Origin of the sequence: Pseudomonas sp. JZ134 (assembly GCF_051027695.1) — a bacterium.
In the GTDB taxonomy this organism is placed as follows: Bacteria; Pseudomonadota; Gammaproteobacteria; order Pseudomonadales; family Pseudomonadaceae; genus Chryseomonas; species Chryseomonas luteola.
Map to the genome: position 1 here is coordinate 3161112 of NZ_CP069250.1, position 922746 is coordinate 4083857.

Genomic DNA, 922746 nt, shown 5'->3' on the forward strand with positions numbered 1-922746 from the left:
CCGCCTGGACGATGGTTGCCAGCGATTCCTGCAGGGCTTCCAGCACTTCGTTGGAGTTCAACGTAAAGCTGCGCGGTACGCCTTCAGCCAGATTGCGGCCGCGGACGTCGATTTCACGCAGGTCACCGCCCGGGTAGGCCGTACCGATTTCCTGCTTGATGCGCTCGGCAGTAGATTCACCGATCAGGCTGCCGTAGTTGCGGCGGACATAGGTCACGATCGCTTCATCGAAGCGGTCACCGCCTACGCGTACGGACTCGGCATAGACAACACCGTTCAGGGAGATCAAGGCGATCTCGCTGGTGCCGCCACCGATGTCCACTACCATCGAACCACGCGCTTCTTCAACCGGAAGACCTGCGCCAATGGCAGCTGCCATCGGCTCTTCGATCAGGAAGACTTCACGGGCGCCAGCGCCCAGAGCCGATTCGCGAATGGCACGGCGCTCGACTTGGGTGGACTTGCACGGTACGCAGATAAGTACACGGGGACTTGGCTGGAGAAAGCTGTTCTCGTGAACTTTGTTGATGAAGTACTGCAACATTTTTTCACAAACGCTGAAGTCTGCAATCACACCATCCTTCATCGGTCGGATCGCAGAAATATTGCCAGGCGTACGACCCAGCATGCGTTTGGCGTCGGTACCGACGGCAACTACACTCTTCTGATTGCCATGCGTACGAATGGCAACAACGGATGGCTCGTCAAGGACAATACCGCGATCCCGGACATAAATGAGGGTATTGGCTGTACCCAGGTCGATCGACAGATCGCTGGAAAACATGCCACGCAACTTTTTGAACATGAAGTGACCCTAGGCGGTGGCGTCAGGCACGCAGATGAAACGCGTGGGAAAAATTGCGGCAGACTCTAACAACGGCAGGGATTTTGAGCAAGGCGGTGATGTGCTAGATTGCTCGTTTCTGCGGCCCTCTTAGGCCTTTCTTAACGCGGTGCTTGACCGCCTACCGTGCAAATCTCTCGATTTATGACTTTCGCCATGGTCAAGCCCCGATATTGCTGGAGAATCCGATGGCGCTCGAACGCTCCGACGTCGAAAAGATCGCTCACCTGGCCAGACTAGGCCTTAACGATGCCGATATTGAACGGACCACCGGGACGTTGAATGACATCCTCGGCCTGATTGATCGCATGCAGGCCGTCAATACCGATAACGTCGAACCCTTGGCGCACCCGCTGGAAGCCGTACAGCGCCTGCGACCGGACGAAGTCACCGAAACCAATCAGCGTGACGCCTACCAGACTATCGCCCCGGCGGTCGAGAACGGCCTGTTCCTGGTACCCAAGGTGATTGAGTAATGAAGGACACCCCTATGCATACGTTGACCCTGGCCGAGATCAGCCGTGCGCTATCGGCAAAGGAATTTTCTGCCGAGGAATTGACTCGCGCCCTGCTGGACCGCATCGCCCGGGTTGATCCACAGCTCAACAGCTTTATCACCGTGACGGAAACACAGGCCATTGAGCAGGCCAAAATCGCCGATCAGCGCCGATCAGCGGGCGAAACCGGCGCGCTCCTGGGGGCACCGATCGCACATAAAGACCTCTTCTGCACTCAGGGCATTCGCACCAGTTGCGGCTCGAAAATGCTTGATAACTTCATCGCGCCCTACAACGCCACTGTGGTTCAGAAGCTGGCAGATGCAGGCGTTGTAAGCCTGGGCAAACTGAATATGGACGAGTTCGCGATGGGCTCGGCCAACGAATCCAGCCACTACGGCCCGGTCAAGAATCCCTGGGATATCTCTCGTATTCCAGGCGGCTCTTCAGGTGGCTCATCGGCGGCAGTAGCGGCTCGCCTCGTCCCGGCTGCAACCGGTACCGATACCGGCGGCTCGATCCGTCAGCCTGCGGCGCTGACCAACCTGACTGGCCTCAAGCCTACCTATGGACGCGTTTCCCGCTGGGGCATGATTGCGTATGCCTCCAGCCTCGATCAAGGCGGCATGCTGGCTCGCAACGCCGAAGACTGCGCCCTGCTCTTGCAGGCGATGGCTGGCTTTGACCCCAAGGACTCCACCAGCGTAGACCAACCGGTCGATGACTATCTGGCCTGTCTGGAAAAGCCTCTTGCAGGCCTGCGCATTGGCCTGCCGAAAGAGTATTTCGGTGAGGGCTTGGACAGCCGTATCGCAGATCTTACGCTCAAGGCTGTAGAAGCGTTGAAGGCGCTGGGCGCAACCGTCAAGGACATCAGTCTGCCAAACATGCAGCACGCGATTCCTGCCTATTACGTGATCGCACCGGCGGAAGCGTCTTCCAACCTGTCGCGCTATGACGGTGTACGTTTCGGTTATCGCTGTGAAGACCCGGCAGACCTGACTGACCTGTACAAACGCTCTCGCGCAGAAGGCTTTGGTGATGAGGTTCGCCGCCGGATCATGGTGGGCACTTATGCACTTTCTGCCGGTTACTATGATGCCTACTACCTGAAGGCACAGCGTATCCGCCGCCTGATTAAGAACGACTTCATGACCGCCTTCAATGATGTGGACGTCATTCTCGGCCCGACGACGCCCAGCGTGGCGTGGAAACTCGGCGAGAAGAACAACGATCCCGTGGCTGAATACCTGATGGATATCTATACCATCACCGCCAACCTTGCTGGCGTTCCTGGTCTTTCGATGCCGGCCGGCTTTGTCGACGGCCTGCCCGTTGGCGTACAGCTGCTGGCCCCCTACTTCCAGGAAGGCCGCCTGCTCAATATTGCCCACCAGTACCAGAAGGCGACTGATTGGCATACGAAAGCCCCGACTGGGTTCCTGGAATAGAAGGCAGAGGACGACTCACATGCAATGGGAAACCGTGATCGGGCTGGAAATTCACGCACAGCTCTCCACGAAATCGAAGATATTTTCTGGCAGCTCCACCACCTTTGGTGCCGAACCCAATACCCAGGCCAGCCTGATCGACCTGGGCATGCCCGGCGTACTGCCGGTAGTCAACCAGGAAGCAGTGCGCATGGCCGTCAAGTTTGGCCTGGCCATCGACGCACACATTGGCCAGCGTAACGTTTTTGCGCGCAAGAACTACTTCTACCCTGACCTGCCCAAGGGTTATCAGATCAGCCAGATGGAATTGCCTATCGTAGGCAAGGGCCACCTGGACATTACGTTGGACGACGGTACCGTCAAGCGAATCGGCATCACCCGTGCGCACCTGGAAGAAGACGCCGGCAAGAGCTTGCACGAGGACTTCCAGGGCATGACGGGCATCGACCTGAACCGCGCCGGCACGCCACTCCTGGAGATTGTTTCCGAGCCGGATATCCGCAGCGCCAAGGAGGCCGTCGCCTATGTAAAGACTATTCATGCACTGGTGCGTTACCTGGGCATCTGTGATGGCAACATGAACGAGGGCTCGCTGCGTTGCGACTGCAACGTCTCGGTTCGTCCGAAAGGTCAGGCCGAGTTTGGTACTCGCGCCGAGATCAAGAACGTTAACTCGTTCCGCTTCATCGAGAAGGCGATCAATCGTGAGGTTCAACGCCAGATTGACCTCATTGAGGATGGTGGCAAAGTCATTCAGGAAACGCGTCTATACGACCCTAACCTCGATGACACAAGGGCTATGCGCAGCAAGGAAGAAGCAAACGACTATCGCTACTTTCCTGACCCTGACCTTCTGCCCGTGGTGATCGAAGACAGTTTTCTCGAAGAGACACGGAGTCTGCTGCCAGAGCTGCCGCAGCAGAAGCGTGAGCGCTTCGAGCGTGACTTTGGCCTATCTACGTATGACGCGACGGTCCTCTCCTCCAGCCGTGAAATGGCTGATTATTTCGAGCAGGTCCAACAGGTCAGCGGCGATGCCAAATTGGCCGCCAACTGGGTCATGGGTGAGCTTTCCAGCCTGCTTAACAAGCAGGACCTGGATATCACCGACTCGCCGGTTTCCGCTGAGCACTTGGGCGGTATGATCCTGCGTATCAAGGACAACACCATTTCCGGCAAGATCGCCAAGATGGTGTTCGAAGCCATGGCTGCCGGCGAAGGTTCTGCCGATGAGATCATCGAAAAGAAGGGGCTCAAGCAGGTAACCGACACCGGCGCTATTGAGTCCATGCTGGATGAAGTCCTGGCAGCCAACGCCGCCCAGGTCGAGCAGTACCGTGCCAGTGATGAGGCCAAGCGCGGAAAGATGTTTGGCTTCTTCGTAGGCCAGGCGATGAAGGCCTCCAAAGGCAAGGCCAATCCTCAGCAAGTCAACGAATTGCTGAAGAAAAAGCTGGAAGGTTAACCTCCTCCGATAGCCATGACGCAACCTTGCGTCATGGCTATGCCACTCACGAATCTACCTCTTCTTTCTTCTTTCTTCTTTCTTCTTTCTTCTTTCTTCTTTCTTCATTTTTCTTTTTCAGCCGATGCGAAGCAGTCGAGCTTTCTGAGCGATGGACTTGGCCTGCGCCTGTAGATTACGCACGCTTATACAATCTTCAGGGCTGAATGTCGGACTAGTCCTGGAATGTGTTTCAGCACGTAATTACAGCGAAACGGCTTGAACTCAAGAGAGTCATATAGCCAATCTGATATCAAATCGCCAGGAAGCTTTCGATATGTCATGGAGCCTACGCATTGCTCTTCTATCGCTCACCATACTGTTTGCCGGGTGTGCCAACCGAGAGCCTTATTCTTCACCCATGTCACCTGCTGCTGTTCATGGTTACCAGGACTCCGGCCTCGCTTCTTACTACGCCAAACGCCATGCTGGACGCCGCACTGCCAGCGGAGAACGCTACAATCCTTCGGAGATGACAGCCGCTCATCGTACGCTGCCCTTTGGCACGCGAGTCGAGGTGACCAACCTGAGCAACGGAAAGCGTGCAGTCGTACGCATCAATGACCGTGGTCCTCACGTACGTGGACGGATTATTGATCTGTCACGCAATGCGGCCAGTTCAATCGGCTTGATTTCTGATGGCGTTGCGAAAGTCCAGATCAGGGCCTTGGACTGATTTGACTAGACGGGGCTAGTAATGCGTTGGAGCAGAGAGGTCAGCTTGCCTTATACCTAGCTAGCGTCCTGGCATGAGGGACGCCCTTTCAATTCGCTGTCCCGAACCAGGCGCTTATCCTGATAGGCAAAAAACAGCGGAGCACCAAGCTCCGCTGTTTTGTACTTCACTTAGCCATCAGGTCACTGGAGCCGGATTGAACAGTGTCAGATCGTTATGCAGCTTGTGGTGTTCAGCCCATGTCTTTTTGCGGCCACTGGCAACATCCAGGTAGAGATGGAAAATCTCCCAACCCAACTCTTCCAGTGTCATTCGGCCCGATGTCACCCGACCGGCGTCTACATCGATCAGATCTGGCCAGCGCTGTGCCAACTGGGTACGCGTTGCCACCTTGATGACGGGCACCATGGCCAGACCATAAGGCGTTCCGCGACCTGTGGTAAAGATATGCAGGTTCATGCCAGCGGCCAGCTGTAATGTACCGCAGATAAAGTCACTGGCAGGTGTTGCGCAGTAATAAAGGCCTTTGCCCTTAACGCGCTCGCCGGGTGATACGACGCCTGCAATGGCACTGGAGCCCGACTTGGCAATCGAGCCCATGGCCTTTTCCACGATGTTGTTCAGGCCACCCTTCTTGTTACCGGGCGTCGTATTTGCACTGCGATCCGCCATGCCGCGATCCAGATAGCGGTCGTACCAATCCATTTCACGAACCAAGGCCTTGGCGACTTCAGGTGTAGCCGCCCGCGAGGTCAGCAGATGGATACCGTCGCGCACCTCGGTGTTTTCCGAGAACATCACGGTAGCCCCTGCGCGCACCAACAGGTCAGCCGCAACACCTAATGCCGGATTGGCTGTTACCCCGGAAAAAGCATCACTGCCGCCGCACTGCATACCGACCACCAGATCGGAAGCCGGACATGGCTCACGACGGCGCTCGTTCAGCACCTTCAGGCGATCCTCGATCATGCCAAGAATCTGCTCGACCATACCGCTGAAACCGGTATTGGAGTCCTGGAGGCGGAACAGCCATTCCTCTTCATCGATACCAGAGGGCAATTCATCGTCCGGCATGATCTGGCTGGCCTGAAGCTTTTCACATCCCAGGCTGATCACCAGCGCCTGGCCACCGAGGTTGGGATTACGACTGATGTTACGCAGCGTACGAATGGGTACGACAGCATCGGGGGCGTTGATCGCTACACCGCAACCATAGCTGTGAGTCAATGCGATGACATCATCCACATACGGATACTTGGGCAGCAGCTCCTTGCGGGCACGCTCGATGCAATGATCAAGCACACCGGTCACGCACTGAACCGTGGTGGTCACGCCAAGGATATTGCGCGTCCCTACGCTACCGTCCGGGTTTCTGAAACCCTCAAAGGTAAAGCCTTCCAAGGGAGGCTGAATGGGCGGCACATCGGTTGCCAGTGGCAGGTTGTCCAGCGGGGGCGGCGAAGGCAGGCTGAGTAGCTCTTCCTTCACCCAGGAGCCACGCGGAATGGGCTTCAAGGCATACCCGATCACTGTACCGTAGCGCAGAACAGCGCCACCTTCAGGGATATCGACCAACGTTACCTTGTGACTTTGGGGAACGGCTTCAATGGTCATGAGACCGTCTGGAAACTGGCCACCGGCCGCAACACCTTGCTCGTTTACAACGATTGCGACGTTATCGTCAGCATGAAGTCGGATGTAACGAGGCGAGTCCTGGTGTTCAATCAACTGCATGACTCACTCCTTCTTATACTCACTCAGGCTAAGGCATGCGAACAGAGCGATGCTCTGCCCGCGTTCTGTTATTCAACGTAAACCGGCGGTCAACTCATCCATCTCCATACCTCCGCGGTGAGTCACCGATACACACGCGGACGCTTCTCCACGCTTCGCCACTGGTTGCAATAAAGAGCACCTGATCGACCCGCCACTGGACAAATGACAGGTTCTGGCAACCCTCAGCGTTCCGATAAGGGAGCCGACCATGGCAAGCGGGATGACTAAAGATAAGCGTTCAGAAAAGCTGATCGCGCGCAGAATGCGGGGTCTGCGAATGCCAAGAGCACCGAGCAATGAAGTGCCTGACAAGGCAAGCGATGTCACACTGACTCGGTTGATATTCACTCTGCCCCCACTCGTTATTCTTGTCGCGGGTAGTCTTTTATAGCGAGGCGAGAACATCGCCTTTGCTTATACAACCAAATGATAGCGCAATCATTTCAGAACACAATAAAACAAAAATGGCTGACTGGTCTACTAAAACCAGTCAGCCATTTACACACTTACTGCGGACCGAGTTTGTCCATCAGAGCAGCCAGACGCTCGTACTCGTCAGGCTTGAGATCAGTCAGCGGTGCACGTACCGGACCGGCGTCGTAACCTGCGATCTTCGCACCGGCCTTGACGATGCTTACCGCATAGCCTGCGCAGCGGTTACGGATGTCCAGGTACGGCAGGAAGAAGTCATCGATCAGCTTGCCCACGGTCTCGTGGTCATCCGCAGCGATGGCTTTGTAGAAGTCCATGGCCGTCTTGGGAACAAAGTTGAACACCGCCGAGGAGTACACCGGTACACCCAGCGCCTTGTAGGCCGCGGCGTAGACTTCAGCGGTCGGCAAACCGCCCAGGTAGGTGAAGCGATCACCCAGGCGACGGCGGATGGAGACCATCAGCTCGATATCGCCCATGCCATCCTTGAAGCCGATCAGGTTGGGGCAGCGCTCGGCCAGCATTTCCAGCTGGTCAGGCTTCAAACGGCAGACGTTACGGTTGTACACCACCACGCCAAACTTGACGGACTTGCACACCGCCTCGACGTGCGCGGCTACGCCTTCGGGGCTGGCTTCGGTCAGGTAGTGCGGCAGCAGCAGGATGCCTTGGGCGCCCAGGCGCTCAGCTTCCTGAGCCTGCTGGATCGCCACGCGGGTTGGGCCACCGGCACCGGCCAGAATCGGGACCATGCCCTTGCAGGTGTCCACGGCCGTTTTGATGATGTCGGAGTATTCCTTCTGGTCCAGCGAGAAGAACTCACCGGTGCCGCCAGCCGCAAACAGGGCGCTGGCACCGTAGGGCGCCAGCCATTCCAGACGCTTGATGTAGGTATCGCGGCGGAAGTCGCCCTGCGCATCGAAATCGGTTACCGGAAAGGACAGCAATCCGGATGAAAGGGTGTGCTTGAGTTCTTGTGGAGTCATTTTTGTTGCACCCTGGCCTGACGGCATACAGAAGTTGATGAGACAGGCTATCGCCCGTTGTCAGTCATCGTACAACTATAGATTCCAGGGTACAACTCCCCTTACACAGATTTTTTAATCAGCGTGAATTCTGGCCTGTTCCTACCTCTTCATTGGCTCGACGTAGTCGCTCGCGACTGTTGGTTAGATGCAGGCGCATCGCTGCACGTGCCGCATCAGTGTCCTGCCGAGCGATAGCGTTGTAGATGTCTTCATGCTCGCCATCCAGGCGCAGCTGATAGCGCTGCTGATCATCGTGAGCCAGATAAGCCGAGTTGAGACGGGTGCGGGGGATCAGAACGCTACTGAGGTAGGTCATGATGTCGCTGAAATAGCGATTGCCCGTGGACATGGCGATCTGCAAATGAAACTGCAGATCGAAACTGACAGCCTCGGCAGGCTGCTCGGTGCGCGCCTTCATTTGATCCAGCAGACGACGCATCTCCTGAAGCTGCTCGTCATTTCGGCGCTGCGCCGCCAGACCGGCAGCTTCAACTTCCAGACTGATTCGCAACTCAAGCATTGCCAACACATCACGCAAGGTTGTGATGGTAGCCGGATCGATGAACAGTGGCCCCTCGGCAGGCCGCTCCAGCACAAACGTACCAATCCCGTGGCGCGTTTCGACATGCCCTGCAGCCTGCAGGCGCGAGATCGCCTCACGAACCACCGTTCGGCTGACGCCCTGCTCCTGCATGATGGCCGACTCGGTCGGCAGCTTGTCGCCGGGTTTCAGATCGCCGTCACGAATACGAGCCTTCATGACCTCGACAACGTTTTCGGCCAGACTGCGAGACTTTTTACGTGGGCGAGGAGTCACGTTACTGTTTTGCATAAGGGTTCATTCAGGGCGTCTTGGAAATATGAACCATAATAGCGTAACCGCGTTGTAGGATGACCCTATTAATCTAAAGTTGGGCACTTTCATAGACAGTAACGTCCTTGAGGATGCCCTCCTCCAGGCGCAAGATCCGCTGATGGAAGCGTTGCAGACTGCTTCGATGCCCTACACTCACCAGCGTCGTATCGGGTAAGTGCTCTCGTAACAAGGTGTACATAGCCGTTTGATCACGCTCATCCAAGGCAGAAGTCGCTTCATCCAGAAACAGCCAGTGCGGTTGGTACAGGATAGCCCGAGCAATGGCCAGACGCTGTTGCTCTCCAGGAGAGAGGCGCCGTTCCCAATGGTTAGCCTCGTCCATGACAGAAACCAGATGCGCCAGACGGCATTGCCTTAGCACGCTCTCGAGGCACTCTGGCGCATGCTGAACTTCCCCAGGATAATTCAACGCAGCCCTTAATGTTCCAATAGGCAGGTAAGGTCGTTGCGGCAGAAATAGGCATCGACCCATCGGGAGACTTACTGTCCCGCTACCATAGGGCCACAGCCCTGCGATAACCCGTAGCAGGGTGCTTTTGCCACCCCCTGAGGGACCGCTGATAAGCACATGCTCGCCTGACTCAATGCGGCCGCTGATAGGGTCGATCAGTGAGTGCGTCTGGTTGGCCAGCGAAACCTGGAGCCTGTCGAATACCAATGCATCCTCGCCGCGCTCCAGCGTAATGGCGGAAGCCTGAGCCTCATGCCTGTGCATGGTGTCGCGAAAACTCAGGATACGATCAGTTACAGCACGCCAGTTCGCCAGTTGCAGGTATGCGTCAATGAACCAGCTCAAGCTGCCTTGAACATTACTGAACGAGTCGCTGATCTGCATCATGTCACCAAGCTGGATCCTGCCACTGAAATAGCGCGGTGCCGAAAGCACGGCGCCAATGATGACGGCAATCTGGGAGTAGCCAGAGGTGAAGAAGGTCAGACGCTTCTGATAGCGCATCAGCATCCAAAAGTTGCCCCAGACGTGCCCGAATCGTTCCTGGAGCCGTTGCTGCTCGTTCTGCTCCCCGTTATAGAGTGCAATGCTCTCGGCATTCTCCCGGACACGGATCAACCCAAAACGCAGATCCGCCTCATAGCGCTGCTGCTGATTGCTAAGGCCAATCAACCGTCGACCAATGTAATGCGTCAGAACGGTGCCGATGGCGGTATACAGTACTGCAGCCCAGAACATGTAATGAGGAATGGTGATGCCAAACAGCTCGATACTGCCCGACATAGTGATCAGGATGACAGAAAAGGAAATCAGGCTGACGATGGTGCGGATGAATCCCAACCCCAGGGAGAGCGTCATGTCCGTAAAGCTGTTCAGATCTTCGGCAATACGCTGGTCCGGGTTGTCCGCCCCCCCCTTCTGCTCCAAGTGGTAATAGTTGCGGTGCCTAAGCCATAGCGAGAAATGCTGCTCGGTCAGCCAGCGTCGCCACCGGATGGTAAGCATCTGGGTCAGGTAAAGCCGGTATACGGCCAGCAGAATGAACAGGGCCGCCAAGCCGCAAAAATACAAAATAAGACGCGTAAAGGACTTTAGATCGTGATTTTGCAGGGCATCGTAGAAGTACCGGTTCCAGGTATTGAATACCACTGACAAACCAACACCCGCCAGCGAAAGAGCTATCACAGCAACCAGCAACAGCCAGGCTTTCTTTCTTTCTTCACTGCGCCAATAGGGTATCGTCAATGCCCAAACGCGGGACAGGAAATGGCCCTTGGTCGAACCATACACAGGCGGTACGGGAGTATCGTTTTCTCTCATCGCTCCAGCTCGGCAAGCACGTAATAACGTAACCAAAGGCCATCATAGGGCAGCCAAGCTGAATGGTTTCTGTCACACCAAACGTAACAAAAGATTTCTGTCCATTTTTTATCAATCCCCTTCCAGCCGGAAGGGGATCAGCTGATCAGCGACGAACCGGACGCTTCTGCAACTTGCGCTGCAAGGTACGACGGTGCATTCCAAGTGCACGTGCCGTTGCCGAAATATTGCCGTCGTGCTCATTCAATACTCGCTGGATATGCTCCCACTGCAACCGATCAACCGACATCGGGTTTTCCGGCACCAGACTGTCCACATCGGCATGCTGGGAAAGTAGCGCGGTCAGCACATCATCTGCGTCGGCAGGCTTGCACAGATAATTCGTAGCACCACGCTTGATCGCTTCGACCGCCGTGGCAATGCTGGAATAACCGGTAAGAATCACGACGCGCATGTCGGGATGCAGCTCAAGCAGCTTGGGCAACAGGACAAGGCCGGAATCGCCTTCCATTTTCAGGTCGAGCACGGCGTAATCGGGCAGATCCTGCTTGGCCAGCTCGTAGCCCTCCTCTGCCGAGCCCGCGACCGATACGCGCAGCCCGCGACGATCCATGGCCCGTGCCAGGACGCGGGTAAAGGTGGCATCGTCGTCGACCAGCAGCAGATGGGGCTGCTCATCGTCATGTTGAATGTTTTCGCTCATTGTAATCCTCGCGACAGCAGTTCAGACCAATGGATACTGACGTGGCAGACGCAGCTCGGTCAGCGTGCCGCCTTCTTCATGGTTATACAGCTTCACTGTACCACCGACACGGGTCACACTCGCCTGACTCAAGAATAACCCTAGACCAAAGCCCTTGCCCTTGGTCGTAAAGAACGGTTTACCGATCTGCTCGGCAATGGCCAGCGGTACACCTGGGCCACGGTCTCTGATGGACAGGCAAATTTCCGAGGCATTCCATGACAGGGTTACCAGCAGATTATCCGGACAGGCATCGGCAGCATTGTTCAGCAGGTTAAGAAGCGCCTGAGTCAGATCCGTGGGTGGAATCAAACGAGGCGCTGCGCCTACGCTTGGACATTCAAAGCGGTAACTGACCTCGGGCCGCATCAGATGCCAGCGACTCAGTACGGCTTCCAGCCACTCCAGTGCCGTTTGCTCATGAATAGTCTGACGGCGATCCGCTTCAGCGGCGCGCACCAGCTGCTGCAGGGTTTCCTTACAGAGCTGAACCTGATCCTGCAGAAGCGACAGGTCTTCCTGTAGCTCAGCCTTATCGGTGTACTCCTGGCGCAGCTCCTTGAGCAGTACGCTCATGGTCGACAATGGCGTACCCAGCTCATGGGCAGCGCCAGCGGCCTGCGTGGCCACCGCCAGCAGTTGCTGATCGCGCATCCCCTGCTCACGGCGCTGGGCCTGCAGCAGCTCTTGGTGGCGGAGCGCTTCAGCCATTTTGGCGACAAAAAAGGTGATCAGTGCCGCCGATAGCGCAAAGCTCAGCCACATGCCATAACTCAGAATTTCGCCACCTGGGTTGATCAGAAGTTGCAGTGGCCGGAACCAGATCAGCATGAACGTGAAGCTGACCAAGGCAAGGCCCGCCAGCAGCAACGTGTAGAGCCAAGGCAGGGTTGCCGCCGCAATGGTCAGCGGCACCAGGTAGTAGGACACGAAGGGATTGGTTGCCCCTCCGGCATAGTAGAGCAGCACGCTGTGGATAAGCAGGTCGAAGGCAAGATGCGCCGCATACTCCTGCTCGGTTACAGGCCAGTCTCGACTCAGGCGCAGCGCAGTGATGCCACAGAGTAGCGCGGACAGACCTAATGTGGCGCTGATAGCCAGCCATGGTAGCTCGACGATATCGGAGAGCCAGGCAGCCCCTACCGAACCGGCTTGGGCAGCCAGCACCAGTACGCGAATGAGAACAAGACGACCCAGGTTTTGACGACTAGCGGATAACCACTGCACAGGAGATTCAAACATGTATTTATCCAGGGGCGGCGAGTATAACGGTGGCTCTGGCCCATTTCTGTCCGCAAGGCGCGACATAGCGCCGCACAAACCCATAGGATAGAACGGAAGTCACTGTTAATGAACGAAAGGAGTCCATGATGCCTGTCTTTTCCCGTCTCGCCACCTCACCTGCCTTGACTAAACATTTGTCCAGAGGGATGGCATCGATCATGGCAGCGGGTGCACTGATCAGTGTTTCCCATGCAGCACAGGCCGAGGAGCCTCGTTACAACCAGATCAGCCTGCGCGCCGAAGTCAGTCAGGATGTTCCGCGAGACCGCATGCAGGTAACGCTTTATACCGAACAGCAAGGTAATGACCCTGCCAAACTGGCGGCGGACATCACCAAGGCGCTCAACGAAGGGGTCGAGGCTGCGCGCAAGGTCAATGGCGTCGAGATCAGTCAGGGAGGGCGCAACAGTTTTCCGCTGTATGACGATAAACGCCAGACCATTACCGCTTGGCGCGAGCGTGGTGAGCTTCACTTGCAGAGCAGTGACTTTGCCAGCCTTTCCCGCCTGACAGCCGACCTGTTGGGTACCCTCAAAATGGGCGGCATGACCTTTACTGTTGCTGACGAGACGCGCAAGAAAAGTGAAGATGCCCTGCTCAAGGAGGCCGTCAACGCCTTCAAGGCACGTGCTCAACTAGCAACCGATGCCCTGGGCGGTTCCGGTTACAAGCTTGTGAATCTCAACCTGATAACCAACAACGCTACCGGCCCTATGCCCATGATGAGAATGAAGACCATGGCTTACGCTGAAAGCGCACCCAGCCAGGATATCGAAGCAGGTACTAGCGCAGTGTCTATCACGGCCGATGGTGTCATTGAAGTGCAGACGCCCTAAATTAAAGCAAAGACCCCGCTTGCATCGCTCTAATTTGGTGCAAAACACACCTGCGGTAACACAATTTGGTGCTGTTACCGTAGGAACAGTTTCATTTTTCCGCTCTAGCACGCCTGTTTTTATATTTTTGCGACACAAACATTCAGTGTTACTCCACAACCTGCCACTGACTCGTCAGTCATCCTATTACAGGCATATCTCCTGCATAGCGTCCGCCCAATGACCCAAAAAGTCTCAACTGTTTCTGTATGACCCAGACGTATCCATCGCCTGAGTCGACATCAGCCAACCGAGGTCTGCATGCATAAGAAGTTACTTTCATCTCTCATTGCGGCTGGTTTATTGGCCGGAACCCCATTTGCTCAAGCAGCCAGTAACTTGGTTTTTTGCTCTGAGGGCAGCCCGGCAGGCTTCGATCCTGCACAGTACACCACCGGAACGGACTTCGATGCCTCTGCTGAAACCATGTTCAATGGCCTGAGCGAGTTCGAACGCGGCGGCACCAAAGTGCAGCCCGGGCTTGCAAGCAGCTGGGATGTTAGCGAAGACGGCAGGACCTACACCTTTCATTTGCGCAAGGGCGTGAAATTCCATACTACGGAATACTTCAAGCCGACCCGCGAATTCAACGCAGACGATGTGGTATTCACTTTCGAGCGCATGCTGGACAAGAACAGTGCGTTCCGTAAGGCCTACCCCACCGAGTTTCCCTATTTCACTGACATGGGCCTCGATGAAAACATCACTAAACTTGAAAAGGTGGACGACTACACGGTACGCATGACCCTGAAAGAGGTCGACGCGGCGTTCATTCAGAACCTGGCCATGCCATTCGCTGTGATCCAGTCTTCGGAGTACGCCAACCAGCTCCTCAAGTCCGGTCGGCCCAGTGACATTAACCAGAAACCTGTCGGAACAGGCCCATTTGTCTTCAGCCGCTACCAAAAAGATGCGGTCATTCGTTTCAAGGCCAACAAGGATTATTGGGATCCGGAAGAAGGTGCCAAGGTGGACAACCTGATCTTCTCGATCAGTTCCGACGCCTCGGTCCGCATGCAAAAACTCAAGGCCGGCGAATGCCAGATTACCGTTTACCCACGCCCGGCCGACCTGGAAGGACTCAAGAACGATCCCAACCTGAAGGTGCCTTCACAGCCCGGCTTCAACGATGGTTATCTGGCGTACAACGTTCAGCATCCGCCACTGGACAAGCTCGAAGTCCGCCAGGCGCTGGACATGGCTATCAACAAGAAGGCCATCATCGACGCGATCTACCAGGGCGCTGGCCAGATGGCGGTCAACGGTATGCCGCCGACCCAGTGGTCCTATGACAACAGCCTCAAGGATGCACCCTTCGACCCGGAAAAAGCCAAGGCGCTCCTCAAGCAGGCTGGCGTGAAGGAAGGAACGGAAATCACTCTCTGGGCCATGCCTGTTCAGCGTCCCTATAACCCGAACGCACGTCAGATGGCCGAGATGATCCAGCAGGATTGGGCCAAGGTGGGCATCAAGGCCAAGATCGTCAGCTATGAATGGGGCGAGTACAACAAGCGCGCCAAGGCAGGCGAGCATGACACTCTGCTGATCGGCTGGTCCGGCGACAATGGTGACCCGGACAACTGGCTGGGCACCCTGTACGGCTGCGATGCCATCGGCGGTAACAACTACTCTCGCTGGTGCCAGCCGGAGTACGACAAGCTGATCAAGGCTGCCAAGCGCACCACCGATATGGACGAGCGGACCAAGCTGTATATGCAGGCTCAGCAGATCCTGAAACAACAGGTTCCGATTACGCCGATCGCGCACTCGACAGTTTTCCAGCCGATGCGCAAGGAAGTCCAGGACTTCAAGATCAGTCCCTTTGGATTGAACGAGTTCTATGGCGTAAGCGTCAGCAAGTGATTGGCGGCGGAGCGTTCGTAGGGTAAAACCCCGAACGCTCCGCTTTACTTGACTGACGGGAATTCATCCATGCGTACGTCCTTCGCCCTCTCCTTTCTTACTGCAAGCCTGCTTGCAGCCGCTCCGCTCGCCCAGGCGGCGAGCAATCTCGTGTATTGCTCCGAAGCCAGCCCGGCCGGTTTCGACCCTGCTCAGTACACCTCCGGAACCGAGTTCGATGCGTCTGCCGAGACCGTATTCAATCGCCTGGTTCAATTCGAGCGTGGCGGCACCACTCTGACACCGGGGCTGGCCGAAAAGTGGGAGGTTTCTCCAGACGGCAAGGTTTATACCTTTCATCTGCGCAAGGGCGTGAAGTTTCATACGACCGACTACTTCAAGCCGACACGTGAATTCAATGCCGACGATGTCGTGTTCACGTTTCAGCGTATGCTCGATAAGGAGCACCCGTTCCGTAAAGCCTACCCGAGTGAATTCCCCTACTTCAGCGACATGGGCCTGGACAAGAACATCGCCAAGATCGAAAAGCGAGACGATTACACCGTTGTCTTTACGCTGAATCAGACCGATGCCGCCTTTGCCTCGGACCTGGCCATGAGCTTTGCTTCCATCCAGTCAGCCGAATATGCCGATCATTTGCTCAAGCAGGGCAAAGCAGCCGATATCAACCAGTACCCGATTGGTACCGGACCTTTTGTATTCAGTCGCTACCAGAAGGACGCGGTCATTCGTTACAAGGGCAACAAGGATTACTGGAAGCCCGAGGACGTCAAACTCGACAACCTGATCTTTGCCATTACGACGGACGCCGCTACTCGCCTGCAAAAGCTCAAGGCGGGTGAGTGCCAGATCAGTGGTTATCCACGTCCGGCAGATATTGCCGAGGTCAGGAAAGACCCCAACCTGAAGGTGCTTCAGCAACCCGGTTTCAATCTGGGCTATTTCGCCTACAACGTTCAGCATCCGCCGCTGGACAAGCTCGAAGTCCGTCAGGCATTGGACATGGCCATTAACAAGAAGGCCATCATCGATGCCGTCTACCAGGGCAATGGAAAACTCGCCACCAACCCCATGCCACCGGCGCAGTGGTCCTATGACGACACGATCAAGGATGCCCCCTACGATCCGGAAAAGGCCAAGGCGCTCCTCAAGAAGGCTGGTATCAAGCAAGGCACACAGCTCAACCTGTGGGCCATGCCGGTCGTTCGCGCATCCAACCCCAACGCCCGCCTGTCTGCGCAGATGGTACAGGCGGACTGGGCCAGGATCGGCATCAAGGCCAACATCATCACGTATGAGTGGGGCGAGTACATCAAGCGTGCCCGTCAGGGCGAACATGATGTAATGATCTACGGCTGGACCGGAGACAATGGTGATCCGGACAACTGGCTGGGCGTTTTATACAGCTGCGATGCCGTCAATGGCAGCAACTACTCCAAATGGTGCGATCCGGCCTATGACAAACTGATCAAACAGGCCAAGATCAGCAATGATCGAGAGGAGCGTATTCGCTTGTACAAGCAGGCGCAGCACGTGCTGAAGGACGCCGTACCGATTACACCGATCGCCCATTCCATCGTTTATCAACCCATGCGCAAAGAAGTCCAGGACTTCAAGATCAGCCCCTTCGGGCTTAGCGCGTTCTATGGCGTCAGCCTTGCCCGATGAGAGGCAGGCTGTCCTGTATTGCCGCCGGCGACGTGCTCGATCAGCACGCAGACAGCCGGTTTGCCGGATTTCCTCTGGTGCGACGCTTTACCCGAGCGATGCCAGCGGACCCCGGCAAGGACACCTTCCGCCGATACCCATCGACGGGATTGCAAGCGGTTACAGTCGCAACCCGACTGTTACCGCCTCACCATGGAGCCTAACGAAAGATGAAAGCTGCATTCAGGCTGAACACCTGTCTGTTGGCGGTTGCGTTGGCAACGGCTGTACAGGCACAAGCCAAAACGTTGGTGGCATGTACCGAGGCCAGTCCGGAGACATTCGATCCGGCGGTTCACTCCTCGCGTTATACAGCCGATGCGGCAGATGAGCCTCTTTATAACCGGCTGGTTGAGTTCAAACCCGGCACGACGGAGCTTCAGCCGTCACTGGCCGAGCGGTGGGATATCAGCCCGGATGGTCTCCAGTACACGTTTTACCTGCGCAAGGGTGTTAAATTTCATAGCACCAGCTACTTCAAGCCTACCCGTGAGCTGACAGCCGATGATGTAATCTGGAGCTTCGAGCGTCAGATCGATCCCAAGCACCCCTGGCACGAATTAGCCAGCAAAGGCTTCCCCTTCTCCGACTCGATGGAGATGAGCAAGATCATCGACCATATTGAAAAGGTCGACGACCATACGGTGCGCTTTGTTCTTCAACATGAAGAATCGCCCTTCCTGGCTGATCTGGCCATGGGTTTTACCTCGATTCTCTCAGCTGAATATGCTGATCAGCTGCTCAAGAGCGGAAAAACTGATGACCTGGGGTTCAAACCGGTAGGTACGGGACCTTTTGTTTTCGAGCGCTACAGCCGCGACTCGCAGGTGCGCTACAAGGCCAACTCCAACTATTGGGACGGTGCGCCAGCAGTCGATCTGGTACAAGCCATTACACTGGACTCCAGCGTGCGCCTGCAACGTCTGAAGCGAGGCGAATGCCAGATTTCACTGACCCCCAAGCCGTCAGACGTTCCGGCGTTAAAAAAAGACCCCAATCTGAAAGTACTGAGCGTCGAGGAGCTAACCATAGGCTTCAATGCTCTGAACGTAACGCACAAGCCACTCAGCGATGTACGCGTCCGTCAGGCCATTGCCATGGCAACCGATCAGGAGGGTACGATCAAGGCCCTGTACGGTGAAGGCGCAGCCAAGCCGGTCTGGGGTCCCTATCCTCCTGCCATGCTGGGCTATAACACCGATATCAAACCCTGGCCGTATGACCTGGAAAAGGCCAGGCAGCTCTTGGCCGAAGCAGGCTACCCCAACGGGCTGGAGCTGACCTATATGAGCTCTACCGGGTCAGGCCCCTCGGGAAATACCTTGCGAGTCGCCCAGCTGTTTCAGGGAGACATGGCCAAGATCGGTATCAAGGTCAATATTCGTCAATATGAATGGGGCGAATTTGTTCGTCGTGGCAAGCAGGGTGAACACGATATCCTCAGCATGAGCTGGGTCAGCGACAATGCCGATCCGGACAATTTCCTGTCACCCAACCTCACCTGCTCGGCAGCCAAAAACGGCGAGAACCGTGCACGCTGGTGCAATGCCGAGTTCGACTCGCTGGTAGAGCAGGCTCGCCGTACCAGTGATCAGGACAAGCGCGCTGAGCTCTACCGCAAGGCCCAGGAGATCTTTCACAACGAAATTCCCTGGATTCCCACCTCACAGCCTGTCAGGAACGTTGTGACACGCAGCAACGTCAGCGGCTTTGTCATGAGCCCTCTGGGTAAAAACGATTTTTCAACTGTGCGCCTGGATTAAGCGCTTTTCCCAAAAAGAAGACGAGCCCGATCAGGCTGATCGAGGCTCGCTCTATGCCGTAGACCGGTTACAGACCTAGGAGCATCCCTATGCATGCATTAACACGAATCGCGCTTGCCGTGAGTCTGCTTGGCGCCGCCACCCTGGCTCAAGCCAAACCTCTGGTGGTATGTACGGAAGCCAGTCCTGAAGGCTTCGACATCGCTCAGTACACCGCAGCCACGACGGCTGACGCCTCAGCTGAGACGCTATTCGACCGCCTCGTAGACTTCAAGCCCGGCACTACCGACATCGCGCCTGGTTTGGCAGAGCGTTGGGACGTCAGCGAAGACGGCATGACCTACACCTTCCACCTGCGTAAAGGGGTGAAGTTTCAGACAACCGATTACTTCAAGCCCACACGTGAATTCAATGCCGACGACGTGATGTGGAGCTTCATGCGCCAATACGATGCCAAGCACACCTGGCACGACAAGGCGCAGCATGGCTTCCCCTATTTTGAGGCCATGGGACTGCAAAATCTGATCAAGTCGATCGATAAGGTCGACGACTACACGATCCGCTTCGTGCTCAATCGTCCGGAAGCACCTTTCCTGCGGGACATGGCGATGGGCTTTGCATCGATCTATTCGGCTGAATATGCCGCTCAACTGGAAAAAGCCGGACAGTTTGATCAGCTCAACTTCAAGCCGGTCGGTACCGGTCCGTTCATTTTCTCGCGCTATACCAAGGATGCTCAGGTACGTTTCAAGGCTAACCCCGAGTATTTCGAAGGCAAACCTCCAGCTGATGGCCTGGTCCTTGCCATCACCCTCGACAGCAATGTACGCCTGCAGCGCGTGAGAGCCGGTGAATGTCAGGTAGGCGTTTATCCTAAACCGGACGATATTCCAGCCATCCGCAAGGACCCGAACCTTAAGCTTGCTGAAGGCGAAGCACTGCTAATTGCCTATGTTGCCATGAACACCGAGCATAAACCGCTGAACGATGTGCGTATCCGTCAGGCCCTGAATCTGGCCTTTGACAAGAACGCCTACATTAAGGCCTTGTTTGGTGAAGGCAACGCTGTGCCTGCCGTCAATCCGTATCCCTCTACCCTTCTAGGGTATAACCGTGATATTCAGGACTGGCCCTACGACCCTGAAAAGGCGCGGGCACTGCTGAAAGAGGCCGGCATGGAGAAAGGCCTCAAGCTGACCGTGTTTACACGTTCAGGCGGCGGCCCGACCAACCCCAACCCTGCGCTGGGTGCTCAAATGCTTCAGGCCGACCTGGCCAAGGTCGGCGTACAACTGGACATCCGCAATCTGGAGTGGGGTGAGCTGATTCGCCGGGCCAAGCAAGGCGAGCACGATCTGCTCTTCTTTGGCTGGGCAGGTGACAACGGCGATCCGGATAACTTCCTGACGCCTAACTTGTCATGTGATGCCGCAAAGTCAGGCGAAAACAGTGCACGCTGGTGCAACAAGGAGTTTAACGCCCTGTTGGACAAGGCTCGTACCAGCCAGGATGAAAATGAGCGAGCCGAGCTCTACAAGCAGGCTCAAGTGATCTTCCACAATGATGCGCCCTGGATCCCCCTGGCTTATCCCAAGCTGTTCAACGTCATGCGCAGCAACGTCGAGGGCTATCACCTGAGTCCCTTGGCCAACAACAACTTCGCTACAACGTACGCAAAATAAAAAGACGGAAACAGGCAGGGCACGCTTCCCTGCCTCCGATGAGGAGTATTCAACCCCATGTTCAGTTTTATTGCCCGCCGCCTGGGCTTGCTGATACCGACGTTTTTCGGTGTCACGCTACTGACTTTTTCCCTGATTCGCCTGATTCCTGGCGATCCGGTAGAGGTCATGATGGGCGAGCGCCGCGTCGATCCGCAGATGCATGCCGAAGCACTGCATCGCCTCGGGCTCGACAAGCCGCTCTACCAGCAATATTTCGACTATCTCAGCAACCTTGCCCACGGCAACCTGGGAGAGTCGCTGATTACCCGTGACAATGTGTGGCACGAGTTCACCACCCTCTTTCCGGCCACCCTGGAACTGGCTCTCTGCGCCATGATCTTTGCTACCGTGCTGGGCCTTCTGGCCGGAGTGATCGCAGCGCTTCGCCGCGGTTCATTGTTTGACCACGGTGTGATGGGCATTTCCCTGACGGGCTTTTCCATGCCGATCTTCTGGTGGGGCCTCATCCTTATCATGTTCTTTTCGGTACAGCTCGGCTGGACCCCGGTGTCTGGCCGGATCGATCTGCTTTACGACATCGAGCCCAAAACCGGCTTTATGCTGATCGACAGCCTGTTGTCCGATGAAGAAGGCGCGTTCATGGACGCCCTCCACCACCTGATTCTGCCCTCTATTGTGCTAGGCACGATTCCCCTGGCAGTTATCGCACGGATGACGCGCTCCGCCATGCTGGAAGTGCTGCGAGAAGATTACGTGCGTACGGCTCGTGCCAAAGGCCTGTCGCCAGCCCGTGTCGTATTCATCCACGCACTGCGTAACGCGTTGATCCCGGTTCTCACCGTACTGGGCCTGCAGGTGGGCAGCCTGCTCGCTGGCGCCGTGCTGACCGAAACGATCTTTTCCTGGCCTGGTGTAGGCAAATGGTTGATCGATGCGATCTCCCGTCGCGACTATCCCGTCGTGCAGAACGGCATCCTGCTGATCGCCACCCTTGTCATCCTGGTGAACTTTGTCGTGGACATTCTCTACGGCTTTGCCAACCCCCGTATCCGCCATCAGCGCTAAGGAGGCCCTATGGAACGTACTTTGCCACAAGGCGCTCAGGTCGAAGATCAGGTTGTCCTATATCCGTCTCCGTACAAGGAGTTCTGGAAAGCGTTTTCCCACAACAAGGGCGCCCTGGGCGGCCTGCTGTTCATGACTATCATCGTGATCTGCGCCCTGTTCGCCCCTTGGGTTGCACCCCACGATCCCAGCGAGCAGTTCCGTGAATTCCTGCTGACGCCTCCCTCCTGGCTGGAAGGCGGCACGACGCAGTTCCTGCTGGGCACCGATGAACTGGGACGCGACCTGTTGTCCCGCCTGATTCACGGCGCGCGGTTGTCGCTGATGATTGGTTTGGCCTCGGTGATCTGTTCACTCATCCCCGGCATTCTGCTCGGGCTGATTGCAGGCTTTTCGCCCACGCGAGCCGGCCCTTTCATCATGCGCCTGATGGATATCATGCTGGCCCTGCCATCGCTGCTGCTGGCGGTAGCCATCGTGGCAATTCTCGGCCCTGGCCTGTCCAACACCGTCATTGCCATTGCCATTGTCTCGCTGCCCTCTTACGTACGTCTGACCCGCGCCGCCGTCATGGGTGAAGTGAATCGCGACTATGTAACGGCTGCTCGACTGGCAGGTGCCGGACGCCTGCGCCTGATGTTCGTCACCGTATTGCCCAACTGCATGGCGCCTCTGATCGTCCAGGCGACCCTGAGCTTCTCCTCGGCCATCCTGGACGCAGCGGCCTTGGGCTTCCTTGGCCTCGGCGTACAGCCGCCCACCCCTGAGTGGGGCACCATGCTGGCATCGGCCCGTGACTATATCGAGCGCGCCTGGTGGGTGGTTACCCTGCCCGGCCTGACCATTCTTTTGAGCGTACTGGCTATTAACCTGATGGGTGATGGCCTGCGTGACGCCCTCGACCCTCGCCTGAAGGTGCAGTCATGACCGGCTTGCCAATCATTCTTTCGTTGTCTCGATGCGGCAGCCCGTTGCCGATCGATTCCTGCTTATTGATCAAGGAGCAGCCATGAGCCTCCTGGAAATCCAGAATCTGAATGTCCGCTTTGGCGGTGAAGATGCCATCCCGGTCGTCGAAGGTCTCGACCTGACCATCGACCAGGGCGAAGTGTTGGCCATTGTAGGTGAATCCGGCTCCGGCAAGTCCGTGACCATGATGTCTGTAATGGGCCTAATCGAAGCGCCCGGTAAGGTCACGGCCAATCGGCTGAGCTTTGCAGGCCAGGATCTGCTCAAGCTCAAGGGTCGTGCCCGGCGTCAGCTGATCGGCAAGGACCTGTCCATGGTCTTCCAGGACCCGATGACCGCCCTGAACCCCAGTTACACGGTGGGTTATCAGATCGAAGAGGTAATTCGCCAGCACCTGGGTCTGCGAGGCCGAGAAGCCCGCCAGCGGGCGCTTCAACTGCTTGAGCGGGTGGAGATTCCAGCCGCAGCGAGCCGCCTTTCCGCCTACCCGCATCAGCTGTCCGGCGGCATGAGCCAGCGTGTGGCAATCGCCATGGCGATTGCGGCAGAACCCAAGCTGCTGATTGCCGACGAACCGACCACAGCGCTGGACGTTACCATTCAGGCGCAGATCATGGACCTGCTGCTCAACCTTCAGCGTGATGAGGGCATGGCCCTGATCCTGATCACCCATGACCTTGCCGTAGTAGCTGAAACAGCCCAGCGGGTCTGCGTGATGTACGCCGGCCAGTCCGTGGAAACCGGCGTTGTGCCGGATATCTTTCAGGCACCCAAACATCCCTACACGGAAGCGCTGCTGGCCGCCATCCCCGAGCATAGCCTTGGCGAACGGCTCTCCACGCTGCCTGGTATCGTTCCCGGCCGTTACGATCGACCCAAGGGCTGTCTGCTATCGCCGCGCTGCCCTTACGCACAGCCACGCTGTCTGGAGCGCCCTGCCCTCGAGCCCTATACTCACGATGGTGTCAGCGGCTCGGTCCGCTGCTTCTTCCCGCGCAACCTGAACCCTGCGCAGTGGCCGGAAGTCTTGCCGGAGTCCCAGCGTCCTAGTCATCTACCTGGAGAAGCCCATGGCCGCGCCTGATTTGAATACCAACGCTGCCAAACCGGCGGATAGCGTACTTACCGCCCGAGCGTTGACACGTCACTACCATGTTTCCCGAGGTCTGTTCAAAGGCCAGGCAACCGTACGCGCCCTGAATGGTGTCTCGTTTGACCTCGTACCCGGCAAGACACTGGCAGTCGTTGGTGAGTCGGGCTGTGGCAAATCCACTCTGGCCCGTGCCTTGACGCTGATCGAGGAGCCGTCCTCCGGCTCGCTCAACATTGGCGGTCATGAGGTCAGTGGTGCCAGTGCAGAAGTCCGCAAGCAGTTGCGCCGCGATGTGCAGATGGTGTTCCAGAACCCTTACGCCTCGCTCAATCCACGGCAGAAGATCGGGGACCAACTGGCGGAGCCGCTGGTTATCAATACAAACCTGTCCCGTAGCGAGCGTCGTGACAAGGTACAGGCCATGATGCAGCAGGTGGGCCTGCGTCCCGAGCATTACCAGCGCTATCCTCACATGTTCTCTGGCGGCCAGCGCCAGCGGATTGCCGTGGCCCGCGCGATGATGCTCAACCCCAAGGTGCTGGTAGCGGACGAGCCGACGTCGGCACTGGACGTTTCCATCCAGGCGCAAGTACTTAACCTGTTCATGGATCTGCAGCAGGAGTTTCATACTGCATACGTCTTCATCTCACACAACCTGTCGGTGGTGCGTCATATCGCCGATGACGTGATGGTGATGTATCTGGGCTGTACGGCAGAAAAGGGGCCTCGCGATGCACTCTTTGAAAAGCCCTTGCATCCCTATACTCAGATGCTGCTTTCAGCCACGCCAAGCCTGCAACCGGACGCCAGCAAGCCACGCATCAAGATCCAGGGCGAGCTGCCGAATCCACTGGATCCGCCACCTGGCTGCGTGTTCCACCGCCGTTGCCCCTACGCAACTGAGCGCTGCAAGACAGAAGTTCCTGCCCTTCGTGATGTAGACAACCGTCAGGTTGCCTGTCATTACGCCGAAAACTTTCTTTGATCCAGGACAGCGCCAGACTTTTCAGTCTGGCGTCTACTCTCTCCTACGCTAATGGCCACCGGCATTTTTGTCGGTTGGCCTGCGTTTGCCTCAATTTCACTGAACTGCTAATCAATAAAAACAATCAAGTCAATTAGCGCTTAGTTTAATTAAACGATTGAGCCGTCTCATTCAGGCGCTAAGATCGCAAACTCTTTAAAGCATGGGAGTTAAAATGAAATCGCTGGCCAAGTTGATGGCGCCATTGATCGTGGCGATCGTCATTGCAGCCTTGCCGGGTCCCGAGGGGCTGGCACCGCACGCATGGCATTTCTTCGCAATATTTCTGGGCTGTGTGATCGGTCTGATCTTTGAACCCTTACCAGGTGCCGTCATCGGCCTGATTGGCGTGGTGGTTGCTGCGGTCCTGGCGCCCTGGGCTCTCTTCTCGCCCGAGCAACTGGCACAGCCGGGCTTCAAGGTGGCCGACAAGGCCTTTACCTGGGCCGTTTCCGGCTTCACCAACTCTACAGTCTGGCTGATCTTTGGCGCGTTCATGTTTGCCCTGGGTTACGAGAAGACCGGCCTGGGTCGCCGTATTGCCTTATGGCTGGTTAAAACCATGGGCAAGCGTACCCTGACGCTGGGCTACGCCATCATGCTGGCGGATACCGTTCTGGCCCCCTTTACACCCTCTAATACCGCACGCAGCGCCGGTACGCTCTACCCTATTCTGCGTAACCTGCCACCGCTGTATGACTCGCACCCCAACGATCCCAGCATGCGTCGCATCGGCACCTACCTCATGTGGGTGGCGATTGCCTCAGCCTGTGTAACGAGCACACTGTTTCTGACAGGTATCGCCCCCAACCTGCTCGCCGTTGCCCTGGTGGAAAGCTCCACCGGCATTCGCATTACTTGGGGTGAATGGTTCATGGCCACCGCGCCGGTCGGCATCCTGCTGCTCGCCCTGTTGCCACTGTTGAGCTACTGGCTGTGCCCGCCCGAGTTGAAGTCCGGTGACGTAGTGCCCAAATGGGCCGCCGAGGAGCTGGCCAAGATGGGCAGCCTGACGCGCAACGAAGTCATTCTGCTGATTCTGGTCGTCCTGGCGCTGGCCATGTGGATCTTTGGTACTGCCGTTATTTCACCCGCGCTGGTTGGTATGCTCGTGATCAGTCTCATGCTGATTATCGGCATCGTGACCTGGAACGATATCCTTAGTAATAAAGCCGCCTGGAACACCTTTGCCTGGTTCGCCACGCTAGTTGCCCTGGCAGACGGCTTGAACATGGTCGGCTTTGTGAAATGGTTCGGTATGCTGATGGCCAACTACCTGGGCCATTTCGATCCCACTGTGGCAATGGTCCTGCTCACGATTGCTTTCTACCTGCTGCACTACTTCTTTGCCAGCGCCACCGCGCATACCACGGCTCTGCTACCGGTTATGGTGGCCGCTGCCGCCAGTATTCCTGGCATCGACATGCATACCTTCGTACTGCTGCTTCTGCCCACCATCGGCATCATGGGCATCATTACGCCCTACGGTACCGGCCCTAGCCCGGTTTACTACGGCAGCGGTTATCTGCCTGGACCGATGTGGTGGCGCCTGGGTGCTATCTTTGGCTTCCTGTTCCTGGCTGCATGGCTGGGGATCGGCACGCCCTGGCTGCTGATGACGCGCTAAGCCGCTACGCTTTCGCGTCAGTCCATGAAAAAATGCGGCGCTTAACAAGCGCCGCATAGCTATCCACCAGCCATGCGGCCATCAGGAGCCCTGCATGGACCTTTCCGAACTTACTGCCCGCCTGCACGCCATTCGCGATGCCAATGAGTGGCGGCGTTATCACAGCCCGAAAAACCTGGTTATGGCTGCCGGCGTTGAGATGGCCGAGTTGGCTGAAATCTTCCAGTGGAAGACCGAAGAGGAATCCCGCCATTTAACGGCTGATCACCTTGAGCATGCCGGCCAGGAGATTGCAGACGTCGTGCTCTATCTGCTGCAACTCTGCGCAGAACTCGGACTCGACATGGAGACAATCACTCGCGCCAAGCTGGCCGATAATGAGCGGCGCTTCCTGCCATGACCGATACCTTTTTCGATGACCGCGCCATCCGTTTTGCCGAAAAGATTTATGGCAATGCCAAAGGTGCTATCCGGCTGGCCGTACTCCAGGCCGACCTGAAGGAAGCCCTGCCTGAACGCTCGCTGCGGGTTCTGGATATTGGAGCAGGACTGGGCCATATGGCGCTCTGGCTGGCTGAGCAGGGTCACTCCGTCACACTGGCAGAACCTTCAGCCCCGATGCTGGAGGGTGCTCGCCAACGCTTCGCCGAGGCTGGCCTTGAGGCAACGTTTATCGAGGCGCCCTGGCAGGAACTGAGCGAGCAGCTCACGACTCGCTTTGACTTGGTCATCTGCCACGCCGTACTGGAATGGCTGGCCGAGCCACATACGATTCTGCCAGTCCTCTCGCGCCTCACGGCTCCGGATGGTCTGCTTTCACTGGCGTTCTACAACCGGGACGCGCTGATCTACCGGAACCTGCTCAAAGGCCATTTCAAAAAGCTCAAGCGCCAGGAATATGCGGGCGAAGGCAAAGGTCTGACACCTCAACAGCCACTAGACCCACGAGAGCTGGAGCGCGCCATGAGCAGTCGCTGGCAGATCGTGACCCGAAGTGGCGTTCGTGTTTTTCATGACTATATGCCAGTCGAATTTCAAGGTAAGGTCAACGAAGCCGATCTGATCGAAATGGAATTGGCCCATCGACGGCACCCTACATTTGCCGGGCTTGGTCGTTATCTGCACTGGATCTGCCAACCCGGCGCGTTAGAGGAGTGACCTATGCATCGCCTGTTTGCCTGCGTGGTTATCAGCCTGGGGCTGACCGCCTGTCAGAGCCAGAATCCCTATATAGCCAGCGCCCTGCCTGAGCTTGCTGCGCCAGCACCTGCTGTTCCGGCACGTATCGACCCGAGCAGCTATCCAGCAGCCCCAGTCGACTATGGCCGCTACCGGAGCTGGGCCTGGTCACCCGAGGGCATTCGTGCCAGCGGTGATTCCTCTCAATCAATGGATACCAGCACTCTTCAGGAGGCCATCAGCGCCCAGCTCGATCAGCGCGGGCTCCGACCTGCGCCAACCGGTACGCGTCCTGATCTCTACGTGAGCGCAACGGTCAGACAGGAGCAACGTGTCGTATACGATACCGATTACTACGGAGGTGGTGTCGGCTATGGCGGCGGCTATCCGTATGGCTACGATCGTTGGGGCACGTACGGCGGAACAGGCTACAGCCAGACTCGCCCTCGGTATTATCAGGTTCAGGTGCTGAGCATTGAGCTGATCGATTCGCAGAGCCGCAAGAGAATATGGAGTGGCAGTGCCGAGGAACGGGGCGGCAATGATCAGAGCGCCCGGGCCCAGGCGATCCGCGAAGCCGCTCGTCGCGCGCTGGAGCAGTATCCACCGCATTGAAGATAAAGCTCATACGGCCTGGTCCCATGAGTGATTATTGTTTCTTTTAAGCGTCCCTGGTCGGAGAATGATCATGATCCGTCGTTTGCTTGTTATCGCGTTTACGCTTGCCCTTGCCGCGTGCGAGACCAATACCGTCAACCGGGACTATGATCCCTCCCGTGACTATGCGGCCTACCGAAACTGGACCTGGGCCCAGCCTGCCGTCTCGTACAAGCCTGAAGATCCGTGGCTGAAAAGTGACTTGACCGAGCAGCGCATCAAGGATGCCGTAAGCAGCCAGCTTGATCAGCGCGGCTTACGCCCTGCCGCAGCGAACGGACAGGCAGACCTGAGGGTTCGGGCCTATCTGTTCACGGACGAGCGCCAAGGGCAAACCATGCGCACCGATCCTTATTGGGGTGGTCCCTGGGGATACTGGGGCCCTTGGGGTGGCGGTTATACCCAGACCCAGACCTTTACCTATCAGGTAACTACGCTGCAGATCGACCTGCTCGATGGCCGGGACGGAAAACTGGTATGGCGTGGCAGCACCGAGGTGTCATCTGACCAGACAGCTGATACCCCTGCGCAGCGTACTGCAACCATCCAGACAGCCGTTGGCAAGATCCTGTCGCAGTACCCACCTCACTGATGAATACCAAACTGACACATCGCGCGGCCACCCTTGATGATTTGCAGGCCGTGTGTCACTTTCCGCAAAGTCGTGAAGAGCTGTTTTACAGCTATCCCACAGCTCAGTGGCCACTAACAAGAGACCAACTGGCAGAGGCATATGCCAACCGCCAGGGCAGCACGGTTGTATTGCTGAACAATCGTCTGGCTGCATTCGCAAACTTCTTTCGCTGTCAACCAGGCGAACGGTGCGACTTGGGCAATTTAATGGTGGCACCCTGGGCACGACGCATGGGCATAGCGCAACACCTGATCGGAGTGATGGAGCAGCAAGCCTGCCAGCAGCATGGCGTGCGTTTTCTGCATGCTGCCTGTTTCAGCAGCAATACGCCGGGCCTGTTGCTCTATACCCATTTGGGCTATTTGCCGGTATCCATTGATGAGCGACGCGATCCCTCCGGACAGCGAACAGCCCTGATACACCTGCGAAAACGTCTCTGAATGCGTTACCCGCTACATGCGGGCCAGCATGGCAAAGTCGCCGCCTACCTGCATAGGCGCTGCGCAACCATAGGGCTCATATCCATACATACAGTCTGTCGAAGCGGCTGTAGAGGCTTCAGTCGATGGAGTCGAAGCTGGGTCGAGGCCAAGCCCACCCAGCAACACCGCTAACAAGGTCAGAAAAAGAAAGGCCGCGCCGGCTCTCGTCTTCATACGCGTCACCTCCACTGCATAGGCTGACAGCCTGGCGCCAGCAGAACAGGAGGCGTCACGCGCTGCCTTGTCCTATCCAGTATAGGTAAGATTCAGAAAAGCAAAGTCAGGCCAGGACATTCGGTCTAAAAGAAATGGCGGAAGGCAGTGAGAGTCGAACTCACCCGGGAACGGCTGCCGTCCCCAACCGGGTTTGAAGCCCGGCCGCGCCACCGGGCACGATTGCCTTCCATCAATCAACTCGCCTGTTCGACCTGAGCAGCCAGTGCGCTGTCTGGGCGGATCTTGCGTTCATCACCCATACGGCGAGTCAAACCGATCCGATCGAAGAATTCGAGTATCTGGATTGTGCGCTTACGTCCGATCCCCAGACCATCCCTAAACGCGGCTGCACGAATGATCCCCTCTTCGCGCTCAAGACGCAACGTCAATTGTACCAAATGGTTTATCGTATTTTCAGGATAGAAGAGATCCTTGACGATCTGCTGCAGCTGCCCCAGGCGTGCCAGCTTGAGTAGCAGATGACGAACCCCTGCTTCGTCCTCACCAATTTCCCGGGCCAGATCACGTACCCAGGGGGGATCAAAGCGGCCTGCTTCAAGAAGAGGCCAGAGCTTTTCTTTCAGCGCCTCTTCGGCCTCGGTCAGACGAACCCGATGGCCCGGCAGGTGCAGCCACGGCCCGCTCGCCTCGATCTGGCTGGACGCCATCAGGCTTTCCAACAACGCAATGAACACAGGCCGCTCCAGTTGCGGCAAGGCAAAACGACGTAATCGATCACGATCAGGCCCTAGCTCATCGGGCTGTTCGACATGAAAGGTTCCGAGCCGCTCTAACAGCGTAGACTGCAAGTGCTGCCAGCGGGTCGCATCGAACAGACGGATACCCTGTCGGGTAGCAACTTCCATGACATGTTCAGGCAGTTGCCAGCGCGCCCTCGGTCGATTGAACTGGCGCTCCAGCACGGCAGGCGCTACGCCATTGTCCGCCTGTTTGAGCAACTCCGGCAGTGCGTCCTCAAAGGAGCCCTGACGCAATGCCTCAAGCTGTGCCAGACGTGTGGGAGTACGCCGATTGCGGGCAGGCCCGAAAGGATCCAGCACACGTCCACCGCCAATGGTTCGCTGCGCGGATTGATCCCGCAGCACCAGATGGTCACCATGAGCAGCCTGTAACGGCGAGTTGAGCACCAGCTGCGCCAGTGTGCGCCCACCAGGCGTCAATACACCCTCATCCTCCAACAGCGCCACCCGACCGGTCAGATTCTGGGCACCCAGATGCACATGGACAGGGGTCCAGTGGGCCAGCGCCTTACCTTCGCTGCCAAGCAGGTGCAAATCAATATCGACACGGGTAGACGGCGCGTGGAGGGCTGCATCGAGCAGCCAATCGCCTCGCCGGATCTGTTCGACATTGAGCCGCTCACCCGCCAGGTTTACTGCCACACGCTGCCCGGCGTGGGCAATCTGGGCCTCTCGATTTTGCGCATGCAGGCCACGCACGCGCACGCGACGCCCCAGCGTGCCCAGTAACAACTCATCTCCGACGGCAACACGACCGTCGAAAGCCGTTCCCGTGACCACCACCCCGGCACCCGAGACGCTGAAAACACGGTCGACTGCAAGCCTGAAATACCCTTGGTCGCTGCGGGCCAGCGCCTGTTCAGCCTGATCCAGAAGCGCTGCACGCAGTGCCTCGATACCCGTTCCCGTCTGGCTGGAAACTGGAAATACCGGAGCCCCGGCAAGCGGGCCTTCTGCCAACAGTGCATCAATTTCTTCCCGTACTGCGTCGACACGCGCAGCCTCGACCCGATCCGTCTTGGTCATGGCGACCATCGCGCGGCGTATGCCCAGCAATTCAACAATGGCCAGATGTTCGCGTGTTTGTGGCATCACACCGTCATCGGCAGCCACGACCAGTAACACCAGATCAATTCCGCTGGCCCCGGCCAGCATGTTATGAACAAACCGCTCGTGGCCGGGAACATCGATAAACCCGGTCAGCTCTCCATTTCCCAGATCCGAGTAAACGTACCCCAGGTCAATGGTGATGCCTCGCTCCTTTTCCTCACGGCGACGATCGCCCTCCACCCCCGTCAGGGCTCGGATGAGGGACGTCTTGCCGTGGTCGATATGGCCCGCCGTTCCAACGATCATGCGTCCCACTCCCCAACCGATAGCGCTCCCAGCTGCCCCAGAAAGCCGGCCTCGTCATCGAGCTGACGCAGATCAAGCCAAAGCGCATCGTCATCGATACGTCCGATCACGGGGATAGGCAGCTGTCGCAAGGCCTCTTCCAGCAGGCGCAGCGCACGGCCTCGCAGGCGCTTGGAGCTATTCGGCCGCATGCACAACGCTGCGCTGGGCAGACGAGCCACCGGCTGGGTACCACTGCCAATCATGCCGAGCGTGAGCTCACTCGTTACCTGCCAACGCTCGCCCAGTGCCTGAGATAAAGGACGCATTACCCGCTGAACCTGACTATCAATATCCCCCTGGCCACGGGAGAGTAATCTGAGGCTGGTCAGCTTTTCACCCAAACGATCCGGGTCTCGATAAAGCGCCAACACCGCCTCAAGTGCAGCCAAGGTGATCTTGTCGACTCGCAAAGCACGTTTGAGGGGGTTTTTCTTGATGCGGGCGATCAGGTCCTTATGCCCGACGATAATTCCACACTGCGGACCACCGAGCAGCTTATCGCCGCTAAAGGTCACGATATCAGCGCCATCGCGTAGCGCTTCCTGGACGGTTGGCTCCTTGGGCAATCCCCAACGGGTGAGGTCTACCAGAGAGCCGCTCCCCAAGTCCTCCAGCAAGGGGACTTCATGGGCGCGAGCAATAGCGGACAGTTCGGGAGTTGCCACACTGCTGGTAAACCCCTGCACAGTGTAGTTACTCGTGTGAACACGCATGAGCAGCCCGGTACGCTCGGTAATGGCGCTCTCGTAATCCTTGGCGTGGGTACGGTTGGTCGTACCGACCTCGACCAGCCTTACATTGGCGCGCGCCATGATATCCGGAATACGAAAAGCGCCACCGATCTCGATCAACTCGCCACGCGAAATGATGCCTTCCTTGCGAGCGCCAAGACTGTTAAGGGCAAGCAATACGGCGGCGGCATTGTTGTTGACTACCGTCACCGCTTCGGCGCCGGTCAGCTCACGGATCAATCCCGCAATCAGGTCGTCGCGGTCACCGCGCTTGCCGGTATTGAGGTCAAACTCAAGATTGAGCGGGTAGCGAGCAGCTAGGGTCATCGCATCGATGGCCTCTTCAGGCAGCAGCGCACGCCCTAGATTGGTATGGAGAACAGTTCCAGTCAGGTTGAATACGCGTCGGACCTGACGCTGGTTTCGGACAGCCAATCGCTCCCCGGCCCGGCCTGTCAGAACGGCCTCATCGACATCCGCCTCGCTGATCTGTCCCTGTCGAAAAGGCTCACGCAGCTCATCGAGCAGCTCGCGAAAGGTCTTGAGCAATGCTTCACGACCATAGCGGTCCAGGAGCGATGTCGCAGCGGGATGACGTAACAGACGATCAACAGAAGGCAAACGGACGGCTGTCATGCAGGCCTCATAACAAGAACATGAGCCTGGAGTTTACAACCGGATGCAGCATCGCGCATGCGCACGTAGCAAGACCAACACTTCAGCCCCGTAAAAGAAAGGCTGGCAGAGCCCGCCGCTATAAGCGAAGCGGACTCTGTTTATCAGGAATCAGCCGCCGGGAGCCAGCAGCAGATTAGGGGCCTGACGGTGATAACCTTCCTGATCGAGCCGCATGTCTAGCGCCAAGCTGGCCAGATCGGCTGACACGGCCTCCGCCTCGGTATCATGCTCCAGATACAGCAGCTTGAGGTAGGTTTCGCAGCTGGGACAAGCTTCCGCTCGCAGCGGTGCCTTTTCGGCCAGGACCGCATCGTTTTCCAGCGAGAAGTAACCCAACTCCTTGCTGTTTTCGCACTGGGTGCACTTTACCCGCACGTAATGCCATTCACACGAGCACAGTGAGCAGCTCAGGTAGCGAAGACCATTGAGCTTGCCGCGGTGACGAATCACACCGGCAACCGGTAGTGAGCCACAGGCTGGGCAATGGGTCTGGCTTTTGGACTCACGAAACTTGTCCGTCTCGATCTGAAACAGCCAATTTGTCCAGGCAACCTGTAGCGCTGCGCCCAGGAAAGGCACCAGTGCCGCTGGAACCTGATCGTACTGCCCGCTGACCAAGGCAATTGCCCACACCTTGCGCTGTCCGGCGTCCGCTGTACGAATCTGCTCAAGCGCTTCCTGCACGGCCGTATTGCCTTCGAGGGCCTGATAGGCCTTCAGCAAAGCGTCCAGCACACCCAGCCACGCCTCTTCGCGGACCAGCGTATCGCAGCTCAGCGGGGGCAGGCCGTGATGCTGGCTCTGCTCAATCCGCTTAGCCTCCAGCGGAAGGTTTTCCAGGTTGTCGAAAACCTGCTGCTGAGCACGGCAGATGCCACTGACAAGCAGCAAGTAATCACGGAGCGGGTTACCGTCCGCCAACTTTTCCAAACGCTCGGCACGGTAGCTGAACGCATTTTTCGGCGGCAGGTTGATGAAGGGAGGCGTTACGGCTGAGGCTTCGATCTGCCCCGGTTCGAGAATCTGACCTGACACGCAGGAAACCTCTTCGGTGATGGGAGCCGCCACAGACCTCCTGGTCCGTGACGGCGACAACCATGCCAGGCATGGCTACACGTTTGACGCCTGTTCATGGCCTGCCGAAACAGGCCATGAAGGGACTTTTACTTCTTGTCTCGCGTGATGTCCTTGTACCAGAGCGAGTGATGCTTCTTGGCCCAGAGGAGGCTGACCTTACCGTGCAGCATGGCACCAATCGAACCCTTGATCCAGATACCGGCATAGATATGCACGATGATCGACAGGATCAACAGGAACGCTGCAGCCGCATGGGCCAGTGCCGCCAGACGGATACCACCAATCGGGAAGAAATGGCTGAAGTACTCACGCCAGATCACGATCCCGCTGAACATCAGTACCAGCATGGAAGCCAGCAGTACCCAGAACAACACTTTCTGTCCCGGATTGTACTTGCCGATTTCGGGCAACTTGTCTTCCCGGTTGTTCAGCACGTCACCGATCTGCTTGACCCACTGCATATCCCGCTTTTCCAGGATATTGTGATGCCAGAAGCGGATCACGAGTCCCATGAAGAACAGGAACATCGCCACGCCCATGAAGGGATGAAGAATCCGTGTCCACGGTCCGCCGCCGAACAGGTTGGTCAGCCAGAACAGCGCTGGATGGAACAGCGCCAGCCCCGACAGGCCTGCCATGAAGAACAGTATAGCCACCGCCCAGTGATTGGTGCGCTCACTGGCACCGTAACGAACGATCTCTTTTTTCATTTGAAGGCTCCTGGAGCGTCTCCCCCGCCTGCGAGGGAGACGTTATCTCAGCGTTTGGTCGGATCGAACGTCTTCACCGACGTGTCCTGGGACTTTTTCTCCACCTGCTCGGCGGCAGCATCGTGATGAGCCTCATCCTCTTCGTCCGCACGGTTCGGTCCGATACGTACGTAGTGGAAGAAGCCCGCCAGCACCGCAGCGCCCATGGCAAGCAGCGACAACGGCTTGGTGATGCCTTTCCACAGGCTTACCATCGGGCTGATGGCCGGGTCGTTCGGCAGGTTGTTGTACAACGCAGGCTGATCGGCGTGGTGCAACACGTACATGACGTGCGTACCGCCTACACCCGCCGGGTCGTACAGACCGGCGTTCTCGTAACCACGGCTCTTCAGGTCGACGATGCGCTCTTCGGCATGGTGCTTCATGTCTTCCTTGGTGCCGAACGTAATGGCACCCGTCGGACAGGTCTTCACGCACGCAGGCTCAAGCCCTACGGACACACGGTCGGAACACAGGGTGCACTTGTACGCCTTGTGATCCTTCTGCGAGATCCGCGGAATGTTGAACGGACAACCGGTGATACAATAGCCGCAGCCAATGCAATGATCCTGGTTGAAGTCAACGATACCGTTGGCATGCTGGATGATCGCTCCCGGGCTCGGGCACGCCTTGAGGCAGCCCGGCTCGGCGCAATGCATACAGCCGTCCTTACGGATCAGCCACTCCAGATCGCCGGCCTGGTTCTCATGCTCGGTAAAGCGCATGAGCGTCCAGGTATCAGAGGTCAGGTCGGCCGGGTTGTCGTACGTACCATGGTTGTGCCCCACCTCATCACGCAGCTCGTTCCACTCTGAACACGCCACCTGGCAGGCCTTGCAGCCAATGCACTTGGAGACGTCGATCAGCTTGGCGACCTCCTCCACCTGACGGATGGAGGAAGGCGTGGTCGTCGTCGCGGATTGGGCAACGATTTCTTGAAGTGCCATTTATGCCTTCTCCACGTTGACGAGGAACGATTTCGATTCGGGCGTTTGCGAGTTGCCATCGCCGACGAATGGAACCAGTGTGTTGGTCAGGTAACCGTGACGCGTCAGACCCGAGAAGCCCCAGTGCAACGGAATACCAATCTGGTGCACGGTCTGGCCGTTCACTTCCAATGGCTTGATCCGCTTGGTTACCACCGCGACAGCCACGATGTAACCGCGTTTGGAGCTCACCCGAACCTTGTCGCCCGCCGCAATGCCCTTCTCCTTCGCCAGCGCTTCGCCGACTTCGACGAACTGCTCGGGCTGGACGATCGCATTCAAACGGCAATGCTTAGTCCAGAAGTGGAAATGCTCGGTCAGACGGTACGTGGTCGCCGCATACGGGAACTTGTCGGCCTTGCCGAACGACTCCCATACGGAGGGCAGAACACGAGCGGCCGGGTTGCTGATCACCTTGTCGTTCTTCGGATGCATCGGGTTAACCCCGATCGGCGTCTCGAAGGGCTCGTAGTGCTCAGGGAACGGACCTTCGGCCATCTTGTCGACAGCGAAGAAACGCGCCACACCTTCCGGGTTCATGATGAACGGATTCATACCGGCCTCCGGTGCGCTGTCCGGCTTGAAGTCCGGAACGTCAGCGCCGCCCCAGTTCTTGCCGTTCCACCAGACCAGCTTCTTGTCCGGTCCCCATGGCTTACCGCTTGGGTCGGCCGAGGCACGGTTGTACAGAATCCGGCGGTTCATCGGCCACGCCCATGCCCAGCCCAGACTCTGACCGACACCATAGGGATCGCTGTTGTCACGGCGCGCCATTTGGTTGCCTTGCTCGGTCCAGCTGCCACAGAAGATCCAGCAGCCCGAAGCCGTCGTACCGTCGTCCTTGAGCTGAGCGAAGCCCGACAGCTGTTGGCCAGCCTTGGCCACTACCGCGCCAGTGGCATCGGTAACGTCCTTGACGGCATAACCGTTGAACTCCTTGGCCAACTCCTCGGGAGACGGCTCGTGCGGAATCTTGTACGGCCAGTACAGGTTCAGGATCGGATCCGGATAGGCGCCGCCCTCCGTGCGATACATCTCGCGCAGCTTGAGGAACATTTCCGACATGATGGTCACATCGGTACGCGCCTCACCGGGTGCTTCAGCGCCCTTCCAGTGCCACTGCAGCCAACGGCTACTGTTGACCAGAGAGCCATCTTCTTCAGCGAAGCAGGTCGTGGGCAAACGGAACACCGCGGTCTTGATGCTGGCGGTATCAACGTTGTTGTACTCGCCGGCGTTACGCCAGAACTCGGAGGTTTCGGTTGCCAGCGGGTCCATGATGACCAGCCACTTCAACTTGGCAAGCGCAGCTACTACGCGATTCTTGTCCGGCAACGATGCGATCGGGTTGAAGCCTTGGCAGAAATAGCCACGGACTTCGCCACGAGACATCATGTCGAACATCTTCATCACGTCATAACCGGCACCTGGTACGTCCAGCTTGGGCAGATAGTCGTAGCACCAGTTGTTTTCAGCGGTCGCCGCATCGCCATACCAGGCCTTCATCAGGCTGACATGGAATTTGCCGTAATTCTGCCAATAGGACATCTGGCCAGGACGAAGCGGTTTGAGCGCACGCTTGGTGATGTAAGCGTTAAAGTCCTGCTCACCATCATTGCCCAGCGTCATGTAGCCCGGCAGAAGGTTCGACAGCAGACCCAGGTCGGTCAGACCCTGGATGTTGGAATGACCGCGCAGTGCGTTCACACCGCCACCCGGCAGACCCACGTTACCCAGCAGCAGCTGAACCATTGCCGCTGTACGGATGATCTGGGCGCCCACAGAGTGCTGCGTCCAACCCAGGGCGTACAGAATGGTCATGGTCTTGCCAGGCTGCGAGGTCTCGGCGATTTCCGCCCAGATCTTCATCATGCGATCCTGCGGCATACCGCAGATATTGCTGGCAACTTCCGGTGTGTAACGGCTGTAGTGCTTCTTCATCAGCTGGAAGACGCAACGCGGGTGTTCCAGGGTCGGATCGACCTTGGCAAAACCATCCGCGCCCTTCTCATAGCTCCAGGTGGACTTGTCGCTATAGGTGCGCTTCTCGGCGTTGTAACCGCTGAACAGACCGTCCTCGAACGTGAAACCTTCGTTCACGATGAAGGAGACGTCAGTATAGTTACGAACGTATTCGTGCTGAATCTTATCGTTTGTGATCAGGTAATTGATCAGGCCGCCCAAGAACGCAATGTCCGAGCCGGTACGAATCGGCGCGTAATAATCCGATACGGAAGCCGTACGGGTATAACGCGGATCGACCACGATCAGGCGTGCCTTGTTATGGGCCTTCGCTTCGGTCACCCATTTGAAGCCGCACGGATGCGCTTCAGCGGCGTTTCCGCCCATCACCAGAATCAGGTTGGCATTACGAATATCCGTCCAGGTATTCGTCATGGCGCCACGGCCATATGTCGGGGCAAGACTTGCCACCGTCGGGCCGTGTCAAACGCGAGCTTGGTTATCGAAACCGACTAGACCAAGGTTACGAACGACTTTCTGAGTCAGATAACCGGCTTCGTTGGAAGCAGCGGACGCAGCCAGGAAGCCAACGGACGTCCAACGGTTAACCGTCTGGCCCTGAGCATTCTTGGTGATAAAATTGGCGTCACGCTCTTCCTTGACCAGTTTGACGATGCGATCCATCGCCTCTTCCCAGGAGATGCGCTTCCACTCGTTGGAGCCTGCTTCGCGGACCTCGGGATACTTCAGTCGATTCGGGCTGTGGATGAAGTCCAGCAGACCGGCACCTTTCGGGCACAGCGTACCGCGGTTCACCGGGTGATCCGCATCGCCTTCGATGTGAATGATGTTTTGCGCAACGTTCTTGGCCTTATCGCCATGGCTGTACATAACCAAGCCACAACCCACAGAGCAGTAAGGGCAGGTGTTACGCGTTTCGATGGTGCGCGCCAGTTTGAAATGGCGCACCTGTTCGGCAAAAGCTGGCGTCGGTGCCATGCCTAGTGCCGCCAGGCTAGATCCTGCAAGGCCGATACCCGCGACCTTGAAGAATTGCCGACGGTTCATATCCACGTCTTGACTCCTCATCAGAAGTGAAGTGCGATTCTTCGCCGCACCCCTGAGCAAAATATAACCAATCGAAGCGGTGGCAACTAGCCAGTTATCCGATTATTTTGCTCTTTTGGGAACTTTCGCAGAGCACTTCTGTCAGAGGCGCGCTCCGAAACTTCTGATTTTGTTATCGGCCTAATACAGCAAGTCTTTAATGCTGTCTGCACCTTTTTACATTTTGTGTTAAGGTCGCTCCCTCGTTTATTTTGAAGGCTGAAGACAGGTCTGATGACACTGCTTAACCCTCTTTGCTGGCTGCCTACGCCGCCATAGCGCTTTCCCCTCCTCGCCTGTACCGCTGATGCTGGAAGCACCCGTCAGTGCGGTATTTGCTGCGCGCCTTTCAGGCCCAGCACTTGTCTTTTTTCAACGTGTCATAACCCATGGGCTTCGCATGCCGTCTGCTCGGCGTGCGGGTTTTGGCTTTTGCTTTGGTACCTGCAATGCTGCATACCCTCAAGAATCACTGGTTCTACAATCTGCGCGGCGACATTCTTGCCGGCCTGGTCGTTGCTCTTGCGCTCATCCCAGAGGCCATCGCCTTTTCCATCATTGCTGGCGTCGATCCGAAAGTCGGCCTGTATGCGTCCTTCTGTATCGCGGTGACTATTGCCTTCGCAGGGGGTCGTCCCGGCATGATCTCGGCAGCGACAGGCGCGACTGCCCTGCTCATGACCACCCTCGTGCGCGATCATGGCCTCCAATACCTGCTTGCCGCTACGCTGCTGACTGGCGTTATCCAGATCATCATCGGCTTTCTGAGGCTGGGCTCGCTGATGCGCTTTGTCTCGCGCTCCGTAGTGACCGGCTTCGTTAATGCACTGGCTATCCTGATTTTCATGGCGCAACTGCCTGAACTGACCCATGTCACCTGGCATGTCTATGCCCTGACGGCGGCTGGCTTGGGCATCATTTATCTGTTTCCCTACGTACCCACGCTAGGCAAGTTCATTCCCTCGCCACTGGTCTGCATCCTGCTGCTGACGGCCCTCTCGATGTATCTGGGTCTTGATGTACGCACCGTAGGTGACATGGGTGAACTGCCTGACAGCCTGCCGGTATTTCTCCTGCCTGACGTGCCGCTCAACTTGGATACCCTGCTGATCATCCTCCCCTACTCGGCTGCCATTGCCGTGGTAGGCCTGCTGGAGTCCATGATGACTGCCACTATCGTGGATGACCTGACCGATACGTCTAGCGACAAGAACCGTGAATGCAAGGGCCAAGGGCTGGCCAATATCGTTTCGGGTCTTCTGGGCGGAATGGCAGGCTGCGCGATGATCGGCCAGTCCGTCATTAATGTGAAGTCTGGCGGTCGCTCCCGGCTATCCACTCTCGTAGCTGGAGTATTCCTGCTGATTCTGGTGGTTTTCATTGGGGATTGGGTCTCGCGCATTCCCATGGCTGCACTGGTTGCCGTCATGATCATGGTCTCTATCGGCACCTTTAGCTGGGACTCCATCCGTAACCTGAAAAAATACCCACTATCCACCAATATAGTGATGCTGGTCACCGTGGCTGTGGTGGTTTTCACGCATAACCTCGCCTTTGGTGTGCTTACCGGTGTACTGCTGGCTTCGCTGTTTTTTGCCAACAAGGTGGCGTTCTACCTGACGGTAGAGAGTCGACTGGAAAATGGGCAAAAACGGATCTACGACGTAAAGGGGCAGGTTTTCTTCGCATCGACTACTCGTTTCAACGCAGCATTTGACCTGAAGGAAGCGGTTTCCCATGTAGTGATCGACCTGACCCATGCCCACTTCTGGGACATTACAGCGGTTTCGGCACTGGATAACGTCGTTCTCAAGTTCCGTCGGGAAGGAGCGCACGTGGAGGTCATTGGCCTGAACCAGGCTAGTGCTACGCTGGTCGACCGCTTTGGCATCCATGACAAACCGGACGCGGCCAACAAAGTGATGGGCCACTAGGTATCGCGTTTTGAATGCTACTGATCGAGGAACAGTAATGAACAGGATCATCGCCTGTATCGATGGCTCCCCTGCTACACGAGGTGTTTGCGATTATGCTGCCTGGGCCAGCCTGAAGCTGGGTACCCCCATACATCTGCTGCATGTGCTTGACCGCAAACATTATCCTGCCGATTCTGACCTGAGTGGCACTATCGGGCTGGGCAGCCGGGAGCACCTGTTGGACGAGTTGGCCAGACTGGATGAGAAACGCAGGGGGCTAGGTCTCAAGCAAGGGCAGCTTCTGCTGGAAGCGGCTCAGGAGCATGTTACCAAGCTGGGCGCTCAGGAAACCGATACGCTGCAGCGGCACGGAGACTTTCTCGATACGCTGCGGGATATGCAGGCGCAAAGCGCCCTTTTCGTCATGGGTCGACTGGGCGAGGAAACCCCACCGACGCGGCTGATCGGTAGCCATCTGGAAAGCGCAATCCGCACCCTGACCCGTCCGATTCTTGTGACACCGGTAGCGTTTGAGATCCCTCAGCGCGTTATGCTGGGCTTCGATAACAGTAACAGTGCGCGAAAGGCACTCGAGCTTATGGCCGAAAGCCCGCTATTTCGGGGTTTGGAGTGCCATATCGTGACCGTCGGAAAGGATAACGCCGAAAATCGTCAGCCTCTTGAAGATGCAGCCACTATCCTGCGCTCTGTGGGTCTGAGCGCTGTGACCGCCATCGTCGAAGGCGATGTAGAGCTTGCGCTTGAGAAGTACCGCAAACAGCAGGAAATTGGCCTGACGGTCATGGGCGCCTACGGACATTCCCGATTACGACACTTCTTCATGGGTAGCAATACCGGCAATATGCTGCGTACGGCCGGCGGCGCCTTACTGGTGGTGCGCTAACGGCAGCCCTTCGGCATGAACAAAGCATAACTTGTTGCCCTCAGGGTCGCGGCAGTACGCGCCATAGTAATCTGGCGCGTACTGTGGCCTTAGCCCCGGAGCGCCTTCATCGGAGCCGCCATGCAACAGCGCCTGACGCCATGCGGCATCCACTTTGGTCTGTGAGGGAGCCGCAAAACTTACCTGCGTTCCGTTACCCACCGAAGCGGGTTTTCCATCAAAGGGAAACTGGATAAAGAACTGCGGCCATCGCTGCCCGGGATACTGCCAGCCAGCACCCTCGGGACCACCGTCTTGCTCGTTGGGCATACGAATCATGCCAAGCTCGCTCAAAACAGCGTTGTAAAAGGCCGTCATGCGTGACAGATCGTGAATGCCAAGCTGGATGTGACTGAACATGGGCGCCTCCGTAATCAGGACTTCTTTCAGCCTAGCAGCAGGTTGACCTCAGCGGTTTACCACCTTGGCCGGCAGGGCCAGTACAAGCAGACAGCTGAGCAGCAGCGAACCAGCAAAGCACCAGAGCGCTACGGCGCTGCTATGGGTCAGATCCAGCACAAACCCCATCAGCGAGTTGCTGACCAGACCGGCAATGTTGGCTAGCGAACAGGCCAGGGCAAAGCCGGTCGCAGCCGCCGTCCCCTTGAGAAAGGTGGCCGGCAGGCTGAAAAAGACCGGGACGGCGCCAATGATCGCAGCCGAGGCGATTCCGAACAGCAGCACCAGCATCATGACGTCCTGGGAGAAGAAGGTGCTCATGGACAGCGCCGCAGCCCCTACGATGAACGGCACGATGATGTGCCAGCGGCGCTCCCGAAAACGGTCCGAGCTTGCGCCAATGGCCAGCATACCGATAAGCCCCATAAGGCTTGGAATGGCGGTGAGCCATCCGATATGCACGGTATCGGTTACCCCAGCGCCCTTGATGAAGGTTGGCAGCCAGAACCCCATGGCATAGGCACAGAGCAGGATTGAAAAATCGATTCCTCCCAGCATCCAGACCTTGATGTCCCAGAATCCGTCGCGAAAACGATAGGGCGTGTCGGGTCGATCGGATTCATCTTCCTCAAGTTTCTGCAACAACACCTTTTTCTGTTCTGCGCTCAGCCAAGCGGCTTCGCTGATGGTGTTGGGCAGCACCCAGAAAGTCAAAATACCCAGAACCACTGTAGGCACGGCTTCCAGCAGAAAAAGCCATTGCCAGCCCTGCAAGCCGTTGACCTGATGGAAATGGCTCATGATCCAGCCCGAAATCGGCCCGCCAATCAGGCTCGACAGCGGCAGACCAATCATGAACAGTGCGATGACGCGGCTTCGGCGGTAGGTGGGAAACCACTGGGTCAGGTAAAACAGAACACCAGGCAAAAAGCCCGCTTCGGCTGCGCCCAGCAGAAAGCGCAAGAGATAGAACTGCCATGCCTCGGTCACAAACATCGTGGCGCCCGACAATAACCCCCAGGTGATCATGATTCGGGCAATCCAGATACGGGCGCCGACACGCTCCAGCACCAGGTTGCTGGGCACCTCGAACAGGATATAGCCGACGAAGAAGAGCCCTGCCCCCAACCCGTAAGCCGTCTCGGAAAGATGCAGCTGATCAAGCATTTGCAACTTTGCGAATCCGATGTTGATACGGTCCAGGTAGGCAGCCAGGTAACAGAAACAGAGAAACGGAATGAGTCGCCAGATAACAAGACGGTAAGTCCCTGCCTCGTCAGCAGTGCAATGTTGGGTAGAACCGTGACGTACGTCCGACATACACATCCCTTCTAAGCGAATGCCAGGATCCGAACCATGGCAGACAGAGTGGAAAGCTGCTTCTCAAGGGGCATCACCGCCGCTATGCATGTGCTTTCCCGAGTGGCCGGAGAGCTTATCGATTTACAGGCAAAGCGCAACTGGCCATCTCCTTCCTGCAAATGGAAATGGCCGGCGGATATCCGTCAATAAACGTCCCGCTTGTAGCGCCCTTCCTCCTGCAACCGCTCCAGGTCCAATTCGCCCAGGATCTCAACCAGGGCAGCATGTACGCCTTGTGCCATGCCCTGCAAACTGCCACAGACGTAAATGACCGCGCCTTGCTCGACCCAGGCTCGGACCTCTTCTGTGGATTCCAGCAAGCGATCCTGAACATATACCTTGTCTTCCTGATCACGGGAAAAAGCCAGATCAAGCCGGGCAAGCTGCCGATGCGCCAGCCAGTGCTCCAATTCGTCTTGGTAGAAGAAATCATGCTCACGATTCCGCTCACCGAAGAGCAGCCAGTTCCGGCTGTGGCCTGCGTCGATGCGTGCCTTGAGCAGTGCCCGTAAGCCGGCTATCCCCGTGCCGTTGCCAATAAAGAGCGCAGGCCGATCGTCATGAGGCATATGGAACGCGGAATTAGGTCTTAGGCGTGCCATCAGGTGCCCACCCTCTGGAGCATGGGTGGTCAGCCAGCCAGACGCGATACCCAACTGCCCACTTCGTTTGCGCTCCTGGCGAATGATCAGTGACATAGTCCCCTCAACGGGCAGGGATGCAATTGAATACTGCCTGACCGCCAAAGGCAGCAGCGCCTCAACCAATCCCTGTGCGTGCATGCCTACCATCTGGTGCACGTCCTCAGGCAGAAAACGTGTTGCCAATGCCTGATCCAACGGCAACTCGATCCCGTCCAGCCATACAAGGGAATCTGGAGAAAGTCCCAATGGACTTAGCCATTCCTGTACGAATGACACAGGATAACGCGGCAGTATTTCGATAAGGTCGCCGGCTGCCCACGAGCAATTTGCCGGCATTTGGAGATCGACCCTGAAGACGGGCCATCCCTGCCCTCTGGGGTTCAAGCACTGACGGGCCGACAGGTGATAATCCTGGAACGGAGCAGTAGCTGGTTGGATATGCGCCACGGCACCCAACTCGCCCAGGCGAGACTGCCATAGACCCAAGGCAACCTCATCGTCCCGGTTTACCTCAACCGTATCGAACAGACTGTGAGCGCCCTGCCCGCTCAGCCAGCGCTGTAGACGTCGTCCAAACGCACAGAAATCCGGATATTGCCGATCCCCCAGCGCCAGCACACCGTAGGAGAGCTGCTTCAGGGATATCGCCTGCCGCAACACGGCGCGCTCGAATTTGCGGGCATTATCTGGAGCCTCGCCATCACCAAAGGTACTGACGATAAATAATGCCTTGCGAGCCGCCGTCAAGGCATCAGAATTGAGCTGAGCCAGCGGCTTTACCGTTGCTGGCTGGCCTGCAGCCTGTAGCTGGCCGGCGGTTTGCCAGGCCAGTTGCTCCGCCAAACCACTCTGACTGGCAAAGCCGATCAACCAGGGCTCATCCCCTGTTGCCGTAGGTATGACTTCGCGACGAGCCTGGCGAATCCCCTTTTTCTTTCGGCGGCGATCCAGATAGAGCAACCAGCCCGTGATAAAGAACAAGGGCATGGCGAGGCTGGCTAGAAACATCAGCAGCCGCCCCGGCAACCCGAAGTACTCGCCCGTGTGCAGCGCATAGATGCTGCCCAGCAGCTGCCCGCCGATGCTCTTGTCAGCGTAGCGCTCATGGCTGCGAACCGCGCCGGTTTGCGGGTCCAGGTCCAGCTTGTTGAGTGCACGTAGATGATCGGCATTCTGAAGGCGATAAAAGACTGTTGCCGGCTGACCGGCTGCCGAGGGCAGGCGTAAGGTATAACCTTCCAGCGTCGGACCGGCCGCTTGCTGCACGCTTGCCCAGAGGGCTTCATGGTTGATGACGGGCGGTGCCCCATTTGGCTGAGGACGCTCCGGCCTGCCACCCTTGCGCTCGCCTCGCTGCTCGGCAGGCGCATCATCCAACAACCGGATCAGGCCGTTGCGGTACCACTCGTAGGACCAGAAGAGCCCCGTGAGTGCCGCCAGCAGATAGAGCATAAGGCACCAGGTGCCTGCGACAGCATGCAGGTCCCAATTGAAGCTGCGCCCTTTACGGGCCCAATCCAGGGTCAACCAGGCGCGCCAGCTGGCAACCTGTTTAGGCCAGCGAAGATAGAGACCGGACAGACAGAAAAACACGAGCATCAGGGTACAGGCGCCCACTATCGCCTTGCCAGTTTCACCCACAGCAAGAAAGCGATGCAGACGCAGCATGAGCCCAAAGAAGTCGGCGCCAACCGGTTCACTCAATACCTCACCGGTATAGGCATCGACAAAGCGCATAGGCCCGCGCCGCTCTCCCGGCGGGGGCTCGAGAAATACGCGGACATTACTGTTGAGCACCAGATCGGCCCATAGCCCGGTTACCTTTTTACCCTCGTACGCCTCGACGCGCTTGATAAGCTCATAAGGTGCCAGCGCATTTCCAGCCATTCGCTGCTCTACCGCTGCAGAACGATTGATCAGGTTCGATATCTCCGGCTCGAACGAATACGCAGCGCCGGTCACGCCTATGATGACCAGCACCAGTCCTGCCGTGATGCCCATAAACCAATGCAGCTGGAAGAGAAGCTTTTTCATTTAAATCACTCGATCCACGAGCCATTCAAAACCAGAGCGCGTGTGCCATATGCGCCTGACAAGTAAGAGATATCCATACAAAAAGCCCGGCTCACAGGAGCCGGGCCATGCACTTTTCCATCAGAAATGGAAGTTGGCACTCAGGAGCGCTGTACGTCCGGGCGCTACGTGCGCCATATGGGTTGAGTACACTTGGTCGAAATAACGTTTGTCCGTCAGGTTCTGCACATTCAACTGCAGATCCAGATTCTTCGTCACGCGGTAAGCCGCCATCGCGTCATAGCGCGTGTAGGAGGGAATGTAGGTCGAGTTGGCCGTATTACCGAACTGACGATCCACATACGTAGCGCCACCCCCCACTGTGAAATCCTGAGTGACATCATAAGTTGTCCACAGAGTAAAGTTATTTTCCGGTGTCTGAGGCATCTTATTGCCTTCATCGGAAGTGGTGGTCGACTTGCGGATCTCGCTATCCAAGTAGGTGTAACCGCCGAATACTTTCCAGTGAGGCGTCAGCTTGCCACTGAAGCCCAGCTCCACGCCCTGGACACGCTGCTCGCCGTCCAGTACTTGCGATATGTTGGCGTCTGCGCTGGCAACGCGAGCATTGGTCTTGTCTGTACGGAACAAGGCCGCATTAAGCGAAAGCGCTTCGTTGAAGAAGTCCCACTTCGTCCCCACTTCATAATTGCGATTACGTTCTGGATCCAGCCCGTTATTGGCAGCCGCCAGATCGGACAAACCTTCTCCTCCCGTCTCGCCCGATGGGTTACTCGATGTCGACCACGCTACATAGATACTGCCGTTGGATGCGGGCTTATAAACGACACCAACCTGATAGTTCCAGAAGTGCGAATTGTTTTCATTGGAGAAATTGGTGTTGGCTGCACCACGAACACCATTATTGCCGAAGCCGCTGCTCTTGACTTGGTAATCGTCGTAGCGCAGACCAAGGTTTACAGACCACTGATCGTTAAGCTTCAGTGTATCGAATACATAGGCGGCACTGGTCTTGGTGTCGGTATCCGTATAAGACGCACCCTCGGTAATCGTGCCTGCCCATCCATCCTTGTAGGTGGGGTTATACAGGCTGGTGCAATCACCACTGGCCAGCAAGGACGCATTGCATGTTGTACCGGACGCCGTCGATGTAAAGGTATAGGGGCGACTATGCACATCTTCGTAACTAAATTCCAAGCCCGTTACCAGAGTATGTTCAATCGTCCCCGTATTAAACAGCGCCTTCAAGTCGGTCTGGTTGACCCAGCCTTCTGATGTTGAATTGCGGCTCTTAGGTGAGCGATAGACGTAACCGTTTGCAACGTTGCCTTTGCTGTCGTCCGGGTTGGTAGCCACGTAGTCCAGTGTGGTCCGCACCATGCGAAAACTGTTAGACAGCGTGAGGCTGTCATTCAAATCGTGCTCGATTCGAAGCGTACCGCTGTCGGTCGTGCTTTCACGGTAATCACGGCTAGACCCGTACCAGTTGTCCTTATCTACATGAGCCGGCCCGCTCGGGTTGGCCTTGCTGCGGTTCACATTGGTCAGCGGAATACCATAGTCCGGCGTGTCATCTGTTTCCAAGTGGTAGTAGGAAAACGTGGCACGTGTGGGTGTACCCAGACCGAAACTAATCGAAGGTGCTACACCCCAGCGGCTGACATCTGGACCATCACGACCGGCCACATTGGCATCGTGCTTCATCAGATTCAGGCGGAAGGCAGCCGAGTCGGTCAATACATGGTTGACATCCAGGGTTGTACGGCGAGTCTGATCAGAGCCATAGGTAAAGCCGCCATTGACGAAATCATGCATCTTGGGCGTTTTGGAAACCAGGTTGAGGCTACCCCCAGTCGAACCTGCGCCTGTATAAGCCGAGCCTGGCCCCTTGCTGACTTCAACGCTTTCGAGATTGAATACTTCACGTGTCTGCGAAGCGATATCTCTCAAACCGTCAACAAAAGTATCACTTTCAGCACTGAAACCGCGGATGAAGGGGCGATCGCCTTGGGGGTTTCCTCCCTCTCCTGCTCCAAACGTGATGCCTGGAACAGTCCGTAGCGCGTCAGTTAATGAAAGCGCACCGGTGTCTTGGATTACCTGAGCCGGTATTACCGTCACTGACTTGGGTGTGTCACGCAGCGGAGCCGTGTACTTGGACGATGCTGACTCCTGAACGTTATAACTGCCCTCTTCATCCCCCAGGACGGTGGTGCTGTTCAGATCCAGTACGCTCGAGCCTTGGTTAGCACTTTGCTTAGTAGGCGCTTGTTGAGCAAGCGTAGTACCGGAAAAAGCCGTTATGGCTACCCCTACCGCTGAAACTAACAGCCTAGGCGTAACACCCAACTCGGTTTGACGTGTCATTTCTAATTATTCCCCACGAACGAAGCCGCGGAAAATATACGCAAATACGAATTAGTATCAATAGTAATTTAAAGTATTCTGAATTATCAAAGACAGCTTGCAGTTCTACGCTGTACTTTTTGCAAAAATCCTGAGAATGACTATCATTAATAGTTTTTTTATGCTCGTCGGAGCGCGTCATGCTGCTAGCCATACCCCAGGTCTTTACTGCTGAAGAAACGGCTCGTATCCGAGAGGCGCTTGAACAGACCCAGTGGAGTGATGGAAAAATCACTGCCGGACATCAATCCTCCAAGGCCAAGCATAATCTTCAACTTCCCGAAGACCATCCGTTAACGCGTGAAATCGGCGAAGCGATTGTCCATCGGCTCTGGCAGCATCCCCTGTTCATGTCTGCGGCACTGCCCCACAAGATCTTCCCGCCCTTGATCAACTGCTACACCGCCGGCGGCTCATTCGACTTCCATATAGACAACGCCGTACGCAACGTGAAAAACAGCGTCGAGCGCGTCAGAACCGATATCTCGACCACAGTGTTTTTCAGTGATCCCGACAGCTATGACGGCGGAGAACTGGTGATTCAGGACACCTATGGCACACAGCGCGTAAAGCTAAAGGCAGGCGACGCCGTACTCTATCCGGCTACCAGCCTGCACAAGGTGGAGCCGGTGACTCGAGGCACTCGATATGCCTCGTTTTTCTGGACTCAGAGTCTTGTTCGCGAAGATAGCCAGCGGGCCCTGCTGTTCGAAATGGACACAGCCATTCAAAACCTGACCCGCGACGTCCCTGATCATCCTTCACTGGTTCAGTTGACTGGGACTTATCACAACCTGCTACGCCGCTGGGTAGACGTATAACCATGGCCTACGTCTTGAGGCGACAGGAAGTTCTCGAAAACCAGGCGCTGGAACAGGCACTGGCATCGGATAATCCCAGGGAGGCGGCCCGTGTCATCCTGACAGCTGCCAAGGCCGGCTCGCCAGATGCCCAGGCCATGCTGGGCCAGATCCTGCTGGAGGGCCGCGGCATTGCACAGGACGCTAGCCTCGCATTGACCTGGTTCACTATCGCTGCCGACCAAGGCCACACGATGGCGCTCAACATGGTAGGACGTTGCCGCGAACATGGCTGGGGCTGCGAGCAGGATGCCCACGCAGCAGCCGAGGCCTATCGTCAGGCCGCCGAACAGGGCCTGGACTGGGGCATGTACAACTATGCCAATCTGCTGGCGACAGGACGCGGTGTCTCCCGTAACGAGCACAGCGCCTTTTTATTCTATCGACGCGCCGCTGAGCTGGGCCATGCCAAGTCCATGAACCTCGTTGGACGCTTCTACGAAGAGGGTCTTGTCGTTACACGGGATACAAAGGTTGCACATGACTGGTACAAGCGATCGGCAGAGGCAGGCGATTTTCGCGGTCAATATAGCTATGCGGCGGTACTGGCAACAACGGGTCGCCTTGAGGAAGCCCAGCACTGGTTGAAGGAAGCCTTGAAGACCGGCAACCTCAATTTTTTCAGGGCCAGCCGGCAAGGACTGTTGGACTCCGAGCATGAAGCGCTACGCCTGATCGGGCTGAGCTATTTCGAGCGCGCCGCCGAATTGGGCGACGAGACGGATCAAGCGGCTCTTACCAGAGCCCAGAGCAAGCGCTACGATACGCCCCTTACCGTCTGAATGATAAAAAAACCCGCCGAAGCGGGTTTTTTATGGGCGCTATTTAGAGGTAATAGGCCTTGAGTGGAGGGAAGCCATTGAACTCCACAGCACTGTAGCTGGTGGTGTACGCCCCGGTAGATAACCAATACAGACGGTCACCGCTGGCAAGGTTCAGTGGCAAACCATATTTGTAGTGTTCATACATGATGTCGGCACTGTCACAGGTAGGGCCGGCAATCACGACCTCTTCCATCTCACCCTTCTTCTCGACCCAGATCGGAAACTTGATGGATTCGTCCATGGTTTCGATCAGACCGGAAAATTTGCCTACGTCGGTGTATACCCAGCGCTCGACGGCGGTGCGCGATTTGCGCGACACCAGTACCACTTCGCTCACCAGAATACCGGCGTTGGCAATCAACGAACGACCAGGCTCCAGAATGATTTCCGGAAGCTCATCGCCAAAGTCTTCCTTCAGGAAGCGGATAATCTCTTCAGCATAGGTTTCGAGGTTGTTGGTCTTGGCAATATAGTTTGCCGGGAACCCGCCGCCCATGTTGATCATCTTCAGGACGATGCCGTCTTCTTCACGCAGGCGCTCGAATATTACCTTGACCTTGGCGATAGCCGCATCCCAGACGTCGATATCACGCTGCTGCGAGCCAACATGGAAGGAGACGCCGTAAGGCACAAGGCCTAGCTGGCGGGCCAGGATCAGGAGGTCCAGCGCCAGATCGGTCTGGCAGCCAAACTTACGTGAAAGCGGCCAGTCAGCGGTATTAGAGCCTTCGGTCAGAATCCGCACATAGATCTTCGAGCCCGGCGCAGCCTTGGCAATATTACGCAGGTCAGCCTCGGAGTCGGTGGCGAACATCCGCACACCTTTCTCGTAGAAATAGCGAATGTCCTTGGCTTTCTTAATCGTATTGCCGTAGCTGATGCGGTCAGGACTGACGCCAGTGCTCAATACCTTGTCCAGTTCATAGATGGACGCGATGTCGAAATTCGAGCCCTTGTCGCGCAGGAGCTCAGTAATCTCGATGGCTGGGTTTGCCTTAACGGCGTAATAAATTTTGGCAAACGGGAAATTGTTCACCAGATCATCGTAGGCTCTGGAAATGGTGGCTTTATCGATTACGACAAAAGGCGTTTCATGCTGGTCAGCGAAGGACTTCATTCGCTGGAAGGTCTCGCGCGAGTAGTAATCTTCGACCTGGATGGACATGCGTCGGACTCCCAATGGCAGAACAAATGGATTCGTAGGGGTATTGCTGAACGCCTAATCCGTTTCCCCACTTTGGTTCGCCTACTTCCCAAGGCACGTCGCCGAAAGCAAAAAGGTCAACATGTCCAGAGCGTTGACCTTGCTGTCTCGTCGTCAGTACTTGAGCCGGATGGATCGTTTCCAGCATGGACGTTCGGGCGCGAACTTTAGGACTACACGCCCGCAAGATCAATCAAAAATCCCATACGACTGTCTGATTTACCTCGATCCGGTACGAACCCTCCTCGTAAAACCGACCGGCCAGGCGAACCGATGTTCCAAAATCCGTCAGGATTCCTCTTCAATTGAGAGAACCCGTTCAAGCCAGATAGGCATTTTCAACAAAGATTAATTTTTGCGAGGGAGTGCTAACCAGATTTGGATACTGCCGCTCACCAAAAAGATGAAAGAAATATGGCAAGGCGTAAACTTTATTAAGACGCACAGGTCTTCGTGTGTCGCCATGCAGTGCCTTACATCACGGAAGGATATGGCCAAACTCCAACAATATGTTTTGCTTCATTTCATAGGGAAATCAAAATGTTTGGCATCGAAGTCGACGGCTCGGTAGAGCCTCCATCATTCATCAACTCGTTGCAGGTTGCCTTGAAGGAAACCTGGGCGGTGATCTACGCCCATGGCGGAGTCATTGCCGAGTTCGATAACGAGCAGGATGCACGTGAGGAGGCTGAGCGCTGGACAGGAGTCTGCTTCCGTCTGGATGCCTGCTAAGCGCCAGGCTTGAAAGCCTGTGTCCTGAGTCCGGCTCAGGCTTTCAGCTTAATGGCTTTTTAACGCTTATCGAGTTTACTTCCCGCTCCTATCGCTGTACGTATTTTCAATAAAGCCATAGGCAATCACATTTTTACATCAAACCCCGCCGGCCCCCTTGTCAATCGACCTGCTCAAAGAGCACGTTTGACGGGTTTTGCTATCAGGCTATCCATGTTAACCCTGCAGGTACAGTTCTGGCCTGCCCATTACGCTTATGGCACTTATTTCGATGAATAGAACCGGGCGAATCAAACGCAACCTCAAGCGATATGCCTTTCTAGTATTCGCTCCCCTGCTCATGAGCCATACCGCCTCGGCGGCCGATTACCCAGCCGAGATGATCGGCCTGAATTTCTCGGGTGCCGGCTTTGCGGCGCAGGTGCTTCCGGGTGTGAACGGTACCAACTACTTTTTTCCTGACGACTCCTACTTCAGGCGCTGGGGCTATCGCGGGATTCGCGTCGTACGTTTCCCGATCACCTGGGAGCGCCTGCAACCCAAGCTCAACGGTGAGCTGGACACTCAGTACGCTGACCTGATCAGCCAGACGCTGGATTCGGCCAAGCGCTACAAGATGCAGGTCATTCTGGACCTGCACAACTACGGGCGTTACCGCGACCAGATCATTGGCTCGGAGAGCGTACCCTACGAGGCTTACCAGGACGTCATGGAGCGGATCGCCAAAACCTGGAGCAAGCACCCTGCCCTGCTGGGCTACGACATCATGAACGAGCCGCATGATGTGGAAGACCACTGGGACACCGCGGCCCAGTACGGCATCGATGGCATCCGCTCCGTCGATAAGAGCCGTCCGATCGTGATCGAGGGCAACTTCTGGTCAAGCAGCGCGCGCTGGCCTGAGGTAAACAAAGGCCTGCTGAACCTCAAGGATCCGGCGGACAATCTGATTTTCTCGGCTCATGTGTATTTCGACGCTGATGCCGGTGGTCGTTACGAATCCAAGGACACTAGTCAGCTTGATCCCATGATTGGCGTCAAACGTGTTCAACCTTTTATTGACTGGCTCAAGGCCAATAATAAGAAAGGCCACATTGGTGAGTTTGGTGCACCAGGGGATGATCCCCGCTGGATGAAGGTCATGGATAACATGCTCTCGCATCTTCAGAAGGAATGTATCCCAGCTACATACTGGGCAGCAGGTCCGGGCTGGGGCGACTATTCCCTCTCCATCGAACCCCGGGATAACAAGGAGCGTCCGCAGTGGGCAATTCTCAAGAAGTATGTGAAACACTCGGGCTGCTCGGAAATAGGGCCTAAATAAACCGCTGGCAGGGTGGCCCAGTGCATCAGGGCCACTCTGCTGAACAAGACTCGTCTGAAAAGCCAAAAGGCCTGAACCTACAGGCCTTTTGGCTTGCTATAATCGCCGGTTTAAGTATCCACCGGACATCAGCCTCCATGACCAAGCAGGCCGCCGAAGTCGCCAAGCGGCGCACTTTCGCCATCATTTCCCACCCGGACGCCGGTAAGACCACCATCACCGAGAAGCTCCTCCTGATGGGGCAAGCCATTGCCGTGGCCGGGACCGTTAAATCACGTAAATCCGACCGCCATGCCACCTCCGACTGGATGGAGATGGAAAAGCAGCGTGGTATCTCCATTACCACGTCGGTCATGCAGTTTCCCTATCGCGAGCACATGATCAACCTGCTCGACACGCCCGGTCACGAAGACTTCTCGGAAGACACCTACCGCACCCTGACGGCGGTTGACTCTGCCCTGATGGTGCTCGATGGCGGTAAAGGCGTTGAGCCCCGCACGATTGCCCTAATGGATGTCTGCCGTCTGCGCGATACGCCTATCGTCAGCTTTGTGAACAAGCTGGACCGTGATATTCGCGATCCGATCGAGCTGCTCGACGAGATCGAAGCTGTCCTGAAAATCAAGGCGGCCCCGATTACCTGGCCGATTGGCTCTTACCGTGATTTCAAAGGGGTATATCACCTCTCCGAAGACAAGATCTTTGTCTATACCCCTGGCCACGGCCATGAGCGTATCGCAACCCGCGTTATTGAAAAGCTGGACTCGGACGAAGCCCGTACTCACCTGGGCGACCTGTACGATGATTTTGTCGAGCAGCTCGAACTGGTTCAGGGCGCGTGCCATGAATTCAATACGGATGAATTTTTAAAGGGCCAGATGACACCGGTCTTCTTTGGTACAGCCCTGGGCAACTTCGGTGTCGATCACGTCCTGGACGCGGTCGTGGACTGGGCGCCACAGCCGCTCTCCCGCGCGACCAACGAGCGTGACGTACAGCCGGCCGAAGAGAAATTCAGCGGTTTCGTATTCAAGATCCAGGCAAACATGGATCCCAAGCACCGTGACCGGATTGCCTTTATGCGGATCTGCTCCGGCAAGTATGAAAAAGGCATGAAACTGCGCCATGTGCGGATCGGCAAAGACATCAAGATTGCTGACGCCCTGACGTTCTTCTCTTCCGAGCGTGAACAACTGGAAGAAGCCTTTGCAGGCGACATCATCGGCTTGCACAACCACGGCACCATCCAGATCGGCGATACCTTCACCGAAGGTGAGAGCCTCGGCTTTACCGGTATTCCGCACTTTGCGCCTGAACTGTTCCGCCGTGTACGCCTGAAGGACCCACTCAAATCCAAGCAGCTCCGCCAGGGCCTGCAGGAGCTGGCAGAGGAAGGCGCGACCCAGGTGTTCTTCCCTGAGCGTAACAACGACATCATTCTCGGCGCTGTTGGTGTGCTGCAGTTCGACGTCGTTGCCAGCCGCCTGAAGGAAGAATACAAGGTGGAATGCGTCTACGAGCCGATCAACGTCTGGTCTGCCCGCTGGATCGAGTGCAATGACAAGAAGAAGCTTGAGGAATTCAAGAACAAGGCCATGGAGAACCTGTCCGTGGATGGCGGCGGTCACCTGACCTACCTTGCGCCGACTCGTGTCAACCTGAGCCTGATGGAAGAGCGCTGGCCTGACATAAAATTCCGCGCGACGCGGGAACATCACTAAGCATAAGAGAAAGGGCTGATCATTCAGCCCTTTGTTTCTACCGCCTGATTAAACAGCCTGAAGCGTCTTTTCGAATACCGCCTTTCCATCCAGATCTCGCAGGGTCACAGTCAGATCACCGCTGTGCCCTTCGATATTGACCTCGCCAAAGAATTGGAAGCCCGACAGCGGCGAGCTGTTGGCTACCGGTGGCGCCTTCACAAACACGGCCTCCGGCCCGAAAGTGTTGTCCAGCTTGTTGGGCCCGAATGCACCGGCATTGAGGGGGCCTGCCACGAACTCCCAGAAGGGCTCGAAATCCTGGAAGGCTGCCCGGTTGGGGTGGTAGTGGTGAGCCGCGCAGTAGTGCACATCTGCAGTCAGCCAGACCGTATTGTTGATATTCCACCGGCGGATGTAACGCAAGAGCTCTGCAATTTCCAGTTCGCGACCCAAGGGTGCACCGCCGTCACCATTGGCAATGGCTTCCCAACGAGGCATTCCTGCTGCATCTACCCCATCAGGGACTTCCAGACCAATGGGCATGTCTGCCGCAATAACCTTCCAGGTAGCCGTAGACTCCGCGAGCCCCTGCTTGAGCCACTCGAGTTGCGTGCGCCCCATGAAAGCAGTGTCTGGTCCCTCATTGGGTTGCAGGTTGGTGCTGTTCCCGCCCCGGTAGGTCCGCATGTCCAGCACGAAAATATCCAGCCGAGGACCGTAGCTGATCTTGCGATAGATGCGTCCGGCATCATCACGCTGTTGCAGCCGCATGGGGGCATATTCCAGATACGCCTGACGCGACCGCCTGGCCAGTACGTTGATGTCCTTTACGGTGTAACGGTCATCCAGCACTTTAGTAGAAGACCAGTTATTGGTGGTCTCGTGGTCATCCCACTGCCAGATCTGCGGGACTTCAGCATTGAACCGACGGACATTTTCGTCCATCAGGTTGTAGCGATAATTGCCACGATATTCATCGACCGTCTCGGCAACCTTGCTCTTGGCCTCTGTGGTGATGTTGCGCCAGACCTTGCCTTCCACCGTCGTGGTCTTGGCTTCTAGCGGGCCGTCTGCATAGATGGTATCGCCACTGTGCAGGAAGAAGTCGGGCTGTCGGCGACGCATGGCCTCATAGATGCGCATGCCACCGATATCGGGGTTGATACCAAATCCCTGCCCGACCGTGTCGCCGCTCCAGACGAAACGGATATCGGTACGATGCGTCGGTGCGCTACGCAAATGTCCAAAGACAGGCTCGCTCTGCGCACCGCTGTAAATATCTTCGAAACGAACCCGATAGAAAATGGATTGATCAGCGGGAAGACCGCGCAAATCCATGCGCGCCGTGTAATCTGTGTCGGCTGTTACCACAGGCGAAACCATTCGGCGCAGATGGCGAAAGCTCTCCTTGGTATCCCACTCGACGATCATCCGCGCCGGACGATCACAGCGGCTCCAGACGATGGCCCGATTGCCCTGAACATCACCTGACTGAACTCCCTCAAGCATCAGCGGACGTTGCTTGGCGCCAGCGATCACGACAGGTGCCACTCCCGGCAGCAGCAGTCCAACGCCCAGCCCCTGGATCAGGCGCCGTCTTCCATTATCGAACGTGCTCATCATGCGCTCCCACGATTATTGGAGCGAATGGGTTTAGCGAAAACGCCTGACAACCCTGTGACAGTCTGAAGAACAGCTGTTACGGCGTGATCTCAATCACACTTGGTAGGCTTCGACGCTTCAGGCTCCACCGCATGCAGGATTTGTTGAGCCAACGCATGATAAAGCGAGGTGGGCGAAAGCCAGCCGGACACACCATTCGCCAGCAGGCACGTCGCCAGCACAGGGATCGCCATGTCGGGGCTGTGGGCCAGCTCCAAGGTAATGACAGTCGAGGTGAGCGGTGTACGGGTAACGCCCGTGAGGTAGGCCGCCATGCCCAGAAGCGCACCGGTCTGCAGGGTGACATCAGGCAGCCAATCGACCAGCCAGGGCGCAAAGCTGGCGCCTACCGTGAGCGAAGGCGAAAAGAGCCCGCCGGGAATGCCCGCCAAATAAGAAACCACGTTGGCCAGAAATTTCCAGATGAGAAAGTCCTGATCGGTTATAGGGTGCCCTTCCAGAATGGCACGTGTTTCCTCGTAGCCGGTACCAAAGACATGCTGTCCTGACAGTGCGCCTAGACAGGCGACCAGCAATCCACAGACGGCGGCAAACCGAACCGGGAAGCGTGAGCGGATAGCGCCCAACCTTCCAAGCCAGCCGTGGGATGTTGGAATGACCAGCCGAGCATAACCGCCGCCCAACAAGCCGCCTGCCAGCCCGCATATGACCACCGCTATCCAGGCATCGCCCCAGGGCAAACTGGCGCTGATAACGCCAAAATAGGTATACGGTCCAACCAGGCCCAGCGTGACCATACCGCCAATCACCACAGCCGTCAGTACCAGACCGCTGAAGCGCTGTTCAAAGGTATGACTCAACTCCTCAATGGCAAATACTACGCCCGCGAGCGGTGTGTTGAACGCGGCGGCAATGCCCGCAGCACCACCGGCGAGGATCAGGCCGGAAACCGTCTTTCGCTCATACAGGCCCAGCCGCCGACCAAAGCCATACAGTACCGAGGCGCCCAAATGTACGGTCGGCCCCTCGCGGCCAACCGAGGCACCCACTAGCAGGGCAAACAGTGTCAGCATCATCTTTGCGAGCGCGATCGGCCAGGCCAACACCGCTGCCCTGAACTGACCAGAGGGCTTTTCCAGCGCTGCAATCACTTGTGGAATGCCGCTTCCCCTGGCATTACGCAGCCACCCCTGTGTCAGCCAGACCAACAGGGCAAATCCAGCTGGTGTCACTAACCACGGCCATAAGTGGCTGTGATTCAACAGACGCTGAAAGAGCTGAAAGGCATGATCAGCCAGCCACGCAAAAGCCAGCGCCAGTAAACCCACCAGCAGCGCGCCGACCCAGAACGCCAGGCGTTGCCGAATGGAGCGAAACCGTTGATGGCGCTGTTGGGGTGCTTGAGATGCCGCAGCGCGGTGTGTAGATGTTTCCCTGTGGTCAGGGGCAGTAGGATCGCTCGAGTCGCTCATAAGCACATAAAATAGGTTGGCCCAGCAATTGTAACAAAGTATTTAAGGATACGTTGGGTGGTTCGACGGCCTGAAGACCGGTGGGTTTAAGCATTCCACAAGCCCTGTCATCCGTGGTCTCCATCATTTCTCCATATAACCTGCAAAGCCACGCAAGCTTGTCATCCCAAAATTTGGCGGTTTCTACCTGAGCGCGATGTATGTGCATGGCGCAGGTAGTGTCATGACCGTTACGGGATACAGACATGTCAACTGCCTTTCTTCCTTTCTCACGTCCAAGCATAGGCGATGAGGAAATTGCGGCCGTCAATGCCGTGCTCCGCTCCGGCTGGATCACCACCGGCCCTCAAAATCAGGAGTTGGAGCAGCGCTTCTGCGAGTATCTGGGCTGCCACCATGCCGTCGCACTCTCTTCGGCAACGGCAGGTATGCACTTGGCATTGATAGCCCTGGGTATTGGTCCAGGCGATGAGGTCATCACGCCCTCCCAGACCTGGGTATCTACCGCAAACCTGATCTGCCTGCTGGGCGCAACTCCTGTGTTCGTGGACATCGATCGCGATACCTTGATGACCGATGCAGCGCGTATCGAAGCCGCCATCACGCCCCGAACGAAAGCGATCATTCCGGTTCATTACGCCGGTGCAGCCTTTGACCTGGATCCGCTCTACGCACTGGCCGAGCGCCATGGCATTCCCGTCATCGAGGACGCAGCCCACGCAATAGGTACACGCTATCGGGGCCGCCTGATTGGCGCTCGGAACTCCGCCATCTTCTCCTTTCATGCCATCAAGAATCTGACATGTGCCGAAGGTGGTCTGTTCGTGACGGATGACGAAGCATTGGCTAACCGCATCCGCACATTGAAGTTTCACGGCTTGGGCGTCGATGCCTATGACCGTATGACCCACGGCCGAAAGCCTCAGGCACAGGTCATCGAACCGGGCTTCAAGTACAACCTGACCGATATCAACGCAGCCATTGCACTCGTCCAGCTGGATCGCATCGACGAGATTAACGCCAAGCGCAAACAGCTGGCCGAAATGTACCTGGAGCGCCTGAACGGCCTTCCCATTCAGCCGCTGAGCCTTCCGAGCTACCCTCAGGACCACGCCTGGCATCTTTTCATTGTACGCGTCGATCCGGCGCAATGTGGTCTGAATCGCGATGTCTTCATGCAGACCTTGTAGGCAAACCATATCGGCACCGGTATTCATTTCATAGGAACGCACCTGCAGCGTTATTACCGGGACCGCTTTCCAGAGGTAAGCCTGCCAAACACCGAGTGGAATTCGGCTCGACTGTGCTCGATACCGCTGTTTCCTGACATGACCGCCGAGGAGCTCGAGCGTGTCGTCACTGCCATTCGCTCCACACTGGAGGCAGCCTTGTGAAGCCTTATCCGATCAGTCGCGTGTCCGTGGTCATTCCGGTCTTCAATGAAGAAGCCAGCCTGCCCGAACTCCTGCTGAGAACCGATGCCGCCTGCCAGAAACTGGGCCGCGATTATGAAATCGTATTGATTGATGACGGCAGCCGTGACAGCTCGGCCAGCATTATCCAGGCAGCTGCCGAAGCCGAAGACAGTCATGTGGTAGCGGTCATCCTCAACCGCAACTACGGCCAGCACGCCGCCATCATGGCGGGCTTCGAGCAGTGTATTGGCGACCTGGTCATTACCCTTGATGCCGACCTGCAAAACCCGCCGGAGGAAATTCCGCGTCTCGTCGAGCAAGCCGCTCTGGGGTTCGATGTGGTCGGTACTGTACGCGAAAATCGTCAGGACTCCGCATTCCGCCGCCTGCCATCCAGGCTGATCAACCTTGCTGTGCAACGTTCTACGGGCGTAGCCATGAGCGATTATGGCTGCATGCTGCGGGCGTATCGCCACAGCATCATCGAGGCCATGCTGGCCTGCCATGAGCGCAGCACGTTTATTCCCATCCTGGCTAACAGCTTCGCCCGCCATACCACTGAAATCAATGTGGGACATGCCGAGCGCGAATACGGTGAGTCGAAATACACCCCCATGCGCCTGATCAACCTCATGTTTGATCTCGTGACCTGCATGACCACAACGCCATTGCGGCTGCTGAGCATCGTGGGTGGCGCCATGGCACTGGCCGGTATCTGCTTCGGGATGCTGCTTCTGGTGCTACGCCTGCTGCTGGGGGCCGACTGGGCTGCCGACGGCGTGTTTGTCCTTTTCGCCATCCTGTTCATCTTTACCGGCGCCCAGTTCGTAGGCGTGGGGCTACTGGGTGAATACCTGGGCCGCATGTATCACGACGTCCGTGCCCGCCCTCGCTACTTCGTTGAGCAGGTTGTCCGGGGTGAAGCCTCCTGCTCCCCTGCGCCAGCCTCGCTCGATTCCATTCCTTCTGCAAGCTGATTACCCATGACCAAGACTGTTGTATTTGCCTATCACGATATTGGATGCGCCGGAATCGAAGCGCTGATCGCGGCCCAGTATGAAATCGCGGCCGTGTTTACCCATGCCGATGATCCGAACGAAAACCGCTTCTTTGCTTCCGTAGCCCAACTGTGTGCTCGCCACGGTATTCCGGTGCATGCCCCGGAAGATGTTAACCACCCGCTCTGGATCGAACGCATCCGTCAGCTTGAGCCGGGATTCATTTTCTCTTTCTACTACCGTCACCTGCTGAGCGAGGACATTCTCGCTACGGCCAGAAAAGGCGCCTATAACCTGCATGGCTCCCTGCTGCCTCGTTATCGGGGTCGTGCGCCTGCGAACTGGGTATTGGTCAATGGCGAGACCGAAACCGGCGTCACTCTGCACCGCATGGAGCGTCGTCCCGATGCCGGCCCGATCGTCAGTCAGTCCAGGGTAGCGATTACACAGGACGATACGACGCATACCCTGCATGCCAAGCTCCGCGAAGCATCAAGCCAGCTCCTGGTCGAAATCCTCCCGCGCCTGGCTCACGGTGATGTGCAGGAAGTTACGCAAGACGACAGCAAGGCCTCCTACTTTGGTCGCCGTACACCTGCCGACGGCGAGCTGGACTGGACACGCCCAGCCAGCGAGCTTTACAACCTCGTCCGCGCGGTAACCCAGCCCTATCCGGGCGCTTTCAGCTTTGTAGGCGATCGAAAGCTTATTGTCTGGCAAGCCCAGGCCGTAGACACCCGTCACGACCAGAAACCTGGCGCCGTCGTAAGTCTTGATCCACTGCGTATCGCCTGCGGTGACGGCGTACTGGAGATTAAAGCGGGCCAGCAAGGTGACGCCGGGCTTTATCTGTCCGGGCCGCAGCTGGCACGGGAGATGGGACTGGTCGAAGGGCTTCGCCTGCGCCGCAGCGATGCCTTCAAGGCCAAGCGTCGCACGCGTGTACTGATCCTTGGCGTGAATGGCTTCATTGGTAATCACCTGTCTGAACGCCTGCTGCGGGACGGCAACTATGAAGTCTACGGTCTGGACATTGGCTCCGACGCTATCGACCGTTTGAAGGGCGATCCTAACTTCCACTTTGTGGAAGGCGACATCAGTATCCATACCGAATGGATCGAGTACCACATCAAGAAGTGCGACGTGATCCTGCCACTCGTGGCCATCGCTACGCCGATTGAATACACCCGTAACCCGCTGCGTGTATTCGAGCTGGACTTTGAGGAAAACCTCAAGATCGTCCGCTACTGCGTGAAGTACAACAAGCGCGTCATCTTCCCGTCCACATCCGAAGTCTATGGCATGTGCGACGACCCGGAGTTCGACGAAGACCAGTCTCGCCTGATCGTTGGCCCGATCAACAAGCAGCGCTGGATCTACTCCGTTTCCAAGCAGCTGTTGGACCGCGTGATCTGGGCCCACGGCAAGCAGGATGGCCTCAGATTCACCCTGTTCCGTCCCTTCAACTGGATGGGTCCGCGCCTGGATCGCCTGGACTCTGCTCGAATCGGCAGCTCCCGTGCCATCACTCAGCTGATCCTAAACCTGGTGGAAGGCACGCCGATCAAGCTGGTGGACGGAGGTGCGCAGAAACGCTGCTTTACCGACGTGGATGATGGCATCGAAGCCCTGTTCCGTATTATCGAAAACAAGGGTGGTCGCAGCGACCAGCAGATCATCAACATTGGTAACCCAGACAACGAAGCTAGCATTCGCGAACTAGCCGAAACCCTTCTGGCTCAGTTCGAAGCGCACCCTCTGCGCCACAACTTCCCACCGTTCGCAGGCTTCCGCGAGGTGGAGAGCCGGTCGTTTTATGGCGAAGGCTATCAGGACGTCTCCCATCGCAAGCCCAGCATTGCCAATGCCCGCAAGCTCCTGGACTGGCAGCCCACCATCGAGATGAGCGAAACCATCGGCAAGACCCTGGACTTCTTCCTGCGCGAAGCATTGAACAGCCAGGTGGACGAGGCGTAATGATCGAGGTGGGATTGCGGATCGACGTGGATACCTTTCGTGGCACACGTGAGGGTATTCCACGTCTGCTTGAGCTGTTGGATGAAGCTCAGGTCAAGGCGACGTTCTTCTTTTCGGTCGGGCCGGACAACATGGGGCGCCATCTCTGGCGCCTCATCCGGCCGCAGTTCCTGTGGAAGATGCTGCGCTCCAATGCAGCCAGTCTGTATGGCTGGGACATTCTCCTGGCGGGCACGGCATGGCCAGGCAAGCCCATCGGCCAGCACCTGGGTCATCTGATGCGACAGACTCAGGCGGCAGGCCATGAGGTGGGCCTGCATGCCTGGGACCACCATGGCTGGCAGGCTAACGCTGGGCGCTGGAGCATGGACCAGCTGACCCGGCAGATCCGTTATGGCGTAGACACGCTCAGTGACATCCTGGGTCAACCCGTAACCTGCTCCGCCGCTGCCGGCTGGCGGGCGGATGAGCGGGTTATCGAAGCCAAAGAGGCCTTTGGTTTTCGTTACAACAGCGACTGCCGAGGCCACTCATTGTTTCGTCCTGAGCTCGCCAATGGTGTTGCCGGAACGCCGCAGATTCCGGTCACCCTGCCGACGTACGACGAAGCGATTGGCCCAAACCTGTCGGCTGCAGGCTTTAACAGCTACCTGATGCAACACATCATGCCGGCCGACCTGAACATCTATACCGCCCATGCGGAAGTAGAGGGGATAGCCCTGGCCGACCAGTTTCAGCGCCTGCTGGCACTGGCAAAACGGCTGAATGTTCAGTTCAAGCCGCTTGGGGAATGCCTGCCTTCTGACCCCTCCCGCCTTCCCCTGGGTACGGTTACCCGGGGCGCTCTGGCAGGCCGCGAAGGCTGGCTGGGCGTGCAGGCATGACCTTCGCCCTGGTGTTGGTGGTCAGCCTGCTGAGCGGTCTTGGGCAGGTCGCCCAGAAAGTCGCCGTGGAACGCTGGCGCGGGCGGTCCGTCAGCCTGTGGCGCAAGCTGACCTCACCCTGGCTGATGTTTGGGCTGGCCAGCCTGGGTACCGGCCTGCTGCTCTGGCTGCTGGTTCTGCAGCAGCTCGAAGTCGGCATGGCCTACCCCATGCTCAGCCTGAACTTTGTCTGGATCACTCTGGCGGCACATCGACTTTTCCACGAGCACATCGATGGCCGTCACTGGCTGGGTATCGTCCTCATCATGGTGGGCATTGTGCTGCTGAGTACACAACGATGAATCAGCATCGCGGACTTCTGCTGGCGCTGGCCAGCGTATGCCTGGTGAGCCTCGCCCAGCTCTCGATGCGCGGTAGCATGGCGGCTCTTCCTTCACTGACAGAGGCCATGGCCTCTCCTGAGCTGCTCAGACAGCACGTCGGGGCGCTGGCCGGACTGCTTGCCGGTATCGCCTGCTACGGACTTTCGATGCTCTGTTGGGTTGCTGCCCTGTCGGTATTGCCGTTGGGACGGGCCTACGCGCTGCTCAGCCTCAGCTACCCCCTCGTTTATATCGCCGCCGTGGTGGTTTTCGGTGAATCCATCACCTGGCTCAAATCGGTCGGTATCGCCCTCGTCATGCTGGGCGTATTCGCTATTCATTCAAGACGCCCGGATGACTCGCGTCCGCTGGCGCAAGAGGAGTTGTAAGTGAAAATCAGTGTGTTCGGTATTGGCTATGTAGGCCTCGTTCAGGCCGCCGTGCTGGCTGAAGTCGGTCATGATGTTCTGTGCATGGACATTGACCGACACAAAATCGAGCTGCTTGAGCAGGGCGTGGTCAGTTTGTACGAACCTGGCCTGGAAGGGCTCGTTCGGGAAAACATGGAAGCGGGCCGCCTGCGCTTTACCCATGATGCCGCCCGCGCGGTCCAGCATGGCCGTGTACAGTTCATCGCCGTCGGCACCCCGCCCCTGGAGGACGGCTCGGCCGACCTTGCAGGCGTCTTTGCCGTCGCCCAGACCATTGCCCGTCACCGTACGCAGCCTGTGGTGATCGTGGAAAAATCCACAGTACCCATAGGCACTGGCGATCGCCTCACGGCACTGATCCAGAGCACACTGGACGAGATGGGCAAGACACTGGACTTCGATGTGGTATCCAACCCCGAGTTTCTCAAGGAAGGCGCTGCTGTAACCGATTGCCGTCGCCCGGACCGTATTGTCATCGGTACCGAACGGGAAGACAGCCGCGACGTCATGCGGGAGCTCTATGCCCCCTTCAACCGCAACCATGATCGTATCCTGTTCATGGACCGCCGCAGTTCCGAACTGACCAAATATGCGGCTAACGGCATGCTGGCGACTAAAATCAGCTTTATCAACCAGATCGCCGAACTGGCCGAGCATTTGGGAGCAGACATCGAGTCGGTTCGCAGAGGCATCGGAGCAGATCCACGCATCGGTTATCACTTCATCTATCCGGGCTGCGGCTACGGTGGCTCGTGCTTCCCCAAGGACCTGAAGGCTCTGATCCACACCGCCGAGCAGGAGAACTGCCAGACCAGCCTTCTTCGTGCTGTCGAGGAAGTTAACGAACAGCAGAAAAACAAGCTGTTCAACCTGATCCACGATCATTTCAAAGGAAACCTGGAAGGCAGAACCTTTGCCATCTGGGGTTTGGCATTCAAACCCAATACGGACGATATGCGGGACGCACCCAGTCGCATTCTGCTGGAAGCCCTGTGGGCGCATGGCGCGCAGGTGCGCGCGTTCGACCCTGAGGCCATGCAGGAAGCGCAGAGACTGTATGGGCACGATGAGCGTCTATTGCTGATGGGCACACCTGAGGCTGCGCTGAACGGTGCGGACGCCCTGGTCATCTGCACCGAATGGCAAATGTTCAAGGCGCCCGATTTCGACCTTATCCAGGACAAGCTCAGGGAGCCACTGATTTTTGATGGCCGTAACCTGTACGATCCTGCACGCCTGGAGCGTCGTGGCATTCAGTATTACGCCATCGGCCGCGGCCAATCTGTTCGCCGCGCCAGCCTGACCGCTACCTATTCGAATACGGCCGGCCAACGGGAGGCTTCATGAGTCAGGGAGCCTCCCGCCCACTCTCGCCCAAGATGAAATTTTTCATCTGGTGCGGGCTGCTGCTGGCCTTCTATCTGGTGACAGGCCTGATCGGTCGTGGACTCTGGAAAGCCGACGAACCCTACTCGTTTGGCATGACCTGGAATTTTCTGACCAGCAGCGACTGGATCGTACCCCGGGTAGGCGCAGATCCCTTCATGGAAAAACCGCCCCTGATGTATTGGACAGGGGCAATCACGGCCTACCTTTTCCTTCCCTGGCTCTCGCCTCCCGACGGCTCACGCATGGCCGTTCTGGGATGGATGCTGCTTACACTCTGGACGTTGTATCGCCTGACCGAGCGCCTCAGTCCCGGCAGAGGACTGGTCGCCTGCCTGTTGCTGCTGGGAACGATGGGTATGGTTCAGCATGCCCATCTATTGATTGCCGATATACCGCAATTGACAGGCGCCATGCTCGCACTGGCAGGGCTTGTAGGCTTTTCCCTGGAGCCGACACGCTACCGCCGCGACGGACTGCTCTTCGGAACAGGTTTTGGCATTGCCCTGATGAGCAAAGGTCTGCTGATACCGGGTGTGCTGGGCGTTACTGTTTGCGCTGCCGTCCTGCTTCAGCCGCGCCGCTACTTTACGCGCCCCGGCTTTGCCTGGCTGGGCTGGGCACTCCTCGCGGCGTCGCCCTGGCTGCTTATCTGGCCGGCCCTGCTATGGAAGACCGATGAAACACTATTTCTGGAGTGGTTCTGGGTCAATAATTTCGGCCGCTTCTTTGGCCTTTCCCAACGCAATAGCATCAGTGATGGGGCGGGCAGCAACCTCAAAGAACTACTGGGTCTGTCCTTTCCCGTAGGATGGGTGCTATTAGGCGCCTTCGCAGCCGGACTCTGGCGCAGCCTGCGCCAACAGCGCCTCAAGGCTGACTGGATCGCGCTGCGTGAGGACTCGGGCCGCTTTATGGTCTGGCTTTACGTTGCAGTTTTTCTGTTTGTTATCATGACCTCGGCGGTCTTTCGCAGTGTTTACGTGCTTCCGCTGTTTCCGGCACTTGCCCTCCTGGTAGCCGGCTTGCCACTGCCCGAGCGCTTCAACCGCGCCGGCCGTCTGTTTGCGATCATACTGTTCAGCGTAATGGGCGGATACCTGTGGTTTGGCTGGTGGGCCATCCAGAGTGGCCATACGAGCCTGATCGTCTCCGGCCTTCGCCGGCTGGTTCCAGTAGAAATCAAACTGTCACCCAGCCCTGCCTGGTTTGTTGCAGCGCTGCTACTGACCGGCCTGTGGTTGATCACTATCGCCTGGCGCAAGCGCCTGGAGGCTGCACACGTCTGGTTTGCCGGCATTACGCTGTTCTGGGGACTGGCCAATACACTTTGGCTTCCCTGGGTGGACCTAGGGCGCAGCTATGCACGACCGTTCGAGGCACTCGAGCAATCGCTTCCGGCACAATTCGATTGTCTGAACACAGTCAACATGGGTGAATCCGAACGCTCGATGCTGCATTACTACACAGGCATAAAGCCGGTCATGGTCGCCACGCCGGAGCAGGCTCAATGTGAGATTCAGATGCTGCTCGACCAGCAGCATCACCCGATCAAGGTAGACGAGGCGCATTGGCAGTTGATATGGCAGGGCCGGCGTGAAGGGGATCGCCAGGAGCGTCTCCGAGCGTTCATGAAAGCCCCCTAAACCTCCGTAGTCAGGACTGGTTACTGACGACGATACGAGGTAGCCAGTTCCTGCACCACTATTCGTTTCCTGCTTCGCATCCGCTGTTCCTGCTCATGTTTCTTTTCTGCCGGGCTTTTAGGTGTCGTTACGGATCCCCATAAAGGAAGAAACATGCCCCTCAACAGGAGACCTCTATGCTAGATGTACACGCCTGGACCTGGCGCCACGGTAACGAGCCTACGGATCTGGTACTGGAAACCCATGCCATTAGCGAGGATCTGGCGCCTAATGAAATCCTGATCGCCAACAAGGTCATCGGCATCAACCCTGTCGACTGGAAATTCATTGCGCAGGCCGAAAAGGTCTGGAAGCCGGGCCATATTCCAGGCGTGGACGGCATGGGCGTCGTAATCGCGGCCGGTCGCGACGTGCACCTGCGTATCGGAACGCGGGTCGCCTATCACCAGAACCTCTACTACGCCGGCAGCTATGCCACGCATATCAAGATCGCCGCCCACATGGTGATGCCGGTGCCGGACGGCCTTAGTGACACTGCTGCCGCCGCCTTCCCCTGCCCTACCCTGACCGCCTGGCAGTCGGTCATGAAGGTACCGGATGCAACCAACAAGGATGTGCTCGTGACCGGCGCCGGGGGCTCGGTCGGATCGCTGGTGGCACAACTGGCGTTGCAAAAAGGCTGGCGCGTCTGGGTAACCGCAGGGGAGCAGCACCGCGAAAAGCTGCTGTCACGTGGCGTGACCGAGGTCGTGGATTACCACCAGGAAAACTGGCGGGATCTGTTACTCGAAAAGCTACAAGGCCGTAAATTCTATGCTGCCTTTGACACAATCTCCGGCCAGCATGCCGCCTCGCTGGCCGGTCTTCTGGGCCTTAATGGCCATCTGGTCTGCATTCAGGACCGGATTGAGCAGCCGCCCTTGCCTGCCTTCACAACGGCGATCTCTTACCATGAGGAAGCCCTCGCCTCGATCCACCAGCATGGCACCGTCCTGGACTGGATGGAGCTGACCACCGCAGGAGCCGAGCTGATGGATCAGATCAAGAACAATCGATTGGCCATGCCTACTCTTGAGGTTGTTCCCTTCAAACAGCTGCCCAACGCGTTAAAGGATCTGAAAGCTGCCGTGCGGACACGCAAATATGTCGTTCAGTTGGCCTGATCCGGCAGTATCAGACAAGTCGCCAACGCATTAAAAAGGGCTCCTGAGAGCCCTTTTTTATCATGCCGCAGGTACCAGTTCTTCCTGTACCTCCCCCCGCTTGATCACAGCGTACACCACACCGGTCAAGATACTGCCCGCCGCAATGGCCGCCAGGTATAGCCAGGCGTGATTGATGGCGTTGGGAATCAGGAGTACGAAAAGACCGCCATGGGGTGCCATCAACTTGCAGCTGAACAGCATGACGAGCGCACCGGTCAATGCGCCGCCCGCGATGCTCGCGGGGATCACACGCAGCGGGTCTTTCGCTGCAAAGGGAATTGCCCCTTCGGAAATGAAACACAACCCCAGGACAAAGGCCGCCTTGCCCGCTTCACGCTCGCTCTGGGCAAACTTGCGGCGCGCCAGAACGGTAGCAAGCCCCATACCGATCGCAGGCACCATACCGGCCGCCATCGTAGCCGCCATCGGACCATAGGTCTTGGATGCCAATAACCCTACGGTAAAGGCATACGCCGCCTTGTTGATCGGCCCACCCAGATCCACACACATCATGGCACCCAGAATGACACCCAGCAGAACGGCATTAGACGTCCCCATGTTTTCCAGAAAGCCCGTCAGCGCGGTCAATGCCTGGGCAACCGGCGTTCCCACAACATAGATCATCACGAGGCCGGTAATCAGGCTCGCCAACAGCGGAATGATCAGAATAGGCTTGAGGGCCTCCACGCTGGCCGGCAGCTTCACCCAACGAGCGATCGCCTTCGCCACATAACCGGCCAGAAAGCCTGCCACGATACCGCCGATAAAGCCCGCGCCCAGATTACTGGCCAGCAACCCACCGATCATTCCCGGCGCAAGGCCCGGCCGGTCGGCAATGGAGTATGCAATGTAACCGGCCAGCACCGGCACCATGAGCTTGAACGCGGCTTCGCCACCGATCTGCATCAATGCAGCCGCCAGCGTGCCCTGCTCCTTGAACGCCTCGATCCCAAAGACAAACGACAGGGCAATCAACAGGCCTCCGGCGACTACCATAGGCAGCATGTAGGACACGCCCGTCAGCAGGTGCTTGTAGACTCCGGTCTTTTCCTTTTTCGCACCGGCCTTGGCTTGTCCGGAAGACGAAGCAGCCACCGCACCTCCCAGGATCTCACCCTCAGCTAATGCACGCTTGAGCGTAGCTTCAGGCTGCTTGAGGGCAACACCAGTACCGCAACGGAAAACCTTCTTACCCACGAAGCGATCCGTATTGACCTCGATGTCAGTTGCCAGCAGAACCGCATCGGCCTCCGCGATCGCCTCGGCACTGAGAGGGTTGCGTGCGCCCACTGACCCCTGGGTTTCCAGATCCAGCTTATAGCCCAGCTTCTTGGCGGTCTGAATCAATGCCTCAGCCGCCATGAACGTATGCGCAACGCCGGTTGGGCAGGCCGTGATCGCCACCAGACGGGGCTGCTTGGCGGGCGTAGCGGCTGCGCTGACAGCTTCAGGCTCGGCGCTGGCTTCGTACACCTTGGCCTCACGCTCGGCACGCTGCAAAAAAGCATCGACGTCCCGCAGGGCTTCCGCCGGTGTTGCACGGTAAACGCGCTTGCCCGCGAAGCGGCGAAGGTCTACCGCACCGGTATGCACAACGACAATCAATTCAGACCGAGCGATCTGATCATCCGTCAGCAGCGTAGCTTCGGGGCCGTCGTGGATTTCAACGCTGGTCTGCCAGCCACGGCGCTGTGCGGCAGCATCCAGCAATCGTGCACTGAGCACACTGGTAACCATGCCCGTCGGGCAGGTCGTAACGATTGCGATATTCATGAGTTATCCCTGCTTATTGTTCTGTCATGACGTGAACACTGACGCCGTTCGCCAACTCTGCCAAACGGGCAGGATCATCAATGCCAAAGCCGATTTGAGTGACGGCCATGGCAGCAATGGCTGTGGCGTTGCGTAGCGCGTCCTGCGGCTCAAGTCCAGTGAGCAACCCGTGCGCCATACCGGCCAGAAGCGAGTCGCCGGCCCCTACGGTGCTGGCCACCTGCACCCTGGGCGGAACGGCCTGCAGTACGCGACCTGGCGCAAACCACCGAACACCCTCGCTGCCCTGAGAGATCACTATGTGCTCAACACCCTGAGCGGCCAGCTGAGCGGCCAGCGTAGCCTGCTGCTCGGCAGTATCGGCAGGTGCCGAACAGGCGTCGGACAGCTCCTCGGTATTAGGCTTGACCAGCCACGGCCCAGCCTTGAGCCCGGCACGCAGCGCGGCGCCACTGGTATCCAGTGCCACCCGCAAGCCTAGGGCTTTCAGCCGTTGAACCAGCTCGGCAAGCCAGTCGGCACCGATGCCGCGTGGCAGACTGCCGGCCACAACGGCCAGATCGTGTCCCGGTGCTACGTCGTCCAGGGTGCGCAGCAACTGAGCCTGGGCAGTCTCGGTAACGTGCGGTCCCGGTCCATTGATGTCCGTAATGCGGCCTGAGGTTTCGGCCAGCTTGATGTTACTGCGGGTCTCGCCCTCTACCCGCACAAAGGCATCCTTGAAGCCACGCTCGGCAAACAAGGCTTCGAACGGCTTGGCGTTATCAGCGCCCAGAAAGCCGGTTACGGTCAGCGAATGCCCCAGGTCTGCCAGGACCTGAGCCACATTCAGTCCCTTGCCTGCCGCGTGCATGACAACCGCTTCACTACGGTTTACTTCTCCCGGATGCAGTTCGGGCAGTCGCACCGTCAGATCCAGCGCGGGATTCAAGGTAACGGTCAAAACACGGCTCATTGCATGGCCTCCACACTGGCGCGCACTTCATCTGCTGTCGCCAGCGCCAGTGCTCGCTGGGCACAGGCTTGTGCAGCCACGAAATCCAGTTCACGCACCCGCGCCTTGACCAGCGGAATGCTGCGCGCTGAAACGCTGAGTTCATCCACACCCAGCCCCATCAAAAGCGGAACCGCCAGCGGATCGGCGGCCAACTCTCCGCACACGCCTACCCACTTGCCATGTGCATGGGCGGCCTGGACCGTCATATCGATCAGGCGCAGCACGCTGGGATGCAAACCATCAGCCTCGCCGGACAGCAAGGGATGACCGCGGTCGATCGCCAAGGCGTATTGGGTCAGGTCATTCGTTCCGACGCTGAAGAAATCCACTTCCTGCGCCAGCACCGGTGCCAACAGGGCTGCCGAAGGTACTTCGATCATGATGCCTACCTGCAGATTGACCGCCGGAATCTCCTGCCGCAGACGATTGAGGATGTCTCGCGCCTGACGCCACTCCTCAACCCGTCCCACCATCGGAAACATGATTCTGAGCGGACGCCCCTCGGCCGCACGAAGCAAGGCGCGCAGCTGGGTTTCCAGCACCTCCGGGCAACGTAGGGTCAGGCGTATACCGCGAATACCCAGGAACGGGTTCTCTTCGGCTGGAATCGGCATATAAGGCAACGGCTTGTCGCCTCCCACATCCAGCGTACGCACCACCAGCGGTCGTCCATCCAGCGCATCCAGTACGCGTCGGTAATCCTTTTCCTGCGCCTGCTCATCAGGTGCTGAATCATGGCTCATGAATACCAGCTCGGTACGCAGCAGGCCAACGGCCTCTGCGCCCTGTTCGACTACCGCCGGGGCATCCGCCGTGTTGCCCAGGTTCGCAGCCACCTCAATGCGGTGCCCGTCGCGGGTGACCGCAGGCTCAAACCGCTTGGCTTCAGCCTCCTGTCGACGATGCTCCCGCACCTCGCGCTCTACACGAACCTGCTCGATGCGTGCGGCATCCGGCCCGACCTCGACAAAGCCATGATCGCCATCCAGCAGCAGAATGGTCTGAGGTGCAAGGTTCAGTACGCGCGGGCCAGCGCCTACAATCGCAGGAATACCCAAGGCGCGGGAAACAATGGCGCTGTGAGAGCTGGCACCCCCACGTGCCGTCAGGATACCGGCGACCCTGTCACGGTCCAGACGCGCCACATCACCAGGCCCGACCTCATCCATGACCAGCACATAGGGCTCGCTTGGTTCACTGGCGGAGCCAACCCCACACAGATGCCCCAGAACACGGCGGCCTACATCACGCAGATCAGCCGCACGTTCGGCCAGGAGCGCATCCTTCAATGACTCCTGCTGAGCGGCCGCCTCCTCGATCTGTGCATTCCAGGCCGCTGCGGCGCTGGCATTGCGCTTGAGGCGCGTCTGTACGCCCTCACGCAGATCCGGATCATCAAGCATCTCCAGATGGGTCAGGAAGATGTCGCGAATAGCGCCCGCCTCGCTACGGCTGATCAGGGCATCGATTTCCGTTCTGACTGCCGCCAGTGCCGCTTCGAGGCGCTCGGTTTCAGCGGCAGCCCCCTCACCCTCGGCAGGAAAGTCGAAATGCTGCTGAGCCACGACATAGGCTGGCCCAACGGCTAGCCCCGGTGCCGCAGCAATGGCCTTGAAGGTATCGCCTGAGGCTAGCGGCGCCGTGTCCTCTGCTCGCGCCAGAATATTGGTTTCAACCGGCACGGCCGCGTGCGTCGGTTGAGTATTGGCGCTAATGGGCTCAACCTCTTCACCCAACCCGGCCTCGACCGCCGCGACAAGATCCCCCAGCAGCGCTTCGGCATCGGTTCCCGGCTCAGCCAGAAACTCCAGCACCTGACCACGGCGCGCACCCAATGCCAGCAGGCGAGACAAGCTCTTGGCCGAAACGGCCGTTCCGCCATCCACCCTGACCCGAACCTCACCGGTTGAAGCCTTCGCCACACGCGCCAGCTCCTTGGCCGGACGCGCATGCAAGCCATGGGCATTAGCCAGCACCACACTCGCACAGGGCCAGTCCGGTGCTACCTCACCGCCCAGCGCTTCGAGCACCGCCCGGCTGGAGGTTGCCTGGCTAAGCTCCTGGGCACGGCCAGCGATCAGCAAGTCACACAGGCGCTCCAGCAAATCACGGTGAGCCTCACCAAGGCTGGCCAGACAGAACAAGCCCTTGACTGGCTGCCCCTCCAACGTCACCGGCGCTGCGGGTGTCACAAACGCAAGACCAGGACGGCTTACGGCATGGTCGCTGTGCAGCCACCAAAGCCCTTCTCCTAGTGGCAGAGGGACGCCCGTTTGTAGCGCACCGGCAAATCCCGCCTCAACGCATTGTGTCTTCTTCAGAAGACGTGCCCCTTCCCACGCTAAGTCTTCAAGATCATCAGCCTCCACGTGCAGACGCACCAGCTGGTCATCCAGCTCAAGCTCTTGCGGGGCGCCATGCAGCAATTGAACAATCGCCTCGGCGCTTTCGGCACGGCGAATCGCCTCGTCCAGCGACTTTTCACCCAGTGCACGCGTCAATAACTGGAGAATTCGAAGGTGTTCATCAGATTTGGCGGCAATTGCAATGGCCAGATAAGCGGTCTGCCCTTCACCCCAACTTACACCATCGGGGAATTGCATGATTCGTACGCCCGTTGTAAACACATGGTCACGGGTCTGAGGAGTACCATGGGGAATGGCAATACCCTGTCCAAGGTAGGTAGAACCCTGGGCTTCGCGAGCACGCAAACCATCGATATAGCCGGGAGCCACAAGCCCATCCGCGACAAGGGCCTCACCCAGTAGGGCAAGCGCGCTATCCTTGTCAGCGGCCTGTTGTCCCATGCGAATATGCTGCGCATCGAGTTCGAACATTCAAATCCTCCATGGCACTACGAGCGACCGAAGAGCACCGTGCCTTTCTTGTAATGATTGTTTTAGCCTAATCGCATGTTGAATCATCGACATCGGGCGATACAGACCTAACAGCGATAAGACACTATTGTGCTGAAACGTTTCACCAAAACAGAGTGGCACGTTACTCGATAATCGTTGATCCTTGAAGCACTACACACAATAAAGGCCAGCCCATTGCGTTAGATACCGGACCGTCTGTTTTCGAAAATGGATTATCGTCAATGAAAGGCAAGGTATTGCGGTCATATAAGCAAGAAAGGCGTTCCAGACCGCACGGCCACAAGAGGAATCGTTTTGAAGCTCAGTGATATAGCTCGACTGGCAGGCGTCTCCGTGACCACGGCCAGCTACGTCATCAACGGAAAAGCCGACCAGCGGCGCATCAGTCCAGCCACCGTCACGCGCGTACAGCAAGTGGTCGAACAATACGGCTACCAGCCAGACCAGCGCGCCGCTGGCTTGCGTCGCGGCCAGACCCTGACGCTTGGGTTCATCCTGCCTGACCTGGAAAACCCCAGCTATGCACGGCTGGCCAAGCAGCTGGAAATCAGAGCCCGGCTGCGGGGCTATCAACTGCTCATTGCCTGTACCGACGATGAACCCGATACCGAACGGCAATTGCTCTCGCTGTTTCGCGCACGCCGCTGCGATGGCCTTATCACCGCCAGCTGTCTGGCCGATGACGATACGCCCTATCGCCGCCTGCAGGCAGAGGGATTGCCTGTAGTAGCCGTGGACCGTCAGCTCGATCCCAGCCAGTTCTGCTCTGTCGTCAGTGACGACCGGACCGCCAGCTCTCTTCTGACGAAGACCCTGCTGGATACGCCGCCTCGAGAAATAGCTCTGATCGCGGCCCGCCCGGACCTTGTCATCAGCCGTGAGCGCGCCGCAGGTTTCGAATCGGCCCTGCAGGACTTCAACGGCAAGAAGCTGATTCGCTATGGCGAGCAGTTCAGCCGCACCTGCGGACGCGACCTGATGCTGGACCTGATGAGCGAGCTGGGCCATATGCCTGATGCGATCATTACGACGGCATACGTGCTGCTGGAAGGCGTTTTCGATGTTTTCCAACAGCAGGCTGAAGGCTGGCCTTCCCATCTGCGTCTCGCCACCTTTGGCGACGCCCAGCTGCTCGACTTCGTTCCCATCAAGGTCAACGGACTCTATCAGCAGCACGAACTCATTGCAGAGCAGGCCCTGAACCTCATGCTGGACGCCATCGAATCCCACCATTACGAGCCCGGTGTTCATGCCATCCCCCGGCAGCTCAAGACTCGTCACAAGGACTAGCTGGCCCCTACCATGTTGATCGATACCCATAACCACCTGGACTTTCCCGGCTTCGATGATGATCGGGAGGCACTCCTGCACCAGTGCGCATCGCTAGGCGTACGGCGTCAGGTGCTGATTGGTGTCGAAGAATCCCTATGGTCGCAGTTATGGTCCACCGCGCTGGCCCATGAACCGCTCTACGCGGCCCTGGCCCTGCATCCCTGCTATCTGGACGTGCACAAGGAGAGCGACATCGACACGCTCAGGGCATGGCTGGATCAATGGGCTGGTCATCCCAAGCTTTGCGCACTGGGTGAATTCGGACTGGATTACTATATCGAGCAGCCCGACAAGGCACGCCAGCAGACGCTTTTCGAATCACACCTCAAACTGGCTATCGAATACGAACTACCGAGCCTGCTGCACGTCAGAAAAACCCATGCCGATGTCATCGCCACGCTAAAACGCTACAAGCCGCCCAGAGCGGGCGTTGTCCACGCTTTTGCGGGCAGCTACGAAGAAGCACGGGAGTACCTGAAACTAGGATTCAAGCTGGGCTTAGGCGGCGCGCCGACATGGCCGCAAGCCAATCGACTAAGAAAGGTCGTGCCGCGGCTGCCGCTGGACGGCATCGTTTTGGAAACCGACGCCCCTGACATGGCCCCGGCCATGTACCCAGGCATCCGTAACAGCCCTACCCATCTGCCTGATATCTGCGCGGCACTGGCCGAGCTGTTCGGCGTGACCTCCGAAGCGCTTGCCCAGGCCAGTACAACCAATGCATGTGCCGTCTTTGGGTGGGACCCTGACACGCTTTAGAAGACTAGCGTCCCACCACCGTCCAGAGCGCCAACAAGACGTACCAGAGCACAGCAGCTCTGACGAGCAACTGCCACAACGTATCAAGACTGTGAACACCCGCCTCGGCATCCAGAGCCACAGGCAAATCAGCCGCAGCGCGACCGGCATCAGCCAGCAGCTTGGGAGTGGGAATATCCCAGTTCAACCACTCGGATAACGTTGCGCGGCTGGCGCAAAGAAAATCACCGACTAGCGCAAAGCTGGCAGTGAGCAAGCGTGCCGGCAGCCAATCAAAGGCATGGCACAGCTGTTCTGCATGGGCGCGCAAGGCAGGGCTACACGCATGGGCAGCCGTCAGCGCAACCAGCCGATAAGCCAACGCCATGAGCGGTCCCAGCACAACGTACCAGAAAATCACGGCAAAGAAGCCCTCGTGGCCTCGCCATAGCAGCTGCTCTTGCACATGCGCCAAGAGCCCATCCGGCGTTTCCGCTTGAAGGCCCAAGTCCTGCTCTGCACGCAAGGCTGCGGCCTCTAGATCACCCCGCCGCCAGGAATCCCTGAAACCTGCCAATGCCTGCCTGGGGTCATGCCGGCCCAGGCTGTACAACAGCACGAGCACATGCACGGGCAACAGCAGCCAGCCATAGGCAACCGGCGTTAATACCGCGAGCACCAGAGCCAATATCAGCAGGGGAATACCTATCACAACGATCAGCGCGATTGAGCTATGACGCCCTACATGCAGCTCCACCTCAGCCAACAGCGCGCGCCACCAGCCGTCACGCTGCAGCCGCAACCGCCAGTGGGTTGTCCATACAACGCCCAACACAAGCAATAAGCTCAGAAAGGTCATTTACCCTCCCCTGTCAAAAATGCCCGATACCGGTCCCAATCGAAGGCAGGCCCAGGATCGGTCTTGCGGTCTGGTGCAATATCACTATGCCCGCAAATACGGTCAGGTGTTATGGCTGGGTAATGCCGAAGCACATTGCGCGTCAGTTGCTCAAGCACATGGTATTGCGCCTGCGTATAAGGCTCGGTATCGGTACCTTCCAGCTCAATCCCTATCGAAAAATCATTACAACCTTCCCTGCCCGCAAAGCAGGATACGCCAGCGTGCCAGGCACGATCATCACAGGACACAAACTGCGTCACAGCGCCTGTACGTTCAATTAGAAAATGGGCTGACACCCTTAACGAGGCTATTTCCTGAAAAAAGGGATGTTCACTGCAGTCCAGCGTGTTTTGAAAGAAAGGCTGGACCTTTCCCGTCCCAAACTGGCCGGGCGGCAAACTGATGTTGTGGATAACCAGCAGCGAGACCTGCTCTCCCACGGGACGCTCATTGTAGTTGGGTGATGGGCAACGCTGAGCGTGAGCCCACCACCCCGCCTGAAAATCTGGGGACATAAGAACTCCTGTGAGCGCTTAATGTAAACCAGAGCGGCAGAAGGACCAAGAACACCGATTCGAGTGGCCCCATGATCGGTGTTTTGAATAAGCGGAAGGGATCAGGTGCGTTTGAGCGTGCGGAGATTTCCGATGACGGACTCCAGCGCTCGATCAAACAACAGGGCATCGTCCAGAATACGCAGCTTTCCATGACTCAAGTCGACAGCCAGGCTTTCACGTGACTTTTCCATCACCTTCATGCCTGCGCGATTTACAAAAATATAACGTCCGGCAGACTTGATAACCGCCGCCAGCTTGCAACGGACCTTGTGATCATCGGCCTCGGTCAGCTCAATCCAGCTACCCACATGGATAGCGTCAATCGTTCTGAGCGACTCCTCATCCGGCTTGAACTCTGTCTCGGCAGGCTTGGCCTGAACCGGCTGAAGCACGATCTCATCAGCCACCTCAACCATCGCTGCCAGCGGCTCATGGGCTACCGCCGCCGCACCGTGCTCGACGCGCTTAGCCTGCTGGAATGTCTGCACATGCAGGGCTTCAAGCTGGGTGAAAAATTCACTGGTAGAGAACGGATCGAAAGCCGCGCTGGCAAGCCCTTCACGCAAGGCCTTGAGCAGCCCCGGCACCATACCCAGCAACTTCTGCCGCGAGCCGGCATCTTCATGCGGCTCAACACTCCAGATCAGATCATCCATCGTCTGCAGCGCGGCGAGCCATTCGGCAGAGCCATAACCCTGCTTGAGACATGTCAACAGGAGTACCTGACTCCATGCTTCACGAATCACCCGAACCACTACTTCCGGCAGCGTACGCCCAACCAAACGCTCATTCAGCGCGGCCTCTACCTGCTGGCGAGCCTGCTCAGCCCGCGCACGTCCCTCTTCCGCATCCCGTGTGCGCTGCTCAAGCAACTCACTCCGGCGACGCTCATCACTCATATAGGCCAGGAAGTCATTCAACAGCTCGCTGAAGATATCCGGGTCATCCACAAAGTCACTGAGCAGCCGCTGAACGATCTGCTCGATCTTTAGATAAAGCCCATCGCGCTGTAGCTCATTCTGCTCTTCCCAACCAAGCGAGGCCGCCGCAATCTCATTCAAGAGCTTACGAGCCGGATGATTGGGTCGGCTGAAGAATGCCTTATCCAGCACCGCCACCTTGAGCATGGGAATCTGCAGGCGGGCAATCAGGGCTTTCAAGGAGTCAGGCAGCGTCAGGTCATCAAGAATGAACTCGAATAGCATGGACACCAGATTGATAACGTCATCATCAACCTGCCCCACTACCCGCTTTCGACCGCTACGGGCACTGATGCGCCCCAGCGCGTCATCCAGCATCCCGCGCAGGTCGTAACTGTTCTCGACATGCGAAGGCACATGCTGCTGCAAGTGGGATAGCAGCCGCATTAGATCGTAACTGGTAATAGGGTGAAGCTCAGCCGCGCCTGCTGGCTCGCCGCCGGATAGGCCCATTGAGCCGCCACCACTGCGACGTACCTGCGCAAGTAGCCCCTGCAGCGCGCTGAATACTTCCTGATCCTGTTCGCTGTCCGGTGTGGTGGATGCCGTGCGGCCGGTATAACCCGATGCACTGCGCCCCGTATTACGCGGCGGCGCCAGTTTGAGATGAGGGAGAATCCCTGCATCGATCAGCTGCTGATTCGCCTCGGCATACACACGGTCCAAACCGTTCAGCACAAAGCGCTCGAACAGTTTGAGAATGATCAGCTTGACCTTGATCTCAACACCCAAACCACGGCACGCATCCAGAAACGCTTCGCACAAAGGACGAGGCGCCAACGGGTTGGAGTTTTCGTCCAGCGTTCGGCTTAACTGAGTGTTGAAACGAATACTTAGATGGCCCAGGGCCAGCGCATTACGGGTGACAGCTTTGGTCACCATTGTATCGAGCGCGACAGACTCTTCGAGCTGGTCATTCTGGACCAAGCTCAGATCCTCGAACGAAATGGCGTCGAGCTGCGCAGTATTTTTTGCCGTGTCTGCCTGATTCAGGCCCGCGAAACGCTCAAAGTAACGCTGCAAAAAATTACGCTCAATCGTCTTGCGCTTCAGGCGCAAGTCACGCATCGCTTCGAAGAACAGATTCTGCTCGTTGTTGCTGGTGGCGCGGTCAGCCATCTCGAACAACGCATCGTCCGCGTTATCGAACAATTGCTGGAGCGCTGCATTGAGCCGCTGGGCAGCTTTGTCGCGTACCGGAACGAGGGCAGCAGGAATCCGCAACGCCGCATCACTGAGCGTTTTGAAATGAACCACATTAGCGTCGTTCTGCATTGCCCGCCTCCTGCAGCGTACCGTTATGACCAGCCTGCCTGCATACCCCGTTACGAGCCTTGAACAACGTTGATCCCATAGCGTTGATAAGTGAACGTTGCGTTGATCATCATTACAGAGTAGCTGTACCAGCTAACCGAGATCACCGCATAGGTATGACCTTGATCATGTTTATGGTTGAGCTACGGCGACTCCCATCTCTAGTGAGGGAATCTGAACAGCGTTCATCCATAAAGTTGCCTTTACCCGCTAATCGTACCCTGAGAAGCGTGAGCTAACCATCAAGATTTCGACCAATCGCCAGCCAAACGCTGATACGTCCAGGGACATCACAGAAAAAACCTAAGCTGCATGTTGCAGCAAGCAGCAACTCATAAAAGAAAGGGCATGGTGCAACAATTGCATGAAATATCCTTCGCCTTGATTTTCACACAAGGCCGCACTGCCACTACCTCTTTGCAAGCCCCCAAGGCTGAAAACTAGCAGTGTTTTTTTGACACCTGCGTCCATAGAGACAATCCGCTTTAGCACGAACGTCAGCTCTCATTAAAACCTTATCACTCAAAGCATTAAGTAAATCGCATTGGCATATCGGTTGCTTGAATACCCCAAAAATCAAGCCGAGCTTTATGATTAGGGTTTGTCTGAAAAGTCGGCACGCATGCATCGCTCGATACAGGCCAGCGTTACCATGGCCTTGAAGCTGCTAGCCAGCTTGTCAAAGCGAGTACAGAGCCGACGCTTTCCCTTTAACCAACCGAATAGCCGTTCGATCACGTTACGCTGTTGATACTTGGGCCTATCAAACAGGCGAGGCAGACCTGGCCGGGGCTTGCGGTGCATCGTGCGCTGAGCAATCACCGGTTGCATACCGAAGCGGTCGCAATAGCGACGCAACCCTTCACTATCGTAGCCCTTGTCCGCGATCACTGTCCGGCAACGCTTGCGTGGTCTGCCCTGAGAGCCAGGAAGACGCACCTGATCGAGTAACGGAATAAAGTTGCGCGAATCGGCCTGCTGACCAGGCGAGAGGGTAAAGCTCAGCGGATAACCATTGGCATCGCAAAGCAGGTGAATCTTGGTACCTAACCCACCCCGGCTGCGTCCCAGGCAATGATCTACAGGTTCGTCCGGGCCCCTTTTTTTCCGCCTCCTGCCGCGGCACGGGTAGCTCGAATGGTCGTAGAGTCCACCATCCAGGTATCCAGATCGATAAAGCCATCTTGGCGAAGCCGCAGATGCAGACGAGTCAATACGCGCTCAAACGTTCCGTCGTCCCGCCATTGGCGAAAACGCTGATAGACCGTTTTCCAAGGGCCGTAGCGTTCGGGTAGATCACGCCATTTGGCGCCGGAGCAAAGGATCCAGAAGATACCATTGAGCATCTGTCGATCATCCCGGCGAGGACGGCCCATGGTCTGGGGAGGAGAAACGATGTCTTCAATCAATGCCCAGCGCTGACTCGAAAGCTCGTAGCGACCTGTCATGTCTGCCTCCGCTTGCCACAACGGCATTAGGCTAACAAACGCGACTTTTCAGACAAACCCTAAGCACCAAACAGAAATAGGTGAGCAGAAAATTGTGATATTGGAAGGCCCTCGACAGGGCTTTTCCAAAAAGTTTATGTCACTTATACGCAATAAACTGATCGAAGCTGATTACTTCGCTTTTAGTGATCAAAATGACATTTGGCATGAAGATAAATTGGAGCGCAGCGTAATTAGTTTATCCACCATAGAAAAAAGCACTCCAAGGTTATATTTTACACGAACCCACCTGATTGACGAGAACGGAAACTCCATCGGCTATTCCCCTCTTTTCCAAGGAAAACCCAGCTTTAACAATGCACTCATACAAAGCTTAGCGGGGGAAACATCATGCTAATCAACCAGAGAACAAGAACTGTTAGAAGAAACCCATTCGACAGCCATATCGTTTCACATGACTGACTAACCTACTTGCTTGTAAGTGGCTGCAATGGCACTGTAATTTACGACAGCAAGCCGAGCCGTGAACACCCCAGCATATTTATAATATTGTAGGCTGCCACATCTCCTTAAAAACAGATTCACCCGACTTGCCAGAAGCTTGGGAGGCACTTTAAGGGAATACAACGAACGTAATTTGAAGATACTCAAGAGCTATGAGCACCTCTTAAGCAGCGAAAGCAAAAAATCGCTTACCAACTATCGTACAGCTATAAGCTCCAAAGCTGCTAAAAACATCTTATTCCTTAAAAAAGCAAACGTATACAGACAGCATGCCATTGAAAACATAAGCCTATATATGACAGCTATATTAGGAAAAATATAAAATCCAAAGTAAATTTCCCGCTCCGTAAAGAATTACAACCACTAAAACTTTGCGATGACCTAAACAGATAAAAATGGTGCCGATGATAGGAGTCGAACCTACAACCTTCGCATTACGAATGCGCTGCTCTACCAACTGAGCTACACCGGCACTTGGGAAATCTAGCATAGCCTACTTTTCGTTTCAAATAGGAACAAGGATTTCATTCAATATTTTCTCTGCCCCCGTACCCTTGATTCCAATTATTTTCGTAAGATATTCACGAGCAATATTTACTCTTGAGGGGTAAATCCTTACCAATGCTTCAGCTATTCTTTTTAACTCAGACTCTTTTTGCTCAATTCCAAGCACTTCAAGTCTTTTTATAAGAACCAAATCGAAAGGTTTCCAATCCATTAAAGAGCTGGTTACTTTCTCATAATAATCAGTGTCATTAGCCAGCCCCGTAGAAACAGACAACTCTAGAACCTGCATATCTCTACCCCATAAAGGATCGCTTGTAGCGATACGCAGATCGTAAGCCTGCAGCGAATCGCTTACCCCACTTCCATATCGCATAACCTTTCTATATATATCAAGAGAAGAAACAATCAAGCAAATACAGGTTAAGCAAAGTGCTACTATCACCACAAGTATGGAAACTTCTGAAGGCTTTTTAACACAGCGACCGCCAACAAGCGGACTTATAAAAAAAACCAGCAAAACAGCGAAATGAATATACCAAAGCGCATATTCAAGCAGCGCATTAACACTGAATACACCAGTAACGGATAAACCCAGCCACCACTCTTTGCTTTTCTCTATTCTCAAGAGCCTTAAAGATAAAGCAATAAAAAAAACAAAGAAAGCAAGAAATCCAACCGCACCAAATTCTGCCAAAACTTGGCCCAAAATGTTATGGCTATGGGTGGCCAAAGTCTCCTCTGTCACAGCCCAAGGATATTTGACCCCCATCCAAAAACTATTAACAGCATATTGGCCATAGCCAACACCTAAAATTGGGCTATCCAAAAACATAAGAAAGGCTTTATGCATCTCTGATGGTCTAAAACCGAGCGCTGCATAATCACGCTGCATATCACCCAGCCCCTTTCTCTGAATATATCCCATATCGTAAAGAATAGGCTGAAGAAGGGAGTCTATATAACTATAAAGCGGAACAGCCAAAAGCAAAGCAAGGAAAACACAAAAAGTACGACCCGAAAGATTATAACTCTTTGACTCAAAACAGCAAAAAAACAAAACAACCAACGAAACAGCAAAGTAACCTAAAACAGCCCTAGACCCACTACCCGCAATAACATACCCAAAAAACAAAGCAACTATTACAGCAAAGCCAAAAGATGTATACCTTTTCAAAAAAAGATATACATTTGAGAGAAAAGCGATATACATATATATTGCTAGAAGATTAGCTTGAGCAATTGTACCAGTCATTCGATCTTGGGCAACTCCCATCCAAGCTGAGAGCCACTCACCCTCTAAACCGTAATGAAAGGCAACTGCCACCAGCCCTTCTAAAAGGCCACCAAAAACAATAACGCCAGCTATAAAAGCATAATACTGTTCATTGCCACTCAACCAGAATGCAATCTGAGCAGCCATTACTAAAATGGCAAAGTAAATACTAATCTGCATCAGGTCCGAATGACTGATATCGCTAATTAACGACTCAAAGCACCAGACCCCCCCTAATATAAATACCAAACCAGCCAAATTACTTATAGTTAAACTTTGAAACTTAACCAAACAAAGCGCAAAACAAACAAAAACCAATGTAATTATAGTTGACGAAAAAATAGTTTCTAGAAAATTACCCAAAGGGAAAAGGTGAGCAAAAATTAAGAAAGGAAACACCAAAATCAGAAAAAAAACTGTTAACTTACTTGAATTCAAGAAGAACTTATTCATACAAAATAAAAAGCCCCACATATGCAGGGCTTTTTCACCTCAAAATTCAAATATTATTGACATGTTTTGGGCTTGTAAGTATCGCCTACTGAAGAACTACATGTCCAAACACCGCTACTGCTTCTGGCCAAAGTAATTGTGGCGGAAGCAATTTGCGTAGGAGCATTTCGAAGTTGGCACTGCAGCCCGCCGCTTGCTGCGATTGTAATCGAACAGTTGCCTGTCGTTGTCTGCAGACCGATATCGGTAGCTGCTGTAGGAACTACCCCTTCGTTTACCGACTGCTCATAAGCAGTTTTACCTGCAGAAATCTCAGCTAAACCAGCAGCAACTTTAGCGCGTGCTTGATAGTTAGAATAAGCAGGTAAAGCAATAGCCGCCAGAATACCAATGATCGCTACAACGATCATCAATTCAATAAGAGTAAAACCTTTTTGAGCTTTCATGCTTGTCTCCAGTAGAAGAAGTAGGCTCAACATGCCTGACTCTCCTTAAGCATTCAGCGTGCCAACCGCTTAGATCACAGTATTTGTGTGAAATAGATTCCTTGCCGCTTCGCCTACATGGCAAGTACTGACAATAATTGTCACGCAAAAGTGCGTATTTGATAGGACGGCTTTCGACTGCTATAAGGCAGGCATCGCTTGCAGTTATCGGCCTGTCTTATGAATGATTTAGCGCCCCTCTCTGGTCTTGCCCGTCAGCTTGTTTTGGCGGAGCTACTGGATGAAAAAACGGCTCAAAGCGCGGTTGCGCAGAGCAAGGTCAGTAAAGTCCCATTGGTGACGCACCTGGTCCAGAATCGCCTCGTTAAAAGCCGGGCGATTGCGGAGCTGTCTGCTGAACAATTCGGCTTGGCGTTTTTAGACCTCAGCGCAGTTGATAAGGAGTCCTTGCCCAAGGAGATCGTGAGCGAGAAATTGATGCAGCAGCATCACTTTCTGCCGCTCGCCAAACGTGGCAATAAGCTTTTTATTGGCATATCCGACCCAACCAATCAGCAAGCGATCAATGATATTCAGTTCAGCACAGGGCTGACTGCCGAACCCATACTGGTTGAGGATGACAAGCTCCATAACGCCATTGACCAATACTTGGATAATGGCACCGGCGGGCTTGATCTTGGTGATATTGACCTCGATATCGAGATTAATACAGAAGAAGAGAAAAAATCTGAAGTAGACGCGGACGATGCCCCAGTTGTTCGCTTCGTCAACAAAATGCTGCTCGATGCCATTAAGCGCGGCTCTTCTGATTTGCACTTCGAGCCGTACGAAAAGATGTACCGAGTACGCTTCCGTACCGATGGCGTCATGCATGAAATGGCACGCCCGCCTATTCAGCTGGCCCCACGCATTTCGGCCCGCCTAAAGGTGATGGCGAGCATGGATATCTCTGAACGCCGCAAGCCGCAGGACGGTCGGGTAAAGCTCAAGGTTTCCAAAAACAAGTCCATCGATTTTCGTGTCAACACGCTTCCAACCCTGTGGGGCGAGAAGATCGTGATGCGTATTCTTGACCCCTCTAGCGCCCAGATGGGTATTGATGCACTGGGCTATGAAGAGCGCCAGAAAGAGCTGTATATGGAGGCGCTTAGCCAACCGCAGGGCATGATTCTGGTAACCGGCCCTACCGGCTCTGGTAAGACCGTATCGCTATACACAGGCTTGAATATCCTTAATACAGTCGACATCAATATCTCGACGGCAGAAGACCCGGTAGAGATTAACCTGGAGGGTATCAACCAGGTTAACGTCAATCCGCGTCAAGGAATGGACTTTGCCCAGGCGCTTAGAGCGTTTCTCCGTCAAGATCCTGACGTGATCATGGTGGGTGAAATCCGCGACCTTGAAACGGCAGAGATTGCAATCAAGGCTGCACAAACGGGTCACATGGTTATGTCGACGCTGCATACCAACAGCGCGGCAGAAACACTGACGCGCCTGCGGAATATGGGCGTACCTGCTTTTAACATCGCCACATCAGTCAACCTGATCATTGCCCAGCGGCTGGCACGCAAGCTGTGCCCTAAATGCAAAAAGCCATATGATGTGCCCAGGGAGACCCTGTTGAGTGAAGGCTTCCCTGAAAGCCAGATCGGCAAGTTTACGCTGTACTCACCTATTGGTTGTGAGGAATGCAATAACGGCTACCGTGGTCGCGTAGGTATTTATGAAGTTGTGAAGATCACATCTGCCATGCAAAACCTGATTATGGAAGAAGGTAACTCAATCGAGATTGCCCGTAAGGCGCGTGAAGAGGGCTTTAATGACCTACGGACATCTGGCCTGCTCAAGGCCATGCAAGGCGTAACCAGCCTGGAAGAAGTAAACCGCGTCACCAAGGACTGATTGGCGCGAACTTTGCGTGTCCACTCGATGCCCATGAAGGGCTGGTCAGTCACATGAACAAGAGTGGACGTCGTCAAACAGCAAGGCTGCACATTGACAAGACGCACTCCAGCACTTGAAGAGCGGATTGCATGGCCGACAAAGCATTAAAAATGAGCGCTTTTACCTGGGAGGGAACGGACCGTAAAGGCGTCAAGATCAAGGGCGAAATGACCGGGCTGAACCCTGCCCTGGTCAAGGCCCAACTGCGCAAGCAAGGGATTAACCCTACACGTGTACGCAAAAAATCAGTCTCGATCTTCAGCCGCGGCAAAAAGATCAAGCCGCTGGACATCGCTCTGTTCACTCGCCAGCTGGCTACCATGCTGGGGGCAGGTGTTCCTTTGCTGCAATCGTTCGACATTATCAGCGAAGGCTTTGATAACCCGAACATGCGCAAGCTGGTCGACGACATCAAGCAGGACGTGGCGGCGGGTAACAGCCTGTCTAGCTCTCTGCGCAAAAAGCCGCAGTATTTCGATGATCTTTACTGCAACCTGGTTGATGCAGGTGAGCAGTCCGGTGCGCTGGAAACGCTGCTGGATCGCGTAGCGACCTACAAAGAAAAAACCGAGCAGCTCAAGAAAAAAATCAAAAAGGCTATGACCTACCCTGCCGCGGTTGTCGTAGTAGCGATTGTGGTTTCAGCCATTCTACTGATTAAGGTTGTACCTCAGTTCCAATCCGTCTTCGAGGGCTTTGGCGCAGAGCTGCCCGCATTTACATTAATGGTAATTGGCCTTTCAGAAACCTTGCAGGAATGGTGGTTCATCGTTCTGCTGGCCCTTTTCGCTTTAGGTTTCGGCTTTCAAATGGCGCACAAACGGTCTGAAAAATTCCGCGATGCCGTTGACCGTTTTGTACTCAAAATACCTGTCGTGGGCGCCATTCTTTATAAGTCTGCGATTGCACGCTATGCACGCACCTTATCCACTACCTTTGCTGCGGGTGTACCGCTAGTAGATGCATTAGATTCGGTTTCCGGCGCTACGGGTAACGTTGTCTTCCGCAATGCGGTCGACAAGATCAAGCAAGACGTCTCGACCGGTATGCAGCTGAACTTTTCCATGCGAACCACTGCCGTGTTTACCTCTATGGCAGTGCAAATGACGGCCATTGGTGAGGAGTCGGGTGCACTGGATGAAATGCTGGATAAAGTGGCCACTTTCTATGAAGAAGAAGTGGACAACATGGTCGACAGCCTTACCGCTCTGATGGAGCCCATGATCATGGCAGTTCTGGGCGTACTGGTGGGCGGCTTGATCATCGCCATGTATCTTCCTATCTTCCAACTGGGCTCGGTTGTTTAATGGAGGCTATCGAGCTTTTGGCAACCTACCCCGCCGCGTACTTGAGCTGTGCGTTGGTACTGGGCTTATTGGTTGGCAGCTTTCTCAATGTGGTCGTACACCGGCTCCCCAAGATGCTTGAGCGGGACTGGATAGCCCAGTCTCGCCAAATGCTGGAACTACCCAGCGAAGGCGAAGCGGAACCCTATAACCTTGCCAAGCCTCACTCCCATTGCCCTCACTGCCAACATCGCATTCGGCCGTGGGAAAACATTCCTGTTATCAGCTATATCATGCTGCGCGGCAGGTGCTCCAGCTGTAAGGCGCCCATTAGTGCTCGCTATCCGCTGGTTGAACTGACGTGCGGCCTGCTTTCCCTGTTTGTCGTCTGGCATTTTGGTTTTACCTGGCAGGCAGCCAGCGCCTTGTTACTGACCTGGGGGCTGGTCGCCGCCAGCCTGATTGATGCTGATCACCAAATTCTTCCAGACGTCATTGTTCTTCCGCTGCTATGGGTTGGCTTGCTAGTTAACCAGTTTGAGTTGTTCTCTAGTCTCTCCGATGCAGTCTGGGGTGCAGCGGCGGGCTATATGAGCTTGTGGGTGGTTTTCCAGCTTTTCAGGCTGATCACAGGCAAGGAAGGCATGGGCTTTGGTGACTTCAAGCTGCTGGCCCTGCTGGGCGCCTGGGGCGGCTGGCAAATCCTGCCGCTTACGATATTGCTGTCCTCTTTAGTGGGCGCGATTCTCGGCATCATTCTGCTTCGCCTCAAGAATGCCGAAAACAGCACGCCAATACCGTTTGGGCCTTATCTAGCCATTGCGGGGTGGATTGCTTTGCTTTGGGGTGATCAAATAACAGGCATGTACCTTCACTTTGCCGGTTTTTGATGAGCAACCCTTGGATTCTCGGCCTTACGGGCGGGATTGGCAGCGGTAAAAGCGCCGCTGCCGAACATTTCGGCTCGCTGGGCATTCACACAGTAGATGCTGATCACGCGGCCCGCTGGGTGGTAGAGCCTGGCCAGCCCGCTCTTGAGCAGATCGCTCTGCATTTTGGCGGCGATATTCTGCTCGATGATGGCCGCCTGAATCGCCCAGGGCTGCGTGCTCGCATATTCGCTATCCCCGAAGAGAGGCGCTGGCTGGAGTCGTTATTACACCCTTTGATCCGTCAGGAAATCATTCGGGCATTAAACGAAGCCACATCGCCCTATGCCGTTCTGGTTTCCCCTTTGCTTATCGAATCAGGCCAGACGCAGCTTACCCAACGGGTACTTGTCGTAGATGTGCCGGAAGTTTTGCAGCTCGAACGCGCCATGCGGCGCGATCAGGCTGACGAGACACAGATCAAGGCCATCCTTCAGGCGCAAATGAAGCGAGCCGAGCGCTTGAAACACGCGGATGATGTTCTCATTAATGACGGGACGCTCGCGCAGCTACACGAGCATGTCGAACGCCTGCATCACTTTTATCTCACCCTACAAGGAGGCAAGCATGCCTAAGCCACCTTTAACCGTAGATTGCCCTACGTGCGGCGCTCCCGTGGAGTGGAGCGAGGCCAGCCCCAACCGCCCCTTCTGTTCAGACCGCTGCAAACTAATAGACCTGGGCGCCTGGGCAGCAGAGGAGCACGCCATTCCCGGCAACGATCTGGAAGACGATTTGTTTTCAGAAGACATGCCACGCCGGGACCATTAAACCACTGCTCCATGGTGTCCTATACTGACCATTTTCGCCACACTTGGCTTTAAGCCGAAGCGCTCAATAACGTTTCGGCTAGCGCCTCCCTTATTTGGCCTTGGCCTTTAACGCATCTTTCAGCCCTTCGGCAGAATCAAACTCTCGCTGTCCTACGAAACGGCCATGATCCAGCATGAGCCAAAGAACCTTTTCCTTGTCACCAGGGTAACGGGGCGCCACCCGCCCTTCATGATCCAATAGCACGCGGTAGTTATAGTCACGCATGGCAGGAATGGCGAACAACGCCGATATTACCTTGGGCATCTGACTGATATCAGCCAGGAAGGCTACCTTGTTAGCCTCTAGATAGCCCTTGGGCTGATCCTTCAAAGCCGCCTTCACGAGATTTGCACCAGTCATGCTGCGAGCAACCAGCAAAACCTGCAGATCATCGTCCAGCGTATAAGGCTGGTCGTTCTGATCCAACAGCGTCCAGGGTGCAAGGCGCTCTCCTGGCGCCAGTGCCCAGGTCAATCCGGGCAGTAAAGCAATCAGCAATAGCACAGAGCGCAAGACGCGCATGGAGCCTCCAGTTACTGGTTCAAAGAGTGAAAACTGTATCAGCGAGCAGCGCCAGGGTGACTGGCATTTCGCTGTCATCGCTGTAAAAATATTCACGCCTGTCATTTTTCAATGTAAGCAGAACATCTGCCGCAGATCCGCAAGCCTCCTCCAGAGCAAGGGCGTTGTACGCCGCCACCCTACTATCGTAATAGGCCCACCTGATGATACCGCTAAAAGAGCTTTTGGCAGCTGTGCCTCAAACGGGAATCGTACAGTGGATGGGTGTCCGCCCCGCCGCTCGAGCAGAGATGATCATTGTTGATGCTGTTGAGGCTCGCCGCGAGGCTGGCTTGACGGGCGACCATACCCGCCCCAGCCCACGCAATGCACGTCAGGTCACGCTTATCCAGTGGGAGCATCTGGCAGTTGTCAGCGCGCTCATCGGACGATCGCTTGAACCTCAGGATTTGCGCCGCAATATAGCAGTCACAGGTATTAACCTTTTCAGCCTTAAAAATCGCCGCTTTCAGATCGGTCAGGCCATTTTCGAAACAACCGGCTGGTGCCAGCCATGCGCTCGCCTGGAAGAGCGCCTAGGGCCGGGCACGTTTCAAGCAATGCGTGGCCACGGTGGAATCACTGCCCGCATCTTGAGCGGCGGAATTATTAGAGTCGGCGATACCGTAAGCGTCATCGACGACTAACCCAACGAATTACTTCATACGAGCCGCCTCATCAGCGGCTCGTATCACCGCAGGCACCTTGGCTGCCCGCGCCAAAGAATTCCAACACTATGAGTATTAAACACCATGACACATCGAATCGTAATCGTCGGCGGCGGCGCTGGGGGCTTGGAGCTGGCTACCCGCCTGGGCAGAAAGTTCGGTAAGCGCAACCAGGCACATGTCACGTTGGTCGATGCCAACCTGACCCATATCTGGAAGCCGCTCATGCATGAAATCGCCGCAGGCTCCCTGAATTCCTCAGCCGACGAACTCAACTATGTCGCCCAGGCCAAATGGAATCACTTTGAGTTTCAGCTAGGTCGCCTGACTGGCCTGGACAGAGCAAATAAGCGCATTCGTCTTGCACCTATCACCGACGAGCAAGGCAAGGAAGTTCTCGCTGAGCGAACCATGCCCTATGACACGCTCGTTATTTCCATCGGCAGTAAAACAAACGACTTCGGCACGCCTGGCGCTGCAGAGCACTGCCTGTTTCTGGATACCCGCGCCCAGGCCGAGCGCTTTCATCAGCAGCTGCTCAATCAATATCTGCATGCTCAGGCAAGCAGTGAAACGGCAGCGCCCATTGATATCGCGATTGTTGGCGCTGGTGCCACGGGCGTGGAGCTGGCGGCAGAACTTCGCAATACCGCTCAACAGTTGGTCTCCTACGGCTTGAATCGTATTCGCCCGGAAGACCTTCGCATCACGATCATCGAAGCAGGCCCACGTGTATTGCCGGTATTACCCGAACGCATTGGAGAGCCGGTCGCTCAACAGCTGCAGAAACTAGGCGTCCGCCTCATGACGGGCGCAGCCGTAAGCTCTATTACGGAAGACGGCCTGACCACCAAGAGCGGCGAATTCATTCCCGCCAAGCTTAAGGTATGGGCAGCTGGCATTCGTGCGCCAGAGTTTCTGGCTAATATGGACGGGCTGGAAAGCAATCGAATCAATCAGCTGGTGGTACGCCCTACGCTTCAAACCACACAGGATGATGACATCTTTGCCTTTGGTGATTGCGCGGCGTGCCCCATGTCGGGAGAGGACAATTGTAATGTCCCGCCTCGGGCACAGGCCGCCCACCAACAGGCCTCTCTGCTGGTGAAATCCATAACGGCCCGCCTGAAGGGCGAAGCGCTGCCTGAATACCACTATAAGGATTACGGCTCTCTGATCTCGCTTTCGCGTTATTCAGCCGTGGGCAACCTGATGGGCAATCTGACCGGGAACGTCATGCTGGAAGGCTGGCTGGCGCGCATGTTTTACGTGTCACTCTATCGGCTGCACCAGCGGGCGCTCTATGGAAACTTCAGAACCTTGCTGCTGATCATTAGCGATCACTTGGGCCATACACTCAAGCCAAGGCTAAAGCTGCATTAAATGGTAGATGCCCTGTTTGTAAGGTGCAGGCAGGGCACAAAACCCTGGACATGACGAATTTGCACAAAGCAAATAGCGCTGCGCCAAACAAATGTGTGCTGAAAAGAAGAAGATTTTAAAACGAGACACAGCGAAGAACTCGCTGCTTAGCAGAAATGCTTAAGAGGTTAACGCTTGGAGAAGAAAGTGGTGGGTCGTGTAGGATTCGAACCTACGACCAATTGGTTAAAAGCCAACTGCTCTACCGACTGAGCTAACGACCCACTTAATGGTCGGGGTAGGGGGATTCGAACTCCCGACATCCTGCTCCCAAAGCAGGCGCGCTACCGGGCTGCGCTATACCCCGACAAGGAAGTTGGCTCCGCGACCTGGACTCGAACCAGGGACCCAATGATTAACAGTCATTTGCTCTACCGACTGAGCTATCGCGGAACTTCTAAGCTTCCAATCTCAACCTTTGCTCTTCAGCGTTAAGCTGCGCTGCATCAGCTGAGGTGCGCCATTTTACGGGTATTGATTCCTGTGTCAACACCCTTTAGTAAATTTTATTGCAAAAAATTCATGCACTTAAGATACGCCTCGTCTGGAAACGCAAAGGGCGCCTTAAGGCGCCCTTTAGTAGACTAAGCAAATACGATGTCGTCGCCTTCTACCCTCGCCTCTATCTTGCTGCCTGGAACAAATTGCCCAGACAGAATCTGCTGGGCAAGAGGGTTCTCGATCCAGCGCTGAATGGCACGCTTCAAGGGACGTGCCCCATAGACAGGGTCGTAACCTACTGCAACCAGCTTGTTCATTGCCTCTGCCGAAAGCGCCAGATCCAACTCGCGCTCAGCCAGACGCTGACGCAGGCGGCTCAATTGAATATCAGCGATACCAGCGATCTGATCACGTCCGAGCGGTTCGAACACAACCACCTCGTCGATACGGTTGATGAACTCCGGCCGGAAGTGGGCCGACACCGCATCCATGACAGCAGCACGCTGAGCCTCTTGGTCGCCAACCAACTCCTGTATTTGCGCTGACCCTAGGTTCGAAGTCATGACGACAACCGCATTACGGAAGTCGACAGTACGCCCTTGGCTATCAGTCAGGCGGCCATCGTCCAGCACTTGCAGCAGGATATTGAAGACATCCGGATGCGCCTTTTCCACTTCGTCCAGCAGAACCACGGAGTATGGCTTACGCCGCACCGCCTCGGTGAGATAGCCACCTTCCTCATAGCCGACATATCCCGGAGGCGCACCAATCAGACGGGCAACGGAATGTTTCTCCATGAACTCAGACATGTCGATACGAATCATGGCGTCTTCTGTATCGAATAAGAACTCAGCCAACGCTTTGCAAAGCTCGGTCTTACCTACCCCGGTTGGGCCCAGGAACAGGAACGACCCGCTCGGCCGATTCGGATCAGCCAATCCTGCACGCGAGCGTCTAACGGCGTTCGCTACCGCCGTCACCGCCTCATTCTGCCCAATGACACGCTGATGAAGCGCATCTTCCATGCGCAGCAGCTTGTCACGCTCGCCTTCGAGCATTTTGCTGACCGGAATGCCCGTCCACTTGGAGACCACTTCAGCAATTTCGTCCTCGGTCACCTTGTTGCGCAGCAGCTGGTTGGCCGGCTTTTCATGCTGGTCCACCATCTGCAGGCTACGCTCAAGGTCAGGAATGACGCCGTATTGCAATTCTGCCATACGGTTGAGATCACCCTTCCGGCGCGCCAACTCAAGCTCCTGCTTGGCTTGCTCAATCTTCTGCTGCAATTGCGCAGAGCCTTGAACCTCCGCCTTCTCAGCCTTCCAGACCTCTTCCAGATCGGCATACTCCTGCTCAAGCCGGGCGATGTCTTCACGCAGCTTGCCAAGACGCTTCAGGGCACCTTCGTCACTTTCTTTCTTGAGCGCTTCCTGCTCAACCTTCAGCTGGATCAAACGACGCTCCAGGCGGTCAAGCGCTTCGGGCTTGGAGTCGATTTCCATCCGAATACGGCTTGCGGCCTCGTCGATCAGGTCAATTGCCTTGTCGGGCAGTTGCCGATCCGTAATGTAGCGATGCGACAGCTTGGCGGCCGCAATGATGGCCCCATCAGTAATCGCGACCTTGTGATGCACTTCATACCGCTCTTTCAAGCCGCGCAGGATCGCAATGGTATCCTCCTCGCTCGGCTCATCGACCAGGACTTTCTGGAAACGACGCTCCAAGGCGGCGTCCTTTTCAATGTACTGGCGATACTCGTCAAGCGTGGTAGCGCCTACACAATGCAGCTCGCCGCGGGCCAATGCAGGCTTGAGCATGTTACCTGCGTCCATGGCGCCTTCCGCCTTACCGGCACCCACCATGGTATGGAGCTCATCGATAAAGAGGATGACACGCCCTTCCTGCTTGGAAAGCTCATTCAACACCCCCTTGAGGCGCTCCTCGAACTCTCCCCGGAATTTGGCACCAGCAATCAGAGATCCCATGTCCAGGGCTAACAGACGCTTATCCTTCAGGCCATCGGGCACTTCACCGTTGACGATCCGCTGAGCCAGCCCTTCAACAATGGCTGTTTTACCAACGCCCGGCTCACCGATCAGCACCGGGTTATTCTTGGTACGGCGCTGCAGAACCTGGATAGTGCGGCGAATCTCGTCGTCACGACCGATCACAGGGTCAAGCTTGCCCTCCTCCGCGCGCTTGGTAAGGTCAACCGTAAACTTATCCAACGCCTGACGGGACTCCTCAGCATTAGGATCGTTGACAGCGTCACCGCCGCGCAGGTTGTTGACGGCATTTTCCAGAGCCTTACGGGAAACACCCTGCGCCAGCAGTATCTTGCCAAGCTTGGTGTTCTCGTCCATAGCAGACAGCAGCACCAGTTCGCTTGAAATGAATTGGTCTCCCTTCTGCTGAGCCAGCCGATCGGCCTGATTCAACAGACGAGCCAGATCCTGAGACAGGCTGACATCCCCGGTAGGGTTCTGAATCTTTGGCAGACTGTCCAACTCCTTGGTCAGGGCCTGGCGGAGCATCTGAATATCAAAGCCGACCTGACGAAGCAGCGGCAGAATCGAACCGCCCTGCTGATCCAGCAAGGCAGAAAAAAGATGCACGGGCTCGATGGCCGGATGGTCATGTCCCACCGCGAGGGATTGGGCGTCGGCCAACGCAAGTTGCAATTTACTGGTTAAACGGTCAATTCGCATGATTATGTCCTTTATATGAGCGCGGGTCAGGGACGCACCATAAAAAGCGTCACAACGATTACCCGCCGAGATGCCTCTTACATAAGGACAATTCTGCTCGATTCAAGCGCTGGCCATTTGACCTGGATCAGTCGGATTACGCCTCATCCAGAGGTTGGGTCAGCCAGATCAGGCTGGCCAGGCGCCCTGTCTGCGAGGAGCGCCTAAAGGAATAAAATCGCGCAGTGTCGGTATACGTGCACCATCCGCCACCGTAGATGGCATCAATGCCGATGGATGCCAGCCGCAACCGCGCCAGCTGGTAAATATCCGCCATGAAGCGTCCGTCATTGACGCTGGGTTTGAAGGCTGTTTTTGCCCGGGAATGCTCTGACACGAACGCCTCGCGCACTTCAGCCCCAACTTCAAAGGCGTCAGGACCGATTGCAGGCCCAAACCACACCAGGATATCTTGAGGGCTCGACTCAAGCGACGCAGCCGTTGCTTCGAGCACACCACTTACCAGCCCTCGCCATCCGGCATGAGCAGCCGCGACACGCGTCCCTTGCCGATTACAAAAAAAGACAGGTAGGCAGTCTGCCGTCATGATCGTTGCAGCAATGCCAGTCGTCGACGTCCAGGAGGCATCAGCCTCAAGCACTTGGGCCGGATCAGCCTCAACGACAGAAATCCCATGCACCTGCTTTAGCCAGGCGGGTCGACACCCTAGCGAGTCGACCAACCGTTGCCGATTTTCCGCCACGGCGGCCGGATCATCCTGTACATGATCGCCCAGATTAAGGCTCTGATAAGGGCCATGACTGACGCCCCCTGACCGAGTCGTAACGCAGCCTCTCACATTGGCAGGCGCAGGCCAGTCGGGAATCAGCCAATCATTCATCCGGTAAACGCCTCTCGATCCTGACGCAAAAGGCTGAGCAGCCAGACGATATCCTCAGGCAGAGGAGACTCCCAGCTCATACGCTCCCCCGTCACCGGGTGATCGAGCTCCAGGAAGCGGGCGTGCAGCGCCTGTCGAGGAAACTCTCGAAGCGTCTTGACCAGTGTTGGGTTGGTAGCAGGCGGAATTCGGAAACGCCCGCTGTATACCGGGTCCCCTACCAGCGGAAAGCCAATGTGAGTCATATGGACCCGTATCTGGTGGGTTCTGCCAGTCTCCAGCTTGACGCGCACATGCGTATAGGCCCGGAATCGATCCAGGACACGATAATGGCTGACCGCCGGCTTTCCTCCGGCAACCACAGCCATTTGCTGGCGCCGTTGGGAGTGACGGCCTATAGGCGCATCTACCGTACCGCCGGAAACCACCACGCCCGCTACAACCGCCTCATAAATACGACTGACGGAGCGCGCCTGAAGCTGGGCCACCAGATTGGTTTGCGCTTCCAGAGTCTTGGCGACGACCATCAGGCCGGTCGTATCCTTGTCCAGACGATGGACAATACCGGCACGGGGCACGTTTGCCAGCGACGGTACATGATGGAGTAAGGCATTGAGGAGCGTACCATCGGCATGGCCTGCCGCAGGATGGACGACCAGCCCGGCAGGCTTGTCCAGCACGAGCAAATGATCGTCCTCATAGACGATATTGAGCTCGATATCCTGCGCTACCCAATCGCCCTGCGCTTCTCGCTCCGCGCGCAAGGACAGTACGGCGCCGCCATGCACCAGATCACGTGGACGCAGGACCGCGCCATCAACAGTTAGGCTGCCTTCCTTGATCCAGGACGACAGGCGAGAACGGGAATATTCAGAGAACAGCTGAGCCGCTACCTGGTCGAGACGCTGACCGCCGAGTTCTGTAGGCACTTCGGCGTTGAGTTGGATAATATCGGACATAGCAGCCAACAAAGGCGTGTAGCTTTTGGTTTCAGCCACACGCTGTGGTTAAATACGAAAACTTTTTGCCCTGGCATGATGTTCATGCCGGGTTGTTCATCATAACAGGACGGTTCCGGCTCCGTCAGCCGACCGTTTCAGGGAACGCAAAGCCGCCATGCAATTGAAGCACCTGCTGCTGATCGCCAGCCTCGCCCTCACCGCTGCCTGTTCCTCCAAAGCACCTGAAGTGGCAGAAAACCTGAGCGAAACCGAGCTCTACAAGCAAGCTCAGGAAGATTTGAACAACAACAACTACAACCAGGCTGTCAGCAAACTCAAGGCTCTTGAGTCCCGCTACCCGTTTGGCCGTTACGCAGATCAGTCTCAGCTTGAGCTTATCTATGCCAATTACAAGAACGGAGAGCCTGAAGCTGCCCGTACATCGGCAGACCGCTTCATTCGTCTGCACCCCCAGCATCCAAATGTCGACTACGCCTACTACATGAAAGGTGTAGCATCCTTTGAACAGGACCGCAGTCTTCTGGCGCGCTTCCTACCATTGGATATGACCAAGCGTGACCCGGGTGCTGCCCGTGACTCATTCAATGACTTTGCTCAGTTCACCAGTCGTTTTCCAAACAGCCGGTACGCACCTGACGCCAAGGCGCGCATGACCTATCTGCGCAACCTGCTGGCAGCGTATGAAGTCCATGTGGCCGATTACTACCTGCGCCGCAAGGCTTATGTCGCTGCGGCCAACCGTGGTCGTTATGTTGTCGAAAACTTTCAGGGCACCCCATCGGTAGGGGATGGCTTGGCAGTCATGACTGAGGCCTATCAGCATCTGGGCCTCAACGACCTGGCAGCTACCAGCCTGGAAACGCTGAAAATGAACTATCCGGACAACCCAAGCCTGGATAACGGTGAGTTCAAACCCAAGCAGCGTAGCGAAGATGATCGCTCATGGCTGGCACGCGCAACCCTCGGTTTGGTTGATCGCCCCAGCGAGCCGCTTCCGCCAGGCGAGACACGAGCTGCTCAGGATGTACAGCGCCAATACGAAGATGCGAAGCGTGAAATTCCTCAGGAGCTGCTTCCAGAGAATCAACCTGCGCCTGGAGAGGCCGAAAATCCTGATGCTCCGCGTCGCTCATGGTTCAGCCGTCTGACGTTTGGTCTTTTCGACTGATGCGAACCTGAACAAAAAAGGAGGCTTTAAGCCTCCTTTTTATTTACTCCTGAAGGTCCGCAAAATAAGACACCTCATTCATATGAAGACCATGATGAGGTATAACGCTTCAACGGCCATCACACGCTGTGATGGAGTTTACTTTTGCAGTCTTCTAATGTGCCGTAACACCCGAAACGAATTTTGTAACGGCCGTACTACTATTTAGAGAACACTATGGGTTTGTTTCGCCTGCTTTTCTGGCTAGCTCTGATTATCGCTGTTGTATGGCTGTGCCGCCGCCTGCTACAGGCGAAACCACAGAAGTCACAGAAAACACGCCTAGCCAAACCACAGCCAATGGTTCGCTGCGGTCACTGCGGGGTACACATTCCTCGCGATAAAGCCCTACCCCACGGGGAGCTCTGGTTCTGCTGCCAAGATCACTTACAAAAAAGCCTGAGCAGTGAGCGCTGATTTTTTTCATTACAACCTGCAGGACAGTCGTATCCTGAGGTTGTATCACTACTACCGGGTCATTGTCGGGCTGGTTTTTATCCTTCTGGTTTCCACCAATCTGGACGACAACCTTCTGAAGGTAACCGAGGGTAAAAACTTTGTGGTCGGCAGCTGGATTTACCTAGCGGGTAATATCCTGGCGATTTTTCTACCACCACTGCGCAAGCAAAAACAGATCTTTGCCCTGGCTCTAGTGGATATCGGGCTGCTGACCTATCTCATGTACAGCGCTGGCGGTACACCGAGTGGTATTGGCAACCTCATCATCATTACCGTATCGATCGCCAACATTCTTCTCGTTGGGCGTATTGGAATTCTGCTGGCGGCCCTGGCTACCCTTGCCCTCATTTATGCCACCGCCTATAGAACGCTTAGCCTTCCCTCAGAGGCCAATCAGTATGTTCAGGCGGGAGGCCTGGGCGCACTGTGCTTTGCCGCCGCATTTCTGGTGCAAAGTCTCGTCAGCCGACTGTCCAAAAGCCAGACTCTGGCAGAAGAGCGGGCGCACGTTGTTGCCGATCTGGAAAATCTGAATGCGCTGATCCTGGACCGTATGCGCACCGGCATTCTGGTTCTGGACTCAAGAATGGCACCTATTCTAGCCAACCCTGCCGCTCGAGAGCTGCTCGGTCATCCAGAACTCGATACCGGGGAGTTGAATGATCAATGCCCCGAATTGATGGACCGGCTACAACAGTGGGAAAGGAACCGGACGCTTCGTCCTGCACCCATGCAAGCGTTCAGCGAAGGCCCACTGATCCAGCCCAGCTTCGTCCCCATCCAACGGAGCGGCAATCAGCATATTCTGATTTTTCTGGAAAACATTTCCCGTATTGCTCAGCAGGCCCAGCAGCTAAAGCTTGCATCATTGGGACGCCTCACGGCGGGCATTGCCCATGAAATTCGCAACCCGCTGGGGGCCATAAGCCACGCGGCACAGCTTCTTCAGGAATCAGAAGTACTCGATCAGCATGATCTTCGCCTGGCCCAGATCATTCAGGATCACTCCCGGCGCATGAACATCATCATCGAGAATGTCCTGCAACTGTCCAGACGCCGCCAGGCAGAGCCCCAACTGCTGGACCTCAAGTACTGGGTGCACCGCTTTGCGGGTGAATTCAGAACCACTCTACGTGAGCAACAGCTTGTCTATGTGCAAACGACATCAGGTACGATACAGACCCGCATGGACCCTAGCCAGCTGACTCAGGTGCTAACCAACCTCGTTCAAAATGGCCTACGCCATAGCAGCAAGCTGCACGGCAAGGGACAAGTGTGGCTGGATCTCTTCCGTGACCCCGACTCAGACCTTCCCATATTGGATGTCATTGATGATGGGCCAGGTGTACCTGAAGACCAGATCACCAACCTTTTCGAACCCTTCTTTACCACCGAAAGCAAAGGAACCGGGCTCGGCCTCTATATTTCCCGCGAATTATGCGAGAGTAACCAGGCCCGCCTCGACTACCGCCAGCAGGAACAAGGCGGCTGCTTCCGCATTACCTTTGCCCATCCGCGCAAGTTGAGCTGAACATGAATCGACAGAAAGTCCTGATCGTTGATGACGAACCCGATATCCGAGAGCTGTTAGAAATTACATTGGGTCGCATGAAGCTCGACACCTTTAGCGCAAAGAACGTGAAAGACGCAAAGGATCTGCTGGCTCGAGAATCCTTTGACTTGTGTCTGACCGACATGCGTCTTCCAGATGGCTCCGGTGTTGATCTTGTGCAATACATCCAGCAGAAATATCCAAATGTTCCTGTAGCCATGATTACCGCTTTTGGAAGTCTGGATACAGCCATCCAGGCATTGAAAGCGGGCGCCTTCGATTACCTGACCAAACCTGTTGATCTTCCTCGGCTCCGAGAGCTTGTAAGCACCGCCTTACGCCTGAGCAGCTCAGCGCCTGCCCCCATCAAGGTGGCAGATCACAGGCTGCTGGGTGACTCACCGCCCATGCGTACGCTACGGGCCCAGATCGGCAAACTCGCTCGCAGCCAGGCGCCCGTCTATATCAGCGGTGAATCCGGCAGCGGTAAAGAGCTGGTCGCCCGACTGATTCACGAGCAAGGCCCTCGTGCGGATCGCCCCTTTATTCCGGTCAACTGTGGCGCCATTCCATCGGAGCTGATGGAAAGCGAGTTTTTTGGTCACAAAAAAGGCAGCTTTACGGGCGCCATTGAAGACAAACAGGGCCTATTCCAGGCCGCTCAGGGCGGTACTTTATTTCTGGATGAAGTCGCCGATCTGCCGCTAGCCATGCAGGTAAAACTGCTTCGTGCCATTCAGGAAAAGGCTGTACGCCCCGTCGGCGGGCAGCAGGAAGTAGCGCTGGATGTACGGATACTAAGTGCCACACATAAAGATCTGGCCGCCGAAGTAGCCGCTGATCGCTTCCGGCAAGACTTGTTTTATCGCCTCAACGTCATCGAACTTCGTGTCCCTCCGCTACGTGAACGACGCGAAGACATTGCGGAACTGTGCTCGACTATCCTGAAGCGTCTCGCCAAGGAATCACAGCAGGATCTGGCCCAGCTGACAGATGATGCTCTCGCCAAACTCAAGAGCTATCGCTTTCCGGGTAATGTTCGCGAGTTGGAGAACATGCTTGAGCGAGCCTATACTCTTTGTGAAGACAACCTGATCAAACCAAGCGATTTGCGTCTTGCAGATACTCCTCAGTCGTCCAGCGCTGGCGAAACCAGTCTGGCCAACATCAGTAATCTTGAGGATTACTTGGAAGAGATCGAGCGAAAGCTGATCATGCAAGCGCTTGAGGAGACGCGCTGGAACCGTACAGCCGCCGCTGAACGGCTCGGGCTTTCCTTCCGCTCGATGCGGTATCGCCTGAAAAAGCTGGGCATCGATTGATTACACGTAGCTGATCTCCAGCCGTGAATCCGGCAGATAAGGTGCCGGATCGATGATAGGCGCCTCCCCTGTGATCAGATTAGTCAACAGCTGGCAGGAGGCAGGCGCCAAAACCAAACCGTTACGATAATGACCGCAGTTGAGCCACAAGCCAGGCCGCGCGGATACTGGGCCAATATAGGGAATGCCTTCAGGCGATCCTGGTCGTAGCCCAGCCCAATGAGCGACCATTGGGCTACCTTCCAGTGCAGGCAACAGCTCGATGGCTGAACGCAAAAGACTTTCGTGCGCTGCCTGGGTAGGCTTCTTGTCAAAGCCTGCATGCTCCAATGTACTGCCTACCAGAATATGCCCATCTCGCCGCGGGATGGCATAGCGCCCTTTAGCCAGCACCATACTGGGCAGAAAATCATCTGCGCACTTGAATAGCATCATCTGGCCCTTAACCGGCTCGACAGGCAAGCTGATGCCAACGCTCTTCAATAACGAGCCGCTCCATGCTCCCACTGAAACCACAACATGCCTAGACTGGACGGCAATGCCATCCACATAGACACCGGTGACAGCGTCCCCTTCCTGAAGAAATGCCTGCACTTCGCTTCCAGTCTTTATGGTTACGTTGGGCATAGCCGCCAGAGCGGCTTGAAGGGACTTAACCAGCCGCGGGTTTCTGACATTAGCCACATCCGCCATATAAATAGCCTTCTTGAAGCCCTCCCCTAATACCGGAACGTGGGAATAGACCTCTTGAATAGGTACCGAGGCCAGAGGCCGTTGTTTGTCTTTGGCCCAGGCAAGCGCCTCAGCTTCATCATCAAGATCCAGCCAATACAACCCTGTTACATGGACTTCAGGATCTACACCTGTCCTTTCGAAAAGCTGAGCACCAAGTTCCGGGTAGAAGTCTTGAGACCAATGCGCCAACGCGGTGACGGGAGCGCTGTAGCGCCAAGGATAAAGTGGAGAAACGATACCGCCGCCGGCCCAGGAGGCCTCCTGACCAAGCTCTGCTCTTTCCAGAAGCAAGACGCTTTGCCCTGCCAAGGCGAGCTGCAAAGTCGAAAGCAGGCCAATAACGCCCCCACCAATGATCGCCACGTCAAAAACCACGTCACACCCCGCGCGATGCCACATTGACATCAAAAGTCAAAAAATAATCAAATTTCATTCAGCCAGGAAGGCTTGTATTGATAAGAATGGATTCGCTTATGAGCAACAAATATTCAGGATTTTCGCTAATAGAAATATTATTCGTATTAATTTTAGTCGCTACATTGTCAAGCTTTTCAATAGCGCCGCTCCAGAATTTTCTAAACAAGAGCAAAATGGAAGCTCTAGCAAATAACCTGTATACAGATATCGTTAGCGCTCGCCATATAAGTATTCAAAAAAACAAAAGAATCGTTGTATGCCCACTTCTTGAGTCTGGCAAATGTGGTACGGACTGGAGCAAGGGATGGCAAATCATGGACGATTTAGGCGTAATACAAATTCGCTATTCTGACACCAAAAGCAAGATAACTACGTCAAGGACAGAACCGCAAATAGTTTTCCAGCCTATAGGTACTAGCTTAGGCCATAACAACACCTTTCTAATCTGTGATGCGGATAGCAACGTTACGTGGCGGCTGATCTTAAATAACCAGGGTCGTCTCCGACAAGTTAAAGGAGCTGATCCTTTACAACACGCTGGTTCATGCAGCACTTCCCCTTCAGATTGACCGACTATCCCATAGAGGAATCCAATTGTCCCTCAGCCTGCGACAGCCCCTAAACGTCAAGCAATAATTCAATGTCCTGATGGGAGAATCGTATGCTGTTTTTGAGAAGGAGCTCAGGCTTCACTCTGATTGAGCTTGTTGTCACCGTTGCTATCTTGGCTATCGTAGCTACGATAGCCATGCCTTCTATGGGCTATTTCATAGTAAAGCAAAGGGTTTCTAGCGATGCCTCAGAGCTTTACGGCTTTTTGATGCTTGCAAGAGCCGAAGCGACTAAACGGAATGCACAGATCAGTCTAATCCCTCGCCAAGACTCTTCAAATGGATGGAGTGCAGGTTGGTGTATTGGTCCCAGCAGTATTAACAGCTGTAACGATGCAAGCGTAATAAGATCGTACGAAGCCTCGGGGAAAACCCAGATAAATAGCGCTTACCTCAGCTCGTCGAACCGGCTGACCTTCAGAAGAGATGGAACGCTGTTGGGAGGGGTAAGCGCGAACTCATTCAAAGTCAGCTCTGATGCCCTAAAACAAAGTGAGACTGATGCTCGCTGCATTACTATCAATGCAGTAGGGCAAGCCTCTTTACGTGCAGCGCAACCCAACGTGCAGTGCTAAGGAAAGACATGACGCAAGGCTGCCTCATCTCTATGAACAAAGAAAAAGGACTCTCCTTAATTGAAGTTCTTGTCACTTTATTAATATTTACTATTGGTTTACTAGGCCTTGCAACTCTGCAACTGAATGCCCTGAAAAGCACTGCTGACAGCAATCAGCGATCCCAAGCTACTTGGCTCCTACAGGATCTCGCGGAGCGAATGAGGGCAAACGATTCCTTTGCATCCAATGCATCGGACACTGTTTCTGCGTATACAGAAACACCTAATTGCACGGCACTTCCATCGCCTATCTGCGCTGATCATTACGATCCTATTAGTGGTGCAAAAGTTAACGCCTCTAGCTGCGATGCTGTACAAATGGCTAAATTTGATCGATGGGAAGCACAGTGCTCTTACGCAGCGAGCAGCGCATATTCAGAAAACAGTGTTGCAGCTTCCGCTCGTTACAATAGTAGAGACTTCATAAGCGCACCCTCATCTGGAAGCCCAGTCACTGTAACTGAACTCAAGACGGGTCTCTATAAGTTGAACGCTTCTTGGAAGGGAAAAGGTGACGACAGCGCAAACAGAAGTGCGGGGTCGGAAAAACTTTCAGCTGAAGTAACCGTGACGCCATGAATACAGACTACCGTTTCCAAAACCAGCAAAAAGGGCTTTCTATTGTCGAGTTAATGATAGCGCTTACGCTAAGCCTTATCTTACTTGCAGGGGTGATACAGGTTTTCTTATCGACACGTCAAACTTATCAAACTAATGAAGTCATTTCACGGATGCAGGAAAATGGCAGATTCGCCCTTGATTTCATGACCAGAAGCGTTCGCTTAGGAGGGTACTTAGACCCCAGCTCGGCATTACCTAAGCCTGCCGGAATTGAGGGGGGCTGTAACGTTATGGCGGGTGAAATCCCTCGTTGCACTGTAAACGGCGCAGGTAATACATCAGATACACTGGCAGTCGCTTATCAAGTACCTGAAGATCCGACTGATAATAATAAAAGAAGAGATTGCGCAGGTAAGGAGCTAACAGGCGCCAACACAGAAAAGGTATTAGTGAACGTTTTTTTTGTTGAAGATGGCTCCCTGAAATGCAGCTCCTATATAAAGGGAAACTCTTCATTTTCTTGGTTTAGCCAAAAACAATCACTTGTTAATGGCATAGACAGAATTCAAATTTTGTATGGTTTAGGTAGTGGGACAGATACAGTCAAACAGTACGTCTCAGCTGATCGAATAGAAGAGACAGGTAATTGGTCAGATATAAAAACTGTAAGAATCGCTGTACTGGCCAATTCAGGTGCACCAAGCAAACCAGCAGCGCCCCAAAAAGATTATTATTTATTGGATAGTCCGCCTGTATCGCCAAACGACGGATATGTACGCCAGATATTTACAACGACCGTTCAACTCAAGAACACCTATTAAGGAAAATATGATGACGAGCAAACAACAGGGCGCAAGCCTAATTGTCGCACTTGTTTTCCTTGCAGTATTAACTATTGCCGGAATCACAGCAGCTCGCCTTGCGACTGTAGAAGAGCGTATGGCGGGCAATTCCCAGTCACGCTCAGAGCTATACCAGGCTACCCAGAGCGAGATACGCGCACAAATAGCCAACTTTAACAAAGACGTTGGCAAGCGTGCTTCACTTCTTAGCGCTGCGAATGCAGGTTTGGAACCCCTAGCAGGCAAACTACCAAACCGTAGAACAGCTGTTGACCTTTCCAAACTTCTAGATAAAGACATAGAAAATGCAAAAATTTCTACTAATACTGTCAGGTTTATAACAAAAGGCAACTGTGAAGGAGCATCGATAGGAAAGTTTGAATGCTCCGCCTATGAACTTAACACAAAAACCACTCACGAGAATGGCGCTTACTCAGACCAGACTCAAGGCATCTATTTTCTTAACATAAAATAATCATGAAAAGAATATATCTATTACTTTGGATGCCATTTTTTTTAGCCTTAATTAACTGGGCAAATGCTGATGATTCAGACCTTGGCTATATTGAAGATGCTCAAATAATATTAAATAGGATGCCCCTTCAAAATGGCACACTGGGATTCTTGCTGGCCACGCCATGCATAAAATGCCAAGTCAGAAGATTTAGCTTTGACAGTAAGACTTTATTTTATCTTAAAGGCGAGCCCGTTTCTGAAAAAGAATTGGGCGGGCGTATAGATTGGCGTGGAATGATTATGTTCTCACCTAAAACACCCTCAGTCGCACATACAGTGTTTTTGCAATAAGGGAATAGAAATGGAATTTATAAAGCGAAACAGACTTCCCAGCCTTGCTTCACTCATGTGTGTATTAGCAGCAACGTCTGCTACTGCTGATGACACAGAAATTTATGTGACACGTGACCTACCAGCCGATCAAAAAGTAAGACCCAATATTCTTTTTGTTGTAGACACATCCGGCTCAATGCAAAGCGGTGTTCCGGGCACCAATTGCCAATCATTAAACTATAACAACACTAATACTCTACCCAGAAACTGGTGCACTAACACCTACAAATGGACTAATGGAGCAACAAAAACACGCATACAGGTTGTAAAGGAAGTTATAAACAACCTAGTAAGTGAATTAGCAGGCAGCAACGACGTTAACATTGGCCTAGCACGCTTCGATTCAAATAGTAATGGCGGCTTTATAAATGTACCTATAGGTAGAGCAGCCGATAACGCCTCAACAATAAAATCTGAATTGAGCTCTTATTATGCAAGTGGAGCGACACCTCTTCTTGAAACATATTATGAAGCGGCTCGCTACATGCGCGGAGAGGATCTAGTTTGGGGAGGCCGCTCTATGGGCTATAGGGAGTACTATAATAGTTATGAACTTCAAAACCCTTGGCCCAGCAGCAGCAACTCAAGAAAAGGCAACACATACATCTCGCCAATTCAATACTCTTGCCAGAAGAGCAATATTATTTTAATCACCGATGGTTTACCTAACGGTGACAGTGACAACAACCAAACCATACAAAACTTAGTTTCTAAAACCAACAAAGTTTACAAGCATTGCGAAAAATACCCAACAGATGGTGAGGCCTATGCTGGCTGCTGGGCACCTGGCCTTGCAGAATATTTAGCTAATCAAGACAACAACCCAAACCTACCAGGCTCCCAGCGAATAAACACCTACACTATTGGATTTGGCAATATAAGCAACACATCATTGCTACAAGACACTGCGAACCTCGGAGGCGGTCGATTCTTTACAACCACTAACACATCCGAGCTAACCTCAGCTCTAAAATCTATTGCTGTAGATATATTGTCCGACAATACGACCTTTACCACGCCTAGCGTAGCCGTTAGCGCCTATAACAATCTTGGCTATAGAAATGACCTTTATTATGCGCTATTCAGGCCTGCAGAAGATGCGCGCTGGTTTGGCAATATTAAAAAGTATAAGCAAGGAAGAGATAGCTCCGGCAACACTGCCGTGCTTGATCGCAACGGATCATTAGCAATAGATGATACGACTGGCTATTTTAGCAACACCTCCATGAGCTATTGGAGCAGCATTGCTGACGGAAAAGACGTAAAGCTTGGTGGCGCTGCTGGTCAACTTAGCAATCCCTCTTCAAGAAAAGTTTTAACGTATACAGGAGCAGACAGAGCACCCGGCGAAACCACCAATGTCAATCTAAACACTTCCGCTCATCTGCTTACCACAAACAACTCCGCCATCACTAATGCCATGCTAGGTTTATCCAGCTCTGCTACTGCAGATAATCGTGCAAACGTGATTAAATGGGGAAGAGGGCTTAATCCCACCGATGGTACTGCGCGCCTAGCATTGGGTGATATTCTTCATAATGAGCCCAAGTTAATTGCGTACGTAACAGATGAAGACCTAGTTCGGGTGGCAAATTCACAAGCGACACCGCCAACAGCAACATCTACTGAAAAGCTGGTACTTTTTTATGGCACGAATGAAGGCTTCATCAATGCCGTAGACCCTGCTACAGGCAATGAAATTTTCTCATTCATACCTAAAGAGTTGCTTCCTAATCTCAATACTTATTTCACTGCACCGAAAGGGACCAGCCAAAAGAAATATGGCATTGACGGGCAGTTTGATCTGTATGCTGAGTACGGATCGCTAAGCACAAATAATACTCGAACCCTTTCTAAAGCTACGCTTTACGCAGGCATGCGCCGTGGCGGCAAAAATTACTACGCGCTTGATGTCACACCTACGTCCGTTTCAGGTGCTATAAGTATTGACCCTAAATTAAAGTGGGTTATAAAGGGAGGCACAACGGCGGGTTTTGAGAAGCTAGGCCAGACATGGTCGACACCTAAAGTCTCTAAAGTAAAGTTTAACAATCAAACCCGACAGGTATTAATATTTACCGGCGGCTACGACACGCGGCAAGACATTGATTCACCGAATGTCCCCGCAGATGACACTGTTGGTAACTCATTATACGTAGTAGATGCAAATACAGGCGCCCTGCTATGGCACGCAGGAAGTACAAACGAAGCTTCAGCTAATTTAAAAATTGGATCAATGACTAATAGCATTCCAGCTGATCCAACCTTGGTTGATATTAATAATGATGGAAATATTGATTATATATTTCTAGCTGATACCAGAGGCCAAATTTTTAGGATCGATATCAACCAAGGAAACTCTGGCGCAGCCGACTTTGCGAAAGGCGGCCGCATTGCCAACTTTGGCGGGACTACAGCTGCAGATAACAGAAGATTTTACAATGCTCCAGATGTCGCGCTGATACGCGAACGTGGAGGAAAGACATACTTTACTATCGCTATAGGATCTGGGTACAGAGAGCATCCCCTAAATGAAGATACAGCAGATCGTTTTTATGCATTGAGGGATAGTAATGTTTATAGCTCCCCCGCCACCTACACAACATTAACAGAGTCAAACCTGGTTGATGTTACCAGCGTAAACTTAACATCAGCTCAAGCTCAAGAAATTCAAGGAAAAATAGACTCCAAACAAAAAGAAATTAATACACTCAACCAAGATACCACACTAGCGGAAAATAAATTTTCCAGCTATAAATCAACGGTTGGCTATATAGAAAAACTCAATCTATTTACACAGGCCAATAGCGATGCTAATTCAAGACAGGCCCAAATTGATGCACTGTATGCGGCCGACCCATACCTAGATGCCCATGCAACAGAATCCTCAGCTCAAAGCAACTTGCAAGGAAAGATTCTGAATCTTCAGCAGGCATTGACTAAGCTCAACAGCTACGATTCCGAACTAGCAAAGCAACTTGGCCAACAGTTGGCTGGACTAGTACTAGTTCAGAGCAGTCTCGATACCGCTAGCGCTAACGTTGCAAGCAAAGAGCAGGCTGTAATTGATGCCAAAGCCAAAGGTGCTGCTGGAGACACTATATTAAGGCTTGAGGAAGAGCTATCAGCTGCCAGAAGCAATTATGAGAATATGGCTGGGTATAGAAAGCGTAGCAATCTCAATCAACAAGACATCACTACTATTCTTCGCAGTTTAAGTAACTCAGTAGACGCTAAAGACAATAATGCTGTTCAGTCCTCTTTATCCGCGCTGGCGCAGTCTCTAAACCTAACTACTGTACCCAGCAAAGAAAACAATGATGTCCTAACGCTGTTAACCAGAGATGAGCAAGGCAAGGCTACTACACTTGCAAACACAGCTCAGAACCAGCAAGGACTTGTTGCACTAGCAAATAAACTGGAGGGCGAGCGACTTGCCCTCGCAGGCCAAGCCTCCTCTTTACAAAGTGATTTGGCGGCCCTAACGAACCGAGAATATGACAACTCAAGCAACTTGTTGAGCGCAGAAGATCTTGCAGCTGCAAGCGCGCAGGATGCTGCAGCACCGCTTAGCATGTTTGAAGCTTATGAGTTCATGATATCTAAAGCACGGAATGCAGCGTTGAATCAGATTCCAGCGCTTCGCTCGGATATCAACAATCTCTATGCTCAGCTGACTCCAGGAAACACCTACACACCTAATATGACACTACTTAATAGCAGCAGTGGCTGGTTTGTACGCTTCCCGCAAGGAGAAAAAGTTTTAGCAGCCTCGACCAGTTTTGATGGCTCCGTACTGTTCACGACTTTCAGCCCGAACGGCCAAAGCGTCACAACATGCGGTCCTGATATAGGCAAACCCCGCTTCTATGCAATGGACCTCATTAACGCTACGGCTGTATTCACCACCACGGTTAATGGCGCTGATGTCCCTACCAGAAGCTTTGATTTAGTAAGGGGCGGCATCCCACCGACCCCGTCAATTATCCTTGACGATAAAGGTGCAGCGATTCTGGTTGGCACGGAAAGAGCTGGACCTAAGACACTTCCAAATGGCAGCGAAGGCCAAGTTAAGTGCTCTTTATCAAGCTCGGGCTTCTGCAAATCAAATAATGCCGTGAGCGGAACTTATTGGAGAGAAAACTAATGAAGAAAGCTTACGGCGGGTTTACTTTAATCGAAGTTATGATTGTTGTAGCCATTGTTGGTATTCTTGCCGCTATTGCTTATCCCAGCTATCAATCTTATGTACGCAAAGGCCAGCGTAGCGAGGGCAAAGCCAAGCTGATGGAAATCATGCAGGCACAGGAGCGTTATAACTCTCAAAACCAGTCCTACGTTGTTAATCTAGGAGCAGGTGGCCTTGGTTTCGATGCGGATGCTAATGCAACAGTCTCTAGCGAGACCAGACTTTATAATATTAGTGCTCAGGCATGCGCCGGGCAAACAATTGCCAGCTGCGTCCTGTTGACCGCAACCCCAACGCGTAATGATTCAGAGTGCACGACTCTAACGCTAGATAGCCGAGGGACGAGAGGGAGCTCAGGAACAGCAACATCGCGAACTTGCTGGCAATAACACAATAGTAAAAAGGCCTGATGCTTTGGAGCATCAGGCCTTTTTACTTTCTACAACAAGCTTACACGTCTATATATCAACCGCTTTTACCCTTAACTCCTTCGGCAGCGAGAACGTAATATTCTCCGGCTGGCCTTCGAGCTCTAGCCCCTCGCTCGCGCCCCAAGCTTTCAACTGGTCAATAACACCTTTGACCAGAACCTCAGGGGCTGAGGCGCCTGCCGTAATACCGATCCGTCCTACCCCACTAAACCACTCCTGCTTGAGATCTTCCGCACCATCGATAAGGTAGGCTGGGGTTCCCATACGCTCGGAGAGCTCACGCAGGCGGTTGGAATTGGAGCTATTGGGGCTTCCTACGACTAGAACGATATCTGACTCAGCTGCCAGTGTTTTAACCGCGTCCTGGCGGTTCTGAGTGGCGTAGCAAATATCGTCTTTACGTGGGCCGCCGATGTTCGGAAACTTGCTGCGCAAAGCATCAATGACCTTGCTGGTGTCGTCCATGGACAGTGTAGTCTGAGTAACGAAGGCTAGCGAGTCAGGGTTGCGGACCTGAAGCGCTGCAACATCTTCCTCGTCTTCTACAAGGTAGATCGATCCGCCATTACGCGTATCGTACTGGCCCATAGTGCCCTCTACTTCCGGATGGCCTTCATGGCCAATCAGAATGCATTCGCGGCCGTCACGGCTGTATTTGGCTACTTCCATGTGCACTTTGGTCACCAGCGGACAAGTAGCATCGAAAACCTTGAGCCCTCTGCTTTCAGCTTCCTTGCGTACCGCCTGGGAAACGCCATGGGCGCTGAAGATCACGATAACATCATCAGGCACCTGATCCAGCTCTTCGACAAAAACAGCGCCACGGTTGCGCAGGTTTTCTACGACGAACTTGTTATGCACCACTTCATGTCGGACATAGATCGGCGGGCCGAACACATCAAGCGCGCGATTGACGATATCGATTGCGCGATCAACCCCTGCGCAAAATCCGCGAGGGTTGGCTAATTTGATTTGCATGTTGAATTCCTTTCGCTCAGCGTCTGCTACTGAGCAAGCCTCAATGGGCAACAACCGGCTCAATGGCGATAATTTCGACTTCGAACGTCAACGTGCGCCCAGCAAGCGGGTGGTTGAAGTCTATAATTACCGCATGATCATCGAAGGATTTGACGATGCCGGGCATTTCGCCCCCTGCCGCATCGGTAAAGATAATCAGCAACCCTTCGGACAAGTCCATGTTTTCGAAATCGTCTCGAGGCATCTGCTGCAGATTTTGCGGGTTTGGCTGACCAAACCCCTGCTCAGGCAGAATCGTCAGGCTACTACGCGCACCCTCGGGCAAACCGAACAACGCTTGCTCGAAGCCAGGCAGGAGATTGCCGTCCCCTACCCTGAACGTTGCAGGCGCCTTGTCGAAGGTTGTGTCAACAATATCGCCGTTTTCCAGCTTGATCGCGAAATTGAGCGTTACGCGCGTTTCCGGACCAACCGTTATCTCAGACATGGGCTTCTCCCGTCTTTTTGGTACGGAACATATCCAGGGCAAGCATGATGGCACCTACGGTAATGGCGCTGTCTGCCAGGTTGAAAGCGGGAAACAGATGTTCCCGCCAATGTACAAGGACGAAATCAATAACGTGCCCCAACACGATACGGTCGTACAGGTTACCGATAGCGCCGCCCAGGATCAGCGCCAGGGCAATAGCAATCCAGGTATCGTTGCGTCCCAACCGCTTGAGCCAGACTATCAGGGTAATGCTGACTGCAATGGCAATCGCAGCAAAAAGCCAACGCTGCCAACCGGAATGATCCGCCAGAAAGCTGAACGCTGCGCCTGTGTTATAGGCGAGCGTCCAGCTGAACAGATCAGGAATCACCTCGATGCGCTGATACAGACTGAGCTGCCCTTCAAAATAAGCCTTGCTCAGTTGATCCAACACAACGACGACCACACTCAACCATAACCAGGCCAGACGGCCAAAACGGCCTGCCTCAGGCATAGCGGCGCACCTCACCATTGCCAAAGACGTTACTGACGCAACGGCCACAGATTTCAGGGTGGTTGGGGTCAATTCCTACGTCATCACGATGGTGCCAGCAACGGGCACACTTGGTGCTGCCTGATTTGCGAACCAGAAGTTTGAGACCTGCCACCTCGCTCTCTACCGCTTCGTCAGGCGCCTCGTCAAACGTTGCAACCTCGACCCGAGAAGTGATCAGGATAAAGCGCAGGTCTTCACCCAGTTTCTTCAGTACCGCACTCAGCGGGCCGTCAACGAACAGCGTGATTTCTGCCTGAAGGTTGCCGCCGATTGTCTTGGCGTTACGCTGGTTTTCCAGCTCTTTGTTGACAGCAGCCTTGACCGCCATCACCTGATCCCAGAATGCGCGATCAAGCTCAGTGTCAGCTGGCAGTTCGGTCAACTGGTCATACCAGGTATTAAGCATGACAGACTCGTTGCGCTTGCCTGGCAGGTATTGCCAGATTTCCTCGGCAGTGAAGGCCAGGATAGGCGCAATCCAGCGAACCAGTGCTTCCGCAATATGGAACATGGCTGTCTGGCAGGAACGGCGAGCGCGGCTGTCAGTGCCCGTGGTGTACTGGCGATCCTTGATGATGTCGAGATAGAAGCCACCCAGTTCATGCACACAGAAGTTGTGCACTTTCTGGTACACGTTCCAGAAACGATACTCGTTGTAGGCTTCCTCAAGCTCATGTTGCAACAGGAGCGCGCGATCCACAGCCCAGCGATCAATAGCGATCATGTCTTCCGATGCCAGCAGATGCTGCTCAGGATCGAAGCCGTTCAGGTTGGAAAGGAGGAAACGTGCAGTATTACGGATACGGCGATAAGAGTCAGCCGAACGCTGCAGGATCTGTTGGGAAACCGCCATTTCACCCGAGTAGTCAGTCGCCGAAACCCATAGGCGCAAAATGTCAGCGCCCAGCGTATCCGTCACCTGCTGCGGTGCAATCACGTTGCCCAGCGATTTGGACATCTTGCGGCCATTCTCATCTACGGTAAACCCGTGCGTGAGCAATGCTTTGTAGGGTGGGTGGTCGTCGATGGCACAACCAGTCAACAGCGATGAGTGGAACCAACCACGATGCTGGTCGGAGCCTTCCAGATACAGGTCAGCAACCGGCCCCTGATCATGGCCCAGCTGATGCGAACCACGTAGCACATGCCAATGGGTAGTGCCCGAGTCAAACCAGACGTCCAACGTATCAGCGATTTTTTCATACTGGGGGGCTTCATCACCCAGCAACTCGGCAGCATCCAGCTTGAACCACGCCTCGATACCGGCCTGCTCAACGCGCTGAGCAACCTCTTCCATCAACTCTACCGTGCGAGGATGCAGCTCTCCGCTTTCCTTATGCAGGAAGAATGGAATCGGGACACCCCAGGTACGCTGACGCGAGATACACCAGTCAGGCCGACCGGCAATCATGCCATGCAGACGGGCCTGTCCCCAGGCGGGCACAAACTGGGTCTGCTCGATGCCTGCCAAGGCACGCTCACGAAGGGTGCCGCCCTCTACTGGCTGCTTGTCCATGCCCACAAACCACTGCGCGGTCGCACGGTAGATCAGTGGGGTTTTGTGACGCCAGCAATGCATGTAGCTGTGAGTGATATTCTCGCTGGCCATCAGGCAGCCGACTTCGCGCAGCTTCTCGACAATGGCGGGATTGGCTTTCCAGATGAACTGGCCACCAAAGAAGGGCAACGACTCGACATAAACGCCGTTGCTCTGCACGGGACTCAGAATGTCATCGTTGGTCATGCCGTAGCGCTTGCAGGACCGGAAGTCATCCTCACCGTAAGCAGGCGCACTGTGCACAATACCCGTACCAGCACCCAGTTCAACATAGTCAGCAAGGTAAATGGGCGAACGGCGATCGTAGAAAGGATGATTGAAAGCGATCAGCTCCAGCGCCTCGCCCTTGGCCGTCGCGATGACCTTTCCTTCCAGCGAATACCGCTTCAGGCAGCTCTCGACCAGTTCCTCAGCCAGCAGAAGCAGCTTGTCGCCTACGTCTACCAGTGCATAGTCAAACTCGGGATGCACATTAAGCGCCTGGTTGGCCGGGATGGTCCAGGGTGTGGTAGTCCAGATGACGATATAGGCTTTCTTGGGCAGCGCTTCCAGGCCGAAGGCAGCAGCAAGCTTGTCATCCTCGGCGCTGGGGAAGGCTACATCGATCGTCATGGACTGCTTGTCCGCGTATTCCACTTCAGCTTCGGCCAATGCAGAACCGCAATCGAAGCACCAGTTGACCGGCTTCAGACCCTTGAATACAAAGCCTTTACGAACCATTTCAGCCAATGCACGGATTTCTCCCGCCTCGTTGGCATAATCCATGGTTTTGTAGGGATTATCCCACTCACCCAACACACCCAAGCGAATGAAGTCGGCTTTCTGTCCTTCTACCTGCTCAGCCGCATAGGCACGGCAGAGTTCGCGGGTTTTGTCTGCTGGCAGATTCTTGCCGTGGGTGATCTCAACCTTGTGTTCGATAGGCAGGCCATGGCAATCCCAGCCGGGAACATAGGGTGCGTCATAACCCGACAGGGTTTTGGAGCGGACAATAATGTCCTTGATGATCTTGTTGACCGCATGACCAATATGAATATTGCCGTTGGCATAGGGCGGGCCATCATGAAGGATAAAGGTAGGACGCCCTTTGCCAATTTCGCGCAGCTTTTGGTAGAGACCAATACCATTCCAGTACTTGAGGGTTTCAGGCTCGCGTTGCGGCAAGCCGGCTTTCATGGGGAAATCGGTAGCTGGAAGGTTAAGCGTGGCTTTGTAATCGGTCATTTCGGGCTCTTCAGATCTCATCAAGCGGTTGGCCCAGCCAATAAGCTCGGGCGGCGGCGACATCGGCATCAATCGCCGCCTTCAATGCCTCCAGAGAGGCGAAACGCTGCTCGTCTCGCAGCTTGCGGTGAAAAACAACAGTCAGATGCTGACCATACAGATCGCCAGCATATTCGAGAAGATGTACTTCAAGATGGGGACGGCCATCGCCTTTTACAGTAGGACGAAGACCAATATTTGCAACGCCTCCCCGGATCTGGCCATGAATATCCACGTTGACCAGATAAACCCCTTTCATGGGTGGCAGACGGCGCTTCAGCTGAACATTAGCAGTAGGCCAGCCTAATTGGCGAGCAAGCTTCTGTCCATGCAGTACACGCCCGGATAAGGTATAGGGGCGTCCCAGCATTCGATTTGCAAGAGACAGATCCCCCGAAGCCAACGCTTCTCGGATGCGCGTACTGCTTATTCTCATGCCATCCAGCTCGACCGTTGTAGCAGCCTCAACCGTAAACCCGTTGATCCGCCCTGCATCGACCAGAAAATCAAAGTCGCCGGCACGGTCACAGCCAAAGCGGAAGTCATCTCCGACCTCAAGGTGCTTGATGCCTAATCCCTGGATAAGCACCTGGTCGATAAAGGCTCGTGCTGAAAGCTCGCGCAGTCGACGGTTGAAGGCCAGACACACAACACGGTCTACGCCTGCCCTGGATAGTAACTCCAGCTTCTCGCGAAGGCGCGTCAACCGCACTGGAGCTTGTTCAGGCGCAAAGTACTCACGCGGCTGTGGCTCGAATATAACTACACAACTAGGCACTCTGAGCTCTATTGCTCGTTCATGCAGACGAGCCAGAATCGCCTGATGTCCCAGGTGTACTCCGTCGAAATTGCCTATGGTGGCAACACAGCCCTGCGGCAGGGGACTGAGATTATGAAGGCCTCGAACCAGCTGCATAGCACGCGTTCTATTTGCAAATTCTACGATTATACGCACGCTTGCCCGCAGACAACAGGCAGTCACTGACAAGCTTGCCCATGAACATCAAACCATTGGTCATGCCAGCGCTTTTTTCGTGAAGTCTTTGATACGAAATCCAAATGCCGCCAACACGCCAAAATAAGCGATCACTCCAGCAGCAACGACTAGCCCAAGCCGTGAAAAGCGCGCCAGCATATTGCCCTGATCCCATGCGGGCATGACATAAAGCAGCCCTAGAAGTACGGTCGACATGACCACAACCGCAACCACTAGCTTGATCAGGAACAAGGTCCATCCGGGCTGCGGCTCGAAAAGCTTGTGCTTTCTCAACTGCCAATAAAGAAGACCTGCGTTGATACAGGCGGCCAGCCCGATCGCCAAGGCCAGACCTACATGCTGAAGCGGACCAATAAAGGCCAGGTTCATGAGCTGGGTTACTACCAATGTGAAAATAGCGATCCGAACAGGCGTCTTGATGTTCTGTCGAGCATAAAACCCGGGGGCCAGTACCTTGACCAAAATGATTCCGACCAAACCTACCGAATAGGCGATCAAGGCATGCTGGGTCATTTGTGCATCATGAGCCGTAAAACGACCGTACTGGAACAGGGAAATAGTCAGCGGCTCGGACAAAATCGCTAGCGCCAACGAGCACGGCAGAACCAAAAGAAAGCAGAGCCTAAGCCCCCAATCCAAAAGGCGGGAGTATTCGTGCCGATCATCCTTGGCATAAGTCTTGGCTAGCGCCGGCAAAAGGATAGTACCAAGCGCAACACCCAGAACACCGGAAGGCAGCTCCATCAAGCGGTCGGCGTAATACATCCATGAAACCGAACCGGCAGCCAGAAAAGAGGCAAAGATGGTGTTGATGATCAGGGAAATCTGGCTAACCGACACTCCGATAATGGCCGGGATCATTTGCCTCAATACCCGCCAGACTCCGCTGTCCCGTAGATTGAGGCGAGGCAGCACAAGCATGCCAATTTTTTTCAAGTGTGGCAGCTGGTACACCAGCTGTAGAAAACCGCCCGCCAGTACAGCCCATCCAAGCACCATGACCGGTGGATCAAAGTATGGCGTCAGGAAGACAGCAAAAAAGATCATGCTGACGTTTAGGAGCGTGGGCACAAACGCCGGGACGGAGAACCGGTTCCACGTGTTGAGCACTGCACCGGCAAGCGATGACAGGGAAATCAACAGAATATACGGAAAGGTTACGCGAAGAAGTGAAGTGGTCAGCGCAAACTTTTCAGGCGTATCGCTAAAGCCAGGGGCGGTAATCCAGATAACCCAGGGCGCAGCTACCATGCCCACCAGGGTCACAATCGCCAGGACCAGCGTCAGCAGGCCTGATACGTAGGCGATAAAGGTTCGGGTCGCCTCTTCTCCGCGCTGGCTCTTGTATTCTGCCAGAATCGGGACAAACGCCTGGGAGAATGCGCCCTCTGCAAAGATGCGCCGCAACAGATTCGGCAGCTTGAACGCTACGAAGAAAGCATCAGTGGCGATCCCTGCGCCAAAAATACGTGCTACGATGGTATCGCGAATAAAGCCCAACACCCGGGAAACAAGCGTCATTGAGCTAACCGCAGCTAGCGATTTAAGAAGGTTCATGCGTTTGGATTCTATACATACCGATGACAGGGCCTGTGTGTCTCCAAGCCTCAAGAAGATGCCTCATAGGCAAGCCCGCGAGTGTAGGACGATCAAACAGATAAAGCACGTACAGATGCAGTTGTTACCAACCACTCGTCCAGCCGTCTTTATAACCTTGACAATCGATTAACACATCGGCATGATTCGCGGCCTTATTTGCGTGGTACCCCCCCAGTTTTTCGAGGAGCTCGACGGTGGCAAACACACCTTCCGCCAAAAAACGCGCCAAACAGGCTGAGAAGCGTCGCAGCCACAATGCTAGCCTGCGTTCAATGGTTCGTACTTACATCAAGAACGTAGTTAAAGCGATCGACGCTAAAGATCTGGAAAAAGCACAAGCTGCCTACGCCGCTGCAGTACCTGTGATTGATCGCATGGCCGACAAGGGCATCATTCACAAGAACAAGGCTGCTCGTCACAAAGGCCGCCTGAATGCCCATATCAAGGCTATGAGCCAAGCTGCTGCCGCTTAAGGCTTAGCTTGCAATAAAAAACCGGCGAAAGCCGGTTTTTTATTGCCTGCGTTTTCAGGCATAAAAAACGGCGCCCATCGGCGCCGTGCTTCATGCGGGTGACGTTACACGAGCACCATATTGTCTCGATGAACAAGCTCAGGCTCATAGACATACCCAAGCGCCTGACCAATGAACTCCGAGGACTGCCCCATGATCTTCTGTGCCTCGGCAGCACTGTAATTTACCAGTCCGCGCGCCACTTCATTTCCGTCAGGCCCCACACACGCCACCATCTCACCACGACGGAAACTGCCTTCTATCGCTTTAACACCCACAGGCAAGAGACTCTTATGGTCTTCAGTAAGGGCCTTTACCGCCCCCGCGTCCAGCACCAATGTGCCACGCATTTGAAGATGACCTGCCAGCCATTGCTTGCGAGCCGCCACCAAGCCCCGCTCAGGGGAAAGCAACGTACCCAGCCGCTCACCCTCACGCAACCGGCTCAGTACGCGCTCAATGCGCCCACCTACGATAACCGTACAGGCACCAGAGCGAGCTGCCAGACGAGCCGCACGCAGCTTTGTCTGCATACCACCACGCCCCAACGCCCCTGCAGAGCCACCAGCCACCGCATCCAGCGCAGGATCGTCTGCACGAGCCTCGCTGATTAGCGCGGCTTCAGGATCATGTCGCGGGTCGGCATCGAACATGCCATCACGATCCGTCAGGATAACCAACAGATCCGCCTCAACCAGGTTTGCCACCAGAGCAGCCAATGTATCGTTGTCACCAAAACGGATCTCATCCGTAACGACCGTATCGTTTTCATTGATGACAGGCACCACCCCCAACTCAACCAGGGTTCGAAGGGTGCTTCGAGCATTCAGATAACGCTTTCGGTCGGACAAGTCATCATGGGTAAGCAGCACCTGTGCCGTTTGCACATCATGCTCGGCAAAACTGGACTCCCATGCCTGAACCAAGCCCATCTGACCAACAGCCGCAGCAGCCTGCAACTCGTGAATGGCACTGGGCCGCGAAGCCCAGCCCAATCGACTCATGCCTGCCGCCACTGCGCCAGAGGATACGAGGACAAGCTCAACACCCGCACGATGCAGAGCAACCATCTGCTCGACCCAGCCCGACATGGCACGGCCATCAAGGCAGCGCCCATCATCCGTCAGCAAGGCACTGCCAATCTTTACCACCCAACGCTCGGAGCGAGTCACCCGATCGCGTATCGAAAGCTCTTTATCTGACATAGATGATCTCTGGTCCTTCACCATCGTCTTCGTCATCATCATCGAAGTCATCGTCGAGACTTTCATCATCGACGCTCTTTATGCCAGCACGACGCAGCGCACGCGCATCGTCCAACGCCTGTAGGCGAGCACGGGCCTCATCCTCGATCTGCTGATCCAGCTCCTGCGCCGCCTCAGCAAAGGCTGGATCTTCAGCGATACGCTCGGCACGCTCATCCAGATAGCGCATGATAGCCTGACACAACGCTTCGGTGCCGTTACGCTCCAGGGCCGAGATCACAAAGACAGGCCCTTCCCAGCTCAGACGCTCAACGACAGCCTTGACCCGAGCATCACGCTCTTCCTCATCCAGGATCTGGTCAGCCTTGTTCAGAACCAGCCAGCGGTCACGCTCCATCAGCGCCGGACTGAACTTGTTCAACTCATTGAGAATCGTCTCAGCCGCATCAGCCGGATCGCTTTCATCCAGCGGCGCCATATCGACCAGATGCAATAACAGGCGTGTACGCGCCAAGTGCTTGAGGAAGCGAATCCCCAGCCCTGCACCTTCGGAAGCGCCTTCGATCAAACCGGGAATATCCGCCACAACAAAGCTCTTGAGGCGCCCCACACTCACAACACCCAGATTAGGCACCAACGTTGTAAAAGGGTAGTCCGCCACTTTGGGCTTGGCTGCCGACACCGCCCGGATAAATGTACTCTTACCCGCATTTGGCAGACCAAGCAGACCTACGTCTGCCAAGACCTTCAACTCAAGCTTGAGATCACGCGCCTCACCAGGCTTACCTTTGGTGGTCTGACGGGGAGCACGGTTGGTACTGGACTTGAAGCGCGTGTTACCCAACCCGTGCCAGCCGCCTTGCGCTACACGCAGACGCTGTCCCGGCTGGGTCAGATCGCCAATCACTTCCTGGGTGCCCGCATCGATAACAGTCGTACCTACAGGCACCTGGAGAACCAGATCTTCACCCTTGGCACCCGTACAATCCGTACTGCCACCGTTTTCGCCACGCTGCGCCTGGAAACGGCGGGTGTACCGATAATCCACCAGGGTATTGAGGTTGACGTTGGCCTCCAACCATACAGAGCCACCGTCACCACCATCACCACCGTTCGGCCCACCTTTCTCGATGAACTTTTCCCGGCGGAAACTCATCATGCCATTACCGCCATCGCCGGCTTGCACGTGAATGGAAACTTCGTCGACAAATTTCATTAAAACCTCCCGCCGGAGCGGGCCGACTGAAAATAACTGGAAAAGAATAGAATACAGAAACAAAAAAGCCCCGTCGTTAAGACAGGGCTTTTTCGGTGAATCTGCGCTTAGGCAGCAACGACGCTTACATAGCGACGGCCGAAGGCGCCCTTCACTTCGAACTTGATCACGCCGTCGACTTTAGCGAACAGAGTGTGATCCTTGCCCAGACCAACGCCGTAACCGGGGTGGAACTGAGTACCGCGCTGACGCACGATGATGTTACCTGCTTTAACAACCTGGCCGCCGAACAGCTTCACGCCAAGGCGTTTAGATTCTGAATCGCGACCGTTGCGGGTGGAACCGCCAGCTTTTTTGTGTGCCATGTGTCAATTCTCCGAAAAGGCAATCAGGCCTGAATGCCGGTGATTTTGATTTCAGTGAACCACTGACGGTGGCCCTGACGCTTCATGTGATGCTTACGACGACGGAACTTGATGATGCTGACCTTGTCGTGACGACCCTGAGCAACTACTTCAGCAGTTACTTTGGCGCCATCAACTACCGGCAGACCGATCTTGACGTCATCGCCGTTGCCAACCAGCAGAACGCGATCAAAAGTCACGGTTTCGCCAGTTGCGATGTCGAGCTTCTCGACTTTCAGGAATTCACCTTCGGTGACTTTGTGCTGCTTGCCACCGGTAACGATTACTGCGTACATGGAATATCTCCGTTTAACCTGCTCACCCGGTGCTTTATAAAAAGAGTGATTGACCGGCATGGCTGCATGGGGTGGATAGACGCCCAGGCAATTGCGTAAGACAGGGGGTTAACCCTTGGGATTTCAGGGCCAGCAATTCTACGCAAGAAGGGATAATGTAGCAAGGGCTGCACTACTCTGCCTTGACAGTGCCACCCCTCCCCCCTAGCATGCCGCGCAACCCTATTGGAGCCCCGGCAGGTTACGCGCCCAGCGCTCCGCCCCGGCGCGCACTGTGCTGTAACAACGCACCGCACTTGGATACGCCCTACATGACGCAACCCCAGGCCTTTTATCGCGTGGTGGCTGATGATTTCGCCGCAGTCGATGGCATCATTCGCCGACAACTCACCTCCCGCGTGCCCCTGGTCGAAAAAATCGGAGACTACATCGTCTCCGCTGGCGGGAAACGCCTACGTCCCCTCCTGGTCCTGCTGACTGGAAATGCATTGGGCCATAGCGATTACCCGATTCGGCTACTTGCAGCCACCATCGAGTTCCTGCACACCTCAACCCTGCTGCACGATGACGTTGTCGATGCCTCAGGTCTACGTCGCGGACGCTCAACGGCCAATGCCCTTTGGGGTAATGCCCCTAGCGTGCTGGTGGGTGATTTTCTCTATGCCCGCTCCTTCGAGATGATGGTCGAGCTGGGCTCCATGGAGGTCATGCGCATTATCTCCCAGGCAACACGCGTTATTGCCGAAGGGGAAGTTCTACAGCTTTCCAAGGTCCGTGACGCCAGCACAACCGAAGAGATCTATATGGAGGTCATTCGGGGTAAGACCGCCATGCTGTTCGAAGCGTCAACACACAGTGCTGCGGCCCTGTGTGGCGCCTCAAGTGCGCAGGCAGAGTCCCTTCGGCAGTTTGGGGATTATCTTGGTATCGCCTTCCAGCTGGTCGATGACCTGCTGGATTACCGCGGCGACGCTACGACGCTAGGCAAGAATGTGGGTGATGACCTGGCAGAGGGTAAGCCTACCCTTCCCCTGATCGTAACCATGCGAGAAGGCACCGAGGAGCAGGCGACCCTGGTTCGCAAGGCCATCCAGCAAGGTGGCAGCAAGGACCTGGAGGGTATTCGCACTGCAGTCGAAGCCGCCGGCGCGCTTGACTACACCGCCAATCTGGCACGTGACTATGCTGAGCGGGCCATTGCCTGCCTGGAAAGCCTGCCTGACAGCGCTCACCGTGATGCGCTCATCGAGCTAAGCCAATTTGCAGTAGCGCGTACGCACTGATATAGCAACCAAAAAGAACGCCACCTGCCGTCAGGCACGTGGCGTTTTTTTATGTCTGTTTTGTGCTGCTGGTCGCCTTGGCCAGAAAAATTCGGATTAACCCTTGATTAATCAATAACAAGAATTATTCTCATTCATACACTCGATATGGAGGGATATGTCATGACTTATTTGATCGATGCCTGGCTGGACCGCCCACACCCCTACCTTCGCATACTCAATCGCGAGACTGGACAGGTATGCGTTGTACTGGATGAAGACGCATTGAATGAACTGTGGGAGATGGGCGAGCTTGATGTGCAAAGTTTGAGCAGCAGCGAACCTGCTCGCCAAAAGGAACAGGTCCGCCAACTCTTTCTGTTCTGCTATGCACGCGCCTTGCGGCCGGAGGACAGCAGTCAGCAGAGCTTTGGCTAAGCTGGTCTTGCGGTCAGCCCTAAGACTCAGAGAATCTCGAGCAGCTCTACGTCGAAGACCAGTACGCTATGGGGCGGGATACTGCCAACACCTTGAGCGCCATAAGCCAGCTCACTCGGCACGGTCAGGCGCCATTTGCTGCCTACACTCATCAGCTGCAACGCTTCGGTCCAGCCTGCAATGACGCCACCGACGGGAAATTCAGCAGGCTGGCCACGTTCATAAGAGCTGTCAAAGACGCTGCCGTCGATCAGGGTGCCATGGTAATGGGTACGTACATGACTCTGGCGGCTAGGCTTGTCGCCCTGCCCTTCAACCAGCACTTCGTACTGGAGGCCAGAAGGCAACAGCACAACGCCGTCGCGCTTGGCGTTTTCCAGCAGGTAGGCGGCACCGGTTTCTGCGGCTGCAGCAGCCTTGGCCTGCGCTTCAGCCTGCATACGCTCGCGAATGTGTTTGAAGCTGTCATTCAGATCATCAACCGACACACGACTGTCTTGCTCGGTGTAGGCATCCGACAAACCCGCCAGCACAGCCTCAAGAGACATGCCAGGTACCGGATTCTGACGAAGCTGATCGCCCAGTTGACGGCCAATGCCGTAGCTCACACGACTTTCATGCGTGTCCAGATTGAGTTCGCTCATTAGTTACCTCGGCTACAAAACGCCCAGCCTAACACAGACGACTGCAAGGCTCGGCGTGCATGCGGCAGGTAAATGACGGGTGATACTGTCTCTCTTTGAGCTACCGCTCAGGCTCAAACGCTTGCTTCACCGTTACGGTTGAAACCAAGGCACGTCTTTAAAGGCGCCTCGCTACGCGGCGCAGCGCCCACCATTTCGTCATAGGGAGAATACTGCACAAGGTAGAAGGGAAGCTCCGGTATCTCCCTGAGCACATGCTGGGCATGGCCGGGCGAGCGCAGGTGCATGGTCTTGCCATCGTTTTCCTGAAGGCAGCTGCGAGTCTCTACGCCGAGTATGTCAAGGATATAGAACCCTCCTTCCAGCGATAGAAGGTTGAGTTCCTGAATGCGACCTGCCTGGGCTAATGCCTTTAACTCTTCGAGTCTCATAGCGCCTCCGGGAAAGTAGCTGCCAGCACGGCTAACAACTGTCTTGACCTCTTATGACCCGTTAATGGTCATGCTTGGTGAGCTTGTCTAGATAACCCATGGCAAATGCCGAGAGCACGAAGGTCAGGTGAATGATCACGTACCATTTCAGATAGGTGGTATCGACATTTTTTGCGTCCATGAAGATTCGCAGCAAGTGAATCGATGAAATCGCAACAATGGAAGCGGCGACCTTGTTCTTCAATGAACTGGAATCCATTTTGCCGAGCCAACTGAGTTTTTCCTTGTCATCTCCCAATTCAAGTTGAGACACAAAGTTCTCGTAGCCTGACAGCATGACCATGACTAGCAAACCGCCCACCAGAGCCATATCGATCAGCGACAGGACCAACAGGATCAGATCTGCTTCAGTTTGTTCGAATATATGCGGGAGTAAATGAAAGATTTCCTGGAAAAACTTGATGGCCAACATGACCAGGGCTAGCGAAAGACCAAAATAGATAGGTGCCAGCAGCCAGCGGGCAGCATACATAGCATTTTCGAAAAAGCGTTCCATGTAACTCGCTCATGACAAGTGATCCGGCGAGTATACCGGCGCATACCGCCCCGACAAACGCCTGGAACGGTACAAATCATGGCAAATCATGAGAGGCCCAACCCTTTTGGGCCAATTTGCTCACAGCTCGGGTCGAGCTTGGTACTTCATGACAGGTTGTGCACGTTCTCCATTCATTCGACGGAGTTCACCTTGAATGTGCAAGCGCCAGATCTGTGGATCAGACGCAGGAACATAGCCTTGTTCCTGCAGATTCTCGGCAATCGCTGCCATGACTGCCTCAGCGACAACCGGTCCGTGAAAAGGCCCTTGCGCCTTGATCGCCGTTGGATGCTGACCCGTCAGACCAGCAGCACACAGTAGAGTCCACATTCCTGGCTGATGAGCCAATGGTTTGACTTCACATTCGATACGGGTAACAAGACCCAGGCAAGGACGAATTAGAGTGATGCTGCGCGGCATGGCATCTTCCTCGATCTGTTTTTTTCTAATAAGCCTGTCGTGCCCGAGGAGTTATCGAGGAGCGATAACGAACTTCAGCAGCGCAAGCCAGCTGCGGTGTGCCATGACCCGCAGGCCATGGCACATCTCTCATTCTTCCGACCTGACCGCTATGTACTCAGTTCTCGTCGTGCGTGTCCTTTTTGCTCTTATCTTTCAATTTGTCGGCCAGTTCATCTTCTATCTCGAGTTCAGCGATGTCTTTAAGCCGCTCGACAACCCGAGCATTCACGCTGCCCTCAGGAAAACGCCCTTGTGCGTCTGGTGCACCTGCCGGCTCACCGACCAGAAGGCTTAGCGCTTCGTCTGCCTGACGAACGGCATAGATGTGGAAGCGCCCCTCTCTAACCGCCTCTACCACGCGCTCATCAAGCATGAGGTTGATTACATTGGCCCTAGGAATGATCACGCCCTGCTCGCCGGTGAGGCCGCGAGCAGCACATAAGCGGAAGAAGCCTTCGATTTTTTCGTTGACGCCGCCAACAGGCTGCACCTCACCAAACTGGTTAATGGAGCCGGTTATGGCAAAACACTGCTTCAACGGTGTACGTGAAAGCGCGGAAATCAAGGTGCAGGCTTCTCCCAGAGAGGCGCTGTCACCATCCACATAGCCATAGGACTGCTCAAGGGCAATGCTGGCAGAAATGGCCAGGGGGAATTCCTGGGCGTAGCGACTCCCCAGATAGCCTGTCAGGATCATCACACCCTTGGAGTGGATCGGCTGCCCAAGACTGACCTCTCGCTCGATATCGAGAATGCCGCTGGCGCCGGGATAGACCGTAGCGGAGATACGAGCAGGCATACCAAAGGCCGAGTCTGCTACCTCAAGAACGGTTAGGCCGTTGCATTTGCCAACCGCGGCGCCTTCTGTATCAATCAGGATCTGACCCGCCATGATGTCGTCCAGCACACGGGCCGAGACACGACCTGTACGGGTTTCCTTGGCTTTCAAGGCACGCTCTACGTGGCCTCGATCGGTCACTTCGTCGCCTGCCAGCTGGCGAATGAAATCCGCCTCGCTGACCAGTTGGAATAGATCACCGATTCGAGCCGACAATCGCCCCTGATGCTCTGCCAGACGAGCACTGTAAGTGGCAAGACGCGCAACTGCCGTTGCGGTCAGGGGCGCCATGCCCTCTTCGGAGGTCCGTGTTTTGAGGAGCTGTGCAAACTGCTCAAGGCTGTCGTCACGCAGCGGAATCTCTTCATCAAAGTCCACCAGCACACGAAACATCTCCTGGAACTCCGAGTCGAGCTCCTGAAGGGTGTAATAGAGCTGCCGCGAGCCAATAATGATGACTTTGATGTTTAGCGGAATAACCTGGGGGGTCAGGCTGACGGTCGCAAAGCGACCAAGATCAGCCAGCGGCGACTCCATCTTGAGCTGACGTGAATGCAGGGCACGCTTCAGGGCATCCCAGACAAAGGGTTCGGTAAGCAGTTTTTCCGCCTCGACGATCAGAAAGCCGCCGTTGGCCCGGTGCAGTGCTCCTGGACGCAACTGTCGGTAGCTGGTGTAGAGCGCGCCTTGATCAGAGCTGTACTCGATGCGACCGAACAGATTGTCGTAGGTGGGATGAGGCTCGAAAATGACCGGTGCACCACTGGTCGCATGGTGCCCAATAACTAGATTGGGCAGGTATTGCTCTTTCAGATCCTTACGGCGCTGTGTGTCCGTTTTGGCATCGTCGATCAGCAGATCGACCACCGTTTTGAGCAAGTCGACCTGCATGGCCTGCAAATAGGCACACACACCCGGGTTGTCATTGTATTTCTCAACCAGCGGAGCCAGCAGCGGCTGGAGAGCCAACGTGATGGTTTCTTCATTCAGGCGGCGCAACTCATTGCTGGACTCGCGACGCCATTGCGGCAGACTGGCCAGCTCCTCATTGAGCCGCTCCTCTAGTGAGGATATATCGGCATGGAACTGTTCGCGCTCCGCTTCAGGCAACTGGGCGAATTCAGCCTCATCCAGAGCCTTGCCCTCCTTCATGGGCGTAAAGGCAATATTGGTACTGTCGCGGTAGAGCGCTACGCTTTTTTCCAACGCTGCACGTTCTACCGCATCCAGCGCCTGGTCGTAGCGCTGGTTGAAGGCTCGATCGATGGCGCTCTTTTTCTGCTGATAGGCAGGATGCTCGAACACGGCTGGAAATGTGGAGAGCAGGTTATCGATCAGCTGCTCGATATCAGCGATGAAGTCATCTCCATTGCCTGGCGTCAGCTCGACAGCACGAGGCTCGCGCAGCTCTTCGAAATTGTTCAGGTAGGCCCAGTCCGAGGGCGTAGGCAAGCGCTTGCCTTCCGCTTTCAGGAACCGTTGCACGAAGGAAAACCGTCCCGTTCCCGGCTCTCCCATGACATATACGTTATAGCCTGGACGTGGCATCGCCACACCAAACTGCAGGGCCTCTACAGCGCGCTCCTGTCCGAGAATACCCCGGAATGGGTCTAGCTCATCGGTAGTACTAAAGGACAGCTGGGCGGGATCAAAGGGACTGGTCAATTCGTCAGGTGCCAGGCGCAGGCCGGCAGCTACAGGATCATGCATCGGAAATCCTTGTGTCGTTCGGACATATCTGTCCGCATTCTGGCGTTGCGAGCCGGATAAGAGCAAGGCATGGCACTGCCTACCCGGTCATCATGGCACACGAAGCGGTCACACCGTTTTGACGAATTTGTGACATGGAAGTGCCTAACTTCAGAAATAACACCGACTCGCCAGTCCGGGGCTACGCTTAAGGGAAGGAAGCAGGAAAAGAAACAGGTTATGCGCAGTCAATCCAAGGGTCTTCGTACTGCGCCAGCGACGAAGTTTGCGCAGGAGTAAGACCATGTGGATGAGAATGTTATTGGCTGTAACGCTACTTACCGGGCTGAGCGGCTGTGAGAGCTACCATGACCAGTTGGTTGCAAAGGGTTATCCACCTCCTTATGCCGATGGCTATCACGACGGGTGTCTGACAGGTAAACAGGCGGTAAATGGCATTGGGGCCCTCCATAAGAACGTCCCCCGCTATGACCAGGAGCGTTATTACGCGCAGGGGTGGGAGGACGGCTACCGCCAGTGTGCCAGCACGGCTCAGAACGAACAGACCCGTCGCTACTATGAAGAACATTGGAGTGAGCACGAGGAGGACTGGGAACGCAGCAAACGCCGTGGAATGGCCCGGGCCCTGCGCGGCGACAGCAAGGAACAGAAAGACAGCAATTGAACGCACATCAGAAACATCCGACGCTCTGGCGTGACGCTACTAAGTAGTGCTCGCTTTGGCTTTCCCATTCTGCTATTGCTCAATCAAAACGGATAAGCACTAGCAGAATGTCTCAACTAAACGCTCGCCCCCTGGCTACTCTCATACCGGTCTGCCTGTTACTGGTGGCAATGATCTCTCTTCAAAGCAGCGCCAGCTTGGCCAAAAGTCTTTTCCCTGTCCTGGGTCCGATTGGTGTAACCGCGCTGCGCCTTCTCTTTTCCGCCCTGCTGCTTGTAGCTGTTCTTCGACCGTGGAAAGTCCTTGGCAAAGGGAAGCCATGGAAATCTCTGGTCGTATATGGCATTGCCCTAGGCATCATGAATGTTTCGATTTATCTGGCCATGCAGCGGATTCCCATTGGAATCGCAGTCGCCCTTGAGTTCACTGGCCCCCTGGCTGTCGCCATAATTGCCTCTCGCCGGCTGATCGATTTTGTCTGGATCATCCTGGCTATTTTAGGGCTGGTATTGCTTTTACCGGTCGGGCATGCTGCCAGCGGTGTAGATCTACTGGGCGCGTTTTTCGCCTTGCTGGCAGGTGCCTGCTGGGCCCTCTACATTGTGTTCGGCAAGAAAGCCGGGGCCGTCTATGGTGCGAGCACCGTTGCGCTGGGCTCAAGCATCGCAGCACTGGGAGTTCTGCCACTTGGACTTTATGAGACAGGTCCCGGTCTGTTTGCGGTGGAAACACTGCCAGTCATTCTGGCAATCGCCGTCATGTCCTCCGCGCTCCCCTACGTTCTGGAAATGATGGCGCTGACAAAGTTGCCTACCCAGACCTTTGGCACCTTGATGAGCCTGTCACCGGCCTTGGGTGCCCTGTCAGGCTTTATCTTTCTCGGCGAAACATTGACCCTCGGCCAATGGACGGCGCTGGCCTGTATTGTAGCTGCCTCTATCGGGACGACACTTACCATCGGGAAATCTTCTGATGCACCTCCCCCTGAATCCGGGGAGGCGCTTGCGGGTGAAGGGACTACCCTTAAAGGATCGAAACCCAATCGTGGAGGATGAATGATTTATCTGATCATGGGTGTATCTGGCAGTGGAAAAACCACTATAGGGGAACGCCTGGCCCAGCGTCTGGGCTGCCAGTTTTCCGATGCCGACGAGTTCCACAGCGACGCCAACCGGCAAAAAATGGCCAAGGGCATTCCTCTTGATGATGAGGACCGCTGGCCGTGGCTGGATGCCATTCGCACTGCGATGCAGGATGCCCATCGCCATCAGCGAACCCAGGTATTTGCCTGCTCAGCCCTGAAGAAGCAGTACCGGGAACGGCTGCAAACCGCCACCGACGGGATCGTTCTGGTCTTTTTGAATGGACCGGCCGAGGTACTCAGCGAGCGCATCCTCAATCGACGCGGGCACTTTTTCGATCCACGGCTACTACAAAGTCAGATCGACACACTTGAGCCGCCCGGTGAGCAAGAGGCGCTACTGGTTGATATTCGCCAGTCTCCGGATGAAATCATAGACAGCATTCTTCGGGCCACTCAGCACAAGAAATAAAAAAGGCCGCAGCATTACGCGGCGGCCTTTGGGTACAAAAGGGCTGATCAGCTCAGCTTTTTGTACTTCACTCGCTTGGGCTGCGTGGCAGCATCGCCAAGACGCTTCTTGCGATCCGCTTCGTACTCAGTGTAGTTCCCCTCGAAGAACACCACCTGAGAGTTGTCTTCGTAGGAGAGGATATGAGTGGCGATACGGTCGAGGAACCAGCGATCGTGCGAGATCACGATGGCGGTGCCCGGGAAGTCCAGCAATGCTTCTTCCAGTGCGCGCAGGGTTTCGATGTCGAGGTCGTTGGACGGTTCGTCCAACAGCAGTACGTTACCGCCCTGCTTCAGCGTCAGCGCCATATGCAAGCGGCCACGCTCACCACCGGACAGGTCCTTGACGAACTTCTGCTGATCGGCACCCTTGAAGTTGAAACGACCGACATAGCCGCGGGAAGGCACTTCATAGTTGCCCACGCGAATCATGTCCAGACCATCGGAGACCTGCTCCCATACAGTCTTGTTGCCTTCCAGGCTATCGCGACTCTGATCGACACTGGCGATCTGTACGGTTTCACCGATCTCGATGGTGCCCGAATCTGGCTGCTCTTTGCCGGTGATCATGCGGAACAGTGTGGATTTACCGGCACCGTTACCCCCGATCACACCAACAATCGCGCCCTTGGGCACACTGAAGCTCAGATTATCGATCAGAACGCGATCACCGTAGCCCTTGGTGACGTTATGAAACTCGATAACCTTGTCACCCAGGCGCGGGCCAGCCGGGATGTAGATCTCGTTGGTCTCGCTGCGCTTCTGGAATTCCTGAGATTGCAATTCCTCGAAACGCTGCAGACGAGCCTTGGACTTGGACTGACGGGCCTTGGCACCGGAGCGCACCCACTCCAGTTCCGCTTTCATGGCCTTCTGGTGAGCCGCTTCCTGCTTGGCTTCCTGCGCCAGACGGTTGGCTTTGGATTCCAGCCAGCCGGAGTAGTTACCTTCGAACGGGATACCGTGGCCACGGTCCAGTTCGAGAATCCAGCCAGCCACGTTATCCAGGAAGTAGCGGTCATGCGTGATGGCTACGACAGTACCAGCGAAGTCGTGCAGGAAGTGCTCGAGCCAGGCAACGGAATCGGCGTCCAGGTGGTTGGTAGGCTCGTCGAGCAGCAGCATGTCAGGTGCAGACAGCAGCAGACGGCACAGCGCCACGCGGCGCTTTTCACCACCGGACAGGTGCTCGATCTTCGCATCCCATGGCGGCAGGCGCAGGGCATCGGCGGCCACTTCCAGCTGCCGCTCGAGATTGTGGCCGTCAGAGGCCTGAATGATGGCCTCCAGACGCGCCTGCTCAGCAGCCAGCGCATCAAAGTCGGCATCCGGCTCGGCATAAGCAGCGTATACTTCGTTCAGGCGATCCTGAGCGTCCTTGATCGCACCAACGGCCTCTTCGACAATGTCCCGAACCGTCTTGCTCGGATCGAGCTGCGGCTCCTGCGGAAGATAACCTACGTTGATACCGGGCATCGGGCGAGCTTCGCCGTCGATCTCCGTATCGACCCCGGCCATGATGCGCAACAGGGTAGACTTACCCGCACCATTCAAGCCCAGCACGCCGATCTTGGCGCCAGGAAAGAAGGACAGGGAGATGTCTTTCAAAATCTCTCGCTTCGGGGGCACGATCTTGCTGACCCGATGCATGGAGTAAACGTATTGAGCCATGGATGAACCTTGGTACTGATGCAAAAGTAGGCGAATAGTATGGCGGGACTGAGCCAAGCTGTCGAAGTCCCTCACACACTATTTGATGGATTGCAGGTTATCGCTTCAGACGACAGCCAAACAATCACTTAAGAATCTGCACCCCGCGGGCGATAACGCAAAGGATATCCCAAATTCTCTTTTGTAATGGTGGACAGGATGATGACGATACCTTCCATGAGCGCCTCACCCAGTGACAGGACTGTCTATAGCGTGTGCGGTTGCCGCTTGTAACTGCACTCTTTTGGAAAACCGATGTGAAAGCTTCTGCCGGCCTACCCTTACAAAACCTGCTGACGCGCTCTCCTGCACTCCGTATGTTGAAGTGGGTGCTGGCTGGGCTGATTCTGTTATTGCTGGGTGTATTGTCCTGGCAACTCCATAAGGAGCTGAATCAGCGAAGTGCCATGCTGGGCAGCTTCGCTCGGGAGCAGAGCCTGCAAAAGGCCGAATATATCGAGCAAGCCCTTGCGTTTCTTGCTCACCAAGCGGCGGCAGAGCTTGATGACGTAACGCCGGAGACAGGCATCGAGGCGCTACCGGCACAGTTGCAGGCTATCTATCCCAAGGCCAACCACCTCTATTGGGTTCCAGCCGGCGCGCTTGAAGACCCGTCCTTATTTCCGTCAGCAGTCGACCCAAACTACCTGAGCCCTGCCCTACGACGTTTGGAGGCGAGACCGTTTTATTACGGCTATACGCCTCACGACGGTAGCTATGTGCTCCTCAGGCAGAAAAGCCAGAGCGATCAGGGCTGGTGGCTGATCACGGGCGAAGCCGGGTTAGGGCTGGAAAGGCTGAAAAACCACACCCATGAACTGATCTGGACTATTACAGACAAGGCAAGCGGCGCCACGTTGGCCAGGGATATGCCTGAGGAGCCTGCCGTTTCGGACAGCCAGACCTTTGCCCTCACATTAGATGGCACCAACTGGCAGCTCCGTAGCCATTTGAGCCCTTCGGTCCTGTCTTGGAAAACGCTGTTTTTGTGGCGAGTTGCCACGTTTGTGCTGCTGACTCTATGCGCGTCCCTTCTGGTGTACTGCCTGCAGCGGGAGCAATCCGGCTTTCATCTTTCCTCACGCTCGTCACGGCAGAGCCTGCGTCTGATGATGCAAGCCCTGAATGCGGTAGATGAGTGCGTACTGGTCACCTATGAAGAGGGCCGCCTGCTTTACCTCAACCGGAAAGCCTCCCTTCTTTTGGGCATCGAACAGACAGATGCGGAGCAGCACACCTTGAGGGGTCTGCTCCCTGCACTAGACCTATCAACTCCGCAAGAGGCCGACAAGGATTGGATCGTCGAGCTATCCCAACCTGACGGCCAGCGCAGACTGTTTGCCGTCAGCCGCTACGGCGTAGGCTCGAATCGTTCCTTGGAGGAACTGGAAGATCATACGTCAGCCTTTACCGGGTGCGCCTGGATACTGCGGGACGTCACCGAGCAGCAGCAGGCGCTCCGGACGATAGAAAGTACACGCCAGCGCTACCAGAGCATTTTCGAAGGCATCAACACCGGCATTTGTGTATTGGACTTCTCCCGCCTGCAGCAGGTCCTGCTAGCACATCACATCACAAGTGCCCGGACGTTCTATCAATGGCTTGAGATCAATCCTTCACGGGGCCACGAGCTGCTTGGCCTGATTCGCATCACTGAAATGAATCAGATGGCGCTGACCCTGCTAGGCATTACGACCATTGATCAGGCACTGGCCAACCTGATCGGCGATAGCAAACCCAACGCCCATGGCAAGCGCATGAAGATGATTGCCGCGCTGGCTGAAGGACAGCAGACCCTGGATGTGGAAGGCCGCCTCATAACACCGCAAGGCGATCGCCATCTCTGGTTCTCTGTCCACCTTCCTCCGGCAGAAATGGGATACGAGGCCGTACCGCTGAGCATAACGGATGTATCACGGCGCAAACGCACCGAACTCTCGCTGATTGAACGGGAGCGCTTCTGGTCCGACTTGGTCAAAGCGGCGCCGGACACGCTTTATACCTATGACCTCAAGACCCAGACCATTGATTATCAAAACCATCCGCTGGGCCTCAAGCTTGGCTATAGCGAAGCCGAACTGGACGCATTGGGCCCGGACTACCTGACCACGCTCCTGCATCCGGATGATCACGAGTTATTCGAGCGCCTGCGCACCATGCGGCAGATCATTCAGGAAGGCCAGGTGAACGATTGCCTGGTTCGCTGGCGTCACAAGAACGGCCACTGGTGCTGGTTCGATCTGCGCGAGCAGGCGTTCCAACGTGACAGCCAGGGTCAGATGCGCCAGATCATCGGCCTTGCACTGGATGTCACCGAGATGGTCAATGCCAATGATCTGCTGCGTGACCAGGAGCGTCGCTATCGCCTGCTGGCGGAAAGTATCAGCGACATCATTTTCAGCACGGACCAACAGTTGGCTATCAACTACATAAGCCCTTCGGCTGAAAACCTTCTGGGCTATAACCTCGAAACGCTTTACCAGCTCAACCCCTATGATCTGGCTACGCACTCCCAGCAACTCAAGAAACTGCGGGACTGGATAAAAAAGCTGCGTCGATCGCTTAGGTCAGCTCAGCTGATGGCGGAGGTAGATCAGGAAGCCAGTCAGGTCATTATCCTGGACTGCCTCCACGCCGACGGGCACAAGTTAAGCCTGGAAATGCGTCTGGAAACGCTATGGGACAAGCATGGTCGTTTCGAAGGGCTGCTGGGCATCTGCCGGGACATCACTGCCCAGCGACGCGCGGAAAAAGACATGCGGATGGCCGCTACCGTTTTCGATCATTCGGCAGCCGCCATTCTGGTCACCGATCCGGCCGGCTACATCGTACGCGTCAACCAGATGTTTACCCGTATGACCGGTTACGAGCCAGAGGAAGTCATCGACCAGCAACCGCGCATGCTATGTGCAGACCTTCAGGAAGCTAACCAGCTTTCTCATATCATGAACCATATGGCGGTACAGGGCAGCTGGGAAGGTGAACTGTGGCAAAAGCGCAAGGATGGTGAGCCTTACCCGTCCTGGATCGGCATTACCGGCGTACGCGACGATGAAGGTGATCTGGTCAGCTTCGTGTGTTTCTTCGTGGATATCAGTGAGCGCAAGGCCAGTGAACGACATATTCACCGTCTGGCCTATTACGATGCCCTGACGCTCCTGCCAAACCGCACGCTGTTCCAGGATCGCCTCCACACTGCATTGGAGCAGGCGGCTCACCATGCCAACTGGGTTGTGCTGATGTTCCTAGATTTGGATCGTTTCAAGCCGATCAACGATTCGTTGGGGCATGCTGCTGGCGACCGAATGCTCAAGGAGGTAGCTGTACGCCTAACCGCCTGTGTAGGAACGGAGGATAGCGTGGCTCGCATGGGTGGCGATGAGTTCACCTTGCTGCTGGCCAACCTAGGTAGTCGGGAGGAGGCCATGGCCTGTGCTATCCGCGTGGCCGAAAATATCCTGGAAAGCCTGTCCGAAGCATTTATTCTGGAAAATCGTGAGTTTTTCGTCAGCGCCAGTATCGGGATCGCGCTATCGCCTCAGGATGGCAGTGAGCTCAGTCAGCTAATGAAAAACGCGGACACGGCGATGTACCACGCCAAGGAGGTGGGCAAGAACAACTTCCAGTTCTACCAGGCGGAAATGAACGCCCGTGCGCTGGAGCGCATCGAGCTTGAAGCCGATCTGCGACACGCCTTGCTGCAAAATGAATTTACCCTGCATTACCAGCCGCAGTACCGGTGCTCCAATGGTCAGCTGACCGGCCTTGAGGCCCTGCTCCGCTGGAGCAATCCGCGCCGCGGCAACGTCTCGCCTGTCGATTTCATTCCAGTGCTCGAAGAAACCGGTTTGATCATTCAGGTTGGGGATTGGGTCATCAAGGAAGCCTGCCGCCAGCTGCGCGTCTGGCATGATGAAAAGGTTCGCATTCCAAAGGTGTCCGTTAATCTCTCGGCCCGACAGTTCGCCGACAATCGCTTGGGCGAACATATTGCCCAAATCCTGCAGGAAGTGGGCTTACCCCCCGCCTGTCTTGAGCTTGAGCTGACGGAAAGTATTCTCATGCAGAACGTGGATGATGCGCTGATGACACTCAAAAGCCTGAAAGAGCTGGGTGTATGCATTTCGGTAGATGACTTTGGAACCGGCTACTCCTCGCTTAACTACCTGAAGCAGCTTCCCATCGACATTCTCAAAATCGACCGCAGCTTTGTGGATGGCTTGCCCCATGGAGAGCAGGATGCCCAGATTGCGCGCGCCATCATTGCCATGGCCCACAGCCTCAACCTGTCGGTCATTGCCGAAGGGGTGGAAAATGAAGAGCAGCTCAAATTCCTGCGTGACCATGAATGCGACGAGGTTCAGGGGTATCTGTTCGACAAACCGCTGTCACCCGAGCTGATCGAGGCCCGATTGCGGCTGATGTAGCCGCCATGAATGCTATGCGACCGCTGCATGACGGGTGCTCATACCCAGTCCACTATGGATTGGGATAGAATGCGTCCTCTTTTAGCCCAGCCGCTTTTCAGGGGAACCCCATGTTCAGCCGTGACTTAACCCTCGCCCGCTTCGACGCCGATCTGTATGCCGCCATGGAGCAGGAAGCCCAGCGTCAGGAAGATCACATCGAACTGATCGCTTCGGAAAACTACACCAGCCCGGCTGTCATGGAAGCCCAGGGCTCTGTCCTGACCAACAAGTACGCCGAAGGCTACCCACACAAGCGCTATTACGGTGGTTGCGAGTTCGTCGACAAGGTCGAGCAACTGGCAATTGACCGTGCCAAGCAGCTATTTGGTGCCGACTACGCCAACGTTCAGCCCCATGCAGGCTCGCAGGCCAACTCTGCTGTTTACCTGGCGCTGCTGCAGCCTGGTGATACGATCCTCGGCATGAGCCTGGCCCATGGTGGTCACCTGACTCACGGCGCCAGCGTCAGCTCTTCCGGCAAGATTTATAACGCGGTTCAGTACGGTATCAATGAAAACGGCCTGATCGACTATGATGAAGTCGAGCGTCTGGCGGTTGAGCACAAGCCGAAGATGATCGTGGCCGGTTACTCGGCATACTCGCAGGTACTGGATTTCGCCCGCTTCCGTGAAATCGCGGACAAGGTGGGCGCTTACCTGTTCGTCGACATGGCTCACTTTGCCGGTCTGGTTGCCGCAGGTATCTACCCGAACCCGGTTCCGTTCGCCGATGTCGTGACCACGACGACTCACAAGACCCTGCGTGGTCCTCGTGGCGGCCTGATCCTGGCTAAGGCCAATGAGGAAATCGAGAAGAAGCTGAACTCGGCTGTCTTCCCGGGCGCCCAGGGTGGTCCGCTGATGCATGTGATCGCCGCCAAGGCCGTATGCTTTAAGGAAGCGCTGGCGCCTGAGTTCAAGCAGTACCAGCAGCAGGTCATCCAGAATGCCCAGGCCATGGCCGAGGTGTTTATCCAGCGTGGCTTCGATGTGGTTTCTGGCGGTACTCAGAACCACTTGTTCCTACTGTCCTTGATCAAGCAGGACATCACCGGTAAGGATGCCGATGCGGCTCTGGGTCGTGCATTCATCACGGTAAACAAGAACTCCGTTCCGAACGATCCCCGCTCCCCCTTCGTGACCTCGGGCCTGCGTATCGGTACTCCGGCCGTTACCACCCGCGGCTTCAAGGAAGCTGAATGCCGTGAGCTGGCCGGCTGGATCTGCGACATCCTCGATAACATGGGCGATGAGTCCGTGATCGATGGCGTACGCGAAAAAGTCCAGGCTATCTGCGCCAAGTTGCCGGTTTACGGTCAGTAAGCTCAAGCCTTACGAAAAGCCCGGCTTATGCCGGGCTTTTTCATATGCCTCAGACTTGTGCCGCCTCGAGACCTTCGCGCAGCTCGGCCTCCGGCAATTCCATGCCAATGAAGACGATCACGCTTTCTCGCACTTCGCCCTCCTCCCACTCCCGGTCCCAGTCAGCGCCGTACAGCCGCTGAACACCCTGAAACAAGAGCTTTCGAGGCTCTCCGGCAATATCCAGAATACCCTTGTAACGCAGCAGATTACTGCCGTGCCGCTCAAGTACCCCTTCCATGAAGCGACTGACGCGGTCGATATCGAGCGGACGTTCGGCCTTGAGCGCCAGCGAAGTGATGTTGTCCGGCTTCTGGGTACGCACCGGCGTTAGCGGGCGGAAAAGCATCTGACGATCCAGCTGATCGTTCAGATTGAACCCTCTGATATCCAACAGGACGCTCAGGTCAACCTGACCATGATCCACCACATGAACCGGCGCCCTTCGATTGATGCGTTGCAAACGTTCGCTCAAAGCCGTGAAGGCAGTCTCATCCACCAGATCGCGCTTGCTAACCAACAGGCGATCCGCAAAGCCCACCTGGGCCTGGGCAATGGGTCTGGATAGCTGCTCCTGGGCATGAACAGCATCCACCAGCGTAATGATGCCATCCAGCAGATAGCGTTCGCGCAGATCCTCATCCATGAAGAAGGTCTGAGCAACCGGGCCTGGATCGGCCAGGCCGGTACACTCGATCACCAATCGGTCGAATTCGATCTCGCCCTGGTCGAGCTGCTCCAGCAATACCGTCAGCGCATAGGACAAGTCTTTACTGCCGGTACAGCAGACGCAACCATTGGCTACCTTTACGATGCGTACAGCCTTATCGCCCAGCAAGGCGCCGTCAATGTCGGCCTCACTGAACTCATTTTCGATGACAGCGATCTTGAGGCCATGATCACCTTCAAGCAGGTAACGCAGCAGGGTTGTTTTGCCAGCACCGAGAAAGCCGGTCAAAACCGTTACAGGGATGGGGGTTGTAGACATATAAGCGGCCTTAAATGAAACGGGCCAGGCTAAAAGGCCTGGCCCGGTTGAATCACACCTTGACGTGCTTAGCAGCAGCGGAAGGTCTTGCCTTTGCCGCCACCATAACGCGCTTCCTGCCGCTCACGAAAGAACTCTTCGTAGGTCATGACAGGCAGGTCCGGATGTTTGCCGCGCATGTGCTCGACGTAGGTATCGTAATCCGGCATTCCGACCATGAGGCGAGCCGCCTGCCCCAGGTACTTTCCAAGATTGGCGAGGTCATTGAACATGCGCAGCTCCCATCAGACATTTGTCAGCGGTTGGAAAGGCGTTTCCTTGTCCGTGCGCTGAGGCTTGGACAAAGCGGCATAACCCACCTTCACGGTATAGAACAGCACGCTGGCGACTACGATCAGGAACAGTACGGTCAGAGTCGCATTGGTATAACTGTTGATCATGATCTGCTGCATCTGCTCAACCGACTTGGCTGGCGCCAGAATCTGATCAGCCGCCAGCGCATCGCGGTATTTGTGCGCCTGAGCCAGGAAGCCAACCGCCGGGTTGCTGTCAAACAGCTTGATCAGACTGGCCGTGGTTGTGCAGATCAGCAGCCACACGGCCGGCAATGCAGTTACCCAGGCGTAACGCTGGCGCTTCATCTTGATCAGCACGACCGTACCCAACATCAAGGCAACACCGGCCAGCATCTGGTTGGAGATACCGAACAGCGGCCAGAGCGTATTGATGCCGCCCAGCGGATCGACAACGCCTTGGTACAGCAGATATCCCCAGAGCGCAACGCAGCCACCTGTGCCAATCATATTGGCGATCCAGGAGTCGGTACGCTTGAGTGCTGGTACGAAATTGCCCAGCAAATCCTGCAGCATGAAGCGACCCGCACGGGTTCCGGCATCAACAGCCGTCAGGATGAAGAGCGCCTCGAACAGGATCGCGAAGTGGTACCAGAAGGCCATGGTGTTTTCACCCGGCAGCACCTGATGCAGGATCTGCGCGATACCGACCGCCAGTGTTGGAGCACCGCCGGCCCGCGCCAGGATGGTGGTTTCGCCAATGTCCTGTGCGGTCTGGGTCAGGATCTCGGGTGTTACCGCAAAGCCCCAGGAGCTGATCGTGGCAGCAACGCTTGCGGCATCGGCGCCCACAATGGCCGCCGGACTGTTCATGGCAAAGTAGACGCCCGGCTCGATGACCGATGCTGCCACCATGGCCATGATCGCCACAAAGGATTCCATCAGCATGGCGCCATACCCAATATAACGGGCATCTGTCTCACGGCTGAGCAGTTTGGGCGTGGTGCCTGACGAGATCAGCGCGTGGAAACCGGAAACAGCGCCACAGGCGATAGTGATAAAGAGGAACGGGAACAGGCTACCCTTCCAGACCGGGCCGGTACCATCCACAAACTGGGTAACAGCCGGCATCTTCAGCTCAGGTGCAATGAAGAGAATACCGATAGCCAGCGCGATGATGGTGCCGATCTTGAGGAAGGTCGACAGATAATCACGGGGCGCCAACAGCAGCCAGACGGGCAGCACGGAAGCCACGAAGCCATAGCCGATCAGCATCCAGGTAATCTGTTCACCCGTAAAGGTGAGCCGCGGCCCCCATACCGGATCAGCCGCAATCACGCCACCAAACCAGATGGCGGCCAGAAGCAATACCAGGCCGACCACAGAAATCTCACCGATATGGCCCGGGCGGATATAACGCATGTAAACGCCCATGAATACCGCGATGGGCAGCGTTGCCAGAACGGTAAACATCCCCCATGGGCTGTGGGCCAGCGCTTTCACCACAATCAGGGCCAGCACCGCCAGGATAATGATCATGATCAGGAAGCAGCCAAACAAGGCAATGGTTCCCGGGATCTGCCCCATTTCCTCACGAACCATCTCGCCCAGCGAGCGGCCGTTACGGCGGGTGGAGATGAACAACACCATGAAGTCCTGGACCGCACCGGCAAAGACCACGCCGGCAATCAGCCAGAGTGTGCCGGGTAGGTAGCCCATTTGCGCGGCAAGTACCGGGCCGACCAGCGGGCCTGCGCCTGCAATGGCAGCGAAATGGTGACCGAACAGGATGTGCTTGTTGGTCGGTACGTAGTCCAGACCATCGTTATTGAGAACAGCCGGTGTTGCCCGGTTCGGGTCCAGCTGCATGACTTTGGTAGCGATGAACAGGCTGTAATAGCGATAGGCAACGAGATAGAGCGCGACGGCTGCAACGACGATCCATAACGCATTGATCGTCTCTCCACGGCGCAAGGCCACCACTCCCAAGGCGCAAGCCCCTACAGCCGCGACCACGGCCCAGGGCACGTGGCGGAATACACTCTTGTTATTATTCATAAAGGCTCCATGACAAACGGACAAAGAAGCTGCCGCTCAAGCTTAGTTCAAGCTGGCAATTTCGCCATCAGACCTTGGTCTAGAGCGTTTGGTTTGTAGTGGCCATTTGAATATTCATACCGCAGAAGGCAGATGCCGGATAGTCATGCCGACACCCGCTTGCATCAGCAGACCAAGCCCGGACCTTTTGTCGAACAACCTGCCGTTCGTTGACTAAGCTGTAACGCTAAGCGGCAATACTTTAGACGCCGCGCCTTGGGCCGATAGAATGAGGTGAAGTCACCTCTATCGCATTCAGGAGTAGCGACATGACTGATTCAACCGAACGTCGGCGTTTCAAGCGCTTCGCGTTTGACGCCACGGCGCGGATTCAACAGGGCGAACAGCACTGGACAGCGCTGGTCAACGACATTTCCCTGAAGGGATTACTGACACAAAAGCCTGACGACTGGAGCGGCCGTCAGGAGGTGCCCTTCCAGATCGTCATTACACTGGACGCGGAAACACAGGTCGAGATGAGCGCCGAACTGGTACGGCTAGAAGCCGAACAGCTGGGCTTTGCCTGCCAGCAGATCGATCTCGACTCCATCAGCCACCTGCGCCGTCTGGTCGAGCTCAACCTGGGCGACCAGTCCCTGCTTGAGCGCGAACTGGCGGCCCTTGGCAAGGACTGACCCAGGCGGCTTACTCGAATAAGGCATCCAGCGCCTGGTCAAGACGGGTCACTGCGACCACTTCAAGACCAGCGGGTGCCTCCTTGGGCGCATTGCCTTTAGGTACGATGGCGCGCTTGAAGCCATGCTTGGCGGCTTCCTTCAAGCGCTCCTGTCCACTGGGCACTGGACGAATCTCACCCGAAAGACCGATCTCGCCAAAGACCAGCAGGTCGTGGGGCAAGGGGCGGTCACGTAGGCTGGAGATAACCGCTGCCATCAAGGCCAGGTCCACAGCTGTTTCCAACACCTTCACACCGCCAACGACGTTTATAAACACGTCCTGGTCATAGGTGGGAATGCCGCCATGGCGGTGCAGTACGGCCAATAGCATGGCCAGACGGTTCTGATCGAGACCGACCGTCACCCGACGCGGGTTGGCCAAGTGACTGGTATCGACCAGGGCCTGCACCTCAACCAGCATCGGTCGGGAGCCTTCCCAGGTAGCCATGACCACACTGCCTGGCACGGCCTCTTGTGCACGGGTCAGAAAAATGGCCGACGGGTTGGATACTTCCTTCAGGCCTTTATCGGTCATTCCGAAAACACCCAGCTCATTTACAGCACCGAAGCGGTTTTTCACTGCCCTAAGCAAACGCAGACGGCCATCCGATTCGCCCTCGAAATACAGAACGGTGTCCACCATGTGCTCAAGCACGCGCGGACCCGCCAGGGCACCTTCCTTCGTCACATGTCCGACCAAAAACACAGCCGTTCCGGTCTGTTTGGCAAAACGCACCAGAAGTGCCGCGCTTTCACGCACCTGGGCAACGCCACCCGGTGCGGATTGAAGATGCTCAGTAAAAATGGTCTGGATGGAGTCCACTACCATGACCCGCGGCTTTTCCTGACGTGCCGTGGCAATGATGCTCTCGATGCTCGTCTCGGTCATGACCTTGAGTTTGTCTTCCGGCAGCCCAAGGCGACGGGCCCGCATGGCCACCTGTTGCTGGGACTCTTCGCCTGTCACATAAAGTGCTGGCATACGCTCGGCAATGCGGCAAAGCGTCTGTAGCAAAATGGTGGATTTACCAATGCCTGGATCACCGCCGATCAGCACAACCGACCCATCGACCAAGCCACCACCTAATACGCGGTCCAACTCTGTGGAGTCTGTAGTGAAGCGTGGAGTTTCCTCAACGCTGACCTCGGCCAATGTCTTGAGCACGGCCTGCTGGCCCGCCCAGCCGCCACGGCCGGAGGCACCGGGCGCTGACTCAACAACCGTTTCGACAAGCGTGTTCCAGGCGCCGCACTCGCCACACTGCCCTGCCCATTTGGGAAACGTTGCGCCGCACTCTGTGCAGCCGTACATGCGCTTGGCTTTGGCCATTCCAGGCTCCTGAAAACAAAGCCTGATTATACACCACTGTATGAATTTACAGTTAACTCGATTCGCGTTTCCAGTCCAAGATCTGTTGCAGCGCTAGGGTCAACGGGTCGGGGGCTGGCTGAATTCACCGCGCTTGAGCTTTTCGACATCGTTGCCCATCGCATCCCTGGCATTAAGGTCTGCGCCCTTGGCCGCCAGATCGTCCAGCACACTCTTGCGTTGAAAAAGCGCAGCGTACATGGCGGCCGTCTGGCCGGCATTGTTACGCTGGTCAGGGTTACACTTGGCCTGAACCAGGCGGTGGGCAATGGTAATCTCCCCTTTGAAGATGGCGCCCATCAATGCAGTATTGCCTCGGTTGTCCTGTATGCAGGGGTCTGCACCTGCAGCCAGCAGCTGCTCGACGGCTTCCTTGTGGCCATGGTAGGCCGCCAGGATCAAGGCGGTGTAGCCTTTTTCATCCTGGATATTGAGGTCATAATGAGCCTTGATGAACTCTTCCAGCATCTCCTGACGGCCATCACGGGCCGCATCGAAGAAATAGCTTTTGAGCTGTGCCTTTACCGCATCGGGTGAGGGCTGATCAGGTGTTTTCGCCTCGACTGCAGCCGGCTCGGCTACCGACGCCTCAGGTGGCGGATCAGCCAATGCCAATGTGCTGGTGAGGGAAAGCATCGTAATGCCAAGAAAAAATAAGCGCATAGCGTGTTTTCTCGCGGTCAGGGCTGCCCGTGCGCGAGCGGCATTGGGCATGATCTGGCTTGTGCACTGTCTATGGTTACCCGGCTGGCATGAACACTCGCCAGGCAATTTGTCGGGCTTGCCTATCCAGGCAGGCAAGCCGACAAGGGAGCACGGGCAGGATTAGCCTGCCCGGAGGACATCAGTCCTTGAGGGTCGCGGCCACTTCCTTGACGCGCTTGAGGTCGCCTTTGGCCACCTTGGTCAAGCCTTCGCCATATTCCGCATCAGCCTTGTAGAAGTACGCCAGCATCATGTTTTTGCTTTCGTCATCCACAATACGCAGATCACCGCCCAGGCTTTCGATCAGGTCCTGACGCTCCTTCTTGCTGTAGGAGCGATACAGATCACCCGCCTGCTTGAAGTTCTGCTCGCGCTGGATCTTGGCCTGCTGGGTCGTACCGGACAGCGGCAGCTGGCTGTAACGTGCGGAAGTGTCTTCCTCACGCGGCTGCAGGCGGCTCGGCTGGTAGTTCACGGAGGTCGCCGTGTGGCCGATGTTCATCGCTCCGTCCTGGTTGCCGTTGTTCACCTCTACGTGAGGCTTGTTGATCGGCAACTGCAGACCATTGGTGCCAACGCGATAGAGCTGCGTATCGGCGTAGGAGAACACACGCCCCTGAAGCAGACGATCCTCGGAGGGCTCAATGCCAGGCACAACGTTGGCAGGCGCCATGGCAACCTGCTCGGTTTCTTGGAAGAAGTTGTCCGGGTTCTTGTTCAGGACCATCTGACCAATCTTGCGCTCGGGCACGCCCGGCCAGATCTTGGTGGCATCCAGCGGGTCAAAGTCGAACTTGGGCAGATCTTCCGGGTTGAGCACCTGAACGTACAGGTCCCACTTCGGGTAGTCGCCCTTGTCGATGGCGTTGGCCAGATCACGGGTCAGATGGCTGTAGTCCTTGCTCTGAACTTCGGCCACTTCCTTCGGATCCAGGTTCTTCTTGCCGGACTGCAAGCTCTTCCAATGGAACTTCACATAGTGAACTTCACCCTTGGCATTGACGAACTTGTAGGCATGTACGCCATTGCCATCCATGGTGCGGTAGCTGGCCGGTGTACCTTCATTGGAGTACAGCTCGGTCAGGGTACGGGTCGCTTCCGGAATGTGAGAGAAGAAGTCGAACGTACGACGCGGGTCATCCAGGTTGGTACGTGGGTCAGGCTTGAACGCATGAACCATGTCCGGGAACTTGATGGCGTCACGGATGAAGAACGTTGGGAAGTTGTTGCCTACCAGATCCCAGTTGCCGTCAGCAGTGTAGAACTTGGTGGCAAAGCCGCGCGGGTCGCGCAGGGTTTCCGGTGAGTGATTACCATGGATCACCGCAGAGAAACGTACGAAGACCGGCGTTTTCTCGCCTGGGCGGAAAACCTTGGCCTTGGTCAGGTCAGAAACGTCGGCCGAGGCGACGAACTCTCCGTGGGCACCCGCGCCACGCGCGTGAACGACACGCTCTGGAATACGCTCACGGTCAAAGCGCTGAAGCTTTTGTACCAGTTGCACGTCCTGCAGGAGCGTCGGGCCTGTGGCTCCAGCGGTCTGGGAGTTCTGGTTGTCTCCGACTGGCGCACCGTTGTCACGCGTCAGGGTACCTGCATAGGCCGCCGAAGCGACTGTGGCAGACAGGATGCCCGCTGCAAGCAGATTCAGGGCATATCCGGAAAAGGTCCGAATGGACATTGTTGGGTTCCTCTCTTTTTTAAGTGCTCTGTTCCAAGCACGTAAAGAGTAAGGAACCCGGACCGCTTCGCTAAATTGAATACCTTTTGTTCCGCTATTAGCAGAATCAATACCCAAGCCAAGCGTTTTAAGTTATGGCCGCTACGCAGGGGCAGCGGCCTAGAGCTGATCAGCTACCTTGCAGCTCGCGTGCGATCTTGTCCTTGATCACGACGCGTTCTCGTCGGCATCGATTCAACTCCTCATCGCCACTGTTCTCGACCATCCCTTCGATTTCCAGGATCTCCTGATCCAGCGCATCGTATTGCTCGATCAGCTTGGCAAATTCTGGATTGTTCTGGCGCAGCTCTTCAAACTTCTGAACCTTGTCTGGAAAATCCTTGTGCAAGTTGTGCTCGGCAACCATGTGTGACCTCCTGAGGCAGGTTGAATATCTTGAGCCTTTCAGCCCATCCATATGGTGGACCGCAGCCGTTCGGCAAAGTGCAGCAACGAGAGGCAGCACACTTTTTCAGGAAGCATTTCGAAACAACCAGACGCTTTTGCGGTTCAAAGTGCCCGAGACGTTAGCGATGGCGTCACTACCATTCCACCGCAAAAGGAGTGCTTATGAGCTTTTTCAGCGAATTCAAATCGTTCGCCATGAGGGGCAACGTCGTCGATCTGGCTGTTGGTATCATCATTGGCGGCGCTTTCGGCAAGATCGTGTCGTCATTCGTTGCCGATGTGATCACCCCGCCTCTCGGGATTCTTTTGGGTGGCGTGGACTTTTCGCACCTCGCCATTACGCTGCAGGCTGCCCAAGGCGATAAACCGGCAGTGCTGCTATCTTACGGCAAGTTCCTGCAATCGATCTTCGACTTCATCATCATTGCATTCGCCATTTTCAGCGCCATCAAGGTTTTGAATCGACTGCGCCTGCATGAGGAAAAGAAGGCAGCGGCCGGCCCTACCAAGGATCAAGTACTGCTGACTGAAATTCGCGACCTGCTCAAGGAACAAAGCCAGAAGCCTGAGGCCACCGTCACACGTAATGACCCTCCGACCTCTTCGTGACTGTTCGCTACAAATAGGGCCCTTGCGGGCCCCATCCGCATCTTTTACCAGTAATTTTCTACCGCGACCTGTCCAGGCCGGCGCGTCAGGGCCAGCAGGAAATCACGTGCCTTGAGCACGGCTCGCGTGTCATCCACCATTTCAGGATTACCACAGATCAGGATGCGGGAGTGCTCTGTTGAAAGCTCAAGCCCTGCGGCCTTCTCCAGCTCACCGTTTTCGATCAGGGTCGTGATTCGCCCCCTCAGCGCGCCGGGATGATCCTCACGGGTTACAACAGGAATATAGATCAGCTTCTGTGCAACCCCTTCCAGGTACTCCAGCTCCGCCAGCCCCTTAATCATTTCCTGATAGGCCAGGTCCTTTGCTTCCCGGACGCTATACACCAGCACGATACGCTCATACCGCTGCCAGATATCCGGCTCCTGAAGCATGGACAGAAACGGTGCCAATCCCGTACCGGTGGATAACAGCCATAAATCGCGTCCGCCGGTAAAGCGCTCCAGGGTGAGATACCCATAGGGCTGCTTTTCCACCAGCAACGTATCACCCGGCTTAAGGCGACTCAGCTCGCTGGTAAAGGCTCCGCCAGGCACGACGATGGAAAAGAACTCCAGAAATTCGTCATGAGGCGCGGAGACCATTGAATAGGCACGCCAGACGATTTCGCCGTCTGCCTTTTCGACACCCAGGCGGGCAAACTGGCCGGCACTGAAGCGAAAGCGCGGATCACGCGTCGTACGCAGGCTGAACAGGTTATCGGCCCAGGGCCACACCTCCGTGATGGTCTGGCGGGTGTATTTCTCGTCACTGGCGGTCATGCTGGGCTACCTCGTTTTCCGGGCCGATATCAGGCTGTCATGAAAACAAGCCCGGCACTGGTTTTCAACGGACAAACTGTAGGTATAACCGGCCGGACTAACGCGCCAGCCAACCACCGTCCACGGCCAGAGTATGACCGTGGACATAATCCGAGGCAGACGACGCCAGAAACACCACAGGCCCTGCCAGGTCGATTGGCTCGCCCCAGCGACCTGCCGGAATGCGCCCCAGGATTTCTGCGTTGCGCTGCTCATCGGCACGCAAGGCTGCCGTGTTGTTCGTTACCATATAGCCGGGCGCAATGCCATTGACGTTGATACCGTGCTTGGCCCACTCGTTGGCCAGCGCCTTGGTCAGCCCCATCACGCCACTCTTGGAGGCTGTGTAGGATGGGACACGGATGCCGCCCTGGAAAGACAGCATCGAAGCGATATTGATGATTTTGCCGCCGTCCTGCTGCGCTATGAATTGACGCGCCACGGCTTGAGAAAGAAAGAACACCGTCTTGAGGTTGACGCCCATGACATCATCCCAATCTTTTTCGGTGAAATTCAGTGCATCCTCACGCCGGATCGTTCCGGCATTGTTGACCAGGATATCGATACGACCAAAAGCCTGTAGCGCCTCATCCACAATAAAGGGCACCGCATCCGTGGCGCTGAGATCTGCCCGGATGCTCACGAATCGTCGGCCCTTGGCCTCTACCTCACCCTGGGTGTCATGGGGTTCGCGCCGGCTGATCCCAACAATATCGCAACCGGCACTGGCCAGAGCTACACACATGCTCCTTCCCAATCCGGCATCACACCCGGTGATGATCGCGACCTTGCCTGACAAATCGAATGGGTTAGCCACCATGATGCCTCCTGAGGGGTGGTAAACGCGGGCTGACCTGTCATCCTGAGCCCGCAAAACGTCTGTTCGACCCGCCAGACGCCCGGCGCGTTCAGCCGGCATCCAGAGAAAAGAGCAGCATAAGCAATGCCGCTCCCCTACACTGACGCCTTTGTCGTCAGCTCCGATCTTCTGCCATGGTTCTACTGTCCACACCCTTTGCCCAGCTTGACCTGCACCGCCAGCCACCCCGCCGGGACGATCCGTTACAGGCTTTCGATGCGGCGGATGAATACCTGCTTAATCATCTGGCCGAACAGGGCCTGCCAGACAACGCCCGAATTCTGGTGTTAAACGATAGCTTCGGCGCCCTGGCAGCAAGCCTGGCTGATCAGGGTCACGTTGTTTACAGTGGAGATTCCCACCTTGCAGCCCTCGCGCTTAACGATAACCTGCAGCGCAACGGACGTGATGGTCGGGTGCTATTCGTGCCATCCAGCGAGCCGGTTAAAGGCCCCTTTGACCTGGTGCTGATCCGTATTCCAAAAACCCTGGCCTTGCTGGAGGAGCAGCTGATTCGCCTGCATGATCAGCTGGCACCGGGTGCGCGAGTCATCGCAGCAGCCATGATCAAGCATCTGCCGCGTGCGGCAGGAGATCTGCTGGAGCGTCATATCGGCAGTGTCCAGGCATCGCTGGCAGTCAAGAAGGCGCGCCTGCTGTTTGCCACCCCCGAACCCAGGGAGCGGATAGCCTCACCCTACCCGACCCGCTACCGACTGGACGACCCAGCGCTGACACTGATCAATCACGCCAACGTGTTCTGCCGAGAAGGGCTCGATATCGGGACACGCGCCTTTCTTCCACATCTGCCTACTGACTTGGGCAATGCACGCGTGGCCGACTTGGGCTGCGGCAATGGCGTATTGGCCATCACCAGTGCACTGACCAATCCCCAAGCGCAGTACACGCTGGTAGATGAGTCCTATATGGCTATCCAGTCGGCACATGAAAACTGGCGTGCCGCCCTGGGTGATCGTCCCGTCACGTTGCGCGCCGATGATGGGCTGGCCAGCCAACCGGCTCGCTCGTTGGATGTAGTCCTGTGTAACCCACCGTTTCACCAGCAACAGGTGGTGGGGGACTTCCTGGCCTGGCGGATGTTTCAACAGGCGCGTGCTGCTCTCGACCGCCAGGGTGAACTCTGGATCGTCGGTAATCGCCACCTCGGTTATCACCTCAAGCTCAAGCGGCTGTTCAAGCGCGTCGAACAGGTTGCTGCCACCCCGAAATTCGTGGTGCTGCGTGCGGTCGAAGCTAACTGAGCATGATGCTGTGCCCTATGCCAGACCTTATTCAAGCGGGCTGGCATAGCGGGTAACGTGCCTCAGAGCAGTATCCAGACTGGATGATTCCGCCTAGGCTGGGTCGCCACCGTTTTAAGATAGGCGCCAGGTGATGCCTTTTGCCTACTGACAGGACGAACATACGCACCGGATGGGATCTTACGTGCCAGGGTTACCTTTCGATCTTCACATCTTTGCCATTTTGATAGAGGTCTGCGGCGTTTTGGCGGCGATCCATGCCATCATTACCGTTCGTACGGCTCAGGGCGCCATGGCTTGGGCTATTGCATTGGTTTTTATGCCGTTTCTGAGCCTGTTGCCTTATCTGGTTTTTGGTCGGCGTCGTTTCGATGGCTATGTAAAGGCGCGCCGACAGGCCGATGAAGAGATGGCCCGCGTTGCTGCCGAGCTGAACTGGCGCCCGTGGATCGCTGAGGCCCTGGCTGCGCAGCAATGCAGCGCGGCAAACCGCAAGCTCAAAGCCATGACGGCGCTGACCCGCACCCCCTGTGTAGCCAGCAACAAGGTGCGTCTTCTCGTCAACGGATCGGAAACCTTCAGCGCCATTCTGGGCGCTATTCGGGAAGCCCGGCAGGTTGTGCTGGTGCAGTTTTTCATCATTCATGACGACGCTCTTGGCCGGGCACTGCAAAACACGCTGATCGAGCGGGCCAGGGAGGGTGTTGAGGTGTTTCTTCTTTACGATGCCATTGGCAGCCATGCCCTGCCGCGGAGCTACGTGTCAAAGCTTCGCGAGGCAGGCGTGCAGGTCAAGGCATTCAGCAACCGTCGAGGACTGATCAACCGCTTTCAGGTCAACTTCCGCAATCACCGCAAGATCGTGGTGGTGGATGGTGAAGTAGGATTTGTCGGCGGACACAACGTGGGTGAGGAATACCTGGGGCACAAGCCACCGTTGGCTCCCTGGCGCGATACGCATATCGAAATTCGTGGGCCCGCTCTGGCAACTCTGCAGGAAACCTTTGCCCAGGACTGGTTCTGGGTGACCAAAAAGCTTCCAACCCTGGTGCTGCCTGAACGTTATGAGGATGGCGGCATGCTGTGCCAAGTGGTTGCCAGCGGTCCGGCGGACGATCAGGAGACCTGCTCGCTGTTTTTTGTCGAGGCGATTCACTCGGCGCAGCGGCGAATCTGGATCACAACGCCCTACTTCATCCCTGATGAGGCCGTCTCAGCCGCACTGCACTTGGCCGCTCTACGCGGCGTCGATGTGCGCATCCTTCTGCCGTCACGCCCGGATCACAAGGTCGTGTACGCCGCATCCTACCTATATGCCTTCAAGGCGGTGGATGCGGGCATTCGAGTCTTCAGTTATCAACCAGGCTTTCTGCATCAGAAGGTGGTGCTGATCGATGAAGAGGTTTCCGCCATCGGTAGCGCCAATCTGGATAATCGCTCGTTCCGGCTGAATTTCGAGATCATGGTCATGACCGTGGATACTGACTTCGCCTGGGAAGTGCGCTCGATGTTGGAAGTCGACTTTTCCAAGTCGGTCGAGCTGACGCCCAAGGACAATGCCAATGTTCGGCGCCTGCACAAGGCAGCCATGCGGGTAGCCCGACTGTTCTCGCCGGTCCTTTAGCCCAGTGGAGCGACACCCAGGCCATCCACGAGTCGCTCCAGAGCACGCAGACCGGCAACGGAATTGCCGTAGCTGTCCAGGCGGGGCGACCAGACGCAAATGCTCATGCGGCCGGGAACGATGGCCACAATACCGCCACCCACGCCGCTCTTGCCGGGCAGCCCGACGCGCCAGGCAAAATCCCCCGCGGCGTCATACAGGCCGCACGTCAACAGTAATGCGTTGAGCTGCCGCGTCTGCTGAGGCGACAATACCTCGCTCCCATCGTGGGGATTGATGCCCCGGTGAGCCAGAAAGGCGAACGCGCGGGCTACATCCACACAGCTCATGGACAGCGCACAGCCATGGAAATAGGTTTCCAGCACCTCATCTACTTCGCCATGCAGGTTTCCATAAGCCTTCATGAGGTAGGCCAGTGCAGCGTTACGCGCCTTGTGATCCATCTCTGAACGCGCCACCCGCGTATCGAAGTTGATGGTCGGATTGGCACTTAACCGCCGCGCCTGTTCGCGCATCAGGTATTGGATGGACATGATGCGCGACACCAGGATATCGGTTACCAGCAACGCACCGGCATTGATGAAGGGATTGCGCGGGACGCCCCGCTCCACTTCCAGCTGTACGATGGAGTTGAACGCCTGACCGGAGGGCTCCCGGCCTACACGCGTCCAGATGTCCGCTTCCGGCAGCCGCTGCATGGCAATGACCAGGTTGAGCACCTTGGAAATGGACTGGATGGAAAACGGTGTATCCCCTGCCCCCGCCTGGAAGACTCGACCCTCTACATCGCATAGGGCAATCCCGAATTGATCGGGTTCTACCTGGGCCAGTGCCGGGATATAGTCAGCAACCTTGCCTTCTCCCATGTCTTGCCGTGCCTCCTGGGCAACACGATCAAGCAGGGTTTGCAGGACTTCAGGGGAGCATGTCTCGGGCATGGGCGGCTTCGCTGCTTACAAAGGAGTGCCAGTGTAAGAAAGCGCAGCCGCAACGCCTAGTGATCTGTCGTTAAAGTCCCAAATCACTCAGTCCTGGATGATCATCCGGTCGACGTCCCTGCGGCCAGCGAAACAGGCGCTCGGCCTCGGTGATCGGCAGATCGTTGATGCTGGCATGCCGCTCCACCATGAGCCCTTGCTCATTGAACGCCCAGTTCTCATTGCCATAGGCGCGAAACCAGTTGCCGGAATCGTCATGCCATTCATAGGCGAAGCGTACGGCGATCCGGTTGCCCTCATGGGCCCATAGCTCCTTGATCAGCCGGTAGTCGAGCTCGCGTTGCCACTTGCGCGTAAGAAAATCCACGATGGCTTCGCGTCCCTTGATGAACTCGGCCCGGTTACGCCAGACGCTGTCGTTGCTATAGGCCAGTGCAACCTTGTGGGGATCGCGGCCATTCCAGCCATCTTCCGCTGCGCGGACCTTTTGGCGTGCAGTTTCCTGCGTAAAGGGTGGCAATGGGGGTCTGCTTTCCATGGACGTGTCTCCAAAACGGTAAGACAGATAGCGTAGATGAAAGCCTACCGTGCAAGCGGACAATCTGCCTGGAGAAACGGACAAAAGAAGACCCCGGCGAGTGCCGGGGTCTGGTGTATCAGGATTTAAGGCCGGCGGCAGTCATGACCAGCCGCAGCCCGTAGGACACAATGCCCAGGGCCACGATACTGCAGGCCCAGATCAGGACCATCCAGCCGAGACGCTTGATCAGCGGTTGGTTGTCAGCTGGATTGGGTTCACGCTCTTTGCCGGCCATGATCAATGATACCCCTCGCCTGTACGAACCTTACCGCGGAACACGTAGTAGCCCCACGCCGTGTACATCAATGTGATCGGGATGATGAACAGCGTACCGATGAGCAGGAACAGCTGGCTCTGCGGTGGCGACGAGGCTTCCCAGATCGAAATCGCCGGCGGGATGATATTCGGCCACAGGCTGATGCCCAGGCCGCTATAGCCCAGGAAGATCAGGATCAGCGTTAGTACGAAGGGAGATACATGAGCCTCTTCCTTCAGGATCGCGCGCAGCAGGAACACGACTGTTACCAGCACGAGAATCGGCACAGGCAGGAACCAGAACAGGTTCGGCATGGTGAACCAGCGCTGGGAGATGGCGTCATGGGACAGCGGCGTCCACAGGCTGACGGCTGCAATGAACAGCAGCAGCAACAGCACCAGCGGCTTGGTCATGCGACGCATGGAAGCCTGTAGCGGGCCTTCGGTTTTCATGATCAGCCAAGTACTGCCCAGCAGTGCGTAGGCAGCGATCAGACCAAAACCACAGAACACCGAAAAAGGCGTCAGCCAGTCCAGCGAGCCACCGGCATATTGACGATTCTCCACATGGAAGCCGTCAATGAAGGCACCCAGCGCGACCCCCTGACAGAAGGTTGCCAAGAGCGAGCCGAAGATAAAAGACTTGTCCCAGAGCCCTTCCTTGCCTTCCTGCACCTTGAAGCGAAACTCAAAGGCTACGCCACGGAAGATCAGGCCGATCAACATGAAGATCAGCGGCAGGTAGAGGGCCGGCAGAATGACGCCATATGCTAGCGGGAAGGCGCCGTACAAACCGGCCCCTCCCAACACCAGCCAGGTTTCGTTACCGTCCCAGATCGGAGCCACGGTGTTCATCATGACATCGCGTTCTTCCTTGCCCTTCACGAAGGGGAAGAGAATGCCAATCCCCAGATCGAAGCCGTCCATGACTACGTACATCATCAGGCTGAAAATGATGACCACCGCCCAGATCAGCGCGAGGTCAATACCAACAATTCCAGAAGCCATGTTCAGTGCCCCGTCAGTTGATCATGGGAATGAGCCTTTTCGGTACCTTCATCAGTAGCCGAAAGGGGGCGCTTCGGATGACGATCGTGTCCCGGTCCACCCTGGGTGGGCAAGTCGCCTTCACCGGTATGTGGTCCTTTGCCAATCATGCGCAGCGCATAGACCGTACCGATACCAAAGACCGCGAAATACACAATTACGAAGCTGACCAGGGTAATGCTCAGTTGCGTCACGCTGTGGTTGGCTACACCATCCTTGGTACGCAAGAGGCCATATACGATCCAAGGCTGACGACCCACTTCGGTGGTAAACCAGCCTGCCAGTAGAGCGATGAGACCGGCCGGCCCCATGCACATGATCAGGCGCAGGAAGGCCTTGGTTTCATACAGCTTATGTCTCCAGCGCAGGAACAGGCTCCACACACCGGCAGCAATCATGAGCAGCCCCAAGGCCACCATGATGCGGAATGACCAGAACACCACATACGCCGGCGGACGATCCTCTTTCGGGAAGTCCTTGAGTGCGGGAATCTGCTCGGTAAAGCTGTGCGTGAGGATCAAGCTGCCCAGCACAGGGATCTCGACCTTGAAGCGGGTTTCCTCACGCTCCATATCCGGCAGACCGAACAGAATCAACGGCGTTGCCTCACCGGGCGGATTCTCCCAATGGCCTTCGATCGCCGCGATCTTGGCTGGCTGGTGCTCCAGCGTGTTCAAACCGTGGGCATCCCCCACGAACGCCTGGATCGGCGCCACGAACAGGGCCATCCACATGGCCATGGAGAACATCTTGCGAATGGCCGGGTTATTGTTCCCACGCAACAGGTGCCAGGCCGCCGATGCGCCGACCAGGAAGGCCACCGACAGGTAGGCCGCGATGGTCATGTGCGCCCAGCGGAAGGGGAACGACGGGTTGAAGATTACTTCCAGCCAATGGACTGGCACTACGCGGCCATCGACAATCTCGTACCCGGCCGGGGTATGCATCCAGCTGTTCGAGGACAAAATCCAGAACGTGGACATCAGGGTGCCAATCGCCACCATGATAGTGGACAAAAAGTGCAACCCACGTCCTACGCGGTTCCAGCCAAACAGCATGACCCCGAGGAAACCCGCTTCGATAAAGAAGGCGGTCAGCACCTCGTAAGTCAAGAGCGGACCCGTTACGGCACCGGCGAAGTCGACAAAGCCGCTCCAGTTGGTACCGAACTCATACGCCATGACCAGTCCGGACACTACACCCATTCCAAAGAAGACCGCGAAGATCTTCAACCAGAAGTGGTACAGGTCCTTATAGGTAGAGTCGTTGGTTTTGAGCCACAGTCCTTCGAGAACGGCTAGAAAGCTCGCCATTCCGATAGACAAGGCAGGGAAGATAATGTGGAACGAGACGGTGAATGCAAACTGGATCCTCGCAAGATCCAGAGCCTCCAAGCCGAACATAGGCGGTCCTCTTCAGGCAGCCGGTGCGTTTATCACGCAGGCGGTCAATAACGTTAAGCAAATCACAAGGCAATGTTTCGAGCGCTTGCGTGCTCAATTCGTTCTAACGGAACGCTTGAAAGGTGGTCCGACTATCGCATTTTAAGCCGCAAGGCTCTGACGTAGGTCAACGTCTGGATTCATTCTAGACCTCTAAAACGCAGTGGGGTCCGTGGTCAGATGTCGCGCGTCAAGGTGGCGCACACAACTTGTTACCCACCAACTGTTTCAGAATATATCTCGATCAGTGCACAAAAAACGCTTGCCGAGGCTATCATGAGAGACCTCTCGAAGAGCCCCATCATGACCTCAGACCCTTTATATTTGCGTCATCATCGACCCTTTCTGGCGTTCTGGTTTGCCCGCGTCTGTACCGCCAGCAGCTTTCAGATGCTCACTGTAGCCATTGGCTGGCACATCTATTCACTGACGCATAATGTGCTCGACCTGGGCCTGGTCGGCCTGGTGGAGTTCCTGCCGCGTCTGTTCTTCATGTTGTATACAGGGCATGTGGCGGACCGCTACGACCGACGTAAGGTAGCCGCACTCTGCCAGACAGGTCAGGCCCTTACCGCACTGGTGCTGGTCTACGGCAGCCTGACCGACAACGTGACCCGTGAGCTGATCTTTATCCTGGCCTTCATGCTGGGCACCTGCCGGGCCTTCGAAATGCCAGCGACCCAGGCGCTTCTGCCCAACATCGTCCCCGCCTCGCTATTTCCCCGGGCCGTTGCGGCTTCGGCCTCCGCCATGCAGGGTGCGACAATCGTGGCGCCAGCGTTGGGTGGTTTTCTGTACGCCTTGGGTGCCTTCTGGGTCTATGCACCGGCAACGGCCCTGTATGGTGTGGCAATTCTCCTCGTGCTGAGCCTGCCTGCGCGTGAACAGCAACCGCGTAAGGAAAAGGCCAGTCTGGATTCGCTACTGGCAGGGATACGCTTCATTCGCAGCCGCCGAGATATCTTCGGTGCGATCTCCCTGGACCTTTTTGCCGTTCTGCTGGGCGGCGCAACGGCACTGTTACCGGTGTTTGCTCGGGACATTCTGATGACCGGCCCATGGGGGCTGGGCCTGTTGCGCTCAGCACCCGCCGTGGGCGCCCTGCTGATGTCGTTTTGGCTCGCGCGCTTTCCCATCGAGCGAAACGTCGGACGCATCATGTTTATCTCGGTAGGTGTGTTTGGCGTTGCAACCATCGCCTTTGGTCTTTCCACCTCGTTCTGGTTCAGCCTGGCCGTGCTGGCGGTTCTGGGTGCGGCTGACATGATCAGCATGGTCATTCGCGGCGCCTTTGTGCAACTGGAGACGCCGGATGAAATGCGCGGCCGCGTCAGTGCCGTCAACGGCCTGTTCATCGGTGCCTCAAACCAACTAGGCGAGTTCGAGTCCGGTGTAACGGCAGCCTGGCTGGGCACAGTGCAAGCGGTCGTGCTGGGCGGCGCAGGAACGCTGATCGTGACAGGCCTTTGGATCAAGCTCTTCCCTACCCTCGCCAAACGCGACCACTTGCATACCCTCAAACCCAGCTGACTCACTGGAAGGCTGCCTGCGAGTCGGCAGGCAGCCCTTTACCCCTCTGAACTCTCGCAAGCTGCCAACGGTCAGGTGACAAGGACTTTTCACCGAATTGCTTGAGGGTTTGCTATGAAAATTTCACTCGATGGCCAGGTTGCACTGGTCACCGGCGGCAGTTCAGGGATCGGCGCCGCATCAGCCAAGGCCTTGGCTCAGGTAGGCGCAGCCGTTGTCATTAATTACCACTCCAATGCCGAGCCGGCTGAACAGCTTGCGGATGAAATCAAGGCGGCTGGTGGTCGGGCCATTGCCGTGGGTGCTGATGTCGGTGATGAGCAGGCCGTCGAACAGCTCTTTGCCAAGACGATCGAAGCCTTTGGCCGTCTGGACATCCTGGTGGCCAACTCCGGACTTCAGCGCGATGCACCCTCCCATGAGATGACCCTCAAGGATTGGAACATGGTCATCCAGACCAACCTGACCGGCCAATTCCTATGCGCACGTGCCGCCATCCAGCAGTTCCTGAAGCAAGGCGTCAATGCCGAACTATCACGCGCGGCGGGCAAGATCATTCACATGAGCTCAGTACATGAGGTCATTCCGTGGGCAGGTCATGTCAATTACGCGGCCTCCAAGGGTGGGGTCAGCCTGATGATGAAAACCCTGGCTCAGGAAATGGCTGAAAAACGCATCCGCATCAACAGCATTGCACCCGGCGCTATCGCTACGGCCATCAATGAAGACGTGACTGGCAATGAGGAAGGTCGCCGCGAGTTGCTCAAGCTGATCCCCTACAAGCGTGTCGGGGATGTGGAGGACATTGGTAATGCCGTCGTCTGGCTGGCATCCGACCTGTCTGACTATGTGGTAGGTACCACCCTCTTTGTCGATGGTGGCATGTGTCTGTATCCAGGATTCCAGGACAATGGTTGATCACAACGCCGGAATCCGGTCCATCGATGCCCATGGAGTCATCGGCGACATGCGCACCTGCGCGCTGGTCGCCGATGACGGCAGCATCGACTATTTCTGCTGGCCTGACCTAGATAGCCCCTCGGTTTTTACCGCCTTGCTCAATGGTGACGAGGCCGGACTGTTCACGATTGCACCCGACCGCCCTAATGCCAGGCGGCAACAGATCTACCTCCCCGATAGTAACGTCTTGCAGACCCGCTGGCTTGATGACGATGGCGCCGTCGAGTTGACCGACTGGATGCCCATCCTGACGGAAGAGAACACCATGCCCCGTCTGGTGCGGAGGGTTTATGCCGTCAAAGGCGACTCGCGCATTTGTCTGAAGTGTTCACCGCGGCTTGATTACGCCCGGGCTGAAACCAGGGCTACGGTAGAGCATGGCAGCATTGTGTTTCAGGCCGAGGGCCAGCGCAGTATGCGCTTGGCCGGTTCCGAGACGCTTACGCTCGACGGGAATACGGCCGTAGCGGACTTCACCCTCAAGGAAGGAGAAAGCGCGACATTCGTCTTTGGCTGCGCCGAAGATCGACAAGTCATGGAAGAAGATCTTGATCTCTGTCTGAAGCATACACTCAGGTTCTGGCAGCGATGGGCTCGTCAAAGCAACTATACCGGCCGCTGGCGGGAAATGGTCTCGCGCTCGGCTCTGGTGCTCAAGCTTCTGGTCTCGCAGCAGCACGGTTCCATTGCTGCTGCGGCAACCTTCAGCCTGCCGGAAACACCAGGTGGCGAGCGAAATTGGGATTACCGGGCTACCTGGATACGGGACGCCTCGTTTACCGTCTATGCTTTCATGCGCCTGGGATACACCGACGAAGCCAACCACTTCATGAGCTGGGTGGGCGACTGTATCGAGCGCAGCAGCGATCTGCCGCAAAAGCTTCAGATCATGTATCGCCTCGATGGTGGACGGGAACTGCCCGAACAGGAACTGGACCACCTGAGCGGCCACGGCGGGGCAAAGCCTGTGCGTATCGGCAACGATGCATTCGGACAGGTTCAGCTCGACATCTATGGCGAGCTGATGGATGCCGTCTACCTGTCAAACAAGTACGGCCAGGCCATATCACACCGCGGTTGGAAACATGTTGTCAGTATCATCGATTATGTCTGCAATCATTGGCAGACCAAGGATGCCGGCATCTGGGAAATTCGTGATGAGCCCAAGCACTTCCTACACTCGCGCTTGATGTGCTGGGTTGCCATTGACCGAGCCATTCGCCTGGCACAGAAGCGTTCCCTTGCCATGCCCTATGAACGATGGCTCAAGGCACGGGGCGATATTCAGGAAGATATCTGGACCCACTTCTGGAACAAGGAGAAAGGTCATTTCACAGCCATTCTGGGCCAGAATACGTTGGACGCATCTCTTCTCCTGATGCCCTTGCTGCGCTTTGTCAGCGCAACAGACCCGGCGTGGCTGGCAACTCTAGATGCCATCAAGGAGCGTCTGGTTTGCGATGGTATGGTCAAGCGCTACGATCAGTCTGAAATGTCCGATGGACTCTCAGGTGAAGAGGGCTCCTTTGCGGCCTGCTCATTCTGGTATGTGGAGTGCTTGGCTCGGGCCGGCAGGATAGACGAGGCGCATATGGAGTTTGAAAAACTCATGAAATACGCAAGCCCTGTAGGACTCTTTGCCGAGGAGCTTGACGCCCGTGGACGTCACCTGGGCAACACTCCTCAGGCCCTGACCCATCTGGCCCTGATCAGCGCCGCCTATTTCCTGAACCGCAAACTCTCCGGCAGTGATACCCAATGGCAACCGTAGCAGGCCTGCTTCCGCTCTGACTCAGGCCCTTCGGTTTCGCCCCTCCTCGACCGACTATAGCAAAATGACATATGGAGGCGATTCAAGCTCCGCTTGAACGTCTTTTCGTGTTATCTTTTTATATTGAACGATCAATTAATAAAAAATGACTACAAACGACGGGCAAGGAATGTCCCCTTTTCGAATCACCTTGAGCTACTAGCCCGACAGCATCGCGAGTGACCGGAAACCCGCGACTCGACTGTACGGACTCTTTGGCACCTGCCCTATAGGAGAACATGCTCCATGAGCAGCACGACCCCATCCGGTAACGTACGACTCAATCCGCCCGCCTTTTACAGCGCGGCCACAGCAATCCTGGTCTTTGCTCTGGTGGTAATCACCTTCCCCGAGCGCGCCGGAGCCTGGCTGCTGGAAGCTCAGACATGGGCCTCACAGACGGTAGGCTGGTACTACCTACTGGCCATGACACTTTATCTGGTCTTTGTCATCGTCACGGCCCTTTCAGGGTACGGCAAGATCAAGCTTGGCGCCGATCACGATCAGCCTGAGTTCAGTTACCTTTCATGGGCCGGCATGCTATTCGCAGCCGGTATCAGTATTACCCTGTTCTTTTTCTGCGTGTCAGAACCCCTGACGCATTTCATGCATCCCCCTCAAGGCGAAGGCGGCACGCAGGCTGCTGCGCGTCAGGCCATGCAACTGCTCTTTCTGCACTGGGGATTGCATGGTTGGGGAGTCTTTGCACTCGTTGCTATGGCATTGGCCTATTTCGCCTATCGCCATAACCTGCCCTTGGCCTTACGTTCAGCGCTATACCCGCTGATCGGCAAGCGCATCAACGGCCCTATTGGCCATGCGGTAGATTGCTTTGGCATCATTGCCACCGTTTTCGGCCTGGGCGCCGATATGGGCTTTGGTGTGCTTCAGCTCAACTCGGGCCTGGACTATCTGTTCGGTGTACCCCATACCCAATGGGTACAAGCCCTGCTGATTGCCGTGATGATGGGAGCCGCCATTCTTGTTGCCGTATCAGGTGTAGACAAGGGTGTGCGCGTCATGTCCGATATCAACATGCTCCTGGCGGTCGGTCTGCTGCTGTTTGTCCTGTTTGCCGGGCCGACCCAGCACCTGCTCAATACGCTGATCCAGAACATCGGCGATTATCTGGGCGCTGTTCCCACCAAGAGCTTTGACCTTTATGCCTATGACAAACCGTCCGACTGGCTGGGCGGCTGGACCGTATTCTATTGGGCCTGGTGGATCGCATGGGCACCCTTTGTAGGCCTGTTCATTGCGCGAATTTCCCGTGGTCGTACCATTCGTGAATTCGTCTTTGGCGTACTGTTCATTCCGCTTGGCTTTACCCTCGCGTGGTTGTCCATCTTTGGTAATAGCGCGCTGGATCAGGTGCTAAACCACAACCTGACCAGCCTGGCCGAAACGGCTATTCGCGAGCCGTCCATGGCGCTCTATCACCTCCTGGAAACGTATCCTGCCAGCCGTATTGTCATTGCGGTGGCGGTATTCGTAAGCTTTGTGTTCTTCGTGACATCGGCGGATTCGGGCACTGTGGTGCTGTCGACCCTGTCCTCGACAGGCGGCGAAGCGGACGAAGACGGTCCCAAGTGGCTGCGCGTCTTCTGGGGAACGGCTACTGCCCTTGTCACGGGCGGGCTGCTGGTCGCCGGTAGCATGGATGCACTGAAGTCTGCGGTGGTCCTGACCTCTCTACCCTTCTCGCTAGTAACCTTGCTAATGATGTGGGGTCTGCACAAGGCGTTCTACACCGAATCGCAGCGGCAACGGGCACGATCACATTCCCTGGCCCCGGTATCCCAGGCCAACCCACGCCGCAGCGGCGGCTGGCGTCAGCGCCTTGCCAAGGCTGTTCACTTCCCGTCGCGCGATGAGGTCTATCGGGTAATGGACACCATTGTTCGCCCGGCGATTGAGGAAGTGGCCGAGGTATTCCGGGAAAAAGGGCTGGCCGTACAGACCGAGCTTGATCCTACCAATGCCAACCTGAGCCTTGAGGTTGGTCATGGCGAACAGCATCCCTTTATCTATCGGGTCATCATGCAGGGGTATTTCACACCGAGCTTTGCCCGAGCCGGTATGGGCGGGCTGCACCTGAAAAACCGTCGCTACTACCGTGCAGAGGTCTATCTGGCTGAGGGCAGCCAGGATTATGACCTGGTGGGCTACACCAAGGAGCAAATCATCAACGACATGCTCGACCAGTACGAGCGGCACCTGCAGTTCCTGCATCTGGTCCGCTGACCTCAACTTACCCGGGCCGTCACTCGGCGGCCTGGGTGGATACCGGTGTTGCCCTTCTGGGCATGGCAGTGGTGAATGATGCTTCTTGCCCCGAATGCTGTTAGCAAGAACGGCTCGAACAGCCGAGGCATAAAGATCCGGGAGAATGCCTTGTTTCGTGGTCGTAACGCCCTCCCCACAAGGAATAACCCAAATACATCCGGCAATGCCTGCGATTGCTTCAGGACTGCCATTACGATTCGTGATCGTTTCGTTAGTTATCTTACTATCAAACTTTAGATGGAAGGCGCGTATAATAAGGCTCTAGCGCGGCTACGCCGTCTGTGGCTGCCACCTCTTGAGGAGGACGTCATTGCCTCACGCCCCTGTTTCATCTGCAGCACCGCCATCACGACATCCTGCCCTGCAGTGGGCTGCCCTGATTGTTGTATCCAGTCTGGCTTCCTTTTGCCTTGATCGTGCCGGTATCCCTGCGGCCATGTTCCTAGGGCCCATGCTGGTCGCCATCTGCTTTGGCGTCAAAGGGGCCACGATCCGTCTACCCAAACCACTGTTCCAGCTAAGCCAGGGCGTGGTGGGCTGTTTGATCGCCCACTCCATGACAGCGGCCGTTCTGCTTATGGTCGCTACGCACTGGCCGGTCATGCTGCTGGCCACTGCCATTACCGTTCTGCTCAGCGTGCTGGTGGGTGTCATCCTGGTTCGCTTCGGCGGTTTACCCGGCTCCACCGCCGCCTGGGGTACTACGCCCGGCGCGGCCTCCGCCATGGTTGCCATGGCGGAAGAATACGGGGCGGATTCCCGCATCGTGGCAACCATGCAGTATGTACGTGTTGTTTGTGTGGTCGTGATCAGTGCCCTGGTTGGCCGCTTTTTAGGGGCTGAAGGTACAGGAGCAGCCTCTCACTCGGCCGCAATCACCTTTGACTGGAACACCCTGCAGTCATTTGGAATTACGCTGGCCGTCGTGGTAGTAGGCGTCTGGTTAGGCAAGCGCCTGCCGGCCGGTGCCCTGATGGTGCCTATTGCGTTGGGCACTATATTGCAGCTCAACGGTTGGGTAACCATTACCCTTCCCCATTGGTTGCTGGCCATCGCGTTTGGCTCGATGGGCTGCTATGTAGGCTTGCGGTTCGATAAAACTACGGTGCGCTATGTCACCCGAGCCTTGCCCAAGATGATCATGGCCTCGCTGATGTTGATCGCTATGTGCGCTCTTTCGGCCCTCTTCCTGGCTCATCTAATGAACAAGGACTTTTTGTCCGCCTACCTTGCAACCAGTCCTGGCGGCCTAGACTCGATGGCGATCATCGCCGTGGACAGCCATGCGGACGTCGGGCTGGTACTGGCCATGCAGGCCTTGCGCTTGATTGGCGTGATCGCATCCGGGCCGTTCCTGGCCAAACAGATCGCCCGCGTGGCGCGAGTCTGATCTGTAAAGCCTCGGCACTAACGCCGAGGCTTGGCCCGTGCAGTCGCCTCCGCAACGAGCGGGTCATCCGGCCAATAGTGCTTTGGATAGCGGCCTTTCAAATCCTTCTTTACCTCGGCATAGGTGCTGCGCCAGAAGTTAGCCAGATCCTGGGTAACCTGCACCGGGCGCTGCGCAGGGGACAGCAGGTGCAGCTTTACAGCAAGCCGTCCGCCGGCGATCCGAGGGGTGTCAGCCAGGCCGAACATCTCCTGCAACCTGACGGCCAGCACGGGCGGCTCCTCGGTGTAGTCCAGGCGGATACGGGAACCTGAAGGTACCTCTATCGAGCGGGGCGCCAGCTCGTCCAGGCGGCTTGGTAGCGGCCAGGGTAACAAGCCCTGCAGGATGGCGCCCAGATCGAGCTGAGCGAAATGGGACAGGCGAGTCACCCGGCCCAGATATGGAAGCAGCCAGTTCTCCAGCGTTGCCAGCAGCGCCATATCGGTCACGTCAGGCCACTCGCTGAGACCGCCCTGCTCCAGGTCCAGCCGCCGCAGAAGCATGACCCGTGCCTGCCACTGGCGCAGCTCCGGTGTCCAGGGTAGGAGTTCAAGCCCTTTACGCCTGACTAGCCCCAGTAATGCCCGGCTGCGCGCGTCATCACTTAGCGAACTCAAGGGTTCGCGGGAAAGGACCAGTTCACCGATTCGCACCTGCCGTTCGGCGCGCAGTACGCCCTCCCGCTCGTCCCAGTCCACCTCCTCATGGGTCGATACCTGCTCGGCCAGGGGCCCTTCAAACAAGGCAGGATCAAGCTCGGCAGCCAGATAGATACGCTCTTCACGCTGCCCTTGTCGGCTCCCAAGATCGGCAATCACCAACCACGGTGATTTCATCAGCGAATCGACATCGGCAAACAGTGCCGCACGGCCATTGGCCAGCCGGTATTCTGCACCGCCGGATCGGCGCTGGTGTGCGATCCGCTCCGGGTAAGCAAAAGCCAGCAGACACCCTACCCAGCGTGGATGATCCGGATCGCTCACAGGCATTTCGGAAGCGCCACGCAGCAAGCCCTTGAATTGTCTTGTCAGCTGGCGAATTCGCGCGATACCACCTCGCGGCCCTTTCCCTTCGCCTGCCAGCAGCGCAAGGCGAGTCTGTATATCCGCACCCTCGCCACGCACGATATCCCGTTCGGACAAAATAGCCGCCAGATCACACGCCAATGGCGCCAACCCCAGGGCCTGTCCCCGAAGCAGAAGATGAGCCAGTCGCGGATGAGCCGGCAGGGTGCTCATGGCCTGTCCATGGGCTGTCAGGGCCGTTCGATCAGCCTTGAGCGCACCCAGACGCACAAGCAGATTCTGAGCCTGTGCTTGGGCAGCAGCAGGAGGTTTATCCAACCAGACCAGCTCATCTGCAACAGCGCCCCAGCGCGCCAGCTGAAGCGCAAGCCCTGCCAGATCAGCCTGCAGAATTTCCGGTGAATCATAGGCGGGTAGCTGGTCATGCTGCGTCTCCGACCACAAGCGATAGCACACCCCTGGCTCCAGACGCCCCGCCCGTCCCGCTCGCTGGATGGCCGAGGCGCGAGAGATGCGTCGCGTAGCTAGCCGCGTCATGCCACTGCCGGGATCAAAGGCGGGCTCCCGGGCAAGTCCGGCATCTACCACCACCCGAACGCCTTCGATGGTAAGACTGGTTTCGGCGATATTGGTCGCCAGCACAACCTTGCGAATACCGGCCGGTGCCGGCTCAATCGCTGCTCTCTGGGCAGCCAGATCAAGCTCACCGTAGAGCGGCGCGATCCGGATATCCACCCTGCCAGCCAGCGCATCATCCAGCAATTCATGAACCCGCCGGATTTCAGCCTGCCCCGGCAAAAAGACGAGCAGGCTTCCGTCCTGCTCATCCAGTGCCTGCTGGATGGTTTGAACAACCCTGGACTCCAGGCGCTCGTCCGTCGAAGTGGGCCGCCCCCATTTGATCTCCACCGGAAACATGCGCCCCTCGCTGCGTACCACCGGAGCCCCTTGCAGCAAGGCCGAAAGCCGCTCACCCTCAAGGGTTGCGGACATGACCAGGACCTTGAGCGGAGTGTCACGCAAGAGCTCACGCCCATTCAGAGTGAGTGCCAGCGCCAAATCGGCATCCAGGCTTCGCTCGTGAAATTCGTCGAAAATGACCAAACCAACGCCTTCGAGGGCAGGATCATCCTGCAGGCGACGCGCAAGAATACCTTCCGTAACGACCTCGATCCGTGTCCTGGGCCCTACCTTACTCTCCAGGCGAATGCGGTATCCCACCGTCTCGCCCACGGGTTCGCCATACTCGGCTGCCAGCCGCTCCGCCGCTGCCCGAGCAGCCAAGCGCCGTGGTTCCAGCATGAGAATCCGCTGACCCGCTAGCCAGGGCTCATCCAGCAGCGCCAGCGGTACACGTGTGGTCTTGCCTGCACCTGGAGGTGCCTCCAGCACAGCTTCGTCGCGCTCGACCAGGGCGGCGCGCAGGGTAGGCAATACGGTATCGATGGGTAATGGCGTCATTCTGCTGTGCACGTGGTCATATACGGTGGCTGCTGATTATAACGACTCCAGCGGCCCGCTTCCGGCCTCTCGCAACGCCGGTTATAGTGCGGTTTCCTGACCTATGGAGGTGTTTATGCCAATGCGCACTCGCCTGATCTGTGGCGCCCTTGCTGCAGCAGTGCTGACCCAGATTTCGGCCTGCGGTACGCTGTTTTACCCTGAGCGTCGCGGCCAAATTACTGGCCAGATCGACCCGGGCATTGCCATCCTGGATGCGGTAGGCCTGCTGTTCTACATCATTCCCGGCCTGATTGCATTCGGTGTTGATTTTACGTCCGGAGCCATCTACCTGCCCAACGACCAGCACGCCTCGGTCGACCCGGAAAAGCTAAAAGACGCTATCGACGCGGATGGCAAGGTGGACAAGGCGCGCCTCAAGGCCATTATCGAACAGGAAACCGGCCGCTCCCTGCCACTGACCGATCCACGCCTGATTCAGCACAGCGGCAGCCCTGAGCAACTGGCCGCCTTTGGGTTGCGCCCTGCGGCATAACACCTGATGAAGAGCCGTACCGAACACGCCAGGCTGTTGCGCCTGGCCACCACCGCCTCACTCGCGGTGGCTGGCCTGCTCATTACCGTGAAGGCCATCGCCTGGTGGTTCAGCGGGTCGGTCAGTCTGCTGGCCGGGCTGACCGACTCCGTACTCGATGGCGCGGCCTCCCTGTTCAACCTGCTGGCGGTGCGCTATTCCTTAAAGCCTGCCGATGACGACCACCGTTATGGTCATGGCAAGGCGGAGTCGTTGGCGGGTATTACCCAGGCCCTGTTCATTGGCGCCAGCGGAATCCTGATCGGTATGCAGGCCATCGGACGCCTGAAAGAACCTGAACCCTTGGGAACGCCTTTGCTGGGCATTGCAGTCATGATCTTTTCATTGATTGTGACGGCCGGCCTGCTGATGCTACAGCGGCACGTCATTCGGATTACAGGGTCCGCAGTGATTCGCGCCGACTCCCTGCATTACCGCTCTGATCTTCTGCTCAACACCAGCATCCTGATTGCCCTGATTGCTGCCAGCTACGGCTGGGATCAGCTGGATGCCATCTTTGGCCTGGGTATTGCGCTGTATATCCTTTGGAGTGCCATTGGAATCGCACGCGACTCGCTAAGTGTGCTGATGGATCAGGAATTGCCCTATGAAGTCAGCGAGCACATGTTGACGCTGGCGTGCAGCGTGCCCCAAGTCTTGGGGGCTCATGATTTACGCACGCGTATTTCGGGAAGCCACTGGTTCGTCCAACTGCATCTGGAGCTACCGGGAGAAATGACCCTGTCCGAAGCCCATCGCCTGTGCGACGAGGCCGAAGCGGCGATCATGGCGGAGTATCCGCAGGCCGAAGTGCTGGTACATGCCGACCCGCTGGATGCACCCGATGTCCCCCATCGGCATCCTCTGCCTCCGAGCTGAGGGCTCAAGGGCGTCTGACTTCATCAGATTACAGGCAGACGGCCCTCCTCAATAGGTCACGTTATATCCCCTGCCACTTAGGCAGGCGCCCAGCGAACGTCGATAACGATCCGCCACATCAGCCGGTGGCGCAGTGGTTGCTCGGGATGGATCAAAACCTGACTCGCTGACCGCCCAACGCTGGCAGTCATAACGATCCTGCTCCATCTGGGCCTGCGTCTGGCCATAGGCAGGGCTTATGGCGACATCAAAAGCATTGCTGCTAATGGCATAGCCACCGTTTTGCACAGGCGGCTCCACGACAATGTAACGATTGTATTCCGGTTGCGGCTGGTAATAGGTGCCCGCTGCAAAGTAATAGGTCAGCCCGCCGATCACCAGAGTTTGCGCATAGTTAGGCAAGTTGCTGACATACACCCCGCGCGGCGGGGTCACGATGACATAACTCGACCCTTGTGGGCGGTACCAGTAGCCGTCGGAGTAATAATACTCATAGCGTTGATGCCAGATACGGGTGTACCGGGGCGGCGGGCGGCGTAGCACATAGCCGGGACGCCAATCAGGGTTTGGTCCCCAACCACGACGATCAAAGTCGTTGTGCCTGCGCGGGCGATTCCAGTTGCCGTACGGCCCATAATCAGGATGATCAATGACACGGGGCTGATTTTCCCAGCCTCGATTCAGATCATTCGGCCCGGATTGCTCCCAGCGAGCACGCTCATCGCCACGCCGAACGGCATCGGGTCGATTCCAGCCGTCTTCCCGAGAGTGGTTCGCCTGCCCTGTGACCTCTCGCGGAGGCGCGGTAATAAACCGTACACCGTTTTCATCGACCCGCTCGACAGGCCGCCGGGGAAAATCATAGCGTTGATGGGGAAGATCCTGACCACTGCCGGTCTGCCAGCGCGAGCCATCCTGCCCGATAGGGCGACCCGCTCCCGGACGAGGCCCGGCATTAGGATCCATTCCCCGAGAGGGCGAGTAGTCCGGGTGATCTCCAACGCGACCCTGCCCCGCCTGAGGCGGAGGCGCAGCGCCGCCGGACGGATTGCCGAACTGCGTCTGTCCGGCCTCAAAAGGCCCTGCCAGCACGTGGCCTGCGCTCAATGCGACTATCAGACCGATACCTGTCAAACGCCCGCGGCGCTTCATGACCCTATCTCCTGCTTACCGCCGGTCGCTCCGAAAATGGCGAGGCGGCGGTCGAATCCTCAATCTAAGCCAGGAGTATGCGCGAGGCGAGCATTGACGGATAGGCGGAGCACAGGCGTACACTTTTATCAGGCGCACAAAAAAGGAGGCTTTCGCCCCCTTCCGGAATTCTGTCCTCTGAGTCGCTTTTGGCGACTGCTGCGATCACACAGCCTTTTGGGCGGTGAGTGGCCCGGGAGCGGCACGACCTGATAGGTCGGCGGCATTATCGGCTTGCCCTCCTGGAGCTCACCGTTGGACTGTTCGTCCGGGCCATCGAAGTAATGAGTTCAGCTTAGCCCTGTTGCACCGACCAAAGTTTGCGTTTTTTGCTATATCCTCTACCGTTTAAGCAACAGAACACTAAAAAAACCTTTTAAACGCAATTTTCCAAAGGATTGGTTTCAAAATGGACAAACTAGACCGCTACGACTTACGTATTCTTGCCGAACTCCAGCGTGATGCACGCATCTCGAACCAGGAACTGGCAGAGCGCATCGGCCTGTCTCCTTCGCCCTGCTCACGACGGGTCAAGCAGCTGGAAGATGATGGTTACATTAATCGTCAGGTTGCTCTACTCGACCGCAAGAAACTGGGCCTTAGCCTGACAGTTTTCGTACTGATCGGCATGGACCGGCATACCCCTGAACGCTTCGAGCATTTCCAGTCGATCATTCGGCAGTGCCCTGAGGTGCTGGAATGCAGCCTGGTGACCGGCATGGATGCGGACTATCAGCTCAAGGTGGTCGTTCCGGATATGGACCACTACCAGAAACTGCTGCTGGGCACCCTGACCCGTATAGAAGGCGTTTCGAGCGTGCGCTCAAGCTTCGTTCTCAACCAGGTCATCTCCAGTACCGAGCTGCCGCTTGAGCACCTGCGTGGCTGAGTATCGTCGCGATTTACATGGACCTGTCTGAGGCCGCGGATTTGCACGAATTCGATGCCGATGCTGGTGTTTCTTGCCAGAAGATGGATAAATCAGATTTATTTATCTAAATTTTTCCAAGGGCACGGAATGAAGCACCGCTCATTCTGTCCTGAATAAACCAACGATCGACTCGCAGCCCTTCCCGTCGGCATGACCTTGTCCGGCGGCGTTCCGGCATGACGAGTCGACTGTCCTACCGTGCTCATGAGGTTGCAATGCTTACGCTCAACATCAACGGGGCCGACCATCAGGTCGACGTCCCCGACGACATGCCCCTGCTTTGGGTTCTACGTGATGTGCTGGGAATGACCGGCACCAAGTACGGCTGCGGAATCGCACAGTGTGGCGCTTGCACGGTTCATCTGGACGGTACGGCTGTTCGCGCCTGCGTCCTGCCTGTGAGCAACATTGCACAAGGCCAGAAGATCGTAACCATCGAAGCCGTGGGCGAGTCCGACCTGGGCAAGAAAGTGCAGGATGCCTGGCTTGAGCATGAAGTCGTGCAGTGCGGCTATTGCCAGTCCGGCCAGATCATGTCGGCCGTGGCGCTGCTGTCCCAGCACCCAGATGCAGGCGATGCTGAAATCGATGCGGGCATGTCCGGCAATATCTGCCGCTGCTGTACCTATACCCGTATCCGCGGCGCGATCAAAAGCGTTTCCCAGGCTTGAGCGGAGCACACTCCATGACCAAGAATGTATCGGCGCAGGCCATAAGCCTGTCGCGCCGCAAGCTGCTTCAGGCCAGTGGTATCGCCGCAGGTGGTTTGCTGTTGGCAACCGCACTGCCTTTTTCCCGCCGCAGCTATGCCGAACAGTATGTCAACAAAGGGCCAGAAGACGCACCGCTGGACACCCCTACGGCCTTGGGAGCGTTTCTTCGGATAGGCCATGATGGGCAGATCACGCTGATTTCGCCCAAGATCGAAATGGGCCAGGGTGTACAGACCGGTTTTGCCATGATGGTAGCCGAAGAGTTGAACGTTACTCTGGATCAGGTCAGGGTGCAGGAAGCACCGCCAGACGAAAAACTGTATGGGGACAAGCTTCTGGGCTTTCAGGCCACCGGCGGTTCCTCATCGACTCGCAGCAACTGGCAACCCCTGCGGGAAGCCGCTGCGGCGGCACGCGTAATGCTGATCCAGGCCGCGGCCAACCAATGGAAGGTGTCGCCGGATGAATGCCGCGCCGAAAATGGCAAGATCATCGGCCCTGGCAATCGCGAACTGGCCTACGGCGCGCTGGTGGATGCAGCTGCCAAACTGCCCGTTCCGGAAAACGTCCCGCTCAAAAAGCCGGAAGACTACAAGGTCATCGGCCAGCCGCTGCGCCGCCTTGATACGCCTGGCAAAGTAGACGGCTCCGCCAAGTTCACCATCGACCTGCACGTGCCAGGCATGAAGATCGCTACTGTCAGCGCCTGTCCGGTCGTGGGTGGCACGCTTGCCTCAGTGGATGACCGTCACGCTCGTGCGGTTCCCGGTGTCAGGGATGTGGTCAAGCTGGAAAATGCCGTTGCCGTGATCGGCGATCACATGTGGGCAGCCCTTAAAGGCTTGAAGGCGCTGGAGATCCAATGGGATCTGGGCCCGAACGCCGGTATCGACTCCGCCCAGATCGAACGCGCCCTGCATGCAGCCTTTGATCGCGAAGGCGCCATTGCCGCCGAGGTTGGCGACATCAACAAGGCCATTGCCGGTGCGTCCAGCAAGATCGAGGCGGAATACGAGATGCCCTTCCTGGCTCACGCCACGCTGGAGCCCATGACCTGTGTGGCCCAGGTCCGCGAGGATGCCTGTGAACTATGGGTCGGCACCCAGGTGCCGGTTATGGCCCAACAGGCGGCTGCCAAGGCAACCGGCCTGCCGCCGGAAAAGATCATCGTCAACAACCAGCTCATCGGTGGAGGCTTTGGCCGTCGCCTGGAAGCGGACTTCATCGGTCAGGCCGCAGCCATAGCCAAGCAGGTCGACTACCCCATCAAGCTGGTCTGGACGCGTGAAGAAGACACCGCCCATGACCTGTACCGTCCTCATTATATCGACCGCTTCAGCGCAGGCCTGGATGCCAACGGCATGCCAGTGGGCTGGTCGCATACCATTGTCGGGGCCTCGGTCATGGCGCGGTTTGCGCCAGCCGCCGTACCACCCAATGGGCTGGATGCCGACGCAGTAGAGGTTTCCAACAAACCCGTCTACTCGCTTCCAAACCTCAGAGTCCGTTACGTCCCTGAAGCGCCCAAGGCCATTCTCAACTCCTGGTGGCGTGGGGTAGGCCCGCTGCATGGCGCCTATGTGATGGAAAGCTTTATCGATGAGCTGGCCTACGCAGCCAAGCAGGACCCGGTCGATTACCGGATGAAGCTGCTCGGCGAGCATCCCCGTGCGCAGGCGGTACTCAAGCTTGCCGCCGAAAAAGCCAACTGGAGCCAGAAACTGCCAGCGGGCCATGGTCGGGGAATTGCCGTACAGGAAGTCTTTGGCAGCTACCTCGCTACCGTAGTGGAAATGCAGGTCGATGCGCAGAACGGCATCCACATCACCCGCCTGATCTGTATTGCAGATTGCGGCGAGGTAACCAATCCGACCTCTGTTCACTCTCAGCTGGAGGGCGGCACGCTGTTTGGCCTGTCTGCTGCGCTCTACAACGAGATTACCGTCAAGGATGGACATGTGGAACAGAGCAACTTCCACGACTACCGGCAGTTGCGCATGAGCGATGCCCCACCGGTCGAGACGCACATCATTCCAAGCCATGAAATACCTGGCGGGATTGGAGAGGCCGGTACCGCCATGATTGCACCGGCTCTGGTCAATGCTCTGTATGCGGCAACCGGCAAGCGCATTCGTCGTCTGCCGGTAGTTCGCGCCGGTTACCACGTGGCTTAAGGAGCTCCTATGAATCGTTTCACTTCTATCTGGGGCACCATGACGCGTACGGTGTTGAGCAGCGTGGCGCCTGTAGCGCTGGCCCTCACAACGCTGTCTGCCCAGGCTGCTGACGAGGCCACGGTCCAGCGCGGCGAATACCTGGCCCGTGCAGCTGACTGCGTGGCCTGTCACCTTGACGAGAACGGCGGTAAACCGTTCGCTGGCGGTCGTGGTTTCAAGCTGCCGTTCGGTATGCTGTATTCCCCCAACATCACGCCGGACAAGGAAACCGGGATCGGCACCTGGAGCGATGACGACTTTGTCAGCGCCATGCAGGAAGGCGTCGGCAAGGACGGCAAGCACTACTATCCAGCCTTTCCCTATACGTCTTACACGCTGATGTCGCGGGAAGATATTCTGGCGATCAAGGCGTATCTGTTCAGCCTGGAGCCCATCAGGCAGCCGAACAAGGAAAATGACATCAGCTTCCCCTTCAACCAACGCTGGGGAATGATGTTCTGGAACATGATGTTCAACCCGAACGAGCGCTTCGAGCCGGACCCGAGCCAGTCGGCTGAATGGAACCGCGGTGCGTATCTGGTGGAAGGTGCGGGGCACTGTGGCGAATGCCATACCCCCCGTAACATCTTCCAGGCGCGTGATAGCTCGCGAAACCTGGGTGGCGCGGTGATCCAGGGCTGGAAGGCCTACAACATTAGCGGTGACCAGAAGACCGGCATCGGTGCCTGGCCGGACGAGGCCCTGGCCTCTTACCTGTCTACAGGCCATGCCGAAGGGTATGGCGTTGCGGCTGGCCCCATGGCCGAAGCCGTCAATCACAGCCTGCGCTTCCTGACGCCTGAGGATATCCGCGCTATGGTGGTGTACTTGAAGTCGGTCCCCAGTCAGCCGTATGGATTGATGCGACCGGAGCCCAAGGCGCTGTCATCTGACGCACCGGCCAAAGGAAACAACCCGCTGGGCCAGAAGGTGTTTGCCGACGCCTGCGTCAGCTGTCACCTGTGGGATGGTTCGGGCCGGCAGAGCACCTTTGCCGCGCTTAGTGGCCTGCGCACGGTGAACGATCCAGAGGCAACCAATCTGATGCAGGTCCTGCTGGGAGGAGACAAGCTGGAGAATCCCCACGGCGATCACTTCATGCCGGGCTTTGCCCGCGGATACTCCAACCAGGAGCTGGCGGCGGTCACCAATTTTGTCTTGGAGCATTTCGGCCATGCCCAGGGCGAGATGACGGCTGACGAGATCGAGAAGCGTCGTCACCCCGAATAAGCCATTCACCTGCCGGCCGTGCCTCATACAGGGGCACGGCCAATAACCCTCCATATCAAAAGGCCTTTAAGACTATTGTCTTAACCTGATAGGCTTGCCACCCGTTTACACTTCGCTCCCCATCCGCTGTACCCACAAACGTGGACGAAACACTCGCAAGGACTTGCCATGAAACCCGCCGACCAGGTGATGCAGAGCTACGGCCGCTGCTGCGCCAGCGCTGACTTTTTCGATGACTTCTATACCCGCTTTCTTGCCAGCTCGCCGCTGATCCGCGAGAAGTTCGTCAATACCAACATGCAGGCCCAAAAGCAGCTCTTGCGACAGGGCATCATGAACCTGGTCATGGTGGCGCGCGGAATGCCGGATACCAAGTTGCGCGCGCTGGGCGAAACCCATTGCCGCCATCAGATGGATATTCGCCCGGAACTCTACAGCATCTGGGTCGATACCTTGCTCGCCACCATTTCAAGCCACGACCCGCAGTGCACGGACGAGACGCTCAAAGCCTGGCGGGACGTGTTGAACGAAGGCATCGCGGTTATTACGTCACATTACTGATCGCTACAGCTGATCCGCTGGCGTGGTTACAGCCGCGCCGGCACCTCGCGCCATTCACCCGGCGCCATACCCTCCAATGCCCAAGGGCCGATGCGTACTCGCACCAGACGCAATGTAGGCAGGCCGACGGCTGCCGTCATGCGACGTACCTGCCGGTTGCGGCCTTCACGAATCACCAGTTCCAGCCAGGCCGTTGGAACACTCTTGCGAAAGCGTACGGGAGGGTTTCTCTCCCATAGTTCCGGCTCCTCCAACAGGCGCACCTCTGCGGGAAGCGTCGGTCCGTCATTCAGCTCGACGCCTGTTCGCAGCGTTTGTATCTGTTCTTCTGTAGGGGCGCCTTCCACCTGAACCCAATAGGTCTTGGGCAGTTTGTGCCTGGGGTCGGCAATGCGTGATTGCAAGCGCCCGTCATTGGTCAGGAGCAGCAGCCCTTCGCTGTCGCGGTCCAGCCGTCCTGCCGGATAAATGCCTGGAATCGGAACGAAGTCCTTGAGCGTAGCCCGCCCGTCCCCATCGGAAAACTGGGTCAGCACATCAAATGGCTTGTTCAACAAGATCAGCCGCGGCTCGGCCGGCGGGGCCTTGGCAACACGACGAGGACGCGGGGTTTGAGGGGAGCGGTAGGAACGAGGCATGATGAAGACTGGCACTTGAGGCACGGGCACGTTAAAAACGCGGTGCAACGATAAAAGATATCCGCGAGTGTACCGAAAAACCGGCACTCGATTTTCACTTACCGGCAACGTGAGTCCTTCATGAGAATCTTTCGCTCCCTCTGGCTGGTCAACCTTCTCGCTCTTGCAGGCTGTGGCGGCCCGGAATACAAAGGCCCGCCTTCGGATCACTTCGACGGGCAGCAGTTTTACAACCAGGAGCCCTTTACCAAAAAGAGTTTCTGGACTCTGATCAAATGGCAGCTGACCCGCGAGCGTCCCGAGTGGGTCTGGCAGGCGCTTCCGCCGCGCCAGGAGGAGCTGCCCGAGCGCGTGACAGGCGATGACCTGCGTGTTACCTACATCAACCATGCCACCCTGCTCATTCAGTACCATGGCTTGAATATTCTGACCGACCCGGTCTGGTCCGAGCGAGTTAGCCCGTTCAGCTTCATAGGTCCCAAGCGCTACCATGACCCAGGCGTAGCATTGGAAAAGCTTCCACCTCTTGACCTGATCTTTGTCAGCCACAGCCATTACGATCATATGGACTTGGCAACGCTTCGCCGTCTCGCCGAGATCAACCCGCTCACGCCCGTCGTCACGCTGCTGGGAAACGCCGAGTTGATCCGCAAGGAGGCCGGCTTTGGCACTGTAACGGAGATGGACTGGTGGCAGAGTCAGCCCCTGAACCAGCAGGTAACCTTGCATATCGTGCCTTCACAGCACTGGTCGGCCCGCACCCGCTTCGATACCAACCGTACCTTATGGGGCGGCTTTGTACTGGAGTCCGCCAGCGGTCCTGTCTACTTCCCCGGCGATACCGCATGGGGCGGGCACTTCCAACGGATTCACGACCGTTTCGGTCCCATGCGCTTCTCGGCGTTGTCCATCGGGGCCTATGAGCCACGCTGGTTCATGGTGTCGAGCCACATGAATCCACAGGAGGCAGTAGCCGCACACAAGATTCTTCACTCCAGCACCAGCATGGGCATTCACTTCGGTACCTTCCCGCTCAGTGACGAAGCCCAGTTTGCGCCTCCCCAGGACCTTGCCAAGGAGCGCGAAGCCCAAGGACTGCCGGAAGAGGCCTTCCGCGCACCGCTGCCTGGCGAGAGCTGGGCAGTGCCCGTCATCACGGCTGGACACTGATAGTCCAGGGCGCGGCGGTAACTCCTCCGCGCCTTTCATCCAGCGATAGACGCTGATGCCAACAGCGTTGATTCAGGACAATAGCGCGCCCTCCCAAACGCTCCATAGTCAGGCTAATCCACTTCAGAGGAGCCTGCCCCATGCTCACGACGGCGATTTTCCCTTCCCGCTATGTTCAAGGTAACGGAGCCTTTAACCACCTGGGTGAGGAGCTTGCACGCTTCGGTAAACGTACCCTGGCCCTTCTTGACCCCTTTGCCGACGACCATCTGGGGGCAGCGCTCGACAAGGCCTGTCAGCATCAGCTCGAATGCCAGCGTATCCGCTTCAACGGCGAGTGCAGCGCCGAGGAAGTCGCACGGCTGGCTGGGGTGGCACGTCAGCACCTGCCTGACTCTATCGTCGGGATCGGTGGTGGCAAATCACTCGACACCGCCAAGGCGCTGGCCCACGAACTGAACATACCTGTGGCCGTTGTGCCTACCCTGGCCTCTACCGATGCTCCATGCAGTGCGCTTTCAGTAATCTATACCGCAGAAGGTGCTTTCAAGCGCTACCTGTTTCTGCCGCGAAACCCGGATCTTGTACTGGTAGACACCGGTATCATTGCCCAGGCCCCTGCGCGCTTTCTGGTATCAGGAATGGGCGACGCCATGGCGACCTGGTTCGAGGCAGAAGACTGCCGTATCCGCGGCGCTGGCAACATGACAGGAAGACCCGGCCCTCTCACCGCCTATGCCCTGGCACGCCTGTGCTATGACACGCTTCTGGAATATGGCCCACTCGCACTGCATGCCTGTCAGCAACAGGTCGTCACGCCAGCCCTGGAGCATATCGTCGAAGCCAATACCCTTCTTTCCGGACTAGGCTTCGAAAGCGGCGGCCTGGCAGCTGCTCACGCGATTCACAATAGCTTCACCGCCCTGCCCCAGACCCACAGCTACTGGCACGGCGAGAAGGTTGCGTTTGGCGTATTGACCATGTTGATCCTGAGTGGCCGCAAGCCTGCCATCATTGATGAAGCCTTCACGTTCAGTCAGCGAATCGGCTTGCCGCTTACTCTGGCAGATATCGGTCTGGCCAATGCGTCTGATGCAGACCTGCTCAAGGCTGCGGAACTGGCCTGCGCGGAAGGGGAAACCATTCACAACGAGCCCTTCAGGGTCGATCCGCTTTCGGTAGTTGCTGCCATGAAGACAGCCGACGCCGAGGGGCGTTTTCGCAAGCAGGCCTGATGATTAACTGGCAGACGCCATAACGATCATGGCAGCATTCCTGACGGATTTCCCCGCCAGGAATGCACTCCAATACCCCATGACAGCCATACCCCCTGCGCCGCGCCAGCCTTGGCGACACCGGGCGCTCAGCCTTTTTCAATACAGCTCACGGGCATTGGGCCTCGTGTGGTCGACCTCTCCTGCCCTGACCCTGGGACTTGCCCTGGCTACCGTGGTAGCAGGTGTGTTGCCAGCGCTGGCCGCCTGGCTCGGCAAGCAGATCGTGGATTCGGTCGTGGCGGCCATGCAGTTGCATCAGACACAGGGGAACGCTCTACTGTCGCCCGTGCTCTGGCTGTTGGCCATGGAAGCCGGCGTGGTCGCCCTGATCGCAGCGGCGCAGCGGGGCCTCTCCGTCCAGCAGTCCTTGCTGCGCGTCTTGCTGGGGCAAAAGGTCAACCTGATGATCTTGGAAAAGGCCCAGCAACTGTCACTGGTCCAATTTGAAGACTCGGAATTCTACGACAAGCTCACCCGCGCCCGCCGCGAGGCCTCGATCCGCCCGCTCTCCCTGGTCAACAAGCTGTTCAGCCTGATGCAGAACGGTCTTTCACTGATCAGCTTTGCCATCCTGCTGATTCATTTTTCACCCTGGGCGCTGCTTATCCTGGTGGTCGGGGCATTGCCTGTCTTTTTTGCCGAAGCCAAGTTTTCGGGTGATGCCTTTCGCCTGTTTCGGCGGCGCTCCCCTGAAGCACGCATGCAGGGTTATCTTGAAGCGGTCCTGGCGAGGGAGGACCACATCAAGGAGGTCAAACTTTTTGGTCTTGCGCCACGCCTGCTCCAGCGCTACCGCGATATCTTCACTCAACTCTATGCCGAAGACCGGGCCCTGACGATCCGCCGGGATATCTGGGGCTTTCTGCTCGGTCTGCTTGGAACACTGGCGTTTTATGCCGCATATGTCTGGATCGTGGTAGACACCGTACAGGGGCGCATCAGCCTGGGCGAAATGACCATGTATCTGCTGCTGTTCCGACAGGGCCAGGCGGCAGTGAGCAGCAGCCTGACCGCCATCAGCGGCATGTATGAAGACAACCTCTATCTGTCCAACCTGTATGAATACCTCGAACAGTCTGTGGCCGCTGAGCATGGCAGCTTGAAACAAGGCAATACCCCAGGCGATGGCATCCGCTTCGAGCAGGTCAGCTTTCATTACCCAGGCGCCTCCCGGGCCGCCCTCGAGGGGATTACGCTGCACCTTCGGCCTGGCGAAAGCCTGGCGCTGGTGGGCGAGAACGGCTCAGGCAAGACCACACTGATCAAACTGCTCACCCGGCTCTACACACCTAGCGAGGGCCGTATCCTGCTGGACGGCAGCGACCTTCAGGAGTGGAACACAGAAGCCTTGCGGCAACGTATCGGTGTGATTTTTCAGGACTTCATTCGCTATCAGTTCAGCGCTGGCGAAAACCTGGGCGTGGGCGATGTCGAAGCCTTTGACGACGAGCAGCGCTGGCAGGAAGCAGCCGAACGTGGACGCTCTAGCGACTTCATCGAGCGGCTCGACCAAGGCTATCAGACACAACTGGGTCGCTGGTTCAAAGGCGGGCAGGAACTGTCAGGCGGACAATGGCAAAAAATCGCACTGTCACGCTCTTACATGCGTACCCAGGCCGACATTCTCGTACTCGACGAACCTACGGCTGCCATGGATGCTGCCGCCGAGGCAGAGGTTTTCGAGCAGTTTCGTCAGCATGCCCAAGGCAAGATGACGATCCTGATCTCTCACCGATTCTCTACGGTTCGCTCGGCTGATCAGATTGTGGTCCTGGAGCATGGCCGTATCATCGAACAGGGACGCCACGACGCGCTGGTCGCCCAGGATGGCCGGTACGCTCATCTATTCCAGCTGCAGGCCCAGGGGTATCGATAGGCCGTTTGACGACCCGAGAAGCAATCCTTTTTGTGCCTTTTTCTTCATTTTTTGAAACATATAAGGCATCCTCGGCGCCCTCCCTGTAATGATTGGAAAAGGTTTCGACCTGACTCCCTGCCCTGGAAAGCCGCTCATGTATGTCTTCATGGCCTTAACCTTCGTGCTCGGATACCTCTGTATCGCCTGCGAGCACACCTTGAAAATCGATAAAGCCGCCTCGGCGCTGCTAACAGCCGTTGTCAGTTGGACGCTGCTGGTGCTGAGCGCAGATCAAATCCTGCCGCATCTGCAGCCCGGCAGCGACAACACTCATTTCGTGGTCGAGGAGCTGCGCCACCACCTGGGCGAGGTCTCGGAGATCCTGTTTTTCCTGATGGGCGCCATGACCATCGTCGAACTGATCGATGCCCACGAAGGCTTCACGGTCATTACCGACCGTATTCGTACCAACAAGCGCGTCAGCCTGCTATGGCTGGTAGGCCTGATCACGTTCTTCCTGTCTGCCGCGCTAGACAACCTGACGACTACCATCGTCATGGTTTCCCTGCTGCGCAAACTCATTGCCGATGCTAAGGAGCGCTGGTTCTACGCCGGGATTGTGGTCATTGCCGCGAATGCGGGTGGCGCCTGGTCACCTATTGGCGATGTAACGACTACCATGCTATGGATTGGAAACCAGATCTCGGCCAGCGGTATCGTCATGAGTCTGTTCCTTCCCAGTCTGGTCTGTCTGCTCGTTCCCTTGGTGCTGCTCAGCTTCAGGCTCAAGGGCGAAGCCGAGCGACCGGCACTGGATGAGCATGAGAACAATGCGAATCCAACCACTCCGTTCGAGCGCAACCTTGTCTTTGCTCTGGGCATTGGCGCCCTGCTCTTTGTGCCGATCTTCAAGACCGTGACACACCTGCCGCCTTACATGGGTGTCCTGCTGGGCCTTGGCGTACTGTGGGTCGTGACTGAAATCATCCATCGCGGCAAGAACGATGAAGACAAGCACCCGCTATCCGTGATTGGCGTACTGCGCCGGATCGATATGCCAAGCGTATTGTTTTTCCTGGGTATTCTGCTGGCAGTCTCCAGCCTGGCGACAGCGGGCCACCTTGTGCAGGTCGCCACTTGGCTGAAAGACGGCTTAGGCGATGTCTATGCCATCAATATCGCAATCGGTCTCCTGTCATCGGTGGTCGATAATGTACCGCTCGTAGCAGGCGCCATGAAAATGTATCCGCTGGTCTCCCCTGAAGCGCTGACGGCGGCCAGCTCAGCTGATGCCGGCTGGCTCACCCATTTCCTGGCCGATGGGCGATTCTGGGAAATGCTGGCCTATTGCGCCGGTACAGGCGGCAGCTGTCTGATCATCGGCTCAGCCGCTGGCGTAGCAGCAATGGGCATGGAGAAGATCGACTTCATGTGGTACCTGAAACGCATCAGTCTGCTGGCGCTATTGGGTTACCTAGGCGGTGCCGCCACTTACATCGGCCTGGCCAGTCTAGGCGTATAAGAAAAAAGGCCAGCTTTACGCTGGCCTTTTTGTTTTCAGGTATCAACGGAAAGGCGGTTCGTCAAAGCTGCGCAGCTTGCGCGAGTGCAGCGAGTCCAGTTGCGCTCGGAGCAGGTCCAATGCCGCGATACCGATTGCCAGGTGCTGACTTACGGCTCGCTCGTAGAACGCATTGGCCGAGCCCGGCAGCTTGATCTCGCTGTGCAGGGGTTTGTCTGACACACACAGCAAGGTGCCGTACGGGACGCGCAGTCGATACCCTTGAGCCGCAATAGTGCCGCTCTCCATATCCACCGCAATGGCGCGGGCCAGATTGATGACAGGCCGCTCCTGCGCCCATCTCAGCTCCCAGTTACGGTCGTCATAGGTCAGCACTGTGCCGGTTCGCAGCCGGCGCTTGAGCGCCTCGCCACGGTCGCCCGTCACCTGAGCTGCCGCTTCTGCCAGGGCCACCTGCACTTCGGCCAGGGCCGGGATTGGTATGTGAGGCGGCAATACACGGTCCAGAATGCCGTCACGACGCATATAGGCATGCGCGAGTACGTAATCGCCGATGTTCTGTGACTGCCGCAGCCCGCCACAGTGGCCGATCATCAGCCAGCAGTGCGGGCGTAAGACGGCCAGATGATCCGTAATGTTCTTGGCATTGGATGGCCCCACCCCGATGTTTACGAGGGTAACGCCATGACCATCCGCGGCGATCAGGTGATAGGCCGGCATCTGAAAGCGATGCCAGGCGATACCGCCAATGATGGACTGGGCCTCGCCATCATCCAGGCCGCGCTCGATGGTGACATTACCCGGCAGCACCATACGCACGAACCGAGGATCGTCCCGCAGCTGCTGTAAGCCATGACGAATGAATTGATCGACATAGCGGTGGTAATTGGTCAGGAGAATCCAGGGCTGCACATGGCGCCAGTCACTGCCGGTATAGTGCACGATACGACGCAGGGAAAAGTCCGTCCGGGCGGCATCGAACAGCGATAGGGGAAGAATGGTTTCCTGCGCCCAGTCATACAGGCCATCGGCGATATCGTCGTGGGCGGCGGACAGGTCGGTACTGGGAAAGACGCGCGCCAGCTCGGCGGCCGTCACGCCCGACCCGGCCAGTTCATCCCCCTGCTCCACCACATAGGGATAGGGGATATCCTGCTCGCTCGGCCCCACCTCGACCAGAATGTCGTATTCCGCCATGAGCGGTTCGAGCTGTTCAAGCAGGTATTTGCGAAAGGCAGCCGGGTGCGTAACGGTGGCCCGGTAAGTACCCGGAAGCTGCACCTTGGCATAGGCCCGCGTGGTAGTCGGCACCGCCTGGGAGGAGCGGTAGCACAGACGGATCTCGGGATACCGGAACAGCTGTCGCTCGGCCTCGGTCGGCTCGATACGATCCTTGAGGTAGCGCTTGAGCGCACTGCTCAAGGCTTGGGTTGCCTGCTGATGCAGCGCAGCCAGCCGATCCACCGCCTCGCTAGCCGAATGGGCTGCAACAAAACCATCTTCGAACGTCTGAGGCATGCACGATTTCCTTACTCAAGAATGAACGAGGCAATCTGGCTCCTGCGTCGACTCATCAGCAGGCCAGACAGCCCCTTTGCCAGCATTTAGTCAGAGAGTAGCTGAGTTGGATCACGGTTATCTGACAATTGCTCAGAATCCCTGCGCTGATTCCACAGGTGATGATAATGCCCTTCGGGGTTGGCCAAGAGCTGCGCGTGATTCCCCTCCTCCACCAGCCGCCCTTGCCGCAGCACAATGATGCGATCGGCATCACGGATCGTCGAAAGCCGGTGCGCCACTACAATCATGGTCACCTTGCCGCGCAAATCATGCAGCGCTTCCTGCAAGAGCGTTTCGGTTTCACTGTCGATACTGGCCGTCGCCTCATCCAGCAGCAACACCTTGGGCTGGCGCAGCAGGGCTCGCGCCAGCGCCAGCAATTGCCGCTCACCCGTGGAAAGCGTAAAGCCACGTTCACCCAGCCGGGTTTCCAGCCCCTCGGGCAACCGTGCAATCAGGGGAGACAGGTGAGCATCATCAAGCGCCTCCTGAAGACGCCACGGCTCTGCCTCACTGCCCAGCAGCAGGTTATCGCGCAAGGTGCTGGAACGAATGAATGGCTCCTGCGGTACGGTAGCAATGGCGGCTCCCAATGCCTCAGGCGTCAGTTTTGATAGCTCACGGCCATCCAGTAGGAGTTGGCCACCCGTTACCGGCTGCAAGCCGGCCAGAAGGTCAAGCAGCGTCGACTTTCCGCTGCCGGTCGGCCCGACGATCGCCAGGAACGTGCCGGGGGCAATCTCCAGATTGATATCGCTCAACGTGTCGTGATCCGCACCTTCATGGCGGAAGCGAACCTGTTTGAGCTCAAAGCAGGCTTTGTCCACCGGCCGGCTATCAGTACCCTGTAGTGCCTGGGCCTGATCGAGCAGATTAAGCAGTCGCGTACCGGCAACGCTCGCCTGCTGATAGAGATTGAACCGCTGAGTGATTTCCATCAGTGGCTCGGTCACTCGCCCCAGGTAAGTCACAAAGGCGTACATCACCCCGATCTCGGCTCCTCCACCCAGGTGATTCAGACCATAGGTCAGGAGCAATACTGCCAGCACAATCACGCTCACCAGATCGAGCGCCGAACGCAAAAGCAGGCCCGAGAAACGTACCGTACTGATTCGTGCCTCGTACTGTTGCTGGTTAAGATCATGGAAGTGCTTGCGGAACGGCGCGGTCTGGTTGAAGGCCTGGATAATAGCCATTCCGCCAATCGCCTCATTGAGACGCGCGCTCTGCTCGGAGCGCAGCGCCCTCACCCGCATGGCAGCCGGCCCGCTCAAGCGTTGATACAGCCAGACGATAAAGGCGGCCGCCGGGATAAGCAGCATGGCGATCATCATGAGATGGACATTCATCAGCGCCATGGCCACCAGAATGCCGATCAGCAGCACAATATTGCCGACAATGGTGCCCAAAAACGCGACATAGAGTTCACGCAGGGCATCTGTGTCATTGGTTACCCGCGCGACCAGCTCCCCGGTTGCCGTACGGTCATGAAAACTCTGCGGCAAGTGCAGAACATGGCGGAACAACCGCCGACGCAGCAGCAGTACCGTATCCATGGCGATGCCGGCAAACCGCAGGCTTTGCAGGTAACGCCCGAGTGCGGCGAGCGCCTGGGTTACTACATAGATCAGGAACAGTACGATCAGGGGCTCAGCCCGCAGATCGCCAGGCACCAAGTAGGTATCCAGATAATGTTTAGTTAGCCAGGGGCCCATCACGTCCATGACAGTTGCCCCAATCAGGATAGCCACAGCCGCCATCAGCCGGCGCGGATTGGCCAGCACCGGCCCCAGCAGCAATTTGATAACACGATGCTTAGGCATGTTCGCCTCCTGCCTGTTGCAGCTGCCAGAGTCGGGCGTAGACACCACCCTGCGCCAGCAACTGTTCATGCGAGCCTCGCTCGGCGATACGGCCCTCCTCCAACACAATCAGCTGATCAGCCTCCCGTACGGCAGACAGACGGTGGCTCACAATGATGCGCGTCCGATTGCCCAGGCGAGCCAGCGTCTCGAGCAGACGTGTTTCGGTCGCGGTATCAACGGCCGACAGCGTGTCATCCAGCAGCAGGATAGGCGCATCGGATAACAGTGCACGTGCCAGGGCTACTCGCTGTCGCTGGCCTCCAGACAATGTCACACCGCGCTCACCTACCGGCGTTTCAAGCCCTTCGGGGAGCTGATTGAGGTCTGTGGCAAAGGCCGCGTCGGTCAGAGCGCCCCGGATCTGCTCGGGTGTAGCCTCAGGTCGTCCAAGTGCAACGTTTTCAGCCAGACTGCGGGCAAACAGGAAAGGATCCTGGGGAACGTATGCAAACTGAGCCCGTAACGCTTCCAGTGAGTACGCCTCAAGAGGATGATCGCCCAGGCGAATCTCGCCGTCCGTCAAAGGGTACTGACGGAGCAGCAGCCGCAGCAAGGTACTTTTCCCGCTGCCTGTGGCGCCCACAATGCCCAGCGTACTTCCTGCCGGAAGCTCGAAGTGAATATCCTGCAACGCAGGCGTCTGGCCTTGAGGATAGACAAAGGAAGGAATATTCACGCTCAACGTCGATCCGGGCTCGGGCGTCAGTGTCCCCTCGTCTCGGATGCTTTCTACGGAGGCAAAAAACTCCCGCAGGCGACGCCCTCCCGCCTCTCCGCGCTGGAGGATATTGAGGCACCAGCCAATGGCAAACATTGGCCAGATCAGTTGTACAAGGTAAAGGCTGAAGCTGGTCAGCTGTCCTAGCGTAATGGCGCCCTGCATGTAGCGTCCGGTGCCCACGATCAATGTCAGCAGCGTGGCGCAGCTTAGCGCTACGAAGATGATGGGCTCGTACTTGGCTTCGGTTCGCTGAACAGCGTAATCAGCCTTAGCCGCCGCACGGGCGCGCTCGTCAAAATCATCCAGCTCCGCTTCGATCAGCGCGTTCTGTCGCAGCATACGCAGCCCGCTCAAAGCCTCCTGAGTGCGATCATTGAGGTCTGAGAAGCGCTGCAAGGTCTGCCCGAAGCGTTGCTGAACCCGCTTCGCCACGTGGTAGAACCCCCAGGCCATGAACGGAAACGGCAGCAGGGCCATGAACGCCAACGGCGCATCGATACCGACCAGCATGACTGCCAGTACAAGCACCAGGGTCATGGCCCCGTCAAAACTGGACAACACGCCCTCACCGGCAGCCATCTCTACTGCATCGATATCCTGGGTAGCCCGTGCCAGTAGATCGCCCGTACGACTCGCCTGAAAAAAGCCGGGATCCAGTCGGGTAAGCTTGGCGTAAAACGCATCGCGCAGCTCCACGCCTACCTTGTACGCGGTTCCGAACAACCGTACCCGCCAGTGATAACGAAGCACATAGAGCCCAAGACCAACCACCGCCAGCAGGGCGACACGCCCTAGCAGCTCCGTTTGCCCAAGCTCACCGGCCCGTAGTGCATCAATGGTTTTGCCTACCCACCAGGGCAGCGTCAGATTCAAGAGGCCTACGCCCAACAGGCAGGTGATTGCCCCGCAATAGGCCAGTCGATGGCGAAAGAGAAAATCGCGCAGTAACGTCCAAAGCGCCATGTAAAGAAATACCTGAACATAAGTAGCTGCCCAGTATAGCCCTCTATGACGTCTGAACCGGAGCCTGACAGAGCAGCCAATCCTGTAGAAGAGTTTGCAGTTCGCCCAGCCTGACCGGCTTGGCCAGGTAATCGCTCATCCCGGCCGCCAGGCAACGTTCCCGATCACCGTGGTGTGGATGGGATGACAACGCCAGCACCGGCAACTCCTCGCAATCGGGCAATGCCCGAATGGCCCGACAGATGGCAAACCCATCCATGACCGGCATCTGGCAATCGAGCAGGACGGCATCTACCGTTACCTGATCCAGGAGTTCAAGTGCCTGAGAGCCGGAATCGGCAGTCCGCACCTGATACCCCAGCCGGAGCAGCATGCCACGCAGGATCATCTCGTCATGAGCATTGCTCTCCACGATCAGAACCGTGCAATTGGCGGGCTGCCGTGTCGTCAGCACACAGGCGCGGCGCGCAGGTGCCGGCAGCGCCACACGCCCCGGTAGCGGCAAGGTAATAGCCATGCGAAAGCGACTTCCAGTCCCCACCTGCGAGGAATGGCTGAGCGTTCCCCCCAGGAGATGGATCAGCTTGCGACACAGGGCCAGGCCAATTCCCAATCCGCCATAGCGGCGCGTCAGGGAACCATCGAGCTGATGGAAGCGCTGATAGAGCTGCTCGCTCTGCTCCGGTGTAAACCCGATACCCGTATCGACCACCTCAATCAGCAGCGGCTGGCGATAAGCATCTGCCTGCGCATCCGGATGCGCCTGTACGCGCACCGTTACCGATCCTTCATGCGTGAACTTAATGGCGTTTTCGATCAGATGCCCCAAGGCTCTGGCCAGCTTTGGTGCGTCACCTTCCAGGGTATCGGGCAATGCCGGGTCGATCTCCACCTGGAACGCCAGACGCTTGGCCTCGGCACTCGGGGTATAGCGCGTACGCAAACTGTCAAAGAGTCCATGCAGACTGAACGGCACCCGTCGAGCCACCTGCTTGCCGGCACGCAGTTCGGTGAGGGTCAGGATGTCATCCACCATGCGCATCATTGCTCGCGCGGACTCGCTGGCGGACTGGTGGTACTGCTCCAGCTCCACCGTCATGGGCTGCGTCTGGATCAGTTCCAGCGAGCCGATAACGCCGTTCATGGGCGTTCGCAACTCATGGGTCACGGTAGCCAGAAACTCATCCTTCAAGCGATTACTGTTGGCCAGCTCTTCGTTCAACCGCTCCAGTGCACGGCGAGACTCTTCGAGAATCCGCGCCCGTTCCTCGCGCATGGCATTGATCCGGTCAGCCAGAGCCAACGAAAGCAAGGCTACCTCAAGCGCCGAGCCAATCTGGCTCGCATAGACCGTGAGGAAGTTATAAGGCAACAGACCGGCTACCATCAGAATATTGGCCAGCCCGCCAAGCAGGAAAATCGACCATGCGATGATGAAGTAACGCGCGGTACGCATACCATCGAACCAGGCCCGGATACCGGCCGTGAACACGACAAAGATAAAGATCAGTGCCAGGAGCGTGGCCAACCGCATCGCCGTCGCGTAGTCACAGGTCAGTGACGTCAGGACGCACAGGCAGGCCAGTAGGATCAGGCCCTTCATGCAGAGGTCGATTCGACGACTGTACTGGCGGGTCTGCAGGAAATGTCGGGTGAACTGGCTACCAAAGATACCTGCCATGCCGACAAAGAATGGCGTTGCGATGTTGGCCCAGCGAGGACTGTCCGGCCACAGGTACTCGGAGCCGGTCCCGTTGATCGACAGCAGATAGCAGCCGAACGAGCCGACATAAAAGATGTGATACAGATAACTGGGATCGCGAACGCTGAGGAAAATGAGCAGGTTGTAGAGCATCATCACCAGCAGAACACCGTAGATGATACCTAGCAGATAAACACGTGCCGGCTCGGCCTCGATAAACGCCCTGGTGGTCCAGAGCACCAGCGGGGCCTGAACGGACCCCTGACTTTCAACCCGCAGATACAGCCGCTTCGTCTCTCCCGGTGCAAACGACAGCGGATACAGATAGCTGCTGTGCCGAATCAGACGGCTGCTGAACGGCAGTGTATCCCCCATGCGCTGGGCCAATCGGTACACACCTTGCGCATCGGGTGCGTAGATATCATAGCGGTCAAGTGGTGGGTAGGAGAGTTCGAGCAGCCAGCTTTTGGGCCCAATGCCGGCCTTGGGTCGATACGCAAGGTCCAGGCGAATCCAGTAGGCCGAGCGTGAATAACCGGCCCCAAAAACATCTTCGCCATGCCGGATAAAGCTGCCACTTAATGCCGGTGATGTGATGTCTTCGATAGTCGATGTGCCACGAACATCCTCGAATACCTCAATCGACTGTCCGAGGGACAATCGTTCGATCGACTCATCGAACTCAACGGCCTGTACCCACCAGGGCCATGCGAGCAGAATGAAAAAGAACCAGTTGCGCATATAAAAGGCTTCGCCAGAAAAGCCCGCAGGCAGCATCATGCACAAACTGCCCTCTCGTGCGACGCATCCCTTCAAGCATTGAGTTAGGTGCGGCACTCTATCACAGGCCGGCCCAGCAGCTACACTGCCGACCGGAGCCTTTGTTCAGCCTGTTTAGTGATAAGCTTTTTGCCATGAATACACACAACGCTCGTCCCGTCGTCCTTTGCCTTTCCGGTCATGACCCCAGCGGCGGCGCTGGTCTGCAGGCAGACATCGAAGCCCTGATCGCCCAGGGCTGCCATGCGGCACCCGCCGTCACCGCGCTGACCGTTCAGGATACGATCAACGTGTCCGACTTTCGTGTACTGGACCGTGCCTGGGTGATGGCCCAGGCCAACGCCGTGCTGACGGATCTTCCTGTCGCAGCCGTCAAGCTGGGCATGCTTGGTTCTATCGAAATGGTTGAAACAGTACTGGATATCCTCGCGGATCATCCACAGTTGCCACTGGTGTGCGACCCGGTGCTACGCGCCGGTGGTGGTGGAGCCCTTGGCAAGGATGAGGTGGGTTATGCCATCCGCGAGCGGCTGTTGCCGCGCGCAACGATTGTCACGCCTAACCTCCCCGAGGCCCGCATCCTGGCCGAGCTGCCGGAAGGGACGGCAGACGCGTGTGCCGACAAACTTCTCCCCTACTGCGAGCATTTGCTCATCACCGGCGGTCATGGTGACGAGCAGGAAGTGCACAATCGCCTGTACACCCGTGACGGGCATCAGGAAACCTTTATCTGCCAGCGCCTTCCCGGTAGCTATCACGGTTCGGGCTGCACGCTGGCCAGCGCACTGGCCGGTCGGCTGGCTTTGGGAGAAGCCCTGCCCAGCGCAGTTCGCTCAGCTCTGGACTACACCTGGCGCACCCTGCGTGATGCCGAGCGTCCCGGCCGCGGCCAGTATATTCCCCGTCGCCTGCCACTGGACTTCTGCTCATGACTCCACTGCGTGGTCTGTACGCCATTACCGACAGCCAGCTCCTGGCCGACGACAAGCTTCTCCCCTATGTGGAAGCCGCATTGAAGGGCGGTGCTCGCCTGATTCAATATCGGGACAAATCCAGCGACCAGGTCCGCCGTCGGGACGAAGCTCAGGCACTGTCCGAGCTGTGTAGACGCCACGGCGCAGACCTCATCATCAATGACGACCTTGAGCTTGCACTCCAATTGGGTGTGGGCCTGCATCTGGGGCAGGAAGATGGATCCCTCGCCGAAGCACGCCAACAGTTAGGTCAGGCGGCAATTCTAGGAGGTACCTGCCATGCCCAGCTGGCCCTGGCGGAACGCGCTGTCCTGGAAGGCGCCAGCTACATCGCCTTTGGTCGCTTCTTCAACTCAAACACAAAACCCGGCGCACCGGCGGCCACGCCTGAACTGCTGATCGAGGCGCAACGCCGCTTCACCGTGCCGGTGTGCGCCATTGGAGGCGTTACCCTCGACAATGCCCCCTCACTGATCGAGCGTGGAGCCAGTCTGATTGCCGTCATTCATGCATTGTTTTCCGCGCCTTCTGCCGAAGAGGTAGAGCGCCGCGCCCGGGCATTCAGTGCACTGTTCAACCCCATTTCGTAGAGAATTCGCCATGTCACGCTCCGAAACACTGTTCGCCGATGCCCAGAAGCATATTCCAGGTGGCGTCAACTCCCCAGTTCGCGCCTTCAAAAGCGTGGGCGGCACGCCCCTTTTCTTCAAGCATGCCGCAGGCGCCTATGTCATCGACGAAGACGACAAGCGTTACGTTGACTATGTAGGCTCCTGGGGCCCGATGATTCTGGGGCATAGTCATCCCGACGTACTGGATGCTGTGCGCCGCCAGCTTGAACATGGTTTGTCCTATGGCGCACCAACTGCCATGGAAACCGAAATGGCCAATCTGATCTGCCAGCTGGTGCCCTCCATGGAAATGGTGCGCATGGTCAGCTCAGGCACCGAAGCCACCATGAGTGCCATTCGCCTGGCACGTGGATATACCGGTCGCGACACCATCATCAAGTTTGAAGGGTGCTATCACGGCCATTCGGACAGTCTTCTGGTAAAAGCGGGCTCTGGTGCCCTCACCTTGGGCGTTCCCAGCTCTCCTGGCGTACCCGCTGCGTTTGCCCAGCACACCCTGACCCTACCCTACAACGACCTGGACGCCGTCAAGGAAACCCTGCAGAAAGTAGGCGCGGATATCGCCTGTATCATTGTCGAGCCCGTGGCCGGCAACATGAACTGCGTACCGCCTGCCCCCGGCTTCCTGCAGGGCTTGCGTACCCTGTGCGATGAACATGGCGTGGTGCTGATTTTTGACGAGGTCATGACTGGCTTCCGCGTTGCCTTGGGTGGTGCCCAGGCTCATTACGAAATCACACCGGACCTCACCACGTTTGGCAAGATCGTGGGTGGAGGCATGCCTGTCGGGTGCTTTGGCGGTAAGCGCGCCATCATGGAAAAGATTGCACCGCTTGGCCCGGTCTATCAGGCCGGCACGCTGTCCGGTAACCCACTCGCCATGGCAGCTGGCCTGACGACGCTTAAGCTCATCAGCCGTCCCGGCTTCCACGACGAGCTGACCGCCCTGACAACCCGTCTGCTGGATGGGTTGCGCGAACGTGCCCAGGCAGCAGGCGTTCCGTTCGTTACCACCCAGGCAGGCGGCATGTTCGGCCTTTATTTCAGCACGGCAGACGACATCGTGACCTTTGATGACGTTATGGCCAGCGACGTCGAGCGCTTCAAGCGCTTCTTCCACCTGATGCTGGACGGTGGCGTCTATCTCGCACCCAGCGCTTTCGAAGCCGGCTTCACCTCCATTGCACATGGCGAAGCGGAACTCGACATCACGTTCAAGGCAGCCGAACGTGCCTTTGCCGCGCTGAAAAACTGAGTACCGCCTATCGATGGTTTCGCTTGTAGGCAAACGGAGCGGAACCATCGTTTGCAATGAGCCTCTCAGTTTGAAACAGCCGATATCAGGCAATTACAAAAAAAGTTCATCGTAACTGCGTAAATTTTTTGTAAGGTGGTATCGGCTTCACTCATAATGTGCGAGCCGGCGCGTTTCGCCGGTCGGGTTTCCAGAAAAACCTGCCTCGATCCTGGAGGCGTTCCATGCACCGCGCCGGCCGTTTCATCATTACCAGCTTGCTCCTGTTCCCGCTGCTCGCCTTTGCGGGCGGTAATTCCCTGCTCATTCCCAGCACCAGCCGCTGCAACCTCAATGCAGCCCCGGAAGAGCTTCCGCAAGCCCTCTCCAAGTGCCAGCAGACTGCCCGCGCCGGTGATGCGCAGGCGCAATATGAGCTAGGCAGCTTTTACTACGATGGCAAACAGACCCCAAAGGATTTGAATCAGGCTCGTATCTGGTTCGAGCAGGCTTCGCTGAAGGGCCATGCTGATGCGCAGTACCGATTGGGCACCATGTTTTTCCGTGGCGAAGGTGTTCAGGCCAATACCGTGCAGGCCTATATCGTACTCAAGATGGCTGCCATCAACGGCTCGGAAGACGCCATGGACACCGCGGATCTGGTAGCTGAGCAGATGAGAAGGGATGAGCTGGAAATTGCAACCCAGGTGCTGGGTCAGATTTTCAGGGACTACCTGCAGGATTTGCAGACGGCAGGCACCGGAAATCCTTTTGCGCCTCTTCCCTGACAAACCGGTAGACGCAGCCGCATGGTATGACGGCTGCGTTTTGCGGCATTATTTCTCCGGCATTGGTACCGGAAATGGCATGACGTTCGTTCCGCCCTTGGCTTCGCTGATCTTGGCCTGGCCAAGACGCTCCACTTCGTCGATCCGGATGACCGAGTGCAAGGGAACGAAGCTGCGGATAACGCCTTCGAACTGGGACTTCAGTTTTTCTTCACTGGGGTCTACGACGACTTGTGTACGCTCGCCAAAGACGAACTCCTCGACTTCGAGAAAGCCCCACAGATCACTTTGATAGATCTGCTTGGCATACATCTCGTAAACCTGTCCCTGGTTATGAAAAATCACCTTATAGATCGCTGGTTTGCTCATGATGATGGGTAACAGGAATGAAAACGGGGACGGATAATAGCAGTGAGGAGACGATCAGTGCTAGGAAGCAAGGACTCTCATCCTTATAATATGCGGTCCTCAATTTTTTCCCCGACGAAGCGCGCATGACCAAGAAGCTTTTCATCGAAACTCACGGCTGCCAGATGAACGAGTATGACTCGTCCCGCATGGTCGACCTCCTCGGTGAGCATCAGGCGCTGGAGCTGACCGCAAATCCGGCCGAAGCCGATGTGATCCTGCTCAATACCTGCTCCATTCGTGAAAAGGCTCAGGAAAAGGTCTTTTCACAACTGGGCCGCTGGCGCGAACTGAAGTTACAGAACCCCGAGCTGGTGATCGGCGTGGGCGGCTGTGTGGCCAGCCAGGAAGGCGCCGCGATTCGTGATCGTGCGCCCTACGTGGACGTGGTGTTCGGCCCTCAGACACTGCATCGCCTGCCTGAAATGATCGACGCGGCCCGGGCTACTCGCGCGCCACAGGTCGACATTTCCTTCCCGGAAATCGAGAAATTCGATCGCCTGCCCGAACCTCGTGTCGATGGTCCCAGCGCATTCGTCTCGATCATGGAAGGCTGCAGCAAGTACTGCACGTTCTGCGTCGTGCCCTATACCCGTGGTGAAGAGGTCAGTCGACCCTTTGATGACGTCCTGGCCGAAGTGATTCACCTGGCCGAGAACGGCGTTCGCGAAGTCACTCTGCTCGGACAGAACGTCAATGGCTATCGCGGCCTGACCCATGATGGCCGGATCGCCGACTTTGCCGAGCTGCTGCGCGTGGTGGCGGCCGTTGATGGTATCGACCGGATTCGCTACACCACCTCGCATCCGCTGGAGTTTTCCGACGCCCTGATCCAGGCACACGCCGAGATCCCGGAGCTGGCCAAATTCGTGCATCTGCCGGTGCAGTCGGGTTCTGACCGAATCCTGGCAGCCATGAAGCGCAATCACATGGCCATCGAGTACAAATCACGTATTCGCAAACTCAAGGCGGCGGTTCCTGATATCTGCATCAGCTCTGACTTCATTGTTGGCTTTCCGGGCGAAACCGAGAAGGACTTCGAGCAGACCATGAAGCTGATCGAGGACGTCGGCTTCGACTTCTCCTACTCCTTCGTCTACAGCGCACGCCCCGGCACACCGGCAGCGGATCTGGTGGACGATACCCCGGAAGAGGTCAAGAAACAGCGTCTGCAGATCCTGCAAGCCCGCATCAACCAGCAGGGCTTCGAGATCAGTCGTCGCATGGTTGGCACGGTCCAGACCATCCTGGTCAGCGACTTTTCCAAGAAGGACCCAGGCATGCTCCAGGGTCGTACGGAAAACAACCGCATCGTCAATTTCCGCTCCAGCAATGCCCTGCTGATTGGCCAGTTCGTCCAAGTTCATATTGATGACGCACTGCCCCACTCCCTGCGAGGCACCCTTCTGGCAGAAATTGCACAGCCGCATGCAACTTCCGGTGCCATAGTCACTGTCTGACTATTGGTAGAGTGCGCACTTTGCCAAGTGCGCACAACCGATTACTCTTCAAGTAAACATCATCAGCTATAGGGCGATTATTCCTTCCTTGAATACACCTCAAGAACCTCGGCGCTTTACTCTCGAACCGTTTGATGCTCAACGCTTTGCCAAGCTTTGCGGCCAGCTCGACGAAAACCTTCGGCAGATCGAAAAACGGCTCGATATCGAAATCCGCAACCGCGGCAACCAGTTCGAACTGGTCGGCCCGCCGGAGCGTATCCAGTCGGCTGAAAATCTGCTGCGACGTTTGTATCGCGAGACCAAGACCGAAGATGACCTGACGCCTGACATGGTTCATCTGTTTCTGCAGGAGTCCGGCCTTGAGGGGCTTTCCGAGCCTCAGAGCGATCTGAATGTCTCGCTGCGCACCCGCAAAGGCATGATTCGTCCTCGCGGTGCCAATCAGCAGCGGTACGTCAAGTCGATCCTCGACCATGACATCAACTTCGGCATTGGCCCAGCGGGCACCGGCAAGACCTACCTCGCCGTAGCCTGTGCCGTCGATGCTCTCGAACGAGAGCAGATCCGCCGTATCCTACTGGTTCGCCCCGCGGTTGAAGCGGGCGAGAAGCTCGGCTTCCTACCGGGTGATCTGGCTCAGAAGATCGACCCGTACCTGCGTCCTTTGTATGATGCCCTGTATGAGATGCTTGGCTTTGAGACCGTAGCCAAACTGATCGAACGGCAGGTTATCGAAGTGGCGCCACTGGCTTACATGCGGGGTCGAACACTCAACAACAGCTTCATCATTCTTGACGAGAGCCAGAACACTACCGTCGAGCAGATGAAAATGTTCCTGACGCGTATCGGCTTCGGCTCTACAGCCGTCATCACCGGTGACATCACCCAGGTCGACCTGCCCCGCGGCACGCGCTCGGGCCTGGCCCATGTCATCAACGTCCTGAAAGACGTGCCGGGCATTGGATTTACGCACTTTCTGGCAAAGGACGTGGTACGTCATCCTCTGGTACAGCGCATTGTCGAAGCTTATGATCGCTTCGAACAACAGCAGACTGACAAACGTCAGTCGCGGGAAAACACGAATGACGATTGAGCTTGATGTACAAATCGCCAGCGAAGCGCCCGATCTACCTGAGGAACCCGAGTTACGTCGCTGGTGTGAGGTCACCCTCCGCCAGCGCACCGCTGATTCAGAACTGACCATCCGCCTGGTGGATGAGCCGGAAGGTCGCGAACTCAATCGCACCTACCGGCACAAGGACTATGCCACCAACGTACTTACTTTCCCGGCCGATGTACCCGACGAGCTGCTGGATATTCCGCTGCTGGGTGACGTCATCATCTGCGCACCAGTCATCGCGCGCGAGGCTGCCGAGCAGGGTAAGCTTCTCAAGGCCCATTGGGCTCATATGGTTATTCATGGCTGCCTGCACCTGCTTGGCTATGACCATATCGAAGACGAAGAAGCGGAAGAAATGGAAAGCCTGGAACGAGAATTGCTGGCAGAACTAGGTCATCCCGACCCCTATGGCGACGAACAAAACTGACATGAACGAAGATCGATCGAGTAACGGGCACAGGTCCTGGCTGGAACGGATTGTCCAGGCTTTTGCCCACGAGCCCAAGAGCCGCCAGGAACTCCTGGAGCTGCTCCGTGAGGCTCACGAAAACAAGGTGCTCGACAGTGAAGCCTTATCCATTGTCGAGGGCGCTATCTCTGTTGCCGACCTGCAAGTACGCGACATTATGGTGCCGCGCTCACAGATCATTAGCGTCAAGGCCCACCAGACGCCCCAAGAGTTTCTGCCGGCCGTTATCGAGGCCGCTCACTCCCGCTATCCGGTCATTGGCGAGACGCCTGACGATATCCTCGGCGTCCTGCTCGCCAAGGATCTGCTGCCCCTGATCATTCACGGGGACCAGGCCTTCGATCTTAAGACTATTTTGCGCCCGGCCACCTTTGTTCCAGAATCCAAGCGGCTTAATGTGCTTCTGCGTGAGTTTCGTACCACGCACAACCATATGGCCATTGTGGTGGATGAGTATGGTGGTGTGGCAGGTCTTGTCACTATTGAAGACGTGCTAGAGCAGATCGTGGGTGACATCGAAGATGAACACGATGTTGAGGAAGAAAGCTTTATCAAACCGCTACCCAGCGGGGACTTCATCGTCAAGGCGCTGACACCTGTCCAGGCCATCAATGATTTCTTCGACACGGAATACCCCGATCAGGATGTGGATACGGTGGGCGGCCTTGTCATGAGCGCCTTCGGTCATCTTCCTCGCCGAAACGAGGAAGTGGTCATCGACGACTTCCGCTTTCGTGTACTCAACGCAGACGGTCGTCGCATCCATCTGCTGCGCATGACTCCGCTCACCGAGCGATAAACTGCAGCGGCCTGTCTGCTCGCCTGAGCAGGCAAGCCGCTGAATAACCCCGTATATACCTCTCTTAGTAGCTAGCAGCACCTGGCATCCATTAAGCTTGCGCACCGCTGCATAGACCAAGGATTTCCGATGCGCTGGATGATTACCCCCGGCTGGAAAGGCAATTTGCTGGCACTGGTTGCTGGCGCACTGACGCCGCTCGCACTGGCGCCGTTCAACTTCTGGCCGCTGGAAATAGTATCGATTGCCCTCTTCTATCTTTCGCTGCGCGAATTGCGCGCCGGATGGGCCTTTCTGCGAGGCTGGTGCTATGGCCTGGGGGCCTTTCTGGCAGGTACGAGCTGGGTATATGTCAGCATCCACGACTACGGTGCGGCATCCATGCCATTGGCGGCGGGCCTCACGTTTGGGTTCTGCGCCGGTATTGCCCTGTTTTTCGCGCTGCCAGCCTGGTTATGGGTGCTTTGTTTGCGCCGCAATCATGCGCCAGCCAGTGACGCCCTGGCCTTTGCAGCGCTTTGGTTTGGCCTGGAACTGTTCCGCAGCTGGTTCCTGACCGGCTTTCCCTGGCTGTTTGCAGGCTATAGCCAAATGGATGGCCCGCTAGCCAGCCTTGCCCCAGTGGGTGGCGTCTGGCTTCTATCATTCAGCGTAGCGTTAATTGCCGCCCTGCTCGTCAATATTCTCTGGCTGATTCGCAAACCTGTAAGCCTGGTTGCAGGTATCGTCCTGCTGATTGCACCCTGGTTCGGCGCCATTGCCTTCAAAGGACAAGTCTGGACTCAGCCAGCCGGCGAGCCGCTCAAGGTAGCCGCCATGCAAGGCAATATTGCCCAGGAACTCAAGTGGGATCCGGGCCATGTGCAGGATACGCTGACCCTGTATCGCCAGATGACTATTCGGGAAGGCAAGACCGACCTGATTGTCTGGCCGGAAAATGCCATTCCAGTGCTCAAGGAATATGCTGACGGCTATTTACAAGACGTTACGGCTATCGCCAACCAGCGCGGCGCAACGCTTATCACGGGCATTCCGGTACGTGAGCGTGACGACAAGGGCCAGGATCGTTTTTATAACGCGCTAACGGTCAATGGCGACAATACAAACACGTATTACAAACAGAAGCTGGTGCCGTTTGGCGAGTATGTTCCCTTGCAGGAGCAGCTGCGCGGACTGATCACCTTCTTCAACCTACCGATGTCCGATTTCGTCCCGGGCCCAGAAGGGCAGCCGTTATTAACAGCCAAGGGATACCAGATCGCCCCGTTCATCTGCTATGAAGTGGTCTATCCGGAATTCGTGGCAGACATGGCCACCCGTAGCGATCTTCTGCTGACGGTAAGTAACGACACATGGTTCGGTAAATCATTCGGTCCTCAGCAGCATCTGCAAATGGCCCGGATGCGTGCATTGGAAAGTGGTCGCTGGATGATCCGGGGCACCAACAATGGTGTCACGGCCCTGATTGACCCCTTTGGCCGCATCACCACCCAGATTCCGTCATTTGAGCTGGCTACACTGCATGGGTCGGTCGTGCCGATGAAGGGAGCCACACCTTACCTGACTTGGCGCCTCTGGCCGCTGGCCATTCTGTGTGGCCTGCTGACGCTTTGGGCGCTGGCTCGTAGAGGCCTTGAGCGCTCCCGTCCTATCGTCTAATGGAAGACAGTGGCAGGCCAGATATGACTGGCCTGCCCTTCTTCAGCGGTAGGCCAGCGGATAGGCTATGAGCCCTATCGCTTCGTTCATCAGAATCATGCTCTGGGCAATTGCCTTGGCCTCGGGCATCCATCCTCCCAGCGGCTTGCCGTTAGGCGTGCTCATGAATCCCATTGGCGCAGCGATCACCTCGAACCCCTGGCGCTCGAAGCACCACCGGGCACGCGCCATATGAAACGCCTGGGTAACCAGCACGATTCGCTTAACACCTGCTGGTTTGAGAATAGCCGCACTGAGCGTCGCATTTTCCCACGTGGTACGGCTGTCTTTCTCCTGCCACCGCACCGATACGCCCAGGTCTTTTTCCATGACCTCGGTCATCAATTCCGCTTCGCTGGGAGGCGAAGACAAAGGTGAGCCTCCAGAAATAAGAATCGGCAGCTGAGAGACCTTGGCGATACGTGCCGCATAGCGAACACGCTCAATGCCCATCGCGCTGGAGACATCGCCTTCCCACGCCGGATCGTTACGCTCCCGGGAAGCACCCAGGATAACAATGGCATCTGCCTGCTGAGCCAGAGACGACCAATCAGCCTGAGCCAGAGGCGGATCACGCTCGATCAGGCGCGCCTCCCATTCAACCGCAATCGGCAGACTGATCAGCCAGAAACCACCCGCGCCCATGATCAGGCAGGCAACCGAAATTCGGGGCCAACGCTTGCGAAGCACAATACCGGCCCATAACAGCAGCAAAAACAGGCCTGGCGGCATCAATAGCTGCTTGCAAACGTAGCGAATCAACATCGAGACATCCATGACGTCAGGCACATCCCTGGTCTAGCTGGAAAAACGAGACGTGATAATAACGCGTAGGAAGCAGATTACCGAGGTGCAGGCATCCGAAGCGGAGTCAGATAGCGCAAGTATCCGTGCTGCAGACCTTGTGAGTCATGCACAGGGGGCACCGCTCGATTTGTTGTCCAGCGTTAACTTGCAGCCCGCAACGCAGGCAGCGCACTGCCACTAACGACTTTCCCAGACGGGAAGGCCTCGGATAAATCAGTTCCTGACAGGCATGAACCCATTGATCATTTCTGACCAGCCACGCCCTGATGATGTCCAGATCCTCCTGATGAAGGCCGGAAATTTCTATTTCCTGCTGCGCCCTGCGGTGCAAACGCTCCGCCGTGGCAGCCTCGTCCAGAGCACGCTCCAGACGCCGTTGCAAACGCTCCAGCGGAAGTCTCGCCAGGCGCTGCGCTGTGTCATGACTCATAGATAGCCTCCGGAAAGTCCTATCCTACTGTTACCCAAGCGTAGTGCGCGATTGGCGAAACCGCGAGCCTATAAAATGACGAATTTCACTTTTATGAAATAAAACGCTTTCTGGCTAAAGGTTCCTTGCGTGGAGACGGTTCATGTATGCTTACCGGCTTATCTAATTGCTTTTCGTAGCCGCAGATCACGCCATGCACGAACATTACCAACCCCGTGAGATAGAAGCCGCCGCCCAATCCTGGTGGGAACAGAACAATGCCTTCTCTGTGACGGAGCAGCCGGGAAAGGAAAAGTACTACTGCTTGTCCATGTTCCCCTACCCAAGCGGCAAGCTGCACATGGGGCACGTCCGCAACTACACCATCGGTGATGTGATTGCCCGCTATCACCGCATGCAGGGCAAGAATGTCCTGCAACCCATGGGTTGGGATGCCTTCGGTATGCCGGCGGAAAACGCCGCGATGAAAAATAACGTCGCCCCTGCCAAGTGGACGTACGAAAACATCGAATACATGAAGAACCAGCTCAAGAGCCTGGGCCTTGCCATCGACTGGTCGCGCGAAGTCACGACGTGCAAGCCCGACTACTATCGCTGGGAGCAGTGGCTGTTCACCCGCCTGTTCGAGAAAGGCATCATCTACCGCAAGAACGGCACCGTGAACTGGGATCCGGTCGATCAGACCGTACTGGCCAACGAGCAGGTCATCGACGGCCGCGGCTGGCGCTCCGGCGCGCTGATCGAAAAGCGTGAGATTCCGATGTACTACTTCCGCATCACCGATTATGCGGAAGAACTGTTGGCGTCTCTGGATGATCTGCCCGGCTGGCCCGAGCAGGTCAAGACCATGCAGCGCAACTGGATTGGTAAATCCCGCGGCATGGAAGTTCAGTTTCCCTATGACCAGACTTCCATTGGTCATGCCGGCGCACTCAAGGTCTTCACAACGCGCGCCGACACCCTGATGGGTGCCACTTATGTCGCTGTCGCGGCCGAGCATCCGCTGGCTACCCAGGCAGCGCAGAACAATCCCGAGCTGCAGGCGTTTATTGACGAATGCAAGCGCGGCGGCGTGGCAGAAGCCGACATCGCCACCCAGGAAAAGAAAGGCATGCCGACGCCCTTGTTCGTCGAGCATCCGTTAACGGGTGAAAAATTGCCGGTATGGGTCGCTAACTACGTCCTGATGCATTACGGCGAAGGTGCGGTCATGGCCGTTCCGGCACACGACGAGCGCGATTTTGAATTCGCGACCAAATACAATCTGCCCATCAAGCCGGTCGTACGTACCAGCGCTGGTGACGAGACCCCTGCTCCCTGGCAGGCTGCCTATGGCGAGCACGGCACGCTGATCAACTCCGGCGAATATGACGGCCTTGACTTCAATGCGGCGTTTGAAGCCATCGCTGCGACCTTGCAGACCAAAGGTCTGGGCGAGCCGCGCACTCAATTCCGCCTGCGCGACTGGGGCATCAGCCGTCAGCGTTACTGGGGCTGCCCGATCCCGATCATCCACTGCAATAGCTGTGGTGATGTTCCCGTTCCGGAAGATCAACTGCCGGTCGTTCTGCCAGAAGATGTGATTCCAGACGGTGCAGGCTCTCCTCTGGCCAAAATGCCGGAGTTCTACGAGTGCTCCTGCCCCAAATGCGGCAGCGCTGCCAAGCGCGAAACCGACACCATGGACACGTTTGTCGAGTCGTCCTGGTACTTCGCCCGCTACGCATCGCCCAAGTTTGAAGGCGGTATGGTCGATAAGGATGCTGCCAACTACTGGCTGTCCGTCGACCAATATATTGGCGGTATCGAGCACGCGATTCTTCACCTGCTCTATGCACGCTTCTTCCATAAATTGATGCGTGACGAGGGGCTTCTCTCCTCCGATGAGCCGTTCAAGAACCTGCTGACCCAGGGCATGGTAGTCGCTGAAACCTATTACCGCATGGATGAAAAAGGCGGTAAGGACTGGTTCAACCCGGCTGACGTGGAAGTCGAGCGTGACGCCAAGGCCAAGGTTATTGGTGCCAAGCTGAAGACAGACGGTCTGCCGGTAGAAATCGGCGGCACTGAAAAGATGTCCAAATCAAAGAACAACGGAGTGGACCCGCAGGCCATGATCGATCAGTACGGCGCCGACACATGCCGACTGTTCATGATGTTTGCCTCCCCTCCGGACATGAGCCTCGAGTGGTCCGACTCCGGCGTTGAGGGCGGTAGCCGCTTCCTGCGTCGCGTCTGGCGTCTCGCCCAGGCACATATCAGCCAGGGCCTTACCTCTGCTCTGGATGTGGCAACGCTGACAAACGAGCAGAAGGAAGTCCGTCGCGCCATTCACCTTGCGATCAAGCAGGCCAGCCAGGATATTGGTCAGAACCACAAGTTCAACACTGCCATTGCAGCTGTGATGACATTGATGAATGTGCTGGAAAAAGCGCCGCAGGCCACCGAGCAGGACCGCGCGTTAATGCAGGAAGGTCTGGAAACCGTCGCGCTGCTACTGGCACCGATTACGCCCCATATCTGCCATGCATTGTGGAATGAGCTGGGGCATGCCGATGCCGTTATCGATGCCCGCTGGCCAAGCGTGGATGAAAGCGCCCTGGTACAGGACACCCTGCAGATCGTGATTCAGGTAAACGGTAAGTTGCGTGGCCACATTGAGGTTGCAGCCCAAGCCAGCCGTGAAGACATCGAGGCTGCTGCCCGTACGAACGAAAATGTTCTGCGCTTTACTGAGGGACTGACAATCCGCAAAGTGATTGTTGTTCCTGGCAAGCTGGTCAATATCGTCGCCAATTGAGGCTGAACGGAGTGAAAAAGATCATGATGAAACGGAGCTTTTCCTGCCTTGCGGCGATTGGAATGACCGTGTTGTTAAGTGCTTGTGGTTTTCAGCTGCGAGGTACAGGCGACACCGAACTGTCGCTGCGTGAGCTGAGTCTTTCCGCCCGTGACAGCTACGGTGAAACGGTCAAGCAGGTAAGAACCATGCTTGAAAGCAATCATGTAAACGTCAACCCGGGCGCAACCTATACGTTGTACCTGGCAGGTGAGCAGCAGACGCAACGCACCGCGAGCTATACCGCGGGCGCACGTAGTGCTGAAATCGAGCTGACGACCAAGCTGCCCTATGAAATTCGTGGCCGCAACGATGCCGTGCTGCTGCATGATGACCTTGAAACGCAGCGCTACTACGTGACGGATGAAAATAACATCATCGGCTCCGAGCAACAGGCTCAGCAGCTGCGTCGGGAAATGCGTGCAGAACTGGTCCGCCAGCTGGCTTCGCGCCTGCAGACCATTACGCCCCAGCGGCTCGACAAGTTGCAAAGCGAGGCTGATGCACGAGCGCGTGCCGAGGCCGCACGCGCAGCGCAGCAGAACATGCCGCCACAACAATCTCCGATCGAAATACCCACCCGCTAACGACTACGGGGCCTTATGGCCCCGTATTTTTATCCTATGAAACTGAACCCTGCTCAACTCGCCAAGCACCTGCAAGGACAGCTGGCGCCAATTTATATAGTCAGCGGCGACGAGCCCCTGCTTTGCCAGGAGGCAACCGATGCCATTCGAGCCTCGGCGAAAAGCCAGGGGTTTGATGAACGTCAGGTGTTCAACGTAGAAAATAACTTTGACTGGAGCCTGCTTTACGAAGCAGGGGCAAGCCTGTCTCTGTTTGCCCAGAAGCGTCTGATCGAATTACGCATTCCAAACGGCAAGCCTGGTGATAAAGGTGCCGAAGCGCTACTACGCTATCTATCGCGCCCTGCTGAAGATACATTGCTGCTCATCAGCCTGCCCAAGCTGGATGGCAGCGCCCAAAAGACCAAATGGGCCAAGGCCCTGATTGAACATGCTGACGTTCAGTTCATTCAGATCTGGCCCATCGATGTTCATCAACTGCCTCAATGGATCCGCCAACGCCTTTCTCAGGCAGGTCTGGCCGCCTCGCAGGAAGCGGTCGAACTGATTGCCGTCCGGGTAGAAGGCAACCTGCTTGCAGCCGCCCAGGAAATTGAAAAACTCAAGCTCTTGGCCGAAGGCAACCAAATTGATGTCGCCACTGTACAGGCAAGCGTTGGTGATAGTGCCCGCTTCGACGTTTTTGGCCTCATCGATGCGGTTCTAGCAGGGGAGGCCAATCACGCGTTACGTATTCTGGAGGGCCTTCGCGGCGAGGGTGTCGAGCCGCCAGTGATCCTGTGGGCACTGGCCCGAGAGCTGCGGCAACTGGCCAACCTTGCGCAACAGCAGGAACAGGGTATACCACTTGACCGCGCGTTTGCACAGGCAAAGCCCCCGGTCTGGGAGAAAAGACGTCCACTCATAAGCCGCGCCCTGCAACGACACTCTACGGCCAAACTAAGTCGCCTATTGCTGGATGCCCAGCTTGTGGATGCGCAGATCAAGGGCCAGGCCCCGGGTGATACTTGGACAACCCTGCGCCAGTTGACCTTGCTGTTGGCGGGTCAACGCTTCTCCTTGCCTTCTGCCGCTCTGGATACATTCTCACGATAATCGTAAGATGCCGGTCTTCGCGCAACCGCGCATTCAGACCGAGTACTCTCATGACCAAAAAACAGCGAAGGCCCAACAAGGCCAAATCCACCATTGCCCAGCCCCTGTTTCGCTGTCGACAGGAAAAGCCCAAGAAAGGCAAAGGCAGTTATCGCCGTGAAGCCTTCCCAACTGATGATGGGAAGGCTTTTTTATTGGTAGCCGCATAATTCCATCCGTACTCCCTTCTCCAAACGAAGACGCCTCGATTCAGGCATGTTATGGTGACGAGTCTGTTGACGCACCCGGTGGAGATTCATGCAACACGGGAAAAAACGCAGGCTGAAACACGGCAGCCTTATCGCAGGCACTCTGGCGACATTGATCACAGGGGTCATTGCTGCCTGTGCACAAACACAGACGCAGAGCGAAACGGCCACGCCAGCCGCCACGAACGCACCTACCTCTGCCTCACAAAGCCGCTCCGCCAATACGACGCCTGAGCCTGCTCCTCAGGAAAGCTTCGAGCAATGGCGAGATCGCTTCCGGCAGGACGCTCAAGCGGCCGGTATTACTACCGCAACCTTCAATCAGGCTTTCGCAGGCGTGACTCCTGACGATGCCGTGATTACAGCGGACCGCAGCCAACCCGAATTTACCCGTCCTGTGTGGGAATACCTGTCGTCTGCAGTTTCCCAGCAGCGCATTGCAAACGGCCAGAAGCTACTAACCCAATATTCGAGCCTTCTGGCGCAACTCGAGGCACGTTACGGCATCGAGCCAGAACGCCTTGTGGCCTTCTGGGGTATCGAAAGCAACTATGGCAACAACATGGGCACCAAGAGCGTTATTCGTTCTTTGGCAACCCTGGCTTATTCGGGACGGCGCCCCGCCTTCGCGCAGGCGCAACTGCTGGCCGCACTGACCATCATCCAGAATGGCGATATTACGCCTGAGCGCATGATTGGCTCCTGGGCTGGTGCCATGGGTCAAACGCAGTTCATTCCAACGACCTACAATGAACATGCCGTCGACTTTGATGGTGACGGTCGTCGGGATATCTGGGGCTCCAATGCTGATGCATTGGCCTCAACGGCCAACTATCTGAAAGCCTCCGGTTGGCAGGACGGAAAGCCATGGGGTTTTGAAGTTCGCCTGCCGCAGGGCTTCGATTATGCTCAAGCAGACATGGACATCCGCAAGCCCTTGTCAGATTGGCAGGCCATGGGTGTTCAAGGCGCAACGACGCCCCTCTCCCCTGCGTACTCTATGGAGCAGGCTTCTCTACTGCTTCCAGCGGGACATCGAGGGCCAGCCTTTTTGGTCTTCAACAATTTCCGGACCATTCTTCGATATAACAACTCATCATCCTATGCGCTAGCCGTGGGACTTCTATCGGATAGCTATAAGGGCGCCGGGAAAGTCAGCGCAGCTTGGCCGCTTGAGGACGTTCCACTCAGCCGCAGCGAGCGAGTCGAACTTCAGCAGCGCCTGGCAGACCGAGGTTTTACGCCTGGTGCTGCTGACGGCATCATAGGTGCCAATACCCGCAAAGCCATACGAGCATTCCAGCAGACACTTGGCTGGCCAGCAGACGGCTACCCTACCCCATCCCTGCTGGCTCGTTTACGTTCCTGACAGGCAATAAAAAAGGCGCTTAAAGCGCCTTTTTTATTGCTGTTCGATCAGGAGATTTTGCTGCCATGCGCCTGCTGATCGGCATGATAGGAGGAGCGAACCAGCGGGCCGGATGCCACGTTCTTAAAGCCCATCTTTTCGCCTTCCTCGGCAAACCAGGCGAAGGTATCCGGATGAACAAAGCGTTGTACCGGCAAGTGATTACGAGAAGGCTGTAAATACTGGCCCAGGGTCAGCATGTCGATGTCATGCTCGCGCATGCGCTTCATGACTTCAATGACCTCATCGTCTGTCTCGCCAAGCCCCAGCATCAGGCCTGACTTGGTGGGGACGTGTGGTACACGCTGCTTGAACTTCTGCAGCAGATCCAGCGACCACTCGAAATCGGAGCCCGGACGAGATGACTTGTACAAGCGCGGCACCGTCTCCAGGTTGTGGTTGAAGACATCCGGCGGCTCGGTAGCGGTGATATCCAGCGCGATATCCATACGGCCACGGTAGTCAGGTACCAATGTTTCCAGCTGGATGCCAGGAGACAGCTGGCGGATCTCCCGCAGACAGTCAGCAAAATGCTGAGCGCCACCGTCTCGCAGGTCATCACGGTCTACTGATGTAATGACGACATACTTCAGACGAAGGTCGGCAATCGCGACAGCCAGATTTCGTGGCTCATCGACATCCAGAGGCTTCGGACGGCCATGCCCCACGTCACAGAAGGGGCAACGACGTGTACAGATGTCGCCCATGATCATGAACGTGGCTGTACCGCCAGAGAAGCATTCACCCAGGTTGGGGCAAGAGGCCTCTTCACAGACGCTATGCAGCTTATGCTTGCGAAGCAGCTGCTTGATGCGCTCCACTTCTGGCGTCACTGGAATTCGTACGCGAATCCAGTCAGGTTTACGTGGCAGCTCTTCGGTCGGAATGATTTTGACCGGGATGCGGGCAACCTTTTCTGCACCACGCAGTTTGACGCCCATTTCAACTTTCTTGCGCGCAGGCGCTTCAGCGATGGGCGTCTCGACGTTCACACTGTCTTGCACTGTTGTCATGTCAGCTCTTTTCCAGGGTGATCTGGTCAGCATAGCCAAGCTGTGACACGAGCTGCTCACGCAGCCGCTGGGTCACCTCGGCAAATTCGATCGGCCCGGCATGATCGCGTAGCTGGGTCATGGCCAGGCCGGCATAACCGCAGGGGTTGATTCGACGGAACGGCGCCAAGTCCATGTCGACATTCAAGGCCAGACCATGGAAGGAGCGTCCGTTACGGATACGCAAGCCAAGGGATGCGATCTTTGCACCCTTGACATAAACACCAGGGGCATCAGGCTTTGCATACGACTCGACCCCGTAGCTGGCCAGCACGCCAACCAGGCTTTGCTCGATTCGGGATACAAGCTCACGAACCCCCAACCCCAATCGCCTGACATCCAGAAGCAGATAGGCAATCAGTTGTCCCGGCCCATGGTACGTTACTTGGCCGCCTCTATCGACCTGTATGACAGGAATTTCACCGGCATTAAGCAGATGCTCGGCCTTGCCTGCCTGCCCCTGGGTGAATACGCCGGGGTGCTGCAGCAACCAGACCTCGTCCAGCGCTGAAGGATTGCGCTCGTCAGTAAAGCGCCGCATGGCCTGCCAGGTCGGCTCATAGGAGACCAGGCCCAGCTCTCGGAAGCCGAGCGTCTTATCCATTACAGCACCATATGGACGCGGCCGGTGGTGCGCAGGTCCGAATGGATCGACTGCAGCTGCTCGACACCGGTAGCACGGATCAGGACCTGTACTGACAGAAAGCGGCCGTTACGGCTATCACGCGTTACCAGCGTCGTAACGTCCAGATCCGGTGCGTGGCGCTGAATGATTTCAACTACCAGATCAGTAAAACCGTCTCCGGCATCACCGATCACCTTGATCGGATAGTTATCGCAAGGAAATTCAATTTTTGGAGCTTGAGTGTCGGTATCAGTCATGGCATTCGCGGGTCTAGGGCCCGAAGGTAGAGACGCCCGCTAAAGCGGGCGTCTTGAGATCAGTTGAACAGTCCGTAGAAGAATAGACGAATGCTATCCCACAACTTACGGAAGAAACCACCTTCTTCGACCGGCTGCAAGGCTACCAGGTCAGCAGTGTGCATGACCTTGTCATCCAGCTTCACTTCCACCTTGCCGATAGGCTGACCTTTGGCAATCGGTGCAGTGATCTGTGGGCTCATAACAATTTCAGCTTTCAGCTTTTTCAGCTGACCGCGGGGCAGCGTCATGGTCAGGTCGTCTGCCAGACCAGCAGAAACCTCATGCTCGGTGCCTTTCCAGACCGGCGCACGCGCAAGCTCTACACCCTTCTTGTAGAAGGACTGGGTTTCGAAGAAGCGGAAACCATAGGTTAGAAGCTTCTGGGTTTCGGCTGCACGGGCCTGCTCACTGTTCGTACCGAATACCACCGCGATCAAGCGCATACCGTCACGGACAGCAGAGGCGGCCAGGCAATAGCCTGCTTCATCAGTGTGGCCGGTCTTCAGACCGTCAACGGTCTTGTCACGCCATAGCAGCAGATTGCGGTTAGGCTGCTTGATGTTATTCCAGAAGAATTCCTTCTGGGAGTAAATGGCATAGTGAGTCGGCTCTTCATAGATGATTGCACGAGACAGTTTGGCAATGTCATGGGCAGAAGAGTAATGGTCCGGGTTAGGCAGACCCGTAGCATTCATGTAATGGGTATTGCTCATACCCAGACGCTGCGCCGTGGTGTTCATCATGTCGGCGAATGCGTCTTCACTGCCAGCAATATGCTCAGACATGGCCACGCTCGCGTCGTTGCCTGACTGGATAATGATGCCGTGGAGCAAATCGCTAACCGAAACCTGATTGCCCACCTGAATGAACATCCGGGAACCACCGGTACGCCAGGCATGCTCGCTCACATTGACCATATCGCTTTCCTTGATACGGCCACGCTGGATCTCTAAGGTCGCGATGTAGGCAGTCATCAACTTGGTCAGACTGGCTGGAGGCAGGCGCTGGTCGGAATTATATTCCGTGATGATCTGACCACTGCTCGCATCCATGAGGACCCAGGACTTGGCAGCAAGCTGCGGGGGCGAAGGAATCATCGGCTCGGCCGCCCAGGCGGCTGGCGCAGCGATGAGCAGAACGAGCAAAAAGACGCGTTGAGCTAAGGTGGTGATGTTCATCCGACTCTCTAATGGTTAAGCAGACTAATTAAACAAGCCCAGAGGGCATATACACAGAGCGTCCTTGCTCCTAATCCGGACGTACCAGCGAGGCTTGCCCCAGATTGGCAAGACGCACGGTATTTTGCAGCTGACTGGCCTCACCCTGCGTGCCGATCGGCCCGAGTCTCACGCGGTGCAGGGTCTGCTGGTTGCGCACGACCGAGCTGATAAAGACCGGGGCAGCTGTCAGCTCGCTGAGTTTGTCCTTCAGGAGCTCCGCAGCGTCCGGGTTGGCGAAGGCGCCCACCTGGAGATACAGCCCACCGGCTTGTGCAGAAGCGTTTTTTTTTGAGTCGATCTCAAGCGGCACAACCGGCGCGGCATGCTGTTGCGGAGGCGGATTATAGGTTTCAACCGTAGCCACTGTCTGTGGTTTTACAGGTGTCGGAGCGGCAGGCGCACGTTGCGGCTGCGCCAGCACCATTGGCATCGGTCGGCCTTGCTGAGCCCACCATTGTGCCGGATCGATACCCTCGACACGCACATGGGCCGTTCCTGTCTCGGCGTAACCAAGCTTCTTGGCAGCCGCAAAAGACAGGTCAATCACACGATCTGAATAGAACGGACCACGATCATTGACCCGAACAATAACGCTTTTGCCATTATCCAGGTTGGTTACACGAACGTAGCTGGGTAGCGGCAGGGTCTTGTGAGCGGCAGTCATTCCATAGAGGTCATAGGTCTCGCCGTTCGCCGTGGCCTGACCATGAAACTTGGTGCCATACCAGGAGGCAGTCCCGGTGACACGATAGCTCGTAGCATCGTTCAGCGGGAAATAGGTCTTGCCCAGCACCGTGTAGGGGTTGTTCTTGATAGGCCCGTAGTTGGGCATCGGAACGGCATCAGGAATACGTGAAACATCCACATCCCACCAAGGAGCACCGTCCTTATGCGGGCGTGAGTAACTACCAGCACTTGCATTGGACCCATAGGTGGTCGGACTTTTTGGGGATGGGCTTGAGCAACTTGCCACTAGCCCTGCCAGGGCAAGACAGGTTGCGGCGGTCAAACCGCGATTAAAATAACTCATTGCGACGCCCCATGCGTATGACGCTCAGCAATAGCCTCCGCCAGCTGATTTACAGCCATGGCATACATGACGCTACGGTTGTAGCGTGTGATTGCATAGAAATTGGGCAGTCCCATCCAGTATTCAGGACCTGCCTCACCGTCCAGCCGGAATGAGGTGACACGCAGGTCATCCCTTAACGGCTCGGATGGATTCCAGCCCAGCGCACGCAACTCTGCCACGCTTTTAACCGGCTCGATACCCTGAACGACACCCTGTTCCACTTTATCGCCACGTACCTGAGCGCGCACCGCCACGCTGCCACCTGCAGTCCAGCCGTGACGCTTGAAATAGCTGGCGACGCTGCCAATGGCGTCGGCCTTGTCGTTCCAGATATCGATATGGCCACTGTTATCGAAATCTACAGCGTAGGCACGGAAACTGCCTGGCATGAACTGCGGAAGGCCCATGGCACCGGCATAGGAGCCGGTCAAGCTGAGCGGATCGAACTGTTGCTCACGACTCAAAAGCAGGAATTCACGCAGCTGATCTCTGAAGAATGGCGCTCGCTGAGGGTAATCAAAGGCCAGCGTCGACAGCGCATCCAGCACCCGGTAGTTGCCCTTGTTTCGACCATAGAAGGTTTCGACGCCAATGATGGCAACGATGAATTGAGGCGGAACGCCATATTCCCGCTCAGCCTTCGTCAGCGACTCGGCATTTTCGTTCCAGAACGTGACGCCCTGATCGATGCGCTTGTCGGTTACGAAGATAGGGCGGTACTCGCTCCAGGGCTTTACTCGCTCCGCAGGACGAGAAATGGCGTCGAGAATACTCTGCTTGCGCTCGACTTCACCGAACAGCTCCTTTAACTGCTGTCCGGCAAAGCCATAGTTGCGCGTCATCTCGTTGATGAAGCTGGCAACCTGAGGCGAATCATCATAGTCGCCGGCCGTTGCGGCGCCCGTAATCCCTATCGCTCCCAGCAGACCGAAGCACTGAAGGCAGCGGCCCATCCATCCAAACGGTGTCAGCATTGCGTCCTTCACTTAAATCACGATTGGGCGATCCACTTCCGATGAGTGTGGATCGCCATCAAAACTCCAAAACCGCACAGCAACGTCACAACGGACGTACCGCCATAGCTGATAAACGGTAACGGCACCCCAACCACAGGCAGCAAACCGCTGACCATGCCAATATTAACGAAGACATAAACGAAAAATGTCATCGTCACGCTACCAGCCAATAGCTTGCCAAACAATGTTTGCGCCTGGATGGTAATCGTCAGCCCTCGCCCTATCAGCAGCAGATACAAGCACAGCAGCAGACATACGCCGACCATGCCAAACTCTTCTCCGAGGACGGCAATGATAAAGTCCGTATGGCTTTCGGGCAAAAAATCCAGATGAGATTGCGTTCCCAGAAGCCAACCTTTGCCAAATACGCCACCTGATCCAATGGCCGCTTTCGACTGAATGATGTTCCATCCAGACCCTAGGGGGTCCATTTCAGGATCCAGAAACGTTAGTACTCGCCGCTTCTGATAATCGTGCATGACGAAAAACCACATGGCTACCGCAACCGGTGCCGCCGCCGCCACTGCACCGATAAGCCAGCGCCACTGCATACCTCCGACGAACAGGACGAAGCCACCCGAAGCGAGAATGAGCATGGCGGTCCCAAGGTCCGGTTGATCAAGGATCAACACAAAGGGGATGCCGATTGTGATCAGGCTGACAACAATATGCTTGAAGCTGGGGGGAAGGCTGCGCTTGGACAGATACCAGGCCACCATCATGGGCATGAGCAGCTTCATGAATTCGGATGGCTGAAAACGTATGACTCCCGGAATATTGATCCAGCGGGTAGCCCCCATGGCGTTATGGCCCATGACATCCACGACCACCAGTAGTGCTACCCCAATGAGATAACCCAACGGCACCCAGCGAGCCATGAAGCGGGGCTCGAATTGTGCAATCACGATCATGGCCACCAGACCCAGCCCGAACGATGTGCCCTGTTTGATCACTAAGTCCCAGCTTTTACCGCTTGCTGAGTAGAGTACAAACAGGCCGACAGCCCCGAGCATGAGCAATATCAACAGCAATGGGCCATCAATGTGCATCCGCTGCAGCAGGGTGGAGCGGCGGCGCATGACGTCGCCTTCGGGTATCGTCCGGTCGAAGTTAGTGTTCATGGCTTGGTTGACTCCGCAACAACCGGTCTGGCGTATTCAGCCTTGAGCTTACCGTTTTCATCCAGCAGCCAGGCATCAGCCACTTCCTTAAGTACGGGAGCAGCAATCCCGCTGCCCGATTCTCCGTTTTCAACCATGACGGAGATGGCTATCTGTGGGTTGTCAGCTGGCGCAAATCCTACGAACAGCGCATGGTCACGGTGACGTTCTTTGAGCGCGGCGGAGTTGTAACGCTCGTTCTGGCGAATCGCGACCACCTGTGCAGTACCGCTCTTGCCTGCAATTCTGTAAGCGGCAGTAGCGCCCATCTTGTGCGCCGTACCACGTGCAGCATGAACCACCGCCTCCATGCCCTGAGTGACGCGCTCCCAGTTCGCAGGGTCCTTGAGCAGGATATCCGGCATCGGGTTTGGATCAACGGGCTTTTGATTCTCAATGGTCTTGGCCAAATGCGGGCGAATCCACTTACCGTGGGTAGCAATGAGGCTGGTGACCTGAGCCAATTGCAAAGGCGTTGTCTGCATATAGCCCTGGCCAATTCCCAGGATCAGCGTCTCACCGGGGAACCACACCTGACGGCGCGTGACACGTTTCCACTCCCGAGAGGGCATCAGGCCCGAAGCCTCTTCGAACATATCCAGCGAGACCCGCTGCCCAACGCCAAAACGGCTCAGGTAATCATGCAGCCGATCTATGCCGATCTTGTGGGCAAGATCATAGAAATAAGTGTCATTGGAACGCATGATGGCGGTTTCCAAATCCACCCATCCATCACCACTGTGGTTCCAGTTGCGATATTTGTGATCGTAATTGGGCAGCTGGTAATAGCCCGGGTCAAATACCCGGGTACTGGGTGTCACCACACCGGCATCCAACCCAGACAGTGCTACAGCAGGCTTGATGGTGGAGCCTGGCGGGTATAAACCGCGCAAGACGCGGTTATACAGTGGACGGTCAATGGAGTCGCGAAGCTCTGCATAATCCTTGAAACTGATGCCGGCCACGAACAGATTGGGGTCATAGCTGGGCTGACTGACCATGGCCAGCACTTCCCCAGTACGTGGCTGGATAGCGACTATAGCTCCACGTCGTCCTCCCAGAGCCTTCTCCGCAGCGGCCTGCAGGTTGGCATCCAGCGTCAGAACGATATCCTTTCCAGGCTTTGGATCGGTACGATTCAGAACACGCAGCACGCGCCCCCGCGCATTGGTTTCGACTTCTTCATACCCTACTTGTCCATGAAGCTCGCTTTCATAGAACCGTTCGATGCCGGTCTTGCCGATATGGTGGGTACCGCTGTAGTTGACCGGATCCAGCTTTTTCAGCTCTTGCTCGTTGATACGGCCGACGTATCCAACCGAATGCGCAAAGTGCTCACCCAGAGGATAATGCCGTACCAATTGGGCAGCGACATCGACGCCCGGTAATCTGAACTGGTTGACTGCAATACGGGCAATCTGGTCTTCAGTCAGCTCAAACAGGATGGGAACCGGCTCGAAAGGCCGCCGCCCCTGCTTCATTCGCTTTTCGAAAAGCTCCTTGTCCTCGGGTTGCAGCCCCAGCACCTCAACAACCGTGTCGAGGGTCTTCTTCCAGTCACCTGCCCGCTCACGTGTCACGGTCAGGCTAAAGCTGGGCCTGTTATCCGCCAGAATGACCCCGTTTCGGTCATAGATCAGCCCCCGCGTCGGCGGAATCGGCTGTACGTGTACGCGGTTGTTTTCAGAAAGCGTAGAGTGATAGTCGTACTGCATAACCTGCAGGTAGTACATACGCGCTACCAGCAGGCACGACAAAAACGCAATCACGGCCATGCCGATGAACACGCGCGAACGGACCTGGCGAGCGTCTTTTTCGTGGTCCTTGAGACGAATCGGTTGCGGCATCGACGAGTGGAAACGAGATTACTTGTGGTAAGGGTGCCCAGCCAAAAGCGTCCAGGCTCGATAAATCTGCTCGCCGACCAGAATACGTACAAGCGGGTGAGGCAAGGTCAAGGGTGACAATGACCAACGCTGCTCACTGCGCGCCATGACCTCCGGCGCGAGCCCTTCCGGGCCACCGACCATGAGATTGACGTTACGGGCATCAAGTCGCCAGCGGGAAAGTGTTTCGGCCAGTTGCTCCGTGCTCCACGGTCGACCGCCCACCTCCAGCGTTACTATACGCTCTCCAGGCTGAACCTTTGCCAACATGGCTTCACCTTCCTGACGGATAAGTCTGGCCACATCAGCATTCTTGCCTCGGGTATTAAGTGGAATTTCCACCAGTTCCAGAGGCAGTTCAGGCGGGAGACGTTTGACGTACTCTTGCCAGCCTTCTTCGACCCAACGCGGCATGCGCGAGCCGACAGCAATCAATCGCACACGCACGGTATCACTTACTCGCCATGGGCTGCGCGACTTTGCTCTGCACCGCGCCAGAGGCGTTCCAGATCATAGAATTCACGGGTAGCTGGCAACATGACGTGCACCACAACGTCACCTAGATCCAGCAGTGCCCATTCACCTGCTTCCAACCCTTCACTACCCAAGGGCTGGACGCCGTTCTTCTTAACCTTTTCCACAACGTTATCCGCCAGTGATTTCACATGACGGCTCGAGGTGCCGCTGGCAATAACCATGACATCTGTGACGCTGGTCTTGTCGCGCACATCCAGCACGGTAATGTCTTGGGCTTTCATGTCTTCCAGCGCGTCAACCGCGAGCTGAACGAGTTGTTCACTTTGCATAACTACGTATAAACCTCATATTCAAGTCGTAGCACGGTACAGGCCGTGCGTTTCGATATAGTTCATTACCGCGTCCGGCACGAGGAAACGTACCGACTTTCCTGCAGCAAGCAGGCCCCGTATTTGAGTGGCAGATACTGCCAGGGGCGTCTGCCAGATGTAGGTGATCTGCCCCGCTGGACCAGACAGCGCCTGAGGGTCGGACTGCGTACGCGCAGCGATCAGATCACAGAGTGCCTGGGGTGGCTCGCTGTCCGCATCGGGACGCTGCAGGACCAGAATGTGGCAATGATCCAGGAGTTCAGTCCATCGATGCCATCCTGGCAATCCACAGAAGGCGTCCCAGCCCAACATCAGTAAAAGCTGCACATGTGGCCCCATATCCCGGCGCAGCGCTTCAAGCGTTTCGATCGTATAGGAGGGGCGTTCACGTCGAAACTCAATATCATCCACACGCAAATACTCGACACCTTCAACGGCCAACCTGACCATTTCCAACCGCTGCTGAGCCGAAACCTGCGGAGCGTTACGATGAGGTGGACGCGCCCCGGGAATCAGCCGCAACTCATCAAGCCCGAGCTGTTCGGCCACTTCCAGCGCACTGCGCAAATGGCCGATGTGAATCGGATCGAAAGTGCCGCCGAACAATCCGATACGTGTGACCATCAAGAACGAACTTGCCCGTCACCAAGGACGATATACTTTTCGCTGGTAAGACCTTCCAGCCCTACCGGTCCGCGGGCATGCAGCTTGTCGGTCGAAATTCCGATTTCTGCGCCGAGTCCATATTCAAACCCGTCGGCAAAGCATGTGGGCGCATTGACCATCACGGAACTTGAATCCACTTCCGCCAGGAACTGCCGCGAACGACCCAAGTGCTCCGTTACAATGGAATCGGTGTGATGCGAGCCATAATGGTTGATATGTGTAATAGCCTCTTCGATGTCGGCCACTACCTTGATTGACAGAACAGGAGCCAGATATTCAGTACTCCAGTCCACATCATGGGCAGGGACGGCATCGATGATATCACGCGTGCGCTCACATCCTCTGAGTTCCACGCCCTTTTCCCGCAACGAGGCAGCCATGTTCGGCAAAAAGGCATTGGCAACTGCGGCTTGCACCAGAAGGGTTTCCATCGCCCCGCAGATACCATAGCGATAGCACTTGGCATTGAGTGCAATGCGATGCGCCTTTTCCAGATCGGCATGCTCGTCCACATAAACGTGGCAGATACCATCCAGGTGCTTGATCACAGGAACCCGAGCATCCTGACTGATTCGCTCGATTAGCCCTTTACCGCCCCGGGGAACGATCACATCTACATATTCGGGCATGGTGATCAGGGCACCAACCGCAGCACGATCCGTTGTTTCGACAACCTGAACCGCTGCTGCCGGCAGTCCTGCCGAAGCAAGCCCTTCCTGGATGCACAGCGCAATGGCCCGATTGGAGTGAATGGCTTCGGAGCCACCTCGCAGAATTGTGGCGTTACCGGACTTCAGACACAGGCTGGCCGCATCGATGGTCACATTGGGACGCGACTCGTAAATGATGCCAATGACACCCAACGGGACACGCATCTTACCGATCTGGATACCTGAAGGGCGATAGCTCATATCACGGATAGCACCCACAGGATCCGGCAAGGCGGCGACCTGACGTAATCCAGCGATCATGCCATCGATACGCGCTGTGGTCAGCGCCAGACGATCCAGCAGTGCTGAGTCGAGTCCTGCTACGCGACCTGCAGCCAGATCTCTCTCATTGGCCTCAACCAGTAACGGTCGCGCACGATCCAGCGCATCTGCAACAGATAGAAGCGCCTTGTTCTTCTGGGCAGTCGAAGCTCTAGCCAAAAGGCGCGAAGCTTCACGGGCCGCACGGCCCAAGCGGGTCATATAGTCGTGCACGGACTCGGTCATGGCAAAAATGAGTTTGGCTGAAAATTAAACAATTATACCGGGGTAAACCCAAGACGGACAGTCATGACATGCAGCCGTCATAGATTGAAAAGCTTTAACGCTTCAGCCCTGGACCCGAAACGGAAGCGCCTGGGTATTATCGAGACGGCGAACCGGTTCCTATTCCACATAACGCCTACTGAACCGCTCATCGCCAGATTAGTCGAAAACGCGTTATAGCAAAGGACCTACCCTCTCTCTCATGACAGCCTTTCTTGCCGACCTGAATGCCTGGTTAAGTGCGCATCCCCATTGGTTGGGAGCTGCCGTATTCATCACGGCCTTTCTCGAATGCCTCGCACTGGCAGGCCTACTGGTGCCTGGCACCTTTGCCCTGTTTGGCATCAGCGTACTGGCAGGCAGCGGTGTGCTGGGTCTTAGCGAGACCCTTATCCTGGGCTACCTGGGTGGTCTGCTGGGGGATGCCGCCTCGTATTATCTGGGCAGACGCTTCCATCAGAATATCCGGAGCCTTCCCGGGCTGCGCACCCATCCAGAATGGATTTCGTCAGCAGAGACCTTTTTCCAGCGCAACGGCATTACCAGCTTGTTGATAGGCCGCTTCATTGGGCCGCTGAGGCCCATGCTGCCCATGATTGCCGGAATGCTGGACATGCCTGTCATCCGCTTTACGGTCGTCAGCCTCATCGCCGCGGCAGGCTGGTCGATTGTATACCTGCTCCCGGGCTGGATGACCGGTGCGGCCTTTCGCCTTCCTCTGCCGCCTGACTTCTGGCCCCAAGCCGGAATCATAGCCGGCAGTGCAGCCGTTTTGCTTGTATTCATCATGCATGCCACCTTGCGCGAGCGCAGCGGCTCGACCTTTATGATTGCTGTGTTGACCTTTGTGCTTCTGCTTGCCTTGTTACTGGGCTGGCAGCATTTGCGTTCGCTGGATGAAGGCATCATGACCCTCGTTCAGGAGCACCGGCAGCCCTACCTGAACAGTGTTGCGGTCATCATTACCCGCCTGGGCGACTTCCGAACCCAATTGGTTGCGGCAATCATTCTGATCGTGCTGCTGGGAGCGATGCGCCAGTGGCGCGGTATGTTCTTTTCCCTAGGCTCATTGCTGGGAACGGCGGTAGCTAACGGCACACTGAAAAACCTGCTGGCGCGAGCGCGTCCAGACATCCTGGCCGAACCACTGACAACCTATAGCCTGCCTAGCGGACATAGCTCGGCATCGTTTGCCTTCTTCCTAACCCTGGGTATTCTTGTCTCGCGCGGCCAACCCCCGCGAGTGAGACTGACATGGCTGGCCGTAGCCGCCCTGCCCGCTCTCACGATTGCCACAACGCGTGTCTACCTGGGCGTGCATTGGCCCACCGATGTCCTGGCAGGAGCACTGTTGGCGGGCAGTTTCTGCGCCCTGAGTCTGGCTGTCATGCAACGGCAGGCAAGGCTTCAGCCGCTGACGCTTCGCTTCTGGTGGATATTCATTCCAATCATACTCGCGGTCTTCACCTTTGCAGCCGCCTGGGCCTTACCGGTTGCCATAGAACGCTATATGCCTGCTACGTAATAGCCCACCTCACTCCTGCAGGCTGGACAGCAGTTCATGAAGGCGATCCAGGCGCTCACCTGGATCGTCGAGCGAAAGCAGCTCGTTTTTCTGATCAGGCGTAAAAGGCAGCAGGTATCCTAGCTGGTAACCCAATTCGCGCTGCCCACTGGCCGTCCCATCCAGGTCCAGCGCAGCCACCATAGGATGCTCGGCCAATGCCTGCAACAGGGCAGCCAAGTCATCATGCTGATCGCTCAAAGGGCGCTCGGCCGGCTCGTCCAGCCATTCAACCGTACCCATAGTCAGCTGATCATCCTGAACTTCGGTATCCAACAGTCGAAACCGCCGTACACCCTCGACCCTGACGCCCAGCAACCCATTGGACTGCTGCTGCCAGTCCCTGACCACCGCTTCACAACCGAAGCCTCCAAGACGGGTTGGTGCAGCACCCACTTCCTCTCCTTCAAGGATAGTCACCACACCAAAACCGATGTTCTGCTTGAGACAGCGACTGATCATGTCGAGGTAGCGAGGCTCGAACAGCTGCAGATCCAAGGGGCAGCCTGGAAAAAGCGTGGTCGACAGGGGAAACAAGGGAAGTTTCATAAGGCATCTCGATCTATCGTCAGGATTGCCTATTGACGCCTTTAAGTCCGCCACGTGCAATGGCGGACCCGAAAAACGTCACATTTAGAAGCGATAAACTTCCGCACCCGTACGAATGGGAATGATCTTGGGAAGCTTTGCGGGTGCCTCAACTTCTTGAGCCACTTGTGTCCTGGACTGCCTGGAAGATGACTTGGCGGCCTTCCTGGAAGCCTGCTCAGCCGCAGTGACCGCACCGGATAGCTGCTTGGCCAGCTGCTGCAACAGAAGGCTCTGGGCTCTGACCTGATCTGCTTCGGTTCCGTTGTGATTCTCCTCAAGGTGAACCATCCGACTGCCCCTGAGCTTTTCATTACTATCCAGCAGGTGCCAGCGTGCATCAAGGACAGCAGACTGCTTCGGGCCGGAGTCCAGGCGAGAAATCTCCAGTTCAACCATGATCTCAGGTTTGTACCCTTCGGGGGCATCCCCTATCACGACCCTGTTACTGTTGAGACGCCATGCCATCTGACGGAGCAGTACATGCTGCATATCATCAGTGAGAGAGCCTGCCCAGCGCGCCTTGCTGTCCGATAAGGAACCATCGGGGTGCCGCTGCAGCAAGGTGCCGTGCTGCAGATAATTGGCAATGTTCAGGCTGCGAATTTGCACGGCGGTGCCGGCCTTGGTCTTGGGAACCGAAGCCGTCCCGCTGTCCAGCTGATAATAATGAGCCGGATATAGGCTAGCGCAGCCGCCCAGACCCAAGGTCATGGTAGCTGCAAGCAATGCCATCAAACACGTTCGCTTCATTGAGTACCTACTGTCGAGCCACGTCCTGGCTGAAACCGATTACGTCGGACGAAAACAGACGGCGAATCATCCTAGAATTTTACGCCGTCTTCCAGCCAATCCGATCAAATCTCGACATCCAAGGCATCAACACGCTGGAAACCGCGTGGCAGTTTGTTGCCGCGACGCCCGCGCTCACCTCTGTAATGCTCAAGGTCATCGCCCTTAAGGGACAAGGTCCGCTTGCCTGCTTGCAACACCAGCTGACCACCTGGCGGTACGATGGCAAAGCCCACCATGTACTCTTCACGACTGGCGACCTTATCACCGGGAATCCCAATGATCTTGTTGCCTTTACCCTTGGCCAGCTGAGGCAGATCAGACACATTGAAGACCAGCAGACGCCCTTCAGTCGTAACTGCTGCAAGCAGATCCTGCTCAGCATTGCGAACCACCTTAGGCACCATGACCTGTGCCCCCGCCGGCAAGTTAATCAAGGCCTTGCCCGCCTTGTTCTTGGCCTGCAGATCTTCACCTTTGACAACGAACCCATATCCCGCATCGGATGCCATGACATATAGCTGCCCGTCATCCGGCAGAAGTACCGTTTCGAACGTAGCGCCCGGCGGCGGCGTAAGACGCCCCGTCAAGGGCTCACCTTGTCCCCGCGCAGAAGGCAACGAATGTGCAGCCAGTGAATAGCTTCGCCCCGTGGAGTCGATAAAGACGGCAAACTGATTGGATCGCCCTGGCGCCGCGGCCTTGAATCCATCTCCCGCCTTGTAGGAAAGGCCGGTGGCATCGATGTCGTGCCCTTTGGCGCTGCGAACCCATCCCTTTTCAGACAGGACAACCGTTACCGGCTCAGTAGGCATAAGTTCGGTTTCAGACAACGCGCGCGCTTCCGCACGCTCGACAATCGGTGAACGCCGCTCATCGCCATACGCCTCGGCATCCTGGATCAGCTCATCGCGCACCAGCTTGCGTAGCTTCTTGTCGCTGCCCAATAGCCCTTGAAGTCGCTTTTGCTCTTTGAGGAGTTCGTCCTGCTCGCTCTTGATCTTCATTTCCTCCAGGCGCGCCAGCTGACGCAGCCGGGTATCGAGGATGTAGTCAGCCTGGGTCTCGCTCAACCCGAAACGAGCCATCAGCACAGCCTTGGGCTGCTCCTCGGTACGAATGATATGAATCACTTCGTCCAGATTGAGGAAGGCGATCATCAAACCTTCGAGCAGATGCAAGCGGCGCTCGACCTTGTCCAGACGGAATTGCAGGCGACGGCGTACAGTGCCGATACGGTACGTCAGCCACTCACCCAATACCTGCCGAAGGTTCTTGACCTGCGGCTTGCCATCCAACCCGATCACGTTGAGGTTTACGCGATAGCTGGACTCCAGATCGGTTGTGGCAAACAGATGCTGCATCAGCTCGTCGAGGTCGACCCGATTGGAGCGTGGCACGACAACAATACGGGTCGGGTTTTCATGGTCGGATTCGTCACGCAGGTCAGCGACCATCGGCAACTTTTTGGCTTGCATCTGGGCAGCGATCTGCTCCAGCACCTTGGCGCCCGACACCTGATGCGGCAGCGCTGTGATGACAACCTCGCCATCTTCCTTGCGGTATACGGCACGCATGCGTACGGAGCCGCGACCTGTCTCGTAAAGCTTCAGAAGATCCGCACGTGGGGTGATGATCTCTGCCTCGGTCGGAAAATCCGGACCTGGCACATGCTCGGTCAACTGAGTAACCGTTGACTGCGGCTCATCCAGCAGACGGATACACGCGGCGGCGACCTCCCGAAGGTTATGGGGAGGAATATCGGTAGCCATCCCTACGGCGATACCGGTCGTGCCGTTGAGCAACAGATTGGGCAGTCGAGCAGGCAATACCGCGGGCTCATCCATGGTGCCGTCGAAATTGGGCACCCAATCCACAGTACCCTGCCCCAGCTCAGTCAGCAGGACTTCGGAATAGCGGGACAGCCGCGCCTCGGTATAACGCATGGCGGCAAACGATTTGGGATCGTCAGGGGCGCCCCAGTTGCCTTGGCCATCAACCAGTGGATACCGGTAGGAGAATGGCTGCGCCATGAGCACCATGGCCTCGTAGCAGGCACTGTCGCCATGCGGATGGTACTTACCCAGCACATCGCCTACGGTACGGGCTGACTTTTTGTGCTTGGCATCGGCGCTCAGGCCAAGCTCGCTCATCGCATAAATGATGCGCCGCTGCACAGGCTTCAAACCGTCGCCGATATGAGGAAGGGCTCGGTCCATGATGACGTACATGGAATAATTCAGGTACGCCTGCTCGGTAAAATCGGCCAGCGAACGGCGTTCTACACCGTCCATACTCAGATCGAGAGAGTCGCTCATGCGGTTTACTCTTGTTTCGTATACTGGCGCAGCAGCAAGGTGCCGCCGCGCTGGGTGAATTCAAGTTGGCGCAGGGCGCTCATACCAAGCAACACCTGATCACCATCGATATTGGGCGCAACCAGCGCACGTACGTCGTGCAGCACGATATCGCCCAATCGAAGCTCATTGATACGGGTACGCCAGCCCTCGGCCCGACCATTGGCTGTGCTCAACAGAACAGGGCCGCCATGGGGCAGTTTCAGCGTGGCCGCCAGCTCAGCTGACAGGGCAACATCAGTTGCGCCCGTATCGACTACAAAGGTGACGTCCTTGCCATTCAGCGATCCGTTGGCCAGAAAGTGTCCTGCACCATTACCGGCCAGACTAACCTCGATATAGCCATCGCCGTGCTGGGAAACAGGCACCTGATTAGGGTTCTGCCGCTGCAGCTCAAGGCCGCCAAACCAGTGCGCCAAGAGCCATAGCCCTGCCCCCCACGCAAGAAAGAGCATGACGCGTCCGGCACGCTGGCCTGCCGTCTGATGACTCACGGTGCGTCCCAGCCCGCGGCGGGTGCAGCGTAATGCAGAACGTAAGGCCGCTTGTCACCATCCTCGCGCGCCAGATCACCGGTATCCAGGCCAATCCAGACGCCTCGCTCGTCTATCCATAGCGCCTCGGCCAATCCCCAGTTCTGCCGGTAATGCCGAACAGGGGCCAGCAGTGTTTTAGCGAATGACCAACAGCGTTCGGCAATACCCGACTGGGCGCTACGACGACAGAGTTGATGAGCCGCACGCTCCAGGGTAAAGAGCTTTCCGTGGTAATAGACCATGTCGGAAAAGTCGACAGGTAACGGGCCGCGCTTACCCAACGCAGGCGGAATCGGTGTGGTCCCCCCCTCGGCAAACATGACGCAGCTACCATGGCAGACCCACTTATCGCCCTGCTTGAACAACGTCAGGATTCCGCGGCGCTGCCGCTCTGCTGCCAGCCAGATCTGCTGGCCATCCGGGCTTACGGAGATGCCTTCATAAATGGAATTGAAGTGTGTAAGCAGGCCATGACGGTTTGCCTGTGACATCAGGTTCCAAGGCAGCTTCAGCCAGGACTGACCACCCTGCACAGGATCGAGCAATACTGCCGCGTATCCTTCGCTGACCAGATAACGGTTACCCGCCTCATCACAGGTGATGCCCTCAAGATCGACCGTCCCGCCTCGCTTGTACTCCGCTAGGCGGACAAACAGACGAAGGTTCCAAGGCAGCCCTGCTGAAGGCGGAGGGCCCGCCGAAATCGGATGAGCTTCGGCCTTCCAGATCTCGCCGCTCGAGTCCAGACGATAATATTGGTCATCGTCGCGATCCGATACCGTCCAGAATTCACCCTTGCACAGTGCCAGGCCGGACAGATTGCCGCCTCGCATCCCTTCCACAGGATATTCTGCTTCCAGGCGCAGCTCTTCCGCTGCCCTGGCCTGCTGCAAACCGAGACCTAGCAGTATTAATAGAGCCCACAGGCGCCAATGCTTACTCAAACAAGCACCTCAGCCAGGTTCCCCTTGCTCTCCAGCCAGCTTTTGCGATCCCCAGAGCGTTTTTTTGCCAACAGCATATCCATGATTTCGAGCGTTCCAGGGGTGTCCTCCAGGGTAAGCTGCACCAGCCGTCGCGTATTGGGATCCATCGTGGTCTCACGCAACTGAAGCGGGTTCATCTCACCCAGCCCTTTGAATCGGGTCACCTGTGGCTTGCCACGCTTCTTCTCGGCCGCAAGGCGATCAAGGATACCGTCTCGCTCGGCCTCATCCAGCGCATAGTAGACCTCCTTACCCAGGTCAATCCGATACAGGGGAGGCATGGCGACATAGACATGCCCGGCCTCCACCAACGGTCGGAAGTGGCGCACAAACAGGGCACACAGCAGCGTGGCGATATGCAGACCGTCAGAGTCGGCATCCGCCAGGATGCAGATTTTACCGTACCGTAGCTGGGAAAGGTCCGCAGCACCGGGGTCCACGCCAATCGCAACCGCGATGTCATGAACCTCCTGGCTACCCAGAACCTCACCACCGTCGACTTCCCAAGTGTTCAGGATCTTGCCGCGCAACGGCATGATCGCCTGAAACTCCTTATTGCGAGCCTGCTTGGCGCTACCGCCTGCCGAGTCCCCTTCAACCAGGAACAGCTCACAGCGCAGCGGCTCCTGCCCTACGCAGTCCGCGAGCTTACCGGGCAGTGCGGGGCCTTGAGTGATCTTCTTACGCTCAACCTTCTTGCCAGCCTTCAGGCGACGCCCGGCATTATTGATGGCCAGTTCTGCCACTTGCAGCCCCAGCTCTGGGTTGGCATTAAGCCAAAGGCTGAAGGCATCCTTAACGACGCCCGAGACGAACGCTGAAGCCTCACGCGAGGAGAGACGCTCCTTGGTCTGGCCAGAGAACTGAGGCTCCTGCATCTTCATCGACAGGACGAAGGCGATGCGCTCCCAGATATCCTCGGGCGCAAGCTTGAGACCACGAGGCAAGAGATTGCGAAACTCGCAGAACTCACGAATGGCATCGAGCAGCCCCTGACGCAAACCATTGACGTGCGTTCCACCCTGGGCAGTAGGGATTAGGTTGACGTAGCTTTCCTGAACCGACTCACCGCCTTCAGGCAACCACAAGAGCGCCCAGTCGACGGCCTCCTTGTCTGACGCCAAGCTGCCGAAGAACGGAGCCTCCGGCAGGCGTAAGGCGTCACCTACCGCATCAACCAGATAGGAGCGCAGGCCATCTTCATAATGCCACTCGATACGCTCACCGCTGGCCTTGTCCTCGAAACTGACCGCAAGGCCAGGGCAGAGAACGGCCTTTGCCTTGAGAATATGCTTCAACCGGCTGACAGAAAACTTTGGCGAGTCGAAGTATTTGGGGTCAGGCCAGAAATGAACGCTGGTGCCGGTGTTGCGCTTGCCGACACTGCCCACTACGGCCAGCTCACTCGCCTTGAAGCCATCGGCAAATGCCATGGCATACTCGCTGCCATCACGCTTGACCTTGATCTCGACACGGGTGGACAGCGCATTCACTACAGAAATACCCACCCCGTGCAAGCCACCGGAGAACTGGTAGTTCTTGTTGGAAAACTTACCGCCGGCGTGCAGTTTGGTCAGGATCAATTCGACGCCTGATACGCCTTCTTCCGGATGGATGTCGACTGGCATACCACGACCGTCGTCGAGCACTTCCAGAGAGTTATCCTCATGAAGGATGACCTGCACACTACGGGCATGACCGGCCAGCGCCTCGTCGACACTGTTGTCGATCACTTCCTGCGCCAGGTGATTGGGACGAGTCGTGTCGGTGTACATGCCCGGGCGCTTGCGCACCGGATCCAGTCCGGACAGGACCTCGATAGCTTCTGCGGTATAGGCGTTTTGCTGGGCCATAATCTCTATTTGAAAGTCGAAAAATCGATGCCATGCCACAAGACAGGCGAGAAACCGGCAAAGGACAATAGCGAAGGCAGCTTTTCAGCGAAGTTCTGGAAACCATGGTCTCCACCCGCTTCGATGCGCAATGCACATCCTTGATAAAGCGCCTGGGCGTCGCGATAGTCGAGCGTCTCGTCAGCCGTCTGCAGCCACACCTGGTAGCGGGAAGGATCCTGAGGCGCGCCCACATCAAGCGCCGCCAGCGCGTCAACGTGAGCGTCCGTCAATACCCACTCCTCACCGCTGTAATAGTTTTTCTGCGGCCCCCGATAAGCATCGATCAAACGCCAGGGGCGCACTGCCGGATTAACCAGTAGGGCCTTCAGGCCATAACGCTCGGCAAGAACGGTGGCATAGTAGCCGCCTAATGAACTGCCGACCAGTAAAGGCTGGCCCAAAGCAGCCAGAGATGTCTCAAGCTGAGACATGGCAATGACAGGGTCATAATGAAGATCAGGCACGCGAACGCACCCCTGCAGGCCGAGCTGCTGCATGCAGGCATGGAGCTGGCGAGCTTTGAGGGAAGCCGACGAGCTATTGAAGCCGTGGATATACAGTACAGAAGGCACCGGTTAATCCTGTATAAATAACCAGTGCTATATTAACCTTTTTTTGGCTCCTCTTGAAGGCCTATCGGCTAATAACCACTGCCCTGGAAATCCACATTGAAATCCACCCCTTCTACCCGCGAGATGCCGGTTTCAATCGTACCGTCCGGTAACAGCCTGAGCCAGCGGTAGCCTGGGGCTTGCATGCCCACTTTGAAATCGATGCTGTTCGGCTCGAACTGCAGCCCTGTTGACGGTGATGCCAACAGGCGTACGCCGTTACGTATCTGATCGAATTCCTGATGGATATGGCCCCAGAGAATGACGCGCACCTGCGAATACCGATCCAGCACTTCAAAAAGCGCCTCAGGATTGAGAACCCCTAACGGCTCCATCCACTGGCAGCCCACCTGAACAGGGTGGTGATGGAAAGACACCAGCACGTGTCGATCCGGTGCTTCGCTCAGTGCCTTTTCGAGCAGCTCGAGCTGCTCCTGGTCGAACCGCCCGGGCACGGCACCATTAATAGTCGAATCCAGCATGATCAGCCGCCACTGCCCCATATCGAGCACGGGGTCCATGAGGTCTGTTCCGGCACAGAAGGTTTGCATTACCTTGACCTTGTCATGGTTGCCCGGCAACCAGCGGGCAGGCGCATCAAGGCAAGCCGTAAGCTCCTTGAAGGACTGGTAGGCCTCGGGCGTACTTTCCTGTGCCAGGTCTCCGCTGGCCAGTATCAGGTCTATCGTCGGCTGCTCGGCTCGTACGCGCTCTACAACCTGTTCCAGGCTATAGCGGGTATCCAACCCCAACAGGCGCCCCTCGGGAGAGGAAAACAGGTGACTATCGGTAAGCTGGACCACAAGCGGTGCAGCGAGGAAATCTGGCGACGTAGCCAAAGCCATCTCCTTGAATCGCGGCGTCTACAACAAATCAAAGTGTAGAGAGTGCATGTAAGCGCACCTAACAGATGGTGCACAGTTCACACTTGTAACCGATGAACTGTATGCCGACCCCTGTTTGACAAGGTATTACATCACGCAGCGACAAAAGGTCGTTTTACGGCAGCAGGCGACGGTAGCAGCATCAAATTAAATGCTAGCACAAAGCCATTATTTGCGTATCGATCCGTGGCTGGGAGTTTCTATGGCGGCGAGACACGCGCGCCGGAGGACAAAGCGGTAATCAGCGTTGCAGGACAGGTTCGGACTCGTGTCCGCATGCCATGCAGTGGCTCAACCATTCGCCTAGAAACAAATTCAGCTGCGTCTTTTCGTCAGGATGGTTCATCAGCTCGTTCGGATACGGATAGATTGCCTGTAACCGGCGGGTCGGCCCCGCGCTGATGACCTCTGCCATGCGTGCATCATGGTAAACACGCACTTCAAGCCTGGGCACAGGCAACCAGGGAAGCCCAAGCTCCTGGCTGACCTGCAGTGTTGTTGTATATGGACACGCCTCGGTCACTTCCAAGGCCAGTATGCCCAACAGCTTTTCTCCTTGCGAAAGCGCCACACGACGGGAAATCAGTGCCTCGCGCATCTTGGGAAGAAGCTGCATCAGTCGCAGATAGTTGGACTCGCACGTGGCCTGCAGCCCCGGCAAGTCAACTCGGTAGCGATCCCGCCCTTTCAAACCCATAAACCACGTACCTCGGCGCGATTGAGCGCCAGCCATTGCAAGGCAATCATTGCCGCTGCGTTATTGATTTTTCCATTCTTGACGGCGTCCAGCGCATCCTCAAAAGGCATGACGTGAACACGAATATCTTCCCCTTCTTCAGGCAAGCCGTGCACACCGCCAGCCTCGTCGCTGTCCACACGGGCCAGGAAGAGATGCACCAGCTCGTCACTGCCACCTGGAGAGGGGAAGTAAGTGGAGATGGGCCATAGCGATTGCAAGGCCAGACCAGCCTCTTCTTGCGCTTCGCGATGAGCGACCTCTTCGGGCACCTCATGGCTCTTGTCGATCAGCCCGGCTATCGGCTCAAGCAGCCACGGATTATCACTTTTATCGATGGCCCCAACCCTGAACTGCTCTACCAGCACTACCTTATCCCGCTTGGGATCGTAGGGCAGTACGCAGACCGCATCGTGCCGAACAAAAAGCTCCCGATCCAACCGGCGACCCATTTCGCCGGAAAACAACCGATGCCGTAAATATAGACGGTCTACGCGATAAAACCCTTTGAAACACTCTTCGCGGCGCTCAATTTCGAAGTCGCCTGGGGCTGACTTTACGTTTTCGCTCATCTAAGCCTCTCCGGACTTCAGTCGTGACAATCGCGCCATCCTAGCGTGACCGCTTGAAGGATGCAGCCCCTTGGCAGTACCGCCCGGAAGACAGGAAGATATGCGGATGACTGAACGGTTTGATGCCGAACTCATTGCACCGGATGCACTCGAAGCACATCCTGAGCACAGCCCCTCTACCTACCAAGGAGCCCCATGCGACTGTCCAAACTACTCGTTATCGCCAGCGCGGCCGTTTTATTGAGTGCCTGCCAAAGCTTTTTCAAGCCTGACCTGAACGAACCGCTCAAGCCCAAGCGTGTGGCGTGGGAGCACCGTCCGGCGGGCTGCGCCAATGCTGACTGCCCCTTCGTCAATATCGATACGCTGAAGTTCGACGATGAACACCTTAATGCGATCATCGAGCAAGCCTTGCTTGAGGAAACCCGACCGGAACCGGGAGCCCCGGTAGCACAGTCGCTGGACGCTTACGAGCAGGACTTCCTGCGCAATGCGCAGCCGCGCTGGAGCAGTTACCTGCAGGCCAACATACGCGAGCAGCATGACGGGCTGGTGATTGTCGAGCTGTCATCCTATCTGGACACAGGCGGTGCCCACGGCCAGCCGGGCCGCAGCATCATCAATTATGATCGTCAGCAAAAGAAAGTCCTGACGCTTCAGGACATCCTGGTGCCAGGACAGGAACAGGCTTTCTGGGATGTAGCCAAAACCGCCCACCAGGCATGGCTGATAGCCAACGGACTCAAGGACGACGGTGCCTTCGAGAAAGAATGGCCCTTCGTCAAGACATCCAACATTGCACTGGATTTCGGTGCCGTCACGCTGAAGTATGATGTCACCAGCATTGCGCCCTACTCCATGGGCCATCCGCTTATCAAGATTCCCTATCCCAAGCTGAACGGCATCGTGCGCCCTGAATACTTTCCAGGCCGCCGCGCGCTGTAAGCCTGCTAGCCTGGCGATGCGAATCGCCAGGCTACCGACTCCTACCGTGCAATCAGTCTCCCCAGCACCAACTGAAGTAGACCCGCCAGGATCAGCGCCGGCAGGGTTGCCCCCAGTACGGGCCAGAAAGCAGCAAGCAGATGATAGATCGCTACACCGCAGCCCCAGGCGATGAGGGTGTCCCAGCGCAGCGTCGTCATGGCTACATGATCGGCGTGCTGGGTACGAAGGATAAAATGGTCGACCAGTACCACGCCAAAAAGTGGGGCGAATACCGACCCGATGAGCAGTAGAAAGTGCTCGTATTCAGCCAGGGCAACCTGCCACGCGATGAGTGTACACAGCACGCCGAAAGCCAGTGACAGATGCTCGACCTTGAGCCGAACCAAAATGCCGGAAGACACGGCAGCTGAATGAATAGCCGCAAATGTATTTTCCGACTCATCTAGCAGGATCAGCAGCAGGGGTATGCCTACGCCTGCGCCCGCCAGGGCCAGTAACAGAGCATTGGTCTGGCTTGCATCGGCGAAAGCCAGGGTATAGGCCACACCCAGTCCCATCAGCCAGAAGTTGCCCAGGCAGTAACCAATGGCCGTGCCGCCAAACACGCCAGCCTGCCCGCGCCCAAACCGAGCATAGTCGGCAATCAGTGGTAACCAGGACAGCGGCATGGCGATAGCAATATCGAATCCGGCTGCAAAATTCAGTGATCCATCACCAGGACGCGCCCACAGCGCAGCCAGATCTGCCTTGGAGAAGAAATTCCAGGTCAGCCAAATGCAGGCGGCCAGGAGCAGCCAAATACCCCAGCGACGCAGAATGCGGCGAACGAAGGTAAGCGGACCGGCGACCGCCAGAATCGTGACCAGTACGCCGAATGTCAGCGTCCAGAAGACCGGATTGGCCAGCCAGCCACCCGCCCTCAGGTAACGGTCCGTTAGGAGAAGGGCTGCATCTCTCATAACCACCAGCTCGAAGCTGCCCCATCCTACCAGCTGCAGGATGTTCAGTACGGCAGGAACTACCGCACCGTAGCGCCCAAGGTTCAGCTTGAGCGCCGACATGGCTGAAAGGCCGGTGCGGCTCCCGATGGTCCCAACAACGGCCAGGAGCAGTGAGCCGGCAACCGAACCACATAGAATCGTAAGCCAGCCGTGGGCAAGGCCAAGTCCGGGAGCAAGAAGCGCCCCGGTCTGAACCACCATGAGCCCGACGCTGAGCGAAAACCACAGGGAAAAGAAATCACGTCCGCCTAATACACGGCGTGCGTCAGGCACCACGATGTCGGGTGAATAGGTGCTGGTCGTACTCACGATAAACGATATCTCGGGTAGTCAACGGGACAGGCGCACTTTTTGAGTCGCCCGGAACATAACAAGAAGCCGCGCCCAGGGACGCGGCTTGGCACTACACAACAACCCGCGCGTTAAACTTGCTTGTAAATCACACTTCCCTCTTCCTTGAACCGTGCTGCCTGCTCCTGAAACCCGGCTTCGATGGCTCTTTGCTCATCGGTCAACCCATTCTCCTTGGCGTAATCACGCACTTCCTGAGTAATCTTCATGGAGCAGAACTTGGGCCCGCACATCGAGCAGAAATGCGCCACCTTGGCAGAGTCCTTGGGCAGGGTCTCGTCGTGGAAAGCACGCGCTGTGTCCGGGTCCAGGCCTAGGTTGAACTGGTCTTCCCAGCGAAATTCGAAGCGTGCCTTGCTTAGTGCGTTATCGCGGATCTGGGCGCCAGGATGACCCTTGGCGAGGTCAGCGGCGTGGGCAGCGATCTTATAAGTGATGATGCCGGTTTTGACGTCGTCCTTGTTGGGCAAGCCCAGGTGTTCCTTGGGCGTGACATAACACAGCATGGCACAGCCGAACCAACCGATCATGGCGGCGCCGATACCAGAGGTAATGTGGTCATAGCCGGGGGCGATGTCCGTGGTCAGGGGGCCAAGCGTGTAGAACGGCGCCTCGTCGCAGCATTCGAGCTGCTTGTCCATGTTTTCCTTGATCAGCTGCATCGGCACATGGCCCGGACCTTCGATCATGCACTGGACGTCATGCTTCCAGGCCAGCTTGGTCAGCTCGCCCAACGTTTCCAGCTCACCAAACTGGGCGGCATCATTGGCATCTGCAATAGAGCCCGGCCGCAGGCCATCCCCCAGGGAGAAGCTGACGTCATAAGCCTTCATGATTTCGCAGATTTCTTCGAAATGCGTATACAGGAAGTTCTCCTGGTGATGCGCCAGACACCACTTGGCCATGATGGAACCGCCGCGCGAAACGATACCGGTCACGCGCTTGGCCGTCAGCGGCACGTAGCGCAACAGTACCCCCGCATGAATGGTGAAGTAGTCCACGCCCTGTTCGGCCTGCTCGATAAGCGTGTCGCGGAAGATCTCCCAAGTCAGGTCCTCGGCTACACCACCGACTTTTTCCAGCGCCTGATAGATCGGAACCGTCCCGATCGGGACCGGACTGTTACGCAGGATCCACTCACGCGTCTCGTGAATATGCTTACCGGTAGACAGGTCCATCACCGTATCAGCGCCCCAGCGGATGCCCCAGGTCAGTTTTTCCACCTCTTCCTCGATTGAAGACCCCAGCGCACTGTTACCGATGTTGCCGTTGATCTTCACCAGGAAGTTGCGGCCGATGATCATCGGCTCCAGTTCAATATGGTTGATGTTTGCAGGGATGATGGCGCGGCCACGGGCCACTTCGTCCCGGACGAACTCCGCGGTAATTTCTTTCGGGATGGCAGCACCAAAGCTTTGCCCGCCGTGTTGCTGCGTCAAAAGACCCGCCTCCCGAGCCTCCTGAAGCTTCATGTTCTCGCGAAGGGCAATGTATTCCATTTCCGGCGTGATGATGCCTTTCCTGGCGTAATGCATCTGACTGACGTTGTGCCCTGCCTTGGCCCGTCGTGGAGTCCGAACATGGGCAAACCGCAGGGCATCAAGGGCCGGATCATCCAGGCGAGCACGCCCGAACTCGGAGGAAAGCCCCGGTAGAATCTCGGTATCACCACGCTCATCGATCCAGCGCGAGCGAACATCCGGCAGCCCCTTGCGTAGATCGATGCGTACATCCGGGTCTGTATATGGGCCTGATGTGTCGTAAACAAATACCGGCGCATTCTTCTCGCCGCCGAACGCGGTTGGCGTGTCACCCAGACGGATCTCACGAACCGGCACGCGGATATCCGGCCGGGAGCCGGTCAGGTAGACCTTTCGGGAATTGGGAAACGGCTGGGTGGACTGGCGATCGACCTGAGTGAAATCGGTGACATTGTTCTGCTTGTTCATCGAGGCTCTCCTGGTAGGCACGGTGCCGGGGAAGAACCTGATACACAGGAACAGGCGGATGCCTGCAAGGTGGTCTGTTCGAGCGAACAGACCTCTTGTTCCCTACGCGGGTTGGCACGTCGCACGCGACGAGTCTAGCCCGATCAGGTTCAACGGGATCCGGGACTACCCGATCTCAGCGCTTCGTATGACGCACCCCGACAAGAACGTCTGCAGTGTAAACACAGAATGCGTTACCCGCCAGGAAACTTCACAGCATATTTTCTCTCGTATGGCCGATACGGCTACACTCGCCCTACAACATGGAAAGCTATGCCAGGACCTCACATGCTGCGTATCGTTCTCTTTTCAACCCTGAGCTGTGCCTGCAGCCTGGTTATGGCTCAGCCAGCAGAGTCGTCTACTACACAGAACGGACTGGTCGCGGTTTACCAGGAAGCCCTCAACAATAACTCCGATCTGGCAGCCGAGCGTGCCGGCCTTGCCGCGCAGCGGGAAGCCATTCCGCAAGCCCGCGCAGGCCTGCTACCGCAGCTCAGCTTGGGCGCTCAAGTCAATGACACCCATATGAGTCTGGGACTGAAGCAGAACGACACTTTAGGGATTGCAGAAGGTCGCTATAAGAGTGATCGCAGCAGTCAGATGATCCAGGCCAACCTCAGCCAGCCGCTGTTCCGGGCAGATCGTTGGTTTCAACTCCAGGCAGCCAAGGCCGGTACGGAACAGGCCGAGTACCAGTTTTCAGCCGCCCAGCAGAACCTGATCCTGCAAACGGCGGAAGGCTACTTCAGCGCCTTGCGTGCCCAGGATGCCCTGGCGACTGCCAGGGCTGAGGAGGCAGCCCTCTTCCGCCAACTCGACCAGACCCGGGAGCGGTTCAAGGTGGGGCTGACGGACGAAACTGATGTACTCCAGGCCCAGGCCAGTTATGACACAGCCAAGGCCAACAGCTCTCTGGCTTCGCGTAATGTCCAGGATGCCTTTCAGGGGCTGGTCCGTCTGACCAACCGGGAGTACAACGCGCTCGAAGGCATTCGCCACGATCTGCCGATCCTGCCCCCCATGCCCAACGATGCCAAGGCCTGGGTCGATCGCGCCGTGGCGCAGAACCTCCAGCTGCTGGCCTCCAACTCAGCCGTAGACACGGCGCAGGAAACCTTACGCCAGCGCAAGGCCGGACACCTACCCACCGTGGATGCGGTGGCACGCTACCAGCGCGGTGACAATGACGCTTTCAACCTGCCCAATCCGGGTGTCGATATTTTCGACAGCCCTGTCAGCCAGCGCAGCGTGGGCGTGCAGATCAATGTTCCCCTTTATACCGGCGGGCTGACCAGCTCCCAAATACGCGAAGCCTATCAGCGGCTGGACCAGAGCGAGCAGCAGCGCGAGAGCATGCGCCGTGAGGTGGTACAAAATACACGCAACTACCATCGCGCCATTAACACCGATGTTGAGCAGATTGCTGCACGCAAGCAAAACATTGCGTCCAGCCAGCGCGCCCTCGAAGCGACCCAGATCGCTTATCAAGTAGGCACACGCAGTATCGTTGATGTACTCGACATACAGCGCCAGCTCTATAACGCCGTTCGTGAGTACAACAATGCTCGCTATGACTATATCCTGGATAACCTGCGCCTGAAGCAGTCAGCCGGCATTCTGAGCCCGAACGACCTGCTTGAACTGTCGCGCTATTTGAAACCTGACTACGATCCGGACCGTGACTTCCTGCCTCCGGATCTGGCCAAACCCATCAGTATGACGCAGCGGCCCTCGTTAAGACCCTGACGAATGCCTGATCAACCGATCCAGCCCATCCAGCAGGCGCTGCAAGGCGCCCTGGTTGGCTTTGAGTACAGCCAGTCCGCCCTGCCGCATCTGGTCGGCTGCATGCTCATCCGTCAGCAGCAGCTGGAGCGCCTCAGCAATATCCTCGGCGCTCCTTACATCACGCAAGGCCTGCGCATCGCGCAGTTGCGCCGCGATGTCCAGAAAGTTAAACACATGCGGTCCGGAAAGAACCGGCTTACCCAGGGCTGCCGGCTCCAGAAGGTTATGCCCGCCCCGCTCGATCAGGCTACCTCCTACAAAAGCGACATCCGCTGCGGCATATAAGAAGAGCAACTCGCCCATCGTATCGCCTAGGTAAACGGCCGTGTCGTGAGCAACCGGCTCGTCCTTCGAGCGGCGCGCAGTGCTCAACTGGCTCTGCTGACAATGCTTGTAAACATCATCGAAACGCTCAGGATGACGCGGCACCAGTATCATCAGCGCGTCAGGTAAGTGCTGGCGTAACCGCGTATGGGCCGCCAGAAGAATCTCGTCCTCGCCGGCATGGGTACTGGCTGCAATCCAGACAGGGCGATGTCCCCAGGCTTCTCGCAACACCTCTGCACGACTAATCAGCGCCGGATCGATACTCAGGTCGAATTTGATGGATCCTGTCACAGTGACACACTCAGGCCGGGCCCCAAGCGAGGTAAACCGCTCGGCCTCCGCCGGTGTCTGGACTGCGATCCAGTCCATGGATGACAGCATGGGGCGCGTGACACCCTCCAGACGGCCATATCCTTTTGCCGATCGTGCAGACAGGCGGGCATTGGCCAGTGCTACCGGAATCCCTCGACGGGTGCACTGATGGATATAGTTGGGCCAGAGCTCGGTCTCCATAATGACAGCTAGCGTCGGTCGTACATGATCCAGAAACCGTGCGACTGCGCAGGGCACATCATAAGGTAGATAACAATGCTGAACCTGGTCACCAAACAGCGCCCGAATTCGCTCTGAACCGGTAGGCGTCATACAAGTTACCGTGACGGGCAAATCGGGATGCCGTTCGATCAGAGCCCGTACCATTGGCGCAGCGGCAATACTTTCTCCCACTGAAACCGCATGTATCCAAAGACCACCAGGCCGCATGGGCGGAAGGCCAAGGGAAAACCGCTCCCCCATGCGCTGACGATAGAGCGGCGCCTTACGCGAGCGGAGCACTAAGCGCACGGCAATGAAAGGAAGGGCAATATAGAAAAGCAGGCTATAGAGAATTCTGTTCATGGCGGCGGAGCTTAGCCCGCTTTGCATGGAAAGGCGATGGCAAAGCCCTCTGTTGATCCTAGGACGGCCTTAACCAATGGCTTGCAGCTGCTCGGCAAAGTGCTCACCCAGCCAGCGCGCTGCTGGCCCCTGGGGCTCGTCACGCCGCCAGACCAGCTCAACCACCAGCGGGGGCGGCGTCCAGTCGCTGGCCAACTCCACCAGATGATTAAGATAAGTAGGGTAGCGGGCCACATGACGAGGCAACCAGGCCCAACCAATGTCACGCATGACCAACTCTGCTGTCACATAGAAACTGTCGGCTCGCCAGACGTGTGGACTGATCGGCTCGCCGCCCGGGTAACCGCTCTGATAAGGCGCAATGAGAATCTGCCGGTGCTGAGCTAATTGCTGACGCGTGATGCGAGCATAGTGAGCTAAGGGATGACCTGCCCCACACACCGTAACCATCTCCACCAGACTAAGCCGCCTGCGCTCCAGGGCATCGGGCATGTGCTCGTGATGGAACATGAGTCCAAGGTCAGCTCGGCGATCAAGCAGCTTTCGCGCAACCTCTCCCTGGGCGCCACTGGCAAGCTGTACATCCAGAAAAGGATAGGTCGCTGCCAGGGTCTCAAGGCTGTTGACGATAGGCTGATACGGCATCGCTTCATCATGAGCCAAGCGCAAGCGAGTTTCCTCGCCCTGTGTCAGCCCCAGCGCCCGACTTTCGAGGCGTTCACAATGCCTCAGAATTTCCCGCGCCTCATCAAGCAGCGCCCGTCCCGACTCGGTCAGCCGAGGCTGTCGTCCACTGCTGCGCTCGAACAGCAGGACGCCAAGGTCTGCTTCCAGCAAGGCAATTGAGCTGCTGATAGCTGACTGGGCGCGCCCCAACCGGCGAGCCGCTGCAGAGAACGAACACGTCTCAGCCACACTCACAAACAGACAGACCTGATCAAGGCTCCACTGCATAACCTATCTCCATCACAGATAGGTAATCACTTTATCCCATCACAAGAAAAACTAGACTGGGCGTTTTCAATCAGGATGCTTCTTATGATCGGCTACATTTATCTGGCTATCGCCATCGCGGCTGAAATCGTTGCGACGACCGCAATGAAGGCTTTGGATGGCTTCAACAAACCGCTCCCGCTGGTGCTGGTTATCGTTGGCTACGCCGTTGCCATTGGTTTTCTTTCTCAGGTGGTCAAAATCATTCCAGTCGGTATTGCTTATGCCATCTGGTCAGGCATGGGAATCGTGTTGGTCAGCATAGCGGCTGCCGTCATATACAAGCAGACACTTGATCTGGCCGCCATACTGGGCATGGGTCTTATCATCCTGGGCGTTATTGTCATTCAACTGTTTTCAAAGAGTACAGGACATTGACCTGAGACCTACGCCTGCAATCGCCTCACGTTATACTGCACGCCTGTTTTTGAAAGAGTCCTGCACATGAGCCCAGCACTGAGCACCGATATTCTGATCGTCGGCGGAGGCATTGCCGGCCTGTGGCTGAACGCCCGTCTACGCCGAGCGGGTTTTGCCACAATCCTGATCGAGTCGGGCACCCTGGGGGGCGGGCAAAGCATGAAGTCCCAGGGCATTATCCATGGCGGTGCCAAATATGCCTTGCACGGCGCGCTAACAGGTGCCTCGGAGGCCATTGCCGAAATGCCTCGCCGCTGGCGCGACAGCCTGGCCGGGACGGGCGAGCTGGATCTGCAGGGTGTCCGCATCCTTTCGGAAGCACATTATCTCTGGTCTCCCGGCACGCTCGCCGGCAACCTCACCAGCTTTTTTGCAAGCAAGGCCGTTCGCGGTCGAGTCGAGCCCGTCAAGGGATCGGACCTGCCTCCTGCCCTGCAGGATCGTGCCTTCAAGGGCAAGGCCTATCGCTTGGCAGAGCTGGTACTGGATGTGCCGAGCCTCATTGCGCGTCTGGCAGAGCTGGCAGGTGACAGCGTGATGAAAGGACAACGCCTTGACCCCATCCTTGAGGATGGGCAACTGGTGGGGCTGATCGTGGACGGCCAGCCTATCCGCGCTCAGCGAGTAGTACTGAGCTCAGGCGGAGGCACCGAAGCCCTGCTACGTGACCTGGGCCTTGAGCAACCGGCCATGCAGCGCCGCCCATTGCATATGGTGCTGGTCAAGGCGCCTACACTCAAACCACTTTATGCCCACTGCCTGGGCGGCGGTTCGAAGCCCCGTATTACAGTGACCACACACCCCTCAGCTGACGGGCAATGGGTCTGGTACTTAGGAGGTGAACTGGCTGAAGCCGAAGGTGTAGCACGTTCAGAAGACGAGCAGATTGCAGTGGCTCGTCATGAGCTGGAAAAGCTGCTGCCCTGGATAGACCTCTCCCAGGCGCGGTGGGCCACCTTGCGGGTAGACCGTGCAGAGCCGGCGCAATCCAGCATGGCCCGTCCAGATAATGCCTTTGTGGCGGAACACGGCCATCTGCTGGTCGGCTGGCCAACCAAATTGGCCCTGGCGCCTGATTTTTCTGATCGAGTCTTTGCGGTCCTTGAGCGAGAAGGTATTCGCCCCGGTACGCATCCCGCCCTTCCTTCGCACCCTATGCCACCGATGGGTATCCCAGTTTGGGAGACGCTGTTGCCATGAAAACCTTGCACGATTACTACCGCCCCCTAGGCGCGACCGGACTCATGGTTTCACCACTGGGGCTTGGTACCGTGAAGCTGGGCCGTGATCAGGGTGTGAAATATCCCAATGGCTTCACGATTCCTGATGACCGTGAAGCTGCTGACCTACTGACCCTTGCCCATGAGCTGGGTATCAACCTCATCGATACTGCTCCCGCCTATGGTCATAGCGAAGAACGCCTGGGCAAGCTGCTCAAGGGGCAGCGCGACAATTGGGTTATCGTCAGCAAAGTGGGAGAAGAGTTCGAGTCCGGCCAATCACGACACGACTTCAGTGCTCAGCACACTCGGTTTTCCGTCGAACGCAGCCTGAGGCGATTGGAGACCGACTGCATTGACTTGGTACTCGTACACTCCAACGGACACGATCTCGATATTCTGGAGCAGTCAGATGTCTACACGACCCTGGAGACGCTCAAGCGCGAGGGCTCCATTCGCGCTTTCGGCCTTTCCGGCAAGACAGTAGAGGGTGGCCTGCTGGCGCTCGACAAAGGCGATTGCGCCATGGTGACGTACAACCTCAACGAGCAGAGCGAGCGGCCGGTCATCGACCATGCGACCGCTATTGGCAAGGCGATTCTCATCAAAAAGGCGCTGGCCAGCGGACATGTCTGTCTTGGGAGTGGCGTGGACCCCGTCCAGGCCAGTTTTGAACTGGTACTTGGTCATCCAGGAGTGGCCAGCGCTATCATCGGAACCATCAATCCGTTGCACCTGTCGCATAATGTCCGTGTCGCTGCTAGCGTGATCGAGTCCAGACGTTAACGCGCACGGGGCATCCATGATAACAATTTCAGGAGTCTGCCATGCCTCAACTCATTGCGCGTCAGAACCCCAAGGCATTCAAGACCCTGCCGCTGCTGGTTGAAGGCAGCCCGGAAAAGCTGGTTTACCAGGCCTTGGGCCAACCCTTGAATTTCAACGAGGTGCTGGAGCGCCGCCGTCCGATTGCCGCCGAAGATGAACAACGCTTTTCACTTGAGCTGGCAAACCTGGGCGTTTCGGTCAGAATCACGCTGAACTGGCAAGGGCATGATCATTGGCTGCTGGTCCGTCAGAAGCGGGTCGATCGTGGCGATACCGTACTGAAACTGATATCTGGTTACGTACCTGCCCATGAGCTTAACCTTCCACTGCTTACGGCCGTTCAAGAAGTGGCTGAAGAGTGCCTGTTTGAAACCCCCGACGGTTGGCTACAGGGCCGTTTTACCGATACCTGGTTGCCTACGCCTTACGAGGGAGCACTGAAGTACCGGGAAAACGGCCATTTCACCCTCACCCCTCGTACTGGGGCCGCACGTCCTGTCCAGTGCGGCAGTTTGGCGCTGATCGAGCGGCCACGCGCTTACGTGCATACGCCTACCGCATCGCTGCAGCTGGTCTATGACATGCAGATGGAGCTACCCAAGGATATCCGCACGCCTAGTCTTTTCCATGTGGATGACAAGGTGGAGGATGGACAGCTCATCGCACGCCTGGACAGGCGCCGCCCGGATATTTATCTGCTGGCAGTGGATCAGGGTCGCCCTACCGGCGAGCTGTTTACCTTGCATGAGGGGCAACGCCAGCCTGTAAGCACCCGAGGCCTATGGCTCTCGGAAAGCTTTGCCGAACAGCGCGGCTGGCTCGTGCATGAAGAACGGGTACGCTGGCAGGATTGGCTGAGCCGCCTGGGCACAGTCAAGGAGAAGGCGTCCTGACGGACGCCGTTTCTATCAGGAGCTTCCGCGAATTCGCTCGACAATTGCGGTAGTTGAACTGTTTTCGACGACGCCCAGTACCTTTACTTCACCACCATAGGCTTGAACCAAGGGTGCTCCGACTACCTCATCGACGCTCTTGTAATCTCCGCCCTTTACCAGTACATCGGGCTTTACCTGCTTGAGCAGCTCCTCGGGTGTGCTTTCGCTGAAAGGAATGACCCAATCCACTGCGCCCAGGCCGGCCAACACCGCCATTCGACGATCGGCGGTATTGATAGGGCGGCCCGGCCCCTTCAGGCGGGTGACGGATGCGTCATCATTCACCGCTACAATCAGGCGGTCACCCAGTGCACGTGCCTGCTCAAGATAAGCCACATGACCAGCATGAAGGATATCGAAACAGCCGTTGGTGAAAACGATCTTCTCGCCATGGGCACGTGCATCCTCAATAGCAACCTGCAACTGTTCCAGAGCCAATACACCTCGCTCCGAGCCTTCCTCTCGCTGCACCGCACGGCGAAGCTCCGGAGCGCTGATTGCAGCAGTGCCCAGCTTGCCCACTACAATACCTGCAGCAAGGTTCGCCAGAGCGACCGCATTGTGCAGCTCCTCGCCCGCAGCCAGCGCGGCCGCCAGGGTCGAAATAACGGTATCGCCCGCGCCGGTTACATCGAAGACCTCCCGTGCACGAGCAGGTAGATGGAACGGCTGCTGGTCAGGCCGCAACAGCGTCATTCCGTTTTCACCACGGGTTACCAGCAGCGCACCCAGCTCAAGCTCAGCGATCAGTTTGCAGCCTTTGGCGACCAGATCAGCTTCGTCGGTGCAGGGTCCTACAATCGCCTCGAATTCGCTCAGGTTGGGCGTAATCAGGCTAGCGCCCCGGTAGATTGAAAAATCCTTGCCTTTGGGATCTGCCAGTACCGGAATATTGCGAGCACGGGCCAGCTGGATCAGGTCCTGATGGTTTCTGAGCGCGCCTTTGCCGTAGTCGGAAAGGACCAGCACCTTTACACCTGCCAGCATGGAGCGCGTATCTGCTGCCAACGCCTGGGTATCGGTCTTGAATGATTCTTCAAAATCGACACGCAGTAGTTGCTGGTGACGGCTCATGATCCGCAGCTTGACGATGGTCGGCTGTCCGGCGATACGCTGAAAACGCGCCTCGACCTTGGCGGCCTTCAGGCTGTCAGCCAAGGCGTCGGCGGCCTCATCCTGGCCTGTTACACCGACCAGATAGGCAGGTGCCCCCAAGGCAGCAATATTGAGCGCCACGTTGGCAGCACCGCCGGGGCGATCTTCATTCTGATCAACCCGTACGACAGGCACAGGCGCCTCGGGCGAGATTCGCGACGTTGCACCATGCCAATAACGATCGAGCATGACATCGCCGACCACGAGCACGGGGGCTTGATCAAAACGGGGCATGGTCAGCTTCATGGAAAGACTCCAAACGTCAAAACGGCGGCGATGATACCACAGGGTTAAATCAGTCCCCGAGCGGCCCATGCCTCAGATCTTTTACGAAAAACAGCTCATGACGGCGAACGGCTTTGCGGAAGAATTCGTCCTCTCCCGTCACTGGCCATTGACGCCCTGTCAAAACAGACTGAAGCAGTCGGCGCAAACGTTTCTTGAGTGGTGGCGGAACAAGCAGATCATGCTGCATGCCCAGCGCCATGGCCTTATCGAGCTGAGTCTGCGCACTCAACACTGGACTCCAGACAGGTAGCATCGGCAAAGGCTCGATGGCCGGCGGCAATGCGATACCGTTACCCGACGGTCCCATCGGCCAGCGGTCGTTGTCGTGCAAGTGGTTCGCATAAAGCAACGCCGTATCTGGCTTCCAGCTACTGAACTGGACGGCCTCCTCTACCGCCTGGGCTGCTTGAACATGGTCCGCATGAGGGTCCAGCTGGGGATGGGGAAACACCATCACTTCCGGCTGAAAATGTTCGATGAGCGCAACCAGGTCGGCAATCAGATTATTCCAGGAGGGTTGCCCGTCCGTGTCACCCGGAAGACGCAACGGATTAAAGCGCCGTACCGGACGAATATCTACATCACCTGACTCGCGTGAGCCAAACGCCTGCTCTGGCGCAGCATGCATGGCCGGTAGCTGAAGGCAAAAATAGCCCAGCTGAACGCAACGCGTCATGGGCACACCGCCCCATAGCGGTACAGCCAGGCTGTCCCATGTCCGCAAGCGTCCTTTGAGCCTGGCTGCTTCAGCAGTACTGAGGCCAAGTCGCTCATAGTACTCGGCCTCGATCTCTCCTTGCGTCAAGGTAACAATCGAAGCCTCGGCACAACCACTGTAAAGACCGAACGCGGCCAACTCCGCATCGTCCGCATGGGGCGCAATTACCATTACACGTTTGGAGGCATAATCTGGATTGGAAAACCCATGCAGTGTCACAGAACCAACGACCCGGCAAAAACGGCCCCGGACAGATACTCGCCCTTCACGCAAGGCCTCGGAAAAGCCTGACAGGTTAAGGTAGCGGCGACCTTGCACGCCCCGCTCGAAATCCTGACGATCCTCCTGGCTACCAGCGCGAATCACAACATAAGGGTCGAACAAGCGGCCTAAAAAGCCTGCCTTGATTTCGCATTCCAATACCAGGGATTGCAACTCATCTGAAAGCTCATACCCTTTCAACGTCAAGACGTTGTCCGTGATCTCAACCGGCAGGCGTACACTGCTCTCAGGAAAGTCATACCGGTAATCATCATGTGGCGCATAGAACAGATGATCCGCGAACCAGGCCTCATGAACAATCCAGACAGCCACTATCGCAAGAGGTACCAGCCACCAAGGCAGCACCTGTACAAACGCAGCACCGAGCAGAGCAAGCAGAAACAACGCAATGATACCTAGTGCGATCCGCTTATGGCGCCGGTGCCGCTTGAGTAACCTTTGTTTACGCGCACTCATCACTTCACCTCGTGGACCGGCACTCGGTTGCACCAGCGATCCTTGTACTCACGATCCGCACGGCCAAACGAAAAGCGCAGGTCCTTGCCTAGCGCACGAGCCTCCTCCCAGGCCGCCTGGGTATTGAGGAAGCTCAGTACACTGCCCGGACTGAAATCCCGGCTCTCCGGCGCCACACCACCATTAACGTATTCAACACTGATCCACCGAGGGGATTCGACACGGTAAAGCACCTGAATGGCAGCTGGAGCATCGTCCAGAAAGATGACGGAACCCATCATGAATTCGCGTAACAGAGAGAAGACGTCAGCCAGATGAGCTTTGGCAGGTACCTCGAAGGCCCAGCGGCGCTCGAACAGATCGGCATAGAACGCTGCCAGTTCTGCTGGTGTAAAGTCACTGACAGGCCGAACCTGCCCACCCGCCTCTTCCAGCAGACGCAACTCGCGGCGCTGGTTGTAACGAAACTTCTTTGAAAGCTCCTCCGGCGCACGTGCAATTGCCAGACATTCTTTTTGCTGACGTGCAGTCGAGATATGCGCGGCACTTAGCGAAGATAAATACCGGGCCTTCTGGCGCAGCGGAGCCTGAGCATTCTCCTGAGCTGGCAGAATGATTTCTGCGTTCCCCAGGTCGAAGTAATCACGTTTACCCTTGCGCTTGAGCACATCGCGAGACAGCGCAATGTGCCCATCCCAGCACGCTACCGCCATCTGCAGCTCGCCGCTGGCTGGCCATCCCAGATAGCGGACCGGAAGCCCAACCAGATCAGACAGGCGTGCAACGATCTCTGGATGGGTGGCAACACTGCCACCCCATGTTTGCCACGCTCGGGCATAAGCTGGTGCATCAATCTCAACCCAGCCGCGCTCACGCCACGCCCTAAACAACTCCATCATGAAACGTGCGTGCCTTCTTCATCGAGTGTCGTTGCGCCTTTTTCGACCTGACTGTTATGCAGGCGGGCATAATAGCCATTCTGCGCCAATAGCTCGGCATGCGTACCACGTTCCACGATACGCCCCTGATCCATGACTAGAATCAGATCGGCCTTTTCAATGGTGCTCAGCCGGTGCGCAATCACCAATGTGGTTCGGCCAGTCATAACCCTGTCCAGCGCCGCCTGGATATGCCGCTCGGATTCGGTATCCAATGCAGAGGTGGCTTCATCCAGGATCAGCACGGGCGCATTCTTCAAAAGCGCCCGTGCAATGGCCAGACGCTGACGCTGACCGCCTGAAAGCAGTACACCGTTCTCACCGACCAGTGTTTCATAACCCTCAGGCAAACGCTGGATGAATTCGTCGGCATAGGCGGCCTTGGCAGCTTCGAGCACCTGCTCGAATGGCGCACCAGCCAGATCACCATAAGCAATATTATTGGTGACCGTGTCGTTGAACAGCGTGACCTGCTGTGTCACTAGAGCAATGTGCCGACGCAGATTGGGCAACCGATAACGCTGGATGTCCAGATCATCCAGCAGAATCTGGCCCTGCGTGTGCTGATAGAAACGGGGAATCAAGTTGGCCAGTGTCGACTTTCCGCTGCCCGAGCGTCCTACCAGCGCCACCATTTGTCCAGGTTCCGCCACGAACGAGATATCGTCCAGAACCGGCTTTTCGGTACCGGGATAGGTGAAGTTCAGATTCCTGACTTCCAAACGCCCTTGCGCTCGAGCTCGTTCCTCAGTCCCTTCGTCCACTTCCGAGACTTCATCCAACTGCTCGAAAATGCTTTCAGCACCTGCCAGACCTTTTTGGATAGTGGCGCTGACTTCGGAGAGCTGGCGAATAGGCTTAGGCAGCAAACCAGCGGCGGTAATATAGGCGATTAGCTCCCCGGGCGTAGAGTCGCCGCGCAAGTAAAGAACCATATACATCAGTAGCGCCATCCCAATGTATATTACCAACTGCAGAAGAGGCGTATAAACTGACTGAGTACGCGTCATATTCAGGCTGCGGTTCATGTTGTCAGCGCTGGCTTTGTGGAAACGATGGCGCTCGTAAGCCTCTCCATTAAAACTGCGTACAACTCGGAAACCCTGAATGGTTTCAGAGGCCACATGAGTTACATCGCCCATGGCTACCTGAATTTTTTTGCTCTGCTTGCGGAATTTTTTGCTCGCAGCGGTCACCATAATCGCTATGACTGGTAAAATGGCAACCAAAACCATCGTTAATTGCCAGTTGGTAAAAAGCAAATAACCGAATAAGAAGACCACGGTAAAGCCCTCACGGATTACCACTTTAATTGCATCCGTGGCAGCTCCGGTTACCATCGTCACGTTATAAGTAATGCGTGAGATCAGATGCCCACTGTTGTGATTATCAAAGTAGCGATTAGGCAATGTCAGCAAGTTATCAAACAGCGCACAACGTAGGTCATGCACTACCCCACGGGCTACCTTGGCCAAGAAGTAATTGCCCAAGTATGAACCTATACCTTGGTACAGTGCGATGAACACAATCATAAGCGGAACGCCTAGCACCAGCGGAACACCAAAAAACTCTGTTTCATCGGGCCTTTGCAGGCCGTCCAAAAAATACTTCAAAATGTCAGCAAGCATGGGTTGGCTGGATGCGAAGAGCAGAAAGCCTATGATGCTGATAGCAAAAGCGGTCCAATAAGGCAAAACGTATTTTAGAAGCCTGAGATAAATTTTCAGACTTGATTGGTCACTAGCAGCCATATGACAAACTCACACATTGGCAAGAAAGAAATGCGAAGTATATCAGCGCAAGACTTAGAGGTCTGGGTCAAAAATGGCAAAATATTGGAGCGGGATACTCGAGGCCCAAAAGTTATAGCACTGTCTAGCGGTTTGTTTTTGAAAGTGTTTCATGTCAGAAAAAAAACCATCTTAACAAACCTCTACCCTCCGGCGATCAGTTTTTTTCAGAACACTCAAAGATTAATTGCGCTTGGGCTAGCTGCACCAAATGTTACAGATGTTTTTTGGACTGATCGGGCCACAGGCACTAGCGCATGTCTTTATGAACCCTTACCAGGCGAGTCGCTAGAAACCATTTTTAAGCGATGCCCCGAGGAAATAAATAGAAACTTATATAGTATTGCTGCCTTTATTTTAGAGCTTCATCAAAAAGGAATTTATTTTAGATCTCTTCACCTAGGCAACATAATTCAAACTAATGAGAAATGCTTTGGCCTCATTGACGTATTAGATCTCAAATTTAAGAGCGGTCCGTTGAAATCTAGACATATTAGAAGAAACTTCAACCATCTAACGAATTATCTTGAAAGAAGAAATTTAAATTCATTTCCTATAGAAATATTGCTCCAGACCTATAAAGACTTAAAAAAAACAGAATAACTCTTCAGTTATTCTTTTTTTTGCATAATAATTTTTATCTTGTAGATATTAAGAAAGATAAAATCCTCCAACTGGTTCGGCAATTTTCGCAGTTTCCTATAAGCCTTGCTCGCCAAACTCTTTTTGTTTTTAGGTGCTCGCCAGCTACCAGCATAAAGATGGCGTGCGATGGGCCTGACCTTAGGAGCTTGATTTCTCGAGCTAGCGAAAACACCGATTTCAAAGACCCGCTCGTTACCAATCTGCTCGCTCCCACCTTCTCCTGAAAATCCCTTTTCAAGCAGTAGCCGACTGACCTCATTGACATTAACCAATGCAGAAAGATTATTTAGATCAAATGAATGAAGATTGTAATAGTGAAGCATAGCCTGAGGCAGCCAATGACCAGCACAAGCACCAATAACCGAAGTTGCGAACCGCCTATAATCTTCCAAACCGATAAATAGGTTATAAGATAAACAGCTATCGAAGCGCGCTTTTACCTCCACGTCTATATCTAGATAAATTCCACCATGCTCCCCCAATACATGCATACGCACGTAATCGGACACAAACGCATAACGCCCGGACGCATAGGCGGCAGCCGTGAAAGGATGTTGTGTCACATCAAAATTTTCTTCGCTCCAACAAACCTGTTCGTAATCCGGCATATGGTAACGCCATGAAGCCAAGCAGCGCTTCATTTCTAAAGAGTGCTTGCCACGTCCGAACCAGCAATAATGAAGCTTTTTAGGAATCATGAACACGCTTAACCGAGTTAATTGGTCTTATTAGAGCAGGACAATACTTTATCCAAGCTTGCAATATTAATCTTGGGCACAATCGTGCTAGGAATTCGGCTAGACGCCGATAGGTTGAAGACACTAAATGATTTATTAATAACTTTACGGGACATCAAATCAAAGCTTGGAAGTATATACTTAGGAAAATCTTCAAGGATCCGGCTCCGCCCCATGGAGCCCGCCGCCTCGCAAAAATAGAACTGCTCGGCTTTCCCGCCCATATCGACGCCGACCAGAAAGATTTTATCGAAGCCTAGATGATAGGCCAACTGAACGGCACTATAGGCAATAGTTCGCCCGTTAAAATAGCCTTTGCATAAATTACGACTAAATCCAATTCTGTTTTTCTTTTGGTTAAATAACGACCACTCCACTTCAAAATCGGGATTGCTGCGAGCGCACCAGGCAAAGCGGCGGTCGGATACAGCCGTTTTCCCCAGAAAGCGATTCACACGCTGCATCATGTAGATCTTACGACCATCAAAAATTCCAGGCATCTGCTGTTGAGCGTTAAAGATGACCCTATCACCCAGACAACAATATTTGGCGTTTTCAACACCTAATCTGAAAGCTTCTTTGTGCGCCGCAACCACACCGATATCATCGCACAGATAAAACAAAGGCTGTACATTGTTCTCTTGCAAGCAGCAGATCGACCCATTCATAGCGATCATCGGATAATTCCTATACTTTTCGATAGGAAAATCTAGGACCGACGGGCCAGAGGCAATGATAAATACAGGCCCCCTATATTTTCGGTGGCAGCTTTCAAAACTCTCTAAAGGAAGTGCTGTATCGTTCAAGAGCAATTGCTCCTTCCCGGTATCCCCCTTAATCCAGGTAATCCCTTCCTGCATATCGACCTGCTACTAGCTAAAGCCAAAGGAAACCAAACCCATTGCCATACCAAATTTGGAGTATGAATAAAACCATGCAACTCGAAGAACATTACTCCCGTACTACTGATAAGCAGACATAAGCCTAAAGCGGCTAGTGGGCTCCTATGGATATTCTGGATCAGCAGTCCGATCGAACAAAAAGTCAACAGAATCCACAACACTAATCCGATCAAGCCATACTGGAATAGGACCTCCAGATGCAGACCATGAGTATTCGAAACAACTTGTCCGCTAGGAATCGCAATCGGTAGGATACTTTCACCTGCACCATGCCCAACAAGCCAATACCCTTGCATTTGCTTCAAGACGCCTTGCCAGATTACATCTCTATATGTTATCCCGCGCGACTGTTCTATAAGAAACACATCGGGATGATATAGCGCTAAGAAAACTATACCAACCACGGCGCTCAATATCCCCAATGAAAACAGAAAGAGCCGGCGCTTCGAACATAGCACTAATACTAGGCAGCTGATCCCTAATGCCAGCCATGCACTGCGCGAATAGGTCAGAACAACATAGACTGAGATAACTGAAAAACACAGCAGCCAAAATGATATTTCTCTCTTACGAGAAGCATTCAAGCTGATCCAGAACGCCACGACGGCAGAGAACGCAAAATGCATTCCAGAAATGATTGAATTACCAAAGTCAGCAAAACCTGCCAGACCGGATTTTGTTAGCGGTGACGCTCTATAGCGGATGTCAAGCCCGAAAATTGCGTAGAGATTAAAGAGACTTAGTAATGCAGCCACTACCGCTAGTAGCACAGAGCACTTAAGAATTAGGCACAAATATCGCTCCCCCTGCTGGCTAGCAAGCGACACGGATAGAATGAACACAACTAATACAATAACTCGCCGCAAACTATCCGGGTTTTCTGCAATCGCTAAACTACTCAGCGCCACCCAAGCAAATAATAAGCTGGTCAGAAACAAAACAGATCGATTTAAATGAATACCACGCCATTTGCCATACAGTAACGCCATGAGCAAAAACAGGCCGAGCGCTGCTCTCACGCTACCCGACCATGAGGAACTACCACCCGGCCAACCATAGCTCCCCAATAGAACAACAGCGAGCGGCAATAAGGCGCTAAATAAGAAGAACACTTGAAGTAGGGCGGCATGCCGCCTATATAAGAGTTTTAGCCTACCGACAGGGATACTAAGAGAGCGCATAGGTTCAGCTCACTTATAGCAACAAAAGGAAATCATCTAAAAAAGCCTCGCTCCTCTAACATTTCTCCTTCTAAGACTTCTCCTTTCTGCAAGGCCAGCAACATTCCCAAGGTCCGATTCAGCCCGTCGACACCTTGACTCAGATGGTAATCGGCAAACATCCGCGATTCGCATACATGGCTTGCGTATTCGCTCTCGATATCGGCGATCCGTTCATCGAGCAGCTCAATTGTATTAGCACAGCCACCGAAAAAATGGGCCTGCTCAAAAATATCCCAATCCCGACTAAGGTTAACGTGAATGACAGGCCGCCCCGCCAGAGCAGCTTCTATGACAGCATTAGAAATAATACTGATAACAAGAGAGCTAATCCGTAGTGCACCTGCGAGGGATTCTGTATGCGGCAGCACTCGCATGTTATCCCCAATACTTTCCTGCCAGAACGTTCCCTTACTTCGCGGGTGGAGCTTAATCAGCACAGTATATTCAGGATGCCGCGCGGCCCACTGTCGTACAAGCTCGTAGCTCTTCTGATACCCCGGCTCCTTTTCCTTGTCAGGTCCCACTCCTAATAACAGGATTGTTCTCAATGTTGGATCGGCAGCCGGTATATCGTATGACATATCCACCATATGAGAGCCTGAAAGCACTGCGCAGGATGTGCCAAACATTAGCTTGCGACGCCGTAGTGCTTCTAATGAACTCTTCCCAAACAGAAAGTAATAGTCGTAGTCGTTCATACTCAACCGCTTGGAGCTTTCTACAGTCGTCGCATGAGCTAAATGCACAAGAAGAGAATTCCTACGGTTTAGCGATAACCGTAAAAAGGGAGAAAACAGGCTTCCATTCCTGTCGTTTAGAAGAATCTTTGGATTGAACACAGCGACTAACCATTCAGCATGGGCCGCATAACCATAGTAACGAAGAGGAACAGCCTGTGGCGGATCTATAAGAAGTCTTTTGGTTAGAATAGTATTGACTTCTTCGAGTGCCGTTTCTATAAAATGCCCACCACATGCAGACAGTTTTTCTAGAAAAGCTTTTTTCCTTTGAAAACCGATAACTTTAGGGGCTGACTGCAGCAACACGAAATCCTGCTCTATCACGTTGATCGCTTTCGCTAGACGACCACGTGCTCGAAAACCAAAAATACAGTCCCTTAGGTAATCTCGAGCATATCGGATCAACGCTCCTAAATAGCTATATTGCTCCCGCAGAAGGGCCCAGCGGTAATGGTCTAGCGCTTGAGCCTTATCTTTCCAAGCGCGTGCCGATATGTTAGCCATATAACACTTCCTAAAGTTTCAGGCAGCACTTTGCTTAAGCCGAATGACCTGTGGCAAGTTCCAGAACCGCTTGCAAGCGGCCTCATCTGAGAACAATGTCTCTAAGCGCTCTGCCATAGCTGCACTGCAAGCATGCCTTTGCCGCTTGTCCAGCTGGGCTAAGCTAACTAAACCTTCAGCAAGCGCTTGGTCATCCCCTAATGGAAACAGCACACCTACGCCTTCGACAATCTCCCGTGCGCCACCACAGCCAGTAACAATTAGAGGCACTTCGGCAACCATGGCTTCTAAAAGCACCATGCCGAACGGCTCGTGATCCGAACTCAACGCAAAAGCATCGAAAGCTTGGAAATACAGACGTGCATTGGGTATTTGACCAATAAAAAGAACCTGATGAGCTATTCCTAACTCACGCGCTTCCTCCTTGAGCTCGCCCTCTAGACGACCGCTGCCTATAATGACGAGTAATGCATCTTGAGTGAAATGCGGGAGTGCTTTAGCAAAACCCTTTAGCAAAGTAGACTGGTCTTTATCTGGATGTAAACGACCAACGTTACCTAAAATCCAGGCCTCTTGCGGAAGACGCAACTGCTCACGAGCAGCATAACGAGTCAACTGCTGAGAACGAAGCGCTTCTACATCGACTCGGTTGTACAGCGTTTCAATATACTCATGCGGCCAGTCAGGCAGCTTGGCACGTAGTTCATCGCGTACTGCATTAGAGACGGCCAGAAGCGTCAGCCGCCTGCGGAACGTTTTAGCAAACACACGCCGACTAAAGCGTTGATAGTCACCATAGGCATGACTCACCCCGATAACCGGGATTTTCGTAGCCAAACAGGCAATCCAGGTAGGCTTGAAGCGATGGGCAATAATGAACCGTATGCCTCTGGAACGAACAATCTCTCGCAGTGCACGGATAGCACCAAGCTTCAGTCCACGAATATCCTTGGAGCTGTACTCCATGAACAGCACCTCATCCGAGGCGCACTGGGTGGCAACCTCGGCATCGGCAGCGCCGGTCAAAAAGACTGTCGTAACCCGATAGCCTGTTCCCTTGAACAGGCTTGCGTATTGCCGGGCACAGTCCAGGAAAGGGCCATCATAGCCATGGCAGAATTGTAAAACCCTTGGTTCAGCTGATCGAGTCATAGGCATCCACACCGTCTTTGACTACGAGGATGTCTTCCATGATCAGGTATTGCAAATCCGATCCGTAGAACATATTGAGCGCATCCGTTGGAGAGCAGATCATCGGCTCACCACGACGATTCAATGAAGTGTTCAACGAAACGCCGTTGCCCGTCAGGTTTTCCAGCTCCTTCATCAAGTCATACCAGCGTGGATTATGTCGACGTTCCAGTACCTGAGCACGGGAAGTACCGTCCTCATGGACCACCTCGCCTACACGGTTTTTCCACTCTTCATTGACCTCAAAGGTAAACGTCATGAAGGGTGACGGATGGTCGACTTTGAGCATCTCATGTGCCACGGTGTCGAGCATCGAAGGGCAGAAAGGTCTCCACCGTTCGCGAAACTTGATCTGCTCATTGATACGGTCGGCCACACCCGGAACGCTCGGGCAGCCAATGATGGAACGGCCGCCCAGCGCACGCGGGCCGAATTCCATGCGGCCCTGGAACCAGGCCACCGGATTGCCGTCCACCATGATTTTAGCGATACGCTGGGGGACGTCGTCGAGCTTGCGCCACTTGGGTGCATTAGGATGACGGGCACAGGCGGCAATCACGTCCTCGTTACTATAGGACGGCCCGAGGTAGACGTGTTCCATCTTCTCGACCGGCACACCGCGCTGGTGCGATACGTAGGCTGCCGCACCGACTGCCGTTCCTGCATCACCAGACGCTGGCTGAACGAACAGCTCCTTGACCTCTGGGCGCGCAATAATCTTCTGGTTGAGCTTGACGTTCAAGGCGCAGCCGCCAGCAAAGGCAATCTTGCCGGTTTCCTTGATGATATCGCCCAGGTAGTAATCCATCATCTCCAGCGCCAGCTTTTCGAAGAGTGCTTGCATGCTGGCTGCATAATGAATGTAGGGATCATCGGCGATATCCCCCTCCCGCTTCGGGCCAAGCCACTCGATCAGCTTGGGCGAGAAGTAGTAGCCCTTGCCCTTTTCTTTATAGCGACGGAAGCCGATGACGTTAGCGTAATCGGTATTGATGATCAGCTCGCCGTTCTCGAATTTCGCCAGCCTGGAGAAATCATACTTGCTTGCGTCGCCATAGGGTGCCATCCCCATGACCTTGAATTCGCCATCAAGCATTTCAAAGCCGAGGAATTCAGTAATCGCACCGTAGAGCCCACCCAGGGAGTCCGGATCATAGAACTCCTTGATTTTGTGGATCCTGCCGTTCTCGCCATAGCCAAAAAAGGTAGTCGCGTACTCACCTTTGCCGTCAATGCCTAGAATGGCGGTCTTTTCAGTAAAACCGGAGCAATGGTAGGCACTGGAGGCATGGGCCAGGTGATGCTCGACAGGCTCGATCTTGATTTTTTTCAAATCAAAGCCCAACTGCTGCAGGCACCACTGGATACGCTTGTGGTAGCGCTTGTAGCGGCGATTACCAAAGAGAATGGCATCCAGCGCGCGGTCAGGAGCATAGGCATAGCGCTTGGCATAATGCCAGCGAGCCTCGCCAAACAGGCTGATCGGCGCAAATGGAATAGCTACGACATCCACATCCTTTGGCTTGATACCGGCCTGCTCCAGGCAGAATTTGGCCGACTCATAGGGCATGCGGTTCTTGGCATGCTTGTCACGCACGAAGCGCTCTTCTTCAGCCGCCGCGATCAACTTGCCGTCGATATAAAGTGCAGCGGAAGGATCATGGCTCAGGGCGCCGGACAGGCCCAGAATCGTCAATGCCACAGGTTCAACCTCTAGAGTAATCATCCCCGCGCCCAGGCAGGGATGGAATGCGTTCATCAAGCAGCCGGTACAGGGCACTGTTCTTGGGCCAGTTTCGCAGAAAGCGCTCACGGTCTCGTGCAAAGGCTTTCTCGAATTGCTGTTGGCTAGTGTGCTGAGTCATGGCATCCAGGTCGATCAATGACCAGTGATCGCCATTCCAGAGCACATTATTCCCTTTTAAATCACCGTGACTGATTCGCTCGCGAACCAGTCCTTCAAACAGAACATCCAGCGCGGCCAAGTCTTGCTCAGGTGGGGCGCTATCCCGGTACGGCTCAAAGCGCGCCAGTATATCCTGCCCTGATGCATAATCGGTAATCAGGTAGGCACGCCGGCGCAAACCTAGCCAGCGCTTTTCCATTACGCCCAAGGGTTTAGGCGTGTCGATGCCTAGAAAGCGCAGGCGATTCCCCTGGATCCAGCTATGCCAGGCGCGGCTGGGCCGCCAAAAGCGCGTTAACCAGTGCCCAAAGCCCTTGATATTGTAGCGCTTCAGAATATAGGTATTTCCAGCATGCTCCACACGCGCCACCGTGGCGGCGCCGCCATCCTTGTAGCGGTGTCCCTGGGCAATGAAACGGTCTGGATCGGCCAACAGCGGTTCCACCACCGCCTCGCTGTCCCGGCGCATGGCCTGGATGCCTTCACTGGATCGGCTCACTTTGAACAGGCTGCAATCTCGTCCGGTTTTTTCCAGAAAGTCTTTTAGGCGCCACGTGCGAATACGGACAGCTTCCTGCTGGATCGCTTCCGGTCTCAGGGCATGCTCGCCATTCACCAGCAGGTAATGCACCAGCAACTCTTCGATATAGGCGTCAAACCGGGCAGGCAGCTGTCCGAAAAAGACGCCTAGGTTTTGCATAACCTGCTTTTGAGAAAGTGGCTTTCCCTGGGACTCGGCATGGATGTCAGCCCCATCTATAACGTAGATGTTCCCATCCTGTTGAAGCAGGTTGTCCAGATGCAGGTCGTCCTGCCAGAGACCCTTGGCATGTAACTCACCAATGGCAGCCAGCGACATCCCCAAGACGTCCTGCTGACTATCAGAAAGAGGAGGTTCCTGATCGACCCTTCGCCACAAGGCATCCAGGCTCACTGCGTTCTCCAGAAACTCAAACAGCAACCAGCCGCCCTTGTCGGCCTCGAAGCCTTCAGCCACAACAGCCGGCGTTGTCAGCTGGTTGTCGATCAGTAAACGGCAACCCTCACGCTCACGCGTATAGTGTCGCTCCGAGCGAGCGCCTACAAACAGCTTGGCCAGCACCGAACGGCCCTGCCACCGAGCCTCACCTACATAGCGTTGTCCAGGTAACACACGCAGGAGTGATACCAGCGTCAGCGAGCCCTCAGGCAATTCAATCTGAACAGGCAGCGCTGGGGCTCGTCCAGACCGGGCTAGCTCATTCAGTTTCATGGTCGCGCTTCCTTGCTGCGACGACGCACGTTGAGCCTGCGTAACCAGGTATCGACTTCACGGCTATCAGGCGCCATCTGTAGATAAGCCGCCAGGAACAGCCGGACTTCCGCCTCGCTCCAGACCGGTGCGCGCCTTAATAGCGGCTCCAGATCCTTAACTCGGTCCTTACGCCCTAATAGCAACAGGCGTGTTTTTTCAAGGTCAATCAGGCGCGTTAGAAACCCGCTTTCCTGCTCCTGAAGGAAGATGTGCTTGGGATAAAAACAGCCATGAATACGCCCCGCTGCATGCAGGGTTCTGGCAAGTACGCCTATAGCCGCCAAGAGCGTATGGCGTGTCCGCTCGGGTAGCTCGGGCCATTCGGCCAGCCAGCTATCCAGATCCCGCCATCCATCCAATGCTCGCGTCAGCAGAATGGCCTGGCGTTCGTTCCCTACCTTGCGCTCGCCAAAGAACGAAGCTTCCAGTGCCGGAATACCGAGCGTGCTGTAACGCTGAATGTTACGAAATTCCCGAGCAAAGGTGGGCTCTCCCAGGGGGTGAAGCAGGTCATGCGTCAGGTAATTGCTTTGACGTTTGAGGAAATAGGACGCCTCGTCGAGATCGAGCCGGTAGACGGTGCTCCAGCCGCCACGCCTGGCGTTAGGCTCGTCGACCGCCTCCAACTGAAGCGACCAGAGCGCTTCGAACGTTGAGAGCCCGTGCCGCTCTAGTATGGCCGCATCTTTGGCAGACAGGAAATCGCTCATTCGCGCCCCTTGAAATAATTCAATACATGTACGATTCGCTCCTTGTCGGAGTCTCTTAGCCGCTGCCGCCCCTTGTAACGCAAGTAGAATCGCAGCCGCTGCGTACGTGAAAGCTTGTATTTGGCGACCTTATCCAGGCAGGCCAAATCCTTGATGATGCGTCGCCTGAGCCAGGAACCAAACCAGAAGGCTCCTGCCGGACAATCGATGAGGTACAGCGTACCGGCTTGATCAACCAGCAGATTGCGCCACTTCAAATCATTATGAGCGAAGTGATGGTCATGCATGGTGCGGGTAGCGCGTGCCAACTGCAGGCTCAACTGATCGACCCAGGCCGGATCACTCAAGCGCGGATCATCGTGGTGGGCCATGACAGCCAGGTCATCGGTCTGGGGAATTTCACGGGTTATCATGGCGCCGCGGGTAAACTGCCCGCCCGAGCGCTCAAGTCCCCAGGCCACAACAGGCGCTGTCGGAATGCCCCACTTGTCAAAGCGTTTGAGATTTTGCCATTCAGACTTGACGCGTGGACGTCCCATATACCGGCGCAGGCCCTTTCCTGCTCCGGTATAGCGCTTGACGTAATAACGAATCCCCTCATAAGTGACACGTATTACTTCAGACAGAGGGTCATTGGTCAAATGCTCGCCTTGCAAGGTGAATACCCGCTCAAGACTGGCAAACTCCGCTATATGCTCCACAGAGGGATCAATACGCCACTGGGCCATCAGAGCCTGTCTCCGTAACGCTGCTTGCGTTCGTAGAGCCGTTCGGCCTTGCGCTGCAATCGCTGCAGGAGCGCGGCCTCTTCTCGCAGAATCTGCCGCAATGGCCGCTGAAAATACACACGAAGAAACCTCAGGAAATCCCGCTGAGTCAGCCCGATACCCAGTGCAGAGAAATACAGACCAGCCAGGTCCTTGTCGCGCCAGCGTCTAGGCACCTGGTCTCGCGTATGAGCGCGATGCAGGTCGATAAGTGACAGCCTCAATGTACCCGGCTCAACGGGCCGATCGGTATGCAATAGAAAGTGACAGATGTAGCAGTCTCGATGGTTGACCCCTGCACGGTGCATCGTGCCTGTCATCCTGGCCACCTCATCGATCAGGGCCCATTTGGTACTCGCCTTGGGACGCTGAACGGGCCAAGCCAGCGTGTAGTCTTCCAGGCTGATGGTAGGTGCCAACTCCTCCGTGATAATGAAAGAGTGCTGCTCGGCCGGGTTACTGCCTCGCTCACCAAAAGCCACGGCGTTCATGGTAGGCACACCAGCCTCATGCAGGCGCTGCAAAGCCTGCCACTCCTGCCCCGCACCCAGTACCGGCTGTTTCAACTGCAACAAGTTTTTGGCAATTTCACCCCATCCAATCCCTCGATGGATTTTGACGAAATACCCCTTGCCATTGACTTCAGTACGCAGGGTACGTCGCCCTTCCAACTCCCGAAAAACTTCTCCCTGAAGCGCTTCTACCGATTCAAAGGCATCGCGCCCCACCCACAGGGAGCGGAAAGGCTCTTCAAGCACAAGCTTCACAAGCGCGGCTCCAGAATGACATCAGCCGCCCGCTCGGGCATGCTGTACAGATCGGCAGTCTCGGCATAAGCGAGGGCATTACGGGACCATGCAGTGCGCTGCGAATCATCGCTGAGCATGTCGGCCAACAGAGTATTGAGCTGCTCCTGCTCAAATGGGCTAGGCACTACCCGGCCGCAGTTGGCGTCCGTGATGTAATGAGCATAGCCACAGACATCGGTTACCAGCACAGGCAAACCGGCCACCAAAGCCTCCAGCAGTACCGTTCCCGTGTTCTCGTTATACGCTGGGTGAATCAACAGATCCGCCCCAAGAAGAAAACGCGGGATATCGCTCCGTCCCTTGAGAATATCCACTTGATCGGAAATGCCCAGCGCCTTGGTCTGCAACAGAAACGGCTTGGGATCGTCCTGCCCGATAACAATCAGGCGCACCCGCTTCTTGAGTGCTTTGGGAAGCGAAGCGACTGCTCGCAGAGAGCGATCCAGCCCCTTGGTCTTAAAGCCCGAGCCGATCTGCACAACCAGCAGTGATGCCTCATCCAGACCGAACTCCTGCCGAAACTCATGGCGTATCGCTTCAGCATTGGCCGGTGCGCGGCGGTCTGCTGCGATACCAGGCGGAAGCAGATGAAAACGCCCGGCCGGCGTCCCATAGTGTTTGACAAAGAACGGCTGCTGGACCTCTGAGATCATCAGGACTTGGGTCTTGGACTCAGGCGCAAAGACGGCCCGCTCGTACTCGGCAAAATGACGATAGCGGCTCCACTTGCGGTACAGCGGGTTACGCAGTGTCTGCGCCTTTTCTTCAAAGCAGGGATCGGCCGCGTAATACACGTCCAAACCGGGCATCTTGTTGAAGCCAATGATGCGATCCACTGGATCATTGGCCAGATCGCGCTGGAACCAGGCCGTAAACTTTTCGTTGCGCTTGTGATTGAACAACGCTTTGGCTGATCCAACGCGCACGTCGAATCCTTCAGGTACTGGGCCTTCCCAGATCAGCGTATAGACACGAATAGAGTGACCACGACGCTGGCACTCCAGGGCAATACGCATGAAGTCACGCTGTAGCCCCCCAAAGGGAAAGTACTTGTAGAGAACAAAAGCCAGACGCATCAGCATATGCCCATAAAAAATAGCGGATCACCGTAGCAGGTGATGACGTTCAAACCTGTCGAACCATGATAACTCAGCACAAACGCTGTCCTTTGCTGGACAGCATCGCTTCCAGTGAGGCGAAAACCCGTGCCGGATTGACACGCGAGAAGCACAAGGGCTGCTCTTGGGAAACATCAAACAGTCTCCGGTCCTCCTCAGAGGGAGCGTAGGTACACTGCTTCTGCAGACAGGGCGCACAGACCCAATCGCTGGTGAGATGTACCTGGGAACGGCCATAGGCACCTGTCAGTCTGGCATCGGTCGGCCCGAACAATGACAGTGTCGGCACATCCAGCGCAGCCGCCAGATGCCCCAGGCCTGTATCAACTGCCACGCAGGCGCTGGCGCCAGCCAGTACGCGGGACACCCCAGCCAATGACATCTTGGGGAGAACCGACACATGTTCAAGTCCTGAAGCGATACGCTCTGCTCTTTCTCGCTCGGCGTCATTGCCCCATGGTAAGCGCACCAGCACCCCAAGCTGCCGGGCCGCTTCAGCCAGCTCACGCCAATAGCGCTCCGGCCAATGCTTGGTCGCCCAGGTCGTTCCATGGAGAAACAATACATAAGGTCCGCTTGCCTGGGGCTCGGCAAGACGTGTGCGATCCAGCCCATAATCCCCAGTGGACTCCGGCAAGGGATAACTCAGAGCCTGGGCAAACAGTTGCCTGAGTCGTTCGACGGCATGCTGCCCCCAAGCAACCTGGCAGGTTCGGTCATAAAACCGGCTTGCGAGCGGCTCGCGGATCGACTCGCGCGAAAGCCCCACTACCGGCGCTTTGACGTACCGAGTCAACCATGCACTTTTCAGAAGCCCCTGGGCATCGATCACTACATCATAGTGAGTATCTCGCAGACGCTCCTTGAAGCGCGACCACTCTCCGCTTTTCAGCGTCTTGAAGAGGTTTTTACGCCACCGGCGAATCGCTACAGGAATGACTTGAGACACCGCTGGGTGCCAGGATGGAATCTCGGCAAAGCCTTCTTCAACAACCCAGTCGAAGCGGATTCCCGGAAACGCACGACTGGCATCCGTCAGGGCTGGCAACGTATGAATCACATCGCCCAATGACGATGTCTTGATCAAAAGCACCCGCACTTATTCCACCTCGACCGGATCAGCAACCAGTTGATCCAGTGCACGCAGCACGGCAGCAGGCTCCAGAAGACGCATGCAGTTGTAGTGTCCGAATCGACAGGTCCGATCAAAACACGGGCTGCACTCAATACCCAACCGTACGACCTCAACCTCTTCGGCCAGAGGTGGCGTAAAGCCTGGGGACGTCGATCCATAGACCGCAACCAACGGGCGATCCAGTGCGGCGGCGACATGCATGAGGCCAGAATCGTTGCTGACTACTGCCGACGCGCAGGACATAAGGTCGATAGCCTCGGCCAGTGCCGTCTGACCCGCCAGGTTCGTGACCTCTTCGCGCAGGCCTGGAATCAAACGCTCGCGGATTTCCTCGCAGCCCGCATTATCCTTTTGCGAGCCGAACAGCCAGACCTGCCACCCTGCCCTGATCTTTACATTGGCCACCTCAGCGTAGTGAGCCGCTGGCCAGCGCTTGGATTCACCAAACTCGGCACCTGGACATAACGCCAACACCGGCCTGTCCAGCTCCAGGCCAAACTTGCCAAGTACCGCGTCGCGGCTGGCAGACTCGATTCGCAGTTGGGGACGTGGATAAGGCTTGGGCAACTCAGCCCCAGGCGGATAGGCCAGTGCGATAAAGCGCTCAATCATCAGCGGGTAGCGCGCCTTATCGAGTGTTCGTATGTCATTGAGCAGGCCGAAACGCATCTCGCCGCGCCAGCCGGTGCGCTTGGGAATGCCCGCAAAATAGGGAACCAAGGCCGACTTGAGCGAATTTGGCAGCAGAATGGCCTGATCGTACTGACCGCGCAGACTACGACCGATACGCCGACGCGTTGCCAGCTCAAAAGCACCATGCCCAAGCGGAAAACTCAGCGCCGAGCGTACTTCGGGCATCCGCTCAAGCAGAGGACGGCTCCAATCAGGCGCCAGCACATCAATGGCACAACCGGGATGAAGCGCCTGCAGACTCTTGAACAGCGTCTGCGCCATCACCATGTCGCCGACCCAGGAAGGACCGATTATCAGAATTCTCATAGGCTCACGCTACAACGTACAAGGCTCATAGTATCTACCATGAGCCTTGTACGTGCGGCTTATTTCACTGCAGTACGCCACTCGGCATGGCTATCAGTCTTGCCGGTAACCAGATCGAAGTAGGCCTTTTGCAGCGTTTCGGTCACCGGACCACGGCGGCCGGCGCCGATGGTGCGTCCATCGACTTCACGGATGGGGGTCACTTCAGCGGCAGTACCAGTAAAGAATGCTTCATCCGCAATATAGACTTCGTCACGCGTAATACGCTTTTCAACCAACGCGTAGCCATGCTCCTTGGCCAGTGTCAGCACGGTGTTACGGGTGATGCCGTTGAGGCACGCCGTTACTTCAGGCGTGTAGATGACATTGTCCTTGATGATGAAGATATTCTCACCGGAGCCTTCAGCCACATAACCTTCCGGATCCAGCAGCAGGGCCTCGTCTGCACCGCCGGAAATGGCTTCCTGCAGTGCCAGCATCGAGTTGATGTAGTGTCCGTTGGCCTTTGCACGGGTCATGGAGATGTTCACGTGGTGACGGGTATAGGAGCTGGTACGTACCTTGATGCCCTGTTCCAGCGCCTCCTCCCCCATGTAGGCGCCCCAGTGCCAGGCGGCCACGATCACATGCACCTTCAGACCGGTCGCACGCAGTCCCATGCCTTCCGATCCGTAGAACACCATCGGACGCAGATAGGCGCTTTCAAGGTTGTTATCACGAATCACCGCGCGGTGCGCTTCGTTAATCTCGTCTTTGGTGAAAGGCATCTTCATGCCCATGATGTGGGCGGAGTCGAACAGACGATCCGTGTGCGCCTGTAGACGGAAGATTGCTGTACCCTGAGGGGTGTTGTAAGCGCGAACGCCTTCGAACACACCCATTCCATAATGCAGCGTATGGGTCAGAACATGGGTGGTCGCATCGCGCCACGGCACCATTTCACCGTCATACCAGATCACACCGTCACGATCGGACATCGACATAATTTGCAGCTCCTCAAGAATTCGATTCGTACTGCTGCGCAGCGAGTGGGTCGAGCGCAAGCGACTTCCAGATCCGCATGACGCCGTGTCGCTCGTCATGGAAGAGGCTGCCGTCCACTACGCCTGCCTGCTTCTGCAGAGCCTGGCGGTGTGCGGCAGCACGGTAGGCTTTGTAAGCCTCTTGCAACAGATGGACATCTGGACTCGAGATCAATCCAGCCCGCTCCAGTTCTTCCAGAATGCGGATATTGTCGGTGAAGCGCAGCAGATCAGGATGCTGCCAGGACCAGACAAGAACCGCATATTGCACCATAAATTCAATATCGACGATACCGCCTGTATCCTGCTTGAGGTCAAATGCCCTGCCCGCCTCGAAGGCAATCGGCGACGATCCCCCGGAGGTAGCCTTGGTTCCCAGGTTTTCCCGCATCTTCATCCGCATCTCGCCGACCTCACGACGCAGTGTAGCCTCATCGCGACGCCGGCTCAGGACAGCAGCCCGTACAGCCTCGAAGCGTGCCGTGACGACGGGGCAGCCGGCCAGCACCCGCGCCCGCACCAATGCCTGGTGCTCCCAGGTCCAGGCCTCGCTCTGCTGGTAGTGCTCGAATGCCTTGATTGTGCTGACCAGAAGCCCGGCAGCCCCGGAAGGCCTTAGGCGCATATCGACCTCATACAGCGTTCCGGCGGTAGTCGATGTGGTCAGGAAGTGGATGATGCGCTGTCCGAGACGCGTGTAGAACTGAGCACCATCGATAGGCTTGCCGCCATCCGTCTCGGCTAACGGATCACCATCGTGAATGAAAACAAGATCAAGGTCGGAACCGTGCCCTAACTCAATACCGCCCACCTTGCCGTAGCCTACGATCACGAAGTCCGGATCACATGGCGACCCATCGGCACGTTGCGGACGGCCATGGCGCTGAACCATCTGTCGCCAGGCCAGCTCAAGCACCTGATCAAGAATCGCCTCTGCCATCCAGGTCAAGTAATCGCTGACCTTCATCAAGGCCAGCGTACCTGCAATTTCGGACGCAGCCACTCGCAGTCCATGGGCGCGCTTGAAATGCCGGAGCATTTCCATCTGCTGCTCCAGATCATCCTCAGGGATGCGCGCCATCCGCTCCCTCAGCTCGGCGACCAGCTCAGGCTTTTGAGGTGGGCGATATAAGCGGCCCTCGTTAAGCAACTCATCCAGCAAGGCGGGGAAACGTGTGATTTGCTCTGCAATCCACACACTTGCACTACAGAGCTGGAGCAGACGCTCCAGTGCTCCGGGGTTTTCGGTGAGCAGCACTAAGTATGCCGAGCGTCTGGCGACGGCTTCGATCAATGGTAGAACGCGATCCAGGGCCTGGTCGGGGTCGTCATGAGAAACAATCTGAGTCAACAGCCGAGGCATAAAGGCATCCAACCGTTCTCGCCCCATTCTCTGCATGGTCCGAACCTGAGTGCTGCTTCGTAGCGCACACAACCGTGACCAAGCTGACTCGGGACTGCTCAAGCCTGCTTCCTTCAACTGCTGGATAGCTGCTGCATCCTCAAGGCTGCCTTCCCAGAGGGGTAGCCACTCCTGCCCAATTTCTGACTGACTGTCCGCTCCCTCGTCCGGGTCAGCAATAACCTGCTGAAAATGCCAGTTGATACGGGTGCGCCAATGGGTCAGCCGGCTTAAAAAAGCAGTCCAGCTATCGAAGCCCATCATGAAAGCTACCCGCTCACGATCCAGCTCGCTGTCAGGCAATTTCTGTGTTTGTCGGTCTCCAATCGCCTGTAGCGCATGTTCCACGTAGCGGAGAAAGCAGTATGCCTCTCGCATCTCCTCGGCTGCCTCGGCGGGAAGATAGCCCAGATCCTTCAGTACGCTCAGGATTACCAGCAATGGGCGCTGCTGCAGGCTTAGCTCCCGTCCGCCATGAATCAGCTGATAGGCCTGTGCAATAAATTCCACCTCTCGAATGCCGCCTGCGCCCAGCTTGATGTTGTCATCCATCCCACGGCGCCTGACCTCCTGCTGGATCAGTTGCTTCATGTTGCGCAGCGCTTCAATCGCCGAGAAGTCCAGGTAACGCCGGTAGACGAAGGGGCGCAACATGCTGAGCAGCTGCGCTCCGGCCTGCTGATCGCCTCCCACAACGCGCGCCTTGATCATGGCGTAACGTTCCCAGTCCCGACCCTGGTCCTGGTAATACTGCTCCATGGCCGAAAAGCTCAGCGCCAGCGCGCCTGACGAGCCATAGGGACGCAAGCGCATATCAACCCTGAAGACAAAGCCATCTACGGTAATCGTATCAAGGGCCTTGATAAGCCGTTGGCCTAGGCGAATGAAGAACTGTTGATTGTCCAGTGCACGACGCGCCCCTACTGTCTCGCCACCCTCGGGGTAGGCAAAAATGAGATCGATATCGGACGAAAGGTTAAGCTCGCCCGCTCCCAGCTTGCCCATCCCCAAGATAACCATATGCTGCGGCTCTCCAGTCCGATGCCCCGTCGGGACCCCGGATTGACGGCATTGGTCCTTGTACAGCCATTGGTAGGCCTCATCGATACAGGCATCGGCCAGTTCGGTCAGGTCACGGCACGTCTCGAGCAGGTCGGCCTGACGTGTCAGATCGCGCCAGATAATGCGAACCTGGTGCCGCAGCCGAAAGCGGCGTAAGCGCTGTCCGAGTTGGTTTTCATCCGAACATCCGGCTAGACAGTCGGTCAGTTGTTGGTGAATAGTGCCGGCTGGCAGCGATCGCTCGAATAGGCCCTCGTCTGCCAGATCCAGCATTAATGCCGGATCGCGCTGAATCTGCTCAGCGACAAACTCGCTGGCCGCTATCACCCGTGACAGGTCGCTGCGCCGCGCTGGCGGCCATGCTGAAAAATATTGCAAACGTTCAGGCTGTGCGTTCAATGCCTCCATGAGGCGTGCCTGCGCACATCTTACAGGTTCGGCAAGTGAATCAGGAATAGCAGTGAGAGAAGGCAGGCTCATGGTCTATCCTGTGGAGTCAACGGCTGAGGAGAAGGTCAAACCGCACGACAATTTGTCGTTGTTTTATAACGGACATTGACCTGAGCAGCTGAAACGACCGCCGTTTTGTAGTAAAACTACACGCCGGCCGGGAACCACCCGGTCATAATCCAAGAATTCACGCTGCCCCCAAGAGGATGGCGGCGATACCGAGGCAACCGATTCTGGAAGCCTTTCCGCCCTGGAGCAAGCCATGCAAGACCTTGATCCCGTCGAAACCCAGGAATGGCTGGACGCCCTGGAGTCCGTACTAGACTGCGAAGGTGAAGACCGAGCTCATTATCTGCTGACCCGTATGGGTGAGCTGGCCACTCGGACAGGTACACAGCTTCCCTACGCGATCACCACCCCGTATCGCAACACGATCCCGGTTACCAAAGAAGTCCAGATGCCGGGCGACCTCTTCATGGAGCGGCGGATTCGCTCGCTGGTACGCTGGAATGCGTTGGCCATGGTGGTTCGTACCAACCTCCGCGACCCGGACCTTGGCGGCCACATTTCTACCTTTGCTTCGTCCGCTACGCTATACGACATTGGTTTTAACTACTTCTTCAAAGCGCCAACCGAAGAGCATGGCGGCGACCTGGTGTATTACCAGGGCCACGCTTCTCCTGGCGTTTACGCACGTGCCTTCCTTGAGGGCCGCCTGACCGAGGACCAGATGAACAACTTCCGCCAGGAAGTAGATGGCAACGGTCTATCGAGCTATCCGCACCCGCACCTGATGCCCGATTTCTGGCAGTTCCCGACCGTATCCATGGGCCTGGGTCCGATCACAGCGATCTATCAGGCACGCTTCATGAAGTACCTGGAAGACCGCGGCTTCATCCCGGCCGGCAAGCAGAAGGTCTGGTGCTTTATCGGTGACGGCGAGACTGACGAGCCAGAGACCCTGGGCGCCATCTCTCTGGCAGGTCGTGAAAAGCTGGACAACCTGATCTTCGTGATCAACTGCAACCTGCAGCGTCTGGACGGTCCGGTTCGTGGTAACGCGAAGATCATCCAGGAACTGGAAGGCGTCTTCCGCGGCGCCCAGTGGAACGTGAACAAGGTTATCTGGGGTCGCCTCTGGGATCCCCTGTTCGCCCGTGACGAAAACGGCCTCATGCAGCAGCGCATGGATGAAGCCATCGACGGTGAATACCAGAACTACAAGGCTAAGGACGGCGCGTTCGTTCGTAAGCACTTCTTCGGCGCCAACCCTGAGCTGCTGAAGATGGTTGAGGACATGTCCGATGAGGACATCTGGAAGCTCAACCGCGGCGGTCATGATCCGTACAAGGTGTATGCAGCCTACCATCAGGCGGTCAACCACAAGGGTCAGCCGACGGTCATTCTTGCCAAGACCATCAAGGGTTATGGCACCGGTGCGGGTGAAGCGAAGAACATCGCCCACAACACCAAGAAGATCGATGTGGAGAGCCTGAAGAAATTCCGCGACCGCTTCGACATTCCGCTGAACGATGATCAGCTGGCCGACCTGCCCTTCTTCCGTCCTGCCGAAGACAGCCCGGAAATGAAGTACCTGCGCAAGCGTCGCGAAGCGCTGGGCGGCTCGGTACCGCAGCGTCGTACTACCAGCATCAGCATTCCGACACCACCGCTGGATACGCTGAAAGCTATCCTGGACGGCTCTGGCGATCGCGAGATCTCCACCACCATGGCCTTCGTACGCATCCTGTCCCAGCTGGTCAAGGACAAGGATCTGGGCAGCCGCATCGTCCCGATCATCCCGGACGAAGCCCGTACCTTTGGTATGGAAGGCATGTTCCGTCAGCTTGGCATTTACTCCTCCGTCGGTCAGCTCTACGAGCCTGTCGACAAGGATCAGGTGATGTTCTACCGCGAGGACAAGAAAGGCCAGATCCTCGAGGAAGGCATCAACGAAGCAGGCGCCATGAGCTCCTTCATTGCAGCCGGTACGTCCTACAGCACTTACAACCAGCCGATGCTGCCGTTCTACATCTACTATTCGATGTTCGGCTTCCAGCGTATCGGCGATTTGGCCTGGGCCGCTGGTGATAGCCAGGTGCGTGGCTTCCTGATTGGTGGTACTGCCGGTCGTACTACGCTGAACGGTGAAGGTCTGCAGCACGAAGACGGTCACAGCCATATCCTGGCAGCAACCATTCCGAACTGCCGCACGTACGACCCCACCTATGCCTACGAGCTGGCGGTCATCATTCGCGAAGGCATTCGCCAGATGACCGAAGAGCAGAAGAACGTGTTCTTCTACATCACGGTCATGAACGAGAACTACCAGCAGCCCGCGCTGCCTGAAGGTGCCGAGGAAGGCATCATCAAGGGTATGTATCTCCTGGAAGAAGAAACCGGCGATTTCAAGCATCGCGTTCAGCTTCTGGGCTCGGGCACCATCCTGCGTGAGGTTCGCGAAGCAAAAGCCCTACTGCGCGAAATGGGTATCGGTGCAGACATCTGGAGCGTCACCAGCTTCAACGAGCTGCGCCGTGATGGCCTGGCAGTTGATCACTGGAACCGCCTGCATCCGCTGGAGGAGCCCCGCAAGGCCTATATCCAGCAGTGTCTGGAAGGACGTGAAGGCCCGGTCATTGCCTCTACCGACTACATGAAGCTGTTCGCCGACCAGGTTCGCCAGTGGGTTCCATCCAAGGAATACCAAGTGCTGGGCACTGACGGTTTCGGCCGCAGCGACTCGCGCAAAAAACTGCGTCACTTCTTCGAAGTGGATCGCCACTGGGTCGCCCTGGCTGCTCTGCAAGCCCTGGCCGATCGTGGCGCTATCGAGCGTCAGGTCGTAGCGGATGCCATCACCAAGTTCGGTATCGATCCGCTCAAGCGCAACCCGCTTGATTGCTGATGCCGACGGTGAAAAGGAGAAATTATTGTGAGTGAAACCATTCGCGTACCTGATATCGGCAGTGGCGAAGGCGAGATCATCGAAATTCTGGTCAAGGTGGGCGACACCGTCGAGGCTGAACAAAGCCTCGTCGTGCTCGAATCCGACAAGGCCAGCATGGAGATCCCGGCCCCGAAAGCCGGCAAGATCGCTGCGCTGCACGTCAAGCTGGGCGATACGCTGAAAACCGGCGACCTGCTGCTGGACATGGAAGATGGCGCATCGGGTGAAACCGATGCAGCCGAGCCCATGGCAGTTGCGGCCGGCTCTGCTGACGAAGAAGTTGAAATGCCGACGCCTCCAGGCGACGAGGACCCGTCCGCGTCTGCCAAGGAAGACGACCAAGCTGGAACAGGCACTGCTCAGGAAATCCATGTGCCGGATATCGGCACCAGTGGCAAGGCCAACATTATCGAGCTTCCGGTCAAGGTTGGTGATCGTATCGAAGCCGAGCAGACCTTGATTACCCTGGAGTCTGACAAGGCCAGCATGGAGATCCCCTCACCTGCTGCCGGCGTGATTGAAAGTATCGCCGTCAAGGTGGGTGATGAAGTAGGTACAGGTGACCTGATTCTGGTACTCAAGGGAAGCGGCAACGCTTCCTCTGCACCGGCTCAATCCACCAGTGACAAGCCTGCCGTGCAGGCAGCCGAGCCTGAATTGCACGAGACGGCCGACGAAGAGCCTGCTGGCGAGAGCACTGAAGAGATCAAGGTGCCTGACATCGGCTCGACCGGTAGCGCCAATGTGATCGAAGTGATGGTCAAAGCGGGTGACACGGTAGAAGCGGACCAGTCGCTGATTACCCTGGAATCCGACAAGGCCAGCATGGAAATCCCGGCGCCCAAGGCGGGCGTGGTGGAAAGCGTTTCCATCAAGGTAGGTGACCAGGCCAAAACTGGCGATCTGATCCTGACCTTGAAGGTTCAAGGCGCAGCACCGAAGAAAAAGGCTGAGAAGCCTGCACCGGCTCAGCAAAACGCAGCTCCGGCACAAAAGCAGGCGAGTCCAAGCCCAGCGCCGGCCAAGGCACCGCAAGCGCCCACGCCCACCGGCCAGCCTGGCAAGAAAGTGCATGCTGGCCCGGCTGTACGGATGCTGGCACGCGAGTTTGGCGTCGAGCTGAGCGAAGTGACGCCAACCGGTCCGAAGGGACGTATTCTCAAGGAAGACGTCCAGTCTTACGTAAAGGATCAGCTGCAAAAGAGCAAATCTGCTCCGGCCGCAGCGGCAGCTACCGGTGGCGCCGGAATTCCTCCGGTCCCGACCGTGGACTTCAGCAAGTTTGGCGAAATCGAAGAAGTTCCAATGACACGCCTGATGCAGGTAGGTGCTGCCAATCTGCATCGCAGCTGGCTGAACGTGCCTCACGTAACGCAGTTCGATCAGTCTGATGTCACTGATCTTGAAGCCTTCCGTGTGGGTCAGAAGGCTGTGGCAGAAAAAGCGGGCGTCAAGCTGACCATCCTGCCGTTCCTGCTCAAGGCCTGCGCCCATGTGCTCAAAGAGCTGCCGGACTTCAATGCCTCGCTCGCACCCAGTGGCAAGGCCATTATCCGCAAGAAATACGTGCACATTGGCTTTGCCGTGGACACGCCGGATGGGCTGCTGGTACCTGTCATTCGCAACGTCGATCAGAAGAGTCTTCTGCAGCTGGCTGCCGAAGCCGCTCAACTGGCTGAGAAAGCACGCAACAAGAAGCTTTCCGGCGACGACATGCAGGGTGCCTGCTTCACGATCTCCAGCCTCGGTCATATTGGCGGCACCGGATTCACGCCGATCGTCAATGCACCGGAAGTGGCGATCCTGGGCGTATCCAAGGCCACCATGCAGCCGGTATGGGACGGCAAGGCCTTCCAGCCGCGCCTGATGCTGCCGCTTTCGCTCTCCTATGATCACCGCGTGATCAATGGCGCTGCTGCGGCCCGCTTCACCAAGCGCCTGGGCGATCTGCTGGCTGAGATTCGCGGCCTGCTGCTGTAAAGAGACGATGCCGGCCTCTGCCGGCAACCGTCTGGCCGATGAAATGCTCGGTCATCTGAAACCCTGCCACCCCGGCAGGGTTTTTTTTAAAGAATTTGACTTGCTGGATCGATAAAGCTTCTTAGTAGAAAGCTGCTGTCTGTTTTATCGAGAAGCTTGTCAGTGTGGTTGGCTTGATGCACCCTTGCTCCCTGAAAGGACTTATGGGTGCCTCGTTCTGGCGGAATCCAGAAGACAGTCACTGCAAATAAAACCGGATTGGCTTACTGTACGCCCTTTCGTTAAGTCGACTTGGCATAACCCATAAATACGCGCCCCTTATCAAGGGCCGTTGGAAGCGAACCGCCGCATGAAGATTCATCCTGATGCTGCCAGTCTCTCAGTGGCCGAGGTTGCTACGCAGCCGCCTGTGCCCGCACAGCTGGGGATGTTGCGCTTCGAGCGGCTCAATGAGCCCAGCTGGGCGCTGCTGGATCTAGACCAGGCATGTGAAAAAAGTCTGGGGCTGCCTGCCTATGAGCTTTGCTCGCTTCTCGAGTCGCCTTACGCCAGCCTCATGGAGCCTGCGGCACGCTATCACCTGCACGATGCCATACAGCAGCAATTACTCAAGCGCCGCCATTACGTCATTCGCTATACCCTGCACGCACCGGCAGGCGCGACGTCAATGGTTGAAATTGGCGAGGCAATCTCCCGCCATGGTCGTGAAATCCTGCACGGCTACCTGATTCCTGTGGAGCTGGCTTCAGAGGCCGAGCGACTGACTACTACGCTGATGGCGCAAAACAGGGATCTTAAAGCCTCGCTGGATCTTCTTGAGCAGTCCTGCGTACAGGAACAAGCTCGTGTTGATCGGGTAAGAGCACACCGCAATCTTTTGCTTGAATTGACACAACACGCCTACAGCTCCAGCGACCCGCGTCAGGAAGCGGCCCAACTGATCACTCGTGCGGCCAGTGAAACCTGTAGCGTGAAACGAGCCAGTGTGTGGCAGGTGGGCGAAAACCATTTACGCCCTGTCTACACTCATGGCGAATCTCCTAATACGTTGTCTGTCTCCTCTTGGTCATTGGATGACTTTCCAGCGTATGTGGAGGCGCTTCATAAGGCCCGATCAATCGATGCGCAGGATGCTCAACATGATCCTCGTACACGCGAATGGACCAAGCCATATCTGCTCGCCCATGACATTCGCTCGCTTCTGGATATCTGCATACGTGTAGATGGCCGGGTATTAGGCATCCTTCGCCTTGAGCAAACCGGCCAGCCCAGAATCTGGCAGAATGATGAAATTGCGTTTGCCTGCGAACTGGCCGATCAGTACGCCAAAGTGCTTGATAGCCAGGAGCGCCGCAGTGCCACCCATGCCCTGCATCTGTTCCAACGGGCGGTTGAGCAGAGCGCCAATGCTTTTCTGCTGGTCAATCGCAAAGGAGAGATCGAATACATCAACCCCAGCTTTACAACCATTACCCAGTACACTGCCGAAGAAGTCTGCGGTCAGCCCATCAGTGAGCTACCGGCATTGACCAACTGGTCAGAACTCCTGCCCGACGCCTATGCAGCTCTGGAAAAACAGAACAGCTGGCAAGGCGAGCTTCGCTGCCAGCGCAAGGACCAGATCTCCTACTGGGGTCATCTTTCGCTCTCCAAAGTCTACTCAGACAACGGTGAGCTGACCCACTACATTGGTATCTTCGAGGACATCACGCAGGCCAAGCTGACCCAGCAGAACATGGAAAAGCTGGCCTATCGTGACAGCCTGACAGGGCTGGCCAATCGTCACTACTTCATTGATCGCCTGGAAAAGCGCCTGGCAGGACGGGAAGACATACATAACTGCCTGATGCTGATCGATATCGATCATTTCAAGCGCATCAATGACAGCCTTGGCCATGAAGCTGGCGATAACCTGCTGGTCAGCCTGGCCAGGCGCCTGCAAAGCTCACTGGGGCAAAGTACGCTGATCGCGCGGATCGCCAGCAATGAGTTCGCCGTGCTGCTTGAGCAGATGGATGCCCAGGAAGGGTTGGATGTTGCGAGCGCACTGCTAAGCATGCTCGAAAAGCCCATTTATGTTGAAAGCCAGCCAACGCTGGTCAGTTGCTCGATTGGCCTGACCGTCACCCCTGATCACGGCAAGGACTCGCAGACACTCATGAAGCATGCCGGCCTGGCGTTGCACAAGGCCAAGGCCAGCGGCGGAAACCGGGTACAGGTCTATACACAATCGCTGGTGACCGAAGCCAGTCACAAGCTTTTCATGCAGAATAACCTTCGACGAGCCCTCGAGCTCAACGAGCTGGAGGTTCATTACCAGCCAAAGATCTGTCTCAAAAGTGCCCAACTGCTGGGGCTTGAAGCGCTGTTGCGCTGGAATCACCCCGAACGGGGCATGATACGACCCGATCAGTTCATCAGCGTGGCGGAAGAGACCGGTCTGATCATCCCGATTGGTAAATGGGTCATTCGGGAAGCCTGCAGGCAAATCAAGGCGCTGGATGCCGCTGGCCTGGGCCATTTGCAGATGGCGATCAACCTTTCTCCCAAGCAGTTCACTGATCAGGAGCTTGTCAGCTCAATCAGAAGCATTCTGATTGAAGAGCGCCTCCCTCCTCATCGCCTTGAACTTGAACTGACCGAAAGCCTGCTCCTGGATGCAACCGATGAGACACGCCAGCAGCTAGAGGAAATGAAGCAAATCGGGCTCAGTCTGGCCATGGACGATTTCGGCACAGGCTATTCTTCACTCAGCTACCTCAAGAAATTCCCGATCGATGTCATCAAGATCGACCGAAGCTTTATCAAGGATATTCCAGCCAATCAGGACGATATGGAGATCACGTCGGCCGTAGTGGCCATGGCCCACAACCTGCGACTCAAGGTTGTGGCTGAAGGTATCGAAACGACACAACAGCTGAGCTTTCTACGTCGCCATCATTGCGACGTAGGCCAGGGTTATCTGTTTGACCGTCCCATTCCTGGTAACGAGCTGCTTGATAGCCTTCGTCGCTATCTGAACCTTAACAAGATCTAGTCGCGCCGCCTGTTGTAAGGTCTTGGAATCGAGGAAGGTAGCCAACCCCGGCTACATCAGGTGCTTTTTTCCTCGATCAGCCAGTCCAGCTTCCAGCCAGGCTGGCTTTGTCCCAATTGTTTGGCAAGCCAGGGCAAGACGCTTCTAAGCTCGTCCTCCAATCCCCACGGAGGATTGGAAATCACCATACCAGAGCCATTGAGTCCCACCGGATTGTCGGTGGGATGCACCCAAAGCTCGGCTCGCAAAAGTTTGGGCGCATTACTTTTTTGCAGATCCTGATAAAACAGCTTGAGCTGACGCTGGTCCTTGATGGGATACCAGATAGCGGTCACGATCTGCCGCATACGGGCAATGCTTTCCTTTAATGCCATTGAACACCGCTCAAACTCGTCCACCTTTTCAAAAGGCGGATCGATCAAGAGCACAGCGCGTTTCTCCTGCACGGGCAGCAGTGCTTTGGGTAACAGCCAGCCGTCCCGATGATGAACAGCGATCCGTCTTTCTTGCCCCATGTTTTCCTTGAGCAGCAGAGCATCTTCAGGATGCAGCTCATTCAAGTGCAAACGATCCTGGGGACGGGAAAAGCGCCGAGCGATTTCGGGTGACCCCGGGTAGAAGCGCAACGCCCCATCACTATTAAGAGCAGCGACAGCCTCCTTGTAAGCGACAAGCGGATCAGGGAGGTCTTTCGCCTCCCAGAGTCGGCCTATTCCACCTTGCCATTCACCGGTACGGCTAGCCTGATCTCCCAGCAGATCGTAAAGCCCTATGCCCGAATGTGTGTCCAGATAGGCGTAGGGTGTTTCCTTGCGCCCCAGCAACATCAATACGCGAGACAGTACAAAGTGCTTCAGCACATCGGCATGGTTTCCGGCATGGAAGGCGTGTCGGTAATTCATGATTCGCTCCTGTGAAGGCGCGCAGTGTACTGGAAGTCCCCTGTTCGTCGCATGGCTCAAAAGAATCTGGCATTAATTTTGACAGCTTGCCGAATCAACAGGTTAAATCAAGAATCCAGCGCATCGCGCCTACCCACTATGCAGGAGTTTCGATTTGGATGCCGTCACAATCAATAGCCTATTTTTGATTGGCGCGGTCCTGGTCGGTCTCTCCATTCTGGTCAGCTCACTTTCCTCGCGCCTGGGCATTCCCATTCTTGTGATTTTTCTTGCAGTCGGGATGCTGGCAGGCGTAGACGGCCCTGGTCATATCAATTTCAACAACTACCCCCTCGCCTACCTGGTAGGTAACCTTGCCCTGGCGATCATTCTGCTGGACGGTGGTATGCGTACACGCGTATCCAGTTTCCGGGTGGCGCTCTGGCCAGCATTGTCCCTGGCAACCGTGGGTGTAATGATCACTGCCGGATTAACGGGCGCCATGGCGGCGTGGCTTCTTGACCTGAGCCTGCTGCAAGGGCTGCTGATCGGCGCTATTGTCGGCTCAACCGATGCTGCCGCGGTGTTTTCACTACTGGGCGGACGCGGGCTCAATGAGCGTGTTACCGCAACCCTTGAAATCGAGTCAGGCAGCAATGATCCCATGGCGGTTTTTCTCACCGTCACGCTGATTGAGCTTCTGGCCAGCGGTCAAACGGGCTTCAGCTGGGGGCTCGTCTGGAACTTCGTTCGCGAATTTGCCATTGGCAGCCTGCTCGGACTGGGTGGCGGCTGGTTGCTGCTTCAACTTATCAACCGTATGCAGCTGGCCGATGGGCTCTATCCGCTACTGGCAGTCAGTGGTGGTCTATTCATTTTCGCCATTACCAACGCAGCCCATGGCAGTGGCATCCTGGCGGTGTATCTGGCGGGTCTGGTCATGGGAAATCGACCAATTCGGAGCCGCCACGGCATGCTACATATGCTGGACGGCATGGCCTGGCTGGCGCAAATCGGTATGTTCCTAGTGCTGGGACTTCTAGTAGAGCCGCACAACCTGCTTCCCATTGCCCTACCTGCCCTGGGTCTGGCTCTCTGGATGATCGTGATCGCACGTCCCCTTTCTGTCTTCGTGGGTCTGCTTCCCTTCAAGGCTTTCCATGGCCGCGAAAAGTTATTCATTTCATGGGTAGGTTTACGCGGAGCGGTACCCATCATTCTGGCTGTCTTCCCTATGATGGCAGGGCTGCCCCAGGCTCAACTGTTCTTTAACGTAGCCTTCTTTATCGTTCTGGTTTCGCTGCTGCTACAAGGTTCAAGCCTCCCACTCGCGGCAAAGTGGCTACGCGTCACTGTACCGCCCGAACCCGCCCCGTTCTCGCGCTCTGGCCTGCAGGTGCATCCCACCAGTGAGTGGGAGCTTTTCGTCTACCGCCTGGGCAAGGAGAAATGGTGTATTGGCGCGGCGCTTCGCGAGTTGAAAATGCCGCCTAATACACGTATCGCGGCGCTGTTTCGCGGGGAGCAACTCCTGCACCCTTCCGGCAGTACCAAGCTGGAGGCAGGCGATATCCTGTGTGTCATTGGTCATGAACATGATCTCCCCGCCCTGGGCAAGCTGTTCAGTCAGGCGCCGGAGCGAGGCCAACGCTTCTTCGGTGATTTCGTACTGGAAGCCAACGCAGAGCTTAAGGCGGTGGCCTCGCTCTATGGCCTTAACCTTGGCGAGCTGGACGGGGAGCAAACGTTGGGAAGCTTTATTACTCAGCGCATTGGTGGCGAGCCAGTCATTGGCGACCAGATCGAATGGAGCGGTCTGACCTGGACAGTCGCTTCGCTTGAAGGCAATCGTGTGAGAAAGATTGGGGTCAAGTTCCCAGAGGGCCGTTCAGGGCCTGCTCTTTTCCTCTGATTCGTGCGGTAGTCGGCTCGACCGACAAGAGCGGTTGCGTCAGCAAAGGCGGGGATTTAACCTCCTCGCCTTTCCTGCTGCCAAGATGTGATCATGCTCGCCTTGCGTATTCTGCTCAAGATCGTGTTGTTGGGCTTTTGTCTCAACTTTCCGCTCGCTTACTCACAAGAATCCAACCTGCCTGATGCCAAGCAGATTCAGCATAGCCTGGACACGTTGGCGGACCGGAAGCTTTCTGCCTCCGATCAGCAGACCGTTCAGGACATTCTGAAAAATACGCTGCAGCTACTGGACCAGAGGGATCAGCATGAGCAGGACCTAGCGGATGTAAAACGCAAGATCACACAAGCACCCCAGCTGATCAAAGATGCCCAGAAGGACCTGGCCAAACTCCAGGCCGAGCAGGACAAGCCCCCGGTTACCCAACGCTATGCCAACGCCAGTACCCAGGAGTTGGAGAATCTTCAAAGCCAGCGCAACTCACAGCTCAACGACTGGCAGAACGCCCTGAATGATGCCAATACACTGGTCATCACCTCGCAAACACGACCCGAGCGTGCCCAGGTCGAAATCAGCAATGCGCAAATGCGGGTACAGACCATTGCCGACATTCTCAAGAGTGGCAAGGAAAGCGGTAAGCCCATTACGCCTGAACGTCGCAATCAGCTATTAGCCGAACAGGCGGAACGCAACGCACTGATTCAACTGCGCAAGCAGGAACTTTCGGGCAACAGCACGCTGCAAGATCTTGGCACCATTCAACGTGAACTCTACACGGAGCGTGTAAAACTGATCGAGAAAGAAAGTCTCGATCTGCAAGCCCTCATCAGCAGCAAACGTCGCCAGCAGTCAGAGGAAACCTTTGCCGCCCTGTCTCGTGAATCGCAGAAGACAGCAGGTAGTAACGATGTCCTGACCAGCGAAACAAATCTTAACCTCAAGCTTTCCGACTATCTCTTGCGTGCGACGGATCGCCTGAATGAGCTCACTCGAAACAATCTTGAAATCAAGCAGCGACTTGATCAGCTCAAGCAGACCGGCGAGACCATGCAGCAGCAGATCAATGTCCTGAAAGGCAGCCTGCTGCTTTCCAAACTGCTCTATCAACAGCGGGCCTCCCTGCCAACGGTTGAAGCAACCAAGGGACTGACGGACGAGATTGCCGATATACGTCTATACCAGTTCGACTTGAACCAGCAGCGCACGCAAATCGCCAACCCTTGGGATTACCTGGACAAGGTCATGGCTCAGATGCCACCTGAGCAGACGACACCTGAGCTTCGCAAGAAGCTACTGGAGCTGATCAGAACTCGAGCGGACCTGCAGGATCGCCTAAGTACCGAACTGAGTGCGTTGTTAAGTGAGTCAATCACGCTTCAGCTAAACCAGCAGCAGCTATTAGCAACCAGCGAAAGTCTCCGCTCAACGCTTGATGAGCAGATGTTCTGGATTCCCAGCAATCGCCCGCTGGATTGGGGCTGGCTCAAGGATGCGCCCAAATCGCTGGTCGAACAGATTGCAAATGTGCCCTGGCGCGCCAGTGCAGGCGAATTGTCAGCCGGTCTGGCCGAACGCCCCTGGCTGTTTCTGCCTCTCATTCTTGCTATTGCAACGCTGCTGTGGAAGCGTCGGTATCTTTACGAAAAACTCAATGCCTTGAACAAGGACATTGGGCACTTCCAACGTGACAGCCAGCTGCACACGCCGCTTGCGATCCTTCTGACCGTGCTGCTGACTCTTCCTGTCAGCCTGTCGCTAGGTTTGATCGGCGTTGCCCTTGAGGGCGACAAGCGGGGCGTGAACGCATCCATTGGCGCAGCGCTTATGGAGATGGCCGCCGGCTGGCTGGTGTTCTATACCGTTTACCGCCTACTGGAAGGTGGAGGTGTTGCAGAGACCCATTTCCGCTGGTCACGCGCGCAAGTAGATTCCATGCGCCGCCTGGTCAGGCGTCTAGGCCTTTTGGCCTTGGCATTAATGGCCGTAGCAGCCATTGCCCAACGTCAGCTGACAAGCCTGTCTGAAGACGTACTGGGTATCCTTATTGTTCTGATCTGCTATGCCAGCATGTCCTGGATGCTGGGTCGCTCCTTGCTTAACACGGCGGCTCGAGAACGTCTGCCCTTCTTCCGGCTGATGTTTGGACTGATCATTACCGCCATTCCGGCCGGACTGTTCCTGGCTGTTTGCCTAGGCTACTACTACACCTCATTGAAACTGACCGACCGGCTTATCGATACGCTGTATCTGCTGCTCTGCTGGGTCATTCTCGAAGCCGCCTTCTCGCGGGGCTTAAGCGTGGCCGCAAGGCGCCTCGCCTATCATCGCGCCCTGGCCAAGCGACAGAGCATGCAGGAGGCAGGTGAAACCGGTGAAGCCATAGAAGAGCCTGCGCTGGATATGGAGCAGGTCAATCAGCAGTCCTTACGTCTAATCCGCCTTGCCCTATGGTTAGGCTTCCTGGGAGTGCTGTATTGGGTCTGGGTGGACGTGGTGGCAGTCTTCTCATACCTGGATAACGTCACGCTTTACCAGTACAGCAGCGGTACGGGTGAGTCGGCAACCATGATGCCGATTACCCTGCGAGACGTCATCAAAGCGGTCATCTTTGCAGGCCTCACCTTTGCACTGGCACGCAACCTGCCCGGCCTGCTTGAGGTTGTGGTACTTTCCCGCCTGAGCCTGGCGCAAGGGACCGCGTATGCAACCACGACGCTATTGTCCTATGTAATCATTAGCGTGGGTGTTATCAGTTCGCTCTCCACGCTGGGCGTTAGCTGGGACAAACTCCAGTGGCTGGCAGCGGCCCTCTCGGTTGGTTTGGGTTTTGGCCTTCAGGAGATATTCGGTAACTTCATTTCCGGCCTGATCATCCTGTTCGAACGCCCTGTTCGAATCGGCGACCTGATTACCATCGGTAATGTTACAGGCACAGTCAAACGCATTCAGATTCGGGCGACCCATATCACCGATGCTGACAACAAATCCGTCATTGTGCCTAACAAGACGTTCGTGACGAGTCAGCTCATCAACTGGACGCTGACAGACACCATGACGCGTATCACGCTGCTGGTTAATGTGGCCAACGGCTCCGATCTGGAAAAAGTACGCGAACTGCTCTATAAGGCCGCCTACGACAATCCCAGGGTTTTGCATGATCCAGAACCAATGGTCCTGCTACAGGCATTTGGTGAGAATACACTGAATCATGAGTTGCGCGTTCACGTGCGGGAGTTGGGTGATCGCGGCTTTGCTACTGATGAAATCAACCGCAGCATCGAGCGACTGTTCAGGGAGAACAATATAGAGATCGCCTTTCGCCAGCTGGAAGTGTCTGTAAAGAATAGGGAAGGATCTGAGCGCACCTTGAGCAAGGATGAAGTGCCTTCTCCGACCTACTCTGGACAGAAGGAATGATCAGGGCACGTTTTACGCTGTCTAGATAAATACATTTGCAGTCCGGAGAGTGCCGTGAAAACCCTTGAAGCGCTTGAGTTCGATAACCGCTTTGCCCGTCTGGGCGATGATTTTTCGACGGCCATCCAACCCAAGCCTATTGAAAATCCAAAGTTGGTGGTCGTCTCGGAGGCCGCCATGGCACTGCTGGATCTGGATGTTGCCGAGGCGCAACGGCCGGAATTCACGGAAATCTTTTCCGGGCACAAGCTCTGGGATACAGCCGACTCACGCGCCATGGTTTATTCGGGGCATCAGTTCGGCTCCTATAATCCTCGCCTGGGTGATGGCCGCGGCCTTTTGCTTGGCGAGGTCATAAACGACAAGGGAGAGCACTGGGATCTTCACCTCAAGGGTGCCGGCATGACACCCTACTCAAGAATGGGAGACGGACGTGCAGTCTTACGCTCGTCCATTCGAGAGTTTCTGGCATCAGAAGCACTTTATGCGCTGGGTATCCCTTCAAGCCGCGCGCTGTGTGTGACCGGCTCCACTACAGAGGTCATACGCGAACGAGTCGAAACCGGCGCCATGCTGCTACGGCTTGCCCAAAGCCATATACGCTTCGGGCATTTCGAATACTTCTACTATACGCAGCGCAATGATTTGTTGGAAAAGCTTGGCCAGCATGTGCTTGAGGCGCACTACCCACAGTGCCTGGAGCAACCTGATCCTTATGCGGCTTTTTTCCGTGAAGTCGTCGAGCGCAACGCCGAGCTGATCGCCTACTGGCAGGCTTACGGCTTTTGCCACGGCGTTATGAACACAGACAACATGTCTATTCTCGGCATTACATTCGATTTCGGCCCTTATGCCTTCCTGGATGACTTTGACGCGCATTTTATCTGTAACCACTCTGACTACAGTGGCCGATACTCCTACAGCAATCAGGTCCCCATTGCGCACTGGAACCTGGCGGCACTGGCGCAGGCGTTGACGCCGAGGGTGCCTGTCGAAACGCTGAAAGGAATACTCGAATTATTTTTGCCGCTTTATGAGGCGCATTACCAGGCATTGATGCGACGTCGACTCGGCCTTATGACAGAGCAAGCGGCGGATAAGGAGCTGATCGAGCGGCTGCTCAGCCTGATGCAAGGCAGTGCCGTTGACTACTCACTCTTCTTCCGACGTCTGGGCGATGAGGTTCCGGAGCAGGCGATTGCGGCTCTTCGAAACGACTTTGTTGATTTGCCTGGATTTGATGAGTGGAGTCGCCAATACCTGAACCGCACTGAGCAGGAAGGCGGCGATCAACCGGCACGCCAGGAGCGCATGCACGCAGTCAATCCACTCTATGTACTGCGTAACTATCTGGCCCAACAGGCGATCGAGCAGGCTGAGGCGGGTAATTATGAAGAAGTTCGCCAGCTTCATAAGGTTCTGACCCGGCCCTTTGAAGAGCAACCGGGCAACGACCGATTCGCTCAACGCCCACCGGATTGGGGCAAACACCTGGAAATCAGCTGCTCTTCATAATACCGGCGCCTTGCGTCAACAACTCAATGAACGCACGTGCAAGTGATGAGCGCTCGTCACGACGATGAATAAGCCACAATGCGGAGGTGGCGCCCTCGTCCACCAGGGTTCTGTAGACAACACCTTCGATATGCATTCGCCGGTAGGTTGCTGGCAAAACCGAAACACCCAATCCGGCCGCCACCAGTCCAATAATGATCGTAGTTTCTCGAGCTTCCTGAACGATTCGCGGGCTGAATCCAGCTTGTTGAGACAAGCTGATTAATTGGTCATATAGACCTGTACCGTAGGTACGAGGAAAGTAAACAAAGGGTTCCTCAGCCAACTGTTTGATAGCAATGCTTTCGTGGGTTTGTAAGGCCAAGGGATGGTCCGCCCGCATCACAGCGACGAGGGGCTCCCGAAAAAGCTCTATCGAGACCAGCGCATCCGACATGGTAATAGGCCGGATCAGTCCTACCTGGAGCTTGCGATCCATCAGCGCCTCGGTCTGCTCTCGGCTGCTCATTTCCTGCAAAGCCAGGTGTACCGCTGGAAAGCGCTGGCGAAAATTGAAAATAGAACGTGGAACGGTAGCTATAAAGGGCGCGGAAACCGTAAAACCCACTTGCAACTCACCCAACTCTCCGCGTTGCGCTCGCCGTGCAATGTCGGTGGCCTTATCTACCTGCGCCAACACCTGCAGAGCCTCATCCAGAAAAAGCCGGCCAGCCTCAGTCAATGCAACACGACGATTCGTGCGCTCAAACAGGCGTGCCCCCAGCTCCTCTTCCAAAGCTTGTATCTGCTGACTCAGTGGTGGCTGTGAAATACCCAGGAGTTCAGCCGCTCGACCAAAATGCAACTCATTTGCGACGGCTACAAAGTACCGTAAATGTCTTAATTCCATAGCGCCTCGATTGATATTTAATACATATCAAATCGGTCGAATAATATATTGGAAAGAATAAACATCAGCTCTTATTCTTTCAGTAACCAATAATAAATTTCAGATTGTGCAGCGCTTTCGCTGCGCCGTCCTTTCGTTCGTCCAGATTTTGAGGTTTAACGTGAGTAAGTCTGCTTTACCTGCTCGTCACGAGCATGCCCAACCTGAAGAAGAACCTGCGCCTATTCAGGCAGCACGTGAAGCTGCCAACCAAGCAGTAGAAGATGCCGATTTGTACATTGAGAAAGGCACTCGTCAGTTCATCCATACAGCCCTTGCACTTTTCTGCGGCGGCTTCGCCACGTTTGCCTTGCTGTACTGTGTACAGCCCATGATGCCCATTTTTTCCGAAGCCTTTGGTATAACAGCAGCCAAAAGCAGCCTCGTGCTCTCCGTATCAACTGGGCTCATGGCGGTCGGGCTACTGGTTACAGGTCCTATTTCAGATGCCATCGGCCGCAAGCCGGTCATGGTGGTCTCACTCTTCGCCGCCGCTTTCTTTACGCTACTCAGCGCCATCATGCCCACCTGGGAAGGTGTTCTCGTCACGCGGGCATTGGTTGGTCTATCGCTATCCGGTCTGGCCGCCGTTGCCATGACCTATCTGTCTGAGGAAATCCATCCCCAGCACATCGGCCTATCCATGGGGCTGTATATCAGCGGCAACGCGCTGGGTGGGATGAGTGGGCGCGTCATCAGCGGCGTTTTGGTGGACTTTGTCTCTTGGCGGATTGCTCTAGCAATCCTGGGCAGTCTGGCGCTGATTGCCGCTATCGTATTCTGGCGGCGTTTGCCGGAGTCACGTCACTTCCGCCCAACTCCCCTGAAGCCTCGCACACTGGTCAATGGCTTTACCCAACACTTTCGAGACGCTGGGCTACCTTGGCTCTTTCTCGAGGGCTTTCTGTTAATGGGCGCCTTTGTCACGTTGTTTAATTATATTGGCTATCGCCTGTTAGGTGAGCCTTATCATCTCAGTCAAGCCGTTGTGGGCGTCTTGTCAGTCGTCTACCTGTCGGGTATCTACAGCTCGGCCCAAGTAGGCTCATTAGCGGATAAACTTGGTCGCCGCCGCGTCTTTTGGGCTGTGATTCTTCTGATGCTGGGTGGCGTGGTGCTGACGCTATTCACCCCCTTGCCGTTGGTTCTGGTGGGCATGCTGCTGTTTACCTTTGGCTTTTTCGGGGCTCATTCGGTCGCCAGCAGCTGGATCGGTCGCCGTGCTCGGCAAGCAAAGGGACAAGCTTCGTCGCTTTACCTGTTCTGCTACTACGTGGGCTCAAGCATCGCAGGAACATTAGGCGGCGTGTTCTGGCACGAAGCGGGATGGAATGGTGTCGGACTGTTCATCGCCACACTCCTGGTCGGAGCACTGGCTGTTGCGTTACACCTGGCTCGCCTGCCAGCCCTCCCCTTGAATGTTAAAGCCGCTCGATGAGCGGCTTTGCCTTTTTAATGGATCGGGCGCATGGCCCGGTCTTTGTCGACCGCCTTATGCCTCGTGATAAGACGCCGAGAGCTCATGAACAGCTTCGATGAAGGCACCTGCATGCGCAGGGTCTACCTCCGGCGTGATTCCGTGCCCCAGATTGAAAACATGTCCGGAGCCTTTACCGTAGCGAGCCAGAATCCGCGCCACCTCTGAACGGATCGCGTTAGGCTTGGCATACAGTACCGCTGGGTCCATATTGCCTTGTAGCGCCACCTTGTCACCTACACGGCTACGGGCATCGCCAATGTCGCATGTCCAATCCAGTCCCAATGCGTCTGCGCCGGAGGCCGCCATGCTCTCCAACCAAAGACCGCCATTCTTGGTAAACAGAATGACAGGAATCTTGCGGCCTTCACGCTCACGAATCAGGCCATCAACAATCCTGCGCATGTAGGCGAGAGAAAACTCCTGATAAGCCGCCGAAGACAGATTGCCTCCCCATGTATCAAAGATCTGTACCGCCTGGGCACCTGCCTGAATCTGACCATTCAGATAGGCGGTTACCGAGCGGGCCAGTTTATCGAGCAGGTTGTGCATGGCATGCGGATTGTCATAAAGCATCGCCTTGCTACGACGAAAGTCCTTGGATGAGCCTCCCTCGACCATGTAAGTCGCCAACGTCCAAGGGCTTCCCGAGAATCCGATCAGAGGTACACGCCCATTGAGCTCACGGCGAATGGTACGGACCGCATTCATGACATAGCCCAGATCCGCTTCCGGATCCGGTATTGGCAAGGCCTCGATATCCGCAGCGGACTCAATACGCTTTTTGAAGCGGGGCCCCTCACCTGTCTCGAAATAGAGGCCTAATCCCATGGCGTCCGGGATGGTCAGAATGTCTGAAAAGAGGATGGCGGCATCCAGCGGATAACGCTCGAGCGGCTGCAGTGTGACTTCGCAGGCCAACTCAGGATTCATGCACAGACTCATGAAGTCACCGGCACGGCCACGCGTAGCGCGATACTCCGGGAGATAACGACCGGCCTGCCGCATCATCCAGACGGGCGTCACATCAACGGGTTGCTTGAGCAAGGCACGGAGAAAACGGTCGTTCTTCAAAGCAGTCATGGAAAATATCCGTCAAGAAAGTACTGTCATTTTCTCAGACACAAAAATAAAAGGCACGGAGAGATCCGTGCCTTTTATCTATCGAGCCCTTAACCGCTTTGCCCTTGAACTGCAAAGCAGCTTATGGCTGGTGCTTCAAACGCCCAGGTAATCCAGGATACCTTCAGCTGCAGTACGACCTTCGAATACTGCAGTCACCACCAGATCCGAACCTCGCACCATATCGCCGCCCGCAAAAATCTTGGGGTTGCTGGTTTGATGCTTGAACTGACCGACAGAGGGAGCGACTACACGGCCCTGATTATCCATTGCAATCGTATGTTGCTCGAACCACTCTGCGGGGCTTGGGCGGAAACCGAAAGCGATGACTACCGCATCTGCCGGCAGGATCTCTTCGGATCCCGGAATCGGTTCAGGACTGCGACGGCCCCGGGCATCCGGCTCGCCCAGACGCGTCTCGACAACCTTGACGCCTTCTACCTTGTCTTCACCAATGATCGCAATCGGCTGGCGATTGAAGAGGAACTTAACACCCTCCTCCTTGGCATTCTTCACCTCACGACGCGAGCCCGGCATGTTCTCGGCATCGCGACGGTAAGCACAGGTTACGCTCTTGGCACCCTGGCGAATCGAGGTGCGGTTGCAATCCATCGCAGTATCACCGCCGCCCAGAACCACAACGCGCTTGCCTTTCATATCGACAAACTCGTCAGCAGACTTCTCGAAGCCCAGGTTACGGTTGACATTAGCCACCAGAAAATCCAGGGCATCGTGCACACCTGACAAATCTTCGCCAGGGAAACCGCCTTTCATATAGGTATAAGTTCCCATCCCCATGAAGAGCGCATCGTATTCCTCAAGCAGCTGCTCCACTGTGATGTCCTTGCCTATCTCGGTATTGAGGCGGAACTCTATCCCCATACCGGTAAAGACCTCGCGGCGGCGCGCCATCACGCTTTTCTCAAGCTTGAATTCGGGAATGCCAAACGTTACCAGACCGCCAATTTCCGGATTCTTGTCGAATACAACAGGCGTAACGCCGTTGCGGACGAGAATATCGGCGCAGCCAAGACCCGCAGGACCTGCACCAATGATGGCAACCCGCTTGCCGGTTGGCACTACCTGGGACATATCCGGCCGCCAACCCATGGCAAAAGCGGTATCAGCGATATATTTCTCTACCGAACCGATGGTAACGGCACCGAAACCATCGTTCAGGGTGCATGCGCCCTCACACAGGCGGTCCTGCGGACACACACGACCACAAACTTCGGGCAGCGTATTGGTCTGATGGACCAGCTCGGCTGCAGCCAGGATATTGCCTTCCGAAACCAGCTTCAGCCAGTTTGGTATGTAGTTGTGAACCGGGCACTTCCACTCGCAGTAAGGGTTGCCGCACCCCAGGCAGCGGTGCGCCTGCTCAGATGCCTGCTGCGGCTTAAACGGATCGTAAATCTCAACGAATTCTTTCTTGCGCTGACGCAGGAGTTTCTTCTTCGGGTCCTTGCGGACGACCTCTATGAACTGGAAGTCGTTGTTCAGACGTTCAGCCATTACCTAAACCTCATCACGGCAGCGTTCATGTCTCGCTGCTGCAGGAAAACTCACGGTCGCAACCAGCGCCTGACAAAGTGTCAGGCGCTGGTTGCCTATAGCATTACTGCGGATTTGCCCGAGTAGTGGATAACAGTGAGGCCAGGCTGGCAGCCTTGGGCTTCACCAACCAGAACTTACGGAAATAGTCATCCAGGTTTTCGAGCAGATGGTGTCCCCACTCACTGCCCGTTTCCTCGGCGTACTCGGTCAGCACGCGGCTCAGGTGACTGCGATAAGCCTCCATGGCCTCGTTGCTGATACGCTGAATTTCCACGAGTTCATGGTTAACACGGTCAACAAAGCTGTTATCCATGTCCAGCACGTAGGCGAAGCCGCCTGTCATACCGGAGCCGAAGTTGTAACCCGTCTTGCCCAGAACGCAGATGAAGCCACCGGTCATATATTCGCAGCAGTGATCACCGGTTCCCTCGACGACCGCATGGGCACCAGAGTTACGAACACCAAATCGCTCGCCCGCGGTACCCGCCGCAAACAGTTTGCCACCCGTGGCACCATACAAGCAGGTGTTACCAATGATGGCCGACTCCTGACTCTTGAAGGCGCTACCCTTGGGCGGAGTGATGACCAGCTTGCCGCCTGTCATACCCTTGCCCACATAATCGTTGGCGTCACCCTCAAGATAGAGGTTCAGGCCACCGGCATTCCATACGCCAAAGCTCTGTCCTGCCGTTCCTGTAAAGCGGAACGTGATAGGCGCCGACGTCATACCCTGGTTGCCATGCTGACGAGCAATCTCACCGGATACACGTGCGCCAATGGAGCGGTCACAGTTGCTTACCTTCAGACTGAACTCACCGCCCGTCTTACCTTCGATAGCTGACTGGGCCAGGCGGACCATTTCCTCAGCCAGGAGACCCTGGTCAAATGGCGGGTTCTTCTCAACAAGGCAGTGCTGGGGCTTGTCTGCCGGAATATGGTCGCTACCCAGAAGTGGCGTCAGATCAAGGTTGTGCTGCTTGGCCGTTTCGCCAGGCAGGATCTCTAACAGATCGGTACGGCCGATCAACTCACCCAAGCTTCTTACACCCAGGCGCGCCAGCCACTCGCGTGTTTCTTCTGCCACAAAGGTGAAGAAGTTGGTTACCATCTCAACGGTACCGATGAAATGGTTCTTGCGCAGCTTATCGTTTTGGGTTGCCACGCCGGTAGCGCAGTTGTTCAGGTGACAGATACGCAGGTACTTACAACCCAATGCAATCATCGGCGCGGTACCAAAGCCAAAGCTTTCTGCACCTAGAATCGCCGCCTTGATCACGTCGAGGCCGGTTTTGAGACCGCCATCGGTCTGTACGCGAACCTTTCCACGCAGGTCATTGCCACGCAATGTCTGATGCGCCTCGGCCAGTCCCAACTCCCAAGGACTGCCCGCATACTTGATAGACGTCACTGGTGATGCACCTGTACCACCGTCATAGCCGGAGATGGTAATCAGATCGGCATAAGCCTTGGCGACACCGGCCGCTACCGTACCAACGCCAGGCTCCGATACCAGTTTAACGGACACCAGCGCCTTTGGATTGACCTGCTTGAGATCAAAGATCAGCTGGGCCAAGTCCTCAATCGAGTAGATATCGTGATGGGGCGGAGGGGAAATCAGGGTTACGCCCGGTACGGCATAGCGCAACTGAGCGATCAGGCCATTCACCTTGCCGCCCGGCAACTGGCCACCTTCGCCCGGCTTGGCGCCCTGGGCCACCTTGATTTGCAGGACTTCGGCATTGACCAGGTATTCTGGTGTTACACCGAAACGTCCCGTGGCTACTTGCTTAATCTTGGAGCTTTTCAGCGTGCCGTAACGCGCCGGGTCTTCACCGCCCTCACCCGAGTTAGAGCGGCCGCCCAAGCGGTTCATTGCCTCGGCCAGTGCCTCATGCGCCTCTGGAGACAGGGCACCGAGCGAGATACCGGCGGCATCGAAACGCTTGAAAATGCTTTCCAGCGGCTCGACTTCTTCAAGCGCCAGCGGCGTGTCGCTGACCTTAACCTTGAGCAGGTCACGAATCATGGCTACGGGACGCTGGTCAACCAGGGCGGAATACTCACGGAACCGTGCATAGTCGCCTTGCTGAACAGCTGCCTGGAGCAGATTGACAACATCCGGGTTATACGCGTGATATTCACCACCGTAGACATACTTCAGCAAGCCGCCCTGCTGGATCGGCTTACGGTTGCTCCAGGCTTCGTTCGCCAGCAGCTTCTGCTCGACCTCAATGTCGGCAAAGCGGGCGCCCTGTATGCGGCTGGTGACGCCCGGGAAGCATAGATCCGTCACCTCACTGGACAAACCAACCGCCTCAAACAACTGGGCGCCACGGTAGGAAGCCACAGTGGAAATGCCCATCTTGGACAGGATTTTCAGCAGCCCTTTGGTGATTCCCTTGCGGTAGTACTTGAAGACCTCATAAAGATCACCCAGGACTTCGCCCGTACGGATCAGGTCACCCAATACCTCATAGGCCAGGAAGGGATAAACCGCTGTCGCGCCAAAACCAATCAGTACCGCAAAGTGATGAGGATCGCGGGCAGTTGCGGTTTCAACCAGGATGTTGCAGTCGGTGCGCAAGCCAGTGTGCACCAGGCGGTGATGAACAGCACCTACTGCCAGGGACGCATGCACAGGCAGCTTGCCCGGCTCGATTGCACGGTCCGACAGTACAATCAGGACTTTTCCTGCACGAACCGCTTCCTCGGCCTGATCGGCAATATTTCGTACCGCCGCTTCCAGCCCCACGCTTTCATCATAGTTGAGATCAATGACGAAACGATCAAACCCGGGACGCTCCAGCGTCATCAGGGTACGCCACTTGGCGGGCGATATAACCGGCGAACTCAGGATTGCGCGGTTGGCATGTTCGGCCGTCTCCTCGAACACGTTGCGCTCGGCACCTAGACAAGTCTCGAGCGACATGACAATGGCTTCACGCAGAGGGTCGATAGGCGGGTTGGTCACCTGCGCAAACTGCTGACGGAAGTAGTCATAGTTCGAACGGATACGCTTGGACAGCACGGCCATCGGTGTATCGTCACCCATGGAACCGACGGCTTCCTGCCCCTGCTCGGCCAATGGACGCAGCACCTGATCGCGTTCTTCGAACGTGACCTGGAACATTTTCATGTACTGACGCAGACGATCCGAATCGTAGAAAGGCGATCCATGATCCTTATCGTCCAATGTAGCCTGAATACGCAGGGCATTCTTGCGCAGCCACTGCTTATAAGGATGGCGTGATTTCAGACGGTTATCGATATCATCTGCCTCAAGCACCTGTCCGGTTTCGGTATCGACCGCGAGGATCTGACCCGGACCGACACGTCCCTTGGCAATCACGTCACTGGGTTCGTAATCCCAGACACCCACTTCCGAGGCCAGGGTGATATAGCCATTCTTGGTTGTTACCCAGCGGGCAGGACGCAAGCCGTTGCGATCAAGCAGGCAGACGGCATAGCGCCCGTCTGTCAAGACAACTCCAGCCGGACCATCCCATGGCTCCATGTGCATGGAGTTGAATTCATAGAATGCGCGAAGCCCTGAGTCCATCGTTTCGACGTTCTGCCAGGCTGGCGGAATGATCATGCGCACGGCACGGAACAGGTCCATTCCGCCGGTCACCAGCAATTCGAGCATGTTATCCATGCTTGAGGAGTCGGACCCTACGGTATTGACCAAATCACCCAGGCTATCCAGGTCAGGAAGTAGCTCATTGACAAACTTGGTACGCCGCGCTCGGGCCCAGTTACGGTTGCCCGTGATGGTATTGATCTCGCCATTGTGCGCCAGATAGCGGAATGGCTGCGCCAACGGCCACTTGGGCAGCGTGTTGGTCGAGAAGCGCTGATGGAACACGCAAATGGCAGTCTGCAAACGTTCATCGCCGAGGTCCGGGAAAAACGCAGCCAGATCTGCTGGCATCATCAAGCCTTTATAGATGATGACCTTACTGGACAAACTGCAGACATAATGCTCCGCATCGTTCTTGTTCAATACCGAAGAACGGCGGCGGGATGTGAATAACTTTACGGCGAACTGCTGATCATCGAGACCTTCGCCGCTAATGAATACCTGCTCGATCTTAGGTAGGCGTTCAAGCGCCAAAGGTCCTAATACAGAGGTATCCACGGGAACCTTGCGCCACCCGACCACGGTAAGGCCAGCAGCAGCAAATTCGGAATTCATGTGGTTTCTGGCCACATCGGCCTTTTGGTCGTCCTGATTGAGGAAAACCATGCCAACGGCGTATTGGGCGGGTAGCTCAACGCCGAATGTTTCTAAAGCGACAGCGCGAAGGAACGCGTCGGGCTTTTGTATCAACAGACCGCAACCGTCGCCGGTTTTGCCGTCTGCATTGATACCGCCGCGATGCGTCATACAGGTCAGGGCCTCGATGGCCGTTTGCAGCAAATGGTGACTCGCCTGGCCCTGCATATGGGCAATCAGGCCGAAGCCGCAGTTATCCTTGAACGTTTCAGGATTGTACAGGCCTGCTTTCATGGGAACTCTCACCGGCAATCTATTTCTAGTCAATCCACTTGTCACTGCCAGGCGCTTGGGCACGCTACTTTTACGGCAGGCAAAGGGATGACATTGTATACCGGATATCAGAACAAGACAAAGTTTTTGTCGCGATCCTGAATCTTAGAGTCCTAAAAATGAAATACGCCCATGTCGCAAAATGATATATGCAACATGGGCGCTGTCTAAAGAATTATCGCGTTGAAGCGATATCCTGCTGGATGCTGGCAAACGTGCGAGGCCATGGCTTGGCCGACTGAACCTTGGCAGGCAATTGTTTCACAGCTGCCTCAGCTGCCGCACGGTTAGCGAAACTACCATAGGTCACAACATAAAGCGCCTTACCTTGGTACTGCTTTTTGAAATAACGATAATTGGCGCTATCGCTTTGCTGCTGAATAAAGGCTTGCGCACTGCTTTCAGAGCTGGTTCCTAACACCTGAAGCGCATAGTGCGTTCCACCCTGAGTGCTGTACCAGCCACCGCCATTGCCCTGAGCTGTCTTGGGTGTTTCCTGAGCTGCAGACTTTGCCGGCGCAGGCTTGGGCTCAACCTTGACTTCAGGCTTGACCGGCGCAGAAGCAACCTGTCTGGGTGTTGTATGTACAGGCTCGGCTGGAGCAGGCGTTGCGGCCGGCGCCAGGGGACGCGTTGGAGCCGTTACACTGACAGGCGCCTGGGCAGAAGGCATCTCAGCTGGCGTTGAGGAAAAATCGTCTTCGCCAGACTGAATAGAGCCGCTCACGCCATTGCCTTCAGACTCCTCCTGCCCTGCTGCCTGAGCCAGCGGCTCACGGATGACGGGCTGAGCCTCACCGACCAAAGGCAACGGCAAAGGCTGGGAAGAACCATCGAACTTAATTGCCGTTCCCGACTTGCCATCCCCTTGGGATTGTTCGGTCCCGTCAGTCGAGGCCATCTTGGGCGATGAATCATTACCCTTCATGAGCAACGCCGCCAAGACACCGACAGCGATGACTGCCACAATGATCAGGTGCTTGCGAGGCAGGTTAGCCAATAGCTGTTGACCACCCTTGAATTTGCTACCACCACCGCCACGCTGACTCAGCATACCGCTGATCAACACGTCTCGCGCAGCTTCGTTGATCTCCCCCGGCCATCCACCGGAGGTCTGATGAATGGTCTCGATCTGCTCTGGCGTAAAAATATCAATACTTTGGCCAGCACCTTCCAGGCGCTGCGCCAGATACCCTTGAGTTTCCTCTTCGGTATAAGGCAAAAGCTCGATGGCGTGGTAGCGCTCCTCGCCTTGCGCAAGGCTTTCCAGCTTGCCTGTCAGCTCGGCATCCCCAAACAGGAATACATGAGGGCGATTCTTCTCATCACCTTCTGCCAATGCCAACAGGGCTTCCAGTGCGTCATCATCCAGCTCATGGGCATCGTCGACCAGAAAATAGACTTCCTGGCCAGTCAATGTCACTTGACCAACCTGAGATAGCACCGCTTCGATGCTCGCTTGAGGCGTGCCCAATCCCTGACTTAACTTGCGCAATAGTGTGTTCTTGTCCTGCACCTCACGTGCCGACACGACAACATTATGGACCGCATCCTTTTTGGTACTGGCAACAAGCGCCTGTCTCAGCAAGGTTTTCCCGCTTCCGGTAGGCCCTGTTACCGCAAGCAGAAGATGGCTATAGCGAGCAAGATGATGTAGCTGCCCGAGAACCGTTTTGCGCTGGGCAGGATAAAACTTGAATCCTGGCACGCGTGGCGCAAAAGGATCGTGAGTAAATTCGTAATGGCCGAGGAAGGCCTCGTCGGCATGCAGACTGGACATAAGACTTCTTTCAATCTCCGAGCTGTTCCGCCAAAGCCTGATAATCGGCACTTAGCGTCTGCTTGAGGGTGTCATAAGGGAAATCACTGGTTACCACGGCCTCGCCCAACCGCTTGAGCAGCACAAGGCGCAACTGGCCATCCAGAACCTTTTTATCAACCGCCATGTATTTCATGAAATCGTCAGGCGACATGCTAGCAGGAGGAACGACAGGAAGCCCCGCACGCTTGAATAACCGTAGGGCTCGAATCTGATCATCACGGCTCAGCCAACCCAGACGACAAGACATTTCCAGCGCCATCGCCGTACCGGCAGCAACCGCCTCACCATGCAGCCATGAGCCATACCCCTGGTGCGCCTCGATTGCATGCCCAAACGTATGCCCCAAGTTCAGCGTGGCTCGAATGCCGGACTCCCGCTCATCCGCGCCAACTACATCAGCCTTCGCTGCACAGGAGCGCTCTATAGCCTCGCTCAGCCTGGATTGATCCAGCAAGCGTAATTGATCGATGCTTTCTTCCAGCCATACCAGGAAAGGCTCATCGCAGATCAATCCATACTTGATGACTTCAGCAAGCCCAGCTGACAGCTCACGTTCAGGTAGCGTAACAAGGCTGGAGGTATCGATCACTACAGCCTTAGGTTGATAGAACGCGCCTACCATATTCTTGCCAAGCGGATGATTGATTCCGGTTTTACCCCCCACGGAGGAATCCACCTGTGACAACAGAGTGGTTGGAACCTGAATGAAATCAACGCCCCGTTGATAACATGCGGCTGCAAACCCTGCCATGTCACCGATCACACCCCCGCCCAGGGCAATGATAGTGGTGGCACGGTCATGTTTGTCCTCAAGCAAGGCATCAAAGATTTTTTGTAGAACTTCCCATGTCTTATAGCGCTCTCCATCAGGCAGCACGACAGCGGTTACTTCTTTACCCTGCAGTGTGGCTTTGAGCTTTTCCAAATAAAGAGGCGCTACCGTCTCGTTGGTAACGACGGCGACCTTTCGGCCTTTTATGTAGGGCAGAATGTACTGCTGCTGGGACAGCACGTCCTGACCTATGAAGATGGGATAACTACGCTCGCCCAAATTGACGTTTAGTGTTCGCATAAATCCCCCCAATGAAAGGCCGCTAGGATAACGCAGAACGCCAGAGCCTTTAACGAGGGATGAGTGCTTTTAAACGCTCAAGTATTTGCTGAACGACCAGTCGAGGGGGCCGCTCGTCCGTTTCTATGATGGTAGTCGCTATCTCACGATAGAGCGGATCGCGAATGGCCATCAGATTACGCAAGACCTGCGCAGGATCAGGCGTCTGCAAAAGGGGGCGGTTCCGATCACGGGCCGTTCTTTCGATCTGCTGCTCGACGGAGGCATGTAAATAGATTACATGCCCGCTTGCTTTCAGGATGCGCCTGTTATCTTCATGCAGTACCGAGCCGCCTCCGGTAGCAAGCACCAGCCCTGATGATTTACAAAGGTCCTCCAGAACCAGGCGCTCCCGCTCACGGAAACCCTGCTCTCCCTCGACGTCAAAAATCCAGGGAATATTAGCCCCGGTCCGCTGTTCGATTTCTCTGTCAGCGTCTTTGAACGGGAGATGAAGCTCTTTGGCGAGCAAGCGCCCGATGGTGCTTTTACCAGCACCCATCGGGCCCACGAGAAACACATTCAGCACTTCGATCAACGACCAACGGCAATAGCTTGGTTGTTCATGATACGCGGAGTGAGGAAGACAAGCAGCTCTACTTTTTCATCAGTCACCGAGTCACGTCGGAACAGGCGTCCAACGTAAGGTACATCACCTAACAGAGGCACTTTACTTGTTGACTTGCTTTGTGTGTTCGAGAAAACACCCCCAATTACAATAGTCTCACCATCAGCTACCAAGACTTTGGCATTTACTTCGTTCTTGGAAATAGGTGGAGCGCCATTACCTAGGCGATTTTGATAATCAGGAGCATCCTTGTTTACCTTAACCTCCATGATGATTCGATTATCAGGCGTGATCTGAGGCGTTACCTCCAAGGAAAGCGCTGCCTCCTTGAAGGATGTACTGGTCGCACCGCTCGAACTGGCCTCCTGATACGGAATTTCAGTACCACGCAAGATTTTTGCGGTTTCCTTATCTGAAGTGACCACCTTGGGTTGAGAAACTATCTCACCGTTGCCACTAGCTTCCATGGCAGACAGCTGAAGATCCAATGTTGTGCTACCAGTCAGGAATCCAATTCCAATACCGGACGTCGCATTCCCCACACCCAAATCTACAAAAGGTGAGGTTGTGCCAGTGGTAGAAGAGCTAGCTCCCCCACTAATGGTAAAGTTGCCATTACCTGAGCGAGAGCCAGACCAATTAACGCCTAACTGCTTGTTGTAGTTGACATTTGCCTCAACAATTCGTGCCTCGATCATTACCTGGCGAACCGGGATGTCGAGCTGGGAGACAATCCGTCTCAGCTCATCCAGGCGATCCTGGGTTTGATAGGCAATGATGCTGTTTGTCCGATCGTCAACGGTAATGGAGCCACGCTCGCTTTGTCCGGCATCAGCCTTAGTAACCGACTGGAACAGCTTGGCCATATCGGCAGCCTTGGCGTAATTAACCTGGATCAGCTCTCTGCGTAGCGGCGCCAGTTCTTGGATCTGCTTCTGTGATTCCAGCTCCTGACGTTCACGCGCCGCAATTTCATCCGCTGGCGCAATCAACAATACGTTGCCTATTTGCCGCTTATCGAGTCCCTTGGTTTTCAGAACAAGATCAAGTGCCTGATCCCACGGCACGTTCTGCAGGCGCAGCGTGATATTGCCCTGTACGGTGTCGCTGGCCACCAAGTTCAAACCGGTGAAGTCAGCAATCAACTGAAGGACCGAGCGAACATCAATATCCTGGAAGTTCAGGGATAGCTTTTCACCGGTATAGGTGAAACGCTCAGCGGCACGCTGTTCCTTTTCCTTGGCAGTCAGTGGCTTGACGCTAATGGTCAGCTTGTTATCTGTCTGGTAGGCCAGATAGTCATATACGGCTGTAGGCTCAATTGTAATGACCGTGTCACCAGCCTGACTTGAGGCGTTTACAAACTGTACTGGCGTAGCAAAGTCTTTGACGTCAAGCCGAACACGTAGAGCATCAGGGAGCTGCGTCTTGCCGAAGTTAAGGCGAATCTTTCCACCCTGCTCCTGTATGTCAGGGCTGATACCTGTTTCTGAAAGGTCAATGATAACGTTACCTTCTCCATCATCACCTCGCTTGAAGTCGATATTCCTGATGGCTTTCCCAGCCACTCTCGGCACGCTGGAAAAGACACGGCCGGCAGGGTTGGTTGCAGGCGCTGGGGCTTGCGCAGCACCGGAGCGCGGCAAGGATGGTGCCGGGACAGAAGCACTAGTCGTACGAGCAGCCTGGTCGCCGCCAATGACAACGAACAGGTCGTTACCCTGAACGCGGGTCGAGTAAGGCGCCAATGCAGTCAGGTTCACGATAAGGCGCGTGCGGTCACCCGCCTCGACTATGGTAACGCTTCTGGCATTCCCCGATCCCAACTCCTTGTTGCGAGCGCCTAGCTTGTTATTAACGCCAGGCAGATCCAAAGCGATGCGCGCAGGTTGCTCAATGGTATAGCCCTTGGGGGCTGTCACTGGCTGATCGAACGATAGTTTGAGTTCGACTCTGTCGCCCGGCAAAGAGGCCACGTTCATGGCCTTGAGATCTGCCGCCAGCAGCAAAGAGGGACAGATTCCGCTCAAGAGTATGGCCAGCGTGAGGGCACTCTTCCCTGAGACCCTTTGTAGAATAGTTTTGTGCAACATCATGCCCCGTCCTTAAGAACTCTCTATTAGCGAAAGAGTACGGGGTCTTTCGAGCCAGCCGCCCTCTCCATCAGGAACGATCTCAATCACATCAATCTGACTTTCGGTAATGGAAACGATACGCCCATCGTTTCTACCCAGATAATCCCCCACCTTGACGCGGTGAACTCCTCCAGCTCCCTTGATCAAGGCAAAACGACCTGATGCATTGGAAAGCGTGCCCACCATCTGGAAGGTTTCAATATTGAATCCTTCCAGAAATTGTTTCGGCCTGGTTTCATCAGGCTTGATGTTCTTTGATCCTCTTTGCTTCGCCGTTAAATCAATTTTTATAGGTGGCTGGAATGGGCTGCGCATATCAGCCGCGCCATAAGCAAATGGCTCATAAGGCTGAAACTGGGGCAATGGCTCTATACTCCCCTTCGGCCTTGCCCGAACTTCATCCATATAACTTTGAAGATCGGACACATCATCCCCACCACCGCACCCTGACAGCGCAGCAAGCAAAAGCCCACACAACAGAATTCGGGCTCTCATTGGTGCAATCCCTTGTCGTTATAGCGATACGTCTTGGCCAGAATGTTCATTCGCAGCTGCGCTCCGCTGTCAGGCGATACACGGCTGATATCGAAATCATGCAACGTCACGATACGCGGCAGACTTGAGGCACTGCTGACAAACGTCGCCAGATCGTGATAGCTCCCCACCACCGTAATCTGGATGGGCAACTCAACGTAGAACTGCTGTACGTTTTCAGGAAGCAAACGAATCTGCTCGAACTCAAGACCGCTTTTCAACCCGGTACGCGTAATATCCTCGAGCAGTGCAGGCACCTCTGTATCGCTGGGCAACTGACGCAGCATGGCACCAAATGACTCCTCCATTTCAGTCATCTGAACCTTGTAGGCATCCAGGTTAGCGGCTTGAAATGCCTTGCTCCCAAACTGCTGCTTGAGGGTTTCTTCCTGAGCCTGCTTGCTTTCCAGCTCTGTCTGCATGTCCTTCAGATAGAAGTTATAGCCTAGCGCCAGCACCACAGCGACAATCAGAATGCAGGTAATCACCTTGGCTGCTGGGGGCCATGCACCCAGGTTATCCATATCAAGATCATTCAGATCGATCTTGCGAAGGCTTGCCAGAGTATCGGCCAAACTCATGACTTACCTCCTTGTGCGGGCACCGCAGGCGTTGGCACAGCCGGCTTTGTCTGTTTTACCGTCATTTGGAAGGCATTGTTCTGGTCAACTGCACCTGACGTCAGCGCCTTGACCTCTGTCAGATTAGGCGAAGCCAGCCATTCGGAATTTTCGAAGTTACGCATAAGGTTGGAAACACGGTTGTTGGACTCCGCTTCACCAACAATGGAAATGGTATCGCCCTGCATTTTAAGACCAGTAAAATACACGCCATCCGGCAACGTACGTACCAACTGATCAAACACATGGCCAATGACAGGCCTGTTGCCCTGCAAGTCCTGAATAATCTTCATTCGCTCAAGGAGCTGCTGTCTGCGTGTTTTCAGCTCACTGATTTCCTTGATGCGAGAGTCCAGAACGGCAATTTCGCCTTGTATATAGGCATTACGGGCGTCCTGGTTCTCAATTGCAGAGGTAAAGTACTTATCACCTAGAAAGATGATTGCGGCCGACAAGACAAACATCCCGCCAATAACCACCAGAAAGCGCTTCTTGCGCTCTTCCCTTAGCTGTTCACGCCAAGGTAACAGGTTAATATGGGCCATCAGTCGAAGCTCCTCATAGCCAGACCGCAGGCAATCATGAGCGCCGGAGCGTCGCTGGCCAGAGCACTTGCATTGACTTTGCTATTTAGCGTCATATCAGCAAACGGATTAGCAACTAGGGTCGGAGTGCCAATTTTCTGTTGGATCAGCCGATCCAGGCCGGAAATTGACGCAGTTCCTCCCGCAAGCAAGATATAGTCCACATCATTGTATTGTCCGGCTGCAAAGAAGAATTGCAGTGAGCGGGCAACCTGCTGGACAACCGCATCCCGGAAGGGGGTCAATACTTCGACCTGATAATCATCAGGCAGTCCACCCTGCTTTTTGGCAAGACCGGCTTCCTCGACGGAGAGTCCGTAACGACGCTGGATTTCTTCGGTCAGCTGCCGTCCGCCAAAGAGCTGCTCGCGCGTATAAATGGTACGGCCATTATGCAGAACGCTAAGGGTAGTCATCGTGGCGCCAATATCAACAATCGCAACCGTCAATTCATCGACATTACCGCCTAGCTGCCCGGCCATTAGCGTATAAGCACGCTCAAGAGCATAAGCTTCTACATCAATAACCTTGGCGGAAAGCCCGGCCAACGCTAACGCGGCCTCACGAACTTCAACGTTCTCCTTGCGACATGCCGCAAGGAGCACTTCAACACGGCCTGGATTACGCGCCGACTGGCCTTGAACCTCGAAGTCAATCGCCACTTCCTCAAGGGGATAAGGAATATACTGATCCGCCTCAAGCTTGATCTGGTTTTCAAGCTCGTCATCCGAAAGACCCGCATCCATTTCGATGGTCTTTGCAATAACAGCCGAACCCGCTACCGCCACTGCTGCATTTCGAGCATTCGTTCGAGCCTTGGCCAGAACCCGGCCCAGCGCTTGCCCTACGCCTTCAAGCTCGGCAATGTTCTTTTCCACCACGGCGTTCGGCGGCAACGGCTCAACGGCATAGGCTTCGACCCTATACCGTCCACCAGCACGACTCAGCTCAAGCAACTTGACAGACGTTGAGCTGATATCGATTCCCAGTAGCGTATTCGTCTTCTTTTTGAATAGCCCTAGCACAACAGTTTCCCTATCTGTATTCGCCACGCATTGGGCGATTCGTATTCATCGGCATTAGCTGGCAGACTTGACATACGCGCAAATAGCGATCTGTCCCAAAAACTGCCTATAATGCGCCTACTTCTTGGCTCGCAAAATTGTTGCCAGATTCACTTCTTTATAGCTGAAAAAGCCATATCCAATGCGTTTGTTAAAATTTATCTGGTGGTCTTGCCTTGGCATCGTCTGCAGCGTCTTTCTTGGGCTTAGCGGCGCCTTCCTCTACCTTAGCCCGAGCCTACCCTCGGTAGATGCCCTGCGGAACGTGCAGTTGCAGATCCCCCTTCGCATTTACAGCGCAGATGGAAAGCTGATTGCCGAATTTGGAGAAATGCGGCGCTCGCCTTTACGTTTCTCCGAAATCCCTCCAGATTTCATCCATGCGCTGCTTTCGGCTGAGGACGACAATTTTGCCAACCACTACGGTGTAGACGTTAAAAGTCTGATGCGTGCCGTAGCGCAATTGGTCAAAACAGGTCACATTCAGACCGGCGGCAGCACCATCACCATGCAGGTGGCCAAGAACTATTTCCTGACCAGCGAACGCAGTTTTTCACGTAAATTCACCGAGATACTGTTGGCCTTGCAAATTGAGCGCCAGCTTACAAAGGATGAAATTCTGCAGCTCTATGTCAACAAGATTTATCTGGGCAACCGCGCCTATGGAATCGAGGCCGCTGCACAGGTGTACTACGGCAAATCAATCAATGAGCTGACGCTAGCCCAAAAAGCGATGATTGCCGGCCTGCCAAAAGCACCGTCACGCTATAACCCGATCGTAAACCCCGAGCGCAGCAAGGAGAGACGAAACTGGATTCTCGAGCGGATGCTAAAGCTGGGTTATATCGATCAGCGCGCCTACGAAACGGCCGTGGCTGAAGCTATCGACGCCTACCATCACGTCGCCGTACCGGAGCTCGCAGCGCCCTATGTCGCTGAGATGGCTCGAGCGGAAATGGTCGGACGGTATGGTAGCGATGCCTATACAGAGGGTCATAAGGTTACGACGACTATCGATAGCCACCTGCAGAACGTTGCCAATGCCGCCGTGCGCAACGGCTTGATCGACTATGACCAGCGCCACGGCTATCGTGGAGCTGAAGCGCATTATCCGAACAAGTCGCGCAGTGAATGGTTAAACCTGCTGCAATCCCATCGTACTGTTGGAGGATTGGAGCCAGCCATCGTCACCCAGACCGAAAAAAGCGGCATATTGGTCCTGACAGCAAACGACAAGGAAGAAGCTATCGCTTGGGAAAACATGAAATGGGCTCGCCCTTATATCAGCGCCAATAGCATGGGACCCAAGCCGAATACGCCCAGCGATGTCGTTAAAGTAGGTGATCTGATCCGTATTTTGCGTCAAGAAGATGGCAGCTTACGGTTTGTTCAGGTCCCCAAGGCCCAAAGCGCGCTGGTATCGCTTGATCCACAAGACGGTGCCATTCAGGCCTTGGTGGGTGGATTCTCGTTCGAGCAGAGTAATTACAATCGTGCCATTCAGGCCCGCCGCCAGCCGGGCTCGAGCTTCAAACCGTTCATTTACAGTGCTGCACTGGATAAAGGCTATACCGCCGCCTCCCTCGTTAATGATGCACCTATCGTGTTTATGGACAGCAGCATGGACGAGGCGTGGCGTCCCAAGAACGATACGAACACCTTCTTGGGCCCTATACGCCTGCGTGAGGCACTGTATCGCTCGCGCAACCTGGTCTCCATTCGCCTTCTGCAGGCCATTGGTATCGATTATGCGATTAACTATGTAACCCGCTTCGGCTTTGAAAAGGATCTTCTGCCACGCAACCTTTCACTGGCGCTGGGTACACCCGGCCTTACGCCAATGGAAATTGCCAATGGTTGGACAGCTTTTGCAAACGGCGGCTACAAGGTCAACTCTTACATTATCTCGAAGGTTGAGAGTCGCGACGGACAACTGCTTTATCAGGCTAATCCGCCACGTGTTCCGCAGAAAGCGAATACTGCGGCAGCTGCCCCGGAGAATGTTCAGGTAACACCTGCCAGCGTAACCAACGCCGACGGCACGATGAGTCAGACACCTGCCATTGCACCGCAAATCATTGATCCGCGTAACGCCTATATCATGACCAGCATGCTGCAGGATGTGATCAAGCGCGGCACGGGTCGTCGAGCGCTTGAGCTGAAGCGCGGGGACTTAGCAGGTAAAACCGGAACGACAAACGACTCAAAAGACACATGGTTCTCCGGCTATAACGCTGATTACGTTACTACGGTATGGGTAGGCTTTGATCAGCCTGACACGCTGGGTCGTCATGAGTTTGGCGGTAATGTGGCACTTCCTATCTGGATGCAGTACATGGGCAGTGCTTTGGAAGGTAAACCCGACCACCTGCCAGCGGAACCACCGGGAATTGCCACACTGCGCATTGATCCTGTCAGTGGCCGAGCGGCTCCGCCTGGTACCCCTGACGCGTACTTTGAGCTGTTCAAGAATGAAGACACACCGCCGCCCATGGATGAGCTAGGCCCAGGCAGCTCGCCTGGCACGCCACTTCCGTCCGATGAGTCTGCCCCAATGGACCTATTCTAAAGGACAATAAAAAACCCCGCCTAAGCGGGGTTTTTTATTGTCCTGGTTAGTGACTAAAAACGTCACTAACCGACTTGAGCGGATAGTGTGCCGGGTATGCACGGGTCGCTACGCCCGACTCGATAGCCGCCTTGGCGACTGCATCGGAGACCACTGTGATCAGACGAGGATCCATGGGCTTTGGAATGATATATCCACGGCCAAAGCTCAACTCATCAACACCATAGGCCTCACATACCTCCTTCGGCACTGGAAGCTTGGCAAGATCCCGTAGCGCATGAGCCGCTGCAATCTTCATTTCTTCATTGATAACCGTAGCCCGCACATCCAGTGCGCCTCGGAAAATGAAGGGGAAACCCAACACGTTGTTCACCTGGTTCGGATAGTCGGAACGGCCAGTGGCCATAATGACATCTGAACGGGTTTCATGAGCCAATTCCGGCTTGATCTCCGGATCCGGGTTAGAGCAGGCGAATACGATGGGATTCGGCGCCATGCGCTGCAAATCCTCAGCGCTCAGCAGGTTCGCACCAGACAGACCAACGAAGACATCAGCGCCATCCAGCGCGTCAGACAAGGTACGCTTGTCAGTCTCGGTCGCAAAGATAGCCTTGTACTGGTTGAGATCGGTACGACCAGAATGGATCACACCCTGACGATCCAGCATGAAAATATTTTCGACCTTGGCGCCCATGCTAATTAGCAGCTTCATGCAGGAAATGGCTGCCGCACCTGCCCCCAGACAAACGATCTTGGCATCTTCTAGATTCTTGCCAGCAATCTCCAACGCGTTCAGCATGCCGGCCGCAGTCACGATAGCCGTACCGTGCTGATCATCATGAAAAACCGGAATATTGCACTGGTCGATCAGAGCCTTTTCGATCTCGAAGCACTCAGGCGCTTTGATGTCTTCCAGGTTGATACCACCGAAGGTAATGGAAATACGCTTTACGGTATCAATGAACGCCTGTGGACTTTCGGCATCGACTTCGATATCGAACACGTCGATACCGGCAAAGCGCTTGAACAGGACACCCTTGCCTTCCATAACCGGCTTTGACGCCAATGGTCCCAGATTACCCAGACCAAGGATGGCTGTACCGTCAGAGATCACAGCAACCAGGTTACCTTTACCGGTGTACTGGTAGGCGAGCTCGGCATCACGAGCGATTTCGCGGACAGGCTCTGCTACACCCGGGCTGTAAGCCAGAGACAGATCACGAGCGGTAGCGGTAGGCTTGGTCAGTTCAACGCTCAACTTACCTGGACGGGGTTGAGCATGGTATTCGAGAGCGGCTGTTTTCAAGTCAGACATTATAAGTATCCGCTATGGCGTGTTGGGTCAAAAGTGGATGGAGGATACGCAAGAAGATTACGCCCCACAAGCAATGGCCCCAATAGTCAATAGCTGCTGTATACGACTTTAGGCCAATCCTGTGTAGCCTTCATCCACATATAACGAGACGAACCGCCTTGAGGCTAAAACGTGCCTTGCAAGACAGGCTCAGGTAGATCGGAACATCGATAACAGGCGTGAACGGTTTGTCCTGCCAGCAGCGCATTGCAAGGGTAACAGCCAGCATTTCAAACCTGACTGCGACAATGCCCCATCGCGTATATGTTCTCATTGTGTGAGGTTGCAGAGCGGCTACGGGATAGGTGAGCCAAGCCCCTGAACTGATTATGCGTCATCAATGCGGATTTGACACCTGCCTCAATGTCACAGCCGACCTTGACGATACGATTCGTCTTTTGCAAGGCAATAAAAAAGGCGTCCATATGGACGCCTTTTAGTCGATCGCTCAGGTACGACATGAGCGATCAAACGTATTACTTCTGAGCAGTACCGAAAACACCGAAGCGCTGCTTGAAGCGATCGATACGACCACCTGCATCCAGCACCTTCTGCTTACCTGTATAGAACGGGTGGCATTCAGAGCACACGTCCAGGTTGATGTTCTTAGCCAGTGTGGAGCGCGTCTTGATGACATTGCCACAGCTGCAGCTTGCTTCGATATTAGTATACGTAGGATGAATATCGGCTTTCATTACGAAATCCTCGAGTTCGTGCCGTGCCGCCACCCGGCGTCATTGCCGAATACCGCACGGATAATAGGCCGCGCATCATAACAGAGGCTTACGACGATGCAAGCCGTTACGTCTACCAATGGTCTGCTAATATCTGCCTCTTTTTGCCTCCGAGTCCAGACGTGTCTGAAGTCCTGCTGCGCCTTGCGCTGCCCTCTCCTTTACGCCGGCTATTCGACTACCGAGCGCCAGCCGGCGTCGACGCCTCGGAACTGATCCCAGGTGTTCGGCTACGCGTACCCTTTGGGCGCAGGGAGATCGTGGGCATTCTGGTGCAGATCGTGTCCGAGACCGATGTTCCGCGAGATAAACTAAAGCCCGCCATTGCGCTGTTGGATACCACCCCCCCAATGCCGGCCAGCCTGATCGAGCTTTGCAAGTGGACAGCCCAGTATTACCAGCACAGCCTGGGCGATACCTTTACGTGTGCCCTGCCAGGACTCCTGCGACAGGGCGACCCTGCCGAGCGGCGGGTCCAACGGTTCTGGATAGCCAGGCCCGAAGCTGATGTATCAGACCCACGTCTCGTACGAGCGCCACGCCAGCGCGAAGCCTTGAAAGTCGTCAAACAGCATCCACATGGTGTTGCCCATGAATTGCTCAGCCAGCTCGGCCTTGCCAAGGATGCACTCGATACCTTGCAGGCAAAGGGACTGGTGGACGTCGAGTCCCGCCAAATCATGCCAGCCAAGCATCACGGCGCTTGGCTGGCACAAGCAGAGCTCCCGTTTAACCATGAGCAGCGTATTGCCTACGAAGCGGTCAAAGCGAGACTTGGCAGCTTTCACTGCTTCTTATTGGATGGTGTGACGGGAAGTGGCAAAACCGAGGTTTATCTTCAGCTCATACGCCGGACACTCGAAACAGGACGGCAGGCCTTGGTCCTGATCCCGGAAATCAACCTGGGACCACAAACACTGTCCCGCTTCGAGAAACGTTTCAATGCCCGTATCGTGCTGATCCACTCGGCGCTGACCGACCGGGAGCGCACGGACGCCTGGTTGGCTGCACGCGACGGCGATGTCGATATCGTCATAGGTACACGCTCCGCCCTTTTCACTCCGCTGAAAAACCCAGGCCTTATCATTGTCGATGAAGAGCACGATGCGTCTTATAAACAGCAGGAAGGCTTGCGCTACCATGCCCGCGACCTGGCTGTCGTCAGGGCTCGACTTGAAAGGGTCCCGCTGCTTCTAGGCTCCGCTACTCCCTCCCTGGAAAGTCTTCATAACGCTGAAATCGGTCGCTATGGCCTGCTTCGCCTCACTCAGCGTGCTGGCAGTGCTACTACCCCGAAGTTTCAGCGCCTGGATGTCAGGAGCCGCCCTCTTGATTCAGGTCTCTCACAGCCATTGGCGCAAGCGATTGGCGACACGCTGAGCAAGGGCCAACAGGTCCTGGTCTTTTTAAATCGCCGTGGCTTTGCGCCTACGCTGCTGTGTCATGACTGCGGCTGGATCGCCCAGTGTCCACGCTGCGATGCCCGTATGACCATTCACCAGCGGTCAGGCGAGCTGCGTTGTCACCATTGCGATCATCGTCAACGCCCGTCACAACACTGTCCCGCCTGCGGCAAGTTGGATCTACGCCCATTGGGTGCGGGTACGGAGCGTGCGGAAGAGCGGCTTCGGATTCTCTTCCCGCAATTTCCAGTGTTGCGTATCGATCGGGATAGCACCATGCGCAAGGATGCCATGGCCAATATCTTCTCCATCATTCAGCGCGGCGAGCCCTGCATCCTGGTAGGAACACAAATGCTGGCCAAGGGACATCATTTCCCCCGCGTCACGCTGGTAGCCATCCTGGATGCCGATGGGGGCCTCTTTTCAGCAGATTTTCGTGCCAGCGAGCGCATGGCCCAACAAGTGGTTCAGGTAGCCGGTCGCTCAGGCCGTGCCGAAGTACAGGGTCAAGTGTTGATTCAGACTCATCTGGCGGATCATCCCCTGCTGGTACAGCTAACCGAGCAAGGGTACGTCGCCTTCGCCCAGCAAGCCCTGGCAGAGCGTCGTGCAGCTGGCCTTCCCCCGTTTACTCACCTGGCGCTGTTACGTGCCGAAGCTTACAAGCCTGGACAGGCAGAAGAATTCCTGGAGCTGGCCTATGCTGAAGCCGATCAGCTGGCAGCAGAGCTGGACTTGCCCCATATTGAGCTTCTCGGTCCTGTCCCCGCACCCATGGAACGTCGGGCGGGCCGCTTTCGTGCACAGCTTTTATTACAAGCATCACTCCGAGCCCCGCTTCACCGGTTACTGACCAGCTGGGTCTTACGTCTGGAAAGTCTGCCAGCGGGAAGGCAGGTGCGTTGGTCACTGGATGTTGATCCCATAGATCTTTATTAGGACTTTTTTCACCTTAATTTCGGGCTCCGCAGGCCTCAATGACGTCTACACGTTGGCAAGTGATCCTAGCCTGCGGATAATGCAGGGTTTTCATTACGCGCCCAGGCGCGAGCCAAAGGCCAGACGATCATGAAAGACACTATTCGACAGCTTATTCAGAACGCCTTGGAGCGCCTTACTGCCGAAGGCATCTTGCCAGATGGTCTGACGCCGACCATCCAGGTCGAAAATACCAAGGACAAAAGTCACGGCGACTTTGCGAGCAATATCGCCATGATGCTGGCAAAACCTGCCGGCATGAAGCCCCGTGACCTTGCAGAAAAACTGATTGCAGCCCTGCCTGCCGACCCGAGCGTCAGCCAGGTGCAGATTGCGGGCCCGGGTTTTCTGAACTTCTTCCAGAATCACGAGCAACTGGCCCAGCGCCTGGATGATGCGCTGGCTGATACGCATCTGGCCATTCAGAAGGCCGCGCCCAAACAGCGGGTTGTTGTAGACCTCTCCTCTCCCAACCTGGCCAAGGAAATGCACGTGGGTCATCTGCGCTCCACCATCATTGGTGACGCCGTTGCACGTGTACTCGAATTTCTAGGGGATGATGTTATCCGGCAAAATCATGTCGGCGACTGGGGAACCCAGTTCGGCATGCTTCTCGCCTATCTTGAAGAACAGCCTGCGGCAGCTGAAAGCGAGCTTTCCGACCTGGAAATATTTTATCGAGCCGCTAAGAAGCGCTTCGATGAGTCTCCTGAATTTGCCGATCGCGCTCGCGAGCTGGTCGTCAAGCTGCAAGCGGGCGATGAAGCCTGCCTGAAACTATGGCACCGCTTCAATGAGATCTCCCTGAGTCATTGCCAGAAGGTCTATGACCGTCTGAACGTCAAACTCACACCTGCGGACGTAAAAGGAGAGAGTGCTTACAACAGCGAGCTACCTGGTATCGTGACCGAACTCGATGCCAAGGGCCTGCTTACCGAAAGCGATGGCGCTCGCTGCGTTTTCCTTGAAGAGTTCAAGAATGCGGAAGGCAATCCACTTCCGGTGATTGTGCAGAAGGCAGGAGGCGGCTACCTGTACGCCACGACCGATCTGGCAGCCATGCGCTACCGTAGCCAGGTTCTGAATGCCGATCGCGTCCTTTACTTTGTCGACCAGCGCCAGGCACTGCACTTCCAGATGGCCTTTGAAGTTGCTCGTCTGGCTGGTTTCGTTGCTCCATCCATGAGTCTTGAACATATGGGGTTCGGGACCATGAATGGCGCAGATGGCCGCCCTTTCAAGACGCGCGACGGCGGCACGGTCAAGCTGATCGACCTGCTTGATGAAGCAGAAGACCGCGCCTACACCTTGGTCAAGGAAAAGAATCCCTCCCTGGAAGAAACCGAGCTGCGTGAAATTGCTCGCGCGGTGGGTATCGGCGCCGTCAAATACGCTGACCTGTCCAAGCACAGAACAAGCGACTACAGCTTCAACTTCGAGCTGATGCTTAGCTTTGAAGGCAATACGGCACCCTATCTGCTCTACGCCTATACCCGCGTCGCCAGTATCTTCCGCAAGCTTGGCCAGGGGTACGATGAGGTCGAAGGCCAGATTCGCCTGGAAGCTCCTCAGGAGCAAGATCTGGCTGCTCGTCTGGCCCAGTTTGGCGAAACCCTGAATTCGGTGGCGGAGAAAGGTGTGCCGCATCTTCTATGCGCCTATCTCTACGACATTGCTGGTCTCTTCTCCAGCTTTTACGAAAACTGCCCCATTCTCAGCGCAGAAGATCCTGCTCAACGGCAAAGTCGCCTACGCCTGGCCGCCTTGACCGGGCGCACCCTTAAACAAGGTCTCGAACTGCTAGGCCTGAATACACTGGAACGTATGTAAACGGACGTATATGGCAAAGAAAGCAGCACCTAAACGAGGCGCAAGCCGAAATCAGCCAGCCGCCAAGAAGCAGCCTATTCCCGGTTGGGTATGGCTGGCTTCAGGCCTTGCCATTGGTGGCTTCGTGGTCTTTCTGATGAAGCTTGAGCCGGGCAACGATGCCGTTCGTCGCTCCAAGGGTGAGGAGGCACAAGTTGCGTCCAAGACCAAGCAGGAGGCTCCTACTACGCCAACCCCGGTCAAGCCCAAGTATGACTTCTACACACTGCTACCGGAGTCCGAAGTAATCGTGCCTCCGGACGCCGTGCCGCAGACGAGTCCAACCCCTACTCCACCCAAGCCTGAAACGTCGCCTGCGACGACAGCTCAGCTGCCTGCAGGCTCGCCACAGCAACCTCAGACACCTGCCCAGGCTGCTGCGCAGACACCTGCTCAACAGCCCAAGACAGCAACACAGCCACCTGTGACGCTGTTCTTCCTCCAGGCAGGCTCGTTTAGAACACAGGCTGACGCTGATCGGGTGCGAGCGCAGATCATCCTGATCGGTCAGGATGTACGGGTAGAGTCAGGCAAGGTCAAGGATGACACATGGTATCGTGTCCTGGTCGGTCCCTTCAGAGATCGCAACCAACTGACCCAAGCCCAGAGCCAGCTGGCCAGCAACGGTTTCAAGAACCTGCTGCTCCAGCAACGCCAAGGTCGATGACACATGGCGGCCGGAAAAGGCTTGAAGCCTTGGAAGGCCGTCCCCATATCTCCGGCAATCGCTTAAGGCATAGCAGGAGAACACCCTTGACCACTATCGTTTCAGTGCGTCGCAACGGCAAAGTCGTCATTGGCGGCGATGGCCAGGTATCCCTGGGTAATACCGTCATGAAGGGTAACGCACGTAAAGTCCGTCGCCTTTACCACGGCCAGGTGCTGGCAGGTTTCGCCGGCGGCACCGCGGATGCGTTCACTCTGTTCGAGCGCTTCGAGCAGCAACTCGACAAACATCAGGGCCATCTGGTCCGTGCCGCGGTAGAACTGGCCAAAGACTGGCGTACCGATCGTGCACTTCGCCGCCTGGAAGCCATGCTGGCAGTAGCCAACAAGGATGCCTCGCTGATCATTACCGGTAACGGCGATGTCGTCGAACCAGAAGAAGGCCTGATTGCCATGGGCTCCGGTGGCCCCTATGCACAAGCGGCCGCTCGTGCCCTGCTCACGCATACCGAGCTGAGTGCTCGAGAAATTGCCGAGACTGCGTTGAACATTGCGGGAGACATTTGTGTCTTCACTAACCGTAACCTGACTATTGAGGAGCTGGACGCTTCCTGAGTCCGGCCGGAATAACGACATGTCTATGACTCCACGTGAAATCGTTCACGAACTTAATCGCCATATCATTGGCCAGGATGATGCAAAGCGCGCCGTAGCCATCGCTCTGCGTAATCGCTGGCGTCGCATGCAGCTTCCACTGGAGCTGCGCGCTGAGGTCACACCCAAGAACATTCTGATGATTGGCCCGACAGGTGTAGGTAAAACCGAAATCGCCCGTCGACTGGCCAAACTGGCGAATGCACCCTTCCTGAAGGTAGAAGCCACCAAGTTTACTGAAGTGGGCTATGTAGGCCGCGACGTTGAGTCCATCATCCGCGATCTGGCTGATGCTGCCGTTAAAATGCTGCGTGAGCAGGAAATCGTCAAAGTTCGTCATCGTGCTGAAGATGCTGCCGAAGAGCGGATTCTTGACGCACTGCTACCGCCTGCACGTGCAGTAGGTTTCAGTGAAGAACCGACTCGCAGCGAAGACTCCAACACGCGTCAACTCTTCCGCAAGCGACTGCGTGAAGGCCAGCTGGATGACAAGGAGATTGATATCGAAGTGGCTGAAGCGCCAGCAGGTATCGAGATCATGACTCCGCCCGGCATGGAGGAAATGACCAGCCAGTTGCAAAACCTCTTCTCCGGCCTGAACAAAGGCAAGATGAAGGCTCGCAAGCTCAAGGTTAAAGAAGCCTTCAAGCTGATCCGTGACGAGGAAGCTGCTCGTTTGGTCAACGAGGAAGAACTCAAGGCACGTGCCCTGGAAGCGGTCGAGCAGAACGGTATCGTCTTCATCGACGAGATCGACAAGGTTGCCAAGCGTGGCAACACCAGTGGCGCTGATGTATCCCGCGAGGGCGTACAGCGCGATCTGCTGCCACTGATCGAAGGTTGCACGGTAAATACCAAGCTGGGTATGGTCAAAACCGACCACATCCTGTTTATCGCCTCGGGCGCGTTCCACTTGTCCAAGCCCAGCGATCTGGTACCTGAGCTTCAGGGACGTCTGCCAATCCGTGTAGAACTCAAGGCTCTAACACCTCAGGACTTCGAGCGCATTCTCACTGAACCGCACGCTTCACTGACAGAGCAATACCGTGAACTGCTCAAGACTGAAGGCCTGGACGTCGAGTTCACGCCTGAAGGGATCAGCCGCATTGCGGAAATTGCCTGGCAGGTCAATGAGAAGACGGAAAATATTGGTGCGCGCCGCCTGCATACGCTATTGGAGCGATTGCTGGAGGAAGTCTCGTTCAGCGCTGCTGATCTGGCAGGCCAGCAGAATGGCGAGCCTATTCGGATCGATGCTGCCTATGTCAACGGCCATCTGGGCGAGTTGGCACAGGACGAGGATCTGTCGCGCTATATTCTGTAAGGACGTCGACAACCTATCGCTCGCAGCCTCAAGGCTGCGAGCTTATCAGCGAGATCTATTGCCATGCGTTTGCCCACGGCCATCCAGCTGCACAAAGCATCCAAAACCCTCACCGTTCAATACGATACCGAGTCCTTTACGCTGCCTGCTGAATTTCTGCGCGTTCACTCGCCTTCTGCAGAAGTACAGGGTCACGGCAACCCCGTCCTGCAATTTGGCAAGAAGAACGTAGGCATCAGCCAAATCGAGGCAGCCGGTCAGTACGCATTGAAAATTACGTTCGATGACGGTCACGACAGTGGCTTGTTCACTTGGGAATACCTGTATGAACTCGGCCGCAATCAGGAGCAGATGTGGGCCGAGTACCTGTTTGCACTGGCCCGGGAAGGCAAGTCCAGAGATCCGGATGTATCCGTCGTCAAACTGATGCTATAACGCTCAAGCCTGTAGCGCTTTATCCAGCTTCTTCTCGATTTCATGTTCAATCTGTGAGCTCAGGGCCGAGAAGAAGAACCCCAAGGTTGCGTCGACACGCACCTTGTCTTCGCCTACCTCGATACGCCCATCAACACCTGTACGGGAAAATTGCAGCGTATCACCCTCCCAACGGCACTCCACACCGTAATCACGCGTTAGCTTTTCGGCCAGCGCCCCCGCCTTGGCACGCGCAGTTTCAAGGCCTAGTGAATGGGAACGTTCGACACTGATTTGGGACATAGGAAGTACTCCAGCGAATTCGCCTGCGACTATAGCGGGGGCTGTCATGCACGAAAAGCACGAGAACTACCAAGTCAGGATGACCCATCTCATGGAATACCTATTTTCTAATGACTTTATCCGGCAAGAATGGACATCTCAGCGCATCAGCACTGCTAGAATGGTCGCTTATTCAAATGCAGGTGAAGCGTCATGAGCGATCAGCGCAAGGGCCCGGAGGCCGATCCCGTCACTCATTTCGGCTACCAGAGTGTGCCGGAAAGTCAGAAAGCTCAAAAAGTGGCCGAAGTGTTCCACTCGGTTGCAGCCAAATATGACGTGATGAATGACTTGATGTCTGCAGGCGTTCATCGCTTGTGGAAACGTTTCACGATCGAACTGTCCGGGGTTCGAAGTGGTAACCGCGTGCTGGATATCGCCGGCGGCACAGGCGACCTGACTAAACAGTTTTCCCGCCTGGTGGGCCCACGTGGTGAGGTCGTGCTGGCAGATATCAACGACTCGATGCTAAAGGTCGGTCGTGATCGCCTGATGGACGAAGGTATTGCCAACAATGTCAGCTTCGTACAGGCAGACGCTGAAAAGCTGCCCTTCCCAAACAATCACTTTGATTGTGTGACCATCGCCTTTGGATTGCGTAACGTGACCCACAAGGAAGCCGCTATCGCATCCATGCTACGCGTACTCAAGCCGGGCGGACGTCTTCTGGTACTGGAGTTCTCCAAGCCGACCAGCCAGCTCCTGTCCAAGGCCTATGATGCTTACTCCTTCAGCCTTCTGCCGTTCATGGGCAAGCTGATCGCCAATGATTCGGCCAGTTACCGTTACTTGGCGGAGTCGATTCGCATGCATCCTGATCAGGACACGCTTAAAGCCATGATGGAAACTGCTGGATTTGAGCGCGTGACCTACCACAATATGACAGGTGGCATTGTTGCCCTGCACCGTGGCATAAAACCCTGATGATCCTACTGACCCAGGCCGTACTGGCTGCGCTGGAGCGCGGCCTGAATCCCTTACTGGCAATGGACGCTGTGGCGGGCCGCCGTCTTGCACGCCTGCAAGGCAAGGTCATTGCCATAGATTGTGCGGCTCCCCGTTTCACGCTGTTCATCCTTCCGGCCTATGATGGTCTGCATTTTGCCGCCCACCATGAAGCAGAAGTCGACTGCACGCTGAAAGCACCTGCGTCTCGATTGGCTCAGCTGGCCTTGAGTCAGAACAAAACAGCGATCTTGCACAGCACCGATGTAACGCTTGAGGGGGATAGTGCAGCACTGATAGAGCTATCCGATATCCTGCAGAGCCTGGAGCTGGACTGGGAATACGAGCTCTCTCGCTGGCTGGGTCCAGTGCCTGCTGCACTGCTTGGACAATTCGTCCGAAAAGGGCGCGGGTGGACGGATCAAAGCCATGAGAGTTTGCGTCAAAGCCTGTCTGACTGGCTAGCTGAAGAAAGTCGCACCCTGGTTGGACGTCGGGAAGGTGATGCTCGCTTTGCGGAAATCGATGCCTTGCGTCTAACTGTAGATCGTCTCGAGGCGCGTATCGCCCGCCTTGCTCAACGCAGACATAAATAACCAATGAAGCTGTTTGCTGCCCTTCGACGCCTGCTGCGTATTTTCCTGGTTGTTGTTCGCTACCGCCTGGATGATCTGGTTTATGCGCTTCCACTGCCCTGGTATTTACGCCTGACAGGTTACTTTCTGCCATGGCGTTGGTTGCCTCGCCCTCGCAAGTCGCTGTCCCGAGGTGCTCGGTTGCGCCTTGCGCTAGAAGGTCTGGGCCCTGTTTTCATCAAGTTTGGCCAGATTCTTTCTACGCGCCGCGATCTTTTACCGGAAGACGTGGCCAATGAGCTTATGTTTCTCCAGGACAAGGTTCCTCCCTTTCCTGGGGAGAAAGCCATTGCGCTGATCGAGTCTCAACTGGGCGCGCCCATTGCCCAGGTTTTCAGCCGCTTCGATATCACGCCGCTGGCCTCCGCTTCCGTCGCTCAGGTACATGCAGCACAGCTCCGAACAGGTGAAGAGGTAGTCGTCAAGGTCGTGCGACCAGGCCTGAAGCCTGTTATTTCTCAAGACCTGGCCTGGCTGTTTCTGCTGGCACGTATGGCAGAACGCGTTTCGGCCGAAGCGCGCCGTCTGCACCCCGTCGAAGTCGTCACGGATTATGAGAAGACCATCTACGATGAGCTCGATCTCTTACGTGAAGCAGCCAACTCCAGTCAGCTCAGAAGAAACTTCGAAGACTCTTCTCTGCTTTACGTTCCGCAGGTTTACTGGGACTGGTGCCGCCCTCGGGTACTGGTCATGGAGCGCATCTATGGCATCCCTGTGACTGACCTGAATGCCCTGCGAGACCAAGGCACAGATTTCAAGCTCCTGGCCGAGCGAGGGGTCGAGATCTTTTTTACCCAGGTGTTTCGCGACAGCTTTTTCCACGCGGACATGCATCCTGGCAATATCTTTGTCAGTACGGCGCACCCCTGGGATCCGAAATACATCGCGGTAGACTGCGGCATCATCGGGAGCCTTACACCTGAGGATCAGAATTATCTGGCCAGAAACCTGATGGCGTTCTTTCAGCGCGACTACCGCAAGGTGGCCCAGCTCCATATCGATTCAGGCTGGGTGCCGGCAACTACACAGGTCAACGAGTTCGAAGCAGCGATTCGAACTGTGTGCGAGCCGATTTTTGAAAAACCACTGAAAGATATTTCGTTTGGCCAATTGCTACTGCGTCTGTTCCAAGTGGCACGCCGGTTCAACATGGAGATTCAGCCTCAGCTGGTACTGCTTCAAAAAACGCTTCTGAATATTGAAGGGCTTGGACGCCAGCTTTATCCTGACCTGGACCTGTGGGCGACAGCCAAACCCTATCTTGAGCGCTGGATGCGCCAGCGCATGGGACCTACCCAGGTACTACGCAATATCCAGCAGCAGATCGAGCAGATCCCGCACCTGGCCCAGATGACCCGTGACACACTGGAGCGCATCACCCAACCCCATCGCAATGATCCACCCAACCCGTGGGGAAGACGAGACAACGCCTGGTTGCCCCGGCTATTTGGAGTCCTGCTGATTGGCGGTGCCTTCCAGACTGGATTTCAGTCCACGCCTGAAGGCTGGCCCGCCTGGATCATGCTGGTAACAGGCATCTATTTGGTCATTCGTGGCTAGGCAGGTCGTGCCAGCGCTGTCAGACTAATAATGTGTGTAATTTGCCGGGTAGACCATGAAAGACTGGCTTGAAGAAATCAACTGGAACAGTGACGGACTCGTACCGGCAATCGCTCAGGATTATCAGAGCGGGCGCGTCTTGATGATGGCCTGGATGAACCGTGAGTCCCTCGCTTTGACGGTAGCTGAGAATCGTGCCATCTATTGGTCACGTTCAAGGCGTAAGCTATGGCGTAAGGGGGAGGACTCGGGTCATGTACAGAAGCTGCATGAGCTGCGTCTGGACTGCGATGCTGATGTCGTCATCCTCATAGTTGAGCAGTTAGGTGGTATTGCCTGTCACACAGGACGTGAAAGTTGTTTTTATCGTCGGTTTGAAGAGGGAGCCTGGAAAACGATTGATCCGGTTCTGAAAGATCCCGACGCGATATACACGCCAGGTCATAGCCATGAGTGATACGCTAAACAAAATTGCAGAGGTGCTTGAATCCCGCAAGGGCGCAGCGCCTGAAAGCTCCTATGTCGCCAGCCTTTACCACAAGGGGCTGAACAAGATCCTTGAAAAGGTAGGAGAAGAATCCATAGAAACCATCCTGGCGGCCAAAGATGCGGCCAGCAATGGAGACTCGACGGACCTTATCTATGAAACAGCAGATCTCTGGTTTCATAGTATGGTCATGCTGGCTGCGCTAGGCCAACATCCGCAGGCAGTGCTTGATGAATTGGATCGCCGCTTTGGGCTATCTGGACACGCTGAAAAAGCTGCTCGATCCGAATCCTGATTCTTGATGAGGTAATGTTATGGGTATTTTTGACTGGAAACACTGGATCGTCATCCTGATCGTTGTGGTACTGGTATTTGGTACCAAACGCCTTAAAACCCTAGGCACCGATGTAGGCGAGTCGATCAAGGGCTTCCGTAAGGCGATGAATACGGAAGAAGAGGAGAAGCCTGCGCAAGATCAGCAGAAGCCTCCACTCAATCAGCCACATACGATTGACGCTCAACACCACAAGGTTGAAGAGCCCGCCCGTAAGGATTGAGTACCTATTATGTTTGGCATCAGCTTCAGTGAGTTAGCCCTGATAAGCCTGGTCGCCTTGCTGGTTTTAGGCCCAGAGCGCCTGCCAGGCGCTGCACGCACTGCAGGCCTGTGGATCGGTCGTCTCAAGCGTAGCTTCAATAACATACGGCAAGAGGTGGAACGTGAAATTGGTGCCGACGAAATACGGCGCCAGCTTCACACTGAGAATCTCTTGTCCTGGGAGCAAGGCGACAAGGCCCGCCAGGAGACAGGTAATCCAGCACCGTCGGCTGAAACACCTACGCCGCCTAGCGATGACTCATCTGTCGTCAAGGATGACTTACCTGTCGTCAAATCGGCTCCGCCCAGTAACGTGACTCCGCCCCCCAGCGAGTCAAAGGATCAGCCTTCTCCACCGCGAGCCCCATGAGCGAAAAAAAACCTGAATATGAAGACCAGGAAATGCCTCTGGTCTCTCACCTGACTGAACTGCGGTCACGCTTGCTGCGCTGTGTGCTGGCGACGTTCCTGATTTTCGCCTGTCTGTTCTACTTCGCCCAGAAGATCTACGCTTTCGCGTCGGAACCTATCCGCAGGTTTCTGCCCGAAGGCGCCACGATGATCTCGACAGACGTCACGTCGCCGTTCCTTGCGCCCTTCAAGTTGACGCTTATTGTTTCCCTTTTTCTGGCCATGCCCGTCATCCTTTATCAGGTCTGGGGATTCATTGCGCCAGGTCTTTACAAGCATGAAAAGCGCGTCGCGCTTCCCTTGCTGATTTCAAGTATTTTGCTGTTTTACGCTGGAATGGCGTTTGCCTATTTCCTGGTCTTCCCGCTGATTTTCCACTTTTTCTCAAGCATCACGCCGGAAGGCGCCATGATGATGCCGGACCTGAACAGCTACTTGGATTTCATACTGACGCTATTCTTTGCATTTGGCGCTGCCTTTGAAATCCCTGTTGCAACCGTTCTGCTGATCTGGATAGGTATCGTCGATGTGGCCTACCTCAAGAAGGTACGTCCGTACGTCATTATCGGATGCTTCGTAGTAGGCATGATCCTGACGCCACCGGATGTGCTTTCCCAGACCATGCTGGCGATTCCCATGTGGCTCCTGTTTGAAATTGGCCTCCTGTTTGGACGCTTCGTTCGAAAACGTGAGCCACACGAAGAAAAGACCTCGCACGAGGATCAGCCACCAGCGACTCATTCGTGAATCTGCTGCTGCTAGAACAGGAGGACTTCGTCGGAGACAATGAAGTCCTCCTTAAAGACCGGCGCTTTGCCCACCTGAAAGACATTCACCAAGCTGAGCGTGGTGATTCACTGAGGGTCGGCATGTTGAATGGTTTGATGGGCGAAGGCGAAATTCTTGACCTCACGCCTGATTCAGCACGCATCAAACTTCAGCTGCACCAACCTTCCCCGCCTAAACTGCCCATAACACTCATTTTGGCGCTGCCGCGACCCAAGATGCTGCGTCGAGTATTGCAAGGCATCTCTTCGATGGGTGTAGCCCGGTTGGTTCTCATCAACAGCTATCGGGTTGAAAAGAGCTTCTGGCAAACCCCCTTTCTTGACCCCTCCGCTATTCGAGAGCAGCTGATTCTTGGCTTGGAGCAAGCACGAGATACCGTTTTACCTGAAGTCATCATAGAGAAACGGTTCAAGCCCTTTGTCGAGGATCGTCTTCCATCATTGGCGAAAGGGACGATTGGGCTGACTGGCCATCCTGGCTATTACCCACCCTGCCCTCGTGAAGTAAAAGGCCCCGTAACGCTGGCAATCGGCCCGGAAGGCGGCTGGATCCCTTATGAGGTGGATATGCTGCAAGAGGCAGGGCTTGACCCTGTTCAACTGGGTGAACGTATCCTGCGTGTAGAAACAGCCGTTACAGCGCTCCTGGCCCGCCTGTTCTAACATCTGTCGCCAATAAAAAAGCCCCAGCCATATTCTGACTGGGGCTTTTCATATGCCTTCTCAACCTTAGCGAGCAGGATTCACTGCAAGTGAAGCACTGTCTGCGTCAGGAAGCGCACTTGTTTCGGCAGATGCAGGTGCGGGCAGAATGCGTCTGTACGCCTCCACCCAACGATCACGTGCTTCACCTGATTGCCACACCTGCAGATGCAGACGCGACATTCCAACAGGATCGCTCAAGATAGCCCACTGTGCATCCGAGTGCTTCTCGGGGCCGTCTGCTAGCACTTTTTCCAGGCGCTGCTGACGTAGTGCTTCGGCCTGAGGCACAACCTTGGCATGTCTTGCCTTGGCCATTCCACATGCCAGTGCGTTGATCAGCGGATCGACTACGGCCTGCAGGAAACCATGACGAAGAACGGTTTGGTTATTCTGCTGCAAGTACTCGTCGGTCGCAACCAGCTCACGAGGCGGATTGTATTCTTCCGGAATCAGGAAGAAGCTGGAACGACGCGCCGCCATGCCGTAATTGGTACGGCTTGAAATGACTGACACCGGAGCGGAAAGCATCAGTGACACCACAATAGGCGATAGCCACCAGAGGAAACGTGGGTCCAACCAGGCTACACCGGCCGTCCAGATAATACCTAGCAGCATTTGTGAGCCATGACGCTTGAAGGCCTCGCTCCAAGGCGTGGCATCATCGTCACGCTGAGGTGAATTCCATTGCACTGACCAGCCCAGGAAGGCAGCAGTCACGAATACCGTATGGAACAGCATGCGTACAGGCGCCAGCAGAACCGAGAACAGCATTTCCAAGAGCATCGAACACAGCAACTTGAAACCGCCGCCGAATTCTTTTGCCCCCTTGGCCCAGATCAGGATGACGCTGAGCAGCTTTGGCAGGAACAACAGAATCAACGTGGTCGAGAACAAGGCAATTGCCTGCTCGGGATGCCACTGTGGCCAGACTGGGAACAACTGCCTTGGCTGCAGGAAGTACTGCGGCTCCATGAGCTTGTGTACGGCTAGAAGTGCAGTGGATAGCACCAGGAACAGGAACCAGAGCGGTGCCGACAAATAAGACATCACACCGGTCAGGAACACGGCCCGGTGTACCGGGTGCATACCCTTTACCAGGAACAGCCGGAAATTCATCAGGTTGCCATGGCACCAACGGCGGTCACGCTTGAGCTCATCCAGCAGGTTAGGCGGAAGCTCTTCGTAGCTACCGGGCATGTCGTATGCAATCCAGACTCCCCACCCTGCACGACGCATCAATGCAGCCTCAACGAAGTCGTGGGAAAGGATGGCACCTGCAAACGAGCCTTTACCGGGTAGAGGCGCCAATGCGCAATGCTCGATGAACGGCTTCACGCGAATGATTGCGTTATGTCCCCAATAGTGGGATTCACCCAGCTGCCAGAAATGCAGGCCCGCCGTGAAGAGCGGCCCGTACACCCGGGTAGCAAACTGCTGGAGACGCGCATAGAGCGTATCCATACCTGAAGCTTTGGGTGCGGACTGGATGATACCTGCTCGCGGATTAGCTTCCATCAGGCGCACAAGGCCCGTGAGACATTCACCGCTCATGACGCTATCAGCATCCAGCACGACCATATAGCGGTACTGGCTGCCCCAACGGCGGCAGAAGTCATCGATATTACCGCTCTTGCGCTTCACACGGCGGCGACGACGGCGATAGAAAATCTTGCCGTAACCTTTTACCGCATGGCAGAGCTCAAGCCAGGACTTCTGCTCGGCAACACATTTGTCCGGATTGTTACTGTCACTCAGGATAAAGAAGTCGAAATGCTCAAGCTGCCCGGTCGCCGCTACAGACTCATAGGTCGCACGCAAACCGGCAAACACCCGAGCGACGTCTTCGTTGGCGATCGGCATGACAATGGCGGTACGCGCCTCAGGCGCAATCACTTCGTCCCCGACAGTACTGGCGGAAATACTGTACTTATCCCGTCCGGTCAGTAGCTGCCAGAAGCCCATCAGGGCCGTCCAAAAACCGGCAGAAACCCAGCAGAACAAGGTTGCAAACAGCAGAAGGATACTGGTCTGCAATACATAGGGAAGCACCTGCCTGGCAGACTCCAGAAGCCCTTGATCCCAGACCTCTCCAAGATCGACCAGTGACCACCCTTGATAGGGCAGAACAGCTTTCATGTACCAGGTAGCGATACCTGTTTGAAGGAGCATGAGCACCAGCAGGATGAAACGACGGAAAGCCCCTACTTTGCGCCAGTGAGCGTGTGCGTCCGCCTCCTCATCAGGTACCTGGCGAGCCTCCTGTTTGCGACCCAGCAGACGATGCCATATACGTACCACGGGATTAGTACGCCATGGCTCTGGCAACATCTGGGACCGCGTGATGGCAGGCATGGTACGGATATTGGTCCGCCCCTGAGCATCAACGGTAAGCAGGTCACCTTCGGACAGGGCATCACCCCAACCCATTTTCAAGCGTGCTTCTACAGAACTCAGTGCAGGATCATTTCCAACAGACTCAGTGGACGCAAGCTTTCCGTGCAGGGAAGCCAGGCCCTCAGCGTCGGTACTGCCTACACCGCTCGCGAGTTGCTGCCGCTCGGTCTCCCCGAGCGGCAAGCGCTCGAGGTAGTCCTGAACGGGTGTTGTTTCTTTACGGTTATTCATTGGCAGGCAACTGATAGCTCCAGGTTTCGGTCAGCGTCTTATCGCCTTCCGCCAACGCAGCACGTATTTCTACGGGCTTGGTAGCGTCCTTGACCTTCAGACGCAGCGTCAAACGCCAGCCTTTGGTGACAGGGTTATAACGAACATTGTTTTCAATCAGATCACCATTGTCGTTAAGGCTGACCTGCGAGGCCACCTGGGCACTTTCCGGCAGGTTCTTGAGAACCGGGCCTTCAAAGTCAATGATGAAGGCGGTGCTTCCATCTGCCTGGCGAACCAGATTGGGCTGCTTGACGTCGCCGGTCGAGAGGCGAGTTTGCTGAACCCAGGCCACATCAGGCGAGTGCAGAGCAGGCTCGTCCATGGTGAAATGCAGACGATAGCTCAGATCAATCGGCTCACCGGCCTGAGGTATGGTGTCTGGTGTCCAGAAGGCAACGATGTTGTCGTTGGTTTCGTCTGGTGTCGGTATCTCGACCAGCTCGACTTTGCCTTTGCCCCAGTCACCCTTGGTTTCAACCCAACCGCTTGGCCGCAGATCGTAACGATCATCCAGATCTTCGTAACGGCTGAACTCACGGCCGCGCTGTAGAAGACCGAAGCCCCTAGGGTTTTCGACTGTATAGGTGCTGATGGAAAGACGCTTGGGATTATTCAGCGGACGCCAGATCCACTCGTCATTACCCGCATGAATGGCCAGGCCATTGGAATCGTGCAGGGCTGGACGATAGTTGACCTGTGGGCTTGGCTGATTAGGGCCGAACAGGTACATGCTGGTGAGTGGCGCAATGCCCAGCTTGCCTACATTATCGCGCAGGTAAACGCGCGCCTGCACATCAACTGTGCTGTCGCTACCAGGGGTAACGACCATCTTGTAGGCACCCGTAGCACGGGGAGAATCCAGCAAGGCGTAAATCACCAGGTTACGGCGGTCCGGCTGTGGGTGCTCGACCCAGAACTCACGGAAGCGAGGGAATTCTTCGCCGGACGGCAGGGCGGTATCGATCGCCAGGCCACGCGCAGACAGGCCATACACCTGATCCTTGCCTACTACACGGAAATAGCTGGCGCCCAACATGGTCACAAACTCATCCTGCTTGTCGGGCTTGTTCAACGGATAGGTGATGCGGAAACCGGCAAATCCCAGATCCTTGAGGGCAGCCTGATCCAGCTGCAGATTGCCGAAATCGAAATAGGATGGATCGTACTTGACCTCGTTGACACCCGTTGCCGTGACTTCATTGATCTTCACTGGCACGTCGAAATGCATGCCCTGATGATAGAGGTTCAGCTGGAACGGTGTTTTCTCTCCAGACCAGAGCGCCTTGTCCTGGCGGAAACGGATCTGCTGGTAATCAGCGAACTTCATGTCACGGAGAACGGCAGGCAGATTGCTCTTGGGCGCAGCGAATTTTTGTTCGGCAAGGCTTTTGGCCTGCACTGATACGTCATCGAGGCTAAACGCCCAGGCCTTGGCCCCAAACATTGCCATGATGGCCGTAAAACTCAGCACGATGGCCTTAGCCTTACCTGGCTTGGAATTAGTATTCAAATACAACGCAGCCCCCTTAATCAGCGTACGAATCGTTGAACGACGCATGGCCATTCACGGATAAGCAGTCGTCGGACTGACAAGATCGCGAATGATTCCGCACAAAGCGTGTCGGTCGTTCCAAACTGCGCAATCATAGACACTTCCAGAAAACCTGTAAGAGTCTGTTGCTCAAATAGATAATAAAAATGTTACCGGACCATCATTGGTCAGTGAAACTTGCATATCGGCCCCAAAACGACCTGTTGCCACATGGGCATGGCGGTAACGCGCAAGCCCTACCAGATGCGAGAACACCGCTGCGCCCTGTGCAGGCGGCGCTGCGGTCGAGAAGCTCGGACGCAAACCACTTTGCGTATCTGCCACCAGCGTAAACTGCGAAACCAGTAGCAACCCACCTCCTGCATCCGTAAGCGAGCGATTCATTCGCCCTTCCGCGTCCGAAAAAACCCGGTAATTAAGAACCTTGTGCAGCATTTTTTCGCAAGTTACTTCATTGTCAGTCGGCTCTATGCCCACCAGGGCCAGAAGCCCCTGGTTGATCTCACCGACTATCTCACCATCTACCTCTACACGCGCCTGCGTGACGCGCTGTATAAGGACTTTCATTCAGCCTCCGGGGGAACATCGAGCAACTGTCGTGCCATAGCATCGGTTGCGCGTACCAAGGCATCACAGATGCCAGGTTCGCCACCGGCATGACCAGCGTCGCGCACGATTTGCAGCTCACTATTAGGCCAGGCTTTGTGCAAGGCCCAGGCATTATCCAGCGGACAGACCACGTCATATCGCCCATGAACGATAACACCGGGAATATGGGCGATCTTGGGCATATCCCTGATCAATTGGTTGGGTTCAAGAAACGCATTGTTGACAAAGTAGTGGCACTCTATGCGCGCAATGGACAATGCGTGCTCTGAAAATCGCTCGACCACATCAGGATTTGGTCGAAGCGTCGCCGTACGCCCCTCCCAACAGGACCAGGCTCTGGCAGCGCCCATCTGGGCAATTTCATCAGGGCAACTGAGCCGCTTGTAATAGGCCTGCATCAGGTTGCCTCGCTCCTGTTCAGGAATCGGTGCGAGATAGTCTTGCCAGTAGTCGGGGAACAGACGGCTCGCCCCATCCTGATAGAACCAGTGGAAGTCCTCAGGCCGACATAGAAAGATGCCTCGAAGGATCAGGGCATGTACACGATCCGGGTGCGTCTGCGCATAGGCCAGCGCCAGAGTCGATCCCCAGGAGCCGCCAAAAAGTACCCATTTTTCAATTCCCAGATGCTCACGGATACGTTCCATATCAGCAACCAGGTCCCAGGTTGTATTGCGCTCCAGACTGGCATAAGGGGTTGAGCGCCCGCACCCACGCTGATCGAATGTGACAATCCGGTAAAGACCTGGATCAAAGAACCGCCGGCTCAACGCGTCGCAGCCTGCACCGGGTCCTCCATGAATGAACAGCACAGGCAGGCCATCCGGTGAACCGCTTTCGTCCAGATAAAGGACATGAGGATCATCTACAGCAAGTGTGTGGCGGGCGTATGGCTTGATTTCCGGATAGAGGCTGTGCATGTTACTCCCCTTCGGGCTTGTCAGTGGCGATAAAGCATCGTCGTATTTGTCCGTGCTATAGCCATCATAGCGCTAACCTAACCAGGAAAAGGAATTCTCGTGATGCGTTTGACCACCTGTCTGCTCATTTCTTCACTTCCGTTATTTATCGTGGGCTGCAAAAGCGATCCTCAGCAAGCACTCGACAAGGCAGCTGATCAATTGCAAGCCAGCCTGGAAGCCAAGAAAACCGGAGCGGTATATGAACAACTGCACCCACAGTTTCTGGCCCAGCAACAGAACGATCGTGCGTGGGCCCGCCAAACCATGGCAGGTATGTTTCTAAAATATCGCAATATCCATATCGTTACCTTCCGCAAACACAGTCAGATCGATGCCACTTACCAGAACAAAGGCTATACGGATGCCGAGGTAGGCATGACAGGGGCTGAAGGCCTTCTGCCTGATGCGGCCCGCCACTACAGTGTAAGGCTGGAGTGGTGGAAAGAAGGCGACGACTGGAAGCTGGCGCGAGCGGATTGGCAGTAAATGATTGTTATACCCCACGTGTACACTCACGTACGAGACACACTCATTCTCTGATCGGAACGTTTCCATGTCTTCAGCCGACTCTGTACACCTGCTGATTATCGATCCACAAAATGATTTTTGTGATATTGCGGATGCTGCGCTTCCCGTCCCAGAGGCAAGTGCCGATCTCCGAAAGGTTGCCAGCTTAATCCACATGTGGGGACACAGGCTGGACGCCATTCATGTCACGCTGGATTCTCACCAACCCTTGCACATAGCGCATCCGTCCTGGTGGCAGGATGCCGAAGGGCACTCCCCTCCTCCGTTCACGGTTATTTCTGTGGATGATATCGAGCAGGGCCGCTGGACAGCCTGCGTGTCGGAAAAGCAGAGCTATAGCCTTGAATATGTGAAAGCTCTGGCCGAGCGTGGGCGATATCAGTTGACCATATGGCCGGAGCATTGCCTGATCGGAAGCTGGGGGCATAATGTCTATACGCCCCTGCTCAAAGCACTCAATGAATGGGGCAGGACGCGCTTGAAGACGGTCCATTACATTCCGAAGGGCAGCAATCCCAACACAGAGCATTACTCCGCTATTGCCGCTGAAGTGCCAGATCCTGACGATCCAGGTACACGATCCAATACCCATCTGTTGAATCAACTGGAACAGGCTCAGACTGTACTGATCGCCGGCGAAGCCCTCTCTCACTGCGTCGCAGGAACCGTAAGAGATATCGCGGATCACTTGGGCGAGACCAATCTTCACCGCCTCGTGCTGCTCACCGACTGCTCGCATGCAGTACCCGGCTTCGAACATCTGGCGGAATGCTTTATTGAAGAAATGAAGACCAAGGGCGTCAGATGCCTAACCAGCAAAGAGGCTGAGCCCCTACTCGCCGCGTCATAAAGCGTACATAACGATCGGCCATTGCTTCGTGCAATGGCCGATACGCTTTATTTCAACTCATACAGACCGGTATAAGTTGCGGAGGCGATCTGGTTCAGATGCGTCATGAACCGTGCTACTGCATTGGTAGCCTCTGCCGGCACAGGCAGGCTTTCGACCGCCAGTGCGTGGATTTGAAAGATATACCGGTGCGCTTTATCGCCTTTTGGCGGCGCGGCACCACCAAATCCAACGGTTCCATAGTCATTGCGCAGCTGTAGAGCGCCTTTTGGCATCAGGCTTCCATCCGCGTAGCCTGCGCCTTCCGGCAAGTTTGTGACATCGGCAGGTATGTTCACCACAACCCAGTGCCAGAACCCGCTGCCGGTTGGAGCGTCGGGATCGTACACCGTCAAGGCGAAACTCTTGGTTCCCGGCGGAGGATTCTCCCACATGAGCGCAGGTGAAATATTTTCACCCGATACGCCAAAGGCCTCAACATCAAATTCCTGGCGCTTTGACATCAAACCATTGTCAGCGAACGCATCGGTCCACAGGCGAAACTCCGAATCGGCCATGCTTGCCCCCTTTAGTTGGATGACTGGCCTCGCCAGACCAGCCTGGATGTATCAAATCCTTTGGCTTTAGCGATGCCAAGAAAGGTATCGCGCTGCTGCTGGGTGATCTCGGCTGAGCGAGATAGGAACCAGAGATACTTGCGATCAGGGCTCCCTACCACGGCATTATGGTATTCAGGGTCAATATAAAAGACCCAATAAGGGCCCTTGGCTATATTGGGAAATACGCCGCTGAACCAAGTATCGAAGCGCACTTCCAGTCGGTCCGTTACACCAGGCTTCATTGGCGAGGCAACACCGGTCGCCTGATCCCAGTCGCCAGACTTGGTCAGACAGCGATTGAGCACCGCAACATTCCCATCGTCACGCAGATGGTAATGCGCCTCGGACTGAACGCAGCTGCGCTGGAAAAACATGGGCAGGCGCGCCTGCTCATACCATGTCCCCTGATAGCGCTTCAGATCAAGCGAGCCGACGGTTTCAGGCGGTGGTGTCTTGGTCGAACTGGCACAGGCGACCAACAATCCTGCCGCGCCAGCCAGTAGTAAAAGCTTGGTAGATGTTTTCATCGCAACCCCTGTCCTGCATACATGACAACCTTGTCGTTGACATACTGCACGCTGATGAACGCGGAAGACTGATCACCCCATGTGCAGCTTGATAACCCCAACGCACCGGAACACTCTGTAGGCTTGCCCAATAGCTCTTCGACTTCGGCCTTGGTTTGGCCAGCCTTGAGCCGATTGTAATTTTCCTGATTGATCTTGCTGCAGCTGATCAGCCACAAGCAACTCAGCATCACTGCAAACACGCGAAACTTCATTCTGACTCCTAACCTGGACCGGAGGGCTGACACCATCCTCACTCTCTGATGAACTCCTGACCGAGCCCTTTCAAATGCCCGTTATCATCTATGGTCCAGACTTCAGAAGTAGGCGGCATGTCGACGCGCAGCCCCTCATCGACCAGGGTAGCACCATAGGTTTGTGGGGAAAGCGCATCGCCCGTGACCGTCACACGCCATGCGACTTCCTCCGGCGCGATTTGTAACTTGACCTGACCTGTATTGAGACTTTTCCACTTGCCTTCAAAATCGTCATGACTGCCACAACCGGCGAGAAGAACCGATGTAAAAAGCATCAGTAAAAATGATTTCATAGCAGTCCCCATCTCCCTTAGCAGCATTTAGAACCTAACCTTATACAAGGGGTTCGGTATTTCCGGGCAATAAAAAACCCCGCTTGAGGCGGGGTTCGCTTTTGAATCAATCCTTAGGCAGCGATCTTGCCCTTGAGCTTGTTCATTGCATTTTTTTCGAGCTGACGAATCCGCTCAGCCGATACGTTGTACTTGGCAGCCAACTCGTGCAGTGTAGCCTTATCTTCAGCCAGCCAGCGCTGGTAGAGGATGTCACGGCTACGCTCATCCAGGCCTTCCAACGCCTCATGCAGATTGGCCGAAGAGTTATCGCTCCAGTCGGACTCCTCCAGCTGACGAGCCGGATCGTAGCGATTATCTTCAAGATACTGCGCAGGCGATTGGAACGCCGTATCGTCGTCTGCATCGGAAGCCGGATCAAAAGCCATATCCTGGCCCGTCAGACGACTTTCCATTTCGCGTACTTCACGCGGCTCGACGCCCAGCGTGCTGGCAACCGCCTGAACCTCGTCATTGTTCAGCCAGGCAAGACGCTTCTTCTGGCTACGCAGGTTGAAGAACAACTTGCGCTGGGCCTTGGTGGTAGCCACTTTTACGATGCGCCAGTTACGCAGGATGAACTCGTGTATCTCAGCCTTGATCCAGTGGACGGCAAACGATACGAGACGAACACCCATTTCAGGGTTGAAACGCTTTACAGCCTTCATCAGGCCGACGTTACCTTCCTGGATCAGATCTGACTGGGCCAAACCGTAGCCCGAATAACTTTTGGCAATATGTACGACAAAACGCAGGTGCGCGAGCACCATTTGCCGTGCCGCCTCTAAATCCTGGTTATAGAAGAGGCGTTCGGCCAGTTCGCGCTCCCGCTCCGGCGTCAGCATGGGAATGCTGTTCACAGAGTTGACATAGGCCTCCAGGCTAGCGCCAGGAACCAATGTTGGAACAGGTTGCAGAGAATTGGTCATGCGAATCCTCCGATTCACTTATGCACAGGGCAGTGTATCACTGAAGAATCAGACAGAAAACAAGACTAACAGTTCCCTAAAAAAGAACCTATAGCCTTTAAAATCAATCACTTAAATAGTCACTATCAATCAAATCGATAGCTTTACATCATAATTTGAGACAGTTGTTTGATTCATGAATCGGCGCCCTTATCGGGGCGCCAACTCTCTCAGATGGCGAGCCACCGCCAGCCAGGCACCAATGTAACCCAGCAGTATTGCACCAATAAGTAACTGGATGCCTTCATCCATGGACACGCTGGCCAGCGCAAAATCGCTGCCGTAAAGACCGGCCAGCTCGATGACAGCCTCGTTAAGCCAGTTCAAGCCAAAAGCCAGCAGTGCCCAGGCTGCAATACCGGCGCCTATCCCGTACATGGCGCCCATGTACAGGAAAGGTCGCCGCACATAACCGTCAGTACCGCCTACCAACTTTATGACCTCGATTTCAGTCCTGCGGTTTTCGATGGCCAGACGAATTGTATTCCCGATGACGAGTAGCAGGGCTACGATCAGAACGACTGTAAGCCCAAACACGAACCGCTCACCCAGCTTCAGGATGGCGGTCAGTCGCTCGACCCATTGCATATCGAGCTGGACCTGCTGTACGCCAGATAGCTCAGCCAGACGACTGCGCAGCATGTCCAGCCGACCTTTATCAATCTCCTGCGGCGTCACGGAGATCACTGAAGGCAACGGATTTTCCGGCAGTTCCTTCAAGGCTTCGCCCAGACCAGCCTGCTGTTGAAGCTCTTGCAGAGCCTCGTCACGTCCGATCCAGTGCACCTCACTGACATCGGGTAGTGCTGCAATCTGTTCCTGTAATTGCTTGCCTTGAGCTTCGTCCAGATTAAGGTCAAGAAAGACAGAAATTTGGGCCGCGCGCTGCCATGAGCCGCCGAGCCGCTCCACATTGTTCAGCAGCAGCGATACACCCATCGGCAACGCAAGGGCAATTCCCATAACCAGGCAGGTCAGAAAGCTTCCGATCGGCTGTCGGCCCATCCGCCACAGACTGTCACGCAAGCCAATGAGATGCGCTTCGAAATAGGCATGTAACGGGCTGCGCCAATCCTGCTTCGGCTTGGCTGTCTTGCGGCGTTTGGGCTTTTCCGGTTTTTCACCCTGTACGTCGCCGCGTGGAAGTTCCTTGGCACTCATGTGGGACTCTCCTCATCCCCGATCAGACGGCCACGCTGCAGCGTCAGCATACGATGACGCAGGCGTGCGATCAGGGCATGGTCGTGGCTGGCAATCAGTACAGTGGTGCCAAGGCTGTTGATGTCCTCGAACACACCCATGATTTCGGAGGCAAGCCGCGGATCGAGGTTACCGGTTGGCTCATCCGCCAGCAGCAAGGCTGGTCGATGTACGACAGCCCGCGCGATCCCGACGCGCTGTTGCTGGCCGGTAGACAGGTCCGACGGATAGTCTTCGAGCTTGTCCTTCAGGCTGACCCGCTCCAGCGCCATGGTCACACGTTTGGCAATCTCGGCCTTGGACAACCCCAGGATCTGTAGAGGCAAGGCTACATTGTCGAACACGGTACGGTCGAACAGGAGCTGGTGGTTCTGAAACACCACACCAATCTGACGACGCAGGAATGGAATCTGCGCATTGCTGATCCGCGAAATATCCTGTCCAGCCAGCGAAAGCTTGCCACTGGTGGGTCGCTCCATCGCCAGGATCAGGCGCATCAGGGTGCTCTTGCCGGCACCGGAGTGACCGGTAATGAACAGGATCTCCCCGCGCTCCGCACGGAACGATAACTCATGCAAACCGATATGCCCGTTCGGGTAACGTTTACTGACCCGATCGAAATGAATCATGTCGTCTCCCGCTCAGCGAACAACGCTCGAACGAAGGGCTTGGCTTCGAACTCACGCAGATCGTCAATGCCTTCACCTACACCGATGTAACGGATAGGCAGGCTCATCTGCTTGGCCAGCGCGAAAATGACGCCCCCCTTGGCAGTACCGTCAAGCTTGGTCAGCGCAAGGCCGGAAAGCGGAACGGCGGCATGGAATTGCTTGGCCTGATTCATGGCGTTCTGGCCGGTACCTGCATCCAGCACCAATAAAGTCTCATGCGGGGCGGATTCGTCCAGCTTGCCAATGACGCGGCGCACCTTGCGCAGCTCTTCCATCAGGTTGTCCTTGGTGTGCAGGCGACCGGCCGTATCGGCAATTAGAACATCGACACCGCGAGCCTTGGCAGCTTGTACAGCGTCATAGATCACCGAGGCGGAGTCAGCGCCGGTATGCTGTGCAATCACTGGAATGCGGTTACGCTCCCCCCAGACCTGTAACTGCTCGACCGCTGCGGCACGGAACGTATCGCCAGCGGCCAGCATGACCTTCTTGCCCTCAAGCTGGAGCTTTTTAGCCAGCTTGCCGATGGTCGTGGTTTTGCCAACACCGTTCACGCCAACAACCAGAATGACGAAGGGTTGAGTAGCCTTATCGATAACCAACGGTTGCTCAACAGGCGTCAACAAGCCAGTTAACTCTTCCTGCAATGCCTGATAAAGCGCCTCGCTGTCAGCAAGCTGTTTACGCGCTACCCGCTGGGTGAGGTTTTTCATGATGGTGGTCGTCGCCTCGACACCCACATCCGCCGTCAATAGCCGGGTCTCCAGCTCATCGAGCAAATCATCGTCGATAGCTTTCTTGCCCAGAAACAGGCTGGCCATCCCTTCGCCAATGCTGGCGCTGGTCTTGCTCAGCCCTTGCTTGAGGCGAGCAAAGAAGCCCAGCTTTGCCGGTGCAGCGGGCTGTGGTGCCTGCTCCGGTTCCGGTTCTGCGTCTACTCCTGGTTCTGGCTCAAGCTCCGGCTCTGCAATCGACACGACAGGCTCGGCTACTGGCTCAGGCTCAGGCTCAGGCTCAGCCGTCCTCGATTCATCTAGCCGCTCGGGCTCAATGAATACAGGCTCAACAGGCGCCAGCATAGCAGGCTCAGGCTCTGGCTCAACTGCAGGCGCTTGCAGAGAAGGCTGCACCGTTTCAGGCTGGCGTGGCGGCTCAACCGGCTGCGCCTGAATCGGCTCCGGCTGAAAGGTTTTTACGCTTTCGTCCTGCTCGGCTACCGGTGCGGGTGCTTCGGCCTCCTTAGCAGGCGGCAGTTGGGTTGAAGGAATAGCGTCAGCCGGCTCGGGGACCGGCTCCGGGTGTACTACCGGCTCGACAGCCGTTTCCGGCTTGGCCTCGGTTGTCTCCTGCGGCTTCTTGCGAAACCAGCTGAAGAACCCTTTCTTTTCCCCTGCGGGAGGGGACTTTTTATCGTCGGAACCAAACATGCAAAGGTCTATCTCAAGGGGCGGGCACGCTGTGGCAAATCCATAAAGATGTGCTGCCAGGCGTGGCCGGCATGAAAAGGGATGCGTATCCTAGCACCTCATCGCTTGCTGGCGCTAAAGACCGGCAAGCCCTGGAATGAGTTCATAGATTGATGACAGTCTTCTCTCGACGTACTACTGGTCTGCTGTTCAGCCTGCTCTGCGCGCCGCTTACCGTCCTGGCCGCCGAGACCCAACCCACGCACGAATACACACTCGACAATGGTTTGAAAGTCGTTGTTCGGGAAGATCATCGTGCTCCTGTCGTGGTTTCACAACTCTGGTACAAGATCGGCTCAAGCTACGAAACGCCCGGATCGACCGGCCTTTCCCATGCCTTGGAACACATGATGTTCAAGGGCAGCAGCAAGATGGGTCCTGGAGAGGCCTCCCTGGTTCTGCGTGATCTCGGAGCAACCGAGAATGCCTTCACCACGGATGATTACACGGCCTATTACCAGGTGATGGCCAAGGATCGTTTGCCTGTGGCGCTTGAGCTCGAAGCCGATCGCATGGCCACCTTACGCCTACCTGCCGATGAATTCAGCCGCGAGATAGAAGTCATCAAGGAGGAGCGTCGCCTGCGCACTGACGATCAGCCAATGGCACTGGCCTACGAGCGTTTCAGCGCGGCGGCCTACCCGGCCAGTGGCTACCGCACGCCAACCATTGGCTGGCCTGCTGATCTTAAACGCATGAACATCGACGATCTGCGGCACTGGTATCAATCCTGGTACGCGCCCAACAATGCGACCCTGGTTGTAGTGGGCGATGTGACCGGAGAAGACGTAAGACAGATGGCTCAACAGTACTTTGGCCAGATTCCCAAGCGGGACCTGCCACCGGCCAAGCGCCCGCTTGAACTCCAGGCACCAGGTGAACGCCGTCTGATCCTTCCCGTTCGTACGCAAATCCCCAGCCTCATGATGGGATTCAATGTGCCCGGTTTTGCCAGTGCAGAGAATCAACGGGATGTGCATGCCTTGCGCCTGATCTCAGCGCTGCTCGATGGTGGCTACAGCGCCCGTCTCTCCACTCAACTGGAGCGTGAGCAGGAGCTGGTTACCGGCGCCTCGGCCTCATACGAGTCCTACACTCGCGGCGACAGTCTGTTCATGCTCAGCGCCATGCCCAACCTGCAAAAGGGCAAGACCCTGGCAGATGTCGAAGCCGGCCTTTGGGCGCAACTGGATGCGCTCAAGCAAACGCCACCGAGCACTGCCGAACTGGAGCGCGTCAGAGCGCAGGTGATCGCCAGCCTTGTCTATGAGCGCGACTCAATTACAGCCCAGGCCAGCAATATTGGTCAATTGGAAAGCATCGGCGTGTCCTGGCACGAGATGGATAACGAGCTTGCAGATTTGCAATCTGTCACTCCGGCTGATCTACAGCGTGTTGCACGCACTTACTTCACTCGCGATCGCCTGACAGTCGCCCACGTGATTCCCGAGACCCAGACACAGCAGGAGGCTCGCCCATGAACGTCCGCTTTTCTTATGCATGGGGCACCTTGCTCAGCCTGACGCTGCTTGGCGGCTGCCAGAACACCTCCCCCGTGGCGGACAGTGCAGCGGCCCATCCTAAACTGGAATCACTGCAGGCGCTGAGCAAGACAGCTCCGGTTACCCGCAAGCTCGATATCCAAAGCTGGAGAACTCCAGAAGGCGCGCGCGTCATGTTTGTGGAAGCTAATGAGCTGCCCATGTATGACCTCCGCCTGACATTTGCAGCCGGTAGCAGCCAGGACGGCAACACACCAGGCATCGCCACGATGACCAATGGCATGCTCAACGAAGGCATTGCAGGAATGGACACTACCGCAATAGCCATTGGCTTCGAAAACCTGGGTGCCAATTTCTCAAACGGTGCCTATCGCGACATGGCCGTTGCCGGGCTGCGTACCTTGTCCGACCCGACTAAAAGTGACCCGGCGCTTGATCTCTTCACCAAGGTGGTAGGTCATCCTACGTTTCCTGCCGCCCCGCTGGAGCGTATTCGAAATCAATTGTTGACCAGCATCGAATACAAGAAACAGGACCCCGGCGCTCAGGCAGGTGATGCGCTGATGAAACAGCTCTACGGCAGTCATCCCTATGCGCACCCCAGCATGGGCACAGCTGAATCACTGAGGTCGATCACACCTGCTCAGTTACGCGCCTTTCATCAGCGTGCGTATACAGCAGGCAATGTCGTCATCGCGTTGACAGGTAATCTGACCCGCCCCCAGGCCGAAGCCATTGCCGCCAAGGTATCCCGTGCTCTACCCAAGGGCCCTGCCCTGCCGTCGGTAGCCAAGCCGCAACCACCTAAACCGGGCGTTACGCATATCGAGTTTCCCTCGCAGCAGACGCACCTTATGCTGGCCGAGCAGGGAATCGACCGCCGGGACCCTGACTACGCCGCGCTATATCTGGGCAACCAGATCCTGGGTGGGGGCGGGTTCGGCACTCGCCTGATGACCGAAGTCCGCGAAAAGCGCGGATTGACCTATGGTGTTTATTCCGGCTTTACGCCGATGCAGGTCGCGGGGCCCTTCACGATCGGCCTGCAAACCCGAGCCGAGATGAGCCAGAATACATTGGGGCTTGTGCAAAATATTGTCCGCCAATACCTCAAGGAAGGGCCGACACAGAAGGAGCTGGATGATGCCAAGCGTGAAATATCAGGCAGCTTCCCGCTCTCGACCGCCAGTAACAGTGCGATCGTCGCCCAGCTCGGCATGATTGGCTTCTACGACCTGCCACTCGACTTTCTGGACACCTTCATGAAGCAGACGCAAGCCGTGACTACGGGTCAGGTGCGCGAAGCCATGGCCCGGCATTTGAATCCTGATGGCTTTGTCATCGTGACGGCAGGCCCAACCGTTGCCCAGCAACCCTTGCCAGCGCCGGTTGAGCGCGGCAATACACCGCCTCCCAGCGTACCGGAGCATTGAGCATGGCGCAGAGTAAAGGCAGCAGCCAGCTGCGTATCATTGGAGGCGACTGGCGCAGCCGACGCTTCAGCTTTCCAGAAGCACCAGGGCTCAGACCAACCCCTGACCGGGTCCGCGAGACGCTGTTCAACTGGCTGATGCCCCATGTACCCGGCGCACGGGTACTGGATCCGTTCCTGGGCAGTGGTGCGCTATTGCTTGAAGCGCTGTCCCGGGGTGCCAGTCAAGCGCTGGGGCTGGACTTGAACCCTGCAGCGGTAGGCTCGCTGCGCGGTCATCTGGCGTCACTCGGATGCACCAATGCTCAGGTCGTACAGAACGATGCACTGCACTACCTTCAGCACAATGAGGCCACGCCTTTTGACGTAGTGTTCCTTGACCCTCCCTTCCAGAAAGGTCTGCTGGAGCCCGCCTGTCAACTGCTCGAGGAGCAAGGCTGGCTGGCCAGGGATGCATGGATTTACACTGAAAGCGAAAGTCAGCCCTCATCGCTTCCCATGTCCGCCAACTGGCACCTGCACAGGGAAAAGAAGGCGGGAAGCGTACATTACGCGCTCTGGCATCGAACCGCGTAACGGGATGCCCATGCACCCTATCGTGGAGAACCTATCAGCTCAGACAGATGCTTTCCGGCCCGCTTGGTGGCTGCCAGGTCCTCACCTGCAGACCTTATGGGGGTCACTCTGGCGTCGTCTTCCCCTGATGACGCGCCCACGCGAGCGTATCTGGCTAGACGACGGTGATTTTCTCGACCTTGACTGGTACGGACCGGAAGATCCTTATGCGCCGCTGGTACTGGCTATCCACGGACTGACAGGCAGCTCTTCGTCACACTATATTCTGGGTTTGCAACTGGCCCTTGCCGAGCATGGCTGGGCCAGCGTTGGATTGAACTGGCGAGGGTGCTCAGGCGAGCCGAACCTGTTACCGCGGGGCTACCACTCAGGCGTCACCGAAGACCTTGCCGCTGTTATCGCCCACCTTCAGGCCAAGCGCCCTTTGGCACCGCTCTATGCTGTTGGCTACTCGCTTGGCGGTAACGTGCTGCTCAAGTACCTGGGCGAAGCAGGCTTGAATTGCTCACTCCAGGCGGCTGCCTCCGTGTCGGTTCCTTTCCGGCTCGACCTTTGCGCAGACCGTATCGCCATTGGATTTTCCCGTGTGTATCAGGCGCACTTCATGCGAGAACTGGTGAGCTATGTAAAGCGCAAGCGAGAGGCTTTGCAGCAGCGCCAGCAACACGACCATGTAGCCTCGCTGGATGCCTTGGGTAGCCTGGAGGACATGAAGAGCTTTTGGGATTTTGACGGACGCATCACCGCCCCGCTCCACGGATTCAAGGATGCTCACGATTACTACCGGCAGGCATCAAGCCGTTATTACCTGAAAGACATCCGAATACCGACCCTTATGATTCAAGCGGAAGATGATCCTTTCATTGGACGTGAAAGCCTGCCAACACCAGGAGAGCTATCCAATACGATATGCTTCGAGCGCCATGCTCATGGAGGGCATGTAGGCTTTGTCGCAGGTACATGGCGAAACCCTGAGTACTACCTGGAGCGCCGCATACCGCAGTGGCTCTTGTGGCAGCAGGAGAAACTGACATAGACGTGGCGGCTATAGCCGATCAGCGAACGCTATCCGCGTCAGATGAAAACAGGCAACCCGAGAAGGCTGCGTTTTTCGACAATTTTTTCTACACTCCTCAACGCTTAAAGCTCACCTTTGATGAATACCAGGCCGCTTATCCACCTTTCGACTTGGACATCTGATCTGGCTGAGCTACCATCCAAGCCCCCACGGACCGTAAGGACGCCGCGATGAATCGAGTGCTGTACCCGGGAACCTTCGACCCGATCACCAGGGGTCACGGTGATCTCGTCGAACGCGCCTCACGTTTGTTTGAGCATGTCGTCGTCGCCGTAGCGGCCAGTCCGAAGAAGAATCCGCTGTTTCCGCTGGAAAGGCGGGTAGAGTTGGCTCGAGCGGTTACGGCACACCTGCCTAATGTCGAGGTCATTGGCTTTTCTTGCCTGCTGGCCAATCTCGTCAAGGAGCAGAAAGCCACGATCCTCCTGCGAGGATTGCGTGCTGTTTCGGATTTCGAATTCGAGTTTCAGTTGGCCAACATGAACCGTGTGCTGGCGCCTGACGCAGAAAGCATGTTTCTTACTCCGTCGGAAAATTACTCCTACATCTCTTCGACGCTGGTACGTGAAATTGCAGCACTGGGTGGCGACGTCACTAAGTTCGTGCACCCGCTTGTCAAGGAAGCGCTGGCCGAACGTTTCAAGCCAGCCTCTTGAAATTTTGCCGTTAGGGCACATATATCGGCGCAGACGTGCACCACGCGCGCCGATAAGGCACAATTCGCGTTTACCTTTTCTGTATCGCCGTCATCCGTGAGCGGCGGGAGCAATTCATGTCCCTCAAGATTACTGAAGACTGCATCAATTGCGATGTATGTGAGCCTGAGTGCCCTAATGGTGCCATCTCTCAGGGCGAAGAGATTTATGTGATCGACCCTAACCTCTGTACCGAGTGTGTAGGTCATTACGACGAGCCGCAGTGCCAGCAGGTTTGCCCAGTGGATTGCATCCCGCTCGACCCGGAAAACGTCGAGAGCAAGGAAAAACTGCACGAAAAGTATCTGAAAATCAGCGGTCAAGCCTGATCCAGGCTATTGGCAGCGCGACACTATCAGGTATTTACAGGCGCCATAAAAAAGCCGGTCAATTGACCGGCTTTTTTATGGGATTCAGTCCGACTGGCCATATCCTGTGCGGGTACAGCCCAGGCAACGAACAAAAGCAGCCTTACCCGGCTCAACGACCAAGGCCCTGCCCGCCTCGCCTACATTACCGCCTGCAGCGGTAAAGGGCAGACTGACCACAAAGGCACCCGCGCCAATAACAGTAGCAGCAATCAAAAGCGGCCGGGCAATCAGCAGATCACCGATCATCGAAAAGGCTTTTGGTGCATCCGCTTGGTAGTTCGGATCGCCACTGACATTGTTAACGGTTTCCGTCTCATAACCCGAATCGGCTAGTGCCGGTGCGGCAGCACTCCATAAAGCCATGGAGAAGGCCAACGTGGTGGCCAATGCGCGGAACGGGCTCATACTTCTGTCCTTTAAGTGAGAGGCGATTAACCATTAACTATAAGCACCACCTCTCGACTTGTCAGTGACCTTTCACCTGAAGATCAGGTCATTCCGTCAGAGTTCTGGTCTTTCCCTGATGCCGATAGGCCAGAACCATCAGGAAGGCCCCACCCAGAATCATCGGTACGCACAAGACCTGCCCCATCGTGAGCCAGCCCCAGGCCAGATAACCCAGCTGCGCATCCGGCATACGGACGAATTCCACCAGGAAACGGAAAATGCCGTAACACAGGACGAAAAGCCCTGATACCGCCATTGTTGGACGTGGCTTGCGTGAGAAGAACCAGAGAATAACGAACAAGGCGACTCCTTCCAGCGCAAACTGATAGAGCTGGGAAGGATGGCGCGGCAACTGGGCCGGATCGCTGAAGGGCGGAAAAATCATTGCCCACGGCACATCGCTCGGCTTGCCCCACAGTTCAGCATTGATGAAGTTACCAATCCGCCCGGCGCCCAGGCCGATTGGAACCAGCGGGGCGATGAAATCCATCAACTCGAAAAAGCTCTTGTTGTTGCGGCGACCAAACCACCACACCGCCAGAATTACGCCCAGCAGGCCGCCATGAAAGGCCATGCCGCCCTTCCAGACCTCAAAGATCAGCGTGGGATTGGCAAGGTACTCATCCAGGTTATAGAAAAGGACATACCCCAACCGTCCCCCGATGATGACGCCGCACGCCACCCAGAAGACCAGATCCGAAAGTTTGTCTTTGTTCCAGGTGGGATCGAATCGGTTCAAGCGACGTGAGGCCAGCAGCCAAGCCCCGCCAATACCAATGAGGTACATCAGACCGTACCAGTGAATCTTGAGTGGACCGATCGCGACCGCTACCGGGTCGATCTGTGGATAAGGCAGCATTACGACTCCTTGATAAAAGGGTTCTCAGACCAGAAAGCTGAGCCCTACACTGAACAACAACAACGCAAATAGCCGCTTGAGCAGCCGTGGAGAAAGCGTGTGCGCCAAACGCGCACCAAAACGGGCAAAGAACATGCTGGTCAGCGCAATACCTACCAGGGCCGGCAGGTAGACATATCCCAGACTCCACTCAGGCAAGCCAGGCTCACTCCAGCCCACCACCATGAACGAAAGGGCTCCGGAGAGCGCGATCGGCAACCCACACGCAGATGAGGTTGCCACCGCCCTTTGCATACTGACGCCTCGCCAGGTCAGGAAAGGCACAGTCAGCGAGCCGCCTCCGATGCCGAAAATGGCAGACGCCCAGCCAATGACCACACCGGCGAGCGTTAGAACCGGCTTGCCCGGTACCGGTCTGCTGCTTTTGGGACGAAGGTCAAGCACCATCTGTAGCGACACGAGGATGGCAAAGGTACCGATTATTTTCTGCAGAATTGGCCCCTGAATATAAGATGCCGTAACCCCGCCGACAAAGCTGCCCAGGATGATGCCAACCGTCATCCACACCACGAGTGGCCACTGGACCGCTCTCTGGCGATGATGCGCCAGAATGGAATTGATTGACGTAAAGACGATTGTTGCCAGTGAAGTACCGACGGCCAGATGCGTCAGCACATCGGTATCCATTCCATGGGCAGTGAAGCTGAACACCAGAACCGGTACGATGATCAATCCGCCCCCGACGCCGAACAGACCCGCCAGAACGCCTGCACATGCGCCAAGAATCAGATAGAGCACGAATTCCATATCGAATCCTGCCGAACAAAACGGCAATGGTAGCCCAATCGGCCAACGCAAACGAGCGAACCCTCAATGATCAAGGCCTTACGGAGCCCAACTGATGTGTCTGATTGTCTTTGCGTGGCGCCCTGAAGATAACGAGTCACTTATCCTGGCCGCCAACCGTGACGAGTTCTATGCACGCCCCAGCGCTCCGTTGGATACATGGGACGATCAACCAGACATTATTGGAGGAAGAGACCTGACCGCAGGTGGGACTTGGCTCGCGGTAGGAAGGGATGGTCGCTTTGCCACCGTGACCAATATCAGGGATCCTGGTCAGCCGGTATCCGACCGCTCACGGGGCGAACTGCCTGTACGCTTTCTGGAACGTGATATCTCGGCCGAAGAGTATGTACATGAAGTGGCTCAACGTAGCGATGAATACACAGGGTTCAACCTGCTTCTAGGCGATCGCCAGTCGTTATGGCATTTGAATGCTCGCAGCCGAAAACCGCATCGACTGCCGCCGGGCGTTTACGGCGTATCCAATGCCGATTTGAACACGCCATGGCCCAAGTTGCTCAGAGCCAGAGCAAGTCTCGAACAGGCCCTGGAAACCCCTTCGGACGAGGCTTTATTTGCACTATTGGCCGACACCTGGCGACCTGATCCCGTAACGCTTCCGCATACCGGCATCAGCCATGAACTGGAAATGCTCTTGTCCAGCGTTTTCATCTCCAGCGAACACTACGGCACACGGGCCAGCACTGTGCTGCGGCAACAGGTAGACGGACAGACCGTCATTACGGAACGTCGCTTTGGAGCCTACGGCAAGTCGCTTGGAGAAAGCCGCCGGACGCTGTAGTCCGGCGTGCTGTCAGCTCTGGACGGTGGAAGCCGGGTTGATGACGCGCCCTAGCCCCAGGTTACGCAAGGCCAGATGCAGCGCACTGTGCACCACTTGCGGATTGTCAATCTTGAGCAGCTGATCCAGGAGCTCCTTTGCCTTGGACAGGCTCATCTGACGCAGCAACCACTTCACCTTGGGGAGGTTGGTTGCATTCATGGAAAGGGAGTCGTATCCCATGGCCATGAGCAATACCGCTGCGGCCGGATCGCCTGCCATCTCGCCACAGATACTCACTGGAACGTTTTCCGCATGAGCATCCTCCACCACGCTCTTGAGTGCTTGCAGCACGGCTGGATGGAAGTAGTCATACAGGTCAGCCACGCGTGGGTTATTACGATCTACCGCCAGCAGATACTGGGTCAGATCGTTGGAGCCCACCGAGATAAAGTCCACCTCACGGGCCAGATCCCGGGCCTGATAGACCGCCGAAGGCACCTCTACCATCACACCTACAGGCGGCATGGGGATATTGACCCCTTCATCACGCACCTCGCACCAGGCGCGATGCAGGAGATGCTGGGCCTCGTCCAGCTCGTGTACCCCCGAGATCATGGGTAGCATGATTCGCAGGTTATCCAGACCTTCACTGGCCTTGAGCATGGCTCGCGCCTGTACCAGGAAGATTTCCGGATGGTCCAGCGTGACACGAATCCCGCGCCATCCCAGGAAGGGGTTGTCTTCCTTAATGGGGAAATAGGACAGGGATTTATCTCCGCCGATATCCAGCATGCGCATGGTGACCGGCTGGGGATGGAACGCCGCCAGTTGCTCCCGGTAGATGGACAGCTGCTCCTTCTCACTGGGGAAGCGGTCGTTGATCATGAACGGGACCTCAGTCCGATACAGCCCCACCCCTTCCGCGCCACGCTGCTGCGCCCGAGCAACATCGGCCAGCAGCCCCGTGTTCACCCAGAGCGGCATACGATGACCATCCAGGGTTTCGCACGGCAGGCTGCGCAGGGCTTCCAGCCCCTGGGTCAGCTGACGCTCCTCCTCGACCACAGCGCTGTACTGCTTGAGCAGCTGAGGTGATGGGTTGGTAAAGACTTCGCCGTGATAGCCGTCGACAATCAACGAAATGCCATCGACTTTTGAATAAGGCAGGTCTACCGCGCCCATGACGGTGGGAATACCCATCGCGCGCGCCAGGATGGCAACGTGGGAGTTGCCAGAGCCGAGCACAGAAATCATGCCGGCCAGCTTGCCTTCAGGCACCTCGCCCAGCATGGCGGGTGACAGCTCTTCACTGACCAGGATGGTCTGGTCGGGATAGACCAGACATTGTTGCCGTGCCTGCTGCAGATAAGCCAGCAATCGACGGCCAAGGTCCTTCACATCAGCGGCACGTTCGCTCAGATAGGCATCGTCCATCATCTCGAAACGACGAACATGCTCGGTCACGACCTGACGCAGTGCCCCCTGTGCCCACTGCCCTTTCTTGATGATTTGAGTAACCTCGTTACCCAATGCCGCGTCGTCGAGCATCATCAAATAGACGTCGAACAGGGCGCGCTCTTCCTTGCGCAGCTGGGTCGAAAGACGCTCTGACAGCTGGCGCATGTCTTCACGTACAGACTCCAGCGCGTGCTGGAACAAGGCCAATTCTGCCTCGATGTCCGTAACGGTCTTGTCAGGAACGACTTCCAGATCAGCTGGAGGCAGCACGACTACAGCCGTACCCACACCAACACCGGGAGCACCGGGAATACCTACGAAACGAGCCTCCTGGATACCCTTACCCTGCCGTCCGAGCCCACGAATGGTACCCGTGGCTTCAGCATGTGCGATAACGCCGGCCAATTGGGCGCTCATGGTCACAAGGAAAGCTTCTTCACCTTCGTCGAACTGGCGCCGCTCCTTTTGCTGAACAACCAGAACCCCCATCACACGACGATGGTGAATGATTGGCGCCCCCAGGAAAGAGGCATAGCGCTCCTCGCCCGTTTCGGCGAAATAGCGAAAACGCGGATGACTGGAGGCATCCTCAAGGTTGAGCGGCTCTTCGCGCGTGCCGACGAGGCCGACCAGGCCTTCATTGGGCGCCATGCTGACACGCCCGATGGAGCGCTTGTTCAGGCCCTCGGTCGACATGAGGACAAATCGATTGGTTTCAGGGTCCAGCAGATAGACCGAGCACACCTGAGTGCCCATGGCCGCCCGAACGCGCTGAACGATGATCGATAACGCTGTCTTGAGATCCTTGGCGCCGTTTACTTCTTGAACGACCTTACGCAGCGTATTCAGCATGCTAGAAGCCCTGGGCTCTGGTGACGTTGGACGACATCCTGGTAAAGGATTTCGAGGCGCGAGCAAATTGAGTTCCGGTCACCGACCTGATAGCCACGATCGATGAAGGTGGACAGCAACGCCTATCTGACAGCGTATTGCCACTCAACGTCACAAATCGTTCATCCAGCATGGCCACAGCATTTCCTCCGTCCACGGCAGGCCCGGCATAACCGGGCAGGCCGGTGAGGCAATGCAAACGGTGCCTCTTCCGTCTTCCATACGTACACGTATGGTACAGGCTTAACATATCGATCAGGCGAGCAAGCGCGGGGCCAACTCCTTGAGGGCTCGACGATACACTTCCCGCTTGAACGTCACCACCTGCCCTAATGGGTACCAGTAGCTGACCCAGCGCCAACCGTCGAACTCCGGCTTGCCTGTCACATCCATGCGTACCCTCTGATCCTCAGACATCAGCCGGAGCAGAAACCATTTCTGCTTTTGACCGATGCACAGGGGCCTACTATGCGTACGCACCATGCGTTGGGGCAAGCGATAACGCAACCAGCCCCGCGTACAGGCCAAAATCCGGACATCATCCGGACTCAGACCCACTTCTTCGTTCAATTCGCGATAAAGCGCTTCTTCCGGCGTTTCACGATCATCGATACCTCCCTGTGGAAACTGCCAGGCGTCCTGGTTGATGCGCCGAGCCCACAGCACTTGGCCAGCGTCATTCGCGAGGATGATGCCGACATTCGGGCGAAAACCATCAGAATCGATCACGGCTGACACCCCTGGAAAGTCAATAGACTTGCATTGTTCCATAAAGCTTGTTGGAGCGGCAACGCAGCTCCCTGCCTGTATTTTTGCCGTCTGTGGCAATACGCTGGCAAGTGCCACTCCTGCCTGCTCGTCCATATGGACATTACATTGGGGTAATCCCGCCGGAGCGCCTGAAAATCCGCGAGCAGTATCCTCAGCCCTTGCTGAACAAAAGCTTACATAGCCAAGCAATCAATGGATTCTGACGGGTAAAGCATGACCCGTTTCCCACTCCTATCAGCGAAAGTGCCGCTGCAGAAGCATGTAGATAGCCAGAATTACACCTACCCAGCCGATCAGGTAGAAATAGTCCAGGAAGCCCAGGATCGCAGCCTGGCGATTGACCAGCGAGGCCATCTGGCTCATGGAGGCATGCCCTGCCGCCTCGTTCAGCTGTTCTCTATACTGCTGATAAAGCGGATTGAATGAGGTGATGTGACTGCGCAGGACATTGGCGTGGAACGCATCGCGCCATTGCAGAAAGACGTTGGCCATGACGATTCCTAGCGGCATGACGATCTGCTGCGTCATGTTCTTGATCTGATATGCCTGGCTGAAGTAACGCGGAGGAATGGTCATGAAGGTGTACATGATGATCACCGCAAAGGTCGAGATCAGGAACACACCATGCATCATGAGCGCAGGCTGAAGCTGCTGCACAAGCGGCACCTCGCCATTCTGGCTGGACATCCAGAAGCCATAGCCGGCCAGCAACGAATAGCCGAGCACCAGAAACTTCTTGAAGCCACCCCACGGGAAATACCGCTTGAGCGTGCCGGAGGTAATGGCCATGAGCGGCACTATCCCACACAGCCAGCCGATAGCCATGATCGTTCCAGCGGTGTAGATCGGCACCTGCAGGGCGTTCAGGACATATTGGGGAATGACGTAGTTGTAGGCGCCGAGCATGAAGTAGTTCAGCATCATGAACAGCATGCCGAGCAGAAAGGCCGGATTGATGGCGTTACGAAAGTCGAGGGTTGGCCGCTCCCGCTGCCGCTCACAAAAGATGAAGACGGCCATGAGGCAGATACCCAGCAGAAAGAGTCCGAGCAGCTCCCAGGTATCGCTGTAGAAATCAAAACTCATCCGCTGGATAGTGGTTTCGACAATGATGCTTCCAACCAGCAGGATAGCCATGGGCAGCAGTGCTGGTCTGGCCGACAACTTTTCGGGTATGACGCGCGAGGGAATGGCCATCCAGATGCACACGGCCATGACCAGACAGACCACCAGCGGCACGGCAAAGATACCGCGCCACTCCTCATGCGCCAGCAGTTGCGCCGTACAAAAAGAAGCCATCGCCGCGCCAAGCGGCACGCCGCTGGCAAAGGCTCGTATGCCTGTGGGGGTTTGCGGCCCCGGGAAGAACATGAGCACCAGCACCCGCGCACCGGCGAAAAAGGTCGCGGCGGCCGCCCCCATGAAGACTCTGCCCGTGGCAAAGACCCACAGGTGGTCGCCGGCCAGACAGAGCAGCTGGCCTATGGTATGGACAACTGTCGCCGCCATCATCAGGTGCCGGTACCCCAGATGCTGTACAAACCACTGGTGAGGCGCCGTGAAAAAGATGACCGCGACGCTATAGGCTGCCGTGGCATAGACATAGCTGCGCTGATCAGCACCCAGGCCGCCGGATACATAGCGGTTGGCCAGCGCGATGGAGAGGCTGTCGAGAAAATAGACGGTGACCATCAGCGTGATGCTGAGCATCAGCAGGCCACGGTGATGTGGAAACGTAGGTGAAGACATTCCGACTCGGTTCGATGACTGGTATCAGCTGGCCAGTAAACGTGGCCAGCCTTTCATCGAACACGGCCCGGGCGCTTGGTTCCCTACCAGACGCCCGCCGCCACCCTAAGCGTTAACTCAGAAACAGTTTATACGCAGGGTTATTGGTCTCATCCCAATAGCGATAACCGATCTCTGCCAGCGCTTCGGGCACACGGTGCCGCTCCTCCTCCGGAACCTCAAGCGCCGCCAATACGCGGCCATCAGCCGAGCCGTGATTGCGATAGTGGAACATGGTGATATTCCACCGCCCACCCAGGCGATTGAGGAAGTTGAACAATGCGCCAGGCCGCTCGGGAAACTCGAAACGGAAGACCTGCTCGGTATCCACATGGGCCGCATGTCCACCTACGGTATGCCGTATGTGCAGCTTGGCCAGCTCATTGTCGGTCAGATCTAATACGGGAAACCCTTGCTCACGCAGGCTTTCGATGAGCTTGCCGCGTGGATCGGTTTCCGGATGAGTCTGTACGCCGACAAAGATATGGGCTTCCCTATCCGTGTTATAGCGATAGTTGAATTCGGTGATCTGGCGCTTGCCCAGTGCCTCGCAGAACGCTTTGAAACTGCCGGGACGCTCAGGAATGGTCACGGCGATGATAGCCTCACGCTGTTCCCCCAGCTCGGCACGCTCTGCCACGTGACGCAGGCGGTCGAAGTTGACGTTGGCACCCGAGTCGATGGCTACCAGGGTCTCCCCTTTTACGCCGCGGGTAGCGACATACTTCTTGATCCCCGCCACGCCTAGGGCACCAGCCGGCTCGGTGATGGAGCGCGTATCGTCGTAGATGTCCTTGATAGCTGCGCAGATCTCATCGGAGCTGACGGTAATCACGTCATCCACATAGTGTCGGCAGATCTCGAAGGTGTGATGACCGATCTGCCCGACCGCTACGCCATCGGCAAAGATACCCACTTGACTCAGCACCACCCGGTCACCTGCCTGCATGGCGGCCTGGAGGCAATTGGAGTCGTCTGGTTCAACACCAATAATCTTAATGTCAGGACGCAGGTACTTGACGTAGGCGGCGATCCCCGCGATCAGCCCTCCACCGCCTACCGGCACGAAAATGGCGTCCAGCTGACCTGGTTGCTGGCGCAGGATTTCCATGGCGACAGTACCCTGCCCGGCAATCGTATCCGGATCATCGTACGGGTGAATAAAGGTGTATCCCTTTTCCTCTACCAGTTTCAGCGCATGAGCCAGCGCCTCAGGAAAGGCATCGCCGTGCAGGACAGCCTTGGCACCGCGGGCACGTACCGCCTTGATCTTGATTTCTGGCGTCGTTTTGGGCATGACGATAACGGCCTTGATACCCAGCTTCTGAGCAGCTAAGGCCAGGCCTTGGGCATGGTTGCCGGCGGATGCCGCGATCACGCCGCGAGCCTTTTCCTCGTCAGTGAGCTGGGCCACCTTGTTGTAGGCGCCCCGAATCTTGAACGAGAAGACGGGCTGCAGGTCTTCGCGCTTGAGCAGAATCCGGTTACCCAGACGCTCCGAAAGGCTGTGTGCGGGATGCAGAGGTGTTTCAACGGCCACGTCGTAGACGGGCGAGGTCAGCATTTTCTTGACGTACTGTTCGAGCATCGACTTTTCTCGGCAGGGCTTTTGCGGGGAACAGTCAGTCTACTGCGCAAGCAGCACGACAAGCCACCCACAATGCGTCAACCACCCTGTTCACCGCTGATAGGGTCAGCCCGGCTATAATCGAACCTCTACTTCTCCTTTGCCGGAATCGATCATGAACCAGGATCAGCTCAAGCAAGCCGTGGCGCAGGCCGCGGTGGACTATATTCTCCCGCACCTCTCGCGTGACAGCGTCATTGGGGTCGGCACCGGCTCTACCGCCAACTTCTTCATCGACCTGCTGGCCCAACACAAAATGGAATTCGACGGCGCAGTAGCCAGCTCCGAGGCAACGGCCGAGCGACTCAAGAAACATGGCATTCCGGTGTATGACCTCAATGGCGTCAACTATCTTGAGTTCTACATCGATGGCGCCGACGAGGCCAACGAGCACCTGCAACTGATCAAAGGGGGCGGTGCAGCATTGACGCGTGAAAAAATCGTAGCGGCCGTGGCACAGACCTTTATCTGCATTGCCGACGGCAGTAAACGCGTAGATGTGCTGGGCGAGTTTCCGCTCCCTGTCGAGGTCATCCCCATGGCACGCAGCTACGTAGCCCGCGAGTTGGTCAAGCTGGGCGGCGATCCGGTCTACCGTGAAGGTGTTAAAACCGACAACGGCAACGTGATCCTGGACGTGCATAACATGCATATCCTTGACCCGATCGATCTGGAGTCCAAGATCAATAACATCGTCGGCGTAGTCACGGTTGGCCTGTTCGCGGCTCGCTCGGCGGATGTCCTGCTGCTGGGAACCGCCGAAGGCGTTCAGACGCTCAAGCGTTAAGCACCTACGTCCCACGACGAGACACGCACTTCAGGCTGTGCACGATCACAGTGCACAGCCTGCCCGGCATTTTTTCCATCCCCATCTATAGTTACGCCCAGGCAGCGCTGTCAGTCTGCCAGGCGTCGCCTGCCTGTCCGCTTTTCAAGTCGGCACGCTATCTGCTCCATGCAGCTCCGCACTACCCATAACTACAACACAACAAACCATAACAATGAGGATCGCTTGTGCATTCCTTTTCCAAACTAGCGCTTGCAGTCGGCTGTATCTTGATAGGGGGTACCGCGGGTGCCTATGACTTTGGTGAATACGCCGACGAGACACTGGACGTTCTGATTAATGAGTATCCGGGTCGTTATCGAGGCACTACGAGTTTTGAGGGCGCCTCGGCCTGGATGCAGCAGCGTATAGGTAACAACGCCACTCTCCAGTCCTTCACCTGGAACGGAAACCGGAACTCACAGAACGTAGTGGCTCAGCTGGCAGGCACCAGCGGCAACACCCTTGTACTAGGGGCACACTTTGATACCTACTTTGGCCGCCCGACACTCCAAGGCCTGGATGACAACGGTTCCGGTGCCGCCGTCCTTACGGAGATCACGCGCAACCTCAGCGGGATCGCGCTGGAAAATGGTATCAATGTGGTTGCCTTCGGAGCTGAAGAGGAAGGCCTGCGCGGCTCACGCGCCTATGTAGCCGGCTTGAGCGATAGCGAGCGGGCCAGCCTGCTGGGCATGATCAACCTCGACAGCCTGATCACGGGCGACCTGATGTATGCCCATGCCGGTGCCAACAGCGTCGATAACCCCACCCTGGCGTCCATACGCGAGCAGACGCTTCGTATCGCACAGGAACTGGGGATCGATCTGCGCACGAATCCCGGGCTGAATTCGGAATACCCTGCCGGCACCGGCTGTTGCAGTGATGCAGCAAGCTTCGAGGCGCTCGGTATTCCGGTGCTGTTCGTCGAAGCGACCAACTGGGAAATCGGCAAGTTGGACGGCTATGAGCAGACCATCAATCCAGCCATTCCTGGCGGCGCCACCTGGCATACACCATCACTGGACAACGAGACGGTGCTGACCGGCGCCTTGGGTGCAGAGCGCATCCAGCAGCGCCTTCGTGATTATTCACGTCTGCTGACACGTCTCCTGCTGGAGCTGACAAATGCCGACCTGCTCGCTTCCACCGCCTCCAGCGGTGCGCTGGCACGGGCCATGGAGGACAACCTGCGCAGCCAGCATGAAACTCTTACTCGGCTGCATGACCGCCGTTGGCTGGGCCTTCAGCTCGCTCCACTTGCACCCAACCAATTCAGCGGCAGCGTGGGAATCGAGGGGGAGTACCAGCCTGAGCGTGGATTTGATGTAGATCCAAGTCAGCGCTCCAAGCGGGCCACCGCCTATGCCATTGGCGATTATCGGGCCAGTGAATGGCTGACCGTAGGCGGTAGCCTGAGCATTCAGCGTGGCAAGGATGACCTGGAGCATTCTGGCAAGGTTCGTAACGAGACATGGCAGGCCGGGCTGTATGGTCTGGTCAGCAACGGCGGGCCGCTTTGGGCTGCAGGTGAGCTGAGCGCGGGTCACACCCGCTTCGATACGGATCGCTCCGTGTTCCTTCAGGCCAGTGGCGGGCCGGTTCTCCTGAACCAGACGTTATCTGGCGATACCAGGGCCCGCTTCTTCGGTGCTCGCCTGACCGGGGGCTACGACATGACGGTCGGTCAGCTGCGAACCGGGCCTCAGCTGGGACTGGACTATACCCGTTACCACATCGATAGCTTCGATGAAGACGACAGCCGCCGGACCGCCATGTCATTTGATGATCAGACCTATGACTCCATTCAGGCAAGCCTGGGTTGGCGGGTCTATGGCGATCTCCCCATGAGCCGTGGCATGGCCCTACAACCCTATGCTCATGTCGCCTGGGTCGAAGAACTGGGTGATGGCCGCGAGAGTCGGCTGGATGTTATCAGCCGTGGAGATGGTCGGCTGCGTACGGCAGCGCTGGATTCGGTAGACAAGCACTTTGCCCGCGCTCAGATCGGGGCTCAGTGGGCGATCACACCGGAGATTGGCGTATATGCTGAGGTCAACAGTCGCCTGGGCCATTCCGAGGGCAGCCAGACCGGATACAGCCTGGGTGCCCAGTGGCGGTTCTGACCCGTATAACGCAGTTTAGTTACGCTTGAATCGATAAAAGAGGTTCGGTTCGCTCACGATATACAGCGTGCCCTGGTCGTCCATGGCCAGGCCCTCGGCCTGCGGCACGCTTTTCGTCAGACCCTGCCGCCCAGCATCGAGCGGCAGGGTGCTCAAGGGCTTCCCCTCGCTATCCAGCTCAATGACCAGCCTCGACTCATCCGAGAGCGCCAGCAGATGATTCGTGCTGGCACTAAAGTGGAGGCTCGACAGATCGTCGACAAACAGGCCCCTGTCACGCAGCACATTGGACCTGATTGTAATATTGGCCGGTGCGCCGGGCTCAGGATCGGCAAAACCATCGACCTCATAGATCTGCACAGGGTCCTTTTCTTTAGCTACATAGAGTCGCTTGTGTCGACTGTCATAGGCGAGCCCTTCGAAACCCCGATTATCGAACGCAGCCAATTCCAGAGAGAGACGTGTCTGATTGCGAGGGTCATTCGCATCGATGACGCGCGTTGTGTCATCGACATGAATCTGAACCAACCGTTGCCGGCCCTCTTCTGCCACGACGAAAACGCCCGGGCGAATGTACTCAATCGCCTCGGGGTCATCGAATCCCTGCATAGGGATTTGCCGAAGAATTTCACCGTCGAGTGATAGCTCGATGAAATGGGATGACTTGTTGGTTAGGCTCGCAAGCGTGCCCCGGCTCGGGTCATAGGTCAGTGCCGACAAATCCGCGTGCCCTGGCACAGGCTTGGCCTCGATATCGACATGATAATCAGGAAGCCAAACCGAGACCTCACGGCGCTCATCGGCATGCCAGTGCTGCTGAACGCCATACCAGAGACGCGCCAGGAGCGGGGTCTGCTGGCTGGCTATGGTTGCGATGAGCACTGCCATCAGCAGGCCAGCCAGAGGAATGCGGTAAGGATAGATACGCTGCATGGGTAGGCCCGTTGCCGTCGAGGGATCGATCATCCGGGCGACCTGCATGCCCGCGCTCGACGACAAGCCTACGGATATTTTATGTCAGTCAGATTTCCGGAAGACATAGAACAGGTTAGGCTCGCTCACGATGTAAACGGTTCCTTCTTCATCAATCGCAACACCTTCAGCCTGAGGGATGTTTTTACTGAGTCCATTGAGCCCCCCAATCAGGCTGATGAAACTGACCGGCTTTCCGCTTTCGTCCAGTTCAAGCAACAGGTGCGACTCATCCGAGAGCACCAGTGTATGGCCGGTACGGGGATCGACGCTTAGCGCAGAATAATCACTCATCAGGTCGGGCTGATCGGGAAGATCCCTCATCTCACCCAGGATCTGATCACCATCGCTGGGCAGGCTGAACAGTGCTGCAGGGTCTCGCTCCTTGCTAAGCAGGAGACGTTGCTGTCGTGCATCCCAGGCAACGCCTTCGAACCCCTTGTTGCCGGCATCGGCAAAGCCCAGGTCGAAAAACTGGAAATCTGCGGGCTGCAGCTGGCGGGTCTCGGGGGTCAGATTGAACAGGGCCAGCGTACGCTGACGCTCATCGACAATACCCATGCGATTTCCATCCAGGACCACTAGCCCCTCAGGGTTGGAAAGCCCGGTTATGGAAATCTGCCTGAGAATGTCACCGCTCAGGTTGGTTTCCACCAGCAAAGGCTCCTTGCCCATGACAATGAACAGGGTGCCGGTCGCCGGGTTATAGGCGATGTCCGATGCCTCGGCCTTTTCCATGCCGGGCAAGGGCTTGGCCTGAATGACCGCGGTATAGCCTGGAAGCCAGATATTGTCCGCATGCTGGTTGGCAGGCGTGTTACGTTCCTGCCACCAGAGCCGGGCACGCTGGTCCCAGTGAAACAGGTATGTGAGCGTGGCGGCGACGACCAGCACGAAGCCGGCCAGCCACCATTTGAGGGATCGACGTTGTAATACGTTTGGCATGACGACGGTTTCGACTGCTTAGCGGTTTGGATCCGTCGCCTGATGCTTCCGGATTACTCAAGGGTGGATGTTAGAGAACACGACTCGTGAAGCGGCTTTTGCCAGGCAACTCCAGGACCAGTTCCTCACCTTTGTTCAACGCGCCGACTCCCTTGGGCGTACCGGTCAATACCACATCGCCGGGTTGCAGGGAGAAGTGTGTGCACAGGTGCTGGATCAACGGGATGATCGGGTTGAGCATGTCACGGCTGTTACCGTCCTGGCGTACCTCGCCATTGATGGTCAGGCGGACATCGATATCAGCCAGATCGCTGTAGGCATCACCCGGCACGAAAGGCGCCAGGACACAGGCGCCGTCGAACCCCTTGGCGATTTCCCAGGGATAACCCTTTTCCTTCAAGCGGGCTTGCACATCACGCAAGGTCAGGTCCAGCGCCGGCGCGAAACCCGAAATGGCATCCCGGACCTCTTCTTCGCTTGGCGTGCGTGACAGGGGCTTGCCGATCAATACGGCGATTTCCGCCTCGTAATGCACCGCACCACGGTCTTCAGGAATACTGAAGCCACCTTCAATCGGCACGACCGAACTGGCCGGTTTGATAAAGATGAGCGGCTCGGTGGGTACAGGGTTGTTCAGTTCCTTGGCATGCTCAGCATAGTTGCGGCCAATACAGACCACCTTGCCCAGCGGGAAGTGGATCTTCGTACCATCGACGTACTGGTGTTGGTAGCTCATGGTGAACCGACTCCGAAAGAGGAAAAGTCCCGTTTAATCCTTTATAACCAAAAGCTTGGCCGCATTACCAAGGCAGGCGGCCAAGCATAACGACACGAACCTGAACGTTAGCGGAACGGTCGGTTTATCGCCTGATCCTCAAGGGCTATCAGGCGATGACCTTGCCCGGATTCATGATGTTATTGGGGTCGAAGACTGCCTTGACAGCCTTCATGTAGGCGATTTCGGCTTCTGAACGGGAATAGGTCAGGTAATCCCGCTTGGTCATGCCCACGCCATGCTCGGCCGAAATGGAGCCGTTGTATTTCGCAACGGTCTCGAATACCCACTTGTTCACGACCTTGCACTTGTCAAAGAACTCATCCTTGGAAAGATCATCAGGCTTGAGAATGTTCAGGTGCAGGTTGCCGTCACCGATGTGACCGAACCAGATGATCTCGAAATCCGGATAGTGCTCGCCCACGATGGCGTCGATATCACGCAGGAAGGATGGTACGTTCGAAACCGTTACAGAGATGTCGTTCTTGTAGGGTGTCCAGTGGGAAATCGTCTCGGAGATGTCTTCTCGCAGACGCCACAGGTTTTGCAGCTGCTGATCGCTCTGGCTCATGACGCCATCGAGTACCCAGCCTTCATTGACACAGTGCTCGAAGGTAGCCAGAGCCTGATCGGCGCGCTCGTCCGTTGTTGCTTCAAACTCCAGCAGTGCATAGAACGGGCAGCGGGTATCGAACGGCGCAGGCACGTCACCACGGGCCAGGACCTTGTCCATGGCCTTGTCGGAAAAGAACTCGAAGGCCGTCAGGTCCAGCTTGTCCTGGAAGGCATGCAGTACCGGCATGATCGAATCAAAATCCGGCGTACCCAGTACCAAGGCGGTCAGATTAGTTGGCTGACGCTCCAGCCGCATCGTAGCCTCGACCACGAAACCCAGCGTGCCTTCGGCACCAATGAAAAGATGACGGAAATCATAGCCGGTCGCGTTTTTCATCAGGCCCTTGTTCAGCTCGAGCAGCTCGCCCGTACCGGTCACGACCTTGAGGCCGGCTACCCAGTTACGGGTCATGCCGTAGCGGATCACCTTGATGCCACCCGCATTGGTACCGATGTTGCCACCCAGCTGACTGGAACCGGCCGAGGCAAAGTCGACGGGGTAATAGAGACCTTTGTCTTCAGCAAAGGCCTGCAACTGCTCGGTGATCACGCCCGGCTGGCAGACCACGGTACGATCGAATGTGTTGAAGTCGAGAATCCGGTTCATGTAATCGAATGCCACGACGACTTCGCCATTAGCTGCGACCGCTGCCGCCGAAAGACCGGTACGGCCACCAGAAGGCACCAGGGCCACCCGATGTTCATTGGCCCATCGCACGATGGCCTGCACCTCTTCTATCGTCTTGGGAAAGACAATGGCAGACGGTGCCGGGGCAAAGTGCTTGGTCCAGTCCTTGCCGTAAGACTCCAGCGAGGCCGCATCCGTGAGCACCTTTCCGGGCTCGACCAGGGTTTTCAGCGATTCGATCAAAGCAGCGTCAATCATGTTGAAACTCTCGTGGCATTCATGGTCGTCCTGAGAACCGCTCAGGTCGTATCCGGGCAAGGAAAAGGGAGAACATGCTAGCATATGCCTACCCTTCGGCGACGCCAGCCGGCAGCCGATTCACACTTCCTCGGGACTACGGGTTCAACGCAGATGAGCAAGACCTCACTCGACAAGAGCAAGATCAGATTTCTTCTTCTCGAAGGCGTACACCAATCGGCAGTAGACACGCTGAAAGCGGCTGGCTACTCCAACATCGAGTACATCTCCAAAGCGCTGCCCGAGGCTGAGCTCAAAGAGAAGATCGCCGATGCGCACTTTGTGGGCATTCGCTCCCGTACTCAACTGACCGAAGAAGTGTTCGACTGCGCCAAGAAGCTGATCGCCGTTGGCTGCTTCTGCATCGGTACCAACCAGGTGGACCTGAACGCCGCCCGCGAACGCGGTATCGTCGTGTTCAATGCGCCCTACTCCAATACCCGTTCGGTCGCCGAACTGGTATTGGCCGAGGCCATCCTGCTATTGCGCGGTATCCCGGCCAAGAATGCCTCCTGCCACCGTGGCGGCTGGCTCAAGAGTGCCAACAACTCCTTTGAGATTCGCGGCAAGAAGCTGGGCATCATCGGCTACGGCTCCATCGGTACGCAGCTGTCCGTTCTGGCTGAAGGCCTGGGCATGCAGGTCTACTTCTATGACGTTGTCACCAAGCTACCGCTGGGTAATGCCCAACAGGTTGCATCCATCACCGAGCTGCTGGGCATGGCCGACATCGTAACGCTGCATGTTCCGGAAACACCCTCAACCAAACTGATGATTGGCGAGCGTGAAATCCGCGCCATGAAGAAAGGCAGCATCCTGCTCAACGCTGCACGTGGCACTGTCGTTGATCTTGAGGCACTGGCTGCTGCCATCAAGGACGAGCATCTGCTAGGCGCTGCCATCGACGTATTCCCGGTCGAGCCGCGCTCCAACAATGACGAGTTCGTCAGTCCGCTGCGTGGTCTGGACAATGTCATCCTGACCCCGCATGTAGGCGGCTCCACCATGGAAGCCCAGGCCAACATCGGTCTGGAAGTGGCCGAGAAGCTGGTGAAGTACAGCGACAACGGTACGTCCGTATCCTCCGTCAACTTCCCGGAAGTGGCGCTGCCCTCTCATCCGGGCAAACATCGTCTGCTGCACATTCACCAGAATGTGCCGGGCGTACTGTCTGAGATCAACCGTGTGCTGTCCGAAAACGGCATCAACATTTCCGGTCAGTACCTGCAGACGGACGAAAAAGTCGGTTATGTGGTAGTCGACGTAGATGCCGCCTACTCTGACATGGCTCAGGAAAAGCTGCAGAACGTCAAGGGCACCATTCGCTGCCGCGTGTTGTTCTAAGCGTTCATCCAACAAAAAGGAGGCTTTGGCCTCCTTTTTGTTTTGTACATGAATACTATTTCGCTTCGAGCGCCTGCAGATAGGCTACAGCCTCGTTCAGCTCGCTTTCATTGAAGACCTTTACACCGGCACGCCGCAAAGCTGCAGCTGTTACGCCCTCACCCGGGACTCGGTGTCCGGAAAAGGTGCCATCGTAATTCTCATGATTGCCGCACGAGGGGCTACGCGCCTTGAGCACCGCCATCTGGATACGATGCTGCCTGACCAGCTCAACAGCCTGACAGGCTCCAGCCAGAAATTCCGCACTGACGTCCTCACCGGTATCGGTCATCACCGGCTGCTGGCCGTCCAGTACGGCAGCACCTTGTCCGCCAGGGATTTCAGCCGGCGGCCGAGGTGTAGGCAGGCCACCGGCAACCTCTGGACACACGGCGACGACACGTCCTTCCGCCAGCCAGGAACTCAACTGATCATAGGGGCCATGAGCGCCCCCGTCATAGCGGACCCGGTGGCCCAGCAGGCAGCGGCTGATCAGTATCTTTTCCATTTACAAAACGTTTTCCAGTACGTTTTCACCCCGCCGGCGAAACCAGCCCGTTAATGACATACGCTCACGCGTCGCAGGCAGGACTTCATGGGGCAAATCGCCAGACATGAAGCAGACCAGGCTGCCACCAGCAGGCAATACATCGCGGGTCTGTCCGTCAGGCAGGTGCATGCGCAGTGCGCCCCCATGCTCGGGCAGCCACGCCTCATTCAGGTACAACACCAGAGACACCATACGCCTGTCGTCGTCCTTGAAGCGATCCAGGTGAGTGGCATAAAAAGCCCCTGGCGGATACATTGCAAAATGGCTTTCATAGTCTTCGAGACCCATGAAGAGGCTCTGATTGAAGGACAGCCGGAGCGCATCCATAAGCGCCAGATAGCGGGCAATAGCAGGCGAAGACTCATCGCCCTCTAACCAGGCAATCTGATCACCACGGACACCTTCGCGAATGACTTGGCTGTCGCCACGCCCGATAGCGGCTGGAGCCAACAGTCCGTGCTGCGCACGTTTGTGGCACTCTTGTGCCAGCGCACGGGTCAGATCATCGGGTAGAAACACCGTCTGATGGGACCAGCCGACATCGGCCAGATCATCGACGATACGCTGCAACAAGGGATGATCAGGGCGAATGGGCATATCGAATTCCTGCGAGACATCGCAACGAGATAACCAGCATAGACAAGAGCGGCTGGCGGCGTCGGCATTGTAATAAGTCGTCAACGCTTCTGCTCAAATTTATACGCTCCGACGAATCGGCCCTTTCCAACCTCGACAGCAACGTGATACCTACCCAGAATACTGTCTTTTTTCTGGCATGCTGCAGCTCAAGGCATGCCCTTGCAGGAGAGTTCATGCGCGTTTTTATTGCTGGTCTGCTACTCGCCATCGGTCTTCCCGCGCTGGCCGATAATTATCAAACCCTTTACCAGACCGCGGGCTGGCCCGAACAGCGCAACCACTTCCGCGATGCGCTGCAAGCGGCACAGCAGCGCTACCAGAACAGCCTGCCGCCAGCGTTGTACCAGACGCTGGTGGATAACAGTAACCGCCGCTTTTCGGCCGATGCCATCGATCAGCGTGCCATTGGTCAACTGCGCCAGTCGCTGCCGGAGACCAATTCTGCCTTGCAATTTTTCCAATCGCCTGTAGGCCAGAAGGTCGTCGCGGCGGAGGTCAGCGCCACCCGTAGCGATCAGATCGCCCGCAGCTCGGGTGGCCTGCCCAAGATCCAGGCCAGCGCCGCCCGTCAGACACAGATCAAACGAATCGCTGCCGTGATTCCGGCTCGTGAAGCCGGCGCGGAAGTCAGCATGGCGTTGGCAGGTCTGGCGGCTGACAGCCTGAGCCAGATGCTCCCTGGTCTGATGGGTCAGGCTCAGGGCATGATCGGCCAGCAACGCGAGCGCATCATGCAGCAGATGAACAATGGCGACCTGGAAAACACGTTGCTCTACGTCTATCGCACCCTTTCCGACAACGAGCTGACCCAGTTTGCCGACTTTGCCAGCTCGCCTGAGGGCCATCGCTATTACCAGGCCGCCCTGGCCGCGCTGCGAGCAGGCCTTGGCTCAGGCAGCAACTAAACCCTTCCTCTACGCCAGCCGCTCCCTTAGAAAATCGAAGTAGCGCTGGCGTAACGCTTCGGTTTCGTTGACCAGATGGTGCCGCGCTTCAGGCAGGCGCAGCACCTCTGGCTTGTCGAACTTCTGTTCCAGCACCTGCAGATTGTGTCGCCAATCCACGGTGAAGTCCTGCTCACCCTGGATGATGATAGGCCGATGCAGACTGGGCGAAGCCTTTTCAATGCGTGGAATCCAGCGGGCTAGCGCTCCTATCCAGCGACTGGGCAGCTCGCGCGGTTGCAGCAGGTCATGATGCTGTAGAAAGGTAAGAAACGCTTCGTCACCAGAGTTGGCCGAAAACCGCCTGGGCAATGCCCGGACAAAGGGGCCAACCAGCCGGTAGGTCAGATGAGACATCTTCCAGCTGCAGGGTCGAACCAGCGGCGCCAGCAGAATCGCTTCGCCTATCTCCGCACCGGGCTGCCCGTTCAATAGATGGTCCAGTACGATCGCACCTCCCGTGCTCTGCCCCAGCAGATGCCAGGGTTGCGGCAGATCAAGGCGTCTGGCCTGATCGAGCAGAGCCTTTAATACCGCTTGATACTCGGCAAAATCATCGATACTTGCGCGCGGACCGCTGGATAACCCGTGCCCCGGCAGGTCGCAAGACAGCACGGCGAAATTCATCGACAGCGCCCAGTCGATCGCATGGCGATACAACCCCATGTGGTCGTAATAGCCATGGAGCACCAGAAGCGTGGCCCGCGGCTGGTCATGCCACCACCCTTGCACGGCGATCTCGTAATCAGCCACGCGCATGCGGCCCAGGCGAGCCTGGACGCCTGGGTGCTGCTGGCTCATGTCGAGTCCATAAAAGGACTGATACGCCAGGATGGCCGGGCCAGACTCGCCAGGATCGAGGGACAGTTCCGCCAATAGCGGTCGCAGTTGTTCTGGATGAAACAGCGTGGTCATGGTCGTCACACTAAAAAGAGAGGCCTGCCCATGTAAAGCTTGGACACTTAATCATGTTCTGCTTCACGCCCTGGCGTGGCAAGCTATGTCTTCTTTTGCATTAACAGTCACGCCATGCCCTCTCGTCGATTCACTATTCTGCTCTGCCTGTTCACCATCCTTGTCATTGCTGGTTCGGGTGCTGCCTACTGGTGGTTCGAGCTGCGCTATTTACGGTCGTTTGCCGAGCAGACCGCCTTTTTTGATGGCAGTCATCTACAACTCCCGCCCGAGCTTGCGGGCCCGGGACCGATCCGGCTGGTGCACTTCTGGGACCCGGACTGCCCATGCAACGAAGGCAACCAGGCGCACCTGCGTAACCTGACGGCGCGCTTTGGTGATCGGGGCGTCGAGTTCTACAGCGTGCAGAAACCAGGGAGCGAAGGAAAGCTGCCGTCCATGCTGGATGGACGTCTGAAGGCCCTATCGACGATTCCTGGAGCCGATACGCTGCCCGCCAGCCCAGCCGTGGCCATCTGGGATAATGCTGGCAAGCTGGCTTATGTCGGCCCCTATAGCGAGGGCATGATCTGTACGGCTGGTAACAGCTTTATCGAGCCTATTCTCGAAGCGCTCGTGTCAGGGCGCAGCGTACGGTCGACCAATACCTTGTCGGTAGGCTGCTACTGCAACTGGCAGGGCTGACCCCTTTCCTAGTAACGCCAAAGGCCGGGCATCGCATCGACTGCCCGGCCTTTTCGTTTTCACTGCTCTTCCTCTCAGGCACTTCTAATCATTGTTGCGCTCTTAGCAACAGAGACTTTTGCAAAATGTTGCTAAACAGATAGCTGCCTAGGCAGTATTCTACTCAGACTTAGCTGCCTGGGCAGATACTGCCATGACACGTTTCAAACCAGATAATTTTTCGCTGCGTTACTCGCTCGGCCATCTGATCCACTTGGTCAATTCGCTCAAGGATCGCCTGCTGGACAAGCACCTTGTCACTTATGACATCACGGCGGCCCAGTTCAAGGTGTTGCTGATGCTGGCACGCAATACGGCGGATACGCCTGCAGAGCTGTGCCGTTGCCTGTCCCTCGACAGTGGCGCCATGACCCGCATGATCGACCGGCTGGAAAGCAAGGACCTGATTGCTCGCGTGCGCAGCACCACCGATAGACGGCAGGTTCGTCTCGAGCTCACCGAGCAGGGCCACAGCTTGAGCAAACAGATTCCGCAGATTGCAGCTGACGCCATGAACGACCTGACCGGCGAGCTGACCCATTCCGAGATCGATGAGCTGGAGCGCCTGCTCAAGAAGATATTGGTTCCGGCCGGCCTGGTCCCGGCCAATGAAGGAGAACAATAACGCCATGTGCCTTAAATACCCTCTCTCAGCCCTGGCCATTGCCCTGGTGCTGTCGGGTTGCGCGTCACCCACAGGCCTGCATACAGAAGGCCGGGCGCTTGACGCAGCGAGCCTGCACAGCGAGCAGACCGTTGCGGGTTCTGCCCTGTCACCGGCTGCCTGGCCGAAAAGCGACTGGTGGAACACCTTGGGAGATCGCCAACTCGACAGCCTCATCCGTGAAGCGCTGCAATCGAGCCCGGACCTCCAAGTGGCCGATGCCCGCTCCCGCCAGGCCAATGCAGCAGTGATTGCTGCAAACGCCGATCGCCAGCCGACGCTCGATGGCAACGCCTCGATAACCCGCTCCCGGCTGTCACGTCGCGATGATCCGACCGGCCAGGGCGGGCGCTATAGCACGCTGCGCGAGCTATCCGTTAATGGCAGTTATACCTTCGACCTCTGGGGTGGCCAACGTGCCGCCTGGGAAGCCGCTTTGGGCCGCGCCCGCGCCAGCGAGGTAGACCGCAAGGCCGCTGAGCTGACCGTGGCCGCCAACGTTACACGCGCCTACAACCAATTAGGCCAGGCTTACGTCATGCTCGACCTGGCCGAACAAGACCTCAAGCGTACCCGCGGCATGCTCGATCTTGCCCAGCGGCGTGTCTCGGCGGGCCTGGACAGTGAGTTCCAGCTGCAACAGACCCAGAGCCTGGAGGCCGCCTCGGAGGCGCAGCTCACTGCTGCCAAGCAGTCTGTAGAAAGTGCGCAGATCCGTCTGGCCGTCCTGTTGGGTAAAGGTCCTGACCGGGGTGCCAGCATTGGTCGTCCACAACTGATTGCTCCCAAGACAATCGCCCTGCCCAGTCAGCTGCCCGCCGAGCTGATCGGTCGTCGTCCCGACCTGGTAGCCGCACGCTGGCGTGTGGAGGCCGCTTCGCAGGACATTGATTCAAGCCGGACCAATTTCTATCCAAACCTCAACCTGGTCGCCGCGGCCGGTACCGATGCCCTGCTGGGCGACGCCCTGTTTGGAGCACCCAGCCGCTTCTTCAATATCGGTCCTGCCCTCTCGCTGCCGATCTTTGACGGTGGTCGCCGCCGGGCCGACCTGGCCAGCCGCAACGCCGATTACGACCTGGCTGTCGCCCAGTACAACCAGACGCTGGTCAATGCCCTTGGTGATATCGGCGACAGTATTTCCCGGCTGCGCTCGCTGAATCAGCAGTTTCAGGAGCAGCAGCGTGCCCGGGACATTGCTCAGGCGTCTTTCGACATTGCGATGCAGCGTTACGGCGCCGGCATCGGAAGCTACCTCGACGCGCTGAGCGTCGAGCAACAACTGCTTCAGGCAGACCGCCAGCTGGCCAGCCTCGCGACGGAGCGTATCGACACCTCCGTCCTGCTGATGCAGGCGCTGGGTGGTGGCTTTGAACCCTCTTCTGACACACCGGCTCTGCAACCGGGCCCACGTGTAACTTCGGATCGCTGAGACGTAAGACATGGCTGAATCAAACGCACAAACCGCCACTAACGAGAACGGCAAGCCCAAATCCGGCAAGCGCAAGTTCTTCCTTTTGCTCCTGCTTCTGCTCGTCATCCTGGGAGCAGTGGGCGCTTACTTCTATCACACGCTCTATGGCCGCTTTCATGAGGGTACCGATGATGCCTATGTGAGCGGCAACGTTGTCCAGATCATGCCGCAGGTGACCGGTACGGTTGTCAGCATTACCGCTGACGATGGTGACTTGGTGCATGAAGGTCAGGTCCTGGTGAAGTTTGACCCGAGCGACACCGAAGTCGCGCTGCAGAGCGCCGAGGCCAATCTGGCCAAGACGGTTCGTCAGGTCCGCGGCCTGTACAGTAACGTGGACAGCTACAAGGCTCAGGTAGCTTCACGCAAGGTCGAACTGGAACGTGCACGATCTGACTACAAGCGTCGTCAGGATCTGGCACGCGGCGGTGCGATCTCGCAGGAAGAACTGTTCCACGCCCGTGATGCGCTGAACGCAGCCGAAAATGCACTGACCAGCGCCGAGCAACAACTCAGTACCAGCCGTGCACTGGTAGACGATACGGTGATCGCGTCCCATCCCGATGTGAAAGCCGCCGCCGCCCAGCTGCGTCAGGCCTATCTGAACAATGCCCGCAGCACCATCATTGCACCGGTGACAGGCTATGTAGCCCAGCGCTCGGTACAGGTTGGCAGCCGTGTACAACCGGGCACAGCACTGATGGCCGTGGTGCCGCTGGATCAGATCTGGATCGACGCCAACTTCAAGGAAACCCAGCTCAGCGACATGCGTATCGGTCAGCCGGTGGAAATTCATTCCGACCTGTACGGTGAAGATGTGAAGTACCACGGTACGGTAGAGAGCCTGGGGGTCGGCACCGGCAGCGCGTTTTCCCTGCTGCCCGCCCAGAATGCCAGCGGCAACTGGATCAAGATCGTGCAGCGCCTACCCGTGCGGATTCGCCTGGATCAGGATGCGCTGGAAAAGCACCCGCTGCGCATTGGCCTGTCGATGAACGTCGACGTCGACCTGCATGATCTGGACGGCCCGGTCCTGGCACAGAAGCCGCTGGCCCAGCCCCGTTATGCTACCGACGTCTATACCCGCCAGCTGGAGGATGCCGATCGCCTGATCGAGCGTCTGATCCACGAGAACGGCCCGGCCTCCCGTGATGTAGCCAAGCGCTAATCGGAGATCACATGAGCGATTCTGCATTCCGCCCGGCGAGCCTAGTGCTCGCCACGGTCGGCCTGTCGCTGGCCACCTTCATGCAGGTGCTGGATACCACCATTGCCAACGTGGCCCTGACCACGATCTCCGGCAATCTGGGCGTAAGCTCCGAGCAGGGTACATGGGTAATCACATCGTTTGCTGTCAGCAACGCGATTGCCCTGCCCCTGACCGGCTGGATGGCACGTCGCTTCGGTGAGGTAAAGCTGTTCCTTGCTGCGGTGGTGCTATTCGTCATCACTTCGTTCCTGTGTGGCATCGCGCAATCGATGCCACAACTGGTATTTTTCCGGGCGCTGCAAGGGTTCGTGGCCGGGCCGCTATATCCCATGGCCCAGACGCTGCTGCTATCAATCTTTCCGGCCGCCAAGCGAGGGATGGCCCTGGCGCTCCTGGCCATGGTCACGGTGGTGGCTCCCATCATTGGCCCGATTGCCGGTGGATGGATCACGGATAACTACACCTGGCCCTGGATTTTCTTTATCAACGTTCCCATCGGTATCTTTGCCACCCTGGTGGTTTGGGCACAGCTGGGCAAAAAGCCGGAGCAGATCATTCGGCAGCCGATCGACTATGTGGGCCTGACGCTTCTGGTAATCGGTGTCGGTGCCCTGCAGGTTGTACTGGATAAAGGCAACGACCTGGACTGGTTCGAATCAAACTTCATTGTCATTGGTAGCTTGATTGCCGTCATCGCGTTGATAGCCTGTGTAATCTGGGAGCTGACCGACAAGCATCCCATCGTGAACCTGCGGCTGTTCAAATACCGTAACTTCACATTCGGAACGCTGGCCCTGGTACTGGGCTATTCAGGCTTCTTTGGCATCAACCTGCTTCTACCCCAGTGGCTGCAAACTCAGTTGGGTTATACGCCGGTCTGGGCGGGTCTGGCCGCTGCGCCAATGGGATTTTTGCCTGTGTTCCTGTCGCCGCTGGTTGGCCGGTTCGCCCATAAGACAGACCTGCGCCTGCTTGCCGGTGGCTCCTTCCTGGTGATCGGTGCCTCGTGCTTCATGCGTGCCACGTTCAATACCGAGGTTGATTATCGCCATATTGCCGAAGTGCAGATGTTCATGGGGCTGGGAATTGCGCTGTTTTTCATGCCTACGACCAGCATTCTGTTGTCCAGCCTGCCGCCTAAAGACATTGCGGACGGCTCCGGGCTTGCGACATTTTTACGGGTACTGGGCGGTAGTTTCGCATCGTCACTGACGACCTGGATCTGGGCACGCCGCGCCACGTTCCACCATGCTCAGCTGACCGAGCAGGTAACGGTGTACGACCCAGCGACACGGGACTACATTTCGATGCTGGGGGGCCCTTCTCACGCCACGTACGCCCAGCTCGATCGCGTGGTCGAAAGTCAGGCCTATATGCTGTCCACCATTGATTATTTCACGCTGCTCGGCTGGATGTTCATGGGCCTGTTCCTGATCATCTGGCTGGCCAAGCCACCTTTCGGCGCCAAGGGCCCCGCTCCTGCAGGCGGCGATCACTGACAAAAAGGCCGGCATGGAAACATGCCGGCCTTTTGTTTTGGCGATTGATTAGTCGACGCAAATCAGACCGCAGCGAAGAAAAGAAAAACAATACACAGCATGCCGAGGGCCCATACCTTGGAGCGCTGAGTTGCACGGTCCTTGATATACAGCCAGGTATAAATGATACGGCTGACCACGAACAGGAGCGCCAGGAAATTGATCGTTCCCTGAGCCGCACCTCCGGTGACATGCGCCACGATCACGGCAGCGGCAAACAGCGGTGTAATTTCAAACGCATTCTGCTGCGCTGCGTTGGCACGCGCCTGGGGCCCTTCCAGCTTGGCAAGGAAATCACGTGGATGCCGGTTGTTGTCCGGCGTAAAGCCACTGCCGGTAAATTTTGCGTACGCCGCGGCGCCATAGGGAATGAGGTAGGCGAATAGGATGCACCAGTAGCCGAACGTCATGGGAATTCCTTGAATTGGCAGACCTGATAGTGACCTGTTTATAAGCCAAAGGTTAGGGCTTTTCCAGACTCTGCACGCTTGATATCCGCTTTCCAGCGAGACGGACATATCAACAAGATGATCCAGGCACCCTCATGGCCTTGGCTACCGCTGTGACTTCTGTCCGCAGCCGTTGCCCTAAAAAACTGTAACTTTCCGCGTCTATAGGTGTTCTTAATGAGAATTACCTAATGGCCATCATGGCCTCTACTTTCTATCGCTGTACTGAAAGGATGTTCAATGCTTGAACTCGCCGCTGCCTTTATCTGTTTTACTGCGCTGCTCACTTATGTGAACTACCGGTTCGTCGGTCTGCCGCCCACGATCGGCGTCATGGTGATTGCACTGGTGTTCAGTGTGCTGCTGCAAATTGCGTCGGCGCTGGGGTTTCCCATGCTGGAGGAAACCATTGAACAGCTGATCCAGAGAATCGACTTCAACGAACTATTGATGAACTGGATGTTGTCATTCCTGTTGTTTGCCGGTGCCTTGCACGTCAATGTTCAGGATCTTCGCAGCTACCGCTGGCCGATCGGCCTTCTGGCTACCCTGGGCGTTCTCGTTTCTACCGCCCTGATCGGCGGAACGGCCTATTACGTCTTTCCCTTGCTGGGCTGGCATGTAGACCTGGTGTATTGCCTGCTGTTTGGCGCGCTGATTTCTCCAACCGACCCGATTGCCGTTCTTGGAATCCTGCGTTCAGCCAAGGCGCCAAAGTCATTGGAAATCACCATCGTGGGTGAGTCCCTGTTCAATGACGGCGTTGCCGTTGTGGTGTTTACCGTGCTGCTCGGCATTCTCGCCTCCGGCGAGACACCCTCCGCCGGGCACGCCGTCATGCTGTTTGTCGAGGAAGCCTTGGGCGGCATCCTGTTCGGCTCGGTGATCGGCTATGTCACCTACCGGATGCTCAAAAGCATCGATCAGTACCAGATCGAGGTGCTCCTGACGCTTGCGCTGGTTATTGGCGGCGCTGCCGTGGCTCCCCACCTGCATGTATCCGGTCCGATTGCGATGGTCGTGGCCGGCCTGTTCATCGGCAATCGTGGCCGTGAAAAAGCGATGTCCGATACCACACGCCGCTATGTGGACGGCTTCTGGGAGCTGATCGACGAGATCCTCAACGCCATGCTGTTCGTGCTCATCGGCATGGAGCTTTTGCTGCTGCCTGTGACAGGACTGCACGTGGCCGCCGCTGTGGCCTTTACCCTGGCCATCCTGCTTATCCGCTGGATCAGCGTGACACCGGTCGTGATGCTGACGCCGCACTGGCGACACATGGCCAAGGGCACCATGGGCATTCTGACCTGGGGCGCACTGCGGGGCGGGATTTCAGTGGCGCTGGCCCTGTCGCTACCGGTAGGTCCGGAGCGGGACCTGATCCTGACCATCACTTACATATTGGTGCTGTTCTCGATTCTCATGCAGGGCCTGACCATCGGACGCGTCGTACGTCGCGTGACGGGTAACGCTCCCTCGGAGCCTGATCAGCACGGGCACTAAGCGTCACCGGTGCTACGGCCGTCCTGACCGTAGCACCGCCCGGGTGGCCTTTCGTCGGTCACCCAGCCATTCCTCCCGCCTATTGAGCCAGGTCAGTATGCACTGACGGCCACCTGTCTATCCTTGCGCTAATCAAGGCGTACTCCGCGCCCGCACTGACTGTCAGGGAGGTGTTATGACAGACCTCAGCGCCCGCGTGACCATCAACGGCCACAGTATTGAGACTTCAACCAGCCGCTCGCTTCTAGAGGCGGTGATCGACTCTGGACAGCCGCTCACCGATGGTGTCGGCTGCATGGGACAAGGTGTATGCGGCTCCTGCCGCGTGCTGCTGCGCCGCAAGGATTCGCGTGAAGTCACGACGGCCCTGGCTTGTGAAACCGCCGTGGAGGACGGCATGCAGGTCAGCTTTCTGGATCATCTGCCGATGAACCGCCATCACACCTACACCACCAACGACTGGGACGATACCTGGAACCTGCTGGATCGCATCAACAGCGCCTTTCCCGAAGCCAGCCACTGTCGGCACTGCGGCGGATGCGACCGTGCCTGTCCCAAGCATCTTGAAGTCCAGAAAGGCGTTAATCTGGCCGCGTCGGGCGATTTGAGCGCAGCCAAGGTGTTCGATGAATGCATCATGTGCAACCTCTGCACCATTGCCTGCCCGGAACACATCTCGCCCAACCACCTGGGGCTGTACATTCGCCGGATGACGGCATCCGTGATGTTGCGTCCTTCCGACCTGCTGCTGCGACTACGTCAGATCGACTTGGGCGTCATGCCGGTCGATCCAAACGTCGAGCTCACCTGAGGATTTGGCCATGAGCGGAATTGCCTACGAACTTGCCCTGGCGAACCTGAGCCGGTGCGACGGCATGGCGCCCCCGGCAGTGGACAAAACACCATTGTTGCAACGCTATCACCCGGACTACCAGGAGGGCACTCGTACTCGCCTGAGCATCGGGGCCAACCGCGGTGATGAATGCCCCTCCCGGCTGGCCGCTCTACTGCAGAGCAATGCGCAGATCAGTGATGCCGATCTGGCAGGTGCACCGGTCATCAATACCGAAGTACTGGTCATCGGAGGCGGCGGTGCGGGCTGTGCGGCCGCGCTGACAGCCGCCGAACAGGGGCGACGCGTCATCCTGGCGACCAAGCTACGCCTGGGTGACAGCAATACCGTCATGGCGGAAGGCGGGATCCAGGCCGCTGTCGGTGAAGAAGACAGCCTGCAGCGTCACTTCGAGGATACCCTACGCGCTGGCCACCTGTGTGCAGACCGTACGCTGGTGGCGCGCCTGGCAGAGTCGGGACCTGATTGCATTCGTTGGCTGATTAGCCGCGGCATGCTGTTCGACTTGGCCGAAGGCAGCCCGGTAGGAGGCAAACTCTTGCGCAAGAAACCCGGCGGTGCAACATGCGCCCGCATCCTTTCCTACCGCGACTATACCGGCCTTGAGCTGATGCGCGTCCTGCGTGAGGCCGTGGAGCTGGATGACCGTATCTCGCTGTGGAATCGCTGCCCGCTGGTAGAGCTGCTCTCCGACGAGAGCGGCCAATGCGTAGGAGCCGTGCTGTACAACCTCGACTGGCATGGGTTCATTCTGGTACGCGCCAGCCGGGTAATCCTGGCGACAGGCGGCGCGGGACGGCTGCACCTGAACGACTTCCCAACATCCAACCACTACGGTGCAACCGCAGACGGACTGGTGCTCGCGTATCGGATGGGTGCTCGACTGCGGGAGCTGGATTCGTTCCAGTACCACCCGACCGGCCTGGCCTGGCCTTCGCACCTGGTTGGCGGCTTGATTTCCGAGGCGGCGCGCTCTGCTGGCGCCTGGCTGATCAATGGTGAAGGTAGGCGCTTTGTTGATGAGCTGCAACCACGCGATGTAGTGGCCGCTGCCATTCTCAAGGAGTGCGCAGAGGGCCGTGGGGTGGAGCGTGACGGTAATCTGGGCGTCTTCCTGGATACCCCCGGTCTTGAGCGCAGGCGTCCGGGCATCCTGGAAGAGCGACTGGTCAGTCTGAGGCATCTGGCCCATCGCTGCGGAATCGATCCCAAGATCGAGCCCATGATGGTACGGCCTACCCTGCACTACCAGAACGGCGGTGTGGAAATCGACGAACACGGCGCGACAGCCATACCCGGCCTGTATTGCGCAGGCGAAATCAGCGGTGGCATCCACGGCCGTAACCGCATGATGGGCAATGCCTTGCTGGAAATCATCGCGTTCGGCCGCCGGGCGGGGCAGCATGCAGGCGCGACAGCCAGTCCGAAACCCGCCCCCAAGGTAGGTCTGTATCACCTGTACGACTGGCAGCGGCAAATCACATTGGCAGGGCTGCCCACCCATGTCTGCGGCCCCTGTCTGTTTCCTGATTACGGCAATTTCGATCTGCGCCGCGATGTGGCCCTGCGTGCCAGCGCACCCGGTGCCGTTCAGGCCATGCTGGCCGGCATGACGCCGTCCTGAGGAGTACCGTCATGAGTTTCACACCTGTTCTGCTCTCACCCTCAGCCCAGGTCGGAGCCAATCTGCAAGCCTGGTTCGCTCAGGGCGGCGGCCAGGGATTACGTCAGGCACTGGCCGCACCACACGCCATCATCCCCCTTCTGGAGGAAGCCGGCCTAAGGGGTATGGGAGGTGCCGGCTTTCCTACCCATCGCAAATGGGCACCTGCGGCTGCGCAACCGTCATACCTGGATAAATACGTCGTCTGCAACGGCAATGAAGATGAGCCCGGCACCTTCAAGGATCGCGTACTGCTGGAAAAATCCCCGCATCAAGTCATCGAAGGTGCACTGATTGCCGCCACGGCCATTGGGGCCAACCATGTACTACTCTATGTGAACCCCCATCAGCACGCGTCCGTCGCGTCATTGCGGCAGGCCGTACAGCAATGGCAGACAGAGCCGCTCTTTCAGGAGCTGGCAGCTCTGCAGGGTCGACCAATTGACCTGCGCGTAGTGGAAAGCTCAGGGCTGTACATTGGGGGCGAGGAAACAGCCGTCATTGCCACCCTCGACGGAGGCTTTCCCTTCCCCCATCGCAAGCCGCCTTACCCGGCCGAATGCGGCGTGGATAACAAGCCTACCCTGATCAACAATACCGAGACCCTGGCCAACGTCTCGCATATCCTACGGCATGGTGCAGACTGGTATCGCCATCTGGGCATAGGCAGCGCTGTAGGCACCAAGCTCTACTCGCTTTCCGGCGATGTGCTCAAGCCGGGTCTGTATGAATTGCCGATGGGTACGTCGCTGCGCGAGCTCATTTTCGAGCACGGCGGCGGCATGCTGCAGGACCGCGCCTTCAAGGCCGTCTTTACCGGCGGCCCATCTAATACACTGTTAACCGAACAGCACCTTGATGTAGCGCTGGATTTCGATTCTGTGAAGGCACGCGGGTCCAGCCTGGGGACCGGGGCCATGATTGTGATCTCCGAAGGCACCAGCATCGTACGCAAGGTGGCCGAGTATGTGGACTTCTTTGCTGCAGGTTCCTGCGGGCAATGTCCACCTTGTAAAACAGGCACTTATCAGCTGTCTCGCCTGCTACGACGGATCGATACCGGTGGCGGTCTGCACAGTGATCTGCGTGCCCTGGAAAGCTTGTGCGAGTTACTGCCCGGCAGCGGGCGCTGCGGCTTGATCGACGGCGCAGTAACAGTCGTGCGTAGCTCACTGATGCAGTTCAGGGAAGATTATCAGCGGCAACTGATCGACTAATCTGCGACAATTGGCCGCTCTAGCGCGCTTATCAATGGGGCAGAATACGACCTATTGATTAGGGCGCTAACGTTAGTTTTGGTCTACGGTGCCCGCAGCTCCGCCCCGTCATGACAATGATAAGACTGGAAAGCGGGCATGCTTCTATCCTTGCTGTGAGGTTCCACTGATGAGTGATCGCATCCGCCACCCCGCGTTCGCTGCCCTACGCATGTCTGCCGAGCAGGCAGCTCGCCATATTCGCCATGGCATGACCGTTGGCATGAGCGGTTTTACCGGCGCAGGTTACCCCAAGGCCGTTCCTGGTGCCTTGGCCCAGCACATCACCGAAGCCCATGGCCGAGGCGAGCCGTTTCGTATTCGTGTCCTGACGGGCGCATCCACTGCGCCTGAACTGGACGGTGCGCTGGCCCGCGTCGACGGTATCGAGTTGCGTGTACCGTTCCAGTCCGACCCCGAGCTGCGCAGCCGCATCAATGCCGGCCAGCTGGATTACATGGATATTCATTTGGGGCAACTGGCTGAAAAGGTTCGCTACGGCTTTTTCGGCAAGGTTGACATTGCCGTGGTGGAAGTAACCGCCATTCGTGAAGACGGCAGCCTGGTGCCCTCCTCCTCGGTCGGCAACAACAAGACTTGGCTGGACATGGCCGATGCCGTGATTCTGGAGGTGAACCGCTGGCAGCCGGATGCGCTCGACGGTATGCACGACATCTTCTATGACACCGCCCTGCCGCCCAACCGTACCCCTATCCCACTGACCCATCCGGGTGAGCGTGTAGGTGAGCCTTATTTGCAGGTGCCGTTGGAAAAAGTAGTGGCCGTGGTCGAGACCGACGCGCCAGACCGCAACAGCCCGTTCAAGGCACCGGATGCTGCCTCCAAGGCCATTGCCGAGCATATGATCGATTTCCTGCGCTTCGAAGTGCGTCAGGGTCGTATTCCGGCCAACCTGCTACCGATCCAGTCCGGGGTCGGCAACATCGCCAATGCCTTCATGCAGGGGCTAGGCGAAAGCGAATTTTCCGGCCTGACTGCCTTCACGGAAGTGATTCAGGACGGCATGCTGGAACTCCTGATCAGTGGCAAGATGGATCTGGCGGCCGCTACCTCGTTCTCCCTGAGCCCCGCCGGTATCGACCGCTTCCTCGAACACTCTGAGATGCTGCGCAAGAAAATCATCTTGCGCCAGCAAGGCGTGAGCAACCACCCCGAGCTGGTGCGTCGCCTGGGCTGTATCGCACTCAACGGAATGATCGAGGCCGACATTTACGGCAACGTGAACTCCACGCACCTCATGGGCACCCAGATGATGAACGGCATCGGTGGCTCGGGCGACTTTGCCCGTAATGCCTACCTGTCTGTCTTTATGGCGCCGAGCACGGCAAAGAATGGCTTGATCTCCACGATTGTGCCAATGGTGAGTCACGTCGATCACACCGAGCACGATGTCAGTGTCATCGTGACCGATCAGGGTCTGGCTGACCTGCGCATGCTCAGTCCTAAGCAGCGTGCCAAGGTCATCCTGGAAAAATGCGTTCACCCCAGCTATCGCGACATGCTGGCCGATTACATCGATCGGGCCAATAGCGGCAGCTACGGCAAACATACGCCTCACCTGTTGCCGGAAGCCCTCTCCTGGCATGAGCGCTATTTGGTGACGGGTAGCATGTTCCGTCCGGAAGCCAATCAGGCACAGGATTGATTCTGCCCTGACGAAAAAGCCCCAGCGTCTATTAGGCGCTGGGGCTTTTTTATACGCTCAAGGTGGGGCAGGGTCACCTAATGCGCCAGCTGCTCCCGCACAGACCACATACCCACGGTATGCAGAAGAGGTCTGTGTAATTCGAAATCGGGTTGGTCAGCTCAGGGCCTTGATCAACTCGTCTTTCTTCATGCGCGAGCGACCAGTAACACCTTGCTCTGCGGCTTTCTTCATTAATTCATCACGTGTCATGTCACTCAGCGATGTACTGCCGCGACGTCCGCGCGTGGACGCGCTACGACTGGGTGAGCGTCCTGAATTCGGCGAATGCCCATGCTTGGTTGCGACCGCACGGCGAGCAGAGTCCTTACGATCGGCGCGCTTGGCCGTCTCGCTTTTCTGTGTGCCGGAGCCACTCTTGTTGCCGCCACCAGACTGCTTGTTGACGGTAGCCCAGGCACGCGCCTCCGCCTGGTCTTCCGACATGCCCTTGGCTTCGTAGCTTTCCTCGATATGCTCGGCCTTGCGCTTTTGTTTATCGCTGTAGGTTGACTTGTCGCCGCGTGGCATAGGTGCCTCCTGTTCAGACGGATCAGTCTTCGGCTTTGATCGTTGCTACGTCATCAGCCCGGACGCGAATCTGGCGGCCGGAAACGTCTTTGAATTCATAGAAACCATCAGCAGTTTTAGTGTTGGGTTTGTCCTGGGTGATGTACTCGGTACCATCCTGCAGGGTCACAACCGTGGCGGTGGAACAACCGCCCAAAACAACAGCGCTCAGCAGCAGTAATACACCCGCAAAACCCTGTGTCAGGTTTTCCCTGAATGCGCGAATCATTGCGCTACTCCATCATCCAGTCGGTGGATCGAAACATCACTGATGCCCACGATAGGCAAGCCCGGTTCGAGATCGAACAGCAGGTACTGTGCATCGTTGACGGCAATCAGATGCTTGACGGCCAGCTCACGAACCACATCGGTGACCGGTACATTCAGGTCGGCAATGCGGTCGGTGTGGGGTTCGCCCAGCAGTTTGTAGTGAATTTCATACTCCTGGCCCATATCGCTCATGGCTTCGGTCTCCCTGAGTGAGATACACCTGTTTTGAGAGGTATAACCCTTCACTTGTTCTGTCACGCCCGCTGAACGGTCGCTTCGTTGCGGCCTGACAGATAAACGGTAAAGCCTGATTAGTTCCCTCTTCTCATCTGCTGAAGCAGGGCCTTGCACTGGTTGTCCTGACTGTTATTGCTCGGGGCCACAAGTGCCAGCAGGCCCGCAGCCGGGGCAGCAAATGTAGCAAGCAGTGCGGCAGCGGCGCCCCGTGCAGCCAAGGGCAAGGGTTTGACGCCTGGCGAAGGATTCTTCAATGTTCCCCTCACATATAAAGGCGAGCGGAGCGAGAAGATGCGATAGCCCTTGCTGTGCGGCTCAATGGACAGGTCAATCTGCTCGTTGGCAAAGTTGACGGTGCCGTCGATGTTGATCAAAGCGTTTTCCGTATCGAATACGAAGACACGCGTCTTCATCAGTCCATTCGTGACCTGCAGATCCGACGCAGCGCAATTGATCGCCACCTCATCGTCACCAAACAGGCGGCTGACCAGATAGTTGCCCACATTGAGGCCAGCGATTTCCATCAGACTACGACTGATGGAGCCATCATTCATCAGCACCTTGAGTTCACCATTGCTGCTGCCCAGCAGTGCTGCGACCGAGTTACCCGTTCCCGTCAGGGTGGCATCACCGTTGAGTTCGCCAAAGCTGTCACGCATGGCTTCAACCGTAGGGAACAGCTGCTTGAGTTTGACGCCCCGTATGTGCAGATCCATCCGGGCGGGCATGGGGCTCTTGTCTCCTTCCAGGCGAACCGTGCTATTCAGCGCACCGCCTGCGGCGCCAAAGCGCAGTGGATCGATGAGCAGGACGCCATCGGTCAGCTTCAGATGCAGATACAGATCAGACAGCGGCAATGAGGCATTCTGAACGATGCGCTGGCCGGTAAACTTCACGTCGGCATCCATGGCGCGCCACCGTTCGGTACGAAACTCGGAAACAGGTAGCGCTTTGTTCGCGGGCTGCTTGTTCTCTTCACCGCGAGCCTGCTTCTGCTCGGCAGAGTCGGCGCCGATAAGAGGCGCCAGATCAGCAAAAAGCAGCTGATTGGAGGTCAGTTCGCCGGTCAGTTTTGGCCGTGGCTTGCCCCCTGTATATTGCAGATCTCCATGAAGATCGCTCTGCCCTACCTTTCCAGAAAAGTCCTCGTATTGGAAACGTGGCCCGGCCGGGTCGTTGAGGACAACGGTAAGGTGTCCATCAGTCGAGTACGGCGCCGTTTCCGGGAGCGTTACGCCCGTCAGGCGATAGAGCTGCCCCAGGCTCTGTCCGGACAGTTTGAGCCGCAGATCCAGAGCCCCCAGCTTGAGCGGTTCGGTCAGCGTTCCGAAGACATTTAGGTGCGTGGCACCCGCGCGGACATCGGCCTGAATGGGAAAGGGTGCGTCCGGATCATGCAATGCCAGTAGCCCACCGATCTTGCCGCTGCCCTCCACGGCTTGCTCCTTGTACCGGCCCTTCACGGTCCAGCCAAATTGCAGTGCCTGGGTCTGTTTGACATTGGCCCGCTGCCGCTGAGTCCCGGCCTGCCCAACGATGTCGGCATAGGCAATGGGAGCATCCAGTGAGGTGATCGTGGTTTTGACGTGGGCCTGTACGATGTCATCGTCATAGGCGACCTGGCCTGCATCAAAACCAATGGTGCCGATGTCCACGGTCCAGGCTGAGGATGCTTCGTTTGGGTCCTTTTCCTGTTTGTCGCCCTGGTCGAAGGTCCAGGTATTACGACCATCCGCCAGGCGTTGCAGGTTGGCTTCCGGCTTGGTCACGTCGATACGTGGGATATAGACCTGCTTGCTCAAAAGCGCCAGAGGCGAGATCCGCAACTGTACCCGGTCCAGGTGCACGAAGCGTGGGTTGCTTGCCCAGGAAGGATTGCCGATCTCGATGTTTTCCGCCGAGATGTGCGGCCACGGGACCCAGGCCCGCCAGCCGCCCTGATCCGTTTCGCGGCGCCAGTCCACACCCAGATTGCCGTTGATGGCGAACGAACGGTTGAGCGCGGCTGACGCCTTGTCATTGAGGGTAGGCTTGAGCCGGTTCCAGTCGAACGTCGAGACGAAGACGATCATCACGACGATTAACGTCACCAGGATGCCTAGCGTCCAGACGATGATTTTCCGGGTCCGTGTCACGCCTTTTCTCCGTTTCGCCAGCCATCAGAAGGTCACGGCGTTATGCCATGTACCTACTACGTCAACGACGAACGGCAGTGGTTCAACCGCTCGCTCAGCGACCTCCAGAAATGTCGAGTATCGCACCGCTGGCATAAGAGGCCTCATCCGACAGCAACCAGATGATTCCGGCGGCAATCTCTTGCGGCTCACCTGCCCGGCCCATGGGCGTCGTGACACCAAGCCGCAAACCGCGGTCAGGATCGCCGCCACTGGCATGAATCTCGGTCAGGGTCAGACCAGGACGTACCGCGTTGACGCGCACGCCCTGCGGTCCCAGCTCTTTGGAAAGCCCTAGCGTCATGGTGTCGATTGCGCCTTTGGACGCAGCATAATCGACGTATTCATTGGGTGAACCCAGCCGCGAGGCAACCGAAGACACATTTACGATCACCCCGCCCCGGCCGCCTCGCTCGGTAGACATGCGCCGTGCAGCCTCACGCGCGCACAGGAAGGCGCCCAGGATGTTCACCTCGAACATACGCCGCATACGGTCGATGGGCATATCGGCGAGCTGCAGGGACTGCCCCGTGATACCGGCGTTGTTGACCAATCCGTCCAGCCCGCCAAACTTGTGTTGAATGGTATCGAACATGGCCAGAACGTCCGCCTCGACGGACACATCGCCACGAATGGCAATCGCCTCGCCACCAGCCTGCTCTACCAGCGCCACACATTCATTAGCCGCCGTCTCGTCAGCCGTGTAGTTCACACCCACACGCCAGCCGCGTGCACCGGCCAGTCGCGCTGCTTCACGACCGATACCCCGGCTGGCGCCGGTAATCAGAATAATCTTGCTCATGGAGGCCTCTCTTATTCGGAAAGTCCGCTCAGCTTAGGCAGGAATTGGTGAGGGTGCGAGCGACAAGGCGAATAGGACAGGTGCTGTTACATATCGCGAATGACCTTGAGCCCCTCGTGATCGGTGTGCGGGGAGCCAAACAGGTCGGCATAGCGCATCGTCGCGTTGGCATGCTCGCGCATGAGAGCTTCTGCACGCGCGCCCTGTCTGTTTACCAGGGCATCGACGATGGCATGGTGCTGCATGTGCGCAAAGTTGAAGCGCCGATATTCTCGGGCCATGTCGTTGCGATCCACTGCCAGCGAGCTGACCGAGGCAAACGGCAAGTGATCGTTACGCGCCAAGGCATGACTGATCGCAGGATTACCGCTGGCCTCAATAATGACCTGATGAAAGCGCCGGTTGAAATCATGGTAAACCTCCATGTCTTCCTCGGTGACATAACCTTTGGCAAACAGGACATCTCCCGTGGCAAGGCACTGCTGCAAGGCTTCCTGAGTCGTTGGATCCAAACCGCGTTCTGCCGCCTGTCGCGCCGCCAGCCCCTCCAATACACCCCGGACTTCCACCGCACCTGCAATCTCTTCGCCAGTCACCGTCCGCACGGTATAACCACGGCCTTCGTTCTTGGACAGCAATCCTTCCTGCTCCAGCGTCCGAAAGGCCATACGCACCGGCATGCGCGAAACCCCCAGCCGCTCGGCGGTAGGAATTTCCACCAGCCGCTCACCAGCCGGTAATTCACCGGACACGATCATTTTCCGTAATGTGACCAACACCCGTTGTCCTGGCTTGCTCATGAGGTCCTCTCGGCGCTGTAATCAATTCATCTTAGCGCAGGCAGCTTCCGGCTGGGCACGACACCTGCGGCAGCTATCGTCAGGGAGCAACCCGGCGTTCGTCGAACCCAATGGCCGTTAATCGCACCAAAAATGGATCCAATAGTGACTTATAGATTGACTCAGCATCTGTATAGCGCGAAGTATTGGATCCAATAAAAACAAAACAGCCCTGTGAGGAGCCCACCATGTTCCCGAAAAATACGTGGTATGTAGCCTGTACGCCTGACGAGATCGCCGATAAACCGCTCGGTCGTCAGATTTGTGGTGAAAAGATCGTTTTCTACCGTGGTCCGGAAGGCAAGGTCGCGGCGCTGGAGGATTTCTGCCCTCACCGTGGCGCCCCGCTCTCGCTGGGCTTTGTACGTGACGGTGTCCTTGTATGCGGCTATCACGGCCTGGAGATGGGCTGCGATGGCAAGACCGTTGCCATGCCAGGCCAGCGCGTTCGTGGTTTCCCCTGTATCCGTCAGTATCCGGTCGAAGAGCGCTACGGCTTCATCTGGGTCTGGACCGGCGAGGCCGAAAAAGCCGATCCTGCCCTGATTCATCATCTGGAATGGGCCGACAACCCCGAGTGGGCATATGGCGGCGGCCTGTATCACATCAACTGTGACTATCGCCTGATGATCGACAACCTCATGGACCTGACCCATGAGACCTATGTCCATGCCAGCAGCATCGGGCAGAAGGAGATCGATGAAGCCGCACCCATCACGAAAGTGGAAGGCGATACCGTCATCACCAGCCGCCATATGGAAAACATCATGGCCCCGCCCTTCTGGCGCATGGCCTTGCGCGGCAACAACCTGGCGGATGACGTCCCCGTGGATCGCTGGCAGATCTGCCGCTTCACGCCACCAAGCCATGTTCTGATTGAAGTGGGTGTGGCCCATGCCGGGCATGGCGGTTACGAGGCCGATCCCAAATACAAGGCCTCCAGCATTGTGGTCGACTTCATTACACCGGAGACCGAGACCTCTATCTGGTACTTCTGGGGCATGGCGCGCAATTTCAGACCTGAAGACGAGGCGCTGACGGCGACCATCCGTGAAGGCCAGGGCAAGATCTTCTCCGAAGACCTGGAAATGCTGGAACGTCAGCAACAGAACCTGCTGGCCTATCCCGAACGGCAACTGCTGAAGCTGAACATCGACGCGGGCGGCGTACAGTCGCGCCGGATTCTGGATCGCCTCATCGAAAGCGAGCGTAGCGCAGCTGCCCCGCTGGGCATGATTGCTACCGCCTGATGCCCCTGGCGCCTCCTTCGTACAGAGGCGCCTGCTATTGAGGTGGCTTGCATGGCAGGCCACTCAGCCGAGGACTTTATCGTGATCGACGTTCTGATCGTTTCGAAGAAAACCGAAGCCACGGACATCTGCAGCCTCGAGCTGGCCAGTGTCGATGGCTCACCCTTGCCGGAATTCAGTGCCGGCTCGCATATCGATGTGCACTTGCCGGACGGCATCGTTCGGCAATATTCGCTCTGCAACCCGCCAAGCGAGCGCCATCGCTATCAGATTGCCGTTCTCAAGGACCCCGCCTCCCGTGGCGGCTCGCTCGGTGTCCATCAGCTCAAGGAAGGTACACACCTCACTATCAGCGAGCCGCGCAATCTGTTTCCCCTGGCGCATGGCGCCAAACGCAGCCTGCTGTTTGCTGGCGGTATCGGCGTGACGCCCATTCTGTGCATGGCCGAGCGTCTGTCGAATATGGCCGCAGACTTCGAGATGCATTACTGCACCCGCTCCGCCGATCGCACGGCATTCGTCGAGCGAATCAGCACCTCACCGTTTGCCGGTCAGGTACATTTTCACCATGACGATGGCCCCGTGCAGCAGAAGCTGGACGCCACTCAAGTGCTGGGCCAGCCGGAGCCGGATGTACACGTGTATGTGTGCGGCCCGACAGGCTTCATGGAGTACGTTCTCAGCACAGCCAAAGCCAACGGTTGGCCGGAGGAGCAACTGCATCGTGAATATTTTGCGGCAGCACCCACCGATACCTCCAACGATGGCAGCTTCGACCTCAGGATTGCCAGCACCGGACAGACCCTGCATGTTCCCGCTGAACGTACCGCACTCGACGTTCTGCTGGAGGCAGGATTCGACATTCCGATGTCCTGTGAGCAAGGTATCTGCGGCACCTGTCTGACCCGCGTGCTGGACGGTACGCCAGAACACCGGGACATGTTCATGACAGAGGATGAACAGGCTGCAAACGATCAATTCACGCCCTGTTGCTCACGCGCCAAGAGCGCTGTGCTGGTCCTGGATATCTGATAGGCCTGATGGACGCCCGTCAGGTCATCAGATCGCCATCAAAAGCTGTTCGTTAAGCGGCCACTCTTCTACGTCGAGAGGGCCGCGGTGTCGTATAAGTACTGCATCCGGTCTGCCTCGAATATCGCGATCAAGGCTTGAACGCTTCGAGCAGACTTTCAGTACTACAACAATAACAAGAGGCACCCCCATGCTCATGACACCGCTACCTCTGCTCTGTTATGCACGTCACTTGCGCGCCACCACTATTCGGGAGGCGGGCCATGCATAACGACCTTCGCCGGGCTGTCGATGAAGGCCGCATGAACGGCTTTCAATGGACCGCCATTATCATTTGTATCGCGTTAAACATGATCGACGGCTTCGACGTACTGGTCATGGCCTTTACCGCCGCGTCCGTTTCCGCTGAATGGAAGCTCTCTGGCGCTCAGCTGGGCGTACTGCTCAGCGCAGGACTGTTTGGCATGGCTGCGGGCTCGCTATTTATTGCTCCCTGGGCGGATCGCTTTGGCCGTCGCCCGCTCATTCTGGCGTGCGTAACCGTTGCAGGCCTTGGCATGTTGCTGTCTGCATTCAGTCAGTCAGCTACTCAGCTGGCTGTATTGCGGGCCATCACTGGGCTTGGTATCGGTGGCATCCTGGCCAGCAGTAATGTGATTGCCAGCGAGTACTCATCCAAGCGGTGGCGTGGGCTTGCAGTGACCCTGCAATCCACCGGCTATGCCCTCGGGGCCACCATTGGCGGGCTTATTGCCGTGGCATTGCTGTCTGCCTGGGGCTGGCGCTCGGTCTTCGTCTTTGGTGGCCTGGTGACGTTCGCTATCATTCCCTTCGTACTGTGGCGTCTGCCCGAATCGTTGGATTTTCTGCTGGCCAAGCGCCCGGACAATGCCCTGGTGCGGGTCAATCGTCTGGCCCAAAAACTGGGCTATGCACCGCTTACCGAGCTGCCTCCGCAGCCCCTGCGCGAAGCGCACAAGGGCAGCAGCTTCAAGCAGCTATTTTCACCCGCGCTGCTACGCACCACCCTGCTGATCTGGGGCTCATTCTTCCTGACGATGTTCGGTTTCTACTTCATCATGAGCTGGACACCCAAGCTGCTGGTGTCGGCCGGTCTTTCTGCACAGCAGGGCGTAACGGGTGGAGTATTGCTGAGCATTGGCGGCATCTTTGGCGCAGCCTTGATCGGCATGCTTGCCGCGCGCTTCAAGATCAGTCATCTACTGGCTGTTTTCATGGCCTGCACAGCCGTGCTGCTCAGCCTGTTCGTTTCCTCCACCTCCTCACTGACCACGGCCTTTACCCTGGGTCTACTCATTGGCCTCTTCAGTAACGGCTGCATTGCCGGGTTGTATGCCTTGGCCTCCATGGCATATGACGCCTCGGTACGCGCAACGGGTATGGGCTGGGGTATTGGCATTGGCCGCTTCGGGGCTATTCTCTCGCCACTGGTGGCAGGTGGGCTGATTGACCTGCAGTGGGGTCCGGCTCAGCTGTATCAGGGCTACGCCGTGGTGTTTGTACTGGCGGCGGCTACGGTGCTTCTGCTCAAACTGTCTGCCCCTGTTCGTACCGTGGGCGCACCTTCACAAGCTCATTGAGTGAGTAGACTAGAGGCCGCTCCGGCTGCCTCTAGTCTGCTAGTCTGATCCGATCACTCCGGCAGCGTGACCTTGACCGGCCCCGGATGCGCCTTGATGGTCTTGTAGGGAATCACCGTATCGCCTGGCTCATCGCAGCTTCTGGCGGCCCGGGCAAAAGTAGGCCCCAGGTAAATTCCACGAGGCTCGAAATACCACACCGAAAACTGCCAGACAGAAGGGTCCTGGTAATTGCATTCGTTCGGGTCGTCGTTCATCAGCTCGGGATACAGACGCTTGAACTGGTCAACCACCCACGGGGCAAACAACTGCTCGCGGTAGTTGGAGTACGCCTCCAGATTATCCATGCCCCGCTCGTAATGGATGGACGGCCCCTTACCCAGCCAGAACACATCTTCCAACTCTAGAATCTTGCCGGTGGCCAACTCCATGTTGAGCGGCGCATCACCAAAGTCTGGATGCGCACCGCCGCAGTCGTAGCTGGTGAACAGACTGACGCTCAGTACAGAGTCATTGATAAATACCGGTTTGACCGTCTGATCGAACTCTGTCTCACGATCACGTGCCCCGGACAGACATCCAAAATAGCTGTTCACCTCCTGCCACTGCCGATTCTGCAGCGTCCTGTTGGCAGCGCTCAGATCCATCGCCGTAGGGGATGAAACCAGCTGGAACAGGCGAATGCGGGAAACGGGCTCCACCCACCACTGCAAACCATACCCCATAAAGGTGTCCTGCCTGTCTTTCTTCAGGCTCAGCCCTTTCAGGCGCAGATACTCGTAGGGTGATGTACGCCGCAGCTCGTCCAGAGCGGGTAAATCGTCAGGACGTGCCGGCGGCAGCGCTACAGGGGAAAGACTGATATCGAGCGTCTTGCCTTTGCTGGCCCAGCGGCCGGTCCAGCGACCATTGGCGCCCTGTTTGAGCGTCCACTGCATGGGCACGCTTTTCGTGCTGAAAAAAGGACGATTCTCACTCAGACGCAGGGTACGCTGCTTGTCCAACGCTCCGTCGAGCGCAATATCGGTGTGGTACTTCTGGTAGAAATAGCGCCCGGTCACCTCGTCGGGTTTAGCCAGATCCAGTTCAACCAGCACCTTGGCCTGCCCGACAGTGCCCTGCAGCAGCTCCGGCTCTGCCATGGCCGAACCGGCAGCCAGCAACAGTGCCGCGCTACAGCACTGCAGCACAGAAACGATACCTCTCATGGACTCTTATCCTCGACCCTTTCTTGTACGAACCGACACAGCCTAATCGACCCATGTGTCAGCCCATACTCTACGAGGAATAAGCGGCTCAGCACATCCCTACCATAGTTATCCGCAGGGAGCGGATGTCAGCAGGTCCTGATAACTCCGGTTGAAGTAGACCAGCCCATCTACATCGTCCTGGCGCTCGATAGCGACCACTTCGCACAGGAGTACGTCGTGAGTGCCTACGGTATTGATCGAAACGATTCGACAATCAAATGAGACTACCGCTCCTTCCAGCGCTGGCGAGCCGGTGATCAGGGTATTCCAGCACGCCGCGGCAAATCGATCCTGCATACCGGTTTTACCGCCAAACAGATTGGAGAGTGCCTTGTGCTCACTGCTCAGAGTATTCACGCACAGGGTGCCGTTGGCCTTGAAGATCGGATAGACCGAGGCTGAACGGTTCAGGCAGACCAGCAAGGTAGGCGGCTCGTCGGTCACGCTGCACACGGCTGTTGCCGTGAAGCCGGCACGGCCTTGGGGACCATCAGTCGTCACGATATTGACCGCCGCGCCCAGCCGGGCCATGGCATCGCGATAGTCCTGCTTGGGTACACGAAGAGGTTGTACGGGCGAAACGATATTCAGGTTGGCAAGTGACATGGCATAGCCTCACTGCAGGAGCGACGCTCCTGTCATCGGATTCAGGTCAGGTAGTCGAGCATTAAAGCGTTAAAGGTATCGGGGTCCGTCACGCTGGAGGCATGCCCGCCGTAGCTGAGCAGCTCGAACTGCGCATCGGGCAGGTGTTTGGCCAGATGCTCGGAACACACCCACGGCACTAGCAGATCGTCCTGGTTGGCAACGATCAGGGTGGGTGTTCTGATCTGCGCCAGCTGGGTATCCACATCGAATGCCTGCAATGCAGCGATACGTCGGCGCACATTCTCGCTATCGGGAAAATACGCCAGGGCATGGGCTTCGTCGGCCTCGAGGCGTTTGGTGTTTTGCAGCATCCAGTCGGCGGGATACAAAAACAGGGGCTGGGCCTGTACGTAGGCGGCCGGGCCTGTATCGTTCAACAGAGCGAGTCGTACAGCAAAACAGCGGGCGCTGTGCGGATTAGGCTTGCTCCAGGCGTTGACCAGAATCTGGCTGATCAAGAGTTCAGGCCGCATCAAGCCGATCTGAAGCCCTACAAGACCGCCCAGGGCGTGCCCCATGAAATGGCAACGCGTGATACCCAGCGCATCGACCATATCCAGTACATCCTGCGCCATGGCCTCGATGGTATAGCCCTCAGGGATAACCGCCGGGCTCTTGCCTGTGCCGGTCTGGTCGTAAGTCACCACGCGGAAGTACTCGCCCAGCGCCGCGAGCTGCGGCGTCCAGAATGCCCCCGCACCGCCAAGACCGGATGACAGTACGATGGTATCGGCCTCGGCATCCTGCCGGCCATGGATCTCGAAGTGCATGCAAGGCTCCCCTGTATACCGTTGGATAACGCGCATGGGTTGTTTCATGAGATGCGTGACGGGGAATCCCCTGGTAGCAGGTATCGCCTGACGGCTCGACCCAACCTACAGACTCATAAGATGGGTTGAGTGAAGCGATACCCATCACTTCACTTGCTCACTTACGTTCCCACATGGGCGATACTGGCGATCTCGATCAACGCATCCGGCTTTACCAGGCCGCATTGGATGCAATAACGCGCGGGCTTCTCGCCTGGAAAATACTCGGCATACACCGCGTTGATCGCCCCGTAGTTCGCCCAGTCGGTGATCATGATCATGTTGAAGGTCACGTCATCCATCGTTCCGCCGGCCTCCTCCACGACCCTCTTGATGGTTTCCAGCACATGCCGCGCCTGTGCAGCGGCATCGCCTACGTGTACAACATTGTTGTCCTTGTCGAATGGCAGGGTGCCGGAAACATACAGAACTCCATCAGCCAGTGAGCCTGGAACAAAGGGCGCAAGGGGTTTTCCGCTTCCGGCGGGAATCACGCTGTGCTTGGGCATGGTCAGTCCTTTTTGAAGGTGGCGTGGAAATCGGCAACGGTTGAAACCCAGCCAAAAAACGTCTCGATATTGAATAGCGCCGCCTCGTGCGCCGAGCGCGGCCCGGCCTGATGGCAGGCATCGCCCAGGCAGACGCCAAAGTATTCGAGAAAGAACCCGTCTCGCAGCGTGGACTCCACGCAGACGTTGGTGGCGATCCCTACGAACACGAGGTTACGAATGCCGCGGGCACGCAGGAGGCTATCGAGAGGCGTATTGTAGAAACCGCTGTAGCGGGTTTTGGGTACGACCAGATCCCCCTCCCGCGGCTGAAGCTGATCCACCAGCGCATAATCCCAACCGCCTTTGGCAAGCAGCTTGCCTTGCAAGTCCGGGCGTTTACGCATGGTCTTGAGCGCGTTGGACTTGTGCCAGTTGGGCGAACCAGGTCCACCAGCTTCCTGATACTCTGGATCCCAGCCATTCTGAAACCAGACAACCTGGATACCGGTCGCACGCGCGGTTTCCACCACCCCGGCAATGTTTTCGATTACCGGGCCGGTTGCGTCTACATCAAAGCCAGCAAGGTCCAGATAGCCGCCCTTGCTTGCATAGGCGTTCTGCATATCGACGACTATGACTGCCGTCTCGCTGGCCTTCAGCCGCAGGGGCTCAGGGCGTGCAGGTAGCGTGACCGCGTCCTGGCTGCCTGTCGGCACGGCATACCCTGCCACGGATTCAAGCGCGTTCATTAGGCACTCTCCTGCAGCCGAGTGACATGACGGCGGCTCTGCATCAAGGGCTGGATCTTTTCACCAAATTCGGTAACGCCCTGCATGAAGTCGTCAAAGGTCAGCAACACGCCACTGGCCCCAGGTACCTCGGCGATCTCATCCAGCATGCGGGCGACGTTGGCGTAGGAGCCCACCAGCGTACCCATGTTGATGTTGACCGCGGACGTCGGGTCCGACATCTGTCGTACATTCGTATCGCCGCCTGACTTGGTATCAGCTGCCGCCTGAGCCCCCAGCCATTTGATGGCCTCTTCGTCGGCGCCGGCCTTGTAGTGTTCCCACTTGGCACGTGCCGCTTCATCGGTTTCGCCGGCAATCACCATGAACAGCACGATGGAGCTTACGTCGCGGCCTGTCTTGGCGGTGGCGGCCATAAGACGCTCGGAGGTCGGCGCAAAAGCCTTGGGCGTGTTCACACCTTTGCCAAAGACAAAATTGTAATCGGCGTACCGTGCCGAGAAGGCCATGCCGGCGTCGCTGGAGCCAGCACACACGATCTGCATATCAGCTTGCGGTTGCGGGCTGACACGGCAGTCTTCCATCTGGAAATGCTCGCCCTTGAAGTCGGAGCGACCGGTTCCCCACAAGTCGCGCAGGATCTGGGCGTACTCACCCAGATAGTCGTAGCGGGTAGCAAAGAACTCATCGCCCGGCCAGAGGCCCATCTGGCTGTATTCAGGCTTTTGCCAACCGGTTACAAGGTTCACGCCGAAGCGGCCACCGGAAATAGAGTCAATGGTAGAGGCCATCCGCGCCACGATGGCAGGCGGCAGGGTCAATGTAGCGGCAGTAGCAAACAGCTTGATGCGCGATGTCACGGCGGCAAGGCCTGCCATCAGGGTGAAGGATTCCAGGTTGTGATCCCAGAACTCGGTCTTGCCACCAAAACCACGCAACTTGATCATCGACAGGGCAAAGTCGAAGCCATAGTGCTCGGCGCGCTGCACAATGTTCTTATTTAGCTCGAAGGTAGGTTTGTACTGCGGTGCGTTCTCGGAGAGGAGCCAGCCGTTGTTGCCGATCGGGATGAATACGCCAATGTCTAGAGTCATGCTCAGCCTCGGATTCGCTCGTGGGTCAAAGTGATTTCCCGCCCGTACCGCAAGCCAGGAATACCAAGGACAGAGCACAAACTCTGCCAGCTTTAGGTTTCTGCTGGGCAAACAAGGAGTTAGGTCAAAACCTGCTTCTTAGCGTGGACCATTTGGTCCGAACAAGAGCACCTGGCTTGTGCAGCCTGCACGATGATGGGGCGAAAACCGCAGGCGGCCTGCTACTCTGGCGAGCATGAAATTCGGCTGACGGTACTCACTCAAGGCCGCTCGCGATAAAGTGCAGTTCGTGCTGTAGAGGCAGGAGTCGTTGTGAGTCAGGACCGTTCATCCACACCCAGCAAGCCCACTCGCAAGCCCAGTGCTGCGACACTGGAGCGCCGCCGACGGCAGATCGAGGAAAAGCGCGGCATCATCCTTGAGGCAGCGCTGGACTTGTTTTCCCGGTACGGCCTGCATGGCACCAGTCTTGACCAGATAGCCGCCCAGGCAGAGGTTTCCAAGACCAATCTGCTGTACTACTTTGGCAGCAAGGAAGACCTCTACCTCAACGTGCTACGCCAGCTGTTGGTGATCTGGCTGGCCCCCTTGAAAACCTTTAGCACAGAGCAGGACCCGATCGACGCCATCAAGGGCTACATCAGGCACAAGCTGGAAATCTCTCGTGACTACCCAGCCGAATCCCGCCTGTTCTGCATGGAAATTCTGCAAGGCGCGCCGCTGCTCCTGAGCGAGCTGGAAGTGCCCCTGCGGGAGACGGTCGAGGCCAAAGCTGCAGTAATCCGCGCCTGGATCGACGCCGGTCAACTGGCTCCGGTCGACCCGCATCACCTGATCTTTACGCTCTGGGCAACCACCCAGCACTACGCCGACTTTCGTGTCCAGGTTCAGGCCATCCTGGGCAAAACCCTCGATGACCCTGTGTTTTTCGAAGAAGTGCTGAGCAGTGTGCAGGCACTGATTCTGGAGGGTTTGAAGCCCCGTTAGCCTGAAATGCAAAAGCCCGGTCAATGCCGGGCTTTCTATCGGTCTTTCGACATTCAGTCGTCGATCGTGAGCGTGCCCTTCATGATGGCCGCATGACCGGGGAAGGAGCAGAAATATTCATAGTCCTCTCCCTTCTTCAATGTGGAGGTATCAAACGTCACGGACGTCTTTTCGCCACCTCCAATCACCTTGGTATGGGCGATCACGCGGGAATCGTTTTCCTTGAGGTAATCCTTGTCCATACCGGCCGCGATACCGTCAGTGGCAACACCCTGGACATCATCCTTTTTGGTCAAGACCCAGTTATGCCCCATGACATTCTTGGGTAGCGTACCGGGATGGATCAGGTTGACCGTGAATTGCTTGCAGTCCTCATTGACCTTGATCTTGTCCGTGCTGAAGGTCATCTGATCAGTTCCCTGAATATCGACCGAGCACTGGTCGGCTGCCCATACGGATGAGCTGGCCAGAGCAAGCAGAGAGACAGCGAAAAGCGAACGTTTCATGAAATCTCCTAACGCATGTGTTCACTTAGTGAAGACTGGCATGTTTGAAAGCGAGTTCCAATCGCTAAAACGTCTGGAACATGGTTTGCAACGAAACGGCTATGGCTGCCATCGAAACTTTTGAGCGGCAAGGCCAGCCTGATATTGAGAGGATGCCCCTGTCACTTGCCGTCTTGAGGAGTACCCACCATGAAATTCCCGGACTACATCAACCAGCTTTTCATCGCCTACGCTCTGGGTGCCAGCGGCACCTGTCCTGAACAGGTCTCTGCCTGATGCTCCCTCCAGCCTGAAGTAATCGGCACGCGCGCACCTGCGATCAGCCGATTGCTTCATGGCCACCTCTCCCGCATGCACTACGGCACTGATCATGACAAGGCTTGGTTAACCTTGGCGTGAGGATTACGCTTACGCCTCCTACCAGCCAAGGATCAGCAATGTCGTTGAAAGCCGTTTGTGTATTTTGTGGCGCCAAGACAGGCGCCGACCCAATCTACCGTGAAGCTGCCGAAGCCTTGGGTCGCGCCCTGGCCAAGCGCGGTCTTACGCTCGTCTATGGTGGCGGTGCCGTGGGCCTGATGGGCATCGTGGCCGACGCGACCCTCGCAGCCGGAGGCGAGGTGATAGGCATCATCCCCAAAAGCCTCCAGGATGCCGAAGTCGGCCACAAGGGACTAACCCGTCTTGAAGTAGTCGATGGCATGCATGCACGCAAAGCACGTATGTCTGAACTGGCGGATGCCTTTGTTGCCTTGCCCGGTGGACTAGGTACGCTGGAAGAACTCTTCGAAGTCTGGACCTGGGGTCAGCTCGGCTATCACGCCAAGCCGCTGGGCCTTCTGGAAGTAAATAACTTCTACGCGCCCCTTGCACAGTTCCTGGATCATGCAGTGAGTCAGGGCTTTGTGGCTGGCCCTCATCGCGAGATGCTTCAGGTCAGCCAGTCGCCGGATGAACTGCTCAATGCGCTTGAACAATGGACGCCCACCGTAGCGCCTCGCTGGCACGCCAACGCGCCCAAGTAGATCACTTCAGTCGATAAAGCGAGGCGTATGGCCTCGTTTTATCGTTTCAGCACCATTCATCTCTTTTGGTGAACCCGCTCAACGTATGGCATGTCGCATTTTTTACATCGCCCTAACACGTTTGGAGGAATTCATCATGACCGATTACCCACGCCCGCCTTTCCCCGAACAACCCCAAGAGCCGCCAGCACTTCAATCCAAAATGACACCCGTTCCGGACTGTGGCGAGCAGAGCTACAAGGGATCTGGTCGTCTGGCTGGTAAGGTTGCGCTCATCACCGGGGGAGACAGCGGCATCGGTCGTGCAGTGGCTATTGCCTTCGCTCGGGAAGGTGCCGATGTTGCCATTTCCTACCTGAACGAACATGAAGATGCCGAGGATACTGCGCGCTACGTGAAAGAAGCCGGACGTAAGGTTCTGCTACTGCCAGGCGATATCAGCAAGCGCCAGCAATGCCTGGATATCGTTCAGAAAACCGTGTCCGAGTTCGGCCGCATTGATGTACTCGTCAATAACGCCGCATTCCAGATGTCCCACGAGTCGCTGGAAGAGATTCCGGATGAAGAATGGGTGTACACGTTCGATACGAACATCACGGCCATGTTTCGTATCACCCAGGCAGCCGTCAAACACATGGGCAAAGGTGGTTCGATCATCAACACCACCTCTGTGAATTCAGACATGCCCAAGGCCACTCTGCTGCCCTATGCCACCACGAAGGGGGCGATTGCCAACTTCACGGCAGGTCTGGCTCAGCTCCTGGCCGAAAAAGGCATCCGCGCGAACAGCGTGGCACCCGGCCCGATCTGGACACCGCTGATTCCGTCCACCATGCCGCCTGAACAGGCCTCGCAGTTCGGTAGCCAGGTTCCGCTGGGACGAGCAGGTCAACCGGCCGAGCTTGCGCCTGTATATGTCATGCTGGCCTCTGATGAAGCCAGCTATGTGTCTGGCGCTCGCGTTGCGGTCACTGGCGGCAAGCCGATTCTGTAAGACCTACTGCGCCATGGTCGGCTACAAACCGGCCGACCGTGGCCAGACCCAAACATCTACATGCTCTTAATGACTCATGCGCCCTTGTGAGCGTACGGGATTGTTTTGCCTGCCTGTTCCTCATCTGTACTAAGGAGCACACATGGACTGGTACCCTCTTCGGTTATCTACCCCTATCCGTAGCCACATGTTTGGCGGTCACGCCATTGCTGAAATACTGGGTCGCCGCGGGCTGCCTGCTGGCCGTATTGCCGAGACATGGGAAGTCAGCGATGTCGAAGGCAGCATTGCAAATGTCACCGAGGGCTCGCTTGCCGGTCAATCGCTTCGTGATCTGGTGAAGCGTTATCCCACCGAGCTGGTGGGCCCAGGGTTTAATGGTCCCTATTTCCCCCTGCTCAGCAAGTTTATCGATGGCTGCGGCATGTTGCCGGTGCATTTGCATGCTGATGACGAAACCGCTCGCCGTCTCGAATGCCAGCCCAACGGCAAGACCGAAGCCTGGCATATCCTTTGGGCCGAGCCCGGTGCCACCGCACTGGTCGGAATCAAGCCGGGGATTGATCGCGATACCTTGCGCAGCGCCCTGATTGCCCAGGATTACGACGCCGTCATGCGCCGTCTGCCGGTCCGTGCAGGCGAGACCATCTATGTGCCTGGAGGCACACTGCACAGCTTTGGCCCCGGTACGCTGATCTATGAGATCGAGCAGACTTCGGATATCCAGCAACAGGCAATGCCCTGGCAGATGTCCGACGGCTCGCCACTCAGCCATCAGGACTGGATTGACGGTATCGATCAGCTGCTCGAAGAGTGCTATCTCGAACCCCAACCCGAATTCACACCCGGCTTCCGGCTGCCCCAAGGCGATGACATTGATCGCTTAATCTGTACTGCTAGCCCTTACTTTGCCTTGGAGCGCTGGCGTGTAGCCGGTGCGGGCGCCAAGCCTCTTACCTACCGTTTCAACAAGGCCACGCTGCTTAGCAACGTCGGCACACCCATCCGCATTCAGGCCGGTAACTGGTCTGGCGTCCTGGGCGCTGCCGAAACCCTTCTGCTGCCTGCCGCGCTAGGAGAAATTCAGTTAGCCGGACCGGCTGACGTCCTGTTCGGCTACGTACCTGACCTTGAGCAAGACATTCGGACGCCCTTGCGCGCTGCAGGCTACGGTGATCAAGCCTTTGCAGTGCTGGGCGCCACGCATTAACCCGTTTTTCTAACCACTTGAAAGGAGGTCTTTATGTCCGACTATCCAACGCCACCCATGCCAGCCGAAACCCAACCCTATCCGGGCTATGAAAGCCAGATGAATCCGCGTCCGGACTTTGGCGAACAGAGCTACAAAGGCTCCGGCCGCCTGAAAGGCAAGGCCGCACTCATTACCGGCGGTGACAGCGGTATCGGCCGCGCGGTGGCCCTGGCCTTTGCTCGCGAAGGTGCGGACGTTGCCATCTCCTACCTGAGCGAAGACGAAGACGCCCGTGAAACGGCACGGCTCGTTACCGAAGCAGGCCGCAAGGCAATCCTGATTCCAGGTGACTTGAGCCAGCGCGAAAACTGCCTGGCCGTCGTGCAGAAAACCGTTGAAGCGTTTGGCCGTATCGATGTGCTGGTCAACAACGCCGCATTCCAGATGACCCGCCAGTCGCTGGAAGAAATTCCGGATGAAGAGTGGGTGCACACGTTCGATGTGAACATCACCGCCATGTTCCGCATTACCCAGGCGGCTGTGAAGCACATGCCCAAGGGCGGCTCCATCATCAATACCTCCTCGATCAATGCGGACATCGCGCCGCCTTCACTGCTGGCTTACTCCGCCACCAAAGGAGCAATCGCCAACTTCACGGCAGGTCTGGCGCAACTTCTGGCCGAAAAAGGTATTCGCGCAAACAGCGTGGCACCCGGACCGATCTGGACGCCGCTGATCCCCTGCACCATGCCAGCCGAACAGGTGGAAAGCTTCGGCAAGATGGCGCCGCTGGGTCGTCCTGGCCAGCCTGTCGAACTGGCGCCAGTCTATGTAATGCTGGCCTCGGATGAATCCAGCTACGTCTCCGGTGCCATGGTGCCTGTCACTGGCGGCTCGCCCGTGCTCTGATCGATCACGGCTGGGCTGTCTAACGGCCCAGCCGGCTTCTTACGCTGTTCTGTCATCTCTCCGCTTCATACTGCGCCTACCGTTTCGTTGAAAGCATGCTATTGCTTAAAGGATGAAGCGATCCGCTTGGTATGCCTCTCTGGCATGCATATCCCTCTGCACCTGGAAGCGCTAGATGATGCCTGTTCGCTCTTATGCTGCCCTGGGCCCTGTGGCCTTGTCCCTCCTGCTGACGGCCTGCTCTTCGGCCCCGACCCAACCGTTAGAGATCAACCTGGCCGTATTCAATGACTTTCACGGCTACCTGCAACCCGCCAGACTGACCTACCCTGACTCCACCGCACCCGACGGCAAACGCACAATCGAAGCGGGTGGTATAGAGGTGCTGGGTGGCGTTATCAACTATCTGCGTCAACAGGATCCAGAGCTACTGGTCATTGCCAGCGGTGACCTCATCGGTGGCAGCCCACCCATCTCATCGCTCTGGGCGGACGAGCCTACCATCGAAGCCATGAACCTATTGGGGCTGCAACTTTCGGCGGTCGGTAATCATGAGCTGGACAACGGAAAGGATGAACTGCTGCGGGTCATCAATGGCGGCTGCGCTTCCAACCGGCCCCAGAAAGCCTGCCAGCTGCACAAAAACTACCAGGGGGCGCACTTTACCTACCTAGCTGCAAACCTGATCGATAACCAGACGGGTAAACCCGTGTTTCCGGCCTACCAGATCCTGAAAGCCCACGGACAAAAAATCGCATTCGTGGGTGCCGTGCTGAAAGACGTAGCCCGGATCGTCTCGCCGGCTGGCATGAACGGACTGAGCGTTCAGGACGAAGCCGATGCCATCAACGCCCAGATCCCTGCCCTCAAGGCCCAGGGTGTAGAGGCCATCGTCGCAATCATTCACCAGGGCGGAGGCACGAATGAATCCTACAATGCGCCAGACTGCACCCGCCTGCGCGGCCCTATCGTCGAGATTACCAAGCGCCTTGATCCGGCAGTCGATGTCGTTGCCAGTGCCCACACGCATCAGTCTTATACCTGTCACGTGGACAATCGCCTTGTCTTTCAGGGCGGCTCCTACGGGCAGTTCGTCAGCCATGTACGGCTCGGCATTAACCCCAAGACCCACGACATCGTCTCGGCCAGCAGCGAAAACCTGACCGTGGACGCCCATCGCTACACCCCCGATCCAGCGCTCGCCGCGCTGCGTCAGGAAGTTGAAAAGCGTAGCCAGCATGTGCTTCAGCGGCCTATCGCACGTATTGCTGTCCCCCAGATCACCCGCATGACCGATGCCAATGGCGAATCGACGCTAGGCGATCTCATTGCCGATGCCCAACTTCAGGCGACACGCAAGCTAGGCGCCCAGATTGCCCTCATGAACGCAGGCGGCATCCGCAGCAATCTGACTCTGGAGCCTGGCCAATCCAGGTTGACCTACGCCCAACTGGCCGCCAATCAGCCATTCGGCAATACCCTGACCTTGCTGACCTTGAGCGGTGCCCAGCTCTATCAGCTCATGGAGGAGCAATGGAGCAGTGACGACAGCGCCAGTCTGATGCAGGTTTCGGAAGGCTTCAGCTACCGCTGGAATCCGGCAGGCAAACCGGGCCAGAAAGTGGTTTCCGGAAGCATGAAGCTGAATGGACAGCCGATCCGGCTCGACCAGGATTACCGCATTACAGTGAACAACTTCATGGCCCAGGGAGGGGATGGACTTGAGATCCTCAAGCACGCCCGCCACGTACAGGAGACCGGCATTCTTGATGTCGATGCGCTTGAACACTATCTCGTTGAACGGGACACGTCCGGCAAGCCGGCCGGCCAAGCTAAACCTGCCGGACGTATTCAACGCTTGTAAGCGTGGCTGATATGACCCTTCTTAGCGCCATGCTATGTAACATGGCGCTTCATCTACGGACTGCAGCGGTAGTCCGCCTGCCCTTACTGGCTCGCATGCTCTCAGTGATAAAACTGATCAGCCAGCGCCTGCAAAAAAGTTAGCTAGGCATACAAATAACTGACTTAATAAGAACGTATCGCTCGAAAATCTGAAATATTTTGTTACTACTGTAGAGGCCAGCTCCGTTACTGAGGTTTCCTCCGATGAAAGATGACGACCGTAATAAGCCCGATTCCACCCTCGAGAAATCAAGACGCCGCTTCCTGATCGGAGCAGGTGTCGTCGGGTTAGGGCTAGGTTTGCCCGGTCTTGACCGCATGGGAATGGCTGAAGCTGCCGAGCGCAAGGCATTCGACCATTCACTGAAACGGCAAATCAAAAATGTCGTTGTGATCTACGCGGAAAACCGCAGCTTCAATAACCTGTTTGGCAATTTTCCTGGCGTCTCGAAGCCACTGTCTGCGGTCAACGCCAAGCATTTCCAGCAGAAGGACCGTAACGGACAGCCGCTACCGCACTTACCCAAGATCTGGGGTGGCCTGGTGCCTATGGCTCAGACCATTGACGGTCAGCAATACCTGATTACTGAAGATCAGATCAGTGGGCTTTCCAATGCACCCTTTCCTCTGAAGGATGCTCAAGGCAAGCCGCTTAACCCGGGCTTGATCACTCGTGATCTCGTACATGCGTTCTACCAGAACCAGATGCAGATCAACGGCGGACGCAATGACGGCTTTGTCGCCTGGGGTGACTCCGGCGCACTGGTCATGGGTTACTACAGCCAGCCCGAGAAGTTGCGCTTGTGGAAACTGGCCCAGGAATTCACCCTCTGCGACAACTTCTTCATGGCTGCTTTTGGTGGCTCTTTCCTGAACCATCAGTTCCTGATCTCGGGTCGCGCGCCGTTCTACCCCAACCACACCACCAGCCCGGCAAAGGACAAGGTGGCGGTGCTTAAAGGGAAGAATCCGCTGGGCTATGAGTTGGCTCTGGCAGACAACTCTCCTGCTTCGGCCCTGGATGGACGTCCGGTATTCGTCAATCCGGGCGCGCTTAGCCCTGACGGCTATGCCATCAACACCATGCTGCCGCCCTATCAGCCCAGCCAGATTCCGCCGCCGGCAGGAGGCGACCCGGCCCTGTCCGATCCGACCAACCCGAGCGTACTGCCACCACAGACCCATGCCACCATTGGCGACCTGCTGTCAGCCAAGGGCGTGGACTGGGCTTGGTACTCGGGAGGCTGGCAGGCAGCGCTGGAGGGCAATGGCGCCGATACCCGGTTCCAGGCGCACCACCAGCCATTCAACTACTTCAAGCGCTTCGCTCCGGGCACGGCAGCACGCGAGCAGCACATCCGCGACGGCGGGATTGGCGATGATCCGAGCACCAACCGCTTTCTGGCAGACATTGATGCCGGTCGCCTGCCGCCTGTAACCTTCTATAAGCCCCAGGGCAGCCTCAACCTGCATGCCGGTTATGCCGATGTCGCTTCAGGCGATCAGCACATTGCCAAGGTTATCGAACATCTGCAGAAAGGCCCGCAATGGGAAAACACCGTAGTCGTCATTACGTTCGATGAGAACGGCGGCTGGTGGGATCACGTAGCACCGCCCAAGGGTGATCGCTGGGGTCCAGGCACACGTATTCCGGCCCTTGTCGTGTCACCCTTCGCACGCAAAGGACATGTCGATCACGACCTGTACGACACTACCTCAATCCTACGCCTGATCACCCGGCTCCACGGCTTGCCGCCGCTCAAGGGTCTGGTGGAGCGCGACATCGCACGCGTCACCCACGGTCTCGCCCCCTTGGGCGATCTTACCGGCGCGTTGACGATCCGCTGATAGCAAAACGGCGAGCCCGAGGCTCGCCGTTTCATCAACGCGGAATATTGGGTTCTCGCCGGGGCTTTTTCTTGCCTTTGGCAAACGCCACCGCCTGACCTTCCTGCTTCTTGTCCCATCCCTTGCTGCCATCCGCTGCCCGCGGCGGTAAGCCGGTATGCTGAGTCAGCAGCGGCTTGCCTGCTTTTTTGCTACCCAGCGGCGTCGAATTCTTACGACGTGCACTTTGATAAGTACCATCCACAGCGGGCTGGAACGTGGGAATCAGGTGATGCTTGCCGTTACCGATCAAGTCGGCACGCCCCATATCCTTGAGCGCTTCACGCAGCATCGGCCAGTTGTTTGGGTCGTGATAGCGCAGGAACGCCTTGTGCAGGCGGCGCTGACGCTCCCCCTTCACAATCGGTACGCCATCGCTCTTGTAAGTTACCTTGCGCAGCGGATTCTTGCCCGAATGGTACATCGCAGTCGCGGTTGCCATTGGCGACGGATAGAACGCCTGTACCTGATCCGCCCGGAAGCCGTTACGCTTGAGCCAGAGCGCCAGGTTCATCATGTCTTCGTCAGTCGTACCCGGATGCGCAGCGATGAAATAAGGAATCAGGTACTGTTCCTTACCGGCTTCCTTCGTATACTTCTCGAACATCTGCTTGAAGCGATCGTAACTGCCGATGCCCGGTTTCATCATCTTGGAAAGCGGACCTTCCTCGGTGTGCTCTGGTGCAATCTTCAGGTAGCCCCCCACGTGATGGGTTACCAGCTCTTTTACGTACTCCGGCGACTCTACCGCCAGGTCATACCGCAAGCCCGACGCAATCAGGATCTTCTTCACACCCGGCAGGGCACGTGCAGAGCGATACAACTGGATCAGCGCCGAGTGGTCGGTGTTCAGGTTTTCGCAGATACCCGGCCACACGCAGGACGGCTTGCGGCAATGCTTCTCGATTTCCGGGTCCTTGCACGCAATCCGGTACATGTTGGCTGTCGGGCCACCCAAGTCGGAAATAACCCCGGTAAACCCTGGCACTTTGTCGCGAATTTCCTCGATCTCGCGAATAATGGACTCTTCCGAACGGTTCTGGATAATGCGGCCTTCGTGCTCGGTAATGGAGCAGAAAGTGCAGCCGCCAAAACAGCCGCGCATGATGTTGACCGAGAACCGGATCATCTCGTACGCAGGAATCCGCTCGCCTTTATAAGCAGGATGCGGAACACGGGCATAGGTCAGCCCGAAGACGTAGTCCATCTCTTCAGTGGTCAGCGGAATTGGCGGCGCATTGAGCCATACGTCCTGATCGCCATGACGCTGAACCAGCGCGCGGGCATTGCCCGGGTTGGTCTCCAGGTGCAGCACGCGGTTGGCGTGGGCATACAGGACCGGATCGCCCTTTACTTTCTCGAACGACGGCAGCCGAATGACCGTCTTGTCACGGGTAAGCTTCGGGCTGGGCAGCAGCTGAACAACCTTCGCTTCCTCAGGATCTTCCTGCGGCCCCTTGGACTGCTCAATGGCACACGCCTGCAAATCCTGTGTATTGACGTAGGGGTTGATGATCTTGTCGACCTTCCCCGGACGGTCAATACGCGTCGAGTCCAGCTCGAACCAACCTTCCGGCGTGTCCTTGCGGATAAACGCAGTGCCGCGAATATCGGTGATCGCCTGGATGGGTTCACCCGCAGCCAAGCGGTGAGCAATCTCCACGACTGCACGTTCGGCATTGCCGTATAGCAGAATATCCGCCTTGGCATCCATCAGGATGGAGTGGCGTACCTTGTCCTGCCAGTAGTCGTAGTGAGCAATCCGGCGCAGTGATGCCTCGATACCGCCCAGGACAATCGGCACCCCCTTATAGGCTTCACGGCAACGCTGGCTGTAGACCATGCTGGCACGATCGGGACGCTTGCCGGCCAAACCGCCTGGTGTATAGGCGTCATCGGAGCGAATCTTGCGATCGGCTGTATAGCGGTTGATCATCGAATCCATGTTGCCTGCCGCCACGCCAAAAAACAGGTTCGGCTTGCCAAGCTTCATGAAGTCGTCTTTGGACTGCCAGTCTGGCTGAGAGATAATCCCTACCCGAAAGCCTTGCGCTTCCAGAAGACGTCCAATGATAGCCATGCCAAAGGATGGATGATCCACATAGGCATCGCCTGTCACGACAATGATGTCGCAACTGTCCCAGCCGAGCAGGTCCATCTCCTCCCTGCTCATCGGCAGGAAAGGCGCAGGTCCAAAACACTCAGCCCAATATTTGGGATAGTCGAACAACGGCTTGGCAGCGAGCATGAAGGCTTCCGGGGATTAAAAGTGGTGCGGGAGGAGGTGCAAGAATAGCACAAAAAATAGCCAGTTAAGAGAGGCGAACCGCTATCCGTCGCCTGACAGCCGCATGGTTACTGGACTGCTGAGCTTGCCGAACGCGCGCATCCACGCCTGGATTACCACATGCAAGGCCAAGGCGCTTATAAAAAAGCCGCACAGGTGTGCGGCTTTTTTGCGCTCTCGACAACTTAGTCGTCGTCGAAGTTATAACTGCCGGGCGCCAAGTTCTCGAAACGGGTGTATTTGCCGATAAAGGCGAGTCGCACCGTACCGATAGGACCGTTACGCTGTTTACCGATAATGATTTCGGCTACACCCTTGTACTCGGTTTCAGGGTGATACACCTCATCCCGGTACACAAACATGATTACGTCGGCGTCCTGCTCGATCGCTCCGGATTCACGCAAGTCGGAGTTCACCGGGCGCTTGTTCGGCCGCTGTTCCAGCGAGCGGTTAAGCTGGGACAACGCGACCACCGGACAGTTGAACTCCTTGGCCAGCGCTTTGAGCGAGCGCGAAATTTCGGAAATCTCATTGGTCCGGTTTTCGCTGGCTGCCCCGCCAATCCGCATCAATTGCAGGTAGTCGACCATGATCAGCGCCAAGTCACCGTGTTCACGCACCAAACGCCGCGTACGTGCACGCATTTCCGACGGGCTGATACCTGCCGTGTCGTCAATAAACAGCTTGCGGTCATTCAGGAGGTTAACCGCTGAGGTCAGCCTTGGCCAGTCATCGTCCTCCAGCTTACCCGAGCGGACCTTGGTCTGATCGATTCGCCCAAGGGACGACAACATACGCATCACGATCGAATCAGCTGGCATTTCCAGTGAAAATACAAGCACGGCCTTGTCAGTACGCAGTACCGCATTTTCGACCAGGTTCATGGCAAAGGTCGTCTTACCCATCGAGGGACGTCCCGCCACGATAACCAAGTCCGACGGTTGCAGGCCGCTGGTTTTATCATCCAGATCCACAAATCCTGTGGAAACACCCGTAATGGCATTATCCGAGTTGAACAGGGTATCGATTCGATCAATGGCCTTGGTCAGGATGTCATTAACGCCAATCGGACCTCCTGTCTTGGGGCGGGCCTCGGCGATTTCGAAAATCTTGCGCTCCGCCTCATCAAGAAGCTCATTGGCGCCCCGACCTTCAGGGTTATAGGCACTGTCGGCAATGTCATTGCTGATGCCGATCAGCTGGCGCAGCGTGGCGCGCTCGCGCACGATCTGGCCATAGGCCTTGATGTTTGCAACAGAGGGGGTGTTTTTTGCCAGCTCACCCAGGTAAGCCAGCCCCCCTACCTGGGGTAGTTGTCCTTCCTTGTCGAGCTGCTCGGATAACGTAACCACATCGAAAGGCTGGTTGCTTTCAGCCAGACGAGCAATGGCACGAAAGATCAGGCGATGGTCATGGCGATAGAAGTCGCCGTCCGATACCTGGTCCGAGACGCGTTCCCACGCATTGTTATCCAGCATCAAGCCACCCAGCACGGCCTGCTCGGCCTCGATGGAGTGCGGTGGCACCTTCAGCGCGGCAGTTTGCAAATCGTATTGTTCAGCGATGGCGATCTCATTCATGGCGTAGCGATTGGCACCGAAAGTTCGATCAGAGAAGACAGGCCTTCATGGCCTGAAAAAAAACGGGCACGTCATTACGAGAATGACGTGCCCGATTGTCGGCAGGCTTGCATGTTCGTGCAAGCCCGCCAGTCAGTTGTCATGACCGCTTATTCAGCAACCACGACCACCTTGACGGTAGTTTCAACGTCGGTGTGCAGCTGCACATCTACGTCGAACTCGCCAACGTTACGCAGAGCGCCGTTGGGCAGACGAACTTCGCTCTTGTCCAGCTCAACGCCAGCAGCAGAAACAGCCTCGGCGATATCGCGAGTACCGATAGAGCCGAACAGCTTGCCTTCGTCGCCAGAGTTGGCAGCGATGGTAACGGTCAGTTCGTTCAGCTTGGCAGCACGAGCTTCAGCAGAAGCCTTCTTATCGGCAGCCTGCTTCTCGAGCTCTGCACGACGTGCTTCGAACGCAGCAACGTTGTCAGCAGTAGCGGCAGTTGCCTTGCCCTGCGGCAGCAGGAAGTTACGAGCGTAACCGCCCTTGACGTTCACTTTATCGCCCAGGTTGCCCAGGTTGGCGATCTTTTCCAGCAGGATGACTTCCATTTGAGTCTTACCTCTTAACTTTTAACCTTCACCGTTCGTGGAGTCCTTGGACGTATTGCCCAGGCGCCCACGAAAATCAAACAGACTGTCGACCACGGCTACGATCACCAACAACGGATAGATCAACTGCCCAAAGATCAGCAGTGTCACGTACAACCCCACCAGCCAGAACGTGGCCATGTGCTTCTGTCTTACCAGTCCGTGAATCAGGGCAACGCCAGCTATCGCCAGGGGTACACTGCACAGAGGTGTCAACATCCCAAGTCCCAGGTTGATGTTGGGTGCCAGTAGCATGACCAACAGCATTCCCAGTGCCAGGGCGGGCGACAATCTCAGCGCATGAAACTCACGCGCGAAACCGCCTGGGTTATACAGCGCAGCTTGCCAATAACGTCCCAACATCAGGCACAGCAGACAGACAATCTGGAAAAGACTCGCCATCAGACCGGTCAATACAGGCACCAGCATGTCATGCAGCTGGGCCTGCTTGGCTTCCGGCAAAGCATCCGGTGACTGACCCGCCATCTGAGGCAGAAGCTTTTGAATTTCCTCTGCCAAGAGGTTGATGGGCTCTGCGTAGACATGACCAATGGTCACAGCAAACGCCAGACCGACCAGGATGCTGGCGAGCAGGACACGCGGCCAGGAAACACTGCTGCGTAAAACCAGCGCCAGCGCCAGGGTACCGACGAATACGAGCGCAATGCTCGGATCCCCCAGATACCACCAGAACGCGGCCGGCAGCAATGCCCAGACCACTACACCTGCAGCGTCACTTGCGCCACGGCGCAGGACGACCAGACTCCCTGCTGCAGCGCTGAGCCAGTACAGAAATGGCACAACCGCTGCAATCACCACCGTAAGGGTGGCTTGCATGCGACCGCGCATGATGAAATCAGCAAGGGCTCGCATGCGAATTATCCGTTAGTTCGTGTCGATGCCCGGTCTCAACGGCCGTGGCTGTCGGTGTAGGGCAACAGGGCCAGATAACGAGCACGCTTGATGGCAGTACCCAGCTGACGCTGGTACTTGGCCTTGGTGCCAGTGATACGGCTCGGAACGATCTTGCCGGTTTCGGAGACGTAGGCTTTCAGGGTGTTCAGATCTTTGTAATCGATCTCTTTCACGCCTTCAGCGGTGAAACGGCAGAATTTACGACGACGGAAGAAACGTGCCATAACAATGATTCCTCAATAATCCAGGCTTACTCGGCGCTATCGTCGCCATCGACGTCAGCATTGTCGCTGCCATCGGCGGACTCGGACTCGGCAGGACGCTCGCGACGCTCACGGCGCTCGCTACGGTTCTCTTCGGCCTTGAGCATTTCAGACTGGCCGGTAACGGCTTCATCGCGACGGAGGATCATGTTACGGATCACGGCGTCGTTGTAACGGAAGTTGTCTTCCAGTTCAGCCAGTGCTTTGGCGCTGCACTCAATGTTCATCAGAACATAGTGAGCCTTGTGCACGTTGTCGATAGCGTAAGCCAGCTGACGACGGCCCCAGTCTTCCAGACGATGAACCTTGCCACCGTCTTCTTCAATCGCTTTGGTGTAGCGCTCAACCATGCCGCCCACCTGTTCGCTCTGGTCAGGATGAACCAGAAACACAACTTCGTAATGACGCATAAATGCTCCTTACGGGTTATAGCCTGCCACATGATGCGGTCAGACAAGGAGTGAATGTTTCGTTTTGACTTGCCTGCAAGCGGAGGCCCGCTACAGGCAAGGGGCGGTATTCTAGAGAAGGGCACCGGGTGGCGCAAGGAAGATCACGAGCCAACCGGCTCGCCGGTACAACTATCTGACGGACAGATCATCGAGCAGCTGCCGGATCTTGAAAAGATCGTATGGCTTGAGCAGCGCCTTTACATGTTTGAGTTCGTCGTCCTTGTCAAAGGCATAACCGGAAGCCACTACGACATGCAGTCCGGGATAACGCTTGAGCGCCTGACGGCTCAGGTCCAGCCCTGACATGCCTCCAAGCCCGATATCTGTGAAAAGGACATCAAAGGTACTGCTCTGCAGCGCGTCCAGTGCCTCTTCGGCAGAAGCCACGGCCGTAACCTGATAGCCCAGCTCTTCCATCACCTCGCTAGTCAGGCTACGTAGCGTCAGGTCATCCTCGACCAGCAGAATATTCAATACCTTGTTACTTGCGGTTTCCTCCAACGCCATGTCCTCTTCTGTTACAGCTGTAGTAGGGGTGTGCTGTCTGTGCATACCGAGCATCATACGCACCTTTTGGGCTAACTCATCCCGACGATAGGGTTTACTGAGCAGGTTGCCTCCTGCCTCGAGCCGTCCGCCCTGTATTACAGCGTCCTGTGTATAGCCCGAGGTAAACAGTACCTTCAAGGAAGGCCTGAGCGCCCCTGCTCTGCGTGCCAGCTCGGTGCTGCGTACCGGGCCCGGCATCACAATGTCTGTAAACAATAAATCTACAGGCGCCCCCTGCTCAAGCATCGTCAGGGCAGCCTGCCCATCACCGGATTCCAGCACGTCATAGCCTAGCTCACTCAGCATATCCACCACGATGTGACGAACATCAGGGTCGTCTTCCACTACAAGGATACATTCGCTTCCACCTTCCTCAACCGACGGCAAGGCCATGGAACTATCGGCTGTATCGGTATTCGGTAGCGAGCGTGGCAGATAAAGAGTGATCGATGTTCCCTTGCCCAAGGTACTGTTGATCAAGATATGTCCGCCACTCTGCTTCACGAAACCATAGACCATGGACAGGCCAAGCCCGGTGCCATGCTCTTCACGCTTGGTCGAGAAAAAGGGCTCGAAGGCTTGCGCCTTGACCTCTTCGGACATTCCGCGCCCGGTATCCGTGATGATCAGCTGCACGTACTCGCCTGGAATCAACTCGTCAGCGGTCTGCCACTGCTCCTGGGAAAGCAACACGTTATGTAGCTCAACAGTGACATGCCCCTCATTAGCCATTGCTTCGCGGGCATTGAGTAACAGACTGACCAGCACGTTTTCCAGCTGACCTGCATCGACAAATATCGACCAGACATCAGGGTCAGCAAGCACAGTCAGCGTGATGGACTCGCCCAACGCCTGATGCAGCAAATGACTCATGCCATCCAGGAGACTCTTCGTATCGACTGACATTGGCTGCAGGGGTTGCCGCCGCGCAAAGGACAAGAGCTGAGAAGCAAGGCTTGCACCCCGCTCTACGGCTGTATTGGCCGCCTGCAGCCGACGCAGGCCAACCTCATCGCCTGCCAGCCGGGTTTTCAGCAACTGCAGGTTGCCTCCGATGATCTGTAGGACGTTATTGAAATCATGGGCAACGCCCCCCGTCAGTTTGGCAACGGCTTCCAGCTTTTGCGCCTGAACCATAGCGGCCTGTCGCTCATCTTCACTGCGTTTGAGCTCGCGCGTCCGCTCCTGCACCAGATCTTCAAGGTGCAGCCGGTAATTGGCCAGCTCGGTTTCCGCCCGCTTCTGCTGGGTGACATCGTTACCCTGGATAAAAAGCCCTGCCACCTGCCCGTTATCAATAATCGGCTGCAGGATGAAATCTACATAGATTTCGTTAGAAGGCCCCAAGGCGGTACGTTGAATATCCAGGCGAACGCCGCGTCCGGAAAACGTTTTGAGAGAGACTAGCGCCTCATCAAATAACCTGAGAGCACCTTGCTCTACCAATTCGGGAAAGACAGTACGAAGAGGATGACCGACAACGTCTCCTCGCGCTACAAGATGCAGAAACGCATCGTTAGCCAGCTCAAACACATGGTCAGGCCCGCTCAAGACACAGATGAAACCCGGCGCCTGCTGAAACAGCCGTCTCAGCTGGGCCCCTTCATCCTGCAAGGCTTTCGCTCGATTGATCAGTCGCTGCCCCAGTTGAATGTTCGTCGATGTCAGGCTGGGAGAACGAACTACATCGGCACGCATGGCCTGGAGTTCACTGATATCCGTAGCGTGCTGGAGGATATGCTGCAATCGACCTTCAGCATCGAAGAGTGGCGTATGCGTAACACTCCAGACATGGTCTTCAAACACTACCCCCCTGGCACTGCTACGCGGTATCGCGTAACGAATGACAGGGAGGGCATCTTCCTGCCTGAGCGTAACAGCTCGCTCGATGGAGGCTTTCAGGGCCTGCTGTGATGGCACGTTGCCCTGCAACGGATCGACAGGAAAGGCCTCGAACAAATGGACCCCAAGCAACTCCTGACGCTGCCGCCCCACGGCCCTCAGGTACGCCTCGTTGGCGTCCACGACGGTCAAAGCGCTGTTCAGCAGAACATACGAATTCGGCGAAGCCCTGAAAATGCTTTCAAAATCGAGCATGTAACCTAACTACTTTCAGCGGGCGAGCCGATCCCTCTAGCGAGAACGACGTTGACGAACGGCTTCGAACAGGCAAACCCCTGTCGCTACGGAGACGTTCAAACTGCTGACACTGCCGGACATAGGCAAACGCACCAGAAAATCGCACAGCTCACGTGTCAATCGGCGCATTCCCTTGCCCTCTGCACCCATGACGAGAACGGTCGGCCCGGTCATGTCTACATCATAGACATCCTGCTCTGCTTCTCCTGCTGTGCCCACAACCCACAGCCCTCGCTTCTTGAGCTTTTCCAGCGTACGCGCCAGATTGGTAACCGCGACCAATGGAATAACCTCAGCGGCACCACACGCTACCTTACGAACCGTAGCATTCAGACTGGCTGACTTGTCCTTGGGTATGATGACCGCCTGAACACCTGCCGCGTCGGCTGTACGCAGGCAGGCCCCCAGGTTATGCGGATCCGTCACCCCATCCAGCATCAGAAGCAGTGGCGGGCCTTCGGCTCTATCCAAAAGTTCTTCAAGCATCGCCTCGCCCCAGATCTGGCTCGGACTTACATGCGCCACGATCCCCTGATGCACACCGTCCACCTGCTCGTCGAGCGATTGACGGCTATGGGTCTGCACCGGCACACGTGCAGCATCGGCCAATGTGACCACTGCCTGTATGCGCGGTTCCTGACGACCTTCGGCTATCCATAGTTGCTTCACCCGCTTTGGATGATGACGCAACAACGCTTCTACGGCATGGATGCCATAGACCATTTCCCACTGACTCATGACTTGACCTTACGTTTACGGACTTCACCAGAAGCCGCCTGTGCCTTGGCCTTGGAAGGCCCCTTGCGATGTTTGCCCGGCTTCGTTGCCTTGGCCGATTTAGCTGGCTTGCCGGGTTTAGCGCTGTCTGCCTTTTTACCTTTCTTTGCTGGCGTGCGCGCCGGGGCGGCCTCCTGTCTGGCAGGTTGCGCCCTTGCGGGCTTTTCTCCACCGGTCTTGGCCTCATCCAGCAGGGCGCGCTTGACTGCACGACTGCGCTTGACGTCCGTATTGCCCAGCAACACTTCTGCCTGCTTGAGCAATTCAGGCGAGACCTCGATCCCTACTGCTGAATTCTGGGCAGGTACCTGGGTTTTCTCGCGCTTTCGAGACTTATCTCTTGAGGACTTGGCATCGCCTCGCTGGCGACGACCTGCCGGAGCCGATTGTGCCGTCTCGGACAGCTCGAAGTCGATCTTGCGCTCATCCAGATCCACACGCGCCACCACGATTTCGACCAAGTCACCCAGCCGATAACTGCGCCCGCTACGCTCACCTGAAAGCCGATGGTGTACGGCATCGAAATGATAATAGTCGCTTGGCAGCGCCGTGACGTGAACAAGCCCCTCGACGTAGATATCGCTCAGCTCGACAAACAGGCCAAATCCCGTCACAGCGGTGATGACACCCGGGTACGTCTCGCCGACCCGATCACGCATGTACTCGCACTTGAGCCAGTTCGCAACGTCTCGTGTAGCTTCGTCGGCACGGCGTTCGGTCATGGAGCACTGCTCACCCAGCTGATCCAGCTGCGCCTCATCATACGGATAGATACGCGACTTGGGCATGGCAGCGGCGCCGGCACGCTTCACATGCCGTGTTTCAAGCTTGGAACGAATGACGCTGCGAATTGCGCGGTGAACCAATAGGTCCGGATAACGCCGAATAGGCGATGTGAAGTGTGTATAGGCTTCGTAATTGAGACCAAAATGGCCCTCATTGTCCGGGCTGTAAACCGCTTGGCTCAGTGAGCGCAGCATTACCGTCTGGATCAGACGGTAATCGGGACGGTCATGAACGGCTTTGAGTAGCGCCTGGTAGTCCTTGGGCGTCGGTGTAGCCTTGCCCTTCGTCAAAGTCAGGCCGATCTCACCCAGGAACTGCCGCAACTTGGTCTGTTTCTCAAGCGGCGGCGCATCGTGAACCCGGTACAGGGCTGGAATGCTGTGCTTCTCGAGAAACTTGGCTGTCGCTACGTTCGCGCACAGCATGCATTCTTCGATCAGCTTGTGGGCGTCGTTACGCTGAGTAGGCCGGATTTCCGAAATCTTCTTGTCGGCACCAAAGACGATTCGCGTCTCCTGTGTCTCGAAATCGATAGCACCCCGCTCCTGCCGGGTAATCACGAGCACCTTATATAAGGCATACAGTTCCTGGATATGCGGCACCAGTTGCGGCAGCTGCTCACGGAACTGCTGCGCCTCAGTGCTTTCCGGCGTTTCCAGTAACTGACTGACCCGGGTATAGGTCAGGCGCGCATGGGAATGGATCACCGCCTCGTAGAACTGATAGCCCGTGAGCTTGCCTGTCGCCGAGATGGTCATCTCGCATACCATGGCCAGGCGATCCACCAAGGGGTTCAGGGAGCACAGCCCATTGGACAGGATTTCAGGCAGCATGGGCACTACGCGCCCCGGGAAATATACCGAGTTGCCCCGGCGTGCGGCCTCGGTGTCTAGCGCAGAGCCAACCTTCACATAATGAGACACGTCTGCAATCGCGACGAAGAGCCGCCAGCCTCCGGACTTCTTCTTCTCGGCATAGACCGCGTCATCAAAGTCACGCGCATCTTCACCGTCAATTGTCACGAACGGTACGTTGCGCAGATCGACCCGCTTTTCCTTATCTTTCTCAGAGACTTCAGGCTTGAGCTTGGCAGCCTCTTTCTCTACATCGGCCGGCCACTCATGGGGAATATCGTAGCTGCGCAATGCCACTTCGATTTCCATCCCTGGCGCGAGGTAATCACCCAGCACCTCAACTACCTCGCCCTGGGCCTGGCGATGAACAGTAGGCCAGTCGGTGATATGAACCTGAACAAACTGCCCATGCTGCGCTCCGCCATGCTTGCCGGCGGGGACCAGCACCTGCTGTTGGATCCGGGGGCTGTCCGCCACTACATACGCGATGCCGCTCTCTTCAAAGAACCGGCCGACCACGCTCTCATGGGCACGGTGTACGACTTCGACCAGAGCACCTTCACGGCGGCCTCGACGATCCAGACCGGATACACGTGCCAGCGCCTTGTCACCATCGAACACGAGTCGCATTTGCGCAGGGCTCAGGAAAAGGTCATCACTGCCGTCGTCAGGGATAAGAAAGCCAAAGCCGTCACGGTGACCGCTGATTCGCCCACAGACAAGATCGAGCTTATCAACAGGGGCGTAAGCACCGCGACGCGTATAAAGAAGCTGCCCATCCCGCTCCATGGCACGAAGGCGACGGCGCAATGCTTCAAACTGATCCTCTTCCGTCAAACCGAACTCTTCTATCAGCTGCGTGCGCGAGGCAGGACCGCCCCGCTGCGCCAGATGCGCCAGAATAAGCTCGCGACTTGGAACAGGGTTTTCATATTTTTCCGCTTCTCTAGCGGCCTCGGGATCGAGGGATTGCCAATCGGCCATCAGTTTAGAGTTACCTTTTGTCTGGTTAAGAGCTCTCTATATATTGAAGCTCGAAAATGCCTTAAAGGTTAGTCTTCGAAAAATAATAAAAATTTTCCACTTCAAGGGTTTACAGGTTTAAAAAAGCCTCGTATAGTTCGCGCCACAGCAACGGCAACAATGTTGCTAACGCGAAATACGATGAGATCATCGCATATCGCAGAGTGCCCAGGTGGCGGAATTGGTAGACGCACTAGGTTCAGGTCCTAGCGGTGGCAACACCGTGGAAGTTCGAGTCTTCTCCTGGGCACCACTTTACAGACAACCGAGCTAAATAGCTCGGTTTTGTCGTTTCTGGGGTTATGCTTTTTAATTCCCTCCCCTTTCTCAGTTGCTTTTACTGGCGCCTATAAAAAAGGGCCGCCTAAGCGACCCTCCCTTCTATCTACCCGATCAGATCAGGCAAACGGATGACGAAGCGTAATCGTTTCGTTGCGGTCAGGGCCTGTCGAGATAATATCGATAGGCGCACCAACCAGCTCTTGAATACGCGCAATATAAGCACGCGCATTTGCAGGCAGCTCATCCATGCTGCGAGCGCCTACGGTAGACTCGGACCAGCCTGGCATTTCCTCATAGATAGGCTCCAAACCGATATAGCTGTCAGCATCGGTCGGCGCTTCGGTCAGCTCACCTTCAGCATTGCGATAACCTACACAGATACGCACGGTTTCCAGACCATCGAGAACGTCCAGCTTGGTCAGGCATAGACCAGAAATGCTGTTTACCTCGATAGAGCGACGCAGGATGACTGCATCGAACCAACCACAACGACGCGGACGACCTGTTACCGAACCAAACTCATGACCTTTCTTGGCCAGATAAGCGCCAGTCTCGTCAAACAGTTCCGTTGGGAACGGACCGGAACCTACACGCGTGGTATAGGCCTTGGTGATTCCAAGGATGTAATCCAGATACAAAGGCCCTACGCCAGAACCCGTCGCTACACCGCCTGCCGTGGTGTTAGAACTGGTAACAAATGGATAAGTACCGTGATCGATATCCAGCAGCGTACCCTGAGCCCCTTCGAACATGATGTTCTCGCCGGCTCTACGCAGCTCGTGCAAACGCGACACTACATCCAACATCAGCGGCTTGAGTACCTTGGCGTGCTCCATTGCATCATCATAGGTCTTCTGGAAATCAACAGGCTGCTCGTTGAAGAAGTTCTGCAGCACAAAGTTATGATACTCCAGCACTTCACGCAGCTTTTGAGCGAAGCGCTCAGGATGGAACAGATCACCTACGCGCAAGCCGCGACGGGCAATCTTGTCTTCATAAGCCGGGCCGATTCCACGACCGGTCGTTCCGATCTTGGCATCACCTCGGGCCTTTTCGCGCGCCTGATCAAGCGCCACGTGATAAGGCAGAATCAATTGGCAGGCCGAACTGATACGCAGTCGCTCACGAACCGGAACGCCTCTCGCCTCAAGCTCGGCAACTTCCTTGAACAAGGCGTCCGGCGCCAGCACCACGCCGTTACCGATCAGGCACTGCGTGTCGGCACGCAAAATACCGGACGGAATCAATCGCAGAATGGTTTTTTCACCATCGATAACCAATGTATGCCCAGCATTGTGGCCACCTTGGTAACGAACAACCGCTGCCGCCTGATCAGTCAACAGATCGACAATTTTGCCTTTGCCCTCATCACCCCATTGGGTGCCCAGGACGACGACATTCTTACCCATAACCTTTCCCCTATAGGAATCTCTGGAGCCGGCTAACCCGGCGAACTCTCACGACGCCAGGGGCGCCACCTGCCAACTTCCATCCTGCCACGTCAGCTGTCGGTCACAGCCCGACTCGCGCGCATCCGAATCCGCCTGGCCAGGCAACGCCTGCACCACGCGCTCACCGCCTGAACGTAACTGGCGAATCGCATTCCATAGCTGAGCATCCTCGCCATGAGGTGCCCAGATACCTGTTAGCGGCTCGGTCATTTCCGCCTGACCCAGCATAACCAATGTTTTCAGATCGGTAGAAAAGCCTGTTGCCGGGCGTGCCCGGCCAAAATTCGCGCCGATATTGTCGTAGCGCCCCCCTTGAGCAATAGCCTGACCGCTACCTGGGACAAACGCCGCGAAAACAACGCCGGTGTGATAGTGATACCCACGCAGCTCGCCCAGATCAAAATACAGCGGAACATCTGGAAACCGTTGAGCTAACGTATCAGCAAGAGAGCACAGCGCCTCCAGGGCAGAGACAACGGCAGGCGGCGCTTCCGCCAGGCGCTGACGCGCAGCCTCCAGGGCCTGACGCCCACCGCACAGCTCAACCAGGCTACGCAACATATCGCCATAAGGCGCAGGAAGCTCTTGAGTCAGGGTAATAACTTCATCTACCGCCTTGCGCTGCAGCGCATCAAAAAGCGCCTCTTCTGCTGCGCCGGATAGGCCCGCCGCTTCGCACAAACCACGATAGATTCCGACATGTCCAAGGTCCATGTGCACATCCGGGATTTGAGCCAGTTCAAGCACACCCAGCATCAGGCTGATGATTTCAAGATCACCGGCCGTGTCCTTGGCACCATATAACTCAGCCCCGATCTGAATCGGACTGCGCGACGTAGACAGCGCGCGCGGACGGGAATGCAGGACACTGCCGGCATAGCACAGGCGACTCGGGCCTTCCCTATGCAACGCATGGGCATCCATTCGAGCGACCTGGGGTGTGATATCGGCGCGGAATCCCATCAGGCGCCCCGACAGCGGATCGGTTACCTTGAAGGTGCGCAGCTCCAGATCCTGGCCCGCCGCCGTCAGCAACGACTCCAGAAACTCGACATGGGGCGTTACGACAAATTCGTATCCCCACTGTTGAAACAACTCCAACACCCGTCGACGCGCGATCTCGATGCTGGCAGCCTCGGGAGGCAGGATTTCTTCAATTCCGTCAGGCAGCAGCCAGCGGTCTACCGTTGCCATTTAGCCTTTCTCCATCATGCGAGCAGCAGCCTGTCATGAAGACCTTATGCACGCGCAGGCAAAACCTGCCGCACAGAGCACGGTACAGTAGCGAGCAAAGCGCGCAGCGACGGTAGATCGCCTAAGCCATCCCCGTGATACAACCTCGCCGCCATGCAATGGTTCATGCAGACGCAAAAAAGCCGGGATGTTCCCGGCTGACTCATGATACCACGAAATACAAAAAGGTCAGCGGCGGGCGACGAGCGCCCGCCAACCTTTTTACGGGGTTGGATCACCCAAGTATTTGAAGAACTCGTTCTTCGGATCCATCACTAAGATGTCGCTCTTATTAGAGAAACTGTTGCGATAAGCCTGCAAGCTACGCGTAAAAGAGTAGAACTCAGGGTTTTTTGTATAAGCCTGGGCATAGATCGCAGCAGCACGAGCATCACCATCGCCTCGTGTTTCTTCTGCCTCGCGATAGGCTTCCGCCAGAATGACGCGACGCTGACGATCCGCATCTGCACGAATACCTTCAGCCAGCTCACGCCCCTTGGCACGGTGCTCACGCGCTTCACGCTCACGCTCAGTGCCCATACGCTCATAGACGCTACGGCTCACCTCTTTCGGCAGATCAATAGCCTTGACTCGGACATCCAATACTTCGATGCCCAGCTCTGCATTAGCCATTTTGTTAAGTGAACCTGTTAACTCGGCCACCATGGCATCACGCTCGCCAGAAACCACTTCATGCAAAGTACGCTTACCAAACTGATCACGCAGTCCGGCTTCTAAACGACGCATCAGACGCTCATCGGCAATCTGCTTCATACCTGAGGTTGCCGTATAGAAACGCTCAGCATTAAAGACACGCCATTTGGCATAGGCATCAACCATCACAGCTTTCTTTTCCAAGGTCAAAAACCGCTGTGTTGGAGAGTCTAGCGTCATAAGACGGGCATCGAACTTACGCACCTTATTTACAAAGGGCAGCTTGAAGTGCAAACCAGGCTTAAGGTCAGCATCTACTACACGACCAAACTGCAACATAACTGCACGTTCGGTCTGCTGAACGATAAACAGGCTGCTCCAGGCAAATAGTCCTAGAATGACCACTACAACCAGAGCGGCGATAGACTTGTTACTCATCAGCGGCTCTCCCTTGTCCGTACTTCAGGCAGCTGCGGCAAAGCCCTTACCGATGGCGAAGGATTATTCGAGCTGTTATTGCCTGAAGAAGGCGAGGTCGATGAATCACTCGATTCGGCAGGACGGTTTTGCACCATCTTATCTAGCGGCAGATAGAGCATATTATTCTGACCGCCCTGTGCTGTGATCAGAACCTTGCTCGATTGGCTAAGCATATCTTGCATAGCCTCAAGATACAGACGCTCGCGCGTTACCTGAGGTGCTTTCTCATACTCGGCTACCAAGTTATTAAAGCGATCCGCTTCACCCTGAGCGCGTGCAATGACCTCCTCACGGTAACCATTGGCATCTTCAATCAAACGCTGAGCCTGACCACGCGCCTCGGGAATCACGCCGTTAGCATAAGCTTCGGCTTGGTTACGCTCACGCTGCTCGTCTTCACGTGCACGAATAACATCATCAAATGCTTCCTGCACCTCGCGAGGTGCAGCAGCACTCTGGATGTTTACCTGAGTTACCGTAATACCTGTTTTGTAGGTATCCAGGAAACGCTGTAAGCGCTCACGCACCTCACCTGCGACCTGCTCACGGCCAGATGTCAACAGCTGATCCATGGTCGAAGAGCCAGCCACATGACGCAGAGCACTATCAGTAGCATGCTGAAGACTGAGTTCCGGCTGATCCACGTTTAATACAAAAGACTCCAAATCGGTAATCTTGTACTGAACAGTCAGCGGTACCTCGACGATATTCTCGTCCTGAGTCAGCATTTGCCCCTGCTTGCTATACGCACGTTCACGCGTCACGTTTTCCTGGAACTTGCGATCCATTGGGGGGAAATAAATATTCAGGCCAGGACCTACCGTTTCGTAATACTTGCCGAAGCGCAGCACAACTGCTTGCTCCTGCTCGTCAACGACATAAATAGCGTTGTATAGCCACAAGCCAAACAGCAAGGCCAAGCCAATTAAAATCAGACCCGCACTGCTGCCCGCCTGACGGTTACCTCCGCTGGAATCCGGGCGCTTTTTACCGCCAAACAAGCGATTCAGCTTGTTCTGCAGCTTACGAAGCGCTTCATCCAAGTCCGGTGGACCTTGACGGCCGCCACCATTACCATTACCACCGCCACGGCGATCGCCCCAGGGGTCTTGATTATTTGAGTTGCCACCCGGCTCGTTCCAAGCCATAGCGCTCTCCCTACTGACTAAAGCGAAAACGCGCCGGTTGGCGCGCCGACCAATGCTACCGGATGCCGGGCACCCGGACCAAAAACGTCGATAAAGGCTTTATTGCAAAGTATGTTGCGCCACGAAGTCATCCGGCTTGAAACCTTCACGACTGACGAGACGATTAAGTTCTGCACGAGGTAAACGTACTGACAACACCGTATACCCTTCTTCGTCATGCGATTCTTCCTGTACAGCACCTTGACTGAACAATAGCGCACGCAGACGTCCCATAGCCTGAGGCAGCCGCAATTTACCTACGAACAGGTCGTCGCCCAACAATTCGGCCACAGCTTGACGAATCAGTTCCAAGCCCCGGTTTTCCCGAGCAGAAGCCCAAACTCTGATCGGACGACCAGTTTCCTCGTCGCGCTGGATGTGCGGCTCGACATTCTCAAGCAGGTCGATCTTGTTATAGACCTCCAGCATGGGAATCTCGTTAGCACCGATCTCTTCCAGCACGACGTTCACCTGCTCGATTTGCAGCATGCGATCCTCTTCGTGAGAGTCGATCACATGCAGTAGCAGATCCGCGTTGCTTGATTCTTCCAGCGTGGCGCGAAACGCCTCAACCAGCTTGTGTGGCAGATGTCGGATGAAACCCACGGTATCAGCCAGTACCACCGGTCCCAGGTCAGCCAGTTCTAGACGACGCAATGTAGGATCCAGCGTCGCGAACAACTGATTCGCTGCATAGACCTCGGAAGAGGTCAGGGTGTTGAATAGCGTAGACTTGCCAGCGTTGGTATAGCCAACAAGCGATACCGCTGGAACTTCGGCACGTCGCCGCCCTCTTCGGGCCTGCTCACGTTGACTGCGTACCTTTTCAAGGCGCTGTTTGATCTGGCGGATACGAACACGCAAAAGGCGACGGTCCGTCTCGAGCTGTGTTTCGCCCGGCCCTCGAAGACCGATACCACCTTTTTGTCGCTCAAGGTGGGTCCAGCCACGCACCAGACGAGTACTCATGTGCTCAAGCTGTGCCAGCTCAACCTGAAGCTTACCTTCATGGGTTCGAGCACGCTGGGCAAAGATATCGAGAATCAACCCAGTACGATCAAGCACCCGGCACTCCAGGGCGCGCTCGAGGTTGCGCTCCTGACTGGGCGTAAGGGTATGGTTGAAGATGACCAGTTCGGCTTCATCGGCCTTCACCAAGTCATGGAGTTCATCGACCTTGCCGGTACCGATGAGAAAACGTGCAGAAGGCTGATGTCGCGACACGGTAACCATCGCCACCGTGTCAGCGCCAGCAGAGCGCGCAAGTTCTTGGAACTCCTGAGGATCCTCGCGGGATTCAGGATCTTGGCCTTCGAGATGGACCAGAATGGCCCGTTCACCACCACCCGGGCGTTCAAAGAACAAAGGCGACTCCTATTTACATGTTACCGGGTTCAGCCGGCTGATCACTGCTAGGCAGACGAACAGGACGACTAGGAACTACCGTTGAGATTGCGTGCTTGTAAACCATCTGGCTGACAGTGTTTTTCAGCAGGATGACGAACTGATCAAAGGACTCGATCTGACCTTGCAACTTGATGCCATTGACCAGGTAAATGGAAACTGGAACGCGTTCCTTACGCAAAGTATTCAGGTAAGGGTCTTGTAGCGAATGCCCTTTTGACATTGTGCCGCTCTCCTCAAAGGTAAAAGATTCGTTTGTTGCAAGGTCAGAAGGTTCGCCATCACCGGCGTGGTTCTTCTTGAGACTCAACTGCATATGGAGACCGCCTTAAGGCTTTTCAAGACACGCGACACATTGTCACGGGCCATACTGTCCAACCACTGTAGCTGGCCCCAGCTGCGTAGCCAGGTAAGCTGCCGTTTAGCCAGCTGACGCGTGGCGATAATGCCGCGCTCTGTCATTTCGTCGTAACTCATTCCGCCGTCCAGATACTCCCATACTTGACGGTAGCCTACGGCACGCATGGAGGGTAGTTCAGGCTGCAAATCACCTCTCGCCCGTAGACGTGAGACCTCATCGACAAAGCCCTGTTCCAGCATGTGGCGGAAACGCTGGGCTATTCGCGCATGCAACAGCGCACGCTCTTGAGGAGCAATAGCCAGATGAACGGCAGTATACGGGAAATGTGCGACAAACGGCGCGTCGGAATCTGCATTTCCTTGTCTTTGACGCTCCCGATGCTCGGTCATCGTCATTCCACTGACGCGATGGACTTCCAGTGCACGGGTCAGGCGCTGGGGGTCATTGGGATGGATGCGCGCCGCTGACTCAGGATCGACCTCTGCCAGTTGCCGATGAACCTCACCCCACCCCTGCTCTGCCGCAACGGTTTCGATTTCGGCACGAATGGTTGGATCGGCGCTGGGCATGTCCGCTAACCCCTCAAGGAGCGCCTTGAAATACAGCATGGTGCCGCCTACCAGCAGAGGAATACGCCCTGCCGCCGTGATGTCTGCCATTGCCTGACGGGCATCGGCACAGAAATCAGCTGCCGAATAGGTCTCGCTGGGCTCGCGGATGTCGATCAGACGATGGGGAAAAGCCTCCAGAAGTGCTTTCGAGGGCTTGGCCGTACCGATATCCATCTCACGATACACCAGCGCCGAGTCGACACTGATCAAGTCGCATGGCAGAACCTTGGCAAGCTCAAGGGCTAGATCGGTCTTGCCGGAGGCTGTAGGGCCCATCAGAAAAATGGCAGGTGGAAAAGACATGGAAACTCTCATGAAAGTCGACGCCGCGTCATGCAACTTCGATTACCTGCCACGCAGGAATAATTTATCGAGATCATCAAGGCCCATCTGCGTCCATGTGGGTCGACCATGATTGCATTGGCCGCTTCGCTCGGTGATCTCCATATCCCGTAGCAAAGCGTTCATTTCAGGCACTGTCAAACGCCGGTTGGCTCTGACGGAGCCGTGACAGGCCATGGTGCCCAGCAGTTCGTTGATATGCGCCTGGATACGATCACTCGTGCCGTACTCCAGAAGATCTGCCAGAACATCTCGAACCAGATCACCTGCTTCGGCCTGTTTTAGCAGCGCAGGTATCTGCCGGATGGCAAGGGTTTCCGGTCCCAGCCGCTGCAGCTCAAAGCCCAGCCTGGAAAACCATTGGGCATGTTCTTCTGCACAATCGGCCTCTCGCTCGCTGACCGCCAATGACTCAGGCACCAGAAGTGGCTGCCCACGCAAGCCTTCACTGGCCATGGCAACCTTCAGACGCTCATAGGTAATACGCTCATGAGCAGCGTGCATGTCGACCAGCACTAGACCGTGAGCGTTTTCCGCCAGGATATAAATGCCCTTGAGCTGAGCCAGGGCATAGCCCAACGGAGGAATATCCCCCTGGCTTTCCGGCAAGGCAGCCGGCATAGCTCCTGTACTACTGGCCGCAGAAGGCAACGGAGCAAAAAAGGTCTGGTAGGCTCCCTGCAGCTCGGCCACACTCTGGGTAGGGTATGCCGGCTTGGCCGAATAGCTGCCGGAGCCGCCGTAGCTTCCACCAGAACCACCGCCAGCAACTGGCCGTGGCGATGTTTCCGGCATGGCCGGTTCGATGCGATACGATGCAGGCGCAGGCTGGCTACTTTCCAGTGCATGCGCCGCCAGACTCATCTCACCTTGGGGACCAAATTCTCCTGCAGCGGAGCCTGTGGCGCGAGGCGGCACGGTAACAGCCGATGCCGGTGCCGTCACCTGATCGTCCGGACGCACATCGGCCAGCGCACGGTGCAAGGTGCCGTAAAGGAAATCATGCACCATCCGCGTATCCCGGAACCGAACTTCATGCTTGGTGGGATGTACGTTCACATCCACCACGCCTGGGTCGAGTTCGAGAAACAACACGAATGCAGGGTGCCGCCCGTTATAGAGGACATCGCGATAGGCCTGACGGATAGCATGCGCAACCAGCTTGTCGCGCACCATGCGACCATTCACGTAGAAATACTGCAGGTCCGCCTGGCTGCGAGAGAAGGTCGGCATGCCGACCCAGCCCCACAGGCGCAGCTCGCCGCGTTCATTCTGAATAGGCAGGGCCTGCTCCAGAAAATTCGGCCCACAGACCGCCGCGACACGGCGGGCCTGGGTAAGGTCATCCGTAGCCTCACGCAGGGCTAGAATGCTCTTGCCGTTGTGGCGAAGATTGAACCCTACATCGAAGCGGGCCAGGGCCAGGCGCTTGATAACCTCCTGCAGATGGTCGAATTCGGTTTTTTCCGAACGCAGGAATTTACGACGCGCCGGTGTATTGAAGAAAAGGTCGCGCACTTCGACCGTGGTGCCTTGCGGATGCGCGGCCGGTTTGACTGATGAGTGCATTTCTCGCCCTTCGGTCTCGACCTGCCACGCCTGATCGGCATCCTGGTGGCGTGATGTAAGGGTCAGGCGCGAAACCGAGCTGATCGAGGCAAGCGCTTCTCCTCGAAAGCCCAGGCTGATGACATGCTCAAGTTCATCCAGGTTATAGATCTTGCTGGTCGCATGGCGCTCCAGCGCCAGAGGCAGGTCGTCAGAAGGAATACCGCTACCATCGTCCCTGATTCGCAGCAGCTTGACACCGCCCTGCTCGACATCAATGTCGATACGGCGTGCCCCAGCATCCAGACTGTTTTCCAACAGTTCCTTGGCTACCGAGGCCGGGCGCTCAACCACCTCGCCGGCGGCAATCTGGTTGGCCAGACGTGGGCTGAGCAGTTGAATACGACGAAGTTCAGTCATGGAATTAGCCAGGCTGGTCTGAGAGTCGAATGGAAAGCAGTGCCAAAACGAAACCGGCCGCGCTGCCCGAGGCAGTGGCAGCCGGCCGATTCGAACCGCTATGGCGTAGGCATCTCGCTATTTTAGCGCGAGCCGGTTGCCACTTGCTGTGCTTTTTGGTCACGCAGCCAGGCCAGGTATGTACCTGGCGGCGGACTCTTCTGGAAGTACGTGGAAATACCGCTGCGGATCTGCCGTGCCAGCAATTCCTGATGTGAGGCCGTTGCAAGCTTGACGGACTCGGTCGGGTTCGAGATGAACCCGGTTTCAACCAGGATCGAAGGAATATCCGGCGATTTCAACACCACGAAGGCAGCCTGCTCCACGCGATTATGCAGGAGCTTGGTCTGTTGCCCGATGTTGGCCAGAACCTTCTGCCCGACATCCAGACTTGCGGACATGGTAGAGGTCATGGACAGATCCAGCAAAACACCGGCAAGCATCTGATCCTTGTTGTCCAGAGCACTGCCCACCCCGCCTACAAGGTCCGAGCTGTTTTCAGTATCTGCCAGCCAGCGCGCTGTTTCAGACGTGGCGCCCCGCTGAGAAAGCGCAAATACCGATACACCCGAGGCGGTTCGGTTGGGCGCTGCGTCGGCATGAATGGACACAAACAGATCAGCCCCTTTCTTACGCGCTATCTCGGTACGCTTGCGCAAGGGGATGTAATAGTCACCCGTACGGGTCAGCTCGGCCTTGAAGCCCTTCATGCTGTTGATCTGGGCTTGCAGTTTTCGCCCGATGGCCAACGTGATGTTCTTTTCATAAAGGCCGCCACCCTTGGCAATTGCACCAGGGTCTTCACCGCCATGACCAGGGTCGATCACTACAATGATGTCGCGCTTGCCAGAGGGACCAGCCGGCACGGTGACCTTGGGCTGCGCAGGGGTTACCGGCGCAGATGGCTCACCCGGCGTAGGCGTCGCGGGAATATCAGATGACAGGTCCGCGCCCTGATCGAACAGATCGACTACCAGACGATTTCCGTACTGCTGATTAGGCGCAAGCGTAAAGCTCTTGGGCGTAACCTGCTGGGACACATCGAGCACCATGCGCAGCTCGTCGGCTGAGCGTTGGGCCGAGCGCAGTCCGGTAATCGGTGTACCCTTCAGGCGAGCCTCGTTGAGCTTGGTCGCCAGTTTGGCTCCGCTGACATCAATGACGATCCGGTTGGGCGACGTCAGAGTAAAGACATTGGCTTTGACCGGCCCTGACAAATCGAATACCAGGCGCGTATTGTCCGGCGCACGCCAGACACGCATATCCTTGATATCTGACGCCGCCAACACCTGGCTGGCCAGACAACACAAAATGACTCCCAACGTTGCCCATCCCAGGCGTACACGCTTCCCCCACCCCATTTGCATCAAACTCCTGTGGATAGGGCGGCACGCCAGGCATCACCATGTGAGCCTTGAAAAACCAACTGCACGTTACGGCCGCCCGCATGCGGCGTAATGGTAATGTCCAGGTCTGGCTTTGGCAAAAGCCCCATGCCCCGCTCAGGCCATTCGATCAGACAAAGGGCATCACCGGTGAAGTAATCCCGAATTCCCATGAACTCGAGTTCTTCCGGATCAGCCAGACGATACAGATCGAAATGGTAGACCCGGATCTCACCGATCTCGTACGGCTCGACCAGCGTAAAGGTAGGGCTCTTGACCGCACCTGTATGGCCTAGACCCCGCACGATGCCGCGTGACAAGGTCGTCTTGCCGGCTCCGAGGTCTCCGTGAAGATAAAGCGTTCCACGGCCGCCGCTGGCCAGGGCTATCGTGTTGCCCAGGGCTGTCATGGCGTCCTCGTCAGGCGCGAACAGGGTTATCGTCTCGCACGAAGGCGTTACTGCAGACATGGATTGTAACTCTCTAAAAGCTGACGAACGGTATCAGGTAAATCACTGGCAGCCAGTCCTCGACCATGCTGCCCCAGCAGCTCTCCCGCCCGGCCATGTAGCCAGGCACCCAGGCAGGCAGCCTCGAATGCTGAGAGGTGTTGTGCCAGTAAGGCGGCAATAATGCCTGTGAGCACATCGCCTGCGCCACCGGTAGACATCGCCGGGTGACCACGCCCGCAGAGCGCCATGCGGCCATCCGGTGCAGCAATAAGGGTCCCGAGGCCTTTGAGCAGCACCACTGCACCATAGTGCTCCGCCAGCTTTCGGGCTGCGGCCGGGCGTCGACTCTGAATCGTGGCAATATCGCTACGCAACAGGCGCGCAGCCTCACCTGGGTGAGGGGTCATGATCCACTCGCCCCTGGGCTTGGTGACCGCCTGGCTGGCCAGCAGGTTTAGCGCATCGGCATCCCATACCTGAGGTACTTCTCGGGACGCCGCCACGCTGATCACACTGCGGCTCCAGGCGCCCTGCCCCAGACCAGGCCCGACGGCCAGGACATCGGCTTTTTCTGCCAGGGCAATGACTTTACCCGCGGACTCGACACCTGCCACCATCACTTCAGGTCGACGTGCCAGTACAGGCGCTACATTCGAAGGCCGCGTAGCCAGAGAAATCATGCCGGCGCCGCAGCGGAGCGCTGCCTCTGAGGTCATGAGCGCAGCGCCGCCAGTGCCTTCGTCCCCTCCGATGACCAACACATGGCCGAAGTTGCCCTTGTGCGAGCTGCGCTTACGCGGCTTAAGCTTGGGCAGATTACGGGGCGCCAGGCGTTGCGCCATGGCATCGGCAGGATTCTGGGGTTCCTCAACCAGGGCGGCAAACTCGATACTGCCGCAGTAGTCAGGCCCATTGCCTGTCAACAGCCCGAGCTTGAGACCGATAAAGGTAATGGTAAGGTTGGCTTTGACGGCTTGATCCCTGACAAAGCCTGTATCAGCGTTGAGCCCCGAGGGAATATCGACGGCCACGACCGGAAGGTCGCAGCTATTGATCTGCTCGATGGCCTTGGCATACGGCTCACGTACTTCGCCGGAAAAGCCGGTACCCAGCATGGCGTCCACTACAACGCCTGTCAGCTTTACGCCCGCTCGCCAAGGCTCCGGGTTGATACCGGTACCCTTGGCCTCCATATATGCCTTGGCCGCATCGCCTTCGAGCTTTTCAGGGTCGCTCAGGTAATACACGTTTACCGGCCAGCCACTCCGCTGAGCAAGCGAGGCGATTAGATAACCGTCTGCGCCATTATTACCGCCCCCGGCAAAAACAGTCAGTGCACCGGCATCGGGCCAGCGTTGACGCAGGGACCGCCAGGCGGCTCGCGCGGCACGGTGCATAAGTTCGAAACCGGAAGTACCCGATTCGATCAGACGCGCGTCGAGCGCTCGTACCTGCGCAGCGCTATAGAGGGAAAGCGGCAGTTCGTCGTGCATGCGATACCAAGCTCCAAGGTCTGGCAAAATAGGTTCTCGTCAGTAACTTAAACACGTCATGTCTTCTTACGCACTCGATCTCGATACGCTAGCAGCCTCCATCAAGGAATGGGGTCGCGAGCTGGGTTTTCAGCAGACCGGCATTACCGGTGTAGCGCTGGGCGACCACGAAGCGTACCTCGAGCGCTGGCTGGCCGCGGGCTATCACGGCGAGATGGACTATATGGCCGCACACGGACAAAAACGTTCGCGCCCGGACGAACTGGTGCCAGGCACGCTACGGATCGTTTCGCTTCGCATGGATTATCTGCCGGGCGATACCGACATGGCGAAGCGACTGGCGGACCCTGCACACGCCTATATCTCTCGCTACGCCCTGGGCCGCGATTATCACAAACTGATCCGCAAACGGCTGCAACAGCTGGCCGAACGTATTCAAGCCACGATTGGCCCGTTCGGCTACCGTGCATTCGTCGACAGCGCCCCTGTGCTTGAGAAAGCGCTGGCGGAAAAGGCCGGCCTGGGCTGGATCGGCAAGAACACGCTGGTGCTCAACCGCAAGGCAGGCAGTTATTTCTTTCTGGGAGAACTCTTTACCGACCTACCCCTGCCTGTCGATGAGCCTCATCCCAGCAATCACTGTGGCCGGTGCAGCGCCTGCATGGATATCTGTCCGACACAGGCGTTCGTTGCCCCCTATGTACTGGATGCGCGGCGCTGCATTTCCTACCTGACGATCGAGTTCAAGGGCTCGATTCCCGAGGAACTGCGCCCGTTGATCGGCAACCGGGTCTTTGGCTGCGATGACTGCCAGATTGTCTGCCCTTGGAACCGATTCGCCAAGCCCACCGCGCAACCGGACTTCCAGCCACGGCATAACTTGGACAACAGTGATCTGGTGACGCTATTTCGTTGGACGGAAAACGAATTTCTAAGTCGTACGGAGGGTTCGCCCTTACGCCGGGCAGGCTACGAGCGCTGGCTGCGCAACCTGGCGGTGGCGCTGGGCAACGCGCCTACCAGCATTCCGGTGGTCGAAGCATTGAAGGCGCACCAGCAACACCCATCTCCACTTGTGCGCGAACATGTGGAGTGGGCGCTGGGGCGTCACGGCTATGCCTAGACCTTGATGAAGTGCTTGCGGTAGTAGCGCAGCTCCTCAATGGAGTCGCGGATATCGTCCAGCGCCAGATGACTGCCGGTCTTCTTTACGCCATCACGGACATGAGGAGCCCATCGCGCCGCCAGCTCTTTCAGAGTTGAAACATCCAGGTTGCGATAGTGGAAATAGGCTTCCAGTTGCGGCATGTGCCGATAAAGAAAGCGGCGGTCCTGGCAAATGCTGTTTCCGCAAATAGGCGACTTGCGCGCCGGCACCCACTGCTCGAGGAAGGCCAGGGTCTGGCGCTCGGCCTCCGCCATGCTGATGGTGCTTTCGCGGACCCGCTGGGTCAGGCCTGACTGGCCGTGCTGACGTGTGTTCCACTCGTCCATGCCGTTCAGAATCTCGTCCGGCTGATGAATCGCGATGACCGGACCTTCGGCCAAGGTGTTCAGCTCACTGTCCGTCACGATGGTGGCCATTTCTATGATCACATCGTTATCCGGATCCAGGCCGGTCATTTCGAGGTCGATCCAGATCAGGTTCTGGTCATTCTGCATGGCAATACTCCTTAAGCAATGCAGGCAGTTTAGCGGAATAAATACAGCTCGGCTGGCCTTGCGCCACGCCGTCAGCGTTGCCAGATGAGAATTTTCGACTGGCGCCAGTCATTCAGCTCGATGACCTGCCGGGGAGGCACACCCGGAATCTCGAACGTGTTGCTGACAAACAGCGCACCCGGACGCATTTCGGCCTGCGCTTTTTTCCATAGGTCAGGCATTGGGGCGGGCGAGAGAAAACAGTAGACGACATCGTATTCAGCCAGATCGACTTTCCAGAGGCTCTGATAACGAATCCGACAGTTACGTCGTGGCAGGCAGCGCAGCCAGGAGAGCAGAAAGCTCATTGGCGCAGTCTCGACGCCCGTAAAATGGCTTTTAGGGTGCAAACGCGACAGATAGACGAGCGTTCCGGCCAGACCGCTTCCCAGGTCGATGAAAGACACCTTATCTGATCGTTCAGCTATCAGCTCACTGAGCTTTCGCTGTGTCTCATGCCCGGTCAGATAGAGCGGAACCCGTTCGGTTAGGCTGTTCCAGTTCAAGAGCAGAATAACGAAAAATCCTGCGAGAAAGACCCAACCGGGAATGGCATAACCGGCGAAGGCAACCAGGGCTGGTACGAAAGCCAGATTGATGAAGAGCCACCAACGGTGCAGGCCCATCCACTGCCCAAGCGCTGCGGCCAGGACCCCTTGCAGGCACGCCGCACCGATCAACGGTGCGCGGTAATGGAGCGTAACCAGACCAACCTGTAGAACAATCCAGGTAACAAGCAGTGCAAGCACCTGCACCAGTAATGCAAGGATAGCGGGATATCGGCGGCGTAAGGTGTCGAGCATATGGCCAAGTCATAACAGCGGATAATGCTGTGCAGTCTAGCCAAGATCCGACCGCTGGACGATCTCTGCCCCGGCAGGCGAACCGCCTGTTAGACTTCATCTTTACTTCAGGTTTATCGAGCTACTTAATGGCCAAACGCCACCTCACTCGCCGGCAAAGCTGGCGTATTGAAAAGATTCAGACCGAACGTGCGGCTCGCGCCGAGCGTCGGGAGTCCCGGTTGATCGAAGAGCTTGAGGGTGGCGACCTGGGCCCGGAGTTGAAGGGTCGGATCATTGCCCACTTTGGTGTACAGGTAGAGGTGGAGGGCGAAGACGGCCAGCTCCAGCGCTGCCACTTGCGCGCCAACCTGCCAGCCCTGGTGACGGGAGACCGGGTAGTCTGGCGGGCGGGTAATCAGGGCATTGGCGTTATCGTCGCCCAACTGCCTCGAATTTCGGAGCTGTGCCGTCCCGACATGCGGGGTGTCCTGAAGCCAGTTGCGGCCAACGTCGATCGATTGATCATTGTATTTGCGCCGATTCCCGAGCCCCACAGCAACCTGATCGACCGCTATCTGGTCGCAGCCGAGCATGCCAGCATTCAGCCTATTCTACTATTGAACAAGGCTGATCTGATCGATGAAAGTAATGCCGAGCGGATGGATAACCTGCTGGGCATCTACAACAACCTGGGCTACCCCTTGCTCGAAGTATCGGCGTTGAACGGCCTAAGCCTGGACAAGCTGAAAGAGACGCTCGATGGACACATCAGTGTTTTCGTAGGGCAGTCCGGTGTAGGCAAATCATCGCTGGTAAACGCCTTGTTGCCGGGCGTGGACACGCGTGTCGGGGCGTTGTCCGAGATAACCGGCAAAGGAACGCATACGACCACCACGGCCCGCCTGTTCCACTTCCCGGGCGGCGGCGATCTGATCGACTCACCCGGTATCCGCGAGTTCGGCCTGGGTCATGTAAGCCGTCAGGATGTGGAAGCCGGCTTTATCGAGTTCGCCGACCTTATCGGGCATTGCCGCTTCCGTGACTGTAAGCACGACCGGGAGCCGGGCTGTGCTTTTCTGGCGGCGCAGGAAGAGGGTCGAATTCACCCTCAACGCATGGCCAGTTACCGTCACATTATCGCCAGCCTGCCCGAACCTGAGTACTAGGTCCGGGCAGACCCTCTTTACCGCTAGGGCTTAGGCGGCGGGCTCATTTGCAGAGCACCGTCGTCGAAGGCATTGATTTCCTTCTTCAGGTCGATGCCCTTGAGCGGGTTGGCCAGATTACTCGTAGCCTTCACGCTACCGGGGCTACCGGTCGAGGCACCCGTGTCGCTGCCTGCCGGAGCCTGGCCCGGAGTCGCGGCCGGCGGGGTATCGGCTTGGCCGCCATTGTCACCCTCGATGGCCTTCTGAGCCTTCTTGGTCAGAACAACAATATCGATACGACGGTTGACCGGGTCGAGCGGGTCCTTGCGATCGAACAGTGCCGACGAGGCATACCCTACTACACGGGCCACCTGGTTCTCTGGGTAACTACCTGCCACCAGCGCTCGACGGGCCGCATTGGCACGAGCAGCCGACAGTTCCCAGTTGCCGTAGTACCCCTTCCCTACGAACGGCTTGGCATCGGTGTGACCGCTGATGCTGATCTTGTTCGGAACTTCCCTGATCGTATCCGCCATGGCCAGCAGGATATTCTCGAAGTACATCTTCAGCTCAGCACTGCCCGAGTCGAACATCGGCCGATTTTCCGCATCGACGATCTGGATACGCAGGCCGTCCTGAGTGATCTCGAGCAGGATCTGATCCTTGAAACGCTGCAGATCCGGGTTCTCGTTGATCTTGTTCTGCAATTCCTGCAGGAGCAGTTGCAGGCGCTCCTTGTCGATCTTCTCCGCGATGTTCTCGGCCTGCTGAGCATCAATGCCGCCCGCATCGGCTGGGCTCGGCTTGGTAGTCTGGTCGATCTGCTCCTCATCAGTGCTATCAGGTGAATCCGGCGTCTTGGGGTCATTTTCCATCGTCGGGTTCAGCGTCTGATTGGGAGACGGTGTTGGCGTACCGCCAAGGTCGATCACATAAGGACTTCCGCTTTCCGTAAACCCGATCGGGTCCTGAAAGTAGCCTGAAATGGCGATCCGCTGCTCGGGAGTGGTCGAAATCAACAGCCACATCACCAGGAAGAACGCCATCAGGGCTGTCATGAAGTCGGCGAAGGCAATCTTCCAGGCGCCGCCATGGTGCCCGCCTTCAACTTTCTTGACGCGCTTTATGATAATGGGCTGGTTGTTATCCATGACGGCTTAACCTCACGCGCCGCGCATTGCTTGCTCAAGCTCGATGAAGCTTGGGCGATGGGCGGGATACAGGACTTTACGACCGAACTCGACAGCCACGGTTGGCGGCATGCCCGATGCGGAAGCAACCAGGGTGGCCTTGATGGACTCGAGAACGTTCAGTTCTTCCTTGGCGTCATGCTCGAGCGAGGCCGCCAAGGGTGCAAAGAAGCCGTAGGACGCCAGAATACCCAGGAACGTACCTACCAGGGCGGTACCTACGCTCGCACCAATCTTGATGGTGTCCCCTTCGGCCAACAGGCCCATGGTAATTACGATACCCAGTACCGCTGCCACAATACCCATGGCTGGCATACCGTCGGCGATCTTGGCTACGGCATGAGAAGGGTGCTCAAGGTCAGCCTTGGTGCTGTTCAGCTCCATGTCGAATAACCCTTCCAATTCGTGCGGAGCCATATTGCCAGACGACATCAGACGCAGATAATCAGTGATGAAGGCTGTCATCCGTGCATCTTTGAGGATGGCTGGGTATTTGCTGAAGATCGGGCTTTCGTTAGGCTCTTCAATATCGCCCTCGATGGACATCATGCCCTCACGACGGCTCTTGTTGAGGATTTCGTAGAGTAGCTTGAGCACGTCCAGGTAGTACGCATGAGTGAAGCGATGACCAAACATGGACAAAGACTTCTTAAACACGATCTTGAAGGTGCTGCCCGAGTTGGCCTGTAAAAAGGCACCCAACGAAGCGCCACCAATCGTCAGCACTTCGTAAGGATGCACGAGAGCCATGATACTGCCGCCCGACAGCACGAAGCCTGCGAGTATGCTACCGATGACAACGATAATGCCGATGATCTTGACCATGATTTTCAAACACTTCTAGTTAAACAAGGGCCCACAAAGAGGCTGCTGATTTAGTTATCGGATAATCTGCGCCAGACTGTAGGTATTTCTGTAAGCCATTCATGCGAGCTCTCTATGTCCATTACTACCGCTCGTCCAAATACGCTCGACGCCTGGCTGAAAAGGCTGGAAAGCGTACGTTTATCCGTCCCCCAGGAAGTCAAGGAAGATGTCCGCAGGGCTCTGGCCAATGGCAACAAGACCGTTCCTGAAATTGCCGAGGTGGCGCTTCAGTCACCGATCCTATCGCTGGTGCTGCTAAGGGAGTCCAATCGAAGCCAGCTTGGCCGGGAGAATCCTGCGGTTTCGCTGGAAGTAGCCTTGAGCCGGCTCGGGCTGGGTCCTACTGAGTACCTGTTATCGGCACTTCCGTCGGAAGCTAAAGAGAAATACTCGCCAGCCCTTTCGCAGCTCTTGTTGATCAGCGAACACGCCATGGCGCAGGCCAATGGCCTCTTCGGCAATACCCTGGCTCGCCTGCGCCAGGAGGTTCGTCTCTCTACGCTTCTGTTCCTGGCGCCCGTGTGGCCACTGGCTCAGGCTTATCCAGAACTCTGGGAAGAGTGGGAGCAGCGGGTACTGGGCAACAACGAGCCGGCCATCACGGTCGAGCAGGAGCTGCTTGGCGTACCCCTTCTGGACCTGTGCCTGACCCTAGCCGAGCGCTGGAGCCTGCCCGCCTGGGTTGTAGACGGATATCGCCTGCTGGTGAAGGACCGTCGCCGCCTGGTCAAGGCGCTGCACATTGCCCACAACGATGCCCATCCTCTTCAGCAGCAACAGCGCCTGGATGAGGACTTGCCGCTACGTCGGTGGCTCACCCAGCCCGGCAACACAATTCTGTTGGCGAATGGCCTGGCCGTGGCCGCCCACCAGAGCTGGAGCAACCCGCACATCCTCCGCTGGCAACGGCTGGTCGGCCTCTATATGCATGAGTCACTGGATCATATTCAGCAGGTCACCCATCAGGCCGCCGCGCAGCATGCTCGCCAACAGTTCATTCCAGGCCTTTGGCATCCGGCCGAAGCCCTGATCTGGCCCTGGGATGCAAGACGCCTGCACTCAAACAGGAAGGCCGCGCCTGACACCCAATCAGCCGCGGCCAATAACCAAACGCCAGGCGATGGGCTGGACGCATGGCGCCGATATTGTGCCGAACTGGTAAAGACGCCCAGTTCCTTTAGCAACGGCATCCAGCTGACGGCTTGCGCCAGGGATGCCTTGGCGGCAACCGGCCTGCCACGCCTGCTCCTGTTGACACCCGATGCGGACCAAACAGTGCTCATGGCCCAAGGCATCCATGGCCTGCCCGAGGCAGCCAAGGGGCTTCAGCTGCCTATCAACAATCATCCCCTGCTGCGCAAGCTGATGAGCGATCCCGCCCAACTTCGTATTACCCCGGAGAACAGCGCTCAGTTTCGCCCTCACCTGCCTGGTAATCTGCAAGCCCTGTTTCCACACTCACACATGGTGCTGCGCTCGATGGGCAACAAAGGTCGCGTTTCGATGCTGGCTATCATTGACAACGGAGGCGAGCCGTTTTCCGAGCGCGACCAGCAGGCTATCAATAAAACTGTCACCTGCATCGAGCGTGGCGTGACGAGTTACGCCCAACGACTCACATGATCGCTACAATCGAACCCATGATTTCAGACCGGATGACCTGATATGTCCTTTACAGACCTGCCGCTCGTGATCGAGCCTGCCGACCTTGCCGCCCGCCTCGACACGCCGGAGCTGATTCTGGTCGATCTATCCAGCGCTGCGCATTATGCCGAGGGGCATGTGCCCGGCGCCCACTTCATTGCGCCCCAGCGTACACAACTGGGCAAACCTCCAGCGCCAGGGCTTCTCCCTGAAAAAGCCGACCTGGAAATATTGTTCAGCGAACTGGGCCATCGCCCTGAGGCCGTTTATGTCGTGTATGACGACGAAGGCGGTGGCTGGGCAGGACGTTTTATCTGGTTGCTGGATGTGATCGGTCATCACCGCTACCATTACCTTAACGGCGGCCGTCATGCCTGGGTCGAAGCGGGCCTGCCATTGACACAGGATGTGCCACCGCCGGTGGATACGCCGGTCAACCTCACGCTGCATGATGAGCCTACTGCAACGCGTGAGTATCTGCAGAGCCGCTTGGGTGCGGAAGACCTGGCCATTTGGGATGCACGCGGGCCACAGGAATATCGAGGCGAAAAAGTCCTGGCAGCCAAAGGCGGGCATATCCCGGGCGCCATCAATTTCGAGTGGACGGCCGGCATGGACCCGGCACGTAGTCTGCGTATCCGCAGCGATATGGCCGAAACACTTAATGCCTTGGGGATTACGCCCGACAAGGAAGTGATTACCCATTGCCAGACGCACCACCGCTCGGGATTTACCTATCTGGTCGCCAAGGCGCTGGGTTACCCCCGAGTCAAGGGTTATGCCGGCTCCTGGGGAGAATGGGGAAATCATCCGGATACACCGGTCGAACGCTGATAGCGGGTTTCCAGCGGCGAGCCGAATGGCTGTACAATGAAACGAGAACTGGGTCACGGCAATCTGACCCGGCCTTTTCTGTTTTGCCTTGTCTGGCCTCGCCCGCGGGTTCACGCTTCATATATTGCCGCTCAAGGACACACCATGAATTTGAAAGACCGCCTGTTCATTCTTAGCCAGCACGTACTGCCCCATCACTTCCTGTCACGGTTGATTGGCGGCTTCGCCGAATGCCGGATGCCCTGGTTCAAGAATGCCCTGACGGCATGGTTTGCCCGTCGCTACGACGTGGATATGCGCCAGGCTCAGGTCGAAGACCTGACGGCATACGAAAACTTCAATGCATTCTTTACCCGCAGCTTAAAGCCAGATGCACGTCCGCTACCGGAAGATCCGACAGCCATTGTCAGCCCGAGCGACGGCGAAGTCAGCCAGATCGGTCAGGTCGAGCATGGCCGTATTTTCCAGGCCAAGGGGCATAGCTACAGTCTGCTGGAGCTTATAGGGGGTGATGCCCAACGGGCTGCACCGTTCATGGGTGGATCGTTCGCGACGATCTACTTATCGCCCAAGGACTATCACCGCGTACACATGCCTATTGCCGGCACGCTGAAAGAGATGGTGTATGTACCCGGGCGAATCTTTTCGGTCAATCACCTGACCGCCGAGAACGTTCCGGAATTGTTTGCCCGCAATGAGCGTGTCGTGTGCATCTTCGATACCGAACGCGGTCCGATGGCCATGATTCTGGTCGGTGCCATGATCGTGGCCAGTATCGAGACCGTTTGGGCCGGTATGGTGACACCACCCAAGCGCATGTTGAAAACAACACGTTACGACGAAGCGGCACGTGCGCTCATTCATCTGGAAAAAGGTGAAGAAATGGGCCGTTTCAAGCTGGGCTCCACGGTTATCGTCCTGTTTGGCCCTGATCAAGTGAACTGGGCTCAGGAGCTAGGCGCCTTCAGCACGGTCAATATGGGACAGCAGATTGGCTCGCCCAAGGTCGCCGAGGTTATCGAGCCTCTGTTGGGAGACGTCTGACACCTGCGACACAGGGACGCTAGCCCGATACCGCTGGCGTCCAGTAGTTGAATATTGGGGATAATGACTGTTATCGCCGCTCAGTCTGGAGAACCGACAGTCAATGGATAGTAAAGGCCCTCAGCAGTTGCTGCGGGTACCGACGCCCACGCAGCGGAGCCTTACGTTCTGCGAAGCCAGCCCCGCCGGATTGAAACGCTGGCTGGACCAATTGCCGCGAGCAAAGCTCGGGGAAGTGGCGCGTCTATTGTACCAGGGGATGCTGGAAATCAACCAGCTGATCCAGCCGAACGATCAACGTCTGCGCATGCTTGAGTTGTTGCGACCGGAAGTGAACCGGACGTGTGTCATGCTCGAACGCCATGTTCTTGACCAGCCCATTGTGCTGGACGAGCGCTCACGCAAGGTAGCCAACCTGTGTCAGGCGCTACAGAACCATATGGCGGCAGGCTACAAGTTGGTGGTGGTCGACGAACTCAATACGCCCTCGCGTGATCGGGCCAGCCTGTTGCCATTGGCCCTACAGCGCGCCATGAAAGGCCTTTACGGCCCGCTGATTCGCGCAGCCCAATTGTATACCCCAGCAGCCGATCATCTCTGGCTGGAGCTGCATCAGCTCTTCCAGATCGCCCTGCGTCTCAACCTGCAGGGCCAGCGTGTACGGGACGACCTACTGACGCGCCCTGACGGCCAGAGTTTGCAAGAGGCCTATGCTGTCCCGCTGCTATTTGGGGCAGCGCGGTGTAACCAGATGCGCCAGCGTCAGATTGCCCAGCTGGTCGAGTACCTCGATCAATGGGCAAATCTCGTGCAGATAAAACCCGCTGACCAGCCAGGCGTACTGTTTGTAGTCGCACCTCAGATCGATGCGCCGCCACGTTACCGAACCCTCCTTAAGGAGGCCAGCCTGAGCGGCCTGCTAGGCCTGTCAACACAGGTATTGGTCAGCCAGATTTCTGATTATCTGGCATTGCCGCCGGAGGAGCGCAGCCGTGCACGCCTGCCAGTACAGCCGGATATCAGCACGGACCTGCTGCAACACCTGCGCGCGGCATGGGGCCAGGAATCCGACCGGGCCTTTCAACGCACCCCGGGTCAGGGACGCCTGGAGATCTGCATTGGCATGAGTGCGCTGCACTATCACCTTTCGGGTCGCGTAGCCTTTGCCCAGACGCTCAACTTGCCGGAACCGCCCAAGTCCAAGCCGGACTTTGCTCCGACTGAAAAGACGTCGGATGTATGGTCACTGGCCTTCGATGCCGAGCACAATACAAGTCTGGACGCGCATGAGGAAATCCACTACGACACGCCTGTGGATGTGAAAAGCGAACAGATTGAGCTGGATAAAACCTACCCCCTCTTCTCGCTGCCCATCGTCAATCACAGCCCGGGCGGCTATTGCGTCAGCTGGCCTGGCGAAGTGCCGGACCAACTGCAAGCGGGCGAAGTGTTGGGGCTGCGCGGCCTGAACGAGAACAGCTGGGGTATTGCGGTCATTCGCTGGATACGCCAGGTCCCTGGCAGCGGTACCCAGATGGGCGTCGAGCTGCTGGCGCCTACGGCTCGCCCCTGTGGATTGCAGCTGCTTCGCAAGACCGAGCAACACAGCCAATATCTGAGAGGCCTGCTGCTTCCTGAAATCAAGGCCATAGACCAGTCTCCCTCTCTCGTTGCCCCGCGTCTGCCCTTCCAGGAAGGCAGCAAGATTCAGATCAATCAGAAGGGAGTCGAGCAACAAGGCATGCTGACAAGGCGTCAAAATGCTACCGTTAGCTTCAGCGTCTTCGAATATCGTCTGCTGGAGCAGGCGCGACCGACGCCAGAAACACCCAGGCCGGGAAGCCAGGGACCGTCCTCCAATACAGAGGACGATTTTGACTCCTTATGGAAGTCTCTGTAGATTCCAGCCTCTTCGATTATTAACCGCTTTAACTGTCCGGGTTCATACGTAGACCTATGGCTATCGAAAAGAAGACCATCCGCCTGCTCATTGTTGAGGAGTCACAGAATGAAGCCGAGCGACTGGTAAGTCTGTTTCGAAATGCGGGCTGCGCAACCCGGGCACAGTGCGTCACAGAGCCGGACGAGCTGGCCGCTGCACTTCAGCAGAGTTGGGACCTGCTCATTGCAGCGCCCAACTGTGAAGAGCTTTCTCCTCACGAGGCGCTCAAGACCATCAAGCGCCAGGCCAAGGATATTCCGGTTATCCAGCTGGTCGACCCTGAAGAGCCCGACGCGATTACCCAGGCGTTACTGAATGGGGCTCAGGATGCCGTTCCGCTGGGTGAAGACGAACGACTCGTGCTCGTATCCCGGCGCGAGATTGGCAATCTGGAAGTGCGGCGTGCCTATCGCACCGCCGAACTAGCCCTGCATGAGGCAGAAAAGCGATGCCAATTGCTTTTGCAAAGCTCCGAAGATGCCATCGCCTATGTCCATGACGGGATGCATGTTCATGCCAATCCCATTTACCTGCAGCTCTTCGGCTATACGGATGTGGAAGAACTGGAAGGGATGCCGGTCATTGATCTGGTGGCAAGCGATGATCAGCAGGCGTTTCGCGATTTTCTCAAGCAGTATTCCAATGACCCCGAAGCCAACGGCACAGCCCGCTTTCTCTGCCAGGGCTTGCGCGCCGATGGCTCTACCTTCACGGCGGACATGAGCTTCTCTCCAGCCACCTACGAAGATGAGCCCTGCATTCAGGTTGTCATCCGTGACGGCAACCAGAACGATGCCGAGCTGGAAGAAAAGCTGCGAGAAGCTACCAGCGTAGACCCTGTCACCGGTCTGCTGAATCGCACCCGGCTTGTGGAGGCGCTGGAAGCGGAAATGGAGAAAGTGGTCCAGCACGGTCAGACAGCCAGCTTCGCCTACCTGCAGCTGGACCGGTACGCGGCCATCCTCGCTGAAATCGGCATTTCCGACATTGATGCGCTGCTGGCCGCCCTGGCCAACCAGCTGAAAGAGCACTTCGCACCGCCAGCACTGCTTGCACGGTTCAGCGACGATGCATTTGCCGTCCTGGTTCAGGGCGGCACTGCTGAGCAGCTTGAAAGCCGCCTGAAACCACTGCTCCGTCAAGCGGTGTCACAGCCCATTGAAATCAACAAGCGGGCCTTGCAACCTTCCTATTCCATTGGCTTGACGGCTCTTGATGAGCAGACCGTCAATGCGCACGAAATCATGGACCGCGCTCACCGCTGCGCCCTGACGATTGCCAAACAGGGCGGTAATGCCATCAAACGATACGACCCGGCAGAAGAACTGGCCGCAGCGGCCAGCCGAGGCAGCCTGATTGCCATTGTGCAACAGGCGCTGGAACAGAGCCGTTTCCGCCTGCTCTTCCAGCCACTCATCAGCCTGCGAGGTGACAGCCGCGAGCACTATGAAGTGCTGCTCCGCCTGAACAATACTCAGAACGAAGAAGTACCGCCGGCCGAGTTCTTCCGGGTAGCGGAAGAAAGCGGACTAAGTGCAAAGATAGACCGATGGGTAATCCATAACGCCATCAAGGTGTTGGTTGACCACCGTGCCCGTGGGCACGATACCTGCCTGTTCATTCACCTGTCCGCCGCCTCGCTACAGGACGCAAGACTCCTGCTCTGGCTGCAGGCGGCCTTGCAGGCCGCTCGCTTACCGTCTGAATCTCTGATTTTCCAAATTAGCGAGGCCAATGCTCTGGCTCACCTCAACCAGACCAAGATCATGGCCAACGGCCTGAAAAAGCTGGGGCATCGCGTCACTCTGGGTCAATTCGGCTGTGCATTGGCGCCGTTCAATATTCTCAAGCAGGTTCCAATCGATTTCCTCAAGGTAGACGGCTCGTTTGTCCGCGACCTAGGCAACCCGGAAAACCAGGAAACGCTGAAAAACCTCATTAGCGGCATTCAGGAACACAAAAAGCTGTGCATCGTGCCGTTCGTTGAAAACGCCACGATCCTCGCAACGCTCTGGCAGTCCGGTGTGAATTACATCCAGGGTTACTACCTGCAGGAACCCAGCCAGGCAATGAACTATGAATTCGTCGCGGACGAATAAGCGACAGACATGAAAAAGCCGGCAATAGCCGGCTTTTCTTTCAGAGCCTGATCAAAGCACGTGGTCTCGGTCTCTGACACCCAGCAGATACAGCACGCCATCCAAACCCAGTGTTGTAATTGACTGGCGCGCCGACTGACGCACAAGCGGCTTGGCGCGAAAGGCAACGCCCAACCCGGCCAGACCCAGCATAGGCAAGTCGTTTGCCCCATCCCCTACGGCAATGGTCTGTTCAAGGCTCAGCCCTTCCTTCATGGCCAGTTCACGCAGCAGATCGGCCTTGCGCTGCGCGTCCACAATGGGCTCTACCGCCACACCGGTCACCTTGCCGTCCACTGTTTCCAACTCGTTGGCATAGACATAATCGATGCCCAGCCGAGCCTGAATCTGGCGGGCAAAGTAAGTAAAACCGCCGGACAGGATAGCGGTCTTGTATCCCAATCGCTTGAGCTCGGAAAACAGTCGCTCAGCGCCTTCGGTCAGGCGCAGCCCTGCACCGATGTCTTCGAGTACCGTTTCAGGCAGGCCGTTGAGCAGGGCGAGTCGCTCCTTGAAACTGGCCCTGAAATCGAGCTCACCGCGCATGGCTCGCTCGGTGATGGCGGCAACCCGCTCTCCGATACCAGCGGCCTTGGCCAGCTCATCAATGACTTCCGCCTGGATCAATGTTGAATCCATGTCGAATACGGCCAGTCGCCGATGGCGGCGGAACAGCGTGTCAGCCTGAAATCCGATATCCATCTCAAGGTTCTGGGTCGCGGTGAAGAAGGCAGCCTTGAGCCCCTCCAGATCCTGCGGTTCACCCGCCAGCGTGAATTCCAGCGCAGCACGCTCCCTGGCTTCAGGTGCCGACAGCCGCTCGATACGCTCAATAGTCATACCGTGGGACTCGACAAGTTCGCTCACATGTTGAACCTGTTGGGCGTCCAGCTGGCGTCCCATGAGCGTCAGGATATGGCGAGGAGCCAACTCGTTGGTCTGCCACGCGGCATAAGCCTCTGCATCCAGAGCAGCCAGGTGCACTCTGGCCCCCACGGCCGCAGCGCGTAGTTCGAGCGCTTCACCCAAGGCAGCGGCATCAGCGCCTTCGGGCAACTTGATGAGCAACGCAAGTGTTACGGCCCCCTGCACACGACTCTGACGAATATCCAGCAACGCTGCGCCTGACTCGGCCACTACGCTCGTCAATGCAGCACTCAAGCCGGGTCCGGCATACCCGGTGCTGGTAATGAGAAGAATGTCTCGCAAGGCGCAGCCTCCACCAAGGGGTCAAAAACACGATTCTACCTGTTTCCGAAAACGGTGCAGAACCACCCATACGCAGACGAGTGGTTGACGGACTCGGTTAGTACGCTTTAACGACCTCTGGTCGCTGGTTATACTTCGCCCCACATTTTTGCCCAAAGAATTCACCAGTGACCCGGCACGCGACCGTCAAGCCCGACAATTTCTTCGTTCTGCTGTTTCGTGCAATGCGCCAGCGCCGTGTTCCTATCGCGCTCCGCATTGTTTCCCATAGCCTTATTCTCGTCATCGCCGCCCTGGTGATCTATGCCGTTGTCGTGGCCTTGCAGTTCCGGCATGCCATGCAGCAGCAGGCCGATGCCGTAGGTCAGACGCTGGTTACCCAGACGGCCGCCTCAGCGACGGAGCTGCTGGTATCCAACGATACGCTGAGCCTCAACGTGCTCTTGGGTAATCTGGCGCGTAATCCGCTGGTTGCCCACGCGGCAGTGTTCAGCCCGGATAATCGTGTACTGGCCGAAGCAGGCACCCGCCCGACGCGCAATCTTCTGGGCGAGGCGGAAGGCATCTACTCCACGTCGATCAAGTTTCAAGACGTGACCACTGGCCAGCTGCGTATCAGTCTGGACATGAATCAGTTCCAGCAACCCATGGTGATCAGCCTGCAAAACATGGGATTGTTGGCGCTTATCCTGTTAATGCTGACTCTGATTCTCAGCCTTCGCCTGGGCCGCAACATTTCCACGCCCCTGCTGGAGCTGCGCGTCTGGCTGCGTGACCCGGATGATCCGGCTCCCAGCGTTGGTCGTCAGGATGAAATTGGTGACTTGGCACGTCAGCTCCAGGCGCGGTTGGTCCCGGAAAAACCCAAACCGGCACCGGTTAAACCGTCCAAGAAAGCCAAGGCAGCAGCTCCGGTAGAAGGCGACGAGGACAACCCGTTCCTCGATGAAAGCGCCGGTATCAAGGTTCGCTCCACCTCACCACGCAAGGCTGCCGCAGCCGCTAAGAAACCGGCCAAAGCACCGGTGACTACCGAAGACGGTGACGACGAGTTCGACGAAGACGCCTTTGCCGATGTCATGCCGGACGAGGCAGAAAACGAAGTTGTAGAGACAGCGGCAGCCGCCGAGCCCGTTACACCGGCCATGGCGTCAGAACCCGACATCGTTTCCAGCGCGGTACTGGCGATCCAGCTCGGGTCTCAAGAGCAGTTACGCAAGCTGCCCCGCACGCGCCTGGTCAGTCTTCTGGAGCGTTACAGGGATTGCCTGGAGCAGGCCACCTCGCTGTACAAGGGTGAACTGCATAGCCTCATCGATGGCGGCAGCCTGATCCTTTTCCACGAAACCCAGGGCGAAGATGACTATCTGACTCATGCCTTGTGCTGCGGTGAAATCATGCGAGCGCTAGGCCATGCCCTTCAGGTCGAAGTAGCCGACAGCGGGATCACGCTGCAGCTGCAGCTGGGTCTGACGCAGGGCGAACGTCTGGTGAACCTGAAGCTGCCCGAGCTGCTCAATAACGATACGGTCCGGAACGCTATCGCACTCAGTCGGCACAGTCGCAACCTGCTCCTGGTCGAGCGCAGCATCGCCGATGATGAACTGCTGCGCCAGCGTGCCCGAATCCGCTCTATTGCGAGTCCAGAAGGTGCCAGCTGTGTCGAACGCCTGCTTGAACCCTATTCGTCTACCCTTGAACGCCATCTGGTTCGTCTCGAATCCCGTTAAAGCCGGCACACGCCGGCTGGCGGCCCGCATCCATCAGGGCCGTTCCCTCTGGATGGTAAGGTCGCCCTATCGGGCGACCCGGGCGCTTCTTCCCCTGGGGCTCGCCATGAGTCTCGTAATTCTTCCCGCCCCTTTCGCCCAGGCAGCCGAGATCCGTCTGCCGGATGGCTCGGTCTACCACGGCGATGTAGAGCGCGGACGCCTGCAAGGTGAGGGGCGCCTCGATTGGGCCAATGGCAACTGGCTGCGGGCCTCGTTCAGAGACGGCCTGGCCGAAGGCCTGGGCGAGCAGTTTTTTGTGGATGGCACCCGTTATCGAGGCCGTTTTCACCATGGCCTCTATGAGGGCCAGGGGCAGCTGACCTCCCCCAGCGGACGTTACGAAGGCTCCTTCCACCGGGGGATGTACCATGGCAGAGGAGTCTTGGAGTCCAATGACGGCTGGCGTTACGAAGGTGATTTCTTCGAGGGCCGCATGCAGGGCCGCGGCGCGCGGACTGAAAGCGACGGCAGTCAATATAACGGCATTTTCACGGATGGCCGCCTGAACGGCAGAGGTCAATGGGTCGATCAGGAAGGCAATCTGTACGAAGGCAACTTTGTTGACAGTGCTTTCTCCGGCCAGGGTCGCTATCAAAGCGTAGATGGTAATGTCTGGGAAGGGTCCTTCCAGAAAGGGGAAATGACCGGCCAAGGCAAGTACCATGGCAGCGATGGCAGCCGTTACAGCGGCAGCTTCAAAAGCTGGCAGTACCATGGGCTGGGGCAATACACCGAGGCAGACGGCAGCGTGTATATCGGTGACTTCCTGAACGGCCAGTTCGATGGCAATGGCACCTACACCCATGCCGATGGGCGCCGCGAAAGCGGGCTCTGGAGCGAAGGCCAGTTCATCCGCAGCGATGACGGTGTTTACCAACCTGACCCCATGGAAGTTGCGCTACTGGAACAAGGCGAGCGCCTGGGTCAGGAACTCAATAACGTCCGTCCCTCTACGGCCAGTACCGAGCTTTACGGTATTACTCTAGCAGGCGATGGCGATCAGCGCGTGTTTCAACGTGAAGCCGATTATGTCGCCAAGCTGATGGTCAATCGTTTTAATGCCCGTAGCGTGGTTCGCCTGATCAATCAGCGTGATCTTAAAAGCGTAACCCCACTGGCAACGCGGGAAAATCTTCATCGCGCCATTGCCACCCTGGCCGAGCGCTCAGGGCCTGAGGATTTGATCTTTGTCTACCTCACCAGCCATGGCTCCTCCGACCATCGTTTATCCTTGAGCGAGCCGGGTCTGCAACTGGCCAGCTTGCCGGCCATTGAATTTGCGTCCCTGCTTGAGCCGCTGAAGAACCGCGACAAGATCGTTGTCGTTTCAGCCTGCTACAGCGGCGGCTTCCTTCCCCCGTTGCAAGATGACCATACCATGGTCATTACCGCCTCACGTGCGGACCGGACGTCTTTTGGCTGCACGGACGAAGCGGACTTCACTTATTTTGGGAAGGCCTTGTTTGCAGAAGCCTTCCAGGCAACAGACGATCCCGAGCAGGCATTTTCGATCGCCAGCAAGCGTGTCGCCGAGCGCGAGGCGGCACAAGGGTTCGAGCCATCGGAGCCGCAGATCTGGGCGCCGCCTGCTGTTCTGAAAAAATGGCAGGCCTATCGCGCTGGATCAACCAGCCACGTTGCAGAGCAATGAGCCTTTCGCCCTTAAATGTTGTCCGATGGGATAAGGGCGGGCATTACAACGAAGCGGACCGGGCAGAAGCGCGGGCCGCCTACCTGCTCCGCCAGTCATGCTCATCGAAAGGAGCTTTGCGATGCACCTGACTCCGCAACATGTCCTGATTACAGGCGCCACGGGGCTTACCGGCGAACACTTACTGGATCGCCTGCTGAATGAGCCAACCATTCAACGTGTCCTGGCGCCTACCCGCCGACCACTTCCTGCTCATCCACGCCTGGAAAACCCGGTCGGCGAATTGCTGGATATGCTGCCTCAGCTCACCGGCCCGCTGGATACGGCCTTTTGCTGCCTGGGCACCACGATCAAGAAAGCCGGCTCACAGGAAGCCTTTCGCGCCATTGATTATGACCTGCCCATCGCTGTCGGACGTCGCGCACGCGAACTGGGTGCCAGACACTTCGTGGTTATCAGTGCCATTGGTGCCGACGCTTCCTCCTCGATCTTTTACAACCGGGTAAAAGGTGAGCTTGAAGAGGCACTACAGGATCAAGGCTGGCCGCAGATCACCTTTGCACGCCCCTCGCTGTTGCTCGGCCCCCGTAACGAGCAGCGGTTGGGCGAGCAGATTGCCGCCCCGCTCTCCCAGCTGCTGCCTGGCAAGTGGCATGGCATTGAGGTCTGCGTGTTGGCACGAGCACTCTGGCGACTCGCGTTGGAGGAAGGCGACGGTGTTCGTTTTGTCGAGTCGGACGAGCTACGCCGGCTGGGGCGTTGACGCACTGGCCAGGGCCTCCTCAACCAGCCAGTCATGCAGTGAGCGTACACGTGGATCAGCGAGAGCACCTTGCGCATAAAGCAGGACATAACGCTTGCGCGCCGGTACGGATACCCCGAAGGGAATAACCAACGCACCCCGCTCCAGCTCGTTAGTGATCAAATGGCGCCGCGCGATAGCAACCCCCATGCCGGCAATGGCCGCCTCAATAGTCAGGTGATTGCGATTGAACGTATGACCTCGCCTGACATCCAGTGCAGGGGCGCCAATGGACGCCAGGTAAAACTCCCACTCGGCATACTCATAACTGCCGCGCCAGGCGGTGATGTCATGCAGCAATGGGTAATGATCCAGCGCCTCGGGACGATCAAGTGGCGGGCGCCCCTCCAACAGCGAAGGAGCACACACCGGAAATATCTGCTCGTCCAGCAACGACGTGGATGCAAGACCAGGATAACTACCGTCATTAAGATCAATGGCAAGATCAAACTCGCCCTCGCGCAGTGACCATGAGCTGTCTTCGGCAACGACCCGAAGCTGGATATCTGGAAATCGGGCCTGCAGCTTGGGCAGACGCGGCATGACCCATTTGCCGAGAAAGGAAGGAATCGAGCGTAGCCGGAGTACGCCGCCAAACTGACCGGCATTCAGCCGCCGCAGCTCCGCATCCACAAGCCCGGAAGCCTGATTGACCGTTGAGGCCAGCCGTTGCCCCTCCGCCGTCAGCTCCAGCCCTCGGGCCATTCGGTGAAACAGCTTGAACCCCAACCGCTCTTCCAGCTGTCGCATCTGCTGGCTAATGGCGCCTGGCGTTACATGCAACTCCTCGGCACAGCGGGTAAAGGACAGGTGGCGTGCCGCACAGGCAAATACTTGAAGCCAGGCTTGCGTTTGCGCGTTCAGGATCCGACTCATGGGTTTAGCTCTACTAAAGGGTCGCTTAGAACGTATCGATTGTGCAGGGAGGCCGCTTTTCCCATGATGATCCTCAGACTGTTACGTACGTTACGGTCACCATTGAACCTCATATCCAGGACTTCAGCATGGCCATCAGCGTATTCGACCTGTTTAAAATCGGCGTGGGTCCTTCCAGCTCTCACACGGTAGGCCCCATGCGAGCCGGTGCATTATTCGTCTCCACCTTACGTGAGCAACAATGCCTGGAGCAGACTCGCCGGGTAGAAGTACGCCTGTATGGCTCCCTGTCCGCAACAGGTGTCGGGCACGGGACTGACCGTGCAACGTTGATGGGGTTGATGGGAGAGTGGCCAGACCGGGTTGATCCCGACCGGATCGAGCCCTGCATCCAGACGCTCAAGCTTGAAAACACGCTTATGCTCGGGGGTAGCCATCCTATCGAGTTCGTCTGGACCCGGGACCTGCATCTGCTTGATGAGAACCTGCCTTACCATCCCAATGCAATGACCATCACCGCATTTGGCGAGACTGGAGAGCTGTTCGAGGAAACTTACTATTCCGTGGGCGGCGGTTTTGTTATCGACAGCCAACAGGCGGCCAGCGGTCAGCGTGATCAGGATACCACTACCCTGCCCTATGACTTCTCCAGCGCAGCAGAACTGCTACGCCTGTGCCGCGAGCATGGGTTGTCCATTTCCGCCCTCATGCTCGCCAATGAAAAAGCCTGGCGCAGCGAGGCTGATATTCGCGCAAACCTTTTACACATCTGGCAGACCATGCGCGAATGTATCCGGAATGGGCTGGCTCACGAAGGTGTACTGCCGGGCGGCCTTAAAGTCCCACGTCGCGCTGCTCGCCTGCACCGTAGCCTGCGGGCGATGACCAACCCGAGCGTTATCAGCTCGACGCTTTCAGCCATGGAGTGGGTCAACCTGTTCGCCTTGGCGGTCAACGAGGAAAATGCCGCGGGAGGCCGCATGGTAACGGCGCCTACCAATGGCGCAGCAGGCATCATTCCTGCGGTACTGATGTACTACATGAAATTCAACCCGGATGCGAACGATGAAGATGTCGTGCGCTATCTGCTGGCTGCGGCCGCAGTAGGCATCTTGTGTAAAAAGAATGCCTCGATCTCAGGCGCCGAGGTGGGGTGTCAGGGCGAAGTGGGCTCGGCCTGTGCCATGGCGGCTGCCGGGCTGGCCGAGCTGCTGGGCGCAACGCCAGAACAGGTGGAAAATGCTGCGGAAATCGGCCTCGAGCATAACCTAGGCCTGACATGCGACCCGGTGGGAGGACTGGTTCAGGTGCCCTGTATCGAGCGCAATGCCATTGCCGCCGTGAAAGCTATCAATGCCGCCCAGATGGCGCTACGCGGTGACGGAGAACATTTCATCTCGCTGGATCGAGTCATTCGTACCATGCGTGATACCGGTGCCGACATGCAGGACAAATACAAGGAAACCTCTCGGGGCGGGCTCGCTGTCAGCATGGTTGAATGCTGATCAAGGGTTGACGCACGCGCCCGGCTTTTCAAGAATCCAGGCTCTACCGAATGGGAGCCCCTCATGAGCCTGGATTCAGTCCGCGACTTTTTCACGACCTACGCCCCGGATATTCACATCATTGAGCTTGAAACCAGCACCGCAACCGTTGCCTTGGCGGCCGAGGCACATGGCGTCGAACCGGGGCGAATTGCCAAAACGCTTGGACTGAAGATTGGTGAGCGTGAGGTGCTGCTCGTGGCACGAGGCGATGCACGATTGGACAATAAAAAGCTCAAGGCTACGTTTGGCGGCAAAGCCAAGATGCTGGATGGCGAGCGCGTGCAGCTGCTGACCAGCCATCCGGTAGGCGGCGTTTGCCCATTCGGACTGGCAACGCCCATGCCGGTATATTGCGATTGCTCGCTCAAAGCTTTTGATGAGGTCCTGCCGGCAGCTGGCGCAATCCACAGCGCCGTGCGCATTACCCCGCAACGGCTGGCCGAACTGGTCGAGGCCCAATGGGTGGATGTCTGCCAGGAACCGACCGAGTAGCTGGCAGACGTTGGCGTTACATCAGACGACGCTGACCGACTGGGATGCCAATAGTGCTTCCTCCTCACGGTAACGCACGATTTCCTCAATGGTCAGTACCGGTATCCCGTGCTGCTGCGCGTAGTGCTCGACATCAGTACCACGCGCCATGCTGCCATCAGGGTTCATCAGCTCGCACAATACAGCCGCCGGACGTAGCCCTGCCAGCATGGCCAGCTCCACCGAGCCCTCGGTATGACCGCGCCGAGTCAGCACCCCACCTTCACGCGCGCGTAAGGGAAAGATATGCCCGGGGCTGACGATTCGGCTCCGACCTTCGCAGGAGTCCAGCGCGGCCCGAATAGTGATCATCCGATCAGCAGCCGAAACACCGGTAGTCACACCTTCCGCCGCCTCGATAGAAACTGTAAACCCTGTTCCATGACGTGCCTGGTTATTCTTGACCATGGGTGGCAGGTCCAGGCACCGCACACTGGCATCATCCAGGCACAGGCAGACAATACCGCTGCCATCCCGGATCATCTTTACCATCGTGCTCAAGGTGAGGTTTTCGGCAGCGGCTACCAGATCAGCTTCGTTTTCGCGGTCGGCATCATCCAGCAAAAGCACTGGGCGCCCCTCGCGGTAGGCTGCTACAGCAGCATGCAGGCGGGAATGGCGTTGTGGGTCGAGCATAGGCATGAAACGTCCTCGTTGGAGTGAGTGAACGTTTCAGGGCAAAAAGCGCAGACGCTACTTATGCCAGGCGGCATAGGCAGACAAACGCATCTTCTTTCATCCGGACTATGACCGTCGGCCCTGGAATCACACCAGGTCTGCTGACCTCCGACGTATCGGAGCGCTCGCGGGCTTGCCACCATGTGGTTTACCGCCGGTGGGGAATCTCACCCCGCCCTGAAGACCCGACCGACTATAACGAAGTGAAGCCGCCTTCGCCAATGCCTGCGGATAGCTCAACTGCCTCCGCGAACGTTCAGCCCGATACCCAACACCTTTGCCAGGGCAAGGGGGAATAACACCGTGTCCACCAGCAGACTGCCCGGCAGATCGAACCCGGGATAGGCGGGAGCCTCTACGCCAAAGCGCTCCGTTGGACAGCAGCCCCCTTGAATGGCATACCAGTCCAGCCGGGTTCCCGAGTAAACGATCGGAGCGCCCGACTTACCCGCATTAAGCGTGCTGACGCTGGCGCAGCCACTCAGTACAAGCACCAGGCACGCACAGAGAAACCTACTCATCGCTCACCAGATGATGCTCGCCCCACCGGGGCAGCATGTCTTGGGGAATACTCAACGTATTAAGGATCCGGGCCACGACAAAGTCGATCAGATCATCCACCGTTTGCGGCTGGTGATAGAAACCTGGCGCAGCCGGAAGAATCGTCGCGCCCAGGTTGGACAGCTTGAGCATGTTTTCCAGATGAATACTGGAGAATGGTGATTCTCTGGGTACTAGAACCAAGGTGCGCCGCTCCTTGATGGCCACATCGGCCGCACGCTCAATCAAATTATTGCAGGCACCCGTAGCAATAGCCGACAGTGTGCCGGTCGAACAAGGGCAAACCACCATGGCGGCAGGTGCACTGGAACCTGACGCCGGGGGCGCCATCCAGTCGCTCTGACCAAATACCCGGATCTGCCCAGGCGCGGCACCAGTGTATTCTGTCAAAAACGCCTGCATGGCCTGAGGTTTAGCCGGTAGCGCCACATCGGTCTCAGTGGCCATGACCAGCTGTGCAGCCTTGGAGATCAGGAAGTGAACCTCACGCTCCTCCTGCACCAGACAGTCAAGCAGCCGTAATCCGTATTGAGCACCAGAAGCGCCGGTCATTGCCAAAGTAATGCGTTCAGGGCCAGCCATCATGTCTCCTTACTCCGGATTACTGGGGGTAGAAGATGTATCGCGCTTGTCCTCAAGCTTGCTGGCTAGTTTAGTTTTAGCTGTCGCAACTGAGCGGACTACAGCATCACTTCCTTTATTTAAAGCTAACCGTAGGGCCTCAGAGTCATCCCGTGCAAATAACTTGATATTGTTTAACGCTTCTGGGTCTTCGCTATCAAAGTAAGGCACCGTGTCGAAATTCAGTTTGTTGGCAATCAACACAGTAGGAAAGCTGTTGCGCTTGACGTTATAGCCTTTGACCTGCTCGTTATAGAACTCGCGCCTCTCGAAGATTGTCTGCTCCAGCCGCTCTAGCTGCTCCATTAGCGTCTGGTAGGTTTCATTGGCACGCAATTGCGGATAATTCTGCGCCAACGCAGATACCCGCTCCATCGCGCCCTCAATATTGTTTGAAAGGGTAACGTGGGTTAGCTTTTCGTGCTCGCCATACCCAGAGGCTATATCGATCACCTGATTAGCCAAGTCGACCCGCTTGCGCATCGAAGCCTGCAAGTTTGAGGAGGCTTCGCGAATCGCCTGCATTGCCGCTTGCAGGCTGTTGTATTGCGAGACGACCCAAACTGCTAGCGCCACGACTAGGGCTAACAGAATCAACAAATACTCCATGATTTCACTCCATTGAAGACAAAAGGCAGCAGCGTAATGCAAAGCTTAACGCAATGCTTCAGCTAATTTTTTATGTAAGCCACCAAACCCGCCGTTACTCATGATGACTACATGGGTCCTGCCTTTCGCCGCCTCTTTAACGCGCGCGATAATGGCCTCAAGCGAGTCGCAAACAACCGCCGGGACAGGGCAATTCGCTGCTGTCTCGGCCAGATCCCACCCCAGGTTCGGCGGCGCATACCAGATAACAGAGTCGGCCTGTCGAACACTGTCCGGCAGGCCGTCACGGTGGGCGCCCAACTTCATCGAGTTGGACCGTGGCTCGATGACTGCAATGATGGATTCCTCTCCTACACGTGCCCGCAATCCCTGAAGCGTAGTGGCAATGGCCGTGGGATGATGGGCGAAGTCATCATAGATCGTGACGCCGTTAATTTCGGCAACCGTTTCCATTCGGCGCTTGACGCTCTTGAATGCATTCAACGCCTCGATCCCTTGAGGCGGCACGACGCCTACATGCCGCGCGGCGGCCAAGGTGGCCAGAGCATTGGCTACGTTATGCTGGCCGGTCAGACTCCACTCAACCGTTCCCTGTGTCCTCCCATCGAAGATTACCTCAAACCGCGAGCCGTCCTCATGGAGCAAGCGGGCCTGCCACTGCCCGCTCTCTCCTGTCGTCTGAACCGGCGTCCAGCACCCCATCGTCAGGACATGAGCCAGCGCTTTTTCAGCAGTTGGATGAATGATGAGTCCTTCACTTGGAATCGTACGCACCAGATGATGAAACTGCCGCTCGATCGCTGCCAGATCAGGAAAGATATCGGCATGATCGAACTCGAGGTTATTCAGGATAGCGGTGCGCGGTCGATAATGGACGAACTTGGAGCGCTTATCGAAAAAGGCGCTATCGTACTCGTCAGCCTCTACGATAAAGAAAGGCGTTCCGCCCAGCCGGGCGGATATCCCAAAATTTTGGGGTACACCGCCAATCAAGAAGCCCGGGCTCATGCCTGCATGCTCCAGCACCCAGGCTAGCATGCTCGTGGTGGTGGTCTTGCCGTGGGTACCCGCTACAGCCAGAACCCAGCGTCCCTGCAATACATGATCTGCCAGCCATTGCGGTCCGGATACATAGGGCAACCCCTTGTTCAGGACATGCTCCACAGCCGGATTACCCCGGGAGAGTGCGTTGCCGATCACGACCAGATCCGGCGCCGGTTCAAGGTGGGCAGGCTCGTATCCCTGCATCAGCTCGATACCCTGTGCCTCCAGCTGCGTACTCATGGGCGGATAGACATTGGCATCGGAACCGGTCACTCGATGACCCAACTCCTTGGCCAGCACGGCCAGAGAGCCCATGAACGTCCCGCAGATGCCGAGAATGTGGATATGCATGAATAACCCCTGACAAGCGAGGCCCTGGCAGCCCCATTGAAAACGAGCCGAAGGTTAGCACAGCGCCGTCAGGACTCTATGGGTTCATCCGCCTCGTGAATCACGAAATTCCATCTGATCCCAGCCGAGCTCCAGCCTTGAAAGAGAGGAAAGCAGATATCCGTGCGGTAGATCGCAAATCCCAACCTACCGTTTACCCTAATGGCTACTCGCGACCTAGAGCCTTCGCCCTATAATGGAGCTTCGACCCGCTGCCATAGATAGGCTGTACATGGACTTTAACCCGATCGATCTGATCCTCCACCTCGACGTTTACCTGGAAATGCTGGTCAGCAACTATGGGTCATGGATCTATTTCATCCTGTTCCTGGTCATTTTTTGCGAAACGGGCTTAGTAGTCATGCCCTTCCTGCCCGGTGACTCATTGCTGTTCATTGCTGGTGCCATTTGCGCCACAGGCGGCATGGACCCCTGGCTTCTGGGTAGTCTTCTTGCCTTTGCGGCCGTTGCCGGTGACAGTACAAACTATGTCATTGGCCGAACCCTGGGTGAAAAGCTTTTCTCGCGACCAAACTCCAAGATATTCCGTCGTGACTATCTGGAGCGCACCCAGGCGTTCTATGCCCTGCATGGCGGCAAGACCATTACCCTGGCGCGATTCCTGCCCATCATCCGAACGTTCGCGCCATTCGTGGCGGGCATCGGTCGTATGCACTATCTCCGTTTTCTGGGCTTCAGCGTCCTGGGCACGTTCCTCTGGGTAGGCGGTCTGGTTACCCTGGGTTACTTCTTTGGCAATGTGCCGTTCATCAAGCAGCACCTGTCCATGCTGGTTATCGCCATCATTGCCATCTCGCTGCTGCCCATGATCATCAGCATGGTCAGCCGTCGTCTGCGTCCGAGCCCCAGCCGCAGCGAAATCGGCTAACGCATGTGGTCCCTGCGCGCCTGACGGGATCGACGTGTCCTTGAACGGACCGTTATCCCGCCGGCGCTCTGGGATGAAGTTCATTCCCGCCTGCCTTTCCTCGACGGACTCCCGCCTGAATCTGATCAACGGCTTCACCAGCGCAGCATCCTTTTTCTGGCGCATAAACGCCTGACGCTACTGGGTGACATTGCGCTTGCTGACGTTGACCGCCTGGCCCTGGCTGCCCAGGCCCAACTGCCCTTGCTATACCTGCCTGAGGAAGACTGGTATGGCAACTTCCACGAGCTGATCCTCTACCCCTCGGACTTTGTCAGCCCACAACGCTACCGTGACGATAGCGGAATCGAACATGAGGAAAGCGAAAGCCATAGCGGTGAGGCTTGGCTACAAGGTCCAGTGATTTTGGCGTGGTCGGGTGTTCAGGAGAGCGGCGACTGGACGGGTTACAACTTGGTCATTCATGAATTGGCGCATAAGCTCGACATGCTCAACGGCGATGCCAATGGCCTGCCCCCACTGCACCGGGACATGTCGCTTCCTCGCTGGGCTGAGGTCATGCAGGCTGCTTACGATGACCTCAACCGACAGATTGATACCCATAAGGAAACACTGATCGATCCCTATGCCAGCGAGCATCCTGCTGAGTTCTTTGCCGTCTGCTGTGAATACTTCTTTACCGCACCCGATGTACTCGATCAGGCATATCCGGATGTTTATATGCAGCTACGTCAGTTTTTCCGTCAGGATCCACTGACGCGGCTACAGGCATTGGCTCAGCGGATTTCAATTCCCGCAGCCGAGTCACCTCCACGAGGAGCGTCCGGCGAACCCTGATAGGCCAAGGGAACCTCCTCCAGAAACTCCAGCGACCGAACAGGCATACCGAACTTGATGCCACGCTGATCCAGCTCCTTGAGCAGTGCCAGATTGATGTTCTGTTGAATATCCATGTACTGGTTGTAGTCCGCGCTCAACACGTAATACACCACCTCGAATTTCAAGGCACTACTTTCCAGTGCCAGCAGATGCGCACGATCGAAACGGGTGTTCTCCAGTGACGTGACAATCTGCTTTACGAGTGGAGCAATTTCACCCACTTGATCGGCAGGTGTGCGGTAACTGATATCGAACTGGAACAGCACCCGCCGTTCGGACATCCGCTTATAATTATGGATCGTCTGCTGCAGCAGCTTCGTGTTGGAGCAGACCACCTGCTCACCGCTAAGGCTGCGAATCCGCGTGGTCTTGAGGCCGATGTATTCAATGGAGCCGGCAATATCGCCAAATACAACGAAATCACCCTGTTCGAAAGGCTTGTCGATACCAATGGACAGCGAGGCAAACAGGTCACTCAGCACATTCTGAACGGCCAGCGCGACGGCAATACCACCAATACCCAGGCTGGCGACGAACGCCGTGATATCCACACCCAGGTTGGAGAGTACTGCAAGCAGAACCACCGTCCACAAGGCTACCCGGACCATCAACGAAATCATGGTCATGGTGAGCTGACTGCGCTGATGGCCATTCCTGTTCTGCAGCGCCGAACGTGCCCACAGCAGAATTGCGCCATCGACCCACAGCCCGAACTGTAGAGCCAGGACCAGGAACCAGATATGGCTGACGCGTGCCTCCCAGCTTGGGCTCAGATCAATGACATACAGTCCGATCTGAATAGCCATGAGCAGAATCAGCAAGCGACTGGTTCGACCAATGATCTCGCCTACGTAGTGCGCCCAACCGCTGTTTGCCCGGGAGGACCAATTCACAACGCGACTGGTAACGGCTGTAACGAGCCGGCGAATGACGCCATAGCTGATGATAGTAATGACAAGTGCAAGCGCCAGGTTGATGGCTGTCGCCTCATTGATCCATTGGAACATGCCGATGTTGTCTCCGATTCAGAGGAAAGCTGCCCCGCCCTCTAACAGGCAGGCCTCTTTTTTCGGGTCCTTTACCGTTACAAAGTTCCTGCTTTGAACCTTATCCCACCCCAAGGCTCGAATCGCGAGTCAAATATGCCTATACTCCAAACCACATCAATTTGGCCTACCAACAAAGGTGAGTCGCTCTATGAGCTATAGCAAGATTCCGGCCGGCAAAGACGTGCCGAACGACATCTACGTCGCGATTGAAATCCCGGCTAACCATGCACCCATCAAATACGAAATCGACAAGGACAGCGATACTCTGTTTGTCGACCGGTTCATGGCGACCCCGATGTTCTATCCGGCCAACTATGGCTATATCCCCAACACGCTGGCTGATGATGGCGATCCCCTCGACGTGCTCGTCGTAACGCCTTACCCGGTTACACCAGGCGCCGTCATTCGCGCACGTCCGGTTGGCGTACTGCACATGACCGACGAAGCCGGTGGCGATGCAAAATTAGTTGCCGTTCCGCATGACAAACTGTCTGTGCTGTACCATGATGTAAAGGAATATACCGACTTGCCGGCTCTGCTGTTGGAGCAGATCAAGCACTTCTTCGAGAACTACAAGGATCTTGAAAAAGGCAAGTGGGTAAAAGTTGAACGCTGGGGCAATGCTGAAGAAGCCCGTGCGGAGATCTTAAAGGCAGTCGCGGCTTACCAAAAATAAGTCGCTACTACCTCACGAAGCCGGCCACAAGCCGGCTTTTTAATGCCTATCGTTTTACCCGGTTTCGGTCAAACCTGAACAAAGCCAGACCTTTAGTTCTGCATCGACTCGTTGAGCGCTATCCAAGGCGGTCATCTAGCGAATAGTGCGGGAGGGCATAACGCTCAGCGAAAGGTGCCCTTTTGTTTTTTTGTCATCGCTGGACTGTGCGCAATCCAGCGATGCGTCAAGCTCTGAAGAGCACACCGCGGGGCCTTATCCTTTAAACCCCTTTGCCACCAGATAGACCTCCCTTGAGCGCGGCCGCGATGCCTCTGGCTTGCGTATCATCACCTTCTCGAATGAGGTGCGAACGTCTTTCAGAAACTCGTCGGAGCCTTCTCCCTGGAATACCTTGGCTACAAGGTTACCGTTGGGCTTAAGCACCTGACGCGCCATATCAAGGACGAGTTCGACCAGATACATCGAGGACGCCTGGTCGGCAGCAGCGATGCCACTGATATTGGGAGCGATGTCAGAGATGATCAGATCAGGTTGATTACCATCGAGCTTGTCGAGAATCTGTTGGAACACCGCGTCGTCGGTGAAATCGCCCTGGATGAAGTCGACGTTTTCCAGCGGGTCCATCGGCAGAATATCACTAGCCAGAACCCGTCCCTTCTCGCCTACGAGACCGCCAGCCACCTGTGACCAACCGCCCGGTGCGGAGCCAAGGTCCATGACCAGCATGCCGGGACGTATCAGCTTGTCCTTCTCGTTCAGCTCGATCAGCTTGTAACTGGCACGAGAACGCAAGCCATCCTTCTGAGCCCGCTTAACATAAGGATCGTTGACGTGTTCATCCAGCCAACGGCGGCTGCTTTTGGATCGTTTCATGAGGGAGCCAAGCACGGAAAAATTCAATGGGAGAAGCAGACCAACGCCTGGGAAAAACAGAAAGCGGTTGGACGCACAATGGCAACGATTATAAACCGATAATATAAGACTGGTGGGCAGGGATCGTGTAGCACCCGTTAGGCAGGACTGTCAGGGAGGGATAGAGAGAGGTATAATTCGCCTCTTACCCCATCCTTTCTAAAGCTTCCTTTGCCGGAGTCACCGGCCAGGATTACCGCCATGATTCGCATCAACGAACTGTCCCTGCCTCTTGATCATTCTTCAGATGAGTTGCGCAAGGCCATTGTCAAACGCCTGGGCATCAGCGACGCCGACTTGCTGAACTTCACTGTATTCAAGCGCAGCTACGATGCTCGCAAGAAAAACAGCGTCATTCTGTTTATCTATATCATCGATCTAGAGGCACGCAACGAGGCGGCAATCCTGGCGCGCTTTGCCGATGACAATCATGTACGTCCAGCACCGGATACCCACTACTACCCAGTAGCTCAGGCGCCCGCCCACTTGCGGGAGCGCCCGATAATCGTAGGCTTTGGTCCTTGTGGATTGTTCGCGGCGCTGCTGCTCGCACAGATGGGATTCAAGCCCATCGTGCTGGAGCGCGGCAAGGATGTACGTAAACGCACCAAGGATACCTGGGCGCTGTGGCGTAAAAAGATCCTGACGCCGGAATCCAACGTGCAGTTTGGTGAGGGAGGAGCCGGCCTGTTCTCGGACGGTAAACTCTATAGCCAGATCAAGGACCCCAAGTTCTACGCCCGCAAAGTGATGCACGAGTTCGTCCGCGCTGGCGCGCCGGAAGAGATCATGTATGTGAGCAAGCCGCATATCGGTACCTTCCGTCTCACTGGCGTGGTCGCAGCGATGCGTGAGGAGATCATCGCCTTGGGTGGCGAGGTGCGCTTCGAGAGTAAAGTGACCGATCTGCTGATCGACAACGGCCAGCTTGAAGGTGTGGTGTTAGCCAATGGCGAGACAATCCGCAGCCGCCATGTGGTGCTCGCGCTGGGTCACAGCTCTCGCGATACCTTCCGCATGCTACACCGCCAGGGCGTATATATCGAAGCCAAACCTTTTGCGGTGGGTTTCCGCATCGAGCATCCGCAAGGCATGATCGATCAGGCTCGCCTGGGCAAATACGCCGGCCATCCGGAGCTGGGCGCCGCCGATTACAAATTAGTGCATCACGCCAAAAACGGTCGTGCCGTCTACAGTTTCTGCATGTGTCCCGGCGGGACCGTAGTGGCCGCCACCTCCGAGCCGGGGCGCGTCGTGACCAACGGCATGAGCCAGTACTCGCGCAACGAGCGCAATGCAAACTCAGGCATTGTTGTGGGTATCAACCCGGAGCAGGATTTCCCAGGCGACCCGCTGGCTGGCCTGGATCTGCAAGAACGCCTTGAGTCGCGGGCCTACGAGCTGGGGGGCAGCGATTACTGCGCACCAGCACAATTGGTGGGCGACTTCATCCGTGGAGTGCCGTCGACCGAACTTGGCGAGGTAGAGCCCTCCTACAAACCCGGCGTACGCCTGGGTGATCTTGCGCCCTCGCTGCCAGACTATGCCATCGAGGCCATCCGCGAAGCACTGCCGGCATTCGGCAAGCAGATTCGTGGCTTTGATCGTGATGATGCCATTCTCACAGGTATCGAAACCCGCACGTCCTCTCCTGTCCGCATTACTCGCGACAACGAGACCTTGCAAAGCCTCAACCTGCGCGGCCTGTATCCGGCTGGTGAAGGTGCCGGTTATGCGGGGGGCATTTTGTCGGCGGGCGTAGATGGAATTAAAGTTGCCGAGGCTTTGGCCAAATCGCTTCTATCGGACTTTGAGATGGCGAACATACAGCCCAGCCGAGCGGCGTCTTGATGAAATTCGATGACGTCAAAAAACTTCACCAGAAGAAATACCGGGCCGAGTTCGGTTATTTTCTGGTGGAGGGCGAACACCTGCTGCTGGAGTTACAAAAGGCGGCGCTACAGAATCCGCTGCTACAGAGCAGTCAGCTCTATGTAACCGAGGCCTATGAACACTGGGCAAGCTCGTTTGAAACCCATGTGATCAGTGACCGCCAAATGGCGCAGATATCCGATACCAAAACACCGCAAGGCGTTATTGCGCTGGTACCGATGCCGGCCACTAACGCACCGGGTTGCGCGCTTGCTGATAACGAGCGCGCCATTTACCTGCATGAAATTCAGGATCCGGGCAATCTCGGCACCATCCTGCGCACGCTGGTATGGTTCGGTAACTTTCGCTGCTTGCTTAGCCCTGGCAGTGTTGATCCGTACAACCCTAAAGTTGTTCGCTCCAGCATGGGCGCCATTTTTCATGCATCCATTGAGTTGGACGTGAAAATAGATTCGCTGCGCACACGGTTTGACCGCATTGCCTGTCTGGACATGAGTGGTGATCACGTTCAATCGGCAGCGTTTAAGACATTCGATTGCTATCTGTTCGGCAATGAAGCGCGCGGCGTACCCCATGAGCAATTGACCATACTTAATGCGCAGCCTTTTACCATTCCCGGATGCGGCGCTATCGAATCGCTGAACCTGGCATCAACAGTCAACATGTGTGCGTATGAGCTGAGTCGATAGCCGATATCAGGAACGTCACCTCGCTTAGCAAAAAGCAGATCCCGTACTCGACGCTCACGTAACGCTGTAGCGAGGAGATAGTTTCAACTGCGCCATGAAATACTCAGACAGCGGTTTTTGCTCCACAAAAGCGCATCTGTTTTCTATTTTTTCAGGCAGAAAGCCCCTGAAATCAAATTGTCATGGCCTGGCGCGATAGTTGCTATGTGTGTTGGCCAGCGAGCAAACAGTTTCGCTTGGTAACACCTTATAGAGTGCACTTCCTCCCCGGACCGATGCCTTGGCGTCTGTCTAGCCGTATACGGCCTTGTCCTGGCGCTTACCCCATCGGCTCCTGGACAGGGCCGTTCTTATTTCCGCTGCAAGTATTTACTCGGCTTCCACGCCTCTGCTAGTGTCCCGCGATTGTGTATCACCCCCGAGATTGCCAATGGCCCGCAAGAAAGCTCCCGATTTCGAACACTCCCTGGCAGAACTGCAAACCCTGGTCGAGCGCCTGGAAAGCGGTGAGCTTTCCCTCGAAGAATCACTGGGCGCCTTCGAACAGGGTATTCGCTTGACCCGTGAATGCCAGAGTGCACTGAGTCAGGCTGAGCAGAAAGTCCAGATTCTGCTCGAGCGCGACGGAGTCATGACCGAAGCCCCCTTCGACGTACAGGGCGACGACACATGATCAAGGATTATCAGGCTCGCAGTCAGGCACGTGTCGACGCCATGCTGGACACCCTGTTCGTCTCGCCACGTCCGGAGCTCGATCGCCTGTATGAGGCAATGCGTTATAGCGTCATGGGTGGCGGCAAGCGTGTGCGCCCCCTGTTGGTGTATGCCGCCTGCGAAGCCCTTGGGGGAGAGCCCTCTCAGGCCGACAATGCTGCGTGCGCCGTCGAGCTGATCCACGCGTACTCACTTGTGCATGACGACTTGCCGGCTATGGATGACGACGACCTGCGCCGTGGCCGTCCGACTACGCACAAGGCTTACGACGAAGCGTGTGCCATTCTGGCAGGCGATGCACTGCAAACATTTGCAGTTGAAATACTGACCAACGCACCGCAAACGGCCGAGACACGTTTGGAAATGCTTAATGTCCTGGCTCAGGCTTCTGGCCCTGCCGGCATGGTAGGCGGTCAGGCCATTGACCTTGAGTCCGTTGGTAGACAGATAGACCAGACGGCGCTGGAAATCATGCATCGTCACAAGACTGGCGCACTGATCGAAGCCAGTGTCCGCCTGGGTGCATTGGCCAGCGGCAAGGCCACGCTCGAGCAGCTGGATGCACTAAGCCGCTATGCCCGCGCAGTAGGACTGGCCTTTCAGGTACAGGACGATGTGCTGGATGTAGAAAGCGACACCGCCACCTTGGGCAAGCGCCAGGGCGCAGATGTTGCGCGGGACAAGCCCACCTACCCGGCCCTGCTGGGCCTGGATGAGGCCAAGCATTATGCGCAGCTATTGTGTGAACAAGCCCAGCAGGCCTTGCAGCACTTTGGCGAGTCTGCCGAACCCTTGCGGGCATTAGCACTCTACATCGTCCAACGCCGCCACTAGTCACACACAGAACAGCTCGAAGCTCTATATGACGGTTCACTGTTGGGTGACTGGAGGGCTTCGGGTAAACTTCGATCTTTCATACCTTATAACGATGACCTGATGCCCAAGACGCTGCACGAGATTCCACGCGAGCGGCCCGCCACGCCATTGCTCGACCGCATCGACACCCCGGCTGCGCTGCGCCACCTGAGCGAGCACGAGTTGGAAACGCTCGCCGATGAGTTGCGCCACTATCTGCTCTATACCGTCGGGCAGACCGGCGGGCATTTTGGCGCCGGCCTCGGGGTCATCGAACTGACCGTTGCGCTGCATTATGTGTTCGATACACCCGACGACCGCCTTGTCTGGGATGTCGGCCATCAGGCTTACCCGCACAAAATCCTGACCGGACGCCGTGACCAGATGGGTACACTGCGCCAGAAAGGCGGGGTCGCTGCCTTTCCGCGTCGCTCTGAAAGTGAGTACGACACCTTTGGGGTTGGCCACTCCAGCACCTCGATCAGCGCGGCGCTGGGCATGGCCATTGCTGCCCGCATGCAAGGCAGCAAGCGCAAGTCCGTTGCGGTGATCGGTGATGGCGCCCTGACCGCAGGCATGGCATTCGAAGCGCTCAATCACGCCTCCGACGTAGAAGCCGACATGCTCGTCGTTCTCAATGACAACGACATGTCGATCTCCCATAACGTGGGAGGTCTGTCGAATTACCTTGCCAAGCTCCTGTCCAGTCGCACGTATCAGAACATGCGCGAGGGTGGGAAAAAGGTACTGGCCAAGCTGCCTGGTGCGTGGGAAATCGCCCGCCGTACCGAAGAAGCTGCCAAAGGAATGCTGGTTCCGGGCACCCTGTTTGAAGAGCTGGGCTGGAACTACATTGGCCCCGTCGATGGGCATGACCTGCCGACGCTGATCACTACCCTGCGCAACCTGCGTGACGCCAAAGGTCCGCAGTTCCTGCATATCGTGACCAAGAAAGGCAAGGGTTTCAGCGCTGCCGAAGCAGCACCTATCGAATATCACGCCATCACCAAGCTTGAGCCCTTGGATGCGGCACCCAAGAAGCCTGGTAGTCCCAAATATTCGAACATCTTCGGCGACTGGCTATGTGAAATGGCGGCAGCTGACCCAAAACTGGTAGGTATAACACCTGCCATGAAGGAAGGCTCCGACCTCATCCGCTTCAGCGAGCAGTATCCAGACCGCTATTTCGATGTTGCGATCGCCGAACAGCACGCCGTGACACTGGCAGCTGGTCTGGCCTGTGATGGTGCCAAGCCAGTAGTGGCGATCTATTCCACCTTCCTGCAGCGCGCCTACGACCAGCTGATCCATGACGTAGCCGTACAGAACCTCGATGTGCTGTTTGCCATCGATCGCGCCGGTCTGGTGGGTGAAGACGGCCCTACACATGCCGGCAGTTTCGATCTGTCGTTCCTGCGCTGTATTCCCGGTATGGTGATCATGGCGCCCAGCGATGAGAACGAAATGCGCCGTATGCTGACAACGGGTTACCGGTTCAAGGGACCCGCGGCTGTCCGCTATCCACGAGGCAGCGGCCCTAACGCAGCCATTGAGCCAGGGCTTGAGCCACTGGAAATCGGCAAGGGCGTTCTTCGCCGTCAAGGCCACAGGGTTGCTTTCCTGGTATTTGGCGTACAGCTGAAAGAAGCGTTGCAGGTAGCAGAGGGCCTTGATGCAAGCGTGGCCGACATGCGCTTCGTCAAGCCATTGGACGAAGCCCTGATCCGGGCACTCGCAGACAGCCACGACCTGCTGGTTACGATCGAGGAAAACAGCATCATGGGCGGTGCAGGCAGCGCCGTGAATGAGTTCCTTGCCCGAGAAAACCTGCTCAAGCCGATCTTGAATCTGGGTCTGCCTGATTACTATGTCGAGCATGCCAAGCCGAGTGAAATGCTGGCTGAATGCGGACTGGATGCACTTGGCATCGAAAAGGCCGTTACGCAACGCCTGGCACAGCTTGAAGCCAATACAGCCTCCGAGCCCGCGCCGCTTGTACTCGCTTCACGCAATCCCTGACGGGACACGTTGGGACAGGCCCGCTTAGCGGGCCTTGTCTATCAGCTCACACAGCCTGACCACTGCGTCCAGCATGCCATAGCTGGGCCGTTCAAGCCGCTTGTCACCTACAGCCCAGAGTTGGTGGTGTGCCACCGCCTTTAATGTTGGCCACTGTCGCCATGGTTCGAGCTGAGCCTGATCCATGGCCAGTATCACCTCGGGGTTTCTTGTGAGCACAGCTTCTATACCCACCTGCGGCGCCGGTTGTGAGAGATCAGCGAATATATTCCTGCCCCCACATACCTGTATGGCATCGCTGATAATTTGCGTGCTTCCTACGGTATACAGTGGTTTATCCCAGACTTGATAGAACACATGTACAGTCGGCAACTGTCTGTAGCGGTTACGCACACTGACGAGACGCTCACGAAACTGGGTCGCCAAGTGCTGCCCTTTATCAGGAACACCTACCGCCTGAGCGATTCGAGCGAGCCCGTCTGCCAGCTCATCCAACCGATGAACATCCAGGGTTTCAATGGTATAGCCCAACTGCCTGAGCTGCTCGCGCTGGGTAAGCGGAACTGCACCAGGCCAGAGCAGAATAAGGTCAGGGTGCAATGAGACAATCTTTTCGATGTTGACCTGACCATAACGCCCAACGGAAGGCAGCCCGGACAAGGAAGCAGGACGCTTGCCTGCATCCAGTACGCCTACCAAGCGGCTCTCTACACCCAGCTCCAGCATGATATCGGTCATCGAAGGCGCCAGACTGATGACGCGCTCGGCGGCCTGGGAGAGAACGCAGCAGAACAGCAGGCAGACGCCGGTCAGAACCGAACAGCGCCTGCCTGCCTTCATCAGGAAGGAAGGACTTCGCCTTGATGGATATTGCCGAGCATGTGGCCCAGCTTACCAGCCTTGGTGGCCAGGTAACGCTTGTTATGAGGGTTGAGGCCCGTCTGCAGCGGTACACGCTGTGCTACGGTAATTCCCAGATCCTCTAGGGCTTTGACCTTGCGAGGGTTATTGGTCATCAGCTTCAATGCATTGACGCCCAGATGCTTGAGCATTGGCTTGCACAGGCTGTAGTTACGCTGGTCTGCACCAAATCCCAAACGTTCATTGGCCTCAACCGTATCAGCTCCTGCGTCCTGCAGCTCATACGCGCGGATCTTGTTCAAGAGGCCAATACCACGCCCCTCTTGGCGCAAGTACAGGATAACGCCACGGCCTTCTTCAGCAATGGCCCGCATTGCCGCCTCCAGCTGAAAGCCGCAGTCGCAGCGTAGGCTGAACAGGGCATCACCCGTCAGACACTCGGAATGTAGACGCCCCAGCACCGGCTCACCGTTGGCAATATCGCCAAGGGTCAGCGCCACGTGCTCCTTACCATCGGACTCATCGAGAAAGCCATGCATGGTAAAAATGCCAAAGGGCGTAGGTAATTGGGATGCGGCGACGAAAACGACAGACACCGTCAGGCTCCTATCGGAAAGAGGGTTATAGTATACCATCCATGAACAGAGACGGCTCAGTCATAAAGGCTATGAGGCTATTGCGCTTGAAGCTATCACGTCAGTTCTTGGCCTCGACATACAGGACGCCCTGATCCTCGCGCCAGCCAACCCGGTTGAGAAAACTCATGCCCAGTAGCGTTTCTGTCGGATGACCGCCTGCCAACACCATGGCCTCGACACCCAGCACCTCAATGGTGCCAACCTTGACGCGATCCAGGCGTACAAGCCAGGCCCTCCGGGTTCCGCCTGCCGTGTTGACCTGTACCGGCCGCCCCTTCTGGTAATCCAACCCAAGACGGTTCGCCTGCTCTTCGTTCATGGCAACAGTCGAGGCGCCAGTGTCGATCAGAAACTCGATAGGCTGGCCATTTATAGAGCCCGCCGTCCAATAGTGGCCGTCATTTCGGCGAGCAATGCTAAGTTGGCGCTTATGCGGCGCAGCAAAGCCGTCACTGTATTCACGTGAAAGCATGAACGTTTGGTTGGTTTCTCCAATCCGCAGCACCGCTTCCCGGCTCGTCGCGCTGACCAGCTCGACCTCGCCCTGTCGCTGACCGACCTTGAGCATTTTGCGCTGACCATCGATATTGATTACGGCTGCGCCGTTGAACAGACCTACCACTTGAACCTGAGGCGCGGCAGTTACCAGCGCAGGCAGCAGACTCAATACACCGATACCGATCCATTTGCGCACCACACCGCCTCCTTGTAGCGCCTGCGATCAGGACAGCGTCCCGATATGCGCCCAGCTCCAGCCCAGTCCCTGCATAACTGCCCAGGCAAACACACCGGCCAGCACATCATCAATCATGATACCAACGCCGCCTTGAACATGACGATCAAGCCAGCTGATCGGCCAGGGCTTCAGAATATCCATGAACCGAAACACGGCAAACCCCACCAGCCACCAGGCCCAGCCGGCCGGAGCCATCCAGAAAGTGATCCAGATGCCTACCATTTCGTCCCAGACGATACCTTCGTGATCGTGCACACCCATGTCATCCGCAACACGGCCACACAGCCAGAAACCGAATATCATCAGCGCAACCAGCAGCAGCCAATAGCCCCAGTCCGGCAACAGATGCCAAAGCGGGACAAAGGGCAACGCCACCAGGGAGCCCCAGGTACCAGGTGCCTTAGGCAACGTACCTGAGCCAAAGCCAAAGGCTAGAAAATGCCAGGGATTACGCCACACCGCCGGTGTAGCCGGCCCTGAGCTAACAGGTCTGCTCACGAAATGGCTCCCAGGACAGATAAATCACCAGCACGATACGTCATGGCTTCATCGCAAAATGTTGATAACCGCCCCGCAAGGGTGTGACATCCCGGCCAATGGCGTCCTGTACCTGAACCCCCTGCCCAGAGGCAACGCGCCCAATGACACCTACCTGGGGGAAGTCTGCCTGCAATGACTTGAGATACTGTGCAGGCAATGTAAAGGCAAGCAGGTAATCATCACCGGCGGACATTGCCAGTGAGCGAATCTGCTCAGGCTCGAACAGTGCCGCCAATGCAGGGCTGACCGGCAACCTTTCATTCTCAATGATCAGCTTGACATTCGAAGCGGCCGCGATATGACCGCAGTCGGCCAGGAGCCCATCGGATATATCCAGCGCTGCGGTAGCCCGACCTCTTAGCGCAAGCCCCAACTCGAACTGAGGCGCCGGCGACCAGTAGCGCGCCACGAGCGTATCAACGTAGGCGCCCCGCTCCTGGCGTTGTCCCAAGACAAAGGGCAAGGCTCCGCCAGCCTCTCCAGGCGCACCGCCGACACAGAGTAAATCGCCCGGCTGGGCACCCGACCGCGTCAACGCCTGCACGTAGGGTACGGAGCCAAAGACAGTCAGGGTCAGAGAGAGCGGCCCGCGGGTTGTATCACCGCCGATCAAGGCCAGACCACAGGCCGCAGCCATGTGATCGAGTCCTTGAGCAAACCGCTCCAGCCAGCCTGGGTCGGCATCCGGCAGCGTCAACGCCAGGGTGAAACCAAGGGGCGCGGCCCCCATGGCGGCCAGATCGCTGGCGCTGACAGCCAGGGCACGTTGCCCCAGCAGAAAGCCATCGCAGACTTCTGGAAAATGCACCCCGGCTGTCAGCGTATCGGTAGAAATCGCTAGTTGCTCGCCTGGGCGAGGCATCAGCAAGGCACAATCGTCGCCCAGACCGAGCGCGATATCCTTACGTGGCTGTGCGCAGCGCGCGGCAGCAAAATAACGGCGGATCAACTCGAACTCGGTCATGGCTACAGTCAACGCTTGGCGCGTAATTCAGCAGCGCGCAGCTTGGGCGCCAACTTATCCAGTACACCATTGACGAACTTGTGCCCGTCGGTTGCACCAAATATCTTCGCCAGCTCGATACCCTCGTTGATAACGACCTTATAGGGAACATCGATACGGTTGCGCAGTTCGTAGCAGGACATGCGCAGGATCGCGAGTTCAACCGGATCAACGTCTTCCAGCGGGCGGTCCAGGCAAGGGGTGATCAGATCATCGATCTCGGTTTTCAGGCCGGGAATGCCATGCAGGATCTCATGGAAATAAGCGCCATCAACATTGGCGAAATCGTTGTCCACACGGAACTGGGCTTCGATCTCGTTGATCGCCTGCCCCGCCATATGCCACTGATACAACGCCTGAACCGAAAGGCTGCGGGCTTCACGACGCGCAGCAATCTTGCCGCGCGGAGCTTTGGGCTTTTGGCCGTCTACAGCGCTCACTTGGCCTCCAGCTGCGACAGCAGGCTCACCATTTCAAGAGCAGACAGCGCCGCTTCGGCACCCTTGTTACCCGCCTTGGTGCCCGAACGCTCGATGGCCTGCTCGATGGAATCAACCGTCAACACGCCAAAGGAGACCGGCACACCGAACTCCATGGAAACCTGCGCCAGGCCCTTGGTGCACTCGCCGGCAACGTAGTCAAAATGCGGCGTGCTACCGCGAATCACAGCGCCCAGCGCGATGATGGCGGAATATTCGTCACGCTGGGCAGCCTTCAGGGTAGCCAGCGGAATTTCAAAGGCGCCAGGAACGCGGATAATGGTGATGTCTTCCTTGCGGATACCATGGCGTACCAGGGCATCTACGGCACCTTCAACCAGGCTTTCAACCACAAAGCTGTTGAAGCGGCCAACCACCAGGGCAAAGCGGCCTTTTGGGGCAATGAAAGTACCTTCAATGGTCTTCACGGTCATGAGCAGGTCTCGTCTGTTAAAGAACCGGAGCGTTTTCGTACGCCCCGCAAATAAATCCGATCGTCGGCGCGACGGTCATCAACCATCGCACCGTTCAGGCCATCCGTAGGCCGGTTTATACGGGAGGCAGGTATTCTACAACTTCAAGGTCAAAGCCGGATATGGCATTGAACTTCATCGGTGCACTGAGCAGACGAAGCTTACGTATGCCCAGGTCACGCAGGATTTGCGAACCAGCGCCTACGGTGCTGTATGTGCTCTGCGGCTTGGGCTTGCTGACCGGCTCACGCAGGTGGGTGAGCAAGTCGTCGCCTGCCAGGGAATGCCCCAGCAGTAACACCACGCCTGTGCCAGCTTCCGCGACCTTGGTCATGGCATCGCGCAGACTCCAACGGCCTTCCTGATTCACCAGCAGCAGATCGCGCAGCGGGTCCATATTATGCACGCGCACCAGGGTCGGTTCATCACTCTTGATGGTACCCATAGTCAGCGCCAGATGAACGTCACCTTCCACCTCGTCACGGTAGGTGACCAGATTAAAGCGTCCCAGCTCGGTTTCCAGTGGCTGTTCGTCGATCCGCTTGACGGTATGCTCGTGCAGCAAACGATAGTGGATCAAATCGGCAATCGTACCGATCTTCAGCCCATGCTCTTCGGCAAAGGCTTCGAGCTCCGGACGACGGGCCATGGTGCCGTCATCGTTCATGACCTCACAGATCACCCCGGTCGGCTCAAAGCCTGCCATGCGCGCCAGATCGCAAGCCGCCTCGGTATGTCCGGCACGGGCCAGCACACCGCCCGGCTGAGCCATGAGCGGGAAGATATGACCTGGGCTGACGATATCGGCGGCCGTTGCTTTTTTAGCCGCGGCCACCTGTACGGTACGTGCGCGGTCTGCAGCGGAAATACCTGTCGTCACCCCTTCGGCCGCCTCGATGGAGACGGTGAACTTGGTGCCGAAACCCGAGCCATTGCGGGCTGCCATCAACGGCAGGTTCAGCGCCTCGCAGCGCTCCTTGCTCATCGGCATGCAGATCAAACCACGAGCATGCTTGGCCATGAAGTTGATGTGCTCAGCCTGCACGCACTCAGACGCCATGATGATATCGCCTTCGTTCTCGCGATCCTCATCATCCATGAGGATGACCATCTTGCCTTCACGGATGTCCTGGATAATTTCTTCGATGCTGTTCAGTGCCACGGAGGTCTTCCTTTACGCTCAGGAGTTGAGATAGCCGTGTTGGGCCAGGAATTGTTCGGTAATACCGCTGCCCTTCTGCGGTTCGGCAGCCTTGTCACCCATGAGCAGGCGCTCCAGGTAGCGGGCCAGCAGATCTACCTCCAGGTTGATCTTACGGCCGGGGCGATAGTCCGCCATAATGGTCTCGGCCAGGGTATGCGGTACGATGGTCAGTTCAAACTCGGCGCCATCCACCGCATTAACGGTCAGGCTGGTGCCATCGACGGTGATCGACCCCTTCAGGGCGATATAGCGCGCCAGCTCGCGAGGAGCACGGATACGGAACTGTACGGCGCGGGCATTATCCTGGCGTGAAACCACTTCACCCACGCCATCCACATGCCCGCTAACCAGATGACCACCCAGACGGCTGGTTGGCATCAGAGCCTTCTCAAGATTGACCCGACTGCCAATCTTCAGATCAACAAAGGCCGTACGCGCCAGTGTCTCGCGGCTTACGTCCGCCCAGAAGCCATCACCGGGAAGCTCTACGGCCGTCAGGCATACGCCACTGACGGCAATACTGTCACCCAGCTTTACATCGGCAAGGTCCAGCTTGCCGGTCTGTACATACACGCGCATGTCGCCACCTTTAGGCGTCAGCGCGGCGATCGAGCCTATGGCTTCGATGATGCCAGTGAACATGTCTACCTCGAAACGTCAGAAATAAGGGGCGCCGGGGCGCCTGAAACGGGTTTAGCCACAATATGCCAGTCACGACCCACGGGCGTGATCTCTATGATTTCAAGCTCAGGCGCTTCGCTCATGACTTCAAGCGGCCACGTCAGCAACGGACGCGCCGTCGAGCCCAACAGCTTGGGCGCCATGAAGAAATGGAATTCGTCAACCAACCCCTGCCGCGCGAACGCACCGGCCAGCTGGGGACCAGCCTCGACCAGCACCTCGTTCATGCCACGGTCAGCCAGAAGCTGTAATAACGGCAGCAGGGCGATATGCCCCTGATCCTCGGGAAGCGTCAGCAATTCATGCCCTTGGGACTGGTACTGCGCTGCTCGCTCAGTTGAAAGGGCCGCGACCCAGGCAGGGCCTGCCTGAAAGAACGCCGCGTCCAGCGGGACACGACATTGGCTGTCCACCAGTACACGCTGGGGTTGGCGGCCCATGGCAAGCGCAGCCTGCTCCACCGTCTCGCCAAGCTCTTCAGCGCGCACGGTCAGCCGAGCCTTGTCCATCAATACCGTATCGGCACCGGTCAACACTACACTGGACTGTGCACGTAAGCGTTGTACCTGGGTGCGGGCTGCAGGGCCGGTGATCCATTGGCTTTCACCACTGGCCATTGCTGTTCGGCCATCCAGACTCATGGCGAGCTTAACGCGTACGAACGGAAGGCCCGTGACCATACGCTTGATAAATCCCTGGTTAAGCGCCCTGGCTTCATTTTCGAGTACGCCACAGGCCACCTGAATACCTGCCTCTGCAAGCCGCTTGAGACCACGGCCGGCCACCTGTGGATTCGGATCCTGCATGGCAGCCACCACGCGTCCGACCCGAGCACTGACCAAGGCGTCGGCACAGGGCGGCGTACGGCCAAAGTGACTGCAGGGTTCCAGCGTGACATAGGCGGTCGCGCCCTGTGCACGCGCTCCTGCCTGTCGCAGCGCATGGACTTCAGCATGGGGTTCGCCGGCACGCACATGCCAGCCCTCACCAATGACCTGGCCATCCTTGACGATGACACAGCCCACGCGGGGATTGGGATGAGTGGAGTACAGCCCCTGACGCGCCAACTCGAGCGCACGGGTCATGTATAACTGATCGGCCAGTTCCGAAGCGTTGGGATTGCCTCCGCGGCCGGCAGCGCCAGCATGATCAGAGGAATCGACAGTAGACATGAAACGTCCTCGCTAAACATGAGTGAACGTTTCAGGGCAAATAGGCAAAAGCTGCACGCGTACGCTTTCCGGCACGCGCAGACAGACGCATCTTCTTTCATCCGGACTATGACCGTCGGCCCTGGAATCACACCAGATCTGCTGACCTCCGACGCATCGGAGCGCTCGCGGGCTTGCCACCACGTGGTTTACCGCCGGTGGGGAATCTCGCCCCGCCCTGAAGACCGGAGCGACTATAGCGAAGTAGAGCCTCTGCCAGCAATGGGCTAGCGACAAATGACCCACTGCAGCGGTCAGGCTTTACTCGGATCACGGGCCAGCCGATCAATTTCCTCACGAAACTCGGACAGGTCCTGAAACTGACGATAAACGGACGCGAAGCGGATAAAGGCAACCTCATCAAGCTTGCGTAGCTCTTCCATCACCAATTCACCCACGACACGGGATTTGATCTCGCGTTCGCCCGTCGCGCGCAGCTTGTGCTTGATATAGGCAATCGCCTCTTCCAGACGCTCGATACTGACCGGGCGCTTTTCCAGCGCACGCTGCATACCGGCCCTGAGTTTTTCTTCGTCGAAAGGCTGGCGAGTACCGTCCTGCTTGATCAGGCGCGGCATGACCAGCTCAGCGGTCTCGAACGTTGTAAAACGTTCCTGGCAGTTCAGGCACTCACGACGACGGCGCACCTGCTCGCCTGCTGCAACCAGGCGTGAGTCGATGACCTTGGTATCGTGGGCACCGCAAAAAGGACAGTGCATGTCAGAAGCAGCCGAAATAAACGGAGGGCCATGGTAGCGCATCCTGCCTGAGAAGGAACCTTGCAAGGCCTCAAGAATCGACAGAACACGTCTGGCGGCTCCGTGACACAATCCTCTTCCCGCCGGTCGTGGGTTGTATAAGAATGCGCCGCCGAATCTGCCCTGGAGCCGTTACCATGTCGTTGCGCCCGCTGTTGCCCGTGTTGTTGATAAGCCTGCTTGCAGCCTGCTCTGAAAAGCCTGTTGCACCGGCAGAACCTGCCAAAGAACCCGAGCCGGTGGCCGGTGCGCCGCGTCCCGGAAATCTGCGGGAGGTCTCTGGAACGTTACGGACACCAGACGGCGCCATCGCACCAGGTGCACAAGTTGAAGTGGCCATGCTGGTGATCGACAGTCAGGACCGTCCCCAGCGGCTGCTCGCCAGCGAGACATTGACAGGCAATGGCAAGGCCCTGGCGTTCCGCCTGCCCTTTAATCCAGAGGTATTTCCCCAGAACGCCAAGGTCGAACTGCACGCTCGCGTCAGTCAATCCGGTCAGCTGGTCTGCTACCTGTCTCCCGTCAAGATCAGTCAGCCTAATACCCAGGTTCTGGGCGAATTAGTGCTGGATCAGACTCCATGACCCCACCCGCCACCCTGCGAGCAGCGCTAAGGGATCTGCTGGGTGATGCTGAACTGAGTATTCAATCCCTGCCGGGATGCGACATCGCGCTCTGGTTGATCGATCCCGCCAACATGGAGCGGGCCTTTTCACCCGAAGAAACACAACGACTGCTGGCGTCCCCACCCTACTGGAGTTTTTGCTGGGCCAGCGGTCTGGTACTGGCCCGTTGGCTGGCCGAGCAGCCGGAGTGGGTACAAGGCAGGCGCGTGCTCGATTTTGGCAGCGGGTCAGGGGTTGCCGCGATTGCTGCTGCCAAGGCGGGGGCCGCTGAAGTAGTGGCCTGTGACTGCGATCCGCTGGCCTTGGCCGCCAGCCGAGCGAATGCGGACCTGAATCAGGTGACGCTGGAATACTCCGACGACTTCTTTGCTGAGGCCGACCGTTTCGATTTGATCATTGTGGCCGATGTGCTGTACGACCGTGCGAACCTGCCCTTGCTGGACGATTTTCTGAGCCGCGGACAAAGCGTGCTGATAGCGGATTCCCGAGTCAAGAATTTTGACCACCCTAGGTATACAGCGCTAGCAAGCCGGGAGGCCTGCACCTGGCCGGACCTTGCCGAGCCGGCTGAATTCAGATGGGTTAATCTCTACCACGCACAACGTACTTGCTGAAGGTTGTTTTCGGCAGGCGCGTCTCCACATATAGTTCATCTTTTCGTTACCCGAGTCTGTCTATGAGCCAGGACACGTCCTACATTTTTGATGCGACGCTTGAGAACTTCGAACAGAAGGTCATGGAGCAGTCGTTCAACACGCCCGTACTGGTTGATTTCTGGGCCGAGTGGTGTGCGCCCTGCAAGGTACTGATGCCTATGCTGGCCAGCATCACCGAGTCCTTTGGCGGTGCACTGCATCTGGCCAAGGTCAACTGTGATATCGAGCAGGAACTGGTAATGCGTTTCGGCATTCGCAGCCTGCCGACGGTCGTCCTGTTCAAGGACGGCCAACCGGTCGACGGCTTTGCGGGTGCGCAGCCTGAGTCTGCCGTTCGCGCCATGCTGGAGCCGCATGTACAGGCGCCTGCACCCGAGGCCGAGAACCCGCTGGACGCCGCACAGTTGCTGTTTGATGAAGGTCGTGCTGGCGAAGCGGAGGCCGTACTCAAGCAGCTCTTAGGTGAAGACAATACCAATGCGCCCGCGCTGATTCTCTATGCGCGCTGCCTTGCCGAGCGCGGCGAACTGGATGAGGCTGAAACGGTACTGGGTGCAGTCACTGGTGACGATCACAAGCAGGCGCTGGCAGGTGCAAAGGCACAGCTGACGTTCCTGCGCCAAGCTGCCAGCCTGCCTGATGCAGCCGATCTGAAGGCGCGCCTGGCTCAGGATCCATCCGATGACGAAGCCACCTATCAGCTTGCCGTCCAGCAATTGGCGCGCCAGCAATATGAAGCGGCCCTGGATGCCCTGCTCAAGCTATTCATGCGCAACCGCACCTATGGTGAGGACCTTCCTCGCAAGACCATGGTGCAGGTGTTCGATCTACTCGGCAACGAACACCCACTGGTTGCAACCTACCGCCGTCGTCTCTATCAGGCGCTTTACTGATGCCCGTCGGGCGCTGGCTCCTGGCCGGTGCCCGCCCACACAAACACTTGTGCCTCGTCTGTTTTCTCAATCCGGATATTCGGGTTATGCCGCAGCCGTACAATCAGCTGCTTGGCTGACCCCACGTTACCCGCCAGCTTTTCCAGCGCACTCAGCAGATGAGGCCCCTCGATACGCCGCTCCTGCTCAACCAACGCAAGCACCGACTCCCACAGGGGATCGCTATGGGTCTTTGGCACCGGAACAGGTGTATTGGACGGCACAGGCTGAGCATGGTTAAGCCCCTCGGCAAGACGAGTCCAGTCTTCTGCTTCCAATTCGACCGTCAGATCCACTGGCCACGTGCCTATTTTCCCTTGGATACGGATCATCGTTATCGCCTTTTTTGAACCATGTCTTATGATGCCACGTGCCAGTGGGTGAGAGCATTTCTATTGCGGTCATCTTTTGTTACGACATAACATACAGTCAAATCCATCAATGGAGCTGACCATGCGTTCGTTGCTGCTTGCCCTGCCGTTTGCCGTATTGCCTCTTACTGCTGCCTTTGCCCACGATGAACATGATCACTCACATGGAAGCCTGGGCGCCCATGAGCATGGCGTTGCACAACTCAACGTCGCGCTGGATGACAACTCGCTGGAACTGGAACTACACAGCCCTGCCATGAATCTGGTGGGCTTCGAACATAAGGCCCAGTCCGCTCAGGACAAGAAGGCCGTCGAAGTGGCCAAGCAGCAGTTGGCTAACCCGATTACCTTGTTTGGCATCCCAGCCGCTGCAGGGTGCAAAGTAAGCAAGACTGATCTGGACAGTCCCCTGTTTGGCTCTGAAGAGCGCCATGACCATGATGATCATGATAGCCATGCCAAGAGCGAGCACGAGCACGAGCACGCTCATAGCGACATCGACGCGGACTACACCCTCGCCTGTGACAATCCCAAAGCATTGACTGCGCTGGACCTGGCGGGCCTGTTCAAGCAATTCCCGGCCACACACAAGGTCAATGTTCAAGCCATTACTGCTCAAGGCCAGAAAGGTGAGGAACTGACGCCTGCCCAAACTCGCCTCGCGCTATAAACGTTCCCCTTAAAACGGGTAGCTTCCCTCTTTGCTGCCCGTTCTTTTTATGCCAAGGCCACCATGAGCGCATTAATCGAACTCAACGACCTGGGCTTCGCCTGGCCCGGTCAGCCCGAGCTGCTGGATATCCCTCATTTTCAGTTGCAGCGCGGCGAAGCCGCCTTTCTAAAAGGCCCCTCAGGTAGTGGCAAGACTACCCTGCTGGGCCTGCTCGGCGGTGTAAACAAGCCAAACCGTGGACACGTCAGGTTATTAGGAGAAGACCTCTCCAGCCTGTCTTCGGCGCGTCGTGATCACTTCCGCGTCGACCATACCGGCTATATCTTTCAGCAGTTCAACCTGCTGCCCTTTCTATCTGTTCAGGAGAATGTCGAACTCCCCTGTCATTTTTCGGCCCTGCGCTCGCAGCGCGCCAAAGAGCGCCATGGCAGCCAGGCAGAAGCGGCGCGTGCCCTGCTTTCCGCTCTGGGGCTGGGTGAGCGTACCCTGGGAGAGCGTCGCGCAGGAGCTCTTTCGATTGGGCAACAGCAACGTGTAGCGGCAGCGCGCGCACTGATCGGTCAACCCGAACTGGTTATTGCAGACGAACCCACTTCAGCGCTTGATGCCGATACTCGAGAGGCCTTTTTGAACCTGTTATTCGCCGAATGCCGCGCCGCCGGCTCAAGCCTGCTCTTTGTCAGTCACGACCAGGGGTTGGCCCCGCTTTTTGACCGCAGCCTGTCCCTGCTTGAACTCAACCGCGCGGCGCGACCGGCAGAGGTGTGAGATGTACTTGTTTCGCCTGGCACTCGCCAGCCTTTCCAATCGTCGCTTTACTGCCCTCCTGACCGTATTCGCCATCGCGCTATCAGCCTGCCTTTTGCTGGCAGTCGAACGCGTCCGCACCGAGGCCAAGGCTAGCTTTGCCAGTACCATTTCCGGAACTGACCTGGTGGTTGGCGCACGCTCCGGAGCGGTCAACCTGCTCCTGTATTCGGTGTTTCGCATTGGCAACGCTACCAACAACATTCGCTGGGACAGCTATACCCAGCTGGCCGAAAATCCCAAGGTCAAATGGGCCATTCCGCTTTCACTGGGCGACTCCCACCGCGGCTATCGGGTGCTGGGTACCAGCCAGGCCTATTTCGAGCATTACCACTATGGTCGCAACCAGGCGCTCACGCTCAGCGAAGGCAAGCCATTTCAGGATATCTATGATGTAGTGCTTGGTGCCGAAGTCGCTCAAGCCCTGCATTACAAACTGGGCGACCATATTGTTCTGGCCCATGGAGTCAGCACAATCAGCCTGGTCGAGCATGGGGACAAACCGTTCACGGTAGTGGGTATCCTCGCGCGGACGGGCACGCCCGTGGATAGAACACTGCATATCTCCCTTGAGGGCATGGAAGCTCTTCATGTGGACTGGCAGAACGGTGCACCGGCGCGTGGCGCAGGCAAGATCAGTGCAGACCAGGCCCGCCAGATGGACCTGACACCCAAGGCCATCACCGCCGTGCTGCTCGGCCTCAATAGTAAAGTCGCCACTTTTGGTCTCCAGCGCGCCATCAATGAATACCGCGGAGAGCCGCTGATGGCCATCTTGCCGGGTGTTGCGCTCCAGGAACTCTGGAGCCTGATGGGCACCGCCGAGCAGGCACTGTTCATCGTCTCCCTGTTTGTGGTTCTAACCGGCCTGATCGGCATGCTGACGGCTATTCTGACCAGCCTTAATGAGCGGCGGCGAGAGATGGCTATCCTGCGTTCGGTGGGCGCCCGCCCGTGGCATATCTTCAGCCTGCTGGTAGCCGAAGCCTTCGCGCTGGCACTGGCAGGTGTCGTGGCCGGGCTTGCCCTTCTCTATGTGGCGATTGCTATCGCGCAGGCACCCGTACAGGCTTATTATGGCCTGTATCTGCCTCTGGAATGGCCTTCACGTTACGAGTGGACGTTACTGGGCGGTATCCTGATCGCTGCGCTGTTGATGGGCTGTGTTCCTGCCTGGCGCGCTTACCGTCAATCCCTGGCCGACGGCCTGTCCGTTCGCTTATAGCCTCAAAGACCGGAGCGTCCATGTATCGCGTGCTGTTGGTGCTTGCCCTGCTGTTCACCTCCTCCATCTGGGCAGCGCCTCGCGCGCTTTCCTGGGGGGAGCTGATCCCGGAGGGCGCACCGCCGCCTCCGCCACCTGTACCCTTGCATCAGGGCTCACTGGATGAAAGTGGGCCTGCCGCCTTGCAGCAATCACCCAATGCTCCCGTGGTAAAAGCGCTGGAAGGTCAGGAGGTCAAGCTCCCGGGCTACATCGTGCCAATCATGGTGACTGAGGAAGGGGAAGTCACCGAGTTCCTGCTTGTACCTTATTACGGTGCCTGCATTCATGTACCTCCGCCTCCGTCCAACCAGATCGTCTATGTCAAAGGCGCCAAGGGCGTTGAACTGGCCCAGCTACATCTTCCGTACTGGGTAGAAGGTACGTTGCATGTTGATTCAGCCAGTACGGACATGGCGGAAGTCGGTTATCAGATGCAAGCCACTCAGGTAACTCATTATTCGCTGTAATCAGCGTTTCGTTGAGCCAAGTCAACATATGATGCCTCTCTCATCCTTAACATGTCGTTAGCCAACTAAACAACATGCTTTGGAGTGCATCATGCGCAAGCTGCCCCTAACCGCCGCCCTGCTGGCCCTCACCGCTGTTTCTCCGCTCGCCCTTGCCCACCAGGCCGGTGACATCATCATCCGTGCTGGCGCAGCGACCGTGGATCCACATGAAGACAGCGGCAATATCTCGGCCGCAGCAGCGGGCGGCAAGGTTGCAGGGACCAAGGCCACCGTTGACTCCGATACTCAGCTTGGCCTGGCAGCGGCCTACATGATCACAGACCACGTCGGCATCGAGCTGCTGGCCGCAACGCCGTTCAATCATCGGATCGGTATAAAAGGCCTGGGCGCTATGGATGGCAAGCTGGCAGATGTCAAGCAGCTGCCACCCACCCTTTCGCTTCAATACTATCCGCTGAACCCTCAGTCCCGTATTCAGCCGTACGTAGGCGCCGGTATCAACTACACCCTCTTCTTTGACGAGGATCTGGCCAGCAGCCGCAAATCGGCAGCCGGTGGCGGTTTCAGCAATCTGAGCCTGGACAATTCCTGGGGTTATGCGTTTCAGGCAGGCGTGGATTATCAGCTAACGGATCATCTGCTGCTCAACGCCGCCGTCTGGTACGCCGATATCGACACCAAGGCGACTGCCGACTCGGCGCTGGGTCGCGTAAAGGTTGATGTCGATATCGATCCCTGGGTCTACATGGTAGGTCTGGGCTACAAGTTCTAATCAGTACCCGGCAAAAAGGCCTTCATATGAAGGCCTTTTTTATTGTCGGCTAATCCGCCCCGCCTTCCTTCCTGGCCTTTGCCAACTCGGCGCGCCGCTTGCGGGCTTCCTTGGGGTCTGCAATCAACGGTCGATAAAGCTCAACCCGATCACCTGCCTCCAGTACGCGCGTATCTGCATCAGAAATGACCTTTCCAAAGAGCCCGACAGCCAAGGTATCGATCGGCACCTTTGGAAAGCGCTCAGCCATTCCGGACAGCTCCAAGGCTTCACGTACGGTGGTACCTACCGGAACTTCCAGCGCGATCAGGGCCTGCTCGTCTGGCAAGGCCAGCGCGACCTCGACATTTATCCGCTCAGCCATACAGCTGCTTGGCCCGTTGGCAGAACGCATCAACCATGGTGTTTGCAGCCTGATTGAATAGCGGGCCCAAGGTGGCCCGAATCAAAGCGCCCTGATACTCGAACGACAGGTCCAGCGAGATCTTGCAGGCTTTCTCACCCAGTGCCTTGAACTGCCAGACGCCATGCAGCTGACTAAAAGGCCCCTTTTCCAGATCCATGACGATGCATTGATCCGGCGTCAGCGTATTGCGTGTCGTGAACTGCTGGCTAAGCCCACCTTTGGCAACCGTCAATCCTGCACGCATTTCGTTTTCGCCCTGCTCCAGTATCTGGGCAGACGAACACCAGGGCAGAAATTCCGGGTAACGCTCCACGTCATTTACCAGCGCATAGAGCGCCGAGGCGGGGTAAGGCAATAAAGCCGAGCGTTGTATATGCGTAGTCATTGGTACCTCAATTCCAAAACTGTGCGGCAAACACAATGAGAATGCCTAGAGGGGCAACGTAGCGCATCAGGAAAAGCGCCAGAGCGAATAAGGCCGGGCTGCGCACCGACAACTCATCCCTCACCTGCTCACGCCCCATTACCCACGCTGCGAACACTACAAAGAACAGACCGCCGAGCGGCAACATGATTCGCGACGTCAGAAAGTCGATGACGCCAAAGAAATTCAACCCGCCTTCAGCGCCCCATTGATACAAGTGGAAGTGCCCCGCCTCGCTTACGAAGAACTTGGCCTGCTCCCACAGGTTGAACGATAACACTGTGCCTAGCCCGACCAGCCAGCAGATGAAAGCCAGAATGACAGTCACCCAGACGCGGCTCAGTCGGGTGCGCTCGATCAGGTAGGCCACCATCGGCTCAAGCAGAGAGATTGCCGAGGTCCAGGCGGCAATCGCCACTAGCACAAAGAACACCAGCCCCACGATCTGCCCCATGGTCACACTGCCGAACGCCAACGGCAGCGTCACGAACATCAATCCCGGTCCTTCACCAGGATTCAGGCCTGCCGCAAAGACGATTGGAAAAAGCGCCACCCCCGCCAGGAGCGAGACGAATGTATCCAGCAAGGCAACCGCTACGACGGTCTTGCCCAAGGAAGAGGACTTCGGCATGTACGCACCGTAGATCATCAACGAACCTACGCCTACGCTCAGCGAAAAGAACGCATGCCCCATCGCAGGAAGCAGGCCCTCCATGAGCCGCGAGGTATCAAAATGGAACATGAAGTGCAGCCCTTCCATGAAATGTCCCGTTGTCATGCTATAGCCCAGCAGAAGCAGCAACAGCACAAACAACAGCGGCATCAGGATACGCAAGGCTTTTTCCAGGCCATTCACCACCCCCTTGGCAATAACCCAGGCGGACAACACCATGAACAGGGTGTGCCACAAGGTCATTCGCCAGGGATCGGAGGTCAACGCACCAAACAGTGCACCGGCTTTAGGTCCATCGACACCTTGAAAATCGCCACGGCCGACACCAAGAATATAATCAAGCGACCAACCGCCAACGACGCTGTAGAACGATAGGATGAGCAAGGCATTAACCATGCCGGCCAGCGCTGCCCAGGACCATCTTGGTGATCGGGCAGCGGCTACTGCCAGATCACGCATGGCATTGGCCGGACTTTGCCGGGCACGCCGTCCAATCAGCGTTTCCGCCAACATGACAGGCAAGCCAATCAAGGCGATGCAGACAAGGAACATAATGACAAATGCACCGCCACCATAAATCCCTGTCATATAAGGGAACTTCCAGATGCTCCCCAGGCCTACAGCGGAGCCGGTCGCGGCTAATATAAACACCCAGCGGCTAGCCCACCCGCCATGCACGGAAACCTGATCATTTGCCATTGAAGTTATCGGTACTCAAAAAAGTTGGCTATTGTCCGACTTTCACCGCTCCCTCTCAAGCACATGGCGGTTGCCCCACTGACTCCCCTATAATGCGCGTCTATGGCCAAACAAAAGAAAATCTCTTCCGGAACCATCGTGCAGAACAAGAAAGCGCTGCACGACTACTTCATCGAAACCCGCTTCGAGGCAGGCATTGCCCTGTCCGGCTGGGAAGTCAAAAGCCTGCGCGCAGGCAAGGCACAACTGACAGACAGCTATGTTCTGCTCAAGGATGGCGAGGCCTGGCTGCTTGGTAGCCACATCACCCCCCTGCAGACAGCCAGCACCCACGTCATTGCCGATCCTCAGCGTACTCGCAAGCTGCTTCTACATAAACGAGAGCTAGGCAAGCTGTTTGGTGCAGTGCAACAGAAAGGCTTCGCCTGCGTTGCGTTGTCCATTTACTGGAAAAAGCACCTGATCAAATGCGAAATTGCCCTGGCGAAAGGTAAAAAAGAATTCGACAAGCGTGCGACAGAGAAAGAGCGCGACTCGAATCGAGAGATCCAACGTGCTATGCACAAGGATCAGAAATAATAAAAGGCGCTCCAAGCGCCTTTTTATACCTTCGAAAAGTCTTCCGTCTTCTGTCGGCGCTGTGAGCGTGCAATACGCTGCGCTTCTTCCTGTGCTTCTTCCAGCACTTCCTGCACATAATGAATGTGTCGGCTGGCAATTTCCCGTGCATCGTCAGCACGCCGCTCGATGATGGCCTGATACAGCTCCCGGTGCTGCTGCATCAACATATCCCGTGTCTCGCTACGCTGTGCGTACATACCGCCGATATTGGTCACTACATTGCGCTTGAGCAAATCGAACAGACCGCGAATGGTATGCAGCAGGATAGCGTTGTGGCTGGCTTCGGCAATAGCCAGGTGAAAGCTGGCGTCTGCTGACCCCTCTTCCGAGCGGGAGATCGTTTCAGGTTGCGCATAGCAGTCCTGCAAAGCCTTGAAGGCCTGCGTCAAACGCTGATGATCGAGTTCGGTCGCACGCAAGGCGGCGTAATAAGCGCAAGAACCCTCAAGCATGTGGCGAAACTCGAGCAGGTCCTGCCGTGTTTCTTCACGACTTTCGAGTAACTGAAGCAAGGGATCGCTAAACGTGGAGCCGAACGAGGCAGCAACGTAAGTTCCGCCGCCCTGGCGACTGATCAATACTCCCCGAGCAACCAGCTTCTGAATCGCCTCGCGTAGCGAGGGCCGTGACACACCAAAGCGCTCCGCCAGCACCCGCTCGGCCGGCAACCGCTCACCGGCCTTCAGTGAACCCTCAACAAGCAGCGCTTCAATATGTTCAACGATGTCATCCGACAAACGACGTTGGCGTACCTGATCGAACCCCATCTCCATCCTCTGATGTGCCTGCCAGAGCGGCGGCGTTGATTTTGAGCCAAACGGCCTTCGCGCATCCAGACTAAAGTCTTAAAAAGCAAGGTTTGACAGACTTGCCAGGCAACTTTTAACCTCAACCGTCAGCCATTGTAAATTGGTATGACCAATTTAGGCATTAAGAAACCGATACGCCTATCGGAAGCACCGCCCCCTACACAACAACAATCAAGGGAGCTCTACATGGAAACTTGGCAACAGCTGTATACACCGCTTGGCAGTCTGGGCTTGTCCGCGACGGCGGCACTTGTCCCTATCGTGTTTTTCTTTCTTGCATTGGCTGTCTTTCGCATGAAGGGCCATCTCGCCGGAACCATTACCCTGGCGCTATCCCTTGGTATTGCCATTCTGGTCTACCGGATGCCGGTAGAAAAAGCGCTGGCAGCGGCCGGGTATGGATTCCTTTATGGCCTATGGCCAATCGCCTGGATCATCGTCGCAGCGGTTTTTCTCTACAAACTGACCGTCAAAAGCGGTCAGTTCGATGTCATCCGCAGCTCAGTCCTTTCCATTACGGATGACCAACGTCTGCAGGTGCTGCTTATCGGGTTCTGCTTTGGAGCCTTTCTTGAAGGCGCAGCAGGCTTTGGCGCACCCGTCGCCATTACTGCAGCCCTGTTGGTGGGTCTGGGACATAATCCGCTAAAGGCGGCAGGTCTATGCCTGATTGCCAATACCGCCCCGGTTGCATTCGGCGCTCTAGGTATTCCAACAATCGTAGCGGGCCAGGTAACCGGCATTGATGCTTTCAAACTGGGCGCCATGACCGGTCGCCAGCTTCCACTGCTGTCTCTGCTGGTCCCCTTCTGGCTCATGGCCATGATGGATGGCATGCGTGGTCTGCGTGAAACCTGGCAGGCAGCCCTCGTATGCGGTAGCAGCTTTGCCGTTTCCCAGTACTTTACCTCGAACTACATCGGCCCAGAGCTACCCGACATCACCTCGGCCCTGTTCAGCATGGTTTCGCTGACCGCCTACCTGAAGCTGCGTCAAAGCCGTCACGCCGTCGCCCAAGAGGTGGTCGGGGTCAGTGCAGGCGGGGCAGCAACCCTGGGCGGCGGCCCCGGCTTTGGCCGAGCACCAGGCAACCGCACACCTTCGCCCTATACACTGGGACAGATCATCAAAGCCTGGTCGCCCTTCCTGATCCTGACCGCGCTGGTTACCGTCTGGACACTCAAACCCTTCAAAGCAATGTTTGTCGCAGGTGGCTCACTCTACAGTCTGGTCATTAATATTTCGGTGCCGTTCCTGGACAAGCTTGTTCTCAAGACTGCACCGATTGCGACAGACCCTACTCCAATAGCTGCGGTCTTCAAATTCGATCCTGTTTCTGCCACAGGTACAGCGATCCTGATTTCGGCTCTTATCTCCATGGCAATCCTCAAGATCAAGCCTGGCGTAGCACTGTCCACATTCAAGGAAACGCTGGTGGAGTTGCGATGGCCAATCCTTTCGATTGGCATGGTGCTGGCCTTTGCGTTCGTAACCAACTATTCCGGCATGTCGACAACACTCGCTTTAGTACTGGCGGGAACAGGAGCGCTCTTCCCATTCTTTTCACCATTTCTCGGTTGGCTCGGGGTTTTTCTAACAGGATCGGATACCTCTTCAAACGCTCTCTTCGGCTCTCTACAGGCCACCACTGCCCATCAAATTGGAGTATCGGACACCCTGCTGGTTGCGGCTAACAGCAGCGGCGGCGTAACAGGCAAAATGATTTCACCACAGTCGATTGCCGTTGCCTGTGCTGCTACCGGCATGGTTGGGAAAGAATCTGACCTGTTCCGTTTCACCCTGAAACACAGCCTGATCTTCGCCACTATTGTAGGCCTTATCACGCTGGTCCAAGCCTATGTACTCACCGGCATGATCCTTCACTAACAGATAAAGGCGAATTAAGAAGTTGCCGCCAAGACACCGGTGCCGGGCTCGTCCCGGCACTGCCATAACCCCATCCCACAGGATGGATAACCGGGCAAACCCGGAGACGCCTGAATGAGTGAGCTTTTTTATAACGCAGCGCCCAATGCCACCCGCATCGCTCCACCCATTCCAAAGCAGCGGGAATACCCCGCGCAGAAGCCTCAACACGTTTATTTATTCGGTACCTGTGTTGTCGATCTGTTTTATCCAGAAGCAGGCATGGACAGTATCCGTCTGCTGGAGCGTGAAGGTATTACGGTCCATTTTCCCCAAGGTCAAAGTTGCTGCGGGCAGCCTGCCTATACTTCCGGTTATACCGATGAAGCACGCGAAGTCGCACGAGCACAGCTGGGCCTGTTCCGTCAGGACTGGCCGCTGGTTGTTGTTTCGGGATCATGCGCAGGCATGATTCGTCATCACTATTCGGAATTGTTCAAACATGAGCCTGCTACGCTTCGTCAAATCGAAGCACTGGCCGACCGAACCTATGAATTGGCCGAATTCCTGCTCAACGTTTGTAAAGTTGACCTCAAGGATCGCGGGGCGCCTACCAAGGTTGCACTTCATACCTCCTGCAGCGCACGCCGCGAGATGAATACACACATCCATGGCAGAGCCTTACTCGCTCAGCTAGAGGCGGTCCAACGGGTTGATCATGACCATGAAAGCGAATGCTGCGGCTTTGGCGGCACTTTCTCGGTCCGTATGCCAGATATCTCTGGTGCCATGGTGGCAGACAAGACACGTGCTCTTCAGGAATCGGGTGCTGCTCAAATCGTGACCGCTGACTGCGGTTGCCTAATGAACATCAATGGTGCCCTGGAAAAGCAGAACGCTACATTGCGTGGGCAGCATCTTGCCAGTTTCATCTGGCAGCGAACCGGAGATAGCGTATGAACCAGATGACCCGAATTCCCGCTCTGGAGATTCCCACACCACCCTTCAAGACGCGAGCGCGCCAAGCGCTGAACGATGAGCAGCTGCGCCGTAATTTCCGTGTTGCCATGGATTCACTGATGACCAAACGCCTGGCCATTATGAGTGATCCTGATGAGCGTGAGCGGCTACGAGAAATGGGCAATCGCATTCGTGCACGGGCGCTTTCCAAGCTGCCTGACCTCCTTGAAAAGCTGGAAGCCAACCTGACACGCAACGGTATTCAAGTTCATTGGGCAGAAACGACAGACGAAGCCAACGCTATCGTTCAGTCAATCGCCAAGGCACACAAGGCCACACGCCTGATCAAGGGAAAGTCCATGGTCAGTGAAGAGATGAACATGAACCATGTGTTGGAAAAGCAAGGCACAGAATGCCTTGAGTCAGATATGGGTGAGTACATCATTCAGCTGGCCGGGCAGAAACCTTCGCATATCATCATGCCTGCGATTCACATGAATGCTGCCCAGGTGTCCTCACTATTCAGTAACACCCTTGGCACCGAATACACCACAGATGTCGATAAACTGATTCAAACGGGCCGGCGCGTATTACGACAAAAATTTTTCGAAGCAGATATCGGCATATCAGGCGTTAACTTCGCAGTAGCTGAAACAGGCACTCTGCTGCTTGTTGAAAACGAAGGGAACGGCCGCATGTCCACAAGCGTTCCTAACGTACATATCGCTGTCACCGGAATAGAAAAAGTTGTGGAAAACCTGCGTGACGTCGTGCCGCTGCTATCGCTTTTGACACGCTCAGCATTAGGCCAGCCGATAACTACCTATGTGAATATGATCTCAAGCCCACGCAAATCCGATGAGCTGGATGGGCCACGAGAAGTGCACCTTGTTCTTCTAGACAATGGCCGCAGTCAGGCCTTTGCCGATGGAGAGTTGCGACAGACACTTAACTGCATTCGCTGTGGCGCCTGCATGAATCATTGCCCGGTTTATACCCGTATCGGCGGACATGCCTACGGCACAGTATATCCTGGCCCTATCGGAAAGATCATATCGCCACACTTGCTAGGGTTGGAAAACACACCGGACCACCCAAGTGCTTCATCGCTGTGTGGCGCCTGCGGAGAAGTCTGCCCTGTAAAAATCCCCATTCCTGCGCTATTACGCCGGCTACGAGAAGAAAATGTTAAACCGCCAGAAGCCACCCCTCATCTCATGCGCGGCCAAGGAAGCAAGTTCTCTCCGCGTGAAAGACTGACCTGGAAAGGCTGGAAGACACTCTACACATCCCCAACGCTCTATAAATCTTTTGCCTACCTCGCAACACGCTTTCGAAATCTTACTCCCGGAAATGTTGGGCCATGGAGTGAGCACCATGTTGCGCCCAAGCCTGCCTCGAGATCACTTCACGAGTTGGCTCGTGATCACCTAGGGGAGGACAAAGCATGAATGCCCGCAGCAATATTTTAGGCAAACTTCGGAAAAGTTTGGCTGGCACAACGCCTGTAAAAGATGACTATGACGTATCACTAGTAACCCAATCCTGGAGCTATGCGCCTGAGGAGCGCATCAGTCGACTACGAGCACTTATGGAGGCGGTTCATACAGAGATACACCTCACCACAAAAGAACGTTGGCCCGCACTGGTCGAGCAACTTCTTCACGACAAACAAATTCCTAGCCTGCTTATAGCCCCTCAGACACCCCATGGCGACCAGCTTACGGCCTATTGGAAAGATAAAGCGGGACTTCCTTTTCTCAAGGCCTATGACCGCCCAATTGAGGAATGGAAAGCGGAACTCTTCAACGAGACCCCAGCCAGCTTAACGGGGACGCTCGGAGCTATAGCAGCAACAGGTAGCCTAGTACTCTGGCCAACCCGTGAAGAACCTCGACTAATGAGTCTGGTTCCACCCGTTCACATTGCTCTCCTGCAGGCCAGCAAGATCGAAGATAACCTTTATACGTTTCACGACAAATACCAGTGGCGGGAAGGTATGCCTACCAACGCACTGCTCATCTCCGGGCCATCCAAAACCGCTGACATAGAGCAAGTACTGGCGTACGGCGCACATGGTCCCAAGGATTTGGTCGTCCTAATAATTGAAGATGCTTAACTTACATAGCGGTTTGGAGCGCGCTTCTGTAAGGGTATTTGAAGCATTTCTTTAAAAGATAAATGAAACGTAAGCGGCCGATAGCAGTCCACTCGTATGAGGCTGGTTAGTCCTTTAATGGAGCCAGCAAGGTCCTTCTGACTTAGCCTGGAAATTCGCTTACGCCATTCATGTTCAAGGAGATGTCTATGAAACGCACCGCTTTAGTAGCTGCCGTAGCTGCCCTAATGGCTTCACCTGTTTTTGCTGAAGATCTTTGCGCTATTCAGCTGCAAAAAATTGATGACGCCATGAAAACCACACCATCAATGGCAACCGCTACCGCAACAGACTCCAATGTCCAGGTGCAACGTATCAAAGAGCTTCATGAAGAGGCGGTAAAGCATCAACAAGCAGGTGATACCAAGAAGTGCATCGCCTCGGCCAACCAAGCATTATCCCTGATCCGCAAACCAGGCGGAGAGACAGGTGGCAGCAAATAAGCAGCTCTTATAGGCCACGCAGGAAGGAGCAGCCCATCGCCTTTATTTCCTGCTGCAAAAGCAAAACCCCCGGGCGGTTAGGCCTGGGGGTTCTGGGTATAGGTGCTTGACGATGACCTACTCTCACATGGGGAAACCCCACACTACCATCGGCGATGCATCGTTTCACTTCTGAGTTCGGAAAGGGATCAGGTGGTTCCAACGCTCTATGGTCGTCAAGCAATTCGGGTGGGGAACCGGTGTCTAGTCGTTTCCCCGAATGGGTATGTGATCGGTATTTTGCGGTTCAACCAAGCTTTCGGCCGGTCTTTACCAAACAACAGATTGTTTGGGTGTTATATGGTCAAGCCTCACGGGCAATTAGTATCGGTTAGCTCAACGCCTCACAGCGCTTACACACCCGACCTATCAACGTTGTAGTCTTCAACGGCCCTTCAGGAAGCTCAAGGCTCCAGTGAGATCTCATCTTGAGGCAAGTTTCCCGCTTAGATGCTTTCAGCGGTTATCTTTTCCGAACATAGCTACCCGGCAATGCCACTGGCGTGACAACCGGAACACCAGAGGTTCGTCCACTCCGGTCCTCTCGTACTAGGAGCAGCCCCTCTCAAATCTCAAACGTCCACGGCAGATAGGGACCGAACTGTCTCACGACGTTCTAAACCCAGCTCGCGTACCACTTTAAATGGCGAACAGCCATACCCTTGGGACCGGCTTCAGCCCCAGGATGTGATGAGCCGACATCGAGGTGCCAAACACCGCCGTCGATATGAACTCTTGGGCGGTATCAGCCTGTTATCCCCGGAGTACCTTTTATCCGTTGAGCGATGGCCCTTCCATACAGAACCACCGGATCACTAAGACCTACTTTCGTACCTGCTCGACGTGTCTGTCTCGCAGTCAAGCGCGCTTTTGCCTTTATACTCTGCGACCGATTTCCGACCGGTCTGAGCGCACCTTCGTACTCCTCCGTTACTCTTTAGGAGGAGACCGCCCCAGTCAAACTGCCCACCATACACTGTCCTCGATCCGGATAACGGACCAGAGTTAGAACCTCAAGCATGCCAGGGTGGTATTTCAAGGATGGCTCCATGGGAACTGGCGTCCCCACTTCAAAGCCTCCCACCTATCCTACACAAGCAGGCTCAAAGTCCAGTGCAAAGCTACAGTAAAGGTTCACGGGGTCTTTCCGTCTAGCCGCGGATACACTGCATCTTCACAGCGATTTCAATTTCACTGAGTCTCGGGTGGAGACAGCGCCGCCATCGTTACGCCATTCGTGCAGGTCGGAACTTACCCGACAAGGAATTTCGCTACCTTAGGACCGTTATAGTTACGGCCGCCGTTTACCGGGGCTTCGATCAAGAGCTTCGCTTGCGCTAACCCCATCAATTAACCTTCCGGCACCGGGCAGGCGTCACACCCTATACGTCCACTTTCGTGTTTGCAGAGTGCTGTGTTTTTAATAAACAGTCGCAGCGGCCTGGTATCTTCGACCGGCATGAGCTTACGGAGCAAGTCCTTCACCCTCACCGGCGCACCTTCTCCCGAAGTTACGGTGCCATTTTGCCTAGTTCCTTCACCCGAGTTCTCTCAAGCGCCTTGGTATTCTCTACCCGACCACCTGTGTCGGTTTGGGGTACGATTTCTAATTACCTGAAGCTTAGAGGCTTTTCCTGGAAGCATGGCATCAACCACTTCCTCTTCATAAGAAGAGTCGTCATCAGCTCTCGGCCTTAACTGTCCGGATTTACCTAAACAGTCAGCCTACCGCCTTAAACTTGGACAACCAACGCCAAGCTGGCCTAGCCTTCTCCGTCCCCCCATCGCAGTAATTAGAAGTACAGGAATATTAACCTGTTTCCCATCGACTACGCCTTTCAGCCTCGCCTTAGGGGTCGACTCACCCTGCGTCGATTAACGTTGCGCAGGAACCCTTGGTCTTTCGGCGTGCGAGTTTTTCACTCGCATTGTCGTTACTCATGTCAGCATTCGCACTTCTGATACCTCCAGCAAGCTTCTCAACTCACCTTCACAGGCTTACAGAACGCTCCTCTACCGCTCATCTTGCGATGAACCCGTAGCTTCGGTGTGTAGTTTGAGCCCCGTTACATCTTCCGCGCAGGCCGACTCGACTAGTGAGCTATTACGCTTTCTTTAAAGGGTGGCTGCTTCTAAGCCAACCTCCTAGCTGTCTAAGCCTTCCCACATCGTTTACCACTTAACTACAACTTTGGGACCTTAGCTGACGGTCTGGGTTGTTTCCCTTTTCACGACGGACGTTAGCACCCGCCGTGTGTCTCCCATGCTTGCACTTCTGGGTATTCGGAGTTTGCATCGGTTTGGTAAGTCGGGATGACCCCCTAGCCGAAACAGTGCTCTACCCCCCAGAGTGATACATGAGGCGCTACCTAAATAGCTTTCGAGGAGAACCAGCTATCTCCGAGCTTGATTAGCCTTTCACTCCGATCCACAAGTCATCCCCTGCCTTTTCAACGGAAGTGGGTTCGGTCCTCCAGTCAGTGTTACCTAACCTTCAACCTGCTCATGGATAGATCGCCCGGTTTCGGGTCTATACCCAGCGACTAAAACGCCCTATTAAGACTCGCTTTCGCTACGCCTTCCCTATACGGTTAAGCTTGCCACTGAATATAAGTCGCTGACCCATTATACAAAAGGTACGCAGTCACCCAACAAAGTGGGCTCCCACTGCTTGTACGCATACGGTTTCAGGTTCTATTTCACTCCCCTCTCCGGGGTTCTTTTCGCCTTTCCCTCACGGTACTGGTTCACTATCGGTCAGTCAGTAGTATTTAGCCTTGGAGGATGGTCCCCCCATATTCAGACAACGTTTCACGTGCGCCGTCCTACTCGATTTCACTCAAAAGATCCTTTCACCTACGGGGCTATCACCCACTATGGCCGCACTTTCCAGAGCGTTCGGTTAAAATCAATTGAGCTTAAGGGCTAGTCCCCGTTCGCTCGCCACTACTTAGGGAATCTCGGTTGATTTCTTTTCCTCAGGGTACTTAGATGTTTCAGTTCCCCTGGTTCGCCTCTCACACCTATGGATTCAGTGTGAGATACCTGACTTATGTCAGGTGGGTTCCCCCATTCAGAGATCTCCGGATCACAGTCTATTTGCCGACTCCCCGAAGCTTATCGCAGGCTATCACGTCTTTCATCGCCTCTGACTGCCAAGGCATCCACCGTATGCGCTTATTCACTTGACCATATAACCCCAAAGAATCTGAAGTTATGTTTGGTTTGGAACACGACATTCGCCGAAAACTTGCGCTTGAACTCGCAAATTTACCTTGACCACATAGTCTGCAGTGAAACAGCCTATGTGTTCGTACTTCTATCACATACCCAAATTTTTAAAGAACAGTCTGAAAACAAAGTTCAGAAGTCAATGCTCCGACCCAACCCTTAGGGGGGGGTAAGCACTCAGTTCTGAGCTTTAACGCGGTGTTAGATGGTGGAGCCAAGGAGGATCGAACTCCTGACCTCCTGCGTGCAAAGCAGGCGCTCTCCCAGCTGAGCTATGGCCCCATCGATTGGTGGGTCTGGGCAGATTCGAACTGCCGACCTCACCCTTATCAGGGGTGCGCTCTAACCAACTGAGCTACAGACCCAATCGTCTAACGCTTGAGTCTTGACTCATCTCGCGTCTTTATTTCAGTGAATCAAGCAATTCGTGTGGGAGCTTATGCCAAAGCTGGGATCTATCGATTAAGGAGGTGATCCAGCCGCAGGTTCCCCTACGGCTACCTTGTTACGACTTCACCCCAGTCATGAATCACACCGTGGTAACCGTCCTCCCGAAGGTTAGACTAGCTACTTCTGGTGCAACCCACTCCCATGGTGTGACGGGCGGTGTGTACAAGGCCCGGGAACGTATTCACCGTGACGTTCTGATTCACGATTACTAGCGATTCCGACTTCACGCAGTCGAGTTGCAGACTGCGATCCGGACTACGATCGGTTTTATGGGATTAGCTCCACCTCGCGGTTTGGCAACCCTTTGTACCGACCATTGTAGCACGTGTGTAGCCCAGGCCGTAAGGGCCATGATGACTTGACGTCATCCCCACCTTCCTCCGGTTTGTCACCGGCAGTCTCCTTAGAGTGCCCACCATAATGTGCTGGTAACTAAGGACAAGGGTTGCGCTCGTTACGGGACTTAACCCAACATCTCACGACACGAGCTGACGACAGCCATGCAGCACCTGTGTCAGAGTTCCCGAAGGCACCAATCCATCTCTGGAAAGTTCTCTGCATGTCAAGGCCTGGTAAGGTTCTTCGCGTTGCTTCGAATTAAACCACATGCTCCACCGCTTGTGCGGGCCCCCGTCAATTCATTTGAGTTTTAACCTTGCGGCCGTACTCCCCAGGCGGTCAACTTATTGCGTTAGCTGCGCCACTAAAGTCTCAAGGACCCCAACGGCTAGTTGACATCGTTTACGGCGTGGACTACCAGGGTATCTAATCCTGTTTGCTCCCCACGCTTTCGCACCTCAGTGTCAGTATCAGTCCAGGTGGTCGCCTTCGCCACTGGTGTTCCTTCCTATATCTACGCATTTCACCGCTACACAGGAAATTCCACCACCCTCTACCGTACTCTAGCCAGGCAGTTTTGGATGCAGTTCCCAGGTTGAGCCCGGGGATTTCACATTCAACTTACCAAGCCACCTACGCGCGCTTTACGCCCAGTAATTCCGATTAACGCTTGCACCCTCTGTATTACCGCGGCTGCTGGCACAGAGTTAGCCGGTGCTTATTCTGCTGGTAACGTCAAAGCTGCAACGTATTAGGTTACAACCCTTCCTCCCAGCTTAAAGTGCTTTACGACCCGAGGGCCTTCTTCACACACGCGGCATGGCTGGATCAGGCTTTCGCCCATTGTCCAATATTCCCCACTGCTGCCTCCCGTAGGAGTCTGGACCGTGTCTCAGTTCCAGTGTGACTGATCATCCTCTCAGACCAGTTACGGATCGTCGCCTTGGTGAGCCGTTACCCCACCAACTAGCTAATCCGACCTAGGCTCATCTGATAGCGTGAGGTCCGAAGATCCCCCACTTTCTCCCGTAGGACGTATGCGGTATTAGCGTTCCTTTCGAAACGTTGTCCCCCACTACCAGGCAGATTCCTAGGCATTACTCACCCGTCCGCCGCTGAATCAGAGAGCAAGCTCTCCTCATCCGCTCGACTTGCATGTGTTAGGCCTGCCGCCAGCGTTCAATCTGAGCCATGATCAAACTCTTCAGTTCAAACATATTTGGGTTTTGAGAAAACCCTAAACTTGGCTCAGCAATCGCAAATAAACTCTCGAATTCACGAGTGTTACTTGTCTTGCTGATAATCTTGTCGATCCATCAGTCTTACAGCACAAGCACCCACACGAATTGCTTGATTCAACTTGTTAAAGAGCGGTTGGTTAAGACCTTGTCTCAACCGAGGCGCGCATTCTACGCTAACCTCTTGTCCTGTCAAGCTTTTTGTTCAACCGGTCTAACCTGCTGAACTGCTTGCCGGACCTGCCGGATCAGGAAACCTGTTCTGGCAGCGGGAGGCGTATTCTACACAAACCCAGGGGCTTGTCAACTACCGCTTCCCTCTTCCCGCTTCTGCCAGACCGGAGGCCTGACCTTAACTAAACAGCTAAGCCATTGATCTAAAAGGCTTTTTGCCGTTCCGTTGCAGCGGAAGTGGGGCGCATTATAGGCCCCTCCGCTCACAGGTCAAGCTTTATTTTGGCCGGACTGAAAAATCTTCTTTTGTCTTAGCTGAGTGGCGATGAATGGTAAGCGAAGCACAAGCAGCAGGCCTCCTATCGAGGCGTATATCAGCCACTCGCGGATATCCGAGCGAGTTATCCAGAACATGTGCAGCAAGGCCATAACCAATGCTATATAAATGAGGCGATGCAGCCGCTTCCACTGCTTGCCTAATTTACGCATGCTGTAACGGTTCGAGGTCAGAGCTAGAGGAAGCAGCCCCAGCACGGCAATGAACCCTACAATCACATAGGGACGCTTCTGCAATTCAATACCCAAGCGGGAAAAATCCCAGCCTAATACAAAGGCCAGGTAAGAGCAGAAATGAAGCGCTGCATAGGTGAATGTCCACAAGCCTAACTGGCGGCGAACCAATGCCCATCCTTTCCAGCTCGTCATTTTCTGCAAGGGCGTCAAGCTGAGCGTTATCAGTAAGAGTACTAGCGCCCCCAGGCCAAGCCTATCAATGATTACTTTACCAAGGTCAGGACCCAAGGCAGAACTCCATGCCTCGTACAGCCAAACACCAAGCACCGAAAACGCACTGATAAAAACGACCAATCGCCATACTTGCAACATCATTAATACTGCGTCCTTAGGTCCATTCCGGCGTATAGGCCAGCAACCTCCTCTGCATAACCGTTAAACATCTGTGTTTCTTTAATATTAGGACTAAATAGACCGCTAGGAAGCCGTCGCTCTTTAGCCTGACTCCAACGGGGATGATCGACCTGCGGATTGACGTTGGCATAAAAGCCATACTCATTTGGCGCCATGCTTTGCCAGGTTGTCTGCGGTTGATCACTCACCAAGCTGATGCGAACAATCGACTTGATACTTTTGAATCCATACTTCCACGGCACAACTAATCTAATGGGTGCGCCGTTCTGATTAGGCAGTACTCGCCCATACATGCCTACCGCCAATATAGCCAATGGATGCATGGCTTCATCCATACGCAGACCTTCTCGATAAGGCCAATCCAGTAGAGAGAAACTGGAACGCTGCCCTGGCATATGCTGGGGATCATTCAATGTTTCAAAACGAACGTACTTGGCATTAGCTGTTGGCTGGAACTGTTTAATGACATCTGCCAGTGGAATACCCAGCCACGGGATAACCATGGACCAGGCTTCGACACAACGCAGGCGGTATATCCTTTCTTCCAACTGCTGAGGCCGGATAATGTCCTCCAGCGAGTAGGTACCTGGCTTACCAACCTCTCCGTCTACCTTGACTGTCCAAGGCTCGATCACCATCTGCCCTGCATTGGCATAGGGATCCCCTTTATCAGGGCCGAACTCATAAAAGTTATTGTATTGCGTGGCGTCTTTGAAAGGCGTTATAGACTCACCTTTTACATCTACCGCTTTCCAATGAATAGCAGACTGTTTCTCGGCAAACCAATCAGGCGCTTTGCCTGGTTCCACATCTGAATAAACAGATCCGTCAGCAAGCGCCCAGCCGGGCAGCATCGTAGCAGTGACAGCAGCACTGGCTGCACCCATGAACTGACGGCGAGACAAATAGATATTTTCTGGAGTGATTTCAGATGGCTTGCAGGCAGAACGCGGAGGGACGTTGATCAGCATGGCAATCTCCACAGCGACTACTGTCGATACGTAGTCTCACTGTGGAGATAATCAGGAAATTAATCAATGCATGCGGTCGCGATGATGGCGGAAGCGCATTAATGCCTTGACGGGACCTGACACAGCATAAGCAAGGAAACCCAGCAGTAGGACACGTGGCGGATCAGTAAAGATAATGGCGAAGATCAGGACAGCGATGAGGATGCCCACGAACGGAACACGCCCTTTCATATCCAGGGTCTTGAAGCTCCAGTACTTAAAATTACTAACCATGAGCATTCCTGCAGCAGCAACCATGAACGCGACTAGGAATGAGAGTTTGGAACCCTGAATACCAAAGTCGCTAAAGCACCATACTGTTCCGGCAACTAGCGCAGCGGCGGACGGACTGGCCAATCCAATGAAGTAACGCTTATCGACGGAGCCGATCTGAGTGTTGAAACGCGCCAGTCGAAGTGCTGCACCTGCCACATAGATAAAGGCTACAGCCCAACCTACATTGCCTAAACTGATCAGAGCCCATTCAAATGCAAGAATGGCCGGCGCCACACCAAAGGCCACCATGTCGGACAGCGAATCGTACTGTTCCCCAAAAGCACTCTGGGTATTGGTCAAGCGTGCAACACGACCATCCAATCCATCAAGGATCATGGCGATAAAAATGGCTGCCGCTGCTGCTGCAAACCCTACAGCAGCCTCTTCCGACTGCCCTTGGATAAACGCAGTCTGTGCCGCAATGGACTTGATGATTGAATAAAGTCCCGCAAAAAGCGCGGCTGTCGTGAAGAGGTTAGGAAGTAAATAGACGCCTCGACGGCGAATCTTTCGTCCCTGGGCATCGTGTGTTTCTTCGAAATGCTCATCGACGGGAATAATGCTTTCAGTGCTTGAGGAAGCTGTTTCGTTAGCTTCGTCGGGACGCTCGCTCATGAAAATTCCTTGCATAGGACTTGAAGTCTTGGATGATCCCCTCCTCTCAGGGTTCATCCTTAACACGTTACAGCTTTTATATCAGAAGACGAGCTGAAACGAAAAAACGCGGCCGTGGCCGCGTTTTTCCGAAACTGAGATCAACAGGACCTTTAATGGCCCTAATGATTAGTTTTTGCTCTTGTCGACGATCTTGTTAGCAGCAATCCAAGGCATCATGGCGCGCAGTTTTTCACCGATCTGCTCGATACCGTGCGCCGCATTATTGCGACGATATGCCGTCATGGATGGGTAGTTGCTTGCGCCTTCGCTGATAAACATCTTGGCATATTCGCCATCCTGAATACGCTTGAGCGCATTGCGCATAGCTTGGCGAGATTCGGCGTTGATAATTTCAGGACCTGTCACGTACTCGCCATACTCCGCATTGTTGGAGATGGAGTAGTTCATGTTGGCGATACCGCCTTCATACATAAGATCCACGATCAGCTTCAGCTCGTGCAGGCATTCGAAGTAGGCCATCTCAGGAGCGTAGCCCGCTTCAACCAGTGTTTCGAAACCTGCTTTAACCAACTCAACGGTACCACCGCACAGGACAGCCTGCTCACCGAACAGGTCGGTCTCGGTCTCGTCCTTGAATGTGGTTTCGATGATACCGGTACGGCCACCACCCACGCCGCAAGCGTAGGACAGCGCTACGTTCTTGGCATTGCCGGAGGCATCTTGGTAAACGGCGATCAGGTCAGGAATACCGCCGCCCTTGACGAACTCGGAGCGAACAGTATGACCCGGGGCCTTGGGTGCAATCATAATGACGTCCAGATCCGCACGCGGCACAACCTGGTTGTAATGGATTGCAAAGCCGTGAGCGAACGCCAGGGTCGCGCCTTGCTTCAGGTTAGGTTCGATTTCATTCTTGTACAGCTGAGCCTGAAATTCGTCAGGCGTCAGAATCATGATGACATCGGAAGAGCTAACGGCTTCTGGAACGCTTTTGACAGCCAGTCCAGCCGCTTCGGCCTTCTTGGCAGAGGCAGAGCCCGGGCGCAGCGCGACGACAACGTCTACACCTGAGTCTTTCAGGTTGTTTGCATGAGCGTGGCCCTGAGAGCCATAGCCGATAATGGCGACTTTCTTGCCCTGAATGATGGAAAGATCACAATCTTTATCGTAATAAACGCGCATGAAATTCTCCTTAGAATTAGCCGCGTGGCTTTATCAAATTTAAATGCTCAGAGCCTTGTCGCCACGGGAAATCCCTGTGACACCACTGCGTACGACTTCTAGAATAGACGTCGTACCGATCGCCTGGATAAAGCTGTCGAGTTTTTCACTCGTGCCCGCCAGCTGAATCGTATAGACGCTACTCGTTACATCCACTATCTGTCCACGGAAGATATCCGTGGTGCGTTTGACTTCATCGCGCTGAGCTCCGGTCGCCTTGACCTTGATCAGCAAAAGCTCACGCTCAATGTGGGAGCCTTCGGACAGATTCACCAGCTTTACAACCTCGATCAGCTTATTGAGGTTCTTGGTAATCTGCTCGATGGTTTCATCGTGCCCTACGGTTGTCAGTGTCAGACGCGAAAGCGTTGGGTCTTCTGTCGGAGCAACGGTCAGGCTTTCGATGTTGTAGTTGCGCTGCGAGAACAGGCCGACCACACGGGACAATGCGCCTGGCTCGTTTTCTAGCAGAAGGGAAATGATGTGCCGCATGATTAAGTCCGCTCCGTCTTGCTCAGCCACATTTCGCGCATCGATCCATCTTTAATCTGCATCGGATAGACGTGCTCGCTGGTGTCGACCTGAATATCCAGGAAGACCAGACGATCCTTCATGGCAAAGGCCTCTTCCATCATGGGCTTGAGATCAGCCAGACGCGTGATGCGCATACCGGCATGCCCGTATGCCTCAGCCACTTTGACGAAGTCAGGGAGCGATTCCATATAGGAATGCGAGTAACGGCTGTTGTACTGCATGTCTTGCCACTGGCGAACCATGCCCAGGGCCTGGTTGTTCAGCGTAATGATCTTGACAGGAAGGTCATACTGCAGACAGGTGGACAGCTCCTGAATATTCATCTGGATACTGCCCTCGCCGGTTACACAAGCGACGTCGACGTCAGGGAAGTTCAGCTTGACGCCCATGGCCGCCGGCAGGCCGAACCCCATGGTGCCCAGACCACCGGAGTTGATCCAGCGGTTTGGCTTGTTATACAGATAGTACTGTGCAGCGAACATCTGATGCTGACCTACGTCAGAAGTGATGAACGCATCTCCGTGGGTTACTTCGTAAAGCGTCTCAATCACTGTCTGCGGCTTGATGATGCTTCCATCACCCTTGTCATAGGGAAACAGGCCGCCCTGCGAACTGCGCCATTCCTCAATCTGCTTCCACCAATTGGCTTGAGCTTCTGCTGCTGGCTTTTCGCCAATTTCCTTGAGGATGGCAACCATTTCCGTCAGAACGCTATCTACAGGTCCAACAATCGGAACATCCGCCTTGATCATCTTGGAGATGGAGGCCGGATCGATATCGACGTGAATAATCTTCGCATTGGGGCAGAAACGCTTGGCGCCATTGATGACGCGATCATCGAAGCGAGCACCTACCGCCAGGATGACGTCGCTATGGTGCATTGCCAGGTTGGCCGTGTAACTGCCGTGCATACCTAGCATACCCAGGAACTGACGATCACTGCCTGGAAAACCACCCAGCCCCATCAACGTATTGGTAACGGGTAGGTTGAGCATCTTGGCAAGCTCGGTCAGCTGGGCTGCACCGTTCCCCATGATGACGCCGCCGCCGGAATACAGAATGGGTCGTTTGGCCGCCAACAGCATTTCAGCGGCTTTGCGAATCTGTCCGGAATGACCACGAACAGCCGGGTTATAGGAACGCAGCTTGACCTTCTTGGGATAAACGTATTCAAACTTCTCCGTGGGGCTGGTCATATCTTTAGGGATATCGACCACAACTGGCCCGGGACGACCCGACTCCGCCAGATAGAAGGCCTTTTTCATGACCTCTGGAATTTCAGAGGGGTGCTTGATCATGAAGCTGTGCTTAACGATAGGCCGGGAAATTCCCACCATGTCGACTTCCTGGAACGCATCGGAGCCGATCATGTTGCTGCCAACCTGCCCAGACAGGATTACCATCGGAATGGAATCCATATACGCCGTAGCGATACCTGTAATGGCGTTGGTGGCACCGGGGCCTGACGTTACCAGAACGACGCCTGCCTTTCCGGTCGCACGCGCATAGCCGTCTGCCATATGCGTGGCTGACTGCTCATGGCGAACAAGAATATGGGTTACTTCTTTTTCTTTAAAGAGGGCATCGTAGATGTGCAGCAGGGCACCACCAGGATACCCATAGATGTATTTAACGCCTTCGTCACGCAAAAAACGGACGACCATTTCAGCGCCGGATAAGAGCTCCACGTTTCACCTCTCAACGCAATACGAGCGCCCACGAGTGGGCTTTCGGGGTTCGATCGACTGCAAGGCAGAGCATGGGCGACGGTGATCGCCGACGGGACAGCTGCCAAGAAAGCCGTGTTGGAAGAGCTCTAGAGTTACCGAGTTCCTCCACCCAGCGCGAGGTAACGCGTTACGGGTATGACTGCGGCGGCGCGGGTAGGCACCTCATGGTCTGCCGAGAAGCTAGCTTTGGGCCGGCTTTCTACAGCGAACTTTGGATTCTTCGCATTCAGCCGGTGCAAGTCAAGCCGTCTATGCACTTAATTTATGCACAGATCGAAGTCTCATTTTTTAGAGGCAAGTTTCGCTATAGTAGAGCGCTCTAACCCTTACGCTAAAGGATTCAACATGTGGCGTACGTTTTTAGCCATTAGCAGTGCCTTTGTCTTGATGGGCTCCGTTCACGCCGCTCAGGTCTACAAGTGGGTCGATGCCCAAGGCGTCACCCACTTCAGCGCGCAACCGCCTGCTGACCGCAGTGCAGATGAAATGAAGGTAAAACCGGCACCCAGTCTTTCAGGCCAGGCCAACACACCGGGAGCCGGGAATGGTACGGGCGACGCCGTGAACAATGCAGAACAGCGCTCTATCGAGCAGAAGGTTCAGCAAGACGTCAGAGAACAAGAAAAGAAGCGTGAGGAGTACTGCAAGGCTGCGCGAACCAACCTGGCACAGCTGCGCAGTAATCCTCGGGTCATGGTCGAAGAAGGTCGGGGTCAAATGAGACGGCTCACCGAGGAAGAACGCCAGCAGCGTATCAGCGAAGCCGAATTCTCGATCAATCAGAACTGCAATTAAGCCTTAGCGATGTTCGATCAGACGATCGAACTCGCCCAGCGCCTCCAAAAGCGTTGCCACGTTGCGCATGTCGTTTTGATAGACCACTTCCGCCATAGGGCGGATGCCTGAGCGTCCAGGCAACCCGCTGTCCGACTCAATGATGACCTTCATCCGTGGTAGAAAAATCCACTGAAGCCATTGCGCAAAGCTCAACGTGTCTACACAGAACGGCTCTTGGCTGGCCAGGTCCTGATCGCTGGGCGGCACGCTTTCCCACCACCCCAGCACACGCAACTCTCGCTCGATCAGAAGCAATTGCTCCGCCAGATCAGACAGGCGAGCATCCATCAGGCACCCACCTTGGCACGCTGACGTGCTGTAGCCGCACCCGCGGCATCGCCTTGGCGTTCGCGCGATTGAGCGATTAATTCCCACAGACTGGCTTGCAGGGCAGGACGGCCATTGGCATACGTCAGTCCACGTCGAGCCAGCTGCTCAGCCTGCGCGGCATCGCCTTGGGCCAGGCGGACTTCGGCCAGCCGATATAGCACTTGCGGCTCGCGAGGCGCGATGCGCATGGCACGCTCCAGGCTTGAGGACGCTCCGTTAAGGTCGCCGCCGCCCTGCTGTTGCTGAGCCGTTGTCAGCAAGGCCAATACGGGACCATCGAGCTGCTCATCGGCCGACAGCGCACTGCTACGGCCGGAAGGAATTCCCGTAGGCGCGCTGGGTGCCGGCTGGGGCGCTGAGTAGCTGTCATACCCCTGAGCAGCTGGCGCACCGGTAGAGGGTCCCACCGTTATAGGCCCCGTCGAAATAGGCGCTGTAGCCGGAGCTGCCGCAAAGGTCTGGATGGGCGCCGGATTATCACCGGGCACCATCACCGTTACACCGCCATCCTGCTGCTGTGGCGCCTGGGCAGCCATAGGCGGCGGTGAATTAGTCGGCATGCGACCGCCACTACGAGCCAGCTCCTGATTGGAAACAGGCGTGCTTGAGTCCACAACCGGAATAGCACCTTGCTGTGGCGTGGCACAACCTGCCAGAACTACCGTAGCGGCCAGTGCCGCCCATACCGCTTTAGTCACGTTCTACCCTCTTAATTCAACCAACCGCGGACCCAGTCCATGACAGAGTCGGAAGGATTCTGTCCACCACATGCCGGCCCAGGGGGCGGCTCACTTCCCTGAATATAGGGCATTTGGACCGCGCCGGGGCAATTTGGATCGGTCCCCTGCCCTGTGGCCGGATTAACCCATGCCTGAACAACATTATCGGGCAGCGGAAGGTCCAGCGAGGTTGGCTTGGCACGCTTCATGAACCCGGTCCATACCTGCAGGGCTCCTGTCGCGCCGGTCAATGGCGTCTTGCCATTGTCATCACGACCCAGCCAGACTACGGCAAGCAAGTCCTGACTGAAGCCCGAGAACCAACTGTCTCGTGAATCGTTGGTCGTACCGGTCTTGCCCGCCAGATTCAAGGATGAAGGCAGCTGGTTATAGACCGAGCGAGCTGTGCCCTCGCGCACGACACGCTGCATCGCGTATTGGGTCAGGTAAATAGCCCCCGGATCGAAACGCTGCTGAATCTGGAACGGATAACGCTTGAGCGGCTCACCGTCAGATGCCAGAACGCTACGAATGCTACGCAGCGGTGTATTGAACCCACCATTGGCCAGCGTCTGATACATGGTGGCGACTTCCATGGGAGTTAACGCACCAGCACCCAGAAGCGTTGAAGGATAAGGCGGCAACGAGCGACTCACCCCCAGACGCTCGATGGTCTTGAGCACCTCAGGCACGCCCAGATCCAGGCCCAGCCGGGCAGTAGACAGGTTGTAGGAGTGAGCTAGTCCCTGATACAAGAAAATCGTTCCGTGGGAATCACGTTCGTAATTCTGCGGACGCCAAACCTGACCATCACCTGTCTTAACGGAGAACGGCTCGTCCTTGATGAACGTGGTCAGGGTGTACTGACTCGGCCTTTCCAGTGCTGTCAGGTATACCGCAGGCTTGATGATGGAGCCGACCTGCCGAACTGCATCCAGTGCCCGGTTATAGCCGGCAAAGCGAGGATCACGCCCGCCCAGCAATGCCTGAACTTCACCGGTTTCAGGGTTGGTGACCACCATGGCCGCCTCAATGCCTTCCACACCCTTGCGGCCGTCGAGGCGCTTCAAGGCCTCGGCCATGGAGGTTTCGGCCTTGAGCTGAAGAATTGGATCGAAGCTGGTGAAAATACGCAACCCTTCACCAGTCAAATCCTCTTCCCGGTAGTCTTGTTGGAGCTGACGCTTAACCAGATCGATGAAGGCGGGATAGGAGCTGTTTGTCAGCGAGCCTGCCTTGCTGATCCCCAAGGGCCGCTGCTTGGCCGCTTCCGCATCTTCCTTTGTAACCGCACCCTGTTCGGCCATCAGGTCGATGACCAGATTACGACGAGCCAGGGCACGCTCCGGATAACGCCGCGGATTGTAGTAGGAAGGTCCTTTTACCATTCCTACCAGCAGAGCGACCTGGTGCAGTTTGAGCTCGGACAACGGTTGGCTAAAGAAATACTGACTGGCCAAACCGAAACCATGAATGGCGCGGGTGCCATCCTGCCCCAGGAAAACCTCATTGAGGTAGGCCTGAAGGATTTCGTTCTTGTCGTAATGCAGCTCCAGCAATACCGCCATCAGGGCTTCGGTAAGCTTACGCGTCAGACTGCGCTCACTGGTGAGGTAGAAGTTCTTGACCAACTGTTGGGTCAGTGTACTGCCACCCTGACGCAACTGCCCTGTAGTAACGTTGATCCAGGCGGCTCGCCCAATCGACTTCAGCGAAACGCCATGGTGATCCCAGAACTCACGGTCCTCGACCGCAACCAGTCCATTGATAAGGGCAGCCGGAACCTGATCCAGCTTAACGAGGATACGGTCTTCGTTGTGGGCAGGGTATATGCCGCCGATCAACAGAGGCTCAAGACGCGCCACGGCCAGATCCGAGCCGTCCTTGCTACTTAGCCCCGAGACAAAATCGCCAGAGAAGTTCACCTTGATCGAGCGAGGAGGTTCCTCACCCTCGTAAAACTGAAAGCCTCGGGTATCCAGCTCAACGCTGGAGCCTGCTACCGAGACGTCACCCGGCCCCTGAATGGCTTTTTCACGGCGATAGCCTAGTGCATCAAGCTCGGTCAGGAAGTCATCCTTGCTGAGCTTAAGCCCTGTAAACAGCTCAAGCGGCCGTGCATATACCTTGGCAGGAACCATCCAGCGCTTGCCGGAAAATTTCTCCTGCACGATAGCGTCGAGATAAATGGAAAATCCCGCAAGGACGACCAAGCCCACCAGGCCTAATTTAAGAGCCCAGCCGGACAAGGAGCGCCAGTTGAAGAATTGGCGGGACGGTTTTTTTGAGCGAGAGGATCGGGTGCGTTTCATGGCGGCGCATTATACGCACTTTGCTTCTAGCGGGCAGACGCCAGCCAGCGGTTTGCAGGGTCACTCACAGCAGCCATAATGGCGATCACTTTTTCATGGCTACGCTAAGGACCGCTTGTGAGTCAGACCCTGATCGCTGCGCTGCAGAACCCGGCCCTCTATCCGCACCCGGTTACCGCGTTCAATGTTATCGAGACGCATATTTCCTGGGTTGTTCTGACAGGGGAGTATGCCTACAAGATCAAGAAACCGGTGAACTTCGGCTTTCTTGACTTTACCGACCTGAAAGCCAGAGAGCATTTCTGTAGCGAGGAACTACGCCTCAACCAACGCCTGACGAAAGGACTGTATCTGGATGTCGTTCCCATTACAGGCCGTCCGGAGGCACCCCAGATAAGTGGCGAAGGTCCGGTTATTGAATATGCCATCAAGATGCGCGAGTTTCCTCAGAGTCAGCTATTAAGCGAGATTGAAAAACGCGGCGAACTCACCGAGCAGCATATTGATGCACTGGCCGAGCAGATTGCCCGTTTCCATTTGAGCGCACCGGTTGTCGATGCTTCAAACGAACTGGGGTCGCCCGATGCGGTGATGGCACCTGTGCGTCAGAACTTCGAGCAGATCCGCCCGATGCTTGAGAATGCACAAGACCTTGCCCAACTGGATCACCTGGAGGCCTGGGCAGAAGAGCATTTTGCCCGGCTGCATCCCCTGTTCGAACGGCGCAAGGCGGAGGGCTTCATTCGTGAATGCCACGGCGACATCTACCTTGCTAATGTGACCCAACTGGACGGACAGGTCGTACTCTTTGACTGTATCGAGTTCAACGAGCCTTTCCGTATGACGGATGTGATTGCCGATACCGCCTTCCTGGCGATGGACCTGGAAGACCGCAAGCACAAGACGCTGGCCCGCCGCTTCATCAATGCCTATTTCGAGATGACCGGCGATTATGACGGGCTGCATGTTCTGCCGTTCTATAAGGCTTACCGGGCCATGGTTCGGGCCAAGGTCAACCTCTTCCAGTACGGCCAGGCCTCCGATCCGGCTCAAAAGGCTGAAATCCTGGCACGCTACCGCAATTATGCGTCTCTGGCAGAAAGTTACTGCGCCATTCCGTACTGCCTGTTGGCCATTACCCACGGCGTATCCGCTGTAGGCAAAAGCAGCGCAGCGCTCAAACTGGTAGAGGCACTGGGCGCGATTCGTATTCGCTCGGATGTCGAGCGTAAGCGGTTGATTCAAGACGCTACGCCTGACGTGCTGTATAGCGCTGAGTCCGGGAAGGCAACCTATGATCGCCTGCATCACCTAGCGGCAGATATCCTTCAGGCCGGCTATCCGGTAGTACTGGATGCAACCTATCTGAAACAGGCCCAGCGCGAAGCAGCTGCTCAGGTGGCAGAAACGGCAGCCGTCCCCTTCCTGATCATCGACTGCCACGCCCCCGATACCGTGATTGCCCAGTGGCTTGCCGAGCGCCAGGCTGAAGGCCGTGATCCGTCTGATGCGACCTTGGCGGTCGTCCAGGTTCAGCAGCAAGGCCGTGAAGCACTGACAGAGCAGGAATTGATCCGAACACGGCATGTTGACATGACCGATCCGACCAACCTGGATGCGCTCGTCAAGGCCATGCAAGACAAGCTACCGGTCAACTAACTGCAGGCTCCACACATCGTTTCCTCCTCCAGCGCCCGGAGAGACCGCTACACTGAAGAGGTACTCAGGCGAGTGCATTCAGTGAGCACTAGGCAAAACGGGCCTGGAGGGCACGATGAGTAATGACTTACTGTTGTTGAAGAATCTCGGCAAGACGTCAGTACTTTGGTTACATGCGGTAGGTATCCGTACGGTAGACGAGTTGCGCAATCGGGGCTCGGCGGGAGCTTACATGGCGGTATGTGCACGCGGTTTTCGTACATCGAAAGTTCTGCTTTATGCCCTGGAGGGCGCTCTGCTCAACATTCACTGGAATGAACTGACACCTCAACACAAGCAGGCCCTACTCGCTCAGGCCAGAGCCTTGGCTCAGGAACACGAGATAGCTCACAAGCTCCGCTGATGAGGATTTACGCCGTCCACCGGCTTGCTTATTGTGCGAGCTATTTCACACCTCTGATATAAAGGATTCAGGGCCATGTATCTCCTTGGCGAGCAGCCTACCTATGCCGACCAGCTGATCAGCCGTCTACAGGGTATTCCGGCGCAGTTGCTCGAAGGACTTTCCCCTTCAGGCGAGCCTATTTCCGTTTACTGCCTGTATGGCTTGAGCGAGCTCGAGCCAGCCAACCATCTTTTTTTGATACAGAAAGGCATGGTGCATGCCTTAGTGGAGGGGCGTCCCCTGTTTTATTTGCAGGAAGGCGACCTGGTTGGCATGAGACAAGGGCTGGACCTTCCCGAGTGCACCTATAAAAGCGACGAGCCCGTCACGCTCATTCCCTACCGGCGCTCGGATGTGTTTCGCCATATCCACAGCAGCGAACAGCGCCAGGAGCTGCTGCTTCAATACCTTATTGGTCAAAACGCGCTGCTTTCCGATGCACTGGTGCGACTCAAGCCCCAGGAGGTACGCCCCAGCACAGGCTTCAAGCAATTTGCCATAGGCGAAGAGTTGATCCGTCAGGGGGATGAGGCTGACCACGTCTTCATTATTATCGAAGGCCACGCCGAGGCGCGGGTCAATGATCAGAAGGTAGGCGATGTGTGCAAAGACGAAATCTTTGGCGCCATGGCGGTTTTCACCCAGGAGAAACGCAGTGCGACTGTAATAGCGACAGAGCCCTGCACAGTGATGATCATTCCCAAGGATCAGTTCTTAAGCCTGATGTACAGCACGCCCCGTATCGCTCACAACCTTATTGAGAATATGGCTCGCCGCATCGATCTGCTTAACAAGGAAGTCACGCAGTTGCGCCAGCAGCTCAAATCATAAGCCTGCTTCCTATTTGAGAATAAGAAATATTCTCGAATAGCTTGACACAGAAATGAGAATAGCTATTATTTGAATCAGCTGGTCGCGAGACTGGCTCTGATAACTGAGAGACTAGCAGGTCGGCCTTTCAGGTTATCTCCTCATCAGGCTAATCACGGTTTCGACCCGGCTCTGCCGGGTCTTTTTTTGCCTGGAGAAAAGCGACTGCTCTAAGTGCGTAACTGGTTATCCAGCCTTCAGATGTACTCGTGAATCAGTCTGCCGGGCACAGGGCTCTCCATTCCCAAGCGGTAGGCACGCTTGATCGAGATAGCTGCTTCCTGGGCTTTGTCCTTATTGGCAGCATGAACCCAGCAGAGAGGTTTCTGCTCGTCTACGGCCTCGCCCACAAAAGCCAGCTCACTTAAACCAACCGACAGATCGATCTGATCGGCCGGGTGCTGACGACCGCCACCCAGGACTACAACAGCCAGGCCTACCGAACGTGTATCGATGGACACCACACGTCCCGGTCGCTCACTGAAAACAGGCATGACGACAGGCGCTTGCTGTAGATACCGCTCCGGTGCTTTGGTCAGGTTAACCGGGCCGCCCAGCGCGGCCACCATACGAGCGAAACACTCTAGGGCGGAACCGTCTCTCCAGACCCCGAGCAACTGTTCATGGGCCTGGACTGTTGTATTGGCCTGCCCTGCTAAAACCAGAGCCTGTGCAGCCAAGGCCATTGTTACCTCCCAAAGTCGCTGACTACGGATCTCGCCTTTGAGAAGCGCGATAGCCTCAGCCACTTCCAGGGAGTTTCCCGCACTGCGTGCCAGCGGCTGGTTCATATCGGTAACCAATGCCCGCGTTTTGACACCTGCCCCGTTGGCTACCGCGACAATGCTCTGTGCCAGCGCTTGCGCCTGGCTAGTCTCTGCCATGAAGGCACCGTTACCCATCTTGACGTCCATGACCAGAACATCCAGTCCTGCCGCCAGCTTCTTGGCTAGGATCGACCCGGTAATAAGATCAATGGACTCAACCGTACCGGTCACATCGCGAATGGCATAAAGCCGTTTATCCGCCGGTGCCAAGTCAGCGGTCTGCCCAATGATGGCGCAGCCCACTTCAGCTACGACTCGCCTCAACTGCTCAGGCGATGGCTGGCAGTTATAACCGGGAATACTGTCCAGCTTGTCCAGCGTACCGCCGGTATGGCCCAAGCCGCGACCTGAGATCATCGGTACGTAACAGCCACAAGCTGCCAGCAGTGGCGCAAGAACGAGGCTTACCACATCACCCACACCGCCGGTGGAGTGCTTGTCGACTACAGGACCGGGCAGGCTCCAGGAGAGCGTTTGTCCCGAATCGCGTATGGCAGTCGTAAGGGAAATGCGTTCATCGACTGTCATGCCTTTGAGAAAAACAGCCATGGCGAACGCCGCGATCTGGCCTTCGCTGAGGGTTCCGTCCGTTATTCCTGCAACGAAACGCTTGATATCCGAGCGCTCCAGTACCAAGCCGTCACGCTTGCGACGAATCACTTCCTGAGCCAACCACATCCTGACAGTCCTCCGGGCTAATCCACCATCACGAGGTAGGCGCAGCCGATAGCTGCCGCGCCGCCTGGTTCATATCGAGATGAAAAATCCCACAATCGCGGCGCTCATGAAGTTGGAGAGCGTCCCGCCAATCATGGCGCGCAGTCCAAGCCGTGCCAGCTCAGAGCGGCGTTGCGGAGCAATGGAACTCAAGCCACCCAATTGAATGGCAATGGATGCCAAGTTGGCGAAGCCGCACAAAGCAAAAGTCACAATGATTTGTGTATGGGTAGACAAGACCTGCACGCCTGCAGCAGCCGCCTTGGCAGGATCCATATAGTTGGCAAGATCCACATAGGCCACGAACTCATTCAGAACGATTTTCTGGCCGATGAAACCGCCTGCCTGAACCGCTTCATTCCACGGCACGCCGAGGAGAAATGCGACAGGCGCCAGCAGATAACCCAAAATCAGCTGCATCGTGATCTGCGGATAACCCAGCCAACTGCCAGCCCAGCCGAGCAATCCGTTAAGCATGGCAATGAGCGCAATGAACGACAGCAACATTGCGCCTACGGCCACGGCAAGCTTCAAACCCGCCTGAGCGCCTTCTGCGGCAGCATCAATAACGTTGGCTGGCCGATTCTCGCCCTGCCCCAGGTTACCCACGATGGCTTCGTCCCGGGTCGCCTCGGTTTCGGGCTCCATCAGCTTGGCCATAAGCAAGCCTCCCGGTGCGGCCATGAAGCTGGCAGCGATCAGATATTTAAGATCAACACCCAGCCCGGCATAGCCCAGCAATACCGATCCGGCAACGGCTGCAAACCCGCCAACCATCACTGCAAATAACTCTGACCGGGTCATATCGGCGATAAATGGCCGAACGACAAGCGGTACCTCAGACTGACCAATAAAGATGGCCGACGTTACTGCCATCGACTCAATCCGGCTGGTCCCCAGCATCAGCCTCAAGCCCCCTCCGATCAGCCGAATGATCCAACCCATGATCCCCAGGTAGTAGAGTACGGAGATAAAGCTTCCAAAGAAGACAATGACCGGCAGTACTTTGATGGCAAATACAAAGCCGCCATTGCCGAACACCTCAAACATGCGGGCACTGCTCAACCCGCCGAAGAGAAACTCGATGCCCTTGTCCGCATAGAGCTGTAGCGACGAGACGCCACTGGAGATCGATGCCAACACGGTCTGGCCCCAGGGGATATAGAGTGCAAAGGCCCCCAGCGCGACCTGAATGCCAAAGGCACAGAGAACCGTACGCGGCCGGATGGCGCGGCGATGGCTGGATAGCACGACGGCAATAGCGACGAGCACAGCCATCCCGACAAGACTGATCATGGTGTTGTCTCCGAACACAATAGGACCTCAAGCGCCGACTCGAACGCCGGCAAGCCTTCGGTGACGTTAGAAAGAATCAAAGGCGCCCGGAAGCAATTCCTTGAGTGTCCAGACCTTGGTGGCCGACGCGTCGCTACCCTGGCAGATGATCACTGCATCAGGCGCCATAAGTTCGAGCAGGACCTGACGACAGGCACCGCACGGGCTGATCAGAGGAACCTTGGGAGCATAAACGGCAATTGCCTTGAAGCTGCGTGGAGCAAATCCCTGACTGATGGCCGAAAACAATGCGCTACGCTCGGCACAGTTGGTGAGGCCGTAGGAAATATTTTCGACGTTTACGCCATGAATTACGCGCCCGTCCTCGGTCAATAGTGCAGCGCCCACTGGAAACTGAGAATACGGTGAGTAAGTTTGGTCAGCAGCCAGCTTGGCTTCTTCCAACAATTGTTCATGCTCAGTGGCGGCATGCTCGCTCATAAAGGGTCCTCGCAGATAAAAGGCCGGCACTTTAAACGTTCCAGCCTCGTTTTATGAATCAGAATTGATAACCCACGCCGAAGTAATAGCCCCAACCGTTCGAGCGAGCCCTGAAGGGGCCGTCACCAAAATTCAGTTCGGTGCCATCCTTCCATTGCCCGCCATTATGGAAATAGCGCCCCACTGCCATCAGGCGCAGGTGCGTAAAGGAATATAAAAGGACGTTGGTAGCGACGGTCGCGTTGGCGGTACGAGCAGGGCCTGCCTTGTCGTGCAGATCCGAGCCGAAGTCAACGTTGGTAAAGCCGACATATGTTAGGGACGCTCCGTTGTCGAACGTCCCCAAGGGTAGAATGTACTTTAGCTGCGCCCGGTAGCCATCCCAGGAGTTTTCATTGGCAGCGCCATAGTTTTCCCACTGACGGCGCACATACAGGTTAGCGGAGAGGTTGAGACGCGTCCCCGTCTCGATATCCGTTCCCAGGCCGCTATAAAGCGTGTTGCCCCGGTTCTCGCGGTTATGGCCGTGATCATAAATCCAGTCAAACGCAACATAGAACTCCTTGAAAGGGCCGAACCCCAGCTTGCGACCCAGCAGTTCATCGATGGATACCCGCGGCTCATGCTCCATGAACACGGGAGAGCCTTTATCCCATACACCGCTGTCGTGACTGTTACCAATCCCTAATACCTTGGGAATATCGACATAGCCATAGAGTTCGAAAGGCCCTTTACGCCCGAAATACTCATATTCGAGATAGATATCATCGATGGGATGTGGACCGAAGCTGATGTTTTTGCTACCAATCAGCGTCACGTTCTGGTTATACCAAGAGGACAGATAGGTTCCTTTCTCCGGCGGAGCGACTTCGTAGCTGAGGTCCTCGCCCTGGGCACTCTCCTCTCCTTGTGCAGGTGGCGTCGCTCCAAACACAGGCATGCCAATGCCTGCAGTCAGCGAGACACCTAACAAGACCTTTTGAGTCCGCTTGGCCATAGGTAAACAGGTGAAGAAACGAGAAATAACCGCGTACTCCAATGTTGCACTCCTTCAAAGGGTTACATCACCCGCCAGATTAGGCACAGCAGAAGGCCATAGGCTTTACCCTGTACGGAGTAACCGCATTACAAAAAGGTTACGTATTGATACGTTTATAAAGTGGGAGGAAGCGTAAGCACGGGATATGCCAAACCTGACTCGCTGAACAGGATTCAGGCAAGAGCCGCTGCCGGCCCGCATTTTCCCCATGCACACCAGAATCAGTCGGCCTCACATTACTGAATCCATTGGTCGCTGCACCGTCATGACTCATTCGTGCCCTGTGAAGGGCACAACGGCGTGGTCGTGCTCATTCCACCGAGAGTTACATCACGACCTTAAGCCGACGAGTCACCTGTATGGCTTGTGGCGTAACATCAGCACCGTAAGCCAGAATCTCGACTCCGGCCTCCAGCGCCTCGCGCAATGCACGTCCGTAGGCAGGATCGATATCACCGGCAGGACGAACCGCCTCGATACCTGTGAGATTGACGCAATACACCAGCACCGCACGCGCGCCCTCACGCGCCAGCGCCGACAATTCACGTAGATGCTTGGCTCCCCGAACCGTAACGGCGTCCGGGAAAGCTGCCACACAGTCCATATTGTAGCCGAGCGTTACGCTCTTCACCTCGACAAAAACCTCTCCTGAGGGATACGTCAAACGAAAATCCGCCCGGCTATTTTCAGCGCCATAAGCCACCTCACGACGCAACGTGCTAAAGCCGGCAAGCTCTGGAATTACCCCAGCCAATAGCGCTTCCTCCACCAACCGGTTCGCTCTGCCGGTATTGATGCAGGCGAGCCGCCCGTGAGGCGTCTCTACAAGCTCCCATGTCCCAGGAAGCTTGCGCTTGGGATCATTGGAACGGCTGAACCAGACACGAGCGCCCTCTGCCTGACAATTGAGCATCGATCCGGTATTCGGGCAATGAATCGTCAGAGTCTCGCCCGTCACCGTCTCGATATCAGCCAAAAAACGTTTATAACGCCGGATCAAAAGCCCCTCTTCCAGAGGTGGATCAAACTGCATGGACTACTTCCGCTTCGATGATCAGGGACGCCAGGTTTTGAGGCCGCGAGCAATGCGTGTGACGGCCTCCTCCAACCGCGGCAGGCTTTGGGTATAGGCAAAGCGGACATGCTGACCGGCACGGTAGCGTCCGAAGTCGAGCCCCGGAGTAAAGGCTACATGCTCGGTCTCGATAAAGTGCTGGCAAAAAGCATACGCATCACCGCCAAAGGCAGACATATCGGCGTAGAGGTAAAACGCGCCTTCCGGCTCGACCTCAACTTTAAAGCCCAGCGCCCGCAAGGCTGGCAGCAGGAAGTCGCGACGCTGCTGAAACGCTGTACGCCGGGCCTCGAAAATCTCGATCGCGTCTGGCTTGAAACAGGCCAAGGCCGCATGCTGAGCAATCGTGGGTGCGCTGATATAAAGATTTTGTGCCAGCTTCTCGAGCTCTGGAATAGCCTCCGACGGTGCGACAAGCCAGCCCAGGCGCCAGCCGGTCATTCCAAAGTATTTGGAAAAACTGTTCAGAACGAAGGCCTCGTCATCGACTTCCAACACGCTTGTCGCGTCCAACCCATAGGTCAGACCATGGTAGATCTCATCCACTACCAGATGACCGCCTCGCGTGGATAGACTCCTGGAGAGTGCCTCCAACTCATCCCTGTGCAGGACCGTTCCCGTGGGATTGGCAGGCGATGCTACTAGAGCACCTACGCTGTCTTGCGTCCAATGGGCGTCGACGAGCTCGGGCGTCAATTGGTAGCGCGTCTGCGGGCCGGCCGGTACCAACTGGGCCGCCCCTTCGATCAGGCGCAGGAAATGGCGATTACAGGGATAACCGGGATCAGCCATCAGCCAGTGCTTGCCCGGGTCGACCAGAAGCGCACTGGTTAGCAGAAGTGCGCCTGAGCCTCCGGGCGTAATCATAATGCGTTCGGGATCAATATTGACGGCATAGCGCTTGGCATAGAATTCGGCAATGGCTTCGCGCAGCTCAGGCAGACCTCGCGCAGCGGTGTAACGGGTATTACCATTCGCCAGCGCCGCCTGCCCAGCCTGGACGATGGGTTCTGCTGTCGTAAAATCCGGCTCGCCGATCTCCAGGTGAATGACATCATGCCCAGCGGCCTGTAACTGATTGGCACGAGCCAGCAGGGCCATGACATGGAAGGGCTCAATGGCACGGCTACGTGCACTAAATGATTTGGTCATGGTCTATCCGAACTTGTTAGAGAGAGGGGATTCTAACCAAGGCTATAAAGACGGCACCAATACATATAACTCGAGCAAGACCCACAAGATATGCCTTGGGGCTTGATAACAAGGACTTCAGGTAGTAGCGCCGCACCAAGGCTTCTGGTAAGTTCGCCCGCTTGCATCCGCGGGGGCCTCTTGCCCAGTAGACGTATCCAGCCTGCGGACAGGATTAGCGAAAGTGAGAGGGTCATCCATGGCGACCGACGAAAAACAGCAAAACACCCCTTTGACCCGTGGCTTCGAACCTTATCAGGAGGAGTCTGGCGAGGAGTACATGAGTGAGCGCATGCGCGCCCATTTCACTAACATCCTGAATAAATGGAAGCAGGAACTGCGGGAAGAAGTAGACCGCACTGTAAGTCACATGAAGGAAGATGCCGGCAGCCATGCCGACCCGGCCGACCGTGCGACCCAGGAAGAAGAGTTCAGCTTCGAGCTACGTACCCGTGATCGTGAGCGCAAGCTGATCAAGAAGATCGACGAGACGCTTCAGCTGATCGAAGACAACGAATACGGCTGGTGCGACTCTTGCGGTATCGAAATCGGTATCCGCCGCCTTGAAGCCCGTCCGACTGCCAGTCTGTGCATCGACTGCAAGACACTGGCGGAAATCAAGGAAAAGCAGATCGGTTCCTGATCGATCAAGGGGCGCTCAGGCGCCCCGCTTGCTTTTTAACGATTGTCATTCCCCACCATGACGACCTCATCCTATATAGGCCGGTTTGCCCCGACACCTAGCGGTTACCTGCATTTCGGGTCACTGGTTGCAGCCGTTGCGTCTTATCTGGACGCCCGTGCCGTAGGAGGACGCTGGCTTGTACGCATGGAGGATCTCGATCCGCCTCGTGAGGTTCCAGGCGCCCAAACAGCCATTCTCGACACGCTGGAACGCTATGGCTTCGAATGGGATGGCGCCGTAGAGCGGCAAAGTGATCGTCATGATGCCTATGAGGCTACCGTAGCGCGCCTGCTGCATAGCGGCCTGGCCTATGCCTGTACCTGCTCGCGCAAACAGCTGGAAGGCTATGGGGGACTGTATCCAGGCCACTGCCGTAACGCCCAGCATGCCCATGACATGGCCGCGATACGCATCCGGGTTCCTGAGCTCGAATATGCCTTTACCGACAGGGTACAAGGCGAATTCCGCCAGCATCTAGGACGGGACGTAGGCGACTTTATTATCCGTCGGCGTGATGGCTTGTTTGCGTATCAACTCGCCGTGGTACTGGACGATGCCTGGCAGGGCATTACCGATATCGTCCGAGGTGCAGACCTTCTCGACTCCACGCCGCGTCAGCTCTATCTGCAGGAACTGCTGGGCTTTCCCCAGCCTCGCTACCTGCACGTCCCGCTGATCATTCAGCCTGACGGACACAAGCTGGGCAAATCGTACCGCTCCCCGCCTCTTCCGCACGATCAAGCCGGACCGCTACTGCTCAGAGCCCTGCGTGCGCTAGGCCAGCAGCCATCCTCCGAGCTCCATGGCGCCAGTGCCCGAGAGATTCTGACCTGGGGTATACAATCCTGGCAGCCTGCCCGGATACCACATACCCATACACTTGCCGAAGCTGAACTCCGGTAACAACGCAGATTGTCTCAAAACGGATAAGGCAGACCTGCGTTAACGGATGCAGGCTCCCCCATCCATCGGCTACCATCCAGCCAAGGCCTATTTGAGAATGCAGTATGTATATCTACCGGTTGGTCCTGCTCCTGGTTGTGGGCATCTACCTGTTTTCCCCTGCCATCATGGATTGGTGGATCGACCCGACTGGTGCCTGGTATCGCCCTTACCTACTCTGGCTGATTCTGATCGTGGTTACTTTTATTCTTCAGAGCCAACGCGATGCCGATGAGCTTTAGTATTTCCCAACTGCTTGCCATTAGCGCAGGTTATCTGCTGATTTTCTTTGGCGTAGCCTGGATGACCGAGCGAGGCTGGGTCCCCCGCCGCCTGGTCAGACATCCGATCATCTATACCCTGTCCTTGGGCGTCTACACCAGCGCCTGGGCCTTTTACGGAACGGTTGGCCTGGCTTATGACTATGGGTACGGCTTTCTTTCCTATTATCTGGGTCTATGTGGCGCATTTCTGCTGGCGCCTGTGCTGCTCTACCCCATTCTGCGGCTGACCCGTGTCTATCAGCTGTCTTCACTGGCAGACCTTTTCGCCTTTCGCTTTCGAAGTACCTGGGCAGGCGCACTCACGGCCCTGCTGATGGTGGTTGCCGTTCTGCCACTATTGGCCCTTCAGATCCAGGCGGTCGCTACCAGTACGGGCATTCTGATCAGCGCACCGGCACAGGACGGCCCGGCACTGGCCTTCTGCTTTCTGATTACGCTGTTCGCCATGCTGTTTGGCGCGCGACAGATTACCGCTCGCGAACGCCATGAAGGACTCGTGGTAGCGATTGCTTTCGAATCGCTGGTCAAGCTCATCGCGCTAGGTGCTGTTGGCCTGGTAACGCTCTATACCGTGTTCGACGGTCCCTCTGGGCTTGAAACCTGGCTGACCCAGAATCAGACAGCACTTTCCACACTGCATACACCCTTGCAGGAAGGCCCCTGGCGGATCCTGCTCCTTGTCTTTTTTGCGGCGGCCATCGTGATGCCACACATGTATCACATGGCGTTCACGGAAAACCTGAGCCCCCGAGCCCTTGTCAGCGCCAGCTGGGGCCTTCCGTTATTCCTGTTATTGATGAGCCTGGCTATTCCACCGATTCTCTGGGGCGGTCTTGCTCTTGGAGCTCCCACGAGCCCGGAATATTTCACATTGGGCGTGGGCATGGCACTGGATAAACCGCTGCTGGCGCTGGTAGCGTTTGTAGGAGGCCTGTCCGCCGCCAGCGGCGTGATCATCGTGATGACCATGGCCTTGTCTGGCATGGTGCTCAACCACCTGGTGCTGCCCCTGTATCAGCCACCTACCGACGGCAATATCTATCGCTGGTTACGCTGGACGCGCCGCGGATTGATTGCAGCCATCATCATGGCCGCCTATGGGTTTTACCGCCTGATCGGTAATCATAGCGACCTGTCGAGTCTTGGCATTGTTGCCTTTGTGGCCACGGTGCAGTTTCTACCAGGCGCATTATCCGTTCTCTACTGGCAGACCGCCAATCACCGCGGCTTCATCGCAGGCCTTCTGACCGGCATGGGCCTGTGGACGCTGACCATGCTGCTGCCGGCGCTTGGCTTCATGAAAGGCTTCGAAGTCGGTCCTTTCTCCTACTACATCGATGCCACCAACTGGCACTTGGCAGCCCTGGCGTCACTGGCCGCTAACGTTCTGGTGTTTGCACTGGTCTCTCTGTTCACCGAAGCCAGCGATGAGGAAAAAAGCGCGGCGGAAGCCTGTGCGGTAGACAATGTCAGACGGCCCCAGCGGCGGGAGCTGATTGCCGCCTCGCCCCAGGAGTTCGCTACTCAGCTGGCCAAGCCCCTGGGTGCCAAGACCGCCCAGAAGGAAGTAGAGCGCGCCCTCAGCGATCTGCTGCTTCCCTTCGACGAGCGTCGCCCGTACGCGCTACGTCGGCTCAGAGACCGTATCGAGGCCAACCTGTCAGGCCTGATGGGGCCACGGGTCGCCCAGGATATCGTCGAAACGTTCCTGCCTTACAAGGAAGGCAGCGAGGCCTATGTCACCGAAGACATCCATTTTATTGAAAGCCGTCTGGAAGATTATCAGTCCCGTCTTACAGGTCTTGCAGCCGAACTGGACGCCTTGCGTCGTTACCACCGGCAAACCCTGCAGGAACTGCCCATGGGTGTTTGCGCGCTAGCCCAGGACTGCGAGATCCTGATGTGGAACCGGGCCATGGAGCGGCTGACAAACATCGACTCAGTGCAAGTTGTAGGCTCGCGCCTTTCGGCACTACCTGAGCCCTGGAAAGCCCTGTTCGAACGCTTTCTCCGCTCTCCCGACCAGCATCTATACAAACAGCGCCTGGCACTCGACAGCAACCAGCGCTGGCTCAATTTGCACAAGGCGGCCATCGACGAGCCCCTTGCTCCCGGTAACAGCGGCAACGTTCTGGTCGTGGAAGACATCAGTGAGACCCAGCTGCTCGAAGATCGACTGATTCACTCCGAGCGCCTCGCCTCTATTGGCCGCCTCGCAGCAGGAGTCGCCCACGAGATTGGTAATCCGGTTACCGGTATTGCCTGCCTGGCACAGATCCTTCAGGAAGAACGCGAAGCGGATGCAGAAATTCAGGAGATTAGCGGACAGATCGTCGAGCAGACACGCCGCATCACCCGCATCGTTCAATCGCTGATGAGCTTTGCTCATGCCGGTGGTCGGCAACATGACCCAGAGCCGGTCAGACTGTTAGATACTGCACAAGAAGCCATCTCGCTGTTGTCGCTTAACCGCCGCAGCGTCGATGTCGAGTTCCAGAACCTGTGCGATCCGGAGCACTGGGTCAAAGGCGACCCGCAGCGGCTCGCTCAGGTATTGATCAATCTATTGTCCAATGCTCGCGATGCCTCGCCACCCACCGGCACGATTAAGGTGCGTAGCGAAGCCCGTGGGCAGACGGTAACGCTTATCGTCGAGGACGAAGGCTCCGGCATCCCAAAAGCCATAATCAGCCGTCTTTTCGAGCCCTTCTTTACAACCAAAGACCCTGGTAAAGGGACGGGACTTGGCCTTGCTCTGGTCTATTCCATCGTGGAAGAGCATTATGGAGACATAATGATCGACAGCCCGATCGACCTTGTGCAAGGCCGCGGTACGCGTATACGTGTGAATTTGCCGCGTCATTTTGAACAACCTGATCGAGCCGTAACCGGAACGTAGAGCGGAAACGAGATGCGCCACTGCCTGGCGCCTCCGCTCTGCCACCGTCGAGAGAGCCCAATATGGCACATATTTTGATCGTCGAAGACGAAACCATCATTCGCTCGGCCCTGCGCCGATTGCTCGAGCGCAATCAGTTTCAAGTCAGCGAGGCTGGCTCTGTGCAGGAAGCGCAGGATCGTTACGACATTCCATCGTTCGACCTGATTATTAGTGATCTGCGCCTGCCCGGTGCCCCTGGTACTGAGCTGATCGACCTGGCTGCAGGCAAGCCGGTGCTGATCATGACCAGCTATGCCAGCCTGCGCTCTGCCGTAGACTCCATGAAGCAAGGCGCTGTCGACTACATCGCCAAGCCATTCGACCATGACGAGATGCTGCAAGCGGTTGCACGCATTCTCATCGAGCGCGAACAGGCCCCGCAGCAGACACCGCCGGAGCGTCCAGCCAGTCGCGGCGAAGCGCTGCCAGTCCACGACAGCGACATTGGTATCATCGGCAGTTGTGCTCCCATGCAGGATCTATACGGCAAGATTCGCAAGGTTGCCCCTACTGATTCCACCGTGCTCATTCAGGGGGAGTCCGGTACGGGCAAGGAGCTGGTGGCTCGTGCACTTCATAACCTGTCACGCCGGGTAAAAGCGCCTCTGATTTCTGTGAACTGCGCTGCCATTCCCGAAACGTTGATCGAGTCCGAACTGTTCGGCCATGAGAAAGGTGCCTTTACAGGTGCTAGCGCAAGCCGCACCGGTCTGGTCGAGGCAGCTGATGGCGGTACGCTCTTTTTGGACGAAATCGGCGAGCTGCCGCTGGAAGCTCAGGCACGCCTGCTGCGTGTCTTGCAGGAGGGCGAGATTCGCCGCGTCGGCTCGGTGCAGTCGCAAAAGGTCAATGTCCGCCTGATTGCAGCCACTCACCGTGATTTGAAGACATTGGCCAAGACCGGGCAATTCCGGGAAGACCTCTATTATCGTCTGAATGTTATTTCCCTGCGCCTTCCGCCGTTGCGTGAGCGAAGCAATGACGTGCTGGAAATCGCCCGCGTATTTCTGGCCCGCCAGTCCAACCGCATGGGTCGCGAGGCCATGCATTTCAGCCAGGAAGCTGAACTCGCCATTCGCCATTACAGCTGGCCGGGTAACGTTCGGGAGCTGGAGAATGCAATCGAACGAGCCGTCATTCTCAGCGAGAAGAACGAAATCGAACCGGACCTGCTCGGCATCGATATTGAACTGGAAGATTTGGACCTTTCCGAACACTTCCTGGATCCACTCGAGACGCCTCTGGGCTCCTCCAATGTCAGCCATGAGCCTACGGAAGACCTTTCCTTGGAGGACTATTTCCAGCACTTTGTGCTTGAACACCAGGACCACATGACCGAGACCGAATTAGCCCGCAAGCTTGGCATAAGTCGCAAGTGCTTGTGGGAGCGACGTCAACGGCTTGGTATTCCGCGCCGAAAAACGGGCGCTACCAGTACCGACCTGTCCTGATAGACAGAAAACGCATCGTTACCGATGCGTTTTTTTTGCGGGTAACACAGGGCCATCATTTCAGAATGTGTTACCGCCGTAACATCAGGCGAGGTTAACGGTAACGAATTTCTCATGTTGCCCGCCTCAAAAAACACTACATATTTTCATAAGCCATTGTTTTAAAACGGTTTTCAAAAGTTGGCACAGCATCTGCTTTATATCTGGCACAACAAAAATAAAAAATCAGTAAAACCCCTAATAAAAATAAGACGTAACGACTCCAGCACAATAAGAACAAGCAGGCGGAGGCGTAGCTAACTGATCATTTTGGAGAAGAGTCGATTGCGGAGCATTTGCCCCGTACCAGGCCGAGAACAATAAAACTGCCCTGAGGCAGCACCTGCACTGGATAGATCAATTGTGATCATGACGACATCAGCGTCCAAAGTAATCCGTTTGCTCTTGGCCCCGAATTTGGGAGCCCTCCTGGCGGCAGGTATCCGACCAGGACGGACCAGACAAGAAAAACAACAGGTTCGATATAACAATAAAAACAAAGCACGTACCAATTTGGGGGGGAGCTTCGGCTCCCCCAGTGCCTTAAGCTTCACGCCAGCCATCATTCAAGATCCCCTCCTATAATGCTAGAATCCGCCATAACCGCGGGTTTCCGCTCGCTCCGCCGACCTCAAGAACAGTGCTATCAATGCTGAAAAAGCTGATCCAGTCCCTGCGTTCGCCATTACGTCGCGCACCCAGTAAGCCTGAACTACCTATCGTGATTCCTCGTAGCCAGCACGCGCTGGAGCGTGAACAGATTAGTCGCCATGCCCTGAGCGTTGTGGATCGGCTGGAGAAGGCTGGCTACCAGGCCTATCTGGTCGGTGGTTGCGTAAGAGATCTGATGCTGGGCGTTGAGCCGAAGGATTTCGACGTCGCGACCAACGCAACGCCTGAGCAGGTACGCGCTGAATTTCGCAATGCACGCGTCATTGGACGTCGCTTCAAGCTGGTCCACGTGCATTTTGGCCGAGAGATCATTGAAGTGGCGACCTTCCGTGCCAATCACCCCGAAGAAGAAGAGGATGAAGACTCCGTTCACTCCGCCCGCCACGAAAGTGGGCGCATCCTTCGTGACAACATCTACGGCAATCAGGAGCAGGATGCACAGCGGCGTGACTTCACGATCAATGCCCTGTACTACGAAGCTACCCAGGAACGTATCTTCGACTATGCCAATGGCGCCTCGGATATTCGTAATCGCCTGATTCGCCTGATTGGAGATCCCGAGCAGCGCTACCAGGAAGATCCAGTGCGCATGCTGCGAGCCGTGCGCTTCGCGGCTAAGCTGGGCTTCGAGATCGAAGAGCAGACAGCAGCACCTATTCGCCGCCTGGCACACCTGTTGAGGGACATCCCAGCCTCCCGTCTCTTCGATGAAGTGCTCAAGTTGTTCCTGAGCGGTAACGCAGAGCGCACCTATGAGCTGCTGGTCACCTATGATCTCTTTGCCCCTCTGTTCCCGGCAACAGCTGAAGCGCTCGAAAAGAACCCTGAATACACAGGCCGTCTCATCAAGCAGGCGTTGGCCAATACGGACGCACGTATTCGTGAAGGCAAGCCGGTAACACCCGCCTTCCTATTTGCAGCGCTGCTCTGGCCTGCCCTTCCCGCCCGCGTGGATTACCATCAGGAAAAGGGGCTGCCGCCGATTCCAGCCATGCAGGAAGCGGCTCACGACATTACGCTCGAACAGTGTCGCCGGATCGCCATTCCCAAGCGCTTTACCATTCCCATGCGCGAGATCTGGGACATGCAGGAACGCTTGCCTCGCCGTCAAGGCAAACGCGCCGATATGCTCTTGGAAAACCCCCGCTTCCGGGCAGGCTATGACTTCCTCCTGTTGCGTGAGAGCGCCGGCGAGCGTACCGGTAACCTGGGTCAATGGTGGACGCATTATCAGGAAGTCAGCGACAGTCAACGTCGAGAGATGATTCGTGAACTGAGTCAGGAGGACGGCAAGGGCGCGGTCCGCAAGCGCCGCCGTGGCGGTGGGTCACGCAAGCGTCGCACACCTGGCACCGACAAACCTACCCCGCCAGCGGAGTAATCGATGGAGCGTGTTTACATCGGGCTCGGCAGTAATCTGGCGGAGCCCCGCACCCAGCTTGAATCAGCGCTGGCGGCGTTGAATACACTTCCGCAAAGCCGACTTGTCTCCCGATCCTCCTTTTATGGAAGCGACCCATTGGGCCCGGCTGATCAGCCCCGCTATGTAAATGCTGTCGCGGCGCTTGATACCGCTCTGGAACCACTTGCGCTGCTGGATGAGCTGCAAGCCATCGAGCAACAGCAGGGTCGAGTCCGCAAGGATGAGCGCTGGGGCCCCAGAACACTAGACCTTGATATCCTGCTATTCGGCAGCCACACGATCAATGAGCCCCGCCTGACCGTACCGCACTATCACATGCATGCCCGGGCGTTCGTTCTCTACCCTCTGGCCGAAATTGCCTCGGGTGAGTTGCGCCTGCCCGATGGCAGCCTGTTGCAGGCTCTGCTGGACCAGTGCCCGTTCGTGGGCCTGGAGCGACTGGAATAAGGGACTTGCAAGTCATAGTGTTACCGTAACGTTCCGGTAACACATCGTGATTGACTTCCCCTGAACTCGCCGAGACTATAGGCACCCACTTGCCTGGCCATCCCTTTGTTACCGCCTACAGACAGGCTGTGTCCTCTGCAGAATTGGCAGGCAAGCGATGAGATCTGTAGTTCGCTACAGCCATCAACCAGAACAAAAAGATACGACTGTTATGTCCCCAGCCATTCAGGACACAGCCTGAAGAGGAAGTTTGATATGCCTGAGGTTACCCTCACCACTTTGCAGGCGCTGAAACAGCGCGGTGAAAAAATCACCATGCTGACCTGCTATGACGCGACCTTTGCCCATACGGCTAGCCAGGCGGGCGTCGAAATACTGCTGGTAGGCGACTCCCTGGGCATGGTCCTTCAGGGCCACGACAGTACACTGCCTGTTACCACAGCCGATATGGCCTATCACACGACCTGTGTAAAACGCGGCAATCGTGGCGCACTTATCGTGGCCGATATGTCCTTCATGGCTTACTCGACACTGGAGCAGACCTTCCAGAATGCTGGCGCACTGATGCAGGCCGGCGCGCACATGATCAAGCTGGAAGGCGCTGCCTGGCTGGCAGAGCCTATTCGCCAGCTGGCTGAACGGGGCGTTCCGGTCTGCGCGCACCTGGGCCTTACGCCTCAGTCAGTAAATGTGTTTGGTGGCTTCAAGGTACAAGGGCGTGATGAGGCTCGCGCCCAGCAGCTGCGTGAAGATGCCAAGGCGCTTGAGGCAGCCGGAGCTGCCATGATTGTGCTTGAGTGTGTCCCCAGCCCGCTGGCGGCCGACATCACACGCGCTGCCAACATACCGGTCATCGGTATCGGTGCTGGCGCGGACACGGATGGGCAGGTACTGGTCATGCACGACATGCTAGGCCTTGCTCTGACAGGCCGCTCACCCAAGTTCGTGAAGAATTTCATGGCCGGCCAGAGCAGTATCCAGGAAGCCTTCACAGCCTATGTCCAGGCTGTCAAGAGCGGCACCTTTCCCGCACCAGAACACGGATTTTCGGCATGATTACCGTACACACTATCAGCGAGCTGCGAAACGCAGTCGCCGAGGCCCGTCGCACAGGCAAGCGCATCGGTTTTGTTCCCACTATGGGCAACCTGCATGCAGGCCATGTCGCCCTGGTTGATACAGCGCGGGCCAATAGCCATTTCGTGGTTGCCAGTATTTTCGTCAATCCACTGCAGTTCGGTCCCACCGAAGACCTGGACAAATACCCGAGAACGCTTGCCGCTGACCAGGAGAAACTGGCAGCGGCCGGCTGCGCAGTTCTGTTTGCACCTGCCGTATCGGAGATGTATCCCGAAGGGATGGACCACCAGACACGGGTCAGCGTCCCGGTCGTTTCGGAGGGCCTGTGTGGCGGCAGCCGCCCCGGTCATTTCGAAGGCGTCGCCACGGTTGTCAGCAAGCTATTCAACATGGTCCAGCCTGATGTCGCTGTGTTTGGTGAAAAGGACTACCAGCAGCTTGCCGTCATCCGCAAGATGGTCAATGACCTGAACATGCCTATCGAGATCATAGGTCAGCCTACCGTTCGAGACACCGATGGGCTGGCACTATCATCACGTAACGGCTACCTCAATGGCGAACAGCGCGCCACGGCCCCTTGCCTGTATAGCCTGCTGAAACAAGTGGCCGAGCGTATCCAGGCAGGTCGCCGCGACTACCCTGCCCTGCTCGACGAGGCCAGACAGCAGCTTGAAGCGGATGGCCTGCGAGTGGATTATCTGGAGCTTCGTCAGCAAGGCACATTGCGCCCGGCGGCAGAAGCCGATCGACAACTGGTAATACTATTGGCCGTCTATGTTGGAAACACGCGGTTGATTGATAATTTGTCATTCGAACTTGATATCTAATCAGCAGGATGAGCACCGCTTCGCTAAAGCCCGGAACACCCCGGGCTTTTTCGTGTCTGACGGCCATCATTAGCTTGACTGACGCGCTCTATCTGGCGTGCTATAGCCGGGCGTGCCACAAGCTTTATCCCAAGATGTAGTGCACAACGTACGACAATACCTACAGAAGGAAGCGAATCCCAATGGAGTATTACAAACAGCCTATCAACGTTACCGAGTTGAAGTCCTGGCAGGCACTGACAGAACATCGTCAGGAGATGCAGTCCTTCACTATGCGTAATGCGTTCGCGGCGGACCCAGGACGCTTCAAGCAATTTTCATTGAGCGCCTGCGGGCTGTTTCTGGACTACTCCAAGAATCTGCTAACTCAGCAGACTCGCGACCTGCTGATCAACCTGGCACGTGAAGCAAACCTTGAAGGCGCGATCAAAGCGTTATTGTCAGGCGAGCCCGTCAATTCCTCGGAAAATCGTCCTGCACTCCATACAGCCCTGCGCCGCCCGCTAGGCGACAAGGTGATGGTGAACGGGCAGGATGTCATGCCGGAGGTACATCGCGTACTGGGCCGCATGACCGACCTGGTCAACCGTATCCATAACCGCCTCTGGCGAGGACACACAGGCAAGCCGATCACAGATGTCGTCAATATCGGCATCGGCGGCTCCTTCCTCGGGCCCCAGCAGGTTGCCGAGGCACTCACGCCTTACGCACAGTCGCAGGTCCGCTGCCATTACCTCGCAAACATCGATGGCAGCGAATTCCATGAGCTGGTGACCGGCTTGGAAGCCGAAACGACCTTATTCATCGTTTCTTCCAAATCCTTCGGTACCCTGGAAACCCTGAAAAACGCCCAGGCTGCACGTGCGTGGTGCCTTGGCCAGGGCTGCGCCGAGCAGGATCTGCACAAGCATTTCATTGCGGTCTCCAGCAATGTGAAGACAGCCGTTGAGTTCGGGATCAGCGAAGAAAACATTTTCCCGATGTGGGATTGGGTCGGCGGCCGTTACTCGCTGTGGTCGGCAATCGGCCTGCCTGTTGCCATTGCCATCGGTGTATCCAATTTCAAGGAATTGCTGGCCGGCGCCTATGCTATGGACCAACACTTCCTGAACACGCCCTTCGAAAGCAACCTGCCCGTGCTGCTGGGCCTGCTGGGTGTGTGGTATGGCAACTTCTGGGATGCTCAGAGCCACGCTGTACTGACCTACGATTACTATCTGCGCGACTTCACTAAGCATTTGCAGCAGCTGGATATGGAGTCCAATGGCAAGCGTGTTCGCCAGGACGGTACTCCCGTCGCCACGGCAACCGGCCCGGTCATCTGGGGTGGCGTAGGCACCAATGGGCAACACGCGTATCACCAGCTGATGCACCAGGGCACCCCGATGATTCCATGCGATTTCATCGTGCCGGCCTCCAGCCATCATCCCATTGCTGACCATCACCCCTGGTTGTATGCCAATTGCCTCTCCCAGAGCCAGGCCCTCATGCGCGGCAAGACGCTTGAAGAAGCGGAAGCCGAACTGCGCGCTAAGGGCCTGCCTGATGAGCAAGTAGCATTCCTGGCTCCACACAAGGTCATCCCGGGCAACCGCCCCAGCAATACGCTGGTATTCGAGCGCGTAACCCCGAGCAGCCTAGGCGCCCTGGTGGCGCTCTATGAGCACAAGGTATTCGTACAAAGCGTGATCTGGGGTATCAATGCCTTTGACCAGTGGGGCGTAGAGCTAGGTAAAGAGCTGGGTAACAGCGTCTATCAGCATTTGGTTGGCAACGGAGAAGAGGCTGCGGAAGATGCCTCGACTCAAGGTCTGATCGAGTACTTCCGCCAGCACCATCGCGGCTGACCAATCCGCTCCGCTCAAAACGCCGCTCTTGCGGCGTTTTTTATTTTTACCTACGACTTTCGGCCAGAAATACACACACTCTATCGCCTGGCTGAACCCCATCGCCCAAATAGCGCCTAATGTGGATGGAAGCGGAGAACAACCACAACAGGAGCCCGCCATGTCGGAACACCATCGCTACCCCGTGCCCGAAACAGTGCAAAAGCAAGCCCTTCTGGATAAAGAAGGCTATGAGCGTCTCTATCACCAGTCCATTGAAAACCCTGAGCGCTTTTGGGGTGAGCAGGCCAAAGCCATGCTTGACTGGTTCAAACCGTGGGATGAAGTTCACCATAGCGATCTGGCCAAGGGTGAAGCCTCGTGGTTCAAGGGTGGTCAACTGAATGTGTCCTACAACTGTATCGACCGCCATCTGGACAAGCGTGCGGACCAGGTCGCCATTATCTGGGAAGGCGACAATCCCTCTGACTCCCAGAAAATCACCTACCGTGAGTTGCACCAGAATGTTTGCAGGCTGGCTAACGCTCTGAAAGCGCATGGCGTCAAGAAAGGCGACCGTGTGTGCCTGTATCTCCCCATGATTCCCGAAGCGGCCTATGCCATGCTGGCTTGCTCCCGGCTGGGTGCGGTCCACTCCGTGGTGTTTGGCGGTTTTTCTCCCGATGCCCTGCGCGACCGTATCCTGGATGCCGATTGCCGTACCGTCATTACTGCCGATGAAGGGACCCGCGGCGGCAAATGTGTCCCGCTCAAAAACAATGTGGATAAGGCCTTGGCCTCATGCCCGAATGTTTCCAACGTGATCGTAGTACAGCGCACCAAGGGCAATATTGCATGGACCGAAGGTCGGGACGTTTGGTACCACGACGCCGTGCAAAACGTCAGTGATGAATGTCCAGCCGAACCGGTGGATGCGGAAGATCCGCTCTTCATCCTCTACACCTCGGGCTCGACCGGTAAACCCAAAGGGGTATTACATACCACCGGGGGTTACCTGCTGGGCTCTGCAATGACCTTCAAGTATGTATTCGATTATCACGAAGGTGAGATCTTCTGGTGCACCGCGGACGTCGGCTGGGTAACCGGCCACAGTTACATCGTCTATGGTCCCTTGGCCAATGGGGCAACAACGCTGATGTACGAAGGCATGCCCAGTTATCCGGATGCCTCACGCTTCTGGCAGGTCGTGGATAAGCATCAGGTTAACATCTTCTATACAGCCCCCACCGCCATTCGGGCACTAATGCGTGAGGGAGACGCCCATGTGCACAAAAGCTCCCGCGCCAGCCTCCGCTTGCTGGGTAGTGTAGGCGAGCCCATTAACCCTGAAGCGTGGGAATGGTACTACCGCGTCGTAGGTGAGAAGCGCTGCCCTATTGTCGACACATGGTGGCAGACCGAAACAGGCAGCATCCTGATCGCACCGCTCCCTGGCGCAACGGACCTCAAGCCCGGCTCGGCTACACGCCCCTTCTTTGGCGTTCAGCCTGTTCTTCTGGACGACAAGGGCAAGGAGATCGAAGGTCCTGCCGCAGGTGTTCTGGCTATCAAGGCCAGCTGGCCCAGCCAGATCCGAAGCATCTATGGCGATCATCAACGTATGATCGATACCTACTTCAAGGCTTACCCCGGCTACTATTTCACCGGTGACGGTGCCCGCCGTGATGAAGATGGGTATTACTGGATTACCGGCCGCGTGGATGACGTAATCAACGTATCCGGCCACCGGATCGGCACGGCAGAAGTGGAAAGCGTGCTGGCTTTACATGACGAAGTGGCCGAGGCCGCTGTAGTAGGCTGCCCCCATGATGTGAAAGGCCAGTGCGTCTATGCATTTGTCACCCCAATGGGCGGTGTGCAACCCACGGATGAGCTGAAAAAGCGCCTGCTGGCTCAGGTCAGTTCCGAGATTGGCAGCTTTGCAAAACCGGACTTCCTCCAGTGGGCGCCGCGGCTACCCAAGACACGCTCTGGCAAGATCATGCGACGTATCCTGCGCAAGATTGCCTGTGATGAGCTGGACACTCTGGGCGATACCTCCACCCTGGCTGATCCTTCCGTCGTGCAGGAGCTGATTGAGCATCGGCAGAATCTTGCAGCCAAAAAGTGAGTAAAACCGCCGCCGGGCATAGCGTTGGATGTCTGGCGGCTCGTTATCCATTAAGCTTTACGTGATGAAGCATCATTTGGGGCTGTAATGGAAATCCTGCGACGCCGTATTGAAAGTCAGGTCATGAGCCTTACCGGGCTAAGCCTGGGCGGAGTCGATTACGAAAACCCACCTGGGGACCCTGGCCTGTTCGGACCTGACTCCGCCTGCTGGAAGGTACACAGTGACTTTACCTGCATGATGATCGGCGGGGTCGCCGCCCTGCTTCTGCAAATGCTGCATCCCTTGGCACTGGCAGGTGTCTGGGATCACTCCCGCTTTCGAGAAGATATGCTGGGCCGATTACGGCGTACCGGCCAATTCATTGCCGCCACTACCTTTGGCAACCAGGCCGATGCACAACGGTTGATCGAAAAAGTCCGGACGATTCATGGTCATATCAAAGGAGTTGCCCTGGATGGACGCCCTTACGCAGCCGATGACCCTGATCTTTTGACGTGGGTACACGTCGCAGAGGTAAGCAGCTTCCTGAAAGCCTACCTTCGCTATTTCAATCCCCACTTTTCCCTCGCAGAGCAGGACCGTTATTACCGCGAAGTCTCTCTGATTGCCAAGCAACTGGGGGCTCAGCAGGTCCCGGCATCCCGGATAGAAATCGAACACTACCTCAATATGATGCGCCCAGAGCTGGTCTGTGACGAACGTACGCGTGAGATTACGCAGATCCTGCTTTCAGCGCCGGCACCCAGTGCGCTGGCCAAGCCGTTCGGTTCACTGATCATGAGAGCAGGGATTGATCTGCTACCTGAATGGGCCGCCCAGCAATTGGATATCCTGCCCGGCCATGCGGAGCGGCATTTGGTAAGGGCTGGAGTCAACCGTACAGCTCCCCTGCTACGCTGGGCGGTTCGCAACGGTTCCTCACATCGGGCACGACGCCGCATGGGTCAGCCCACCAAGCCCTGATCGGTCGCACGGCAGCCCACAATAATCTGTATTCTGTACGCCTTCATTGCTCTTCGCTTCAAGGCCTGCCCATGCAAACCCTTTTCTCCGCCCTGGACACAGCATTGTCCCGCCGTGAGTCGCTCCTGGCACGACTTCATACCCAGGGTACGGATTGCTATCGACTGTTTCATGGATCACAGGAGGGAGCAGCAGGACTTACACTCGACCGGTACGGCCCGCAGTTACTGATTCAGAGCTTTCATGCTCCTGTTGAAAATGAGGTAATCCTTGCACTGCATCAGCAGGTTCAGCGTTTTTTGGGCCAGGAATTATTTCTTGTCTATAACGACCGGTCGCAAGGCAATTCCCGGATTGATCGCAGCAGCACCGCCCATACAACCGAACCAGATGCACTGGAGGCCACCGCCGCTCGCGAATGGGGCTTGACCTATCGTGTGCGGGGCCGCCATGCCGGCCAAGACCCGTTACTCTTTCTTGACCTGCGTAACGCGCGAGGCTGGGTCAAGCAGAACAGCCAGGACAAGTCAGTCCTGAATCTCTTTGCCTATACTTGCGGTGTAGGACTCTGCGCGGCGGCTGGTGGAGCGCAGGAGGTCTGGAATCTGGACTTCGCTACGCGCAATCTGGCTGTAGGTCAGGAAAACGGTACTCTCAATCCTTCATTGCCGCCCATGCAGTTCGTTCAGTCGGACTATTTCCCCGCTATTCGCCAGCTAGCCGGCTTACCTATCACTCATCGTCGAGGCCAGCGCTTGCCCAGTTATCCTCGCCTGGACCCAAAGCAATTCGACCTTGTATTTCTTGATCCACCGGCTTGGGCCAAAAGTGCCTTTGGAACGGTAGACCTTCAGCGTGACTATCAAAGCCTGCTCAAACCAGCGCTTCTGGCTACTGCCGAAAACGGCACCCTGGTGTGCTGTAACAACCTGGCCAAAGTCTCCATGGCAGAATGGCGCGAGTCTGTCCTGCGCTGCGCCAGCAAACAAGGAAGACCGGTACGTGACTGTCAGGTTATCGCGCCAGACGAGGACTTCCCGTCCTTTGACGGCCAGCCGCCCCTTAAGACCTTGATTTTACAGTTGTAACGATCACGCTTTGCGCATGCTGCCGTTGGAACCACAGCGGCACGTGCGATACTGGAGAGCACTCTTGATGGATAGACGCCATGCCCAAAGCATTGAAACGCGCCGCCATTGTGTTGTCGCTCCTCCTGCTGTATTGCCTGCTTGGTTTTCTGATTCTCCCGCGCGTTGCGTTGCACGTTGCAAACCAACAGTTGACGCGTTACACCACGCAGCCTGCTCAGATTGATGAGATCACCTTCAATCCCTTCACATTTAAAGTAGAACTGAAGGGGTTTCGCATTGGTTCTCCCGAACACCCCGTCTTGGCAGCCAAGCGCCTCTATGCTGACCTTGAGCTGAACAGCTTATGGCGAATGGAAGCACATCTGGCGCGTCTGGAGCTGGAAGAGCCCGTTATCGACGTTACGCTCGAGAAAGACGGTACGCTAAATCTTACCGAGCTGTTTAAAACGTCTGAGAATTCCGACCCTCAAGACAAGCCTACGGCAAATTCAACCGAGCAACCCTTTCCCTTGACCATCGATGCTCTTGCCCTTCAGAAGGCCCAGGTGCATTACCGAGATCAACAGCTCAAACAGCCCGTCGAAGTGAGTTTCAACCCCATTGATCTGACCCTGGAAAACATCGGCACCCGCACAGAAAACCCAGGCCGCTACAGCCTAAATGCCCAAGCAGGCCAGGATGGTGCACTCACAAGCGAAGGAACGCTCCACTTGGTCCCTTTCACCCTTAATGGCTCTCTGGAACTCAAGGAGGCTGCGCTGGCCCCCTGGTGGGCCTACGTCAGCGAAGCGCTACCGCTTTCACTCGATAAGGGTCGGTTGAATGGGCATGCTCAGTACCACCTCGAAACAGGAAAAATCTTTCAACTACAACTGTCCAAGACCAGCCTGAGCCTTGATGAGTTTTCCAGCAAAGCAGTCAATGCCACGCCACAGATACATCTAAACCACCTCGCTATTGCCGATGCCACACTGGACCTAACCAAACGCCAAATTCATCTGGGAAAGCTCGAGACCCGAAACTTGGAGGCCTGGGTCTCTCGGGATCGGGACGGTCAGCTGGATTGGGCCAAGTTGTTCACCTTCCCGAAGCAACCCGAGGCGTTGCCCGACACACCGAATTGGCAGATCAGCATTGGCAAGACTGACCTACAAGGCGGCCGCCTTCATCTAAAAGACCTGGCCGCGTCAGCACCTGTAGATCTGGACATAAAGAACATCAACCTGGCGTTATCCAGCCTTGATCTGGCAGGCCAAATGCCGACCACGGTCAACCTCAACGCTCAAGTTGGTCTACATGGGCAGCTTGAGGTTAGCGGTGAGCTGATACTGAGTCCTGTGACCGCTCGCCTGCATATTGTGAATAATGATATCGACCTGCGTCTGGCCCAAGCCTATATTGCTCCCTATATCCGCCTTGAAGTGCGGAGCGGCATGCTGGCAAGCGACATCAACCTCTCCCTCCATGATACAGCGCCTCTTGCCTTGTCCGTGACCGGGCAGGCCCAGCTCACCCAGCTACATACTCTAGATACCCAGCGCCAGCGTGACTTCCTGCGCTGGCAAACGCTTACGCTCAAAGGTATCAGCTACGAGCATGGCCAGCGTCTCGCCATTGATGACATTACCCTGCTGCGTCCCTATGCCCGTCTTATTATCAACGAAGACCTGACCACCAACTTTCGTCAGCTGCTGATTCCTCAACCCAAAGACGAAGCACCTGACAACACCCCTCCGCTAACCCTGCACATCGGCGGTATTCATGTTGTTAACGGCTCGGCCAATTTTGCAGACTATAGCCTTACGCCCAGCTTCATAACGGCTATTCAGGAGCTGAACGGTCAGATCGGCACGCTGGATACAAAGGCCTCCGATCCGGCGGAAATAAGCCTGACCGGCAAGGTGGATCGCTTTGCACCCGTCAATATCAAAGGTCGTCTGAACCCACTAGATCCGCTCAACAAACTCAACGTGACAGCAGCATTCCGTCATGTTGAACTTACAACCCTTACGCCCTATTCCGGAAAATTCGCCGGCTATGCCATCCGCAAAGGGCGCCTGGACCTGGATCTCAACTACCGGATCGACAACAGCAAGCTGGATGCTCAAAACCATCTGGTATTGGATCAGCTTGAGCTAGGTGAACGGATTGACAGCCCTGATGCCGTCGACCTGCCTGTCAGGCTTGCGGTTGCGCTACTCAAGGACTCCCACGGCAGAATTGACCTGACTCTCCCTGTCGCGGGTAACCTCAACGACCCTAACTTCAGCGTGGCGCCCATCATCTGGCAAACGATGCGCAACGTCATTGCAAGGGCCGTCCAATCGCCCTTCAAGATGCTGGCAGGCTTGGCAGGTCGAGCAGAAACGGATCTCAACGAGATACCCTTTGAAGCGGCCTCGGTCAACTTGACGGGTGAGGCGCGTCAGTCGCTCGATACGCTGGCCCAGGCGCTAAAAAGGCGTCCGCAGCTGCAACTGGATGTAGAAGGCCGTAGCGCGGTTGAGATCGACGGCCCTTCACTTTCTGCGCAGCGCTTGGAGCGCGAATTCCAGACACAGTACTACAATTTGCTGCAGCGGCGAGGCGACAAGGTTCCCGCAGATGCCACCCAGCTTGCCGTACCGGAAGATATGCGACCTGCCTTGCTGGAGGGGATTTACCGTACCCGCCTTAAACAACAGCCGCCTGCCGAGTGGACACACCTGAGCGATACCGAGCGGCAGCAGCGTCTGAGTGCCGCCATTCTTGACTCATGGAAAACGAGTGATCTGCTTCTGCGACGACTGGCACAGGCGCGTGCTCAAAACATCAAGCAATACCTCGTAGAAAAGGCCGGGCTTGAGGAAGGCCGTATTTATTTAATTGATGTCAATACAAGCCAGCAAGGCAATAATGGGCGTATCGCGGCACAACTTCATCTTGGCAGTAGCTAGGACAGCAGATGAGATACACCACAACCGCCATAGCCCTATTACTAGCGCTCTCCGCCTCGGTGGCGCTAGGTGACACGCTCCGCTGCGGCAGTAACTTGGTTAACCGGGGCGACCGTACGTTTGAGGTACAACGGAAATGCGGCGAACCTGCGCATCGAGATTTTATAGGCTACACGCAGGGTGACTATGGTCGTAGGGAATCGACACGGGAAGAATGGGTTTACGGTCCCTGGAATGGTGGAACCTACATTTTGACATTTGAAGCCAACCGGCTTGTCAGCATCGAATTCACACGTGATTAGAGCCTGTCCATGCCCTTTAATGCTCTTCGAGTCTCTGTACTGCTCATCCTCTCTACCATAGTGTGGCCTGCTCATGCCGAGTCCTTACGATGCGGTAGTCAGCTGGTCAATACAGATGACCATATCAGCGAAATTTACCGTAAATGTGGAAGGCCCGGCAGCCGTGCTAACCTGGGTTACATTGAGGTCGTAGACAGTTACAGAAGACGCAGCGACGTTAAAGTCGAAGAATGGGTGTATGGCCCATGGAACGGCATGTATCACTATTTGACGTTTCGCGGCGACCGGCTGTTCAAGATTGAAAGCAAGCGCGGCCAGTAATTAGGCCACGTTAAGGCGAAGCTTGAGCTCTAAAAGGTGATCATGGCACAGCTTGGCTTTTTGTAGCTGCTCCTGAACCAGCGGCTTGGCTTCCAGTTCGGGCATATCGTGTATGGCCTGTTCCAGCAGGTGGAGAAGCTGGTCTTCAGACTCCTCTAACACTTGAATATAGGTGGTATCCCCCGCTTCTGCCAGAGCAGCTCTGGTCTGTTCATAAAGTACTTTGAAAGAGCTTACAAAAAGACTGTCATTAGCAGGCTGCCTGCCATGCAAGGATGTCTGGCTACTTAACAGGATAACCAGACCTGCTTTCATCTGAGCCATCTCAGAGAACAACGCTTTGAGCTGGGGACTGCTCACTGCATTGATCGCTGACTCGTAGAATGTTCTGCCATTACGAGAAACTTCAATCAGATCCACAAAGGCATCTGCTTTTCCAGACATGGCACTTACCTCACAGATACTAAAAGTGGCGGGCTTCAAGCCCGCCACTTTAGATTACTCGGCCGATTTCAAGCCATCAGCCGATACGGCTTTAACGCCTTTGATATTTTTTGCTTTCTCAACAGCCAGCTCACGCTGAGCGTCTGTCGCAACAGTACCTGAAAGGGAGACTACACCTTTGTTGGTCTCGACCTTGATATCGGTCCCTTTGATATGATCATCAGCAAGGAAAGAAGATTTCACCTTTCCAGTGATCCATGTGTCGGAAACTGTTTCCTCTGCCTTCTCCACGTTGTCATTAGCGGCCAACGTCATCGTTTGATGGTTTGTGGCAGCAAACGCACCTCCGGCAAGCGGCATGCTTAGAGCGGTAACAGCGGCGGCGGCAAGAGCGAAATGGCTGAAAGTCTTCTTCATGGTGTGACTCCTGTTTTGAGTGTACGCCGTATCCTGGCGCTAGCACTAATCATGATCGCAATCAGCATGCCAACTCGGCTTCATAAAAAAATCATTAAATATCAATAAGTTAATAATTTGGCTTTTTAATAAACCGTTGCACATTGCAATAAATCGTTCATGCAATACATGCAAGTTGCATGAACAACGGACATAAAAAAGCCCAGCCAAGGCTGGGCTTTCAGTTTACTAACTATCAGGCGCCAGAAGCTTCAGCTGCTGCGACATCCTTGATAGAGAGCTTGATACGGCCGCGGTTATCCACGTCCAATACCAATACCTTCACTTCCTGTCCTTCTTTCAGTACATCGGAAACCTTCTCGATGCGCTGATCGCTGATCTGAGAAATGTGTACCAGACCATCTTTACCAGGCAGGATATTTACGAACGCACCGAAATCGACAATGCGCTCGACCTTACCAACGTAAATCTTGCCGATTTCAGCTTCTGCAGTAATACCCAGAACGCGCTGTTTGGCGGCCTCGGCAGCTTCACGGGTTTCGCCGTAAATCTTGACGCTGCCATCATCTTCGATGTCGATCGACGCCTTGGTTTCTTCACAGATTCCACGAATAACAGCGCCGCCTTTACCGATGACGTCGCGGATCTTGTCCGGCTCGATCTTCATGGCAATCATGGTCGGAGCATTGGCAGACAGCTCTGCACGCGGCTTGGCGATTACCTGATTCATTTGGGACAGGATATTGAGGCGAGCCTCTAGAGCCTGAGCCAAAGCGACTTCCATGATCTCTTCGGTAATACCGTTGATCTTGATGTCCATCTGCAGAGCGGTAACGCCCTTGTCAGTACCGGCCACCTTGAAGTCCATATCGCCAAGGTGATCTTCATCACCTAGAATATCGGTCAGAACAGCAAATCTGTCGCCTTCCTTTACCAGGCCCATCGCAACGCCAGCAACCGGAGCGCGAACTGGAACACCAGCATCCATCAATGCCAACGAGGCACCGCAGACAGAAGCCATGGAGCTTGAGCCGTTTGACTCAGTGATCTCTGAAACAACACGAATGCTGTAGGGAAACTCTTCCTGAGAAGGCAGCATAGCCTGCACACCACGGCGTGCCAGACGGCCATGACCGATTTCACGGCGGCCTGGGCTACCCATACGTCCGCACTCACCGACCGAGAAAGGCGGGAAGTTGTAGTGCAGCATAAAGGTGTCACGGCGCTCGCCTTCCAGCATGTCGAGGATCTGAGCATCGCGGGCAGTACCCAGGGTAGTCGCTACCAGCGCCTGAGTTTCACCACGCGTAAACAGTGCGGAGCCGTGAGTCTTAGGCAGCACACCCACTTCAATATTCAGCGGACGAACAGTACGGGTATCACGACCATCGATACGCGGCTTACCGCCTACGATGTTCTCACGTACAGTGCGATATTCCAGCAGGCCAAAAATTTCCTTGACCTCGGCGGTACTGTACTGACCCTCTTCCTCACCCGCAAACTTGGCCACAGCCTGATCGCGCAGCTCACCCAGAGCCGCATAACGGTCCTGCTTGATGGTAATGGTATAAGCCTGAGAGATTGCCTCACCAAATTCGGCACGCAGCTGGTTAACCAAAGCTGTGTTCTCGACCGGAGCTTGCCAGTCCCACGTAGGCTTGCCTGCTTCAGCAGCAAATGCCTTGATTGCCTCGATGACAACCTGGAACTCTTCATGGGCAAACAGTACAGCGCCCAGCATCTGGTCTTCAGTCAGCTCGTCCGCTTCGGACTCAACCATTAGAACCGCGTCAGAGGTACCTGCGACAACCATGTCCAGGCTGGAACTCTGAAGCTGCTCATAGCTTGGGTTGATGATATAGCCCAGCTCTGGGTGGAACCCTACGCGTGCAGCACCAATCGGGCCCGCGAACGGAATGCCGGAAATAGCCAGAGCGGCAGAAGTACCGATCATGGCAGCAATATCCGGATCAGACTTCTTGTTGGTAGAAACTACAGTACAGACAACCTGTACTTCGTTCATGAAGCCTTCAGGGAATAGAGGACGAATCGGGCGATCGATCAGGCGGGAGGTCAATGTTTCCTTTTCGCTTGGACGACCTTCACGCTTGAAATAGCCACCGGGGATACGACCTGCCGCATACGTCTTTTCCTGATAGTGGACAGACAGCGGGAAGAAGTCACGGCCTTCTGCTGGAGACTTGGCGCCCACAACAGTGACCAGAACGCTAACGTCTTCAGTACTGACAAGTACTGCACCACTGGCCTGACGCGCAATACGGCCCGTCTCCAGGGTTACGGTCTGCTGACCGAATTTGAATGTCTTGATTACTGGATTCACAGTATTTCCTTCTTGTATTGCCCTTGGGGAAATCTTGAGAGCGGCGGGGTATCGGACCCGGCGCGATCTCAGGGGACGCATGAAGCAAAAAAGCTGGAAACCGGCATAGCCGACCCCCAGCTTTTAAGCGACTAGCGTCCAGCTTGCATCGTGATCAACGACGCAGGCCCAGACGGCTGATCAGGTCACTGTAACGAGTAGTGTCTTTGGCCTTCAGGTAGTCCAGCAGCTTACGACGCTGGTTAACCATACGGATCAGACCACGACGGCTGTGGTGGTCCTTGCTGTTGGCCTTGAAGTGACCCTGCAGCTTGTCGATATTGGCAGACAGCAGAGCAACCTGCACTTCCGGAGAACCGGTATCGCCTTCGCCGCGCTTGTAGTCGTTAACGATCTGGGCTTTTTCTTCAACGCTAAGTGCCATGATAGGGCTCCTAGATATAACAGGCCGAGGGAACTACCCCCGTGTTCAGAGAAGAGGAATGACCATGCCTGTTAACAGCCACCCTCATATCAGTCTTACGACCGAACCAAACGACGCGGCGCAATACGCCCGTCGTCAGTCACCTCACCGATACCGATAAAGCGACCTTCATTATCCTGTACTCGCATCCAGCCAAATTTGGGCGCGTTCGCCGCTCGCACCGGCTGACCATGCAACCAATAGTAGGCTGTGTGCTCGGTCAGTTGTAGCAGCGGCCAGTGCTCCAGACCACTATCAACCGGGAGCAGGAAGGCATCCAACGCTTCTGCACCACCTTCTTCGTGCGCTTTTTCAAGCACCTCAAGGCTTACAGACTGAGCCAGAGCGAAGGGGCCTGCCTGAGTTCTGCGTAGTTCCGCTACATGAGCTCCGCAACCAAGCGTCTGGCCTAAGTCTTCGACCAGGGACCGAATGTAGGTGCCCTTGCTACAGTGCACATCGAGTGTAGCGCGATCCGTTGTCAGCGCCAGCAGCTCGAGACGGCTAATAGTAACAGAACGCGGTTCACGCTCCACCACCTCGCCTGCACGAGCCAGCTTATAGAGCGGCTGACCGTCTCGCTTCAGCGCCGAATACATAGGCGGAACCTGTAGGATATCACCTCGAAACACTGGCAGGGCTGCTTCTACAGCCGAGGCGTCAAGGTTTACCTCTCGACGGTCAACGATTTCTCCCTCGGCATCACCTGTCGTTGTAGTGACACCTAGCTGCATAACCGTTTCATACCCTTTATCCGCATCAAGCAGATACTGGGAGAACTTTGTTGCCTCACCAAAGCACAATGGCAAAACACCTGTTGCCAATGGATCAAGGCTACCGGTATGCCCCGCTTTTTCAGCATTAAGCAACCAGCGTACCTTCTGCAGGGCCGCATTAGAGGTCAGGCCTCGCGGCTTGTCGAGTACCAGAATACCGTTAACCGATCGACGGATTCGTTTCACTTGCGCCACGCTTACTCTCCATCCTCGTGACGACGATCTTCAGATACTGCACGCTCGATCAACGCAGACAGTTCCGCTCCGCGACGGATGCTCTCATCATAATGAAAGCGCATTTGCGGGATCGTCCTAAGCTTCATTGCGCGTCCTAACTGCTGACGCAAAAAGCCAGAGGCTTCATTCAGAATCCCTAAATTCTGGGCAATATCCTCAGACGAATCTTTACCCAAAACAGTAATAAATACTTTGGCGTGGGAAAGATCACGCGCCACATTGACGTCAGTAATCGTTACCAGGCCCAGACGAGGATCTTTAATTTCCCGCTGAATCAAAAGCGCTAACTCACGCTGCATCTGATCACCGATGCGCTGAGTACGAGTGTATTCTTTAGCCATCTTCGCTCTCTCTTAAAGCCAGGTGCTGTTAAAAAGACGAAGCTGGAAGCTGCCTTGCGGCAACTTCCAGCTCCTGGCTTTTCGCTTGCGTGAATTACAGCGAGCGTGCTACTTCGACCTTCTCGAAAACTTCGATCTTATCGCCGACCTTAACGTCGTTATAGCTCTTCACACCGATACCGCATTCCATGCCGGCACGAACTTCAGCCACGTCATCTTTGAAGCGACGCAGAGATTCAAGTTCACCTTCAAAGATCACAATATCTTCACGTAGAACACGAATCGGACGATTGCGATGGACCATGCCTTCAACAACCATACAGCCTGCAACAGCACCAAACTTCGGCGAGCGGAAGACGTCACGAACTTCTGCAATGCCCAGAATGTTCTCGCGAACATCGCTGCCCAGCATACCCGTTAGCGCTTTCTTAACATCTTCGATAATGTCGTAGATCACGTTGTAATAACGTAGATCCAAACCTTCCTGCTCAATGATCTTACGAGCACCAGCATCGGCACGAACGTTAAAGCCGAAGAGAACCGCATTAGAAGCCAGCGCTAGGTTCGCATCACTTTCAGTGATACCCCCTACACCACCAGCAACAACACGCACCTGAACTTCATCGTTACCCAGACCACTTAGCGAGCTTTGCAGAGCCTCTAGAGAACCGCGCACATCGGACTTGAGAACGATGTTAAGCGTCTTTTTCTCGTCTTGGCCCATGTTTTCGAAAATATTTTCGAGCTTGCCTGCCTGAGCACGTGCCAGCTTGACCTCACGGAACTTACCCTGACGGAACAAGGCAACTTCACGCGCTTTTTTCTCATCGGTCAGAACAGTCAGCTCATCACCGGCATCCGGCGTGCCATCCAAGCCAAGAATTTCGACGGGGATGGATGGGCCTGCCTCTTTGATCGGCTTGCCGTTCTCATCGAGCATGGCACGGATACGACCGAAGTTAACACCGACCAGGGCCATATCACCCTGACGCAGAGTACCGTTTTGCACCAGAACAGTAGCAACCGGTCCGCGACCCTTATCAAGGCGCGACTCAATTACTACACCACGACCTGGAGCCGAAGGTGTTGCAGTCAATTCAAGAACTTCAGCCTGCAGAAGAATGGCTTCTAACAGCTCATCAACGCCAGTACCTGCTTTGGCAGATACATGAACAAACTGAGTATCACCGCCCCACTCTTCTGGGATGACATCACGCCCAGCCAGATCATGTTTAACACGGTCCGGATCTGCATCAGGCTTGTCGATCTTGTTTACTGCAACAACGATCGGCACACCAGCAGCCTTAGCGTGCTGGATAGCTTCTTCTGTCTGTGGCATGACACCGTCATCGGCAGCGACAACCAGAATAACAATGTCGGTTGCCTGAGCACCACGAGCACGCATGGCGGTAAATGCTGCGTGACCAGGGGTATCCAGGAACGTCACCATGCCACGATCAGTGTTTACATGGTAGGCGCCGATATGCTGGGTAATGCCACCCGCTTCGCCTGCTGCAACCTTGGCGCGACGGATGTAGTCCAGCAAGGAAGTCTTACCATGGTCAACGTGACCCATGACCGTAACCACCGGCGCACGGTGAACCTGCTCGCCCTCGAACTTGAGGGACTCAGCCAGCTGCTCTTCCAACGCATTTTCGCTAACCAGCTTAACCTTGTGACCAAGCTCCTCAGCAACCAGCTGAGCGGTTTCACGATCCAGCACCTGGTTGATCGTGGCAGGCGAGCCCATCTTAAACATGAACTTGATGACTTCAGCTGCCTTGACAGACATCTGCTGGGCCAGCTCAGCAACAGTAATTGTTTCGCCTAAAGCGACTTCACGAACAACCGGCCCTGTAGGGTTCTGGAAGCCATGCTGGTTACGCTTTTTGAGCTTGGACTTGTTTCGGCCGCCACGGCGACCGCCAAAACCATCATCTTCATCATCGCCGGCGCTACGAACAACGCGCGGACTACTAACCTTATCCTTCTCCTTCAAGGAAGGACGGTGCTGTGCATGCTTGCGATCGCGACGCTCATCCTCATCCCGCTTGCCTGCTACAGGCGGCGCTACGGGACGACGCGGTTCTTCGCGCTTACGCTCATCAGATGCAGCTGCCGGCGCTGCCGGTGCTGCTTTATTTGCAACCACTTCTTCCACTACTTCCTCGGGCTTGGTTTCTGTAGCGGCTTTCGCAGCCGCTTCTGCCACTTCTTGAGCGGCCTTGGCAGCAGCTTGCTGGCGAGCTTCTTCTTCAGCTTTAAGGCGAGCTTCCTCTTCGGCCTTCAAGCGAATCTCTTCTTCTGCTCGCTGGCGAGCTTCTTCTTCGGCCTTCAAGCGAGCAGCCTCTTCGGCCTCGCGCTGCGCCTCAAGCTCACGCTGCTGTTCGGTCGCCAACTCATCGGGACTTTGCTTGACGTAGGTCTTCTTTTTACGGACTTCGACATTAACCGTCTTGCTTCCAGACACCTTCAATGTCGTTTGAGTCTTGCGCTGGAGCGTTATTTTACGCGGTTCGTCCAGCTTGGTGTTTCCTTTCAGATGAGACAGCAGTTTTTGCTTTTCAGTGTCGGTCACAACCTGGTCTGCACTGCTATGGGACAGACCCGCTTCCCGCATTTGCTGCAGCAGGCGTTCAACCGGTGTATTGACCGTTTGGGCCAGTTCTTTCACCGTGACTTGCGTCATGCACTCTTCTCCTCAGGCAGCACCGCTCACTCAAACCAATGGGCACGGGCAGCCATGATCAACTTGCCGGCACGCTCTTCATTCATGCCGTTAATATCGAGCAGATCATCAATGGACTGCTCGGCAAGATCTTCGCGATTGGCAACGCCTCGCTGCGCCAGCTCAAGCGCGAGTTCCTCAGTCATGCCTTCGAGACTAAGCAAATCTTCTTCCGGCTTCTTGTCAGCCAGTTGTTCTTCCGTCGCGATGGCACGGGTTAACAGGCGGTCCTTAGCCCTATTACGAAGCTCATTGACGATGTCTTCATCGAAACCATCAATATTGAGCATTTCCTCCATGGGAACGTAGGCGATTTCTTCGAGCGTGGTGAAACCTTCTTCAACCAACACTTGAGCCAACTCTTCATCTACGTCCAGTTCGTCTACAAACTGCTGAAGAATATCGCCCGTCTCTGCCTGCTGCTTGGCCATGATGTCCTCTTCGGTCATCACGTTCAGCGTCCAGCCTGTCAATTGACTTGCAAGGCGAACGTTTTGGCCACTACGACCAATAGCCTGAGCCAAATTATCAGCGGCAACTGCGATATCCATGGTGTGGGTATCTTCATCAACAATGATTGACGCAACCTCAGCAGGCGCCATGGCATTGATAACGAACTGAGCAGGGTTGTCATCCCACAAAACGATGTCTACTCGCTCACCGCCCAATTCGCCAGACACGGCCTGGACACGCGATCCCCGCATGCCGATACAGGCACCCTGCGGATCGATACGCTTGTCTTTCGAGCGCACGGCAATTTTTGCACGCGAGCCTGGATCCCGAGCAGCGGCCATAACATCAATCAGCTGCTCAGATATTTCCGGTACTTCAATCCGGAACAGCTCAATCAACATTTCAGGCGCTGTGCGCGACAGGATTAGCTGAGGGCCACGATTTTCCGTACGGATTTCCTTGAGCAGTGCACGAACCCGAACGCCAACACGGAAGTTTTCCCGTGGGATGATCTGATCACGAGCCAGTAAGGCTTCTGCATTGTTGCCCAAGTCGACGATTACATTGTCTCGCGTAACTTTTTTGACTGTACCAGAAATGATCTCACCCACTTTTTCCCGGTAAGCATCAACAATCTGAGCACGCTCAGCTTCACGCACTTTCTGGACAATAACTTGCTTGGCTGTTTGAGCCGCGATGCGGCCGAACTCTATGGATTCGATCTTTTCTTCAATCAGATCGCCAATCTTGGCATCTGGATTGATTTCCTGAGCCTCATCGAGCGTCAGGTTTGCTGCTGGATTATCAAAGTCTTCATCTTTGACAACTGTCCAGCAGCGAAACGTTTCATAACTACCGTTGTGGCGATTAATAGCCACACGCAGCTCTACATCTTCTTCGTAGCGTTTCTTTGTGGCAGTGGCCAGGGCTAGCTCCAATGCCTCGAAAATGACACCGGGCGGAACACCTTTTTCATTGGAAACCGATTCCACTACCAGTAGAACTTCTTTACTCATCGTACGCCTCGCCTGTCGCAATCCTTTGGGATCCGCGGATTTGCGCCTTATTCAAATCGGGGAATGACATTAGCCTTATCGATCATCTCGACGGGAAGCAGATATTCATGGTCATCAACCTGAACCACGACATCCTGTTCTTCCACACCGCGCAAAAGGCCTTGAAAATTGCGGCGGCCTTCATAAGGCGAACGAAGCCTTATTTTTACTTGCTCACCGACAAAAGCGTTGAATTGCTCAAGAGTGAATAAAGGTCTATCCATACCTGGAGATGAAACCTCCAAGGTGTATTCGCCCGGAATAGGATCTTCTACGTCTAAAATCCCGCTAACTTGACGACTGACTTTTTCACAGTCCTCAACCAGAATTCCGTTTGAATGATCGATATAGACCCTTAGCAGAGAATGCCGGCCCTGGGAAATGTACTCGATGCCCCAGCATTCATAGCCAAGCGCTTCGATGACGGGGGCCAGCATGGCTTGCAACTGTTCTAGCTTGCTCGACACCTGGTTGCCTCACGCATGCTGTGCAAATAAAAAATGGGCGATAACGCCCATCCCTTGTGGTCGCTGCAAGAACGCACGACCTGATTGTTCAGCTAACAAAAAGCCCCTATAAAGGGGCCTTTGTTGACTGGTTGCGGGGGCAGGATTTGAACCTACGACCTTCGGGTTATGAGCCCGACGAGCTACCAGACTGCTCCACCCCGCGTCAAAGCTGGAGCGAAAGTATAAGAAAGAGTCTCTTTCAGGTCAATCTACTTACGCTCACGACACTATGTTCAGTGTCTAAATATGGTGCCGAAGATGGGACTCGAACCCATACAGCCGTTGGCCACTACCCCCTCAAGATAGCGTGTCTACCAATTCCACCACTTCGGCAAAAACTTCTTACTATTTCTGATTTCCCGGAACATCACCTTCTGAGGATGTCGAAGGTTTCTGCTGTGACATGGGAACATCATCATTTGCCGCAGGCTTCTGAACTTCAGGCGCCTGCTGCATAGCTGCAGGCTTAGGAAGTCCCACTTCCTGCAACGCGTTGGCTTTTTCCTTAGCGAAATAAGCCAAACCTAAACTAGTAGCAAAAAAAACCGCCGCCAGTATAGCAGTAAAACGACTCAAAAAGGTAGCAGAACCTTGGCTTCCAAAAACAGTACCCGAAGCACCTGCACCAAAAGAAGCACCAGCGTCCGCACCTTTACCCTGCTGAAGAAGAACCAGGACAACCAGTCCCAGCGCCATTAGCAGATGCACGACAACAACTAGAGTTTCTAACATCATTTACTTCCAGCAGCGTGATAAATCACGCCAAATTCATTCGCATTTAGGGAGGCTCCACCTACAAGCCCACCATCGATATCAGGCATACCGAACAATTCGGCAGCATTACCGCCCTTTACACTTCCACCGTATAGCAGCCGAACTTTATCAGCCACAACACTGCTATAAGAGCGGATAAACTGTCGCAGTTCCTGATGCACCGCCTGAGCTTCATCAGGGGTTGCTGTCAATCCTGTACCTATCGCCCATACAGGCTCATAGGCTACAACCGCAGACTCAAAAGCCTCGATACCCAGCACATCTATTACAGATTTGAGCTGCCCTTTAACAACGTCAAAGGTCTTACCAGCTTCTCGCTGCTCTCGAGTCTCACCAACACAAAGGACCGGCACTATACCCATCTTTTGGGCTGAAGCAAACTTTTTTGCAACCGTATCGTCATCTTCTAGCAAGATCAAACGACGCTCGGAATGCCCTACAAGGACATACCCACAGCCCACATCACGCAACTGAGAAGCTGCTATCTCACCAGTGAGCGCACCTTGCTCAGGCTGCACGGCACAATCTTGTGCGCCGAGGCCTATACTACTATCCGCAAGGCCTACCTCTACCTGATCAATAAACAGAAATGGCGGAAACACTACCATCTCAACTTCATCAGACAAGGCGAGCTTACTCAACCCTTCTATCAGCTCGGCTACATCTGCACGTGTTCCGTGCATTTTCCAGTTACCAGCGACCAAAGGCTTGCGCATGCTAATGCCTCAGTGAGCGAAGTGGGCGCAGATATTATCTAAGTTTTTTTGCTTTGACAAGCCAAATCAAGCACATACCTCACTTACCAGCTTAGCCAAGGCTTCTGCATGCTTGTGAACCTGGCGTTCGTCGCTGCCTTCAACCATTACTCGAACAAGCGGTTCTGTTCCCGACTTACGCAGTAAAACACGCCCTTTACCCGCCATTTGCTCGGTCACTTCTGTACATGCTTTTTGTACGTCAGGATGCGCCAAGGGGTCTACGTCTCCGGAGTAGCGCACATTGATAAGCACTTGAGGATGCTTTTTGAGGCCCTTACGCGCCTCTGCCAATGTTTGCCCAGCGCGCCTCAATGCCATCAAAACCTGCAAAGCGGAAATAATGGCATCGCCCGTTGTGGTGTACTGGCAACATACAATGTGACCAGAACTCTCGCCACCTAGCGTCCATTTCTTGGACAAGAGCTCAGCCATGACATAGCGGTCGCCGACCTTGGCCCTGGCAAATGGAATTTCCAACTCAGCCAGACCAAGCTCCAACCCTAGATTGCTCATCTGAGTACCCACGACCCCACCATCAAGGCGGTTGCGGCCTTTGAGATCCTTCGCAATCAGGAACAAGAGCTCGTCCCCATCAACGATTGCGCCTGTATGATCAACCATCAACACACGATCACCATCGCCATCAAAGGCAATACCAAGGTCAGCATGCTGATCCCGCACAGCCTTCTGCAGCTCGCCTAAATGAGTAGAGCCACAATTTTTGTTGATGTTGAGACCATCTGGCTGAGCACCGATAACACTAACCTGAGCACCCAGCTCACGGAAGACACTTGGGGCAATCTTGTAAGTCGCACCGTGAGCACAGTCGACTACGATCCGCATACCAGCAAAACTGGTACCCGCTGGCACACTACTTTTGCAGAACTCTATATAGCGCCCTGCGGCATCATTGATACGAGACACTTTACCGATGCGAGCAGACTCCACAACAGTCATCGGCTGATCCAGTAACTCCTCAATCATCAGCTCTACCTCATCAGGCAACTTAGTGCCCAACCCGGAAAAGAACTTGATCCCGTTATCGTAGAACGGGTTATGGGAGGCACTGATAACAATGCCGGCATTAGCCTGGAATGTACGCGTAAGATAAGCGATACCTGGCGTTGGCATCGGCCCTAAAAGCATGACATCTGCGCCAGCGGCTGAAAGGCCGGCCTCAAGTGCAGATTCGAACATATAACCAGAGTTACGCGTATCCTTACCTACTAAGACACGACAGATACCCTGACTACGAAACGCAATGCCCGCAGCCCATCCCAACTTCAACATAAAGTCAGGCGTAATGGGATACTCACCTACGCGACCACGAATTCCATCTGTTCCAAAATACTTTCTAGCCATTGCTATCGCCCTGCCTTAAGCCTGCTCTACCGCAGCAATCATTTTTATAACATCAACCGTCTGCTCTACATCATGCACCCGGATAATACTGGCTCCCTTGGCAACCGCGAGTGCAGCTAAAGCGAGACTGCCATATAAACGCTCTTCGACAGGCTTGGTCAGGACCGCCCCGATCATGCTCTTACGTGAAACGCCTACTAACAGCGGCAACGCTAGCTCAAACAACTCTGGCATACGCTTGAACAGAACAAGGTTATGCTCAAGCGTTTTGGCAAACCCGAAGCCAGGATCAAGAATAAGTTGGTCGCGACGAATCCCTTCATTTTCACAAGCAGCAACCCGCTCACTCAAGAAGGCAATCACATCGGTAACCACATCCTCATAATGAGGGTTTTGCTGCATTGTCCCAGGCTCACCCTGCATATGCATTAGACAGACAGGTAGGCCTGCTGCAGCGGCAGCCTCAAGCGCACCGGGACGCTTCAAGGCACGCACGTCATTAATCAGTCCCGCCCCCACCTTTGCACTTTCAAGCATCACCTGAGGTGAAGAGGTATCAACCGAAATGATAACGTCCAATTCTTTAGATATAGCCTCAACTACAGGCACTACCCGACTGAGCTCTTCGTCCTCTGAAACAGCAGGAGCTCCAGGCCTTGTTGACTCGCCGCCAATATCAACAAGGGTGGCACCTGCCGATACCAAAGCACGTGCATGAAACAGCGCGCTATCCAAGGTATTGAACCGGCCGCCATCAGAAAAGGAATCAGGGGTAACATTGAGGATCCCCATGACATGGGGATGTGATAAATCAAGAACCCGACTGCCGCAAAGCAGTCGGGTTTGGATTGAAACAGGAATCATGGAAAAATTAGTGCTCGCCTGCCGGTCCACCTATTGGTGTTTCGGGACGACTATCTCCTTGAGTAGCATTAGTGCCGGTAGGACCTGAACCGTCCTGCCAATCACGCGGCTCCCTCGGTACACGACCTGCCATGATGTCGTCGATCTGATCAGCATCAATCGTCTCGTACTTCATCAGAGCGTCAGACATCATTTCCAGCTTGTCTCGATTCTCATCCAACAGACGCTTGGCTGTGTTGTAACAGTCATTGATGATTCGCCGGATTTCAGAGTCGATCTCTTTGGCTGTCTCTCCTGACATGCTGCCGCTACCACCACCCGAACCACGACCCAGGAAGCTTTCACTTTCTTCCTCACCGTAGAGTAGCGGGCCGAGCTTTTCAGACAAGCCCCACTTGGTGACCATATTGCGAGCCAACTGAGTAGCGCGCATGATGTCATTCGAAGCGCCAGTAGTGACACCTTCGAAGCCAAGCGTCATCTCCTCAGCGATTCGTCCTCCAAACAGCGAGCAGATCTGACTCTCCAACGCCCGCTTGGACAGACTGTAACGATCCTCCTCAGGCAGGAACATGGTTACACCTAAAGCGCGTCCACGAGGAATAATCGAGACCTTGTAAACAGGGTCATGCTCAGGCACCAGGCGACCTACGATAGCGTGCCCCGCCTCGTGATAAGCAGTGTTGCGCTTCTCCTTCTCGGACATGACCATTGTCTTGCGCTCTGCGCCCATCATGATCTTGTCTTTGGCCAACTCGAATTCACGCATATCTACGGTGCGCTTATTGGAACGCGCTGCAAATAGAGAAGCTTCGTTTACCAGATTGGCAAGGTCAGCGCCCGAAAACCCCGGGGTGCCACGCGCAATAACAGCGGCATCCACACGATCTCCCATTGGAACTTTCCGCATGTGAACCTTAAGGATTTGCTCACGACCACGAATATCTGGAAGACCTACTACGACCTGACGATCGAAGCGACCCGGGCGTAGTAAAGCAGGGTCAAGTACATCAGGACGGTTGGTAGCAGCTATGACGATAATACCGTCATTCATTTCGAAGCCGTCCATCTCAACCAGCAATTGGTTCAGGGTCTGCTCACGCTCATCATGACCACCGCCCATACCCGCTCCACGGTGGCGGCCAACCGCATCGATCTCGTCGATAAAAATAATGCAGGGCGCATGTTTTTTCGCCTGATCAAACATGTCACGAACGCGGCTAGCACCAACGCCCACGAACATTTCAACGAAGTCGGAACCTGAAATAGTGAAAAAAGGTACCTTGGCCTCACCGGCAACAGCCTTTGCCAACAGGGTCTTGCCTGTACCGGGCGGACCTACCATCAGCACACCACGAGGAATACGTCCACCCAGACGCTGAAACTTACCGGGGTCACGCAGAAACTCTACCAGCTCGGTAACTTCTTCTTTCGCCTCATCACAGCCAGCAACGTCTGCGAACGTTGTTCGCACCTGATCTTCAGATAGTAGTCGTGCCTTGCTCTTGCCGAAGCTCATGGGGCCGCCGCGTCCACCTGCGCCGCCTTGCATCTGCCTCATAAAGAACATGAACACGGCAATGATCACCAGAATCGGGAAGCTCGCTACAAGTAGCTGCGTCCAGATGCTCTGCTGTTCAGGCATTTTGCCTTCAATGACCACATTATTGTTGACCAGATCACCAATCAGACCGTTGTCCTGAATAGCAGGCCGAACCGTCTTGAACGTATCGCCGCCACGATGTTTTCCCGTGATGACGTAACCGTCGACAGTCACACGCTCAACCTGACCGTCCTTCACTTGCTGAATGAAGTCAGAATAATTGAGCGTTTGCGGCTCATTGGGACTGGAGAAATTGTTCATCACCGTGACCAGTACGGCCGCGATGATGAGCCATAGAATCAGATTCTTTGCCATATCGTTCAATTGACTACCCTCTGAGCCGGCTTCGCTTGGAACCGTTCGTATCGAAACCGGCTATTGGCCGGTAAGTTACTACACAACGCTGACGCTGAGCAGCGGCCGTCTGTAACCCTTTATGAGATCCGTCGCTCTTCTCACTTTAGCTGAGACTTTCAGAAGAGTCTGCCGTTGCATCTGACTGCGCGTTACCTTTAGGCCTCGCACCAGCAAATACTGCTCATGCAGACGATCTTGTGACGCAAAAGACGTGCGCATAACAACCTTGTCGAAGTTCTCCCGCTCCAGCTTCAGGTAACTGCCAAACCCCTCGTCTTGAAATATTTTGATTAAGAATTCACCAGCCGGACGCAGTAGACACTGCGCAGGATCAGGCGCCAGCTTACAAAATACTTAGCTTGCAGCTGACTTACTGTACTCAAACCCCACATATTGGGGCCCTATCAGAAATAACAAGGTCTTCGGAAGCTCCACTAGTCGCCTCGCCAATTCGTTCAAAACTTTATGTTGCGCGAAAACACTCTGAACAATGTTACCTGAGCAAAAACACGCTGCTTTTCTGATCGAGCCACGCGTACTTTATCCTGTCCTTCTGGGCTATACCTAGCCGCTAGGGTACAATAGATACCTTTTCTCTGGGGTTTAATTATGGCTCTCAATCAAGAGCAGAAAAAGCAATTCAAATCTATCGGACACCATTTAAAGCCTGTATTGATAGTAGGTGAAAATGGTCTTACTGAAGGTGTACTGGCTGAGCTTGAGCGGGCACTCAACGATCATGAACTCATCAAGGTCAAGTTCAATTTAAGTGAGCGCGAAGATCGGCGAACCCTAATGGAAGAACTTTGCCAGTCCGCCAAATGCGACCTGATTCAGACCATTGGCAAAATGGCACTTATCTATCGCAAGGCTCAGCCGCAGAACCGTTCGCTTTCAAACGTAGTCCGCCATAGCCTGTAATGCCCGGAACGAATCAGGCATAACTGCATTCTGTCTGATGGGAAGAGAAAGCAGGCCCACCTTGGGCAGACCTCTCACCTTAATGCTTATTCGGCAAGTCATCTTTTGACAACCTGCCTACCCGCCTCCAATCGCTACCTCAAGGGAAGCGATTGGACAGCTGGCTACCTACATCAGATATGACGCACTTCGACGATTTCGTATTCAACATCGCCACCCGGGGTCTTAACGATCACCGCGTCGCCCTCTTGCTTGCCGATTAATGCGCGAGCAATTGGAGAACTAACCGAGATCTTGCCAGACTTTATATCTGCCTCGTCGTCACCAACGATCTGATACGTCACCGACTCGTCCGTATCAACATTTATGATCTCAACGGTTGTACCAAAAATCACCTTGCCCGAGCGCGGAATCGTTGTGATATCGATTACCTGGGCATTGGATAAACGCCCTTCGATATCACGAATACGCGCCTCGACCATACCCTGCTGCTCGCGAGCCGCATGATATTCCGCATTTTCTTTCAAATCACCCAGCTCGCGCGCCTCGGCAATCGCCTGTGTAATTTGGGGACGAAGCTCCGTCTTGAGATGCTTGAGCTCTTCCTCCAGGGCGCGAGCGCCCTGGATTGTCATAGGATATTTGTTCATGCCTTGATTCCTGCATGTAAATCTTGAAGCCGGCGCACAGTCTTTTCTGCACCAAACTTCAAAGCTTCACAAATCGCTTGGCCGCCTGCAAGCGTTGTCGTGCAGCAGATCTTGTGTTGAAGCGCATTCCGGCGAATTGAGTAGGAGTCAGCAATAGACTGACGACCTTCGGTTGTATTGATCACCAATGTAATTTCATCATTTTTGATCATGTCGACAACGTGTGGGCGACCTTCAGTCACCTTGTTAACACGGCGAACCGGCAGGCCAGCTTCCTCAATGACACGGGCCGTACCAGCCGTAGCAACAACCTCAAAGCCCAGCTCAACCAGCTCTTTAGCCACTTCAGCGACAAAAGGCTTATCGTCATCCCGAACACTGATAAAGGCACAACCACTATTGGGAAGAATCTCACTCGCACCCAACTGGGCTTTCGAGAATGCCTCGGCGAAGCTGTCGCCTACGCCCATGACCTCTCCGGTAGATTTCATTTCTGGGCCGAGAAGCGGATCGACGCCAGGGAATTTGGCGAAGGGGAACACTGCCTCCTTAACACTGTAATAAGGCGGAATGATCTCCTTGGTAAACCCGATCTCTTCCAGGGTTTTACCCGCCATTACACGTGCCGCTACCTTGGCCAGTGACTCGCCAATGCACTTGGAAACGAATGGCACTGTACGGGAGGCACGCGGGTTTACTTCCAGCACATAAACATCGTTCCCCTGAAGGGCCAACTGCACGTTCATCAGTCCGACCACGCCAAGCTCCAGCGCCATTTTCCGGATCTGCTCACGCATTTCATCCTGTATGTGTGCCGGCAGGGAGTACGGAGGCAATGAGCACGCCGAATCACCCGAGTGGATACCCGCCTGCTCGATGTGCTGCATGATAGCGCCAATGACTACATCCTTGCCGTCACATACTGCATCCACGTCTACTTCTATCGCGCAGTTCAGGAAGTGATCCAGCAACACAGGGCTATCATTGGACACCTGCACCGCTTCGCGCATGTAGCGCTTGAGCTCTTCTTCTTCGTAAACGATTTCCATGGCACGGCCACCCAACACATATGAAGGGCGAACCACCAACGGATAACCGATACGCTTGGCACCAGCAATCGCTTCTTCTTCGCTGCGAGCAGTAGCATTCGGCGGCTGGCGCAGATTCAAACGCTCGATCATCTGCTGGAAGCGCTCACGATCCTCAGCGCGATCGATTGCATCGGGACTGGTACCGATAATCGGAACCCCGGCCTCCTCCAGCGCGCGAGCCAGCTTCAAGGGTGTCTGGCCACCGAACTGAACGATTACACCCTTAGGCTGCTCGACACGCACGATTTCCAACACGTCCTCAAGCGTAACCGGCTCAAAATACAGGCGGTCAGACGTGTCGTAATCCGTCGACACGGTTTCGGGGTTGCAGTTGATCATGATGGTTTCGTAACCATCTTCACGCATAGCCAGAGCTGCATGAACACAGCAGTAGTCGAACTCGATACCTTGTCCGATACGGTTGGGGCCACCCCCAATCACCATGATCTTGTCACGGCTGGATGGGTTGGCCTCACACTCCTCCTCATACGTGGAGTACATGTACGCAGTGTCGGTCGCGAACTCTGCGGCGCAGGTATCGACACGCTTGTAGACCGGGAGCACTTCCAGCTTGTAGCGATGGCGACGCAGGCTTTTTTCCGTCACACCGAGCAGCTTGGCCAGACGTGCATCTGAGAAGCCCTTGCGCTTGAGCTTCCACATGAGATTACGATCGACATCCGCCAACCCCAGGGTTTTGACCTTTTCTTCATCCTTGATCAGGTCTTCGATCTGCACCAGGAACCACGGATCGATCTTGGTCAGCTCAAACACACGCTCAACGCTCAGACCACGACGGAACGCATCTCCGACGTACCAGATACGCTCTGCGCCAGGCACTGTAAGTTCGCGCTTGAGAATGCTATCGGCTTCAGGATCTTCTGGATTGAGCTTGGGATCAAATCCGTTTACGCCAACCTCCAGGCCACGCAATGCTTTTTGGACCGATTCCTGGAAGGTACGACCGATCGCCATTACCTCACCCACCGATTTCATCTGGGTAGTCAGGCGGGCATCAGCCTTAGGGAATTTCTCAAAGGCAAAGCGCGGTATCTTGGTTACGACATAGTCGATAGCCGGCTCGAACGATGCTGGGGTGCGCCCACCAGTAATGTCGTTCTGCAGCTCGTCCAGCGTGTAGCCAACTGCGAGTTTGGCTGCAATTTTGGCAATCGGGAAACCTGTGGCCTTGGATGCCAGCGCCGAAGAACGGCTGACGCGTGGGTTCATCTCGATGACAACCATGCGACCTGTATCAGGGCAGATACCGAACTGCACGTTGGAGCCACCGGTTTCGACACCAATTTCACGCAGCACCGCCAGGGAGGCGTTACGCATGATCTGGTATTCCTTATCGGTTAGCGTCTGCGCAGGCGCAACGGTGATGGAGTCGCCTGTATGCACACCCATAGGATCGAAGTTTTCGATGGAGCAGACGATGATGCAGTTGTCCTTTTTATCGCGGACAACTTCCATTTCGTACTCTTTCCAACCGATCAGAGACTCATCGATCAAAAGCTCGTTGGTTGGTGAAAGATCCAGACCGCGAGAGCAAATCTCTTCGAATTCTTCACGGTTATAGGCAATACCGCCACCACTGCCACCCATAGTGAAGGATGGGCGGATGATGCAAGGGAAACCAACCTGCTCCAGCACGCCGTACGCCTCTTCCATGCTGTGGGCAATACCCGAGCGCGGACAGGCCAGGCCGATGGCACGCATGGCCTTGTCGAAACGGGAGCGGTCCTCTGCCTTATCAATCGTATCAGCATTGGCACCGATCATTTCGACGCCAAACTTTTCCAGGACGCCATGACGTTCAAGGTCCAGCGCACAGTTCAACGCTGTCTGGCCACCCATGGTAGGCAGCAGCGCGTCAGGGCGCTCTTTCTCAATGATTTTAGCTACCGTCGCCCACTTGATAGGCTCGATGTAGGTCGCATCAGCCATGGATGGGTCAGTCATAATGGTGGCCGGATTGGAGTTCACCAGAATGACGCGGAAACCTTCTTCTTTCAGGGCCTTACAGGCCTGTGCACCGGAGTAATCGAATTCGCAGGCCTGGCCGATAACGATAGGGCCGGCACCGAGGATCAGGATGCTCTTTATGTCTGTACGCTTGGGCATGGGATTCTCGTTGCAGTAATCAAGTCAGAGTTGCGGTCGCCAGCTTCACACCAAAGCCAACGAATAATGCGCCTACACCAGTATTGGCACTGGCGGCGAGCCGTTGACGCTGGCGGAACCAGGCCGCCAAACGCACACCGGTAAAAATCAGAAAACTGAGGTATATCGCGCTGATCACTTCAAGAATCAGCCCGAGCACCCCGAATGCCAACCCTGGATGAGCGTACCCGGGATCGACAAACTGTATGAAGAAGGACACAAAGAACAAAATGGCCTTTGGATTCGACAAACTCAATAGAAGTGCCTTTCTAAAAGGCTTGTCGATGCCCTCTTCTTGAGTCTGCTGCTCAATGGGCGACAGGGGATAACGCCACTGACGCCAGGCGCCACGTAATATTCCTATACCTAGATACAGTAGATAAGCTGCGCCCAGGTACTTGAGTCCCATGAAAAACAGGGGCTCGGCTTTCAAGAGTGAGGCTACTCCCAACGCGGATAGCGTCATAAGTAACGCATCCCCAAAGAAGACGCCAAAGGCAGCACGATAACCGGCTGCCACGCCTCTTCTTGCAGAGGACGCCAGCACAAAGAGGGAGTTGGGACCGGGCAGCAATACGACGAAAATCACACCCGCTATATATGTCCAAAGGTCAGTGATATCCAACTCCGACCAGGCCATTTATTAACGCCGCCCCGCCATGGCATTGATGAAGCGATCAAACAGTGGCGCCACATCATGCGGCCCCGGACTTGCTTCCGGATGACCTTGGAAGCTGAACGCGATCTTGTCAGTACGCTCGATGCCCTGGAGGGTACCGTCGAACAGCGACTTGTGAGTTGCACGAACGTTGCCTGGCAATGTCGCTTCATCTACAGCAAAACCGTGGTTTTGACTGGTGATCATCACAACACCCGTATCGAGATCCTGCACCGGGTGGTTTGCACCATGGTGACCGTTAGGCATTTTCACTGTACGCGCACCAGAGGCCAACGCTAAAAGCTGATGCCCCAAGCAGATACCGAAAACGGGAATGTCTGTTTCGAGCACTTCCTGAATAGCCCGGATTGCATAATCACAAGGCTCAGGATCTCCCGGACCATTGGCTAGGAATATACCATCAGGATTTAACGCCAAGGCTTCGCTGGCTGGGGTTTGCGCGGGCAGAACAGTAATTCGGCAGCCGCGAGCAACCAACATCCTGAGGATGTTGTATTTGACACCGTAGTCAAACGCAACCACATGGTAAGGCAACTGGTCAGCCGGAATCTCTGGAGCACTATCTGTCTCCAGCCCCCAAACAGAGCGGCGCCATTCGTAGGACTGCTTGACGCTCACCTCTTTGGCAAGATCCATTCCCTTGAGGCCTGGGAACGCACGGGCTGCTTCAAGCGCCTGCGCCTCAGTGATGTCATCACCTGCAAGAATGCAGCCATTTTGAGCGCCCTTTTCACGCAGAATCCGGGTCAGCTTGCGGGTATCAATTCCAGCAATGGCTACGGTCTGATTGGCACGAAGATAGTCAGGAAGTGACTGCTTGTTACGCCAGTTGCTGGCTACCAGGGGAAGATCACGAATAATCAGGCCGGAGGCCCATACCTGATTGGCCTCACTGTCTTCAGGTGTCGTACCGGTGTTGCCAATGTGAGGATAAGTAAGGGTTACGAGTTGCTTGGCATAGGAAGGATCGGTGAGGATTTCCTGATAGCCGGTCATAGCGGTATTAAACACCACCTCACCGACTGTAAGACCGTCGGCACCGATGGATTCTCCGTGGAAAATCGTGCCATCGGCAAGTGCGAGAATGGCTGGCTTAGTCAAGAGACCTCCCAAAATCTAGTCTGAAGAGGCAAACGCAGGTTGTAAAAAAGCGGGATGTGGTATGAACCGCATCCCGCTTTTTTATTAGATCATGCTGCGCTGGCTTTAGTGGACACACTAAAGCTGCATGATACGGAAATTACTTGAGCAAATCCACACTTATTGATGCAGCTCATCGCCTTAGATGCCAAAACGAAACTAGATAATCTAAAGCACCTCTAAGCGCACCTCATAAGTGCCTAGCGAAAAGATAATTTAACGCAGCCCTAAAACATCCTGCATGTCGTAAAGGCCAGGCTCTTTCCCCTCCAGCCACAGCGCTGCGCGGACCGCACCCTTTGCAAAGGTCATGCGACTTGACGCCTTGTGGGTAATCTCGACTCGCTCGCCCTCGGCAGCAAACAATACCGTATGGTCTCCAACCACATCGCCCGCCCGGACAGTAGCAAAACCAATCGTCTTGCGGTCACGTGCTCCGGTCTGACCTTCACGACCGTATACAGCCACCTCATTCAGATCTCGGCCCAAGGCCTGCGCAACGACTTCGCCCATACGTAACGCTGTACCGGAAGGAGCATCGACTTTATGCCGGTGGTGAGCCTCGATAACTTCAATGTCAACTTCATCTCCAAGCACACGAGCAGCCGTGTCAAGAAGCTTCAAACACAGGTTGACGCCTACACTGAAATTGGCTGCAAACACGATCGGAACCTGTTTACTCGCCTCCATGAGCATAAGTTTCTGCTCTGCAGTAAAGCCGGTGGTCCCAATGACCATAGCTTTGCCTGCCTGACGGCAATAAGTCAGATTCTGTAGCGTTACGGTTGGATGAGTAAAATCAATCAGCACATCGAACTCATCGGCAACCCGCGCCAGATCGCCAGATAAAGGCACACCGATACGACCAATGCCAGCCAACTCACCGGCATCCGCTCCAACCAGGGTACTGTCAGGACGATCCACCGCTGCCGTCAGTCCCGCCGCGCCACTGGTTTGCTGCACGGCTTCAACCAGCGTCTTACCCATGCGCCCGGCGGCGCCCATTACTGCTATACGTCGCATTGTTATGCTCCATGCCGCTAGCAACAGGCCGACACGCCGCCAGGCCTGTGCCCGCCTGGCTTATAGATCGTCGAAAAAACGCTTCATACCATCGAACCACCCACTGGCACGCGGCGAGTGCGAGCTATTGCCTTGAAGTGTATTGCGGAACTCTTCGAGCAGCTCACGCTGGCGCTTGTCCAAATTAACAGGCGTCTCGACCACCACACGGCACATCAGATCACCCGCACCACCCCCGCGCACAGGCACAACACCCTTACCGCGCAAGCGGAACATTTTGCCTGTCTGGGTGGCTTCTGGAATCTTGAGCTTCACGCGGCCGTCGAGCGTTGGCACCTCCAGCTCGCCTCCCAGCGCCGCATCGGCAAAGCTGATCGGCACTTCACAATAGAGATGCTTACCGTCACGCTGGAAGATGGCATGCTCACGAACGTTCACAACCACGTATAGATCGCCGGCAGGCCCACCCATCGTTCCCGCCTCGCCCTCGCCAGAAAGGCGGATGCGGTCACCGGTATCAACACCTGCCGGAACCTTGACCGACAGCGTCTTCTGCTCTTCGATACGCCCCTGACCATGACAGGTCTGGCATGGCTCAGGAATGATCTTGCCAGTGCCATGACACCGCGGACAGGTCTGTTGAACCGAAAAGAAGCCTTGCTGCATGCGAACCTGACCAATACCACCACAGGTCGTACAGGTAGTTGGCGACGTGCCGGGCTTTGCACCGCTGCCATCACAGGTCTTACACCCGACCAGTGTTGGGACACGGATCGTGACATTAGTGCCACGTACAGCCTCTTCAAGGTCTAGATCCAGCGTATAACGCAGGTCTGCGCCACGCTGCGGACCACCACGTCCGCCTCCACGAGCGTTACCAAAGAAATCACTAAACACATCGCCAAATATGTCGGAGAAGCTGGCGCCTGCTGCTCCAGCGCCGAAGCCACCAGCCCCCATGCTGGGATCAACCCCTGCATGCCCATATTGGTCGTATGCAGAGCGCTTACCCGCATCGGACAGCACTTCATAGGCCTCATTGGCCTCTTTAAATTTTTCCTCAGCGGCCTTATCGCCCGGATTACGGTCCGGGTGATATTTCATCGCAAGGCGCCTGTAAGCCTTTTTCAGGTCAGCATCACTAGCGCCACGCTCGACACCAAGAATCTCGTAATAATCACGCTTGGCCATAAGTTTCCTGCACCTTCATTTTTCAACCCTCCAGACACGCCAACGCGGGAGGCAGGCTCCCGCGCAGCGGATCAGGCAGGTCAAGTAACCTGCCGGGGCTCAAGCAAGCGCGAGGCTTACTTATTGTCCTTGACCTCTTCGAACTCGGCATCCACAACGTCATCGCCGGCAGGCTTGTCGCTGTTGGTATCTGCCTTGGCTGCGCCTTCTGCATTTGGAGCAGGCTGCTCAGCATACATCTTCTGAGCCAACGGAGCAGAAGCCTGAGACAAAGCGTTCATCTTGGCCTCGATGGCCTCCTTGTCATCACCCTTCACCGCTGCTTCAAGCTCACCAAGCGCTTTTTCGATGGCCGCTTTTTCGTCAGCGCTCGCCTTGTCACCCGCTTCGGTAAGCATCTTGCGCGTGCCGTGCGCCAGCGCATCGCCCTGGTTACGTGCAGTTACCAGCTCTTCGAACTTACGGTCCTCATCAGCATTGGCCTCGGCATCACGAACCATCTGCTGGATCTCTTCTTCGGAAAGACCAGAAGACGCCTTGATGACAATGGACTGCTGCTTACCAGTGGCCTTGTCCTTGGCAGACACATGCAGAATGCCGTTGGCATCAATATCGAATGTGACCTCGATCTGCGGTACGCCACGGGGTGCTGGCGGAATCTCAGCCAGGTCAAACTTACCCAGGGACTTGTTCTGTGCAGCCTGCTTACGCTCACCCTGCAGCACATGAATAGTCACAGCGCTCTGGTTATCATCTGCCGTCGAGAACACCTGCGACTTCTTGGTTGGAATCGTAGTGTTTTTCTCGATCAGCGGAGTCATCACGCCGCCCATGGTTTCGATGCCCAGCGTCAGCGGACTTACGTCCAGCAGCAGAACATCTTTAACGTCACCTGCCAGTACGGCACCCTGAATCGCAGCGCCGATAGCTACCGCTTCGTCAGGATTGACATCTTTACGTGCTTCTTTGCCAAAGAACTCAGCTACGCGTTTCTGAACCAGAGGCATACGCGTCTGACCACCAACCAGGATCACCTCATCGATGCTGGACACATCGATACCGGCATCCTTCAGTGCCGTGCGGCAGGGCTCGATGGTGCGCTCGACCAAGTCCTCAACCAGCGACTCCAGCTTGGCACGGGAGATCTTCACGTTCAGGTGCTTGGGACCTGTTGCGTCTGCGGTAATGTACGGCAGGTTCACATCAGTCTGTTGAGCCGAAGAAAGCTCGATCTTGGCTTTCTCAGCAGCTTCTTTCAGACGCTGCATAGCCAGCGGATCACCCTTGAGGTTGATGCCGCTTTCTTTTTTGAATTCGTCTACCAGATAGTCGATCAGACGAATATCGAAGTCTTCACCACCCAGGAAGGTATCACCATTGGTCGCCAGTACTTCGAACTGGTGTTCCCCATCCACTTCCGCGATTTCAATCACGGACACGTCGAAGGTACCGCCACCCAGATCGTACACGATAACGGTGTGGTCGCCCTTGGCCTTGTCCAGGCCATACGCCAGCGCAGCAGCCGTCGGCTCGTTGATGATTCGCTTAACATCCAAGCCTGCGATACGACCGGCATCCTTGGTAGCCTGACGCTGGCTATCATTGAAGTAGGCCGGAACGGTAATTACCGCTTCGCTTACTGTCTCGCCCAGGTAATCCTCGGCGGTTTTCTTCATCTTCTTCAGCACTTCGGCAGAAATCTGCGGAGGAGCCATCTTCTGGCCCTTCACTTCTACCCACGCATCACCATTGTCTGCCTTGACGATGCTGTAAGGCACCATCTGGATATCTTTCTGTACCACATTCTCTTCGAAGCGGCGGCCGATCAGACGCTTGACGGCGTACAGCGTGTTTTGCGGGTTAGTCACCGCCTGACGCTTAGCAGGCTGACCTACCAGTGTTTCGCCATCGTTGGTGTAGGCAATAATAGACGGCGTGGTGCGAGCGCCTTCAGCGTTCTCAAGCACCTTTACATTGCCGTTTTCGAGGATGGCCACGCAGGAGTTGGTCGTCCCCAGGTCGATACCAATGATCTTACCCATGTTCACTCTCCAGAAATCTTGATTCCGTGCGATCCGTCTGCGGATCTTTTTTGCTCGGTTGTTTCACCAAATGGGGATCGAGCAGATTATTTCAAGCCTTTTCGTTAATTGTCGGCTGCTGACTCGAAGGCGCCTTGCTGACAACCACCATGGCCGGACGCAACAGGCGTCCATTGATGGAATAGCCCTTCTGGAAAACTTTCAGCACACTGCCCGGCTCGACATTGGCACTTTCCTCCATTGCCATAGCCTGGTGATGCTCTGGATTAAAGGGCGCACCATGCGGATCAATAACCTCTACCTGGTAACGCTTGAGCGTGTCCTGGAAAACCTTGAGCGTCAGCTCCATGCCTTCACGCATAGGGCGCAGCGCCTCGTTGTTGGCATCCGACATCTCAAGACCACGCTCAAGGCTATCGATCACAGCCAATAGGTCGCCCGCGAACTTTTCCAAGGCAAACTTGTGCGCTTTCTCGACATCCTGCTCAGCGCGGCGACGGACGTTCTGCAACTCAGCTGCGCTACGCAGCATCTGATCTTGTGCAGCCGCTAGCTGCTCTTCCAATGACGCTACGCGAGCAGCCAGGTCATCTCCCTGAGAAGCCTGGGCGTCTTGATTGGTTTCAGGCTTTTGAATATCTGGATTTTGTTCGTCAGCCATGTCGTCCTCCTGTCGAATCAGTTGGCAGGCGAGGCACCATATAAAGCGCTGCAAAGCCTGCGGTTCTGCCCGCTATATGGGGCCGGCATTTAAAGCTTCAAGGGTTGAGCTTATTGCCAGAACGAAAAGAAAAACTGTATAAATGAACACCACTGAATAAATAACCAGATCAACAGATTTCGGAGCCCACCCACATGTTGGTGCATCTGTCCGTCCGTAATTACGCGATTGTTGAACATCTCGATCTTGAACTTGAGCGTGGCATGACAGTGATTACCGGCGAAACGGGCGCCGGCAAATCGATCATGCTCGATGCGCTCGGCCTTACCATGGGCGACAGGGCAGATAGCGGCGTAGTACGCCCTGGCGCTGACAAGGCGGACATCCTGGCCACCTTTGATCTGAAACGCATCCCCGAGGCGCAAAGCTGGCTGGCCGAGCGAGACCTTGATAATGATGGGTTGTGTATTTTGCGCCGTGTTATTACAGCCGAAGGTCGCTCGCGGGCCTACATCAACGGGTCGCCCTGCCCTCAAGGGGACCTTAAGGCATTGGGCAGCCTGCTCATCGACATCCATAGCCAGCATGAACATCAGTCACTGCTGAAAACGGATACCCATCGCCGCTTGCTGGATGAATTTGCCGAGGCAAAAGAGCTGGCACGCCAGGTACAGCTGGCTTCACAGCGGTGGCGCCAGACCAAGCAAACCCTTGAGCGACTGTCGAGTAGCAGTGAAGAACAACGAGCTCGCTATCAGTTGCTGAGTTACCAGCTTGAAGAGCTGGCAAATCTCGCTTTGAGCGAAGGGGAAATCGAAGCACTTGAACAGGAGCAGAAGACACTAGCCAGCGCAGAGCAGCTTCTTGTTGCCTGTCGTCAGGTCATCGACCTATGCAGTGAGGGTGAAGGCGGCAACGTCCTGTCGGCCCTGAACACAAGCACTCACCGCCTGGGCGGATTCAGTCATGCGCCCAAACCGCTGGAGGAAGCGACAAACCTAATTGGTTCGGCGCAGATACAGATCGAAGAAGCCGTGTCCGAACTCAACCGCTTTATCGATAACTTCGAGGCCGATCCAGAGCGCCAACAGGTAGTACAGGAGCGCCTGGATGCCATCTACACCATGGCGCGTAAACATCGCGTACAGCCCGAAGAACTTGTTCACTTGCAGACACAGCTTCAGAGTGAGCTCGAGTCGCTTAATGCTGATGATGCAGCGGTTGAGCGCCTCCAGGAAGAGCTGGCAGCGTATGCACGTCATTATCAAGAAAAGGCCAATGAACTGAGCGAACGGCGACAAACCCGTGCGCCCGAGTTGGCGGCAGCCGTAGAGACAGAGATGCAGCGCCTCGGCATGCCTGGTGGTCGTTTCTCTATTACGCTACAGCCTGAACCCTCAGACGACCTGCAACCTTACGGTCAAGAAACGGTGGAGTTTCGCGTAAGCGCAAACCCTGGTCAGCCGTTGAAAACTCTGGCTAAGGTAGCGTCAGGAGGCGAGCTGTCTCGTATCAGCTTGGCCATTCAGGTCATCACAGCCCAGACGTCACGCGTCCCTACGCTTGTATTCGACGAAGTGGATGTAGGGATCGGCGGGCCTACCGCTGAAATTGTAGGTCAATTGCTACGACGCCTCGGCGAAGATGGACAGGTTTTAACCGTTACTCACCTGCCACAAGTAGCGGCTCAGGGACATCACCACCTCTTTGTTCACAAGGAGCGTGGCGTCAGTGAAACACGGACGGCGGTTGCGATACTCGACAAACAGCGCCGCATTGAGGAAGTGGCCCGCATGCTAGGGGGCATCGACCTAACGCGCGAATCCCTTGCGCATGCCAAAAAGATGGTTACAGCGAAATAACAGCGTTAAGACGAAACAAAAACAGCGGCAAAGGCCGCTGTTTTTTATTGCGCAGCAAGGCTTATTTTCTTTTTTTGACGTACAGCACAAGATTGTGATCGACCAGCTCATAGCCGTGCTCCTCAACAATCTCACGCTGGCGCTTTTCGATTGAGGCATCGGTGAACTCGATGACCTCGCCTGAGTCTACACACACCATATGATCATGATGTCCCGTATCCGCCAGCTCAAACACGGCATGACCGCCATCGAAATTGTGGCGATCCACCAGTCCAGCGGCTTCAAACTGGGTCAATACACGATAAACAGTAGCGAGTCCGACATCCTCGCCGGCCTCCATTAACGCCTTGTATACATCTTCAGCACTCATATGGCGCTGACCGGCGGAATCCAGCATTTGCAGGATCTTGACCCTTGGAAGAGTCACTTTTAGCCCGGCTTTACGGAGCTCGTTATTTTCAACCATGTTCTTTCTCGGCTTCGAACGCTTCGCAGCACTTCGGAATGCAGGTATGATCAGAGTTCATTGCCTAGCAAGATAGTGGAAGTCTTCCCCCGATGCAAAACCTCAAGCTAACGCTGACCGGGCTTACCTTTCTGAGCCTCGCCACGCTCGCCGGATGTTCTTTTCCGGGGGTCTACAAAATTGATATCCAGCAGGGCAACGTTGTCACGCAGGACATGATAGACCAGCTTCGCCCAGGAATGACCCGACGACAAGTAAGGTTTATCATGGGGAGCCCCCTGATTACCGATACTTTTCACGCTAATCGCTGGGATTATCTCTATAGCATGCAGCCGGGTGGCGGTCAGCGCCAGCAGGAGCGTGTGAGCCTGGTTTTCGATGACAGCGATCATCTTGTAGGCCTCGCCGGCGACTTCAAACCGGGTGTTACCCGGGAGCAGGAAATCATGGGCACAGACGGTCAAACCGCTGCTCCAGAGACTTCCAGCCCAGCGGACCAGCCCGCTCAACAACAACCTCAGCAGCCGGCTGATCAACCGCCAGCACCTGGCTCAGTTGAAGAGCAGATCCAGCAGGAAATCGATAGAACACAGTCGACTCCAGTCCCTACGCCAGCCCCTATTGATACACAGAACGAATAGATTCCATTATCTATTTCAAATAAAAAAGCCCCGGTTGACGGGGCTTTTTTATGGGGCGCCATGGTTAGCTGTCTGTCTTTAACAACAGGCTCAGCCCCTCACGCATAGACGTAACGTGATCAAAAGTGAAATATGCCTTGAGACGCGAGTTATCTGCTTTTGAATGACGGATATCACCTGCGCGTGTTGCTGCATGTGTGATCTTGGGAAGACCGCCTACTAAGTCGCCAACTTCCTGTAACAATTGATTCAGGCTAACGACTTGGCCGTGTCCTACGTTGACAGGCCCAACCACGGGTTCAGCGCTTTCAAGACCTTGGACAATAAGCCCTACCAGATCGCCCACATATACAAAATCGCGGGTCTGCTCGCCATCGCCGTAAACGGTTATTGGCTCTCCCTGACGTGCTCGATCCGTAAAAATACTGATGACCCCCGAGTATGGTGAAGACGGATCCTGCCGAGGGCCATATATATTGAAGAACCGGAAGACGACCGGCTCCAGAGCGTGCTCACGGCGGTAGAAATCAAAGTAATACTCGCCAGCCAGCTTATCAGCTGCATAGGGCGTAAGCGGCGCCTTGGGCGTTTCCTCGGCAATGGCCTGCCCTTCTCCGTTCGGCCCATATACCGCAGCACTTGAAGCAAAAACCACACGGCGAACATGATGCTTGCGCATGGCTTCGCAGACATTCAACGTGCCTATAAAATTGCTCTGATGTGTACTAACTGGGTTGTCTACCGACGCCTGAACCGAGGCGACAGCTGCCAAATGCACAACAGCACAGCAACCTGTCATCGCTTGGTGGACCGTATCGGTATCGGCCACGTCCCCTTGAATGATTTCCAACCAAGCATTATCTGCTGGGAGATTGTCCCGTTTACCGGTAGAGAAATCGTCCAGTACCCGGACACGTTTGCCTTTGGCTAGTAGCACATCAACCAGATGAGAGCCAATGAACCCGGCTCCGCCCGTTATGAGAATAGGTTGCTCAGTCATGGCGACTTCCTGTTTGCCGATAATAACGGTCCAGCAAAGCGGACATTCCGCTACGCCAGTTACGCGGCTTGACGCCAAACGTGTTCAAAATCTTTCTGCAAGCTAACACTGCATTTTGCGGCTCTTCAGAAGCATCAAGAGTCGCGCCATGAGCTCTTGGCTCAAGGTTCGGCTCTGGCATCCCGTGCAGAGTCAGGGCCTCGGCAATAATCGCCTGTCCCAGCGTCAATTGAGTAACAGCCTCAATACCGCCGTAATGATAGGTCCCCCACAGAGGAGCACTGCAATCCAGTTGCTTGATGACGGCTAGGATAACCCGCCCGGCGTCATCGACAGGGGTTGGGCTTCCACGACGGTCATCAGCAAGCGGCATCAATTGCCCTACCTCAGCCCGCGACAGGAAACGGTCCAGCTCACCTTGCGGGCTTTCATCCAGAAGCCATCCCAATCGCAACAGAACATGCTGGGGGCACAAGGCACGTACTGTTTGCTCTATAGTCAATAGCGCCTGTCCGCGAACACCAAGAGGATTGGGCTCATCTTTCTCGCTATACGCACTCGCTCTACTCCCATCGAAAACACGGTAGCTGGAGGGCTGTATCAAGGCAATTGAGTAATGTTGGCAGAGTTCAGCCAGCCGCTCGATAGCACTGGCCTGCCGAGAGAGCTGGTCATCATCGACGTGCTCGGCCTGAAACCAGTCGAAATAATAGGCCAGGTTGATGATTACATCGGGACGGGTGTCATCAAGCAACTGAGTCAGGTGGCTGGCATTCCAGCCCTGCGCTGGCGGACGAGGTGCAAGAAAGTGAATATCTTCTTCAGCACCCAGACGGATCAGCGCCTGACCCAGGGCATTACCGCCGCCCAACAGCATGAGGCGCATGCGCATGGAGTTCGGGTATCTTCCAAAATCTAATCATAAATGGCGTGCCTGAAAACAGGCACGCCGACAGGGTCATCATTGTGCAGCATAGCGGAAGCTTTCGTCATCCGCGTCAGGATGGGACAGCCTCAACGGTTGTCTCATCTTCGGTATTTTCTTTTGGTGCACGTAGCACATAGGCCGCTGCGCTCTTGAGATTGGGTAGCAGACGGCTGATCAAGGCCAATTGGGTCAGTACCAGACGATGCCCATCGTCAAGATCATCCGGAAACTGCTCCAGCTCATCAGCCAAGGCATTTTCTTCTTCTGCCGTAGGCACCAAAGAACGCCGCTCATTGAGCGCTTGGGCTATTTCAAGCAGCCCTGCGCTCAAGCGGTCCATGGCTTTTTCAATCAGGACATCTACGGGATGCTCAGCCAGCTGTATACGGTGAGCCCCTAATGCTGAGAGATAACCCAACAAGGTATTGGATAACGCCAGAAAGCGAAACCCTGCCTCTAAATTACGGCGAAAATGCCCAGGCTCTCGCAACATGTTAGCCAGTGCTGCCGATAACGTCGCGTCTGCGTTGTGTACGTTACGCCGCGCCACCCGGTAATTCAGATCATCCCGCTTGCCGTGGCGATACTGGTCGATGACGCTACGCAGGTAGTTATTGCTGGTCAGCAGTGTGTTGGCCATCACCTGATGCAAGCGTCTTCCCTGCCAGTCGGGCAAGATAAAGAAGACAGCCAATACCGCAATTAGGCAACCGATAAGGGTATCGATCAGACGCGGCCAGATCAGTCCGAAACCATCGCCCACCTGGTTGAAGCAGAACAGCACCATGACCGTGATAGCCGCTGTGGCGATGGTATATCGATCGGTCCGGGTCACGAAAAAGACCGTACCTGCGATAACCGCCAACGACAGCTGAGCCTCGGTACTGCCAAAAAGCTGCAGCAAGGCATTTCCCAACAATAGACCTATGACGGTACCCACTATTCGTTGAACCAGACGTACCCGCGTAGCGCCATAATTTGGACGGCATACGAAAACAGTCGTGAGCAATATCCAATAGCCGTAGTTCGGGTGAATCAGATGCAAGATGCCATAGCCGGCAGCCAGAGCAATAGCCATTCTCAGCCCATGGCGAAACAGAAGCGATGTTGGCGTAAGTTGCAGCCGTATACGTTGCAACATGTCCCTGAGGGAGCGCGGCGTTGGATCAAGCAGACTGGTATCCAACTCTCCTATATTGACATCAGGCTGGCTGGCATTGGAAAGCTGGCGCTCCAGAGTCGTCAGATTGGTGGATAACGAATCCAGAGAACGTAACAGTCCACGCCAACGGGGGTTGTTCTGCTGTTTGAGGTGTTCGATTGATGCGTGCAGATCAGCCATAGCCTGATGACTCTGCTGGCCATACTCAAAGGGCTGACGCAATCGAGTAGCCTCACCTAGCAAGGCACAAGCCTTTGCCTGCAGACTCAGCAAGCGCTGGCAACGAAACAGCACATCGCTATGGAAAAACGCCTCGGTCAATGCGCTATAAGGATAATGGGAAGAGCTGGCCCGCTCGTGAATATCCTGAGCCATGAAATAGAGCTTGAAATAGAACCCCGAACGTACGCCTGGTCTACCTGAGCGGCCAAAGCGAATCAGAATAGTGGCCTTGGCCTTGTTCAGTGCATCGACAACACGCCCATTCTGCTGCGCCAGTTTCAAGCGGCGCTCATGGAGATCTACCTGACGCACCGGCTCAAGCAGATCAGCCTTGTAGCGTAGAAAGAGACCCAGTTCATAATACAAAGCTGCTAAGTGCTGCCGCACCGGCTGATGTGCAAACAAGGCACACCATAGCACCGATAGAAAGCCGTACCACGTGGCGCCCGCCAACAAAAGCGCGGGCTCATGCCAGATCGGTACCTCGCCTCCAAGCCGCTGATCCACACCGATCATTCCGTAGATGGACAAGATCACTGTTGCTTGGGCTATTGAGCCATACCGCTCGCCAAGCGCGCCCAGCAACGTCAACAAGAATGTAGCCAGCGCCAGCCCGCAGACAAAGATCCAAGGATAAGGGAACAGCATCTCCACAGAAAACGCAGCGATGGCAAAGCAGACCAGCGTTACCAGCAGGGACTTCAGTCGTCCCAGCCAATTGTCATCGGTCTCAGCCAGGGCACTGGCAATAATTCCGAGAAAGACAGGAGAAATGGAGCGTAGATCCCCTAGATACCAGCATACGGCCATAGCCCCTGTCAGGGCGACAAACACACGAACACTGTAGCTGGCCTTATCATGGGCCCACAAATGACGCAGAGGTTTGCCGAATAAAGTCATAGTGAGGCTTCGTTAGCTCCGTTGTGCCTCTTCAGCGAGGCTGTTACCAATAGACGCTGGGCAAAGAGGAAAAGACATCCTACAGATGAAAGTGTTTTTATTGTTTCCAGGCCAATCCACCAATACAAGGACAAGCAGCCTTAAAAATCGGCTCGAACAGGAATAACTGAAACACACGTCTTGAGCGGTAAAAATAAAAAAGCCCAACTCTTTCAAGTCGGGCTTTTCGTTCAGAACCAGCTCAATACGTATCAGAACGGGATATCGTCATCAAAGCTGTCGTAGTCTGGTGCCGGCTGCTGTGGCGCAGGTGCCGGACGGTTTTCACGCTGAGGCGCCGCAGCTTGCTGGGGACGAGGTGCCCGAGGCGCCTGTTGAGTCTGATTGTACTCATCTCCACCACCAGCAGACGCGCCACCACGGCCGCCCAGGAGCTGCATGGTACCGTTGATATCCACCACGATTTCGGTGGTATAGCGGTCCTGTCCGTCCTGGCCCTGCCACTTACGGGTGCGCAAGCTACCTTCCACATAGACCTGTGAGCCTTTACGCAGGTATTCCCCGGCAATTTCAGCCAACTTGCCAAAGAAAACCACGCGGTGCCACTCGGTACGCTCTTGCTGCTGGCCGGTCTGCTTGTCTTTCCAGCTATCACTGGTTGCCAACGTGACATTGGTCACTGCATTGCCATTGGGCATATAACGAGTTTCCGGGTCGCCGCCGACGTTCCCGACCAGGATTACTTTATTAACACCACGAGCCATTTACTTCTCCTGAAATCTTCATCAATCAATGAGCTGCCGCCGCGGGATTTACCAACCGCTCCAAGGCCTCACGATTGACCTGTTTGGTATCTATTTTAACGTAGACCGCAGCTTCTTCCGCTACGACTACCGCGTCGGTAACGCCGGGCAAAGCCATTAGCCTATCAGTCAATGCCGCATCCTGGGCAACGGATGGCACCAACGGCATGCGCAGACTGGTGACATAAGGGGGTTCGCGCATCGTAACAGCTATTAGCAGCCAAACGACACAAAGCGCCGCACACCCTAGAAAAACGGTATTCAACCCTCCATGCTGGAACAGCCAGCCACCTAAAATGCCACCGACCGCCGAACCCAGAAACTGACTGGTGGAATAGATGCCCATTGCCGTCCCCTTTCCTCCAGCAGGGGCCACCTTGCTTACTAGCGAGGGCAGTGAAGCTTCCAACAGATTAAAGGCAGCAAAGAATACAACGATGCCAATTACCAGTGCCGTCAGACTTTCATCAAAGGCAAAGAAAAACAGCTCACACAAAGCCAGTACCGCAATAGCGCCCACGAGCACCCGCTTCATCTGCCGCTTCTTTTCGCCATAGATGATAAAGGGCACCATGGCAAAGAACCCTACGACCAAGGCAGTCAGATAAACCCACCAGTGCTGCTCCTTGGGCAACCCGGCATGCTCAGCCAGCGCCAATGGCAGCGCTACAAAGCTGGACATCAGCACGGCATGCAATACGCCAATGCCAAGGTCCAGCCGCAAAAGATCCTTGTTGCGCAACGTTTTGCCCAATGCCTGTTTGGCAACACTGGACTCGCGATGTTGCATGACGCGCGACCCCTTGGGCACGAGGAAAAGAATCAACAGGAGTCCAATCAGCGCCAGCGCAGAAGTCGCCCAGAAGAGACCTGACAAACCAAACGAGCGCGTCAGCAGAGGACCGGACACCATTGCAATTGCAAAGGACACGCCAATACTCATTCCAATGGTAGCCATGGCCTTCGTACGATGCTGTTCGCGAGTCAGATCGGACAGCAGTGCCATCACAGCGGCAGAAATAGCTCCGCCCCCTTGAATGACACGACCCAGAATAACACCCCATATGCTGTGCGCATTAGCAGCCACTGCAGCACCTGCAGCAAACACCAGCAGGCCGGCAATGATAACCGGCCGCCGACCAATACGATCAGAAAGCGTACCGAAGGGAATTTGCAGTACAGCCTGGGTCAAACCATAAGCACCGATTGCCAAACCGATGAGGGCTGGCGTCGCATCTGCCAGCTCCTGACCATAGGTGGCCAGCACCGGTAACACCATGAACATACCAAGCATGCGAAAGGCAAACACAAGGGCCAGTCCGACCGCCGCGCGGCGCTCTAAAGCGCTCATGCGGTCGCTGAGCTTATCGTGCATGAATACTCCTCTTGTCGGCACCTCAAAATTCATCGTGCCGGATAACTTTAAAAATAGCGAAAGAATGACCACATATAGGAAAGCGGGACGAAGCCCAAGCATGCCGACTTATACCCCAGACATGCTGTCCCTTGGCTGTACCGTTGCCAATTTGGCAACGCGGCAATTACTGCTGAAGAACACTCACAATTTTACCAGTCTTGACCTGTCCGGCACAGGCGCGACGTTTCGACGCGCACCCGGCCGACGTCGTACAATTGCGGGTTCTCAGATGCCCGCCAAGCGAGGCCATAACATACGTGGATAAGATCCTTATCCGTGGGGCGCGAACCCACAATCTAAAAAATTTCGACCTTACCCTACCCCGCGATCAGCTCATCGTCATTACAGGCTTGTCCGGCTCGGGCAAATCGTCTCTGGCATTCGATACGCTTTATGCCGAAGGGCAGCGCCGCTACGTCGAATCATTATCGGCTTACGCTCGCCAATTCCTGTCAATGATGGAAAAGCCTGAGGTCGATAGCATAGAAGGCTTATCACCTGCGATTTCCATTGAGCAGAAGTCTACCTCGCACAACCCTCGCTCAACGGTAGGGACTATCACCGAGATCTACGATTACCTGCGCCTGCTTTACGCGCGTGTAGGCACGCCACGGTGTCCCGATCACGACGTGCCTCTGGAAGCACAGACCGTCAGTCAGATGGTCGATCAGGTCGTCAGCATGCCGGAAGGTCGCCGCCTTATGTTGCTGGCTCCTGTCATCCGTGAGCGCAAGGGTGAGCATCAGGCTATCTTCGAAGAGATGCGTGCGCAGGGCTTTGTTCGTGCCCGGGTAGATGGTCGCCTGTACGAATTAGACGACCTGCCCAAGCTAGACAAGCAAAAAAAGCACACCATCGAAATCGTGGTCGATCGCTTTAAAGTACGCGGCGACATCCAGCAGCGCTTGGCAGAATCGTTTGAGACAGCGCTTAAACTGGCCGATGATATTGCTGTAATCGCTCCCTTGGAGGGCGAGGACGGTGGAGAAGTGCTCTTTTCAGCTCGCTTCTCCTGCCCGATTTGCGGATTCTCCATCGGCGAGCTTGAGCCCAAGCTATTCTCGTTCAACAACCCGGCCGGTGCCTGCCCTACCTGTGACGGCCTAGGCGTTAGGCAGTTTTTCGATGCACGCCGGGTTGTAAATAGCGAGCTTTCCCTGGCAGAAGGGGCCGTACGCGGGTGGGATCGCCGCAACGTCTATTACTTCCAAATGCTGGGTTCACTCGCAGCCCATTACGGCTTCAGCCTTGAAGAACCCTTTAAGAACCTCAGCGCCAACCATCAGAAAGCGGTGCTCAACGGCTCTGGTCGTGAGGGCGTAGAGTTTCGCTATCTCAACGATCGCGGAGACATTGTCAAGCGCTCTCACCCATTCGAAGGCATTCTACCGAATCTGGAGCGACGCTATCGTGAAACCGAATCACAAAGCGTACGGGACGAGTTGGCCAAATACCTGAGCACACAGCCGTGTTCGGAGTGTAATGGTACACGTCTGCGCCGTGAGTCACGTCACGTATGGGTCGGGGACAAAACGCTACCTGCCGTGACGCGCTTACCGGTAGGAGATGCAACCAGCTACTTTGCGGACCTGACCCTGGCCGGACATAAAGGCCAGATCGCAGACAAGATTCTCAAGGAAATCCGCGAGCGCTTGCAGTTCCTGGTCAATGTAGGACTGGACTACCTCACCCTGGACCGCAGCGCCGACACACTTTCCGGGGGCGAGGCTCAACGTATTCGCCTCGCCAGCCAGATTGGCGCAGGCCTTGTCGGGGTCATGTACATTCTTGATGAGCCTTCTATTGGCCTGCATCAACGGGACAACGAACGCCTGTTAGGAACACTTACGCACCTGCGTAACCTGGGTAATACTGTCATCGTCGTAGAGCACGATGAGGATGCAATCCGCCTTGCCGATTATGTTGTAGATATTGGCCCAGGGGCAGGCGTACACGGTGGCCAGATCATTGCCCAAGGTACACCGGCAGAAGTCATGGCACACCCAGAGTCCGTAACGGGTATGTATCTTTCAGGACGAAAGAAAATCGTCGTGCCTGCCGAGCGCACCAAGCGTGACAAGAAGAAAGAACTGGTCATTAAAGGTGCCCGCGGCAATAACCTACAGAACGTTGAGCTGCGTATTCCAGTAGGCTTGTTCACATGCATTACAGGTGTTTCAGGCTCAGGCAAGTCAACCCTCATCAATAATACCCTGTTCCCTATTACAGCTACCGCACTCAACGGCGCCACTACGCTGGAAGTAGCACCCTATGATTCGTTCGATGGCCTGCAGCATATCGACAAAGTTGTCGATATCGACCAAAGCCCTATTGGACGCACTCCTCGATCAAACCCGGCGACTTATACGGGCATTTTCACACCCATACGTGAGCTGTTCGCGGGTGTGCCAGAGGCGCGCTCCAGAGGATACGGGCCGGGCCGCTTCTCCTTTAACGTGAAAGGTGGCCGCTGTGAGGCATGTCAGGGTGATGGCGTTATCAAGGTAGAGATGCACTTCTTGCCCGACATTTATGTGTCATGCGATGTCTGTAAAGGCAAGCGCTATAACCGTGAAACACTTGAGGTCAAATACAAGGGTAAGACCATCACAGAGGTGTTGGACATGACCATCGAAGAAGCGCGTGAGTTCTTTGATGCAGTGCCTGCCCTGGCGCGTAAGCTTCAAACCCTGATGGATGTCGGCCTGTCGTATATCCGCCTAGGCCAAAGCGCAACCACGCTCTCTGGTGGAGAAGCACAGCGTGTCAAACTGGCTCGAGAGCTATCCAAGCGTGATACAGGCAAGACACTCTATATCCTTGACGAGCCCACAACCGGTCTTCACTTTGCGGATATCCAGCAATTGCTTGACGTACTTCACCGCCTACGTGACCACGGCAATACCGTCGTAGTGATCGAGCATAACCTGGATGTTATCAAGACGGCAGACTGGCTGGTGGACCTAGGACCTGAAGGCGGCTCGAAGGGCGGTCAGATCATCGCGACAGGTACACCAGAAGACGTAGCCGAGAATCCAGCCTCGCATACCGGACGGTTTCTGCAACCATTGCTGGAGCGTGACCGAGCGTGATGCCCCCTACTAACCTTTATAGGTTAGTAGGCTTTGCATCTACAACTTGGAGCTCTGTCGGCCTACTTTGCTGGCAGCGCTCCAACTCCTTTGCATCATGACTGCAAAAAAGCTCCACCTCACTCTTATGTGTCAACGAAAGCTCACGCAGCCGCTGCTGATTACGCAGACGTAGCTCTCGGTTAACTTCCATCATCGTTTGATAAAAACGCAAACCTGGCGTACAGGAACGCTTCGGCTGCCCGACTTCTTCACGATAAAAGTAAGCATCACCAGCGTGAAGCAACCAACCTGTCGGTGTCTGAATGGCAATCCCCGCATGCCCCCAAGTATGGCCTGCCAATGGAATCATGAGAATTTCTGGAGGCAGACCTTTCAAATCCCGAACTGCAGAAAAGCCATACCATGCCTCGCCTTGAGGCTCATATAGTTCCCAGCGCCTTACCTGGTCCCATTGATGAAAACGGTAGCGTCGCTTGCCTATATAGCCATGAGGCAAACGGGCCATACTTATCTCACGCTCTAGCACATGAACCGTGGCGTCTGGAAAATCCTCCAGACCACCCGCATGGTCGAAGTCCAGATGGGTAAGCACAATATGGCGTACATCGCTGGCCTGGAATCCAAGCAGCCGAATTTGCTCGATAGCGGTATAACGCATCTCAAACTGGATATTGTTGAACCCAATGAAAAATCTGCTAAGACGCTTGTGCGGTGCATGAACATCACGGGCACCAAACCCTGTATCAACCAAGACAAGGCCATCGTTGTCTGTCTCAATCAACAGACAATGACAAACAAGATGTCCTGTCAGGCCTTTGCTAAATCCATCAAAAAGCGCACCGCCCCACGGACACATACAACCGCAGTTAAGATGATGTATACGCATGAGATCAATCCCAGTGTGGTTCTTTTATTGCGACACACCGCGGGCGTCAGGTGTTTCCTCTATCTGTACATTTATTTGCAGACAATAAAAAAGCCCCTCGTAGGAGGGGCCTTCTGAACTGACGATACTTATTCCACTTCGCTTAAGGACACACCCAAACCACTGGCGATCCCCTCACCATAAGCGCGATCCGCCTTAAGGAAATGAGCAATCTGGCGGCATTGAACGTCACGCGTAACAGAACGCATAGCACCAGTGATGTTATCGATCAATAATGCCTTTTGCGCATCGGACATCAGGCGGAACAACGCTCCTGCTTGAGAATAATAATCCTCGTCCAGGCGATGATCATAACGATCCGCTGCACCACTCAATGTCATTGCAGGCTCACGGTACTGAGGGGCCTGCTTGGGTGCCTTGCTAAAGCTGTTTGGCTCATAGTTGGGCGCTGCCCCACCATTACCATCAAAACGCATGGCACCATCACGTTGGTAGTTCTGGTAAGGCGAACGCGGAACATTTACAGGCAGCTGTTGATAGTTGGTTCCGACACGATAACGCTGAGCATCAGCATAAGCGAACACGCGCCCCTGCAACATTCGATCAGGCGACAGACCAACCCCTGGCACTACGTTACTAGGAGCAAAAGCTGCCTGTTCAACCTCTGCAAAATAATTAAGTGGATTACGGTTAAGCTCCAGGTCACCCACCTCAATCAACGGAAACTCTTTTTGCGACCATACCTTGGTGACATCGAACGGATTCTCTGCACGGCTAAACGCTTCAGCTTCGTCCATCACCTGAATGCAAACGCGCCATTTCGGAAAGTCACCCCGCTCGATTGCATCGAACAGATCACGCTGAGCATAATCTGGATCAGTACCGGCCAACCTCGTAGCTTCCGCGGGAGATAGGTTCTTGATGCCCTGCTTGCTCTTAAAGTGCCACTTCACGAAGCGCCGCTCACCCGCTTCATTGATAACGCTAAACGTGTGGCTCCCAAAGCCATGCATGAAGCGATAGCCGTCAGGAATACCACGATCAGAGAACAGAATGGTTACCTGGTGCAGTGACTCCGGAGAATGCGACCAGAAGTCCCACATCATTTGCGGGCTCTTTAGGTTAGTCTGCGGGTTGCGCTTCTGGGTATGAATGAAATCGGGAAACTTCAGTGGATCACGCAGGAAGAAAACAGGCGTGTTGTTACCAACGATATCCCAGTTGCCCTCTTCCGTGTAAAACTTCAAGGCAAAACCACGAGGATCACGTTCGGTATCTGCCGAGCCACGCTCACCCCCAACAGTAGAAAAGCGCAAGAATACCGGCGTCTGCTTACCTACGCTTTCAAAAAGCCGAGCAGAGGATAGATGGGTAATATTTTGAGTAACGGTAAAAGTACCGTAAGCCCCAGAACCTTTTGCATGTACACGACGCTCAGGAATCACTTCACGGTTGAAGTGAGCCAGCTTTTCAACAAGATGAAAATCATCTAACAGCAACGGGCCACGTTCACCGGCAGAGCGAGAGTTTTGATTGTCGGCAACTGGAATGCCGCTAGCAGTAGTGAGCGTATTGTTCTGGCTCATGAAAAACTTCTCCCTTGGAATTGCGCTTCAGCGCGTCTTGCAGAGAAGTATGTTAAAAGCGGGACGGTAGATCTAATTTATTAGATCTAGCCTTGTGATAGAAAACCCAACTACTTTAAGCATAAAAAAGCCGGACACTAGGCCCGGCTTTTGATAACACTCACTGTTTATTCAGCAGAGTCAGCCTCAACTGTGCCGCCAATAGGACGGTCAACCAGCTCAACATAGGCCATAGGAGCGTTATCACCAGCACGGAAGCCGCACTTGAGAATACGCAGGTAACCACCTGGACGATTTGCATAACGCTTGCCCAGATCGTTAAACAGCTTGCCGACAGCAGCTTTCGAACGAGTACGGTCGAAAGCCAGACGACGGTTGGCAACGCTATCTTCTTTGGCCAGAGTGATCAGCGGCTCGGCAACGCGACGCAGTTCCTTGGCTTTCGGAAGAGTAGTTTTGATCAGTTCATGCTCGAACAGCGACACAGCCATGTTCTGGAACATAGCCTTGCGGTGTGCGCTCGTGCGGTTCAGGTGACGACCACTTTTACGATGACGCATGGTTAAATTCCTTACCAAACTAACGTTCGGTGACTAATAACGATCAGGCTGTAGCCTTATCGTCCTTCTTAAGACTTGCCGGGGGCCAGTTGTCCAGGCGCATGCCAAGCGACAAACCACGTGAAGCTAGGACATCCTTAATCTCGGTAAGCGACTTCTTACCTAGGTTAGGCGTCTTGAGCAGCTCTACTTCGGTACGCTGAATCAGATCACCGATATAGTAGATATTCTCAGCTTTCAAGCAGTTAGCCGAACGGACGGTCAGTTCAAGGTCATCAACCGGACGCAGCAGAATCGGATCAATTTCGTCTTCCTGCTCAACGACAACAGGCTCACTGTCACCTTTGAGATCAACGAAAGCAGCCAATTGCTGTTGCAAGATGGTTGCAGCACGACGGATAGCTTCCTCAGGATCTAGAGTACCATTGGTCTCAAGATCAAGAACCAGCTTATCCAGGTTAGTACGCTGCTCAACACGAGCGTTTTCGACCACATAGGCCACACGGCGAACCGGGCTAAAAGAGGAATCGAGCTGCAGGCGACCAATGGCACGCGTCTCGTCTTCTTCACTCTGGCGAGCATCAGCCGGCTCATAGCCACGGCCACGAGCAATCTTAAGCCGCATGTTCAGCGAACCGTTATCAGCCAGATGAGCAATGACATGATCGCCGTTGACGATTTCAACGTCATGCTCAAGCTGAATATCGGAAGCCAGAACGGGACCTTGACCTTTCTTGGAAAGGGTCAGAGTCACCTCGTCACGACCATGAAGCTTGATAGCCAGACCTTTAAGGTTAAGCAGGATTTCAATAACGTCTTCCTGCACGCCTTCGATTGCGCTGTACTCGTGTAGTACGCCATCAATTTCGGCTTCGACCACCGCGCAGCCAGGCATGGAGGACAACAAGATGCGACGAAGCGCGTTGCCCAAGGTATGACCAAAACCGCGCTCGAGAGGCTCGAGCGTGATTTTGGCGCGGGTTGGACTGACCGCCTGCACATCAATGTGCCGGGGGGTCAGGAACTCATTTACCGAACTCTGCATGGATGCACCTATTTTCTAGCCCTTACTTGGAGTAGAGCTCGACAATCAGGTTTTCGTTGATGTCGGCGGAAAGGTCGCCACGAGCCGGAACGCTCTTGAACGTACCAGACTTCTTCTCGGAGTCGACTTCTACCCACTCAACACGACCGCGCTGGGCGCAAAGCTCGAGAGCTTGGGCGATACGCAGTTGATTCTTTGCCTTCTCGCGTACTGCTACCACATCACCAGGCTTAACTTGGTAGGACGGGATGTTTACAGTCTGACCATTAACAGTAATGGACTTGTGAGAAACCAGCTGGCGAGACTCTGCACGAGTAGCACCGAAACCCATACGGTAAACAACGTTATCCAAACGAGTTTCTAGCAGCTGCAGCAGGTTTTCGCCTGTTGCACCTTTGCGACGAGCAGCTTCTTTGTAATAACCAGCAAACTGACGCTCCAGGACGCCGTAGATACGACGAACTTTTTGCTTCTCACGTAACTGCAGACCATAGTCGGATAGACGACCACGACGCTGACCGTGAGCTCCAGGAGCAGTTTCAATATTGCACTTGGATTCAATCGCGCGCACACCGCTCTTCAGGAAGAGATCGGTGCCTTCACGGCGGGACAGTTTGCACTTGGGACCAATGTAACGAGCCATTTCTTACTGTCTCCTATTACACGCGACGCTTCTTCGGCGGACGGCATCCATTATGCGGGATGGGCGTCACGTCGGTAATGCTGGCGATCTTGTAACCACAGGCGTTCAATGCACGCACTGCAGACTCACGGCCCGGGCCTGGGCCTTTGACGTTTACGTCAAGGTTCTTGAGACCGTACTCAAGAGCTGCCTGTCCGGCACGCTCAGCTGCAACCTGGGCAGCGAACGGAGTGCTCTTACGGGAGCCACGGAAACCGGAACCACCAGAAGTAGCCCAGGACAACGCATTACCTTGACGATCAGTAATGGTTACGATGGTGTTATTGAAAGACGCATGGATGTGGGCGATGCCATCAACCACTGTCTTTTTGACTTTCTTACGAGGACGAGCAGCAGGTTTTGCCATGACTAAATTCCTGTCGATTCGCGGATGCGATTACTTGCGGATCGGCTTACGCGGGCCCTTACGGGTACGCGCGTTGGTCTTGGTACGCTGACCACGAACCGGCAGACCGCGACGATGGCGAAGGCCACGGTAGCAACCCAGGTCCATCAAGCGCTTGATGTTCATGTTCAGTTCGCGACGCAGGTCACCTTCAGTGACGAGCTTAGCGACTTCATTACGCAGCTGATCGATCTGCTCGTCGCTCAGATCCTTGATTTTGGCGGACGGGCTGATGCCTGTGGCCGCACAGATATTCTGAGCAGTAGTGCGACCAATACCATAGATATAGGTCAGCGAGATAACAGTATGCTTGTTATCCGGAATGTTAACGCCTGCAATACGGGCCATTCTAGAAAAACTCCATGTGACAGCAACCCACGCCCTGGAAGCCAAGAAAAGGGCGCGAGATATTAACGCTGTAATAAAAAATGATCAACCCGACAGCACACTAGCTGTCGGGTTATACGCGTGTATTCACACTCAGCCTTGGCGCTGCTTGTGACGCGGCTCCGCGCTGCAGATCACCCGAACGACGCCGTCGCGACGGATGATTTTGCAGTTACGGCACAGCTTCTTGACCGATGCACGAACTTTCATCACCAACTCCTTAACCTTACGGGTACTGATCAGCGGAGCATTCCGCCGCCGTAGCCCTTCAGGTTGGCTTTCTTCATCAGAGACTCATACTGGTGGGATACAAGATGCGATTGGACCTGGGACATAAAGTCCATGACAACCACAACTACGATCAGCAGCGAAGTCCCGCCGAGGTAAAACGGCACGTTGGCTGCAACCACCAGAAACTGGGGCAACAAGCAGACCGCCGTCATATACAGGGCGCCGAACATGGTCAAACGCGTCAACACACCATCTATATAGCGTGCAGACTGCTCACCAGGACGGATTCCTGGAATAAACGCACCAGACTTCTTTAGGTTCTCGGCAACGTCTTTGGGGTTAAACATCAAGGCTGTATAGAAGAAGCAGAAGAATATGATCCCTGCACTAAACAGCAAGATATTAAGCGGCTGTCCTGGAGCAATGGCCTGAGCCACATCCTGAAGCCAACCGAGCCCTTGAGACTGACCGAACCACGAGCCTAGCGAGGCCGGGAATAGCAAAATGCTACTCGCAAAGATAGCAGGTATGACACCCGCCATATTTACTTTCAGTGGCAAATGACTATTTTGCGCTGCAAACACCTTGCGGCCTTGCTGGCGCTTAGCATAATGAACAGCGATACGACGCTGGCCGCGCTCGATGAAGACCACGAACGCAATGATAGCAACAGCAACAAGGCCCACCGCTATCAGAGCGAAAATATTAATATCGCCTTGACGAGCAGACTCGAAGGATTGACCAATCGCTCGCGGTAAGCCAGCAACGATACCCGAGAAGATCAGCATGGAAATTCCATTACCAACACCTCGCTCGGTTATCTGCTCACCCAGCCACATCATAAAAAGTGCGCCTGCAACAAACGTGGTTACAGCAACAAAATAGAAGCTGAACCCTGCTGAAAAGGCTACACCTTGACTCGCCAGTCCTACAGACATACCCGTAGCCTGAACCAGCGCAAGCACGAGCGTACCGTAACGAGTGTACTGACTGATCTTGCGGCGACCAGACTCGCCTTCTTTTTTCAACTGCTCTAGCTGTGGGCTGATAGCAGTGAGAAGCTGCATGATGATCGACGCCGAGATATACGGCATGATCCCAAGTGCAAATATACTCATCCGCTCCAGCGCACCGCCAGAGAACATGTTGAACAGGCTAAGAATGGTCCCCTCGTTCTGCCGAAACAGTGCAGCCAATTGATCAGGATTTATACCTGGAACTGGAATATGCGCACCAATTCGATAAACGATGATTGCCAGAAACAGGAAGCGCAAGCGCGCCCACAGTTCAGACAAACCGCCATTGTTGAGCGCAGAGAGAGAACCTTGCTTAGCCATTTATTCCTCGATCTTACCGCCAGCTGCTTCGATAGCCGCGCGAGCGCCCTTAGTGGCAGGAATGCCCTTCAGGGTAATAGCGTGACCGATTTCGCCAGAGAGAACGACCTTAACGCGCACAACGCTACGATTGATAACATTGGCATCTTTCAGCGCTTGCAAAGTGATCACGCCGCCTTCTACCTTTGCCAGCTCTGAAGTACGAACCTCAGCGCGATCAAGGGCTTTCAGCGATACGAAACCAAACTTCGGCAGACGACGGTGAAGGGGCTGTTGACCACCCTCGAAACCAGGAGCAACCTTACCGCCGGAACGGGAAGTAGCACCCTTGTGGCCACGGCCGCCAGTCTTACCAAGACCGCTACCGATACCACGACCTGGACGCAGCTTTTCACGACGTGCACCAGGAGCGGAACGTAGATCGTTAAGTTTCATAACTTAACCCTCCACACGCAGTAAATAGTAAGCCTTATTAATCATGCCGCGGTTTTCTGGAGTATCCAGAACTTCAACGGTATGACCGATGCGACGCAGGCCGAGACCCTTGACGCAGGCTTTGTGATTAGCCAAACGGCCATTCACGCTTTTGATCAGCGTAACTTTAACAGTTGAAGTAGCCATGATCAGAGAATCTCCTCGACGCTCTTGCCACGCTTGGCCGCGACCGACTCAGGCGACTGCATGTGCTTCAAACCCTCAAACGTTGCATAGACAACGTTTACTGGATTAGTAGAGCCATAGCACTTAGCCAGAACGTTCTGAACGCCAGCCACCTCTAGAACGGCACGCATGGCACCGCCGGCAATGATACCCGTACCTTCAGAAGCAGGCTGCATGAAAACTTTGGATGCGCCATGAGCAGACTTCACTGGGTATTGAAGTGTGTTGCCGTTCAGATCAACCTGAATCATGTTACGGCGCGCAGCTTCCATAGCCTTTTGAATAGCTGCAGGAACTTCGCGCGCCTTACCACGGCCAAAACCAACACGACCCTTACCATCACCCACCACGGTTAGTGCAGTGAAAGCGAAGATACGGCCACCTTTAACGGTTTTAGCAACACGGTTAACTTGAACGAGCTTCTCGATGTAACCTTCGTCGCGCTTTTGATCGTTGTTTGCCATGACTTAGAACTCCAGCCCGCCTTCACGAGCGGCATCGGCCAGCGCCTTAACGCGACCATGATACTTGAAGCCAGAACGATCAAACGCTACTTGAGTAACGCCAGCCGCTTTGGCACGCTCTGCTACCAGCTTGCCGACCTTTTGCGCCGCTTCGATGTTGCTGGTTGCGCCTTCGCGCAGGTCTTTGTCCAGCGTAGACGCACTGGCCAGAACCTTGCTGCCGTCGGCCGCGATGACCTGGGCATAGATGTGCTGAGAGGAACGGTAGACGCACAGGCGTACAGTTTCCAGCTCGCGCATTCTCAGGCGTGCCTTGCGAGCGCGACGCAGTCGAGTTTCTTTCTTTACGCTCATTTGCTATGCCCTACTTTTTCTTGGCTTCTTTACGGCGAACGACTTCATCGGAATAACGTACACCTTTGCCCTTATAGGGCTCTGGCGGACGGAAATCACGAATCTCTGCTGCCACCTGTCCAACGAGCTGCTTATCAATACCCTTAATCAGGATATCAGTCTGGCTCGGGGTCTCAGCAGTAATGCCTTGCGGCAATTCATAGTCGACCGGATGAGAGAAACCCAGGGAAAGCGAAAGAACCTGGCCCTTGGCCTGAGCTTTATAACCAACACCAACCAACTGAAGCTTGCGCTCAAAGCCTTGGCTCACGCCAATGACCATATTGTTGACCAGCGCACGGGTAGTACCAGCCATGGCACGAGTCTGCTGATCACCATTACGAGCGGCGAAACGAAGCTCACCGGACTCTTGAGAGACTTCAACAGAAGGATGAACCTTAAGCTCAAGAGAGCCTTTGGAACCCTTAATAGAAAGCTGTTGACCAGCCAGGTTAATTTCAACACCGGCAGGAAGCTTAACGGGGTTTTTAGCAACGCGAGACATGCTTCTTCCCCTTAGAAAACAGTGCAGAGCACTTCGCCGCCAACACCAGCAGCACGGGCTGCACGATCAGTCATCACACCCTTGTTGGTGGACACGATCGATACACCCAAACCGCCGCGCACTTTCGGCAACTGGTCAACAGATTTGTACTGGCGAAGGCCAGGACGGCTAGAACGCTTAAGCTCTTCGATTACAGGTTTACCTTCGAAGTACTTCAGCTCGATGGACAGCAGCGGCTTAACTTCCGTGCTGACCTGAAAACCCGCGATGTAACCTTCGTCCTTAAGGACTTTAGCTACCGCCACCTTCAGCTTGGAGGAAGGCATGCTTACGACGGACTTTTCAGCCATCTGGGCATTACGGATACGAGTTAGCATATCTGCTAACGGGTCCTGCATACTCATGGGCTTGTAGCTCCTAAATGCATAAATGAGCCTATAGCTCTGAAACTGCCCAGCCGAAAACATGCCGACTCGGGCGAGCCGGATATTCTAGTAGGCATACAAAAACGAATCAAGCCCCAAAAGGGGCTTGATTCGCATACTTACTGCAAATTGCTATGAAATTACCAGCTGGCTTTAACCAGACCAGGAACATCACCACGCATTGCAGCTTCGCGCAACATAATACGCGACAGACCGAACTTACGGTATACACCGTGCGGACGACCAGTCAAACGGCAGCGATTACGCAGACGACTGGCGCTAGCGTCGCGAGGCTGCTTTTGAAGTGCAACCTGTGCAGCCCAACGATCTTCCGGAGAAGTGTTGGGATTGGCAATAGCTGCTTTTAACTCAGCGCGCTTAGCTGCAAACTTAGCAACCGTTTGCTGACGCTTCAGCTCACGGTTCTTCATGCTTTGCTTAGCCATACGTAGCTCCTATCAGTTACGGAACGGGAAGTTAAATGCACGAAGCAGTGCACGACCTTCCTCATCCGTACGAGCAGTTGTAGTCAGAGTAATATCCATACCGCGGAGCGCATCGATTTTATCGTAATCGATTTCCGGGAAGATGATTTGCTCTTTAACACCCATGCTGTAGTTACCGCGACCATCAAAGGACTTGGCATTCAGACCACGGAAGTCACGAACGCGCGGCAAAGAGATAGCCAGCAGACGATCCAGGAACTCGTACATGCGATCGCTACGCAGAGTTACCTTGACGCCAATCGGCCAACCATCACGAATCTTAAAACCAGCGATCGACTTACGCGCATAAGTTACAACCGGCTTCTGACCAGCAATTTTCTCAAGGTCAGCCAGCGCATTGTCGATAATCTTCTTATCGCCTACCGCCTCACCAACACCCATATTCAGAGTGATTTTAGTGATACGCGGAACTTCCATCACGTTAGCCAGCTGAAGCTGTTCTTTCAGCTTGGGCGCGATGTCCTTCCGATAAACTTCTTTCAATCGTGCCATGGTGATCTACCTAGCAACCTTAAGCCTGAACCGCTTTCTGGTTCGACTTAAAGATACGAATTTTTTTACCGTCCTCTACCTTGAAACCTACGCGGTCAGCCTTGTTAGTTTCAGGGTTGAAGATAGCAACGTTGGAGACATGCAGAGGAGCTTCCTTCTCAACAATGCCACCTTGCGCGCCCAGCATGGGGTTAGGCTTGGTGTGACGCTTGACAAGGTTAACACCACCAACAACCAAACGGTCATCAGCCAGAACCTTGAGCACCTTACCGCGCTTGCCCTTGTCCTTGCCTGCGATGACGATTACTTCATCGTCACGACGAATCTTTTGCATGACGGCTACTCCTTACAGCACTTCGGGGGCAAGGGAGACGATCTTCATGAACTTCTCAGAGCGAAGTTCACGCGTCACCGGCCCAAAGATACGGGTACCGATAGGCTCCTGCTTGTTGTTCAACAGAACAGCCGCGTTACCGTCGAAGCGAATGATGGAGCCGTCAGTACGACGCACACCGTGCTTAGTACGTACCACAACAGCCGTCATCACCTGGCCCTTCTTCACCTTTCCACGAGGAATGGCTTCTTTTACGGTGACCTTGATGATGTCGCCAATACCTGCGTAGCGGCGATGCGAACCACCCAGCACCTTGATGCACATAACACGACGAGCGCCGCTGTTATCGGCCACATCGAGCATGGATTGAGTCTGAATCATGGCTCTTCACCCTTACACTTGTACGGCGCGCTCAACGACATCAACCAGCGTCCACGCCTTGGTCTTTGCCAGAGGGCGGGTTTCACGAATGGTGACCAGGTCACCAGCGCGGCACTGATTGTTTTCGTCGTGGGCGTGCAGCTTAGTGGAACGCTTGACGTATTTACCGTAGATCGGGTGCTTAACGCGACGCTCGATCAATACAGTGATGGTTTTGTCCATTTTATCACTGACCACTCGGCCGGTCAGTGTACGGACGGTCTTTTCAGCTTCAGCCATGATCACTTACCTGCTTGCTGGTTCAGCACAGTCTTGACACGAGCAATGTCGCGCTTCACTTGCGAGAGCATGTGAGACTGCCCCAATTGGCCAGTTGCCTTCTGCATACGCAGATTAAACTGGTCACGCAGCAGGCTGAGAAGCTGCTCGTTCAGCTCCTCGACGGATTTCTCACGTAATTCTTGCGCTTTCATTACATCACCGTCCGCTTAACAAAGGAGGTTTCAACGGGAAGCTTGGCAGCCGCGAGAGCAAAAGCTTCACGAGCCAGAACCTCAGAAACACCCTCGATCTCGTAGAGGACCTTGCCCGGCTGGATCTGGGCTACCCAGTACTCAACACTACCCTTACCTTTACCCATACGCACTTCAAGGGGCTTCTTGGTAACAGGCTTGTCCGGGAACACACGGATCCAGATTTTACCGCCACGCTTAACGTGACGAGTCAAGGCACGACGAGCTGCTTCGATCTGGCGAGCAGTAAGACGGCCACGGCCAACAGCTTTCAGCGCATATTCGCCAAAGCTTACTTTACTACCGCGATGAGCCAAGCCACGGTTGTGACCAGTCATCTGCTTGCGGAATTTTGTACGCTTAGGTTGCAGCATGATGCGTACTCCTTACTTAGCAGCTTTTTTACGCGGAGCAGGAGCTACAGGCTTAAGCTCTTCCTGGCGGCCACCAATGACCTCGCCCTTGAAGATCCAAACCTTCACACCGATCACACCATAAGTGGTGTGCGCTTCCGCAGTTGCGTAGTCAATATCGGCACGCAGTGTGTGCAGCGGCACACGACCTTCGCGATACCACTCGGTACGAGCAATTTCTGCCCCGCCAAGACGACCACTCACCTGAATCTTGATGCCTTTGGCACCTAGACGCATCGCACTCTGCACCGCACGCTTCATCGCACGACGGAACATAACGCGACGCTCGAGCTGCTGAGCCACGCTTTGCGCAACCAGCGCACCGTCGAGTTCCGGCTTACGGATCTCTTCGATGTTGATGTGCACAGGCACACCCATTTGCTTGGTCAGGTCCTGACGCAGCTTTTCTACATCCTCACCTTTCTTGCCGATAACGATACCGGGACGAGCAGTGTGGATGGTAATGCGTGCAGTTTGCGCCGGACGATGAATATCGATACGGCTTACGGACGCGCTTTTTAGTTTGTCTTGGAGGTACTCACGAACCTTCAGGTCGGAGAGCAGATAATCAGCGTAAGTGCGCTTATCTGCATACCAAACGGAAGTATGCTCCTTGACGATGCCCAGGCGAATGCCATTGGGATGTACTTTCTGACCCATCTGATCGACTCCGTTACTTGTCCGCAACCTTGACCGTGATATGGCAAGACCGCTTCACGATGCGATCAGCACGACCTTTGGCGCGCGGCATGATGCGCTTCAGCGAACGCCCTTCGTTGACGAAAACCGTGGAGACTTTTAGATCATCCACGTCTGCGCCTTCGTTGTGCTCGGCATTGGCAACAGCCGACTCCAACACTTTTTTCATGATCTCGGCAGCTTTCTTACTGCTGAAAGCCAGGAGGTTGAGCGCCTCGCCCACCTTCTTCCCGCGAATCTGGTCGGCGACCAAGCGGGCTTTCTGGGCGGAGATTCGAGCGCCCGACAGCTTAGCGGCTACTTCCATCTTTCCTTACCCCTTAACGCTTGGCTTTCTTGTCAGCCGCATGACCGCGATAAGTGCGGGTAGCAGCGAACTCGCCGAGTTTATGACCAACCATGTCTTCGTTGACTAGCACCGGGACATGCTGGCGGCCGTTGTGTACAGCGATGGTCAGGCCGACCATCTGCGGAAGAATCATCGAACGACGCGACCAAGTCTTAATTGGCTTACGATCGTTCTTCTCTACCGCAACTTCGATCTTCTTCAGTAGGTGAAGATCGATAAAAGGACCTTTCTTAAGAGAACGTGGCACAGTCGTATCCTCAATTCGTTACTTGCGGCGACGGACGATCATCTTGTCAGTGCGCTTGTTCGCACGGGTCTTCGCGCCCTTGGTCGGGAAGCCCCATGGAGACACCGGATGACGGCCACCGGAGGTACGACCCTCACCACCACCATGCGGGTGATCAACAGGGTTCATCGCCACACCGCGGACGGTTGGACGAATACCACGCCAGCGCTTAGCACCTGCTTTACCCAGGGAACGCAGACTGTGCTCGGTATTGGATACTTCACCCAACGTTGCGCGACATTCACTTAGAACCTTGCGCATCTCGCCGGAGCGTAGACGCAGCGTTACATAAGCGCCTTCACGGGCAACTAGCTGGGCGGAAGCACCAGCCGAGCGGGCGATCTGTGCGCCTTTGCCTGGCTTGAGCTCAATACCGTGAACAGTACTACCTACCGGGATATTGCGCAGAGGCAAGCTGTTACCTGCTTTGATTGGAGCACCAGCACCAGAGATCAGCTGATCACCTGCTGTCACACCTTTCGGAGCGATGATGTAACGACGTTCGCCATCAGCGTACTTCAGCAGCGCGATGTGAGCAGTACGGTTTGGATCGTACTCAACGCGCTCAACAACAGCCGGGATACCATCCTTATCGCGACGGAAATCAACCAGACGATAGTGCTGCTTATGACCGCCACCCTTGTGACGAGTGGTGATACGACCGTTGTTATTACGGCCACCGGACTTACCCTGCTTCTCCAGAAGAGGAGCATACGGGGCGCCCTTGTGCAGATCAGCATTGACAACCTTGACCACGAAACGGCGGCCAGCGGAGGTCGGCTTGCATTTTACGATTGCCATGATGCCCCCTTACTTACTCAGCATTGCTGGAGAAATCGAGGTCTTGGCCCGGCTGGAGAGCAATATATGCCTTCTTCCAATCGTTACGCTTGCCCAGACCACGTGCGGTACGCTTAGTCTTACCCTTTACATTCAGGGTGCTAACGCTGCGCACTTTAACGTCGAACAACTGCTCGACCGCCTTCTTGATTTCCAGCTTGGTTGCATCAGTAGCAACCTTAAAAATAAACTGCTTTTGGTTTTCCGCTAGCACAGTTGCCTTCTCGGAGATGTGCGGACCAAGCAGTACCTTGAATACACGTTCCTGGTTCATCCCAGCAGCTCCTCGAATTTCTTCACGGCAGACACTGTGACCAAAACCTTGTCGTAAGCGATCAGGCTAACAGGGTCGGAACCCTGTACATCACGAACGTCAACGAAAGGCAGGTTGCGGGCAGCCAAGTAAAGGTTCTGATCGACGTTATCAGTCACAATCAGGACATCTTTCAGGCCAAGGCCGTCAAGCTTGTTTACCAACCCTTTAGTCTTAGGGGCATCGATAGAAAACTCGTCCACTACGACCAGACGATCCAGACGTACCAGCTCCGCCAGAATAGAGCGCAGCGCAGCGCGATACATCTTCTTGTTGAGCTTCTGCTCATGGTTCTGCGGCTTAGCAGCAAAAGTGGTACCACCGCCACGCCAGATAGGGCTACGAATAGTACCTGCACGGGCACGACCGCTACCCTTTTGACGCCAGGGCTTTTTGCCGCCGCCAGATACTTCGGAGCGAGTCTTTTGGGCGCGAGTACCCTGACGACCGCCAGCCATGTAGGCGACTACTGCCTGATGGACCAGCGTCTCGTTGAATTCGCCACCAAAGGCGCGCTCAGAGACTTCAATAGCCTGCGAGCCATTTACATTTAGTTGCATGTTCCGTTCCCCTCTTAACCGCGAGCCTTGGCTGCAGGACGAACAACCACATCACCGCCAGGCGCGCCAGGAATGGCACCCTTGACCAGAAGCAGGTTGCGCTCAGCATCAACACGGACAATTTCAAGGGACTGCACAGTTACACGCTCAGCACCCAGGTGACCGGACATCTTCTTGCCCTTGAACACTCGACCAGGAGTCTGGCACTGGCCGATAGAGCCAGGTGCGCGGTGAGAAACGGAGTTACCGTGAGTATTATCTTGGCCACGGAAGTTCCAACGCTTAATGGTACCGGCATAGCCTTTACCTTTGGACTGACCAGTCACATCGACTAGCTGTCCAGCTTGGAAAATATCAACCGTGATCTGATCACCAGCGTTGTACTCGCCTTCTTCAAGACGAAACTCCAGAACGCTACGACCAGCAGCAACGCTCGCTTTGGCAAAGTGACCTGCCTGAGCCTTGCTAACACGAGAAGCACGACGCTCACCCACTGTCACTTGAACAGCACGATAGCCATCAGTCTCTTCTACTTTCATCTGTGTTACACGGTTCGGCTCAATCTCGATGACTGTAACCGGAACGGAAACACCTTCCTCGGTGAAAACGCGGGTCATGCCGCACTTACGACCGACTACACCAATAGTCATTGTATAAACCTCTTGAGTGTACGGGGCTTTCACCCGCTATGGCCGCCCATTTCAGAGCGTTACACGACTAAAACCCCAAGGTTTTAGCCGAGGCTGATTTGTACTTCTACACCAGCAGCAAGGTCGAGCTTCATCAGCGCATCAACGGTTTTATCCGTTGGCTGGACGATATCCAGCACACGCTTGTGAGTACGAATCTCGTACTGGTCACGTGCATCCTTGTTGACGTGCGGAGAAATCAGCACTGTGTAACGTTCCTTGCGGGTAGGCAGAGGAATCGGACCACGCACCTGAGCACCAGTACGTTTCGCGGTTTCCACGATTTCCTGGGTGGACTGATCAATCAGGCGATGATCAAAAGCCTTCAACCGAATACGGATTTGTTGGTTTTGCATTTGACCTCAGACTCCAAGCTTTCCCCTCAGGCAGAATATGCCCGATAAAAGGAGGCGCAATTCTATAGAGACGCCAGAGGGGTGTCAATAATAGACAAAGCAGAAAAGGCCCCGAAGGGCCTTCTCTGGACGAACGTCGATATTATTCGACGATCTTGGCAACCACGCCGGCGCCTACGGTACGGCCGCCTTCGCGAATAGCGAAACGCAGACCTTCTTCCATGGCGATCGGAGCGATCAGGGTAACAACCATCTTGATGTTGTCGCCCGGCATTACCATCTCAACGCCTTCCGGCAGTTCGCAGTTACCAGTCACGTCAGTAGTACGGAAGTAGAACTGAGGACGGTAGCCCTTGAAGAACGGAGTATGACGACCACCTTCTTCCTTGGACAGAACGTACACTTCGCACTCGAACTTGGTGTGCGGCTTGATGGTGCCCGGCTTGGCCAGAACCTGACCACGCTCAACGTCTTCACGCTTGGTACCACGCAGCAGGGCGCCAACGTTCTCACCTGCACGACCTTCGTCTAGCAGCTTACGGAACATTTCAACGCCGGTGCAGGTAGTTTTGGTCGTAGCTTTGATACCTACGATTTCAACTTCCTCACCCACCTTGACGATACCACGCTCAACACGGCCTGTTACTACAGTACCGCGACCAGAGATGGAGAATACGTCTTCGATCGGCATCAGGAACGGCTGGTCGATTGCACGAACTGGCTCAGGGATGTAGGCATCCAGAGTTTCAACCAGCTTACGCACAGCAGAAACACCGATTTCGTTATCGTCTTTGCCTTCCAGCGCCATCAGCGCGGAACCTACAACGATCGGAGTGTCGTCACCTGGGAAGTCATAGGTGTTCAGCAGATCGCGAACTTCCATTTCTACCAGCTCGAGCAGCTCAGCGTCGTCAACCATGTCGGCCTTGTTCAGGAACACGACAATGTAAGGAACGCCTACCTGACGGGACAGCAGGATGTGCTCACGAGTCTGCGGCATAGGGCCGTCAGCTGCCGAGCAAACCAGGATCGCACCGTCCATCTGCGCAGCACCGGTGATCATGTTCTTCACATAGTCAGCGTGGCCAGGGCAGTCAACGTGAGCGTAGTGGCGAGTGGCCGAATCGTACTCAACGTGGGAAGTGTTAATGGTAATACCGCGCGCTTTTTCTTCCGGAGCGTTATCGATCTGGTCGAAGTTACGGGCAGAACCACCCCAAGTTTCAGAGCAAACCTTGGTCAGTGCTGCAGTCAGCGTTGTCTTACCATGGTCGACGTGGCCGATGGTGCCGACGTTGACGTGCGGTTTGTTACGTTCAAATTTTTCTTTAGCCACGAGTATAAACCCCTACTAGAAAGCGTTTATTAAGCTTGTTTCTTGATAATAGCTTCGGCGATGTTCGATGGCGCTTCAGCGTACTTGGCGAACTCCATGGAGTAGCTAGCACGACCTTGAGACATGGAACGCACATCAGTAGCGTAGCCAAACATCTCGCCCAGCGGAACTTCAGCACGAATCACCTTACCGGATACAGTATCTTCCATACCCTGGATCAGGCCGCGACGACGGTTCAGGTCACCCATTACGTCGCCCATGTAGTCTTCAGGCGTTACCACCTCGACCTTCATGATTGGCTCAAGCAGAACAGCACCACCCTTCTGGGTCAACTGCTTGGTCGCCATCGAAGCAGCGATTTTGAACGCCATTTCGTTGGAGTCGACGTCGTGATAAGAGCCGTCGAATACAGTTGCTTTCAAGCCAAGCAGCGGATAACCGGCAACGATACCGTTTTTCATCTGCTCTTCGATGCCCTTCTGAATAGCAGGGATGTATTCTTTCGGAATCACACCACCTACTACCTCACTGGTAAATTCGAGACCTTCCTGACCTTCGTCAGCCGGGGCGAAACGAATCCAGCAGTGACCGAACTGACCACGACCACCGGACTGGCGAACGAACTTACCTTCGATTTCGCACTTGTTCCGGATAGTTTCACGGTAGGCTACCTGAGGCTTGCCGATGTTAGCCTCAACCCCAAACTCGCGCTTCATACGGTCAACCAGAATATCCAGGTGCAGCTCACCCATACCGGAAATAATGGTTTGACCAGATTCTTCGTCGGTCTTAACTCGGAAAGACGGGTCTTCCTGGGCTAGCTTGCCCAATGCAATACCCATTTTCTCTTGGTCAGCCTTGGTCTTCGGCTCAACCGCAACCGAAATTACCGGCTCAGGGAAGTCCATACGCTCAAGGATAATCGGCTTCTCTAGCGAGCAAAGAGTATCGCCCGTAGTAACATCCTTCATACCAATCAGAGCAGCAATGTCACCTGCACGAACTTCCTTGATCTCTTCACGGGTGTTCGCGTGCATCTGCACCATACGACCCACACGCTCTTTCTTACCCTTCACAGAGTTCAGAATCGAATCACCGGAATTCAGAACACCAGAGTAAACGCGCGCAAAAGTCAGCGTACCTACAAACGGGTCGGTGGCAATCTTAAACGCTAGAGCAGAGAAGGGCTCTTCGTCATTAGCATGACGCTCATCTTCCTGCTCCTCGTTATCCGGATGGACACCTTTGATCGCAGGAATTTCTGTCGGAGCCGGCAGGAAGTCAATCACGGCATCAAGAACCAGTGGAACGCCCTTGTTCTTGAAGGAGGAACCACACACAGCCGGAACGATTTCGCATGCGATAGTACGCTGACGCAGGCCAGCCTTGATCTCCTCGATCGACAGCTCACCTTCTTCCAGGTACTTGTTCATCAGCTCTTCGTTAGCCTCAGCTGCTGCTTCAACCATGTTGGAGCGCCACTCATCAGCCAAGTCCTGAAGCTCTGCAGGAATTTCTTCCTCGCGATAGGTCATGCCCTGGTCATCATCGTTCCAGAAGATCGCTTTCATCTTCAGAAGGTCAATCTGACCCTGAAAGTTATCTTCAGCACCGATAGCCAGCTGAACCGGGACAGGTGTATGACCTAGACGCTTTTTGATCTGCTCAACAACACGCAGGAAGTTGGCACCAGCGCGGTCCATCTTGTTGACATAGACAATACGCGGAACACCGTACTTGTTAGCCTGACGCCATACAGTTTCAGACTGAGGCTCAACACCCGAAGTACCGCAGAAAACAACAACAGCACCGTCCAGCACACGCAAGGAACGCTCAACTTCAATAGTGAAGTCTACGTGACCAGGGGTATCAATGATGTTTACACGGTACTTGTCATACTGCTTAGTGGAGCCGGACCAGAACGCTGTGGTAGCAGCAGAAGTAATGGTAATACCACGCTCCTGCTCCTGAACCATCCAGTCCATGGTAGCTGCGCCGTCATGAACCTCACCCATCTTATGGTTCACGCCGGTGTAGAACAGAATACGCTCCGTGGTAGTCGTTTTACCTGCGTCCACGTGGGCGCAGATACCGATATTACGGTAGCGATTAATTGAGGTAGTACGAGCCACGATAAGGTCCTCGCTTGATTAGAAGCGGTAGTGCGAGAAGGCCTTGTTGGCCTCTGCCATGCGATGCACGTCTTCGCGCTTCTTGACTGCGGCGCCCTTGCCTTCGAATGCATCCATGAGCTCTCCCGCCAGGCGCAGAGCCATGGACTTCTCACCACGCTTACGCGCAGAGTCCACAAGCCAGCGCATGGCCAGAGCGTTACGACGGGACGGACGAACTTCGACCGGCACCTGGTAGGTAGCACCGCCTACACGGCGGGACTTCACTTCGACCAGCGGAGCGATGGCGTCGAGCGCTTTTTCGAAAACTTCCAGGGGGTCGGCATTCTTGGAACGCTCTTTGACCTTGTCCAGAGCACCATAAACGATACGCTCAGCAACGGCTTTCTTGCCGCTTTCCATTACGTGGTTCATGAACTTGGCCAGGATCTGGCTTCCGTATTTTGGATCGTCAAGTATTTCGCGCTTGGCCGCTACACGACGTCTTGGCATTGATAAGCCCTCAAAACGGTCTTCAGGTTAGCTCAGGACTGTAACAAGCAGGTTACGCCTGACCTTACTCTTATCGACTCGAACAAAAAGAATAGATTACTTCGGACGCTTCGCGCCGTACTTAGAACGACCCTGCTTACGGTCTTTAACACCAGAGGTGTCCAGAGAGCCGCGTACAGTGTGGTAGCGCACACCCGGAAGGTCCTTTACACGACCGCCACGGATCAGTACCACGCTGTGCTCTTGCAGGTTGTGACCTTCACCACCAATGTAGGAAGTCACTTCGAAGCCGTTTGTCAAACGTACACGGCATACTTTACGCAGTGCCGAGTTAGGCTTCTTAGGGGTAGTTGTATATACGCGGGTGCAAACACCACGACGTTGCGGGCAGTTTTGCAGCGCAGGCACGTCGCTCTTTTCGACGAGACGCTTGCGCGGCTTACGCACCAGCTGGTTGATAGTTGCCATCTATAGCTCCACTGATTGTCTTACGACACAAACGAAATGGCAGGACCATGGGCCCTGCCAATTTTCGGGGTACGAAAGTCTAAAGAGGTTCTCCCGTACCGTCAATACGAAGCCCTGACCACTCGGCCAAGGCTTCGTTTGATTTACTGCTTAGCTACCACTTGAGTTCAACGCTTCGGTCAGCGCAGCTTCCGCCTCGCTCGCACTCACACGCTGAGGCTTGCCAATTTCCCGCTGACGCTTGCGCTCGCTGTGATAAGCCAGACCAGTACCCGCCGGGATCAGACGACCCACAACAACGTTCTCCTTCAGGCCACGCAGGAAGTCACGCTTACCTGTTACCGCCGCCTCAGTAAGAACGCGCGTTGTCTCCTGGAAGGAAGCTGCCGAAATAAAGGATTCCGTTGACAAGGATGCCTTCGTGATACCCAGCAGCACACGCTCGTACTTGGAAATGAACTTATCTTCTGCAACCAGGCGCTCATTTTCTTCCAGCACCTGAGTCAACTCCATCTGATCACCCTTGATGAAGCTTGAATCACCAACTTCACTCACCTCCACCTTGCGCAGCATCTGGCGCAGGATGGTCTCAATGTGCTTGTCGTTGATCTTCACGCCTTGCAGACGATATACATCCTGAATCTCATTCACGATGTATTTTGCCAGCGCACTTACGCCTAACAACCGAAGGATGTCATGCGGATTGCTTGGGCCATCGGAGATAACCTCACCGCGACTCACCTGCTCGCCCTCAAAGACGTTAAGGTGACGCCACTTAGGAATCAGCTCTTCGTACGGTTCACTACCGTCGGTAGGCGTAATTACCAAACGACGCTTGCCTTTTGTTTCCTTACCAAAAGAAATCGTACCGCTGATTTCCGCAAGAATAGCCGGCTCTTTTGGACGACGCGCTTCGAACAGGTCAGCCACACGCGGCAGACCACCCGTAATATCTCGGGTCTTCGATGTTTCCTGCGGGATACGTGCAATGACGTCACCCACATGAACCTTGGCACCATCGTTCAGGTTAACCAGTGCATTGGGCGGCAGGAAGTACTGGGCTGGTACGTCAGTACCTGGCAACAGTAAGTCGCGACCATTTGCATCAATCAACTTTACAGCCGGACGAATGTCTTTACCGGAGCTTGGACGATCTTTGATATCCAATACTTCGATATTGGTCAAACCTGTCAACTCATCGGTCTGACGCTTGATCGTGATACCTTCTTCCATGCCGACAAAGGCTACGGTACCGTCCATCTCCGTTACGATCGGGTGGGTATGCGGATCCCACTTGGCCACCACAGCACCCGGCTCAACCTTGTCACCTTCCTTGACAGAGATTACTGCACCGTACGGCAGACGATAGCGCTCACGTTCACGACCAAAGTCATCCGCGATAGCCAGCTCACCGGAACGGGATACAGCAACCAACGCACCGTCAGCACGTTCAACGTGTTTCAGGTTATGCAGACGGATGGTACCGCCGTTCTTCACCTGAACATTGTCCGCTGCGGATGTACGGCTGGCCGCGCCACCAATGTGGAACGTACGCATGGTCAGCTGTGTACCAGGCTCACCGATCGACTGAGCAGCAATAACGCCAACCGCCTCACCGATATTGACCTGATGTCCGCGAGCCAGATCACGGCCGTAGCACTTGGCACAGATACCATGACGTGTTTCACAGGTAATTGGAGAGCGAACCACTACCTCGTCTACGCTATTCAGCTCGAGGAACTCAACCCAACGCTCATCTACCAGAGTGCCTGCAGGAACAATGACTTCGTCATCCGCACCGGGCTTGAAGACATCACGTGCAATGGTCCGACCGAGGACGCGCTCGCCCAACGGCTCGACCACGTCGCCACCTTCGATGTGCGGCGTCATAACCAGGCCATGCTCGGTACCACAGTCGACTTCGGTCACAACCAAGTCTTGCGCCACGTCAACCAGACGGCGAGTCAGGTAACCTGAGTTCGCAGTTTTCAAGGCGGTATCCGCCAAGCCTTTACGTGCGCCGTGTGTGGAAATGAAGTACTGGAGTACGTTCAAACCTTCACGGAAGTTCGCAGTAATAGGCGTCTCGATGATGGAGCCATCAGGCTTGGCCATCAAACCACGCATACCGGCTAACTGACGAATCTGTGCAGCGGAGCCCCGCGCACCTGAGTCAGCCATCATATACATGGAGTTAAATGACTCCTGATCAACTTCCTTACCCTCACGATCGATCACCTTCTCCTTCGAGAGATTGGTCATCATCGCCTTGGATACTTCGTCGTTAGCCTTCGACCAAAGGTCGATCACCTTATTGTACTTCTCACCCTGAGTAACCAGACCAGAGGCATACTGGCTTTCGATCTCTTTTACTTCAGACGTAGCGGCATCAATGATACGAGCCTTCTCGTCTGGAATAACGAAGTCGTTCACGCCAATGGAAACGCCCGACAAGGTCGAATAGGCGAAACCGGTGTACATGAGTTGGTCTGCAAAAATGACGGTATCCTTTAGACCTACCACGCGATAGCAATGGTTGATCAGTTTGGAGATCGCCTTTTTCTTCATGGACTGGTTTACGACATCGAACGGCAAACCGGCAGGAACGACCTGGAACAGCAAGGCACGACCTACTGTCGTATCAACGATACGGGTGTTGCTAACGACAGAGCCGTCCTTCTGCTTCACCTTTTCATTAATACGAACCTTGATCTTGGCATGCAGCGCAGCTTCGCCAGCGCGGAATACGCGATCGACTTCCTGCAGGTCAGCAAATACACGACCTTCACCCTTGGCGTTCACCGCCTCGCGCGTCATGTAATAGAGGCCCAGCACCACGTCCTGCGACGGCACGATAATCGGCTCACCATTAGCAGGCGACAGGATGTTGTTGGTCGACATCATCAATGCGCGAGCCTCCAACTGAGCTTCCAGTGTCAGCGGCACGTGGACAGCCATCTGGTCACCATCGAAGTCAGCGTTATAAGCCGCACACACCAATGGGTGCAACTGAATCGCCTTGCCTTCAATGAGCACAGGCTCGAACGCCTGAATACCCAAACGGTGCAACGTCGGAGCACGGTTCAGCAATACAGGGTGTTCGCGAATGACCTCGGCGAGAACATCCCAGACCTCAGGCAGCTCACGCTCAACCATTTTCTTGGCGGCCTTGATGGTAGTCGCCATACCGCGAGCTTCCAGCTTGCCAAAGATAAATGGCTTGAATAGCTCCAACGCCATTTTCTTGGGCAGACCGCACTGATGCAGACGCAAGGTCGGACCTACGGTAATAACCGAACGGCCTGAATAATCCACGCGCTTACCCAGCAGGTTTTGACGGAAGCGGCCCTGCTTACCCTTGATCATATCAGCCAGCGATTTCAGCGGACGCTTGTTAGAGCCCGTGATCGCGCGACCGCGACGGCCATTATCCAGCAATGCGTCAACCGCCTCCTGCAGCATCCGCTTTTCGTTACGCACGATAATATCGGGCGCAGACAGATCAAGCAGGCGCTTCAGTCGGTTATTACGGTTGATAACGCGACGATAAAGATCGTTTAAATCAGACGTTGCAAAACGGCCGCCATCCAGCGGAACCAGCGGACGCAGATCTGGAGGCAGAACGGGCAGCACCGTCATGACCATCCATTCAGGCTTATTGCCGGAGCCCTGGAAGGCTTCCATCAGCTTCAAGCGCTTGGATAGCTTCTTGATCTTGGTTTCAGAATTGGTTTGCGGAATTTCTTCGCGCAGGCGGCCAATTTCGTGCTCCAGATCAATACCGCCCAGCAATTCGAAAACCGCTTCAGCGCCCATGCGGGCATCAAAATCGTCACCGAACTCTTCAAGAGCTTCAAAGTACTGCTCGTCATTGAGCAGCTGATATTTTTCAAGCGTGGTCATGCCCGGATCGATGACAACGTAGCTCTCGAAATAGAGCACTCGCTCGATATCCCGCAGAGTCATGTCCAGCAGCAGGCCGATACGGGACGGCAGTGACTTTAGAAACCAAATGTGTGCAACTGGGGACGCCAGCTCAATATGACCCATGCGCTCACGACGCACTTTGGCCAGCGCAACTTCTACACCACACTTTTCACAAATAACGCCACGGTGCTTAAGGCGCTTGTACTTTCCGCACAGGCACTCGTAGTCCTTTACTGGACCAAAGATCTTGGCACAGAAAAGACCATCACGCTCAGGCTTGAACGTACGATAATTAATGGTCTCGGGCTTCTTCACTTCGCCAAAGGACCAGGAACGGATCATCTCGGGCGAGGCCAGACCGATACGAATGGCATCGAACTCTTCGAGTTGACCCTGGTTTTTCAACAGATTCAGCAAGTCTTTCAAGGCCTTTCCTCCTCACGGACCAGGCATGACCGCCTTGACGGCCATGCCTTCTTGGCGTCGCGTGTTATTCGGTTTCCAATTCGATATCGATACCGAGCGAGCGAATTTCCTTGATCAGTACGTTGAAGGACTCCGGCATACCGGCCTCCATACGATGATCTCCGTCCACGATGTTCTTGTACATCTTGGTCCGGCCATTCACATCGTCCGACTTGACCGTCAGCATTTCCTGAAGGGTGTAGGCGGCACCATAAGCTTCCAGCGCCCAGACCTCCATCTCTCCGAAACGCTGTCCACCGAACTGCGCCTTACCACCCAGCGGCTGCTGAGTAACTAGGCTATACGATCCTGTGGAACGGGCATGCATCTTGTCATCGACCAGGTGGTTGAGCTTCAGCATATACATGTAGCCGACAGTAACCGGACGCTCGAACTGATTACCGGTACGGCCGTCAAACAGGCGCATCTGACCACTTTCGGGCAGATCAGCCAGCTTCAGCATAGCCTTGATTTCACGTTCCTTGGCACCATCGAAGACCGGCGTAGCCATCGGCACGCCACCACGCAGGTTTTTAGCCAAACGCAACACTTCTTCGTCGCTCAGCTCATCCAGGTTTTCCTGGCGGCCACCGATCTCGTTATAGAGCTCATGCAGGAAACTACGCAGCTCAGCTACTTTGCGTTGCTCTTCAAGCATGCGATTGATCTTCTCGCCCAACCCCTTGGCAGCAAGGCCTAGGTGCGTTTCAAGAATCTGACCAACGTTCATCCGTGACGGAACACCCAGCGGGTTCAATACGATGTCAACCGGAGTACCCGTCTCATCGTAAGGCATGTCTTCAACCGGCATGATGACCGATACCACACCTTTGTTACCGTGACGACCTGCCATCTTGTCACCAGGCTGGATACGGCGACGGATTGCCAGGTAAACCTTCACGATCTTAAGGACGCCAGGTGCCAGGTCATCGCCTTGCTGCAGCTTGCGCTTCTTGTCCTCGAACTTGTCGTCCAAGAGCTGACGGCGATCGGATAGATAGGCTTGAGCCTTTTCCAACTGCTCGTTTTGCGCATCCTCTGCCATACGCAGCTTGAACCACTGACCACGCTCCAGACCATCCAGGTATTCGTCAGTAATGACAGAACCTTTTTTGACATTCGGTCCGCCATCCGCAACCTGACCTACAAGTGCCTGACGGAGACGCTCGAAGGTGGCACCTTCAACGATACGGAACTCCTCGTTGAGGTCTTTGCGGATCTCGTCGAGCTGGGACTTCTCGATTGCCAGTGCACGAGAGTCACGCTCTACCCCATCACGGGTAAAGACCTGTACATCAATGACCGTACCCTTGGTACCCGTTGGTACGCGCAGGGAAGTATCCTTAACATCGGATGCCTTTTCACCAAAGATGGCACGTAGCAACTTTTCTTCTGGAGTCAGCTGGGTTTCGCCTTTCGGCGTTACCTTACCGACCAGAATGTCACCTGCCTGCACCTCGGCACCAACGTAAACAATACCGGCTTCATCAAGCTTGTTAAGCGCTGCCTCACCTACGTTCGGGATATCAGAAGTAATTTCTTCTGGGCCGAGCTTTGTATCACGAGCCACACAGGTCAGTTCCTGAATGTGGATCGTAGTAAAGCGGTCTTCCTGCACAACGCGCTCAGACAACAGGATCGAGTCTTCGAAATTGAAGCCGTTCCAGGTCATGAATGCAACGCGCATATTCTGACCCAATGCCAGCTCACCCATATCGGTAGACGGGCCATCAGCCAGAATGTCGCCACGCGCAATGACGTCACCCTTATTTACCAGCGGACGCTGGTTAATGCAGGTGTTCTGGTTGGAGCGGGTATATTTGGTCAGGTTGTAGATATCTACACCCGCCTCGCCCGTTTCAACTTCGGCATTAGCAACGCGTACCACGATACGGCTTGCGTCAACGGAGTCGATCACACCGCCTCGACGTGCCACAACACAAACACCAGAGTCGCGTGCTACGTTACGCTCCATACCTGTTCCGACTAGCGGCTTGTCCGAGCGCAGAGTCGGGACAGCCTGACGCTGCATGTTCGAACCCATAAGGGCACGGTTCGCATCATCGTGCTCGAGGAAAGGAATCAGCGAAGCAGCAACGGAAACCACCTGCTTGGGTGACACATCCATCAGAGTTACGTCTTCCGGGCTCTTAACCGTGAATTCGTTCTGATGGCGTACCGCTACAAGCTCATCGACCAGTCGGTTATTTTCGTCCAGAGCCGCAGAGGCCTGAGCGATGACATGATTGGCTTCTTCGATCGCTGACAGGAATACAATCTCATCAGAGGCCACGGCATCCTTGACTACGCGATAAGGACTTTCCAAGAAACCATACTGGTTCGTGCGTGCATAGGTTGCCAGCGAGTTGATCAGACCAATGTTCGGGCCTTCTGGTGTCTCAATCGGACATACGCGACCGTAATGAGTCGGGTGAACGTCACGAACCTCAAAGCCCGCACGCTCCCGTGTTAAACCGCCCGGGCCGAGCGCTGAGACACGACGCTTGTGCGTGATCTCAGAAAGCGGGTTGTTCTGGTCCATGAATTGAGACAACTGGCTCGATCCGAAAAACTCCTTGATCGCAGCAGCCACCGGCTTTGCATTGATCAGGTCTTGCGGCATCAGTCCTTCACTTTCGGCCATCGATAGACGTTCCTTGACCGCGCGCTCAACACGCACCAGGCCAACACGGAACTGATTCTCAGCCATCTCACCTACGCAACGTACACGACGGTTACCTAGGTGATCGATATCATCGACGATACCTTTACCGTTCCGAATATCAACCAGCGTTCTGAGTACGTCAACAATGTCTTCGCGGCTCAGTACACCCTGGCCTTCGATTTCGTCACGGCCGATACGACGGTTGAACTTCATACGGCCAACGGCAGATAGATCGTAACGCTCGGCGCTGAAGAACAGGTTGTTAAATAGTGTCTCGGCAGCTTCCTTGGTTGGAGGCTCGCCTGGACGCATCATACGATAAATTTCAACCAATGCTTCGAGTTGATTGGTTGTGGAATCGATCTTCAGCGTATCGGAAACAAACGGACCACAGTCAATGTCGTTGGTGTACAACGTTTCGATGCGGACGACATTTGCCTTTGCAATTTTTGCCAGCATATCGAGGGTTAACTCGGTATTGCACTCGGCAATAATTTCACCAGTAGCAGGATGCACGATCGCCTTGGCAGTAGTACGGCCAATAACATAATCGAATGGCACTTCCAGCTCGGTAATACCTGACTTTTCAAGCTGATTGATATGGCGCGCAGTAACACGACGTCCCTGCTCTACAATCACCTTGCCTGCATTGTCCTTAATATCAAAGCTGGCAATCTCGCCACGCAGACGCTGCGGCACCAGTTCCAGATTCAAGGTTTCACCCTTGATGTGGAACACATTGGTGTCGTAGAACATATCCAGCACTTCTTCAGTACCGTAACCAAGCGCGCGCAGCAGAACGGTCGCAGGTAGCTTGCGGCGACGGTCGATACGAACGAACACGCTGTCCTTGGGGTCAAACTCGAAGTCTAACCAAGAACCACGGTAAGGAATAATACGAGCGGAATACAGCAGCTTACCGGAGCTGTGGGTCTTACCACGGTCGTGATCGAAGAAGACACCAGGAGAACGGTGTAACTGGGAAACGATGACACGCTCGGTACCATTGATAATGAAGGTACCGTTTTCTGTCATCAGGGGAATTTCCCCCATGTAAACTTCTTGCTCCTTGATGTCTTTGATCGCCTTGTTGGACGACTCACGATCAAAAATAATCAGGCGCACTTTTACTCGCAGCGGAACAGCAAATGTCACGCCGCGCAGAACACATTCTTTAACATCGAACGCCGGCTCGCCAAGGCGATAACCGACATATTCCAAGGCAGCATTGCCGGAATAACTGATAATCGGGAAAACGGACTTGAAGGCCGCGTGCAGACCGATATCGCGGAGCTGATCTTTGCCTGCGCCCGCCTGCAGGAATTCGCGATACGAATCCAGCTGGATAGCCAATAGATACGGCACGTCCATAACGTGCGGCAACTTGCTAAAGTCCTTGCGGATACGTTTTTTCTCAGTGTATGAGTAAGCCATCAGCGTTCCCCAGCTTGGTCACCTGCTTGTTTGGCCTCTCCGACGGGAGCAGCCGGAAAATCTTGCAAACGTTATCGTTTGCGCCATCACCTATGATGGCCTTCTTTATTTCCATCTGATCACAAGCCCGACCGGGCTGCATCGAAACAGAAAAAGGCCGGTGGCTATTGCCACCAGCCATCAGCCGAACTTTAACGCTCAGGCTGTAGACGCAATGTCTGAGCTTACTTGAGCTCGACCTTGGCGCCAGCTTCTTCCAGAGACTTCTTGGCAGCCTCGGCTTCCTCTTTGGAAACGCCCTCTTTAACAACGCCAGGAGCGCCGTCAACAACTGCCTTGGCTTCTTTCAGGCCCAGACCAGTCAGTTCACGAACGACCTTAATGACGTTCACTTTCTTGTCGCCAGCTTCGGTCAACATGATAGTGAATTCAGTCTGCTCTTCAGCAGCAGGAGCGGCAGCAGCCGGACCAGCAGCTACAGCGGCAGCAGCAGTTACACCGAACTTCTCTTCCATCGCCTTGATCAGTTCGACCACTTGCATGACGGACATTTCGGATACGGCGTTGATGATATCTTCGTTGGTCAGAGCCATGACTCTAATTCCTGTATCGTTTAGGGGCTTCGTAGCCACTAGAATTAAACAAAAAAGCGAGAAAGTAGATGCTTAGCCTTAGGCTGCAGCAGATTCTTTCTGGTCGCGAATAGCTGCCAGAGTACGAGCCAGCTTGCTGGTTGCGCCCTGGATAACGCTCATCAGCTGGGACACAGCTTCGTCGTAGGTTGGCAGAGTTGCCAATACGTCGATCTGGTTAGCTGGGATCAGCTTGCCTTCAAACGCGGCTGCCTTGATCTCGAACTTGTCCTGACCCTTGGCGAATTCCTTGAAAATGCGAGCAGCAGCGCCCGGATGTTCAGTGGAAAAAGCAATCAGGGTCGGGCCTTTGAACGCGTCGTTCAGTACGTCAAACGAAGTACCTTCAACAGCGCGACGCAGCAGTGTGTTACGCACAACTTTCACGTAAACACCAGCCGCACGGGCCTCTTTACGGAGTCCGGTCATTGCACCTACTGTCACGCCACGGGCATCAGCCACGACAGCAGACAGGGCACTTTGGGCAGCCTCGTTGACTTCAGCGACGATAGCCTTCTTGTCTTCGAGTTTAATTGCCACGGGTTTTACTCCTGGATGTTACCGTATCGCCCAACCTAAGCCGGACGTCGTTTTGGTGTCTGACTCGGTAACCGAATCGGGAGCACCATCTGCGTAGGCTTAATTTAAGACTTTCGTCACCTACGGTCTTGGACAGCCCCCGCCAGGCAGGGACCCCAATAAGAGAGCGAAGCAGTGCTTCGCTCGAATCACTTAGGCTTCCAGGGAAGCCTGATCAATCTGCAGACCTGGGCCCATAGTGGTGCTCAGAGTCACGCGCTTGACATAAATACCTTTGGAAGTAGACGGCTTGAGTCTCTTCAGGTCAGCCAGCAGCGCTTCAACGTTCTGCTTGAGCTTAACGGGTTCGAAATCAACCTTGCCAACGGAGGCATGGATGATGCCGTTCTTGTCGGTACGGAAACGAACCTGACCGGCCTTTGCGTTCTTGACTGCAGTAGCAACGTCCGGAGTCACAGTGCCAACTTTGGGGTTAGGCATCAGACCACGAGGACCAAGGATCTGACCCAACTGACCTACTACGCGCATTGCATCTGGAGAAGCAATCACGACGTCATAGCTCAGATCGCCAGCTTTCATCTCGGCAGCCAAGTCGTCCATACCCACTTTTTCTGCACCAGCAGCCAGCGCTGCTTCAGCATTGGGGCCCTGAGTAAACACGGCTACACGGACGCTCTTGCCAGTACCGTTTGGCAGAACGGTAGCGCCACGAACAACCTGGTCAGATTTACGAGGATCAACGCCCAGATTAACTGAAACGTCTACCGACTCTTTGAACTTGACAGTGGACAGCTGAGACAGAAGCGCAGCAGCCTCTTCAAAGCTGTACTGCTTGCCTGCTTCAATCTTGGCAGCAATAGCCTTTTGACGCTTAGTGAGCTTAGCCATTACACGCCCTCCACATTGAGGCCCATGCTACGCGCAGAGCCAGCGATAGTACGTACAGCTGCATCCATATCAGCAGCAGTCAGATCAGCATTCTTGGTCTTAGCAATCTCTTCAAGCTGAGCACGCGTTACGGTGCCTACTTTCTGAGAGTTAGGACGGCTAGAACCGCTCTGAATGCCCGCAGCCTTCTTCAGAAGAACGGAAGCAGGAGTACTCTTGGTCTCAAACGTGAAGCTACGGTCACTGTAAACGGTAATAATTACCGGAGTAGGCAGACCTGGTTCCATACCTTGGGTACGGGCGTTGAATGCCTTACAGAATTCCATGATGTTCACGCCATGCTGACCCAGCGCCGGACCTACTGGCGGGCTTGGGTTAGCTTGGGCCGCTTTAACTTGCAGCTTGATATAAGCTTGGATTTTCTTAGCCATTTGCTACTCCAATGACGGGTCTAACGCCTTAAGGCTCCCCGGTTTGATTCACCTTATCCCACTGACGACAAAACCCCGCAGCCTAAACTGCGGGGTATGGGACCAGGCATCAGTTAGACGACTTTTTCGACCTGACTGAATTCCAGCTCAACCGGCGTAGAACGTCCAAAAATCAGGACAGCCACTTGAATCCGGCTTTTTTCATAATTCACTTCTTCGACAACACCATTGAAGTCAGCAAACGGACCATCGATAACACGAACAGTCTCACCTGGCTCAAACAGTGTTTTCGGCTTGGGCTTATCACTACTATCGGAAACACGACGAAGAATCGCCTCTGCCTCACGATCAGTAATCGGTGCTGGCTTATCAGCCGTCCCACCAATAAAACCCATAACCCGCGGGGTATCTTTAACGAGGTGCCAAGTACCTTCGTTCATTTCCATCTGAACGAGCACATAACCTGGAAAGAATTTACGTTCGCTTTTGCGCTTCTGGCCATTACGCATTTCCACTACTTCTTCAGTGGGAACCAGAATATCGCCGAACTCATCTTCCATTCCGGCAAGCTTGACGCGCTCAATCAAAGAGCGCATGACATGCTTCTCGTAACCCGAGTATGCATGCACTACGTACCAACGCTTAGCCACGGCGAACCCTTAACCTACGATCATGGAAACAAGCCATCCGAGCAGGGAATCTAATCCCCATAGCAGCAGCGCCATGACCAGCACTACTGCAACCACAATCAATGTGGTCTGAGTTGTCTCTTGCCTACTAGGCCAGACAACCTTACGAATCTCGGTGCGCGCCTCTTTGAGCAGCGTGAAAAACGCTTGCCCTTTGACAGTCTGTAATGCAACGAAAGCAGCTACAGCACCCAGAACCAGCAAACCGATAACGCGATACAGGATCGGCTGGGCTGAGTAGTAGTGGTTAGCAACAACACCTACTGCTACCAGCAAGACGACCACAAGCCACTTCATCGCATCGAAGCGTGACTCTTTGGCTTCCGCCTTGACGCTCATCAATTGAAATCCTGTCAGGAAATGCCAGATTAAATCTGGCAGGCCAGGAGGGAATCGAACCCCCAACCTGCGGTTTTGGAGACCGCCGCTCTGCCAATTGAGCTACTGGCCTGTAACTTAAATCAGGCCGGCTATTATGCCGGCCTAACAACCCAAGATCAAGAACTTATTCGACGATCTTGGCAACCACGCCGGCGCCTACGGTACGGCCGCCTTCGCGAATAGCGAAACGCAGACCTTCTTCCATGGCGATCGGAGCGATCAGGGTAACAACCATCTTGATGTTGTCGCCCGGCATTACCATCTCAACGCCTTCCGGCAGTTCGCAGTTACCAGTCACGTCAGTAGTACGGAAGTAGAACTGAGGACGGTAGCCCTTGAAGAACGGAGTATGACGACCACCTTCTTCCTTGGACAGAACGTACACTTCGCACTCGAACTTGGTGTGCGGCTTGATGGTGCCCGGCTTGGCCAGAACCTGACCACGCTCAACGTCTTCACGCTTGGTACCACGCAGCAGGGCGCCAACGTTCTCACCTGCACGACCTTCGTCTAGCAGCTTACGGAACATTTCAACGCCGGTGCAGGTAGTTTTGGTCGTAGCTTTGATACCTACGATTTCAACTTCCTCACCCACCTTGACGATACCACGCTCAACACGGCCTGTTACTACAGTACCGCGACCAGAGATGGAGAATACGTCTTCGATCGGCATCAGGAACGGCTGGTCGATTGCACGAACTGGCTCAGGGATGTAGGCATCCAGAGTTTCAACCAGCTTACGCACAGCAGAAACACCGATTTCGTTATCGTCTTTGCCTTCCAGCGCCATCAGCGCGGAACCTACAACGATCGGAGTGTCGTCACCTGGGAAGTCATAGGTGTTCAGCAGATCGCGAACTTCCATTTCTACCAGCTCGAGCAGCTCAGCGTCGTCAACCATGTCGGCCTTGTTCAGGAACACGACAATGTAAGGAACGCCTACCTGACGGGACAGCAGGATGTGCTCACGAGTCTGCGGCATAGGGCCGTCAGCTGCCGAGCAAACCAGGATCGCACCGTCCATCTGCGCAGCACCGGTGATCATGTTCTTCACATAGTCAGCGTGGCCAGGGCAGTCAACGTGAGCGTAGTGGCGAGTGGCCGAATCGTACTCAACGTGGGAAGTGTTAATGGTAATACCGCGCGCTTTTTCTTCCGGAGCGTTATCGATCTGGTCGAAGTTACGAGCAGAACCACCCCAAGTTTCAGAGCAAACCTTGGTCAGTGCTGCAGTCAGCGTTGTCTTACCATGGTCGACGTGGCCGATGGTGCCGACGTTGACGTGCGGTTTGTTACGTTCAAATTTTTCTTTAGCCATCGACACTCTCTCCCATCAAGAATTGAGCAAGTAACGCCGCCATAAAATAAAGGCAGATATTCTCATATCTGCCCTTAATAATGGAGCTCATGAGCGGATTTGAACCGCTGACCTCACCCTTACCAAGGGTGTGCTCTACCAACTGAGCTACATGAGCAAACTACAACAAACTGGAGCGGGTAGCGGGAATCGAACCCGCATCATCAGCTTGGAAGGCTGAGGTTCTACCACTGAACTATACCCGCAGAGCCTGTAGCTCTTGCAATTTGGTGGAGGGAGAAGGATTCGAACCTTCGAAGTCGTAGACGTCAGATTTACAGTCTGATCCCTTTGGCCGCTCGGGAATCCCTCCAAAGGAGGCAGCATTCTATTTGCTTGCTGCCGTCGTGTCAAGGATTTTCTTACTTTTCCTCAACTTACGTTGCCTTGACCGCCAACCAGTGGACTTACATGTTCAAGGCGGGCGCATTTTATGCATTTAATTTTTTACATGCAATCATTAAATGCGTTTTTCTTAAATTTTTTCTTAAAAAACAAAGGGTCGCTTAAGCGACCCTTTGTTTTCAGCCTAACGATTATAACTGTGGACCAGCTGCCTTGATCGCTTCGGAGACGCCACTGAACTTTTTGAAGTTCTCGATGAACTTGCCTGCCAGCGCCTTGGCCGATTCATCATAGGCATTTTTATCCTCCCAAGTGTTACGCGGGTTGAGCAATGCAGTATCGACACCAGCTACGACCTTGGGAACATCAAGGTTGATAATGGGCAAATGCTCGGTTTCAACATCGACCAGCGCCCCACTTTGAATAGCGGCAATCACTGCTCGTGTCGTTGGGATATTGAAGCGCTTGCCTACACCGTAACCGCCCCCGGTCCACCCAGTGTTCACCAGGTAAACTTTGGAGCCGAACCCATTGATACGCTTGATGAGAAGCTCAGCGTACTCGGCCGCCGGACGCGGGAAGAAGGGTGCACCGAAACAGGTAGAGAAAGTGGATTTGATGCCAGCCCCCGATCCCATTTCAGTAGAACCCACCAGCGCAGTGTAACCCGAAAGGAAATGATAAGCCGCCTGCTCGTTATTAAGGATAGATACAGGAGGCAGCACACCCGTCAGATCGCAGGTGAGAAAGATTACTGCATTAGGCTCGCCACCGCGGTTCAGTTCCGCACGCTTTTCGATCAACTCACGAGGATAGGCCGCCCGGCTGTTCTGGGTCAGACTATCGTCCGAGTAGTCTGGCAGGCGAGACTGTGGATCAAGCACCACGTTTTCTAGCACAGCGCCGAACTGAATGGCTTTCCAGATGACAGGCTCATTCTTTTCGGACAGGTCGATACACTTAGCGTAGCAGCCGCCTTCTATATTAAAGACGGTGCCGACACCCCAGCCATGCTCATCGTCACCGATCAGGTAACGGCTTTCATCGGCAGATAGCGTCGTCTTACCTGTTCCCGACAGGCCAAAGAACAGCGTAACGTCGCCCTCTTCGCCCATGTTGGCCGCACAGTGCATAGGAAGTACATCATGCTCAGGCAGCAGGAAATTTTGCACCGAGAACATGGCCTTCTTCATTTCACCGGCATAACGCATGCCCGCGATTAATACCTTGCGAGCAGCAAAGTTAATGATGACGGTGCCATCGGAATTGGTTCCATCACGCTCCGGTTCGCAGACAAACCAAGGGGCGTTAAGGATTTCCCATTCCTGGCGGGACTGAGGGTTGTAACTTTCCGGGTTGATGAACAGGCAACGGCCAAACAGGTTGTGCCAGGCGGTTTCCGTAGTCATCTTGACTGCAAGGTAGTGCTCTGGATCGGAGCCTACATGCACATGCGAAACGAAGTGATCCCGCTCACCTACATAGGTTGAAACGCGATCCCATAGTGCATCGAACTTTTCCGCTGGAAAAGGACGGTTGATAGAACCCCAATCGATGGCATCACGGGTAGACGACTCTTCAACAATGAAGCGGTCGGCTGGCGAGCGGCCGGTGCGATGTCCAGTCTTGACTACAAGAGAGCCATTGGCGGCTAACTCACCCTCGCCGCGCCGAAGCGCCTCTTCTACCAGCTGCGCGGCGCTAATATCGGTATAAACGTTGGCTTGCGTCATGTAGTTCCCCGTCGGCCCTCGGCCGGTCCTTTTGCGTTTTGTAGCTTAACCCGAGTTTGGCTACATAAAAAACGAAGTCGCGCGATTATGCCAGAAAGCCTATTCCTGAATGCAATGCTTAGTGACGGGTTTCTTGCGGTGTTTGGCTTCCACCGCCTGCAAAAATCTGCGCGACATCGGCAGCGTCGAACAGGTATCGCTGATTGCAGAACTGGCAGTCGATTTCTATCTGACCACCCTGCTCCTGCAATAGCAGTTCGACATCTTCCTGGCCCACAGAGACAAGCGCATTGGCAGAACGTTCCCTAGAACAGCCACAATGGAATTCGACGATTTGAGGATCAAAGACTCTGACGGTTTCTTCATGATAGAGACGATGAAGTACCGTTTCGTTGGGTAACCCCAACAGTTCTTCTGCAGTCAGCGTATTGCCGAGAGTTGTAAGGTGCTCCCAACTGGCGTCGCGCGACTCTTTGTCCTTGTGTTTGTCCGCTGGCAGCTGTTGGAGCAGGAGCCCACGAGCGCGCCGTCCATCGGCATTGAGCCAGAAGCGGGTAGGCAGCTGCTCGGACGTGGCGAAGTAGCCTGAAAGGCATTCAGCGAGCGTCTGGCCTTCGAGAGGAACGATCCCTTGATAACGCTGACCGTTGGTCGGATCGACCGTGATGGCAAGAATACCTTCGGGCATTAGATCTTTCAACGTGGCATCAGGAGCGATGTCGTCGGCATTGTAGCGGGCGATACCGCGCACCTCTCGGGCGCTCGAGCACTCCACCATCAATAGAGGAATCGCACCGCTGGAGCGTGCCTGCAATACCAGCAGACCGTCGAACTTGAGCGTGCCGCACAGCAAGGCAGCGGCTGCAAGCATTTCACCCAACAGCTGCGCGACGGGTTCCGGATAGGGGTGTTTGGCAAGCACCTCTACATAGCTTCTTTCAAGCAATGCAAGTTCGCCGCGAACGTCGGTGTCTTCAAACAGGAAACGCTGTGTGTAATCGAATGGGGTCATGACAAAAGTACGCTTGAACAGGGAAAATGACAAAAGCGTGACAACACTCCCGTGCGGTCACGCTTTCTGTTTATTCATATGGATTCATTTCATTCTATGGACAATGCCACACTCTTCCAAGCCAAGTGGCAATGGCGAGCATTTCTAATCAGCCACCTCGTGGCGCTGCTGTTGATTATTCTCTGGCTTATCCCTTCCGTGCGCACCACTCTTCTGGATCTAGATGCGCATCTCTTCCGTGCGCTGAACGCACCGCTGGAAAGCAATACGGTCTGGCTACACGTCTGGGCTGTTGCCAGCCTGAGGCCATTCGACATCGTTGTGGGCATCATTCTTCTCACACTTACGATACGTGGGAATTGGGTGTTCAAACCAGAGCAGGTCCGTAGCGCCTTCTTCGGCTTGCTTACGGTACTGCTAGCCTTGCTGCTGATCCGCAACCTGTTCACCAAGGCTATCGAAGCCGCCGGCCTGCAGCATGCCAGTCCATCCGACATGCTGACGTATACCATTCACATGAGCGATTACTTCCAGTCTTGGGAAAAGGCCTGGGAGCTCAAAGATCGCTCCGGCGCCAGTTTTCCGGGGGATCATGCTTCGGTTCTTCTGCTCTGGGGCCTCTTTCTAACGGCTTTTACGCGCAACCCATTACAACTTATCGTCACTTGGCTACTGGTAATGCTTTTCATGATGCCGCGCCTGGTCGCCGGTGCTCACTGGGCTTCGGATGACTATATGGGCGGTATTGCCGTTGCACTACTGGCAATGGCCTGGGGGTTTTATACGCCGCTGGCCAATGCCGGTAGCCGCATGTTCCTTCGTTTAACTGCGCCGCTGTTTCGTGTAGCAGCTCATATTCCTGTTATCCGGCAGATGAGCCTGGTCAAGCACTACTGACTGCTCATCTAGTCATTGGCCCGAGAATCAGCGTCGCCCCGGAATCGATGAATCTGACGGCGCTGCTTCTTGGTTGGCCTTCCATCCGTTGCCAACCCAAGCGCTCCCGCCTTGCGCATGGCCGTAGCCCGCTCGCGACGCTCAAGACTTTCCTCTGTCTCCCGATACAGTAACTGGGCCTCGGGTGCTCCGCGACGCTGTTGAGACAGGGAGAGGACTATGACGGCCTTCTCATCGAACCCCTGACGAATCGTCAGCTCATCACCGACCTTGGGTTCCTTGCTGGGCTTACACCGCTCACCCCGACACTGAACCTTGCCTCCTTCTATAGCAGCCTTGGCCAGTGCTCGTGTCTTGAAGAACCGTGCAGCCCACAGCCACTTATCCAGGCGGACTTTTTCATCTATATCTTGAATAGACGTCATTAACGAAAACGCTCCGAATACTTATCAATTTTTGCCATTAGACCAGGGCTGGTTACGGGCATTCTAACGGTACGATCATGAAGACCTTCTTTCCTGAAGAATTAACCAACCCTATGCGCTGCCAAGGCTGCCACCAGAGTGAACCCCTTGGGTTCGATTTCGCCTTTGCCTATCAGCCCATTGTTGACGTAACCACTCGCAGTATCTTTGCTCACGAGGCGCTGGTCCGCGGCCCGGAAGGCCAGGGTGCGCTTTCAGTGCTTGAGCGGGTGGATGCGCATAACCGCTATCGTTTCGATCAGTTATGCCGCACCAAGGCGATTTCAGGCGCAGCAAAGCTTGGAATGAAGGAAAAACTTTCCATCAACTTTCTTCCAAATGCCGTCTATCGACCGGAGCTGTGCATTCGCAGCACACTGGAGGCGGCCAAACGGCATGACTTTCCGTTGAGCAATCTTATTTTTGAAACAGTTGAAAGCGAGCATATTGGTGATAGCCAGCATCTAACGCATATCCTGAAGGAATATCGGCAGTTCGGCTTCATGACGGCGATTGACGACTTTGGTGCCGGACATTCAGGCTTGAACCTACTAGCCGCTTTTCAACCGGATCTGATCAAGCTGGATATGGCCTTGATTCGCAATATCGATCATGATCGAGTCCGGCAGGCCATTGTTCGAGCCGTCGTCTCCATGTGTACGGAGTTGAACATCCAGATCATTGCCGAAGGTATTGAAACCGCTGCCGAGCGTGATTGCCTGCGTGACATTGGTATCACGTTGATGCAGGGTTACTGGTTTGCCAAGCCTGCGTTCAATGCGCTGGCCTCCATCGATAAGCAGATATGGGGACACTGATCCCGACTTCAAGGATTACGCTTGGACACACTCGACGAGCTGGCCATTATCGGCCTACGTGAATGGGTCGCCCTGCCGGACCTGGGCGTAATCGGCCTGAGGGCCAAGATCGACACAGGTGCGAGCACTTCAGCCCTGCATGCAACGGAAGTTGTTCCTTTTGAGCGTAACGGTGAACGCTGGGTGCGTTTTACGGTCCATCTGGGCACACTGGTGCAGTCCCGGCACCGGCATTGCGAAGCGCCGTTGGTAGCCAAGAAGACCATACGAAGCTCCAATGGCCATGCTCAGAACCGCTATGTGATTCGAACCAATCTCGCCCTGGGTAATCGATCCTGGCCAGTGGAATTTACCCTGGCCTGCCGCAAGAGCATGCGTTACCGCATGCTTCTAGGCTCGAAAGCCTTGGTCGAGGGTGGCCTGATCGTGAATCCGGCCGTCAGCTATGCGCAAGACAAACCCATCCTATCCCTCTCTCCCGCTCCGGGTGCTGCATGAAAATCGCTGTGCTGTCGCGTAATCCTCGCCTGTATTCCACTCGTCGCCTGGTGGAAGCCGGGGAGCAACGTGGTCATCAGATGGTCGTGATCGATACGTTGCGCGCGTATATGAATATCGCAAGCCACAAACCGCAGATTCACTATAGAGGCAAGCCGCTCGAAGACTTCGATGCCGTGATTCCGCGAATTGGGGCATCGGTAACGTTTTATGGCTGCGCAGTGCTGCGGCAGTTCGAAATGATGGGCGTCTTTCCGCTCAATGAGTCCGTCGCCATCAGCCGAGCCCGAGACAAGCTGCGCTCCCTGCAGTTGATGTCACGCAAGGGTGTTGGCCTGCCGGTGACAGGCTTTGCGCACTCTCCAGATGATGTACCGGACCTTATCCGCATGGTTGGCGGTGCTCCGCTGGTCATCAAGCTGCTGGAGGGTACTCAGGGAATCGGCGTGGTGCTGTGTGAAACCGAAAAGGCTGCCGAGTCCGTACTGGAAGCATTCATGGGACTCAAGCAGAACATCATGGTGCAGGAATATATCCGCGAGGCAGGCGGTGCGGATATTCGCTGCTTTGTGGTGGGTGACAAGGTGATTGCCGCCATGAAGCGCCAGGCCAAGCCCGGTGAGTTTCGCTCCAACCTGCATCGCGGCGGCACGGCAAGCCTGGTGAAAATTACGCCTGAAGAGCGTATGGCCGCCATTAGAGCCGCCAAGGTGCTGGGGCTGAATGTGGCCGGTGTCGATATTCTTCGCTCCAATCATGGTCCGCTGGTCATGGAGGTGAACTCTTCACCGGGCCTGGAAGGCATCGAGCAAACGACCAACCAGGACATTGCGGGCATGATCATCCAGTATCTGGAAAAGAACAGTGGCCCCAACCTGACACGTACCAAAGGCAAAGGCTAAGGGATGACAGGCAGCACGTCTCTTCTTGATGCCTCCAGTTTTGGAGGCAAGGTAGCGCTGATCGCGCCAGCGGCAGCGATTGCCAACGATGCACTGGAAACCACCTACGCCCGGTTGCGTGAGATGGAGGTTCCGTATGTTGCAGGCGAGCACGTACAGGCACGTCATCGTTACCTTGCGGGTACAGTGGATCAGCGTCTGGCCGATGTTTATGCGGCCTTTGAGAATCCAGAGGTTAGTGCTGTCTGGTGCTTGCGGGGCGGTTATGGATGCGCTCAGCTTTTACCGTACCTTGATTGGAAGCGCATCAGGCGAGCTGGCCCTAAACCGCTGATTGGTTTCTCCGATATCTCGATCATGCTCAGTGCCTTTCATCGGCAAAGTCTGCCTGCAGTACATGGTCAAGTGGCTACGTCATTGGCCAAACGATATGACGGTGAAGAACAGCTGCGTCATGAGAACTCGTTTCGTAGCCTCGATCGGCTGCTGAGAACGGCCGGAGGGCATCTGCCAGCCCAACCGGTCAATCACTCACTCAAGTCCATACAAGGACCGCTGATTGGCGGTAACCTGACGGCACTGGCCAGTACCGAGGGCACCGGCTATGGACTGTATGCGCCTGACGGCGCCATTCTGATCCTGGAGGATGTAGGTGAGCCGTACTATCGTATCGAGCGTAGTCTGTGGCAGCTATTGAACAGTATCGATATCGCCAGGCTTGGCGCCGTATGCCTGGGCACCTTTACAGATTGCCCGCGCAAGGGTGTGGTACACAGCCTTGAAGAGATTATCGCTGAATGGCTAGAGCCCCATGGTGTTCCGTTGTTCTCGGGTCTGCCTAGTGGACACGGCCCGGATAACCAGGCCTGGCCATATGGTCAGGAAGCTCGCCTCGATCATGACGGACTCCACTGGTAGCGTCAGATCAGCTGGCGGTACGAGGCAGCAGCAGACCTAGTGGCAGCAGGACGCGTGCCTCGACTCCGCCACCTTCACGATTACGCAGCTCTACGCTGCCACCATGCTGAGCGGCAATACGCCTGACGATGGCCAGCCCCAGCCCGGTACCAGAGCCGGTACGCGCCCGGTTGCCGCGAATGAAGGGATTGAAAATTTCCTCTATCTCACTGGGATCAATGCCCGGTCCCTGGTCCAGAACGCTCAGCACAACATAGGGTGCTGTCGAGTCTCCACCTACGTGAGCCCTGACCTCCACGGCGCCGCCTCCATGCTTGAACGCATTTTCCAAGAGGTTGGTCAGCATCCGCTTGATCGACACACGCCGCAAGGCCACGGGCGGCACATCGGTCTGGGAGAGACGGACCCGCTCCTCATTCTGGTTGTAAGGCGCCACGGTTTCCTGAATCAGGTCATTCAGGTTCGTTTCTTCTAAAGGCTCATCGCGTCCATCACGTATAAATGCCAGGAACTGATCGAGAATCAGGTTCATATCCTCGATATCGCGGACCATGTCCTCCGTCATTTCGTCCATTTCAGGCAGCAATTCGACTGAGAGGCGTAGACGGGTAAGCGGAGTGCGCAGGTCGTGGGACACGCCGGCCAACATCAGCTCACGCTCGCGTCCAGCCTGCTCGACATCGTGAGCCATCTGATTGAAGGCATGATAGACCTCCATGATCTCGCTTGGCGCATCACTTTCCGGCAGGCGTACGCTATGCCCTTTACCCAGCTCGCGGGCGGCATAGACGAGCCGTTTGAGTGGCCGGTTCAGCTGGCCGACAAACACCCAGGCCACGGCGGTAGAAAACAGGCCAATCCCGAAGAACCAACCCAGCACACTCCAGATTCGCTGGCCTCGCAGGGGGTGAGCGTACAGTGGTATCTTGATCCAATCAGGCCCCAGCGATGGAGCCAGCACCCAAAGTGCAGGCCCCTGCTGTACACGAACCCTGACTTGGGTATCCGGACCCAGTTCCTGCTGCATCTGGCGGTCGAAAATTTCACTGTAAGGCCAATGATACTCACCCGCTGGCACCGTTTCCGGCGATTCATAGTGCAGCCCGGATGCCTGAGCGACAGCGGGACGGTCATCCGGATCAGCGGCCCAGTAGGCCCGCAGCGTCAGTGCAGCGCCATGACTGTATTGGCGATCAACCAATACATCTTCGTTGAGCAGCAGGTAAACCAGCGTCAGCGCCTTGGAAAACAGTACGGCAATCAGAACCAGCCAGAGCGAGCGTGCGAAGAAGCTTTGAGGGAACCAGGCAGGCGTTTTCATAGTAACCACACGTCATTGACGCTCCGAGCATATTGCCACCCTATAAAGACCTGCTTCATAGAAAAGGCATCGATTTTGTTGAGTGACTGAACAAAACGGCTTTTTAAATGCCTCACAGCCTCGTTTCGCTAAGAAACATTTTGATACATTTGCCCGACTCTTTTCAAAGACCTCCCACACTGGAGATATTTCGTGTCCGATATGTGCCATACCGGCTTGGACATTGGCTTTGCTTCCCTTAGTTACGCCCAGGTTGTTTTCCTAGGTGTTGTGCAGGGTATCACCGAGCTCCTGCCAATTTCCTCTACTGCTCACATGCGTGTCGTTCCAGCCTTGCTAGGCTGGCAAGATCCTGGTTCCGCCTTTTCCGCTGCAATGCAGATGGCAGCTCTGGCAGCCGTCATCAGTTATTTCTGGCGTGACGTCAGCTCCGTTACCACTGGCAGCGTCAATGCAATTCGTCATAAGGACTACAACAGTCGCGCCTTTGTCCTCGCCATGGCAATCATTCTGGCGACAATCCCTATTTGTGTGGTCGGGCTTGCGCTTTCCCCTGTGCTCAATGCCTGCGACTCGCCTTTACGGGGCTTGAATGTCATTGGCTATGCCTGTCTGGGCATGGCGGCGTTGCTGGCCATTGCCGAGCTGACCTGCAAGCACAAGCGCGACATGAGTGAAATGCGCCTGCGCGACGCCCTGATTGTTGGAATTGCACAGATTGGCGCGTTGATTCCAGGAGTATCCCGCTCCGGCTCGACATTGACTGCGGCTATGTTCCTCAACTTAAAGCGCGAAGAAGCAGCCCGCTTTTCTTTCCTGCTGGGCCTGCCCGCGATTGCCCTGGCTGGCTTGAAAGAACTGGTCGTGCTCTGGCATGCATCCATCCCGGCAGAAGCCTGGTCGCTTCTGCTGGTAGGCATCCTGGTAGCAAGCCTTTCGGCGTTTGCAGCCATCTGGGGTCTGATGCGCTTTCTGGAACGCTTTTCGACCTGGATCTTCATTGTCTATCGAGCGCTGCTGGGCATCTTCCTGTTGGTAGGTGTTCACAACGGCTTGTTCGCCTGAAGGCGTCCCTGTGTACCGGACTGTTACTTGTTGCCGTCCGGCACGAATACGTAGCCAACACCCCAGACCGTCTGGATATAGCGAGGCTTGGAGGGATCAGGTTCAATCATACGGCGCAGGCGAGAAATCTGTACGTCGATCGACCGTTCCAATGCATCCCACTCACGCCCACGCGCCAAATTCATCAGCTTGTCGCGGGTCAGCGGCTCGCGTGCATGCTGGACCAGCGCCTTGAGCACCGCGAATTCACCTGTCGTCAGCATATGCACTTCATCGCCGCGTTTGAGTTCGCGGGTTGCCAGTGAAAGCTCATAATCACCAAAGGTCACGACGGCATCTTCGCTGCCCGGTGCGCCCGGAACTTGGGGTGCTTGCCGGCGCAGAACGGCCTTGATACGAGCCAGAAGTTCGCGAGGGTTGAAAGGCTTGGCCAGATAGTCATCGGCGCCCTGCTCAAGCCCCTGGATGCGACTGCCCTCATCGCCCTTAGCCGTCAGCATGATGATCGGGATCTGGTTGTTCTGCTCACGCAGACGGGCGCAGGCCGACATACCGTCTTCGCCCGGCATCATCAGATCCAGCACGACCAGATGGAAAAGCTCACGGGACATCAGGCGGTCCATCTGCTCGGTGCTTTCCACGGTACGCACACGGTAGCCCTGCTCGGCCAGAAAACGCTCGAGCAGGCGACGCAGACGAGCATCGTCATCTACGACCAGAATCTTTTCACCTTCCGTAACGGGGGTGGTGCTCATGTCAACTCCTTCAAATAGGGAAGTGGATTATGGCGCAGGCCTCGTCCGCAGAGGGACAGTCCATTGTTAGCAGATTTTTCCTGAGAATGGGGGATTAGCCTGCATAAGAAGTTGAAAGCACACACTTATCCTTGGCAAATTGCCGCAGCGCGTTGATACCCGACGGGTATAATGCAGCGCTTCAAGCCTGCCGGTCAGGCCCGCTTCTCTGGTTTTCAGGTGGTTTCATGGACAGTATCAACTCCCGCATCGCCGAAGAGCTCGGCGTCCGCCCACAACAGGTCGCCGCAGCCGTGGCGCTGCTCGATGAGGGATCGACGGTTCCTTTCATCGCCCGTTATAGAAAAGAAGTCACCGGCAGCCTCGACGATACGCATCTGCGTCATCTGGAAGAACGCCTGCGCTACCTGCGCGAGCTGGAAGAGCGTCGCACGGCGATCCTGGCCAGCATCGACGAGCAAGGTAAACTCACGCCGGAGCTAGCCCGCGAGATCAAGCAGGCCGATACCAAGACCCGTCTTGAAGATCTTTACCTGCCCTATAAGCAGAAGCGTCGTACCAAAGGCCAGATTGCCTTGGAAGCTGGCCTTGGCCCGCTAGCGGATGCCCTGCTCAATGATCCAATGCTTTCTCCCGAGACCGAAGCCGCTGGCTATATAGATGCGGACAAAGGCGTCGCCGATGTAAAAGCGGCCCTGGAGGGTGCTAAATACATTCTGATGGAGCGTTTTGCCGAAGATGCCGACCTCCTGGAAAAGCTGCGCGCATTCCTGAAGCAGGAGGCGACACTTTCAGCTCGTCTGGTGGCCGGGAAGGAGCAGGAAGGCGCCAAGTTCAGTGACTATTTCGAACATGACGAGCTTTTCAGGAATGTACCGTCCCACCGAGCCCTTGCGATCTTCCGCGGCCGTAACGAAGGCATCCTGAGTGCCTCGCTCAAGGTAGGCGATGAAGCACCTGGGACCATGCACCCTTGCGAGGTAATGATTGCCGAGCATTTCGAGGTGAAGAATCAGAATCGCGCAGCAGACAAATGGCTGGCGGAAGTCGTGCGCTGGACCTGGAAGGTCAAGCTGTACACCTCGCTGGAAACCGATCTGCTGGGCGAGCTGCGTGAAAAGGCTGAAGATGATGCCATCAGCGTATTCGCACGCAACCTGCATGATCTGTTGCTGGCAGCACCTGCTGGCCCACGTGCCACGCTGGGTCTGGACCCAGGACTGCGAACGGGCGTGAAAGTCGCCGTGGTCGACTCAACCGGCAAGCTGCTGGCCACCGATACCGTGTATCCGCACGCCCCGAAAAACCAGTGGGACCAGACCATCGATACGCTGGCGAAGCTGTGTGCCAAGCATGGCGTCGACCTGATTGCCATTGGCAACGGCACGGCTAGCCGCGAGACCGATAAACTGGCGGGAGAGTTGATCAAGAAATACCCGGGCCTCAAGATGACCAAAATCATGGTCAGCGAAGCCGGCGCTTCGGTGTACTCGGCTTCCGAACTTGCAGCCAAGGAGTTTCCGGATTTGGATGTTTCTTTGCGTGGCGCTGTATCTATCGCTCGCCGCTTGCAGGATCCGCTGGCTGAGCTGGTCAAGATCGAGCCCAAGTCCATTGGCGTGGGCCAGTACCAGCATGACGTCTCACAACTCAAGCTGGCTCGTAGCCTGGATGCCGTGGTAGAGGACTGTGTAAACGCCGTAGGGGTGGACGTAAACACGGCCTCTGTAGCGCTGCTGGCCCGTATCTCCGGCCTGAACGCAACGCTTGCGCAGAATATCGTGGCTTATCGCGACCTGAATGGTGCTTTCAAGTCCCGCCACGAGCTGAAGAAAGTGAGCCGCCTGGGAGACAAGACCTTCGAGCAGGCTGCAGGCTTCCTGCGGGTCATGAGCGGCAACAATCCACTGGATGCCTCTGGCGTTCACCCGGAAGCCTACCCTGTCGTCGAGCGTATCGCTGCTGATACCGGCCGTGATATTCGTTCCCTGATTGGAGACTCCAGCTTCCTGAAGCGCCTGGATCCAAAGAAATTTACCGATGAAACCTTTGGCCTGCCGACCGTGACGGATATCCTGAGCGAGCTGGACAAGCCGGGGCGAGACCCGCGCCCCGAGTTCAAGACAGCAGAATTCCAGGAAGGCGTTGAATCCCTCAAGGATCTCAAGCCCGGTATGATTCTCGAAGGTGTTGTGACCAACGTGACCAACTTTGGTGCGTTCGTCGATATCGGTGTACACCAGGACGGCTTGGTACACATCAGCGCCTTGTCCGAGAAGTTTGTCAAAGACCCCTACGAAGTGGTCAAGGCAGGCGATATCGTGAAGGTCAAGGTCATGGAAGTGGACATTCCCCGTAACCGTGTGGGCCTGTCCATGCGCATGAGCGATACGCCCGGTGAAAAGGTCGAAGGCCAACGTGGCGGGCAACCCCGCAGCGGCAAGCCTGGTAACAACCCATCGCGTGACCGTAATGCACCCCGTAACGAAAGCAAGCCTGCTGCCAGTGGTGCCATGGCAGCACTGTTTGCCAACGCCAAACAATTGAGGAAGTAACCATGAGCCAGTCCGTGGCAGGTAATGACAGTGCATTCAGCCAGCTGCTGGGGATGCGTATCCTCAAAGCCGAGCAGGGAGAATCCGAAGTCCGGATGAACATGCAGGACAAGCTGCTCAACCTGCACGGCAAGATGCATGGTGGCGCGTTGTTCTCGCTGATCGATACGGCGCTTGGACAGGCGAGCCACAGCCTGTTCGAGGGTAAGCCGGGCAGCGTGACCCTGGAGTGCAAGGTCAACTACATTCGGGGCGTCAGCGACGGTGAAATCGTCTGCCGCGCCAAGGTGATCCATCCCGGGCGCAAGACACACGTCATCGAAGCAGAAGTGCATCAGAACGACAAACTGGTGGCTAAAGCCCAGGCAACGTTCGCCTGCCTGTAATGCGTTCGCCCGGCGCGCTCTGCGCCGGGCTTTTACCCTGCCACAACGGCGATCGTACCCGCGGTGCACTTCGTCCACTTTCGGATGCAACCGCGGTAGGCCTATTGAAGTCTATTCGACAGACTTGTACACCGGCTCACTCATCCCCATAGTGGGGCCACTGTCGAGTGAAGGAAAACATCTTGAGCGATATCTTGACCCGCCGCCTGGCCCTGCTCGGCGATTCTGCCCATCTGTCGCTGTTGACTGAGTGTCAGCACGGCATCGAACGTGAAACCCTGCGTGTGGACGAGCACGGCCAATTGGCTCAGACACCTCATCCGACAGCCCTGGGCTCGGCCCTGACTCACCCTCAGATCACGACGGACTACTCCGAAGCCCTGCTTGAATTCATTACTCCGACGGCGCATGACCCTGCCAAGGTGCTTGAGCAGCTCGACATCATTCACCGCTTCGCTACGCGACAGCTTGACGGTGAGCTCCTGTGGAGCCCGTCGATGCCGTGTCCGCTACCGGAGGAAGAGCAGATTCCGATTGCCCATTATGGCGATTCCCATATAGGCAAGCTCAAGCATGTCTACCGCCGCGGGCTGGCCGTGCGCTACGGTCGGACCATGCAGTGCATCGCTGGTATCCATTACAACTTTTCGCTGCCGGAAACGCTCTGGCCCTTGTTACGCCAGGCCGAAGGCGATACCCGTAGCGATCGTGACTACCAATCCTCCCGCTATATTGCGCTGATCCGTAACTTCCGCCGTTACAGCTGGATGCTGATGTATCTGTTCGGTGCCTCTCCTGCGCTGGATGTCGGATTCATGCGTGGCCGCCCGCATCAGTTGGAGACCTTTGATGCCGACACGCTGTACCTGCCGTACGCGACCAGTCTGCGCATGAGCGACCTGGGCTATCAGAGCGAGGCGCAAGCCAGCCTGACGCCGTGTTACAACGACCTGCAGAGCTACACGGAGAGCCTGCGCAAGGCAGTGGCGACTCCCTACCCGCCTTACGCTGAAATCGGCACTCACCGCGATGGTGAATGGGTGCAGCTCAACACCAATATTCTGCAAATTGAAAACGAGTATTACTCGAACATCCGGCCCAAGCGGGTTACCCGTACGGGCGAGCGCCCCGTTCAGGCACTGATTGCCCGGGGCGTGCAGTACATCGAAGTCCGGTGCCTGGATATTAACCCGTTCCTGCCATTGGGCATCGACGTGGTGGAGTCACGCTTCCTGGATGCGTTCCTGCTGTTCTGCGCCCTTGAGGAAAGTCCGCCGCTGAACGGCGAGTGTGGCGAATGTACGCAGAACTTTACCAAGGTTGTGAAGGAAGGCCGCAAGCCAGGCTTGTTCCTACAACGCCAGGGCGCCCCGATTTCAATGTTGGACTGGGCCGAGCGGCTGCTGGGCTGTATTGATCGCTGTGCCAAACTGCTGGATACCGCCTACGGTGGCAGCGTCTACCATGCATCAGTCGAAGAGCAGCGCCACAAGTTTATCAACCCGGCCCTGACGCCTTCGGCTCGAGTCCTGGCTGAAATGCGCGAGCATGGCGAAAGCTTTGCCGAATTCTCTCTGCGACAGAGCAAGGTCCATGCTGACTATTTCCGCCAGGCGGAGCTAAGCCCCGAACAGCAGGCCCTTTTCGAGCAGATGGCAGAACAGTCATTGAAGGACCAAGAAGAACTGGAGACTGCCGACCAAGGCGACTTCGATACTTTTGCAGCGGCCTACCAAGCCAGCATCCTCGGCACGCTGAGCGTGTAGCGTTCGGGCTCTGGCCGGGCTGTCCGGCCAGAATCACCTATAGCGCTTTTTCAAAGATCTTTGAGTTGCGCTGATAGTTGTACAGCGATGCACGAGCACTGGGCAGTCGATCGACGCTGCTGGGCTCGAAGCCTCGCTCGCGGAACCAGTGAGCCGTGCGGGTCGTCAGGACGAACAGGGTCTTGATGCCTTGAGCGCGGGCCCTCTGCTCGATGCGTTCCAGCAACTCGTCCCCCCGCCCACCATGTCGATAGTCAGGATTGACCGCTAGACAGGCCAGCTCGCCTGCGTTTGAATCAGCGATCGGATACAGCGCGGCACAGGCGATAATGAGCCCTTCCCGCTCGACGATACTGAACTTGTCGATCTCCCGCTCCAGTACTTCCCGCGAGCGGCGTACCAAAATCCCCTGTTCTTCCAGCGGACGGATCAGTTCGATCAGACCGCCCACATCGCCAATATCCGCCTCGCGAATGGACTCGAACTGCTCCTGCGCCACCAGCGTGCCGCTACCGCTGCGGGTAAAGAGTTCGTTGAGCAGCGCGCCATCCTCGGCATAGCTCACGATATGCGTGCGGCGCACTCCACCCCGGCAGGCCTGAGCGGCCGCATCCAGCAGCTCCGCCTGGTAGTTGCCACTGCCAAGCCGCTCCAGATGCGGCGGCACTTGTTGAGGACGTAGCTCACGGATCAGGTTGCCTTCGGCATCCAGCAGACCTTGCTCGGCGCCGTAGAGCACCAGCTTGTCGGCGGCCAGATCGACAGCGGCACGGGTCGCAACGTCTTCACAGGCAATATTGAAAATCTCCCCGGTGGGCGAATACCCCAGCGGTGACAGCAGCACAATAGTGCGCTCATCCAGAAGGCGACTGATGCCCTTGCGGTCGATACGGCGGACCTCACCGGTGTGGTGAAAATCGACACCGTCATGGATACCATAGGGTCGCGCGGTGACGAGGTTGCCGCTGGCTACCCTCAATCGCGCGCCCTGCATGGGAGAGGCAGCCATGTCCATGGACAGACGGGCTTCGATGGACAGGCGCAGACTGCCCACGGCATCAATCACGCACTCCAGCGTCGCAGCATCGGTGATGCGCAGGTCACGGTGAAAACGTGGAGCAATACCGCGCGCAGCCAGTCGCGTCTCGATCTGTGGCCGCGAGCCATGCACCAGTACCAGGCGCACACCCAGGCTGTGCAGCAGCACGAGGTCGTGGACGATATTGCCGAAATTTGGATGCTCCAGCCCGTCGCCAGGCAGCATGACCACAAAGGTCCGGTCACGGTGAGCATTAATGTAGGGAGACGCGTGGCGAAGCCAATTAACGTAATCGTGCATTAAAGAGAAAACCTTGTGCAGCAAAAGTAAAAGGTGAACGGTGAGGGCTCGTTCATCGTCGTCGCAGCAACACGGTCACTCCTTGGCTATTGGTAGCGTTATGCAGTAATGGTGAATCAATTGACGAAGCACCTTTACGGTTGGTTCGATCTGGGAAAGCTCCAGATGTTCGTCTGGCTGATGGGCGCAGGCAATATTTCCAGGCCCCATGACCAACGTCTCGATCCCCAGCTGTTGAAGATACGGCGCTTCGGTGCCAAAGGCTACCGCCTGGGCCTCGCAGCCGGTGAGTTGTTCGGCGATGCGGACCAGTTCGCTGGTAGCTGACTGCTCGAAGGGTGGAACCGCCGGAAACAAGGGTTGGTAGTCGATCTTGACGGCATGGCGCTCTGCAATCGGTCTCAGCCGCCCCTTGATCAGATTGCGCAGCTCGTCCGCCTGCATACCCGGCAGGGGACGCAGGTCAAACTCCAACGCACACTGCCCGCAGATCCGGTTGGGATTGTCACCACCGTGGATACAGCCCAGATTCAGGGTCGGCTGCGGCACGTTGAAAAAAGGGTTGTGGTGCTCATGCTGCCACTGCTGCCGCAGCGCCATGAGTTCGCCCATGACGGCATGCATGGCCTCCATGGCGCTTCGCCCAAGGCTCGGGTCAGACGAATGGCCGCTCTGCCCCAGGATATCGATACGCTCCATCATGATGCCTTTGTGCATGCGGATGGGCCTGAGACTGGTCGGCTCGCCGATCACCGCGGCACGTCCCAATGGTCTGCCTGCCTCGGCGATCGCCCGGGCGCCGTCCATGGAGCATTCTTCATCACAGGTCGCCAGGATGATCAGGGGATGACGGAACGGCTGGTCGATCAGCGTACGAACCGCCTCGATCACCAAGGCGAAAAAGCCCTTCATGTCGCAGCTACCCAACCCATACCAACGATCATCCGCCTCGCGTAGTGTTAGCGGGTCGCTGGCCCAGAGCGGCTCATCGTAAGGCACGGTGTCAGTATGCCCGGATAGAACCAGCCCACCCGGTCCGCTGCCATAGGTCGCGATCAGGTTGTATTTGCCGGGCAGAATCTCCTGGGTCTCACAGCGAAAGCCCAGATCCCCCAACCAGCTCGACAACTGCGTAATGACGCCCGCGTTGGACTGGTCCAGCTGTGGTTGTGTGCAACTGACGGACGATTCGGCCAACAAGGCCTTGAATTGCTGTTTGAGCGCGGGGATGGGCATAGGCGTACTCCTTCGGCTAGTTCCCATCTTAGAGTGCTGAATGACCGGGTCAACGCCGCTCCTCGAAAAGATGACGCCAGCGCCATGCGAATCTCCTGTCATGGGCCGCAGGGTTAGATACACTGATACCCAATCAGTCGACTCATAGCCCAGCGAGCCTTGCCGGCCTAGCTATACCGCTGCGCCAAGGCGCCGGTCGAACGCTTCACTTCACAGATCTTTCAGGCACCAGACCTTTTTGCCATGGCCAAAGAAACCGAAATCAAATTACGCGCGACTCCCGAAACCCTTGCTGCCCTGCGTGAGCACCCTGTGCTGAAAAAACGCAACAAGGAAGGTTGGAAGCGCCGCGAGCTGTACAACCAATACTACGACACCGACACCCGTGAGCTGGCCCATGCCCGAGTGGCGCTGCGGGTCCGTCGCGATGGTGACCAGTACATCCAGACCCTCAAGAGCCGCGGCCAGAGCGTGGCAGGCCTGTCCGAGCGCAACGAGTGGGAATGGAACCTGAGCGGTCCAGACCTGGACACCAGCCTGCTGGGCCCTGAATGCTGGCCAGCGGCTCTGGCTGATCTGGACAAACACCAGCTCAAGCCGATCTTCACAACCGATTTCACTCGCGACTATGCCGATATCGCATGGGAACGCGGCAAGAGCCGTGCTGTAGTCGAGGCAGCGCTGGACCAGGGTGCGGTCCTGGCTGGCGAACATCAGGAAGCCATCTGCGAGCTGGAGCTTGAGCTGCGCGAGGGCGAGCCGGCCGACCTTCTTGAGCTGGCTGAACAGCTGGCGGCTGACCTGCCGCTAATGCCTTGCGACATCAGCAAGGCCGAACGCGGCTATCGCCTGCACGATGCAGCCAGCTACACCCTGCATCTGACGCCCCCTACCCTGACGGCGGAAACCACCCTGGATGACGCATTCGCGGCCATTGCCTGGCACCTGCTCGGCAGCAGCCAGCGTCTGGCAGAACAATACCGCTGGAATGGCCACTGGCGTCTGCTTGTGGAGTGGGTACATCAACTCGTCGACCTGCGGGCGCTGCTGAGCAGTCTGGGCCAGGCAGTTCCCCGTACGTCCAGCCGTGACCTGCGCCAGGCACTGGACGCGCTGCTGGCGGATTGGAAAACGTTTGCAACCATTGGCCAGGAAGATGAAGAAGCACGTCAGCAGGCCCCAGAGCGCTTTGCCAACGAGTTGGCAAAGCCACGCTGGGGCCACTTCTCGTTGGTGGCGGCCCGCTGGCTGCATGATCGTCGCTGGACAGAAGCCCGTAATGACCGAGGCAACAAGCTAGGCCAGCTGTCGTTGGGCAAGTGGTTGCCCCGAACCCTGGCCGAAGAGGCTGACGCGATTCCTCTTCAGCGCGGCATGAACCAACCTGAGCTGGTGGCAGAGCAGCTGCCACGTGTCGAGCGGATGCTGGTCTGGCTACGCCTCGCCCGTCCGGTGCTTGACTTGCCTGAGACGGATCGTCTCTATGGCGAGCTTGCCAAACTGCCAGCGCTGATCGCCCACGAGCAGCACGACGCAGTAGCCAACCAGGCACGAACGCTTATTTCACTGCCAGCCTGGAAAGCCCTGCCCCGCTAATCAGACAGCATGGCGCACTGGCCCTAATGGCGGTGCGCCATGATTTCACCGCGACGGCGCTGTTCATATAATGATCAGCCATCCTCTGGGCGCCTCTCTGGCGCTCATTGACGTATCGTCGGACGCACCGAACTTCCTATAGCCTAAAGGCTCAGCTGTGTATAAGCGGCCGAGCGCAAGCCTGACGATCAAACGAAACTGCTGTCTGCCGTTATCCGTACGGCCAGGCGCTCCGATCGAAGGTTAAAGCAGTACATTACAGACGAGGAGACCTGCATGTCCGCTATCGCATCCCCCGCTCAGGACCGTTGGCTGGAGCTCTCCGACGTCCTGCGTGAATTGGTTACACAAGGTCGGATCGACCAGCAGGCCGCCGAGCAATGTCTGACCATTCGCCGCGGCGCTAATAATCCCCAGCAGCACCCGCTCGAATTTCTGGCCGCCCAGAATGTAGAAGATTTGAAGCGTCCCGGGAAGAAACTGGACCTGGAAACCCTGACTCAGTGGCTGGCAGAGTTTTCTGGCCAGCCCTACTTCCGAATCGATCCGTTGAAGATCGACGTGGCCTCGATCACGCCACTGATGTCCTACGCCTTCGCCCAGCGCAACAAGATCCTGGCGGTGGCCGTTGCTCCCGATGAGGTGACCATTGCCAGCGCCCAGCCGTTTGTCAGCAGCTGGGAGAGCAACCTCACCCATGTGCTCAAGCGACCCATCAAGCGTGTGGTGGCCAACCCTGTCGACATTCAACGCTACACACAGGAATTCTTCCGCCTGGCCAAATCGGTCAGCGGCGCCTCGGCAGTCGAGCAGCGCGGCATCAACGTCGGCAACTTCGAACAGCTGGTCAACCTCGGCGCCAGCGATCAGGAACCGGACGCCAACGATGCCCACATCGTTAACATCGTGGATTGGCTATTCCAGTACGCCTTCCAACAGCGCGCCAGTGATATTCACGTAGAGCCGCGCCGTGACCAGGGTACCGTTCGCTTTCGTATCGACGGCGTGCTCCATAGCGTTTACCAGTTTCCAGCGCAGGTAACCCTGGCAGTTATCAGCCGCATCAAGAACCTGGGCCGCATGAATGTGGCCGAGAAGCGCAAGCCGCAGGACGGTCGCGTCAAGACGCGTATGCCCGGCGACAAAGAAGTGGAACTACGCCTTTCCACCATGCCGACCGCCTTTGGCGAAAAGCTGGTGATGCGTATCTTCGACCCTGATGTGTTGCTCAAGAGTTTTGACCAGCTGGGCTTTTCGGCCGATGACCTGCGCCGCTGGTCCGCCATGACCGGCCAGCCCAACGGCATTATCCTGGTAACCGGTCCGACCGGCTCAGGCAAGACCACGACGCTGTACACCACGCTCAAGCAGCTGGCGACGCCGGAAGTCAACGTGTGCACCATCGAAGACCCGATCGAAATGGTCGAGGACTCGTTCAATCAGATGCAGGTGCAACACAATATCGATGTGAATTTCGCCAGCGGTGTGCGTGCTCTAATGCGTCAGGACCCCGATATCATCATGATCGGTGAGATCCGCGACCTGGAGACGGCAGAGATGGCCATCCAAGCAGCCCTCACCGGCCACCTGGTGCTCTCCACCCTGCACACCAACGATGCGCCCAGCTCCATCAGCCGCCTGATCGAGCTGGGTGTGCCCTATTACCTGATTCGGGCAACGGTGCTGGGCGTCATGGCGCAGCGTCTGGTGCGGACACTCTGCCCCCATTGCAAAGCGCCGATCGAGCTCAACGAGCAGGACTGGCAGGAGCTTACCCGCCCCTGGAGCGCGCCGCTTCCCACCGGTGCCATGCAGCCCGTAGGCTGCTCTGAATGCCGTGATACGGGCTATCGAGGCCGGGCTGGCGTGTACGAGATCATGGTGCTTTCGGATGCGACCCGACAGTTGATTTCACCGGATACCGATATCACGGCGCTACGTCGACAGGCCTTCAAAGAGGGCATGCGAAGCCTTCGTCTTTCCGGTGCGCAAAAAATTGCGGCAGGTTTGACTACTATGGAAGAAGTCCTCCGCGTTACACCACAAAGCGAGCGATGAATGATCTATGAACTTCGCCAAAAAAGGGTATCACTGCATAATGAAGTGACGCAGAATGGAAATTCCCTGATGTTGTATATGGGTTTTATGGACGATGATGAATCATGCGGAGCCTGTGTTGAGTAATGCCCCCGTACTGCCAACAGGCTGGAGCGAACGCGAGCGACTCGCGGAGCTTGACCGTTACGACATCCTCGACGCCCCCTCCGAGCCCGCCTTTGACGATATCGTCCAGTTGGCCTCGCAGATCTGCCATGCGCCCATCGCTGTCATCAACCTGATTGCCGAGAATCGGGAATGGTTTCTGGCTGAAAAAGGCTTTGGCGTGCGGGAAATGCCTTTGCATCTCTCCATATGCGCCAAAACCATCGAACACCCAGGCCCGGTGGTGATTCCTGATCTACGTGGGGATGATCGCTTCGCCAGCAATCCGCTCGTCAAGACCGCAGACGGCCTGCGCTTCTATGCCGGCGTCCCGCTGGTGTCATCTGCCGGCATACCTCTTGGAACGCTGTGTGTGCTGGACTGGCAGCCTCGCGTTCTGACTGCAGCCCAAACGCAATCCCTTGAGGCACTTGGCCGGCAGGTCATGCAGCTCCTGGATCTGCGCCTGGTGAAGGCTGCGTACGAACGCAGCGAGTCGATGAACCGTCAGCTGATGCATAACCAGCCGGGTCAGGCACTGCTGATTCTGGATAACCAGGGGCGCATACTGGCCTGCAACCCTGGCGCCGAATCGGCCCTGGGTTGGGATGAGCATGAGTTGAGCGGACAGTCACTGGAACTGCTCTTCACGGCCGAAGACCAAGCCCGCCAGCTTCCCCAGACCTTGCTGACCTACGCTCGGCAACAAGGGCATCATCAGGGCGAAGGGCTTTACCTGCGCAAGGACAAGCACATCCTGCAGGCCAGCTACAGTCTCCACGCCTTGCAGACCGAGCGGGACGAGACCAACGGATTCCTCCTGACCCTGCAGGACCTTACAGCTGAACGCCTGCAACAGCGGACAGCGGAGCAAAACGAAGCCCGCTACCGGGCTTTAATGGATGTCAGCCCACAGATCGTCTGGTTTGGTGACCGCCACGGTTTCATGGAATACACCAACCGCTATTGGTACACCTATACCGGCCTTGACCCGGACGACATGAATCCGGACAGCTGGATGCGCGCGGTCCATCCAGATCATATCCAGCGCGTCAAAAACACCTGGCGTGACACCATCCTTCGCCGTACAGCCGCCAAGATCGAGGCGCCCTTCCGTGCCGCAGACGGCCAATACCGCTGGTTTGAAGCGCGCGTCACCCCGGCGTTCAACGCAGCCGGCGAAATCGAGCGCTGGGTGGGTGTGGCGCTGGACATTGATGACCGCAAGCGGGCAGAAGCGGCGCGCCTTGAAAGCGAAGCCTTCACACGCCTCTTGATCGACTCGATCAGCGAAGGGTTCTACTCTGTAGATCAGCAGGGCAGGACCACCCTGTGCAATGAGGCGTTCTTGCGCATGTTGGGCTTTGCTGACCGCAGCCAGGTTCTCGGGCGAGCCCTGCACGGCATCATCCACCACAGCCGTGCAGACGGGACGCCGCTCCCGGAAACCGAATGCCCGATTTTCCAAACAGCCAACACCGGCACGCCCCACCATATCGAGCAGGATTGGTTTTTCCGCCAGGACGGTAGCCGCTTCCCCGTCGAATACCGCTCCGAGCCCATCTGGCGTGACGGCGAGCTACAGGGCGCCATCTGCACGTTCATGGATATCAGCGAGCGGATTCGTACCCACGACCGCCAGCGCTTCCTGCTTGAACTGGGGGACCGCCTGCACGGCACCCTGACGCCTACCGACGTGGCCGACGCCCTGGGCCAAAGTCTTGGCAACGTACTGGGCGTACAGCGTATCGGCTATGCGCTGCTCGACCGCTTTGGCGCGCTTAATGCCGAGAGCAGCTGGAACGATAATAGTGTTACTCCAGAAATCGGCAGCTTTTCGCTCAGTGACTTCAGCGCGGACCTGAATGCCGACCTGATTAGCGGTGCGATTATCGTGGTAGACGATACGGCTACCGATCCACGTACTCATGCCCAGCGGGAAAATCTCGAACAATGGGCCATTCGCGCCATGATGCTGGTTCCCCAGCATGACAAGGGCCAGCTCAAGGGCGTGCTGTATGTCCATGCCAGCACCCCGCACAGCTGGTCGGCCGAAGATATTGCGCTGGTTCGCGAAGTAGCTGAACGCATCCGTGTAGTTGTCGAGCGTACCCGTGCTGCAGAAGACCTGCGGCTGGCTGAACAACGGATCAGCCTTGCCGTCGATGTCGCGGCGCTGGGCGTCTGGGATTACGATATCGACCGCGATGTGATCACTTGGGACAACCGAATCACCGAGATGACCGGTATTCCAGCCAGTGCCTCCCGCAGCGTGACCGATCTGCTTATCAACATTCTGCACCCGGAGGACAGCGAGAGCGTCCAGGCTATGTTCAGGACGGCTACCGCTGGCGATAGCGATAGCGAAGCACAATTGGAATTTCGCGTACGCGCCCATAGCAGCACCGAACCGGTCTGGCTAAGCGTGAGAGGCCGCCGTGTGACCGACCCGGATGGCACCCGCCGTATCATTGGCATTGCGCGAGACATCAGCAAGGAGCGCCGGAATGCCGATGCGCTCAACGCCATCAATCGCGAGCTCACTCGCCAGATTCAGGAGCGCACCGCTGCCGCCGAGCGACAAACGGCGCTGATCGAGCTGGGTGACGCTCTGCGTGAAGCAAGCGACACCGATGATATCGGCGGTATTGTCTCCCACACCCTCGCGCACATCCTGAATGTTTCACGGGTTGGTTATGCCCAAGTCGAGCCTGATGGCGAAACAGCCGTTGTTACCCATGACTGGAGCCATAGTACAACTAGCCTGACCGGTACGTTCCATATTAGTGACTACGGCACCTACCTTGACGAGCTGCAGCGGGGCGAGGCTGTTGTGATTCAGGATGTCGAGCAGGATCCGCGCACCCGGGACTATCAAGCCTTGTATGAGCCCAACGATGTTAGGGCCTTTGTCAGCGTCCCTCTGATCGAGCATGGCCGCTTTGCAGCCTATCTGTTCATCTGCGATAACCAGGTACGCTCCTGGTCCAATGAGGAAGTCAGCTTTTTGCGCGATATCGCCGATCGCGTCTGGGCAGCTATCGAGCGGGCCCACTCTGAACAGGCGCTCCGGCAGAGCGAGGCGCGCTTCCGGCTGATGGCGGACAACGCACCGGCCCTGATCTGGGCCGTGGATGCCGAAGGTAACACCCTCTTCGTCAACAGCCGCTACGAACGCGAATATGGCCTTTCTTATGAAAGTGCCCGGGACGGTGGATGGACACGCATGATTTTCGAGGAAGACCGCGAACACTGCGTTGCCGAGTACCAGCAGGCCTTCGAAGCGCGTCAATTCTACCGCAGTGAAATACGGATGCGAGACATCCAAGGTGAAGTTCGCTGGCTGCGCTGCGAGGCTGTCCCCCGCTTCGACGACAAAGGCGGGTTTCTGGGTTACATCGGCTGTAATGTCGACATTACCGAGGCACGTCTAGCAACCGATGCCCTGGAAGCCAAGATTGCCGAGCGTACGCAAGAGCTGGGCGAAAGCCATACACGACTCATTACGGAAATCTATGAGCGTGAACGTGCGGAAGAGGCCTTGCGCCAGTCTCAGAAGATGGAAGCCATCGGCCAGCTTACCGGTGGAATCGCACACGATTTCAATAATATGCTGACCGGAATCGTCGGAGCGCTCGATCTTATCCGCATGCGTGTCATCAGTGGCCGTACCGATGATCTGGATCGCTACATCAATGCCGCCACAGCTTCAGCCGACCGAGCCTCGGCGTTGACCCATCGGTTGCTGGCATTTGCCCGCCGTCAAACCCTGGATACGAAGCCGGTCAATCTGAACGAGCTTATCGATTCCCTGCGTGATCTGTTCGTCCGCACCGTAGGCGAGCAGATCAAAATCCGAACACACCTGGACACTGAGCTGTGGATGGCATTCAGCGATGCCCACCAGCTTGAAAATGCCTTGCTCAATCTGGTCATCAACGCGCGCGATGCTATGCCGGATGGCGGTGACCTGAGCATCGAGACCTCAAATGTTACCCTGGACGCCGAAACGGCACGACGTGAAACCATCGAACCGGGCGATTACATTCGTATCCAGGTCAAAGATACCGGCCAAGGCATGACACCCGAAGTCATGACCAAGGCATTCGAGCCGTTCTTTACCACCAAGCCCTCTGGACAAGGTACTGGGCTTGGTCTGGCAATGATCTACGGTTTTATCAAGCAATCCGGCGGAAACGTACGGATCGATAGTGAAGTGGGACGAGGAACAGCCATTACCTTGTTGTTGCCGCGCCACCTCGACCCTGTAATGGAAACTCTCGTGACCGAAACACCCCATGGAATGCCCCGCGCCCAGGAGGGCCAGACGGTACTGGTGGTCGAGGACGAGGCGGCGGTACGCATGATCGTACTCGAAGTGCTGTCCGAGCTTGGCTATACCGCCTTCGAGGCCGGCGATGCCGAACAGGCCATTCCTCTCCTCCAGAGCGACCAGCGAATCGATCTCCTGGTAAGTGATGTGGGGCTGCCCGGCATGAATGGCCGCCAGCTGGCAGAGGTGGCGCGCAAGCACCGACCGAATCTGAAAGTCCTGTTCATTACCGGTTATGCCAAGAATGCCGAGATCCGTAGCCAATTCCTGGGCAAGGATATGGACATGCTGACCAAGCCCTTCGATATCGATGCGTTGGCCAGCAAGATCCACGAAATGATTCAGGCGCCCTAAAGCTAGAACCAAGTACCCGCTCGAAAGCCAAGCGGCTCACGTCCTTTGAAGGCACTTTGCCTTCAAAGGAACTCGTTTGGCCCGCGCCTTATCTAAAGGGAACCTTTAGAAGGAGATGTTGCTATGCGCCTCAAGAAGTTTGCATTGGTTCCCCTTGTACTGCTGCCGTTTGCTGCCGGATCTGCTATGGCCGATGCCAAATTCTGGCGTCATGTCGCCACCTCGGGAGCGACAACCGGCTCGACCTACCTGAGCAGCCGTGACGACCACAAGATGGTCATTGCAACCCAGGACGACGCCAGCGCCTTCCTCGCGAGCAATGGTGAAATTCGCGGTCCTTACCTGGAAGCCGCCCTGCGCGAAATGCGCAACGCAACGCCAGGAAGCTCCGCCAGCGATATCGACCTGGCGACCAAGATCCTGACGGCCCAGCAGTAAAACCATGCGGCCATGAAAAAGCCCCGCCGGAATCGCCCGGCGGGGCTTTTTCTTTGAATGGGATCAGTCGTTAGCGGCGCTATAGGCGTCGGCATCCATCAGCTTGTCCAGCTCAGCCGTATCGCTGGGCTTGAGCTTGAAGAACCACGCCGTGTAGGCGTCGGTATTGACTTGCTCAGGCGCATCAGCCAGCGCCTCGTTTACAGCGATGACTTCACCGGAAACTGGTGCATAGATATCCGATGCTGCCTTTACCGATTCCACAACGCCTGCTTCCTGACCAGCCGCCAATGTTTTGCCCACTTCAGGCAGCTCGATGAACACCACATCACCCAACGCCTCCTGCGCATGGTCAGTAATGCCGACCGTGATAGTGCCATCGCTTTCCTGGCGGGCCCACTCGTGACTGGATGCATAGCGAAGTTCAGCGGGAATCGTGCTCATGTTCGGCTCCTTGTAAGGCAATCGGCTAATCGTTATAGCCCAAGCGTAGCGTGTCGAATGGTCTGCTCGCCACGCCTGACGTGAAAAAAGCGCAAAATAGCCGATTACCTGTCAACGTGCTCAAATAAGTGTCTTGCCAAAACGTACAAAACACGGCTTGACCACACGCACCGGCAGCCATTTCCCACGAATCTCGACCTCAGCCCGGTCTCCTGTCTCTACCGGTACTCGGGCCAGCGCAATGGACTTGCCCAGGGTAGGCGCATAGCTGCCGCTGGTGATCTCGCCTTCGCCACAACCGGCGATACGTACCACCTGATGCGCGCGCAACACACCTCGCTCCTCCAGCACCAGGCCCACCAGCCGTGAGCGGGGTCCGGCATCACGCTCTTCCTCAAGGGCCTTGCGGCCAATGAAATCACGTCCTTCCGGTGCCCAGGCAATGGTCCAGTCCAGATTGGAGGCCAGAGGAGAGACATGCTCATCCATCTCATGACCATACAAGTTCAAACCGGCTTCCAGGCGTAACGTATCGCGCGCCCCCAACCCCACCGGCCCGATTCCGGCCCCTACTAGCTCATTCATAAAGCTGACGACTTCATCCGCAGGCAGGATGATCTCCAGTCCATCCTCGCCGGTATAGCCGGTCCGGGCAATGAACCATTGTCCCTCCGGCATGGCCTGGAACGGCTTGAGTGAGCGAATCAGCTCGGCGCGCTCCGGCGAGACTACATCCGCAACCTTCTCGCGGGCCTCTGGACCCTGAATGGCCAGGATAGCCAGCTCCGGGCGGGGCGTGAGGGTAACGGCGTACCCCTCGGACTGCACGTCCAGCCAAATGAGCACCTTTTCGCGGGTCGAAGCATTGGTAACCAGTCGATAGCCCTGTTCGAGGCGATACAGGATCAGATCGTCCACCACGCCGCCATGGGCGTTGAGCATGATGGAGTACAGCGCCTTGCCCGGCGCGGAAAGACGCGCCACGTCACCGACCAGCAGGCGGGAGAGATAGCTTTCAGCCTGCGCACCGTCGATATCGACAATGGTCATATGGGAGACATCGAACACACCACAGTCACGCCGCACCTGATGATGCTCTTCGACTTGCGATCCATAGTGCAGCGGCATATCCCAGCCACCGAAATCCACAAGCTTGGCGCCCAGGGCCACATGCAAGTCGTAAAGCGGGGTGCGCTGTCCCATGGGGATCTCCTTGTTGTCCGGCTGGCTGCAGCGGCGGCATTGTAGTCGTTCGAGATGACAAGCGGGCGTTTGAATTTCTCCCGTCTGTCTTGATGGCAGACACAGACCGCGGCAGACGCGATCAGTGCCGTGCCGAACGACGAATCAGTCCAATGACCGGCAACAACCCTACCAGGACCAGCGTCAGAGCCGGCAGCGCCGCACGCGCCCATTCGCCCTCACTGGTCATCTCGAAGATCCGTACAGCCAGTGTGTCCCAGCCGAACGGGCGCATCAGCAGCGTGGCGGGCATCTCTTTGAGTACATCCACGAAGACCAACAAGGCAGCCGACAGCGCTCCTGGCGTCAGCAGTGGAAGATACACGCGAATGAACAGTCCCAATCCGCCGATACCCAGGCTTCGGGAAGCCTCCGGTAACGACCGCCGGATACGCGCCAGAGCGGATTCCAGCGGCCCGTAAGCGACTGCCAGAAAGCGGATCAGATAAGCCAGCAGCAGCGCACCCAGACTTCCCAGCAGAAGCGGCTTGCCCGCACCGCCCAGCCATTGAGACATCGGCACGATCAGCTCACGGTCCAGCAGACTGAAGGCTAGCATGATAGCCACCGCCAGTACCGAGCCCGGCAGTGCATAGCCCAGGTTGGCGAGCCCGATAGCGGAGCGAACCGTGCGGCGCGGCGCCTGACGACGAGCAAACACCAGCAGCAACCCTACGCCTACGGCCAGCAGCGCGGCAATCAGCCCCAGCCCCAGGCTATGCAGGATCAAACCGACATAGCGCTCATCCAGATCGAAACGGCCACGCTGCCAGAACCAGACGACCAGCTGCACGACCGGAACGGCAAAGGCGCAGGCAAAAACAAAGCTGCACCAGCCCGTGGCAAGGATTGCCTTCCAGCCTGTCAGCCGATACAGCGCGCCGCTACGAGCCCGCTCATTGGCGGGCCGGGCTACGCCACGCAGCCTGCGCTCTCCCAGCAGCACCACACCGACCCCAAGCAGGAGCAGACTGGCCAGCTGGGCTGCGCTGGAGAGGCTGAAAAAGCCATACCACGTCTTGTAGATTGCCGTGGTGAACGTGTCGAAATTGAATACCGAAACGGCACCAAAATCGGCCAGCGTTTCCATGATGGCCAATGCCAGGCCAGCACCAATGGCCGGCCAGGCCATTGGCAAAGCAATCCGCCAGAAGGCCTGCCAGGGCGAAAGTCCCAGTGTGCGGGCTGCCTCTGTAAGCCCTCTGCCCTGCGCCAGAAAGGCGCTGCGGGCCAAAAGATATACGTAGGGATAGAACACCAGCACCAGGACGACGATGACACCGCCCGTCGATCGCACTGGTGGAAACCGCAGACGCATGTGAAACAGCTCGCGCATAAAGCTCTGTACGGGACCAGAAAAATCCAGCAGCCCCACGAACACGAACGCCAATACATAGGCCGGGATCGCAAAGGGCAACATTAGGGCCCAATCCAGCCAACGTCGGCCTGGAAACTCGCAAAGGCTGGTCAGCCAAGCCAGGCTTACCCCCAACAGTGTGACGCCCACCCCAACGCCAATCAGAAGCATCACGGTATTGCTTAGCAGGCGGGGCAGCTGCGTACTCCACAGGTGCGACCAGATCTCGGTATCGATGTGCTGCCAACTAAGCAGGAGCACGCACAGTGGCATGAGCACCAGACCTGCTGCCATGAAAGCAATGACATACCAGCGGCGAGCAGCGAAATGAGACACGGGGTATACCTGAAAGCAGTCCAAGGGCGTGCGGTCTAGGCGTCGCCTCAGGACGGTATGGCAGTAGATTCGTAACTGACAGGGCTGGGCGCACCGCGTGATAGCGGTGCGCTGGATATCAATTCCAGCCGACGCGGTCCATCATCTTGATGGCTTCTGCCTGACGCCGCCCTGCGACCTCGACAGGAATCGTATCGGCCTTGAACCGGCCCCAGCTGGCAACCTCTGCCGAAGCCGGTACGCTCGGGTTGGCCGGGTACTCCTGGTTGATACCGGCAAACAGTGCCTGTGCGTCTGGGCCAGTCATCCACTCGACCAATGCCTTGGCGGCTTCTGGATGAGGCGCATGCTGCGTCAGGCCAACACCCGACAGATTCACGTGCACGCCACGGTCGTCTTGGTTGGGCCAGAACAGCTTCACGCCCAAATCAGGGTTCTGCTTGTGCATCCGGCCGTAGTAATAGGTGTTCACGATACCCACATCGCACTGCCCTGCATCGATAGCCTGCAATACGGCGTTATCGTCCGGGAAAACGCTGGTAGACAGGTTGCGTACCCAGCCCGCCAGGATTTCTTCAGTCTTGGCGGCACCATGGGCTTCGATCAGGGTAGCCGTCAGCGATTGGTTGTATACCTTCTTGGCGGTACGCAGACACAGGCGGCCCTCCCATTCCGGGCCAGCCAAGGCTTCATAGGTACTCAGCTCGTCCTCGGAAACGCGGTCCGGTGCATATGCAATGGTGCGCGCCCGGAGCGTGAGCCCTGTCCAGCGCCCCGTCGAGGAGCGGTACTGTGATGGAATGTTCTGGTCAATGATGGCTGACTGCATCGGTTGCAGAATACCCATCTGCTCGGCCTGCCAGAGGTTGCCAGCATCGACGGTGATCAGCAGATCAGCTGGCGTGTTGGCGCCCTCTGCCTTGATCCTGGCCATCAGGGGCGCTTCCTTGTCGGTGATGAACTTGACGCTTACGCCGGTCTGCTGGGTGTAGGCATCAAACACAGGCTTTATCAGCTCATCGATTCGCGATGAGTAGACCACCACCTCATCAGCCGCCTGGGTGACCCCAGCCGTTAGCCACACTGCACACGCAGCAACCACTTTGCGAAACGGCATGTAAAGCACCTCCCTGAAAGACAGGTGCAAATGATAAAGACTCTCGCCTATCGAGCCGTCTCAACAAATGTGTCGAGTTGTGTCATTACCCTCATCAGACACGGGCCAGTGTCGGCAGATCGCCGGTCTGGCCCAATGCCTGACGGACAAAGACAGCCTTCGCCTCAAAGTGATCGTTGACCAGCTTGAGGCCGGTGTTACGCAGCCAGCGCACGGCCAGACTGTCGTTCTGGAACAGGCGCTGAAAGCCCTCCATCGCGCCCATCATGGCAAGGTTATGCGGCATGCGACGGCGCTCATAGCGGCTCAGCACACGCACATCGGCCAAATGTTCGCCCCGCTTGTGCGCGTGCAGCAGGACCTCAGCCAGCACAGCGGCGTCCAGAAAGCCCAGGTTCACCCCCTGCCCGGCCAACGGGTGAATGACATGGGCGGCATCGCCAATCAGAGCCAGCCCCGGCTCGACATAACGCTTGGCATGGCGCTGGCGCAGCGGAATACAGACGCGCGGATCGGACTGCTCGATCGCGCCCAGTCGGTTTTCAAATGCACGACCCAATGCGGCGCAGAATGCATTGTCGTCCATCGCCATCAACCGCTCGCTTTCCTTGGGTGTGCAGGACCAGACGATCGAGCACCAATGTAAGTCCCCCTCGCGATCCAGAGGCAGGAACGCCAGCGGGCCATCGTCTGTAAAGCGTTGCCAGGCGGTTTTCTGGTGGGGATGCGCGCAGCGGACACTGGTCACGATGGCATTATGCAGATAATCCCACTCCCGCGTCTCGACACCGGCCAGACGCCGTACCGCCGAGTGGGCACCATCCGCCGCAATGACCAGCGAGGTACGGACGGCCTGCCCGCCAGCCAGCTGAATCAGCCAATCGTCACCAGAATGACGCAACAGCTCCATGCGGGCGTCAGGCATCAGCTGGACACTGGAGGCCTGCAAGCGCTCCATCAGCGCATCCTGAATGACACGGTTTTCAATGATATGTCCCAGCACATCGGCATGAACGCTACTGGCGGTAAAATCAATGGCACCGGTGCCTGAGCCGTCCCAGACATGCATGCGTCGATAGGGACTGGTACGGCGAGAGGCAATACCCTCCCAGGCCCCGAGGTTCTGCAGGATACGCCGGCTGGCTTCGGACAAGGCACTGACACGCGCCTCAAAGGGCTGGGCGGAGTCGAAGGGCTTTACCGTCATCGGACCGCGGTCCAGGAGGAGCACCTTCAGGCCGCTGCCCTCCAATGCCAGCGCCAGGGCGCTACCCACCATGCCGGCACCGACAATCGCGATGTCTACTTGGGTTTCCACGGTCAAAGCTCCTTTGCAGCGGTTATGGACCTAACAGGACAGGAATGATCAAAACAGGGCATGGGCCGGGCGTGTCCCGAGTCCCATTGCCTGACGGGCAAACGTCCCCTTTGCAGAGGGCCATAGTTCCAGGCCGATCAGCCCGGCATTACGCCCCGCCGCCAGCCACGGATTGCCATTGGAAAACAGCCGCGTCACCTGGTCGGAGAAACCGATGGTCAGCTGTTGATCAAGACGCTGACCCTCCAGGTACTGTTGCAAGGTTGCAAAGTCACCGGGCTTGGCTTCGCTGTTTTCCAGTGTTTCAGCCAACGCGGACACATCCCGTAGCGACAGGTTGAAACCCTGTCCGGCGATCGGATGCAGACTATGGGCGGCATTGCCCAGCACCACAAGGTGCGGCCTTACCTGCTCCTGCGACTTGATCAGGGTCAGCGGATAACTGTGGCGTACGCCTACCTGCCGGAATGTGCCCAGTCGATAGCCGAAAGCCTGTTGCAGCTCAGCCAGAAACGATCGCTCATCAATCGCGGCCAGCCGTTCTGCATCAGCCTGCGGGCGGGTCCAGATCAGGGCGCAGCGGTTTTCAGGCAGCGGCAGCAGGGCCAGCGGCCCGGTATCGGTAAAGCGCTCGAAGGCCCAGCCCTGATGCGGATCACCCGGGGTGATGTTGGCAATCAGGGCCGTCTGGTCATAGGTCGTCTGTTCCACATGAATGCTCAGCTGCTCGCGCAGCGCCGAGCGGCCGCCATCGGCCAGAACCGCCAGATCGCAGGTCAGCTCACTGTCATCATCCAGAGTCAGTGTATAGCCGTCGGGCCCTGCAACCAGACGACGAACCTCGGCAGGACAACGCCATTCAATGATGTCACGGTCCAGGGCGTGCCACAGGCAATGCCCCAGCCAGGCATTCTCGATGACGTAGCCCAGCGCATCGACGCGCTGCTCGGCAGCATCCAGGCGAGCTGCACCAAAGCGTCCACGATCCGAGACATGGATGTGTTTGATCGCCTCGGCGCGCTCGGCCAGGGCCTTCCATACGCCCAGCCGTTCGTAAATCAGACGCGAGCCATAGGACAGCGCCGAGGAGCGGGCATCATAGCTGGGCTGAAAGGCATCACCCGGCGCGAAGGGCTCGACCATCACGATCTTCCAGCCACGCACCCTTGCCAGCTCCTGAAGCGACAGGGCCAGGCTGGCGCCTACCAATCCGCCACCAATGATTGCCACCGTGCAGCGCTGCATGTCTTCTCTCCTTACACGGCCGCGTCGGACGCCGAAGCGCCACGGGCATCAGCCATCAATCGTTCAATCTCATCGACCGCCTTGGGTACATGGCGGCTCAAAATTTCGCAGCCGTGGCGGTTGACCACGACATCATCCTCGATACGGACGCCAATGCCCCGCCATTTCTTCGCTACGCGTAGATTGTCTGACGCCACGTAAATGCCCGGCTCAACCGTCATGGTCATGCCCGGCTCCAGCATCCGCCACTGATCACCGATGCGGTAGTCGCCAACGTCGTGTACATCCAGCCCCAGCCAGTGTCCGGCCCGATGCATGTAAAAATCACGATACGCGCCCTCTTCGACCAGGGTATTGATCTCGCCCCGCAACAGGCCAAGATCAACCAGCCCTTCCGTAATGATACGGACCGTGACCTCATGGGCCTCGTCCCAATGGCGCCCGGGCGCAATGCAGGCAAAAGCCGCCTCGTTGGCTGCCAGCACGATCTCGTAGATAGCCTTCTGTTCAGGCGAAAACCGACCATTGACCGGAAAGGTACGGGTAATGTCACTGGCGTAGCAGTCGATCTCGCAGCCGGCGTCGATCAACACCAGATCGCCGTCCTTGAGCAGCGCATCGTTCTGCTGGTAGTGCATGATACAGGCGTTGCGGCCGGAAGCGACGATGGAACCGTAGGCTGGCATCCGCGCCCCGCCCTTGCGAAACGCATAATCAAGCTCCGCCTCCAGATGATACTCCCTGAGCCCCGGCCGACAGGCCTGCATGGCCCGAATATGAGCATCACCCGACACACTTGCCGCTTCACGCATAACCTTGATCTCAGCCGCGGTCTTGAAGAGACGGGCTTCATGCAGGAGAGGATCAAGTGCAATCAGCTCCTTGGGTGGCTGTGCCCCCTGGTTGGCTTTGGCGCGGATCAGGTTGATCCAGTCCAGTAACTGGCGATCGAAATCCGGGTTTGAGCCCATGGCGTAATAGACCCGCTCCCGCCCTTCGATCAGCCCCGGCAGGATGTCGTGGATATCGCTGATGGGAAAGGCATCGTCAGCCCCGTATTGACGAATCGCGCCTTCCTGACCGGCGCGCGGGCCCGTCCACATCTCCTGGACAGGATCCTTCTCCCGGCAGAACAGCACGTACTCACCGTGTTCCCGCCCCGGAATCAACGCCATGACGGCATCCGGCTCGGGAAAGCCGGTCAGGTATTGAAAGTCGCTGTCCTGACGGTAGGCATATTCAATATCGCGGTTACGCACACGCACGGGTGCGGCGGGCAATATCGCAATACTGCCCGCCGCCATCTCGGCCATGAGCGCTCGACGCCGACGGGCGAACTCGGCCTTCGGAATGCGGATCATGCGAACTCCTTAACGGAAAGCTCGCCCTCGCCCGCCGGATCAATCCTCAATGGATTGAAGGCTTGGGTGCAGGCGAAGGATTCTTGCCGTACTCGCTATAAAGAATGACAGGCGCCACACGAAGATACTCGGTGACCTCCATGTAATCGTTTTCGCCCTCCTCGGACTCCTCGAGCGTGTCCTGCACCTGCGCGATAGCGGCAAGATCCTGCAAAACTTCTTTGGCTTCGTTGGACAGCTCCGCCGTACGACTGGTCAGCCCAAAGCCAGACAGGAAACCCTGGCACCACTGCGCCATAGCGGCCAGGCGCTCCTTGAGCGGCGCTTCGTCGGTTGGCAGGAGCAGCACGATGGCCACTTCGTTGGTGGCAAACTCCTGCTGTACCATGCCCAGAAGCCCTATCAATGCTGACTTCAGGCGGTCACTTGGCGCCCCGCCTAAGAGGTCGGTAGCGGCAACAAGCCAGTCGGATTCGTCAAACCCGGCGCCGGCGCAGATACGGCCCATCAGATGGCCATGAAGCTCGGCCGGGGAGACAGGAAGAGCCGCTTCGCTCAATAATTGTGTGAACGCGGCGTATGCAGATGATGTACTCGTCATGGATGGCTATGGTCGTTAGTCGACGTGATGGCTAGAATGAACCTTGTATCCTACGCGTTGACCTTGTTACCGGCCAACCTTGTATAGCTCGGAGCAGCAGCCATCCATGCGCGAGTCCTCGATCGAAAACGATCTCCAAGTACTGACCGATAAAATTGAGCAACTGCTCGAACACATCGAACAGCTTAGGAAAGAGAATCGCCAGCTGCGCGCCCATGAGCGTGGCTGGCGAGAAGAACGCGCCAAGCTAATCGAAAAGAACGATTTGGCTCGACATAAGGTCGAAGCGATGATTTTACGCCTGAAAGCCCTGGAGCAGGACTCATGAGCACCGACACCGTCACCGTCCACATCCTCGACAAGGACTACTGCATCAGCTGTCCACCGGACGAGCGCGCCAATCTTGAAACCACTGCGCGCTACCTCGACGGCAAGATGCGAGAAATCCGTGCCAGCGGCAAAGTGATTGGCGCCGACCGCATTGCGGTCATGGCAGCCCTCAATATCACCCACGACCTGCTGCATCGCCAGGATGGCGTGAACTTCGAAGTCAGCAGCACGCGCGAGCGCGTTCGCGACCTGCTGGACCGTGTCGACCGGGCTCTGACGACAGAGCAGGACGAACGGGGGGTTTGATTCTCATGGCGAAGGGGTATACTGGACACACTCTCTGGTGTGTTTGCCAGTCGGTCATGTCCCTGAGCCGATAAGCAACACCACGGGGGTCGCTCGCTGGGCTTGTGTGCATGTCCGCACGCCGGAAAGCCTAATGGCCCACGACTTCTCCCACCTTGAACTCTCGGGTTCAAGGGCTACACCGGCAGCGGCATTCCGGGGAGCTACCTTCACTCATGATCAAAGCTTCTGATCATTCTCGTCCGGCCCTGCGCCGACTCCTGCGTCAGAAACGTCGGGCCTTGAGCCCTACCGAGCAAAAGCAGGCTGCTCGACAGCTGCATCGTCAGCTCAGTCATCATCCCCTGTTTCGCCGTGCCCGGCAGATTGCCTTTTATCTTCCCAATGACGGTGAAATCGACCCGCGTCCGCTGCTTCGAACAGCCCAGCGCCGCGGCAAGGCCACCTTCCTGCCTGTATTGAGCCGTTGGCCAGCCACGCGTATGCATTTTCAGCGTGTCCGCCCTCACGAGCGCTGGGTGCGCAATCGCTTCAGGATCGTCGAACCCAGACCGAATCGGGTACAGCAGCGCAAACCCTGGACACTCGATCTGATTCTGATGCCGTTGGTAGGATTCGACGCACAGGGCGGTCGCCTGGGTATGGGTGGCGGCTTTTATGATCGGAGCCTGGCTTATCTCAAACGTCGCATCGCCTGGCGCTCACCTAAATTGTTAGGATTGGCCCACGAATGTCAGAAGGTGGATCAGCTGGCCCTAGCCAGTTGGGATGTGCCGATGAAGGCAACCGTGACGGATAAGGGATGGTACGGGAAGGAAGAGAAGGCCTGAACCCTGCGCCAGACTACAACGCAGGGTATTCCACAGCGTGTTGCGAAGATTCAGCGGGACACTTGCTGAATCACATGAGCGGACGGTGAATTGTCCTGCTGCTTTTCCCAGAGACTTTGGGTATAGCCTGTCGTCACAACGCCCAAGCTAAACAGCGCGACCAGTACCCAAAGCAAGTCCGGCTTGCGTTTCATCTATGTGCCTACCCCTTCATTGGCATAATTAACGACACCGCCGACCTGTTTATATGCCAGGCCGTACGGCTACTCAAAAACCGCGGCATTCTGCGCTAACCAGTTTTCTGACGCAAACATTGCGTCAACCAACCGTCAGAAAGTCCAGAACCGTTTTGCCAGGAGCAATCTTCGTGCCTTATTGGCTGATGAAATCGGAACCCGATGAGTTTTCCATCCATGACTTGCAACGCCTCGGCAGTGGGCGCTGGGATGGCATTCGTAACTATCAGGCACGCAACTTCATGCGGGCCATGGCTGCCGGGGATCTCTTTCTGTTCTACCACTCCAGCTGCCCCGAACCAGGCGTAGCCGGTATTGGCCGCATAGAAAATGATTCCTTTCCTGATCCGACCGCGCTGGATCCGAAAAGCCCATACCATTCGTCGAAAGCCACCCTGGAGAAAAACCCCTGGATTGCCCGCGACGTCAGTATTGTCGAGGTATTCGATCAGGTCATTTCACTGGCGCGTCTGCGCGAGGTGGCTGCCCTGAGCAATTTTGCATTGCTGCAAAAGGGCAGCCGCCTGTCAGTCATGCCAGTAACTGACGAAGAATGGCAGGCCATCCTGGCCTGCCGATGACTTAGGGCTGAACGATCAGGTTGTTGAACAACAGGTCCTCGACCATTGGTTTGCCTTCTTCGCCATTGATGATGTCCTGGACCTGCTTGAGCGCCGCCTGGCGAAGCGCTTCACGGGCGTCGGCACCGGTCAGGGTCTCATCGGTCTGCTGCTCGAACAGCATGATGAGCTGATTGCGGATCAAGGGCTCATGAAAGGACACGCGCGCCGAGTCTTCCTTACTCATCGTCATCAGGGCAATATCGGCTTTGTAGTACTTGAGCTTTGGACCAGAGCCGTAATTACCGACCAGTGCGGGCGTCAGGTTGATGTAGTTGGGTTGCGGGGCGCCCTCTTCGGCCTCCTTTTTTTCCTCCGCCCAGGCTGGCAGAGCGAGTGAGAAAGCAAGTACGAACGCAAGCAGGGCTTTCACGGGGCAATTCCTCGAACAAAAAGAGTGGTGCATAGCCAACCGATAGCTATGCCTGTCACAGCTTATCGACTAAACGGTGCATTTCTGAAGCCATAGGATTCAGATGGGCAACCACCCGAATATGACAGACTATAAAAACAGCCTCTTTAGTCGTCGCGGACAGGTTCCGCCCAGGATGGCGCCTTGAAACAACAGGATAGCACCCGCCTCACGCTTGACCTTTCATCAGCAGATGCTCACACCCAACCTCTCCACCTGAGCATGCATCGGCATCGCCGTGTAGGACTGGTACTGGTTGCCGCCTTGTCGATCCTGGCTGGCATGAAAGATACCATTGGCTTCTTGTCGGCTGGTGACTACGTATCCTTCATGAGCGGCAATACGACGCGACTGGCCGTAGCCGTTGCCTTGGGCGACAGCACCACCCTCTTGCGGCTGCTTCTTATTATCGGCCTTTTTATCCTCGGCAATGCACTCGGTATTGTCGTGGTGCGCGTGAGCGGCCGTCGGGCGCTGCCTCTCCTGCTGCTGACATCGGCCTTGTTGGCCGCGGCGGCGGGCTGGTCCACCAGCGGTCTTTCTGGTTCAGTCTTGCTACCTCTGGTAGCCGCCGTGCTCGCCATGGGCATGATCAACGCCGCCGTGGAACAGGTGAACGGGCAGTCCATTGGGCTGACCTATGTTACGGGTGCACTTTCACGACTGGGACGAGGCCTGGGACGCTGGCTGCTGGGTGAGCGCCACTCAGGCTGGCTGATGCAAGCGATTCCGTGGGGCGGCATGCTTGGCGGCGCCATAATGGGCGCATGGCTCCAACACCACCTTGGCCTCAAGGCTCTCTTTGTCACCAGCGCTTGGGCGGCCCTGATCGGCCTGGCATCTCTGTGGATTCCCAGGCGTTGGCAGTTGCATTACATGCCCAAATAGCCGTTAGGGCGTTACCTCGAAGCGCAAGGTACCGATCATCTGCCCGTCCTCGGTTATGATCTGTACCTGCCATCGGCCGGCCACATCACTCGGGAAGTTCTGCTTGTGTGTCCAGGCCCGGTAGCCAGCCTCGCGGCCTCCGCTGATCTCGAGTGGGATACGGTCGACCTCATCCCCATTATGCAGCCAGACATGGTAAATCCGCTCACTCAGCCCACGGGGCGCGTTGATGGCCGTATAGGCATAGAGACCTTGTGAACGCAGCTGGGCAGCACCGATTTCCTTCAGACTCTTACCCGGTTCGCGCTTGAGGTTGTCAAAGCTGCTGGTAACCGCCACATCGGTCAGCCACAACGTGGCGGGCGGCACCCAGGTACGCAGTACCCATCCTAGGCCTCCCACCATCAGGCTCAGACCAAGCACGACAGGCCATTGCCACAGGCGTCGGATCGAGAGCGCCACAAGAATGCTTGGAAACGACAACAACACCGCCACGCCTAATGCCAGCCGGTAGCTCTGCGTGGTGGTCAGTTGCAGGATGATGGGCAGGGACGTAAGCAGAACGGCAAACAACGTCAGCGTGTGATAGCCCAGAAAGATCCAGCGCCGGCTCGACAGCGCTTTGTAGTACAGCGGGTCGACAATCGATACGACAGCCATGGCGGCCAGCAGGCCGGTAAAGATGGCCTGTCCGCTGTTCCAGGTGGTTGTGACAAACAGGAACGGCAGGACAAAGAACAGGCTTTCCTGATGAATCATCTGGGTTGCGTAGCGAAACAGCCCAGGGGGCAGGTTCCAGCCAAACCGCCTAGTCACCCACTGACGCAGCACGTTCTCAACCATCAGCCATAACCAGCTGGCCAACATTACGATGGCCATTACCTTAGCAAAGCCATGCTGGCGATCAACCAGCAGAAAGCTGCACACACCCGAAACAAAGCCTGCCAGGGCAATCAGGCGTGGATAACGATTGATCAGGACGGTAGCGAGATCAACCAGACGTGATACGTAGCGCTTCCAGGTGGGCATAACGATCAGAACACAGGCGGTTATGGTTGAGACCCATCACGTGCGGTCAAGTGCGGTTCGGCGGGGCAGCATACGCATCCCCTTACAGAACGCCAACCGCGTTCAGTTCACACGTCACAACCTGTGACTGAACGGGCATTAGGACCTGTACGTTCGGAAAACAACATTTTGCGAGCGTTTATTTTCGTTTATCGCACAGCGGTATCGGTCATTTTTCTGAAATGAAACTGTAATATTTGCCCTGCACGTCTCTTCTCATAAAAACAACGATCTTCGGAGCTCAAATGCTTGGTATTTTTCGTCCGGCCCCGCATACGGCGCGCCTGCCTTCCGATCGCATCGATCCTGCTTACAAACGTCTGCGCTGGCAGATCTTTGCCGGTATCTTCATCGGTTATGCCGGGTACTATCTTCTGCGCAAAAACTTTTCTCTGGCGATGCCCTACCTGGTAGAGGAAGGCTACAGCCGAGGAGAGCTGGGTATTGCATTATCGGCCGTTGCCATCGCCTATGGTCTTTCCAAATTCCTCATGGGCATGGTGTCCGACCGCTCGAATCCCCGCTACTTTCTGCCCTTCGGCCTGCTGGTCTCGGCGGGTGTGATGTTCATTTTCGGTTTCGCACATTGGGCAACCTCAAGCGTGACCATCATGTTCATCCTGCTGTTCATCAATGGTTGGGCGCAAGGGATGGGCTGGCCACCCAGCGGGCGAACCATGGTGCATTGGTGGTCCCAGAAGGAACGCGGCGGCGTGGTCTCGGTCTGGAACGTTGCCCATAACGTAGGCGGTGGTCTGATTGGCCCGCTGTTTCTGCTGGGGCTCGGCTGGTTCAACGATTGGCACTCAGCCTTCTACGTTCCGGCGGCCGTAGCGCTGGGTGTTGCAGTTTTCGCGTTCCTGACCATGCGCGATACGCCGCAGTCCTGTGGGTTGCCACCTATCGAGGAATACAAGCAGGACTACCCAGAAGGCTACGACGAGAGCCATGAACGCGAATTCAGTACAAAGGAAATCTTTGTCAAATACGTGCTGAAAAACCGCATGCTCTGGTACATCGCACTGGCCAACGTATTCGTCTATCTGCTGCGTTACGGCGTGCTGGATTGGGCGCCTACCTACCTGAAGGAAGCCAAGCATTTCACGGTGGACAAATCATCCTGGGCATACTTTTTGTATGAGTGGGCCGGTATTCCCGGCACGCTGCTGTGCGGCTGGCTATCGGACAAACTGTTCAAGGGCAATCGTGGCGCCACCGGTGTAGTGTTCATGGCTCTGGTGGCAGTCGGCACCGTGGTTTACTGGCTCAACCCGCCAGGTAATCCCATGGTCGATATGTTCGCACTGATCGCCATTGGCTTTCTGATCTACGGCCCGGTGATGCTGATCGGTTTGCAGGCCCTGGAGCTGGTGCCCAAGAAAGCCGCCGGGACAGCTGCCGGCTTTACCGGCCTGTTCGGCTACCTGGGGGGCTCGGTAGCCGCCAACGCACTGGTTGGCTACACAGTGGACCTGTACGGCTGGGACGGCGGCTTCATGCTGCTGGTCGCGTCATGCGTATTGGCCATTGTGTTCCTGGCCTTGACGCTGCGCCATAAAAACCCGGTATTGAGTTAAGGTAGCGGACCGATCCAGCTACGGGCTGGATCGGTCCGGCTTACAACCCCAGCGCCTCTCTTGGCGCATAGGCGAACACGTCGGCCCGCATTTGGTGAGGATCCATCCCACCTTCGACCAGCGCATCCAATGTGGCATAAACCATGGCAGGCGACCCACTGGCATACACGTGGAGTGACTTCATATCGGTGAAGTCCTCTCGCACCGCTTCATGCAGAAGGCCACAACGTCCCTCCCACCCACACAGGTCACTCACTACCTTGTTCAAGTGAAGACGGGGGTCCTGCTCCCACTCTTCCCAATGGGGTAATGCATAGAAGTCATCGGGATGACGCACGCCCCAATACAGGTGCAGCGGTTGATCGAAGCCGCGCGCACGGCAATCCTCGATGAGGCTGTGCATTTGTGCCATTCCCGTTCCGGCCGCGATCAGAACAAGCGGGCCTGGAGGCAGATCGGCCAGATGCGCATCGCCAAAAGGCAGCTGGACGCGCACCATGCGCTCTCGCTCAAGCTGCTGGATAATCGCCTGACTGCTCTCTTCACGCGTCAGAATATGCAACTCCAGCTCACGCCCCTGATGCGGTGCGGATGCCAGCGAAAAGGCCGACTGCTTGCCATCGTCCCGCTCAAGCATCAGGTATTGTCCAGCGTGATAGCGCGGGGGCTTGCCTGCTGGAGCCAGCAGCCGGACACGGCGTACATCTCCGCCCACATCCTCACATGCCAGAACCTGACAGGCAAAGGTGCCTACTGGAAGCTCGCCCGGCGCCAATACTCCATCCCAATGCAACTCGCATGTTTCGAGCGGCTCGGCCAGGCAGACAAAAATCTCACCGTGGTCGATGACATCGTTCTGCTGCCTGACCCGCCCTTCGATCAACAAGGCTGCACAGACATGGCAATTACCGTTGCGGCAGCTGTGCGGACACTCATACCCCAGTCTGCGTGCCGCATCCAGGATGCGCTCGCCAGGTAACGTCTCGAGTACCGCCCCGGAGGGACGTAGCGTGACCTTCATCTCAGGACGCCTTGTGAATGGAAGTGGATGTCTGGGGATAGCTCTGCACGAATCCCATGCCTGCAAATTCCTCTGTATGCATAGGGTTCGACGCACAATGTGCGCAACTTATCCCCGCCGGGCCAACAGTATCCATCAATCGATCCCCAGGCTGGACCAGATCTCATCGACCCGCTTGACCACGGCTTCGTCCTTGACGATAGCCCGCCCCCATTCCCGATTGGTCTCTCCGGGCCACTTGTTGGTGGCGTCCAACCCCATCTTCGAGCCCAGGCCCGAAATCGGCGAAGCGAAATCCAGATAGTCGATAGGCGTATTGTCGATCATCACGGTGTCGCGCTTGGGGTCCATGCGGGTCGTGATAGCCCAGATCACATCGTTCCAGTCCCGAGCGTTGATGTCATCATCGGTCACGATCACGAACTTGGTGTACATGAACTGGCGCAGGAAGCTCCAGACGCCCAGCATTACCCGCTTGGCATGGCCTGGGTACTGCTTTTTCATGGTCACTACCGCCATACGGTAGGAGCATCCTTCAGGCGGCAGGTAGAAATCGACGATCTCGGGAAATTGCTTTTGCAGGATCGGCACGAACACTTCGTTCAATGCCACACCAAGAATGGCCGGCTCATCCGGCGGACGTCCGGTATAGGTACTGTGGTAGATCGCGTCACGGCGGCGAGTGATACGCTCGACGGTAAACACTGGGAAGCGGTCTACTTCATTGTAATAGCCGGTATGGTCACCGTAAGGCCCCTCATCAGCCATCTCGCCGGGATAGATGAAGCCTTCCAGAATGATCTCGGCGCTGGCCGGCACCTGCAGATCGCTGCCGATGCATTTCACCAGCTCGGTACGGCTGCCACGCAGAAGGCCAGCAAATGCATATTCGGACAGCGTATCCGGAACCGGCGTAACAGCGCCTAGAATCGTTGCCGGATCTGCACCCAGGGCTACCGCCACGGGATAGGGCTTGCCTGGATACTTGGCGCACCATTCACGAAAATCCAGGGCGCCGCCACGATGGCTAAGCCAGCGCATGATGACCTTGTTGCGACCAATGACCTGCTGACGGTAGATACCCAGGTTCTGCCGTTCCTTGTTCGGTCCCTTGGTAACAGTCAGGCCCCAGGTGATCAACGGACCGACATCGCCCGGCCAGCAGTGCTGGATCGGCAAGCGGGACAGATCAACCGCCTCGCCCTCTTCGATCACCTCATGGCAAGGGGCGTCCTTCATCACCTTGGGCGCCATGCTGATGACCTTCTTGTAAATCGGCAGCTTTGACCAGGCATCCTTCAATCCCTTGGGCGGCTCCGGCTCCTTCAGAAATGCCAGCAGCTTGCCAATCTCGCGCAGTTCACCGACATCTTCTGCACCCATGCCCATCGCAACCCGCTCAGGTGTGCCAAACAGGTTGCCTAGCACAGGCATGTCGTATCCGGTCGGATTTTCGAACAGCAGAGCCGGCCCCTTGCGACGCAGGGTACGGTCACACACTTCGGTCATTTCGAGGTTGGGCGAGACGGGGGTCTGGATGCGCTTCAGCTCGCCACGCTGTTCCAGGCCGCGGATGAAGTCGCGAAGGTCGCGGTATTGCATAGCGGGAGGTATCTCGGCAGAGAATGAAGCGGAAAGTGTACCGCTCCTGGCCCCCTTTTCGAAAATGAAAAGCCTGCCCGGAATGTAAAAAGGCCGGGAAACCCCGGCCTTTTCAGTCTTACTTGCGCTTCATCGAGTCGAAGAACTCGTCGTTGGTCTTGGTCTGACGCAACTTATCGAGCAGGAACTCGATGGCACCGATCTCTTCCATCGGATGCAGGATCTTGCGCAGAATCCAGATGCGCTGCAGCTCTTCCTCACCGGTCAGCAACTCTTCGCGGCGGGTGCCGGAGCGATTGATGTTGATAGCGGGGAATACGCGCTTCTCGGAGATCTTGCGATCCAGCTGAAGCTCCATGTTACCGGTACCCTTGAATTCTTCGTAGATGACCTCGTCCATCTTCGAGCCGGTATCGACCAGAGCTGTTGCCAGAATGGTCAGGCTACCGCCTTCTTCGATGTTACGTGCCGCACCGAAGAAACGCTTGGGCTTTTCGAGCGCATGGGCGTCCACACCACCGGTCAGTACCTTGCCGGAGCTCGGGATCACGGTGTTGTAGGCACGTGCCAGACGGGTAATGGAGTCCAACAGGATTACCACGTCTTTCTTGTGCTCGACCAGACGCTTGGCCTTCTCGATTACCATTTCAGCAACCTGTACGTGGCGGGTTGGCGGCTCGTCAAAGGTGGACGCCACTACTTCGCCGCGCACGGTACGCTGCATTTCGGTTACTTCTTCCGGGCGCTCGTCGATCAACAGAACGATCAGGTGGCACTCGGGGTTGTTACGGGTGATGTTGCTGGCGATGTTCTGCAGCATCAGCGTCTTGCCCGCTTTCGGCGGAGCGACGATCAGACCACGCTGGCCTTTGCCAATCGGCGCACACAGGTCGATCACTCGGCCGGTGAGGTCTTCGGTGGAACCATTACCGGCTTCCATCGTCAGGCGCTTGTTGGGGAACAGCGGCGTCAGGTTTTCGAACAGGATCTTGTTCTTCGCATTCTCGGGTCGATCATAGTTGATGGTATCGACCTTGAGCAGCGCGAAGTAACGCTCGCCTTCTTTCGGCGGGCGAATCTTGCCGATGATGGTATCACCGGTGCGCAGATTGAAACGGCGGATCTGACTGGGAGAGACGTAGATATCGTCGGGGCCGGCCAGGTAGGAGGAGTCCGCACTACGCAGGAAGCCGAAGCCATCCTGCAGAATCTCCAGCACGCCATCACCGGAAATCTCTTCACCGCTTTTTGCGTGTTTTTTCAGCAGAGAGAAAATCACGTCCTGCTTGCGGGAGCGAGCCATGTTTTCCAGGCCCATGGCTTCCGCCATTTCCAACAGTTCCGTGATTGGCTTTTGCTTGAGTTCGGTAAGGTTCATAGACGTTGCTAACTGAGAAAAGGAGGGAGTAAGAATCTTTTTGGCTTGAGAGGCCTCGCCGCGGCTAACGACAGAATCGCGTTGGTTATTCTAGTAAGAGAATCGGCGAAGGCATGCAGAGGGCGACACGCGTTTGTGTCGTTGCGAGATCGAATGTAGCACCCTGCTAGACAGGACGTCTAGTGCTAAATAACAAAAAGCCCCGCTAAACGCAGGGCCTTTGATCGAGAGCAATAAAATCAGATATTGCTATCGAGGAATGCCGCCAGCTGGGATTTGGACAACGCACCCACCTTGGTGGCTTCAACGGAGCCGTTCTTGAACAGCATCAGCGTCGGGATACCGCGTACGCCATACTTCGGCGGGGTGTCCTGGTTTTCATCAATGTTGAGTTTGCAAACCTTCAGCTTGCCCTGATAGTCCTTGGCGATTTCATCCAGAACCGGCGCAATCATTTTGCAGGGACCACACCATTCGGCCCAGTAGTCGACCAGCACGGGACCGTCAGCCTTGAGCACGTCCTGCTCGAAGCTGGCATCGCTGACGTTGGTGATGTATTCGCTCATGGACTTTCTCCGAATTCGGAAACGACAAAAAAGAACGACCACTATAGCCCTGCCAGCGCTTAACAGGAAGGCACAAGCCATTAAGTCTCTTTATTGGGACAGCTAAAGCCTCTCAATTACACCATTTGGCAGACTACTGGAAAATCAGCGGGCTGCCTGTACGAATACGCCTTGTTTTGCCCTTCTCAGTGAAGCTGCGCACTAGAACGGAGCAGCATGCCTCATCCGCATGGTCTCAATATCGACACGGCACAGCGGGTGCCGAGAAGCTGGATACCAGACTCGTGCTGGTGCCAATAACCAGCACCAATCGTATTCCTTTTAAAATCAAGGCAAGGTTGATTAAGTGATTTTCAGCCTAGGCAAGAATCTTTAGCAGGAAGCAGCGGGTCCAGGATGGCATGACACTGATCATGATGCCTCATGAGACGCGCTTTGCCGCCAAGTGGGCGATGTACAGGTGTTCATGCGTCAGGGCAAGGTGCATGAACTGAGCAATCCCAAGAAATTATTCGCCAACCCCGGGACGCCGGAGCTGGCACAGTTCATCGGTTCGGTTCATTGATCCAGGCCACAGCCCATCGACTGAAACAGTCTGACTGCACGTTGAGGTTTGGCAGACCTCTTCGATCGTGGCACGATTGTCGACGTTTATGTATGAGACCGTCAGCATGCCGCATTCATCCGCAGAACCGTTTCCCCTGATTGCTGCCATCGATCTTGGCTCCAATAGCTTTCACATTGTTCGGGCGCGGACTGACCATGGCGAAATTCGTATTCTTGAACGCATGGGCGAAAAAATTCAGCTGGCCGCTGGGCTGGACGAATCACGAATGCTCAGCGAAGAAGCCATGGAACGCGGGCTTGAATGCCTGCGCCGCTTTGCCCAGTTGATCACCGGCCTGCCGCTGGGCGCCGTACGTATCGTGGGCACCAACGCGCTTCGCGAGGCCAGGAACCGCAGCGACTTCATCATGCGTGCCCAGCAGGTACTGGGGCATTCCGTGGAAGTCATCTCCGGCCGTGAAGAAGCCCGCCTGATCTACCTGGGCGTTTCCCATACCATGCCAGATATGGAAGGCCGTCGCTTGGTGACTGATATCGGTGGTGGCAGCACCGAGTTCATTATCGGCCAGCGCTTTGAAACCCATCAGCGCGAAAGCCTGCAGATGGGCTGCGTCAGTTATACCAAGCGGTTCTTCGCGGACGGCAAGATTACGCCGTCCCGCTATGCCCAGGCCTACACGGCCGCCCGGCTGGAGTTGATGAACATCGACCAGAGCCTGCGCGAAAAAGGCTGGCAGGAAGCCGTAGGCGCCTCCGGCACCATCCGTGCCGTAGCCCTGGCCATCCAGGCCGCCGGACGCGGCAAGGGTGAGGTCAATGCCGAAGGCATCGAGTGGCTCAAGCGCAAAATCTTCAAGCAGGGCGACATCGAAAAGCTCGATATCGAAGGGGTCAAGCCCGACCGTCGCACCATTCTGCCGGGTGGTCTCGCCATTTTGGAGGCGATCTTCAAGGCGCTGGAGCTGCAGGAGATGAACCTGTCCGAAGGCGCACTGCGTGAAGGTGTGCTCTATGACATGATCGGTCGCCAGCACCACGAGGATGTACGGGAGCGTACGCTGTCAGCCCTGGCAGAGCGCTACCACGTGGACAAGCGTCAGGCCGAACGGGTCGAGCGCCGTGCCCTGAAGGCCTTCGAACAGGTTACCGAAGCCTGGAACCTGAGCAATCCTTGCTACCGGGAACTGCTGACCTGGGCAGCGCGCGTGCATGAGATCGGACTGGACATTGCCCACTACCACTATCACAAGCACGGCGCCTATCTGATCGAGCATTCCGATCTACCTGGGTTTTCCCGACGCGACCAGCAGATGCTAGCCCTTCTGGTGCGCGGCCATCGCCGGAATATCCCGCGGGACCGCTTCACCGAGCTGGGGGACGAAGAAGGCGAAAGCCTGATCCGCCTGTGCATCCTGCTGCGCTTTGCCATTCTGTTCCATCATATCCGCAGCAACCAGGAGCGCCCCATCGTGACGCTCAAGGCAGGCCCGCGCAGCCTCGCGGTATGCTTCCCGGTCGGCTGGCTGGAGCAGAATCCGCTGACCCAGGCTGACTTCGAACAGGAAGCGCAGTGGCTCACGCGGATCGGCTATACCCTTACCGTGTGTTGATACCCGGACTGCTCAGGCGCTCCATGAGAGTCGCCTGCACAGTCCGCGGGTTCTGGTTGCCCGTTGGCGAAATGCGCTGGTAACTCCCGTCCTCCTGCAGCACCCAGCTCTGGGTGTTGTCAGTGAGGTAGGCTTCCAGATCCTTCTTGACTCGTGAAATGAGCTTTTTGCCTTCCACTGGGAAGCAGGTCTCCACACGCATGTCGAGGTTTCGCTCCATCCAGTCCGCACTGGACAGGTACATACGCTCGTCTCCCCCATTGAGGAAGTAATAGATTCGGCTGTGCTCCAGGAAGCGGCCGATGATCGAACGCACCTGGATGTTATGCGACACGCCCGGTACGCCCGGACGCAGACAGCACATTCCGCGAACGACCAGATCGATTTTCACACCCGCCTGGCTTGCCTTGTATAGCGCTCGGATAACCTTGGGGTCGGTCAGACCGTTGACCTTGGCCATGATGTGCGCGGGGCGACCCTCCGCGGCTGCAGCGGCCTCACGGTTGATCATTTCCAGCAGGTTCTTCTTGAGCGTAAACGGCGCATGCAGGAGCTTTTTCATGCGCAGGGTCTTGCCCATACCGATCAACTGGTTGAACAGCTTGTGAACGTCTTCGGTCAGGGCTATGTCGGCCGTCAGCAGGCTGTAGTCGGTGTACAGCTTGGCGTTGCCGGCATGGTAGTTACCAGTGCCCAGGTGCGCATAACGCCGCAACTCACCATTTTCACGGCGCAGAATGAGCATCATCTTGGCGTGAGTCTTGAAGCCGACCACCCCATAGATCACCACGGCCCCTGCCTGCTGGAGACGGCTCGCCAGTTGCAGGTTGGATTCTTCGTCGAAACGCGCCCGCAATTCGATGACAGCCGTCACTTCCTTGCCGCTACGCGCCGCTTCTACCAACGCATCGACGATTTCCGAGTTGGCACCGCTGCGGTACAGGGTCTGTTTGATGGCCAGAACGCTGGGATCCTTGGCAGCCTGGCGCAGCAGGTCAACCACAGGCGTAAAGGACTCGAACGGGTGCATCAGCAGCACATCGATCTTGCCCAGTACGTTGAAGAGGTTTTCCTTCTTCTGAAGCAGCTTGGGAATGCTGGGCGTCAGCGGGGCGTTCTGCAGCTCCGGGTGGCTGTCGAGTCCCGTCACACTGAACAAGCGCGTCAGGTTGACCGGGCCGTTGACCTTGTAAAGCTCGCTTTCAGCCAGATTGAACTGCTTGAGCAGATAGTCCGTAAGGTTTTTCGGGCAGCTTTCGACCACCTCCAGGCGTACCGCATCCCCGTAGCGGCGGGAGAACAGCTCGCCTCGCAGTGCGCGGGCCAGGTCGTCTACATCTTCGGCGTCCACCGACAGGTCGGCGTTACGGGTCAGACGGAACTGGAAGCAGCCCTTCACCTTCATGCCGGGGAACAGGTCGTCGGCATGGGCATGGATCATCGAAGAGAGGAAAACGTAGTTGTCGCCCGGGCCGCCAATTTCTTCGGGCACGCTGATGATACGCGGCAGCGAACGCGGCGCCGGAATAATGGCCAGACCCGAGTCGCGGCCAAAGGCGTCCATCCCTTCCAGCTCAACGATGAAGTTGAGACTCTTGTTAACCAGGAGCGGGAACGGGTGTGTGGGATCCAGCCCGATGGGCGTGATGATCGGGGCGATCTCGTCGCGGAAGAACTTACGCACCCAGCCCTTGATCTTCAGGTCCCAGTTGCGGCGGCGAATGAAGCGGATCTGATGTTTGGACAGCTCCGGCAACAGCACATCGTTGAGAATGGTGTACTGGCGCGCCACCTGCTCATGCACGATGTCGCTGATGCGGGCCAGGGCCTGGTGCGGCAGCAAGCCGTCGGCACCGGCCTGCTCGCGGGCAAAGGCGACCTGTTTTTTCAGACCCGCGACACGAATCTCGAAAAACTCGTCCAGGTTGCTGGAAAAGATCAGCAGGAACTTGAGCCGCTCAAGCAGCGGATAGGACTCATCGAGGGCCTGTTCGAGCACCCGGATGTTGAATTGCAGCTGAGACAGTTCCCGGTGAATATACAGGCTACTGTCGTCAACACTTAAGGCCGGCACGGCCGGTGCTTCTGGCACCGCGACCGCAGGCGTGGTTTCAACGGTGGGCGTAGCGTCGGTCAATGCGGCCTCCTCGGTGCGCGCAGTAGTATCAATGAGTCCTTGGCTGTTCATGGCAGCTCCTTGGGAGCGTTAACGCTCCTGACGTAATTGTTGGGCAGCGCGTTTGGCAAAGTAAGTCAGAATGCCATCAGCGCCGGCACGTTTGAAAGCGAGCAGAGATTCCAGAATCACCGCCTCGGATAGCCAGCCATTCTGGATTGCGGCCATGTGCATGGCGTATTCACCGCTGACCTGATACACAAAGGTCGGCACGCGGAACTCGTCCTTCACCCGGCGCACAATGTCCAGGTAAGGCATGCCCGGCTTGACCATGACGGAATCAGCCCCCTCGGCCAGATCGCCCGCCACCTCCTGCAAGGCTTCGTCACTGTTGGCCGGATCCATCTGGTAGGTCGCCTTGTTGCCTTTGCCCAGGTTAGCAGCCGAGCCGACCGCATCCCGGAAAGGCCCATAATAGGCACTCGCATACTTGGCCGAGTAGGCCATGATCTGCACGTTGTGATAACCCGCGTCTTCCAGGGCCGCGCGAATGGCACCTACTCGGCCATCCATCATGTCCGACGGCGCAACGACCTGGGCACCGGCGGCCGCATGGGACAGCGCCTGCCTGACCAGCACCTCGACGGATATGTCGTTCAGCACATAGCCCTTCTCATCGAGAATGCCATCCTGTCCGTGGGTGGTAAACGGATCGAGCGCAACGTCAGTAATCACGCCCAGCTCTGGAAAGTGTTCACGGAGCGCACGCGTGGCCCGCTGGGCGATACCATCAGGGTTGTAAGCCTCGGCACCATCGAGAGATTTCTTCTCAGGCGGTGTGACGGGGAACAGAGCGACGGCAGGAATGCCTAATGCTACAAGCTCAGCCGCTTCTTCCAGTAGAAGATCGATGGATAGACGCTCGACGCCCGGCATGGAGGGCACGCTTTCACGGCGACTTTCGCCGTCGAGCACGAACATCGGCAGGATCAGGTCGTCTACGGTCAGCGTGTGCTCACGCATCAAACGGCGGGAAAAGTCATCCCGGCGCTGGCGGCGCATCCGTGTGAATGGAAAGGAACGGCTTACTGAAGTGAAACTCACGGTGTACTCCCGGACTCAAGCAGAGTCATTGTGATGAGTTATAAGTCACTATCATGACCGAATGGTAACAACTGATGACAATAAGGCATGTCTATCAACCCTGTTTAAGGCAGACGACCTCTAGCTTCGGCTTGGCACATCGCTATGCAAATCCCCTGCTTTTAAAAAGGGTTAGACGAAGCGATAGCTTCCTTCCGGCGGCTAACCGAGTTAGGCTGCGCCTTCATTTCGCCCTGTTGTCGTGACGATGCTGCAACAATTCCTCCATGATTTCGGTTATTTCGCCCTCTTCCTCGGCACGTTCTTCGAGGGTGAAACCATTCTGGTTCTGGCAGGTTTTCTAGCCTTCCGCGAATACATGAACATCCAGACGGTCATCATGGTGGCCTTCATGGGAAGTTATGCAGGCGACCAGCTGTGGTATTTCCTGGGTCGCCGTCACGGTCGCAAGCTACTCAAGCGAAAGCCTCGCTGGGAAGCCATGGGAGACAAGGCGCTGGATCATATTCGCCGTCATCCCGATCTATGGGTGCTCAGCTTTCGCTTCGTCTACGGCCTGAGAACGGTAATGCCGGTGGCCATTGGCATGTCGGGCTATCCTCCGGCGCGCTACCTGCTGCTCAATGGTATCGGCGCCATTGTCTGGGCTACTGTCCTGGGATTGGCAGCCTATCACTTTGGAGCAGTGCTCGAAGGGGCCCTGGGCAATCTCAAGCGCTACGAACTGATGGTGCTCGGCGCCCTGCTGGTCCTGGGCGTGGTACTCTGGCTGTGGCGCCGGATACGCGCTCCGAAAAAATAGTTTTCCTTTCTTTTTCCAGCCTCCACCTGTCGGTCACCCTCAAGCTTGGCCGACGGGCGGCCGATAAGGCCATTACCAACGTATTCAGTAGCCTTGCCGTGGCGATATTGAAGATATCGATGCAGTAGGATGTCCTTTCGAGTCTGTAATCATGTTGCTTGCCACATCCCTGCCTGACGGCTTCGTACCGGTCGGCTCCGATCATCATCATTTCGTTCTGGTTCTGCTGTCCTATCTGGTGGCAACAGCGGCCGGTTATACCGCGCTTTACATGGCCAGACGCGCCTCGTCGGCCGCCTTGAGTAAGAACCGTCTGCTCTGGTGTGGTGTAGGCGGCCTGGCGCTGGGCAGCGGTATCTGGTCAATGCACTTCATTGCGATGCTTTCCTATGCCTCGCCGGTCAGCATGCAGTACGGCTACAGCATGACGTTGCTGTCGTTAGGCATCGCCGTTGCCGTGTCCTGCGTTGTCATGTGGCTTATCAGTCGTGAGCGGCTTGCTACCTGGGAATACTTGGCAGCATCGGTTGCAGCGGGCTGCGGCATTGCAGCCATGCACTACACCGGAATGTCCGCAATCAATTCCGTTGGTGTCCAGGTGTACAACCCGCTCCTGTTCCTAGTCTCCATCCTGGTGGCTATCCTGGCGTCTCTGGCGGCACTGATCATGGCGTTTTACGTCCGTAACCAAGCCGGTCGCCATACCCAATTGCTCATGATCCTGGGTAGCCTGATTCTGGGCGGTGCGATCGTGTCTATGCACTTCACTGGCATGGCCGCACTAACGCTAGTGGTCCCGGAAGATACGCCAGTCATGATGATGGCCCATGATGCCCATCATGGGCTTTTGGGGACCATCATTGCATTTCTGACCTTGGTCGTGATCTGTGCAGGCCTGACAGCCACTCGTCTGGAACACCGTTTTCATGAGCAGAGCGTACGCCTGGAAGAGATGTCGACGGCGCTGAGTCAGGTTACGTTGCTCGATCCGCTTACCCAGCTGCTGAATGATTACAGCTTTACCCAGACGCTGGCGCGCATCATCAACAAGGCCACCCCCGAGGAAGGCCTTGCCCTGCTTAATCTGGATCTGGATCACTTCAAGCGAATCAATGACAGCCTGGGTTACAACGTGGGCGACGATCTGCTTACCCAGGTTGCCCAACGCATCACGGCCGTGCTTGATAGCACCGTGCACGTCGCTCGTCAGGGCAACGAGTTTCTAGTCCTGATTTCTGAGGCGCAGCCCGAGCACAGCGAAAATGTTGCCATGCGACTGCTGGAACAGCTTCGTCCGCCCTTCAACCTGAGCGGACAGCAGATCGGCATGACGCTGAGTATCGGCATTGCGCACTATCCCAAGGATGGCCGCTCCGCCAATGAGCTGCTGCGCAATGCCGGCCTTGCCTTGGGGCAGTGCAAGCGCAACGGGCGTAATCGCTTCCTGCATTTTGCTCCAGAATTGCAGACCCAGGCGGAGGAAACGCTTCACTTGGAGCAGGAACTGCGTCAGGCCATTACTGAAGGCACGCTGGAAGTACATTACCAGCCTATTGTTACCAGTGATGCGCGGACCACCGCTAGCCTGGAGGCATTGGTTCGCTGGAATCATCCGACGCTTGGTCCCATCAGGCCTGACCGCTTTGTCCATGTAGCAGAGTTGAGCGGGCAAATTGGTGAGCTGGATCATTGGGTCATGCGACGTGCCTGTCGAGACCTCAAAATCCTACGGGAGCTAGGTTATAGTGATCTACGGGTCGCTGTGAACTGCTCGCCGCTGAACCTCACCGACCGCACGCTTCCCAAGCGGGTGGAAGAAGCGCTCAGCGCGGCCGACCTGCCGCCCGAGGCGCTGACGCTCGAGCTGACTGAAAATGCTCTGATGCATAACCTCAACCTGGCGATTGAGTTGTTAGAACGAATTCGAACGCTTGGCGTAAAGGTTTCGATCGATGACTTTGGCAGTGGCTACTCCTCCCTAGCGTACCTAAGCAAGTTCAAGGTCGATACGCTCAAGGTCGATCGCTCGTTTGTGCGTGATATTCCTAATCAGCAGACCGATATGGAGATTACTGCCGCGATTATTGCCATGGCGCACAAACTGCAGCTCAGAGTTGTGGCCGAAGGTGTGGAGACCCTGGAGCAGCTGACTTTCCTCAGGGAAAACCAGTGCGACTTCATCCAGGGTTATTTCTTCAGCAAGCCCTTATCATTGCCGCAGCTGCAAGTCTGGCTGGCAAGAGCCGACCAGGAGCAGAACGTAGAGCCAGCCTGAGCCAGCTCTACGCCGAGCGGGTCAACCGGGTAAGCAGGCGGTCGAGCGAATTGGCAAAGGCCTGCTTTTCCTTTTCCCCATAGGGCGGCTGACCACCGCCCATCTGGCCCTGATCGCGCAGATCAGTCATCAGGTTACGCACCGCCAGACGCTCGCCCATGTTACGGGTATCGAACTCCTTGCCACGCGGGTCGAGCGCATCCACGCCCTTTTTCACCAGCCGATCCGCCAGCGGCACGTCGCTGCAGATGACCAGATCACCCGGCTGGGCCTGCTCGACCAAGTAGTCGTCTGCCGCATCCATCCCGCTTTCCACAATGATCAACCGCACACAGGCATACGGCGGCTTGATCTGTGGCTGGCCCGCCACCATGATCACGTTGAGCTTGCGCTTCAGGGCAAACTTGAAGACCAGCTCTTTGGCAGCTCGCGGACAGGCGTCCGCGTCGATCCAGATATGCATGTAAACCTCTTACGCGTTTCCGACAGAGCCGCCTGACACCTCACGACGGCGTTCGGCATAGCGGCTGCGGGCATAGAGTAGCGCAATGGCCACGATCGCGATGCCCTGGGCAGTCAAGGTGTAGGCATCGGCGTGGATACCCAGCCAGTCGAAATCAAAGAACGGTACCGGACGGGTGCCGATCACACCTGCTTCCTGCAGCGCTGCCACGCCATGCCCGGCGAAAATTACCGACAACAGACACAACAGGACGGCATTGGCGCTGAAGAACAGGCCCAGCGGCAGACGCATGGAGCCTCGCAGGATGACCCAGGCAAGCCCTACCAGCAGAACAACCGCGGTAATCGCACCACCTAGTACCGCCGCATGACCTGCCGGGCCGGCCTGTAGCCACAGGGTCTCGTAGAACAGGATCACTTCGAACAGCTCGCGATAGACCGAGAAGAATGCCAGCATGGCAAAGCCGAAACGACCACCGCCACCCACGAGGCTGTTCTTGATGTAGTCCTGCCAGGCGGCGGCGTTGCGGCGGTCATGCATCCAGACACCGACCCAGAGCAGCACCACACTGGCGAACAGACCGGTAATGCCTTCCATCAATTCCCGCTGGGCACCACTGATATTGAGCGCATACGCTGCCACCGCCCAGGTAGCGACACCAGCCAGCATGGCCAGGCCCCAGCCGATGTTCACGCTACGGATGGCGGACTGCTGGCCGGTCTTACGCAGGAAAGCCAGCACAGCGGCCAATACCAGAATGGCTTCCAGACCTTCACGGACAAGAATCAGAAGGCTGGCGAAAAAGCTCAGCGAGGTAGACATGCCACCACCGCTCAACAGGTCGCTGGCTGCTGCCAGTTTCGTCTTGGCTATGTCCAGGCGAGCCTGGGCTTCCTCCACGGCAAGGCCATCCTGTAAGGACTGCCGATAAGCCATGAGCGCCTTTTCGGTGTCCTTGCGCAGGGTCGCGTCCAGGTTATCCAGGGCGCTTTCCACCAGTTCGAAACCTTCCAGATAGGCTGCCACCGATAGGTCGTAAGCCTGGTCATGTTCGCCTTCGCGATAGACCGCCAGACTTTTATCCAGGGTTGCCCGGGTGTAATCGATCAGCTGGGCAGGGCCGCGTTGCTGCACAGGCGGCTTGGCACGCTGGGCACGGAACGCGGCCGCAGCCTCATCCCCTTGTGCGGCGGCCACTTCGGCAGGTGTGCGGCCCGCCAGCTGCGCCAGATCGAACGAGGCCGCACCCGCTTTCGCCGGGTCGGCACTAAAGCTTGCAATGTAGGACGCCACATCCCAGCGCTGACGCTCATCGAGTTGATTGGCAAAGGAAGGCATGTCCGTGCCGTCGATACCCCGCGTGACGGTGTTGTAGATATCGTAGAGGCTCAGGTGATCCATTCGCGCCGGATCGCGCAGATCGCCGGGAGGGGGCTCCAGACCGATGCCGGCCGGGCCGTCGCCCGCCCCGGTATTACCATGACAGACCCCGCACTGCTGGGCGTAAAGCGGTGCGCCACGGGTTGGGTCTGGGGTAATGGCTGGCGCCTGCGCCACGTGGTACAGCTGAGCCAATCGAGCGGCTAGCGCCCTCGCCTCCTGTCCGACCGCATCGCCGTCGGCCTTTTGGGTGATGGCCTCGCGCAGGTGGGTGACGCCCTGCTCCAACTCGGTCCGTTCAGGACGCGCCGGCAGGCCTTCGATCAGACTTTGCAAGGTATGCAGGAGATCCAGCTGATCGCGGTATTCCGCTTCCTTGATAACGGCGCCCTTACTCACCGTGGCGGGATAATCTGCGCCAAGGTAGCCCAGGATATGCAAGGCGTGGGCGGCCTCATCCTCGGGCTCGGCCTGCACAGCCGAACTGAATGAAGCAAGCAGGGGCAACAACAGTACAGCAAACAGCCGGTACAGCTTAAACATGAACGGATTCCAAACAAGAATGGATGGCATTAGCCATAGTGTTCTACTTGTAATGCTTTGTTACAAGCCTGTCAGGTCCCTGTTTTCAGGTTTTTGTTGGAAGACGGTCGTGGCGCGAGGACGCGCAGAGAGGTGGCAATAGCCGGGCACGGGCAGCCGATCCGCTCTGGCAAGCGGATCGGCTGGCATGAAAGGATTAGCGGTGTAGCAGACTCAGCTGACAGCTTGCCGAACCGTGGCCAGCAGCCCGGCAGCGCCCATGAATAATCCAGAGAAGACGCGGTTGGTGAGCCGCTGCTGACGTGGCGTGCGCAATACGCGCAGCACCCTGGCGGCAAGACCGGTATACCCGGCCATAACGATCAGGTCGACCGTGACCATGGTAGCGCCAATGATCAGGTACTGAGCCAGCAACGGCTGACTGGGATTGATGAACTGAGGCAATACCGCCAGCATGAACACAACGGCCTTGGGATTGCTGGCATTCACCAGGAAACCGCGAAAGACCAACGAAGAGGCGCTAGCGGTAGCGCCGGGTTTGGGTGCGTTGGAAAAGTCCATGGGTGCGGCTTTCCACTGCCGGATGGCGAGGTAGACCAGGTACAGCACGCCGAACCATTTGATCACCGCGAACGCCAGTTGCGAGGTTGCGAGCAGAGCCCCTACCCCGGCGGCCACGATCGCAATCTGCAGAGCAAGCCCCAACTGCAGGCCAATAGCGTTCCAGTAACCATGCCAGAAACCATGACGCAACCCCGCCGACATGGAAGCAATGGCGCCTGCGCCAGGGGAAAGACTGATCACCCAGCAGGCCAGCAGAAAGGCCAGCCATGTATGCAGCGCCATTGGTAACTCCTTTATCAGCGATCCAGGAAGGTGAAGGGTACGTCTGTACCACGCCAGCGGCGAACAGCCTTCTGGAAAAACAGCGAATTGGGAATCTGCAACAGCGCAGCTTCCTCGCTGTTGACGCCTTCGGTCATGTCTTCCAGCGTGGTATACAGCATGTTGATCGCCACGACACGTCCTTTCACGCCGGGCTTGTCCGCCGCATCAATGATCTCGACCCGATCGCCCAGCCGGAACGGCCCTACCGTAAAGATGAGCAGCGCACAGAACAGGTTGGACAGGACGCTCCAGATGGCAAAGAACGCAACTGCAGCCACCGCGATAAAGCCGGAAAGTGCCGCCCAGAGCACCGAGCCGGACACACCGAAGCGTTCTAGAACCATGAGCAGTGCACTGCCCATGATCAGCCAGCGCAGCAAGCCCCGCATGACCAGTACGAATTGCGGCGGCAAGTGATAACGCTCGCCGATGCGGGTAATGGCCCGTGCGATGAAGCGTTGCAGGATATACCCGGCAAGCAGGATAGCCAGGACCTGCACGCCCAGAATGACGCCGCGCTCCCAACCTGCCGGAATAAGAGAATGAAGTTCTTCGATCACGAGGCGTTCTCCAGTTCCAGCTGCAGGCTTTCCAGCCGCTCGAGGGCTTCCAGCCAGCCTTCTTCCAGTTCGCTCTCGCGTGATTTCAGTTGTGCCTGTTCCGCCAAGGCCACTCGAAGCTCCTCTTTACGTGATGCTTCATACAGACCACTGTCGCCCAGACGTGTTTCGAGTGCGGCCAGCTTTTCCTGGACCTTGCCCAGCTCCTTTTCGAGCTTGTCTGCCTCGCGCTTGAGCGGGGCGAGCTGCTGGCGCAGCGCAGCCGCCGCCTGGCGCTGGGCACGCTTGTCGACCTTGTCGGCATTGGCATCCGGGGCGGACACAGGTTGCTGGCGGGCGCGAAACTCCACGAGCCACCGCGCATAATCGTCCAGGTCGCCGTCAAAAGCCTGTACGCGGCCATCGGCGACCAAGAGAAACTCATCCGTCGTGCTCTTGAGCAGATGACGGTCGTGGGAGACCACCAGCACCGCGCCGGAGAACTCCTGCAGGGCCATGGTCAGCGCCAGGCGCATATCAAGGTCCAGGTGGTTGGTCGGTTCGTCGAGCAACAGGAGGTTGGGCTTTTGCCAGGCGATCAATGCCAGGGCCAGACGCGCCTTTTCACCACCGGAAAAATTCAGGACAGCCTCATCGCAGCGATTGCCACGGAAGTCGAATCCTCCAAGGAAGTCCCGTAGCGTCTGCTCACGCTCACCCGGCGCGATACGCTGCAGGTGCAACAGCGGGCTAGCCTTGGGGTCAAGCGAGTCCAGCTGATGCTGGGCAAAATAGCCGATGGCCAGATTCTCACCGCAGGTCAGGCTGCCGCCCAGCGGTTGCAGTTCGCCAGCCAGGGTCTTGATCAGAGTGGACTTACCCGCCCCGTTCGGTCCCAGCAGACCAATACGGGCACCGGGCGCCAGTTGCAGCTTGACCGGGTGCAGAATGGTCTTGTCGCCATAGCCGAGGCGGCCTTCGCTCAGGTCCAGCAGCGGATTGGACAGCTTGTCGGACTCACGAAAACTGAAATCGAACGGCGAATCCACATGGGCAGGCGCCAGTTCTTCCAGCCGCTCCAGGGCCTTGATCCGGCTCTGGGCCTGGCGTGCCTTGGTGGCCTGTGCCTTGAAGCGCGCAATGAATTTTTCCATGTGCGCACGTTGCGCCTGCTGCTTCTCGTACGCTTGCTGCTGTTGGGCCAGCCGCTCGACGCGGGTACGCTCGAAAGCAGAGTAACCGCCACGGTAAAGCGTCAGCTTTTGCTGTTCGAGGTGAACGATCTGATCGACCACGGCATCAAGGAAGTCGCGGTCGTGGGAGATCAGCAGCAACGTACCGGGATAGCCCTTGAGCCAGTCTTCCAGCCAGAGGATGGCGTCGAGATCAAGGTGGTTGGTGGGTTCATCAAGCAGCAGCAGGTCGGAAGGACACATCAGTGCCTGTGCAAGGTTCAGACGCATCCGCCAGCCGCCTGAGAAGTCACCTACACGACGCTCCATCTGCTCCGGCATGAAACCAAGCCCAGCCAGCAATTTGCGGGCTCGGGCGTCCGCAGTATACCCATCGGCCGCTTCCAGCTCGGCATGCAGGCGCGCCAGAGCATTGCCGTCGTGCGCGGCTTCTGCCGCTACCAGCCCGGTCTGAATATCACGCAGGTGAATGTCCCCGTCTAGGACATAGTCGACCGCCAGCCGATCAAGGGTATCGACCTCCTGCCGCATGTGGGCAATTCGCCAGGCCGCCGGTAGCTGGCAATCACCGGCATCCGGCACGAGCTGCCCCCGCAGCAGGGCAAAGAGACTGGACTTGCCCGCTCCGTTGGCACCCACAAGACCGGCCTTCTGGCCTGGGTGCAGCGTCAGTTCGGCACCTTCCAGCAAACGCTGTGGGCCACGTTGTAAGGTAAGGTTATGTATTCGAATCATGGCGGCGAGTGTAGAGCCTATTGACCTGGTGAGGCGAGCCGGACAGCACCGGTGCCTTTGGAAACTGGCGAGTAAAGGCGGTTTCGCGCCCGCTGGCAAGCACTCTTCGCTGACCGTCATGCCCATCGTTAACAGGACCGCCTTGCCTACAGGACTCTTATCATGGAAAAAATGCTCTGGCCCTATGCACTTGCGCTGTATGCCAGACCCGATGTCACCCAGGCCTGCCTGACGTTACAGAGCGCCGGCGCGGATGTCTGCCTGCTGCTGACCGGTGCCTGGCTGGGCAACCGAGGCGTGACACCAATGATTGAGCGCCAGCGGCTATTGGAGATCATGGCGGCCCCCTGGCGAGCAACTGTTGTGGAGCCCCTGCGCGTGCTACGCACTTACTGGAAGCCAGCCGCGCAAACCGATACGGCACTCGCCGCGCTGCGTGAACGCTTGAAACAATTGGAGCTGGACGCCGAGCACGAACTGCTTACACGACTGGAGCAGGCCAGTGTAGGCTGGCCCCTTACTTCCCAGCCTGACCCGGCTGGCTGGCTGACCGCACTGGCTGGCCCGGCGGGTACGGCTGAACCTGGCGCCCTGGATACGCTTATCCAGGCCGCTCTTCATGCATGAGGATGTTGTAGATGTTACGCCTTTCGCTGTTAAGCCTGTGTCTGCTCCTTCCTCTGGCGGCGCACGCCGAGGACAAGGTCAAGGACGAGCTGGCCTATAGCCTGGGGACCGAAATCGGCAACCGCTTGAAAAGCGAGTTGCCGGATTTGCAAATCGACGACCTGATCAAAGGCCTGAACCAGTCCTACAAGGGCGAGCCGCTGGCAATGGATCAGAAAAAGATCGATGAGCTGGTAGCCCAACATGAGGAAGCGATCGACCAGCAGGAGGAATCCAGCAATGTGGAAGCCGCCAGGCAGGCGGAAACCCGCTTTCTGGTCAATGAGAAGACCCGTTATGGTGTGAAGGAATTGCCAGACGGCGTGCTGGTAACCGTTATCCGCCAGGGCACCGGGCCGCAACCCAAAGCCGATGGCCAGGTGCAGGTCCGCTATATCGGTAAACTGCCTGATGGCAGCACTTTCGATGAACAGCAGACTCCTCAATGGTTCAAGCTGTCCAGCGTCATTCCCGGCTGGCGCACAGCCCTGACCCAGATGCCGGTTGGGTCGCAATGGCGCATCGTGGTGCCCTCGTCACAGGCCTATGGCGATGAAGGCGCCGGAGATCTGATCCCGCCTTATTCGCCGCTGGTCTTCGAGGTCACGCTGGAGGCCACACGCTAAGCTCAAAAGTGTTCAATAATTTGAACATATCAGCCTTGTAACAAAGGCTTTGTTAAATATTGCTAACACCCTTGGGCTGGTTTAGGGTGGCTGACAGCTTTGCGGATGCGCCAGGCTTCACGGCCACCGCCTCTTCTACCCTGTTTGAGAGGAAACCAGCATGAGCACGCCAACCCGCGCCGAATGGGAACAGCGCTTCCAGAGCCTGACCATTGAAGGCCGCGCCTTCATCCAGGGCGAATACTGTGATGCCGCCTCCGGTGAGACCTTTGACTGCATCAGCCCCGTCGACGGCCGCTTTCTGGCCAAGGTAGCAAGCTGTGATGTTGCCGATGCCGACCGGGCAGTTGCCAGCGCCCGTGCCACGTTCGAATCCGGCGTCTGGTCGCGCATGGCGCCCGTCAAGCGTAAAGCGATCATCATCCGTTTCGCCGATCTGCTCGAGCAGCACGCTGCAGAGCTTGGCCTTCTGGAAACGCTGGATATGGGCAAGCCCATCAGCGACTCCTATCACATCGATATTCCACTCTCCGCCCGCGCCCTGCGCTGGAATGGCGAGGCCATCGACAAGATCTACGATGAAGTCGCAGCCACTGCCCACGACGAGCTGGGCCTCGTCACGCGTGAGCCGGTGGGTGTCGTTGCCGCTATCGTGCCGTGGAATTTCCCGCTGATGATGGCCTGCTGGAAGCTCGGCCCGGCCCTGGCGACCGGTAACTCGGTCGTGCTCAAGCCTTCCGAGAAGTCCCCGCTGACCGCTATCCGTATTGCCCAGCTGGCCATCGAGGCCGGCATTCCGGCGGGCGTACTCAACGTGCTGCCAGGCTATGGTCATACCGTAGGCAAGGCGCTGGGCCTGCACATGGACGTAGACACCCTTGTATTCACCGGGTCGACCCGCACCGCCAAGCAGCTGATGGTCTACGCGGGCGAATCCAACATGAAGCGCGTTTGGCTGGAAGCGGGCGGCAAGAGCCCGAACATCGTGTTTGCCGATGCACCAGACCTGGAGGAAGCCGCCAAGGCAGCAGCCAGTGGTATCGCCTTCAACCAGGGCGAAGTCTGTACAGCCGGATCACGCCTGCTGGTCGAGCATTCGATCAAGGATCAGTTCTTGCCGTTGGTGATCGAGGCGTTGAAAACCTGGAAACCGGGCCACCCGCTGGACCCGGAAACCAATGTCGGCGCCCTGGTGGATACGCAGCAGCTCAATACCGTGCTCGGCTACATCGAAGCCGGTCACGCTGACGGTGCTCAGCTGGTAGCTGGGGGCAAGCGCGCCCTGGAGGAAACCGGTGGTGTGTATGTGGAACCGACTATTTTTGATGGCGTTTCCAATGCCATGAAGATCGCTCAGGAAGAAATCTTCGGGCCGGTACTGTCTGTCATTACCTTTGACACGGCTGAGGAAGCGATCAAGATCGCCAACGACACCCAGTACGGATTGGCCGCGGCGGTCTGGACGCGTGACATCTCCAAGGCGCATCTGACAGCCAAGGCGCTACGGGCCGGCAGCGTATGGGTCAACCAATATGATGGTGGTGACATGACAGCCCCCTTCGGTGGCTTCAAGCAGTCGGGCAATGGGCGGGACAAGTCGCTGCATGCCTTTGACAAGTACACCGAGATTAAAGCGACCTGGATCAAGCTATAAGCCGATCGACCTTTTCTGCGCTGCGCTTATCATTGCCCTGCCGCAATTGAGCGTAGCGCAGTACCCTTACCAGCCCAGCCCCAGCGCTCTTATAAGGGGTAGTTTTGCGTCATCGTTGCTGCTGTCACGTACCTGTTCAGGGTGGAAACCTATGGCGAAGCAAATTAATAAGGCCTGATTTGCTTTGCCGATCACGCTTCTGACCAGTGGTGTGAGCAAATCCCTCTCTAGCCTGTCTCTAGCGACAGCGCGTACTATGCGCGCCGGTCAATCCCTTAACGAGCAGGACATGCGTATGAGAGAGTACACTTTGGGTCAGCCTGCCATGCAAGGGGTGGGCTATCAGCAAGCCGATCGTTCTGTCAGCCAGTCGATCCAGGCCGCTATCAATGTACAGCGCAACCGCGTGACCAGTCAGGTCCAGCGGATCAACGATCAGTTGTGGGAAGTTTGGCCCGATGGCCGTCGTAAACTGCTGAATCGCTGAAGCAATGGATGTAAGAAAGCCGTGCCGGTTTGACCGCGCACGGCTTTTTTGTACCTGTCTTTTTGAACGCCACAACCGGAAGGCTTATCCTCGGTAATAGCGCTGCGGTACGAAAGGCATCCTGGCGACCTTAACGGCAACCGGCTTGTTGCGCACCATGGCAAACAGCTCAGTGTCCAGAGCTGCATAGGCGCTGTCGACGTAGCCCATCGCAACCGGCGCACCCAGGGTTGGGCCAAAGCCGCCACTGGTCACCCTTCCGATCACCGCACCGTTTGCGCCCACCAGTTCCGCACCCTCACGGACCGGCACCCGCTCCTGCACCAGCAGACCGACACGCTTACGCGCCACACCATTCTGTTGCTGGGCAAAGATGGTCTCGGCGCCAGGAAAACCGCCAGCTCGGGCACCGTCTGCACGGCGCGGCTTGGATAGCGCCCAGACCAGACTGGCTTCAACCGGCGTTGTCTGCGTATCCATATCATGGCCGTACAGGCACAGGCCTGCCTCCAGACGCAGGGAGTCACGCGCGCCCAGGCCAATGGCTTGTACTTCCGGCTCGGCCAGCAGGGCTCGGGCCAGTGCTTCGGCGCCTTCTACCGGCACGGAAATCTCGAAGCCGTCTTCGCCGGTATACCCACTGCGGCTGACGATGCAGTCATAATCCAGCAGCGTGACGCGGGCAATGTTCATGAACGTCATGCCGGACACCTGCGGCGCCAGTCGCGCCAGCACGGTCACGGCTGCCGGTCCCTGCAAGGCCAGGAGCGCCCGCTCTTCAAACAAGGGTTCGACATGACAGCGCGAGCCGATATGCTCTTTGAGGTGCGCCAGATCCTGGTGCTTGCATGCGGCATTCACGACCAGATACAGGCAATCGCCCAGGTTCGCGACCATGAGGTCGTCGAGAATGCCGCCCTGCTCGTTGGTGAACAAGGCGTACCGCTGCATGCCTACCGGCAGGCCTACGATATCGACCGGAACGAGCCCTTCCAGCGCGGCGGCGGTACTGTCGCCCGTCAGCAGGATCTGGCCCATGTGGGAAACGTCGAACAATCCAGCCTGGGCGCGGGTGTGCTGGTGCTCCTTGAGCACGCCAAGGGGGTATTGCACCGGCATGTCATAACCGGCGAACGGCACCATGCGTGCGCCCAGTTCAAGGTGCAGGGCATGGAGTGGGGTTTTGAGCAGTGATTCGGTCATGGGGACTCCTTCATGAGTCGTGCAGTCGCGTCCAACGCGAGCAAAAGGGCCGGTCAGGCATGGCTAACGGCACACCGCGCCAAGCATGGACGTGCCTTACAGTAAAGCCGTAAAAGCCGTAACGGTGAAACCGCGTTGAGACCATGTACCCGGCCAGTTGACAGGCATCACGGCGCTCCATCTCCTTCTGCGGAATAGGCAGAAGGAGATGGGCAAGGTGATACGCATCCGCTGTGGATCACGCGTCCTGATACGCCTCGATCGGCGGGCAGGAGCAGATCAGGTTGCGGTCACCGTATACGTTGTCGATACGCGCCACGGGCGGGAAGTACTTGCCGTTCACCAGCGATGGCAACGGATACACCGCCTGTTCGCGGCTGTAAGAATGCGTCCATTCGCCGGTCAGCTCGCGTGCGGTATGCGGCGCGTTCTTGAGTGGATTGTCATTGGCATCCAGCGTACCGGCCTCGATGGCACGAATCTCTTCGCGAATGGCGATCATGGCGTCGCAGAAGCGATCCAGCTCGGCCTTGGACTCGCTCTCAGTCGGCTCGATCATCAGCGTACCGGCTACCGGGAAGGACATGGTAGGCGCATGGAAGCCAAAGTCGATCAGGCGCTTGGCCACATCGTCCACGGTCACGCCACTCGTTTCCTTGAGCGGACGCAGATCGAGAATGCACTCGTGTGCCACCAGGCCGCCTTCACCCGAGTACAGCACCGGGTAATGGGTTTCCAGACGACGAGCGATGTAGTTGGCATTCAGGATCGCAATCTGCGAGGCACGGGTCAGCCCCTCGCCGCCCATCATCTTCATGTACATCCAGGAGATGGGCAGGATACTCGCGCTGCCGTAGGGCGCCGCCGATACTGCACCTTCCTTGCGCTCGAGCCCGGCATGACCCGGCATGAACGGCGCTAGATGGGACTTCACACCAATCGGGCCTACGCCCGGACCGCCACCACCGTGCGGGATGCAGAAGGTCTTGTGCAGGTTCAGGTGAGACACATCTCCGCCAAACTTGCCCGGCGCGCACAGGCCCACCATGGCGTTCATGTTGGCGCCATCAATGTAAACCTGACCACCATGCTCGTGAACGATGCTGCAGATCTCGCGGATCGCCTCTTCGAACACACCGTGAGTGGAAGGATACGTAATCATCAGCGCGGCCAGATTGGCAGCGTGCTGCTGGGCCTTGGCACGCAGATCGCCCACATCCACGTTGCCGCGGCTGTCACAGGCCACCACGACCACACGCATACCGGCCATCGAGGCGGTTGCCGGGTTGGTGCCATGGGCAGACGACGGGATCAGGCAGATATCGCGCTGGGTGTCGCCGCGGCTTTCATGATAGGCGCGAATGGCCAACAGGCCCGCGTATTCACCCTGGGAGCCGGCGTTGGGTTGCAGGGAGATGGCGTCGTAGCCCGTAGCGGCGCATAGCATCTGCTCCAGCTCGGCGGTCATCTGGGCATAGCCCTCGGTCTGGTCGGCCGGTGCGAAGGGATGCAGATTGCCAAATTCGGCCCAGGTGATTGGAATCATCTCGCTGGCCGCGTTGAGCTTCATGGTGCAGGAGCCCAGCGGGATCATGGTGCGATCCAGCGCCAGATCCTTGTCCGCCAGGGTGCGCAGGTAGCGCATCAGCTGGGTTTCGGAGCGGTATTGGGAGAAAACAGGGTGCGTCAGGAAGGCGGACTGACGACGCAGCGTTGCCGGCAAATGCTCCTCGGCCTTCGCTAGCAGGCTATCCAGGGAGGGCACCGGCTGGCCATCGCTGAAAAGCTCCAGCAGAGCCATGACGTCTTCGACCGTGGTGGTCTCGTCCAGCGAAACCCCCAGGTCGGTGTCACGAATTACGCGCAAGTTGAAGCCTTTGGCGCGGGCCGCTTCGTGAATCGCCTTGGTTTTGTCGCCAAATACCAGCGTCAGCGTATCGAAAAAGGTTTCCTGGGTACGATGGCCTAGTGCATGCAGACCGGTCGCCAGCAGGGCAGTCAGGCGATGAATGCGCGTAGCGATGTGCTTGAGACCTTCCGGACCGTGGTAGACGGCATACATGCTGGCAATGTTGGCCAGCAGGACCTGAGCTGTGCAGATGTTGCTCGTCGCCTTCTCACGACGGATGTGCTGCTCACGGGTCTGAAGCGCCAGCCGATAGGCCGGGTTGCCATGACGGTCAATGGATACGCCCACCACACGGCCGGGCATGTCACGCTTGTATTTGTCCTGAGTGGCAAAATACGCAGCGTGCGGGCCGCCAAAGCCGAGCGGTACGCCAAAGCGCTGGGCCGTGCCGATAGCGACATCCGCGCCAAACTCGCCGGGTGGGGTCAACAATGTCAGGGCCATCAGGTCAGCCGCGACGGCGACCAGGGCACCCGCCTGATGGAAGGCCTCGATGACTTCACGGTAATCGCGGATTTCGCCCGTGGTCATCGGGTACTGGAACAGAGCACCAAAGAAACGGCCGTGATCGTCGATGTCCGTTTCCACACCCACTACGATTTCAATACCCAGCGGCTCGGCGCGGGTGCGGATCACATCAATGGTCTGCGGGTGGCAGTGCAGGGAAACGAAGAAGGCCTCGGCCTTGCTTTTGGACAGACGACGGCAGAATGTCATGGCCTCGGAGGCAGCCGTGGCCTCGTCCAATAGGGACGCATTGGCTATAGGTAGCCCGGTCAGATCGCCGATCAATGTCTGGAAGTTCAGCAGTGCCTCCAGACGACCCTGGGAGATTTCCGGCTGGTAAGGCGTATAGGCCGTGTACCAGGCGGGATTTTCCAGCAGGTTGCGCAGGATGGGCGCCGGGGTATGGCAGTTGTAATAGCCCTGTCCGATAAAGGACTTGAACAGCTTGTTCTTGCGGGCGATGCCACGCAATTCGGCCAGGGCGTCGGCTTCAGACAGCCCCTGGGGCAAATCCAATACGCTGGTGCCCTTGATGCTGTCCGGGATGACCTTGGCTGTCATGGCATCCAGCGAATCGTAGCCCAGCAGGTCGAGCATGGACACGATGTCCAGCTCGCGCGGGCCGATGTGGCGCGAAATGAATTCGTCAGTGGTGCTGAATGAGTCGCGAAAATCGGTCATGGTCACCTCCTCAAGCCTTGATCAATTGAGCGTAGCCGTCTTCAGTGAGCAGCGTGCCGAGTGCTTCTGGATCGGCAGGACGCATGCGGAAGAACCAGCCGGCGTCGAGAGGGTCCTGGTTGACTTTCTCAGGGGCATCGCCAAGCGCTTCGTTGATTTCCAGGATCTCGCCATCGATCGGCATGGCAATGTTGCTGGCAGCCTTGACCGACTCCAGTACCGCCACCTCTTCGCCCTTGGCGTAGGTGCGCAGCTCCGGCAATTGCACGAAGACCAAGTCGCCCAGCGCATCCTGAGCATAATCTGTAATGCCTACGGTTACAGTGCCATCGGCTTCCAGACGCAGCCATTCGTGTTCTTCGGTAAAGCGCATAACCATTGCAGACTCCTGAATAGGGGTAACCCAGCTGGGCACAAGCTGACCTCCTTCATAGCAAGGCAGATGCCAAGGTCTTACCGATGGCGCAATGCCAGAGCACGCGCGGCCTACAGGAAAATGAAGCAATAAAAGGTGCTGTAACGAAAGTGCTACGCCCTATGGAAAGAAGTCTGCCAGAGCCCTTGCGAGCCCAGAATGGACAAGGCTTTTCCAGCGGTCGTATCGAATTCATTACAGCGCAATGAATTCGATACAGATTTAATCCAGGATGAAGTGGGGCAGGAAGCGCGAGCTGTCTTGGGTAATCAATGTTGCATCCTCACGGATACCCACCCCACAGGCCGTGTCACCTACCACCCAACTGCCAATAACAGGGTAGTTATCGGAAAAACAAGGCAACGGGTGACATTGCTGCACGATGCTGGGGCCCGCGTATGGGCCCGGCACGTCCAGACGCGTGCCGTCCAGACTGTGCAGTTCGATGTTGGCACCCTCCCGTGAGAACAGCGGCTTGCGCACCCAGCCTGGCGCGACCGGACTACCAGCCTCTTTATCGAAAAAGGCTGGAAGCAGATTGGGATGCCCCTCATGCCGCTCCCACAACAAGGCCAGAATACCTTTGTTGCTGAGCAGCGCCTTCCACGGCGGCTCATAGAATTGCGTAAAGGAGCTGGGAATAGAATGTCCAAACGCCTCGTCCAGCATGAACTCCCAGGGGTAGAGCTTGAACAGTGACGGGATGAATTCATCGTTCAGGTCCACAAACCCCTGTGACCTGTCCAGCCCGATATCCTCCACAGCGATATAACGCGTCTGAATACCCGCCTGGGTGGCACAGTCCCGCAGATATTCGACCGTGCCGCGGTCCTCCAGCGACTCTCTGACCGAGGCCAGATACAGGGGCTGATGCGGTCGCAAGGCGCGAATCGTCTGGATCAGCTGCTCCTGAATACTGTTGTACTGATCCGCCCCGGCGGGAAGCCTGCCCGCCTGCTGCATCTGCTCCAGCCATAGCCACTGGAAAAAGGCTGCCTCGTACAGCGAGGTCGGCGTGTCGTAATTCAGCTCGAACAGCTTGGCCGGTCCCTGACCGCTATAGGCCAGATCCATACGGCCATACAGATGGCGGTCCCGACGTCTCCAGCTGGCAGCCGCACACGCCCAGAAGTACTCCGGTACAGCCAGACGCGAGAGCAGTGCCTCGCTGCCGACGATCTCGTCGACCAGTGCCATGCACATCTGATGCAACTCGGCCGTAGGGGCTTCCAGATCGTTTTCGATCTGCTTCAGGCTGAACTGGTACGCGGCCCGCTCATCCCAGTAGGGTTCGCCGTCAAAAGTGTGGAACAGAAAGCCAAGCTGCTCCGCCTGCTCGCGCCAGTCCGGACGCTCGGTCATATCGATCCGCTTCATGATCCGCTCGACCGTGACGAGTAGGAGGCTGCCCGTGCACCAAAGCCGCCCCGGCTGACGACCCTAGACTCGCTGGAGGCATAGGCGCTCTTGTTCAGATAGGCGATACCCGGTCGTGAACCGACCACCTCGTTATTGGCAGTGCGGTAATGCGCCAGGTCGTCCCGTGACTGGTACAGCGGCTGGCTGGGAAAGGTACGCGTGTACTCGCGCTGGCGTTGTCCTCCGCTGACGCTACTGGAATAACCATAAGAGGCACCGCCCGAGGACGACGATTCGCTCTCCCGCTGTGGGCGCTGGCCCAGCAGAAAGCCGGTCATGAGCGGAACGTAAAACGAAGACCGGGGCTCCAGCAGCTCGCAGCCATTGGTGCCAAAGTCGATCTCGCATTCACCCAGGGAGGCGTAACGCGGCGCACTGCGGTGATGGACCGCGCGGGAAGATTCATACTCCGAGGAGCAGAGGCTGGGCGTGAAAGTGCCGTCGCGGATGCACTCGGCAACGGATCGGTACAGATAACCCGGCTTGGGTTGATCACACCCGGCCAGCATGAGGGGTGTCACTCCAACCAGTACCAGTTGGATGGCTCGGCTGCGTTTCATGCCCTGCCCTCACCCGCTGATGGCAGCGGCATTGAGCACGCCAATCGATACAGACATCGTCGCCACGAGAATACCGCTGGCCATTTCGTTATTGCTGAGCCGTTGGGGCAGCCCCGGCACGAGAAGGCGCAGCACGACGAATGTAACCAGCTGAGCGACTGCTGCGATCAGGGCCCAGAGCAGATAGTCCAGCGCACTGACTGATACCCGCATCGCGCTGGCCAACGGCAGGACGAACCCCAACAGCGTGCCACCGAACGCCAGGGCCGCCGCTGGCACGTTGTTGCGAATCAGCTGCCACTCACGGTGTGGAGTAAGCCAGCTGAAAGTGAAGGCAAACGCGCCCAGAAGCGCGAGCGAGAGAATGAAATAAATGGCGAACGCCGGCAGACCACTGAGGTAGTCAAGCACGCTGGCAAGCATGGGACACTCCTTGTCACGAATGAGCCGGCAGGCTAAGGCACCTGCCGGGGGCGCGCATTTTCGCAACTTCGCGCCCGTTCATCCATGCTCTCTATCCGCCAGCCGCTCCGCTGGTCACTCCCCCTTGCTACGGTGGACCATGTCCTGCACGCGGGCTGCCAGCATCTCGATCGGGAAAGGCTTGGTGATCATGGCCATGTTTGGCTCCAGAAACCCATTGGCAATCACCGCATTTTCCGCATACCCGGTCATGAACAGGACCTTGAGGTCTGGCCGCGTGACCCGGGCCGCATCAGCCATCTGCCGCCCATTGATGCCCGGTAGACCAACGTCGGTTACCAGCAGGTCGATGCGCAGATCGGACTTGAGTATCTCCAGACCGGAAGGGCCGTCGACAGCCTCCAGCACCCAGTAACCCAACTCACTCAAGACCTCTACCACCAGGCTGCGGACAGCATGCTCGTCTTCGACCACCAGCACGACTTCGCTGGCCTCGGACTGCCGACTCAACGATACCGGCTGCCGGACCTGAGGTTCTTCCCTGCGCTCACCGTAGTAGCGCGGCAGGTACAGCTTGATGGTCGTACCCCGACCAACCTCCGAGTAGATCTTGGCTGCCCCTTCCGATTGCCGGGCAAAGCCATAGATCATCGACAGCCCAAGCCCGGTCCCCTCGCCCAGCGGCTTGGTCGTAAAGAACGGGTCGAACGCCTTGGCGATAACATCTGGAGTCATCCCGGTTCCGGTGTCGGTCACGCTGATGCAGATGTACTGGCCAGGCTTGATGTCCCGATCACGAGACGCATAGGCCTCGTCCAGATGAGTGTTGCTGGTCTCGATGGTCAGCCTGCCCCCGTCCGGCATGGCAGCGCGGGCATTGATGGCCAGATTGAGGATGGCGTTTTCCAGCTGATGAGGATCACACAGCGTCAGCCAGAGCGCCCCCGTCTTGACGATTTCCAGCTGCACCGATTCCCCCATGGTGCGGTGCAATAGATCATCCATACCGGTGATCAGGTCATTGGCATTGACGACTTTGGGCACCAGCGGCTGCCGGCGGGAAAAGGCCAGTAGCCGGTGCGTCAGAGCGGCCGCTCGACTGGCCGAGGACATGGCCGTGCTGGCGAAGCGGTCAAGATCCGCCAATTTGCCCTGCTGGATTCGCATGCGGATCAGGTCGAGCGAGCCGATGATCCCGGTCAGCAGGTTGTTGAAGTCATGGGCAATACCGCCTGTGAGCTGGCCAACCGCTTCCATTTTCTGGCTCTGGCGGAGTTGCTCCTGCGCCTGGGCCAGCTCGGCTGCTGCCACTTTTTCCGACTCGATATCACGGCCAACCGCATGGATGTAGCGCGCATCGGGCACAGCGGTCCACGAAAGCCACCGGTAGCTACCATCTTTGTGCCGATAGCGGTTCTCGAACCGCAGTGTGGTATGCCCAAGGGAAAGTTTGCCCACTTCAGCCAGGGTGCTTTCCACATCGTCGGGGTGAACGAAATCCAGCAGCACCTTGCCCAGCAGTTCATCTTCCTGCCAGCCCAACAGGTGCTTCCAGGCCGGGTTGGCGGCCATCACGACGCCGTCAAAGCGCGCGACCAGCATCACATCGGTGGTCAGGCGCCACATGCGGTCAAGGTCTGCGGTACGCTCGGCCACCCGCTGCTCCAGGGTCTCCGTCAGACGCCGGGACGCTTCCTCGGCCTCCTTGCGGTCATGGATGTCACTGTTATTGCCCATCCAGCCGGTGACGTTTCCGGCCTCATCACGCAAGACCTCCGCACGGATATCGAACCAGCGATAGGCTCCGTCCTTGCGCCGTAGCCGTGCTTCAAGCTGATAAAACACGCCTCGGCTGCGGGCATCGAGCCAGACATCCAGGAGCCGCTGGGTGTCATCAGGATGAATGACTTGCGCCCAGCCCATCGGCAGCGCTTCTTCTGGTGTCTGGCCGGTGTAGTCGTACCAGTAACTGTTCAGGTAGCTGAGCGAGCCATCAGGATTACCGAACCAGACGATGGCAGGTGACAGGTCTGTCATTTGCCTTAGTCGCGTCTCGCTGACTTCCAGCCGCCGTAAGGTCCGCCGCTGCTCGGACAGATCGCGCGCAATGGCAGCAATCCCCATGACCTCGCCTCGTTCGTCCCGTGTTGCAAACACCGAGTAGTGAACCGGGATACCGGCCCCAGTGCGATGATCACGGAACCGAAACTCGCCTACCCATTTACCCTCGTTCAAAACGGTTGGGAGAATGGTCGACTCGGCAAAGAGACGGTCTTCAGGCAGGAAATAATCCAGCACATGGCTCTGCCTGACCGCCTCTTCATTGGCCAGCCCGACCATCCGACGTCCGGCCTTGTTGACAAAATAGGCCTGGCCGTCCGGCGCAGCGATACCAATGAAGTCATCCGACTGCTCAACGATCATCATTGCCCGGCGCCAACCCTCATAGGCACGGACCTGCTCGCTGTTATCCACGATCGTGCAGATGGCGCCCTGCGGCTTGCCATCCTGAAAAATGGCCTGGGCCCGATACTCTACAGGGATACAAATACCGTCACGCCGGTAGAAGGCACCGTCCGCCACGTATTCAGCAGTCCCCTCGCGGGCCGTGCGATAAATGGGATGATCCGCCATCACCTGGCGGGCCTTCTCATGAGCCGGATCAATCAGCTCTTCCAGGCGCCACCCGACAATATCCTTTTCACTTTCGGCGCCGAACAGCCTGACGAAAGCGACGTTGCACAGGGTAACTACGCCGTGCTGGTCGATTGAATAGAATCCTTCAGAAATCGAATCCAGCAGCAGGCGATAACTGTCGCGGCTGGCGCGAAGCTCCTGTGCGGCCAGACGCTGCTCGGTACGGTCACGGAGAATCTTGATGAACCCGTCGACCTGATCGGATGCATTCCTGAGCAGCATGAGTTCGCCACTTGCCCAGAAGCGCTGCCCGCTTTTGAGTACATGCCAGCGCTCATCCATGCAGCGCCCCTGCTCCAGAGCTGTATGGCGCTCCTTTTCAGGGATATGGGCAGCGCGGTCTTCAGGTGTGAAGATGATCGCAGCAGGCTTGCCCAGCACTTCCGCCTCTGTCCAGCCAAGCGTGCGACAAGCACCTTCATTCCACGTGGTGATGTGGCCCTCAAGGTCCATGCAGAAAATGGCGTAATCCACCGCGCTGTCGAGAATCTGTTCGCGTTGGGAAGTCGCATGTTCTGCATACTGCTGCTCCTCAGCCTGGCGGGCACTGTTTCGCTCGACGGTAAGGCCGTAAATCTCCAGTTGCGCCACGATTGAACGGGCCAACTCCTGAAGCAACAGGCGCTGCGTAGCATCCAGCCGGCGTGGCACCGTGTCCATGAGACTGAGCACGCCAACAGGTATACCCGCAGCCGTTTTCAGCGCAACCCCTGCATAGTAGGACGAACCGGTACTGGCATTCAGGGCCGATGGCGGAGTAAAGCTCAGATCGCTCCTCGGCTCGCTGAACTCCAGAATATCGGTCGCCGTTAATGCCTCCTCCCAGGGCGCATAGGCCTCGGCCGCAGGACAGCCGCCCTGCTCCGCGGCCAGCCAGAGCCCTTCTGCATCACATAAGTGGATGACGGCTTGCGAAACGGAATAGGTCTCCTGGGCTCGCCGGGCAATATCGGCAAGTTCGGGCAAACGTGGATGGGCTAACAGGCCGTAGCGTTCAAGCGCATCCTGTAGCGCAGCAGGTGGCTGCTCGGGGTCTTGGTGAGCGTTGGTCATGTACAACTGGGTCGTGTTTGGGGGCATAAGCACCGCTCATCCTTGAGAAACTAATGACAGCCCCTCCATGGAGGTCCGTCGCGAACGGTCTATGGCTCATAGACCAGCAAGACGCGGACGAATTCGCCCAGGTCTTCAAACAGTGTCCTTGTAGAAAAACACTCAGCTCTTGCCGGGAATGCCATACTTGCGCAGCCGGTGGGCAATGGCGGTGTGAGAGGTCTTGAGACGGGCCGCCAGTTGACGACTGGATGGATAGTGTGGGTAGAGTTTTTCGAGCAGGGCTTTCTCATAGCTTGAGACTGCCTCATCCAGGCTGTCTACCTCGCCATCTACCTGCCGTGCGACTTCCGTGCCGGCAATATCCAGATCGCCAATATCTACCACGGTGCTTTCGCTGATGGCCGCCGCCCGGAAAATGACGTTCTGAAGCTGCCGCACATTGCCGGGCCAGCGATTGCTCAGAAGCGCCGGATACGTTCCCGGCGCCAGTCGGCAAGGGGGCCGCTGGATCTGGGCGCAGGCCTGCTGCATGAAATGCCGGGCCAGCACCAGAATATCCTGCCCACGCTCACGCAGCGGCGGTACGTCGAGATTCAGGACGTTGAGTCGGTAGAACAGATCCTCCCGAAAGGTCCCTTCGGCAACGCGCTTTTCCAGATCCCGGTGCGTGGCACTCAAAATACGTACATTGACCTTCAGTTCGCGCTCACCGCCCACCCGACGAAACGTACCGTCGGACAAAAACCGCAGTAACTTGGCCTGAAGATACGGGGACATCTCCCCAATTTCGTCGAGAAACACCGTGCCCTTGTCGGCCAGCTCGAGAAGACCGGGCTTGCCGCCGCGCTGGGCACCGGTGAACGCGCCCGGCGCATAGCCAAACAGCTCGCTTTCCGCGAGGCTTTCCGGCAGAGCCGCACAGTTGAGTGCCAGAAATGGCGCATTGCGACGAGGGCTGACCGTATGACAGGCCCGCGCTACCAGCTCCTTACCAGTCCCTGTCTCACCCTGAATCAGCAGCGGTGCATCCAGCGCCGCGACTCGCTGGGCGCGGGCCTTGAGCGCACGTATCGGTGCCGAGTCGCCCAGGATCGATTCGAAGCCTTCGGCCGGGTCATGGCGCAGCGCTGAAAGACGGGCTCCGATCCGGCTGGGGGCGTAAAGCGTCAGCAGCCCACCGGCTAGCCGCTGGGCGTTGCCTTCGGCAGCCTCGCTGATTGGGGTCGAATCCAGCAGGAGAGCCTGCCCGCGCAAGGTGACCTCGCGCATGGGAATCCGAAAGGCCTGCTCCAGCAGTTCCCGCTGCAGAGCTGGATCATCGAACAGCGTAGCCACCGTCGCGCCCTGGGGCGACGGGTCGTCCACCATGGCGGCAAAGGCCGGGTTGGCCAACAGAATGCTACCTTCGCGGTCCACGGCCAGAACCGGGTCGGCCATGGCGGCAAGCAAGGCATCCAGATGCAGCGTACGGCGCTGCCCTGGCAGGATATCCACCACTCGGACAGCCTGTACCCCTCGCACCGTGAGCAGTGCACCACGCAGCTCTTCCAGTACCTCGGCACTCAGGGTCGGCGCATCGATGTAGACATTGGGCGGCACCATCTCGACCGCATCGAGGTTGAGGTTGCGCGCTCCCAGAAGCGCCAGCACTTCTTGGGTAATGCCGACACGGTCGATAAAACTGACGTGGATTCGCATGGGGTGGGCGGGGTCTCGAACAGGTATAGCCAAGGGCAAGCCCGTATCGTACCGGATGCCACTTCCCCATGGGCACCCAACCCCAGAATTCCTTGTATTTATTGTTGCTCCGCCTGGCGAAGCGTCTACGCTAGAATGATGGCTCTTTTTTATTAGCCGGGCCGTCCTGCGAGACCTCCATCCTATGAAAGACGAAGACCGTTTGAAACTTGATCAGCAGCTCTGCTTTGCCCTGTATTCCACCTCCCTCGCCATGACGAAGGTCTACAAGCCGCTCCTGGAAGCCGTCGGCCTGACCTATCCGCAATACCTGATGATGCTGGTGCTCTGGGAAAGCGACGGTCTCACGCTCAAGGAATTGGCCAAACGCCTGCATCAGGACTCCGGCGCGCTGACGCCAGTACTCAAGCGGCTCGAAGCGGAAGGCTATGTCACCCGCAAGCGCAGCCTTCAGGACGAACGCAACCTCTCGATCGAGCTGACGGCGGCCGGGAAGACCTTGCGTAAGAAAGCCGAAGAAATCAACGGCTCAGTACAATTGGCCTGTGGCCTGGGTAATGATGACATGGGGCAGCTTCGGTCCAGCCTGATCAAGCTACGCGACAGCCTGAATCAATAAAGGCATGCCTAAGCGGCCGCAGCACTGACGCGCCCTCCAACCCATGGAATAACCGTTCGTCGGACTCATAAATAAATAGTTTGCGCGATAATCAATATCGGAATAACTTAATTCCTGTAGACAACGCGGTAACGAGCAACGACTTCCACGTCGTTTTTTAAAGACCAAATGATTATCGCAATAATCAAATTAATCCGAGGACGATGCACATGAACATTCTGTACAAGACTTCCGCAACCAGCACCGGTGGCCGTGACGGTCGTTCCATCAGCGCCGACGGTATTCTCGATGTAAAACTGGCTACCCCAAAAGCGCTGGGCGGACAAGGCGGCGAAGCAACCAACCCTGAGCAGCTGTTTGCAGCGGGTTACTCGGCCTGCTTTATCGGCGCCATGAAGTTTGTAGCGGCCAAGGAAAAAGTGGCGCTGCCCAGTGATCTCAGCGTGACGGCAGAAGTCGGTATCGGTCCGATCCCCACCGGCTTTGCCCTGGACATCGAACTGCGCGTCAGCGTGCCGGGCCTGGATCGTGCCAAAGCCCAAGACATCATCGAGAAGGCCCATCAGGTCTGCCCATACTCAAATGCCACCCGCGGCAACGTGGATGTACGCCTGACCCTCGTCTAAGCCTGACGCGGGACGCCCCAGCGCGGCGTCCCTGGAGAACCGGATCATGAAAATGCTTGCTCAGCTGTTCACTGTCTCTGCCCTTTCCCTGGTCGCTGGTCATGCCCTGGCCGCAGATGACGCCGGCCTTGAACGTACCACCCAAGGTTTTCTGAACACCTTGAACCAGAGCGGGGGTAAGCCTCTCGAGCAACTCTCGCCCAAGGATGCCCGTGCTGTCCTGACGGGTGCCCAATCAGGCGTGAAGGTCGATCTGTCCAACGTAGAGGTGAGCGAAAAGACCATTACCGCTGATGGGCAGAGGATTTCGCTGACCATTGTCCGACCTGCCGGTGTCACCAAGGCGCTGCCGGCGTTCATGTTCTTCCACGGTGGCGGCTGGGTGCTGGGTGACTTCCCCACTCACCAGCGTCTGGTGCGGGATCTGGTGGTCGACTCGGGTGCGGTGGCCGTTTTCGTGAATTACACGCCTTCGCCTGAGGCGCATTATCCGGTAGCCATCAATCAGGCCTATGCCGCTACCCGCTGGGTCGCCGAGCATGGCAAAGAAATCAACGTAGATGGCTCTCGCCTGGCTGTCGCAGGCAACAGCGTAGGCGGCAATATGGCGGCAGTTGTCAGCTTGATGGCGAAAGAGCAAGGCACGCCCAAGCTCCGCTATCAGGTGCTGCTCTGGCCTGTCACCGATGCCAACTTCGACACCGGCTCGTATGACACCTATGCCGAAGGGCACTTCCTGACCCGCAACATGATGAAGTGGTTCTGGGATAACTACACCACCGATCCCAAGCAGCGCCAGGAAATTCATGCCTCGCCGCTGCAGGCTACGACTGAGCAGCTCAAAGGCTTACCGCCCGCACTGGTGCAGACCGCAGAGTACGATGTGCTGCGCGATGAGGGTGAGGCATACGCCCGCAAGCTTAATGCAGCCGGGGTGGATGTGGTGCAGGTCCGCTACAATGGCCTTATACATGACTACGGCTTGCTTAACGTCTTCCACGATGTTCCTGCGGTACAGAGCGCCATCGCCCAGGCGGGTGATGAATTGCGCAAGCATCTGAAGTAACAGACAGGCCCCTGGCTCGAAATGACACCAGGGGCTCTGCTCTTTTTTATTATTGCGAACAAGATGCTCAAGAAAAGCAGAATTCACCAATTTCTTCTGAAAACCTATGCTTAGGTGTCGCAAACATCCTTTCCAACCTTATCTTTAGCAACCTAAGATCAGCGCTACTCTCCTAGGATGAGCATATCGCCCTTCTGTGGATGTTCGCGCATGTCCTCTTCTTCGCTCACGACAGGTTCATCGGTTGCCGACACCGAAGCGTCTGCTTTCTCCAACCGGCGTGCCGCCGAAATTTCGGCACGTATCGACCGGCTACCCGCCACGGCAACGATCTGGCGACTAATCGCCCTGCTTTCCATCGGCGGTTTCTTCGAACTGTACGACCTGTTCCAGACCGCCTATATCAGCCCTGGCTTGATACGCGCCGGACTGTTTGCCACTGGCAGCGCCGGTGTATTCGGTATCGCCGACCAGGCTGCGTTCGCTTCGGCAACCTTTCTGGGCCTGTTCGTAGGGGCAAGCCTGCTGAGTCCCATCGCAGACCGTTTCGGCCGCCGGCGCATCTTTACCTTTGCGCTTATCTGGTACACCGCGGCTACGGTGCTCATGGGTCTGCAAAGCACAGCACTAGGCATTATCGTGATGCGGTTCTTCGTCGGTATCGGGCTGGGAATCGAGCTGGTCACTATTGACGCCTATCTATCCGAACTGGTGCCCAAGCGCATCCGTACGTCAGCCTTCGCCTTTGCCTTTTTCGTCCAGTTCCTGTCCGTACCCGCGGTCGCCCTGATGTCGGCCTGGCTGGTACCGCAGGACCCCTTCGGGATTTCCGGCTGGCGCTGGGTTGTACTGGCCAGTGCAGTATTCGCCTTGTTTATCTGGTGGCTGCGCTCACGCCTGCCCGAGTCGCCCCGCTGGCTCGCGCAACGTGGCCGTCTGGATGAGGCGGATCAGGTTTTGTCGACCCTGGAAGCCCGTTGTGCCAGGGACATCAAGGCCCCACTTCCCGAGCCACACGTCGAAGCGGTTACGTTCGAGACCCAGGGGCGCTTCACCGAAATCTGGCAGCCGCCCTACCGCCGGCGCGCCCTCATGCTGATCGTCTTCAACATCTTCCAGGCCATTGGATTCTTCGGTTTTGGCAACTGGCTTCCAGCTTTGCTGTCTGGCCAGGGCGTCAGCGTTACCCACAGTCTGACCTATGCCTTCGTGATCAGTCTGGCCTACCCGTTGGGACCTTTGTTGTTCGTAAAGATCGCTAACCGTTTCGAGAACAAATGGCAGATCGTGGGTTCATCAATCGGCACCATGCTGTTCGGCACCCTGTTCGCGTTTCAAAGCTCAGCCACTGGTTTGATCGCATGTGGGGCGATGATCACCCTGTGCAATGCCTGGCTGACCTTTAGCTTCCACTCCTACCAGAGCGAGCTGTTTCCCACGCCCATTCGTGCCCGTGCTGTCGGGTTCTGCTATTCCTTCAGTCGCCTTTCCACGGTCTTCAGCAGTGTACTGATCGGCCTCTTTCTCCAACACTTCGGTACGCCGGGCGTGATCACGTTTATCGTGACCAGCATGCTGATCGTGATGATTACCATTGGCGGCTTCGGACCCAAGACTCGCAATCTGGCGCTGGAAGATATCGCGCACTAACAAAAACGCCGTACAGGATCGCTGTACGGCGTTTTCAAGAGCGCAGGCCCGATCAGGCCTGCATGGCGTCGCGGATATCCTGAGCCAGCTCACGTACGCGGGATTCCTGAGTGTCCCAGGAACACATGAAACGGGCACCACCGCTGCCGATAAAGGTATAGAAGCGCCAGCCACGGGCACGCAACCGCTCCAGTGCCGGCTCGGAAAGCTGCAGGAACACCGAGTTGGCCTGCACCGGAAACATCAGGCTCAGCCCGGGCACGTCTTTCACCAGATCAGCCAGGAGCTGGGCGCAGTGGTTGGCGTGTTCGGCATAACGCAGCCAGGCATTGTTTTCGAGGATGCCGACCCATGGCGCGGAGAGAAAACGCATCTTCGACGCCAGCTGACCGGCCTGCTTGCAGCGGTACTCAAAGTCTTCGGCCAGCTCACGGTTGAAGAACAGGATCGCCTCACCTACCGCCATGCCGTTCTTGGTGCCACCAAAGCAGAGTACGTCAACGCCGGCCTTCCACGTCACCTCGGCCGGTGTGCAGCCAAGGCTTGCCACCGCGTTGGAAAAGCGCGAGCCGTCCATATGCAGACGCAAGCCGAGGTCGCGGCAGGTATCGGCTACTGCATTCAGCTCGTCGAGGCTATACAGCGTGCCGACTTCTGTGACCTGGGTAATGCTGACCGCTCGGGGCTTGGGAAAATGAATATCCTTGCGCTTGGTGGCAATCTGGCGAATGGCATCAGGCGTCAGCTTGCCTTGGGTGGTCGGGGCCAACAGGAGTTTGGAGCCGTTGGAAAAGAACTCCGGGGCACCGCATTCGTCCGTCTCTACGTGGGCCGTCTCGGCGCAGATCACGCTGTGATAGGACTGGCACAGGGCCGCCAGGGCCAGGGAGTTTGCAGCAGTACCGTTGAAGGCAAAGAAGACTTCGCAATCGGTTTCGAACAATTCGCGGAAATGATCTGCGGCGCGGGCCGTCCAGGCATCATTACCATAGGCGGTATCGTGCCCGTGATTGGCTTCGGCCATGGCCGCCCAAGCTTCCGGGCAGATCCCTGAATAGTTGTCGCTGGCGAATTGCTGACTATGGTCGTTCATGGGTATTCCTTGAGAACCACCCGAGGAAGCCCGCTTGTGGCCGACTTCCATGGCGGTAAATAAACGGACGCTTATAGCGGCCGGGTTCGAGTGTCCAACCAATCGCGCGCCGCACCGCTGACCAGCGGACGGACACGCTCACGCACCTCGGCGTGGTAGGCGTTCAGCCAGGCGATCTCATCTTCACGCATGAGCGTACGGTCGATACAGCGGGTATCGATCGGGCACAGCGTCAAGGTTTCGAAGCGCATAAACTGGCCGAACTCGGTTTCAGGCTCGGCCACGTTGAGCAGCAGGTTCTCGATCCGCACGCCCCACTGCCCGGGCCGGTAGATACCGGGTTCGTTGGACGTGATCATACCGTCCCGCATGGCACTGTTGGGGGATGGTTGACCATAGAACGTGATGGATTGCGGCCCCTCGTGTACGTTCAGGAAGTATCCTACCCCATGCCCGGTTCCATGACCGTAATCGATGCCCGCTTCCCAGATGGGCGCACGGGCAATCGCATCGAGCATCTGTGACGCGATGCCTGCCGGAAAACGTGCTCTGGACAATGCGATCATGCCCTTGAGTACACGGGTGAAGTCACGCTTCTGCTCGTCGTTGGGCGTGCCAATGGGTACAACGCGGGTGATATCCGTCGTGCCTCCCAGGTACTGACCGCCGGAGTCGATCAGCAGGAGGCCGTCGCCCTCGATAACAGAATGTGCCTCTTCTGTTGCATGGTAATGGGGCAGCGCGCCCCCTGCGTTATAGCCTGCAATAGTAGAGAAACTCAGGGAGACAAAATTGGGGCGGCGTGCACGGGCAGCGGTCAGCCATTCATCCACCGTCAGCTCGGTCACCCGCTCTCCCGCCTCAAGTGCCGCCTCGAACTGGGCGAAGAATTCGCACAAGGCCGCGCCATCCTGTTCCATGGCCTCACGCACATGCTGTGCTTCGGCTGCCGTCTTGCGGGACTTAAACAGAGTGGATGGATTAATCGCCTCGATGCGCTTGACGCTGGAGGGCACGCCTTCCACCAGGCCGTAGGTGACGCGCGCCGGATCGACCAGCAGACGCGACCCGGCAGGCAGCGCCGCCAGAGCACCATGGGCCGCGTCATAGGCGGCCAGCTGGATACCGGCTTCGTTCAGGGTGCGCTCAAGAGCCGCCGGAATTTTCCCGGCACCCACGAACAGCTGCACCTGACCCGGCCCGATCAACGCATGGGCCAGAAAGACCGGGTTATAGGACACATCGGCACCACGCAGGTTGAACAGCCAGGCAATATCATCCAGGCTGGAAATGAAATGCCAGTCAGCTCCTTGCCCGGCCATCGCCTTGCGTACCTGCTCCAGCTTTTCAGTGCGGGATACCGGTGCGTATGGCGCCTCGTGAGCGTATACCGGCGCCGCAGGCAATGCGGGCCGCTCGGGCCAGATACGGTCGATCAGGTCGATAGTGGTGCGTAGCGAAATGTTCTTATCGGCAAAAGCCTTGCGCAGCGCCTCGGCGGCACCCAGCGACAGCACAGCCCCATCCACCGCCACGGCGCCACCCGTCGGTACATGCTCGGCCATCCAGTCGATGTGGGCCTGCATGCCGCCAGCCACCAGCTTCATCAGTTCCACGCCCGAACCTGCCAGCTCAGCCTGGGCCTGTTCCCAGTAGCGGCTATCCGTCCAGACGCCAGCAAAATCCTTTGCCACGATCAGCGTACCGGCCGAGCCCGTGAAACCCGATAGCCATGACCGCCCTTGCCAACGCTCGGGCAGGTACTCCGACAAATGCGGATCGGCGGACGGAATCAGGCAGGCATCGATGCCCTCTTCATGCATGACCTGACGCAAGGCGGCCAGACGATCAGGAATGGAAACGAGGTCTTGATGGGACATGTACTCTCCGGTAGGCAAGGGATGCAGTTGAAGCAGTCCTGCAATAAATACCGCAGATATAAAAAAGCCGCATCAAGGGATGCGGCTAAAACATGAAAAACCAAAGGAGCAGAATGGTTTTTCCTTGAGAACCTGCACTATCGACAAGCAGTTGCGTCACGCCTGAAGGCAATGGAAATGCACATCCTCACACCGTGAGCATGGTCCATAAGGGGGAAACTTCTGGCAGTGGCGGAAACGCTCCGAAAACGAGCAGGTCCTGAAGACGACGTTTGGCGCGGCGGGCGCTTGGGCCAAACGGGATTAACGCTGGGAAACCTGCTGGTCTTGCTGGGCTTTCTGAGTCTGTTGCGCCTGCTGGAAGCGCTCTATGACAGCGTGGTTCTGGTTGACGAGCTTGTAGTTCTGCTCGTAGGAATCACGGGCAAAGCTCACCTGGGTAAAAGCAACAGCAGATACAGCAAGAATCGAGGCAGTAAACAAACGTAACATGATGAACTCCTGACACCCTTGGATTGGGTTCATCACTAGGATAACGCGTAACAATTATTGAAAAATATCGCCTGGGTACATAGAGATTTACCAATTGCGCAAGTATTCCAGGCGAGGCAGGCTCAGATGGCCCAGTAGGAATGCATGGCTACGATGTCATCGTCGTTGCTGAAACGTCTGGGTAGCTCTTCCTTGAGGATATCCACCCACGCCTTGATCTTGGCATCCAGGAAGCGTCGGGACGGATACAGCGCATAGACATTGCGCTCACGCAGGCGATACTCGGGCAATACCCGCACGAGTCCGCCTTCCCGCAAGGCCGGTGCAGCAATAAAGCTGGGCAACAGGCACAGGCCGAGTCCGGCCTTGGCCGTATTGGCCAGTGCATCCGCAACATTTACCTGATAGATAGAGCGAGGCTTAATCGACGTTTCTTCGTCCGGCTTGGTAAATACCCACTCCTCGGGAAACGTCGGGTCCTGAAGCAACAGGCACGTGTGCTGGTCCAGATCGCGCGGATGATGGGGCGTGCCCCACTTGGCCAAGTAATCGGGCGAGGCACAGACGACGCTATAGACCTCACCAAGCCGTTGGGCGACCAGTTCGGAGTCAGGCAGATGCCGATCCATGGTAATCGCAACGTCGTAGCCTTCTTCGATCAGGTCAGGACGATTCTGGGACAGGGTGAAATCCAGCGTGACATCTGGATAGCGCTCGGCATAGAGCGCCGCCAGAGGCGCCAGGTGTTCGGTTCCCAGCCCGGTCAGGGAGTGCACGCGCAACCGGCCGGAAGGCTTAAGGTGTGCACCACTGGCCTCGGCCTCGGCTTCGGCTACCGAATCGAGAATGCCCCGGCAGCGCTCCAGATAGCGCTCCCCAGCCTCCGTTAGCGCCAGCCGGCGGGTAGTACGGTGCAACAACCGTGTTTGTAAATGCGTCTCCAGGTCGGAAATCACCCGGGAAACCTGCGCCGTCGATAAGTCCAGCAAGGCCGCAGCGGCCGTAAAACTGCCCGCGTCGACCACCCGGGTAAAAATCCGCATGCCTTGTAACGTATCCATTATTGTTGCCTGCTCCGTAACGCTGTTTCGCTTAGCAGCCTATTTATTTCTAGATGTTACGCTTTTATTCTTGACCATGTGAGCTGCAGTACTGCCGGTGCTCTTCTCGTTAGCCCTGACGAGAATCTTTTAGCACTGGGTTTCTCCCTCCCGTACCCTACTGCAGCTCCGGAGATAGCTCCTTGTGGCATGCTGGAACCGCCCGACCCCTCCGGGGCGGTTCAGCTGCCGTTTTTTTCTTCTTTCCTTATTGCGCTTTGCTTGGTTCGCGGATGCGATACCAGGTCACGTATAGCGCTGGCAGGAACAGCAGCGTGAGCAGGGTTGCTGCCACAATGCCACCGATCATCGCATAGGCCATCGGCCCCCAGAAGACCTCCCGGGCGATGGGAATCATGCCCAGGCTGGCGGCAGCGGCTGTCAGCAGAATCGGCCGACGTCGATGATTGGTCGCCTCGATGACCGCATCCCAGGGATGACGACCATCCTGCTCGAACTCATCGATCTGGGTTACCAGGATGACCGAGTTGCGGATGATGATCCCAATCAACGCCAGCACCCCTAGAATGGCCACGAAGCCCAGCGGCGTTCCCGTGGGCACCAGCGCCAGCACGACCCCGATCAGCCCCAGCGGCGCCACACTGGCGACCAGGAACATCTTCTGAACGCTTTGGAGCTGGATCATCAGGAACGTGGCCATCAGGAACAGCATGAGCGGGATTACGCTTGCAATGGGCTTTTGCGCCTTGCCGCTTTCCTCTACGGTACCGCCTACGTTGACCTGATAGTTGAGTGGCAGGTTACCTCTGAACTCATCGATCTTGGGCTGAAGAGCCTTGATCAGATCCGGCGCCTGGATAGAACCCTCGATAGTGGCCTTAAGCGTAATGGTTGGCTGGCGGTTACGCCGCCATACCAGCGGCTGCTCCATCTCGTACCCCACCGTGGCAAAGGATTTGAGCGGAATCGAAGTGCCCGAGGGCGTCACGATCTGCAGGTTTTCCACGGTCTCGATAGAGCTGCGCTCGGCATCTTCAGAGCGCCCTACCACGTTGACGAGGTAGATGCTGTCACGCACCTGGGTAATGGGCGTACCACTCACCACGCCGTTCATGATTTGGGCCACGTCCTGGGATGATAGCCCCAGCTGGCGGGCACGGTCCTGGTTCACATCGATTTTCAGCATCCGCCCCGGCTCGTTCCAGTCGAAAAGGATATCGCTGATATGAGGGTTGGCACTGATGGCGCTGGCCAATGCCAGTGCCTGCTTACGCACCTCGGAAATACTTGGACCACTGACACGATACTGGATCGGCCGTCCTACTGGCGGCCCCATCTCCAGAGGCTGAACATACCCATCAAGCCCGACAAATTCGTTCTTGAGTCGCTCCTTGAGCTTGGGAATCAGCCGATTACGGGCCTCCAGGTCCTTGCTGACAATAACGACCTGTCCATAAAACGGGTTATTGAGCTGCTGATCCAGCGGCAGGTAGAAGCGCACCGCGCCCTGTCCTACATACGAACTCCAGCGGGCAATGTCTGGGTCTCCCTTGAGGGATGCCTCGAAACGATCCATTTGCGCACGGGTTTCCAGCACGGAGCTGTTCTGCGGCAGGTTCAAGTCCACCAGAATTTCCGGCCGATCCGAGGACGGGAAGAACTGGTTCTGCACGAAACGCATGCAGAACAGCGCGGCCGCAAAGAGCAACACCGTCATGATGATGGTCAGCCAGCGGTGCCGCATGGACCAGACCAGCGAGCTCTGGGACCAGCGCGCCAGTCGTCCCGGCCCCTTTTCCTTTTTATGCTTGAGCGACTTGGGTAGCAGGTGCACGCCCATCACCGGTGAGAACAGCACCGCCACGATCCACGACAGGATCAGCGCCACGGCAATTACGGCAAACAACGTAAAGGTATATTGGCCGGCGGTACTCTTGTTGAGGCCGATAGGCACGAATCCCGCCACGGTGACCAGCGTGCCGGTCAGCATCGGAAAGGCCGTGTGGTCATAGGCGTAGGTGGCCGCCTTGTGGAGCGAGTCGCCCTCTTCCAGCCGGGTCACCATCATCTCGACGGTGATCATGGCGTCATCCACCAGAAGGCCCAGGGCAATGATCAAGGCACCCAGGGAGATCCGCTGCATGGTGATACCGCTGTATTCCATGAACAGAAACACCATGGCGAGCACGAGAGGGATTGAGCAGGCCACCACCAGCCCGGCACGCAGACCCAGGCTGATAAAGCTCACCACCAACACGATGATGACCGCCTCGAATAGCGCATGGGTAAAGCTGCTGGACGCCTTCTCCACCACCTCGGCCTGGTTGGACACCTGATGCACGCCCACCCCGACCGGTAGCTCACCGGTAATCGCCTTCATCCGTTCGGACAGCGCCGCACCAAAGGTCTGCACGTTGCCACCCTTGCGCATGGCAATTGCCAGGCCCAGGGCCGGCTCGCCGTTGAAGCGGAACAGGGATGTAGGCGGATCGGCGTAATCCCGGTGGATGGTGGCCAGATCAGCCAGACGGTAGAAGCGGTCATTGATCCGAAGGTTGACAGCCTCCAGATCTTTCTCTGACTTGAATTCACCGGAGGTACGTACCGAAACGCGTTCTGGACCGGCCTCGATTACGCCGGAGGGCGTCACGGCATTCTGTGCCTGCAGGCTCTGCATGATCTGTCGCTGATCGAGCCCCAGTGCTGCCAGTTTGCGCGTCGAGAAGTCGAGGTAGATGACCTCGTTCTGCGCCCCCATGAGCTCAACCTTACCCAGGTCCGGCACTGCTCGGATGTCCAGGCGCACCCGCTCTACGTAATCGCGCAGCTGCCGGTACGAGATACCGTCGCCAGTAAAGGCATAAATACTGCCGAATACATCGCCGAACTCGTCATTGAAGGCCGGTCCCTGTATCCCTTGCGGAAACTGCCCCTGGATATCGGAAATCTTCTTGCGGACCTGATACCAGATATTGGGGATTTCCTTGTCGCTGGTAGTATCGCGCAGGTACACAAACACCGTGCTCAAGCCCGGCCGGGTAAAGCTCTTGGTGTAATCCAGCGAATCCAGCTCTTCGAGTTTCTTTTCGATCCGGTCGGTGACCTGCTCCAGGGTTTCCTGGGTGGTCGCGCCCGGCCACTGGGTCTGGATCACCATGGTCTTGATGGTGAACGAGGGATCCTCTTCGCGGCCAAGGTTGAAGTAGGAATAGGTTCCCATCAACAGCGCGACAAACATGATGTACCAGATAAAGGACTGGTGACGCAGCGCCCAGTCAGAAAGGTTGAAGGATTTCATCAGCGCTGTTCCACATCCATTTTCACGTCTTGTCCAGGTTTGAGGCTGTGTACGCCGGCCGTCACGACCCGCTCGCCCGCGTTCAGGCCGTTATCGACCGTAATGCTCCGCTCATCTCGGGTCAGCACATGGACCTCGCGCAGTGAAACGGTTTTGGTATCAGGGTCGACGATCCAGACGCACGTCTTGCCATCCTGCTCGAGCAATGCACTGGCCGGCAGCTCGGTAAGTTCACGGGGCGCATCATTGGTCAGCGTTACCGTTACCAGCGAGCCCAGGCGGAACGTTGGGGGCAGTTCGGCCAGCGTGAGTCGTACCCTCCGGGTTCGCGTCATGGCGTCGGCCTGAGGCGCCAGCTCACGGATGCGGCCGGTGGTAGAGACCGAAGGCTCCAACTGCGAGGTGATGGTAAACGTCGTGTCAGCCGGTAATGTCTCTGCCAACCCCGCCGGCAGGTCTACAACCGCCTCCTTCACTTCGGGACGCGCCAGGGTGACTACCTGCTGACCAGGGGATACTACCTGCCCGGTTTCGGCATGCCAGGCCGTAATCACACCATCGAAATCGGTATACAGCTCGCTGTAGGAGAGCTGGTTGCGGGACTGATCCCGGGCGGCCTGGGCGCGATCACGTGCAGCGCGAGCCGTATGCAACTGGGCCATGACCTGATCCAGCTGCGCCTTGGACCCGACACCCTTGGCATACAAGGCCTGCTGCCGCTTGGCATCGGCCTCGGCATCCATCCACTGTGCCTGAGCCTGGGCCAGATCACCCTCGCTGCTGCGGTAAGCATTCTGCTGATCGGTCGGGTCCAGCGCAGCCAGCAAGGTGCCTTTCTTCACCACATCGCCTACATCAGCCTTGCGCTGGGCAATGCGCCCGCCTACGCGAAAGCTCAAGGTTGATTCATACCGTGCCTGAATATTCCCGGTAAAGGCACCGAGCGCGCGTGCCTGCTGGGGTTTGGCCTCAACGAACAGTACCGGGCGGACCGGAGGCGGTGGCTCCTGCTTGTCGGAGCACGCGGCCAGCAGCGCCACGAGGCCCAGTAGAAGAACACGTATCCTGCTCATGACGACGCTCCCTGTTGAGTCTTAGCGTTATCACCAGGGTGGATGGCAGCAGGCTGAACAGGGGGCGCATGATCCGTGACCTCGACGACTTCGACCTTGAGTCCGTCATAAAGCAGCTGACCACCAGCCGTCACGACGCGGTCATCAGGTGCCAATCCGTCGTCGATCATGATCTGTCCGGTGATGTACCGGGCAACTGTCACCGGTTTGAGGTGGGCACGGTTGTCAGCGTCCAGTACCCACACGGCGGGCTTTTCCACGGTGCCATTGAGCGCTGTCCAGGGCAGCACGACGCGCTGCTTGTCTGGTGTACCCAACGACGCCGTAACGGTTGTCCCCAGCGCCATCTGCGGCGGGACCTTGTCGAGCAGTACCTTCACACGCACGGTGCCGCTCTGCTGGGAAATGACCGGCGAAACCTCGCGCACATGACCGGTAGTGCGCACCGTCGGATCATTCAACAGGGCGACCTCGATAGGCTGGTTGCCCGGATCGCGGGCAAGTAGCGATTCCTGCACATTGAAGACGGCATCGCGGTCGCCCTCCTGCGCCAGGGTAAAGATCGGCATGGATGCCTGAACGACCTGCCCGACCTCGGCCTGCCGCTCGGTGATCACGCCGCTGGCGGCCGATACCAGATTGGCATAACTGAGCTGCTTGCGTGCATCGTCCAGCTGAGCACGCGCAGCACTCAAGGCACTTTCTGCACCCTTCAGGGCAGCCAGGGCCTCGTCATATTGGCTTTGGGTGGTGTAGCCCTTGGGCATCAACGCCTTTTGCCGTTCGAACTGCACACGGGCAAGGTTCGCCCTGGACTGCTGGGAAAACACCTGCGCTTCAGCGGCGGCTACGTTGTTGTGCTGATCCTGCGGATCGAGACGGGCAAGAACCTGACCCTGCTTGACGTGATCACCCACATCGACCAGACGCTCATTGATCTTGCCGTTGATACGAAATGACAGTGTGGTCTGAATACGCGCCTGCACATCGCCTGTCAGGGTGGTAGTAGTCGCTACCTCTTCCAGGGCTACACGCTGGACTCTTACGTGAGGAGGATTGGGGGCCGGTTGTGAATCGTCCGAGCAGCCTGCCATACCGGTCAGGGCCGTCCCTAGCAGAAACAACGCGGAAGTGCGCTGAAACAGGGGTCTAGCGCGCCGCGAAAAGAAAAGCATTGCCAATTAACCTCCCTCACAGTCCATATGCATGCCAGCAGTCGACGTGGCGATTTACCCGCGAGTCGTCCATCAAGGTCTGCTGCGCAGGGGTTGTTCTGGTTATAGGCGACTGACTTTAAGCCTCAGGCAAGGTTCCGGCAATTCAATAGAAGCCCGGGCACGGTGCTGAAAAACGCACGCACAGGAAAATCCGGCAAGGCAAGGGGCCGGTTAAAGAGAGGAAAGAGAAGAAAAACGCGGGAGGGGTGTCATGGGAGCCGCTATCAATGACGGCTCCCGACAGGTCTTGCCGGTTACGGTGTGCGTAACCGTAACACTTAACGCCAGAACGGCTTGTGCAGTTCTTCGTAACGCTGGGCTTCAGTGATACCGGCGTCGGCCAGCATACGGGCATCCAGGCGGGCCAGCTCGTTGCGGCTGACGATACGACGATGCCAGACCGACAGCGTTGTCAGAACGCGCAGCACCAGCGAAGTATTGGATTTAGAAGCGTTTGAAGCGGTGAATGAGTTGGAACGTAGGGTGTGTTCCATGATGCTTTCCTTCCTGCTTATGACAGGTAGCTAACTATTTAAGATGCGCACATTGTCGTGCCGCGGAAGTGTTACCGCCATAAACAGTCAGGAAGAATTGTGCAGGAGCAGAAGCGAAAAAATAGAAACTGTTATGGTCCAAACTGGGTCAATCTGTAACGCAACGCACCAGAATTGGGCATTTTTACGTTACCGATGGAAACAAGACCTGCGTTTTCATAACAGCATGGCGCGTTTGGCGCCGAGAGATAATCCTTTTTTACCCAAGCGCCGCAGAAATGTCTACCTTTTTGCCGCTTCGTCTCAGAAAAAAGCCCTGAAACGGTGCGTAGCTCTTTCTGACAGGACTTGCCACTATGCCGAGAACAACTGAACAGAGCAGGCAGTCTCGTACGGTGTAGATCAGACGTGCCGGCGTTACAAAAAGGGAGCAGCTATTAATGAAGAAACCAGGAAGGGAAGACCGGTAACGAGCCCTCGTTACCGGTCCTGGAGGATCAACGGCTTTGCGAGGCCGTCATCAGGGTAGCGTTGCTACGATCCCTGGCGCCTAGCCAGGAACCGATGGCAACCACAACCAAGGCCAGCAGGCCGGTGGCCAGGATTTCCATGCGGTGCGCTTCTGTCATTAGCATGATACCCAGCGCCATGATGATGAAGCCGATCACCAGCCAGGTCAGCCAAGGGAACAACCACATGCGGCACTCGATGGGCTGACCACTTGCGTTCAGCTTGCGACGCATGCGCAGCTGCGACACGGCAATCACCAGATAAACCAGCAGGGCCACTGCACCAGAGGTTGCCAACAGGAAGCTGAACACGGCCTCCGGCATAGTGAAGTTGGCGATCGTCGTTGCAAAGCCCACAGCAGTGCTCGCCAAAACGGCGGCACGCGGCACGCCGCCGGCAGCCGTCCGGCCAAAGGCAGCCGGTGCATCACCCCGGCGGCTCAGGGAGAACAGCATGCGCGATGCCGTATAAAGCGCCGAGTTCAGGCAGCTCGCCACCGCGACCAGCACCACCAGATCGACGATCAACTTGGCGTGGGGAATAGACAGAAACTCCAGCGCACGCTGGTAGGAGCCTACCACCGGAAGTTGCGGATCCTGCCAGGGCACGATGGAGATGACCAGGAAGATCGAGACGATATAAAACAGACCGATACGCCAGATGACCGAGTTGGTCGCCTTGCCGATCTGTTTGGAAGGGTTTTTCGACTCGGCCGCAGCAATGGTTACGATCTCGGTGCCCATGAAGCTGAACATGGTGGTCAGCAGTGCCCCGATGACGGCATTGAAGCCGTTGGGCATGAAGCCGCCATGGGTAGCCATCAGCGTACCCAGGCCGCTGACTTCGCGCCCTGGCAGTGCCCCGACCATGGCCACTGCACCCAATACGATGAATGCGATGATCGCGAGTACCTTGAGCAGCGCGAACCAGAATTCAAACTCACCATACTTGGCGACGCTGAAGAGGTTGGTCACCGTCAGAAAGGCTGTAATCGCCAGCGCGAACTGCCAGGTGGCAATTGCCGGAAACCAGGCATTGAGGATGGCCGCAGCCGCCACCGCTTCGAGCGGAATCACCAATACCCAGAACCACCAGTACAACCAGCCAATGGTAAAGCCGGCCCAGCGTCCGATGGCCTGATGGGCATAGGATGAAAAGGAGCCGGTATCTGGCGAGGCCACGGCCATTTCACCGAGCATTCGCATCACCAGCACCACAAGGGTTCCAGCCAGGGCATAGGCCAGCAGCACGGCAGGCCCTGCCGCGGCAATGGCATGACCTGAGCCCACAAAGAGCCCGGCACCGATAACACCGGCAATGGAAAGCATGGTGACGTGGCGCGGTTTCAGCGCCGGAGAAAGGGAGGTTCCATCCGAAGAAGACTGTTTCGTTATTGTCATAATAATGCCTGTCACTTGCTGAAATGATTTAGCGCAAGGCTAAGTAACCCTGCCATATCAGCGATACTTGGGCGGCTTTTCAACTCTATAAACGACGTTTCCCTGGCTCTGGCGAGGAATCAGTCACAAAAATGTCGCATATATGACTTATCAACAGGCCTGCGACACCATGAAGCATTGCCTTAAGGTGCAACCCGAGCAGCGTGGCAGGTTCTAATGAAGCACCGTCCATGAAACATCGCCATGAATCCGCTTCCTGCCCATACGGCTACTGATCATCGCCTGCAGGCCATGCACGAACAGGGTTTCGTCTTGCTGCATGGTGTGCTGAGTCCCGCTCTGGTCGACGAAGTCCGCGCGGCCATTGATCAGCTGGAGGCCATCCACTGGGACTACACCGGTCTCGTTGACCATTACAAATGCGTTTTCAATCGCGATCCCGTATGGCTGCCTTACCTGGATCTGCCCGGCGTGATCGAACTGGCCGAAGCGTCCCTAGGCGAAGATTGCCATATCATTGGGCAGACAGCCTGGCGCTGCCACCCCGGCTTTATCGGCGCAGACCTGCACGTGGATTACCTGGCGATGACACTGCCCCGGTCCCTGCTGGCAGACCCGACATTTGAACTGCCCATGCAGATCTGTACCGCCCAGGTCTATCTGGATGAGATCACCGAGGACCTGTGCCCGACGCTGGTCATTCCAGGCAGCCACCGTGCAGGTCGTAAACCACTGGAAGGCGAGACGAACTGGCAAGGCCGGGAGGCGCAGCCGGTGCTCTGCCAGCCGGGCGACGTGCTGTTTCTACGCAGCGAGCTATGGCATGCCGGCAGCCGCAACCGCACCCGTGACCGGACCCGCTATCTTCTCCAGATTCATTATGGCCGGCGCATGGTGGCTCAGAAGTTCTCACCTTACCTCACCTGGCAGTTCAATCCGGCGGTGCTGGATGCCTGTACGCCCCGACAGCGACGTCTGCTCGGCGAGCATGAACCGGCAGAATACGACTGAGTTGACGCCGAAATATTCTGTTACACGAATCGTTGATGTGCTTTTGACCGATTTTTGACCTGCTCCCCTGCACCTTAGGGCCTCTGAAGTGCCATCCATGCGCTCAGCTTTCTCTCCCCCATCGAGCCCTTGAGCAGGGAACAACAATGAACAAACTTCCACAGATTACCCTTGCATTCTGGGTCATGAAAATCTGCGCCACGACATTGGGCGAGACGGCCGGTGACCTGCTGTCAATGACCCTGGATATAGGCTATGCCTTGAGTTCCCTGATTCTGATCAGTGCGTTTTTGGTCACCTTGATTGCTCAGCTATCAGTCAAACGCTACATCCCCCCGCTGTACTGGGCGGTGATCCTGTCTACCAGCACGGCAGGCACGACCATTTCCGACTTTATGGATCGAACCCTGAGGCTGGGCTACGCCACCGGTTCGGCCGTGCTGATCATGATCCTAATCGCAATTTTCGTGCTGTGGCGCCTGAGCGGTACATCGTTCTCGGTCGACAGGATCCATACCTTCAAAGCCGAGCTGTTCTACTGGGTTACGATTCTGTTCTCTAACACGCTGGGTACCGCCCTGGGTGATTATCTGGCGGACGACTCGGGCCTGGGCTTTGCGGGCGGCGCGCTGCTGATCGGCAGCATTATCGGCGTGATCGTACTGGCCCACTTGTTCACACGCCTCTCGACCGTTCTGCTGTTCTGGATGGCGTTCATCCTGACCCGTCCGTTTGGCGCCACGCTGGGTGACTTCCTGACCAAGGCGCATGACAAGGGTGGCCTGGGTTTTGGTACGGTCGGCTCCTCCGCCATCCTGGGCGCCATTCTGATCATACTCGTAATCGGTGCTTGCGTGGCGCAAAACCTTCGTGCCCGTCAGAACGCTTTACCGGCTGCCCTTTAGCCCGGCACGCCTCAAGTCTGCACAAAGGCTCGAGGCTTGCTGGTTCACGCTTTTGCGATATCGCCCTGTGAGCGAGGAGTAGAAGCGACCAATGACCGGTCCCACTTGTATCGTGATCCACCGCCGACCGGAGCCTTTTCATGTTGTTATCTGCCTACCGCACTTGCGCTCGCCTGCTGATCGGCGCCTTGTTTCTACTGGGTCTTGCAGCCTGTAGCACCTTGGGCCAGCGGGATCCGTTGCGAATTGCCGTGGCAGGCATCGAACCGCTGCCAGGACAAGGGCTGGAAATGCGCTTCAATGTGAAGCTGCGTGTGCAGAACCCAAACGATACAGCCATCGACTACAACGGCCTGGCGCTGGACATGGATATCAACGGCCAGCCGCTAGCCAGCGGTGTCAGCAGCCAGAGTGGCAGCGTACCTCGGTATGGCGAGACGGTACTGACCGTTCCGGTTACCGTCTCGGCTTTCTCGGCTGTACGCCAGTTCTGGGGCTTTGCCGAGCATACCCCTACCAAAAGCGTGCCCTATACCATCCACGGCAAGCTGGCAGGGGGTCTTTTGGGAACAGTACGGTTCAAGGACAAGGGCGAGTTGACGCTGCCTGAATCGACAGGGGCCGGCACCTGGTAGGTACAGACGGCGCTACCAGAGCGTTTGCTGGAAAACGGGTCGGTCAACCACACGACAGGCCCCATCACAAACGAAACGGAACCAGGTTCCGCTGCCGAATAGCTGGAGTTGTCGTTCTGCCAGACCGTGGCTAGGATCAGGCTCTCCTTCAAGGCGAGCCGTACCGATGAGCATCGATACAGAGTCTGGCGCTGCAGTCTATTCTCCCTTGACCCTGGCCCTGTATGACGTCTGGGTGCTGGGAATTTCCAACCGCTTTGCCTGGCAATGCAGCACACGGAACGTCTTATTACCGTTTTTCAATCGCCATGTCGGTACGCAGCATCTGGACGTTGGCGTGGGGACCGGCTTTTATCTGGCAAAGGCAGATCTGCCAGACACCGCTGATATCACGCTGATGGACCTCAATACCAGCAGCCTTGCTGCTGCCAAGCGCAGGGTGAGCCGCGTGTCGACACGAACCGTGCGGCATGACGTCATGCAGCCCTGGCCTGTGCCCGCTCAGTTCGATTCCATCTCACTTTTCTATCTGTTGCATTGCCTTCCAGGCACCCTGACTGACAAGGCGCACGTTTTTGCCAACCTGAAGCCACACCTGAAGTCTGAGGGCGTCTTGTTTGGAGCAACCATCCTGGGCGACCGAGCCGGGCATAACGGGTTCGGACGCACACTGATGAATGTCTATAACCGCAAGGGCATCTTTTCCAACCGTCACGACGACGTGCCAGGATTGAAAAGCGCTTTAAGCGCTCATTTTGAGCAGGTGGATATCACTGTAGAAGGCAAGGTGGCGCTGTTTACCGCTCGCCGCCCCGTCAGCTGACACGCCTTACGAGGCGGCCTCGGCAGATGGATGCTCATGGCGCTCGGCCGCCGGACTGTGGTCGAAGTAACGTTTGTACTCGCGACTGAACTGGGACGCACTCTGGTAGCCAACCTGGAGCGCTACCTGTGCGACATTGAACCGCTGAGCCACGAGCAGTTGCTGTGCCTTGATCAGCCGCAGCCGCTTCAAGTACTGCACAGGTGACACCAGGGTGCTGCGTTTGAAGTGCTCATGAAACGCCGACGTGCTCATGTTGGCGCAGCGGGCCAGCTGATCGACGTTCAGCGGCTCGGCGTAGTGGTGATGCAGATACGTCAACGAGGCCGCGATCCGGGCAAACTGCCCCCGCTGCTCGACCAGTGCCTTCAGTGCCCCGCCCTGCGGCCCTCGCAACGCCACGAACAAGACCTCGCGCAGGCGCATCGCGCCCAAGATCCGGCATTCCAGCGGATCGTGCAGGCACCGCAGCAGTCGCTCCACCGCCTCCCGCATGGCGGTGTCGAGTGGGGAAGACACCATGGACTCTGGCGTCTGCACACGGGCCGGCTGAACCTCTTCCGGTCCCATCGCCAGCACCAGCTCGCCCAATACGCTTCGGTCAATGCCAATGGACACTCCCAGTAAGGGAGCCTCAGGTGTTGCGAACGTCTCACACTCGAACGGCACGGGCAGCGCCTGGACGAGGTAATGGCCGGCACCATACTCCAGGGTTCGCTCGCCGAGATAGGCCAGCTTGCTGCCTTGCGCCACCACCATCAGGCTGGGCTCGTAGATCTGAGGCGATCGCGATACATTGCTGCGCGCCGTCACGATTTGGACCTGCTCCATAGGCGTTGGCAAAAACCCTTCGCGCGTGGCAAGTGGCTGGATCAGGGAAACCAGGGTGACATTGGCATCGAGATGGCGGGTCAGCTGCATGGAAACGGCATCGGCAAGAGAAACAGGCATTACCATAATCGCAAAAACAGAAAGGTAAAGAGCCTATAACACCTACATGCTGGAGAAATAGGCATAAGCTCAGGAGGAATCGTCATGACCTCTCCTCACCGATTCCTCACAATAGGCCTCCCCCCCTTTTCGATGAGTCTGATGCGGCGCCTGCCATCGCCCAACGGTGATGTGCGTTGCCTATGCCAGGCAGTCGCCAGATTCGAAGCGCTATCCTTTGTCCTGTGAGGCTCTATATGACCAAAGCATTCGGCTATGCCGCCCTGTCGCCTACCACCCCTCTTGTCCCGCACACCTTTGTGCGCCGTGCTCCGCGCAACGACGATGTAGCCATTGAGATCCTGTACTGCGGTGTGTGCCACTCCGATATCCATCAAGCCCGTAACGAATGGGGAATTGCGGTGTATCCGCTGATGCCCGGCCACGAAATCGTAGGCAAGGTGACCGCTGTGGGTGCCGATGTCAGCCGCTACAAGGTGGGCGATCTGGTTGGCGTAGGCTGTATGGTGGACTCCTGCCGTCATTGCGAAGCATGCCAGAAGGATCTTGAGCAGTACTGCCTGGAAGGCCCCACCATGACCTACGCTTCCCCGGATCGCGTGGATGGCAGCAATACCATGGGTGGCTACTCCGACAGCATCGTGGTCAGCGATCGCTTCGTTGTCAGCATTCCTGAAAAGCTGGATCTGGCTTCCGCAGCACCTATCCTGTGCGCCGGCATCACTACCTATTCTCCGCTCAAGCACTACGGTGTGAAGGCAGGCGACAAGGTAGGCGTACTGGGCATGGGTGGCCTGGGCCACATGGGCATCAAGTTCGCCAAGGCCATGGGCGCGGAAGTCACCGTATTTACCCGCTCGCTATCCAAGGTGGACGAGGCCAAGCGTCAGGGCGCAGACCATGTGATCGTTTCTACCGACGAGGCTCAGATGAAAGCCGCAGCCGGTCGTTTCGACTTCCTGCTCGACACCATTCCGGTGCAGCATGATTTGAATCCCTACCTCGAAACCCTACGCTTTGACGGTGTGCATATCCTGGTCGGCCTGATCGAACCTGTCGAGCCCGCCCTTCATGCCGGCAACCTGGTCATGAAGCGCCGCGTCATTGCCGGCTCGCTCATTGGCGGAATGGCGGAAACCCAGGAAGTGCTGGATTTCTGCGCCGAGCATGGCATTACCTGCGATATCGAGATGCTGGATATCCGCAACATCAACGACGCCTACGAGCGCATGATCAAGGGCGATGTGAAATACCGCTTCGTCATCGACATGGCGACACTGAAGGCGGCACAGGCCTGATGCTGAGGCGGGGCAGCTCAGGCTGCTCCGCTACTGCTCAAACCTTAATCGCGCAATCCGCTTTCACACCTGCCAATTCAGCCTACACTCTGGGCACGTCTTCTGATGCAGAACACGCATGCCTACAACAATACGCACACTGACTTTCACCGCGCTGGCCATGCTGGCCTTTGCGGGCAACTCCCTGCTTTGCCGTCTGGCGCTCAAGCACGCTGAAATCGACCCGGCCAGTTTTACAACGCTACGCATTTTTTCAGGCGCACTCGTGCTGTGGCTTCTACTATGCCAGCAGAACGGCAAACCGGCCGGCAACTGGCCTTCGGCAATCTATCTCTTTATCTATGCGGCGGCCTTTTCCTTTGCCTATACGCACCTGGAAGCAGGTACGGGTGCACTGCTGCTCTTTGGGGCAGTGCAGGTCACCATGATCAGCCTCGGGCTGTTACGTGGCGAGCGGCTGAACCGTTGGGCGACAACAGGGCTGCTCCTTGCGCTGGGTGGGCTGGTCGTCCTGCTCCTACCCGGCGCGACCGCGCCTTCGTTGACGGGTGCACTGTTGATGCTGACATCTGGCGTAGCCTGGGGGCTCTACTCCCTCAAGGGCCGAGGGGTTACCAGCCCGCTGGCCGCTACGGCGGGCAACTTCCTGCTGGCGTCTGTTCCGGCGCTGCTCATCAGCCTGGCCTCGATTGCCTATAGCCACTCAGATCTCATGGGAGTGCTTTACGCCATACTGTCAGGCGCCGTTACCTCGGGACTGGGATATGCGCTCTGGTATACCGCCCTGCGAGGGCTGGGCTCATTGCAAGCCGCTACGGTACAGCTCAGCGTACCGGTACTGACGGCCCTGGCCGGCGCGCTGCTGTTGGGCGAAGCCCTGACGTTACGCCTGTTGCTCACCGCCCTGGCTGTGCTGGGCGGTATCGCGTTGGTGCTTAATACCCGGCAGAAGCCTTGAACCTCTGCCGGAAAGTTTTACGAGCGCTTCATCAGCCTCAGTGCCATCAGCCCCAATCCTGCAATCGCCACTGATGACGCCACCGGGTGCTTGGACATTTTCACGTAATAGCTGCGCGAGCGATACGAGCAGCCCTGGTGCGTCCCACGCTCATGCAGCCCATAACCCGGCTCGTACAAGGCATTGTCTTCCCGGTTACGGGAGGGCCGATCGGCATACTGGGAGTGGTACATGATCTTGTTCATCAGCTTGTCGGTCAGCCGTGGCGACAGCGCCGATAGCCACGCCAGAACCTTGGCCTCGCTGCCCACGAACATATCCCGTTTGGGATTTTCCGCAGCGAACAAAATAGCCTCGGCCACCGCCTCCGGGGGATAGATCATGCCCCGGTGTGCCGGCTGGTTGGGCATATAGCTACGGGCGTGCTCGTTATAGGGCGTATCGATTCGCGCCGGATGCACCAGCGTGACCGAGATGGGGTACTGCTTGTGTTCCAGCTCCATGCGCAGGGCATCGGTCCAACCGTGCAGGGCATGCTTGCTGGTCGAATAGGTCGACTGGACCGGCGTTGCCCGGTCACCGAAAAAGCTGCCCACATTGATGATCGCACCCGGGCCGCCACGCTTGATGAAATAACTGGCCGCCAGACGCGAACCGTAGACGACACCCCAGAAATTAGTGTCGAACATGCGCTTCATGTCTTCGATGGTCACTTCCAGGCAATCGCCAAAAATGGAAACGCCAGCGTTATTGATCCAGGTATCGATATCGCCAAACGTCTCGATAGCCTGCTCAGCAATGCGGGAAACATCCTCTTCCTTGCCAACATCCGCCACCACATAGGCCGCCTGACCGCCCTGCTGCTGAATCTCGGCGCACAATTGCTGGAGCGCCTCTTCATTCCGCGCCGCCACAACGACCTTGGCACCGGCACGCCCAGCCATGCGGGCTGTAACCAGCCCAATGCCGCTGGACGCCCCGGTAATCACTATCACCTGTTGGCTGAGAGGCTTGAGAGGTAGCTTCGCCATGTTCATCTCCTGTCAGAAAGGTATCTATAGTCCTGACAGGAGCCTCGCAGGAGGGTTCGGCTGATTTCAAAATGCCAGACTACCGGAGCGTGTGCAGATTCAAGATGCGCTCCACTTCACTCAATGCAGACTCATCATCCATCAAAGGGATGGCCTTTATGGCCTTGCTAGATGAAACGGGTTGAGTTATCTGCTCATTAACGGTCTCGTGCAAAGAGGCATTATCCAGCGACATAGCAGGCTTGGGTTTGCTTGAAACATAGCCTTGAGGAATAAACTTCTGGTCGAGGCATTGCTCCCGTAGCGCTGAATTGGACAGGCTTTTGCAGCCTTTGCCATTGGACAGCCCACCCGCATTGCATGCCAATTTCTTATCTGGGTCCTGCACAGAGAGGCAATCAAGCGAACCGAAAGTCTTGCCTAGTATGGTCACCAGCGTCTCCGCAGACGCCGTAGTGGTAATACCGATTGAAAGGACAAGACCTAGCAACCTAGCAATGCAACAACGCATCGGCACCTCCTTAAGACTTTATGGATAATTTAGCAGTTACAGACCATAGCCGTTTAACGTGACGACAGCTGCTTTCCCATCGAAACCGACCGTATCCCGTAACCCAGCTCCTCATACAGCCGCTGCGCGCCCTCATTGAAGGCCCACACGGTGAGGCGCATGTCCACTGCTCCTTTTTCCTGAGCCCATTGCTCGGCCAGAAGCATCAACGTACGGCCAACGCCTTCTCCCCGCCGCGTTTCGTCCACACAGATCGAGCCTACGTGGGCATAACGCATTGGATTGAAAAAGGAATGCGTTTCACTGATGAGGTAAACGCTGATGAACCCGATCAGTTCACTGTCCTCTTGCGCCACAAAGGTTGTGGCATTCGCCGCCCCAATCGCACGCCGCCAATTCGCCTCGTCACGTCGCACGTCTTCGGCCGATGCAAAGATCTGCGGCCAAGCCTGGTGATGCATGTCATTGAGCAGCTGCCCCAGCCTGGAAATATCAGCGATGTCATCGGGTGTCGCTTCACGGTAGAGCGGCATTGGAGGTCTCGCAATCACGTCTGATAAGGAAGAGGCCAAAGGCCATGAGGCATTATGTAGCCTCGCCATCAGCCTGCCGTGACGGCATTCTGATCTTCCTGTGTCGTCATAAGGGCAGCATCAATCGGGTCAAATGACCTATGCTGTACGTCATCACTCTTCACAACTGCAAGGAAGAAACATGAAACAGAACGGCTTTCTCCCGGCGCTGGCCTTTTCGACCATGCTGCTGACGGGAGCCGGCCTGTCCACTACGGTACAGGCACAAACCGCGCCTGGCGATGCACAGGGCAAGCCTACCGCGACAGAAACCTACGGTGACTGGTCGGTGATCTGCCGGAACGTTCCTGAAGAAGGCAAGGTTTGCGCCATGTCTCAGGTTATCAACAACAAGGATGGGCAGCGCATGCTGGCCATCGAGCTGCGTCCTGGAAAAGAGGGCTTGGGCGGGTTCATGGTATTGCCCTTTGGCGTTGCCGTAACCAAAGGCGTGCGCTTGCAGGTGGATGACCAGGACACCCGAACGGTGGATTTCCATACCTGCCTGCCGGTTGGCTGCATCGCCCCGCTGGAGTTTGACAACAACCAGCTCAAGGCCCTGCGCAAGGGCAAGGCGCTTAATGTAACGGCGGCCATCGCCACCGGCGGCGAGGCCCACGGCCCGCTGTCACTCAAAGGCTTTACCAAGGCAGCCGAGCGCACCCGTGCGTTGATGAAATAAGCTGGCCGCTCTGGAAGGAGACTGGCATAGGCAGTCTCCTTCATGCCCTCATGCTCCTGCCTGGCGCGGTCTTGCCAAATCAGGAGCGTCGAACCATGCACTTGAATAGCGTTACCGCACATCACGCGGTTCTTTGGTACAAGGCTGATTGCGCCGGTCGATGCGTTGAGCATCATGATTAGGCGCTAACTGCTGCATCAGCAGAATGCGATAAAACCCTATATAATGTCAGGCTTTTATCGCCCACCAAGGAAGTCCAGTGAGCACATTGCCGCCCTGCCCTCAATGCAATTCCGAATTCACCTACGAAGACGGTACCCAGCTCGTTTGCCCAGAATGCGGACACGAGTGGTCTGCCGCCGAAACTGCGGAAGCCTCCGAGGGCGGTAAGGTCATCAAGGATTCAGTAGGCAATACGCTGCAGGACGGCGATACCGTTACGGTCATCAAGGATTTGAAAGTGAAAGGCTCATCCCTGGTCGTGAAGGTCGGCACCAAGGTCAAGAATATTCGTCTGGTTGAAGGCGATCACGATATCGATTGTAAGATCGACGGCATTGGCGCGATGAAGCTCAAGTCGGAATTCGTGAGAAAGGTCTGATACCTCGCTGATCCTGCCGCCCTTGGTTAGCGTGCCCTGTGAATAGACAGGGCAGCCACGCTGCATTACTGAACCGGCAGGAAGTTCATGAATAGCAGGCTTTGTGCGTAGCTCACCCCCAAGCGCCGATAACGCTCGTCCAGCACCTCGCTGATAAGATCGAGCCGCGCCACAATCTTGCCAAACTCCACCGCAAAGCTCAGGTTGCGTCCATCCTTGGACAACTGATTGGCCAGCAGTAAACGCTTACCCTGCAAGTCCTTGCGCTGCCCCAGCATCCAGGTCGCCTTTTCGATATTGCGGGCAGCATTGTTGATGAACTCGGCGCTGATCGTATCGGTGATATAGAACTCCATCCGACCGCCGTGGGCAGTGATCAGCATGGTGCCAATGGCATAGATGAACGCGCCGGCCCGGTCGCCCTGAAACTCGGGACTCAAGGCATAGCTGAGCGCCTGGATATCCCTCAGGCCATTGAGCGAAGGCAGGTCACGGTTCTGCTCGATAGCCGTCTGGATGAGCTTTTCTGCCGCCTCGATCGTTGGCTGCCCCGTCTTGCGCCACTCGGCCGGATTGCGGCGGTACAGCTTATCCAGCAGTCGATAGAGGCTGTTGAGGTTGTCACGCATCGCCAGCGTGGCCATACGGTCCACATTGGTCTGGAAGAACTCGCCGGCATCAGCCGAATCATCCTTGTTCATGATGTCGGAATGGCTGAGCTGCCCGCAGCCGCCCAACGTGAAGAGCAGGGAAACCACCAGCAGCATTGTGCAGCAAGGACGGTACAGCTGTACGCGTCGGATCAGTGCAGCGAGCGGAAAAAAACAGGGAAACACAGAGATCATCGGCTTTCGTCAATTACTGCCCGGACGCTTAGTCCCGCGCAAGGTAGGCCAGTTCAGCCGGACAGTAAAAACGATGCGCTCACCTGATGCTGTGCGATACCCCTAGGAAATAAAGATCGGCCCTTAAAAGTGCTGATTCGCAAATGCTGCGTTTAATCGACGCACGGTTTTCAACTCAAACAGTTAGCAAAAAATGCCAATTACGACACAACTGAGCAAAATATGTCGCAATTAGGCAGTCCAGCAGTGGCGAAAAACCGCCAACCAGCGACATTAGTGGCGGATTACCGCCAACGCTTAGCAAAAGCTCTGCCGCCTCGTTAAGAGGGCTAGACCGATGGTACCCAAGAGACTTCCAGGCGGTGCTCTAGAGCGCCTGTCTTGAAATCATTGTGACATGGTATTGCACACCAGCGATCCCTACCGTTTCTCGGCATATTGCTTGCCCTATGATTTGTAGAGGCGAACTCTGCGTGTGCCGTCTAAGGTCGTTAATGATTAACGAATTCTGATATACATGCTGCCCTCACTGCCTCACCAATAATCACAACAAAGGAATACAGGTATGTTCAAGATGACGCTCAAGGCTCTGGCCTGCGCACTCGCGCTTGGTGCTGCCGGATTGGCTAATGCTGCAGATCCCATCGTAATCAAGTTCTCCCATGTCGTAGCCGAGCACACACCCAAAGGGCAAGGTGCCATTCTGTTCAAGAAGCTGGCGGAAGAGCGACTGCCCGGCAAGGTAAAGGTCGAGGTCTATCCGAACTCGTCCCTGTTCGGCGACGGCAAGGAAATGGAAGCGCTGTTGCTGGGTGATGTGCAGATCATTGCGCCGTCACTGGCCAAGTTCGAGCATTACACCAAGCAGATACAGGTATTTGACCTGCCCTTCCTGTTCAATGACATGGCCGCCGTGGACCGCTTCCAGCAGAGCCCCGCGGGGCAGAACCTGCTCAAGTCCATGGAAGACAAGAACATCACCGGGCTGGGGTACTGGCATAACGGGCTGAAGCAGCTGTCTGCCAACAAGCCTTTACGCGAACCCAAGGATGCCCGTGGATTGAAGTTCCGTGTCCAGGCGTCTGCCGTGCTTGAAGAGCAGTTCAAGGCAGTGCGCGCTAACCCGCGCAAGATGAGCTTTGCCGAGGTATATCAGGGCCTGCAGACCGGTGTGGTCAATGGTGCTGAAAACCCTTACTCCAACATCTACAGCCAGAAGATGTATGAAGTGCAGAAGTACATCACCGAGTCCAACCACGGCCTTCTGGACTACATGCTGATCACCAATACCAAGTTCTGGAATGGTCTGCCTGCCGACGTGCGCAGCGAGCTGGACAAGATCGTTGTGGAAGTCACGGCTGAAGTGAACAAGCAGGCTGATGCCCTGAACCAGGGCGACAAGCAGCGCATCCTGGATGCCAAGACCACCGAGATCATCACCCTGACGCCTGAAGAGCGGGCCAAGTGGCGCGATGCCATGAAGCCGGTTTGGCAGAAGTTCGAAGGCGAGATCGGTGCTGACTTGATCAAGGCCGCTGACGCGTCCAACCAGATCTAAGCACACCCCTGTAGCGCAGGCGAGCCCAGTGCCGCCTGCGCAGTGACGGATGGGCGGCCCTCGGCTGGCCCATCCCACGTCTGCCCTGCTTGGCGGGAGATCAATCGATGAGCGCCCTACGACGTATCTGGGACCACTTCGAGGAAGGTTTCATTGCCTTTCTCCTGGCGGCCATGACGCTTGTGACCTTCACCTACGTAATCCTCAATAACTTCTATACGCCTTTCTATACCCTGGGTGACTACCTGGGCGGCAACGAAACGGTGCTGGCCATTGGTGACAAAATCCTCGACATGGCGCAGTCCATGACCTGGAGCAGCGCCCTGACCAAAGCCCTGTTCGCCTGGCTGATCTTTTTCGGTCTGGCCTATGGCGTGCGCACGGCAGGCCATATTGGTGTCGACGCACTGGTCAAGCTGGCCAGCAAGCCGGTTCAGCGCATCATTGGCCTGATCGCCTGTCTGTGCTGCCTGGGTTATGCGGGCCTCATCGCCGTTGCCAGTTTCGATTGGGTCCAGACTCTGCTAGGCGCCAGCATTGGCGCAGAGGACCTGGGCCATTTCGGGATCAAACAATGGCATATCACCCTGATCGTGCCGTTCGGCTATGCCATGGTATTCATTCGCTTCCTGGAAATTCTGGTCAGGATCATACGCAACCAGCAGACCGGCCTTGGGCTGGCCGACGAGGCCGCCGATGCCTTGAAACTCAAAGAGCATGAGGGAGAGAAACCATGACCGTCATCTTTCTCTTCGTCGTGCTGTTTGCACTGATGTTTATCGGCGTTCCGATTGCCGTGTCGCTGGGTCTGGCCGGCTCGGTCACCATCATGCTGTTCAGCCCCGACTCGGTTCGTTCACTGGCGATCAAGCTGTTCGAGACGTCCGAGCATTACACCCTGCTGGCGATTCCGTTCTTCCTGCTGTCTGGCGCGTTCATGACAACGGGCGGTGTGGCAAAGCGGCTGATCGATTTCGCTAACGCCTGCGTAGGCCACATCCGCGGCGGTCTGGCCATCTCGGCCGTACTGGCGTGCATGCTGTTTGCGGCCCTGTCCGGCTCGTCTCCGGCCACGGTGGCGGCGGTAGGTTCCATTGCCATTGCCGGGATGGTCCGCTCCGGCTACCCACAGGCTTTTGGTGCGGGAATCGTTTGTAATGCGGGCACCCTGGGCATTCTGATTCCACCGTCCATTGTGATGGTGGTTTATGCGGCGGCTACCGAGCAGTCGGTGGGCAAACTGTTCATGGCCGGCGTGATCCCCGGTCTGCTGCTGGGCGTGGTGTTGATGGTGGCGATCTATATCGTCGCCCGAAAGATGAACCTGCCCGCCTTGCCTCGTGCGTCGCTGCGTGAGCTTCTTACCACGGCGCGCAAGGCGATCTGGGGCTTGCTGCTGATGGTGATCATCCTCGGCGGGATCTATTCGGGTATGTTCACTCCAACTGAGGCCGCGGCCGTCGCGGCAGTTTATGCCGGATTCGTGGCCCTGTTCGTGTATAAGGACATGACCCTCCGCGACTGCCCGAAGGTGCTGCTGGAGTCCGGCAAGCTGAGCATCATGCTGATGTTCATCATTGCCAACGCCATGCTCTTTGCCCATGTACTGACTACGGAACAGATACCTCAGCAGATCACCGCCTGGGTGGTTGAAATGGGCCTGCAACCCTGGCAGTTCCTACTGGTTGTGAACGTTCTGCTGCTGGTAGCCGGTGCGTTCATGGAGCCGTCGGCCATCATCCTGATCCTGGCGCCCATCCTCTTCCCCATCGCCGTTCAACTGGGAATAGACCCGATCCACCTGGGTATCATCATGGTCGTAAACATGGAGATCGGCCTGATCACGCCGCCGGTCGGGTTGAACCTATTCGTAACATCCGCTGTGACAGGTATGCCGCTGGCGAATGTTATCCGCGCGGCCTGGCCGTGGCTGATGCTGCTGATCAGCTTCCTTCTGATCATCACTTACATCCCGGCGATCTCGCTGGCGCTGCCTAACTGGCTGGGCATGAGCTGATCGCTCACGGTGCCCATCCTTGCAGCCCGGCTTTTATGCCGGGCTGTTTCATTTCGTTTAAAAGAACAAAGGCACGCGGTCAAGCAGATGCAGGCGGTGGAAAAATAGCTCATCCGCCCACAACGTCTGATGCAGCAGCACGATGATCCAGAAGACGGCCTGATAGCTCACCTTGCGGGTCTTGTGGCGAAAGACCTGTTGCGCCACAAGACCACCCGGCCAACCGCCGGCCAACTCAAGTATGTGCAGGGTTTTCTCAGGGATACGCCGCTGCGCCTTCAGTGCGCTCTGCTTGTCATGCCAATAGAACAGGAAGGCCACCAGGCTTGCGCTACCATAGAGGGCCAGCGGGAAGAGGCTGTATCGTGTAGACAGAACATGCAAACTTCCCCAAACAGGCAACACGCAAAGTACCGCGAAGAGGACGAGCTTGACCGGCAGGTCCTGGATACCGCCATGGCGCTGTTGACGCGGACGTGGTGTCTGGGCAGACCGGGAAGCCGTTCTGGCAGGCGTGGATCGTTGACGGATGGACGGTTTGTCCAGCGTCATGCCTGCATTCAGACGAATATGCTCCGCCCGCAGACGCCCTTTGCCGTCAGGCCCCGCGACATACAGGACCTTTTCACCGGCTACCGGCCGCCGATCACCCCGTACCGCTGAAATATGAGCGAACACCTCATCCCCGCCCTGCTCCGGCCGGATGAACCCAAAGCCCTTTTCGTCATTCCAGCTCTTCAACGTCCCGCGCTGTTCCATCGTCCGCTCTGCCTGGAAAAAGCAGGCATGCTACCGGAACGACAGAAGTCAGTAACAGGGCGGACAGTGGATGGGTATTGCGTGCCCTACCCATCCGCTTACCTCTAAGTACTTCGGAAACGCATCCTCCGCTCAACCCTTTCGGCTGTCTTACTTACCCGTTCAGCTCAGGCCTCTGGCGTCAGCAATTCGATCAATGCCTGCGTTGCCTCGGGAATAGACAGGCGCGCTGTGTCGATTTCGCAATCAGCATCATAAGGTGGCTCGTAGGGACTATCGAACCCGGTAAAATTGTGGATTCTTCCCTCTCGCGCGGCGCGGTACAGCCCCTTGGGATCACGCCGTGCACACTCCTCAAATGATGTGCTGACGTACACGCAACGAAACTGGCCCGGCTCGAACAAGGCCCGCGCGGCATCACGATCGGCCTGGAACGGTGAAATCGCCGAGACGATCACCACCAATCCCGCCTCTACCATCAGCTTCGCCACCTCGGCTATTCGCCGGATATTTTCGCTCCGCTCCGCCGCCGACATCCCCAGGTCACGGCATAGCCCATTGCGCAGGTTATCGCCGTCCAGCACGTAGGCATGCAGCCCGCGCTGGTGCAGTGCCAGATCAAGGCTGTTCGCCAGGGTAGACTTGCCCGCACCGGAAAGCCCGGTCAGCCACAGGCAACAAGGCTTTTGCCCCAACGCCTGTGCACGCGCCGAGGCGGGCAGGGTCAGATCATAAGGCCGGATACAGCTTCCCATCAGTGTCCTCACGCATAACCTAATAATTCGAAATCACGTGCATACACCCGACGAATCAGCCGACGTGTGCGCGCCGTACAAAAGGCATGCGCAGGCCCCGCCTCCCGCTGCCGCGACGGATTGATATGTGGCAGCGTCGCCGACAGGTCCAAGATATCCGTCAGTCGAGCGAAATCTTCCTCAAGCGACTCCTGGCGCCCAATGAAATCCATTGCCAGCCGCCCCAGGGAATCTGTCAGAAAGTCGGTCTGCGGCGCGAAGTGAATCTGCCGCCGGATGTTGTCCTCATGCAGCCACTGTGCGACGAACGTATTGAAATTGTCATAGCGCGACATCAACCGCCATGCAGAAAGATCGCGCGCGATGGGCTCATTTCCCCTTAAAAAGGCAAATGCTGAATACGCCCGCTCCAGCGGATGGCGCACAAAGGTAAATTTGAAACTCTGTTCGAAGGCCTCGGGAAACTGCTGCTCATACCAATACAGCGGCAGATGCCCCGGTCGCCAGCCATCAAACAAGGCCTTGCACAGGCTGCTTCCGGCGCACTTGGGTACATGGATGAATAGGCAGTTTTGATCGGCAAACGGCTTGGGAAAAATCACATTCCCGGACATTACCTTGTTCACCACTTGCCGATCGACCACCGAAAGACGACCCAGCAGAAAGCTTCGCTGCGCCTTGGGGATAAGCTTCCATAGATACCGCTGCAACATACCTGTTTGTACCGCCTGAATTTTGCGCAAAGCCATCCGTAGATACACATGGCTGAAAAGGCGAAAAGGCTAGCAGAGGCCCTCGCCATTTAAGGTTTCGAGTAGGTAAAAGCCATGTAAAGGCGCTGATACAGAAGCGATCTGCCTCACGCGGCTACTTTTGTTCTGAATAAGCGTACAAACCGCTCTACACTGGGCTTTCGGCCATTTCGCCTGCTATGCGGCTGTGTATCGCCTGGGTAAAGTCGGCACGACAGCCGGGAGGGCTGTGCTTAGATAGCTCAACAACACGACAAGGACCGGGTATGAAACAAGCACCCCTTCTTTCTACAGCTGCACTGGCGTTGGGCCTGTTTGGCAGCGTTGCGCTGGCCGATCAGGAGCCGCCGCCCCGCGGCCAGCATGACCGTATGCCGCCGCCCGCGGCGTTTGAAGTGTGCGAAGGTAAGCCTGTCGGCGCGCCAGTCATGCTTACTCTGCCTGACGGCAAGGCACTCAAAGGCGTCTGCAAGGACTTCCAGGGCCGGCTCGCCGCCATGCCTGAGCATATGCCACCGCCACCCAAAGACGGCGCCCCGCCCGGCTCTCCGCCAGACGCGCGATAGACTCTATAAAAAACCGCCTCTAAGGACGGTTTTTTATAACTAATACAGAGCGCGTCTAAGCGCCCCGACCTTTCCTGTATTTCTGAGGCAGGTGCGCCTCCAGCCAACGGCGCAGGGGGCCGATCAGAAAACGTTGAATCAACAGTCCCAGGCCAATAACTACGATCAGGTGAGGGATAAGGCTCCACAGGGGAATGGTGACCACATCGCCCAACACATCGCTGACGGCATCACTGATCGCGTCGCTAGCGGCCTCATGCGCCTGAGTAAAGAAGGCCAACAGATGCCGCGTCCACGGATCGATCAGGATGATCATGGGTGTGTGGATGGCAAAGATGCACAGCGATGCCTCACCCAGCCGCCGGGCCAGTTGTTGCAGGGAGGCGCTTTCCGGTGCGCGGAAGGTAGCGCAGGCCAGTAGTAGCAAGCCCTGAAAAGGCGTCAGCAGACCATTGTGAACCAGATAGAACCAGCGGCGGCCGTCCTGCTGCAAGAGCCATGCGCCGATGAAAAGACCGCTCAAGCCAACGGCAATCAGGCAGTACCGGTAGCGCTCTGCCAGTTGGGCCAGGGAAGGCTCCTGCAAGGCGCGATAAAGAATGATGCCAATCAAAAACTCCGGCAGGCGAATTACCGGGTTGCGATGGATAACGCCTACGGTCACATAGTCATAGGCATGCAGCCAGGTCGCCAACAAAGGCACCAGCAGGTAAGCGCCCCATAATGCGAACCCTATCAGTATCCAGCGGCGCGCCGCCATCAGGCGTGGCGCAAGCAAGGGGAACAGGATATAGAAGAACAGCAGGGCAGAAATGGACCAGGTCGCACCGTTGAGCCAGAGAAAGCGCGGCTCCCAGGACTGAAGCAGCAGGATCTGCATCAAGATATGAACACCTGCCATGAGCCAGGAGATGGGCAGCAATTCCTCCAGCCCCTCGCCATCCTCCAGCGACGCGTAGGGATGCTGGTTGTAATACACCGGCACACCGTCTGCCGAGGGGGCATTCATCGCCAGTACACCCAGCGCGATGGCCAACGTCATCAGGTGGATGGGATAGAGATTGCACAATCGCCGGGCGATAAAACCGGCCTGGCTGCCCTTCATTTTGCCCTGATCATCCAGGCAGACATGCGCCAGCAGAAAGCCGGACAACAGGAAGAAAGTGCTAGTCGCGTAAAAGCCCATGCCGACGAGCTTTTGAAAAAGCCACGGTGCGTCACCGTACAGGCCGCCCAGGTGGTAGACCACCATGTAAAGGGCCATTAGAAAACGAAGCCATTCAAGGCCGTAGTAATGCTTGGTCATAGTGAAGGCGAAACGATCAAAGCAGTCATCGAACCGTCATTATGCCAACATTGGACGCCGGCTCGTTGCAGGATGTGTTAGCGCGCTGAAACACCTTGGCCATGCATCGACCGCCTTCGCGCCTGAAACATCAATTTCCGCAATGGTCGTTATCTCTGCGCTTCATTTCTAGCATCAAGCGATTGATTCGATAATGAACGTATCGAATCTTCTTGCTGAGGCAACCATGAACACGCTTATCCAACACGGTAAGGCAGCCTTGCTGATCGCGCCCCTGTTACTGGCAGGCTGTGCAATCAGTGCCCCGTTTAACGCAGCCCCCGAAAGCAACACAGCTCAGGCACCGGCTAGAACCCAGGGCGGATCGCTGACCGTCAATCGCATCGAGCCCGCTGCCGGGCAATACGTCCTGAGCCTTGCGACAACAGCGCAGCACCCCTCCTACTCGGATTGCAGCACTGCGCTGGTCACTTCCGGCACGGATCAGTTCCAGGCCGATGTCGTGCAGCGCCAGCAGTACACCAAGTCGGACTACAACGTCACGTACGACCTGACACTAAGTAACGCTCAGATGCAACGTCTGACAGGTAATGACACCTTGAACGTTCAACTATGCAATGTTCAGTACTCGGTGTCACACGCGCAGATCAATGACCTGCAAGCCAAATTTCTGGCCGTGACCAAGCCGAGTCCTCAGGCTTGAGGGCTAGCCGACAGACCAGCCCTTGACCGTACCGTAATCAGCCGTTACTCGGAAACGCAAACTGCGCCGCTTCATGGCTGGCGCGTTGTGGCCAGCGTTGGGTGATGGTTTTGCGGCGGGTGTAGAAGCGTACGCCGTCCGGGCCGTAGGCGGCGAGGTCGCCGAAGATCGAGCGCTTCCAGCCGCCAAAGCTGTGGTAAGCCACCGGAACGGGTAGCGGGACGTTGATGCCGACCATGCCTACTTCGATCTCGTCGCTGAAGAGCCGTGCGGACTCGCCGTCGCGGGTAAAAATGCAAGTGCCGTTGCCGTATTCATGGGCGTTGATCAGGTCAATGGCGTCTTCCAGGCTGTTGACACGCACCACGCATAGCACCGGGCCAAAGATCTCTTCTTTATAGATACGCATCTCCGGCGTGACGTGATCGAACAGGCAACCGCCGAGGAAGAAGCCGTTGCTGTGGTCGGCAACCTTGAGGCTGCGACCGTCGACAACCAGCTTGGCACCCGCCGCTTCGCCGTCTTGTACATAGCCGGTGACTTTTTCCAGCGCGGCCCTGGTGACCAGTGGGCCCATGTCGAGCCCCTTGCAGGTGCCGGGGCCAACCTTGAGGCTTTGGATTTGTGGCGTCAGGCGCTCGATCAGCGCATCGGCAATCTGATCACCCACGCACACGGCCACGGAGATGGCCATGCAGCGCTCGCCGCAGGAGCCGTAGGCGGCACCCATCAGTGCGCTGACGGCGTTGTCCAGGTCGGCATCAGGCATCAGCACCGCGTGGTTCTTCGCACCGCCCAGGGCTTGGACGCGCTTGCCGCGGGCCGCGCCTTCCTTATAGATGTATTCGGCAATTGGGGTAGAGCCGACAAAGCTCAGCGCCTTGACCTCAGGTGCCTGGATCAGTGCATCCACGGCATCCTTGTCGCCATGCACCACGTTGAGCACGCCCTTGGGCAGACCGGCTTCATATAGGAGTTCGGCAATCAGCAGTGTGGAGCTGGGGTCGCGCTCGGAGGGTTTGAGGATAAAGCAGTTGCCGCAGGCAATCGCCAGCGGGTACATCCACAGCGGCACCATGGCCGGGAAGTTGAACGGCGTGATACCGGCAACCACGCCCAGCGGCTGGAAGTCGGACCAGCTGTCGATGGCGGGACCGGCGTTGCGGCTGTACTCGCCCTTGAGCAGTTCGGGCGCGGCGGTGGCATACTCGACGTTCTCGATACCGCGCTTGAGTTCACCAGAGGCGTCTTCCAGCGTCTTGCCGTGCTCTTCGCTGATCAGCTGCACGATGCGCTGCTCGTTCTGCTCCAGGAGTTGCTTGAAGCGGAACAGGACCTGGGCGCGCTTGGCCGGCGGGGTGTTGCGCCACGCGGGGAAAGCCGCCTTGGCCGCGTCGATGGCCTTTTGCACGGTGTCGCGGCTGGCCAACGGCACCTGATGAATGACTTCGCCAGTTGAAGGGTTGTAGACATCTGCCGTGCGCCCGCTGTCGGCAAAGGCTTCGCCGTTGATGAGGTGATTCAAGGTGGTCATATCGATTCCTTGTAAAGGCGGCGCGTCGGGTTAGCCGTGGCGCGCCGCTGTACGAAAAATAATCAAGCCGTAGCGTTGAGGGCTTCGCCTACAGCATCGAACAGGCGGTCCAGTTCTTCCGGCGTGCTGATAAAGGGCGGGCCAAATTGCAGGGTGTCGCCGCCGAAGCGGACGTAGAAACCGGCCTTCCACAGTTTCAGCGAGGCTTCGTAGGGGCGGACAATCGCATCGCCATCACGCGGGGCGAGCTGGATCGCACCGGCCAAGCCGTAGTTACGGATATCGACGATGTGCTTGGCACCGCGCACGCCGTGGATACGCTGCTCGAAGTGCGGCGCCAGTTCGGCTACGCGCTGTATGAGGTTATCCCGCTCCAGAATTTCCAGCGCAGCCAGTCCTGCCGCGCAGGCGACCGGATGCGCGGAGTAGGTGTAGCCGTGGCCAAACTCGACGGCGTAATCCGGCGTGCCCTGGTTCATGAAGGTGTCGTGGATTTCGCTGGTCGCAACCACCGCACCCATAGGGATCACGCCGTTGGTGATCTGCTTAGCGAGGTTCATGATGTCGGGCGTGACGCCAAAACTCTCCGCACCAAACATGGAGCCGGTGCGGCCAAAGCCGGTAATGACCTCATCGAAAATCAATAAGATGTTGTGCTGAGTACAGATCTCGCGCAGGCGTTGCAGGTAGCCCTCCGGCGGCACGATCACGCCTGCCGAGCCGGACATAGGCTCGACGATGACCGCCGCGATGTTGGACGCATCGTGCAGTTCGATCAGCTTGAGCATTTCGTTTGCCAGCTCAACGCCGGTCTTGGGCATGCCTTTGGTAAATTCGTTACCCGGCAGCAGGGTATGCGGCAGGTGATCGGCATCCATCAGCTGGCCGTACATCTTGCGGTTGGCGCCAATGCCGCCCAGGCTGGTGCCCGCGATGTTTACTCCGTGGTAACCGCGGGCGCGGCCGATCATTTTGGTCTTGGTGGCCTGCCCTTTCAGGCGCCAGTAGGCCCGAGCCATTTTCACAGCCGTATCGGCGCATTCGGAGCCTGAGTTGACAAAGAACACGTGATTCAGGTCGCCCGGCGTCAGGCTGGCGATCTTTTCGGCCAGCTTGAAGGACAGCGGATGGCCGTACTGGAAACCCGGTGAATAATCGAGTTGCAGGGCCTGTTTGCCTACCGCCTCGGCAATCTCCTTGCGCCCATGCCCCGCTCCTACACACCACAGCGCGGAAAGGCTGTCGTACAGCTTGCGGCCCTGATCGTCCGTCAGGTACGCGCCCTCAGCCGCCACCAGAATGCGCGGGTCCTTTTTGAACGCACGGTTGGCGGTATAGGGCATCCAGTGATGGGTCAGGTCGAGTTCGCTGGCGAGCGGTGGCGATACGGTCAGGGGCTGGTTCATGCAGGGCCTCGGGGTACAAGACATGAGCTGGACGGGGCGATAGGAATCGTCCCGACGAAAGCCTCAGCTTGAGCCTGACCTTGGATGAGTTAAAGCGTATTCTTCTTACGTTTACTCAAGAAAAAACTTACCTAATGAGCGCACCTCGCAAAGCCCCGCTTGGCCAAGTCAGCGATTTTGATATCCGCCTCCTGCGTCTGTTCAAAACGGTGGCGGAATGCGGGAGCTTTGCCGCGGCGGAAAGTGCACTAGGCATCACCCGCTCGGCTATTAGCCTGCACATGGGCGACCTGGAAAAACGGTTGGGGATGCGCTTGTGCCAGCGCGGCCGCGCCGGGTTTGCACTCACGGATGAAGGCCGGGAAGTGCTGCGGGCCAGCCAGAGCCTGCTGGCTGCGCTGGAAGGTTTTCGCAGCGAGGTGAACGCCCTGCATCAGCAACTGCGGGGCGAGTTGAACATCGGCATCATCAATAACCTCGTCACCTTGCCGCAAATGCGCGTGACCCATGCGCTGCGCAAACTGAAGGCATTGGGACCGGGTGTGCGGGTGAACATTGGCATGATGACGCCGGGCGAAATCGAACGTGGGGTGCTGGACGGACGGCTGCATATTGGCGTGGTCCCGCTGATCAACCCGCTGTCCGGCCTGGAATACACAGCGCTTTATGAGGAACGCTCGCAACTGTATTGCAGCCATGAGCACCCTTTGTTCCACCGGCCCGATGAGGAGATTCCGGATGAGGCGCTACGCATGGCCGATGCTGTGGCGCCGAACTATCGATTGACGGCCGAGGCGTTGGAGCGGCACCAGACGCTCAACTGTACGGCCACTGCATCGGACCGCGAAGGGATTGCCTTTCTGCTGCATACCGGCAGTTACATCGGGTATCTGCCAGATCATTATGCCGCCAGCTGGGTGATGCAGGGTGTCCTGCGGCCGCTCAAGCCGGAGCGTTTCTTTTACTCCATTCCGCTCTGTGCCGCGATGCGCAAGGGCCGCCGCCCCAACCTGATCCTCCAGCGGTTTCTGGAAGCGCTTGAGCATACCCAGGCCTGATGGGCTATACGTTCTTATCCATACGTTTTAAAGGGTCATCAGGAACCTGCCCGCGGCGCGCCGGTCGATGGTGAGGCAATCTGTCGCAGATCCGCACAAATTGTTACACTTAAATGCTTAGCTTACTAACATTTAAAGCCTGATGGCTGATGGGAACCCTCATGTCCGTTGATGATACGTCTAACGCCCGCCGCGACTTTCTACGTAAGTCTCTAACCCTGATCCCCGTGGTGACACTTGCCACTACAGGCGGCGCCAGCCTGGCTCTGGCGGAGACGAAGGAGCGACAGCGTGACGAGGATAAGCCGGGCCAGAGCGCCCGCGCAGACGCCTATCAGCCTACCTTTTTCACGCCGGAAGAATGGACGTTTATCCATGCCGCCGTCGCCCGGCTGATTCCCGCTGATGATCGCGGCCCTGGTGCGGTGGAGGCTGGTGTACCGGAGTACATCGACCGGCAGATGAATACCCCCTATGCCCAAGGGGCGAAGTGGTACATGCAGGGGCCTTTCCAACCCGATGCACCTTCGGAGATGGGGTACCAGCTCAAGCTCAATCCGCAACAGGTTTTCCGCCTGGGCATCAAGGCCGCGGATGACTGGTCGCGCCAGCAACACGGCAAGCCGTTTGCCGAGCTGGATACCGGCACCCAGGATGCCGCACTTCGTCAGTTTGAAGCCGGTGAGGCCGAGTTCGCCCCGCTTCCTGCCAAGACCTTCTTTGCCGCTCTGTTGCAAAGCACCAAAGAAGGCTTTTTCTGCGACCCGATCCATGGTGGCAATAAGGATATGGTGGGCTGGAAGCTAGTGGGCTTTCCCGGCGCCCGCGCCGACTTTATGGATTGGGTGGAGCGCGATGTGGCGTACCCCTTCCCGCCGGTTTCCATCCGCGGCGAGAGGGCTTGATCCATGGCAAAAGTGATGCAGAAAGCCGATGCGGTGATCGTAGGCTTTGGCTGGACTGGAGCCATCATGGCTAAAGAACTGACCGAAGCGGGTCTTTCCGTGGTCGCGCTGGAGCGTGGCCCAATGCGTGATACCTACCCGGACGGTTCCTACCCACAGGTGATCGACGAGCTGACCTACAGCATCCGTCGCAAGCTGTTCGTGGACACATCCAAAGAAACCGTCACCATTCGCCACAACGTGAGCCAGACGGCACTGCCCTATCGTCAGCTCGGCGCCTTTCTGCCCGGCGATGGCGTAGGCGGTGCGGGTTTGCACTGGTCCGGCGTGCATCTGCGGGTCGACCCGGTAGAGCTGCGCCTGCGCAGTCACTATGAGGAGCGGTACGGCAAGAATTTCATCCCAGATGGTATGACCATCCAGGACTTTGGCGTGACCTACGAGGAGCTGGAGCCGTACTTCGATTTTGCCGAAAAAGTCTTCGGCACCTCTGGTCAGGCCTGGACGGTAAAGGGTGAGTTGGTTGGCAAAGGCAAGGGCGGCAACCCCTTTGCGCCGGACCGCTCCGATCACTTTCCGCTCACGCCGCAAAAGAACACGGTGTCGGCGCAGCTGTTTCAGAAGGCCGCCTGGGATGTGGGCTACCACCCTTATGACCTGCCCTCGGCTAATACCTCCGGCCCCTACACTAATCCCTACGGCTGCCAGATGGGGCCGTGCAATTTCTGCGGATATTGCAGTGGGTACGTCTGCTACATGTACTCCAAGTCTTCGCCTAACCTGAACATCCTGCCGGCGCTGCGCCAGGAACCCAAGTTCGAACTGCGCGCCGATGCCCACGTGCTGAAGGTCAACTTGACCGACGACAAGAAGCTCGCCACTGGCGTGACCTATGTGGACGCCCAGGGCAACGAGATTGAGCAACCGGCCGATATCGTCATTCTCGGCGCTTTCCAGTTCAACAACGTGCGGCTGATGCTGCTTTCAGGCATCGGCAAGCCCTATGACCCGAAAACCGGCGAAGGCGTGGTCGGCAGAAACTTCGCCTACCAGAACATGGCGACCATCAAGGCCTACTTCGACAAGGACCAGCACTTCACCAACCCCTTTATCGGTGCGGGCGGTAATGGCGTGGCGGTGGATGACTTCAATGCCGATAACTTTGACCACGGCCCTCACGGCTTTGTAGGTGGCTCGCCGTTCTGGGTGAACCAGGCGGGCACGCGCCCCATCGCCGGTGTAAGCAATCCTCCGGGCACGCCCAATTGGGGCAGCCAGTGGAAGGCGGCGGCGGCCGATTACTACAACCATCAGCTGTCCATGGATGCCCACGGAGCGCACCAGTCTTACCGCGATAACTACCTGGACCTCGATCCGACCTACAAGGATGCGTATGGAATGCCGCTCCTGCGCATGACTTTCGACTGGAAGGAAAACGACATCAAGATGACGCACTTCATGGTCGACAAGATGAAGCGCATCGCCGAAGCCATGAATCCCAAGGCCATCAACGTACAGGTCAAGGCGCCGGGAACGCATTTCAATACGGTCAGCTATCAGACCACCCACCTGAACGGCGGCGCCATCATGGGTACCGACCCCAAAACCAGCGCCCTCAACCGTTACCTGCAGAGCTGGGATGTGCACAACGTGTTCGTTCCGGGCGCCTCGGCTTTCCCACAGGGGCTGGGCTACAACCCGACAGGCCTTGTGGCAGCCCTCACCTACTGGTCGGCACGCGCCATCCGCAAACAGTACCTGAAAAACCCTGGCCCACTGGTGCAGGCATGAGGACGTCGACCATGAAAGCACTCATCTCTGCACTGGCCCTGGGGTTCATCGCTCTGCCTGCTTTTGCTCAAGAGGCCAGACCTGATCAGGAATTGATCAAGAAAGGCGAATACTTGGCTCGCGCCGGTGACTGTGTGGCCTGTCATACGGCAGCCGGTGGCAAGCCCTTCGCTGGCGGCCTGCCCATGGGAACACCTATCGGCACCATTTACTCGACCAACATCACGCCGGATAAGGAAACCGGCATTGGCAATTACAGTTTCGAGGATTTCGACAAGGCGGTACGCCACGGCATCGCCAAGGAAGGGCATTCGCTCTATCCGGCCATGCCGTATCCCTCTTATGCACGCGTCACCGAAGAGGACATGCGCGCCCTGTACGCCTACTTCATGCACGGCGTTCAACCGGTGACTCAGCCCAACCAGGACGTGGCGATTCCCTGGCCGCTGTCGATGCGCTGGCCCCTGGCTGTCTGGCGCAAGCTGTTCGCGCCGGAGGTTGCCGACTTCAAACCGGCGCAGGGCATGGACCCGGTGGTTGCCCGTGGCGCCTATCTGGTGGAGGGCCTGGGCCATTGCGGTGCCTGCCACACACCCCGTGGCATTGCCATGCAGGAAAAAGCCCTCAGCGATGCCGACGGCAAGGACTTCCTCGCGGGTAGCGCCCCGCTGGAAGGCTGGGTTGCCAAAAGCCTGCGCAATGACCACAAGGAAGGCATTGCCCGGTGGGACGAGGCGCAGCTGGTGGAATTCCTCAAGACAGGCCGCTCGGATGACATGGCCGTCTTTGGTGGCATGACGCAGGTGGTTGAGCACAGCCTGCAGTACATGAGCGACGAGGATTTGACCGCAATCGTCCGTTACCTGAAGACGCTTTCGCCGGTCCATCCGGACGCCCCACCCTATCAGCGCAACAATGCCGTTTCCGAGATGCTGGTAAAAGGGGATGAAAGCAAGCGCGGCGCAGCGGTCTACATCGACAACTGCAACGCCTGCCACCGCTCGGATGGCCTGGGCTACACCCGGGCGTTCCCGGCACTGGCCGGTAACACGGTGGTGCAGACGGAAGACCCGACGTCCCTTATCCACATCGTACTGGAAGGGGGCAAGCTGCCGGGTCTCAAGAGTGCGCCCTCGACAATCGTCATGCCTGCCTTCGGCTGGCGGTTGAGCGATCAGCAGGTAGCGGATGTGGTGACCTTTATCCGGACCAGCTGGGGCAACAAGGGCGGTCCGGTGGATGCCGATGCCGTCGCCAAACTGCGCAACAGCGATAATCGCACCACCTCGGGCGATGACATCGGGCAAACGGCGTATGGCAATCAGCCGGAGCAGAATCCGACGCCCCGGTAATCGGTCGCTGACGGAACGCAGGCAGACATGAGAGGCCTGCGGTCCGTCAGTTTTCTTCCTGATGGATCATTCTTCGTTTTGAGCAGGCCTTAACTGTCGGTAATCTTGCAGCCTGCCTTTACGCCGGTGATCACGTGATTCCGCTCCATAACCTGCCTGCCTCTGCGCCGCCCGCCAAGCCCGAACCCAGTGTCACTTGTGACACCTGTGCGGCCAAGTGCTGCCGTCTGGAAGTCATGCTGATTACGGATACCGGCGTTCCCATGCGCTTTATCGAGGAAGACCAATGGGGCTCGATGACCATGGCGCGCCTGGACGACGGCTGGTGCGCCGCGCTGGATCGAAAAACCATGCGATGCAGCATCTATGAGAATCGCCCTTTGATCTGCCGCGAATTCGAGATGGGTGGGGACGACTGCCTGGAAGAGCGCAACGCCTTCTGATAACCAGAGCACGCCCTAATAGATAGGCTACTCAGCGAGTACATTCGCTGTATGTAAGTCTGTATGCAAGGCATTATGTGTGCCCGAGCGTTTTAGTGGCCGTTGTCGACAGAGCAATCGACAGGCACGGCATTTTCAAAAGGCGAATCCGCTTCCAAATTGAACAATAGTTGTACACCGGGCGAACCGATGCCCTTTATGCACGTCAATATCGACCAATTGAAATGATCCTTGCGTTCTGTTCCACGGAGAGGAAGCCCATGCATTTTATGGCCCTTTGGATGGCTTTGTCACTTTTGCCCTTGAGCTGCCTGGCAGATCTCAAGGTTGACCTGACCGATTACATCGTGCAGGCCTCGGAACCCAAGCGGACCGAGACGTTAGCTAAGTTGCCGCCTATCATTGAGCAATTCGGCAAGTCGCTGGGCTGCTCCTTCTCGATGGACCCACGCAATATCATCCCCTACCAGCTGGATGGAAAATCGGTTTTCCTGGCGGTGTACGAGCTGGATGTCGGCTGCAGCGGCACACCTACCGCCACTCGGCCGCTCATGGCCATCCTGCGCCAGAGCCCGGGCGGCGACTATTTCATCGATGCCGATTACTCGATGCCCAAGCAGAGCTCAACAGAACTTCCCAAGCATATCAGTAGCCTTTTTATCCGAAACGATGACCTCTGGTATCAGGGACTCACCTTCAAGGCAGCCGATGCGTCCTGCTGTCCGACACTGGATGTCACTGGCCGTATCGCCCTGGAAAATGGCGTATGGAAAGAACATCAGCGCATGCCGCTGGAACGCATTCCGAGCACTGTAACGCCATGATCTTCCGCATGGAGCTGGTTATAATTTAACCAGCCACGGCAGGCCTACCTGACTGTTTTGCAACATGATTCAGCAGGTGGGAAAGTCAGGATCGGCATTTGACGTCACGGCCTGATTTCACCAAGCTACCGGCTCACTCATCGACAAGAACAGTTGACGTGCTTGCCTATCGTTACCCCTGGCGGCTCATGGCCTGTGCCGCCGTATCTCTATTAGCCTTGCTGGCCGGTTGTGACGACGGCTCCAAGTTCAAGCAAAAGCCGCCGCCCAAACCGCCGGAAGTTGCCACCTACACTCCTGTCCGCTGGGAGGATCTTCCTGTCACCAGTGACGCCGACCTTATGGCAGGCTTCAAGGCTTGGCAGGCAGGCTGCGAGAAGCTCAAGAACAACGAGGCTTGGAGTGGACCATGTCTGGCAGCCGCGCAGGTCCCGTATGATCCACGCGCCGTACGGGACTTTCTCAAAAGCCAGCTACAGGTCTACAGCCTGCGCTCTTTGAAGGGCGAGCATGGCCTTATTACGGGCTATTACGAGCCGGTCTACCACGGCAGCCTTGTGCAGGATGAAGCCCATCCTGTGCCGGTCTATGGCACACCTACCGACCTGATTACCGTCGATCTGGCCAGCATTTACCCTGAACTCAAGGGGAAACGCCTGCGAGGCCGACTCGAAGGCCAGACGCTCAAACCCTATGATGACGCCGCCACCATCATGCAGCAGGGTGTAGATGCCCCTGTACTGGCCTGGCTGCGTGATCCGATGGACCTGCAATTCTTACAGATCCAGGGCTCGGGCCGTGTTGAACTGGAAGATGGTCGCCAGTTGCGTATCGGGTACGCAAATCAGAACGGGTATCCCTACAAGCCTATCGGCCGCTGGCTGGTGGAGCAGGGGCTGCTGCAAAAGGAAGAGGTCAGCATGAGCAAGATTCGCGAGTGGGCCACGGCCAACCCGGATCGTGTGCCGGAGCTCTTGGGCAGTAACCCGAGCTATGTGTTTTTCAGCCAACGCCCGGACAGCAACGAAGCACCCCGCGGCTCGTTGAACGTTCCATTGACGCCCGGCTACAGCGTAGCCATTGATCGCAAGGTGATTCCGCTGGGCAGCCTGCTCTGGCTGTCCACTACCCGCCCGGATGGCAGCCCCGTGATTCGCCCGGTAGCCGCACAGGATACCGGTGGCGCCATTACGGGAGAGGTCCGTGCCGATCTTTTCTGGGGCACAGGTGATGATGCCGGCGAGCTGGCCGGCCATATGAAGCAGGACGGCCGAATCTGGATGCTTTGGCCAAAAGGCGCTCCCCTGCCGGACGCAGCGCCCAAACCTGCGGTTACGCCTGAAAAGCCGCAGAATCCAACGAACACAGAGAACACCCCATGAGCAACGAACTGACGATTGAAGATATCCAGCTGGGCGAAGGCAAGGAAGCTGTCAAAGGTGCCCTGATCACGACCCAGTACCGAGGCACTCTGGAAGATGGCACCGTATTCGACTCTTCATACGAAAAGGGTCGGCCGTTCCAGTGCGTCATCGGCACGGGCCGAGTCATCAAGGGCTGGGATATCGGGTTAATGGGGATGAAGGTGGGCGGCAAACGCAGGCTGTTCGTGCCGGCGCACCTGGCCTATGGTGAGCGCCAGATTGGCGCGCATATCAAACCGAACTCGAACCTGATCTTCGAGATCGAGCTGCTGGAAGTCCTCACCCGGGACGATTGAATCTATAAAGGGCTGCGAGCAAATACATTTTGCCTCGCAGCCCTTTTCAGCCCTTATACGTCGAACGGCGTGTTGGGCAAGGCACCTACGATCCGCAGGCTCAGCCCCTCATACCCTTCCAGATTGATCGTCAGCTCGCCGTTGTCGGTGAGATCACCTTCAACCGTCTCGTTGATCATATCCACGACCGGCCCCGGCGTAACGTTGGTCAGGGTGATGGTTTCCTGAATCGAAGTGGCGCCAAAGTTGAGCGCGGTAATCTGGGTGCCACGCCCGGCGGGCAGCTCGTGCACCATGACCAGAAGCCCCGGCGAGGTGACATCCGGCACCGCAATCTGGTGGCTGGACGCAATGCCATAGGCTTGGCGTACCGAGAGGATGCGCTTGAGCTTGTTGGCAAAGGAGTCCGGGTCGGCCAGCTGCTCGGTCAGGCTGCCATAAAGGTTGACGGCCTTGGGCAGACCTTCGCCGGAATGGGTCGCCTCGTTATTGGCGTCTGCCAGATCATAGGCACCGCGCTGAATCCATCGTGTATCGCCATCGCGCATGCGGTCTTCCACCAGACCGAACGGCAAGGGCAACGCCCCTACCAGATCCCACCCGGACAGGGCGAATACGCCAGGTTGCAAGGCGTTATACATGGCAAGGAGCAGATGGACCCGCTTGACCCGTTCCTTGTCCTCGTCGGTCATGCTGTCCAGTTCACGAATGCCCAGGGCTGCGGCAATCACGCTCGCCGTGGTGCAGGCTACGCCGTTGGTGACAAACCGCAGGTTGTAGGGCGCATGCTCACCGCTAAGACGCTCGTACATGACCTCACGAATATGCTCGCGCAAGATGCTGCCGCGCCAGGTCTGGCCCTGGTAGACGAAATTAGTGTCGGCATGCAGGGTCCAGAAGTGCACCAGCTCCAGGGTCAGCTCATCATGGTTTTGCAAGGCATGGATAAGCGACGCCGGGTCGATGTTGAATTGATGCATGGTACGCAGCATCAGGCGCAGGAATTCAGTATCGCCCGTCAGCACGGCGTGATGGTAAGCCGGACGAGTAATGAAGTCGTAAGAGAGATCTGCCCCGCCCTGCCCCATGGCCGCGATATCGTCCACGGTCAGGTTCAGCTCCTGAAAGCTGAAGCCGCCAGCTTTGCGGACCATGCCCCCAATCAGTTGGTTGCCGACGATGGACAAGGGATGCCCTTCAGACCAGGCTTTGTCGTTGGCGCGCCGTTCAACACCCAGGAAGCCGTTGGCATCCAGACGCAGCCCGCGTGCACCAAGCACATCCAGTGAATGCAGTGCATCGCCAATGATCAGCTGCTGTGCAGCGAAACTGGGGTCGAGCCAGTTCAGGGAAGGTTGACCTTCCTTGAAGTAATGCAGGTATACCCAGCGCCGGTCCTTGCCATCCACACCGGTAACGACCGGTGTGGTACTCCAGTCAGTCTCTTTCACACCCGGCTCGAAAAAGATGACGCGCTGGAGCTGGCCGACGATATAGCACTTCTCTTTCAGGGCATCGACGACCTCGGGTGACAGGTTGACTGCATCGCGGCCTTCCGGCACCTCCGGCAGCAATTCCCAGTCCTCCGGCTTGATCTCCACCATATGGTAAAGGCCCGGATAATCTTCATAGCCCAATTCGGCGAGCCGAAAATCGGCACCCTTGCCAGTGTGAGCCGGGATGATGTCGTCCACGACTACCGCGTTGTGGGCAGAGGCCATTCGGCTCAGGGCGATGAACTCTTCTTCCGTTCCGTAGAGCGGGTCGATGTCGAGACTGATCCGGTCGAAGTTGCCGTCGATGGTAGGCGTAATCTCCCGTCCCTTGAGCCCGCCGGACAGCTTGGTCGGCCCCGTATGGATCGCCTGCACGCCAATGGAAGACAATGCATTCCATAGCGGAGCGCTCCCCAGTGTCTTGATGACGGAATCGCCTGATCCAGTGATCACTGAGCTGGGGTAGGCTGTGAACCAGACGGAGGCAATGGCCGTGGCCCGACGCGGCCGCGTTTCAGCATAGGGATGCATCCAGAGCCGCGCCTGACCGCCATACGCCTTGGCACGTTGACGAGCCTTGTAGAGCATCGACTGGTTGACTAACCATTGAACGTATTCTGGATCAGGCGCGTTTACCTGCTCTTCTGTGTCTGGCGCTGTCATATCGGACCCTGGACAGTGAATTTGTAACTTGGACTGCGCCGGTTCGCGTTTGTATCCCAACCCTTATTGCCCCTCGCCGCTCCGGTGCCTGAACGGTCATTGAAGAGCCCTCAGGCGTAAACCCCATCAATATGCAGTCATAAGACAGACGCTTACATAAAAAAGATGGTTCTGCGGCACGAAAAAGCGCCAAAATGACTGGAAGACACGGAAATTTTCGCCTTATCTGCTATGAAGGCAGAACCATGACCATGGAGAGTGCTATGAGTCCCAACGATCGCATAACCAACGGCCCGGATTCCGTATCCTATACGGCAGATTCGTTTGGCTCGAAAAAGCGTCTTGCCGCACGGGAAACCATCCTGAGCGACAGCAACGTTCTGGACTGCACGGTCTACCGCCCGGACGAAAATCCGGAAGTTGATGCCGACGATCTGGGTGACGCCAAGATCCTGTTTACAGGTGAATTCAAGGTGCCCGAGGACTGGGACCAGGAAACGCGCGACGATTTTTTTGGCGACATGGACCCCGAATTGTTTTCCACGGCTCGCATCGAGAGCGAAGCCGAGCCGGGCACGGCAGGTTTTTTTACACCTGAGCCGGGTGACCTCGTGGCTGCCATGCCAGGAGCTGGAGTGGTCGAGATGTTCTATGTGTACGACTACTGTGAAGACGAAACCGGTCGCCATTATGTGCTGGTACGTGAAGTAGACCCAACGCTGTAAGCCTCCCTGCACCCTGGCTTGCGCCTTTCAGGCGCGAGGCAGGTTTGCCTGCCTGTTGTTCAGCCCTTAGTCATGAACGGGCCCTATCTGCAAAGGCCCTGCCCTGTCCGCGTCAACTGTCATCCGCTCTAGTCCCAGGCTCTTACCTAACAGACCATTCGCCCATTATTGCCTTGGTTGGGGAACGATGCGCACGGTCTGTACGTCTACCTCGGTCACAACGATTCAAGCATCGCATCAGGTGCTTACCCGGCAGATGCCCGATGGGCGCTGCTGCCTTGCCGTTTCGATCACGCTTATTCCCATTCTCAGGAGCCAGCCATGAATCCGAACGACCTCTCCACGTCCCGCCGTAAACTCATGCAGGGTGCGGCTGTCACGATTGCCGCCGCCGCAGCGGCCCCCGCCTTTGCTCAGACGGCCAATGGCAAGGCTGCAGCCGACCCAGCCCCGTTGAGCGATCCCAAGAGCGGCCATCCTCGCCCGCCGTTTCAGGAGCAAACCCAACCCTGGCCAGGGCTGGCCAGCAAGATGACGCCTCGGCCAGATCACGGTGAAGAAAGCTACAAAGGCAATAACCGCCTCGCCGGCCGCAAGGCCCTGATCACCGGGGGCGACTCGGGTATCGGCCGTGCCGCAGCCATCGCCTTTGCCCGCGAAGGCGCGGATGTAGCCATCAACTACCTGCCGGATGAGGAGCCTGACGCAAAGGAAGTGGTTCAGCTGATCCAGCAGGCCGGCCGCAAGGCGGTAGCCATTCCCGGTGACATTCGCGACGAAGCATTCTGCCGCGAGCTGGTGGACCGCGCCGTAAAGGAACTGGGTGGACTGGATATCCTGGTCAACAATGCTGCGCGCCAGCAGAGCCACGATTCGATTCTTGACCTGAGCAATGAGCAGTTCGACTGGACGCTCAAAACCAATCTGTACGCCATGTTCTGGATTACCAAGGCTGCCATTCCGCATCTGCCGGAAGGCGCTTCGATCATCAACACATCATCGGTCAATGCCTACGATCCTTCGGCCAATCTGGTCGATTACGCGTTGACCAAGGCCGGCATTGCCAACTTCAGCAAGGGGCTGGCCAAACAGCTGGCGGACAAGGGTATCCGCGTCAACGCCGTAGCGCCCGGCCCGTTCTGGACACCCTTGCAAGTCTGCGGTGGCCAGACCATGGAAAAGCTCAAGAGCTTTGGGGGCGACACCCCTCTCAAGCGTCCCGGCCAGCCTGTGGAAATCGCACCGCTTTACGTGCAGTTGGCTTCCACCGAGGCCAGCTATGTCACAGGACAAGTCTTTGGCGCTTCCGGCGGAAATGGTCAGCCTTAACTGAGTCGAGCCAGCCAGGCGGTTTTGCCGCCTGGCTAACCTGCCTGGCCCGATACCGACTCGGTATCAAGTAATTGCCTCTTTTCGACGATGTTTACCCTACCGGCTATTGATTTCCTCAGGCCGTGTTCTGGCAGCCATCACTGACGCCCACCGCCTGGGAATTCGTCAGCCTTTCACTCAGGATTCTGTGATGCAGATACTCCTCAGTGGCTTTTTTTGAAACCACTCTCCAAGCACGCCAGTCTATCCCTATGAGCCCCATACGCTCGATAACGTGGGTTCCAAACGCATCGATAGCGTCGCACGGGCAATCAATCTCCCGGCAGCAGCACATGCATTTAGCGGACCCGCCCAGTATCAAGGCACCTTGGATTGCCTCGTGATCAACCAGGGATGGATGAGCGTCACGGCTTAACGTGCAAAGAGAAATCTATGATAAAAACCCCATCATCCCTCGCCTCGCCTGCAAATGCAGAGCCTTCGACAACAGACTCCTCGCCTACCAACCACAAGCGCAAGATGCAGATCATCACCACGATCTCAACCTTTGGCGGCTTGCTGTTTGGGTATGACACCGGCGTCATCAATGGCGCGCTTCCCTTCATCAAGGAAGACTTTGGCCTTACGCCTTTTTCTGAAAGTCTGGTGGCGTCTTCCCTAGTCTTTGGCGGTGCCATCGGTGCCGCTATCAGCGGTCGCCTCTCCGACGCTCGTGGCCGACGCAAGATCATCCTCTTGCTGTCGATCATTTTCATCCTTGGCACATTGGGCAGCACCCTTGCGCCCAACGCCGAGATCATGGTGCTGGCCCGCTTCATCCTGGGGCTTGCCGTTGGTGGTGCCTCGGTCACCGTTCCGGTCTACCTGGCGGAGATGTCGCCTGCGCACAAGCGCGGGCAGATGGTGACGCGCAATGAACTGATGATCGTGTCGGGCCAGTTACTGGCCTTTACCTGCAACGCTGCGATTGCGCACTTTTTCGAGGGTAGCCATATCTGGCGCTGGATGCTGGTCATTGCCACGCTTCCAGCCGTGGTGCTCTGGCTGGGCATGCTGGTCATGCCGGAAAGTCCCCGTTGGCTCGCGTCCAAAGGCCGCTTCGGCGAAATGCTGCGTACGCTTAAAGAGGTTCGCGCCGAGCATCAGGCCCATAAGGAGGCCAAGGAAGTACGCCAAGCCGCGCAGGAGGACTCCAAGGCCAAAGAGGGTAGCTGGGAAGACCTGAAAGCGCCCTGGATTCGCAAGATCTTTCTGATTGGTATAGGGATCGCCGTCGTGCAGCAGATCACCGGCGTCAACTCGATCATGTATTACGGCACCCAGATCCTGAAGGAGTCCGGCTTTGATACGCAGGCTGCGCTCACAGCCAACATCGCCAATGGCGTGATCTCCGTACTGGCTACCTTTCTGGGCATCTGGCTACTGGGCCGGGTCGGCCGTCGGCCGATGCTGATCACCGGCCTGATCGGCACGACTACGTGCCTGCTGATGATTGGTCTGGTCTCGATGAACATGGCGCCAGGCACGGAGCGCGCGTTTATTATCCTGGGCCTTACGGTCAGCTTTCTGGCTTTCCAGCAAGGGGCCATCTCACCAGTGACCTGGTTGATGCTGTCTGAGATCTTTCCCATGCGTATCCGGGGCCTGGCCCTGGGCTTTACCGGCGGCGTGCTATGGCTGACCACATTCCTGGTAGGCTTTTTCTTCCTGCAGTTGGTGGCGTGGTTCAGTATCTCCACGACGTTCTTCATGTTCTTCGCGTTCGGCCTGCTGGCCATTGCGTTCGTGGTCCGTTATTTACCCGAGACCCGGAACAAGACGCTGGAAGCCATTGAAGAGGAGTTCAAGAAGGCCTGATACGAAAGGTTCGCAAGGGGCCTATATGGCCCCTTTTATTGACGGTCGGTCCGGGATATTCCCTTGCCTTCTCCGGCTCCAATAAAAGACGATGTTGACGGGTAGTCACCGGGACAGGCGAATGAGTGCACACGTGTTGCAGGACGAGCTGTTTTCCACTTTCGACCCCAGGGAGCGACTCGATAACCAGCGGAGCCGCCTCGACGAGGCATTGGCCGCGCTGGATGAACACCGCCTGCTCAACACGGCACCAAATGCGCTGATCGATTACTTCATCGCGGCCTATCGGATCGAGCCGCCAGCGCTGCGCCGCCATGAGTGGCAGGCTGAAACCGATGACCATGCGGATTTCGAGGGCAATGCGGCCAGCCATCGACTCGATATCGATATACCCTTTGATGGCGACGCGGAGTGGTTTGGCGCACAGGCCGGTCCCTGGGCGGGTACGTCAGGTGCCGTACGGATCAGCGGGCAATCTCTGATTCTGACCTTCGAGATCAAGCGCGGCGCGGAGCAGGCCGCACGCACGCTGATCGATCGTGAAGTCAACGAGATCGAAAAAGCGCTCGCCTGGATTCGACAGGAGGTGGCGGCCTATAACGACAGCCTCTCGGCTATCGTGGAAACAGTCATCAACACCCGCCGCACGCGGCTACTCTCCCATCAGGCCCTGGCGCAAACGTTGGGTATTCCACTGCACAAGCGCTCCGACGGCCCACTGGCACGGCTTACGCCTGTTTCACGGAAGCAACTGTTCTCTGAGCTCCCTCCCATGGGCCATGGGCCCGACTTGCCGGAGCCAACGCTGAGCCGTGATCAGCATGAGCAGATCGTGGAAACCTTGCAAAGCGCCATTACGTTGCTGGCCTACAGCCCATCACTGTTCGCCACATGGAATGAGGCGCCGTTAAGAAACTACCTGGGTATTGCACTGAACGGCCAGTTCGAGCGCCCGGAAACAATCGAGCCCTTTGTGCCTGTCGGCTATAGCGCACTTGGCCTGCGTCATGGAGAGCGGATCGCCTGTCTGGCCGACTGCCTGTTTTGGAAGAATGCCGAGGCGTACCGGGAGCAACTTGACTACCTGCTGGCCCATCCGTTGAGCCGGGAAGCCCGGCTTATCCTGCTGGTTTTTCATAGAGGTCAACGGCTGACCCGAACGATCAACGATGTCCGTGCACAAAACCGTGCTCATCCCGCTTATCAAGAGGCGCCGGAGGGACAGCCTGAGCACGGTAGCGAGGTAACGCTCCGCCTGCCTGATGACCCGATGCGAACAATCCGCCTCACCACGCTTGTCTTCAAGGCGCCCAAGGCCCAAAACAACGTGACTACCCCCCACCGGAAACCCCATAGAAAGGCCGAACCGAATCGGACTCAGATCGGATTCGATTTCTAAATCGCTCTAAACACGCCTGGGTTACGTCCGACGACGCATCCCGATATGCGGGATGTCATCTTCAAGGTAGATGTCTGTAACCGGCTCGAAGCCATAGCGGCCATAGTAATCCTGCAGGTGCGCCTGGGCAGAGAGATAAATGGGAAGATCGACCCAGTGCGCCTCGCAAAAAGTCAGGCCCTGCTTCATCAGCTCATGCCCCAGCCCGCGACCCCGTGCGGCGGGCGCGGTTACGACGCGGCCAATCACTACCTGCCCGTCATGCAGTACCGGATCCAGCACTCGCAGATAAGCCACCAGCGTATCGCCTTCCCAGCCCATGAGGTGATAGGTATTGCCGGTCAGGTCCTGGCCGTCCACCTCTTGATAAGGACACTTCTGCTCTACCACGAAGACCTCGGTACGTAGCGCAAGAATGGCGTATAGAGTCTGAACGGTGAGATCGGTTTGCGGTGTGGCGATCCAGCGGATGGACATGGGCAACTCCCGGACAAGGTAATCGCCGCATTGTCGATCACCTTGTTCTCAGGCACCAGTCCTATGCCGGCAGCATTTCCTGGCTGGCTAATTCTGCCTCCAGTTCGCGTGCCACGGCTTTCAGGTCCAGCAATGTAGCGCGCCAGCGATTGAGGCCGGAGCTAATGCTTACCAACGTTCGCGCCCGCTGCCCAACGGAGAGGGAATCACCCGTCGGGGTTTGCCAACCCTTTTCGAGCATGCCGGGATCGAAATCGTTGAACGTCTCGATCGCATCGATCTGGCAGACCGCAAAGCCAAAGGTCATTGCCTCGCCAGTCACCAAAAGAATACGCGAGCTTTCGGTTGCCTCACGTGGCGACGAATTGATCAAGCTGCTCAGGCAGATCAGCGAGACCTGTTGCCCCCGGACGTTGATCATCCCAATCAGGTGTCCCTGAGCTTGCTTGAGACGCATGAACTGCGTGGGGATATGAAGGATCTCATCCACCTGATGCAGCGGCGATGCAAACTGGATACCGGCCTCGTACACCAGACAAGCCTGCCGGGATCGCGCCTTGGGCACAATGCTGGAGGCCTCGCTACTGCGGCCCTTGGCGTTTTCAAAGATCTTGGAGAACGCCTGAATATCCTTGCGACGCAGCAGCGCCGTATGGTTGAGCAGCAATGCATCATGGCCATCTTCGCCGCTCATGACCCCGGAAAACATGGCGGGGTGCTGCAGGCCGAAACGCGGCATAGGCACAAGATCGTCCGGGTTGCGCCGCATCATGGCTAGGAGTTCGGTAAAGGCAAAACCAAAAGCATGGCCGTTGGCTGTCATGACCAACAGCTGTTTTTTGGTCTCGCCGGAGACCTCTTCAAGCCCTAGGATACGGGAAAGATTGAGCACTGGAATCGGGGTGCCCCGCAGCTCCGTGACACCCAGGCAATACTCACTCTGAAAGAACGTCGTATCGATCCGGGGATGTTCGACCAGCTCACTGACTGCCGTAGCCTCCAGGCAGAACCGGCGACCATCACAGCCCAGCAGTATGTAATGCTTGAGCTTGAAGCGAGCCGTACGGCCGCGCTCACGCAACTCCTGTGCATGATCGAAGGCCATGAACAACTCCGGCAGCGACGCCAGCGCCTCGATATCAAGCAGGTAGATGATGCGCTCGCCCTGGCTGCCGCCCATGAAAAGGCGCGGCAACAAACCCTGTCCACGCTTGTGGGTGCCCAGTTCGCTGAGTTGCCTTTCATCGATGTGGATGACATCCGCCACGGCGTCAATCCCAATCCCGAAACGTCCTTCCTGATGATGCAGGAGGGCCACTTCGCTGGGCATTCCGCACTCTCCAGCCGGTATGAGCCCGAGCAGCACGTGTAGGTTCACCAGCGGGACCGCGCGGCCCCGCAGGCTGAACACACCGCGCATGTAAGGCGCTACCGGCGGACGTGGCTGTACCTGGTCAGGCCAGCGCACCACTTGTTGCAGGGCCGATGCCGGAATGGCGATCTCGATGCCACCGACATGGACCACTCCATATGCGCTGCCAGTCATGATGGCGGTCATCCACGCGGTCCAACACCGGACGTGACGTTATTGAGGTCACGAATCAGCTCGTTCACTTCACCTGCCGTCGTCAGCTGGTCGCCCGTCGAGGCGTTGATGGCATCGATGGAGCGCGTGGTACGCACTACACCCTTGGCGATACGCTCGAAGGCTTCGCCTACGCTTCGGGAGATTTCATTACCCACCGTGATGCGCTTGGAGGACTCCTGAATCAGCTTGTTGATCTCCTTGGTCGCCTGGGACGATTTCTCGGCCAGCTTGCGCACCTCGTCCGCCACGACCGAAAAGCCCAGGCCATGTTCGCCCGCCCGCGCCGCCTCGATGGCTGCGTTGAAGGCCAGCATGTTCGTCTGGCTGGCGATGTCGCTGATGACCTGAATGATGTCCTGGATGTCCTCAGCAGACTTGGCAATAACGGCCATGGCTTCAACGGAGCGCTTGAGCGTCTCGGCGCCTTGGGCGGCCTCTTCCTGCGTCATGCGCGCCAGCCCGTTTGCCTCCCCGGTGCTTTGGGCAATATGGTTGATCGATTGCGTCAGGTTTTGTACGGAGCTGCTCATGGCTTGCGTCTTGGCCTTGACCAACTGCTCCATTTCGACCTGCTGGGTAATGTCCGTCGCGAACTTGATAACTTTGTATGGCTGGCCGTCGGCATTGAAGATTGGGTTATAGGTCGCCTGGATCCAGATCTTCTGTCCGAACTTGCCCAGGCGCATATAACGGTCGCTGAAGAACTGCCCCTGCCCCAGACGCTGCCAGAAGTCCCGATAAGCGGTTGAAGTGACGTAATGCTCCTCACAGAACATGCGGTGGTGCTTGCCGACGATCTCTTCCAGGCGATAGCCTAGGGTCGACAGGAAGTTCTGGTTGGCATGAAGAATGTTGCCCAGCAGATCGAACTCGATGACCGCCTGGCTACGATCAATGGCCGCAATCTTGCCTTCATACTCGGCACTCTTGATCTGCAAGGCCGTGATATCGGTAGCGAACTTCACGATCTTGTAAGGCTTGCCCTCGGCGTCCAGGATCGGGTTATAGGTCGCTTGAATCCAGATTTCACGCCCTTCCTTGCTGATGCGCTTGTAGACACCTGTGTCGAACTTACCACGGCCAAGCTTTTCCCAAAGCAGATGGTACGCAGTGGAGTTGGCATGTTCTTCGTCACATAACATGCGGTGATGCTTGCCCTTGATTTCTTCCAGGCTATAGCCCAGCACAGACAGGAAATTATCGTTGGCCCGCAGCACATGGCCGGTCAGGTCGAACTCGATAACCGCCTGGGCGCGTTCGATAGCATTGACCTTGCCCTGGTGGTCGGTGCTGCGTAATACAGCCTCGGTCACATCGGACGCGAACTTGACCACCTTGTACGGTTTGCCATCGGCATTGAAAATCGGGTTGTAGGTCGCCTGAATCCAAACCTCCCGGCCGCCCTTGCCCAGGCGCTTGTACTGCCCTGCATCGAACTCGCCGCGGCCAAGCTTTTCCCAGAACTGGCGATAGGACATGCTGCTGGCGTATTCGGCATCGCAGAAGATCCGGTGATGCTGCCCGGCGATCTCCTCAAGCCGATACCCCAAGGCGTCGAGGAAATTCTGGTTGGCGCGCAGGATGGTGCCATCAAGGTTAAACTCGATGACGGCTTGGGAGCGATCAATCGCTGACCAGAGTGAATTGAACTCCGCCGCCTGGGCGTCAGCGTTGAAGTCTTGGGGGGCATTCATTGGATTTCTCTCCGGTAGCATTCGTGGGCAAAAAACCGCCCTATGGTTTTTGCGATAACAGTGCTATCGGCTGAGCAGAAGGCAGCTTGATACAGCCGCCCGTTATTTTGTCGCCTTGGCGCGACTCTTCGTCTTGCTGCCCATACGAGCGCTCTGAATAAAGCGTGGAAAAGCCCGTACTTTGTTCAGCCAAGCGGCTAGACAACCCCTTTACTCAAGAGTCCGCTCTGCCTTCACAGGGGATTTTCTTTTGGATTGTTATACGTGTAGCCGATTGCGCATCGGTAACTGATGGCAAGGCCCACGCAGACGTTTTCTGCCAGTGCCCTTGTCATTCGGACAGGTAGTGGCATTGGCGACTACTCAGGCCAGACTCAAGCCCTATGATGGCTATGCCCCGCCCGGCCAATGGCTTGTGCTCGCCCGTTGAACGCCGGGGCAAAACGCCATTGGCAGGGCGGTTATATGCGTCTGGAAAACATCAAGCCGCAAGATGTCTGTTTCACGCTATACATTGGCTTTTTAGCGCTATCCCGAAAAGTATAATCGGGTTAAGTTCTAACCGGTGACATTTAATATGTATGCATCAAATATTTAGTTGAATATATTATTCAAACCAATGCTTAACTTATCCTGAAGCAGAGCAAATTTACCTTACACACTTATTAATTCTGCATCCCATTGATTTCGAATAAAAAAGCCCGCCCTTAAAGCGGGCTTTTTTATTTCACACAGATATTGAATAGCTTCAAAAAAGTGCCAAGCGCACCAAGTTAGAGCAGCAAATTATACTTATGAATGAACATATTCTTATATTTTAACGCCAACGCCTTAAAACATAAGGAATATATAAAGCTGGCATATCCATTGCTCTCGTATTCATATCGTTATATAGCCTTCGGAAACTTCCATGAATACGAAGATATTGGTAGATAGTCGTGCGCCAGGCAGCGCTCTGGGCACTCGCTGGTTTCAACTGGCCGCAGGCGTTGTCTGCATGATGGCCATTTCAAGCCCGCAATATGTCTGGACATTGTTTACGGCGCCATTGACCCAAAAGCTGGGTGTCTCACTGGCTCAGATCCAGATTACCTTTTCCATTCTGATCGTCCTGCAAACGTTTTTCTCGCCAGTACAAGGTTTTCTAATTGACCGTTTCGGCTTACGCAAACTGATCGCCTTTGGTTGTGCCCTCACAGGGCTGTCCTGGATTCTGGCAAGTCAGGCCAATTCACTCGCCATGATCTACCTGACCTACGGCCTAATGGGGGGCTTGGGAACCGGAATCGTGTATGTGGGCATCGTTGGCTTGATGGTTCGCTGGTTTCCTGATCACCGGGGGCTGGCAGCCGGTGCGGTTGCCGCAGGTTACGGCATGGGTGCGATGATCACGACCTTTCCCATCAGCAATAGCCTCGCAGCGGCTGGCATGGAAAATACCCTGGTCACCTTTGGTCTGATCCTGGGGATTGTCGGCCTGCTCGCCGCACAGTTCCTGCGCCAACCGCCAGCCGAGTTGGCAGAGCGGATTGCCGACACCAGCCCTGCCTCCAGCACCGCACCGGACGTTGCACCCAAGGCTATGCTCAAGACGCCGCTGTTCTGGCTCATGTTTGCCATGTTCGCGATGATGTCGACCTCGGGCCTCATGGTAACGTCGCAGATGGCCAGCTTTGCCAAGGATTTTGGCATGACCGGTGTCATGGTCTTTGGCATGGCTGCACTGCCGCTCGCAATGACCATCGACCGTGTCTGCAATGGCCTGACCCGCCCGCTGTTTGGCTGGATCTCGGACCGATATGGCCGCGAAAACACTATGGCCTTCGCCTTTTTCGCAGAAGGCATTGCCATGACCCTGTGGCTACTGACCAGCGATAACCCTGTGCTGTTCGTATTGCTCTCCGGTGTAGTCTTCCTGGGCTGGGGCGAAATCTTCTCCCTGTTTCCCTCCACCCTGACCGACACCTTTGGCACCCGCAACGCCACGACCAATTACGGTTTCCTGTACATGGCTCAAGGGATCGGCTCCATCTTTGGCGGTCCGATGGCCGCCCTGCTCCACCAGTCTACAGACAGCTGGATGCCGGTGTTCGCCGTGGCCATCAGTTTTGACCTGATTACAGCGGCCCTGGCCCTGTTCGTGCTCAAACGCATGCGCCGTCAATGGCTCGCCAAGAATTCGAACGTCGTTTAACTGAAGTGGCCGGGAGGCTCCAGATAAGCGGAGTCTCCTTCTCTGCTCTCCCGGCGGGACCCTTTGTTCGTCAAGGAAAAGAAGAATGCTTAATACCACTGTTGCTGCCCGCGGAATTGCCGTCGCGCCTCACAGTCTTGCTGCTCAATCGGCCCTGGCCGTGCTGCGTGAAGGTGGCAATGCCATCGAGGCCATGGTCGCCGCGGCGGCCAGCATTGCCGTTGTCTATCCCCATATGAACAGCCTGGGTGGGGATGGCTTCTGGCTGATCGTTCCGCCTGAAGGTGATCCGGTTGCCATTGATGCCAGCGGCCCGGCAGGCAGCCACGCCACCCTCGAGCATTACGCGGGTATGGATCGTATTCCAACACGCGGCCCGAAAGCCGCGCTTACCGTTGCGGGCACAGTTGGTGGCTGGCAGGAGGCGTTGGCGGTTTCCAGGGAGCTGGGCGGTAAGATGCCATTACCACGCCTTCTGGCTGATGCCTTCCATTACGCTGCAGAAGGTATTCCGGTCACGCTGTCCCAGCATCTTGCCACCTCCAGCAAGCGGCACGAGTTGGAGTCTGTTCCCGGCTTTGCCGAAACCTTTCTGGAAAATGGCGAGGCACCCGTGGCCGGAAGCCTATTCAGACAACCACGACTGGCCGCCACCCTGCATCAGCTGGCGGAAGAGGGACTGGATACCTTCTACCGGGGCGCTCTGGCAGCCAGTATCGCCCATGATCTGGAAGCGCTGGGCTCTCCTGTTTCACGCAATGATCTGGCCGCCTATCATGCCCGCCGAGTAAAGCCACTGGCGCTTCAGCATAGTGCCGGGATGGTCTACAACCTGACACCTCCATCCCAGGGCCTGGTCTCCCAGCTCATTCTTGGCATTGCCGACCACGCCGGGCTGGACAGCTGCACGGCCGACAGCGCCGAGCATATTCATACGCTGGTCGAGGCGACCAAGCTGGCCTTCCGGGTACGCGATGAGCACATTACCGATCCCGAGCACATGACCATCGACCCACAGGCGTGCCTCACCCCGGATTATCTTGAAGAACTGGCCAGGGCCATCGACCCGGAAAAAGCGGCGCCCTGGGGCGAAGGCAAAGGGCCGGGCGATACCATCTGGATGGGGGTGATCGATGGGAGCGGGCTGGCCGTTTCGTTTATCCAAAGCATCTACCATGAGTTCGGTAGCGGCGTAGTCTTGCCAGCCAGTGGCCTCAATTGGCAGAACCGGGGCGCATCGTTCAGTCTGGACCCCAACCATCTGCTGGCCCTCGTGCCTAGCAAGAAACCCTTTCATACCCTCAACCCCGCTGCGGCGCGGCTCAAGGATGGACGAACCCTGGTGTACGGCACCATGGGTGGCGATGGCCAGCCGCAAACTCAGGCAGCGGTTTTCAGCCGCTACGCCATCTTCAATCAGCCGCTCCAGCAGGCGGTCACTGCGCCACGCTGGCTGCTGGGCCGGACCTGGGGCGAAAGCACCGATACGCTCAAGCTCGAATCGCGCTTTACGAAAGACGTGTTCGACGCACTACGTGCGCGCGGTCATGACGTGGAAAGCCTGCCCCCCTTCAGCGAGACCATGGGCCATGCCGGTGCGGCCGTACGCCATCCGAGCGGTGTGTTCGAGGGCGCGTTTGATCCCCGTAGCAACGGCGCGGCAGCAGGGTACTGATATCAAAAGACCGGGCCTGGCCCGGTCTTTTTTCGTCTGTGTTACTGGAGCTGACTACGGTTTTCCGGTGTGATCAGCTTGAAAGGCACCCAGTTCACAGGCTCGACCCGCTCACCCCGGATCATGTGCAGCGCAACCTCTACGGCACCGTTGGCCTGCCCTACCGCATCCTGAAGTACACTGACAGTCAGCTTGCCCTCGTCCATCAGCTTGAGTGCATCGGGTGTGCCGTCGATACCGCCGATCAGGTAGTCCTTGGGATTCTTGCCTGCCTTTTCCAGCCCCATCACAGCGCCGATGGCCATCTCATCGTTATTTGCGGCGATGATATCAAAGCTCACGCCTTGCTTGAGCCAGTCCATGACAGTGCTCGCCGCCTCGCTACGCTGCCAGTGGGCAATGGTCTTCTGTACGATCTTCATGTTCGGGTATTTGGCCACAACGTTTTCTACGTCTTCGGTACGAACTTTCGAAGCCTTGTTGCCCGGGTCGCCAACCAGAATAACGACGTTGCCCTTGTAGTTGGCCCGGCGCGCCAGTTCCTCCATCTGAAGGGTGCCGGACTCGACCTCATTCGAACCAACGAACGCGGTCTGCGGCGCCCAGGCGGCTGGCTCGGGATTGCGGTTGATAAAGACCAGCGGAATCTTCGCCTCGTTGGCGAGCCGGGTCATTTCCGGTGCGGTCTTCATGTCCACCGCGGTCACGATAATGGCATCCACCTTGGAGGCGATCAGGTTGCGAATCTGGCGCATCTGCAAGGTGCCGTTATCCTGCGCATCCTCCATAAAGACATCGGCATCCAGACTGCTGGCGTGGCGCTGTACGTTATTGCGCAGCAGGACCTGGAAGTTGTCGTTGTTCTTGGCGACACCCACGCCGATCAGGGGCGTGGCGGCCTGGGCCAGACTGCTCAGGAGCAGGCCGGCACCGAGTAGAGAGGTCATCCAGTGTTTCATGTTCGCCTCACACGCTGAAATGATGAAGTAGCCGACGCTGCACCTGAGCCATCTCGGACAGGTCCTGGCTGCTTTGTGCGGTACGCTCGGCACCCTCGGCGGCCAGCTGGGCCGCATCGTTGATGTACGTGACCATGCGGCTGGTTTCCTGCACGGTCGCGCTCTGCTCTTCAGTGGCCGCCGCGATCTGGATGTTCATGTCACGGATGCTGTTCACCGCGCTGCTCATGGAGCCCAGCAGCTCATCTGCGCCGGAGGCCAGGCGAACACAGTCGTTGGACTGGGTCTGGCTCTCATTCATGACCTTCACGACCGAGTGGATCTTGCCCTGCATCTGCTCGATCATCTTCTGGATCTCGCTGGTGGAGGTCTGTGTACGACTCGCCAGGGAGCGCACCTCGTCCGCCACCACGGCAAACCCACGGCCCTGCTCACCGGCCCGCGCCGCCTCGATGGCCGCGTTGAGAGCCAGCAGGTTGGTCTGCTCGGCAATGGTGCGGATCGCGTCCACAATGCCATCGATCTGCTTTCCGTAGCCCTGAAGCTCGTCGGTTTCCAGCGAGGCCTTGTTGATCTGGTCGGCCTGCAGGCGAATGCTGCTGATGGTTTCGGCGACGCGCTCCTGCACCTTGCTGGTCAGCTCGTGGGTATCGTCCACTGCCTGACGGGTGTCGTTCGCCCGTCTGGCGACTTCATGCACGGTACTTTCCATCTCGGTCATGGCCGAGGCGGCAGAGTTGAGGCGGTCGCGCTGCTCATCCACGGCATGTGTGGTGCGCTCGCTGATCTCGGCATTGCTGTCCGCCGTCTGCGCCAGACTATCGGCTGAGCGGGTTAACTCACGCAGCGTGTCCTGCAGGGAGGCGGTCAGCTCGTTCAGATAGCCGCCCAGCTCGCCAAACTCATCCTTGCGGGAAACATCGAAGCGCACGCGCATGTCACCGCTCGTGACCTGCTTGAGCACCTCGCGGAAGGTTGCCAGCGGACGCCGAATGCTATGGGATACCCAACCACCGATCAGGACGGCAGCCAGAACAGCCAGGACGCAAGCGACCAGCAACAGGCTGCGGCTGGTGGAAATGGTCGAATCGGCACCGGCCTTGGCACTGTTGGCTACGGCTACAGCCTGACCACCAAACTCGGCGATCCTGGTCAGCATGGCTTGCAGCTTGGCATCCATTGCCTGACGCTGGGTTGCAACCTGTTCCACCAGCGCTGCATCCTGCTGATAGACGTTGAGCAGACCATCATCAGCGGTCAGATCTCTAAACAGATGGTTCACCATCACCGTCACGATCCGGCCAGTCCGAGCATCCTGTGCGACAAAAGCCTTGAGTCGATCACGAATGACTTCATCCTGAAGCGTCAAGCCGCGCTTGAGCCTATCGATATCAGGAACGGCCGCATGCGCGGAAAAATGGTCATAGGTCTTACCGATTTCCAGCAGCAGCGCCTCGGCAGCGGCTGCACTGTCAGTGGACCCATTGGCACGCTGCCTGGCCATGTAATCCCGCAGCATATTGGACAGCCGCGTACCTTCCTGAGTCGCAAAACCTTGCAGCGTACGGGCCTGGATGTTCAGGGCAACCTGCTGGCCGTGCAGCTTCATCAGCGTGGCAGCCTGCTCGGCATAGGCCGTGCTCAGCTCACGCTGCTGAGTCAGATTTTCCTTGAGCTCGGGACGATCGCCAATATAACGCACCGTGGTTCCCAGGAGCTCATTGAAACGCCCCAGGCTCTCATCGAAGGGCTTCTTGCCTTCGGCAATCTGTTGGCCGTCACGGCTGATAAGAACGGCCATTACAGCCTGATTGGCGCGCAGGATATGCACGTTGAGCTCACTGGCGGCCTGACTGAGCGGCGCCGATTGCCCGGTAATGATGGAAAGCCGGTCACTGATGGAATGCGTGCTCTGGTAGCTGATGCCCACAATGGAGAGCAGCAGTACTAACAGCAGCGCAAAACCACCAATCACACGTTGGAGGATGGTCATGATAGTAACCCGTACGTTTATCGTTATTCAGGGGTCAACAACACTGCGCGAGGCGCCAGAATCAAAGGCATTCCGGCTTTTCACTTCCAGGCTATCGGCTTGACATCATGCCGACTGAAGCGGCCTGAAGGTCATTTTCAGCGGTTTTGAAGGGGCTGGGGATCAATGGCAGCCGTTGGCCACCAGGCAACCGCAGGCTAGAGCGGATACACTTCTGGTGGACCAGTGAGTCCTGGCGACGAACGGCCATGGCTGTTCTGAACGCCTGTCCCAGCGCACAGTGCGGTCTCCATGCATCAGGGGCCTGCACCTGACATCCAAGGCACGAGCACAACGCGTGCAGTCCGCCTCGGCAGCCGTTATAAGGAAAGGGATTTGCCTCTACCTCACAGGAGCCACCATGCAACTGATCGGAATGTTCGACTCGCCCTACGTCCGTCGCGTAGCCGTCTCGCTGAACCTGCTGGACCAGCCCTTCGAGCACAACCCCCTTTCGGTCTTCAGCGCCTTCGAGGAGTTCCGGTCAATCAACCCGGTCGTGAAGGCACCGTCACTGGTGTGCGATGACGGCACGGTGCTGATGGACTCGACATTGATCCTGGATTACGTGGAAGCGCTGGCGGCCGAGTCGGGACGCACCCTCATGCCACGCGATCTGGCCGAGCGTCAGCATGCGCTGCGCATCATCGGGCTCGCCCTGACCGCCTGTGAGAAAACCGTCCAGATCGTCTACGAGCGCAAGCTGCGCCCGGCTGACAAGGTGCATGAACCCTGGATTGACCGCGTAACCGGGCAGTTGCTGGCTGCCTACGGTACGCTGGAAGCCGAAGTGGCGAACCGCCCGCTCAAGGCAGGCGCCGACGACATCAATCAGGCTGGCATCACCACGGCTGTAGCGTGGCGCTTTACCCAGCACATGACGCCCAATGCCGTTATTGCCGACAGCTTTCCACACCTGCGCGAGCTGTCGGCGCAGGCGGAAACGCTCGACGCGTTCAAGGCAACGGCCCTTGTCTAGGACCACTGATTGATGGAGGCAGGCGAACCATGGATGGACTTCTGAATGTCATTGGCAACTTCATTCTGGAGTTCGTTTTCGGCACCCTTTTCGCGGCCATTCTGTTCTGGATCGGCTGGCCCATCGTCAAGGTTCTGACCTTGGGTCGCTATCCTCATGGCCAGAAATGTTTGGACGAGACGATGCAAGCCAACTGCGTTCGAGCCACGGCTATCGCTGCGTTGGCCGTGTCACTCATGGCCGCGTTGGGCCAATTCCACCCCTGAGCCGCATACAAGGTCTACATGAACATCATCCGCAGCAAGCACTTTACCGCCAGCCGAGCCTGGGGAGCGCTCGATATTGCCAACATGGGCGGAATCACTACCCGTCTGCATTGGACGGATCAGCCCTACAAATGGCATGTCAACGATGGCGAGGAAGTCTTTGCTGTTCTCGACGGCGTTGTCGACATGCATTACCGCGAAGCCGGAGAGGAGAAATCCGTACGCCTGGAAACAGGAGATGTGTTCTTTGCCGGAATCGGCTGCGAGCATGTCGCACACCCTCAAGGCGAGGCGCGCATTCTGGTAGTGGAGCGCGAGGGCAGCGTCTGAAAGGACTCGTATGCTGATACGCCAGACGGAGCTTGCCGACCTTGATGGCTTTTACAGCCTCTTCGCCTCCGTCTGCGCGGAGGGGCTGTACACTCACCGGCAACTGCCGCCTGCCCGGGAGCGTATTCTGGAAAGCGTGATTCAGGCTCTCGCGCATGGCTGGCCCAATCAAGTCATCGAGCATGGGGGCCAGATTATCGGCTCGGGAGAAGTCTTTCCGGCCAGTGTTTGTGGTCAGACGGACCAGGATGATTCAGTGGGTTTTCTGGGCATGCAGATTCACAAAGCCTTTCGTAACCAGGGGTTTGGCACACGCCTGCTGGGCACACTTATCGAAAGCAGCCGGGCATTCGGCTTTATCGCGCTTGAGCTGGATGTCTATAAATCCAATCGGCGAGCCATTCATGTATACGCAGCGCACGGGTTCGAGTGGCAACACGACCTGCCCGGTCGCGTCATGCCTGATGGGCGGGAAGATCAGCCACAGCGTATGCGCCTTGAGCTTGCCCGGTGAGGTTTATCTGCCAAAACGCTACAAAACCGGGTGATGTTCCGGTTATAACGCTCAGGCGCTTATAAGAGATAAAAGTCCATGAGCATCCTGACGTTAGAGGCAGAGCGGGTCCGACTGATCATCCCCACCGAGCGTGATGTCGTGCGGCGACGGCGGTTCGAGCTTGAAAACCGCGAGCATCTGCGCATCTGGGAGCCCTTGCGGGAGGAGACCTTCTATACACCCGAGACGGTTCGCCAGCGGATTCGCCTGAACCTGCAGGATTTCATGGCCGGTGCCTCCTGCTGTTTCAGCATTGTCGACAAGCGCACCGAGGCGATCATCGGCTGCTGCAACTTTTCCAATATCATCCGGGGCTCGTTTTTGGCCTGCCACCTGGGTTATTCCATCGCTGAAAGCCATCAGGGCAAGGGGTTCATGTTCGAAGCGGCCAGGACCGGCATCGATTACATGTTCACCCAGCGCAGACTGCATCGCATCATGGCCAACTATATTCCCCATAACGAGCGCAGCGCGCGGCTGCTCAAGCGTCTGGGTTTCGAGCGTGAGGGGTACGCACGGGCCTATCTCAAGATCAATGGCGTCTGGGAGGATCACGTCCTCAACGCCTTGATCAACCCGGCCAGCAGCGTCTAAACCATTACATACCCCAAGGACTGCGATGACTCCTCCCTTGCTGCGCACCATTCCTGAACAGTTTGAAACCGAACGTCTGCTGCTACGGGTTCCCCGTGCCGGTGATGGCCCCATGGTCTACGCGGCCGTGGTGGAGTCGCTTGCCTCGCTGCGCCGCTTTCCGGCCTCGCTGCCGTGGGTGATGACCGAGCCATCAGTCGATACGTCCGAAGCCTACTGCCGCCTTGCGGCATCGAGCTTTATCGTACGCAAGGATCTGCCGTTTCTGTTGATCGACAAAACCACCGGTAGGCTGGTGGGCTGCGCCAGCTTTCACCATATCGACTGGAACGTACCCAGCATGGAGATCGGTTATTGGTGCCGGGACAGCCAGTGCCGACAGGGCTACATTACCGAAGCGGTCAGCGCCATGACGCACCTGGCGTTCACTGACCTCAAGGCCGAGCGCATCCAGATCCTGACGGATGAGGAAAACCTTGCCTCCTGCCGGGTCTGCGAACGGGCAGGCTTCAGCCTTGAAGGGACACTGCACCATGAGCGCAAAGCACCGGACGGCACGCTACGCAACACCCGCGTATATGCCCGGATCGCCTGAACTGTGATGCCATGGAGCTGATCGTATTCATAGGCATCCAGGCCGCGGGCAAATCAACATTTTACCAACGCTGCTTTTTCGATACGCATGTCCGTATCAACCGGGACATGCTGCGCACCCGCCACCGTGAGCGGCTCCTGTTGACGGCCTGCCTGGAAGGCAAACAGAAGGTGGTTATCGATAACACCAATCCCACTGCTGCCGAGCGGGCACGCTACATCGAGCCCGCTCGGGCGGCCGGCTTTACCGTGATCGGTTATTTCTTCGAGCCGGACCCGCGCGGCTGCGAGGCGCGAAATCGGGCACGGGCTCGCCAGGTGCCGCCAGCGGGACTCTTCGGAACCCTCAAACGGTTGGAGCGGCCACGCTCCGAGGAAGGGTTCGATGAGATCCATCGCGTTGTGTTACAGCCGGATGGCCGCTTTCTGATTTCAAGGTATCAGCCACCAGACAGGGCTGATCTAGCACCAACGCCGCCTGGGCCGGATGCTTGAGCACTCTGGCCCAGCCTGTCAGTTTTGAAACGGCATAGACACTTTTCTACCCAGCGAACGATCCGCGGCTACGCTGTTCCTTATCTATTCAAGAAACGTATTAGCCAGCCCTACTGTAGAACGGGCTGATGAGAGGAGCAGCGGATGGTCGAGATCGAAATCGAAGGCAATAACGTCGTCTTCACCGTCAAAGGCATTCACAAGCTGTGGGCACTCAAGAGCCAGCTAACGATCCCCCAATCGCATATCCTGGCGGCTCGCCAGGACGATACGGTCCTGCAGAGCTGGAAAGGCTGGAAGGCGCCGGGCACCAAGATTCCGAATATTCTGACGGCCGGGACCTTCTACCTTGAGGGCGAGCAGGTATTCTGGGATGTCAGCCATGCGGAACGGGCGATCATCATCGACCTGGAAGATGAGCAGTACAAACGTCTGATCATCGAAGTCGAGCATCCTGAAGGGGCCATCGAGCTATTGTCTAGCCTGATCGAGGCCAACAAGGGCAACGTCTGAATAGGCGCGATTCAGGTACTGCCGCACGCTGGATCAACCAGAACACTGCCATACTCTGGAGGTGCCTTTCATGGATAGGGAGTTGCAATGGTCCGCAAGGACGACGGACACTCACTTGAAACCCGCATTATCAGCCTCCTGGCCGCCCTGCCGTTTACCCTGGTAACAGCGGCGCTGCTATGGCTTGCGCTCAATCAGGGGCTGGCTTTCACGGGTGGATTTCTCGGGACAGGATACTTCTGGGGCTGCCTGGGATTATTTTTGCTGGCAGCATTCATCTGGCCCACCCTGTTTCCCGGTTGGCTGGGTATGATCTGGCGTGGCTTTATCCGCCTGTATCACTATTGGGTCTGAACAAGAAAATATCCAAGGACTGATCATGTTTCCAATCGATATCTGGCTCGCCTATACCGCAGCCTGCGCGTTGTTGATCCTGTCTCCCGGCCCGGACAATCTGCTTGCCATTGGCCGTGGCCTGAGCCAGGGTAGCCGGGCCGCCATCGTTTCCGGACTGTCTTCAGGCGTTGGCATCCTGTTTCACGTCACAGCCGCCACCTTCGGCCTGACGCTACTGATGAAAACATCAGCCGTGGCATTTTGGGTCGTCAAGCTGGTGGGCGCCGCCTACCTGCTGTGGCTGGGGATCAAGGTATTGCGCTCGCGCAACCTGATCACCTTCACCCCGGCAGCTCACCAGCCGCTGAAAACCATCTTCCTTACCGGGCTGCTGTCGGCTGTGCTCAACCCCAAGCCGGGCCTGTTTGTCCTGGCCTTTCTACCCCAGTTCGTAAGCCCTGCCCGCGGCTCCGTGACGATCCAGATGCTGGTCTACGGCGCCTGGTTTGCCTTGCTGACCTTTATCGGCTTTTCCATCATGGGCTCCTGTGCTTCGCGGCTGGCCCGCTGGCTAAAGCATCGCCCACGCGTCGTAGGCGGTCTCAATTGGGGTGCGGGTATTGCCTTTATCACGTCCGGCCTGACCGTGGCGGCTCTGCAACAGAGGTAGCCATATGCACCCGCCTCTGGAGCCTGCCCTTTACGAAACGGTCCGCCTGCGGCTTCGCCCATGGCGTGACGAAGACCGTCTCCCTTATGCCGCGCTGAACGCTGATCCAGAAATACGTGAATACTTTCCGGGTGTACTGGATTTTGCCGGCAGCGAGGCCGAGCGTGAGCGTATCCAGGACAGAATCGAACAGCAGGGCTGGGGCTTCTGGGCAGTCGAACTGAAAGAGACAGGCGCATTCATCGGCTTTACCGGCCTGAACGCTTCAGAAGGTCTGCCCTGCTCGCCGTGCGTGGAAATTGGCTGGCGATTGGCCAGGGCCTATTGGGGAAAGGGATATGCCTCAGAGGCCGCGCGTGAAGCCTTGCGCATCGGGTTCGAGCAACTGGCGCTGGACGAGATCGTCGCCTTTACAGCCTTGAGCAATCACCGCTCTCGAGCCGTGATGGAGCGGCTCGGAATGCGAAATACCCAGGAAGATTTCGATCATCCTCGCGTCCCTGCTGGCCACCCCTTGCGCCGGCACTGCCTGTACCGGCTCACCCATGCGGACTGGCAGCGCCCCTGACTTAGAGCGGTTTACTCGTCCAGCTTCTTGTCGCCCTTTTCTTTGCCCTCGTTGGAGTGATGCTCGATCACCGCGTTGATTTCCGCGCCAAACAGCAGCACTGCTGATGAGATGTACAGGTACAGGAGCATGATGATGATCGTGCCGATCCCGCCATACATGGCGTTGTAGTTGCCAAAGTTCTGGACGTAAAAGGCAAAGCCCAAGGAGGCGGCAATCCAAACCACTACAGCGAGCACCGAGCCGGGTGTAATGAACCGAAAGTCCTGCTCCACATCGGGCGCTGCGTAATAAATGATCGCCACGGCCAGCATCAGGAGGATCACAGCAACGGGCCAGCGGATCCAGGTCCAGACCGTGATAAAGACCTGTTCAAGACCAATGTAGCTGGTCAGCCAATTCAGGAACTGCGGGCCAGTAACCATCAGGGCGGCAGCGCTGATGAGCATCAGCGCCAGCCCGATAGTATAAAACACCGACAGTGGTAACCGCTTCCAGACGGGTCGTCCTTCCTCGACATCATAGGCCATGTTCAGGGCCGTCATCAGCGAGCGCACTGCCGCAGAAGCTGACCACAGCGCCACGATGATCCCTACCGACAGCAAGCCGCCCTGCTGATTTTGCTGAAGCTGATCGATCACTGGATTGACCTGCTCCAGTGCCTGCGCTGGCAGGACATAGTTGGCCTGCTCGCGTAGCCAGTTGAAGAAGTCGGGCAGATGCAGAAAGCCCACCAGCGAGATCAGGAACAGAATGAAAGGAAACATCGAAAAGAACATCTGATAGGCCAATGCCGAAGCATAAGTCGCCATATCGTCTTCATTGAATTCCTTGACCGCCCGCTTGAGTACGTCCAGCGGGCCCAACCCACGAAGACTGAATCCCAACATCCCCATCTCCTCTCATACTTTATCTACAGGCAACCGGACTTGGCTGTTTGTAAAGGTGAAGGCATAGCCTTGTAGGGGGTAGACCGGACTGAGCGGCAGATGTCACCGCAGAAGAATCAAACGGCTGTTCGCGCGCCTTCCGCCATAAGCCGAGCAATCCGATACTGTGACGGCTGTTCGTTCGTGAAAACAGGCAAACAACTCCTGATGAGATCGTCTGTCCCACAGGGAGACCCTCATTGAAAGGAGACGAGCAATGCGTTACGAACTGCATTACTGGCCCACCATTCAGGGACGAGGCGAGTTCATCCGCCTCGCGCTGGAAGAAGCCGGCGCTGACTACGTGGATGTGGGCAATGGCTCCGAAGAGGATGGCCTGGGCATGCCTGCCATGGAATCCTATCTGAACGGTGAGGCAACGCCCTTTCCCCCCTTCGCCCTGCCGTTTCTCAAGGCGGGCGATCTGATCGTCTCCCATGTTGCCAATATCCTGCAGTTCCTGGGACCCCGCCTCGGGCTGGCTCCGGAAGATGAGGCCTCACGCCTGTGGGCCCATGGTCTGCAGCTGACCCTTGCCGACCTTGTAACCGAAGCCCACGACATTCATCATCCCATAGGCTCTTCGCTGTATTACGAAGACCAGAAGACGGAAGCCAAGCGCCGTGCAGAAGGGTTCATCAAGGAACGTATCCCCAAGTTTCTCGACTATTTCGAGCACGTTCTAGAGGACAACCCCAAGGGAGATCGCTATCTGGTTGGAGATTCACTCTCCTATGTCGACCTGTCGCTCTTTCAGGTCGTAAGCGGGCTGCGTTATGCCCTGCCCAAGGCCATGCAGCGGATCGAGGCGGATATGCCCAAGGTCGTCGATCTGGTCTCCCGAGTTGCTCAGCGTCCCAATATCAAGGCTTATCTGGCCTCTGATCGACGCCTGCCCTTCAGCGAAAACGGCATCTTCCGTCATTATCCTGAGCTCGACGAGGTGTGATCCAACTGAAGGCTCGACAGATCCGGGCCTTCAGTCCAATCGTTTCCATCGGGTCTGAACATGCCAGACGTGTGCGATCTTTTTGGCATCAACCACCTGCACGCCTTGATTCTCCCGCCTGAGCAGCGCATCGTACGCGACTCTCGGATTCTGTCTGAAAGCGCCTGTTGCGCTGCCGATCATCAAGGAGAGGCCCATGCGGACATTAGCCAAGACCCGCCTGTCGATACTTGATCTTGCCCCTGTCACGGCTGGCCAGTCGGTAGGCGAGGCCCTGCGCAACACCCTTACCCTGGCCGAGCAGGCCGATCGCTGGGGTTATCACCGTTACTGGTTGTCCGAACACCATAACATGGACGGTGTAGCCGCCTCGGCCACCGCCGTGCTGATTGGGCAGGTAGCGGCTGCCACCCACCGTATCCGTGTGGGGGCAGGCGGTGTCATGCTGCCGAACCATACTCCCCAATACGTGGCCGAGCAGTTCGGTACGCTGGAAATCCTGTACCCAGGCCGTATCGATTTGGGTATAGGCCGCTCTCCCGGCGGGGATTACGCCACCATGGAAGCGCTGCGGGTCAACATGATCACGGCGAGCCGGGAATTTCCTGAGCGCGTCCGTGAACTGCTTGCGCTATTCGACGAGGGCACGGAATCAGCCTTGAATACGCAGCCCTTCACCCGTGCCCCAGGCGAAGGGCTGAGCGTTCCGATCTGGATGCTGGGCTCCAGCCTCATCAGTGCTCGCTTGGCCGCTGAGCTTGGGCTGCCCTATGCGTTTGCCGCGCATTTTTCGCCAGCCCGCCTGCATGAGGCGATAGCGGCCTATCGCGAGCATTTCAAACCTTCTCTGCATCAGCCACGACCGCGGGTCATTGTGGCCGTTCCCGTCATGGCGGCGGATACCCGGTCTCGGGCCGAGCGCCTGATGCACTCCCTGTATCAAAAGGCACTGGATCTCGGACGCGGCCATTCCAGTCGGCTGAAGCCACCGCCTGAAACGATGGAGTGGACGCCTCAAGAGCGGCTGGCCGTGGAAGACCAGTATGCAGCGGCCATCATTGGAGACCCTGATGAGGTGCGGGCAGGTTTGCAGAAATTGCTGGAAAGCACCCAAGCCGATGAACTCCTGATTCATACCGAGACCTATGACTTTAAGGAGCGTCTGCGGTCCTATGAGATCGTCTGGCAGGCAAAGCAGCAGGCTCTGCTGGAATCGTCCTGATCCTCAACGGCCTTCGTGGCCATTTGCCACAGCCAGGGTCTACTCAGCCTAACGACACGCGAAAGTGATAAGCTGGCTATCTAAGTAACGTCTGGATTGATCGTCTGGAGAAATACGATGACCTTGAATGAACTGAACAACCTGCCGGGCGTCACGGCCCAGCCTGACGCGGCCACTGCCGAATACGTCTACAACCACACCATGGTCCGGGTGAAGGATATCGAGAAGTCCCTGGACTTCTATACCCGTGTCCTGGGCTTCACCATGCTGGAGAAGAAAGACTTTCCGGCTGCCAAATTCAGCCTGTACTTCCTGGCACTGATTGCCGACAAGTCCCAGATCCCGACGGATCCGGAAGAGCGTCACCGCTGGCGCAAGTCCATTCCAGGCATTCTGGAGCTGACCCACAACCACGGCACCGAAGATGATGCGGACTTCAGCTACCACAGTGGTAACAGCGATCCGCGCGGTTTTGGCCACCTGTGCGTTGCCGTACCGGATATCCACGCTGCTTGCGCGCGCTTCGAAGAGCTGGGCGTTACCTTCCAGAAGCGTCTGACCGACGGCAGCATGAAAGACATCGCGTTTATCAAGGACCCCGATGGCTACTGGGTAGAAATCATCCAGTTCACGCCGGTCGCGTAAGACCGTCAGGACGGCGCCCTGCGCCGTCCTGCCTTTTTCTGCCGTACCCTCTTTAATACCTGCTCAAGATATACTGTACATCCAAACAGTATATATTCTGAGACAAGGTCATGACCCATCAAAAGCCTCCACGCGGTCGGGGGACCGGTAGTAATCCGCACAACCGCTATGCCCCTACCCGTTCGGAAGCCTATGACGATGGCTGGTTCCAGGATCTTCCTCCCACCCAGGCAACCGAGATTCGGCTGGAAACGGCCAAGACGGTTATCTCGCGCAATACCTCGCCGGACATTCCCTTCGAACAGTCTCTTAATCCCTATCGCGGCTGCGAACATGGCTGTATCTACTGCTATGCCCGTCCAACCCACGCCTATTGGGACCTCTCGCCCGGCCTCGACTTCGAGACCCGGCTGATTGCCAAGACCAATCTGGCCGAAACTCTGGAGAGGGAGCTGTCCAAACCGGGTTATGTCTGCAAGCCCATCGCCATCGGGGGTAATACCGATCCCTATCAGCCCATTGAACGCGAGCAGCGCCTGACGCGCCAGGCGCTTGAGGTACTACTCCGGTATCGGCATCCGGCCACGATTATTACCAAGGGTACGCTTATCCTGCGTGACCTTGACCTGTTGAGCGAGCTGGCGGCCCGTGGCCTGATCAAGGTCGGGATCAGCCTGACCACACTGGACGATGAGCTGAAACGTACCTTGGAGCCCAGGGCAGCGGCCCCGTCCGCGCGGCTCAAGGTTATTCGCACCCTGCGTGAGGCCGAGGTTCCGGTTGGCGTCATGTGTGCCCCGATTATTCCAATGATCAACGACCGCGAACTGGAGCATCTGCTTGAAGCGGCCCATGACGCCGGAGCCCGCTCGGCAGGGTATGTTCTGCTGCGCCTGCCGCGGGAAGTGGCTCCCTTGTTCGAGGAATGGCTTGAAGCTCACTATCCGCAGCGTGCGGCCCACGTCATGAGCCTGATTCGCCAGAGTCGAGGTGGTGAGGTCTACGACAGTCGCTTTACCACGCGCATGCATGGCGAAGGGGTATTTGCCGATCTGCTTGAGCAGCGATTTCGTATCGCCCTGCGCCGCCTGGGCCTGAATCGTCGCGAAGCACGCATCTCGCTGGACTGCACCCAGTTCAGCCCTCCCGGTCAGCAGATGCCACTGTTCTGACCTTTGCTGGTAAAGCGTGCGTAATATCGGGAAATATCTGAGATAACCCTGAAAACGCTTTATTCAGACACGCTGAAAAGAGAACGGCAACTTTCAGCCTTTACCGCTTGTCCTTACTACACCCTGCCTGGCCTTATAAGGTTTGGCGCCAGCATTTTTGTAGCTATAACTCCAATACGGTGCGTACTTTATCGCTGCGTGCATGATGCCTTGAATATCTGAGCGCCATGGTGAGGCCAGTCCATAGGCTGGGTCTCCAAGCCTTGCGGGTTCTTTTTGCCCCAGCCCCACATGGAGCCACCGCATGCATGAAATGCCCCTGATTACTACCTTGGCCGCCGGCTTGGTTCTGGCCTTTTTTCTGGGCCTCCTCGCCAACCGCCTGCGCCTGCCTCCTCTGGCGGGCTATCTTCTGGCCGGCGTACTGGCCGGCCCCTTTACGCCAGGCTTTGTAGCCGACAGTGATATTGCCCATGAGCTGTCCGAAATCGGTGTGATTCTGCTGATGTTTGGCGTAGGCCTGCATTTTTCCATCAAGGACCTTATGTCGGTCCGCAAAATCGCGATTCCCGGTGCCATTGGACAAATTGCCGTAGCCACGCTTATGGGGATGGGCCTTGCGCACCTCCTGGGCTGGGGGTTGGGTGCAGGGCTGGTCTTTGGCCTGTCACTCTCGGTCGCCAGTACCGTGGTGCTGCTCAGGGCCATGGAGGAACGACAAATGATGGAAAGTCGCCGTGGTCGCATCGCCGTCGGCTGGCTCATCGTGGAAGACCTGATGATGGTACTGGCGTTGGTTCTGCTACCGGCGCTCTCCGGCATGCTGGGCGGCAAGGCCGCCGAAAGCGACACTAGCCTGAGCATGCAACTTCTGCTGACGCTGGTGAAAGTGAGCGCCTTCGTAGCGCTGATGCTGATCGTGGGCCGGAGAGTCGTTCCGTGGCTACTCAAGCGTGTCGCCCGCACCGGATCACGGGAGTTGTTTACCCTCGCCGTACTGGCACTGGCCATGGGGATTGCCTTTGGCTCATCGGTCCTGTTCGGCGTGTCCTTTGCGCTGGGTGCCTTTTTTGCCGGCATGGTCCTGAACGAGTCGGAACTCAGTCACGAGGCAGCCGACAATTCCCTGCCGTTGCGTGAAGCCTTTGCCGTGCTGTTCTTCTTTTCCGTCGGCATGCTGTTCAATCCGGAGGTGCTACTCTCGCACCCGCTGCACCTGTTGGCCACAGTGCTGATCATCATCGTTGGCAAGTCCCTGGCGGCGCTGATCATCGTACTGCTGGCCCGGCGCCCGCTCAGCGTAGCCCTGACCATTTCAGCAAGCCTTGCCCAGATTGGTGAGTTTTCATTCATCCTGGCAAGCCTGGGCGTCAGCCTGGAGCTGCTGCCTGAGGAAGGCCGTGACCTGATTCTGGGCGGTGCGATCATTTCCATCATTCTGAACCCTGCGCTGTTCAGCATTATCGACCGTCTCCAGCCATGGCTCGAGCGACGCGAAGGGCAGGCGCTTCCCAATGCCAAGGCGCCCCATGCGCCCGAAGTGGTAGAGCCGCCACCCATTACCGAAACCGATCATGTGGTCCTGGTCGGCCATGGTCGGGTTGGCAGGCTGGTCAGTGCTCGCCTGCGCCGTGAACACATGCCGTTCGTGGTGATCGAGAATGATCGCGATCACATCGAGGAGCTGCGAGCAGATCAGATCAGTGCCGTGCTAGGTAATGCTGCGCAGCCGAACGTGCTTCAAAAGGCTCATATCGAGCAGGCGCATACGCTGCTGATCGCCATCCCGAACGGGATTGAGGCCTGCGAGGTCTCGAGGCGTGCGCGAGAGCTGAATGCGTCCCTCAATATCGTTTCCCGCGCCCATTACGACGAGTTGGTGCAGCACCTGCAGGAAAGTGGCGCCAACGTTGTCATTATGGGCGAGCGCGAGATTGCCCGAGGTATGTTTACCGAGCTGGGCCTGCCCACCCAGGAGCGTGGAGAAGACCTGCATCCGCATCCCGGCTAATAGGTGACAGCGGGAGCCCGCCGGCTCCCGCCCTGTCTACTTGAGCGACTTGTATTCGCCCTTGGCAGCCTCGCGGTAGTCATAGGTCGGATAGAACTCGGTATGAAAGGAGCCCCAGGCGCCCTTTTCCACCGCCATGTTCACGTCCGGCAGTTTGTCCGGCGGTACGCGCAGGGTCACGATCTGACCAATCCCCATCACGACATACCAGGACACCACCTCCGTGCCCGGCGGCGGAAAATTGTCAAAGAAGCCCTGACGCCTGAGCTCCTGCTTGGTTTCGGTCAGCGGCTTGGACTGGTCGTGCTTTAGAATAATGGTCAGCAGCACGCCTGAAGCCGTGCTCCCCGACGTGCCTGTATCGGCTGGCGAGGCTGGTGACGATGCAGGCATCGGTTGCGTGGTCTTTTCAGGGCTGGACGGTGGCTGTGACGGCTCGGCCGCCAAGGTCAGTGTGGCCAGCAGGCAAGCCGGAAGGGCAAGGGCGATACGTCGGGCAAATCTCACTGCGGGTTCTCCTTGAAGGGCACATCAAGCCCTCTGCACAGCGTAGTTCAGCCTTGAGCATCCTTCCTGTCGGCAATTCTGTTACAGCTGCCTGGCCAGCAGCCACTGGTAGATTCGTATGTCCCGATAAGCCAGGCGAGCAGCGCCTACATGGTCCTGCCCCTGATCCAGATACAGGCGGTCTCCCTCCTGGGAGGTCTCAGCCGAGGTCAGGCCCAGGCGGCTGATAAAGGCGGGCGTTGCCCGGCGCGTCACCTCGCCAACACTGATCCAGACCGGTCGTTGAGGATCGGATTGAGGCACGCGCGTCAGGTCTACCGACCATAACGCCGCCCAGAAAGCAGGTTGGGAGAGCGCCAGATCGAATACACCGTTTCCGCCAAAGCTAAAGCCGGTCAGGTAGGTTCGCCTGCGGTCGCCGTGATGAACTGTCTGTACGTCTGCCACAAGGCGGCTGACCTCATCAGCAAAGCGATGCCAGCGATCACCCTTGGATGGCATCTGTGGCGCCACCACGATAAAGGTCTCCCTTACCTGTTCCGGATTGCCCGGGTTGAGCGGGCCATGCACGGTCAATGCCTTATGGATCGGCATGGGTGCGCCCTCATCGTAGCCATGCAGAAAACAGAGCACCGGCCAACCTTCCGTGGGTGGAAGGCCCTCGGGCACGGAAAGCAGATATGGCAAGGCAGCCGACTCGATCAGCTGGATATCAGGCAACGGCATAGGGCCTCCAAAAAAACCAGGCGTATAAACGGTTGGACCTTGCGTTCCACCTGACACTCACCCCCTGCCCATGCCGCCGGTCTAATGGTGGACTGCCGATCGCTGGAACGAGCCGAAGGCCTCTTTCTGTGGTCAGGAGTTATAGCCACTACCTGAATTACAGGAGGAACCATGCAAAAGCTGAAGGTTGATTGGGATACTACCCGTGACGTACTACGCGCAGGCACCCGCGAGGACAGCGTCTCGGTACGCACCATTGCGGTAGACGTTGCCCGCCGTCAGGACACATCTGCCGATGACCCTCAAGTCATCGAAGCCATTCTCAAGGCAGCAGATGAACTGGTCCGCAACGGCTTTATCGACGCGCCTTATCCGTTCGAGAAAGATTCGGAGGTCAGGGGTATCAAGCCGCTGGGGCAAGAGCTGTTCGAGTGGATGGAGGATGAGCACAAGTGGAATCGGCTGCGTCCTGCATTGGAAGAGGCCCTGCAGAGTGGTCTGGGCGCCGATCATCAGTACCTGAGTGCTAACGCGCTGGACGCGGCCATGCGCGGAATCGGTATCCGCTGATCGGATTTCGCTGGGCAGGTTGATGATCTACCTGCCCGGTATCTTGGTACTGCCGTACTGCTTTACCTGATAACCCATTACACTTTTATCTCCACCTCAAGCCGTGCAACGTGGCGCAATAGACATTTGCTCACTTCAGCATTGAATAAAAATGTTCTATCTGTGAACTATTCCAGATTTAACCCCTGTCTTAAAAATCCAATAGCTCCAAAAACCCCTTTTAAGCAATTAGCCACCACATGATGGCTATTTGATCGCAATAAAATTTGGAAATATCTTCAAACTGTTCCTTTCACTACTTTTTCTTCAGGGTGAATTAAGCTTCGCGCTCTAGGCTTGCTTCGAGCCTGGGGCATATGCCCAACGCTACGTGGTCCGGAGGGTTTCGGGATTAAGCTGTAACCAGACGTTGGTGGGCAACGTCTGCTTCAAGCAGTACCCGATCGGACAATGGTTAGTTGTTTCGTCCACGTAAAGAGGTTGGACCATGAACGAGAAAAACATGAACGTCCCTTGTGCGGATGACGCCTTGCAACAAATTGTCGATGGCTTCAAGCGCTTTCGAAAGGAAGTGTTCCCAGAACAGGAGGAGTTATTTAAAAAGCTAGCCAATGCACAATCGCCACGCGCCATGTTCATTACGTGTGCCGACTCGCGCATCGTGCCTGAGCTGATCACCCAGAGCTCCCCAGGCGATCTGTTCGTTACCCGTAACGTTGGCAACGTCGTTCCGCCCTATGGGCAAATGAACGGCGGTGTTTCGACGGCGATCGAGTACGCCGTATCGGCCCTGGGTGTCCAGCACATCATTGTCTGCGGTCACTCCGACTGCGGCGCCATGAAAGCGGTGTTGAATCCGGCCTCGCTGGAAAAAATGCCTACTGTGAGAGCTTGGCTACGCCATGCTGAAATTGCCAGAACGGTTGTTGCCGACCACCAGATGTGTGAACACACTCATGATGGGGAGCTGAACTTCCTCACCGAGGAAAACGTTGTGGCGCAGTTGACTCACCTGCAAACGCATCCATCTGTGGCTTCGCGTCTGGCAAGTGGACAATTGTTCATTCACGGCTGGGTCTACTCGATCGAAACCAGTGAAATCAAGGCATACGACGCTATCGAAGGCCGCTTCCGTCCCCTGGATGGAGAAGGTCCGATGCCAGTCGCCACGCCACGTCCCCGTTTGAACTCAAACTGATCCAAGCCTTCGGCGCGCCTTGCGCGCCGAAGTCGCCAGCACCTCAATAAAAACAACATAGCTGGTCATTTTCAGACGAGGCCCATGGCTGCCTGCAGTTATGGGCGCTGTCCGTCTTCGTGTGGGTAAACGACTTTGCCAGATCCGGTTAGGGAGGGCTCTGGCACAGGTTGCTATGCGTTTTTACGGAGGATAGGACCATGCTCGGAAACACTTCTGCAGCATCACTCAAGCAGACCTTTCCACGCGATGCCTTGGCCTCGCTGGTAGTCTTTCTCGTTGCCCTGCCCTTGTGCATGGGCATCGCCATCGCCTCCGGAATGCCGCCAGCCAAGGGCTTGGTGACCGGCATCATTGGTGGCCTCATCGTCGGCTTTCTGGCCGGCTCCCCCTTGCAGGTCAGCGGCCCGGCCGCAGGGCTTGCCGTACTGGTATTCGAGCTGGTCAACCAGCATGGCATGAAGGCCCTCGGGCCGGTGCTGATCCTGGCCGGGATCATTCAGGTCGCAGCGGGCTTTGCCCGGCTGGGCGCCTGGTTCCGCGTCACCTCGCCTGCCGTGGTGTATGGCATGTTGGCCGGTATCGGTATTCTGATTGTCTTGTCCCAAGTCCATGTGATGCTCGATGCCTCACCGCAAGCGTCGGGCCTTTCCAACCTGGTCGGTTTTCCGAAGGCGGCCGTACAGGCAGCCAGTGAATGGGGCGGACACGAGGGCAGCGGTGCCTATGCGGCCATGCTGGGTATCGCCACCATCGCCATCATGTGGCTTTGGGAGAAGAAACGGCCACATTCGCTACGCTTTTTGCCAGGCGCGCTGATCGCCGTAACGGCAGCTACGATGGCCAGCCTGTGGATGAATCTGGACGTCAACCGGGTCAACGTGCCGGACAACCTCGGCGATGCCATTGACTGGATCACCTTTGCCGACCTGGGCATGCTGACCAACCCGACACTGTTCATGGCAGCGGTTGCCATGGCGTTTATTGCCAGTGCCGAAACGCTGCTGTCCGCCGCAGCGGTTGACCGGATGCACCAGGGGCCCCGTTCCCAGTTCGATCGTGAGCTGTCAGCCCAGGGCGTCGGTAACCTGCTGTGCGGTATCGTCGGTGCGCTGCCTATGACCGGGGTAATCGTTCGTAGCTCGGCCAATGTCCAGGCCGGCGCTAAAACACGTGCATCGGCCATTATGCATGGCGCATGGCTGCTGGCGTTCGTCGCCGCGCTCCCCTTCGTGCTCAAGCAAATCCCGATTGCCAGCCTGGCAGGCGTCCTGGTCTACACCGGTGTAAAACTGGCCAGTCCTTCGGCGTTGCAAGGCCTGAAGCAGTATGGACGTACGCCTATCCTGATCTATGCCGTGACGGCGCTGACCATTGTCTTTACCGACCTGCTCACGGGTGTCGTTCTAGGCTTTGCCCTGTCGGTAGCCACCCTGGCGTTCAAGGCCTCACGCCTTAAAGTGGCTCTGGTCTATGACAAGGAAGACGAGACCCAGGCAGAACTGCGCATGAGCGGCTCGGCCACCTTCCTGAAGGTGCCCAAGATCACTCAAGTGCTGGAAGGCGTTAAGCCGGGTACAACCCTGCATGTACCACTGGATCGCGTGAGCTATATCGATCATGCCTGCATGGAGCTGCTGGCAGACTGGGAACGGACCAACGAGTCCAATGGCGTCAAGCTGATCATTGAGCCTCGCGCGCTCAAGCGTCGTCTGGAAGGTCGCTACCATAAAGCGGCTTCGCTGGGCGGATCACCCTCGACAGGCGCCGTGCAGACGGCCGCCTAGCCTGTGTGTCCGGCGGGTACAGAGGTGCCCGCCGGATAGTTAGACGCAGATGCCCTGTAGCGGTGAGGTTCGGGTATGGCGGTCTGGAAGGCGGGAGAGGGCCAGACAGTTCATACCCAGCACGCCGATACAGGCAGTGCGCAAGGGATCAGCTGATGCTGTCGCGCAAGGCCTTGCCGGGCTTGAAAGCCACGGTATTGCTAGCGCGAATCTTGACCGGTTCACCGGTTTGCGGGTTCTTGCCTGTACGGGCTCCGCGATGGCGGGGAAGGAAAGTACCGAAGCCTACCAACGTGACGTTATCCTTGCGGTGCAATGCATTGGCAATTTCATCAAGCACGGCATTGAGAACGGTATTGGCCTGTTCCTTGGAAAGACCGACTTTTTCAGCGATGGCGCTGGCGAGTTCCGGTTTGCGCATAAAGATGCCTCTTGTAGGTGTTTATTGTTGTTGTATCCGTACTCTCCACCCCTTGTCTGGAGCGGAGCAGCCGCGTTTAAGCAGGCACTCTGAGCATGGCACGGCCCAAACCCGCGCGCCAGTCGCATTCAGCGCTTTTTCCATACGACTGACGCGTCTTGAATGTAACGCTGTATTTCAGTCATTACGCCAGAACGGGTGGTAATTGCTTGTTTAACGCCAATTTTTCGCTGACGGCTGCTCCGCTCAAGGCATAACCCAGCAATTTACCTTCACTATCAATGCACAACGCCTTGATATTCGCTCCACTTCCCTCAACCCGCCATTCACCCTTGGCCCCTTTGTTGACCAATGCGACAACCAGCGGGCAGGCTGGCGTTTTTACCATTACTGGCATCGGACCATAAGTAACTGCCGTGGGCTTTCCGGCCAGCGTCTGGGCCAGAGCACGGGCACAGGCCATCAACGGCATCACATACATCAGGCTTTGCCCTTCCACTTCGGCGCAGTCTCCCAGGGCATAGATGTTTTCATGGGAGGTACGCAGCTCGCGATTGACCACAATGCCGCGCTCGACCTCAAGGCCTGCCGCCTGCGCCAGATCAACCCGTGGTTTGAGACCTACAGCCGACACCGCTACGTCGCACGGTAGAGTCGCACCATCGGAAAGGTGCGCCAGATACCCATCCCTTTCGCGCTCCAGCCGTGTCACCGTCTGCCCCAGGTGAAACCGTGCGCCAATGCTTTCCAACCCGCTCTGAACGGCTGCTGCCACCTCGGCAGGAACAAGATTGGGCATGACCTGCTCACACGGGGCGACCACATCCACGTCATAGCCGCCGCTTCGCAGGTCATTGGCAAACTCACAGCCAATCAACCCGGCCCCCAGAATCAGCACGCGCTGCTTGCCTTCAGCTGCCTGACGAAAACGGGCATAGTCCTGCAGGTCGTTGATTGGGAAGAAAGCGTCCTCGCACCCTCCTGCAACGGGCACCTGAATAGGTTCTGCGCCCCAGGCCAGGACAAGGTTTTCGTAGCGAACCTCTTCCTCACCTAGCCAGATTCGCTTGTGGCCAGGGTCGATAGCCGTGACGCGGGTATTGGTAAAGATTCGGGCATTGAACTGCTCAGCCATTGCCCCCGGCTCCGCCATGACTAGCTCATCCGGCTGCTTGTTCTTGGCGTAGCCGTTGGACAGCATGGGCTTGGAATAGGAACGCCCGTCATCGGCCGTAATCATGAGTAGAGGCGTCTGGCTATCGAGCTTGCGCCATTCCTTGGCCAGGTTGTAGCCCGCCAACCCTGTGCCGATGATGACCAGGGGTAAAATTTCGCTCATAACGTTCTCTCTGCGTTGGTTCAGGCGTGGCGTCACCGGGCGCCCCGCTCAGATAGGTTCACGCATTATTGAATGTGTCGCCGGGCCTGTCATCAGTACAAACCCGGGACGAAGACAGCAACCGGTCGGCCGCTTGGGAAGGAGCGGATCAGGCGATCTCGATCATTTCAAAATCGGATTTGCCGACGCCGCAATCCGGACACATCCAGTCTTCCGGAACATCCTCCCAACGGGTCCCAGGCGCAATACCATCATCCGGCCAGCCTGCCGCTTCGTCATAAATGTAACCGCAGACAATACATTGCCACTTACGCATCGTTATCGTGTCCTTAAAAACTCATCAGGGCTGGTGATCAGGTGAGGCTCTGGGCATCACACGTGTCACCGGTTCTTCTCAGCCTATCGGAAACGTATTTTCTCCTCTAGTTCATCTGTCCTGCGTGTCACGCATGACCACTAGCGCACAACAGGCGCGCGCCTGTATACAAACGCTACCGGCAGATATCGTCCAGCCATTACACTGCGCATGCTCGTCAGCTGCCGCGAGCCGCTTAACCTGTGTTGCCCTGTAAACGGTGGGTGCCAAGCGTTAGCCACCGAGGCAAGAAAGCCAACAAACAGGCCCTGCCTGTCTGCACTTACCGGTAACGAACATGACCCGTCGCTTCAGTCAAACCAAACGCCGCGCTGTTGCACACGCCATTCTGGCCATGGACAACAGCTGGATTGCTCATTTCGGCGATTTGGGGCTAAGCGATCTCAGCTACTCCGACCTGTTCATCAACATGTGGCAGCGGCAGGATCAATCCCTGCGCAAAACCGATCTCTATGCCTTCATGCCCAGCATCAGCCGGCGCACCGCCGTCAAATATGTCCAGCATCTGATCGACCGGGGCTATCTGACTGAAACCAATGGCGATGTTGACCGTCGGGTGCGCTGGGTCAGCCTGACGCCGGATATCGTCGACCGGCTGGAGCATTTCTGCGATGCCGCCTGCGAGCATTTCGGCAAGCTGAACAAGGCGTAACTCTCGCCGGTACGTGCTGTCCTATTACCCTCTGCACCACAAGGAGCGCTCATGCGCTGGGGGACCTATTTTGCCGTGCTGGGCGCCATCATCAGTGTGGGGCTGGCATTGGGCATCACCATGCCGCTGGTATCATTGAGGCTGGAAAACTGGGGCTACGGCCCGTTCGCCATTGGGTTCATGGCGGCCACGCCGGCCATCGGCATCATCGTGGGGGCCGGTATAACCGGACGCCTGGCCGCTCGTATCGGTACGCCGCGGCTGATGCAGCTCTGCCTTCTGGCGGGTGCGCTGTCCGTACTGCTGCTGTCCCTCCTGCCCTATTACAGCGTCTGGGTACTGCTCCGGTTACTGCTGGGCGTTATTCTGACCATGATCTTCGTGCTCGGTGAAAGCTGGATCAACCAGATCATCGTTGAACAGTGGCGCGGCAAACTGGTGGCGTTGTATGGCAGCGCCTATGCCCTGAGCCAGCTGACCGGCCCCCTGGTTCTGACCCTGATTGGCACTGAAGGCAACGGCGGCTTCTGGATCAGTACCGCCCTGCTCATCATGGGCTCTCTTGCGCTTGTAGGCCGCAGCGGTGCGCCTAAAGCCAGCGATCATGGCTCCATTGGCCGCGGCCTTTTGCGCTTTTGCCGGCAACTCCCCGCCATCGCCTGGGCTGTTGTGCTATTTGCCGCCTTCGAGGCCATGATGCTGACACTGCTGCCGGTGTACGCATTGAACCAGGGCTTTGACCAGCGTACCGCCCTGCTCATGGCCAGCACGGTCGTGACCGGAGACGCCCTGCTACAACTGCCGCTGGGCGCACTGGCTGACCGTGTTTCGCGCACCGGTCTGTTCAAGGCATGTGGTGTCACACTGCTGCTGACCAGCCTCGCCATGCCGCTCCTGCTGCACACCACCTACATCTGGCCGTTACTGGTGATCTTTGGTGCCAGCGCCGGTGGTATTTTCACCCTCGCCCTGATCCTGATTGGCGAACGTTACCGGGACGCCGAGCTGGTCCAGGCCAATGCCCGTATCGCCCAGCTCTGGGGATTCGGCTGCCTACTCGGCCCCTTAACCACTGGAGCCGCCAGCCAATGGCTGACCGGCCACGCCATGCCTTTGCTGCTGGCTGCGGGGGCGCTGGTCATGATCATTATCGTGCAGATCCGCGGCGCTTTACCGGTGCCCGAAGCTGAGTCCTTCGAAGGTTCAAAATGAGACAGGCTTTACTCAATCTTTACCTACCTGGCCTCAGCCTAGCAGGCTCAACGAGATACCCTTAGGTGACTAGTCATGGATATTTTTGATGTTTTCAAGCGAGCCTATTACCGTCTTACGCCGTTCCGATTACCTCAGACTTGTTGTTCCGTCACTGGCTGAGTCGCTGAATTTCTGGGCGGTTGCCCTTGGCTTCACGCTCACTCGCCGAAGCGAATCAGCTGCTGATGAAGCGCTTTCGAGCCTCCAGGCGACCGCTGTTGCCGAGCTGGAAGCTCATGACTACCGTGTGCTGCTGATCGAGCAGCCTGTTCCTGTGCATCAGCTACCGGAGCCTGAAATCCCTGCGGTCGTTCCCCTCCTGTTTCAGGTCCATGACCTTGAGGTGCGACTGGTGCACATTCGCAAGGCGGGGTATGAGGTACCAGCGCCCCGTATCATTACCCAGGGTCCCCGTGAGGGCTGGCAAGTCGTGACGATCCACGGGCCCGATCAGGTTGTAGTTGAGCTGATGCAGCCCGGCTAATCCGGATCGTACCCATAAAAAAGCCCGCCGGTTCAGGGCGGGCTTTTTGTTATCGAAGCGATCAGAACGCCGGAGCAACCGCACCGTTGTACTTGTCTTCGATGAATTTCTTGGTTTCCGGGCTGGTCAGGGCCTTGGCCAGCTTTTGCATGGCATCGCTGTCCTTGTTGTCCGGGCGGGCAACCAGCAGGTTGGCATAAGGCGACTCCTTGCCTTCCAGCAGCAGCGCATCCTTGGTCGGGTTCAGCTTGGCTTCCAGCGCATAGTTGGTGTTGATCAGCGCCAGGTCCACCTGGTTCAGCACACGCGGCAGCGTAGCGGCTTCCAGCTCCTTGAACTTGAGCTTCTTGGGATTGGTGGCGATGTCACGCGGGGTCGCCAGGATATTGGAGTTATCCTTGAGCGTGATCAGACCGGCTTTTTCCAGGAGCAGCAAGGCACGGCCGCCATTGGTGGCGTCGCTGGGAATGGCAACGGTTGCGCCTTCCTTGACCTCATCCAGGCTTTTGACCTTCTGGGAGTAGATACCGAACGGCTCCACATGCACTTGAGCGACCGGTACCAGATCGGTTCCGCGGCTCTTGTTGAATTCGTCCAGGTAAGGCTTGTGCTGATAGAAGTTGGCATCCAGACGCTTCTGGGCCACCTGCAGGTTGGGCTGAACGTAGTCAGTGAAAATCTTGACGTCCAGGTCCACGCCTTCCTTCGCCAGCTGGGGCTTTACGAATTCCAGAATCTCGGCATGCGGAACAGGCGTTGCCGCCACGCTCAGCTTTTCTGCCGCATGGGCAGTGACGGCGGCAGCCAGCAGGGCAGCAGCGGCAATCAGTTTCTTCATGGTCAAACTCCTCGGCAGATTCAAAAGCATGTCAACGACACGCGGATCAGTCCAGGAGATGGGGGTTCAAGGTCTACCCCTCAACCCCTCTCCTCATACCCGATCAGGTCATTACGATCAGAACGCGGGAACAACGCCACCCTGATATTTCTCCTGAATGAATTTCTTCACTTCAGGCGTGGTCAGGGCCTTGGCCAGCTTCTGGATGGCTGGATCGTTGGCTTTTTCCGCACGGGTGTACAGGTAGTTGGCGTAGGGCGACTCGGCGCTTTCGATGAACAGCGCATCCTTGGTCGGTACCAGCTTGGCCTGCAGCGCATAGTTGGCGTTAATCAGCGCCAGGTCCACCTGGTTCAGTACACGCGGCAGCGTAGCGGCCTCAAGCTCCTTAAACTTCAGGTGCTTGGGGTTATCCACGATGTCGCGCTGGGTAGCAGAGATGTTGTTCGGGTCTTTCAGGGTGATCAAACCCTGCTTGGCGATCAGCAGCAACGCGCGACCCGAGTTGGTCGGATCGTTGGGGATGGCAATGGTCGCGCCGTCTTTCAATTCGGAAATCGACTTGATCTTCTGGGAATAGGCGCCAAACGGCTCGACGTGTACGGCTACGACCGGCACCTGATTACTGTCCTTGTTGCTCTTCTGGTAGGACTCGTAATAGGGCTTGCTCTGAAAATAGTTGGCATCGACCTGCTTCTGGTCGGTCTGGCGATCCGGTTGGATATAGTCGTTGAAGACCTTGATCTCCAGATCTACACCTTCCTTTGCCAGCTGGGGTTTGACCAGCTCAAGGATTTCCGCGTGGGGAATAGGGCTCGCTGCCACCTTCAGGGTCTCGGCATGAGCCGCTGTCACCAGACCAAAACCAAGCGCAACGGAAAGCAGGGTACGTTTCAGAGACATAGCGGATTCCTTTCGAAAATAAGAGGGAACAGCGTGTAATGCTAGTGTTTTCCGCCGGACCTTGAGGCCTGGCGGACAGCCTGTTAGCGGCGGCTGAACTTTACAACCAGGCGGTCACCGACCATCTGCAGCACCTGTACTAGGATCAGCAGAAGTACGACGGTGACCACCATGACATTGGTCTGGAAGCGCTGGTATCCGAAGCGGATCGCCAGATCACCCAAACCACCGCCACCAATCACGCCCGCCATGGCCGTGTAGGACACCAGCGCAATCGCTGTAACGGTTGCAGCGGCGATCAGGCCAGGCAGGGCCTCGGGCAGCAGGGTACGGGTCACGATCTGCCAGAGGCTTGCGCCCATGGCCTGGGTTGCCTCGATGATGCCACGATCCACTTCGCGCAGCGCCGTCTCGACCAGACGTGCCAGGAAGGGCGCAGCCCCCACCACTAGCGGCGGAATAGCACCCTCGACGCCCAGCGAGGTGCCGATCAGCCATACGGTTATCGGGATCATCAGAATCAACAGGATAATGAAGGGAATCGAACGCAGGACGTTCACCAGGAACGACAGCAGGCCATACACGATGGGCTGTTCCAGCAACTGGCGCTTGCCGGTCAAAAAGAGCAGAACGCCCAGCGGCAAGCCGAGCAGTACGGTAAAGAACATCGACCAGCCCAGCATTTGCAGGGTGTCGAGGGTAGCCTGCCAGATTTCGGCCCAGTCGATATCGGCAAAAAAGGCGAGAAAAGCGTCCATCAGCGAATGACCTCCACGGTTACATCAGCGGCGTCGAAACGAGCCAGAGCGGCGTCCAGATCCCCTCCCACGAGGGCAATGGTCAGCTGGCCGTAGGGTTCTTCGCGAATACGGTCGATTCGACCGCCCAGAATGCTGTAATCCACGCCGGTTTCCCGGGCTACCTGACCCAGGAGGGGCGCATAGGTGGCTTCGCCACGGAAGGTCAGGCGCAAGATACGACCCTCCACATGGCTGTAGGACGACATCAGATCGCCCTCGTCCACGTGTTCGGCCTCGAACACAAAGCGCCGAGTGGTGGCATGCTTGGGATGCAGGAAGACATCCGCCACTGTGCCCTGCTCGACAACTGTGCCGGCATCGAGTACCGCCACGCGGTCACAAACGCGACGGATCACATCCATTTCATGGGTGATGAGCACAATGGTCAGACCCAGTTCACGGTTGATCTCCGCCAGCAGCTGAAGCACCTGTCCGGTGGTCTGCGGGTCGAGAGCACTGGTGGCCTCGTCGCACAGCAGGATTTTCGGCCGCGTCGCCAGCGCACGGGCAATGCCGACCCGCTGTTTCTGGCCGCCCGAGAGCTGTGCCGGGTATTTGCGGGCATGGTCGGTCAGGCCAACACGGGCTAGCAATTCATCCACGCGCGCGTTGATCTCGGCGCGGGAATGTCCGCCTGCCAGCTCAAGCGGCATAGCGATATTGGCCGCCACGGTCTTGGATGACAGCAGATTGAAATGCTGAAAGATCATGCCGACACGACGGCGGAAGGCACGTAGACCGGCGCTGTCCAGCGCGGTGACGTCTTCGCCATCCACAATGATCCGGCCGCCGCTGGGTGCTTCCAGCCGGTTGATCAGGCGCAGCATGGTGCTCTTGCCGGCCCCGGAGTGGCCGATGAGGCCGAAGACTTCGCCCGCCTCGACGCGCAGGTTGGTCGACTGGAGCGCCGGCACCTGGCGACCTGAAACGAGGTAGGTCTTTTGAACGTTCTGAAATTCGATCACTTAACGCGAAACCTTGTGGGTATTGCTGTAGGCGTGGTCAGCCCTGATAAGCGGCTGTGCCTCCTGATTTATCGATATGACGCTGGCAAAGCGCCCACATAAACGCACAGTTTACCGCGGCTGTTTATATCTTCTTAATATTTGTTTTCTAAATGCAGCGGCAAAAATGGCATATGGACGCGGCGGCGGACTATAACGCACCCCTGACGCGAACACCTTACCTTGTGTCGAGTCACAATCAGTCAGACGCCATGTTCAGCGAAAACGCTCCCGACATGGACCGCTCCGCCTGTCAAGCCAGAGCGTCTACGCCGCCTTCAGGCACTGTGGAGAAGCAAAGCGCTTCTACTGCAGGGTGAACATATTCTCCCTACAGGCGACTAACCCTGTATAGCCCCGACTACCGTCCTGCCGTCTCAGCAGGCGCTGCGGCCTGCATGGCATATGAATGTGAAACTTTTGTTACAGCCTGGCCAGGCAGCCGGGAAGCAGTTGCGCCGGGAGGGCGCCTGAATGCTTACACTACTGAACCTTCTCTCTGCGGTGGCCCTGCTGGTATGGGGAACGCACATCGTCCGGACCGGCATCATGCGGGTCTACGGGGCGAACCTGCGTCGCGTACTCAGTCGCAGCGTACGTCACACCCCGCTAGCCTTTGCCGCTGGCATTGGCGTTACCGCACTCGTGCAAAGCAGCAATGCCACGGCGCTGCTGGCAACGTCCTTCGTAGGCCAGGGGCTTATGACCCTCAGGCCTGCCCTTGCGATCATGTTGGGCGCCGACGTAGGGACGGCACTAATGGCCCGTGTGCTCACCTTTGATCTGTCGTGGCTTTCTCCGCTGTTGATCCTGGTGGGCGTCATTCTTTTCATTGGTCATAAGCAGTCCCGCCCCGGGCAATTGGGCCGGGTGGCGATCGGGCTGGGACTGATCATTCTGGCGCTGGAGCTGATCGTAGCGGCCGCAACACCCATGACCCAGGCTGCAGGCGTCAAGGTGCTGTTCTCCTCACTGACCGGAGACGAAATGCTCGACGCCCTGACCGGGGCTCTGTTTGCCATGATCTCCTACTCCAGTCTTGCGGCTGTCCTGCTGACGGCAACGCTGGCCGGCTCAGGCGTCATTTCGCTGAAAGTAGCCCTCTGCCTGGTGGTGGGTGCCAATCTGGGCAGCGGTCTTCTGGCCATGTTGAGTGCGTCCCGCCAGACACCGGCCGGTCGACGGGTAGCCCTGGGCAGCCTGCTGTTCAAGCTGGCCGGCTGCGCGCTGGTACTGCCGTGGGTCGACACCGTGGCCGACTGGATGGACAACTGGGAGCTGGCGGCGGCAGAGCTAGTGATCGGCTTCCACGTACTCTACAACCTCGTCCGCTGTGTGGTGTTCCTGCCCCTGACACGTCCGATGGCGCGCTTCTGTACGCTCATCCTGCCGGATCGGCCGCAGGCAGACATCACCATGAACCCACGTCATCTGGATACGTCCGTACTGGATACCCCCGCCCTGGCGCTTGCCAACGCCGCCCGTGAGGCGCTGCGCATGGGCGATGTGGTGGAGCATATGCTCACGGAGCTGATGGCCTTGATAAGCGGTGGCACCAAGGCCCAGGGACGGGAAGTCCGCCGCCTGGATGATGATGTTGATGCGCTCTACACCGCCATCAAGCTCTATCTGGCCCGTATTCCGCGAGAAGATCTGGGGGATCGGGACAGCCGTCGCTGGGCGCAGATCATCGAACTGGCCATCAACCTTGAGCAGGCCGGAGATATCATCGAGCGCATGGCCAGTGATTTGGAAAACAAGAAAATCTCGGCCAATCGCTCCTTTTCCGAGCAAGGCCTTGAAGAACTCGCCGCATTGCACGGCCACCTGATGGCCAACCTGAGGCTATGCCTGTCAGTCTTTCTGTCTGGCGATGTCGACTCGGCCCGTCGCCTGCGGCGTGCCAAGCAGCGCTTTCGCGTCCTGGAGCGGCGGTACGCCCACGCCCATGTGGAGCGCCTGCACCATCAGGTCGTACAAAGCATCGAGACCAGCTCGCTACACCTTGGCCTGCTGTCAGACATGAAGCGTCTCAATTCGCTGTTCTGCAGTATCGCCTATGGCGTCCTGGAGCAGGCGGAATCCGGATATGAGACCGAGCACGCAGCTTCAATGGAAACCCCACCCGACCTTCATGAGTCGTAGCCTTCGAAACGCACACCGTGGCGCAAGATAGCGCTACTCTACTCACCTTATCCGGCAGGTCTTGTCATGTCCTGCCGGAACCGATTGACGCGGCCAAACCGAACAGGCCCAGCGCTCACTGATAATAACGACCAAGGAATTATTGATGACCCAAGCCGCTCCCCTCGTTGAACAGATCCAGAAGGGCGAATTGCCCTGCTGGCGTATCCGTATCGGCCGTGCCGAAGCCGTCATTGCCTGCCAGGGCGCCCATATCCTCAGCTTCGGCCTTGATGGCGAGCAGCCGATCATCTGGGACAATCCGGATGCCGAATTCATTCATGGCCAACCCATTCGTGGCGGCGTACCGGTCTGCTGGCCCTGGTTTGGCGATATCAAGCGCAACCCGCCGGCCGTTCAGCACATGCTGACCGAGGTAGAAGGCGCCCCGCAGCATGGCCTCGTTCGTCAGGCCGGGTGGGCAACCGGTGACATGGATGTGGATGTGGACCGCGTCCGCCTGGACTTCCACTACCAGACCTCTGCTGCCCACATGCCCGGCTGGCCCCATGCCGCCGATTTAACCCTGTCGGCTGAGGTAAGCGATCGTCTCACCATGACGCTTACTACTCGCAACATTGGTGATCAGACGCTGACCCTGAGCCAGGCCCTGCATACCTACTTTGCCGTGAGCGACTCCCGTCAGGTCGGTATCGAGGGCTTTACCCACGCTGACTACTACGATTGCCTCGACGGCTGGGAACGCAAGCGCCAGAACGGCGAGCCGGTCATCGACCAGGAAGTGGACCGCGTCTATCAGGGTCTGCCCTCCCGCCTGGGGATTCGTGACCCTGAGTGGAATCGCCGTATTTTCATCGAGACCAAGAACACCTCGTCCGCGGTGCTATGGAACCCCTGGATCGAAAAATCCAAGCGTCTGACACCGTTCGCCGATGATGCCTGGCAGCGCATGCTTTGCATCGAGACCGCCCGTGTCATGGACGATGTGATGGTGCTGGCTCCCGGCGAGACCGGTCAGATCAGCGCCACGCTCTGGAGTGAACCGCTCTAATCGTTCTGTTCTGCCTGCCGCTCCGCCAGGGCTTTCAACCGAGCCTGGCGGTCGACGGCTGGTAACGCTGCCAACGCCCGGACACGTGCATAAAAGGCTGGCCAGTTTCCGGGATGCTCGGCATACAAGGCAGCAAAGGCCGGCACCCACTGCTCATATAGCCCGAACGGCAAGAGCTTTGCGTTATTTAGCGGACCCGCCATCCAGGCATCAAAGCGGTGATCGCCTCGCCACTGCGTATCCCTTAGCTGTGCATAGTCACGCCGCATCGTCTCGAATACCTTGCCCTTTGCTTGTCGCATCGCCTCGACTACAAGCGGCTGTGCATAAAGCGACTCAAGCTGCTTACGTGTATCCAGTATCAGCTCTACGAACTGCCGGTACTGTTGTTCGCGGAGCGGATCAGGTGGCGGCAACCCTTGAGCCGCACGCCATTGGCGAAGCCCTTCCTGCTGGACGAAGTTGGCATAGGACTCATTAAAGGTCGTGTCGTCCTGCACATAGAGGTTCTGATGGGCCAACTCGTGGAAGATCGTTGCAATCAACTGATCGTCGTCCCAACGCAGCATGCTGCTGAGCAGCGGGTCATCGAACCATCCCAGCGTCGAATACGCTGGCACACCTGCCACATAGGTATCCCACCCCTTGGCCTTAAGCGGCTCTGCCGCCTTTTGCGCTGCCTCTTCATGGTAGTAACCGCGATACGCCACGCAACCGGCAATGGGAAAGCAATGCGTCAGGGGCGAGAGTGAGAACTCCGGTGCTGCAAAGACATTCCAGACAACGTAAGGCCGGTCCAGCTTTACGAACAGACGATAGCTGCGATTATCCGGCAAGCCCAATTGCCGACTGGCGAACTCGCGGGCGCGCAGGGCCAGCTCAAGGCGACGCCTCAGGGCCGGATCGGTAGAAGGATCATCAATGACCTGGATGATGGGTGTGCGCTGCCATAACAAGGCCGCCTGCCCTTTTGCCATCTGCCCGTAATATCCGACAGACGAGCAGCCGCACAGCCAAAGGGCCGCGATAAATGGAACCCATCTCAAGCTTTTAAGGTCGACTTGGGCTAACCAGAGACGGGACATGGTAAATAACCTGGAGCGCCGGTATGAGGAGGCGACACTCTAGTATGAGTATCGGCCCCATGGAAACCGGCACTGAGGAAGGAAGCCGAGAATCCTGCCCCGTTGCATTACCTTTGTCTGGAGCTCACTCATGCGTCGTATTCTCCTGTTGTGCCCTGCCCTGGCACTGACTGCCTGTTCCCTGATGCCGCTGCCCAAGCCGGACCCTTCCCAGGCCTGGATCGACCTCAAGACCGAAAAACCGGATCTGCTCCAAGCCCAGCAAGCCGATCGCCAGACCCTTGAGGACGACCGTTACTTCCAGGTGCAACCCGGTAGCCATGATCTTCAGGTGCGCTACCAGTTCAAGGTCGATCCGGCCAATATCGGCCCCAGTGCCACGCCCCTGGTCCGCACTTGCCTGCTCAATGTCCATTACAAGGATTTCTCGGCGGGCGAACGCTATCGGCTACAGGCTGAGCAGGCCGGGTTCCGCGCCTGGGCCAAGCTGTACGATGCCAGTCAGCAGGAAGTCGCACGGGGTGGAGAAAGTCGCTGCGGCGATGTCTAATCGATATTCTCAGACTCGCTCGGGCTAAAGGCCATGAAAAAGCACCTGTTGTTCGCCGCCGTACTGCTGGCAGGCTGCGCCAGTCCTCTTCCGCCCAAGGACCCCAATATGGCCTGGGTGGATCTGCACATGCAGATGGCCTCGGTAGGCAACGTGCTGATGGCGGATCGTCTGGATGGCAAGCGGCTCGACGATGGACGCTATTTCCAGGTCTCGCCCGGCACGCATGAGCTACAGGTTCGCTATCAGTTCGAGCTGGGTGGCATGGTTCCGGGCGGCGGCATGATGGGCTTTGGCTACGAGCCGGTGGAGATCAACTGCTACATGATCGTCCAGTACGGTGATTTCAAGGCAGGCGAACGCTACCGCATCGAGGCGTCAGCCTACATGGACCAGCCCCGGCTGGAGCTGCACGATAGCCGGGGGCAGCCGGTTGGAACGGTTCGTCAGCGTCAGTGCATCCCGCTCTAGCCGTCGTTACGCTGGTAAATGATCTTCTTGGTGCCGTTTTCACAGCTGCCCACCACCATGTTGGGATCGGTGACGTCTGCGTTCGGTACGATTTCCAGCGTGTACGCGCTGACTCCGGCGGCCTGGATCTTCACTTCGATCTCAGACTTGAGCTGATCGCATGGTAACGGGGCCGCCCAGAGCGGGGCTGTAAACAGGCTGGCTGCAACGAACAATCCAAGCGTTTTCATGGTTTCACTCCTTGAGCGGGAAATGCCCTTCTTGGTTTTTGACTAGGGCCGTCACATTGAGTTTCTAGTACCCGATCACGGAAAGGCAACACGCGGGGAACCAGCCTACCGGGGACTCTTCCAATAAGGTGCAAATTTTCCCTTAAAGGTAGCCCAATGCTGGATTGGTTACGCGAGTACCGTGACGTCCTGACGCTGTTCATCTCCGGTTGCACGTTGCTGGTATGGATCTTTTATGCGCAGCTGCTGCTGAGCGGCTTCAAGCGCCAGCGTCAACCGCGGCTCATTATCAACCGCGGCGCCGGCAAGGGGGTAGGCGCCCTGTGCCTGCTTTCCAACATGAGTGCCGAGCCGATCTTCATTAACCAGCTGATCGTGCACCTGCACACCTCGCACGGTACGCTCAAGGCGGATGTGACGGATGTCCGTGAAAGCAGCGAGGATGATTTCGATCAGGACGTCGAGTTGTATAAAGCCACCCGCCAGGGGCCGCTGAAGACCGGTGACTTTACACATATTGGCACCTTTCAGCGGCTGATCGCCCGTGTAGCCGCAGCTCACGAAGTAGAACTCAATGGCATGCACCCGCCGGAGGGTTGGGTATTTAATGGCCTGGAAATCCACGTAATCGCGTTTTACGGGTCTGACAAGCATCCCATTGGCGTACGTCGCCGCTTCTTGCTCGGGCAATACGATGATCACTACTGCTCGTTAATTGCAAAGAGTCGTCAGACGGAGCAATTCACGAGCCGCCGCCAGCGCCGCATCGTTCGCAAGCACTGGATGTCGGAATTCGAAAACGGCTAACTCAGCCGAAAAACCAATAGCAGACCAGGATGGACGCCAACACCCCGGCACCATCGGCCAACAGTGCACATCCGACGGCATGGCGAGCCCGCTGGATTCCTACCGAGCCGAAGTAGACAGCCAGCACATAAAAGGTCGTCTCGGTACTGCCTTGGACAGTGGCCGCAATCAGGGCTGGAAAACTGTCCACACCTTTGGCCTGCATCGTCTCGATCAGCATGGCGCGGGCGGCGCTGCCCGAAAACGGCTTGACCAGTGCTGTAGGCAGCGCATCGACGAAGCGGGTATCCCAACCCAGCCAGCCCATGGCATGGCGAACACCGTCAAGAATGATTTCCAGTGCGCCTGATGCCCGTAACACGCCCACCGCGCACAACATGGCAACCAGATAGGGCAACAGGTTCTTGGCAACCTCGAACCCTTCTTTTGCACCCTCGACAAAGGTTTCGTAAACCGGCACCCGCTTGAGCGCGCCAAAGATCAGGAACATCAGGATCAGGCCGAACAGCACCAGATTACCTAATAGCGACGACAATGCCGCCAGGGCCGTTGCCGACAAGGTGACCAGAATGCTCATGAAGCCGCCCAGAAGCAGTGCGCCGCCACCCAGCCACGCCAGGACGACCGGATCCCACAGCTTGAGCCGTTGCATGAACGAAACGGATAGCAGCCCGACCAGCGAGGAGACACTGGTCGCCAGCAGGATAGGCAGAAAGACCAGGGTTGGATCAGGCGCACCCTGTTGGGCGCGATACATGAAGATAGTGACGGGCAGTAACGTCAGGGAGGATGCATTCAGCACCAGAAATAGAATCTGTGCATTACTAGCCGTTTCCGGCTTGGGGTTCAGGTCCTGTAAAGCCCGCATGGCCTTGAGGCCAATGGGCGTAGCCGCATTATCGAGCCCCAGGCCGTTAGCCGCAAAGTTGAGCGTAATCAGCCCCAGCGCCGGATGGCCGGCAGGCACTTCCGGCATCAAACGGCGGAACAGCGGCCCAAGGACATGAGCCAGCTTTTCGACCAGCCCGGCCTTCTCGGCAATACGCAGGATACCCAGCCAGAGCGTCAGTGTGCCGAATAACAGGATCATCACCTCTACCGACAGCTTGGCCATGGCAAACAGGCTCTCGACCATGGCTGCAAACACGCCTGCATCGTCTCCGATCAACCATCGTCCCAGCGCACTGATCGCCGCCACGATGAAAAAGCCCAGCCATAACCCGTTCAGCATGATGCATCTCCCCGAAACCAGCCGGGGATGATACGAGGGTTGACTCCCGATGGCGAAGGTCGAGCAGCCCTGCGCCTGTAAAAAGTCGAACGCTTCGATAGGTATCAACCACAATTGAGACGGTTCAGGAAGAGAAACCTGCCGACGATTCCTGACCGCTGTTGTCCTTTCTTAAGCCATCAAAAGGCCGTCACGCGGCCCTCTGTGTTAATCAAGGAGACGACATGAAGAAAGTTCTGGTTCTGTACTATTCCATGTATGGACATATCGAGCGCCTGGCTGAAGCCATGGCAGAAGGTGCGCGACGTGTACCGGGCGTTGAAGTGACGATCAAGCGCGTCCCCGAAACCATGCCTGAAGACGTGGCCCGCAATGCTGGCGCCAAGCTTGATCAGGCAGCGCCGGTCGCCACGCCTCAAGAGCTGGCTGACTACGATGCAATCATCTTCGGAACACCGACCCGTTTCGGCAACATGGCGGGCCAGATGCGCACCTTTCTCGATCAGACGGGCGGTCTGTGGGTCAAGGGTGCATTGGTGGGCAAGCTGGGCAGTGTGTTCGTTTCGACGGGAACCGGGGGCGGTAGTGAGACTACCATTACGTCCTTCTGGAACACGCTGGCGCACCATGGCATGTTGATTGTCGGTATGCCTTATACCGACCCCATGCTGGCGGATATTACTGAAGTGAGGGGAGGCTCGCCTTACGGCGCAGCCACGCTGGCAGGAGCCGATGGCTCTCGATTGCCCAGCGCCAAGGAACTACAACTGGCGAGCCATCAGGGCGAGCATGTCGCCAAGCTGGCGGTAAAAATGCAATAACCCAAAATTATGTCCCCCAGGCGTTTTAGTCCTCAAGACCCACGGTCGAGGCCCAAAACGTCTGGGGGATATATCGTCCAGCCTGGCTCGTCTCAACGAAGGTACTCCCTGTACCCTGAGGATGCTCCTCTTACCGCAAAGCACCCAAGCCCCTTGGCCTAAACGCCCCGACAAGTCGGGGCGTGTGTTCGGTCAGGTCATTAAACCGGCCTACGGCTACGATTTGATGACAATCGCAGGCCCTGTGTCAGGGTCGGCGGCGACCGAAGAAGAAGGACACCACAAACAGGATCAGGAACAGAACGAACAGGATCTTGGCAATACCTGCTGCTGTACCGGCGATGCCGCCGAAGCCCAAAACACCTGCGATGATAGCGATGATTAGAAACGTGATAGCCCAGCTCAGCATGATGATTCTCCTCGTCTTACTTTTCTCTGGTTTCTAGTTTGGATTTCTAGTTGATTATCGAGACACACTTACTTTCTCAGGCCAGGCCGACTGTCTTATCCGAGACTCTCTGGCACCGCTTTCCGAGAAAGATAGGCTCCTCGGTATGGATACTTCTAAATCGCGTGTGTTCCGGCTATCCGTCTGTTTTAACGCACGGCCAATCAAAATCATGCTGGCTACAAGGCCCAATAGAACTATCGCGCTGGCGAAGGTCAAAGCGAAGGTTGTGTAGGTCCCGGACATCGCAAGCGTCTCCTTAGAAAACCCAGCGAGTCTGACGGGGGAAACGGTCAACAGTAGATTGAGCCGGAATGGCTTTTTGCTGCTCGACGCTTACATGGCTTGCCAGAGGCTTGGCCGCCGGTGCCTTCACTTCAATGTGAGGTACGGCTTGCGGAGCAGCAACAGGAGTAGAGGTATGGCCAGTGGTGAACAGCACTGCTGCTACACCTGCGAAGAATGCCGAACAGATCATATTGTTACGTGCAATCTGGCTGACCATGGGTTTACTCCTTCAACTGTTATTGGCCGTTTCAGGCTCTATGCAAGAGATATTGCAGACGGCATGCCAAGTTTTTGAATAAAAAAAATCCTTTAAAATCAATAAGTTAAAAATTAGATCCGCTTTCTGCCGCTTGCATACTGCAAGATGCAGGGTTTCAAGCATTGCGTTTTGCATGATGCCTATAGAGAAAAACTGACCGTCCTGGCGAACTTCTCAAGCCAAACGGCCTCTACTTGTGTTGCCTTCCTTAAAGGAAAAGGCGAAACCTCAGCGTCAGTGCCTCGTTGTCTGTACCGAATTCCTGGCCGGATCGGTAGTAAGGCTGGTGTTTTTCGAGGCTTCCCTGCAATTTGCATGGCCCCTCCTCCATCTGCCCCTGTCAGCGCGTCATGACATCTCATCAAAAGACTTGCATCGTTTGTCGTGCATATTGCAACTTGCACGACTTACAACTGACTAAGGCACAGACCTCCCGCCCCCTTCTGTTTATATAGGTGCGGGATGTACCTACGGAGAACATTCCATGGATCAACCGAGCGGAAGGATTCTTCTCGTCGATGACGAGGCAGCGATCCTGCGTACTTTCCGTTTCTGCCTTGAAGATGCTGGTTATAGTGTCGCTACGGCCAACTCGGCCGCTCAGGCCGAGGCCCTGCTGCTGCGGCAGGTATACGACCTTTGTTTTCTCGACCTACGCCTGGGCGAGGACAACGGTCTGGATGTATTGCAACAGATGCGTATCCAGGCACCCTGGATGCGGGTAGTCATCGTTACCGCCCATTCGGCGGTGGATACAGCTGTCGATGCCATGCAGGCTGGTGCTGCCGATTACCTGGTTAAACCTTGCAGCCCTGATCAGCTGCGCATGGCCGCGGCCAAGCAGCTGGAGTTTCGCCAGCTGTCCGCTCGCCTTGAAGCGCTCGAAGGTGAAGTACGCAAGTCCAGCTTGGGTCTGGAATCCCGTAGTCCGGCCATGATGTCGATACTGGAAACGGCCCGACAGGTCGCTACGACCGACGCCAATATTCTTATTCTGGGCGAATCCGGTTCCGGCAAGGGTGAGCTGGCCCGCTCCATCCATGCCTGGAGCCGCCGCGCCAAGAAAACCTTTGTCACCATCAACTGCCCGTCCCTGTCCGCCGACCTGATGGAAAGCGAGTTGTTTGGCCACACCCGCGGCGCGTTTACCGGAGCCAGTGAAAGCACCCTGGGTCGCGTCAGCCAAGCCGATGGCGGTACTCTGTTTCTCGACGAAATCGGTGATTTCCCGCTTGCCCTGCAACCCAAGCTGCTGCGCTTCATCCAGGATAAGGAATATGAGCGGGTGGGCGATCCGGTCACGCGCCGTGCGGATGTACGCATTCTTGCCGCGACCAACCGCAACCTCGAGCAGATGGTGGCCGAAGGTGAGTTCCGCGAAGACCTGCTCTACCGCCTGAACGTCATCGTGCTGACCCTGCCGCCGCTTCGCGAGCGTAAGGAAGACATCATTGATCTGGCCGAGCGTTTCCTGGCCCGCTTCGTCAAGGACTATGGCCGTCCGGCCCATGGATTCAGTGAGGAAGCCAAGGAAGCGCTGCGCAAGTATGACTGGCCCGGCAACGTCCGCGAGCTGCGCAACGTAATCGAGCGCGCCAGCATTATCTGCAGCAAGGATCTGGTGGACGTTACCAACCTTGGCCTGACCGAACAGCCCAGCTCCGCCAGTAGCGCTCCGCGTGTGGGTGAGACCATGAGCCTGGAAGCGCTCGAGAAGGCGCATATTGCGGCGGTCATGGCGACAAGCGAGACGTTGGATCAGGCCGCCAAAATTCTCGGCATCGACTCGTCGACGCTCTACCGTAAACGCAAGCAGTACGGGCTATGAAGCTTCCGATAAAACTTAGGACACGCCTGTTCCTGAGCATTTCCGCGCTCATTACCGTTGCGCTGCTCGGACTCATTATCGGGTTGGTCAGTGTCCTGCAGTTCTCCAATAGCCAGGAGAGTTACAACAAGCACACGCTGCTGTTCATCAACGCCTCACTGGGCATGCGGCAGGAGCTGAGCAACGAGCTGTACTCGCTCATGGATGGGGCGCCGGACGCTAATCAGCTTCGCAATCATGATCAGGAGTTTCGCAACTACCTGGCCACGACCCAGAGCCTGGTCAGCCATCCGGACGATATCCAGCAGCTGAGTCAGCTCGAGAGCAAGTACAACCAGTACTACAAGATGCTGGGCAATCCACCGGATGGATACTCTGCGCTCAGGGAAAACAAGATTTTTCTGGACCTGGTCAACAGCCTGCGCAATCAGGTGTATGACCTGCAGACCAGCTTTATCAGCGACATGGACAGTACCCAGCAGCACGCCCATAACCGGGCCACGCTGATTGCCGTGCTGCTGGGGCTCGTCGGGCTGGCTATCCTGGGGATTGGATTTGCAACGGCCAACACCATTGCTCGTCGCTTTGGCGGTCCCATCGACTCGCTGGCCAAGGCAGCCGACCAGATCAGCCAAGGGCATTTCGACATTACCCTGCCGACCTCCAAGGTGACCGAGCTGGCCTTGCTGAGTCGCCGCTTCGGCTCCATGGCCGAGTCCCTGCGTCAGCTGAGCCAGACCAACATCGAGGCCCTGGTGGCCGGGCAACGTCGTCTTCAAGCGGTGCTGGACAGTATCGACTACGGCCTGATCATCCTCGACTACCTCGGACATATCGAACATGCCAACCCGGTGGCGAACCGTCAGCTAGGTTGGGATGACGAGCGTCAGGGTCAGCTCCTGGGCGCGGCCCTGCAACGCCCGGATATCGACGAAGCCGTCCAGCGTGTCCTGTCTGGCAAGACGCTGGAAGCTGTCCCGGAAGATCTGCAGATCGATATTGCGGGTGAGACACGCCTGCTCGCCTGGACAGTCACGCCGGTCAACCATGCCGACGGCCGCAGCGTTGGTGCCTTGATGGTCCTGCGTGATGTGACCGAGCAGCGTGCCTTCGACCGGGTCCGCAACGAGTTCGTCCTGCGAGCCTCCCATGAGCTACGGACGCCGGTAACCGGCATGCACATGGCCTTTGCCCTGTTGCAGGAGCGCCTGAAGTTTCCCGAAGACTCGCGCGAGGCTTACCTGCTGCAGACAGTGGATGAAGAAACCCATCGCCTGGTCCGCCTGATCAACGACCTGCTGGACTTCTCACGCTACCAGAGCGGCCTGCAACGTCCTGAGAAAGTCCCGAGTGAAGTCAGCGAGCTGCTCGATCAGGCCCGCGCACGGCATGCCGATGCCGCTCGGGACAAGTCGGTCGAGCTGGTGGTGGAACTGCTGCATACCCCGCTTCCCCGCGTCACGCTGGACCCGGCACAAATGGGCCGGGTGCTGGACAACCTCATCAGCAATGCCCTTCGCCATACGCCTGCGGGCGGTCGCGTCTCGCTTCAGGCCATGCGTCAGAACGATCGCCTGCTCATGGCTGTACAGGACAACGGTGAAGGGATCGCCTATGCCCAACAAGGCCGGGTATTCGAGCCGTTTGTGCAGATTGGTTCCAAGAAAGGCGGTGCCGGTCTTGGCCTTGCGCTCTGCAAGGAGATCATTCAGCTCCATGGCGGGCGTATTGGCGTCGTCTCGCGACCGGGCCAGGGTACGCAATTCTTCATGACCCTGCCGACCTGAACGCAAAAGCCGCCCACCGGGCGGCTTTTTTCATGCCTTGTCTTCCTGGGGCACGTGCCAGTTGATCCAGGCCGCCAGCAGACCCAATGCCGAAGCCAGGGCCAATCCCAGACGAGGCGCTCCCTCCGGCCACAGATGCAGCAAGATGGCCAGCGCGGCGGCGCCCAGGGCCATGCCGGTTTGCCGTGCAGTCGCCTGCATGCCTCCTGTCGCTCCGGTCCGGGAAGACGGCGTGGACGTCAGCATGACCCGGTTGTTGGGCACCTGAAAAAAGCCGAAGCCCAGCCCGCCGATGATCATGAAAGCCACCAGTGGGCCTTGCCCTTGTGCCAGCGGCCAGACCGCGGTAATTCCCAATCCCAGGGCGATACCCAATCCACCCAGCATGCACAGTGTCTGGGGGCGGTAACGATCCGCCAGACGCCCGGCGACCTGAGCGGCCACGGCCACCGTCAGCGGCCAGGACAGCATCAGCAAGGCTACGTGTACCGGTGTGAGCCCCAGCTGATGCTGCAGGTAAAACGGAATAGCCAGAAAGCACAGCATTTGTGCAGCGAACGAGCAGATGGACGCCATGATCGCATGGCGGAACGCTGAGTGTTCAAGCAGATCCACCGGCAGCAGCGGCGCCGTCTGACCCCGTTCACGACGTAACAACCCCCACAGGCAGCCGACCGCCACGAGCAATAGCGCAGCACCTTGCAGGGGCTCTATTGCCAGTCGCTCAAGCCCACCGATGGCACCGCAGAACAAGCCGACATTGAGCAGTGCGCTGAATGGATCGATACGGCGCTGCGCCCGTGGGTTATCCGGCAAGGCCTTGAGCAGCATCAGAACAGCCAGTCCTATGGGCAGATTGATCGCAAACAGCCAGGGCCATCCGCCCAAGGCCAGGATGCCGGCGCCCAGGCTGGGTGCCAGGGCTGATCCCAGGGCAACGCAAAGCGCATTGATACCGATGCCCCGTCCCAGCAGATGCCTGGGATAGGTCAGCTTTACGATGCCAGCGCTGACACACATGATGGCAGCAGCCCCAATGCCCTGAAGTGCTCGCGCCAGCACCAGCCAGAAGAGATCCGGCGCCAGGGCACACCCGAGCGACGCCAGGCTGAACAGACAGACCCCGGCGCCGAATACACGGCGCAGACTGATCCGCTCAGACAACGCTGCCAAGGGCAGCAGCAGGGCCACCAGCGCCAGCTGATAGGCACTGACGATCCAGACTGACTGCGCGGCGGAAACATCAAGTGCCTGGGCAATGGTAGGCAGCGCCAGATTGGCAATACCCGAATCCAGAACCGTCATGCTGATGGCCGCCAGCAGCGCCGCAATGGCCTGATAGCGCCGGGGCGTTGGCAGGCCATCACTGCCCGCAGGAGCTGAGGAAGAGGTGGTTGTGTTCAATCTTCAAGCTTCACGTGCTGATCGCTTTCGCCGCGTTTCCAGTAGCCGGCTGCCTTGACCCATTCGCGAGGCAGTCCGTGCTGTTCGATCATCACCTGCCGAGCGGCGCGTGCAGCACCGGCTTCACTGGCGATCCAGGCGTAGCCTTCACCTGCGGGCAGTTGCAATCGCGCCAGCGAGTCCGCCAGCGAATCACTCGTCGTCTCGCGGTAGACCCAGATCAGCGTCACGGCCGCCTGACTCGGCAAGGGGATTTCGCCGCCTGGTCGGGCTACCTCTACCAGCGCAATAGCTGTCTTGTCGGCGGGCAGCTCCTCAAGACGGCGTGCCATGGCCGGCAGGGCCGTTTCGTCACCAGCCAGCAGATACCAGTCAAAGTCGCTGGGCGGAAGCATCGAGCCTCTGGGACCGCCAATGACGATCTCGTCACCCGGCTGGGCCTGGGCAGCCCACGCGGTGACTACACCTGTTTCGTGCAGGTAAAAGTCGATGTCGAGTTCACCGGTAGCAGAGTCATAGCGGCGCGGCGTGTAATGGCGGCCCACAAGTCTATCCAGCGGAACGCTGCGGATAGGCGCCCCATCGGCTGGGAGAAACAGTTTGATATGGTCATCGAAGGCCGGGCTGTTGAAATCCGCGAGATCCGGGCCGCCAAAGGTCAGGCGCAGCATATCGCCACCCAGGCTTTCACGGCGTACGACCTGGGCCCAGCGACGTTTGAGTTCATGGCGGACGCGCTGAAAAACGTGACGTGTACTGGAATCTGCCGTGCGGCTATGAAATGATGCAGTCATTAAAGAGGACCCATTCATTGAGGTTCCTCACTATATTCAAGATAAGTGATGCACCATGTCAACCATTTTTGAAATTGCCGAAGCCCTGCACGACATCAAGCGCAGCATGCGTCAGCATCTGGATAGCGCGCTGCAAGCCTCGGGGCTCTCGTTTGCCCGTTATAAGGTCATGAGCCTTCTGGATAAGCTAGGCCCCTGTCGCCCCGGTGTGCTTGCGGAACATTTGAAGCACGCGCCCCGCACCCTGACAGATGCCATTGATGCACTGGAACGTGACGGACTGGTTCGCCGTGAGCCCCACCCGGATGACCGCCGGGCGGTCCTGGTGTACCTGACTGATGCGGGCCGGCATGCGCTTACGCTCGCGCAGGCACCCCGTCGGCAGGCGTTGGAGGCTGTCTTTGCACCGCTTGAAGCCGATGAGCAGGCGCAGCTGCTGCGCCTGCTAGGCAAGGTTCGTGACGCGAACCCGAAGGGAGGTTAACGGCCCGTTGGCAGGCTGAGCAGCAAAGCTGCCGTCTGCAGATCCGGCTCACCGTCGAATCGACCTGGGCGGTACTTCATCTGGAAGGCCGCAATCACATCGCGGGTCGCCTTGTCCAGCAGGCCGGTCTGCGGTACGGCATAACCAACACGGGCCAGCTGCTGCTGGAACCACGCAGGCGGAGGGAGAACGCCACCCAGGCTGGCCTGCCGCTGTGCGACCGTGGCCGGTGTTGGCCAGTTGATGATACCGGCAGCGGCCAGACGCGCCCAAGGGAACATCGGGCCCGGGTCCTGCTTGCGGGACGGTGCGATGTCGCTGTGGCCAATCACGGCATTCGGCCCCAGGCGGTGACGCTGCTGGATATCTTTGAGTAGCGGGATAAGCGCCTTGATCTGCTCTTCCGTGAAGGGATACCACTGACGTCCTGTGGGCGTGTCACGGAAGCCCAGGTTTACCATCTCGATCCCGATGGACGTCGCGTTGAGCCAGGTCCGCCCTTCCCACTCACTCTCCCCGGCGTGCCAGGCACGGCGATTTTCGTCGACCAACCGGTAGATCGTGCCGTCCCGGTCAATCATGTAGTGGGCGCTTACACCGCCATGGGTCAGCATGGCCAGGGAGCGTTGCGAGTCCGATGCGGTGTAGTGCAGCACGATGTACTGCACACGACTGTCCTGATCCTTGGCCGTGTGATCCGTATTGATGCGAAGCCCGCCGGCACAACCGGCGAGCAAAGTGCTGAAAAGCAATAACAAAGGCAGTAGCAGACGCATGACGCAAGAACCTCGGACAACTTTTGTAGGGTATGGCAGGCCGTCAGGCCAGCTCGATTCGGTTCCGCCCTCCGCGCTTGGCGCGGTAAAGCGCCTGATCAGCACGTTCGAAAGCCTGCTTGCTGCCTTCGCCTGTCTGGAACGCCGTGAGGCCGGCCGAGCAGGTTATGGTGACGCGCTCGCCCTTGAAATGAAATGGGCAGGCTTCAATGGCTGCACGTAACGCCTGAATCAGGGGCTCGCCCTCCTCCATGGACGTGTTAGGCAACAGGACGACAAATTCCTCTCCGCCGAAGCGCGCGATAAAGTCGGTCCGCCGTAACTTCTTGCTCAACTGGGTGCCGATGATCTTGAGCACCTTGTCTCCCGCCAGATGGCCGAAATCATCGTTGACCCGCTTGAAGTGATCCACGTCGATCACTGCCAGCAGCAGACTGTTGTGGTAACGCTGCCAGAGCGAGACCTCGGCATCCAGGCGCTCGGTCCAGGCCGCACGGTTAGGCAGGCCGGTCAGCGGATCGGTCAGAGCTTTCTTGCGCTGCTCTTCGACGTGGGAGCGATAGTCGTTGGCCTCCTGCTCCATGCTGACCACACGCTCCGAAAGCGTTTTCAGCCGCTCGGCCATTTCCAGCTCGCGCGCCTCACGCTGTTGCTGATACTGCTCCATGTGAGTCAGCATGCCATCCAGGCGGCTTTCCAGCGCCTTTTTCACATTATCCGGCTCAGCGGCTTCCTGCACATGAGTCTGCAGGTCGCTGACCTGCTCACGGAGCTCTTCGCTGAAGGAGCGCTCTTGCTCACGAGCCTCGTCATGGCCTTCGTTGACCTGTTGCAGGTGATTCTGGAAGCTGTCCAGGCGCTGATTGAGCTGCTTGAGATAGCCCTCGAACTCGCGATGGCCTTGGTCGTTGAGTGAAAGCACCAGGCCCGACAGGTCATCCAGCAACGGCACCAGCTCATACCAGTTCAACCGTCCGAACATGCGCTGGCGCAGGGCTTCAGCCTGCGGTTTGTGGCTATCCGGCAGCTGCAGCTCGTCCAATAGATGAATCAGCGTCGCCTCGATATGCGGAGCGATAGCGCTGTATCCAGGCTCTGGCGGTGGTGGCAGATCAAAATGGGACTCGTCTGACGTAACTTCAGCCGTAGCCATTTTAGACTGCTCGGCCTCAGCACTTTCCATGACTTGAGACGGCTCTTCTACTGCGGCTTCTAGCTCGGCGGGCTTCCCGTCTTCGACAGTAGCGGTTTCAATAGCAGTTTCTGTAGGCTCAGCGACCTCAAGCTTATCGGCCTCAGCCTCAACGGCTGTGCTGGCTGGCGTCTCGCTGGGTACATCCGGTGCGATGGCAGCAATCGGCGCAGCCTGAGCAGTAGGCTCGGCAAGCGGTTCCTGCTCGACCGCAGAGCTGGCTCCCTCGATCGGCACAGTGATAGGCGAGGGCTGAGGCGCCTCTGCTACGGGCAGTACGACTTGCTCAGGCTTAGCGGGCTCCGCAACCACCGGCAGGTCGGCAGCGCTCGAAGCCGGCTCGTCATCCAGGTCGTCTTCGTCATCCGCCTCGTCATGCCGGGCCGGTACGGGTTTGGCAATAACAGGCGCCTCCTCCTTTCCCTTACCCAGCAGCCGCTCCAGAAAACCAGGCTTATGGGGCTGGGCATTGGCCTGAGCCTCCAGGGCCTGACGCTGCAGTCGGCTCAACTCGATCACCAGTTTGGGGAAATCACCTGGCTGCTCGGCTGAATTGGCCGCCTTCTTGGCAAAGCGCTTCAGCGACTTGCGGATATCCCGAGGCAGCGGTAGCGCCATCAGCATATGAGACAGGTCCGCAAAGGCCTTGGCTGCATGCTCGGCGCGCTCGCTACGGCGACGCTCCGACTCGAGTACAGTTTTCTCCAGACGCGGGATCATGCGTGAGAGCTCGTCGTCCATGTTCTCGTGGCGCAGGATATTGCGCAGATCATGGAGACACTCATCCACAGCCTTGTCGTTGCCTTCGGCTGCGATACTGGTGCGGGTCAGGCCACGGCGTACCAAGTCAAGACGCGCTTCCCAGCGCGCCTCCACTTCTTCCTGGCGCTCGACGACCTCCAGGTACTTGTTTTTCCAGCGTTCGAGATCGTCCTGGCTCATGTCAGGCCCCGAGAAAAGAGCATGGGTAAATCTAAAGCGTTATGCATGTTTTAGCAGACGCCACAGGTTGTATCGCTTCGATAAGGTTCATGGCAGTTGTAACGGCCGAAATAACCCGGCCTTTAACGTACACAGCAGAAGTGTGATACAGGTTGTAAATAGCGACAGATTTACGCCAGCTGGTTGGGCAGCATAGAAGATCCAGCCAGCAGCGCCGCCTGGAAGGGCCCGCCAGAATGGCAGGCCCGGCAGGGTATTACTTGGCGGCGCGTTCCTTCTGGATCAAGAAATCAGCCACTTGCAGGGCCTGGTCCGGACCACCTGCGCTACCCAGGTCAAAGCGGTATTTACCGTTGACGACCATGGTCGGAACGCCGCTGATCTGGTAGGCCATTGCCAGTTTCTTGTCCTTCTCGACCTGTCCCTTCACAGCGAAGGAATTGTAGGTGCTCAGGAATTTCTCGCGATCAACACCCTGATTGGCCAGAAAGTCCGCCATCTCCTCAGGAGTGGCCAGCTTCTGTTGGCCGTTATGAATGGTCGCAAAAATCGCCTCATGCACCTTCTGCTCGACGCCCATAGCCTCCAGCGTCACGAACAGCTGGCCATGAACGTTCCAGACACCACCAAACATGGCCGGCACGCGACGGAAACTCACATCGTCAGGCAGCTTTTTGGCCCAGGCATTCAACGTCGGCTCGAAGGCATAGCAGTGCGGGCAGCCATACCAGAACAGTTCGACCACTTCGATCTTGCCCGGTGTAGCCACTGGGACCGGGTTGCTCATTTCCGTGTATTGCTTGCCAGCCTCAATCTCCTGGGCGTTGGCAAACGTACCAAACAGGCCGGAAAAGGCTAATACAGCGGTAAGAATCAGGTTACGCATTAATCTACTCCTGGGCTGAAAGGCCATGCTGCGAAGCCCGCAGCAGGCAGGCCACGCCGGATAAAGCCATGCTTCAATCGAAGCGTGCGACGGGGTCTGCCATTGTAGCGGTCATAACCACCAAAATGACGGCTGGTGCGGCGCTTTTTAACGTGACATTCAGGCTTGATTCAACTTCTCAATGCGTCCACCTAAGGGGACGCACCGTAAACAGCTCTAGTGCAATCCTTCAATATAGGTTGCCAAGGCTGAAATATCCTGATCAGACAGCTTGCCGGCAATGCTGCGCATCATCATGGCTTCGCCATCATTGGTACGCTGTCCTTCGCGAAAGGCGGTCAACTGCTTGAGGGTATAAACGGCGTGCTGGCCCGAAAGCAAGGGAAAACCGGCCTGGCGATTGCCGACACCATCCGGCGCGTGACAGCCCGTACAGGCAGGCAGACTCGTTTCCAGACGTCCGCCTCGATAAAGCGCTTCGCCAGCAGCCACAAGCGCAGGGTCAGCGGCACCGATCACCGGCTTCTGCGAGGCAAAATAGGCCGCCAGGTCTTCTATATCCTGATCGCTCAGGCCTGGCATGAACGCCATCATTTCAGGCACGGGCCGGGCGCCGCTCTTGATATCGTGGAGCTGTTTGATCAGATAGCGCTCGCCCTGACCGGCAATCTTGGGAAAATTGGGTATAGGGCTGTTACCATCGGGACCATGGCAGGCAGCGCAGACCATCGACTTGCTTTGTCCGGCGGCAACATCGCCTGCGGCCTGGGCCGTCATGCTGATTCCCAGGGTGAGCAAAAGGCTCACCATCAGTGTTTTCATCCGTCGATCCATTACGCCTGTGTACGGGACGCAAGCCAGCCTGCTCGACCCCAGGCATACTATGCGTACAGAATCTGCATCATTCTATAGAGACGGCTCCGCTGAGCGAAAGCGGGAGTCGCAGCGCTGCGGCGCCATCGAGACCTACTATGACGTTCAAAAACCCTATTATCGGCCTTTGCCAACAAGCGACCTACCAGATCAGCGCCACCCGGGTGGACCAGTGCCCGCCGGATATTGGCTACGAAGTCGCCTTTGCCGGCCGCTCTAACGCGGGCAAATCCAGTGCACTTAATACCCTGACCCATGCCAGCCTGGCCCGTACCTCCAAAACCCCTGGCCGTACCCAGATGCTCAACTTCTTCCAGTTGGATGAGGAGCGACGTCTGGTCGACCTGCCTGGCTATGGCTATGCCAAGGTCCCGATTCCGCTCAAACAGCACTGGCAGCAGCACCTGGAAGCCTATCTGGGCAGCCGTGAGAGCCTTGTGGGTATCGTCTTGCTGATGGATATCCGCCACCCACTGACCGAATTTGACCTCCTGATGCTGGACTGGGGCAAGGCAAGCCATATGCCGATCCATGTTCTGTTGACCAAGGCCGACAAGCTGGCTTTTGGCGCAGCCAAGAATGCACTGCTCAAGGTGCAGCGCGACATCAAGAAAGGCTGGGGCGACAACGCCAGCGTACAGCTGTTCTCGGCTCCCAAGCGTCAGGGGATTGAAGAAGCCCACAAGGTGTTGGCTCAATGGCTGGGGCTGCTTGAGGACGAAGCGGCCAGCGACGTGGAATAAGCACAGGAGCATGGCGCACTGAATTGTGGGTGCGCCATAGGCTGACAGCACATGTCCATCGAAGCGCTACCGCTCTTGTTCAGGCAAAAACCTCTGCCGCATTTTTCCGGACGCAAAAAAAACCCCGATCTTCATTGGGGAGGGGAAAAGATCGGGGTTTAAGTTCGGACCGCTAGGGCGGGGTCCGTTAATCTGCCAACACTAAACAGCAAAGGAGCATCGAAGGGCTTCTCCAAGCCATTCACAAAATCAGACAGAACGGCTTCACAAAAGTTCTCCGTTCATCGAAAAAATGTCATAACCGCTTGTTATTTTTTCGAAGACTTATTCCTGAACTTCAAGATACTGGCCAATTCGTTCTTTTTAGCCATTATTTCGCCATAAAACGCTGCAAAAGGCCCCAGCGGAGCCTTCTGCGTTGCCCTCTTAGTGCGCCTCGTCCCAATTACAGCCAACGCCTGCTTCCACCAGCAGCGGTACGTCTAGTTCAGCCGCACCACTCATCAATGGGCAGAGTTCTTCACGGACGGTCTCGACGAGATCTTCCCGTACTTCCAGTACCAGTTCGTCGTGTACCTGCAAAATGACGCGGGCATCAATACCCGAACGCTGTAGCCAGTCATCCACACGCACCATGGCGCGCTTCATGATGTCTGCCGCCGTGCCCTGCATGGGTGCGTTGATCGCCGCACGTTCGGCACCACGACGGATGTTCTGGTTCTTGGAGTGAATATCCGGCAGGTACAGACGACGGCCAAACAGCGTTTCCACATAGCCCTGATCCACGACCTGGGCGCGGGTGCGCTCCATGTAGGCCAGCACGCCGGGGTAACGCAGGAAGTATCGGTCGATATAGGCCTGGGCCTCCTTGCGATCCACACCGATCTGCTTGGCCAGGCCAAACGAACTCATGCCGTAGATCAAGCCAAAGTTGATGGCCTTGGCGCGGCGACGCTGCTCGTTGGTTACCTCGTCCAGGCTCACCCCCATGACCTCGGCAGCCGTAGCACGGTGCACGTCCAAATCGTTCTGGAACGCATGCAGCAGGCCTTCGTCCTGTGCCAGGTGCGCCATGATGCGCAGCTCGATCTGCGAATAGTCCGCCGCCATCAGCTTATAGCCTTTGGGCGCGATGAAGGCCTGACGGATGCGGCGACCTTCCGCGGTGCGGATCGGGATATTCTGCAGGTTCGGATCGGATGAAGACAGTCGCCCCGTCGCCGTCACCGCCTGATGATAAGAGGTGTGGATACGCCCGGTGTGCGGGTTGATCTGCTGGGGCAGCTTGTCGGTATAGGTGCTCTTGAGCTTGCTCATCGAGCGGTGCTGCATGATGACCTTGGGCAGCGGATAATCCTGGTCGGCCAATTCCTGCAACACGGCTTCGGCCGTGGACGGCTGGCCGGACGCGGTCTTGGATACCACCGGCAGGCCTAGCTTCACAAACAAGATCTCGCCGAGCTGCTTGGGCGAGCCCAGGTTGAACTCCTGGCCGGCCAATTCGTAGGCTTCTTTTTCCAACGCGATCATCTTCTCGCCCAGCTCGCGGCTCTGCACGCCGAGCAGGTCGCGGTCCACATAGGCCCCGTTCTGCTCGATACGCGCCAGCACCGGAACCAGTGGCATCTCGATCTCTTTCAACACACCTGCCAGCGCCGGAACGGCTTCAAGCTTGGGCCACAGGGCCTGATGCAGCCGCAGGGTAACGTCAGCATCTTCAGCGGCGTAGGGGCCGGCCTGTTCCAGGGCAATCTGGTCAAAGGTCAACTGCTTGGCCCCTTTGCCAGCGATATCCTCGAAGCGAATGGTGCTATGGTCAAGGTATTTAAGCGCCAGGCTGTCCATGTCATGACGGGTGGCGGTGGCGTCCAGCACGTAGGATTCGAGCATGGTGTCGAAGGCAATGCCGCGCAGGGTGATGCCATAGCGAGCAAAAACGTTCTTGTCGTACTTGCCGTGCTGCATGACCTTGAGCTTGGTCTCGTCTTCCAGTAGCGGCTTGAGCGCAGCCAGTACGGCGTCACGGTCAAGCTGGGCGGGTGCCCCCATGTAATTGTGCGCAACCGGCACATAGGCCGCCTCGCCTGCTGTTACCGCGAACGAGATACCGGCCAGATCCGCCTGATGAGCGTCTAGGCTGTTGGTTTCGGTGTCCAGGGCAAACAGGTCGGCCGCCTTCAGCTTTTCCAACCAGGCGTCGAATTCGTCCTGGGTTAGAACCGTCTGGTAATCGAGCTCCAGCGTCGCCTGCTCGCTTTCACCCAGCGGCAGCGGCTCGCCGCTGTCCTTGGCCTCCCGCAGCAGGTCGTCCAGCCAGGATTTGAATTCCATTTCCTTGTACAGGGCGATCAGCGCTTCGCGGTGCGGTTCCTCCGGCATCAGTTCATCGAATTTCACTTCGAGCGGAACATCGATCTTGATGGTTGCCAGCTGATAGGAAAGATACGCCTGATCGCGGTGCTGCTCGAGCTTGGCCGCCAGCGACTTGGCGCCGCGGATCGGTAGCGTAGCCACCTTGTCCAAATTGGCATACAGCGCGTCCAGGCCGCCGCCAATCCCGTTGAGCAGGCCACAGGCCGTCTTCTCGCCAATGCCCGGTACGCCGGGAATGTTGTCGATCTTGTCGCCCATGAGTGCCAGGAAGTCAATGATGTGCTCAGGCCCCACACCAAACTTCTCCTTCACACCCTCGACGTCCAGCACGCTGCCGCTCATGGTGTTGACCAGCGTGACATGCTCGCAGACCAGCTGGGCCATGTCCTTGTCGCCTGTGGAAATCACCACCGGACGAGAAGCAGCTGCGCAGCTCCGGGCCAGAGTGCCGATCACATCGTCCGCCTCGACGCCCTCCACATTGAGCAGTGGCAGGCCCAGGGCGCGAATGCAGGCGTGCAGCGGCTCGACCTGACTGCGCAGGTCATCGGGCATGGCCGGGCGATGGGCCTTGTAGTCGGCGAAGAGTTCATCGCGGAACGTTGGGCCCTTGGCATCGAAGACTACGGCAAAGGGGCTGTCCGGGTATTGTCTGCGCAGGGACAGCAGCATGTTGAGGACGCCTTTCACGGCGCCGGTCGGCCGGCCGGTCGATGTCATCAACGGCGGCAGGGCATGGAAGGCACGGTAGAGATAGGAGGAACCGTCCACCAGGACGAGAGGCGCTTGGCTCATGAGCGAGATCAACCTTTTCGCGAGGCCTAGAGGTAGAATTTCCTCTGACCTATTCAAAAGGACAAGGTTACCATGCGAGTGCTCAGCAGACTTTTACTCATCGGTCTTTTAGCTGCCCCCATCGTACCCGTACTGGCCCAGGAGGACCCTTCGCCCGAGCCGGACGTGACTATCCGTCATGATGGCGACAAGACCATCCAGGAATACCGCGTGAATGGTTTTCTGTATGCCATCAAAATCACTCCCAAGCACGGCAAGCCGTATTTTCTGGTGCGCGCCGATGGCGACAGCAATTTCATCCGCTCGGACCAGCCCGACATGCTGATTCCCCAATGGGAAATCTTCCGCTGGTGATTTTATTCGGCCCTGTCGGTACGGGTGGCTGTTCCTCAGGCGGCAGCAAGCGGTAAACTGCCCGCCGTTTTTCGGCTTGTAGGCCGTTCTCGTCCATGACGCTTTGAGGAAAGCTTCACCCCATGTCCGTCTTTACCCCGCTCGACCGCCCGACGCTTGAAGCTTTCCTGGCAGACTATGGCCTTGGCCGCCTGCGCGACTTTCGCGGTATTGCCGAAGGGTCCGAGAACACCAACTACTTTATCAGCCTGGAGGGCGGCGAGTTCGTGCTGACACTGGTCGAGCGCGGTCCGGCAGCCGATCTGCCGTTTTTCATCCAACTCCTGGATGTGCTGCATGAAGCCGATCTGCCAGTGCCGTATGCGCTGCGCACCGAGGCGGGAGACGGACTACGGACCCTGAAGGGCAAGCCTGCCCTGTTGCAGCCGCGGCTACCGGGCAAGCATGAGCGCGCACCGAACCCTCATCACTGCCAGGAAGTCGGCTCGCTGCTGGCCTGCATCCACTTGGCAACACGCGATCGAATCATCGAGCGCCCAAGCGACCGGGGTCTTGCCTGGATGCTGGAGCAGGGCCCACAACTGGCAAACGAGCTACCCGAATCGGCCCGGGCGATGTTGCATAACACACTGGATGAGATTCGCGCGCTGCAGGAGCGAAACCCCAGCCTGCCATGCGCCAACCTCCATGCCGACCTGTTCCGCGACAACGTGATGTTCGACGGGCCGCACCTGTCTGGCGTAATCGACTTCTACAATGCCTGCTCAGGCTGGATGCTCTATGACCTCGCCATCACGGTGAATGACTGGTGCTCCCGCGAAGACGGCTCGCTCGACGAGCCGCGCGCCCGCTCATTACTGGCCGCCTATGCCGCCAAGCGCCGCTTCACGCCGCTCGAAGTCGAACTCTGGCCGGTTATGCTGCGGATTGCCTGCGTACGCTTCTGGCTGTCCCGCCTGATTGCCGCCAAGGCCTTTGCCGGTCAGGATGTGCTGATCCACGACCCTGCCGAGTTCGAGCACCGTCTCGCCCAGCGCCAGAGTGTTGCGCTGCGGCTCCCCCTGTCGCTTTAGCAACTCATCATGCAGGGGCTCGGTAGACCCAAGCCCCTGTCGGGACGACTAACGACTCAATCGGGCGGCCAGCCCCACTGCTTGCGGGCCGACCAGCAGATGCCATACACCGTTGGCCAGCGGTACCAGACCACTGCAGCCCAGATGCTCAAGCTCCGCCCGGTCGATTCGACTGGCATCGCCCAATTGCAGGCGTAACCGGGTAAAGGCCACGGCCTCGACCCGCTGGAGATTATCCGCACCGCCCAAGGCATGTTGCCACTGAGCAATCTGCTGGTCACTCAACGCTACTGCAGGCCCTGCTTCAAACAACGGCTCCTGGATCAAGGGAGCCGTATAGTCGGTGCCCTCCAAGGCAGCACGAATTTCCCCTGCAATCAGGTCAGCCTGCGGGCCTAATACTACTTGCAGGCTGCCGCCCTGCCCTGGCCTGACCACACCGTGAGCGCCCAACCGCTTGAGTTCGGCATCGTTGGCTTTCTTGCGATCCATCAGGTTCAGGCGCAGGCGTGTAGCACAGGCATCCACGCTTTGCAGATTATCAGCACCACCCAGAGCCTTGATAAAGGCCTGGGCTCGGCCAGTATCGTTTTCAGGGGTTGTCGCTACCGTGCTGTCGACAAGCTCGCGGCCCGGTGTCTTGAGGTCGAAGCGGCGGATACAGTAGCTGAATAGGCCGTAATACAGGGCAAAGTAGGCCAGCCCAATCGGCAGCAACATCCAGCCATTTGTAGAGACGCCATAGCCCAGGGCATAGTCGATCGCGCCACCGGAAAAGGTAAATCCCAGGTGCACGTTAAGCAGGTACATGAGGGCCATCGCAGCGCCCGTCAGGAGGGCATGTAAACCATAGAGTACGGGGGCCAGAAACATAAAGGCGAATTCGATCGGCTCGGTCACTCCGGTCAGAAATGCAGTCAGCGCCATGGACAATAGAATGCCGCCCACTTGCTTGCGCCGCTCAGGATTGGCGCAGCGGTACATGGCCAGGCACGCCGCTGGAAGGCCGAACATCATCACCGGAAACATACCGGCCATGAAAATACCGGCAGAAGGATCGCCTGCAAAATAGCGGTTAAGATCACCATGAACGAGCACGCCCTGCGCATTGGTGTAATCACCGAACACGAACCAGACCAGATTATTAAGGATGTGATGCAATCCGGTAATAATCAGAATGCGGTTAAGCACACCATAGGCGAACACCCCTACGACTCCACTGCCGATAAGCCAGTGCCCGGCATGGTCGATCGCATGCTGAATGGGCGGCCAGACCAGCCAGAAAAGACCTCCCAGCACTAGCCCAGCTACGCCGGTAACGATGGGCACAAAGCGCCGTCCGCCAAAGAAGGCCAAGTACTCTGGTAGCTTGATGGCGTGATAACGGTTGTAGAGCCCGCCGGCGACAAGTCCGGTCAGGATGCCTGCCAGCACACCCATATCGATCTTCTCGTCGAGCTGCTTGAGCACGGCGATTAATACCAGATACCCAATCGCCCCAGCCAGACCGGCCACACCGTTATTGTCCCGGGCGAAACCTACTGCCACGCCAATGGCGAAAATCAGTGCAAGATTGGCGAAAATCGCATTCCCTGCGGCGGCAATAAAGCCAATGTCCAGCAAGTCAGGCTGACCTAACCGTAATAGCAGGCCCGCTACCGGCAGGACTGCAATCGGTAGCATCAAGGCGCGGCCCAGACGTTGAACGCCTTCAAACACATGAACAGTCATGCGGCACTCCTCCGTAGGTATTGTTATAAGGGGCAGAGCGGGCCAACGGCCAAAAAGTAAAACGTCATGCTTATAAAACAGGCCATAGCGCCTGACAGCGCGCCCGTACAGCTTGAGCGTTAGGTAAATCCAACAGGGCGGCACTGGCCTGACGACACTGAGCGGCCTCAAGCTGGCGCACCCGCGCCTTGATTTCACCAATTCGCGCGGCCCCCACAGAGAGCTCGCTGATTCCCAGGCCAATCAACACTGGCGTCGCCAGGGGATCGCTGGCCAGATCACCGCAAACACCAACCCATTTGCCGTGACGGCGAGCACCGGCGCAGGCCTGGGCAATCAACCGCAGCACACTGGGGTGCAAGGCATCGATATGGACAGCCAGATCGCTGTGGCAGCGATCCATCGCTAGGGTGTATTGGGTCAGGTCGTTGGTGCCAATGGAGAAAAAGTCGGCATGGGCCGCCAGCTGCTCAGCCAGAAGCGCCGCCGAAGGCACTTCGATCATCACGCCCACTTCCAGTGCCGGTGGCACCTCTAGCTCGGCAGCGAGATCGCGGATGCGCTGACGTACCTGCAAGAGTTCGCCCACTTCACTGATCATTGGAAGCAGCACACGGCAGCGCTGAGCAGGCTGTACCTGTAATAGCGCCCTGAGTTGGTCGTCCAGAAGCTGCGGGTGTGTCCAGCTCAGGCGTATTCCCCTCAAGCCGAGCGCCGGATTGGGTTCGGATGCCAACGACAGGTAGTCGACCGGTTTATCTCCGCCAATATCCAGGGTACGAATGATGACGGCCCTGTCAGGAGACGCGTCCAGCATTGCCTGGTACGTAGAGCGCTGCTCCTCCTGCGTCGGTGGCTGGACGCGGTCCATGAACAACAGCTCGGTTCGCAAGAGGCCGATACCGTCTGCCCCTTCGCGTTGCGCCCGCCTCGCCTCAGCCAGGTGCGAGACGTTTGCAGCCACCTCGATCGTCTGGCCGTCGCGCGTGATGGCTGAAGCCTGTGCCGCCTGTCGTAACCTTTCCAGCTGCTCGACTTGAGCCTTGAGTTCTGCCTCGATGGTCTTGAGTCGTGCAGCGTCTGGCGCCGTTTCCAGACGCCCCGCTGTAGCATCCAACACCAAGGGCACATTAGCCTCCAGGTGCAAGAGTGATTCGCCCAGCGCTACCACACACGGCAATCCTGCCGCACGCGCCAGGATGGAGACATGCGAAGTGGCGCCACCTCCAGCCAGACACAGCCCCGCAGGCTGTGCGTCCAGCAGATGAGTCAGTTCGGAAGGACTCAAGTCGTCAGCAGCCACCAACGCGCCCCTGGGAGGCTCCAGCGTGAGCTGCAAATCCAAAAGGATGCGTAACACCTGTCGCTGCACATCGCGCAGATCGCTGATCCGCTCGCGTAACAAGGGATTGTCCAGGCTGGCCAGAATCTGACACTGCTTTTCAAGCGCAGCCTGCCAGGCATGGGCGGCTGTTAGTCCATCGCTCAGGTATCGCTGGCTGTCGTGTAAAAGCTCAGGATCATCCAGGAGCGCCAGATGCGCTGTAAAAATAGCGGCCTCTGCCTCCTGTCTCTTGCGCCGCGCTTCATCGATGCGCTGCTGAATCAAGACGCCTGTAGCCTGCAAGGCCTTGTCGAGCTCAGCCTGCTCAGCCGCAGCCCCTTGGTGGCTATGGCGTACGGTCGGAAGCGTCAATGCCTCCGGCTTCCAGAGTGGGCCCATGGCGAGACCGGGCGAGGCGCAAATACCCTGCAGCACACCGTTGATATGCGTCATAGCCGTTACCGGAGAAGCTGGCACCACAGTCATTGATGCAGCCGTCTTGCCTCGAACGGCCGGATGCTCAAGTGCTTGGATGGCTGCTGCCAGTGCCTGGACAGCCTGCTGCCCACGACACTCGATCATGACCCGCTCCTGCTCTTTGACACCCAGCCCCAGAAGGCTGACCATACTTGTGGCATCGGCACGACGACTGTCGTACAGGATATGAGTGGTTGCCGCGAACGACCGCACGGCTTCGCGTAACAGGGCGGCTGGACGAGCATGCAAGCCTCCATGATGCGCTATCGTGGCTGACCCTTCGGCATGTGGCTCAGAGGCGGACGAGTCAGGCGCCGCGGCCAGGAGGGCCTGACCTTGCAAGACCATTAAAGGCTCACCGACACGCGCCTGTCGCGTCGTGAGCATTTTTATGGTCAGTCCGTCGGCATTGGTTACGGTCATCATTGAAATCAGACTACGCGCTGCCTGTGCGACAGTATCCAGATCAAAGTGCAGAAGCAGTTGCCCGGCGTTGACCCGATCGCCCTCGCGTACGTCCAGTTCAAACCCTTGTCCTTTAAGCTGGACCGTATCAAGCCCCACGTGCATGAGCACTTCAAACCCCTCGTCATGACGAAGGGTAATGGCATGGGCGCTGCGGGCAATCTGGACGATCTGACCGGCACAGGGCGCGAACAGCTGACCTTCGAGCGGATCGATGGCAATGCCAGGTCCCATCAGCCCCTCGCTGAACACTGGGTCTGGAACATCCGTGAGAGTCAGCAGCGGGCCGGCCAGGGGAGCAGTAAGCAGCAGTTCGCGAGTGGACATGGCGCATCCTCAAAGGGTCAGCGGGTACAGGTCTCTTTCTGCAAATGGCGAGGTTCGTCAGGGTTCAGGCCCCGTGCTTCAGCCAGCGCGGCGGCCATTTTGTAAAACGTCTGGATAGCCAGTAGCGGGTCCAGGTCTGGGTGGCCAGCTTCGGCCAATACTAGGTTGTGTCCGCGTACATTGGCCGGTGCCGCCAGCAGAACAGTTGCACCCCGCTGCCGCATGTCATCCGCCAGGGCTAAGAGGCTGGCCTGCTCAGGACCGCGTGGGGCGAAAATAAGCAGTGGATAACCGTTATCGATGAGCGCCATCGGCCCGTGCCTGATCTCGGCTCCACTAAAGGCCTCGCCTTGCAGAATAGAAGTCTCCTTGAACTTGAGCGCCGCTTCCAAGGCTATTCCAAAGCCCAGTCCGCGCCCTACAACCATGCAGCGCTGTGCGTTTTGCAAGACTTCGATGGCAGGAGTCCAGTCCAGCGTCCAGGCACGTTGCAGGTCATCCGGTAGTTGTCGTCCAGCCTCCAACAGCGCGGCATCGCTCTGCCAATGGGCCACCAGACGCGCACCCGCACTCAATGTTGCGATAAAGCTTTTGGTCGCCGCCACGCTACGCTCCGCGCCTGCGCTGAGCGGGATGGTTTGTTCGCAGGCAGCTGCAAGCGGTGATTCAGCCCTGTTGACCAACGCCGCCGTTCGCGCACCCTGGGCCCTTAACGCCACCATGGTGTCGACCAGATCCGGGCTCTTTCCTGATTGGGAAAACCCCAGGGCCAGCTGGCCTGCCACGTTGAGTGGGGCCTGACGTAATGTCGTGAGCGACATAGGCAACGACAGAATCGGCACACCGAGCCGATGCATGGCCAAGTAGGCGAAATACGTAGCGGCATGGTCCGAGCTGCCTCGCGCCACCGTCATGGCAAGGTGCGGCGGCTGACGACGCAACGACTCGGCCAGGGACTGGATTGCCCCCTCAGCCTCACGCAACTGGTCAGTCACGGCAACGAAGGCTGTACAGGCTTCCTCATGCATGAGTGAAGTCATGCGCTTCTCCTTCGACGTGTACGGACTGGAGGTTCAGCGTGCGATCAAAACAGACCACATCGGCCCAGCTACCCGGGGACAGTCGACCGCGATCGGTCAGCCCCAGGTACTCGGCAGGATAACGAGACAGGCGCTGCGCCGCGTCCTCTAGGGCGAGCCCAATCCGCATAAGGTTGCGCAAGGCTTGATCCATGGTGAGGGTGCTACCGGCAAGGGTTCCGTCAGCCAGCCGTACGCCGCCCAGGCACTTGGTAACGGGTTGACGCCCCAATTTATATTCGCCATCCGGCATGCCTGCTGCCGCAGTGGAATCGGTGACGCAGTACAAACAGGGAATCGCTCGCAGGGCGGTACGGATGGCACCCGGATGGACATGGAGCAGATCAGGAATCAACTCGGCGTATTGCGCGTGTGCCAAAGCCGCTCCTACGATTCCTGGCTCGCGGTGATGCAGGCCGGTCATCGCATTGAACAGATGCGTGAAGCCGTGTGCGCCATGCTCCAACGCCGCCACGCCCTCTTCGTAACTGCCCAACGTATGACCAATCTGTACCCGTATGCCACGCTGGCTCAGGGTCTGGATGATTTCACGATGGCTGGCGATTTCCGGTGCCAGGGTGACAACTCTGACAGGCGCCAGCGATAGATAGTGATCCAGTTCGGCCAATGTTGCCGTACAGGCAAAGTTGGGCTGCGCGCCCAGTTTTCCTGCATTAATGTAAGGACCTTCGAGGTGAACGCCCAATACGCGTGCTGTTCCTGCCGGGCGGTGTTCGATCCGCTCGCCCAGCCCCCGTAATACCGCCTCGATGTCGCTGGGCGGGGCCGTCATGGTGGTGGCCAGGAAACTGGTTGTGCCAAAGCGAAGATGAGTCCGGGCAATGGTCTCGATAGCGGTACCGCCCTCCATGGTGTCGGCCCCACCGCCGCCGTGAACATGCAGGTCGATAAAGCCGGGCAGCAGATAGGGTGCCTCATTTTCGGCAGGGTCGCAGGGCTCTGCGTCTATGCGAGCAATGCGTCCGTCTTTCATCTGAAGCTGGCCGTAGCGCCAACCGTCAGGAGTGAGGATATTTCCCGTGAGCATGGCCCCTCCTCAACGCCGAAGTTCGGCGACAAAATCGTAGTAGTCGTTACGGCAATAGGTATCGGTCAGCTCGATTGGTGTGTTATCCGCGAGATAACTGATTCGGGTCATGAGCAGCATTGCAGTACCGGGCTCAAGGCCAGCCAGATGAGCCATCTCAGGTGATGCATTCACTGCTTGGATGTGCTGAAGGGCCCGGACAACCGATAGATTTTCTGCGTCCAGCCACGCATAGAGAGAATCGCCAACGGCTTGCGGGTCTGGCATGAAGCGTGCCGGCAAGGCGCTATGCTCAATGGCCATGACCACCCCATCGGCACGGCGCAGACGCTTAAGCCGGGCGACGTGATCACGTGGCGACAGACCCAGACGCAAGACTTCTTCAGGTGTTGGCTCGGAAAGCTCCCGGGACAGCCACTGGGAGCTGGGCGTGAATCCCTTGCTGCGGAGCATCTCGCTAAAGCTCGACAGGCGGGACAGGGGCTGTTCAAGCCGAGGCGTAATAAACGTGCCGGAGCCGTGGGAGCGACTGATCAGGCCTTGGGCAAGCAAGACATCCAGGGCCTTGCGAGCAGTGACGCGGGAAATGGAGAGCCGATCACTCAAGGCGCGCTCGGACGGCAACGCTTCTTCCGCACGCCAATGCCCGGCATGAATTGCCGACTCCAGCTGCTGGGCGAGCTGCAGATAGATCGGCGTGGACAGTTCCTGGTCCAGAGTGACATGAGCAAGCGCGTCGGCCATCGTGATCATCTCAGCGAATCAGATGGCCAACATTAATACCACTTGAATACCAGTTAAAATACCAGCTGACGGTTTAGGTCGTTTTCAGGCAAATGCTAGTCGTATTCAGTCAGATTTTGCTCAGGCAATCCGTCAGCTTGCCCGTCAGGCTGGTCAACAGCGCCTCATAACCGGAGGCATTGACTGGCGCATCAGCGCCCAGCGGATCCAGTTCGGACAGCGTGACTGGCAGGCCCTGGCTCAGCGTATCGGCCAGACGCGGGCGCAGCGGCGGCTCGGTAAAGACACAGGTGGGCCCGGCGCTCTTCAGCATGGCGCGCATGGCGGCAACATGGCGGGCGCCCGGCTGCACATCCCCACTGATGGCAAATACACCACGGTGTGACAGGCCGTAGGCTTCCTCGAGGTAGTCGAAGGCCTCATGGAAGACGAAATACGGCTTGCCGATCAAGGGCGTCAGATCCTGCTTGAGCTGGCCATCGAGGCGGTCGAGCCGCTGATTGAAGGCTGCCAGATTCGCCTTGTAGCGGTCGGCGTTGGCACTGTCCTGGGCCGAGAGATCGGCAGCCATCCTGGCAGCGATCACACGTGCGTTGTTCAGCGAGAGCCAGAGATGCGCATCGATGGAGCCGGGACGATGGTCATGGTCGTGCTCGAAAGCTTCGTCATGGCCATGGTCGTGTTCGTGCTCGTGATCTGCTTCGGCGCTGAAATTGACGAAGCGCCGCAGGTGCAGATCAGGTAGCTCCTGTATAGCGACGCTGGGCTTGTCCCGGCCGGGCAGCACATCCTTGAGAAAGACTTCCATGTCCGGCCCTATCCAATAGAACAGCTGCGCCTCGCGGATGCGCCGTATGTCGGAAGGCCGCAGGGCATAGTTGTGCGGGGAGGCGCCTGGTGGCAGCAGGACGTCGGGCGTATCGACGCCCTCTTGCACCGCCGCGGCAATCAGCTGCAAGGGTTTGATGCTGGTCAGTACGTTGACCTCGGCATGGGCCGAGGCTGCAAAAGCGGTTAGGCCGAACAGAGCGCCGGCAATCAGGGATCGGATCACGGAAGGGTCTCAAAGCAGTACGTTTGCAATATAATAACGTCCCTATTCATAAACGGCTCATTTCAATGACGAGTATCCCTCTGGCTTCTCGCCCGCATGACCATTCCCATTGCGTCACCCATGCGCTGGGTGAGGCCGAATCGCTGTGCACGAAGTCCGGTGTACGCCTGACCGACCTGCGCCGCCGCGTGCTGGAGCTGGTCTGGCAAAGCCACAAGCCGCTCGGGGCCTATGACATCCTGGCGGTTCTCAGCGAGCAGGACGGCCGCCGTGCTGCACCGCCGACCGTTTATCGTGCGCTGGATTTCCTGCTCGAAAACGGCCTGGTGCACCGCATCGCCTCCCTGAACGCCTTTATTGGCTGCAATCACCCAGGGCATGCCCACCAAGGTCAGTTCCTGATCTGCCGCCATTGCCATGTGGCGATCGAGCTTGAACAGCCTGCCATTCATGAGGCTATTCAGGCAGGTGCCGGCACGGTCGGCTTCAAGGTCGAAGGCCAGACGGTCGAAGTCATCGGCCTCTGCTCTGCCTGCCAGGACGCTCAATGAGCGATGCGCTGATCCAGCTGTCCGATGTGGGCGTGCGCTTTTCCGGGCAGAACATTCTTGATCAGGTAAACCTGACCCTCACGCGTGGCGAAATCGTCACGCTGATCGGGCCCAACGGGGCCGGCAAGACAACACTGGTGCGCACCGTGCTGGGTCTGCTCAAGCCGGACACCGGCAGCGTCTGGCGTCAGCCACGCCTGACGATTGGCTACATGCCGCAAAAGCTGCACGTAGATGCAACGCTTCCGCTCTCTGTGCTGCGGTTCCTGCGGCTCGTGCCGGGTGTAGACCGTACAAGTGCCGCCAGCGCCCTGGCCGAGGTAGGTGCAGATCACTTACTCGACAGCCCCTTGCAAACCATTTCCGGAGGCGAGTTGCAGCGCGTGCTGCTGGCCCGTGCGCTCTTGCGCAAGCCCGAGCTGCTGGTGCTCGACGAGCCGGTCCAGGGCGTGGACGTAAGCGGTCAGGCGGAGCTCTATCGGCTCATTACCCAATTACGCAACCGCTACGGCTGTGGCGTGCTGATGGTTTCCCATGACCTGCATCTGGTCATGAGCACCACTGATCAGGTCGTCTGCCTGAATCATCACATCTGCTGCTCCGGCCATCCTGAGCAAGTCAGCGGCGATCCGGCCTTTGTCGAACTGTTCGGCCAGGACGCGCGCAGCCTCGCGATCTACCACCATCACCACGACCATGCCCATGAACTGCATGGCGGCGTCGTGATGAAACCCCACGTCCATGGTGAACACTGCAAGCATGGCTGATTTTCTTCTTTACGCCTTGCTCGCCGGGCTTGCATTGGCGGTTGTTGCCGGGCCGCTGGGCTCGTTCGTGGTCTGGCGACGTATGGCCTATTTTGGCGACACCCTTTCCCACGCAGCCCTGCTCGGTGTGGCAATGGGCTTTTTGCTCGATGTCAGCCCGACCCTGGCGGTTACCGTTGGCTGCGTCGTTCTGGCTGTCCTTCTGGTCTTGCTCCAGCGCCGCCGGGGCCTGGCCGCCGATACGCTGCTGGGCATCATGTCCCACAGCACCTTGTCGCTAGGCCTGGTGGCTTTGTCCTTCATGAAGGACGTACGGATCGACCTGATGAGCTATCTCTTTGGGGATCTGCTTGCCGTCAGCCAGAGCGATCTGTGGTGGATTCTGATCGGCAGCGTGATCGTACTGGCCGCGCTGGCCGCGCTCTGGCGCCCCCTGCTGGCCATTACCGTCCACGAGGAATTGGCCCAGGTGGAAGGCCTGCCGGTCACGGCCATCCGCATGGCCCTGATGCTGCTCATTGCCATCGTGATTGCGGTCGCGATGAAAATCGTCGGCGTCCTGCTGATCACGTCGCTGCTCATCATTCCCGCCGCTGCCGCGCAGCGCCATGCCCGCAGTCCTGAGCAGATGGCCTTTGGCGCCAGTGTGCTGGGTATCATTGCGGTGTGCCTGGGCCTGTCGCTGTCGTGGTATCAGGACACGCCTGCCGGCCCCTCCATCGTGGTCTCGGCCGCAGCGCTCTTCCTGCTCAGCTTTATGCTGCCCAGACGGGCGTAAGTTACACCGAAACTGAAAAGCCCCGCCTAGGCGGGGCTTTTTTTATTGGTCAGAGAACGCTCTTTAGAACTGCGCGGCAATAGCCTTGCCAAGCGCCTCGGTCGTTCCCGTCCCGCCAATATCCCGTGTCAACGGTGCATTGTCCGGACCTTTTGCCAGAACGGTCTCGATGGCAGCCAGTACTGCCGCGCCGGCGTCATGGTGGCCCAGGTGCTCCAGCATCATCGCGCCGCACCAGATCTGTCCGATGGGATTGGCAATCCCCTGGCCTGCAATGTCCGGCGCCGAGCCATGGACGGGCTCGAACAGGCTGGGGAAGCGGCGGTCCGGATTGATGTTGGCCGAAGGCGCAATACCGATCGTACCCGTGCAGGCCGGGCCAAGGTCGGAAAGAATGTCCCCGAACAGATTGCTTGCCACGACGACGTCGAACCAGTCCGGATGCAGCACAAAGTTCGCCGTCAGGATATCGATGTGGTATTTGTCGATCTTGACCTCTGGATAGCCTGCCGCCATGGCTTCCACCCGCTCGTCCCAGTAAGGCATGGTGATGGAAATGCCGTTGGATTTGGTGGCCGAGGTCAGGTGTTTCTTCGGACGCCGCTGCGCCAGCTCAAAGGCGAACTTGAGGATGCGATCGACCCCGATACGGCTCATGACCGTTTCCTGCATGACCACTTCGCGCTCGGTGCCGGCAAACATCTTGCCGCCGATGCTGGAGTATTCGCCTTCGGTATTCTCGCGCACCACATAGAAATCGATATCACCCGGCTTGCGGTTGGCCAGCGGGCTTCTCACGCCCGGCATCAGGCGGCAGGGGCGCAGGTTCACGTACTGGTCGAAGTCACGGCGGAATTTCAGCAGCGACTCCCACAAGGAGACATGATCAGGAACCACCTCGGGCCAGCCCACCGCGCCAAAGTAAATCGCGTCGTAGCCCTTGAGCCGTTCGAACCAGTTGTCCGGCATCATCTTGCCGTGCTTCACGTAGTAATCCGCACAGGCAAAATCAAACCAGTCCCATTGCAGCGTCAGGTTGAATGCCTTTGCAGCGGCATCCATGACCCGAATGCCCTCAGGCATGACTTCCTTGCCGATGCCATCGCCGGGAATGACTGCAATCCGGTAACAGGGCGTGCTCATGGGCGAATCCTCTTGTAGTTGATACACAGTCCGGCCAGTGTTATTCACTCCTCCGATCCACACAATTCGCCTTTGAAGAAAGCCATTATTGAATTCAGGTAAAGAATTGCATGTCCGCCATCGATGACCTCAGCTTTTTCCAGCGCGTCGCCACACGGGGCAGCCTTACCGCCGTGGCGCGTGAGCTGGGGCTGTCACTCCCTGCAGTAAGCAAGCGACTGACGCAGCTGGAACAGCGCCTGGGTGTTCAGCTGGTACAACGCACGACGAGACGGCTTGACCTGACGGCAGAAGGCGAGCTGTACCTGGAGGGCGCCCGGCCGATTCTCCAGCAGCTGGAGGAGTTAGAAAGCGCCTTGGGCAACCAACGCCAGACCTTGCGCGGGCAGCTCAGAATCAACGCAACCTTTGGCTTTGGGCGACGCCACCTCGCCCCTGTCCTGTCCCGCTTTGCCCAGGAGTACCCTGATGTCGAGCTATCCCTTGAGCTGACCAGCCAGCCGCTCAGCCTGCTGGACCAGGGCATGGATATCGGTATCCGTATGGGAGAGCCGCCGGATTCTCGCCTGATCGGCCATCGCCTGCTGGGCAATCCGCGCTTGCTCTGCGCCTCTCCAGCCTATCTGAGCCGCGCCGGTACGCCCCATGAGGTATCCGAGCTGAGTGCACATAACTGCATCGTGCTGCGCCAGGATGGCAGCGACTACGCTATCTGGCGCTTCCATAAGGAGGGACGTGAGTACGCCCACAAGGTCAGCGGCAGCCTGTCGAGCAATGATGGAGAAGTTGCCCTGCAATGGGCGCTGGACGGCCATGGGCTGATCCTGCGCTCCTGGTGGGATGTCCATGAGCACCTCGCCTCGGGCGCCCTGTTGCCGCTGCTGAGCGCGTACGAGGCACCCCGTGCCGACATCTACGCGGTCTACCCGTACCGCCGGCACGTGCCTCGCCGTATCAAGGTCTTTGTCCGCTATCTGGCCCAAGCGTTGGAGGCGCGCCTGCCCAATGCTCCCGAGCCCGTTCGTAACGCGCCGGGATAGAAACGGCTCCTCCCCGGTCGTATCACCGATACCGCCGGAAATATACGACTCCCTTCACCTCTACACAGGAGTAATCATGTCCTCGATTCCGAGCCTTCAACTCAATGACGGTCACCATATTCCCCAGTTCGGCCTGGGCACTTGGAAAACCCCGAACGAAGAAGCGCCCCAGCTGATCCGCTCAGCCCTCGAAATGGGCTACCGCCACATCGATACAGCGGCTGCCTATAACAACGAGGAAGGCGTAGGCCAGGGCATCGCCGAATCCGGCATCGACCGCAGCGAACTCTTCGTGACAACCAAGCTGTGGAACGAGCGCCAGGGCTTCGACGAAACCCTCAAGGCCTTTGACGAGAGCCTGTCCAAACTCAAGCTGGACTACGTAGACCTCTACCTCATTCACTGGCCCTGCCCCAAGGCTGGCAAGTTTCTGGATACCTGGAAAGCGTTCCTGCGCCTGCGTGAAGAGGGTCGCGTTCGCTCGGTAGGCGTCTCCAACTTCCGCCAGGAAGATCTGGAGCAGATCATTCTGGAGACTGGTGTAACCCCAGTGGTGAACCAGATCGAAGTTCATCCGCTGCTACAGCAAAATGACCTGCGCGAAGTGAACCGTCAGAAGAATATCCTGACCGAAGCCTGGAGTCCGCTCGCTCAGGGCGGCGAGCTGCTCAAGCATCCCTTGTTCCAGGAACTGGCGAAAAAGCATGGCAAGACGCCTGCCCAGGTCATCCTGCGCTGGCATGTCGAGCTTGGCTCAATCATTTTCCCTAAATCTACCAATCCCGAACGTATCCGCGAAAACGTCGATATCTTCGACTTCAGCCTCGACAGCGATGACATGCAAAAGATCGCCGCTCTGGATGAAGGCAAGCGCCTGGGCCCGGATCCGGCAGAATTCTGCTAATCCATCGGGCACAAAAAACCCCGCCTAGGCGGGGTTTTTCATACGCATCGATCAGCGCGTCACTCAATAGACCGGCTGTTGGGACGCGGCCACGCCGGGCGTGGACATTGGCTGCAACTGATGCGAATTGTGCAGCACTTCGATCAGGCAGTCTTCAAGCTCGAAGCGCTCATCGAGCAGTTTGCCCAGTTGCTGCAGCTCAACCAGCAGGCGAGCCGGCTCATGGCAGTCGCCACTGTCGCAACGGTCATTGAAATTCAGGGCAGCCTCGGTCAAAGCCTGCAGGCGTGGATAAACGGTATGGGCAAATTCCATGGCACGCTGATCATCAAAGGCCTTTGCCTCGTTCATCAGTTGCTCATAGATTTCGAAGTGCCCTGCCGATACATAGTCCACGAGCAGATCGCACAGCTGCTCAAGGCCCTTTTGGTTTACCATCGGAGCCAACTGAGGCTCTAGCTGCAGGGCTTGATATGCCGTTACCAGTTTTTGACGTTCCTGCAACCAGCGATCGATCATCTGGTGCACCCCACCCCAACGTTCTTGTGCATTTCGGCAACGTTCAAGCATGACGAACTCTTCCTCAGCGGCGAAACAATAGCCCCGACGGTCTTCGTCGTAAGGCGTTCGACCCGGTTAATCCAACCAGAGACTGTTCGGACACCGTCGAAGCAGAGTAGTGCCGTTCAGTGATCGACTGCAACCCCTGCGACCTGCTGAACGGCATTCCGATTATCGGACAATGACACCACGGGAGCGGCGGAAGAACTGATAGATCGAAAGCAGAATAAAGCCGGTAAAGGCCAGCAGGCTCCACTCCGGCACGCTCATGCCAAACAATGTCCAGTTCACTTCGGCGCAATCGGCCGTGCCATGCAGAACCAGGCGCACAACGTCCTGGAATGGCAGGGCCTGCATCATGTAATCCAGGCTGGGCAGGCAGGCAGGCAGCTGGTCGGCCGGTAACGTCTGCAGCCACACTTGCCGACCGGCGGTCGCAGCGCCCAGGGCCGAGGACAGAAAGATCAGGACCGCATAGACACGCTGGCCGCGGGTAGCCGGATTATGCAGGGCCGCGATGAACGCCAGGATACCGGCGATGATGAAGAATATCCGCTGGACGATACAGAGCGGGCAGGGTTCAAGGCCGAGGACGTGCTCAAGGTAAAGGCCGGCGGCCATGAGCACGGCGCAAGCAATAGCGATCAGCGAAAAAATAAAACGCGGGCTAGTCACGAGCAGGACGGCTCCAAAAGAAATAGAGGTCGCTACGGTAGTGAAAGCGTTGCGGCCTTTCAAGCGAAGTAAAGCAGCTTATACGCGGTAGGGCGGATGAGAGGTGCTGCAAGAGGGATAAAGGGTCTGGCGTGAAGAACCGCACCAGACCCTGCATAAACACCTCTCAGGCCCGCAGCGCCGGAGGAGTCGGGCGGCTGCCGGTGCTTTCCAGCAGCAATTGGTTGCTGCGATCCGTCTCGCCCAGATGGGTCAGAAGACGTGCCAATTCACCGCAGGCCTCGGGTGTGCGCTGGGCGCTCAGGCTGGCCTCGAGATAATCCCGCGCCTTACCCCAGAGTTGGTTGGTCTGACACAGACGGCCCAGCGTCAGCAACAGAACGGGGTCGTTTGGACGGTTGCGCAGCCAACCCTCGGCCAACTGCAGCTGTTTGGCCGGGTCACGGCTCTTGATGTAGCCATACAGGCGGACCAACCGGTCGTCGTAATTACGCTTGATGGCAGCACGCAGTACGTCCTCGGCATCATCCTCTCGGTTCAGCTCATGCAAACGAGCCGCGTAGGCATGGGCGATTTCCACGTCGCTTTTCAGCGCACTGGGGACCTGCTGCCATTGGCGCGCTATTGCCTGTGTAGGTGCCTCATCGCCAATGGGGCTAACCTCATCCAGCGAGGCCAACCAGGCGCGGCGCTCAAGATCACTTAATTCCGATTCGCCCAGAACCCGCTGTTTGCGCAACTCCGGCAACAGGCCGATCAGTGCCGGCCAATCACGCGTGGTCACATACAGGCGCTGCATCAGTGAGAGTACGTAGGGATGCTTGGGATACTTTGCATGCAAAGGCGCCAGGCTTGCCAGTGCCTCGGAATACTGCGCCCGATGGATCTGCAATTGAGCCTGGGTCAGGCCGATGGCCACATCGGCATGGGGCTCGCGCTCTCGGGCCTTCTGCAGAAGCGTGTCGCTTTCTTCGTACTGCCCCATCTCGTTGGCAGCCCGAGCAGCGCCCAAATAGTGAGTCAGCGGGTGTGCATCGCTTTCCGCTGCAGTCTTCAGGTGCTTGAGCGCTGACGACCAGTCACCTTCAGCCAGCTCCAGCTGACCACGATGAGCGGCCTGGGCGACACGGCGCTGCTTGTTGTAACGCGACCAGGGATTGACCACTCGGCCCGAAACGCCAAGGGCCGACAAGGCCAGCCGCAACAGGTACAGGACGATCACGGCCGCTACGATCAGGGCGAGGAACCCCCAGAAGCTCGATTCGTAACGGAAGCTGTTGTAGGAGAACAGCACATAGCCTGGCTCATCCGCCATGATGACGGCTACCCCGAGGGCAACCAGTACGGCAAATAGGAACAGCAGGGTCAATCGTTTCACAGTTGCTCCTCTTGGGCAGGCGACGCAGCCGGGGGTGCAGGCTGGGCAGAAGTAGTCGATTCAGGTTGCTGACGGCGGGCGATATACGCCTGAAGAGCCGACAGCGTCGGGCTGAGATCCGGTGGATTGAGCGTTACAGGCTTGTCCGCCAGCTCGCTCAAGGTCTCACGAACCGCGCGGCTTTCAGCGTTCTGGCTATTGAAGTGAGCCTCAAGAACGCCTTGCGCCTGGGTCAGCGCACGCTGGTAGACCGCCTGGTTGCCATTGAGTGCTCCCCACTGAGCTTGCTCAAGGGCCAGGTTCATGGCCAGGCGGACCTGGGCCAGGCTTTCCTCAGCCAGCAGCGGCTTGATGGGTTTGTCCGCTGAAAAATCGATCCGGAAGTAGCCGGAAACACGCTCGCGCAGACGCTGCCAGGCACGCACGAAGCGGTTCGTGCTTTCCTCGCTGGCCTGGACACCGGGCTGATCCCCTTCGGGATGCACAAAGCGCGGCGGCAGCGGCTCAAGCGTTTGTACCTGATCTCGCAAAGCGGACAGCTGAACGAACAGGCCGGTGCGGTCCAAGTCCGGCAGCTGGCGCAGCGCCTGCTGACTGTTCGCCAGCTGTTGGCGCACGGCAAAGGCGCCCGGATCGTTCTGCGACTTGAGAATCTCATCGACCGCCTGGAGCAGGTTTTGCGCGCTGGGCACATCCTGCAGCGCTGTCAGGCGCAGCGTGGCCATGCGCATCAGGTGCTCGGCCTCGGTCAGGCGCCAGACTTGCCGGCTCTGCCCAACCACTTCATTGAATTGCTGGGCCAGGTGCTGCTGGTCGGCCTGCAGCTGGCTCATCAGCCGGCGGCGGCTTTCGAAATCTTCTGCATTGGGCAGTTTTTCCAGCTGAGCGGCCAGGGCCTGCTCACGCTGCTCGACCTGACGCGTCAGGCTACGGGCATCTTCAAGCTGAGCCAGCTGGGCATGATCCTGCTCATGCAGGGTCCGTGTCTGCCAGAGGCTCCAGCCACCGGCCGTCAGGCCGGCAGCGCCTACCAGCAATGCCAGCAGAGCCAGCCCGGCACTGCCACGCCGGGGCTTTTCCGGAGTCGGGGCAGGTGGAGGCGTCGCGTTGACGGCCTCGCCAGATGCCGGTACGGCATCGTCAGTGGGAGTGACTGTTTCGCTCACAAGTCCTTCCTTTGATCGGTTATTCAAGGATGATGCTCTTCAAGCGCCGCCAGTACCGCAGCGGTACTGGCGCCATGACAGGTAATGACACGCTGGATACCGGCCGCGCGGGCCTGCTCGGCCACACGCTCGCTGGGTACCAGCAGCGGCACCGAACACACGTCCGGCCATGCGGAGCCGGCCAGGGTACGCAGGTGCGCGAAACTCTGCCCACTGCTGACCATGATGCCATTGAGGCGTTCCGCTGCAAGGCACTCGGTCAGGGCATTTTGTGGATGATCCGGCAATACGCGCCGGTACAACTCAAGGTAGTCGACCTGCACGCCTCGCTCACGCAGCGTGTCGGCCATGGTTTCCCGGCCACCTTCGCCCCGCAGGATCAGCACGCGGGAATCGGCCTCCTGCAAGGCTTGATCAAGCTGCGGCAAGGCCAGGATGCCCTCGCTGTCTTCGCTCTGGTCGGGCGTGATGATCGAAAGACCATAGGCTTCGAGAATATCCGCCGTGGCGGCGCCTACGGCGAACCAGGTCTGGTTAATGGGCGGCTGCGGCCAGTACTGGTCAAGCCGCTCCAGGCCGAGCCGGGCGGCCGGCTTGCTGACCACGATGACCGCCTTGTAGCGGTCCAGATCCAGCACGAGGGTGCGCTGCTCCGGTGTCTCAGGCAGCGGCTCGATGGCCAGTAACGGCAGGCTGACACTGTGAATGCCCCGCTCGTCCAGTGCAGCCGCCAGGGGTATGCACTCTTCGGCCGGGCGGGTCAGAAGCAGCCGCCAGGCCGTCATGGCTGGGCAGCCTCGTCGTAAACGGCCCGTAGAATGTCACCGGCGCCCTGGGCAAGTAGCTCATCCGCAACCTGGATACCCAGTGCAGACGGGTCGATAACCGATCCCCGCGCCTCGGCGCGCAGCAGCAGGGTGCCATCCGGCTGACCCACCAGCCCACGCAACCAGAGTTCTTCGCCTTCGCGGATGGCATAGCAGGCAATGGGCACCTGGCAGCCGCCGTTGAGATGGCGGTTCATGGCGCGCTCGGCAATGACGCGCTGCTCGGTCTCCAGATGATGGAGCGGCTTCAGGAGTTCGTGGACTTCGGCATCGTCCGTGCGGCACTCGATGCCTACCGCGCCCTGTCCACCTGCCGGAAGGCTGTCTTCGACACTGATGGATTCACGGATGCGGTCCTGAAAGCCCAGACGGATCAGCCCGGCCGCTGCCAGAATGATGGCGTGATAGTCGCCTGCATCCAGCTTGGCAAGGCGCGTATTGACGTTGCCCCTTAGGAAACGGATCTCAAGGTCTGGGCGTTGGGCCAGCAGCTGGGCCTGACGGCGCAGACTGGAAGTACCCACAATGCTACCGGCCGGCAGATCCGCCAGACTGGAATAGGTGTTGGAAACGAAGGCATCGCGTGCATCTTCCCGCTCGCAGATGGCGTAGAGCCCAAGGCCTTCGGGAAACTCCATCGGCACATCCTTCATGGAATGCACGGCAATGTCGGCCTCGCCTTCGAGCAGCGCCGTTTCCAACTCCTTGACGAACAAGCCCTTGCCACCAATCTTCGCCAGCGGTGCATCGAGCAGCTTGTCGCCCCGGCTGGTCATCGGCAACAGACTGACGTGCAACCCCGGGTGGGCTGCCTCCAGACGGGCCTTTACATACTCGGCCTGCCACAGGGCAAGCGCACTTTGACGCGTGGCAATGCGAATCTCGCGGTTCATGAGCCTATTCCGGGATTGAAACATGACCGGAATGATAACAGGCTCTCCTGTCGCAAGCCGCTTTCGCCCTGATAGGCAAGACCAATCGTCCGCGCGCCGTGCGCACAGAACGGCAGGTCCTGCCCCTCAGCGTCACAGGTTCTGCATCAGGCGTCGTACACCGGCTACATGTCGTCGGCTGACCGTCAACGCATCGCCATTGAGCCCTTTCAGATACAGCTGGAAATGGCCCAGCGGCGTACGCTGCAAGCGCTCGATCCGCTCCCGCGCCACCAGGGCATTGCGGTGGATACGGACGAACCGGTCACCGAACTCGTCTTCCAGCGCCTTCAGCGGCTCGTCCAGCAGGACTTCACCGTTGCCGTGACGCAGAGTCACGTATTTGTGATCGGCAATGAAATAAACGACATCGTCCAGCGGAATCAGCTCGATGCCCTTGCGGGTCCGCGCGCTGATATGGCTGCGCGGCCCCGGACCGCCGCTGGACGGCGGCTTGGTCAGTGCAGCCAGCTGAACGCGGTTAGGGCGTTCGGCTTTTTTGAGGGCCTCCTCAAGATCTTCCTGGCGTACCGGCTTGACCAGATACCCCACGGCACTGACCTTGAAGGCCTCCAGTGCAAATTCATCATGGGCGGTTACGAAAATAACCGCAGGCGGTGCTTCTCGCTCGCATAGTCGGGCAGCTACTTGTAGCCCGTCCAGACCTGGCATACGAATATCGAGCAATACGATATCCGGCTTCAGGCTTTCGACCAGGGCCAACGCTTCTTCGCCATTGCTGGCGGAGGGCTCCAAGACTTTATAGCCGTCTAGTTGCCCAACCAGACGGGCCAGACGCTCGCGCGCCAACGGTTCGTCATCGACGATTAGGACGTTCATAGGCTCAGGCTTCCTGCGTGAGTCGCTCGCATGGATAGCGAAGACAGGTTATGTGCCGTTGGTCACGGCGTTCGATTTTGAGACTCGCTCCCGGGCCGAAAAGTGCCGTTAGTCGCGATTCGATATTGGTTAAAGCCTGTTTCGTACCTTTTGGCGGCCGAGGATGTTGCTCGGCCTGCTCATCGAATGGATTGCTCATCGACAATTCGAATATCCCTGCGACATAGGTCGCCTCGACCACTACACATCCACCCTCGATCCGCGGCGCAATCCCGTAAATCAAGGCGTTTTCCAGAAGCGGCTGCAGCGTCAACTGCGGGATCGGCAGATCATCCGGCACACCATCGATGCGCCAGTCGACCTGAAGACGATCTCCCAAGCGTAGCTTCTCGATCTCCAGGTAGCGACGTGACAGCTCCAATTCTTCCGACCAGCGAATCCGTGTTCCAGGCTTGGACAGGCTTGCCCGGAATAGGCTGGACAGGTCTAACACGGCACGTTCAGCCTTGTCGGCATCGATGGCGATCAGGCTGGCAATACTGTTGAGGCTGTTGAACAGAAAATGCGGACGGATACGAGCCTGAAGCGACTCAATCCGGGCCTTGAGTTCGGCCTGCTGCTGGCGCCGCCACTGGCTCTGCAGGTAGAAATACCGCAGCATCAGGGCCGACATGATCAGCGCGATAAGGGCATGCCGCTCATACAGCTTGACCTCTCCGGACTGCTGCATAGGGCCGGCCAGCTCCAGCCAGTCAGCCACGGCGGTGCAGGCCAGGGTCAGCCCCACCACCAGGGCGCAGCAGATAACTCCAGCCAATGCCGGCTTCAGGCGTGCCAGAAAGGGCCGCAAACGGCAGAGAACGGCGGCCGAGAGCAGCACGTTCCATTGCACGAACAGCGAGACCAGTGCCAACCGTACCCAGTTGAAGGACGTGGTCAGGGGATCGGCCAAAACGAGCACCAGGACCAGCAGTTCCGCCAGCACAATCAGGACAAGCAGGGCTTCCGACTCGCATAGCTCCGGTACGAAAAACTCATCGACCGGGGCAGGCCGGCGCTTGGTCAGGTATTTGATAGGCATGGTCAAAGTGTTTACTACTATCCGACGAACGGCAAGGTTGTTTTAAAGTTAACGGGATAACTGTGGTGCACGTTGCACCAGCGCAAGGCTGTTATCATCCCGTCACGTCCATTCACGTTCAGTGCCATTTGCGAGCCCACCAATGAGCAACGAAAAAACCAATCAATCCTGGGGCGGTCGCTTCAGCGAACCCGTCGACGCCTTCGTCGCACGTTTTACCGCTTCGGTCGACTTCGATAAGCGCCTGTACCGACACGACATCATGGGCTCTATCGCTCACGCCACCATGCTGGCCAAAGTGGGTGTATTGACAGATGCCGAACGCGACGCCATCGCAGACGGACTGAACCAGATCCAGCACGAAATCGAGACAGGCCAGTTCGAATGGCGCGTCGATCTCGAAGACGTGCACATGAACATCGAAGCTCGTCTTACTGACCGTATCGGCATCACTGGTAAAAAACTTCACACCGGTCGCAGTCGAAATGATCAAGTCGCGACAGACATTCGGTTGTGGCTACGCGACGAGATCGATGTGATCCTCGCAGAGATCACCCGCTTGCAGCAGGGTCTGCTGGAGCAGGCCGAGCGTGAAGCCGACACCATCATGCCCGGCTTCACACATTTGCAGACCGCGCAGCCCGTGACGTTCGGGCATCACCTGCTGGCCTGGTTCGAGATGCTGTCACGCGACTATGAGCGTCTGGTGGACTGCCGCAAGCGCGTGAACCGCATGCCGCTGGGCAGCGCCGCCCTGGCCGGAACCACGTACCCGATCCAACGCGAGATCACACGTGAGCTGCTGGGCTTCGAGGCCGTTGGCGGCAATTCGCTGGATGGTGTATCCGATCGCGACTTCGCCATCGAATTCTGCTCGGCTGCCTCGCTGGCCATGATGCACCTGTCGCGCTTCTCTGAAGAGCTAGTACTGTGGACGAGCGCCCAGTTCCAGTTCATCGATCTGCCCGACCGCTTCTGCACGGGTTCCTCGATCATGCCGCAAAAGAAAAACCCGGATGTGCCGGAGCTGGTGCGCGGCAAGACGGGCCGTGTATTCGGCGCCCTGACGGGCCTGCTAACGCTGATGAAGGGCCAACCGCTGGCCTACAACAAGGACAACCAGGAAGACAAGGAGCCGCTGTTCGACGCTGCCGACACGCTGCGTGACTCCCTACGCGCCTTTGCTGACATGATCCCGGCCATCAAGCCCAAGCGCGAGATCATGCGCGAAGCGGCCCGCCGCGGCTTCTCCACGGCTACTGACCTTGCGGACTACCTAGTGCGTAAAGGCCTGCCTTTCCGCGACTGTCACGAGATTGTGGGCCATGCCGTGAAGTATGGCGTGGATTCCGGCAAGGATCTGGCCGAGATGAGCCTGGAAGAACTGCGCCGCTTTAGCGACCAGATCGAGCAGGACGTATTTGAAGTCCTCACCCTGGAAGGCTCGGTCAACGCCCGTGACCACATCGGCGGCACCGCACCGGCGCAGGTCCGCGCCGCCGTTCAGCGCGGCCGGGAATTACTGGCGAGCCGGTAAATCGGAACAGGGCGCCATATACGTGATGGCGCCCTGCTCTGCCTATGCCTGCCCGGAGCGCTTGAGCGCACGACCGCCCAATGCAGACCAGTCCAGATGCCCCTCGCCCTGGGCGACGGCTTCCAGCAGGTTATCCCGCAGTACACTGCCAAACGGCAGCGGTACGTTCTTCGCCTGACCGGCACTCAGCGCCAGCCCGACATCCTTCAGGCCAAGGGTCAGCTTGAAGGCAGCCGGCTCGAAGCGCTGCTCGGCAATCATCGCTCCATAGTTCTTGTAAGCCGGTGCCGCAAACAGGGTGTTGGTGAGAATATTCAGCAGATCCGCCGGCTCGACGCCATAACTCTTGGTCAAGGCGGACGCTTCGCCCATCGTCTCGATAGCGCTTGCCAGCATGAAATTACCGGCAATCTTGACGATATTGGCCCGTAGCGGGTCCTCGCCCAGCGGCCATGTCGTTTGGCCCATGGCATCCAACAATGGTTGGACCTTATCCACCGCAGCCTGCGGGCCGGCCACCACAATGTTCAGCTTGCCCGCCACGGCCACATCGGTACGCCCGAAGACCGGCGCGGAGATATAGTCGACGCCTGCCTTTGCATGACGCTCGATCAATTCGGCTACAAAGGCAACCGACAGCGTGGCCATGCTGAGGTGGATCGCCCCCGCGCGGGCACGGTCCAGCGCGCCACTGTCGAGAATGACGGCGCGGCTAGAGGCGTCATCCGCCAGCATGGACACCACCACCTCGGCATCAAATGCGTCCGCGGGCTCGCTGGCGGCCTTGGCACCCTGGCTGACCATTTCCTGAACCGCCTGCTGCGAGCGATTCCAGACCAGGACCTCATGGCCGGCCTTGATCAGGTTGCCGGCCATGCCCTTGCCCATTCCACCCAAACCGATGAATCCGATACGCATGACAATGTCCTCGTTACTGATGGCTAAGTGCTGGATTGACCATCATGCCAGACGAGTGTGCCCTGCGACCGACAAAACGCTTGGGTCAGGCGCTTTCCAGACGCTTGCGAACCATGGCCAGGAAACTGCTCATGGATTGGGCCTTTTCTTCATACAGCCGCTGCACATGGGCGTTCTGCTTCAGGCGATCCAGCAGCGACTGGGCAGCCGGAAAGCCTGCCATCAGGTCAAGACTGAACAATTGCTCGGCAACCCCACGGGCAAGGTCGATGCTGTAGAGAAAGTAGACATCGGCCAGGGTCAGGGTATCGCCTGCCACATAAGGCGAGAACGCCCCCTGCCGCTTGAGCGTGGCGATACCGGACCTTAATTCGTGACGGGCCTTTTCCTTGATGGCTTCGTCGACCTTGGCGCCAAAGAACACTTCCGGGTAACACTGGCGCGCCGGCAGCTCGATATAGAGTTCGATTTCGCGCATGAGAGTACGCACGCGGGCACGCGCGAACGGATCGGTCGGCAACAGCGGCGTTCCCGGTTGGGTTTCCTCGATGTACTCGAGAATCACGCTGGTTTCGCTGATAAAGCCATGTTCGGTTTCCAGCACCGGTATCTTGCCGCAGGGGCTGATCGCAAGAAACTGTTCGTCCTGGCTGGGGAAAACCGTGACGGATTCGAATTCCAGCCCCTTTTCGAGCAACGCAAACTTGACCATGTTGTAGTAGTTGCTGACGGGAAACCCATAGAGCTTGAGCATTCGACATGCCTCCAAGGCATTGGACAGATAAGCCAGATAACCGTAGACGCCCAATGCGTCGGTGAAAAGTTTTTCTTGTACAAGACTTCGCGCGCTGCCTTTGAACCGGAACTCTACACGGTCTTAAAAGCCCTACAAGAGAGCTTTTTTTTGAGCAGGAGCGATCCACATGATGAGCCCTACGGGAGCCGCGCATCCCCGTACGGACAAGGCGGAAACACTCTTTGGCAGCCTCCGGGAGCAGCTTGATTTCTACCGCGCGGAGATCCAGTTCGAGTCGTCGATGTTGTCCAACCGGACCAACGCCTATCTGTCGTCGCAGTCCTTTCTGATGATTGCGTTCGCGTCTTCAATGAGCAATACCAACAGCCAATGGGGCACTCAGTTCACCCTATATGTGCCTACTCTGCTGGCATTGTTGGGGTTGGTGACATCGATCCACGCCTGGCCTGGCATCAAGGCTGCCTTTGATGTAATCGAGCATTGGCACCGCAAACAATGCGAGCTGCTGGACACCCTGAACGAACCCTGTGTAACCCGCGTGACGCCGCTTTACGGCGCAGGAAACGAGCCTCTCAATGGCAGCCGTTACCGAAAATCGCTGCTGTTTTCGCTGCGCTCCCCGCTTATCTTTAGTGTGGTATGGGCGTTTCTGGGTGTGCTGGCGGTCTCGCTGCACCTGCTGTACGGCTAAGTAAAAGGCTACGGATGTGAGCTGCTGATCATCGGTCAGCCTCTACAAACGTTGCCAACAACGCCGTTACGACCGGCGAGTAACGGTTAGCAACCACTCATCACTATTGGATCAACTTCCGCGATAACCAGCCGATGGCATGGCACCCTTTCGAAGAGACAGGATGCCATGTCCACAATAACCGACCGACTCGCCACCTCGCTGAACGTTGCCTTCCAACCGCCATCCACTTCGCCTTCATCTGCCACTTCTGCAGACACTGACACCTCTACGACGTCTGTGGAAAAGAGCGGGAAAACCGATCAAGGCCTGACACTCAAGCATGGGCCTGCTGGTAGTGGTGAGGTTCAAAGCGGCGGCGAGTCCGAGACCACTCTCGAAAAGCTGAAAAAGACCATCAAGGATCTGGAAAAGCAGTTGCAGCAGGCCCAGAAAGAGTTGCAACAAGTCCAAGCCAGCAACGCTTCCGAAGAAGAAAAACAAGTACGGATACAGGCGGTACAAACCCAGATCAGCAGCCTGAGCGCCGCGCTGCAACAGGCCTATGCGGCGCTGCTGCAAGCCACCAGCGGTAGCACAGGCTCCGTTGTCAGCACAACGGCCTGACCCTTACAGCCAGTCGCGGAACTTGAACCAGGCATATGGAATGATGGCCGATACCACCATGGCTACCAAGGCGAGGGGATAACCGAAGTGCCAGCTCAGTTCGGGCATGTTTTCAAAGTTCATCCCGTACACCGTACCGACCAGCGTGGGCGGCAGGAACAGAACGGCAGCAATCGAGAACACCTTGATGATGCCGTTCTGCTCGATATTGATCAGGCCCAGGGTGGCATCGAGTAAAAAGCTGATTTCGTTGTTCATGCGGTTCTGGTAGTCGCCCAGCGAGCGGGAGTCACGCTCGACGGTTTTCATCCAGGCTTTGGCTTCACGACAGATCCACTCGCTGGCGGCTCGGCGCAGGTAGCTGAGCAATCGGTTGATGCCCAGAAGGCTATCGCTCAACCGGGCCAGTAGCAGGCTGCTGCGCCCCAACTGCTTCAGGATGGATTGCAGATCCGACTTGGGTGCCTTGGGGCCTTCGTCATCAGGCTTGGGCTCCCGGAAAATGGCATTGGCCAGCCGGTTATGATGGGCCTGCACCGATTCGAGAATATCGGCAATTCGGTCGACCAGACTGTCGAGCAGCGAGATAAAAATGGTGTCGCTGCGCTTGTGCAGTCCCGGGTGCTGGCTGAGCTTGGTACGAAACGCACGAAACGCTGACAGCTCAGCGTAACGCACCGTTACCAGCCACTCGGGCGTCAAAACAAAGTTGAGCACCGAAGCCGTTGGCTGGTGTTCGCTGAATCCGCTGACGACCGTTGTCGTCATGTGCAGGGCCCGCTCACTCTCGTACAGACGGGACGACTCTTCGATTTCGGCCATCTCTTCCCGGGTCGGAATGTTTACCGCCAGGCTCTTTTCCAGGAACTGCTCTTCCTCATCGGTAGGCGATAAAAGATCGATCCACAAGGCATCCTGAGGGAAAGGCTCGTCAGGCGTGATGGTCTTAGGGGTTAACATACCGTTAACGAGGGTGTAGCAGGTAATCATTGCTGCTTGAACTCCATTATCTGCCAGTGACTGGCATCAACTGTCCTGAGTGAACCAATACCATGTCTGACCATGATGACAACGAAGAATCCTTTGTCGAATCCCATCTGATCTCGGCGATCGAGAACCAGTTGGCGGCCGGCGAACCGCCTTTTACACAGGCCGTCTTCAATAAACTGACCCTGGTAGGGCACGAACGTGAGGAAATCGTCCACCTGATGGCGATCGTGCTGGCCAATGAGATCGAAACCATGATGACCGAAGACCGTCCCTTCGACACGGCCCGCTACGAACAATTGCTGCGGGCGCTGCCGGACCTGCCGGAAACCGGTACGGACGTGGAGTAGCACAGAGCGAACCGCCCACCGGTGGTTTTGGACAGGCGGTAGCGTCCAGCGAGACGAACGCACTGTGAACCAGTCGTACTTTATGGGTACGACTGGTACGCTTGCGGCTTAGCTATGGACCCGTCATGACCCGTTTCCCTGACCTTCAACTGGATGACGACGAGGGCATTGATCGCAAAGCCCTCAAGCAGGTACGCGCGCGCTTTCTGACCATCAACACTGGTCGCCTCGTTCGCGCTCTGGAAGGCCTGCCCAGCCGACAGCAGCCGGTATTGACCCTGCTGCCCCTGTTGCTGCACGTCAATCATCCCATGCTGCCGGGCTATGTCTCGGCCAGTACGCCGGCCGGCCTGACCGGCTTTGAGCCGACGGACGAGCAGCTGGCAGAAGCCCGTCGCCTTACCCGCTCGTTTGCCTATAAGCCCGCCCGCACGCATCGGGACGAGCCGCTGCATGGCCTTTACCTCATGGGCAGCCTGGGCACCCTGACCCAGGCCGACAGCAGCGACCTGGATATCTGGCTCTGCCATGCCCCCGGCATGAGTGCACAGGCGCTCGCCGAGTTGAAGCGCAAGTGCGCCCTGCTTGAAACCTGGGCGGCCTCGCTCAATGCCGAGCTGCATATCTTTCTGATTGACGCCGACCAGTTCAGCCAGGGCCAGCGCCCGGGGCTCCTGACGTCGGACGATTGCGGTACGGCGCAGCACTTTCTGCTACTCGACGAGTTCTATCGCACCGCCATCTGGCTAGGCGGCCGTACGCCGTTATGGTGGCAGGTGCCGGTCGCTCAGGAGGAGAGCGACTACGAAGGCTTTACCCAGCGACTATTGCACCATCGCTTTATCAAGGCGCGCGAGGTACTGGATTTCGGCCATATCGACCACATCCCTCCAGGCGAATACATTGGCGCCGGGCTGTGGCAACTATTCAAAGGGATCAGCTCGCCCTACAAATCAGTCCTGAAACTCATGGTGACCGAGCTGTACGCCTGCGAGCACCCGCACACGGTCACGCTCAGCCGACGCCTCAAACAGCTGGTCCATTCGGGCGTCACGGATCTCGATCAGGTCGATCCCTATAGGCTGGTGTACCAGCGCCTGGAAGAATACCTGCTCCTGCGCGGCGACCTGGATCGGCTTGAACTGGTCCGTCGTTGCCTGTACCTCAAGGTTGGCAAGCCCCTGAGCCGTCCGCCCCGGCAAGGCCGCAAGAGCTGGCAACGTCTGCTGATGGAGAAGCTGACCCAGTCCTGGGGCTGGGATGAGCATATGCTGCGCAAGCTGGACGAGCGCCAGGGCTGGAAGGTAGATGACGTCAGCGCCGAGCGTCGGATTCTGGTCAATGCCCTGACTCACAGCTACCGCTTCCTGGCGCAGTTCGCCCAGCAACAGCAGGTTGAAAGCCACCTCGCCCCGCGCGACCTGAGTATTCTGGGGCGCCGCCTGTATGCGGCGTTCGAGCGCAAGGCCGGCAAAATCGACTTTATCAACCCGGGCATTGCGCCAGACCTGGCCGAGGAGTTCGTTACCCTGGTGCAGGAAGAGCGCCCCTTTGGCGAGCGCCGCCGCCCGTGGTCATTGCACCGTGGCAACCTGACGGCAGAAGAGTGCCATTCGCACTCCCCACTCAAGCGCACCTGGGAACTGGCCGAGCTGCTGGCCTGGTGTCGCTACAACGGCATTATCGACAATGCCACCCGCCTGACCTTGCATGCCGGCGAGAGCGACCTTACCCCGTTCGAACTCAACAACCTGATCCAGAGTTTCCAGCAGAGCTTCAACGACCGACCGGACACCGTACCGGAAGCCGTCCTGCTTCGTCCGGCCGCGCCTCGCGAGGTGTTGCTGCTGATCAACGTAGGGATCGATCCGCTCTACCAGCACAGTCAGCGCAATGTCTACCTCACCAGCGATCGTATCGACGCCCTGGGCTACGCCGGGATGCGTGAGAACCTGGTGCTGACGCTGGACCAGATCACCCTCAACAGCTGGAACGAACTGTACGTCAACCGTTTCGAAGGGGCCAATGCCTTGCTCGACTGCTTATGCGCCTACTTCAACAGCCTGCCCTCTGGCGATCAGGAGTCATTGCCTCGCCTGTCGATACGCAGCTTTTGCCGGAACCGGGCACCGCTGATCGTAGAACGCGTGGAAGCAGTGTTCGACGAAGTCCGCACGGCCATGCTGCGTGAGCACAAGACGCGCTATCTGCTCCAGATCCAGCAGCGTTTCCACATGCTTGAGCTGCGCGAGGGCAAGCTGAGCCATACGCCACTGGCCGACCGGGATTCGTTGCTGCTGCACCTGTCCGCTCCAAAGCAGGAATGGACGCCCCTGAGCCTGGACCCCCATGCGTTGGAGGGTGACGAACTCGGCCTTATCCTACCGCTGGGCCGTACCGGCAGCATTCAAGTGTTTTATCGACAGGAAGGTGAAACGGCACGTGTCTACGTACTGGATGAGCACAACGCCCTCTGGTCACAGCGCTTGCCTTTCCATGATGAGCAGACGCTGCTGGCCCCCCTGCAGCGTTTCCTGCATTCCATTCACCGTCGACAGAGTGCCCAGGTGCCCCTGGAGGCCAGTCGGGTACCGCTGGCTGAGATGCACTATTTCCAGGTCCTGCCCCCAGCACCTCAACGGGCGCGGCATCTGGAGCGGCGACAGATTGATCTGCCCCTGGAAACGGTGCCGTACTATGCGGTTCAGGCCATTGTGACCGCCACCAAGGCCGGGCGCCGTCTGGTAACCCTATATTGCGATCACCGTGAGTTTTCCGAGCTCGACTACGGCCCACGGCTGTACCAGGAGGTGGCACGCCATATCCTGGCGCGCCGCCGTACCGGAGAACGTTATCGCTGCTACCTGACGGATCTGGATCTTCTGCACGTGCCTGGCGAGCCTCGCCCGCACACCCTGGCCTACCTGAGGCTCAAGGCAGAGCTGGAAGAGGCGCTCAACCAGGCATTCATGGCAGTCTGATCAGTAGCCGACTGCCTTGGCCGTCGGCTCCAGCTCCAGTAGCGACAGGTGCAGCGTTTTCCCGCCGGGTGCCGTGCACTCAACGCGCTGACCTACCGTCTGCCCTAGCAGTGCACTGCCCACGGGCGTTAGCACGGATACGGTGCCTTCTTCCCGGGCTTCGTTGGGATACACCAGACGCAGATGGTATTCCTTGCCACTGCCTTCTTCGCGGCAATGCACTTGGGAATGCATGGTTACAACACCTTCCGCCTCATCAGGCGGTACCACCTTGGCGCGCTCCAGCTCCTCTTCGAGCGCCTCGGCAGCCGGGCCGAATTCCTCAAGGCTATCGAGCAGGCGGTCGAGCTGCTGGTAGTCAGTCTGCGTAATGATGGGCTGAGCGATCTGGCGCATGATGCCTCCTTTGGCGGCTGGATGTCGGAAACGCGCTTGCAGCAACGGCTGCAGGCGGCGCTTCGAGGTACTGAACAGCATGTCTCATGCCGAAACGGATGCCGCACGGGCGGCGTTGGGAGTGCAGCCCTTCGGCTGCGGATGGCCTGACCGTAACACAGGGATCAGGGTAGACGGAACCACCGGTCAGCCAGTGTTGGATCGATGGTCCCTGCGCGCCTGTGCGGTCAGAATGATGGCCCGACGCGCTTCGGCTGACGCTTCGCCCCAGGCCAGAATCTCATCCAGCGTGCGACCGCAGCCCAGGCAGATATCGTGATCGTCCAGGCAACAGCGCCGAACGCAGGGCGAGGCCACCGATTCAGCGTCCTCCCCTGATAACGAGAGATCAGAGCTGGCTGAAATCGAGCTCATCGCCCGTCTGCTCACGAATAACACGGGTCAGCAGTTCGCCCAGCGGCTCCTGGGTGCTGTCGCAGATCCACTGGTTGCCCGCCTCGTCATAATCGAAGTGATAGCCGCCTGAGCGGGCCGCCACCCAGAGCTGCCGTAGCGGAGGCTGACGACTCAGAATGACCTGACTGCCGTTTTCCAGGCGAATCGTGAGGACACCGGCGCTGTTCTCCAGATCCAGGTCCAGATCGCTGTCGTCGAGGATGTCTTCGACCGCCTGCTGGGTAGTATCGACAAGATCGTGGAAGCGGGCTTCGCTCAGACTGCTCATGGGATTCCTTGAATCGGTATTGAAAAGACCTCGACGTTACCCCGGAGACCGCCCCTCGTCCAGTCGCAAAGACGGCTGCACCGCCCAGGCCTGTCAGGCACGCGCGGCGTTACATAGGCAAGGGGGCAGGTGCCGGGTATACTCCGGGTCAATCATGCTTTTCAAAGGATTCGCCATGAAGCGCCTTTCCCTTGCTCTAATTGCTTTCGCATGCCTGCTGGCAGGCTGCGGCCAAAAAGGTGACCTGTACCTTCCGGACGATGAAAAAGCGGCTCACGAGCATCGCCACGACACGTTCTGACCAGGGAGCCTTCCATGGAGTCATTTACATCCCGCGCAGGTAGTCTGCATGCGGAAGGTGTGCCGCTGAGCGCTATTGCAGAGCGCTTCGGCACGCCCACTTACGTGTATTCCCGGGCACACATCGAGGGCCAGTACCGCGCCTATACCGATGCGCTGGCCGGGCTGCCTCATCTCGTCTGCTTTGCTGTCAAGGCCAACTCCAACCTGGGCGTTCTCAACGTCCTGGCGCGGATGGGTGCAGGGTTCGACATTGTGTCCCGTGGCGAGCTGGAGCGTGTACTGGCCGCTGGCGGCGAAGCCGCCAAGGTGGTGTTCTCCGGGGTCGGCAAGACCCGAGACGACATGCGCCGCGCGCTGGAAGTCGGCGTGCACTGCTTCAATGTGGAGTCCCGGGTGGAGCTTGAGCGCCTGCAGGAAGTCGCCGCCGAAATGGGCCGCAAGGCACCCGTCTCGCTGCGGGTGAATCCTGATGTGGATGCCGGTACCCACCCGTACATCTCCACCGGCCTCAAGGAAAACAAGTTTGGTATCGATATCGCCGAGGCCGAGGCCGTATACGCTCGCGCAGCGGAGCTGCCAAACCTTCAGATCATCGGAGTGGACTGCCACATCGGCTCCCAGCTCACCACGCTCGAGCCGTTCATCGATGCGCTGGATCGTTTGCTGGCACTGATTGACCGCTTGGCCGAGCGTGGTATCACGATCCGTCACCTGGACCTCGGAGGCGGCCTGGGCGTGCGTTACCGCAACGAGGAGCCGCCTCTGGCGAGCGATTACATCAAGGCGATCCGCGAGCGCATTGCCGGACGGAATATTGCTCTGGTTTTCGAGCCCGGCCGCTTCATCGTGGCCAATGCCGGCGTGCTGCTTACGCGTGTGGAATACCTCAAGCACACAGAGCACAAAGACTTCGCCATTATCGATGCAGCCATGAACGACCTGATCCGCCCGGCCTTGTATGAAGCCTGGATGGACGTCGTGCCCGTGACGCCTCGCGATGGCGAGACCCGTGCCTATGATCTGGTCGGCCCGATCTGCGAGACCGGCGACTTCCTGGCCAAAGGCCGGGATCTGGCGCTGGCCGAAGGTGATCTGCTGGCAGTCTGCTCTGCAGGCGCTTATGGCTTTACCATGAGTTCGAATTACAACAGTCGCGGTCGTGCGGCTGAGGTGCTGGTAGATGGCGAGCAGGCCTTCGAGGTGCGCCGCCGTGAGACGGTCGAGGAACTCTATGCAGGCGAAAGCCGGCTACCGGAGTGACCTCTCATGCTATTGCGGTTTACCAAGATGCACGGGCTTGGCAATGATTTCATGGTCCTTGACCTGATCAGCCAGCACGCGCATATCCAGCCCAAGCACGCCCGCCAGTGGGGCGATCGGCACACGGGGGTCGGCTTCGATCAGCTCCTGATCGTCGAAACGCCAAGCAACCCGGATGTCGATTTCCGCTATCGGATTTTCAATTCCGACGGCTCAGAGGTCGAGCAGTGCGGCAATGGTGCGCGCTGCTTTGCCCGCTTTGTCTTCGACAAGCGTCTGACGGTCAAGAAAGTTATCAAGGTCGAGACCAAAGGCGGCATCATCGAGCTGCGGCTGCGTAACGACAATCAGGTGACGGTCGACATGGGGGCGCCGCGCCTTGAGCCCAGGCAGATTCCATTCGAGGCCGACGCCGAGGCGATCAGCTACCCGGTACAGGTCGAGGGTCGTACCGTCGAACTTGCAGCGGTGTCCATGGGCAACCCCCACGGCGTCCTGCGGGTCGACAATGTCGATACCGCGCCAGTGCATGAACTCGGCCCCAAACTTGAACATCATCCCCGTTTTCCGAACCGGGCCAATATTGGCTTTCTCCAGGTCATCGATGAACACCGGGCGCGCCTGCGCGTCTGGGAGCGCGGTGCCGGTGAAACCCAGGCCTGCGGGACCGGCGCCTGTGCAGCCGTGGTTGCGGGTATTCGCCAGGGCTGGCTAAATTCGCCTGTACAGATCGAGCTGCCCGGCGGCCTGCTCGATATCGAATGGGCCGGCCCCGGCAAGCCGGTGCTCATGACAGGACCCGCCGTCCGTGTATACGAAGGCCAGGTACGTTTATGACAGACCAAACGCCCCCGCTCGATGCCGATCAGGTTGCGGCCTGGCTGGAACAGCATCCGGACTTCTTTGCAGACCGCGAGGACCTGCTGGCCGAGATGCGCATTCCGCACCAGCGCGGCACGGCGGTCTCCCTTGTGGAGCGCCAGCTGGGTCTGCTGCGCGACCGCAACGTCGAGATGCGTCATCGGCTGGCGCATCTGATGGATGTGGCCCGCGATAACGACCGCTTGTTCGATAAAACCCGCCGTCTCGTGCTTGATCTCATGGATGCCAATACATTGGAAGATGTGATCAGCACAGTCGAAGACAGCTTGCGCCATGAGTTCAAGGTGCCTTACGTCGGGCTGATTCTGTTTCACGAATCGCCCTTGCCGGTAGGCCGCAGCGTAACCAGCGCCGAGGCGCACCAGTGTATTGGTGGACTGCTGTCGGGCGGCAAGGCGGTCAGCGGGGCGTTGCGCTCACATGAACTGAAATTCCTGTTTGGCGAAGCCGCGCAGGACGAGGTTGGATCGGCCGCGGTTGCACCCTTGATTCACCAAGGCATGCATGGCGTACTTGCCATTGGAAGTCCTGATCCACAGCATTACAAGAGTTCACTAGGCACGGTGTTTCTAACCCATGTTGCCGAAGTGTTATCTCGCGCCCTGCTGCGCTTTCCCACTCCTCTTCGCTCGGTACGCTGACATGGAAGAACGCCTCGACGCTTACTGCCAACACCTACGCAGCGAGCGTCAGGTGTCGGTCCATACTCTCGATGGTTACCGCCGTGACCTGCTGAAACTCCTGGCCTTCTGCCGCGAAGAACAGCTCACCGACTGGAGCAGCCTCGATGCGCGTCGGCTGCGCGCCCTGATCGTTCAGCTGCACCGCAAGGGACAGTCCAGCCGCAGCCTTTCTCGTCTGCTCTCAGCTATCCGGGGCTTTTATCAGTACCTCATTCGCGAGGGGATCTGCCAGCATGATCCCGCCAATGGTGTCAGTGCACCCAAAGGCCAGAAACAGCTACCCAAGAACCTCGACGTGGACCGCACCACACAGCTCCTGGATGGCGCTGTAGAGGATGACTTCATTGCCCTGCGCGACCAGGCGATGCTTGAACTCTTCTACTCCTCTGGTCTGCGCCTGTCCGAGCTGGTCGGGCTGGATATTGTCGATCTGGACCTTAAGGATGGCCTGATCAGCGTTCGCGGCAAAGGCAACAAGCGGCGTATCGTCCCGGTGGGCAGCAAGGCGCGAGAGGCTATGGAACGCTGGCTGCCGCAACGTGCCCTGGCCGCCCAGGATGATGCCGTGTTCATCGGTCAGAGCGGCCGACGCCTCACGCCAAGAGCGATTCAGCTGCGCGTCCGTGAAGCGGGCGTACGCGAACTGGGCCAGCACCTGCACCCGCACATGCTGCGCCATAGTTTTGCCAGTCATATGCTGGAAACTTCCCGTGACCTGCGCGCCGTACAGGAGCTGCTGGGCCACGCGGACATCGCCACAACCCAGATCTATACCCATCTGGATTTCCAGCATCTGGCACAGGTCTATGATGATGCCCATCCACGTGCCAAGCGAAAAACAGAATCCACATGACTATCCGCCTGATTACCTTCGATCTCGATGACACCCTCTGGGATATAGCCCCGGTCATCCACAGCGCCGAAGATGCGCTTCGTACCTGGATGGAAACCGAGGCATCACGGCTGGGACCGGTCCCGGTTGAGCACCTGTGGCAGATCAGGGATCGGCTCCTGGAGCGCGACCCCGGCCTCCGGCACCGCGTCAGCGAACTGCGCCGCCGCGTCATTCATGGGGCCTTGCAGGATGCCGGTTACGAAGAACCTGAGGCCGGGCAGCTGGCCGAAGCCGGTTTCGCCATCTACCTGGCTGCTCGTCAGCAGGTCACCCTGTACGAGGACGTGCACGAGACGCTGGAACAGCTATCGCTGCGCTATGACCTGGGCGTACTGACCAATGGCAATGCCGATGTTCACGAGATCGGCCTGGCTGACTATTTCCGTTTTGCCCTATGCGCAGAAGAGCTGGGTATCGGCAAGCCCGACCCGCATCCCTTCAACGAAGCGCTACGCAGGGCAGGCGTGACCGCCGATGCGGCGGTGCACGTAGGCGATAACCCTGTCGATGACATCCAGGGCGCTCAGCAGGCCGGGCTACGGGCCATCTGGTTCAACCCTATAGGCAAGCCCTGGTCCGGTGAAAATGCGCCGGATGCCGAGATCCGCAGCCTCAACGAGCTCCCCGTGGTATTGGAGCGCTGGAGCTAACCGACACGGTGGATCAGTCCTGATCGAACGACTGATCCATCACCAGTGCCGGTTGTTCGTGGCGTGGCGTGCCAACCGGTCGGGCCGGGTTGCCGACCACGGTGGTATGCGGTGCGACCGGCTTGAGCACGATGCTGCCCGCCCCAACTTTGGCTCCTTCGCCAATTTCGATGTTGCCCAGAATCTTCGCGCCGGCGCCGATCATCACGCCGCGTCGCACCTTGGGATGCCGGTCACCACACTCCTTGCCCGTCCCGCCCAGGGTGACTGCCTGCAGAATGGACACGTCATCCTCGACCACCGCCGTCTCGCCAATTACGATACCCGTACCATGGTCGAGCATGATGCCCTGCCCAATGCGGCTGGCCGGATGGATGTCTACAGCCAGCATCTCGTTACAGCGAGCCTGGATATAAAGCGGCAGCATGCGGTTCCCGTCGAGCCAGAGCCGGTGTCCGAGGCGGTAGGCCTGGATCGCCAGGAAGCCCTTGGAAAACAGGAAAACCTCCAACGGGGTATCGAAGGCAGGATCGCGTGTGACAGTAGCCTCAAGGTCAGCCCAGGCGCTCTCGATCAGCGCAGGATGCTCCTGCTGCACGCTCACGAAACGCGCGTGCAGCGTGTGCCGCTGCACCGCATCGACGGTAAGCGTTCGGCTCAGACGAAACGCCAGGGCATTCCCCAGCTCTTTCTGCTCCAGAATGGATTCGGTCAGCCAGGGCTCCAGGGCGCGCTCCTGGACAATGGCACTGGAGGCAAGGTCACGCAGGCTCTGCCAGCGCGCCTGAAGGGTTAGGGTTGAGGTCATCGGTATGAAGTCTTCCTGCAGATGGACTGCACAGGATAATGTCCACGCCAGAATCCGCCACCCATAAAAAACCCGCCATACAGGCGGGTTTTAAAATCATATCGGGCGGCTGCCGTACTTGCTGTCAGGCTTTTTAGGCGGGTCAGCAACAACATTCGCGTCGATCTCCTGCACTTTACCGCCACGGGCCAGAAACTCTTCCATGGCCTTGGCGAGCGCATCACGCTCCTTCTGCTTGGCCTCGATGGAGGGCAACTCCTCGGGCTCGGCTTCTTTTTTCTTCTTCCCTTTGCCTGCAGCGGGTTCTTCCGCCTCGGCACTGTCGTCGACTTCTACATCGGGCTCGTCTGCAGCCGCAGCAAAGTCCTCGGTATCGTCATCATCAGTGGACTCGATATCGTCCTGTTCCAGCTCTTCATCACTCATAAAAAACCCTCGAAAACCAGGTTAGTTATTGACCAGCCGCGAGTTTGACGTGGCTGCTCAAGAAAAATTCATGCTGGCATACCCTGCAAGGTAGCCATTATCCGACGAGCGCCGCCATGGTCGCGGTGCTCACCCAGGTAAATCCCCTGCCACGTCCCTAGCGCCAGCCTTCCGGCCTGCACAGGTATGGTCAGGCTGCAGCCCAGAAGGCTGCTCTTGAAGTGTGCCGGTAGATCGTCCGGCCCTTCGTAATCGTGTTCGTACCCTGGCACGTTCTGCGGCACAAGCTGGTTGAAGAACCGCTCGAAATCGCGACGCACCGCACTGTCGGCATTTTCATTGATCGTCAATGAAGCCGACGTGTGCTGCAGCCACAGGTTGAGCAGCCCGATCTGACAGCTTTTCAGTTCGGGCAAAGCCGATTCCACCTCATCCGTGATGAGATGGAATCCACGGCTTCGGGCGCGCAGCGTGATCTGTCGCTGATGCCACATGGCGGACTCCTAGGCTTGCTGGGCGCGCATTCTAGCGCGGCTTTCGAAAAAACAAAGAGGCTCTTTAAAGCTGACGTTCAGACCGGGGCTGCGAGCGGGTGTTCCGGGCAATAACGCACGAAAAATGACTTTCTTTCGTGCATACGAAAAGAGCGCCCGAAGGCGCCCTTTTTTGACCGACAAACGGTAGCTGGCTCGCTATTACATATTGTAACCACGCTCATTGTGCAGCGTCAGGTCCAGACCCACGGTCTCTTCCTCATCGCTGACACGCAGGCCCATGACCATGTCGATCACCTTCAGGATGACAAAGGTCAGGATGCCGGTATACACCAGTGTGAACAGCACGCCCTTGAGCTGAATCCACAGCTGGCCGCCGATATCGGTCACGGTGCCGAAGCCGCCCAGAGCCGGTGCTGCGAAGATACCGGTCAGCAGCGCGCCCACGATACCGCCGACGCCATGCACACCAAAGGCGTCCAGGGAATCGTCATACCCAATTTTGCGCTTGAGGCTGGTAGCACAGAAGAAACAGATCACACCCGCGACCGCACCGATGATCAGCGCACCCATCGGGCCGACTGTACCGGCAGCCGGAGTAATGGCCACCAGACCGGCAACCACACCCGAGGCGATCCCCAGGGCGCTGGGCTTACCGTGGGTGATCCATTCAGCAAACATCCAGGCCAGAGCTGCCGAGGCGGTTGCGATCTGGGTAACCAGCATCGCCATGCCGGCAGTGCCGTTTGCCGCAACGGCGGAGCCTGCGTTGAAACCGAACCAGCCCACCCACAGCATGGCAGCGCCGACCAGGGTATACCCAAGGTTGTGCGGTGCCATCGGGGTGGTCGGGTAGCCCTTGCGCTTGCCCAGCACCAGGGCAGCCACGAGACCAGCAATACCGGCATTGATGTGAACCACGGTGCCGCCAGCAAAATCCAGCACGCCCCAATCCCACATCAGGCCACCGTCACCGCTCCATACCATGTGGGCGATCGGTGCATAGACCAGGGTGAACCACACACCGGTAAAGACCAGCATGGCCGAGAACTTCATGCGCTCGGCGAACGCACCCACGATCAGCGCCGGGGTGATGATCGCAAAGGTCATCTGAAAGGTGACGAAAATGCTTTCAGGGAACAGCGCAGCCGCACCTGTCAGCCCATCATGGGTAATGGAACTCAGGAAGGCCTTGCCGAAACCGCCGATAAAGGAATTGAAATTGGTTACGCCTTTTTCCATGCCTGTGGTATCAAAGGCAAGGCTATAACCGTAGATCATCCAGAGAATACTGATCAGGCCGGTAATGGCGAAACACTGCATCATTACCGACAGGATGTTCTTGGCACGAACCATGCCGCCATAAAACAGCGCCAGGCCCGGAATGGTCATGAAAAGCACGAGTGCTGTAGACACCAGCATCCATGCCGTATCGCCGCTATTTAACGTCGGCTCCGCCGCTGCTTCCTGAGCCATGGCAAGGCTCGGCATAGCGAGGGACAAAAGGGCTCCTAGCCCTGCGTACTTGCGCAGAGTCATGATGTTCTCCTGGGGCTTTGGGGGTATGGAGTACGGTGTTTTTTAAATAGCGTCGGTATCGGTTTCGCCGGTCCGGATGCGGATGGCTTGTTCCAGATTTACAACGAAAATCTTGCCGTCACCGATCTTGCCAGTGTTGGCTGCCTTGGTAATGGCCTCGATGACACGGTCGAGCTGGTCATCGGCAATGGCGACGTCGATCTTCACCTTGGGCAGGAAATCGACAACGTACTCGGCGCCACGGTATAGCTCCGTGTGCCCCTTCTGGCGACCGAAACCCTTGACCTCGGTGACGGTAATGCCTTGAACGCCGATCTCGGACAACGACTCGCGGACGTCGTCGAGCTTGAACGGCTTGATGATGGCGGTGACTAGTTTCATGAACTTCTCCCGAAAAGTGGACTTGCCCCAGGAACGAACCCCGTCTCAAGTCTAAGCGCAGTCTGTGGCTTTGTAACGTCGCCCCGCTCTAAAACGGTTCGCCGCCACCCTCGCCCGCCTACGAAGCAATCACCGCTTCGCTTCCGCATCCCTGGTGCGTGATACCTCTGTCATAACGGCTAAAGCAGAAACCTTGCCATTTCGTGCAAAGCCGCATGGCGCAACGCCTCTATGCGCTTCGGTTGGATAAGATAGTGTCCATTTCACAGCAGATCGCACCATCCTGGCGCACAGTGCCCGGAAGAGGTGCCCAAAAAATGTGCAGATGCCCGGCATCCTGGCGCTGGAAAGGAGCGTGATACACTGGTCCAAACACTTTTTAATGGATGAAGCGTATGTTCCCACCCAAAGCGCTACTCGACTCCCTGACCCAACAAGCCAGCCGCCTGTTCGGAGAAGGCTCGCCCCGTGCCGATATCGAAAACCAGTTCAAGGCTCTGATGCAGAGCGGATTCAGCAAGCTCGATCTGGTTAGCCGTGAAGAATTCGACACCCAGATGCTGGTCCTTGAACGCACCCGCGCTCGCCTTGAGGCCTTGGAAGCTCGCCTGGCCGAATTGGAAGGCCAGGGCAAAGAGCCTGTTGCTGCCGCCCAGCCTGCACAGGACATACCGACATCAGCCAAAATGGCTTTCCAGAACAACAAAACGGAACCCACCCCGCCGACCGCCGAATAACCCGGCCGGCGGGACACTGATCAAGGAGTGATCATGTCCCTCGCCATCGTTTGTAGCCGCGCCCAGGTGGGCGTGGAAGCCCCCTGTGTCACTGTAGAAGCGCATCTGGCCAACGGTCTGCCCGCATTGACCCTGGTCGGCCTGCCGGAAACCGCCGTCAAGGAGAGTAAGGATCGCGTGCGTAGCGCCATCCTCAATTCAGGCTTCGACTTTCCGGCACGCCGCATCACCCTAAACCTTGCTCCTGCCGACCTGCCCAAGGATGGTGGCCGCTTCGATCTGGCCATTGCCCTTGGCATTCTGGCGGCCAGTGCGCAGTTACCCGCGGATGCCCTGGCCGATATCGAATGCCTGGGTGAGCTGGCGCTCTCTGGTGCACTGCGCCCCGTCCAGGGCGTATTACCCGCAGCGCTTGCCGCACGAGAGGCCGGGCGTACACTGATTGTGCCCCATGAAAACGCCGAGGAAGCCAGCCTGGCTGGCGGGCTTAAAGTCATCGCGGCGGGCCATCTGCTGGAGATCGCAGCGCACTTTACCGGGCAGACGCCCCTTACGCCGTACGAGGCCCAGGGGCTGAGACGGCAGGAGCAACCCTACCCCGACCTTGTTGACGTGCAGGGCCAAGTGGCTGCCAAACGCGCCCTGGTGGTTGCAGCGGCAGGCTCGCACAACCTCTTGCTGGCAGGCCCGCCCGGGACCGGAAAAACCCTGCTGGCCAGCCGCCTGCCCGGCCTGCTGCCGCCCCTGAATGAATTCGAAGCCCTGGAAGTGGCTGCGATTCATTCGGTCGCCAGCCACACGCCCATGGCTCACTGGCCGCAGCGGCCATTCCGGCAGCCGCATCACTCGGCCTCGGGCCCCGCCCTGGTGGGTGGCGGTAGTCGCCCTCGCCCGGGCGAGATCACTCTGGCGCATCAAGGCGTGCTGTTTCTGGACGAGCTGCCCGAATTTGACCGTAAGGTGCTGGAAGTCCTGCGCGAGCCGCTGGAAAGTGGCGAGATCGTGATTTCCCGTGCCCGGGACCGTGTCCGCTTTCCGGCCCGCTTCCAACTGGTCGCCGCCATGAACCCCTGCCCATGCGGCTATCTGGGTGATCCGGCCGGCCGCTGCCGTTGCTCGCCCGATCAGGTACAACGTTATCGTGGTAAGCTTTCCGGTCCACTGCTGGACCGGATCGACATGCATATCACTGTCGCCCGGGAAAGTGTGCGTCTGGGCGGCCCTGACACCAAGAGCGATTCCGGCCGCCTTACAACGCAACAGGCTGCCGAACAGGTCGCCGCCGCCCGTGAGCGGCAACTGGCTCGCCAAGGGGTGGCGAATGCCTTTCTGGATTTGCGTGCCTTGCACCAACACTGTGCATTGACGGTAGACGACCAGCGGTGGATCGAGAGCGCAGGTGAACGGCTGGGGCTGTCCCTGCGCGCCCTGCACCGAGTGATCAAGGTGGCACGTACGTTAGCCGATCTTGCAGCAGAGCCGCAGATTTTGCGGTCTCATCTGGCTGAAGCATTGCAGTACAGACCCGCGAGTGCCTGAGGTGACCTGAGCGACAACCACCTCGTGTTTCAATGCCGACCCTCGGAGCGGGTCGGCTAGGCACTCCTTTGCAGCCACCTTGGCGCCGACAGAAAAGGAGAAAGTGCCTGATGGCCACCGAAAGCCAATCACCACCTACCCGTACCCTCAATCCCCCGGTTTTCTGGGGCTCGACCTTGCTTATCCTTATCCTGGTCATCTATGCCAGTGCCTTTCACGAGAGCGCGCAAAGCGTCTTTGGTCTCATTCAGTCCTGGATTATTACGAACGTCAGCTGGTTCTACATTCTGGCGGTGGCGCTGATCCTCTTGACCGTAGTCTTTCTGGGCGTCAGCCGTTATGGCGACATCAAGCTCGGCCCGGACCACAGCGAGCCGGACTACAGCAGCACGACCTGGTTTGCCATGCTGTTTTCGGCGGGCATGGGGATCGGCCTGATGTTCTTTGGCGTGGCCGAGCCGGTCATGCACTTCCTGTCGCCGCCCACTGGCCAGTCTGGCACAGTGGACGCCGCCCGTGAGGCGTTGATCATCACCTTCTTCCACTGGGGCCTGCATGCCTGGGCTATCTACGCCATCGTGGCGCTGATCCTCGCGTACTTCAGCTTCCGTCACGGGCTGCCGCTAACGCTGCGCTCAGCGTTGTATCCCCTGATTGGTGAACGTATCTACGGGCCAATCGGCCATGCGGTGGATATTTTCGCCATCCTGGGTACCGTTCTAGGGGTGGCAACATCCCTGGGCTTTGGCGTCGCGCAGATCAATACCGGTCTCAACTACCTGTTCGGTCTGGAAGTGTCGGTGCCGGTGCAGATCGGCCTGATCATTGCGACTACGGCCCTGGCGACCCTATCGGTGGTTACCGGCCTGGACAAAGGGGTTCGTCGCCTGTCGGAGCTGAACCTGGGACTGGCCGTGCTGCTGCTCCTGATGGTGCTGGTCCTGGGGCCCACCGTGTTCATTCTGCAAACCTTTGTGCAGAATACCGGTGGCTACCTGACCGAGATTGTCAGCCGTACCTTTAACCTCTATGCCTATAAGCCCAACGACTGGATCGGCGGCTGGACGCTGTTCTACTGGGGCTGGTGGCTGGCATGGTCGCCTTTCGTGGGTCTGTTCATTGCCCGCATCTCCCGCGGCCGCACGATCCGCGAGTTTGTCTCCGGGGTGCTGCTGGTACCGGCCGGCTTTACGCTGTTCTGGATGACCGTATTTGGTGATACCGCCATTCACATGATCTCCTGGCAGGGCATTACGTCACTAGGCGATGCCGTGAACAAAGACAGCTCCCTGGCGCTGTTTGCCTTCCTCGAGCATTTCCCCTTTGCGTCGGCTATTTCCATGGTAGCCATCATCATGGTTGTGGTGTTCTTCGTAACATCGGCGGACTCCGGCGCGATGGTGGTCGACATGCTCGCCTCCGGCGGCATGGACAAGACGCCGGTCTGGCAACGAGTCTTCTGGGCGGCCTCCATGGGCATCGTGGCGATTGCGCTGCTCCTGGCCGATGGTCTCAAGGCCCTGCAAACGGCGACAATTGCCACGGCGCTGCCCTTTACCATCGCACTGCTCTGTTCGATGTGGGGCCTACTCAAGGCGCTCAAGCTCGATGCCACCAAGCGGGGTATCCGCTACCAGGCGCTGAATATCTCTCGCCCTGCGCCTCGTTCAGCCGGTGGCTGGCAGCGTCGCCTGCGTAATCTGGCCATGTTCCCGCGTCGTACCCACGTGGTGCGCTTCATCGGGGAGGTGGTTAAGCCTGCGTGTGAATCTGTTGCTGAAGAGCTGCGTAAGCAGAGCTATCTTGTCAGCGTAAAAGATGGCGACGATGGCCGGGTACGTATTGAGGTCGGTCCTGAGGAGAACCCTGAGTTCGTGTATGAGGTTCGCCCGCGTGCGTATGCCATGCCGAGCTTTGTCATGGGGGACACACAGAGCGACCAGAACGAGCGCGAGGATCGCAAATACTTCCGCGCCGATGTGCACCTGAAGGAAGGCGGTCAGGATTATGACGTGATGGGCTGGAGCCGGGACGACGTGATTGGCGACATCCTGGATCAGTACGAGCGGCACATGCACTTCCTGCATATCGTTCGCTGATCGTTACCCCTAAAAAAGCCGGTGCCTCTGCACCGGCTTTTTTGTGCCTGCTACCGCATCGATCAGCTGAAGCGATTTACCTCATGGCTCAGCTCTTCCGCCAGACGCTTGAGCTCATAGGCCGTGCTGGCCAGCTCTTCCGCCGCTTCACGCTGGGAGGCGTTATCGACGGCAATGGTCTGGATGTTGCGGCTCAGGGCAGTCGCTGTGCTGCTCTGCTCCTGGGTGGCCTGGGCAATGCTGGTGAACTGCTCCACAGCTTGGTCGATCTGCGCTTCAATACGCTGCAGGGCCTGGGCAACGTCACCGTTAAGCGACAGACCTTGCTGCATCAGGCGGTTGCCTTCATCGATAGAGCTCATGGCGCGGTTGGTTTCTTCCTGCACCGAACCGATCATCTCGGAGATTTCACGCGTTGCCTGACTGGTACGGCCGGCCAGGCTGCGAACCTCGTCGGCTACCACGGCAAAACCACGGCCCTGCTCACCCGCTCGCGCAGCCTCGATGGCGGCGTTGAGCGCCAGCAGGTTGGTCTGCTCGGCGATGCCACTGATCACGCTGATGATCCCACCAATCTGCTGGGAACGCTCGCCCAGGTTATTGACCACGGTAGCTGTCGTGCCCAGCGATTGAGCGATCTGCTCCAGCGCTTTTGAGGCAGCACGCATGGAAGCCGTACCGTTACGGGTTTCGGCGGCATTTTCGTTGGTCAGCTGCTCGGTCTTGCGCATGCTGTCGGCAATGTTCTGCGCGGTAGCGCTGAACTCTTCCACGGCGCTCGCCATGCTGTCGATCTGTGAAGACTGCTCGGCCGAACGGCGCTGGGTGGCACCGGACAGGGTGCTCAGTTGATCGGAGCGAGTAGTCACATCGTGGGATGAATGACGTACGCGATCTACCGTGTTCGACAGAGCTTCAGCCATCTGGTTGAAGCTGTGGGAAAGCTGGCCGATTTCATCGTGGCTTTCGACCTTCAGACGAACGCTCAGTTGGCCTTCGCCCAGAGCCTGGGCCTGTTTGACGAGGTGCCCCAGTGGTTTCAGCTTGTGGCGCAGCATCAGTACAGAAGCCAGGATAGCGAGAACCAGTGCCAGTACACTACCAAACGCCAGTTTAAGGCCTACGTTCCAGAGCAATTCCTGTTCTTCAGCGACAGGTACCGTTGCGACCACTTTCCAGTTATCACCCGGTACGGGGACGACAACACTTTGGAATGCTTGCTTGTCATCTTCCCAGTCGATGAAATCATCTTTCTTGGCCATGCCGATGGCAGCCAGCGCCGCATCAGGCGCTGCAGTACCGGCAGGAGCGATCAGCCATTTGTTCTGCTCATCCAGAATGGCCAGAGAACCTTCGCGACCAATCCGGAACGCCGCCAGGCTATCGAATTGCTTTTTCTGAGCCTCGGTATAATCAAAACCGACATAAAGCACAGCAATAAGCTCACCCGAAGCATCACGCACCGGTGTGTATTGGTTCATATAGTTACGGCCAAACAATACGGCGCGTCCTACATATTGCTGGCCATTTAGCAGCTTTTCATAAGCCGGATGCTTATGGTCTAGCTGCGTACCAATAGCACGTGAGCCATCTTCTTTTTTAACTGACGTAGTTACACGGATGAATTCATTGCCATCGCGAACAAAAACAGTAGCGGCGCCGCCCGTCAGCGTGGTGAATTCATCAACCAGGGTAAAGTCGCCGTTCAAGCGGGCGCCTTGTAGATGAAGCACAGGCGTCGAGGCACTGCCAACAGTAACCCGCTCGTTAGTGTCACGTGTAAGACCTGCGCCGAAACGCCGCTCAAACAGTCCAGCCAGACGCTGCGTGCTGATTTTCAGCGTATCGTGAAAGGTGTTGAGCTGATTGGCCAGCAGCTGACCTTCGCCCATTAGGTGATGATGGTGACTTTCCTCAGTGGAAACACTCAGGGAGCGCAACGCAAACAATCCACTTCCTGTGATAACCACAACCAATATGACCGTCAGAGCAAGCGCAAGCTGCCCGGCGATACCGAAACGACGTCCCGACATGGGGGTATTCTCCTCAAGAACACCAGCATTCCCCGACTGGCATTCGCGTTAGGTTGGCTTTGACGACCTGAGATGCTGTACACGCAAGGCCCTCTTCGGGGCGAATCTTCTAAGTCGGTCGTTTGATTATCGGCGGGTTGTGAGACAACTTGACCCATCAGCACGATGGGCGTCGGGATGTTCCTTATGAGTGGTAGGTCACATTAGGTAAGGTCATGGCGTTGACCTCAGCCAGAAGAAAATCCCTCAGTAGAGAGAAACGCTTCGGGTTGCGTCGAGCCTTGGGCCATACCAGGTAATACGCCTCACCACTCGCCACCGCTGTAGGCCAGGGGAGCGCCGTCCGCCCAAGCTGAAGATCCTCCGAGACCATTACCAGGTCTCCAATGGATACCCCATACCCGCGGGCAGCGGCCGCCATTCCAAGCTCTAACGTATCGAATACCTGTCCGCCTCTGATCGGTATGTCGTCCGACAGCGCCATAGCTTGAAGCCAGCGACGCCAATCGCGACGATCGGGCGTGGGATGCAGCAGCTCGGTCTCCCGCAACCGCTGTACATCCCAGGGACCCTCCGCTGCGGCTTCAGGCGAGCAAACTGGAATCAGCCATTCCTGAAACAACAAGGCGCTTTCCCACTCTTCCGGGAAACGACCGTGGCTCAGCAGCACCGCACAATCGAAGGGTTCGTGGATGAAGTCGACATGATCACTGTCCATCCAGGCACTGGTCAGCTGCACTTCGATCCCCTCATTCGCCTGCCGAAAGCGGGACAGCCGCGCCAGCAACCAGCGTAGGGACAACGTGGAGGGCGCCTTGAGCCGGAGCGCACCTTCGTCCACCGACAACACGGAGCACGCCCGGCCCAATGCCTCGAAACCTTCGCTGATGCCCGGCAGCAACAGCTTGGCTGGCTCCGTAAGGATCAGCTGACGTCCCGAGCGCTCGAACAGTCGACACCCAAAATGGGCCTCCAGGGTGCGGATATGTCGGCTCACGGCGCTCTGGGTCAGTGAAAGCTCCTGCGCGGCACGCGTGAAAGACGAATGCCGGGCCGCCGACTCAAAGGCGCGCAAGGCATAAAGCGGAGGAAGACGAGTCGACTCAGACATGATTAAAACTCATGGCAGGCAGGTTTATTTTCGGTTTGTGGGCCAGCCCAAGTGTACCCACAATCACCCTGCCTTTCTGCCTGTCTGGCAGACGTCTTCTCTGCCTTTGTGAGTTTGACTCATTCATGACCCTGCTACGTACCGAATTGTCCGCGCTGGCTCGTCTGGCCGTTCCACTGATTACCGCCCAGCTGGCCTACGTGGCCATGGTCTTTACCGACACGGTCATGATGGGCCGCATCGGCCCCGAGGCGCTGGCCAGTGGAGGACTAGGGGCCGCCACTTATTCCTTCGTGACGGTGGTTTGCGTGGGGATCATCGCCGCGGTCGGTAATCTGGTGGCAATCCGGCACGGTCAAGACGATACCGAGGGCGTAACGGATGTCGCCTGCGCGGGCGTCTGGATCGCCCTGGGCCTTGCATTGATTGCCGGGCTTATCCTCTGGAGTCTGGAACCGGCGCTGCTGGCCCTGGGGCAGGCCCCTGCAACAACAGGCGAAGCCATGGGCTTTATCCACACCGTAAGCTTTGCCCTGCCCGGCTATCTGGTGTTCATGTCCCTCCGCGGCTTTACCAGCGGTATCGGTCGCCCTGGGCCAGTGATGTCGATTGCCATTGGTGGCGCACTGGCTAATCTGGTGCTCAACCTGGCCTTTATCGAAGGCTGGATGGGTCTGCCGTTTCTTGGTTTGAAGGGTATCGGCCTGATCACAGCGCTGGTCATGACGGCCATGGCACTAGCCATGGCACTGACCATCGGGGCACGCAGCGCCTATGTAGCCTACCCGATCGCGCGAAAACTGCTCAGCCTCAACCGGGGCGCTATCAGCGAAACCCTGCGCCTGGGCCTGCCCATCGGCGGCACCTATGCTGTCGAGACCGCGCTGTTTGCCGCCGCTGCCCTGTGCATGGGCGCGCTGGGAAGCACTCAGCTCGCCGCGCACCAGATCGCCAATCAGCTGGTGTACGTTGCCTTTATGATTCCGGTGGGGTTGGCCTATGCCTCCAGCCTGCGGGTCGGGCTGCACTTTGGTGCGGGCCGGTTTGCAGAATCACGTCTGGCTGGCCGTATCGGCATTACCGTTGGCGCCACCTGCATGCTGGCCGTCGCCATTGCATTCTGGCTCATGCCGGAGACCCTGGTGGGTCTGTTCATTGATCGGGACGACCCTGCCGGCCGCACCGTTATGGCATTGGCCGTAAGCCTGCTGGCGATCGCCGCCTGGTTTGAGTTCTTCGATGGTATCCAGGGCATCGCCTCGGGCGCGCTGCGGGGTATCCGGCAGGCTCGCCAAGCCATGCTGATCGGCCTGGTTTGCTACTGCTGTGTGGGAATTGTCTCAGCCTGGCTCTTAGGGCTGGTATTAAGCTTTGATGCCCGTGGCGTCTGGTGGGGAATGGCTCTGGGTCTGGCCTGCGCAGCGGTTGCGCTCACCTGGGCCTTCGAGCGGCATATGCGGGGTCTGCTCTGCCATGAGAACGTCGAATCGCCTGCGGGAAAACAATGGGCTACCCAGAGTTAAGCGCGCTTTTCGAGGATTGCCAGTGATGGCAGCCGCGGTGACACGCGGTCCGCTCAGTACCAGCCAAGGACTAGGGCCGAGACGGCCAGATAACGCGCCGTCTTGGCGAAGCCGACGAGCAGGATAAAGACGGGCAGCGGTTCGCGCATAACGCCTGCTACCAGCGTCAGCGGATCGCCAATGACCGGTACCCAGCTCAGTAGCAGCGACCAGCGTCCATAACGGCGATACCCCCGTTGCGCGCGCTTGAGTTGACGGGGCGAAACAGGGAACCAGCGGCGGCCCCGAAAGTGCTCGATTGAGCGCCCTAGAAACCAGTTCACCACCGAGCCCAGCGTATTGCCCAGAATCGCCGCTAATAGCAACAGGGGCATGGAATAACTCCCCTGCAACAATAACGCGGCCAAGGCAGCTTCGGACTGGGCTGGTAACAAAGTAGCAGCGGCCAGGGCAACCAGAAACAACCCGACATATACCGTCAGCTCAGCCATGCGCTCTGCCTGTTTCCACCATCTCCTGGCTCCGCTACTGTCATCCCCTCAGGCTATCGATACGGCATCGGCCAGAGGGCGGCTAAATATTTCCGGATGTTACGGAGCGCTCAGCCGTATCGGCAGTCTATGCAACGTCCACAGGTAGCGGCGAAGCGGTTTATACGCCTCAGCCGAAACGGATTATGTGAAAAGAACAAGGCCCTCACGGCCCACCGACGGGATAACAACTGCATGGCACCCACTACATCGAGGCGTACGTTCGTAAAAGGCTTGGCAGCAGGCAGTCTGCTGAGCGGCCTAGGCCTCTGGCGAACCCCCGTCTGGGCATTGACCAGCCCCGGACAACCCACCGTGCTGTCCGGCACCGAATTCGATCTGGTCATTGGCGAAACGCCCGTCACCATCACCGGCGCCAAGCGCACCGCCCTGACCATCAACGGCAGCCTGCCCGGCCCGCTTCTGCGCTGGCGCGAAGGGGATACCGTTACGCTGCGCGTTCGCAACCAACTCGATGAGGCCACCTCGATCCACTGGCACGGCATCATCCTACCGGCCACGATGGATGGCGTACCCGGGCTGAGCTTTAGTGGCATCGCACCTGACGGTCTGTACGAGTACCGCTTCAAGGTCCAGCAGCACGGCACGTACTGGTATCACAGCCACTCGGGCTTTCAGGAGCAGCGGGGGGTCTATGGCCCGCTGATCATCGAGCCGCGTGAACCGGAGGCCTTTGCCTATGACCGTGATTATGTAGTGATGCTGACGGACTGGAGCGATGAGAAGCCCGAGCACATCCTCTCGACGCTCAAGAAGCAGGCCGATTACTACAACAACAACCAGCGCACCGTGGTCGACTTCGTCAAGGATGTGAGCGAGAACGGCTGGTCCGCTACTGTAGCGGACCGCACTATGTGGGCCAGAATGCGGATGACGCCTACCGATCTGGCTGATGTGACAGGCGCTACCTACACCTATCTCATGAACGGGGCAGCGCCTGACAGCAACTGGACCGGTATTTTCAAGCCTGGGGAAAAGATTCGGCTGCGCTTCATCAATGGGTCGGCCATGTCCTATTTCGATGTGCGCATTCCCGGTCTGAAGATGACAGTCGTGGCGGCAGATGGCCAACCCATCGAGCCGGTCAGCGTAGACGAATTCCGTATCGCGGTGGCGGAGACCTATGACGTCATTGTCGAGCCGTCCGACCAGCAGGCCTACACGATTTTCGCCCAGTCCCTGGACCGCACCGGTTATGCCCGCGGCACGCTGGCCCTTCGCGAAGGCCTTAACGCACCGGTACCAGACATGGACCCCCGCCCGCTGGTAAGCATGGCGGACATGGGGCACGGCGACCACAGCGCACCGTCGTCCCAGGGCCACGCAGGGATGGATCACGGCAGTCACGGCATGGATCACAGCGCCATGAACCATGGCACAACACACGGTGGGCATGACACCGGAGCCATGCAGACGCACCCGGCCAGCGAAGACGGCAATCCGCTGGTAGATATGCAGACCATGATGCCTGCCCCCAAACTGGACGACCCCGGTATGGGCCTGCGGAACAACGGCCGCCGTGTCCTCACCTATGCCGATCTCAAAAGTACCTTTTCCGACCCGGATGGCCGTGAGCCAACCCGCACCCTGGAGCTGCACCTGACGGGGCATATGGAGCGCTTTGCCTGGTCATTCGACGGGATGAAATTCTCGGATGCCGAGCCCATCAGGCTTACTTACGGCGAGCGGGTTCGTATCGTGTTGGTCAACGACACCATGATGATGCACCCCATCCACCTACACGGCATGTGGAGTGACCTGGAAGACGAACACGGCCGCTTCATGGTCCGCAAGCACACCATCGACATGCCGCCCGGCTCGAAGCGCAGCTACCGCGTGACCGCCGATGCGCTTGGCCGCTGGGCCTATCATTGCCACATGCTTTTCCACATGGAAACCGGCATGTTCCGCGAAGTTATTGTCGATGTTTAAGGAGAGGCCTGTGAGCACATTATCGACCCGCCTGCCGGCTTGTACGTTTGCGCTGGTATTGGGCAGCATCCCTGTAGCCCATGCGGCAGATCCGGCTTCTCAGGCTGGCGCCACGGGAAATCCGACCCAGGCGCAACACGCGCATGGTGGCATGGATCATGGGCAGATGGACCATAGCCGGATGTCGCACGGCTCCATGGACCCCCGCTCGATGAATCATGACAGCATGGCGCACGGCAGTTCTACTCCAGACAGCACGGCTACATCCCAGAGCCGTACACCCATCCCGCCTGTCACCGCGGCCATGCGCGAGGCGGCCTTTCCTCCTCTCGCCGGCCATGCCGTGCATGACAGCGCCATCCACAGCTACCTGCTCTTCGACCAATTGGAGTGGCAGGACGCCAAGGAGGGCAGCACGCTTAACTGGCAGGCCGAAGGTTGGATTGGTGGCGATGTAAACCGATTTAACTTCCGCTCAGAAGGCCAGCGTACCAACGGTCATACCGAAGAGGCCGAAATTCAGGCACTCTGGGGACATGCCATCACGCCCTGGTGGGAAACGGTGGCCGGTGTCCGGCAGGATTTCAAACCCGGTTCGCCTCAAACATGGGCAGCGTTTGGTATCCAGGGCGAAGCCATCAAGGATCTGGATCTGGAAATAACGGCCTTCCTTGGCGAAGGCAGCCAGACCGGTCTGCGCATAGAGGCCGAGTACGACATGATGCTGACCAACAATCTCATCTTGCAGCCGCATACTGAGCTCAACTTCTACGGCAAGAACGATGAGGCTCGTGGCACGGGGTCCGGTATTTCCGAAACCGAGTTCGGTCTGCGCTTGCGCTACGAAATCACCCCGCAGTTTGCGCCCTATGTTGGCGTGTCATGGAACAACACCCATGGTCAGACGGCATCCTATGCCCGAGAAGAAGGCGAAGACACTCACGATGCCCGGCTGGTAGCCGGTGTTCGTATGTGGTTCTAACCCATGACCTTCCTGAAGGCTGCCCTGCTGCTGACGCTTGCCGTTCTGGCGCTCATTGCAGTGGCAGTCTATTCAGGTGTGATCAACATAGGAGCGGATACGCCTCACGTAGAGCCGGTACACCGCTTGATCGTCATGTTGCGTGATCGCTCCATTGAAGTGCGATCCGAACGGATTACGGCCCCCAACCTGGAAAGCAAGGCACTGATTCGCAGCGGCGCGGGTAATTACGATGCGATGTGTGCCGCCTGCCATCTTGCACCCGGAATCAATGAGACGGAGCTGAGCAAAGGCCTTTATCCGCCTCCTCCCAACCTCAGCCAGCAGGGAATCACCGATCCGGCAGAGGCGTTCTGGATTATCAAGCATGGCGTCAAGGCCACCGGTATGCCGGCTTGGGGCAAAAGCATGAGCGACGACTATATCTGGGGACTTGTCGCGTTCCTGCAAAAACTGCCAACCTTGGATGCCCAGCAGTACCATGTATTAGTAGCTTCCAGCGAAGGGCATTCTCACAGTGGTGGACAACTGGATCATCATGCACATGGAACCCTGAGCTATCCACAGGATGGGCGTGAAGCCCAGGAAAATCAGCCTGTGGAAAAGATTGCTCCATCCACTCACCAACCCCGAGTTATACACAAGCACGCTGATGGCGAAGACCATGTGCATTAAATAAAAGGTATGTGGATAACTCGAAACGGCTTAAATTCTGTTTAAAGCCTCTTGGTAACAGCGCCTTGAAAAACGGAGTGGTGTGAGCGAAAACAGGAGGCAGACGGTACGCCATACAGAGCTGCCGTACGGATGCTCATAACTGGCGGTATAAAGTAGAAACTGAATCCGGCCAAGAACAGGACGGATGAAGAAATGGGGCAATGGCTTGACGCCACTGCCCCTGATACTACTTAGCTACGGCCACCGCCGTGGCTATTCTGGCCACCTTTGCGGCCCGCTTCGGAAGCCTTTTCACGGTCATTGGCGAAGTTGCCGCCGCTGTTGTGACCGCCTTTACGACCTGCTTCAGATGCTTTCTCACGATCGTTTGCGAAATTGCCTGGGTTGTTATTTGCCATTATCTTTCTCCTCATATACGGATTGGGACTGGACTGAAATACAACGTGTCAGTTCAGCTAGGTGAGCGAAGCACAAGACTTCGCCTGTTTGGGGTCACTTAACTACGGCCGCCGCCGTGGCTATTCTGACCGCCTTTCTTACCTGCTTCGGATGCTTTCTCGCGATCATTGGCGAAGTTACCGCCGCTGTTCTGTCCGCCTTTCTTGCCGGCTTCGGACGCTTTTTCACGATCGTTTGCAAAGTTGCCTGGATTGCTATTCTGAGTCATGGTCTTGCTCCTCTTTCGGATTGGGACTGGACTGATAAACATCTCAGTTCAGAGTGGATGGAATCACATGCTCCATCCTCTTAGTGATCAATCAGCTACGGCCACCGCCATGGCTGTTCTGACCACCTTTCTTGCCTGCTTCGGAAGCCTTTTCACGATCATTGGCAAAGTTACCGCCACTGTTTTGGCCGCCTTTTTTACCGGCTTCAGACGCTTTCTCGCGATCGTTGGCAAAGTTGCCCGGATTGGAATTCTGAGTCATGGTCTTGCTCCTCGTTTCTTTCGGATTGGGACGGACTGTAAAAACCTGTTCGGCTCAGGAATTAGCTACGACCACCGCCGTGGCTGTTCTGACCACCTTTGCGGCCCGCTTCGGAAGCTTTTTCGCGGTCATTGGCGAAGTTACCGCCGCTGTTCTGACCACCTTTCTTTCCAGCTTCAGATGCTTTTTCACGATCGTTTGCAAAGTTGCCTGAGTTACTGTTTGCCATTGTCTTTCTCCTAATGGATTGGGACGTCATGCCTTGTGTTTTCGCTAACCGTTTTCCGTCAGCGTTCGTAATTTCTGAGGGTTGTTATTGAAGGGAGTTCCTGCTTTTTAACCGTCTCGATCAGGTGCAGACGAGCGGTACAGGAGCTGTTCAGCTACTACTCATAACAAGCGAAGCGGCTGATTTATAAGTGTTTTTAGGTTTCAGGTGACTGGCACCAAAATGAGGCAATACTCATCAAGGCGGCATCTAGTCTGCTTTATAGCGGAGCGGTAACCGTTTCGTTTTGGCGTCCATTAATATGTACTTTTACATGCAAATAGACATGTAGTTAGGCGTTAGGCCGGACTCGTTTGAAGCAGCGGAATATTTCAAAACTTTCCTGGAATCGATCGAACTTGCATGTCCATTCAAGAGCGAAATCAGTTCGAATTCGTAACCCAAGACATACTCAAACGCAATCCATCCTGACCGGTCAGAAAACTTTTGAGCATTCCGGTGCTGATGCTCAATTTCATGACTCGACGACACTCAGGTCAGCTATTTTTTATTCCCTACGGAATAAAACGCGAGCGCAGCCGTCATATCGCTTCACAGGTATCGCCTGCCTTTGAACGGACTCACCCGCGGGAGCGGAGACTTCATGCAAATCACCCTTGTACGCCATGGCAAACCCGATCACTCCGGCACGAAATGGCTGTCACCCCGAGAGATGATGGAGTGGGTCGAAGGCTACCAGAAGGCCGATGTACTCTGCCGTAAGCTTCCAGCCGATCTCGTCGAGCTGGCAAGCAGTGCCGGTGTGCTGGTCTGCAGTTCCTTGTCACGCTGCATGCAATCGCTCAATCATCTGGCCGGTGAGCGTCCTTATACGTGCGACAAAACCTTTGCTGAGGCACACCTGCCTGGGTTCGATCTCCCTTGGCCCAAACTCCCCGTAAAAATGTGGCGTTTGATGCTGCGGTCAGCCTGGTTTCTGGGCTTATCCACTCACACTGAGTCCATCTTTGCGTCCAACCGACGGGCCAAGCAGGCCGCCGACAAGCTGATCGCCCTCGCCCAGGAACATGGCTCGGTTCTGTTGATGGGCCATGGGATCATGAACGTACTGATCGCTCACCACCTGCGTAAACAGGGCTGGGCCGGACCGCTTCACTTGATCCTGAAGGACTTCTGGCACCCTACCGTTTACAGGAAGGCATGAGTCAATCCATGACACTCCAGTGATTGACTAAACGAAAATCGCTTTTTTCAGATGCCATACAGGCAAATTGACGTATCGTCATGCCTGCGCGGTGATGACTGTTCCAGCCTGGAGCAGCCACTGTTTCTATCGGTTGCCGTTCTGCCAATGACTATCATGCCTACTTCGTCCTGTTCCACGCTTCGTTTATCCACCGTGATGGGTGCCGCGCTGCTGGCAAACCTGTCCATGATGCCTTTTGCGCAGGCCAGCGACAGCAGTCAGCTCATCAGCCTGATCAACCAGTACCGTGCTGCGCCACAACGCTGTAACGGGCAGCGTACGGCTCCTGCTGGCCCACTGGCCGCCAACGAAAAACTGGCCCAGGTGCGTCTTTCACAGGGCATGCAGCTGCGTGAGGTCTTGCGCGGGGCGGGTTATCAGGCAGCCCAGGTGCAAGCCATGGCTATTTCGGCACCGGCCGGGGCGGAAGCTGCCATGCAGGTGTTGACCCAGAGTTATTGCAAGGCGCTCTTGGACTCACATTACGCCGAGGTTGGCGTCTCGCGTTCGGGTAATCGCTGGCAAATCGTCCTGGCCCAGCCGGTGTTGTCGGGCAATATCGGCGACTGGCAGTCTGCCGGTAAGGAAGTCCTCAGGCTGGTCAACGAGGCGCGCGCCAAGCCGCGCCGCTGCGGGAGTCAATCCTTCAAGAGTGCCAAGCCGCTCACCTGGGACGCTAAGCTGGCCAACGCCGCCCTCGCTCACAGCCGCGAGATGGCCTCGCTCGATTACTTCAGCCATGCCGGCAAGGATGGCAGTCAGGTGGACAAGCGCGCCCAGCAACAGGGTTATCAATGGCGACGGATAGGCGAGAACATTGCCGGTGGTCCCGGCTCACCCAAGCAGGTCGTCTCCGGCTGGCTGGCCAGCCCCGGCCATTGCAGCAACATCATGAACCCGGACTACACCCAGATGGGTACGGCTTATGCCGTCAATCCCAAGAGCAGCGAGGTTATCTACTGGACGCAGGTGTTTGGGACACCGCGTTGAGTAAAGGGCAGGGATGTGGGAGTGATGGGTATCGCGTTGTTCAACCCATCAACAAACGCTACGCCCTACATTCTTAACCCACAAAAAAGCCGCCTCGAATGGGCGGCTTTTTTGTATGCAGCGAGGCTTACAATACCATCGCGGCAACCCAGCCGAACACCAGCAGCGGCAGGTTGTAATGCAGGAAAGTGGGCACCACGGTATCCCAGATGTGGTTGTGCTGACCGTCCACGTTGAGGCCGGCGGTTGGGCCAAGGGTGGAGTCAGACGCTGGCGAACCCGCGTCACCCAAGGCGCCCGCGGTTCCGATCAGGGTCACGATAGCCAGCGGGCTAAAGCCCAGCTGCACGCTGAGCGGCACAAAGATCGCGGCAATAATCGGGACCGTCGAGAACGACGAACCAATCCCCATGGTGACCAGAAGGCCTACCAGCAGCATCAGGAATGCCCCTACCGCCTTGCTATGGCCGATCCAGTCCGCAGACGCATCCACCAGGCTCTTCACCTGTCCTGTTGCGGTCATTACCTCGGCAAAGCCCTGGGCGGTAATCATGATAAAGCCGATAGCCGCCATCATCTTCATGCCTTCGGTAAAGAGGTCATCCGACTCCTTCCACCGCACAACGCCTGAGGCCGAAAACACCAGAAAGCCAGCCAGTGCGCCGATAATCATGGAGTCCAGCCACAGCTGTACGCTAAAGGCGACCGCAACCGCCACACCCGCCATCAGCAGACTCTTGGGGTTGTAGCTCGCCTCGACATGCTCGGCCTGCTCCAGCCGCGCCAGATCATAGACACGCTTGCGGCGATAGCTGAAAGAAGCAATCGCCAGCCCGCACACCATCCCCAGCGCTGGAATAGCCATCGCTTGCGTGATGCTGATACCACTGATATCCACGCCCGCCTTTGCCACATTGGCCAGCAGGATGTCGTTCAGGAAGATGGTGCCAAATCCCACCGGCAGAAACATGTAGGGCGTCACCAGACCAAACGTCATCACACAGGCAATCAGCCGACGGTCGATCTGCAGACGCGTCAGCACATACAGGAGCGGCGGAATCAGCAACGGAATAAAGGCAATGTGAATCGGCAGGATGTTTTGCGACGAGATGGAAACCGCCAGGATCATGGCCATAAGAATCCATTTCACCATGCCGCCGCCCTTGTTCTCGCTGCGACCGACCATGACGAGCACCTTGCTCGCCAACGCATGTGCCAGCCCGGATTTGCTGATAGCGACCGCAAAGGCTCCCAACATGGCGTAGGACAACGCCACCGTGGCACCTGAACCCAGCCCCGTATTGAAGGCCTTGAGCGTGCCATCCATTCCCAACCCGCCCAGCATCCCGCCGACGAGCGCACTGGCGACCATGGCGATCACCACGTTTACGCGGCACAGGCTGAGGACCAACATGAGTCCTACGGCCGCGACTACTGCATTCATTACCATCCTCCAGCGGAGTGTAAGCCTACCCAAAAAGGCGCGTACTCTGCCGTAATGCAGTAGATGGAGTCAAAAACGGATGCCGAAGTGCAGGCATCAAGGCTGACCCGACAGGCTGCCGGGCCGGTGAATGCGGGGCTATTCCTGTTTGGGTGACAACGGCGTTCCCACCACCGAATCGCCAATTACCAGAAAATGTCCGCCCGCAATATGGTGCAGCGTGCGCAGCTCATCGTGCCCCTCAAATGACCAGTGCCCCTCCTTGAAGACGCGCTCGTCGGCCTGGGCAGCAATCACTTCACCCAGGAACAAATCATACTGCTGCTCATTGTGCGGCTCCGGCAGCAGGCGGCACTCCAGCCACGCCACGCAGCCTTCCAGCAGCGGTGCTTCGACCTGCTCACCGGTGAAGGTCTCCAGCCCATACAGCGCAAACTTATCCTTTCCGCCCCGATCCAGCTCGCGGCCCGACGTGGTTCCCACGGTCTGGGCGATGTCCGCCTGCGTTACCACCGGCACGTTCAGCACAAAGGTGCCGGACTGCTCCAGCAGCTCCCGCGTCCAGGTGGACTTATCCAGGACAACCGCCACCTTGGGCGGCTCGAAATCGATCGCCATCGCCCAGGCCGCCGCCATGATGTTGCGCTTGCCTTCGTGTGCCGCACTGACCAGCACCGTCGGCCCATGGTTAAGCAGCCGATAGGCCTTGGGGAGAGGAACGGGGCGGCGGGTGGTTGTGGTCATGAAGGGACTCCAGAAAGATGAGGCGCGGCCCTATTCAGCGGCCGGGCATAGAAGAATGTCATCATAAGGGGTACGCCGGGCTTGATCAGCCCGGCAGCGTAGGCGCGACGTTGGCTGCCGGCTCACGGGCGACGTCATCCTCCGTTGGCTCAATCAGCGCCACCACCGTCCAGCCGGCCTGGGGCTGCCAGCTGCTGTCCGGTGTGACAACACGGATCTTGTCCTGCGGATCGCGGGCGAACAGTACCAGCGCCTTGCCTTCATGCAGCGCCTGATAGTCAGCCCAGCCAAAACCGTCCGTTAGCCGCGTGGTTCGGATCTCGTCTCCCCGCGCCAGTCGCCCGGCCAGCTGTGGATAGGTAAGGGCCGGACTGCCAAGCGCCTGACCACGGTGCTCTTCACTCGCGCGGTGCTTGTCGCTTCGCTGGCTGTCCTTGCCGCTGTACACGGTGTACAGCTCGTTGGCACCGAACTCATGGCGAAACCGCATGCTGGCGAGGGTGTTCAGTTCGCCCGCGGGAGATACGCCAAGCAGACGACCAATCCCTACCAGATCCATATGCGCCTCGGCGTGCTGCGACGCCGGATTGCCAAAGTAGGTGGGCAGCTCGTCCATGCGCGCGCTACTGATGTTGTCCCAGTTCGAATCGGTCAACATGACGCGCACGCCCAGCTGTTGCAGGGCTTTGCCCAAGGCGCGAGCCACTGGGTTGGCACCGATGATGAGAAAGCCGGTCGGCGCGGGTTCGGCCACCTTGAGCAGACGAGCGAGCGGACGAGCCGTTGCGCTTTGCAGCACCACCGTGCCGATGATGACTGCAAAGGTAAGCGGCACCAGTAAGGCGGCATCATCATTCCCTTCGCTGGTCAGGCGAATCGCAAAGATTGCCGAGACGGCGGCCGCCACGATGCCACGCGGCGCAATCCAGCCCAGCAGTACCCGCTCGCGCCACGACAGCGTCGACCCCCAAGTCGAGACCAGCACGTTCAGCGGTCGCGCCACAAAGAGGATCACCAGCAGCAGGACGAGTACCGCAGGTCCTAGCGCCAGCAAGGCATTGAGGTCCAGCCGCGCCGCCAGGAGAATGAACAGCCCGGAAATGAGCAGGACGCTCAGGTTCTCCTTGAAATGCAGGATCTCCCGTACATCGACATCCTTCATGTTCGCCAGGCACATGCCCATCAGCGTAACCGCCAGGAGACCCGACTCATGCACAAAGTGATTGGATACGATGAAGACGCCCAACACCGCTGCCAGGCTCGCCAGGTTGTACAGGTAATCCGGCAACCACTGCCGCTTCAGTACCTGCCCCAGCAGCCAGCCACCGGCCAAGCCGAACACACAGCCGCACACAATCACTGCGGCAAACGTCGTAAGGCTCTGACTGACCCCGCTACCGGCATCCCGGGCGACCACAAAGCTGTACACCACTACCGCCAGCAGCGCGCCAATAGGGTCGATGACGATGCCTTCCCAACGCAGGATATTGGCCACCGACGCCCGGGGGCGCACCACCCTCAGCATCGGCACGATCACCGTCGGACCGGTTACCAGCGTCATGCTGCCAAACAGCAGTGCCAGATCCCAGGCAAAGTCGAGCAGGTAGTGCGTAGCAATGGTAATGACCGCCCACGTCACCAGTGCTCCGGCCGTCACCAGCCGATGCACCACACTGCCGATTTCCCGCCACTCGGACAGATGCAGCGTAAGGCTGCCTTCGAACAGGATCAGCGCCACCGCCATCGAGACGACAGGAAACAGGAGGGGTCCCAGCAGCGCCTGCGGATCGAGCCAGCCCGTGACCGGACCCGCCAGGATGCCGCAGACCAGCAGAAACAGAATCGCCGGCAAGCGCAGCCGCCAAGCCAGCCACTGGCACATCAGGGCAATCACGCCGATACCGGCAAAGGCGAACAAGAGCTGCTGTTCGTGCATAACGGTCCTTGGAATACGAGGGGAAAAACATCAAGCGAGGGACAGCGCAAAAAGCTGTCATGACTAGACCGTAGCGCCTTTGCGGCAATTCCTGACCTTACGTCGGCATCCGGACGCTACGCGTTGAATGAATAGAGGCTACAAAGAACAACATGACAAGCAGACGAAAGCATTGCAGATATAGGGATGCAAACGGTCAGCGTACAGGATGAGATGAGCCGTTTAGCTTAGCGAGGCAATACCACTACCTACGCACCGTAGTGACGACTGACCAGTATTGGATAGCGCAGCGCCTTGGTTACGTAGCGCAACCAACATGGAATAGGCGAAGGCTTGTCTTGATATTTACCTAATAAATTGCCTGAGCAGGCCAAAACAAGCGAGTCGTGCCCTTTGTCAGAAGGTCCTTACAAAACTTGACGTAATTCACGTTTTGTATGATGTTTCGCCTATCTCGCCAATGCATAGGGACATGGCATGTACGCTCAGGGAATTCAGCGATCACGGTTGTTGAATCGTAACGATTGGCTGCGCTATCACCATGCCTTCCTCGCGCTAGATCTGTTAGCGCTTGCTCCCTTGCTCAAGCAATTCATTTTCTCTTTAACGCTCAAGGTTCACCGAATCTTGCCGTCAAATCTATCTAGCGTCGTCAATCCGCGAATGTAATCGCACGGCTTGCAGTGCCGTCTGTGTAGGGAAATACGCATGGCTCGTCGCTCTAAAACATCACCTTTCGAAGACCTCGTCTTTATTGCCTCCCGCCTTCCCTGGTGGGTAAGTCTGTTATTGGCTGTTCTAAGCGGCGTCATACTTCACCGCTATGCCATCAGCCCTCCGCCCGTAGTGAAAGATCCGACCCAATTTGCCGACGCGCTAACCGGACAAGCCTTTCGCAGTATCGCGCTATTTGCTCAATACCTGATTCCTGCCGCCTTCACGTTTGGAGCTATCGGCTCGGTGTTTGGCCGTATGCGCCGCCGTAAGCTCCATGAGAGCGTTGCCATGGCCACCCAACCCGGCAAAACCCTTAACGGGATCAGCTGGCAAGAATTTGAGCTGGTTGTAGGCGAGGCCTTTCGTCGTCAGGGCTTCACCGTTACAGAGACGGGAGGTAACGGTCCGGACGGCGGAGTCGACCTTATTCTGCATAAACAGGATGAAAAGCACCTCGTCCAATGTAAGCAATGGCGTGCTACCAAGGTAGGCGTGACGGTCATCCGCGAATTTTTTGGCGTAATGGCAGCTGAAGGCGCAGCCGGTGGCTTTGTGGTTACAGCAGGCCAGTTCACCAAGGAAGCCCGAGACTTCGCAAGTGGCCGCGGAATACGACTAGTTGAAGGAGAAGAGCTAAGGCGATGGATTGCTGTAAAAGCCAATACTCGAACAGAGCCGCCTATTAAAGAGACTCCAAGACTAACCCCTTTAATAAATTCTCAACCACACTCTCCTATTTGTCCGCTTTGCCAGTCACCGATGATTAAAAGAGTAGCTAAACGTGGCGCTAATGCGGGGAAAATTTTTTGGGGATGTGAAAATTTTCCAACATGCAAAAACACGATGGATATTAAATATTAAGGAGCTGGCATTAAACTTACAACCCAATATTCCTAACAAAAATCAAACATAAACCGTTATTTTCATTAAAGAAAATGTAGATAACTACCAATTAAGCCTCAGCAATCTTCAAAATTACTGAAGCGGAGGACGCAATGAAGCTTTACAACTTAAAAATAGAAGGTTTCAAAAGAGTTCATTCAGCAAACGTACGTTTTGGGGACGCTACGTTCTTAATAGGTGCAAACAACGCGGGTAAAAGCTCAGTCCTTCAAGCTATAGAATGGCTTTTTTCAGATAAGAAACGTCTAGAGCCTGACTGCTTTTGCTCAGAAATAGACGAGGAAACGAATGAAAACAAAATTGTCTGTAAAAAAGTTGTTTTAGAGGCAGAGCTTAGAAACGTACCAGAAGATGCAGTAAACTGGCGGGGTTTTAAAGGAAGGATATTTAACTATAACTGCGAAGATATTAATGACACAGGAAAAAGTATCTTTTACAGGAAAACCTACACTTTAGGAGAAGATGTAGATATAGAGATAAAAACACTAACCAGAACACTAAGAAATAATTATAACACCACAGCAGAGTTAATAGCAGCTGGCGTAGACGAAGAAAAAGTATTAGATTTATTTAAAGACTTAAACAAAAAATCTCTGCAACAGAAAAAGCAAAGTTAGAACTTATAGATGAAATCTGGGAGATATCCAATGAAGAAACTTGGGCGAAAAACCCAGGCGGTATCGCAGGCGTTGTTCTTTCTAAGCTACCAAAATTTCTTTTTATCCCTGCCGAGTCTTCGTCTCACGAAATTGATACTAAAAACGGAGTCCTTCAGAGAACCCTTAATGAGCTATTCAAAGACGTAAGAAGCGTTTCAGCGCATTATAAGCAAGCCCAAAAGTGTTTAGACAGTTTAGCTAAAGAACTTAATCCTTTAGATGCAGAATCAGAGTTCGGGAAAATGATGACCGAACTTAACGACATTCTTTCTACAGTTTTCCCAGAATCGAGAATTTATGCTTCCGCAGACCTTTCAAATCCTGACACTGCATTGACTCCTTCATTTTCAATTGAAATGTCAAGCAATATAAGGACGTCTATCTCTAATCAAGGGACAGGAATGGTTAGAGCGGCAGTTTTTGGGTTGTTGAGATTTCGGCAGCAATGGTTGAAAAAGAAGGTTGGTAACGATACTCGTGGTCTAATAATAGGTTTTGAGGAGCCTGAAATATATCTTCACCCAAGTGCTGCCAACCAAATGAGGGATCTAATTTACGAACTTTCAGGAAGCACTTCTCAAATTATAGCCACGACCCACTCACCGTACCTTATAGATATATCGAGAAAACCAAAACAAGTATTAAATAGATTTCATTATGAAGACTCACATACTTCAATAATGCCTTTTTCAGTTACTGAAGAATTTTTACTCTTACAGAATGAAGACAAGCACCATGTGAAAATGCTTTTAAAAATTGACGATCATATCTCAAGGATATTTTTTACTCGAAAGGTTATAATCGTAGAAGGCGACACTGAAGAAATAGTTATAAAAGAAGCAATTAAAAGATTACCTCAAGAATCAAAAAACCTCTTACTCTCCAATACAGAAATAATCAAAGCTCGTGGAAAATCAGCAATAATAGGGCTAGCAAAATATCTATCTGCACTTAATGTTAGTTTTTTTATCATCCATGACAGAGATAAAGGAACAGCCGGCGCAGAAAAATTTAACATGCCGATATTGGAAGCGGCAAAATCTAAAGATCATGTTATAGCAGTAGAAGAATGTATCGAGGACCTTTTAGGCTACCCCGCTCCCTCATCAGAAAAACCTTTTTCGGCGTACAAACAGACGCTGCTTTGGGGGAGTACTTGGGACAGCGTGCCTCTATCATTAAGAAATGTGCTAGTAAAAGCATATTATCCTTATTTAAAGTAATTATGCATAAGATGGGTTGAGCGAAGCGATATCTATCTTTTTAGTTGTTATTACAAAACGCCGTTACCTCATCCAATAACGCTTCCTGCACTTCTTCCGGCAAGTAATGCCCACCGGGTAACGCCTTGCCCTGCACATTGGCTGCTACCTTTTTCCACTCTGCGAGCGGGTCGAAGCATTTGCCTACGATGCCGTCAGCGCCCCAGAGTGCAAGGGTGGGCATGGTCAGCATTCGATTGGCGGCGCGATCGGCGCGGTCGTGCTCAAGGTCAATCGTGGCGCTAGCCCGGTAGTCTTCGCAGATGCCTCTGGCCGTGCCGGGCAATTTGAGGCAGCGCAGATACTCTTCAAACGCGCCATCCATGAACGGTGCAAGGCCTGCGCTGCGAGTGCCCATAACGCTGCGCAGGTAGAGATCCGGGTCGGCATCGATAAGGGTTTCTGGCAACGGCGCCGGGCGGATCAGGAAAAACCAGTGCCAATAGGCGCGAGCAAAGGCTTCGTCGGTCTGGTTGTACATAGCCAGCGTAGGGGCGATGTCGAGCAGGATCATTCGCCGTACCGCGGCGGGGTGATCCATCGCCAGACGGTGGACCACTCGGGCGCCGCGGTCATGGGCGAGCAGATCAAATGTGTCGAAGCCCAACGTTTGCATGAGCTCGATATTGTCTTGCGCCAGGGTGCGCTTGGCATACGTCAGGTGCTGCGGGTCAGCAGGCGGCTTGCCGCTATCGCCATAACCGCGCAGGTCCGCCGCCACAACGGTGAATCGCTCAGCCAGCACAGGCGCTACCTTGCGCCAGATAATATGCGTTTGCGGATGCCCATGCAGCAGGAGCAATCCAGGCCCACTACCTCCGATCCGGTAGGCAATATCGACACCGTTGACATGGCACTGCGCTTTTTGAAAACCAGAGAACATGGGTAGGCGCTCCAGGCTGAGGTCGGGTTTATCCGGTGTACCGATTAGCGGCCCCGTTGATAAAGAGCCGGTACCCAAAAGATGGCCGACACCTTGGTTTACCCATCGTTGGCAAACGGCCATTATTTTTTTGCCAAGAGCGATTTATTTCACATTTTTGCACTCAAAGGGGCTCCGTCACTCATACCCTAAAACAATATGAGACTACCTACTCTCCTTTCCCGCCCCTTACTGAACGTGCTGGCCTTCACGACCTTAGCCTTGGGGAGCCATGCGGCGCTGGCTGCCGAGCCGTCTACCGCAACGCCGGTAGCCGTCAGTCAGGTGAACACCTCCGTTACCAGCTCCATCAATGACTTCACTAATGAGGACTGGCAGAACGGGGTCTATCGCAAGGCCGCAGGCTTTTCAATTCCGGCCACGCAGACTAACCAGAATGCGTTCAAGCCTGGAGCAAAGGTGCTCCTGGCAACGGGCGCGGTTGTGGCGGTCAAGCAGGTGCAGGTTGGCGACAAGAACATGGCCGTGTGGGTAGAGGGTCCGCTGCTGGATGGCAGCGCTGTAGGTTATCCGCGTCGGCTGACGGTTGGGCTCAATGGCGGCGATCCCGTCCCGCCCAAGGTCGTGCCGCAGGAAGAGTTCAGCACGCGTATCAATAACCTTACGAACGAGGACTGGCTCAAAGGCGTGTATCGAAAGGCAGCTGGTTTTTCCATTCCCGTTACCGCCATGAACCGCAAGGGCTTCAAGCCCGGCGCAACCGTACGCCTGGGAGATGGGCAAGAGCTGCTGGTGAAATCCGCCCAGGTAGTGGGGACAAGCATGGCGGTGTTTCTGGACAGTCCCGTATTGAATCCAGACCTGGTGGGATATCCGAAAAGGCTGAGGTTCATAGCGCCCGCACCTTGATAGTACAGGCGTGACCGAAAGGAGGCGTTTGGTACGGCCGTGCCGGATGCCTCTCCCTTGATGGATATCGCCTTGCCTACGGGTCAGGTGCTCCGATCCAGGCTGCGGCGCTATATGACTACCGTCAGCCAACCGGTGCCCTATCGTGCCATCACCGCTGGTAGAATGCGCCGCCTGTTCCACCAGCCCTCGATGTCTCCATGTCCCGATTGAATCCTCGTCAACAGGAAGCCGTAAATTACATCAGCGGGCCGCTCCTGGTGCTGGCCGGTGCCGGTTCCGGCAAGACCAGCGTGATCACCCGCAAGATCGCCTACCTGATCCAGCAGTGCGGTATTCGCGCCCAGTACATTTGTGCCGTGACCTTTACCAACAAGGCCGCCCGGGAGATGAAGGAGCGGGTCAGCAGCCTGTTGCGTGGAGGGGAAGGCAAGGGTCTGACCGTATCGACCTTCCACAACCTGGGCCTGAACATTATCCGCAAGGAATACGCCAAGCTGGGTTACAAGCCGGGCTTCTCCATCTTCGATGAGGGCGACATCAAGGCGCTGCTCGCGGACATCATGCAGAAGGAGTATTCCGGAGACGACGGCGCCGATGAGATCAAGAACTACATCGGCAACTGGAAGAATGACCTCGTGCTGCCTGAGGAAGCGCTGGCTAAGGCCCGTACGCCCAAGGAGCAGACGGCCGCCGTGGTGTACCTGCATTATCAGCGCACGCTCAAGGCCTATAACGCTGTAGACTTTGACGACCTGATCCTGCTGCCGGTCAAGCTCTTCCAGGACAACCCCGACGTGCTGGAAAAGTGGCGCAACCGCATCCGTTACATGCTGGTGGACGAATACCAGGACACCAACGCGAGCCAGTACCTGCTGGTCAAACTTCTGGTGCAGGATCGCGCGCAGTTCACTGTGGTGGGCGATGATGACCAGTCCATTTATGCGTGGCGCGGGGCACGGCCGGAAAACCTCATGCAGCTCAAGGATGACTTTCCTTCGCTCAAGGTCGTGATGCTGGAGCAGAATTATCGCTCCACCAGCCGTATTCTCAAGTGCGCGAACATCCTGATCGCTAACAACCCGCACGTGTTCGAAAAGCAGCTGTGGAGCGAGATGGGTCATGGTGACCCAATCCGCGTGATCCGCTGCCGTAATGAGGACGCCGAGGCCGAACGTATCGCGCTGGAAATCCTTACCCTACACCTGAAAACGCAGCGGCCGTATTCGGAGTTTGCCATCCTCTACCGAGGCAACCATCAGGCCAAGCTGATGGAGCTCAAGTTACAGCACCATCAGATTCCGTATCGGCTGTCAGGCGGTACCAGCTTTTTCTCCCGCCAGGAGGTGAAGGACCTGATGTCCTACTTCCGCCTCCTGGTAAACCCGGATGATGACAACGCCTTCCTGCGCGTGATCAACGTACCGCGCCGGGAGATTGGTTCGACCACACTGGAAAAGCTTGGCAACTACGCTACACAGCGGCAGATTTCCATGTATGCCGCTTCTGACGAGATGGGCCTTTCCGAGCACTTGGATGCCCGTTATACCGAGCGCCTTGCCCGCTTCAAGCGCTTCATTGATGCCGTGCGTCAGCAGTGTGCGCAGAGCGATCCGATCATGGCGTTGCGCAGCATGGTCATGGACATCGACTACGAGAATTGGATTCGCCAGAACGCCTCCAGCGACAAGGTGGCCGAATTCCGCATGGGCAACGTCTGGTTCCTGATCGACGCGCTGAAGAACACGCTCGAAAAGGACGAAGACGGCGACATGACCATCGAAGAGGCCATCGCCAAGCTGGTCCTGCGGGACATGCTTGAACGCCAGCAGGAAGAAGAGGAAGGCGCCGATGGTGTGCAGATGATGACGCTGCACGCCTCCAAGGGTCTGGAGTTTCCCTACGTGTTCATCATGGGCATGGAGGAGGAAATTCTTCCGCACCGCTCCAGCATCGAGACGGACAGCGTGGAAGAAGAACGCCGCCTGGCCTATGTAGGCATTACCCGCGCTCGCCAGACGCTGGCCTTTACCTTTGCCGCCAAGCGAAAGCAATACGGCGAAGTGATCGACTGCACGCCAAGTCGCTTCCTGGATGAGCTGCCACCGGAGGATCTGGAGTGGGAGGGTCAGGAGGATGCGCCGGTAGAGGTCAAGGCAGCACGGGGCAATGATGCGCTGGCCGCGATGCGGGCGATGCTCAAGCGGTAGATTTGCTTGTGGAACGATGAGAAAGGTTAAGCGCGATGGGTTGAGCGAAGCGATACCCATAAGGCGCCAAAGCTAACGCCCCGGCCTTTGGCCTTTCCCATTGATTCACACACCTAAAGCGCGCCCCTCGACCTACCCTTTGCAGGGAACGTTCACCCCTATTTTCAGGCTTGCCGCTTTGTTCACACTTCAAGGCCAAAACGACCAGTAATCAGCCTAATGGAAAAAAGCCATGAGCAAATTGAGGGTTTCTAGGGTCAATTGAATATCGGTTTTGTATGACCGTTTATCTCTAACGGTCTTTTTCGATATTCAACAGAGAGGTCTAGATATGGCTACTGCAAATGCCAAGCAAGAACTGAAATCCGTTGAAACCATTAATGCCCGCGCGTCCACCGGTCAGGACGCCACTCTGTCCCAACAGGTTGAAATTGGCAAGGCGTTGAGCGTACTGCTGTCTGACGTTTTCGCCCTGTATATCAAGACCAAGAATTACCACTGGCACATGCACGGCACCCACTTCCGCGACTATCACTTGTTGCTGGAAGAGCAGGCAACCCAGTTGTTCGCCATGACTGACCCCATGGCCGAGCGTGCACGCAAGATTGGTCAGCCTACCATTCGCTCCTTGGAGCAGATGGTGCAGCAAAAGCGTCTGGCCAGCAGCGAAGCTGAAGACCTGACCGCTGAGCAGATGCTGGAAGAGCTGCATGCCGATAACCAGGCGCTGGCTGCGTTCATGCGCACTACCCACACCCTGACCAGTGATGGTAACGATGTGGCGACCACCAGCCTGCTGGAAGAGTGGATCGACCAAGCTGAAGAGCGCGCCTGGTTCCTGGGCAAGACTGTCGGTAAGTAAGTATTATTGGCAGGCTTTGGCTCTCTTTTGTAGAGATGCCTGAACACTGCCGAATTCGATCAATCCGGAATCCTGCGGGGTTCCGGATTTTTTATGCCTGCTGTTTACATACAGCGTGGCAACTGTCATGAATCGTGCTGCTTCGGCACCTGCATAACATCTTCTGCACAACGGGTCGATCTGAGCGAAAATAACGGTTTGTTGTTTTCAGACGCGGACGTGAATGTCGCCTGTTCAGTTCGCGTCTTTCAAACCCTTATACAGATTGCACGTATGTACGATAACCAGCTTATCCTCGTTCCATCCATTTCCACCCTGCCAGGCCATGAAGCCAAGGCATTAAGCGCGCTGCGCTGGCTGATACGCAGGGGCATCGTGCAGGAACAGGTAACGACCTGCGGCCGCGGCTCGCGGGGCATGGCCTATGGCATTGCTCCAGGTGCCGAACGGGTGGTCAGATACCCCGAACATCTGCCGTTCGGTCATCCTGTCAACGGACTGGAAATCATCACTCGCCGCTGCATCTTTACGCCGGACAAGGGATTCAAGGAGGAGGCGGGTTGCCCTGAGTGCCGCCGGGAGATCGGCGAGGCGCTGTTCGACAGCCTGGAAGACTGGATGCCCGGCCATACCGACAATTTCCGTTGCCCCGAATGTGGACACGAAGATGACATCAACGGGTTCCTGTTCCTGCAGCCCTGTGGCTTTTCTAATCTGGGCTTTATTTTCAACGGCTGGGCAAAAGCCGTCTTTCAGCCCACCTTTCTTGAAGAGTTTGCAGAACGGCTTGGCTATGGCATTACACAGGTAACGGTTGAACTCTGAACGAGGGCCCGGTAAAAGAAGGCGAGGAGTACAAAAATAATTAAACAGGCAGAGCGTTGATAAATAAGAGAATTGTGCCTACTGCCGCTGCTTGCCGGAAAATAAAGGTATACAACGGCTCAAAAGCGCGTATGGTGACGTCACTGCTCTGCAATTGTCACTTCGATACCCTGGCTTGATGTACTGCTTCACGTTTCATCTCCTTGGCTCGTTTTACTTTCGCATCTCAGTCTCGGCCTGAACGGTTCAGCGCCGCAGTCTTACTTTTACCTTGGAGATACATCATGTCTACTCGCCAAACGGGTACCGTCAAGTGGTTCAACGATGAGAAAGGTTTCGGCTTCATCACGCCTGAGAGCGGTCCTGACCTGTTCGTTCATTACCGTTCGATCGAAAGCGCCGGCTTCAAGAGCCTGAGCGAAGGTCAGCGCGTTTCTTTCGTGGCCGTCAAGGGCCAGAAAGGCATGCAGGCTGATCAGGTTCAAGTCGTCTAAGACGCCTGATCCAAAAAGCCCCGCCTAGCGGGGCTTTTTTATTGCCTGCGTTTTTTAAAGTCGGCTGTTCGCCGCTATCGCCTCAATGGCAAGCCCTTCGTCCTGTACTGCTGCTCTTTCAGAGTGGTGCCTGTTCGATCAAGCCCTGTCTTGACGCCAACATCATCCAACCTAATGGATCAGCATGTCCGGTTATCGAGTCAAATATCAAACCGTCACCGTTGGTGATGTGGATTTTCACATCCAATCCCTAAAAGACCATCAGCAATACTATGATCCCAACGGCGAAGCGGAGCTGCTGGGCATCTCGCCCGAAAGCTGGCCGCTGTTTGGTCAGGTCTGGCCTTCAAGCTATGTACTGGCCACAGCCATGCAGACCATTGATCTCAAGGGCAAACGTATCCTGGAGTTGGGGGCAGGTCTTGCCTTGGCCAGCCTTGTGGTGCATAGCCGAGGCGGCAACATGACGGTGAGTGATTACCATCCGTTGATCCCAACCTTTCTGAACGAGAATCTGCGGCTCAACAACCTGGGGCCGATCAAATACCAGGCGGCAGATTGGGGCAGAACCGACCTGGACCTGGGCCAGTTTGATCTCATCATCGGCAGTGACCTGATCTACGAGCGCGACCAGCCTGCCATCCTGGCCGACTTCATTGACCGGCACTCGGCAGATGAAGTGGACATCATCATTGTCGACCCGGACCGCCGCCAGCGTTCCAGCTTCTGCCGTGAGATGGAGGAGCTGGAATACTCGTATCGGAGTACGCGAGCAGACTGTGTACTGAGTACCGGCGAAGCCTATAAAGGGTCATTCCTGCATTTTCATCGGGACGAGGCCACACTGAGCCTCGCCGTCGGTTAGGTTTTCCTACAGCGGGCCGGGGTCCGGAATCGGGCCAGGAATCTTGGCTGGCTCTTCCAGGTTTTCGCGCGCTTCTTCAGGCAGGTCTTCCGGGCGGGTCTCGGGATCGAGTTCGCTTTCCAGCTCACTATCGGCTTCGTCAAGATCGTTCAAAGGCGCCTGATCAGCACAATAGAGGCCTATAACGGCCGGATCAGGCGTGAACGCTGAAGGACTTGGGTGCGTCAGCATCGGCATATCCTCATGGCTGGGCTCTTTTGTTTAGTCCAGCCACCCGAGAATAGGTTGCAACCGTTTACCGATGACGCATCCGTGCCGCTACGAGCAAGGAAACAAGACAGCCGCCAGCCAGATACGCCGCAACCAGATGCCAGGACCCGTTGTTGGCACTGACCAGCGAGGCGGCAATGAACGGTGTAAAGCCGCCGCCCACCACGCTGGCAACCTGATAACCGACACCGGCCCCGCTGTAGCGATACTCGGTGCCAAAGGCTTCCGTGAACAGCGGCTGTTGCACGCTGACGATCATGTCATGAGCCATGTTGGCAAGCATGACGGCAAAGAACACGATCCAGCCAATCGAGCGTGCTTCCAGGGCCAGGAAGAAGGGCACAGCTGAGAGCACACCAATCGTGGCGCCGATCAGGTAGATACGGCGTAACCCATAGCGCTCCGCCAGCCAGGCGAAGCAGGGAATGGTTACGCAGCTGATGGCACCCACCAGCAGGCCGATATTCAGGAACAGCTCGCGGGAAAGGCCCAGGTTGGCAGTCGAATAACTGAGCGCAAAGGTCGTCACGATGTACATGGTGAACAATTCGGCCATACGCAACGCGACGATCAGGAGGAACGCGCGTGGATGGCGACGTAGCGCTTCCACGATGGGTAGCTTGACGGCTTTGTGAGCCTGTTTGACCTCACGCACGAACTCGCGGGATTCTTCCATGCTGGAGCGCACCCATAAGGCAATCAGCACAAGCACGATGCTAAACAGGAACGGAAGGCGCCAGCCCCAGCTGTGAAAGGCCTCGTCGCTCAAAAAACGATCAAGTAGCGATACGCTGCCCGTGGCCAGGATCAACCCTACGCCAAAGCCTACCTGCACGCCGCTGCTGTAGAAGGCACGCTTAAGCGGTGGTGCACTCTCCACGGCCATCAGGGCCGCGCCGCCCCACTCGCCGCCTACGGCAAACCCCTGGATAGCACGCAAAATAACCAACAGAACGGGTGCCCACCAGCCAATGCTCGCATAAGTCGGCAACAGGCCAATCAGGGCAGTCGAAATGCCCATGAGCATGACCGTCAGCACCAGCATGCGCTTGCGGCCGAGTTTGTCGCCGTAGTGCCCAAATACGAAACCGCCCAACGGACGGAACAGAAAGCCCACGCCAAAGGTGGCGAAGGCAGCCAATGTCCCCATGGCCGGGCTTACGTTGGGAAAGAACTCCTTGTTGAAAATCAGCGCCGCCACGATGCCGTAGAGCAGAAAGTCGTACCAGTCCACAACCGCCCCGACAAAACTGCCAAGGGCGGCCTTGCGGGCCTGTGAATCGGAGCGCCCCGGGGGCGATGCGTCGGTTGCATGGGTCATTGCGGTCATGGCTTGGGTACTGATAACAGGAGGCGAGCCGTCAGAAGTGGCTCAAAAATCCGCCCGCCGGCATGCTCATACTGCAGGTACAGGAGGGAAAGCAGACGGGAAGGTGTGAAACAGGCGCAGGGGTGGCCGATTACTCGTACGTCATACAGGACGGAGCAAACAGGCAAGGCGCAGAGAGATACATAGAGACGTCCTTATAGTTTTAATGGGCTATACGAAGAGAAGGCTTCGCACCGGAGGACGGGATAGTGTGTTGCGAGGGGTTATGAGGTCAACTGTAGGGTCACGTACAGCTCATGAAGAACGTGACCGTTAGTCGATTGACACCCGTGGCAGGACGCCAGAGGGGCGGTAAATCATTCGTCCATTAACTTCTTGCGATCTTCTACCGGCAGGCTGCGAGTCTCGGGATCGAGATCCTCCAGCTCGCCATCGGCTTCGTCCAGGTCATTAAGAGGAGCCTGATCCGCGCACCAGAGCTCATTGGCCGCAAGCAGGGTGCTGTAGTTGGCCAGGCGGCAGGTGTGTGCAGGAATACCGGTAATCATCTTGAGTCCCTCCCAGGAAATACCGATGAATGCTGTTTTAGCTTAGTCCGGTAATCGCAGCGGGAGGTTGCAACCGATCATCGGTTGGTGTGGCGAAGGATGTCTTGCTGAAGAGGCGGATGGCTATCCGACTTTCATACACAGGATGGGTTAAACGCAGCGGCTCTCATCACAGGCGCCTGACCTCGAAGACCAGGCACCTGATAACGGACAGCTTAGAAGCGGTCGCGAATGACCACTTCGTCGTAGGGCAGCTTGCCAGTGCGCGCATGCGCCGGCTCGGCGGCCTTACCGACGGAAATCATCAGGCTGACGACATGGTCGTCCGGCAGATTGATCAGCTGGCCAACGGCCTCAAAATCAAAGCCGACCATGGGGCAGCTGTCATAGCCCATGCCCTTGGCAGCCAGCATCAGCGTCTGGGCCACCAGGCCGGTGCTGCGCATGGCCTCGTCACGCTGGGTCTGTGGCTTGTCACGGTAGTACGCATCGATGGCCGGCACCATGAAGTCCTGCACAGCCTGGGGAGCTTCGCTCCAGATACGGGCGGCATTCTTTTCCCAGCTGGCAACATCGGCACACACGATGACGAGCAACGAGGAATCGGTGATCTGGGCCTGATCCCAACCTACCGCACGAATCTGCTGACGCAGCGCCGGATCTGTCACTGCCACCAGACGCACATGCTGCAGGTTGAACGACGTCGGCGCCAGCAGGGCATGACTCAGCAGTTGGCGTTGCTCGTCATCGGTCATCCGGTGAGAAGCATCGTAATGACGGATGGCGCGACGTGCATTGATGGTTTCAAGGATATTCATACTGCGTTCCTTTAAATAAAAGTCAGGCCAGCACAAGCGTTTGGAGCCGCAACGGCCGTTTGGAAATCGTGGTGCAGAACGTAAAGGATAGCTGCGTATTTATCCAATCAAGCGTACTGATTCATTCCATCGATATCGCCAATACCGCTTCGCTAGCTGTTTTTGCTGAAACGATTGCGCAAAAAGGTGATCGAATCCCGTTTGATGACAATTTGTTTCTGAACCCTGTGGCGTCAGAGCAGTCTTTTAGCGGTTCGCCTGCTCTGGCAGGCGCGTCTGGATACAATAAAAGCAGGCAGCATTACATGGAATCTCCCACGCTCACCCTCTCGGCCCCTGCCGCTCCGGCGCGTAAAGGCCTCGTCCTTCTCATCGCCATCATTGCCGCCCTGGGTGGCCTTCTCTTCGGTTACGACACTGGGATTATTGGCGTCGCCCTGCTCGGCCTTGGCCGTGAGTTTGCGCTGAATGACACCCTCAAGCAGCTCGTCACGGGCGCCATCATCTTTGGTGCGCTGTTTGGCTGCCTGGGCACCGGCCCGATCTCCGATCGACTCGGCCGACGCCGAACCATCATCCTGGTGGGCATAGTATTCGCGCTCGGGTCGATTCTATCGGCCGTCTCGCCCAACGTGACGCTGCTGATCCTGTCGCGCTTTCTGCTTGGCCTGAGTGCCGGCAGCTCGACGCAGATCATTCCGGTCTACATTGCCGAAGTAGCCCCGCCACAACATCGCGGAAAGCTGGTGGTACTGTTCCAGTTCATGGTGGTCAGCGGCATTACCGTCGCCTATTTCACCGGCTTTGCGCTGGACGAGCACTGGCGCTGGATGTTTGCGCTGGGCGTGGTTCCGGCCGTGATTTTGCTGGCCGGCATGTCGGTACTGCCTGAAAGTCCACGCTGGCTCCTGTCCCGTGGACGCGAGCAGGACGCACTGGCGGTCCTGGAGCGCGTCCGTGGTGATGAGGCGGCTGCCCGCCGGGAGCTGACCGAGATCAAGACTGTGAGCGATGCACCGGAAGGTACCTGGCGGGACCTGCTCCAGCCCTGGGTTCGCCCGGCGCTGTTGGTGGGCGCTTGTATCTCTATGTTTTCGCAGATCACCGGCAATAACGCACTCGTCTACTACGCACCGACTATTCTGACTCAGGCGGGCTTTTCCGATCAGACGGCGGTTCTGGCCACTGGCTGCAGCACCATCCTGGTGGTGATCATGACCGTGATCGGCAGCCTCCTGGTGGACCGCATCGGCCGCCGTCGCTACCTGCTGATCCTGATCCCCGGCTCGATCATTGCGCTGGCCATCATGGGCTACCTGTTCCAGGGTGCAGGCCCCACCACTGACGTGCAGCGCTGGCTGGTCGTGGGTTGTCTGGCGGCCTACCTGATGTTCAACTGCGGCGGCTTCGGTGTGTGCATCTGGCTGATCAACTCAGAAGTCTACCCGCTGTTCGTGCGCGGCAAAGGTGCCAGCGTTGGGGCCTTCAGCCACTGGTTCTTCGATCTGGTCGTCACGCTGACTACGCTGAGCCTAGTAACGTGGCTGGGCGCTGCCCATACGTTCTGGGTTTATGCCGGAATCTCGTTGCTGGCTCTGGTCTTCATCTGGCGCTTCGTGCCTGAAACCCGTGGCAAGAGCCTGGAGAAGATCGAGCACGAGCTGCGCGAGCATCGCTTCTACCCTTACCAGCAGCGCCACGACCACTGACGCTGCATGGCATGGCCCAACCGCATGAGGTTGGGCCGTTTCCCCCTACGCCCTGCCAGTCTCGCGCTGGCGGGACTGCACGATCCACATGATTACCATCGCCAGAAGCGGCACCAGCGTCACCACGGCGGCAAAGAATTCCCCTGTCTGCCGTAGCCCGAATGCCTCCGCCGATACCCCTACGCCAATCACCGGCACCGACATCGCCACGTAATACGTGACAAAAAGCGTTGAGGTTACAGCTGCCTTGTGCTCACGTGGGCTGGCACCTGTCACGGCGTTCATACCGGCTCTAAACACGATGCCCTGGCCCGCTCCTGCGATTACCGTTCCCAAGAGCAGAAACCCGACCTGTGCAGTGGCAATGCTGACACCAATAGTGGCCGTGCCCAGTGATAGGGCAATGCAGCCAATCGTCATGTGTAAGTGTGCAGGCAGCTTTTTCAGCAATGCCTGCCCGATGATGGATGAGACAAACAGCAGGCAGATAACCGCGCCAATGGTAACGCCATGGGTATGCCCCATGACTTGGCCCATAATGGCCGGCACAACCGCTGTAAACAGCCCCGCCACGCTAAAACCCGCCATCCCCGAGAGGGCGGCTGGGATAAACAGGGCTCGCACCTCCCGCGGCAGATGAGGCTTCTGTATTCGCAACCTCGGCTTAGCCGGGCGCTGGACCGTCTCGTGTGCCAACAGCACACCCACTGCTGCAACAACCAATAAGATCAGGTACAGGCTGAACACCAGATGCGTCGGATAGGGCAGATACGTCGATAGGAGGCCTGCCACCAGAGGGCCCAACCCCAGCCCGAGCATGTTGGAAGCCGTAGCCACCAGGGTCGAGACATTGCGCCACGGCTCAGGCGCCAGCTCCAAGACGGCCACAGTGGCCGTACCGGTATAAATCCCGGCGGAAAAGCCGGAGAACAACCGTGCCAGCATTAATCCGCTAATGCTGTGGCTGAAAAGAAATATCACCGTACTGATGGCCGACAACGCGATACCGGCCAACAGCATCGGTCGCCGTCCCAGCTGATCGGACCAGCTCCCCGCCACCAGCAGCGCCGCAATCACGCCTGCCGCATAAATGGAAAAGATCAACGTCACCCACGTCTCGCCAAAGCCCATCTCCTGTTGATAAAACACATACAGCGGTGTGGGCAGTGTGGTACCCATCATCGTGATCAGAAAGGCACAGGCCACCCAAATAAAGGCGCGACGGGGATGTGAAGCACTCGCAGGCATGCTTGCTCCTAGGCGTATTGATCATTATTTGAACAGCCCGACCGGAGGTGGTCGGGAAAGCGGTAGACCGAACGCGATGGCGAAGCGTTCGGTATGAAGGACAGCCCGGAGAGGGTTTAGCCTGGCGGAATGCCTAGCTCGACGGGTGTCTTATGAGAATGAAATGATGGGTATGGCTCTGCTCAACCCGTCCTACGAAGCGGTTTGTGACGAGGCCGGTAAGTGGCACATACAGAGGATAGGCGAAGCGATACCCCTCCCACATATGCCAACCTGACTAGCCACATCAGCCCCAACCGCGCCCTATTCCGCCGCGCTGAAATACCGCTCGATAGTGGCCATGTCCGCCCCGGTTGCGAGGGCCAGCGACAGGAGAATGCGTGACTTCTGAGGATTGAAAAAGCCGCTGCCAATGCCCTCTTCCTTCCTGCTGACGAACCCAGAGCCGGTACGGGTGGAGCGGATCACGGGAATGCCCTGCTCCATGAGCCGTTTGACTGTCTCTTTGGTGCGCGTGGGGATGGAGCCGTTACCCGTACCGGCGATCACAATGCCTTTTGCACCATCCTTGATCGCTGCATCGATTAGTGCACTGTCTTGGTCTTGGTAGCTGTAGAGAATTACGACCTTGGGCAGGCTTTCCTGCTTGGAGACATCGAAATGCCTCTTGCCGGTCGGTGTGGCAGGAGAATAGTAGAACCGGGGCGTAATGCCGACAAAACTGCCCAAGTAGCCCTGCTCGACCGCTCGGAAGGTGTCGGGCGTGGTGGAGTTGGTCTTGGTGGTATAGAAGGCCGAGCCGATGCGGTCGTTCAGAACGACCAGGGTGCCACGTCCGTTGGCCTTGTCATTGGCTGCCAGACTGACCGCTTCGAGCAGGTTCATGGGCCCGTCGGCCCCTACAGCCGTGGCAGGGCGCATCGCTCCCACCACTACCACGGGCTTTTCGCTTTTGACGGTCAGGTCGAGGAAGAAAGCCGTTTCTTCCAGCGTATCGGTACCATGGGTTACGACCACGCCATGTACTGCCGGGTCTTCCAGTTTTTGGCTGATCGTTTTTGACAGCTTCAGCAGTGTCTTCTGGTCCATGTCCTGGCTGGGCATGTTAGCGAGTTGCTCGCCTGTTACCGTAGCCACTTGATTCAGCTCCGGCACAGCCTTGATCAGGGTTTCGATACCCAGCTTACCGGCGTCGTAGTCAGTGGTATCGGTGCTGGAGGCCGAGCTGCCGGCAATGGTGCCGCCAGTGGCGTAGATGACGACGCCGGGCTTGGCGTCTGCGGCAAACAGGGAGGCTGTAGAGAGCGCAAGGGCGACGCTCAGAAACGCAGGGGCAAAACGAACAGGCATGCAATGTCCTTACTGTGAACCGGGAAAACGTGGCTGTGACCACGTATTTCCTTACGCAAGGACTGTGCCCTGCTGATCAAGCGATGGGTATCGCCCTGCTCTACCCATCTTGCCAAGGGTGAGTACATGGATAGATCGGGGCGCTGCATTCGCTACACGCCCCGGTCTATTGGCAGCGCCGAAACGGCGGTCCTACTTGTCCTTGTTCTTGCGTCCGGGCAGCACTGAATTAAGTACCTGCTTGGCCGTTTCCTTGATGATGCCGCCTTCGTTCGGGTCACCATGCAGAAGCGAGGAGGCAAAGCTCTTGGCCTGCTCGATAGTGAAATGTGGCGGCAGCGGTGGTACATCCGGGTCGGTCTTGAAGGTGATAACGACTGGACGCTCGGAGGCGAGTGCCTCTTCCCAGGCGGAAGCTACCCGGTCGGCGTTGTCGACATAGATACCCTTGAGACCGATGGACTCGGCGAACTGGTGATAGGGCACATCCGGAATGTTTTGCGAGGCTTCGAACTTAGGATCGCCATTCATGACCCGTTGCTCCCAGGTCACCTGGTTCAGGTCTTCATTGTTGAAAACGGCGCAGATCCACTTGCCGTTGCCCCACTCGCGCCAGTATTTGGCGACCGTGATCAGCTCGGCCATGTTGTTCATCTGCATCGCACCGTCACCCACCAGGGCCACCACCGGGCGGTCCGGGTGGGCAAACTTGGCGGCGATGGCGTATGGCACTGCCGCGCCCATGGAGGCAAGGCCACCGGACAATGAGCACATCATGCCACGGCGCATCTGGACATCGCGGGCAAACCAGTTGGCGCAGGAGCCCGAGTCACTCGTCACGATGGCGCGATCCGGTAGGCGCGGCGACAGCTCGTAAGCCACCCGCTGTGGATTGATCGGTTTGGCATCCGTGAGTGCACGGGCCTTGAGCGTCTCGTCCGAACTCTTGCGCCACTTTTCGATAGAGGTACGCCAGGAGCGATCCGTTTTCTCGTGCAACAGCGGTAATAGCGCACGCAGAGTCTCGGCCGAGTCACCTTCAAGGTTCACTTCCATGGGATAGCGCAGGCTGAGCATGTCGGCCTTCAGATCGATTTGCACGCCGCGGGCCTTGCCTTCTTCAGGCAGGAATTCGGAATAAGGAAAACCGGAACCGATCATTAGAAGCGTGTCGCATTCGCTCATCAGTTTGTAGCTCGCCTCGGTGCCAAGCAGGCCGATGGAGCCGGTCACCCAAGGCAGCGCATCGGGAAGCGCGGCTTTGCCCAACAGTGCCTTGGCTACGCCGGCACCCAGTTTTTCGGCTACCGCAATCACCTCGTCCGTTGCGCCCAGCGCGCCGGCGCCCACCAGGATGGCAACCTTCTCGCCCGCATTGAGGACGTCGGCGGCGCGTTGCAGATCCGCCTCGTAGGGTACGACCTTGGGCTTGCTGTAGCCCACACCGGAGTGGATGGTGCCGTGCTTGTGGGGCGGATCGGAGTACTCAAGCTCCTGAATGTCATTGGGCAGGATGATGGCCGTGACACGCCGCTCACCTACCGCCGTACGAATCGCACGATCCACCAGATGACGAACCTGGGACGGCGCCGAAGCCTGTTGTACGAACGCACCCGCTACGTCCTTGAACATGGAGACCAGATCCAGCTCCTGCTGGTAATGGCCGCCCAGGGCAGTACGGGCCTGCTGTCCGCAGATGGCCAGCACCGGTACGTGGTCCATGCGGGCATCGTAAAGGCCGGTCAGCAAATGCGAGGCACCAGGGCCTGAGGTAGAGATGCAGACGCCCAGTTCGCCAGTGAATTTCGCATCGGCTGCCGCCATGAAGGCGGCCATTTCCTCATGGCGGGCCTGGATGAACTTGATCTTCTCGTTCGAACGGTTCAGTGCGCCAAAGACACCATTGATCCCGTCACCCGGGTAGCCATAGATGCGGCGTACGCCCCACTGGTACAAGCGTTCGACTATGAAATCACCGACGGTCATCGCCATGAGAACCTCCCTAGATCGGCTGTAAGCGGAATGGGTGCTTACTGACCTAGACAGGCTCACTCGGCGAGAAGGTCCTCAATATCTGAAAATAGATGGCCGACTCGTCCGTGAGCCTCTGCGTCTGCAGGAGCCTTATGCCTCCCGCACAGGCATTTAGAAGGGCTTCAGGCGACGCAGCTTGGCCAACGCCATTAGTCCGGCACCCGCAGCCACAAGGGCCACCATGCTGACGATATCCGAATCCACCGAAACGGCCTTGTTGCTGGCCTTTTGGTTGAAGCGCCCGTGGGTGCGGTGCAACCCTTCGACCGGCTCGAACAGATAATCCGCCCGCTCGGGGTTTTCCGGCTCGTTGGTCATCTGACCGCTATAGGCCTGCTTGGCCATGACCGTATCCAAAAGGCCTGGCGCCACCATATTGCCCAGGATGGCCTGGATCGTGGTCTTGCCCAGCCAGATCTCGCGGGGCGCACGCATGGCGGCATCAAAGATGGCCCGTGCTGCGACTTCCGGCTGATAGATGGGAGGCAGGGGCTGGCCGCGCTTGCCCAACTTGTTGCGGGCCCAGTCGAATTGCGGCGTGTTGAGGGCTGGCAGGTGAACCATGGTAAGCCGGACACGACTCTTGTCATGGATCAGCTCACTGCGCAGGGAATCAGTAAATCCACGAATGGCTGCCTTGGCACCACAATAGGCCGATTGCAAAGGGATCGACCGGTACGCCACCGCTGAGCCGACCTGCACGATAGTGCCACGGTCCCGCACCTTCATGCGCTTGAGGGCAGCCATGGTGCCGTACGTGCAGCCCAGGTAGGTAACATCTGTCACGCGGCGGTATTCCTCCGGCGTCATCGAGCCAAAAGCCCCAAGAACCGTAGTCATGGCGGCATTGACCCAGACGTTGATCGGTCCGAGTTCTGTTTCCACACGCTCCGCGGCCTGCTCGACCTGGGCGGCATCAGCCACATCAGCCTTGCAGCCCAACGCCTGGGTACCCAAGGCCTCCAGCTCGGCGACCGTCTCGGTCAGCCCCTGCTCGCCTCGGGCGATGACTGCGACCTTGTAACCCGCTTGAGCAAAATAGTGGGCGGTTGCGCGACCGATACCGGCCGTGCCGCCCGTGATGACGACTACAGGTGATTCATGCGCCATGTTGATGCCCCGACATTGTTGGAGGTGTCTTCAACGGACTGCCCTGTCAGGAAGCCAGTTCACTCCGCTGCGATGACGCCCATCGGGTTTACGGCTCTGAACCGGGCAGACGGGATGCCAGTCTTATGGTCAGGCGTATCGCTTTACAGGAGGCGCAACACCATGATCGAGGTACTCGATGCCCATCAGTGGCGGGCTTATCAAGGTGAAGACTTCCCGCTTGGCAGCTGGAAAGACGACAACGGAATCCTGCGTGCCGATCCTGCTGCCGCGCGAGTCGATCTGATCTCACGGCAATCGTATCGAAACTTTTCCCTGACGTTTGAATTCAGCCTGGCGGCGGGTGGAAATGCCGGGGTGCTGTACCGGGTTGCCGAATCCTGGCCCGAATCCTGGCAGGGCGGCCCAGAGATGCAGCTCCTGGACAATGCCAGCCACCCGGACGGGCAGAATCCGCTTACCACCCATGGCGCGCTTTATCAGCTATTGGCACCTACCGAGCCCACTCCGATTCAGCCCGGCGAATTCATGAGCGGCCAACTCATCGTTCGCGAAAACCACGTTGAACACTGGCTCGCTGGACGATGTGTATTACGCTACGACCTATACGATACTGCCCTGCGTGAGGCCATCAGCCAGAGTAAGTTCAAACACAATCCTGATTTTGGTCTCACAGAGGGGCATATCATCCTTCAGCACCATGGCGATGAAGTGTGTTTTCGTTGCCTGCAAGTCGAAGCCTTGCTCTGATCACTGCTGTAGACGCCATGCCTCAAGCAGTACGCCGTCCTTGCCTGTGACCGGATCGGCCTCTGGCATGGGCACGTGAGCAATACGAGTAACCGAGGCATCATGAGTGGCGGCATTGGCACGCTGGATATCATAGTCCTCCTGCCCGCGCGGATAGGCCCCAACGACCACGAAGTCATCGCTTTCCTCGATGCGGCAGTGCCCGGTTCCGGCGGGCAACACCAGCACATCCCCTGCCTCCACCGTCAGCTCCTGGCCGGACTCGCCTCCCAGAATGATCCGCGCGTGTCCGGATGCCACACCTAGCACCTCGTGAGCAGTCGAGTGGTAATGGTGATAGTCGAAGATGCCTGCCCGCCATTGCGGTGGCCAGCCGTTCGCAGCGAACAGCTTTTCGAAGGCCGCGGCGTTGTCCTTACCCTCAAGCGGTACGGCACGATAGACCAGCACCGGGAATGGGCTGTTGGGAATACGTCCATCATCCTTGAAGAACAACCGATCCGGCTCGCCCGCCTGGGCGGGCATACTTAGCGCCGACACCGCGGGCGCAAGACTCAAGGCAAACAGCACCGCATTGTAGGTAGAGCGTGTGGAACCCATAGCTATTCCCCCGATAGGTATAACAGATTCGAAGGGCTATTCGGGTGGGAAGTTTCACAGGCCGTGCAGCCAGCTCCTCAGCAGCTCGGTAGTTCGCTCCGGCCATTCCAACGGCGGCAGATGACCACATTCGGGCAGTATCTCCAGGCATGAGCCCGGGATGCCGGCATGCATCTTCTGCGCCTCAGCCACAGGCGTGAGCTTGTCGTTTTCACCTACGGCAATCAGCGTCGGCACAGTAATGGATGCCAGGGTCGGAATCGAATCCGGACGATCGATAATGGCCTGCTGCTGGCGTAGAAACGCATCGCGCCCTACCCGCTTGCCCATGGCGATCACCTCATCGGCAACCGGCGTACCGATCCGGCTTGGATGGATCAGATTTGGCAACAACTGAGGGCTGATTCCCAAGAAGCGTCCACGCTCGGCCAGGGCCTTCATGCCGACCCGCTGGCGGGTACGCTCAGGGGCATCGAGGCTGGCCATGGTGTCGACAAGCGCCAGCCGCATGACCCGCTCCGGCGCCTGTCGCATGATCTCGAACGCCACGTATCCCCCCATGGACAACCCCGCCAGCGCAAACCGGGCCGGTGCCTCGGCCAGTACCCGTCTCGCCATGCCTTGAATGCTTCCGTCACGGGTCAGGTCGGCAATGTGCGTATCGGCCACGTCGGCCAGCGCTTCGGCTTGCAAACGCCACAAGGCGGCATCGCACAGAAGTCCGGGAAGAAACACCAGCGGGACGTGGGCCTCAGGTCTGGAGGATGCAGCAGAAGTGATCATCAGAGGGTTATTCAGCAGCAAAAGCTGCGTTCTATACGGCCTTCGTCAGCGATGCAAGTACTGACCCCTTATGGCGGCGCAAAACAGGATGGATCACACCTGCATCAAGCTGCCCTGCACCACAGAGTGATGCCCATAGGCTGCCGGACCGCGTAAGCCGTTGATTCAGGCACACCCTATCGACTCTCACCCCGCTGGAGGGGCGTGACTAGCCTGGCAACGAGCCCTCAAGCCTCATGACAGGGCAGCCGTGGCACAGTTGCGTCTGTTATGGGCAGACGCAGTGATCTCATCACGGGCACGTCATCATTTGACGTTGAAGCCGGCCTGGGCCAGCCAGGCTCTTACTTCCGCATAGGGATAAGCCTCCAGCGCAGCAAAACCAGGCAAGCTTCTGGCTTTGAGTCGAGTGAAGGCGGGTGTGTTGAGGCCACATAGGAACCGTGTCATGGACTCAACACTGGGTACGCCTCCGCGGGAGACCATATAGTGCTCCCGAAAGGCGCCACATAGCGTTTCAGGGTTCTGCCTATCCAAAGGCGGTAAGGCGGCCGGGGCTGGAAGGACTGCCACCGTGCCGCGGCAGACGGAACAATGCCCGCATTGCTCAGGCGCCTGCGTATCACCAAACCACTCAGCCAGACGGTGGCTCAGACAACGGTCACTGGCGAATAGATCAAGCATGGCGTGGGTTCGCGCAACCTCGGCCTGCTCTTTTTCCTGGAAGTACCGATGCAACGTAGTGCCTAGTGTCTCGACGTCGATTGCAGCCTGTAAGCGACGATACACCTCGGTCATCTGCTTACTTTCCAATTCAATCCAGCCTTGCTCGTGAAGCCACTCCAGCGCAGTGATTACCCGGCTACGTTCAGCGCGATACTCACGGTGCAACTGATCAAAATTGACCGTGCACCAGGTACGCGCCCGAACAGAGGTTTCGACAATAGCCTCAACAAATTGCCGACGCTCACCTTCAAATCGTTCAATCAAGACTTCAGGTTCACGAAGGTATTTGAAACGATAATCAGCGAAATAACTATATTGCGGCGCAATCAGGCCCTGAAGCTCCAGTTGTACGAGCAAGGTCTTGAGCGGCAACAGGCGAATGTCACTTTGATCGGACAGGCTGTTGAGCTGCAACACCCATTCGCCTTTCGGCGCCGCCTGCAGGTCCTCAAGAACGCTGCGGATACCACTCAGCTCCGGTGTGTCACCATAAACAAAATTTTCCAGCACATTCAAGGCATCGCGGTTAGCCAGTACAAGGCACTCGGAGCGCTCACCGTCACGTCCGGCGCGACCGATTTCCTGGCTATAGCTCTCGATTGATTTGGGCAGGTCGTAATGCACTACGTAACGGATATCGCGCTTGTCGATTCCCATGCCAAAGGCAATGGTGGCCACAATGCAGGTCAGTGTGCCGGCCATGAACTGCTGCTGAATGCTGTCGCGCCGGTCATGAGGCAGGCCAGCGTGGTAAGCCCCGGCACGAATCCCGGCACGTACCAACTCATCCGCCAGCTGCTCGGCTGTTTTCTGCTGCGTGACATAAACAATGCCGGGCTGACTGGCCCGCGGCGCAATCCAATCCAGCAAATAACGTCGTTTGTCCTCCCCGCTGACAGGTTCGACCTGCAGGTCCAGATTGGAGCGATAGAAGCCGGTCGTCACCACATCGTCATGAGCGATTCCAAAGCGGGCCTGCATGTCTGCAATAACCCGAGGCGTTGCCGTCGCAGTTAGCAGCAAGACCTGAGGGATCCTGAAATCACGTTGATAATCAGGGAGCTTAAGGTAGTCAGGACGAAAATTATGGCCCCACTCGGATAGGCAGTGGGCTTCGTCGATTACCAACAGAGAGATAGGTACCTGGGCGATAAACTGGCGAAAGCGCTCATTCTTAAGCCGCTCTACCGAGATCATCAGAATCTTCAGTTCACCGGAGCGGGCCCTGGCCATAGTGGCTTGGATATCTTCACGGCGCTGCGCCGAATCGATACTGGCAGCAGCGATCCCGCGGGCCTTCAGAAACGCAAGTTGGTCCTGCATCAGGGCCAGCAGAGGCGAAATGACCAGGGTGAGGTGTGGCAGAAGCAAGGCGGGCAATTGATAGCACAGCGACTTACCCGAGCCGGTTGGAAAGATAGCAGCAGCCGAACGGCCAGCCATGACGGTACGAACTACCTGACCCTGACCAGGACGAAAAGAGGTATAGCCGAACACATCGGCCAGAGTTTGCTCGATCACAGCGCTTCCAGGAAATGGGTGTAATCGCTAAAGAGTGAGCAAGCCGGTGCTGTCATGCAAGAAGTCTTTAGGCCATCGAAGCGGTACGCGCCTTTTCGATAAAGCGGTTGTATCACGCTGGCGCTCAACATGGGCGGTGTGCTGTAAACAATCCATGCACAGAGTCAATTCAGAGGTTATCTCCAGGCGTAGTAACGCCAAAAAACGATGAGATGAAACAAAATTACTGCTGTTTTTTATTAGTGGTATGTCGATACGTCTTAATATCCGGCAAAATTGTCTTTTCCCCTTAAACGATTTCGATCAGCAGCGCCTCTTACCAGGGCGTTGACAGTATTTTTTTACCGTCTCTGATCGCCTTTGAAGGACACCTGTGTGGACACCCTTAAAAGCAAGATCCAGGCTGAAGGCCAAGTTCTTTCCGACCAAGTACTGAAAGTCGATGCTTTTCTAAACCATCAGATCGATCCGAGCCTGATGGGTGAAATTGGCGACGAGTTTGCCCGCCGGTTCGCCGGTGCAGGCGTGACCAAGATCGTTACGATCGAGGCCTCCGGCATCGCGCCCGCCATCATGACTGGTCTGAAGATGGGTGTGCCGGTGATTTTCGCTCGCAAGCATCAGTCCCTGACGCTTACCGACAACCTGCTGACCTCCACGGTCTACTCGTTCACCAAGCGTGTCGAGAGCACCATCGCGATCTCCATGACGCATCTGTCCAGCAACGACCACGTCCTGATCATTGATGACTTCCTGGCCAACGGTAAGGCGGCCCAGGCACTGATCTCCATTATCCAGCAGGCTGGCGCCAGCATCGCCGGACTGGGCATCGTGATCGAGAAGTCCTTCCAGGTCGGCCGTCAGGAGCTTGAGAAACAAGGGTACCGTGTCGAGTCCTTGGCTCGGGTGAAATCGCTGGAAGGCGGACAGGTCACGTTCGTCGAGTAATCCTGGCCTCGATAGCGACGCGCGAAGCCGTTAGCACGAAAACAGCCGTCTTTTGCCATAAACGGTTGCGATCCTTCACGATTGATCGACAGTCGGTTCCCGGAAACAAGGAACCTCGCTGAATGCCTGACCTTCTACTGATGTGAATGCCCGACACAGCCAGCGGTTGTGCTCGGTTTCTTTTCCTCACAGAAAGGAGGACACATGAACGTCAGGCTTAAACCGCTCAACGAGCAAGTGATCGTTATTACCGGTGCCTCCAGTGGTATCGGTCTTGCGACGGCCCGAATGGCTGCGCAGCAGGGTGCCCGTCTGGTTCTGACGGCACGCAATGAAGAAGCGCTGCAGGAGATCGAGCGCAGCCTTGGAGGCGGCGATACGGTAGTGACGGTTGTTGCCGATGTTGGCCAGCGTGACGAGCTGCAGAAGGTGGCCGACAAGGCACTGGAGCGCTTTGGTGGCTTCGATACGTGGATCAACAACGCGGCGACCTCCGTCTGGGGCACGGTTGAGGAGGTCAGCGACGAGGACTGCCGCCAACTGTTCGAGACCAATTTCTGGGGTACCGTATATGGCTCAAAAATCGCGGCAGCCCACCTGCGTGAGCGTGGCGGTTCGATCATTAACATCGGTAGCCTCGAGTCCGCCGCACCGCTTCCCTACCACTCCATGTACAGCGCCAGCAAACACGCTATCAAGGCGATGACGGATGTATTGCGGGTCGAACTGCGCAAGGAGAAGGCACCTGTATCGGTGACGCTGGTCCGTCCAGCCTCCATCGACACGCTGTTCAACGACCACGCCAAGAACTACCTGTCCAGTGCGCCTGTGCTTCCCCCACCCATCTATACCCCGGAAACCGTCGCCAGAGCCATCCTGAAGGCAGCCGTCCACCCGCAACGCGATGTGTTTGTCGGTAGCCCCGCCAAGACCATGACCAAGATCGCTCAAAACTTCCCGCAGCTGTATGACCTCATCAGCGAGAAGCTCTTGGCTAATGTCATTCCCAGCGGACGCCCCGACAATAACCGTGAGGGCGAGATGTATTCGGCCGATTACACCCCAGGCAATTACGGTCAGGCCAGCGGCCGCAATCCCGGTCCCAAGATGCAGCACAGCCTGTACACCCAGGCCTCCCAGCATCCGATTGCCAGCACAGCCCTGGCTGTCCTGGGCGGTCTCGTCATTGGTGCGCTGGTAAAAGGACGCCGACACTGACGCTGCCTACCCTGCCTGCCGCTTAACACCGCGCAGGCAGGGCTTGCACCGCGCGATAAAAGCGACGGATCGCCGTATGTGATCGATCAATCGGCGAGCAAACGCTCGTCAGGCCCGGTATGATCCGCGCCCCGCTTCTCCTGCTGATTGATCCATGAAAAAACCGCAACTGGTCGCCGCGGCCGAACTCGACCGTCTTGATACCTGGGCCAAATACTACAAAGGGCTGTGCCGTGATTGCATGGCTACCTGCTGCACGCTTCCCGTAGAGGTCCGCATCAAGGACCTGATCCGGATTGGTGTAGTGGATGAGTTCGAAGCGGGCGAGCCGCCCAAGAACGTCGCCAAGCGCCTCATGAAGGAAGGCATTGTCGAACGCTTCAACCAGAAAAGCGGCATCTTTACCCTGACCCGCCTGGCTAATAACGACTGCCTCTATCTGGATCGCAAGAGCCGCCTGTGCACCATCTACGACAAGCGCCCCGATACGTGCCGCAACCACCCGCAGATTGGGCCGCGTCCGGGCTATTGCGCCTACAAGCCCAAGGGCTAAGGCTTCAGCACACCATTTTTCGATATCAGAAAGCAAAAAACCCAGCGGTTAGGCTGGGTTTTTTGTGTGCCGTGATTCCGCCGAAGCGGTCACGAAAGACAGGATCAATTACTTGATCTTGGCTTCCTTGTACATCACGTGCTTACGCACAACCGGATCGAACTTTTTGATTTCGATCTTTTCGGGCTTGGTGCGCTTGTTCTTGTCGGTGGTGTAGAAGTGACCGGTACCGGCACTGGACACCAAACGGATCAATTCACGCATGATGAAGCTCCTTAGAATTTTTCGCCGCGAGTGCGCAGCTCGGACAGTACGGTATCAATACCGCGCTTGTCGATGATACGCATGCCCTTGGCAGAAACGCGCAGACGCACGAAACGCTTCTCGGACTCAACCCAGAAACGATGGTAGTGCAGATTCGGCAGGAAACGACGACGGGTTTTGTTGTTAGCGTGGGAAACATTGTTCCCAGTAACCGGACCCTTACCGGTCACTTGACAGACTCTAGACATGCCTCAGCCCTCATAAACCACATGCCAAACCCGGCATGGGTTGGCCGCTTGAATCGTTTGAAAATTCCGTTTAGTCGGGGCGGTGTCGGCTTTTCTGCAACACTCACAGAGCCATGCCCCGAAAAAAGAGCGCTGTTTTATACCAGAAGAGCCTTGATACATCAAGGACATAACCTATTGGGCCGACCAGGTGAGACCCGCATGGATACTGCGTTGCAGAAGGACTTCCCAAAACAATTTGACCATTCGTCGTGAAATTGAATTGAGATGAACGGTGCAGTGGTCTAGCGTAGACCCTTGGCACCATGAGCTCCATGGACGGCCACCTACCTATTCAAAAGGAGCACCCCATGCGCTTTGCCGCTTTGCCACTGCTGTTCGCGCCGCTGCTGGCCCAGGCCGCCACATTGAGCGTCTGTACCGAAGCAAGCCCCGACGGCTTTGATGTGGTGCAGTATAACTCGCTGACCACGACGAATGCTTCAGCAGATGTGTTGATGAACCGACTGGTGGAGTTCGATCCGACGCGTGGAGAGCTGGTCCCGAGCCTTGCCGAGCGGTGGCAGGTCTCCCAGGACGGTCTAACCTATGATTTCACGCTGCGCCCGGATGTGAAATTTCACCAGACCGACTACTTCAAGCCCAGTCGGGACCTCAATGCGGACGATGTGGTGTTCAGCTTCGAGCGTATGCTCGTCTCCAAGCATCCCTGGCATGGGGTCGCCAAGGGTGGCTATCCCCACGCGCAATCCATGCAGTGGCCTGACCTGATCAAGTCAGTGGAAAAGGTTGGCGACCATCAGGTGCGTATCGTCCTGAACCGTCCGGATGCCACATTCCTGCCCACGCTGAGCATGGGGTTCGCCTCGATCTATTCCGCCGAGTACGCCGATCAGCTGCTCAAGGCAGGCAAGCCCGAACAGCTCAACAGCGAGCCCATCGGCACCGGCCCGTTTGTGTTTCACCGCTTTCAGAAAGATGCAGCCATCCGTTATGAGGCCAATGCCAATTATTTTGGCGGCAAGCCCAAGGTCGATAACCTGATCTATGCCATCACTCCCGATGCCGCTGTGCGCATGCAGCGTCTCAAGCGTGGCGAGTGCCAGGTTGCACTTTCCCCCAAACCACAGGATGTCACCGATGCTCAGAAGGATTCGACCCTGAAGGTTGTCCAGACGCCAGCATTTATGACCGCGTTCGTAGGGATCAATACCCAGCATGCTCCCCTTGATAATCCCAAGGTCCGGCAGGCCATCAACCTGGCGTTCGACAAGAAAAACTATGTGAAGGCTGTATTTGAAAACAGCGCCACTCCGGCTGACGGTATCTACCCACCCACTACCTGGGGCTATGCCAAGGACATCACGCCGTATGCCTACGATCCGGAAAAAGCCAAGGCGCTGCTGGCCGACGCAGGGCAGAAAGAGGGTTTCAGTACCACCATCTGGACACGCCCCAGCGGCAGTCTGTTGAACCCCAATCCCAGCCTGGGCGCGCAGATGCTGCAGGCGGATCTGGCCAAGATCGGCGTCAAAGCAGACATCCGCGTGATTGAGTGGGGTGAGCTGATCCGCCGCGCCAAGAATGGCGAGCACGACCTCCTGTTCATGGGTTGGGCAGGCGATAACGGCGATCCGGATAACTACCTGACACCGCAGTTCTCCTGTGCTTCGGTCAAATCCGGCCTTAACTTCGCCCGTTATTGCGATCAGACGCTCGACACGGCCATACGCGAGGGCAAGGCGGTGTCCAATCAGGCGGAACGCACCAAGCGTTATCATACGGCTCAGCAGATCATTCACGATCAGGCCTTGTGGCTACCGCTGGCTCATCCCACCGTCTCGGTTCTGACCCGCCAGGGTGTAGAGGGTTATCAGGCCAACCCCTTCGGTCGCCAGGACTTCTCCAAGGTCAGCGTCAATCGATGAGGCGAGGGCGGCAGGCTTGCGCAATGGCCTGTCGCCCGACTGCTCTTACAGCCAACCATATTCAGCCATGGACAACGGCACGCCTTCGCCCACGATGAAGTGATCGAGCACCCGCACATCGATCAGCGAAAGCGCTTCCTTGAGCCGCTGGGTGAGGATGCGATCCGACTGGCTGGGCTCTGCGATGCCGGAAGGGTGGTTATGGGTGAGGATCAGGGCTGCCGCGTTATGGGCCAGGGCGCGCTTAACGACTTGTCGTGGGTAGACGCTAGCGCCATCGATGGTGCCGTGAAACAGCGCTTCGAACGCCAGAACACGGTGTTTGGCGTCCAGGAACAGGCAGCCGAAGATCTCATGGGGCTCATGACGCAGGCGGGCCTTCAGGTAGTCCTTGACGGCTTGCGGACTTTCTAGCGCGGAATCACGCCGCAGACGCTCTGCCAAGTGGCGGCGGCCCATTTCCAGGACGGCCTGCAGCTGGGTGAACTTGGCCGGTCCCAGTCCCAGATGCGCGCTGAACGAGGGCAGATCAGCCTCCAGAAGCGCCCGCAGGCTGCCGAATTCCTGCAACAGGTGGCGCGCCAGGTCTACCGCGCTCTTTCCGGTCACACCGGTACGCAGAAAAATAGCCAGCAGCTCGGCATCGGTCAGGGCAACTGCGCCCTGTTCCAGCAACTTCTCACGGGGCCGCTCGTTGGCAGGCCAGTCACGAATACTCATCGAACGCTCCTTGTCGATATCGGCCCGCTACTCCATGGCGGGCGCTGTGCTATCTTAGCCGCACTTTTTGCCTGGCGAACGGCTTATCGACCGCCGTTCGTGCAGACGCGATATCCGTCATAAAAAGCTCCTGTAACCGGCCTCCGGGCCAGTCAGGCTCAACATAAGGCAGGCTCATGCAACGGCTTTATCGTAAACGCATCGTGCTTGGCGTCGGCGGCGGAATCGCCGCATACAAGAGTGCCGAGCTGGTGCGTCGCTTGCGCACCTGTGGCGCGGAAGTCCGGGTCGTCATGACTCAGGGCGGCCGTGAATTCATCACTCCCCTGACCCTTCAGGCCCTATCGGGCCACCCGGTGCACCTTGACCTGCTCGATCCGGCAGCCGAAGCGGCAATGGGACATATCGAGCTGGCCCGCTGGGCGGACCTTGTCCTGATCGCGCCGGCTACAGCCGATCTGATGGCCCGCCTGAGCCAGGGCATCGCCAATGACCTGTTGACCACAGTCGTGCTGGCAACCGATGCGCCTGTGGCGCTGGCCCCGGCCATGAACCAGGCCATGTGGCGTGACCCGGCGACCCTGGCCAACACCGAACTGCTGAAGAGCCGTGGCTTCAAGCTCTTCGGCCCCGCCTCGGGCAGCCAGGCCTGCGGAGATGTGGGCATGGGTCGCATGCTCGAACCGGATGATCTGGCGCAACTTGCCGCTGACTGTTTCGCCCGGCAGAGCCTGACGGGTCAGCACATGCTGATCACTGCAGGCCCCACGCAGGAAAACATCGACCCGGTGCGCTACATCACCAATCACAGCTCTGGGAAAATGGGCTTTGCCCTGGCCGAGGCAGCCGTGGAAGCAGGGGCTCGCGTCACCCTGGTGACGGGCCCCGTCCACCTGCCGACGCCCGATCGCGTCAGCCGCGTGGATGTCATCAGTGCCCGCGACATGCTGGCCGCCTGTGAGGCGGCCATGCCATGTGATGTGTTGATCGCCGCAGCCGCCGTGGCTGACTTCCGCCCAGAAGTCGTCGCGCCACACAAGCTCAAGAAAGATCCCGCCAGCGGCGAGGGCATGCTGCTTCAGATGGTGCGCAACCCAGATATCCTGGCCACCCTGGCGCGCCGCCCGGATCGGCCGTTCAGCGTAGGTTTTGCCGCCGAGACGGAGCACCTGCTCGATTACGCCTCGCGCAAGCTGGTGGACAAGAATCTCGACCTCATCGTCGCCAACGACGTAGCCAACCCGGCCATTGGCTTCAACAGCGAAGACAATGCCGTCAGCGTCATTGACCGCGACCTGCACGAAACCCGCTTCGCCCAGACCAGCAAGGGCAAGATCGCCCGCCAGCTGATCGACTTTATCGCCAACCGACTCAGACAAACACAGACTCATGCATAGCCTTCAAGCCAAGATTCTCGATCCCCGCCTCGGTACTGATTTTCCGTTGCCAGCCTACGCAACGTCCGGCTCTGCCGGGCTCGACTTACGTGCCATGCTCAAGGAAGACATAACCCTGGAGCCGGGCCAGACGGTTCTGATTCCAACCGGCCTGTCCATCTACATTGCCGATCCGGGTCTGGCGGCGCTTGTTCTGCCGCGCTCGGGCCTGGGCCATAAGCACGGCATCGTGCTGGGCAATCTGGTTGGTCTGATCGACTCGGACTATCAGGGCGAACTGATGGTCTCATGCTGGAACCGTGGTCAAACCACTTTCACCATTACTGTGGGTGAACGCATCGCCCAGCTCATGCTGGTACCGGTCGTTCAGGCGCATTTCAAACTGGTGGACGAGTTCGAGCAAACCGAGCGAGGCGCAGGTGGTTTCGGACACTCCGGTACCCGCTGACCGTCGAGCCTGCCTCCCAGGGACAGAAACGAGGTGCTGCATTGAAAAACACCAAGCGCAAGGCCACGCCCAAAGGCCCCGCTCAAGAAAAGAACAAGAACGTCTCTCTGCTACCCGGTCTTCTACCTGCCCTGGCGGGCTCCCTCCTGGGACTGGGCCTGCTTTGGGGTCTCGCCATCGAGCCGCTGCAGCGGGACTCCCAGACACAATTGACCCAGGCCTGGGGACAAGGGCAGGCCGCCGCTGTGAGCCAGGCGCTGAGCCAGCTGGAAAATCGCGCCCGCATGACTGCTGCCGAGCCCATGGTGGTCCAGGCACTGACCCAGTCCAACGAGGACTTGCGCTCATCAGCTGAGCAGATTCTTCAGCACGGCGGCCTGATCGATGCCCATCTGGTTCGTCAGAACACCAGCCAGCCCAACGAGACAAGGCCGGGGCCCTTGAACTTCGCCGCTCTGGATCTGGCACGTCGTGTCAGCTCAGGGCAGCCTGCCGGATCAGAAGCCTACCGGGTCGGCCAGAAATGGCTGGTTTATACCGCAGCCCCCGTTACTGCAAGCGACAGCCGGGTCGTTGGCACCGTCCTGCTGGTACAGGACCTGCGCGTCCTGCTAAGCGGCCTGAAAGGCATGCCCATCGAGGCGGGCCACTGGCAGCTGACCCAGCGCTTCAACCAGGCTGCGCCTCAACGGTTGGCAGAGGGCGGCATACCGGTCACTGCCGATACGCATACCTTCAAGACCAATAACCCTCTCTGGACGCTGGAAGTAATACCGGCCACCTCGTTCAGTGCTGGCTGGCCGTTATGGACGTTGCCAGCGGCGCTCATCCTGTCGCTGGCTGGGGCCGGGGCCGGGCTTTTGCTGCTGCGCAGGCACCTGCAACGGCGTCTCGTTGACGATGTGTGCAGTCTCTCCCGTTTTCATCAGGAACTTGTTAGCGGTCTTGTGGCCCAACGGCCTGTTTTGCGGTTCTCACAACTCGAACCCCTGACACAGGCACTGGTCGGGCCACCGCCGAAATCCACCGAAGCAGCCGCTTCGGTCACGGCGCCTGTAGAGGCAACCGTAACGGCATTGGCCAAGCAAGGCAGCGCGTCGTATACAGACCCGATGTTTCCAAGCAGTGACGACATACTTGATATCGATATCCTCGACGAAGACCAGGATCTCCTGGGATTGGAGAAACCCCTAATGAGCAACACCGTTCAAGCCCCGAAACTCAATACCAGCATTTTCCGCGCCTACGACATCCGTGGCGTAGTGGGCGACTCCCTGACGCCGGAAACCGCGTACTGGATCGGTCGCGCCATCGGCTCCGAAAGTCTGGCCCGTAACGAGCCCAACGTGGCCGTAGGCCGTGATGGCCGCTTGTCCGGCCCGGAACTGGTCGAGCAGCTGATCAAGGGGATCGCTGATACCGGCGCAACCGTCAGCGACATCGGCATGGTGCCAACACCCGTTCTGTACTACGCAGCCAACGTTCTGGCTGGCAAGTCCGGTGTGATGCTCACAGGTAGCCACAATCCGCCAGATTACAACGGTTTCAAGATCGTGATCGCCGGCGAGACCCTGGCCAACGAAAGCATTCAGCGCCTACGCGAGCGCATCGAGACCGGCGACGTTGCAACCGGTCAGGGTACCGTTGAAAAGATCAACGTACTGGATCGCTATTTCGACCAGATCAAGAACGACATCGTCCTGGCCAAGAAGCTGAAAGTCGTGGTCGACTGCGGCAACGGTGTGGCCGGTGTGGTTGCACCCCAGCTGATCGAAGCCCTGGGCTGCACGGTTATTCCGCTGTTCTGCGACGTTGACGGCAACTTCCCGAACCACCATCCGGATCCGGGCAAGCCCGAGAACCTGGAAGACCTGATCGCCAAGGTCAAGGAAACCGGCGCCGACCTCGGCCTGGCCTTTGACGGCGACGGCGACCGCGTAGGCGTCGTGACCAACGAAGGCAACATCATTTATCCAGACCAGCTGCTAATGCTGTTCGCCAAGGATGTGGTATCCCGCAACCCGGGCGCCGATATCATCTTTGACGTCAAGTGCACCCGCCGCCTGAACAACCTCATCGCCGGCTACGGCGGTCGTCCGATCATGTGGAAGACCGGTCACTCCCTCATCAAGAAGAAGATGAAGGAAACCGGTGCTCTGCTGGCGGGCGAGATGAGCGGTCATGTGTTCTTCAAAGAGCGCTGGTATGGCTTTGACGATGGCATCTACAGCGCCGTGCGTCTGCTCGAGATCCTGAGCCAGGAGAAGGGCACCGCCCAGCAAGTATTTGATACCTTCCCGGTGGATATTTCCACACCCGAGATCAATATCCAGGTGACCGAAGAAGGCAAGTTCGGCATCATCGATGCCCTGCAGCGCGATGCCAAATGGGGTGATGCACAGATCACCACATTGGACGGCGTGCGTGTCGACTATCAAGAAGGCTGGGGTCTGGTCCGTGCGTCCAACACCACGCCGGTACTGGTGCTGCGCTTCGAGGCTGAAACCCAAGAAGAGCTGGACCGTATCAAGGATGTCTTCCGCAAGCAGCTGCTTGCCGTTCAGCCTGACCTGAACCTGCCGTTCTAACATTCGAACCGCAGAATAAAGGGCGCCCAGGCGCCCTTTATTTTTATCGACCTGAGGAGTACGCCATGACCCTGAGCCGCGATGATGCCTCGCATGTCGCCCAAGTGCTTTCCGAAGCGCTGCCCTATATTCGCCGTTTCGTCGGCAAGACGCTGGTAATCAAGTACGGCGGCAACGCCATGGAAAGCGATGAGCTCAAGGCCGGCTTCGCCCGTGACATCGTGTTGATGAAGGCCGTGGGGATCAACCCGGTCGTGGTTCATGGTGGCGGCCCCCAGATCGGTGATCTGCTCAAGCGCCTGAGCATCGAAAGTAATTTCATCGACGGCATGCGCGTCACCGACAGTCAGACCATGGACGTCGTGGAAATGGTACTGGGCGGTCAGGTGAACAAGGACATCGTCAACCTGATCAACCGTCATGGCGGTCGTGCCATTGGCCTGACCGGCAAGGACGCCAACCTGATTCGAGCGACCAAGCTCACTGTCAGCCGTCAGACACCGGAGATGACCAAGCCGGAAATCATCGATATCGGTCAGGTCGGAGAGGTCAGCGGTGTAAACACCGAACTTCTGAATATGCTGGTATCGGGTGATTTCATTCCCGTCATTGCACCCATCGGCGTGGGCGCAAACGGGGAGTCCTACAACATCAACGCGGACCTGGTGGCAGGGAAGGTAGCCGAAGCCCTCAAGGCTGAAAAGTTGATGCTTCTCACAAATATCGCCGGTTTGATGGACAAAGAAGGGCAGGTTCTGACCGGATTGACCACTGAGCAGGTAAACGGCCTGATTGCCGACGGCACCATTTACGGGGGCATGCTGCCCAAGATTCGCTGTGCCTTGGAAGCGGTACAGGGCGGAGTACAAAGCGCCCACATTATTGATGGCCGCGTCCCTAATGCTGTACTGCTGGAGATCTTCACCGATATCGGTGTGGGCACATTGATTACCAATCAGCAGCTGTAAGCATAAAAACGGGGCTCAGGCCCCGTTTTCAGTGGAATCGCTTACTCACCCAGAAGCTGTACGATCCGGGCGCGATCCGCATTGAAGTTGGCCTCTGCCGTCTGGCGATCCTTGATATACCGGTCCAGCTCGCTCTGCAGGCGATGCTCTTCCCCCTTGAGCGCCTCGATCCGCTGAAGCAGATCGTCCGGCACAGCCTGACCACCACGCTGATAACTGGCCGCCTGGCTCATGAGCGTGTCGCGCTGCTGGTTGAGCGCCTGAAGATTCCCGCGCTTGACGGCCGCCAAGCCGTCCAGCTCGTTCAGTTTACGCACCTTGGCACGGTCGACATCCGCCACACTGCTGTACAGCCTGAGCAGATTTGCGTCCGCCTGGGCCTGCTGCTTGGCTGCCGCCCGTCGGAGAATTTCTTCAGCAGGCGGGGCAGGGGGCACGACCTTCATGACGCGCCCCTGCTCGTTAAGAATATCGTATCCCTTGCCTGCATATTCGGCCGGCACGCCCTGCCGATCGATCACGGTCACACCGTTGCGATCCACATAGCGATACAGCTGGATGGGGGTGGACTCAGCAGCCAGAACACTACTTGTCAGTAAAATCAGGGCGCTCCCAAGCACCGCCTTTTTTCTTCTCGCCACCGCCATCTCGCCTCATGCGTCAGTTCAGATACCGTAATTCGCGCGGTAGGCTTCAACAGCCGGCAGATGCTGCTTCAGCTCAGTGTCACCGGCCAGATACTCCAGTACCTGATCCAGGGCCACGATACTGACGACTGGCATTCCAAAGTCCCGCTCGACCTCTTGAATGGCCGACAGCTCGCCTTTACCACGCTCCTGGCGATTCAATGCAATCAATACGCCAGCAGGCGTGGCACCTTGTGCCTGGATGATCTGCATGACCTCGCGGATTGCAGTACCGGCCGTGATGACATCGTCGATAATCAGGACGCGACCCGCCAGCGGAGCCCCCACCAACATGCCGCCTTCACCGTGATCCTTGGCCTCTTTTCGGTTGAAGCACCAAGGCAGGTCACGACCATGTTCTTCGGCCAGCGCAACGGCTGTAGCGGCAGCCAGCGGAATCCCTTTATAGGCCGGACCGAACAATACGTCGAAATTAAGGCCTGAGTCTGTGACCGCAGCGGCGTAGAAACGTCCTAGCTGAGCCAAGGCGTTTCCGCTGTTGAACAAACCGGCATTGAAGAAATACGGACTAACACGTCCGGACTTCAATGTGAATTCACCGAAGCGCAGAACTCCGCGCTCGATAGCAAAACGAATGAAATTGCGTTGATACGCCTGCATTACGAAAATCCCGGGCGGCATGAATTTAGCTAAAGCGTTTGAGCTCGGGTATCATACATCCACGATTTTTTGGGGGCCATTTATGCGGATCATTAGTATGAACGTGAATGGTATTCAGGCTGCCGTTGAGCGAGGGTTGCTCAATTGGCTTCAAGGCCAGAATGCCGACGTGATCTGCTTGCAGGACACCCGCGCCTCCGCCTTCGATCTGGAAGATCCTGCCTACCAACTGGATGGCTACTTCCTCTATGCCTGCGACGCCGAGGTACCCAGCCAGGGCGGTGTTGCGCTGTATAGCAAGCTCCAGCCCAAAGCGGTCATCAGCGGCCTGGGTTTTGAGACTGCAGATCGTTACGGACGCTACCTGCAAGCTGATTTTGACAAGGTGAGTATTGCCACACTGCTTTTGCCTTCTGGCATGGGCGGTGATGATGAACTGAACCACAAGTTCAAGTTCATGGACGACTTCACCAATTACCTGAACAAGCAGCGCCGCAAGCGCCGCGAGTACATCTATTGCGGCTCGCTCTACGTCGCACATCAGAAGATCGATGTGAAGAACTGGCGCGAATGCCAGCAGATGCCGGGCTTCCTGGCACCTGAGCGGGCCTGGATGGACGAAGTGATCGGCAATATGGGCTATGTGGATGCCCTGCGCGAGATCAGCCGTGATGGCGACCAGTTCAGCTGGTGGCCGGACAGTGAGCAGGCCGAGCACCTGAACCTTGGCTGGCGCTTCGACTATCAGATCCTGACACCGGGTCTGCGCCGTTTCGTGCGTTCGGCACGTCTGCCTCGGCAGCCGCGCTTCTCACAGCATGCTCCGCTGATGATCGATTACGATTGGGCGCTCAGCATCTGAGAGTTGTTGGTAATAAATAAAAAACCGGCCCAGGGCCGGTTTTTTATTGTCTGACGCTCAGTCCACCGGTCGCCAGCAGAAGGGATACCGATAAGGGCGGCCCTTGTTGGCCTTGAGGCCCGCGATAACGGTCAGCACAAAGGCCCACACGCCTACGAGAACCATCAGGGGAAACCCGATCAGTACCCAGGCGAGCAGCCAGCAGAGCAGGGTGGCCACCGTGATGGTGAGCTGGAAGTTGAGTGCTTCCTTGCCCTGATCATCAATGAAGGGATCAGCCTCCCGCTTGAACTGCCAGACGACGAGCGGTCCGATGACATTGCCGATCATGGGCGCCACGAACCACAGAAACGCTGAATAATGGCAGAGCATGGCCCAACGGCGTGCATCCGCACTGGGGACTTGCTGTAGTTCGTTCATACGCCCTCGTCAGGTCATTCGGCCAAGGCGGCCTTTTGTATCTCGAACAGATCCTTGATGCCTTTCTGAGCCAGCGCCAGCATGGCGTTGAACTCTTCAGGCTGGAAGGGTGCACCTTCCGCCGTGCCCTGGACTTCGATGAAGCCGCCAGCATCGGTCATGATCACATTCAGATCGGTCTCGGCAGTGGAATCTTCAAGATAGTCCAGATCCAGTACCGGTGCGCCCTGATAGATACCCACAGAGACGGCTGCAACCATCTGCTTGAGCGGGTTGCCCTTGAGCCCGCTACGCTTCTTGAGCGCCGCCAGCGCATCGACCAGCGCCACACAGGCTCCGGTCACAGAGGCCGTACGGGTACCGCCATCGGCCTGGATCACGTCGCAGTCGATGTACAGGGTGTTCTCGCCCAGCTTGGTCAGATCTACCGCCGCACGCAGCGAGCGACCAATCAGGCGCTGGATTTCCAGGGTACGGCCACCCTGCTTGCCACGGGAGGCTTCACGCTGGGTACGTTCGCCGGTCGCACGTGGCAGCATGCCGTATTCGGCCGTCAGCCAACCTTGACCCTTGCCCTTCAGGAAGCGTGGCACTCCGGCCTCGACGCTGACCGTGCAGATCACTTTGGTGTCACCGAACTCCACCAGAACCGAACCTTCGGCATGCTTGGTGTAGTGACGGGTGATGCGGATCTCGCGTAACTGGTCGGCAGCGCGACCACTCGGACGATTCATGTAGGGATACCTGTTGCAGGAGAAAACTGGTCGTCATTATAGGCCCCATAGAGGATCATGCGACATCACTACGTTGGGCCCACCGTCAGGCTGGGGTAGACTTACCTCTTTTTTGCGGACCGCTCTGCAGCGAAAACGCTTCCGTGATCGTTGCCGGGTATTCCCGCACTGCTTAAGCGAGGACATTCCATGGTGCATAGCATGACGGCCTTCGCCCGCGTTGAACGCGCGGGTGTGTACGGTACGCTGAGCTGGGAGTTGCGCTCGGTCAATCATCGCTATCTGGAGCCGCACCTGCGTTTGCCTGAAGCGTTTCGCGACCTTGAAAGCAGTGTCCGCGAGGCACTGCGCCAGGGTCTGTCACGTGGCAAGGTGGAATGCACCCTGCGTTTCAGCGAAGAGAATGCCGCACCCAGCCTACAGATTGATGAACAGCGCGCCGGCCAGCTGATTGCAGCAGCCGAACGCCTGGCGTCGATGATCCAACAGCCCGCCCTGATCGATCCGATGACCGTCCTGAGCTGGCCGGGTGTACTGATCTCCCAGAGCGCCGACCCACAGGCCCTGAATGCCGAGGCAAAAGCCCTGTTTGCAGCCGCACTGGATGAACTCAAGGCCGGCCGCAACCGTGAGGGAGCGGAGCTGGCCCGCCTGATCGAGGAGCGCCTGCAGGCCATTCTGGTAGAAGTGGCCGCGCTTCGTGAGCTGATTCCCGAGATGCTCGCCGCCCAGCGCCAGAAGATTCTCGACCGCTTTGCCGAGCTAAGCCTTGAGGCCGATCCACAGCGGCTCGAACAGGAGCTGGTCATGCTGGCCCAGAAAAGCGACGTGGCAGAAGAGCTGGACCGTCTGACGACGCACGTAGGCGAGGTGAGCCGTGTGCTCAAGGCTGGAGGCGCCGCCGGCCGTCGCCTGGACTTCCTCATGCAGGAACTCAACCGCGAAGCCAACACCCTAGGCTCAAAAGCCTTTGACCCGCGCTCCACCCAGGCGGCGGTCAATCTCAAAGTATTGATAGAACAAATGCGCGAACAAGTGCAGAACATCGAATAGGCCATTCACTATGACAGCCCTCCCTGGCACCCTTTACATCGTTTCGGCGCCTTCGGGTGCAGGCAAGACCAGCCTGGTCAAGGCCCTGCTCGATGCCCTGCCTGAAGTCCGTGTATCCGTCTCCCACACCACGCGCACCATGCGCCCGGGCGAGGTCGACGGGGTCAACTATCACTTCGTGGATGTCTCGACCTTCCAGGGCCTGCTGGAGCATGGCGATTTCCTGGAGCATGCCGAAGTGTTCGGCAACTACTACGGTACGTCCCAGCGCCAGCTGGAGCAGACCCTCGCCGAAGGTCACGACCTGATCCTCGAGATCGATTGGCAGGGTGCCCAACAGGTACGTCGCAAGATGCCTCATGCTCAGTCCATCTTTATCCTGCCGCCCAGCCAGGAAGCCCTGCGCCAGCGACTGAACAACCGCGGGCAGGATAGCCATGAGGTGATCGAGCGACGCATGCACGAAGCGGTCAGCGAGATGAGCCACTATGTCGAATATGACTACCTGATCATCAATGATGACTTCGCCTCGGCACTGGAAGATCTGAAGTCCGTCTTCCGAGCCAGGCAACTGCGTCTGGACCGCCAGCAACGCCGACACAACGAATTGCTCGAAAAGCTCCTGATCCAGCGGTCATGAGCCAAACGGCACTTCCCTTAGCACTGCCGATTTTTTAGACTACACAGTCCTCCCGCTTCGGGATCACATTACCACCGAGGAACACCATGGCCCGCGTCACCGTTGAAGACTGCCTGGATAACGTCGATAACCGTTTCGAACTGGTCATGCTCGCCACCAAGCGCTCGCGTCAGCTCGCAACCGGCGGCAAAGAGCCCAAAGTACCGTGGGATAATGACAAGCCGACCGTAGTGGCCCTGCGTGAAATCGCTGAAGGCCTGGTCGATGACGAAGTGGTTCGTCAGGAAGATATCGTTGAAGAAGAGCCGCTGTTCGCTGCTTTCGAAGAAAACAACGAGGCCGATAGCGAGGCGCTGTAAGATGCCGGACCGACGAGCCGTCACGTGGGCCGGCAGGAGATAAGCCATCCATGCCAGCCATAGACACGTTCTCCGAACGGCTCGCGTCCTATTTGAGCCCTGATCAGGTCAACCTGGTCCGCCGCGCCTATTACTACGCCGAGCAAGCTCACGATGGGCAGCGCCGCCGCAGCGGCGAGCCCTACGTGACCCACCCGCTTGCGGTCGCCAATATCCTGGCCGATATGCACATGGACCATCAGAGCCTGATGGCCGCCATGCTGCACGACGTCATCGAGGATACCGGCATTGCCAAAGAGGCGCTCATGGCGCAGTTCGGCGAAACTGTGGCCGAGCTGGTGGACGGGGTCAGCAAACTGACCCAGATGCAATTCGAGACCAAGGCCGAGGCTCAGGCGGAAAACTTCCAGAAAATGGCCATGGCCATGGCGCGTGACATTCGCGTCATTCTGGTCAAGCTGGCCGACCGGCTGCATAACATGCGCACCCTTGATGCCATGCCGCCGGACAAGAGCCGCCGCATCGCCAAGGAAACCCTGGAAATTTATGCACCGATCGCCAACCGACTGGGCATGCATAACATGTATGCCGAATTCGAGGATCTGGGTTTTCGGGCCATGCATCCCATGCGCGCCGAGCGTATCCGGCGTGCAGTCAAGGCCGCCCGGGGCAATCGCCGCGAGATCGTCAGCAAGATCCAGGAGTCACTGACCAGCTGTCTGCAGCGTGAAGGGCTGCCGGGCGAGGTGATCGGTCGCGAAAAGCACCTTTACAGCATCTACCAGAAGATGCGGGGCAAGCGTAAGTCGTTCAATGAAATCATGGACGTCTATGCCTTCCGCCTCATCGTCGACAAGGTCGACACCTGCTACCGCGTCCTGGGTGCGGTGCACAGCCTGTACAAGCCGATTCCGGGCCGCTTCAAGGATTACATCGCCATTCCCAAGGCCAACGGTTACCAATCCCTGCATACGACCCTGTTCGGCATGCATGGCGTACCGATTGAAATCCAGATTCGCACCCGCGAAATGGAAGACATGGCTAACAACGGCATTGCAGCGCACTGGCTCTACAAGTCAGGTGAAGAGGAGCCAAAGGGCTCCCACGCCCGTGCTCGCCAGTGGGTAAAGGGCATCCTTGAACTCCAGCAGCGCGCCGGCAACTCCCTTGAATTCATCGAGAACGTGAAGATTGACCTGTTCCCGGACGAGGTCTATGTCTTCACGCCAAAAGGTCGGATCATGGAGCTGCCCAAGGGCTCCACGCCGGTCGACTTTGCCTATGCGGTACATACCGATGTGGGCAACAGCTGCATTGCCTGCCGCATCAACCGCCGTCTGGCACCGCTGTCACAGCCGCTCAATAGTGGCGAGACGGTAGAGATCATTACTGCACCTGGCACACGGCCTAATCCGGCCTGGCTGAATTTTGTCGTGACCGGCAAAGCGCGGACGAATATCCGCCATGCACTCAAGCAGCAGCGCCGATCCGAATCGATCAGCCTGGGCGAGCGTCTGCTCAACAAGGCGCTGGCCAACTTCAATACCCAGCTCTCCAGGATTTCCCTGCCGCGTATCCTACCGGTTCTGGCGGAATACAAGGTAGTGGTACTCGAAGACCTGCTGGAAGAGATCGGCCTGGGCAACCAGATGGCCTACGTGGTCGCCCGTCGCCTGGTATCGGCCGATGCCGAAAGCCAGGAAGACAAGGCGCAGACCGAAGGCCCGCTCGCGATTCGGGGTACCGAAGGGCTAGTCCTCAGCTATGCCAAGTGCTGTACGCCGATTCCAGGCGACCCGATCGTTGGGCATCTGTCGGCGGGCAAGGGCATGGTCGTCCATCTGGACACCTGCAAGAACATCGCCGAGATTCGCCAGAATCCCGAGAAATGCATCCCGCTCACCTGGGCAAAGGATGTGGTTGGCGAATTCAATGTGGAGCTACGCGTTCAACTGGAGCATCAGCGCGGCCTGATCGCCATGCTGGCGACCAGCGTAACGGCAGTGGATGCCAACGTTGAAAAGATCAGCATGAACGAGCGCGACGGCCGCATCAGCGTGGTTCAGCTGGTGGTCAGCGTGCATGACCGTGTACACCTGGCTCGGGTCATTCGAAAACTGCGTACGCTTTCCGGCGTCGCCAGCATCACACGCGTTCGCAGTTAACGAGCCTTTCCACCTGTCCCTGATGCCTGCTAGCCTGTCGGTTCTATCGACAGGCTTTTTGTCATCTGGATAAAGGAGCGACTCCATGAGCAAGACCGTGATCCATACCGAGAATGCACCGGCCGCCATCGGCACCTACTCCCAGGCGATCAAGGTCGGGAATACGGTTTACCTGTCCGGGCAGATCCCGCTGGATCCCAAGACCATGGAGCTGGTAGAAGGCTTCGAGGCGCAGACCGTACAGGTATTCGAGAACCTGAAAGCCGTTGCGGAAGCCGCGGGCGGTTCGCTGGCCGATATCGCCAAGCTGAACATCTTCCTGACTGACCTCAGCCACTTTGCCAAAGTGAACGAGATCATGGGTCGTTACTTCCAGCAGCCCTATCCGGCGCGTGCCGCCATTGGCGTAGCAGCGCTGCCCAAGGGTGCCCAGGTTGAAATGGACGGTATCCTGGTTCTGGAATAAGCACGACAGGGCGCAGCCCTACGGCTGCGCCTGCTTGTCCTAGACATTCAGGATAGCGGAATAGCCTTCGCGAAAGCTGGGGTATTGCGGCGTCCATCCTAATTCACGGGCGCGCGTATTGCGGCAGCGCTTGCTACCGGCCCGGCGTACGGCAGATTCCTCCGCCCAATGGGTAACGCCCAGTTGCTCACGCAACCACATGACGACATCGTGGAGCGGAGCGGGCTCATCATCCACCCCCAGGTAAACAGACTCCAGCGCAACGCCCTGTTGATCTGCACTCAACAGATGAGCGAGCAGCGCGGCAGCATCGTCAACGTGAATACGATTGCCATACAGCGGTGGCTCACTGGCGGCGCGATACCCCTGGCGAACCTGATTGAGCAGCCATTCGCGACCAGGGCCGTAAATACCGCTCAAGCGTACAGCTGTAGCAGGCAGGCCGCTTGCCTGTGCCACCTGCTCGGCCTCCAGCAGGATCTTTCCGGAATAACCTTCGGGCTCGGTCGCTGAGGTCTCGTCCACCCACTCGCCGTTTTTCTGCCCGTATACGCCAGAGCTGGAAATAAAGACCAGCCGACGCGGCGTTTGCTGGTGCTGTTCAAGCCACGCCAGCACATGCTGAAGGCCCTCGATGTAGGCAGTGCGGTAACCGACCTCATCGTGCTGCGTCGCCGCAGCGGCGTATACGACATAATCCAGCGGCTCGGTTGGCCATTGCGCTGGCGCCTCCGCGGCGGTCAGGTCGCCTGCGACCGGTAGAATAGCCTTGGGCAGTTGCTCCACCGAGCGGCGCAGCCCATGCACCGTCCAGCCAGCTGCCTGCAGGCGTATACCCAGGCGGCTGCCAACGTCGCCACAGCCGGCAATCAGAACACGAGGGGAGACGGACATAGGAATACCTGCATCAATAGCGATCGAATGGAGTAGCTTGCCGAGTCACGTTTTAAGCCTCAAGCCTTGCAACACAGCTTGGTTCAAAAAAGAGCAGCCGTTATGCTTGCAGGTGATAGTATTTGTTAATTGGTCATTAGCTGACCCGTCTGGCGAACGACTCGGAACGGACGACCTTCAAGCGTCGCCGTCATTTCGGAATGGCGCCTTGCCTGACACCTCGCCGAGCCTCGTGCGCCGCTGTGTATGGAAAGGCTCTAAGGATTGATTCAATCATGACCCTCACTGAACTGCGCTATATCGTGACTCTTGCCCAAGAGCAGCATTTCGGCCGTGCCGCCGAACGTTGCCATGTCAGCCAGCCGACCCTGTCGGTCGGGGTGAAAAAGCTTGAGGACGAATTGGGCATCCTGATCTTTGAACGCAGCAAGAGTGCGGTTCGCCTGACCCCCACGGGTGAAAGCATTGTGGCCCAGGCCCAGAAGGTGCTGGAACAGGCCCAGGGTATCCGCGAGCTGGCCCAGGCGGGCAAGAACCAGCTCAGCGCTCCGCTGAAGATCGGCGCCATCTATACGATTGGCCCTTATCTGTTTCCCCACCTGGTTCCCCAGCTGAACCGTGTGGCGCCGGAAATGCCGCTGTATATCGAAGAGAATTTCACGCACGTCCTGCGGGACAAGCTGCGCACCGGTGAACTCGACGCCATCATCATCGCGTTGCCGTTCAGCGAGCCGGACGTTCTGACCAAGCCCCTCTATGACGAGCCCTTCTACGTCATGATGCCGGCACGCCATCCCTGGACGGAGCTCAAGTCGATCGACAACTCCCAGCTCAGCGACAAGAGCCTGTTGCTGCTGGGTGAAGGGCACTGCTTCCGCGATCAGGTGCTTGAGGCCTGTCCGACGGTACGCAAGCATGGGGACGAAGCCAAGCATACCCAGGTCGAGTCCTCGTCGCTGGAAACCATCCGCCACATGGTGGCCTCCGGGCTAGGCGTGTCTGTTCTGCCGTTCTCGGCAGTGGAAAGCCATCATTATGCGCCGGGCGTGATCGAGGTTCGCCCGTTCACCGCGCCGGTGCCTTATCGTACGGTCGCCATTGCCTGGCGAGCCAGCTTCCCGCGTCCACGCGCCATCGAGGTGCTGGCCGACTCGGTACGCCTGTGCTCCGTGGCCCGACCTGAAGCGGCAGGAGTCGTACAACCGGCATGACCGAACTGTCTGCGATCCCGGTCACCGCCCTGAAAGGCATCGGCGCGGCCATGGCAGAGAAGTTGGCCAGGGTAGGGCTCGAGAATCTGCAGGACGTCCTGTTCCATCTGCCTTTGCGCTACCAGGACCGTACCCGGGTCGTCCCGATAGGGGCCTTACGCCCTGGGCAGGACGCTGTTGTAGAAGGCGTCGTAGCCACCGCTGATGTCATCATGGGTCGCCGCCGCAGCCTGCTGGTTCGCCTGCAGGACGGCAGTGGCACATTGAGCCTGCGCTTCTTTCATTTCAGCCAGGCCCAGAAGGATGGCATGAAGCGTGGCACGCACCTGCGCTGCTACGGTGAAGTAAGGCCCGGTGCATCGGGGCTTGAAATCTATCATCCGGAATACCGGGCCCTGAAGGATGACACGCCAGCGCCTGTCGAACAGACACTGACGCCGATCTATCCGACCACCGAAGGGCTGACCCAGCTGCGCCTGCGACAGTTGACCGAACAGGCACTGGAGCGACTGGGGCCGCATAGCCTGCCAGACTGGTTGCCGCCGGAAATGGCAAAACAGTACAAGCTTGGCCCTCTGGCCGAGGCCTTGCGCTATCTCCACCGCCCGCCGCCGGACGCCGATGTCGAGGAATTGGCAATAGGTCATCATTGGGCACAGCGCCGGCTGGTTTTCGAGGAGCTGTTGACCCATCAGCTCTCCCTTCAACGCCTGCGTGAAACCATGCGCGCGCAGCAGGCACCGCCATTGCCACCTGCTAAAAAACTACCCAAACAATACCTGGCCAACCTGGGCTTCAAGCCCACCGGTGCCCAGCAGCGGGTCGGTGCAGAAATTGCCCATGATCTGGCCCAGCATGAACCCATGCTGCGTCTGGTACAGGGTGACGTAGGGGCAGGCAAGACCGTGGTCGCGGCCATGGCTGCACTGCAGGCCATTGAGGCTGGGTATCAGGTCGCCCTGATGGCGCCGACAGAAATCCTGGCCGAGCAGCATTACCTGAATTTTCAACGCTGGTTTGAGCCTTTGGGGCTAGAGGTTGCCTGGCTGGCTGGCAAGCTCAAGGGCAAGGCGCGCGCCGCGTCACTGGAGCGCATTGCGGCCGGAACGCCCATGGTTGTCGGCACGCATGCTCTTTTTCAAAGTGAAGTCCACTTTGCGCGGCTGGCCCTTGTCATCATTGATGAGCAGCACCGCTTCGGTGTTCAGCAGCGGCTGGCCTTGAGGCAGAAAGGTGTAGAAGGGCGCCTGAGCCCTCATCAGCTCATCATGACCGCGACGCCCATTCCGCGCACACTAGCCATGAGCGCCTATGCGGATCTGGATACCTCGGTGCTGGACGAATTGCCCCCAGGCCGTACGCCGGTCAATACCGTCACCATTACCGATACCCGTCGCGAAGAAGTCGTGGAGCGTGTGCGCGCCGCCTGCCTGGAAGGCCGACAGGCCTATTGGGTGTGTACGCTGATCGAAGAGTCAGAGGAGCTGACCTGTCAGGCCGCGGAAACCACCTTCGAGGAATTGTCGCTGGCCCTGGGCGAGCTGCGGGTCGGCTTGATCCATGGCCGGATGAAGCCCGCCGAGAAAGCCGAGATCATGGCGCAGTTCAAGGCGGGCGAGTTGCAGCTGCTGGTAGCCACCACAGTGATCGAGGTTGGCGTGGACGTACCCAACGCGAGCCTCATGATCATCGAGAACCCCGAGCGGCTGGGCCTTGCCCAGTTGCACCAGTTGCGCGGCCGGGTAGGGCGGGGCAGTGCGGTCAGCCACTGTGTGCTGCTGTTCCATCCTCCGCTGTCGCATATTGGCCGTGAGCGGCTGGCGATCATGCGGGAGACGAACGACGGCTTCGTGATTGCCGAACGGGATCTGGAATTGCGTGGCCCGGGTGAAATGCTGGGTACCCGGCAAACCGGTCTATTGCAGTTCAAGGTCGCTGATCTGATGCGCGATGCCGATCTGCTCCCGGCTGTACGGGATGCTGCTCAGGAACTGCTGGCAAAATGGCCCGCCCATGTCAGTCCACTGTTGGAACGTTGGCTACGCCATGGTCAGCAATACGGTCAGGTCTAAATAAAAGTTTGCGACCTTTGGTCAGAGGCATTCCAGTGCGGCGCGAGGTAGTTATACTGGCTACATCTGGCCTAGCGGAAATACCATGACTGACGTAGCCCACACCTCCGAGCCAACCCCTCATGCACCAGCGCCCATCAAGGAGATGCTGGATAAGCTGGGGGTGTCCTATCGTGAAGTGAATTCCACGATGGGCCTCTCTTCCAATGCCCAACGCGTACAGGCCGTCCTGCTGGATGACTCGACTGGAGTTCTGATGGTTCTGTTTCCGCAGAACCAGCTGCTCGACCTTAACCGTCTATCGGAATTAACCGGCCGCACGCTGACCGTCATGAAGCCTGAACGGCTGTCCCAGGCGCTGCACAAGCACGAACTCAAAGTGCTGCCGGGCCTGCCTACGTTGAGTAGTTCGCCCTGCCTGTATGACGAACGCCTGCTCAAGGAGCCCAACCTGCTGTTGGAGTCTGGCGAGGAAGATGTCTTGCTGGAAGTCTCCGTGGATGATTTCCGTCGCCTGCTGGCCGAGGCCAACCCGGGCCGTTTCGGCGAACCGCTGCTGGACATTCAGCCCAATCAGACGCGCCCGGAAGCGGACGATGCGGAAATTACCCGCGCCGTCACGCATTTCACGGCACGCCGTATCAAGCAGCGCCTCGATGAGACGTTGGAAATTCCGCCGCTGTCCAAGACAGCCGAGAAAATCATTAAGCTGCGCGTCAATCCCGAAGCAACGGTCGATGATCTGGCCGGTGTGGTGGAAACCGACCCGGCGCTAGCCGCCCAGGTCATCAGCTGGGCGTCTTCTCCATATTACGCGGCGCCCGGCAAGATTCGCTCCGTGGAAGATGCAATCGTCCGGGTTTTGGGTTTCGACCTGGTCATCAACCTGGCGCTGGGCCTGACACTGGGCAAGACGATCACATTGCCCAAAGACAAGCCGCAAAGCGCAACGCCGTACTGGAAGCAGTCCATCTTTACCGCCGCCGTCATCGAAGGGCTGGCGCGCGCCATGCCACGCAAGGTTCGTCCTGAGATGGGCATTGCCTACCTGTGCGGGCTGTTGCATAACTTTGGCTATCTGGTGCTGGCTCATGTGTTCCCGCCGCATTTCTCACTGATCTGCCGTCACGTGGAAGCCAACCCGCATCTGGACAGCAGCCTGATTGAGCGCCACCTGATCGGCATCACCCGTGAGCAGATCGGCGCCTGGCTGATGCGTAACTGGGAAATGCCGGAAGAGCTGGTAGCCGCACTTCGCTTCCAGGCCTATCCCGCCTATGACGGGCCCAACGCCATCTATGCCAACCTGACCTTCATGGCCGTGCAACTGCTGCGCGCTGAAGGCATTGGCAGCGGCCCGGCACGCCCCATTCCGCCTGAGCTGTATGAGCGCCTGGGGCTAACTCCTGAAAAGGCGCAGGAATGCCTGAGCCGCATCATGGGTGCCGAGGCGGCCCTGCGCGAACTGGCGTCTCAACTGCCTCAGTAAAAACTGCAGGCTAGACGGCTTTCTTCATGAACAGTCGTCCAGCCTGAGGAACTTCACCCCTCGCTTGCTTGCCGACAGAAATAAGGGTCAGGCTTTTCGCCTGCCCATCGAATGGAGGACAAGCAACATGCCAAGTGCAGAGGGCAAGATCCGTTATGCGGTTGTCGCGGGTGGCTGGATTTCCCAGGGTGCGTTTATGCCGGGTGTCGGCCAGACCAGCAATTCGGTCATGACGGCGTTGGTGACAGGCGATCCGGTCAAGGCTGACGAACTGGCCAAACGGTACAACCTCAAGAGCTATCGCTACGAGGACTTTCCGGCACTGCTGTCCTCCGGTGAGATCGACGCCATTTACCTGGCTACACCCAACTTCCGCCACCGCGAATTTGCCGTACCGGCACTTGAGGCAGGTATTCACGTGCTGCTGGAAAAGCCCATGGCCACCAGCGAGGAAGACTGCAAGGCCATTATCGAGGCGTCCAAGAAGTCGGGTGCCAAGCTCATGATCGCTTACAGGCTGCACTGCGAGCCGGGGACGGTCGAGATGGTCGAGCGCATTCGCAACGGCGATATTGGCGACCCGCGTATCTTCACTTCCACGTTCGCCCAGCCTTTAGACCCGCAGAATCATCGCGCCCTGAATGGTTACTGGGCAGGACCAGTTCCGGACATGGGGCCATATCCACTCAATGCCGTTCGCAACCTGTTTGGTGACGAGCCGATCGAAGTGCATGCCGTGGGGGTCAATACACCCGGGCGTGACATCACGACCTACGACGCAGTGTCCGTCACCCTACGCTTTCCCCAGGAGCGCTTGGCGCAGTTTAACGTCAGCTACAGCGCACCCAATACCGAGCGCTTTCAGGTAGTCGGCTCGAAAGGCGAAATCGAGGCGTCGCCCTGTTTCGGCTTTGGCGAAGGTGTAGCCATTACCTATCGTGCGACCATCGGAGGTGAGACACAGGAACATGCGCATCCTGTCGTCGACCAGTTCGGTGGCGAGACCGAATATTTTTCCGACTGCATCCTGAATGATCGGGTACCTGAGATGGACGGTGATGAAGGCTGGCGGGACATTCGGGTGTTGGCTGCCATCGAGCGGGCGCTGGAAACCGGACAGCCCCAGACGCTGGAGCCATTGCCGCCCCGCCAGGGTCCTACTCAGGCGCAGGTGCGTACACTGCCGCTCGCCAAGGTGCCGGACTACATCAATACCACCGAACCTACCACCTGATGCTGTTACAGGCTCGCGAAGCGTCTTGAAACGCTTCGCGGGTCGATCCGGCCTGCTGACGGTGCGAGGCGGGCCTACATCCAGTACCCTGATGCACATTCCGTTGCTCAAGGTTGTCCGTCATGACCAATGCTCGCCGTCTCGTTCTTATTCTTGCCATCTTTCTTGCCGTGATCGCGGTGGCAGCCCTCGGCTACCGTGCCTATCGAACCGATGCGGCGCCAACACCTGCCGAGCTGATGGACGCGGGCATCGTCATGCTGCCTCAAGGCAAGGCACTTCCTGCACTCAACTTTACGAATCAGGACAAGGAAGCGATTACGCTCGACTCGCTGAAAGGGCAGTGGCGATTGATGTTCTTCGGCTATACCTTCTGCCCGGACGTCTGTCCGGCGACCCTGGCGCAGCTCAAGCAGCTGTTCACCAAACTGCCTGAAAAGGATCGCAATGCGCTGGGCGTAACGTTTGTAACCGTCGATCCTGCCCGGGATACACCGGAGCGGCTGAAACAATACGTAGAGTTTTTCAACCACAGCTTCAAGGCTCTGGCAGGTGACATGGCCGACACCCAGACGCTGGCCAATACTGTCGGGATTCCCTTCATTCCGGCCGATACCACCCAGCAGAGCTACACCGTGGACCATGGCGCCAATCTGGTTCTGATCGACCCGAACGGCCGTGCTGTCGGTTATGTACGCCAGCCCATGCAGCTGGATCTGTTGGCCCAGCAATTGCCACGTCTGATGGAAGCCAAGCGCTAATGACTATACGCTTGCTGATCAATCTGGATGTCGACGAACTGGAGCGCGGCATCCAGTTTTATACGCAGGCGCTGGATCTGACGGTGCAGCGTAAGCTCTATGATGAACACGTCGTTGAGCTAGCCGGAGCAGATGTTCCGATCTATCTGCTACAAAAGCCAGCGGGTAGCGAAACCGCAGGACAGGTGCGCCAGTACGGCCAGCACTGGACACCTGTACATCTCGACGTTGTAGTCGATAATCTTGATGCTGCCCTGGCAAGGGTGTTAGCCGCCGGGGCTATATTGGAAGGTGACGTCCGGCGCTCGGCATTTCGAGACATGGCCGTGCTTCGTGATCCTTTTGGCCATGGCTTCTGCCTGCTGCGCTTTTATGGCGAACCCTATAGCGACGGCTAATAGCCTCACTTGGCGAATAGTTGACCAATGTCCTTGAACGCCTTGAACTCCAGTGCGTTACCGCACGGGTCCAGCAGGAACATGGTGGCCTGTTCACCTACTTGTCCCTTGAAGCGCACGTAGGGCTCGATTACAAACGCCGTTTCACGTGCCTTCAGGCGATCCGCTAACGCTTCCCACTCGGCCCAACCCAATACGACACCAAAGTGCGGCACAGGCACATCATGGCCATCCACCGGATTGGTATGGGCATGTTCCTGCGCAGCGGTAGGCGGGTGCTCGTGAATCACCAACTGATGGCCAAAAAAGTCAAAATCGACCCATTGCTTGCTGCTGCGACCTTCAGGGCAGCCAAAAACGTCACCATAAAAATGCCGGGCGGCTGCCAGGTCGTAAACAGGGATAGCCAGGTGGAAAGGGGAGAGCGCCATGAGAAACCTCATCAGTTTGGGCAAGACCCTATTGTCAGCCACAAGCGTTTCGATGGAAAAACGAATATTCTTGCTGCCGAGCAGCAACTATTTTGAGGCTGACAGTGCTTCGGGAATTGAAGACCTTTATTGCAGTTGCACGACATGGCACCTTTTCAGCGGCTGGGCAACAGGTTGGCCTGACGCAGTCGGCAGTCAGTGCACAAATGCGCCAGTTGGAACGCGACCTGGGCGTACGGCTCTTTGACCGGACCGGCCGCGCGGCGCTGCTTAATGCTTCCGGCCAGCAAGCGCTTCCGCTGGCGGAGCAGATCCTCTCGCTGTACGAGCAGATGGCCGCTCCCACAGATGTCACCCACTGGCAGGGCGAACTAAAGATCGGCGCTATCGCCACGGTTCAAACCGGCGTGCTGCCCGAGGCGCTGATGCGCTTTCGCCAGGACGCCCCCCAGGTAGACCTCAAGCTGATTCCTGGCGTCTCGCTGCAGCTCCTGGGCCGTGTGGACGCTGGCGAGATCGATCTGGCGCTACTGATCAAACCGCCATTTGCCTTACCCAAGGAGCTGGATGAAATTCCGTTGGCCCAGGAGCCATTCGTGCTCATCACGCCCGCCACGTTGCCAGGCGACGATCCGCTGGCCTTATTGGCAACACAACCCTTCGTTCGTTATGACCGAGGCTCCTTTGGTGGCCGACAGGTGAGCCGGTTCCTTCAGGAGCACCGGATTACCGTTCGCGAAGCGCTAGAGCTTGATGAGCTGGAAGCTATCGTCAGAATGGTCGAGTGTGGCCTGGGGGTGGCGTTGATTCCTCAGGCTGGTCTGCAGCTGGCTCAGGCGCGCGTGCGCACGCTTTCCCTAGGGCCGCTCACGTTTCACCGCGAGCTGGTCGCCATTTGCCGCCGGGGGCTGCGCAAGCAAGCGGCGCTGTCGTTCTTTCTGGAATGCGTAAAGGCGGCAAAAGGCTGATCAGAGCATACGCTCAAGGCCTACTGCACGCACGATCCAGGCGTTGAATCGGCGCCACAATCCGCCAGGCTCATGGTCCAGCTCATACAGTTTGCCGTCGCGTTCTTCCAGCCAGATCAGCTTGGTTGTTCCGTCGCGGTCGACCCGCTTCACCTGATAGCTGACACCCAAGGCCATACCATCGAGAATCAGCTGACGGACCCGGCCGGCAAGGGCAGGGCTGTCTACCATGATGCCAACCTCGGTATTCCACAGGATAGAACGCGGGTCGAAGTTGAAGGACCCGACAAAGGTATGCTCACGGTCAATCACCATGGCTTTGCTGTGCAGGCTGGAAGCCGACTGACCAAAGCTATAAGGCGAGGCATGCAGGCCCTTTTCCGGGCGGTTGCGCATTTCATAGAGCTTGATGCCCTGCTTGAGCAGTTCGTCGCGGTACGGCGCGTATCCGCCATGAACAGCGGGAACGTCCGTTGCCTCCAGCGAGTTGGTCAGCACGCGAATATCTACCCCCTCGTGGGCTTTCTCACCCAAGTATTCCACTCCTGTCTGGGTTGGAACGAAATAGGCAGAGACCAGGAAAAGCTCCTTGTGAACGTCGTCAAGGCTGGGCATCAACTGAGTCGTCAGTAACAGATTTCGGTCCGGCTCGCCCTCTGCCAACACTTTACGTGGCGCGTCCCAGAGCGCCTTGCCATTGGCCCAGGTCAGCTCATGAAGCCAACCCTCCATTTGCGGTGCAGTGTCGTAACGGCGCAACCGGTTGTAAAGCGCCGAATCCTTTACCCGCTCGCTGTCCAGGTAGCGCTTGAGCCCCGTGCGCATTCGAGTCAGCGCGTGAGCCGTGGGCGGGCGGCGCAGAAAACCTGTAATGGGCTGGCTGATCTCGCTGTTCCAGTATTGGTCGAAGCTTACACCGAGCTGATGGGCGACAGGACCCGCTCCAAGCAGGTCGAGGTCCGTGAAATTCATTTCGGGCTTGGCATCGAAATACTCATCCCCCAGGTTGCGACCGCCTACAATGGCTACGCTGTTATCGGCAAGCAATAGCTTGTTATGCATGCGGCGATGCTGCTGCGACAAGTGCAGGAAGCGCCCCATGTAACGCGTAACGCCGGTACTGCGACCGATATGCAGCGGGTTGAAGACGCGAACGTCGATGTTGGGATGGGCTGCCAGTGCCGCCAGGGCATAGTCATTACCATCGCTGCTGGTGTCGTCAAGCAGGAAGCGAATCCGCACACCACGGTCAGCAGCGGCCAGCAGCTCATTGACCAGCATGCGCGTGGTCACCCCATCGTGAACAATGTAGTACTGAATATCCAGACTGCGCTGGGCCATGCGGATCAGCTCGGCGCGAGCGGTAAAGGCGTCGGTGCTGGACTCCAGAAGGCGAAACCCTGATTGTCCGGGATGCTTGACAGCCTGCCGTTGAAGCACACTGTTGAGGTACGTGCCGGCTGGCGCGAGCATGGAGGAGGGAGTTGGTGTCTGGACCTGAGCGCAACCCGTCAACAGGACGAAGGACAGCAGTAATAAACGGGCGTACACAGATTCCCTCCAGGTCGAATGCGTATCCCTTCGACGCTTGCGTTGCGGTTAAATTCAGAAGATCAGGGCAGAAGGCCATGATAAGACCGGCCTGTGCCTGTCATTGTTCAGACCGTTGGCAGGCAGACCATTTGCTGGGAGTAATGCCCCTTTTCAGGCCCTTGCAGGACAAGGAGGCCTCTATGAGCCAAATCGCGGGCACGCCAGCCTAGAAAAGTATCTGTCGCGAAAAATCCTTCGCTGCGTACCATGACTTCGGCTATCACTCGTGCGAGCGGTTGCCATTCTGGCGTGCAATGCTGGAGGAGGATAGTGTCGACCGTTTCGTAGTCGCTGTACCAAAAACTACCGTCTAACCATCGTCTGATACCGGCCATGGCTTCGACTGCCTCATGCCAGGCTCTGGCCAGCTCCTGTTGCTGCTCGGGCAGGATGAGGACAGGGCTATACAGTTGCTTCAACAACTCAGGTGAGCATTGGCCGACCGCACGGCGAGTCTGTACATCGCTACGATGTGTTCCACATGGAACACTGTATAGCGAAACAGAAGAATCATGCAGAGCGGCAGCGATACGACAGAGCAGAAGCTGCTCAGAGGCACTGTCGCCGTGCCAGACAGTAATGGGGCGATTGCCTTGTGCTGCATGCTCAAGCCAGGTGGCATCGTCCGCTAGTTGGCGGGAAAAGTCGGGAGCGGGAACATCATCTGCCCAGACGGCCTCCCAGAATGCCGACCGAACCGGACAGGGCGGCTGATGTACATCCACCAGCGGCCCTACGGCCAGATCGTCACGCATTATCCGTAGCGATGAAGTGGCCTCGGTATCAATCACCTGACGGACACCTTCAGCCGCGACATCACCACAGACAACGTGCCACATCAGTCAGGCTTGTCCTTCTTGAGCTTGGGATTCGGAAAGAACTGAGCCACCTTGACCTGAGCCGTGGCAGGCTTTGGCTGCTTGGGCGCATTGACGCGCGTAGGCAATTCCTTGGGAACCGAATTGCCGCGCTCGTCCAGCGTATCCCCATAGCCACAGGAGGCGCACTCGCGATGCGGTACGCCATCCTCGTTCCACATCTTCATCGTGTCTACCGATTGGCAGGCGGGGCACACGGCCCCGGCGATGAAGCGTTTTACCGGTCCGCTCATGCAGCCTCCTCGGTAAGACCGGAGTGGCGTAGCAGCGCGTCGATGCTGGGCTCACGGCCGCGGAAGTCCACGAACAGCACCATCGGCTCAAGCGAACCACCACGAGCCAGGACGGCCTCACGGAAGGCGCGGCCGGTTTCAGCATTGAACACGCCTTCTTCCTCGAACTTGGAGAAGGCATCGGCTGATAGGACTTCCGCCCACTTGTAGCTGTAGTACCCCGCGGCGTAACCACCGGCGAAGATGTGAGCAAAGCTGTTGGCGAAGCGGTTGTAGGCTGGCGGACGCATAACCGAAACTTCATCGCGGATGGATTCCAGCACGTCGAGTACGCTACGGCCATCGCCGTGGGTGGCATGCAGCTCGAAGTCGAAGAGCGAGAACTCCAGCTGACGCACCATCATCAGTCCGGACTGGAAGTTTTTCGCAGCCAGCATTTTGTCCAGGAGTTCCTGGGGCAGTGGCTCGCCGGTCTCGTAATGGCCGGAGATCAATGCCAGACCTTCTGGCTCCCAGCACCAGTTTTCCATGAACTGGCTCGGCAGCTCGACCGCATCCCATGCCACACCGTTGATGCCGGAAACACCTGCATGCTCAATGCGGGTCAACAGATGATGCAGGCCATGACCGAACTCGTGGAACAGGGTGGTCACTTCATCATGGGTCAGCAGGGCAGGCTTGCCACCGCTGGCCGGGGTGAAGTTGCAGACCAGGTAAGCAATCGGGTTGATCAGCTCGCCCTGAGCATTGCGGCGCTTGTCACGGGCACCGTCCATCCATGCGCCGCCACGCTTGTTGGCACGGGCATAAAGGTCGAAGAAGAAGCGGCCAACGTGCTTGCCGTTCTCGGTAATCTCGAACAGACGAACATCGGGATGCCACTTATCAAAACCCTCCTTGATTTCGCTGATCTCAATACCGTAGAGCTTTTGCACCACAGCGAAGAGACCGGACAGTACCTTATCAACCGGGAAGTAGGCGCGTAGCTCTTCCTGGGAAAGCGAATAGCGAGCCTGACGCAGCTTCTCGGCGAAGTAGCCGGTGTCCCAGCTCTTGAGATCAGTTACGCCCTGCTCAGCAGCAAAGGCCTTAAGCTGATCCAGATCGCGCTGGGCAAAAGGTTTGCTGCGCTGGGCCAGATCACGCAGGAAGCTCAGGACCTGTTCGCTGGACTCGGCCATCTTGGTCGCCAGGGACAGTTCGGCGTAGTTGGCATAGCCCAGCAGGCGCGCCAGCTCCTGACGCAGGTCAAGAATCTCTTCCATCACTGGGCCGTTGTTGAACTGGCCGGCATTGGGGCCTTGGTCGGAGGCACGGGTGCAGTAAGCCGCATAGACTTCCTCACGCAGGGCACGGTCGTCGGCGTAGGTCATCACGGCGTAGTAGCTGGGAAATTCCAGATTGATCAGCCAGCCGTCGAGCCCTTTGGCCTGGGCGGCAGCGGCCATCTGGGCCTTGGCGGAATCTGGTAGACCCGCCAAAGCAGATTCGTCAGTCACATGCTTGGTCCACGCCTGGGTAGCGTCCAACAATTGGTTGGAAAACTTGCTGGACAGCTCCGACTTGCGCGACTGGATCTCGCCGTAGCGCTTCTGCTGTTCAGGCGGCAGATCGATACCCGATAAGCGGAAATCACGCAGGGCGTTGTCAAGAATCTTCTTCTGAGCAGCATCGAAGCCCTTGGCCTCTTCGCTTTCAGACAGTTTCCGGTAGGCCTCAAAAAGGTCCTTGTTCTGCCCGATCTCCGTGGAGTAAGCAGAAAGCTTGGGCAGGCAGGCCTCATAGGCCGTACGCAGCTCAGGATTGTTACACACGGCATTCAGATGAGTAACCGGGCTCCATGCCTGGCCCAAACGGTCGTTCAGCTCGTCGAACGCCACGACCAGCCCCTGCCAGGTCGGGTTTTCCTTTTGGGTCTTCAGCAGCTCGGCAATGGCGGCGCGGTTGTCTGCCAGGATCTGATCAATGGCCGGCTCGACAAATTCAGGCTTGATCGCGGAGTAGGGCGGCAGATCGTAGGGCTGTAACAGAGGATTGCTGGCGCTCACGGTGTTCCCCTCAAGGATATATACGGGTAGCTTGAGCCCCACGCCGACCGGGATACGGCTATGCTGCCTCAAAGGACGCATTGGCCGGCTCTGCCCAGTCAACGAAAGGCTCTCAAAGAAGACTATATGGAGCCCATCTTAACCAGACTCAAGGCTCGCCTGATTAGAAAAGGTATCTATCGTGACCATTCGCACTTACCAGAATAAAACGCCCGTCCTGGGCGAACGCGCTTTTGTGGACGCCACCGCCGTGGTCATCGGTGACGTGGAGCTGGGCGCAGACAGCTCCGTCTGGCCGCTGACCGTGATTCGCGGCGACATGCACCGTGTCCGCATCGGTGCCCGTACCAGCATTCAGGACGGCAGCGTGCTGCACATCACCCACGCCGGCCCATACAACCCGGACGGCTATCCTCTGATCGTAGGCGATGATGTGACGGTCGGCCACAAGGTCACCCTGCATGGCTGCACCATCGGCAATCAGGTCCTGGTGGGGATGGGCAGCATCGTCATGGACGGGGCCGTGGTGGAGAGTCAGGTGATCATCGGTGCCGGTAGTCTGGTGCCGCCGGGCAAGACACTGGAAAGCGGGTTCTTGTATGTAGGCAGCCCGGTCAAGCAGGCGCGCCCGCTCACGGAAAAGGAGCGTAGCTTCTTTGAGTACAGCGCAGCCAACTACGTGAAGTTGAAGGATCAACACCTCGCCGAGGGCTACGACCAAGACGACGCCTGAGCCACGGCGGCAACGGATTTACGGTTGGGAAGAAGAGCGCTTTGCCGGAGCACAGCGCTCCTCCTCCTATCAGCCAAGCCCTCAGGCGTCAGGGCTTGGCTGGTTGCTGGGCAGATGGTTAGCGTGTGGCAGGGGTGACCGATCCGTGGCAGCAGTTTCGCTTGGCATGACCAGATAGGTACGTGGGTCGGCAATGGTGATACCCAGCTCCCGGAAGCGCTTGAGGATGCGGCGGTTGGTTTCGCGCTGCACACCCCAGCGGCCCTTGTCGATACACCGCATCTGACCCAGTACTGTCACCATGGAGCCGTCGACCGCGTCCACCCCCCAGACCTCCAGATCATTGATGATCAGATCCTTGAAGGCCGGGTCCTGTCGCATTTCCGCACCGATGGCTTTCAACTCGTCGAAGACCCGATCGATGTCGGTGTTGTAGCCCACGTTGATACGAATGGACGCATTGCCGATTCCACGGTTGATATTGTTGACCGTGGAGACTGAGCTGAACGGCACGATATGCAGCGAACCGTCACCGGCCCGGATACGTACCGTCCGAATCGACAGGTACTCTACCGTACCGGAGACGCCTGCCACGGTGACCCAGTCCCCCACCTGCATGGCGTTTTCCATCAGCAGGAAGATACCGGTAATGAAGTCCTGCACCAGTTTCTGCGAGCCGAAACCGACAGCCACACCGATAATACTGGCACCGGCCAGCAGCGGCGTGGTGTTGATACCGATCTGGCTGAGTGCTGTAAGGCCGACCACCAGTACGATAATGATGAGCAGGAAGCTGCGTAGCATGGGCAGGAGCGTACGCAGGCGCGCAGCCCGGACCAGATCCCCCTCGTTTGTCCACCGCGTCAGACGTCGCTGCACCGAGGCGTTGGCCGACTCCCAGACAACAATCGCCACAAGAGCCGCCACCAGGATCGTCAATACGGCAGAAAGCAGACTGCGCCCGATGGTGCCACTGGCAAACCAGCTCAGCGCGTCAAGGCCCCAGAGCTGAAACAGGACAATGACGGTGCACACGGTGATGGCCGCGGTGATCAACCGGCGGGCAAGCGGGTAATAACGATCAGCCAAGCGGCTGCGTACAGACGAGGCAGGCGTATTGCTCTCATCTGAAGGCGCGTCGGTCTTGGGTTGAAAAGCACGCCCTACTGCGCCCAGGACGAGGATCGCCAGCAGCCGCGCTGCAATGACCACCGCCCCCGATAGGGCAATAAAGTTGATCAGTTTGGGAAAGCCGTTCTCGACACCCAGCGCCCACACCACCCACAGCCCGATGACGAATGCTGCGGCAAAAAAGGCCCAGACGAGCGCTAGCCAGTTACGCAAGGCGGCCACCGGCCCGGTTGCCTCGGCAGGTGCTTCGATCAACGCACCGACCGGCTTGCGAACCTTGAAGATAAGCACGACCAGGCAGAGGTGAACCAGCAGCGAGAACAGTTTGACGATTGCCAGATGGCCCGCCCGGCCTGCGCCCAGCGCCTCGACTGCCTCAGCCAGGGCGATACCGAACGCCGCCAGCACAACGGTGAACCGTATCCAGGTTTCCAGAGTCCGGGCGATATCGGTTCTGACGCGGATGATGCGCATCCCGTGGCCTATCGGCGAGATCAGCAGGCGAACCACGGCCATGCAGACGCGCACTGTAACGTAGGCGCCCACGAAGCCCTGAACAACCGTCATGACGCTCTGTTCATCACCCGACAGCGCCCGCATGATCAGCGCCGCTGCACCAAAGAATAACGCCAGCGGTAACAGATCAAAAATTAGCGAGCCCAGTGCATAGGGCAGGTGACGCAGGGTACTCCAATGCTCGCCCGGCATGGCGGTATGCCGGGGTGAAGCAGCTGTCTCATGCGTAGCGGCATCAGCAGTCGCCTGCTGTTGGGATTGGGTTGTAGAGCCGGAGGCGGTACTGGCGGGGCCACCCTTGGCGGCATTTGTCGCACCGACCGGTACGGCCTCGATCTGCTCGACACCATCACGCGTCGTCTGTACCAGCGCCACTTCTTCGCTGGCCGGGCGAATGCCGCCCACCTCGGCAGCATTAACGGCAGCTGCCTGCTCGGCCTGTTCCCGCTCGGCCCGCGCCCTGGCCTGGGCCTGAGCCAGTCGTTGCCTTTCATCCCGCTCGGCCTGCTCGCGTCGGGCGCGTTCGTCTGCTTCCTCAGCATGCTGGATCAAGGCGCGGCGGGGTCTGCCCAACAGGTAGCGCAACCCCCATTCAAGAGCGAGGCCTACGCCGAAAACAATGGTTAGATCGACCAGCGCCTCGCTCAGGATATGCTTGCCCTGGCCACTGGCGGAATGGGTTCGTAACCACACCGGGAACGCCAGGGCGGCCTGTTTGATCTGGTGAAGCTGATCTTCCAGCCCATCACCCCACCGACTGACCTGACGGAGCGTTCTGGCAATCAAACCGTTCGCTTCGATCGCCACGGCAGCAGGTGCTTCGGCAGGGGCCGCGGTATCGGCAGCAGTATCGTCCGTTGATTGATCATCGGACTTCGCTGCATCGGCGTCCTTGGCTGGGGCCGTGTCGGCAATCGCCTTGAGGGCCCGCACCGCCTCGGCGCGCTGCTGTTCATCCTGCAGTACGCTAACGGCGCGGCGAGCATCGCCTGGAGAAATGGTTTCATCACCCGTGGCGGATTGATCGGCCGCCAGGGCGTGGCCTAGAGAAAGGATTAAAAGGAACGCAAGGCACACTCGCGAAATCTGTTTAGGCATGGCTCTCGAATCGGATGATGATATGTCTCGTACCCTGATCGTCATAGGACTGCTGATAGTTGCCGTCGGCCTGTTATGGCCCTGGATCGGACGCCTACCGCTGGGTCATTTACCGGGCGATATCGTGATCAAACGGGAGAACGTCTCGTTCTTTTTCCCTATCACCACCATGATTCTGATCAGTGCGGTGGTATCCGTTGTGCTGTGGCTGATCAATCGCTGAGCCCTGGCCGGACCGCCAGGGCTCAGTTCACTTACACCGCGCCCACTCCGGCCGGTGAGGCCGGCTCGGACGGGACGTTGCGATCCTTCACCACGGCGATGACCTTGCGCAGCCGAATCGGAATGGACTTGGCGGCAGGCACTTTGCTGCGCTCCGCGTAATGCCAGAGCGGAATCAGCGGATTACATTCGGGATAGTAGCCACCGCAACAGCCCTTGGGGATGTCGTACGGCGTCACCCGGAGTGGGCCGACTTCCCGGTGTACGCCATCGTCCACCGCAGTAATAGCCTGGATCATGTCGCCTTCGGCCAGCCCGTGGCGGGCCATGTCACGACGGTTCATGAGGATGACCGCCCGCGTCCCATAGACGCCGCGGAAGCGGTCGCTGTAGCCATAAACGGTGGTGTTGAACTGGTCGTTACTGCGCAGCGTCATCAGCTGCAGCACGCCCTGCTTTTTGAGATCAGGCTCGATGTCATCATCGGGCGTGAGCTTGTCGGGAGTGATGAAGTTGGCCTTGCCGGTCTCGGTGGCCCACTTGCGCTCGGAGGCACCGAGTGGACGATGGAAACCGCCGGGCTCCAGCATCCGCACGTTGAAGTCATGGAAGATATCGGGATAGCTCTCGGCGATGGCGTCACGGATCAGACTGTAGTCAGCGACCCAGGCATCCCAGTCGAGCCGGGGATTGGGTTCTAGTGTCGCCTTGGCCAGTGCCGCCACGATGGCGGGCTCCGATAACAGATTAGGCGCCGCCGGCTTGGCAACGCCGCGCCAGGCCCGGATGCACCCTGTGCTGTCTTCGGTGGTATGGCGCTGTTCACCGGTGGCCTGCACATCGATTTCCGTACGGCCCAGGCATGGCAGGATGTAGGATTTCTCACCGTGCACCAGATGGTTACGGTTGAGCTTGGTGGAAATCTGCACGGTAAGCCTGAGCTTGCGCCAAGCCGGCTCCATCAGCAGTGTTTCCGGAACGGCCCGTACAAAGTTGCCGCCCAAACCGATAAAGGCCTTTACCTTACCGCTGACAATGCCTTCGCACGCCTCGACGGTGTTCACGCCGTCATCCTGGGGCGCTTGGAAGCCGAACTGCTTCTTGAGGTTTTCCGCCGGGACGTGGCTGGCCTTCTCGGTGATTCCGACGGTACGCTGCCCTTGCACGTTCGAATGACCACGAACGGGCAGGATACCGGCGCCTTCCTTGCCCATGTTGCCGCGCAGCAGCAGCAAATTGACAAGCATCTGGATGTTCATCACGCCCTGGCGGTGCTGGGTAAGCCCCATGCCATATACGCCAATGACGCGCTCGCAGCGGGCATAGACCATTGCCGCCAGCTCCATGGCACTGCGGGTAAGGCCGGAACGACGCTCCAGCTCTTCCCAGGTATAGCTGCGAATCTTCGCTTCGAAAGCCTCCAGGCCATGGGTATGTTGTTCGATAAAGTCCACATCCAACACGCGTGGTTTCCCGGCGGCACGCGCCTGGTCGTCCATCTCGAACAGCTTTTTGCACATCCCGGCCATGGCCGCAATATCACCCCCGATGGCGACCTGATTGTAATGGGTGCTGATGGTGATTTCCTTGCCGGTCGCCATCTCGGTCGGGGACTGCGGGTTAGTAAATTTCTCCAGCCCGCGCTCACGGATCGGGTTAAAGGTAACGATAGGCGCGCCGCGCTGACGCGCCTCTTCAAGCTGGTGAAGCATGCGCGGACTGCTGGTGCCGACGTTCTGACCGAAGAAAAACAGGCCGTCGGTTTTCTCCATGTCGTTAAGCGTCACAGTGGCCACCGGCACACCAATGCTTTCCGGAAGGGCGATGGAGGTGCTCTCGTGACACATGTTGGAGCTGTCGGGCAGGTTGTTTGTCCCATACATACGGGCAAACAGCTGGAACATGTAGGAGGTTTCCAGCGCCGCTCGGCCCGAGGTGTAGAACACCACGTCGTTCGGATCGGCCATGGCCCTCAGCTCATCGCCAATCTCGCGAAAGGCAACGTCCCAGCGAATCGGCTCGTATTTGTCCGTCTCGGCGTTCCAGCGCAGCGGATGAGTAAGTCGACCCTGTTGCTCTAGGTCGTAGTCACGCCAGTTGAGTAATTCCGTCACGGTATGCTGCGCGAAAAAATCAGGTCCGCAGCGGTTGCTGGTGTTTTCCCAGGCGGTGGCCTTGGCCCCGTTTTCGCAGAACTCAAAAGGGCGGGCCGGGTGGGGTTTGGCCCAGGCGCAGCTGACGCAGGCAAAGCCTTCGATCGGCTTGTTTTGCTTGAGTAGAAGAAGGCCGGAGCCGACAGGCGACTTTTCACGGATCAGGATATTCGCGACTGAGAAAGCCGAACCCCAGCCACCAGAGGCTGACTTATAAGGCTTGAAACGAGGTTTGTTCACGCGTAGCTCCTTGCAGGCAGATGGCCGCTGACCTTGTCAGCTCACGGTTGGCCACATTCCAAAGCGAAAGGGCCCGGCGCCGGAGCGCCGGGGTACGGATGGATCAGGCCGCCATGCGCTCGCATTCTTCCGCGCAGCTCAGGCAAGCCTTGGCACAGGCCTGGCAGTGGTCCATGTCATGCTTGGCACACTCTTCACCGCAAGCACGGCAGGCCTTGGCGCACAGCGCACAAAACTCCTTGGCCAAAGGGCTCTCGCGCTGCATCAGCACCGCTGCCAGGGCGCACAGGTCGGCGCAGTCCCGGTCAAGCTGGATACAGCGCGCCATCATTTTCACGTCCTCTTCCCGTAGGCACGCCGATGCGCACATTTCGCAGACGAGGGCACAGTTGGAGCAGGCTTTGATGCAGGCGTCGTAAGCAGAAGTCGTCATGATCGTTCTCCGTTTGAAATAAGGGTTAATCGATGGGCTCAAACGGGCACGGCCTTGGGAGGTGGATCAGGCAGGGAGGGGTATACGGAGTGGTAGAAGGACGGCGCGTAAGGGTCCGAAGGAAGGGGGGCACGGGCAAATGTTAGTCGTACCGCAGCAGCCTGTGCCGGAACGCAGCAGCATGCCTTGACCATCAGGGTATTCTGAGAGGCAGGAGAGGGCGACGAGTGGCGAACGTCAATCTGTTCGGCCTGCATGAAGGGGCACGGAGATCCGGGCGCACGGCATGCCTGGGCGTAGCCACTTCCAAGGAAGAAGCCCAGCAACAGCACCAGAAAGGAGGCGCGCATACCCATGCCTGTCGTCACCTGCTTGTACACGATACAGGTATGAACCGCAGGAGCCGCCCAAGGTTTCATCCCTGGGCAGGAAAGCTGGCGCTATACCATCAAGGGTGCGCTGCGGCGCAGGATTGCCTCATGCGCCACGCCCAGAGGCAGCGTGCCATAGACATAACCGTGGCGCTCACCCAACCGGCTGGCCAGAAAGGCATCGCTTACCTCATGGTTACCCGCATCCAGCAACAGACGCGCCTGGAGGGCCAGGGCGATGCTCTCCGTGACCTGTCGGGCGCGGTACGGCAGATCATCCTGCTCAGCCAAGGCGGCCTTCAGCCGCGCTACATGGGTTTGCAACCGCACATCTCCACGGCCTTCATCCAGATGTTGGAACAGGACGGCCGCTACATCCGGATCGCGCGACAGCGTACGAAGCACATCCAGACACTGCACATTGCCGGAGCCCTCCCAGATGGAGTTCACCGGCGCCTCTCGATATAACCGTGGCAGGAGGCTGTCCTCGATATAGCCCGCCCCGCCCAGGCACTCCTGCGCCTCGTTGATAAAGGCGGGAGCCCGCTTGCAGATCCAGTATTTGCCCACCGCTGTGGCCAGCCGCGCGAAGGCCCGTTCGCCCGTATCGTCCGGCTGATCCAGCGCTTGCGCCAGACGCAGCGTAAGTGCCAGGGCGGCCTCGCTTTCCAGGGCCAGGTCAGCCAGAACATTTTGCATGAGCGGCTGCTCAATCAGCCGTTTGCCACTGACCTGCCGATGGGCGCAATGGTGCATGGCTTGCGTAAGCGCCTGCCGCATGAGCGAGCTAGAGCCAATCATGCAGTCGAAGCGGGTCATCCCCACCATGGTCAGAATATTCGCCACACCACGGCCTTCCTCGCCGATCAGCCAGGCCAGCGCACCGCGGTACTCCACCTCGCTGGACGCATTAGAGCGGTTACCCAGCTTGTCCTTGAGCCGCTGGATGTAGAATTGATTGCGGCTGCCGTCCGGCCGGAAGCGCGGCAGCAGGAAGCACGAAAGCCCTTGGGCGGTCTGTGCCAGCGTCAGGAAGGCATCACACATGGGCGCCGAGCAGAACCACTTGTGGCCAACCAGTTCATAGGCCTCGCCCGGGCCAGGGGAGCCCACAGGGTGAGCCTGAGTAGTGTTGGCGCGCACATCAGTGCCGCCTTGCTTCTCGGTCATGGCCATGCCAAGTGTCACACCGCCCTTGGTCTCCATCGGTGCATGGGACGGATCGTAGACACGCGCCGTGACCTTGGGAAGCCAGCGCGCAGCCAGCTCCGGCTGGTGCAACAGGGCCGGTACGCTGGCAAAGGTCATGGTCAGCGGGCAGCTCGTACCGGCTTCGGCCTGATTATGCAGGTACATGAGGCCTGCCCGTGCCACGTGAGCGCCAGGCTGCGGATCGGTCCATGGTAGGGAAGGGATACCGTGCTCGACGGCGGTACGCATCAACTCGTGATAGGCAGGGTGAAACTCGACCTGGTCGATACGATGACCGTACCGGTCATGGCTGTGAAATTCGGGGGGATACCGGTTCGCCAGAAAACCGGCCGCCATCAGAGGTCCTCCCGCCAGCGCCCCATAGACGCCGAGACGGTCATCCGCCCAACCACCGCGGTAGCGGTGTATCCACTCCTGAAGTGGCGTATCCAGCCGATAGAGGTTGACTCCTTCCAACGGCGGGACCTGATTGAACACCTCGTGCGTTTCGGCGAACTGACTCCACAACATGGCGACCGCTCCCTGACTAAGGTGGGTCAGTTATAGCGCCATTGTCCGGGAGCGGGGAGTGCTATTTGCCGAGACCGATGAAACGCGGCGGCATCAGCCAGCCACCGCGTGCACCAGAATCACTGTGCTTGGGGCGCCAGTGCTGACATGGTGATAGCCGCCAGCGCGGTGTTCTGCATTAGCATGGCGAACTGCTCCGGGGTCATTTTCTGGCCGTTGAAGTCGACCATCTGGTCGGCATAGTTGAGCGTAGCGACAATGTCATCGCCTTCCACCCGAGCCATCTGCGACGACGCCGCCATGTCGCCTATCGCCTCACCTGCCGCCTTGGCATCCTGGGCAGCGTCGGCAACATCCTGGGACGGGTCATTCTTGAGCGCAAGCAGGTCAGCGATCATCGGCTTGGAAAGGCGAAGCTGCATATCCAGCCGGCTGATCATCTGCTGGTACACCTCGGCGGGCGACAGATGATCATATTCCGCCGGACGCGTCAGATTGACCGCCATGTTGAAGCGGCTCTCGCCGTGGGCGGTCTTGAAGGACAACTCGTCCAGCGTGACCACGGGATTGGCCGCCAGCAACGTACTGCCAAAGGACTGCATACGGGCCCGCTCTTCCGGCAGCATTGCGGGCATCTGCTGGGTTTCCGGATCGATTTGGACACGCTCGGCATACTGCGAATAGGTGGTCGCCATGCCTTGCAAGGCTGCCGCATCGATATCCCTGAAGCTCAGGGACATACGGCCACTTCCTACCTCCTTACCGTCAACCGTCATGCCGCCCAGTGTATAGTGGATGGTATCGGCGAGCCGCAGGCCGTGCTCCTGCAGATTGTCCTGGGCGGTAATATCGCGCATGACCACCGGTGGAAGGGTGTCCCCCTGGATCTGCATCGACTGGAGGCCCAGGTCCGAGCGGCCCGTATACAGCCCGCTCTGTCCCAGGCTGCGATCGGCGGTAACACGCATGCCTTTCAACGTTGTGCTGACCATCGCTCCGTTTTTGGTCGGCGAGGTCAGCACCAGGCTGTCCGCCGACAGGTCGAGCTGATAGCGTTTCAGCTCCAGATCGGTCTTGAACCCAAGCGTTGCCCCAGCGAAGGCTACGTGTCGCTCATCCTCATTAAGCTCGAAGGGCTGCAGCGTCAGCGTGCCATTCACCTGCTGGTCGTAACCAATTACCGCTGTGCCGTACGCGGGTACCGCATTGTTGGCAGCCGTGAACCAAGCCTGCAGGCTGGGGCTGGATTCCAGCGCAAAATGGCTGCTGGCCATGACCGGCGCCAGCTTGAAGGAGGCCAGACGGGACGCAGGGAAAGGGCCGTGCTCCAGGTGGTCGACCATGAGCACTTCAATCGGCGTGTCCAATCCCAAGTCGCTACCCGGCAGAACGATGCGGTAATGGGCGGTACTCTTGAAGAGTCCCTTGTCCAGGCTGACCAGTTCCATATGCGCCGATTGATCAGGTAGCGTCTTGGCCCATTGTGCATTGGTCTGGTCAATGGCCTGGTTCAACGCGCCTTCCAGTTGGGTACTTGTATACCAGGCACCGCCCACAGCAACCGCTCCAACGACCAGGGCAACACCGACAGCAATTCCAGCTGCTTTTTTCATGAGAGAACTCGTATAAGGGGTGAAAATCCATTTTCAGCCGGTCGAGCGCCAGCGGCGCGGCCAGTCGAAAGGTCCGGCTTGCGGCTTCAGGCCTGCAAGCCGGCGCGATTATGCCAATCGCCTTGGGTATCGGCTATGTTGATACGCGATCAGGCACGGCTCAACGGCAGATAGATACGAAACTGTGCGCCGCCACGCGCCGACTCACCGGCCTCAATGCGACCACCCTGTAGCACCGTGAGCGTCTTGACGATGGCAAGGCCCAGGCCAGTTCCGCCACTGGCCCGGTTGCGCGAGGCATCCGCGCGTTGAAAGCGCTTGAACAGATTGGCCTTGATGACATCGGGCAGGCCGGGGCCGGCGTCGCTCAGCACAATAACGGCCTGTTCGGCATGGGTACTCAGGCGAAGCTCCAGCCAGCCGCCTTCACGTGCATAGCGCAGCGCATTTTCGATCAGGTTGTTAAGGATCTGTCGCAGCCGATCCTCGTCGGCCTTGACCGTGAGGTCCGGGACCTCCACCGCCAGCTCGGCCTCAATCCCATAACTGTCCAGACGGCTGGCATATTTGCCCAGGGTGTCCCGCGCCACTTCAGCCAGATCCACCGTGACCATATGGAGCGACAAACGCCCGGCATCGGCTACCGACAGGGTATGCAGATCATCCACCAGCCGCCCCAGGTGTTCAGCCTGTTCGAGTAGCTTTTGAAATTCCAGCGGCTCAGCCGGAATAACGCCATCGCACAAGGCATGTAACCGAGCCTGCAGGATAGCGATAGGTGTGCGCAGCTCATGGGAGATAGCAGCCGCAGTGGCCTTGCGCTCATGCTCTAAAGATTCCAGGGAATCGGTCATGTGGTTGAAATCGCGTACTAGATCCGCCAGCTCGCCACGCTGGCTCTTGCTGTGCGCCCGCACGCTGAAATCGCCCAGGGCGATCCGGTTGGCCGCCTCGGCAATGGACCCCACCGGCAAGGTCACGAGTCGCGACGTCCAGAGCCCGGCGATCAGACCGAACGGCAGACAGAACACCAGCCCCAGGACAAGCGCCAGCTGCTCGCCGTCCCAGGGATCGCCCCGCCAGTACTGGCTGTAGATCTCAATCATCCGAGGACTGTTGTCCTGATCCTGCGCCTCGAGCTGATCCATCTCCTGCCGGACGTTGACGGGTAGGTTGTTGTAGAAGCGGTCGTACTCGTACTGTGTGTAGATGAAGATGGTGGCCCAGAGCAGGCCGATGGTCACAAAGACCGTGGCAACAATATTCAGCCCGAAGCGGACCCATATGCGGTCTAGGACTCGGGCCATAGTCGATACCCAATGCCGCGTACAGTTTCGATCAGATCATCACAACCGGCATCCTGAAGCTTGCGCCGCAGCTTGCTCAGGTGCGAGTCGATAACCCGGTCCAGCGCGTCGCTTTCCGGCAGGCAGGCTTCGATAAGCTCGCTACGTGAGAAACATCGCCGTGGTTGGTTGGCTAAGGTACTCAGCAGACGAAACTCCGTCAGCGTCAAGGGTAGGACCTGGGGTTCATCGTCCTCGCTGTACGCTCGAGCCATGTAGGCCTGTTGGTCGATCTCCAGACGGCCCACCCGCAGCGGTGCAGAGGTGTGCGACTGTGCCTGGACGACACTGGTACGGCGCAGCACTGCCCGTACCCGTGCCACGACTTCGGCCGGGTTATACGGCTTGACCA

At 57.0% G+C, this 922746-nt stretch carries 836 protein-coding genes, 14 tRNA genes, 3 rRNA genes, 1 other RNA gene, 6 pseudogenes and 3 riboswitches (2 of these 863 running past the window's edge); of the genes and pseudogenes, 375 read left to right on the forward strand and 485 right to left on the reverse strand.

Translation table 11 applies throughout. From position 1 onward, the window contains the following. Nucleotides 1–805: the 5' portion of a rod shape-determining protein MreB gene (gene mreB / locus JQR86_RS14755; RefSeq protein WP_010797268.1), read on the reverse strand. 233 nt of this gene lie to the left of the window's left edge; only the first 805 of its 1038 coding nucleotides appear in the window; its start codon is at nt 803–805; its stop codon lies beyond the left edge, outside the window. Nucleotides 806–1032: 227 nt separating this feature from the next. On the opposite strand from mreB, the gene gatC reads away from it, so the two are divergent. The 4 genes from gatC to JQR86_RS14775 all read left to right on the forward strand — a co-directional run bounded on the left by gatC (nt 1033) and on the right by JQR86_RS14775 (nt 4972). Beyond that, the gene (gene gatC, locus JQR86_RS14760; RefSeq protein WP_010797267.1) at nt 1033–1320 is read left to right on the forward strand and encodes an Asp-tRNA(Asn)/Glu-tRNA(Gln) amidotransferase subunit GatC; all 288 of its coding nucleotides are present in this window, start codon (nt 1033–1035) and stop codon (nt 1318–1320) included. 14 nt (nt 1321–1334) lie between these two features. Continuing rightward, nucleotides 1335–2792: an Asp-tRNA(Asn)/Glu-tRNA(Gln) amidotransferase subunit GatA gene (gene gatA, locus JQR86_RS14765; RefSeq protein ID WP_434154928.1), complete on the forward strand. Its 1458-nt coding sequence runs from the start codon at nt 1335–1337 to the stop codon at nt 2790–2792. Nucleotides 2793–2811: 19 nt separating this feature from the next. After that, a complete protein-coding gene (gatB, locus tag JQR86_RS14770) occupies nt 2812–4257 on the forward strand; it encodes an Asp-tRNA(Asn)/Glu-tRNA(Gln) amidotransferase subunit GatB (RefSeq protein ID WP_434153800.1) in 1446 nt (481 codons plus the stop codon). Between the two features lie 316 nt (nt 4258–4573). Then, entirely contained in the window at nt 4574–4972 is a 399-nt protein-coding gene (locus JQR86_RS14775; protein WP_010797264.1) for a septal ring lytic transglycosylase RlpA family protein, read from the forward strand. 177 nt (nt 4973–5149) lie between these two features. On the opposite strand, the gene garD is transcribed toward JQR86_RS14775, so the two are convergent. From garD to JQR86_RS14805, 6 genes are all read right to left on the reverse strand, one after another. Continuing rightward, entirely contained in the window at nt 5150–6706 is a 1557-nt protein-coding gene (gene garD / locus JQR86_RS14780; RefSeq protein ID WP_434153801.1) for a galactarate dehydratase, read from the reverse strand. A 548-nt stretch (nt 6707–7254) separates the two neighbouring features. Continuing rightward, the gene (gene kdgD, locus JQR86_RS14785) at nt 7255–8166 is read right to left on the reverse strand and encodes a 5-dehydro-4-deoxyglucarate dehydratase (protein WP_010797261.1); all 912 of its coding nucleotides are present in this window, start codon (nt 8164–8166) and stop codon (nt 7255–7257) included. Nucleotides 8167–8284: 118 nt separating this feature from the next. Continuing rightward, on the reverse strand, nt 8285–9040 hold the full coding sequence (locus JQR86_RS14790) for a FadR/GntR family transcriptional regulator (RefSeq protein WP_010797260.1): 756 nt from the start codon (nt 9038–9040) through the stop codon (nt 8285–8287). 73 nt (nt 9041–9113) lie between these two features. Next, nucleotides 9114–10856 carry an ABC transporter ATP-binding protein/permease gene (locus JQR86_RS14795; protein WP_434153802.1) on the reverse strand — a complete coding sequence of 581 codons (1743 nt, stop codon included), beginning with the start codon at nt 10854–10856 and terminating at the stop codon, nt 9114–9116. Between the two features lie 145 nt (nt 10857–11001). Next, nucleotides 11002–11559 carry a response regulator transcription factor gene (locus JQR86_RS14800; protein ID WP_010797258.1) on the reverse strand — a complete coding sequence of 186 codons (558 nt, stop codon included), beginning with the start codon at nt 11557–11559 and terminating at the stop codon, nt 11002–11004. A 21-nt stretch (nt 11560–11580) separates the two neighbouring features. Beyond that, entirely contained in the window at nt 11581–12840 is a 1260-nt protein-coding gene (locus tag JQR86_RS14805; RefSeq protein ID WP_312270257.1) for an ATP-binding protein, read from the reverse strand. A 128-nt stretch (nt 12841–12968) separates the two neighbouring features. Here JQR86_RS14805 and JQR86_RS14810 point away from each other — a divergent pair, with 128 nt between their 5' ends. The 15 genes from JQR86_RS14810 to JQR86_RS14880 all read left to right on the forward strand — a co-directional run bounded on the left by JQR86_RS14810 (nt 12969) and on the right by JQR86_RS14880 (nt 29463). Next, nucleotides 12969–13718: an SIMPL domain-containing protein gene (locus JQR86_RS14810; RefSeq protein ID WP_112297888.1), complete on the forward strand. Its 750-nt coding sequence runs from the start codon at nt 12969–12971 to the stop codon at nt 13716–13718. A gap of 300 nt (nt 13719–14018) precedes the next feature. Next, nucleotides 14019–15620, forward strand: a complete 1602-nt coding sequence (locus JQR86_RS14815; protein WP_010797255.1) for an ABC transporter substrate-binding protein — start codon at nt 14019–14021, stop codon at nt 15618–15620. 69 nt (nt 15621–15689) lie between these two features. Next, complete coding sequence (locus tag JQR86_RS14820) at nt 15690–17288, forward strand: ABC transporter substrate-binding protein (protein ID WP_434153803.1); 1599 nt, start codon at nt 15690–15692, stop codon at nt 17286–17288. Between the two features lie 209 nt (nt 17289–17497). After that, nucleotides 17498–19090, forward strand: coding sequence for an ABC transporter substrate-binding protein (locus JQR86_RS14825; protein ID WP_434153804.1), 1593 nt, complete (start codon nt 17498–17500; stop codon nt 19088–19090). Nucleotides 19091–19179: 89 nt separating this feature from the next. Then, the gene (locus JQR86_RS14830) at nt 19180–20772 is read left to right on the forward strand and encodes an ABC transporter substrate-binding protein (RefSeq protein ID WP_434153805.1); all 1593 of its coding nucleotides are present in this window, start codon (nt 19180–19182) and stop codon (nt 20770–20772) included. Between the two features lie 57 nt (nt 20773–20829). Further along, the gene (locus JQR86_RS14835; RefSeq protein WP_010797251.1) at nt 20830–21840 is read left to right on the forward strand and encodes an ABC transporter permease subunit; all 1011 of its coding nucleotides are present in this window, start codon (nt 20830–20832) and stop codon (nt 21838–21840) included. Between the two features lie 9 nt (nt 21841–21849). Beyond that, nucleotides 21850–22767 carry an ABC transporter permease subunit gene (locus tag JQR86_RS14840; protein ID WP_010797250.1) on the forward strand — a complete coding sequence of 306 codons (918 nt, stop codon included), beginning with the start codon at nt 21850–21852 and terminating at the stop codon, nt 22765–22767. A gap of 82 nt (nt 22768–22849) precedes the next feature. Then, on the forward strand, nt 22850–23893 hold the full coding sequence (locus JQR86_RS14845; protein WP_434153806.1) for an ABC transporter ATP-binding protein: 1044 nt from the start codon (nt 22850–22852) through the stop codon (nt 23891–23893). Further along, nucleotides 23880–24887: a peptide ABC transporter ATP-binding protein gene (locus tag JQR86_RS14850; RefSeq protein WP_010797248.1), complete on the forward strand. Its 1008-nt coding sequence runs from the start codon at nt 23880–23882 to the stop codon at nt 24885–24887. Before JQR86_RS14845 ends, JQR86_RS14850 begins: the two co-directional genes overlap by 14 nt. A gap of 214 nt (nt 24888–25101) precedes the next feature. Then, a complete protein-coding gene (locus tag JQR86_RS14855; protein WP_150347932.1) occupies nt 25102–26553 on the forward strand; it encodes an anion permease in 1452 nt (483 codons plus the stop codon). Between the two features lie 94 nt (nt 26554–26647). Continuing rightward, nucleotides 26648–26953 carry a nucleotide pyrophosphohydrolase gene (locus tag JQR86_RS14860; RefSeq protein WP_010797246.1) on the forward strand — a complete coding sequence of 102 codons (306 nt, stop codon included), beginning with the start codon at nt 26648–26650 and terminating at the stop codon, nt 26951–26953. Next, nucleotides 26950–27711, forward strand: a complete 762-nt coding sequence (locus JQR86_RS14865) for a methyltransferase domain-containing protein (RefSeq protein ID WP_010797245.1) — start codon at nt 26950–26952, stop codon at nt 27709–27711. Before JQR86_RS14860 ends, JQR86_RS14865 begins: the two co-directional genes overlap by 4 nt. A gap of 3 nt (nt 27712–27714) precedes the next feature. After that, a complete protein-coding gene (locus tag JQR86_RS14870; protein ID WP_434153807.1) occupies nt 27715–28347 on the forward strand; it encodes a DUF4136 domain-containing protein in 633 nt (210 codons plus the stop codon). A gap of 73 nt (nt 28348–28420) precedes the next feature. After that, the gene (locus JQR86_RS14875) at nt 28421–28981 is read left to right on the forward strand and encodes a DUF4136 domain-containing protein (RefSeq protein ID WP_434153808.1); all 561 of its coding nucleotides are present in this window, start codon (nt 28421–28423) and stop codon (nt 28979–28981) included. Further along, nucleotides 28981–29463 (forward strand): GNAT family N-acetyltransferase, encoded by a 483-nt coding sequence (locus tag JQR86_RS14880; protein WP_150347934.1) that lies wholly within the window; start codon nt 28981–28983, stop codon nt 29461–29463. The genes JQR86_RS14875 and JQR86_RS14880 overlap by 1 nt, the downstream gene beginning before the upstream one ends. Nucleotides 29464–29475: 12 nt before the next feature. Here JQR86_RS14880 and JQR86_RS14885 read toward each other — a convergent pair whose 3' ends face one another. From JQR86_RS14885 to fdnG, 8 genes are all read right to left on the reverse strand, one after another. After that, a complete protein-coding gene (locus JQR86_RS14885; RefSeq protein ID WP_010797241.1) occupies nt 29476–29679 on the reverse strand; it encodes a hypothetical protein in 204 nt (67 codons plus the stop codon). 135 nt (nt 29680–29814) lie between these two features. Next, nucleotides 29815–29910: transfer RNA gene (locus JQR86_RS14890), tRNA-Sec, on the reverse strand. Between the two features lie 5 nt (nt 29911–29915). Beyond that, nucleotides 29916–31838 carry a selenocysteine-specific translation elongation factor gene (gene selB / locus JQR86_RS14895; protein WP_434153809.1) on the reverse strand — a complete coding sequence of 641 codons (1923 nt, stop codon included), beginning with the start codon at nt 31836–31838 and terminating at the stop codon, nt 29916–29918. Beyond that, nucleotides 31835–33247 carry an L-seryl-tRNA(Sec) selenium transferase gene (selA, locus tag JQR86_RS14900; protein ID WP_434153810.1) on the reverse strand — a complete coding sequence of 471 codons (1413 nt, stop codon included), beginning with the start codon at nt 33245–33247 and terminating at the stop codon, nt 31835–31837. The genes selB and selA overlap by 4 nt, the downstream gene beginning before the upstream one ends. A gap of 150 nt (nt 33248–33397) precedes the next feature. Then, on the reverse strand, nt 33398–34324 hold the full coding sequence (gene fdhE / locus JQR86_RS14905) for a formate dehydrogenase accessory protein FdhE (protein WP_434154929.1): 927 nt from the start codon (nt 34322–34324) through the stop codon (nt 33398–33400). A 128-nt stretch (nt 34325–34452) separates the two neighbouring features. After that, on the reverse strand, nt 34453–35076 hold the full coding sequence (locus tag JQR86_RS14910; protein WP_125887141.1) for a formate dehydrogenase subunit gamma: 624 nt from the start codon (nt 35074–35076) through the stop codon (nt 34453–34455). Between the two features lie 47 nt (nt 35077–35123). Next, nucleotides 35124–36062, reverse strand: coding sequence for a formate dehydrogenase subunit beta (gene fdxH, locus JQR86_RS14915; protein WP_010797236.1), 939 nt, complete (start codon nt 36060–36062; stop codon nt 35124–35126). Next, nucleotides 36063–39137, reverse strand: coding sequence for a formate dehydrogenase-N subunit alpha (fdnG, locus tag JQR86_RS14920; protein WP_407362936.1), 3075 nt, complete (start codon nt 39135–39137; stop codon nt 36063–36065). 482 nt (nt 39138–39619) lie between these two features. Here fdnG and JQR86_RS14925 point away from each other — a divergent pair, with 482 nt between their 5' ends. Continuing rightward, nucleotides 39620–41104 carry a SulP family inorganic anion transporter gene (locus JQR86_RS14925; protein WP_026004090.1) on the forward strand — a complete coding sequence of 495 codons (1485 nt, stop codon included), beginning with the start codon at nt 39620–39622 and terminating at the stop codon, nt 41102–41104. A gap of 37 nt (nt 41105–41141) precedes the next feature. Next, nucleotides 41142–41990: a universal stress protein gene (locus JQR86_RS14930; protein WP_312270268.1), complete on the forward strand. Its 849-nt coding sequence runs from the start codon at nt 41142–41144 to the stop codon at nt 41988–41990. Here the strand turns inward: JQR86_RS14930 and JQR86_RS14935 are convergent. The 4 genes from JQR86_RS14935 to JQR86_RS14950 form a co-directional block, all read right to left on the reverse strand. After that, nucleotides 41973–42389 (reverse strand): VOC family protein, encoded by a 417-nt coding sequence (locus JQR86_RS14935; protein ID WP_312508472.1) that lies wholly within the window; start codon nt 42387–42389, stop codon nt 41973–41975. The genes JQR86_RS14930 and JQR86_RS14935 overlap by 18 nt on opposite strands. Before the next feature lie 48 nt (nt 42390–42437). Then, nucleotides 42438–43748, reverse strand: coding sequence for an MFS transporter (locus JQR86_RS14940; RefSeq protein ID WP_434153811.1), 1311 nt, complete (start codon nt 43746–43748; stop codon nt 42438–42440). A gap of 185 nt (nt 43749–43933) precedes the next feature. After that, nucleotides 43934–46468: a PepSY domain-containing protein gene (locus JQR86_RS14945; protein WP_434153812.1), complete on the reverse strand. Its 2535-nt coding sequence runs from the start codon at nt 46466–46468 to the stop codon at nt 43934–43936. A 120-nt stretch (nt 46469–46588) separates the two neighbouring features. After that, nucleotides 46589–48835 carry a TonB-dependent receptor gene (locus JQR86_RS14950; protein WP_404625538.1) on the reverse strand — a complete coding sequence of 749 codons (2247 nt, stop codon included), beginning with the start codon at nt 48833–48835 and terminating at the stop codon, nt 46589–46591. Nucleotides 48836–49014: 179 nt separating this feature from the next. Here JQR86_RS14950 and JQR86_RS14955 point away from each other — a divergent pair, with 179 nt between their 5' ends. Both JQR86_RS14955 and JQR86_RS14960 read left to right on the forward strand, forming a co-directional pair. Continuing rightward, a complete protein-coding gene (locus tag JQR86_RS14955; protein ID WP_019366886.1) occupies nt 49015–49695 on the forward strand; it encodes a Fe2+-dependent dioxygenase in 681 nt (226 codons plus the stop codon). Between the two features lie 2 nt (nt 49696–49697). Then, the gene (locus JQR86_RS14960) at nt 49698–50516 is read left to right on the forward strand and encodes a tetratricopeptide repeat protein (protein ID WP_434153813.1); all 819 of its coding nucleotides are present in this window, start codon (nt 49698–49700) and stop codon (nt 50514–50516) included. A gap of 43 nt (nt 50517–50559) precedes the next feature. Here JQR86_RS14960 and JQR86_RS14965 read toward each other — a convergent pair whose 3' ends face one another. Next, a complete protein-coding gene (locus JQR86_RS14965) occupies nt 50560–51723 on the reverse strand; it encodes a type III PLP-dependent enzyme (RefSeq protein WP_010797224.1) in 1164 nt (387 codons plus the stop codon). A gap of 579 nt (nt 51724–52302) precedes the next feature. On the opposite strand from JQR86_RS14965, the gene JQR86_RS14970 reads away from it, so the two are divergent. The 3 genes from JQR86_RS14970 (at nt 52303) to JQR86_RS14980 (ending at nt 55539) form a co-directional block, all read left to right on the forward strand. Beyond that, nucleotides 52303–52494: a hypothetical protein gene (locus JQR86_RS14970; RefSeq protein ID WP_010797223.1), complete on the forward strand. Its 192-nt coding sequence runs from the start codon at nt 52303–52305 to the stop codon at nt 52492–52494. A 271-nt stretch (nt 52495–52765) separates the two neighbouring features. After that, the gene (locus JQR86_RS14975) at nt 52766–53818 is read left to right on the forward strand and encodes a glycoside hydrolase family 5 protein (RefSeq protein ID WP_434153815.1); all 1053 of its coding nucleotides are present in this window, start codon (nt 52766–52768) and stop codon (nt 53816–53818) included. 137 nt (nt 53819–53955) lie between these two features. Next, nucleotides 53956–55539: a peptide chain release factor 3 gene (locus JQR86_RS14980; RefSeq protein ID WP_434153816.1), complete on the forward strand. Its 1584-nt coding sequence runs from the start codon at nt 53956–53958 to the stop codon at nt 55537–55539. A 48-nt stretch (nt 55540–55587) separates the two neighbouring features. On the opposite strand, the gene JQR86_RS14985 is transcribed toward JQR86_RS14980, so the two are convergent. Next, a complete protein-coding gene (locus JQR86_RS14985; RefSeq protein ID WP_434153817.1) occupies nt 55588–57141 on the reverse strand; it encodes an alkaline phosphatase D family protein in 1554 nt (517 codons plus the stop codon). A gap of 92 nt (nt 57142–57233) precedes the next feature. After that, the gene (locus JQR86_RS14990; RefSeq protein ID WP_434153818.1) at nt 57234–58616 is read right to left on the reverse strand and encodes a chloride channel protein; all 1383 of its coding nucleotides are present in this window, start codon (nt 58614–58616) and stop codon (nt 57234–57236) included. A gap of 245 nt (nt 58617–58861) precedes the next feature. On the opposite strand from JQR86_RS14990, the pseudogene arnB reads away from it, so the two are divergent. From arnB to JQR86_RS15035, 9 genes and pseudogenes are all read left to right on the forward strand, one after another. After that, nucleotides 58862–60010 (forward strand): annotated as a pseudogene (arnB, locus tag JQR86_RS14995) (UDP-4-amino-4-deoxy-L-arabinose aminotransferase). After that, nucleotides 60007–61008: an undecaprenyl-phosphate 4-deoxy-4-formamido-L-arabinose transferase gene (gene arnC, locus JQR86_RS15000; RefSeq protein ID WP_434153819.1), complete on the forward strand. Its 1002-nt coding sequence runs from the start codon at nt 60007–60009 to the stop codon at nt 61006–61008. Before arnB ends, arnC begins: the two are co-directional and overlap by 4 nt. 6 nt (nt 61009–61014) lie before the next feature. Further along, nucleotides 61015–63006, forward strand: coding sequence for a bifunctional UDP-4-amino-4-deoxy-L-arabinose formyltransferase/UDP-glucuronic acid oxidase ArnA (arnA, locus tag JQR86_RS15005; protein WP_434153820.1), 1992 nt, complete (start codon nt 61015–61017; stop codon nt 63004–63006). A 2-nt stretch (nt 63007–63008) separates the two neighbouring features. Further along, entirely contained in the window at nt 63009–63890 is an 882-nt protein-coding gene (arnD, locus tag JQR86_RS15010) for a 4-deoxy-4-formamido-L-arabinose-phosphoundecaprenol deformylase (RefSeq protein ID WP_434154931.1), read from the forward strand. Continuing rightward, on the forward strand, nt 63887–64231 hold the full coding sequence (arnE, locus tag JQR86_RS15015; protein WP_074822769.1) for a 4-amino-4-deoxy-L-arabinose-phosphoundecaprenol flippase subunit ArnE: 345 nt from the start codon (nt 63887–63889) through the stop codon (nt 64229–64231). The genes arnD and arnE overlap by 4 nt, the downstream gene beginning before the upstream one ends. Then, on the forward strand, nt 64228–64641 hold the full coding sequence (gene arnF, locus JQR86_RS15020; protein ID WP_074822776.1) for a 4-amino-4-deoxy-L-arabinose-phosphoundecaprenol flippase subunit ArnF: 414 nt from the start codon (nt 64228–64230) through the stop codon (nt 64639–64641). Before arnE ends, arnF begins: the two co-directional genes overlap by 4 nt. Further along, on the forward strand, nt 64642–66030 hold the full coding sequence (locus JQR86_RS15025) for a UDP-glucose dehydrogenase family protein (protein WP_434153821.1): 1389 nt from the start codon (nt 64642–64644) through the stop codon (nt 66028–66030). It abuts the gene before it with no gap. Continuing rightward, nucleotides 66027–67715, forward strand: coding sequence for an ArnT family glycosyltransferase (locus JQR86_RS15030; protein WP_434153823.1), 1689 nt, complete (start codon nt 66027–66029; stop codon nt 67713–67715). Before JQR86_RS15025 ends, JQR86_RS15030 begins: the two co-directional genes overlap by 4 nt. A 176-nt stretch (nt 67716–67891) precedes the next feature. After that, nucleotides 67892–68878 (forward strand): zinc-binding dehydrogenase, encoded by a 987-nt coding sequence (locus tag JQR86_RS15035; protein WP_407362924.1) that lies wholly within the window; start codon nt 67892–67894, stop codon nt 68876–68878. Nucleotides 68879–68938: 60 nt separating this feature from the next. Here the strand turns inward: JQR86_RS15035 and JQR86_RS15040 are convergent, their stop codons facing one another. From JQR86_RS15040 to ptsP (JQR86_RS15050), 3 genes are read right to left on the reverse strand one after another with little or no spacing between them, the layout of a single operon-like run. Continuing rightward, nucleotides 68939–70693 carry a PTS fructose-like transporter subunit IIB gene (locus JQR86_RS15040; protein WP_407362923.1) on the reverse strand — a complete coding sequence of 585 codons (1755 nt, stop codon included), beginning with the start codon at nt 70691–70693 and terminating at the stop codon, nt 68939–68941. A gap of 13 nt (nt 70694–70706) precedes the next feature. Continuing rightward, complete coding sequence (gene pfkB / locus JQR86_RS15045) at nt 70707–71648, reverse strand: 1-phosphofructokinase (protein WP_010797216.1); 942 nt, start codon at nt 71646–71648, stop codon at nt 70707–70709. Continuing rightward, nucleotides 71645–74527, reverse strand: a complete 2883-nt coding sequence (gene ptsP / locus JQR86_RS15050) for a phosphoenolpyruvate--protein phosphotransferase (protein ID WP_434153824.1) — start codon at nt 74525–74527, stop codon at nt 71645–71647. Before ptsP (JQR86_RS15050) ends, pfkB begins: the two co-directional genes overlap by 4 nt. A gap of 336 nt (nt 74528–74863) precedes the next feature. On the opposite strand from ptsP (JQR86_RS15050), the gene cra reads away from it, so the two are divergent. Next, nucleotides 74864–75859: a catabolite repressor/activator gene (cra, locus tag JQR86_RS15055; RefSeq protein ID WP_019366296.1), complete on the forward strand. Its 996-nt coding sequence runs from the start codon at nt 74864–74866 to the stop codon at nt 75857–75859. 12 nt (nt 75860–75871) lie between these two features. Continuing rightward, nucleotides 75872–76660 (forward strand): TatD family hydrolase, encoded by a 789-nt coding sequence (locus JQR86_RS15060; protein ID WP_434153825.1) that lies wholly within the window; start codon nt 75872–75874, stop codon nt 76658–76660. A gap of 4 nt (nt 76661–76664) precedes the next feature. Here the strand turns inward: JQR86_RS15060 and ampE are convergent, their stop codons facing one another. The 4 genes from ampE to JQR86_RS15080 form a co-directional block, all read right to left on the reverse strand. After that, entirely contained in the window at nt 76665–77498 is an 834-nt protein-coding gene (ampE, locus tag JQR86_RS15065; protein WP_407362920.1) for a regulatory signaling modulator protein AmpE, read from the reverse strand. Continuing rightward, nucleotides 77495–78055 carry a 1,6-anhydro-N-acetylmuramyl-L-alanine amidase AmpD gene (ampD, locus tag JQR86_RS15070; protein ID WP_407362919.1) on the reverse strand — a complete coding sequence of 187 codons (561 nt, stop codon included), beginning with the start codon at nt 78053–78055 and terminating at the stop codon, nt 77495–77497. The genes ampE and ampD overlap by 4 nt, the downstream gene beginning before the upstream one ends. A gap of 101 nt (nt 78056–78156) precedes the next feature. Then, nucleotides 78157–80352, reverse strand: coding sequence for a DUF1631 domain-containing protein (locus JQR86_RS15075; RefSeq protein ID WP_407362918.1), 2196 nt, complete (start codon nt 80350–80352; stop codon nt 78157–78159). Nucleotides 80353–80985: 633 nt separating this feature from the next. Next, a protein-coding gene (locus JQR86_RS15080) for an IS5 family transposase (protein ID WP_434153827.1) occupies nt 80986–81839 on the reverse strand; the annotation gives its coding sequence in 2 pieces (ribosomal slippage) (nt 80986–81491 and nt 81491–81839; 855 coding nt in all). Between JQR86_RS15080 and JQR86_RS15085 the strand changes: the two genes are divergently transcribed. Next, nucleotides 81838–82236 carry a hypothetical protein gene (locus JQR86_RS15085; RefSeq protein WP_407362917.1) on the forward strand — a complete coding sequence of 133 codons (399 nt, stop codon included), beginning with the start codon at nt 81838–81840 and terminating at the stop codon, nt 82234–82236. The genes JQR86_RS15080 and JQR86_RS15085 overlap by 2 nt on opposite strands. 503 nt (nt 82237–82739) lie before the next feature. Here the strand turns inward: JQR86_RS15085 and JQR86_RS15090 are convergent. The 3 genes from JQR86_RS15090 to JQR86_RS15100 form a co-directional block, all read right to left on the reverse strand. Next, a tRNA-Thr gene (locus JQR86_RS15090) sits at nt 82740–82815 on the reverse strand. Nucleotides 82816–82848: 33 nt separating this feature from the next. Further along, nucleotides 82849–84576 carry an O-antigen ligase family protein gene (locus JQR86_RS15095; protein WP_407362916.1) on the reverse strand — a complete coding sequence of 576 codons (1728 nt, stop codon included), beginning with the start codon at nt 84574–84576 and terminating at the stop codon, nt 82849–82851. A 53-nt stretch (nt 84577–84629) separates the two neighbouring features. Then, on the reverse strand, nt 84630–85022 hold the full coding sequence (locus tag JQR86_RS15100; protein WP_407362915.1) for a pilin: 393 nt from the start codon (nt 85020–85022) through the stop codon (nt 84630–84632). Nucleotides 85023–85241: 219 nt separating this feature from the next. On the opposite strand from JQR86_RS15100, the gene pilB reads away from it, so the two are divergent. The 5 genes from pilB (at nt 85242) to yacG (ending at nt 89955) form a co-directional block, all read left to right on the forward strand. Then, nucleotides 85242–86927, forward strand: a complete 1686-nt coding sequence (gene pilB, locus JQR86_RS15105; protein WP_434153828.1) for a type IV-A pilus assembly ATPase PilB — start codon at nt 85242–85244, stop codon at nt 86925–86927. A 131-nt stretch (nt 86928–87058) separates the two neighbouring features. Further along, nucleotides 87059–88276 carry a type II secretion system F family protein gene (locus tag JQR86_RS15110; RefSeq protein WP_434153829.1) on the forward strand — a complete coding sequence of 406 codons (1218 nt, stop codon included), beginning with the start codon at nt 87059–87061 and terminating at the stop codon, nt 88274–88276. Then, nucleotides 88276–89145: a prepilin peptidase gene (locus tag JQR86_RS15115; RefSeq protein ID WP_434153831.1), complete on the forward strand. Its 870-nt coding sequence runs from the start codon at nt 88276–88278 to the stop codon at nt 89143–89145. Before JQR86_RS15110 ends, JQR86_RS15115 begins: the two co-directional genes overlap by 1 nt. Beyond that, nucleotides 89145–89759 (forward strand): dephospho-CoA kinase, encoded by a 615-nt coding sequence (gene coaE, locus JQR86_RS15120; protein WP_434153833.1) that lies wholly within the window; start codon nt 89145–89147, stop codon nt 89757–89759. The genes JQR86_RS15115 and coaE overlap by 1 nt, the downstream gene beginning before the upstream one ends. Then, complete coding sequence (gene yacG, locus JQR86_RS15125; protein ID WP_010797204.1) at nt 89752–89955, forward strand: DNA gyrase inhibitor YacG; 204 nt, start codon at nt 89752–89754, stop codon at nt 89953–89955. The genes coaE and yacG overlap by 8 nt, the downstream gene beginning before the upstream one ends. Before the next feature lie 90 nt (nt 89956–90045). Here yacG and JQR86_RS15130 read toward each other — a convergent pair whose 3' ends face one another. Beyond that, on the reverse strand, nt 90046–90519 hold the full coding sequence (locus JQR86_RS15130; RefSeq protein ID WP_434153834.1) for an FAD/FMN-containing dehydrogenase: 474 nt from the start codon (nt 90517–90519) through the stop codon (nt 90046–90048). A gap of 203 nt (nt 90520–90722) precedes the next feature. Between JQR86_RS15130 and JQR86_RS15135 the strand changes: the two genes are divergently transcribed. After that, nucleotides 90723–91205, forward strand: a complete 483-nt coding sequence (locus JQR86_RS15135) for an MOSC domain-containing protein (protein WP_122043370.1) — start codon at nt 90723–90725, stop codon at nt 91203–91205. Nucleotides 91206–91310: 105 nt separating this feature from the next. Beyond that, nucleotides 91311–92609, forward strand: coding sequence for an NAD(P)/FAD-dependent oxidoreductase (locus JQR86_RS15140; RefSeq protein WP_434153835.1), 1299 nt, complete (start codon nt 91311–91313; stop codon nt 92607–92609). A 187-nt stretch (nt 92610–92796) separates the two neighbouring features. Here JQR86_RS15140 and JQR86_RS15145 read toward each other — a convergent pair. The 6 genes from JQR86_RS15145 to rluD all read right to left on the reverse strand — a co-directional run bounded on the left by JQR86_RS15145 (nt 92797) and on the right by rluD (nt 97636). Further along, nucleotides 92797–92872, reverse strand: a tRNA-Lys gene (locus tag JQR86_RS15145). 6 nt (nt 92873–92878) lie between these two features. Beyond that, a tRNA-Pro gene (locus JQR86_RS15150) sits at nt 92879–92955 on the reverse strand. Nucleotides 92956–92965: 10 nt separating this feature from the next. Continuing rightward, nucleotides 92966–93041: transfer RNA gene (locus JQR86_RS15155), tRNA-Asn, on the reverse strand. 191 nt (nt 93042–93232) lie between these two features. Beyond that, nucleotides 93233–95797 (reverse strand): ATP-dependent chaperone ClpB, encoded by a 2565-nt coding sequence (clpB, locus tag JQR86_RS15160; RefSeq protein WP_286788383.1) that lies wholly within the window; start codon nt 95795–95797, stop codon nt 93233–93235. Between the two features lie 136 nt (nt 95798–95933). Then, nucleotides 95934–96677, reverse strand: coding sequence for a peptidoglycan editing factor PgeF (gene pgeF / locus JQR86_RS15165; protein ID WP_434153836.1), 744 nt, complete (start codon nt 96675–96677; stop codon nt 95934–95936). Beyond that, nucleotides 96674–97636 (reverse strand): 23S rRNA pseudouridine(1911/1915/1917) synthase RluD, encoded by a 963-nt coding sequence (gene rluD, locus JQR86_RS15170; protein WP_434153837.1) that lies wholly within the window; start codon nt 97634–97636, stop codon nt 96674–96676. The genes pgeF and rluD overlap by 4 nt, the downstream gene beginning before the upstream one ends. Before the next feature lie 157 nt (nt 97637–97793). Between rluD and JQR86_RS15175 the strand changes: the two genes are divergently transcribed. The 4 genes from JQR86_RS15175 to JQR86_RS15190 all read left to right on the forward strand — a co-directional run bounded on the left by JQR86_RS15175 (nt 97794) and on the right by JQR86_RS15190 (nt 102179). Continuing rightward, nucleotides 97794–98807: an outer membrane protein assembly factor BamD gene (locus tag JQR86_RS15175; protein WP_010797197.1), complete on the forward strand. Its 1014-nt coding sequence runs from the start codon at nt 97794–97796 to the stop codon at nt 98805–98807. A 216-nt stretch (nt 98808–99023) separates the two neighbouring features. Next, a complete protein-coding gene (locus JQR86_RS15180) occupies nt 99024–99263 on the forward strand; it encodes a PP0621 family protein (RefSeq protein ID WP_239381792.1) in 240 nt (79 codons plus the stop codon). After that, nucleotides 99253–100836, forward strand: a complete 1584-nt coding sequence (locus JQR86_RS15185; protein ID WP_407362910.1) for a sensor histidine kinase — start codon at nt 99253–99255, stop codon at nt 100834–100836. The genes JQR86_RS15180 and JQR86_RS15185 overlap by 11 nt, the downstream gene beginning before the upstream one ends. A gap of 2 nt (nt 100837–100838) precedes the next feature. Then, on the forward strand, nt 100839–102179 hold the full coding sequence (locus JQR86_RS15190) for a sigma-54-dependent transcriptional regulator (RefSeq protein WP_407362909.1): 1341 nt from the start codon (nt 100839–100841) through the stop codon (nt 102177–102179). Here JQR86_RS15190 and thiO read toward each other — a convergent pair whose 3' ends face one another. Next, nucleotides 102180–103289: a glycine oxidase ThiO gene (gene thiO, locus JQR86_RS15195; protein WP_407362908.1), complete on the reverse strand. Its 1110-nt coding sequence runs from the start codon at nt 103287–103289 to the stop codon at nt 102180–102182. A 98-nt stretch (nt 103290–103387) separates the two neighbouring features. Here thiO and JQR86_RS15200 point away from each other — a divergent pair, with 98 nt between their 5' ends. From JQR86_RS15200 to JQR86_RS15235, 8 genes are all read left to right on the forward strand, one after another. After that, entirely contained in the window at nt 103388–103900 is a 513-nt protein-coding gene (locus JQR86_RS15200; protein WP_407362907.1) for a GspH/FimT family pseudopilin, read from the forward strand. 92 nt (nt 103901–103992) lie between these two features. After that, nucleotides 103993–104517: a GspH/FimT family pseudopilin gene (locus JQR86_RS15205; RefSeq protein WP_407362906.1), complete on the forward strand. Its 525-nt coding sequence runs from the start codon at nt 103993–103995 to the stop codon at nt 104515–104517. Nucleotides 104518–104549: 32 nt separating this feature from the next. Next, entirely contained in the window at nt 104550–105137 is a 588-nt protein-coding gene (pilV, locus tag JQR86_RS15210; protein ID WP_407362905.1) for a type IV pilus modification protein PilV, read from the forward strand. Continuing rightward, a complete protein-coding gene (locus JQR86_RS15215) occupies nt 105134–105940 on the forward strand; it encodes a PilW family protein (protein ID WP_407362904.1) in 807 nt (268 codons plus the stop codon). Before pilV ends, JQR86_RS15215 begins: the two co-directional genes overlap by 4 nt. A 10-nt stretch (nt 105941–105950) precedes the next feature. Next, nucleotides 105951–106436 (forward strand): pilus assembly PilX family protein, encoded by a 486-nt coding sequence (locus tag JQR86_RS15220; RefSeq protein ID WP_434153838.1) that lies wholly within the window; start codon nt 105951–105953, stop codon nt 106434–106436. Nucleotides 106437–106438: 2 nt separating this feature from the next. Next, entirely contained in the window at nt 106439–106768 is a 330-nt protein-coding gene (locus JQR86_RS15225) for a hypothetical protein (RefSeq protein WP_407362902.1), read from the forward strand. Nucleotides 106769–106778: 10 nt separating this feature from the next. Further along, nucleotides 106779–110957, forward strand: coding sequence for a pilus assembly protein PilY (locus tag JQR86_RS15230; RefSeq protein ID WP_407362901.1), 4179 nt, complete (start codon nt 106779–106781; stop codon nt 110955–110957). Continuing rightward, complete coding sequence (locus tag JQR86_RS15235; RefSeq protein WP_407362900.1) at nt 110957–111388, forward strand: type IV pilin protein; 432 nt, start codon at nt 110957–110959, stop codon at nt 111386–111388. Before JQR86_RS15230 ends, JQR86_RS15235 begins: the two co-directional genes overlap by 1 nt. 69 nt (nt 111389–111457) lie before the next feature. Here JQR86_RS15235 and ispH read toward each other — a convergent pair whose 3' ends face one another. The 6 genes from ispH to murJ form a co-directional block, all read right to left on the reverse strand. Then, a complete protein-coding gene (ispH, locus tag JQR86_RS15240; protein WP_407362899.1) occupies nt 111458–112408 on the reverse strand; it encodes a 4-hydroxy-3-methylbut-2-enyl diphosphate reductase in 951 nt (316 codons plus the stop codon). A 40-nt stretch (nt 112409–112448) separates the two neighbouring features. Further along, entirely contained in the window at nt 112449–112895 is a 447-nt protein-coding gene (locus JQR86_RS15245; RefSeq protein WP_010797184.1) for an FKBP-type peptidyl-prolyl cis-trans isomerase, read from the reverse strand. Next, nucleotides 112888–113391: a signal peptidase II gene (gene lspA / locus JQR86_RS15250; RefSeq protein WP_286788372.1), complete on the reverse strand. Its 504-nt coding sequence runs from the start codon at nt 113389–113391 to the stop codon at nt 112888–112890. The genes JQR86_RS15245 and lspA overlap by 8 nt, the downstream gene beginning before the upstream one ends. After that, nucleotides 113384–116215, reverse strand: a complete 2832-nt coding sequence (gene ileS, locus JQR86_RS15255) for an isoleucine--tRNA ligase (protein ID WP_434153839.1) — start codon at nt 116213–116215, stop codon at nt 113384–113386. Before ileS ends, lspA begins: the two co-directional genes overlap by 8 nt. Nucleotides 116216–116225: 10 nt before the next feature. After that, nucleotides 116226–117170, reverse strand: a complete 945-nt coding sequence (gene ribF / locus JQR86_RS15260; RefSeq protein WP_010797181.1) for a bifunctional riboflavin kinase/FAD synthetase — start codon at nt 117168–117170, stop codon at nt 116226–116228. Between the two features lie 99 nt (nt 117171–117269). Further along, a complete protein-coding gene (gene murJ / locus JQR86_RS15265; protein ID WP_074822887.1) occupies nt 117270–118808 on the reverse strand; it encodes a murein biosynthesis integral membrane protein MurJ in 1539 nt (512 codons plus the stop codon). A gap of 236 nt (nt 118809–119044) precedes the next feature. On the opposite strand from murJ, the gene rpsT reads away from it, so the two are divergent. Then, nucleotides 119045–119323: a 30S ribosomal protein S20 gene (gene rpsT, locus JQR86_RS15270; protein ID WP_010797179.1), complete on the forward strand. Its 279-nt coding sequence runs from the start codon at nt 119045–119047 to the stop codon at nt 119321–119323. A gap of 104 nt (nt 119324–119427) precedes the next feature. Here rpsT and proB read toward each other — a convergent pair whose 3' ends face one another. The 4 genes from proB to rplU all read right to left on the reverse strand — a co-directional run bounded on the left by proB (nt 119428) and on the right by rplU (nt 122483). Then, nucleotides 119428–120546: a glutamate 5-kinase gene (proB, locus tag JQR86_RS15275; RefSeq protein ID WP_434154932.1), complete on the reverse strand. Its 1119-nt coding sequence runs from the start codon at nt 120544–120546 to the stop codon at nt 119428–119430. A gap of 10 nt (nt 120547–120556) precedes the next feature. Next, a complete protein-coding gene (gene cgtA, locus JQR86_RS15280; protein ID WP_074822896.1) occupies nt 120557–121783 on the reverse strand; it encodes an Obg family GTPase CgtA in 1227 nt (408 codons plus the stop codon). Between the two features lie 107 nt (nt 121784–121890). Continuing rightward, complete coding sequence (gene rpmA, locus JQR86_RS15285; RefSeq protein ID WP_010797176.1) at nt 121891–122148, reverse strand: 50S ribosomal protein L27; 258 nt, start codon at nt 122146–122148, stop codon at nt 121891–121893. 23 nt (nt 122149–122171) lie between these two features. Continuing rightward, on the reverse strand, nt 122172–122483 hold the full coding sequence (gene rplU, locus JQR86_RS15290) for a 50S ribosomal protein L21 (protein WP_010797175.1): 312 nt from the start codon (nt 122481–122483) through the stop codon (nt 122172–122174). Nucleotides 122484–122794: 311 nt separating this feature from the next. Here rplU and JQR86_RS15295 point away from each other — a divergent pair, with 311 nt between their 5' ends. Together JQR86_RS15295 and JQR86_RS15300 are read left to right on the forward strand one after the other, a co-directional pair. Then, nucleotides 122795–123766, forward strand: coding sequence for a polyprenyl synthetase family protein (locus JQR86_RS15295; RefSeq protein WP_150347975.1), 972 nt, complete (start codon nt 122795–122797; stop codon nt 123764–123766). Nucleotides 123767–123928: 162 nt separating this feature from the next. Then, the gene (locus JQR86_RS15300; RefSeq protein WP_010797173.1) at nt 123929–124183 is read left to right on the forward strand and encodes a PA4570 family protein; all 255 of its coding nucleotides are present in this window, start codon (nt 123929–123931) and stop codon (nt 124181–124183) included. Between the two features lie 26 nt (nt 124184–124209). Here JQR86_RS15300 and JQR86_RS15305 read toward each other — a convergent pair whose 3' ends face one another. The 5 genes from JQR86_RS15305 to JQR86_RS15325 all read right to left on the reverse strand — a co-directional run bounded on the left by JQR86_RS15305 (nt 124210) and on the right by JQR86_RS15325 (nt 128866). Beyond that, the gene (locus JQR86_RS15305; RefSeq protein WP_010797172.1) at nt 124210–124827 is read right to left on the reverse strand and encodes an FKBP-type peptidyl-prolyl cis-trans isomerase; all 618 of its coding nucleotides are present in this window, start codon (nt 124825–124827) and stop codon (nt 124210–124212) included. A gap of 113 nt (nt 124828–124940) precedes the next feature. Further along, on the reverse strand, nt 124941–125258 hold the full coding sequence (locus JQR86_RS15310; protein ID WP_434153840.1) for a DUF6482 family protein: 318 nt from the start codon (nt 125256–125258) through the stop codon (nt 124941–124943). A 61-nt stretch (nt 125259–125319) separates the two neighbouring features. Then, nucleotides 125320–125814, reverse strand: a complete 495-nt coding sequence (locus tag JQR86_RS15315; protein WP_010797170.1) for a TIGR00645 family protein — start codon at nt 125812–125814, stop codon at nt 125320–125322. A 120-nt stretch (nt 125815–125934) separates the two neighbouring features. Further along, a complete protein-coding gene (locus tag JQR86_RS15320; RefSeq protein WP_010797169.1) occupies nt 125935–126276 on the reverse strand; it encodes a hypothetical protein in 342 nt (113 codons plus the stop codon). 157 nt (nt 126277–126433) lie between these two features. Then, entirely contained in the window at nt 126434–128866 is a 2433-nt protein-coding gene (locus JQR86_RS15325) for a Lon protease family protein (RefSeq protein ID WP_010797168.1), read from the reverse strand. Between the two features lie 283 nt (nt 128867–129149). Between JQR86_RS15325 and JQR86_RS15330 the strand changes: the two genes are divergently transcribed. The 3 genes from JQR86_RS15330 to JQR86_RS15340 all read left to right on the forward strand — a co-directional run bounded on the left by JQR86_RS15330 (nt 129150) and on the right by JQR86_RS15340 (nt 131083). Then, nucleotides 129150–129530, forward strand: coding sequence for a hypothetical protein (locus tag JQR86_RS15330; RefSeq protein ID WP_010797167.1), 381 nt, complete (start codon nt 129150–129152; stop codon nt 129528–129530). A gap of 107 nt (nt 129531–129637) precedes the next feature. Further along, complete coding sequence (rhtA, locus tag JQR86_RS15335) at nt 129638–130585, forward strand: threonine/homoserine exporter RhtA (protein ID WP_434153841.1); 948 nt, start codon at nt 129638–129640, stop codon at nt 130583–130585. Next, on the forward strand, nt 130586–131083 hold the full coding sequence (locus JQR86_RS15340) for a gluconokinase (RefSeq protein WP_010797165.1): 498 nt from the start codon (nt 130586–130588) through the stop codon (nt 131081–131083). A gap of 47 nt (nt 131084–131130) precedes the next feature. Here the strand turns inward: JQR86_RS15340 and ettA are convergent, their stop codons facing one another. After that, complete coding sequence (ettA, locus tag JQR86_RS15345) at nt 131131–132795, reverse strand: energy-dependent translational throttle protein EttA (protein ID WP_010797164.1); 1665 nt, start codon at nt 132793–132795, stop codon at nt 131131–131133. Between the two features lie 296 nt (nt 132796–133091). Here ettA and JQR86_RS15350 point away from each other — a divergent pair, with 296 nt between their 5' ends. Together JQR86_RS15350 and glyA are read left to right on the forward strand one after the other, a co-directional pair. Next, the gene (locus JQR86_RS15350) at nt 133092–137261 is read left to right on the forward strand and encodes a sensor domain-containing protein (protein ID WP_434153842.1); all 4170 of its coding nucleotides are present in this window, start codon (nt 133092–133094) and stop codon (nt 137259–137261) included. 110 nt (nt 137262–137371) lie between these two features. After that, entirely contained in the window at nt 137372–138625 is a 1254-nt protein-coding gene (gene glyA / locus JQR86_RS15355) for a serine hydroxymethyltransferase (protein ID WP_010797161.1), read from the forward strand. A 49-nt stretch (nt 138626–138674) separates the two neighbouring features. On the opposite strand, the gene yjiA is transcribed toward glyA, so the two are convergent. From yjiA to JQR86_RS15370, 3 genes are all read right to left on the reverse strand, one after another. Then, complete coding sequence (gene yjiA, locus JQR86_RS15360) at nt 138675–139652, reverse strand: GTPase (RefSeq protein ID WP_010797160.1); 978 nt, start codon at nt 139650–139652, stop codon at nt 138675–138677. A gap of 68 nt (nt 139653–139720) precedes the next feature. Beyond that, on the reverse strand, nt 139721–139924 hold the full coding sequence (locus tag JQR86_RS15365) for a YbdD/YjiX family protein (RefSeq protein WP_010797159.1): 204 nt from the start codon (nt 139922–139924) through the stop codon (nt 139721–139723). 12 nt (nt 139925–139936) lie between these two features. Then, entirely contained in the window at nt 139937–142003 is a 2067-nt protein-coding gene (locus JQR86_RS15370) for a carbon starvation CstA family protein (RefSeq protein ID WP_074822916.1), read from the reverse strand. Between the two features lie 308 nt (nt 142004–142311). Between JQR86_RS15370 and JQR86_RS15375 the strand changes: the two genes are divergently transcribed. Beyond that, nucleotides 142312–142677 carry a PilZ domain-containing protein gene (locus JQR86_RS15375; protein WP_010797157.1) on the forward strand — a complete coding sequence of 122 codons (366 nt, stop codon included), beginning with the start codon at nt 142312–142314 and terminating at the stop codon, nt 142675–142677. A gap of 10 nt (nt 142678–142687) precedes the next feature. Here JQR86_RS15375 and radA read toward each other — a convergent pair whose 3' ends face one another. The 4 genes from radA to JQR86_RS15395 all read right to left on the reverse strand — a co-directional run bounded on the left by radA (nt 142688) and on the right by JQR86_RS15395 (nt 146880). Then, the gene (gene radA / locus JQR86_RS15380; protein WP_125887188.1) at nt 142688–144049 is read right to left on the reverse strand and encodes a DNA repair protein RadA; all 1362 of its coding nucleotides are present in this window, start codon (nt 144047–144049) and stop codon (nt 142688–142690) included. A 99-nt stretch (nt 144050–144148) separates the two neighbouring features. Next, the gene (locus JQR86_RS15385) at nt 144149–144724 is read right to left on the reverse strand and encodes an ankyrin repeat domain-containing protein (RefSeq protein ID WP_407363345.1); all 576 of its coding nucleotides are present in this window, start codon (nt 144722–144724) and stop codon (nt 144149–144151) included. Nucleotides 144725–144932: 208 nt separating this feature from the next. Beyond that, a complete protein-coding gene (locus JQR86_RS15390) occupies nt 144933–146474 on the reverse strand; it encodes a catalase (protein ID WP_407362889.1) in 1542 nt (513 codons plus the stop codon). Between the two features lie 169 nt (nt 146475–146643). Further along, the gene (locus JQR86_RS15395) at nt 146644–146880 is read right to left on the reverse strand and encodes a YdcH family protein (RefSeq protein ID WP_010797153.1); all 237 of its coding nucleotides are present in this window, start codon (nt 146878–146880) and stop codon (nt 146644–146646) included. 203 nt (nt 146881–147083) lie between these two features. Here JQR86_RS15395 and mscL point away from each other — a divergent pair, with 203 nt between their 5' ends. Continuing rightward, nucleotides 147084–147530 (forward strand): large-conductance mechanosensitive channel protein MscL, encoded by a 447-nt coding sequence (gene mscL, locus JQR86_RS15400; RefSeq protein ID WP_010797152.1) that lies wholly within the window; start codon nt 147084–147086, stop codon nt 147528–147530. 44 nt (nt 147531–147574) lie between these two features. Here mscL and JQR86_RS15405 read toward each other — a convergent pair whose 3' ends face one another. Both JQR86_RS15405 and kduD read right to left on the reverse strand, forming a co-directional pair. Continuing rightward, entirely contained in the window at nt 147575–148351 is a 777-nt protein-coding gene (locus JQR86_RS15405; RefSeq protein WP_312508561.1) for a ferredoxin--NADP reductase, read from the reverse strand. Nucleotides 148352–148448: 97 nt separating this feature from the next. Next, complete coding sequence (kduD, locus tag JQR86_RS15410; RefSeq protein WP_404625461.1) at nt 148449–149210, reverse strand: 2-dehydro-3-deoxy-D-gluconate 5-dehydrogenase KduD; 762 nt, start codon at nt 149208–149210, stop codon at nt 148449–148451. 173 nt (nt 149211–149383) lie between these two features. On the opposite strand from kduD, the gene JQR86_RS15415 reads away from it, so the two are divergent. Further along, nucleotides 149384–150511 (forward strand): methyltransferase, encoded by a 1128-nt coding sequence (locus tag JQR86_RS15415; protein WP_434153843.1) that lies wholly within the window; start codon nt 149384–149386, stop codon nt 150509–150511. Between the two features lie 172 nt (nt 150512–150683). Then, the gene (gene cls / locus JQR86_RS15420) at nt 150684–152135 is read left to right on the forward strand and encodes a cardiolipin synthase (RefSeq protein WP_434153844.1); all 1452 of its coding nucleotides are present in this window, start codon (nt 150684–150686) and stop codon (nt 152133–152135) included. Here cls and glsB read toward each other — a convergent pair. The 5 genes from glsB to JQR86_RS15445 form a co-directional block, all read right to left on the reverse strand. After that, the gene (glsB, locus tag JQR86_RS15425; RefSeq protein WP_409438606.1) at nt 152132–153046 is read right to left on the reverse strand and encodes a glutaminase B; all 915 of its coding nucleotides are present in this window, start codon (nt 153044–153046) and stop codon (nt 152132–152134) included. The two genes, cls and glsB, sit on opposite strands and share 4 nt — an antisense overlap. Nucleotides 153047–153143: 97 nt before the next feature. Next, entirely contained in the window at nt 153144–153611 is a 468-nt protein-coding gene (locus JQR86_RS15430; RefSeq protein ID WP_434153845.1) for a DUF1348 family protein, read from the reverse strand. Nucleotides 153612–153729: 118 nt separating this feature from the next. Then, a complete protein-coding gene (locus JQR86_RS15435; protein WP_010797145.1) occupies nt 153730–153888 on the reverse strand; it encodes a DUF2474 domain-containing protein in 159 nt (52 codons plus the stop codon). A gap of 2 nt (nt 153889–153890) precedes the next feature. Further along, on the reverse strand, nt 153891–154916 hold the full coding sequence (cydB, locus tag JQR86_RS15440; RefSeq protein WP_074822941.1) for a cytochrome d ubiquinol oxidase subunit II: 1026 nt from the start codon (nt 154914–154916) through the stop codon (nt 153891–153893). Between the two features lie 2 nt (nt 154917–154918). Continuing rightward, nucleotides 154919–156358, reverse strand: coding sequence for a cytochrome ubiquinol oxidase subunit I (locus tag JQR86_RS15445; protein ID WP_010797143.1), 1440 nt, complete (start codon nt 156356–156358; stop codon nt 154919–154921). Between the two features lie 342 nt (nt 156359–156700). On the opposite strand from JQR86_RS15445, the gene JQR86_RS15450 reads away from it, so the two are divergent. The 5 genes from JQR86_RS15450 (at nt 156701) to JQR86_RS15470 (ending at nt 164373) form a co-directional block, all read left to right on the forward strand. Then, nucleotides 156701–157927 (forward strand): MFS transporter, encoded by a 1227-nt coding sequence (locus JQR86_RS15450; RefSeq protein WP_122043398.1) that lies wholly within the window; start codon nt 156701–156703, stop codon nt 157925–157927. A 114-nt stretch (nt 157928–158041) separates the two neighbouring features. Further along, nucleotides 158042–158845 (forward strand): SDR family oxidoreductase, encoded by an 804-nt coding sequence (locus tag JQR86_RS15455; RefSeq protein WP_434153846.1) that lies wholly within the window; start codon nt 158042–158044, stop codon nt 158843–158845. Next, nucleotides 158838–160658, forward strand: coding sequence for a glycoside hydrolase family 15 protein (locus tag JQR86_RS15460; protein WP_150347988.1), 1821 nt, complete (start codon nt 158838–158840; stop codon nt 160656–160658). Before JQR86_RS15455 ends, JQR86_RS15460 begins: the two co-directional genes overlap by 8 nt. A gap of 285 nt (nt 160659–160943) precedes the next feature. After that, the gene (betT, locus tag JQR86_RS15465) at nt 160944–162941 is read left to right on the forward strand and encodes a choline BCCT transporter BetT (protein WP_074822952.1); all 1998 of its coding nucleotides are present in this window, start codon (nt 160944–160946) and stop codon (nt 162939–162941) included. A gap of 352 nt (nt 162942–163293) precedes the next feature. Beyond that, on the forward strand, nt 163294–164373 hold the full coding sequence (locus tag JQR86_RS15470) for an AbrB family transcriptional regulator (protein WP_010797138.1): 1080 nt from the start codon (nt 163294–163296) through the stop codon (nt 164371–164373). Between the two features lie 17 nt (nt 164374–164390). Here JQR86_RS15470 and hrpB read toward each other — a convergent pair whose 3' ends face one another. Next, entirely contained in the window at nt 164391–166901 is a 2511-nt protein-coding gene (hrpB, locus tag JQR86_RS15475) for an ATP-dependent helicase HrpB (RefSeq protein WP_434153848.1), read from the reverse strand. Between the two features lie 115 nt (nt 166902–167016). On the opposite strand from hrpB, the gene JQR86_RS15480 reads away from it, so the two are divergent. Both JQR86_RS15480 and JQR86_RS15485 read left to right on the forward strand, forming a co-directional pair. Next, entirely contained in the window at nt 167017–167436 is a 420-nt protein-coding gene (locus JQR86_RS15480; RefSeq protein ID WP_074822957.1) for a polyribonucleotide nucleotidyltransferase, read from the forward strand. A gap of 6 nt (nt 167437–167442) precedes the next feature. Then, nucleotides 167443–168354, forward strand: coding sequence for a cation diffusion facilitator family transporter (locus JQR86_RS15485; RefSeq protein WP_239381848.1), 912 nt, complete (start codon nt 167443–167445; stop codon nt 168352–168354). Between the two features lie 48 nt (nt 168355–168402). Here the strand turns inward: JQR86_RS15485 and JQR86_RS15490 are convergent, their stop codons facing one another. Beyond that, on the reverse strand, nt 168403–169506 hold the full coding sequence (locus JQR86_RS15490) for a DUF6515 family protein (RefSeq protein WP_434153849.1): 1104 nt from the start codon (nt 169504–169506) through the stop codon (nt 168403–168405). A 448-nt stretch (nt 169507–169954) separates the two neighbouring features. On the opposite strand from JQR86_RS15490, the gene JQR86_RS15495 reads away from it, so the two are divergent. The 5 genes from JQR86_RS15495 to JQR86_RS15515 all read left to right on the forward strand — a co-directional run bounded on the left by JQR86_RS15495 (nt 169955) and on the right by JQR86_RS15515 (nt 175196). Next, the gene (locus tag JQR86_RS15495) at nt 169955–170434 is read left to right on the forward strand and encodes an Lrp/AsnC family transcriptional regulator (protein ID WP_010797133.1); all 480 of its coding nucleotides are present in this window, start codon (nt 169955–169957) and stop codon (nt 170432–170434) included. Between the two features lie 257 nt (nt 170435–170691). After that, nucleotides 170692–171147 carry a (2Fe-2S)-binding protein gene (locus JQR86_RS15500; RefSeq protein ID WP_197872211.1) on the forward strand — a complete coding sequence of 152 codons (456 nt, stop codon included), beginning with the start codon at nt 170692–170694 and terminating at the stop codon, nt 171145–171147. Nucleotides 171148–171161: 14 nt separating this feature from the next. Then, nucleotides 171162–173363 carry a molybdopterin cofactor-binding domain-containing protein gene (locus JQR86_RS15505; RefSeq protein ID WP_434153850.1) on the forward strand — a complete coding sequence of 734 codons (2202 nt, stop codon included), beginning with the start codon at nt 171162–171164 and terminating at the stop codon, nt 173361–173363. 9 nt (nt 173364–173372) lie between these two features. Continuing rightward, nucleotides 173373–174635, forward strand: coding sequence for a c-type cytochrome (locus tag JQR86_RS15510; RefSeq protein WP_434153851.1), 1263 nt, complete (start codon nt 173373–173375; stop codon nt 174633–174635). Nucleotides 174636–174803: 168 nt separating this feature from the next. Further along, nucleotides 174804–175196, forward strand: coding sequence for a globin (locus tag JQR86_RS15515; RefSeq protein ID WP_010797129.1), 393 nt, complete (start codon nt 174804–174806; stop codon nt 175194–175196). Between the two features lie 26 nt (nt 175197–175222). On the opposite strand, the gene JQR86_RS15520 is transcribed toward JQR86_RS15515, so the two are convergent. Continuing rightward, on the reverse strand, nt 175223–175834 hold the full coding sequence (locus JQR86_RS15520; RefSeq protein WP_219650737.1) for a pseudouridine synthase: 612 nt from the start codon (nt 175832–175834) through the stop codon (nt 175223–175225). Between the two features lie 120 nt (nt 175835–175954). Between JQR86_RS15520 and JQR86_RS15525 the strand changes: the two genes are divergently transcribed. The 4 genes from JQR86_RS15525 (at nt 175955) to nhaD (ending at nt 181661) form a co-directional block, all read left to right on the forward strand. Next, entirely contained in the window at nt 175955–177004 is a 1050-nt protein-coding gene (locus JQR86_RS15525; protein ID WP_407362878.1) for an MBL fold metallo-hydrolase, read from the forward strand. A gap of 140 nt (nt 177005–177144) precedes the next feature. Further along, nucleotides 177145–178239 carry a glycerol dehydrogenase gene (locus JQR86_RS15530; RefSeq protein WP_434153852.1) on the forward strand — a complete coding sequence of 365 codons (1095 nt, stop codon included), beginning with the start codon at nt 177145–177147 and terminating at the stop codon, nt 178237–178239. Nucleotides 178240–178318: 79 nt separating this feature from the next. After that, nucleotides 178319–180157 (forward strand): ABC transporter ATP-binding protein, encoded by a 1839-nt coding sequence (locus tag JQR86_RS15535; RefSeq protein WP_407363343.1) that lies wholly within the window; start codon nt 178319–178321, stop codon nt 180155–180157. A gap of 136 nt (nt 180158–180293) precedes the next feature. Beyond that, on the forward strand, nt 180294–181661 hold the full coding sequence (gene nhaD, locus JQR86_RS15540) for a sodium:proton antiporter NhaD (protein WP_407362876.1): 1368 nt from the start codon (nt 180294–180296) through the stop codon (nt 181659–181661). A 42-nt stretch (nt 181662–181703) separates the two neighbouring features. Here the strand turns inward: nhaD and amn are convergent, their stop codons facing one another. The 4 genes from amn to JQR86_RS15560 all read right to left on the reverse strand — a co-directional run bounded on the left by amn (nt 181704) and on the right by JQR86_RS15560 (nt 189213). Then, nucleotides 181704–183179, reverse strand: coding sequence for an AMP nucleosidase (gene amn, locus JQR86_RS15545; RefSeq protein ID WP_010797123.1), 1476 nt, complete (start codon nt 183177–183179; stop codon nt 181704–181706). An 86-nt stretch (nt 183180–183265) separates the two neighbouring features. Further along, a complete protein-coding gene (locus JQR86_RS15550; RefSeq protein WP_407362875.1) occupies nt 183266–185044 on the reverse strand; it encodes an ABC transporter ATP-binding protein in 1779 nt (592 codons plus the stop codon). Next, nucleotides 185037–186770 (reverse strand): ABC transporter ATP-binding protein, encoded by a 1734-nt coding sequence (locus JQR86_RS15555; protein WP_407362874.1) that lies wholly within the window; start codon nt 186768–186770, stop codon nt 185037–185039. Before JQR86_RS15555 ends, JQR86_RS15550 begins: the two co-directional genes overlap by 8 nt. 43 nt (nt 186771–186813) lie before the next feature. Continuing rightward, the gene (locus JQR86_RS15560) at nt 186814–189213 is read right to left on the reverse strand and encodes a 7TM diverse intracellular signaling domain-containing protein (RefSeq protein WP_407363342.1); all 2400 of its coding nucleotides are present in this window, start codon (nt 189211–189213) and stop codon (nt 186814–186816) included. Between the two features lie 173 nt (nt 189214–189386). Between JQR86_RS15560 and JQR86_RS15565 the strand changes: the two genes are divergently transcribed. The 4 genes from JQR86_RS15565 to JQR86_RS15580 all read left to right on the forward strand — a co-directional run bounded on the left by JQR86_RS15565 (nt 189387) and on the right by JQR86_RS15580 (nt 192880). After that, nucleotides 189387–190184 carry a hydroxymethylpyrimidine/phosphomethylpyrimidine kinase gene (locus tag JQR86_RS15565; RefSeq protein ID WP_026003714.1) on the forward strand — a complete coding sequence of 266 codons (798 nt, stop codon included), beginning with the start codon at nt 189387–189389 and terminating at the stop codon, nt 190182–190184. Beyond that, nucleotides 190181–190816 (forward strand): thiamine phosphate synthase, encoded by a 636-nt coding sequence (gene thiE / locus JQR86_RS15570; protein WP_010797118.1) that lies wholly within the window; start codon nt 190181–190183, stop codon nt 190814–190816. The genes JQR86_RS15565 and thiE overlap by 4 nt, the downstream gene beginning before the upstream one ends. A 10-nt stretch (nt 190817–190826) precedes the next feature. Beyond that, complete coding sequence (gene hemL, locus JQR86_RS15575) at nt 190827–192113, forward strand: glutamate-1-semialdehyde 2,1-aminomutase (protein ID WP_150347998.1); 1287 nt, start codon at nt 190827–190829, stop codon at nt 192111–192113. Nucleotides 192114–192337: 224 nt separating this feature from the next. After that, entirely contained in the window at nt 192338–192880 is a 543-nt protein-coding gene (locus JQR86_RS15580; protein ID WP_010797116.1) for a tetratricopeptide repeat protein, read from the forward strand. Between the two features lie 48 nt (nt 192881–192928). Here JQR86_RS15580 and JQR86_RS15585 read toward each other — a convergent pair whose 3' ends face one another. Further along, on the reverse strand, nt 192929–193249 hold the full coding sequence (locus tag JQR86_RS15585; RefSeq protein ID WP_010797115.1) for a DUF1820 family protein: 321 nt from the start codon (nt 193247–193249) through the stop codon (nt 192929–192931). 125 nt (nt 193250–193374) lie between these two features. Here JQR86_RS15585 and miaB point away from each other — a divergent pair, with 125 nt between their 5' ends. The 5 genes from miaB (at nt 193375) to lnt (ending at nt 198798) form a co-directional block, all read left to right on the forward strand. Next, nucleotides 193375–194748, forward strand: coding sequence for a tRNA (N6-isopentenyl adenosine(37)-C2)-methylthiotransferase MiaB (gene miaB, locus JQR86_RS15590; RefSeq protein WP_074822997.1), 1374 nt, complete (start codon nt 193375–193377; stop codon nt 194746–194748). Nucleotides 194749–194836: 88 nt separating this feature from the next. Continuing rightward, nucleotides 194837–195844: a PhoH family protein gene (locus tag JQR86_RS15595; protein WP_125887212.1), complete on the forward strand. Its 1008-nt coding sequence runs from the start codon at nt 194837–194839 to the stop codon at nt 195842–195844. Beyond that, nucleotides 195834–196298, forward strand: a complete 465-nt coding sequence (gene ybeY, locus JQR86_RS15600; protein WP_434153854.1) for an rRNA maturation RNase YbeY — start codon at nt 195834–195836, stop codon at nt 196296–196298. Before JQR86_RS15595 ends, ybeY begins: the two co-directional genes overlap by 11 nt. Before the next feature lies 1 nt (nt 196299). Continuing rightward, complete coding sequence (locus JQR86_RS15605) at nt 196300–197139, forward strand: HlyC/CorC family transporter (protein WP_019364055.1); 840 nt, start codon at nt 196300–196302, stop codon at nt 197137–197139. Between the two features lie 129 nt (nt 197140–197268). Then, a complete protein-coding gene (gene lnt / locus JQR86_RS15610; RefSeq protein WP_434153855.1) occupies nt 197269–198798 on the forward strand; it encodes an apolipoprotein N-acyltransferase in 1530 nt (509 codons plus the stop codon). Between the two features lie 42 nt (nt 198799–198840). Here lnt and JQR86_RS15615 read toward each other — a convergent pair whose 3' ends face one another. Then, nucleotides 198841–199602 carry a YdcF family protein gene (locus JQR86_RS15615; protein ID WP_122043419.1) on the reverse strand — a complete coding sequence of 254 codons (762 nt, stop codon included), beginning with the start codon at nt 199600–199602 and terminating at the stop codon, nt 198841–198843. A gap of 106 nt (nt 199603–199708) precedes the next feature. Next, entirely contained in the window at nt 199709–200074 is a 366-nt protein-coding gene (locus JQR86_RS15620) for a hypothetical protein (RefSeq protein ID WP_312270513.1), read from the reverse strand. A 193-nt stretch (nt 200075–200267) separates the two neighbouring features. On the opposite strand from JQR86_RS15620, the gene leuS reads away from it, so the two are divergent. The 5 genes from leuS to JQR86_RS15645 all read left to right on the forward strand — a co-directional run bounded on the left by leuS (nt 200268) and on the right by JQR86_RS15645 (nt 206212). Then, nucleotides 200268–202874: a leucine--tRNA ligase gene (leuS, locus tag JQR86_RS15625; RefSeq protein ID WP_407362871.1), complete on the forward strand. Its 2607-nt coding sequence runs from the start codon at nt 200268–200270 to the stop codon at nt 202872–202874. Nucleotides 202875–202897: 23 nt separating this feature from the next. Beyond that, on the forward strand, nt 202898–203500 hold the full coding sequence (lptE, locus tag JQR86_RS15630) for an LPS assembly lipoprotein LptE (protein ID WP_407362870.1): 603 nt from the start codon (nt 202898–202900) through the stop codon (nt 203498–203500). A 36-nt stretch (nt 203501–203536) separates the two neighbouring features. Beyond that, entirely contained in the window at nt 203537–204595 is a 1059-nt protein-coding gene (holA, locus tag JQR86_RS15635) for a DNA polymerase III subunit delta (protein WP_074823486.1), read from the forward strand. 50 nt (nt 204596–204645) lie between these two features. Then, on the forward strand, nt 204646–204804 hold the full coding sequence (gene arfA / locus JQR86_RS15640; protein ID WP_074823016.1) for an alternative ribosome rescue factor ArfA: 159 nt from the start codon (nt 204646–204648) through the stop codon (nt 204802–204804). Between the two features lie 88 nt (nt 204805–204892). After that, on the forward strand, nt 204893–206212 hold the full coding sequence (locus JQR86_RS15645) for a lytic murein transglycosylase (RefSeq protein ID WP_407362869.1): 1320 nt from the start codon (nt 204893–204895) through the stop codon (nt 206210–206212). Nucleotides 206213–206259: 47 nt separating this feature from the next. Here the strand turns inward: JQR86_RS15645 and lipA are convergent, their stop codons facing one another. The 12 genes from lipA to JQR86_RS15705 all read right to left on the reverse strand — a co-directional run bounded on the left by lipA (nt 206260) and on the right by JQR86_RS15705 (nt 217312). After that, nucleotides 206260–207192: a lipoyl synthase gene (gene lipA / locus JQR86_RS15650; RefSeq protein ID WP_085985617.1), complete on the reverse strand. Its 933-nt coding sequence runs from the start codon at nt 207190–207192 to the stop codon at nt 206260–206262. Nucleotides 207193–207265: 73 nt separating this feature from the next. After that, complete coding sequence (gene lipB, locus JQR86_RS15655; protein WP_122043423.1) at nt 207266–207907, reverse strand: lipoyl(octanoyl) transferase LipB; 642 nt, start codon at nt 207905–207907, stop codon at nt 207266–207268. Then, nucleotides 207907–208185 (reverse strand): DUF493 domain-containing protein, encoded by a 279-nt coding sequence (locus tag JQR86_RS15660; RefSeq protein WP_010797100.1) that lies wholly within the window; start codon nt 208183–208185, stop codon nt 207907–207909. Before JQR86_RS15660 ends, lipB begins: the two co-directional genes overlap by 1 nt. Nucleotides 208186–208244: 59 nt before the next feature. Beyond that, nucleotides 208245–209405: a D-alanyl-D-alanine carboxypeptidase family protein gene (locus tag JQR86_RS15665; protein ID WP_407362868.1), complete on the reverse strand. Its 1161-nt coding sequence runs from the start codon at nt 209403–209405 to the stop codon at nt 208245–208247. A gap of 70 nt (nt 209406–209475) precedes the next feature. Further along, the gene (locus tag JQR86_RS15670; RefSeq protein WP_404625420.1) at nt 209476–210477 is read right to left on the reverse strand and encodes a septal ring lytic transglycosylase RlpA family protein; all 1002 of its coding nucleotides are present in this window, start codon (nt 210475–210477) and stop codon (nt 209476–209478) included. Then, nucleotides 210474–211493, reverse strand: a complete 1020-nt coding sequence (gene mltB, locus JQR86_RS15675; RefSeq protein ID WP_407362867.1) for a lytic murein transglycosylase B — start codon at nt 211491–211493, stop codon at nt 210474–210476. The genes JQR86_RS15670 and mltB overlap by 4 nt, the downstream gene beginning before the upstream one ends. 17 nt (nt 211494–211510) lie before the next feature. Beyond that, entirely contained in the window at nt 211511–212614 is a 1104-nt protein-coding gene (gene rodA / locus JQR86_RS15680) for a rod shape-determining protein RodA (protein ID WP_019364043.1), read from the reverse strand. Nucleotides 212615–212652: 38 nt separating this feature from the next. Beyond that, the gene (gene mrdA / locus JQR86_RS15685) at nt 212653–214542 is read right to left on the reverse strand and encodes a penicillin-binding protein 2 (RefSeq protein WP_122043425.1); all 1890 of its coding nucleotides are present in this window, start codon (nt 214540–214542) and stop codon (nt 212653–212655) included. Nucleotides 214543–214560: 18 nt separating this feature from the next. After that, entirely contained in the window at nt 214561–215028 is a 468-nt protein-coding gene (gene rlmH / locus JQR86_RS15690; protein ID WP_010797094.1) for a 23S rRNA (pseudouridine(1915)-N(3))-methyltransferase RlmH, read from the reverse strand. A gap of 8 nt (nt 215029–215036) precedes the next feature. Then, nucleotides 215037–215387, reverse strand: a complete 351-nt coding sequence (gene rsfS / locus JQR86_RS15695) for a ribosome silencing factor (protein WP_010797093.1) — start codon at nt 215385–215387, stop codon at nt 215037–215039. A 21-nt stretch (nt 215388–215408) separates the two neighbouring features. Then, nucleotides 215409–216053, reverse strand: coding sequence for a nicotinate-nucleotide adenylyltransferase (gene nadD / locus JQR86_RS15700; RefSeq protein ID WP_010797092.1), 645 nt, complete (start codon nt 216051–216053; stop codon nt 215409–215411). Further along, nucleotides 216053–217312: a glutamate-5-semialdehyde dehydrogenase gene (locus JQR86_RS15705; protein ID WP_407362866.1), complete on the reverse strand. Its 1260-nt coding sequence runs from the start codon at nt 217310–217312 to the stop codon at nt 216053–216055. Before JQR86_RS15705 ends, nadD begins: the two co-directional genes overlap by 1 nt. Before the next feature lie 241 nt (nt 217313–217553). On the opposite strand from JQR86_RS15705, the gene JQR86_RS15710 reads away from it, so the two are divergent. Further along, a complete protein-coding gene (locus tag JQR86_RS15710) occupies nt 217554–218876 on the forward strand; it encodes a bifunctional DedA family/phosphatase PAP2 family protein (protein WP_407362865.1) in 1323 nt (440 codons plus the stop codon). A gap of 9 nt (nt 218877–218885) precedes the next feature. Here the strand turns inward: JQR86_RS15710 and JQR86_RS15715 are convergent, their stop codons facing one another. The 10 genes from JQR86_RS15715 to JQR86_RS15760 form a co-directional block, all read right to left on the reverse strand. Next, nucleotides 218886–219464, reverse strand: coding sequence for an LON peptidase substrate-binding domain-containing protein (locus JQR86_RS15715; protein ID WP_286788336.1), 579 nt, complete (start codon nt 219462–219464; stop codon nt 218886–218888). 84 nt (nt 219465–219548) lie between these two features. Next, entirely contained in the window at nt 219549–220256 is a 708-nt protein-coding gene (locus JQR86_RS15720; RefSeq protein WP_434135651.1) for a PqiC family protein, read from the reverse strand. A gap of 104 nt (nt 220257–220360) precedes the next feature. Next, complete coding sequence (parC, locus tag JQR86_RS15725) at nt 220361–222613, reverse strand: DNA topoisomerase IV subunit A (RefSeq protein ID WP_407362862.1); 2253 nt, start codon at nt 222611–222613, stop codon at nt 220361–220363. A gap of 5 nt (nt 222614–222618) precedes the next feature. Next, nucleotides 222619–223146, reverse strand: a complete 528-nt coding sequence (locus tag JQR86_RS15730; RefSeq protein WP_037030000.1) for a retropepsin-like aspartic protease family protein — start codon at nt 223144–223146, stop codon at nt 222619–222621. Further along, nucleotides 223143–224132: an esterase-like activity of phytase family protein gene (locus JQR86_RS15735; protein WP_434153856.1), complete on the reverse strand. Its 990-nt coding sequence runs from the start codon at nt 224130–224132 to the stop codon at nt 223143–223145. Before JQR86_RS15735 ends, JQR86_RS15730 begins: the two co-directional genes overlap by 4 nt. Further along, nucleotides 224129–226027 (reverse strand): DNA topoisomerase IV subunit B, encoded by a 1899-nt coding sequence (gene parE / locus JQR86_RS15740; protein WP_010797084.1) that lies wholly within the window; start codon nt 226025–226027, stop codon nt 224129–224131. The genes JQR86_RS15735 and parE overlap by 4 nt, the downstream gene beginning before the upstream one ends. 5 nt (nt 226028–226032) lie before the next feature. Further along, nucleotides 226033–226641, reverse strand: a complete 609-nt coding sequence (locus JQR86_RS15745; protein ID WP_404625403.1) for a YqiA/YcfP family alpha/beta fold hydrolase — start codon at nt 226639–226641, stop codon at nt 226033–226035. A 68-nt stretch (nt 226642–226709) separates the two neighbouring features. Beyond that, on the reverse strand, nt 226710–227525 hold the full coding sequence (cpdA, locus tag JQR86_RS15750; RefSeq protein WP_125887227.1) for a 3',5'-cyclic-AMP phosphodiesterase: 816 nt from the start codon (nt 227523–227525) through the stop codon (nt 226710–226712). A 280-nt stretch (nt 227526–227805) separates the two neighbouring features. After that, nucleotides 227806–228261, reverse strand: a complete 456-nt coding sequence (locus JQR86_RS15755) for a DUF1249 domain-containing protein (protein ID WP_010797081.1) — start codon at nt 228259–228261, stop codon at nt 227806–227808. Further along, a complete protein-coding gene (locus tag JQR86_RS15760) occupies nt 228252–228872 on the reverse strand; it encodes an NUDIX domain-containing protein (protein WP_010797080.1) in 621 nt (206 codons plus the stop codon). The genes JQR86_RS15755 and JQR86_RS15760 overlap by 10 nt, the downstream gene beginning before the upstream one ends. 195 nt (nt 228873–229067) lie before the next feature. Between JQR86_RS15760 and JQR86_RS15765 the strand changes: the two genes are divergently transcribed. Beyond that, a complete protein-coding gene (locus JQR86_RS15765) occupies nt 229068–229817 on the forward strand; it encodes an RsiV family protein (RefSeq protein WP_434153857.1) in 750 nt (249 codons plus the stop codon). Between the two features lie 41 nt (nt 229818–229858). On the opposite strand, the gene cytX is transcribed toward JQR86_RS15765, so the two are convergent. Together cytX and thiC are read right to left on the reverse strand one after the other, a co-directional pair. Next, nucleotides 229859–231133, reverse strand: coding sequence for a putative hydroxymethylpyrimidine transporter CytX (cytX, locus tag JQR86_RS15770; protein ID WP_434154935.1), 1275 nt, complete (start codon nt 231131–231133; stop codon nt 229859–229861). 110 nt (nt 231134–231243) lie between these two features. Beyond that, a complete protein-coding gene (gene thiC, locus JQR86_RS15775; RefSeq protein ID WP_404625399.1) occupies nt 231244–233121 on the reverse strand; it encodes a phosphomethylpyrimidine synthase ThiC in 1878 nt (625 codons plus the stop codon). 82 nt (nt 233122–233203) lie between these two features. Continuing rightward, a riboswitch (TPP riboswitch) is annotated at nt 233204–233331 on the reverse strand. A 117-nt stretch (nt 233332–233448) separates the two neighbouring features. Here thiC and JQR86_RS15780 point away from each other — a divergent pair. Further along, nucleotides 233449–234909: a TolC family outer membrane protein gene (locus JQR86_RS15780; protein WP_074823061.1), complete on the forward strand. Its 1461-nt coding sequence runs from the start codon at nt 233449–233451 to the stop codon at nt 234907–234909. Here JQR86_RS15780 and waaA read toward each other — a convergent pair. Together waaA and JQR86_RS15790 are read right to left on the reverse strand one after the other, a co-directional pair. Next, nucleotides 234898–236175 carry a lipid IV(A) 3-deoxy-D-manno-octulosonic acid transferase gene (gene waaA / locus JQR86_RS15785; protein WP_434153859.1) on the reverse strand — a complete coding sequence of 426 codons (1278 nt, stop codon included), beginning with the start codon at nt 236173–236175 and terminating at the stop codon, nt 234898–234900. The genes JQR86_RS15780 and waaA overlap by 12 nt on opposite strands. A 69-nt stretch (nt 236176–236244) precedes the next feature. Beyond that, on the reverse strand, nt 236245–237129 hold the full coding sequence (locus JQR86_RS15790; RefSeq protein ID WP_150348023.1) for a LysR family transcriptional regulator: 885 nt from the start codon (nt 237127–237129) through the stop codon (nt 236245–236247). An 84-nt stretch (nt 237130–237213) separates the two neighbouring features. Between JQR86_RS15790 and JQR86_RS15795 the strand changes: the two genes are divergently transcribed. The 4 genes from JQR86_RS15795 (at nt 237214) to JQR86_RS15810 (ending at nt 240529) form a co-directional block, all read left to right on the forward strand. Then, a complete protein-coding gene (locus JQR86_RS15795; protein ID WP_074823063.1) occupies nt 237214–237546 on the forward strand; it encodes a DMT family transporter in 333 nt (110 codons plus the stop codon). A 66-nt stretch (nt 237547–237612) separates the two neighbouring features. Then, on the forward strand, nt 237613–238788 hold the full coding sequence (locus tag JQR86_RS15800; RefSeq protein WP_312270524.1) for an NAD(P)/FAD-dependent oxidoreductase: 1176 nt from the start codon (nt 237613–237615) through the stop codon (nt 238786–238788). Beyond that, nucleotides 238785–239594 carry an aldo/keto reductase gene (locus JQR86_RS15805; RefSeq protein WP_407362857.1) on the forward strand — a complete coding sequence of 270 codons (810 nt, stop codon included), beginning with the start codon at nt 238785–238787 and terminating at the stop codon, nt 239592–239594. Before JQR86_RS15800 ends, JQR86_RS15805 begins: the two co-directional genes overlap by 4 nt. Nucleotides 239595–239635: 41 nt before the next feature. Then, the gene (locus tag JQR86_RS15810; RefSeq protein ID WP_407362856.1) at nt 239636–240529 is read left to right on the forward strand and encodes a metal ABC transporter ATPase; all 894 of its coding nucleotides are present in this window, start codon (nt 239636–239638) and stop codon (nt 240527–240529) included. Nucleotides 240530–240544: 15 nt separating this feature from the next. Here the strand turns inward: JQR86_RS15810 and hldE are convergent, their stop codons facing one another. From hldE to msbA, 4 genes are read right to left on the reverse strand one after another with little or no spacing between them, the layout of a single operon-like run. Further along, nucleotides 240545–241972 carry a bifunctional D-glycero-beta-D-manno-heptose-7-phosphate kinase/D-glycero-beta-D-manno-heptose 1-phosphate adenylyltransferase HldE gene (gene hldE / locus JQR86_RS15815; protein WP_434153860.1) on the reverse strand — a complete coding sequence of 476 codons (1428 nt, stop codon included), beginning with the start codon at nt 241970–241972 and terminating at the stop codon, nt 240545–240547. 49 nt (nt 241973–242021) lie between these two features. Then, complete coding sequence (locus JQR86_RS15820; protein ID WP_434153861.1) at nt 242022–243470, reverse strand: PIG-L deacetylase family protein; 1449 nt, start codon at nt 243468–243470, stop codon at nt 242022–242024. Beyond that, complete coding sequence (locus JQR86_RS15825; protein WP_434153862.1) at nt 243470–244369, reverse strand: GNAT family N-acetyltransferase; 900 nt, start codon at nt 244367–244369, stop codon at nt 243470–243472. The genes JQR86_RS15820 and JQR86_RS15825 overlap by 1 nt, the downstream gene beginning before the upstream one ends. Further along, nucleotides 244366–246159, reverse strand: a complete 1794-nt coding sequence (gene msbA, locus JQR86_RS15830; protein WP_434153863.1) for a lipid A export permease/ATP-binding protein MsbA — start codon at nt 246157–246159, stop codon at nt 244366–244368. Before msbA ends, JQR86_RS15825 begins: the two co-directional genes overlap by 4 nt. On the opposite strand from msbA, the gene JQR86_RS15835 reads away from it, so the two are divergent. Further along, nucleotides 246160–246801, forward strand: a complete 642-nt coding sequence (locus tag JQR86_RS15835; protein ID WP_434153864.1) for a toluene tolerance protein — start codon at nt 246160–246162, stop codon at nt 246799–246801. A gap of 8 nt (nt 246802–246809) precedes the next feature. Here the strand turns inward: JQR86_RS15835 and JQR86_RS15840 are convergent, their stop codons facing one another. The 15 genes from JQR86_RS15840 to glnE form a co-directional block, all read right to left on the reverse strand. Continuing rightward, complete coding sequence (locus JQR86_RS15840; RefSeq protein ID WP_434153865.1) at nt 246810–247541, reverse strand: glycosyltransferase family 32 protein; 732 nt, start codon at nt 247539–247541, stop codon at nt 246810–246812. Between the two features lie 17 nt (nt 247542–247558). Further along, entirely contained in the window at nt 247559–248386 is an 828-nt protein-coding gene (locus JQR86_RS15845) for a lipopolysaccharide core biosynthesis protein (protein ID WP_434153866.1), read from the reverse strand. Continuing rightward, entirely contained in the window at nt 248383–249501 is a 1119-nt protein-coding gene (locus JQR86_RS15850; RefSeq protein ID WP_434153867.1) for an O-antigen ligase family protein, read from the reverse strand. The genes JQR86_RS15845 and JQR86_RS15850 overlap by 4 nt, the downstream gene beginning before the upstream one ends. A gap of 194 nt (nt 249502–249695) precedes the next feature. Continuing rightward, a complete protein-coding gene (locus JQR86_RS15855) occupies nt 249696–250949 on the reverse strand; it encodes a capsule biosynthesis protein (protein WP_434153868.1) in 1254 nt (417 codons plus the stop codon). A gap of 18 nt (nt 250950–250967) precedes the next feature. Continuing rightward, on the reverse strand, nt 250968–252101 hold the full coding sequence (locus JQR86_RS15860) for a glycosyltransferase (protein ID WP_434153869.1): 1134 nt from the start codon (nt 252099–252101) through the stop codon (nt 250968–250970). After that, entirely contained in the window at nt 252085–253842 is a 1758-nt protein-coding gene (locus tag JQR86_RS15865) for a carbamoyltransferase family protein (RefSeq protein WP_074823495.1), read from the reverse strand. The genes JQR86_RS15860 and JQR86_RS15865 overlap by 17 nt, the downstream gene beginning before the upstream one ends. A gap of 4 nt (nt 253843–253846) precedes the next feature. Further along, nucleotides 253847–255298: a lipopolysaccharide kinase InaA family protein gene (locus JQR86_RS15870; RefSeq protein WP_434153870.1), complete on the reverse strand. Its 1452-nt coding sequence runs from the start codon at nt 255296–255298 to the stop codon at nt 253847–253849. Further along, a complete protein-coding gene (locus JQR86_RS15875) occupies nt 255295–256050 on the reverse strand; it encodes a lipopolysaccharide kinase InaA family protein (protein WP_434153871.1) in 756 nt (251 codons plus the stop codon). The genes JQR86_RS15870 and JQR86_RS15875 overlap by 4 nt, the downstream gene beginning before the upstream one ends. Then, complete coding sequence (locus JQR86_RS15880) at nt 256047–256778, reverse strand: lipopolysaccharide kinase InaA family protein (RefSeq protein WP_286788320.1); 732 nt, start codon at nt 256776–256778, stop codon at nt 256047–256049. Before JQR86_RS15880 ends, JQR86_RS15875 begins: the two co-directional genes overlap by 4 nt. Then, complete coding sequence (gene rfaP / locus JQR86_RS15885) at nt 256778–257584, reverse strand: lipopolysaccharide core heptose(I) kinase RfaP (RefSeq protein WP_434153872.1); 807 nt, start codon at nt 257582–257584, stop codon at nt 256778–256780. The genes JQR86_RS15880 and rfaP overlap by 1 nt, the downstream gene beginning before the upstream one ends. Next, nucleotides 257581–258702 carry a glycosyltransferase family 4 protein gene (locus JQR86_RS15890; protein WP_434153873.1) on the reverse strand — a complete coding sequence of 374 codons (1122 nt, stop codon included), beginning with the start codon at nt 258700–258702 and terminating at the stop codon, nt 257581–257583. The genes rfaP and JQR86_RS15890 overlap by 4 nt, the downstream gene beginning before the upstream one ends. 73 nt (nt 258703–258775) lie before the next feature. Continuing rightward, on the reverse strand, nt 258776–259843 hold the full coding sequence (gene waaC / locus JQR86_RS15895) for a lipopolysaccharide heptosyltransferase I (RefSeq protein ID WP_434153874.1): 1068 nt from the start codon (nt 259841–259843) through the stop codon (nt 258776–258778). Further along, entirely contained in the window at nt 259844–260878 is a 1035-nt protein-coding gene (gene waaF, locus JQR86_RS15900) for a lipopolysaccharide heptosyltransferase II (protein WP_312270534.1), read from the reverse strand. It abuts the gene before it with no gap. Nucleotides 260879–260937: 59 nt separating this feature from the next. Beyond that, a complete protein-coding gene (locus tag JQR86_RS15905) occupies nt 260938–261861 on the reverse strand; it encodes a branched-chain amino acid transaminase (RefSeq protein WP_010797051.1) in 924 nt (307 codons plus the stop codon). Nucleotides 261862–261874: 13 nt separating this feature from the next. Then, a complete protein-coding gene (gene glnE, locus JQR86_RS15910; RefSeq protein WP_434153875.1) occupies nt 261875–264844 on the reverse strand; it encodes a bifunctional [glutamate--ammonia ligase]-adenylyl-L-tyrosine phosphorylase/[glutamate--ammonia-ligase] adenylyltransferase in 2970 nt (989 codons plus the stop codon). 232 nt (nt 264845–265076) lie between these two features. Here glnE and aceE point away from each other — a divergent pair, with 232 nt between their 5' ends. The 3 genes from aceE (at nt 265077) to JQR86_RS15925 (ending at nt 272781) form a co-directional block, all read left to right on the forward strand. Then, nucleotides 265077–267722, forward strand: a complete 2646-nt coding sequence (gene aceE, locus JQR86_RS15915; RefSeq protein ID WP_434153876.1) for a pyruvate dehydrogenase (acetyl-transferring), homodimeric type — start codon at nt 265077–265079, stop codon at nt 267720–267722. 27 nt (nt 267723–267749) lie between these two features. Further along, the gene (aceF, locus tag JQR86_RS15920; protein WP_010797048.1) at nt 267750–269744 is read left to right on the forward strand and encodes a dihydrolipoyllysine-residue acetyltransferase; all 1995 of its coding nucleotides are present in this window, start codon (nt 267750–267752) and stop codon (nt 269742–269744) included. A gap of 349 nt (nt 269745–270093) precedes the next feature. Continuing rightward, nucleotides 270094–272781: a putative bifunctional diguanylate cyclase/phosphodiesterase gene (locus tag JQR86_RS15925; protein WP_150348038.1), complete on the forward strand. Its 2688-nt coding sequence runs from the start codon at nt 270094–270096 to the stop codon at nt 272779–272781. A gap of 56 nt (nt 272782–272837) precedes the next feature. Here the strand turns inward: JQR86_RS15925 and JQR86_RS15930 are convergent, their stop codons facing one another. Beyond that, on the reverse strand, nt 272838–273683 hold the full coding sequence (locus JQR86_RS15930) for a 23S rRNA (adenine(2030)-N(6))-methyltransferase RlmJ (RefSeq protein WP_434153877.1): 846 nt from the start codon (nt 273681–273683) through the stop codon (nt 272838–272840). A gap of 154 nt (nt 273684–273837) precedes the next feature. On the opposite strand from JQR86_RS15930, the gene JQR86_RS15935 reads away from it, so the two are divergent. The 3 genes from JQR86_RS15935 (at nt 273838) to selO (ending at nt 280506) form a co-directional block, all read left to right on the forward strand. Then, on the forward strand, nt 273838–275574 hold the full coding sequence (locus JQR86_RS15935) for a potassium/proton antiporter (RefSeq protein WP_010797045.1): 1737 nt from the start codon (nt 273838–273840) through the stop codon (nt 275572–275574). Nucleotides 275575–275667: 93 nt separating this feature from the next. Continuing rightward, entirely contained in the window at nt 275668–278991 is a 3324-nt protein-coding gene (mscK, locus tag JQR86_RS15940) for a mechanosensitive channel MscK (RefSeq protein ID WP_434153878.1), read from the forward strand. A gap of 54 nt (nt 278992–279045) precedes the next feature. After that, nucleotides 279046–280506 carry a protein adenylyltransferase SelO gene (selO, locus tag JQR86_RS15945; RefSeq protein WP_286788310.1) on the forward strand — a complete coding sequence of 487 codons (1461 nt, stop codon included), beginning with the start codon at nt 279046–279048 and terminating at the stop codon, nt 280504–280506. Here selO and JQR86_RS15950 read toward each other — a convergent pair. Next, nucleotides 280490–281395 carry a LysR substrate-binding domain-containing protein gene (locus JQR86_RS15950; RefSeq protein ID WP_434153880.1) on the reverse strand — a complete coding sequence of 302 codons (906 nt, stop codon included), beginning with the start codon at nt 281393–281395 and terminating at the stop codon, nt 280490–280492. The two genes, selO and JQR86_RS15950, sit on opposite strands and share 17 nt — an antisense overlap. A 160-nt stretch (nt 281396–281555) precedes the next feature. Between JQR86_RS15950 and JQR86_RS15955 the strand changes: the two genes are divergently transcribed. After that, nucleotides 281556–282872 (forward strand): MFS transporter, encoded by a 1317-nt coding sequence (locus JQR86_RS15955; protein ID WP_122043464.1) that lies wholly within the window; start codon nt 281556–281558, stop codon nt 282870–282872. A gap of 54 nt (nt 282873–282926) precedes the next feature. Here JQR86_RS15955 and hemE read toward each other — a convergent pair whose 3' ends face one another. The 11 genes from hemE to JQR86_RS16010 all read right to left on the reverse strand — a co-directional run bounded on the left by hemE (nt 282927) and on the right by JQR86_RS16010 (nt 298538). Further along, nucleotides 282927–283994, reverse strand: a complete 1068-nt coding sequence (gene hemE, locus JQR86_RS15960; RefSeq protein WP_434153882.1) for a uroporphyrinogen decarboxylase — start codon at nt 283992–283994, stop codon at nt 282927–282929. A 135-nt stretch (nt 283995–284129) separates the two neighbouring features. Then, the gene (locus tag JQR86_RS15965) at nt 284130–285548 is read right to left on the reverse strand and encodes an FAD-dependent oxidoreductase (RefSeq protein ID WP_434153883.1); all 1419 of its coding nucleotides are present in this window, start codon (nt 285546–285548) and stop codon (nt 284130–284132) included. 103 nt (nt 285549–285651) lie between these two features. Beyond that, nucleotides 285652–290100 (reverse strand): glutamate synthase large subunit, encoded by a 4449-nt coding sequence (gene gltB, locus JQR86_RS15970; RefSeq protein WP_434153884.1) that lies wholly within the window; start codon nt 290098–290100, stop codon nt 285652–285654. Nucleotides 290101–290314: 214 nt separating this feature from the next. Further along, nucleotides 290315–291919: an SPOR domain-containing protein gene (locus JQR86_RS15975; RefSeq protein ID WP_434153885.1), complete on the reverse strand. Its 1605-nt coding sequence runs from the start codon at nt 291917–291919 to the stop codon at nt 290315–290317. Nucleotides 291920–291929: 10 nt separating this feature from the next. After that, nucleotides 291930–293033: a 3-dehydroquinate synthase gene (gene aroB, locus JQR86_RS15980; RefSeq protein WP_407362836.1), complete on the reverse strand. Its 1104-nt coding sequence runs from the start codon at nt 293031–293033 to the stop codon at nt 291930–291932. A gap of 49 nt (nt 293034–293082) precedes the next feature. Beyond that, a complete protein-coding gene (gene aroK, locus JQR86_RS15985) occupies nt 293083–293601 on the reverse strand; it encodes a shikimate kinase AroK (protein WP_219650794.1) in 519 nt (172 codons plus the stop codon). A 5-nt stretch (nt 293602–293606) separates the two neighbouring features. Beyond that, nucleotides 293607–295736: a type IV pilus secretin PilQ gene (pilQ, locus tag JQR86_RS15990; RefSeq protein ID WP_407362835.1), complete on the reverse strand. Its 2130-nt coding sequence runs from the start codon at nt 295734–295736 to the stop codon at nt 293607–293609. A gap of 9 nt (nt 295737–295745) precedes the next feature. Beyond that, a complete protein-coding gene (gene pilP, locus JQR86_RS15995; RefSeq protein WP_407362834.1) occupies nt 295746–296270 on the reverse strand; it encodes a type 4a pilus biogenesis lipoprotein PilP in 525 nt (174 codons plus the stop codon). Next, on the reverse strand, nt 296267–296890 hold the full coding sequence (pilO, locus tag JQR86_RS16000) for a type 4a pilus biogenesis protein PilO (protein WP_010797032.1): 624 nt from the start codon (nt 296888–296890) through the stop codon (nt 296267–296269). Before pilO ends, pilP begins: the two co-directional genes overlap by 4 nt. Next, complete coding sequence (locus JQR86_RS16005) at nt 296887–297474, reverse strand: PilN domain-containing protein (RefSeq protein ID WP_010797031.1); 588 nt, start codon at nt 297472–297474, stop codon at nt 296887–296889. The genes pilO and JQR86_RS16005 overlap by 4 nt, the downstream gene beginning before the upstream one ends. After that, a complete protein-coding gene (locus JQR86_RS16010; RefSeq protein WP_407362833.1) occupies nt 297474–298538 on the reverse strand; it encodes a pilus assembly protein PilM in 1065 nt (354 codons plus the stop codon). Before JQR86_RS16010 ends, JQR86_RS16005 begins: the two co-directional genes overlap by 1 nt. Nucleotides 298539–298719: 181 nt before the next feature. On the opposite strand from JQR86_RS16010, the gene JQR86_RS16015 reads away from it, so the two are divergent. Beyond that, nucleotides 298720–301146 carry a penicillin-binding protein 1A gene (locus tag JQR86_RS16015; RefSeq protein WP_434153886.1) on the forward strand — a complete coding sequence of 809 codons (2427 nt, stop codon included), beginning with the start codon at nt 298720–298722 and terminating at the stop codon, nt 301144–301146. A 46-nt stretch (nt 301147–301192) separates the two neighbouring features. Here JQR86_RS16015 and JQR86_RS16020 read toward each other — a convergent pair whose 3' ends face one another. Then, the gene (locus JQR86_RS16020) at nt 301193–302461 is read right to left on the reverse strand and encodes a malic enzyme-like NAD(P)-binding protein (RefSeq protein ID WP_074823157.1); all 1269 of its coding nucleotides are present in this window, start codon (nt 302459–302461) and stop codon (nt 301193–301195) included. A gap of 515 nt (nt 302462–302976) precedes the next feature. Beyond that, nucleotides 302977–303195, reverse strand: a complete 219-nt coding sequence (gene rpmE / locus JQR86_RS16025; RefSeq protein WP_010797026.1) for a 50S ribosomal protein L31 — start codon at nt 303193–303195, stop codon at nt 302977–302979. 161 nt (nt 303196–303356) lie between these two features. Between rpmE and JQR86_RS16030 the strand changes: the two genes are divergently transcribed. From JQR86_RS16030 to JQR86_RS16055, 6 genes are all read left to right on the forward strand, one after another. After that, nucleotides 303357–305576, forward strand: coding sequence for a primosomal protein N' (locus JQR86_RS16030; RefSeq protein WP_434153887.1), 2220 nt, complete (start codon nt 303357–303359; stop codon nt 305574–305576). A gap of 129 nt (nt 305577–305705) precedes the next feature. Beyond that, nucleotides 305706–307445 carry an arginine--tRNA ligase gene (gene argS, locus JQR86_RS16035; RefSeq protein ID WP_434153888.1) on the forward strand — a complete coding sequence of 580 codons (1740 nt, stop codon included), beginning with the start codon at nt 305706–305708 and terminating at the stop codon, nt 307443–307445. Nucleotides 307446–307455: 10 nt separating this feature from the next. Beyond that, a complete protein-coding gene (locus JQR86_RS16040) occupies nt 307456–308151 on the forward strand; it encodes an SPOR domain-containing protein (protein WP_434153889.1) in 696 nt (231 codons plus the stop codon). 86 nt (nt 308152–308237) lie between these two features. Continuing rightward, the gene (hslV, locus tag JQR86_RS16045; RefSeq protein ID WP_010797022.1) at nt 308238–308765 is read left to right on the forward strand and encodes an ATP-dependent protease subunit HslV; all 528 of its coding nucleotides are present in this window, start codon (nt 308238–308240) and stop codon (nt 308763–308765) included. Nucleotides 308766–308784: 19 nt separating this feature from the next. Further along, complete coding sequence (hslU, locus tag JQR86_RS16050) at nt 308785–310128, forward strand: ATP-dependent protease ATPase subunit HslU (RefSeq protein WP_010797021.1); 1344 nt, start codon at nt 308785–308787, stop codon at nt 310126–310128. Between the two features lie 63 nt (nt 310129–310191). After that, nucleotides 310192–310563: a gamma-butyrobetaine hydroxylase-like domain-containing protein gene (locus tag JQR86_RS16055; RefSeq protein ID WP_010797020.1), complete on the forward strand. Its 372-nt coding sequence runs from the start codon at nt 310192–310194 to the stop codon at nt 310561–310563. A gap of 3 nt (nt 310564–310566) precedes the next feature. On the opposite strand, the gene JQR86_RS16060 is transcribed toward JQR86_RS16055, so the two are convergent. Next, the gene (locus tag JQR86_RS16060) at nt 310567–310845 is read right to left on the reverse strand and encodes a polyhydroxyalkanoic acid system family protein (RefSeq protein WP_019363978.1); all 279 of its coding nucleotides are present in this window, start codon (nt 310843–310845) and stop codon (nt 310567–310569) included. A gap of 192 nt (nt 310846–311037) precedes the next feature. Between JQR86_RS16060 and ubiE the strand changes: the two genes are divergently transcribed. From ubiE to JQR86_RS16105, 9 genes are read left to right on the forward strand one after another with little or no spacing between them, the layout of a single operon-like run. Beyond that, nucleotides 311038–311808 carry a bifunctional demethylmenaquinone methyltransferase/2-methoxy-6-polyprenyl-1,4-benzoquinol methylase UbiE gene (ubiE, locus tag JQR86_RS16065; protein WP_010797018.1) on the forward strand — a complete coding sequence of 257 codons (771 nt, stop codon included), beginning with the start codon at nt 311038–311040 and terminating at the stop codon, nt 311806–311808. Then, nucleotides 311808–312425, forward strand: a complete 618-nt coding sequence (locus JQR86_RS16070) for a ubiquinone biosynthesis accessory factor UbiJ (protein ID WP_434153890.1) — start codon at nt 311808–311810, stop codon at nt 312423–312425. Before ubiE ends, JQR86_RS16070 begins: the two co-directional genes overlap by 1 nt. A 3-nt stretch (nt 312426–312428) precedes the next feature. Then, complete coding sequence (ubiB, locus tag JQR86_RS16075) at nt 312429–314027, forward strand: ubiquinone biosynthesis regulatory protein kinase UbiB (protein ID WP_010797016.1); 1599 nt, start codon at nt 312429–312431, stop codon at nt 314025–314027. A gap of 55 nt (nt 314028–314082) precedes the next feature. Beyond that, on the forward strand, nt 314083–314484 hold the full coding sequence (hisI, locus tag JQR86_RS16080) for a phosphoribosyl-AMP cyclohydrolase (protein ID WP_010797015.1): 402 nt from the start codon (nt 314083–314085) through the stop codon (nt 314482–314484). Continuing rightward, on the forward strand, nt 314477–314809 hold the full coding sequence (locus JQR86_RS16085) for a phosphoribosyl-ATP diphosphatase (RefSeq protein WP_010797014.1): 333 nt from the start codon (nt 314477–314479) through the stop codon (nt 314807–314809). The genes hisI and JQR86_RS16085 overlap by 8 nt, the downstream gene beginning before the upstream one ends. A 19-nt stretch (nt 314810–314828) precedes the next feature. Further along, nucleotides 314829–315071, forward strand: a complete 243-nt coding sequence (locus JQR86_RS16090) for a twin-arginine translocase TatA/TatE family subunit (protein WP_010797013.1) — start codon at nt 314829–314831, stop codon at nt 315069–315071. Nucleotides 315072–315080: 9 nt separating this feature from the next. Then, the gene (gene tatB / locus JQR86_RS16095) at nt 315081–315482 is read left to right on the forward strand and encodes a Sec-independent protein translocase protein TatB (protein WP_434153891.1); all 402 of its coding nucleotides are present in this window, start codon (nt 315081–315083) and stop codon (nt 315480–315482) included. After that, nucleotides 315479–316270, forward strand: a complete 792-nt coding sequence (gene tatC, locus JQR86_RS16100; RefSeq protein WP_010797011.1) for a twin-arginine translocase subunit TatC — start codon at nt 315479–315481, stop codon at nt 316268–316270. Before tatB ends, tatC begins: the two co-directional genes overlap by 4 nt. Beyond that, complete coding sequence (locus tag JQR86_RS16105) at nt 316267–316974, forward strand: 16S rRNA (uracil(1498)-N(3))-methyltransferase (RefSeq protein ID WP_434153892.1); 708 nt, start codon at nt 316267–316269, stop codon at nt 316972–316974. Before tatC ends, JQR86_RS16105 begins: the two co-directional genes overlap by 4 nt. Nucleotides 316975–317040: 66 nt before the next feature. On the opposite strand, the gene mdoH is transcribed toward JQR86_RS16105, so the two are convergent. From mdoH to pip, 4 genes are all read right to left on the reverse strand, one after another. Next, complete coding sequence (gene mdoH, locus JQR86_RS16110) at nt 317041–319641, reverse strand: glucans biosynthesis glucosyltransferase MdoH (RefSeq protein WP_434153893.1); 2601 nt, start codon at nt 319639–319641, stop codon at nt 317041–317043. Further along, entirely contained in the window at nt 319634–321133 is a 1500-nt protein-coding gene (locus JQR86_RS16115; RefSeq protein WP_150348668.1) for a glucan biosynthesis protein G, read from the reverse strand. Before JQR86_RS16115 ends, mdoH begins: the two co-directional genes overlap by 8 nt. Nucleotides 321134–321364: 231 nt before the next feature. Then, the gene (gene dtd / locus JQR86_RS16120) at nt 321365–321802 is read right to left on the reverse strand and encodes a D-aminoacyl-tRNA deacylase (RefSeq protein ID WP_010797007.1); all 438 of its coding nucleotides are present in this window, start codon (nt 321800–321802) and stop codon (nt 321365–321367) included. Continuing rightward, nucleotides 321799–322764, reverse strand: coding sequence for a prolyl aminopeptidase (gene pip / locus JQR86_RS16125; protein ID WP_019363970.1), 966 nt, complete (start codon nt 322762–322764; stop codon nt 321799–321801). The genes dtd and pip overlap by 4 nt, the downstream gene beginning before the upstream one ends. Nucleotides 322765–322866: 102 nt before the next feature. Here pip and JQR86_RS16130 point away from each other — a divergent pair, with 102 nt between their 5' ends. After that, the gene (locus tag JQR86_RS16130) at nt 322867–323292 is read left to right on the forward strand and encodes a hypothetical protein (protein ID WP_010797005.1); all 426 of its coding nucleotides are present in this window, start codon (nt 322867–322869) and stop codon (nt 323290–323292) included. Nucleotides 323293–323359: 67 nt separating this feature from the next. Further along, nucleotides 323360–324184, forward strand: a complete 825-nt coding sequence (locus tag JQR86_RS16135) for a hypothetical protein (RefSeq protein WP_434135595.1) — start codon at nt 323360–323362, stop codon at nt 324182–324184. 47 nt (nt 324185–324231) lie between these two features. Here the strand turns inward: JQR86_RS16135 and JQR86_RS16140 are convergent, their stop codons facing one another. From JQR86_RS16140 to ftsY, 8 genes are all read right to left on the reverse strand, one after another. Beyond that, nucleotides 324232–324741: a YbhB/YbcL family Raf kinase inhibitor-like protein gene (locus tag JQR86_RS16140; protein ID WP_434153894.1), complete on the reverse strand. Its 510-nt coding sequence runs from the start codon at nt 324739–324741 to the stop codon at nt 324232–324234. Between the two features lie 11 nt (nt 324742–324752). Beyond that, nucleotides 324753–325310 (reverse strand): lipocalin family protein, encoded by a 558-nt coding sequence (locus tag JQR86_RS16145; protein ID WP_150348056.1) that lies wholly within the window; start codon nt 325308–325310, stop codon nt 324753–324755. Next, nucleotides 325307–325564 (reverse strand): hypothetical protein, encoded by a 258-nt coding sequence (locus tag JQR86_RS16150; protein ID WP_019363965.1) that lies wholly within the window; start codon nt 325562–325564, stop codon nt 325307–325309. Before JQR86_RS16150 ends, JQR86_RS16145 begins: the two co-directional genes overlap by 4 nt. Before the next feature lie 38 nt (nt 325565–325602). Next, nucleotides 325603–325899, reverse strand: coding sequence for a hypothetical protein (locus JQR86_RS16155; RefSeq protein ID WP_139208711.1), 297 nt, complete (start codon nt 325897–325899; stop codon nt 325603–325605). A gap of 113 nt (nt 325900–326012) precedes the next feature. Continuing rightward, entirely contained in the window at nt 326013–326867 is an 855-nt protein-coding gene (rpoH, locus tag JQR86_RS16160; protein WP_010796999.1) for an RNA polymerase sigma factor RpoH, read from the reverse strand. A gap of 189 nt (nt 326868–327056) precedes the next feature. Then, a complete protein-coding gene (gene ftsX, locus JQR86_RS16165) occupies nt 327057–328067 on the reverse strand; it encodes a permease-like cell division protein FtsX (protein ID WP_122043496.1) in 1011 nt (336 codons plus the stop codon). Further along, nucleotides 328064–328735 (reverse strand): cell division ATP-binding protein FtsE, encoded by a 672-nt coding sequence (gene ftsE / locus JQR86_RS16170; RefSeq protein WP_010796997.1) that lies wholly within the window; start codon nt 328733–328735, stop codon nt 328064–328066. The genes ftsX and ftsE overlap by 4 nt, the downstream gene beginning before the upstream one ends. Beyond that, complete coding sequence (gene ftsY / locus JQR86_RS16175; RefSeq protein WP_434153895.1) at nt 328732–330204, reverse strand: signal recognition particle-docking protein FtsY; 1473 nt, start codon at nt 330202–330204, stop codon at nt 328732–328734. Before ftsY ends, ftsE begins: the two co-directional genes overlap by 4 nt. A 152-nt stretch (nt 330205–330356) precedes the next feature. On the opposite strand from ftsY, the gene JQR86_RS16180 reads away from it, so the two are divergent. From JQR86_RS16180 to JQR86_RS16205, 6 genes are all read left to right on the forward strand, one after another. Then, the gene (locus tag JQR86_RS16180; protein ID WP_010796995.1) at nt 330357–331724 is read left to right on the forward strand and encodes a M16 family metallopeptidase; all 1368 of its coding nucleotides are present in this window, start codon (nt 330357–330359) and stop codon (nt 331722–331724) included. Next, a complete protein-coding gene (locus JQR86_RS16185; RefSeq protein ID WP_219650816.1) occupies nt 331721–333178 on the forward strand; it encodes a M16 family metallopeptidase in 1458 nt (485 codons plus the stop codon). The genes JQR86_RS16180 and JQR86_RS16185 overlap by 4 nt, the downstream gene beginning before the upstream one ends. Nucleotides 333179–333180: 2 nt before the next feature. Continuing rightward, nucleotides 333181–333753: a 16S rRNA (guanine(966)-N(2))-methyltransferase RsmD gene (rsmD, locus tag JQR86_RS16190; protein ID WP_197872131.1), complete on the forward strand. Its 573-nt coding sequence runs from the start codon at nt 333181–333183 to the stop codon at nt 333751–333753. Between the two features lie 10 nt (nt 333754–333763). Continuing rightward, nucleotides 333764–334789, forward strand: a complete 1026-nt coding sequence (locus JQR86_RS16195; protein ID WP_434153896.1) for a hydrolase — start codon at nt 333764–333766, stop codon at nt 334787–334789. 212 nt (nt 334790–335001) lie between these two features. Beyond that, complete coding sequence (coaD, locus tag JQR86_RS16200) at nt 335002–335487, forward strand: pantetheine-phosphate adenylyltransferase (RefSeq protein WP_125887278.1); 486 nt, start codon at nt 335002–335004, stop codon at nt 335485–335487. 116 nt (nt 335488–335603) lie between these two features. Further along, a complete protein-coding gene (locus tag JQR86_RS16205; protein ID WP_010796990.1) occupies nt 335604–335855 on the forward strand; it encodes a YfhL family 4Fe-4S dicluster ferredoxin in 252 nt (83 codons plus the stop codon). Nucleotides 335856–335939: 84 nt separating this feature from the next. Here JQR86_RS16205 and JQR86_RS16210 read toward each other — a convergent pair whose 3' ends face one another. From JQR86_RS16210 to JQR86_RS16220, 3 genes are all read right to left on the reverse strand, one after another. Continuing rightward, nucleotides 335940–336302, reverse strand: a complete 363-nt coding sequence (locus tag JQR86_RS16210; protein ID WP_125887279.1) for a multidrug transporter — start codon at nt 336300–336302, stop codon at nt 335940–335942. A gap of 88 nt (nt 336303–336390) precedes the next feature. Then, the gene (gene lgt, locus JQR86_RS16215; RefSeq protein ID WP_010796988.1) at nt 336391–337203 is read right to left on the reverse strand and encodes a prolipoprotein diacylglyceryl transferase; all 813 of its coding nucleotides are present in this window, start codon (nt 337201–337203) and stop codon (nt 336391–336393) included. A gap of 24 nt (nt 337204–337227) precedes the next feature. Continuing rightward, the gene (locus tag JQR86_RS16220; protein WP_074823211.1) at nt 337228–338010 is read right to left on the reverse strand and encodes a sulfite exporter TauE/SafE family protein; all 783 of its coding nucleotides are present in this window, start codon (nt 338008–338010) and stop codon (nt 337228–337230) included. 94 nt (nt 338011–338104) lie between these two features. On the opposite strand from JQR86_RS16220, the gene JQR86_RS16225 reads away from it, so the two are divergent. Next, entirely contained in the window at nt 338105–338851 is a 747-nt protein-coding gene (locus tag JQR86_RS16225; RefSeq protein ID WP_150348062.1) for an NRDE family protein, read from the forward strand. Between the two features lie 12 nt (nt 338852–338863). Here the strand turns inward: JQR86_RS16225 and ptsP (JQR86_RS16230) are convergent, their stop codons facing one another. The 4 genes from ptsP (JQR86_RS16230) to ilvA all read right to left on the reverse strand — a co-directional run bounded on the left by ptsP (JQR86_RS16230) (nt 338864) and on the right by ilvA (nt 345329). Beyond that, the gene (ptsP, locus tag JQR86_RS16230) at nt 338864–341143 is read right to left on the reverse strand and encodes a phosphoenolpyruvate--protein phosphotransferase (protein WP_074823217.1); all 2280 of its coding nucleotides are present in this window, start codon (nt 341141–341143) and stop codon (nt 338864–338866) included. Nucleotides 341144–341437: 294 nt separating this feature from the next. After that, nucleotides 341438–341911: an RNA pyrophosphohydrolase gene (locus JQR86_RS16235; RefSeq protein WP_010796984.1), complete on the reverse strand. Its 474-nt coding sequence runs from the start codon at nt 341909–341911 to the stop codon at nt 341438–341440. A 276-nt stretch (nt 341912–342187) separates the two neighbouring features. Next, entirely contained in the window at nt 342188–343702 is a 1515-nt protein-coding gene (locus JQR86_RS16240) for an MFS transporter (protein ID WP_434153897.1), read from the reverse strand. Nucleotides 343703–343814: 112 nt separating this feature from the next. Then, on the reverse strand, nt 343815–345329 hold the full coding sequence (gene ilvA / locus JQR86_RS16245; protein WP_074823223.1) for a threonine ammonia-lyase, biosynthetic: 1515 nt from the start codon (nt 345327–345329) through the stop codon (nt 343815–343817). A 154-nt stretch (nt 345330–345483) separates the two neighbouring features. Here ilvA and rpiA point away from each other — a divergent pair, with 154 nt between their 5' ends. Both rpiA and JQR86_RS16255 read left to right on the forward strand, forming a co-directional pair. Next, nucleotides 345484–346155 (forward strand): ribose-5-phosphate isomerase RpiA, encoded by a 672-nt coding sequence (rpiA, locus tag JQR86_RS16250; protein WP_010796981.1) that lies wholly within the window; start codon nt 345484–345486, stop codon nt 346153–346155. A 227-nt stretch (nt 346156–346382) separates the two neighbouring features. Next, nucleotides 346383–348320 (forward strand): autotransporter outer membrane beta-barrel domain-containing protein, encoded by a 1938-nt coding sequence (locus tag JQR86_RS16255; protein WP_434153898.1) that lies wholly within the window; start codon nt 346383–346385, stop codon nt 348318–348320. A gap of 15 nt (nt 348321–348335) precedes the next feature. Here JQR86_RS16255 and JQR86_RS16260 read toward each other — a convergent pair whose 3' ends face one another. The 4 genes from JQR86_RS16260 to JQR86_RS16275 all read right to left on the reverse strand — a co-directional run bounded on the left by JQR86_RS16260 (nt 348336) and on the right by JQR86_RS16275 (nt 352513). Beyond that, a complete protein-coding gene (locus JQR86_RS16260) occupies nt 348336–349253 on the reverse strand; it encodes an SdiA-regulated domain-containing protein (protein WP_407363340.1) in 918 nt (305 codons plus the stop codon). Nucleotides 349254–349337: 84 nt separating this feature from the next. Continuing rightward, nucleotides 349338–350237, reverse strand: a complete 900-nt coding sequence (locus JQR86_RS16265; RefSeq protein ID WP_434153900.1) for an SdiA-regulated domain-containing protein — start codon at nt 350235–350237, stop codon at nt 349338–349340. A 70-nt stretch (nt 350238–350307) separates the two neighbouring features. After that, nucleotides 350308–350973 carry a fumarylacetoacetate hydrolase family protein gene (locus tag JQR86_RS16270; RefSeq protein ID WP_074823235.1) on the reverse strand — a complete coding sequence of 222 codons (666 nt, stop codon included), beginning with the start codon at nt 350971–350973 and terminating at the stop codon, nt 350308–350310. A gap of 148 nt (nt 350974–351121) precedes the next feature. Further along, nucleotides 351122–352513 carry an FAD-binding oxidoreductase gene (locus JQR86_RS16275; RefSeq protein WP_150348067.1) on the reverse strand — a complete coding sequence of 464 codons (1392 nt, stop codon included), beginning with the start codon at nt 352511–352513 and terminating at the stop codon, nt 351122–351124. Between the two features lie 153 nt (nt 352514–352666). Between JQR86_RS16275 and serA the strand changes: the two genes are divergently transcribed. After that, the gene (gene serA / locus JQR86_RS16280; protein WP_037030737.1) at nt 352667–353896 is read left to right on the forward strand and encodes a phosphoglycerate dehydrogenase; all 1230 of its coding nucleotides are present in this window, start codon (nt 352667–352669) and stop codon (nt 353894–353896) included. A 55-nt stretch (nt 353897–353951) separates the two neighbouring features. Here serA and JQR86_RS16285 read toward each other — a convergent pair whose 3' ends face one another. Continuing rightward, nucleotides 353952–354443: a DUF523 domain-containing protein gene (locus JQR86_RS16285; protein WP_074823241.1), complete on the reverse strand. Its 492-nt coding sequence runs from the start codon at nt 354441–354443 to the stop codon at nt 353952–353954. Continuing rightward, nucleotides 354444–355082 (reverse strand): 2OG-Fe(II) oxygenase, encoded by a 639-nt coding sequence (locus JQR86_RS16290; protein ID WP_219650833.1) that lies wholly within the window; start codon nt 355080–355082, stop codon nt 354444–354446. It abuts the gene before it with no gap. 215 nt (nt 355083–355297) lie between these two features. On the opposite strand from JQR86_RS16290, the gene JQR86_RS16295 reads away from it, so the two are divergent. Continuing rightward, on the forward strand, nt 355298–356029 hold the full coding sequence (locus JQR86_RS16295) for a DUF2059 domain-containing protein (protein ID WP_434153901.1): 732 nt from the start codon (nt 355298–355300) through the stop codon (nt 356027–356029). Between the two features lie 9 nt (nt 356030–356038). Here the strand turns inward: JQR86_RS16295 and JQR86_RS16300 are convergent, their stop codons facing one another. After that, entirely contained in the window at nt 356039–356983 is a 945-nt protein-coding gene (locus JQR86_RS16300) for an alpha/beta hydrolase (protein ID WP_434153902.1), read from the reverse strand. A 114-nt stretch (nt 356984–357097) separates the two neighbouring features. Here JQR86_RS16300 and JQR86_RS16305 point away from each other — a divergent pair, with 114 nt between their 5' ends. From JQR86_RS16305 to JQR86_RS16325, 5 genes are all read left to right on the forward strand, one after another. Continuing rightward, nucleotides 357098–357667 carry a DUF6436 domain-containing protein gene (locus JQR86_RS16305; RefSeq protein ID WP_010796970.1) on the forward strand — a complete coding sequence of 190 codons (570 nt, stop codon included), beginning with the start codon at nt 357098–357100 and terminating at the stop codon, nt 357665–357667. Between the two features lie 193 nt (nt 357668–357860). Further along, nucleotides 357861–358331, forward strand: coding sequence for a MarR family transcriptional regulator (locus JQR86_RS16310; protein ID WP_074823248.1), 471 nt, complete (start codon nt 357861–357863; stop codon nt 358329–358331). Beyond that, a complete protein-coding gene (locus JQR86_RS16315; protein WP_434153903.1) occupies nt 358315–359802 on the forward strand; it encodes an efflux transporter outer membrane subunit in 1488 nt (495 codons plus the stop codon). The genes JQR86_RS16310 and JQR86_RS16315 overlap by 17 nt, the downstream gene beginning before the upstream one ends. Nucleotides 359803–359812: 10 nt before the next feature. Next, nucleotides 359813–361012 carry an efflux RND transporter periplasmic adaptor subunit gene (locus JQR86_RS16320; RefSeq protein ID WP_434153904.1) on the forward strand — a complete coding sequence of 400 codons (1200 nt, stop codon included), beginning with the start codon at nt 359813–359815 and terminating at the stop codon, nt 361010–361012. Between the two features lie 11 nt (nt 361013–361023). Further along, nucleotides 361024–362553: a DHA2 family efflux MFS transporter permease subunit gene (locus tag JQR86_RS16325; protein ID WP_010796966.1), complete on the forward strand. Its 1530-nt coding sequence runs from the start codon at nt 361024–361026 to the stop codon at nt 362551–362553. Nucleotides 362554–362615: 62 nt separating this feature from the next. Here the strand turns inward: JQR86_RS16325 and JQR86_RS16330 are convergent, their stop codons facing one another. Further along, the gene (locus JQR86_RS16330) at nt 362616–363002 is read right to left on the reverse strand and encodes an MAPEG family protein (protein ID WP_010796965.1); all 387 of its coding nucleotides are present in this window, start codon (nt 363000–363002) and stop codon (nt 362616–362618) included. A gap of 279 nt (nt 363003–363281) precedes the next feature. On the opposite strand from JQR86_RS16330, the gene JQR86_RS16335 reads away from it, so the two are divergent. The 5 genes from JQR86_RS16335 (at nt 363282) to JQR86_RS16355 (ending at nt 369982) form a co-directional block, all read left to right on the forward strand. After that, a complete protein-coding gene (locus tag JQR86_RS16335; RefSeq protein WP_434153905.1) occupies nt 363282–364544 on the forward strand; it encodes a cation:proton antiporter in 1263 nt (420 codons plus the stop codon). Nucleotides 364545–364719: 175 nt separating this feature from the next. Continuing rightward, a complete protein-coding gene (locus JQR86_RS16340) occupies nt 364720–365355 on the forward strand; it encodes a 4Fe-4S dicluster domain-containing protein (RefSeq protein WP_010796963.1) in 636 nt (211 codons plus the stop codon). A gap of 10 nt (nt 365356–365365) precedes the next feature. Continuing rightward, nucleotides 365366–367021: an FAD-binding protein gene (locus JQR86_RS16345; protein ID WP_434153906.1), complete on the forward strand. Its 1656-nt coding sequence runs from the start codon at nt 365366–365368 to the stop codon at nt 367019–367021. 11 nt (nt 367022–367032) lie between these two features. After that, the gene (locus tag JQR86_RS16350) at nt 367033–368277 is read left to right on the forward strand and encodes a complex I 51 kDa subunit family protein (RefSeq protein ID WP_434153907.1); all 1245 of its coding nucleotides are present in this window, start codon (nt 367033–367035) and stop codon (nt 368275–368277) included. 169 nt (nt 368278–368446) lie between these two features. Then, nucleotides 368447–369982 carry an acetyl-CoA hydrolase/transferase family protein gene (locus JQR86_RS16355; RefSeq protein ID WP_125887298.1) on the forward strand — a complete coding sequence of 512 codons (1536 nt, stop codon included), beginning with the start codon at nt 368447–368449 and terminating at the stop codon, nt 369980–369982. A gap of 156 nt (nt 369983–370138) precedes the next feature. Here JQR86_RS16355 and JQR86_RS16360 read toward each other — a convergent pair whose 3' ends face one another. From JQR86_RS16360 to JQR86_RS16385, 6 genes are all read right to left on the reverse strand, one after another. Next, nucleotides 370139–370552 (reverse strand): Rho termination factor N-terminal domain-containing protein, encoded by a 414-nt coding sequence (locus tag JQR86_RS16360; RefSeq protein WP_125887299.1) that lies wholly within the window; start codon nt 370550–370552, stop codon nt 370139–370141. Nucleotides 370553–370574: 22 nt separating this feature from the next. After that, nucleotides 370575–370820 (reverse strand): YgdI/YgdR family lipoprotein, encoded by a 246-nt coding sequence (locus JQR86_RS16365; RefSeq protein WP_010796958.1) that lies wholly within the window; start codon nt 370818–370820, stop codon nt 370575–370577. Then, a complete protein-coding gene (locus tag JQR86_RS16370; protein WP_010796957.1) occupies nt 370817–371053 on the reverse strand; it encodes a hypothetical protein in 237 nt (78 codons plus the stop codon). The genes JQR86_RS16365 and JQR86_RS16370 overlap by 4 nt, the downstream gene beginning before the upstream one ends. A 119-nt stretch (nt 371054–371172) precedes the next feature. Next, a complete protein-coding gene (locus JQR86_RS16375; protein ID WP_434153908.1) occupies nt 371173–373233 on the reverse strand; it encodes an AsmA family protein in 2061 nt (686 codons plus the stop codon). Nucleotides 373234–373327: 94 nt separating this feature from the next. Further along, on the reverse strand, nt 373328–374074 hold the full coding sequence (locus JQR86_RS16380; protein ID WP_312270570.1) for an SDR family oxidoreductase: 747 nt from the start codon (nt 374072–374074) through the stop codon (nt 373328–373330). Between the two features lie 86 nt (nt 374075–374160). Then, nucleotides 374161–374874, reverse strand: coding sequence for a GntR family transcriptional regulator (locus tag JQR86_RS16385; protein ID WP_074823272.1), 714 nt, complete (start codon nt 374872–374874; stop codon nt 374161–374163). Between the two features lie 227 nt (nt 374875–375101). On the opposite strand from JQR86_RS16385, the gene JQR86_RS16390 reads away from it, so the two are divergent. The 3 genes from JQR86_RS16390 (at nt 375102) to JQR86_RS16400 (ending at nt 378796) form a co-directional block, all read left to right on the forward strand. Beyond that, nucleotides 375102–376163: an aromatic ring-hydroxylating oxygenase subunit alpha gene (locus JQR86_RS16390; RefSeq protein WP_122043540.1), complete on the forward strand. Its 1062-nt coding sequence runs from the start codon at nt 375102–375104 to the stop codon at nt 376161–376163. An 81-nt stretch (nt 376164–376244) separates the two neighbouring features. After that, on the forward strand, nt 376245–377195 hold the full coding sequence (locus tag JQR86_RS16395; protein ID WP_434154938.1) for a PDR/VanB family oxidoreductase: 951 nt from the start codon (nt 376245–376247) through the stop codon (nt 377193–377195). A 263-nt stretch (nt 377196–377458) separates the two neighbouring features. Then, a complete protein-coding gene (locus JQR86_RS16400) occupies nt 377459–378796 on the forward strand; it encodes an MFS transporter (RefSeq protein WP_010796950.1) in 1338 nt (445 codons plus the stop codon). A 53-nt stretch (nt 378797–378849) separates the two neighbouring features. Here the strand turns inward: JQR86_RS16400 and JQR86_RS16405 are convergent, their stop codons facing one another. The 6 genes from JQR86_RS16405 to rutA all read right to left on the reverse strand — a co-directional run bounded on the left by JQR86_RS16405 (nt 378850) and on the right by rutA (nt 383837). Then, nucleotides 378850–380004 (reverse strand): hypothetical protein, encoded by a 1155-nt coding sequence (locus tag JQR86_RS16405; RefSeq protein WP_010796949.1) that lies wholly within the window; start codon nt 380002–380004, stop codon nt 378850–378852. A 108-nt stretch (nt 380005–380112) separates the two neighbouring features. Then, entirely contained in the window at nt 380113–380652 is a 540-nt protein-coding gene (gene rutF / locus JQR86_RS16410; protein WP_286788279.1) for an NADH-dependent FMN reductase RutF, read from the reverse strand. A gap of 41 nt (nt 380653–380693) precedes the next feature. Beyond that, nucleotides 380694–381464, reverse strand: coding sequence for a pyrimidine utilization protein D (gene rutD / locus JQR86_RS16415; protein WP_434153909.1), 771 nt, complete (start codon nt 381462–381464; stop codon nt 380694–380696). A 161-nt stretch (nt 381465–381625) separates the two neighbouring features. Further along, nucleotides 381626–382012 carry a pyrimidine utilization protein C gene (gene rutC, locus JQR86_RS16420; RefSeq protein ID WP_010796946.1) on the reverse strand — a complete coding sequence of 129 codons (387 nt, stop codon included), beginning with the start codon at nt 382010–382012 and terminating at the stop codon, nt 381626–381628. A gap of 2 nt (nt 382013–382014) precedes the next feature. Continuing rightward, nucleotides 382015–382743 (reverse strand): pyrimidine utilization protein B, encoded by a 729-nt coding sequence (rutB, locus tag JQR86_RS16425; RefSeq protein ID WP_150348085.1) that lies wholly within the window; start codon nt 382741–382743, stop codon nt 382015–382017. Beyond that, the gene (rutA, locus tag JQR86_RS16430) at nt 382743–383837 is read right to left on the reverse strand and encodes a pyrimidine utilization protein A (protein WP_407362811.1); all 1095 of its coding nucleotides are present in this window, start codon (nt 383835–383837) and stop codon (nt 382743–382745) included. The genes rutB and rutA overlap by 1 nt, the downstream gene beginning before the upstream one ends. Nucleotides 383838–384149: 312 nt before the next feature. On the opposite strand from rutA, the gene rutR reads away from it, so the two are divergent. Then, nucleotides 384150–384824, forward strand: a complete 675-nt coding sequence (rutR, locus tag JQR86_RS16435; RefSeq protein WP_150348086.1) for an HTH-type transcriptional regulator RutR — start codon at nt 384150–384152, stop codon at nt 384822–384824. A gap of 53 nt (nt 384825–384877) precedes the next feature. Here the strand turns inward: rutR and azu are convergent, their stop codons facing one another. After that, nucleotides 384878–385330 carry an azurin gene (azu, locus tag JQR86_RS16440; protein ID WP_122043551.1) on the reverse strand — a complete coding sequence of 151 codons (453 nt, stop codon included), beginning with the start codon at nt 385328–385330 and terminating at the stop codon, nt 384878–384880. 99 nt (nt 385331–385429) lie between these two features. Beyond that, a complete protein-coding gene (locus JQR86_RS16445) occupies nt 385430–385702 on the reverse strand; it encodes a hypothetical protein (RefSeq protein ID WP_286955599.1) in 273 nt (90 codons plus the stop codon). 65 nt (nt 385703–385767) lie between these two features. Between JQR86_RS16445 and JQR86_RS16450 the strand changes: the two genes are divergently transcribed. The 6 genes from JQR86_RS16450 (at nt 385768) to JQR86_RS16475 (ending at nt 393203) form a co-directional block, all read left to right on the forward strand. Beyond that, a complete protein-coding gene (locus tag JQR86_RS16450; protein ID WP_074823298.1) occupies nt 385768–386355 on the forward strand; it encodes a TIGR00730 family Rossman fold protein in 588 nt (195 codons plus the stop codon). Between the two features lie 133 nt (nt 386356–386488). Next, nucleotides 386489–387349 carry an SDR family oxidoreductase gene (locus tag JQR86_RS16455; RefSeq protein ID WP_112297618.1) on the forward strand — a complete coding sequence of 287 codons (861 nt, stop codon included), beginning with the start codon at nt 386489–386491 and terminating at the stop codon, nt 387347–387349. Nucleotides 387350–387491: 142 nt separating this feature from the next. After that, the gene (locus JQR86_RS16460) at nt 387492–388559 is read left to right on the forward strand and encodes a class I mannose-6-phosphate isomerase (protein WP_434153910.1); all 1068 of its coding nucleotides are present in this window, start codon (nt 387492–387494) and stop codon (nt 388557–388559) included. Nucleotides 388560–388592: 33 nt separating this feature from the next. After that, a complete protein-coding gene (locus JQR86_RS16465; RefSeq protein WP_010796937.1) occupies nt 388593–389450 on the forward strand; it encodes a glucose 1-dehydrogenase in 858 nt (285 codons plus the stop codon). A gap of 175 nt (nt 389451–389625) precedes the next feature. Next, nucleotides 389626–391314: a bifunctional metallophosphatase/5'-nucleotidase gene (locus tag JQR86_RS16470; protein WP_434153912.1), complete on the forward strand. Its 1689-nt coding sequence runs from the start codon at nt 389626–389628 to the stop codon at nt 391312–391314. A gap of 245 nt (nt 391315–391559) precedes the next feature. Further along, the gene (locus tag JQR86_RS16475) at nt 391560–393203 is read left to right on the forward strand and encodes an acid phosphatase (protein ID WP_125887312.1); all 1644 of its coding nucleotides are present in this window, start codon (nt 391560–391562) and stop codon (nt 393201–393203) included. A 34-nt stretch (nt 393204–393237) separates the two neighbouring features. Here the strand turns inward: JQR86_RS16475 and JQR86_RS16480 are convergent, their stop codons facing one another. The 9 genes from JQR86_RS16480 to rnr form a co-directional block, all read right to left on the reverse strand. After that, nucleotides 393238–395490 carry a YgiQ family radical SAM protein gene (locus JQR86_RS16480; RefSeq protein ID WP_010796934.1) on the reverse strand — a complete coding sequence of 751 codons (2253 nt, stop codon included), beginning with the start codon at nt 395488–395490 and terminating at the stop codon, nt 393238–393240. 224 nt (nt 395491–395714) lie between these two features. Continuing rightward, entirely contained in the window at nt 395715–397109 is a 1395-nt protein-coding gene (gene dnaB, locus JQR86_RS16485; RefSeq protein WP_010796933.1) for a replicative DNA helicase, read from the reverse strand. A gap of 149 nt (nt 397110–397258) precedes the next feature. Beyond that, a complete protein-coding gene (gene rplI / locus JQR86_RS16490; RefSeq protein ID WP_010796932.1) occupies nt 397259–397705 on the reverse strand; it encodes a 50S ribosomal protein L9 in 447 nt (148 codons plus the stop codon). Between the two features lie 21 nt (nt 397706–397726). Continuing rightward, a complete protein-coding gene (locus JQR86_RS16495; protein ID WP_074823311.1) occupies nt 397727–398617 on the reverse strand; it encodes a hypothetical protein in 891 nt (296 codons plus the stop codon). A 35-nt stretch (nt 398618–398652) separates the two neighbouring features. Next, on the reverse strand, nt 398653–398883 hold the full coding sequence (gene rpsR, locus JQR86_RS16500; RefSeq protein WP_007161145.1) for a 30S ribosomal protein S18: 231 nt from the start codon (nt 398881–398883) through the stop codon (nt 398653–398655). 26 nt (nt 398884–398909) lie between these two features. Next, nucleotides 398910–399332 carry a 30S ribosomal protein S6 gene (gene rpsF, locus JQR86_RS16505; RefSeq protein WP_010796930.1) on the reverse strand — a complete coding sequence of 141 codons (423 nt, stop codon included), beginning with the start codon at nt 399330–399332 and terminating at the stop codon, nt 398910–398912. Between the two features lie 171 nt (nt 399333–399503). Continuing rightward, entirely contained in the window at nt 399504–402020 is a 2517-nt protein-coding gene (locus JQR86_RS16510; RefSeq protein WP_434153914.1) for a response regulator, read from the reverse strand. Between the two features lie 36 nt (nt 402021–402056). Then, nucleotides 402057–402800: a 23S rRNA (guanosine(2251)-2'-O)-methyltransferase RlmB gene (rlmB, locus tag JQR86_RS16515; RefSeq protein ID WP_010796928.1), complete on the reverse strand. Its 744-nt coding sequence runs from the start codon at nt 402798–402800 to the stop codon at nt 402057–402059. Continuing rightward, on the reverse strand, nt 402797–405463 hold the full coding sequence (rnr, locus tag JQR86_RS16520) for a ribonuclease R (protein WP_434153915.1): 2667 nt from the start codon (nt 405461–405463) through the stop codon (nt 402797–402799). Before rnr ends, rlmB begins: the two co-directional genes overlap by 4 nt. Nucleotides 405464–405668: 205 nt before the next feature. Between rnr and JQR86_RS16525 the strand changes: the two genes are divergently transcribed. Then, a tRNA-Leu gene (locus tag JQR86_RS16525) sits at nt 405669–405755 on the forward strand. A 145-nt stretch (nt 405756–405900) separates the two neighbouring features. On the opposite strand, the gene JQR86_RS16530 is transcribed toward JQR86_RS16525, so the two are convergent. From JQR86_RS16530 to JQR86_RS16580, 11 genes are all read right to left on the reverse strand, one after another. Beyond that, nucleotides 405901–407193 carry an adenylosuccinate synthase gene (locus tag JQR86_RS16530; protein WP_010796926.1) on the reverse strand — a complete coding sequence of 431 codons (1293 nt, stop codon included), beginning with the start codon at nt 407191–407193 and terminating at the stop codon, nt 405901–405903. Nucleotides 407194–407241: 48 nt separating this feature from the next. Then, nucleotides 407242–408429 carry an ATP phosphoribosyltransferase regulatory subunit gene (locus JQR86_RS16535; protein WP_122043566.1) on the reverse strand — a complete coding sequence of 396 codons (1188 nt, stop codon included), beginning with the start codon at nt 408427–408429 and terminating at the stop codon, nt 407242–407244. Nucleotides 408430–408690: 261 nt separating this feature from the next. Continuing rightward, on the reverse strand, nt 408691–409560 hold the full coding sequence (gene hflC, locus JQR86_RS16540; protein WP_010796924.1) for a protease modulator HflC: 870 nt from the start codon (nt 409558–409560) through the stop codon (nt 408691–408693). Further along, nucleotides 409560–410750 carry an FtsH protease activity modulator HflK gene (gene hflK, locus JQR86_RS16545; protein ID WP_010796923.1) on the reverse strand — a complete coding sequence of 397 codons (1191 nt, stop codon included), beginning with the start codon at nt 410748–410750 and terminating at the stop codon, nt 409560–409562. Before hflK ends, hflC begins: the two co-directional genes overlap by 1 nt. A gap of 99 nt (nt 410751–410849) precedes the next feature. Further along, entirely contained in the window at nt 410850–412154 is a 1305-nt protein-coding gene (hflX, locus tag JQR86_RS16550) for a ribosome rescue GTPase HflX (protein ID WP_122043569.1), read from the reverse strand. A 13-nt stretch (nt 412155–412167) separates the two neighbouring features. Continuing rightward, complete coding sequence (gene hfq, locus JQR86_RS16555) at nt 412168–412416, reverse strand: RNA chaperone Hfq (protein WP_026003896.1); 249 nt, start codon at nt 412414–412416, stop codon at nt 412168–412170. Nucleotides 412417–412499: 83 nt separating this feature from the next. After that, nucleotides 412500–413468, reverse strand: coding sequence for a tRNA (adenosine(37)-N6)-dimethylallyltransferase MiaA (gene miaA, locus JQR86_RS16560; protein WP_407362802.1), 969 nt, complete (start codon nt 413466–413468; stop codon nt 412500–412502). 42 nt (nt 413469–413510) lie between these two features. Continuing rightward, complete coding sequence (gene mutL, locus JQR86_RS16565) at nt 413511–415475, reverse strand: DNA mismatch repair endonuclease MutL (protein WP_407362801.1); 1965 nt, start codon at nt 415473–415475, stop codon at nt 413511–413513. Between the two features lie 122 nt (nt 415476–415597). Continuing rightward, nucleotides 415598–416875 carry an N-acetylmuramoyl-L-alanine amidase gene (locus JQR86_RS16570; protein ID WP_010796918.1) on the reverse strand — a complete coding sequence of 426 codons (1278 nt, stop codon included), beginning with the start codon at nt 416873–416875 and terminating at the stop codon, nt 415598–415600. 5 nt (nt 416876–416880) lie between these two features. After that, nucleotides 416881–417369 (reverse strand): tRNA (adenosine(37)-N6)-threonylcarbamoyltransferase complex ATPase subunit type 1 TsaE, encoded by a 489-nt coding sequence (gene tsaE / locus JQR86_RS16575; protein ID WP_125887321.1) that lies wholly within the window; start codon nt 417367–417369, stop codon nt 416881–416883. Beyond that, nucleotides 417357–418844: an NAD(P)H-hydrate dehydratase gene (locus tag JQR86_RS16580; protein WP_407362800.1), complete on the reverse strand. Its 1488-nt coding sequence runs from the start codon at nt 418842–418844 to the stop codon at nt 417357–417359. Before JQR86_RS16580 ends, tsaE begins: the two co-directional genes overlap by 13 nt. Nucleotides 418845–418902: 58 nt before the next feature. On the opposite strand from JQR86_RS16580, the gene queG reads away from it, so the two are divergent. Continuing rightward, nucleotides 418903–419967 (forward strand): tRNA epoxyqueuosine(34) reductase QueG, encoded by a 1065-nt coding sequence (gene queG, locus JQR86_RS16585; protein ID WP_407362799.1) that lies wholly within the window; start codon nt 418903–418905, stop codon nt 419965–419967. On the opposite strand, the gene orn is transcribed toward queG, so the two are convergent. Both orn and JQR86_RS16595 read right to left on the reverse strand, forming a co-directional pair. Then, a complete protein-coding gene (orn, locus tag JQR86_RS16590; protein WP_010796914.1) occupies nt 419964–420506 on the reverse strand; it encodes an oligoribonuclease in 543 nt (180 codons plus the stop codon). The genes queG and orn overlap by 4 nt on opposite strands. A 71-nt stretch (nt 420507–420577) precedes the next feature. Then, nucleotides 420578–421348, reverse strand: coding sequence for a trans-aconitate methyltransferase (locus JQR86_RS16595; RefSeq protein WP_073449590.1), 771 nt, complete (start codon nt 421346–421348; stop codon nt 420578–420580). 128 nt (nt 421349–421476) lie between these two features. On the opposite strand from JQR86_RS16595, the gene rsgA reads away from it, so the two are divergent. Beyond that, nucleotides 421477–422496 (forward strand): small ribosomal subunit biogenesis GTPase RsgA, encoded by a 1020-nt coding sequence (gene rsgA, locus JQR86_RS16600; protein ID WP_219650884.1) that lies wholly within the window; start codon nt 421477–421479, stop codon nt 422494–422496. Nucleotides 422497–422519: 23 nt separating this feature from the next. Here rsgA and motB read toward each other — a convergent pair whose 3' ends face one another. Continuing rightward, nucleotides 422520–423629: a flagellar motor protein MotB gene (motB, locus tag JQR86_RS16605; RefSeq protein WP_407362798.1), complete on the reverse strand. Its 1110-nt coding sequence runs from the start codon at nt 423627–423629 to the stop codon at nt 422520–422522. Between the two features lie 12 nt (nt 423630–423641). Continuing rightward, nucleotides 423642–424493 (reverse strand): flagellar motor stator protein MotA, encoded by an 852-nt coding sequence (gene motA, locus JQR86_RS16610; protein ID WP_010796910.1) that lies wholly within the window; start codon nt 424491–424493, stop codon nt 423642–423644. A gap of 114 nt (nt 424494–424607) precedes the next feature. Here motA and JQR86_RS16615 point away from each other — a divergent pair, with 114 nt between their 5' ends. The 5 genes from JQR86_RS16615 to JQR86_RS16635 all read left to right on the forward strand — a co-directional run bounded on the left by JQR86_RS16615 (nt 424608) and on the right by JQR86_RS16635 (nt 432098). After that, nucleotides 424608–426158, forward strand: a complete 1551-nt coding sequence (locus JQR86_RS16615; RefSeq protein ID WP_407362797.1) for an HDOD domain-containing protein — start codon at nt 424608–424610, stop codon at nt 426156–426158. A 42-nt stretch (nt 426159–426200) separates the two neighbouring features. After that, complete coding sequence (rhdA, locus tag JQR86_RS16620) at nt 426201–427013, forward strand: thiosulfate sulfurtransferase (protein ID WP_150348107.1); 813 nt, start codon at nt 426201–426203, stop codon at nt 427011–427013. A gap of 150 nt (nt 427014–427163) precedes the next feature. Then, nucleotides 427164–428057 (forward strand): archaetidylserine decarboxylase, encoded by an 894-nt coding sequence (asd, locus tag JQR86_RS16625; protein WP_150348672.1) that lies wholly within the window; start codon nt 427164–427166, stop codon nt 428055–428057. A gap of 103 nt (nt 428058–428160) precedes the next feature. After that, entirely contained in the window at nt 428161–429957 is a 1797-nt protein-coding gene (locus JQR86_RS16630; RefSeq protein ID WP_150348108.1) for a molecular chaperone, read from the forward strand. Between the two features lie 56 nt (nt 429958–430013). Continuing rightward, nucleotides 430014–432098, forward strand: a complete 2085-nt coding sequence (locus tag JQR86_RS16635) for an EAL domain-containing response regulator (protein WP_434153917.1) — start codon at nt 430014–430016, stop codon at nt 432096–432098. 51 nt (nt 432099–432149) lie between these two features. On the opposite strand, the gene serB is transcribed toward JQR86_RS16635, so the two are convergent. After that, nucleotides 432150–433346, reverse strand: a complete 1197-nt coding sequence (gene serB, locus JQR86_RS16640) for a phosphoserine phosphatase SerB (RefSeq protein ID WP_407362795.1) — start codon at nt 433344–433346, stop codon at nt 432150–432152. A 167-nt stretch (nt 433347–433513) separates the two neighbouring features. Between serB and JQR86_RS16645 the strand changes: the two genes are divergently transcribed. The 3 genes from JQR86_RS16645 (at nt 433514) to JQR86_RS16655 (ending at nt 437532) form a co-directional block, all read left to right on the forward strand. Then, the gene (locus tag JQR86_RS16645; RefSeq protein ID WP_434153919.1) at nt 433514–435076 is read left to right on the forward strand and encodes a histidine kinase; all 1563 of its coding nucleotides are present in this window, start codon (nt 433514–433516) and stop codon (nt 435074–435076) included. Further along, nucleotides 435006–436769 carry a C13 family peptidase gene (locus JQR86_RS16650; RefSeq protein ID WP_434153921.1) on the forward strand — a complete coding sequence of 588 codons (1764 nt, stop codon included), beginning with the start codon at nt 435006–435008 and terminating at the stop codon, nt 436767–436769. The genes JQR86_RS16645 and JQR86_RS16650 overlap by 71 nt, the downstream gene beginning before the upstream one ends. Before the next feature lie 121 nt (nt 436770–436890). Next, nucleotides 436891–437532: an oxidoreductase gene (locus JQR86_RS16655; RefSeq protein WP_239382067.1), complete on the forward strand. Its 642-nt coding sequence runs from the start codon at nt 436891–436893 to the stop codon at nt 437530–437532. On the opposite strand, the gene JQR86_RS16660 is transcribed toward JQR86_RS16655, so the two are convergent. Beyond that, a complete protein-coding gene (locus JQR86_RS16660; protein ID WP_010796900.1) occupies nt 437512–438447 on the reverse strand; it encodes a LysR substrate-binding domain-containing protein in 936 nt (311 codons plus the stop codon). The two genes, JQR86_RS16655 and JQR86_RS16660, sit on opposite strands and share 21 nt — an antisense overlap. Before the next feature lie 128 nt (nt 438448–438575). Here JQR86_RS16660 and JQR86_RS16665 point away from each other — a divergent pair, with 128 nt between their 5' ends. Next, entirely contained in the window at nt 438576–439952 is a 1377-nt protein-coding gene (locus JQR86_RS16665; RefSeq protein ID WP_150348114.1) for an L-serine ammonia-lyase, read from the forward strand. Nucleotides 439953–440015: 63 nt separating this feature from the next. Next, nucleotides 440016–440486, forward strand: a complete 471-nt coding sequence (locus JQR86_RS16670) for a YbaK/EbsC family protein (protein WP_404625242.1) — start codon at nt 440016–440018, stop codon at nt 440484–440486. Nucleotides 440487–440507: 21 nt separating this feature from the next. Here JQR86_RS16670 and ribB read toward each other — a convergent pair whose 3' ends face one another. From ribB to mpl, 5 genes are all read right to left on the reverse strand, one after another. Then, nucleotides 440508–441167 carry a 3,4-dihydroxy-2-butanone-4-phosphate synthase gene (gene ribB, locus JQR86_RS16675; RefSeq protein ID WP_374940296.1) on the reverse strand — a complete coding sequence of 220 codons (660 nt, stop codon included), beginning with the start codon at nt 441165–441167 and terminating at the stop codon, nt 440508–440510. Between the two features lie 81 nt (nt 441168–441248). Next, nucleotides 441249–441392: riboswitch (FMN riboswitch) on the reverse strand. Nucleotides 441393–441439: 47 nt separating this feature from the next. Further along, nucleotides 441440–441724: a YceK/YidQ family lipoprotein gene (locus JQR86_RS16680; protein WP_125887338.1), complete on the reverse strand. Its 285-nt coding sequence runs from the start codon at nt 441722–441724 to the stop codon at nt 441440–441442. After that, nucleotides 441717–442346 carry a flavin prenyltransferase UbiX gene (gene ubiX / locus JQR86_RS16685; protein WP_074823373.1) on the reverse strand — a complete coding sequence of 210 codons (630 nt, stop codon included), beginning with the start codon at nt 442344–442346 and terminating at the stop codon, nt 441717–441719. The genes JQR86_RS16680 and ubiX overlap by 8 nt, the downstream gene beginning before the upstream one ends. A gap of 9 nt (nt 442347–442355) precedes the next feature. After that, entirely contained in the window at nt 442356–442994 is a 639-nt protein-coding gene (locus JQR86_RS16690) for a LemA family protein (RefSeq protein ID WP_074823375.1), read from the reverse strand. A gap of 45 nt (nt 442995–443039) precedes the next feature. Then, nucleotides 443040–444389, reverse strand: coding sequence for a UDP-N-acetylmuramate:L-alanyl-gamma-D-glutamyl-meso-diaminopimelate ligase (gene mpl / locus JQR86_RS16695; RefSeq protein ID WP_407362792.1), 1350 nt, complete (start codon nt 444387–444389; stop codon nt 443040–443042). A 271-nt stretch (nt 444390–444660) separates the two neighbouring features. On the opposite strand from mpl, the gene JQR86_RS16700 reads away from it, so the two are divergent. Both JQR86_RS16700 and JQR86_RS16705 read left to right on the forward strand, forming a co-directional pair. After that, complete coding sequence (locus JQR86_RS16700; protein ID WP_407362791.1) at nt 444661–445317, forward strand: DedA family protein; 657 nt, start codon at nt 444661–444663, stop codon at nt 445315–445317. A 54-nt stretch (nt 445318–445371) separates the two neighbouring features. Next, complete coding sequence (locus JQR86_RS16705) at nt 445372–446154, forward strand: zinc-dependent peptidase (RefSeq protein WP_407363337.1); 783 nt, start codon at nt 445372–445374, stop codon at nt 446152–446154. Here JQR86_RS16705 and JQR86_RS16710 read toward each other — a convergent pair. After that, nucleotides 446094–447203 (reverse strand): mechanosensitive ion channel family protein, encoded by a 1110-nt coding sequence (locus JQR86_RS16710; protein ID WP_150348120.1) that lies wholly within the window; start codon nt 447201–447203, stop codon nt 446094–446096. The two genes, JQR86_RS16705 and JQR86_RS16710, sit on opposite strands and share 61 nt — an antisense overlap. A 190-nt stretch (nt 447204–447393) precedes the next feature. On the opposite strand from JQR86_RS16710, the gene ppa reads away from it, so the two are divergent. Continuing rightward, entirely contained in the window at nt 447394–447921 is a 528-nt protein-coding gene (ppa, locus tag JQR86_RS16715; RefSeq protein WP_010796890.1) for an inorganic diphosphatase, read from the forward strand. 255 nt (nt 447922–448176) lie between these two features. On the opposite strand, the gene rlmE is transcribed toward ppa, so the two are convergent. Next, nucleotides 448177–448797: a 23S rRNA (uridine(2552)-2'-O)-methyltransferase RlmE gene (rlmE, locus tag JQR86_RS16720; protein WP_019366818.1), complete on the reverse strand. Its 621-nt coding sequence runs from the start codon at nt 448795–448797 to the stop codon at nt 448177–448179. Nucleotides 448798–449037: 240 nt separating this feature from the next. On the opposite strand from rlmE, the gene JQR86_RS16725 reads away from it, so the two are divergent. The 5 genes from JQR86_RS16725 (at nt 449038) to dxs (ending at nt 455006) form a co-directional block, all read left to right on the forward strand. After that, complete coding sequence (locus JQR86_RS16725) at nt 449038–450687, forward strand: NAD(P)/FAD-dependent oxidoreductase (protein ID WP_019366819.1); 1650 nt, start codon at nt 449038–449040, stop codon at nt 450685–450687. Beyond that, nucleotides 450687–451418, forward strand: coding sequence for a TrmH family RNA methyltransferase (locus tag JQR86_RS16730; RefSeq protein WP_404625234.1), 732 nt, complete (start codon nt 450687–450689; stop codon nt 451416–451418). The genes JQR86_RS16725 and JQR86_RS16730 overlap by 1 nt, the downstream gene beginning before the upstream one ends. Nucleotides 451419–451848: 430 nt before the next feature. Then, on the forward strand, nt 451849–452091 hold the full coding sequence (locus JQR86_RS16735) for an exodeoxyribonuclease VII small subunit (RefSeq protein ID WP_010796886.1): 243 nt from the start codon (nt 451849–451851) through the stop codon (nt 452089–452091). Further along, a complete protein-coding gene (gene ispA / locus JQR86_RS16740; RefSeq protein ID WP_019366822.1) occupies nt 452088–452966 on the forward strand; it encodes a (2E,6E)-farnesyl diphosphate synthase in 879 nt (292 codons plus the stop codon). Before JQR86_RS16735 ends, ispA begins: the two co-directional genes overlap by 4 nt. Nucleotides 452967–453068: 102 nt before the next feature. Beyond that, on the forward strand, nt 453069–455006 hold the full coding sequence (gene dxs / locus JQR86_RS16745; RefSeq protein WP_434153926.1) for a 1-deoxy-D-xylulose-5-phosphate synthase: 1938 nt from the start codon (nt 453069–453071) through the stop codon (nt 455004–455006). A gap of 24 nt (nt 455007–455030) precedes the next feature. On the opposite strand, the gene JQR86_RS16750 is transcribed toward dxs, so the two are convergent. The 11 genes from JQR86_RS16750 to nrdR all read right to left on the reverse strand — a co-directional run bounded on the left by JQR86_RS16750 (nt 455031) and on the right by nrdR (nt 463551). After that, a complete protein-coding gene (locus JQR86_RS16750; RefSeq protein WP_434153928.1) occupies nt 455031–455846 on the reverse strand; it encodes a cobalamin-binding protein in 816 nt (271 codons plus the stop codon). Beyond that, the gene (ribA, locus tag JQR86_RS16755; RefSeq protein WP_019366825.1) at nt 455846–456463 is read right to left on the reverse strand and encodes a GTP cyclohydrolase II; all 618 of its coding nucleotides are present in this window, start codon (nt 456461–456463) and stop codon (nt 455846–455848) included. The genes JQR86_RS16750 and ribA overlap by 1 nt, the downstream gene beginning before the upstream one ends. Nucleotides 456464–456563: 100 nt before the next feature. Next, on the reverse strand, nt 456564–457202 hold the full coding sequence (locus JQR86_RS16760; protein ID WP_434153930.1) for a retropepsin-like aspartic protease family protein: 639 nt from the start codon (nt 457200–457202) through the stop codon (nt 456564–456566). Nucleotides 457203–457226: 24 nt separating this feature from the next. Next, the gene (locus tag JQR86_RS16765; protein ID WP_125887347.1) at nt 457227–457739 is read right to left on the reverse strand and encodes a phosphatidylglycerophosphatase A family protein; all 513 of its coding nucleotides are present in this window, start codon (nt 457737–457739) and stop codon (nt 457227–457229) included. A gap of 40 nt (nt 457740–457779) precedes the next feature. Next, nucleotides 457780–458745: a thiamine-phosphate kinase gene (gene thiL / locus JQR86_RS16770; RefSeq protein WP_434153931.1), complete on the reverse strand. Its 966-nt coding sequence runs from the start codon at nt 458743–458745 to the stop codon at nt 457780–457782. A gap of 8 nt (nt 458746–458753) precedes the next feature. Next, entirely contained in the window at nt 458754–459224 is a 471-nt protein-coding gene (gene nusB, locus JQR86_RS16775; RefSeq protein WP_434153932.1) for a transcription antitermination factor NusB, read from the reverse strand. Next, nucleotides 459221–459697, reverse strand: a complete 477-nt coding sequence (gene ribH / locus JQR86_RS16780) for a 6,7-dimethyl-8-ribityllumazine synthase (RefSeq protein WP_010796877.1) — start codon at nt 459695–459697, stop codon at nt 459221–459223. The genes nusB and ribH overlap by 4 nt, the downstream gene beginning before the upstream one ends. Before the next feature lie 115 nt (nt 459698–459812). Continuing rightward, nucleotides 459813–460898: a bifunctional 3,4-dihydroxy-2-butanone-4-phosphate synthase/GTP cyclohydrolase II gene (gene ribBA / locus JQR86_RS16785; protein WP_019366828.1), complete on the reverse strand. Its 1086-nt coding sequence runs from the start codon at nt 460896–460898 to the stop codon at nt 459813–459815. 18 nt (nt 460899–460916) lie between these two features. Beyond that, a complete protein-coding gene (locus tag JQR86_RS16790; RefSeq protein WP_434153934.1) occupies nt 460917–461582 on the reverse strand; it encodes a riboflavin synthase in 666 nt (221 codons plus the stop codon). Nucleotides 461583–461584: 2 nt separating this feature from the next. Continuing rightward, nucleotides 461585–462706: a bifunctional diaminohydroxyphosphoribosylaminopyrimidine deaminase/5-amino-6-(5-phosphoribosylamino)uracil reductase RibD gene (ribD, locus tag JQR86_RS16795; protein WP_434154940.1), complete on the reverse strand. Its 1122-nt coding sequence runs from the start codon at nt 462704–462706 to the stop codon at nt 461585–461587. A 172-nt stretch (nt 462707–462878) separates the two neighbouring features. Beyond that, nucleotides 462879–463022, reverse strand: a riboswitch (FMN riboswitch). Between the two features lie 64 nt (nt 463023–463086). Further along, nucleotides 463087–463551 carry a transcriptional regulator NrdR gene (gene nrdR / locus JQR86_RS16800; RefSeq protein WP_010796873.1) on the reverse strand — a complete coding sequence of 155 codons (465 nt, stop codon included), beginning with the start codon at nt 463549–463551 and terminating at the stop codon, nt 463087–463089. 176 nt (nt 463552–463727) lie between these two features. On the opposite strand from nrdR, the gene JQR86_RS16805 reads away from it, so the two are divergent. From JQR86_RS16805 to trxA (JQR86_RS16815), 3 genes are all read left to right on the forward strand, one after another. Next, entirely contained in the window at nt 463728–464174 is a 447-nt protein-coding gene (locus JQR86_RS16805; protein ID WP_010796872.1) for a YbaY family lipoprotein, read from the forward strand. Continuing rightward, on the forward strand, nt 464171–464830 hold the full coding sequence (locus tag JQR86_RS16810; RefSeq protein ID WP_150348131.1) for a class I SAM-dependent methyltransferase: 660 nt from the start codon (nt 464171–464173) through the stop codon (nt 464828–464830). Before JQR86_RS16805 ends, JQR86_RS16810 begins: the two co-directional genes overlap by 4 nt. Before the next feature lie 62 nt (nt 464831–464892). Further along, nucleotides 464893–465765, forward strand: a complete 873-nt coding sequence (trxA, locus tag JQR86_RS16815) for a thioredoxin (protein WP_010796870.1) — start codon at nt 464893–464895, stop codon at nt 465763–465765. Here the strand turns inward: trxA (JQR86_RS16815) and JQR86_RS16820 are convergent. Continuing rightward, nucleotides 465759–466136 (reverse strand): hypothetical protein, encoded by a 378-nt coding sequence (locus tag JQR86_RS16820; RefSeq protein ID WP_150348132.1) that lies wholly within the window; start codon nt 466134–466136, stop codon nt 465759–465761. The two genes, trxA (JQR86_RS16815) and JQR86_RS16820, sit on opposite strands and share 7 nt — an antisense overlap. A 121-nt stretch (nt 466137–466257) precedes the next feature. Between JQR86_RS16820 and JQR86_RS16825 the strand changes: the two genes are divergently transcribed. The 5 genes from JQR86_RS16825 to JQR86_RS16845 all read left to right on the forward strand — a co-directional run bounded on the left by JQR86_RS16825 (nt 466258) and on the right by JQR86_RS16845 (nt 470164). Continuing rightward, a complete protein-coding gene (locus JQR86_RS16825; RefSeq protein WP_434153935.1) occupies nt 466258–466845 on the forward strand; it encodes a DUF2796 domain-containing protein in 588 nt (195 codons plus the stop codon). Nucleotides 466846–466908: 63 nt separating this feature from the next. Next, nucleotides 466909–467616, forward strand: a complete 708-nt coding sequence (locus JQR86_RS16830; RefSeq protein WP_122043622.1) for an ABC transporter ATP-binding protein — start codon at nt 466909–466911, stop codon at nt 467614–467616. Nucleotide 467617: 1 nt separating this feature from the next. Then, nucleotides 467618–468880, forward strand: coding sequence for an ABC transporter permease (locus JQR86_RS16835; protein ID WP_122043624.1), 1263 nt, complete (start codon nt 467618–467620; stop codon nt 468878–468880). A gap of 20 nt (nt 468881–468900) precedes the next feature. Next, a complete protein-coding gene (locus tag JQR86_RS16840; RefSeq protein ID WP_010796865.1) occupies nt 468901–469389 on the forward strand; it encodes a DUF3299 domain-containing protein in 489 nt (162 codons plus the stop codon). A 91-nt stretch (nt 469390–469480) separates the two neighbouring features. Beyond that, nucleotides 469481–470164 (forward strand): OmpW/AlkL family protein, encoded by a 684-nt coding sequence (locus JQR86_RS16845; protein WP_434153936.1) that lies wholly within the window; start codon nt 469481–469483, stop codon nt 470162–470164. Between the two features lie 49 nt (nt 470165–470213). Here JQR86_RS16845 and JQR86_RS16850 read toward each other — a convergent pair whose 3' ends face one another. Genes JQR86_RS16850 through JQR86_RS16860 form a run of 3 tightly spaced genes read right to left on the reverse strand, consistent with a single transcriptional unit; the run spans nt 470214 to nt 472366 of the window. Next, on the reverse strand, nt 470214–470528 hold the full coding sequence (locus JQR86_RS16850; protein WP_197872067.1) for an RnfH family protein: 315 nt from the start codon (nt 470526–470528) through the stop codon (nt 470214–470216). Then, nucleotides 470521–470955: a type II toxin-antitoxin system RatA family toxin gene (locus JQR86_RS16855; protein ID WP_010796862.1), complete on the reverse strand. Its 435-nt coding sequence runs from the start codon at nt 470953–470955 to the stop codon at nt 470521–470523. The genes JQR86_RS16850 and JQR86_RS16855 overlap by 8 nt, the downstream gene beginning before the upstream one ends. A 7-nt stretch (nt 470956–470962) precedes the next feature. Next, on the reverse strand, nt 470963–472366 hold the full coding sequence (locus JQR86_RS16860) for a sodium-dependent transporter (protein WP_074823433.1): 1404 nt from the start codon (nt 472364–472366) through the stop codon (nt 470963–470965). Between the two features lie 102 nt (nt 472367–472468). Here JQR86_RS16860 and smpB point away from each other — a divergent pair, with 102 nt between their 5' ends. Continuing rightward, entirely contained in the window at nt 472469–472945 is a 477-nt protein-coding gene (smpB, locus tag JQR86_RS16865; RefSeq protein WP_010796860.1) for an SsrA-binding protein SmpB, read from the forward strand. A gap of 23 nt (nt 472946–472968) precedes the next feature. Here smpB and JQR86_RS16870 read toward each other — a convergent pair whose 3' ends face one another. After that, on the reverse strand, nt 472969–473754 hold the full coding sequence (locus JQR86_RS16870; protein WP_010796859.1) for an FCD domain-containing protein: 786 nt from the start codon (nt 473752–473754) through the stop codon (nt 472969–472971). A gap of 228 nt (nt 473755–473982) precedes the next feature. Here JQR86_RS16870 and JQR86_RS16875 point away from each other — a divergent pair, with 228 nt between their 5' ends. The 5 genes from JQR86_RS16875 to JQR86_RS16895 all read left to right on the forward strand — a co-directional run bounded on the left by JQR86_RS16875 (nt 473983) and on the right by JQR86_RS16895 (nt 479223). Then, a complete protein-coding gene (locus tag JQR86_RS16875) occupies nt 473983–475683 on the forward strand; it encodes a lactate permease LctP family transporter (RefSeq protein ID WP_239383729.1) in 1701 nt (566 codons plus the stop codon). Nucleotides 475684–475797: 114 nt separating this feature from the next. Continuing rightward, complete coding sequence (locus tag JQR86_RS16880) at nt 475798–476622, forward strand: (Fe-S)-binding protein (RefSeq protein ID WP_434153937.1); 825 nt, start codon at nt 475798–475800, stop codon at nt 476620–476622. Beyond that, nucleotides 476619–478073, forward strand: coding sequence for a LutB/LldF family L-lactate oxidation iron-sulfur protein (locus JQR86_RS16885; protein ID WP_434153938.1), 1455 nt, complete (start codon nt 476619–476621; stop codon nt 478071–478073). Before JQR86_RS16880 ends, JQR86_RS16885 begins: the two co-directional genes overlap by 4 nt. Beyond that, nucleotides 478070–478741, forward strand: coding sequence for a LutC/YkgG family protein (locus JQR86_RS16890; RefSeq protein ID WP_434153940.1), 672 nt, complete (start codon nt 478070–478072; stop codon nt 478739–478741). Before JQR86_RS16885 ends, JQR86_RS16890 begins: the two co-directional genes overlap by 4 nt. Nucleotides 478742–478929: 188 nt before the next feature. Continuing rightward, the gene (locus JQR86_RS16895; protein WP_010796854.1) at nt 478930–479223 is read left to right on the forward strand and encodes a hypothetical protein; all 294 of its coding nucleotides are present in this window, start codon (nt 478930–478932) and stop codon (nt 479221–479223) included. Between the two features lie 104 nt (nt 479224–479327). On the opposite strand, the gene rrf is transcribed toward JQR86_RS16895, so the two are convergent. The 11 genes from rrf to JQR86_RS16950 all read right to left on the reverse strand — a co-directional run bounded on the left by rrf (nt 479328) and on the right by JQR86_RS16950 (nt 490968). Continuing rightward, nucleotides 479328–479443: ribosomal RNA gene (rrf, locus tag JQR86_RS16900) — 5S ribosomal RNA — on the reverse strand. Nucleotides 479444–479562: 119 nt separating this feature from the next. Beyond that, nucleotides 479563–482453 (reverse strand): 23S ribosomal RNA (locus JQR86_RS16905). A gap of 246 nt (nt 482454–482699) precedes the next feature. Further along, nucleotides 482700–482775, reverse strand: a tRNA-Ala gene (locus tag JQR86_RS16910). 6 nt (nt 482776–482781) lie between these two features. Continuing rightward, nucleotides 482782–482858, reverse strand: a tRNA-Ile gene (locus JQR86_RS16915). Between the two features lie 98 nt (nt 482859–482956). Then, a 16S ribosomal RNA gene (locus JQR86_RS16920) occupies nt 482957–484493 on the reverse strand. Together the 16S, 23S and 5S rRNA genes with 2 tRNA genes alongside form the textbook arrangement of a ribosomal RNA operon. A gap of 471 nt (nt 484494–484964) precedes the next feature. After that, a complete protein-coding gene (gene msrQ / locus JQR86_RS16925; protein WP_434153942.1) occupies nt 484965–485582 on the reverse strand; it encodes a protein-methionine-sulfoxide reductase heme-binding subunit MsrQ in 618 nt (205 codons plus the stop codon). Further along, nucleotides 485582–486592, reverse strand: coding sequence for a protein-methionine-sulfoxide reductase catalytic subunit MsrP (gene msrP / locus JQR86_RS16930; RefSeq protein ID WP_286788070.1), 1011 nt, complete (start codon nt 486590–486592; stop codon nt 485582–485584). The genes msrQ and msrP overlap by 1 nt, the downstream gene beginning before the upstream one ends. A gap of 63 nt (nt 486593–486655) precedes the next feature. Next, on the reverse strand, nt 486656–487522 hold the full coding sequence (gene pssA, locus JQR86_RS16935) for a CDP-diacylglycerol--serine O-phosphatidyltransferase (protein WP_074829418.1): 867 nt from the start codon (nt 487520–487522) through the stop codon (nt 486656–486658). A 168-nt stretch (nt 487523–487690) separates the two neighbouring features. Continuing rightward, a complete protein-coding gene (ilvC, locus tag JQR86_RS16940) occupies nt 487691–488707 on the reverse strand; it encodes a ketol-acid reductoisomerase (RefSeq protein ID WP_010796850.1) in 1017 nt (338 codons plus the stop codon). A gap of 39 nt (nt 488708–488746) precedes the next feature. Beyond that, nucleotides 488747–489238 carry an acetolactate synthase small subunit gene (ilvN, locus tag JQR86_RS16945; protein ID WP_010796849.1) on the reverse strand — a complete coding sequence of 164 codons (492 nt, stop codon included), beginning with the start codon at nt 489236–489238 and terminating at the stop codon, nt 488747–488749. 2 nt (nt 489239–489240) lie between these two features. Beyond that, nucleotides 489241–490968 carry an acetolactate synthase 3 large subunit gene (locus JQR86_RS16950; RefSeq protein WP_434153944.1) on the reverse strand — a complete coding sequence of 576 codons (1728 nt, stop codon included), beginning with the start codon at nt 490966–490968 and terminating at the stop codon, nt 489241–489243. A gap of 387 nt (nt 490969–491355) precedes the next feature. On the opposite strand from JQR86_RS16950, the gene JQR86_RS16955 reads away from it, so the two are divergent. Further along, a complete protein-coding gene (locus JQR86_RS16955) occupies nt 491356–491805 on the forward strand; it encodes a DUF4124 domain-containing protein (protein WP_125888593.1) in 450 nt (149 codons plus the stop codon). Between the two features lie 3 nt (nt 491806–491808). Here the strand turns inward: JQR86_RS16955 and JQR86_RS16960 are convergent, their stop codons facing one another. From JQR86_RS16960 to mrcB, 3 genes are read right to left on the reverse strand one after another with little or no spacing between them, the layout of a single operon-like run. Continuing rightward, on the reverse strand, nt 491809–492135 hold the full coding sequence (locus JQR86_RS16960; RefSeq protein WP_010796845.1) for a YqcC family protein: 327 nt from the start codon (nt 492133–492135) through the stop codon (nt 491809–491811). After that, the gene (locus JQR86_RS16965; protein ID WP_407362773.1) at nt 492135–492875 is read right to left on the reverse strand and encodes a tetratricopeptide repeat protein; all 741 of its coding nucleotides are present in this window, start codon (nt 492873–492875) and stop codon (nt 492135–492137) included. The genes JQR86_RS16960 and JQR86_RS16965 overlap by 1 nt, the downstream gene beginning before the upstream one ends. An 11-nt stretch (nt 492876–492886) precedes the next feature. Further along, nucleotides 492887–495208, reverse strand: a complete 2322-nt coding sequence (gene mrcB / locus JQR86_RS16970) for a penicillin-binding protein 1B (RefSeq protein ID WP_407362772.1) — start codon at nt 495206–495208, stop codon at nt 492887–492889. Nucleotides 495209–495325: 117 nt separating this feature from the next. On the opposite strand from mrcB, the gene JQR86_RS16975 reads away from it, so the two are divergent. The 3 genes from JQR86_RS16975 (at nt 495326) to JQR86_RS16985 (ending at nt 498143) form a co-directional block, all read left to right on the forward strand. Then, a complete protein-coding gene (locus JQR86_RS16975) occupies nt 495326–496867 on the forward strand; it encodes an AAA family ATPase (RefSeq protein WP_434153946.1) in 1542 nt (513 codons plus the stop codon). A gap of 115 nt (nt 496868–496982) precedes the next feature. Next, the gene (locus tag JQR86_RS16980; protein ID WP_010796841.1) at nt 496983–497270 is read left to right on the forward strand and encodes a TfoX/Sxy family protein; all 288 of its coding nucleotides are present in this window, start codon (nt 496983–496985) and stop codon (nt 497268–497270) included. 75 nt (nt 497271–497345) lie between these two features. Then, nucleotides 497346–498143 (forward strand): Crp/Fnr family transcriptional regulator, encoded by a 798-nt coding sequence (locus tag JQR86_RS16985; RefSeq protein WP_150348146.1) that lies wholly within the window; start codon nt 497346–497348, stop codon nt 498141–498143. A 236-nt stretch (nt 498144–498379) separates the two neighbouring features. Here the strand turns inward: JQR86_RS16985 and deoA are convergent, their stop codons facing one another. The 6 genes from deoA to JQR86_RS17015 form a co-directional block, all read right to left on the reverse strand. Further along, nucleotides 498380–499687 (reverse strand): thymidine phosphorylase, encoded by a 1308-nt coding sequence (deoA, locus tag JQR86_RS16990; RefSeq protein WP_434153947.1) that lies wholly within the window; start codon nt 499685–499687, stop codon nt 498380–498382. A gap of 69 nt (nt 499688–499756) precedes the next feature. Then, nucleotides 499757–501022, reverse strand: a complete 1266-nt coding sequence (locus tag JQR86_RS16995) for a NupC/NupG family nucleoside CNT transporter (RefSeq protein ID WP_125888598.1) — start codon at nt 501020–501022, stop codon at nt 499757–499759. Between the two features lie 66 nt (nt 501023–501088). Then, nucleotides 501089–501502, reverse strand: a complete 414-nt coding sequence (locus JQR86_RS17000; RefSeq protein ID WP_074829428.1) for a cytidine deaminase — start codon at nt 501500–501502, stop codon at nt 501089–501091. A gap of 58 nt (nt 501503–501560) precedes the next feature. Continuing rightward, nucleotides 501561–502499: a nucleoside-specific channel-forming protein Tsx gene (locus JQR86_RS17005; RefSeq protein ID WP_434154942.1), complete on the reverse strand. Its 939-nt coding sequence runs from the start codon at nt 502497–502499 to the stop codon at nt 501561–501563. A gap of 367 nt (nt 502500–502866) precedes the next feature. Then, entirely contained in the window at nt 502867–503574 is a 708-nt protein-coding gene (gene sfsA, locus JQR86_RS17010; RefSeq protein ID WP_434153948.1) for a DNA/RNA nuclease SfsA, read from the reverse strand. A gap of 21 nt (nt 503575–503595) precedes the next feature. Continuing rightward, nucleotides 503596–504768, reverse strand: coding sequence for a pyridoxal phosphate-dependent aminotransferase (locus JQR86_RS17015; protein ID WP_434153949.1), 1173 nt, complete (start codon nt 504766–504768; stop codon nt 503596–503598). Between the two features lie 238 nt (nt 504769–505006). On the opposite strand from JQR86_RS17015, the gene dksA reads away from it, so the two are divergent. The 16 genes from dksA (at nt 505007) to JQR86_RS17095 (ending at nt 525171) form a co-directional block, all read left to right on the forward strand. Beyond that, the gene (gene dksA, locus JQR86_RS17020; RefSeq protein ID WP_010796833.1) at nt 505007–505450 is read left to right on the forward strand and encodes an RNA polymerase-binding protein DksA; all 444 of its coding nucleotides are present in this window, start codon (nt 505007–505009) and stop codon (nt 505448–505450) included. Nucleotides 505451–505507: 57 nt separating this feature from the next. Further along, entirely contained in the window at nt 505508–506395 is an 888-nt protein-coding gene (gene gluQRS, locus JQR86_RS17025) for a tRNA glutamyl-Q(34) synthetase GluQRS (protein ID WP_407362767.1), read from the forward strand. A 104-nt stretch (nt 506396–506499) separates the two neighbouring features. Further along, nucleotides 506500–506676 (forward strand): hypothetical protein, encoded by a 177-nt coding sequence (locus JQR86_RS17030; RefSeq protein WP_010796831.1) that lies wholly within the window; start codon nt 506500–506502, stop codon nt 506674–506676. Continuing rightward, entirely contained in the window at nt 506660–509617 is a 2958-nt protein-coding gene (locus tag JQR86_RS17035; protein WP_074829436.1) for a sensor histidine kinase, read from the forward strand. Before JQR86_RS17030 ends, JQR86_RS17035 begins: the two co-directional genes overlap by 17 nt. A gap of 62 nt (nt 509618–509679) precedes the next feature. Next, nucleotides 509680–511110, forward strand: coding sequence for a sigma-54-dependent transcriptional regulator (locus tag JQR86_RS17040; protein ID WP_434153950.1), 1431 nt, complete (start codon nt 509680–509682; stop codon nt 511108–511110). A gap of 688 nt (nt 511111–511798) precedes the next feature. Next, nucleotides 511799–513202 (forward strand): polynucleotide adenylyltransferase PcnB, encoded by a 1404-nt coding sequence (locus JQR86_RS17045; RefSeq protein ID WP_434153951.1) that lies wholly within the window; start codon nt 511799–511801, stop codon nt 513200–513202. 3 nt (nt 513203–513205) lie between these two features. Beyond that, on the forward strand, nt 513206–513691 hold the full coding sequence (folK, locus tag JQR86_RS17050; protein WP_286788077.1) for a 2-amino-4-hydroxy-6-hydroxymethyldihydropteridine diphosphokinase: 486 nt from the start codon (nt 513206–513208) through the stop codon (nt 513689–513691). Between the two features lie 255 nt (nt 513692–513946). After that, nucleotides 513947–514747, forward strand: coding sequence for a 3-methyl-2-oxobutanoate hydroxymethyltransferase (gene panB / locus JQR86_RS17055; protein ID WP_434153952.1), 801 nt, complete (start codon nt 513947–513949; stop codon nt 514745–514747). Continuing rightward, nucleotides 514744–515598, forward strand: coding sequence for a pantoate--beta-alanine ligase (gene panC / locus JQR86_RS17060; protein ID WP_434153953.1), 855 nt, complete (start codon nt 514744–514746; stop codon nt 515596–515598). Before panB ends, panC begins: the two co-directional genes overlap by 4 nt. 182 nt (nt 515599–515780) lie before the next feature. Beyond that, entirely contained in the window at nt 515781–517445 is a 1665-nt protein-coding gene (gene pgi / locus JQR86_RS17065) for a glucose-6-phosphate isomerase (protein ID WP_019367425.1), read from the forward strand. Nucleotides 517446–517605: 160 nt separating this feature from the next. Next, on the forward strand, nt 517606–519555 hold the full coding sequence (gene acs, locus JQR86_RS17070) for an acetate--CoA ligase (protein ID WP_404628332.1): 1950 nt from the start codon (nt 517606–517608) through the stop codon (nt 519553–519555). A gap of 87 nt (nt 519556–519642) precedes the next feature. Then, nucleotides 519643–520521, forward strand: coding sequence for an oxygenase MpaB family protein (locus tag JQR86_RS17075; protein ID WP_434153954.1), 879 nt, complete (start codon nt 519643–519645; stop codon nt 520519–520521). A gap of 71 nt (nt 520522–520592) precedes the next feature. Then, complete coding sequence (locus JQR86_RS17080) at nt 520593–521609, forward strand: class I SAM-dependent rRNA methyltransferase (RefSeq protein ID WP_286788082.1); 1017 nt, start codon at nt 520593–520595, stop codon at nt 521607–521609. 80 nt (nt 521610–521689) lie between these two features. After that, nucleotides 521690–524548 carry a DUF748 domain-containing protein gene (locus JQR86_RS17085; protein WP_434153955.1) on the forward strand — a complete coding sequence of 953 codons (2859 nt, stop codon included), beginning with the start codon at nt 521690–521692 and terminating at the stop codon, nt 524546–524548. An 8-nt stretch (nt 524549–524556) separates the two neighbouring features. Then, the gene (locus JQR86_RS17090; RefSeq protein ID WP_010796818.1) at nt 524557–524850 is read left to right on the forward strand and encodes a DUF2845 domain-containing protein; all 294 of its coding nucleotides are present in this window, start codon (nt 524557–524559) and stop codon (nt 524848–524850) included. A gap of 9 nt (nt 524851–524859) precedes the next feature. Then, the gene (locus tag JQR86_RS17095; RefSeq protein ID WP_010796817.1) at nt 524860–525171 is read left to right on the forward strand and encodes a DUF2845 domain-containing protein; all 312 of its coding nucleotides are present in this window, start codon (nt 524860–524862) and stop codon (nt 525169–525171) included. Here the strand turns inward: JQR86_RS17095 and JQR86_RS17100 are convergent, their stop codons facing one another. The 17 genes from JQR86_RS17100 to JQR86_RS17180 form a co-directional block, all read right to left on the reverse strand. Next, nucleotides 525172–525615: a PA2169 family four-helix-bundle protein gene (locus JQR86_RS17100; RefSeq protein WP_010796816.1), complete on the reverse strand. Its 444-nt coding sequence runs from the start codon at nt 525613–525615 to the stop codon at nt 525172–525174. Between the two features lie 54 nt (nt 525616–525669). After that, nucleotides 525670–526032: a BON domain-containing protein gene (locus tag JQR86_RS17105; protein ID WP_010796815.1), complete on the reverse strand. Its 363-nt coding sequence runs from the start codon at nt 526030–526032 to the stop codon at nt 525670–525672. A 235-nt stretch (nt 526033–526267) separates the two neighbouring features. Further along, nucleotides 526268–528373, reverse strand: a complete 2106-nt coding sequence (pnp, locus tag JQR86_RS17110; protein WP_074829466.1) for a polyribonucleotide nucleotidyltransferase — start codon at nt 528371–528373, stop codon at nt 526268–526270. Between the two features lie 154 nt (nt 528374–528527). Beyond that, nucleotides 528528–528797: a 30S ribosomal protein S15 gene (gene rpsO, locus JQR86_RS17115; RefSeq protein WP_010796813.1), complete on the reverse strand. Its 270-nt coding sequence runs from the start codon at nt 528795–528797 to the stop codon at nt 528528–528530. A gap of 95 nt (nt 528798–528892) precedes the next feature. Beyond that, nucleotides 528893–529807 carry a tRNA pseudouridine(55) synthase TruB gene (gene truB, locus JQR86_RS17120; protein ID WP_010796812.1) on the reverse strand — a complete coding sequence of 305 codons (915 nt, stop codon included), beginning with the start codon at nt 529805–529807 and terminating at the stop codon, nt 528893–528895. 2 nt (nt 529808–529809) lie between these two features. Further along, the gene (gene rbfA / locus JQR86_RS17125; protein ID WP_019366080.1) at nt 529810–530190 is read right to left on the reverse strand and encodes a 30S ribosome-binding factor RbfA; all 381 of its coding nucleotides are present in this window, start codon (nt 530188–530190) and stop codon (nt 529810–529812) included. A 94-nt stretch (nt 530191–530284) separates the two neighbouring features. Continuing rightward, nucleotides 530285–532879, reverse strand: a complete 2595-nt coding sequence (gene infB / locus JQR86_RS17130; RefSeq protein WP_010796810.1) for a translation initiation factor IF-2 — start codon at nt 532877–532879, stop codon at nt 530285–530287. A 26-nt stretch (nt 532880–532905) separates the two neighbouring features. After that, nucleotides 532906–534387, reverse strand: a complete 1482-nt coding sequence (nusA, locus tag JQR86_RS17135) for a transcription termination factor NusA (RefSeq protein WP_010796809.1) — start codon at nt 534385–534387, stop codon at nt 532906–532908. 47 nt (nt 534388–534434) lie between these two features. Then, a complete protein-coding gene (gene rimP / locus JQR86_RS17140; protein WP_010796808.1) occupies nt 534435–534893 on the reverse strand; it encodes a ribosome maturation factor RimP in 459 nt (152 codons plus the stop codon). Nucleotides 534894–535021: 128 nt separating this feature from the next. Next, nucleotides 535022–535098 (reverse strand) — tRNA-Met (locus JQR86_RS17145). An 84-nt stretch (nt 535099–535182) separates the two neighbouring features. Further along, nucleotides 535183–535268 (reverse strand) — tRNA-Leu (locus JQR86_RS17150). A 12-nt stretch (nt 535269–535280) separates the two neighbouring features. Continuing rightward, complete coding sequence (gene secG / locus JQR86_RS17155; protein ID WP_312509750.1) at nt 535281–535667, reverse strand: preprotein translocase subunit SecG; 387 nt, start codon at nt 535665–535667, stop codon at nt 535281–535283. Continuing rightward, entirely contained in the window at nt 535667–536425 is a 759-nt protein-coding gene (gene tpiA / locus JQR86_RS17160; protein WP_219652520.1) for a triose-phosphate isomerase, read from the reverse strand. The genes secG and tpiA overlap by 1 nt, the downstream gene beginning before the upstream one ends. A gap of 66 nt (nt 536426–536491) precedes the next feature. Beyond that, complete coding sequence (gene glmM / locus JQR86_RS17165) at nt 536492–537829, reverse strand: phosphoglucosamine mutase (protein WP_407362756.1); 1338 nt, start codon at nt 537827–537829, stop codon at nt 536492–536494. A 15-nt stretch (nt 537830–537844) separates the two neighbouring features. Then, nucleotides 537845–538693, reverse strand: coding sequence for a dihydropteroate synthase (folP, locus tag JQR86_RS17170; RefSeq protein WP_037030717.1), 849 nt, complete (start codon nt 538691–538693; stop codon nt 537845–537847). A gap of 7 nt (nt 538694–538700) precedes the next feature. Beyond that, nucleotides 538701–540611: an ATP-dependent zinc metalloprotease FtsH gene (gene ftsH, locus JQR86_RS17175; protein ID WP_019366086.1), complete on the reverse strand. Its 1911-nt coding sequence runs from the start codon at nt 540609–540611 to the stop codon at nt 538701–538703. A 78-nt stretch (nt 540612–540689) separates the two neighbouring features. Then, on the reverse strand, nt 540690–540995 hold the full coding sequence (locus tag JQR86_RS17180) for an SAM-dependent methyltransferase (protein WP_434154944.1): 306 nt from the start codon (nt 540993–540995) through the stop codon (nt 540690–540692). Between the two features lie 267 nt (nt 540996–541262). On the opposite strand from JQR86_RS17180, the gene yhbY reads away from it, so the two are divergent. Then, complete coding sequence (gene yhbY, locus JQR86_RS17185; protein WP_010796801.1) at nt 541263–541574, forward strand: ribosome assembly RNA-binding protein YhbY; 312 nt, start codon at nt 541263–541265, stop codon at nt 541572–541574. 173 nt (nt 541575–541747) lie between these two features. On the opposite strand, the gene greA is transcribed toward yhbY, so the two are convergent. The 8 genes from greA to grpE all read right to left on the reverse strand — a co-directional run bounded on the left by greA (nt 541748) and on the right by grpE (nt 552217). Then, nucleotides 541748–542224: a transcription elongation factor GreA gene (gene greA / locus JQR86_RS17190; RefSeq protein ID WP_010796800.1), complete on the reverse strand. Its 477-nt coding sequence runs from the start codon at nt 542222–542224 to the stop codon at nt 541748–541750. After that, nucleotides 542221–545442: a carbamoyl-phosphate synthase large subunit gene (carB, locus tag JQR86_RS17195; RefSeq protein ID WP_010796799.1), complete on the reverse strand. Its 3222-nt coding sequence runs from the start codon at nt 545440–545442 to the stop codon at nt 542221–542223. The genes greA and carB overlap by 4 nt, the downstream gene beginning before the upstream one ends. A gap of 19 nt (nt 545443–545461) precedes the next feature. Next, nucleotides 545462–546121, reverse strand: a complete 660-nt coding sequence (gene leuE / locus JQR86_RS17200) for a leucine efflux protein LeuE (protein ID WP_434153956.1) — start codon at nt 546119–546121, stop codon at nt 545462–545464. Between the two features lie 3 nt (nt 546122–546124). Beyond that, the gene (carA, locus tag JQR86_RS17205) at nt 546125–547261 is read right to left on the reverse strand and encodes a glutamine-hydrolyzing carbamoyl-phosphate synthase small subunit (RefSeq protein WP_434153957.1); all 1137 of its coding nucleotides are present in this window, start codon (nt 547259–547261) and stop codon (nt 546125–546127) included. Between the two features lie 255 nt (nt 547262–547516). Next, a complete protein-coding gene (gene dapB, locus JQR86_RS17210) occupies nt 547517–548323 on the reverse strand; it encodes a 4-hydroxy-tetrahydrodipicolinate reductase (RefSeq protein WP_010796796.1) in 807 nt (268 codons plus the stop codon). A 60-nt stretch (nt 548324–548383) separates the two neighbouring features. Next, nucleotides 548384–549514: a molecular chaperone DnaJ gene (gene dnaJ, locus JQR86_RS17215; RefSeq protein ID WP_010796795.1), complete on the reverse strand. Its 1131-nt coding sequence runs from the start codon at nt 549512–549514 to the stop codon at nt 548384–548386. Nucleotides 549515–549630: 116 nt separating this feature from the next. Beyond that, on the reverse strand, nt 549631–551556 hold the full coding sequence (gene dnaK, locus JQR86_RS17220; protein ID WP_010796794.1) for a molecular chaperone DnaK: 1926 nt from the start codon (nt 551554–551556) through the stop codon (nt 549631–549633). Nucleotides 551557–551647: 91 nt separating this feature from the next. Further along, nucleotides 551648–552217, reverse strand: coding sequence for a nucleotide exchange factor GrpE (gene grpE / locus JQR86_RS17225; protein ID WP_010796793.1), 570 nt, complete (start codon nt 552215–552217; stop codon nt 551648–551650). Nucleotides 552218–552411: 194 nt separating this feature from the next. Here grpE and recN point away from each other — a divergent pair, with 194 nt between their 5' ends. Continuing rightward, nucleotides 552412–554079 carry a DNA repair protein RecN gene (gene recN, locus JQR86_RS17230; RefSeq protein WP_010796792.1) on the forward strand — a complete coding sequence of 556 codons (1668 nt, stop codon included), beginning with the start codon at nt 552412–552414 and terminating at the stop codon, nt 554077–554079. 61 nt (nt 554080–554140) lie between these two features. On the opposite strand, the gene fur is transcribed toward recN, so the two are convergent. After that, nucleotides 554141–554545 (reverse strand): ferric iron uptake transcriptional regulator, encoded by a 405-nt coding sequence (fur, locus tag JQR86_RS17235; RefSeq protein WP_010796791.1) that lies wholly within the window; start codon nt 554543–554545, stop codon nt 554141–554143. A gap of 92 nt (nt 554546–554637) precedes the next feature. Here fur and JQR86_RS17240 point away from each other — a divergent pair, with 92 nt between their 5' ends. Then, complete coding sequence (locus tag JQR86_RS17240) at nt 554638–555186, forward strand: outer membrane protein assembly factor BamE (RefSeq protein WP_434153958.1); 549 nt, start codon at nt 554638–554640, stop codon at nt 555184–555186. Nucleotides 555187–555250: 64 nt separating this feature from the next. On the opposite strand, the gene JQR86_RS17245 is transcribed toward JQR86_RS17240, so the two are convergent. From JQR86_RS17245 to JQR86_RS17265, 5 genes are all read right to left on the reverse strand, one after another. Continuing rightward, nucleotides 555251–556186 (reverse strand): NAD-dependent epimerase/dehydratase family protein, encoded by a 936-nt coding sequence (locus JQR86_RS17245; protein ID WP_150348169.1) that lies wholly within the window; start codon nt 556184–556186, stop codon nt 555251–555253. Beyond that, a complete protein-coding gene (locus tag JQR86_RS17250; RefSeq protein ID WP_010796788.1) occupies nt 556179–557078 on the reverse strand; it encodes a sugar nucleotide-binding protein in 900 nt (299 codons plus the stop codon). Before JQR86_RS17250 ends, JQR86_RS17245 begins: the two co-directional genes overlap by 8 nt. 106 nt (nt 557079–557184) lie before the next feature. Continuing rightward, nucleotides 557185–559398 carry a YccS family putative transporter gene (gene yccS / locus JQR86_RS17255; protein WP_434153959.1) on the reverse strand — a complete coding sequence of 738 codons (2214 nt, stop codon included), beginning with the start codon at nt 559396–559398 and terminating at the stop codon, nt 557185–557187. Nucleotides 559399–559649: 251 nt separating this feature from the next. Further along, on the reverse strand, nt 559650–560162 hold the full coding sequence (ssb, locus tag JQR86_RS17260) for a single-stranded DNA-binding protein (RefSeq protein WP_019366098.1): 513 nt from the start codon (nt 560160–560162) through the stop codon (nt 559650–559652). Between the two features lie 25 nt (nt 560163–560187). After that, nucleotides 560188–561576, reverse strand: coding sequence for an MFS transporter (locus JQR86_RS17265; protein ID WP_434153960.1), 1389 nt, complete (start codon nt 561574–561576; stop codon nt 560188–560190). A 100-nt stretch (nt 561577–561676) separates the two neighbouring features. Here JQR86_RS17265 and JQR86_RS17270 point away from each other — a divergent pair, with 100 nt between their 5' ends. Next, the gene (locus tag JQR86_RS17270) at nt 561677–561883 is read left to right on the forward strand and encodes a hypothetical protein (RefSeq protein WP_434153961.1); all 207 of its coding nucleotides are present in this window, start codon (nt 561677–561679) and stop codon (nt 561881–561883) included. After that, nucleotides 561876–564710 carry an excinuclease ABC subunit UvrA gene (gene uvrA, locus JQR86_RS17275; RefSeq protein ID WP_074829503.1) on the forward strand — a complete coding sequence of 945 codons (2835 nt, stop codon included), beginning with the start codon at nt 561876–561878 and terminating at the stop codon, nt 564708–564710. Before JQR86_RS17270 ends, uvrA begins: the two co-directional genes overlap by 8 nt. Nucleotides 564711–564726: 16 nt before the next feature. On the opposite strand, the gene JQR86_RS17280 is transcribed toward uvrA, so the two are convergent. The 49 genes from JQR86_RS17280 to hslO all read right to left on the reverse strand — a co-directional run bounded on the left by JQR86_RS17280 (nt 564727) and on the right by hslO (nt 601937). Then, nucleotides 564727–565599 (reverse strand): MBL fold metallo-hydrolase, encoded by an 873-nt coding sequence (locus JQR86_RS17280; protein WP_074829504.1) that lies wholly within the window; start codon nt 565597–565599, stop codon nt 564727–564729. A gap of 128 nt (nt 565600–565727) precedes the next feature. Beyond that, entirely contained in the window at nt 565728–567185 is a 1458-nt protein-coding gene (locus tag JQR86_RS17285; RefSeq protein WP_434153962.1) for a catalase, read from the reverse strand. 167 nt (nt 567186–567352) lie between these two features. Continuing rightward, nucleotides 567353–567745 carry a 50S ribosomal protein L17 gene (rplQ, locus tag JQR86_RS17290; protein WP_074829509.1) on the reverse strand — a complete coding sequence of 131 codons (393 nt, stop codon included), beginning with the start codon at nt 567743–567745 and terminating at the stop codon, nt 567353–567355. 43 nt (nt 567746–567788) lie between these two features. Beyond that, the gene (locus JQR86_RS17295) at nt 567789–568790 is read right to left on the reverse strand and encodes a DNA-directed RNA polymerase subunit alpha (protein WP_010796771.1); all 1002 of its coding nucleotides are present in this window, start codon (nt 568788–568790) and stop codon (nt 567789–567791) included. A 22-nt stretch (nt 568791–568812) separates the two neighbouring features. Then, entirely contained in the window at nt 568813–569433 is a 621-nt protein-coding gene (gene rpsD / locus JQR86_RS17300; RefSeq protein WP_010796770.1) for a 30S ribosomal protein S4, read from the reverse strand. A gap of 16 nt (nt 569434–569449) precedes the next feature. Beyond that, a complete protein-coding gene (gene rpsK / locus JQR86_RS17305; RefSeq protein ID WP_003093689.1) occupies nt 569450–569839 on the reverse strand; it encodes a 30S ribosomal protein S11 in 390 nt (129 codons plus the stop codon). Nucleotides 569840–569869: 30 nt separating this feature from the next. Then, nucleotides 569870–570226, reverse strand: a complete 357-nt coding sequence (gene rpsM, locus JQR86_RS17310; RefSeq protein WP_010796769.1) for a 30S ribosomal protein S13 — start codon at nt 570224–570226, stop codon at nt 569870–569872. A gap of 132 nt (nt 570227–570358) precedes the next feature. Then, nucleotides 570359–570475: a 50S ribosomal protein L36 gene (gene rpmJ, locus JQR86_RS17315; protein ID WP_003281814.1), complete on the reverse strand. Its 117-nt coding sequence runs from the start codon at nt 570473–570475 to the stop codon at nt 570359–570361. A gap of 29 nt (nt 570476–570504) precedes the next feature. Beyond that, entirely contained in the window at nt 570505–571833 is a 1329-nt protein-coding gene (secY, locus tag JQR86_RS17320) for a preprotein translocase subunit SecY (RefSeq protein ID WP_010796768.1), read from the reverse strand. Beyond that, nucleotides 571834–572268 (reverse strand): 50S ribosomal protein L15, encoded by a 435-nt coding sequence (gene rplO / locus JQR86_RS17325; protein ID WP_010796767.1) that lies wholly within the window; start codon nt 572266–572268, stop codon nt 571834–571836. It abuts the gene before it with no gap. A gap of 3 nt (nt 572269–572271) precedes the next feature. Further along, nucleotides 572272–572454, reverse strand: coding sequence for a 50S ribosomal protein L30 (gene rpmD / locus JQR86_RS17330; RefSeq protein ID WP_010796766.1), 183 nt, complete (start codon nt 572452–572454; stop codon nt 572272–572274). A 2-nt stretch (nt 572455–572456) separates the two neighbouring features. Beyond that, nucleotides 572457–572957 (reverse strand): 30S ribosomal protein S5, encoded by a 501-nt coding sequence (rpsE, locus tag JQR86_RS17335; protein WP_010796765.1) that lies wholly within the window; start codon nt 572955–572957, stop codon nt 572457–572459. Nucleotides 572958–572960: 3 nt separating this feature from the next. After that, on the reverse strand, nt 572961–573311 hold the full coding sequence (rplR, locus tag JQR86_RS17340; RefSeq protein WP_010796764.1) for a 50S ribosomal protein L18: 351 nt from the start codon (nt 573309–573311) through the stop codon (nt 572961–572963). A 10-nt stretch (nt 573312–573321) separates the two neighbouring features. Continuing rightward, entirely contained in the window at nt 573322–573855 is a 534-nt protein-coding gene (rplF, locus tag JQR86_RS17345) for a 50S ribosomal protein L6 (protein ID WP_010796763.1), read from the reverse strand. Nucleotides 573856–573866: 11 nt separating this feature from the next. Next, complete coding sequence (gene rpsH / locus JQR86_RS17350) at nt 573867–574259, reverse strand: 30S ribosomal protein S8 (RefSeq protein ID WP_010796762.1); 393 nt, start codon at nt 574257–574259, stop codon at nt 573867–573869. A gap of 161 nt (nt 574260–574420) precedes the next feature. After that, complete coding sequence (gene rpsN, locus JQR86_RS17355; protein ID WP_010796761.1) at nt 574421–574726, reverse strand: 30S ribosomal protein S14; 306 nt, start codon at nt 574724–574726, stop codon at nt 574421–574423. Between the two features lie 12 nt (nt 574727–574738). Then, nucleotides 574739–575278 carry a 50S ribosomal protein L5 gene (gene rplE / locus JQR86_RS17360; RefSeq protein WP_010796760.1) on the reverse strand — a complete coding sequence of 180 codons (540 nt, stop codon included), beginning with the start codon at nt 575276–575278 and terminating at the stop codon, nt 574739–574741. Between the two features lie 19 nt (nt 575279–575297). Continuing rightward, nucleotides 575298–575612, reverse strand: a complete 315-nt coding sequence (gene rplX, locus JQR86_RS17365; RefSeq protein WP_010796759.1) for a 50S ribosomal protein L24 — start codon at nt 575610–575612, stop codon at nt 575298–575300. 12 nt (nt 575613–575624) lie between these two features. Next, nucleotides 575625–575993, reverse strand: coding sequence for a 50S ribosomal protein L14 (gene rplN / locus JQR86_RS17370; protein ID WP_007161241.1), 369 nt, complete (start codon nt 575991–575993; stop codon nt 575625–575627). Nucleotides 575994–576005: 12 nt separating this feature from the next. Beyond that, nucleotides 576006–576272, reverse strand: a complete 267-nt coding sequence (gene rpsQ, locus JQR86_RS17375) for a 30S ribosomal protein S17 (protein WP_010796758.1) — start codon at nt 576270–576272, stop codon at nt 576006–576008. A gap of 2 nt (nt 576273–576274) precedes the next feature. Continuing rightward, nucleotides 576275–576466, reverse strand: coding sequence for a 50S ribosomal protein L29 (gene rpmC, locus JQR86_RS17380; protein WP_010796757.1), 192 nt, complete (start codon nt 576464–576466; stop codon nt 576275–576277). Next, nucleotides 576466–576879, reverse strand: coding sequence for a 50S ribosomal protein L16 (rplP, locus tag JQR86_RS17385; RefSeq protein ID WP_010796756.1), 414 nt, complete (start codon nt 576877–576879; stop codon nt 576466–576468). Before rplP ends, rpmC begins: the two co-directional genes overlap by 1 nt. A 12-nt stretch (nt 576880–576891) precedes the next feature. Then, complete coding sequence (rpsC, locus tag JQR86_RS17390; protein WP_010796755.1) at nt 576892–577578, reverse strand: 30S ribosomal protein S3; 687 nt, start codon at nt 577576–577578, stop codon at nt 576892–576894. 13 nt (nt 577579–577591) lie between these two features. Continuing rightward, nucleotides 577592–577924 carry a 50S ribosomal protein L22 gene (rplV, locus tag JQR86_RS17395; protein WP_003103908.1) on the reverse strand — a complete coding sequence of 111 codons (333 nt, stop codon included), beginning with the start codon at nt 577922–577924 and terminating at the stop codon, nt 577592–577594. Nucleotides 577925–577937: 13 nt separating this feature from the next. After that, a complete protein-coding gene (rpsS, locus tag JQR86_RS17400; protein WP_010796754.1) occupies nt 577938–578213 on the reverse strand; it encodes a 30S ribosomal protein S19 in 276 nt (91 codons plus the stop codon). 18 nt (nt 578214–578231) lie between these two features. After that, nucleotides 578232–579053 (reverse strand): 50S ribosomal protein L2, encoded by an 822-nt coding sequence (gene rplB / locus JQR86_RS17405; RefSeq protein ID WP_010796753.1) that lies wholly within the window; start codon nt 579051–579053, stop codon nt 578232–578234. 13 nt (nt 579054–579066) lie between these two features. After that, a complete protein-coding gene (gene rplW / locus JQR86_RS17410) occupies nt 579067–579366 on the reverse strand; it encodes a 50S ribosomal protein L23 (RefSeq protein WP_010796752.1) in 300 nt (99 codons plus the stop codon). After that, nucleotides 579363–579965: a 50S ribosomal protein L4 gene (gene rplD / locus JQR86_RS17415; RefSeq protein ID WP_010796751.1), complete on the reverse strand. Its 603-nt coding sequence runs from the start codon at nt 579963–579965 to the stop codon at nt 579363–579365. Before rplD ends, rplW begins: the two co-directional genes overlap by 4 nt. 14 nt (nt 579966–579979) lie before the next feature. Further along, the gene (gene rplC, locus JQR86_RS17420) at nt 579980–580615 is read right to left on the reverse strand and encodes a 50S ribosomal protein L3 (RefSeq protein WP_010796750.1); all 636 of its coding nucleotides are present in this window, start codon (nt 580613–580615) and stop codon (nt 579980–579982) included. An 83-nt stretch (nt 580616–580698) separates the two neighbouring features. After that, the gene (gene rpsJ, locus JQR86_RS17425; protein WP_003243886.1) at nt 580699–581010 is read right to left on the reverse strand and encodes a 30S ribosomal protein S10; all 312 of its coding nucleotides are present in this window, start codon (nt 581008–581010) and stop codon (nt 580699–580701) included. A 142-nt stretch (nt 581011–581152) separates the two neighbouring features. Continuing rightward, entirely contained in the window at nt 581153–582346 is a 1194-nt protein-coding gene (gene tuf / locus JQR86_RS17430; protein ID WP_010796738.1) for an elongation factor Tu, read from the reverse strand. Between the two features lie 29 nt (nt 582347–582375). Then, nucleotides 582376–584478 (reverse strand): elongation factor G, encoded by a 2103-nt coding sequence (gene fusA / locus JQR86_RS17435; protein ID WP_219652509.1) that lies wholly within the window; start codon nt 584476–584478, stop codon nt 582376–582378. 18 nt (nt 584479–584496) lie between these two features. Then, entirely contained in the window at nt 584497–584970 is a 474-nt protein-coding gene (rpsG, locus tag JQR86_RS17440; RefSeq protein ID WP_010796748.1) for a 30S ribosomal protein S7, read from the reverse strand. A gap of 96 nt (nt 584971–585066) precedes the next feature. Next, the gene (rpsL, locus tag JQR86_RS17445) at nt 585067–585438 is read right to left on the reverse strand and encodes a 30S ribosomal protein S12 (RefSeq protein WP_010796747.1); all 372 of its coding nucleotides are present in this window, start codon (nt 585436–585438) and stop codon (nt 585067–585069) included. 150 nt (nt 585439–585588) lie between these two features. Beyond that, nucleotides 585589–589791 (reverse strand): DNA-directed RNA polymerase subunit beta', encoded by a 4203-nt coding sequence (gene rpoC / locus JQR86_RS17450; RefSeq protein ID WP_010796746.1) that lies wholly within the window; start codon nt 589789–589791, stop codon nt 585589–585591. Nucleotides 589792–589855: 64 nt separating this feature from the next. Next, entirely contained in the window at nt 589856–593929 is a 4074-nt protein-coding gene (gene rpoB / locus JQR86_RS17455) for a DNA-directed RNA polymerase subunit beta (protein ID WP_122043688.1), read from the reverse strand. 224 nt (nt 593930–594153) lie between these two features. Next, entirely contained in the window at nt 594154–594522 is a 369-nt protein-coding gene (gene rplL / locus JQR86_RS17460) for a 50S ribosomal protein L7/L12 (protein WP_010796744.1), read from the reverse strand. A 78-nt stretch (nt 594523–594600) separates the two neighbouring features. Beyond that, a complete protein-coding gene (rplJ, locus tag JQR86_RS17465) occupies nt 594601–595101 on the reverse strand; it encodes a 50S ribosomal protein L10 (RefSeq protein WP_010796743.1) in 501 nt (166 codons plus the stop codon). A gap of 192 nt (nt 595102–595293) precedes the next feature. Next, nucleotides 595294–595989, reverse strand: coding sequence for a 50S ribosomal protein L1 (rplA, locus tag JQR86_RS17470; RefSeq protein ID WP_010796742.1), 696 nt, complete (start codon nt 595987–595989; stop codon nt 595294–595296). Beyond that, nucleotides 595989–596420, reverse strand: coding sequence for a 50S ribosomal protein L11 (rplK, locus tag JQR86_RS17475; RefSeq protein WP_010796741.1), 432 nt, complete (start codon nt 596418–596420; stop codon nt 595989–595991). The genes rplA and rplK overlap by 1 nt, the downstream gene beginning before the upstream one ends. A gap of 113 nt (nt 596421–596533) precedes the next feature. Continuing rightward, complete coding sequence (gene nusG / locus JQR86_RS17480) at nt 596534–597070, reverse strand: transcription termination/antitermination protein NusG (RefSeq protein ID WP_074830397.1); 537 nt, start codon at nt 597068–597070, stop codon at nt 596534–596536. Nucleotides 597071–597079: 9 nt separating this feature from the next. Next, nucleotides 597080–597448, reverse strand: a complete 369-nt coding sequence (gene secE, locus JQR86_RS17485) for a preprotein translocase subunit SecE (protein ID WP_019366107.1) — start codon at nt 597446–597448, stop codon at nt 597080–597082. Nucleotides 597449–597484: 36 nt separating this feature from the next. Then, nucleotides 597485–597560, reverse strand: a tRNA-Trp gene (locus JQR86_RS17490). A gap of 54 nt (nt 597561–597614) precedes the next feature. Next, nucleotides 597615–598808 (reverse strand): elongation factor Tu, encoded by a 1194-nt coding sequence (gene tuf, locus JQR86_RS17495; protein WP_010796738.1) that lies wholly within the window; start codon nt 598806–598808, stop codon nt 597615–597617. Nucleotides 598809–598889: 81 nt separating this feature from the next. Continuing rightward, nucleotides 598890–598965 (reverse strand) — tRNA-Thr (locus JQR86_RS17500). Nucleotides 598966–598979: 14 nt separating this feature from the next. Further along, a tRNA-Gly gene (locus JQR86_RS17505) sits at nt 598980–599053 on the reverse strand. A gap of 22 nt (nt 599054–599075) precedes the next feature. Then, nucleotides 599076–599160 (reverse strand) — tRNA-Tyr (locus JQR86_RS17510). Between the two features lie 223 nt (nt 599161–599383). Next, on the reverse strand, nt 599384–600925 hold the full coding sequence (locus tag JQR86_RS17515; RefSeq protein WP_125888626.1) for a phosphoenolpyruvate carboxykinase: 1542 nt from the start codon (nt 600923–600925) through the stop codon (nt 599384–599386). Between the two features lie 118 nt (nt 600926–601043). Continuing rightward, the gene (gene hslO / locus JQR86_RS17520; protein ID WP_074821755.1) at nt 601044–601937 is read right to left on the reverse strand and encodes an Hsp33 family molecular chaperone HslO; all 894 of its coding nucleotides are present in this window, start codon (nt 601935–601937) and stop codon (nt 601044–601046) included. Between the two features lie 96 nt (nt 601938–602033). On the opposite strand from hslO, the gene JQR86_RS17525 reads away from it, so the two are divergent. Beyond that, nucleotides 602034–602834, forward strand: a complete 801-nt coding sequence (locus tag JQR86_RS17525; RefSeq protein ID WP_434153963.1) for a phosphatase PAP2 family protein — start codon at nt 602034–602036, stop codon at nt 602832–602834. Nucleotides 602835–602842: 8 nt separating this feature from the next. Here JQR86_RS17525 and JQR86_RS17530 read toward each other — a convergent pair whose 3' ends face one another. Beyond that, a complete protein-coding gene (locus tag JQR86_RS17530) occupies nt 602843–603259 on the reverse strand; it encodes an RNA-binding S4 domain-containing protein (RefSeq protein ID WP_407362751.1) in 417 nt (138 codons plus the stop codon). A gap of 77 nt (nt 603260–603336) precedes the next feature. Between JQR86_RS17530 and JQR86_RS17535 the strand changes: the two genes are divergently transcribed. From JQR86_RS17535 to JQR86_RS17550, 4 genes are all read left to right on the forward strand, one after another. After that, on the forward strand, nt 603337–604116 hold the full coding sequence (locus tag JQR86_RS17535; RefSeq protein ID WP_150348178.1) for an EAL domain-containing protein: 780 nt from the start codon (nt 603337–603339) through the stop codon (nt 604114–604116). A gap of 81 nt (nt 604117–604197) precedes the next feature. Continuing rightward, the gene (locus tag JQR86_RS17540; RefSeq protein ID WP_230382241.1) at nt 604198–604614 is read left to right on the forward strand and encodes an ATP-dependent zinc protease family protein; all 417 of its coding nucleotides are present in this window, start codon (nt 604198–604200) and stop codon (nt 604612–604614) included. Further along, a complete protein-coding gene (rimK, locus tag JQR86_RS17545) occupies nt 604611–605516 on the forward strand; it encodes a 30S ribosomal protein S6--L-glutamate ligase (RefSeq protein WP_010796730.1) in 906 nt (301 codons plus the stop codon). The genes JQR86_RS17540 and rimK overlap by 4 nt, the downstream gene beginning before the upstream one ends. A gap of 3 nt (nt 605517–605519) precedes the next feature. Next, nucleotides 605520–606434, forward strand: coding sequence for a S66 peptidase family protein (locus tag JQR86_RS17550; RefSeq protein ID WP_434153965.1), 915 nt, complete (start codon nt 605520–605522; stop codon nt 606432–606434). 7 nt (nt 606435–606441) lie between these two features. Here the strand turns inward: JQR86_RS17550 and JQR86_RS17555 are convergent, their stop codons facing one another. Continuing rightward, entirely contained in the window at nt 606442–607755 is a 1314-nt protein-coding gene (locus tag JQR86_RS17555; RefSeq protein ID WP_074821627.1) for an ATP-binding protein, read from the reverse strand. Nucleotides 607756–607956: 201 nt separating this feature from the next. On the opposite strand from JQR86_RS17555, the gene JQR86_RS17560 reads away from it, so the two are divergent. Next, on the forward strand, nt 607957–608820 hold the full coding sequence (locus tag JQR86_RS17560) for an undecaprenyl-diphosphate phosphatase (protein ID WP_232235637.1): 864 nt from the start codon (nt 607957–607959) through the stop codon (nt 608818–608820). Between the two features lie 23 nt (nt 608821–608843). On the opposite strand, the gene ompR is transcribed toward JQR86_RS17560, so the two are convergent. Further along, on the reverse strand, nt 608844–609575 hold the full coding sequence (ompR, locus tag JQR86_RS17565; protein WP_010796726.1) for an osmolarity response regulator transcription factor OmpR: 732 nt from the start codon (nt 609573–609575) through the stop codon (nt 608844–608846). Nucleotides 609576–609802: 227 nt separating this feature from the next. Between ompR and JQR86_RS17570 the strand changes: the two genes are divergently transcribed. The 3 genes from JQR86_RS17570 (at nt 609803) to gshA (ending at nt 614282) form a co-directional block, all read left to right on the forward strand. Continuing rightward, on the forward strand, nt 609803–612130 hold the full coding sequence (locus JQR86_RS17570) for a Tex family protein (RefSeq protein ID WP_434153966.1): 2328 nt from the start codon (nt 609803–609805) through the stop codon (nt 612128–612130). Nucleotides 612131–612132: 2 nt separating this feature from the next. Continuing rightward, nucleotides 612133–612516: a PaaI family thioesterase gene (locus JQR86_RS17575; protein WP_122040966.1), complete on the forward strand. Its 384-nt coding sequence runs from the start codon at nt 612133–612135 to the stop codon at nt 612514–612516. A gap of 182 nt (nt 612517–612698) precedes the next feature. Next, a complete protein-coding gene (gene gshA / locus JQR86_RS17580) occupies nt 612699–614282 on the forward strand; it encodes a glutamate--cysteine ligase (RefSeq protein WP_434153968.1) in 1584 nt (527 codons plus the stop codon). A 37-nt stretch (nt 614283–614319) separates the two neighbouring features. Here gshA and argA read toward each other — a convergent pair whose 3' ends face one another. After that, nucleotides 614320–615621 carry an amino-acid N-acetyltransferase gene (gene argA / locus JQR86_RS17585; RefSeq protein ID WP_074821604.1) on the reverse strand — a complete coding sequence of 434 codons (1302 nt, stop codon included), beginning with the start codon at nt 615619–615621 and terminating at the stop codon, nt 614320–614322. Between the two features lie 75 nt (nt 615622–615696). Then, nucleotides 615697–616857 (reverse strand): acetylornithine deacetylase, encoded by a 1161-nt coding sequence (argE, locus tag JQR86_RS17590; protein ID WP_074821597.1) that lies wholly within the window; start codon nt 616855–616857, stop codon nt 615697–615699. A gap of 243 nt (nt 616858–617100) precedes the next feature. Between argE and JQR86_RS17595 the strand changes: the two genes are divergently transcribed. The 4 genes from JQR86_RS17595 to JQR86_RS17610 all read left to right on the forward strand — a co-directional run bounded on the left by JQR86_RS17595 (nt 617101) and on the right by JQR86_RS17610 (nt 625780). After that, nucleotides 617101–618453: an inorganic triphosphatase gene (locus JQR86_RS17595; protein WP_407362747.1), complete on the forward strand. Its 1353-nt coding sequence runs from the start codon at nt 617101–617103 to the stop codon at nt 618451–618453. 276 nt (nt 618454–618729) lie between these two features. After that, entirely contained in the window at nt 618730–620511 is a 1782-nt protein-coding gene (locus JQR86_RS17600; RefSeq protein WP_074821590.1) for a GspE/PulE family protein, read from the forward strand. A gap of 118 nt (nt 620512–620629) precedes the next feature. Next, on the forward strand, nt 620630–625342 hold the full coding sequence (locus JQR86_RS17605) for a PAS domain S-box protein (RefSeq protein ID WP_434153969.1): 4713 nt from the start codon (nt 620630–620632) through the stop codon (nt 625340–625342). Nucleotides 625343–625465: 123 nt separating this feature from the next. Then, nucleotides 625466–625780: a DUF2388 domain-containing protein gene (locus tag JQR86_RS17610; protein ID WP_010796716.1), complete on the forward strand. Its 315-nt coding sequence runs from the start codon at nt 625466–625468 to the stop codon at nt 625778–625780. Between the two features lie 63 nt (nt 625781–625843). Here the strand turns inward: JQR86_RS17610 and gcvH (JQR86_RS17615) are convergent, their stop codons facing one another. The 8 genes from gcvH (JQR86_RS17615) to JQR86_RS17650 all read right to left on the reverse strand — a co-directional run bounded on the left by gcvH (JQR86_RS17615) (nt 625844) and on the right by JQR86_RS17650 (nt 634801). Further along, on the reverse strand, nt 625844–626224 hold the full coding sequence (gene gcvH / locus JQR86_RS17615) for a glycine cleavage system protein GcvH (RefSeq protein ID WP_150348185.1): 381 nt from the start codon (nt 626222–626224) through the stop codon (nt 625844–625846). Between the two features lie 120 nt (nt 626225–626344). Beyond that, nucleotides 626345–627427 (reverse strand): glycine cleavage system aminomethyltransferase GcvT, encoded by a 1083-nt coding sequence (gene gcvT, locus JQR86_RS17620; RefSeq protein WP_074821585.1) that lies wholly within the window; start codon nt 627425–627427, stop codon nt 626345–626347. A 121-nt stretch (nt 627428–627548) separates the two neighbouring features. Next, nucleotides 627549–629159: an ABC transporter permease gene (locus JQR86_RS17625; RefSeq protein ID WP_434153970.1), complete on the reverse strand. Its 1611-nt coding sequence runs from the start codon at nt 629157–629159 to the stop codon at nt 627549–627551. Nucleotides 629160–629277: 118 nt separating this feature from the next. Further along, nucleotides 629278–630276: an extracellular solute-binding protein gene (locus JQR86_RS17630; protein WP_434153971.1), complete on the reverse strand. Its 999-nt coding sequence runs from the start codon at nt 630274–630276 to the stop codon at nt 629278–629280. 94 nt (nt 630277–630370) lie between these two features. Beyond that, nucleotides 630371–631555, reverse strand: a complete 1185-nt coding sequence (locus JQR86_RS17635) for a 2-octaprenyl-3-methyl-6-methoxy-1,4-benzoquinol hydroxylase (RefSeq protein ID WP_219854969.1) — start codon at nt 631553–631555, stop codon at nt 630371–630373. Between the two features lie 87 nt (nt 631556–631642). Beyond that, on the reverse strand, nt 631643–632839 hold the full coding sequence (gene ubiH / locus JQR86_RS17640) for a 2-octaprenyl-6-methoxyphenyl hydroxylase (RefSeq protein ID WP_407362743.1): 1197 nt from the start codon (nt 632837–632839) through the stop codon (nt 631643–631645). A gap of 11 nt (nt 632840–632850) precedes the next feature. Next, nucleotides 632851–634200 (reverse strand): Xaa-Pro aminopeptidase, encoded by a 1350-nt coding sequence (pepP, locus tag JQR86_RS17645; RefSeq protein WP_074821569.1) that lies wholly within the window; start codon nt 634198–634200, stop codon nt 632851–632853. 46 nt (nt 634201–634246) lie between these two features. Continuing rightward, a complete protein-coding gene (locus tag JQR86_RS17650; RefSeq protein ID WP_404626607.1) occupies nt 634247–634801 on the reverse strand; it encodes a UPF0149 family protein in 555 nt (184 codons plus the stop codon). 106 nt (nt 634802–634907) lie between these two features. Here JQR86_RS17650 and JQR86_RS17655 point away from each other — a divergent pair, with 106 nt between their 5' ends. From JQR86_RS17655 to JQR86_RS17670, 4 genes are all read left to right on the forward strand, one after another. Next, nucleotides 634908–635129: a TIGR02449 family protein gene (locus JQR86_RS17655; RefSeq protein ID WP_010796707.1), complete on the forward strand. Its 222-nt coding sequence runs from the start codon at nt 634908–634910 to the stop codon at nt 635127–635129. Next, nucleotides 635126–635437: a cell division protein ZapA gene (locus tag JQR86_RS17660; protein WP_010796706.1), complete on the forward strand. Its 312-nt coding sequence runs from the start codon at nt 635126–635128 to the stop codon at nt 635435–635437. Before JQR86_RS17655 ends, JQR86_RS17660 begins: the two co-directional genes overlap by 4 nt. 28 nt (nt 635438–635465) lie before the next feature. Further along, a non-coding RNA gene (gene ssrS, locus JQR86_RS17665) (6S RNA) lies at nt 635466–635643 on the forward strand. Nucleotides 635644–635652: 9 nt separating this feature from the next. Continuing rightward, a complete protein-coding gene (locus tag JQR86_RS17670; RefSeq protein ID WP_150348191.1) occupies nt 635653–636267 on the forward strand; it encodes a 5-formyltetrahydrofolate cyclo-ligase in 615 nt (204 codons plus the stop codon). 50 nt (nt 636268–636317) lie between these two features. Here JQR86_RS17670 and JQR86_RS17675 read toward each other — a convergent pair whose 3' ends face one another. Next, nucleotides 636318–636461, reverse strand: coding sequence for a hypothetical protein (locus JQR86_RS17675; RefSeq protein WP_010796704.1), 144 nt, complete (start codon nt 636459–636461; stop codon nt 636318–636320). 173 nt (nt 636462–636634) lie between these two features. Here JQR86_RS17675 and JQR86_RS17680 point away from each other — a divergent pair, with 173 nt between their 5' ends. Next, nucleotides 636635–637084 (forward strand): EVE domain-containing protein, encoded by a 450-nt coding sequence (locus JQR86_RS17680; protein ID WP_407362742.1) that lies wholly within the window; start codon nt 636635–636637, stop codon nt 637082–637084. A 1-nt stretch (nt 637085) separates the two neighbouring features. Here the strand turns inward: JQR86_RS17680 and JQR86_RS17685 are convergent, their stop codons facing one another. Then, complete coding sequence (locus JQR86_RS17685) at nt 637086–637496, reverse strand: flagellar basal body-associated FliL family protein (RefSeq protein WP_010796702.1); 411 nt, start codon at nt 637494–637496, stop codon at nt 637086–637088. Between the two features lie 261 nt (nt 637497–637757). Between JQR86_RS17685 and JQR86_RS17690 the strand changes: the two genes are divergently transcribed. Beyond that, nucleotides 637758–638423 (forward strand): YoaK family protein, encoded by a 666-nt coding sequence (locus JQR86_RS17690; RefSeq protein ID WP_434154947.1) that lies wholly within the window; start codon nt 637758–637760, stop codon nt 638421–638423. 3 nt (nt 638424–638426) lie between these two features. On the opposite strand, the gene JQR86_RS17695 is transcribed toward JQR86_RS17690, so the two are convergent. Then, entirely contained in the window at nt 638427–639452 is a 1026-nt protein-coding gene (locus JQR86_RS17695) for a DUF5924 family protein (protein ID WP_122040982.1), read from the reverse strand. Between the two features lie 284 nt (nt 639453–639736). Here JQR86_RS17695 and glpT point away from each other — a divergent pair, with 284 nt between their 5' ends. Continuing rightward, nucleotides 639737–641068 (forward strand): glycerol-3-phosphate transporter, encoded by a 1332-nt coding sequence (gene glpT / locus JQR86_RS17700; protein ID WP_074821554.1) that lies wholly within the window; start codon nt 639737–639739, stop codon nt 641066–641068. Between the two features lie 40 nt (nt 641069–641108). On the opposite strand, the gene JQR86_RS17705 is transcribed toward glpT, so the two are convergent. The 4 genes from JQR86_RS17705 to trxA (JQR86_RS17720) form a co-directional block, all read right to left on the reverse strand. Further along, nucleotides 641109–642089 (reverse strand): CDP-6-deoxy-delta-3,4-glucoseen reductase, encoded by a 981-nt coding sequence (locus tag JQR86_RS17705; RefSeq protein ID WP_074821551.1) that lies wholly within the window; start codon nt 642087–642089, stop codon nt 641109–641111. A gap of 135 nt (nt 642090–642224) precedes the next feature. Continuing rightward, a complete protein-coding gene (gene ubiD / locus JQR86_RS17710) occupies nt 642225–643691 on the reverse strand; it encodes a 4-hydroxy-3-polyprenylbenzoate decarboxylase (protein ID WP_010796696.1) in 1467 nt (488 codons plus the stop codon). 118 nt (nt 643692–643809) lie between these two features. Beyond that, on the reverse strand, nt 643810–645069 hold the full coding sequence (gene rho, locus JQR86_RS17715) for a transcription termination factor Rho (RefSeq protein WP_010796695.1): 1260 nt from the start codon (nt 645067–645069) through the stop codon (nt 643810–643812). Between the two features lie 239 nt (nt 645070–645308). After that, nucleotides 645309–645635: a thioredoxin TrxA gene (gene trxA, locus JQR86_RS17720; RefSeq protein ID WP_010796694.1), complete on the reverse strand. Its 327-nt coding sequence runs from the start codon at nt 645633–645635 to the stop codon at nt 645309–645311. Nucleotides 645636–646015: 380 nt separating this feature from the next. On the opposite strand from trxA (JQR86_RS17720), the pseudogene JQR86_RS17725 reads away from it, so the two are divergent. Continuing rightward, nucleotides 646016–646200: pseudogene (locus tag JQR86_RS17725) on the forward strand (amino acid ABC transporter ATP-binding protein); the annotation flags it as partial. Nucleotides 646201–646306: 106 nt separating this feature from the next. Then, nucleotides 646307–647812: an exopolyphosphatase gene (gene ppx / locus JQR86_RS17730; RefSeq protein ID WP_239382232.1), complete on the forward strand. Its 1506-nt coding sequence runs from the start codon at nt 646307–646309 to the stop codon at nt 647810–647812. Here ppx and ppk1 read toward each other — a convergent pair. Together ppk1 and hemB are read right to left on the reverse strand one after the other, a co-directional pair. Further along, a complete protein-coding gene (gene ppk1 / locus JQR86_RS17735) occupies nt 647799–650000 on the reverse strand; it encodes a polyphosphate kinase 1 (protein WP_010796691.1) in 2202 nt (733 codons plus the stop codon). The genes ppx and ppk1 overlap by 14 nt on opposite strands. An 18-nt stretch (nt 650001–650018) precedes the next feature. Continuing rightward, nucleotides 650019–650990, reverse strand: coding sequence for a porphobilinogen synthase (gene hemB, locus JQR86_RS17740; RefSeq protein ID WP_434154949.1), 972 nt, complete (start codon nt 650988–650990; stop codon nt 650019–650021). 289 nt (nt 650991–651279) lie between these two features. On the opposite strand from hemB, the gene JQR86_RS17745 reads away from it, so the two are divergent. Then, nucleotides 651280–651834, forward strand: a complete 555-nt coding sequence (locus tag JQR86_RS17745; RefSeq protein ID WP_010796689.1) for a DedA family protein — start codon at nt 651280–651282, stop codon at nt 651832–651834. A 151-nt stretch (nt 651835–651985) separates the two neighbouring features. Next, nucleotides 651986–654109 carry a putative bifunctional diguanylate cyclase/phosphodiesterase gene (locus JQR86_RS17750; protein ID WP_407362738.1) on the forward strand — a complete coding sequence of 708 codons (2124 nt, stop codon included), beginning with the start codon at nt 651986–651988 and terminating at the stop codon, nt 654107–654109. A gap of 7 nt (nt 654110–654116) precedes the next feature. Here the strand turns inward: JQR86_RS17750 and JQR86_RS17755 are convergent, their stop codons facing one another. The 5 genes from JQR86_RS17755 to JQR86_RS17775 all read right to left on the reverse strand — a co-directional run bounded on the left by JQR86_RS17755 (nt 654117) and on the right by JQR86_RS17775 (nt 659850). Beyond that, complete coding sequence (locus JQR86_RS17755) at nt 654117–654572, reverse strand: YaiI/YqxD family protein (protein WP_010796687.1); 456 nt, start codon at nt 654570–654572, stop codon at nt 654117–654119. A 9-nt stretch (nt 654573–654581) separates the two neighbouring features. Next, nucleotides 654582–656495 (reverse strand): FTR1 family protein, encoded by a 1914-nt coding sequence (locus tag JQR86_RS17760; RefSeq protein WP_434153972.1) that lies wholly within the window; start codon nt 656493–656495, stop codon nt 654582–654584. 213 nt (nt 656496–656708) lie between these two features. Next, nucleotides 656709–657341: a homoserine/homoserine lactone efflux protein gene (gene rhtB / locus JQR86_RS17765; protein WP_010796685.1), complete on the reverse strand. Its 633-nt coding sequence runs from the start codon at nt 657339–657341 to the stop codon at nt 656709–656711. A gap of 14 nt (nt 657342–657355) precedes the next feature. Further along, entirely contained in the window at nt 657356–657940 is a 585-nt protein-coding gene (locus tag JQR86_RS17770; RefSeq protein WP_233432108.1) for a mechanosensitive ion channel family protein, read from the reverse strand. Further along, complete coding sequence (locus JQR86_RS17775) at nt 657940–659850, reverse strand: ATP-binding cassette domain-containing protein (RefSeq protein ID WP_434153973.1); 1911 nt, start codon at nt 659848–659850, stop codon at nt 657940–657942. Before JQR86_RS17775 ends, JQR86_RS17770 begins: the two co-directional genes overlap by 1 nt. 162 nt (nt 659851–660012) lie before the next feature. On the opposite strand from JQR86_RS17775, the gene JQR86_RS17780 reads away from it, so the two are divergent. The 4 genes from JQR86_RS17780 (at nt 660013) to JQR86_RS17795 (ending at nt 663283) form a co-directional block, all read left to right on the forward strand. After that, nucleotides 660013–660477, forward strand: coding sequence for a TIGR02444 family protein (locus JQR86_RS17780; RefSeq protein WP_312602226.1), 465 nt, complete (start codon nt 660013–660015; stop codon nt 660475–660477). Between the two features lie 11 nt (nt 660478–660488). Beyond that, complete coding sequence (locus JQR86_RS17785) at nt 660489–661142, forward strand: FKBP-type peptidyl-prolyl cis-trans isomerase (protein ID WP_434153974.1); 654 nt, start codon at nt 660489–660491, stop codon at nt 661140–661142. Nucleotides 661143–661302: 160 nt separating this feature from the next. Next, nucleotides 661303–662796, forward strand: coding sequence for an aldehyde dehydrogenase (locus tag JQR86_RS17790; RefSeq protein ID WP_434153975.1), 1494 nt, complete (start codon nt 661303–661305; stop codon nt 662794–662796). A 295-nt stretch (nt 662797–663091) separates the two neighbouring features. Next, nucleotides 663092–663283, forward strand: a complete 192-nt coding sequence (locus tag JQR86_RS17795) for a hypothetical protein (protein WP_074821529.1) — start codon at nt 663092–663094, stop codon at nt 663281–663283. Between the two features lie 84 nt (nt 663284–663367). On the opposite strand, the gene gcvT (JQR86_RS17800) is transcribed toward JQR86_RS17795, so the two are convergent. The 8 genes from gcvT (JQR86_RS17800) to JQR86_RS17835 form a co-directional block, all read right to left on the reverse strand. Then, a complete protein-coding gene (gene gcvT / locus JQR86_RS17800) occupies nt 663368–664486 on the reverse strand; it encodes a glycine cleavage system aminomethyltransferase GcvT (protein ID WP_434153976.1) in 1119 nt (372 codons plus the stop codon). A 238-nt stretch (nt 664487–664724) separates the two neighbouring features. After that, complete coding sequence (gene gcvP, locus JQR86_RS17805) at nt 664725–667583, reverse strand: aminomethyl-transferring glycine dehydrogenase (RefSeq protein WP_434153977.1); 2859 nt, start codon at nt 667581–667583, stop codon at nt 664725–664727. A 10-nt stretch (nt 667584–667593) separates the two neighbouring features. Continuing rightward, nucleotides 667594–667962: a glycine cleavage system protein GcvH gene (gene gcvH / locus JQR86_RS17810; RefSeq protein WP_010796676.1), complete on the reverse strand. Its 369-nt coding sequence runs from the start codon at nt 667960–667962 to the stop codon at nt 667594–667596. 258 nt (nt 667963–668220) lie between these two features. Further along, the gene (locus JQR86_RS17815) at nt 668221–669375 is read right to left on the reverse strand and encodes a glutathionylspermidine synthase family protein (RefSeq protein WP_434153978.1); all 1155 of its coding nucleotides are present in this window, start codon (nt 669373–669375) and stop codon (nt 668221–668223) included. Further along, nucleotides 669372–669977 carry a DUF1190 domain-containing protein gene (locus tag JQR86_RS17820; protein ID WP_434153979.1) on the reverse strand — a complete coding sequence of 202 codons (606 nt, stop codon included), beginning with the start codon at nt 669975–669977 and terminating at the stop codon, nt 669372–669374. Before JQR86_RS17820 ends, JQR86_RS17815 begins: the two co-directional genes overlap by 4 nt. Nucleotides 669978–669986: 9 nt before the next feature. After that, a complete protein-coding gene (locus JQR86_RS17825; protein WP_010796673.1) occupies nt 669987–670400 on the reverse strand; it encodes a DUF350 domain-containing protein in 414 nt (137 codons plus the stop codon). 114 nt (nt 670401–670514) lie between these two features. Continuing rightward, nucleotides 670515–674177, reverse strand: a complete 3663-nt coding sequence (locus JQR86_RS17830) for a PAS domain S-box protein (RefSeq protein WP_434153980.1) — start codon at nt 674175–674177, stop codon at nt 670515–670517. Between the two features lie 135 nt (nt 674178–674312). Further along, nucleotides 674313–675851 (reverse strand): sigma-54-dependent transcriptional regulator, encoded by a 1539-nt coding sequence (locus JQR86_RS17835; RefSeq protein ID WP_074821513.1) that lies wholly within the window; start codon nt 675849–675851, stop codon nt 674313–674315. Between the two features lie 184 nt (nt 675852–676035). On the opposite strand from JQR86_RS17835, the gene JQR86_RS17840 reads away from it, so the two are divergent. The 4 genes from JQR86_RS17840 to JQR86_RS17855 all read left to right on the forward strand — a co-directional run bounded on the left by JQR86_RS17840 (nt 676036) and on the right by JQR86_RS17855 (nt 679812). After that, nucleotides 676036–676470, forward strand: a complete 435-nt coding sequence (locus JQR86_RS17840) for a MarR family winged helix-turn-helix transcriptional regulator (RefSeq protein ID WP_010796670.1) — start codon at nt 676036–676038, stop codon at nt 676468–676470. Between the two features lie 209 nt (nt 676471–676679). Beyond that, on the forward strand, nt 676680–677096 hold the full coding sequence (locus JQR86_RS17845) for an organic hydroperoxide resistance protein (protein WP_010796669.1): 417 nt from the start codon (nt 676680–676682) through the stop codon (nt 677094–677096). A gap of 46 nt (nt 677097–677142) precedes the next feature. Further along, nucleotides 677143–678162, forward strand: coding sequence for an alpha/beta hydrolase (locus tag JQR86_RS17850; RefSeq protein ID WP_074821510.1), 1020 nt, complete (start codon nt 677143–677145; stop codon nt 678160–678162). Between the two features lie 210 nt (nt 678163–678372). Continuing rightward, nucleotides 678373–679812, forward strand: a complete 1440-nt coding sequence (locus tag JQR86_RS17855) for an MFS transporter (RefSeq protein ID WP_083397809.1) — start codon at nt 678373–678375, stop codon at nt 679810–679812. Nucleotides 679813–679864: 52 nt separating this feature from the next. On the opposite strand, the gene JQR86_RS17860 is transcribed toward JQR86_RS17855, so the two are convergent. The 9 genes from JQR86_RS17860 to gabP form a co-directional block, all read right to left on the reverse strand. After that, the gene (locus JQR86_RS17860) at nt 679865–680905 is read right to left on the reverse strand and encodes a threonine aldolase family protein (RefSeq protein WP_150348206.1); all 1041 of its coding nucleotides are present in this window, start codon (nt 680903–680905) and stop codon (nt 679865–679867) included. Between the two features lie 71 nt (nt 680906–680976). Next, nucleotides 680977–682785, reverse strand: a complete 1809-nt coding sequence (locus JQR86_RS17865; protein ID WP_434153981.1) for an aminopeptidase P family protein — start codon at nt 682783–682785, stop codon at nt 680977–680979. A gap of 303 nt (nt 682786–683088) precedes the next feature. Further along, nucleotides 683089–683277, reverse strand: coding sequence for a hypothetical protein (locus JQR86_RS17870; protein ID WP_122041005.1), 189 nt, complete (start codon nt 683275–683277; stop codon nt 683089–683091). Nucleotides 683278–683399: 122 nt separating this feature from the next. Next, the gene (locus JQR86_RS17875) at nt 683400–684338 is read right to left on the reverse strand and encodes a LysR family transcriptional regulator (RefSeq protein WP_312509635.1); all 939 of its coding nucleotides are present in this window, start codon (nt 684336–684338) and stop codon (nt 683400–683402) included. 247 nt (nt 684339–684585) lie between these two features. Continuing rightward, nucleotides 684586–687639, reverse strand: a complete 3054-nt coding sequence (locus JQR86_RS17880; protein WP_313550630.1) for an efflux RND transporter permease subunit — start codon at nt 687637–687639, stop codon at nt 684586–684588. Beyond that, nucleotides 687636–688709, reverse strand: coding sequence for an efflux RND transporter periplasmic adaptor subunit (locus tag JQR86_RS17885; protein WP_434135428.1), 1074 nt, complete (start codon nt 688707–688709; stop codon nt 687636–687638). The genes JQR86_RS17880 and JQR86_RS17885 overlap by 4 nt, the downstream gene beginning before the upstream one ends. Next, complete coding sequence (locus JQR86_RS17890; protein ID WP_434154950.1) at nt 688706–689803, reverse strand: efflux RND transporter periplasmic adaptor subunit; 1098 nt, start codon at nt 689801–689803, stop codon at nt 688706–688708. Before JQR86_RS17890 ends, JQR86_RS17885 begins: the two co-directional genes overlap by 4 nt. A gap of 401 nt (nt 689804–690204) precedes the next feature. Next, nucleotides 690205–690420: a DUF1127 domain-containing protein gene (locus JQR86_RS17895; protein ID WP_010796659.1), complete on the reverse strand. Its 216-nt coding sequence runs from the start codon at nt 690418–690420 to the stop codon at nt 690205–690207. A gap of 497 nt (nt 690421–690917) precedes the next feature. Further along, nucleotides 690918–692330: a GABA permease gene (gabP, locus tag JQR86_RS17900; RefSeq protein WP_010796658.1), complete on the reverse strand. Its 1413-nt coding sequence runs from the start codon at nt 692328–692330 to the stop codon at nt 690918–690920. 243 nt (nt 692331–692573) lie between these two features. Here gabP and JQR86_RS17905 point away from each other — a divergent pair, with 243 nt between their 5' ends. The 4 genes from JQR86_RS17905 to JQR86_RS17920 all read left to right on the forward strand — a co-directional run bounded on the left by JQR86_RS17905 (nt 692574) and on the right by JQR86_RS17920 (nt 695704). Then, nucleotides 692574–693341, forward strand: a complete 768-nt coding sequence (locus JQR86_RS17905; protein WP_434153982.1) for a phytanoyl-CoA dioxygenase family protein — start codon at nt 692574–692576, stop codon at nt 693339–693341. Nucleotides 693342–693487: 146 nt separating this feature from the next. After that, on the forward strand, nt 693488–694246 hold the full coding sequence (locus JQR86_RS17910) for a COG4705 family protein (protein WP_434153983.1): 759 nt from the start codon (nt 693488–693490) through the stop codon (nt 694244–694246). 140 nt (nt 694247–694386) lie between these two features. Further along, nucleotides 694387–694881 carry an LEA type 2 family protein gene (locus tag JQR86_RS17915; RefSeq protein WP_010796655.1) on the forward strand — a complete coding sequence of 165 codons (495 nt, stop codon included), beginning with the start codon at nt 694387–694389 and terminating at the stop codon, nt 694879–694881. A 166-nt stretch (nt 694882–695047) separates the two neighbouring features. After that, a complete protein-coding gene (locus tag JQR86_RS17920; RefSeq protein ID WP_010796654.1) occupies nt 695048–695704 on the forward strand; it encodes a class I SAM-dependent methyltransferase in 657 nt (218 codons plus the stop codon). 6 nt (nt 695705–695710) lie between these two features. On the opposite strand, the gene JQR86_RS17925 is transcribed toward JQR86_RS17920, so the two are convergent. After that, on the reverse strand, nt 695711–696625 hold the full coding sequence (locus tag JQR86_RS17925; RefSeq protein WP_434154951.1) for an AraC family transcriptional regulator N-terminal domain-containing protein: 915 nt from the start codon (nt 696623–696625) through the stop codon (nt 695711–695713). 266 nt (nt 696626–696891) lie between these two features. Between JQR86_RS17925 and JQR86_RS17930 the strand changes: the two genes are divergently transcribed. Further along, nucleotides 696892–697953: an NAD(P)-dependent alcohol dehydrogenase gene (locus JQR86_RS17930; protein ID WP_150348215.1), complete on the forward strand. Its 1062-nt coding sequence runs from the start codon at nt 696892–696894 to the stop codon at nt 697951–697953. Between the two features lie 118 nt (nt 697954–698071). Continuing rightward, a complete protein-coding gene (locus JQR86_RS17935; protein ID WP_434153984.1) occupies nt 698072–698911 on the forward strand; it encodes a DMT family transporter in 840 nt (279 codons plus the stop codon). 17 nt (nt 698912–698928) lie between these two features. Here the strand turns inward: JQR86_RS17935 and JQR86_RS17940 are convergent, their stop codons facing one another. The 3 genes from JQR86_RS17940 to JQR86_RS17950 form a co-directional block, all read right to left on the reverse strand. Next, the gene (locus JQR86_RS17940; protein WP_434153985.1) at nt 698929–699942 is read right to left on the reverse strand and encodes an SDR family oxidoreductase; all 1014 of its coding nucleotides are present in this window, start codon (nt 699940–699942) and stop codon (nt 698929–698931) included. 79 nt (nt 699943–700021) lie between these two features. Further along, nucleotides 700022–700453, reverse strand: coding sequence for a hypothetical protein (locus tag JQR86_RS17945; RefSeq protein WP_434153986.1), 432 nt, complete (start codon nt 700451–700453; stop codon nt 700022–700024). 53 nt (nt 700454–700506) lie between these two features. Continuing rightward, nucleotides 700507–700986 (reverse strand): GNAT family N-acetyltransferase, encoded by a 480-nt coding sequence (locus JQR86_RS17950; RefSeq protein ID WP_434153987.1) that lies wholly within the window; start codon nt 700984–700986, stop codon nt 700507–700509. Nucleotides 700987–701167: 181 nt separating this feature from the next. On the opposite strand from JQR86_RS17950, the gene JQR86_RS17955 reads away from it, so the two are divergent. Further along, the gene (locus JQR86_RS17955; RefSeq protein WP_434153988.1) at nt 701168–701707 is read left to right on the forward strand and encodes an invasion associated locus B family protein; all 540 of its coding nucleotides are present in this window, start codon (nt 701168–701170) and stop codon (nt 701705–701707) included. Nucleotides 701708–701966: 259 nt separating this feature from the next. Further along, a complete protein-coding gene (locus JQR86_RS17960; RefSeq protein WP_434153989.1) occupies nt 701967–702308 on the forward strand; it encodes a zinc ribbon domain-containing protein YjdM in 342 nt (113 codons plus the stop codon). Nucleotides 702309–702373: 65 nt separating this feature from the next. Here JQR86_RS17960 and JQR86_RS17965 read toward each other — a convergent pair whose 3' ends face one another. Continuing rightward, nucleotides 702374–703153: a hypothetical protein gene (locus JQR86_RS17965; protein WP_083603127.1), complete on the reverse strand. Its 780-nt coding sequence runs from the start codon at nt 703151–703153 to the stop codon at nt 702374–702376. 565 nt (nt 703154–703718) lie between these two features. On the opposite strand from JQR86_RS17965, the gene dctP reads away from it, so the two are divergent. From dctP to dctM, 3 genes are all read left to right on the forward strand, one after another. Beyond that, nucleotides 703719–704711 (forward strand): C4-dicarboxylate TRAP substrate-binding protein DctP, encoded by a 993-nt coding sequence (gene dctP, locus JQR86_RS17970; RefSeq protein WP_010796643.1) that lies wholly within the window; start codon nt 703719–703721, stop codon nt 704709–704711. Nucleotides 704712–704818: 107 nt separating this feature from the next. Beyond that, a complete protein-coding gene (locus JQR86_RS17975) occupies nt 704819–705448 on the forward strand; it encodes a TRAP transporter small permease (protein WP_010796642.1) in 630 nt (209 codons plus the stop codon). Continuing rightward, nucleotides 705445–706728 (forward strand): C4-dicarboxylate TRAP transporter large permease protein DctM, encoded by a 1284-nt coding sequence (dctM, locus tag JQR86_RS17980; RefSeq protein ID WP_286787129.1) that lies wholly within the window; start codon nt 705445–705447, stop codon nt 706726–706728. The genes JQR86_RS17975 and dctM overlap by 4 nt, the downstream gene beginning before the upstream one ends. A 57-nt stretch (nt 706729–706785) precedes the next feature. On the opposite strand, the gene JQR86_RS17985 is transcribed toward dctM, so the two are convergent. The 3 genes from JQR86_RS17985 to JQR86_RS17995 form a co-directional block, all read right to left on the reverse strand. Next, nucleotides 706786–707487 carry a DUF1294 domain-containing protein gene (locus tag JQR86_RS17985; RefSeq protein WP_434153990.1) on the reverse strand — a complete coding sequence of 234 codons (702 nt, stop codon included), beginning with the start codon at nt 707485–707487 and terminating at the stop codon, nt 706786–706788. 167 nt (nt 707488–707654) lie between these two features. Next, on the reverse strand, nt 707655–708242 hold the full coding sequence (gene cysC / locus JQR86_RS17990; protein WP_219652464.1) for an adenylyl-sulfate kinase: 588 nt from the start codon (nt 708240–708242) through the stop codon (nt 707655–707657). 8 nt (nt 708243–708250) lie between these two features. Further along, nucleotides 708251–708955: a sulfotransferase family 2 domain-containing protein gene (locus JQR86_RS17995; protein WP_150348681.1), complete on the reverse strand. Its 705-nt coding sequence runs from the start codon at nt 708953–708955 to the stop codon at nt 708251–708253. 305 nt (nt 708956–709260) lie between these two features. On the opposite strand from JQR86_RS17995, the gene JQR86_RS18000 reads away from it, so the two are divergent. Beyond that, entirely contained in the window at nt 709261–709560 is a 300-nt protein-coding gene (locus JQR86_RS18000) for a hypothetical protein (RefSeq protein ID WP_181123629.1), read from the forward strand. A 55-nt stretch (nt 709561–709615) separates the two neighbouring features. On the opposite strand, the gene JQR86_RS18005 is transcribed toward JQR86_RS18000, so the two are convergent. Continuing rightward, nucleotides 709616–710866 carry an acyltransferase family protein gene (locus tag JQR86_RS18005; protein ID WP_434153991.1) on the reverse strand — a complete coding sequence of 417 codons (1251 nt, stop codon included), beginning with the start codon at nt 710864–710866 and terminating at the stop codon, nt 709616–709618. A 226-nt stretch (nt 710867–711092) separates the two neighbouring features. On the opposite strand from JQR86_RS18005, the gene JQR86_RS18010 reads away from it, so the two are divergent. Next, nucleotides 711093–711569, forward strand: a complete 477-nt coding sequence (locus JQR86_RS18010) for a hypothetical protein (protein ID WP_434153992.1) — start codon at nt 711093–711095, stop codon at nt 711567–711569. Nucleotides 711570–711606: 37 nt separating this feature from the next. Here the strand turns inward: JQR86_RS18010 and JQR86_RS18015 are convergent, their stop codons facing one another. Together JQR86_RS18015 and JQR86_RS18020 are read right to left on the reverse strand one after the other, a co-directional pair. Further along, nucleotides 711607–713103: a CoA-acylating methylmalonate-semialdehyde dehydrogenase gene (locus JQR86_RS18015; protein ID WP_434153993.1), complete on the reverse strand. Its 1497-nt coding sequence runs from the start codon at nt 713101–713103 to the stop codon at nt 711607–711609. A 62-nt stretch (nt 713104–713165) separates the two neighbouring features. Beyond that, the gene (locus JQR86_RS18020; RefSeq protein WP_434154952.1) at nt 713166–714509 is read right to left on the reverse strand and encodes an aspartate aminotransferase family protein; all 1344 of its coding nucleotides are present in this window, start codon (nt 714507–714509) and stop codon (nt 713166–713168) included. A 134-nt stretch (nt 714510–714643) separates the two neighbouring features. Here JQR86_RS18020 and JQR86_RS18025 point away from each other — a divergent pair, with 134 nt between their 5' ends. From JQR86_RS18025 to JQR86_RS18060, 8 genes are all read left to right on the forward strand, one after another. Continuing rightward, complete coding sequence (locus JQR86_RS18025; protein ID WP_404626655.1) at nt 714644–715567, forward strand: LysR family transcriptional regulator; 924 nt, start codon at nt 714644–714646, stop codon at nt 715565–715567. Nucleotides 715568–715728: 161 nt separating this feature from the next. Next, on the forward strand, nt 715729–716472 hold the full coding sequence (locus JQR86_RS18030) for a gluconate 2-dehydrogenase subunit 3 family protein (RefSeq protein WP_434153994.1): 744 nt from the start codon (nt 715729–715731) through the stop codon (nt 716470–716472). Nucleotides 716473–716475: 3 nt separating this feature from the next. Then, on the forward strand, nt 716476–718263 hold the full coding sequence (locus JQR86_RS18035) for a GMC family oxidoreductase (RefSeq protein ID WP_434153995.1): 1788 nt from the start codon (nt 716476–716478) through the stop codon (nt 718261–718263). 11 nt (nt 718264–718274) lie between these two features. Then, nucleotides 718275–719615, forward strand: a complete 1341-nt coding sequence (locus JQR86_RS18040; RefSeq protein WP_434153996.1) for a c-type cytochrome — start codon at nt 718275–718277, stop codon at nt 719613–719615. Nucleotides 719616–719767: 152 nt separating this feature from the next. Beyond that, complete coding sequence (locus JQR86_RS18045) at nt 719768–720058, forward strand: YkgJ family cysteine cluster protein (RefSeq protein WP_404626940.1); 291 nt, start codon at nt 719768–719770, stop codon at nt 720056–720058. 260 nt (nt 720059–720318) lie between these two features. Further along, nucleotides 720319–720882, forward strand: coding sequence for a hypothetical protein (locus JQR86_RS18050; protein WP_434153997.1), 564 nt, complete (start codon nt 720319–720321; stop codon nt 720880–720882). Between the two features lie 188 nt (nt 720883–721070). Continuing rightward, nucleotides 721071–722264: a murein transglycosylase A gene (gene mltA, locus JQR86_RS18055; RefSeq protein WP_434154954.1), complete on the forward strand. Its 1194-nt coding sequence runs from the start codon at nt 721071–721073 to the stop codon at nt 722262–722264. Beyond that, the gene (locus JQR86_RS18060) at nt 722261–722602 is read left to right on the forward strand and encodes an FKBP-type peptidyl-prolyl cis-trans isomerase (protein ID WP_286787146.1); all 342 of its coding nucleotides are present in this window, start codon (nt 722261–722263) and stop codon (nt 722600–722602) included. Before mltA ends, JQR86_RS18060 begins: the two co-directional genes overlap by 4 nt. A gap of 53 nt (nt 722603–722655) precedes the next feature. Here JQR86_RS18060 and treS read toward each other — a convergent pair whose 3' ends face one another. Then, complete coding sequence (gene treS / locus JQR86_RS18065; RefSeq protein ID WP_434153998.1) at nt 722656–724761, reverse strand: maltose alpha-D-glucosyltransferase; 2106 nt, start codon at nt 724759–724761, stop codon at nt 722656–722658. Between the two features lie 263 nt (nt 724762–725024). Between treS and JQR86_RS18070 the strand changes: the two genes are divergently transcribed. The 4 genes from JQR86_RS18070 to JQR86_RS18085 all read left to right on the forward strand — a co-directional run bounded on the left by JQR86_RS18070 (nt 725025) and on the right by JQR86_RS18085 (nt 730074). Further along, nucleotides 725025–725486, forward strand: coding sequence for a hypothetical protein (locus JQR86_RS18070; protein ID WP_010796621.1), 462 nt, complete (start codon nt 725025–725027; stop codon nt 725484–725486). A 321-nt stretch (nt 725487–725807) separates the two neighbouring features. Further along, entirely contained in the window at nt 725808–726815 is a 1008-nt protein-coding gene (locus tag JQR86_RS18075) for an SDR family oxidoreductase (RefSeq protein WP_010796620.1), read from the forward strand. 435 nt (nt 726816–727250) lie between these two features. After that, complete coding sequence (locus JQR86_RS18080; protein ID WP_434153999.1) at nt 727251–728675, forward strand: sugar porter family MFS transporter; 1425 nt, start codon at nt 727251–727253, stop codon at nt 728673–728675. A 121-nt stretch (nt 728676–728796) separates the two neighbouring features. Then, nucleotides 728797–730074 carry a hypothetical protein gene (locus JQR86_RS18085; RefSeq protein ID WP_434154000.1) on the forward strand — a complete coding sequence of 426 codons (1278 nt, stop codon included), beginning with the start codon at nt 728797–728799 and terminating at the stop codon, nt 730072–730074. Between the two features lie 21 nt (nt 730075–730095). On the opposite strand, the gene JQR86_RS18090 is transcribed toward JQR86_RS18085, so the two are convergent. From JQR86_RS18090 to JQR86_RS18100, 3 genes are all read right to left on the reverse strand, one after another. Further along, nucleotides 730096–730551, reverse strand: a complete 456-nt coding sequence (locus JQR86_RS18090) for a GNAT family N-acetyltransferase (RefSeq protein ID WP_286787170.1) — start codon at nt 730549–730551, stop codon at nt 730096–730098. Between the two features lie 61 nt (nt 730552–730612). Beyond that, the gene (locus JQR86_RS18095; protein WP_434154001.1) at nt 730613–732097 is read right to left on the reverse strand and encodes a chemotaxis protein CheW; all 1485 of its coding nucleotides are present in this window, start codon (nt 732095–732097) and stop codon (nt 730613–730615) included. A gap of 8 nt (nt 732098–732105) precedes the next feature. Then, complete coding sequence (locus JQR86_RS18100; protein WP_434154002.1) at nt 732106–733833, reverse strand: methyl-accepting chemotaxis protein; 1728 nt, start codon at nt 733831–733833, stop codon at nt 732106–732108. A 910-nt stretch (nt 733834–734743) separates the two neighbouring features. Here JQR86_RS18100 and oxlT point away from each other — a divergent pair. Beyond that, entirely contained in the window at nt 734744–736027 is a 1284-nt protein-coding gene (oxlT, locus tag JQR86_RS18105) for an oxalate/formate MFS antiporter (RefSeq protein ID WP_312509596.1), read from the forward strand. Between the two features lie 85 nt (nt 736028–736112). Then, nucleotides 736113–737702 (forward strand): gamma-glutamyltransferase family protein, encoded by a 1590-nt coding sequence (locus tag JQR86_RS18110; protein WP_434154003.1) that lies wholly within the window; start codon nt 736113–736115, stop codon nt 737700–737702. A gap of 41 nt (nt 737703–737743) precedes the next feature. Here JQR86_RS18110 and JQR86_RS18115 read toward each other — a convergent pair whose 3' ends face one another. The 3 genes and pseudogenes from JQR86_RS18115 to JQR86_RS18125 form a co-directional block, all read right to left on the reverse strand. Then, complete coding sequence (locus JQR86_RS18115; protein WP_434154004.1) at nt 737744–738661, reverse strand: substrate-binding domain-containing protein; 918 nt, start codon at nt 738659–738661, stop codon at nt 737744–737746. Between the two features lie 7 nt (nt 738662–738668). Further along, entirely contained in the window at nt 738669–739598 is a 930-nt protein-coding gene (locus tag JQR86_RS18120; RefSeq protein ID WP_434154956.1) for a methyl-accepting chemotaxis protein, read from the reverse strand. Continuing rightward, nucleotides 739572–740654: pseudogene (locus tag JQR86_RS18125) on the reverse strand (methyl-accepting chemotaxis protein); the annotation flags it as partial. The gene JQR86_RS18120 and the pseudogene JQR86_RS18125, both read right to left, overlap by 27 nt. Nucleotides 740655–741054: 400 nt before the next feature. Between JQR86_RS18125 and JQR86_RS18130 the strand changes: the two are divergent. The 11 genes from JQR86_RS18130 to JQR86_RS18180 all read left to right on the forward strand — a co-directional run bounded on the left by JQR86_RS18130 (nt 741055) and on the right by JQR86_RS18180 (nt 746594). Beyond that, nucleotides 741055–741672, forward strand: coding sequence for a glutathione S-transferase (locus tag JQR86_RS18130; RefSeq protein ID WP_434154005.1), 618 nt, complete (start codon nt 741055–741057; stop codon nt 741670–741672). 29 nt (nt 741673–741701) lie between these two features. Next, nucleotides 741702–741938, forward strand: coding sequence for a hypothetical protein (locus JQR86_RS18135; protein WP_286787204.1), 237 nt, complete (start codon nt 741702–741704; stop codon nt 741936–741938). 18 nt (nt 741939–741956) lie between these two features. Next, nucleotides 741957–742268 carry a cupin gene (locus tag JQR86_RS18140; RefSeq protein ID WP_197872971.1) on the forward strand — a complete coding sequence of 104 codons (312 nt, stop codon included), beginning with the start codon at nt 741957–741959 and terminating at the stop codon, nt 742266–742268. A 10-nt stretch (nt 742269–742278) separates the two neighbouring features. Then, on the forward strand, nt 742279–742782 hold the full coding sequence (locus JQR86_RS18145) for a GNAT family N-acetyltransferase (protein ID WP_434154006.1): 504 nt from the start codon (nt 742279–742281) through the stop codon (nt 742780–742782). A 78-nt stretch (nt 742783–742860) separates the two neighbouring features. Further along, nucleotides 742861–743418: a ribosomal protein S5-alanine N-acetyltransferase gene (gene rimJ / locus JQR86_RS18150; RefSeq protein WP_010796603.1), complete on the forward strand. Its 558-nt coding sequence runs from the start codon at nt 742861–742863 to the stop codon at nt 743416–743418. A gap of 25 nt (nt 743419–743443) precedes the next feature. Further along, nucleotides 743444–744013: a GNAT family N-acetyltransferase gene (locus JQR86_RS18155; RefSeq protein WP_434154007.1), complete on the forward strand. Its 570-nt coding sequence runs from the start codon at nt 743444–743446 to the stop codon at nt 744011–744013. A gap of 11 nt (nt 744014–744024) precedes the next feature. Then, nucleotides 744025–744507: an AAA family ATPase gene (locus JQR86_RS18160; protein ID WP_434154008.1), complete on the forward strand. Its 483-nt coding sequence runs from the start codon at nt 744025–744027 to the stop codon at nt 744505–744507. Nucleotides 744508–744651: 144 nt separating this feature from the next. Continuing rightward, nucleotides 744652–745020 (forward strand): hypothetical protein, encoded by a 369-nt coding sequence (locus JQR86_RS18165; RefSeq protein ID WP_434154009.1) that lies wholly within the window; start codon nt 744652–744654, stop codon nt 745018–745020. An 87-nt stretch (nt 745021–745107) separates the two neighbouring features. Further along, a complete protein-coding gene (locus JQR86_RS18170; protein WP_434154010.1) occupies nt 745108–745374 on the forward strand; it encodes a hypothetical protein in 267 nt (88 codons plus the stop codon). Nucleotides 745375–745399: 25 nt separating this feature from the next. Continuing rightward, nucleotides 745400–746026, forward strand: coding sequence for a LysE family translocator (locus tag JQR86_RS18175; RefSeq protein WP_010796598.1), 627 nt, complete (start codon nt 745400–745402; stop codon nt 746024–746026). 16 nt (nt 746027–746042) lie between these two features. Further along, nucleotides 746043–746594, forward strand: a complete 552-nt coding sequence (locus JQR86_RS18180; RefSeq protein ID WP_434154957.1) for a GNAT family N-acetyltransferase — start codon at nt 746043–746045, stop codon at nt 746592–746594. Nucleotides 746595–746605: 11 nt separating this feature from the next. Here JQR86_RS18180 and JQR86_RS18185 read toward each other — a convergent pair whose 3' ends face one another. Further along, entirely contained in the window at nt 746606–747484 is an 879-nt protein-coding gene (locus JQR86_RS18185) for a YihY/virulence factor BrkB family protein (RefSeq protein WP_010796596.1), read from the reverse strand. Between the two features lie 256 nt (nt 747485–747740). On the opposite strand from JQR86_RS18185, the gene JQR86_RS18190 reads away from it, so the two are divergent. From JQR86_RS18190 to ybaL, 5 genes are all read left to right on the forward strand, one after another. Then, on the forward strand, nt 747741–748472 hold the full coding sequence (locus JQR86_RS18190) for a glutathione S-transferase (protein ID WP_434154011.1): 732 nt from the start codon (nt 747741–747743) through the stop codon (nt 748470–748472). A gap of 196 nt (nt 748473–748668) precedes the next feature. Beyond that, entirely contained in the window at nt 748669–749694 is a 1026-nt protein-coding gene (locus JQR86_RS18195; protein WP_434154012.1) for an LLM class flavin-dependent oxidoreductase, read from the forward strand. A gap of 117 nt (nt 749695–749811) precedes the next feature. Next, a complete protein-coding gene (gene gloA, locus JQR86_RS18200; RefSeq protein WP_122041061.1) occupies nt 749812–750339 on the forward strand; it encodes a lactoylglutathione lyase in 528 nt (175 codons plus the stop codon). A gap of 110 nt (nt 750340–750449) precedes the next feature. Then, the gene (locus JQR86_RS18205; protein ID WP_434154013.1) at nt 750450–751511 is read left to right on the forward strand and encodes a PA0069 family radical SAM protein; all 1062 of its coding nucleotides are present in this window, start codon (nt 750450–750452) and stop codon (nt 751509–751511) included. 304 nt (nt 751512–751815) lie between these two features. Next, on the forward strand, nt 751816–753522 hold the full coding sequence (gene ybaL / locus JQR86_RS18210; protein WP_074821370.1) for a YbaL family putative K(+) efflux transporter: 1707 nt from the start codon (nt 751816–751818) through the stop codon (nt 753520–753522). Nucleotides 753523–753558: 36 nt separating this feature from the next. Here the strand turns inward: ybaL and JQR86_RS18215 are convergent, their stop codons facing one another. Both JQR86_RS18215 and JQR86_RS18220 read right to left on the reverse strand, forming a co-directional pair. Next, the gene (locus JQR86_RS18215) at nt 753559–754029 is read right to left on the reverse strand and encodes a hypothetical protein (RefSeq protein WP_434154014.1); all 471 of its coding nucleotides are present in this window, start codon (nt 754027–754029) and stop codon (nt 753559–753561) included. An 81-nt stretch (nt 754030–754110) separates the two neighbouring features. Then, nucleotides 754111–754755, reverse strand: coding sequence for a hypothetical protein (locus JQR86_RS18220; protein WP_434154015.1), 645 nt, complete (start codon nt 754753–754755; stop codon nt 754111–754113). Between the two features lie 171 nt (nt 754756–754926). Between JQR86_RS18220 and JQR86_RS18225 the strand changes: the two genes are divergently transcribed. From JQR86_RS18225 to JQR86_RS18235, 3 genes are all read left to right on the forward strand, one after another. After that, nucleotides 754927–755325, forward strand: coding sequence for a hypothetical protein (locus JQR86_RS18225; RefSeq protein ID WP_074821364.1), 399 nt, complete (start codon nt 754927–754929; stop codon nt 755323–755325). Between the two features lie 487 nt (nt 755326–755812). Continuing rightward, the gene (locus JQR86_RS18230; protein ID WP_122041066.1) at nt 755813–756523 is read left to right on the forward strand and encodes a carbonic anhydrase; all 711 of its coding nucleotides are present in this window, start codon (nt 755813–755815) and stop codon (nt 756521–756523) included. 200 nt (nt 756524–756723) lie between these two features. After that, nucleotides 756724–758310: a SulP family inorganic anion transporter gene (locus JQR86_RS18235; protein WP_312271298.1), complete on the forward strand. Its 1587-nt coding sequence runs from the start codon at nt 756724–756726 to the stop codon at nt 758308–758310. A gap of 148 nt (nt 758311–758458) precedes the next feature. Here JQR86_RS18235 and JQR86_RS18240 read toward each other — a convergent pair whose 3' ends face one another. From JQR86_RS18240 to JQR86_RS18250, 3 genes are all read right to left on the reverse strand, one after another. Next, entirely contained in the window at nt 758459–758731 is a 273-nt protein-coding gene (locus JQR86_RS18240) for an HU family DNA-binding protein (protein ID WP_010796585.1), read from the reverse strand. A gap of 184 nt (nt 758732–758915) precedes the next feature. Then, the gene (locus JQR86_RS18245) at nt 758916–760070 is read right to left on the reverse strand and encodes an NAD(P)/FAD-dependent oxidoreductase (protein WP_434154016.1); all 1155 of its coding nucleotides are present in this window, start codon (nt 760068–760070) and stop codon (nt 758916–758918) included. Nucleotides 760071–760218: 148 nt separating this feature from the next. Then, the gene (locus tag JQR86_RS18250) at nt 760219–760386 is read right to left on the reverse strand and encodes a rubredoxin (protein WP_010796583.1); all 168 of its coding nucleotides are present in this window, start codon (nt 760384–760386) and stop codon (nt 760219–760221) included. Between the two features lie 337 nt (nt 760387–760723). Here JQR86_RS18250 and JQR86_RS18255 point away from each other — a divergent pair, with 337 nt between their 5' ends. The 3 genes from JQR86_RS18255 to JQR86_RS18265 all read left to right on the forward strand — a co-directional run bounded on the left by JQR86_RS18255 (nt 760724) and on the right by JQR86_RS18265 (nt 762836). After that, the gene (locus JQR86_RS18255) at nt 760724–761098 is read left to right on the forward strand and encodes a hypothetical protein (protein WP_286787222.1); all 375 of its coding nucleotides are present in this window, start codon (nt 760724–760726) and stop codon (nt 761096–761098) included. A 51-nt stretch (nt 761099–761149) separates the two neighbouring features. Continuing rightward, on the forward strand, nt 761150–762310 hold the full coding sequence (locus JQR86_RS18260; RefSeq protein WP_150348261.1) for an MFS transporter: 1161 nt from the start codon (nt 761150–761152) through the stop codon (nt 762308–762310). A gap of 88 nt (nt 762311–762398) precedes the next feature. After that, on the forward strand, nt 762399–762836 hold the full coding sequence (locus JQR86_RS18265; RefSeq protein ID WP_434154018.1) for a VOC family protein: 438 nt from the start codon (nt 762399–762401) through the stop codon (nt 762834–762836). Between the two features lie 61 nt (nt 762837–762897). On the opposite strand, the gene JQR86_RS18270 is transcribed toward JQR86_RS18265, so the two are convergent. The 4 genes from JQR86_RS18270 to JQR86_RS18285 all read right to left on the reverse strand — a co-directional run bounded on the left by JQR86_RS18270 (nt 762898) and on the right by JQR86_RS18285 (nt 766342). Next, on the reverse strand, nt 762898–763674 hold the full coding sequence (locus JQR86_RS18270) for a MetQ/NlpA family ABC transporter substrate-binding protein (protein ID WP_125888148.1): 777 nt from the start codon (nt 763672–763674) through the stop codon (nt 762898–762900). Between the two features lie 117 nt (nt 763675–763791). Further along, complete coding sequence (locus JQR86_RS18275) at nt 763792–764571, reverse strand: MetQ/NlpA family ABC transporter substrate-binding protein (RefSeq protein ID WP_434154959.1); 780 nt, start codon at nt 764569–764571, stop codon at nt 763792–763794. Nucleotides 764572–764660: 89 nt separating this feature from the next. After that, nucleotides 764661–765335, reverse strand: a complete 675-nt coding sequence (locus JQR86_RS18280; RefSeq protein WP_434154019.1) for a methionine ABC transporter permease — start codon at nt 765333–765335, stop codon at nt 764661–764663. Next, entirely contained in the window at nt 765335–766342 is a 1008-nt protein-coding gene (locus JQR86_RS18285; protein WP_010796574.1) for a methionine ABC transporter ATP-binding protein, read from the reverse strand. Before JQR86_RS18285 ends, JQR86_RS18280 begins: the two co-directional genes overlap by 1 nt. A 513-nt stretch (nt 766343–766855) precedes the next feature. Here JQR86_RS18285 and JQR86_RS18290 point away from each other — a divergent pair. Next, a complete protein-coding gene (locus tag JQR86_RS18290) occupies nt 766856–768526 on the forward strand; it encodes a Na/Pi cotransporter family protein (protein ID WP_434154020.1) in 1671 nt (556 codons plus the stop codon). A gap of 145 nt (nt 768527–768671) precedes the next feature. Beyond that, on the forward strand, nt 768672–769577 hold the full coding sequence (locus tag JQR86_RS18295) for a D-hexose-6-phosphate mutarotase (RefSeq protein ID WP_434154021.1): 906 nt from the start codon (nt 768672–768674) through the stop codon (nt 769575–769577). Here JQR86_RS18295 and JQR86_RS18300 read toward each other — a convergent pair. Continuing rightward, nucleotides 769574–770662 (reverse strand): aminopeptidase, encoded by a 1089-nt coding sequence (locus JQR86_RS18300; protein ID WP_434154022.1) that lies wholly within the window; start codon nt 770660–770662, stop codon nt 769574–769576. The two genes, JQR86_RS18295 and JQR86_RS18300, sit on opposite strands and share 4 nt — an antisense overlap. A gap of 130 nt (nt 770663–770792) precedes the next feature. On the opposite strand from JQR86_RS18300, the gene JQR86_RS18305 reads away from it, so the two are divergent. Beyond that, nucleotides 770793–771212, forward strand: a complete 420-nt coding sequence (locus JQR86_RS18305; RefSeq protein ID WP_010796570.1) for a hypothetical protein — start codon at nt 770793–770795, stop codon at nt 771210–771212. Nucleotides 771213–771245: 33 nt separating this feature from the next. Further along, nucleotides 771246–771683, forward strand: a complete 438-nt coding sequence (locus JQR86_RS18310; RefSeq protein WP_197872369.1) for a hypothetical protein — start codon at nt 771246–771248, stop codon at nt 771681–771683. On the opposite strand, the gene JQR86_RS18315 is transcribed toward JQR86_RS18310, so the two are convergent. Beyond that, nucleotides 771680–771913 carry a DUF1161 domain-containing protein gene (locus JQR86_RS18315; protein WP_407362687.1) on the reverse strand — a complete coding sequence of 78 codons (234 nt, stop codon included), beginning with the start codon at nt 771911–771913 and terminating at the stop codon, nt 771680–771682. The two genes, JQR86_RS18310 and JQR86_RS18315, sit on opposite strands and share 4 nt — an antisense overlap. Before the next feature lie 156 nt (nt 771914–772069). Here JQR86_RS18315 and JQR86_RS18320 point away from each other — a divergent pair, with 156 nt between their 5' ends. Beyond that, nucleotides 772070–772720 carry a hypothetical protein gene (locus JQR86_RS18320; protein ID WP_434154023.1) on the forward strand — a complete coding sequence of 217 codons (651 nt, stop codon included), beginning with the start codon at nt 772070–772072 and terminating at the stop codon, nt 772718–772720. A gap of 1 nt (nt 772721) precedes the next feature. On the opposite strand, the gene JQR86_RS18325 is transcribed toward JQR86_RS18320, so the two are convergent. Next, nucleotides 772722–773951 (reverse strand): nucleoside recognition domain-containing protein, encoded by a 1230-nt coding sequence (locus JQR86_RS18325; RefSeq protein WP_434154024.1) that lies wholly within the window; start codon nt 773949–773951, stop codon nt 772722–772724. Between the two features lie 224 nt (nt 773952–774175). On the opposite strand from JQR86_RS18325, the gene wrbA reads away from it, so the two are divergent. Then, on the forward strand, nt 774176–774772 hold the full coding sequence (wrbA, locus tag JQR86_RS18330; protein ID WP_150348269.1) for an NAD(P)H:quinone oxidoreductase: 597 nt from the start codon (nt 774176–774178) through the stop codon (nt 774770–774772). Nucleotides 774773–775019: 247 nt separating this feature from the next. On the opposite strand, the gene JQR86_RS18335 is transcribed toward wrbA, so the two are convergent. Both JQR86_RS18335 and JQR86_RS18340 read right to left on the reverse strand, forming a co-directional pair. After that, nucleotides 775020–775181, reverse strand: coding sequence for a DUF1328 domain-containing protein (locus JQR86_RS18335; RefSeq protein ID WP_010796564.1), 162 nt, complete (start codon nt 775179–775181; stop codon nt 775020–775022). A 298-nt stretch (nt 775182–775479) separates the two neighbouring features. Continuing rightward, nucleotides 775480–775725 (reverse strand): hypothetical protein, encoded by a 246-nt coding sequence (locus JQR86_RS18340; RefSeq protein ID WP_010796562.1) that lies wholly within the window; start codon nt 775723–775725, stop codon nt 775480–775482. Between the two features lie 526 nt (nt 775726–776251). Between JQR86_RS18340 and algB the strand changes: the two genes are divergently transcribed. Next, on the forward strand, nt 776252–777595 hold the full coding sequence (gene algB, locus JQR86_RS18345; RefSeq protein ID WP_010796561.1) for a sigma-54-dependent response regulator transcription factor AlgB: 1344 nt from the start codon (nt 776252–776254) through the stop codon (nt 777593–777595). Beyond that, complete coding sequence (locus tag JQR86_RS18350) at nt 777592–779382, forward strand: ATP-binding protein (RefSeq protein WP_150348270.1); 1791 nt, start codon at nt 777592–777594, stop codon at nt 779380–779382. Before algB ends, JQR86_RS18350 begins: the two co-directional genes overlap by 4 nt. Nucleotides 779383–779412: 30 nt before the next feature. Here the strand turns inward: JQR86_RS18350 and JQR86_RS18355 are convergent, their stop codons facing one another. Together JQR86_RS18355 and JQR86_RS18360 are read right to left on the reverse strand one after the other, a co-directional pair. Continuing rightward, complete coding sequence (locus JQR86_RS18355; protein ID WP_434154025.1) at nt 779413–780786, reverse strand: MFS transporter; 1374 nt, start codon at nt 780784–780786, stop codon at nt 779413–779415. Beyond that, entirely contained in the window at nt 780783–781580 is a 798-nt protein-coding gene (locus JQR86_RS18360; RefSeq protein ID WP_037029906.1) for a siderophore-interacting protein, read from the reverse strand. Before JQR86_RS18360 ends, JQR86_RS18355 begins: the two co-directional genes overlap by 4 nt. A gap of 55 nt (nt 781581–781635) precedes the next feature. Between JQR86_RS18360 and JQR86_RS18365 the strand changes: the two genes are divergently transcribed. Then, a complete protein-coding gene (locus JQR86_RS18365) occupies nt 781636–782064 on the forward strand; it encodes a MarR family winged helix-turn-helix transcriptional regulator (RefSeq protein ID WP_286787239.1) in 429 nt (142 codons plus the stop codon). On the opposite strand, the gene JQR86_RS18370 is transcribed toward JQR86_RS18365, so the two are convergent. The 4 genes from JQR86_RS18370 to JQR86_RS18385 form a co-directional block, all read right to left on the reverse strand. Continuing rightward, complete coding sequence (locus JQR86_RS18370; RefSeq protein WP_313550251.1) at nt 782061–782840, reverse strand: N-acetylmuramoyl-L-alanine amidase; 780 nt, start codon at nt 782838–782840, stop codon at nt 782061–782063. The two genes, JQR86_RS18365 and JQR86_RS18370, sit on opposite strands and share 4 nt — an antisense overlap. Before the next feature lie 43 nt (nt 782841–782883). After that, on the reverse strand, nt 782884–784974 hold the full coding sequence (locus JQR86_RS18375) for a diguanylate cyclase (protein WP_434154026.1): 2091 nt from the start codon (nt 784972–784974) through the stop codon (nt 782884–782886). A 256-nt stretch (nt 784975–785230) separates the two neighbouring features. Then, nucleotides 785231–785860, reverse strand: a complete 630-nt coding sequence (locus JQR86_RS18380) for a thiol:disulfide interchange protein DsbA/DsbL (RefSeq protein WP_010796554.1) — start codon at nt 785858–785860, stop codon at nt 785231–785233. Nucleotides 785861–786076: 216 nt separating this feature from the next. Next, complete coding sequence (locus JQR86_RS18385) at nt 786077–786682, reverse strand: c-type cytochrome (RefSeq protein ID WP_434154027.1); 606 nt, start codon at nt 786680–786682, stop codon at nt 786077–786079. Nucleotides 786683–786831: 149 nt separating this feature from the next. Between JQR86_RS18385 and yihA the strand changes: the two genes are divergently transcribed. Beyond that, on the forward strand, nt 786832–787476 hold the full coding sequence (gene yihA, locus JQR86_RS18390; RefSeq protein ID WP_074821308.1) for a ribosome biogenesis GTP-binding protein YihA/YsxC: 645 nt from the start codon (nt 786832–786834) through the stop codon (nt 787474–787476). Between the two features lie 426 nt (nt 787477–787902). On the opposite strand, the gene polA is transcribed toward yihA, so the two are convergent. Next, the gene (gene polA, locus JQR86_RS18395) at nt 787903–790644 is read right to left on the reverse strand and encodes a DNA polymerase I (RefSeq protein ID WP_434154028.1); all 2742 of its coding nucleotides are present in this window, start codon (nt 790642–790644) and stop codon (nt 787903–787905) included. A 72-nt stretch (nt 790645–790716) separates the two neighbouring features. Here polA and JQR86_RS18400 point away from each other — a divergent pair, with 72 nt between their 5' ends. Together JQR86_RS18400 and JQR86_RS18405 are read left to right on the forward strand one after the other, a co-directional pair. Beyond that, complete coding sequence (locus JQR86_RS18400; RefSeq protein WP_122041085.1) at nt 790717–790998, forward strand: DUF2782 domain-containing protein; 282 nt, start codon at nt 790717–790719, stop codon at nt 790996–790998. 122 nt (nt 790999–791120) lie between these two features. Continuing rightward, nucleotides 791121–792071 (forward strand): homoserine kinase, encoded by a 951-nt coding sequence (locus JQR86_RS18405; protein WP_074821301.1) that lies wholly within the window; start codon nt 791121–791123, stop codon nt 792069–792071. 48 nt (nt 792072–792119) lie between these two features. Here JQR86_RS18405 and nagE read toward each other — a convergent pair whose 3' ends face one another. The 6 genes from nagE to znuA form a co-directional block, all read right to left on the reverse strand. After that, nucleotides 792120–793802 carry an N-acetylglucosamine-specific PTS transporter subunit IIBC gene (nagE, locus tag JQR86_RS18410; protein ID WP_434154029.1) on the reverse strand — a complete coding sequence of 561 codons (1683 nt, stop codon included), beginning with the start codon at nt 793800–793802 and terminating at the stop codon, nt 792120–792122. A 70-nt stretch (nt 793803–793872) separates the two neighbouring features. After that, nucleotides 793873–796395, reverse strand: a complete 2523-nt coding sequence (gene ptsP / locus JQR86_RS18415) for a phosphoenolpyruvate--protein phosphotransferase (RefSeq protein WP_434154030.1) — start codon at nt 796393–796395, stop codon at nt 793873–793875. A gap of 17 nt (nt 796396–796412) precedes the next feature. Further along, the gene (locus JQR86_RS18420) at nt 796413–797435 is read right to left on the reverse strand and encodes an SIS domain-containing protein (RefSeq protein WP_407362678.1); all 1023 of its coding nucleotides are present in this window, start codon (nt 797433–797435) and stop codon (nt 796413–796415) included. Beyond that, entirely contained in the window at nt 797416–798522 is a 1107-nt protein-coding gene (nagA, locus tag JQR86_RS18425) for an N-acetylglucosamine-6-phosphate deacetylase (protein WP_434154031.1), read from the reverse strand. The genes JQR86_RS18420 and nagA overlap by 20 nt, the downstream gene beginning before the upstream one ends. 9 nt (nt 798523–798531) lie before the next feature. Next, nucleotides 798532–799275 carry a GntR family transcriptional regulator gene (locus JQR86_RS18430; protein ID WP_407362676.1) on the reverse strand — a complete coding sequence of 248 codons (744 nt, stop codon included), beginning with the start codon at nt 799273–799275 and terminating at the stop codon, nt 798532–798534. A 100-nt stretch (nt 799276–799375) separates the two neighbouring features. Then, entirely contained in the window at nt 799376–800320 is a 945-nt protein-coding gene (gene znuA, locus JQR86_RS18435; RefSeq protein WP_407362675.1) for a zinc ABC transporter substrate-binding protein ZnuA, read from the reverse strand. A 65-nt stretch (nt 800321–800385) separates the two neighbouring features. Between znuA and JQR86_RS18440 the strand changes: the two genes are divergently transcribed. Genes JQR86_RS18440 through znuB form a run of 3 tightly spaced genes read left to right on the forward strand, consistent with a single transcriptional unit; the run spans nt 800386 to nt 802416 of the window. Continuing rightward, entirely contained in the window at nt 800386–800871 is a 486-nt protein-coding gene (locus JQR86_RS18440) for a Fur family transcriptional regulator (protein WP_010796547.1), read from the forward strand. Further along, nucleotides 800868–801638 (forward strand): zinc ABC transporter ATP-binding protein ZnuC, encoded by a 771-nt coding sequence (znuC, locus tag JQR86_RS18445; protein WP_010796546.1) that lies wholly within the window; start codon nt 800868–800870, stop codon nt 801636–801638. The genes JQR86_RS18440 and znuC overlap by 4 nt, the downstream gene beginning before the upstream one ends. Further along, nucleotides 801631–802416, forward strand: a complete 786-nt coding sequence (znuB, locus tag JQR86_RS18450) for a zinc ABC transporter permease subunit ZnuB (protein ID WP_122041088.1) — start codon at nt 801631–801633, stop codon at nt 802414–802416. Before znuC ends, znuB begins: the two co-directional genes overlap by 8 nt. Nucleotides 802417–802479: 63 nt before the next feature. Here the strand turns inward: znuB and JQR86_RS18455 are convergent, their stop codons facing one another. Next, entirely contained in the window at nt 802480–803559 is a 1080-nt protein-coding gene (locus JQR86_RS18455; protein WP_122041089.1) for a tartrate dehydrogenase, read from the reverse strand. 110 nt (nt 803560–803669) lie between these two features. On the opposite strand from JQR86_RS18455, the gene JQR86_RS18460 reads away from it, so the two are divergent. Next, nucleotides 803670–804599 (forward strand): LysR substrate-binding domain-containing protein, encoded by a 930-nt coding sequence (locus JQR86_RS18460; protein WP_434154032.1) that lies wholly within the window; start codon nt 803670–803672, stop codon nt 804597–804599. 76 nt (nt 804600–804675) lie between these two features. Then, nucleotides 804676–805503 carry an aldo/keto reductase gene (locus tag JQR86_RS18465; protein ID WP_434154033.1) on the forward strand — a complete coding sequence of 276 codons (828 nt, stop codon included), beginning with the start codon at nt 804676–804678 and terminating at the stop codon, nt 805501–805503. A 63-nt stretch (nt 805504–805566) separates the two neighbouring features. On the opposite strand, the gene rsd is transcribed toward JQR86_RS18465, so the two are convergent. The 8 genes from rsd to JQR86_RS18505 all read right to left on the reverse strand — a co-directional run bounded on the left by rsd (nt 805567) and on the right by JQR86_RS18505 (nt 812963). Next, nucleotides 805567–806073: a sigma D regulator gene (gene rsd, locus JQR86_RS18470; RefSeq protein ID WP_286787248.1), complete on the reverse strand. Its 507-nt coding sequence runs from the start codon at nt 806071–806073 to the stop codon at nt 805567–805569. A gap of 162 nt (nt 806074–806235) precedes the next feature. Further along, complete coding sequence (locus JQR86_RS18475; RefSeq protein ID WP_037030661.1) at nt 806236–806745, reverse strand: disulfide bond formation protein B; 510 nt, start codon at nt 806743–806745, stop codon at nt 806236–806238. A gap of 160 nt (nt 806746–806905) precedes the next feature. Continuing rightward, the gene (locus tag JQR86_RS18480) at nt 806906–808117 is read right to left on the reverse strand and encodes a heme biosynthesis protein HemY (protein WP_434154034.1); all 1212 of its coding nucleotides are present in this window, start codon (nt 808115–808117) and stop codon (nt 806906–806908) included. Further along, nucleotides 808114–809283, reverse strand: a complete 1170-nt coding sequence (locus JQR86_RS18485) for a uroporphyrinogen-III C-methyltransferase (RefSeq protein WP_434154035.1) — start codon at nt 809281–809283, stop codon at nt 808114–808116. The genes JQR86_RS18480 and JQR86_RS18485 overlap by 4 nt, the downstream gene beginning before the upstream one ends. A gap of 23 nt (nt 809284–809306) precedes the next feature. Beyond that, nucleotides 809307–810068 (reverse strand): uroporphyrinogen-III synthase, encoded by a 762-nt coding sequence (locus JQR86_RS18490; RefSeq protein ID WP_434154036.1) that lies wholly within the window; start codon nt 810066–810068, stop codon nt 809307–809309. Continuing rightward, complete coding sequence (gene hemC, locus JQR86_RS18495; protein WP_230382228.1) at nt 810065–811027, reverse strand: hydroxymethylbilane synthase; 963 nt, start codon at nt 811025–811027, stop codon at nt 810065–810067. Before hemC ends, JQR86_RS18490 begins: the two co-directional genes overlap by 4 nt. A gap of 108 nt (nt 811028–811135) precedes the next feature. After that, nucleotides 811136–811882 (reverse strand): LytR/AlgR family response regulator transcription factor, encoded by a 747-nt coding sequence (locus JQR86_RS18500; protein ID WP_010796535.1) that lies wholly within the window; start codon nt 811880–811882, stop codon nt 811136–811138. A gap of 4 nt (nt 811883–811886) precedes the next feature. Next, nucleotides 811887–812963 carry a sensor histidine kinase gene (locus JQR86_RS18505; protein ID WP_125888131.1) on the reverse strand — a complete coding sequence of 359 codons (1077 nt, stop codon included), beginning with the start codon at nt 812961–812963 and terminating at the stop codon, nt 811887–811889. A 142-nt stretch (nt 812964–813105) separates the two neighbouring features. Here JQR86_RS18505 and argH point away from each other — a divergent pair, with 142 nt between their 5' ends. Then, nucleotides 813106–814500 (forward strand): argininosuccinate lyase, encoded by a 1395-nt coding sequence (argH, locus tag JQR86_RS18510; RefSeq protein WP_434154038.1) that lies wholly within the window; start codon nt 813106–813108, stop codon nt 814498–814500. 42 nt (nt 814501–814542) lie between these two features. Here argH and JQR86_RS18515 read toward each other — a convergent pair whose 3' ends face one another. Together JQR86_RS18515 and JQR86_RS18520 are read right to left on the reverse strand one after the other, a co-directional pair. Further along, nucleotides 814543–815418, reverse strand: a complete 876-nt coding sequence (locus JQR86_RS18515; protein ID WP_434154039.1) for an NAD(P)-dependent oxidoreductase — start codon at nt 815416–815418, stop codon at nt 814543–814545. 85 nt (nt 815419–815503) lie between these two features. Then, nucleotides 815504–816172: a glutathione S-transferase family protein gene (locus tag JQR86_RS18520; RefSeq protein ID WP_434154040.1), complete on the reverse strand. Its 669-nt coding sequence runs from the start codon at nt 816170–816172 to the stop codon at nt 815504–815506. Between the two features lie 169 nt (nt 816173–816341). Between JQR86_RS18520 and JQR86_RS18525 the strand changes: the two genes are divergently transcribed. Both JQR86_RS18525 and JQR86_RS18530 read left to right on the forward strand, forming a co-directional pair. Continuing rightward, nucleotides 816342–816866, forward strand: coding sequence for a RipA family octameric membrane protein (locus JQR86_RS18525; RefSeq protein WP_125888128.1), 525 nt, complete (start codon nt 816342–816344; stop codon nt 816864–816866). 168 nt (nt 816867–817034) lie between these two features. Then, entirely contained in the window at nt 817035–817472 is a 438-nt protein-coding gene (locus tag JQR86_RS18530; RefSeq protein WP_434154041.1) for a FlxA-like family protein, read from the forward strand. A gap of 3 nt (nt 817473–817475) precedes the next feature. On the opposite strand, the gene JQR86_RS18535 is transcribed toward JQR86_RS18530, so the two are convergent. Further along, nucleotides 817476–818462, reverse strand: coding sequence for a magnesium transporter CorA family protein (locus JQR86_RS18535; protein ID WP_010796528.1), 987 nt, complete (start codon nt 818460–818462; stop codon nt 817476–817478). Nucleotides 818463–818524: 62 nt separating this feature from the next. Between JQR86_RS18535 and JQR86_RS18540 the strand changes: the two genes are divergently transcribed. Both JQR86_RS18540 and JQR86_RS18545 read left to right on the forward strand, forming a co-directional pair. Next, complete coding sequence (locus JQR86_RS18540; RefSeq protein WP_010796527.1) at nt 818525–818809, forward strand: hypothetical protein; 285 nt, start codon at nt 818525–818527, stop codon at nt 818807–818809. A gap of 125 nt (nt 818810–818934) precedes the next feature. Then, complete coding sequence (locus JQR86_RS18545) at nt 818935–821790, forward strand: class I adenylate cyclase (protein WP_404626742.1); 2856 nt, start codon at nt 818935–818937, stop codon at nt 821788–821790. Here the strand turns inward: JQR86_RS18545 and rnk are convergent, their stop codons facing one another. The 3 genes from rnk to cyaY all read right to left on the reverse strand — a co-directional run bounded on the left by rnk (nt 821791) and on the right by cyaY (nt 822910). Continuing rightward, a complete protein-coding gene (gene rnk, locus JQR86_RS18550) occupies nt 821791–822186 on the reverse strand; it encodes a nucleoside diphosphate kinase regulator (protein WP_074821715.1) in 396 nt (131 codons plus the stop codon). A gap of 186 nt (nt 822187–822372) precedes the next feature. Beyond that, on the reverse strand, nt 822373–822600 hold the full coding sequence (locus JQR86_RS18555; protein ID WP_074821273.1) for a DUF1289 domain-containing protein: 228 nt from the start codon (nt 822598–822600) through the stop codon (nt 822373–822375). Continuing rightward, entirely contained in the window at nt 822575–822910 is a 336-nt protein-coding gene (gene cyaY / locus JQR86_RS18560) for an iron donor protein CyaY (RefSeq protein ID WP_010796523.1), read from the reverse strand. Before cyaY ends, JQR86_RS18555 begins: the two co-directional genes overlap by 26 nt. A gap of 175 nt (nt 822911–823085) precedes the next feature. Here cyaY and lptM point away from each other — a divergent pair, with 175 nt between their 5' ends. From lptM to JQR86_RS18590, 6 genes are read left to right on the forward strand one after another with little or no spacing between them, the layout of a single operon-like run. Further along, nucleotides 823086–823211 carry an LPS translocon maturation chaperone LptM gene (gene lptM, locus JQR86_RS18565; protein ID WP_010796522.1) on the forward strand — a complete coding sequence of 42 codons (126 nt, stop codon included), beginning with the start codon at nt 823086–823088 and terminating at the stop codon, nt 823209–823211. A 14-nt stretch (nt 823212–823225) separates the two neighbouring features. Continuing rightward, nucleotides 823226–824473, forward strand: coding sequence for a diaminopimelate decarboxylase (gene lysA, locus JQR86_RS18570; protein ID WP_286787255.1), 1248 nt, complete (start codon nt 823226–823228; stop codon nt 824471–824473). Between the two features lie 6 nt (nt 824474–824479). Continuing rightward, nucleotides 824480–825310 carry a diaminopimelate epimerase gene (gene dapF, locus JQR86_RS18575; RefSeq protein ID WP_010796520.1) on the forward strand — a complete coding sequence of 277 codons (831 nt, stop codon included), beginning with the start codon at nt 824480–824482 and terminating at the stop codon, nt 825308–825310. Continuing rightward, a complete protein-coding gene (locus tag JQR86_RS18580) occupies nt 825307–825996 on the forward strand; it encodes a DUF484 family protein (RefSeq protein ID WP_074821270.1) in 690 nt (229 codons plus the stop codon). Before dapF ends, JQR86_RS18580 begins: the two co-directional genes overlap by 4 nt. A gap of 1 nt (nt 825997) precedes the next feature. Continuing rightward, nucleotides 825998–826891: a tyrosine recombinase XerC gene (xerC, locus tag JQR86_RS18585; protein WP_010796518.1), complete on the forward strand. Its 894-nt coding sequence runs from the start codon at nt 825998–826000 to the stop codon at nt 826889–826891. Next, nucleotides 826888–827583, forward strand: coding sequence for an HAD family hydrolase (locus JQR86_RS18590; RefSeq protein WP_434154042.1), 696 nt, complete (start codon nt 826888–826890; stop codon nt 827581–827583). Before xerC ends, JQR86_RS18590 begins: the two co-directional genes overlap by 4 nt. Before the next feature lie 13 nt (nt 827584–827596). On the opposite strand, the gene cysE is transcribed toward JQR86_RS18590, so the two are convergent. The 5 genes from cysE to glnK form a co-directional block, all read right to left on the reverse strand. Continuing rightward, a complete protein-coding gene (gene cysE, locus JQR86_RS18595) occupies nt 827597–828391 on the reverse strand; it encodes a serine O-acetyltransferase (RefSeq protein WP_434154043.1) in 795 nt (264 codons plus the stop codon). A 96-nt stretch (nt 828392–828487) separates the two neighbouring features. Then, nucleotides 828488–828817 (reverse strand): transcriptional regulator SutA, encoded by a 330-nt coding sequence (gene sutA, locus JQR86_RS18600; protein ID WP_010796514.1) that lies wholly within the window; start codon nt 828815–828817, stop codon nt 828488–828490. Between the two features lie 68 nt (nt 828818–828885). Next, entirely contained in the window at nt 828886–829311 is a 426-nt protein-coding gene (locus JQR86_RS18605; RefSeq protein ID WP_010796513.1) for a secondary thiamine-phosphate synthase enzyme YjbQ, read from the reverse strand. A gap of 201 nt (nt 829312–829512) precedes the next feature. Continuing rightward, complete coding sequence (locus JQR86_RS18610; RefSeq protein WP_010796512.1) at nt 829513–830850, reverse strand: ammonium transporter; 1338 nt, start codon at nt 830848–830850, stop codon at nt 829513–829515. 42 nt (nt 830851–830892) lie between these two features. Further along, on the reverse strand, nt 830893–831231 hold the full coding sequence (gene glnK / locus JQR86_RS18615; protein ID WP_003096476.1) for a P-II family nitrogen regulator: 339 nt from the start codon (nt 831229–831231) through the stop codon (nt 830893–830895). 395 nt (nt 831232–831626) lie between these two features. Between glnK and JQR86_RS18620 the strand changes: the two are divergent. The 3 genes and pseudogenes from JQR86_RS18620 to JQR86_RS18630 all read left to right on the forward strand — a co-directional run. Next, nucleotides 831627–831872: pseudogene (locus JQR86_RS18620) on the forward strand (accessory factor UbiK family protein); the annotation flags it as partial. 129 nt (nt 831873–832001) lie between these two features. Continuing rightward, the gene (locus JQR86_RS18625) at nt 832002–833507 is read left to right on the forward strand and encodes a YifB family Mg chelatase-like AAA ATPase (protein WP_434154044.1); all 1506 of its coding nucleotides are present in this window, start codon (nt 832002–832004) and stop codon (nt 833505–833507) included. A 110-nt stretch (nt 833508–833617) separates the two neighbouring features. Continuing rightward, nucleotides 833618–835606 (forward strand): BCCT family transporter, encoded by a 1989-nt coding sequence (locus tag JQR86_RS18630; RefSeq protein WP_074821251.1) that lies wholly within the window; start codon nt 833618–833620, stop codon nt 835604–835606. A gap of 62 nt (nt 835607–835668) precedes the next feature. On the opposite strand, the gene JQR86_RS18635 is transcribed toward JQR86_RS18630, so the two are convergent. The 3 genes and pseudogenes from JQR86_RS18635 to JQR86_RS18645 all read right to left on the reverse strand — a co-directional run bounded on the left by JQR86_RS18635 (nt 835669) and on the right by JQR86_RS18645 (nt 838750). Beyond that, nucleotides 835669–836529 carry a methyl-accepting chemotaxis protein gene (locus tag JQR86_RS18635; RefSeq protein WP_372238896.1) on the reverse strand — a complete coding sequence of 287 codons (861 nt, stop codon included), beginning with the start codon at nt 836527–836529 and terminating at the stop codon, nt 835669–835671. Between the two features lie 42 nt (nt 836530–836571). After that, nucleotides 836572–837639: pseudogene (locus JQR86_RS18640) on the reverse strand (Cache 3/Cache 2 fusion domain-containing protein); the annotation flags it as partial. A gap of 184 nt (nt 837640–837823) precedes the next feature. Next, the gene (locus JQR86_RS18645; protein WP_434154045.1) at nt 837824–838750 is read right to left on the reverse strand and encodes a LysR substrate-binding domain-containing protein; all 927 of its coding nucleotides are present in this window, start codon (nt 838748–838750) and stop codon (nt 837824–837826) included. A 125-nt stretch (nt 838751–838875) separates the two neighbouring features. On the opposite strand from JQR86_RS18645, the gene JQR86_RS18650 reads away from it, so the two are divergent. Further along, nucleotides 838876–840273: a NorM family multidrug efflux MATE transporter gene (locus JQR86_RS18650; RefSeq protein ID WP_434135333.1), complete on the forward strand. Its 1398-nt coding sequence runs from the start codon at nt 838876–838878 to the stop codon at nt 840271–840273. A 53-nt stretch (nt 840274–840326) separates the two neighbouring features. Here JQR86_RS18650 and JQR86_RS18655 read toward each other — a convergent pair whose 3' ends face one another. Continuing rightward, complete coding sequence (locus JQR86_RS18655; RefSeq protein WP_434135332.1) at nt 840327–840764, reverse strand: YqaA family protein; 438 nt, start codon at nt 840762–840764, stop codon at nt 840327–840329. A gap of 234 nt (nt 840765–840998) precedes the next feature. On the opposite strand from JQR86_RS18655, the gene JQR86_RS18660 reads away from it, so the two are divergent. The 3 genes from JQR86_RS18660 (at nt 840999) to JQR86_RS18670 (ending at nt 844413) form a co-directional block, all read left to right on the forward strand. Then, the gene (locus tag JQR86_RS18660) at nt 840999–842756 is read left to right on the forward strand and encodes a copper resistance system multicopper oxidase (RefSeq protein WP_434135331.1); all 1758 of its coding nucleotides are present in this window, start codon (nt 840999–841001) and stop codon (nt 842754–842756) included. Between the two features lie 67 nt (nt 842757–842823). Further along, nucleotides 842824–843738 (forward strand): copper resistance protein B, encoded by a 915-nt coding sequence (locus JQR86_RS18665; RefSeq protein WP_434136288.1) that lies wholly within the window; start codon nt 842824–842826, stop codon nt 843736–843738. Nucleotides 843739–843741: 3 nt separating this feature from the next. Continuing rightward, on the forward strand, nt 843742–844413 hold the full coding sequence (locus JQR86_RS18670; RefSeq protein WP_434135330.1) for a c-type cytochrome: 672 nt from the start codon (nt 843742–843744) through the stop codon (nt 844411–844413). Between the two features lie 233 nt (nt 844414–844646). Here the strand turns inward: JQR86_RS18670 and JQR86_RS18675 are convergent. The 4 genes and pseudogenes from JQR86_RS18675 to JQR86_RS18690 form a co-directional block, all read right to left on the reverse strand. Continuing rightward, nucleotides 844647–844796, reverse strand: a pseudogene (locus JQR86_RS18675) (general stress protein); the annotation flags it as partial. Nucleotides 844797–844912: 116 nt separating this feature from the next. Next, nucleotides 844913–845083 (reverse strand): general stress protein, encoded by a 171-nt coding sequence (locus JQR86_RS18680; RefSeq protein ID WP_010796500.1) that lies wholly within the window; start codon nt 845081–845083, stop codon nt 844913–844915. Between the two features lie 91 nt (nt 845084–845174). Next, nucleotides 845175–845345, reverse strand: coding sequence for a general stress protein (locus JQR86_RS18685; RefSeq protein ID WP_010796500.1), 171 nt, complete (start codon nt 845343–845345; stop codon nt 845175–845177). A 61-nt stretch (nt 845346–845406) separates the two neighbouring features. Beyond that, a complete protein-coding gene (locus JQR86_RS18690; RefSeq protein WP_073450083.1) occupies nt 845407–845574 on the reverse strand; it encodes a general stress protein in 168 nt (55 codons plus the stop codon). 643 nt (nt 845575–846217) lie between these two features. On the opposite strand from JQR86_RS18690, the gene JQR86_RS18695 reads away from it, so the two are divergent. Together JQR86_RS18695 and JQR86_RS18700 are read left to right on the forward strand one after the other, a co-directional pair. Next, nucleotides 846218–846778, forward strand: a complete 561-nt coding sequence (locus JQR86_RS18695) for a histidine phosphatase family protein (protein WP_010796498.1) — start codon at nt 846218–846220, stop codon at nt 846776–846778. A 156-nt stretch (nt 846779–846934) separates the two neighbouring features. Further along, entirely contained in the window at nt 846935–847810 is an 876-nt protein-coding gene (locus JQR86_RS18700) for a CAP domain-containing protein (protein ID WP_037030654.1), read from the forward strand. 127 nt (nt 847811–847937) lie between these two features. Here JQR86_RS18700 and JQR86_RS18705 read toward each other — a convergent pair whose 3' ends face one another. The 3 genes from JQR86_RS18705 to JQR86_RS18715 form a co-directional block, all read right to left on the reverse strand. Next, the gene (locus tag JQR86_RS18705; RefSeq protein WP_434154046.1) at nt 847938–849254 is read right to left on the reverse strand and encodes a Na+/H+ antiporter family protein; all 1317 of its coding nucleotides are present in this window, start codon (nt 849252–849254) and stop codon (nt 847938–847940) included. A 138-nt stretch (nt 849255–849392) separates the two neighbouring features. Further along, nucleotides 849393–849998 carry a flavin reductase family protein gene (locus JQR86_RS18710; RefSeq protein WP_197872495.1) on the reverse strand — a complete coding sequence of 202 codons (606 nt, stop codon included), beginning with the start codon at nt 849996–849998 and terminating at the stop codon, nt 849393–849395. 85 nt (nt 849999–850083) lie between these two features. Further along, the gene (locus tag JQR86_RS18715; RefSeq protein ID WP_434154047.1) at nt 850084–851934 is read right to left on the reverse strand and encodes a cation:proton antiporter; all 1851 of its coding nucleotides are present in this window, start codon (nt 851932–851934) and stop codon (nt 850084–850086) included. A gap of 708 nt (nt 851935–852642) precedes the next feature. Between JQR86_RS18715 and JQR86_RS18720 the strand changes: the two genes are divergently transcribed. The 3 genes from JQR86_RS18720 (at nt 852643) to JQR86_RS18730 (ending at nt 855436) form a co-directional block, all read left to right on the forward strand. After that, entirely contained in the window at nt 852643–853512 is an 870-nt protein-coding gene (locus JQR86_RS18720) for a restriction endonuclease (RefSeq protein ID WP_434154048.1), read from the forward strand. A 134-nt stretch (nt 853513–853646) separates the two neighbouring features. Further along, nucleotides 853647–854171 carry an AAA family ATPase gene (locus JQR86_RS18725; protein WP_434154049.1) on the forward strand — a complete coding sequence of 175 codons (525 nt, stop codon included), beginning with the start codon at nt 853647–853649 and terminating at the stop codon, nt 854169–854171. A gap of 62 nt (nt 854172–854233) precedes the next feature. After that, a complete protein-coding gene (locus JQR86_RS18730; protein ID WP_434154961.1) occupies nt 854234–855436 on the forward strand; it encodes an ATP-dependent nuclease in 1203 nt (400 codons plus the stop codon). 40 nt (nt 855437–855476) lie between these two features. Here JQR86_RS18730 and JQR86_RS18735 read toward each other — a convergent pair whose 3' ends face one another. Continuing rightward, complete coding sequence (locus tag JQR86_RS18735; RefSeq protein WP_434154050.1) at nt 855477–856358, reverse strand: alpha/beta fold hydrolase; 882 nt, start codon at nt 856356–856358, stop codon at nt 855477–855479. Between the two features lie 198 nt (nt 856359–856556). On the opposite strand from JQR86_RS18735, the gene JQR86_RS18740 reads away from it, so the two are divergent. From JQR86_RS18740 to JQR86_RS18765, 6 genes are all read left to right on the forward strand, one after another. Next, the gene (locus JQR86_RS18740) at nt 856557–857267 is read left to right on the forward strand and encodes a hypothetical protein (RefSeq protein WP_434154051.1); all 711 of its coding nucleotides are present in this window, start codon (nt 856557–856559) and stop codon (nt 857265–857267) included. A gap of 200 nt (nt 857268–857467) precedes the next feature. Further along, nucleotides 857468–859477, forward strand: coding sequence for a DNA helicase Rep (gene rep, locus JQR86_RS18745; protein ID WP_434135322.1), 2010 nt, complete (start codon nt 857468–857470; stop codon nt 859475–859477). 331 nt (nt 859478–859808) lie between these two features. Then, on the forward strand, nt 859809–860339 hold the full coding sequence (locus tag JQR86_RS18750; protein WP_312196299.1) for a Dps family protein: 531 nt from the start codon (nt 859809–859811) through the stop codon (nt 860337–860339). 273 nt (nt 860340–860612) lie between these two features. Next, complete coding sequence (locus JQR86_RS18755; protein ID WP_434135320.1) at nt 860613–861164, forward strand: sugar ABC transporter ATPase; 552 nt, start codon at nt 860613–860615, stop codon at nt 861162–861164. A 284-nt stretch (nt 861165–861448) separates the two neighbouring features. Further along, entirely contained in the window at nt 861449–861658 is a 210-nt protein-coding gene (locus JQR86_RS18760; protein WP_010796478.1) for a cold-shock protein, read from the forward strand. Nucleotides 861659–861842: 184 nt separating this feature from the next. Continuing rightward, nucleotides 861843–862523, forward strand: coding sequence for a class I SAM-dependent methyltransferase (locus JQR86_RS18765; protein ID WP_404626783.1), 681 nt, complete (start codon nt 861843–861845; stop codon nt 862521–862523). A 6-nt stretch (nt 862524–862529) separates the two neighbouring features. Here the strand turns inward: JQR86_RS18765 and JQR86_RS18770 are convergent, their stop codons facing one another. From JQR86_RS18770 to JQR86_RS18785, 4 genes are all read right to left on the reverse strand, one after another. After that, nucleotides 862530–862754 (reverse strand): hypothetical protein, encoded by a 225-nt coding sequence (locus tag JQR86_RS18770; RefSeq protein ID WP_010796476.1) that lies wholly within the window; start codon nt 862752–862754, stop codon nt 862530–862532. Between the two features lie 64 nt (nt 862755–862818). Continuing rightward, nucleotides 862819–864123: a shikimate transporter gene (gene shiA / locus JQR86_RS18775; protein ID WP_434154052.1), complete on the reverse strand. Its 1305-nt coding sequence runs from the start codon at nt 864121–864123 to the stop codon at nt 862819–862821. Between the two features lie 356 nt (nt 864124–864479). Then, nucleotides 864480–864671, reverse strand: a complete 192-nt coding sequence (locus tag JQR86_RS18780) for a hypothetical protein (RefSeq protein WP_010796474.1) — start codon at nt 864669–864671, stop codon at nt 864480–864482. Between the two features lie 215 nt (nt 864672–864886). Then, nucleotides 864887–865489, reverse strand: coding sequence for a nitroreductase family protein (locus JQR86_RS18785; protein ID WP_434140279.1), 603 nt, complete (start codon nt 865487–865489; stop codon nt 864887–864889). Nucleotides 865490–865560: 71 nt separating this feature from the next. Here JQR86_RS18785 and JQR86_RS18790 point away from each other — a divergent pair, with 71 nt between their 5' ends. Beyond that, the gene (locus JQR86_RS18790; RefSeq protein WP_434154053.1) at nt 865561–867198 is read left to right on the forward strand and encodes a sugar porter family MFS transporter; all 1638 of its coding nucleotides are present in this window, start codon (nt 865561–865563) and stop codon (nt 867196–867198) included. 45 nt (nt 867199–867243) lie between these two features. Here JQR86_RS18790 and JQR86_RS18795 read toward each other — a convergent pair whose 3' ends face one another. The 4 genes from JQR86_RS18795 to JQR86_RS18810 form a co-directional block, all read right to left on the reverse strand. Continuing rightward, the gene (locus JQR86_RS18795) at nt 867244–868446 is read right to left on the reverse strand and encodes an MFS transporter (protein ID WP_434154054.1); all 1203 of its coding nucleotides are present in this window, start codon (nt 868444–868446) and stop codon (nt 867244–867246) included. A gap of 303 nt (nt 868447–868749) precedes the next feature. Beyond that, complete coding sequence (locus JQR86_RS18800; RefSeq protein WP_434154055.1) at nt 868750–869796, reverse strand: asparaginase; 1047 nt, start codon at nt 869794–869796, stop codon at nt 868750–868752. Between the two features lie 192 nt (nt 869797–869988). After that, a complete protein-coding gene (locus JQR86_RS18805; protein WP_434154057.1) occupies nt 869989–871788 on the reverse strand; it encodes a thiamine pyrophosphate-requiring protein in 1800 nt (599 codons plus the stop codon). A gap of 153 nt (nt 871789–871941) precedes the next feature. Then, on the reverse strand, nt 871942–872940 hold the full coding sequence (locus tag JQR86_RS18810) for an SDR family oxidoreductase (protein ID WP_434154059.1): 999 nt from the start codon (nt 872938–872940) through the stop codon (nt 871942–871944). Nucleotides 872941–873102: 162 nt separating this feature from the next. Between JQR86_RS18810 and JQR86_RS18815 the strand changes: the two genes are divergently transcribed. Further along, entirely contained in the window at nt 873103–873690 is a 588-nt protein-coding gene (locus JQR86_RS18815; RefSeq protein WP_125888090.1) for a 3-keto-disaccharide hydrolase, read from the forward strand. Here the strand turns inward: JQR86_RS18815 and JQR86_RS18820 are convergent, their stop codons facing one another. The 3 genes from JQR86_RS18820 to JQR86_RS18830 all read right to left on the reverse strand — a co-directional run bounded on the left by JQR86_RS18820 (nt 873691) and on the right by JQR86_RS18830 (nt 877317). Continuing rightward, complete coding sequence (locus tag JQR86_RS18820) at nt 873691–874215, reverse strand: cupin domain-containing protein (RefSeq protein WP_312271306.1); 525 nt, start codon at nt 874213–874215, stop codon at nt 873691–873693. It abuts the gene before it with no gap. A gap of 129 nt (nt 874216–874344) precedes the next feature. Further along, nucleotides 874345–875073 carry an alpha/beta fold hydrolase gene (locus JQR86_RS18825; RefSeq protein ID WP_312271246.1) on the reverse strand — a complete coding sequence of 243 codons (729 nt, stop codon included), beginning with the start codon at nt 875071–875073 and terminating at the stop codon, nt 874345–874347. 306 nt (nt 875074–875379) lie between these two features. Continuing rightward, entirely contained in the window at nt 875380–877317 is a 1938-nt protein-coding gene (locus tag JQR86_RS18830) for a RecQ family ATP-dependent DNA helicase (RefSeq protein ID WP_312271305.1), read from the reverse strand. A gap of 378 nt (nt 877318–877695) precedes the next feature. On the opposite strand from JQR86_RS18830, the gene xpt reads away from it, so the two are divergent. The 3 genes from xpt to JQR86_RS18845 all read left to right on the forward strand — a co-directional run bounded on the left by xpt (nt 877696) and on the right by JQR86_RS18845 (nt 880039). After that, the gene (gene xpt / locus JQR86_RS18835; RefSeq protein WP_312271245.1) at nt 877696–878268 is read left to right on the forward strand and encodes a xanthine phosphoribosyltransferase; all 573 of its coding nucleotides are present in this window, start codon (nt 877696–877698) and stop codon (nt 878266–878268) included. A gap of 204 nt (nt 878269–878472) precedes the next feature. Then, nucleotides 878473–879486, forward strand: a complete 1014-nt coding sequence (locus tag JQR86_RS18840) for an SDR family oxidoreductase (protein WP_074821168.1) — start codon at nt 878473–878475, stop codon at nt 879484–879486. Between the two features lie 154 nt (nt 879487–879640). Then, nucleotides 879641–880039 (forward strand): YkgJ family cysteine cluster protein, encoded by a 399-nt coding sequence (locus JQR86_RS18845; RefSeq protein ID WP_010796460.1) that lies wholly within the window; start codon nt 879641–879643, stop codon nt 880037–880039. 108 nt (nt 880040–880147) lie between these two features. Here the strand turns inward: JQR86_RS18845 and rpmG are convergent, their stop codons facing one another. Together rpmG and rpmB are read right to left on the reverse strand one after the other, a co-directional pair. After that, nucleotides 880148–880303 (reverse strand): 50S ribosomal protein L33, encoded by a 156-nt coding sequence (gene rpmG, locus JQR86_RS18850; protein WP_010796459.1) that lies wholly within the window; start codon nt 880301–880303, stop codon nt 880148–880150. Nucleotides 880304–880314: 11 nt separating this feature from the next. Beyond that, complete coding sequence (gene rpmB / locus JQR86_RS18855; protein ID WP_010796458.1) at nt 880315–880551, reverse strand: 50S ribosomal protein L28; 237 nt, start codon at nt 880549–880551, stop codon at nt 880315–880317. A gap of 350 nt (nt 880552–880901) precedes the next feature. On the opposite strand from rpmB, the gene JQR86_RS18860 reads away from it, so the two are divergent. Beyond that, entirely contained in the window at nt 880902–882479 is a 1578-nt protein-coding gene (locus JQR86_RS18860; protein ID WP_434154060.1) for an ABC transporter substrate-binding protein, read from the forward strand. A 45-nt stretch (nt 882480–882524) separates the two neighbouring features. Here the strand turns inward: JQR86_RS18860 and radC are convergent, their stop codons facing one another. After that, nucleotides 882525–883199 carry a RadC family protein gene (gene radC, locus JQR86_RS18865; RefSeq protein ID WP_434154061.1) on the reverse strand — a complete coding sequence of 225 codons (675 nt, stop codon included), beginning with the start codon at nt 883197–883199 and terminating at the stop codon, nt 882525–882527. A gap of 176 nt (nt 883200–883375) precedes the next feature. On the opposite strand from radC, the gene coaBC reads away from it, so the two are divergent. The 4 genes from coaBC (at nt 883376) to argB (ending at nt 888600) form a co-directional block, all read left to right on the forward strand. Then, the gene (gene coaBC, locus JQR86_RS18870; protein WP_197872414.1) at nt 883376–884596 is read left to right on the forward strand and encodes a bifunctional phosphopantothenoylcysteine decarboxylase/phosphopantothenate--cysteine ligase CoaBC; all 1221 of its coding nucleotides are present in this window, start codon (nt 883376–883378) and stop codon (nt 884594–884596) included. Beyond that, complete coding sequence (gene dut, locus JQR86_RS18875; protein WP_434154062.1) at nt 884589–885044, forward strand: dUTP diphosphatase; 456 nt, start codon at nt 884589–884591, stop codon at nt 885042–885044. The genes coaBC and dut overlap by 8 nt, the downstream gene beginning before the upstream one ends. A gap of 1193 nt (nt 885045–886237) precedes the next feature. Beyond that, nucleotides 886238–887632 (forward strand): phosphomannomutase/phosphoglucomutase, encoded by a 1395-nt coding sequence (algC, locus tag JQR86_RS18880; RefSeq protein WP_196122108.1) that lies wholly within the window; start codon nt 886238–886240, stop codon nt 887630–887632. Between the two features lie 65 nt (nt 887633–887697). Beyond that, a complete protein-coding gene (gene argB / locus JQR86_RS18885; protein ID WP_010796452.1) occupies nt 887698–888600 on the forward strand; it encodes an acetylglutamate kinase in 903 nt (300 codons plus the stop codon). A gap of 41 nt (nt 888601–888641) precedes the next feature. Here argB and JQR86_RS18890 read toward each other — a convergent pair whose 3' ends face one another. Together JQR86_RS18890 and pyrE are read right to left on the reverse strand one after the other, a co-directional pair. After that, nucleotides 888642–889241 (reverse strand): DUF4124 domain-containing protein, encoded by a 600-nt coding sequence (locus JQR86_RS18890; protein ID WP_376738965.1) that lies wholly within the window; start codon nt 889239–889241, stop codon nt 888642–888644. A gap of 24 nt (nt 889242–889265) precedes the next feature. Beyond that, on the reverse strand, nt 889266–889907 hold the full coding sequence (gene pyrE / locus JQR86_RS18895) for an orotate phosphoribosyltransferase (RefSeq protein WP_122041140.1): 642 nt from the start codon (nt 889905–889907) through the stop codon (nt 889266–889268). 82 nt (nt 889908–889989) lie between these two features. Here pyrE and JQR86_RS18900 point away from each other — a divergent pair, with 82 nt between their 5' ends. Then, nucleotides 889990–890769 carry an exodeoxyribonuclease III gene (locus JQR86_RS18900; protein WP_037029885.1) on the forward strand — a complete coding sequence of 260 codons (780 nt, stop codon included), beginning with the start codon at nt 889990–889992 and terminating at the stop codon, nt 890767–890769. 57 nt (nt 890770–890826) lie between these two features. On the opposite strand, the gene JQR86_RS18905 is transcribed toward JQR86_RS18900, so the two are convergent. Together JQR86_RS18905 and rph are read right to left on the reverse strand one after the other, a co-directional pair. Beyond that, on the reverse strand, nt 890827–891189 hold the full coding sequence (locus JQR86_RS18905) for a DUF4870 domain-containing protein (RefSeq protein ID WP_010796448.1): 363 nt from the start codon (nt 891187–891189) through the stop codon (nt 890827–890829). Between the two features lie 14 nt (nt 891190–891203). Next, nucleotides 891204–891923 (reverse strand): ribonuclease PH, encoded by a 720-nt coding sequence (gene rph / locus JQR86_RS18910; protein ID WP_010796447.1) that lies wholly within the window; start codon nt 891921–891923, stop codon nt 891204–891206. A gap of 189 nt (nt 891924–892112) precedes the next feature. Here rph and JQR86_RS18915 point away from each other — a divergent pair, with 189 nt between their 5' ends. From JQR86_RS18915 to JQR86_RS18935, 5 genes are all read left to right on the forward strand, one after another. Then, nucleotides 892113–892976 carry a YicC/YloC family endoribonuclease gene (locus tag JQR86_RS18915; RefSeq protein WP_150348324.1) on the forward strand — a complete coding sequence of 288 codons (864 nt, stop codon included), beginning with the start codon at nt 892113–892115 and terminating at the stop codon, nt 892974–892976. Nucleotides 892977–892986: 10 nt separating this feature from the next. Then, nucleotides 892987–893616, forward strand: a complete 630-nt coding sequence (gmk, locus tag JQR86_RS18920) for a guanylate kinase (protein WP_150348325.1) — start codon at nt 892987–892989, stop codon at nt 893614–893616. An 86-nt stretch (nt 893617–893702) separates the two neighbouring features. After that, complete coding sequence (gene rpoZ / locus JQR86_RS18925) at nt 893703–893975, forward strand: DNA-directed RNA polymerase subunit omega (protein ID WP_010796444.1); 273 nt, start codon at nt 893703–893705, stop codon at nt 893973–893975. Between the two features lie 50 nt (nt 893976–894025). Continuing rightward, the gene (gene spoT / locus JQR86_RS18930) at nt 894026–896140 is read left to right on the forward strand and encodes a bifunctional GTP diphosphokinase/guanosine-3',5'-bis pyrophosphate 3'-pyrophosphohydrolase (protein ID WP_434154063.1); all 2115 of its coding nucleotides are present in this window, start codon (nt 894026–894028) and stop codon (nt 896138–896140) included. A gap of 85 nt (nt 896141–896225) precedes the next feature. Continuing rightward, entirely contained in the window at nt 896226–896606 is a 381-nt protein-coding gene (locus tag JQR86_RS18935) for a RidA family protein (RefSeq protein WP_010796442.1), read from the forward strand. 39 nt (nt 896607–896645) lie between these two features. Here the strand turns inward: JQR86_RS18935 and JQR86_RS18940 are convergent, their stop codons facing one another. Next, nucleotides 896646–897500, reverse strand: coding sequence for an NAD-dependent epimerase/dehydratase family protein (locus JQR86_RS18940; RefSeq protein ID WP_434154064.1), 855 nt, complete (start codon nt 897498–897500; stop codon nt 896646–896648). 275 nt (nt 897501–897775) lie between these two features. Here JQR86_RS18940 and JQR86_RS18945 point away from each other — a divergent pair, with 275 nt between their 5' ends. From JQR86_RS18945 to JQR86_RS18970, 6 genes are all read left to right on the forward strand, one after another. Next, nucleotides 897776–898711 carry a hydrogen peroxide-inducible genes activator gene (locus JQR86_RS18945; protein ID WP_074821121.1) on the forward strand — a complete coding sequence of 312 codons (936 nt, stop codon included), beginning with the start codon at nt 897776–897778 and terminating at the stop codon, nt 898709–898711. Next, a complete protein-coding gene (gene recG, locus JQR86_RS18950) occupies nt 898708–900783 on the forward strand; it encodes an ATP-dependent DNA helicase RecG (RefSeq protein ID WP_434154065.1) in 2076 nt (691 codons plus the stop codon). The genes JQR86_RS18945 and recG overlap by 4 nt, the downstream gene beginning before the upstream one ends. Nucleotides 900784–900868: 85 nt before the next feature. Continuing rightward, complete coding sequence (locus tag JQR86_RS18955; protein WP_010796438.1) at nt 900869–902272, forward strand: aminoacyl-tRNA deacylase and HDOD domain-containing protein; 1404 nt, start codon at nt 900869–900871, stop codon at nt 902270–902272. A 127-nt stretch (nt 902273–902399) separates the two neighbouring features. Continuing rightward, a complete protein-coding gene (locus JQR86_RS18960) occupies nt 902400–903506 on the forward strand; it encodes a Gfo/Idh/MocA family protein (protein ID WP_434154067.1) in 1107 nt (368 codons plus the stop codon). 122 nt (nt 903507–903628) lie between these two features. Further along, complete coding sequence (locus tag JQR86_RS18965) at nt 903629–904267, forward strand: SCO family protein (protein WP_434154068.1); 639 nt, start codon at nt 903629–903631, stop codon at nt 904265–904267. After that, nucleotides 904267–904665 carry a VOC family protein gene (locus JQR86_RS18970; protein ID WP_434154070.1) on the forward strand — a complete coding sequence of 133 codons (399 nt, stop codon included), beginning with the start codon at nt 904267–904269 and terminating at the stop codon, nt 904663–904665. Before JQR86_RS18965 ends, JQR86_RS18970 begins: the two co-directional genes overlap by 1 nt. Nucleotides 904666–904670: 5 nt before the next feature. Here the strand turns inward: JQR86_RS18970 and JQR86_RS18975 are convergent, their stop codons facing one another. Then, complete coding sequence (locus JQR86_RS18975; protein WP_434154071.1) at nt 904671–905096, reverse strand: VOC family protein; 426 nt, start codon at nt 905094–905096, stop codon at nt 904671–904673. A gap of 104 nt (nt 905097–905200) precedes the next feature. Here JQR86_RS18975 and JQR86_RS18980 point away from each other — a divergent pair, with 104 nt between their 5' ends. Next, complete coding sequence (locus JQR86_RS18980; RefSeq protein ID WP_434154072.1) at nt 905201–906064, forward strand: LysR family transcriptional regulator; 864 nt, start codon at nt 905201–905203, stop codon at nt 906062–906064. On the opposite strand, the gene JQR86_RS18985 is transcribed toward JQR86_RS18980, so the two are convergent. The 4 genes from JQR86_RS18985 to prlC form a co-directional block, all read right to left on the reverse strand. Continuing rightward, a complete protein-coding gene (locus JQR86_RS18985; RefSeq protein ID WP_434154074.1) occupies nt 906065–907615 on the reverse strand; it encodes a phospholipase D family protein in 1551 nt (516 codons plus the stop codon). A gap of 107 nt (nt 907616–907722) precedes the next feature. Continuing rightward, the gene (locus JQR86_RS18990; protein WP_434154076.1) at nt 907723–908496 is read right to left on the reverse strand and encodes a DUF1835 domain-containing protein; all 774 of its coding nucleotides are present in this window, start codon (nt 908494–908496) and stop codon (nt 907723–907725) included. Further along, nucleotides 908496–908768 (reverse strand): YheV family putative zinc ribbon protein, encoded by a 273-nt coding sequence (locus tag JQR86_RS18995; RefSeq protein ID WP_125888077.1) that lies wholly within the window; start codon nt 908766–908768, stop codon nt 908496–908498. The genes JQR86_RS18990 and JQR86_RS18995 overlap by 1 nt, the downstream gene beginning before the upstream one ends. Continuing rightward, nucleotides 908765–910816, reverse strand: coding sequence for an oligopeptidase A (gene prlC / locus JQR86_RS19000; RefSeq protein WP_434154962.1), 2052 nt, complete (start codon nt 910814–910816; stop codon nt 908765–908767). The genes JQR86_RS18995 and prlC overlap by 4 nt, the downstream gene beginning before the upstream one ends. 181 nt (nt 910817–910997) lie before the next feature. Here prlC and JQR86_RS19005 point away from each other — a divergent pair, with 181 nt between their 5' ends. Next, nucleotides 910998–911549: a gamma carbonic anhydrase family protein gene (locus tag JQR86_RS19005; protein ID WP_125888075.1), complete on the forward strand. Its 552-nt coding sequence runs from the start codon at nt 910998–911000 to the stop codon at nt 911547–911549. A gap of 81 nt (nt 911550–911630) precedes the next feature. On the opposite strand, the gene JQR86_RS19010 is transcribed toward JQR86_RS19005, so the two are convergent. Beyond that, nucleotides 911631–914294, reverse strand: a complete 2664-nt coding sequence (locus tag JQR86_RS19010) for a mechanosensitive ion channel family protein (RefSeq protein WP_312271238.1) — start codon at nt 914292–914294, stop codon at nt 911631–911633. Between the two features lie 22 nt (nt 914295–914316). On the opposite strand from JQR86_RS19010, the gene JQR86_RS19015 reads away from it, so the two are divergent. Continuing rightward, nucleotides 914317–914517 (forward strand): DUF2905 domain-containing protein, encoded by a 201-nt coding sequence (locus tag JQR86_RS19015; RefSeq protein ID WP_219651370.1) that lies wholly within the window; start codon nt 914317–914319, stop codon nt 914515–914517. A 31-nt stretch (nt 914518–914548) separates the two neighbouring features. Here JQR86_RS19015 and JQR86_RS19020 read toward each other — a convergent pair whose 3' ends face one another. From JQR86_RS19020 to JQR86_RS19050, 7 genes are all read right to left on the reverse strand, one after another. Continuing rightward, nucleotides 914549–916909, reverse strand: a complete 2361-nt coding sequence (locus JQR86_RS19020; protein ID WP_434154078.1) for an FdhF/YdeP family oxidoreductase — start codon at nt 916907–916909, stop codon at nt 914549–914551. 103 nt (nt 916910–917012) lie between these two features. Then, complete coding sequence (locus tag JQR86_RS19025) at nt 917013–917342, reverse strand: four-helix bundle copper-binding protein (protein WP_010796424.1); 330 nt, start codon at nt 917340–917342, stop codon at nt 917013–917015. A gap of 38 nt (nt 917343–917380) precedes the next feature. Continuing rightward, complete coding sequence (locus JQR86_RS19030) at nt 917381–917692, reverse strand: hypothetical protein (protein ID WP_312271236.1); 312 nt, start codon at nt 917690–917692, stop codon at nt 917381–917383. A 90-nt stretch (nt 917693–917782) separates the two neighbouring features. Next, on the reverse strand, nt 917783–919435 hold the full coding sequence (locus JQR86_RS19035) for an isovaleryl-CoA dehydrogenase (RefSeq protein ID WP_286787291.1): 1653 nt from the start codon (nt 919433–919435) through the stop codon (nt 917783–917785). Between the two features lie 119 nt (nt 919436–919554). Next, nucleotides 919555–921048, reverse strand: a complete 1494-nt coding sequence (locus tag JQR86_RS19040) for a YdgA family protein (RefSeq protein WP_434154079.1) — start codon at nt 921046–921048, stop codon at nt 919555–919557. Nucleotides 921049–921197: 149 nt separating this feature from the next. Continuing rightward, nucleotides 921198–922355, reverse strand: coding sequence for a sensor histidine kinase (locus JQR86_RS19045; protein ID WP_434154080.1), 1158 nt, complete (start codon nt 922353–922355; stop codon nt 921198–921200). Further along, nucleotides 922340–922746, reverse strand: partial view of a response regulator gene (locus tag JQR86_RS19050; RefSeq protein WP_434154081.1) — the 3' portion only. The gene runs 319 nt beyond the window's last position; only the last 407 of its 726 coding nucleotides appear in the window; the start codon falls outside the window, past its right edge — the gene reads right to left on this strand; the stop codon is at nt 922340–922342. The genes JQR86_RS19045 and JQR86_RS19050 overlap by 16 nt, the downstream gene beginning before the upstream one ends.

Excerpts from the sequence above, each read along its gene's own strand:
- JQR86_RS15220 (WP_434153838.1), top strand. The coding sequence starts at position 105,951 with ATGACGAGCAAACAACAGGGCGCAAGCCTAATTGTCGCACTTGTTTTC.
- JQR86_RS15200 (WP_407362907.1), top strand. The coding sequence starts at position 103,388 with ATGAGCAACAAATATTCAGGATTTTCGCTAATAGAAATATTATTCGTA.
- ftsH (WP_019366086.1), bottom strand. The coding sequence starts at position 540,611 with ATGGCAAAGAATCTGATTCTATGGCTCATCATCGCGGCCGTACTGGTC.
- rnr (WP_434153915.1), bottom strand. The coding sequence starts at position 405,463 with ATGGCCGATTGGCAATCCCTCGATCCCGAGGCCGCTAGAGAAGCGGAA.
- JQR86_RS17855 (WP_083397809.1), top strand. The coding sequence starts at position 678,373 with ATGTCCTCTTCTTCGCTCACGACAGGTTCATCGGTTGCCGACACCGAA.
- JQR86_RS14955 (WP_019366886.1), top strand. The coding sequence starts at position 49,015 with ATGCTGCTAGCCATACCCCAGGTCTTTACTGCTGAAGAAACGGCTCGT.
- JQR86_RS15755 (WP_010797081.1), bottom strand. The coding sequence starts at position 228,261 with ATGGGTTTGAAAGGGCGGGATCGCTACCGAGTTGACTTGCCGGGGCTG.
- JQR86_RS16370 (WP_010796957.1), bottom strand. The coding sequence starts at position 371,053 with ATGAGCGATATGGGCCAGGAGTATGAAATTCACTACAAACTGCTGGGC.
- JQR86_RS16615 (WP_407362797.1), top strand. The coding sequence starts at position 424,608 with ATGTCCATTACTACCGCTCGTCCAAATACGCTCGACGCCTGGCTGAAA.
- JQR86_RS18590 (WP_434154042.1), top strand. The coding sequence starts at position 826,888 with ATGACTATCCGCCTGATTACCTTCGATCTCGATGACACCCTCTGGGAT.
- parC (WP_407362862.1), bottom strand. The coding sequence starts at position 222,613 with ATGAGCGACTCTCTCGATCTGAGTATGGACGGTGTAGAACGCCGTTCG.
- JQR86_RS15870 (WP_434153870.1), bottom strand. The coding sequence starts at position 255,298 with ATGAAACTGAATGAGCTAGCCCGGTCTGGACGAGCCCCAGCGCTGCCT.
- nagA (WP_434154031.1), bottom strand. The coding sequence starts at position 798,522 with ATGCTCACGGGAAATATCCTCACTCCTGACGGTTGGCGCTACGGCCAG.
- JQR86_RS16445 (WP_286955599.1), bottom strand. The coding sequence starts at position 385,702 with ATGATCAGTGCCGTAGTGCATGCGGGAGAGGTGGCCATGAAGCAATCG.
- JQR86_RS17080 (WP_286788082.1), top strand. The coding sequence starts at position 520,593 with ATGCAAACCCTTTTCTCCGCCCTGGACACAGCATTGTCCCGCCGTGAG.
- JQR86_RS18520 (WP_434154040.1), bottom strand. The coding sequence starts at position 816,172 with ATGCTCAAGCTCTATGGGTTTCCCGTCAGCAACTACTACAACATGGTC.
- JQR86_RS15710 (WP_407362865.1), top strand. The coding sequence starts at position 217,554 with ATGACAGCCTTTCTTGCCGACCTGAATGCCTGGTTAAGTGCGCATCCC.
- ubiX (WP_074823373.1), bottom strand. The coding sequence starts at position 442,346 with ATGGCTGGCCCTGAACGCATTACTTTGGCAATGACCGGCGCTTCTGGT.
- leuS (WP_407362871.1), top strand. The coding sequence starts at position 200,268 with ATGCACGAACATTACCAACCCCGTGAGATAGAAGCCGCCGCCCAATCC.
- JQR86_RS15615 (WP_122043419.1), bottom strand. The coding sequence starts at position 199,602 with ATGTTGATTCGCTACGTTTGCAAGCAGCTATTGATGCCGCCAGGCCTG.
- JQR86_RS18270 (WP_125888148.1), bottom strand. The coding sequence starts at position 763,674 with ATGAAGAAACTGATTGCCGCTGCTGCCCTGCTGGCTGCCGCCGTCACT.
- JQR86_RS17555 (WP_074821627.1), bottom strand. The coding sequence starts at position 607,755 with ATGAAAACGCCTGCCTGGTTCCCTCAAAGCTTCTTCGCACGCTCGCTC.
- waaA (WP_434153859.1), bottom strand. The coding sequence starts at position 236,175 with ATGAACAGAATTCTCTATAGCCTGCTTTTCTATATTGCCCTTCCTTTC.
- rutD (WP_434153909.1), bottom strand. The coding sequence starts at position 381,464 with ATGCACTTCGAGATCCATGGCCGGCAGGATGCCGAGGCCGATACCATC.
- JQR86_RS18235 (WP_312271298.1), top strand. The coding sequence starts at position 756,724 with ATGCTCGGAAACACTTCTGCAGCATCACTCAAGCAGACCTTTCCACGC.
- ettA (WP_010797164.1), bottom strand. The coding sequence starts at position 132,795 with ATGGCTCAATACGTTTACTCCATGCATCGGGTCAGCAAGATCGTGCCC.
- JQR86_RS18290 (WP_434154020.1), top strand. The coding sequence starts at position 766,856 with ATGCTTACACTACTGAACCTTCTCTCTGCGGTGGCCCTGCTGGTATGG.
- JQR86_RS15385 (WP_407363345.1), bottom strand. The coding sequence starts at position 144,724 with ATGCTTTCCCTCACCAGCACATTGGCATTGGCTGATCCGCCACCTGAG.
- JQR86_RS17850 (WP_074821510.1), top strand. The coding sequence starts at position 677,143 with ATGAAAATGCTTGCTCAGCTGTTCACTGTCTCTGCCCTTTCCCTGGTC.
- rpsD (WP_010796770.1), bottom strand. The coding sequence starts at position 569,433 with ATGGCTCGTTACATTGGTCCCAAGTGCAAACTGTCCCGCCGTGAAGGC.
- waaF (WP_312270534.1), bottom strand. The coding sequence starts at position 260,878 with ATGAGAATTCTGATAATCGGTCCTTCCTGGGTCGGCGACATGGTGATG.
- JQR86_RS18185 (WP_010796596.1), bottom strand. The coding sequence starts at position 747,484 with ATGTTGGGATTCAGTCTTCGTGGGTTGGGCCCGCTGGACGTACTCAAG.
- gltB (WP_434153884.1), bottom strand. The coding sequence starts at position 290,100 with ATGAAAGCAGGCCTGTACAATCCTGAAACGTTCAAGGATAACTGCGGC.
- JQR86_RS17760 (WP_434153972.1), bottom strand. The coding sequence starts at position 656,495 with ATGTTTAAGCTGTACCGGCTGTTTGCTGTACTGTTGTTGCCCCTGCTT.
- JQR86_RS18155 (WP_434154007.1), top strand. The coding sequence starts at position 743,444 with ATGACTCCTCCCTTGCTGCGCACCATTCCTGAACAGTTTGAAACCGAA.
- JQR86_RS18280 (WP_434154019.1), bottom strand. The coding sequence starts at position 765,335 with ATGGACGCTTTTCTCGCCTTTTTTGCCGATATCGACTGGGCCGAAATC.
- hemL (WP_150347998.1), top strand. The coding sequence starts at position 190,827 with ATGTCACGCTCCGAAACACTGTTCGCCGATGCCCAGAAGCATATTCCA.
- JQR86_RS15235 (WP_407362900.1), top strand. The coding sequence starts at position 110,957 with ATGAAGAAAGCTTACGGCGGGTTTACTTTAATCGAAGTTATGATTGTT.
- JQR86_RS15460 (WP_150347988.1), top strand. The coding sequence starts at position 158,838 with ATGGTTGATCACAACGCCGGAATCCGGTCCATCGATGCCCATGGAGTC.
- selA (WP_434153810.1), bottom strand. The coding sequence starts at position 33,247 with ATGACAGCCGTCCGTTTGCCTTCTGTTGATCGTCTGTTACGTCATCCC.
- JQR86_RS16830 (WP_122043622.1), top strand. The coding sequence starts at position 466,909 with ATGAGCGCATTAATCGAACTCAACGACCTGGGCTTCGCCTGGCCCGGT.
- JQR86_RS16895 (WP_010796854.1), top strand. The coding sequence starts at position 478,930 with ATGAAACGCACCGCTTTAGTAGCTGCCGTAGCTGCCCTAATGGCTTCA.
- JQR86_RS16145 (WP_150348056.1), bottom strand. The coding sequence starts at position 325,310 with ATGAAAACATCTACCAAGCTTTTACTACTGGCTGGCGCGGCAGGATTG.
- JQR86_RS16710 (WP_150348120.1), bottom strand. The coding sequence starts at position 447,203 with ATGTTCCAATGGATCAATGAGGCGACAGCCATCAACCTGGCGCTTGCA.
- JQR86_RS19045 (WP_434154080.1), bottom strand. The coding sequence starts at position 922,355 with ATGGCCCGAGTCCTAGACCGCATATGGGTCCGCTTCGGGCTGAATATT.
- JQR86_RS17825 (WP_010796673.1), bottom strand. The coding sequence starts at position 670,400 with ATGCTTGCCAGCGTGCTTGACTACCTCAGTGGTCTGCCGGCGTTCGCC.
- JQR86_RS16840 (WP_010796865.1), top strand. The coding sequence starts at position 468,901 with ATGTATCGCGTGCTGTTGGTGCTTGCCCTGCTGTTCACCTCCTCCATC.
- JQR86_RS18220 (WP_434154015.1), bottom strand. The coding sequence starts at position 754,755 with ATGCCGTTGCCTGATATCCAGCTGATCGAGTCGGCTGCCTTGCCATAT.
- JQR86_RS18225 (WP_074821364.1), top strand. The coding sequence starts at position 754,927 with ATGCAAAAGCTGAAGGTTGATTGGGATACTACCCGTGACGTACTACGC.
- cydB (WP_074822941.1), bottom strand. The coding sequence starts at position 154,916 with ATGGCTTCTGGAATTGTTGGTATTGACCTCGCGCTGATCTGGGCGGTG.
- rplC (WP_010796750.1), bottom strand. The coding sequence starts at position 580,615 with ATGACTATTGGTGTAGTCGGTCGTAAGTGCGGCATGACCCGCGTTTTC.
- JQR86_RS16405 (WP_010796949.1), bottom strand. The coding sequence starts at position 380,004 with ATGAGAGGTATCGTTTCTGTGCTGCAGTGCTGTAGCGCGGCACTGTTG.
- JQR86_RS14930 (WP_312270268.1), top strand. The coding sequence starts at position 41,142 with ATGAACAGGATCATCGCCTGTATCGATGGCTCCCCTGCTACACGAGGT.
- JQR86_RS18245 (WP_434154016.1), bottom strand. The coding sequence starts at position 760,070 with ATGAGCGAAATTTTACCCCTGGTCATCATCGGCACAGGGTTGGCGGGC.
- JQR86_RS15560 (WP_407363342.1), bottom strand. The coding sequence starts at position 189,213 with ATGCGCAACTGGTTCTTTTTCATTCTGCTCGCATGGCCCTGGTGGGTA.
- rplB (WP_010796753.1), bottom strand. The coding sequence starts at position 579,053 with ATGGCAATCGTAAAATGCAAGCCGACCTCCGCTGGCCGCCGTTTCGTG.
- fdxH (WP_010797236.1), bottom strand. The coding sequence starts at position 36,062 with ATGGCACTTCAAGAAATCGTTGCCCAATCCGCGACGACGACCACGCCT.
- lysA (WP_286787255.1), top strand. The coding sequence starts at position 823,226 with ATGGAGTCATTTACATCCCGCGCAGGTAGTCTGCATGCGGAAGGTGTG.
- JQR86_RS16465 (WP_010796937.1), top strand. The coding sequence starts at position 388,593 with ATGTCCGACTATCCAACGCCACCCATGCCAGCCGAAACCCAACCCTAT.
- JQR86_RS18165 (WP_434154009.1), top strand. The coding sequence starts at position 744,652 with ATGGTCGAGATCGAAATCGAAGGCAATAACGTCGTCTTCACCGTCAAA.
- JQR86_RS17030 (WP_010796831.1), top strand. The coding sequence starts at position 506,500 with ATGTATATCTACCGGTTGGTCCTGCTCCTGGTTGTGGGCATCTACCTG.
- JQR86_RS16285 (WP_074823241.1), bottom strand. The coding sequence starts at position 354,443 with ATGGAAAAGATACTGATCAGCCGCTGCCTGCTGGGCCACCGGGTCCGC.
- dxs (WP_434153926.1), top strand. The coding sequence starts at position 453,069 with ATGCCCAAGACGCTGCACGAGATTCCACGCGAGCGGCCCGCCACGCCA.
- JQR86_RS18325 (WP_434154024.1), bottom strand. The coding sequence starts at position 773,951 with ATGCTGAACGGGTTATGGCTGGGCTTTTTCATCGTGGCGGCGATCAGT.
- JQR86_RS16400 (WP_010796950.1), top strand. The coding sequence starts at position 377,459 with ATGCATAACGACCTTCGCCGGGCTGTCGATGAAGGCCGCATGAACGGC.
- glmM (WP_407362756.1), bottom strand. The coding sequence starts at position 537,829 with ATGGCTAGAAAGTATTTTGGAACAGATGGAATTCGTGGTCGCGTAGGT.
- JQR86_RS16735 (WP_010796886.1), top strand. The coding sequence starts at position 451,849 with ATGGCCCGCAAGAAAGCTCCCGATTTCGAACACTCCCTGGCAGAACTG.
- JQR86_RS16630 (WP_150348108.1), top strand. The coding sequence starts at position 428,161 with ATGGATAGTAAAGGCCCTCAGCAGTTGCTGCGGGTACCGACGCCCACG.
- JQR86_RS15605 (WP_019364055.1), top strand. The coding sequence starts at position 196,300 with ATGAACGAAGATCGATCGAGTAACGGGCACAGGTCCTGGCTGGAACGG.
- JQR86_RS17940 (WP_434153985.1), bottom strand. The coding sequence starts at position 699,942 with ATGGCGAAGCTACCTCTCAAGCCTCTCAGCCAACAGGTGATAGTGATT.
- mdoH (WP_434153893.1), bottom strand. The coding sequence starts at position 319,641 with ATGAATAACCGTAAAGAAACAACACCCGTTCAGGACTACCTCGAGCGC.
- ybeY (WP_434153854.1), top strand. The coding sequence starts at position 195,834 with ATGACGATTGAGCTTGATGTACAAATCGCCAGCGAAGCGCCCGATCTA.
- JQR86_RS18695 (WP_010796498.1), top strand. The coding sequence starts at position 846,218 with ATGCAAATCACCCTTGTACGCCATGGCAAACCCGATCACTCCGGCACG.
- mltA (WP_434154954.1), top strand. The coding sequence starts at position 721,071 with ATGGCCTGTGCCGCCGTATCTCTATTAGCCTTGCTGGCCGGTTGTGAC.
- gcvP (WP_434153977.1), bottom strand. The coding sequence starts at position 667,583 with ATGACCGATTTTCGCGACTCATTCAGCACCACTGACGAATTCATTTCG.
- ribD (WP_434154940.1), bottom strand. The coding sequence starts at position 462,706 with ATGACCCGTGCGCTCGAGTTGGCGCGTCAGGGGCTGTACTCCACTCAT.
- JQR86_RS17610 (WP_010796716.1), top strand. The coding sequence starts at position 625,466 with ATGCGCCTCAAGAAGTTTGCATTGGTTCCCCTTGTACTGCTGCCGTTT.
- JQR86_RS18680 (WP_010796500.1), bottom strand. The coding sequence starts at position 845,083 with ATGACTCAGAATAGCAATCCAGGCAACTTTGCAAACGATCGTGAAAAA.
- JQR86_RS18195 (WP_434154012.1), top strand. The coding sequence starts at position 748,669 with ATGCGGACATTAGCCAAGACCCGCCTGTCGATACTTGATCTTGCCCCT.
- argE (WP_074821597.1), bottom strand. The coding sequence starts at position 616,857 with ATGCCCATCCCCGCGCTCAAACAGCAATTCAAGGCCTTGTTGGCCGAA.
- JQR86_RS18820 (WP_312271306.1), bottom strand. The coding sequence starts at position 874,215 with ATGCCCGCCCAGGCGGGCGAGCCGGATCGGTTGTTCTTCAAGGATGAT.
- JQR86_RS15405 (WP_312508561.1), bottom strand. The coding sequence starts at position 148,351 with ATGACCGCCAGTGACGAGAAATACACCCGCCAGACCATCACGGAGGTG.
- JQR86_RS16310 (WP_074823248.1), top strand. The coding sequence starts at position 357,861 with ATGACACGTTTCAAACCAGATAATTTTTCGCTGCGTTACTCGCTCGGC.
- cyaY (WP_010796523.1), bottom strand. The coding sequence starts at position 822,910 with ATGAGCAGTCTGAGCGAAGCCCGCTTCCACGATCTTGTCGATACTACC.
- rutC (WP_010796946.1), bottom strand. The coding sequence starts at position 382,012 with ATGCCCAAGCACAGCGTGATTCCCGCCGGAAGCGGAAAACCCCTTGCG.
- JQR86_RS15330 (WP_010797167.1), top strand. The coding sequence starts at position 129,150 with ATGTGGATGAGAATGTTATTGGCTGTAACGCTACTTACCGGGCTGAGC.
- JQR86_RS16530 (WP_010796926.1), bottom strand. The coding sequence starts at position 407,193 with ATGGGTAAGAATGTCGTCGTCCTGGGCACCCAATGGGGTGATGAGGGC.
- gcvT (WP_434153976.1), bottom strand. The coding sequence starts at position 664,486 with ATGACCGAATCACTGCTCAAAACCCCACTCCATGCCCTGCACCTTGAA.
- JQR86_RS18090 (WP_286787170.1), bottom strand. The coding sequence starts at position 730,551 with ATGTCCATCCGCTGGATCGCCACACCGCAAACCGATCTCACCGTTCAG.
- JQR86_RS18905 (WP_010796448.1), bottom strand. The coding sequence starts at position 891,189 with ATGAACGAACTACAGCAAGTCCCCAGTGCGGATGCACGCCGTTGGGCC.
- msbA (WP_434153863.1), bottom strand. The coding sequence starts at position 246,159 with ATGGCTGCTAGTGACCAATCAAGTCTGAAAATTTATCTCAGGCTTCTA.
- JQR86_RS17075 (WP_434153954.1), top strand. The coding sequence starts at position 519,643 with ATGGAAATCCTGCGACGCCGTATTGAAAGTCAGGTCATGAGCCTTACC.
- JQR86_RS17860 (WP_150348206.1), bottom strand. The coding sequence starts at position 680,905 with ATGAACGACCATAGTCAGCAATTCGCCAGCGACAACTATTCAGGGATC.
- ileS (WP_434153839.1), bottom strand. The coding sequence starts at position 116,215 with ATGACCGATTACAAAGCCACGCTTAACCTTCCAGCTACCGATTTCCCC.
- rodA (WP_019364043.1), bottom strand. The coding sequence starts at position 212,614 with ATGCGCCGCCGCTCCACCCTGCTGCAGCGGATGCACATTGATGGCCCA.
- JQR86_RS15965 (WP_434153883.1), bottom strand. The coding sequence starts at position 285,548 with ATGGCTGAACGTCTGAACAACGACTTCCAGTTCATAGAGGTCGTCCGC.
- JQR86_RS18145 (WP_434154006.1), top strand. The coding sequence starts at position 742,279 with ATGCTGATACGCCAGACGGAGCTTGCCGACCTTGATGGCTTTTACAGC.
- JQR86_RS18465 (WP_434154033.1), top strand. The coding sequence starts at position 804,676 with ATGTCCTCGATTCCGAGCCTTCAACTCAATGACGGTCACCATATTCCC.
- JQR86_RS15085 (WP_407362917.1), top strand. The coding sequence starts at position 81,838 with ATGTCTGCCTCCGCTTGCCACAACGGCATTAGGCTAACAAACGCGACT.
- JQR86_RS18230 (WP_122041066.1), top strand. The coding sequence starts at position 755,813 with ATGAACGAGAAAAACATGAACGTCCCTTGTGCGGATGACGCCTTGCAA.
- rpsL (WP_010796747.1), bottom strand. The coding sequence starts at position 585,438 with ATGGCAACTATCAACCAGCTGGTGCGTAAGCCGCGCAAGCGTCTCGTC.
- yacG (WP_010797204.1), top strand. The coding sequence starts at position 89,752 with ATGCCTAAGCCACCTTTAACCGTAGATTGCCCTACGTGCGGCGCTCCC.
- JQR86_RS18610 (WP_010796512.1), bottom strand. The coding sequence starts at position 830,850 with ATGACTCTGCGCAAGTACGCAGGGCTAGGAGCCCTTTTGTCCCTCGCT.
- JQR86_RS15325 (WP_010797168.1), bottom strand. The coding sequence starts at position 128,866 with ATGCATGATCCTGTAGCTGCCGGCCTGCGCCTGGCACCTGACGAATTG.
- JQR86_RS16140 (WP_434153894.1), bottom strand. The coding sequence starts at position 324,741 with ATGGCCGATTCGGAGTTTCGCCTGTGGACCGATGCGTTCGCTGACAAT.
- JQR86_RS17525 (WP_434153963.1), top strand. The coding sequence starts at position 602,034 with ATGGACAATGCCACACTCTTCCAAGCCAAGTGGCAATGGCGAGCATTT.
- JQR86_RS16810 (WP_150348131.1), top strand. The coding sequence starts at position 464,171 with ATGACCCCACCCGCCACCCTGCGAGCAGCGCTAAGGGATCTGCTGGGT.
- tpiA (WP_219652520.1), bottom strand. The coding sequence starts at position 536,425 with ATGCGCAAGCCTTTGGTCGCTGGTAACTGGAAAATGCACGGAACACGT.
- rutA (WP_407362811.1), bottom strand. The coding sequence starts at position 383,837 with ATGACTCTAGACATTGGCGTATTCATCCCGATCGGCAACAACGGCTGG.
- wrbA (WP_150348269.1), top strand. The coding sequence starts at position 774,176 with ATGAAGAAAGTTCTGGTTCTGTACTATTCCATGTATGGACATATCGAG.
- ispH (WP_407362899.1), bottom strand. The coding sequence starts at position 112,408 with ATGCAAATCAAATTAGCCAACCCTCGCGGATTTTGCGCAGGGGTTGAT.
- JQR86_RS15645 (WP_407362869.1), top strand. The coding sequence starts at position 204,893 with ATGCAACACGGGAAAAAACGCAGGCTGAAACACGGCAGCCTTATCGCA.
- JQR86_RS16725 (WP_019366819.1), top strand. The coding sequence starts at position 449,038 with ATGATTCGCATCAACGAACTGTCCCTGCCTCTTGATCATTCTTCAGAT.
- dnaJ (WP_010796795.1), bottom strand. The coding sequence starts at position 549,514 with ATGGCCAAGCGTGATTATTACGAGATTCTTGGTGTCGAGCGTGGCGCT.
- JQR86_RS17550 (WP_434153965.1), top strand. The coding sequence starts at position 605,520 with ATGACAGGCAGCACGTCTCTTCTTGATGCCTCCAGTTTTGGAGGCAAG.
- cpdA (WP_125887227.1), bottom strand. The coding sequence starts at position 227,525 with ATGGCTTTGGCTACGTCGCCAGATTTCCTCGCTGCACCGCTTGTGGTC.
- acs (WP_404628332.1), top strand. The coding sequence starts at position 517,606 with ATGTCGGAACACCATCGCTACCCCGTGCCCGAAACAGTGCAAAAGCAA.
- grpE (WP_010796793.1), bottom strand. The coding sequence starts at position 552,217 with ATGGCTGACGAACAAAATCCAGATATTCAAAAGCCTGAAACCAATCAA.
- ubiH (WP_407362743.1), bottom strand. The coding sequence starts at position 632,839 with ATGCAGCGCTGCACGGTGGCAATCATTGGTGGCGGATTGGTAGGCGCC.
- JQR86_RS15510 (WP_434153851.1), top strand. The coding sequence starts at position 173,373 with ATGAATCGTTTCACTTCTATCTGGGGCACCATGACGCGTACGGTGTTG.
- JQR86_RS17570 (WP_434153966.1), top strand. The coding sequence starts at position 609,803 with ATGGACAGTATCAACTCCCGCATCGCCGAAGAGCTCGGCGTCCGCCCA.
- JQR86_RS18420 (WP_407362678.1), bottom strand. The coding sequence starts at position 797,435 with ATGACTTCACTCATGCATGAGGAAGCCTGTACAGCCTTCGTTGCCGTG.
- JQR86_RS18965 (WP_434154068.1), top strand. The coding sequence starts at position 903,629 with ATGACCAATGCTCGCCGTCTCGTTCTTATTCTTGCCATCTTTCTTGCC.
- JQR86_RS18140 (WP_197872971.1), top strand. The coding sequence starts at position 741,957 with ATGAACATCATCCGCAGCAAGCACTTTACCGCCAGCCGAGCCTGGGGA.
- JQR86_RS18360 (WP_037029906.1), bottom strand. The coding sequence starts at position 781,580 with ATGACTGCATCATTTCATAGCCGCACGGCAGATTCCAGTACACGTCAC.
- JQR86_RS18740 (WP_434154051.1), top strand. The coding sequence starts at position 856,557 with ATGAGACTACCTACTCTCCTTTCCCGCCCCTTACTGAACGTGCTGGCC.
- gluQRS (WP_407362767.1), top strand. The coding sequence starts at position 505,508 with ATGACGACCTCATCCTATATAGGCCGGTTTGCCCCGACACCTAGCGGT.
- JQR86_RS17535 (WP_150348178.1), top strand. The coding sequence starts at position 603,337 with ATGAAGACCTTCTTTCCTGAAGAATTAACCAACCCTATGCGCTGCCAA.
- JQR86_RS14790 (WP_010797260.1), bottom strand. The coding sequence starts at position 9,040 with ATGCAAAACAGTAACGTGACTCCTCGCCCACGTAAAAAGTCTCGCAGT.
- JQR86_RS17005 (WP_434154942.1), bottom strand. The coding sequence starts at position 502,499 with ATGGCCAAGCGGACTCAAAAGGTCTTGTTAGGTGTCTCGCTGACTGCA.
- JQR86_RS18080 (WP_434153999.1), top strand. The coding sequence starts at position 727,251 with ATGATAAAAACCCCATCATCCCTCGCCTCGCCTGCAAATGCAGAGCCT.
- gcvH (WP_010796676.1), bottom strand. The coding sequence starts at position 667,962 with ATGGTTATGCGCTTTACCGAAGAACACGAATGGCTGCGTCTGGAAGCC.
- JQR86_RS16295 (WP_434153901.1), top strand. The coding sequence starts at position 355,298 with ATGCGCGTTTTTATTGCTGGTCTGCTACTCGCCATCGGTCTTCCCGCG.
- recN (WP_010796792.1), top strand. The coding sequence starts at position 552,412 with ATGTTGGTGCATCTGTCCGTCCGTAATTACGCGATTGTTGAACATCTC.
- radA (WP_125887188.1), bottom strand. The coding sequence starts at position 144,049 with ATGGCCAAAGCCAAGCGCATGTACGGCTGCACAGAGTGCGGCGCAACG.
- rpoH (WP_010796999.1), bottom strand. The coding sequence starts at position 326,867 with ATGACCAATTCTCTGCAACCTGTTCCAACATTGGTTCCTGGCGCTAGC.
- folP (WP_037030717.1), bottom strand. The coding sequence starts at position 538,693 with ATGATTCCTGTTTCAATCCAAACCCGACTGCTTTGCGGCAGTCGGGTT.
- mrdA (WP_122043425.1), bottom strand. The coding sequence starts at position 214,542 with ATGCCGCAACCGATTCGTCTCAAGGACCACGAAAAAGACGCTCGCCAG.
- JQR86_RS17660 (WP_010796706.1), top strand. The coding sequence starts at position 635,126 with ATGAGCACCGACACCGTCACCGTCCACATCCTCGACAAGGACTACTGC.
- cgtA (WP_074822896.1), bottom strand. The coding sequence starts at position 121,783 with ATGAAATTTGTCGACGAAGTTTCCATTCACGTGCAAGCCGGCGATGGC.
- JQR86_RS16510 (WP_434153914.1), bottom strand. The coding sequence starts at position 402,020 with ATGCTCGATTTTGAAAGCATTTTCAGGGCTTCGCCGAATTCGTATGTT.
- xerC (WP_010796518.1), top strand. The coding sequence starts at position 825,998 with ATGGAAGAACGCCTCGACGCTTACTGCCAACACCTACGCAGCGAGCGT.
- JQR86_RS18335 (WP_010796564.1), bottom strand. The coding sequence starts at position 775,181 with ATGCTGAGCTGGGCTATCACGTTTCTAATCATCGCTATCATCGCAGGT.
- JQR86_RS16890 (WP_434153940.1), top strand. The coding sequence starts at position 478,070 with ATGAATGCCCGCAGCAATATTTTAGGCAAACTTCGGAAAAGTTTGGCT.
- JQR86_RS18770 (WP_010796476.1), bottom strand. The coding sequence starts at position 862,754 with ATGCTGACGCACCCAAGTCCTTCAGCGTTCACGCCTGATCCGGCCGTT.
- JQR86_RS16480 (WP_010796934.1), bottom strand. The coding sequence starts at position 395,490 with ATGCTCGCTGCCAAGCCGTTGTTCGACTATCCCAAATATTGGGCTGAG.
- JQR86_RS17095 (WP_010796817.1), top strand. The coding sequence starts at position 524,860 with ATGCCCTTTAATGCTCTTCGAGTCTCTGTACTGCTCATCCTCTCTACC.
- JQR86_RS18100 (WP_434154002.1), bottom strand. The coding sequence starts at position 733,833 with ATGAATGCCCCCCAAGACTTCAACGCTGACGCCCAGGCGGCGGAGTTC.
- JQR86_RS17830 (WP_434153980.1), bottom strand. The coding sequence starts at position 674,177 with ATGCCCCCAAACACGACCCAGTTGTACATGACCAACGCTCACCAAGAC.
- hslO (WP_074821755.1), bottom strand. The coding sequence starts at position 601,937 with ATGACCCCATTCGATTACACACAGCGTTTCCTGTTTGAAGACACCGAC.
- ppk1 (WP_010796691.1), bottom strand. The coding sequence starts at position 650,000 with ATGAACAGCCAAGGACTCATTGATACTACTGCGCGCACCGAGGAGGCC.
- pilP (WP_407362834.1), bottom strand. The coding sequence starts at position 296,270 with ATGAGAGCCCGAATTCTGTTGTGTGGGCTTTTGCTTGCTGCGCTGTCA.
- dapB (WP_010796796.1), bottom strand. The coding sequence starts at position 548,323 with ATGCGACGTATAGCAGTAATGGGCGCCGCCGGGCGCATGGGTAAGACG.
- JQR86_RS18310 (WP_197872369.1), top strand. The coding sequence starts at position 771,246 with ATGAAAAAGCACCTGTTGTTCGCCGCCGTACTGCTGGCAGGCTGCGCC.
- JQR86_RS15525 (WP_407362878.1), top strand. The coding sequence starts at position 175,955 with ATGAGAATCTTTCGCTCCCTCTGGCTGGTCAACCTTCTCGCTCTTGCA.
- JQR86_RS17100 (WP_010796816.1), bottom strand. The coding sequence starts at position 525,615 with ATGTCTGGAAAAGCAGATGCCTTTGTGGATCTGATTGAAGTTTCTCGT.
- mutL (WP_407362801.1), bottom strand. The coding sequence starts at position 415,475 with ATGACTGAACTTCGTCGTATTCAACTGCTCAGCCCACGTCTGGCCAAC.
- rpsK (WP_003093689.1), bottom strand. The coding sequence starts at position 569,839 with ATGGCAAAACCTGCTGCTCGTCCTCGTAAGAAAGTCAAAAAGACAGTG.
- JQR86_RS16265 (WP_434153900.1), bottom strand. The coding sequence starts at position 350,237 with ATGCCAAACGTATTACAACGTCGATCCCTCAAATGGTGGCTGGCCGGC.
- amn (WP_010797123.1), bottom strand. The coding sequence starts at position 183,179 with ATGCCTCAGACGTTCGAAGATGGTTTTGTTGCAGCCCATTCGGCTAGC.
- JQR86_RS15040 (WP_407362923.1), bottom strand. The coding sequence starts at position 70,693 with ATGAATATCGCAATCGTTACGACCTGCCCGACGGGCATGGTTACCAGT.
- JQR86_RS15530 (WP_434153852.1), top strand. The coding sequence starts at position 177,145 with ATGCTCACGACGGCGATTTTCCCTTCCCGCTATGTTCAAGGTAACGGA.
- JQR86_RS18945 (WP_074821121.1), top strand. The coding sequence starts at position 897,776 with ATGACCCTCACTGAACTGCGCTATATCGTGACTCTTGCCCAAGAGCAG.
- pilO (WP_010797032.1), bottom strand. The coding sequence starts at position 296,890 with ATGAGTTTGGCCGATACTCTGGCAAGCCTTCGCAAGATCGATCTGAAT.
- JQR86_RS18010 (WP_434153992.1), top strand. The coding sequence starts at position 711,093 with ATGAACACGCTTATCCAACACGGTAAGGCAGCCTTGCTGATCGCGCCC.
- JQR86_RS14860 (WP_010797246.1), top strand. The coding sequence starts at position 26,648 with ATGGACCTTTCCGAACTTACTGCCCGCCTGCACGCCATTCGCGATGCC.
- JQR86_RS14825 (WP_434153804.1), top strand. The coding sequence starts at position 17,498 with ATGAAAGCTGCATTCAGGCTGAACACCTGTCTGTTGGCGGTTGCGTTG.
- JQR86_RS14985 (WP_434153817.1), bottom strand. The coding sequence starts at position 57,141 with ATGAGCACGTTCGATAATGGAAGACGGCGCCTGATCCAGGGGCTGGGC.
- JQR86_RS16960 (WP_010796845.1), bottom strand. The coding sequence starts at position 492,135 with ATGGATGCTCGCCTGTCTGATCTGGCGGAGCAATTGCTTCTGATCGAG.
- gcvH (WP_150348185.1), bottom strand. The coding sequence starts at position 626,224 with ATGAGCACGATTCCCGCTGAACTTCGCTATGCATCCAGTCACGAGTGG.
- ampE (WP_407362920.1), bottom strand. The coding sequence starts at position 77,498 with ATGACCTTTCTGAGCTTATTGCTTGTGTTGGGCGTTGTATGGACAACC.
- JQR86_RS18190 (WP_434154011.1), top strand. The coding sequence starts at position 747,741 with ATGCGTTACGAACTGCATTACTGGCCCACCATTCAGGGACGAGGCGAG.
- azu (WP_122043551.1), bottom strand. The coding sequence starts at position 385,330 with ATGAAACGTTCGCTTTTCGCTGTCTCTCTGCTTGCTCTGGCCAGCTCA.
- JQR86_RS16885 (WP_434153938.1), top strand. The coding sequence starts at position 476,619 with ATGAACCAGATGACCCGAATTCCCGCTCTGGAGATTCCCACACCACCC.
- pyrE (WP_122041140.1), bottom strand. The coding sequence starts at position 889,907 with ATGCAGGCGTATCAACGCAATTTCATTCGTTTTGCTATCGAGCGCGGA.
- JQR86_RS18650 (WP_434135333.1), top strand. The coding sequence starts at position 838,876 with ATGACCCTGCTACGTACCGAATTGTCCGCGCTGGCTCGTCTGGCCGTT.
- JQR86_RS15430 (WP_434153845.1), bottom strand. The coding sequence starts at position 153,611 with ATGGAAAGCAGACCCCCATTGCCACCCTTTACGCAGGAAACTGCACGC.
- JQR86_RS18025 (WP_404626655.1), top strand. The coding sequence starts at position 714,644 with ATGAGCGCACCTCGCAAAGCCCCGCTTGGCCAAGTCAGCGATTTTGAT.
- rplU (WP_010797175.1), bottom strand. The coding sequence starts at position 122,483 with ATGTACGCAGTAATCGTTACCGGTGGCAAGCAGCACAAAGTCACCGAA.
- mscL (WP_010797152.1), top strand. The coding sequence starts at position 147,084 with ATGAGCTTTTTCAGCGAATTCAAATCGTTCGCCATGAGGGGCAACGTC.
- JQR86_RS15320 (WP_010797169.1), bottom strand. The coding sequence starts at position 126,276 with ATGCCGCGCAGCATCACTCTAATTCGTCCTTGCCTGGGTCTTGTTACC.
- JQR86_RS17845 (WP_010796669.1), top strand. The coding sequence starts at position 676,680 with ATGAACATTCTGTACAAGACTTCCGCAACCAGCACCGGTGGCCGTGAC.
- sutA (WP_010796514.1), bottom strand. The coding sequence starts at position 828,817 with ATGAGTGATGAAGAGCTGGAACAGGACGATATCGAGTCCACTGATGAT.
- JQR86_RS18260 (WP_150348261.1), top strand. The coding sequence starts at position 761,150 with ATGCGCTGGGGGACCTATTTTGCCGTGCTGGGCGCCATCATCAGTGTG.
- rsmD (WP_197872131.1), top strand. The coding sequence starts at position 333,181 with ATGGCGCAGAGTAAAGGCAGCAGCCAGCTGCGTATCATTGGAGGCGAC.
- JQR86_RS15450 (WP_122043398.1), top strand. The coding sequence starts at position 156,701 with ATGACCTCAGACCCTTTATATTTGCGTCATCATCGACCCTTTCTGGCG.
- secY (WP_010796768.1), bottom strand. The coding sequence starts at position 571,833 with ATGGCTAAGCAAGGTTCTCTCTCTGCGCTCAACAATGGCGGTTTGTCT.
- JQR86_RS16270 (WP_074823235.1), bottom strand. The coding sequence starts at position 350,973 with ATGAGCTACCAACACCAGTACGTCGATGGTACGAAGATCCACTTCCCG.
- JQR86_RS15375 (WP_010797157.1), top strand. The coding sequence starts at position 142,312 with ATGACTGATTCAACCGAACGTCGGCGTTTCAAGCGCTTCGCGTTTGAC.
- garD (WP_434153801.1), bottom strand. The coding sequence starts at position 6,706 with ATGCAGTTGATTGAACACCAGGACTCGCCTCGTTACATCCGACTTCAT.
- ptsP (WP_434154030.1), bottom strand. The coding sequence starts at position 796,395 with ATGTCCACTCGCGAACTGCTGCTTACTGCTCCCCTGGCCGGCCCGCTG.
- JQR86_RS14835 (WP_010797251.1), top strand. The coding sequence starts at position 20,830 with ATGTTCAGTTTTATTGCCCGCCGCCTGGGCTTGCTGATACCGACGTTT.
- JQR86_RS15455 (WP_434153846.1), top strand. The coding sequence starts at position 158,042 with ATGAAAATTTCACTCGATGGCCAGGTTGCACTGGTCACCGGCGGCAGT.
- JQR86_RS18205 (WP_434154013.1), top strand. The coding sequence starts at position 750,450 with ATGACCCATCAAAAGCCTCCACGCGGTCGGGGGACCGGTAGTAATCCG.
- JQR86_RS18975 (WP_434154071.1), bottom strand. The coding sequence starts at position 905,096 with ATGGCGCTCTCCCCTTTCCACCTGGCTATCCCTGTTTACGACCTGGCA.
- JQR86_RS16315 (WP_434153903.1), top strand. The coding sequence starts at position 358,315 with ATGAAGGAGAACAATAACGCCATGTGCCTTAAATACCCTCTCTCAGCC.
- lptE (WP_407362870.1), top strand. The coding sequence starts at position 202,898 with ATGATGAAACGGAGCTTTTCCTGCCTTGCGGCGATTGGAATGACCGTG.
- JQR86_RS17670 (WP_150348191.1), top strand. The coding sequence starts at position 635,653 with ATGATCAAAGCTTCTGATCATTCTCGTCCGGCCCTGCGCCGACTCCTG.
- JQR86_RS15175 (WP_010797197.1), top strand. The coding sequence starts at position 97,794 with ATGCAATTGAAGCACCTGCTGCTGATCGCCAGCCTCGCCCTCACCGCT.
- JQR86_RS18490 (WP_434154036.1), bottom strand. The coding sequence starts at position 810,068 with ATGACGGCCTGGCGGCTGCTTCTGACCCGCCCGGCCGAAGAGTGCATA.
- JQR86_RS17865 (WP_434153981.1), bottom strand. The coding sequence starts at position 682,785 with ATGTCCCATCAAGACCTCGTTTCCATTCCTGATCGTCTGGCCGCCTTG.
- JQR86_RS16680 (WP_125887338.1), bottom strand. The coding sequence starts at position 441,724 with ATGAGTAGGTTTCTCTGTGCGTGCCTGGTGCTTGTACTGAGTGGCTGC.
- JQR86_RS18405 (WP_074821301.1), top strand. The coding sequence starts at position 791,121 with ATGTCCGTCTTTACCCCGCTCGACCGCCCGACGCTTGAAGCTTTCCTG.
- JQR86_RS16985 (WP_150348146.1), top strand. The coding sequence starts at position 497,346 with ATGTATCTCCTTGGCGAGCAGCCTACCTATGCCGACCAGCTGATCAGC.
- JQR86_RS18110 (WP_434154003.1), top strand. The coding sequence starts at position 736,113 with ATGCTTAATACCACTGTTGCTGCCCGCGGAATTGCCGTCGCGCCTCAC.
- JQR86_RS17745 (WP_010796689.1), top strand. The coding sequence starts at position 651,280 with ATGCTGCAACAATTCCTCCATGATTTCGGTTATTTCGCCCTCTTCCTC.
- JQR86_RS16870 (WP_010796859.1), bottom strand. The coding sequence starts at position 473,754 with ATGGGGTTCGATCAGGTACGCCAACGTCGTTTGTCGGATGACATCGTT.
- JQR86_RS16040 (WP_434153889.1), top strand. The coding sequence starts at position 307,456 with ATGGCAAAGAAAGCAGCACCTAAACGAGGCGCAAGCCGAAATCAGCCA.
- JQR86_RS15180 (WP_239381792.1), top strand. The coding sequence starts at position 99,024 with ATGGGTTTGTTTCGCCTGCTTTTCTGGCTAGCTCTGATTATCGCTGTT.
- JQR86_RS17870 (WP_122041005.1), bottom strand. The coding sequence starts at position 683,277 with ATGTTACGTTTGTTTACTGCCTCGATTCTTGCTGTATCTGCTGTTGCT.
- JQR86_RS15660 (WP_010797100.1), bottom strand. The coding sequence starts at position 208,185 with ATGACTGATACCGACACTCAAGCTCCAAAAATTGAATTTCCTTGCGAT.
- tuf (WP_010796738.1), bottom strand. The coding sequence starts at position 598,808 with ATGGCTAAAGAAAAATTTGAACGTAACAAACCGCACGTCAACGTCGGC.
- JQR86_RS18350 (WP_150348270.1), top strand. The coding sequence starts at position 777,592 with ATGAAGCTTCCGATAAAACTTAGGACACGCCTGTTCCTGAGCATTTCC.
- JQR86_RS17295 (WP_010796771.1), bottom strand. The coding sequence starts at position 568,790 with ATGCAGAGTTCGGTAAATGAGTTCCTGACCCCCCGGCACATTGATGTG.
- rpmJ (WP_003281814.1), bottom strand. The coding sequence starts at position 570,475 with ATGAAAGTTCGTGCATCGGTCAAGAAGCTGTGCCGTAACTGCAAAATC.
- JQR86_RS18800 (WP_434154055.1), bottom strand. The coding sequence starts at position 869,796 with ATGCCTGTTCGTTTTGCCCCTGCGTTTCTGAGCGTCGCCCTTGCGCTC.
- JQR86_RS17650 (WP_404626607.1), bottom strand. The coding sequence starts at position 634,801 with ATGACGAGTACATCATCTGCATACGCCGCGTTCACACAATTATTGAGC.
- JQR86_RS18645 (WP_434154045.1), bottom strand. The coding sequence starts at position 838,750 with ATGTCTGAGTCGACTCGTCTTCCTCCGCTTTATGCCTTGCGCGCCTTT.
- ilvA (WP_074823223.1), bottom strand. The coding sequence starts at position 345,329 with ATGCTCGAACAGTACGTCAAGAAAATGCTGACCTCGCCCGTCTACGAC.
- JQR86_RS17775 (WP_434153973.1), bottom strand. The coding sequence starts at position 659,850 with ATGATTCGAATACATAACCTTACCTTACAACGTGGCCCACAGCGTTTG.
- ppx (WP_239382232.1), top strand. The coding sequence starts at position 646,307 with ATGCCGCATTCATCCGCAGAACCGTTTCCCCTGATTGCTGCCATCGAT.
- rpiA (WP_010796981.1), top strand. The coding sequence starts at position 345,484 with ATGAACCAGGATCAGCTCAAGCAAGCCGTGGCGCAGGCCGCGGTGGAC.
- JQR86_RS16365 (WP_010796958.1), bottom strand. The coding sequence starts at position 370,820 with ATGATTCGCGCATTCAGGGAAAACCTGACACAGGGTTTTGCGGGTGTA.
- JQR86_RS15215 (WP_407362904.1), top strand. The coding sequence starts at position 105,134 with ATGAATACAGACTACCGTTTCCAAAACCAGCAAAAAGGGCTTTCTATT.
- rimK (WP_010796730.1), top strand. The coding sequence starts at position 604,611 with ATGAAAATCGCTGTGCTGTCGCGTAATCCTCGCCTGTATTCCACTCGT.
- JQR86_RS18840 (WP_074821168.1), top strand. The coding sequence starts at position 878,473 with ATGAACGTCAGGCTTAAACCGCTCAACGAGCAAGTGATCGTTATTACC.
- JQR86_RS16495 (WP_074823311.1), bottom strand. The coding sequence starts at position 398,617 with ATGCGAGCCCTTGCTGATTTCATCATGCGCGGTCGCATGCAAGCCACC.
- JQR86_RS17655 (WP_010796707.1), top strand. The coding sequence starts at position 634,908 with ATGCGCGAGTCCTCGATCGAAAACGATCTCCAAGTACTGACCGATAAA.
- JQR86_RS18955 (WP_010796438.1), top strand. The coding sequence starts at position 900,869 with ATGACTGACGTAGCCCACACCTCCGAGCCAACCCCTCATGCACCAGCG.
- parE (WP_010797084.1), bottom strand. The coding sequence starts at position 226,027 with ATGGCCCAGCAAAACGCCTATACCGCAGAAGCTATCGAGGTCCTGTCC.
- argA (WP_074821604.1), bottom strand. The coding sequence starts at position 615,621 with ATGCACGATTACGTTAATTGGCTTCGCCACGCGTCTCCCTACATTAAT.
- JQR86_RS18170 (WP_434154010.1), top strand. The coding sequence starts at position 745,108 with ATGGTCCGCAAGGACGACGGACACTCACTTGAAACCCGCATTATCAGC.
- JQR86_RS14940 (WP_434153811.1), bottom strand. The coding sequence starts at position 43,748 with ATGTCGGACGTACGTCACGGTTCTACCCAACATTGCACTGCTGACGAG.
- JQR86_RS18300 (WP_434154022.1), bottom strand. The coding sequence starts at position 770,662 with ATGTCCCGTCTCTGGTTAGCCCAAGTCGACCTTAAAAGCTTGAGATGG.
- JQR86_RS17635 (WP_219854969.1), bottom strand. The coding sequence starts at position 631,555 with ATGGTGGGTAGCGCCCTGGCGCTGGCATTGGAGGGCAGCGGCCTGAAG.
- JQR86_RS18715 (WP_434154047.1), bottom strand. The coding sequence starts at position 851,934 with ATGCACGAACAGCAGCTCTTGTTCGCCTTTGCCGGTATCGGCGTGATT.
- JQR86_RS17920 (WP_010796654.1), top strand. The coding sequence starts at position 695,048 with ATGAGCATCGATACAGAGTCTGGCGCTGCAGTCTATTCTCCCTTGACC.
- JQR86_RS17950 (WP_434153987.1), bottom strand. The coding sequence starts at position 700,986 with ATGCCGCTCTACCGTGAAGCGACACCCGATGACATCGCTGATATTTCC.
- JQR86_RS16135 (WP_434135595.1), top strand. The coding sequence starts at position 323,360 with ATGTCTTCAGCCGACTCTGTACACCTGCTGATTATCGATCCACAAAAT.
- JQR86_RS16085 (WP_010797014.1), top strand. The coding sequence starts at position 314,477 with ATGAGTGATACGCTAAACAAAATTGCAGAGGTGCTTGAATCCCGCAAG.
- arnA (WP_434153820.1), top strand. The coding sequence starts at position 61,015 with ATGACCAAGACTGTTGTATTTGCCTATCACGATATTGGATGCGCCGGA.
- JQR86_RS18365 (WP_286787239.1), top strand. The coding sequence starts at position 781,636 with ATGTCAACCATTTTTGAAATTGCCGAAGCCCTGCACGACATCAAGCGC.
- ispA (WP_019366822.1), top strand. The coding sequence starts at position 452,088 with ATGATCAAGGATTATCAGGCTCGCAGTCAGGCACGTGTCGACGCCATG.
- mscK (WP_434153878.1), top strand. The coding sequence starts at position 275,668 with ATGCTCGCCTTGCGTATTCTGCTCAAGATCGTGTTGTTGGGCTTTTGT.
- tatB (WP_434153891.1), top strand. The coding sequence starts at position 315,081 with ATGTTTGGCATCAGCTTCAGTGAGTTAGCCCTGATAAGCCTGGTCGCC.
- JQR86_RS15780 (WP_074823061.1), top strand. The coding sequence starts at position 233,449 with ATGCTGCGTATCGTTCTCTTTTCAACCCTGAGCTGTGCCTGCAGCCTG.
- rhtA (WP_434153841.1), top strand. The coding sequence starts at position 129,638 with ATGTCTCAACTAAACGCTCGCCCCCTGGCTACTCTCATACCGGTCTGC.
- JQR86_RS16730 (WP_404625234.1), top strand. The coding sequence starts at position 450,687 with ATGAAATTCGATGACGTCAAAAAACTTCACCAGAAGAAATACCGGGCC.
- JQR86_RS19040 (WP_434154079.1), bottom strand. The coding sequence starts at position 921,048 with ATGAAAAAAGCAGCTGGAATTGCTGTCGGTGTTGCCCTGGTCGTTGGA.
- JQR86_RS16580 (WP_407362800.1), bottom strand. The coding sequence starts at position 418,844 with ATGCACGACGAACTGCCGCTTTCCCTCTATAGCGCTGCGCAGGTACGA.
- JQR86_RS18625 (WP_434154044.1), top strand. The coding sequence starts at position 832,002 with ATGTCCCTCGCCATCGTTTGTAGCCGCGCCCAGGTGGGCGTGGAAGCC.
- JQR86_RS17955 (WP_434153988.1), top strand. The coding sequence starts at position 701,168 with ATGAAACAGAACGGCTTTCTCCCGGCGCTGGCCTTTTCGACCATGCTG.
- fur (WP_010796791.1), bottom strand. The coding sequence starts at position 554,545 with ATGGTTGAAAATAACGAGCTCCGTAAAGCCGGGCTAAAAGTGACTCTT.
- JQR86_RS18530 (WP_434154041.1), top strand. The coding sequence starts at position 817,035 with ATGTCCACAATAACCGACCGACTCGCCACCTCGCTGAACGTTGCCTTC.
- leuE (WP_434153956.1), bottom strand. The coding sequence starts at position 546,121 with ATGGCCTGGTCGGAGTTGGATATCACTGACCTTTGGACATATATAGCG.
- lspA (WP_286788372.1), bottom strand. The coding sequence starts at position 113,391 with ATGCCTGAGGCAGGCCGTTTTGGCCGTCTGGCCTGGTTATGGTTGAGT.
- JQR86_RS15300 (WP_010797173.1), top strand. The coding sequence starts at position 123,929 with ATGACTTATTTGATCGATGCCTGGCTGGACCGCCCACACCCCTACCTT.
- JQR86_RS18580 (WP_074821270.1), top strand. The coding sequence starts at position 825,307 with ATGACAGACCAAACGCCCCCGCTCGATGCCGATCAGGTTGCGGCCTGG.
- JQR86_RS18500 (WP_010796535.1), bottom strand. The coding sequence starts at position 811,882 with ATGAACGTCCTAATCGTCGATGACGAACCGTTGGCGCGCGAGCGTCTG.
- JQR86_RS18785 (WP_434140279.1), bottom strand. The coding sequence starts at position 865,489 with ATGAATATCCTTGAAACCATCAATGCACGTCGCGCCATCCGTCATTAC.
- JQR86_RS17270 (WP_434153961.1), top strand. The coding sequence starts at position 561,677 with ATGCCGACTTATACCCCAGACATGCTGTCCCTTGGCTGTACCGTTGCC.
- JQR86_RS18400 (WP_122041085.1), top strand. The coding sequence starts at position 790,717 with ATGCGAGTGCTCAGCAGACTTTTACTCATCGGTCTTTTAGCTGCCCCC.
- JQR86_RS15190 (WP_407362909.1), top strand. The coding sequence starts at position 100,839 with ATGAATCGACAGAAAGTCCTGATCGTTGATGACGAACCCGATATCCGA.
- JQR86_RS15835 (WP_434153864.1), top strand. The coding sequence starts at position 246,160 with ATGACAAACTCACACATTGGCAAGAAAGAAATGCGAAGTATATCAGCG.
- ptsP (WP_434153824.1), bottom strand. The coding sequence starts at position 74,527 with ATGTTCGAACTCGATGCGCAGCATATTCGCATGGGACAACAGGCCGCT.
- JQR86_RS18710 (WP_197872495.1), bottom strand. The coding sequence starts at position 849,998 with ATGACCACAACCACCCGCCGCCCCGTTCCTCTCCCCAAGGCCTATCGG.
- kduD (WP_404625461.1), bottom strand. The coding sequence starts at position 149,210 with ATGGTGGCTAACCCATTCGATTTGTCAGGCAAGGTCGCGATCATCACC.
- JQR86_RS17245 (WP_150348169.1), bottom strand. The coding sequence starts at position 556,186 with ATGACTGAGCAACCTATTCTCATAACGGGCGGAGCCGGGTTCATTGGC.
- JQR86_RS18060 (WP_286787146.1), top strand. The coding sequence starts at position 722,261 with ATGAGCAACGAACTGACGATTGAAGATATCCAGCTGGGCGAAGGCAAG.
- rplK (WP_010796741.1), bottom strand. The coding sequence starts at position 596,420 with ATGGCTAAGAAAATCCAAGCTTATATCAAGCTGCAAGTTAAAGCGGCC.
- rpoB (WP_122043688.1), bottom strand. The coding sequence starts at position 593,929 with ATGGCTTACTCATACACTGAGAAAAAACGTATCCGCAAGGACTTTAGC.
- JQR86_RS16060 (WP_019363978.1), bottom strand. The coding sequence starts at position 310,845 with ATGTCCCAAATCAGTGTCGAACGTTCCCATTCACTAGGCCTTGAAACT.
- JQR86_RS18825 (WP_312271246.1), bottom strand. The coding sequence starts at position 875,073 with ATGATCACTTCTGCTGCATCCTCCAGACCTGAGGCCCACGTCCCGCTG.
- JQR86_RS17705 (WP_074821551.1), bottom strand. The coding sequence starts at position 642,089 with ATGAAGGTCACGCTACGTCCCTCCGGGGCGGTACTCGAGACGTTACCT.
- JQR86_RS18725 (WP_434154049.1), top strand. The coding sequence starts at position 853,647 with ATGAAGCTTTACAACTTAAAAATAGAAGGTTTCAAAAGAGTTCATTCA.
- JQR86_RS16860 (WP_074823433.1), bottom strand. The coding sequence starts at position 472,366 with ATGGCAAATGATCAGGTTTCCGTGCATGGCGGGTGGGCTAGCCGCTGG.
- JQR86_RS15840 (WP_434153865.1), bottom strand. The coding sequence starts at position 247,541 with ATGATTCCTAAAAAGCTTCATTATTGCTGGTTCGGACGTGGCAAGCAC.
- JQR86_RS18250 (WP_010796583.1), bottom strand. The coding sequence starts at position 760,386 with ATGCGTAAGTGGCAATGTATTGTCTGCGGTTACATTTATGACGAAGCG.
- cysC (WP_219652464.1), bottom strand. The coding sequence starts at position 708,242 with ATGGGAAGCTGTATCCGGCCTTATGATCTGACCCTGCCCGCCTCGGCG.
- JQR86_RS17790 (WP_434153975.1), top strand. The coding sequence starts at position 661,303 with ATGAGCACGCCAACCCGCGCCGAATGGGAACAGCGCTTCCAGAGCCTG.
- JQR86_RS17595 (WP_407362747.1), top strand. The coding sequence starts at position 617,101 with ATGGCCAAAGAAACCGAAATCAAATTACGCGCGACTCCCGAAACCCTT.
- rpmA (WP_010797176.1), bottom strand. The coding sequence starts at position 122,148 with ATGGCACACAAAAAAGCTGGCGGTTCCACCCGCAACGGTCGCGATTCA.
- JQR86_RS14805 (WP_312270257.1), bottom strand. The coding sequence starts at position 12,840 with ATGTTTGAATCTCCTGTGCAGTGGTTATCCGCTAGTCGTCAAAACCTG.
- JQR86_RS18315 (WP_407362687.1), bottom strand. The coding sequence starts at position 771,913 with ATGAAAACGCTTGGATTGTTCGTTGCAGCCAGCCTGTTTACAGCCCCG.
- JQR86_RS18175 (WP_010796598.1), top strand. The coding sequence starts at position 745,400 with ATGTTTCCAATCGATATCTGGCTCGCCTATACCGCAGCCTGCGCGTTG.
- ribB (WP_374940296.1), bottom strand. The coding sequence starts at position 441,167 with ATGCCTATGCTCGACCCACAACGCCATTCCCGCCTGCATGCTGCTGTA.
- JQR86_RS15110 (WP_434153829.1), top strand. The coding sequence starts at position 87,059 with ATGGCCGACAAAGCATTAAAAATGAGCGCTTTTACCTGGGAGGGAACG.
- JQR86_RS16820 (WP_150348132.1), bottom strand. The coding sequence starts at position 466,136 with ATGATCCGTATCCAAGGGAAAATAGGCACGTGGCCAGTGGATCTGACG.
- JQR86_RS17105 (WP_010796815.1), bottom strand. The coding sequence starts at position 526,032 with ATGAAGAAGACTTTCAGCCATTTCGCTCTTGCCGCCGCCGCTGTTACC.
- hflK (WP_010796923.1), bottom strand. The coding sequence starts at position 410,750 with ATGGCTTGGAACGAGCCGGGTGGCAACTCAAATAATCAAGACCCCTGG.
- znuB (WP_122041088.1), top strand. The coding sequence starts at position 801,631 with ATGGCTGATTTTCTTCTTTACGCCTTGCTCGCCGGGCTTGCATTGGCG.
- glnK (WP_003096476.1), bottom strand. The coding sequence starts at position 831,231 with ATGAAACTAGTCACCGCCATCATCAAGCCGTTCAAGCTCGACGACGTC.
- JQR86_RS18135 (WP_286787204.1), top strand. The coding sequence starts at position 741,702 with ATGGATGGACTTCTGAATGTCATTGGCAACTTCATTCTGGAGTTCGTT.
- rutB (WP_150348085.1), bottom strand. The coding sequence starts at position 382,743 with ATGAACGCGCTTGAATCCGTGGCAGGGTATGCCGTGCCGACAGGCAGC.
- JQR86_RS14870 (WP_434153807.1), top strand. The coding sequence starts at position 27,715 with ATGCATCGCCTGTTTGCCTGCGTGGTTATCAGCCTGGGGCTGACCGCC.
- tsaE (WP_125887321.1), bottom strand. The coding sequence starts at position 417,369 with ATGTCTGCAGTAACGCCTTCGTGCGAGACGATAACCCTGTTCGCGCCT.
- JQR86_RS16955 (WP_125888593.1), top strand. The coding sequence starts at position 491,356 with ATGTGGCGTACGTTTTTAGCCATTAGCAGTGCCTTTGTCTTGATGGGC.
- lnt (WP_434153855.1), top strand. The coding sequence starts at position 197,269 with ATGCGCTGGATGATTACCCCCGGCTGGAAAGGCAATTTGCTGGCACTG.
- JQR86_RS18845 (WP_010796460.1), top strand. The coding sequence starts at position 879,641 with ATGAAAAAACCGCAACTGGTCGCCGCGGCCGAACTCGACCGTCTTGAT.
- rplP (WP_010796756.1), bottom strand. The coding sequence starts at position 576,879 with ATGCTGCAACCTAAGCGTACAAAATTCCGCAAGCAGATGACTGGTCAC.
- dksA (WP_010796833.1), top strand. The coding sequence starts at position 505,007 with ATGGCGACCGACGAAAAACAGCAAAACACCCCTTTGACCCGTGGCTTC.
- JQR86_RS16355 (WP_125887298.1), top strand. The coding sequence starts at position 368,447 with ATGAGTGATCGCATCCGCCACCCCGCGTTCGCTGCCCTACGCATGTCT.
- JQR86_RS17575 (WP_122040966.1), top strand. The coding sequence starts at position 612,133 with ATGAGCCAGTCCGTGGCAGGTAATGACAGTGCATTCAGCCAGCTGCTG.
- JQR86_RS14880 (WP_150347934.1), top strand. The coding sequence starts at position 28,981 with ATGAATACCAAACTGACACATCGCGCGGCCACCCTTGATGATTTGCAG.
- ompR (WP_010796726.1), bottom strand. The coding sequence starts at position 609,575 with ATGAGCACCACCCCCGTTACGGAAGGTGAAAAGATTCTGGTCGTAGAT.
- JQR86_RS18000 (WP_181123629.1), top strand. The coding sequence starts at position 709,261 with ATGAAACAAGCACCCCTTCTTTCTACAGCTGCACTGGCGTTGGGCCTG.
- JQR86_RS18380 (WP_010796554.1), bottom strand. The coding sequence starts at position 785,860 with ATGCGTAACCTGATTCTTACCGCTGTATTAGCCTTTTCCGGCCTGTTT.
- carB (WP_010796799.1), bottom strand. The coding sequence starts at position 545,442 with ATGCCCAAGCGTACAGACATAAAGAGCATCCTGATCCTCGGTGCCGGC.
- JQR86_RS17240 (WP_434153958.1), top strand. The coding sequence starts at position 554,638 with ATGCAAAACCTCAAGCTAACGCTGACCGGGCTTACCTTTCTGAGCCTC.
- JQR86_RS15925 (WP_150348038.1), top strand. The coding sequence starts at position 270,094 with ATGAAGATTCATCCTGATGCTGCCAGTCTCTCAGTGGCCGAGGTTGCT.
- JQR86_RS15115 (WP_434153831.1), top strand. The coding sequence starts at position 88,276 with ATGGAGGCTATCGAGCTTTTGGCAACCTACCCCGCCGCGTACTTGAGC.
- JQR86_RS15030 (WP_434153823.1), top strand. The coding sequence starts at position 66,027 with ATGAGTCAGGGAGCCTCCCGCCCACTCTCGCCCAAGATGAAATTTTTC.
- mpl (WP_407362792.1), bottom strand. The coding sequence starts at position 444,389 with ATGCATATCCACATTCTCGGCATCTGCGGGACGTTCATGGGCTCTCTG.
- JQR86_RS16070 (WP_434153890.1), top strand. The coding sequence starts at position 311,808 with ATGATCCTACTGACCCAGGCCGTACTGGCTGCGCTGGAGCGCGGCCTG.
- JQR86_RS15390 (WP_407362889.1), bottom strand. The coding sequence starts at position 146,474 with ATGTCCATTCGGACCTTTTCCGGATATGCCCTGAATCTGCTTGCAGCG.
- JQR86_RS18705 (WP_434154046.1), bottom strand. The coding sequence starts at position 849,254 with ATGAATGCAGTAGTCGCGGCCGTAGGACTCATGTTGGTCCTCAGCCTG.
- JQR86_RS17090 (WP_010796818.1), top strand. The coding sequence starts at position 524,557 with ATGAGATACACCACAACCGCCATAGCCCTATTACTAGCGCTCTCCGCC.
- JQR86_RS15820 (WP_434153861.1), bottom strand. The coding sequence starts at position 243,470 with ATGAGTGCGCGTAAACAAAGGTTACTCAAGCGGCACCGGCGCCATAAG.
- shiA (WP_434154052.1), bottom strand. The coding sequence starts at position 864,123 with ATGACCGCAATGACCCATGCAACCGACGCATCGCCCCCGGGGCGCTCC.
- JQR86_RS18020 (WP_434154952.1), bottom strand. The coding sequence starts at position 714,509 with ATGAACCAGCCCCTGACCGTATCGCCACCGCTCGCCAGCGAACTCGAC.
- JQR86_RS18760 (WP_010796478.1), top strand. The coding sequence starts at position 861,449 with ATGTCTACTCGCCAAACGGGTACCGTCAAGTGGTTCAACGATGAGAAA.
- JQR86_RS18915 (WP_150348324.1), top strand. The coding sequence starts at position 892,113 with ATGGTGCATAGCATGACGGCCTTCGCCCGCGTTGAACGCGCGGGTGTG.
- JQR86_RS16340 (WP_010796963.1), top strand. The coding sequence starts at position 364,720 with ATGACAGACCTCAGCGCCCGCGTGACCATCAACGGCCACAGTATTGAG.
- JQR86_RS15805 (WP_407362857.1), top strand. The coding sequence starts at position 238,785 with ATGAAAACCTTGCACGATTACTACCGCCCCCTAGGCGCGACCGGACTC.
- JQR86_RS16330 (WP_010796965.1), bottom strand. The coding sequence starts at position 363,002 with ATGACGTTCGGCTACTGGTGCATCCTATTCGCCTACCTCATTCCCTAT.
- rep (WP_434135322.1), top strand. The coding sequence starts at position 857,468 with ATGTCCCGATTGAATCCTCGTCAACAGGAAGCCGTAAATTACATCAGC.
- JQR86_RS17285 (WP_434153962.1), bottom strand. The coding sequence starts at position 567,185 with ATGAGCCAGAACAATACGCTCACTACTGCTAGCGGCATTCCAGTTGCC.
- JQR86_RS16350 (WP_434153907.1), top strand. The coding sequence starts at position 367,033 with ATGAGTTTCACACCTGTTCTGCTCTCACCCTCAGCCCAGGTCGGAGCC.
- JQR86_RS14865 (WP_010797245.1), top strand. The coding sequence starts at position 26,950 with ATGACCGATACCTTTTTCGATGACCGCGCCATCCGTTTTGCCGAAAAG.
- JQR86_RS18460 (WP_434154032.1), top strand. The coding sequence starts at position 803,670 with ATGTCCGCCATCGATGACCTCAGCTTTTTCCAGCGCGTCGCCACACGG.
- JQR86_RS18545 (WP_404626742.1), top strand. The coding sequence starts at position 818,935 with ATGACCCGTTTCCCTGACCTTCAACTGGATGACGACGAGGGCATTGAT.
- rph (WP_010796447.1), bottom strand. The coding sequence starts at position 891,923 with ATGAATCGTCCGAGTGGTCGCGCTGCCGACCAGTTACGCGAGATCCGC.
- oxlT (WP_312509596.1), top strand. The coding sequence starts at position 734,744 with ATGAATACGAAGATATTGGTAGATAGTCGTGCGCCAGGCAGCGCTCTG.
- treS (WP_434153998.1), bottom strand. The coding sequence starts at position 724,761 with ATGACAGCGCCAGACACAGAAGAGCAGGTAAACGCGCCTGATCCAGAA.
- JQR86_RS18375 (WP_434154026.1), bottom strand. The coding sequence starts at position 784,974 with ATGAGCCAGGACGATCTCGAACGCTGGAAAAACAAGTACCTGGAGGTC.
- JQR86_RS16390 (WP_122043540.1), top strand. The coding sequence starts at position 375,102 with ATGTTCCCGAAAAATACGTGGTATGTAGCCTGTACGCCTGACGAGATC.
- radC (WP_434154061.1), bottom strand. The coding sequence starts at position 883,199 with ATGAGTATTCGTGACTGGCCTGCCAACGAGCGGCCCCGTGAGAAGTTG.
- JQR86_RS17280 (WP_074829504.1), bottom strand. The coding sequence starts at position 565,599 with ATGCGTATACATCATCTTAACTGCGGTTGTATGTGTCCGTGGGGCGGT.
- JQR86_RS17015 (WP_434153949.1), bottom strand. The coding sequence starts at position 504,768 with ATGACCAAATCATTTAGTGCACGTAGCCGTGCCATTGAGCCCTTCCAT.
- greA (WP_010796800.1), bottom strand. The coding sequence starts at position 542,224 with ATGAACAAATATCCTATGACAATCCAGGGCGCTCGCGCCCTGGAGGAA.
- JQR86_RS17840 (WP_010796670.1), top strand. The coding sequence starts at position 676,036 with ATGAAAGACGAAGACCGTTTGAAACTTGATCAGCAGCTCTGCTTTGCC.
- hemC (WP_230382228.1), bottom strand. The coding sequence starts at position 811,027 with ATGTTTCAATCCCGGAATAGGCTCATGAACCGCGAGATTCGCATTGCC.
- rplV (WP_003103908.1), bottom strand. The coding sequence starts at position 577,924 with ATGGAAGTAGCCGCTAAGCTGTCGGGCGCTCGAATCTCCGCCCAGAAA.
- JQR86_RS15825 (WP_434153862.1), bottom strand. The coding sequence starts at position 244,369 with ATGATGGAGTTGTTTAGGGCGTGGCGTGAGCGCGGCTGGGTTGAGATT.
- recG (WP_434154065.1), top strand. The coding sequence starts at position 898,708 with ATGACCGAACTGTCTGCGATCCCGGTCACCGCCCTGAAAGGCATCGGC.
- JQR86_RS18120 (WP_434154956.1), bottom strand. The coding sequence starts at position 739,598 with ATGCGCGTGCGCTTCGATGTTTCCCGCAAGGATGAGTTTGGCGAGCTG.
- JQR86_RS17890 (WP_434154950.1), bottom strand. The coding sequence starts at position 689,803 with ATGGCAGGCTGCTCGGACGATTCACAACCGGCCCCCAATCCTCCTCAC.
- rplX (WP_010796759.1), bottom strand. The coding sequence starts at position 575,612 with ATGCAAAAGATTCGTCGTGACGATGAAGTAATCGTCATCGCAGGCAAG.
- JQR86_RS18540 (WP_010796527.1), top strand. The coding sequence starts at position 818,525 with ATGTCTGACCATGATGACAACGAAGAATCCTTTGTCGAATCCCATCTG.
- JQR86_RS16670 (WP_404625242.1), top strand. The coding sequence starts at position 440,016 with ATGAGCCTGGATTCAGTCCGCGACTTTTTCACGACCTACGCCCCGGAT.
- dapF (WP_010796520.1), top strand. The coding sequence starts at position 824,480 with ATGCTATTGCGGTTTACCAAGATGCACGGGCTTGGCAATGATTTCATG.
- JQR86_RS18810 (WP_434154059.1), bottom strand. The coding sequence starts at position 872,940 with ATGGCGCATGAATCACCTGTAGTCGTCATCACGGGCGGCACGGCCGGT.
- JQR86_RS16155 (WP_139208711.1), bottom strand. The coding sequence starts at position 325,899 with ATGAAATCATTTTTACTGATGCTTTTTACATCGGTTCTTCTCGCCGGT.
- JQR86_RS17530 (WP_407362751.1), bottom strand. The coding sequence starts at position 603,259 with ATGACGTCTATTCAAGATATAGATGAAAAAGTCCGCCTGGATAAGTGG.
- JQR86_RS15365 (WP_010797159.1), bottom strand. The coding sequence starts at position 139,924 with ATGTTCAATGACCTCGCCAATCTTGGAAAGTACCTGGGGCAGGCGGCT.
- glnE (WP_434153875.1), bottom strand. The coding sequence starts at position 264,844 with ATGAGCCTGCCTTCTCTCACTGCTATTCCTGATTCACTTGCCGAACCT.
- gatB (WP_434153800.1), top strand. The coding sequence starts at position 2,812 with ATGCAATGGGAAACCGTGATCGGGCTGGAAATTCACGCACAGCTCTCC.
- JQR86_RS17040 (WP_434153950.1), top strand. The coding sequence starts at position 509,680 with ATGGCACATATTTTGATCGTCGAAGACGAAACCATCATTCGCTCGGCC.
- JQR86_RS16880 (WP_434153937.1), top strand. The coding sequence starts at position 475,798 with ATGAGTGAGCTTTTTTATAACGCAGCGCCCAATGCCACCCGCATCGCT.
- JQR86_RS18940 (WP_434154064.1), bottom strand. The coding sequence starts at position 897,500 with ATGTCCGTCTCCCCTCGTGTTCTGATTGCCGGCTGTGGCGACGTTGGC.
- JQR86_RS15495 (WP_010797133.1), top strand. The coding sequence starts at position 169,955 with ATGGACAAACTAGACCGCTACGACTTACGTATTCTTGCCGAACTCCAG.
- secG (WP_312509750.1), bottom strand. The coding sequence starts at position 535,667 with ATGTTAGAAACTCTAGTTGTTGTCGTGCATCTGCTAATGGCGCTGGGA.
- JQR86_RS15130 (WP_434153834.1), bottom strand. The coding sequence starts at position 90,519 with ATGCGCGTCTTGCGCTCTGTGCTATTGCTGATTGCTTTACTGCCCGGA.
- JQR86_RS15975 (WP_434153885.1), bottom strand. The coding sequence starts at position 291,919 with ATGTCCAGTCTGCATGCCGACGAGGCCTTCCTCGGCCATTACGAATTT.
- JQR86_RS18115 (WP_434154004.1), bottom strand. The coding sequence starts at position 738,661 with ATGAAACACTGGATGACCTCTCTACTCGGTGCCGGCCTGCTCCTGAGC.
- JQR86_RS18160 (WP_434154008.1), top strand. The coding sequence starts at position 744,025 with ATGGAGCTGATCGTATTCATAGGCATCCAGGCCGCGGGCAAATCAACA.
- dnaB (WP_010796933.1), bottom strand. The coding sequence starts at position 397,109 with ATGAATGAGATCGCCATCGCTGAACAATACGATTTGCAAACTGCCGCG.
- rimJ (WP_010796603.1), top strand. The coding sequence starts at position 742,861 with ATGAGCATCCTGACGTTAGAGGCAGAGCGGGTCCGACTGATCATCCCC.
- pepP (WP_074821569.1), bottom strand. The coding sequence starts at position 634,200 with ATGATCCGCATTCCGAAGGCCGAGTTCGCCCGTCGGCGTCGAGCGCTC.
- JQR86_RS14885 (WP_010797241.1), bottom strand. The coding sequence starts at position 29,679 with ATGAAGACGAGAGCCGGCGCGGCCTTTCTTTTTCTGACCTTGTTAGCG.
- rpsH (WP_010796762.1), bottom strand. The coding sequence starts at position 574,259 with ATGAGTATGCAGGACCCGTTAGCAGATATGCTAACTCGTATCCGTAAT.
- JQR86_RS17630 (WP_434153971.1), bottom strand. The coding sequence starts at position 630,276 with ATGCCGTTTCGCAAAGTGGTTGCTGCGTGTGCAGTGTGGCTAACGGCT.
- msrQ (WP_434153942.1), bottom strand. The coding sequence starts at position 485,582 with ATGATGTTGCAAGTATGGCGATTGGTCGTTTTTATCAGTGCGTTTTCG.
- JQR86_RS14795 (WP_434153802.1), bottom strand. The coding sequence starts at position 10,856 with ATGAGAGAAAACGATACTCCCGTACCGCCTGTGTATGGTTCGACCAAG.
- lgt (WP_010796988.1), bottom strand. The coding sequence starts at position 337,203 with ATGCTGCCTTATCCACAGATCGACCCGGTAGCGGTCGCGATCGGTCCA.
- ssb (WP_019366098.1), bottom strand. The coding sequence starts at position 560,162 with ATGGCTCGTGGTGTTAATAAAGTAATCCTGGTCGGGAACGTCGGCGGC.
- ampD (WP_407362919.1), bottom strand. The coding sequence starts at position 78,055 with ATGTCCCCAGATTTTCAGGCGGGGTGGTGGGCTCACGCTCAGCGTTGC.
- rpoZ (WP_010796444.1), top strand. The coding sequence starts at position 893,703 with ATGGCCCGCGTCACCGTTGAAGACTGCCTGGATAACGTCGATAACCGT.
- JQR86_RS16470 (WP_434153912.1), top strand. The coding sequence starts at position 389,626 with ATGATGCCTGTTCGCTCTTATGCTGCCCTGGGCCCTGTGGCCTTGTCC.
- JQR86_RS15930 (WP_434153877.1), bottom strand. The coding sequence starts at position 273,683 with ATGAATTACCGACACGCCTTCCATGCCGGAAACCATGCCGATGTGCTG.
- argS (WP_434153888.1), top strand. The coding sequence starts at position 305,706 with ATGAAAGACACTATTCGACAGCTTATTCAGAACGCCTTGGAGCGCCTT.
- JQR86_RS16300 (WP_434153902.1), bottom strand. The coding sequence starts at position 356,983 with ATGACCACGCTGTTTCATCCAGAACAACTGCGACCGCTATTGGCGGAA.
- JQR86_RS15760 (WP_010797080.1), bottom strand. The coding sequence starts at position 228,872 with ATGAGCGAAAACGTAAAGTCAGCCCCAGGCGACTTCGAAATTGAGCGC.
- JQR86_RS15100 (WP_407362915.1), bottom strand. The coding sequence starts at position 85,022 with ATGAAAGCTCAAAAAGGTTTTACTCTTATTGAATTGATGATCGTTGTA.
- dctM (WP_286787129.1), top strand. The coding sequence starts at position 705,445 with ATGACCGTCATCTTTCTCTTCGTCGTGCTGTTTGCACTGATGTTTATC.
- ubiE (WP_010797018.1), top strand. The coding sequence starts at position 311,038 with ATGAGCGATCAGCGCAAGGGCCCGGAGGCCGATCCCGTCACTCATTTC.
- rsfS (WP_010797093.1), bottom strand. The coding sequence starts at position 215,387 with ATGCAAAGTGAACAACTCGTTCAGCTCGCGGTTGACGCGCTGGAAGAC.
- panB (WP_434153952.1), top strand. The coding sequence starts at position 513,947 with ATGCCTGAGGTTACCCTCACCACTTTGCAGGCGCTGAAACAGCGCGGT.
- JQR86_RS14925 (WP_026004090.1), top strand. The coding sequence starts at position 39,620 with ATGCTGCATACCCTCAAGAATCACTGGTTCTACAATCTGCGCGGCGAC.
- JQR86_RS14990 (WP_434153818.1), bottom strand. The coding sequence starts at position 58,616 with ATGAGCGACTCGAGCGATCCTACTGCCCCTGACCACAGGGAAACATCT.
- JQR86_RS17915 (WP_010796655.1), top strand. The coding sequence starts at position 694,387 with ATGTTGTTATCTGCCTACCGCACTTGCGCTCGCCTGCTGATCGGCGCC.
- JQR86_RS14815 (WP_010797255.1), top strand. The coding sequence starts at position 14,019 with ATGCATAAGAAGTTACTTTCATCTCTCATTGCGGCTGGTTTATTGGCC.
- JQR86_RS16090 (WP_010797013.1), top strand. The coding sequence starts at position 314,829 with ATGGGTATTTTTGACTGGAAACACTGGATCGTCATCCTGATCGTTGTG.
- JQR86_RS16805 (WP_010796872.1), top strand. The coding sequence starts at position 463,728 with ATGTCGTTGCGCCCGCTGTTGCCCGTGTTGTTGATAAGCCTGCTTGCA.
- yihA (WP_074821308.1), top strand. The coding sequence starts at position 786,832 with ATGACGTTCAAAAACCCTATTATCGGCCTTTGCCAACAAGCGACCTAC.
- JQR86_RS18605 (WP_010796513.1), bottom strand. The coding sequence starts at position 829,311 with ATGTGGCATCAGCGACAGATCACGCTGCGCGCCCGAAGCCGTGGATTC.
- JQR86_RS19010 (WP_312271238.1), bottom strand. The coding sequence starts at position 914,294 with ATGCCTAAACAGATTTCGCGAGTGTGCCTTGCGTTCCTTTTAATCCTT.
- msrP (WP_286788070.1), bottom strand. The coding sequence starts at position 486,592 with ATGCTGATCAACGTCCCTCCGCGTTCTGCCTGCAAGCCATCTGAAATC.
- yccS (WP_434153959.1), bottom strand. The coding sequence starts at position 559,398 with ATGACTTTATTCGGCAAACCTCTGCGTCATTTGTGGGCCCATGATAAG.
- JQR86_RS16385 (WP_074823272.1), bottom strand. The coding sequence starts at position 374,874 with ATGAGCAAGCCAGGACAACGGGTGTTGGTCACATTACGGAAAATGATC.
- JQR86_RS16635 (WP_434153917.1), top strand. The coding sequence starts at position 430,014 with ATGGCTATCGAAAAGAAGACCATCCGCCTGCTCATTGTTGAGGAGTCA.
- JQR86_RS15565 (WP_026003714.1), top strand. The coding sequence starts at position 189,387 with ATGAATACACACAACGCTCGTCCCGTCGTCCTTTGCCTTTCCGGTCAT.
- algB (WP_010796561.1), top strand. The coding sequence starts at position 776,252 with ATGGATCAACCGAGCGGAAGGATTCTTCTCGTCGATGACGAGGCAGCG.
- JQR86_RS17515 (WP_125888626.1), bottom strand. The coding sequence starts at position 600,925 with ATGACGCAAGCCAACGTTTATACCGATATTAGCGCCGCGCAGCTGGTA.
- JQR86_RS14980 (WP_434153816.1), top strand. The coding sequence starts at position 53,956 with ATGACCAAGCAGGCCGCCGAAGTCGCCAAGCGGCGCACTTTCGCCATC.
- nhaD (WP_407362876.1), top strand. The coding sequence starts at position 180,294 with ATGTATGTCTTCATGGCCTTAACCTTCGTGCTCGGATACCTCTGTATC.
- JQR86_RS16655 (WP_239382067.1), top strand. The coding sequence starts at position 436,891 with ATGCACCTGACTCCGCAACATGTCCTGATTACAGGCGCCACGGGGCTT.
- selB (WP_434153809.1), bottom strand. The coding sequence starts at position 31,838 with ATGATCGTTGGAACGGCGGGCCATATCGACCACGGCAAGACGTCCCTC.
- JQR86_RS18990 (WP_434154076.1), bottom strand. The coding sequence starts at position 908,496 with ATGTGGCACGTTGTCTGTGGTGATGTCGCGGCTGAAGGTGTCCGTCAG.
- JQR86_RS15315 (WP_010797170.1), bottom strand. The coding sequence starts at position 125,814 with ATGGAACGCTTTTTCGAAAATGCTATGTATGCTGCCCGCTGGCTGCTG.
- aceE (WP_434153876.1), top strand. The coding sequence starts at position 265,077 with ATGCAAGACCTTGATCCCGTCGAAACCCAGGAATGGCTGGACGCCCTG.
- JQR86_RS17045 (WP_434153951.1), top strand. The coding sequence starts at position 511,799 with ATGCTGAAAAAGCTGATCCAGTCCCTGCGTTCGCCATTACGTCGCGCA.
- JQR86_RS18735 (WP_434154050.1), bottom strand. The coding sequence starts at position 856,358 with ATGTTCTCTGGTTTTCAAAAAGCGCAGTGCCATGTCAACGGTGTCGAT.
- JQR86_RS15555 (WP_407362874.1), bottom strand. The coding sequence starts at position 186,770 with ATGGCGCTTTGGACGTTACTGCGCGATTTTCTCTTTCGCCATCGACTG.
- JQR86_RS18455 (WP_122041089.1), bottom strand. The coding sequence starts at position 803,559 with ATGAGCACGCCCTGTTACCGGATTGCAGTCATTCCCGGCGATGGCATC.
- JQR86_RS16195 (WP_434153896.1), top strand. The coding sequence starts at position 333,764 with ATGCACCCTATCGTGGAGAACCTATCAGCTCAGACAGATGCTTTCCGG.
- spoT (WP_434154063.1), top strand. The coding sequence starts at position 894,026 with ATGCCAGCCATAGACACGTTCTCCGAACGGCTCGCGTCCTATTTGAGC.
- JQR86_RS15075 (WP_407362918.1), bottom strand. The coding sequence starts at position 80,352 with ATGCAGAACGACGCTAATGTGGTTCATTTCAAAACGCTCAGTGATGCG.
- JQR86_RS16875 (WP_239383729.1), top strand. The coding sequence starts at position 473,983 with ATGGAAACTTGGCAACAGCTGTATACACCGCTTGGCAGTCTGGGCTTG.
- JQR86_RS15765 (WP_434153857.1), top strand. The coding sequence starts at position 229,068 with ATGCGACTGTCCAAACTACTCGTTATCGCCAGCGCGGCCGTTTTATTG.
- JQR86_RS15500 (WP_197872211.1), top strand. The coding sequence starts at position 170,692 with ATGCTTACGCTCAACATCAACGGGGCCGACCATCAGGTCGACGTCCCC.
- rpsN (WP_010796761.1), bottom strand. The coding sequence starts at position 574,726 with ATGGCTAAGCAAAGCATGAAGAACCGTGAGCTGAAGCGTCAGCAAACG.
- JQR86_RS15795 (WP_074823063.1), top strand. The coding sequence starts at position 237,214 with ATGATCGGCTACATTTATCTGGCTATCGCCATCGCGGCTGAAATCGTT.
- JQR86_RS16345 (WP_434153906.1), top strand. The coding sequence starts at position 365,366 with ATGAGCGGAATTGCCTACGAACTTGCCCTGGCGAACCTGAGCCGGTGC.
- ubiB (WP_010797016.1), top strand. The coding sequence starts at position 312,429 with ATGAAGCTGTTTGCTGCCCTTCGACGCCTGCTGCGTATTTTCCTGGTT.
- JQR86_RS14810 (WP_112297888.1), top strand. The coding sequence starts at position 12,969 with ATGCCTGTCTTTTCCCGTCTCGCCACCTCACCTGCCTTGACTAAACAT.
- JQR86_RS14910 (WP_125887141.1), bottom strand. The coding sequence starts at position 35,076 with ATGAAAAAAGAGATCGTTCGTTACGGTGCCAGTGAGCGCACCAATCAC.
- JQR86_RS16320 (WP_434153904.1), top strand. The coding sequence starts at position 359,813 with ATGGCTGAATCAAACGCACAAACCGCCACTAACGAGAACGGCAAGCCC.
- JQR86_RS14820 (WP_434153803.1), top strand. The coding sequence starts at position 15,690 with ATGCGTACGTCCTTCGCCCTCTCCTTTCTTACTGCAAGCCTGCTTGCA.
- coaE (WP_434153833.1), top strand. The coding sequence starts at position 89,145 with ATGAGCAACCCTTGGATTCTCGGCCTTACGGGCGGGATTGGCAGCGGT.
- JQR86_RS16980 (WP_010796841.1), top strand. The coding sequence starts at position 496,983 with ATGAGTAATGACTTACTGTTGTTGAAGAATCTCGGCAAGACGTCAGTA.
- JQR86_RS16380 (WP_312270570.1), bottom strand. The coding sequence starts at position 374,074 with ATGAGCAAGATTATTCTGATTACCGGCGCCAGCCGGGGTATCGGTCGT.
- JQR86_RS15480 (WP_074822957.1), top strand. The coding sequence starts at position 167,017 with ATGCCAATGCGCACTCGCCTGATCTGTGGCGCCCTTGCTGCAGCAGTG.
- JQR86_RS16690 (WP_074823375.1), bottom strand. The coding sequence starts at position 442,994 with ATGGAGTATTTGTTGATTCTGTTAGCCCTAGTCGTGGCGCTAGCAGTT.
- rpmG (WP_010796459.1), bottom strand. The coding sequence starts at position 880,303 with ATGCGTGAATTGATCCGTTTGGTGTCCAGTGCCGGTACCGGTCACTTC.
- JQR86_RS18050 (WP_434153997.1), top strand. The coding sequence starts at position 720,319 with ATGCATTTTATGGCCCTTTGGATGGCTTTGTCACTTTTGCCCTTGAGC.
- dut (WP_434154062.1), top strand. The coding sequence starts at position 884,589 with ATGCATAGCCTTCAAGCCAAGATTCTCGATCCCCGCCTCGGTACTGAT.
- JQR86_RS15855 (WP_434153868.1), bottom strand. The coding sequence starts at position 250,949 with ATGGCTAACATATCGGCACGCGCTTGGAAAGATAAGGCTCAAGCGCTA.
- JQR86_RS18095 (WP_434154001.1), bottom strand. The coding sequence starts at position 732,097 with ATGACTGGCAGCGCATATGGAGTGGTCCATGTCGGTGGCATCGAGATC.
- JQR86_RS16700 (WP_407362791.1), top strand. The coding sequence starts at position 444,661 with ATGGACTTTAACCCGATCGATCTGATCCTCCACCTCGACGTTTACCTG.
- JQR86_RS18130 (WP_434154005.1), top strand. The coding sequence starts at position 741,055 with ATGCAACTGATCGGAATGTTCGACTCGCCCTACGTCCGTCGCGTAGCC.
- JQR86_RS18780 (WP_010796474.1), bottom strand. The coding sequence starts at position 864,671 with ATGATTACCGGTATTCCTGCACACACCTGCCGCCTGGCCAACTACAGC.
- JQR86_RS18700 (WP_037030654.1), top strand. The coding sequence starts at position 846,935 with ATGCCTACTTCGTCCTGTTCCACGCTTCGTTTATCCACCGTGATGGGT.
- JQR86_RS18240 (WP_010796585.1), bottom strand. The coding sequence starts at position 758,731 with ATGCGCAAACCGGAACTCGCCAGCGCCATCGCTGAAAAAGTCGGTCTT.
- JQR86_RS16570 (WP_010796918.1), bottom strand. The coding sequence starts at position 416,875 with ATGGGGTGGGGGAAGCGTGTACGCCTGGGATGGGCAACGTTGGGAGTC.
- mltB (WP_407362867.1), bottom strand. The coding sequence starts at position 211,493 with ATGCTGACACCGTTTGGATGGATGGGCCGCTGCCTTCAGTGCTTCGGT.
- murJ (WP_074822887.1), bottom strand. The coding sequence starts at position 118,808 with ATGAACCTTCTTAAATCGCTAGCTGCGGTTAGCTCAATGACGCTTGTT.
- JQR86_RS18370 (WP_313550251.1), bottom strand. The coding sequence starts at position 782,840 with ATGCGTCTGCTACTGCCTTTGTTATTGCTTTTCAGCACTTTGCTCGCC.
- JQR86_RS18720 (WP_434154048.1), top strand. The coding sequence starts at position 852,643 with ATGGCTCGTCGCTCTAAAACATCACCTTTCGAAGACCTCGTCTTTATT.
- coaD (WP_125887278.1), top strand. The coding sequence starts at position 335,002 with ATGAATCGAGTGCTGTACCCGGGAACCTTCGACCCGATCACCAGGGGT.
- rpsO (WP_010796813.1), bottom strand. The coding sequence starts at position 528,797 with ATGGCACTTAGCGTTGAAGAAAAAGCCCAGATCGTTAACGACTACAAG.
- rpsF (WP_010796930.1), bottom strand. The coding sequence starts at position 399,332 with ATGCGTCATTACGAAGTTGTGTTTCTGGTTCATCCTGACCAGAGCGAA.
- rsgA (WP_219650884.1), top strand. The coding sequence starts at position 421,477 with ATGGCCAAACGCCACCTCACTCGCCGGCAAAGCTGGCGTATTGAAAAG.
- JQR86_RS15340 (WP_010797165.1), top strand. The coding sequence starts at position 130,586 with ATGATTTATCTGATCATGGGTGTATCTGGCAGTGGAAAAACCACTATA.
- JQR86_RS18340 (WP_010796562.1), bottom strand. The coding sequence starts at position 775,725 with ATGGTCAGCCAGATTGCACGTAACAATATGATCTGTTCGGCATTCTTC.
- motB (WP_407362798.1), bottom strand. The coding sequence starts at position 423,629 with ATGGATAACAACCAGCCCATTATCATAAAGCGCGTCAAGAAAGTTGAA.
- JQR86_RS18750 (WP_312196299.1), top strand. The coding sequence starts at position 859,809 with ATGGCTACTGCAAATGCCAAGCAAGAACTGAAATCCGTTGAAACCATT.
- JQR86_RS15205 (WP_407362906.1), top strand. The coding sequence starts at position 103,993 with ATGCTGTTTTTGAGAAGGAGCTCAGGCTTCACTCTGATTGAGCTTGTT.
- JQR86_RS14775 (WP_010797264.1), top strand. The coding sequence starts at position 4,574 with ATGTCATGGAGCCTACGCATTGCTCTTCTATCGCTCACCATACTGTTT.
- trxA (WP_010796694.1), bottom strand. The coding sequence starts at position 645,635 with ATGAGCGAATACATCACCAACGTCAGCGATGCCAGCTTCGAGCAGGAC.
- JQR86_RS19025 (WP_010796424.1), bottom strand. The coding sequence starts at position 917,342 with ATGACGACTTCTGCTTACGACGCCTGCATCAAAGCCTGCTCCAACTGT.
- JQR86_RS15035 (WP_407362924.1), top strand. The coding sequence starts at position 67,892 with ATGCTAGATGTACACGCCTGGACCTGGCGCCACGGTAACGAGCCTACG.
- nagE (WP_434154029.1), bottom strand. The coding sequence starts at position 793,802 with ATGACTGTTCATGTGTTTGAAGGCGTTCAACGTCTGGGCCGCGCCTTG.
- JQR86_RS16790 (WP_434153934.1), bottom strand. The coding sequence starts at position 461,582 with ATGTTCACTGGCATCATCGAAGCCATAGGCTCGATCGCCGCGCTGACG.
- JQR86_RS15095 (WP_407362916.1), bottom strand. The coding sequence starts at position 84,576 with ATGAATAAGTTCTTCTTGAATTCAAGTAAGTTAACAGTTTTTTTTCTG.
- znuC (WP_010796546.1), top strand. The coding sequence starts at position 800,868 with ATGAGCGATGCGCTGATCCAGCTGTCCGATGTGGGCGTGCGCTTTTCC.
- clpB (WP_286788383.1), bottom strand. The coding sequence starts at position 95,797 with ATGCGAATTGACCGTTTAACCAGTAAATTGCAACTTGCGTTGGCCGAC.
- JQR86_RS15890 (WP_434153873.1), bottom strand. The coding sequence starts at position 258,702 with ATGCGTCTGGCTTTTGTTCTCTACAAGTACTTTCCCTTTGGGGGGCTA.
- JQR86_RS18515 (WP_434154039.1), bottom strand. The coding sequence starts at position 815,418 with ATGCGTATCGGATTCATCGGTTTGGGTGGAATGGGCAAGGGCATGGCC.
- JQR86_RS18815 (WP_125888090.1), top strand. The coding sequence starts at position 873,103 with ATGATCGAGGTACTCGATGCCCATCAGTGGCGGGCTTATCAAGGTGAA.
- queG (WP_407362799.1), top strand. The coding sequence starts at position 418,903 with ATGTCTTCTTACGCACTCGATCTCGATACGCTAGCAGCCTCCATCAAG.
- JQR86_RS17675 (WP_010796704.1), bottom strand. The coding sequence starts at position 636,461 with ATGAAACGCAAGCCGGACTTGCTTTGGGTACTGGTCGCGCTGTTTAGC.
- pilV (WP_407362905.1), top strand. The coding sequence starts at position 104,550 with ATGAACAAAGAAAAAGGACTCTCCTTAATTGAAGTTCTTGTCACTTTA.
- ptsP (WP_074823217.1), bottom strand. The coding sequence starts at position 341,143 with ATGCTGAATACGCTGCGTAAGGTCGTTCAAGAAGTAAACGGCGCCAAG.
- JQR86_RS15515 (WP_010797129.1), top strand. The coding sequence starts at position 174,804 with ATGAAACCCGCCGACCAGGTGATGCAGAGCTACGGCCGCTGCTGCGCC.
- JQR86_RS15225 (WP_407362902.1), top strand. The coding sequence starts at position 106,439 with ATGAAAAGAATATATCTATTACTTTGGATGCCATTTTTTTTAGCCTTA.
- JQR86_RS16595 (WP_073449590.1), bottom strand. The coding sequence starts at position 421,348 with ATGCTCGACACCTTACGCCGCCGATATCCCGCTATCCTTGCATTACTG.
- JQR86_RS15670 (WP_404625420.1), bottom strand. The coding sequence starts at position 210,477 with ATGAGTTATTTTAATCGCGGTTTGACCGCCGCAACCTGTCTTGCCCTG.
- JQR86_RS18960 (WP_434154067.1), top strand. The coding sequence starts at position 902,400 with ATGCCAAGTGCAGAGGGCAAGATCCGTTATGCGGTTGTCGCGGGTGGC.
- JQR86_RS16660 (WP_010796900.1), bottom strand. The coding sequence starts at position 438,447 with ATGAGTCGGATCCTGAACGCGCAAACGCAAGCCTGGCTTCAAGTATTT.
- rpsQ (WP_010796758.1), bottom strand. The coding sequence starts at position 576,272 with ATGGCTGAAGCTGAAAAGACCGTCCGTACACTGACCGGCCGAGTGGTC.
- JQR86_RS16475 (WP_125887312.1), top strand. The coding sequence starts at position 391,560 with ATGAAAGATGACGACCGTAATAAGCCCGATTCCACCCTCGAGAAATCA.
- JQR86_RS18555 (WP_074821273.1), bottom strand. The coding sequence starts at position 822,600 with ATGAGCTCGATTTCAGCCAGCTCTGATCTCTCGTTATCAGGGGAGGAC.
- rplL (WP_010796744.1), bottom strand. The coding sequence starts at position 594,522 with ATGGCTCTGACCAACGAAGATATCATCAACGCCGTATCCGAAATGTCC.
- JQR86_RS16275 (WP_150348067.1), bottom strand. The coding sequence starts at position 352,513 with ATGATTGACGCTGCTTTGATCGAATCGCTGAAAACCCTGGTCGAGCCC.
- JQR86_RS18265 (WP_434154018.1), top strand. The coding sequence starts at position 762,399 with ATGTTTTCAAGCGAGCCTATTACCGTCTTACGCCGTTCCGATTACCTC.
- JQR86_RS16015 (WP_434153886.1), top strand. The coding sequence starts at position 298,720 with ATGCGTTTGTTAAAATTTATCTGGTGGTCTTGCCTTGGCATCGTCTGC.
- rpsG (WP_010796748.1), bottom strand. The coding sequence starts at position 584,970 with ATGCCAAGACGTCGTGTAGCGGCCAAGCGCGAAATACTTGACGATCCA.
- JQR86_RS15790 (WP_150348023.1), bottom strand. The coding sequence starts at position 237,129 with ATGCAGTGGAGCCTTGATCAGGTCTGTCTGTTTGTGAGTGTGGCTGAG.
- JQR86_RS17265 (WP_434153960.1), bottom strand. The coding sequence starts at position 561,576 with ATGCACGATAAGCTCAGCGACCGCATGAGCGCTTTAGAGCGCCGCGCG.
- pfkB (WP_010797216.1), bottom strand. The coding sequence starts at position 71,648 with ATGAGCCGTGTTTTGACCGTTACCTTGAATCCCGCGCTGGATCTGACG.
- glyA (WP_010797161.1), top strand. The coding sequence starts at position 137,372 with ATGTTCAGCCGTGACTTAACCCTCGCCCGCTTCGACGCCGATCTGTAT.
- JQR86_RS17085 (WP_434153955.1), top strand. The coding sequence starts at position 521,690 with ATGCCCAAAGCATTGAAACGCGCCGCCATTGTGTTGTCGCTCCTCCTG.
- rhdA (WP_150348107.1), top strand. The coding sequence starts at position 426,201 with ATGTCCTTTACAGACCTGCCGCTCGTGATCGAGCCTGCCGACCTTGCC.
- JQR86_RS18505 (WP_125888131.1), bottom strand. The coding sequence starts at position 812,963 with ATGCCTATCAAATACCTGACCAAGCGCCGGCCTGCCCCGGTCGATGAG.
- JQR86_RS14975 (WP_434153815.1), top strand. The coding sequence starts at position 52,766 with ATGAATAGAACCGGGCGAATCAAACGCAACCTCAAGCGATATGCCTTT.
- JQR86_RS14875 (WP_434153808.1), top strand. The coding sequence starts at position 28,421 with ATGATCCGTCGTTTGCTTGTTATCGCGTTTACGCTTGCCCTTGCCGCG.
- cls (WP_434153844.1), top strand. The coding sequence starts at position 150,684 with ATGGGATCTTACGTGCCAGGGTTACCTTTCGATCTTCACATCTTTGCC.
- arnE (WP_074822769.1), top strand. The coding sequence starts at position 63,887 with ATGACCTTCGCCCTGGTGTTGGTGGTCAGCCTGCTGAGCGGTCTTGGG.
- JQR86_RS17885 (WP_434135428.1), bottom strand. The coding sequence starts at position 688,709 with ATGAGCAGGATACGTGTTCTTCTACTGGGCCTCGTGGCGCTGCTGGCC.
- rplF (WP_010796763.1), bottom strand. The coding sequence starts at position 573,855 with ATGTCTCGCGTTGCTAAAAACCCCGTTAAGCTTCCTGCCGGTGTTGAA.
- nadD (WP_010797092.1), bottom strand. The coding sequence starts at position 216,053 with ATGGTCACACGTATCGGATTGTTCGGCGGCACTTTCGATCCGATTCAC.
- pssA (WP_074829418.1), bottom strand. The coding sequence starts at position 487,522 with ATGAGCGAGCGTCCCGACGAAGCTAACGAAACAGCTTCCTCAAGCACT.
- JQR86_RS18655 (WP_434135332.1), bottom strand. The coding sequence starts at position 840,764 with ATGGCTGAGCTGACGGTATATGTCGGGTTGTTTCTGGTTGCCCTGGCC.
- JQR86_RS15620 (WP_312270513.1), bottom strand. The coding sequence starts at position 200,074 with ATGAGTCATGACACAGCGCAGCGCCTGGCGAGACTTCCGCTGGAGCGT.
- ftsX (WP_122043496.1), bottom strand. The coding sequence starts at position 328,067 with ATGAGTGCCAAGGAACTTCCACGCGGCGACGTACAGGGTGAAAAACCG.
- betT (WP_074822952.1), top strand. The coding sequence starts at position 160,944 with ATGAGCAGCACGACCCCATCCGGTAACGTACGACTCAATCCGCCCGCC.
- JQR86_RS17930 (WP_150348215.1), top strand. The coding sequence starts at position 696,892 with ATGACCAAAGCATTCGGCTATGCCGCCCTGTCGCCTACCACCCCTCTT.
- JQR86_RS15580 (WP_010797116.1), top strand. The coding sequence starts at position 192,338 with ATGCACCGCGCCGGCCGTTTCATCATTACCAGCTTGCTCCTGTTCCCG.
- rbfA (WP_019366080.1), bottom strand. The coding sequence starts at position 530,190 with ATGGCTAAAGAATACACTCGTACTCAGCGCATCGGTGATCAGATGCAG.
- JQR86_RS18320 (WP_434154023.1), top strand. The coding sequence starts at position 772,070 with ATGCTGGATTGGTTACGCGAGTACCGTGACGTCCTGACGCTGTTCATC.
- rpsE (WP_010796765.1), bottom strand. The coding sequence starts at position 572,957 with ATGGCAAACAACGATCAAAAGCGCGACGAAGGTTACATCGAGAAGCTC.
- JQR86_RS18630 (WP_074821251.1), top strand. The coding sequence starts at position 833,618 with ATGGCCACCGAAAGCCAATCACCACCTACCCGTACCCTCAATCCCCCG.
- rpmD (WP_010796766.1), bottom strand. The coding sequence starts at position 572,454 with ATGGCTACTTCAACTGTTAAAGTTACGCTGATCAAAAGCGTGAATGGC.
- rplW (WP_010796752.1), bottom strand. The coding sequence starts at position 579,366 with ATGAACCAGGAACGTGTATTCAAGGTACTGCTTGGTCCGCACATCTCC.
- lptM (WP_010796522.1), top strand. The coding sequence starts at position 823,086 with ATGAAGCGCCTTTCCCTTGCTCTAATTGCTTTCGCATGCCTGCTGGCA.
- hldE (WP_434153860.1), bottom strand. The coding sequence starts at position 241,972 with ATGAAGCTGACCATGCCCCGTTTTGATCAAGCCCCCGTGCTCGTGGTC.
- JQR86_RS17995 (WP_150348681.1), bottom strand. The coding sequence starts at position 708,955 with ATGTTGCAGCGGTATCTATGGAAGCTTATCCCCAAGGCGCAGCGAAGC.
- JQR86_RS16535 (WP_122043566.1), bottom strand. The coding sequence starts at position 408,429 with ATGGCAACGGTAGACCGCTGGCTGCTGCCTGACGGAATTGAAGAAATC.
- JQR86_RS15245 (WP_010797184.1), bottom strand. The coding sequence starts at position 112,895 with ATGTCTGAGATAACGGTTGGTCCGGAAACGCGCGTAACGCTCAATTTC.
- rplN (WP_007161241.1), bottom strand. The coding sequence starts at position 575,993 with ATGATTCAGACTCAATCCATGCTCGATGTGGCCGATAACAGCGGCGCT.
- hfq (WP_026003896.1), bottom strand. The coding sequence starts at position 412,416 with ATGTCAAAAGGGCATTCGCTACAAGACCCTTACCTGAATACTTTGCGT.
- JQR86_RS15875 (WP_434153871.1), bottom strand. The coding sequence starts at position 256,050 with ATGAGCGATTTCCTGTCTGCCAAAGATGCGGCCATACTAGAGCGGCAC.
- rlmE (WP_019366818.1), bottom strand. The coding sequence starts at position 448,797 with ATGAAACGATCCAAAAGCAGCCGCCGTTGGCTGGATGAACACGTCAAC.
- JQR86_RS15810 (WP_407362856.1), top strand. The coding sequence starts at position 239,636 with ATGCCTCAACTCATTGCGCGTCAGAACCCCAAGGCATTCAAGACCCTG.
- argH (WP_434154038.1), top strand. The coding sequence starts at position 813,106 with ATGAGCAACGAAAAAACCAATCAATCCTGGGGCGGTCGCTTCAGCGAA.
- hrpB (WP_434153848.1), bottom strand. The coding sequence starts at position 166,901 with ATGACGCCATTACCCATCGATACCGTATTGCCTACCCTGCGCGCCGCC.
- JQR86_RS16240 (WP_434153897.1), bottom strand. The coding sequence starts at position 343,702 with ATGTCTTCACCTACGTTTCCACATCACCGTGGCCTGCTGATGCTCAGC.
- hemB (WP_434154949.1), bottom strand. The coding sequence starts at position 650,990 with ATGCGCCGCCAGCGCCGGGATGACTTTTCCCGCCGTTTGATGCGTGAG.
- JQR86_RS18900 (WP_037029885.1), top strand. The coding sequence starts at position 889,990 with ATGCGGATCATTAGTATGAACGTGAATGGTATTCAGGCTGCCGTTGAG.
- JQR86_RS18535 (WP_010796528.1), bottom strand. The coding sequence starts at position 818,462 with ATGATTACCTGCTACACCCTCGTTAACGGTATGTTAACCCCTAAGACC.
- JQR86_RS14950 (WP_404625538.1), bottom strand. The coding sequence starts at position 48,835 with ATGACACGTCAAACCGAGTTGGGTGTTACGCCTAGGCTGTTAGTTTCA.
- yhbY (WP_010796801.1), top strand. The coding sequence starts at position 541,263 with ATGGCTCTCAATCAAGAGCAGAAAAAGCAATTCAAATCTATCGGACAC.
- tatC (WP_010797011.1), top strand. The coding sequence starts at position 315,479 with ATGAGCGAAAAAAAACCTGAATATGAAGACCAGGAAATGCCTCTGGTC.
- rsd (WP_286787248.1), bottom strand. The coding sequence starts at position 806,073 with ATGCTTGAACGTTGCCGAAATGCACAAGAACGTTGGGGTGGGGTGCAC.
- JQR86_RS15800 (WP_312270524.1), top strand. The coding sequence starts at position 237,613 with ATGAGCCCAGCACTGAGCACCGATATTCTGATCGTCGGCGGAGGCATT.
- JQR86_RS18005 (WP_434153991.1), bottom strand. The coding sequence starts at position 710,866 with ATGACCAAGCATTACTACGGCCTTGAATGGCTTCGTTTTCTAATGGCC.
- JQR86_RS17000 (WP_074829428.1), bottom strand. The coding sequence starts at position 501,502 with ATGAGCGAGCATGCCGCCACTGAGCATGAACAATTGTTGGAAGAAGCC.
- rpmB (WP_010796458.1), bottom strand. The coding sequence starts at position 880,551 with ATGTCTAGAGTCTGTCAAGTGACCGGTAAGGGTCCGGTTACTGGGAAC.
- lipB (WP_122043423.1), bottom strand. The coding sequence starts at position 207,907 with ATGGATAAGACGCTCGGCTTCCGAGAGCTGGGCCTGGTCTCCTATGAG.
- JQR86_RS18030 (WP_434153994.1), top strand. The coding sequence starts at position 715,729 with ATGTCCGTTGATGATACGTCTAACGCCCGCCGCGACTTTCTACGTAAG.
- rplQ (WP_074829509.1), bottom strand. The coding sequence starts at position 567,745 with ATGCGTCATCGTAAAAGTGGTCGTCACCTGAACCGCACGAGCGCACAC.
- JQR86_RS18685 (WP_010796500.1), bottom strand. The coding sequence starts at position 845,345 with ATGACTCAGAATTCCAATCCGGGCAACTTTGCCAACGATCGCGAGAAA.
- ftsE (WP_010796997.1), bottom strand. The coding sequence starts at position 328,735 with ATGATTCATTTCGATCGGGTCAGTAAACGTTACCCGAACGGGCATATC.
- JQR86_RS15550 (WP_407362875.1), bottom strand. The coding sequence starts at position 185,044 with ATGCCTAAGCATCGTGTTATCAAATTGCTGCTGGGGCCGGTGCTGGCC.
- JQR86_RS16180 (WP_010796995.1), top strand. The coding sequence starts at position 330,357 with ATGACAGTCTTCTCTCGACGTACTACTGGTCTGCTGTTCAGCCTGCTC.
- gatA (WP_434154928.1), top strand. The coding sequence starts at position 1,335 with ATGCATACGTTGACCCTGGCCGAGATCAGCCGTGCGCTATCGGCAAAG.
- pgeF (WP_434153836.1), bottom strand. The coding sequence starts at position 96,677 with ATGAATGATTGGCTGATTCCCGACTGGCCTGCGCCTGCCAATGTGAGA.
- dnaK (WP_010796794.1), bottom strand. The coding sequence starts at position 551,556 with ATGGGTAAGATCATTGGTATCGACCTGGGGACGACCAACTCCTGCGTG.
- JQR86_RS18015 (WP_434153993.1), bottom strand. The coding sequence starts at position 713,103 with ATGACCACCTTGAATCACCTCATCAACGGCGAAGCCTTTGCCGACAGC.
- JQR86_RS18075 (WP_010796620.1), top strand. The coding sequence starts at position 725,808 with ATGAATCCGAACGACCTCTCCACGTCCCGCCGTAAACTCATGCAGGGT.
- JQR86_RS16665 (WP_150348114.1), top strand. The coding sequence starts at position 438,576 with ATGGCCATCAGCGTATTCGACCTGTTTAAAATCGGCGTGGGTCCTTCC.
- JQR86_RS16325 (WP_010796966.1), top strand. The coding sequence starts at position 361,024 with ATGAGCGATTCTGCATTCCGCCCGGCGAGCCTAGTGCTCGCCACGGTC.
- JQR86_RS16185 (WP_219650816.1), top strand. The coding sequence starts at position 331,721 with ATGAACGTCCGCTTTTCTTATGCATGGGGCACCTTGCTCAGCCTGACG.
- nrdR (WP_010796873.1), bottom strand. The coding sequence starts at position 463,551 with ATGCACTGTCCTTTTTGCGGTGCCCACGATACCAAGGTCATCGACTCA.
- JQR86_RS16750 (WP_434153928.1), bottom strand. The coding sequence starts at position 455,846 with ATGAAGGCAGGCAGGCGCTGTTCGGTTCTGACCGGCGTCTGCCTGCTG.
- JQR86_RS18970 (WP_434154070.1), top strand. The coding sequence starts at position 904,267 with ATGACTATACGCTTGCTGATCAATCTGGATGTCGACGAACTGGAGCGC.
- miaB (WP_074822997.1), top strand. The coding sequence starts at position 193,375 with ATGACCAAGAAGCTTTTCATCGAAACTCACGGCTGCCAGATGAACGAG.
- rplR (WP_010796764.1), bottom strand. The coding sequence starts at position 573,311 with ATGAGCGTAAAGAAAGAAACTCGACTGCGTCGCGCTCGCAAGGCACGC.
- JQR86_RS16305 (WP_010796970.1), top strand. The coding sequence starts at position 357,098 with ATGCCCTCTCGTCGATTCACTATTCTGCTCTGCCTGTTCACCATCCTT.
- hflC (WP_010796924.1), bottom strand. The coding sequence starts at position 409,560 with ATGAGTAACAAGTCTATCGCCGCTCTGGTTGTAGTGGTCATTCTAGGA.
- JQR86_RS19015 (WP_219651370.1), top strand. The coding sequence starts at position 914,317 with ATGTCTCGTACCCTGATCGTCATAGGACTGCTGATAGTTGCCGTCGGC.
- JQR86_RS14840 (WP_010797250.1), top strand. The coding sequence starts at position 21,850 with ATGGAACGTACTTTGCCACAAGGCGCTCAGGTCGAAGATCAGGTTGTC.
- JQR86_RS16825 (WP_434153935.1), top strand. The coding sequence starts at position 466,258 with ATGCGTTCGTTGCTGCTTGCCCTGCCGTTTGCCGTATTGCCTCTTACT.
- JQR86_RS16020 (WP_074823157.1), bottom strand. The coding sequence starts at position 302,461 with ATGTCTGACTTGAAAACAGCCGCTCTCGAATACCATGCTCAACCCCGT.
- JQR86_RS14845 (WP_434153806.1), top strand. The coding sequence starts at position 22,850 with ATGAGCCTCCTGGAAATCCAGAATCTGAATGTCCGCTTTGGCGGTGAA.
- JQR86_RS17600 (WP_074821590.1), top strand. The coding sequence starts at position 618,730 with ATGTCCGCTATCGCATCCCCCGCTCAGGACCGTTGGCTGGAGCTCTCC.
- rpsC (WP_010796755.1), bottom strand. The coding sequence starts at position 577,578 with ATGGGTCAGAAAGTACATCCCAATGGCATTCGCCTGGGCATCGTCAAG.
- rlmB (WP_010796928.1), bottom strand. The coding sequence starts at position 402,800 with ATGAGTCAGTGGGAAATGGTCTATGGCATCCATGCCGTAGAAGCGTTG.
- motA (WP_010796910.1), bottom strand. The coding sequence starts at position 424,493 with ATGGTCAAGATCATCGGCATTATCGTTGTCATCGGTAGCATACTCGCA.
- JQR86_RS14830 (WP_434153805.1), top strand. The coding sequence starts at position 19,180 with ATGCATGCATTAACACGAATCGCGCTTGCCGTGAGTCTGCTTGGCGCC.
- mrcB (WP_407362772.1), bottom strand. The coding sequence starts at position 495,208 with ATGAAACGCACCCGATCCTCTCGCTCAAAAAAACCGTCCCGCCAATTC.
- JQR86_RS16450 (WP_074823298.1), top strand. The coding sequence starts at position 385,768 with ATGTCGTTGAAAGCCGTTTGTGTATTTTGTGGCGCCAAGACAGGCGCC.
- ilvN (WP_010796849.1), bottom strand. The coding sequence starts at position 489,238 with ATGCGGCACATCATTTCCCTTCTGCTAGAAAACGAGCCAGGCGCATTG.
- JQR86_RS15860 (WP_434153869.1), bottom strand. The coding sequence starts at position 252,101 with ATGACTCGATCAGCTGAACCAAGGGTTTTACAATTCTGCCATGGCTAT.
- yjiA (WP_010797160.1), bottom strand. The coding sequence starts at position 139,652 with ATGTCTACAACCCCCATCCCTGTAACGGTTTTGACCGGCTTTCTCGGT.
- JQR86_RS17780 (WP_312602226.1), top strand. The coding sequence starts at position 660,013 with ATGGAAAAAATGCTCTGGCCCTATGCACTTGCGCTGTATGCCAGACCC.
- JQR86_RS17965 (WP_083603127.1), bottom strand. The coding sequence starts at position 703,153 with ATGATCTCTGTGTTTCCCTGTTTTTTTCCGCTCGCTGCACTGATCCGA.
- JQR86_RS18295 (WP_434154021.1), top strand. The coding sequence starts at position 768,672 with ATGACCCAAGCCGCTCCCCTCGTTGAACAGATCCAGAAGGGCGAATTG.
- JQR86_RS14960 (WP_434153813.1), top strand. The coding sequence starts at position 49,698 with ATGGCCTACGTCTTGAGGCGACAGGAAGTTCTCGAAAACCAGGCGCTG.
- arnF (WP_074822776.1), top strand. The coding sequence starts at position 64,228 with ATGAATCAGCATCGCGGACTTCTGCTGGCGCTGGCCAGCGTATGCCTG.
- JQR86_RS18860 (WP_434154060.1), top strand. The coding sequence starts at position 880,902 with ATGCGCTTTGCCGCTTTGCCACTGCTGTTCGCGCCGCTGCTGGCCCAG.
- JQR86_RS15305 (WP_010797172.1), bottom strand. The coding sequence starts at position 124,827 with ATGAGCGAACTCAATCTGGACACGCATGAAAGTCGTGTGAGCTACGGC.
- algC (WP_196122108.1), top strand. The coding sequence starts at position 886,238 with ATGAGCAACACCGTTCAAGCCCCGAAACTCAATACCAGCATTTTCCGC.
- thiC (WP_404625399.1), bottom strand. The coding sequence starts at position 233,121 with ATGAACAAGCAGAACAATGTCACCGATTTCACTCAGGTCGATCGCCAG.
- JQR86_RS15295 (WP_150347975.1), top strand. The coding sequence starts at position 122,795 with ATGACGCAACCCCAGGCCTTTTATCGCGTGGTGGCTGATGATTTCGCC.
- arfA (WP_074823016.1), top strand. The coding sequence starts at position 204,646 with ATGACCAAAAAACAGCGAAGGCCCAACAAGGCCAAATCCACCATTGCC.
- gcvT (WP_074821585.1), bottom strand. The coding sequence starts at position 627,427 with ATGGGACAGCGCACCCCGCTTTACGACTTGCATGTGGCCCTGGGCGCC.
- JQR86_RS15520 (WP_219650737.1), bottom strand. The coding sequence starts at position 175,834 with ATGCCTCGTTCCTACCGCTCCCCTCAAACCCCGCGTCCTCGTCGTGTT.
- pilB (WP_434153828.1), top strand. The coding sequence starts at position 85,242 with ATGAATGATTTAGCGCCCCTCTCTGGTCTTGCCCGTCAGCTTGTTTTG.
- JQR86_RS17925 (WP_434154951.1), bottom strand. The coding sequence starts at position 696,625 with ATGCAGCTGACCCGCCATCTCGATGCCAATGTCACCCTGGTTTCCCTG.
- JQR86_RS18040 (WP_434153996.1), top strand. The coding sequence starts at position 718,275 with ATGAAAGCACTCATCTCTGCACTGGCCCTGGGGTTCATCGCTCTGCCT.
- argB (WP_010796452.1), top strand. The coding sequence starts at position 887,698 with ATGACCCTGAGCCGCGATGATGCCTCGCATGTCGCCCAAGTGCTTTCC.
- JQR86_RS17905 (WP_434153982.1), top strand. The coding sequence starts at position 692,574 with ATGAATCCGCTTCCTGCCCATACGGCTACTGATCATCGCCTGCAGGCC.
- JQR86_RS14945 (WP_434153812.1), bottom strand. The coding sequence starts at position 46,468 with ATGAAAAAGCTTCTCTTCCAGCTGCATTGGTTTATGGGCATCACGGCA.
- rpsR (WP_007161145.1), bottom strand. The coding sequence starts at position 398,883 with ATGGCACGTTTCTTCCGTCGTCGTAAATTCTGCCGTTTCACCGCTGAA.
- JQR86_RS14970 (WP_010797223.1), top strand. The coding sequence starts at position 52,303 with ATGTTTGGCATCGAAGTCGACGGCTCGGTAGAGCCTCCATCATTCATC.
- lipA (WP_085985617.1), bottom strand. The coding sequence starts at position 207,192 with ATGGGCGTCAAACTGCGTGGTGCAGAAAAGGTTGCCCGCATCCCGGTC.
- JQR86_RS17815 (WP_434153978.1), bottom strand. The coding sequence starts at position 669,375 with ATGAAGCGGATCGATATGACCGAGCGTCCGGACTGGCGCGAGCAGGCG.
- JQR86_RS15585 (WP_010797115.1), bottom strand. The coding sequence starts at position 193,249 with ATGAGCAAACCAGCGATCTATAAGGTGATTTTTCATAACCAGGGACAG.
- rpsJ (WP_003243886.1), bottom strand. The coding sequence starts at position 581,010 with ATGCAAAACCAACAAATCCGTATTCGGTTGAAGGCTTTTGATCATCGC.
- JQR86_RS16150 (WP_019363965.1), bottom strand. The coding sequence starts at position 325,564 with ATGAAGTTTCGCGTGTTTGCAGTGATGCTGAGTTGCTTGTGGCTGATC.
- JQR86_RS18440 (WP_010796547.1), top strand. The coding sequence starts at position 800,386 with ATGACGAGTATCCCTCTGGCTTCTCGCCCGCATGACCATTCCCATTGC.
- dctP (WP_010796643.1), top strand. The coding sequence starts at position 703,719 with ATGTTCAAGATGACGCTCAAGGCTCTGGCCTGCGCACTCGCGCTTGGT.
- JQR86_RS15310 (WP_434153840.1), bottom strand. The coding sequence starts at position 125,258 with ATGAGACTCGAAGAGTTAAAGGCATTAGCCCAGGCAGGTCGCATTCAG.
- JQR86_RS15505 (WP_434153850.1), top strand. The coding sequence starts at position 171,162 with ATGACCAAGAATGTATCGGCGCAGGCCATAAGCCTGTCGCGCCGCAAG.
- JQR86_RS15135 (WP_122043370.1), top strand. The coding sequence starts at position 90,723 with ATGATACCGCTAAAAGAGCTTTTGGCAGCTGTGCCTCAAACGGGAATC.
- JQR86_RS16005 (WP_010797031.1), bottom strand. The coding sequence starts at position 297,474 with ATGGCCCATATTAACCTGTTACCTTGGCGTGAACAGCTAAGGGAAGAG.
- aroB (WP_407362836.1), bottom strand. The coding sequence starts at position 293,033 with ATGCGAACACTAAACGTCAATTTGGGCGAGCGTAGTTATCCCATCTTC.
- kdgD (WP_010797261.1), bottom strand. The coding sequence starts at position 8,166 with ATGACTCCACAAGAACTCAAGCACACCCTTTCATCCGGATTGCTGTCC.
- thiL (WP_434153931.1), bottom strand. The coding sequence starts at position 458,745 with ATGACCGAGTTCGAGTTGATCCGCCGTTATTTTGCTGCCGCGCGCTGC.
- JQR86_RS16260 (WP_407363340.1), bottom strand. The coding sequence starts at position 349,253 with ATGCAGCGTATCTATCCTTACCGCATTCCTCTGGCTGGCCTGCTGATG.
- ribH (WP_010796877.1), bottom strand. The coding sequence starts at position 459,697 with ATGACCGTGAAGACCATTGAAGGTACTTTCATTGCCCCAAAAGGCCGC.
- JQR86_RS18660 (WP_434135331.1), top strand. The coding sequence starts at position 840,999 with ATGGCACCCACTACATCGAGGCGTACGTTCGTAAAAGGCTTGGCAGCA.
- JQR86_RS15140 (WP_434153835.1), top strand. The coding sequence starts at position 91,311 with ATGACACATCGAATCGTAATCGTCGGCGGCGGCGCTGGGGGCTTGGAG.
- panC (WP_434153953.1), top strand. The coding sequence starts at position 514,744 with ATGATTACCGTACACACTATCAGCGAGCTGCGAAACGCAGTCGCCGAG.
- JQR86_RS15880 (WP_286788320.1), bottom strand. The coding sequence starts at position 256,778 with ATGGCCCAGTGGCGTATTGATCCCTCTGTGGAGCATATAGCGGAGTTT.
- JQR86_RS15395 (WP_010797153.1), bottom strand. The coding sequence starts at position 146,880 with ATGGTTGCCGAGCACAACTTGCACAAGGATTTTCCAGACAAGGTTCAG.
- JQR86_RS15060 (WP_434153825.1), top strand. The coding sequence starts at position 75,872 with ATGTTGATCGATACCCATAACCACCTGGACTTTCCCGGCTTCGATGAT.
- JQR86_RS15720 (WP_434135651.1), bottom strand. The coding sequence starts at position 220,256 with ATGAAGCGAACGTGTTTGATGGCATTGCTTGCAGCTACCATGACCTTG.
- rho (WP_010796695.1), bottom strand. The coding sequence starts at position 645,069 with ATGAACCTTACCGAACTCAAGCAAAAGCCAATCACGGAACTGTTGGAA.
- JQR86_RS15905 (WP_010797051.1), bottom strand. The coding sequence starts at position 261,861 with ATGTCGATGTCCGATCGTGACGGTGTGATCTGGTATGACGGTGAAATG.
- rplO (WP_010796767.1), bottom strand. The coding sequence starts at position 572,268 with ATGAAACTTAACGATCTACGTTCCGCTCCTGGTGCACGTCGTGAAAAG.
- JQR86_RS16290 (WP_219650833.1), bottom strand. The coding sequence starts at position 355,082 with ATGCCCATTCGCCCTGATCATCCCTTGTTGCAGCGTATCGTCGATGAT.
- JQR86_RS17250 (WP_010796788.1), bottom strand. The coding sequence starts at position 557,078 with ATGCGCATGCGCCTCATGCTGTTGGGCGGCGGTAATGCCCTGGGTCAG.
- JQR86_RS14850 (WP_010797248.1), top strand. The coding sequence starts at position 23,880 with ATGGCCGCGCCTGATTTGAATACCAACGCTGCCAAACCGGCGGATAGC.
- JQR86_RS16205 (WP_010796990.1), top strand. The coding sequence starts at position 335,604 with ATGTCCCTCAAGATTACTGAAGACTGCATCAATTGCGATGTATGTGAG.
- JQR86_RS17820 (WP_434153979.1), bottom strand. The coding sequence starts at position 669,977 with ATGAAACGCAGCCGAGCCATCCAACTGGTACTGGTTGGAGTGACACCC.
- JQR86_RS17895 (WP_010796659.1), bottom strand. The coding sequence starts at position 690,420 with ATGGAACACACCCTACGTTCCAACTCATTCACCGCTTCAAACGCTTCT.
- secE (WP_019366107.1), bottom strand. The coding sequence starts at position 597,448 with ATGAGCGTCAAGGCGGAAGCCAAAGAGTCACGCTTCGATGCGATGAAG.
- JQR86_RS15485 (WP_239381848.1), top strand. The coding sequence starts at position 167,443 with ATGAAGAGCCGTACCGAACACGCCAGGCTGTTGCGCCTGGCCACCACC.
- pgi (WP_019367425.1), top strand. The coding sequence starts at position 515,781 with ATGGAGTATTACAAACAGCCTATCAACGTTACCGAGTTGAAGTCCTGG.
- JQR86_RS18255 (WP_286787222.1), top strand. The coding sequence starts at position 760,724 with ATGACCCGTCGCTTCAGTCAAACCAAACGCCGCGCTGTTGCACACGCC.
- ybaL (WP_074821370.1), top strand. The coding sequence starts at position 751,816 with ATGCATGAAATGCCCCTGATTACTACCTTGGCCGCCGGCTTGGTTCTG.
- glpT (WP_074821554.1), top strand. The coding sequence starts at position 639,737 with ATGCTTGGTATTTTTCGTCCGGCCCCGCATACGGCGCGCCTGCCTTCC.
- JQR86_RS17560 (WP_232235637.1), top strand. The coding sequence starts at position 607,957 with ATGTGCCATACCGGCTTGGACATTGGCTTTGCTTCCCTTAGTTACGCC.
- orn (WP_010796914.1), bottom strand. The coding sequence starts at position 420,506 with ATGCAGAATGACCAGAACCTGATCTGGATCGACCTCGAAATGACCGGC.
- JQR86_RS15535 (WP_407363343.1), top strand. The coding sequence starts at position 178,319 with ATGACAGCCATACCCCCTGCGCCGCGCCAGCCTTGGCGACACCGGGCG.
- rplI (WP_010796932.1), bottom strand. The coding sequence starts at position 397,705 with ATGGAAGTCATCCTGCTGGAAAAGATCGCCAACCTGGGCAACCTGGGC.
- JQR86_RS15415 (WP_434153843.1), top strand. The coding sequence starts at position 149,384 with ATGGTTCTACTGTCCACACCCTTTGCCCAGCTTGACCTGCACCGCCAG.
- ribF (WP_010797181.1), bottom strand. The coding sequence starts at position 117,170 with ATGCAGCTGGTTCGAGGCCTTCATAATCTCAGTCCCCTGCCGCAGGGC.
- JQR86_RS18755 (WP_434135320.1), top strand. The coding sequence starts at position 860,613 with ATGTACGATAACCAGCTTATCCTCGTTCCATCCATTTCCACCCTGCCA.
- gloA (WP_122041061.1), top strand. The coding sequence starts at position 749,812 with ATGACCTTGAATGAACTGAACAACCTGCCGGGCGTCACGGCCCAGCCT.
- deoA (WP_434153947.1), bottom strand. The coding sequence starts at position 499,687 with ATGTGGTTGGCTCAGGAAGTGATTCGTCGCAAGCGTGACGGCTTGGTA.
- JQR86_RS17835 (WP_074821513.1), bottom strand. The coding sequence starts at position 675,851 with ATGCGAATCCACGTCAGTTTTATCGACCGTGTCGGCATTACCCAAGAA.
- JQR86_RS18635 (WP_372238896.1), bottom strand. The coding sequence starts at position 836,529 with ATGGCTGAAGCTCTGTCGAACACGGTAGATCGCGTACGTCATTCATCC.
- pip (WP_019363970.1), bottom strand. The coding sequence starts at position 322,764 with ATGCACAGCCTCTATCCGGAAATCAAGCCATACGCCCGCCACACACTT.
- JQR86_RS18035 (WP_434153995.1), top strand. The coding sequence starts at position 716,476 with ATGGCAAAAGTGATGCAGAAAGCCGATGCGGTGATCGTAGGCTTTGGC.
- rpsM (WP_010796769.1), bottom strand. The coding sequence starts at position 570,226 with ATGGCCCGTATTGCAGGCGTTAACATTCCGGATAACAAGCATACTGTT.
- hisI (WP_010797015.1), top strand. The coding sequence starts at position 314,083 with ATGAAAGACTGGCTTGAAGAAATCAACTGGAACAGTGACGGACTCGTA.
- JQR86_RS17755 (WP_010796687.1), bottom strand. The coding sequence starts at position 654,572 with ATGCATATCTGGATCGACGCGGACGCCTGTCCGCGAGCTGCCAAAGAG.
- JQR86_RS17690 (WP_434154947.1), top strand. The coding sequence starts at position 637,758 with ATGCATCGGCATCGCCGTGTAGGACTGGTACTGGTTGCCGCCTTGTCG.
- rnk (WP_074821715.1), bottom strand. The coding sequence starts at position 822,186 with ATGCGCCAGATCGCTCAGCCCATCATTACGCAGACTGACTACCAGCAG.
- JQR86_RS16220 (WP_074823211.1), bottom strand. The coding sequence starts at position 338,010 with ATGGAATTCGTGCTCTATCTGATTCTTGGCGCATGTGCAGGCGTTCTG.
- JQR86_RS17910 (WP_434153983.1), top strand. The coding sequence starts at position 693,488 with ATGAACAAACTTCCACAGATTACCCTTGCATTCTGGGTCATGAAAATC.
- dtd (WP_010797007.1), bottom strand. The coding sequence starts at position 321,802 with ATGAAAGTCCTTATACAGCGCGTCACGCAGGCGCGTGTAGAGGTAGAT.
- JQR86_RS18305 (WP_010796570.1), top strand. The coding sequence starts at position 770,793 with ATGCGTCGTATTCTCCTGTTGTGCCCTGCCCTGGCACTGACTGCCTGT.
- JQR86_RS18085 (WP_434154000.1), top strand. The coding sequence starts at position 728,797 with ATGAGTGCACACGTGTTGCAGGACGAGCTGTTTTCCACTTTCGACCCC.
- nusA (WP_010796809.1), bottom strand. The coding sequence starts at position 534,387 with ATGAGTAAAGAAGTTCTACTGGTAGTGGAATCGGTTTCCAATGAAAAA.
- JQR86_RS17750 (WP_407362738.1), top strand. The coding sequence starts at position 651,986 with ATGTTGCTTGCCACATCCCTGCCTGACGGCTTCGTACCGGTCGGCTCC.
- infB (WP_010796810.1), bottom strand. The coding sequence starts at position 532,879 with ATGACGCAAGTCACGGTGAAAGAACTGGCCCAAACGGTCAATACACCG.
- JQR86_RS15715 (WP_286788336.1), bottom strand. The coding sequence starts at position 219,464 with ATGAAACTTCCCTTGTTTCCCCTGTCGACCACGCTTTTTCCAGGCTGC.
- hemE (WP_434153882.1), bottom strand. The coding sequence starts at position 283,994 with ATGACTGCTTTGAAGAACGACCGTTTTCTCCGTGCCTTGCTCAAGCAA.
- JQR86_RS18765 (WP_404626783.1), top strand. The coding sequence starts at position 861,843 with ATGTCCGGTTATCGAGTCAAATATCAAACCGTCACCGTTGGTGATGTG.
- rutF (WP_286788279.1), bottom strand. The coding sequence starts at position 380,652 with ATGTCACTTGCCAACCTGAATATCGTTTCGCCCGTACAACCTCTTCGT.
- JQR86_RS18525 (WP_125888128.1), top strand. The coding sequence starts at position 816,342 with ATGATGAGCCCTACGGGAGCCGCGCATCCCCGTACGGACAAGGCGGAA.
- trxA (WP_010796870.1), top strand. The coding sequence starts at position 464,893 with ATGAGCCAGGACACGTCCTACATTTTTGATGCGACGCTTGAGAACTTC.
- JQR86_RS16210 (WP_125887279.1), bottom strand. The coding sequence starts at position 336,302 with ATGAGCCCGTTCCGCGCATTGGCCACCACGTTGGCCTTCTCCATGGCT.
- JQR86_RS17695 (WP_122040982.1), bottom strand. The coding sequence starts at position 639,452 with ATGCCCACCTGGAAGCGCTACGTATCACGTCTGGTTGATCTCGCTACC.
- JQR86_RS17795 (WP_074821529.1), top strand. The coding sequence starts at position 663,092 with ATGAGAGAGTACACTTTGGGTCAGCCTGCCATGCAAGGGGTGGGCTAT.
- JQR86_RS15665 (WP_407362868.1), bottom strand. The coding sequence starts at position 209,405 with ATGAACATCACCACCTTAGCTCAACGCGTCTTTTTGCTCGTTCTGCTC.
- sfsA (WP_434153948.1), bottom strand. The coding sequence starts at position 503,574 with ATGCAGTTTGATCCACCTCTGGAAGAGGGGCTTTTGATCCGGCGTTAT.
- JQR86_RS16335 (WP_434153905.1), top strand. The coding sequence starts at position 363,282 with ATGCTTGAACTCGCCGCTGCCTTTATCTGTTTTACTGCGCTGCTCACT.
- JQR86_RS18690 (WP_073450083.1), bottom strand. The coding sequence starts at position 845,574 with ATGGCAAACAGTAACTCAGGCAACTTTGCAAACGATCGTGAAAAAGCA.
- JQR86_RS14965 (WP_010797224.1), bottom strand. The coding sequence starts at position 51,723 with ATGTCCATCCAGGTCGAAGATTACTACTCGCGCGAGACCTTCCAGCGA.
- JQR86_RS18805 (WP_434154057.1), bottom strand. The coding sequence starts at position 871,788 with ATGGCGATGACCGTCGGTGATTTCATAGTCGAACGCTTGTACCAGTGG.
- JQR86_RS17935 (WP_434153984.1), top strand. The coding sequence starts at position 698,072 with ATGCCTACAACAATACGCACACTGACTTTCACCGCGCTGGCCATGCTG.
- JQR86_RS18070 (WP_010796621.1), top strand. The coding sequence starts at position 725,025 with ATGAGTCCCAACGATCGCATAACCAACGGCCCGGATTCCGTATCCTAT.
- JQR86_RS16855 (WP_010796862.1), bottom strand. The coding sequence starts at position 470,955 with ATGACTACGCATATACAACGCTCGGCTTTATTGCCTTACCCCGCCTCG.
- rpmE (WP_010797026.1), bottom strand. The coding sequence starts at position 303,195 with ATGAAAGCCGATATTCATCCTACGTATACTAATATCGAAGCAAGCTGC.
- JQR86_RS14800 (WP_010797258.1), bottom strand. The coding sequence starts at position 11,559 with ATGAGCGAAAACATTCAACATGACGATGAGCAGCCCCATCTGCTGCTG.
- ftsY (WP_434153895.1), bottom strand. The coding sequence starts at position 330,204 with ATGTTTGGTTCCGACGATAAAAAGTCCCCTCCCGCAGGGGAAAAGAAA.
- JQR86_RS16225 (WP_150348062.1), top strand. The coding sequence starts at position 338,105 with ATGTGTCTGATTGTCTTTGCGTGGCGCCCTGAAGATAACGAGTCACTT.
- rluD (WP_434153837.1), bottom strand. The coding sequence starts at position 97,636 with ATGTCCGATATTATCCAACTCAACGCCGAAGTGCCTACAGAACTCGGC.
- thiE (WP_010797118.1), top strand. The coding sequence starts at position 190,181 with ATGACTCCACTGCGTGGTCTGTACGCCATTACCGACAGCCAGCTCCTG.
- miaA (WP_407362802.1), bottom strand. The coding sequence starts at position 413,468 with ATGTCTTTTCCACCTGCCATTTTTCTGATGGGCCCTACAGCCTCCGGC.
- rplD (WP_010796751.1), bottom strand. The coding sequence starts at position 579,965 with ATGCAACTAAATGTAAATGGCTCGCAGGCTATTGAAGTCTCTGAGCGC.
- JQR86_RS15435 (WP_010797145.1), bottom strand. The coding sequence starts at position 153,888 with ATGGCCGGCAAAGAGCGTGAACCCAATCCAGCTGACAACCAACCGCTG.
- JQR86_RS19035 (WP_286787291.1), bottom strand. The coding sequence starts at position 919,435 with ATGTTGTGGAGTCAGTTCGCCGAAACGCACGAGGTGTTCAATCAGGTC.
- ubiD (WP_010796696.1), bottom strand. The coding sequence starts at position 643,691 with ATGCAATACCGCGACCTTCGCGACTTCATCCGCGGCCTGGAACAGCGT.
- JQR86_RS14935 (WP_312508472.1), bottom strand. The coding sequence starts at position 42,389 with ATGTTCAGTCACATCCAGCTTGGCATTCACGATCTGTCACGCATGACG.
- JQR86_RS16460 (WP_434153910.1), top strand. The coding sequence starts at position 387,492 with ATGGACTGGTACCCTCTTCGGTTATCTACCCCTATCCGTAGCCACATG.
- ilvC (WP_010796850.1), bottom strand. The coding sequence starts at position 488,707 with ATGCGCGTTTATTACGATAAAGATTGTGATCTTTCCATCATTCAGGGC.
- JQR86_RS17785 (WP_434153974.1), top strand. The coding sequence starts at position 660,489 with ATGTTACGCCTTTCGCTGTTAAGCCTGTGTCTGCTCCTTCCTCTGGCG.
- JQR86_RS17875 (WP_312509635.1), bottom strand. The coding sequence starts at position 684,338 with ATGGATACGTTACAAGGCATGCGGATTTTTACCCGGGTGGTCGACGCG.
- holA (WP_074823486.1), top strand. The coding sequence starts at position 203,537 with ATGAAACTGAACCCTGCTCAACTCGCCAAGCACCTGCAAGGACAGCTG.
- JQR86_RS17975 (WP_010796642.1), top strand. The coding sequence starts at position 704,819 with ATGAGCGCCCTACGACGTATCTGGGACCACTTCGAGGAAGGTTTCATT.
- ppa (WP_010796890.1), top strand. The coding sequence starts at position 447,394 with ATGAGCTATAGCAAGATTCCGGCCGGCAAAGACGTGCCGAACGACATC.
- rhtB (WP_010796685.1), bottom strand. The coding sequence starts at position 657,341 with ATGGCGCTGCATACATGGCTGGCCTTTCTGCTGGCCTGCTGGGTGATC.
- polA (WP_434154028.1), bottom strand. The coding sequence starts at position 790,644 with ATGAGCCAAGCGCCTCTCGTCCTGGTGGACGGTTCCTCCTATCTCTAC.
- JQR86_RS15705 (WP_407362866.1), bottom strand. The coding sequence starts at position 217,312 with ATGACCGAGTCCGTGCACGACTATATGACCCGCTTGGGCCGTGCGGCC.
- JQR86_RS16115 (WP_150348668.1), bottom strand. The coding sequence starts at position 321,133 with ATGGCAATGTTTGGGGCCAAGGCCTGGGCGTTTAGCCTCGATGACGTA.
- JQR86_RS15230 (WP_407362901.1), top strand. The coding sequence starts at position 106,779 with ATGGAATTTATAAAGCGAAACAGACTTCCCAGCCTTGCTTCACTCATG.
- JQR86_RS18935 (WP_010796442.1), top strand. The coding sequence starts at position 896,226 with ATGAGCAAGACCGTGATCCATACCGAGAATGCACCGGCCGCCATCGGC.
- JQR86_RS17985 (WP_434153990.1), bottom strand. The coding sequence starts at position 707,487 with ATGGAACAGCGCGGGACGTTGAAGAGCTGGAATGACGAAAAGGGCTTT.
- cysE (WP_434154043.1), bottom strand. The coding sequence starts at position 828,391 with ATGACCTCAACCCTAACCCTTCAGGCGCGCTGGCAGAGCCTGCGTGAC.
- JQR86_RS16055 (WP_010797020.1), top strand. The coding sequence starts at position 310,192 with ATGCGTTTGCCCACGGCCATCCAGCTGCACAAAGCATCCAAAACCCTC.
- JQR86_RS16850 (WP_197872067.1), bottom strand. The coding sequence starts at position 470,528 with ATGGCTGAGCGGATAAATGTCGAGGTCGCGCTGGCCTTGCCAGACGAG.
- JQR86_RS15490 (WP_434153849.1), bottom strand. The coding sequence starts at position 169,506 with ATGAAGCGCCGCGGGCGTTTGACAGGTATCGGTCTGATAGTCGCATTG.
- folK (WP_286788077.1), top strand. The coding sequence starts at position 513,206 with ATGGAGCGTGTTTACATCGGGCTCGGCAGTAATCTGGCGGAGCCCCGC.
- JQR86_RS18995 (WP_125888077.1), bottom strand. The coding sequence starts at position 908,768 with ATGAGCGGACCGGTAAAACGCTTCATCGCCGGGGCCGTGTGCCCCGCC.
- JQR86_RS16360 (WP_125887299.1), bottom strand. The coding sequence starts at position 370,552 with ATGCCACGCGGCGACAAGTCAACCTACAGCGATAAACAAAAGCGCAAG.
- pilQ (WP_407362835.1), bottom strand. The coding sequence starts at position 295,736 with ATGATGTTGCACAAAACTATTCTACAAAGGGTCTCAGGGAAGAGTGCC.
- gabP (WP_010796658.1), bottom strand. The coding sequence starts at position 692,330 with ATGACAATAACGAAACAGTCTTCTTCGGATGGAACCTCCCTTTCTCCG.
- serA (WP_037030737.1), top strand. The coding sequence starts at position 352,667 with ATGAGCAAGACCTCACTCGACAAGAGCAAGATCAGATTTCTTCTTCTC.
- rplA (WP_010796742.1), bottom strand. The coding sequence starts at position 595,989 with ATGGCTAAGCTCACTAAGCGTCAAAAGGCTATTGCTGCCAAGATTGAA.
- JQR86_RS16835 (WP_122043624.1), top strand. The coding sequence starts at position 467,618 with ATGTACTTGTTTCGCCTGGCACTCGCCAGCCTTTCCAATCGTCGCTTT.
- JQR86_RS17945 (WP_434153986.1), bottom strand. The coding sequence starts at position 700,453 with ATGCGTTGTTGCATTGCTAGGTTGCTAGGTCTTGTCCTTTCAATCGGT.
- JQR86_RS19030 (WP_312271236.1), bottom strand. The coding sequence starts at position 917,692 with ATGCGCGCCTCCTTTCTGGTGCTGTTGCTGGGCTTCTTCCTTGGAAGT.
- JQR86_RS15950 (WP_434153880.1), bottom strand. The coding sequence starts at position 281,395 with ATGGAATTAAGACATTTACGGTACTTTGTAGCCGTCGCAAATGAGTTG.
- JQR86_RS18670 (WP_434135330.1), top strand. The coding sequence starts at position 843,742 with ATGACCTTCCTGAAGGCTGCCCTGCTGCTGACGCTTGCCGTTCTGGCG.
- gatC (WP_010797267.1), top strand. The coding sequence starts at position 1,033 with ATGGCGCTCGAACGCTCCGACGTCGAAAAGATCGCTCACCTGGCCAGA.
- JQR86_RS15370 (WP_074822916.1), bottom strand. The coding sequence starts at position 142,003 with ATGAATAATAACAAGAGTGTATTCCGCCACGTGCCCTGGGCCGTGGTC.
- JQR86_RS15445 (WP_010797143.1), bottom strand. The coding sequence starts at position 156,358 with ATGTTCGGCTTGGAGGCTCTGGATCTTGCGAGGATCCAGTTTGCATTC.
- JQR86_RS18385 (WP_434154027.1), bottom strand. The coding sequence starts at position 786,682 with ATGAAAACACTGATGGTGAGCCTTTTGCTCACCCTGGGAATCAGCATG.
- smpB (WP_010796860.1), top strand. The coding sequence starts at position 472,469 with ATGGCCAAACAAAAGAAAATCTCTTCCGGAACCATCGTGCAGAACAAG.
- JQR86_RS18430 (WP_407362676.1), bottom strand. The coding sequence starts at position 799,275 with ATGATCACGATGGCCGACGCGCTTGCTCATGTCACTCTGGACCAGGAA.
- JQR86_RS18795 (WP_434154054.1), bottom strand. The coding sequence starts at position 868,446 with ATGCCTGCGAGTGCTTCACATCCCCGTCGCGCCTTTATTTGGGTGGCC.
- JQR86_RS14855 (WP_150347932.1), top strand. The coding sequence starts at position 25,102 with ATGAAATCGCTGGCCAAGTTGATGGCGCCATTGATCGTGGCGATCGTC.
- JQR86_RS16995 (WP_125888598.1), bottom strand. The coding sequence starts at position 501,022 with ATGATCAGTCTTGTCGGGATGGCTGTGCTCGTCGCTATTGCCGTCGTG.
- rpmC (WP_010796757.1), bottom strand. The coding sequence starts at position 576,466 with ATGAAAGCGCAAGAATTACGTGAGAAATCCGTCGAGGAGCTGAACGAG.
- hslU (WP_010797021.1), top strand. The coding sequence starts at position 308,785 with ATGTCTATGACTCCACGTGAAATCGTTCACGAACTTAATCGCCATATC.
- gmk (WP_150348325.1), top strand. The coding sequence starts at position 892,987 with ATGACAGCCCTCCCTGGCACCCTTTACATCGTTTCGGCGCCTTCGGGT.
- JQR86_RS16130 (WP_010797005.1), top strand. The coding sequence starts at position 322,867 with ATGCGTTTGACCACCTGTCTGCTCATTTCTTCACTTCCGTTATTTATC.
- coaBC (WP_197872414.1), top strand. The coding sequence starts at position 883,376 with ATGCAACGGCTTTATCGTAAACGCATCGTGCTTGGCGTCGGCGGCGGA.
- JQR86_RS16845 (WP_434153936.1), top strand. The coding sequence starts at position 469,481 with ATGCGCAAGCTGCCCCTAACCGCCGCCCTGCTGGCCCTCACCGCTGTT.
- rplE (WP_010796760.1), bottom strand. The coding sequence starts at position 575,278 with ATGGCACGATTGAAAGAAGTTTATCGGAAGGACATCGCGCCCAAGCTG.
- JQR86_RS17035 (WP_074829436.1), top strand. The coding sequence starts at position 506,660 with ATGCCGATGAGCTTTAGTATTTCCCAACTGCTTGCCATTAGCGCAGGT.